At 56.0% G+C, this 922,746-nt stretch carries 727 protein-coding genes, 8 tRNA genes, 1 other RNA gene, 12 pseudogenes, 2 CRISPR repeat arrays and 1 riboswitch (1 of these 751 only partly in view); of the genes and pseudogenes, 350 read left to right on the forward strand and 398 right to left on the reverse strand.

Annotated elements, in window-relative coordinates; translation table 11 throughout:
• On the forward strand, positions 1-1,499 hold the 3' portion of the coding sequence (locus JTM80_RS11675) for an alpha-amylase family glycosyl hydrolase (protein ID WP_205369460.1). 163 nt of this gene lie to the left of the window's left edge; 1,499 of the gene's 1,662 nt are visible here — the last part of the coding sequence; its start codon lies off the left edge, out of view; it ends in the stop codon at positions 1,497-1,499.
• Between the two features lie 3 nt (positions 1,500-1,502).
• On the opposite strand, the gene JTM80_RS11680 is transcribed toward JTM80_RS11675, so the two are convergent.
• Positions 1,503-2,537, reverse strand: coding sequence for an aspartate carbamoyltransferase catalytic subunit (locus JTM80_RS11680; RefSeq protein WP_172357933.1), 1,035 nt, complete (start codon positions 2,535-2,537; stop codon positions 1,503-1,505).
• Between the two features lie 166 nt (positions 2,538-2,703).
• Between JTM80_RS11680 and JTM80_RS11685 the strand changes: the two genes are divergently transcribed.
• From JTM80_RS11685 to JTM80_RS11700, 4 genes are all read left to right on the forward strand, one after another.
• Entirely contained in the window at positions 2,704-3,351 is a 648-nt protein-coding gene (locus JTM80_RS11685) for a sporulation/spore germination protein (RefSeq protein WP_172357931.1), read from the forward strand.
• Between the two features lie 122 nt (positions 3,352-3,473).
• Positions 3,474-4,118 (forward strand): hypothetical protein, encoded by a 645-nt coding sequence (locus JTM80_RS11690; RefSeq protein ID WP_172357929.1) that lies wholly within the window; start codon positions 3,474-3,476, stop codon positions 4,116-4,118.
• A 20-nt stretch (positions 4,119-4,138) separates the two neighbouring features.
• Positions 4,139-4,576, forward strand: coding sequence for an NUDIX hydrolase (locus JTM80_RS11695; protein ID WP_172357927.1), 438 nt, complete (start codon positions 4,139-4,141; stop codon positions 4,574-4,576).
• Positions 4,577-4,607: 31 nt separating this feature from the next.
• Positions 4,608-5,450, forward strand: coding sequence for a M48 family metallopeptidase (locus tag JTM80_RS11700; RefSeq protein WP_225906614.1), 843 nt, complete (start codon positions 4,608-4,610; stop codon positions 5,448-5,450).
• 51 nt (positions 5,451-5,501) lie between these two features.
• Here JTM80_RS11700 and JTM80_RS11705 read toward each other — a convergent pair whose 3' ends face one another.
• Positions 5,502-5,696 (reverse strand): hypothetical protein, encoded by a 195-nt coding sequence (locus tag JTM80_RS11705; RefSeq protein WP_205369461.1) that lies wholly within the window; start codon positions 5,694-5,696, stop codon positions 5,502-5,504.
• A 41-nt stretch (positions 5,697-5,737) separates the two neighbouring features.
• Here JTM80_RS11705 and nrdR point away from each other — a divergent pair, with 41 nt between their 5' ends.
• The 3 genes from nrdR to JTM80_RS11720 all read left to right on the forward strand — a co-directional run bounded on the left by nrdR (position 5,738) and on the right by JTM80_RS11720 (position 8,740).
• Complete coding sequence (gene nrdR / locus JTM80_RS11710; protein WP_172357925.1) at positions 5,738-6,280, forward strand: transcriptional regulator NrdR; 543 nt, start codon at positions 5,738-5,740, stop codon at positions 6,278-6,280.
• A 553-nt stretch (positions 6,281-6,833) separates the two neighbouring features.
• Positions 6,834-7,799 (forward strand): 30S ribosomal protein S1, encoded by a 966-nt coding sequence (locus JTM80_RS11715; RefSeq protein ID WP_172357923.1) that lies wholly within the window; start codon positions 6,834-6,836, stop codon positions 7,797-7,799.
• Between the two features lie 209 nt (positions 7,800-8,008).
• On the forward strand, positions 8,009-8,740 hold the full coding sequence (locus tag JTM80_RS11720) for an HAD family hydrolase (RefSeq protein WP_172357921.1): 732 nt from the start codon (positions 8,009-8,011) through the stop codon (positions 8,738-8,740).
• 92 nt (positions 8,741-8,832) lie between these two features.
• Here the strand turns inward: JTM80_RS11720 and JTM80_RS11725 are convergent, their stop codons facing one another.
• Complete coding sequence (locus JTM80_RS11725) at positions 8,833-10,095, reverse strand: SH3 domain-containing protein (protein ID WP_172357919.1); 1,263 nt, start codon at positions 10,093-10,095, stop codon at positions 8,833-8,835.
• Positions 10,096-11,252: 1,157 nt separating this feature from the next.
• Between JTM80_RS11725 and JTM80_RS11730 the strand changes: the two genes are divergently transcribed.
• Positions 11,253-13,403: a polyribonucleotide nucleotidyltransferase gene (locus JTM80_RS11730; RefSeq protein WP_172357917.1), complete on the forward strand. Its 2,151-nt coding sequence runs from the start codon at positions 11,253-11,255 to the stop codon at positions 13,401-13,403.
• A 109-nt stretch (positions 13,404-13,512) separates the two neighbouring features.
• Here JTM80_RS11730 and JTM80_RS11735 read toward each other — a convergent pair whose 3' ends face one another.
• From JTM80_RS11735 to JTM80_RS11745, 3 genes are all read right to left on the reverse strand, one after another.
• Positions 13,513-14,730, reverse strand: a complete 1,218-nt coding sequence (locus JTM80_RS11735) for a DUF4336 domain-containing protein (protein ID WP_172359032.1) — start codon at positions 14,728-14,730, stop codon at positions 13,513-13,515.
• 161 nt (positions 14,731-14,891) lie between these two features.
• On the reverse strand, positions 14,892-15,749 hold the full coding sequence (locus JTM80_RS11740) for a dienelactone hydrolase family protein (RefSeq protein ID WP_205369462.1): 858 nt from the start codon (positions 15,747-15,749) through the stop codon (positions 14,892-14,894).
• 259 nt (positions 15,750-16,008) lie between these two features.
• Positions 16,009-16,749, reverse strand: coding sequence for a response regulator transcription factor (locus JTM80_RS11745; RefSeq protein ID WP_216655284.1), 741 nt, complete (start codon positions 16,747-16,749; stop codon positions 16,009-16,011).
• Positions 16,750-17,611: 862 nt separating this feature from the next.
• On the opposite strand from JTM80_RS11745, the gene JTM80_RS11750 reads away from it, so the two are divergent.
• The 3 genes from JTM80_RS11750 (at position 17,612) to JTM80_RS11760 (ending at position 22,576) form a co-directional block, all read left to right on the forward strand.
• On the forward strand, positions 17,612-19,789 hold the full coding sequence (locus JTM80_RS11750; RefSeq protein ID WP_205369463.1) for an ATP-binding protein: 2,178 nt from the start codon (positions 17,612-17,614) through the stop codon (positions 19,787-19,789).
• Positions 19,790-20,835: 1,046 nt separating this feature from the next.
• Positions 20,836-21,273, forward strand: a complete 438-nt coding sequence (locus tag JTM80_RS11755) for a response regulator (protein WP_068509283.1) — start codon at positions 20,836-20,838, stop codon at positions 21,271-21,273.
• 115 nt (positions 21,274-21,388) lie between these two features.
• The gene (locus JTM80_RS11760; RefSeq protein ID WP_225906615.1) at positions 21,389-22,576 is read left to right on the forward strand and encodes a hybrid sensor histidine kinase/response regulator; all 1,188 of its coding nucleotides are present in this window, start codon (positions 21,389-21,391) and stop codon (positions 22,574-22,576) included.
• 51 nt (positions 22,577-22,627) lie between these two features.
• On the opposite strand, the gene JTM80_RS11765 is transcribed toward JTM80_RS11760, so the two are convergent.
• The 4 genes from JTM80_RS11765 to JTM80_RS11780 form a co-directional block, all read right to left on the reverse strand.
• Entirely contained in the window at positions 22,628-23,332 is a 705-nt protein-coding gene (locus JTM80_RS11765; protein WP_172359029.1) for an N-acetylmannosamine-6-phosphate 2-epimerase, read from the reverse strand.
• 169 nt (positions 23,333-23,501) lie between these two features.
• The gene (locus JTM80_RS11770; protein WP_172357911.1) at positions 23,502-24,878 is read right to left on the reverse strand and encodes an HlyD family type I secretion periplasmic adaptor subunit; all 1,377 of its coding nucleotides are present in this window, start codon (positions 24,876-24,878) and stop codon (positions 23,502-23,504) included.
• 66 nt (positions 24,879-24,944) lie between these two features.
• Positions 24,945-26,726, reverse strand: coding sequence for a pyruvate kinase (gene pyk, locus JTM80_RS11775; protein WP_172357909.1), 1,782 nt, complete (start codon positions 26,724-26,726; stop codon positions 24,945-24,947).
• Between the two features lie 428 nt (positions 26,727-27,154).
• Entirely contained in the window at positions 27,155-30,106 is a 2,952-nt protein-coding gene (locus tag JTM80_RS11780; protein WP_205369464.1) for a DUF3769 domain-containing protein, read from the reverse strand.
• Between the two features lie 134 nt (positions 30,107-30,240).
• Between JTM80_RS11780 and JTM80_RS11785 the strand changes: the two genes are divergently transcribed.
• Positions 30,241-30,387, forward strand: a complete 147-nt coding sequence (locus JTM80_RS11785; RefSeq protein ID WP_172357905.1) for a hypothetical protein — start codon at positions 30,241-30,243, stop codon at positions 30,385-30,387.
• Between the two features lie 179 nt (positions 30,388-30,566).
• Here JTM80_RS11785 and JTM80_RS11790 read toward each other — a convergent pair whose 3' ends face one another.
• Positions 30,567-30,683, reverse strand: a complete 117-nt coding sequence (locus tag JTM80_RS11790; protein ID WP_068509295.1) for a photosystem II reaction center protein I — start codon at positions 30,681-30,683, stop codon at positions 30,567-30,569.
• 333 nt (positions 30,684-31,016) lie between these two features.
• Here JTM80_RS11790 and JTM80_RS11795 point away from each other — a divergent pair, with 333 nt between their 5' ends.
• Positions 31,017-35,894: a translocation/assembly module TamB domain-containing protein gene (locus JTM80_RS11795; protein WP_205369473.1), complete on the forward strand. Its 4,878-nt coding sequence runs from the start codon at positions 31,017-31,019 to the stop codon at positions 35,892-35,894.
• 24 nt (positions 35,895-35,918) lie between these two features.
• On the opposite strand, the gene JTM80_RS11800 is transcribed toward JTM80_RS11795, so the two are convergent.
• Both JTM80_RS11800 and psaX read right to left on the reverse strand, forming a co-directional pair.
• On the reverse strand, positions 35,919-37,277 hold the full coding sequence (locus JTM80_RS11800; protein ID WP_205369474.1) for an aminopeptidase P family protein: 1,359 nt from the start codon (positions 37,275-37,277) through the stop codon (positions 35,919-35,921).
• A gap of 452 nt (positions 37,278-37,729) precedes the next feature.
• Positions 37,730-37,849, reverse strand: a complete 120-nt coding sequence (gene psaX, locus JTM80_RS11805) for a photosystem I protein PsaX (protein ID WP_172357899.1) — start codon at positions 37,847-37,849, stop codon at positions 37,730-37,732.
• Between the two features lie 422 nt (positions 37,850-38,271).
• Here psaX and JTM80_RS11810 point away from each other — a divergent pair, with 422 nt between their 5' ends.
• Entirely contained in the window at positions 38,272-39,987 is a 1,716-nt protein-coding gene (locus JTM80_RS11810; protein ID WP_172357897.1) for an ATP-binding protein, read from the forward strand.
• Here JTM80_RS11810 and JTM80_RS11815 read toward each other — a convergent pair.
• Positions 39,976-40,650 (reverse strand): Uma2 family endonuclease, encoded by a 675-nt coding sequence (locus JTM80_RS11815; protein WP_172357895.1) that lies wholly within the window; start codon positions 40,648-40,650, stop codon positions 39,976-39,978. The two genes, JTM80_RS11810 and JTM80_RS11815, sit on opposite strands and share 12 nt — an antisense overlap.
• 1,064 nt (positions 40,651-41,714) lie before the next feature.
• Between JTM80_RS11815 and JTM80_RS11820 the strand changes: the two genes are divergently transcribed.
• Positions 41,715-42,698, forward strand: a complete 984-nt coding sequence (locus JTM80_RS11820; protein WP_172357893.1) for an RNA polymerase sigma factor, RpoD/SigA family — start codon at positions 41,715-41,717, stop codon at positions 42,696-42,698.
• A gap of 692 nt (positions 42,699-43,390) precedes the next feature.
• The gene (locus JTM80_RS11825; protein WP_172357891.1) at positions 43,391-43,951 is read left to right on the forward strand and encodes a hypothetical protein; all 561 of its coding nucleotides are present in this window, start codon (positions 43,391-43,393) and stop codon (positions 43,949-43,951) included.
• A gap of 105 nt (positions 43,952-44,056) precedes the next feature.
• Here JTM80_RS11825 and JTM80_RS11830 read toward each other — a convergent pair whose 3' ends face one another.
• Positions 44,057-45,277, reverse strand: a complete 1,221-nt coding sequence (locus JTM80_RS11830) for a URC4/urg3 family protein (protein ID WP_172357889.1) — start codon at positions 45,275-45,277, stop codon at positions 44,057-44,059.
• A 152-nt stretch (positions 45,278-45,429) separates the two neighbouring features.
• Between JTM80_RS11830 and speB the strand changes: the two genes are divergently transcribed.
• Positions 45,430-46,335 (forward strand): agmatinase, encoded by a 906-nt coding sequence (speB, locus tag JTM80_RS11835; RefSeq protein WP_172357887.1) that lies wholly within the window; start codon positions 45,430-45,432, stop codon positions 46,333-46,335.
• A gap of 6 nt (positions 46,336-46,341) precedes the next feature.
• Positions 46,342-47,094 (forward strand): phosphoribosylglycinamide formyltransferase, encoded by a 753-nt coding sequence (gene purN / locus JTM80_RS11840; RefSeq protein ID WP_172357885.1) that lies wholly within the window; start codon positions 46,342-46,344, stop codon positions 47,092-47,094.
• A 431-nt stretch (positions 47,095-47,525) separates the two neighbouring features.
• Positions 47,526-51,760: direct repeats of the CRISPR family, unit length 35 nt; unit sequence GTTTCAGTCCCCTTGCGGGGAAATGGGCTTGAAAG.
• Positions 51,761-52,138: 378 nt separating this feature from the next.
• Here the strand turns inward: purN and JTM80_RS11845 are convergent.
• Entirely contained in the window at positions 52,139-53,269 is a 1,131-nt protein-coding gene (locus JTM80_RS11845) for an ABC transporter ATP-binding protein (protein ID WP_205369475.1), read from the reverse strand.
• Between the two features lie 114 nt (positions 53,270-53,383).
• Here JTM80_RS11845 and JTM80_RS11850 point away from each other — a divergent pair, with 114 nt between their 5' ends.
• From JTM80_RS11850 to JTM80_RS11865, 4 genes are all read left to right on the forward strand, one after another.
• Positions 53,384-55,078: an iron ABC transporter permease gene (locus JTM80_RS11850; RefSeq protein WP_172357881.1), complete on the forward strand. Its 1,695-nt coding sequence runs from the start codon at positions 53,384-53,386 to the stop codon at positions 55,076-55,078.
• Between the two features lie 374 nt (positions 55,079-55,452).
• Entirely contained in the window at positions 55,453-56,535 is a 1,083-nt protein-coding gene (gene gmd, locus JTM80_RS11855; RefSeq protein ID WP_172357879.1) for a GDP-mannose 4,6-dehydratase, read from the forward strand.
• A 134-nt stretch (positions 56,536-56,669) separates the two neighbouring features.
• A complete protein-coding gene (locus JTM80_RS11860; protein WP_172357877.1) occupies positions 56,670-57,611 on the forward strand; it encodes a GDP-L-fucose synthase in 942 nt (313 codons plus the stop codon).
• Positions 57,612-57,812: 201 nt separating this feature from the next.
• On the forward strand, positions 57,813-58,658 hold the full coding sequence (locus tag JTM80_RS11865) for a hypothetical protein (RefSeq protein ID WP_205369476.1): 846 nt from the start codon (positions 57,813-57,815) through the stop codon (positions 58,656-58,658).
• 77 nt (positions 58,659-58,735) lie between these two features.
• Here JTM80_RS11865 and JTM80_RS11870 read toward each other — a convergent pair whose 3' ends face one another.
• A complete protein-coding gene (locus tag JTM80_RS11870) occupies positions 58,736-59,557 on the reverse strand; it encodes a tetratricopeptide repeat protein (RefSeq protein WP_172357875.1) in 822 nt (273 codons plus the stop codon).
• Between the two features lie 73 nt (positions 59,558-59,630).
• Between JTM80_RS11870 and JTM80_RS11875 the strand changes: the two genes are divergently transcribed.
• The 3 genes from JTM80_RS11875 (at position 59,631) to JTM80_RS11885 (ending at position 63,991) form a co-directional block, all read left to right on the forward strand.
• The gene (locus JTM80_RS11875; RefSeq protein ID WP_172357873.1) at positions 59,631-60,359 is read left to right on the forward strand and encodes an SDR family oxidoreductase; all 729 of its coding nucleotides are present in this window, start codon (positions 59,631-59,633) and stop codon (positions 60,357-60,359) included.
• 489 nt (positions 60,360-60,848) lie between these two features.
• Positions 60,849-61,663, forward strand: a protein-coding gene (locus tag JTM80_RS11880) for an IS5 family transposase (protein ID WP_225906616.1) whose coding sequence is annotated in 2 segments (ribosomal slippage) — positions 60,849-61,227 and positions 61,227-61,663 — 816 coding nt in all. Because the reading frame shifts where the segments join, the coding sequence is not laid out codon by codon here.
• A gap of 375 nt (positions 61,664-62,038) precedes the next feature.
• A complete protein-coding gene (locus tag JTM80_RS11885) occupies positions 62,039-63,991 on the forward strand; it encodes a TolC family protein (RefSeq protein WP_205369479.1) in 1,953 nt (650 codons plus the stop codon).
• 25 nt (positions 63,992-64,016) lie between these two features.
• On the opposite strand, the gene JTM80_RS11890 is transcribed toward JTM80_RS11885, so the two are convergent.
• The 3 genes and pseudogenes from JTM80_RS11890 to JTM80_RS11900 all read right to left on the reverse strand — a co-directional run.
• Entirely contained in the window at positions 64,017-65,765 is a 1,749-nt protein-coding gene (locus tag JTM80_RS11890) for a peptide ABC transporter substrate-binding protein (RefSeq protein WP_205369480.1), read from the reverse strand.
• Between the two features lie 85 nt (positions 65,766-65,850).
• A complete protein-coding gene (locus tag JTM80_RS11895; RefSeq protein WP_172357867.1) occupies positions 65,851-67,425 on the reverse strand; it encodes a B12-binding domain-containing radical SAM protein in 1,575 nt (524 codons plus the stop codon).
• A gap of 253 nt (positions 67,426-67,678) precedes the next feature.
• Positions 67,679-68,257 (reverse strand): annotated as a pseudogene (locus JTM80_RS11900) (nitrate ABC transporter ATP-binding protein); the annotation flags it as partial.
• Between the two features lie 675 nt (positions 68,258-68,932).
• Between JTM80_RS11900 and truB the strand changes: the two are divergent.
• On the forward strand, positions 68,933-69,832 hold the full coding sequence (gene truB / locus JTM80_RS11905; RefSeq protein ID WP_172357863.1) for a tRNA pseudouridine(55) synthase TruB: 900 nt from the start codon (positions 68,933-68,935) through the stop codon (positions 69,830-69,832).
• A 5-nt stretch (positions 69,833-69,837) separates the two neighbouring features.
• Here the strand turns inward: truB and fabG are convergent, their stop codons facing one another.
• The 3 genes from fabG to JTM80_RS11920 form a co-directional block, all read right to left on the reverse strand.
• Positions 69,838-70,536: a 3-oxoacyl-ACP reductase FabG gene (gene fabG, locus JTM80_RS11910; protein WP_172359027.1), complete on the reverse strand. Its 699-nt coding sequence runs from the start codon at positions 70,534-70,536 to the stop codon at positions 69,838-69,840.
• A 97-nt stretch (positions 70,537-70,633) separates the two neighbouring features.
• Positions 70,634-71,176: a ComEA family DNA-binding protein gene (locus JTM80_RS11915; RefSeq protein ID WP_172357861.1), complete on the reverse strand. Its 543-nt coding sequence runs from the start codon at positions 71,174-71,176 to the stop codon at positions 70,634-70,636.
• Positions 71,177-71,236: 60 nt separating this feature from the next.
• The gene (locus JTM80_RS11920; protein WP_172359026.1) at positions 71,237-71,626 is read right to left on the reverse strand and encodes an NINE protein; all 390 of its coding nucleotides are present in this window, start codon (positions 71,624-71,626) and stop codon (positions 71,237-71,239) included.
• A 731-nt stretch (positions 71,627-72,357) separates the two neighbouring features.
• Between JTM80_RS11920 and JTM80_RS11925 the strand changes: the two genes are divergently transcribed.
• A complete protein-coding gene (locus JTM80_RS11925; RefSeq protein ID WP_172357859.1) occupies positions 72,358-73,272 on the forward strand; it encodes a DnaJ domain-containing protein in 915 nt (304 codons plus the stop codon).
• Between the two features lie 165 nt (positions 73,273-73,437).
• Here the strand turns inward: JTM80_RS11925 and JTM80_RS11930 are convergent, their stop codons facing one another.
• The 9 genes from JTM80_RS11930 to JTM80_RS11970 form a co-directional block, all read right to left on the reverse strand.
• On the reverse strand, positions 73,438-73,884 hold the full coding sequence (locus tag JTM80_RS11930) for an SH3 domain-containing protein (RefSeq protein ID WP_205369482.1): 447 nt from the start codon (positions 73,882-73,884) through the stop codon (positions 73,438-73,440).
• A 198-nt stretch (positions 73,885-74,082) separates the two neighbouring features.
• Positions 74,083-75,594 carry an AAA family ATPase gene (locus JTM80_RS11935; protein WP_172357855.1) on the reverse strand — a complete coding sequence of 504 codons (1,512 nt, stop codon included), beginning with the start codon at positions 75,592-75,594 and terminating at the stop codon, positions 74,083-74,085.
• 40 nt (positions 75,595-75,634) lie between these two features.
• Entirely contained in the window at positions 75,635-76,150 is a 516-nt protein-coding gene (locus tag JTM80_RS11940; protein ID WP_228721648.1) for a DUF177 domain-containing protein, read from the reverse strand.
• Positions 76,151-76,320: 170 nt separating this feature from the next.
• The gene (locus JTM80_RS11945) at positions 76,321-76,809 is read right to left on the reverse strand and encodes a R3H domain-containing nucleic acid-binding protein (RefSeq protein ID WP_172357853.1); all 489 of its coding nucleotides are present in this window, start codon (positions 76,807-76,809) and stop codon (positions 76,321-76,323) included.
• Between the two features lie 3 nt (positions 76,810-76,812).
• Complete coding sequence (gene yidC / locus JTM80_RS11950) at positions 76,813-77,955, reverse strand: membrane protein insertase YidC (protein ID WP_172357851.1); 1,143 nt, start codon at positions 77,953-77,955, stop codon at positions 76,813-76,815.
• A gap of 302 nt (positions 77,956-78,257) precedes the next feature.
• The gene (locus tag JTM80_RS11955) at positions 78,258-78,641 is read right to left on the reverse strand and encodes a PH domain-containing protein (protein ID WP_172357849.1); all 384 of its coding nucleotides are present in this window, start codon (positions 78,639-78,641) and stop codon (positions 78,258-78,260) included.
• Positions 78,613-79,083 (reverse strand): ribonuclease P protein component, encoded by a 471-nt coding sequence (gene rnpA, locus JTM80_RS11960; protein ID WP_205369484.1) that lies wholly within the window; start codon positions 79,081-79,083, stop codon positions 78,613-78,615. The genes JTM80_RS11955 and rnpA overlap by 29 nt, the downstream gene beginning before the upstream one ends.
• Positions 79,084-79,212: 129 nt before the next feature.
• A complete protein-coding gene (gene rpmH, locus JTM80_RS11965; protein ID WP_084782327.1) occupies positions 79,213-79,353 on the reverse strand; it encodes a 50S ribosomal protein L34 in 141 nt (46 codons plus the stop codon).
• 436 nt (positions 79,354-79,789) lie between these two features.
• On the reverse strand, positions 79,790-81,226 hold the full coding sequence (locus JTM80_RS11970) for a DUF2927 domain-containing protein (RefSeq protein WP_172357845.1): 1,437 nt from the start codon (positions 81,224-81,226) through the stop codon (positions 79,790-79,792).
• Between the two features lie 1,365 nt (positions 81,227-82,591).
• Between JTM80_RS11970 and JTM80_RS11975 the strand changes: the two genes are divergently transcribed.
• On the forward strand, positions 82,592-83,764 hold the full coding sequence (locus JTM80_RS11975; RefSeq protein ID WP_205369486.1) for a tetratricopeptide repeat protein: 1,173 nt from the start codon (positions 82,592-82,594) through the stop codon (positions 83,762-83,764).
• Positions 83,765-83,774: 10 nt separating this feature from the next.
• Here the strand turns inward: JTM80_RS11975 and JTM80_RS23045 are convergent, their stop codons facing one another.
• The 13 genes from JTM80_RS23045 to JTM80_RS12040 all read right to left on the reverse strand — a co-directional run bounded on the left by JTM80_RS23045 (position 83,775) and on the right by JTM80_RS12040 (position 99,548).
• Positions 83,775-84,386, reverse strand: coding sequence for a sugar MFS transporter (locus JTM80_RS23045; RefSeq protein WP_205369488.1), 612 nt, complete (start codon positions 84,384-84,386; stop codon positions 83,775-83,777).
• 52 nt (positions 84,387-84,438) lie between these two features.
• A complete protein-coding gene (locus tag JTM80_RS23050) occupies positions 84,439-85,056 on the reverse strand; it encodes an MFS transporter (protein ID WP_205369489.1) in 618 nt (205 codons plus the stop codon).
• A gap of 20 nt (positions 85,057-85,076) precedes the next feature.
• Entirely contained in the window at positions 85,077-86,219 is a 1,143-nt protein-coding gene (gene carA, locus JTM80_RS11990) for a glutamine-hydrolyzing carbamoyl-phosphate synthase small subunit (RefSeq protein ID WP_172356361.1), read from the reverse strand.
• Positions 86,220-86,378: 159 nt separating this feature from the next.
• Positions 86,379-86,942 carry a chlorite dismutase family protein gene (locus JTM80_RS11995; protein WP_172356351.1) on the reverse strand — a complete coding sequence of 188 codons (564 nt, stop codon included), beginning with the start codon at positions 86,940-86,942 and terminating at the stop codon, positions 86,379-86,381.
• Positions 86,943-87,042: 100 nt separating this feature from the next.
• Positions 87,043-88,461, reverse strand: a complete 1,419-nt coding sequence (locus tag JTM80_RS12000) for an O-antigen ligase domain-containing protein (RefSeq protein WP_172356347.1) — start codon at positions 88,459-88,461, stop codon at positions 87,043-87,045.
• Between the two features lie 148 nt (positions 88,462-88,609).
• Entirely contained in the window at positions 88,610-89,602 is a 993-nt protein-coding gene (locus tag JTM80_RS12005) for a glycosyltransferase family 2 protein (RefSeq protein ID WP_172356344.1), read from the reverse strand.
• Positions 89,562-90,770, reverse strand: coding sequence for a glycosyltransferase family 4 protein (locus JTM80_RS12010; protein ID WP_172356342.1), 1,209 nt, complete (start codon positions 90,768-90,770; stop codon positions 89,562-89,564). Before JTM80_RS12010 ends, JTM80_RS12005 begins: the two co-directional genes overlap by 41 nt.
• A gap of 20 nt (positions 90,771-90,790) precedes the next feature.
• Positions 90,791-91,651: a glycosyltransferase gene (locus JTM80_RS12015; protein ID WP_172356340.1), complete on the reverse strand. Its 861-nt coding sequence runs from the start codon at positions 91,649-91,651 to the stop codon at positions 90,791-90,793.
• 77 nt (positions 91,652-91,728) lie between these two features.
• The gene (locus tag JTM80_RS12020; protein WP_172356338.1) at positions 91,729-92,793 is read right to left on the reverse strand and encodes a glycosyltransferase family 2 protein; all 1,065 of its coding nucleotides are present in this window, start codon (positions 92,791-92,793) and stop codon (positions 91,729-91,731) included.
• 131 nt (positions 92,794-92,924) lie between these two features.
• Entirely contained in the window at positions 92,925-94,751 is a 1,827-nt protein-coding gene (hepA, locus tag JTM80_RS12025; RefSeq protein ID WP_205369491.1) for a heterocyst formation ABC transporter subunit HepA, read from the reverse strand.
• Between the two features lie 73 nt (positions 94,752-94,824).
• Entirely contained in the window at positions 94,825-97,071 is a 2,247-nt protein-coding gene (locus JTM80_RS12030; RefSeq protein ID WP_172356335.1) for a polysaccharide biosynthesis tyrosine autokinase, read from the reverse strand.
• 191 nt (positions 97,072-97,262) lie between these two features.
• Complete coding sequence (locus JTM80_RS12035) at positions 97,263-98,384, reverse strand: glycosyltransferase (protein WP_172356333.1); 1,122 nt, start codon at positions 98,382-98,384, stop codon at positions 97,263-97,265.
• Positions 98,385-99,275: 891 nt separating this feature from the next.
• On the reverse strand, positions 99,276-99,548 hold the full coding sequence (locus tag JTM80_RS12040) for a bluetail domain-containing putative surface protein (protein WP_205369492.1): 273 nt from the start codon (positions 99,546-99,548) through the stop codon (positions 99,276-99,278).
• 154 nt (positions 99,549-99,702) lie between these two features.
• Between JTM80_RS12040 and JTM80_RS12045 the strand changes: the two genes are divergently transcribed.
• Both JTM80_RS12045 and hemF read left to right on the forward strand, forming a co-directional pair.
• Positions 99,703-99,794, forward strand: a tRNA-Ser gene (locus JTM80_RS12045).
• Positions 99,795-100,102: 308 nt separating this feature from the next.
• On the forward strand, positions 100,103-101,176 hold the full coding sequence (gene hemF, locus JTM80_RS12050; protein ID WP_205369493.1) for an oxygen-dependent coproporphyrinogen oxidase: 1,074 nt from the start codon (positions 100,103-100,105) through the stop codon (positions 101,174-101,176).
• Here hemF and JTM80_RS12055 read toward each other — a convergent pair.
• Both JTM80_RS12055 and JTM80_RS12060 read right to left on the reverse strand, forming a co-directional pair.
• Entirely contained in the window at positions 101,173-101,844 is a 672-nt protein-coding gene (locus JTM80_RS12055) for a hypothetical protein (RefSeq protein WP_172356304.1), read from the reverse strand. The two genes, hemF and JTM80_RS12055, sit on opposite strands and share 4 nt — an antisense overlap.
• Before the next feature lie 36 nt (positions 101,845-101,880).
• Positions 101,881-102,105, reverse strand: a complete 225-nt coding sequence (locus JTM80_RS12060; RefSeq protein ID WP_068509385.1) for a DNA-directed RNA polymerase subunit omega — start codon at positions 102,103-102,105, stop codon at positions 101,881-101,883.
• A gap of 404 nt (positions 102,106-102,509) precedes the next feature.
• Between JTM80_RS12060 and JTM80_RS12065 the strand changes: the two genes are divergently transcribed.
• The 10 genes from JTM80_RS12065 to JTM80_RS12110 all read left to right on the forward strand — a co-directional run bounded on the left by JTM80_RS12065 (position 102,510) and on the right by JTM80_RS12110 (position 114,477).
• Positions 102,510-102,647, forward strand: coding sequence for a photosystem II reaction center protein K (locus JTM80_RS12065; protein ID WP_068509389.1), 138 nt, complete (start codon positions 102,510-102,512; stop codon positions 102,645-102,647).
• A 244-nt stretch (positions 102,648-102,891) separates the two neighbouring features.
• On the forward strand, positions 102,892-103,806 hold the full coding sequence (locus tag JTM80_RS12070) for an ABC transporter ATP-binding protein (RefSeq protein WP_172356302.1): 915 nt from the start codon (positions 102,892-102,894) through the stop codon (positions 103,804-103,806).
• Between the two features lie 222 nt (positions 103,807-104,028).
• Positions 104,029-105,342, forward strand: a complete 1,314-nt coding sequence (locus tag JTM80_RS12075; protein WP_172353244.1) for an NF041680 family putative transposase — start codon at positions 104,029-104,031, stop codon at positions 105,340-105,342.
• A 589-nt stretch (positions 105,343-105,931) separates the two neighbouring features.
• Positions 105,932-107,119 (forward strand): DegT/DnrJ/EryC1/StrS aminotransferase family protein, encoded by a 1,188-nt coding sequence (locus JTM80_RS12080; protein WP_172356298.1) that lies wholly within the window; start codon positions 105,932-105,934, stop codon positions 107,117-107,119.
• Positions 107,120-107,295: 176 nt separating this feature from the next.
• Complete coding sequence (gene crtB / locus JTM80_RS12085) at positions 107,296-108,273, forward strand: cyanoexosortase B (protein ID WP_205369494.1); 978 nt, start codon at positions 107,296-107,298, stop codon at positions 108,271-108,273.
• 11 nt (positions 108,274-108,284) lie between these two features.
• Entirely contained in the window at positions 108,285-109,016 is a 732-nt protein-coding gene (locus JTM80_RS12090) for a cyanoexosortase B system-associated protein (RefSeq protein ID WP_205369495.1), read from the forward strand.
• 173 nt (positions 109,017-109,189) lie between these two features.
• On the forward strand, positions 109,190-110,401 hold the full coding sequence (locus JTM80_RS12095; protein ID WP_172356292.1) for a polysaccharide biosynthesis/export family protein: 1,212 nt from the start codon (positions 109,190-109,192) through the stop codon (positions 110,399-110,401).
• A gap of 418 nt (positions 110,402-110,819) precedes the next feature.
• Positions 110,820-113,051 (forward strand): tyrosine-protein kinase domain-containing protein, encoded by a 2,232-nt coding sequence (locus tag JTM80_RS12100; RefSeq protein WP_172356290.1) that lies wholly within the window; start codon positions 110,820-110,822, stop codon positions 113,049-113,051.
• 131 nt (positions 113,052-113,182) lie between these two features.
• The gene (locus tag JTM80_RS12105) at positions 113,183-113,716 is read left to right on the forward strand and encodes a hypothetical protein (protein ID WP_205369498.1); all 534 of its coding nucleotides are present in this window, start codon (positions 113,183-113,185) and stop codon (positions 113,714-113,716) included.
• A 74-nt stretch (positions 113,717-113,790) separates the two neighbouring features.
• Complete coding sequence (locus JTM80_RS12110; RefSeq protein ID WP_205369499.1) at positions 113,791-114,477, forward strand: SH3 domain-containing protein; 687 nt, start codon at positions 113,791-113,793, stop codon at positions 114,475-114,477.
• A 119-nt stretch (positions 114,478-114,596) separates the two neighbouring features.
• Here the strand turns inward: JTM80_RS12110 and JTM80_RS12115 are convergent, their stop codons facing one another.
• Together JTM80_RS12115 and JTM80_RS12120 are read right to left on the reverse strand one after the other, a co-directional pair.
• Positions 114,597-115,946 (reverse strand): TIGR03279 family radical SAM protein, encoded by a 1,350-nt coding sequence (locus tag JTM80_RS12115; protein WP_172356286.1) that lies wholly within the window; start codon positions 115,944-115,946, stop codon positions 114,597-114,599.
• A 135-nt stretch (positions 115,947-116,081) separates the two neighbouring features.
• Positions 116,082-116,984, reverse strand: a complete 903-nt coding sequence (locus tag JTM80_RS12120; protein ID WP_205369500.1) for an undecaprenyl-diphosphate phosphatase — start codon at positions 116,982-116,984, stop codon at positions 116,082-116,084.
• A 546-nt stretch (positions 116,985-117,530) separates the two neighbouring features.
• On the opposite strand from JTM80_RS12120, the gene JTM80_RS12125 reads away from it, so the two are divergent.
• The 4 genes from JTM80_RS12125 (at position 117,531) to nadB (ending at position 122,088) form a co-directional block, all read left to right on the forward strand.
• Positions 117,531-118,352 (forward strand): DUF3120 domain-containing protein, encoded by an 822-nt coding sequence (locus tag JTM80_RS12125; RefSeq protein ID WP_225906617.1) that lies wholly within the window; start codon positions 117,531-117,533, stop codon positions 118,350-118,352.
• Positions 118,353-118,784: 432 nt separating this feature from the next.
• Positions 118,785-119,771 (forward strand): adenylate/guanylate cyclase domain-containing protein, encoded by a 987-nt coding sequence (locus JTM80_RS12130; RefSeq protein WP_225906855.1) that lies wholly within the window; start codon positions 118,785-118,787, stop codon positions 119,769-119,771.
• 152 nt (positions 119,772-119,923) lie between these two features.
• Positions 119,924-120,355, forward strand: coding sequence for a photosystem II complex extrinsic protein PsbU (gene psbU, locus JTM80_RS12135; protein WP_172356282.1), 432 nt, complete (start codon positions 119,924-119,926; stop codon positions 120,353-120,355).
• A gap of 11 nt (positions 120,356-120,366) precedes the next feature.
• Positions 120,367-122,088, forward strand: a complete 1,722-nt coding sequence (nadB, locus tag JTM80_RS12140; RefSeq protein ID WP_172356280.1) for an L-aspartate oxidase — start codon at positions 120,367-120,369, stop codon at positions 122,086-122,088.
• Between the two features lie 1,128 nt (positions 122,089-123,216).
• Here nadB and JTM80_RS12145 read toward each other — a convergent pair.
• A complete protein-coding gene (locus tag JTM80_RS12145; protein ID WP_172356278.1) occupies positions 123,217-124,572 on the reverse strand; it encodes a hypothetical protein in 1,356 nt (451 codons plus the stop codon).
• A gap of 118 nt (positions 124,573-124,690) precedes the next feature.
• On the opposite strand from JTM80_RS12145, the gene JTM80_RS12150 reads away from it, so the two are divergent.
• Complete coding sequence (locus JTM80_RS12150; RefSeq protein ID WP_172356276.1) at positions 124,691-124,879, forward strand: hypothetical protein; 189 nt, start codon at positions 124,691-124,693, stop codon at positions 124,877-124,879.
• 14 nt (positions 124,880-124,893) lie between these two features.
• On the opposite strand, the gene JTM80_RS12155 is transcribed toward JTM80_RS12150, so the two are convergent.
• A complete protein-coding gene (locus JTM80_RS12155) occupies positions 124,894-126,375 on the reverse strand; it encodes an MFS transporter (RefSeq protein ID WP_172356274.1) in 1,482 nt (493 codons plus the stop codon).
• Between the two features lie 435 nt (positions 126,376-126,810).
• Between JTM80_RS12155 and JTM80_RS12160 the strand changes: the two genes are divergently transcribed.
• From JTM80_RS12160 to JTM80_RS12170, 3 genes are all read left to right on the forward strand, one after another.
• Complete coding sequence (locus tag JTM80_RS12160; protein ID WP_205369501.1) at positions 126,811-127,329, forward strand: phosphoribosyltransferase; 519 nt, start codon at positions 126,811-126,813, stop codon at positions 127,327-127,329.
• Positions 127,330-127,444: 115 nt separating this feature from the next.
• Entirely contained in the window at positions 127,445-127,849 is a 405-nt protein-coding gene (locus JTM80_RS12165; RefSeq protein WP_172356270.1) for an NIL domain-containing protein, read from the forward strand.
• 434 nt (positions 127,850-128,283) lie between these two features.
• Positions 128,284-128,736: a hypothetical protein gene (locus JTM80_RS12170; RefSeq protein ID WP_172356268.1), complete on the forward strand. Its 453-nt coding sequence runs from the start codon at positions 128,284-128,286 to the stop codon at positions 128,734-128,736.
• A gap of 264 nt (positions 128,737-129,000) precedes the next feature.
• On the opposite strand, the gene JTM80_RS12175 is transcribed toward JTM80_RS12170, so the two are convergent.
• Positions 129,001-130,064, reverse strand: a protein-coding gene (locus tag JTM80_RS12175) for an ISKra4 family transposase (RefSeq protein WP_172353946.1) whose coding sequence is annotated in 2 segments (ribosomal slippage) — positions 129,001-129,908 and positions 129,908-130,064 — 1,065 coding nt in all. Because the reading frame shifts where the segments join, the coding sequence is not laid out codon by codon here.
• A 91-nt stretch (positions 130,065-130,155) separates the two neighbouring features.
• On the opposite strand from JTM80_RS12175, the gene JTM80_RS12180 reads away from it, so the two are divergent.
• Positions 130,156-130,539 (forward strand): glycosyltransferase, encoded by a 384-nt coding sequence (locus tag JTM80_RS12180; protein ID WP_172356266.1) that lies wholly within the window; start codon positions 130,156-130,158, stop codon positions 130,537-130,539.
• 12 nt (positions 130,540-130,551) lie between these two features.
• On the opposite strand, the gene JTM80_RS12185 is transcribed toward JTM80_RS12180, so the two are convergent.
• Positions 130,552-130,905, reverse strand: coding sequence for a resolvase (locus JTM80_RS12185; protein WP_205369502.1), 354 nt, complete (start codon positions 130,903-130,905; stop codon positions 130,552-130,554).
• A gap of 1,066 nt (positions 130,906-131,971) precedes the next feature.
• Here JTM80_RS12185 and JTM80_RS12190 point away from each other — a divergent pair.
• From JTM80_RS12190 to JTM80_RS12215, 6 genes are all read left to right on the forward strand, one after another.
• Complete coding sequence (locus JTM80_RS12190; RefSeq protein ID WP_172356262.1) at positions 131,972-132,241, forward strand: GlsB/YeaQ/YmgE family stress response membrane protein; 270 nt, start codon at positions 131,972-131,974, stop codon at positions 132,239-132,241.
• A 449-nt stretch (positions 132,242-132,690) separates the two neighbouring features.
• The gene (locus tag JTM80_RS12195; protein WP_172356260.1) at positions 132,691-132,840 is read left to right on the forward strand and encodes a hypothetical protein; all 150 of its coding nucleotides are present in this window, start codon (positions 132,691-132,693) and stop codon (positions 132,838-132,840) included.
• Positions 132,841-132,927: 87 nt separating this feature from the next.
• Positions 132,928-134,100, forward strand: coding sequence for a transposase (locus JTM80_RS12200; RefSeq protein WP_172353422.1), 1,173 nt, complete (start codon positions 132,928-132,930; stop codon positions 134,098-134,100).
• Between the two features lie 111 nt (positions 134,101-134,211).
• Complete coding sequence (locus JTM80_RS12205; protein ID WP_205369503.1) at positions 134,212-135,387, forward strand: hypothetical protein; 1,176 nt, start codon at positions 134,212-134,214, stop codon at positions 135,385-135,387.
• 260 nt (positions 135,388-135,647) lie between these two features.
• Positions 135,648-135,740, forward strand: coding sequence for a cytochrome B6 (locus tag JTM80_RS12210; protein ID WP_068514956.1), 93 nt, complete (start codon positions 135,648-135,650; stop codon positions 135,738-135,740).
• A gap of 247 nt (positions 135,741-135,987) precedes the next feature.
• The gene (locus JTM80_RS12215; protein ID WP_172356254.1) at positions 135,988-136,668 is read left to right on the forward strand and encodes a queuosine precursor transporter; all 681 of its coding nucleotides are present in this window, start codon (positions 135,988-135,990) and stop codon (positions 136,666-136,668) included.
• Between the two features lie 161 nt (positions 136,669-136,829).
• Here JTM80_RS12215 and atpC read toward each other — a convergent pair whose 3' ends face one another.
• Positions 136,830-137,243: an ATP synthase F1 subunit epsilon gene (gene atpC / locus JTM80_RS12220; RefSeq protein WP_172356252.1), complete on the reverse strand. Its 414-nt coding sequence runs from the start codon at positions 137,241-137,243 to the stop codon at positions 136,830-136,832.
• Positions 137,244-137,369: 126 nt separating this feature from the next.
• Positions 137,370-138,827 (reverse strand): F0F1 ATP synthase subunit beta, encoded by a 1,458-nt coding sequence (atpD, locus tag JTM80_RS12225; RefSeq protein ID WP_172356250.1) that lies wholly within the window; start codon positions 138,825-138,827, stop codon positions 137,370-137,372.
• A 460-nt stretch (positions 138,828-139,287) separates the two neighbouring features.
• On the opposite strand from atpD, the gene JTM80_RS12230 reads away from it, so the two are divergent.
• Together JTM80_RS12230 and JTM80_RS12235 are read left to right on the forward strand one after the other, a co-directional pair.
• Positions 139,288-139,725 carry a DUF4079 domain-containing protein gene (locus JTM80_RS12230; RefSeq protein ID WP_172356248.1) on the forward strand — a complete coding sequence of 146 codons (438 nt, stop codon included), beginning with the start codon at positions 139,288-139,290 and terminating at the stop codon, positions 139,723-139,725.
• A gap of 20 nt (positions 139,726-139,745) precedes the next feature.
• Positions 139,746-140,333: a hypothetical protein gene (locus JTM80_RS12235; protein ID WP_205369504.1), complete on the forward strand. Its 588-nt coding sequence runs from the start codon at positions 139,746-139,748 to the stop codon at positions 140,331-140,333.
• A gap of 52 nt (positions 140,334-140,385) precedes the next feature.
• Here JTM80_RS12235 and JTM80_RS12240 read toward each other — a convergent pair whose 3' ends face one another.
• From JTM80_RS12240 to JTM80_RS12255, 4 genes are all read right to left on the reverse strand, one after another.
• On the reverse strand, positions 140,386-140,991 hold the full coding sequence (locus JTM80_RS12240) for a hypothetical protein (protein WP_172356244.1): 606 nt from the start codon (positions 140,989-140,991) through the stop codon (positions 140,386-140,388).
• 149 nt (positions 140,992-141,140) lie between these two features.
• The gene (locus tag JTM80_RS12245; protein ID WP_205369506.1) at positions 141,141-142,376 is read right to left on the reverse strand and encodes a type II secretion system F family protein; all 1,236 of its coding nucleotides are present in this window, start codon (positions 142,374-142,376) and stop codon (positions 141,141-141,143) included.
• Between the two features lie 425 nt (positions 142,377-142,801).
• The gene (locus tag JTM80_RS12250; protein WP_172356240.1) at positions 142,802-143,932 is read right to left on the reverse strand and encodes a type IV pilus twitching motility protein PilT; all 1,131 of its coding nucleotides are present in this window, start codon (positions 143,930-143,932) and stop codon (positions 142,802-142,804) included.
• Between the two features lie 107 nt (positions 143,933-144,039).
• Positions 144,040-146,043 carry a GspE/PulE family protein gene (locus JTM80_RS12255; protein WP_172356238.1) on the reverse strand — a complete coding sequence of 668 codons (2,004 nt, stop codon included), beginning with the start codon at positions 146,041-146,043 and terminating at the stop codon, positions 144,040-144,042.
• Between the two features lie 774 nt (positions 146,044-146,817).
• Between JTM80_RS12255 and grpE the strand changes: the two genes are divergently transcribed.
• From grpE to JTM80_RS12285, 6 genes are all read left to right on the forward strand, one after another.
• Positions 146,818-147,513: a nucleotide exchange factor GrpE gene (gene grpE / locus JTM80_RS12260; protein ID WP_172356236.1), complete on the forward strand. Its 696-nt coding sequence runs from the start codon at positions 146,818-146,820 to the stop codon at positions 147,511-147,513.
• Between the two features lie 370 nt (positions 147,514-147,883).
• Entirely contained in the window at positions 147,884-149,881 is a 1,998-nt protein-coding gene (gene dnaK / locus JTM80_RS12265) for a molecular chaperone DnaK (RefSeq protein WP_205369511.1), read from the forward strand.
• Positions 149,882-150,184: 303 nt separating this feature from the next.
• Complete coding sequence (gene dnaJ / locus JTM80_RS12270) at positions 150,185-151,315, forward strand: molecular chaperone DnaJ (RefSeq protein ID WP_172356232.1); 1,131 nt, start codon at positions 150,185-150,187, stop codon at positions 151,313-151,315.
• Between the two features lie 9 nt (positions 151,316-151,324).
• On the forward strand, positions 151,325-151,579 hold the full coding sequence (locus JTM80_RS12275; protein ID WP_172356230.1) for a sulfurtransferase TusA family protein: 255 nt from the start codon (positions 151,325-151,327) through the stop codon (positions 151,577-151,579).
• A gap of 16 nt (positions 151,580-151,595) precedes the next feature.
• On the forward strand, positions 151,596-152,714 hold the full coding sequence (rsgA, locus tag JTM80_RS12280) for a small ribosomal subunit biogenesis GTPase RsgA (protein WP_172356228.1): 1,119 nt from the start codon (positions 151,596-151,598) through the stop codon (positions 152,712-152,714).
• 1,225 nt (positions 152,715-153,939) lie between these two features.
• Entirely contained in the window at positions 153,940-156,117 is a 2,178-nt protein-coding gene (locus JTM80_RS12285; RefSeq protein WP_172356226.1) for a GAF domain-containing protein, read from the forward strand.
• A 337-nt stretch (positions 156,118-156,454) separates the two neighbouring features.
• Here the strand turns inward: JTM80_RS12285 and JTM80_RS12290 are convergent, their stop codons facing one another.
• On the reverse strand, positions 156,455-157,414 hold the full coding sequence (locus JTM80_RS12290; protein ID WP_172356224.1) for a PRC-barrel domain-containing protein: 960 nt from the start codon (positions 157,412-157,414) through the stop codon (positions 156,455-156,457).
• 277 nt (positions 157,415-157,691) lie between these two features.
• Positions 157,692-161,444, reverse strand: coding sequence for a chromosome segregation protein SMC (gene smc, locus JTM80_RS12295; protein WP_205369512.1), 3,753 nt, complete (start codon positions 161,442-161,444; stop codon positions 157,692-157,694).
• Positions 161,445-161,659: 215 nt separating this feature from the next.
• Here smc and JTM80_RS12300 point away from each other — a divergent pair, with 215 nt between their 5' ends.
• Entirely contained in the window at positions 161,660-162,622 is a 963-nt protein-coding gene (locus tag JTM80_RS12300) for a M48 family metallopeptidase (protein WP_205369513.1), read from the forward strand.
• 74 nt (positions 162,623-162,696) lie between these two features.
• Positions 162,697-164,010 (forward strand): NF041680 family putative transposase, encoded by a 1,314-nt coding sequence (locus JTM80_RS12305; RefSeq protein WP_205369514.1) that lies wholly within the window; start codon positions 162,697-162,699, stop codon positions 164,008-164,010.
• A gap of 204 nt (positions 164,011-164,214) precedes the next feature.
• Here the strand turns inward: JTM80_RS12305 and tgt are convergent, their stop codons facing one another.
• Both tgt and JTM80_RS12315 read right to left on the reverse strand, forming a co-directional pair.
• Complete coding sequence (gene tgt / locus JTM80_RS12310) at positions 164,215-165,324, reverse strand: tRNA guanosine(34) transglycosylase Tgt (protein ID WP_172356217.1); 1,110 nt, start codon at positions 165,322-165,324, stop codon at positions 164,215-164,217.
• A gap of 18 nt (positions 165,325-165,342) precedes the next feature.
• Entirely contained in the window at positions 165,343-165,801 is a 459-nt protein-coding gene (locus JTM80_RS12315; RefSeq protein ID WP_172356215.1) for a hypothetical protein, read from the reverse strand.
• Positions 165,802-166,439: 638 nt separating this feature from the next.
• Between JTM80_RS12315 and cobS the strand changes: the two genes are divergently transcribed.
• The 4 genes from cobS (at position 166,440) to JTM80_RS12335 (ending at position 169,856) form a co-directional block, all read left to right on the forward strand.
• Complete coding sequence (cobS, locus tag JTM80_RS12320; RefSeq protein WP_225906618.1) at positions 166,440-167,234, forward strand: adenosylcobinamide-GDP ribazoletransferase; 795 nt, start codon at positions 166,440-166,442, stop codon at positions 167,232-167,234.
• Between the two features lie 139 nt (positions 167,235-167,373).
• Positions 167,374-167,817 carry a ferredoxin gene (locus JTM80_RS12325; protein ID WP_172356213.1) on the forward strand — a complete coding sequence of 148 codons (444 nt, stop codon included), beginning with the start codon at positions 167,374-167,376 and terminating at the stop codon, positions 167,815-167,817.
• Between the two features lie 258 nt (positions 167,818-168,075).
• A complete protein-coding gene (locus tag JTM80_RS12330; protein ID WP_172356211.1) occupies positions 168,076-168,726 on the forward strand; it encodes a response regulator transcription factor in 651 nt (216 codons plus the stop codon).
• Positions 168,727-169,667: 941 nt separating this feature from the next.
• Positions 169,668-169,856, forward strand: a complete 189-nt coding sequence (locus JTM80_RS12335) for a hypothetical protein (RefSeq protein ID WP_172356208.1) — start codon at positions 169,668-169,670, stop codon at positions 169,854-169,856.
• Positions 169,857-170,207: 351 nt separating this feature from the next.
• On the opposite strand, the gene carB is transcribed toward JTM80_RS12335, so the two are convergent.
• Positions 170,208-173,507, reverse strand: coding sequence for a carbamoyl-phosphate synthase large subunit (carB, locus tag JTM80_RS12340; protein ID WP_172356206.1), 3,300 nt, complete (start codon positions 173,505-173,507; stop codon positions 170,208-170,210).
• Positions 173,508-173,956: 449 nt separating this feature from the next.
• Between carB and JTM80_RS12345 the strand changes: the two genes are divergently transcribed.
• The gene (locus JTM80_RS12345; protein ID WP_205369515.1) at positions 173,957-177,391 is read left to right on the forward strand and encodes a PAS domain S-box protein; all 3,435 of its coding nucleotides are present in this window, start codon (positions 173,957-173,959) and stop codon (positions 177,389-177,391) included.
• A 72-nt stretch (positions 177,392-177,463) separates the two neighbouring features.
• Here JTM80_RS12345 and JTM80_RS12350 read toward each other — a convergent pair whose 3' ends face one another.
• Positions 177,464-178,690 carry an ABC transporter ATP-binding protein gene (locus JTM80_RS12350; RefSeq protein ID WP_205369516.1) on the reverse strand — a complete coding sequence of 409 codons (1,227 nt, stop codon included), beginning with the start codon at positions 178,688-178,690 and terminating at the stop codon, positions 177,464-177,466.
• Positions 178,691-179,116: 426 nt separating this feature from the next.
• On the opposite strand from JTM80_RS12350, the gene JTM80_RS12355 reads away from it, so the two are divergent.
• Complete coding sequence (locus tag JTM80_RS12355; protein ID WP_172356199.1) at positions 179,117-180,127, forward strand: diguanylate cyclase domain-containing protein; 1,011 nt, start codon at positions 179,117-179,119, stop codon at positions 180,125-180,127.
• Positions 180,128-180,167: 40 nt separating this feature from the next.
• Here JTM80_RS12355 and rsmG read toward each other — a convergent pair whose 3' ends face one another.
• The 4 genes from rsmG to JTM80_RS12375 form a co-directional block, all read right to left on the reverse strand.
• Positions 180,168-180,968 carry a 16S rRNA (guanine(527)-N(7))-methyltransferase RsmG gene (rsmG, locus tag JTM80_RS12360; RefSeq protein ID WP_205371365.1) on the reverse strand — a complete coding sequence of 267 codons (801 nt, stop codon included), beginning with the start codon at positions 180,966-180,968 and terminating at the stop codon, positions 180,168-180,170.
• A gap of 23 nt (positions 180,969-180,991) precedes the next feature.
• Positions 180,992-181,648 (reverse strand): ABC transporter ATP-binding protein, encoded by a 657-nt coding sequence (locus JTM80_RS12365; protein ID WP_172356195.1) that lies wholly within the window; start codon positions 181,646-181,648, stop codon positions 180,992-180,994.
• A gap of 67 nt (positions 181,649-181,715) precedes the next feature.
• Entirely contained in the window at positions 181,716-182,609 is an 894-nt protein-coding gene (locus JTM80_RS12370) for a class II fructose-bisphosphate aldolase (RefSeq protein WP_172356192.1), read from the reverse strand.
• Between the two features lie 73 nt (positions 182,610-182,682).
• Positions 182,683-183,222, reverse strand: a complete 540-nt coding sequence (locus JTM80_RS12375; protein ID WP_172356190.1) for a DUF4188 domain-containing protein — start codon at positions 183,220-183,222, stop codon at positions 182,683-182,685.
• A 107-nt stretch (positions 183,223-183,329) separates the two neighbouring features.
• On the opposite strand from JTM80_RS12375, the gene JTM80_RS12380 reads away from it, so the two are divergent.
• Positions 183,330-183,875 (forward strand): PadR family transcriptional regulator, encoded by a 546-nt coding sequence (locus JTM80_RS12380; RefSeq protein ID WP_172356188.1) that lies wholly within the window; start codon positions 183,330-183,332, stop codon positions 183,873-183,875.
• Between the two features lie 76 nt (positions 183,876-183,951).
• On the opposite strand, the gene JTM80_RS12385 is transcribed toward JTM80_RS12380, so the two are convergent.
• Positions 183,952-184,791, reverse strand: a complete 840-nt coding sequence (locus tag JTM80_RS12385) for a prephenate/arogenate dehydrogenase (RefSeq protein ID WP_172356186.1) — start codon at positions 184,789-184,791, stop codon at positions 183,952-183,954.
• Positions 184,792-185,000: 209 nt separating this feature from the next.
• On the opposite strand from JTM80_RS12385, the gene JTM80_RS12390 reads away from it, so the two are divergent.
• Positions 185,001-186,536, forward strand: a complete 1,536-nt coding sequence (locus JTM80_RS12390; protein ID WP_172356184.1) for a helicase C-terminal domain-containing protein — start codon at positions 185,001-185,003, stop codon at positions 186,534-186,536.
• A 680-nt stretch (positions 186,537-187,216) separates the two neighbouring features.
• On the opposite strand, the gene JTM80_RS12395 is transcribed toward JTM80_RS12390, so the two are convergent.
• Positions 187,217-187,288: transfer RNA gene (locus JTM80_RS12395), tRNA-Val, on the reverse strand.
• Positions 187,289-187,422: 134 nt separating this feature from the next.
• On the opposite strand from JTM80_RS12395, the gene rpmF reads away from it, so the two are divergent.
• Both rpmF and JTM80_RS12405 read left to right on the forward strand, forming a co-directional pair.
• Positions 187,423-187,590, forward strand: a complete 168-nt coding sequence (gene rpmF / locus JTM80_RS12400) for a 50S ribosomal protein L32 (protein WP_172356182.1) — start codon at positions 187,423-187,425, stop codon at positions 187,588-187,590.
• Positions 187,591-187,752: 162 nt separating this feature from the next.
• Entirely contained in the window at positions 187,753-188,346 is a 594-nt protein-coding gene (locus JTM80_RS12405) for a sulfite oxidase-like oxidoreductase (RefSeq protein ID WP_172356180.1), read from the forward strand.
• Between the two features lie 110 nt (positions 188,347-188,456).
• Here JTM80_RS12405 and sds read toward each other — a convergent pair whose 3' ends face one another.
• From sds to JTM80_RS12445, 8 genes are all read right to left on the reverse strand, one after another.
• On the reverse strand, positions 188,457-189,425 hold the full coding sequence (sds, locus tag JTM80_RS12410; protein ID WP_172356178.1) for a solanesyl diphosphate synthase: 969 nt from the start codon (positions 189,423-189,425) through the stop codon (positions 188,457-188,459).
• 1,268 nt (positions 189,426-190,693) lie between these two features.
• Positions 190,694-191,917, reverse strand: coding sequence for a polysaccharide biosynthesis/export family protein (locus JTM80_RS12415; protein WP_172356176.1), 1,224 nt, complete (start codon positions 191,915-191,917; stop codon positions 190,694-190,696).
• 691 nt (positions 191,918-192,608) lie between these two features.
• A complete protein-coding gene (locus JTM80_RS12420) occupies positions 192,609-193,964 on the reverse strand; it encodes an NAD(P)H-dependent oxidoreductase (RefSeq protein ID WP_172358931.1) in 1,356 nt (451 codons plus the stop codon).
• A 5-nt stretch (positions 193,965-193,969) separates the two neighbouring features.
• The gene (rfbC, locus tag JTM80_RS12425; RefSeq protein WP_068509017.1) at positions 193,970-194,515 is read right to left on the reverse strand and encodes a dTDP-4-dehydrorhamnose 3,5-epimerase; all 546 of its coding nucleotides are present in this window, start codon (positions 194,513-194,515) and stop codon (positions 193,970-193,972) included.
• A gap of 2 nt (positions 194,516-194,517) precedes the next feature.
• On the reverse strand, positions 194,518-195,540 hold the full coding sequence (locus tag JTM80_RS12430; RefSeq protein WP_172356174.1) for an NAD(P)-dependent oxidoreductase: 1,023 nt from the start codon (positions 195,538-195,540) through the stop codon (positions 194,518-194,520).
• 266 nt (positions 195,541-195,806) lie between these two features.
• Complete coding sequence (lhgO, locus tag JTM80_RS12435) at positions 195,807-197,027, reverse strand: L-2-hydroxyglutarate oxidase (protein ID WP_172356173.1); 1,221 nt, start codon at positions 197,025-197,027, stop codon at positions 195,807-195,809.
• Positions 197,028-197,149: 122 nt separating this feature from the next.
• Entirely contained in the window at positions 197,150-197,923 is a 774-nt protein-coding gene (gene rfbF / locus JTM80_RS12440) for a glucose-1-phosphate cytidylyltransferase (RefSeq protein ID WP_172356171.1), read from the reverse strand.
• Positions 197,924-198,347: 424 nt separating this feature from the next.
• On the reverse strand, positions 198,348-200,303 hold the full coding sequence (locus JTM80_RS12445) for a S9 family peptidase (RefSeq protein ID WP_172356169.1): 1,956 nt from the start codon (positions 200,301-200,303) through the stop codon (positions 198,348-198,350).
• Positions 200,304-200,727: 424 nt separating this feature from the next.
• Between JTM80_RS12445 and JTM80_RS12450 the strand changes: the two genes are divergently transcribed.
• A complete protein-coding gene (locus JTM80_RS12450) occupies positions 200,728-201,753 on the forward strand; it encodes a 2-hydroxyacid dehydrogenase (RefSeq protein ID WP_172356167.1) in 1,026 nt (341 codons plus the stop codon).
• A 464-nt stretch (positions 201,754-202,217) separates the two neighbouring features.
• On the opposite strand, the gene ftsH2 is transcribed toward JTM80_RS12450, so the two are convergent.
• Together ftsH2 and JTM80_RS12460 are read right to left on the reverse strand one after the other, a co-directional pair.
• Entirely contained in the window at positions 202,218-204,104 is a 1,887-nt protein-coding gene (ftsH2, locus tag JTM80_RS12455) for an ATP-dependent zinc metalloprotease FtsH2 (RefSeq protein ID WP_172356165.1), read from the reverse strand.
• A gap of 522 nt (positions 204,105-204,626) precedes the next feature.
• Entirely contained in the window at positions 204,627-205,400 is a 774-nt protein-coding gene (locus tag JTM80_RS12460) for a hypothetical protein (protein ID WP_172356163.1), read from the reverse strand.
• 440 nt (positions 205,401-205,840) lie between these two features.
• Here JTM80_RS12460 and JTM80_RS12465 point away from each other — a divergent pair, with 440 nt between their 5' ends.
• From JTM80_RS12465 to trxA, 3 genes are read left to right on the forward strand one after another with little or no spacing between them, the layout of a single operon-like run.
• Positions 205,841-206,611: a PspA/IM30 family protein gene (locus JTM80_RS12465; RefSeq protein WP_068516133.1), complete on the forward strand. Its 771-nt coding sequence runs from the start codon at positions 205,841-205,843 to the stop codon at positions 206,609-206,611.
• Between the two features lie 42 nt (positions 206,612-206,653).
• On the forward strand, positions 206,654-206,788 hold the full coding sequence (locus tag JTM80_RS23055) for a hypothetical protein (protein ID WP_255548758.1): 135 nt from the start codon (positions 206,654-206,656) through the stop codon (positions 206,786-206,788).
• Between the two features lie 54 nt (positions 206,789-206,842).
• Positions 206,843-207,181 carry a thioredoxin gene (trxA, locus tag JTM80_RS12470; RefSeq protein ID WP_172356161.1) on the forward strand — a complete coding sequence of 113 codons (339 nt, stop codon included), beginning with the start codon at positions 206,843-206,845 and terminating at the stop codon, positions 207,179-207,181.
• A gap of 41 nt (positions 207,182-207,222) precedes the next feature.
• On the opposite strand, the gene JTM80_RS12475 is transcribed toward trxA, so the two are convergent.
• Positions 207,223-207,846, reverse strand: a complete 624-nt coding sequence (locus JTM80_RS12475) for a flavin prenyltransferase UbiX (RefSeq protein ID WP_172356159.1) — start codon at positions 207,844-207,846, stop codon at positions 207,223-207,225.
• 302 nt (positions 207,847-208,148) lie between these two features.
• On the opposite strand from JTM80_RS12475, the gene recJ reads away from it, so the two are divergent.
• Positions 208,149-211,289 carry a single-stranded-DNA-specific exonuclease RecJ gene (gene recJ / locus JTM80_RS12480; protein ID WP_205369517.1) on the forward strand — a complete coding sequence of 1,047 codons (3,141 nt, stop codon included), beginning with the start codon at positions 208,149-208,151 and terminating at the stop codon, positions 211,287-211,289.
• A gap of 350 nt (positions 211,290-211,639) precedes the next feature.
• Here recJ and JTM80_RS12485 read toward each other — a convergent pair whose 3' ends face one another.
• A complete protein-coding gene (locus JTM80_RS12485; RefSeq protein ID WP_172356156.1) occupies positions 211,640-213,223 on the reverse strand; it encodes a sodium:proton antiporter in 1,584 nt (527 codons plus the stop codon).
• A gap of 388 nt (positions 213,224-213,611) precedes the next feature.
• Between JTM80_RS12485 and gap the strand changes: the two genes are divergently transcribed.
• From gap to dmeF, 4 genes are all read left to right on the forward strand, one after another.
• Positions 213,612-214,634 (forward strand): type I glyceraldehyde-3-phosphate dehydrogenase, encoded by a 1,023-nt coding sequence (gene gap, locus JTM80_RS12490; RefSeq protein ID WP_172356154.1) that lies wholly within the window; start codon positions 213,612-213,614, stop codon positions 214,632-214,634.
• Positions 214,635-215,128: 494 nt separating this feature from the next.
• Positions 215,129-216,226, forward strand: coding sequence for a transposase (locus JTM80_RS12495; RefSeq protein WP_225906619.1), 1,098 nt, complete (start codon positions 215,129-215,131; stop codon positions 216,224-216,226).
• Between the two features lie 87 nt (positions 216,227-216,313).
• Positions 216,314-217,486 (forward strand): transposase, encoded by a 1,173-nt coding sequence (locus JTM80_RS12500; RefSeq protein ID WP_172353422.1) that lies wholly within the window; start codon positions 216,314-216,316, stop codon positions 217,484-217,486.
• 314 nt (positions 217,487-217,800) lie between these two features.
• Positions 217,801-218,799 (forward strand): CDF family Co(II)/Ni(II) efflux transporter DmeF, encoded by a 999-nt coding sequence (dmeF, locus tag JTM80_RS12505; protein ID WP_172356150.1) that lies wholly within the window; start codon positions 217,801-217,803, stop codon positions 218,797-218,799.
• Between the two features lie 295 nt (positions 218,800-219,094).
• Here the strand turns inward: dmeF and JTM80_RS12510 are convergent.
• A protein-coding gene (locus tag JTM80_RS12510) for an ISKra4 family transposase (protein WP_205369519.1) occupies positions 219,095-220,158 on the reverse strand; the annotation gives its coding sequence in 2 pieces (ribosomal slippage) (positions 219,095-220,002 and positions 220,002-220,158; 1,065 coding nt in all).
• An 18-nt stretch (positions 220,159-220,176) separates the two neighbouring features.
• The gene (locus JTM80_RS12515) at positions 220,177-220,527 is read right to left on the reverse strand and encodes a hypothetical protein (protein WP_205369520.1); all 351 of its coding nucleotides are present in this window, start codon (positions 220,525-220,527) and stop codon (positions 220,177-220,179) included.
• Between the two features lie 655 nt (positions 220,528-221,182).
• On the opposite strand from JTM80_RS12515, the gene JTM80_RS12520 reads away from it, so the two are divergent.
• From JTM80_RS12520 to JTM80_RS12535, 4 genes are all read left to right on the forward strand, one after another.
• Positions 221,183-222,625 (forward strand): SLBB domain-containing protein, encoded by a 1,443-nt coding sequence (locus tag JTM80_RS12520; RefSeq protein ID WP_172356147.1) that lies wholly within the window; start codon positions 221,183-221,185, stop codon positions 222,623-222,625.
• Positions 222,626-223,294: 669 nt separating this feature from the next.
• Positions 223,295-224,377 (forward strand): GDP-mannose 4,6-dehydratase, encoded by a 1,083-nt coding sequence (gene gmd, locus JTM80_RS12525; protein WP_172356145.1) that lies wholly within the window; start codon positions 223,295-223,297, stop codon positions 224,375-224,377.
• Positions 224,378-224,497: 120 nt separating this feature from the next.
• On the forward strand, positions 224,498-225,451 hold the full coding sequence (locus JTM80_RS12530) for a GDP-L-fucose synthase (RefSeq protein WP_172356143.1): 954 nt from the start codon (positions 224,498-224,500) through the stop codon (positions 225,449-225,451).
• A gap of 996 nt (positions 225,452-226,447) precedes the next feature.
• Positions 226,448-227,245, forward strand: a complete 798-nt coding sequence (locus JTM80_RS12535; protein WP_172356140.1) for a WecB/TagA/CpsF family glycosyltransferase — start codon at positions 226,448-226,450, stop codon at positions 227,243-227,245.
• Positions 227,246-227,335: 90 nt separating this feature from the next.
• On the opposite strand, the gene JTM80_RS12540 is transcribed toward JTM80_RS12535, so the two are convergent.
• From JTM80_RS12540 to JTM80_RS12550, 3 genes are all read right to left on the reverse strand, one after another.
• Positions 227,336-228,730, reverse strand: coding sequence for a cobyrinate a,c-diamide synthase (locus JTM80_RS12540; RefSeq protein WP_172356138.1), 1,395 nt, complete (start codon positions 228,728-228,730; stop codon positions 227,336-227,338).
• A gap of 90 nt (positions 228,731-228,820) precedes the next feature.
• Positions 228,821-229,534, reverse strand: a complete 714-nt coding sequence (locus JTM80_RS12545; RefSeq protein ID WP_172356136.1) for a GntR family transcriptional regulator — start codon at positions 229,532-229,534, stop codon at positions 228,821-228,823.
• A 126-nt stretch (positions 229,535-229,660) separates the two neighbouring features.
• Complete coding sequence (locus JTM80_RS12550) at positions 229,661-229,978, reverse strand: hypothetical protein (RefSeq protein WP_172356134.1); 318 nt, start codon at positions 229,976-229,978, stop codon at positions 229,661-229,663.
• Positions 229,979-230,684: 706 nt separating this feature from the next.
• On the opposite strand from JTM80_RS12550, the gene JTM80_RS12555 reads away from it, so the two are divergent.
• The 4 genes from JTM80_RS12555 (at position 230,685) to JTM80_RS12570 (ending at position 233,528) form a co-directional block, all read left to right on the forward strand.
• Positions 230,685-231,413, forward strand: coding sequence for a pentapeptide repeat-containing protein (locus tag JTM80_RS12555; protein WP_172356132.1), 729 nt, complete (start codon positions 230,685-230,687; stop codon positions 231,411-231,413).
• Between the two features lie 125 nt (positions 231,414-231,538).
• Complete coding sequence (locus tag JTM80_RS12560) at positions 231,539-232,333, forward strand: hypothetical protein (RefSeq protein WP_172356130.1); 795 nt, start codon at positions 231,539-231,541, stop codon at positions 232,331-232,333.
• Between the two features lie 128 nt (positions 232,334-232,461).
• Positions 232,462-232,962, forward strand: a complete 501-nt coding sequence (locus tag JTM80_RS12565) for a helix-turn-helix domain-containing protein (RefSeq protein ID WP_172354232.1) — start codon at positions 232,462-232,464, stop codon at positions 232,960-232,962.
• 20 nt (positions 232,963-232,982) lie between these two features.
• On the forward strand, positions 232,983-233,528 hold the full coding sequence (locus JTM80_RS12570; protein WP_172354233.1) for an IS630 family transposase: 546 nt from the start codon (positions 232,983-232,985) through the stop codon (positions 233,526-233,528).
• A 289-nt stretch (positions 233,529-233,817) separates the two neighbouring features.
• Here JTM80_RS12570 and JTM80_RS12575 read toward each other — a convergent pair whose 3' ends face one another.
• Both JTM80_RS12575 and JTM80_RS12580 read right to left on the reverse strand, forming a co-directional pair.
• Entirely contained in the window at positions 233,818-234,501 is a 684-nt protein-coding gene (locus JTM80_RS12575; protein WP_172356126.1) for a TrkA family potassium uptake protein, read from the reverse strand.
• A gap of 244 nt (positions 234,502-234,745) precedes the next feature.
• Positions 234,746-236,353 (reverse strand): sulfatase, encoded by a 1,608-nt coding sequence (locus JTM80_RS12580; protein ID WP_172356124.1) that lies wholly within the window; start codon positions 236,351-236,353, stop codon positions 234,746-234,748.
• A 234-nt stretch (positions 236,354-236,587) separates the two neighbouring features.
• On the opposite strand from JTM80_RS12580, the gene JTM80_RS12585 reads away from it, so the two are divergent.
• Together JTM80_RS12585 and JTM80_RS12590 are read left to right on the forward strand one after the other, a co-directional pair.
• On the forward strand, positions 236,588-237,079 hold the full coding sequence (locus JTM80_RS12585; protein ID WP_172358929.1) for a DUF427 domain-containing protein: 492 nt from the start codon (positions 236,588-236,590) through the stop codon (positions 237,077-237,079).
• Between the two features lie 286 nt (positions 237,080-237,365).
• Complete coding sequence (locus tag JTM80_RS12590) at positions 237,366-238,853, forward strand: family 10 glycosylhydrolase (RefSeq protein WP_205369521.1); 1,488 nt, start codon at positions 237,366-237,368, stop codon at positions 238,851-238,853.
• Between the two features lie 21 nt (positions 238,854-238,874).
• Here the strand turns inward: JTM80_RS12590 and JTM80_RS12595 are convergent, their stop codons facing one another.
• Together JTM80_RS12595 and psb28 are read right to left on the reverse strand one after the other, a co-directional pair.
• Positions 238,875-239,402 (reverse strand): molybdenum cofactor biosynthesis protein B, encoded by a 528-nt coding sequence (locus tag JTM80_RS12595; RefSeq protein WP_172356119.1) that lies wholly within the window; start codon positions 239,400-239,402, stop codon positions 238,875-238,877.
• A 175-nt stretch (positions 239,403-239,577) separates the two neighbouring features.
• Positions 239,578-239,913 (reverse strand): photosystem II reaction center protein Psb28, encoded by a 336-nt coding sequence (gene psb28, locus JTM80_RS12600; protein WP_172356118.1) that lies wholly within the window; start codon positions 239,911-239,913, stop codon positions 239,578-239,580.
• A gap of 369 nt (positions 239,914-240,282) precedes the next feature.
• Here psb28 and JTM80_RS12605 point away from each other — a divergent pair, with 369 nt between their 5' ends.
• The 3 genes from JTM80_RS12605 (at position 240,283) to JTM80_RS12615 (ending at position 243,795) form a co-directional block, all read left to right on the forward strand.
• Positions 240,283-240,909: a hypothetical protein gene (locus JTM80_RS12605; protein WP_205369522.1), complete on the forward strand. Its 627-nt coding sequence runs from the start codon at positions 240,283-240,285 to the stop codon at positions 240,907-240,909.
• A 464-nt stretch (positions 240,910-241,373) separates the two neighbouring features.
• Complete coding sequence (locus JTM80_RS12610; RefSeq protein ID WP_172356114.1) at positions 241,374-242,198, forward strand: Uma2 family endonuclease; 825 nt, start codon at positions 241,374-241,376, stop codon at positions 242,196-242,198.
• A 106-nt stretch (positions 242,199-242,304) separates the two neighbouring features.
• On the forward strand, positions 242,305-243,795 hold the full coding sequence (locus JTM80_RS12615) for a glycosyl hydrolase family 57 (RefSeq protein WP_205369523.1): 1,491 nt from the start codon (positions 242,305-242,307) through the stop codon (positions 243,793-243,795).
• Positions 243,796-243,896: 101 nt separating this feature from the next.
• Here the strand turns inward: JTM80_RS12615 and JTM80_RS12620 are convergent, their stop codons facing one another.
• The 9 genes from JTM80_RS12620 to JTM80_RS12660 all read right to left on the reverse strand — a co-directional run bounded on the left by JTM80_RS12620 (position 243,897) and on the right by JTM80_RS12660 (position 254,655).
• Positions 243,897-244,424 carry a hypothetical protein gene (locus tag JTM80_RS12620; protein ID WP_205369524.1) on the reverse strand — a complete coding sequence of 176 codons (528 nt, stop codon included), beginning with the start codon at positions 244,422-244,424 and terminating at the stop codon, positions 243,897-243,899.
• 90 nt (positions 244,425-244,514) lie between these two features.
• Positions 244,515-245,741: a lipid-A-disaccharide synthase gene (gene lpxB / locus JTM80_RS12625; RefSeq protein WP_205369525.1), complete on the reverse strand. Its 1,227-nt coding sequence runs from the start codon at positions 245,739-245,741 to the stop codon at positions 244,515-244,517.
• On the reverse strand, positions 245,741-246,565 hold the full coding sequence (gene lpxA / locus JTM80_RS12630; protein ID WP_172356105.1) for an acyl-ACP--UDP-N-acetylglucosamine O-acyltransferase: 825 nt from the start codon (positions 246,563-246,565) through the stop codon (positions 245,741-245,743). Before lpxA ends, lpxB begins: the two co-directional genes overlap by 1 nt.
• 3 nt (positions 246,566-246,568) lie before the next feature.
• On the reverse strand, positions 246,569-247,096 hold the full coding sequence (gene fabZ / locus JTM80_RS12635) for a 3-hydroxyacyl-ACP dehydratase FabZ (RefSeq protein WP_172356103.1): 528 nt from the start codon (positions 247,094-247,096) through the stop codon (positions 246,569-246,571).
• Positions 247,097-247,244: 148 nt separating this feature from the next.
• Positions 247,245-248,165, reverse strand: a complete 921-nt coding sequence (lpxC, locus tag JTM80_RS12640) for a UDP-3-O-acyl-N-acetylglucosamine deacetylase (RefSeq protein WP_172356101.1) — start codon at positions 248,163-248,165, stop codon at positions 247,245-247,247.
• Between the two features lie 55 nt (positions 248,166-248,220).
• The gene (locus JTM80_RS12645; protein ID WP_172356099.1) at positions 248,221-250,536 is read right to left on the reverse strand and encodes a BamA/TamA family outer membrane protein; all 2,316 of its coding nucleotides are present in this window, start codon (positions 250,534-250,536) and stop codon (positions 248,221-248,223) included.
• Positions 250,537-250,760: 224 nt separating this feature from the next.
• Positions 250,761-251,573, reverse strand: a complete 813-nt coding sequence (gene purC / locus JTM80_RS12650) for a phosphoribosylaminoimidazolesuccinocarboxamide synthase (RefSeq protein WP_172356097.1) — start codon at positions 251,571-251,573, stop codon at positions 250,761-250,763.
• 67 nt (positions 251,574-251,640) lie between these two features.
• On the reverse strand, positions 251,641-253,281 hold the full coding sequence (locus JTM80_RS12655; protein ID WP_172356095.1) for a DUF2079 domain-containing protein: 1,641 nt from the start codon (positions 253,279-253,281) through the stop codon (positions 251,641-251,643).
• Positions 253,282-253,350: 69 nt separating this feature from the next.
• Positions 253,351-254,655, reverse strand: coding sequence for an AAA family ATPase (locus JTM80_RS12660; RefSeq protein ID WP_205369526.1), 1,305 nt, complete (start codon positions 254,653-254,655; stop codon positions 253,351-253,353).
• Positions 254,656-255,037: 382 nt separating this feature from the next.
• Between JTM80_RS12660 and JTM80_RS12665 the strand changes: the two genes are divergently transcribed.
• Entirely contained in the window at positions 255,038-255,601 is a 564-nt protein-coding gene (locus tag JTM80_RS12665) for a Uma2 family endonuclease (protein ID WP_205369527.1), read from the forward strand.
• Between the two features lie 12 nt (positions 255,602-255,613).
• Positions 255,614-256,177: a Uma2 family endonuclease gene (locus JTM80_RS12670; protein WP_172356088.1), complete on the forward strand. Its 564-nt coding sequence runs from the start codon at positions 255,614-255,616 to the stop codon at positions 256,175-256,177.
• Between the two features lie 288 nt (positions 256,178-256,465).
• Here the strand turns inward: JTM80_RS12670 and JTM80_RS12675 are convergent, their stop codons facing one another.
• The 8 genes from JTM80_RS12675 to upp all read right to left on the reverse strand — a co-directional run bounded on the left by JTM80_RS12675 (position 256,466) and on the right by upp (position 263,581).
• Positions 256,466-259,084, reverse strand: a complete 2,619-nt coding sequence (locus tag JTM80_RS12675; protein WP_205369533.1) for an SUMF1/EgtB/PvdO family nonheme iron enzyme — start codon at positions 259,082-259,084, stop codon at positions 256,466-256,468.
• The gene (locus JTM80_RS12680) at positions 259,085-259,261 is read right to left on the reverse strand and encodes a hypothetical protein (RefSeq protein WP_172356081.1); all 177 of its coding nucleotides are present in this window, start codon (positions 259,259-259,261) and stop codon (positions 259,085-259,087) included. It lies immediately after the preceding gene.
• A complete protein-coding gene (locus JTM80_RS12685; RefSeq protein ID WP_172356079.1) occupies positions 259,262-259,447 on the reverse strand; it encodes a hypothetical protein in 186 nt (61 codons plus the stop codon).
• Positions 259,448-259,841: 394 nt separating this feature from the next.
• Positions 259,842-260,252 (reverse strand): DUF4278 domain-containing protein, encoded by a 411-nt coding sequence (locus JTM80_RS12690; protein WP_172356077.1) that lies wholly within the window; start codon positions 260,250-260,252, stop codon positions 259,842-259,844.
• 34 nt (positions 260,253-260,286) lie between these two features.
• Positions 260,287-260,388: riboswitch (Glutamine riboswitch) on the reverse strand.
• Between the two features lie 81 nt (positions 260,389-260,469).
• Entirely contained in the window at positions 260,470-261,081 is a 612-nt protein-coding gene (locus JTM80_RS12695; protein WP_172356075.1) for a 2'-5' RNA ligase family protein, read from the reverse strand.
• Between the two features lie 22 nt (positions 261,082-261,103).
• Positions 261,104-261,574: a hypothetical protein gene (locus JTM80_RS12700; protein ID WP_225906620.1), complete on the reverse strand. Its 471-nt coding sequence runs from the start codon at positions 261,572-261,574 to the stop codon at positions 261,104-261,106.
• A gap of 355 nt (positions 261,575-261,929) precedes the next feature.
• A complete protein-coding gene (locus JTM80_RS12705) occupies positions 261,930-262,730 on the reverse strand; it encodes a hypothetical protein (protein WP_205369534.1) in 801 nt (266 codons plus the stop codon).
• 272 nt (positions 262,731-263,002) lie between these two features.
• The gene (gene upp, locus JTM80_RS12710) at positions 263,003-263,581 is read right to left on the reverse strand and encodes a uracil phosphoribosyltransferase (protein ID WP_255548927.1); all 579 of its coding nucleotides are present in this window, start codon (positions 263,579-263,581) and stop codon (positions 263,003-263,005) included.
• Positions 263,582-264,077: 496 nt separating this feature from the next.
• Here upp and JTM80_RS12715 point away from each other — a divergent pair, with 496 nt between their 5' ends.
• The 5 genes from JTM80_RS12715 to JTM80_RS12735 all read left to right on the forward strand — a co-directional run bounded on the left by JTM80_RS12715 (position 264,078) and on the right by JTM80_RS12735 (position 268,495).
• Complete coding sequence (locus JTM80_RS12715) at positions 264,078-265,337, forward strand: GTP cyclohydrolase II (RefSeq protein WP_205369535.1); 1,260 nt, start codon at positions 264,078-264,080, stop codon at positions 265,335-265,337.
• Between the two features lie 296 nt (positions 265,338-265,633).
• Positions 265,634-266,206: a DnaJ domain-containing protein gene (locus tag JTM80_RS12720; RefSeq protein ID WP_172356071.1), complete on the forward strand. Its 573-nt coding sequence runs from the start codon at positions 265,634-265,636 to the stop codon at positions 266,204-266,206.
• Between the two features lie 2 nt (positions 266,207-266,208).
• Positions 266,209-267,249, forward strand: a complete 1,041-nt coding sequence (locus JTM80_RS12725; protein WP_205369536.1) for a hypothetical protein — start codon at positions 266,209-266,211, stop codon at positions 267,247-267,249.
• 74 nt (positions 267,250-267,323) lie between these two features.
• A complete protein-coding gene (locus JTM80_RS12730; RefSeq protein ID WP_205369537.1) occupies positions 267,324-267,845 on the forward strand; it encodes a hypothetical protein in 522 nt (173 codons plus the stop codon).
• The gene (locus JTM80_RS12735; RefSeq protein ID WP_205369538.1) at positions 267,812-268,495 is read left to right on the forward strand and encodes a transposase; all 684 of its coding nucleotides are present in this window, start codon (positions 267,812-267,814) and stop codon (positions 268,493-268,495) included. The genes JTM80_RS12730 and JTM80_RS12735 overlap by 34 nt, the downstream gene beginning before the upstream one ends.
• Before the next feature lie 234 nt (positions 268,496-268,729).
• On the opposite strand, the gene JTM80_RS12740 is transcribed toward JTM80_RS12735, so the two are convergent.
• The 4 genes from JTM80_RS12740 to JTM80_RS12755 form a co-directional block, all read right to left on the reverse strand.
• Entirely contained in the window at positions 268,730-270,463 is a 1,734-nt protein-coding gene (locus JTM80_RS12740) for a diflavin flavoprotein (protein ID WP_172356067.1), read from the reverse strand.
• A 187-nt stretch (positions 270,464-270,650) separates the two neighbouring features.
• Entirely contained in the window at positions 270,651-271,193 is a 543-nt protein-coding gene (locus JTM80_RS12745) for a phosphate-starvation-inducible PsiE family protein (protein ID WP_172356065.1), read from the reverse strand.
• A 106-nt stretch (positions 271,194-271,299) separates the two neighbouring features.
• Positions 271,300-271,881 carry a Uma2 family endonuclease gene (locus JTM80_RS12750; protein ID WP_172356063.1) on the reverse strand — a complete coding sequence of 194 codons (582 nt, stop codon included), beginning with the start codon at positions 271,879-271,881 and terminating at the stop codon, positions 271,300-271,302.
• A gap of 203 nt (positions 271,882-272,084) precedes the next feature.
• The gene (locus JTM80_RS12755) at positions 272,085-273,812 is read right to left on the reverse strand and encodes a diflavin flavoprotein (protein ID WP_205369539.1); all 1,728 of its coding nucleotides are present in this window, start codon (positions 273,810-273,812) and stop codon (positions 272,085-272,087) included.
• Positions 273,813-274,212: 400 nt separating this feature from the next.
• On the opposite strand from JTM80_RS12755, the gene JTM80_RS12760 reads away from it, so the two are divergent.
• On the forward strand, positions 274,213-275,271 hold the full coding sequence (locus JTM80_RS12760) for a peptidoglycan-binding protein (protein ID WP_205369541.1): 1,059 nt from the start codon (positions 274,213-274,215) through the stop codon (positions 275,269-275,271).
• Between the two features lie 204 nt (positions 275,272-275,475).
• On the opposite strand, the gene JTM80_RS12765 is transcribed toward JTM80_RS12760, so the two are convergent.
• Positions 275,476-276,009, reverse strand: coding sequence for a hypothetical protein (locus JTM80_RS12765; protein ID WP_172356057.1), 534 nt, complete (start codon positions 276,007-276,009; stop codon positions 275,476-275,478).
• A gap of 677 nt (positions 276,010-276,686) precedes the next feature.
• On the opposite strand from JTM80_RS12765, the gene JTM80_RS12770 reads away from it, so the two are divergent.
• Together JTM80_RS12770 and JTM80_RS12775 are read left to right on the forward strand one after the other, a co-directional pair.
• The gene (locus JTM80_RS12770) at positions 276,687-277,217 is read left to right on the forward strand and encodes a 2TM domain-containing protein (RefSeq protein WP_205369542.1); all 531 of its coding nucleotides are present in this window, start codon (positions 276,687-276,689) and stop codon (positions 277,215-277,217) included.
• A 614-nt stretch (positions 277,218-277,831) separates the two neighbouring features.
• Positions 277,832-278,734: pseudogene (locus JTM80_RS12775) on the forward strand (serine/threonine-protein kinase); the annotation flags it as partial.
• Positions 278,735-278,752: 18 nt separating this feature from the next.
• Here JTM80_RS12775 and JTM80_RS12780 read toward each other — a convergent pair.
• Positions 278,753-279,727 carry a transposase gene (locus tag JTM80_RS12780; RefSeq protein WP_205371237.1) on the reverse strand — a complete coding sequence of 325 codons (975 nt, stop codon included), beginning with the start codon at positions 279,725-279,727 and terminating at the stop codon, positions 278,753-278,755.
• Positions 279,728-279,842: 115 nt separating this feature from the next.
• Here JTM80_RS12780 and JTM80_RS12785 point away from each other — a divergent pair, with 115 nt between their 5' ends.
• Positions 279,843-280,466 carry a hypothetical protein gene (locus JTM80_RS12785; protein WP_205369544.1) on the forward strand — a complete coding sequence of 208 codons (624 nt, stop codon included), beginning with the start codon at positions 279,843-279,845 and terminating at the stop codon, positions 280,464-280,466.
• A 16-nt stretch (positions 280,467-280,482) separates the two neighbouring features.
• On the opposite strand, the gene JTM80_RS12790 is transcribed toward JTM80_RS12785, so the two are convergent.
• Together JTM80_RS12790 and hpsU are read right to left on the reverse strand one after the other, a co-directional pair.
• Entirely contained in the window at positions 280,483-281,820 is a 1,338-nt protein-coding gene (locus JTM80_RS12790) for an SLC13 family permease (RefSeq protein ID WP_172356055.1), read from the reverse strand.
• A 181-nt stretch (positions 281,821-282,001) separates the two neighbouring features.
• The gene (gene hpsU / locus JTM80_RS12795) at positions 282,002-282,721 is read right to left on the reverse strand and encodes a hormogonium polysaccharide biosynthesis acetyltransferase HpsU (protein WP_304941107.1); all 720 of its coding nucleotides are present in this window, start codon (positions 282,719-282,721) and stop codon (positions 282,002-282,004) included.
• 314 nt (positions 282,722-283,035) lie between these two features.
• On the opposite strand from hpsU, the gene JTM80_RS12800 reads away from it, so the two are divergent.
• Entirely contained in the window at positions 283,036-283,356 is a 321-nt protein-coding gene (locus JTM80_RS12800) for a DUF1825 family protein (protein ID WP_172356051.1), read from the forward strand.
• 40 nt (positions 283,357-283,396) lie between these two features.
• Here the strand turns inward: JTM80_RS12800 and JTM80_RS23060 are convergent, their stop codons facing one another.
• Complete coding sequence (locus JTM80_RS23060; protein ID WP_205369546.1) at positions 283,397-284,938, reverse strand: AAA family ATPase; 1,542 nt, start codon at positions 284,936-284,938, stop codon at positions 283,397-283,399.
• Between the two features lie 185 nt (positions 284,939-285,123).
• On the opposite strand from JTM80_RS23060, the gene JTM80_RS12810 reads away from it, so the two are divergent.
• The gene (locus JTM80_RS12810; protein ID WP_172356049.1) at positions 285,124-285,369 is read left to right on the forward strand and encodes a hypothetical protein; all 246 of its coding nucleotides are present in this window, start codon (positions 285,124-285,126) and stop codon (positions 285,367-285,369) included.
• 111 nt (positions 285,370-285,480) lie between these two features.
• Here JTM80_RS12810 and JTM80_RS23595 read toward each other — a convergent pair whose 3' ends face one another.
• Positions 285,481-285,696, reverse strand: coding sequence for a PTPA-CTERM sorting domain-containing protein (locus JTM80_RS23595; RefSeq protein WP_225906858.1), 216 nt, complete (start codon positions 285,694-285,696; stop codon positions 285,481-285,483).
• Between JTM80_RS23595 and JTM80_RS12820 the strand changes: the two genes are divergently transcribed.
• Positions 285,611-285,919, forward strand: a complete 309-nt coding sequence (locus JTM80_RS12820) for a hypothetical protein (protein ID WP_205369549.1) — start codon at positions 285,611-285,613, stop codon at positions 285,917-285,919. The two genes, JTM80_RS23595 and JTM80_RS12820, sit on opposite strands and share 86 nt — an antisense overlap.
• A gap of 786 nt (positions 285,920-286,705) precedes the next feature.
• Here the strand turns inward: JTM80_RS12820 and JTM80_RS12825 are convergent.
• A complete protein-coding gene (locus JTM80_RS12825) occupies positions 286,706-287,347 on the reverse strand; it encodes a hypothetical protein (RefSeq protein ID WP_172356044.1) in 642 nt (213 codons plus the stop codon).
• A gap of 246 nt (positions 287,348-287,593) precedes the next feature.
• Here JTM80_RS12825 and ndhC point away from each other — a divergent pair, with 246 nt between their 5' ends.
• From ndhC to JTM80_RS12845, 4 genes are all read left to right on the forward strand, one after another.
• Positions 287,594-287,959, forward strand: coding sequence for a photosynthetic/respiratory NAD(P)H-quinone oxidoreductase subunit C (gene ndhC, locus JTM80_RS12830; RefSeq protein WP_172358922.1), 366 nt, complete (start codon positions 287,594-287,596; stop codon positions 287,957-287,959).
• The gene (locus JTM80_RS12835) at positions 287,956-288,684 is read left to right on the forward strand and encodes an NADH dehydrogenase subunit K (RefSeq protein ID WP_228721760.1); all 729 of its coding nucleotides are present in this window, start codon (positions 287,956-287,958) and stop codon (positions 288,682-288,684) included. Before ndhC ends, JTM80_RS12835 begins: the two co-directional genes overlap by 4 nt.
• Positions 288,677-289,210, forward strand: a complete 534-nt coding sequence (locus JTM80_RS12840) for an NAD(P)H-quinone oxidoreductase subunit J (protein WP_172356040.1) — start codon at positions 288,677-288,679, stop codon at positions 289,208-289,210. Before JTM80_RS12835 ends, JTM80_RS12840 begins: the two co-directional genes overlap by 8 nt.
• A gap of 394 nt (positions 289,211-289,604) precedes the next feature.
• Complete coding sequence (locus JTM80_RS12845) at positions 289,605-290,456, forward strand: SPOR domain-containing protein (protein WP_205369550.1); 852 nt, start codon at positions 289,605-289,607, stop codon at positions 290,454-290,456.
• 75 nt (positions 290,457-290,531) lie between these two features.
• Here the strand turns inward: JTM80_RS12845 and JTM80_RS12850 are convergent, their stop codons facing one another.
• Positions 290,532-291,305 (reverse strand): hypothetical protein, encoded by a 774-nt coding sequence (locus JTM80_RS12850; protein ID WP_205369551.1) that lies wholly within the window; start codon positions 291,303-291,305, stop codon positions 290,532-290,534.
• A gap of 261 nt (positions 291,306-291,566) precedes the next feature.
• On the opposite strand from JTM80_RS12850, the gene JTM80_RS12855 reads away from it, so the two are divergent.
• Positions 291,567-292,499 carry a YihY/virulence factor BrkB family protein gene (locus JTM80_RS12855; protein WP_205369552.1) on the forward strand — a complete coding sequence of 311 codons (933 nt, stop codon included), beginning with the start codon at positions 291,567-291,569 and terminating at the stop codon, positions 292,497-292,499.
• A gap of 391 nt (positions 292,500-292,890) precedes the next feature.
• On the opposite strand, the gene JTM80_RS12860 is transcribed toward JTM80_RS12855, so the two are convergent.
• The 5 genes from JTM80_RS12860 to JTM80_RS12880 form a co-directional block, all read right to left on the reverse strand.
• On the reverse strand, positions 292,891-293,166 hold the full coding sequence (locus tag JTM80_RS12860) for a hypothetical protein (RefSeq protein WP_172356032.1): 276 nt from the start codon (positions 293,164-293,166) through the stop codon (positions 292,891-292,893).
• Positions 293,159-293,431 (reverse strand): cell division topological specificity factor MinE, encoded by a 273-nt coding sequence (gene minE / locus JTM80_RS12865; RefSeq protein WP_068513308.1) that lies wholly within the window; start codon positions 293,429-293,431, stop codon positions 293,159-293,161. Before minE ends, JTM80_RS12860 begins: the two co-directional genes overlap by 8 nt.
• 65 nt (positions 293,432-293,496) lie before the next feature.
• A complete protein-coding gene (gene minD / locus JTM80_RS12870; protein ID WP_172356030.1) occupies positions 293,497-294,303 on the reverse strand; it encodes a septum site-determining protein MinD in 807 nt (268 codons plus the stop codon).
• A gap of 177 nt (positions 294,304-294,480) precedes the next feature.
• The gene (gene minC, locus JTM80_RS12875) at positions 294,481-295,278 is read right to left on the reverse strand and encodes a septum site-determining protein MinC (protein WP_172356028.1); all 798 of its coding nucleotides are present in this window, start codon (positions 295,276-295,278) and stop codon (positions 294,481-294,483) included.
• Between the two features lie 376 nt (positions 295,279-295,654).
• Positions 295,655-298,750, reverse strand: a complete 3,096-nt coding sequence (locus JTM80_RS12880) for a CHAT domain-containing protein (RefSeq protein WP_205369553.1) — start codon at positions 298,748-298,750, stop codon at positions 295,655-295,657.
• Positions 298,751-299,268: 518 nt separating this feature from the next.
• Between JTM80_RS12880 and JTM80_RS12885 the strand changes: the two genes are divergently transcribed.
• A complete protein-coding gene (locus tag JTM80_RS12885; RefSeq protein WP_205369554.1) occupies positions 299,269-300,261 on the forward strand; it encodes an arsenic resistance protein in 993 nt (330 codons plus the stop codon).
• Here the strand turns inward: JTM80_RS12885 and JTM80_RS12890 are convergent.
• Entirely contained in the window at positions 300,245-303,007 is a 2,763-nt protein-coding gene (locus tag JTM80_RS12890) for an AAA family ATPase (protein ID WP_205369555.1), read from the reverse strand. The two genes, JTM80_RS12885 and JTM80_RS12890, sit on opposite strands and share 17 nt — an antisense overlap.
• A 417-nt stretch (positions 303,008-303,424) precedes the next feature.
• On the opposite strand from JTM80_RS12890, the gene ispE reads away from it, so the two are divergent.
• The 5 genes from ispE (at position 303,425) to JTM80_RS23475 (ending at position 309,332) form a co-directional block, all read left to right on the forward strand.
• The gene (gene ispE / locus JTM80_RS12895) at positions 303,425-304,369 is read left to right on the forward strand and encodes a 4-(cytidine 5'-diphospho)-2-C-methyl-D-erythritol kinase (RefSeq protein ID WP_172356020.1); all 945 of its coding nucleotides are present in this window, start codon (positions 303,425-303,427) and stop codon (positions 304,367-304,369) included.
• Positions 304,370-304,450: 81 nt separating this feature from the next.
• On the forward strand, positions 304,451-306,577 hold the full coding sequence (locus JTM80_RS12900; protein WP_205369556.1) for a patatin-like phospholipase family protein: 2,127 nt from the start codon (positions 304,451-304,453) through the stop codon (positions 306,575-306,577).
• Between the two features lie 122 nt (positions 306,578-306,699).
• The gene (locus JTM80_RS12905) at positions 306,700-307,038 is read left to right on the forward strand and encodes a DUF3082 domain-containing protein (protein ID WP_172356016.1); all 339 of its coding nucleotides are present in this window, start codon (positions 306,700-306,702) and stop codon (positions 307,036-307,038) included.
• Between the two features lie 15 nt (positions 307,039-307,053).
• Positions 307,054-308,571, forward strand: coding sequence for a cryptochrome/photolyase family protein (locus JTM80_RS12910; protein ID WP_172356014.1), 1,518 nt, complete (start codon positions 307,054-307,056; stop codon positions 308,569-308,571).
• Between the two features lie 650 nt (positions 308,572-309,221).
• Positions 309,222-309,332, forward strand: coding sequence for a hypothetical protein (locus JTM80_RS23475; RefSeq protein ID WP_315874811.1), 111 nt, complete (start codon positions 309,222-309,224; stop codon positions 309,330-309,332).
• On the opposite strand, the pseudogene JTM80_RS23480 reads toward JTM80_RS23475, so the two are convergent.
• Positions 309,309-309,568 (reverse strand): annotated as a pseudogene (locus JTM80_RS23480) (DUF433 domain-containing protein); the annotation flags it as partial. The gene JTM80_RS23475 and the pseudogene JTM80_RS23480 sit on opposite strands and share 24 nt — an antisense overlap.
• A gap of 240 nt (positions 309,569-309,808) precedes the next feature.
• On the opposite strand from JTM80_RS23480, the gene JTM80_RS12920 reads away from it, so the two are divergent.
• The 4 genes from JTM80_RS12920 (at position 309,809) to JTM80_RS23600 (ending at position 314,100) form a co-directional block, all read left to right on the forward strand.
• On the forward strand, positions 309,809-311,254 hold the full coding sequence (locus JTM80_RS12920; protein WP_205369558.1) for a glycoside hydrolase family 13 protein: 1,446 nt from the start codon (positions 309,809-309,811) through the stop codon (positions 311,252-311,254).
• Positions 311,255-311,349: 95 nt separating this feature from the next.
• Positions 311,350-312,123 (forward strand): 1-(5-phosphoribosyl)-5-[(5-phosphoribosylamino)methylideneamino]imidazole-4-carboxamide isomerase, encoded by a 774-nt coding sequence (hisA, locus tag JTM80_RS12925; RefSeq protein ID WP_172356010.1) that lies wholly within the window; start codon positions 311,350-311,352, stop codon positions 312,121-312,123.
• A gap of 32 nt (positions 312,124-312,155) precedes the next feature.
• Positions 312,156-313,385: a DUF790 family protein gene (locus JTM80_RS12930; protein WP_172356008.1), complete on the forward strand. Its 1,230-nt coding sequence runs from the start codon at positions 312,156-312,158 to the stop codon at positions 313,383-313,385.
• Positions 313,386-313,911: 526 nt separating this feature from the next.
• Positions 313,912-314,100: a hypothetical protein gene (locus JTM80_RS23600; RefSeq protein WP_205369559.1), complete on the forward strand. Its 189-nt coding sequence runs from the start codon at positions 313,912-313,914 to the stop codon at positions 314,098-314,100.
• 107 nt (positions 314,101-314,207) lie between these two features.
• On the opposite strand, the pseudogene JTM80_RS12940 reads toward JTM80_RS23600, so the two are convergent.
• A pseudogene (locus JTM80_RS12940) lies at positions 314,208-315,520 on the reverse strand (NF041680 family putative transposase).
• Positions 315,521-315,664: 144 nt separating this feature from the next.
• On the opposite strand from JTM80_RS12940, the gene JTM80_RS12945 reads away from it, so the two are divergent.
• Both JTM80_RS12945 and JTM80_RS12950 read left to right on the forward strand, forming a co-directional pair.
• Complete coding sequence (locus JTM80_RS12945) at positions 315,665-315,991, forward strand: WYL domain-containing protein (RefSeq protein WP_225906622.1); 327 nt, start codon at positions 315,665-315,667, stop codon at positions 315,989-315,991.
• A gap of 78 nt (positions 315,992-316,069) precedes the next feature.
• Positions 316,070-316,540: a Uma2 family endonuclease gene (locus tag JTM80_RS12950; protein WP_315874812.1), complete on the forward strand. Its 471-nt coding sequence runs from the start codon at positions 316,070-316,072 to the stop codon at positions 316,538-316,540.
• A 181-nt stretch (positions 316,541-316,721) separates the two neighbouring features.
• Here JTM80_RS12950 and JTM80_RS12955 read toward each other — a convergent pair whose 3' ends face one another.
• From JTM80_RS12955 to JTM80_RS12970, 5 genes are all read right to left on the reverse strand, one after another.
• Positions 316,722-318,329, reverse strand: coding sequence for an alpha/beta hydrolase (locus tag JTM80_RS12955; RefSeq protein ID WP_255548928.1), 1,608 nt, complete (start codon positions 318,327-318,329; stop codon positions 316,722-316,724).
• A complete protein-coding gene (locus JTM80_RS22760) occupies positions 318,238-318,693 on the reverse strand; it encodes a hypothetical protein (protein WP_225906623.1) in 456 nt (151 codons plus the stop codon). Before JTM80_RS22760 ends, JTM80_RS12955 begins: the two co-directional genes overlap by 92 nt.
• Before the next feature lie 259 nt (positions 318,694-318,952).
• Positions 318,953-320,722: an amidase family protein gene (locus tag JTM80_RS12960; RefSeq protein WP_172356001.1), complete on the reverse strand. Its 1,770-nt coding sequence runs from the start codon at positions 320,720-320,722 to the stop codon at positions 318,953-318,955.
• 24 nt (positions 320,723-320,746) lie between these two features.
• Positions 320,747-321,646: a CPBP family intramembrane glutamic endopeptidase gene (locus JTM80_RS12965; RefSeq protein WP_172355998.1), complete on the reverse strand. Its 900-nt coding sequence runs from the start codon at positions 321,644-321,646 to the stop codon at positions 320,747-320,749.
• 67 nt (positions 321,647-321,713) lie between these two features.
• Positions 321,714-322,094 (reverse strand): CPBP family intramembrane glutamic endopeptidase, encoded by a 381-nt coding sequence (locus tag JTM80_RS12970; RefSeq protein ID WP_205369563.1) that lies wholly within the window; start codon positions 322,092-322,094, stop codon positions 321,714-321,716.
• Positions 322,095-322,176: 82 nt separating this feature from the next.
• Between JTM80_RS12970 and JTM80_RS12975 the strand changes: the two genes are divergently transcribed.
• A protein-coding gene (locus JTM80_RS12975) for an ISKra4 family transposase (protein WP_172355286.1) occupies positions 322,177-323,216 on the forward strand; the annotation gives its coding sequence in 2 pieces (ribosomal slippage) (positions 322,177-322,309 and positions 322,309-323,216; 1,041 coding nt in all).
• On the opposite strand, the gene JTM80_RS12980 is transcribed toward JTM80_RS12975, so the two are convergent.
• From JTM80_RS12980 to JTM80_RS12995, 4 genes are all read right to left on the reverse strand, one after another.
• Positions 323,194-323,700, reverse strand: coding sequence for a hypothetical protein (locus tag JTM80_RS12980; RefSeq protein WP_172355994.1), 507 nt, complete (start codon positions 323,698-323,700; stop codon positions 323,194-323,196). The two genes, JTM80_RS12975 and JTM80_RS12980, sit on opposite strands and share 23 nt — an antisense overlap.
• 188 nt (positions 323,701-323,888) lie before the next feature.
• Positions 323,889-325,139: a PrsW family intramembrane metalloprotease gene (locus JTM80_RS12985; protein ID WP_172355992.1), complete on the reverse strand. Its 1,251-nt coding sequence runs from the start codon at positions 325,137-325,139 to the stop codon at positions 323,889-323,891.
• A gap of 30 nt (positions 325,140-325,169) precedes the next feature.
• Positions 325,170-326,690, reverse strand: a complete 1,521-nt coding sequence (locus tag JTM80_RS12990; protein WP_172355990.1) for an alpha/beta fold hydrolase — start codon at positions 326,688-326,690, stop codon at positions 325,170-325,172.
• Between the two features lie 504 nt (positions 326,691-327,194).
• Positions 327,195-327,842 (reverse strand): hypothetical protein, encoded by a 648-nt coding sequence (locus JTM80_RS12995; RefSeq protein WP_205369565.1) that lies wholly within the window; start codon positions 327,840-327,842, stop codon positions 327,195-327,197.
• Between the two features lie 203 nt (positions 327,843-328,045).
• Here JTM80_RS12995 and JTM80_RS13000 point away from each other — a divergent pair, with 203 nt between their 5' ends.
• A complete protein-coding gene (locus JTM80_RS13000) occupies positions 328,046-329,431 on the forward strand; it encodes an AAA-like domain-containing protein (protein ID WP_172355988.1) in 1,386 nt (461 codons plus the stop codon).
• Positions 329,432-329,509: 78 nt separating this feature from the next.
• Positions 329,510-333,463, forward strand: a complete 3,954-nt coding sequence (locus JTM80_RS13005) for an AAA-like domain-containing protein (RefSeq protein WP_172355986.1) — start codon at positions 329,510-329,512, stop codon at positions 333,461-333,463.
• A 105-nt stretch (positions 333,464-333,568) separates the two neighbouring features.
• Here JTM80_RS13005 and JTM80_RS13010 read toward each other — a convergent pair whose 3' ends face one another.
• The 3 genes from JTM80_RS13010 to JTM80_RS13020 form a co-directional block, all read right to left on the reverse strand.
• Positions 333,569-336,097, reverse strand: a complete 2,529-nt coding sequence (locus JTM80_RS13010; RefSeq protein WP_172355984.1) for a peptidase domain-containing ABC transporter — start codon at positions 336,095-336,097, stop codon at positions 333,569-333,571.
• Complete coding sequence (locus JTM80_RS13015) at positions 336,097-336,858, reverse strand: peptidylprolyl isomerase (protein WP_172358919.1); 762 nt, start codon at positions 336,856-336,858, stop codon at positions 336,097-336,099. The genes JTM80_RS13010 and JTM80_RS13015 overlap by 1 nt, the downstream gene beginning before the upstream one ends.
• 138 nt (positions 336,859-336,996) lie before the next feature.
• Positions 336,997-337,716 (reverse strand): hypothetical protein, encoded by a 720-nt coding sequence (locus tag JTM80_RS13020; RefSeq protein WP_172355983.1) that lies wholly within the window; start codon positions 337,714-337,716, stop codon positions 336,997-336,999.
• Positions 337,717-338,026: 310 nt separating this feature from the next.
• Here JTM80_RS13020 and JTM80_RS13025 point away from each other — a divergent pair, with 310 nt between their 5' ends.
• Positions 338,027-339,244, forward strand: a complete 1,218-nt coding sequence (locus JTM80_RS13025) for a murein transglycosylase A (RefSeq protein WP_225906861.1) — start codon at positions 338,027-338,029, stop codon at positions 339,242-339,244.
• A gap of 75 nt (positions 339,245-339,319) precedes the next feature.
• On the opposite strand, the gene JTM80_RS13030 is transcribed toward JTM80_RS13025, so the two are convergent.
• Positions 339,320-340,549 (reverse strand): glycosyltransferase family 2 protein, encoded by a 1,230-nt coding sequence (locus JTM80_RS13030; protein WP_205369567.1) that lies wholly within the window; start codon positions 340,547-340,549, stop codon positions 339,320-339,322.
• Between the two features lie 225 nt (positions 340,550-340,774).
• Here JTM80_RS13030 and JTM80_RS23080 point away from each other — a divergent pair, with 225 nt between their 5' ends.
• The 4 genes from JTM80_RS23080 to JTM80_RS13045 all read left to right on the forward strand — a co-directional run bounded on the left by JTM80_RS23080 (position 340,775) and on the right by JTM80_RS13045 (position 349,281).
• Positions 340,775-340,903, forward strand: a complete 129-nt coding sequence (locus JTM80_RS23080) for a hypothetical protein (RefSeq protein WP_255548760.1) — start codon at positions 340,775-340,777, stop codon at positions 340,901-340,903.
• A 159-nt stretch (positions 340,904-341,062) separates the two neighbouring features.
• A complete protein-coding gene (locus tag JTM80_RS13035) occupies positions 341,063-342,997 on the forward strand; it encodes an iron uptake porin (protein WP_172355981.1) in 1,935 nt (644 codons plus the stop codon).
• 12 nt (positions 342,998-343,009) lie between these two features.
• Positions 343,010-348,505: an AAA family ATPase gene (locus JTM80_RS13040; RefSeq protein WP_172355979.1), complete on the forward strand. Its 5,496-nt coding sequence runs from the start codon at positions 343,010-343,012 to the stop codon at positions 348,503-348,505.
• A 194-nt stretch (positions 348,506-348,699) separates the two neighbouring features.
• A complete protein-coding gene (locus JTM80_RS13045; protein ID WP_172355977.1) occupies positions 348,700-349,281 on the forward strand; it encodes a slr1658 superfamily regulator in 582 nt (193 codons plus the stop codon).
• A gap of 26 nt (positions 349,282-349,307) precedes the next feature.
• Here the strand turns inward: JTM80_RS13045 and JTM80_RS23490 are convergent.
• From JTM80_RS23490 to JTM80_RS13065, 5 genes and pseudogenes are all read right to left on the reverse strand, one after another.
• Positions 349,308-349,415, reverse strand: a pseudogene (locus JTM80_RS23490) (SPFH domain-containing protein); the annotation flags it as partial.
• A gap of 48 nt (positions 349,416-349,463) precedes the next feature.
• Positions 349,464-350,072, reverse strand: a complete 609-nt coding sequence (locus JTM80_RS13050) for a hypothetical protein (RefSeq protein WP_172355975.1) — start codon at positions 350,070-350,072, stop codon at positions 349,464-349,466.
• Between the two features lie 446 nt (positions 350,073-350,518).
• Positions 350,519-351,241, reverse strand: coding sequence for a GTP cyclohydrolase I FolE (gene folE, locus JTM80_RS13055; protein ID WP_205369569.1), 723 nt, complete (start codon positions 351,239-351,241; stop codon positions 350,519-350,521).
• A gap of 149 nt (positions 351,242-351,390) precedes the next feature.
• The gene (locus JTM80_RS13060; protein WP_205369571.1) at positions 351,391-352,113 is read right to left on the reverse strand and encodes an SDR family oxidoreductase; all 723 of its coding nucleotides are present in this window, start codon (positions 352,111-352,113) and stop codon (positions 351,391-351,393) included.
• 645 nt (positions 352,114-352,758) lie between these two features.
• Positions 352,759-353,739, reverse strand: coding sequence for an acetyl-CoA carboxylase carboxyltransferase subunit alpha (locus JTM80_RS13065; protein WP_172355967.1), 981 nt, complete (start codon positions 353,737-353,739; stop codon positions 352,759-352,761).
• A 318-nt stretch (positions 353,740-354,057) separates the two neighbouring features.
• Here JTM80_RS13065 and JTM80_RS13070 point away from each other — a divergent pair, with 318 nt between their 5' ends.
• The 4 genes from JTM80_RS13070 to JTM80_RS13085 all read left to right on the forward strand — a co-directional run bounded on the left by JTM80_RS13070 (position 354,058) and on the right by JTM80_RS13085 (position 356,922).
• The gene (locus tag JTM80_RS13070) at positions 354,058-354,315 is read left to right on the forward strand and encodes a hypothetical protein (protein ID WP_172355965.1); all 258 of its coding nucleotides are present in this window, start codon (positions 354,058-354,060) and stop codon (positions 354,313-354,315) included.
• Between the two features lie 293 nt (positions 354,316-354,608).
• Positions 354,609-354,788 carry a hypothetical protein gene (locus JTM80_RS13075; RefSeq protein WP_172355963.1) on the forward strand — a complete coding sequence of 60 codons (180 nt, stop codon included), beginning with the start codon at positions 354,609-354,611 and terminating at the stop codon, positions 354,786-354,788.
• 244 nt (positions 354,789-355,032) lie between these two features.
• A complete protein-coding gene (locus JTM80_RS13080) occupies positions 355,033-355,380 on the forward strand; it encodes a hypothetical protein (RefSeq protein WP_172355961.1) in 348 nt (115 codons plus the stop codon).
• Positions 355,381-355,530: 150 nt separating this feature from the next.
• A complete protein-coding gene (locus tag JTM80_RS13085) occupies positions 355,531-356,922 on the forward strand; it encodes an MATE family efflux transporter (RefSeq protein ID WP_172355958.1) in 1,392 nt (463 codons plus the stop codon).
• Positions 356,923-356,934: 12 nt separating this feature from the next.
• On the opposite strand, the gene JTM80_RS13090 is transcribed toward JTM80_RS13085, so the two are convergent.
• Positions 356,935-357,537: a L,D-transpeptidase family protein gene (locus tag JTM80_RS13090; RefSeq protein WP_172355956.1), complete on the reverse strand. Its 603-nt coding sequence runs from the start codon at positions 357,535-357,537 to the stop codon at positions 356,935-356,937.
• 554 nt (positions 357,538-358,091) lie between these two features.
• Between JTM80_RS13090 and JTM80_RS13095 the strand changes: the two genes are divergently transcribed.
• The 4 genes from JTM80_RS13095 to gshA all read left to right on the forward strand — a co-directional run bounded on the left by JTM80_RS13095 (position 358,092) and on the right by gshA (position 364,437).
• Positions 358,092-358,961 carry a polyphosphate kinase 2 family protein gene (locus JTM80_RS13095; protein WP_172355954.1) on the forward strand — a complete coding sequence of 290 codons (870 nt, stop codon included), beginning with the start codon at positions 358,092-358,094 and terminating at the stop codon, positions 358,959-358,961.
• Between the two features lie 8 nt (positions 358,962-358,969).
• A complete protein-coding gene (polA, locus tag JTM80_RS13100) occupies positions 358,970-361,876 on the forward strand; it encodes a DNA polymerase I (RefSeq protein ID WP_205369573.1) in 2,907 nt (968 codons plus the stop codon).
• 77 nt (positions 361,877-361,953) lie between these two features.
• Positions 361,954-363,132 carry a glycoside hydrolase family 10 protein gene (locus JTM80_RS13105; RefSeq protein ID WP_172355950.1) on the forward strand — a complete coding sequence of 393 codons (1,179 nt, stop codon included), beginning with the start codon at positions 361,954-361,956 and terminating at the stop codon, positions 363,130-363,132.
• A gap of 114 nt (positions 363,133-363,246) precedes the next feature.
• Positions 363,247-364,437, forward strand: coding sequence for a glutamate--cysteine ligase (gene gshA, locus JTM80_RS13110; RefSeq protein WP_172355948.1), 1,191 nt, complete (start codon positions 363,247-363,249; stop codon positions 364,435-364,437).
• Positions 364,438-364,528: 91 nt separating this feature from the next.
• Here the strand turns inward: gshA and JTM80_RS13115 are convergent, their stop codons facing one another.
• Positions 364,529-365,410: an ABC transporter ATP-binding protein gene (locus JTM80_RS13115; RefSeq protein ID WP_172355945.1), complete on the reverse strand. Its 882-nt coding sequence runs from the start codon at positions 365,408-365,410 to the stop codon at positions 364,529-364,531.
• 679 nt (positions 365,411-366,089) lie between these two features.
• On the opposite strand from JTM80_RS13115, the gene aroF reads away from it, so the two are divergent.
• On the forward strand, positions 366,090-366,950 hold the full coding sequence (gene aroF, locus JTM80_RS13120) for a 3-deoxy-7-phosphoheptulonate synthase (protein WP_205369575.1): 861 nt from the start codon (positions 366,090-366,092) through the stop codon (positions 366,948-366,950).
• 102 nt (positions 366,951-367,052) lie between these two features.
• Here aroF and JTM80_RS13125 read toward each other — a convergent pair whose 3' ends face one another.
• The gene (locus JTM80_RS13125; RefSeq protein WP_205369577.1) at positions 367,053-368,237 is read right to left on the reverse strand and encodes a hypothetical protein; all 1,185 of its coding nucleotides are present in this window, start codon (positions 368,235-368,237) and stop codon (positions 367,053-367,055) included.
• A gap of 586 nt (positions 368,238-368,823) precedes the next feature.
• Between JTM80_RS13125 and JTM80_RS13130 the strand changes: the two genes are divergently transcribed.
• The 3 genes from JTM80_RS13130 to JTM80_RS13140 all read left to right on the forward strand — a co-directional run bounded on the left by JTM80_RS13130 (position 368,824) and on the right by JTM80_RS13140 (position 371,148).
• On the forward strand, positions 368,824-370,254 hold the full coding sequence (locus JTM80_RS13130) for a form I ribulose bisphosphate carboxylase large subunit (protein WP_172355939.1): 1,431 nt from the start codon (positions 368,824-368,826) through the stop codon (positions 370,252-370,254).
• A gap of 139 nt (positions 370,255-370,393) precedes the next feature.
• Positions 370,394-370,783, forward strand: a complete 390-nt coding sequence (gene rcbX, locus JTM80_RS13135) for a RuBisCO chaperone RbcX (RefSeq protein WP_205369579.1) — start codon at positions 370,394-370,396, stop codon at positions 370,781-370,783.
• An 8-nt stretch (positions 370,784-370,791) separates the two neighbouring features.
• Positions 370,792-371,148: a ribulose bisphosphate carboxylase small subunit gene (locus JTM80_RS13140; protein WP_172355935.1), complete on the forward strand. Its 357-nt coding sequence runs from the start codon at positions 370,792-370,794 to the stop codon at positions 371,146-371,148.
• Positions 371,149-371,286: 138 nt separating this feature from the next.
• Here the strand turns inward: JTM80_RS13140 and JTM80_RS13145 are convergent, their stop codons facing one another.
• From JTM80_RS13145 to cruF, 3 genes are all read right to left on the reverse strand, one after another.
• On the reverse strand, positions 371,287-372,072 hold the full coding sequence (locus JTM80_RS13145; RefSeq protein ID WP_205369580.1) for a ZIP family metal transporter: 786 nt from the start codon (positions 372,070-372,072) through the stop codon (positions 371,287-371,289).
• A gap of 146 nt (positions 372,073-372,218) precedes the next feature.
• Positions 372,219-373,439, reverse strand: a complete 1,221-nt coding sequence (cruG, locus tag JTM80_RS13150; protein WP_225906624.1) for a 2'-O-glycosyltransferase CruG — start codon at positions 373,437-373,439, stop codon at positions 372,219-372,221.
• A complete protein-coding gene (gene cruF, locus JTM80_RS13155; protein WP_172355931.1) occupies positions 373,436-374,350 on the reverse strand; it encodes a gamma-carotene 1'-hydroxylase CruF in 915 nt (304 codons plus the stop codon). Before cruF ends, cruG begins: the two co-directional genes overlap by 4 nt.
• A 424-nt stretch (positions 374,351-374,774) precedes the next feature.
• On the opposite strand from cruF, the gene JTM80_RS13160 reads away from it, so the two are divergent.
• Positions 374,775-375,956, forward strand: a complete 1,182-nt coding sequence (locus JTM80_RS13160) for a F420-0:Gamma-glutamyl ligase (RefSeq protein WP_172355929.1) — start codon at positions 374,775-374,777, stop codon at positions 375,954-375,956.
• A gap of 31 nt (positions 375,957-375,987) precedes the next feature.
• Here the strand turns inward: JTM80_RS13160 and JTM80_RS13165 are convergent, their stop codons facing one another.
• Entirely contained in the window at positions 375,988-376,917 is a 930-nt protein-coding gene (locus JTM80_RS13165; RefSeq protein ID WP_205369582.1) for a D-alanyl-D-alanine carboxypeptidase family protein, read from the reverse strand.
• 41 nt (positions 376,918-376,958) lie between these two features.
• Positions 376,959-378,809, reverse strand: a complete 1,851-nt coding sequence (locus JTM80_RS13170; RefSeq protein WP_172355927.1) for a polysaccharide deacetylase family protein — start codon at positions 378,807-378,809, stop codon at positions 376,959-376,961.
• A 446-nt stretch (positions 378,810-379,255) separates the two neighbouring features.
• Here JTM80_RS13170 and rfbC (JTM80_RS13175) point away from each other — a divergent pair, with 446 nt between their 5' ends.
• The 4 genes from rfbC (JTM80_RS13175) (at position 379,256) to rfbB (ending at position 383,118) form a co-directional block, all read left to right on the forward strand.
• Positions 379,256-379,801: a dTDP-4-dehydrorhamnose 3,5-epimerase gene (rfbC, locus tag JTM80_RS13175; RefSeq protein ID WP_172355924.1), complete on the forward strand. Its 546-nt coding sequence runs from the start codon at positions 379,256-379,258 to the stop codon at positions 379,799-379,801.
• On the forward strand, positions 379,798-380,727 hold the full coding sequence (gene rfbD / locus JTM80_RS13180; RefSeq protein WP_172355922.1) for a dTDP-4-dehydrorhamnose reductase: 930 nt from the start codon (positions 379,798-379,800) through the stop codon (positions 380,725-380,727). The genes rfbC (JTM80_RS13175) and rfbD overlap by 4 nt, the downstream gene beginning before the upstream one ends.
• Positions 380,728-380,830: 103 nt before the next feature.
• Complete coding sequence (locus tag JTM80_RS13185; protein WP_172355920.1) at positions 380,831-381,904, forward strand: glucose-1-phosphate thymidylyltransferase; 1,074 nt, start codon at positions 380,831-380,833, stop codon at positions 381,902-381,904.
• Between the two features lie 116 nt (positions 381,905-382,020).
• Positions 382,021-383,118: a dTDP-glucose 4,6-dehydratase gene (rfbB, locus tag JTM80_RS13190; protein ID WP_172355918.1), complete on the forward strand. Its 1,098-nt coding sequence runs from the start codon at positions 382,021-382,023 to the stop codon at positions 383,116-383,118.
• Between the two features lie 138 nt (positions 383,119-383,256).
• On the opposite strand, the gene rsgA (JTM80_RS13195) is transcribed toward rfbB, so the two are convergent.
• Positions 383,257-384,345 (reverse strand): ribosome small subunit-dependent GTPase A, encoded by a 1,089-nt coding sequence (rsgA, locus tag JTM80_RS13195; RefSeq protein ID WP_172358914.1) that lies wholly within the window; start codon positions 384,343-384,345, stop codon positions 383,257-383,259.
• Positions 384,346-385,123: 778 nt separating this feature from the next.
• Positions 385,124-385,453, reverse strand: coding sequence for a BON domain-containing protein (locus JTM80_RS13200; RefSeq protein WP_172355915.1), 330 nt, complete (start codon positions 385,451-385,453; stop codon positions 385,124-385,126).
• Between the two features lie 432 nt (positions 385,454-385,885).
• On the opposite strand from JTM80_RS13200, the gene psaC reads away from it, so the two are divergent.
• Complete coding sequence (psaC, locus tag JTM80_RS13205) at positions 385,886-386,131, forward strand: photosystem I iron-sulfur center protein PsaC (protein WP_012307203.1); 246 nt, start codon at positions 385,886-385,888, stop codon at positions 386,129-386,131.
• A gap of 376 nt (positions 386,132-386,507) precedes the next feature.
• The gene (gene glmS, locus JTM80_RS13210) at positions 386,508-388,409 is read left to right on the forward strand and encodes a glutamine--fructose-6-phosphate transaminase (isomerizing) (protein WP_172355913.1); all 1,902 of its coding nucleotides are present in this window, start codon (positions 386,508-386,510) and stop codon (positions 388,407-388,409) included.
• Positions 388,410-388,521: 112 nt separating this feature from the next.
• On the opposite strand, the gene JTM80_RS13215 is transcribed toward glmS, so the two are convergent.
• The 3 genes from JTM80_RS13215 to mnmH are packed head-to-tail and all read right to left on the reverse strand — an operon-like array spanning position 388,522 to position 390,872.
• Entirely contained in the window at positions 388,522-389,571 is a 1,050-nt protein-coding gene (locus JTM80_RS13215) for an RsmB/NOP family class I SAM-dependent RNA methyltransferase (protein WP_172355911.1), read from the reverse strand.
• A gap of 19 nt (positions 389,572-389,590) precedes the next feature.
• Positions 389,591-389,803, reverse strand: a complete 213-nt coding sequence (locus JTM80_RS13220) for a hypothetical protein (protein ID WP_172355909.1) — start codon at positions 389,801-389,803, stop codon at positions 389,591-389,593.
• Positions 389,796-390,872 (reverse strand): tRNA 2-selenouridine(34) synthase MnmH, encoded by a 1,077-nt coding sequence (gene mnmH / locus JTM80_RS13225; protein WP_172355907.1) that lies wholly within the window; start codon positions 390,870-390,872, stop codon positions 389,796-389,798. Before mnmH ends, JTM80_RS13220 begins: the two co-directional genes overlap by 8 nt.
• A 164-nt stretch (positions 390,873-391,036) precedes the next feature.
• Between mnmH and JTM80_RS13230 the strand changes: the two genes are divergently transcribed.
• Positions 391,037-391,495: a hypothetical protein gene (locus tag JTM80_RS13230; RefSeq protein ID WP_068509002.1), complete on the forward strand. Its 459-nt coding sequence runs from the start codon at positions 391,037-391,039 to the stop codon at positions 391,493-391,495.
• Between the two features lie 643 nt (positions 391,496-392,138).
• On the opposite strand, the gene JTM80_RS13235 is transcribed toward JTM80_RS13230, so the two are convergent.
• Positions 392,139-393,221 (reverse strand): response regulator, encoded by a 1,083-nt coding sequence (locus tag JTM80_RS13235; protein ID WP_172355905.1) that lies wholly within the window; start codon positions 393,219-393,221, stop codon positions 392,139-392,141.
• A 936-nt stretch (positions 393,222-394,157) separates the two neighbouring features.
• Here JTM80_RS13235 and JTM80_RS13240 point away from each other — a divergent pair.
• Positions 394,158-394,325 (forward strand): hypothetical protein, encoded by a 168-nt coding sequence (locus JTM80_RS13240; protein WP_172355903.1) that lies wholly within the window; start codon positions 394,158-394,160, stop codon positions 394,323-394,325.
• 42 nt (positions 394,326-394,367) lie between these two features.
• A complete protein-coding gene (locus JTM80_RS13245; RefSeq protein WP_205369586.1) occupies positions 394,368-394,979 on the forward strand; it encodes a Uma2 family endonuclease in 612 nt (203 codons plus the stop codon).
• 120 nt (positions 394,980-395,099) lie between these two features.
• Here JTM80_RS13245 and JTM80_RS13250 read toward each other — a convergent pair whose 3' ends face one another.
• The 3 genes from JTM80_RS13250 to JTM80_RS13260 form a co-directional block, all read right to left on the reverse strand.
• The gene (locus JTM80_RS13250; RefSeq protein ID WP_172355899.1) at positions 395,100-396,011 is read right to left on the reverse strand and encodes a phosphodiester glycosidase family protein; all 912 of its coding nucleotides are present in this window, start codon (positions 396,009-396,011) and stop codon (positions 395,100-395,102) included.
• A gap of 145 nt (positions 396,012-396,156) precedes the next feature.
• Positions 396,157-397,140 carry a serine protease gene (locus JTM80_RS13255; protein WP_205369587.1) on the reverse strand — a complete coding sequence of 328 codons (984 nt, stop codon included), beginning with the start codon at positions 397,138-397,140 and terminating at the stop codon, positions 396,157-396,159.
• A gap of 200 nt (positions 397,141-397,340) precedes the next feature.
• Positions 397,341-397,619 (reverse strand): CHAT domain-containing protein, encoded by a 279-nt coding sequence (locus tag JTM80_RS13260; RefSeq protein ID WP_172355896.1) that lies wholly within the window; start codon positions 397,617-397,619, stop codon positions 397,341-397,343.
• 139 nt (positions 397,620-397,758) lie between these two features.
• Between JTM80_RS13260 and JTM80_RS13265 the strand changes: the two genes are divergently transcribed.
• On the forward strand, positions 397,759-398,406 hold the full coding sequence (locus tag JTM80_RS13265) for a hypothetical protein (RefSeq protein ID WP_172355894.1): 648 nt from the start codon (positions 397,759-397,761) through the stop codon (positions 398,404-398,406).
• A 16-nt stretch (positions 398,407-398,422) separates the two neighbouring features.
• Here the strand turns inward: JTM80_RS13265 and JTM80_RS13270 are convergent, their stop codons facing one another.
• The 17 genes and pseudogenes from JTM80_RS13270 to JTM80_RS13355 all read right to left on the reverse strand — a co-directional run bounded on the left by JTM80_RS13270 (position 398,423) and on the right by JTM80_RS13355 (position 419,576).
• Positions 398,423-399,313: a hypothetical protein gene (locus tag JTM80_RS13270; protein WP_205369588.1), complete on the reverse strand. Its 891-nt coding sequence runs from the start codon at positions 399,311-399,313 to the stop codon at positions 398,423-398,425.
• A 447-nt stretch (positions 399,314-399,760) separates the two neighbouring features.
• Positions 399,761-403,078, reverse strand: a complete 3,318-nt coding sequence (locus JTM80_RS13275) for a Swt1 family HEPN domain-containing protein (protein WP_205369589.1) — start codon at positions 403,076-403,078, stop codon at positions 399,761-399,763.
• 123 nt (positions 403,079-403,201) lie between these two features.
• A pseudogene (locus JTM80_RS23495) lies at positions 403,202-403,551 on the reverse strand (type II toxin-antitoxin system PemK/MazF family toxin).
• Positions 403,542-403,772 carry a hypothetical protein gene (locus JTM80_RS13285; protein ID WP_205369590.1) on the reverse strand — a complete coding sequence of 77 codons (231 nt, stop codon included), beginning with the start codon at positions 403,770-403,772 and terminating at the stop codon, positions 403,542-403,544. The pseudogene JTM80_RS23495 and the gene JTM80_RS13285 overlap by 10 nt, the downstream one beginning before the upstream one ends.
• Before the next feature lie 89 nt (positions 403,773-403,861).
• Positions 403,862-407,299: a DUF1156 domain-containing protein gene (locus JTM80_RS22770; RefSeq protein ID WP_225906625.1), complete on the reverse strand. Its 3,438-nt coding sequence runs from the start codon at positions 407,297-407,299 to the stop codon at positions 403,862-403,864.
• 37 nt (positions 407,300-407,336) lie between these two features.
• Positions 407,337-407,732 carry a type II toxin-antitoxin system VapC family toxin gene (locus JTM80_RS13300; RefSeq protein WP_172355885.1) on the reverse strand — a complete coding sequence of 132 codons (396 nt, stop codon included), beginning with the start codon at positions 407,730-407,732 and terminating at the stop codon, positions 407,337-407,339.
• On the reverse strand, positions 407,729-407,962 hold the full coding sequence (locus tag JTM80_RS13305; RefSeq protein ID WP_172355883.1) for a hypothetical protein: 234 nt from the start codon (positions 407,960-407,962) through the stop codon (positions 407,729-407,731). The genes JTM80_RS13300 and JTM80_RS13305 overlap by 4 nt, the downstream gene beginning before the upstream one ends.
• A gap of 53 nt (positions 407,963-408,015) precedes the next feature.
• Positions 408,016-408,390 (reverse strand): GxxExxY protein, encoded by a 375-nt coding sequence (locus JTM80_RS13310; protein WP_172358913.1) that lies wholly within the window; start codon positions 408,388-408,390, stop codon positions 408,016-408,018.
• 208 nt (positions 408,391-408,598) lie between these two features.
• Entirely contained in the window at positions 408,599-409,246 is a 648-nt protein-coding gene (locus tag JTM80_RS13315; protein ID WP_172355881.1) for a Uma2 family endonuclease, read from the reverse strand.
• Positions 409,247-409,500: 254 nt separating this feature from the next.
• The gene (locus JTM80_RS13320; protein ID WP_205369591.1) at positions 409,501-413,151 is read right to left on the reverse strand and encodes a helicase-related protein; all 3,651 of its coding nucleotides are present in this window, start codon (positions 413,149-413,151) and stop codon (positions 409,501-409,503) included.
• A 264-nt stretch (positions 413,152-413,415) separates the two neighbouring features.
• A complete protein-coding gene (locus JTM80_RS13325; protein WP_205369592.1) occupies positions 413,416-414,300 on the reverse strand; it encodes a Uma2 family endonuclease in 885 nt (294 codons plus the stop codon).
• A gap of 75 nt (positions 414,301-414,375) precedes the next feature.
• Entirely contained in the window at positions 414,376-414,867 is a 492-nt protein-coding gene (locus JTM80_RS13330) for a hypothetical protein (RefSeq protein WP_172355875.1), read from the reverse strand.
• A complete protein-coding gene (locus tag JTM80_RS13335) occupies positions 414,831-416,012 on the reverse strand; it encodes a CHASE2 domain-containing protein (protein ID WP_172355873.1) in 1,182 nt (393 codons plus the stop codon). Before JTM80_RS13335 ends, JTM80_RS13330 begins: the two co-directional genes overlap by 37 nt.
• Positions 415,987-416,187, reverse strand: coding sequence for a hypothetical protein (locus tag JTM80_RS13340; protein ID WP_172355871.1), 201 nt, complete (start codon positions 416,185-416,187; stop codon positions 415,987-415,989). Before JTM80_RS13340 ends, JTM80_RS13335 begins: the two co-directional genes overlap by 26 nt.
• A 39-nt stretch (positions 416,188-416,226) precedes the next feature.
• Positions 416,227-416,703 carry a hypothetical protein gene (locus tag JTM80_RS13345; RefSeq protein WP_205369593.1) on the reverse strand — a complete coding sequence of 159 codons (477 nt, stop codon included), beginning with the start codon at positions 416,701-416,703 and terminating at the stop codon, positions 416,227-416,229.
• A gap of 17 nt (positions 416,704-416,720) precedes the next feature.
• Positions 416,721-417,968: a DUF1822 family protein gene (locus JTM80_RS13350; protein ID WP_172355867.1), complete on the reverse strand. Its 1,248-nt coding sequence runs from the start codon at positions 417,966-417,968 to the stop codon at positions 416,721-416,723.
• Between the two features lie 102 nt (positions 417,969-418,070).
• On the reverse strand, positions 418,071-419,576 hold the full coding sequence (locus JTM80_RS13355) for a hypothetical protein (RefSeq protein ID WP_205369595.1): 1,506 nt from the start codon (positions 419,574-419,576) through the stop codon (positions 418,071-418,073).
• A 313-nt stretch (positions 419,577-419,889) separates the two neighbouring features.
• Here JTM80_RS13355 and JTM80_RS13360 point away from each other — a divergent pair, with 313 nt between their 5' ends.
• Complete coding sequence (locus JTM80_RS13360; RefSeq protein WP_205369597.1) at positions 419,890-420,363, forward strand: hypothetical protein; 474 nt, start codon at positions 419,890-419,892, stop codon at positions 420,361-420,363.
• 157 nt (positions 420,364-420,520) lie between these two features.
• On the opposite strand, the gene JTM80_RS13365 is transcribed toward JTM80_RS13360, so the two are convergent.
• The 17 genes from JTM80_RS13365 to nifB form a co-directional block, all read right to left on the reverse strand.
• The gene (locus JTM80_RS13365) at positions 420,521-422,119 is read right to left on the reverse strand and encodes a helix-turn-helix domain-containing protein (RefSeq protein ID WP_172355857.1); all 1,599 of its coding nucleotides are present in this window, start codon (positions 422,117-422,119) and stop codon (positions 420,521-420,523) included.
• A 247-nt stretch (positions 422,120-422,366) separates the two neighbouring features.
• Positions 422,367-423,020, reverse strand: coding sequence for a (2Fe-2S) ferredoxin domain-containing protein (locus tag JTM80_RS13370; RefSeq protein WP_172355855.1), 654 nt, complete (start codon positions 423,018-423,020; stop codon positions 422,367-422,369).
• Between the two features lie 65 nt (positions 423,021-423,085).
• On the reverse strand, positions 423,086-423,289 hold the full coding sequence (gene nifT, locus JTM80_RS13375; RefSeq protein ID WP_172355853.1) for a putative nitrogen fixation protein NifT: 204 nt from the start codon (positions 423,287-423,289) through the stop codon (positions 423,086-423,088).
• Positions 423,290-423,361: 72 nt separating this feature from the next.
• Entirely contained in the window at positions 423,362-424,483 is a 1,122-nt protein-coding gene (gene nifV / locus JTM80_RS13380) for a homocitrate synthase (protein ID WP_205369599.1), read from the reverse strand.
• A 71-nt stretch (positions 424,484-424,554) separates the two neighbouring features.
• Positions 424,555-425,097: a Dps family protein gene (locus tag JTM80_RS13385; RefSeq protein WP_172355849.1), complete on the reverse strand. Its 543-nt coding sequence runs from the start codon at positions 425,095-425,097 to the stop codon at positions 424,555-424,557.
• 314 nt (positions 425,098-425,411) lie between these two features.
• The gene (locus tag JTM80_RS13390) at positions 425,412-425,888 is read right to left on the reverse strand and encodes a NifX-associated nitrogen fixation protein (RefSeq protein ID WP_172355847.1); all 477 of its coding nucleotides are present in this window, start codon (positions 425,886-425,888) and stop codon (positions 425,412-425,414) included.
• Positions 425,885-426,310 carry a nitrogen fixation protein NifX gene (gene nifX, locus JTM80_RS13395; RefSeq protein WP_172355845.1) on the reverse strand — a complete coding sequence of 142 codons (426 nt, stop codon included), beginning with the start codon at positions 426,308-426,310 and terminating at the stop codon, positions 425,885-425,887. The genes JTM80_RS13390 and nifX overlap by 4 nt, the downstream gene beginning before the upstream one ends.
• 219 nt (positions 426,311-426,529) lie before the next feature.
• On the reverse strand, positions 426,530-429,289 hold the full coding sequence (locus JTM80_RS13400) for a bifunctional nitrogenase iron-molybdenum cofactor biosynthesis protein NifEN (protein WP_172355843.1): 2,760 nt from the start codon (positions 429,287-429,289) through the stop codon (positions 426,530-426,532).
• Between the two features lie 121 nt (positions 429,290-429,410).
• A complete protein-coding gene (locus tag JTM80_RS13405) occupies positions 429,411-429,716 on the reverse strand; it encodes a Mo-dependent nitrogenase C-terminal domain-containing protein (protein WP_172355841.1) in 306 nt (101 codons plus the stop codon).
• A gap of 170 nt (positions 429,717-429,886) precedes the next feature.
• Positions 429,887-430,183 carry a nitrogen fixation protein NifZ gene (locus JTM80_RS13410; protein WP_172355839.1) on the reverse strand — a complete coding sequence of 99 codons (297 nt, stop codon included), beginning with the start codon at positions 430,181-430,183 and terminating at the stop codon, positions 429,887-429,889.
• 60 nt (positions 430,184-430,243) lie between these two features.
• The gene (gene nifK / locus JTM80_RS13415; RefSeq protein WP_205369601.1) at positions 430,244-431,821 is read right to left on the reverse strand and encodes a nitrogenase molybdenum-iron protein subunit beta; all 1,578 of its coding nucleotides are present in this window, start codon (positions 431,819-431,821) and stop codon (positions 430,244-430,246) included.
• A gap of 107 nt (positions 431,822-431,928) precedes the next feature.
• Positions 431,929-433,383, reverse strand: coding sequence for a nitrogenase molybdenum-iron protein alpha chain (gene nifD / locus JTM80_RS13420; RefSeq protein ID WP_172355835.1), 1,455 nt, complete (start codon positions 433,381-433,383; stop codon positions 431,929-431,931).
• 168 nt (positions 433,384-433,551) lie between these two features.
• Positions 433,552-434,427 (reverse strand): nitrogenase iron protein, encoded by an 876-nt coding sequence (gene nifH, locus JTM80_RS13425; RefSeq protein ID WP_172355833.1) that lies wholly within the window; start codon positions 434,425-434,427, stop codon positions 433,552-433,554.
• Positions 434,428-434,626: 199 nt separating this feature from the next.
• The gene (nifU, locus tag JTM80_RS13430) at positions 434,627-435,532 is read right to left on the reverse strand and encodes a Fe-S cluster assembly protein NifU (RefSeq protein WP_205369602.1); all 906 of its coding nucleotides are present in this window, start codon (positions 435,530-435,532) and stop codon (positions 434,627-434,629) included.
• A 178-nt stretch (positions 435,533-435,710) separates the two neighbouring features.
• Positions 435,711-436,904, reverse strand: coding sequence for a cysteine desulfurase NifS (nifS, locus tag JTM80_RS13435; protein ID WP_172355829.1), 1,194 nt, complete (start codon positions 436,902-436,904; stop codon positions 435,711-435,713).
• A gap of 93 nt (positions 436,905-436,997) precedes the next feature.
• Positions 436,998-437,375, reverse strand: a complete 378-nt coding sequence (locus tag JTM80_RS13440; RefSeq protein WP_172355827.1) for a 4Fe-4S dicluster domain-containing protein — start codon at positions 437,373-437,375, stop codon at positions 436,998-437,000.
• Between the two features lie 99 nt (positions 437,376-437,474).
• Positions 437,475-438,965 carry a nitrogenase cofactor biosynthesis protein NifB gene (nifB, locus tag JTM80_RS13445; RefSeq protein ID WP_172355825.1) on the reverse strand — a complete coding sequence of 497 codons (1,491 nt, stop codon included), beginning with the start codon at positions 438,963-438,965 and terminating at the stop codon, positions 437,475-437,477.
• Positions 438,966-440,282: 1,317 nt separating this feature from the next.
• Here nifB and cysE point away from each other — a divergent pair.
• The 11 genes from cysE (at position 440,283) to JTM80_RS13500 (ending at position 445,943) form a co-directional block, all read left to right on the forward strand.
• The gene (cysE, locus tag JTM80_RS13450; RefSeq protein WP_205369603.1) at positions 440,283-441,008 is read left to right on the forward strand and encodes a serine O-acetyltransferase; all 726 of its coding nucleotides are present in this window, start codon (positions 440,283-440,285) and stop codon (positions 441,006-441,008) included.
• A complete protein-coding gene (locus JTM80_RS13455; RefSeq protein ID WP_172355821.1) occupies positions 441,005-441,271 on the forward strand; it encodes an Asr1405/Asl0597 family protein in 267 nt (88 codons plus the stop codon). The genes cysE and JTM80_RS13455 overlap by 4 nt, the downstream gene beginning before the upstream one ends.
• 98 nt (positions 441,272-441,369) lie before the next feature.
• Positions 441,370-441,588 carry a CCE_0567 family metalloprotein gene (locus JTM80_RS13460; protein ID WP_172355819.1) on the forward strand — a complete coding sequence of 73 codons (219 nt, stop codon included), beginning with the start codon at positions 441,370-441,372 and terminating at the stop codon, positions 441,586-441,588.
• Complete coding sequence (gene nifW / locus JTM80_RS13465) at positions 441,585-441,902, forward strand: nitrogenase-stabilizing/protective protein NifW (RefSeq protein ID WP_172355817.1); 318 nt, start codon at positions 441,585-441,587, stop codon at positions 441,900-441,902. Before JTM80_RS13460 ends, nifW begins: the two co-directional genes overlap by 4 nt.
• A 96-nt stretch (positions 441,903-441,998) precedes the next feature.
• Positions 441,999-442,799: a HesA/MoeB/ThiF family protein gene (locus JTM80_RS13470; protein ID WP_172355814.1), complete on the forward strand. Its 801-nt coding sequence runs from the start codon at positions 441,999-442,001 to the stop codon at positions 442,797-442,799.
• Between the two features lie 140 nt (positions 442,800-442,939).
• Entirely contained in the window at positions 442,940-443,308 is a 369-nt protein-coding gene (locus tag JTM80_RS13475; RefSeq protein ID WP_172355812.1) for an iron-sulfur cluster assembly accessory protein, read from the forward strand.
• Between the two features lie 109 nt (positions 443,309-443,417).
• A complete protein-coding gene (locus tag JTM80_RS13480) occupies positions 443,418-443,720 on the forward strand; it encodes a 2Fe-2S iron-sulfur cluster-binding protein (RefSeq protein ID WP_068516893.1) in 303 nt (100 codons plus the stop codon).
• Positions 443,721-443,789: 69 nt separating this feature from the next.
• Complete coding sequence (locus JTM80_RS13485) at positions 443,790-444,086, forward strand: FeoA family protein (protein WP_172355810.1); 297 nt, start codon at positions 443,790-443,792, stop codon at positions 444,084-444,086.
• A 173-nt stretch (positions 444,087-444,259) separates the two neighbouring features.
• Complete coding sequence (locus JTM80_RS13490) at positions 444,260-444,790, forward strand: flavodoxin (RefSeq protein ID WP_172355808.1); 531 nt, start codon at positions 444,260-444,262, stop codon at positions 444,788-444,790.
• 62 nt (positions 444,791-444,852) lie between these two features.
• A complete protein-coding gene (locus JTM80_RS13495) occupies positions 444,853-445,266 on the forward strand; it encodes an ArsC/Spx/MgsR family protein (protein WP_172355806.1) in 414 nt (137 codons plus the stop codon).
• Positions 445,267-445,340: 74 nt separating this feature from the next.
• The gene (locus JTM80_RS13500) at positions 445,341-445,943 is read left to right on the forward strand and encodes a trans-aconitate 2-methyltransferase (RefSeq protein WP_225906626.1); all 603 of its coding nucleotides are present in this window, start codon (positions 445,341-445,343) and stop codon (positions 445,941-445,943) included.
• Position 445,944: 1 nt separating this feature from the next.
• Here JTM80_RS13500 and JTM80_RS13505 read toward each other — a convergent pair whose 3' ends face one another.
• The 3 genes from JTM80_RS13505 to JTM80_RS13515 form a co-directional block, all read right to left on the reverse strand.
• A complete protein-coding gene (locus JTM80_RS13505; RefSeq protein WP_255548762.1) occupies positions 445,945-446,097 on the reverse strand; it encodes a molybdopterin-binding protein in 153 nt (50 codons plus the stop codon).
• Between the two features lie 540 nt (positions 446,098-446,637).
• Entirely contained in the window at positions 446,638-447,081 is a 444-nt protein-coding gene (locus JTM80_RS13510) for a YeeE/YedE family protein (RefSeq protein ID WP_172355800.1), read from the reverse strand.
• Positions 447,082-447,140: 59 nt separating this feature from the next.
• On the reverse strand, positions 447,141-447,557 hold the full coding sequence (locus JTM80_RS13515; protein WP_172355798.1) for a YeeE/YedE family protein: 417 nt from the start codon (positions 447,555-447,557) through the stop codon (positions 447,141-447,143).
• A gap of 92 nt (positions 447,558-447,649) precedes the next feature.
• On the opposite strand from JTM80_RS13515, the gene JTM80_RS13520 reads away from it, so the two are divergent.
• A complete protein-coding gene (locus JTM80_RS13520) occupies positions 447,650-448,123 on the forward strand; it encodes a helix-turn-helix transcriptional regulator (RefSeq protein ID WP_205369605.1) in 474 nt (157 codons plus the stop codon).
• A 252-nt stretch (positions 448,124-448,375) separates the two neighbouring features.
• Here the strand turns inward: JTM80_RS13520 and JTM80_RS13525 are convergent, their stop codons facing one another.
• Positions 448,376-449,704, reverse strand: coding sequence for an FAD/NAD(P)-binding oxidoreductase (locus JTM80_RS13525; protein ID WP_228721613.1), 1,329 nt, complete (start codon positions 449,702-449,704; stop codon positions 448,376-448,378).
• Between the two features lie 342 nt (positions 449,705-450,046).
• Between JTM80_RS13525 and JTM80_RS13530 the strand changes: the two genes are divergently transcribed.
• From JTM80_RS13530 to cydB, 6 genes are all read left to right on the forward strand, one after another.
• Positions 450,047-450,745 (forward strand): MBL fold metallo-hydrolase, encoded by a 699-nt coding sequence (locus JTM80_RS13530; protein ID WP_172355796.1) that lies wholly within the window; start codon positions 450,047-450,049, stop codon positions 450,743-450,745.
• A gap of 57 nt (positions 450,746-450,802) precedes the next feature.
• Entirely contained in the window at positions 450,803-451,291 is a 489-nt protein-coding gene (locus tag JTM80_RS13535; RefSeq protein WP_205369606.1) for a beta-lactamase hydrolase domain-containing protein, read from the forward strand.
• Complete coding sequence (locus JTM80_RS13540) at positions 451,275-451,859, forward strand: rhodanese-like domain-containing protein (protein WP_172355792.1); 585 nt, start codon at positions 451,275-451,277, stop codon at positions 451,857-451,859. Before JTM80_RS13535 ends, JTM80_RS13540 begins: the two co-directional genes overlap by 17 nt.
• Before the next feature lie 251 nt (positions 451,860-452,110).
• Positions 452,111-452,890: a sulfite exporter TauE/SafE family protein gene (locus JTM80_RS13545; RefSeq protein WP_172355790.1), complete on the forward strand. Its 780-nt coding sequence runs from the start codon at positions 452,111-452,113 to the stop codon at positions 452,888-452,890.
• 70 nt (positions 452,891-452,960) lie between these two features.
• Entirely contained in the window at positions 452,961-454,403 is a 1,443-nt protein-coding gene (locus JTM80_RS13550; RefSeq protein WP_172355788.1) for a cytochrome ubiquinol oxidase subunit I, read from the forward strand.
• A 58-nt stretch (positions 454,404-454,461) separates the two neighbouring features.
• The gene (cydB, locus tag JTM80_RS13555; RefSeq protein ID WP_172355786.1) at positions 454,462-455,475 is read left to right on the forward strand and encodes a cytochrome d ubiquinol oxidase subunit II; all 1,014 of its coding nucleotides are present in this window, start codon (positions 454,462-454,464) and stop codon (positions 455,473-455,475) included.
• 234 nt (positions 455,476-455,709) lie between these two features.
• Here cydB and JTM80_RS13560 read toward each other — a convergent pair whose 3' ends face one another.
• Complete coding sequence (locus JTM80_RS13560; protein ID WP_172355783.1) at positions 455,710-456,411, reverse strand: MBL fold metallo-hydrolase; 702 nt, start codon at positions 456,409-456,411, stop codon at positions 455,710-455,712.
• A gap of 322 nt (positions 456,412-456,733) precedes the next feature.
• Here JTM80_RS13560 and JTM80_RS13565 point away from each other — a divergent pair, with 322 nt between their 5' ends.
• From JTM80_RS13565 to JTM80_RS13580, 4 genes are all read left to right on the forward strand, one after another.
• A complete protein-coding gene (locus tag JTM80_RS13565) occupies positions 456,734-457,054 on the forward strand; it encodes a MerR family transcriptional regulator (RefSeq protein WP_255548763.1) in 321 nt (106 codons plus the stop codon).
• Between the two features lie 75 nt (positions 457,055-457,129).
• Entirely contained in the window at positions 457,130-458,104 is a 975-nt protein-coding gene (locus JTM80_RS13570; RefSeq protein WP_205371237.1) for a transposase, read from the forward strand.
• Between the two features lie 246 nt (positions 458,105-458,350).
• Positions 458,351-458,593 carry a thioredoxin family protein gene (locus tag JTM80_RS13575; RefSeq protein ID WP_172355781.1) on the forward strand — a complete coding sequence of 81 codons (243 nt, stop codon included), beginning with the start codon at positions 458,351-458,353 and terminating at the stop codon, positions 458,591-458,593.
• Positions 458,594-458,610: 17 nt separating this feature from the next.
• Positions 458,611-459,606, forward strand: a complete 996-nt coding sequence (locus tag JTM80_RS13580; RefSeq protein WP_172355779.1) for a permease — start codon at positions 458,611-458,613, stop codon at positions 459,604-459,606.
• A 25-nt stretch (positions 459,607-459,631) separates the two neighbouring features.
• On the opposite strand, the gene JTM80_RS13585 is transcribed toward JTM80_RS13580, so the two are convergent.
• From JTM80_RS13585 to JTM80_RS13610, 6 genes are read right to left on the reverse strand one after another with little or no spacing between them, the layout of a single operon-like run.
• Positions 459,632-460,258 carry a 4Fe-4S single cluster domain-containing protein gene (locus JTM80_RS13585; protein ID WP_172355777.1) on the reverse strand — a complete coding sequence of 209 codons (627 nt, stop codon included), beginning with the start codon at positions 460,256-460,258 and terminating at the stop codon, positions 459,632-459,634.
• 12 nt (positions 460,259-460,270) lie between these two features.
• On the reverse strand, positions 460,271-461,089 hold the full coding sequence (locus JTM80_RS13590) for a radical SAM protein (RefSeq protein WP_172355774.1): 819 nt from the start codon (positions 461,087-461,089) through the stop codon (positions 460,271-460,273).
• 21 nt (positions 461,090-461,110) lie between these two features.
• Positions 461,111-461,650: a DUF3122 domain-containing protein gene (locus JTM80_RS13595; protein ID WP_225906627.1), complete on the reverse strand. Its 540-nt coding sequence runs from the start codon at positions 461,648-461,650 to the stop codon at positions 461,111-461,113.
• A 10-nt stretch (positions 461,651-461,660) separates the two neighbouring features.
• Positions 461,661-462,254, reverse strand: a complete 594-nt coding sequence (locus JTM80_RS13600) for a DUF3365 domain-containing protein (RefSeq protein WP_255548764.1) — start codon at positions 462,252-462,254, stop codon at positions 461,661-461,663.
• Positions 462,175-462,633 carry a metalloregulator ArsR/SmtB family transcription factor gene (locus JTM80_RS22775; RefSeq protein WP_315874813.1) on the reverse strand — a complete coding sequence of 153 codons (459 nt, stop codon included), beginning with the start codon at positions 462,631-462,633 and terminating at the stop codon, positions 462,175-462,177. Before JTM80_RS22775 ends, JTM80_RS13600 begins: the two co-directional genes overlap by 80 nt.
• A 10-nt stretch (positions 462,634-462,643) precedes the next feature.
• On the reverse strand, positions 462,644-463,951 hold the full coding sequence (locus JTM80_RS13610) for an NAD(P)/FAD-dependent oxidoreductase (protein WP_205369608.1): 1,308 nt from the start codon (positions 463,949-463,951) through the stop codon (positions 462,644-462,646).
• A 414-nt stretch (positions 463,952-464,365) separates the two neighbouring features.
• On the opposite strand from JTM80_RS13610, the gene JTM80_RS13615 reads away from it, so the two are divergent.
• A complete protein-coding gene (locus tag JTM80_RS13615) occupies positions 464,366-464,578 on the forward strand; it encodes a DUF2892 domain-containing protein (protein ID WP_205369610.1) in 213 nt (70 codons plus the stop codon).
• A gap of 360 nt (positions 464,579-464,938) precedes the next feature.
• Here JTM80_RS13615 and JTM80_RS13620 read toward each other — a convergent pair.
• A pseudogene (locus JTM80_RS13620) lies at positions 464,939-465,546 on the reverse strand (SAM-dependent methyltransferase).
• Positions 465,547-465,666: 120 nt separating this feature from the next.
• Here JTM80_RS13620 and JTM80_RS13625 point away from each other — a divergent pair.
• The 4 genes from JTM80_RS13625 to JTM80_RS13640 all read left to right on the forward strand — a co-directional run bounded on the left by JTM80_RS13625 (position 465,667) and on the right by JTM80_RS13640 (position 468,534).
• Positions 465,667-465,852 carry a hypothetical protein gene (locus JTM80_RS13625; protein ID WP_172355770.1) on the forward strand — a complete coding sequence of 62 codons (186 nt, stop codon included), beginning with the start codon at positions 465,667-465,669 and terminating at the stop codon, positions 465,850-465,852.
• Between the two features lie 94 nt (positions 465,853-465,946).
• Positions 465,947-466,921, forward strand: a complete 975-nt coding sequence (locus tag JTM80_RS13630) for an arsenic resistance protein (RefSeq protein ID WP_205369612.1) — start codon at positions 465,947-465,949, stop codon at positions 466,919-466,921.
• Between the two features lie 124 nt (positions 466,922-467,045).
• On the forward strand, positions 467,046-467,627 hold the full coding sequence (locus tag JTM80_RS13635; RefSeq protein WP_172355764.1) for an NUDIX domain-containing protein: 582 nt from the start codon (positions 467,046-467,048) through the stop codon (positions 467,625-467,627).
• Between the two features lie 304 nt (positions 467,628-467,931).
• A complete protein-coding gene (locus JTM80_RS13640; RefSeq protein ID WP_172355762.1) occupies positions 467,932-468,534 on the forward strand; it encodes a cation transporter in 603 nt (200 codons plus the stop codon).
• Here the strand turns inward: JTM80_RS13640 and JTM80_RS13645 are convergent.
• A complete protein-coding gene (locus tag JTM80_RS13645) occupies positions 468,510-470,159 on the reverse strand; it encodes an FAD-dependent oxidoreductase (RefSeq protein ID WP_172355760.1) in 1,650 nt (549 codons plus the stop codon). The two genes, JTM80_RS13640 and JTM80_RS13645, sit on opposite strands and share 25 nt — an antisense overlap.
• Positions 470,160-470,522: 363 nt before the next feature.
• Here JTM80_RS13645 and JTM80_RS13650 point away from each other — a divergent pair, with 363 nt between their 5' ends.
• Positions 470,523-473,312 carry a cyclic nucleotide-binding domain-containing protein gene (locus JTM80_RS13650; protein ID WP_172355758.1) on the forward strand — a complete coding sequence of 930 codons (2,790 nt, stop codon included), beginning with the start codon at positions 470,523-470,525 and terminating at the stop codon, positions 473,310-473,312.
• Between the two features lie 343 nt (positions 473,313-473,655).
• On the opposite strand, the gene JTM80_RS13655 is transcribed toward JTM80_RS13650, so the two are convergent.
• Positions 473,656-474,963 (reverse strand): TIGR02710 family CRISPR-associated CARF protein, encoded by a 1,308-nt coding sequence (locus JTM80_RS13655; RefSeq protein WP_172355755.1) that lies wholly within the window; start codon positions 474,961-474,963, stop codon positions 473,656-473,658.
• Between the two features lie 298 nt (positions 474,964-475,261).
• Positions 475,262-475,882: a hypothetical protein gene (locus JTM80_RS13660; protein ID WP_172355753.1), complete on the reverse strand. Its 621-nt coding sequence runs from the start codon at positions 475,880-475,882 to the stop codon at positions 475,262-475,264.
• 156 nt (positions 475,883-476,038) lie between these two features.
• On the opposite strand from JTM80_RS13660, the gene JTM80_RS13665 reads away from it, so the two are divergent.
• A complete protein-coding gene (locus JTM80_RS13665) occupies positions 476,039-476,689 on the forward strand; it encodes a Uma2 family endonuclease (protein WP_172355751.1) in 651 nt (216 codons plus the stop codon).
• 74 nt (positions 476,690-476,763) lie between these two features.
• Here the strand turns inward: JTM80_RS13665 and JTM80_RS13670 are convergent, their stop codons facing one another.
• The 8 genes and pseudogenes from JTM80_RS13670 to JTM80_RS13705 form a co-directional block, all read right to left on the reverse strand.
• Positions 476,764-477,171: a hypothetical protein gene (locus tag JTM80_RS13670; protein ID WP_205369613.1), complete on the reverse strand. Its 408-nt coding sequence runs from the start codon at positions 477,169-477,171 to the stop codon at positions 476,764-476,766.
• Positions 477,172-477,392: 221 nt separating this feature from the next.
• Positions 477,393-477,638, reverse strand: coding sequence for a hypothetical protein (locus JTM80_RS13675; protein ID WP_205369614.1), 246 nt, complete (start codon positions 477,636-477,638; stop codon positions 477,393-477,395).
• Positions 477,639-477,640: 2 nt separating this feature from the next.
• The gene (locus tag JTM80_RS13680) at positions 477,641-478,813 is read right to left on the reverse strand and encodes a transposase (RefSeq protein WP_172353422.1); all 1,173 of its coding nucleotides are present in this window, start codon (positions 478,811-478,813) and stop codon (positions 477,641-477,643) included.
• A gap of 100 nt (positions 478,814-478,913) precedes the next feature.
• Positions 478,914-479,174 (reverse strand): annotated as a pseudogene (locus tag JTM80_RS13685) (TIGR03986 family CRISPR-associated RAMP protein); the annotation flags it as partial.
• 36 nt (positions 479,175-479,210) lie between these two features.
• Positions 479,211-480,185 (reverse strand): transposase, encoded by a 975-nt coding sequence (locus JTM80_RS13690; protein ID WP_205371387.1) that lies wholly within the window; start codon positions 480,183-480,185, stop codon positions 479,211-479,213.
• Positions 480,186-480,374: 189 nt separating this feature from the next.
• Entirely contained in the window at positions 480,375-481,622 is a 1,248-nt protein-coding gene (locus tag JTM80_RS13695) for an adenylate/guanylate cyclase domain-containing protein (protein WP_205369616.1), read from the reverse strand.
• A 116-nt stretch (positions 481,623-481,738) separates the two neighbouring features.
• Positions 481,739-482,221 carry a PepSY domain-containing protein gene (locus JTM80_RS13700; protein WP_225906628.1) on the reverse strand — a complete coding sequence of 161 codons (483 nt, stop codon included), beginning with the start codon at positions 482,219-482,221 and terminating at the stop codon, positions 481,739-481,741.
• A 165-nt stretch (positions 482,222-482,386) separates the two neighbouring features.
• On the reverse strand, positions 482,387-483,058 hold the full coding sequence (locus tag JTM80_RS13705) for a Fe2+-dependent dioxygenase (protein ID WP_172355744.1): 672 nt from the start codon (positions 483,056-483,058) through the stop codon (positions 482,387-482,389).
• 118 nt (positions 483,059-483,176) lie between these two features.
• Here JTM80_RS13705 and JTM80_RS23085 point away from each other — a divergent pair, with 118 nt between their 5' ends.
• Entirely contained in the window at positions 483,177-483,299 is a 123-nt protein-coding gene (locus JTM80_RS23085) for a hypothetical protein (RefSeq protein ID WP_255548766.1), read from the forward strand.
• 539 nt (positions 483,300-483,838) lie between these two features.
• Here the strand turns inward: JTM80_RS23085 and JTM80_RS23345 are convergent.
• The 4 genes from JTM80_RS23345 to JTM80_RS13725 all read right to left on the reverse strand — a co-directional run bounded on the left by JTM80_RS23345 (position 483,839) and on the right by JTM80_RS13725 (position 488,924).
• On the reverse strand, positions 483,839-484,540 hold the full coding sequence (locus JTM80_RS23345) for a calcium-binding protein (RefSeq protein WP_205369617.1): 702 nt from the start codon (positions 484,538-484,540) through the stop codon (positions 483,839-483,841).
• Between the two features lie 101 nt (positions 484,541-484,641).
• Positions 484,642-486,042, reverse strand: a complete 1,401-nt coding sequence (locus JTM80_RS13715; RefSeq protein ID WP_172355739.1) for a cell wall metabolism sensor histidine kinase WalK — start codon at positions 486,040-486,042, stop codon at positions 484,642-484,644.
• Complete coding sequence (locus tag JTM80_RS13720) at positions 486,008-486,685, reverse strand: response regulator transcription factor (protein ID WP_172355737.1); 678 nt, start codon at positions 486,683-486,685, stop codon at positions 486,008-486,010. The genes JTM80_RS13715 and JTM80_RS13720 overlap by 35 nt, the downstream gene beginning before the upstream one ends.
• A gap of 598 nt (positions 486,686-487,283) precedes the next feature.
• Positions 487,284-488,924: a 2-isopropylmalate synthase gene (locus tag JTM80_RS13725; protein WP_205369618.1), complete on the reverse strand. Its 1,641-nt coding sequence runs from the start codon at positions 488,922-488,924 to the stop codon at positions 487,284-487,286.
• A gap of 249 nt (positions 488,925-489,173) precedes the next feature.
• On the opposite strand from JTM80_RS13725, the gene JTM80_RS23090 reads away from it, so the two are divergent.
• On the forward strand, positions 489,174-489,296 hold the full coding sequence (locus JTM80_RS23090; protein ID WP_255548767.1) for a hypothetical protein: 123 nt from the start codon (positions 489,174-489,176) through the stop codon (positions 489,294-489,296).
• Positions 489,297-489,483: 187 nt separating this feature from the next.
• Here the strand turns inward: JTM80_RS23090 and JTM80_RS13730 are convergent, their stop codons facing one another.
• Positions 489,484-489,660 carry a hypothetical protein gene (locus tag JTM80_RS13730; RefSeq protein WP_172355733.1) on the reverse strand — a complete coding sequence of 59 codons (177 nt, stop codon included), beginning with the start codon at positions 489,658-489,660 and terminating at the stop codon, positions 489,484-489,486.
• A 312-nt stretch (positions 489,661-489,972) separates the two neighbouring features.
• Between JTM80_RS13730 and ald the strand changes: the two genes are divergently transcribed.
• On the forward strand, positions 489,973-491,058 hold the full coding sequence (gene ald / locus JTM80_RS13735; RefSeq protein WP_172355730.1) for an alanine dehydrogenase: 1,086 nt from the start codon (positions 489,973-489,975) through the stop codon (positions 491,056-491,058).
• 192 nt (positions 491,059-491,250) lie between these two features.
• Here ald and dxs read toward each other — a convergent pair whose 3' ends face one another.
• From dxs to JTM80_RS13755, 4 genes are all read right to left on the reverse strand, one after another.
• Positions 491,251-493,161: a 1-deoxy-D-xylulose-5-phosphate synthase gene (gene dxs, locus JTM80_RS13740; protein ID WP_172355728.1), complete on the reverse strand. Its 1,911-nt coding sequence runs from the start codon at positions 493,159-493,161 to the stop codon at positions 491,251-491,253.
• Between the two features lie 275 nt (positions 493,162-493,436).
• Positions 493,437-493,979: a CIA30 family protein gene (locus JTM80_RS13745; protein WP_172355726.1), complete on the reverse strand. Its 543-nt coding sequence runs from the start codon at positions 493,977-493,979 to the stop codon at positions 493,437-493,439.
• Positions 493,980-494,054: 75 nt separating this feature from the next.
• Positions 494,055-494,738 carry a DUF6629 family protein gene (locus tag JTM80_RS13750; protein WP_172355724.1) on the reverse strand — a complete coding sequence of 228 codons (684 nt, stop codon included), beginning with the start codon at positions 494,736-494,738 and terminating at the stop codon, positions 494,055-494,057.
• 56 nt (positions 494,739-494,794) lie between these two features.
• Entirely contained in the window at positions 494,795-496,096 is a 1,302-nt protein-coding gene (locus tag JTM80_RS13755) for a CCA tRNA nucleotidyltransferase (protein ID WP_225906629.1), read from the reverse strand.
• Between the two features lie 293 nt (positions 496,097-496,389).
• Here JTM80_RS13755 and JTM80_RS13760 point away from each other — a divergent pair, with 293 nt between their 5' ends.
• Positions 496,390-496,644, forward strand: a complete 255-nt coding sequence (locus tag JTM80_RS13760; protein WP_172355722.1) for a Ycf34 family protein — start codon at positions 496,390-496,392, stop codon at positions 496,642-496,644.
• 29 nt (positions 496,645-496,673) lie between these two features.
• The gene (locus JTM80_RS13765) at positions 496,674-498,692 is read left to right on the forward strand and encodes a serine/threonine-protein kinase (protein ID WP_205369619.1); all 2,019 of its coding nucleotides are present in this window, start codon (positions 496,674-496,676) and stop codon (positions 498,690-498,692) included.
• Between the two features lie 175 nt (positions 498,693-498,867).
• Here the strand turns inward: JTM80_RS13765 and JTM80_RS13770 are convergent, their stop codons facing one another.
• A complete protein-coding gene (locus JTM80_RS13770; protein ID WP_205369621.1) occupies positions 498,868-500,232 on the reverse strand; it encodes a S8 family serine peptidase in 1,365 nt (454 codons plus the stop codon).
• A gap of 181 nt (positions 500,233-500,413) precedes the next feature.
• Between JTM80_RS13770 and JTM80_RS13775 the strand changes: the two genes are divergently transcribed.
• From JTM80_RS13775 to JTM80_RS13790, 4 genes are all read left to right on the forward strand, one after another.
• Positions 500,414-500,983 carry a CDP-alcohol phosphatidyltransferase family protein gene (locus JTM80_RS13775; protein ID WP_205369623.1) on the forward strand — a complete coding sequence of 190 codons (570 nt, stop codon included), beginning with the start codon at positions 500,414-500,416 and terminating at the stop codon, positions 500,981-500,983.
• A gap of 599 nt (positions 500,984-501,582) precedes the next feature.
• Entirely contained in the window at positions 501,583-504,201 is a 2,619-nt protein-coding gene (locus JTM80_RS13780) for a PAS domain S-box protein (RefSeq protein ID WP_172355711.1), read from the forward strand.
• A gap of 348 nt (positions 504,202-504,549) precedes the next feature.
• Positions 504,550-505,341 (forward strand): YoaK family protein, encoded by a 792-nt coding sequence (locus JTM80_RS13785; RefSeq protein ID WP_172355709.1) that lies wholly within the window; start codon positions 504,550-504,552, stop codon positions 505,339-505,341.
• 257 nt (positions 505,342-505,598) lie between these two features.
• Positions 505,599-506,282, forward strand: a complete 684-nt coding sequence (locus JTM80_RS13790) for a hypothetical protein (RefSeq protein WP_172355707.1) — start codon at positions 505,599-505,601, stop codon at positions 506,280-506,282.
• A gap of 750 nt (positions 506,283-507,032) precedes the next feature.
• On the opposite strand, the gene JTM80_RS13795 is transcribed toward JTM80_RS13790, so the two are convergent.
• The 3 genes from JTM80_RS13795 to JTM80_RS13805 all read right to left on the reverse strand — a co-directional run bounded on the left by JTM80_RS13795 (position 507,033) and on the right by JTM80_RS13805 (position 509,020).
• Entirely contained in the window at positions 507,033-507,773 is a 741-nt protein-coding gene (locus tag JTM80_RS13795) for an SIMPL domain-containing protein (protein WP_172355705.1), read from the reverse strand.
• A 277-nt stretch (positions 507,774-508,050) separates the two neighbouring features.
• Complete coding sequence (locus JTM80_RS13800) at positions 508,051-508,710, reverse strand: Uma2 family endonuclease (protein WP_172355703.1); 660 nt, start codon at positions 508,708-508,710, stop codon at positions 508,051-508,053.
• 91 nt (positions 508,711-508,801) lie between these two features.
• Positions 508,802-509,020, reverse strand: a complete 219-nt coding sequence (locus JTM80_RS13805; protein ID WP_172355701.1) for a hypothetical protein — start codon at positions 509,018-509,020, stop codon at positions 508,802-508,804.
• Between the two features lie 266 nt (positions 509,021-509,286).
• On the opposite strand from JTM80_RS13805, the gene JTM80_RS13810 reads away from it, so the two are divergent.
• Positions 509,287-511,482: a phosphoketolase gene (locus tag JTM80_RS13810; protein WP_172355699.1), complete on the forward strand. Its 2,196-nt coding sequence runs from the start codon at positions 509,287-509,289 to the stop codon at positions 511,480-511,482.
• A 183-nt stretch (positions 511,483-511,665) separates the two neighbouring features.
• Here JTM80_RS13810 and JTM80_RS13815 read toward each other — a convergent pair whose 3' ends face one another.
• From JTM80_RS13815 to JTM80_RS13860, 10 genes are all read right to left on the reverse strand, one after another.
• On the reverse strand, positions 511,666-512,211 hold the full coding sequence (locus JTM80_RS13815; protein ID WP_172354233.1) for an IS630 family transposase: 546 nt from the start codon (positions 512,209-512,211) through the stop codon (positions 511,666-511,668).
• Between the two features lie 20 nt (positions 512,212-512,231).
• A complete protein-coding gene (locus tag JTM80_RS13820; protein WP_172354897.1) occupies positions 512,232-512,675 on the reverse strand; it encodes a helix-turn-helix domain-containing protein in 444 nt (147 codons plus the stop codon).
• A gap of 676 nt (positions 512,676-513,351) precedes the next feature.
• Positions 513,352-514,488: a hypothetical protein gene (locus JTM80_RS13825; protein ID WP_205369624.1), complete on the reverse strand. Its 1,137-nt coding sequence runs from the start codon at positions 514,486-514,488 to the stop codon at positions 513,352-513,354.
• A 648-nt stretch (positions 514,489-515,136) separates the two neighbouring features.
• The gene (gene purB / locus JTM80_RS13830; protein ID WP_172355695.1) at positions 515,137-516,432 is read right to left on the reverse strand and encodes an adenylosuccinate lyase; all 1,296 of its coding nucleotides are present in this window, start codon (positions 516,430-516,432) and stop codon (positions 515,137-515,139) included.
• An 86-nt stretch (positions 516,433-516,518) separates the two neighbouring features.
• Positions 516,519-519,086: a mannose-1-phosphate guanyltransferase gene (locus JTM80_RS13835; RefSeq protein WP_172355693.1), complete on the reverse strand. Its 2,568-nt coding sequence runs from the start codon at positions 519,084-519,086 to the stop codon at positions 516,519-516,521.
• A 202-nt stretch (positions 519,087-519,288) separates the two neighbouring features.
• Positions 519,289-520,311, reverse strand: coding sequence for a phosphoribosylformylglycinamidine cyclo-ligase (purM, locus tag JTM80_RS13840; RefSeq protein WP_172355691.1), 1,023 nt, complete (start codon positions 520,309-520,311; stop codon positions 519,289-519,291).
• A gap of 131 nt (positions 520,312-520,442) precedes the next feature.
• On the reverse strand, positions 520,443-521,123 hold the full coding sequence (locus JTM80_RS13845; RefSeq protein ID WP_172355689.1) for a Mo-dependent nitrogenase C-terminal domain-containing protein: 681 nt from the start codon (positions 521,121-521,123) through the stop codon (positions 520,443-520,445).
• A 192-nt stretch (positions 521,124-521,315) separates the two neighbouring features.
• Complete coding sequence (locus tag JTM80_RS13850; protein WP_172355687.1) at positions 521,316-521,855, reverse strand: tetratricopeptide repeat protein; 540 nt, start codon at positions 521,853-521,855, stop codon at positions 521,316-521,318.
• The gene (locus tag JTM80_RS13855) at positions 521,798-522,514 is read right to left on the reverse strand and encodes a tetratricopeptide repeat protein (protein ID WP_172355685.1); all 717 of its coding nucleotides are present in this window, start codon (positions 522,512-522,514) and stop codon (positions 521,798-521,800) included. Before JTM80_RS13855 ends, JTM80_RS13850 begins: the two co-directional genes overlap by 58 nt.
• A gap of 150 nt (positions 522,515-522,664) precedes the next feature.
• Positions 522,665-524,929, reverse strand: a complete 2,265-nt coding sequence (locus JTM80_RS13860; RefSeq protein ID WP_205369626.1) for an FdhF/YdeP family oxidoreductase — start codon at positions 524,927-524,929, stop codon at positions 522,665-522,667.
• Positions 524,930-525,310: 381 nt separating this feature from the next.
• On the opposite strand from JTM80_RS13860, the gene JTM80_RS13865 reads away from it, so the two are divergent.
• Positions 525,311-525,526 carry an NAD(P)H-quinone oxidoreductase subunit O gene (locus JTM80_RS13865; RefSeq protein WP_172355681.1) on the forward strand — a complete coding sequence of 72 codons (216 nt, stop codon included), beginning with the start codon at positions 525,311-525,313 and terminating at the stop codon, positions 525,524-525,526.
• 139 nt (positions 525,527-525,665) lie between these two features.
• Positions 525,666-526,631: a malate dehydrogenase gene (gene mdh, locus JTM80_RS13870; RefSeq protein ID WP_172355679.1), complete on the forward strand. Its 966-nt coding sequence runs from the start codon at positions 525,666-525,668 to the stop codon at positions 526,629-526,631.
• 321 nt (positions 526,632-526,952) lie between these two features.
• Here the strand turns inward: mdh and JTM80_RS13875 are convergent, their stop codons facing one another.
• Positions 526,953-527,381 (reverse strand): response regulator transcription factor, encoded by a 429-nt coding sequence (locus tag JTM80_RS13875; RefSeq protein WP_205369627.1) that lies wholly within the window; start codon positions 527,379-527,381, stop codon positions 526,953-526,955.
• 561 nt (positions 527,382-527,942) lie between these two features.
• Between JTM80_RS13875 and JTM80_RS13880 the strand changes: the two genes are divergently transcribed.
• The 6 genes from JTM80_RS13880 to JTM80_RS13905 all read left to right on the forward strand — a co-directional run bounded on the left by JTM80_RS13880 (position 527,943) and on the right by JTM80_RS13905 (position 535,627).
• Positions 527,943-528,818: a hypothetical protein gene (locus tag JTM80_RS13880; protein ID WP_172355677.1), complete on the forward strand. Its 876-nt coding sequence runs from the start codon at positions 527,943-527,945 to the stop codon at positions 528,816-528,818.
• 74 nt (positions 528,819-528,892) lie between these two features.
• Entirely contained in the window at positions 528,893-529,723 is an 831-nt protein-coding gene (locus JTM80_RS13885) for a hypothetical protein (RefSeq protein WP_172355675.1), read from the forward strand.
• Between the two features lie 66 nt (positions 529,724-529,789).
• A complete protein-coding gene (locus JTM80_RS13890) occupies positions 529,790-531,163 on the forward strand; it encodes a hypothetical protein (protein WP_205369628.1) in 1,374 nt (457 codons plus the stop codon).
• Between the two features lie 6 nt (positions 531,164-531,169).
• Complete coding sequence (locus tag JTM80_RS13895) at positions 531,170-532,885, forward strand: hypothetical protein (RefSeq protein ID WP_205369629.1); 1,716 nt, start codon at positions 531,170-531,172, stop codon at positions 532,883-532,885.
• Between the two features lie 161 nt (positions 532,886-533,046).
• A complete protein-coding gene (locus JTM80_RS13900) occupies positions 533,047-534,171 on the forward strand; it encodes a hypothetical protein (protein WP_172355671.1) in 1,125 nt (374 codons plus the stop codon).
• Between the two features lie 181 nt (positions 534,172-534,352).
• Positions 534,353-535,627 carry a hypothetical protein gene (locus JTM80_RS13905; protein WP_205369630.1) on the forward strand — a complete coding sequence of 425 codons (1,275 nt, stop codon included), beginning with the start codon at positions 534,353-534,355 and terminating at the stop codon, positions 535,625-535,627.
• Here JTM80_RS13905 and JTM80_RS13910 read toward each other — a convergent pair.
• Complete coding sequence (locus JTM80_RS13910) at positions 535,609-536,427, reverse strand: TIGR01548 family HAD-type hydrolase (RefSeq protein WP_172355667.1); 819 nt, start codon at positions 536,425-536,427, stop codon at positions 535,609-535,611. The genes JTM80_RS13905 and JTM80_RS13910 overlap by 19 nt on opposite strands.
• Positions 536,428-536,571: 144 nt before the next feature.
• Here JTM80_RS13910 and JTM80_RS13915 point away from each other — a divergent pair, with 144 nt between their 5' ends.
• The gene (locus tag JTM80_RS13915; protein WP_172355665.1) at positions 536,572-536,871 is read left to right on the forward strand and encodes a 30S ribosomal protein PSRP-3; all 300 of its coding nucleotides are present in this window, start codon (positions 536,572-536,574) and stop codon (positions 536,869-536,871) included.
• A 176-nt stretch (positions 536,872-537,047) separates the two neighbouring features.
• On the opposite strand, the gene JTM80_RS13920 is transcribed toward JTM80_RS13915, so the two are convergent.
• Positions 537,048-537,920, reverse strand: a complete 873-nt coding sequence (locus JTM80_RS13920; RefSeq protein ID WP_205369631.1) for a phosphate ABC transporter permease — start codon at positions 537,918-537,920, stop codon at positions 537,048-537,050.
• A gap of 1,017 nt (positions 537,921-538,937) precedes the next feature.
• On the opposite strand from JTM80_RS13920, the gene JTM80_RS13925 reads away from it, so the two are divergent.
• From JTM80_RS13925 to dusB, 9 genes are all read left to right on the forward strand, one after another.
• On the forward strand, positions 538,938-539,531 hold the full coding sequence (locus JTM80_RS13925) for a DUF3177 family protein (RefSeq protein ID WP_172355663.1): 594 nt from the start codon (positions 538,938-538,940) through the stop codon (positions 539,529-539,531).
• Between the two features lie 36 nt (positions 539,532-539,567).
• Entirely contained in the window at positions 539,568-540,506 is a 939-nt protein-coding gene (locus tag JTM80_RS13930; protein ID WP_205369632.1) for a sulfotransferase, read from the forward strand.
• A gap of 396 nt (positions 540,507-540,902) precedes the next feature.
• Entirely contained in the window at positions 540,903-542,696 is a 1,794-nt protein-coding gene (locus JTM80_RS13935) for a TM0106 family RecB-like putative nuclease (RefSeq protein ID WP_225906630.1), read from the forward strand.
• Between the two features lie 117 nt (positions 542,697-542,813).
• Positions 542,814-542,887, forward strand: a tRNA-Asp gene (locus JTM80_RS13940).
• A 56-nt stretch (positions 542,888-542,943) separates the two neighbouring features.
• The gene (locus tag JTM80_RS13945) at positions 542,944-543,336 is read left to right on the forward strand and encodes a nucleotidyltransferase family protein (RefSeq protein ID WP_205369633.1); all 393 of its coding nucleotides are present in this window, start codon (positions 542,944-542,946) and stop codon (positions 543,334-543,336) included.
• A gap of 62 nt (positions 543,337-543,398) precedes the next feature.
• Positions 543,399-543,707, forward strand: a complete 309-nt coding sequence (locus JTM80_RS13950; RefSeq protein WP_172355657.1) for a HEPN domain-containing protein — start codon at positions 543,399-543,401, stop codon at positions 543,705-543,707.
• 172 nt (positions 543,708-543,879) lie between these two features.
• Positions 543,880-545,334 (forward strand): glutamate--tRNA ligase, encoded by a 1,455-nt coding sequence (gene gltX / locus JTM80_RS13955; protein WP_172355655.1) that lies wholly within the window; start codon positions 543,880-543,882, stop codon positions 545,332-545,334.
• 66 nt (positions 545,335-545,400) lie between these two features.
• Positions 545,401-546,108, forward strand: a complete 708-nt coding sequence (locus JTM80_RS22785; RefSeq protein ID WP_225906632.1) for a hypothetical protein — start codon at positions 545,401-545,403, stop codon at positions 546,106-546,108.
• Positions 546,109-546,203: 95 nt separating this feature from the next.
• Positions 546,204-547,262 carry a tRNA dihydrouridine synthase DusB gene (dusB, locus tag JTM80_RS13965; RefSeq protein ID WP_172355653.1) on the forward strand — a complete coding sequence of 353 codons (1,059 nt, stop codon included), beginning with the start codon at positions 546,204-546,206 and terminating at the stop codon, positions 547,260-547,262.
• A gap of 177 nt (positions 547,263-547,439) precedes the next feature.
• Here dusB and JTM80_RS13970 read toward each other — a convergent pair whose 3' ends face one another.
• The 6 genes from JTM80_RS13970 to JTM80_RS13995 all read right to left on the reverse strand — a co-directional run bounded on the left by JTM80_RS13970 (position 547,440) and on the right by JTM80_RS13995 (position 550,619).
• On the reverse strand, positions 547,440-547,697 hold the full coding sequence (locus tag JTM80_RS13970) for a hypothetical protein (protein WP_172355651.1): 258 nt from the start codon (positions 547,695-547,697) through the stop codon (positions 547,440-547,442).
• A gap of 72 nt (positions 547,698-547,769) precedes the next feature.
• Positions 547,770-548,015 (reverse strand): hypothetical protein, encoded by a 246-nt coding sequence (locus JTM80_RS13975; protein WP_172355649.1) that lies wholly within the window; start codon positions 548,013-548,015, stop codon positions 547,770-547,772.
• A 197-nt stretch (positions 548,016-548,212) separates the two neighbouring features.
• Positions 548,213-548,806: a Uma2 family endonuclease gene (locus tag JTM80_RS13980; protein ID WP_172355647.1), complete on the reverse strand. Its 594-nt coding sequence runs from the start codon at positions 548,804-548,806 to the stop codon at positions 548,213-548,215.
• A gap of 23 nt (positions 548,807-548,829) precedes the next feature.
• On the reverse strand, positions 548,830-549,489 hold the full coding sequence (locus JTM80_RS13985; RefSeq protein ID WP_205369634.1) for a Uma2 family endonuclease: 660 nt from the start codon (positions 549,487-549,489) through the stop codon (positions 548,830-548,832).
• Between the two features lie 194 nt (positions 549,490-549,683).
• A tRNA-Leu gene (locus JTM80_RS13990) sits at positions 549,684-549,765 on the reverse strand.
• On the reverse strand, positions 549,744-550,619 hold the full coding sequence (locus tag JTM80_RS13995) for a M48 family metallopeptidase (RefSeq protein WP_205369635.1): 876 nt from the start codon (positions 550,617-550,619) through the stop codon (positions 549,744-549,746). Before JTM80_RS13995 ends, JTM80_RS13990 begins: the two co-directional genes overlap by 22 nt.
• A gap of 414 nt (positions 550,620-551,033) precedes the next feature.
• Here JTM80_RS13995 and JTM80_RS14000 point away from each other — a divergent pair, with 414 nt between their 5' ends.
• The 3 genes from JTM80_RS14000 (at position 551,034) to JTM80_RS14010 (ending at position 553,438) form a co-directional block, all read left to right on the forward strand.
• On the forward strand, positions 551,034-551,492 hold the full coding sequence (locus tag JTM80_RS14000; RefSeq protein WP_172355641.1) for an Lrp/AsnC family transcriptional regulator: 459 nt from the start codon (positions 551,034-551,036) through the stop codon (positions 551,490-551,492).
• 90 nt (positions 551,493-551,582) lie between these two features.
• A complete protein-coding gene (locus JTM80_RS14005) occupies positions 551,583-552,218 on the forward strand; it encodes a LysE/ArgO family amino acid transporter (RefSeq protein WP_172355639.1) in 636 nt (211 codons plus the stop codon).
• Positions 552,143-553,438 carry a murein hydrolase activator EnvC gene (locus tag JTM80_RS14010; protein ID WP_172355637.1) on the forward strand — a complete coding sequence of 432 codons (1,296 nt, stop codon included), beginning with the start codon at positions 552,143-552,145 and terminating at the stop codon, positions 553,436-553,438. The genes JTM80_RS14005 and JTM80_RS14010 overlap by 76 nt, the downstream gene beginning before the upstream one ends.
• Before the next feature lie 8 nt (positions 553,439-553,446).
• Here the strand turns inward: JTM80_RS14010 and JTM80_RS14015 are convergent, their stop codons facing one another.
• The gene (locus JTM80_RS14015) at positions 553,447-554,874 is read right to left on the reverse strand and encodes a DEAD/DEAH box helicase (protein ID WP_172355635.1); all 1,428 of its coding nucleotides are present in this window, start codon (positions 554,872-554,874) and stop codon (positions 553,447-553,449) included.
• A gap of 520 nt (positions 554,875-555,394) precedes the next feature.
• Here JTM80_RS14015 and JTM80_RS14020 point away from each other — a divergent pair.
• The 5 genes from JTM80_RS14020 (at position 555,395) to arsB (ending at position 561,270) form a co-directional block, all read left to right on the forward strand.
• Positions 555,395-555,715, forward strand: a complete 321-nt coding sequence (locus tag JTM80_RS14020; protein WP_172358903.1) for a helix-turn-helix transcriptional regulator — start codon at positions 555,395-555,397, stop codon at positions 555,713-555,715.
• Positions 555,716-556,223: 508 nt separating this feature from the next.
• Positions 556,224-557,312, forward strand: coding sequence for a PstS family phosphate ABC transporter substrate-binding protein (locus tag JTM80_RS14025; protein WP_205369636.1), 1,089 nt, complete (start codon positions 556,224-556,226; stop codon positions 557,310-557,312).
• A gap of 101 nt (positions 557,313-557,413) precedes the next feature.
• A complete protein-coding gene (locus tag JTM80_RS14030; RefSeq protein WP_172355633.1) occupies positions 557,414-558,448 on the forward strand; it encodes an ArsJ-associated glyceraldehyde-3-phosphate dehydrogenase in 1,035 nt (344 codons plus the stop codon).
• 105 nt (positions 558,449-558,553) lie between these two features.
• Positions 558,554-559,810 carry an organoarsenical effux MFS transporter ArsJ gene (arsJ, locus tag JTM80_RS14035; protein WP_172355631.1) on the forward strand — a complete coding sequence of 419 codons (1,257 nt, stop codon included), beginning with the start codon at positions 558,554-558,556 and terminating at the stop codon, positions 559,808-559,810.
• Between the two features lie 293 nt (positions 559,811-560,103).
• Positions 560,104-561,270 (forward strand): ACR3 family arsenite efflux transporter, encoded by a 1,167-nt coding sequence (gene arsB, locus JTM80_RS14040; protein ID WP_205369638.1) that lies wholly within the window; start codon positions 560,104-560,106, stop codon positions 561,268-561,270.
• 35 nt (positions 561,271-561,305) lie between these two features.
• Here the strand turns inward: arsB and JTM80_RS14045 are convergent, their stop codons facing one another.
• Complete coding sequence (locus JTM80_RS14045) at positions 561,306-561,461, reverse strand: hypothetical protein (RefSeq protein WP_205369639.1); 156 nt, start codon at positions 561,459-561,461, stop codon at positions 561,306-561,308.
• A gap of 159 nt (positions 561,462-561,620) precedes the next feature.
• Between JTM80_RS14045 and leuS the strand changes: the two genes are divergently transcribed.
• Positions 561,621-564,191, forward strand: a complete 2,571-nt coding sequence (leuS, locus tag JTM80_RS14050; protein ID WP_172355627.1) for a leucine--tRNA ligase — start codon at positions 561,621-561,623, stop codon at positions 564,189-564,191.
• A gap of 67 nt (positions 564,192-564,258) precedes the next feature.
• On the opposite strand, the gene JTM80_RS14055 is transcribed toward leuS, so the two are convergent.
• Complete coding sequence (locus JTM80_RS14055; RefSeq protein ID WP_172355625.1) at positions 564,259-566,298, reverse strand: elongation factor G; 2,040 nt, start codon at positions 566,296-566,298, stop codon at positions 564,259-564,261.
• Positions 566,299-566,998: 700 nt separating this feature from the next.
• A complete protein-coding gene (locus JTM80_RS14060; RefSeq protein WP_172355623.1) occupies positions 566,999-569,692 on the reverse strand; it encodes an RNA helicase in 2,694 nt (897 codons plus the stop codon).
• Between the two features lie 1,498 nt (positions 569,693-571,190).
• Here JTM80_RS14060 and JTM80_RS14065 point away from each other — a divergent pair.
• The 5 genes from JTM80_RS14065 to JTM80_RS14085 all read left to right on the forward strand — a co-directional run bounded on the left by JTM80_RS14065 (position 571,191) and on the right by JTM80_RS14085 (position 579,178).
• Positions 571,191-574,052, forward strand: coding sequence for an EAL domain-containing protein (locus JTM80_RS14065; RefSeq protein WP_172355621.1), 2,862 nt, complete (start codon positions 571,191-571,193; stop codon positions 574,050-574,052).
• Between the two features lie 197 nt (positions 574,053-574,249).
• Positions 574,250-575,314: a polysaccharide biosynthesis/export family protein gene (locus tag JTM80_RS14070; RefSeq protein ID WP_172355619.1), complete on the forward strand. Its 1,065-nt coding sequence runs from the start codon at positions 574,250-574,252 to the stop codon at positions 575,312-575,314.
• Between the two features lie 388 nt (positions 575,315-575,702).
• On the forward strand, positions 575,703-576,548 hold the full coding sequence (locus JTM80_RS14075) for a DUF2232 domain-containing protein (protein WP_225906633.1): 846 nt from the start codon (positions 575,703-575,705) through the stop codon (positions 576,546-576,548).
• Positions 576,549-577,007: 459 nt separating this feature from the next.
• Positions 577,008-577,607: a LuxR C-terminal-related transcriptional regulator gene (locus tag JTM80_RS14080; RefSeq protein ID WP_205369640.1), complete on the forward strand. Its 600-nt coding sequence runs from the start codon at positions 577,008-577,010 to the stop codon at positions 577,605-577,607.
• Positions 577,608-578,638: 1,031 nt separating this feature from the next.
• Entirely contained in the window at positions 578,639-579,178 is a 540-nt protein-coding gene (locus JTM80_RS14085) for a helix-turn-helix transcriptional regulator (protein ID WP_172355615.1), read from the forward strand.
• 101 nt (positions 579,179-579,279) lie between these two features.
• Here the strand turns inward: JTM80_RS14085 and JTM80_RS14090 are convergent.
• The 3 genes from JTM80_RS14090 to sufR all read right to left on the reverse strand — a co-directional run bounded on the left by JTM80_RS14090 (position 579,280) and on the right by sufR (position 580,911).
• Positions 579,280-579,352 (reverse strand) — tRNA-Phe (locus JTM80_RS14090).
• 144 nt (positions 579,353-579,496) lie between these two features.
• Complete coding sequence (locus JTM80_RS14095) at positions 579,497-579,958, reverse strand: PPC domain-containing protein (protein ID WP_225906634.1); 462 nt, start codon at positions 579,956-579,958, stop codon at positions 579,497-579,499.
• Positions 579,959-580,263: 305 nt separating this feature from the next.
• Positions 580,264-580,911 carry an iron-sulfur cluster biosynthesis transcriptional regulator SufR gene (gene sufR, locus JTM80_RS14100; RefSeq protein ID WP_172355613.1) on the reverse strand — a complete coding sequence of 216 codons (648 nt, stop codon included), beginning with the start codon at positions 580,909-580,911 and terminating at the stop codon, positions 580,264-580,266.
• A gap of 139 nt (positions 580,912-581,050) precedes the next feature.
• Between sufR and JTM80_RS14105 the strand changes: the two genes are divergently transcribed.
• The 7 genes from JTM80_RS14105 to JTM80_RS14135 all read left to right on the forward strand — a co-directional run bounded on the left by JTM80_RS14105 (position 581,051) and on the right by JTM80_RS14135 (position 587,752).
• Entirely contained in the window at positions 581,051-581,404 is a 354-nt protein-coding gene (locus JTM80_RS14105) for a ferredoxin-thioredoxin reductase catalytic domain-containing protein (protein ID WP_205369641.1), read from the forward strand.
• Positions 581,405-581,584: 180 nt separating this feature from the next.
• Complete coding sequence (sufB, locus tag JTM80_RS14110) at positions 581,585-583,021, forward strand: Fe-S cluster assembly protein SufB (protein ID WP_205369642.1); 1,437 nt, start codon at positions 581,585-581,587, stop codon at positions 583,019-583,021.
• A gap of 20 nt (positions 583,022-583,041) precedes the next feature.
• Entirely contained in the window at positions 583,042-583,686 is a 645-nt protein-coding gene (locus JTM80_RS14115; RefSeq protein ID WP_205369643.1) for a restriction endonuclease subunit R, read from the forward strand.
• A gap of 133 nt (positions 583,687-583,819) precedes the next feature.
• Positions 583,820-584,599 carry a Fe-S cluster assembly ATPase SufC gene (gene sufC, locus JTM80_RS14120; RefSeq protein WP_172355605.1) on the forward strand — a complete coding sequence of 260 codons (780 nt, stop codon included), beginning with the start codon at positions 583,820-583,822 and terminating at the stop codon, positions 584,597-584,599.
• Positions 584,600-584,613: 14 nt separating this feature from the next.
• Complete coding sequence (sufD, locus tag JTM80_RS14125) at positions 584,614-585,969, forward strand: Fe-S cluster assembly protein SufD (RefSeq protein ID WP_172355603.1); 1,356 nt, start codon at positions 584,614-584,616, stop codon at positions 585,967-585,969.
• Between the two features lie 29 nt (positions 585,970-585,998).
• Positions 585,999-587,261 (forward strand): SufS family cysteine desulfurase, encoded by a 1,263-nt coding sequence (locus tag JTM80_RS14130; protein WP_205369644.1) that lies wholly within the window; start codon positions 585,999-586,001, stop codon positions 587,259-587,261.
• A 53-nt stretch (positions 587,262-587,314) separates the two neighbouring features.
• Positions 587,315-587,752 (forward strand): peroxiredoxin, encoded by a 438-nt coding sequence (locus JTM80_RS14135; RefSeq protein WP_172355599.1) that lies wholly within the window; start codon positions 587,315-587,317, stop codon positions 587,750-587,752.
• Between the two features lie 186 nt (positions 587,753-587,938).
• On the opposite strand, the gene JTM80_RS14140 is transcribed toward JTM80_RS14135, so the two are convergent.
• Positions 587,939-588,769, reverse strand: a complete 831-nt coding sequence (locus tag JTM80_RS14140) for a metallophosphoesterase (protein ID WP_172355597.1) — start codon at positions 588,767-588,769, stop codon at positions 587,939-587,941.
• Between the two features lie 385 nt (positions 588,770-589,154).
• Between JTM80_RS14140 and cofG the strand changes: the two genes are divergently transcribed.
• Positions 589,155-590,150, forward strand: coding sequence for a 7,8-didemethyl-8-hydroxy-5-deazariboflavin synthase subunit CofG (gene cofG, locus JTM80_RS14145; protein ID WP_172358899.1), 996 nt, complete (start codon positions 589,155-589,157; stop codon positions 590,148-590,150).
• Here the strand turns inward: cofG and ribD are convergent.
• Both ribD and JTM80_RS23500 read right to left on the reverse strand, forming a co-directional pair.
• Positions 590,147-591,238, reverse strand: coding sequence for a bifunctional diaminohydroxyphosphoribosylaminopyrimidine deaminase/5-amino-6-(5-phosphoribosylamino)uracil reductase RibD (gene ribD / locus JTM80_RS14150; protein ID WP_172355595.1), 1,092 nt, complete (start codon positions 591,236-591,238; stop codon positions 590,147-590,149). The two genes, cofG and ribD, sit on opposite strands and share 4 nt — an antisense overlap.
• A 203-nt stretch (positions 591,239-591,441) precedes the next feature.
• Positions 591,442-591,654 carry an FAD-dependent oxidoreductase gene (locus tag JTM80_RS23500; protein WP_315874814.1) on the reverse strand — a complete coding sequence of 71 codons (213 nt, stop codon included), beginning with the start codon at positions 591,652-591,654 and terminating at the stop codon, positions 591,442-591,444.
• Positions 591,655-591,878: 224 nt separating this feature from the next.
• Here JTM80_RS23500 and JTM80_RS14160 point away from each other — a divergent pair, with 224 nt between their 5' ends.
• Positions 591,879-592,184, forward strand: coding sequence for a hypothetical protein (locus JTM80_RS14160; protein ID WP_172355593.1), 306 nt, complete (start codon positions 591,879-591,881; stop codon positions 592,182-592,184).
• Positions 592,185-592,316: 132 nt separating this feature from the next.
• A complete protein-coding gene (locus JTM80_RS14165; RefSeq protein WP_172355591.1) occupies positions 592,317-592,730 on the forward strand; it encodes a secondary thiamine-phosphate synthase enzyme YjbQ in 414 nt (137 codons plus the stop codon).
• A gap of 50 nt (positions 592,731-592,780) precedes the next feature.
• Here the strand turns inward: JTM80_RS14165 and JTM80_RS14170 are convergent, their stop codons facing one another.
• A complete protein-coding gene (locus JTM80_RS14170; protein WP_172355589.1) occupies positions 592,781-594,073 on the reverse strand; it encodes a hydroxymethylglutaryl-CoA reductase in 1,293 nt (430 codons plus the stop codon).
• Positions 594,074-594,472: 399 nt separating this feature from the next.
• Here JTM80_RS14170 and JTM80_RS14175 point away from each other — a divergent pair, with 399 nt between their 5' ends.
• Positions 594,473-595,435, forward strand: a complete 963-nt coding sequence (locus JTM80_RS14175; RefSeq protein WP_172355587.1) for a homogentisate phytyltransferase — start codon at positions 594,473-594,475, stop codon at positions 595,433-595,435.
• 296 nt (positions 595,436-595,731) lie between these two features.
• Here the strand turns inward: JTM80_RS14175 and JTM80_RS14180 are convergent, their stop codons facing one another.
• Positions 595,732-595,974: a hypothetical protein gene (locus JTM80_RS14180; protein WP_172353193.1), complete on the reverse strand. Its 243-nt coding sequence runs from the start codon at positions 595,972-595,974 to the stop codon at positions 595,732-595,734.
• Positions 595,975-596,542: 568 nt separating this feature from the next.
• On the opposite strand from JTM80_RS14180, the gene ahcY reads away from it, so the two are divergent.
• Both ahcY and JTM80_RS14190 read left to right on the forward strand, forming a co-directional pair.
• Complete coding sequence (gene ahcY, locus JTM80_RS14185) at positions 596,543-597,817, forward strand: adenosylhomocysteinase (protein WP_172355585.1); 1,275 nt, start codon at positions 596,543-596,545, stop codon at positions 597,815-597,817.
• A gap of 85 nt (positions 597,818-597,902) precedes the next feature.
• The gene (locus JTM80_RS14190; protein ID WP_172355583.1) at positions 597,903-598,535 is read left to right on the forward strand and encodes an exopolysaccharide biosynthesis protein; all 633 of its coding nucleotides are present in this window, start codon (positions 597,903-597,905) and stop codon (positions 598,533-598,535) included.
• A gap of 241 nt (positions 598,536-598,776) precedes the next feature.
• Here JTM80_RS14190 and ssrA read toward each other — a convergent pair.
• Positions 598,777-599,168, reverse strand: a transfer-messenger RNA (tmRNA) gene (gene ssrA, locus JTM80_RS14195).
• A gap of 80 nt (positions 599,169-599,248) precedes the next feature.
• Positions 599,249-599,938, reverse strand: coding sequence for an alpha/beta fold hydrolase (locus JTM80_RS14200; protein ID WP_205369645.1), 690 nt, complete (start codon positions 599,936-599,938; stop codon positions 599,249-599,251).
• Between the two features lie 262 nt (positions 599,939-600,200).
• On the opposite strand from JTM80_RS14200, the gene JTM80_RS14205 reads away from it, so the two are divergent.
• Positions 600,201-601,547 (forward strand): aspartate aminotransferase family protein, encoded by a 1,347-nt coding sequence (locus JTM80_RS14205; RefSeq protein WP_172355579.1) that lies wholly within the window; start codon positions 600,201-600,203, stop codon positions 601,545-601,547.
• Positions 601,548-601,654: 107 nt separating this feature from the next.
• Here the strand turns inward: JTM80_RS14205 and rimM are convergent, their stop codons facing one another.
• The 3 genes from rimM to JTM80_RS14220 all read right to left on the reverse strand — a co-directional run bounded on the left by rimM (position 601,655) and on the right by JTM80_RS14220 (position 603,597).
• Positions 601,655-602,260 (reverse strand): ribosome maturation factor RimM, encoded by a 606-nt coding sequence (gene rimM / locus JTM80_RS14210; protein ID WP_172355577.1) that lies wholly within the window; start codon positions 602,258-602,260, stop codon positions 601,655-601,657.
• Between the two features lie 4 nt (positions 602,261-602,264).
• Positions 602,265-602,723 (reverse strand): hypothetical protein, encoded by a 459-nt coding sequence (locus JTM80_RS14215; RefSeq protein ID WP_172355575.1) that lies wholly within the window; start codon positions 602,721-602,723, stop codon positions 602,265-602,267.
• A 271-nt stretch (positions 602,724-602,994) separates the two neighbouring features.
• A complete protein-coding gene (locus JTM80_RS14220; RefSeq protein WP_172355573.1) occupies positions 602,995-603,597 on the reverse strand; it encodes a peroxiredoxin in 603 nt (200 codons plus the stop codon).
• A 268-nt stretch (positions 603,598-603,865) separates the two neighbouring features.
• Here JTM80_RS14220 and JTM80_RS14225 point away from each other — a divergent pair, with 268 nt between their 5' ends.
• Positions 603,866-605,965, forward strand: coding sequence for an amylo-alpha-1,6-glucosidase (locus tag JTM80_RS14225; RefSeq protein WP_172355571.1), 2,100 nt, complete (start codon positions 603,866-603,868; stop codon positions 605,963-605,965).
• Positions 605,966-606,051: 86 nt separating this feature from the next.
• Here JTM80_RS14225 and JTM80_RS14230 read toward each other — a convergent pair whose 3' ends face one another.
• Positions 606,052-606,921, reverse strand: a complete 870-nt coding sequence (locus JTM80_RS14230) for a fructosamine kinase family protein (RefSeq protein WP_172355569.1) — start codon at positions 606,919-606,921, stop codon at positions 606,052-606,054.
• A 24-nt stretch (positions 606,922-606,945) separates the two neighbouring features.
• The gene (locus JTM80_RS14235) at positions 606,946-608,256 is read right to left on the reverse strand and encodes a pitrilysin family protein (RefSeq protein ID WP_172355567.1); all 1,311 of its coding nucleotides are present in this window, start codon (positions 608,254-608,256) and stop codon (positions 606,946-606,948) included.
• A gap of 318 nt (positions 608,257-608,574) precedes the next feature.
• On the opposite strand from JTM80_RS14235, the gene JTM80_RS14240 reads away from it, so the two are divergent.
• On the forward strand, positions 608,575-609,306 hold the full coding sequence (locus JTM80_RS14240; protein ID WP_172355565.1) for a hypothetical protein: 732 nt from the start codon (positions 608,575-608,577) through the stop codon (positions 609,304-609,306).
• Positions 609,307-609,325: 19 nt separating this feature from the next.
• Here JTM80_RS14240 and JTM80_RS14245 read toward each other — a convergent pair whose 3' ends face one another.
• Positions 609,326-609,760: an SRPBCC domain-containing protein gene (locus JTM80_RS14245; protein WP_172355563.1), complete on the reverse strand. Its 435-nt coding sequence runs from the start codon at positions 609,758-609,760 to the stop codon at positions 609,326-609,328.
• A gap of 114 nt (positions 609,761-609,874) precedes the next feature.
• On the opposite strand from JTM80_RS14245, the gene JTM80_RS14250 reads away from it, so the two are divergent.
• Together JTM80_RS14250 and JTM80_RS14255 are read left to right on the forward strand one after the other, a co-directional pair.
• Entirely contained in the window at positions 609,875-611,275 is a 1,401-nt protein-coding gene (locus JTM80_RS14250) for a glycosyltransferase family 4 protein (protein ID WP_205369646.1), read from the forward strand.
• A gap of 48 nt (positions 611,276-611,323) precedes the next feature.
• Positions 611,324-614,038 carry a hypothetical protein gene (locus tag JTM80_RS14255; protein ID WP_205369648.1) on the forward strand — a complete coding sequence of 905 codons (2,715 nt, stop codon included), beginning with the start codon at positions 611,324-611,326 and terminating at the stop codon, positions 614,036-614,038.
• A gap of 71 nt (positions 614,039-614,109) precedes the next feature.
• On the opposite strand, the gene JTM80_RS14260 is transcribed toward JTM80_RS14255, so the two are convergent.
• On the reverse strand, positions 614,110-614,520 hold the full coding sequence (locus tag JTM80_RS14260) for a hypothetical protein (RefSeq protein WP_205369650.1): 411 nt from the start codon (positions 614,518-614,520) through the stop codon (positions 614,110-614,112).
• 345 nt (positions 614,521-614,865) lie between these two features.
• Positions 614,866-616,089 (reverse strand): 5-(carboxyamino)imidazole ribonucleotide synthase, encoded by a 1,224-nt coding sequence (locus JTM80_RS14265; protein ID WP_205369652.1) that lies wholly within the window; start codon positions 616,087-616,089, stop codon positions 614,866-614,868.
• Positions 616,090-616,712: 623 nt separating this feature from the next.
• On the opposite strand from JTM80_RS14265, the gene JTM80_RS14270 reads away from it, so the two are divergent.
• The 5 genes from JTM80_RS14270 to glgA all read left to right on the forward strand — a co-directional run bounded on the left by JTM80_RS14270 (position 616,713) and on the right by glgA (position 623,443).
• Positions 616,713-618,608 carry an N-acetylmuramoyl-L-alanine amidase gene (locus tag JTM80_RS14270; RefSeq protein WP_225906636.1) on the forward strand — a complete coding sequence of 632 codons (1,896 nt, stop codon included), beginning with the start codon at positions 616,713-616,715 and terminating at the stop codon, positions 618,606-618,608.
• A 111-nt stretch (positions 618,609-618,719) separates the two neighbouring features.
• Positions 618,720-619,601 (forward strand): glutamate racemase, encoded by an 882-nt coding sequence (gene murI, locus JTM80_RS14275; protein WP_205369654.1) that lies wholly within the window; start codon positions 618,720-618,722, stop codon positions 619,599-619,601.
• A gap of 198 nt (positions 619,602-619,799) precedes the next feature.
• Positions 619,800-620,759, forward strand: a complete 960-nt coding sequence (hemC, locus tag JTM80_RS14280) for a hydroxymethylbilane synthase (protein WP_205369656.1) — start codon at positions 619,800-619,802, stop codon at positions 620,757-620,759.
• 346 nt (positions 620,760-621,105) lie between these two features.
• A complete protein-coding gene (locus tag JTM80_RS22790) occupies positions 621,106-621,789 on the forward strand; it encodes a CAP domain-containing protein (protein ID WP_225906637.1) in 684 nt (227 codons plus the stop codon).
• Positions 621,790-621,946: 157 nt separating this feature from the next.
• The gene (gene glgA, locus JTM80_RS14290; protein WP_172355551.1) at positions 621,947-623,443 is read left to right on the forward strand and encodes a glycogen synthase GlgA; all 1,497 of its coding nucleotides are present in this window, start codon (positions 621,947-621,949) and stop codon (positions 623,441-623,443) included.
• Positions 623,444-623,519: 76 nt separating this feature from the next.
• Here glgA and JTM80_RS14295 read toward each other — a convergent pair whose 3' ends face one another.
• Complete coding sequence (locus JTM80_RS14295; RefSeq protein WP_172355549.1) at positions 623,520-624,578, reverse strand: M4 family metallopeptidase; 1,059 nt, start codon at positions 624,576-624,578, stop codon at positions 623,520-623,522.
• Positions 624,579-624,763: 185 nt separating this feature from the next.
• On the reverse strand, positions 624,764-626,095 hold the full coding sequence (locus JTM80_RS14300) for a D-Ala-D-Ala carboxypeptidase family metallohydrolase (RefSeq protein WP_225906638.1): 1,332 nt from the start codon (positions 626,093-626,095) through the stop codon (positions 624,764-624,766).
• Positions 626,096-626,499: 404 nt separating this feature from the next.
• On the opposite strand from JTM80_RS14300, the gene JTM80_RS14305 reads away from it, so the two are divergent.
• Positions 626,500-626,571: transfer RNA gene (locus tag JTM80_RS14305), tRNA-Thr, on the forward strand.
• A 175-nt stretch (positions 626,572-626,746) separates the two neighbouring features.
• Here the strand turns inward: JTM80_RS14305 and aat are convergent.
• On the reverse strand, positions 626,747-627,334 hold the full coding sequence (gene aat / locus JTM80_RS14310) for a leucyl/phenylalanyl-tRNA--protein transferase (RefSeq protein ID WP_172355547.1): 588 nt from the start codon (positions 627,332-627,334) through the stop codon (positions 626,747-626,749).
• Positions 627,335-627,541: 207 nt separating this feature from the next.
• On the opposite strand from aat, the gene JTM80_RS14315 reads away from it, so the two are divergent.
• The 3 genes from JTM80_RS14315 to JTM80_RS14325 all read left to right on the forward strand — a co-directional run bounded on the left by JTM80_RS14315 (position 627,542) and on the right by JTM80_RS14325 (position 630,311).
• Positions 627,542-627,871, forward strand: coding sequence for a hypothetical protein (locus JTM80_RS14315; RefSeq protein ID WP_172355545.1), 330 nt, complete (start codon positions 627,542-627,544; stop codon positions 627,869-627,871).
• A 160-nt stretch (positions 627,872-628,031) separates the two neighbouring features.
• The gene (locus JTM80_RS14320; protein ID WP_205371394.1) at positions 628,032-628,793 is read left to right on the forward strand and encodes a response regulator transcription factor; all 762 of its coding nucleotides are present in this window, start codon (positions 628,032-628,034) and stop codon (positions 628,791-628,793) included.
• A gap of 54 nt (positions 628,794-628,847) precedes the next feature.
• Positions 628,848-630,311, forward strand: a complete 1,464-nt coding sequence (locus JTM80_RS14325) for a cell wall metabolism sensor histidine kinase WalK (RefSeq protein WP_172355541.1) — start codon at positions 628,848-628,850, stop codon at positions 630,309-630,311.
• A 95-nt stretch (positions 630,312-630,406) separates the two neighbouring features.
• Here JTM80_RS14325 and msrB read toward each other — a convergent pair whose 3' ends face one another.
• Positions 630,407-630,904, reverse strand: coding sequence for a peptide-methionine (R)-S-oxide reductase MsrB (gene msrB / locus JTM80_RS14330; RefSeq protein ID WP_172355539.1), 498 nt, complete (start codon positions 630,902-630,904; stop codon positions 630,407-630,409).
• 331 nt (positions 630,905-631,235) lie between these two features.
• A complete protein-coding gene (locus tag JTM80_RS14335; protein ID WP_172355537.1) occupies positions 631,236-631,538 on the reverse strand; it encodes a hypothetical protein in 303 nt (100 codons plus the stop codon).
• A 229-nt stretch (positions 631,539-631,767) separates the two neighbouring features.
• Between JTM80_RS14335 and trpS the strand changes: the two genes are divergently transcribed.
• Together trpS and JTM80_RS14345 are read left to right on the forward strand one after the other, a co-directional pair.
• Positions 631,768-632,778: a tryptophan--tRNA ligase gene (gene trpS / locus JTM80_RS14340; protein ID WP_172355535.1), complete on the forward strand. Its 1,011-nt coding sequence runs from the start codon at positions 631,768-631,770 to the stop codon at positions 632,776-632,778.
• A 122-nt stretch (positions 632,779-632,900) separates the two neighbouring features.
• Complete coding sequence (locus JTM80_RS14345) at positions 632,901-633,848, forward strand: methylenetetrahydrofolate reductase (RefSeq protein WP_172355533.1); 948 nt, start codon at positions 632,901-632,903, stop codon at positions 633,846-633,848.
• Here JTM80_RS14345 and JTM80_RS14350 read toward each other — a convergent pair.
• Positions 633,838-635,082: a recombinase family protein gene (locus JTM80_RS14350; protein WP_225906639.1), complete on the reverse strand. Its 1,245-nt coding sequence runs from the start codon at positions 635,080-635,082 to the stop codon at positions 633,838-633,840. The two genes, JTM80_RS14345 and JTM80_RS14350, sit on opposite strands and share 11 nt — an antisense overlap.
• 241 nt (positions 635,083-635,323) lie before the next feature.
• Between JTM80_RS14350 and ppc the strand changes: the two genes are divergently transcribed.
• A complete protein-coding gene (gene ppc, locus JTM80_RS14355; protein WP_172355529.1) occupies positions 635,324-638,428 on the forward strand; it encodes a phosphoenolpyruvate carboxylase in 3,105 nt (1,034 codons plus the stop codon).
• Between the two features lie 148 nt (positions 638,429-638,576).
• Here the strand turns inward: ppc and JTM80_RS14360 are convergent, their stop codons facing one another.
• The gene (locus JTM80_RS14360) at positions 638,577-639,113 is read right to left on the reverse strand and encodes a P-loop NTPase family protein (RefSeq protein WP_172355527.1); all 537 of its coding nucleotides are present in this window, start codon (positions 639,111-639,113) and stop codon (positions 638,577-638,579) included.
• 918 nt (positions 639,114-640,031) lie between these two features.
• Between JTM80_RS14360 and JTM80_RS14365 the strand changes: the two genes are divergently transcribed.
• Positions 640,032-640,931: a pentapeptide repeat-containing protein gene (locus JTM80_RS14365; protein ID WP_205369660.1), complete on the forward strand. Its 900-nt coding sequence runs from the start codon at positions 640,032-640,034 to the stop codon at positions 640,929-640,931.
• A gap of 41 nt (positions 640,932-640,972) precedes the next feature.
• Here JTM80_RS14365 and JTM80_RS14370 read toward each other — a convergent pair whose 3' ends face one another.
• The 7 genes from JTM80_RS14370 to bioD form a co-directional block, all read right to left on the reverse strand.
• A complete protein-coding gene (locus JTM80_RS14370; protein ID WP_172355523.1) occupies positions 640,973-641,773 on the reverse strand; it encodes an E3 ubiquitin ligase family protein in 801 nt (266 codons plus the stop codon).
• A gap of 132 nt (positions 641,774-641,905) precedes the next feature.
• Positions 641,906-642,277, reverse strand: coding sequence for a ferredoxin (locus tag JTM80_RS14375; protein ID WP_172355521.1), 372 nt, complete (start codon positions 642,275-642,277; stop codon positions 641,906-641,908).
• Between the two features lie 389 nt (positions 642,278-642,666).
• A complete protein-coding gene (locus tag JTM80_RS14380) occupies positions 642,667-643,422 on the reverse strand; it encodes an ABC transporter ATP-binding protein (protein WP_172355519.1) in 756 nt (251 codons plus the stop codon).
• A gap of 208 nt (positions 643,423-643,630) precedes the next feature.
• Entirely contained in the window at positions 643,631-644,944 is a 1,314-nt protein-coding gene (locus JTM80_RS14385; RefSeq protein ID WP_172355517.1) for a branched-chain amino acid ABC transporter permease, read from the reverse strand.
• A 156-nt stretch (positions 644,945-645,100) separates the two neighbouring features.
• A complete protein-coding gene (locus JTM80_RS14390) occupies positions 645,101-645,421 on the reverse strand; it encodes an MGMT family protein (RefSeq protein WP_172355515.1) in 321 nt (106 codons plus the stop codon).
• 37 nt (positions 645,422-645,458) lie between these two features.
• The gene (locus JTM80_RS14395) at positions 645,459-646,763 is read right to left on the reverse strand and encodes a glutamate-5-semialdehyde dehydrogenase (RefSeq protein ID WP_205369662.1); all 1,305 of its coding nucleotides are present in this window, start codon (positions 646,761-646,763) and stop codon (positions 645,459-645,461) included.
• Between the two features lie 84 nt (positions 646,764-646,847).
• Positions 646,848-647,534, reverse strand: coding sequence for a dethiobiotin synthase (bioD, locus tag JTM80_RS14400; RefSeq protein WP_172355511.1), 687 nt, complete (start codon positions 647,532-647,534; stop codon positions 646,848-646,850).
• A gap of 444 nt (positions 647,535-647,978) precedes the next feature.
• Here bioD and tatA point away from each other — a divergent pair, with 444 nt between their 5' ends.
• From tatA to JTM80_RS14420, 4 genes are all read left to right on the forward strand, one after another.
• The gene (gene tatA / locus JTM80_RS14405) at positions 647,979-648,149 is read left to right on the forward strand and encodes a twin-arginine translocase TatA/TatE family subunit (RefSeq protein WP_172355509.1); all 171 of its coding nucleotides are present in this window, start codon (positions 647,979-647,981) and stop codon (positions 648,147-648,149) included.
• Positions 648,150-649,127: 978 nt separating this feature from the next.
• Positions 649,128-651,053, forward strand: coding sequence for a type I secretion C-terminal target domain-containing protein (locus JTM80_RS14410; RefSeq protein WP_172355507.1), 1,926 nt, complete (start codon positions 649,128-649,130; stop codon positions 651,051-651,053).
• A 251-nt stretch (positions 651,054-651,304) separates the two neighbouring features.
• A complete protein-coding gene (locus JTM80_RS14415) occupies positions 651,305-651,790 on the forward strand; it encodes a hypothetical protein (protein ID WP_172355505.1) in 486 nt (161 codons plus the stop codon).
• 320 nt (positions 651,791-652,110) lie between these two features.
• A complete protein-coding gene (locus JTM80_RS14420; RefSeq protein WP_172354921.1) occupies positions 652,111-653,298 on the forward strand; it encodes a transposase in 1,188 nt (395 codons plus the stop codon).
• Positions 653,299-653,403: 105 nt separating this feature from the next.
• Here the strand turns inward: JTM80_RS14420 and JTM80_RS14425 are convergent, their stop codons facing one another.
• Together JTM80_RS14425 and JTM80_RS14430 are read right to left on the reverse strand one after the other, a co-directional pair.
• Complete coding sequence (locus JTM80_RS14425) at positions 653,404-655,929, reverse strand: AAA family ATPase (RefSeq protein ID WP_205369664.1); 2,526 nt, start codon at positions 655,927-655,929, stop codon at positions 653,404-653,406.
• 195 nt (positions 655,930-656,124) lie between these two features.
• Entirely contained in the window at positions 656,125-656,502 is a 378-nt protein-coding gene (locus tag JTM80_RS14430) for a hypothetical protein (protein ID WP_172355501.1), read from the reverse strand.
• 217 nt (positions 656,503-656,719) lie between these two features.
• Here JTM80_RS14430 and JTM80_RS14435 point away from each other — a divergent pair, with 217 nt between their 5' ends.
• The gene (locus JTM80_RS14435; RefSeq protein ID WP_205369514.1) at positions 656,720-658,033 is read left to right on the forward strand and encodes an NF041680 family putative transposase; all 1,314 of its coding nucleotides are present in this window, start codon (positions 656,720-656,722) and stop codon (positions 658,031-658,033) included.
• 443 nt (positions 658,034-658,476) lie between these two features.
• On the opposite strand, the gene pstB is transcribed toward JTM80_RS14435, so the two are convergent.
• The 6 genes from pstB to JTM80_RS14465 all read right to left on the reverse strand — a co-directional run bounded on the left by pstB (position 658,477) and on the right by JTM80_RS14465 (position 665,201).
• Positions 658,477-659,277 carry a phosphate ABC transporter ATP-binding protein PstB gene (pstB, locus tag JTM80_RS14440; protein ID WP_172357215.1) on the reverse strand — a complete coding sequence of 267 codons (801 nt, stop codon included), beginning with the start codon at positions 659,275-659,277 and terminating at the stop codon, positions 658,477-658,479.
• Positions 659,278-659,365: 88 nt separating this feature from the next.
• A complete protein-coding gene (gene pstA / locus JTM80_RS14445; RefSeq protein ID WP_172357213.1) occupies positions 659,366-660,286 on the reverse strand; it encodes a phosphate ABC transporter permease PstA in 921 nt (306 codons plus the stop codon).
• A complete protein-coding gene (pstC, locus tag JTM80_RS14450; RefSeq protein WP_172357211.1) occupies positions 660,283-661,218 on the reverse strand; it encodes a phosphate ABC transporter permease subunit PstC in 936 nt (311 codons plus the stop codon). The genes pstA and pstC overlap by 4 nt, the downstream gene beginning before the upstream one ends.
• Before the next feature lie 398 nt (positions 661,219-661,616).
• Positions 661,617-662,684 (reverse strand): PstS family phosphate ABC transporter substrate-binding protein, encoded by a 1,068-nt coding sequence (locus JTM80_RS14455; protein ID WP_172357209.1) that lies wholly within the window; start codon positions 662,682-662,684, stop codon positions 661,617-661,619.
• Between the two features lie 328 nt (positions 662,685-663,012).
• Positions 663,013-663,582: a DUF4126 domain-containing protein gene (locus tag JTM80_RS14460; protein WP_172357207.1), complete on the reverse strand. Its 570-nt coding sequence runs from the start codon at positions 663,580-663,582 to the stop codon at positions 663,013-663,015.
• Between the two features lie 443 nt (positions 663,583-664,025).
• Entirely contained in the window at positions 664,026-665,201 is a 1,176-nt protein-coding gene (locus JTM80_RS14465; protein WP_172357205.1) for a bifunctional sterol desaturase/short chain dehydrogenase, read from the reverse strand.
• Between the two features lie 629 nt (positions 665,202-665,830).
• Between JTM80_RS14465 and JTM80_RS14470 the strand changes: the two genes are divergently transcribed.
• Positions 665,831-666,715 (forward strand): SDR family oxidoreductase, encoded by an 885-nt coding sequence (locus tag JTM80_RS14470; RefSeq protein WP_172357203.1) that lies wholly within the window; start codon positions 665,831-665,833, stop codon positions 666,713-666,715.
• Positions 666,716-667,005: 290 nt separating this feature from the next.
• On the opposite strand, the gene JTM80_RS14475 is transcribed toward JTM80_RS14470, so the two are convergent.
• Positions 667,006-667,404 carry a hypothetical protein gene (locus JTM80_RS14475; RefSeq protein ID WP_172357201.1) on the reverse strand — a complete coding sequence of 133 codons (399 nt, stop codon included), beginning with the start codon at positions 667,402-667,404 and terminating at the stop codon, positions 667,006-667,008.
• Positions 667,405-668,065: 661 nt separating this feature from the next.
• On the opposite strand from JTM80_RS14475, the gene JTM80_RS14480 reads away from it, so the two are divergent.
• Together JTM80_RS14480 and JTM80_RS14485 are read left to right on the forward strand one after the other, a co-directional pair.
• Complete coding sequence (locus JTM80_RS14480; RefSeq protein WP_172357199.1) at positions 668,066-671,065, forward strand: ATP-binding protein; 3,000 nt, start codon at positions 668,066-668,068, stop codon at positions 671,063-671,065.
• Positions 671,066-671,335: 270 nt separating this feature from the next.
• Entirely contained in the window at positions 671,336-674,557 is a 3,222-nt protein-coding gene (locus JTM80_RS14485) for a GAF domain-containing protein (RefSeq protein ID WP_205369675.1), read from the forward strand.
• Between the two features lie 111 nt (positions 674,558-674,668).
• Here the strand turns inward: JTM80_RS14485 and JTM80_RS23505 are convergent, their stop codons facing one another.
• Entirely contained in the window at positions 674,669-675,301 is a 633-nt protein-coding gene (locus JTM80_RS23505; protein ID WP_172357197.1) for a CP12 domain-containing protein, read from the reverse strand.
• 273 nt (positions 675,302-675,574) lie between these two features.
• Between JTM80_RS23505 and JTM80_RS14495 the strand changes: the two genes are divergently transcribed.
• A complete protein-coding gene (locus tag JTM80_RS14495; RefSeq protein ID WP_172357195.1) occupies positions 675,575-675,760 on the forward strand; it encodes a hypothetical protein in 186 nt (61 codons plus the stop codon).
• A gap of 7 nt (positions 675,761-675,767) precedes the next feature.
• Here the strand turns inward: JTM80_RS14495 and cphA are convergent, their stop codons facing one another.
• Together cphA and JTM80_RS14505 are read right to left on the reverse strand one after the other, a co-directional pair.
• Complete coding sequence (gene cphA, locus JTM80_RS14500; protein ID WP_172357193.1) at positions 675,768-678,500, reverse strand: cyanophycin synthetase; 2,733 nt, start codon at positions 678,498-678,500, stop codon at positions 675,768-675,770.
• Positions 678,501-678,853: 353 nt separating this feature from the next.
• Positions 678,854-679,699, reverse strand: a complete 846-nt coding sequence (locus JTM80_RS14505; protein WP_371321940.1) for a cyanophycinase — start codon at positions 679,697-679,699, stop codon at positions 678,854-678,856.
• Positions 679,700-680,468: 769 nt separating this feature from the next.
• Here JTM80_RS14505 and trmD point away from each other — a divergent pair.
• Positions 680,469-681,182 (forward strand): tRNA (guanosine(37)-N1)-methyltransferase TrmD, encoded by a 714-nt coding sequence (gene trmD, locus JTM80_RS14510; RefSeq protein ID WP_172357192.1) that lies wholly within the window; start codon positions 680,469-680,471, stop codon positions 681,180-681,182.
• Between the two features lie 118 nt (positions 681,183-681,300).
• Here the strand turns inward: trmD and JTM80_RS14515 are convergent, their stop codons facing one another.
• The 6 genes from JTM80_RS14515 to JTM80_RS14540 all read right to left on the reverse strand — a co-directional run bounded on the left by JTM80_RS14515 (position 681,301) and on the right by JTM80_RS14540 (position 688,480).
• Positions 681,301-681,447, reverse strand: coding sequence for a hypothetical protein (locus JTM80_RS14515; protein WP_172353196.1), 147 nt, complete (start codon positions 681,445-681,447; stop codon positions 681,301-681,303).
• Between the two features lie 155 nt (positions 681,448-681,602).
• Positions 681,603-682,076, reverse strand: a complete 474-nt coding sequence (locus JTM80_RS14520; protein WP_172357190.1) for an SRPBCC family protein — start codon at positions 682,074-682,076, stop codon at positions 681,603-681,605.
• Between the two features lie 14 nt (positions 682,077-682,090).
• Positions 682,091-683,500 carry a GTP-binding protein gene (locus JTM80_RS14525; RefSeq protein ID WP_225906867.1) on the reverse strand — a complete coding sequence of 470 codons (1,410 nt, stop codon included), beginning with the start codon at positions 683,498-683,500 and terminating at the stop codon, positions 682,091-682,093.
• A 519-nt stretch (positions 683,501-684,019) separates the two neighbouring features.
• Positions 684,020-685,282 (reverse strand): RNA polymerase sigma factor SigC, encoded by a 1,263-nt coding sequence (gene sigC, locus JTM80_RS14530; RefSeq protein WP_172357186.1) that lies wholly within the window; start codon positions 685,280-685,282, stop codon positions 684,020-684,022.
• Between the two features lie 1,125 nt (positions 685,283-686,407).
• On the reverse strand, positions 686,408-686,887 hold the full coding sequence (locus JTM80_RS14535) for a peptidoglycan-binding protein (protein WP_172357184.1): 480 nt from the start codon (positions 686,885-686,887) through the stop codon (positions 686,408-686,410).
• A gap of 597 nt (positions 686,888-687,484) precedes the next feature.
• Complete coding sequence (locus JTM80_RS14540) at positions 687,485-688,480, reverse strand: PRC-barrel domain-containing protein (protein ID WP_172357182.1); 996 nt, start codon at positions 688,478-688,480, stop codon at positions 687,485-687,487.
• A 592-nt stretch (positions 688,481-689,072) separates the two neighbouring features.
• On the opposite strand from JTM80_RS14540, the gene JTM80_RS14545 reads away from it, so the two are divergent.
• A complete protein-coding gene (locus JTM80_RS14545; protein WP_172357180.1) occupies positions 689,073-690,548 on the forward strand; it encodes a sensor histidine kinase in 1,476 nt (491 codons plus the stop codon).
• Between the two features lie 89 nt (positions 690,549-690,637).
• Here the strand turns inward: JTM80_RS14545 and JTM80_RS14550 are convergent, their stop codons facing one another.
• Together JTM80_RS14550 and JTM80_RS14555 are read right to left on the reverse strand one after the other, a co-directional pair.
• Positions 690,638-690,841, reverse strand: a complete 204-nt coding sequence (locus tag JTM80_RS14550) for a hypothetical protein (protein ID WP_172357178.1) — start codon at positions 690,839-690,841, stop codon at positions 690,638-690,640.
• Positions 690,842-690,921: 80 nt separating this feature from the next.
• Positions 690,922-691,173, reverse strand: coding sequence for a hypothetical protein (locus JTM80_RS14555; protein WP_205369677.1), 252 nt, complete (start codon positions 691,171-691,173; stop codon positions 690,922-690,924).
• A 449-nt stretch (positions 691,174-691,622) separates the two neighbouring features.
• On the opposite strand from JTM80_RS14555, the gene JTM80_RS14560 reads away from it, so the two are divergent.
• A complete protein-coding gene (locus tag JTM80_RS14560) occupies positions 691,623-692,192 on the forward strand; it encodes a cell division protein SepF (protein WP_172357174.1) in 570 nt (189 codons plus the stop codon).
• Between the two features lie 88 nt (positions 692,193-692,280).
• On the opposite strand, the gene JTM80_RS14565 is transcribed toward JTM80_RS14560, so the two are convergent.
• Positions 692,281-692,757 carry a thioesterase family protein gene (locus tag JTM80_RS14565; protein WP_068514286.1) on the reverse strand — a complete coding sequence of 159 codons (477 nt, stop codon included), beginning with the start codon at positions 692,755-692,757 and terminating at the stop codon, positions 692,281-692,283.
• Positions 692,758-693,662: 905 nt separating this feature from the next.
• On the opposite strand from JTM80_RS14565, the gene JTM80_RS14570 reads away from it, so the two are divergent.
• From JTM80_RS14570 to JTM80_RS14590, 5 genes are all read left to right on the forward strand, one after another.
• On the forward strand, positions 693,663-694,850 hold the full coding sequence (locus JTM80_RS14570) for a transposase (protein WP_172354921.1): 1,188 nt from the start codon (positions 693,663-693,665) through the stop codon (positions 694,848-694,850).
• Positions 694,851-695,160: 310 nt separating this feature from the next.
• A complete protein-coding gene (gene pyk, locus JTM80_RS14575) occupies positions 695,161-696,597 on the forward strand; it encodes a pyruvate kinase (RefSeq protein WP_172357172.1) in 1,437 nt (478 codons plus the stop codon).
• A 102-nt stretch (positions 696,598-696,699) separates the two neighbouring features.
• Entirely contained in the window at positions 696,700-697,395 is a 696-nt protein-coding gene (locus JTM80_RS14580) for a 2,3-bisphosphoglycerate-dependent phosphoglycerate mutase (protein ID WP_172357170.1), read from the forward strand.
• 30 nt (positions 697,396-697,425) lie between these two features.
• On the forward strand, positions 697,426-698,436 hold the full coding sequence (locus tag JTM80_RS14585) for a 2-hydroxyacid dehydrogenase (RefSeq protein ID WP_205369679.1): 1,011 nt from the start codon (positions 697,426-697,428) through the stop codon (positions 698,434-698,436).
• Between the two features lie 25 nt (positions 698,437-698,461).
• Complete coding sequence (locus JTM80_RS14590; RefSeq protein WP_205369681.1) at positions 698,462-700,096, forward strand: alpha-D-glucose phosphate-specific phosphoglucomutase; 1,635 nt, start codon at positions 698,462-698,464, stop codon at positions 700,094-700,096.
• 128 nt (positions 700,097-700,224) lie between these two features.
• Here the strand turns inward: JTM80_RS14590 and JTM80_RS14595 are convergent, their stop codons facing one another.
• Positions 700,225-704,253: a choice-of-anchor D domain-containing protein gene (locus JTM80_RS14595; RefSeq protein ID WP_205369683.1), complete on the reverse strand. Its 4,029-nt coding sequence runs from the start codon at positions 704,251-704,253 to the stop codon at positions 700,225-700,227.
• A 307-nt stretch (positions 704,254-704,560) separates the two neighbouring features.
• On the opposite strand from JTM80_RS14595, the gene JTM80_RS14600 reads away from it, so the two are divergent.
• Both JTM80_RS14600 and JTM80_RS14605 read left to right on the forward strand, forming a co-directional pair.
• A tRNA-Gln gene (locus JTM80_RS14600) sits at positions 704,561-704,632 on the forward strand.
• Between the two features lie 199 nt (positions 704,633-704,831).
• Positions 704,832-705,470 carry a hypothetical protein gene (locus JTM80_RS14605; RefSeq protein ID WP_172357162.1) on the forward strand — a complete coding sequence of 213 codons (639 nt, stop codon included), beginning with the start codon at positions 704,832-704,834 and terminating at the stop codon, positions 705,468-705,470.
• A 66-nt stretch (positions 705,471-705,536) separates the two neighbouring features.
• Here JTM80_RS14605 and menD read toward each other — a convergent pair whose 3' ends face one another.
• Positions 705,537-707,279, reverse strand: a complete 1,743-nt coding sequence (gene menD, locus JTM80_RS14610; protein ID WP_205369685.1) for a 2-succinyl-5-enolpyruvyl-6-hydroxy-3-cyclohexene-1-carboxylic-acid synthase — start codon at positions 707,277-707,279, stop codon at positions 705,537-705,539.
• 243 nt (positions 707,280-707,522) lie between these two features.
• Here menD and JTM80_RS14615 point away from each other — a divergent pair, with 243 nt between their 5' ends.
• From JTM80_RS14615 to JTM80_RS14625, 3 genes are all read left to right on the forward strand, one after another.
• The gene (locus JTM80_RS14615; RefSeq protein WP_172357158.1) at positions 707,523-708,797 is read left to right on the forward strand and encodes a sensor histidine kinase; all 1,275 of its coding nucleotides are present in this window, start codon (positions 707,523-707,525) and stop codon (positions 708,795-708,797) included.
• The gene (locus JTM80_RS14620; protein ID WP_172357156.1) at positions 708,794-709,444 is read left to right on the forward strand and encodes a response regulator transcription factor; all 651 of its coding nucleotides are present in this window, start codon (positions 708,794-708,796) and stop codon (positions 709,442-709,444) included. Before JTM80_RS14615 ends, JTM80_RS14620 begins: the two co-directional genes overlap by 4 nt.
• Before the next feature lie 61 nt (positions 709,445-709,505).
• Positions 709,506-709,578: transfer RNA gene (locus JTM80_RS14625), tRNA-Thr, on the forward strand.
• 41 nt (positions 709,579-709,619) lie between these two features.
• Here JTM80_RS14625 and JTM80_RS14630 read toward each other — a convergent pair.
• The 7 genes from JTM80_RS14630 to JTM80_RS14660 form a co-directional block, all read right to left on the reverse strand.
• Positions 709,620-711,134, reverse strand: coding sequence for a GMC oxidoreductase (locus JTM80_RS14630; RefSeq protein WP_205369686.1), 1,515 nt, complete (start codon positions 711,132-711,134; stop codon positions 709,620-709,622).
• Between the two features lie 107 nt (positions 711,135-711,241).
• Positions 711,242-711,859 carry a heme-copper oxidase subunit III gene (locus tag JTM80_RS14635; protein WP_205369687.1) on the reverse strand — a complete coding sequence of 206 codons (618 nt, stop codon included), beginning with the start codon at positions 711,857-711,859 and terminating at the stop codon, positions 711,242-711,244.
• A gap of 82 nt (positions 711,860-711,941) precedes the next feature.
• Complete coding sequence (gene ctaD, locus JTM80_RS14640) at positions 711,942-713,612, reverse strand: cytochrome c oxidase subunit I (protein ID WP_172357150.1); 1,671 nt, start codon at positions 713,610-713,612, stop codon at positions 711,942-711,944.
• A 157-nt stretch (positions 713,613-713,769) separates the two neighbouring features.
• Positions 713,770-714,675, reverse strand: coding sequence for a cytochrome c oxidase subunit II (locus tag JTM80_RS14645; RefSeq protein WP_172357148.1), 906 nt, complete (start codon positions 714,673-714,675; stop codon positions 713,770-713,772).
• A 56-nt stretch (positions 714,676-714,731) separates the two neighbouring features.
• A complete protein-coding gene (locus JTM80_RS14650; protein ID WP_172357146.1) occupies positions 714,732-715,337 on the reverse strand; it encodes a DUF2231 domain-containing protein in 606 nt (201 codons plus the stop codon).
• On the reverse strand, positions 715,338-715,883 hold the full coding sequence (locus tag JTM80_RS14655) for a DUF2231 domain-containing protein (protein ID WP_255548769.1): 546 nt from the start codon (positions 715,881-715,883) through the stop codon (positions 715,338-715,340).
• 189 nt (positions 715,884-716,072) lie between these two features.
• Complete coding sequence (locus JTM80_RS14660) at positions 716,073-717,404, reverse strand: NAD(P)/FAD-dependent oxidoreductase (protein WP_205369688.1); 1,332 nt, start codon at positions 717,402-717,404, stop codon at positions 716,073-716,075.
• A gap of 454 nt (positions 717,405-717,858) precedes the next feature.
• On the opposite strand from JTM80_RS14660, the gene JTM80_RS14665 reads away from it, so the two are divergent.
• Positions 717,859-718,494: a hypothetical protein gene (locus JTM80_RS14665; RefSeq protein WP_172357140.1), complete on the forward strand. Its 636-nt coding sequence runs from the start codon at positions 717,859-717,861 to the stop codon at positions 718,492-718,494.
• Positions 718,495-719,127: 633 nt separating this feature from the next.
• A complete protein-coding gene (locus JTM80_RS14670; protein WP_172357138.1) occupies positions 719,128-719,598 on the forward strand; it encodes a tetratricopeptide repeat protein in 471 nt (156 codons plus the stop codon).
• 198 nt (positions 719,599-719,796) lie between these two features.
• On the opposite strand, the gene fmt is transcribed toward JTM80_RS14670, so the two are convergent.
• The 4 genes from fmt to holA all read right to left on the reverse strand — a co-directional run bounded on the left by fmt (position 719,797) and on the right by holA (position 723,008).
• Complete coding sequence (gene fmt / locus JTM80_RS14675; protein WP_172357136.1) at positions 719,797-720,804, reverse strand: methionyl-tRNA formyltransferase; 1,008 nt, start codon at positions 720,802-720,804, stop codon at positions 719,797-719,799.
• A gap of 243 nt (positions 720,805-721,047) precedes the next feature.
• Positions 721,048-721,308: a hypothetical protein gene (locus tag JTM80_RS14680; protein WP_068515540.1), complete on the reverse strand. Its 261-nt coding sequence runs from the start codon at positions 721,306-721,308 to the stop codon at positions 721,048-721,050.
• Between the two features lie 30 nt (positions 721,309-721,338).
• Entirely contained in the window at positions 721,339-721,818 is a 480-nt protein-coding gene (locus JTM80_RS14685) for a DUF4168 domain-containing protein (RefSeq protein ID WP_205369689.1), read from the reverse strand.
• 194 nt (positions 721,819-722,012) lie between these two features.
• Complete coding sequence (gene holA / locus JTM80_RS14690; RefSeq protein ID WP_205369690.1) at positions 722,013-723,008, reverse strand: DNA polymerase III subunit delta; 996 nt, start codon at positions 723,006-723,008, stop codon at positions 722,013-722,015.
• Between the two features lie 604 nt (positions 723,009-723,612).
• Between holA and dnaA the strand changes: the two genes are divergently transcribed.
• On the forward strand, positions 723,613-725,004 hold the full coding sequence (dnaA, locus tag JTM80_RS14695) for a chromosomal replication initiator protein DnaA (protein WP_205369691.1): 1,392 nt from the start codon (positions 723,613-723,615) through the stop codon (positions 725,002-725,004).
• A gap of 45 nt (positions 725,005-725,049) precedes the next feature.
• Positions 725,050-725,976, forward strand: a complete 927-nt coding sequence (locus tag JTM80_RS14700; protein ID WP_172357128.1) for an ADP-ribosylglycohydrolase family protein — start codon at positions 725,050-725,052, stop codon at positions 725,974-725,976.
• Between the two features lie 120 nt (positions 725,977-726,096).
• Here JTM80_RS14700 and JTM80_RS14705 read toward each other — a convergent pair whose 3' ends face one another.
• The gene (locus tag JTM80_RS14705; RefSeq protein WP_172357126.1) at positions 726,097-728,073 is read right to left on the reverse strand and encodes a serine/threonine-protein kinase; all 1,977 of its coding nucleotides are present in this window, start codon (positions 728,071-728,073) and stop codon (positions 726,097-726,099) included.
• Positions 728,074-728,547: 474 nt separating this feature from the next.
• Positions 728,548-729,591, reverse strand: a complete 1,044-nt coding sequence (locus JTM80_RS14710; RefSeq protein WP_205369692.1) for a hypothetical protein — start codon at positions 729,589-729,591, stop codon at positions 728,548-728,550.
• 1,029 nt (positions 729,592-730,620) lie between these two features.
• Here JTM80_RS14710 and miaB point away from each other — a divergent pair.
• Positions 730,621-731,976: a tRNA (N6-isopentenyl adenosine(37)-C2)-methylthiotransferase MiaB gene (gene miaB / locus JTM80_RS14715; protein ID WP_172357124.1), complete on the forward strand. Its 1,356-nt coding sequence runs from the start codon at positions 730,621-730,623 to the stop codon at positions 731,974-731,976.
• Here miaB and JTM80_RS14720 read toward each other — a convergent pair.
• Entirely contained in the window at positions 731,973-732,353 is a 381-nt protein-coding gene (locus JTM80_RS14720) for a phage holin family protein (RefSeq protein WP_172357122.1), read from the reverse strand. The two genes, miaB and JTM80_RS14720, sit on opposite strands and share 4 nt — an antisense overlap.
• A 93-nt stretch (positions 732,354-732,446) precedes the next feature.
• Positions 732,447-732,749, reverse strand: a complete 303-nt coding sequence (locus JTM80_RS14725) for a hypothetical protein (protein WP_068515514.1) — start codon at positions 732,747-732,749, stop codon at positions 732,447-732,449.
• A 211-nt stretch (positions 732,750-732,960) separates the two neighbouring features.
• On the opposite strand from JTM80_RS14725, the gene rdgB reads away from it, so the two are divergent.
• Positions 732,961-733,542: an RdgB/HAM1 family non-canonical purine NTP pyrophosphatase gene (gene rdgB, locus JTM80_RS14730; protein ID WP_172357118.1), complete on the forward strand. Its 582-nt coding sequence runs from the start codon at positions 732,961-732,963 to the stop codon at positions 733,540-733,542.
• Between the two features lie 39 nt (positions 733,543-733,581).
• Here the strand turns inward: rdgB and JTM80_RS14735 are convergent, their stop codons facing one another.
• Both JTM80_RS14735 and JTM80_RS14740 read right to left on the reverse strand, forming a co-directional pair.
• On the reverse strand, positions 733,582-733,920 hold the full coding sequence (locus JTM80_RS14735) for a P-II family nitrogen regulator (protein WP_068515513.1): 339 nt from the start codon (positions 733,918-733,920) through the stop codon (positions 733,582-733,584).
• A gap of 164 nt (positions 733,921-734,084) precedes the next feature.
• Entirely contained in the window at positions 734,085-734,996 is a 912-nt protein-coding gene (locus tag JTM80_RS14740) for an alpha/beta fold hydrolase (protein ID WP_225906640.1), read from the reverse strand.
• Positions 734,997-735,430: 434 nt separating this feature from the next.
• Here JTM80_RS14740 and JTM80_RS14745 point away from each other — a divergent pair, with 434 nt between their 5' ends.
• Positions 735,431-737,587, forward strand: coding sequence for a PAS domain S-box protein (locus JTM80_RS14745; RefSeq protein WP_205369693.1), 2,157 nt, complete (start codon positions 735,431-735,433; stop codon positions 737,585-737,587).
• 748 nt (positions 737,588-738,335) lie between these two features.
• Here the strand turns inward: JTM80_RS14745 and JTM80_RS14750 are convergent.
• Positions 738,336-739,649 (reverse strand): NF041680 family putative transposase, encoded by a 1,314-nt coding sequence (locus JTM80_RS14750; RefSeq protein WP_205369514.1) that lies wholly within the window; start codon positions 739,647-739,649, stop codon positions 738,336-738,338.
• A gap of 84 nt (positions 739,650-739,733) precedes the next feature.
• Between JTM80_RS14750 and JTM80_RS14755 the strand changes: the two are divergent.
• A pseudogene (locus JTM80_RS14755) lies at positions 739,734-740,489 on the forward strand (ISKra4 family transposase); the annotation flags it as partial.
• Between the two features lie 334 nt (positions 740,490-740,823).
• Here JTM80_RS14755 and JTM80_RS14760 read toward each other — a convergent pair.
• The 3 genes from JTM80_RS14760 to JTM80_RS14770 all read right to left on the reverse strand — a co-directional run bounded on the left by JTM80_RS14760 (position 740,824) and on the right by JTM80_RS14770 (position 745,081).
• A complete protein-coding gene (locus JTM80_RS14760; RefSeq protein WP_172357112.1) occupies positions 740,824-741,204 on the reverse strand; it encodes a phospholipid-binding protein in 381 nt (126 codons plus the stop codon).
• Positions 741,205-741,619: 415 nt separating this feature from the next.
• Complete coding sequence (locus JTM80_RS14765) at positions 741,620-743,542, reverse strand: serine/threonine-protein kinase (protein ID WP_172357110.1); 1,923 nt, start codon at positions 743,540-743,542, stop codon at positions 741,620-741,622.
• A gap of 54 nt (positions 743,543-743,596) precedes the next feature.
• Complete coding sequence (locus JTM80_RS14770; RefSeq protein ID WP_172357108.1) at positions 743,597-745,081, reverse strand: AAA family ATPase; 1,485 nt, start codon at positions 745,079-745,081, stop codon at positions 743,597-743,599.
• A 1,549-nt stretch (positions 745,082-746,630) separates the two neighbouring features.
• Between JTM80_RS14770 and JTM80_RS14775 the strand changes: the two genes are divergently transcribed.
• Entirely contained in the window at positions 746,631-748,457 is a 1,827-nt protein-coding gene (locus JTM80_RS14775; protein ID WP_172357106.1) for an ABC transporter ATP-binding protein, read from the forward strand.
• Between the two features lie 294 nt (positions 748,458-748,751).
• Positions 748,752-750,074, forward strand: a complete 1,323-nt coding sequence (locus JTM80_RS14780; RefSeq protein ID WP_205369695.1) for a calcium-binding protein — start codon at positions 748,752-748,754, stop codon at positions 750,072-750,074.
• 364 nt (positions 750,075-750,438) lie between these two features.
• On the opposite strand, the gene cobM is transcribed toward JTM80_RS14780, so the two are convergent.
• The 6 genes from cobM to JTM80_RS14810 form a co-directional block, all read right to left on the reverse strand.
• On the reverse strand, positions 750,439-751,302 hold the full coding sequence (cobM, locus tag JTM80_RS14785; protein ID WP_172357102.1) for a precorrin-4 C(11)-methyltransferase: 864 nt from the start codon (positions 751,300-751,302) through the stop codon (positions 750,439-750,441).
• Positions 751,303-751,481: 179 nt separating this feature from the next.
• Positions 751,482-751,844, reverse strand: coding sequence for a hypothetical protein (locus JTM80_RS14790; RefSeq protein WP_172357100.1), 363 nt, complete (start codon positions 751,842-751,844; stop codon positions 751,482-751,484).
• Between the two features lie 128 nt (positions 751,845-751,972).
• Entirely contained in the window at positions 751,973-752,764 is a 792-nt protein-coding gene (locus JTM80_RS14795; RefSeq protein WP_172357098.1) for a PBS lyase, read from the reverse strand.
• A 77-nt stretch (positions 752,765-752,841) separates the two neighbouring features.
• Positions 752,842-754,290: a DUF2252 domain-containing protein gene (locus JTM80_RS14800; protein WP_172357096.1), complete on the reverse strand. Its 1,449-nt coding sequence runs from the start codon at positions 754,288-754,290 to the stop codon at positions 752,842-752,844.
• 133 nt (positions 754,291-754,423) lie between these two features.
• Positions 754,424-756,925: an HAD-IC family P-type ATPase gene (locus JTM80_RS14805; protein ID WP_172357094.1), complete on the reverse strand. Its 2,502-nt coding sequence runs from the start codon at positions 756,923-756,925 to the stop codon at positions 754,424-754,426.
• A 139-nt stretch (positions 756,926-757,064) separates the two neighbouring features.
• Complete coding sequence (locus JTM80_RS14810; RefSeq protein WP_228721631.1) at positions 757,065-757,943, reverse strand: YihY/virulence factor BrkB family protein; 879 nt, start codon at positions 757,941-757,943, stop codon at positions 757,065-757,067.
• A 458-nt stretch (positions 757,944-758,401) separates the two neighbouring features.
• Here JTM80_RS14810 and JTM80_RS14815 point away from each other — a divergent pair, with 458 nt between their 5' ends.
• The 3 genes from JTM80_RS14815 (at position 758,402) to JTM80_RS14825 (ending at position 762,522) form a co-directional block, all read left to right on the forward strand.
• On the forward strand, positions 758,402-760,684 hold the full coding sequence (locus tag JTM80_RS14815) for an alpha/beta hydrolase (protein ID WP_205369697.1): 2,283 nt from the start codon (positions 758,402-758,404) through the stop codon (positions 760,682-760,684).
• A 363-nt stretch (positions 760,685-761,047) separates the two neighbouring features.
• Positions 761,048-761,362, forward strand: a complete 315-nt coding sequence (locus tag JTM80_RS14820) for a hypothetical protein (protein WP_172357086.1) — start codon at positions 761,048-761,050, stop codon at positions 761,360-761,362.
• Positions 761,359-762,522 (forward strand): cell division protein ZapB, encoded by a 1,164-nt coding sequence (locus JTM80_RS14825; protein WP_172357084.1) that lies wholly within the window; start codon positions 761,359-761,361, stop codon positions 762,520-762,522. Before JTM80_RS14820 ends, JTM80_RS14825 begins: the two co-directional genes overlap by 4 nt.
• A gap of 113 nt (positions 762,523-762,635) precedes the next feature.
• Here JTM80_RS14825 and JTM80_RS14830 read toward each other — a convergent pair whose 3' ends face one another.
• From JTM80_RS14830 to JTM80_RS14840, 3 genes are all read right to left on the reverse strand, one after another.
• On the reverse strand, positions 762,636-764,858 hold the full coding sequence (locus JTM80_RS14830) for a GH3 auxin-responsive promoter family protein (RefSeq protein ID WP_205369699.1): 2,223 nt from the start codon (positions 764,856-764,858) through the stop codon (positions 762,636-762,638).
• Positions 764,859-764,986: 128 nt separating this feature from the next.
• The gene (locus JTM80_RS14835) at positions 764,987-766,354 is read right to left on the reverse strand and encodes a cell wall metabolism sensor histidine kinase WalK (protein ID WP_205369701.1); all 1,368 of its coding nucleotides are present in this window, start codon (positions 766,352-766,354) and stop codon (positions 764,987-764,989) included.
• A gap of 39 nt (positions 766,355-766,393) precedes the next feature.
• Positions 766,394-767,077: a response regulator transcription factor gene (locus tag JTM80_RS14840; protein ID WP_172357080.1), complete on the reverse strand. Its 684-nt coding sequence runs from the start codon at positions 767,075-767,077 to the stop codon at positions 766,394-766,396.
• A 62-nt stretch (positions 767,078-767,139) separates the two neighbouring features.
• Here JTM80_RS14840 and JTM80_RS14845 point away from each other — a divergent pair, with 62 nt between their 5' ends.
• Entirely contained in the window at positions 767,140-767,637 is a 498-nt protein-coding gene (locus JTM80_RS14845; RefSeq protein WP_172357078.1) for a hypothetical protein, read from the forward strand.
• A gap of 16 nt (positions 767,638-767,653) precedes the next feature.
• Here the strand turns inward: JTM80_RS14845 and JTM80_RS14850 are convergent, their stop codons facing one another.
• The 10 genes from JTM80_RS14850 to JTM80_RS14895 all read right to left on the reverse strand — a co-directional run bounded on the left by JTM80_RS14850 (position 767,654) and on the right by JTM80_RS14895 (position 780,890).
• Entirely contained in the window at positions 767,654-768,328 is a 675-nt protein-coding gene (locus tag JTM80_RS14850) for an ATP-binding protein (RefSeq protein ID WP_205369702.1), read from the reverse strand.
• A 71-nt stretch (positions 768,329-768,399) separates the two neighbouring features.
• Positions 768,400-768,714 carry a CRISPR-associated ring nuclease Crn3/Csx3 gene (gene crn3, locus JTM80_RS14855; RefSeq protein WP_172357074.1) on the reverse strand — a complete coding sequence of 105 codons (315 nt, stop codon included), beginning with the start codon at positions 768,712-768,714 and terminating at the stop codon, positions 768,400-768,402.
• Positions 768,715-768,832: 118 nt separating this feature from the next.
• A complete protein-coding gene (locus tag JTM80_RS14860) occupies positions 768,833-769,495 on the reverse strand; it encodes an HD domain-containing protein (RefSeq protein WP_205369704.1) in 663 nt (220 codons plus the stop codon).
• Between the two features lie 122 nt (positions 769,496-769,617).
• Complete coding sequence (locus JTM80_RS14865) at positions 769,618-771,075, reverse strand: TIGR03985 family CRISPR-associated protein (RefSeq protein WP_172357070.1); 1,458 nt, start codon at positions 771,073-771,075, stop codon at positions 769,618-769,620.
• Between the two features lie 57 nt (positions 771,076-771,132).
• A complete protein-coding gene (locus JTM80_RS14870; protein ID WP_205369706.1) occupies positions 771,133-773,337 on the reverse strand; it encodes a TIGR03986 family CRISPR-associated RAMP protein in 2,205 nt (734 codons plus the stop codon).
• Positions 773,327-773,980: a CRISPR-associated protein Csx19 gene (gene csx19, locus JTM80_RS14875; RefSeq protein WP_172357066.1), complete on the reverse strand. Its 654-nt coding sequence runs from the start codon at positions 773,978-773,980 to the stop codon at positions 773,327-773,329. The genes JTM80_RS14870 and csx19 overlap by 11 nt, the downstream gene beginning before the upstream one ends.
• Positions 773,977-775,587, reverse strand: a complete 1,611-nt coding sequence (locus JTM80_RS14880) for an RAMP superfamily CRISPR-associated protein (protein WP_172357064.1) — start codon at positions 775,585-775,587, stop codon at positions 773,977-773,979. Before JTM80_RS14880 ends, csx19 begins: the two co-directional genes overlap by 4 nt.
• On the reverse strand, positions 775,577-778,153 hold the full coding sequence (locus tag JTM80_RS14885; protein WP_205369707.1) for an RAMP superfamily CRISPR-associated protein: 2,577 nt from the start codon (positions 778,151-778,153) through the stop codon (positions 775,577-775,579). Before JTM80_RS14885 ends, JTM80_RS14880 begins: the two co-directional genes overlap by 11 nt.
• The gene (locus tag JTM80_RS14890; RefSeq protein WP_205369710.1) at positions 778,154-780,034 is read right to left on the reverse strand and encodes a hypothetical protein; all 1,881 of its coding nucleotides are present in this window, start codon (positions 780,032-780,034) and stop codon (positions 778,154-778,156) included.
• An 88-nt stretch (positions 780,035-780,122) separates the two neighbouring features.
• Complete coding sequence (locus tag JTM80_RS14895; RefSeq protein ID WP_205369712.1) at positions 780,123-780,890, reverse strand: hypothetical protein; 768 nt, start codon at positions 780,888-780,890, stop codon at positions 780,123-780,125.
• A 396-nt stretch (positions 780,891-781,286) separates the two neighbouring features.
• On the opposite strand from JTM80_RS14895, the gene cas1 reads away from it, so the two are divergent.
• The 3 genes from cas1 (at position 781,287) to JTM80_RS14910 (ending at position 798,724) form a co-directional block, all read left to right on the forward strand.
• Positions 781,287-783,554, forward strand: a complete 2,268-nt coding sequence (cas1, locus tag JTM80_RS14900; RefSeq protein ID WP_205369714.1) for a CRISPR-associated endonuclease Cas1 — start codon at positions 781,287-781,289, stop codon at positions 783,552-783,554.
• Between the two features lie 74 nt (positions 783,555-783,628).
• Positions 783,629-783,904 (forward strand): CRISPR-associated endonuclease Cas2, encoded by a 276-nt coding sequence (gene cas2, locus JTM80_RS14905; protein WP_172357054.1) that lies wholly within the window; start codon positions 783,629-783,631, stop codon positions 783,902-783,904.
• Between the two features lie 358 nt (positions 783,905-784,262).
• Positions 784,263-797,982: direct repeats of the CRISPR family, unit length 35 nt; unit sequence CTTTCACCACCACTTCCCCGCAAGGGGACTGAAAC.
• Positions 797,983-798,349: 367 nt separating this feature from the next.
• Positions 798,350-798,724 carry a four helix bundle protein gene (locus tag JTM80_RS14910; protein WP_255548771.1) on the forward strand — a complete coding sequence of 125 codons (375 nt, stop codon included), beginning with the start codon at positions 798,350-798,352 and terminating at the stop codon, positions 798,722-798,724.
• A gap of 166 nt (positions 798,725-798,890) precedes the next feature.
• Here the strand turns inward: JTM80_RS14910 and JTM80_RS14915 are convergent, their stop codons facing one another.
• On the reverse strand, positions 798,891-799,268 hold the full coding sequence (locus JTM80_RS14915; protein WP_172357050.1) for a hypothetical protein: 378 nt from the start codon (positions 799,266-799,268) through the stop codon (positions 798,891-798,893).
• 343 nt (positions 799,269-799,611) lie between these two features.
• Between JTM80_RS14915 and cas6 the strand changes: the two genes are divergently transcribed.
• Positions 799,612-800,742: a CRISPR-associated endoribonuclease Cas6 gene (gene cas6, locus JTM80_RS14920; RefSeq protein ID WP_172357048.1), complete on the forward strand. Its 1,131-nt coding sequence runs from the start codon at positions 799,612-799,614 to the stop codon at positions 800,740-800,742.
• 34 nt (positions 800,743-800,776) lie between these two features.
• On the opposite strand, the gene JTM80_RS14925 is transcribed toward cas6, so the two are convergent.
• Entirely contained in the window at positions 800,777-801,571 is a 795-nt protein-coding gene (locus tag JTM80_RS14925; protein WP_205369716.1) for a DUF4058 family protein, read from the reverse strand.
• A 262-nt stretch (positions 801,572-801,833) separates the two neighbouring features.
• Between JTM80_RS14925 and JTM80_RS23510 the strand changes: the two are divergent.
• The 4 genes and pseudogenes from JTM80_RS23510 to katG all read left to right on the forward strand — a co-directional run.
• Positions 801,834-802,367: pseudogene (locus JTM80_RS23510) on the forward strand (ABC transporter ATP-binding protein); the annotation flags it as partial.
• Positions 802,368-802,697: 330 nt separating this feature from the next.
• Positions 802,698-805,274 carry an ABC transporter permease gene (locus JTM80_RS14935; protein ID WP_225906869.1) on the forward strand — a complete coding sequence of 859 codons (2,577 nt, stop codon included), beginning with the start codon at positions 802,698-802,700 and terminating at the stop codon, positions 805,272-805,274.
• 116 nt (positions 805,275-805,390) lie between these two features.
• Entirely contained in the window at positions 805,391-806,602 is a 1,212-nt protein-coding gene (locus JTM80_RS14940) for a lipocalin-like domain-containing protein (RefSeq protein ID WP_172357042.1), read from the forward strand.
• A 568-nt stretch (positions 806,603-807,170) separates the two neighbouring features.
• Positions 807,171-809,366 (forward strand): catalase/peroxidase HPI, encoded by a 2,196-nt coding sequence (gene katG / locus JTM80_RS14945; RefSeq protein WP_205369718.1) that lies wholly within the window; start codon positions 807,171-807,173, stop codon positions 809,364-809,366.
• 451 nt (positions 809,367-809,817) lie between these two features.
• Here the strand turns inward: katG and JTM80_RS14950 are convergent, their stop codons facing one another.
• The 10 genes from JTM80_RS14950 to JTM80_RS14995 all read right to left on the reverse strand — a co-directional run bounded on the left by JTM80_RS14950 (position 809,818) and on the right by JTM80_RS14995 (position 823,512).
• Complete coding sequence (locus JTM80_RS14950) at positions 809,818-810,357, reverse strand: hypothetical protein (protein WP_172357038.1); 540 nt, start codon at positions 810,355-810,357, stop codon at positions 809,818-809,820.
• 140 nt (positions 810,358-810,497) lie between these two features.
• Complete coding sequence (locus JTM80_RS14955; RefSeq protein ID WP_172357036.1) at positions 810,498-811,508, reverse strand: hypothetical protein; 1,011 nt, start codon at positions 811,506-811,508, stop codon at positions 810,498-810,500.
• A gap of 30 nt (positions 811,509-811,538) precedes the next feature.
• The gene (locus tag JTM80_RS14960; RefSeq protein ID WP_172357034.1) at positions 811,539-812,252 is read right to left on the reverse strand and encodes a hypothetical protein; all 714 of its coding nucleotides are present in this window, start codon (positions 812,250-812,252) and stop codon (positions 811,539-811,541) included.
• A gap of 142 nt (positions 812,253-812,394) precedes the next feature.
• Positions 812,395-813,081 (reverse strand): hypothetical protein, encoded by a 687-nt coding sequence (locus JTM80_RS14965; RefSeq protein ID WP_172357032.1) that lies wholly within the window; start codon positions 813,079-813,081, stop codon positions 812,395-812,397.
• A 201-nt stretch (positions 813,082-813,282) separates the two neighbouring features.
• Complete coding sequence (locus JTM80_RS14970) at positions 813,283-813,798, reverse strand: hypothetical protein (RefSeq protein ID WP_172357030.1); 516 nt, start codon at positions 813,796-813,798, stop codon at positions 813,283-813,285.
• An 83-nt stretch (positions 813,799-813,881) separates the two neighbouring features.
• Positions 813,882-814,640: a hypothetical protein gene (locus JTM80_RS14975; RefSeq protein WP_172357028.1), complete on the reverse strand. Its 759-nt coding sequence runs from the start codon at positions 814,638-814,640 to the stop codon at positions 813,882-813,884.
• Positions 814,627-817,026: a CHASE2 domain-containing protein gene (locus JTM80_RS14980; RefSeq protein WP_205369720.1), complete on the reverse strand. Its 2,400-nt coding sequence runs from the start codon at positions 817,024-817,026 to the stop codon at positions 814,627-814,629. Before JTM80_RS14980 ends, JTM80_RS14975 begins: the two co-directional genes overlap by 14 nt.
• Before the next feature lie 10 nt (positions 817,027-817,036).
• A complete protein-coding gene (locus JTM80_RS14985; protein ID WP_225906642.1) occupies positions 817,037-818,233 on the reverse strand; it encodes a DUF1822 family protein in 1,197 nt (398 codons plus the stop codon).
• Entirely contained in the window at positions 818,230-819,588 is a 1,359-nt protein-coding gene (locus JTM80_RS14990; RefSeq protein WP_205369721.1) for a hypothetical protein, read from the reverse strand. Before JTM80_RS14990 ends, JTM80_RS14985 begins: the two co-directional genes overlap by 4 nt.
• A 486-nt stretch (positions 819,589-820,074) precedes the next feature.
• Complete coding sequence (locus JTM80_RS14995; RefSeq protein ID WP_172357025.1) at positions 820,075-823,512, reverse strand: CHAT domain-containing protein; 3,438 nt, start codon at positions 823,510-823,512, stop codon at positions 820,075-820,077.
• Between the two features lie 354 nt (positions 823,513-823,866).
• On the opposite strand from JTM80_RS14995, the gene JTM80_RS15000 reads away from it, so the two are divergent.
• The 3 genes from JTM80_RS15000 to JTM80_RS15010 all read left to right on the forward strand — a co-directional run bounded on the left by JTM80_RS15000 (position 823,867) and on the right by JTM80_RS15010 (position 827,684).
• On the forward strand, positions 823,867-825,030 hold the full coding sequence (locus tag JTM80_RS15000; RefSeq protein WP_172357023.1) for an FIST signal transduction protein: 1,164 nt from the start codon (positions 823,867-823,869) through the stop codon (positions 825,028-825,030).
• Positions 825,031-826,209 carry a sensor histidine kinase gene (locus JTM80_RS15005; RefSeq protein ID WP_172357021.1) on the forward strand — a complete coding sequence of 393 codons (1,179 nt, stop codon included), beginning with the start codon at positions 825,031-825,033 and terminating at the stop codon, positions 826,207-826,209.
• Between the two features lie 68 nt (positions 826,210-826,277).
• Positions 826,278-827,684 (forward strand): diacylglycerol/polyprenol kinase family protein, encoded by a 1,407-nt coding sequence (locus JTM80_RS15010; protein WP_172357019.1) that lies wholly within the window; start codon positions 826,278-826,280, stop codon positions 827,682-827,684.
• Between the two features lie 1,086 nt (positions 827,685-828,770).
• Here the strand turns inward: JTM80_RS15010 and JTM80_RS15015 are convergent.
• Positions 828,771-829,496, reverse strand: coding sequence for a Bax inhibitor-1 family protein (locus JTM80_RS15015; RefSeq protein ID WP_205369722.1), 726 nt, complete (start codon positions 829,494-829,496; stop codon positions 828,771-828,773).
• 532 nt (positions 829,497-830,028) lie between these two features.
• Between JTM80_RS15015 and JTM80_RS15020 the strand changes: the two genes are divergently transcribed.
• Positions 830,029-830,811, forward strand: coding sequence for an RNA polymerase sigma factor SigF (locus JTM80_RS15020; RefSeq protein ID WP_172357015.1), 783 nt, complete (start codon positions 830,029-830,031; stop codon positions 830,809-830,811).
• Between the two features lie 171 nt (positions 830,812-830,982).
• On the opposite strand, the gene hydA is transcribed toward JTM80_RS15020, so the two are convergent.
• The 5 genes from hydA to JTM80_RS15045 form a co-directional block, all read right to left on the reverse strand.
• Positions 830,983-832,404 carry a dihydropyrimidinase gene (gene hydA, locus JTM80_RS15025; RefSeq protein ID WP_205369723.1) on the reverse strand — a complete coding sequence of 474 codons (1,422 nt, stop codon included), beginning with the start codon at positions 832,402-832,404 and terminating at the stop codon, positions 830,983-830,985.
• 316 nt (positions 832,405-832,720) lie between these two features.
• Complete coding sequence (locus tag JTM80_RS15030; RefSeq protein ID WP_205369724.1) at positions 832,721-833,254, reverse strand: Spy/CpxP family protein refolding chaperone; 534 nt, start codon at positions 833,252-833,254, stop codon at positions 832,721-832,723.
• A gap of 433 nt (positions 833,255-833,687) precedes the next feature.
• Positions 833,688-834,347, reverse strand: a complete 660-nt coding sequence (gene plsY / locus JTM80_RS15035) for a glycerol-3-phosphate 1-O-acyltransferase PlsY (RefSeq protein ID WP_172357009.1) — start codon at positions 834,345-834,347, stop codon at positions 833,688-833,690.
• Between the two features lie 6 nt (positions 834,348-834,353).
• A complete protein-coding gene (locus tag JTM80_RS15040; RefSeq protein WP_172357007.1) occupies positions 834,354-835,742 on the reverse strand; it encodes an MlaD family protein in 1,389 nt (462 codons plus the stop codon).
• Positions 835,743-836,027: 285 nt separating this feature from the next.
• Positions 836,028-836,408 carry a translation initiation factor gene (locus JTM80_RS15045; RefSeq protein ID WP_172357005.1) on the reverse strand — a complete coding sequence of 127 codons (381 nt, stop codon included), beginning with the start codon at positions 836,406-836,408 and terminating at the stop codon, positions 836,028-836,030.
• 313 nt (positions 836,409-836,721) lie between these two features.
• Here JTM80_RS15045 and JTM80_RS15050 point away from each other — a divergent pair, with 313 nt between their 5' ends.
• From JTM80_RS15050 to JTM80_RS15075, 6 genes are all read left to right on the forward strand, one after another.
• A complete protein-coding gene (locus JTM80_RS15050) occupies positions 836,722-838,587 on the forward strand; it encodes a pre-peptidase C-terminal domain-containing protein (RefSeq protein WP_172357003.1) in 1,866 nt (621 codons plus the stop codon).
• A gap of 185 nt (positions 838,588-838,772) precedes the next feature.
• Positions 838,773-840,011 carry a tryptophan synthase subunit beta gene (gene trpB / locus JTM80_RS15055; RefSeq protein ID WP_172357001.1) on the forward strand — a complete coding sequence of 413 codons (1,239 nt, stop codon included), beginning with the start codon at positions 838,773-838,775 and terminating at the stop codon, positions 840,009-840,011.
• A 29-nt stretch (positions 840,012-840,040) separates the two neighbouring features.
• On the forward strand, positions 840,041-840,670 hold the full coding sequence (locus JTM80_RS15060) for a ribonuclease D (protein ID WP_172356999.1): 630 nt from the start codon (positions 840,041-840,043) through the stop codon (positions 840,668-840,670).
• 150 nt (positions 840,671-840,820) lie between these two features.
• Positions 840,821-841,846: an alpha/beta fold hydrolase gene (locus tag JTM80_RS15065; protein ID WP_172358982.1), complete on the forward strand. Its 1,026-nt coding sequence runs from the start codon at positions 840,821-840,823 to the stop codon at positions 841,844-841,846.
• Between the two features lie 424 nt (positions 841,847-842,270).
• On the forward strand, positions 842,271-842,771 hold the full coding sequence (locus JTM80_RS15070; RefSeq protein WP_172354232.1) for a helix-turn-helix domain-containing protein: 501 nt from the start codon (positions 842,271-842,273) through the stop codon (positions 842,769-842,771).
• A 20-nt stretch (positions 842,772-842,791) separates the two neighbouring features.
• Entirely contained in the window at positions 842,792-843,337 is a 546-nt protein-coding gene (locus tag JTM80_RS15075) for an IS630 family transposase (protein ID WP_172355445.1), read from the forward strand.
• Here the strand turns inward: JTM80_RS15075 and JTM80_RS15080 are convergent.
• The gene (locus tag JTM80_RS15080; RefSeq protein ID WP_172358859.1) at positions 843,243-844,073 is read right to left on the reverse strand and encodes a CAP domain-containing protein; all 831 of its coding nucleotides are present in this window, start codon (positions 844,071-844,073) and stop codon (positions 843,243-843,245) included. The two genes, JTM80_RS15075 and JTM80_RS15080, sit on opposite strands and share 95 nt — an antisense overlap.
• Before the next feature lie 100 nt (positions 844,074-844,173).
• On the opposite strand from JTM80_RS15080, the gene JTM80_RS15085 reads away from it, so the two are divergent.
• The 3 genes from JTM80_RS15085 (at position 844,174) to JTM80_RS15095 (ending at position 847,562) form a co-directional block, all read left to right on the forward strand.
• Positions 844,174-845,033 (forward strand): IS630 family transposase gene (locus JTM80_RS15085; protein ID WP_205369727.1). Its coding sequence is split into 2 segments (ribosomal slippage): positions 844,174-844,476 and positions 844,479-845,033, totalling 858 coding nucleotides; the frame shifts between segments, so codons are not numbered across the junction.
• A gap of 101 nt (positions 845,034-845,134) precedes the next feature.
• On the forward strand, positions 845,135-846,298 hold the full coding sequence (locus JTM80_RS15090; RefSeq protein ID WP_205369728.1) for a transposase: 1,164 nt from the start codon (positions 845,135-845,137) through the stop codon (positions 846,296-846,298).
• A gap of 91 nt (positions 846,299-846,389) precedes the next feature.
• Positions 846,390-847,562 carry a transposase gene (locus JTM80_RS15095; RefSeq protein ID WP_172353422.1) on the forward strand — a complete coding sequence of 391 codons (1,173 nt, stop codon included), beginning with the start codon at positions 846,390-846,392 and terminating at the stop codon, positions 847,560-847,562.
• 577 nt (positions 847,563-848,139) lie between these two features.
• On the opposite strand, the gene JTM80_RS15100 is transcribed toward JTM80_RS15095, so the two are convergent.
• Together JTM80_RS15100 and JTM80_RS15105 are read right to left on the reverse strand one after the other, a co-directional pair.
• Positions 848,140-849,180 carry an aromatic ring-hydroxylating dioxygenase subunit alpha gene (locus tag JTM80_RS15100; RefSeq protein WP_172354899.1) on the reverse strand — a complete coding sequence of 347 codons (1,041 nt, stop codon included), beginning with the start codon at positions 849,178-849,180 and terminating at the stop codon, positions 848,140-848,142.
• A gap of 258 nt (positions 849,181-849,438) precedes the next feature.
• Positions 849,439-850,506, reverse strand: coding sequence for an aromatic ring-hydroxylating dioxygenase subunit alpha (locus JTM80_RS15105; protein WP_172354901.1), 1,068 nt, complete (start codon positions 850,504-850,506; stop codon positions 849,439-849,441).
• 491 nt (positions 850,507-850,997) lie between these two features.
• On the opposite strand from JTM80_RS15105, the gene JTM80_RS15110 reads away from it, so the two are divergent.
• Both JTM80_RS15110 and JTM80_RS15115 read left to right on the forward strand, forming a co-directional pair.
• Entirely contained in the window at positions 850,998-851,702 is a 705-nt protein-coding gene (locus JTM80_RS15110; protein ID WP_172354903.1) for a GntR family transcriptional regulator, read from the forward strand.
• Positions 851,703-851,950: 248 nt separating this feature from the next.
• Positions 851,951-853,615, forward strand: coding sequence for a deoxyribodipyrimidine photo-lyase (locus JTM80_RS15115; RefSeq protein ID WP_172354905.1), 1,665 nt, complete (start codon positions 851,951-851,953; stop codon positions 853,613-853,615).
• Positions 853,616-853,634: 19 nt separating this feature from the next.
• Here the strand turns inward: JTM80_RS15115 and JTM80_RS15120 are convergent, their stop codons facing one another.
• The 4 genes from JTM80_RS15120 to JTM80_RS15135 form a co-directional block, all read right to left on the reverse strand.
• Positions 853,635-854,513: a calcium-binding protein gene (locus JTM80_RS15120; protein WP_172354907.1), complete on the reverse strand. Its 879-nt coding sequence runs from the start codon at positions 854,511-854,513 to the stop codon at positions 853,635-853,637.
• Between the two features lie 16 nt (positions 854,514-854,529).
• Positions 854,530-855,972, reverse strand: coding sequence for a hypothetical protein (locus JTM80_RS15125; protein ID WP_205369729.1), 1,443 nt, complete (start codon positions 855,970-855,972; stop codon positions 854,530-854,532).
• Between the two features lie 174 nt (positions 855,973-856,146).
• Positions 856,147-856,638 (reverse strand): hypothetical protein, encoded by a 492-nt coding sequence (locus JTM80_RS15130; protein ID WP_205369730.1) that lies wholly within the window; start codon positions 856,636-856,638, stop codon positions 856,147-856,149.
• Positions 856,639-857,045: 407 nt separating this feature from the next.
• On the reverse strand, positions 857,046-857,441 hold the full coding sequence (locus JTM80_RS15135) for a hypothetical protein (protein WP_205369731.1): 396 nt from the start codon (positions 857,439-857,441) through the stop codon (positions 857,046-857,048).
• A gap of 586 nt (positions 857,442-858,027) precedes the next feature.
• Between JTM80_RS15135 and JTM80_RS15140 the strand changes: the two genes are divergently transcribed.
• From JTM80_RS15140 to JTM80_RS15165, 6 genes and pseudogenes are all read left to right on the forward strand, one after another.
• Positions 858,028-858,354, forward strand: a complete 327-nt coding sequence (locus tag JTM80_RS15140; protein WP_205369732.1) for a hypothetical protein — start codon at positions 858,028-858,030, stop codon at positions 858,352-858,354.
• Between the two features lie 97 nt (positions 858,355-858,451).
• Positions 858,452-860,545 carry a CHASE2 domain-containing protein gene (locus JTM80_RS15145; RefSeq protein WP_205369733.1) on the forward strand — a complete coding sequence of 698 codons (2,094 nt, stop codon included), beginning with the start codon at positions 858,452-858,454 and terminating at the stop codon, positions 860,543-860,545.
• Between the two features lie 84 nt (positions 860,546-860,629).
• A complete protein-coding gene (locus JTM80_RS15150) occupies positions 860,630-861,289 on the forward strand; it encodes a response regulator (protein ID WP_172354919.1) in 660 nt (219 codons plus the stop codon).
• A 246-nt stretch (positions 861,290-861,535) separates the two neighbouring features.
• Complete coding sequence (locus JTM80_RS15155) at positions 861,536-862,723, forward strand: transposase (protein WP_172354921.1); 1,188 nt, start codon at positions 861,536-861,538, stop codon at positions 862,721-862,723.
• An 11-nt stretch (positions 862,724-862,734) separates the two neighbouring features.
• Positions 862,735-863,304 (forward strand): annotated as a pseudogene (locus JTM80_RS15160) (IS5 family transposase); the annotation flags it as partial.
• A 412-nt stretch (positions 863,305-863,716) separates the two neighbouring features.
• Complete coding sequence (locus JTM80_RS15165; RefSeq protein WP_205369735.1) at positions 863,717-865,354, forward strand: MFS transporter; 1,638 nt, start codon at positions 863,717-863,719, stop codon at positions 865,352-865,354.
• An 11-nt stretch (positions 865,355-865,365) separates the two neighbouring features.
• Here the strand turns inward: JTM80_RS15165 and JTM80_RS15170 are convergent, their stop codons facing one another.
• The gene (locus tag JTM80_RS15170; RefSeq protein WP_172357765.1) at positions 865,366-866,841 is read right to left on the reverse strand and encodes a calcium-binding protein; all 1,476 of its coding nucleotides are present in this window, start codon (positions 866,839-866,841) and stop codon (positions 865,366-865,368) included.
• Between the two features lie 407 nt (positions 866,842-867,248).
• On the opposite strand from JTM80_RS15170, the gene JTM80_RS15175 reads away from it, so the two are divergent.
• The 5 genes from JTM80_RS15175 (at position 867,249) to JTM80_RS15195 (ending at position 873,242) form a co-directional block, all read left to right on the forward strand.
• Positions 867,249-868,106, forward strand: a complete 858-nt coding sequence (locus JTM80_RS15175; protein ID WP_205369736.1) for an SDH family Clp fold serine proteinase — start codon at positions 867,249-867,251, stop codon at positions 868,104-868,106.
• A gap of 662 nt (positions 868,107-868,768) precedes the next feature.
• Entirely contained in the window at positions 868,769-869,080 is a 312-nt protein-coding gene (locus JTM80_RS15180) for a DUF6679 family protein (RefSeq protein WP_068509782.1), read from the forward strand.
• Between the two features lie 553 nt (positions 869,081-869,633).
• A complete protein-coding gene (locus JTM80_RS15185; protein WP_172357761.1) occupies positions 869,634-870,689 on the forward strand; it encodes a glycosyltransferase family 4 protein in 1,056 nt (351 codons plus the stop codon).
• A gap of 18 nt (positions 870,690-870,707) precedes the next feature.
• Positions 870,708-872,000 carry a competence/damage-inducible protein A gene (locus JTM80_RS15190; RefSeq protein ID WP_172357759.1) on the forward strand — a complete coding sequence of 431 codons (1,293 nt, stop codon included), beginning with the start codon at positions 870,708-870,710 and terminating at the stop codon, positions 871,998-872,000.
• A 171-nt stretch (positions 872,001-872,171) separates the two neighbouring features.
• Entirely contained in the window at positions 872,172-873,242 is a 1,071-nt protein-coding gene (locus JTM80_RS15195) for an LOG family protein (RefSeq protein WP_172357757.1), read from the forward strand.
• Positions 873,243-873,490: 248 nt separating this feature from the next.
• Here the strand turns inward: JTM80_RS15195 and JTM80_RS15200 are convergent, their stop codons facing one another.
• Together JTM80_RS15200 and JTM80_RS15205 are read right to left on the reverse strand one after the other, a co-directional pair.
• Complete coding sequence (locus JTM80_RS15200; RefSeq protein ID WP_225906644.1) at positions 873,491-873,787, reverse strand: hypothetical protein; 297 nt, start codon at positions 873,785-873,787, stop codon at positions 873,491-873,493.
• A 126-nt stretch (positions 873,788-873,913) separates the two neighbouring features.
• Entirely contained in the window at positions 873,914-874,111 is a 198-nt protein-coding gene (locus tag JTM80_RS15205) for a hypothetical protein (RefSeq protein ID WP_172357755.1), read from the reverse strand.
• A 62-nt stretch (positions 874,112-874,173) separates the two neighbouring features.
• Between JTM80_RS15205 and JTM80_RS15210 the strand changes: the two genes are divergently transcribed.
• The 3 genes from JTM80_RS15210 to hpsP all read left to right on the forward strand — a co-directional run bounded on the left by JTM80_RS15210 (position 874,174) and on the right by hpsP (position 877,252).
• Positions 874,174-874,689 (forward strand): hypothetical protein, encoded by a 516-nt coding sequence (locus JTM80_RS15210; RefSeq protein ID WP_172357753.1) that lies wholly within the window; start codon positions 874,174-874,176, stop codon positions 874,687-874,689.
• Positions 874,690-875,862, forward strand: coding sequence for a glycosyltransferase (locus tag JTM80_RS15215; RefSeq protein WP_172357751.1), 1,173 nt, complete (start codon positions 874,690-874,692; stop codon positions 875,860-875,862).
• A 166-nt stretch (positions 875,863-876,028) separates the two neighbouring features.
• The gene (gene hpsP, locus JTM80_RS15220) at positions 876,029-877,252 is read left to right on the forward strand and encodes a hormogonium polysaccharide biosynthesis glycosyltransferase HpsP (protein ID WP_205369737.1); all 1,224 of its coding nucleotides are present in this window, start codon (positions 876,029-876,031) and stop codon (positions 877,250-877,252) included.
• A gap of 155 nt (positions 877,253-877,407) precedes the next feature.
• Here hpsP and JTM80_RS15225 read toward each other — a convergent pair whose 3' ends face one another.
• Both JTM80_RS15225 and devC read right to left on the reverse strand, forming a co-directional pair.
• The gene (locus tag JTM80_RS15225) at positions 877,408-877,590 is read right to left on the reverse strand and encodes a hypothetical protein (RefSeq protein WP_172357747.1); all 183 of its coding nucleotides are present in this window, start codon (positions 877,588-877,590) and stop codon (positions 877,408-877,410) included.
• Between the two features lie 386 nt (positions 877,591-877,976).
• Positions 877,977-879,140, reverse strand: coding sequence for an ABC transporter permease DevC (gene devC / locus JTM80_RS15230; RefSeq protein WP_172357745.1), 1,164 nt, complete (start codon positions 879,138-879,140; stop codon positions 877,977-877,979).
• 462 nt (positions 879,141-879,602) lie between these two features.
• Here devC and lexA point away from each other — a divergent pair, with 462 nt between their 5' ends.
• The 4 genes from lexA (at position 879,603) to JTM80_RS15250 (ending at position 885,135) form a co-directional block, all read left to right on the forward strand.
• Positions 879,603-880,220 carry a transcriptional repressor LexA gene (lexA, locus tag JTM80_RS15235; protein WP_172357743.1) on the forward strand — a complete coding sequence of 206 codons (618 nt, stop codon included), beginning with the start codon at positions 879,603-879,605 and terminating at the stop codon, positions 880,218-880,220.
• A gap of 352 nt (positions 880,221-880,572) precedes the next feature.
• Positions 880,573-881,055, forward strand: coding sequence for a pentapeptide repeat-containing protein (locus JTM80_RS15240; protein ID WP_225906645.1), 483 nt, complete (start codon positions 880,573-880,575; stop codon positions 881,053-881,055).
• A 304-nt stretch (positions 881,056-881,359) separates the two neighbouring features.
• Positions 881,360-884,599 (forward strand): BTAD domain-containing putative transcriptional regulator, encoded by a 3,240-nt coding sequence (locus JTM80_RS15245; RefSeq protein WP_205369739.1) that lies wholly within the window; start codon positions 881,360-881,362, stop codon positions 884,597-884,599.
• Positions 884,596-885,135 (forward strand): nickel-binding protein, encoded by a 540-nt coding sequence (locus JTM80_RS15250; protein WP_172357738.1) that lies wholly within the window; start codon positions 884,596-884,598, stop codon positions 885,133-885,135. Before JTM80_RS15245 ends, JTM80_RS15250 begins: the two co-directional genes overlap by 4 nt.
• A 113-nt stretch (positions 885,136-885,248) precedes the next feature.
• Here the strand turns inward: JTM80_RS15250 and JTM80_RS15255 are convergent, their stop codons facing one another.
• A complete protein-coding gene (locus JTM80_RS15255) occupies positions 885,249-885,911 on the reverse strand; it encodes a hypothetical protein (RefSeq protein ID WP_205369740.1) in 663 nt (220 codons plus the stop codon).
• Between the two features lie 1,135 nt (positions 885,912-887,046).
• Here JTM80_RS15255 and JTM80_RS15260 point away from each other — a divergent pair.
• Together JTM80_RS15260 and JTM80_RS15265 are read left to right on the forward strand one after the other, a co-directional pair.
• Positions 887,047-888,789, forward strand: a complete 1,743-nt coding sequence (locus JTM80_RS15260; RefSeq protein ID WP_255548777.1) for a cellulase family glycosylhydrolase — start codon at positions 887,047-887,049, stop codon at positions 888,787-888,789.
• Between the two features lie 277 nt (positions 888,790-889,066).
• The gene (locus JTM80_RS15265) at positions 889,067-890,380 is read left to right on the forward strand and encodes an NF041680 family putative transposase (protein WP_205369514.1); all 1,314 of its coding nucleotides are present in this window, start codon (positions 889,067-889,069) and stop codon (positions 890,378-890,380) included.
• 373 nt (positions 890,381-890,753) lie between these two features.
• Here JTM80_RS15265 and JTM80_RS15270 read toward each other — a convergent pair.
• From JTM80_RS15270 to JTM80_RS15285, 4 genes and pseudogenes are all read right to left on the reverse strand, one after another.
• A pseudogene (locus tag JTM80_RS15270) lies at positions 890,754-892,066 on the reverse strand (NF041680 family putative transposase).
• 195 nt (positions 892,067-892,261) lie between these two features.
• A complete protein-coding gene (locus JTM80_RS15275) occupies positions 892,262-893,911 on the reverse strand; it encodes an aldehyde dehydrogenase family protein (protein WP_172354577.1) in 1,650 nt (549 codons plus the stop codon).
• A 108-nt stretch (positions 893,912-894,019) separates the two neighbouring features.
• Complete coding sequence (locus JTM80_RS15280) at positions 894,020-896,194, reverse strand: ATP-binding protein (RefSeq protein WP_205369742.1); 2,175 nt, start codon at positions 896,192-896,194, stop codon at positions 894,020-894,022.
• 3 nt (positions 896,195-896,197) lie between these two features.
• Complete coding sequence (locus JTM80_RS15285) at positions 896,198-896,365, reverse strand: hypothetical protein (RefSeq protein ID WP_172354575.1); 168 nt, start codon at positions 896,363-896,365, stop codon at positions 896,198-896,200.
• A 1,131-nt stretch (positions 896,366-897,496) separates the two neighbouring features.
• On the opposite strand from JTM80_RS15285, the gene JTM80_RS23110 reads away from it, so the two are divergent.
• Positions 897,497-897,625: a hypothetical protein gene (locus JTM80_RS23110; protein WP_255548779.1), complete on the forward strand. Its 129-nt coding sequence runs from the start codon at positions 897,497-897,499 to the stop codon at positions 897,623-897,625.
• Here JTM80_RS23110 and JTM80_RS15290 read toward each other — a convergent pair.
• The 3 genes from JTM80_RS15290 to JTM80_RS15300 all read right to left on the reverse strand — a co-directional run bounded on the left by JTM80_RS15290 (position 897,622) and on the right by JTM80_RS15300 (position 900,861).
• On the reverse strand, positions 897,622-898,380 hold the full coding sequence (locus tag JTM80_RS15290) for a PP2C family serine/threonine-protein phosphatase (RefSeq protein WP_172354573.1): 759 nt from the start codon (positions 898,378-898,380) through the stop codon (positions 897,622-897,624). The two genes, JTM80_RS23110 and JTM80_RS15290, sit on opposite strands and share 4 nt — an antisense overlap.
• Before the next feature lie 139 nt (positions 898,381-898,519).
• Positions 898,520-900,358, reverse strand: a complete 1,839-nt coding sequence (locus tag JTM80_RS15295) for an AarF/ABC1/UbiB kinase family protein (protein ID WP_205371400.1) — start codon at positions 900,356-900,358, stop codon at positions 898,520-898,522.
• Positions 900,359-900,543: 185 nt separating this feature from the next.
• Entirely contained in the window at positions 900,544-900,861 is a 318-nt protein-coding gene (locus JTM80_RS15300) for a DUF6825 family protein (RefSeq protein WP_172354571.1), read from the reverse strand.
• Positions 900,862-901,263: 402 nt separating this feature from the next.
• Here JTM80_RS15300 and JTM80_RS15305 point away from each other — a divergent pair, with 402 nt between their 5' ends.
• On the forward strand, positions 901,264-902,577 hold the full coding sequence (locus tag JTM80_RS15305) for a lipid-A-disaccharide synthase (RefSeq protein ID WP_205369743.1): 1,314 nt from the start codon (positions 901,264-901,266) through the stop codon (positions 902,575-902,577).
• Positions 902,578-902,697: 120 nt separating this feature from the next.
• On the opposite strand, the gene ftsH3 is transcribed toward JTM80_RS15305, so the two are convergent.
• Positions 902,698-904,536 (reverse strand): ATP-dependent zinc metalloprotease FtsH3, encoded by a 1,839-nt coding sequence (ftsH3, locus tag JTM80_RS15310; protein ID WP_172354567.1) that lies wholly within the window; start codon positions 904,534-904,536, stop codon positions 902,698-902,700.
• Positions 904,537-904,925: 389 nt separating this feature from the next.
• On the reverse strand, positions 904,926-905,759 hold the full coding sequence (locus JTM80_RS15315; protein WP_205369745.1) for a hypothetical protein: 834 nt from the start codon (positions 905,757-905,759) through the stop codon (positions 904,926-904,928).
• Positions 905,760-905,922: 163 nt separating this feature from the next.
• Here JTM80_RS15315 and JTM80_RS15320 point away from each other — a divergent pair, with 163 nt between their 5' ends.
• From JTM80_RS15320 to JTM80_RS15345, 5 genes are all read left to right on the forward strand, one after another.
• Complete coding sequence (locus tag JTM80_RS15320; RefSeq protein WP_172354564.1) at positions 905,923-906,291, forward strand: tetratricopeptide repeat protein; 369 nt, start codon at positions 905,923-905,925, stop codon at positions 906,289-906,291.
• Between the two features lie 116 nt (positions 906,292-906,407).
• The gene (locus tag JTM80_RS15325; RefSeq protein ID WP_205369746.1) at positions 906,408-911,672 is read left to right on the forward strand and encodes a TylF/MycF/NovP-related O-methyltransferase; all 5,265 of its coding nucleotides are present in this window, start codon (positions 906,408-906,410) and stop codon (positions 911,670-911,672) included.
• A gap of 2 nt (positions 911,673-911,674) precedes the next feature.
• Positions 911,675-914,260, forward strand: coding sequence for a tetratricopeptide repeat protein (locus JTM80_RS15330; RefSeq protein ID WP_205369747.1), 2,586 nt, complete (start codon positions 911,675-911,677; stop codon positions 914,258-914,260).
• A gap of 17 nt (positions 914,261-914,277) precedes the next feature.
• Positions 914,278-914,871 carry a molybdenum cofactor guanylyltransferase gene (locus tag JTM80_RS15335; protein WP_172354560.1) on the forward strand — a complete coding sequence of 198 codons (594 nt, stop codon included), beginning with the start codon at positions 914,278-914,280 and terminating at the stop codon, positions 914,869-914,871.
• 470 nt (positions 914,872-915,341) lie between these two features.
• Positions 915,342-915,482: a hypothetical protein gene (locus JTM80_RS15345; protein WP_172354556.1), complete on the forward strand. Its 141-nt coding sequence runs from the start codon at positions 915,342-915,344 to the stop codon at positions 915,480-915,482.
• Between the two features lie 51 nt (positions 915,483-915,533).
• Here JTM80_RS15345 and JTM80_RS15350 read toward each other — a convergent pair whose 3' ends face one another.
• From JTM80_RS15350 to lpdA, 5 genes are all read right to left on the reverse strand, one after another.
• Positions 915,534-915,932 carry an EamA family transporter gene (locus JTM80_RS15350; RefSeq protein ID WP_225906647.1) on the reverse strand — a complete coding sequence of 133 codons (399 nt, stop codon included), beginning with the start codon at positions 915,930-915,932 and terminating at the stop codon, positions 915,534-915,536.
• A gap of 55 nt (positions 915,933-915,987) precedes the next feature.
• Positions 915,988-917,244: a hypothetical protein gene (locus tag JTM80_RS15355; protein ID WP_172354554.1), complete on the reverse strand. Its 1,257-nt coding sequence runs from the start codon at positions 917,242-917,244 to the stop codon at positions 915,988-915,990.
• 917 nt (positions 917,245-918,161) lie between these two features.
• Positions 918,162-918,416 (reverse strand): DUF5340 domain-containing protein, encoded by a 255-nt coding sequence (locus tag JTM80_RS15360; RefSeq protein WP_172354552.1) that lies wholly within the window; start codon positions 918,414-918,416, stop codon positions 918,162-918,164.
• 285 nt (positions 918,417-918,701) lie between these two features.
• Positions 918,702-919,586 carry an indole-3-glycerol phosphate synthase TrpC gene (gene trpC, locus JTM80_RS15365; RefSeq protein ID WP_172354550.1) on the reverse strand — a complete coding sequence of 295 codons (885 nt, stop codon included), beginning with the start codon at positions 919,584-919,586 and terminating at the stop codon, positions 918,702-918,704.
• A gap of 125 nt (positions 919,587-919,711) precedes the next feature.
• A complete protein-coding gene (lpdA, locus tag JTM80_RS15370) occupies positions 919,712-921,145 on the reverse strand; it encodes a dihydrolipoyl dehydrogenase (RefSeq protein ID WP_172354548.1) in 1,434 nt (477 codons plus the stop codon).
• A 543-nt stretch (positions 921,146-921,688) separates the two neighbouring features.
• On the opposite strand from lpdA, the gene JTM80_RS15375 reads away from it, so the two are divergent.
• On the forward strand, positions 921,689-921,904 hold the full coding sequence (locus JTM80_RS15375; protein ID WP_172354546.1) for a hypothetical protein: 216 nt from the start codon (positions 921,689-921,691) through the stop codon (positions 921,902-921,904).
• Here the strand turns inward: JTM80_RS15375 and JTM80_RS15380 are convergent.
• Positions 921,882-922,721 carry an RNA methyltransferase gene (locus JTM80_RS15380; RefSeq protein WP_172354544.1) on the reverse strand — a complete coding sequence of 280 codons (840 nt, stop codon included), beginning with the start codon at positions 922,719-922,721 and terminating at the stop codon, positions 921,882-921,884. The genes JTM80_RS15375 and JTM80_RS15380 overlap by 23 nt on opposite strands.
• Positions 922,722-922,746: the final 25 nt, after the last annotated feature.

The raw sequence follows: 922,746 nt of genomic DNA on the forward strand, positions 1-922,746 counted from the left end.
GGGTTCAAAGTAAGTCCTGGTTTTTTGAACCCAATCAGTGGGTAGATGTGACCGATCCCTACGCCACCGATGTAGATGGAAAATCTTCTGAAGAGAACGCCATCGCGCGAATTAAAGACGGAAAGCGAATCGTTGATACCTACGTTTGGCAATATGACGACACGCCGCTGCCTGCCGATCACGAGCTGGTGATTTACGAAATGCATGTGGCGGACTTTTCGGGGGGTGAAGACGACCCCCACGCCCGCGGGCAATACAAGCATGTCATCGAAAAACTGGATTATTTGTGTGACTTGGGCATCAACGCCATTGAGCTAATGCCTGTGAAGGAGTATCCCGGCGACTATAGCTGGGGCTACAACCCTCGCCACTTCTTTGCCACCGAGTCGAGCTATGGGTCTACGGCTGACCTCAAACGATTGATCGACGAATGCCATCATCGAGGTATTCGCGTGTTCATGGACGGGATTTACAACCATTCGGAAGCATCGTCGCCGCTGACGCAGATCGACCATGACTATTGGTATCACCATGAGCCGCGCGACCCCGACAACAACTGGGGTCCAGAGTTTAACTACGAACATTACGATGAAAATCTGGAAACCTATCCTGCCCGCCGCTTCATTGGTGACACGGTGCGCTACTGGGTGCGCGAATACCATCTAGACGGTATTCGGTATGATGCGGCGCGTCAGATTGCGAACTATGATTTCATGCACTGGATCACACATGAAGCCAAGGAAACCGCAGGCGCAAAACCATTTTTTAACATCGCAGAACACATTCCCGAAACCACGAGCATTACCAATGTAGACGGGCCGATGGATGGCTGCTGGCACGACAGCTTTTATCACACGGTGCTGGCCCACATCACCGGCGATACTTTTGATCTGGAAGCGCTCAAGGATGTCATTGATGCCAAGCGCCAGGGCTTTATGGGCGCGACCAATGTGGTGAACTATCTGACCAACCATGACCACAACCATGTGATGGCAGAATTGAGCGATCGCCAAATTTTTGACGAAGCCGCATTCCGTCGCGTGAAGCTGGGCGCAGTGCTGCTGATGACGGCGATGGGCGTACCGATGCTGTGGATGGGCGAGGAATTTGGAGAGTACAAGTACAAAACGCCCGATCCCGCCAAGATTGACTGGACGCTGCTGAGTAACGACCTGAACCAGGGCTTGTTTGATTACTACAAGGGGCTAATTGCGCTGCGGAAACATAACGCCGCTCTGCACACCGAAAACGTCGAGTTTTTCCACGAAAATCCTGAAGTCAAGGTGCTGGCTTACACCCGCTGGAACGACGAAGGCTCCCGCGTGGCGGTGGTGGCGAACTTCTCTGACCAGTTTTTGGCAGGCTACACCGTGCCCAACTTCCCTGCCAATGGCACCTGGCACGAATGGACGGGCAACTACGAGGTGCAGTCTGGCGACGACCAGTTGATGACCGACCTGGGCGAGTTTGAGGCCAAGGTGTTTGTCTGGCAGGGATAGCCCTCAGCCTTTGCCGCTGCCCATCAGGTAAAGCAGCGCCATTCGCACGGCCACGCCGCTGGTCACCTGCTGCGAAATCAGGCTGAAGTCTGGATCGTCCATCAGTTCAGAGCTAATTTCCACGCCGCGATTGACCGGGCCGGGGTGCAGCACTTTGACGCTGGGCTTGCAGCGCTGGAGGCGATCGCCCGTAATACCAAACTGCTGGTGGTATTCGCGCAGGCTGGGCAGCAGGTGGCTGGTCATCCGCTCTTTTTGCAATCGCAGCGTCATCACAAAGTCGGCGTTTTCGAGCGCAGGATCGAGTTCCCAGTGGATGGTCGGCGGCAAGATAGAGGGTTGGGGAGTTGGGTTAGCCTGCTCCCCCGCTTTTTTCGACGGCGGTTTCACAAATTCTGCAAACCAGTGGGGCAGCAGCGTGGGCGGGCCGGCCAGGTGAACCTCTGCGCCGCTGGTGGTCAGGCTCCAGAGATTGGAGCGGGCCACGCGGGAATGCAGAATGTCTCCCACGATCGCAATTTTCTTGCCACGCAGCAGATCCACGCGGGGATAGTCGTGGTCTAGCAGCGTGCAGAGGGTAAACAGGTCGAGCAGTCCCTGCGACGGGTGTTCGTGCTGGCCGTCGCCTGCATTCAGCACGCCGACGTGGGTATTGAGCCGATCCATTTCCTGGGCGATCGCCTGGGGCACACCTGCTTCTTTGTGGCGAATCACCATCATGTCCGTGCCCATTGCCAGATAGGTCTTCGCGGTGTCGAGGATAGTTTCGCCCTTGGTGAGGGATGACGTGCCGGGGGCAAAGTTGAGCGTGTCGGCAGAGAGGCGCTTGGCGGCCAGTTCAAAGCTGCTGCGGGTGCGGGTGGAGGACTCAAAAAACAGGTTGGTAATCACCTGCCCCTGGAGGGCGGGCACTTTTTTGGTGCGGGTAGATAGCACTTCGCGGAAGCTGGCCGCCGTTTGCAGCACGGTGTCGTATTCCGCTGGCGAAAAGTCGGCCAGCGAAAGGACATGGCGGCGCGTCCAGTTTGGGGTCACCATAATGGTCATATGCAATACGATTTAGAGTTTAGACCATTGCTCTACTTCCTCCGCGCCCGATTCGGTAGAATCCGCAAAGTTTGGGGCGATCGCCCTTCTCCGCCACCTTCCTGCTGCCAAACCCTGCTGTTCGATCTGTCTAGAACCCTGTCATGAAATTTCCTGTATGAAACCGAGAGTGCTGAACCTGGGGGTGAACCGGATGCCAAGGGCGATCGCCCCACCCCGCCAACTTTCTGCCTGCCTGCTTTTCCTGCTGGCTGTGCTGCTTTTGGCAGGCTGCGGGAGCCGCACAGCCCCCCCGCCCAACGCTGCATCACCCCAGTCGCCAACTCGCACACCCATCGCAGCATCTTCCCCAGACCGTTCCAGTCCTAGAAGCTCCGATAAACCCGCCGCGCCCGCCGCCCCCGCCGCGCCCCAGTCCCTCGCCGCGCCGATTTCCCCCACTGCTGCCCCCCGGCTGACCACGGTCACGGTTTACCAGGCCGATGACCAGTGCGTGAACTTTGTGCCAGAGCAGGTGCAGGTGCCCGCCGACCGGCCGATGCAGGCAGCCGTGGGCAAGGTGCTGGAAAAACAGGGCGATGGTGACTTTGACCTGGGCGGCTATCGCGTCAGCCTGAATGCCCAAACGGGCGAAGCCACCATCGATCTGCGCCTGGTGCCGGGGTCAAAGCGGCAGATCGTTTCCCTGTCGGCGTGCGAACAGTTTGCGCTGTTTGGCAGCCTGCGCGAAACCCTGATGAAAAATCCTGAGTGGAATGTGAAGTCTGTCCGCTTTACCGAACGCGGGGAGGAGATTGTATTGTGAAGGACGTGAAAGTAAACCGTCGCAGCATAACAGAGGCAGAATACTAAGTCAGTGTTAGAGCCAATTTCTACGTCACTCAAGCATCCTGTTTCTAATTGCTCGATTCCCCAACCATTCCTCCCATGCCTAAAGCCCCCATCCTCCAGCCCGATCAGTCTTACATGTTTGCAGATTATTTCAGGCTCAACTTTGCGCCGAGGGATATTCTGGCTCATTTTGGGGTGACGCTCCAGAAGCGGGCGATCGCCTTTTCGCCTCATAGAGGAGAACTGGATCGACTGGACAGCCTGCAACAGCGCATTGAAGAGAGTCTCCCCCGACTCAGCCTGACCAGTGAAGCGGCGCGGCGCGAGTTTTTGATTGCCCCTGTGCTGACGGATGTGCTGCACTACACGCAAGCATTGCTGAATGTAGAATACCCAGTGGCGGTGAGCAATCAGCTTAAGGGATCGCTGGACTATTTTCTGCAAACGGACGTGACAGTTTTGGTAATTGAAGCCAAAAACGAAGACCTAGAGCGGGGATTTGTGCAGCTAGCAGTAGAGCTAATTGCGCTGGATCAGTGGATCGAGTCGGAGCAAGGGGTGCTGCCGGGGGCAGTATCGACCGGGAGCATCTGGCAGTTCGGCCAATTTGACCGACAGACACGACAGGTAACGCAGGATCTCAACCTGTACCGGGTTCCGGCAGATCTGGAGGCGCTGCTGCGAATCCTGGTGGGCTTGCTGAAGCCTGCACCGGGCGATAGCGTGGGGGCAGAACCTTAGCGCCTAGCCCAAATTCACTTATGTCTCAAGTTCATGTGGCGATCGCCATTCTGCATCAAGACGGTCAGTTTCTCCTGCAACTGCGGGACGACATTCCGGGGATCTATTACCCTGGTTGCTGGGGTTTCTTTGGGGGACATGTCGAGCCAGATGAAGCGCCCGATGTGGCAGTGCAGCGCGAACTGCTGGAGGAAATTGGCTACGCGCCCGCGCTGCTGGAGCCGTTTGCCCGGTATGACCTAGAAGACGTGGTGCGGCATGTGTTTCACGGTCGCCTGGACGTGCCTTTAGACCGCTTGCAGTTGAATGAAGGCTGGGACTTGGGCCTGCTCAGCCTGGAGGATATTCAGCGGGGCGATCGCTACTCGGCACGGGCGGGTCAGGTGCGGCCGCTGGGTCAGCCCCATCGCAAAATCTTGCTGGAGTTTGTGGAGCAGGGTTTTCTGAAGTCGACTTGATTCAGGATTTTCGTGGATTAGACAAGTTTTTATGAACGATGCGTTTAGCAAACAAAGCGGGCGGGGCGCAATGGGCTATCAGGGGGCGCTGGGTGCAAACACGGCGGGCGATTCTCTACCCAGTTCAAGCGGGAGTTCAAACGGCTTAGACTACCGCATTCGCGTCAGCAAGCGGGCCAAAAATATCAATATTCATGTCTCGCATTGGGGCGACGTGGAAATCGTCATTCCCCCCAGCGTTGACCCGCGCCAGGTGCCGGAGATTGTGGAGCGGCGACGGGAATGGATCGTGCGGACGCGACAGCGCTTTTTGGATCGCCAAGAAACCATGCCGCTGGACGTGGTGCAGCCCTTGCCGGAAGAAATTCAACTGCGATCGCTCCCCGAAACCTGGAGCGTCATCTACGCACCCGCACCTGGAACCCAGCTCACGGCCACCACCCGCAGCCCTTGCCAGCTTCACGTCCACGGCCCGACGGAGAATTTGGAAAGCTGCCAATCGCTCCTGCGGCGCTGGCTCAACCGCAAGGCGACCTACCACTTTTTGCCCTGGCTGCGGCAGGTGAGCCGCGAGATTGACCTGCCCTACACCAGCGCCTCTGTCCGCCAGCAAAAGACGCGCTGGGCAAGCTGCTCCAGCAAACGCACCATCAGCCTAAATGCCAAGCTGCTGTTTTTGCCTGCGCCGCTGGTGCGCTATGTGTTTATTCACGAACTGTGCCACACGGTTCACATGAACCATTCCGCCCAGTTTTGGGCACTGGTGGGCAAAAAAGAACCCGACTATGAACGGCTAGACCAGGAACTGCAAAAAGCCTGGTGCTATGTGCCTGCCTGGGTCGAGCGATCGCGCCCCACCAGCGCCGCCCAATAACCCAATAAACTCGCCTCAAAGTCTATGTTAGAAATTTTGAAAACTGGAGTATCATAACACAGCCAAAGGACGCAAGCCGTGAATTGGGTGCCTCAGGAATCGACTCCAGTGGATCGACAAGTGAATTGCCAAGTGGATCGCCAGGTGAATTGCCGGAGGGCTGTTCTGGCGCTTGGGGGTGGGGGCGATCGCCCTGCTCACCGAAAATCCCCGTGAAACCACAGCCGCACCCCAGATCAAGCCCATGTCATTATATTCTGTATAACCTTGCCTAAAAGGCGGTTCCCATGAGGTGTCCCTTCTGTCAATTTACCGACAACCGCGTTTTGGAATCTCGCTCGGCCGAGTCGGGGCAAAGCGTCCGAAGGCGACGGGAGTGCCTGAGCTGCGGACGACGGTTCACCACCTACGAGCGCATTGAGTTTGTGCCCGTGATTGTGGTCAAGCGGAACGGCGCACGGGAATCCTTCGACCGCTCAAAGGTGCTGCGCGGCATCATGCGGGCCTGCGAAAAAACGGGTATTCCCCATTTAGAACTAGAAAATCTGGTAGACGAAATCGAGGCCGAACTTCAGCAACGATCGGTGCGCGAAGTGCCCAGCCAGGAAATTGGCGAGCTGGTGCTGGATCGGCTGCAAGACCTGAACGAAGTCGCCTACATCCGCTTTGCATCGGTCTATCGACAGTTTCGCGGCATTCGAGATTTTGTAGACACGCTCAACCAGCTTCAGGGCGCGTTGGGAAACGGCAGCAAGTCTGAGCGGAGAGGGGCGATCGCCCCCTCAGTTCTAGACCCCTCTGAGCAGGAAGACGAGCTGGGTGTCTTATGAGGCAAGCCCCTGAGACAAACCACTGAGACAAACCCATAAGACAAGCCCCTGAGACAAACCACTGAACGTTCGCCCAGGCAAGCCCAGAAAAAGTTTCACGCTGAACTTACTTGATATACGCCTGAGACAAACCACTGAACGTTCGCCCAGGCAAGCCCCGTTCACCCGTGAGTCTGCTGCAAATTTGGAGCAGCCAGCCGCTCAATGAAACCCTGTTTGCACGAGCTTCAGCCAGACAGCCCCCCACACGCGAGAAAATTGCAAAGTTATACAAGAATTCCGCAAAAGTCTGGCTACCTGAAGGGCGACCGTGGGGTATGATAGATCTCCTAGGGTTAGCAACAACTTCGGTGCTGCGCTTACAATAGAAGGCGGCTGAAACATCAACGTCTAAAACGCAGAATCTTGGAGTATCTGGTTACGCCCCTTTGGGTGTACATCTGTCAGGACAGTGCTGGCTGATGCGGGCAGCGGTCGGGCATGTTGTGCATTAGCTTAAGGAGAATGTCGGCCCAACAAAAACTACGGAGACGAACACTAGGAAACGATTAGCATGGTCAATCAGGAAAAAGTAGACATTGGTTTTACGCACGAAGACTTTGCCGCTCTTCTCGACCAGTATGACTATCACTTTAGCCCCGGTGATATTGTGGCGGGGACGGTGTTTAGTTTGGAGCCGAGGGGCGCTCTGATTGACATTGGCGCTAAGACGGCCGCCTACATCCCTATCCAGGAGATGTCGATCAACCGCATCGATACGCCAGATGAGGTGTTGCAATCCAACGAAACTCGTGAGTTTTATATCCTCACCGACGAAAACGAAGAAGGCCAGCTAACGCTGTCTATTCGTCGGATTGAGTATATGCGGGCCTGGGAGCGTGTTCGTCAGCTTCAGGCAGAAGACGCAACGGTTCGCTCTGCCGTATTTGCAACCAACCGGGGCGGTGCCCTAGTGCGGATTGAAGGGCTACGCGGCTTTATTCCAGGTTCCCACATCAGCACCCGCAAGCCCAAGGAAGACCTGGTGGGCGAAGAACTGCCCCTGAAGTTTTTGGAAGTGGACGAAGAGCGCAACCGTCTGGTGCTGAGCCACCGCCGCGCCTTGGTGGAGCGCAAGATGAATCGCCTGGAAGTGGGCGAAGTGGTGGTCGGCACGGTGCGCGGTCTGAAGCCCTACGGTGCGTTCATCGATATCGGCGGGGTCAGCGGTCTGCTGCACATTTCCGAAATCTCTCACGACCACATCGACACGCCGCATAGCGTCTTCAATCAAAACGACGAAGTGAAGGTCATGATTATTGACCTAGATGCTGAGCGGGGCCGGATTTCGCTGTCTACCAAGCAGCTTGAACCCGAACCAGGCGACATGGTGAAAAACCCCGATGTGGTTTACGAGAAGGCGGAGGAGATGGCTGCCCGCTGGCGAGAGCAGAAGCTCCAGCCCGCGCAGTCGGCTGATGCTGGGCTTTCGCAGACAGCAGACTACGAAGTGGAAGAAGTGCTGCTGGCTGCTGAGTAAGCGTCTGGCATTCGGAGACCTGACCGCTTGAGGCTATAGGCTCGGTGCGGTAGGGCAAATGGATTGATTACAGAATGGATTGATTACAGAGTGGATTGATCACATGTTAATCGTTAGCGTTTCAGATGGAGACGCTTCTGACTGAGGAGGGATTGTCCCTCCTTTTTGTTTGTTAGGACTGACGCAGTTGGTGTGCTTTTGGGGTAAGGATGCTGATTCGGTGTGGCTCGGTGATGTTTCCAGACGTGCAGGCGGTGGTCTTCGATAAAGACGGCACGCTGGCAGATTCGGCGCATTTTCTGCGGGTGCTAGCTCAGCGGCGATCGCGCTTGATTGATGCCCACATTCCCGGCGTGGAAAGTGCGCTCCAGCTTGCCTTTGGGCTGGACGGGGATCAGTTGAATCCGGCTGGACTAATGGCCGTAGGCACTCGCCGCGAAAACGAGATTGCGGCCGCCGCCTACGTTTCGGAAACGGGACGCGGCTGGCTAGAGTCGCTGGCGCTCGTTCAATCAGCATTTCAGGAGGCAGATCAGTCCTTTTCTCGAAAGGCCGACCACACGCCCTGCTATGAAGACGTGGCAAAAACGCTGCAACGGCTGGCGGGTGCAGGGCTAAAGCTGGCAATTTTGTCGTCGGATACGACGGCTCAGGTGGTAGACTTTGCCGACCGCTACGAACTCACACCCTATTTGCAGGTGTGTCAGGGAACAGAGGAGGGGCCGAGCAAGCCCGATCCGATTTTGCTAGAGCAGGTTTGTGGGAAATTGGGCGTGTTGCCAGGACAAACGCTGGTGGTGGGTGATTCTCAGGCAGATGTGCAGTTGGCGATCGCCGCCCGATCGGCCGGATGTATCGGCATCGCCCGCAATCCGGCTGCTGTATCCGGCTTAGCAGGAGCCAGCATCGTGATTGAAAGTCTTCAGGAAATTCAGATCTGACGACATTCAAAGCAGAAAAAAGCAGAAAAAAGAGGCGTAGAGTCTGATCTCTACACCCCTCACTCTAAAAAAACGGAGTCTCTAGAGCAGGCTTAGTCAAAAGCAACCCAATCCATCGACACCCAGCCACCACCAGCTAAGCGACCCCAACCACCAGAGATCTCCACAATGTCAATCGGGGTGCCGTTGGGAAGCTCGTCAATATCAATGAAGCCAGGGCCAGGGCCGCTCCGGACGATCAGCGTGCCGCCGTTGGTGGAGACATAGTAGCCGCCGATGCCGCCACCGCCGCCACCGCCGCCGCCACTGCCGCCAGCGCTCAGCCAGTCCATCGACACCCAGCCGCCGTCAGACAGACGACCCCAGCCGCCCGAAACTTCGACGATGGTGACCGAGGTGCCGTTGAAGAGTTCATCAATAATGGCAAACCCAGTGCCGGGGCCATTGCGAACCAGCAGCGTGCCGCCGTTGGTAGAGACGAAATAGTTGCCGGTGCCGCCGCCACCGCCGCCACCGCCGCCGCCACTGCCGCCAGCGCTCAGCCAGTCCATCGACACCCAGCCGCCGCTAGACAGACGACCCCAGCCGCCCGAAACTTCGACAATGGTGACCGAGGTTCCATTAAACAGTTCATCAATAACGGCAAACCCAGTGCCGGGGCCATTGCGAACCAGCAGCGTGCTGCCGTTGGTGGAGACGAAATAGTTGCCGGTGCCGCCACCGCCACCGCCACCGCCAGTGCCGCCACTGCTCTCGACTGTCCAAGCTTGTGAAATCCAGCCACCACCTGAGATGTTGTACCAGCCGCCTGAGGAACCCACCACGCGAACCACCGTGCCGTTAGACAGATAGTCGATGGGCGCAAACCCAGATCCCGGGCCGTTGCGAACGGTCAGGGGGCTGCCATTGGTCGAAACTCTGACGAAATCTGGGCCGCCGTCATCGCCAGGGCCGCCAGTGCCGCAGCTAACGCCCACGTCGTAAATCGAACCACTCAGACCGAGGCTGCTGGCGGTTGCTGGGCCGACCACGCCATCCACAGAAAGCCCCTTCGACAACTGAAACCGTCTGACAGCGGATAGCGTGTTGGAGCCAAAAACGCTGTCAACAGAGCCGGGGCTGAAGCCCGCCGAAGCAAGGGCGCTTTGCACATCGCCTACCTGGATGCAGGTATCGCCAAAGCGAACCACAGCTTGGGCTTCTGGCGCAACGCCACCAACGGCAGATACGACGACTGCGGTAGAGAGGGTTCCCAGCCAGACCGAGCTAGGAATTTCCAGGCTTACCTGAAGTTCAGGAGCCGGATTCGGGTCTTCGTAGGCAACCGCAGCATGAATATATGCTAGTGATTCCATAAGTCTCCTCACTCGTTGAATACGAGTTTTCCATGTTTTTAGACAGAACCGAGGCTCAGGTTTAGTCAGGTTAAAACCAAAAAAAATCGACGCTTCTTGGGACTATTTAAACCCAGGCTATCTCTCTCTAGAGGGCACCCGCAATATGAGAATCTGCGTGTTCTTGGAAAGAAATGGACGGCGAAGAAGGGCAGCTTTAAACCTAAACTATTTCCTGAATTATCCTACGAACTCTGAAAATCGCAAAGTGGATCGTGCAAAAATCTTGATTTAGCAAGGGGGCGATCGCCCGGAATATTTCTAAATATGGGCAAACGGGCGATCGCAACAAATCTGTAAACTAGGGCTGATTAAGAAACCTACTCAGGAAAGGGCAAAGTCTGCCCGCGATATATTGTGTCGATCCGCTACATTTTGCCACTAAACTTCTAAAGAAATTCTGAAAACCACGAACCTCAAAAGCCCCTGTCTTGTAGTACAAAAAGACTAATTTGCGTTTTTCATTGGTCCGAATCTGGTGATGAGAATCACGGGCTGGCTTTTTAGGTCTGGTAGATCAAGGTGATGCAGCATACAAATCCTCACAATGATTCGACCCATCGCTTCAATTTGCCCGACTCTCCTTTAAGACCTAAAGCCGAATCTGCTGTGAAAGCAACCCTCACATTCTCCCTATAGATTTGGCAACGAGTCGCTCCAAAAATCCAAACTGCGATCGCGATTTTGCCTGATCTTTGTCTGACTTGATAGGGCGGGTGGCTGAGTTGAGACGGGTTGACTGCAAGATTCTGATTGGCAAGCGAGATGCTCAGAATAGAGCCTCAAAAGAAGCGATCGCCTTGCGGGTTGAAAGGTCTCTTAGCTTAATCCCTTACAGTCGGACAATGCCCTCAAGAACCTGCTGATTCTGGTTCCTAAAACCAGATTTAGAGGATTTGCAAAGCCGAGAAAGATCGAAAAAGAGGCTGAATAGGGCGCTATTTTGCAGGGGCGGGAGGTGCGGACTAAGGGCGATCGCCGCCTCATTTGCAAAGCAAACTGCAACAGATTGAAACGGATATTTGCGTTAGCAAGCGGCAACGTTCATCCCTGCTGGGATTGCGCTACGATTGCGAGAGAAAGAAAAAAGTCAGGCAAGTAAAAGGAAATATCGCTTCATGTTCGACGAAATTGACAAGTCGATATCCTTCGATGGCAGGGATATTCGGCTGAAGGTGGGGCTATTGGCTCCCCAGGCAGGCGGCGCAGTGCTCGTGCAGTCAGAAGATACCGCTGTATTTGTGACAGCGACCCGTGCCTCAGCGCGAGAGGGAATCGACTTTTTGCCGCTGCTGGTAGATTACGAAGAGAGATTATACGCGGCAGGGCGGATTCCGGGTGGTTTTTTGAGACGGGAGGGGCGACCCCCTGAAAAGGCAACGCTCGTGAGTCGATTAATCGATCGCCCCCTGCGCCCCCTGTTTCCTGGGTGGTTGCGGGACGATATTCAGGTTGTGGCCACTACGATGTCGATGGATGAGCGAGTGCCGCCCGATGTGCTGGCCGTCACGGGTGCTTCAATCGCCACGCTGTTGGCCAAGATTCCCTTCAATGGTCCAATGGCGGCGGTGCGTGTCGGGCTAATTGGCGACGACTTTATTATCAACCCCACCTACAAAGAGATTGAGGAAGGCGATCTCGATCTGGTGGTCGCAGGTTCGCCTGAAGGCGTGATCATGGTGGAAGCGGGCGCAAACCAGCTTCCGGAGCAGGACATGATCGAGGCGATCGACTTTGGTTATGAAGCGGTGCGCGACCTGATTCAGGCGCAGCTTGACCTGATCAAGGAACTGGGCATCGAACTGGTGAAAGAAGCGGAGCCAGAAGTCGATTCTACGCTAGAAGACTTTATCGGCGATCGCACCACACAGGCTATCAAAGAAATCCTGACGCACTTTGAATACACGAAGGGCGAGCGTGACGAAAAGCTAGAGGAAGTGAAAGCCGCCGTTGCCGCTGAAATCGCCGAAATGCCTGAAGATAGCCCCATCCGCATGGCGGCCGAAGCCAACCCCAAAGCCCTGCCCACCGTGTTTAAGAGCGTCACCAAAAAGCTGATGCGGAAGCAAATTATCGAAGACGGGGTGCGCGTGGACGGGCGCAAGCTGGATGAAGTCCGCAAGATTAGCTGCCGCACAGGGGTTTTGCCCAGCCGGGTTCACGGTAGCGCCCTGTTTCAACGGGAGCTAACCCAGGTGTTGTCGGTGGTGACGCTGGGCACCCCAGGCGACGCGCAGGAAATGGACGACCTGCATCCCGACGAAGAAAAGCGCTACATGCACCACTACAACATGCCGCCCTACTCGGTCGGGGAAACAAAACCGATGCGATCGCCCGGCCGCCGCGAAATCGGCCACGGGGCCCTGGCAGAGCGGGCGCTGGTGCCAGTTTTGCCCGAAAAATCGGACTTCCCCTATGTTATCCGCGTCGTATCCGAGGTGCTGTCTTCCAACGGCTCCACCTCGATGGGGTCGGTCTGTGGCTCCACCTTGGCGCTGATGGATGCGGGCGTGCCCATTTCCAAGCCCGTCAGCGGAGCCGCTATGGGGCTGATCAAAGAAGGAGATGAAGTCCGCATCCTGACCGACATTCAGGGCATCGAAGACTTCCTCGGCGACATGGACTTCAAGGTGGCGGGCACCGACACGGGCATCACGGCGCTGCAAATGGACATGAAGATTACGGGGCTGCCTGTCTCGGTCGTGGCGGATGCGATCAACCAGGCCCGCGCCGCCCGACTGCACATCCTTGAAAAAATGCTAGCCGCCATAGACAAGCCCCGTGCTGAACTGTCGCCCTATGCACCGCGCCTGCTGACGATCAAAATTGACCCCGAATTTATCGGCATGGTTATCGGCCCCGGCGGCAAGACCATCAAGGGCATAACCGAGCAGACCGGAGCCAAAGTCGATATCGAAGACGATGGCACCGTCACTATTTCTGCAATCGACGGCGAAAAGGCAAAGGCTGCCCGCGCCATCATCGAGGGCATGACCCGCAAGCTCAGCGCAGGCGATGTCTATGTGGGCAAAGTGACGCGCATCATTCCCATCGGCGCATTTGTGGAATTCCTCCCCGGCAAAGAGGGCATGATCCACATTTCGCAACTGGCGGATTATCGCGTGGGCAAGGTCGAGGATGAAGTTGCCGTTGGCGATGAGGTGATCGTGAAAGTGCGCGAGATCGACCAGCGCGGACGGATCAACCTGACTCGTCTCGGCATTCATCCCGACGAGGCAACCGCGGCGCGGGAAGCAGCCGCGCAGTAGATTAGCAGCCGATATCAACTGGGGGTCAGGTTTTAGAGCTTGGAAGGGCGAGGTGTTCAAACCAAGCTACTCTCCAGCCGTTGAAATTTAGCACCTGACCCCTAGACCCTCAAACGAGTTCCTTGGCAGCAGGCAAGATACCCCGGCGGCTGAATCCATGATCCAGGCGGTTCAGAAGCTCCAGATCCGCTTCGGGCAGGGCAGCCGATGGCGTGCCCGCTGTCGGGAGCGGCTTTTCTAGAAATGTAAAGGCACGGCGGAACTGACGCGAATCTGCCAATAGTGGCGCATCCAGGTGGCAGGGCAGAATGCGGTGAAAGTCCCAGCCTGCGACCCTGGCGGCCCAGTCTAGCGTTTGCTGGGGGGCGCGGTTGAGGATGAGCTTTTGCAGAATGGGGGCGACGAGTAGCCGTCCGTCTTGGCGCAAGGCTTCAAAGGACTGTTCCCAGCCTGGTTTCCAGCGAAAAGGATAGAGTCCGAAATAGTTGCGCCGAGAGCGATCGCCCACCTGTCTTGCCTCTGCAAACACATTACCCCAAGGGGGAACCTCCAGCGCTCCGGGGCTAAAGTAAAAGGCAAATAGCACAATTCGCTGCCAGCCTTTGAGACGGTTGACGGGTTTGTCTTCGGGGACTTCCGAAGCGCGATCGCGGGCATGGAACAGCAGCGGAAATGGGTCAAGCTGCACCACAGGCGGCGGCTCAGCAGGAATTGAGACAATGGAATCGGTGAGCAGGAGGGAGTGCGATCGCCGATGAAAAAACGCCACTTCCTCAAAAGGTCCCACGCCAAGATGAATTGGCCCCAGCACGGCATAGTCAAACTCATCGGCAAAGGGCGCATCTTGCGGCTGTTCGGGCAAGGGCTGCGTCCGGCCCAGCGGCAGGCCCAGCCAGCTCAGCGGCAAGTTGAGCGGAAAACTCCACTGATGCGGCGCAACAAAGACCTGGGCAGTGCGGAACTGCCGCGCAAACGGCCCCACAAACACCTTATGCTCAAGCCCCGACACCGTTGGCAAAATGATGTACTGCACGGCACCATGCTGGGCTTCTAGCTCCCGCAGCAGGCGCACGCATTCTCTGGTAGGGGCGATCGGCGCGTAGACCAGCAGCCCGCCCGCTGCCAGCCGCACCACCGTCATCCGAATCGGCACCACCACGTAGAAAATGCCCTGGACTTGGTCAAATGTCCAGACTGTGTCTTTCACAATCTCGGTTCGCAGGGTGCGCCGATTGCCGTAGGGATAGAGCGGCACGAGGGGCCAGAAGGGCCAGCGCCAGTCTGACGAATTTTCAGACGAATCTTCAAAAAATACGCGCTGCGGCAGGCCTGAGGCCGGTGCTGGCTGCCCGCCACCGCGTCCATTCAGAGTGGAATCATCCACAGTTGTTAATCCAGCAATCAAAAAGACAGGGATAAGACAGAAACTTCCATCCTATCCTTATCTAATCGTCAAACCAATCGCTTTAGCAATCCTGAGCCGCGTTTCTAGATGACTCCATGCTGCCTGAACCAGTCCTGCATCCGCCGCCAGCCATCGGCCGCCGCTTCGGGGCGATAGGTGGGGCGATAGTCGGCATGGAAGCCGTGGGGCGCTTCGGGATAAACAATAATTTCGCTGGGCGCGTTGGCGGCCTTGAGTGCAGACTTCATTTGTTCCACGCTGTCCAGCGGAATGCCGTCGTCCTTTGCGCCATACAGCCCCAATACAGGAGCCTTGATGTCTGCTGCCACATCCACCGGGAATTGCGGCTGTAGCTCGGTCGGCGTGCCCACCAAACGACCATACCAGGCAACGCCTGCCTTGAGTTGGGGATTGTGAGCGGCATAGAGCCAGGTGATGCGCCCGCCCCAGCAAAAGCCCGTGATGCCCAGTCGGGTTAGATCGCCGCCAGCGGTGGCTGTCCAGGCTGCGGTCGCATCCAGGTCAGACATTACCTGAGCATCGGGCACCTGGGCCACGATGGGCCGGATCGCGTCGATATTGGGAAGCTGCGTCACGTCGCCCTGGCGCTCGAACAGATTGGGGGCGATCGCCAAATAGCCCAATTGCGCCAGCCGACGGCATACGTCCTGAATGTAGGCATGGATGCCAAAAATCTCTTGCACCACCAGCACAACAGGAAAGCCCGTGCCCGTGCTGGGCATGGCTCGGTAGGCGGGAATATCGCGATCGCCCACGGGAATCGAAACGAACCCCGCCGTCAGGCCCGCGTCGCTGGTGGTAATGGTTTCAGCCGAGATGGGACGCACAGCCACCGCGAAGCCTGCCGCCAAAGTGCCCAGCAGCAGGTCGCGACGACGAATGCCCAGCGGCAGACGAGAGTTGGAGGCATTGGGGGACATAGGCTTGGATTAAGTTTTGTAAACTGTGTCTGAGTGGATTGTACCGCCTTGGGGGCGATCGCCCGAATCCCTCTCCAGACACACAAAACAGACAGACAAAACTCGCCTAGGCATTGTTTTAAAACTTTCTAGGTCGTTGATTGCCCTGAGTCGAACCCCCTTAAATCCCCCTTAAAAAGGGGGACTTCTGGAGTGGCTCGGCTCGGTTCCCCCCTTGTTAAGGGGGGCTAGGGGGGATCAAAGGGCTTTAAAACACGCCCTAGCTAATTAGCCCAGAGCGCAGCGCCAGCACCGCCGCCTGGGTGCGGTCATCGGCACAGAGCTTGTTGAGAATATTGCGGACGTGGGTTTTGACCGTGCCCACCGTGATGAACAACTGCTCGGCGATCGCCGCGTTGCTGTAGCCCGCCACAATCAGCTCCAGAATTTCCAGTTCCCGCTCGGTGAGTGGAGAATTTTCCAGCAATTGCTCCACTTCAGGCTTCACGGCGCTAATCGTCACCGTCTTGGTTTCTATGCCCATGCCGTCGGGAACGGCTTGTCGCATCTGGCGCAGCACAATGCCCGCAATGGTTGGGTCGATCCAGGAATTGCCGCCGTGGGTCGCGTGCAGCGCTTCTGCCAGCTTGTCGATGCTGATGTCCTTCATGCAGTAGGAATCGGCCCCTGCCGCAAATGCCGCCAGCACCGACTCCTCGCTGTCGTGCATGGTGAGAATCAGCACCTTCGTCTTGCGCCCGTCTTCCAGCCCACTCTGCTGCTCCCGAAACTTGCGGGTTAGTTCAATCCCGTCCATATCCGGCAGCCCAATATCGACAATCGCCACGTCTGGTCGAACCTCTTGCAGCATTTGCAGTCCACTGGACGCATTCGCCGCTTCGCCCAACACTCGAATTCCCGCTTGCCGCTGGAGTGCCGCCCGCAAGCCTACGCGGGTAAGGTCGTGGTCTTCGATTAGCGTTACGCTAATTTCACCTGTTTGCATTACGTCTGTTTGCATACCGTCCTGCTCTGGGGCCATAGTTTTCAGTGCCACAATTTTTGATGATTACTAGATGATTACTGGATGATTAAACGCTGTATGCGTTTAGAGGGTGTTTGAAAAGGTATCGCCTGTAATATTAAGCACTCAGAGATCCCCCCTAGCCCCCCCTAAAAAGGGGGGAACCCGCCTTAAAGTCCCCCTTTTCAAGGGGGATTTAGGGGGATCTTGCACGCTTTTCTAAAAACAGTGGGACAAACTGTGGAACTTTTCAAACATCCTCTTAGAGATTTGGTTGAAGGACTTGGTTGAAACTAGTGTGAGAAATCTATCTGAAGCATCATGCAGCCTCTACCTAAACAAATATCTAGACCCGCTAGAAAAGTTTGCTTAGAGCTAATTTGTAAAGGAGCCTGAAAGCCTTGTTAATCAAGGATTTCCGAGAAACCGCTTTTCCTGGGCAAACATGACCTCAAAGCCACACATGCCAAGAGTTTCAGGCTTCTTAAGATTTGCTTCATAAATTAGCTCTTAGACCAGCCATCTCAGAGAAGCCAATCGACTCGGAAAGAATGCTGTAGGCAACCTCGGCGCTTGACTTATGACCTAGATTTTTAGCTTGAATGCCAAGTCTGGATTTTTCGCTCCAACCTGCAAGATAGAGAGCATTATGGTTTGCAACTTTCACTCTCGTCATCCGTCAGCAGAGAGAGACTAAATTTGCACAGGATGAAAAAGATACCCCCCAAGGCATAGCGTAGGGAATCCATTAAACTGCCAAGATTAAGAATAGTTGCAAGCTGAGGAAGGGAATTGATAGCCGCTGGACTCTCTGAGAACCCGTCTCAGCCTCAGCAGCTATGAACCTAAGAGGGACAGCATGAGGCGCGGTAAGGAGCAGGTTTCAGAACTCAATCGGCAAGTTTTTATCAATTGGTCGAGGTTGCCAGTTGCCTATCGAGGAGCCGCGATCGCCGCGATTCCAGCAACCTGTCTGGCGATCGCCCTTGGGTCTTGGATTTGGTCGATGAATATGCTGGGCGGCATTCGACGGCAGATCGAGGCCACACGAGACGTGATTACCGCTACAGATAATGTGCTGATTGACTTGCTCAATGCAGAAACCGGAGTTCGAGGTTACGGCATTACGCGCGATACCAGCTATCTCGCTCCTTACAAACGAGCTAAAGCTAGCTTAGATGACAGCTTGGCTCGGTTGGAGGCGAGCTACCAATACGGGGTTTCTGAGGCAGAGCGCGATCGCCGCAATGCGGACGTGGCTCAAATGGAACAGCTAGTAGACCGGAGCATGGGGCTACTAGATGATACAGTCAACACACTAACGACCCAGCCCAACGTTCCCATTACGGCCCCTTCATTCGTCGGCTTGTTAGATGAAGGCAAGGCAACGGTTGATCAGGCGCGGGAATTTGTATCCCAGTTGCAAAGGCAAGAACAGCTTCGGCTCAATGCCTACACCATTGAGCGTTCTCGATTACTAAATACAACTTCTAGCATCATTGGGCTAACGGCCGGATTGAGCCTGATGGCATCCACGGCAGCGGTATACCTGTTTCGTCAGCTCGACCGTGAACTGCAAAGCCGAGAGCAACTGCTGAAAGAGAGCCGATTGCTGCTTCAGGCGATCGTGGGCAACGTGGTAGATGGTGTGGTGACGCTGGATGAACACGACGAAATCGAGATTTTCAATACCGCAGCAGAGCAACTGTTTGGCTATCAGGCGCACGAGGTCGAAGGGCGGCCGCTGGACGTGCTGCTAGCCCCACAGGAGTCGCTGATCTCTGAGGCGACCCGTTCAGAAGCTGCAATCTCTCAGACGACCAGTTCGGAGGCTACCAGTTCGGAGAGTACCAGTTTGGCGGCGGATCCTCCGAAAGCTGCAACTTCCGAGGCGGACAGTTCAGAAGCTGCAAATTCTGAATCGGAAGCCGCAAATTCTGAAGAGGCAGTCGATTTAGAAACCCTGGATTCTACGTCTGCGGGTTTCGTGGTGATTGATCCTGAGTTCTCCAGTTCTGAGGCTGGTGAGTCCGACGTTACGGAATCTGAGGTTTCGGGGTCTGAGGCTGCGGAGTCTGAGGCTGCAAGGTCTGAGGCTATAGGGGTTGGGGTTGCCGGGTCTGATGGGATGGGAAATCATGCGCTTGCGCGGATTCAGCCCGGACAACCGCACCAAGTCATCGGGCAACGACGAGATGGTTCCCAGTTTCCGCTGGAGATTTCCCTGAGCGAGATTCAGTTTGAAGATCGGCGGATTGCGATTATTCGCGACATTACTCAGTTTTTGGAAACGGAGGCCAAGCTCAAAGCGCGGGCGGATGAACTGGATCGCTTGACGCGGGATTTGGCTGAGACGAATGAAATGCTAGAGGATCGCAACCGCGAGTTGGAACAGTTTGCCTATGTTGCGTCCCACGACCTGAAGGCTCCCCTACGGGCGATCGCCAACCTGTCTGAATGGATCGAAGAAGACCTATCGGGACAACTGCCCCCGGAAAACCAGCAGCAGCTTCACCTCCTACGGGGGCGCGTGCATCGTATGGAAGCGCTGATCAACGGGCTACTGGAATATTCCCGCGTTGGGCGTGTGGAGTCTCCGGTGGAGCGGGTGTCCCTGTCGGTGCTACTCGATGAGGTCATTGATTCCATCGACCCGCCCGACACGTTTACCATTACGATCCCGCCCGACCTGCCGACCTTGATTACCAAGCGGCTGCCCCTGCGACAGGTCTTTGCCAACCTGATCAGCAACGCGGTCAAGCATCACGACCGGCCGGATGGGCAAGTGCGAATCGGGGTCAAAGATTTGGGCGATCGCTACGAGTTTTCCGTAGCAGACGACGGTCCAGGCATCGCGCCGGAATATCACCGCAAGATTTTCATGATTTTTCAAACGCTCCAGGCCCGCGATGTGAAGGAAAGTACAGGCGTGGGGCTTTCCATCGTAAAGCGCATTGTGGAAACAGAAGGAGGCACAATTCACCTAGATTCGGAAGAGGGCGCAGGCACAACCTTCTACTTTACCTGGAATAAATAACTGTTAAGAGGCGTTTTAGCAACGCTTAGAAGTGCTGCATATCTCGCCCCGACTAAATTTACGCAGCATTTGGCTTGGTGCTGTCTTGCCCGAAAGTCATGACACCTTTAGGAATCCGGGGCAATTGCAGGTGCATCTGGAGACTGTCCCTTCATAAACAAAAAACTCTAACTCTAGGATGACGGCAGAGATATCATCGCTTATATAAAATTTAGCTATGGTAGTAAAGGCTTGCTGCTGGTGGCTGGTGCGGCTCTACCCCTAGGTTGCACTGGTTTTCCAAAAGCGCAAACCTTCTGAGGTAAGACTGTGCTGCTCTTGATCGCTGTGCCCTCCGCAGCAGTCGCATTGCCCCCGGATGTGCAGCAGTTTTCAGCAGAGTTCGGAAATGCCCGCTAATAGCGTGACGGAGAGCTGATATGGCGGGTTGCTGAATGATGGAGTGCTTAATGATGAGAGGGCGATGCGATATCGAGTTTATTCCGAGTCGCGCATGAATGGCGATCGCTCCTCACTAGCCTGACTTGCCTACAGGTTAGAGATAGAGTGCTGCTAATTCAAATCCCTTCTTATACTGGCTAAATTCGTCAAAAGTTTAGGAAATTAACGGATTTCTCAGGCTTTGGGGAGGTGGGTCAGGCATTAAACTACTAGTTCAGTAAGGTTTAGTCAAAAAGGTTTAGTCAAAGTTCTCAAAGTTCTCAAAGCTTCAACGTTCTTCAGGTTCTTAGAGGGCGATGGAGAGGGCGATAGGCTAGAAGGGGCTGGGTATCCAGGCTTTACTATGTCAAAACCTGTCGAAATCTTTGGTCTGTCAAAGCCTGATCAGAGTAGCGAGATGGGTTCAAGTTAGAAGTTTTTTATAAAAAGAGGCTTTTCTAAAAACCCAAAAGGGGTTAGTCCACTTTCAGATTATTTTACGAAATTGTATTTGTAGATTTGCGGTTTTGCAATGAGTTTCACTTCTGTTATTTCACTTCTGTTAAAAGACTTTTGAATAGAAAGATCTAGAGAGTTCTGAAAGTTAGTTTAGTGTGTCACGAGCTATGCAAGTCCAAGAGCGTGTTATCAACATTCTCCTCGTAGAAGATGACGAAGTGGATGTCATGAACGTCCGTCGAGCGTTCAAGAAAAACAACATCACCAATCCGCTGTACGTTGCGACGAATGGAATCGAAGCCCTTTCAATGCTGCGAAGCGAGGGGGGCAATCCAGCCATCGTGCCGCCGACTCGTCGGCTCATTTTGCTGGATCTAAATATGCCTAAAATGAGCGGGATCGAGTTCTTACACGAGTTGAGAACTGATCCAGAATTAAGAAAAACACCGGTCATCGTGTTGACGACTTCCAATCAGGATAAGGATCGGGTTGAAGCTTACAATCTCAATGTGGCGGGTTATATTTTGAAGCCTGTTACGTTCACCAATTTTGCTGAAACAATGGCCACGCTCAATCGCTATTGGATGCTGTGCGAGTTGCCCTAGTCAGCGGCGCTTTACAGACGGTCTAAGGACTCTGCTAGCTGATGCCTCTAGCTGATTCTTTGGCATCTTCATAATTCATAAACTGACCCTCCCTCAATTGAGAGGCGCGTGAATCATGTCTTTGAATGCTGCAACGGATGCTCTACGGCAGAGCAGTCTACTGGATGCCCCATTGTCTTTGCTGGTGGTGGATGACGACGAGATTGACCGGATGGCCGTGCGGCGATCGCTCCGAAATGCAGGCATCAACATGATCCTGACCGAGGCGGGGGACTATGCAGCGGCGATCGCCGCACTCCAGGAACGCACCTATGACTGCGTGTTTTTGGATTATCGCCTACCCGATCGGGACGGGCTGGCGGTCGTGCAGGATGTGCGAGGGCGGGGCGACAAAACGCCGCTGATCGTGCTGACAGGGCAGGGCGACGAAGAAATTGCCGTGGAGCTAATGAAGGCCGGCGCGTCAGACTATCTGCCCAAGTCGAAAGTGTCGCCAGAGGTGCTGGCGCGTATTCTCCGCAACGCCCTCCGAATTCATCAGGCAGAGCAGGAGGCCGAGCTAGCCAAGCGTCAGCGAGAGCAGCTTGCCCGCCAGCGGGAAGACTTTGTTTCGCGCTTGACCCACGATTTGCGAACACCGCTGGTGGCCGCCGACCGAATGCTGAAGCTATTCCAGCAGGATGCCTTTGGTTCGATTACGCCAGAAATGAACGACGCGATCGCCATTATGATCCGCAGCAACCAAAACCTGCTGCAAATGGTCAACACGCTGCTGGAAGTCTATCGCCACGATGCGGGCGAGAAGACCATGCTGTTTGACCCGTGCCACCTGCCGGAGATTTTGCGCGAGGTGTGCCAGGAACTGATGCCCTGGGCGCAGGACAAGCAGCTTGCTTTGGAGATGGTGGATGGCACAGAGGGCGGTGGGGTGGTGATGGGCGATCGCCTGGAACTGCGCCGCCTGTTTATAAACCTGCTCGGCAACGCCATTAAGTTCACCGACAGGGGATCGGTGACCGTGCGTCTTAGCCGGGTCGTTGCCGATGCAGAAGCCTCTGCCGCCAACGGCAATGCCCCTCGCCAGGTCTTGGTGGAAGTGCAAGACACGGGGCCGGGCATTCCGCCTGACGATCAGAGTATTCTGTTTGAGCGCTATCGCCAGGGCAACCACAAGCGGGCGGGCAGCGGGCTGGGGCTATACCTATCGCGGCGAATTGTGGAAGCGCATGGTGGGGCGATCGCCGTCCGTTCGACGCTGGGGCAGGGGAGCGTCTTCAGCGTGTGGCTACTAGAGAAACGGTGAAGCTTCGCTAGGAGCGTCCCTTATCAGAAATCAGAAACGTCCCTAAAAGGCTCAGCACTCTGCTGCGCTATCCCGCCTTAGCTCCTCACAATAGGCTTTGACCTGCAAATCAATGCCAGTGATTGCCGTGCCCACGACGACCGAAAACGCGCCGAGGTCGAGGGCTGTTCGAGCCATTGCGGGGGAGGCGATACCTCCTTCACAGATTGCGGGGATCGATAGCGTTTTGCACAGTTGGCTGAGCAGGTCAAAGCCCGGTGGCTTTAGGTGGCGCGTCTCGGCCGTGTAGCCGTAGAGCGTTGTGCCCACCAGATCGGCTCCGGCGGCAGCAGCGGCGATCGCGCTTTCCAGCGTATCCACATCTGCCATTACGGGTTTGCCCAGGTCGGCGTGAATTTTTTGGATCAGGCTTGCCACCGTTTCTCCGTCGGGACGGGGACGCAGCGTGGCATCAATGGCGATGATGTCGGCTCCTGCCTGGGCGATCGCCGCTGCGTGCTGAAACTGGGGCGTGATGTACACATCACAGCCGTCTAATTGACGCTTCCACAGACCAATAATGGGAACCTGCACCCGCTGGCGCACGGCGGCGACATGGGCGGGCGTGTCGATGCGAACCCCGACGGCTCCCTGGTTTTGTGACGCAAGGGCGATCGCCGCAATCACGCTTGGCTCGTGCAGTGGCGAATCGGCCGGAGCCTGACACGACACCACCAGTCCGCCCCGCAGCGCCTCTATCCCCGAACCTGCACCCATTCCCTGCCCCCCATCACGTCTGCACTTCTTCTCCTCTTCTGATGCCGCTCGTGCGACCGACTCTTTGGATGCCGCTTGTGCGACTTGTGGCAAAGGGTCACTTGGCACCCCCATCGCCTTGTGCGACCGACCCTTCGGATGCCGCTTGTGCGACCGACGCTTGTAAACCCTACCGCGTCTGAAACGCCTCATCAAACCGGCGCGTAATCGGCTCAATCAAGAAGGTGAGAATCGTCCGCTGACGGGTCACGATTTCCGCTACGCCCGCCATGCCTGGGGTCAGGTCTACCAGTTGTCCATACACGGCCACCTGAGTCCGGCTCAGGCGAATCGTCGCTGGGAACACCGGGCCAAGCTCCCGGTCGATGGTGGCATTGGGGCTAATCTGCACCACTTCCCCCTCAATCGTGCCAAATTCCTGATACGGGAAGGTGGCCAGCTTCACCTTGGCCCGCATCCCTGGCGCAATAAAACCGATATCCCGGTTCAGAATTTGCACCTCTAGCAGCAGTTCGCTGTCCTCCGGCAGGATAGACATCAGTTCTTTGCCGGGTTGCACGGTGCCTTCTGCCAGCGTCACCTGGAGGTTGTAAACCGTGCCCGTCACGGGGGCGCGGACGGTATCTTGTTCCTGGGCGCGGGTCGCCTGGGCGAGTTGTCCCTCAACCGTCGCTAGTTCTTCGCGCCGCTGGTTGAGCTGCGCCAGAATCTCGCTCTGGCGTTCGGAGCTGAGGCGGTCGGCGGCCTGGCGGGCGCTGCGATAGGCTTCCTCTGCTCGTCGGATGGCCTGGGTCTGTGCCACGATTTCTTGCTGGAGTGAGGCGATTTGATCTTGCGCCTGGGTTAGCCGATCCTTCGCCTCCAAATAGTCAAACCGGGGAACGGCTCCTGTGCCAGGTTCTACCAAGGGCCGCAGGCTGCGCTCTCGTTCTTCGGCATTGGCCAAGCTGGCACGGGCGCTGCTCAGGTTTTCTTGCAATCGGGCTAGGCGGGCGCGAGACTCGGCGATCGCCGCCTGTTGTCCCTGGGCCTCGGCCTCCGCCGCCGCCCGCCGCCCCTCAAACTCGCGCCGCCGTGCGGCCAGCAGTTGATCTTGCAGGGCGACCCCCGTTTGCGCCTGCCCTGTGCGCTCGGCCTCCAGTCGTGCAATGTCCTGACGAATCAGCGTCGCGGCTTCCCGCAGTCGGTCAATTTCGGCCTGGCTCACCTCGGTCGATTGCTCCAGCAGCACGTCGCCCCGCTCGACGCGATCGCCCTCCTTCACCAGAATGTTCTCAATCTTGCCGCCCTGGAGCGCCTGAATTGGGCGAATCTGCTGCGCGGGGATCAGCGCCCCCTGCGCCGTTGCCACCTCATCTACCTTGCTGAAATGGGCCCAGGCGATCGCCCCCAACACCAGCGCCGACAGCGTTCCCGCCAGCAACCGCGTATACAGCGGCGGCAACTCTTGCACCGCCTTTCCCAACTCATAGGACAGGTAATCTTCTGGCGTGGCAAACTGCTGCCGTGCCTGTCGCGCCTGGGCCGGAGAGATGGGCTGGATCATAGGAGTGGATGATGGGGGAGGGTTGGGACGCTAAGGCAGATGGGAGGGTAGGGCAGGGATCGGAGCCTACAACCCCGGATCAGCTTGCCCATTTAGCGAACCGGAATAAACCAGTCCACGCTGGATATCCAGGGTCAGCAACGTGCCGTCGCGGATCACCTGAGCGGCATCCTTGACCCCGACGATGACGGGAATGCCCAGGCGGAGACCGATCACGGAGGCGTGGCCTGTAAGGCTGTCGTCCTCAGTGACGATGCCTGCGGCTTTGCGGATGGCATCCAGGTATTCGGCTCCAGTGTTGGGCACAACCAGAATTTCACCAGGGTTGAAGTTGCTTACTTCTTTGCTGCTGCGGGCAACGCGGGCGCGGCCGCTGATTAGCCCCTGCCCAATGCCGATGCCGCGCCCCAGCACCGCAGTCACCACTTCGACCTTGATCAAATCAGTAGAACCGGATACTCCCTGTAGGGTTCCCGCCGTCATGACGACGAGATCGCCTTCTTTGAGAAAGTTTTTTTCCTGGGCGACGTTGAGCGCGGCCTGGAAGGTTTGCCCCGTTGAGGGCAGGTTTAGCACCAGCAGCGGCCGCACGCCCCAAACCAATTGCAACTGCCGCGCCACATCGACGTGGGGCGTGACGGCCAGGATGGGCGTGCCAGGGCGATATTTCGACACATTGCGGGCAGTGGCTCCCGTTTTTGTCAGGGTCATGATGGCAGCGGCCTGGAGCTGTTCCGCAATGCGCCCGACGGCCTGGCTGATGGCATTGGGAATGGAGTGTCCGCCAGAGTTGCTGTCCACGTTGCGGGCGATCGCCAGATTTTGCTCAATCTGCACCGCAATCCGCGCCATTGTCTCGACGGCCTCTACCGGAAACTTGCCCACCGCCGTTTCGTTGGACAGCATAACCGCATCCGTGCCGTCCAAAATCGCATTCGCCACATCCGAAATTTCGGCGCGGGTAGCACGGGGATTGCTCACCATGCTGTCGAGCATCTGGGTAGCGGTGATTACAGGAATCCCGAAACGATTCGCCGTGGCAATCAGCCGCTTCTGCAAAATCGGCACTTCCTCGGCGGGCAACTCTACGCCCAGGTCGCCCCGCGCCACCATCACGCCATCGCAAATCGACAGCACCGCCTCCATCTGCTCGATCGCCTCGTGCTTTTCGATCTTGGCGATTACGGGCACGTCTTTCCCGGCGCTGGAAATAATTTCTTTGATTTCCAGAATGTCCTGCGGATTGCGGACAAAGCTGAGGGCGATCCAATCCACGCCCTGATCCAGCCCAAACATCAGGTCAGTCTTGTCTTTGTCGGTCAGCGCTTTGATCGACAGGTACACGCCAGGGAAATTCACGCCCTTGTTGTTCGACAGCACGCCGCCCACCACCACGCGGCAATGCAGTTCGCGCTGGTCGAGGTCTACTGCTTCCACCCGCATTTCGACTCGCCCATCGTCCAGCAAAATCGTCGCGCCGACGGGCACTTCGTCTGCCAGCGGCTCGTAGGTCACGGAGCTAATATCCTGAGTGCCGAGGAGGGGGCGACTGGTGAGGATGTAGGGATCGCCTTTTTTCAGCGTGATGGGGCCCTGCTCAAATTTTCCCAGGCGAATCTTGGGGCCCTGCAAATCTTGCAAAATGCCCACGGGCTGGTTGAGTTCAAACGACACCTGGCGAATGGTGCGGATATTGCGCTGGTGGTCTTCGTGGGTGCCGTGGGAAAAGTTTAGGCGCAGCGTGGTGGCTCCCGCTTCAATCAGGCTGCGTAGAACTTCGGGGCTGCTGGTGGCAGGGCCAATCGTGGCGACAATCTTGGTACGACGCAGGTGTTGATGCGGTTGCATGGGTTCTCGAACTCTCTCAAGGGATACTCAGGACACAAACTCTCGGCACGGAAGCTGGAGGAGCGGGCAGGGCTGGTCGCTGGCGGCCAAATCTGGCGTGAGGTCCGGCGTGCAAGGGGCAATGTCAAGCGTGGCGATCGCCCCCTGGAATAGTGCCCTTCGACTGTTCCCCTCGTTTCGCTCCTATTCTTAGCTAAACTGCTTTGGGCCCGGCCCTTCCATAATTTAGGGTAAATGTAATCATCTCCGATCAAGATTTCTCAGAGCCGCCTCCCAAATTTGCCAGGTCAGCCACCCAGGGGCGATCGCCCAAACACAGGTTCTCCCAAAGCAAACTTCCCTTAAGACGAGTCCTCTCAAAGCAATTAAAGCCTCCCCCAAAAACTCGTTCTTCGTTCTTCCCTCTTCCCTCTTCCCTCTTCCCCCTTCTACTGAGGCTGCCCCGAAAACGGTTCCGGCGGATTCGTCCAGTTAAAGTCGTTAATCCGAATACCCAGCGATCCCACCTCTCGGTCGGGGTTGACCCGCAGAATGATGGAATACGTGCGGCGACTATATTCCAGGAAAAAGGTCGTATCAAAATCTTCCCGCTTGTCAAGGTTAATTGACGTTTGAAAGCCTGCTCGAATCGGCCCGTAGATTTGTTGCAGGAGCCCAAAGGACAGAACCTGAGGATCAGCAATCCGGTCAAATCGAAACGGAGATTCCCCCTCCACAATCGCATTAGAGTAGGTGACGTTGAAGCGGGTGTAGTCCAGAAAATTCCGGGAGAACCGGCCAAACTGCCCCTGGAGGCTGGCAAAGGCCGTCAGGCTGCTCTGGCTATCTTCGCTAGTGTAATAGGCAGTAGTGCCGCGCAACCCGACGACCGCGACGAGGTTGGGAACAATGGGCGTGGGCGAATAGCGCAGTCCTCCTTCAGCAGTGGGCGGCAGGGGCGGCGCAGACCACAGTAAAAAGGCCCGCGTTAGCCCCGCACTGGCCTGAAATCGACCCAGCGTGACGCGGCTATTGCGGCGCTCCAGGGGGGGATCGAGCAAGTCCTCGCGATCGGTGTTGGCGTTGATTAGCTGGGCGCTGAATTGATAGTTGAGGTTGATACGTGAACTGCCCAGCGGAATGTTGGGGGAAGAAAAAACAGCACCCAGGCTGCTCTGCACGTTCTGAAACCCAAGGGTGCCGTTAAACAGGCGATCGCGGTAGCTATATTCCAGCGTCAGTTGGTGAATGCCCACCTGCTGCCGCAGCCGCAGACTGCCCCGCACCTTGTTTTCTAAGTCGCCCAAATCGAGCGTGCCAAAGGTCGCCGTGCCCACCAGCGACGTGGAGGGGCCGAGGGTGGCATCCAACTGCGCCAACAGCCCAATACTGCTGGGATCAAAGAAATTAAAGTTGTTGTCTGTAACGGCCCGCTGAAGCAGAATTGCGGGCGCAAGCACAAACTGCACGCGGGGTTGGTTGATCACCGTCAGCGGCGCTTGCACAAATAGCCCGCCCACCTCTTCGTCATAGCCCAACCGAAGCAGGGGCGGCTGGCGGCGGCGATTGTCGATCACCACCCGGTTCTGCAAAAAGGGCAGGCTGAAGCGCTGGTCGAACACGAGCCGGGGATTGCGGGCGCGAACCTCCGCCTGGAGCGGGTTGAACTGGGTATAGGTGAGTTCGGGGGTGCGGAGTTCCAGTTCGGGCGGCGAAAAGGGGTCATTGGTAAGGCGCACATTTTGGGCGACCCAGCCGTCGGGAAAAAACTCGATAGATTCGGCCTCGAAGCGAAAGCGGGTGAGCTCGCCTTCGCGCTGCCCCGTGAGCGCCAACCCCTGATCCAGGTTGGCCCCCACTTCTACCAGGATGCCGCCGGGACTGGAAACAGGGGGCGCACCCGGAGGACGAGGCGTGGGGCGAGGTCGTTCAGCGCCCGCAGCGGCTTCTTCCAGCGGCGATAGCAGGGTGAGATCCGTACCGCTGGAGGGCAAGAAGATTTCGCCCCTAGCTCCGTCCACCGTGCCTTCGCTTTGCACAAAGTTGTAGACGAGGCGATCGCCCTGAAGAATCTGGGCCCCCCGCACCAGTTGCACATTGCCCTCGGCCACCGCAATGCGATTTTGCAAATTCACCTGCACCCGATCTGCCGTCAGCACTGCCCGCCGGAAACGCATTTCTACATTGCCTTCGGCGGAGAAGACCTCGCGCAGGGTGTCAAAATCTTGGCGATCGCCCCGAATTTCCACCAGATCAGTCAGGCTGGTGGGCGTTGCTGAATCCGTCGCAGCAGGACTAGGAGAAGGGCTGGGAGAAGCAGGCGGCGACGGGGAAGCAACCGGCGCATCGACCGGAGCCTCTCCGTCTGGCGGCGGGGTCGCCGGGTCGGGCCCGTCGTCTGGGGGCGGAATCAGCAGAATTTGCCGACCCGAATCGGGGTCTTGCTCCAGGGTTTCTGGAAACGGGATGGGCGCGGGCAGGTTTGGGGCGCTGTCTGGATTGAGGGGTTGGTTCGACGGGGAGGGAGCCTGGGCAACGATACTTGCGTCACTGCGGCTGGAAAGCGCTGCAAGCAAGGGAATGGGATTGCTGGAAACAGCCCAGGTCTGGCTGGGAAGCTGGCGCTCGGCAGGGACAGACAGGGGGCGATTCCCGCAGGGATCGCTCCGCGAATCGCCCTCCATCAGCCCCATTTCCCTTCCCCCAATCGCCTCGGCGCTCAGGGTTGAGGGGCAAAACGACAGCGAGGACCGCGTAATCGCAGGCTGTAGGGATGCAACGGGCGATTCAATCGGCTGCCAGGGTTCTCCCAACAGTCGCCAGTCATCAGCCAGGTGCGGCGGTGCAGAGCGGAATATCGTCGTGTCGGAAGGCGGTGCGGCTAGCAGAGTCCCCGGTGTCAGCGCGGGAAGGTATTCTGGGACGGATGCTAAACCAGAACCAGATTCCACAACAGGAAGCGTCACTGTGCCGTCTGCCCCTGGAGCGACTGTTGGGGCGACGTTAACCGACAGCGGCACACCCAGGGACGCGGCGGACTGGGCATTAGCAACGGCAGGCAGAGGCGGCGGCGTGGCAGGCAGACGGCCACTTAGACGAGCGGGACGAGTCGTGAAGCGATCTCTGCGGGAATCGCCCGACGAAACCGAACGGCGGCCCAGATCGCTTCCCTGATTCGATGTGGGAACGGACTGCGCCGTAGGAATGGGATCGGCTGGCTCGACAGCAGCGACAGGAGCAGCGGGGCGATTCACAAAGCGATCCCTGTGGGAATCACCAGCTATCCCATCCTGACGAGTTTGCAGCCATTGTCGGGCGGGACGAGTCGGCGAGGCGCTGGCTCCTGGGGTGCGGAATCGTGAAGCCACATCCGCAACCGACCCAGGCGATGATGCGCTCATCGGCTCGACTGTTGATCCGGGCGTAGATCCTCCAGGCGTAGATCCTTCGGGCGCAGATCCTTCGGGCGTAAATTCTTTGGGCGTAACTTCAGCGGTCGATGGGGCTGTTCCGGCGCTTGTAGACTTTGACCGGGGTGACCACCGAACCCCTGAACCTAGCTCTGGCAGGGGACGCGAATCAGATGCGATCGCAGGTGCATCAGCGGATGGGCGATCGCGCTCCTGAACCGGGGCAGCAGGTGCAATATCGACAATCGCAGCAGGGGGAGGCGGGAAGCTAGGGGGCGGAACCGGGACGGGCATACGCAGCTAAAACTAAGTCAAACCATCAGGTCAGGCAAGCAGCCCTGAGTGCGAGCAGCCCTGGGGGTCAGTCACGACGCTTGACGACGCTTCCCACGATTAAGTGCCCTGCCGCGGCTGGGGGCGGAGGGTTGTTTAGACAAAAAATATTCGAGAACTATTCGAGATCTCGGCGGTTGGGGTTGCGCGAGGGGTCGTTGGACAGGAAGCCAAACACGAACAGGCTGATGAAGAACAGCACGACGATATAAACAATCACTTTAAGCGTCAGCATGGATACTCTAGCAGGGTTTCAAAAACAAGCTCCATTATCATATCGAAACGATGTCCCCTTTTTCGACCTAGGGTGAGCGCAACTTTTACCCGGTTTTTTCCAGAAGGCAGTTGGGAGTGTTGGGCGATTCCCGCAGGGATCGCTTCGCGAATCGCCCGCCTCCGTTTGCCAGCTTTGGCATCCGCTTTGGCACCCGCTTTGCCCCCATTTCAGGGACTCTCTGAGCAGGGCAAAATCCCGTTCAATAAATCCTTTTGGCCGCCATAGGCTCAATCGAAGCATCTGGGCTAAAGTCTTAGTGAACCTACTCTTTGAAAGCGTCCTGCTGTCATCGTGAATTCACCTGAGCCACCCGCCGCGCCGCAGCCGCCTCGTCCGCCCCGTCGTCGTCTCCGCCTGGCCTGGCGACCCGTTGCCCTGGGGTTGGGGCTGGTCGCTCTGGCAGGCAGCGTGGGCGGAACGCTGTGGGTGCGAAGTTTTTTGCGAAACGACCTAGCTCCGCTGCTGTCTACTACGCTGAGTGAGACGATCAACCGCCCCGTTCAGGTGGGCCCGCTGCAAGGCCTTGCGCTCAACTGGCGCGGCCAGGGCGAGATTGTGTTTGGCGAATCAGTCTTGCCGCCAACGGAGACCGATGGCGATCGCGCTACGGTGCAGCAAGTCCGCGCCCGGTTTAACCTCCTGGATCTGCTCCAGCGTCGTCTGGGGCTGGTGCTGACCCTGCAAAACCCCGACATTTTTCTCGACCAGACCGACGACGGCAAGTGGATCGCCATTGAACTGGCCGAAAGCGAGGACGACCCCCCGCTGAAGGTTGAGCTGCGGCAGCTATTGATCGCAGACGGTACGGTGACCGTGGCTCCCTCGGCGCAACTGATGATCGAGGCGGAAAAGCCGGGGGTGCAGCCTGATTCGGATTTATCGGTGCGGCTGCAACAGGTCAACGGCGAGGTAAACCTGGACTCCATCGAGGCTACCGATGCCAGCGGGGTGAGGCTGGAAGGGCAAAATATTCGCTTTGATGTCACTGGAAATCCTGGCCGGGGTGGGGCGCTGCGGCTGCGGGGCGAAGGGATCACTGTGCCCGATTTTCGGCTGAATTTGGTGGTGCAGTCCGATGGCATTGCCGTGCAGGATGTGGGGGCGCTGCTGGCGATGCCCGTGGCGCTAGAGGACGGACGGCTGTCTTCTAACCTGGAACTCCGGTTTGCCGACGACACGGTGACGGGGCTGAACGGGACGGCCCGGTTTGCCGATGTGGCAGTGGCGATCGCCGATGTGCCCAAGCGCATTACCCAGGCCGGGGCCCAACTGCGGTTTCGCAATCGGCTGATCACCATCGAAGACGGGCGCGTTACCTACGGCACGATTCCCGTTGAAGTAGAAGGAACCTATGACCTGCGTGAGGGCTACAACCTGTCCACTCGCGTCCGCAACGTGGATTTTCGCCAGATCGAAGAAACGGCAGACGTAGCGACCCCGATCACCCTTGCTGGGGCCTTTGATGCCGATGTGACGGTGACGGGGCCGCCCGATGGGCCGATTGTGGCGGGCATGGTTCGCAGCAGTCGCCCCCTGCTAATTGACAAAGTTGCCATTGCTCGCCTCAGTGCCCGCTTTTCGCTGGTGAAGGAGCGGGTTGATTTGACGGATCTGGTGGCGCAGCTTCCGGGCGGTGGCGTGGTGACGGGGGGCGGCGTGCTGGGGCTGGGCGAGGAGGCGACCGTGCAGGCGCGAGTCCAGGCGCGAAATCTGCCCGCCGATGCCCTGGCGCGAACCTACGGCGCAACGCTGCCGCCAGAAATCGTGCTAGGACGGGTTAATGCAACCGCGCAGGTAGAGGGGCCGTCTAATGCACTCCGCACGGCGATTCAATGGCAGGCGGCGGAGGCGACCTACCCAGCACGGGGGGAACTGCTGATTGCGGGCGAGAATCTGCGGCTGCAAAACACGACGCTGGAGGTCGCGGGCGGGCGCGTGAGTGCGGAGGGCGACCTGGTGGGCGATCGCTGGCAGGCCGTGGTGCGGAGCCAGGGGGTGGGGCTGCGGCCGTTTTCGCCGGAGCTGACGGGCACGCTGGATGGCACGGTGCGGCTGGCAGGCACGCTGGCCGATCCGACGCTGGCGGGCATTCGGGCAGAGGGCGATGTGCGGCTGTCGCAGGGCGTGTCGCTGCTAACGGGGCCACTGACGGCAGATTTTCGCTGGCTGGGCGATCGCCTTGTGCTGAATCGGGCGGCGGCTCCGGGCTTCCGTGCCAATGGCACAGTCTTTGCACAGACCACAGGCAACACGCCGGAAATCTCTAGCTTTGACCTGGCGCTGGAGGTGCAGGACTTTGACCTGAATCGACTGCCTGTCACCTTGCCGCCCCAGGTGCGTGTGGCTGGGCGGACGGACTTTTCCGGTCGGGTGTCGGGCACGCCTGCTGCGCCGAATGTGAACGGACTGCTGGCGCTCAACGGGCTGGCCATTAACCAGCGCCAGTTTGATCCGCGCCTGGCCGGGCCGGTGCAGTTTGCAATGGGTCAGGGCGTGCGGGCTGACCTGACGGGCCGCCGCGACCAGATTTCGCTCGATCTGGATGGCAACTATCTGCCGCGCTCGTTTCTGCTGGTGCATGACGGGGCGCGGGCAGCAGGAACGAGGCGCAATCGCACGCTGGTCACCACATTAGAAAACCTGCCCCTAGACTGGTTTGCCCTCACCCCGGCAGCCGACTTGGGGCTGGGCCCGGTCACGGGCACGATCACCGCCAGCGCTGACGTAAACCTCGACACCTACGCCACCGAAGGCAATCTCACCATCGTCCGCCCTGCCATTGGCTACCTATTTGCCGACCAGTTCAGCGGGCGCATCACCTACCGCAACGACCGGATCGAGCTAGAGGACGGGCTGCTGGCACTGGCATTGCCCACCGAGCGGCCGCCCCTGGATCAGCCCTACAGCACGGTCGCAGTGAACGGCAGCGCAACGCTGGGCGACGACCCGCAGTTCGAGGCGACCCTGGAAACCGACAACGCCCGCATTCAGGACGTGCTGAATACCCTGCGCTGGTATGACTTCGACGACGTGGCGCGAGGCTTCCGGCAGCCGCCCACGGCCCAGTCCACCGACCTGGCCACCGTGCCCATACAAACGGGCGATCGCCCCATTTACCAGCAACTCCAGCGCTATTCCGAGATCCTGGCGCTGCTGGATCTACAAAAACAGCAGGACGAAGCCGCCAATCCTCTGCCTCGGCTGGCAGAACTGCAAGGCAACTTTGAAGCCACACTGAACCTGTCTGGTTCAGTGCGGTCGGGCGTGACCGCAGACTTCAACCTGGCGGGAGAAAACTGGCAATGGGGCGAGTTTAACGCGCAGCAGGTGATCGCCCAGGGTACGCTCCAGGATGGGGTTCTGGAACTGTTACCGCTGCGGCTGGGGTCGGACGAAGCCTTCCTCAGTTTTAACGGGCAGTTTGGCGCAGACGAGATTTCGGGCCAGCTTCAGGCGCAGTCGGTGGATATCACACCCCTTCAGGACATCGTGCGGTTGCCTATTAGCATCACGGGTCGGGTGAATGGTAACGCCTTTTTGCAGGGCAGCCTTGGCGATCCAGAGGTGCGCGGCGAAGTGAGCTTGTTCGATGCCAAGATTCAGCAGCAGTCCGTTCGAGATGCCAGGGCGCTCTTCAGCTACGACGATGCGCGAGCGCGGATCATCGGGCAAATGAGCGTCAACGAAACAGAACCCCTGCGCCTGCGGGCCGATATTCCCTACGCCTTCGATTTCATGGACGTATCGCCCGACAGCGAGGCGATCGCCATCAACCTCTCCGTCAAAAACGAAGGCTTGGAACTGCTCAGCCTGTTTACCAACCAGGTGGCCTGGGCCGGCGGCGAGGCGGATATCAACTTGGACATTACGGGCACGCTGAGTGCGCCGCTGGTGACGGGCGCGGCCGAGTTTAACGGAGCCTCGATGACCGCACCCGCCCTGCCAGAACCCCTGACCAACATCACCGGCCGCGCCCAGTTCAACACCAGCTTTGTGGATGTGGAAGGCATTCGCGGCCAGTTCCGCCAGGGAGAAGTGGTTGCAGAGGGCATCTTGCCGATTTTTGACCCCAATGATTTTCCACAAAGCGAAACAACCGTCAACCAGCCACTGACAGTCAGCCTTAATCAGGTCGTGCTGAATCTGAAGGGTCTGTATAGCGGTGGGGTCGATGGCGCAGTGCAAGTTACCGGAACCGCCCTTGCGCCGGTAATTGGGGGCGACATTGCGCTCACCAACGGTCGCGTCCAGTTGCTCAGCGGCGACGCGCCACCGCCCGAAGACGATCCCATTGACCCTAATGACATCACCATTCCGCCCCGGTTTGATAACCTGCGATTGAGCCTGGGGCGCGGGTTGCGAATTACACTCGACCCGCTGCTGGACTTTCTGGTGGCGGGCGAACTGCGGGTCAACGGCACCGTCCGGGCCCCCCGTCCAGAGGGAGAACTGCAAGTTCGTCGGGGCATCGTCAACCTATTCACCACGCAATTCAACTTGGTGCGGGGCTACAACAACACCGCCGAATTTACGCCGCAGCGGGGACTCGATCCTTACCTGCAAGTGCAGCTTGTGGCCTCAGTACCAGAGGTGACCCGCACACCGATCACGACCTCTAGCGGAGCCGCCGAGATTAACGAAACCCTGGTGACAGACTTGGGCAGCCTCAGTAATGTGCGGGTCATCGCCACAGTAGACGGCTATGCCAGCGAAATGCTGGATGGATTCCTCACCGGGTCAGACACGTTTGCGCTAACCAGCAGCCCCGCCCGCAGCGACAGCGAAATTATTGCGCTGATTGGCGGCGGCTTTATCAATACCTTTGGGCAGGGCGACAGTACGCTGGCGATCGCCAACCTAGCAGGTTCCGCCCTGCTCCCTGGCATCCAGGGTGTCATCAGCGAAGTGCTGGGACTGTCGGATTTCCGGCTGTTCCCCACGCTGCTGCCCTCCGAAAACGCCTCCAGCACCACCCTCGAACTCGCCGCCGAAGCGGGGATTGACCTGTTTGGCACTGACCTCTCCGGCTCTGTGCTGGCGATCCTGACGGCCGATGCGCCTGTGCAGTTCAACCTGCGCTATCGCATCAACGACCAGTTCCTAATCCGCAGCTACATCGACACCGATGGCGGAACCGGGGCGATTCTGGAATTTGAGACGCGGTTTTAGCAGCGTTGGGCTAGGAACCCTTCGTCACTCCGTCAGCACCTCAACTCCTGTAGCAGTGACCAAAACGTCATCCTCAATGCGAATGCCGCGCACATCAGCAAACCCTGCCAGACGATCCCAATTCACCAGGGCGGAATAGCGATCGCGCTTTTCTGGGTCTTGCAGCAGGGCCGGAATTTGGTAAAAGCCGGGTTCCACCGTCACCACCATGCCCGGCCGCAGGGGACGATCGAGCCGCAGATAGCATAGCCCGAAGCGATCGCTCCTCGTCCGCCCCGGCTCATAACCCGCGAGGTCGCCCAAGTCTTCCATATCGTGGACATCCAGCCCCAAGAGATGCCCCACGCCATGCGGGAAAAACAGCGCGTGGGCATCTTGCTCGACCAGTTCCTCTGGCGCACCGCACAAAATGCCCAGGCTCACCAGTCCTTCAGCCAGCACTCGCGCCGCCAGCAGGTGAATCTCGCGGTATTCCACCCCAGGGGCGATCGCCTCGATGCAGCGGTCATGGGCCGCTTGCACAATGTCGTAAATATCGCACTGGGTGGGCGAAAACTGCCCCGACACCGGCCAGGTGCGCGTCATGTCCGCTGCCCAGCCCAGGGGCGTTTCGGCTCCCACATCGGCCAGCAGCAAATCCCCTGGCTCCAGCCTATGTCCATAGTGGCAGTTGTGCAGCACCTCCCCATGTACGGTGACGATGCTGCTGTAGGCAGGGGTCATATCCGCCGCCAGGATCACCTGCTCCATGGCCGCCCGCACCTCGGCTTCGGTGGTGGCCGTTGCGGTTGCGGCCCTGCCTGCCGCGTGGGCCCGCCGCGTCACCTGGGCCGCCCGCCGCATTTCTGCCAGCGCCAGGTCATCGTGACAGAGCCGCACCTGGGCGATCGCCCCCACCAGGGCCCGATCCGGCTCCTGTGCCAACTTGGGGGCAACGAGCGATCGCCCCAAGAGCTTCTCTTGCTGTTGCCGCGTGGTGCTATCCTGCACTGCAATCGTCGCCGCGCCTGCACAATACCGCTCCAGGTCGGCCAGGGGCCGTGCGTCATCCGCGCCGATCTGTTCCGCAAGCTGCGATCGCGTCGGGCCAGGCCCGTGCCACAGCACCTCGGCGGGGGTTGGCTCGTCCCAGAACAGCGTCAGGTGGGAACCCTGGAGGGCGATCGCCGCCTTGGGTAAGTTCAACCCCGCGAAGTACAGAAAATGGCTGCTGGCGCGAAACGGGTAGGAATTCGCCGGAAAATTGCGCGAGGGACTCTGCCCCGACCACAGCACCACGGGAACAGAAATCAGGGTCGCAAGCCTCTGTCGCCGCTGGCGCAGCGCTGCCGCAAGGGATGGAGAACCAGACGCGGACTCAGCTTGCAGGAATTCGGCTTGCATGATTCAGAGACAGATAAAATACACCTAAAATACACCCTGATTCAAGCATTTTTTGCCCCCGGTCGGGCGATCGCCCCACCCAAAAGTTCTGCACAAAGTCGGCCCGAAAGGCACAAAGCCGACCCAAAAGTAAGACAGCGAGAACTCCGCAGGGCAGAACTCTCGCTGTTGCAAAGATTTAGTTGTTCTGAATGTGTCCTGAATGTGTCCTAAGTATGTCCTGAGTATGACCTAAATGCGTCCTGAATGCGTCCCGAATGCGCCCTGAATGCGTCCTGAAATCAATCCTGAAACGTGTCCCGAAATGCTGCTAGCCCGCAAGACAGAGGGACAGCCTGGACACTGGACATGAACACTAGTCCTGGACTCTGGGCCTGGACTCTGGGATACACACCGGACATACACACTTGGCATCCACCGGGCATACACACTGGGCAAAGCTGTTTGACGGATCACTTCAAAACGCCGAAGTAGTAGGCCGCCACCACAAAGTTGATGCCGAGCAGCAGCAGGGCCCAACCGGCGCGGAAGGTATAGGGAGGTTTGCTGGCGGGTTTGGATTTAGAAGTCATGGCAATTCCTAACAGCGATAAACAGCAGAGAATCTAATCGTTCATTATTAACCACAGCGGGGGACTTGATAACCCTCCGCTTGGCAAAACGAAACATTACAAATAGGGGGACAAATCAGGAGGACGAATCAGGGGGACAAGAATCAGGGGGACAAATTAGAGGGCAGCTAGAGGGCAGCCATCTTTTTCCCAAACCCCAGTTCCGTCCAAGCACGCCCCAAATCGTTTGCACAGCAAAACGCATGTACTATAGAAAATCCTGAGAACGTGTGTATTATGGCATTAAGAACGTATGTATTACGAAACCAAAAAGCTCGGTACATCTTTGCAATACGCCCGCAAAAGCTTGCAAATCACCCTGCAAATTATCTTGCAAATTACTGAGCGTGAATGCTAGTGCGAACGGGTTACGGAATTAGCGTATGGAATTGGAAAATCCATTGGGGTCTGTGATTCAAGGCTCCCTCAGCCAGGGGCTAGAGGTGCGGCTACACGCAGATGTGTCGGTCGAAGACATGCGCGTGGGCAAGTTTCTGGTGGTGCAGGGGCGGCGATCGCGCTTCTTTTGTATGCTCACCGATGTCTCTCTGGGAACCACCAACCCCCGCATTGTCTCCAACCCGCCCGACCCCAGCAACACCTTTTTGCAAGAAGTTCTAGCAGGCAGCGGCACCTACGGCACCATCAACCTGTCGCCGATGCTGATGTTCACCCCCACCGATGAACAGAGCGCCCCATCCAAAATCCAAAATCCAAAATCCAAAACCAGCCCTCTCCAAGCCAACACCAGCGCCATCGAGCTATTGCCCGTCAAAACCATTCCCAGCCACTTTAGCCAGGTGTTCGACGCGAGCGATCGCGACTTTCGCGCCGTCTTTGGCTGGGAAGACGACCCCCATCGGCGCAATTTTTCCGTGGGGCAGCCGATTGATATGGACGTGCCCATTTGCATCGATCTGGATCGATTTGTGGAGCGCAGCAACGGTGTATTTGGCAAGTCGGGCACGGGCAAATCCTTCCTGACGCGGCTGCTGCTGTCGGGCATTATTCGCAAGCGGGCAGCGGTGAACCTGATTTTCGATATGCACTCGGAATACGGCTGGGAGGCCACCAGCGAGGGCGGCTCCAAGTCTCGCGTGTCGATGGTGAAGGGGCTGCGGCAGTTGTTTCCGGGGCAGGTAAAAATCTTCACGCTCGATCCCCAATCGACCCAGCGGCGGGGCGTGCGCGATGCCCAAGAGCTATTCATCAGCTATGACCAGATCGAGGTAGAAGACCTGGCGCTGGTGCGCGGCGAACTGAACGTCTCGGAGGCAGCGCTAGAAAACGCCATTATTCTCCGCAATGAGTTTGGCAAAGCCTGGATTTCTCGCCTGCTGTCGATGAGCAATGAGGAGATTCAGGAGTTTTGCCAGGTGAAGATGGGCAGCCCAGCGTCGATTATGGCGCTCCAGCGCAAGCTGACCCGGCTGGATGATTTGAAATATCTGCGTCCCGCTTGTCCGCATAACTATGTGGGGCAGGTGCTAGAGGCGCTGGAGGCGGGCAAGCATGTGGTCGTGGAGTTTGGCTCCCAGTCGAACATGCTGTCCTATATGCTGGCGACGAACATCATTGCGCGACGCATCCACGCCAGCTACGTGCTAAAGGCGGAGCGCTTCTTGCAGACGAAGAATCCGGGCGATCGCCCCCACCAGCTCGTCATCACCATCGAAGAGGCGCACCGGTTTCTCGATCCGGCCACCGTCCGGCAGACCATCTTTGGCACGATCGCCCGTGAAATGCGGAAGTATTTCGTGACGCTGCTGGTGGTGGATCAGCGCCCGTCGGGCATCGACAACGAGGTGATGTCGCAGATCGGCACGCGCATCACAGCCCTCTTGAATGACGAAAAAGACATCGACGCAATTTTTACGGGCGTGTCTGGTGGGCAGGCGCTGCGGTCTGTCCTGGCGAAGCTCGATTCCAAACAGCAGGCGCTAATTTTGGGGCACGCCGTGCCGATGCCCGTCGTGGTTCGCACTCGCCCCTACGACGAAACTTTCTACGCCGAAATTGGCGAAACCGCCTGGGAGGAAATGCCCGATGCCGCCGTGTTCCGCGTTTCGGAGACGGCCAAGGCTGATCTAGGCTTCTGATCGCAGCGCAGCCACCTTCTCCCTCGCCCAGGCCCGCAGCGTCAATTCTGCCTCCACTTCGTCCTGCTGCGCCTGCTCCAAAAAGCGGTAGAGGTCGTCTTTTTCCACCCAGCCAAAGGTAGGACTGTGGCTCTGCTCAACATACTCGCCCGCTTGCAGGTGGTAAATCCGCCACTCGCGCCCGTTGTATCGCCAAAACTCTGGCACGCCGAGGCTGGCATAGAAGCGATTTTTGTCAATGTCGGTGTGGGTGATGTCTACTTCCACCACCAGATCGGGCGGCGGGTCGGTGGCAAAGTTAACCTTGCGGCCGGCAACCTGCGGCTGATGCTGAATGTAGTAGGCGCAGTCGGGTTCTGATCCGCGATTCAGGTCTTCCCGATTCATGGTGGTGGAACCCATGGTCTTGATCTTCATGCCCAATTCCACCACCAAGATTCTTATAAACAGTTCGATCAGCCTTAGCGAAAATTCGTGATCTTCCAGCGGCATCGTGATTTCGAGGGTTCCCTGATCATAGGTAAGGCGGGCGGCGCGGCTCTGGGGCAGGGCATCCAAAATTTGCAGATAGCCGTCCCACGTTAGCCCGCGCAAGGTGACGCGCTTTTCGCCCAGGACGGGTGGGCGGGCGATCGCCGTTTCTGCACTGCTCACGGTCTGCATCTCACCCTCCTGCACCTCACCCTCCTAAACCCACACCTCGACCATCAAAATCACCCCGTTGAAACTAGCCTGTTTGGTCTGCCTCTTTAACCCATTGATCTACTGATAATCGACCTACTGATGATCGACTGATCTACGCTGTCTCGCTCCAATCCAGCCCTATCCAGGGAGTTCGGTTTTCCCCCCGTACTAGCCGAACCTGATCTCTCCATAAATCGCTAGATGATAGGGAGACACGGTGAACATTTGTTTTGATTTCTCCGTCCTTTGTTAATGTTAAAGGTTTGATGTCAAAGGTTCTTACGAAAGCCGCTCACGATTCTTCACCTGAAAGCTCTTCACCTGAAAGCGCCACGCCGTCCTCTCGCCGTTCACCTGCAAAGTTCACCCGTTTGGATGAATGACCAACCCTTTACGGAAGCCTAAACTTGTATTATAGTCTTCATACAAGAGTGAACTCATAACGACTTCGCTTTTGTGATACCTCTATCGTCTGTCTACTTCTACTCTAGTTTCGCTTTTTGGCTCTCTGTCCTGGGCTTTCAGCGCCACGTTCAATCTGTTAGCGCTTTGACCATTGGTTTGACTGCCAGTTTTGACTGCCAAGAGTATTGGTCTATTGGTCTTAAGAAAGAGTTACTACTTTCCTGAAGAATGCCGCTAGTCGTAGTAGTATCTACATTCAACTTGCGTCTAAGCTGTTTTTAAGCTGCCCTGGGTTGGTTAATAGAGAGTCGTCCAGAGAGACGCACCCAGGCAGTGGTTTAGAGATCTCACCTGTTTTTGCCTCACCTGTTTTCGTCTGAGCGTCGCTTCTTTCGTTCGGATTTTCAATTCCTACTTCGGACTTGTTCGCCAGCCCCAACATCGTTCCACTGGTTTCCTCAGTGGGTATAGTCAAGCCTCTTCATAAGGCGGTTTCCAGGTCTAGAAACTGCACTAGAAGCTGGCTCATAAGTTAGTCTCTCTATTCTTTGCTTCTTTGCTGGGGCTAGTAGAGCGTCTGAACCATCCAGTTTACGTTTCCTGTTCGATTCAAGATTGTTCAACGGAGTCTCGCATTCATGGCAACCGCAAACACCACAGCTAAAACGACGAAACCGCTGTTTACCGCAGATATGGTGCGAACCTATCTGCACGAAATTGGTCGGGTGCCGCTGCTGACCCATGAGCAGGAGATTGTCTATGGCAAGCAGGTGCAGCAGATGATGGCACTCCTGGAGGCGAAAGAGGCTCTGGCCAACAAGCTGGAGCGGGAGCCTTCGCTGGCAGAGTGGGCAGCCGAGGTCAATCTGACGGAAGCCGAGTTGAGCCAAGCCCTGCGCGTGGGTCAGCGGGCAAAGCAAAAGATGATTGAGGCGAACCTGCGCCTGGTGGTGGCGATCGCCAAGAAGTATCAGAAGCGCAACCTGGAATTCCTGGATCTGATCCAGGAGGGCACGCTGGGTCTGGAGCGCGGCGTGGAGAAATTTGACCCCACGCGGGGCTACAAGTTTTCGACCTACGCCTACTGGTGGATTCGTCAGGCCATTACGCGGGCGATCGCCCAGCAGGCCCGCACCATCCGCCTGCCCATCCACATCACCGAAAAGCTCAACAAGATCAAAAAGGTGCAGCGCGAACTGACGCAGGAATTGGGCCGTGCGCCTACGCCCGCAGACATCGCCGCAGCACTGGAGCTAGAGCCAGGACAAATCCGTGAATTCTTGCTGATGGCGCGTCAGCCCGTGTCGCTAGATCTCAAAGTCGGCGACAACCAGGACACCGAACTGCAAGACCTGCTAGAAGACGACGGCGCATCGCCTGAAACCTTCACAGTGCAGGAATCGCTGCGGCAAGACATCCAAAACCTGTTGGCGGAGCTAACGCCTCAGCAGCGGGAGGTGCTGGTGCTGCGGTTTGGGCTAGAAGACGGCAATGAGCTATCGCTGGCAAAAGTGGGGCAGCGGATGAACATCAGCCGTGAGCGCGTGCGTCAGCTTGAGCGGCAGGCGCTGGATCACCTGCGTCGCCGCAAAGTCAACGTTCGTGGATATTTGGCCAGTTAATTCCAGCCAGTTCGTCAAACTGTCCTTTCTTCCCGTTTGTTTAACTGGATGCATGGGATGAATAGAGGTGGAGCGGTGCATACCCCCTCCACCTCTATTTCATAGGTGATGATGTGAGGGTCAGACGAGGAGGTTTTTTTCTAAGCCTTCTGCGCTGCCTCAGGGTCATCATTTTTTGCTGCATGTTTTGCTGTATGAATGCCCCAGCAAGCGGTGATTAAGATCACCTACTTGGGTGAGCGAATCGGGTGATTTGCCTCCTACTCTCGCTCTATAAAGTAAGGCCATAGCGGTTCAGCGGTTCAGATTCTCTCGCAAGGTTACGCACAGCTTCCGTCATCTCATTCCCAGGCTCGATCTCATCATCCTGTGGACTGGGCTAGGCTTCACTCAAGACTTCCGGCGCGGCTTCTAAAAATGTTCAGTAGTGAACTTTTCTAAAAAGTTTTGCAATTTTTTGAAGCGAAATCTGGAATTTGAATCCTTGGCGGTGTAGCTGTTCGGAGAGACGGTGGACGTTTCAAACTCTCGAAATTAGCCCCCTTTTCTTCAAGAGTTGTGAAGCCCATCCAAAGCGTTAAATCGAAGCTCGTAAGCTCTATCTAGGCAGCAAAATAGGCAGCGAACTATAGAGCGAATTTCTAATTGTAAATCTTCTATCTAATCTTTAGTTTTGTGAAGGAGGACTGCCAATGCTGAACTTGACTAACCGTTTCCCCCAAACGTCGCAGTCCCTTTGGAATCGTTTTGAAAAGCCCTTTACGGCGCTGTTTTTAACATTAGGACTGGCGGCTGCGGCACTGGCTCCAGCCCATGGTCTCGAAGCATCCCGGCTGACGCAAGCAAGCGCTGCAACGGTTGCCCGCTTGGAAGGTGCAATTAGCCAGCGGTTTCCCAATGGCGTTTATTTGTATGGACAGTCTCAGCAGCCCGACCAGCTTGGCTCCGCCTACATGGTGTTTGAAGTCAGCGAGAATCAAGTGGTAGGCGCGTTCTATATGCCCCATTCCTCCTTTGATTGCTTTTATGGCGAGGTGCAAGCCCAGGAACTAGCGCTAAACGTGATTGATTCCTACGAGCAAACGGTTCATCCCTACTCGGTGGCGCTTCAAGCGAATGCGTCGGTCGCGGCGACAGGCGGAGAGGCGATCGCCCCTCTGAACCTGGAAGGATTTCACCAGCTTTCTGCACTGAGCGAAAACGACCAGCGCATTCTCAACACCTGCAAGATTAGCCCTGAGCGTGTGAATTAGAAAAAAGAAGAACGAAAAGAGAAGAACGAAGAGGGAAGAATGGTTTTTTCGTTCTTCGTTCTTCTCTTTTCGTTCTTTAAAAGTTCGTTCTTCTCTCTTCTTTTTTCAAAACACCGTTCCATCACTTTGAATCGAGATCGGAGGATCGCCGCCCGGACGCAGCTCGGCGGCGATTTTTCGGCCGGCTGCCCAGGTTCCGCCTTCCAGGACTTTCACGAGCGGCAGTTCGGTGACGCTGAGGCCGAGTTCGGTACGGATGGCATCGGCAATTTGGTCGAGCAGAACCAGCGTGAGCGATCGCCATTCCACAATCACCTCAGAACTGGGCAGGTGCGGCCCACGCAGTACGTCAGCGTGCTTTGGCTCCAGCAGCCCCAGGTCTACGCAGAGGCCGCCGTTGCGATATTCTGCCAGACCCGTAAGCTGGTCAAGCTGCGTGATTTCTAGCCCCAGGTCTTGCAGCGGCTCCAGCAGGGAATAGGTGAGCCACTGCGACAGCTTGTGGAACGGCACGAGGTTTGCCCCCGGCTCAGCGCTGGACAGAGCAGAGTGCGGCCAAACATCGCCCAGGTTAACGCCCTCTAGCGTGATGCGGCCGGGCCAGATGTCGCCGAGTCCTTGCAGCACGGCCATCAGCACGGTGGGCGCGGGCAACTGGCGATCCTCGGCTTGGGCCAACAGGTAGTCCACCAGGTTGCCCGGTCGGGGCGTTTGAGTGCCAAAGAATTCTGGCTTTTGGGCAAGGGTGTGGCCCAACTGTTGCAGCAGGGCCACGCGCCCCGCCAGCCCGATTAGCGGATTGTCTGGGGTGACCTGGAACGCTTGAGCCAGATCGGACTCGGTGATCTGCTGGAGGGCGGCGGCGGTTGCCTGGAGGGGAGCAGCGCGATCGCCCGAAAATGCGCCCTCGCAGAACATCCAAAAGCTTGCCACCGCCAGCCCTTCTGACCGCTGAAACACCTGACCGCTGCTGGCTTCGCGATAGCGCCACACCGCACCCGCCCCCGCATCCAGCAGCACGCTGAGAATCACCAGATCGAACTTGGCCCGCGCCTGGGCCACCGGATCAAGCCTCGCCAGCCGCGCCTGCAACTCGGCCGCCCGATCGACCTTGCCCACGCCAAAATGTCGCCAGCGGCTATGAAACGGCACGTTTAGGTCGGGATAGTGTTCCCGCATCACCCGCAGCACATAGTCGGCCGTGGGCTGGAGGCGATCGCCCCGATAGCGAAAGTGCGTTAGTTTGTCGGCGCGGGCCAGCTCAAAAAGCTGCTGAGTGCGATCGCGAATCGCCTGGGGACTCTGGAGGTAGATAGCGGTGGACATGATGGAACCCGTAGAGGCAAATGCAGACAAGCGTTTAGCCCCCTCAGCTTAACTGTTATCGCAGCCCAAGAAATACCCATCCAGCAAGAACACCTCCTCGCCGCTGCAAGTGTGTCAGAATTTATAACTGCTGCTGTTCTGGATTTTTGCCCATGTTGACCACTACGCCGATTGCCGAGTTGCCCTTTTTGGGCGAAGAGGTCGCCGCCGACTATGACACGGCGCGGGTCGTGATTTTGCCGATTCCCTACGAGGCGACGACGACCTATCGCAAGGGCTGCGAACACGGCCCGGCGGCGATTTTGGAAGCGTCGCATCAGGTGGAATATTACGACGAGGAGCTAGAGCGGGAGATGTGGCCCGTCGGCGTGTATACCCACGGGGCGATCGCCGATACGCGCAGCGGCCCAGTGTCTGCCGAAGCCATGCTGAAGGTCGTTGAGGACACCACCGCCCAACTCATTGCCGACGGCAAGTTCGTCATCGGGCTGGGCGGCGAACATAGCATCACGACGGGTCTGGTGCGGGCTTATCGAGCCGCGTCTACGGAGTCGTTTACGGTGGTGCAAATCGATGCCCACGGCGACCTCCGCCACGAATACGAAGGCTCGATCCACAACCACGCCTGCATTATGCGTCGGGTGGTGGACATGGGTCTTCCTACGGTGCAAATCGGCATCCGCAGCATTTGCAAAGAAGAAGCGAATTTAATTAAGGAAAAAAATCTGACCGTATTTCGAGCGCGAGAAATCGCCACCCAGCCCGACTGGGCCGAACGGGCGCTGGCCGCCATCCCCACCCGCAACGTCTTTCTCACCATCGACCTAGACGGCATTGACCCGACGCTGATCCCCGGCGTGGGCACACCCGAACCCGGCGGGCTGAACTGGTATTCCCTGCTGGGCTACTTGCGGTCGGTGTTTGAGCATCACCACGTCCTCGGCGCAGACATTATGGAGCTTGCGCCCGTTAGCGAGTCGGTGGTGTCGGAATTTACCGCCGCCAAGCTAGCCTACAAGCTGATTGGCTATCAGGCGATCGCCCAGGGTTGGAGCTAGGTCAAAATGCAGTCCCCCGACCCGTCGCCCCCGTCTATCCCCACAGATGCGATCGCCGAAGATGCCGCCGCGCCGGGGTTTATCTCACCAGCGGTTCCCCCCAGCGTATGGCAGCGCCATTTTGCAGGCGCACCGCTGCGGCTGGGCGTGCTGGCCTCTGGCAGTGGGTCAAACTTTGAGGCGATCGCCCAGTCCATTTCCCAGCGCCAGCTCAACGCCCAAATCCAGGTGATGATCTACAACAATCCCCAGGCCGGGGCAGCGGAGCGGGCGAAACGACTGGGCATTCCAGCAGAACTGCTGAACCATCGACAGTTTCCCAGCCGCGAAGCCCTGGATCAAGCCATCATCGACCAACTCAAGCGCTATGACGTGGAATGGGTGATCATGGCGGGCTGGATGCGCGTGGTGACAGACGTGCTGATCACCGCCTTTCCCGACCGCATTTTGAACCTGCACCCCAGCCTGCTGCCCAGCTTTCCGGGGGCCCGCGCCGTCGAACAAGCCCTCGCCGCCGGGGTCAAGGTGACGGGCTGCACCGTCCACTACGTCCGCCTGGAAGTAGACCGCGGCCCAATCATCATGCAAGCCGCCGTGCCCATCCTGCCCCACGACACCCCCGACACCCTGCACCAGCGGATTCAGGTGCAGGAGCATCGTATCTTTCCGAGGGCGATCGCGCTGGCGAGCAGCGGCGAGGAGAAAAACGAAGAAGGAAGAAGGAAGAGGGAAGAACGAAGAACGAAGAACGAAGAATAGAAGAACGAAGAGGGAAGGGCAGATCTTCGGTTTTCGTTCTTCGTTTTTCATTTTTTTCTTTACGGGAGAAGAACGGATTTTTCGGTTCTCTGTGCAAGGGAAAAGCGATTTTTCGTTTTTCGTTCTTCGTTCTTCGTTTTTCATTTTTTCTTTACGGGAGAAGAACGGATTTTTCGGTTCTCTGTGCAAGGGAAAAGCGATTTTTCGTTTTTCGTTCTTCATTTTTGTTCGTGTCCTTAGTTTTTCGCCACCTCGATCTGACAACCGCTGAAACCCTTACAGCATGGTTGCTCTTGATTGGTCATTTTGAGAGTGGCGAATAAATTGAGACACTAACGATTTTTCGGTTTTCTGTGTAAGGGAAAAGCAATTTTTCGTTCTTTGTTCTTCACTTTTCGCTCTTCGTTTTTCACTCTTCTTTTTTCCCAAACGTTTCAGTCCCCTTCCGGGAAAATGGGCTTGAAAGAATAGCCGTCAAGCAGATCGTGAACTAGCGCAAGCTATTGTTTCAGCCCCCTTGCGGGGAAATGGGCTTGAAAGATTTAGCCCACGACTCTTATCGCAGTAGTAAAGCTTTGGATGTTTCAGTCCCCTTGCGGGGAAATGGGCTTGAAAGATACATTTCGGTGCCTGGCACCACCCAGCGGGCCCGCAGTTTCAGTCCCCTTGCGGGGAAATGGGCTTGAAAGTGCTACATTAGCATACTTCAAAATAGACGCATCCTTGGTGTTTCAGTCCCCTTGCGGGGAAATGGGCTTGAAAGGTTTTTATTGGCGTGGTTCCAGGCTCAGGAACCCTCAAAGTGCAAGTTTCAGTCCCCTTGCGGGGAAATGGGCTTGAAAGATTGTTGTATATCCAAAATCCCATATTCCATTTTTGAAGATGGGTTTCAGTCCCCTTGCGGGGAAATGGGCTTGAAAGTACTGCTCAACTTTGGCGTCTCCCACCAGATGAAACACCTGGCAGTCGTGTTTCAGTCCCCTTGCGGGGAAATGGGCTTGAAAGTTATAGGCTTAGAGTTAGAGTATGACTTCAGATCTAAAGCTGGTTTCAGTCCCCTTGCGGGGAAATGGGCTTGAAAGTTCAACGACAAAAATAAAGACATGCGCAGAGTCAGAAGTTAGGGTTTCAGTCCCCTTGCGGGGAAATGGGCTTGAAAGCAATTACTTGGTTCTCGTTAATTATCTTGCGGGATAGTTTCAGTCCCCTTGCGGGGAAATGGGCTTGAAAGTAGTCAGACAGCATATGTAAACTTCTTTCTAGTAAGCTGTTTCAGTCCCCTTGCGGGGAAATGGGCTTGAAAGCATTATCGTTGTAGCCAAGATTTAGCTTGTCTTTTAGTTTCAGTCCCCTTGCGGGGAAATGGGCTTGAAAGAAAAATGACGATTCACAGTTTTGACTACAAAATCCAACCCGGGTTTCAGTCCCCTTGCGGGGAAATGGGCTTGAAAGAAAGAAATAATAAATTACTTGGATAGTAAAGATGAGGTTTCAGTCCCCTTGCGGGGAAATGGGCTTGAAAGTAACGAGGGTATAGATGAGCTACGAAAAGGAATAAAGAAGTTTCAGTCCCCTTGCGGGGAAATGGGCTTGAAAGTAGAGAGTCGTCCAGGAGGTCGAGAACAAGTTACATAGTTTCAGTCCCCTTGCGGGGAAATGGGCTTGAAAGACCTTTTGCTCCTGCTACTACAACAACTACTCGTCGTCGTTTCAGTCCCCTTGCGGGGAAATGGGCTTGAAAGTAAAGCAATAGCTGTTTCAAATAATACATTAGCAATTGGTTTCAGTCCCCTTGCGGGGAAATGGGCTTGAAAGAATAATAATAATAACAGTACTAATCAAGCAGACACGTGACGTTTCAGTCCCCTTGCGGGGAAATGGGCTTGAAAGCCTATAACTATGTGTCTAATCATTAAAAAACCAAGTAATAGGTTTCAGTCCCCTTGCGGGGAAATGGGCTTGAAAGATTTTGTAAATACTTAGATCAACATGAGTTTATTATTGCTGATCGTTTCAGTCCCCTTGCGGGGAAATGGGCTTGAAAGCTTGAACTATAGCTTTAAATCCTGTTCTCTCATAAAGTTTCAGTCCCCTTGCGGGGAAATGGGCTTGAAAGCTGTAGATGTACCACTAGACAGTTGTTATCTGTTTTGGGTGTTTCAGTCCCCTTGCGGGGAAATGGGCTTGAAAGACCATCATTGGAAAGAGCAAAAGTAAAAGCTTTATTGTTTCAGTCCCCTTGCGGGGAAATGGGCTTGAAAGTCCGGAAGCCATTTTAGTCTTTTATATTCTGGCAAGTTTCAGTCCCCTTGCGGGGAAATGGGCTTGAAAGATTTCTATTAGATATGAAACTCAAGTAGAAACAGTGTTTCAGTCCCCTTGCGGGGAAATGGGCTTGAAAGTAGTTCGTTAAGCGGATCTCAAATGAAAGTTATGGGGTTTCAGTCCCCTTGCGGGGAAATGGGCTTGAAAGCCCTGAAGGTACATCTATCAAGATTGCGTCCTATGGGCTTGTTTCAGTCCCCTTGCGGGGAAATGGGCTTGAAAGTTCAACTGAGAGATGATATTTGTCTTGTAGGTCAAAACGGTTTCAGTCCCCTTGCGGGGAAATGGGCTTGAAAGTTGGCTCAGCTTCAGCCTCAAATGATACCAAAGAAGAAGGTTTCAGTCCCCTTGCGGGGAAATGGGCTTGAAAGTAGAATAGCTGCTATCTTGCCTTGTACACTTTTAGATGAAGATAGTTTCAGTCCCCTTGCGGGGAAATGGGCTTGAAAGGACATCTAACACCATAGAACTCCATAGCAGCAGTAGCAAATACAGTTTCAGTCCCCTTGCGGGGAAATGGGCTTGAAAGAAAATTGAGCAACTCTTTGAGGTCAACAAACCCGCCAGGTTTCAGTCCCCTTGCGGGGAAATGGGCTTGAAAGTCGATTCCAAACAAAGGATTTAAGCATGTAAAATGTTTCAGTCCCCTTGCGGGGAAATGGGCTTGAAAGATTTATCTTGCCTACTCACAACCTAGTAACCTTAGCTAGTTTCAGTCCCCTTGCGGGGAAATGGGCTTGAAAGATTTGCGTAAAGCGACCCTTTTTGGTCGAAGGGTGTTTCAGTCCCCTTGCGGGGAAATGGGCTTGAAAGTCAGTCGCGGGGACGCGGGTGCCGTCCGGCAATACCCGATCCCAGCCTGTTTCAGTCCCCTTGCGGGGAAATGGGCTTGAAAGGAACTAGAATACGATTTCAGATACAGAACTACGGCAAAGTTTCAGTCCCCTTGCGGGGAAATGGGCTTGAAAGTGCAGATTTCCATTCTCAATGTATAGAATTTAATAACATGTTTCAGTCCCCTTGCGGGGAAATGGGCTTGAAAGCCCGCAGTTTAAAAGCTGCTGTGGTTTTTTTATCTCTTGTTTCAGTCCCCTTGCGGGGAAATGGGCTTGAAAGTTTTTAGTCGCAAGATCCCACCCTTCATCGTCAAGTGTTTCAGTCCCCTTGCGGGGAAATGGGCTTGAAAGAAAGGACATCGGCTACGTTCCAATTTCCAATCCCCCGTTTCAGTCCCCTTGCGGGGAAATGGGCTTGAAAGAGTAGGCTGCCTTTTATTTTATTCCCAGGACACTACATCGTTTCAGTCCCCTTGCGGGGAAATGGGCTTGAAAGTCGGGCAGCATTCAGTAGGATTGCTGATCTAAATCAAGGAGTTTCAGTCCCCTTGCGGGGAAATGGGCTTGAAAGTATTGCCTTCAGTTATTTCTACAGATAAACGAGTTTCAGTCCCCTTGCGGGGAAATGGGCTTGAAAGGCTAGCTTTGTTTCAAGGAAATTTTTATACCCAAACAGTTTCAGTCCCCTTGCGGGGAAATGGGCTTGAAAGTATAACGAATTCATAAAAGCCAATAAGAATAAAAAGTTTCAGTCCCCTTGCGGGGAAATGGGCTTGAAAGTCTGCTATTACTTCCCAATCTTTAGTTCTGTCTGCTACGTTTCAGTCCCCTTGCGGGGAAATGGGCTTGAAAGAATTCTTTTGTAGGCAAAAACTACGTAGGGAGAGTCTTGTTTCAGTCCCCTTGCGGGGAAATGGGCTTGAAAGATCTTCTACTTCTTTTTCTTCTTTAGTTTGGGAGGATTGGGTTTCAGTCCCCTTGCGGGGAAATGGGCTTGAAAGTCGAGGATTCTTGCGCGCCCCGTCCGTTATGGGTGTTCCGTTTCAGTCCCCTTGCGGGGAAATGGGCTTGAAAGGCCTTAATGGCGGCGATCGCCAGCATGAAGCCTTTGGTTTCAGTCCCCTTGCGGGGAAATGGGCTTGAAAGTAGCAGATCAACTTCCTATATAAACGAGACAGTATACAGTTTCAGTCCCCTTGCGGGGAAATGGGCTTGAAAGTTCAGATTTTCGACACTGACCTGGAGGTAATTGTTTCAGTCCCCTTGCGGGGAAATGGGCTTGAAAGCTGCGATGACCCCTGGAGGGCTGTCGGGCATGTCGGAAACAGGTTTCAGTCCCCTTGCGGGGAAATGGGCTTGAAAGTCGCGGATAAACAAAGTGGACGGCATTTCAGGGACTCGTTTCAGTCCCCTTGCGGGGAAATGGGCTTGAAAGTTGATGGACGCAGGGGCAATTCAGCCCACCAAAAAGTTTCAGTCCCCTTGCGGGGAAATGGGCTTGAAAGAGTACCGTCTGAAACCTGCTCCTGGCAATGCCTCGTAAGCAGAAATCGATGGTGGTCGTTTTTGGAGTCTAAAAATGAATTTTCCTTCTTAAAACTTTAGCTTTCTAGCGTCTGAGTTGCCCACTGAACAAGGCATCAACGCTGGTCAACGAAGTTATGCGGCTTTCAAGGTTCAGGCGAGATGGGAATATGACGTATCCATACCCGCATCATAGGAGACTGTCGCCAGAAAAGTCAATGAAAGAAACGTTAAACGGAAGAACAAAGAGGGAAGACGGAAGAGCGGGTTTTCGTTCTTCGTTCTTCGTTCTTCGTTCTTCGTTCTTCGTTCTTCGTTCTTCGTTCTTCGTTTTTCCCTCTTCGTTCTTCGTTTTTTCTTCAAGCGACGGGCAGCGATCGCCCCTTTGCTCCATCTACCACGTCCTCTGTGGTGGGGAACAGTTTCAGGGCGGCGGGGTGGATGGTGAGGTGAACGAGGGTGCCGGGGGGGAGGGGCGCGGCTCCGCTGGCGGACGAGGTTCGGTCGGCGGGGATGCGGGCATAGAGCTTGTTGCCGCTGGGGGTGAGCAGCGTGTAGCGATAGTCGCGGCCGAGAAACTGGCGATCGCCCACGGTCACCGTTCCCGATGCGCTGGGCTGAATTTGAATGTCTTCAGGACGAATCATCAAATCGGCGGTTTCCCCTTTTGAAAATGCCGGGAAATTGTCTGAAAGGCTCGATTTCAGGTCAAAGCTGCCGATTTCTGTTTCCCAAATTTGCCCATTCCAGCGGGCAGGCAGCACGTTCGCCTGGGTGACAAACTCCGCCACAAAGCGGGAGACGGGCGCTCGATACAGCGCTTCCGGCGGGCCCTGCTGTTCGATTTGCCCGTGCCGCATGACGGCGACCTGATCGGCGATGGCCATCGCTTCTTCCTGGTCGTGGGTGACAAAAACCGCTGTCGTGCCCGTTGCTTTCAAAATGTCCCGCACTTCTTGCCGCAGATATAGCCGCACCTGCACATCCAGATTGCTCAGCGGCTCGTCTAGCAGCACCAGCGACGGGCGCGGGGCCAGGGCGCGGGCCAGGGCGACGCGCTGCTGCTGCCCGCCCGACAGTTCGTGCGGATAGGCGCGTTCATATCCGGTTAATCCAACCAGGGCGATCGCCTCGCTCACTTGTCCCCGCGAGTCGCCTTTCCCCAGCCCAAAGGCAATATTTTCCTGCACTGTGAGATGGGGAAACAGGGCAAAGTCTTGAAACACCATGCCCACCGAGCGCTGTTCCGGCGGCACCATGCCATCTGCATTGGCGACTATTCGGCCGGCGATCGCCACTTCCCCCTGCTGGGGCTGCTCAAAGCCCGCAATCAGTCGCAGCAGCGTCGTTTTGCCACAGCCCGACGGCCCCAGCAGCGCCAAAATTTCACCCGGCTCCAGGTCGAGGCTGACGTTATACACCGTGGGAGCGGGGCGATTGGGAAACTGATGCGTCACCTGCTGAAGCTGCAAAACGGGCGAAGAATTCATGCTGGCGCTCATGGAAGTGCATTATTGAGACTTAGAATCAATTAATATCTTCTCAACAACTCGACAATTCGAGCGGGCAACGCTCAGAAATTCGGGTCAATTCCTTATCATGCCATGAGCTTTGTTGCAAAACCGGCGGACATCGCCGTTTCCAAAAAATTGCATCTTTCTCGCAGTAAGTCCGGGCTAGACCTGTGGACGCTGGCGGTGGGGGCGATCGCCCTGCTGATTGCTGCACCCGTGCTGGTGGTGGCGGCCAGCCTGTTTACGCCTGCCTGGGACGTATGGCAACACCTCGCCGCCACGGTGCTGGGGCGCTACGTGGCGAACTCTCTGGCGCTCATGCTGGGCGTAGGCGCGGGGGTAGTTGTGCTGGGCACGGGCACGGCCTGGCTGGTAACGATGACGCAGTTTCCAGGACGCGGCATTCTCAGTTGGGCGCTGCTGCTGCCGCTGGCCTTTCCCGCCTATCTCCTGGCCTACACCTACACCGAACTGCTGGACTATTATGGCCCGGTGCAAACGGGCCTGCGATCCCTCTTTGGGTTCCAGTCGGCGCAGGACTACTGGTTTCCGCCGATTCGATCCCTGGGCGGGGCGATCGCGCTGCTAGTGCTGACGCTCTATCCCTATGTCTACCTGCTGGCACGGGTGGCCTTTGGGGAACAGTCGGTCTGCACGCTGGAAGCCAGCCGTAGCCTGGGCTGCAACCCCTGGCAGAGCTTTTGGCGGGTGGCGCTGCCGCTGGCCCGGCCGGCGATCGCCGCTGGCACGGCCCTGGCGCTGATGGAAACCCTGGGCGACTTTGGCACGGTGCAATATTTCAGCGTAGACACCTTTACCACGGGCATCTATCGCACCTGGTTTGGCATGGGCGAACGGGCAGCCGCGTCCCAACTGGCGGCGCTGCTGATGCTGTTTGTGCTGGCGCTGATTGTGCTGGAGCAGTGGTTTCGCCGCCAGGGGCGCTATTACCAAAAACGCGGCAAATCCTATAGCCAGAGCCGCTTTCGGCTGGGGGGCTGGCGCAGCGGACTGGCGATCGCCGCCTGCGTAGTTCCCCTGCTGCTGGGCTTTCTGGTTCCCGCCGGACTGCTGCTGCACATGACCCTGCGAAATCTGAACCAGCTTACCGACCCGCGCCTCTGGGGGTTTGCCAAAAACAGCTTCCTGGCAGCAGCGCTGACGGCGGGGCTAGCGGGGGCGATCGCCCTCCTGCTGGCCTACGGCGTGCGGCTGCGTCCCAACGGGTGGATGAACCTGTCGCTGCGAACGTCGGCCCTGGGCTATGCCATTCCCGGCTCGGTGATTGCGGTCGGCGTGCTGGTGCCCCTGGGCGCGTTCGACAACTCTGTCGATGCCTGGATGCAGCGCACCTTTGGCATTTCCACCGGGCTGCTGCTGAGCGGCACGATCGCGGCGCTGGTGTTTGCCTATCTGGTGCGGTTCCTGGCTGTGGCGCTGAATTCGGTCGAGTCGGGTCTGGAGCGAATCAAGCCCAGTCTGGACAATGCCGCGCGATCGCTCGGCGAAAATTCCCTCGGCGTGCTGCAGCGAGTCCATGCGCCCCTGATGGGCGGCAGTCTGCTCAGTGCGGCGCTGCTGGTGTTTGTGGATGTGATGAAGGAACTGCCCGCCACGCTGATCGTGCGCCCGTTTAACTTCGACACGCTGGCGGTGCGGGTCTACCAGCTTGCGTCGGACGAGCGGCTGGCGGAATCTTCAGCGGCGGCGCTGGTGATTGTGGCGGTGGGGCTGGTGCCCGTAATCTTGCTCAGCCAGCAGATTGCCGGGGGCGATCGCAATTAATCGCAGTGAATCACGATGAATCGCGGCGCATCCTGGTGAATCACGATGAATCGTCGCGAGAAAGCAGGTTAAAGCGGGGCGATCGCACTCTAATCGCGCTCTATCAGTTCGCATAGTTCGCAAAAGCCGCTCCATAACCAGACAGAAGGCAGATCTATTTCATTGCGATGGTTGAATACGGTACTCTGTAACAGATATTTATGTAGACACTGAGTGGACTGTCTTGAGGCAATGCAGGTCATCCACTTGCGGTAAAATCAGCCGACAGCGCAATGCTTGCCATAGGGTTCAGTCCAGGCACAAGCGTTGAGGGCGATCGCCCCCTTGAATCGTCCACCTATGTCACCATCACCTCAGTAAGGCGTTAGAGCACTATGTCAGAGCGGAAACGGGCACTGATCACAGGCATCACAGGACAAGACGGGTCATACCTGAGCGAGATGCTCCTAGAGAAGGGATACGAAGTCCACGGCATCATCCGCCGCACCTCCACCTTCAACACCGACCGCATCGACCATATCTACGAAGACCCCCACAACGAAAACGCCCGCCTGTTTCTGCACTACGGCGACCTGACCGACGGCACCACCCTGCGGCGCATCCTCGAACACGTGCAGCCTCACGAAATCTACAACCTAGGCGCACAATCCCACGTGCGCGTCAGCTTCGATGCCCCCGAATACACCGCCGATGCCGTCGGCATGGGCACCCTGCGGCTCCTAGAAGCCCTGCGGGACTACCAGCAGCGCACCGGCAACGAAGTCCGCTTCTACCAAGCAGGCTCCTCCGAAATGTACGGCAAAGTGCAAGCCGTGCCCCAAAGCGAAAGCACCCCCTTCTACCCGCGCAGCCCCTACGCCTGCGCCAAAGTCTACGCCCACTGGCAAACCGTCAACTACCGCGAATCCTACGGCTTATTTGCCTGCAACGGCATCCTGTTCAACCACGAATCTCCCCGCCGGGGCGAAACCTTTGTCACCCGCAAAATCACCCGCGCCGTCGCCCGCATCGTCGCCGGTCAGCAAAAGAAACTCTACATGGGCAACCTAGATGCCAAACGGGACTGGGGCTACGCCAAAGACTACGTGCAAGCCATGTGGCTAATGCTGCAACAAGACCAGCCCGACGACTATGTCGTTGCCACTGGCGAAACCCACGAAGTGAGAGAATTCCTGGAACTCGCCTTTGGTTACGTCAACCTCAACTGGCAAGACTACGTCGAGTTCGACGAACGCTACCTGCGCCCCGCCGAAGTTGACCTGCTGATTGGCGACCCCACCAAAGCCAAGACCCAACTCGGCTGGCAGCCCAGCGTCAGCTTCGAGCAGTTGGTCTACCTGATGGTCGAAGCCGACCTCAAAGCCCTGGGTCTCATCCCCCTCAACGGCAACAGCGCCCAGACCGTCCTCGACCACGCCACCATCCGGCAAGCCGCAGGCACAAGCGCAACGCCCTAGGGAAAGAACGAAGAGGGAAAAACGAAAAACGAAAAACGAAAAACGAAAAACGAAAACCCGCTCTTCCCTCTTCCCTCTTCCCTCTTCCCTCTTCCCTCTTCCCTCTTCCCTCTTCCCTCTTCCCTCTTTCCCCTATGCCCCTCTCCTTCTCCAACCAACGAATTCTCGTCACGGGCGGTGCCGGATTCCTCGGCAAGCAGGTGGTGAACCAACTCATCCACGCGGGTGCCGACCCCGCCAAGATTACGGTGCCCCGCTCTCGCGACTATGACCTGACGCAGATGGAGGCGTGCCGTCGCGCCGTTGACCAGCAAGACATTGTGATTCATCTCGCAGCCCATGTCGGCGGCATCGGGCTGAATCGGGAAAAGCCTGCGGAACTGTTCTACGACAACCTGATGATGGGGGCGCAACTGATTCATGCTGCCTATGAAGCGGGGGTGAAGAAGTTTACCTGTGTGGGCACGATTTGCGCCTATCCCAAGTTCACGCCTGTGCCGTTCAAGGAAGATGACCTGTGGAATGGCTACCCGGAGGAGACCAATGCTCCCTATGGGGTGGCGAAGAAGGCGCTGTTGGTGCAGCTTCAGGCGTATCGTCAGCAGTATGGGTTTGATGGCATTTACCTGCTGCCGGTGAATCTGTATGGACCGGAGGATAATTTTGACCCGCGCAGTTCTCATGTGATTCCGGCGCTGATTCGCAAGGTGCATGAGGCGCAGTTGCGCGGGGAGAGGACGATTCCGGTGTGGGGGGATGGTTCGCCGACGCGGGAGTTTCTCTATTCCACCGATGCGGCGCGGGGGATTGTGATGGGGACGCAGTTCTATGCGGAGCCGGAGCCTGTGAATTTGGGGACGGGCTATGAGATTTCTATCAAGGATCTGATTACGCTGATTTGTGAACTGATGGACTATGACGGGGAACTGGTTTGGGAGACTGATAAGCCCAATGGGCAGCCCCGCAGGTGTCTCGATACGCAGCGGGCTAAGGATAAGTTTGGCTTTACCGCAGAGGTGGAGTTCCGCCAAGGCTTGAACAATACGATCGAGTGGTATCGGCAGCACGCGGCGTAGGCAGGGAGCCGCAGGGAGCCTTAAGGCCAGCCGCCGACACCCCTCTGCGTGAAGACCAGGAAACGGGGGGCGATCGCCCTCTCAAATCTCCCGTAATTTCACAGAACCGTTGATTCGGCTCGCTGGGCTAGGGTCTGAACTGGAAGCTCATAGTGGGTGCGTCTGCCTATCCCACTCCTTCCAATCAGTCACCCCAACCTTATGCCAACCGATCATCAGCACGTCCCTAAGCACACTCTCCATTGCCCTAGTGTGGCGATCGCCCCTTGTCCGTCGTCTGAGAATCGTTTCCCGCAGTCTTTTCTGCTTGCCCCATTCACCCGCTGTGCTGCCCGCGTTGCCAGTCTGACCGTTGGACTGTTTCCCCTGTGGCTGGCGATCGCCCTGCCTGCCCAGGCCACCGTCTCGGCCTCTGTGGGGGAGTCCGTCGAGTTTTCCTGCCAGGACTCAGAATCCGTTGTGCGGCAAAAGGGTGGCCCCGTGGTCACGATCGGGCGATCGCGCATCTACATTGGCTATCGCCAGGTGTCTGCCAACAACAAAAACCCGATCGTTGTCCGGTTTAACCGGGGGCAGCGGGCCTGGTGCCGCGCAGATTACGAAATCACAGCCGACGATGGCGAAGGCTATGGGCTGGTGTGGGACGGCAGCAGTGCCCTCTATGCCGTGTTCAGCGCCACCGGAACCCAGGGCACTGCCAGCCAGGACTATCGCCGCTTTACCCGTCAGGGCTGGCTGACCAGCTACGGCAGCGGTGGCGGCCCCAAAGTCGCTGTGTTGGCGCGGCTCAACCCCACCAACGGCGCACCCACCGCCGGGACGTTTCTGACCGCTCAACTCAGCAACGGGCGCAGCAACTCGCTAGAAGTCACCGGCCTTTCCTGGACAGGTTCGCGGCTCGTCGTCACCGCCAACTCGTGGTTTTCGCCCCGCCGTGCCAATCGCCAGCCCATGAGTTGCAGCGGTTCGTCGCCCTTTTTCTATCGAGTCGTGTTTTCGGGAGATCTGCGCCAGGTCTTTCGCGCCCAGAGCGATCGCTGCTCATAGGGCTTCCGGTTCAGGTTGTGTGCGTCGCCCATGACCTGAACCGTTTCTCAATACGCCATTTCTCAATACGCCATTTCTTAATACATCGTTTGCATCAACTGTTTGCGATAGCTGCGGGTCAGCGGGTGGTCGTCGCCCAGCAGGTCGAACAGCACGATCATCGCCTTGCGGGCCCCGTCCTGCCGAAACTTGCGATCGCCCGCCACGATCTCCAGAAAGCCTGCAAACGCCGCTTCGTAATTGCCTTCCAGGGCGTGCTGCTCTGCTTGCCGATATTTCGTCTCCAGTTCGCCCGGTTCCGCAGGACTGGCCAAGTCTCGGTGAAACGCGATCAGCCCGCGCACCGCCTGCGCCCGCCGAAACAGGTCTTTATCCCGCTCAGGAATCGGCGACAGCAGCTTCTCTGCCGACTCGATTTGCCCCTGGCTGACCAAAAATTCTGCCGCCTCCAGCATCAGCCGTGCATCGGTCGGGTAAGCCTGAATCAGGTCTGTGAATCGTTGCTTCACCTGGTTTACATCGCCCGCAGCCCGCGCCGCCCGAATCTCTGCCAGCCCTTGCTCCAGCGCCGAGTGCAAATTCAGCTTGCCCAATAGCTCGCGCAACTGCGGTTCTGGCAGCACGCCGACAAAGCCATTCTGCATTGCGCCATCCACCACAATCCGCACATCCGGCACGCCTTCTACACCGTAGGCATTGGCCAGGTCAGGATTTTGGTCAATATCCACCTTTGCCAGCACGAAATCGTACTCTTGCAACAGCTTTTCTAGCATCGGCTTGAGCAACTGGCAGGGTCCACACCAGGTGGCGAAAAAATCCACCAGCACTGGTTTTTCGTAGGATTTTTGCGTCACTTCTTGCGCGAAGTTGGCTGCCGTAATGTCAACAGAAGTGCCCATAAGCAAGCGGTTGAGAGAATGGTAGGGTGTTGAAAGTGCATCTTCTCGCCCTATCATGCCTGAGAATGGAGCCATGACCGAGCAACCTTATGTTTTTTTAGCAGGTGCTAGCCGGGGCGTGGGGTTCGAGCTGGCGCGTTGGCTATTGCAGCGGGGCATTCCCACCCAGGCGCTGCTGCGGCTGCCGCCCGATACCGATGGAACACCCTCGCCTGCGCAGGCAGAGTTGGAGTCTCTGGGTGCGGCGATCGCCATTGGGGATGCGCTGGATGCCGAGGCGGTCAACCGTGCTATGCAGGGGCCACCCTTCAACGCGCCACCCTGGGCAGTGGTCAGCACAATTGGCGGCATCGGGCCAGACGGGCGGCGGGCTGATTTTTTGGGCAACAAGGTGCTGATCGACGCGGCCGTGCAGGCGGGGGTGCGGAAATTTGTGTTGGTGTCGTCCATTGGTGCGGGCAAAAGCGCGATCGCCCTGCCGCCGCAAGTGCTGCAAACCTTGGGGCCAGTCTTGGCAGAGAAAGAGCAGGCAGAGGAATACCTGATGGCCAGCGGGCTGACCTATACGGTTGTGCGTCCTGGCGGACTAAAGTCGGAACCCGCCACAGGCAACGCAGTGCTAACGCCGGATGTGGCGATCGCTGGCAGTATCCACCGGGCTGATGTGGCCGATTTGGTGGGGCGCTGTTTGTTTTCCGAACGGGTCAACGGCTGCATCCTGTCGGCTGTCGATCGAGGTCTGCTCTATGGCAAGACCGCGTTTGAGGTCGTGCCTCTGGAGGATGTAAATTTCTGCTCTTGATCCCTGCGCCGAGATATTCCTCCGACTTGTTTTGCTGAATCTGTTAGGACTTCCGCAGTTGGGCGATTTCTCGTGGGCTGGCCCGCGAGAAATCGCCCAAAGCCCAGAAAACTGATCGCAAGTGCGTTAAGTCCTGTCTGTTTTTGAAAGGTGTTTTGCAATTTACATGCGGAAAATCGCGCATTAATCAAGCCCCATTGGAATGAACCTGAAGAACTGATTAATTAGATTGGAGTCATCGGACTGGCGAGTGAAAAGATTTTTTGCAGACTGTGCCTACAAGACTGCTTTCAAAACCTAAAAACGGGCAGCAAGGCTCAAGTTTTGGTTGATTGAATGGTCGCATAAGGGGGCAATTTGGAAAGGGTTTGTTCAGGAGGATTCGCGGTTTTGTCGATTTCAGAGCTAATTTATAAAGAAAATCTAAATAGAGGCAGGCGAACCTGAGGGTGAACTTTAGTCTGAAAGAGATGCTTCTGAAGCCCGCCTATGAGTCGCCTACCGGAAATCGCCAATCCCAAGCGCAAAGCCTATCCCAGTGATATGAGAGATGCAGAATGGAGCGTTTTGCAACCGCTGATACCTGCCGGTAAAGGCTTTGGTCGTCCCCGTGAAGTGGACTTTCGAGAAATCCTCAACGCAATCTTCTACGTGCAGCGTACTGGATGCCAGTGGGAAATGCTACCGCATGACCTTCCCCCGTATACAACGGTGTACTTCTACTTTTGCAAATGGCATCGCAAGGGGATTTGGCAGCAGATGCACGACCAACTCCGAGCAGACCTGCGGCAGAAAATGGGCAGAACCATAGACTCCAGTGTGGCAATTGCTGATTCCCAATCGGTCAAGACCACCGAAAAAAGGGGGGCATCTACGGTTTCGACGGTGGCAAAAAGGTTAAGGGGCGTAAGCGCCACCTCGTTGTAGACTCCCAAGGGCTTTTAATTGGGGTATTAGTCACCGAAGCGAATGCCTCAGAACGGCTTGGAGCCGTGGTCACGCTCGATGAAGCCAGCGATAAACTCTCCCGGCTTGAGGTGGTGTGGGTAGACCAGGGGTATAGCAGCAAGAAGTTTGCCCATGCAGTCCAACAGGTCTGTGGGGAACCTGTCCGCGTAGAAGTCATCAAACGAACCTCCAAGTCGTTTGAAATTCTGCCTAAGCGCTGGATTGTGGAGCGAACTTTTGGCTGGTTGAATCGCTATCGACGCTTGAGCAAAGACTACGAATTGTATTGCGAAATGAGTGAAGCCATGATCTACGGTGCCATGATTCAATTGATGCTCAAGCGCTTGGCAGCTTAGCTACTTTATAAATCAGCTCTCACAGATTTTCGGTAATCTATCTGGGAGGATCTCCGCAAAACTTGCAAAACTATTTACCTGGGTCGGGGTTGCAGATTATCCTGCATAAGGTTGCGCCTGTTTTTTGTGGATTCGGCCCCTTGCTAAGCCGTGTGTGACCCATGTGTGACCCGTGGTGAATGACTACACAGCAATACTTGAGATTCGGTTTGGGATTCTCTGTTTTGAGGGTGTGTTTCAAATAGGCAAAAAAGGGAGAAATTAAGGACTTTGGGTGATGCAGAAGAAGTCCGCACCGTTCAAGGTTTTAGTTTGAAGCTTGGTTTGAAGATAGTTCCTGCTTTGGTTTAGGCTGTTTCCCACTTGCGAGAAGTTATGCGATCGCTCTCAATTTTTTTGTCTGCTACCGTTAGCGTTACCGCCGCCCTGCTCTCTGCCGAAGCCATCCGCGCCGAGGCCAACATTCCCGCCCCGGCATCCCTGGAACCCGCGCCAGAACCTGCACCTGATGGAGGGGAAGCGTCCCAATCCCAATCCCCCTCGATTCGACCCGCATTGGCGCGACGCAGGCAGCGGGCAGATCGAGCCGCCGATTGGGCAACCCTGGCGGCACTGGGAGGGGTTCGACGAGACGCTGCAGGCGAGAGAGACGCAGGTGACCCAGACGGCACAACGGCGATCGCCCAGTCCGCTGAACCCGCAAAGGCGATCGCCCGGCTGGCTGCTGGTGGTCAACGCAATGGCGATCGCCCCTCGCCAGCGGCAACACCAAGCGCAACGCCTCTAGTTGCCCAGACAGTTACCCAGACCGAGCCAGTTCCCTTTCCTCCCGCGACCGATCCTGAACCAGCACCCGCCCCATCCGCCGCGCCTGCTGACATTCCAGCAGTTCCAGCAGAGTCAGAGATGGAGACACGTCCGCTCCAGCCCGTCAGCAATACCTTCACCGATGGCTTTCCAGAAAACCTGGAACCCCATCCCAATCCTTTGCTGTTTCCAACCCGCCCCGAAGAAGTCCGCACCAGCGAACCGCAGCCGATTACGCTCCAACAGGCCATCGAGCTAGCCCGACGCAACAACCGCCAGCTTCAGATTGCAGAACTGGAGCTAGAGCAAGCCCGCGCCCAACTTCGAGAAGCCCGCGCTGCCAACCTGCCCACCGCCCAAATCGGAGCCGACCTGACGTTTACAGAAAATACCGATCGCCCTCAGCCTTCTATCTTCAACCCCAATCCCCCGCAAGAATCAGACATTACGACCAGTTTGGGAGGAAACCTCCGAGTTGACTATGACCTGTTTACCTCTGGGCAGCGATCAGCCACGATTCGTGCGGCTGAAGGTCAGGTGCGATTGCGAGAGCTAGAGGTGGAGCGTCTGTCTGAGCAACTGCGGCTGGATGTCAGCAACGACTTTTACGATGTGCAAGAGGCCGATGAGAACGTCCGGATTGCTCAGGATACGGTACGACAGGCGGAGCAAAGTTTGCGGGACGCACTGGCGCTGGAACAGGCTGGCGTAGGCACTCGGTTTGATGTCTTGCAGGCGCAGGTCGAGTTGGCCAATGCCCAGCAAGAACTGGTGCAAGCGCTGAGTGAGCAGCAGACCAATCGACGGCGACTGGTACGCCGACTGGATCTGTCCCAGACGGTGAATCTGGTGGCGGCTGATGCGGTGACTCCAGCAGAGGATTGGACACTCTCGCTGGAAGAAAGCATCGTGTTGGCTTATAAAAACCGGGCAGAACTGGAGCAGCAGTTGGTGCAGCGAGATGTGGCCCGCCAGCAGCGACGGGCCGCTTTGGCCGCTTTGGGCCCCCAGGTAGCACTATTTGGTCAGTATCAGGTTGAAAATCCTACCAACGATCAAAATCCAGACTTCAGAGATATTTACCAGTTTGGGGTACGGGCTTCGATGACGCTGTTTGATGGGGGGCGAGCTAGGGCGCAGGCCCGTCAGCAGGAGATGAATATGGCGATCGCCGAAGCATCTTTTGCAGACAACCGCGATGCTATTCGGTTGGAAGTGGAGCAAGCCTTCTACTCGCTCCAGGCCAACAGAACCAACATTGCGACTGCTGAAGCGGGCGTGGAACAGGCGCGAGAATCGCTGCGGCTGGCGCGTCTCCGGTTCCAGGCAGGCGTGGGCACCCAAACTGAAGTGCTGCGAGCGCAAACCGACCTGACGCGAGCAGAGGTCAACTTGGTGCGGGCGGTGCTGGGCTACAACCGCTCTCTGGTGACGCTCCAGCGGGCCATCAGCAACCTGCCAGACGGCTTTCTGGCCGAAAATCCCCTGGGTCGGGGCGATCGCATTCGCAATACCCGGTGATCGCTTCGCAATACCCGGTAATCGCCTATTTCCGTCGCCACTCGGCAATATTCCAGGTGTTCAAATCCCACGGAGTCAGGTTTACTCCTGCAAGGCGATCGCCCACTCCTGCGGTTTCTGCGCGATGCACCAAGGGAATGACGGCGATATCGGTCACCAGCAGATCGTTCATCTGAATAAAGATTTGCCGCCGGGCTTCGGGGTCGAGTTCACTGGCCACCTGCTGCCACAGGGCATCGTAGGCGGAGTTGCAGTAGCGCGAAACGTTGTCTTTGGACCAATTGTTGGCTTTTTGGGCGATTTCGCTGCAAAGGTAGGTTTTCATGTAGGAGCCGGGGTCGGGGTTGGTGTTGCCCGTGGTGTACATTTGCAGGTCGGCGTAAAAGTGGCCGGTATTGTCGGGGTTGGTGGGGCTGCTGTCGAAGAAAATGCTGGCATCAATGCTTTTTAGCTCCACCCGAAAGCCGATGGATTCCCACGCCTGCTTCAGGATTTCCTGAGTCTTTTGGCGCAGCGGGTTGACGGAGGTCTGGAACACCAGCTGGAGGGGCACGCCGTTTTTATCGCGGATGCCGTCGCCGTTGGTATCTCTCCAGCCTGCGTCTTCGAGTGCTTGCTGGGCAGCGGTCGGGTCAAACTGGTAGCTGGTGTTGGGGGAACTGAAGGATTCTGGAGCCACCAGGAAATTGGCCGTGGGTTTGCCTGTGCGGCCATAAAGCTGGGTGGCGATCGCCCCTCGATCGATGGCCAGGCTGAGCGCCCGCCGCACTGCGGGGTCTGTCAGAAACGGGTGGGGACGGCTGACGTGCGATCGCTCTCCGTCCACGTCTGCACTGGGATCAGAGAAGTTAATCAAAATTCGCTCCATCAGCGAGCCAAAGTTGGCCACCACTTCGCCCCGCCCCGCCCCCGCCAACTGCTCCAAGATCGGCGCTTCCACTTGCAGGTTATAGGCAAAGTCCACATCGCCCGTTTGCAGCACCGCCCGCGCCGCCGACACCGCATCGCCGCCGCCCTTCAGTTCAACGCGAGAAAACCCCAGCGAGTCTGCCCCGCGATAGTTGGGGTTTGGCTCATAAATCACGACATCACCGGGTTTGAACTCCACCACGCGATAGGGGCCCGTGCCCACAGGCATCAGGTTAGCCGGAGCCTCCCGCGACTGTGCGCCCAGATACTCGGCAAACGAATGCCGGGGCAGCACCATCCCCTCTGTGCCCACGAAGACGTTGCTCCAGGCGGGATTTGGCTCTTTGAAGGTGATTTTGACCGTCGTCTCGTCCAGCGCCTCTACGGACTCGATGATTTCGTAGGTCGCCGCCGAAATCGCCGCCACCTCTGGATTCGTCACAAACTGATGCGTAAACACCACATCCGCCGCTGAAAACGGCTCCCCGTCCGACCATTTCAGCCCCGGCTTCAACTTCCAGGTGACGGAGCGACCGTCTGCCACTACGCCGCCGTTTTCCAGCGTAGGCACGTCTGCCGCCAAGATCGGAATCAGATTCCCCCCAGCATCGTAGCTGGCCAGCGGCTCCAGGGTAATGCGGCTGGCTTCCGAGTCCTTGAAGCCGTTAGACAGGTGCGGATTCAAGATCGTCGGCGCTTGCCAGTAGAGCAGCTTGAGGACGCTGGCCGAGGCATCCGCCGCTGGGCTGGCCGTTGGGCGTTGGGAGGCGGGTGGCGAAGGGTCGCAGGCGATCGCCAGCATCAGGCACAGCAGGGCGCTGCAAACGAACGGCAACAGGCGGCGCTGCCAGCGGTTTAGAAACATGGAGCGGGGGATGGGAAATCGAAGTTTCTACTAGGGAAGCACGGTTTCCGGAGCGCTGTGGTTAAGGTGAATACGCTCCAGGCGCTCAGGCAGAGGCCGGCAGCGCGGTTTGCTTTAGCTCGGTCGGTGAATAGGTCGCCAGTTGCGCTTCGATTTCATCGCGGACGATCGCCCGATAGTCTAGAAAATGCTCTAGGTGGGCGCAGTTGATTAAGTAATGGTCATATACACGGGGGTTGTGGCGCAGGATGGAGAAGAGCTGTCGCCAAAACTGCCAGCGGGTGCTGCGCTTGATGCCCTGCCGCCAGAAGAGGATGAACATGGCGCGGATCTCAATCGGCGTGAGCATGGTCGGTTTTTTCTTGCGGTTGGGGCTGGGGCGCATTTCGATGAAATGGCGATAGACCCGCGCCAGGTAGCGATGCGGGTCATACAGTTCCCAAAAGCAGCGGATATATTCCTGCGCGATGTCTTCGATGGGGCGCGTGGGCACAAAGTTAATCAGCGTGGTCTGGTGAATGCTGGCGGTTTCGTCAGGGTTGATCAGCCGCCCTTCTTTTTCGAGTCGCTGAGACAGCGCTGTGTTGGGCAGGGCTTGCAACATGCTGAATAGCGCCTGGGGGATGGCAGTGGCTTCGACAAAATTAATGATGCGATCGCCCGCCCCCGGTTTCTCTCCATCAAAGCCGATAATGAACCCCGCCATCACCCGCAGCCCAGAGCGGTTAATCGTTTTGACCGCATCAATCAGCGGGTTTCGGGTATTTTGAAACTTCTGCGTCAGCGAGAGGCTATCGGTATCTGGCGTTTCGATGCCCAAAAACACCGCGTTGAAATTTGCCGCAATCATCAGATCCAGCAACTCCTGATCCTGCGCCAGATCCACCGATGCCTCAGTGACAAAGCTAAAGGGATAGTCTCGCTCCTGCATCCAGGGCACTAGTTCCTTTAGCAACAGCTTGACGTTGCGCTTATTGCCAATGAAGTTGTCGTCCACAATGAAAATCGATCGCCGCCAGCCCTGGTCATACAGCGCTTGCAGTTCTGCCAGGAGTTGAGCGGGCGTTTTGGTGCGCGGCTTGCGGCCATATAGCACGATGATGTCGCAGAATTCGCACTGGTAGGGGCATCCGCGCGAAAACTGAATCGACATCTCGCTGTAGTTATCCAGATTCAGCAGGTCAAAGCGCGGAATCGGCGTGGTGGTGACATCGGGCTTATCGCCATTGGCGCGAAAAATGCCGGACGGCTCGCCTCGCTCCAGCGCCTCCACAAACATGGGCAGCGTGATTTCTCCTTCGTCCAGCACCAGGTAGTCTGCGCCCGCTTCCAGTGCGGGTTCGGGAACCGAGGTGACGTAGGGCCCACCCACAGCCACGGGCTTGCCGCGCCGCTTGGCCTCCCGGATTCGATCCAGCAGGTCATCTTTTTGCACGATCATCCCGGAAATAATCACCAGATCCGCCCAATCCCAATCTGCCTCCGTTTCGGGGCCCGCGTTGCGGTCTATCAGGCGAAATTCCCAGGTTTGGGGCAAAATCGCCGCCACGGTGATCAGGCTCAGCGGCGGCAGCGATACCTTTCGGCCAATCAGTTCCAGCGCCTTGTCATAAGACCAGAAAGATTTGGGAAAGAGCGGATAGAGCAATAAAGCACGCATAGCGTTCGGCTTAGGGTGACAGTGCTAGCAGACTGGGAAACTTCAGTTTCCGAAGCTTCCGAGAAGCTTCCAACCGGAGATGGGTCGAAAACCTAGTCGCAGCATACCCCACCTTCTAAATAGGGGACAACCGCAGCCGAAGCAGACTGACTGGAGACTGCCATTGCGTGAACGGTTGAACGCTCTCTCTTGCTTCTATGCCCGCTCCTTCTCGCTGGCTTCTACACAGGCTCGCTTCTACACGGGCTGGCTTCTATACATCATCGTGGGCGAAGCGATTGTAGAGGAAATCCAGCGCGTAGTTCCGCAGTTTGTAATACTCCGGATCTTCCATAATGCGATCGCGATCTCTAGGACGCGCAAAAGGAATCGTGAGGATTTCGTCGATATTCGCAGCCGGGCCGTTGGTCATCATCACCAGGCGATCGGCTAGAAACAGCGCCTCGTCAATGTCGTGGGTGATCATCAGCACAGTGCAGCGATGCCCATTCCAAATGGTCAGCAGTTCCTCCTGCAATTCCTCCTTGGTGATGGCATCCAGTGCGCCAAAGGGTTCATCCAGAATCAGCACTTCGGGGCGCGTGGCTAGGGCGCGGGCGATCGCCACTCGCTGCTTCATCCCGCCCGAAAGCTGCGCTGGAGGCTTGTCTGCCGCGTGCTGCAACCCCACCAGATTGATGTGCCGCTCAATGAGCGATCGCCGTTCCGCCTTGGGAATGTCCGTCAAAATCTCACCCACCGCCAGCGCAATGTTTTCGCGCACGGTCAGCCACGGCAACAGCGAATAGTTTTGAAGCACCACCATGCGATCGGGGCCAGGAGATAGCCAAGGACGGCTTTGGTAGTTTCGGGCGTATCGTTGGCTGCGACAGGGCTAGCTGCTGGCGATGCACCAGAACTCGCAGTGGAGTTAGACGATGGCGTAGTGCAGCCTTTGAGTAAGATTGCGCCGGTCGCTGATACACCAGCGGTGAATAAAAACTTCCGACGAGACAAGCCAGAAAAATGAGACATAGAACCTCCTAAGACGATTGCGAAGATCGTCGCTTTGTGAACGCTGAGTTGAACTTTGGGTTGAACGTTTAGCTGAATGGAGATAGCACAACCCAAGCCACTCTACGTCCAGAGTAGAGAGATTGGGCGATCGCCTAGGTGATAGATCGAGCGATAGCGAAAGTTCATACGGTTCCTTAGCTCTGCCTTCCTGAGAACCAGGGCCTGCCATACTTGTAGAAAGCAAGCATCAGGCTGAATCGACAAAGCTAGGGAATACGAATCGAAACCAGGTAAGACAAGTAAGAATTGAGATAGCCATCGGTATAGCTATGCAACTCTGGTCGAAGCCAGTAGCGCCTGTGCAACTCTCGATGTTGAATTGAGTGTACTCTGTTTTTGCGAGAATCCTATATACAAACTTATGATTCTGAATACAACCATAGTTCTAAGACTATGGTTGTGCAACTCTCTGCTTTTCCCCGAAAGTCCTCTAAAGTGAGCGAATTCCTGGATGGACGGTTTTTTGAACCTGCATAAGCCCGCCGGACTGACCTCCCACGACTGCGTGGCGCGGGTGCGGCGACTGCTAAAGATGAAGCGCGTAGGGCATGGCGGTACGCTTGATCCGGCGGCAACGGGGGTATTGCCGATCGCCCTGGGTCGGGCCACGCGCTTGCTGCAATTTTTGCGGCAGGACAAGGCGTATCGGGCGATCGCCCGCTTTGGCATCACCACGACCACAGACGATCTGGAGGGCGAACTCCTCACCCAAACCCCCGCCGCCCATCTCACCCGCGATCGGGTCGAAGCGCTATTGCCCAAGTTTCTGGGCACAATCCAGCAGATGCCGCCCGCCTACAGCGCCATTCAGGTCGGCGGCCAGCGGCTCTATAACCTGGCGCGGTCGGGCGTTTCGGTAGACGTACCTGTGCGAACCGTGACGGTTTACCAGATTGAACTCTTGGACTGGCGACCCGGCGATTGTCCCGAAGCGGAACTGGCGATCGCCTGCGGAGCCGGAACCTACATCCGCTCTATTGCCCGCGATCTGGGCAACCTGCTGGGCACGGGCGGCACGCTGGCTAGCCTGATCCGCACCCAGAGCCACGGGTTTGACCTGGCAGCCAGCCTGACGCTAGAAGACCTAGCGGCACAGGTCGAAGCGGGAACCTTCGTACCGATTTCGGCGGCGATCGCCCTTGCCCACCTGCCCGCCATCCCGCTGCCCCCGCCTGATGCGCTTCGCTGGACGCAGGGCCAGCCCATCGCCACAGACCCCGTGACCGACCTCGACGCGCCGCTGCGAGTTCAAGATGACCGCGATACGGTTCTGGGCATTGGCAAATTTCGCGCCACGCAGCAAGGCATTTGCCTGGTGCCGTGGGTGGTGCTGGCAGGACAGATGGACTAGCGCCGCTACACGTTGCCGTAGACTGGAACCACTGCACCCCGCAGATCCCGTGCTGCTTCCGAAGCCAAAAAGCAGATTACCTGTCCCAGCGATTCCGGCTTCACCCACTGGGCAGCGTTTTCTGCCCCCATCGCGGCTCGGTTTCCGGGTGTGTCGATGATGCTGGGCAAGACCACGTTGGCCGTAATGCCCGTGCCCCGCGTCTCGTCAGCGATCGCCCGCGTCAGTGCCACTACGCCCGCTTTGGAGGCGCAATAGGCCGCAAGCTGTGCGCCCGGTTCCACTGCACCCCGCGACCCCACCGTGACAATCCGCCCATAATCCTGCTCCAGCATCCGCCGCAGGCTGTGTTTACAAACCAAAAACGTCGTGCCCAGGTTCAGGTCAAAATCTTTTTGCCACTGGTCATAGGCATATTCATGGGTCGGCCCCATTGAAAATCCGCCGACGAGATGAATCACCGCATCCACCCGCTGCATTCCATCTACCAACTGCTGCACCGACTGCTCATCGTTCAGGTTCGCCAACACAAACCGAATCCGCGCCAAATCTGCCGGAGACAACAGCCCCTTCATCCGCTCCACTTCACGGGCGCTCATATAGGGAATGGTGATTGACGCTGCCCCCTGGGCCAGCAGAACGGGCGTTACGCCCTGTCCCAGCCCGCCTGTGCCACCTGTTAACAGCACTTCCTTGCCTGTCAAATTCATAGCCGCTTCTCGCTTAATGTTTATTAATGTTTCTTCTTTGATAATTTCCGAAACCTGCTGAAAAGCGTAGCGCCTCCAGATGACAACAGGATTAAAACCGGAGATAGTGCATTAGCTCGGCAACCAGTCCCGGCGGCAAGGCAAGTCGCTGCTGAAAATCCGCCAGGTTTCGATACGGGCCGTAGCGCTGGCGATGCTGCAAAATTGCCCGTGCCAGAAATAGGTCAATGGCAGGAACGCGGATCAGCGCTTCCAGCGATGCAGTGTTGGGGTTGGCGGGCTGGATGGCGCAAAGACTTTCGGGGTCGTAGTAGCAAAATTGCAGCACAGGTTCCAGCGGGCGGAGGCGCTGCACGGGCAGGCTGAGGGCGGCGGCGATGTCTTCTAGGCAGTGAAGCTGAACGCCAGACTGGGTGAGGGTAGAGAGCGATCGCGCTTGGTGAATCGACAATCCTGGCAGCCGCAGCCAGTCGTCTACGCTCGCCTGGTTTACGTCAATCGCCACGCCGAGCCGCGCCGCAAGCTGCAACTCCTCTACGGATTGAAAGCGGTAGTAGGGGTCTTTGGCCAGGCGCGATCGCAGCGCTTCTTGGGCGCTATTCCTCAAGCCCATCGACCACCAGTTTCCGCTCATTCCCTGCCTGCTATTGGGTGCTAGTCAATTGAGTATTAGTCTGAGTATTAATCATGAGCATTAGTCAATTTGATCGAGCAGCCGTCGCCGCTTTTGCTCAAATTCGTATTCAGAAATTAAGCCGTCCTGCCGCAGCATGTCGAGCTGGCGTAGCGCATCGGCGATCGCCCCCACCTGAGCCGGGTCAATCCGGGGTGCAGCGGGCTGGGGTGGTAGGGCAGATCCTCCGTTAAACGCCGCATCAAACGCCGTTTGCCCCTGCACGAGAAACCAAATGCCTTCAAAAAGACTGGCAATTCTGGGAATACCGCTCCAAAAGAACAGGAGATAGGCAATCCCCCAGCCGCGCTGACCCAGATAAAACTTGTGTAGGCCAGGAACAACAACACCCGCCAGGGCGAGCAAAATAGCAGTGCGGCGGTTTCGGGACGGATAGGTTTGGCTGAGCATTGCTGGGATGTGGGCGATCGCAGAGAACTCGCGGACTCCTAAAACCTCTCCATGATATCGATTCTGGTAGGCAGCGGACACGATTTCTGCCCACCTACCTTCATCAAGTCTTTGCGGAATGCTCAAAAAGACTCTATGGGACTACCGTACTTTGGCCTATGACACGCCTGCGGAAATCGCCATAATATTGGATAGCCCCCAACTCAGAAGCCCCAAGTGGCCGAATTCTTTTGAGTTCTGTGTAAGTTTTTAGGCTGTGTATCGCGTCTACCTTTTGTTACTAACGATTCCAGGGTTGCTCTTGTCCGTCGATAGACAGTCTATTTTCATCCCCTGCCCACTTTGTAAAGGCAAGATTCAGTATCCGGGGTAACGTAGCCCCCGTAGAAATACTGATACTCTAGAAGTTCACCAGGACAAAATTGCGTCATGAGCAGGTGTCTGCCGCCTGCTGGCAGAGTGAGTGAGGGTTGTCCTCCCCAGAAATACGGGTAGGAGGCTGCTATCCTTTACTAAGAGGTAACTCGGCGGCAGACCAACCCAGAGTCAACTCTAGGTCAAGAGTCAACTCTGGGTTGATAGGTCACTTCAATGGCTCAATCTTTGTTCCTGGGGATTGCTTCCGGTGCATCCGAGCCTAACGACGGCTAAATGAGAGGAAATGGGCAGACAGTCATGCTGTTCTACCAGGGTTTATGTGATATCCGACTTTGCTGAAGAGACGCACTTGAATGTCGCAGAGGTCTTTTTCACCCGACTGGCTGACGCAATTTACCGACCCCTACGCGGTGCTGGGGCTATCGGTGACTGCGGATGAGCGGCGTGTCCTCAAGCGCTATCGGGCGATCGCCAAGCTGCTGCATCCCGACAGCTTTGCCCAGGCCGAAGCCGCCAATCGCGAACTGGCTACTCAGCTATTTGCGCGATTGGTCAGCCCGACTTATCAAAAAATTAAGCAAGACAAAGGGCGGGCCGAGCATCTGGCGCTGCTTCGGTTTCGGGTGCGCCGCATGAGCCGAGAGGAGCCGATGCGTCCCCAAAGCGCGATCGCCCAGTCTCTCATCAAAACGTCTTTGGCCAACATTGACGTGTTTTATGAGCAAGCCGTTACTGATCTGGCCGCTACGCAATACACCCCGCTGGATCGATTCGAGTCCGTCACCGAGCAGTTGGGTGAACTGAATCTCGTTTACCTGCGGCTCAAGATGGGCGAGCCGATTATTCGGGAAAAACGCACGGGGATTGTGTCCACGGCTGCCCCCACGCCTGCTACCTTTTCTCCGGCTTCCCCTGCCGATGACGAGAAGCCTGCCATCGACTATGCTCAGCGCCACTACCAGCGAGCGCAGGAGTATGTCCGCAAGAATAATCCCGGTCTGGCAGTGCGCGAACTGAAGGATGCCATCAAGATCGACCCCAAAAAGAGCGAATATCACTCGCTACTGGCGGCGGCTTATTTGATGCAGGACTTGCCCACGATGGCAAAGGTTCACTGCCGTCAGGCGCTCAAGCTCAACCCCAAAGACCCCCTAGCGCTGCGCTATGCGCCCCGGCTCAATATCCCCCTCGAAGCACCCGACGCGCCCAACGCGAAGCCCGAAAACCCAGGGGGTGGACTGTTTGGGCTGTTTGCCCGCAAGCGCTAATCTCTGAATCTCTGCGACTCTCTGCAATTAGTCCCGCTCAATTAGTCCCGCAAATTAGACCCGCAAGACTGCCGAGCTCGTGATTACTAGACCTCTTACATAAATGCTTTTCTGAGAGCGTGAATCGTTGGGCGGCGGTGCCGCCCAACGATTCACGCAAGAGGTTTACTGAATTCGCTCGGTGTTGCCCGCTTTGACCCAGCCTTCGCTGCCGTCGTTCAGGCGCACCCGCAGCCATCCACCGTCGGCGCTGGTTTCCAGCACGGTGATTTCCTGGTTATAGTCGATGCCGCCAATTTGCGCGGAGTCCAGGCTGGGGCCGTCTCGCAGCACAATCCCAACTGCCGGAAGAACGCGGGCAGTGTAGACCTCTCCAGATGCGGCAGCTTGGACAGGTGTGGTGTCTGGCGGGGGCACGGTACCATCCGCAACGGGCACTGCGCCGCCGGGGGGAGCGGTGTCGTTGGGGAAGACGGGTCGAGGCGGCAGTTCGGTGAGGCGGTTGATTAGATAGCGGGCCGCGCTGACCCCTGCGAAAAACAGGATGGCGATCGCCAGCGAAACCCCAATTACGCCCTGTGCCAGCCGTTGCAAACCCATAGTGCGACTCATCTTTGGAACTTGAAAATCTTTGGGGAAACTGTTTGAGTGGGAAACTGTTCGACGGGAAACTGTTCGACGGGAGACTGTTCGAGTGGGAAACTGTTCGACAGGAAACTGTTCGACGGGAAACTGTTCAAGGACTCTTGCAGGATACCTGAGCCAGCCAGAGGACGAACACAAAACTCCGCAGGATATTTAACAGCAAGGCTAGGAAGATTGGGACTGGGGCCGCAGGAACAAGTTGCCTTGGCGAGAGGCCAGGCGGGCCCGCCCTTCGGCGGCAAAGCGCTGGAGCTTTTCGATTTGCTCTTGAGCAGTCCGCGCTAGGGGAATCATCTGGCTGGCTGCTTCTAGCACGTCGTCGGTCGTAAAGTCGCGTCCCTGGCTAAAGCCGAGATGCATTGCCTCGGTCAGAATTTGCTCGATCTCTGCCCCAGAGAATTCCGGCGTTTCATACGCCAGCCGCTCTAGGTCGTAGCTTTGGAGATTGTGCGGCCGCAAGCGCATTAAGTGTACCTCAAAAATCGCTTTGCGCTCTTCCTGGCTGGGCAGCCCCACAAAGAAAATCTCGTCAAACCGCCCCCGACGCTTGATTTCGGGCGGCAGCGCCTCGATATCGTTTGCGGTTGCAACTACAAATACAGGCGAGGTTTTTTCTGCCAGCCAGGTGATCAACGTCCCAAAGACGCGGTTGCTGGTGCCTGAGTCGCCGCGTCCGTCCAACCCAGCAAAGGCTTTGTCGATTTCGTCGATCCACAGGACGCAGGGCGCTAGAGCCTCTGCAAGCTGAATCATCTGGCGGGTGCGCGATTCGGACTCGCCCACCAGTCCGGCAAACAGGCGGCCCACGTCCAGCCGCAGCAGGGGCAGGTGCCAGTGGTGGGCGATCGCCTTTGCCGTCAGCGATTTCCCTGTGCCCTGGATGCCCACCAGCAGCAGCCCGCGGGGGTGCGGCAATCCATACTGTCGGGCTTTTTCGGAAAACGCACCGCCGCGCCGCAGCAGCCAGTCTTTCAGGTTATCCAGCCCGCCAATGTCGGAAATGCGCTCAGTAGCGGGATAAAAGTCGAGAATTTGCGTCTGGCGGATCGTCTGCCGCTTTTCTTCGAGGATCAGGTCTACGTCTTCGGCTTGCAGTTCGCCGTGGGTGGCGATCGCCCGCGCCAGCACCCGCCGAATCCGCTCCATCGACAACCCTTGGCAGGAGCGCACCAGATCATCCAACACCCGGCTATCGAGCGATCGCCCGGTCGCCATCGTCAGGCGCTCCAGTTCTTGTCGGATCTCGCTAGCGGTGGGCAAAGGAAAGTCCAGCACCGTCAGCACGTCGCTGAGGTCATCGGGAATCGTCACCTGTGGCGAAATCAGCACAATATTTTTGGGCTGAGACTTGAGCAATCGCGCCAGGTTTTTGAGCTTGCGGGCAACCGCTACATCGTCTAAAAAACGGTGAAAATCTCGCAGGACAAAGACTGCGGCAACGGTCGGCGGCAGCTTTTCGACCAGTTCCAGCGCCTGCAACGGGTTGCGTTTGCCAGAGCCAGCATCGTTGGGGTTGCCCTGATAGCCATCGACAAAATCCCACACGTAAAAGGAGCGGTTGCCCTGCTGGGCACACTGGGCGATCGCCCCTTCCACGCGCTCCTCTTCGCGAGTCGGCACGTAGATCAGCGGGTAGCGGGCCCGCAGCAGCAGTTCAAACTCTTCTGCAAAACTCATGCCTCGTTCCTGCCAACCCCCTTCGTTTCATCTGCTGCACTCAGTTCAGCATTTGCTTTTTCAGGGCTTCTAGCGATGCCCATCGATGATCGACATTCACCGTCGGCACGGGCAACTCGTCGCTTAGCTCAATACCTGCACACTTGGGGTCGCAGAGCTTGCGCGGAGGAATTTCCAAACAAAGCTGCTCGTAGAGCCACCGATCTGGCTCAAAATAGCCCCGCGGCGGCAGCGACTCGATCAGTCCCTCCGTCGAGCTTAAATCCTGATCAAACAAATCCTCTGCGGCTGTGGAAGTCGCCTCTTGTAGCCAGATCATTTCCGACACGTCGATCGAGAGGCGATGGTTGTATTGCTGCAAACAGCGATCGCACGTCAGAGTCACAATCGCCTCCGCCTTTGCAGACACGTCCAGATAGTTGCCCTTGTGCATCACGCGAATCGTGCCCTGCACGGGCATTAAGGTATCTAGGTCGGGCAGGTGATCTTGCACCTCGATCGTTTCAGTCTGCTCGACCGCCCTCAGCAGTTGAGGAATATGAATTGCCTGCATCATAGCCGCCTCCTCTCGCACTCATTGCGATTGACGCTACGGAAAGAATAACCCGTTCTCAGTCCTGGCACTGTAGCCTGGGCCGCCCCACTCAAGAGGCTCGGCTCCCAGAGCAACTATTAGCTAGGAGCAACTGCCAACCAGACGCAACTGCCAGATAGCCTTTGACCCAGCTACTTTCGACGCACCACCAGACGGCGATCGGGTTCCTGACCACGACTGGAGGTTTCCAGATCCTCATAGTCTTTGAGAAAGGTGTGTACCTGTCGCCGCTCAGCCGCCGACAGCGCTACCATCTCAAACTCTTCCCCCGTTTCGCGCACCTTTGCCGCCGCCTCTTCGGCCAGGGCCAGCAACTCCGCCTGACGGCGATCGCGATATCCGTCTAGCTCCACCGTAAACGGCTGCTGCTCACCCTCTGGCTTGCCCATGTTTAGCGTGGTGTTGAGCAAATACTGGATCGAGTCCAGCACCTCGCCGCGATCGCCCTGCAATGCCTGAATCTGCTTAGTCGAGAGCGCATCCGACGAAATCGTCAGCCAGCAGCTTTCATCCTCGCGAATGGCCACACCGTCAGCATCCACCGCGGCTGGCAAGGTAGCCAGACTCAACAGCTGATTCAGCCACTCGCGCCCCTGCCGCTGTTGCTCCACGCTTGCCATCTGCTATCCCGCCTTTTTCTTAGAACGTCCCGGCTCAAATGGCAGCGCTTCCCGCCCGCTATCTCCACTCGACTGCTTTTCCTGCTCATCCAAAATCTTTTGCAGATTCTCCGGCAGCGGCTCTCGCGACAGAATAAAGGTTTGCAGCGTTTGGAAGATGTTAGCAATCACCATGTACATCAGCACGCCCGCAGGCAGCGGGAAAAACAGAAACATTCCCGAAAACAGCACTGGGGTCAACTTGTTCACTGTATCCTGCTGAGGATTGTTGCTGGGGCCCTGACCCGACAAAAGCTGGTTCACATACAGGCTCAGACCAAAGAAAATGATCATACCCACGATGTCCCAGTGAATCGTGCCGTCGGCATCCCTCGCGCCCACACGACCCAGTTTGTCGATAAACAAAAAGCCCTTATTTGCCGCTAGACCCTGCACCGTGCCCTGAATCGTGACATCCCCTGGCTTGATGGCTTGAATATTGCCGTCTTCGTCAATCTGGATATTTTCAGCGCCCTTAGTCACCTTCCAAACCGGGTCGATTATCGTGTCGGGGTACGCTGCCAGCACTTCCCGCAGCGGCTTGCCCTCAGTTGTTTGGAAATCGATGCGAGTTTTTTCACCCACTGCTAGACGAGTTCCGCCTGGAACAACCGCCGCCACAGGGACATGCACACCATCCGAAACGTAAATATTTTGGGGATTGGTAGTATATGCCTGGGGCTGAATCTGCTCAATTTGCTCCTGTGGCAGAACTTGCAAATTCACATTGTAGTTAATGTCTGAGAATGGCGACCCCCGCAGCGTCGCAAACAGGGCAAACAAGATGGGCATCTGCACCAGCACAGGCAAACAGCCCGATAGGGGATTACCAAACTCTTTGTAAACCTTGCCCATTTCCTCCTGCTGCTTAGCAGGGTCGTCCTTATAGCGTTCCTGAATTTCTTTAACTCGCTTTTGCATCACCGGGTTGGCAACCCGCATCCGGCGCATATTGCGGATTGACCCAGCGCTGAGAGGATACAGCGCAAATCGAATCACCAGGGTCAGAGCCACAATAGCCAGCCCGTAACTTGGCACGATCCCGTAGAAGAAATCCAGGATCGGCAACATGACGTTGTTGGAGAGAAAACCGACACCAAAATCCATGTGCTTTGTGGGTACCTTGTGGCTCTGAACGTTTACGGCGTGACTAAACCTGGAAACAATCTAGAAACAATCCGGAAATAAACTAGCTAAGTGCTACGCATTTAGCTTCACTGGATGTAATCACCAGACGTAACCAGACATCATTGTACGCTGCAAAACCAGTCGATTGCAGCCGAATTGAACGTCTGGTTGCAGTTGTCCCAATTCCTAAAGAGCAAATTGCCTAAGCGAATGGGGAGTTAGCTTTTGGCTGATCCAACAGGTCTGACAATTCGGATTCTATCGGGTCGGATCTATCGAGTCTAAGTGCTGGCTTTTTTGGAGGCCTTGGCTGCGATCCGCTCGCTGATGTAGTTGGCAACTTCCCGGAACTTGGGCATGGCGCGTAGCTCCAGACGGCTGCCATCTTTCAGCGTAACAACCATATCGCCCCAACTGCCCAGCCCGCGAGGTACGGCAACCACGCTAGCCATTTCGGAATAGATGACATCCGAGCGATCGCGCCCCATCCATCCACCCGTAACGGAAATCCGTCGGTCGGTAATCCGATAGCGGAGCCAGATGGCCCGAACGATCGCTCCCACCGTCAGCGGCAGGCACACCACTGTCAGCCCCAGCAGGCAGTTGAGGATCAAATCCCCGATGTGGGGGCCGCCTTCATAGTACACATCTTCCCGAATGCCCATCGAACACCTCGGCCTCTATCAGCAACTGCTTTAATTCTTGCAGAATTTCTTTATAGTTGCACTTTACTGCAACGGGTTGCACGATGACGACAATCATCCAGCCCGTTGCGAACCCAGGCAGCAACTCGCGTAGAGCCGCCCGGATACGCCGCTTGATGCGGTTGCGAACCACGGCCCGCTTGCTGACCTTGGTGCTGACCGTGATGCCGATGCGCGTGGGCGATCGCCCTAATGGTTCTGCCGTATTCCTGTCTACTGCATTGCCATCTACCGCATTCCTATCAGACCTATCAGAATCGGGCAAACCGGGCTTTCTCTGGTGGACTGGAACCTGGCGCAGTGCGCGTAGCGTGAAGTTGCGAGTGCTGCGCCGCACGCCGGACTGGTGAACCTTGCTAAATTCCTGCCGACGCTTAAGTCGATGGACTTTGGGGAGAGCCACAACACATCTATTCCGTAAGCCAGTGAGCCATAAGCCAATCCAGCCCAATCAGTCCATACGCAAACAAGCTAGCTCCAGGCAAACTGGTGGCTAGCTCAAACCCCTATCTGGACGGGACGCAGGTGGAGATTAGGAAACAGACAAACGAACCCGCCCTTTGCGACGGCGTGCTTTTAACACTCGTTGCCCGTTTTTGGTACGCATTCGTGCGCGGAAGCCAGAAGTGCGGCGGCGCTTGCGGGAGGTTCCACCCAGAGTACGTTTCGTCATAATTTTAGCTCTCCAACCGTTGCAGAAGGGGATGATACAGAATGTGAATTGCGAAAGCCACGGTCTGCTATTGTATCACTCTCCAGAGGACGCAAGACAAACGCAAAAGAAAAAACCCCAGAGGCGAACCTCTAGGGCTTGAATCAGGGTGCATCTACCATTCGTTTCTACGTCTGAGGACATAGAGCATCCGGAGAGGTTAAACAACTTCTAGAGAACTTCATCCCTTCTTCAGGCTCAATCGTCCCCCGCTTGTCTCTGTGCTTTGTGGGCATAGGACTTACGCGGTTGGAGGATTTCTCGCGGGCGCAGCCCGCGAGAAATCCTCCAAAACCCAGAAAACTTATCGCAGTAGATCCTGAGGCAATAGGACTCACAGGTAATAGGATTCATGCAGTTCTCCAGGCTTTGCCCCGGCAGGATTAAGGAAACCTCGCTAGCGGGTTCTGGCGGCGCGTGGATCAGCTAGAGTTTGCAGGACGGCAACGGCCTGCGATTGCGTCATACCGGGTCGAAGTTGGGGATGGTAGAGCATCCGAATCAGCGTGCGATCGATTTCGGCATACTCGGTCACATCCGTCCAGCCCTGATAGAAAATGCTGTTGGGATAGCGATTGGAGTCGCGCATCAAACCCAAGACCTGAGTCAGTTCTTCCCGCAGCAAGTGGCTCCGTTCTCGCTGCGTGACGCGGTTTGTATTGGTAATCAAAATGCGGGCATAGTTGATGACGCTACTATTCCAGCGCACCCAGAAAAAGCCTAAATTCCCTGGCACATAGTTAGGTTCTAGCTGGCGGAACTGGCTTTCTGGTGCGTAAATAATCTCGACATTCGGGTTGCGATCGTCGTGGACTAGCTGCACGCCGCTGCCGTGGAGTAGGTCGTTTAATTCTTGCATCACTTGGCGAATCGTCGCGTCATCCTCAGCAGTGCGTGTTCCCGTGACGCGAATTCTCAAGTTTGTATTCCATCTACGAATTAGCGGCGCACTATTTCCCCATTCCGAGCCAAGCGCGACTTCCGTGAAGTAATCAATGTCTGCTTGCGTGATTGCTAGGGGGGCTGGCCCAGGGTTTAGAATCGCACCCACGCGATCGCCAATGGCACTAATCCCATCCACGATGCGATCCACCAGTCCTGGCGAATTGGGGGGAGTGGGGCTGGGTAGGGGTTGGTTCACCGCAGGGTTCGCCGTTCCCTGGGTGATGTCGCGCTGTCCCTGCTGATCGACCACGACTTCACGCGAATAGCGCGGGAGATTGGTCTGCCCATTGGTTGGCACGCTGGCAGGCGGCACGGGTTGGACAGACGGATTATATGCAGGCAGATTAGACATGGGGCTGGGCAAATCGCCGCGATTGGGCGCACTCGCTTCCGGGCGGGTTCCAGGACGCATCAGCACCCCAGAGGACGGGTCGTAGATTGGTGCATCGGCCGCGGCATTCTGGAAACCTGCGGCTTGCTGGGCGGGGGGGTGCGGTGCAGCAGGCGAGGAGGCGATCGCCCCAGAACCCGCCGTTACGCGCACCAAGTCGCCCCGCACCCAGCCCTCTACGCCGTTGCCCAGCCGCACCTGATACCAGGTAAACCCATCTCCGCCGGGGGCTTCCTGAAGAATCATGACGGGCGTGTTGGGGGTTCCCGTAAACACGAGTCTGGATTGCACACCGGGGCTGACGCGGATGTTGATCAACGCCTGCGGATCACGGGCACTCAGCATTCCGCTTCTGCCTGAGGCGACGGTGGCAGTGCTGCTGAGCAGGTGGATGCCCGGTTCTACGGAGGGGGTATGGCCCTGGGAGCCAAGGGCCTGTGTGACCCCAAGCGCCACTAGGCTAAATGCCGCCAAACTGAGAGGAAATGGAATATTCATGAATCGCTTCCGAAGCAACGTGAGGGACCAGACCGAACCATGCAAGGCAGATGCGTTTTGCGAACCAAGCCGCTGGCGATGCTGAATAAGAGGCGATCGCCGTGCTACAAGACCACCCTGGCTCACTCAAGGGTTTGCGCTGTTGATGAGCTTTACGGGTAGTCTCTTACGAGTAGTCTTTAATGAAAATGTCTTAGCCTCTTAGAGAGGTTTTATGACAGGACTGTAAGCCGCAACAGCGGGTTCCTGATTCCGCAAGAATGGAGACGGTGAGCGATTTGCAGAAAATTCGATATTAATTCGGTTGCAATTTGGCGGCAATTTGGCGGAAATACGCAGTTCTCCACTATATATTCCCCATAATTTTCTAAGAGGGTGTTTGAAAAGGTATCGCCTGTAATGTTAGGCACTCAGAGATCCCCCCTTAGCCCCCCTTAGAGCTAATTTGTAAAGGAGCCTGAGAGCTAATTTGTAAAGGAGCCTGAAAGCCTTGTTAATCAAGGATTTCCGAGAAACCGCTTTCCCTGGGCAAACATGACCTCAAAGCCACACATGCCAAGAGTTTCAGGCTTCTTAAGATTTGCTTCATAAATTAGCTCTGAAAGCCTTGTTAATCAAGGATTTCCGAGAAACCGCTTTTCCTGGGCAAACATGACCTCAAAGCCACACATGCCAAGAGTTTCAGGCTTCTTAAGATTTGCTTCATAAATTAGCTCTTAAAAAGGGGGGAAACCACCTTAAAGTCCCCCTTTTTAAGGGGGATTTAGGGGGATCTTGCACGCTTTGCTACAAACAGTAGAACTTTTCAAACATCCTCCAAGAATCCGTTGGCAAAACAGGTTTTACGTGATGTGCAACTTTCAATTTGCCCTCATTCCCCAACCCCTTCTCCCGACTTGGGAGAAGGGGAGCAAGAGAAGCTCGAAGTCTCTATCCTGCTCTGGGAGAGGGCTTAAAGCCTTCAGCATCCCAGAAAAAGGGGAGGGGGATCGGCTAAAGTTGCACATCCCGTGGTTTTAGCCGGATCAGGCGAGAGCAGGGTTTTACTTTTCGGCAAGCCTGTTGGTCAATATTTTGGTCAGCATTATTAAATCATTTTGGTCAGCATTATTAAATCAGCTTTGACATTTTATCGTACTTTTGTACTATATAGAACCGTGCGGAGATCCGTCCCCAACGTCATCGATGGCACGGCTGCCCTAAGTTAGGATCAAAAGGTGTCGCGATCAACGACCGATTGACGGGCTTGAGTAAGCCTTCTGTGGACATTCTTTGCGGGCATTTTTGGCAGACATTCTTTCTAGGCATTCCTTTAGGCGTTGGTGCAAAGGGGAAAAATCGGTGAAACCAAAGCTAAGCCTTTGCATGATTGTGCGCGATGAGGCAGAGCGGTTGGGGCGCTGTTTGCAGAGCGTGGCGACCGTGGCCGACGAGCTAATCGTGGTCGATACTGGGTCGGTGGATGATACGGTGGCGATCGCCCAATCCTTTGGGGCAAAGGTATTTTCTACCCCCTGGCAAAATGACTTTGCGATCGCCCGCAACGAGTCGCTGCGCCACGCCACAGGTGACTGGGTGCTGGTGCTGGATGCCGACGAAACGCTGGTGGCGGATTGCGTACCGAGGATGCAGCAGGCGATGCAGCATGACCAAACGCTGGTGATCAATCTGCTGCGGCAGGAGGTGGGCGCAGTGCAATCGCCCTATTCGCTGGTGTCGCGGCTATTTCGGCGGCATCCAGCCGTGACCTTTGCGCGACCCTATCACGCCACGATTGACGATGCGGTGGCGGCGCTGCGACAGCAGGAACCGGGCTGGGGCATTGTGGACTTGCCGCAGGTGGCGATTTTGCACGATGGCTATGATCCCGTGGCAATCGCCCGGCGCGACAAGCTGGAAAAAGCGCGAACCGTCATGGAGGGCTATTGGCAGGCCCATCCCGACGACCCCTACGAGTGCAGCAAGCTGGGGGCGCTGTATGTGCAAATGGGCGAGGTGGAGCGCGGCATCCAGCTTTTGCAGCAGGGGCTAAAATCGCCCCAACTCGATGCGCCTGTGCGCTATGAGCTGCACTATCATCTGGGCATTGCCTTTTCGCGGCTAAACCAGCTAGAGCAAGCCGCACAGCAGTATCAGGCCGCGCTGCAACAACCCGTGCTGGAGCCGCTGAAGCTGGGCGCATACAACAACCTGGGCAGCTTGTGCAAAACCGCAGGCGATCTGTCCACTGCCCGCCAGCTTTATGAACACTGCCTGGCCATCGACCCCAACTTTGCCGCCGGACACTACAACCTGGGCACGACGCTGCGGGCGCAGGGACAAATTACCAACGCTGTGACCCATTATCAGGAAGCGATTCGGCTCCAGCCCGACCACGCCGAGGCACACCAAAATCTGGGCGTGGCGCTGATCAAGCTGGGGCAGGTGGAATCGGGGCTGGCCTCCTTTGGGCGGGCGATCGCCCTGCATTCCCAGTCCAATCCAGAGCAGGCAGAGCGGCTGCGGCAGGGGCTAAAGGAAATGGGATTTGCGATTTAGCCGTAGGTTGCTAGCTCAACGAGCGATCGCTCGGACTGTGCTGCACCAGCCAGAGGTGGATCAAAATCATGGCGATCGCCAGCGGCAGCATTAGCACCGGAATGCTCTCTAGACTAGTGGCATTGGCAATCCAGCCCGCGCTGGTGGGAATAATCGCCGCGCCAAAGCTGGCCGCACTGGTGGCAAAACTAATGCCGCCGGGGACGAGTTCCGCAGGCAACCGCCGGGGAACCAGCCAGATCGTCGCTGGAAAAATCGCCGCCAGCGCCAACCCAATCATCGGCAGGCTGAGCCACTGATCGGGCAATTGCCACCAGGCGAATAGCCCAATCAGCAACAGCGTCAGCGACAGGCTGATCATCCGCACGGCCCCCACCCGTCGCAAACAATAGTCCAAACCAAACCGCCCCACCGTTAGCCCCAGCCAGTAGGCCGCCACACCGTAGCCCGCGGCCATGGGGGACATGCTGCGCCCGACGGATTGCACGGTGTAGGCCCAATTGCCGATCGCCGCTTCCGTGCCCACGTAGACCAGCAGCAGTAGCCCCGTCAGCAGAACCGCCGGATGCCGCAGCGATCGCCCCAGATTTTGCGCCGCACTCGCTCCTTCGGAGGTGGCCACACCTCGAAGATGCACGCTATATCGTAGCGGCGGGCACTGATGATTTGGGCGTTCAGCTCGCTCCTTCGGAGGTGGCCACACCTCGAAGATGCATCGGCGGATAGCGAATCACCAACACCGCCAGCAGCGCCACAATCAGCAGCCCCACCACCCCCGTCAGCACGACATACACCTGTCGCCAGGTCATCCCCATCGCTAGCAGCGTCGTGGCGATCGCCGGGCCCGACAGCGCCCCCACGCCGTAAAACCCATGCAGCGTGCCGATCAGCGATGCGCCGCGTTCGTCCTGCACGATGTAGGTGTTTACGCCCGCGTCGATCAGCCCAATGCCCAGCCCCAGCAGCGTCCCGGCTGCCACCATCAGTCCCCACACGGGCGAGGTCGCATAAATCGCCAGCGCCAGCGTCAGCGTGCCCGCCGCCATCAGCAGCATCCGCGCCAGCCCCAGTCTGCTGCTGATCAGGCTGCTGGTAAACGCTGCAAAAATGTAGCCTGTAATCTGGCTGACGAATAGCAGCGTGACGCTGGCGGTTGTTAGGCTATATTCCTGCAAAATCGACGGCAGCAGCACCCCCAGCCCGCCCTCGGCAATGCCAATGGCAATGAAGGCATAGAAGGCGAGCGCCACCCCAATCCAGCGCGGAGATGGCTGAGAAGACAGTTGCGCCATGAGAGATCCTGAAACGAGGTCTATGCCTTGCTCTCGCGCATCTGGCGAACAAACTGCTCAAACAGATAATCGGCATCGTGGGGGCCGGGGCTGGCTTCGGGGTGATATTGCACCGAGAACATCGGCAGCGTCTTATGGCGCAGGCCAGCCACCGTGCGATCGTTCAGGTTCAGGTGGGTAATTTCTACCTCGGCATCGGGGAGCGACTCCTGGGCGATGGCAAAGCCGTGATTCTGGCTGGTAATTTCCACCTTTTGCCGCAAGCCCGCTGGCTGGTTTAGCCCGCGATGGCCAAACTTGAGCTTGAAGGACTCGCCGCCCATCGACAGACCGAGAATCTGGTGGCCCATGCAGATGCCAAAGACAGGCTTTTGGGCCTTGAGCAAGGCTTTGGTGGTTTCAATGCCGTCGGTGTTGGCGGCGGGGTCGCCCGGCCCGTTAGACAGGAAAATGCCGTCCGGGTTGTAGCTCAGGATGGTTTCGGGCGGCGTGTCGGCAGGCACAACAATCACCCGGCAGCCGTAGCTGGCCAGCCGCCGTAGAATATTGCGCTTTACGCCAAAGTCAATTGCGACCACGGTCAGCGGCTCTGGCGATTTTGCTACGCCTTCGCTAAATTCCCACTCTGGCGGGGTCGGCTCGCTCCATTCGTAAATTTCCCGCGTGGTCACGTCCTTGACCAGGTTTAGCCCGGCCATGCTGGGGGCTTCCTGCACCTGCATCAGCAATTCCGCCGGGTCGAGAATTTCGGTGGAGAGGCCGCCATTCATCGCGCCGACGGAGCGCAGCTTGCGGGTGAGGGCACGGGTGTCGATGCCGTAGATGCCCGGAATGTGGTGCTGCTTGAGGTAGTCTGGGAGGGATTGGGTGGAGCGCCAGTTGCTCGGACGGGGGCAGATATTGCGGGCGATCGCCCCCTTCACCTGAGGCCCCGCCGATTCCTCATCCTCCGGGTTCACCCCCGTATTGCCTAGTTCGGGATAGGTAAAGGTGACAATCTGCCCGCGATAGCTGGGATCAGTCAGGACTTCTTGATATCCCGTCATACCCGTGTTGAACACCACCTCGCCGATGCTGGTGCCCGCCGCGCCAAAGGAAAACCCGCGAAACACCGTGCCATCCGCCAACACCAGCAGCGCCGGGGGAGCCGTTACCAAACCCATATCCCTTCTCCCAAACAAGACCAAAATTCCAGCAAATCATACACCGGGATCATCGGTTTGTAATGGTCGTTGCCAAACTTGTTGGATTTGCTTGCTGGCCGGCTTGCTGGTCTGCATTAGGCTTTTGTGGGCGTGAGGCTGCGTCGGCAGGGCGAGTGTTCAGGTTTGCGCTGCGTCGTCGCGCTCTAGGCGCACTTCCACTTCCCGCTCCACATAGTCCCATTCCTTGCTAGCCCGCATCCGCACCAGCAGTTGATCAAACGCGGCAGTGTGTTCTGGTGCAAACTCAAACCAGGTGAGGAAGTCGAACGGTTCCCCTAGGTCGCGGCAGTGGAGCAGGCGACGGGCCACCCCCGGCAGATACTCCAGCCCGACGGCCGTATGGTGAGACTGTTCCTCAAAAATGGCGCGGCGCTCGTCTTGCGCCATGTCCCACCACTGAGCCGATTTTTTAATGGGGATCAGCACAGCGGAGACGGCTTCTGCCCGGTTGAGGTCGGGCTGCACTGCACGGAGCGTATCTAGTTCATCCCGCTTGGCATAGCGGACATTGCTGGCAAAGCTGCGAAGCACCCAGGCGCTGTCGGGTGGCGGTGGGGCGATCGCCCCGTTTACAATATCAAGCCGCTTCACTGGGGCTAGGCCAGCCCCTGCGACTGGTCGAACCTCTTGCACCCGCCACAGTCCTCGCGTTCCGCCAACAAACGAGTATTGATTGCCCATAGAGTTTCAAACGTGCTTCACAGCAGCTTAGTCAACTTTGGATCAGCCCAGATGAGTGCGGGCTGAGAAGCCAGGGAGGAGGATTACTCCGGCTGTGGCCTTACAACACCTTCAGCAGATTTTTGCGATGGCGATGATAGCGGCTGGCGGCCAGGGCGATGCCCATAAAGCCCCATAGAATCATGCCTGACAGGCCCAGCATGACGCTGCTAAAAATAAACTGAAAAAACACTGCCAGCGAAATGCCCCGTGCAGTGCTGGCAAACGGGTCGGAACGGGCAGCAGAATCTTTGAACAGGCTGACGAGCAGGAAGATCACTCCCCCCAAGTAGGGCAGCGCACCCGCCCAGCCCAGCGTGAAGAAAATGTCGAGAATGGCGCTGTCCAGCACAATCATTTCCAGCTTGCCGTTGCGCTCATTCACAATCCACGTACTGCCCATGCCGCGCCCCAGTCCCCGCGTAATGGCCACGTTGAAGTCGCGGTCGTGGTTGCGAGAGCGATCGCGAAAACTCTGGTCGCGGGCGAGGTTAGAAATCGACTCGACCCGTTCGCTAATCACCTCATCAAACGGCTCCATTGCCGTCAGCGGCGTGACGCACAGCACCAGCACCAAAATCGTGACCACCAGCCGCATTTGATACTTGGGTGTGGTGGAGGCAAAGGCCGCCAGCAGCCCCGCCACCCAGCCGCCCCAGGCCGAGCGCACCATGCTGAGCAGAATAGACAGGTAGCCGCTGACGGCTGCTGGAATACCCAATACGCTGCGCTCCGAAAACAGCAGCAGCAGCCCTGCCATCATCACCACCGCAAACGGACCGGGCGAGTGCATGGTGCTCCAGACGCGGATTTCAAACGGTTCGGGCTTGCCAAAGCTGACCAGCTTGGTGCGAATTAGCCAAAAACCGTCCCACGGCGGCGCAACCATGAATTGGTAGATGCCGTACAGCCCTGTGAGCAAGACACACCAGAGAAATACACGCTGGAAATTGCTGCGGTAGCTGGGATAGTCGCGCCAGTTTGCAAACAGATGAAAGCCAAACAGAATTGGGCAAATCCAGTCTAGGAAAGAGCGAACCACGGCAAGCGGCGGATTATCGAGAATGAGTCCGATCAAAAAGGCATAGACTACACTCGCCATTGCCAGCACAAAGGGCAGTCCGCCAATTTTCGACGTGCGGGGCAGATAGCGCACCAGCGTTAGCACGCTGACAAACGTGACCAGATAGGGCGCAAGCAGAATCACGCCCTTTTCATCCCAAAAGCTGTTGTAGTCGCTGACGCGCCGCAGCAGCGGTGTGAGAAACCAGACCCACCAGGCAAACCCAACGTAGAGCAGCGGATAGCGGAAGTAGAGCAACACCGCCACCAGCAGCGCCGAGGCCGGAAAAAACAGCCGCACCAGGCTCCCTGCCCCTACCAGGGCCCCCAGCGTGGCAATGCCAAACACCCCGGCGATCGCAATCCATCCGGGTAAGGACTGACTGGCACTCGGCTGCGGACTCGAAATGACTTCCATAGGCAAAACGCAGGCAAAACGTTGGCAAAACGCAGGCAAAACGGCAGGCGGCTCACGCACCCTCACACACAGAAGACATACTCAGTCAACCCATCCAACCACCCAACCCCCAATCCAAAATCCACAATCCCCAATCCAAAATCCTTCTCTACCCTCCCATCTCCAACTCCTGCCCCCCAACCCCCGTTCCCAGACCCCGCTTTCGGCTTTTCCACCAGGTCTGAACGCCCTGCCAGCGCCCCTGCATGGCCGCCGCCCACTGACGCATGGCTAAATCGCGCTGTTGCGGAAAATAGCGCACCAACTGGGCCAGCCCAAAGGCATCCCGATGCCCCAGTAGCACGGCGTAGAGCAAGAATATCCCTCTTTGCACAGGTGGCAAGTGTTCCAGCAGCGCCAGGGTTTCGTTGTGGACGGCGTTTTGGCGGGCGATCGCGCTGAACTGGTGGCGCTGGTCTTCGTCATGCCGGGGGGCGGGGTAGTGATTGACCAGGACTGCGGGATCGTAGACCAGTCGCCAGCCGTCGCGCCGCAGCGCCAGACTAAAGGCCAGTTCAAAGTGAACCTGGGCCCCAGAGCCGCGCATCCGGGTGTCGAATCGTCGGTGGGCGATCGCCGTTCGGCGGAAGCTCATGTTCACGCCTTTGAGAATATCGACCTCTCGCGCCGCGCCCATGCACAGGTGATGGTTGCCGATGGGCCGACCAAACCATTGCAGCTTGCCCACGGTGCAGGGCCGGCCGGTCAGAGATTCGGGCAAGTGCTGGATGCGATCGCGCCCGCCCAGTCCGCCCAAGTGGGGATCGGCCAGGAAATGCTGCTCGATGCGCTGTAGCCAGTCCGGGTGGGGCGCAGCGTCGTCGTCTGTAAAGCAAACCACATCGCCCTGGGCAGCGTCCAAGCCCCGATTCATCGCCGCTACTACTCCCGGCAGAGCCACGCTCAGCGTTCGCAAATTGGGCTGCAAGTTTCGCAAGGGGAAACTCTTCTCAGACGCTAGAAAACTCCAGGTGTCGCAATCCGTCTCGCGCACCACCACGATCACCTCATCGGGCGATCGCACTTGCTCAGCCAGGGCCGCCAGACAGCGCCGCAGGTCGTCAGCGCGGCAGTAGGTGGGAATGATGACGGTAAGTTTCATGGTTGGCAGTTTGGGGATGATCAGCAGCGGCAGGGCAGCACAGCGCGTCAAACAAGTCCAGATATTGCTGCGCCATTGCGCTCCAGGTGTGGGCTTCGGCGCGGCGACGGGCCGCCTGGCCCAGTTGCGATCGCCGCGTGGAGTCGGCAATCAGCGCGTTCAGCGTTTGGGCCAGATGCTCCACGTCGTTGGGGTCGGGCAGCACCACGCCGCAGTCGGGGGTGACGATTTCTGCGCCGCCCGTGGTTGCCGCAGTCACCACTGGCAGTCCGGTGGCCATGGCTTCTAGCAGCACGAGCGAACAGGCTTCGTATCGGGATGGAAAAATGAACAGGTCGGCGGCTTGCATCAGATCCTTGAGGTCGCGGCGATAACCCAAAAAATGAACGCGATCGCCCACCCCCAAATCCTGTGCCAAGCGGGGATAGGGGCTGCCCTGCAGATCGCCCGCCACTGCCAGATGCAGCCCAGCCACCTGAGCTAGGGCGCGAAGCACAGTGTCTAGGTTTTTGCGCGGCGTTTTGATATCTCCTGCAAATAGGCCCATCGGCACGTTCCCCGGCAGTCCCCAGCGATCGCGCTCCACAGAACCCGGCACAAACTCTGTGGCATCCACTCCGTTTAGCACGACTCGAATCTTCGACGCAGGCACTCCTAGCCTCAGCAGCCCCTGCTTGACCTGCTGAGAAACCGCCACCAAAACCGTCGCCTGTTGAAATGCCTGTTTTTCCCAATGGGCATTCAGGAGGGTGTAGAGCCGCTGATACAGACCCCGCAGTCCAGGAGGGTGATTGGCGGACGATTCCCGCAGGGATTGCTTCGCGAATCGCAGCCAGTCATGGTGGACAAAATGCACCGCGTTGACCCCTGCCGGAAAATCGGTAATCGCGCCGTTGAGCTTAATCACATCGAACTCGACCGCGTGCTTTGTCAGCCAGCGCCGACTGTGCCAGGAAAACACCAAGTTTCTTAGCAACTCGGTCGGCAGCCCCTCGGACGGAATTGCCACCCAAGTCACCCCCGGATGCGGCACCAAGTCTGGCGCAACCTCGCTGGCCAGCAGCGTTACCGAATGCCCTACTGCCAGCGCGTGCTGCACAATGGCGTAGTTGACGCGCCCCTGCCCGTCTCCTGGAACCACCCGATGCGTCACAATGCAAAGTTTCACTCGCGCTGCCTCCAGCTATGCTAAAGCGGCAAATATCGGTGTTTGATGCAGCCATAGAGTTCGCCGCCGCGCCAGCAGCCTTCCATCAGCACCTTGCACAACGAAGCGCGATCGCGCAGCGAGGCAATCAGGCGAACCGGAAACAGCGCCACCGTTTTGACGATCGACTTCCAACTCAAGATTTGCGGCATTCCCTTGTTTCGATGCTTCTGATAAAGGAATGGTTCTGTATATCCAAACTTGAAGGCTCGGCGACAGACGCTCCGAATGCTGCCGCGCAGCCGAAAGTGAACGATCGCATCAGGTGCATAGCTCAGTTTGAATCCAGCCTGCTGCACGCGCCAGGAATAGTCCACATCCTGAAGCCGCAACAGCGTTTCATCAAATCCATGAACCGCATCATGAACAGCATGACGAATTCCTAAATTACACCCGCTGGCAAATTTTAGGTATCCCGACTCAAACAGCTTCAATCCATTTTCGTAGCTATAAGCCCGTACCAGCCAGGGTTCGTTGAGCCGCCAATATTCCATATACCCGCCGACCAGATCGGCTTTCTCCAGGGCAGCAGCCATCGCAGCAACCCAGCCTGCGCCCACCTCATCATCTCCATCACAAAACAGCAGAAACTCGCCCCGTGCTGCTGCCGCCGCCACGTTGCGGGCATGGGCGCTGCCACCAACCCTAGAGGCATCTACCACACGCAGATTGGGGAGGCGATCGCCAAACTGCTCTGCAATAGCCACAGTGTCGTCTGTAGACCCATTATCTGCCACGATGACTTCCCACGGCTCTGCGTACTGTTGGGCTGCCAAAGCCGCCAGTTGGGTGGCAAGAGTAGACGCATTGTTTAGGCAGGGAATGATCACGCTAACTTTCATGGGCTGGAATTCGCGAATGGGGTAGATGCTAAAAGTGAATTAGTCAGAATGGGCAAAAAAGTTGGACTCACAAGGCGCTAACGAGCGGTGTTCTTAAACGCGTCTTGAATGCTCTGAGAGATGCGGATCGACTCGACTCGATTGAGACTCAAAAAGTGATCTGAATCGTCTTCGTGCGATCGCTCCATCAGCACCAACGAACACAGCAAGCTCAGCATCAGCGCAACCAAGGTTCTCATATTAAACAGCCGACCCCTGAGCGACTGAAATAGATGAACTCGGGCTTCAGACGGACGATTCGCCAACAGCAGCCCAATGCCCAAGGTTGTTTGGGCGTGCAGCAAAATCTTCTTGAAATGAGGTCTAAATGGACGCAGGTTGCTGTCTTGAAGAAAGCGCTGATAGCAAAAGATTTCTACTTTAGCTTTAGAAATTTTGGCTAGCCCATCTCGTCGGCCGCTCAAAAAGGTATCCGTGTTTGGATGTTCTCGATGGTAAACCAGCTTGTCGGCAAGGTAATATGCAGCCTGCCCATCTTTGCAGCACAGATAGGTAATGTAGAGGTCGTGCATCCTATCCACTTCCGATGGAATATTCGCCCAGTCGATTGACACTCTCCGAATCACAGCGCCCGCAACGCTGGGGACAGATTTGTGAACCAGACCAACCTCGACAAAGGGTTGGTAGAGTCCGCTCTGGAGGCGATCGCGCCGATAGGCTCGCGTCATCCTGCGCGTGGCAAAGGCGCTGATTTTTCCCGTCTCGTCGATGATGAACTGATCGCAGAAAGCAATCGTTGCTTCGGGGTATTGTTCCAATAGCGGAACCAGCCTCTCTAAAAAGCGATCGCTCCAGAGGTCATCATCATGCAAGAAGGCTAGATACTTGCCCCGCGCCATTTTGACAGCATTTATCGCGTTGGCAAAAAGTCCCAAGTTCTTCTCATTTCGCCAAAAACGAATTCGGGAATCATCAAAGGATTCAATGATCGCCTTCGGATCTTTGGGGCTGCAATTATCGGAAACAATAATTTCAATATTTTGATAGGTTTGCCGAACTGCACTTTGAAGCGCCGCCCGCAGAAAAGTCGGACGATTATAGGTCGGAATAATAACGCTCACGAGTGCAGTTTGATGATTCATCGGCTTACGCTTTAATCGGTTTCTTTAAGTTCCTTGTCTCTGCTTGTCCATGCCCCTGAATTTTATTAACAGCGGTTTCAAAGCCCTTTTCAAAATTCTTTTCAAAGCCGTGACCTGAACCCGTCTCAACCTTAGGATGCCTGCTGAATTTGGTAGTATTTCCAGAAGCGATCGCGCCGATCAATTAATTCTCGGTAGCCGCCTTGCTCGACAATTCTTCCCTGCTCTAGCACCACAATTTTGTCGGCTCCTGAAATTGTAGAGAGTCGATGGGCGATCGCCAGCACGGTTCGCCCTACCGAGAGTTTTTCGAGCGCTTCCTGAATCAGTCTTTCAGACACCGAATCCAGAGCGCTGGTAGCCTCGTCCAAAATCAGGATTTCTGGATTTCGTAACAACGCACGGGCGATCGCAATTCGCTGGCGCTGCCCACCCGATAGCCGAATGCCGCGATCGCCCAGCGTTGTTTCAAACCCCTCCGGCATTTCTAGAATAAACTCCAGCGCGTTTGCCAACCGTGCGGCTTCATACACTTCGCTATCGGTGGCCTGTTCAGAGCCGTAGGCAATATTGCTGCGAACAGACGCATTAAAAATGAACGTATCCTGACTCACAATCGCCAACCGATGGCGAACGGAATCGATCTCGAACTCTCGTAAATCAATCCCATCTAAAAGCACCCGCCCAGCGGTTGGGTCATAGAAGCGAGAAATCAAATCTGCCAGCGTAGATTTGCCAGAACCCGATGCCCCAACCAGGGCCGTGGTTTTGCCTTTTTCGATGCAAAGATTAATATCTTTTAACACCAGATGATCGGGGTCATAGCCGAAATCAACAGCTACAAACTCAATCCCATGAAACAATCCAGGAAAACTGCGCGTACCGTCTTCAAAAAATTGCTTGCCTTCATCGCTCAAGAGCCGCTTGATATTTTCTACAGACCCCATCATGGTGCTGAGGTGAGAAAACACACCCAGCAAGTCCTGGCTGTAGGGAACCATGCGAAACAGAATAAATAAGAACGTCAGCAAGGACGCAACGGGCATGATGCGATTGGTGAGCGCGAGGATAATCATGCCCACCAGCACAAAGGTCGCCGAAGCCTCTGCCAGCGGACGCACCAGGCAGGACAGGCGATAGACCGTTTTCCATTCTTGAACCAGTCCTGTGCTGGCCTGATAAAACCGCCGCCGTTCAAAATCTTGTGCAGAAAAGGCCTGTACAGTGCGGATTCCGTTGATGAATTCGATGGCGATGGAAGTCAGTCGTCCGCTGGCTTGAGAGGTTCTGGTACTTCGCCGCCGTACCCGTTTGTTCAGCTTAGAAAATCCGAAGGCCAGTCCACCAAAGAGGAGAATCGAAATGAGTGAAAGCTGCCAGGATAGTAAGAGAATGGCGATCGCGTACACCAGCAGCGTAAAGGCACGGGTCATCAGAAATGACATTGCCCCAAAAGCATTTCTGATCCGCTCCATTTCGCTGGTTAACACATCGACCAGTTCCCCCGATCGAGTCTGAGAAAAATAGCTGAGACGCTGCGATTGAAGCTGCTCAAACACGCGCTTGCGGAGTCGATCGATGAGGGTGACTTCACTCGTCAGCGTGTAATATTGCGCCAGATAATTAAACACGGCCCGGATGCAGGTCGCCGCCACAATCAGTCCAGACACGCGATAGATCCGCTGGGTAACTGGGGCGTTAACCCCTAATACCCAAACATCAAACCATTCAATTCCAGTCTGGACAGGCGGTGCATCCGGTGAGGTAAGACTTTGCAGAAACGCCAGCAAAAACCCCAGCCCAAACCCTTCTGTAATAGATGCCAAAAGGGCAAAGCAAACTGCGGCGATCGCCAGCCAGCGAAAGCTTTTGAACTCCCTCAAGATCAAGTGGTTTTCTTGCCAAAACCGAGTTGCTCTTAGGGGCTTGCGAATCAGTTGAAGCAGTTTGAAAAACATGGGCGTAGCAACAAAACAGCTTAGTTATCCCGGATCTCTACGCAGTCTTTATAAAGCTCCTTAACCTCCTTTGCTAGGCGGCATCTCGTCCTGCGGATTCGGCAGTTTCGCGGTTAGAAACGGACTCGGCAAACAGGGCCCCCAGTCCCGACGGGCGACCGTAGGCCACCTGAGCGCCCTTTACATCGTTGGCAATCATTCCAATCACATTCAAGCCATTGAGCGCCGTGGCTGCCTGAATCAGGCTAGACTGGGAGACGCTGTCGAGACGAGCGACGACGGCAACGCCTTCGCAAAGCGAGGCGGTTTGAATCGCATCCACCACGCCCAGCACAGCGCAGGAATCCAGAATCACTAGGTCATAGTCTTTTTCAAACGCTCTAATCCAGTCCCGCAGTTCGTCGGAACTGAGCAGGCGCACCGGATCGCTGGACAGCGGCCCCGCCGTCAGCACATCAGTATTTGCGCCGATGCTGTGCAGTAGGGGCTGCCGATCTTCTCCGCTGAGCAGGGTGGAGAGTCCCTGACGGTTGGGCAGGTTGAGCTGGTGGTGCAAGCTGGGCGATCGCAGGTTGGCATCAATCAGCAGCACCCGCTGATGCAGTCGTGCCGCACTCAGGGCCAGCCCAATCGACACCAGCGTTTTGCCTTCATTCGCCAAAGCAGACGTAATAGCGAGCGATCGCAGGGCCGACACCGGACTGCTGCGCCGCAGGCTCTTGTAGACCAGATCCATCGACTCTCGAAACAGCGGCCACTGGGCGGCTTGCAGCATGGGCAACGCAGCGGGCGATCGCCCAGACAGCGGCAACTGACCCCCCAGCGGCCAGCGCTGACCGACAATGCTGCGCGGCAGCCTTGGCACCATGCCCAGCGGCGGCAGAGCGACCGTTTCTGTCAGCTTTTCGGGCGAGTGGATGACATCATCCATCGACTCGCGCAAGAACACCGCCATTGCGCCCAAAAACAGCCCCAGCACCGTTCCCAGCAGCAGATCGGTCAGCACTCGTGGCCCCGTTTTGATGCCCTGTTCTGGCGCTTCCACCACCTGCCAGTTATAGCCACCGCGCCCAATTTCAATGGCCAACTCTTGACGCGCTTTCAAAAGCTGCTGGAGAGTTTCGCGCTTGGTAGTGATGTCGGGCTGGAGGCGGTTGTATTCGGCAATCAGTTGCGGAAACTGGTTTAGCTCGTTACGAAGCTGGGCTTCGGCCTGGGCCAGACTTTGATCGCGAGCCTGCAAGCCCACCAGGTTGGTCTGCGTGGCCACCAACTGCCCAGCCAGCCCCATTTCCACCTCGCCCATCTGAGCTTCGGTATAGAGTTTGTCTTCAGAAAGCTCAGCGCGATCGCCCAGGATGCGTCTAGCCTCTTGCTGGAGCAGCGCCCGCTCTCGGTCAAGCTGCTGCGTTAGGCTGCGGACTGTAGGCGAGCGATCGGTATAGGTCACCAACTGCTCCGCCAGCGCCAGTTCAGTTTCTTGCAGCGAGGTCAGCAAGTTGCGAAATCGCTGCGACTGGCTCAGGCGCGACGCGACGATCGCCCCCTGGGGCGTGCGGGCAAGCTGCTGCTGGAGGTCACGAAACCGCATCTGACTATCCTGGAATTCGGCCTGGATGGCGCGGCGCTGTTCGGCGATCGCATTCAGCGCCTTCGCAAACTCCGTAGCCTGCTGCTCTGGGTCGATAATGCCCTGCCCTTCGCGGAAATCTTCGAGCGATCGCTCTGCATTCGCCACCTCCTCCCGCACTGTAGGCAGTTGCTCGTCAATAAACGACAGACCGTTGCTTAGGCGGAGCTTCTGCTGCTCCAAGTTATAGGCCAGGTAGACATTTTTCATCACCTCCAGCACCCGCTGCGACTTCAGCGGATCGCCGCTGGTATAGTCCACCTGGAGAATTTTCGTCTCAATCTTGTCCTCGGTTTCCAGCACGCGGCTCACCGCCAGACCCCGCTTCAAGTCCTCCAGCCCCAAGTCAGGATACTCAGAGCGCAACGCCTCCACCGCCCGCCCCAGCAGGATGGGACTTTGCATCAGGCGAATTTGCGTGGCGTAGTCAATTTCGACTGCGGCTGGAGCCGTGAACAGGGTCTCTGGCACAGCCCCCCGCAGATTCGCCTTCTGCTCGTAGTTCGACTCCACCAAAAGCTGCATCGAACTGCGATAGGTCGCGTCCTTGCGGGCCGACAGCAAGGTTGAAACCGCCATCGTACTCAGCAGCACCCCCAGCAGCAACAGCCGCCGCCGCATCAGCGTGGCAAAAAGCTGCCCATAGCCGAGTTCCGAGTCGGCTGCTCCATTCAGTTTCGCCTCAAACATGATTCTTCATCCCGCATGAACTCAAAATCTGGAACTCCGGTAGTGACCTTTATGACGACCTTTCTGGCTGAGCTTAATCACTGAATCTAGACAAACGCCCTCAATGAACACTCTGGACGAATATTTTTGCAGCACACGCTGAAACAAAAGAACACCTTGAAACAAACCCCTTCAGCTAGGCTCATCTAGGCTCATCGAGCCAGACTCACCGAGCTAAACGCAACCGCTCGGCGATCGCACACCCCGTCGATAATTTCCCCAATCTTGTCAAAAAAGACCTTCTTGGTAAATCGACTCAGCGCGTGATCCCGAATCCTGGAATAATCCCACTGCATCCGCACCGCCTCTAGCAGCGTCGTCTCCAGCGAAGCAGCCGTCTGCTCTTGAAAGAATAACCCCGTCAGCCCTGGAATCTGCGTATCCAGCACGCCACCCGCGCCATAGGACACCACGGGCGTACCGCTGGCATTCGCCTCCACAGGCACCAGACCATAGTCTTCCAGCGCCGCCACCACCACCAGCTTCGCCCGCGCCAGCAGGCTAGCCCGCTCCTCATCGCTGACGTAGCCCAAGAACTGGATATTTCTGGCGCTCATGCTTTCCAGGCGCTTGCGATCCGGCCCCTCCCCCGACACCAGCAGCGGCCAGCCCAGCCTGCTAAACGCTTCCACGATGACATCCACCCGCTTGTAGCCCAGCAGCCGCGCCGAAGCCAGATAAAAGTCATCCTTTTTGTCCGAAAACTGAAACAGGCTGGCATCAATTGGATAATTCACCGTCACCGCCGGACGGTTGTAAAGCGCCTCAATTCGTCGAGCCACTGTGTTGGAATTGGCAATGTACAAATCTGGTTCCTGAGCATAGGCCAAGTCTGCCTTTCTCAGGATCTTAAACACCACATCGATAGCAGGATAAAACGTCTGAAAATCTCGATATTCGCGCAGATAGTTTTGCGTATCCCAAAGGAATCGAGGAACGTTATGACAAAAGCAAATGTGCTTTGCGTGGGCCCCTTTTCGCACGGCTTTTGCAAAACTGGTGCTGCTGCTCACGATCAGATCGTAATCTCGCAAATCGAGCGCTCGAAATGCTGGGTAATAAAACGGAGCCAGCAGCCTGAAATACTTCGAGGCATTGGGCATCGCCTGCAAAAGGGTGGTTCGCACTTCGCGATCGCCCAGTTCGATCGTGCGCTCCGGGTCATACAAAGACGTGTAAATATCTGCGTCTGGAAAATATCGGCATAGCAGTTCAAAAACCCGCTCTGCCCCGCCCCGCTGAGTTAGATAGTCGTGTACCAGCGCAACTTTCATGGTTAGAAACTCTGTATCTAGCTAGTTCAATATCCCAGCCATGAGCAAAACGGGAAGCATTTACATAACAGTCAAGGCATCGATAAAGCGCGGATTGTTCAACCCCAATCAGCAACCTGACCTGATTTCAATATTTTTTAAGTCGTCAAAGTTTTAGAGCACCCTTTAGATCACCATTTAGAACGCTATTGGAACCCCGATTTAGACCATTAAGGCCAACGTCATAGAACCAGCGCAGCAGGCTGTAGAACAGATGCACTTTCCAGCATTATTTCCAGCATCAATATCATTTGGTGCTAGAAGTTATGTAGACTAACCGGAACTCGCAAAAGTACGATGTCGTCGCCAACAAAGGTTCACATAATCTTCATATATAAGGGCAAGATCATGAATTTTTCATGAAGTTATCAAGAGGGCACGACTCTCTTCGGAGGTTCAAAGCCCTGAGGACAAACACTTTCAGCTTCTATCACTAGTTTTTATCTTTCGGTCTGAAGTTCATGTTTTTTTAACGGGAAACGACCGGGTATATCCGAATAATTACTGAGATCATCAGATACATCCTCAATGGCGATCGCCCCAATTTTCTAGTTTTGTACTAGTCCAATGCATAGCCCATGCAAAAGCGGCCAGGGAAAACCGTCTGCTCCCTAGCCGCTTTTTGGCACTGTTTTTTGACAGTGTTTTTGACAGTTATTCTGAGTTGCTAATCGCTACCGTTTCCTATTCAGAACATTAGGAAAAACCTGGCTATTGTCATCCGATACAGCATTTTTGGCAGCCAGAAATTCTCACATTCAAAAGTTCTCACCTTACAGTCATCACTCCCAGACAAAACATCTACAAAACCGGCTCGCAGTGAACAACCTTGCTAAGTTTAGAATGGTCTCTCTAGGCAAAGTAATTGCCGACTGACAATACTCCTGCCTGGGCATCGCCCGCACTCAAGGCGATCGCCGTAACGTTGATCAGCAAATCACGAACAGCAGAAAAGCCCGCTTGATTATCGTTCACCGAAAGATAAGTACGGTTTCGCCATTCAAAGAAGACCGCTTGGTTTGCCAGGGGTCGCTGATTGCCTCGTCGGGCCAGGTTTTTGTCGAGGTATGCGGCTTGGACTGCTGCTTCGAGCGATCGCCCAGTTTTCACCCCGGCATTAAACAACCTGCGGGATCGCTGTTTGCGTCAACAGGCTGCTGGAACGAGTCTGTCAGCAAAGTTGCTGCCCCCGTCTAGTGCCTTTTCTGATTGCGTTGTTGCATTCCAAAAGAGTTTGTATGCACACCAGACTTCTGTTAAAATGAAGCTTCGGCATCTTGGAGAGATGGCTGAGTGGTCGAAAGCGGCAGATTGCTAATCTGTTGTACGGTTCGAAAGTCCGTACCGAGGGTTCGAATCCCTCTCTCTCCGTTCTAGATTTATGAACCTTGGGCATTGCTCAGAGAGGGCTGGGTCACGTCCTAGCGATCGAGCGCACTCAGCAGTTGAGCCGGTTGAAATTGCTGGAAGTGGGCGATCGCTTCTACCCGCTGAACGAAGCCTTAGCTATGTCTATTAAGCTTTTTTGCACTTTTCGTTACATTTGTTGACCGCATAAGCATTGGGCATCGTTCCGGGATAGTCTAGATCCGGCAACGGTGAAAACCGGATGCAGCATCAGTGCTGCGGATGTTTCGTCGATCATTTCCTTTACTTTTAGCAACTGTTCTTTTTCCATCATGGCAACGTCTCCCTCTCCCGAAGCGACTTCTCCGTCTCCCAGTTCCGTCTCTACGAACGCTGCGGTTAATGTAATGCCCCCTGCGGATTCGCGGGAGCGTGTCAGCACAGCGCTGAAGGCGCTGCAAGACAGCATCTGTCAGGGACTAGAGGCACTAGACAGCGAGGGCAAGTTTCAGGAAGATGGCTGGGTGCGCGAAGAGGGCGGCGGCGGGCGATCGCGCGTGCTGAAGGGCGGTCGTGTGTTTGAGCAGGGCGGTGTGAATTTCTCAGAAGTGTGGGGCAAGGATCTGCCCCCATCGATTTTGGTGCAGCGCCCAGAAGCGGCGGGGCACGGCTTCTATGCCACGGGCACGTCGATGGTGCTGCATCCCCGCAACCCCTACATTCCTACGGTTCACCTCAACTACCGCTACTTTGAGGCGGGCCCAGTGTGGTGGTTTGGCGGCGGCATTGACCTCACGCCCTACTATCCCACCCGCGAAGATGCCGCCCATTTCCACAAAACCATCAAAGCGGCGTGCGATCGCCATAACCCGCACTATTACCCCGCCTTTAAGCGCTGGTGCGACGAGTACTTCTACCTCAAGCATCGCGGTGAAACGCGCGGTGTGGGCGGCATTTTCTTCGACTATCAAGACACGCAGGGCATCCTCTATCCCATTTCCTATCCCGGCTCCCACAGCGACACCCCCGCAGCCGACTACAGCAAGCAGGTCGGCCCCGTGCAGGGACGCACCTGGGAAGACCTATTTGCCTTTGTGCAGGACTGTGGCAACGCCTTTTTGCCCGCCTATGTGCCTATCGCCGAACGGCATCAGCATGACGAGTATGGCGATCGCGAACGGAATTTCCAGCTTTATCGGCGCGGGCGCTACGTCGAATTCAACCTGGTCTACGACCGGGGCACGATTTTTGGACTACAAACCAACGGCCGCACCGAATCAATCCTCATGTCGCTGCCGCCGCTAGTGCGCTGGGAATATAACTACAAGCCGGAACCGGGCACACCCGAAGCAGAGCTATACGAGGTGTTTCTGAAGCCGCAGGACTGGGCTGAGTGGAACGGTTAGGGCATCAAAAGCTGAGCATCTCCGGGTCGTGGCTCTAGCGGCAGGGGCTGAGTGGAGCCACGACCAACGGGGGGCGCGTTCTGCTGGGGAGTTTCGGCGGACATGCTAGAGGGTGTCAACTGGGGCGGCGGATTTAGCACGCTGGGGTTAAAAAAGGCAACGAGCGTGTTCACCAATGCGTCGCGCTGGGCGCGGGTGAACTGGTTGACCACGGCGGTGTCTGCCTCTAGAGGATTGGTAGTGAGATTAATGGCCCCAGGATAGGAGCCGGGAACCATCGGCTCGTTGATGCCCAGGTAATCCGCGAGGGTCAGCTTCCAGTCAAACCGGGAGATGGGCGATCGCCCTTTAATCAGCGTGTGGTATCGGATCATCCGGCTGAGGAAGGTATCTTCGGGATCGACGGCTCCCGTGCGCTGAGAGATGTAATTATTTTCGAGCGGTATCTCTGGCAGGCGGCGATAGATCTCCTCCGCCACGCGGCTGGGAATGGGAACGCCATACTGCTGGGCGATCGCCCGTTGTGCCCCCAGCGGCGAGTTGGCATAGCGGGTCTGGGTTGGCGCAATCAGCCCCATCGCCAGCAACATGCCTGCCGCAATCAGCAGTGCGGCAATTAACCGAGAGAGCAGCCGAATCCGGGTTTGTCGGCGTGAGCGCGATCGCATGGTCTCCCCTCCACATTCCTTCCAACTGAGCTTACGCTATTCACCAATAATTTCTGGTTGAGTTAGCTCGTCCGACATTTCAATAATGGCGCGAATCACGGGCTTCATCTTGGGATCATCCAGGCTGTCAAACTCCTCGAAGCGGCGGCGCTGAGCGCGGTTGGCCACCTGAACTGTGATGCGATAGCGATTGGAAGCCGCGTTGATGAGATCCTCAGCCCGACGCATTAAATGGCTGGAATCAAAATGAGACCGTTTCATAGCTGCCAATCCTTAGAACGAGTAAACAGAACAAGTAAACAAGTCAACTAAATCAAGTCAACGCGCAAACCAACTGACGTACTCCAGTGTAGCCAATCGAGTCGCGGTTGATGCCGACCATCAAACCAAAGTTGCGCTGAGAGTAGCGCAAGGCTCATCAATCCATCGCTCTATGGGCACTCTGTTGGCAAAGGTATTGAATTCAACCACTGGGCAATCACTGGGCAATCACTGGGCAATCACTGGGCAAAACCTCTGGATCTCTGGATTAAGCTGGATTAGCTGGATCAACGTGATAGAGCAAAATCTCTGGACAAAATCGGAGCAGGCATAGTTTCGGAACCTAACCGCATGTTAAAATATGCACCAATTATGAGATCTGTGTTGGAGAGGTTATTTCACTCATGGAAGCGGCTCTGTTACTCGCAAAACTGCCCGAAGCCTACGCAATTTTCGACCCCCTGGTAGATGTGCTGCCGATTATTCCCGTGTTCTTCTTTTTGCTGGCGTTTGTGTGGCAAGCCGCCGTGGGCTTCCGCTAAGCTGCTTTGCCTAAGCTGCTTTACCGAGGTTTTGATTTTCTCAGGTTCTTTGAAGGGGGTGGGGACAGGTTGGTTCCCGCCTTTTTTCATGCCTTTCATGCCGTAGTTTTTTGTGTCCTGAGGGTCTGCCCCAGTTAGCTGATTCGCCCAGTCCACCCGATTCGTTTACACAAGGAACTTTCTAATCCACATCATCCGCTAGTGGTCGCCTGCCAGTAGCCTGCCAAGGGGACTTTGCTTCTGTATGCCAGTTTTGAGCGCCCAACGTCTGAGAAAAGTCTATCGAGACAAGAAGATAGAAGTGCCCGCCGTGCGAGACGTATCGCTGGTGCTGAGTGCGGGCGAGGTGCTGGCGTTTCTGGGCCCCAACGGGGCAGGCAAAACCACCACCATCAAGATGATTGCGGGGCTGATTTTGCCCGATGCGGGCCAGGTGCAAATCGTTGGGCGCGATCCGCACCGAGACAGTCGGGCGCTGCGATCGCTCGGCGCAGTGCTGGAAGGAAACCGCAACCTCTACTGGCGCTTGACCTGTGAGGAAAACCTGGAATACTTTGGCGTGCTGCGGGGGTTATCGCGACGGGTGGCGCATCAGCGAGGAAAGGCGCTGCTGGAGCGGTTTGGGCTGACGGAAAAGCGCAAAACCGTGGTGCAAGCTTTGTCGCGGGGGATGCAGCAAAAGCTGGCGATCGCCGTTTCGCTGATCCACGACCCGCAACTGCTGCTGCTGGACGAGCCGACCTTAGGGCTGGATGTTGAGGCGACGCAGGCGGTGAAGGCACTGGTGCGAGAGATCGCTGCCGAAGGCCGCGCCATCCTGCTGACCACGCACCAGCTTGACATTGCCGAAGAATTGTCCGATCGCGTTGCCATTATCCGTCAGGGTGAAATTGTGGCGGAGGAAGCCACCCCTGAGCTAATCCGTCAGTTTTCTGGCTCTGCCTACCATATTGAATTGGAGAGTCCGCTCACGGGCGATCGCCTGCAAAAGATAGACGCGCTGGGGGTTTTAGTGCAGGGTTGCACCCTCACCGTCCCCGATTCGTCCCTGCTGTATCCAGTTCTGGACATCCTCAACCCCCTGCCCCTGCTGAGCATCACCCGAGACGAAGCCAGCCTCACCGATATTTTTCTCAAGCTCACCCGCCTCAAAGCTTGAGCAGGAACTGCATACGAACTCTGCATACAAACTCCGCATACGAACTCTGCACGCTATTGCTGCACAGCAACACCGCAGCAGAAAAATGTGGGGCACGTCCTGACCTGCTCCATCTCCGGTATTTCCTGTAGACTTTAGTTTGGACTAATGGTGAAGAGGAAGGCAGTCAATGAGAAGCACCGACTGCCGTAAGGTCAATGAAGTACAACCAACATTGACCCCATGATTTTCAACGAACTTCAGCAATTTCGCCAAACGTTGTATGCCAGCTTGGGAAACGCCAGAGATGCCCTGTTTGATCTGATGGATGCCGTGTTAGTGAGTGCGTGCATCGTGTCGTTTGTGAGGCTATCGCAGAGTCCTGTCTTTCGTCGCCAGTGGTCGAGCACCTATGAAGCGTTGCGCGATAGCCGCCTACCCCGCTCAAAGGTGCTGAAGCTGTTGGTGCAGCAGATACCGACTCAGCAGCAACCGTTGTTGGCAGGTGATGCGAGTCGGTGGAACCGTCCTGCTGCCAGGCGTTTGAAAGACCGCACCTTATCAGGCAGAACAGGACATGCCCCGATAGCCGGACAAAACTACAGTACCTTAGCCTGGATTGCTGAAGACAGGGGCAGTTGGGCATTACCATTGCGGCATGAGCGCATCACCAGCTTTGAAACACCCGCCAGTAAAGCGGCATTCCAACTCAAACAAGTGACTCGGCAGTTAGCGGTGCGTCCGTTGGCGATCTACGACCGAGGGTACGGCAATGCCAGTTTTGTCAACCAAACGGCAGGGATTGAGGCAGACTTGCTGCTGCGGGTTACATCCAATCGATGTGTCTATGGCGCGCCCCCAGCGTATCGAGGGCGAGGCGCACCTGCCAAGCATGGACATAAGATGAAACTCAATGACCCTGACACTTGGAGTGTCCCGGTCGAAACCGTTGAAGTCGATGATCCCAACTGGGGACGAGTGCGGGTCAGTCGTTGGAGTGCATACCATTTCCGCAAATCCCCTAAACGGGCAATGGAAGTGTTGCGCGTGGAGGTGCTGGAGACACAGAGCAGCACGCGACGCTTGGCTCCTTTGTGGTTAGTTTGGCTGGGTGAGCAGATGCCTCCGTTAGAAACCCTGTGGTTGCACTACCTCCGTCGCTTTGCCATTGAACACTGGTATCGCTTTGCCAAGCAGAGGCTATATTGGACACATCCCCAGTTCAGTTCTGTATCGGCAACCGAACAGTGGAGCAGCCTGATGCCGTTGCTCAGTTGGCAGTTGTGGTTAGCGCGAAAGGACTGTACTGACCACCCCTTGCCCTGGCAGGCACCGCAAGAAACGTTGACTCCGGGTCGGGTCGCACAAGCGTTTGCAGGCATTTTGGCAGCGATTGGCACCCCTGCTCCTGCGCCTAAACCTCGTGGTAAATCGCCAGGACGAGGCAAGGGGCACAAGCCAACTCCTCGTCCCTGCTATCCGATGGTCAAAAAACGAGCCTCGAAACGCAAGACATCCGAACAATCCCTGAACAGTCCGGTTGCAACAGCAGCTTAACTGCGAGCAGGATTGTATCCAATTCCTTAAGTTCAACTGTTATGAACGGTTGAGCAGATTCTTTATGGCATCCTGTTGAGCATTATTGTGATGCCAGTTAGTCCAAACTAAAGTGTAGAAATGATGCGAACCAAAGTCGCAATTCTTACTCGAAAGGGGCTGAACTGCTTTCAGTTAAGGGGATACACGCGCCCTCACTGTTACATCCCAACTCAGCTTTCATTAATTCTTTATGCCGCCCCTACAGATATCTTTAGCATTCATCCCGCATAACAGTATTGGAGACTGTTGAAGCATAGAAGACCGTTGGAGCCATTTCCAAATCCCCCGGTTCCAAAGGCGGCAACTGATGCCAATCGAGCCAATCGAAACCAATCGAGCCAATCGAAGCCAATCGAGCCAATCGAAGCCAATCGCAGTTGTCAATTGCAGTCAATGCAATTGCGGTAAGTGCAGTAAGTGCAAAAGTCAGAATCATGCGGAAGCTCGTAAACCCTAATCAGGCAACCTTCTAGCCCTGCTCGCCCCAGCATGACAGCGAAAGTTCCCTGACCCTCTAGCGTCTGAACCCCCAAAATCCCGTTTTGCTATGACTATTTCCGTGCTAATTCCCCCGGTACAAGCCATCTCATCCCCCATCCCGCTAACAGACCTGGCGCTGCTGCATCGGTCGCTCCAGCCTCAGCTTGAAGCAGTGATTCAGACGGCAATGCTCCAAGGAGACTTTGTGTTGGGTGGGGCGCTGCTCGACTTTGAAATCGCCTTTGCCCGCGCCTGTGGCAGTGAGCATGGCGTTGGGGTCGGCTCTGGGACGGATGCGATCACCCTGGGGCTGCGGGCCTGCGGCATCGGGCAGGGCGATGAGGTGTTGCTGCCTGCAAATACCTTTGTGGCGACGCTGATCGGCGTGCTGCAATCGGGCGCAACCCCGGTGCTGGTGGACTGCGAACCTGATACCGCACTGATAGATCTGGTGGCCGCCGAAAAGGCGATTACGCCCCGCACACGGGCCATCATCCCGGTTCACCTCTACGGGCAAATGGTGTCGCCTCGTCAGTTGCTCGATTTGTCTAGCACCTACGACCTGATGATTTTTGAAGACGCAGCCCAGGCGCATCTGGCGGAGCGCGAAGGCTATCGTGCGGGTTCCGTTGGCATGGCGGCTGCCTTTAGCTTTTATCCCAGCAAGAACCTGGGGGCGCTGGGCGATGGCGGCATGGTGGTAACGCGGGAAGCGCAGATTGCCGAACGGCTGCGATCGCTCCGCAACTATGGCGCACCCTGCAAGCACTACCACACCGAGTTTGGCGTAAACAGCCGCCTAGACACGCTGCAAGCCGCTGTGCTGGGCGTGAAGCTGCCCCACCTGCCCCACTGGAACCGCGATCGCCTGCGGATTGCCCAGCGCTACGACGAACTGTTGGCCCCCCTCCAGTTTGCGGGAATCCAGCCCATCACCAATGTCAGCGGCGGCGGCCACGCCTATCATCTCTACGTGGTGTGTGTAACCAATGCCTGCCCTCTAGAGCGAGTTGCTTTACAAGCTGCGCTAGAGTCTCGCCGCGTCAGCACAGGCATCCACTATCCCGTACCCTGCCATTTACAGCCCGCCTTCCGCTATCTGGGCTATAAACTGGGAGATTTTCCCAATGCCGAGCGGCTGAGCCATCAGGTGCTATCGCTGCCGATTTACCCCGGCATGACAGACGCTCAGATTCAGCGCGTCGTCGGGGCGATCGAGGCGGCGGTGAGTGCGCCGTTTTCGGTGTCGTGCTGAATCATGGTGGGATGAGACGTGGGATGCGGGAGTGATTGGATCGTCGGGGCACTGGGACGTTGGAGCGTTTTAGTAGTTTCAGTAGTTTCAGTAGTTTAAACAGTGGAATGCTAGAGTAAACTTCTAAACCTCGTCCTTTCCCGCATCCCTGCATCACCTCCCGCACGGGCACTACCATGCATCCTCGCTATTCTGGCTCTGGCATCTGGCGATCGCCCTCTCGATTTCGAGGCTGGCTGCTGCTGGGGCTGCTGGGGCTGCTCTACGGGCCGCTGCTGCTGCACTGGGCAGAGGGCTGGCTGAACAAGACCATCAGCATTGAGCATGAATACTATAGCCACGGGCTGCTGGGGCTGCCGCTGGCGGCGTGGCTGGGGTGGCAGCGGCAAGGCGACTGGGAGACGCTGCCGGAACAGCGCATGGGCTGGGCGCACGGCCTGGGGCTGGGGCTACTGCTGCTGGGGCTACGGCTCTATCTTCACCCTGTTGCCGAAGCAGTGAACCTGTCGCTGCCGCTGGTGCTGACGGGGCTATGCCTCTGGCTCAAAGGTGCGGCGGGGCTGCGGCTGATGGCGTTTCCGCTGCTGCTGGTGGCGCTGGCCACGCCGACGGCGTTTCCCTATCTGCTGACCCCCTACATCCTGCCCTTGCAACAGTTGATTGCGATCGCCGCTGGGTTTATGCTGCTCCAAATGGGCATGGATGTGTGCGTGGATCAGGTGTATGTGTATGTGAACAATCAGGTGGTGGAAATTGCGCCCTACTGCGCGGGGCTGAAGCTCCTGTTTACTGGGCTATACGCGGGGCTGATCCTGCTCTACGCGGCCGAGGGCTGGCGATTTACGAGGCAATCCTTACGGGAATCGCGCTTCAAGGCGGCCCTGTTTCTGCTGGGGATTGTGGGACTGACGGCGATCGCCAATATCTTGCGAAACACAATGCTGGCCTACCTGCACGGCACCGAACAAAAACTCGCCTTCGACTGGCTGCACGAAGGCTGGGGCGGTGACCTCTATTCTGCACTGACGCTGGGCGGGCTACTGTGGGTTTGGCGCGGGGTCGAGTGGCTGGGCGATCGCTGGCAGTCTGCCCCAGTAGACCAGACTCCTCTCGCTGAAGGGCCTCGTTCAGAACCGCTGCTGCCGCGCCGTTAGGAGAAATCGCCGTGAAATCAATCCCCGCGAAACCCACCCTATCCCGCCCGTGGCGCGGCTGGGTGGCGCTGCTGCTGCTGGCGATCGCCCTGGCCGCTGCCCTCCCCGGCTACTTTGGCAAGCCGTGGCCCTGGGCACAGCCGCCCCAAATGGCGCATCTGGAGCAAGTGCAGGCATTGCGGCAAAGCGGGCTGGGCCTTGCCGGGTGGCAAACCGAGAGCCGCGAGGAGATTCGCATCGGCGTGCGGCGCTGGTCAATGCAGACGATAGTGCGGGAACCGTCTGGCCCTTTAGCCACACCATCGAGCGAGTCTCCTGCATCTGCAATTCTGCTGCTGCGATCGCCCATGCGGTCGGCCGATGCCCCCGAAATCGATTGGGTCAGCTTTAGCGGCGAGTTTGGGCTGCGGGTCGATTCGCAGCGAAACTTGCGCTTTTCTGTCAACGCTTCTGATGGCCAGCCCATTCTGGTCAATACTCGATTTTCGCGCCACTGGAACGCCGAGCAGACCTACGCCGTCGTGCAATGGTATGCCTGGCCGACAGGCGGCAGCGCCGATCCGGGGCGATGGTTTTGGGCCGACCAGCGAATGCAGTGGACGCAGCAACAGCGGATGCCCTGGGTGGCGATCGCCCTGCTGCTGCCGATGGAGCCGCTGGGCAACCTGGAGGAATCCCACGCCGATGCCGAGTTATTGGCAAAGGCCGTACAATCAGCACTGATGGCGGGTGCATTTCGATGAAGATAGAGTCATAGGACTTACGCAGTCGGACGATTGCGAGAAATCGTCCAAAATTCAGAAGCCTTATTGCAAATGCGTAGTCCTGAGTCAAACTGTAGTCAAATCCAGCCAATACTAGCCAGGATCGGCTGTGTGTCTCGATCTGGATTGGGTGGAGTTTATCCTGCGTGTTTATGACCGCTCCCGCGACGTGTTTCCCCTGGGCGATCGCCCGTTTGCCTGGCTGGTCTGGTCTGCCCCTGATCTTGCTGACCATCTGGGGCGCTTCTGTCTGGGGCGCTTCTGCGACCGCGCAAACCGTAGACATCCCGGTGCCGCCGCCCTCGCTCGATCGGCTTGATATCAAAAAAGACCCGCCGCCGCCCAACAGCCCGCCGCCCGCCGCTCGTACTCGTCCGCCTGCCCGCCCCACGCCCCTTGCCGATTTCAACCGCTATCGACTGGGGCCCGGCGACTCAATTTTTGTAAACGTGCTGCGGTTTCCCGACCTCAGCTTTCAGGGCACGCTCGACCTAGAAGGAAACCTGCTGGTGCCGCTGGTGGGGTCGCTGCGGCTAGACGGACAAACCCTCAACAGCGCCCGCTTACAGATTCAGCAGGAACTCAACCGCTTTGTGGTGAATCCGCAGGTAGACGTGATTTTGGTCGCGCAGCGGCCCGTGCGGGTGACGGTGCTGGGAGAAGTGTTTCGGCCGGGCTATTACCCCATGGAAAGCCCACAACTCTCTACCGCGCTGCTGGCATCAGGCGGCACGACGCGCCAAGCCGACCTGCGGCGCGTGACCATTCGCCGCACTGCCCCAACGGGAGCAGCCCTAGAGCGAACCTTCGATCTGTATACGCCCCTGCGCGACTCGACTGCGCTGCCCGCTGTGCGCCTCAGCGATGGCGACACCGTTATCGTACCTGCCCTCACCGCTGCCAACCGAGACGGCTACGACCCCGACCTGACCGCCCGCTCTACCCTCGCCCAGCCGCAGATCAACATCCGCGTGCTGAACTATTCCAACAGCCTGGGGGGCCGCGGCGGCGGACGGGCGATCGCCAACATTACCCTACCCAACGGGAGTGATTTCCTCGATGCGATCGCCGCCATTGGCCCCAACCCCGACACCGCCGACCTGCGCGACATCGCCCTGATTCGCTACGACCCCGACCAGGGCCGCGCCATCCGCCTTGACTTCAACGCCCGCCGGGCCCTACGCGGCGACCCCGAAGAAAACCCCCGTCTCCAGCACAATGATGTAATCATCATCGGGCGCAACCTGATCAGCCGCGTCACCTATGCACTGAATGTCTTCACCCAGCCCTTCCGCGATGTGCTGGGCTTCCTGCTGTTTTTCGACCGACTCACCGAAGCTTCGGAAAGCCTGTTTGAGCCATAATTCAGCCTAAGACTTCCGTAAGATGCGTTACGGTGGGTATATAAAATTGAACGTCCAATTTCTGCAAAATGCAGCCAGGGTCAGCATCCCTTCCTCCCTAAGTCTCTATAGTGTACATGCAAGTCTTCTATGTTTGAGTGGCAATGCTTTGATCCCCCCTAGCCCCCCTTGTTCAAGGGGGGATCGAACCCAGAGTGACCCGCAGCAGAGAGAACTGGATCGAAAGTCCCCCTTTAATAAGGGGGATTTAGGGGGTCGAAAGTCCCCCTTATTAAGGGGGATTTAGGGGGATCGTTCAGAGCTTGACGCAAACAATCGAGGCGTATACACAGTAGACCCAAGCCTAGAATGATGGGCAGCGTCGTCTCCCTGTCCCCCTTCGCCTGAGTTAGTCCCGCCGCAATCCGCAATCCCCTCAATGGTTTCCCCTCTAATCAAGCGATATCTCGTAGCGCTAGACCGCCACAAGTGGGCCGGGCTGACAGGGTTTGCGCTGGTGATGGGGCTATCGGGCGTGGCTGCACTCCAGCCCGCCCCGCCGACCAGCTACATCTCGCGGGGGATGCTGGGCTATGCCGCGCCGCCCGTCACCGTTAGCCAGACCAACACCGCCCTCCAGCAGCAGGCCCAGGTGATGACGGCAGAAACGCTGCTGTCGGACTTTGTAGTAGAAACCGCAGTGCAGCAGCTTGCCACCCAACAGGTGAGGACAGATGCTTTTATCATTCGACGCAACGCCGCGGTAGTCGTTAATCCCCGCCCCGAAGGAGAAAATCGCAATCGGAATGCGGAGGAAGTGGGGCTGCGGGTGCTGGTGCAGTATCGCGACCCAGACAATCGCGTAGCCCAGGCAACGGTGGTGGCACTGATGCAGGCAATGGTAGATCAGAGCCGCCTGTTTAACCGCCAGCAAATCCAGCAAATCATCGACAACCTGAATCGGCTGTTGCCTGTGGTGACGCAGGAGTTGCGGCTGGCGGAGCGTGACCTGGAAGAATATGTGCGCGTCGAAGGGCCTGCAATTCAAGCCGCGCAGGACGGTCAACTGGTGGGCGCAATTACCGCTAGCCAGCAGCAGCAGCGCCAGATCCGGCTGAATCTAGAGGCGATCGCCGCTCAGATCCGCAGCCTAGAATCGCGCTTGGGACTTTCCGCCGACCAGGCCTATACCTCCGCCGCCCTCAGCGCCGACCCCATCATTGCCGACCTGCGGGCCAAGATTTACCAAAACGAGCTACAAACTCAGTTGCTCTCGCGCAACCTGCGCCCCGAACATCCCACCATGCTGGACTTGAAGCACCAGCAGCAGTCCTTCGAGGCGCTGTTGCAGCAGCGGGTGACCGAAGTGATCGGTGGCAACCAGCTTGCTGCACCCCTCGCTAGCCTGTCCACGATCCGCCAAGGCAGCAGCCTCGACCCTGCCCGCCAGCAGTTGGCCAATACGCTGGTCAACCTGCAAACCGAACGAGAATCCCTCCAGCAGCAGCTTGAAGCCCTCCGCGCCGCCGAGCAGGAACTCCGCCAGGAATATACTGCCGTGCCCAACCGTCAGGTGGAGCAATCGCGGCTGGAGCAGCAGGTCGTGCTGAAGCGAAACTTCTACGACCAGATCCAGGCAAAGCTGGCGGACGTGCGGCTGGCGGCGGAGGAAACCGTCGGCAGTCTAGTAGTCGTGCAGCCGCCTCAGACGGAGATCGCCAACGCCGAAGGGCGCAACAGTCTGGCGATTTTACTGGTGGGCGGGCTGGTGGGGCTGCTGGTGGGCAGCGGGTTAGTCATGCTGCTCGATTCGCTGGATGCCACCTTCCACACGCTGCCCGATCTGCAACTGGCGCTGCGCCAGCAGGAAGTGCCAATTTTGGGTTTACTACCTGATTTGTCCGGAGTTGCCGATACGGAGGACATGCCGCTGGTGCTGAAGGCAGATTCGCCCTACCTGGAGCCGTATGAGCGGCTGCGGGGCAATCTACGGCGGGCAGCGGGGACGGGCGGTCTGAAAGCTGTCGTGGTGACCAGTCTGCTGGGCGGCGAGGGCAAAACGGTGACGGCTTACAACCTGGCGATCGCCTCTGCCCGCGCTGGCAAGCGGACACTGCTGATTGAAGCCGATCTGCGATCGCCCTCCCAAGCCACTGCCCTGCGCGTTGCGCCAAACCCCGACAGCCAGCTAGAGCCGCTGCAACACTTCGACCGGGGTGAATTTAGCCTGGTGCCTGAGATAGAAAACCTTTACATTTTGCCAAGCCCCGGCCCCCAGCGACAGGCAGCCGCTATTCTAGAATCGGGCGAAGTCAAGCGCCTGCTCGAAGATGCCTGTGGTCGATTTGACTTGGTGGTGATCGACACGCCCCCCCTCAGCCGCCATACCGACGCGCTGCTGCTAGAGCCACACACCGACGGACTCTTGCTGGTGACCCGACCCGGCATCACAGAAGACGGCCTGCTGACCGAAGCCGTCGATCAGTTCATCGAGTCAGAAACCATCCAGTTTTTGGGCGCGGTGATCAACGGTGCAGACGTGCCTGTGCGTTCCTTCGGCCCCACAGAACCAGAGCTTGAGCCAATTGAAGATCAGCCCGACCTGTTTCCCCCGGCTGCCGCCGAGCCCGACACGCTCTCTACCCGCCTGACCCGCGCTGGAAAGCGATAGCCCCGCCGCGGTCTCAATCTCACCAATCGCCAATCTTCTCACTCCTCAATCGCTCGCCAATCCAAAATCCAAAATCTACTCGCCCCACCATTCATTCCCCTTCCTCCGGTGACTCTATGCTGAAAAGACTCTTGTTTATTGTAATGCTCGTCTGCTGTCTGGTCTGCGTTTCCGTTGCTCCCGCCCAGGCCCAAGCCACCCTCAGCGTTGATTCTCGCGTGCATCTCAAGGGTGTCGGCCCGGTGCGCGTGGGCATGACGGTCAACGAGGCGAAGCAGGCGGCGGGCATCCCTCTAGTGCGGGCAGAAAATGCTTACAGCGAGGGGGATGCATGTTATTTTCTGAATGCTCAAGGAATTTCGGGTCTGAGCTTTATGGTTACGGATGGGCAGATTGCGCGGGTGGACGTAGGCAGAAATAGTCCAATCAAGACCCTCAGCGGCGCGGGAATTGGCAGCACCGAGGCGCAAATTCAGCAACTTTATCCGGGTCAGATCGTCTCTAATCCCCATGAGTACTTTGAAAATGGAAAGTATCTGACCTTTGTGCCAAAGGATGAGGCAGATAAGAGCTTTCGGGTGATTTTTGAAACGAATCGGGGGCGGGTGGTCGAGTATCGCGCAGGTAAGCTACCTGAGGTGCAGTATATCGAGGGCTGCGCGTAGTCGAGAGCGTCTTTGGGTCGTTGTGAGGGTCGTTGTAACTTCGGGTGATCATGTGACTTTGGGTGATCATGAAAATGATGCAGCTTAGGCAGCGTGAACGGATTCGTCGGAGTGTGGGCATGATCCTGGCATCCTGCATGGCGATCGCCCTATCCGCAGGGGCCGCCCTGGCCCAGGTCGGGCGCGTCACCATCGACGGACTTAGTGTTCGCACTGGCCCCGGCGAGAGTTATCCCATGACCAACGTGTTTCGGCGGGGCGATCGCGTCGAGGTGATTCGCCGCGATGGGGATTGGGTCTACGTGCGGGGCGATCGTGGGGCGGGCTGGGTGCAGCGTCGCCATCTGTCGGTCGAGGAGGGCAGTTCCTCTAGCAGCCGTCCGCCGTCTAGCTCAGACGTGGTCTATGAATCGCGGGGCCGCATTGAAACCCGGCGCTATCGCACGTCTGGTGTGGCGGAAATCATTCGGCTGCGCCGCGATAACGAAGTCAGCCTGCGGCTCCGCAGTTCCCGCGCTGTGCTGGAATATGTGGGAGAGGTGGGCGAAACCCTGGGGGGCGACTCGGTGCTGCGCGTTCGTTATTTCCGATCGTCGGAATTGGGCGATCGCTACGTGCCGGCCCGTGGCACCTGCGACCTGCAAACCCGCGAGGACGACCGCAGCCGCGATCGCATCCGAGAAATTTACTGCGACGTGCAGCCCGACGACCGCTACAGCGAATACTGGGAATACGCCGCCAGTCGGTTTACAACACACTGATAGGACTTATGCACTTGCGATAAGCCCTTTGGGTTTTGGACAATTTCTCGCGGGTGCAGCCCGCGAGAAGTTGTCCAACTGCGTAAGTCCTAACTGAGTTCGATTTCGCAAAATCGCGACTAGCGGGCAGCCAGCACAGGAGACTGCACAGCCGTTTCCAACAGCCCCTCAATACCAGACACGACGTAAATCGGTGTTTTCAGCCGTTTTTCCAGATCTGCCACCGTCGTATCGTCCAAAAACCGCGTGTCGCCATGTTTCAGCATCAGCGACGGCAGCAGCACGCCATCTCCCAGATCCCGCCCGGCTAGCGCCAGCGCCAGGTCGTGCCCTGTCAGTAGCCCCGTCACCGTGATGGACTGCCCCCAATAGTCGCTTCGCAGCGCCACCATCTCCACGGTCAGTCCGTCCACTTCGTTCAGGCGTTTGAGAATCGGCTGAAAGGCTCGCTCAACGGCATTGCCCACCACCCACACCCAGCGGCGCGGCGGACTCACAGATTTGGGCAACTGACGAGCGGCTATTTTGAACTGCTTCAGGAATTGACGAATCGACCCCACGCCGTTGCCAATCTGCGGATAGTCTTCGTAGTGGGATTCGGGCGGCAGGTCTTGTCCTGCAATCAGAAACCACTCATCTGCCAGCCACACGACGTTAGAGCCAAATTTAGCCCGGAACTCTGCTTGGAGCGCCTGCACTTGGGCGATCGCCCGACGGGCGTGTTCCGGTGTGACTGGAATTAATTCATCTTCGGCCGGGCGAAAGCGGGTCAGCCCGACGGGTACGACCGCAGCGGAGGCAAGGGCGGGAATATCGCCCGTGTGGAACGAAGCCAGATCTCGCAGTGTCTGCTCCAGATGCACGCCGTCGTTGATGCCCGGACACACAACGACCTGAGCGTGAATTTGCAGCCGATTTTTCTGGAACCAGCGCAGTTGGTCGAGAATTTGACCCGCTCGGTGATTTTTTAGCAGGCGAATGCGAACTTCTGGCTCCGTCGCGTGAACCGAGACATAAAGCGGTGACAGGCGCAGTTGGGCGATGCGATCCCACTCGCGCTGGGGCAGGTTGGTCAGCGTCAGGTAGCTGCCATAGAGAAAGCTGAGGCGATAGTCATCGTCTTTGAGGTAGAGGGTTTGCCGCATTCCGGGCGGCTGCTGGTCGATAAAACAAAAGGGGCAGCGGTTGTTGCACTGGATCAATCCGTCAAACAGAGCCGACTCAAACTCCAGCCCCAGGTCTTCGTCGTAGTCTTTTTCAATCTCAATCTGGTGCGTCTTGCCCGCAGCGTCCAGCACTTCTAGCTCCAGCACCTCATCGGCGCAGAGGAACTGATAGTCGATCAGGTCGCGGGGAGCCTGTCCGTTAATCGACACGAGGCGATCGCCCTGCTCAAACCCAATCTCTGCGGCGATCGAGTCGGGCAGCACGCGGGTAATCAGGGCAGGCTTGATGGCGGCATCGCTCATGGCAGGTTGAGAGAAGGGAGGGTTGGCGTGCAGGGGGGTTGGCAGATCAACCCCGTCTTCGATCATTCCATGATCCCTCTTATCCCATCATCCCCTGATCGCACCATCCTCTGCCGCTCCATTTGATTCACGCCCCTATTCTCGAATCAGCCCTGCTACCAGCGAGAGCAAAATCGTGGTCCCAAAGGCGAGGCGATACCAGACAAAAACCCAGGTGCTTTTGCGCTGGAGATAGCGCAGCAGCCAGGCGATCGCCAAGTAGGAAAAAATAAAGGTGGAAATAATCCCTACCAGCAGCGGCAGCAGCCGATCGACGTTGTCAAAGGCTTTGGTGGACTGATAGAGTGTGGCGATCGCCAGGGTAGGAATTCCCAGCAAAAACGAGAAGCGAGCCGCAGTCGGTCGCTGTAGCCCCAAAAACATGCCCGTCGTCAGGGTGGAGCCAGAGCGAGACACACCGGGCACCAGCGCCAGCGTTTGCCCCAATCCCACCAGCAGCCCGTCCAAAATTGATAAATTATCGAACCCGCGCTTGCGGCTGCCAATTTTCTCGGCCAAGCCCAACAGCAGAGACATCACAATCGACACCACCGCAATCACAAGCGCACTTTCGGGGATAGCATCGCGAAACAGGTAGCCAAACACCAGTGCCGGAATCGTGCCCACAGCGATCCCCACCAGAATCTTCCACTCCTCGCGCTGCCAGTCCTTTTGCTGGAGGGCAGTCCACGCGCCGCCGAGAATCTGGCGAATGTCTTGCCAGAAGTACATCAACACAGCAATTACGCTGCCAAACTGGATTGCGTCTACGAAATACTTTTCGCCTACGGCCGACCAGCCCAAGATTTTTGTAAAAATCAGCAGATGCGCGGTGCTGCTGATGGGCAAAAATTCTGTGATCCCCTGCACCAGCCCCAGCACAATGGCCTGGAAGGTACTGGTCAAGAGACCCGGCTCCGCAGCGGCATCTGGAGCAGCAGATTGGGCGATCGCCAGCGGGGGCCAGCCCTGTGCAATGCCTGCGACTCCTTGCTGCATCCCTTGAGAAACGCCTGAGACTGTTGCAAAGGGTTCACCCTGCGTGAACACACGCCAAGCCGAAAGCAGAGGCAGGTTGATCAACTCCATGCGCTTAATCTCTAAAACTCCACCACATCTTAGCCGAGTCAAGCGCAATTCCTCGGCTTCCAGTCCCCTTGCTTGGTAAACAGGCTGTAAATCTCAGTAAATCCTTTATAAAGTCCTGGATAGAATCCTGTACGAAGTGCCAGCGCTAAGGGCCATGCTCGCGAGGGCTAAATCCTAGGCACTGTTTTAAAGCTTTCTAGGTCATTGATTGCCCTGAGTCGATCCCCCTCCTTAAAAAGGGGGACTTCCTTAAAAAGGGGGACTTCCGGAGTGGCTCGGCTCGGTTCCCCCCTTGTTAAGGGGGGCTAAGGGGGATTAAAGGATTTTAAAACACGCCCTAGCCGGACTCAATAATCTGCCTAAACCAACCCCCTGTCTACATCGCTCCAAGGCTTTCCTCAATGTGTTAAATAACGTAAACTAAATGAAAAGCATTAAGAATCGTTGGTATTAAAGTTGGTTTCCATTACACCGCGCGATCGCTCTCTTTACCTCACCGAGTCCATCGTTGAATCTACTGCCGACTCAGCCGCTGAATCAGCGATTCTGCCGGTTCGTTTGCCGTTCGTGCCTTCGGGTCTGCCTGCTGCCCTCCCCAGCGATCTTGCTGCAGAATCTCAAGTGGCAGAGCGTCAAGCAGACTACACGACTCATCTCGCAGTTTTTTCGGCATCTGTCTTTTTAGTCTCGGTTCCGGTGTTTTTCCAGGCACCGCTAGTGCAGCTATTTCCCTGGCTGAGTCTGGGGATGACACTGCTCTGGGTTGGACTGGGGCTATCGCTCTTGCGCCAGCCGACCACTAAACTTTGGGGTGACTTGCTGATTGGCTTTGCCTGGACCTGGCTTGCCGGGTCGATTTATTGGGGCTGGCTGCGCTGGGAGCCGCTTTATCATCTGCCCGTCGAGGCGCTGGGTCTGCCGTTCATCTTGCCTGGCCTCCACAGGGCAAAACACAAAATAGGGCGCTGGTTCTACCTGGGGTCACTGCTGGGAACCGCAATTACGGATCTGTATTTCTACCTGGTCGATCTGGTTCCCTATTGGCGACAATTAATGCAGTCAGACGCAAGTGCCGCCGGAACAATCCTTCAGGCAGCCCTTCATCAGATGTATACGCCCTGGGGTGGTGGCTTTGCGCTGCTGCTAGTGGGGCTGCTGGTGATGCTGGGGTTTGCGCCTTTACGGTTGCGATCGCTCCACGGGTGGAGCTTTGGAGGAGCGATTTTGAGCACTCTTTTGGTAGATGGCTTATTCTGGTTAGCGGCGACTGCTGCCTGACTGAGGATATGATTTGAGTATCCTGGGCTAACTTAGTAGTGTGGCTTTGGTAGCATTGCTAGGGTCGCATGGTTGAGTTGCAGGAGTGAGTTAGCTGATTGTCGTTGCAGGTTATGGGCGCAAATGCTGGATATTGCGAAGTTTCCAGGCAAATGGGTGTCCTGAATTGCAGCGCATCGTTGGCAGAGTGCTACAAGCCTCTCTTAAGCCTCTCTGAGAGATTTGAGGGTTTGTTGACATGGTGCAAACGGGCTAAGACCACTGGCGGTTCTCACTCAGGGTGATTTAGAGCTTCGATGGAGCCTCTACAGAGCATCTGCAAGGTTGTTTCTGGAGCGCCTCTGGCTCGGCTGGCCCTTCGCTGACACAGCGTGCCAGACTTACCAGGATGTATCTCTTCGGGAAAGATTTAGCGGTTTCTCATCTTTGTCAGTGACTGCCCAACCCATTCCCCATCTGATATTACGAACCGACGCTGGCAATCGTTACCTCTCACTTACGAACAACAACTGTTGGACGATTGGACGAGGAGACGATAACAATTTTGTGCTTCCCGATCGCTGGATTTCGCGCAACCATGCCATGCTGCAACGCATGGAGACAGGCGAGTTTTACCTGATCGATTTGGGCAGCCGCAACGGCTCGTTTGTGAACGGTCGGCGGGTGAGCGTGCCCGTAACGCTCCACAATGGCGATCGCCTCACCTTTGGGCAAACCGATCTAGAGTTCTACTCTCCCGAACTGTCGCACCTCCATGACTCCTCGGTCGGCATCGACTCACAAGAATTTACCGCTACTGCTACCCTCCACGTCCGGCGGCTCATCTCGGTGCTGGTCGTCGATATTCGAGACTTTACGGTGATGACGCGCCAGCTAGACGAAAAAATTCTCTCAGAGGCGATCGGCACCTGGTTTCGCTGCGCGGGCGACATCATTCGCGAATATGGAAGCTGGGTCGATAAATACATCGGCGACGCGATTATGGCGGTCTGGATTCACGGGGCGCAGGGCATTACGCCCGACGAGATGGTGCGGATTGCTCGCGCCCTCAGCGCTCTGCACAAAATGACCAGCCGCCTGCATGAGCGCTATCCGCTGCCGTTTCCACTGCGGGTGGGCGCAGGGCTAAACACGGGCTATGCGATGGTGGGCAACACGGGTACGGGCGATCGCCCCGACTACACCGCCCTGGGCGACACGGTGAATGCCGCCTTCCGTCTGGAATCGTCTACCAAGCAAATTGGCATGGACGTGGCCCTGGGGGAAACGACGTATCAATACCTGGCCGGGGCGATCGCCAACCCCAATTTGTTTAAGCAATACACCGTTAGCCTCAAGGGCTACGACACGCCGACCGTCACCTATGCTGGCTCTTTCGCCGACCTGGATACGTTTTTGAAGCTGAGCAGCAAGATCTAGGGCGATACTCCCCCCAAAGTGGTAGTCTCTAATTATGAGGCTGTTAAAGCTGTGTTGTTGAGAGTTATAAAGTAGCTCTTATAGGCTGCTGGTTTATAGGCTGCTTTACAGGCTGCTGATTTGGAGAACTGTAGTTGGAAGGGATTCGACTGATGAAGCGACTGGTTGGCGTGTTGATGATTCTGGGTCTAATGCTCACCTCTTGGGGGTGGCTGGGTTCGCCTCAGACGGCGATCGCGGCCTCGCTCAGCCCCCTGTCCTTCAATCCATCGCCCGTGCTGGCAGAACAGCAATTCCGCAATGCGATGGATGACAAGCTAGCGACCGACTTTGGCAAAAAAATTGACTTGAATAACACCAACGTCCGGGCGTTCATGCAGTATCCTGGTATGTACCCGACTCTGGCCCGCATGATCCTCAAGAATGCCCCGTTTGAAAGCGTGGAAGACGTGCTGAAAATGCCGGGGCTGACCGAGGCACAAAAAGAAATTCTGAAAAACAACTTCAGCAACTTTGTTGTTAGCCCGCCGCTCGATGCGCTCGTAGAAGGGGGCGATCGCTTTAACAACGGCATTTACCGCTAGGCAGACCGCAGTTGTCCTCGTCGTCTTCTTTTTCTCGCCAGTTTGATGTCTTAGTCGTTGGCGCGGGAGCAGCCGGACTTTATACGTCGCTGTGTTTACCGACCCGCTTTCGCGTCGGACTAATCACCAAAGACGAGTTGCTCACCTCGGCTAGTGAATGGGCCCAAGGCGGCATTGCTGCGCCAATGGCGGCGGATGACTCGCCAGAGCTACACATCGAAGACACGCTGCGGGCAGGCGCAGGACTGTGCGATCGCCAAGCTGTGACCCTCATGGTGCAACAGGCTCCCGACTGTATCCGGGATCTGTTGGCTATGGGGGTTTTGTTCGATCGGCATGGGGCTGATCTGGCCATGACGCTGGAGGCGGCTCACTCGCGACGGCGGGTGCTACACGCGGCAGACACCACCGGACGGGCTGTGGTGTCTATCCTGGCGGAACAGGTGCTTCAGCGCCCAAACATCCACGTCATGAGCCAGAGCTTTGCGCTCGACCTGTGGCTAACAGAGACGGGCGATCGCTGCTTGGGTGTAGTAGCGATGGTCGAGGGGCAACTCTGTCGGCTAGCGGCTGGAGCCGTGGTCTTGGCGACAGGAGGGGGTGGCCAGGTCTTTGCCCAAACCACCAACCCCGCTCTCAGCACAGGCGACGGCGTGGCCATGGCCTGGCGGGGCGGCGCAGTGCTGCGGGATTTAGAATTTGTCCAGTTTCATCCCACGGCGCTCACAAAACCGGGTGCGCCGAGATTTTTGGTCAGCGAAGCTGTGCGCGGCGAAGGGGCACACCTAATCGATGACGAAGGACAGCGATTTGCCTTTGACTATCACCCTGAGGGCGAATTGGCTCCACGAGACGTGGTAAGCCGCGCAATCTTCAGCTATCTACAGAGTCATCATCCCGATCCGGCGCATGGGCATGTCTGGCTAGATCTGCGCCCGATTCCGCCTGAAACCATTCAGCGGCGCTTTCCCAACATTGTGCAGGTTTGTCGGCAGTGGGGAGTGGATGTGTTTCAAGCGCCCGTGCCCGTCGCGCCAGCAGCTCATTACTGGATGGGGGGCGTGCTGACCGATCTCCACAGCCAGACCTCGATTGCGGGGCTGTATGCTGTTGGGGAAACGTCCAGCACAGGGGTACACGGCGCAAATCGCCTGGCCAGCAACTCGCTCTTGGAGTGCCTGGTGTTTGGGGCGCAACTTCGGCATGTCGCACTGCCTGAAAATTGGCTAGCGGCGATCGCCCCCAATGCCCCCAGTATCCCCAATACCTTAAAAAGTTCGCCGAGCCTGGCTCCCAGCAGCGCCATTGCCGACTGGGAGTCTCAAAAATTAGCGATTCAAACCATTCGCCAAAACCTGCCGCCACTAGTCTGGCAAGCAGCAGGCATCTGTCGAGAGCAGCAGTCGCTTGAACGGGCGATCGCCCAAATTCAGGAGTGGCGGCTTCAGTTTTCTGAGATGCCGCTGAGCCAGTTCCTTAGTCGCTGCCCCGCTCACCTGGATGCCCCTGTTTCTCTCGCTAAAGCAGGACTCGCGCCTACGCAGATTAGGAACTGGGGAGAAACGCGCAATCTCTTGGACGTAGCCTATCTATTGGTGAAAAGTGCTTCCTTCAGAACTGAGAGCCGGGGAGGCCACTACCGCTCGGACTACCCCCATACAGAAAACACGAATTGGCAGGCCCATACGCTGATTCGGTCTGAGCGCTGGTGGAAAATGCCGATTAAGCTCTAGTTAGGCGCTTAGGTCAGATGCCCGCAGACTGAAATAAGGCACCGACAAGCTCTTAACCTCTTGACCCAAGGAGCTGCGCTGAAACCTCACAACGCCTTACGCCAACTCTGCATCGCCATCAAGATCAAGCTTTAGTCTACCGAGTTCCAGAGCCTTGAGAACTCTGGGGGCCGCCCTGCACGGGTGGGTCATAGGAAGAGTTTTGAGGCCGAACCAGATTTCGCATCCGACCTGTCGAGGGATTCACTGCATCAGGCGAACCCAAGCGCTGGAACTCCAGCCTACTGTCACTGAGAGTAGACCAACGCTCGACTGGGTAGGTCGTTGCAGAAGAAGCTGCTGCAAGGGAAAGCCCGACCGCCAGTAAGACTGAATTTGCAAACCTAATGGAGCTACCCATAGAACCTAGTGACAGACAGTAGATTCACGAATTACACACCACAGTATAGCTGAATATCGCAATTTTTATAAGTATATCTGCTGAAATCTTTATTCTTAATTGCTGGCTAGGGCTAATGAAAAGCCCAAAAAATAAGTGCTTGGAGGGTCAGACCCCTCATTCATGAGTAATTATAGAGTCAAGAATCATTTTATACCAACTCTGAAATACATGAGTATTTTCACGGATTAAAGGACACATCTCGTGCTACGAACTTTTGGCGATCGCCCTCGCTGGAATCCCAAAAAACTGCCTAGTCAACTAGCCAACAATGGGATGACGAGGGTTTGAAATGAGACCCCGCTATTTAGGTTAGGATTGGTGTTGATATACCCAATGGTATTCACGGCCACAGTCACCCATTTCGGATCTTCACGAAAACTTAATAGCACTTCTTATAACTTTTAACGTTTTATAGAAGCTTTTAATGTAAGTAATATCCGTTACTTAAATCCTGCCTCTGCGTACTAGCTGGTAGAAATTACTGACTGTACGTGTCTGACATAGCAATAGGAATGAGATTGGTAGATCTCCCGTAGATGCCGGACTGGCAATCCAAAATCAAAAATCGATATCACTCTATCTTCCGTGAATTTTGGAAATGAAAATCTATCCGTGGATTGACCTCACGGCTCTGCTTTTGGAGTGAATTGGAGTGAAATTAACGAAATCTGACGGTCTGAAGCGGGCTAGGGCATTGGGTCTGGGGTAGAGCGATCGCCCGGCAAAGCAACACTATCGCTGGCCGGCACATTTGCAGGCACGCTTGCAGGCAGCGCGGGCGACGTTCCCTCCGCAGGCAGCGTCAGAACGGGTTCGGAGACTGGCAGGGCAGACGGCACGACCGGAACGACCGGGGGCAGAGGCGCAGGCAAAGGCGGTGGAGTGGTGCTGGCAGATCGATCTAGCTGACGCAGCATCTCTTCCTGCTCTCGCAGCCGCAGTTCATGAACCTGTCGCCGCCAGGTATCTGCTTGAGTGCGGGCTTCTTCATGGAGCGATCGCCCCCAGGTGATCTGGTTTGCCTCGTCTATAGCCACTTCGAGCGATCGCACATCGCCCTGGCGAGCCAACTCAGCCGCACGCGCCAGCCGGGGGCGATCTTCAATCGCTTCGATTTGCTGTCGCCAGGTGTTGATCAAAGACTGGGCCTGATCATATTGCGGCGTGCCGTAAAGTACCTGCTCTGCGGCACCTACTGCGGCCCGCAAATCCTCAACTCGGCCACCCTGAGCCAACTCCTGGGCCGTCTTTAATCGTTCTGCGTCTGTCTTTGTTTGCTCAGTTTCCCACTGACGGATCAGATCGTTCAGCCCGCCTCCCTTGCTGGCTGAATTGGGCGATCGCCGCGCGGTTGCTTCACTTTCACGAGACGATTGCAGCAGCCGCATTAGCGCTTGATACTGGGTAGTTGCCCAATATTGATTGCCCACGGTTAACAGCATTCGGGCCGCAGACATGGCCGCAAACCAGTTTTCCTGATCGATCTCGGCTTCGACCTCGCTGTAAATTTTCTCAGCCTTGGCCCAAATTGCTTCCCATTCTTTGATTTTTGCTTCAGCCGTCGCATACGTAGCGACGTGAAACGGAACCCGCTTGGCGATATCGCGGGCCCGGTCGAGGGAACCTGCCTGAAACTCCGCCTCCCCCAGTCGCAGAATATCCTGAGTCCATTGCTCAATCAGGCGATCGCTCTTGTCGCGCAGCGGATCGTCTGCATTAACCTGGTTTGCCAACTGAATAGCGCGTCGCAGATCTTCAACCGTTTGTTTATTCGCTAAAATCTCAGCACAGTAAATCCGAGTAGAGCCAGAGTTGTTGCTTTGGGCCACATTCCAGCAGCGGGGCAGCACAGGCAGCACCAGCAGTTCCCGCACTGCCATCGAGCCGACCCCGACAGGCACCAGCAGCAGCAAGAGGCCAATTGCGCTCCAGACCCAAATCGAGTCTACCGCCAAACGAGCGCTATCTGGCGCGTTGGGGAGTGTGCCCGATGGCGATAGTTCGGGAGCGGACGGCTGAGGTTCGGACGGAACGGGAGCCATGAGAAAACCGTGCAGCGCCAAATCGCGTAATGGAAGATACCCGCTATTTTAACGATAAATCTTTTGTCTCATGGCGGGCTGGACGGGCTGAAACGTTTAGCTATCAAGGAGTTTCGCAATGACAACACCAACTCTGCATGTTGCTGCCCGGATTGTGGCTCAGGCGGAGCAGGATGCCGCGCTGCGCTTAGTGCTGCTGGAACTGGTGGATCAAACGCGGCGAGCGCCACTCACCGGTCGGGAGATGCCGTGCAATCTGCCCTGGCCAGGAGCGAATCGCTGCTGGCGATCGCACCTGAGATCGTGAGCTACGTCAAAATTTCAGCGTAGGCCTGGCTCAGTATCCGGCGGATTTCCCGATGCGTGCTTGCGCTCGTGCAGTTGCAGCAGGATATTGGCATGAACCTCGCGGGAGATGGGGTAGAAATAGGCCAGCCCAATGCCCAGCAGCAGCACGATGGCCGGCAGCGGACCGATCATCACGCGGATGGCGGTGAGTGCCGAGTCTGGCTGAATGGGGGTTGCTTCTCCGGCAGTGCTTTCGATAAAGCCAGCGGTATCCAGCGCCAGCCCGACCAGGAAGAGAGCGATCGCCAGCCCCATTTTTTGCAAAAACACCATAAAGCTATAGAACACGCCCTCGCGCCGCTGTCCGGTGTGCAGTTCGTCCAAATCAATCACATCGGGCACCATCGACCAAGGAATCAGGTAAGCCGTAGACACACCCATCCCGGCTAAAATTCCCAAAAAATACATCCAGCCCACCTGTCCCGGCTGAAGGAAAAACAGCCCAATTTCTGCCATCACCCACAGCACCATGCCCAGGATGTAGACCGCTTTTTTGCCCACGCGCCGCGAAATTCGCTCCCACACCAGCAGCATTGCCAACGCCGTTACCTGCACCGCCATCACGACCTGGGTGTAGACCGCGTTCGACAGACCCATCCAGTCGCGCACGAAGTAGGGAATGATGGTGACGGTGTTTTGCAGCGCCAGCCAAGAGCAAAGGTAAATACCAATCACAAACAAAAAGGGGCGATTGGCAAAGGCCACTTTGAGCTGCTGGAGGATGGGCATTTCCTGGGTGCTGGTTTCGACTGCGCCGCGAAGCTGTTGTCGCCGCGTCACATGGCCGTAAGTCCCAAACACACACCAGAAAAAGGGCAGCACCGAAATCACCGCACAAATTGCGCCGATCGCCCGATATTGCTGAGCTACGTCGTCGGGAATGGCGTTGAAAATGGCCAGCACGATTACCAGCGACAAAATGCTGCCGCCGATGGAAAAGATAAAGCGAAAACTGTTGAGGCTGGTGCGCTCGTCGTAGTCGTCGGTGAGTTCTGGAGTGAGGGCGGTGTAGGGCAGGTTGACGACGGTGTAGAAGGCGTTGAACAGCACTGAAACCGCGATGTAGTAGGCCACCAGTGCCCATAGGTTTGTGGTGGGATTGTCGGAAAAACGAGGCACAATCCACTGCAAGAAGAAGAAAATGCCGAAGGGAATCGCGCCTGCGACGATCCAGGGATAGCGGCGGCCCCAGCGGCTTTGAGTGCGATCGCTCAGAATCCCCACAATCGGATCATTCACGGCATCCCAGATTTTGCCGACCAGCAGAATACTGCCTGCGATGCCCGCCGGAATGCCCGCCACGCTGGTAAAAAACACCAGCAAAAACACCGCCAGGATATTTGCCGTGATGGCGGTTCCCAAGTCTCCGGCTCCATAGGCCAGCTTGGTGCCAAAGCTGAGGGTGTCTTCGGGAGATTTGGAAGATTTGGACAGTTTGGAGGCAGACTCGCTCATCGGCTTGAAAACCTAAAACAGGGAAAGAAAACAGAGAAGGAAAACAGGGCGCTGAGGAGATCGGGGAGAACGGGCTGGCGATCGCCCACCGTTCTTTGCAACCGCTGGTTGGACAACTGCTCTGGCAACCGTTCTAGCAACGCGGCAAGTCACCCGTCGAGGGACTGGATTTGTGCCAGTGGCTTGATTTTATCCAGCAAGTTGTAGGATGCTCATCATCTAGGGAATACGCGGCGGGCGATCGCCTGCTCTGTCGCTCGCTGTGGGGGCAGTTCTAGTATGCGGACTCCTGGTATGTAGACTCCTAGTATGTAGACTCCTGGTATACAGACTGCTGGAGTGCAGCCCCAATCTTGCAACTTGAATCCTTTTAATCCTAAGGTAATCCTGCCCGTTCGCTCGTTTTCGTCCCACTCATCCTCTGCCGTCTTTCCCATGTCAGATCTCTACGTCTCGTGGCCCGACTATCATCGCCTAATTGAACAGCTTGCCGTCAAGGTTTATGAATCCGACTGGGAATTTAACCAGATTGTTTGCATTGCCCGGGGCGGCCTGCGGGTTGGCGATTTGCTCTCGCGGGTGTTTGACCTGCCGCTGGCGATTTTGTCTACAGCTTCTTATCATGGGCCAGGAGGGCGATCGCGCGGTGCAATCACCTTTTCTCGCGACCTGGCCATGACTACGCCCAATCTGGGCAGCCATGTTCTGCTGGTGGATGATCTGGTCGATTCAGGCATCAGCCTCAAGCGCAGCGTCGAATGGCTAAATCACAACTACGGCTTCTATATTGACGAGATGCGGACTGGCGTTCTCTGGTACAAAGCCTGCTCCATCTTTCAGCCGGATTACTACGTAGACTATCTGGAAGATAACCCCTGGATTCATCAGCCCTTCGAGTATTACGAAAACACCACTGCCGAAGCACTGGCCGCAAAGCTGTCAGCCCCGGCCTAGTTCGTCCAGCGTTGGCAAGCCTCTGCGAAACCGACTCTGTAAAGCTGTGCTGTAAGGTCGCTGTAATTAGCGGTCTGTGAAAACAATCTGTGAAAGCAATCTGTAAAAACGATTTGTGAAAAAGCGCGTTACGCTCACGTTTCCCAAGCGCTCGGTTCACATGCCCGTCACCTATCGGCTGGCAAAGGATTTTAACGTGGCTGCCAACATCATCCGCGCCCAGGTCGCGCCGAATCAAATCGGGACGCTGGTGGTGGAGCTGTCGGGCGATATTGATCAGCTAGATGCGGCGCTGGACTGGCTGCGATCGCAGGATATTGGCATTTCCACCGCCAGCCGCGAAATCCTGATTGATGAAGACCTGTGCGTCCACTGCGGCCTCTGCACGGGAGTCTGCCCAACGGAAGCGTTGAGCCTCGACCCACAGACCTTCCGGCTCAATTTCGGGCGATCGCGCTGCATTGTTTGCGAACAGTGCATCCCCACCTGCCCGGTGCAGGCAATCTCCACTAACCTGTAGGTAATCTAGAGCGTGCTTTAGAGCTAATTTGTAAAGGAGCCTGAAAGCCTTGTTAATCAAGGATTTCCGAGAAACCGCTTTTCCTGGGCAAACATGACCTCAAAGCCACACATGCCAAGAGTTTCAGGCTTCTTAAGATTTGCTTCATAAATTAGCTCTTAAAACCCTTTGATCCCGCCTAGCCCCCCTTAAAAAGGGGGGAACCGGGCCGAACTACTCCGGAAGTCCCCCTTAATCTTTGATCCCCCCCTAGCCCCCCTTAAAAAGGGGGAAACCGGGCCGAACTACTCCGGAAGTCCCCCTTATTATTAAGGGGGATTTAGGGGGATCGACTCAAGGCAATCAACGACCTAGAAAGGTTTAAGACACTGCCTATTAGGTAACCTAATAGAAACGCAGTTCAGCGTTTTACCCTATTGTTCCTGCTCTGGGCCATGCTCTGGGTTTCTCTACCGCTGCTGCTGGCAGCCTACACTAGCTTTAGCTGGTTTCTCTACCAAAACACCGAAAACTGGGTCGCTTGGGCGCTGGCGGTGACCTTTGCAGTCGTGCAGGCGCTCTTACTCACGGCCTGGTCACGAGGACTGCGGCGCTTCTTCAGAAATTGGCTCCGATCTAGCCTGGGCTATTTTTCGCTAGTGCTGCTAGGAGCCATGTCGATCGCCGTCATCCTCGTTTGGTATCACGTCTTTGAATACATCCTGGTGGTAGTTGCGGCGGAGATTCTGGCACGGCTCGATTTGCAGCAGGCCAAGCTAGGCCGCTGGCAGTCCCTCGGCGTGCTGACTGCGATTTCGGTCATAGGGTTGTCCATTGGGTGGACGGCTGAAACGACGCTGCCTGCTCCCGCAAACCGACTGCTCCAGGTCTGGCCGTTGGGGAGGTAACTGTCCCCGCCAGTTCGACTACAGCCTCGGAACCGCTGCGCCAGTTCTCAGGTGCAAATCCCTCTGTAAGTCCCTTAGAAATAAACAGCAGCCCCGACGAACCCGACGAAGCTGCTGAGCGCATGAGGAGTGAACACTCTTAATCTAAGCCGGGAAACGCTCTCCCAGAGCGACGTTACGGTTTTTGATACGGGGTGGCGCGGCGCAGCAAATGCTGGGGGTTGCCCCCAGACGGATAGGAGCATCCCACTTTCGATGAAACAGTCAACTGGCGAGCTGTCCATTGAGGTAGGCACAGCGCAGACTCAACATGGCATTAACGGAGGCCGTATTCCAGCGAGCACCCGAAATTTGGAGGCGTCGCCCAATCTGTTTGACAGCCGATTCTACGGCTCCTGATCCAATAGAACAGAGTTGCTCAGCCTGGTAGAACCCATAATTCACGATGCGAGAGCGATGGGTGCTCAGATAGGCTTCAAAATTGCGGGCTTGCTTGCGCCGACAGTCGGCAAAGAGGGCCCTGGCGGCTTCCACTTGACCTTGCCATAACAGCATTTCCGCCGCTGCTAAGCGCTTGAGCGACCCACCGACTTTGTAGAGGTTTTCTTTGAGATGGTACCAATCGAGGATTTCCCAACGGGTCTCAACGGTGGTGAGTTGAGCAAACAGATTCCACACCCCAGCGTGACCATCGCCCAGACAGACCAGTGGGGAGAGCAAGCGTTGAGCGCTGAGATAATCAATCAAGCTGTCATTGTCTTGGAAGAAGGCGTTGTAATCAATCCCCTCCACCCGCACCGCTTTGTAGTCTCGCCACGGGCTATCGGACTCTAGCAGGTCACGCAGACGGACTTTGCCGCCATCAATGCTGACCTCACTGACGCCTTGTTTAGCCTCGGCAGACTCGAACGACTGACGCCCCACCAGACGTTGTTGGGTCGAGTGCCCGACCCGCATCCCGGTCAGGGCTACGATGTCATCCTCTGCATCTTGAAACGATTCGTTGGCACTTAAGCGTAGGTTGGCTTTCTCTAGGCCACCACTGAGACGGCTGTAAGCCTTTACGCCTAACCGTTCTGCCTGACTTTGACGAATCTCAAGGACCCCTACCAAACTCTTCAATCGGCGAACCCGGCCTCGGGCGGGGTAGGCTTTCTGGTTGACAAAAAAAGGGCAACTCGAGGGCTCACCTCCTCTAGCATTTGCCGTCGTACAGTCTGCTCGATGCCTTCTAGACTATCGAGCCCCTCTCGGTTGCTATTGCGATACAAAATCTCGGCGATCTCTGCTGTACAAGTTTCCAATCGCTTTTGGTCTTCAGGTGTCATGGTGAGTCATCCCTGGGGCTACCCTCCCATTCTCACCCTTCGCACTGTTTTCGCGAAAGTGGGATGCTCCCTTTGCTTTGAAGCGAGTGATGTGCCGCGTTTCTATCAGGATTCTCCCTTGCTGTATCGATGGTTAGAGGGTTGGCTCTACGGCTGCACGATTGTTGGGAAACGTCCGTTTGGGTCAGGCGTGGCGGAGTTGATGGATTGGGAGAACAGCGCAATTGATTTTCCAAGGGGCAGCAATGCGGTTGAGTTTTTGGAATCTCTGCTAGCGGATCAGGATTTTTTACAGCAAAACTCCCTCCGAAATCACTGTGAGTGCCTCTTGCGGCACGACTGGCGCTATCGCCTTCGAGATCTGTTGGCGATCGCCAGTTTGCCTTTTCCTGCGAGGCTGGACGCAGAAATTCAAGCGCTGCAACAAAAGGGCGATCGCCTGCTGGAAGAATGCCGCATCCCGATTTATTTTTAATGATTCCATTGCTCAACTTAGAGGCTTAGATTCAAGTAGTTCTCGAATGCTTTGAAGTTCTGAGAGAATCGCCTGCAATAGCTTGTGGGTGGTGGTTTCTGCTGATTCTTGAACATGAATTGTGACTTGTTTCATTCCAAGGATATCGGCTGCAAAGCGGGCGACTTCATTGGGGTGAAACAGGATGGGATCTTCGAGCGTTTGGCGCAATTCCGGGTTGAGCCGCGATGGGTCATAGGGCGGATTTAGGGTATTTGGGTCGGTGTTGGCATAGCGATAGACCGAAGCACGGGAACGATTCAGCACTTTTTGGGCAGCTTCGACGGTCAGCAGTCCTTCGGGGGTGGTGAAAACTCGGTTGTCCATGAATTTGCAGACGAAAATTTTTAAGAATTGCGTTTGTCTTAATTTTATCCGATTCGTCTTACATTGAGTCTACATTTAAGAATAACTATCTCAATGCTAGTCTTTTGATTGGATTTATTGTCTTATTTTAAGTCTAATAAAGAGACTTATTTTCTCTTTATTGGACAAATTTTAGTAGATTTTTATTTCTCTAATTGAAAAAGCAGTTGCGTTTGTCTCTTTTTGGACAAGCACGCTCATTGTTAGACCTATAAAAAGACTTTTAATCTTAAAATGAGTCCTGAAAATGGATTTTTAGTCTCAAATTAATACTCTTTAGGGATATGACTCGACTCCGCTATTCGGATCTGACAATTGAAGTTGCAATCAAACTTCTGCGCTCTTCCGCACGGGCTGTGTTAGGGTTGAGGCGGCAAAACGCCAGAGTTTTTCACCGGAGCAGGGCGATCGCTACAACGTTATCGGTTCAGAAGACTAGCGTTGCCTGACCGCCCAACACGGGTTAAAAAAATAGTCCAAATTAAGTCCAGAAAATACACTGCATCTCCAAAAGTCCTGCCAATAAAGAACTCCGTCGATTTGAGTATTTGCGTTATCCGCAGCTAGTCAAAGCGACAAATGACCTGCCGCAACAGGTACTTCAGAACTGCGCTGCAACCCATCAAGTGGGTCAACATCAATAAATCGGGCTGTAGGGTGCTGTTTTGCGTAGCCGCACCGCAAAATCTTGACCCTTTACGCTAGCGCTAACACATCCTACAAAAGGGTATCCATTTACTGTCAACGACCCTGAAGCGAGTTTCTAAAGCAAGTGAAGAATTAGCAGTCACAAAATCCTTGTTCTTAAAAGGGAGTCTTTGAAAAAAGTCTTTACCCCACTATGCAGGGAAATGTTGCATAACATTTCCACTTAAATGTCTGAAATTAAAGCTTATAGAAACCAAGTCTCTCTTTAGATAAGAGCGAACTACGTCTTCAGATGGTCTTACTCACAAGACAGATTCGATATTGTTTAGCTATGAACGAAAGGGCATTCAAAAGCCTGTTGAACTTTAGGAGATTATCTATGAACCTTCTAGCTTGGATCGTGTTGGGTCTGGTAGCCGGTGCGATCGCCAAAGCGATTTATCCGGGTCATCAAGGCGGCGGTATTTTAGGCACACTGCTGCTGGGTGTGATTGGTGCATTTGTGGGTGGTAGCCTTTACAACCTGATCACGACAGGCACTCTAGCGCTCACGGCTACCGGACTTAGCATTGGTGGTGTTTTTATTGCCGTGCTGGGCGCGATTATTGCACTGTTTGTTTACTACTCCGCGACTCGTCGGGCTGTCTAATTACAGTCCTTCGCCAGCAGCATGATTTAGGGCAACTGTTAGGATGGTTGCCTGGTTGCCTGACACAAGTCCCGAAAGCCCAGAAAATTCGTTGTCTTGGGATCGAAGCCCATAGCTCCTGAGTTGGAGCCGGAGGGCTTGGTCAGAGGAGCTTTTGGGCCAGCGTCCCCTACGAGAAATCAGGGGTTTCCAGAGATGTGTCAGGCAGTCAGGATGGTTGCCCTACGTCATTTTCTGAAATTGGTTTTTAGACACCACTTTTATAGCCGTCGATTTTGAGTGTTGAGATTTTGATTTTATTGCCCGTCAATTATATTAAGTGCCTTTACCTATTTCATTGGCAGCGCCACTGAGACAGGCTAATACAAGCTGCTCTTTTTCAGCAGTAGATATTTTGGAACAGATATTTTTTTAGGTATATCGATAGTTTTCACCCTTCTTCTTGAGCTATGTCAACCGACCTACTAATGAGCGAATTCCTTCAGCAATCTAAATCTTCTAAATCTGAAGCAGAAGCAAAAGCCGAGTCCTTAAGGCAGGAGTTGCGAGACTTTGTGCTGGATGCGGAAGATGATGTGGCGATCGCCCTGCTTGACTGACAAAACAGGTTAAAGCTGGAACGAAAGCCATGCGGGAAGCAGAGCATGATTTAGGCTGAGAAGTAACCACACAAACCAGTCAAATCAATGTCACCGACTTCCCGTCTTTATGATGCGTTGAATGATTTTCTGCGTCAATGCGACATTCAGTGGCAGGATGCTCGCCATCTGCAAACACTGTGCTGGATGATCATTGGCATGATTGGAAGCCAAAACGTTCATCTCAATGGATTTGGGGTGTATGTGAGGAGTCGCGCTCAAATGGCTCAATCCCACCAACGCCGGTTTCGCCGCTGGTTGTCGAATCGGCGGATCAATGTCGCGTCCGCTCATCATGCGCTGATTGGGCAGGCTCTGTCCAACTGGCAGACCCAACGACTCTACTTAAGCCTCGATACAACGGTCGTATGGAATTGTTTCTGCATCGTCTGGGTCGCAGTGGTGTACCGAGGAAGAACGGTTCCGGTCGCTTGGAAAGTGGTGGCGCAATCAAGCAGCACCGTCAGGTTGTGGACGATTCAACGGGTACTGCGGCAAGCGCAACGGCTGATGCCCGAGGGTGTCGCGATTGTCCTTTTGGCAGACCGAGGGTTTGCCGATGGCAAGTTGATGAAATACCTCCGGGAGAATCTGGGTTGGCATTTCCGCATCCGCATCAAACGCTCCTTCCAATTTCAGCACCAAGGGCAGTGGCGCCAGGTATCGTCGGTTCAATTGCAACCAGGACAAGCTTACTTTACGCCTGCAGTGTCGGTGGGTAGAACAAAGCCCTACGACAATGTTTACCTTGCCTTTGCCCACGACAAACTCAGCAGCGAGAATTGGACAATTGTGAGTGATGAGCCGACGAACTTGCAGACGTTTGCCCAATATCGACTGAGATTTCAGGTGGAGGAGTCGTTTTTGGATTTGAAGTCCAACGGGTTTAATCTCGAAGCCTCCAGACTCAGAGACAAGGTTGCCCTTTCCCAGTTGTGTGGGGTAATCGCCTTGACGATGCTGTTCTTAGTTCTCCAAGGGGTGCAAGTGGTCGCATCCGGCAAGCGTCGCCAAGTCGATGCTCACTGGAAGCGCGGCATGAGTTATCTCAAGCTGGGCTGGAATTGGATTCGGCTGGCTATCACTCACCAGTGGAAGATTCACGTTTATCAGTTCCTCTCCTGTTCACCTGACCCTCAACCTGCCATCGCATCAAGGCGACAACACGATGACTCCCTAAAGCGTGAATTCACTGTCCTCAGCCGTATTCCAGCTTCTTAGTTTTGTCAGTCAAGCAGGGCGATCGCCCTAGAACGCTACAGCGCTGATCAGCTCCGTCATTGGGCAGCCACAAACCTCCAGGGAATCAGCCGCACCGATTTGGCGATTGACATGTTTTTGACGGAGGGGCAGGTCAATGGGCAATCCGTGCTAGATATTTTTACTCAGAATATCTCTAATCGATCGCAGGACGATCAGGCGTTAGTCGAATCCTGGAAACGGACCTTTAACGGACTGTTTATGGTGTTGCAAGCTGAGGGCGATCGCTACGAGGTGATGAATTGGCTCACGGAAAAATACTACTGGGCAAAGCCAGATCGGCTCCACTCTTCAGAAGAACTTTCTCGCCTCAGCCTTGGTGAGATTGTCGTGACCCGCCTCTGGCCCGAAACACCAGATCAGTGGATATTCTCCGGCCCCTTGATGCTGCTTGGAAAATTAGGAAAACCCAAGCTCGCAGTCGCCATTGGCAACTTCAAAAACTGGTTTCCCAATCAGCTCTATGGCGACGCACCAGAGCTATTAGAAGAAGCTTGGACTTCCGTAGAGCGATATCGTCAATACTTTGTGGAATTCTTTGGAACAAATCGCATAACCCTGCCGGGGCAAGAGTTGAACAAGCAGCTCAAAGCTTATCAGGACGAAATGACTCAACGCCGCTTGGGAGAAGCAGGGATTGATGCCTCTAAATCCTTAAAAGAACTGGTCAACGAAGCAGGTCTTTCGGAAGAAGATGTGGCGGAGTCGGCAGAGCTACTAGGAGAAGAAAGTGGAGCAGTCAACCACCTGCTCAATAGCAATCAATCTATCAAAATGGTGATGCCGCCGATCAATTTGCCAGATGATCTGCGTTGGGCAGAAGCGGTGACTGTGTTCGTCCATCCCCGCTGGGGTCAAGCCTTTTTGCAAGACTATGCGCGACTGACCCAACTGCTTGAATCCACAGATGAAGCGGCAACGGCAGGAGCAGACCAAATTCTTCAAAAATATCTGAAAGAAGATGCAGTGAACACCTACGTTTGGCACTGCATGGCAGAAGACTATCCCCAGCCATTGACGGAGGCTTTGCAACGCTGCCTCGATCGCCCATCGTTTACACTGGATGAACTGGACGAGGTTCTGGTAGGCGCTGGTAAATCTGTAGAACCCACGCTGCCGGAGATAGCCAGTGTGCCGATGCATTTGCAAACGCTGTTTGAAGAAGCTTTGCAAGACGTGACCCGCAGTTCTTCCAAGAAAAAGGCAAAGGGTAAACCAAAGCAAAAGTCTGGGTTTGGAGGCCGCTGACTTCGGCTTATTGACCCGCCTCACGTCACGCATACGGAGCATACATAGCGTGTTGAGCGGGTTGCAGGTTCAAGCACCGGCAGCGAAAACGGTTTCAAACCCCGAATCAATGTTTCAATAAGAAACAGGACTTACGCAGTTGGACAATTTCTCGCGGGCGCAGCCCGCGAGAAATTGTCCAAAACCCAAAGAGCTTATCGCAAGTGCGTAAGTCCTGAAGAAAGAACAACCCAGTTTGATGGTGAAGGAGAATAGTTGCAATGGGATTTGTTGCTTACGTGCTAATGCTGGCGATCGCCTTTGGTGGCGCAATTGGTTTGTACTACGCGCTGCGGACAGTGAAGCTGATTTAGGTTGCCTTGAACAAGCGGATTGAGCGCAATCACCCTCGCAGCGATCCGCCATATCTTGATACGCCACATCTTTCCGCCATATCTTATAGAGATCCGCCGTATAGCGATCCGCCACCTGCATTCCCCAAAAAAGCTGGCCCTTCAGCCCATGCGGCTTGAAATGCCAGCTTTTCTGCGTGGAATCACTCCCGCTCGCGCTGGCGCTCCGGAGCCGACAACCCCTCATTCTTATCCCCCGACTGACTCTATGCGTGCATTCAAGCATCTCGACACCATTACCGCGCTGTTTGTCGCAGTGCTGTTAATCTCCAACATTGCCTCCACCAAGATTTTGACCCTTGGTCCGCTTACCTTCGACGGCGGCACGATTCTATTTCCCCTCAGCTATATCTTTGGCGACATCTTGACTGAGGTCTACGGCTATGGGCGATCGCGCCGAGTGATTTGGCTGGGCTTTGTGTCAGCGCTGGTCATGGCAATCACGCTCGCCATTGTGGGGGCGCTGCCACCCGCCGCCGACTGGGGCAACCAGTCCGCCTATGAAACCATTCTGGGGCAAACGCCGCGCATCGTGGCAGCAAGCCTGATTGCCTACATTGCGGGAGAGTTTTCCAACTCCTTCACGCTGGCAAAGCTCAAAATTCGCACGGCAGGACGCTGGCTCTGGCTCCGCACCATCGGCTCCACGCTAATTGGGCAACTGCTCGACACCGGGCTATTTGTGCTGATCGCCTTCACAGGGGTCGTGCCAAACTCCCTGCTGTGGCCGCTCATCGTGTCCAATTATTTATTTAAGTGCGGCGTGGAAATTCTCTTCACCCCTGCCACCTACGCGATTACAGGCTGGCTCAAGCAGGAGGAACAGGAGGACTACTACGATCGCAACACCAACTTCAATCCGTTCCACCTGTCGCAAACGCACCAATAAACCACGAAACGAAGCCTCGGCAGACCAACAGTCGTTAGCCAATGTTAGCCGATCAAAAAAGCGAGAAAACAAAAACACGATGGGTAGACCCTTGCTGAACTAGAGTCTGCCCATCGCGTTTGGGTGAGATGAAACGAGAATGAATCGAACCAGGCGTTTGGCTACTGCACCATGCCACCCGATGCCTGGAACCGAGCGCGAGCCCGCTTGTAAGCCTGCGTCGCACGAAGTTGGTCTTGGCGGGAACCACCACTTTGAACCTGGTTAAGTTTGGCCTGAGCCTCAGTAAAGGCAGTCCGCGCCTCTTCCTGGTTGATCGCATCACCACGCTCTGCACCGTTCACCAGGATCGTAACCTCGTCCTGATCGACCTCTGCAAAGCCACCCATCAGGGCGATCGCCACCCAGTCCTTATTCGCACGGACGCGCATCACGCCCGTATCCAGAGCCGTCAGCATGGGTGCATGTCCGCTCAGCACGCCAAGCTGACCCGTAGTGCTGGGCAGAATCACTTCCTCTGCCGGAGAATCCCAGACCGTTTTGTCTGGCGCAATGACTCGAACAGTTAGCGGCATAACGTTGAATTGGGGTTAGAGAATCAAAAGCGAGTCGAAGGAAATAGCGTTAAAGAAATAGCGCTATGGATCATCTCAAGCCAGGTATGTACAGCGTAAACTGCACATACCCAGCGATTCAAAACATTACTTGCCTTCAGACTTCATCTTTTCGCCCTTGGCGATCGCCTCGTCAATGTCGCCCACCATGTAGAAGGCCCCTTCCGGCAGATCATCCAGTTCACCCGCCAGAATCTTCTTAAAGCCCTGGATGGTTTTATCGAGTGTCACGTACTTGCCAGGGGCACCCGTAAACACTTCCGCCACAAAGAACGGCTGCGACAGGAACTTTTCAATCTTGCGGGCGCGGGCCACCGTCAGGCGATCGTCTTCCGACAGTTCATCTAGACCCAGGATCGCAATGATGTCCTGAAGCTCTTTATAACGCTGAAGCGTTGCCTGCACCGCACGAGCCGTGTTGTAGTGGTCATCGCCCACAATATCCGGCTGGAGCATGGTTGAGGCAGAATCCAGCGGGTCTACCGCCGGATAAATGCCCTTGGAGGCCAAGCCGCGAGACAGCACTGTAGTTCCATCTAGGTGGGCAAAGGTCGTTGCTGGGGCGGGGTCGGTCAAGTCGTCCGCAGGCACGTACACCGCCTGAATGGAGGTAATCGAACCTTCGCGGGTCGAGGTAATCCGCTCTTGCAGCGCCCCCACGTCAGTACTCAGCGTCGGCTGATAGCCCACCGCAGACGGCATCCGGCCCAGCAGCGCAGACACCTCAGAACCTGCCTGCACAAACCGGAAAATATTGTCAATAAACAGCAGCACGTCCTGCTTGTTTACGTCCCGGAAGTATTCTGCCATCGTCAGCGCCGACAGACCCACCCGCATCCGCGCTCCGGGCGGCTCATTCATCTGGCCATACACCAGCGCAATCTTCGAGTTGGCAGGGTTGTCCTTGTCGATTACACCCGACTCAATCATCTCGTTGTAGAGGTCGTTGCCTTCGCGGGTGCGTTCGCCCACGCCGCCAAACACCGACACACCGCCATGCTGGGTCGCAATGTTGTTGATCAGTTCCATCATGATCACGGTCTTGCCCACACCAGCGCCGCCGAACAGACCAATTTTGCCCCCCCGGCGATAGGGAGTGAGCAGGTCAACCACCTTAATCCCGGTTTCAAACACCGAGGGTTTGGTTTCCAGGTCGGTCAGCTTGGGAGCTTCGCGGTGAATCGGCAGTGTTTCCTGCGTTGCCACATCACCTTTGTTATCAACCGGCTCACCCAGTACGTTAAAAATTCTTCCCAGCGTTGCCGTTCCCACAGGCACGTTGATGGGTGCGCCCGTGTCTACTGCCTCCATGCCCCGCACCAGTCCGTCGGTTGAACTCATTGCCACGGCGCGGATTTGGTTGTCACCTAGAAGCTGCTGCACTTCGCAGGTAACCGAAATTTCTTGCCCAGCGGCGTTTTGTCCTTTAACCGTCAATGCATTATAAATCTGAGGCAGGCTGCCACTGGGAAAGCGCACGTCTACGACGGGCCCAATGACCTGAGTAATGTAGCCAATATTAGTTTTCTCTGCTGTGGTGACCATGCTTTCGCCTATCGTCTGATCAGCTTTTTGAGGGGTTCGTGACAGCTTTAACATAACGTAAAATTGTCACTTTTCAGATTATCACTAAACCTGTCACAAAAAGTTCTCAAAATTTTTAGAATCTCCAGTGACGACGCTCTGTAGCCACCTCATCAGAGCTGCTTCAGACCTTCACCGACAGAAGTGTTGAATCTTGATGGTAAAACTTTACAAAAAGCACTCTCAAGAGGCGGATTATTGAGAATGGAAGCAATAAGTAGGTCATTACAGGCAGAATTATAGATCTTTTGTACTGGATTCAGCTATGAACTTGCCCTGCTAACATTGCGTTCAACACTTCTGCTTCACCGACTGTTCAACCAGTCCCCCAAATCGCCAATAATGAGGATAATTGCTAGGTGCTAGCCATCTGGCAACCTGGCTTGCGTAAAGGATCTATGTATCTATCCTGGACGGTAATTTGAACCTTCCTTCTTTTCTCTGGCTCTGGCGCATTGCGGCCTGGTCGATGGGGCTATCGCTGTTGACCTATAGCCTGCTGGGAATCAGCGGGGTTTGGATGCGGCGTAGTCGTCGTCAGGCGTTCCCCAGACCAGGGTGGCTGCGATCGCTCCACCTAGCGTTAGGCGGGTTGCTGGTGTTGCTGGTGCTGCTGCTGCTAACGATTGGGCTGGTGGGGACGCTGGGCTACTACGGCAGTCTGGGGCATTCGGTGCATCTGGTCGCAGGGCTGACGGTGGTGGCGCTGGTGCTGCTGTCTGCGGGTAGCGCCATGCAGATTGGAGCCGAACGTCCCTGGGCACGATCGCTCCATGTAGGCACGAATCTGGTTCTGTTCCTGGGCTTTATCGCCGTCTCTCTGTCGGGCTGGAGCGTAGTGCAAAAATACCTGCCCTAGTTTTTTCACCTCTGAGTTCTATGGCTACCTCTTCTGCTGAATCGCAATCTCCGCCGTTGCCAGAGTTGCCGCAGGCATTCCGCATTTCGCCGCTGATCCGCTTGACGCTGCTGCTGTTCTATGTCGCGCTGACGGTGCCGCTGCCGTTTTTGGCAAAGGTGACCCAGGCGCCCGTGCCGCCGAGTGCGCTGGCAGTAGCGCTGGGGCTGGGGGCGATCGCTCTCTATGCCGCCCTCAGCGAGCGAGTGATCGTAACCAACACGGGGATTCAGGTTGCCTATCCCCGCTGGGTTCCCGATTTATTGCGAAAGGGCTGGAGCCTCGACTGGTCAGAGATTACATCACTCAAGCCGCGCTCCACCGGCCAGGGCGGGCTGGTTTACTACTTTTTGACTCAAGCAGGCGAGGCAAAGCTGCTGCCGATGCGGGTGGCAGGCTTTGCTCGGCTAGTGTCGCTGGTGCAGACCAAGACAGGCATTGACACGACCGACGTGCGCCCACTGTCTCAGCCGTGGATGTATCTAATTTTGCTGGGGCTGACGCTCCTGCTGCTGTTGATAGACGCCTGGACAATCTGGACCGCGCTGACTGTTGGGATGCCTGCTTAATGCCCAATGCCAGAGCGAATTTCCGGGATAGACCTCTGTTCTGGATAGACCTCTATTCTTCAGTTTCCAGAACTTCTGACGAAGACCGCTCCGGCGCGAGAGGCTCATCCTCGTCCTCTGGCCAGTCGGCGATCGCCTGCACCACAAACGGCAGCCCAGCGCCCCGCAGCCCCCGACGAATCCGCTCCGGCGTGTCCTGAAACACCACAAACAGCGGGTGAGTTTCTTCAGCCGCTTCACTCAGAATGTGCTTGTGACGCGGCGGCATCAGCCATTCATAGCCCTTGTCGAGAAGCACTTGGGTGCGCCGCCAGCGGCTCAGCAATTCCGAAAAGTCCTCATTGGGACGATAGATAAAGACGAAGATTTCTGGCCCGGTTTTCACCTGCCATTCGGGGTCGCACATCAGAATCGCCACATCGCAGGGCAACCGCAGTACCTCACCTGCCGACACCGTTGCCCCGCCCGATTCTGCCGACACACCCGCCTGCCGCACGCGCACCACAGGCAGCGGAATTGTAATCACGCTGTCGTCAGGGCGGCGCATACTGGGCACAGTTTCCAAGTAGGGGCGATATTGCTTGAGTAGGGCGATCGCCCCCCGATGGTCGCTATACTCAGCTAGCAGTTCTTCATAGCGCAGTTGCAGGTTCGCCATAGGATTAGATGAATCGAAGGAGGGCGATCGCTCCAGTTTCGTCCGCCCTCTCTCTGCATCTTGCTTGAGTTCTTACTAAAAGATAGGTTGTCCGGGCAAGAAGCAGCGCTTGTGTGTCCTCGCCTGTTCTTTTGCCTATTTAATTTTGCCTATTTAATATTGTCCATCACCGCAAACATCGGCAGATACATCGCCACCAGAATCGACCCCACCATGCCACCCAAAAACACAATCATGATTGGTTCCATGATGCTAGTCAGCGCCTTTACAGCCTGCTCCACTTCGTCCTCATAGAAGTCTGCCACCTTCATCAGCATCGAGTCGATCTCGCCCGTTTCCTCACCAATACTGATCATCTGGATCGCCATCAGTGGAAACACCTGCTCCCGCTGGAGTGCCAGACTAATCATGCCGCCCGACTGCACCTCCTTTCGCGCCTCATCCACGGCGTTAGAAATTACCTGATTGCCTGCCGTATCGCGCACAATTTCTAACGAAGTCAAGATTGGAACTCCAGAGCGAGAAAGCGCCCCAAACGTCCGGCAAAAGCGAGCCGTCGCGCTCTTTTGCACCAGATCGCCAAACAGCGGCATCTTGAGGAAAAAGCGATCCATTGTTTCCCGACCCACGCGGGTTTTGTAATACTGGCGATAGGCGAACGCACCCAGAACCACAATAACCACCAGCGCGATCAGATAAATCGGCGTTCTCAGGAAGTTACTAATATTCAGCATGAACTGGGTAAACGCAGGTAGCTCTGCGTCCAGTTCATCAAAAATATTGGCAAAAATGGGCAGCAAGAAAATTGTCATGCCCAAAAACACCAGAATAGCAATAATTCCTACAGTCACCGGATACGCCATTGCAGACTTGATCTGGTTCTGCAATCGGGCAATGTCTTCCAGCAGTTTAGACAGCCGATTCAGCACGTCATCCAACACACCGCCGACTTCGCCAGCCTGAACCATGCTGACATACAGGTCATCGAAGCACTCCGGATGCTTACGCATCGAATCCGACAGGTTCGTTCCCTGCTGCACATCTGCACTAATGGCCTGGAGCGACTTTTTCAGCTTGGGATTGGGGCACTGATCTGCCAACACTCCCAGACCGCGCACCAGCGCCACGCCTGCGTTGACCAATGCCGCAAACTGGCGAGAAAAAACAGCTTTATCCTTAACCGTGACCTTTGCAAAAGAGTTTTGAATGTCCTTGAGATCAAGCGTGTTGAGCTTTTCAAACAGACTGCGATCCTCAGCCAACTCTTGCACAAACAGGCCCTGTTCCCGCAGCGTGGTTCGCGCTTCAGCGGGAGAGGCAGCGCTGATTTTGCGTTTTACTGGGTTGCCCTTAGAGTCGCGGGCGCGAACAACATAGGTTTGCATAGCGGGGAGGGAGATAGATACGAGACGACGTAAATCAGGAAGTTCGCCAACGGTCGAACGGCAAGGCTGCTAATCGGCAAGGTTCTTGAGTTCCACTTTATCCAAAACCTAATTTTTCGATACCGATTTCGATACCTAGCAGTTTAGTGAAATTCGCAAAGAATGACACAACTCTAGCCAAACTTTGAATCAGCAGGACTTATACACTTGTGATAGGTTTCCTGGGCTTGGAACGATTTCTCGCGAGCGCAGCCCGCGAGAAATCGTCCAACTGCGTAAGTCCTATCAGTAGAAAAACTAGAGGAGCATATGAGGACACTTTGGACGAACAGCATCCTGATGAAACCAGTTCCTCAGGATGGAACACGTCCTTCGGGCTGCTGTTCTAGCTGTTCTGGAGTATGTTCTACACTGCCAGAACGGTGCTATCGAGTGCCCACGGGCGCACCCGGACGCGCACCACCCGGCGCGGGTTGCTGCATTGCGCCGCCGATCAGCCGCTGGAGTTCGTCGGGGCGAGAGGTTTTCGACATAGCCGATTCAAACGAGATTGTGCCCGCTTTGTATAGGTCAGCCAGCACCTTCTCCAGCGTGACCATGCCCAGTTTGCCGCCCGTTTGAATAGCGGAATAGATTTGGGCGGTTTTGCCTTCGCGAATCAGGTTGGCGATCGCCGGAGTAACGACCATGATTTCCTGTGCCATCGCTCGCCCAAATTCACCGGGCTTCGGATTCTTCTTAGGCACCAGCGTTTGGCTAAACACTGCCACCAGCGAGTTGGAAAGCTGCACCCGCACCTGCTGTTGACGCTCAGCCGGGAACACGTCGATCATCCGGTCAACGGTCTGGGAAGCAGAACTGGTATGCAGTGTTCCCATCACGAGGTGTCCAGTTTCGGCCGCCGAGATCGCCAGTGAAATCGTCTCCAGGTCCCGCATCTCGCCCACCAGAATCACGTCTGGGTCTTCCCGTAGAGCCGCCTTCAGCGCGTTTGCAAAGCTCTTGGTGTCTTCCCCAAGCTGCCGCTGGTGGATCAAGCTTTTAACAGGTTCATAGACAAATTCAATGGGGTCTTCCACAGTCAGAATGTGTTCTGCACGGGTGCGGTTGATCAGGTCGATGATGGCCGCCAGCGTCGTGGTTTTTCCGGAACCCGTCGGCCCCGTCACCAGGATCAGTCCTCTGGGCTTTTCCGCCATTTCGCGCACCACGTCCGGCAGACCTAGCTTCTCGAAGCTAGGAATTTTGGAACTCAGCGCCCGCAAACAGGCGGCGTAGGTGCCCCGATCTTTGTACACGTTCACCCGGAAGCGGGCCAGACCTTTCACACCGTAGGAGCAGTCCAGTTCCCAGTTTTGCTCCAGGTTCTTTCGCTGGGTGTTGTTAAGCATACTGAAGATCAGCCGCTGGCATTGCTCCGAGGTCATCGGCTCGTCGTTGATGGGGGCGAGGTGGCCATTGATGCGGAAGTAGGGCGGCAATCCAGCCGACAGGTGCATATCCGACCCGCCCATCTCAATCAGTTGCTCCATCAAGTCTTCGATCATCAATTCCATGTGGGTGGCTCCTTCTATGCAGGGTTGTACTTAAGTTGTGCCTAAGTTAAGACAAGTTGGGAACAGCTAGCGCTTAGGGCAAGTAGCACTTAGGGCAAACAGCGGCGCTAATCCTGGAAGCGGGGGGTAGTGCAATAGGGACAATCTAGCCATTCGGGGCGTAGCTCAGCAGCACAGTTGCGGCAAGTCAGCGAACTCTTGCGCTTGGCTTTGAGTTCCGCCTCCAATCCCGTATCGGTAAAGGTGACGCGCTCTACCTCTTCAAGCGTTGTGCTGCCCTCGCGCACCAGGTTTAGGCTATAGGCCAGCAAGGTCTTCATGCCCTCGTCTACTGCCACTTCCTTGATTCGCTCGGTGGGTGCGCCTTCAGTAATGAGAGTCTGGATTTGCTCCGTTACACGCATGACTTCGTATACCCCGCAGCGTCCTTTGTAGCCACTGCCCTTGCAGGTGGGGCAGAGGGTGTTTTGGGCGCGGGCGGACTGAATTTCGTCAGGTGACAGTTCGTTGGCCTTATAGAAGGTCACTTCTGCTTCGCGAGAAGCCGACAGGCCAAAGCGGGCCAGTTCTTCGGGGCTAGGGCTGTAGGGAATACGGCAGTCGGGGCAGACGCGGCGCATGAGGCGCTGAGCCAGCACGCCAATCAGCGAACTAGACACCATAAAGGACTCTACGCCCATTTCTTCGAGACGGGCGATCGCACTCGCAGCGTCATTCGTGTGCAGCGTTGTCAGCACCAGGTGTCCCGTCAGTGCCGCCTCGATCGCCGTCTTCGCCGTCTCCTTATCCCGAGTCTCACCCACCAGAATCACGTCCGGGTCTTGCCGCAGAAAGGCTCGCAGAATCGAGGCAAAGTCCATCCCTTTTTCGCGGATCACCTGCACCTGGGTAATCCCCGGTAGGGAGTATTCAATCGGGTCTTCGGCAGTGCTGATGTTCACGCCGGGACTATTGCGCTCCGCCAGGGCAGAATAGAGCGTTGTCGTTTTACCCGATCCAGTCGGCCCCGTCACCAGGATCAGACCAAAGGGACGCGATACCATTTCCTGCACAATTTGCAGCGTTTCTGGGTCGGTGATCAGTTTGTCCAGCCCCAGCTGAGTAGCGGAGTTGTCGAGAATCCGCAGCACCACCTTTTCGCCGTAGCGACTGGGCAACGTGTTCACCCGGAAGTCCACCTTGCGCCCGTCAAAAATCCGGCGAATGCGCCCGTCCTGGGGCATCCGGCGTTCGGCAATGTCTAGATCAGCAATGATTTTGAAGCGAGCGGTGACCGCCGGAACGATTTTCTTGGGCAGCGGCTCCAGTCCCTCCCGCAGCACGCCGTCTTTGCGAAAGCGAATGCGGAGATGTTCTTCCTGCGGCTCGATGTGGATATCGGAAACCCCTTCCTGAAGCGCCTTCACCAGAATTTTGTTGACCAAGGCGATCACAGGGGCCGCGTCGGCATCCTGAAGGGCAGCATCCAAGTTGGCTTCGATATCGTCGGGTGGTTCCTCCAGATCGAGGTAATCCAGCCCTTCAAGATCTGCCTTCACATCCACCTTGGACTGAAATTCGAGCTGCTTCTGGCGTTCGACCTGCTCATCTAGATATTGGGAGATGATCCGCTGATAGTCTTCAACCGTGATCACCATCCGCATTAGCCCCAGACCCTGCGGACGCAGAATGCGGTTGAGGTCGTCTTGTGCAGCCAGATCATCGGGATCGACCATTGCGATCAGCACTGCGGGCGGTTCGCTTTCGGTGCGCGACAGAGGCACAAGGCGATAGCGACGGCACAGATCGACGGGAATGAGACTATCGATGAGTTGCCCAACCTGGGCAGTCGAAATTTCGTTGATCTCCGGATCGAGGGATTCAACTCCGTAGAGAATTTTAAGTTCAAAAAGCTGTTGCTTCTTATATTGGCGCAGCAGGTCAGGCGGCAACTGCTGACCTGTAATCATCTCCAACACATCCGTCAGCGGTCGCCCTGTTTTGCGGCTTTCCACCAGGGCTTGCTGCATTTGGTCGTTGTTGACGTAGCCCGCCTGGATGAGCTTGTTGCTGAAGGGCGAAAAATTATGCTGGACAACAAGGGCACGACGTTGGGATGAAGAGTTAGCCATAGCTGCTGCTGAGAGGTTTATAGCCTGTATAGAGTATTGTCCCAGCGCTAATGCCAGAGGGTGTCTGGGGCTGCTGGAGGAAGCAAGAGTGAACCTGCGGTTTACAAGTTCTAAAGCTGGGTTATGGGAACTGGATTATGAAAGGCAAATTGGGCATTCCGAACGTTGGCTGGAGAGCCTGACTGGATTCGTTACGACGGGCGATCGCCAGATTCACCCATTGCCTATAACCCGTCTGAACAAATGCCCTGAACGAGCGTGGACTATCACGAATGCCTCCAGTATTCCCCACATAGGTCAATAAACTATCGTCGTTAGGGTACTCTGGATTAGGTAGCTGATGGGCTGGTGAATCGATGCATTCTGTATAGCACAGCCCAGACTCATCCGTTACACAAACTGAGATAAACGGTTCAGACCTGATGGTTTGCCCGTTTGGTTGAGTTGTATAGGTACGGGCGATCGCTCTGATGTTTCTGATATTAGGGATATTGGGAATAAGAGATATTTCGTCTGTCGCGTCAGAATTCTTAAAACCTGAGGCACAATACATAAAAAGTAGAAGCGTTGCAAGAGTACATCAAGAAGAAGGGCGACGAAGGGTTAATTTCAGAAAGAAGATGAGTAGGCTAAGAAGCCAGGTTCTACAACAGGCTCGATTTCAGACTCTTGATTGAAAGCTTCCGAAGGGGCTGCTCAAGGCTCGACCCCGAAGCAACAGCCCCTTCGACTCAGATTTTGTCCAGTTCACAAAACGACATCCGTTAGGCAAGCATGATCGAAGAAGAGAAGCAACCGATGGAGGGTGATGACGTGTCCGCTGAAAGCAATGGCGTGGAAAGCGAAGTCATGAATACCGAAGCAGTCGATCCGTCTGCCTCGACGGTCGAAGCATCGACTGAGCCTCAGGTGGAGGTCGTCGCGGAGGTTCCCAGCGGAGATTCTTCGGCGCTCGTCGATGAGCTAAATCAAAAAGTGGCGACGCTAGAACAGCAGCTTGAAGAGTGGACAAATCACTGCAAGCGGATTGCGGCGGATTTTGAGAACTTCCGCAAGCGCACCCAAAAGGAGAAGGAAGACCTAGAGCAGCAAATTAAGTGCAAAACCGTTGAAGAACTGCTGCCTGTCGTCGATAACTTTGAACGAGCGCGATCGCAGATCAAGCCCCAGGGCGACGAAGGCATGGCGATTCACAAAAGCTATCAGGGAGTCTACAAAGATCTGGTAGAACGGCTCAAGCGCATCGGCGTTTCTCCAATGCGCTCTGAGGGCAAAGAGTTTGACCCAAACCTGCACGAAGCCGTCATGCGGGAGCCGTCCGAAGAATACGCTGAGGGCACGGTTATCGAAGAACTAGTGCGGGGCTATATGCTGGGCGATCGCGTCTTGCGCCATGCAATGGTCAAGGTTGCCGCTGCTGTCGAGCCTTCCGACGACAGCAGCAGCGCCGACACGTCATCTGAGGGATAAAACCAGACCAAGACTCCGCTCAAGAATCTTCTAGCTGACCACTGTGTATAACTGATGTGGATAGCTGACCATTGTGTAGTAGACGAACTGTGTGAGAGGTGAGCGCTTTTCAACAATCGTCCTGAGCGACTCAATTAAACCTGACTAAGCCAAGAGGTCTTTAGCAAAATCCAGGTAGACTCGCTCCAAAAACTCAGCCTGAAAAGCCCACCATTCGGCAAATCTCCTGTTTTTTGCGGAGCCTCTAGAAATATTTTTAAGCGCGACTGATTAAATTCCCGAACAATTGCGGAATACTTGCTAAGAGTTGAATCAGCTTCTGGTCTCCGACTCATTCACTTGAAATCTGATAGCCGCTACTAGCTAAATTATGGGAAAAGTCATTGGCATCGACCTGGGCACAACGAATAGCTGTGTTGCTGTCCTGGAGGGCGGTCAACCCGTTGTCATTTCCAGCTCAGAGGGAGGACGCACCACTCCTAGCATTGTTGGTTTTGGCAAGAACGGTGAGCGGCTCATAGGGCAGCTCGCCAAGCGTCAGGCTGTGACCAATGCCGAAAACACCATTTTCAGCATTAAACGGTTTATCGGGCGACGCTGGGACGACACAACCGACGAGCAAAGCCGAGTCCCCTACACCTGCGTCCGGGGGAAAGATGACACGGTAGACGTGCAAATTCGCGGACGTTCCTACACACCCCAGGAAATTTCCGCCATGATCCTGCAAAAGCTGAAGCAGGACGCTGAAAACTATTTAGGAGAACCAGTCACCCAGGCGGTTATCACCGTACCGGCCTACTTTACAGATGCCCAGCGCCAGGCCACCAAAGATGCAGGCACTATTGCAGGGCTAGAAGTGCTGCGGATTATCAACGAGCCAACTGCTGCGGCTCTATCCTATGGATTGGACAAACAGGATCAGGAACAAAGCGTGCTGGTGTTTGACCTGGGCGGCGGGACGTTTGATGTGTCCGTGCTGCAACTCGGTGACGGTGTGTTTGAGGTGAAATCCACCTCTGGCAACAACCACCTGGGCGGCGATGACTTTGACAATGTGCTGGTTCAGTGGCTCATGTCTAGCTTCCAGCAGCAAGAAGGGATCGACCTCTCTAGCGACAAGATGGCGCTACAACGCTTGCGCGAAGCTGCGGAGAAAGCCAAGATCGAGCTTTCGAGTATGCTCACGACAACCATCAACCTACCGTTCATTACAGCCGACGAAACTGGGCCAAAGCACCTGGAAATGGAGCTGACCCGCGCCAAGTTTGAAGAACTGGTGAATGATCTGGTCGAAAGCACGCTTGAACCTGTCGAGCAGGCGCTGAAGGATTGCGGACTGAGCGCGGATGATTTAGACCGCATTTTGCTGGTAGGCGGCTCTACTCGGATTCCAGCAGTTCAAGAAGCCATCAAGAAGTATTTCAACGGCAAAGCTCCCGATCGCTCTGTCAACCCCGATGAGGCGGTTGCACTGGGTGCGGCAATTCAAGCAGGCGTTTTGGGTGGTGAGGTGAAAGACCTGCTGCTGCTGGACGTAACCCCACTCTCGCTGGGGATTGAAACACTCGGCGGCGTGTTTACTCGCATCATCGAGCGCAACACCACAGTTCCCACTAGCAAAACCCAGACCTTCTCCACAGCAACCGATGGACAGACCTCGGTCGAGATCCATGTTCTGCAAGGGGAACGGGCGATGGTGAAGGACAACAAGAGCCTTGGGAAGTTCCAACTGACGGGGATTCCGCCTGCCCCACGTGGCGTACCGCAGATCGAGGTGTCCTTTGAAATCGATGCAGACGGTATTCTGCAAGTCAGCGCCCGCGACAAGGGCACAGGTCGGGCGCAAACGATCCGTATCACCAACACAGGCGGACTCAGCGAGTCTGAAGTGGAACGGATGCGGATGGAGGCAGACCTCTATGCCGAAGAAGATCAGAACCGTCGTCTGCTAGTGGAATATCGCAACCAGGCCGATATCCTGTTCAGCAATTATGAGACGACGCTTCGCGAGAATGGCGACTTGATTCCCGAAGCGTATAAAGCAGAGGCTGCTGAAAAAGTGGCAGAACTGCGAGCGGCGGTCGCCGATCGGACGCTGGATGTAGACACCATGAAGGCTCGCTTGGATGCGCTCCAACATGCCCTGTTTGCAATTGGTTCGGCGATGTATCAACAAGCTATGCATCATGGATCAGATGCGAACGGCAACTATGCAGGCTATGGCAGTGACCCAGACGGCTATGACGATCCCACGGTTGCCTGGCCCAACGGCAGTGGAGAACCGGAACTTACAGAAGCAGTCAACGGAGACGACTTCAGCTTCGAGACAGACGAAACCGTGACGGCTGACTACGAGGCCGTGGATTAGGACAGCGAATCGCGTATTCCCGCTTGAGGGGCATTGGTTGCGCTGCACGTCTCAGGGGCGTTGACTCCCGAAAGTCTCTGGTTTGCCAATTTCTCCGGGTTGGCAGAGGCTTCAAAGGCTAGCCGCTGCTACATGGGGGGATTGGTTCGGTAATGCCCACTTCAATGACAGGGTGCGATCGCAAACAATTCGTTACGATGTAGGATGTGGGGAATTGGGTGGCCGAATCGCCTGTTTGTACGGCGCTGACCTGGTTTCCCCGACTCTATTCACGCCAAATTACTCAACCCCCAGCAGCGTTCTATGGCCCGTGACTACTACGACATTCTGGGTGTCTCTCGCGATGCCGACAAAGAGGAGCTAAAGCAAGCCTATCGACGGCTTGCCCGCAAGTATCACCCCGATGTCAACAAAGAGGAAGGCGCTGAAGAACGTTTCAAAGAAATTAACCGCGCCTACGAAGTGCTTTCAGAGCCAGAAACTCGCGCCCGCTACGATCGCTTTGGTGAGGCAGGCGTTGGCTCTGCGGCTGGCGCAGGCTATCAAGACTTTACCGATTTAGGCGGCTTTGCAGATCTATTCGAGAGCTTCTTTGGAAACTTTGCGGGTGCGGCTCCAGGTCAGCAGGCCCGTCGTCGCAGTGGACCCACCCGTGGCGAAGACCTGCGCCTTGACCTGAAGCTAGACTTTCGTGAGGCCATCTTTGGCGGCGAAAAGGAAATTCGCATCAGTCACCTAGAAACCTGCACCAACTGTAGCGGATCGGGCGCAAAGCCGGGGACACGCCCCAAAACCTGCACAACCTGCGGCGGCGCAGGGCAGGTGCGGCGGGCCACCCGAACTCCCTTTGGCAGCTTTACTCAGGTGTCTACCTGCCCCACCTGCAACGGCAGTGGGCAGATGATCGAAGAAAAGTGCGACGTGTGTGGCGGCAGCGGACAGAAACAGGAAGCCAAAAAGCTCAAAATTACGATTCCCGCTGGCGTGGACAATGGGACGCGGCTCCGCATTTCTTCTGAGGGAGATGCAGGAATGCGGGGTGGCCCACCGGGCGATCTTTACGTTTTTCTGTTTGTCAACGACGACGCGGAATTCCAGCGGGACGGCATTAACATTTTGTCGAACCTGAAGATTAGCTACCTGCAAGCGATTCTTGGCTCGAAGTTAGAGGTAAATACGGTCGATGGGCCCGTGGAAACCATTGTTCCGCCCGGAACCCAGCCCGGAACGGTGATTACGCTTGAGAATCGCGGCGTGCCTCGTTTGGGAAACCCCACTAGCCGGGGCGATCATCTGATTACGGTTCAGGTTGATATTCCCACTCGCGTTTCGGCAGAGGAACGGAAGCTGCTGGAGGAGCTTGCCAAGCTGCGGGGCGATCGCATCGGCAAGGGCGGCATGGGCTTCCTGGACAATCTGTTTCACAAGTCTTGAGCAGGATGCATGACGGAATCTTCCCCAGTCCCAGATATCCAGCTTGACCTGCGCGGCACGCCCTGTCCGCTAAATTTTGTGCGAACCAAGCTGCGTCTAGAAAAAATGCCTGCTGGGTCGCTCCTAGAAGTGTGGCTTGATCCAGGAGAGCCGATGGAGCAGGTGCCCGATAGCTTGCGAATGGAAGGATACCCGATCGAGCAAGTGCAGGAGCGACAAAGCGGAGACGGCGCTTATTTTGCCCTTAGTATTCGCCGTCCCTAGTTATAGGTGCAGAGTTATGGGTGCAGATTGCCAGCCCCAGTCGCTCGTTGAGGCCACGGTTCAGCAGGTGGGGTCGCAACGGATCACGGGTACAGTGCTGGCGGTGCAGGCTAATTACTACTTTGTGCGGCTAGACCCAGGCTGCTATCCGCCAAACACCGGGGATATGCTGCTATGTACCCGGCGATCGCGCCTGCGAAAAATCGGGCAGCAGGTTTGGGTGGGCGATCGCGTCGAAGTTGAAGAACCCGATTGGGCCGGGCAGCGAGGGGCGATCGCCCAAGTGTTTCCTCGTCGCTCCGAACTGGATCGTCCGCCCATTGCCAATGCCGATCAGATTTTGCTGGTGTTTGCCCTGGCAGAACCCGCACTCGATCCCTTCCAACTCAGCCATTTTTTGGTCAAGGCCGAATCCACAGGGCTATCGGTGTGCCTGTGTTTGAATAAATGCGACCTGCTGACGGAGGTAGAACTGGTGGCGTGGGGCGATCGCCTGCGACAGTGGGGCTATTTGCCGCTGATGATTAGCGTGCGCGAAAATATTGGGCTAGACAAACTTGCCCCTGACCTGGCAAAACAAATCACCGTCGTCTCTGGCCCATCTGGCGTCGGCAAATCCAGCCTGCTAAACGCGCTGATTCCAGCGGTCAATCTGCGTGTGGGGGAAGTCTCCGGCAAACTCCAGCGGGGCCGCCACACCACGCGCCACGTCGAACTGTTTGAGTTGCCAGCGGGCGGGCTGCTGGCCGATAGTCCTGGGTTCAATCAGCCCGATCTAGACTGCACTCCGGGGGAGCTGGCCCACTACTTCCCAGAAGCCCGCCAGCGAATGGCGCAAGCCGCCTGCCAGTTTAGCAACTGCCTGCATCGGGAAGAGCCAGACTGCGCCGTTCGGGGCGACTGGGAGCGCTATGAACACTATCGGATTTTTCTAGAAGAGGCGATCGCCCGTCAAGAGGCCCAGGAACGCACCCGCCATACCGAAGCCACCACCAAACAAAAAAGTCGCCAAGACGGCCAGACCGAAATCGAGCCAAAGCTAGAGCGCAAGAAGTATCGCCAGCCCTCACGGCGAGTTGAGAAACAGCGTCTCAAGAACTGGGATGCAGATGGTGCAGATATAGATGTAGACTAGCCGAACTCTGAGAAATCCAAGACAAACGTATACGCCAAGACTTTCGCGATAAGGGCGACTTTAGGACATCTTATTGCAAAAAATTAGAGGCGATTTGCAGGCGCTAACCGTTTAACCCCTCATTTCTTCCAGGACTTACGCACTTGCGATAAGCTCTTTGGGTTTTGGACAATTTCTCGCGGGCTGCGCCCGCGAGAAATTGTCCAACTGCGTAAGTCCTGTCTTCGTTAAGTTCGCGTTAGTATGCGTTTGCTCTGCTGAGAAATCCCCAGCGATTTGGTAACCGCAAGACTAGCCACGAGCCTGCGTGCTGAAAGCGATTGCCAAGTACTTAACATGCCTAACATAAAACTATTTCTTGGATGCATATTAAAATGGTTGACTTAAAGATAAGTTTTGTAAAGAAAAGTTCAGCATAAAATCGTAGAGTCAACCTCTAAACCGCTTAAACTTTTATGTTAATTCTGCAATCATTGTTGGGAAACCTGAAGAAATAATAAGCCGTGTTCAGCCAAACACAGCATGAAACCTGACAAGCCTCTATGGAGAATACTGCAAAGCGTTGCCAGGACTCCCATGAGATAGCGAACCCTGAGTCCTGGTTAACCTAAAGGTCTATCGACTGAGCCTACGCCTAGTCTTGCCTATCCGGCAGTGAATCTAGTGTCCGTCTACTTGCTGTAACAGATGATGACGTGGAGGGTGATGAAATGTTGAATAATGACTAATATCTTATCGATCAGCTATAGTTCCTAACAATTGTTTCTCTGTTGGTTCCTCTAATGCACTGTTCTATTCTGTAAAGTCGATTCCGTTAGACTCACAGCTACCCTGACTGCCTGACACATCTCTGGAAACCCCTGATTTCTCGTAGGGGACGCTGGCCCAAAAGCTCCTCTGACCAAGCCCTCCGGCTCCAACTCAGGAGCTATGGGCTTCGATCCCAAGACAACGAATTTTCTGGGCTTTCGGGACTTGTGTCAGGCAACCAGCACAGCTACCTTCTCGAAATCTCCTCATCAGCTTGTATTGGTTTCTATGCTTATTGCCCCTGTTTATCTTGCATGAGTCCTAAAAGCGCTGACTCAAAAGCCCTGACTCATAGATCTAATCTGCGGCTGATAAACTCATAGAAAAGACCATTTGAGGCAGTTTCAATAAGCAATCAGGGGCTTCTAGAGGTAGGGTATGCAAACCGGCAATTTTTTCTCAAACACGCTATTCTATGAACCAACAACAACTAGAACAACTGCGAGCCTACTGTAGTAGCGATGCTGCTTTTGAGCAACTCCGGCAAAATCTATTGAATTGGGCAGATATTTCTAAGGCGGAACAACAGAAAGCACTGTTTCGAGTAATTACAAAAATTCGCGAATCCTTAGATCTAAACACAATTTTTAAGACGGCCGCAATTGAGGTTCGCCGCCTTCTAAGTGCAGATCGTGTCGCTCTTTTTTGCTTTGAACCTAATTCTGGTTGGAATGATGGCGAGTTTTTAGCAGAAGATGTTGCCCCTGAGTTTAAATCAGTCTTATTAGAAAAGGTTCACGATCACTGCTTTGGTGAGCGATACGCAATTGATTATCACAAAGGACGAATACAAGCCGTTAGTGATGTTCGATCTGCAGGTCTGAAAGAGTGTCATATTGAGATTTTAAGTCACTTTCAAATTTGCGCCAATTTGGTTGTACCAATAATAAAAGAAGAAACACTTTGGGGTCTACTTTGCGTTCATCAATGCTCAGGTTCTCGCACCTGGACATCTGACGAAATCGAGTTTGCCAAGCAGGTTTCTACACATCTTGGTGTCGCACTTCAGCAAGCCAGTTTACTGGACAAAGTACGCTTTCAGTCAGAGCAGCAGAAAGCCTTATTTAAGGTGGTTTCTCGAATTCGAGAGCCAATGGATTTGGCAACTATTTTTAGAACGGCTGCAACTGAATCTAGACAGTTGCTTGGGGCTGATCGAGTTGCAATTTTTCGATTTGCGCCTGATTCTAACTGGAATGATGGAGAGTTTGTATCAGAGAGTGTTGGGCAGGGCTATGCATCAGTCTTAGCGGAAAAGGTTCAGGATCACTGTTTTGGCGATCGCTACTCTGATGCTTACCATCAGGGACAATTTCAGGCAGTTGCTGATATTTATTCAGCAGGTCTTCAAGCGTGTCATATTGACGTACTGTCACGCTTTCAAATCCGTGCTAATTTGGTTTTACCGCTTTTGCAAGGAAGTTATCTGTGGGGCTTATTGTGTGTTCATCAATGTGCTGAACCGCGCTTCTGGGAAGCGGAAGAAATTGAATTTGCTAGGCAGATTGCAGCCCAGCTTAGTGTCGCGCTAAAGCAGGCAGAACTACTGGCTCAAGCTCAACAGCAATCTGTGGAAACTGCGGCTGCATTAGATCATCTCAAAAAAGCACAAACCCAGTTGATTCAAAGTGAAAAAATGTCAAGCTTGGGGCAGCTTGTAGCTGGGGTTGCCCATGAAATTAATAATCCTGTTAACTTCATTCACGGCAATATAAGCTACGCTCGCCGCTATGCCCACGACCTCATGGAGTTAGTTAAACTTTACCAAAAGCATTATCCAGAACCTGTTAACGCAGTGGGCGATCGCGCTGAAGAGATTGATCTGAATTTTCTGATAGAAGACTTCCCTCGAATTTTAGCTTCTATGCAAGTTGGGGCTGAGCGAATTCGCAGTATTGTGTTATCCCTTCGGAATTTCTCACGGCTGGATGAAGCGGAGATGAAAGTAGTGGACTTACACGAAGGACTAGAAAGCACACTCCTCATTCTGCAATATCGCTTGAAACCCAAGTCGGTTTCTAACCCTGCGAACAATATTCAGTTGATTAAAGAGTACGGACAGTTGCCGCTAGTTGAGTGCTATCCTAGCCAGCTCAATCAAGTATTTATGAATTTGCTCAGCAATGCCATTGATGCCCTAGAGGAGCAGATTGGAGCAAGAGAAAAGGCAATTCAAGAAGGAATGAGTAGTGACGTCGATAGTCTGCGCCAACCCACCATTACCATCCGAACCAAACTGTGCGATCCCAGACCGTGCGATCAATGCGATCAACTGCACGAACACCATCCCCTTAAGGGCGATCGCCCCCAGTACGTTTGCATTTGCATCGCCGACAACGGCCCTGGGGTTCCTGAAAAACTACAACCCAAACTATTCGATCCCTTTTTCACCACCAAGCCTATCGGAAAAGGTACAGGGCTAGGACTCTCAATTAGTCAGCAAATTGTCTGCGAACGTCATCATGGCACGCTGCAATGCATCTCGCAGCCTGATACGGGTACAGAATTTCACATAAGAATTCCGATTCATCAGCACAAGGTCATGCAGGAGAATCTCAAACCCTCAGGCGCACTGAACCAAGCAGAACAGTAGCTATGGAGCCATCACCATTTACCCCAACGTCCACAGCAGCCCGACCCAAGAGTTTCAAACGGAATAACTTTTGAATTTGAAGCTTAATCCCTGATTGCCTGACACATCTCTGGAAGCCCTTGATTTCTCCTAAGGGGACGGTGACCCAAAAGCCCCCCCTTAACCAAGCCCTCCGGCTCCAATTTAGGGGTTATGGGTTTCGATTCCAAGACAACACAGTTTCTGGGCTTTCGGGACATGTGCCAGGCAATCAGGCTCAATCCTCGAATATAAGCGTCGTGGAACAAATCCTAAGCCACTGAACCCTGCTATGGCGACTCACCCTGAGTGACTTACCTTAATAATCCGCATCTTCCTCGTATTCCACGACCTTTTGCCGTTCGGGAATATTCAACTGCGGTGCGCGATAGGGCTGGGGGTTGTCGTCATCCTCCCACACGTCGTCCAGTTCTTCTTTCATCGGAGGTTCATAGGCATCGGCATCTTCATAAGCCTCTGCATACTGTTGGCGACGGGGCGGATCGTTCCAGTTATCTTCCGGCTCATCGCGGTAGAGCGGCTCTGGCTGGCGCTGACGCAGCGGCTCCTGGATCGGGCGGCGGGGTTCTTCCCACGTATCGTCATCCCAGGTCGATTCGCGGGCAGGCGCACGCATCGGCTGAGGCGCAGGGGTACGCACACCCGTCGGCAACTGGTTAGACGTAGACACCGGCATAATGTAGTCTTCTTCGTCGCGCTCCCACGGCGGACGACCAATGCCGATGCGCTCCAAAAAGCCCACGCTAAGCTGCGACATCTTTTGCTCCGCGCCCTCAAACACAATCAGGCGATCGGGGCCGCTGCTCACCACCTCTTCGATCGACAGTTCGTAGGTGCTAACCACCTGATCGGGAATAAAGGGAAACCCAATCGAGGCGATCACAATAGACTCAAGCTGACCATTTTCGACGTTGAACCGGAAGCCCCGCACCTTGCCCAGCAGTTCTCCCGTCTCAGTGATCACTTCGCTGTTGATCAGGCTGCTATATGCTTCTGTGTCAACTTCATCCTCTACCGCAGAGTCGTCATCGACTAAAATCACGTCGCCGATCTGGCGAATGTTCGCAAGATACATCATCTGCTGCGTGCCAGACACCACGCCCGATAGGATGCTTTCCCGCAAACCGATGGCAACCACCTCGCGGCGATCGACATCCACCCAAAGCTGGCTCACGACACCCAGGCGCTTGCCGGTGTCGCGGGTGATGATTTGCGTTCCAAGGAGGTCTGAGCGTTGGCGGATTTGTTCAGATGTCATTGTCGAGTCCTAACCTCGAACTGGTTGAAATAGTTCGATTGAAATATGAATACAGTAGATACGGTCAGATATCAATACTAAGCCAATCTTAACCAAACTCGAACGTTTGGTAAGTCTGTCTTGAGTTCGGAAAGCCGCCCTTGGGGGTAATGGGGCAAGAGACGGAAAAAACGAAAAGTGAAAAACGAAAAACGGAACCTCTTCGCCCTTCGCCCTTCTCTCTTCATTCTTCTCTCTTCGTTCTTCGTTCTTCGTTCTTCCCTCCTCCCCTCCTCCCTCACCCCGAAACGTTCTGCTGCAAGTCGATGCCCAGCACCTGCGTATAGGCTCCCCGCGCCTGGGTTACGCCGATGGTGCGCTGGGCGGCTTCGATCATTGGGCGGCGCAGGCTGACAACGATGAACTGAGCCTGCTGGGCCTGGTGCTTAATCATCCGGGAAAGACGCTCCACGTTTGCGCCATCCAGGAACATATCCACTTCGTCGAAAGCGTAGAAGGGTGAGGGACGATAGCGCTGGAGAGCAAAAATGAAGCTGAGGGCAGTGAGGGATTTTTCGCCCCCAGACATAGAGGCGAGGCGGCGGACGGGCTTGCCCTTGGGATGAGCAACCAGATTTAGCCCACTGCCAAAGGGATCGTTGGGGTCGTCGAGTTGCAAATAGCCATCGCCGTCGGACAGTTCGGCAAAGATGGACTGAAAGTTTACGTTCACCGCGTCGAAAGCCTCCTTGAAGGCTCGCTGACGTAGGGTGGTGAAGTTTTCGATGCGGAGGAGCAGCTCGCTGCGCTCTTCGTCCAGCGTGCCGAGCTTTTGGCTGAGGTCTTCCAGACGCTCCTGGGTGCGCTCGTATTCTTCCAGGGCCAGCATGTTGACAGGTTCCATATTTTCGATGCGGCGCTGGAGCGATCGCAGTTCGTGCTGCAATTCGCCCAGGTCGGGCAGCGGATCGGGCAACTCTGGTAATGGGTCTGGTAACTCCGCCCGCTTTGCTTCTAGCGCTGCCTGGAGCGTGGCCAAGCTTTCGCGGCGGGTCTGCTGGGTTTCCTGGAGTTTTTGGCGCTGCCAGTCGGCCTGTTGCTGAGCGGTTTGGCGATCGCGCAAGAGGCGTTCCGTGCGATCGCGCTCCTGTTTTTCCGACGCGAGGGAGGCCTCCAGCGAATCCAGCGCCGCACGAGTCTGGGCGATGGTCTGGCTGAGGGCGGTCTGCTGAGTCCCCAGCGCAGATCGCTGCTGCATCTGCGTCGTCTGCTGAGTACGGAGATCGTGCAGCCGCTGATTTAGCTGGGCGATTTTTTCCTGGAGGCGCTGCCGCTGAATTTCCAGGTCTTGAACCCGCTGTTCGGCAGATCGCAGGGCAAGCTGGCGATCGCCCAGTTCTGCCTCCTGCTGACGAATAGTGGCTTGAATCTGCTGCCACTCGCTGTGAGTCTGGGATTGCTCCAGGTCTGCCAGGACTTGTCGCTGGCGCTGGAGTTCGGCTTCCTGGGCGGGCAGGTCGCGTTCCAACGTTTGCAGGCGCTCTTCGGCAGGGCCAAGCTCCTGGCGGTTTTGCGAAAGCTGGGTGCGAAGCTGCCCTTCTTGGGTCACCAGTGCTGCCAGTTGGGTCTGGAATTGGTCTGCCTGGAGTTGCACTGCACGCTGCTGCTGGCGGGCTTCGTTGAGCGCCTGGGTGTGGGTGCGGACGGCTTCTGTGCCCTGGGCGATCGCCCTTTCACAGCGCCGCAGAATGGTGTCGATTTCCGAGAGGCGATCGCGCAATGTGGCCGCTTCGGCCGATTCTCCCGGCTGCACTGTGCCAAATCTCAGAGAGCCTTGCCGCTGGGACACGCTGCCGCCCGTCATCGCGCCGCTGGTTTCCAGCAGTTCGCCGTCCAGCGTCACAATGCGATATTTGCCCAAGTGCGGTCGCGCCTGTTCTAGCGTGCGAAAGACCACCGTGCTGCCAAAGACATAGGCAAACACATCCTCAAAGCGGCGATCGCAGTCAATCAGGTTCACCGCATAGTCCACAAACCCGTCTGGTCGGTTACCCTTTGGGATTTCCGTAAACTGCGGCACGCGGATTTTGTTCATCGGCAGGAAGGTGGCTCGACCCGCCCGCCGCTGCTTCAGCAGGTCGATGCACCGCGCTGCGATCCGGTCGTCTTCCACCACCAGATTGCCCAGGCGGCCGCCCGCCGCAATTTCCAGCGCCAGTTGATAGGGCGAATCGACTCGCCCCAGTTGTGCCACCAGCCCGTGAACCCCGTCAATACCTGCGCTCAAAATCACCTGGCTGGCTCCGGTGCCCTGGGCCTCCTGCATCGCCTGAGTCTGGGCTTCCAGACGGTCAAGCTGGCGCTGTTTGTCGCGCTGCTCGTTCAGCAGACGGGTCTGGGTGTCTTGCTGGGTCCGGAGGTCTTGCTCGGCTTCGGTAAGCGCTTGAGCGAGTCGCTGCACCTGGGTTTCAGCCTCGGCCCGCTGCGCTTCAACGGTAGATTGCTCGGACTGCTTTTCAGCCAGCGATTGGGCGATCGCCCCCAGCGCTTCCGTCTGTTCCTGAATCTTGGCGCGGAGCTGCGACACTCGCTCTTGCAGCCGCGCCTGCTCCGTGCGCTGCGGCTCAATTTGGTTCAGCAACTCCTCCATCTGGCGACGCAGGGCGGCTTGCTCCTGCACCCAGGCCTCCGACGCTTCAGCGATCGCGCTGGACTGTTCCCGGCTAGCTTGCAGGGCCCGCTGAGCGCGATCGCGGGCCGCCTGGAGGGCAGCAATTTCCTGGGTTTCGATGCGCTGCTGATCCGCAGAAGCCTGTTCTAGCATCTGCATTTGCTCCTGAAGCGCCTGCTGCGCCTGGGCAATCTGCGCCATCGTGTCGCGGTTCGCCGTCAGGAGGTCCTGCTCTTGCCGCTGGAGCTGGCGCAGTTCGGCTTCGTGCGTCGCTAGGGTGGATTGCAGCGCCAACTGCTCGTCTTCGCCCAGCGCCTTCACCCGCGCATTCAGCCGCTCTAGATCAGCGGTAATTTGCTGAATTTCGGTCGCCAGCGCCGTCAGTTGTGTAGCAGTTTCCGCCAGAGCGCGATCGCCCTCCTCGATCTGCTGCTGGAGCTTCTGCGCCTGGTCTTGCTGACTCTGCCAGTTCAGCACCACTTCCCACTGGCTTTTGGACTGAAACTCGGCTTTGAGTCGCTTATATTTCTCTGCCTTGAGGCGATCCTGAGCGAGGCGATCGCGCTGCTCGATTAACTCCCGCTCCACAATGCGAAACTTCTCTTCCCGCTCCTTCACCGCATCCAGCTTGTCCTTTGCTTGGGAAATCTTGCGGTCAAACGCCGCCACGCCCGCCAATTCATCAATAATTTCCCGCCGTTCACGGGGATTCATGGAAATAATGCTGGTGACGTCGCCTTGCAGCACCACGTTATAGCCTTCGGGATAAATCCGAAAGCGGTGAAGCTGCTCATGCAGTTCGTTCAGCGTGCAGGGCTGTCCGTTGATGTAATAGTTCGAGGTGTAGGTTCCCTGCTGCGTCACCCGCAGCTTGCGCGTCACGCTCCATTCGTTGAAAGGAACCATCACCGGGGCAACACCGAGCTGGCTGGCATCCGGCTTTTTGCCGCTGCCGTTGCTAGGACTGCCGCTCCCGTGATTGCCGTGATTGCCATGATTGTCATTCAGATATCCGTTCTGGGGGGCGGCATCTATCTGTCCATTGCCTTCACCAAAGGCCAGATCAGCGCTGGGCAGAGGATCGTCATCGCCCTGGTAGGCCGCGATGTCTTCTTCATCCAGCGCAAAGGTAACGGTGACGCTGGCTTCCACCGTGCTGCGGCCGCGACTGACCACGCTCTGGTTCACCAAATCTGGCAGGCGCTCTGCCCGCATTCCTTTGGAACCCGCCAACCCCAGCGCAAACAGCAGCGCATCCAGAATATTCGACTTGCCCGATCCGTTTGGGCCAGAAATCACGGTAAACCCCGGCAGCAACGGAACCTGCGTTGTGCCACCAAAGGATTTGAAGTGAGACAGTTCTACGCGCTTGACGTGCACAAAGGGGCAGGAGCAGAGAGGTTAATACGAATATACTAATCCGCTGGACTACTGAACACCAGTTTTAACAAAAAAACTTGGCCTTGAGCCAGGAAGCCACCATAAAGTTTAAGAGAGGCTTCATGCTTCCCCAGACGCAGTGGCCAGCCGCTAGAGTAGCGGAGGTTCAGCAAACAATCTCTCTTCATCAGCCCCTTCTTCCCCAACCTCGCCCTATGCCCGTCTATCCCGGAATCTCCAGCGAAGCCTTCCGTCACCCGCTCGATCAGCAGGCCGAGCAGACGCTCCGCAGCGTGCCGGGGTTTGACCTGGTGGCACGGCGCTTTGTGGAATTCGTTTATGAGCGGCCGCGGCAGGTGTTTTTGTTGGGCAATGCCATCGAGGTGGGGCCACGGCAATATTCCACGCTGTTTCAGATGTTTCGGGAATGCCTGCGATCGCTCGATATTGCGCCAGAGCCGACGCTGTTTGTCTCCCAATCGCCGATGGTAAACGCCTACGCGCTGGGGCAAGAGCGGCCCTGCGTGGTGCTAAGCACGGCCCTGCTTGACCTGAGCGACGAGGCCGAGATAAAAGCCGTCCTAGCTCACGAACTGGGACATCTAAAATGTGGACACACGACGCTGACGCAGATGGCAAGCTGGGTCATCACCGCTGCATCGGGATTGGCAGAGATGACCTTTGGGCTGAGCAGCCTCGTCAGTACGGGGCTAATCCTGGCCTTTTATGAATGGCTGCGGAAGGCGGAACTGTCGGCCGACCGGGCGGCGCTGCTGGTAATGGACGACGTAAAGCCCGTGCTGCAAAACATGATGAAGCTGGCAGGCGGCAGCAGCCGCTATGCCCACGAGCTGAGCCTGGAAGAATTCTCGCGCCAGTCAGAGCGCTACCAGAATCTAGATCAAGACGGCATCAACCAGGTCTACAAGTTTCTGCTGTATAACAACCTATCGCAGGGATTTTTTCAGACGCATCCGTTCACCGTGGAGCGGGTGCATTTTCTGAAAGAATGGTCGGAATCGGAAGAACTGCGGCAGATTCGCGCAGGCAACTATCGCCGCGCTGGAGAGCCGACAGTGGACGCAGAGCCGCCATCCCCCAGTAGTGAATCGTCGTCCACGGGCGAGGCCGATGTGGAGCGGCTGCGGCGCGAAGTGGCAGACTTTAGTTTGGACTAATGGTGAAGAGGAAGGCAGTCAATGAGAAGCACCGACTGCCGTAAGGTCAATGAAGTACAACCAACATTGACCCCATGATTTTCAACGAACTTCAGCAATTTCGCCAAACGTTGTATGCCAGCTTGGGAAACGCCAGAGATGCCCTGTTTGATCTGATGGATGCCGTGTTAGTGAGTGCGTGCATCGTGTCGTTTGTGAGGCTATCGCAGAGTCCTGTCTTTCGTCGCCAGTGGTCGAGCCCCTATGAAGCGTTGCGCGATAGCCGCCTACCCCGCTCAAAGGTGCTGAAGCTGTTGGTGCAGCAGATACCGACTCAGCAGCAACCGTTGTTGGCAGGTGATGCGAGTCGGTGGAACCGTCCTGCTGCCAGGCGTTTGAAAGACCGCACCTTATCAGGCAGAACAGGACATGCCCCGATAGCCGGACAAAACTACAGTACCTTAGCCTGGATTGCTGAAGACAGGGGCAGTTGGGCATTACCATTGCGGCATGAGCGCATCACCAGCTTTGAAACACCCGCCAGTAAAGCGGCATTCCAACTCAAACAAGTGACTCGGCAGTTAGCGGTGCGTCCGTTGGCGATCTACGACCGAGGGTACGGCAATGCCAGTTTTGTCAACCAAACGGCAGGGATTGAGGCAGACTTGCTGCTGCGGGTTACATCCAATCGATGTGTCTATGGCGCGCCCCCAGCGTATCGAGGGCGAGGCGCACCTGCCAAGCATGGACATAAGATGAAACTCAATGACCCTGACACTTGGAGTGTCCCGGTCGAAACCGTTGAAGTCGATGATCCCAACTGGGGACGAGTGCGGGTCAGTCGTTGGAGTGCATACCATTTCCGCAAATCCCCTAAACGGGCAATGGAAGTGTTGCGCGTGGAGGTGCTGGAGACACAGAGCAGCACGCGACGCTTGGCTCCTTTGTGGTTAGTTTGGCTGGGTGAGCAGATGCCTCCGTTAGAAACCCTGTGGTTGCACTACCTCCGTCGCTTTGCCATTGAACACTGGTATCGCTTTGCCAAGCAGAGGCTATATTGGACACATCCCCAGTTCAGTTCTGTATCGGCAACCGAACAGTGGAGCAGCCTGATGCCGTTGCTCAGTTGGCAGTTGTGGTTAGCGCGAAAGGACTGTACTGACCACCCCTTGCCCTGGCAGGCACCGCAAGAAACGTTGACTCCGGGTCGGGTCGCACAAGCGTTTGCAGGCATTTTGGCAGCGATTGGCACCCCTGCTCCTGCGCCTAAACCTCGTGGTAAATCGCCAGGACGAGGCAAGGGGCACAAGCCAACTCCTCGTCCCTGCTATCCGATGGTCAAAAAACGAGCCTCGAAACGCAAGACATCCGAACAATCCCTGAACAGTCCGGTTGCAACAGCAGCTTAACTGCGAGCAGGATTGTATCCAATTCCTTAAGTTCAACTGTTATGAACGGTTGAGCAGATTCTTTATGGCATCCTGTTGAGCATTATTGTGATGCCAGTTAGTCCAAACTAAAGGGCAGAGTTGCAGCGAGAAATTGACCGCATCCGGCGATCGCGCTCAGAATAACAGGGCTTGAACCCCCAATCCCCAATCCCCAATCCAAACTCAACCGTGCCCCAGCCACTCGGCAAATTCCACAGCAAAGCGATCGCCCAAAATCGCCTCTCGAATCCGCTGGGTAAAGCGCACCAGTTCCGTGATGTTGTGAATGGAGATAAGCGTAAACGCCAGAATTTCGCGGGCGTGCAGCAGATGACTGATATAGGCGCGGGTGAAATTTTGGCAGGTGTAGCAGGGGCAAGTGTCGTCTAGCGGCGTGAAATCGCGGCGAAAGCGGTTGTTTTTCAAATTCCAGCGATCGCCCTGCACCAGCGCCGCACCGTGTCGCGCCAGTCGGGTCGGAATCACGCAGTCAAACAAATCCACCCCAGCGGCGATCGCCCGCACCATTTCTTTGTGCGTGCCCACGCCCATCAGGTAGCGCGGTTTGTCTTCTGGCAGCAGCGGAGCCGTCACCTGCACAATTTTCTCGATCAGTTCCGGTGGCTCCCCGACGCTGACACCGCCGATGGCATAGCCGAAGGCCTCATACTGGGCGATCGCCTCGGCCGCTTCCTGCCGCAAATCAGGATACACACCGCCCTGCACAATCGGGAACAGCGCCTGATCCGTCCGGGTGTGGGCCACAAAGCACCGTTCCAGCCAGCGCATCGTGCGATCGGTTGCCCGCTTCACTTCGTCCCAGGTCGCCGGGTGGGGCGGGCACTCATCAAAGGCCATAATCACGTCGGCCCCCAGCGCGTTCTGAATTTGAATCGAGCGCTCTGGCGTAATCTGGATAATCTTGCCATCGCGGGGCGATCGAAAGGTCACGCCTTCATCGGAAATTTGGCGCATCTCGCTCAGGCTGAAGACCTGAAACCCGCCCGAATCCGTCAGCATTGGCCCATCCCAGCCCATAAACCGATGCAGCCCGCCTGCCTCGGCCACCAGATCCTCCCCCGGCTGCAAGTGCAGGTGATAGGTGTTTGCCAGCACCATCTGTGCGCCCGTGCCCCTCAGTTGGGCAGGCGTGACGGTTTTCACGTTGGCCAGCGTGCCCACGGGCATAAATCGCGGCGTTTCAACCACACCGTGGGGCGTATGAAACACGCCTGCCCGCGCCTTTGTGACGCAGCACCGCGCCTGACACGTATACGAAAAATGACTGCCCAAGAGCTGCTCTAGCGTCCGCTACATTGAAAAATTTTCTTCGTCGTCAATCCGGACATCCCACCCCGCAGACAGGACTTCCGTGACCACTGCTTCTAGGGCTGCTGCGTTTAGCCTGCGACAGTTTTGGTCATCCAGCGGGTTCGACAGGGGCACCAGCCGCAGTAGGCGATTGTCTTGCACCAGATCAAAGCAGGCTTCGCCCTCTGGCAACTGAGACATCTGCAAGTAATCGAAGCTCTGGACGTTGAGATAGAGCGTGTGGTTTGCCACCAGGCTAGAACACTGGGGATCGGAAAAAACTTCCATCACGTAACCTTCGCACTCGCTGCCGGGGATTCCGTCCTGGATGTAGCAGTAGCGGACTTGGTGGAGATCTGCCAGGAGCCGCTGCATGTCTTGCTTGTTGACCAGGATGCCTGTGTCCACAAGGCAAGGGGCAGGAAGTCGGGGGTTACTGGATGGTGAATCGTGACTCATAACAAGAAAACCTGCGATCGCACCAGAATCCGAATCTGGAGTGAGCTAAAGGAACTGGAACAGCGAGGTGGCTGCGTCCATGCAGCCTAGACCAGAGACAGAGAAAACCGTAAAACCCTGAGAACAGTCGCCCAGAGTGAGAGAACCCGCCATAGCCAGGAGCCATAGCCAGCGAGACGGTAAATCTGGCAATATTTCAGCTAACCTGACTGAGCCTGAGTAGATCATATCTCAAGATTCCTTGCCTGATGGGAGGGGGAATCTTGGGATGGGCACTCACAGCCAGCTTGAACCATTTTTAGCGTCATTTTGGGTGTCAATTTTGACAGTCCTCAAGCCTTGACCCTTGTTTGCTCCTGACCTCGCCAAATTTTATGTAGGTTAGGACTGACGCATTTGAACGATTTCTCGCGGGCTGCGCCCACGAGAAGTCGTCCAAAACCTGGGAAATTCATCGCAAGTGCGTAAGTCCTATAGGTTTCATGTAGGTTTTATTGTGGTTAATTGGAACTTGCCTAAAGTATGGCGCGGCTTGAGCAATGTGAGTCAGCGTCATGGCTGATGCGGATCTAGATCAAATGTGCTAGCCACGGGTACTGATTGTCCTGTCTACAGGCTGAGCGAAGGAGGCAAATGGCTTGAGTCAGTGGGGTTCTACGCTAAGCGCAGCGATTGTGAACCTGGCGCAAACGCTGGCAGGGGCGATCGCCTTCTATACCTGCCTGCCCGTGCCCGACTGGATGCATCCGGCTTTTCCGCAAGTCGCCCGCATGGCTCCCGTGGTTGGTCTGCTGATTGGGGCGCTGCTGGGGCTAGTGGATGCCAGTTTGCATCAGTTGGGAATGCCCGTGCTAACCCGCAGCGTGGTGGTAGTTGGGCTATGGGTGGGGGTGACGGGCGGGCTGCATTTAGACGGTGCAATGGACACCGCTGATGGGCTGGCCGTCCTCGACCCGCAGCGTCGCCTGGCGGTGATGGCCGATAGCCGTGCCGGCGCGTTTGGTGTGATGGCGGCGATCGCCCTTCTTCTGCTCAAAACCGCTGCCCTGACCGATCTGGTAGACCCCGCCCTGCCGCGCCCGCTGTTGCTCGCACTGGCGGCGGGCTGGGGGCGCTGGGGTCAGCAAGTGGCGATCGCCTGCTATCCCTATCTCAAGCCCACCGGCAAAGGAGCCTTTCACAAAGCCGCCCTGCCCAGTCCTGCCCACACCCTACCCAGCCTGCTGCTGCTGCTCAGCCTCAGCCTCTACCCCGCCCTGGCAAATCCTGACCCGTGGCGCTGGAGCCTGATTTTAGGGCTGGGTGCTGGGGCGATCGCCCTCCTGCTTCCCGCCTGGTTTCATCGCCGCCTGGGAGGACATACGGGCGACACCTACGGCGCGGTCGTGGAATGGACAGAGGCGTTGGTGCTAGTGTTGTGTACCCTGGCTTAAGGAGTGTTGGAGCGAAGAATGAAGAGAGAAGAACGAAGAGGTTCCGTTTTTCGTTCTTCTTTCTTCGTTTTTCGTTCTTCGTTCTTCATTTTTTCCCTCTCTCCCCCCTCGTCCCTCTATCCCCCTAACCTTCCCTCCCATGACTACCCCCCTCTCTACCTGTGTCGCCGCGCTCCATCTGCCGCAAATCGAGCGCCACGTTTTTATCTGCGCTGATCAGACCGTGCCCAAGTGCTGCGACAAGGGCGACAGCCTGGTGGCGTGGGATTATTTGAAAAAGCGACTAAAGGAATTGGGACTAGACCAACCCACGGGCGATCGCCCCACCTGCGTTTTTCGCACCAAAGCCAACTGCCTGCGGGTTTGTCAGCAAGGCCCCATTTTGGTGGTCTATCCCGACGGGGTATGGTATCACAGCGCCACCCCGACCGTGATTGAAGAAATCATCCAGAAGCACCTGCTTGGCAATCAAATCGTCCAGGACTACGCCTTCCTAGTTCACCCGCTACCTGCGCCATCCGATGAATTGAAAACACATGGCAGGTTGAATCTGGACGCGCTACAGTCAGAAAGCAAAGATTAATCTATTAATTTCAACATTGCTTAACTATGCGGATTTCCCGCTTGCGCTCAGTATGATGTAGACAGGTCTACTGAAGGGCGGAATGTCTTCACGAAGCCTTGACTTCGGCACAAAGTCAGGCCAGGCAAATCAGGCAACGCAAATCAGGCAATACAAAATTTCTTCAGGTTCTTGGGCTAAGTTGTGCGCTCTGTGGATCTACTGGGTATCATTTATTAGCACGATTCATCTCAACTCAGGCATGGCGAGTGATGTAGCATGACAAAGGAAGCCAGTGTGGGAGAGCACAAGCGACTTTTATTAATTGACGACGACCCAAACCTCATTCTGCTCGTAAAGGACTACCTAGAGTTTCGGGGGTATGAGGTCATCACCTCAGAGAACGGTCAAGAAGCGCTAGAAGTGCTGCAAAAAGAGACACCAGACATGATCATCTGCGATGTAATGATGCCGCAGATGGATGGCTACTCGCTGGTGGAGCAAGTCAGAAAAGATCCACGCACGAGCTGGATTCCAGTGCTGTTTCTCTCTGCGAAAGGGCAGAGCCAGGACAAAATCAAGGGCTTGAACACTGGCGCTGACGTGTACATGGTGAAGCCCTTCGAGCCAGAAGAACTGGTTGCCCAGGTAGAGTCTTCTCTCAAGCAAGCCTCTCGATTGATTCAGCGGCAGGACAAGGGGCTGGACAGCGCCCCCAAAATTCAGGTGCCCTTCGACGTTGAGCTAACGCCGACCGAGCTGCGGGTGGTGCAGTTTGTCGCCCAGGGCATGGCAAACCGAGAAATTGCCGAGAAGCTGAACGTGAGCCAGAGAACGATTGAAAGCCACGTCAGCAACATGCTGGGCAAAACGGGACTACACAACCGCACTGAACTGGCTCGCTGGGCGATCGAAAACAGTATGGCGTAGCTTTATAGGTTGACTTTATGGGTCTTTAACTTGTAGGTCTTTAACCTCTAAGCCTTCAACTTCGAGTACGGTCGCCATCGGAAGGCGGCCGTACTTGTTTTTTGTAGGTTTCATGACCGAAGTAAGATTTTCTTAATGTTTTTTATGGAAAACCGGTGTTGCTTCTGAAAGCCATGCAGCAGAAGGGCTGATGTGGCAGGCTTAGGATGAAGAACGGATGAAGACAACGGATCTCAACCGTAGAAGTACGGGTCTTGCTTGACATCCCAAAATAAACTCTGCTTAATACTAAAAGTTTCGATCACTACGCCTTCCCTCAGTGTCGCTACTGGTCTTGGTTATGATGACTGAAGCCGCTGGCGATCGCCCGCCAAGCTTGTCTAGCTTGGTGACCGTTCAACAGCAGGCTGATTTCGCTATGTTGTCTGGGTCACTCATTCACAGGTCGTGCGGTTGCTTAGGCACTTTGCACGACAGCATCAGCACCTCGCCACTGATTCTTTTCAGTGGTCATTGCTAGGCGCTGTTTTTGAAACGCATCGAAACTGGCTAGACGCTGCGTCTACAGGCTGCATTTCGACAGTTTTGCTTGGACAGACTGGTTTTGTCCGGTCAAACCTAGCAAAGATAGAATAAATCTAAAGAGGTCTAACGTATGGGTGCAGTCAGATCAGCGGTTTAGTCCCTGGTTTGGCTGGCTAAGCTTGCGAGAAGCTGAAGGCGCATTCCATCCGCCGCAGATAGGTTTATCTCGCTAAGGCGCTCACAGATCCTCTGAAGGGCGAGTTCTCGCACGGTGCGCTGGTCGAGCATCCAACATTTGAGACTCAAAACTTAAGACTCAGAAGATTCGATGACCGCTCTTTGAACTCTCTAAGCTGAACTTTCTAAGACAGTTTCGAGAAGTCCCGCTCTAAGTTCAGACACTCTCACGTTTAACCATGAACTCAAACACCCCTAGCAACACCCTCTTTCCAAATCAAGAAGCAGGTCGAAAGCCAAGCCTCTGGCATCGCCTGAAACTGTGGATTCGTCAAGACATCGTGGCAGACGATCCGTGGGACGTAGATACCTATTTTCCCGAAGAAGACCAGGCGGCAACTCTTCACCAAGAGACGGTCGAAAAGTAGAGAACTGAGGCTAAGGGACGGCGCTCCGCAGTAGTGTTGGATTTAATTTCACTTTAATATCTACGCTGAGCTTGAATCATACAAGTCTCATCGCCCTCTAGAAAAGCCGTTTCTGCCAGAGTTCACACTACTTTTACAAATTCATGCAAATTGTAATGCGAGTTTGTAGATGGCTCACTCGGTTCTCCTGTGTTCCAGGAAATTGCAAGCGTCTGGGCAGCTTCTCCAGAAGCGCAGGACATAGACAGATATAAAAACGAGAGGTCTTGAATTGGAATCCCGATTCAAGACCTCTTTCAGTTAGAGCAGCTTGTGGAGTAGCTTGCTAGCACAACGGTTTCGACGTGGCAGCTAGCTCATGTAGTCTTGCAGCGCCTTGACCTCCAGCGGCTCGGACTGGAGAGAGCGAATCGCAGCCGTGCTGGCCTTGGCTCCGGCGATCGTGGTGACAACAGGAATTTTATAAGACAGGGCAGTGCGGCGAATTGCGCGATCGTCCACCTGAGCCGTCTCGCCCAAGGGCGTGTTGACCACAAGCTGAATCTGCTGGTTTTTGATGGAATCCATCACGTTAGGACGACCCTCATGCACCTTCAGCACCAGATCCACATCCAGTCCATTTTCTTTGAGGACGCGGCGAGTCCCCTCCGTCGCCACAACGTGCAGCCCCAAGGCCTGCAAATCCTTCACCACAGGCACAGCAGCCTGCTTGTCGCGGTCGTTCATCGAAACGAAGACCGTGCCCCCCAGCGGCAACACCTGCGAAGCCGCTAGCTCTGCCTTGGCAAAGGCTTTGCCAAAGTCGGTGTCAATGCCCATCACTTCGCCCGTGGAGCGCATTTCGGGGCCAAGAATAATATCCGTGCCGGGAAACTTGGAAAAGGGCAGCACGGCCTCTTTCACCGCAATGTGCTGGGGAATGATTTCCTGCGTGAAGTTTAGCTCCGCCAGGGTCTTGCCCGACATGACCAGGGATGCCAGCTTGGCCAGGGGCTTGCCGATCGCCTTAGACACAAAAGGAACGGTGCGCGAGGCGCGGGGGTTGGCTTCCAAAATGTAGACCACATCGCCCTCGACCGTGCCTTGGATGGCGTACTGTACGTTCATCAGACCGACGACGTTCAGCGCTTTGGCGAGTTTCGTCGTCCAGGTGCGGATGGTTTCCAGCGTGTCGGGGCCAAGGGTGACGGTGGGAATCGAGCAGGCAGAGTCGCCAGAGTGAATGCCCGCTTGCTCAATGTGTTCCATGATGCCGCCGATGACGACGTGGCCAGTAGCATCGGCGATCGCATCCACATCCACCTCGATCGCGTTTTCCAAATACTGATCCACCAGGATGGGGTGATCTGGCTCGACCTGCACCGCGTAGGTCATGTAGCGCTCCAGGTCTTTGTCGGAATATACAATTTCCATCGCCCGACCGCCCAGCACGTAGCTGGGGCGCACCACCACGGGATAGCCAATTTTCTTGGCCACCTCCAGCGCTTCGGCGGTGCTGCGGGCGATGCCGTTGGCGGGCTGGCGAATCTCTAGCTCCCGCAAGATTTTCTCGAATCGCTCCCGGTCTTCGGCGGTGTCAATCGAGTCGGGCGAGGTGCCCCAGATTTGGGTCTGCGGCGAGTCGCAGATGGGCAGCGCCTTTTGCAGCGGCAGGGCCAGCTTGAGCGGGGTCTGGCCACCAAACTGGTTGATAATGCCAGCGGGCTGCTCCGCTTCGATAATATTCAGCACGTCCTCTTTGGTGAGTGGCTCAAAATAGAGGCGATCGCTCGTGTCATAGTCCGTAGAAACCGTTTCCGGGTTGGAATTGACCATGATTGTCTCAAACCCTTCGGCTTGCAGCGCAAAGGACGCATGGCAGCAGCAATAGTCAAACTCGATGCCCTGCCCGATGCGGTTTGGCCCGCCGCCCAGGATCATGACCTTGCGCCGGGTTGAGGGCAAGACCTCCGACTCTGGCGCGGCGGCTTGTTCCGAACCTGCGTCTCCATTGACCACTTCGACGGGTGTTTCGTAGGCGGAGTAGTAGTAAGGCGTTAGCGCCTCAAACTCGGCGGCGCAGGTATCTACGGTTTTATAGGTGGGGACGATGCCCAGGGCCTTGCGGAAAGCGCGAACCTCGTCTTCGGTGGTTTTGGTGGCAAAAGCAATTTGGCGATCGCTAAAGCCCTGCTGCTTGATCGCCAGCATTTGCGCTTGAGTGAGGCTGTTGAGCGGGGTGCGCTTGAGGAATTTCTCTGTTTCCAGCAGTTCTGCCAGCTTGTCAAGAAACCACGGGTCGATGGCAGTGAGTTCGTAGATTTCCTCCACCGTCATGCCCATCAGCATGGCGTGGCGCAGCGTAAACACCCGATCCGGGTTCGGAGTCCGCAGACCCGCACGAATTTGCTCCAGGCTGGGCAGTTTTTCGGTTTTGTCGCAGCCCCAGCCCGCGCGGCCCGTTTCGAGCGATCGCAGCGCTTTTTGGAACGATTCTTGGAACGTGCGCCCAATGGCCATCGCTTCGCCCACCGACTTCATCTGCGTCGTCAGCACGGGCTGAGAACCAGGAAATTTCTCAAAGGCAAAGCGAGGAATTTTCGTCACCACGTAGTCGATCGTGGGTTCAAAACTGGCGGGCGTTTTCTTGGTGATGTCGTTGGGGATTTCGTCGAGCGTATAGCCCACCGCCAGTTTGGCCGCCATCTTGGCAATTGGGAAGCCCGTCGCCTTGGAAGCCAGCGCCGAACTGCGCGACACGCGGGGGTTCATCTCGATCACGATGAACTCGCCCGTGTCGGGGTTCACCGAAAACTGAATGTTGGAACCGCCCGTTTCCACCCCGATTTCGCGGATGATCTTGATCGACGCATCCCGCAAGCGCTGATATTCCTTATCCGTCAGGGTTTGCGCCGGAGCAACGGTGATCGAGTCGCCCGTGTGAACGCCCATCGGGTCGAAGTTTTCAATCGAGCAAATAATCACAACGTTATCTGCCAGGTCGCGCATCACCTCCAGTTCGTATTCCTTCCAGCCCAAGAGTGATTTTTCGATGAGAATCTGCGACACCGGGCTGGCATCTAGACCCGACTGAGCAATTTCCTCAAATTCTTCCTGGTTGTAGGCAATGCCGCCGCCCGTGCCGCCGAGGGTAAAGGCGGGGCGGATAATCAGCGGGTAGGAGCCGATTTCCTGGGCGATCGCCCTCGCTTCGTTCATGGTTTGCGCTAGCCCCGACGGGCAAACCGGCACGCCAATCCGCGCCATTGCTTCCTTAAACAGCTTGCGGTCTTCCGCCATCTCGATGGCAGGCAGCTTTGCGCCGATCAGCTCTACGTTGTAGCGCTCCAGCACGTCAGTTTTGGCCAGCGCCACTGCTAGGTTCAGCGCTGTCTGTCCGCCCATCGTCGGCAGCAGCGCATCAGGGCGCTCCTTTTCGATCACCTTTTCCACCATTTCCGGGGTCAGCGGCTCGATATAGGTGCGATCGGCCGTCTCCGGATCGGTCATGATGGTTGCCGGATTGGAGTTGATCAGCACCACTTCGTAGCCTTCGTCGCGCAGCGCTTTGCAGGCCTGGGTACCAGAATAGTCAAACTCGCAGGCTTGCCCAATCACGATGGGGCCAGAGCCAATTAGAAGAATTTTGCGGATATCAGTACGGCGGGGCATAGCGGCAGCCTGGGGAACTAGCGGAAATCCAAAACATTGTAGAGGGTTTCTCGCAAAACAGATTGTGCTTTTATCATCATCTCCAGATTTGTCAGCAGGTTAACCCAACCTGCCTCGAACGCTGAGCGGTTTAGCAGAGGCTGTGGAGATTCCAGGGCCACCCCACAGCCCAAATCACGCCGTCAGTCTGAGTTTGTCTAAGTTTCTGCCAGCCTTACGCCTATAGACAGATTTCAATCCTTCCGCAAGGTTCAAGGTTGAATTGATCGCTCGATTTGGGAATTCTGAGTAGCAAGTTTTCATAACTTTAAGATCGTTTACTTTGGCAGAGCTTTAGGGCGATCGCCCCCCAGCACCCTCTCCAGGAACCTCCCCAGCGCCCCTAGACAACCAGCCCTGAATCTTCCCGAATTTCCCACTCTTCGTCCACCTAACGTTTGCAGCCAGTTATGACCTCCCAGCCTTCTGAATCTCAGGGTTTTCAGTCGAGCCAGCCAGTCGCTTTGTCCAGCCAATCGCTTAACAAGCCACCCAAACCAGCCCAATCTGACCCCTGCAAGGCATCCCTCGATCTGGAGCGAAAGCTCTCCTTGCTAATCGACCGCAGCCCGATGGCCGTGATCGAGTGGAACTCCCAGCTACAAGTTATAAGCTGGAACGCAAGCGCAGAGAGAATTTTTGGATTTAGTGCGGAGGAAGTTTTAGGATGCAACGCCAATCAGTTCATCCTGCCAGCGTCGCAGTTTGATCTGGTGAACGAAATCGTGATGCAGATCCTAAAGCAAAAAAATGGAACCCACAGCATCAACGAGAACCAGACTAAGGACGGCCGCACCATTACCTGCGAATGGTTTAACACGCCGCTGGTCAATTCCAACGATGAGGTGATTGGCATTATTTCGATGGTGAGCGATGTGAGCGATCGCCGCCAGACGGAGCAGCGCCTTCAAGATTCCGAGCGATTTCTCGACAGCGTGATCAACGGCAACCCCGACCTGATGGTGGTGAAAGACGAGCAGTTTCGGTTTGTCTTGGTCAACGAGGCGCTGTGCCAGCAGCTTGGGCGCGATCGCAGCGAACTCATTGGCAAAACAGACTACGACCTGTTTCCAGCAGCAGAAGCAGACCAACTCCGCAGGATCGATAAGCATGTCTTGGCAACAGGGGAAGAATATGTAGTTGAACACTCCGCCAAGCTAGCCGATGGAGAAACTCACTACTTCATGGATCGCAAGACGCGATTTCAAGATGCCAAGGGCCACTACTTCATCATCGTCACTGTGCGCGACATCACCGAGCGGCGGCTGGCGGAGCTGGCGCTGGAGCAAGCAAAAGCCGAACTAGAAGAAAGAGTGGAAACCCGCACGGCGGAGCTAAAAGAGCAAGAGCAGTTTCTTCGCAGCATCTACAACGGCACCGATCAGGGCATTTTTGTCGTGGATATTAGCCCAGAGGGAGCGTTTCGAGTCGTGGACTGCAACACTACGCTGACTCGCATCACAGGCATTCCTCAGCAAGCTTTTAGAAATAAGACGCTGGCAGAGATCTTTGACCCGGTTCAAGCCAAGAGCTTTCAGAAGAACTATGAGCGCTGTGTTCGAGCAGGCATCTCAATTTCCTACGAAGAGCGGATTCGCTATTCCGACGGCGATATCCAGTGGTTTGACACCACCCTATCGCCGATTCGGAATGCGGAAGGGCAGGTCTATCGCATCATTGGCACCACGATCAATATCACCGACCGCCGCAGAACTGAAGATGCGCTGACGGCCAGTGAAAACCGCTATCGGCTGCTGGTGGAAACGTCGCAGGATTTGATCTGGTCGTGCGATCGCGAGGGCTGCTTTAGCTTTGTAAATGCAGCCGTTCGCACCATTCTAGGCTATGAGCCTCAGGAAATGCTCGGTCGTCCCTTTAGCGACTTTTTGGCACCGGGACAGCTAGAGCAAGATCGGGAAATCTTTCGACGGGTGGTTTCTGGGACATCAGTGCTGAACCACGAGTCGGTGTATCTTACAAAGGACGGTCAGCGAGTGACGCTGCTGTTTAGCGCGGCAGTGCTGCGCGACGACCAGGGGAATATCTTGGGCAGCACAGGCACCGCCCGCGACATCACCCGCGAAAAGCAGATGCAGCAAGAGCGATCGCGCTTGATTGAGATTCTGGAAGCCAGCCCCGACTTGATTGGCACGACCGCTCCAGACGGAACGCCCTTTTACATGAATCGGGCTGGCCGCCAAGTGGCTGGCATTGCTCTCGACGCTTCGCTTGCAGACTACTCCCTCACAAACTTCCATCCTGCTTGGGCTACAGAGCGCATTTTGCAAGAGGGGATTCCTGCTGCTGTTGAACAAGGGGCGTGGATTGGCGAAACGGCTGTTCTGACGCATGAGGGCGAAGAAATCCCTGTTTCGCAACTAATCATTGCCCACAAAAACGCTGAAGGACAGGTCGATTATCTGTCTACAGTAATGCGCGATATCCGCGAATTTCGCCGGGCCGAGGCAGCATTACGCGAAAGCGAGGAGCGGTTCCGGCTGGTGGCTGAGCAAACCGGGCAACTCATCTACGACTATGACTTCAAGTCTGGCAAAATCCGCTGGGCGGGAGCGATCGCCCAAATGACCGGCAACACACCAGAGGAGTTTCAGCAGGTGGACGTTGAAGCTTGGGAGCAGCGCATTCATCCAAGCGATCGCCAGCGGGCGGCCAAAATGCTGGAAAAAGCCATCAACGAGCGATCGCAATACCATGTGGAATACCGTTTTGCTCAGGCCAACGGCAGCTACATCTTTGTGGAAGATCATGGCGCGCTGCTGCAAAACGAAGCGGGTGAAGTCTATCGTCTGGTAGGCATCATGAACAACATCACCGAGCGCAAGCAGGCTCAGCTTGAGCTAGAACGCTCCGAAGCCACCCTCCGCCAGCGCAGCGAAGAACTCCAGAACGCGCTGCAACAGCTTCAGCGCACCCAGTCGCAGATGATCCAGGCCGAAAAAATGTCGAGCCTGGGGCAATTGGTGGCTGGCGTGGCCCATGAGATTAACAACCCCGTGAACTTTATCTACGGCAACCTGTCTCATGCCAGCAGCTACACGCAGGACTTGCTGGGGCTGCTAAGTCTGTATCAGAAGCACTATCCCGTGCCCCATCCCGAAATTCAGGACGAGGCAGACGCGATCGACCTACCGTTTGTGCTGGAAGATCTGCCCAAGCTTATCTCTTCAATGCGCGTGGGAGCAGAGCGCATTCAAAAAATCGTCGCGTCCCTGCGGACTTTTTCACGAATGGACGAAGCCGAGTTCAAATCCGTAGACATCCACGACGGCATCGACAGCACGCTGATGATTTTGCAAAATCGGCTCAAGGGCAAGAGCGATCGCCCCGAAATCCTGATCCTCAAGGAATACGGCAACCTGCCCCACGTCGAGTGCTATGCGGGCCAGCTCAACCAGGTGTTTATGAACATCCTCAGTAATGCCATCGACGCGCTCGAAGAGGCGATGGCCCAGCCCAACAGCCCATTTCAGGACAAAAAACGTAAACCCAGCATCAAGATCCGCACCGATTTGCTGAACGGACAGTGGGTGTTTATCCGCATCTCCGACAACGGCCCCGGCATCCCTGAAGCCATTCGGCAGCGTCTATTCGATCCGTTCTTCACAACCAAGTCCGTCGGCAAAGGCACAGGCATGGGGCTGTCGATTAGCTATCAGATTGTGACCGAACGCCACAGCGGAACGCTAGAGTGCCACTCGGAACCGGGCAACGGGGCGGAGTTTGTGGTCAAGATTCCGCTGAAACAGATGAAGCCCGCCGAGTCGGGCGATTCGCGAAGCAATCCCTACGGGAATCGCCCCAGCAGCGAGCAGTCCAGCAGCTAGCTAACCCATCAGTCGCCCCGCCATCCGCACCCGTCAGGACTGATGCAGACCTCTACACTCCCAGCAGAGCGGCTACCCTGGCCGCAGCGCTTCGCCCGTATCGGGATCAAACAGGTGCAGCTTGTCAGGCATCAGCGACAGCCACACCTCATCTCCGGGCGAAACGGCGCGATCGGGTTCGATGCGGACTTGCAGCCAGGGTTCCTCACTGCCGGGTTCATGAATACTAACGCTGAGGAAGGTATCGGCTCCTAGCGCCTCGATGCGGCGGACACGGCCGGGCAGGTTTTTGGGAGCGGGCAGGCTGAGGTTGAGGTGTTCGGGGCGGATGCCCAGCACGAGCGATCGCCCCGCATAGGGTCGCAGCAGCAGTTCCCAGCTTTCGGGCAGCGTCATGCGGAACTGGGGATGGGCAATGACCAGCGGCGGCTGCACCTGCACGGGCAAAAAGTTCATCGGCGGCGATCCGATAAACTCTGCCACAAACCGATTCGCCGGACGACTATACAGTTCCAGTGGCGTGGCGATTTGCTGAATCTGGCCCGCATTTAGCACAGCAATGCGATCGCCCATCGTCATCGCTTCTGTTTGATCATGCGTCACGTAGATCGTCGTTGTGCCCAGCTTGCGCTGGAGGTTCACAATCTGGGCGCGGGTTTCCGTCCGCAGCTTAGCATCCAGGTTGCTCAGCGGCTCGTCCATCAAAAACACCTGCGGATTTCGCGCCATCGCCCGCCCCAGCGCCACTCGCTGCTTTTGACCACCCGAAAGCTGCTTGGGCAGGCGGTTCAGCAAGGGTTCGATCTGGAGCATCTGGGCCACGGTCTGCACCCGCTGGGCGATCGCCCGTTCGCGCTCGGTCACGTAGCGCAACCCCTTGGGCAGTGGACGAGTCGCCGCCACCAGCCAGTCTTGCCACCAGGACGGAGTGTCAGCAGGTTCCGTCAGAGCGCGGGCCGCACGGCGCAGCCCAAAGGCCAGATTGTCATACACCGTCATGTGGGGATAAAGCGCGTAACTCTGGAACACCATTGCAATATCCCGCTGGTTGGGCGGCAACGGGTTGACGAGGCGATCGCCCACATAAATATTCCCAGCAGTTGCCGTTTCCAGCCCCGCAATCAGCCGCAGCAGCGTACTTTTGCCGCAGCCGCTCGGCCCCACCAGCACCATAAATTCGCCATCGCGCACGGTCAGGTTGATGCGTCGCAGCACCGCCGACGAACCCGCCTGGGATTTGCCCTCAGCTTTGCCCTTCTGAAAGCTTTTGTAGAGATTTTCTAAGACAACCTGAGCCACCGTAGTTCTATTGACTCCTAGAGCGTGTGCGATTGAGAAGACCTGATTGAGAAGATGAGATGACGTGATTGAGAAGACCTGATTGAGATGCTCTGATTAAGATGGCCTGGTTTGAGGCACCAAGCGGGACGGATACGAGGAACTTAACAATCTATTGCAAACTCATACAGACTATCGGGAACTCTATGGTAATGAGGGAATATACAATCACGGTTTAAGCAGCAGGTCGAGCCGCCTGCAACTGTCCGCCTGCAACTGCAACAAACCCGCGCTGAATCGCTCCCTGTCAAACAGCAAAATGGTTTATTTCTCCGGTATCCTGCGCTCAAGAGGCTAAATCTTGTCTGAAAGCTCTAGTAGTTTATCAGAGGGCATTTGAAAAAATCTAACGCAGAGTCTTCTAGCAACGAGCTTGGCGGGTCTGTCATGGAAGCACCCGATGTCGATGTGATTAATATTCTGATTGTGGACGATACGCCCGCCAACCTACAGTTGTTAACGAGCTTGCTGCGGCGCAGAGGATATGAAGTGAGAGCCGCAAACAGTGGCGCTTTGGGATTGGCGATCGCCCGCGCTACGCGAACCGAAGTGGTGCTGCTCGACATTTCGATGCCCGAAATGGACGGCTTTACAGTTTGCGAACAGCTCAAGTCGGACCAGCGCACGCGAGATATTTCCGTCATCTTTGTCAGCGCCCTCAGCGAAGTCGTAGACAAAGTAAAAGCCTTTGCGGTAGGCGGGGTGGACTATATCACCAAACCCTTTCATGTGCAGGAGGTGGTGGCACGAGTCGAGACGCATCTAACCCTGCGCCGACTCCAGCAGCAGCTCCAGGCGCAAAACGAGCGGCTACAGCAGGAAATGCGCGATCGCCTAGCCGCCGAAGCCGCCCTCCAAGCCGCCAACCTGGAGCTAAAGCGCCTCGCCAATTCCGACGGGCTGACCCAGGTCGCCAATCGCCGCCGCTTTGATGAATACCTGTCGCAAGAATGGCAGCACATGCTGCGCGAACAGCAGCCCCTCTCGCTGATCCTCTGCGATGTAGACTGCTTCAAGGCCTACAACGATGTCTATGGCCACCAAGAGGGCGATCAGTGCCTCCGACAGGTGGCCCAGGTGATTGACGCTGCCGTAAAACGCGCCGTAGATCTGGTAGCCCGCTACGGCGGCGAAGAATTTGCAGTGATCTTGCCCAACACCGTCCGCGAGGGAGCGCAGCAGGTCGCCCAGGAAATTCAGGCAAGTATCAAAGCGCTGGCGCTGCCCCATGCCGCCTCGTCCGCTGCGCCCATTGTCACGCTGAGCCAGGGCATTGCCACGCTGATTCCCCAACTCGACGAGGAACCCGACCAACTGATTGCCGCTGCTGATCAGGCGCTCTATCGAGCCAAGCAGTCTGGGCGCGATCGCATCGTAGTGGCGACTCCAGATTCCTAACCGCCGATCCGAACCGCCGATCCGAACCGCCGATCCAGCGCTACTCCAGGGGCTTCTGGCTGGGAACCCCAACCGGACGGGGAAACTCCGCCGGGGTAGGCGCGGTTTTTCGCAAATACAGACAGTGGCGGGCGGCACGGCTGATCGGCGTGGTGAAGGGTGCGATCGCCTCCAGGTTCCCCCCCAGAAGTGTCAGAACCGGCCTCAGCGCAGCAGTTTCCGCCTCGCCCCACTGCCCGCGATACAGCACCGCCACCCCGCCCAGCTTCAGCAGCGGCAGCGCATATTCGGCACAGACTGCCGCCGGAGCCACCGCCCGCAGCAGCGCCCCATCATACTGTTCGCGGTGTTGCAGAGCTTGCCCCACCGATTCAGCGCGATCGCAAAGGGTCTGGGCATTTTGCACCCCCACCTGCACCAGCACCGTTTCCAAAAACGCCAGCTTCTTGCGCGTCGAATCCAGCAGCGTCACCTGGGCCTGGGGCAGGGTCAGCGCAGCAGGAATACCAGGAAAGCCTGCGCCAGTGCCGATGTCGATCAGCCGCAGGGAGGACGGGAGGGCTGGAGGATTTTCCAACGTGCCGCGCCTCTCACAATCGCTAACTCCCAGCCCCCACTCCCGAACCCCCACCAGTCCACTCATCGAGTCCCACAGATGCTTTTCCCAAAACTCTTCAGGGTCGGTGATGCGGGTCAGGTTGAGGCGCTGGTTGCCGTCCAGGATGTAGGTATAAAGCTGCTGAAACTGCTCTTGCTGGGCGGGGGTGGGCTGCCAGCCGAGGGTGGTCTGCCACAGTTCGGGCAGGGTGGGGAGCGTGGGGAATGACGCAGCGTGGCTCATGCTGAAGGAGGTATCGGCGGCGGCTAGGCGCTGGCAGTGATGAAGAGGGACGGCTCGACGGACTGGAGTTGGCCGTGGTGCAGCGTCCAGCAGCGGTCGGCGATCGCCGCCAGTTCGCTGGCATCGTGGGACACCACCAGCAGACACCAGTCTTGCTTGAGCCGCGCCAACACGCTGACCAACTGCTGCCGCATCGACCAGTCCAGCCCAGCGGTGGGTTCGTCTAGCAGCAGCAAAAAGGGCTGGCGAATCAACTGCACGGCCAGCGCCAGTCGCCGCTGCTGGCCCCCGCTGAGGTCGCGGGGTGATGTGCCCAGAGAGAGATGATCCAGACCCACTTCTTGGAGCGCGTGATGGAGGCGATCGCGGCTCAGTTCGGGATGGCCCAGCCGCAGTTCTTCCAAAATTGTGCTGCCGCAAAAGTGCCGCTCTGGAAACTGAAACACCAGCCCCGCCAGCTCCCGCAGATATTCCGGGTTCAAGTCCTGATCGCGCCAGCGAATCGTGCCCGACGTTTTCTTGGCCAGCCCGCTGAGGATTTCCAGCAGCGTGCTTTTGCCAGAGCCGCTCGGCCCGACGATCAGCCCCAACTGCTGCGGAGCCATGTCCAGGCTGATGTCCTTTAAAATCGGGCTGGGCGTGGCGGCAGGATGATAGCTAACGTCGCGCAGATGGAGCATGGGGAGAGATCAGGGCTTAAGATCAGGGCTTAGAGAGCGAGGATCAGCGTCAGAGATCAGGCAGGAATCAGGTCTGGGCGTGCAGCAGCATGGCGGCGTAGGGGGTCTGGTGCTGGTGAGCTTTGCCGTCGGAGCCAAACAGACGGATCTTTTCCATAATGACCGATCGCATGGCGGCGATCGCCTCTTGCGTAACATCCAGCAAGTCTTGCTCATCGTCACCGCAGACCTGTCCCGCCAGCGTCGCCATATACGCCTGCCGCACCTCAGTATTGACGTTAAACTTGCACACGCCAAGCTGAATCGAACGGCTAATCATCTCTGCGGGCAAGCCCGATGCGCCGTGCAGCACCAGCGGAATCGAGAGCCGCTGCCGGATTCTCGCCAGCCGATCAAAATCGAGCCGGGGCGGGCTTTTATATTCCCCGTGGACGTTGCCGATGGTCACGGCTAGCGCGTCTACCCCCGTCGCCGCGACAAATTCCACCGCTTGATCTGGGTCGGTCATTTTGGCTTCCTTTTCCGCAATGGTCAGCCCGTCTTCGATGCCGCTAATCCGCCCGATTTCCGCCTCGACCACTGCGCCATAGCGATGCGCCAAGGCCGTCATGTCGCGGGTAAAAGCCAGATTTTCGGCATAGGGCAGCGGCGACCCGTCCGCCATGATCGAGCGCATCCCCGCCGTCAGCGCGTCCTGAATATCGGCTGCGGAGGTGCTGTGGTCGAGATGCACCGAAATAGGAACCGATGCAGCCCGCGCCGCTTCCAGACAGAGCGCCACTAAGGGCGATCGCCCATACTTCAGCGCACTCGGATGCAGTTGCAGCATTGCCGGACTCTGCAACGCCTCCGCCGCCTCCACCACCGCCTTCACGCCCTCTAGGTTATAGACGTTAAATGCACCAATGGCGTAGGCATTGCGCCGCGCTGTTTCCAGCAGTTCTTGGGTGGAGGTGAGCATGGGTTTGAAAGAGATGAGGCGGGGCGGAAGAGAAAGGTCGCTCTTTCCTTCATTCCATCATCGCATCATCGCATCACCCCGCTGACCTCACCCGCTCCCGCGCCCCCTCGCCCCGCCGACCCACAGGCACATGCTCCGTCGCCGCCGCCAGCCCAAAGACGGGCATATTGCCGTAGATCGCTTCGTATTGCCCCGGCTGAATTAAGTAGGTTTCGTGCCAGATGCCAACGCTGCCATCGCTGCCCACGGCCTTGTTAAACGCCTGCCAGGCCGGGAGGTGCGGTTCAGACGGACTGCGGGCAAAGCGCTCCAGGTCTTCAAACGATCGCCAGTAGGACATCATCATGATGCCCAGGGGAAAGAGCCGAAAGAAGCTCTCTGCACCCAAAAAGCCCTTTTCGGGATGTTCCGTCAGCGTTTTGATCATCGGCCCCATCGCCTGGGCAACGGGCAGCCATTTGCCAAATGCCCACGGCTGATTCACGCGCATCCCAATTAGAAACACGACAAACTCGGTGTCGATCTGCGCGGTATAGCGACCAGGCCTGACTAGAGAATGAGCCGTTTGAGCAGAGCTTTGAGCTGAATCGGGCCGGGAAGGTAGTGGGTTCATCACCAGACTCCAGAAATTCAAAAAGTAGATTACTCAATAAATTGAGTATAGTCAGTATGGTATATTCGCATTGTTGAATATGTCAAGGATTGGGTTAAGACATCCCGATGGCGATCGCCCATGCAATTCTCGCGGCCCTGCTCCACAAGCCATGCAGCGGCTATGACCTGGCAAAACGGTTTGACCAGTCGGTCGAAAGTTCTGTCGGCTTCTTCTGGACGGCCAGCTTTCAGCAGATTTATCGGGAACTGGGGCGACTAGAAGAAAAAGGCTGGCTGCAAGCGGAAACTGTGCCGCAAGACCACCGCCCCGACAAGCGGATTTACTCCGTCACCGAGGCGGGGCAGCAGGCGTTGCGCGAGTGGATCGCCGAACCCGACGACCCCATGCCCATGAAAGACGACCTGCTGGTGAAGCTCTATGCGGGTCATCTAGTGCCGCCCGAAGCCATGATTCGCAAGCTAGAAACCCAGCGCCAGCAGCACCAGCAGCGCCTCGCCATCTATCAGGAAATTCAGCAGAGTTATTTCCAGCATCCCGACACCCTCTCGGCCCAGTCGAAATACGTCTATTTAACGCTGCTGAATGGGCTGCACTATGAGCAGGGCTGGCTCGCCTGGTGTGAAGCGGCGATCGCCCTTCTGCAATCTTGAGGCTGCAATCTGGATGCGGCAGAGAAGCGCCGTCGCCTCAATAGCATCGTCCCAAGGGCGAAGACTAAACAGCAGGCTAGCGGAGAAACTGGGGGCGGGCCTGCTGCGTTTGCTGGAGCAGCGCTTCCAGGGCGGGCCAGTTTTGGGTTTCGACGTGGTGAATCATTTGGTCGAGGCGATCGCGGTATTGATGCAGCCCGTGCAGCAGCGCCGTCTGGTTGTATTGCGCCATCATCACCCCCAGTTCGGGGTTGCCGCCGCCGACGCGACTGGTGTCCGCAAAGCCAGAGCTGGCAAGGCATTGCGCCAGTTGCAGCACCTCTGCATCGGGTTCCGCGAAGCAGGTTGCAATCAGCCCTGCGCTGACCATCACAGGCAGATGGGAAATTAGGGCAACGGCGCGATCGTGGGCGGCGGGCGGGCACTGGTATAGCCGCGCCTGGAGCGATCGCACTAATTCCGCAACCGTTTCCAAATCGGCGGGTTGGGTGCTGTCGATGGGGGTCAGCACGTAGGGGCGATCGACAAATAAATGGCGCTGGGCAGCCTCCAGCCCGCTTTCGGCCGTGCCCGCCATCGGATGTCCACCGACAAAGTGGGGCCAGCGTGGGGCGATCGCCCCTACAATCGGCTGCTTCACCGATCCCACATCGGTCAAGATGGCATCGGGCTGCAAGTGTGGCAGCAGCGCCTCCACCGTCGCCTCCATCGCCCCCAGCGGCGTACACAGCACCACCACCGCTGCTTCTGCCATCAGCGCCAGGTCAGGACTCGCCCGATCCACCACGCCCAGGGCGATCGCCCGCTCACAGGTTTCCGCCCGACGGCTCATGCCCAAAATCGTGTGGCCGAGCGATCGCCAGTCCAGCGCCAGCGACCCACCAATCAGCCCCAGCCCAATAATGCCAATCTTCACAGCCCGCGCTCCGCCTGGTTTATCGTGCAGTCCCGTTATTTTACCGGAGAGGGGATGGGACGGAAAAAACGAAAAACGAAGCCTCTTCACTCTTCACTCTTCACTCTTCACTCTTCGTTCTTCATTCTTCTCCCCTCCCTCGCTCCCCCAACACCACCAAGCGAGTATGTCACAATGAAGGACAGTCCACCGGAGAATGAAACCAGCGCGTGATCGAGGTCGAGGTTCATCAACAGCTACGGGCGTTTTTGCGGGCGCAAGGCGAACCCTACTGGCCCCATCATTTGACGATGGCGCGGCTGGTGGCGCGGGCCCTGCGGCTGGGGCGCAGTGCGCTGGTGCAGGCGGGTGCGCCGTCGGGCTATCATGGGCGCTATCGGCTGAGCTATTTGATGCCCGCGCTGCTGTGGCCTGAGGCGACGGTGCTGGTGGCTCCGGAGGCAGTGCAGCAGCGCCTGCTGATGGTGGAGATTCCCCGGTTGCGCCAGTGGATTCCGGCAACAAAGGCAATTCGGACGGGCGATCGCCTCCCGCAAGACGGGTTTCAGGGTTTGCTGCTGACTACGCCCCAATCCTGGCTGGCAGATCGCCTGCGAAATGAAGGCCGCTTTCCGCCCGCAGTGCCAACCATCTTTGACGGTGCAGATGATCTGGAGTGCTGGGCCCGCCAAGAGTTAACCGTTACGCTCCGTCCTGCCGACTGGGACGCGCTGATGCTGGCCTGTCCTAGCCAAACGGAGCAAATTAGAGATATGCGGGTGCGGCTCACCCGCCAGTTGTTTCAGCATCCGGCAAATCCCTACGATTGCTATCTGCTAGATGCAGCCGAGCTAGCGGTATTGAGCGAACTGGCACAGCGGCTTGCCGAGGAAACCGCTGCCCTGCCCGATGTCTGGCGGCAGTTTTGGCAGCACTATCCGCAGCCGGGGCAGATGATCTGGGCAGATGTAAACCGTCGGCTGGGTCAGTTTGCGATCGCCTGTGCGCCCGCAGACCTAGCAGAACTCCTGCGCCCCGTGTGGATACAGCAGCCCGTGGTGCTGGTGGGCGGCGCGGTGGATCAGGAAACCGACGCGGAAATCTATCGGCAGCGCATTGGGCTGGAGGATGTTACCTGTCTCAAGTTTTCGCCCGATCGCCAGCACGAGCTTATTCATCTCTACCTGCCCGATCGCTTTCCCCTGCCCAACACGCCCCAGTTTCAGCCCGCGCTGATGAGCGAACTGCGGGCCATGCTGGCGGCGAACGTAGCACAGCAGGGATTAACAGTGGTGCTAGTGGGGGATGTGCCGCTGCGATCGCAGCTTGGGTCGCAACTGGCGGCGGAGTATGGCTCCCGCGTGCAGGTGGAAAAAACCTGTCTGGATGAGCGCGGCATTCTGGTATGTGGCTGGGAGTTTTGGCGAGAGCAGCAGGCCGTCTTGCCCGCGCCCAGCCTGCTGGTCATCACCACGCTGCCCATTCCGTCGCTAGAGGAGCCGCTGGTGTCTGGCCGCGTCGCCTACTACAAACAGCAGCGCCAGGATTGGTTTCGGCTCTATCTATTGCCCGAAGCGCTGAGCGAACTGCAACGGGCGATCGCCCCTGCCCGCGAGTCCCAGGGTGTGGTTGCTCTGCTCGACACCCGTGTAAACTACCGCAGCTACGGCCAACAAGTCCTCGCCGCCCTAGCTCCCCTGGCCCGGATTAATTACCTCGATGCCAGCCTCTTTCGACACCTCGAAGGCATGGGCATTCTGGAATAGCCGGATAGAAGCTGCTCGCGCTCCACACAGTATCAACTCCAGTTATCACCCAACGCCGCTGTCACTGCATCTGTCATCGCACCTGTCATCGAGTGCATTCTGCTTTTGCGATGAGTATAAGTGCTTGGTTTTAGTCTTTACCGATATTGCTAAGCTCTGAGTATCGTACCCTTACCCGATACCCCGGTTGACTGACAAAAGTTTCTTAAAAGCTGCTGACCAGCTTGTGGTGGGGTAGTTTCGGAGAACTGAGGAGAGAGGAGAGCCAGCGTTCTAAGCTTAGATACCACTCAAAAGCGCAAATGTTGTGAACTCCTCTCTCTAAGTAGATAGACCAGATTAAAAAACAGATCCTGAACCCTGCGCCGCCCGCTGCGCGGGCGGCGCAGGGTCTTTGGGTTTTATATTTATTAATGTCCACCTAGCTTATGCCGTCGATTAGTTTTGTCAGTCAGCCGGGCTTCGCCAGATCTTGTGGTGTACATGGGTGGACTACCTTGGGTGTGGTGTACGGCGAAGCGAACCTGTGTACTAGCCCCTGATAGTCAAAACATCTCTGAAGTTGGCTCTCAATAACCAAGCCCTACAGTTGTACTATTCAAACACCCTACGCCAAAAACCGACCCGCACTAAGCTTGCAGAGCTTGATAGAGTGGGCTTTTTAGGGTTTTCCTAATTTATGGGCGATACTGGATTCGAACCAGTGACCCCTTCCGTGTGAAGGAAGTGCGCTACCACTGTGCTAATCGCCCGCAGTCTTTTAATGTAGCACAAGCTTCTTAAATCCACAAACTTTTCAAAATACCGATTTACTCGCACCCCTGCTCAACTCAGGGGCTTTTGCACTACCATAGAAAGGTTGTAAAAATCTGAACCGTCGGCAGCTATGGCAGTTCCTAAGAAGAAAACCTCCAAATCAAAGCGCGATCAGCGCAAAGCCACCTGGAAGCGCAAGGCCGCTCTGCAAGCTCAGCGTGCGCTGTCTCTGGGCAAGTCGGTGTTGACTGGCCGCTCCACAGGCTTTGTCTATCCCCAACCGGAAGAAGAAGAGTAGAAACGAGACGGATGGTGGCAGATCGTCTGACCCTGCATTAGCATCCCTGAGCATGGTTCATGCTGTCAGCGCATCATGCTTCAGTGCAATAATTTAGGAAGAGGCGATCGCCCCTATTGGTGTGAATCTATAACCCAACTAAAACCCACCTAAGCGGACTCTATGCTAGGCAAGTTTTTTAGGCCCCCCGCACCAGAGCAACGGGATCGAGTTCCGCCTGGGCAACACCTCGCTAGCGGTTTCCCAGTCCTGACCTACGGAGCAACCCCCGACATTTCCAGCGATGTTTGGGAGCTAAAGATTTGGGGACTCGCTGAACCGCTGACGCTGACCTATGCAGATCTTTTGAGCCTGCCGCAGACGGAATTCACGGCTGATTTTCACTGCGTCACAACCTGGTCAAAGCTGGATGTCCAGTGGACAGGAGTCAAGGTGACTGATCTGATGCGGCAAGTCAAGCTTAATCCCAGCGCTACCCACGTCATGCAGCACAGCTATGGTGGCTACACCACGAATCTGGAGCTAGCTGACTTTTTACGAGAAGAGAACTTCCTGGCCCACACGCTGGCGGGCGAGCCTCTGCCTGCCCCACACGGCGGCCCAGTTCGGCTGGTGGTGCCGCACCTCTACGCCTGGAAGAGTGCGAAGTGGATCAACGGGCTGGAATTTTTAGACCACGAAGAGTTAGGTTTTTGGGAAAGAAACGGGTATCACCGCCGGGGGGAACCCTGGGCAGAGGAGCGGTACAGCGACTAATCTGCACAGCACTTGACAGCACGAGTGCCTAGTTAACAGCACAAGTGCCTAATTAGCCGAAGCTCGGCAGTTGGGCGATCGCCCTTGGCGATTACGTTCTAGGCGATGACTCAATGGCTACGGCTTAGCACGTAGTCAGCCAATTGAATCAACGCCTGACGGGACTCCGAAGCGGGCAAAATGCTAATGTGCTGCACGGCAAGCTGAGCATGGTGGTTGGCTAACTCGCGCGATCGCTCTAATCCCCGACTGTCTTCAATCAGCGCTAGCGCCTGTTCCAGATCGCCTTCTTGGGCAAACTCCCGCTCGATTAGCACTTCCAGATAAGGTTTTTCCTCAAGGGCATAGAGCGCTGGAGCGGTCAGGTTGCCGCTTCGCAAATCGGAACCCGCAGGCTTGCCCAGGGCATCAGCAGAACCCGTAAAATCTAGCAGGTCATCCACGATTTGAAAAGCTAGACCGATATGGCGACCATAACTATACAGATGGTGACAGGTCTCTGATGAGGCATCACTCAGCACGCCTGCCGCCTTGGCACTGTTGGCAATAAGGGACGCGGTTTTGTAATAGCTCTTGTCGAGATAGGCTTCCAGGCTAGTTCCAGTGTCAAAGCGATTTAGCCCCTGCTGAATCTCGCCTTCAGCAAGATCCATAATCACCTGCGACAGCAGCTTCACTACTTCCAGGTTATCCAAATTTGCCAGATACCATGAGGACTGTGCAAACAGAAAGTCACCCGCCAGCACTGCTACCCGATTGCCAAAGCTGCTGTGAACCGTCGGCACACCCCGCCGCAGTTCTGCCTCATCCACAACATCGTCGTGAACCAGGCTGGCAGTGTGGATCATCTCGGTGATCTCAGCTAAGCGGCGGTGTCGGGGCGTGATGTCGGGGATGCTGGTGGCTCTGGAAATGAGCAGCACAATCGCTGGTCTCAGACGCTTTCCACCCGCCCCAAACAGGTGCTCCGCTGCCGCGTAGAGGATGGGATGGCGAGCACCGACCAGTTGCTTTAAGTTGTCCGTCAGTTGACAGAGATCGGCATCGACAGGTGCAAAGAGAGAGGTGACTGAGGTCATGGAGACGCAGCGATATACTTAGTTACGAAATTTTACATATTTGCCTTTATTCTAAGCTACCCCCTCCCATCTGTGGGATGAAATTCTTGATAGAAATGCCAGAGTTCACTGAACTGATAAGCCTTTCAGGATTATTACAGTTTTGTAAACATTCTCTCATGAACTTGACTGATATGTTATTCTTATAGCTACAAGGTATCCAACAATTAAATATTTTAAGAACCTTCCTTTTGAGAACCTTCCTCTGGAAGTTTTTTCTAGAAGTGCTAACTAAAGGGCGGCTCTGGGATTGCTACTTGCCTAGCAGCTTATGAGCGTGTCTACCCGGTGCCCCCTTACCTGGTAGATTGCTTTTGGGAGGTTGGTGCAGCAGTCGGCGATCGCTGTCTTCAAAGCTCTGGTACGAGAACGTTAAGCCACGGGTCTTTCTGGAGGTCTTTGTGTCTTCTGTTCTCGCCAAGAGTTTTGGTCGCCGCTTCCGGTGCTGCTGAGTTCAGGGTATATGACCTTAGTGATCCTGTGAATGGGACGGCATTTTTGTATCAAATGTTGTCCCAGATCTGATCATGGGGTATTCGCTACCAGCGTCTTGGATTCTGATTCAGATATTGACCATCTGGGTCAAGGAGCTAGCTTCGGCTTGCTCTCAATGCTTCGTTTTTTTCAATACTTCGTTTGACGAGCCAGATGCATCGCCCATCGGTCTGGAGTTTACCAGGCTTGTAGGTTGCGGCATTCGACTCCAGACGTGGACGAGTGATGTCTGCCAAGCCAGAGGCAATTGCTTTTGGGCGATCGCCCTCGGTGGTATTTGGTAAGGTGTCGCTTCTGGTTGGGTTACGGTCGGTTTGGTTACGGTTCACTGGCTGGATGCAAGACTTACTTGCGGCAGCGCAGTGACTTGTTTTGCTCAGATTTGATTTGCTTATGGGTCTTTCGACCCTTTCCCTATATTTTTCCTGTAAACCGTAATGTTTAATGGAATGGTTCGCCATGGCTTCCTTCGGTATTCCGCTCACGATTCCCATCCTGGCTGCTTTTTACCTGCTGGCAGTGTACTTGCTGCTGATGGTAGTGCAGCGATCGCAGCCGTAATCCTTGCCCCACAGGCTTCCTAGCTTTAGCCACAAAATGCTTTAGCCACAAAACACGCTTTATGCTATGCAAGCTCTCAGAAACCCTCCGAACCCCGCCATTGTGCAGGAGACGGAGGGTTTTCTAGTTCGTCGAAAGGCATATTCGATCTGGCTGCTATCCCGCTGGCAGCCCTAATCGCGGTTAATATCATCCACCGTGCGAAAAATATTGAACAATGCGCCAATCGGGTTCAGCACCGCACCAACCGCCCCACCAATTACCCCCAGAACATCGGTCGTCCTAGCCCGACCCGAAGGACTAACCACCACAATGTCATTGCTTCGCAGGATCGGGTTGGTTTCGTCATTCAGGTTAGCCGATAGGTCTACCGGAATTTCGCGTCGAGCCACAGTTCCATCCGGATTTAGCCGGATCAGCGTGACCCGGCCCTTGGAAGCCCGAACATCATCAAACCCGCCCGCCGCCAGGATTGCCTGATTGAGAGATGTGTTTGGGCTAACAGAAACCGTGCCCGGCCGAACCACTTCACCCACCACATTGACGCTAATCGTGTCGGGAGAGAAGCTAGCAGCAGCGAGACGTTGGCTTTCATCAGGATTCAAAGCCGTTGCCGTGGGCACGATCACCGTATCGCCATCCCGCAGGGTCACATTTTGCTGCAAGTTGCCAGACTGCAAGAACGCCCACAAATCAACCAAAATAACCTCTTCGGTGCCATTCAGGCGCGGGCGACGAACTTCCACATTTCGCACGTCTGCAAGCTGCGTAATGCCGCCTGCGGTCTGAATTGCTTCAATAACCGTGCGAAGTTCTCCCGCTCTGGCTTCGCCACGGGTTTCTAGCGTGGTCTGTCCGGCTGGGCCTGTTCCCACGCTTTGTCCTGTTGTATAGGCTCCTGGACGGTTCACTTCGCCGACGATCGCCACTCGCATGGGGCGCGGTGTGAGCAGCGTCACCGTCACAATCGGCTCCCGAATAAACTCGGCATAGCGGCTGGCGATCGCATCTGATGCCTCTTGCAGCGTCAGTCCCCGCACATTGACTTTGCCAATCCACGGCAGGTTCAGCGAACCGTCTACCAGCACCGAGTAGCGGGCATTTTCGCCGCTCAGGTTAGGCACGTTGAAAATGTCAATTTGCACTGCGTCGCCTGCACCCAGGACATAATCGGACTCGTAGTTGGGCGGCAGTGGGCGGCCCTCCGGCGGCATCGGTGCGGCAGGCTGGACATTGGCGCTGGCATTAGAAGATGGAATGGCGGTCTGCGCCAGAACGGGGGCAGTGTAGAGCATCACCAGCCCAAAGGCGATCGCCCGCACAATCCGACGAGGGGCTTGCTGGGGTCGCTTGGGCTGACTGGGGGCAAACGACGTTTCAGGATAAGAAAACAGCATCTCCAACCAGACCTCAGGGTGAACCTGACTGTGCGTTGTCAGGGGTGGGCAGGATGACGGGCAGTAAAAGCAGGGGAGAAATAGCAGGGGAGCAAGGGGGGCGATCGCCCAATTTCAGGGAAAACGACTCGGTATCTAAACCTGAATCTAAAACTGACGATTAGTATCGTTGAGTATCAATATGGAAAGCAATATTGCAGGATTAATATAGCAGTCCTTTTTGGAAAGCAAAATCGCAACGCCTGAATCGCTCAAGCCGGCAATTAGAAATAAAAATCGAGGTTGGGCTGCCCAAGCGGAGTTGCCCAACCCCAATGAAACCTAAAAGAAACCTGAAAACCAAGCCTGGAAAAACCTTGAATGCCAAGGACTGTCAGGACTCACTGGGAGATGGGCAAGAAGATGTGCAACTTGGCCAATTCCCTCACCCTAAATTCCTCTCCTAGGCACTGTTTTAAAACTTTCTAGGTCATTGATTGCCCTGAGTCGATCCCCTTCCTTCAAAAGGGGGACTTCCGGAGTGGCCCGGCTCGGTTCCCCCCTTGTTAAGAGGGGCTAAGGGGGGATCAAAGGATTTTAAAACACGCACTAGAGTGGGACAGGAACTTCAAGCCTCTCTTGCTCCCCTTCTCCCGACTTGGGAGAAGGGGTTGGGGGATGAGGGCAGATTGAAAGTTGCACATCGCGTTGCTTAAATCAATACCGGAACCTTGGCTGGGGCAAAGTAGGCATCTTGCTCAGCCCGCAGTTTGTCGCACAGGCGACCGGCTGGAAGTTCCACATCATCGTAGGTCAGCACCTGATCGCGGGGGATATCGCGCTTCAGACGACACCCTTCTGCCAAGCCCATCGGCAGTAGGCGCTGCGCCTGCGTAATTTCCGCCGTTTCGCACTGGCCGTAGGTCATGTAGTAGCCGATGCCGTCCAGGGTTTCGCCGGCCTTCAGGTCAATTTTGGCAGTTGCAACGACATCCACCTTGGGGCCCGCCGCAGGAGCGAGAACCGCATCCTGGAACAGCACCACGCGGGCAACGGACAGCGGCACTTCAAAGTGGCAGAGGTGGTACGGTGTGTAGAAGCTGTAGAGCGGCCCTTCACCAAGCTTGTACAGGTTGAGATAGTGCTTTTGTTTCGGGTCGTCATGAGTCCCGAAGACAAACACGCCAGGGCCCGGACGCACGCCCACAACGTAATCCACAATGCCACCCAGAGACTTTAGCTCGTCCACGTCATACAGCTTGGTGCAGTCGTCGATGTGGCCGGTGTATTTCAGGTTGAACTGCTCAACCAGCGCGTCGGCATTGCGGTTAAAGTCGTAGCCATACATGCCGCGTTTGGCAACGGTCATGCCTGTGGCATTAGCAACGATCGCCTGCTCAAAGGAAATCTTGGTACCGTCGGCGAAGCTGGTGACCATATGGGCTTTTTGCCCCCACTGCTTGGCAAAGCCTTCTTGGGTGGTGGGGTTGCGGTAGGGGTCTTGCAGGCCCTTGATGTTGCCGCAGAGCAAGGGGGTGAGGCCGATGCTCTTGACGAAGCGGTAGAGGTTCATTTGCACGCCGGGCTGGTCGCCATCGCAGGCCGACAGCACCACGCCTGCCCGATCGGCATAGACCTTGAGGATGGGGCCGATGGTTGCGTCTAGCTCGGCGTTCATCAGCACGACGTGCTTTTTGTGGGCGATCGCCTCTAGCACCACCTGCGCGCCAAACTCGATCGCGCCCGTCACCTCGATAATGGCATCAATGCTTTCGGCGCGACACAGCAGCATTGCGTCATCCGTTGCGGCGGGAACCCCCTGGACGATCGCATCTTCCAGTTCACCCAGCGTCTTCACCGTGCGGATATTGTCCAAACCCGCTTCGCTGTAGGCGCGAACTGCACCCTCTACGCTGCGGTTGAAAATTGCCACCAGCTCCATACCCGGAACGGAATTCACAATCTGATTGGCGATGCCGCGCCCCATGAAGCCCGCGCCCACCATCGCCACCCGAATCGGGTTGCCCGCTTCCTGGCGAGTCTTTAATGCGGTGTCTATGATATACAGCATTTCTATACTCCTACTGCAACGTTCTCAAACAGCGCCCAAGCAGCGTCCTTCTCAGAAATGACGGTCACCTCCATCGGCCACTCAATGCCAAAGGCTGGGTCGTCATAGCGGAGGCCGCGCTCATAGCCAGGGGTGTAGAATTCACCAACCTGGTACACCACCTCTGCCCCATCCGTCAGGGCTTGATAGCCGTGGGCAAACATCTCTGGTATGTACAGGGCACGGCGATTTTCAGCCGTCAACTCCACGCCGATATGCTGCCTGTAGGTCGGCGAATCGGGCCGCATATCGATAATCACGTCGTAGATTGCGCCCCGCGTGCAGCGAACCAGCTTGGTTTCCGCAGCCGGGGGAATCTGATAGTGCATTCCGCGCAGAGTGCCTGCCTTGTGGTTAAACGACAGGTTGCATTGCGCCACCGTCGGCTTCAGCCCATGCGCCTCAAATTCCTTGGCACAGAAGGTGCGAGCAAACGCGCCGCGATGATCTTCGCGATAGTCCAGGTCGATGATGAACGCGCCCTTAAGTTTGGTTTCGGTAAAAATCATGACTAGCTCCAGAAGAAATCCTTGTCGATTTGCTGCGTGCGAATCAGGTATTCAAGCTGCTTCAGGCGCGTGAAGCCGCGAGCCTCAAACACCTCTTTCGTCATGTCGATCTGGCTAAACACCTTGCGAAGCTGCTCAGCACCCCGACGCGCATCCCACTCGCATTTGAAACCAGGAAGCTGGGTGTTGATCTTTTCAAACGACACGCGATAGCTGCGGTTGTCTGAGCCGTTGTCGCCAAAGCTGAGCTGGCAGCCGGGGAACGTTTCTGCCACGATCTCGGCAATCTGCTTGACCTGATAGTTATTCGCCGTGTCGCCCACGTTGAAGACCTGATTATGAACAATGTCACGCGGCGCTTCCAGCGTGCAGATGATGGACTTGGCGATGTCAAGGGCGTGGACGAGCGGACGCCAGGGCGTACCGTCGCTGGTCATTCTGATCTCTTTGGTCGTCCAAGCCAGACCCGACAGGTTGTTTAGCACGATGTCAAAGCGCATCCGGGGCGACGCACCAAACGCAGTCGCGTTTCGCATGAAGGTGGGCGAGAAGTTGTCGTCGGCCATCGGCTTGACATCACGCTCCACGAGCGTTTTGCATTCAGCGTAGGCCGTTTGGGGGTTGACCGGGGTTTCCTCCGACACGACATCCGTAGAGGCAACTCCGTATACGCTGCAAGAGGACATATACACAAAACGGCGCACCCCTGCCTGCTTGGCCAGTTCTGCCAAGCGGACAGACCCCTTGTGGTTAATGTCGTAGGTAATGTTGGGGGAAAGCTGGCCCGTGGGGTCATTGGACAGTTCCGCCATGTGAACCACGGCTTCTACGCCTTCTAGGTCTTCCAGCGTAATGTGGCGGATATCCTTGTTTAAGGTTTTCGCAGTTTTATCTGTGCCGTTATAAAGCCAGCCGACTTTATAAAAACCTGTGTCTACGCCAATCACGTCAAAGCCGCGATCCATCAACAGCGGTGCTAAAAGGCTGCCCAGATATCCTTCGGTTCCAGTGACCAATACTTTCATGCTGTGGATTCCTGTGTTGTGTGTACTGTAAACGCTGATATGCCAGATGTTCCGAGACTGGCTTGGGCTGCTCAGAAGGGACGAGAAGGTGTGAACAAAAGGGGGATTTTAGAGCTAATTTGTAAAGGAGCCTGAAAGCCTTGTTAATCAAGGATTTCCGAGAAACCGCTTTTCCTGGGCAAACATGACCTCAAAGCCACACATGCCAAGAGTTTCAGGCTTCTTAAGATTTGCTTCATAAATTAGCTCTTAGGGGGCGATCGCCCTTAGACCGCTTGCACAGGGGACGTGGCAGGCGAAAACTGTTCGGCAATCTGCTCGGTGACGGCCTTGCCAATCTCCAGCGAGGAGGTCGCCGCCGGAGACGGCGCATTGCAGACGTGGATGGAGTTTTTCCCCTTCACAATCAAGAAGTCGTCCACGAGCTTGCCATCGTTCATCAACGCTTGGGCCCGCACGCCCGCGTGGGTCGGCACCAGATCCTCAGACTGCACTTCGGGGATGAGCCGCTGCAAGCTCCGCACAAAGGCTGCCTTGCTAAATGAACGGATGATTTCCTGGATGCCCTCGTCAGCGTGCTTTGCCGCCAGCTTCCAAAAGCCGGGGTAGGTCATCACCTCAGCAAAATCCTTGAGGTCAAAATCGGTTTTCTTATAGCCCTCGCGCTTGAGACTCAGCACGGCGTTTGGGCCGGCGTGGACGCTGCCGTCGATCATGCGGGTAAAGTGAACCCCTAGAAACGGAAACGCCGGGTTGGGCACGGGATAAATCAGCCCCTTTACCAGATAGCGCTTTTCGGGCGTGAGTTCGTAATATTCTCCCCGAAAGGGCACAATCTTGGCTTCGGGATCGACCCCGCCCATCTTGGCGACGCGATCGCTGTGCAGGCCAGCACAGTTCACCAGCAGCTTCGCCTCAAACGTTCCGTTGTTGGTTTCCACTGCCTTTCCATTGGTCAGGTCAACGATGCGCTCTACCTTAGTATTCAGATATAGCTCACCGCCTTGGGCCCGCACCAGTTCTGCATACTTCTGGCAGACCTGCTTGTAGTCGGCAATGCCCGTCGAAAATACACGCACCCCAGCCAGACAATTCACATGCGGCTCAATCTCTCGCACTTCTTCAGCCGAAATTCGGGCGACCTGGATGCCGTTTTGCAGACCCCGCTGATAGAGATTTTCCAGCAGCGGTAGCTCATGCTCCTCGGTTGCCACGATTACCTTGCCGCAGACCTCGTGGGGGATGTCATGTTCGCGGCAAAACGCCACCATCGACTGGCAGCCGTCGCGGCAAAACTTTGCCTTGAAGCTGCCCGGTTTGTAATAAACGCCGGAGTGAATCACGCCGCTGTTGTTGCCCGTTTGGTGAAAGGCCCACCGGCTTTCTTTCTCAAACAGGACAATCTTGGCATCTGGGTAGCGACGACCCAGCGCCATTGCTGTGGATAAACCAACGATGCCACCGCCAATAATTGCAAAATCGTACATGAATCTCCGTCCTTAGGATTGGCTATTCGTCGCTTGAGAACCCGCCGAACAAGGTTCGACGCGGTTCGCGCGTTGCGTCAAGTCACAGCAGTGTTGGTTTAGAAACCCAACCCAAAGCACCCCTACCAGGTCTTCCAAGGGGCTTTTCCTTTTTTCCAGAGTTCGTCCAGGTAGTTCTTATCCTTGAGGGTATCCATGGGTTGCCAGAAGCCTGCGTGCTTGTAGGCAGAGAGTTGACCCATGTGCGCCAGCTTTTGTAGCGGCTCCTGTTCCCACACAGTCAAGTCGTCTTCAACGTAGTCGATGACCTCTGGCTCCAGCACGAAATAGCCGCCGTTGATCCAGGCTCCGTCGCCCACAGGCTTTTCGTGAAACTGGGTGATTTTGGTCTGCTCTTCGCCGAGGGCGATCGCCCCAAAACGACCCTGGGGCTGCACTGCTGTCAGCGTTGCCAGCGTCGATTGCTGCTTGTGAAATTCCACTAATTCGGTGATGTTGACATCACTCACGCCGTCGCCGTAGGTGAAGCAGAAGGTTTCATTCCCAATATGCTCTCGAACGCGACGTAGACGGCCCCCGGTCATCGAGTTTTCGCCCGTATCTACCAGCGTAACGCGCCAGGGTTCGGCATAGCCGGAGTGAATGTTCATCTGGTTAAATCGCATGTCAAATGTGACATCCGACATCCGCAGAAAATAATTTGCGAAGTATTCTTTGATGACGTAACCCTTATAACCGCAACAAATAATGAAGTCGTTGATGCCGTGGGCAGAGTAGATCTTCATGATGTGCCAGAGAATTGGCTGTCCGCCTACTTCCACCATCGGCTTTGGCTTGATAGATGTCTCCTCGCTCAAGCGAGTCCCCAATCCTCCAGCTAAGATGACTGCCTTCATAGGGTTACCCTGTGTAAACTCTCTAAGCCTATTTTTAAGCAGACTCCCAGGAATGCTCGTAAAATTTCGAGGATCTGAAGTGAAGATCAAGTAAAGCAGCGGGCTAACAGGACATTTACAGAGAACTTCATGTGAGATTTTTGACAAATTTACAGAGATAGGTTCATGATTTTCTTATTTTTATGAGCAGGTAACTCGTGAAATTACATAGGTTTTGAAGGCAAGCTGTACAGTCACCCGATCGAAAACCTGTCTTGAACGTCTGGGCTACGTGAATTCATGCGAAGTCATTTGAAATTAGAGCCAATCTGTAGAACCAATCTGTAGAACCAATCTATAGAGCCAATCTATGAAGCCAATCGAGCTTGACGGATCTTGCGAACTTGCCCCTTGCGTAGGCTTGCGGACTTAGAGGCTTAGAGGCTTAGAGGTTGGCGATCGCCACTGCTTCCATCTCCTCTGCCAGCGGAAAACCAAACACTCGCGCATAGAAATAGAGTTCACTGTCCAGCGCCCGTTTAATGTTCTCTGCTTTGCGGAAGCCGTGTTGTTCGCCCTGAAACAGCACGTAGGCGACGGGCAGTCCCTTTTCTTGCAGCGCGTTGACCATCATCTCCGCCTGATTGGGCGGCACGATTTTGTCTTCATCGCCCTGGAAAAAGATGAGGGGGCAGTTGAGCCGATCGATGGCATAGATGGGCGATCGCTCGATATACAAATCTCGGCGGGCAGGGTAGGGGCCAATCAGCCCGTCCAGATAGCGCGATTCAAACTTGTGGGTGTCCTTTGCCAGCGCCTCTAGATCGCTTACGCCGTAGTAGCTGGCCCCAGCTTTGAACACATCACGAAACGCCAGCGCCGCCAGCGTGGTATAGCCGCCCGCGCTGCCGCCGTCGATGCAGAGGCGATCGCCATCCACCCAGCCCTGGTCTGCCAGATACTTCGCGCCATTCACGCAATCGTCTACGTCCACAATGCCCCAGTTGCCCTTCAGCCGTTCGCGATACTCGCGCCCGTAGCCCGTGCTGCCGCCATAGTTCACGTCCAATATGGCGATGCCCCGGCTTGTCCAGTATTGGATGCTGGGGCTGAAGGTGGCGCTGGTGGCAGCGGTGGGCCCGCCGTGAATTTTCACCAACAGCGGCGGTTTTTCCCCGGCGGGTGCGATGAAATCCTGATTTTGGGGCGGATAGAAAAAGCCGTAGGCAGTGAGGCCGTGGGTCGTGGGAAACTCGATTGCCTGCGGTACAGAAATGTAGCCAGGATCAATTTCCAGCGTGCTAGAGCGTCGCAGTTCCGTGATTTGCCCCGTAGATAGGTCGAGATGGGCGATCGCCCCCGGTGTGGTCGGCGAACCCGCGCCAAACACCACCGAGGAACCCGCCACCTGAAGGCCGCCAATGCTGGTGTAGGGGGTGGGAATCTCGGTGAGTTCCAGCGTGCGCGTGTGCAGCCGCGCCAGTTTAGAAATGCCGTCTTCGCTGTAGGTGCAAATCAGCGACTCTGCCGACTCAAAGCCGTAGGTAGACATGCCAAACACCCACAGCGGCAGCCCAAACTCGGCAGACTTGAGACAGAGCGGCTCTGGCGTGGCAGTGGCAACGTTCCAGCGGTAGAGGTTCCACCAGTTCGTGCGATCGCTCACAAAGTACAATTCTCCATTCGGCGACCAAGCGGGCTGAAAAATCGACTCCGCCTCGCCGCCAACAATCTTCTGCGGTTCTCCCAAACAACCGTCTGCATTAACCTCCGCAACCCACAGTGTCGTGCCGTCCCACGGCATATTCGGATGGTTCCACTCGATCCAGCACAGCCGCGAGCCGTCAGGACTCAGCCGGGGAAAGGCGTAGAAGTCGCTGCCCGACACCAGCACCGTTCCTGCATCTAGCCCTCCATCTGTGGATGAGAGGCTGACAGACACGATCGTATTCACAGGTTCGTGATCATTTTGGGAATAATCTTCGCGCACACAGATGAGGCGATTTCGCACGCGATCGCACACGGCATCGGCATAGCGAAATGCACATTCGGGCGTAATTGGCTGCGGCGCTTCACCCGGACTTATTTGATACAAGCGCTGATCCGCAAAGTTCGAGAAATATACAATGCCATCCTGCACGATGTACGCACCGCCGCCATACTCATGCACGCGAGTCCGAACGTTAAACGGTAGAGGAGTGAGATCCAGCGTGGAAGCATCTAGAGCATTGGAGGGCGATCGCCGCACCACCACGTTCCGCCCGCCCTCCGACGGCCGCCCCTCACTCCAGTACACATCGCCGCCATCCAGCCGCACCTCCCCCAAGCGCAAGCTTCCCGCCACAATCAAGTCTGAGGTAATAGGCGATTTCCAGGAGCCAAAGGGGGCAATCTGCGGCATGATCACGGGTTTCCTGCTAACGTCTGCGGAGCAAAGGGAGTTCTCACATTCGATGTCTGGCACAGGATGTCTGGCACAGGATGTCTGGCACAGGATGTCTGGTACAGGACTTGATGGCAGTTGCACAAGGGCTGATGGCATTCTGACATCGAGCCTACATTCAGGAAAAGCCTGGGTTCAAACCCCTAGCTTCACAAGCCCATCTAGCTGCCAATGTATCGCAGAATAGCCCGGAGTTTGCGGGTTTGCCGATATCATAGTCTTCAAAATTTAGGAAACTGACCGTGCCTGCACATCGCTAGGACTTACGCAGTTGGACAATTTCTCGCGGGCGCAGCCCGCGAGAAATTGTCCAAAATCCAGGAAGCCTATCGCAAGTGTGTAAGTCCTGATCGCATAAACTTCAGCTTTTTGGAGAAACTGCATGAAGGTTGCTGTTTTTAGTACCGAACCTTACGATCGCAAGTTTTTGGACGCTGCCAATGCCGCTGCTGGATCGCCCCACGAACTCGTTTATTTTGATGTTCGTCTGGAACCCAAAACGGCGCTTCTTGCGGCTGGATTCCCCGCAGTCTGCGTGTTTGTGAACGATGATGTCAGTGCTGACACACTCCGCGCCTTGGCAAACGGAGGAACCTGCCTCGTCGCTCTGCGCTGTACAGGATATAACAACGTCGATTTGGAAGTGGCCGCCGAGTTAGACATGAAAGTCGTGCGGGTCGTTGCCTACTCCCCCTACTCCGTAGCAGAACATGCGGCCGGGCTAATTCAAATGCTCAATCGCAAGCTATACCGAGCCTATAGCCGCGTCCGAGACGACAATTTTTCGCTTAACGGGCTACTGGGCTTCGATCTACACGGCAAAACAGTTGGCGTAGTAGGTACGGGCAAAATCGGCGTAATTTTTGCCCAGATTATGCACGGCTTCGGCTGCCACCTGCTAGGTTACGACCCCTACCCCAGTCCCAAGTTTGAGGCGCTAGAAGATGCCCGCTATGTGGATCTGCCAGATCTGCTGGCTCAGTCGGACATTATCTCGTTGCACTGCCCGCTGACCCCTGAAAATCATCACCTGATTAATGCCACCACGATCGCCCAAATGAAAGATGGTGTCATGCTGATCAACACCAGCCGAGGCAAGCTGATTGACACCAAAGCGGCGATCGCAGGCATTAAATCAGGCAAAATCGGCTACCTGGGCATCGATGTCTACGAAGAAGAGGAGGAGCTATTTTTCCGCGACCTCTCCGACACCGTGATTCAAGACGACACATTCCAGCTTTTGCAGTCCTTCCCGAACGTTGTCGTTACAGCACACCAGGCCTTCTTTACCCGCGAAGCCTTAAACGACATCACCACCACCACCATCACCAGCATCAGCGATTTTGAGCAGGGCAACCCGCTCAAGGACGAGGTGAAGCTGCCGCAGAAAGTCGCCACGCCCGCCTGATTCCCTGAATAGCTCCCCTGAATAAAATAATTTGTGGAATTGGCATAAGACTTACGCAGATGGACGGTCAACTGGGGGGCATCCCAGTTCTGCAAGTTCGCCCTCATCCCCCAACCGCTTCTCCCAAAACGGGAGAAGGGGAGCCGGATTCAAAGTCCCTCTCCCGCTCTGGGAGAGCGATTTAGGGTGAGGGTTACAAAAGTGGGATATACTCGTCAACTGAAGCCTTTGGTCAGGCTTTGGGCTGTTTCGTAGACCACGGTTCCCCAAAGGCCGTATAGGGAATTCGGGTTACCTAAGCGATTCGGAGGCAATCACTGCAAAAATCCACTGCAAAAATCCACTGCAAAAATCACTGCAAAAATCAAATCACTAAAAAAAGCTGCTGTGAAACCACAGCAGCTTTTTTAGTAAGAACTGAAGCAGAGCTATCTAAACACGCTAAACACGCTTCACAGACTGCCCTATAGCTGAGGCACGTAGGACTCCTTCTCCGGCACGTCTACATACTCAGCCACGATGCGGCGGAACTCGTCTCCGTCAATCGTTTCCTTTTCAATCAGCAAATCGACCAAGCGATCGATCACCACGCGATTGTCTCGAACGATACGGCAAGTTTCCTCGTAGCAATGTTCCACGATAGAGCGAACCTGGGCATCAATCCGAGCCGCGATCTCTTCGGAGTATTCTGAGCGGGTCATCCAGTCGCGCCCCAGGAAGACCTCACCCTGCTGGCTCTCCAGAGACACCGGGCCCAGATCCGACATACCAAAGCGCGTCACCATTTGCCGCGCCATGCCTGTCACCTGTTGCAAGTCATTGCCTGCGCCTGTGGTGACTTCGGCATCGCCAAAAATGACCTGTTCCGCAGCGCGTCCGCCTAGGGCACCCATGATGCGGGCCAGGATTTGCGAACGAGAGATGAGCGCCTGGTCTTCGCTGGGCGTAAACCAGGTCAAGCCCTGAGCCTGTCCGCGAGGGATCAGCGTCACTTTCTGCACCGGGTCGTGATCCTTGACCAGCGTGCCAACGATGGCATGGCCAATTTCGTGGTAGGCAATCAGGCGCTTGCTCTTGCTATCGACCAACGGAGTTCCCTCCATACCAGCCACCACGCGATCGACGGCATCGTCGATTTCCAGCATGGTGATTTCATCCTTGCGGCGGCGGGCAGTGAGGATGGCGGCTTCGTTCAGCAGGTTTGCCAGGTCGGCCCCAGAGAACCCTGGCGTGCGGCGGGCGATCGCCTCCAGAGACACTTCCTTCGCCAGCTTCTTGTTGCGGGCGTGGACTTGCAGCACCTCTAGGCGACCTTTGATATCCGGCGGCGACACCTCCACCTGTCGGTCAAAGCGGCCAGGTCGCAGCAGCGCAGAATCCAGCACGTCAGGACGGTTTGTGGCGGCGATGATGATGATGCCCGTGTTGCCCTCAAAGCCATCCATCTCAGTGAGCAACTGGTTCAGGGTTTGCTCCCGCTCGTCGTTGCCGCCGCCGATGCCCGCGCCGCGCTGCCGACCCACTGCGTCGATCTCGTCGATAAAGATGATGCAGGGCGCGTTTTCCTTGGCTTTTTTGAACAGGTCGCGGACGCGGGATGCACCCACCCCCACAAACATTTCCACAAATTCTGAGCCAGAAATGCTGAAGAAGGGAACGCCTGCTTCTCCGGCGATCGCCTTGGCCAGCAAAGTCTTCCCGGTTCCCGGCGGCCCCACCAGCAGCACGCCCTTGGGAATCTTCGCCCCCACAGCGGTAAAGCGTTCCGGCTTTTTCAGGAAGGTCACCACTTCTTGCAGTTCTTCCTTGGCCTCTTCGATGCCCGCTACGTCGTCGAACATCACGCCCGTTTTGGCTTCCATCATGAAGCGGGCACGAGACTTGCCGAAGTTCATCGCCTGCCCCGGCCCACCGGGCACGTTGCTAGAGCGACGGAACAGCAGGAACAGCCCACCAATCAGCAGAATGGGGAACAGCAAATTGCCGAGCAGTCCCCAAATCGCCGCATCGTTGCGGGGCGGATGCACATCAAAACTGATGTGGTCAGTTCTCAACCTAGAGACCAACTCTGGCGCATTGCCTGGCAGATCAACCCGCAGTCGCTGAATCCGATTATCCAACTCTGGATCAACGGCTTCTACAATAGCCGTACGACCGCCCTCATACAAATCCACGCTGGTCACACGGCCCGCATCCAGGTATTCCAGAAAGCGGCCGTAGGTCATGCGGGTGCTGGCGGTGTTTCGCCCCATGTCCATCGGGGAGGTGGTAAATGCACCCTGCCAAAAGAAAAAGCCGACCACCAGGGCTGGCAATGTCCAAAGGAGGATGACTCTCCAGGAAAGTTTCATAACGCCAGGTGCCTCTAAAAACTGCAACTAAAGACTTGGACTAAAGGCTCGAACTTAAAGACTCAAGAGCTTAAGACTCGAAGCTGCGAAGACTCGAAGACTCAGAAAAGGACTGACAGCGTTGAACGACCGGGCAGAGAATGAGCCTGCGTCAGACAACTTTCGACAACTTTACGTTAAACCAATTCATTCAGCCAATGCTTATAGCTAGAACTTGTAAGAACAAGTCAACACCCGTCAACCACTATCAGGAAATTAGGGTTCACCCAATGCAAACGTCCAGTATGTCTAGACAGAGAAGACAACCAGAGTGCTTCAGGGAACTTCTATTTCTGAGAACGAATCTTAACTAAATTTAACTTAATTTCTGAAGTTCGGACAACTTATAGTTGCAGAGCCAGTTACAGTGCTAGTTGCAGAGCCAGTTACAGTGCTAGCTACAGATCTAGTCACAGTGCTAGCTACAGGCCCTCGCCCTGTCGGGTTGCGTGTGGTTGGCTGAGGTCAGGGTTTCACCCTGGGCTAGCTCGATGGTCGCAGGTGCCGCCAGTGAAAAATTGCGCCGAGCAAAGCGGCTAAGCCCATCAGCACGCCGGGTTCAGGAGTGGATTGGGGCGATCGCCCGTGCAGCACAAAATTGAGGTCGGGCGAAGAACCGTCCCAGCGATGGTTCACTGCCTTAAACGTCGTGAGGTTGGTGGCGGGGTTGTAGGAAAAATTGTCCAGGATAGTATAGCCAGATCCGATGCCCCGAAACTCTAGCTGGCCGGGGTTGCTGCCCTGGGTTGACCAGTTGCCCGGAAGGGCGATCGCCAGTTCATAGTCCGGCGGAATCAGCCCCGTATTGGAGCCGCCGCCTAGAAACTCCAAATCCCAAGCCTCCCCGTCGAAGGAGCGCACCAGCCAGCTTTCGCTAAAGTTTCCCCCTGGCGCGGTGGCAACGGGCGTGTCGTAGCGGATTTCAAATCCGCCCGGGCCGCCGTTCGACACGATGAAATGGGTAAACACATTGCCGCTCTGAGTGACGCTGGCGATGCTATTGCTGCCAGACGGCAAGCCGACGAAATTTTGGACGCTGGTTTTTAGCTGGGTGTCGAGCGTAATCAGGTCGCCCCGCTCGGCATCGGTGGTGTAGGTAATGCGGTAGGACGCAAGCGCATCGGCAAAGTCGGGCTGGCTAAAGCTGAGGTCATAGGCAGACTGGCGCGAGTTGAAGCTGAAGGATGTGGCGGGTGACACACCTGCGCCAAGGACAAGGGCGATCGCCCCCACAGAACCCAGCAGTACCCCTAGCACGCCAGATCGAAGGGCAGGGCTTGGAAGCGCAGATAGAAGGTTATCCGAAGCGTGGGGCGATCGCTCGTCACGCCTGAAAGACTTTGGATCAGCAGCATCTACAGCGTAAATTCTATACATAGAGGTTATGGGAGGTTGTAGAAAATTTTGTGGAGAAGTTCAACGACGCGATTCTGAAAAGAGCAAATTTTAAAAGGGAAAAGCAAAACCGCCTGGTTCAGACCTTGCAGCGAACGGACTTGAATCAGTAGATGCCCATACCCTATAACCACGCTAATATCCCGATATTGCACTAAATCTTTTGACCCAAAGACTCTAGAAAACCAAATTTAAGCATTTCTTATACCCGCTGATTTCCCCCAAGCAAGTTTTTACCCTGTCATCTGCGCTGGAGTAATGCCTAAAATAAGGTGGAACTGCCGCAAAGGGAAAAGATTCTCATGGGACTGTTTGATCGTGTAAGCCGGGTGGTGCGGGCCAACCTCAACGCCGCCGTTAGCTCTGCCGAAGACCCCGAAAAGATTCTGGATCAGGCGCTGATCGACATGCAGGAAGACCTGATCCAAATGCGTCAGGCGGTGGCTAGCGCGATCGCCAGCCAAAAGCGGATGCAGCAGCAGTATAACCAGGCGCAGACCGAAGCCAACAACTGGCAGCAGCGAGCCCAATTGGCCCTGCAAAAGGGCGACGAAAGCCTTGCCCGCGAAGCACTAAACCGCAAGAAGGTGCAGCTTGACACCTCTGCTGCGCTGAAGACCCAGCTTGACCAGCAGAGCGCTACAGTGGACACCCTCAAGCGCAACCTGATTGCCCTAGAAGGCAAGATTGCCGAAGCCAAAACCAAGAAAGACATGCTCAAGGCCCGCGCCAGCGCCGCCAAGGCCAACGAGCAACTGCAAAACACCGTCGGCAAGTTGGGCACCAGCACGGCAATGGGCGCATTTGAGCGCATGGAAGAGAAGGTGCTGCAAATGGAAGCCCGCTCTCAGGCTGCGGCCGAGCTAGCAGGAACCGACCTGGAAATGCAATTTGCCCAGCTAGAGTCGAGTACGGATGTGGATGCTGAACTGGAAGCTATGAAGGCACAGCTAATCGGCGGCGCGTCGCCCGCTCAGAGCCAACTGCCCGCCTCTGCCCCCAGCACTACCACAACCGATGCTTCGGTAGATGCCGAGCTAGAGCAACTGAAGACCCAGCTCGACCAGCTCTAACCGACTGGGTTCAGCGCTTTCGATTAGCACTTTCAATATAAGGTGGACAAACTTCAAAGCGAGATGATGCAGGAGGATTCTTCGGGCGCATCTCGCTTTTTAGCAGCAACTTCGGCTGGGTTTTGCGAGTTTCGCGATGCTGCCAAGGTTCTCCCCGGCGTGTGGCACGATGGATAGGTGCCCTTTGTGCGGCATCAACCCAAGCACTTTAGCAAGCTGATTAAACGTTTTATGAGTAGCAGCGTGGTGGTCATTTCTGACTCCGAGTTTGAAACGACCGTTCTGCAAACCGACCAGCCCGTGCTGGTGTATTTTTGGGCCCCGTGGTGTGGGCCGTGTCGCCTGATGTCGCCGATGATGGAGTCTGTTGCCAGTCAGTATGGCGATCGCCTCAAAATTGTCAAAATGGAAGTCGATGCCAACCCTGAAGCAGTCGCCCGCTACAAGGTAGAAGGCGTGCCTGCCCTGATTCTGTTCCGAGAAGGACAGCCCGTGGAGGCGATCGAGGGTGTGGTCAACAAGCAGCGGATTGAGGGCTTTTTGGACGCGCACCTGCCCCAGCCCGCATAGCGCTAAGCCTACGGGGTTCTATAGCAGCCAATCCCGCTCCGCTAATGTCCCTCCCAGCGCTTGAGCGGCACACAGTCGATATCGAACTGATCCAGCGCTCGCGCTACGACAAAATCCACCAGATCTTCCACCGTCTGCGGGTGGTGATACCAGGCCGGAATCGCTGGCACAATCCGCGCTCCGGCTTCCGCCAGCGTCGTCAAATTCCGCAAATGAATCAGGCTAAAGGGCGTTTCGCGGGGTACGATCACCAGCTTGCGCCCCTCTTTTAGCTGCACGTCTGCGGCCCGCTCCAGCAGGTCAGAACTGAGGCCCGCCGCCAGCTTGCCCACGGTACTCATGCTGCACGGCATCACCAGCATCCCCGCTGTGCGAAAGGAGCCGCTGGCAATATTAGCCCCCACATCGCCCCAGGGATGACAGCGCAATTTTCCCCCCTGTGCCACGCCCGCCTGCTGCCGCCAAAACTCCTCCTGCTGGGCAGGCTCCGCAGGCATCCGAATGCCCAGTTCTGCCTGCCACACCATGTAGGTTGATTTGGACGCGACCAGTTCGACGGCATAGTCCGCCCGCAGCAAAAACTTCAGCGATCGCACGGCATAGATCAGCCCGGACGCGCCCGTAACACCGAGGATAAGGGGGAGGGAAGGAGTTTGAGACTGCAAGAGACTGGGGGAGATGAGGAAAAACAGAGCTGATCAACCATTCTCTTCCTATTATCACCCTTGGGCTTCGGGACGCAGTGGGCTTCGGGGCGCAGAAAGATGCGATCGCCCCCGCACGCCCCCTTCCGTGCCCCAGTCAACCTCCCAGAATCAAAAATCAGTCCATTTCAAGGCGCAGAGTTGTACCCTTGGGAAAAGACAAGGATCATAGAGAGCGATCGCCCCCCGCAATTCCCCCTTCCCTCTTCGTTCTTCGTTCTTCCCCCTTCCCTCTTCATTCTTCCCCCTTCCCTCTTCCCCCCGTGTCCTCCCCCTCCCCACCCCCTTCCCGCTCTCGCCGCATTCCCAGCCAGCGCTGGCACATTGCGGATGCCGATCCGGAGCGGGCGGCGCGGCTGGCAGCAGCGGCCGATCTCAGCCCTGTGCTGGGGCAGGTCTTGCTAAATCGAGATATCGACACGCCCGACCAGGCGCGAGTATTTCTCAATCCTGAGTTGATGCAGCTAGCCTCCCCGATGGATGAGTTTCCTGACCTGGCAGAGGCGGTGAGCATTTTGCAAACGGCGATCGCCCGACAGCAGCGAATCGCCATCTGCGGCGACTACGATGCCGACGGCATGACCAGCACGGCGCTGTTGCTGCGGGCGCTGCGATCGCTCGGTGGGCATGTCCAGTCAGAAATTCCCAGCCGTATGACAGAGGGCTACGGCATCAACCACCGCATCGTGGAAGACTTTCACGCCCAAGGTGTGCGGGTGATCTTGACCGTAGACAACGGCATCGCGGCGGCGGGGCCCATCGGCTTTGCCCGCGATCTGGGGATGCACGTCATCGTCACCGACCACCACGACATTCCACCCGAACTGCCCCCCGCCCACGCCATCCTAAATCCCAAATTAATTGCCGAAAGCTCGCCCTATCGAGGGCTGGCAGGCGTGGGCGTAGCCTACATTCTGGCCATTTCGCTGGCGCAAGCACTGGGGCAAACCCAGGATCTTACCGGGCCGCTGCTAGAGCTATTCACCCTGGGCACGATCGCCGACCTAGCTCCCCTGACGGGGGTAAATCGGCGCTGGCTGCAACGGGGACTGCGGCGGCTGCCCAAGTCGCAACTGGCAGGCGTACAGGCTTTGATCCAGGTGGCGGGCGTGAATCCAGAGCAGGACGCGCTGAAGCCGGAAGCCATTGGGTTTCGTCTGGGGCCGCGGATCAACGCCGTGGGGCGCATTGCCGACCCAAATATAGTGATTGACCTGCTAACGACGGACGATCCGGGCGTGGCGCTAGAGCGGGCAATGCAGTGCGAAGAGGTAAACCAACTGCGGCAGCGGTTGTGCGAATTGATCGAACAGGAGGCGATCGCCCTTGCCGAAACCTACGCGCCCAATCTGCAAAACGACCGCGTGCTGCTGCTGGTGAAGGACGGCTGGCACCACGGCGTGATTGGCATCGTCGCATCGCGGCTGGTGGAGCGCTACGGCGTGCCCGTGTTCATCGGCACGTACGAAGAAGGTGACCCGACGCGGGTTCGCGGCTCAGCGCGGGGCATTCCCGAATTTAACGTGTTCGATGCGCTGCAATGCTGCGCCGATATCCTCGACAAGTTTGGCGGACACCGAGCGGCGGGCGGCTTTTCCCTGGCCACAGAGAACCTGGAAGAAATGCGATCGCGCCTGCGAATCTTCGCCAACATGCACCTGCAACCCCAGCACCTGCGCCCGCTGATCGAAGTCGATGCCCAGGCAAACCTGCACGACCTCACCCTCGACCTGTATCAGCAAATCGACCAACTCCACCCCTGCGGCATTGGCAACCCCGACCCCGTCTTCTGGACTCCCAATGTCCGTATTGTGGAACAGCAGGTGATTGGCAAAGACCGCTCTCATCTGCGGGTCGTCGTGGCTCAGGACGACGATGAGTACGGCATAAAGGCGATCGCCTGGCGCTGGGGTGAATATTGCCCCCTGCCCAGCCCCATCGACATCGCCTATCGCCTCCGCCTCAACGAGTGGAACGGTCAGATGAACGTGGAACTCGAACTCATCGGCATCCGCCTCCCCGGTGGTGTTCCTATCCCCGATCTGCCCGACCCCCCGCCCGACCCGCCCGAACCCGCCAGCGATTCATCTCCCCAAAGCTCCCCCTCCCCCGTTTCCCTACCCGGACTCCCCTTCCCCTTCAACAACCGCACCTACACCTGCCATATCACCACCGTCGAGGGTCAGCGCGAACTGCACATCTACAACCCCGACGGGCAGCTTTTGGCCACTCGCCCCAGAGAAACCTGGGGATTTTTGGGCGAGAGCCGTGCCGAGGCTCAACCTGTGGATGTCTCCCAGCCGCACTATTTCAACCTGATTCGTGCCGCCCTCAACGCGCTGGAAATCGCGGAAAAAACCGATCTGCTTAAAAAAAAAGATCGACTCCTAGCTGAAAAAGACCAGCATATCAGCGCGCTCACCCAGCAGCTTGCCCATTTGCAGCAGCAGCTAGACTGTCTCTCCGCCGAACAGCCGCAGACTCCGCGCTCCCAGACCCAGGCAGAACCGGATCACGCCGAAAATCAAACGCGCCGACCAGCCACCATCCCGCAACCGCAAGCCCAAATCAACACCATGCAGGATGCTGTCTCGGCAGAATTTGCATTGGAATCTGCGTTACCGAATCAGCAGGCGAGTTCTGCAAGCCCAACGCCCAGCGCCCCAGTCTTTCATAAACCTGCTTTCCCCAAACCTGCATTTCCCAAAAATATCAAAGCGCACCTTGGCAAGAAAGTCTGGTATTGCCTCAATCCCCAAAGCCAGCAGGACTTACAAACGGCTCAGCGGCTGATGGGCGAGTCTGGGGGAGAAACGGACGCTGCCGCAGCGGATTATGCTGCTGCGGATTATGCTGCTGCCGATTATGCTGCTGCCGATTATGCAGCCGTTGGGCGATCGCTCTGTGCGGTCGTGCTGCGGGAGGTCGTCGAGCCGTTTATCACGGCGCTGGGTGAATACTGGCTAGAGCAGACAGGCGACACGCAGCTTGGCGACCTTTCGCTCGATCCAGAGGAGTTCAAAACGCCCAACGCCCTTCATATTTTGGCGATGCTCCTTGCGCCCACTTGGCAAGCCATTCGAGAATCCGCGCTGAAGATGCCGCTGGAACCCGCCGCTGCGGATCTCTACGTCTTAGCAGGCAACCCCGACGACGAAGCCGCAGCGGATGCCCGCTATCAGGTTACGGAGTTTCTGCAAACCTGGGAGCATCCGGTGGCGGGCTGGATGCAGCGTGACTCTACTGCTGCTGCGAGTCTGCTGGCGCAGGTGGGGCAATTGAGTTTGGGGGCATTTGGGAAGGGGCGATCGCTCTATCCCTGGCAGTTGAACGGATTGCAGCAAAAGATTTTGGGAAAGTCGGCTAAATCGGGGCTATTGCAATCGATCTACGGCGGCTCGTAGCAAGGCAATCAGGCAGATGCGGGATTGGTGGGTATGCAATCACAAACTTCGTCCCTGGCCACAAACTTCGCCCTTGGTTCTGTCAGCTTATCGGTGGGTAGGCGATGGCTGCTCCGCAGGGCTTACGCCAACGCCCCCAATTGCGAAGGTTCAGTCCTTCGAGATTGGGGTCAAGCCGCACACTCCCAACAGCTTTCGGGTCAGCCGCAAAGGTTTAGTAGCGACAGACCTTGGTCAGTGTGCAACGTCCCAAAAGGTATCTGGGGGGCGATCGCCCAAAGGTACGGGTGCTGCCAGATGAAGGGCGATCGCCGAAAAACGAACCTGCACCTGTTTGATCTTACTCATTCTTATTCGTCCTCCAAAAGCAAGAGTTGTTCGTCGATTTGCTGAAGCTGTTCGCGGGCGATCGCCTCAGAAATCACCCGCTTTCGCAGGGCCTCTTGCAGGGCGCTTTTTTCCGAAAGCAGCAGATGGCGGCGGATGGCATCGAGTTTGGGGCGATCGCCCGCGTCGATTGCGCCAGAGTCCGCCCGCTGGTTGTAGCGATCGCGCAGCAATTTTTCGGCGCGGGCCACCTGGACTTGATAGCGCGATCGCAGTTCCTCATATACCGCCTTGGGCAATACGCCCGTCTTCAGCAGGCTTTCTAGCTCGTCCTGGGCAGCTTTGGCGGCGATCAGTTGCGCCTGCAATTCCTCGGTTTGGCGGCGGGTTTCCGACAGGGGCGATAGCTTTAGCTGCTTCACCAGCCACGGCAAGCTGAGGCCCTGCCCCACCAACGACAGCAGCACGGCTCCATAGACCAGCGCAATCAGATCACCGCGTTCCGCTAGGCTAGCAGGCAGGCTCAGCGCCAGCGCCATCGACAGCGAGCCTTTGATGTTGCCCAAAAACATCACATGCTGCCAGCGTAGGGGAATTGGGCGATCGAAGGGCCGCAGCAGCGCCAATAGCGGATAGACCGACAGCAGCCGCCCCACCTGATACGCGGCGATCGCCAGCAGCACGGCCGGCAAATTGCGCCACAGCGTAAATAACTCCAGCTCCAGACCAATCAGCAGAAAAATAAACGTATTAACCCCAAAAGCAGCGTAATTCCAGAAGTTATATAGCGTGATGCGGCTGGAGGCAGAAAATCGCCGCGATAGCCCCGCATTTCCCACGATTAATCCAGACACCACCACCGCAACCACGCCCGACACCCGCAGCAACTCCCCAAGCTGATACGCCCCCAGCGCCAGCGCCACCGTCAGCAAAATGCCGCTGAGGGGATCATCCGACTGAGTAAAAAAGCCTGCACAGAGATAGCCCAACACCAGCCCCAGCAGCGCCCCGCCCGCAATCACCACCACAAATCGCTGCACGCCTTCCGTCAGCGTCACCGAACCCGTCAGATGCGCCTGCAAAATCAGCCCAAACAGCACCAGGGCAATGCCGTCGTTAAACAAGCTCTCGCCTTCCACAATGGTCGAAAGGCGACCCGGCACAGCAACTTCTTTGAACACGGCAATGACCGACACCGTATCAGTAATCGCCAAGATCACCCCCGCCAGCAGCGCCGGAATCCACCCCAGACCCAGCCCAAACTTCAGCACCAGCGCAGTGATACCTGAAGCCAGCACCACACCTGGCCCCGCCAGCAGCAGAATTGGCCTCAGAGTGCTGCGGAGGCGGCTAATGTCAGTGTTGATGGCAGATTCAAACAGCAGAATGGGCAAAAACAGGTTCAGGATCAGCGAGGTGTTGAGGCCAACTCGCCGGGGCAACAGTTCGGCGATCGCCAGCCCCGCAATCACCAGCCCCGTCACGTAGGGCAGCCGAAACCGCCGCGACAGCAGCGCCACCGCCGTCGCCACCAGCAGCAAAATAATCAGCACCGGAATCAGCTCCGGCACATCACGGGTCGCAGTGGCAGCGGTTCCAATCAACATTACAGGCTCAAAGTTCAATCGGTTTAGATCCAACAGGTTTAGCGTTGAGTAATCCTGCTGACAAGACGAAATGAGGCAGTTGCTATAGCCTAGCTGCAAGGGGTTGAGGCAGCGTTCAAGGTGACTTCAAACCGAGACTGAGAGGGCATTGGCGCAAGCCTTGCGGCACCGCATCGCCCCTTAGGAATCGGGTTGACAAAGCCCTGAAATCATACCGTTTTCTCAGCTTCACCTTAAGGAAATCCGGTAATCTGGGCAAGAATTCCAATTTGCCCCTAGCTTGAGATCTAGTTTTGCAACTGGTTTCGCAGCTAGTAAGTTGGCGCTAGTGACGCAGCAACTGAAAGCTGCCCATTGAAACCCTCCCACACCCAAGGAGATTTACCCTATGACCGTTAGAGTCGGCATCAACGGATTTGGTCGCATCGGTCGCCTAGTGCTTCGCGCAGGCATCAACAACCCCAAGTTTGAATTTGTCGGTATCAACGACCTCGTGCCCGCCGACAACCTCGCCTACCTGTTCAAATACGACTCCACCCACGGCATGTATCACGGCACGGTGGAAGCCACCAGCGACAGCATGACCCTCAATGGGCACAAGATTCCCTGCATGGCCACGCGCAACCCCGCAGAACTGCCCTGGGACAAGCTCGGCGTAGACTACGTGGTAGAATCCACTGGCTTTTTCACCGACTACGAAGGCGCATCCAACCATCTCACCGCAGGCGCAAAGCGGGTGCTGATTTCGGCTCCTACCAAAGACCCCGAAAAAGTCCCCACCTACGTCGTTGGCGTGAACCACGAAGACTTTGAGCCTTCCAAAGACGTGATTGTCTCCAACGCAAGCTGCACGACCAACTGCCTCGCCCCGATCGCCAAAGTGCTGCACCAAAACTTCGGCATCGCTGAAGGACTGATGACCACCGTTCACTCCATGACCGCCACCCAGCCTACCGTCGATGGCCCCAGCAAAAAAGACTGGCGCGGCGGCCGCGGTGCTTCGCAAAACATCATTCCTTCGTCCACAGGCGCAGCCAAAGCCGTGGCGCTGGTGCTGCCGGAGCTAAAAGGCAAGCTGACGGGCATGGCTTTCCGCGTCGGCACGCCCGATGTGTCGGTAGTTGACCTCACCTTCAAGACCGAAAAAGCCACCACCTACGAGGAAATCTGCGCCGCCATGAAGGCCGCTTCCGAAGGGCCGATGCAGGGCATTCTGGGCTATACCGAAGAAGAAGTGGTGTCGATGGACTTCCGCACCGACCCACGCTCCAGCATCTTCGATGCCAAGGCCGGCATCGCGCTCAATTCCAACTTCTTCAAAGTCGTGTCTTGGTATGACAACGAGTGGGGCTATTCCAACCGCGTCCTTGACCTGCTCTTGCAAATGGGCGAAGAGGATGGGTTGATCTAAGAGGGTGTTTGAAAAGGTATCGCCTGTAATGTCAAGCACTCAGAGATCCCCCCTTGGCCCACCTTAAAAAGGGGGGAAACCGCCTTAAAGTCCCCCTTTTTAAGGGGGATCTAGGGGGATCTTGAGGGGGGAAACCGCCTTAAAGTCCCCCTTTTTAAGGGGGATTTAGGGGGATCTTGCACGCTTTGCTCCAAATAGTAGGACTTTTCAAACATCCTCTAAGACCCAGTGTGCAGCTTTACTGCCGCCTTGTCCTAATATCAACCCTGTTGAGATGAGGTTTAGATTTTTTGTAGAAGCTCTGCTATGTGGGGCTTCTACAAAAATTATTGAGGAATTATTGAAGATACTAAGTACTCTGTAAATTAAGTATCTGACAGTTTTACTCCTGACTGCCTGACACAAGTGGTTGAAAGAGTTGAGACCTCGTCAACAGAGGGAAAAGGTGAGCTGACATGAGACGCTGAAATTTGCGTCATCTCAGGGTCTGTATCATGCCAGCCACCACCTGCCTCTATGATCAAGTGCTGTCGTTATTGCGTCAATCCAGTAATGCCCGCGACCTGCGCCACCTCAAAGCGCTGGCGTGGATGGTGACGGCCCTGGTGTGCAGCGGTCGGTTGAGCCTGCCGCAGTGGGAAGCCTATGTGCCCAGTCGGGCCCGTCAGGCGCAAAGCACCGAACGCCGGTGGCAGCGCTTCCTAGGCAATCGCCGGGTGCGGGTCAAAAGTCTGTACGTGCCGCTGGTGCTAGCCGCCATCCATCGCTGGCAAGGTCGGCGGCTTTACCTGGCGCTCGATACGACGGTGTTGTGGAATCGCTACTGCAGGATTCACCTGACGGTTACCTGTTGCGGACGAGCGGTGCCGCTGCTGTGGCGGGTTTTGGAGCATCCCAGTGCCACCGTCAGCACGAAGCGATACCTCCCCATGCTGCGGTTAGCCCATCGGCTGTTGCAGTCGTACCCCGATGTGATGGTGTTAGCCGACCGCGGGTTTGCTAACCATGACCTGCTGGAGTGGCTAAGCCAAAGTCGCTGGCACTATTGTTTACGCTTGCCCAGTGACGTAGTGGTGCAGGGTCCGCGCCGTCATCCTGTTAAGGTAGGCTATCTGTGGCCTCCCAAAGGTGAAGCTCGACTCTATGAAGGGGTGGGAATCTGGAGCGAGGGGCGCTGGCGCTGCAATTTGGTGCTGGCTCATGTCAAAGGCGTCGAGGAACCCTGGGCGGTCATCACTGATGAGTCTCCCTCCCTCAATACCCTGTGGCAATATGCTCTCCGCTTTCGAGTCGAGGAGCTTTTCCTCGATTCTAAATCTGGTGTCTTTGAGTTAGAAGCTTCCGGCATCCGCTCCGCTCCGGCTCTCGAACGCCTCTATCTGGTCGCGGCGATCGCTATCCTTGATGGCACGACCCAGGGCATGGCGGTGCAACTCGATGGGCTACGCTGCCAGGTTGACCCGCACTGGAGGCGAGGGATTAGCTATCTCAACATAGGTTTGCGCTGGCTCAAGGGTGCCGTCAATAAAGGGCGAACACTGCTTCAGCCGATTGCCCTATTTACCGTTGACCCTGAACCCCTGCTTGACTGACAAAACAGGTTAAAGCTGGAACGAAAGCCATGCGGGAAGCAGAGCATGATTTAGGCTGAGAAGTAACCACACAAACCAGTCAAATCAATGTCACCGACTTCCCGTCTTTATGATGCGTTGAATGATTTTCTGCGTCAATGCGACATTCAGTGGCAGGATGCTCGCCATCTGCAAACACTGTGCTGGATGATCATTGGCATGATTGGAAGCCAAAACGTTCATCTCAATGGATTTGGGGTGTATGTGAGGAGTCGCGCTCAAATGGCTCAATCCCACCAACGCCGGTTTCGCCGCTGGTTGTCGAATCGGCGGATCAATGTCGCGTCCGCTCATCATGCGCTGATTGGGCAGGCTCTGTCCAACTGGCAGACCCAACGACTCTACTTAAGCCTCGATACAACGGTCGTATGGAATTGTTTCTGCATCGTCTGGGTCGCAGTGGTGTACCGAGGAAGAACGGTTCCGGTCGCTTGGAAAGTGGTGGCGCAATCAAGCAGCACCGTCAGGTTGTGGACGATTCAACGGGTACTGCGGCAAGCGCAACGGCTGATGCCCGAAGGTGTCGCGATTGTCCTTTTGGCAGACCGAGGGTTTGCCGATGGCAAGTTGATGAAATACCTCCGGGAGAATCTGGGTTGGCATTTCCGCATCCGCATCAAACGCTCCTTCCAATTTCAGCACCAAGGGCAGTGGCGCCAGGTATCGTCGGTTCAATTGCAACCAGGACAAGCTTACTTTACGCCTGCAGTGTCGGTGGGTAGAACAAAGCCCTACGACAATGTTTACCTTGCCTTTGCCCACGACAAACTCAGCAGCGAGAATTGGACAATTGTGAGTGATGAGCCGACGAACTTGCAGACGTTTGCCCAATATCGACTGAGATTTCAGGTGGAGGAGTCGTTTTTGGATTTGAAGTCCAACGGGTTTAATCTCGAAGCCTCCAGACTCAGAGACAAGGTTGCCCTTTCCCAGTTGTGTGGGGTAATCGCCTTGACGATGCTGTTCTTAGTTCTCCAAGGGGTGCAAGTGGTCGCATCCGGCAAGCGTCGCCAAGTCGATGCTCACTGGAAGCGCGGCATGAGTTATCTCAAGCTGGGCTGGAATTGGATTCGGCTGGCTATCACTCACCAGTGGAAGATTCACGTTTATCAGTTCCTCTCCTGTTCACCTGACCCTCAACCTGCCATCGCATCAAGGCGACAACACGATGACTCCCTAAAGCGTGAATTCACTGTCCTCAGCCGTATTCCAGCTTCTTAGTTTTGTCAGTCAAGCAGCCCTGAACCCTGTTTTGCCTCTAAAAAAGCTGAAGCCCACTATTATGACCGCATTTGGTTTTCTAGAATTCAATCCTTGTGCTGCCAGCCGACACCCGGGCAGTCCGCATAAAAAGATGTGTCAGGCAGTCAGGGGATCGACTCCGGGCAATCAACGACCTAGAAAGTTTTAAAACTTAGAACAATGCCTAGGGCGATTTGGGTCATCTGGAGCAATCTGTGAGCAACAGGAAATTGATAGGCTAAAGTCAAACTTGGTCGTAAGCTATAGAGACTCAGCTTGCTCTGGTGAGCGCTATGCACATTCACACCCTGGAACCCTGGCAACACCCACACGACTTTTTGATCCGTCAGGATCGGGCAGAACGCAAGACCCAAATTGTGCTGGTTCTGACTGCTGTCACGATGGTTGCTGAGATTGCAGCGGGAACCCTGTTTGGCTCGATGTCGCTGCTGGCCGATGGGTGGCACATGGCAACCCATGTTGCAGCATTTGGAATTACGGTCTTCGCATACCAATACGCCCGGAAACAGGCCAACAATCCCCAATACACCTTTGGCACGGGGAAGGTTAGCGTGCTGGGTGGGTTTACGAGTGCGATCGCCCTGGCGGTGGTAGCGCTGCTGATGGCGATCGAGTCGGGATATCGGCTATTTCAGCCCCAGCAGATTCAGTTTAATGAAGCCCTCTGGGTGGCGCTGCTGGGGTTGGGGGTGAATTTGGTCAGCGCTGTGCTGTTGCAAGATTCCCACGATCCTTCTCATAGCTATTCCCACGACCCTGCGGCTCCTTCTCACCAGCTGCATCTTCCGCACGAGACGGCGCACTCGTCCCATACCGACCACAACCTGCGGGCTGCCTATGTTCACGTCCTGGCAGATGCGCTGACCTCGACGCTGGCGATCGCCGCCCTTCTAGCAGGCAAATTGGGAGGCTGGACTTGGCTCGATCCAATCATGGGCGTGGTCGGCGCAGTGGTGATTGCTCGATGGGCCAATAGTCTGATCCGAGAAACGGGGGCCATCTTGCTAGACGGCGCAACCGATCGCACGGTTCGGCTAGACCTGATCAGCGCCATCGAAGCCGATGCCGACAATCGGGTGGTTGATTTGCATGTGTGGAACGTCAGCCCGGCTCATCTGGCTGCCACCGTTGCGCTAGTCACCCACGAGCCGCAGCCACCAGAGCATTACAAAAACCTGCTGAAACATATCCCCGCGCTCTCTCACGTCATCGTTGAAGTCAATCCCTGCCAGGGAGAGGCCTGCATGAGTCTGTCGTCTAAAGCGCTATGAGAGCGCTGTGAGGCTGTATCTTCTTGCTTCTACACAACTGAGTCATATCAACTCTGTTGGTGTAGGACTTAAGTTTTTTGCGGAGAGGCTACGCCAGCGACTTATTATATTTCTTGATAAAAAATAAACCCATTTCGCTTACTTCCCAATTATGTGCAACGTCTCAAGCCAGATTTTGAGTTCTTGTTCAGCCAGATTTTTATCGGTTAGCTCTTGTTCCTGATGGGCAATGTAGGTGTTCCGAAAGTCGTTGATGCGGGTGACGGTTAGGAGCATCCCACTTTCGATGAAACAGTCAACTGGCGAGCTGTCCATTGAGGTAGGCACAGCGCAGACTCAACATGGCATTAACGGAGGCCGTATTCCAGCGAGCACCCGAAATTTGGAGGCGTCGCCCAATCTGTTTGACAGCCGATTCTACGGCTCCTGATCCAATAGAACAGAGTTGCTCAGCCTGGTAGAACCCATAATTCACGATGCGAGAGCGATGGGTGCTCAGATAGGCTTCAAAATTGCGGGCTTGCTTGCGCCGACAGTCGGCAAAGAGGGCCCTGGCGGCTTCCACTTGACCTTGCCATAACAGCATTTCCGCCGCTGCTAAGCGCTTGAGCGACCCACCGACTTTGTAGAGGTTTTCTTTGAGATGGTACCAATCGAGGATTTCCCAACGGGTCTCAACGGTGGTGAGTTGAGCAAACAGATTCCACACCCCAGCGTGACCATCGCCCAGACAGACCTGTGGGGAGAGCAAGCGTTGAGCGCTGAGATAATCAATCAAGCTGTCATTGTCTTGGAAGAAGGCGTTGTAATAAATCCCCTCCACCCGCACCGCTTTGTAGTCTCGCCACGGGCTATCGGACTCTAGCAGGTCACGCAGACGGACTTTGCCGCCATCAATGCTGACCTCACTGACGCCTTGTTTAGCCTCGGCAGACTCGAACGACTGACGCCCCACCAGACGTTGTTGGGTCGAGTGCCCGACCCGCATCCCGGTCAGGGCTACGATGTCATCCTCTGCATCTTGAAACGATTCGTTGGCACTTAAGCGTAGGTTGGCTTTCTCTAGGCCACCACTGAGACGGCTGTAAGCCTTTACGCCTAACCGTTCTGCCTGACTTTGACGAATCTCAAGGACCCCTACCAAACTCTTCAATCGGCGAACCCGGCCTCGGGCGGGGTAGGCTTTCTGGTTGACAAAAAAAGGGCAACTCGAGGGCTCACCTCCTCTAGCATTTGCCGTCGTACAGTCTGCTCGATGCCTTCTAGACTATCGAGCCCCTCTCGGTTGCTATTGCGATACAAAATCTCGGCGATCTCTGCTGTACAAGTTTCCAATCGCTTTTGGTCTTCAGGTGTCATGGTGAGTCATCCCTGGGGCTACCCTCCCATTCTCACCCTTCGCACTGTTTTCGCGAAAGTGGGATGCTCCCTGACGGTTTCCAGAACTTTGCGTCCGCTCTGAAACCGCAACTGAGTTTTCAAGGCTTCAAACATACCGCCGATTTTCGTGGTGTCATTAAGTGCATAATCTAGACACGATTGCAGCAAGCCAATGAGCGACAAGCCATTATTGAACACCAACGTTCGTTTCAGGTTTTGTGCCAATTTGCGGTAATAGTCCCCTGATTTACGGTCAACACCGCCCAGATAGGGAGCAAACCAGGCTTTTTGGTCATCCACGATAATGGATATCTCTGATTGCAGTCGCCTTACCAGACGGTCTTTCACCCTGGTTGACTGACAAAGGTTACTTAAAAGCCGCTGGCTACACAACAGTCGTCTGAACGTTTATCGCTTGTACAAGCCGTTGATTCAGGCAGTGTTAGCGGATTGGGCTGAAGCGTGTCTGTACCTGAGTTTGGACACCTCGCCCTGTCTGCGCCCTCTCTCGCCTCTGGTTTCTCTTGGCGGTCGCGACCCTTTATGCCACTGCCCAAGGGATCGAGGTGGTCGCAACGGGTAAACGTCGTTGGGTTGACCCTCATTGGTTTCGCGGCAATAGCTACTTTCGGATTGGTTGGGATTGGGTAAAAGCAGCTTTAGAAAATGGTTGACAACTCATTCATCATGTCCGTTTCAGCCATAGCTGCGATCCTCAACCCCCGATGGACTCTCGCAAACAGCATGAGCGGCGCACCGACCGAATCGAGTTCAGAATACGCACGTACTGCTATGCCGTCGATTAGTTTTGTCAGTTAGCCAGCACTGGGCCTCATTGGGATATTAGTCGTTGTATTCCCTTCATGAACTTCGCGTATTAATCCGGTTGCGAGTCCTTGGCAGTGTAAATAGCAGAAGAAAGCGTGCCCCCCTTACGGTTTTTTCGGATAACTTCCGTAAACGCTGGTGTCTTTTCTGCCAATCTTCCGGACGTTTTACCGCAATGTCTAACTTCCAAAAACACACTGCCTCCGTTGCAAGTGCGCTGATCGTGTTGAGCGGTGTTGCCTTGCCTGCCCATAGCCAGTTGCAGCCCGCAGCGCCAATTTCTGTTTCCCAGTCTGTGTTTGTTGAGGATGCTTATACCCTGGGGCCGAGCGATCGCATCCAGGTCACCCTCTTTCGAGTGCCAGAATACACTGGCCCCCAGCAAGTTTTGGTAGACGGCACGCTCAACTTGCCCCTGGCCGGGTCTGTGTTTGTAGAAGGACTGACGCTTCAGCAGGCCGCAGCGGCAATTTCTGCCCGCTATGCGCCGTTTTATCGCCGTCCGATTGTCACCCTCAGCCTGCTGTCTCCCCGCCCGATTCGCTATAGCGTCGCTGGAGAAATCGATCGCCCCGGATCTTACACCTTCAACATATCGGGCGATCAGGGGGGGCAAACGCTTACTACCGCTAGGTTGCCAACGCTGACGACTGCTCTGCAAAATGCAGGGGGAGTTACCTCCTCTGCCAATGTCCGCCAAATTCAAATTCGCCGCACCCAGCGCCTCAGCCCGACCCAAAGCACGACACAACTGATTACTGTGAACCTCTGGGAGTTGTTGCAAGAGGGCGACCTGACCCAAGACATTACCCTCCGAGACGGCGACACGATTCAGATCCCAGCGGCAAGCACGCTGAATCTGGCGGAAACTCGCCGCTTGGCAGGAGCCAATCTGTATGCCGCAACGCGCCGCCCGATTGACATTGTGGTGGTGGGTGAGGTGAAGCGGCCGGGCACGCATACTCTAGCGCTTGGCACGGGCGGCAATAATGCTGAAGCGCTGATTCCCACAGTGACTCGCGCGATTCAGGTGGCAGGTGGCATTACCGAAACGGCGAATGTTCGACAGATCCAAGTGCGCCGACAAACCGCTAGTGGTCGTGTGCAAACGCTGGATGTCGATCTCTGGGATCTGCTGCAAACGGGCAATGTGAATCAGGATACAGTTTTGCAAAACGGCGATACGGTCTATATTCCGGTTGCGACTGCGCTCGATCCGGCTGAGGCAACGGAACTTGCAGCCGCAACCTTCTCGCCCGCGTCGATTCAGGTCTACGTGGTGGGCGAGGTGAACCAGCCTGGAATTGTGGAAGTTCCCCCGAATACGCCACTCAATCAGGCGATTTTGGCGGCGGGTGGTTTTAACAATCGTCGGGCTCGGCGCGATTCGGTGAAGCTGATCCGATTGAATCCTGATGGAACGGTGGCAGAACGCACGATTGAAATCGACTTTGCCAATGCATTGAATGATGCGGATAATCCAGCCTTGCGAGGTAACGATGTGATTGTGGTTGGGCGATCGGGATTGGCCAGCTTCTCAGACACCTTGGGAACGATTACAACACCCATTGGGCAGATTTTTCCGATTGTGAATATTCTGCGATTGTTTGGCCTTTAGTGGTTTGGAAAAGGTGCGTAGAGGCGATCGCTATTTGAAGTGAAAAATTTCGTTGACGAATCTCATTTCAAATGGCGATTTCAACCACAGCCAATAAATTTAATCCAATGAATTTAATCGGATTATTCTGGCTAAAATCGTGTATTTCTACACGTTGTTATCTTGAAATATCTGGGCAAATTAGTTCCTATTCCGCAGATTTTTACTTGTTGAATAAAACCAGGTTTTCCTGATCAATCACTTGAATTTAAAGATATTTTATCCGGATTTCCGATCGTTTTTAAGAAAGATTACTTGACCGACTTCAAATCATAGAATTTGGGCACTGGATTGACCAGAGTTGTTTCCCAGAGTTATTTCATAGATAGCCATCCGGCAGATGGATACCTTAATGAATCCTTAGTGGATTGATAGTTACATAGTTCAAGAACAATAATTTGGAAGGTAGGAGTAGAAGCGGAACAGAACCAAGGGCGATCGCCACCCACTGAAATTGAGCTTCTAAGTAGGTAGACATTAATAAATATAAAACCCAAAGACCCTGCGCCGCCCGCTGCGCGGGCGGCGCAGGGTTCAGGATCTGTTTTTTAATCTGGTCTACCTACTTATCAGAAGAAATGCACATAGAAGCAGAATGCCAGTCTTACTGCTAACAATACGAGGCCATTCATGACCTACAAAAAGCACGCACTGATCACAGGCATCACAGGACAAGACGGGTCATACCTGAGCGAGATGCTCCTAGAGAAGGGATACGAAGTCCACGGCATCATCCGCCGCACCTCCACCTTCAACACCGACCGCATCGACCATATCTACGAAGACCCCCACAACGAAAACGCCCGCCTGTTTCTGCACTACGGCGACCTGACCGACGGCACCACCCTGCGGCGCATCCTCGAACACGTGCAGCCTCACGAAATCTACAACCTAGGCGCACAATCCCACGTGCGCGTCAGCTTCGATGCCCCCGAATACACCGCCGATGCCGTCGGCATGGGCACCCTGCGGCTCCTAGAAGCCCTGCGGGACTACCAGCAGCGCACCGGCAACGAAGTCCGCTTCTACCAAGCAGGCTCCTCCGAAATGTACGGCAAAGTGCAAGCCGTGCCCCAAAGCGAAAGCACCCCCTTCTACCCGCGCAGCCCCTACGCCTGCGCCAAAGTCTACGCCCACTGGCAAACCGTCAACTACCGCGAATCCTACGGCTTATTTGCCTGCAACGGCATCCTGTTCAACCACGAATCTCCCCGCCGGGGCGAAACCTTTGTCACCCGCAAAATCACCCGCGCCGTCGCCCGCATCGTCGCCGGTCAGCAAAAGAAACTCTACATGGGCAACCTAGATGCCAAACGGGACTGGGGCTACGCCAAAGACTACGTGCAAGCCATGTGGCTAATGCTGCAACAAGACCAGCCCGACGACTATGTCGTTGCCACTGGCGAAACCCACGAAGTGAGAGAATTCCTGGAACTCGCCTTTGGTTACGTCAACCTCAACTGGCAAGACTACGTCGAGTTCGACGAACGCTACCTGCGCCCCGCCGAAGTTGACCTGCTGATTGGCGACCCCACCAAAGCCAAGACCCAACTCGGCTGGCAGCCCAGCGTCAGCTTCGAGCAGTTGGTCTACCTGATGGTCGAAGCCGACCTCAAAGCCCTGGGTCTCATCCCCCTCAACGGCAACAGCGCCCAGACCGTCCTCGACCACGCCACCATCCGGCAAGCCGCAGGCACAAGCGCAACGCCCTAGGGAAAGAACGAAGAGGGAAAAACGAAAAACGAAAAACGAAAAACGAAAACCCGCTCTTCCCTCTTCCCTCTTCCCTCTTCCCTCTTCCCTCTTCCCTCTTCCCTCTTCCCTCTTTCCCCTATGCCCCTCTCCTTCTCCAACCAACGAATTCTCGTCACGGGCGGTGCCGGATTCCTCGGCAAGCAGGTGGTGAACCAACTCATCCACGCGGGTGCCGACCCCGCCAAGATTACGGTGCCCCGCTCTCGCGACTATGACCTGACGCAGATGGAGGCGTGCCGTCGCGCCGTTGACCAGCAAGACATTGTGATTCATCTCGCAGCCCATGTCGGCGGCATCGGGCTGAATCGGGAAAAGCCTGCGGAACTGTTCTACGACAACCTGATGATGGGAGCGCAACTGATTCATGCTGCCTATGAAGCGGGGGTGAAGAAGTTTACCTGTGTGGGCACGATTTGCGCCTATCCCAAGTTCACGCCTGTGCCGTTCAAGGAAGATGACCTGTGGAATGGCTACCCGGAGGAGACCAATGCTCCCTATGGGGTGGCGAAGAAGGCGCTGTTGGTGCAGCTTCAGGCGTATCGTCAGCAGTATGGGTTTGATGGCATTTATCTGCTGCCGGTGAATCTGTATGGACCGGAGGATAATTTTGACCCGCGCAGTTCTCATGTGATTCCGGCGCTGATTCGCAAGGTGCATGAGGCGCAGTTGCGCGGGGAGAGGACGATTCCGGTGTGGGGGGATGGTTCGCCGACGCGGGAGTTTCTCTATTCCACCGATGCGGCGCGGGGGATTGTGATGGGGACGCAGTTCTATGCGGAGCCGGAGCCTGTGAATTTGGGGACGGGCTATGAGATTTCTATCAAGGATCTGATTACGCTGATTTGTGAACTGATGGACTATGACGGGGAACTGGTTTGGGAGACTGATAAGCCCAATGGGCAGCCCCGCAGGTGTCTCGATACGCAGCGGGCTAAGGATAAGTTTGGCTTTACCGCAGAGGTGGAGTTTAGGGAGGGACTACGGAACACGATCCACTGGTATCGAAATCATGCCAGTAGGATTACAGGTTAGCTGGATAAAGGTTGATTAAGATTCGGTAAAGTTTAGCTTGAGGTCTGTAGCTTGAGGTCTATCGCTAGAACAGTCTAAAGCAGTCGCGAAAGATTGACACGGGAACAATCCGACGTAATCAGAGTCTATCCAACGGGCACTGGATACTGCGATCCCTTTCAGGATATTTGCGTAATGTAAATTGTGTAAAAATAGCGGAGTCAGGTGAAACTTCGAGCTTTTTTCTGTAGAATTACGGAAGTATCTACCAAGCTATCTTTACAAGAGCAGGGTCATCTCCGCTGGTTTCGTTCACTGGGGTTATCTATCCAGTTTCCTAATCTTGGGATCTGCCTGTATCTACCGCTTCATCTCTCTTGTAAACCGTTTCAGGTGTTGTGCTAGCAAGGTTGTCGATCGTGCGATCGCCCTATTCAGAAAGCTTGAGATTTTTTGAGCGGTTTTGAACCTAACGTAAAAGCGCCGCCAGCATTTACCTTATAAAGCATCTGCCCTATAAAGCATCTATCTCTACATCAAGCTTTGGCTGCTTTTTCAATGCCTGCTGCATCTGACAGCCATTAAGGGGCCTATATCAATTCTCGATTTTAGATTTGTGATTTTGGGATTGCCGGTCAAGCATCTGTAGAGCTTCCAGTAATTTCATTCGCAGCGCTACTGGCGAAAGTTGATCATTGAGCATCAGCCAGGCCTTGAACCTACAATGAGCGCTTTATCGCGCACGAAACTACATGAAGTTATGAGTAGGCAACTGCTGCTTTTCCAGTAGCGCCTCATGACTTATTTTCATCTACTGCTCTCTTCGCTCTTCTACCACTCTACTGAGGGTTATTAGATAGGGGAAGATTTCCCATTTCATTTTGATAGGTTCATTGAGCTTTGGTTGAATGCAAAGCGCCTTTTAAGCGCTCAATCGGATCAGGGAATTACTGCAACTGAATAGTGAGCATCTCCACATCAATTCACGAAGTTCAGTTTATCCCGAAGTGTTAACTTATGATGTCCCAGAGCAAGCCTCCAACTCAGAATGTGATTGGGTTTCCAGTTACAGCTCTTAGCTTTTATGAACAGATAGATTGGATGCTGGAATGGGCCGCGCAGCGCTTGAGTAAGACCGTCTGCGTTGCCAATGTGCATATGCTGATGGAAGCAACCTGGAACAAAGAGTTTGGCGCTATTTTGTCGGGCAGCGATATGGTAACGCCGGATGGAATGCCGCTTGTTTGGTTGATGAGTTGGATGGGGCGCTATCGGCAAGACAGAGTGGCTGGCATGGATATTATCTTGGGGCTTTGTGGGCGATCGCCCTCTCGAAACGTCAGCATCTTTTTCCTGGGCTCCGATGCAAACACCTTACAAAAAATGCGCCAACGGCTGCGCCACGAATTTCCAAATCTGGAGATTGCAGGCATGGAACCGTTGCCCTTTCGCCCGCTTACTCCTCAGGAAGATGAGAACATTACGCGGCTAATCAACGAGAGCGGCGCAGGCATCGTGATGGTGTCGCTGGGCTGCCCAAAACAGGAGCAATGGATCAGCGATCACAAAGACAAAGTGAATGCGGTGATGATTGGGCTGGGTGGGGCATTTCCTGTCTATGCAGGGGTGCAAAAGTGGGCACCGGAAATCGTCAGGCAATTGGGATTTGAATGGCTCTATCGTTTAATTCAAGAGCCAGGACGTTTGTGGAAACGTTATGCAAAGACAATTCCGCCATTTGCAGTTCTGGCACTGTTGCAAGTTGTGAGTACGCTGAGTCGTGAGGACATGAGTCTGCAAACTCGCAGCAGATAGCTTGGAGATTTGTCAGACGCAATCAGCCAACGGCTTGGTGCAGCAGAGGTCGCACCTTTGGCTTGGCCCAAGCATCTAGCCTAGGCGGCTTCAGGTAGCCGGATGGTTGCCACACGCTGCGACAAACTGGGCTGCTAGCTCCGGCCGCGCTCCCCAGTGGACGTGCAGATAAGAGGCGTGCAGGGTGGGCGACTGCCAGCCTTCGGGAATGGCAGGGCTTTGGGGGTCGTAGGGTTGCAGGTGATAGAGCGGGGTTTCGGAGGAGTGAGTCAGGTGCGATCGGTGAAACTCGTGCCCCCAAAGCGTTTCGCCCTGGCGATAGAGGAAGGTGTCTTGCTGGGCGATCGCCCGTCGATAGCCGAGCATCAGCCGCTTGCCCATGACCGCTTCTGTTGGCAAAACGCCCGCCATCTCCCAGGCGTTTCCGTCAAAATCCACAATGTTTTGGCTGAGGTACATTAACCCGCCGCACTCCGCATAGGTCGGCAGCCCTGCCCGAATGGCGGCTCCCACGGCTGCCCGTGCCGCTGGGTTGGCTGCCAGTTCTGCGGCAAACACTTCCGGGAAGCCGCCGCCGAAGTATAGCCCGCCTACGCCCTCTGGCAAAGCTGCATCTTGCAGTGGACTCCAGAACACCAGTTCAGCGCCCAGCCGCTCCAGCAGTTCCAGGTTATCGGCATAGTAGAAGCTGAAGGCGCGATCGCGGGCAACGGCCAGGCGGATTTTGGATTTTGGATTTTGGATTTTGGCATCGGCGGTGGGTATTGGTGGGGGCGGCGTTTCGATTTTGCCAAGTTTGCCAAGTTTGCCAATTCTGAGTAAGGGGCGCAGCAGGTTCCAGTCGAAGCTGGTTTCTGCTAGGGACGCGAGGCGATCGCACAAGGGTCTTAGCTCCGGCAGTTCGTCTGTGGGCACGAGTCCCAAATGGCGATCGGGGAGGGCGATTTCGTCTTGGCGACGCAGCACGCCGAGGATGGGCAAGTCCAGCGGCTCCAGTGCCTCTTTGAGCAAGGTTAGATGGCGATCGCTGCCTACCCGATTTAGCACTACGCCCGCGATGGATAAACGCGGGTCAAAGCTGCGATATCCGTGGGCGATCGCCGCCACCGAACGCGACATTCGGGCACAATCCAGCAGCAGCAGCACGGGCAGGTTCAGCAGCCGGGCCACCTGGGCCGTGCTGGCTACGTCTTCGCGGCCGCTGGCCCCGTCGAATAGCCCCATCACCCCTTCGACTAGGGCAAATTCTGCGTCCTGACTTGCAGAGGTAAAGCACTGCTGCACATAGGTTTCGGAGGTCAGCAGTGGATCGAGATTGCGGCAGGCGCGACCCGTAATAAACTGATGGAACATGGGGTCGATGTAGTCTGGCCCCACCTTGAACGACTGGACGCGATCGCCCCATCGGGTCAATGCCGCCAGCAGCGCCATCGTTACCGTCGTCTTGCCTACACCGCTGCGTTCTCCTGCCACCACCAGCGCCATTGTTGCATCCCAGCCACGTCACTACAGCGTCATTTTAGCGTTCGACGGATTGCATCGAGGACGTGCGCCTTTGCATCCTTGATAAATGCTTTAGAATGATTCCCCCCGGCGAATTTCCAGGGAATAGCAAAAGCGATCGCCCCGTGAAATGGTTTCCCCGTAGGCAACGGGGCGATCGCCCGTGGTAAAGGCGGTGTGGCGATAGACAATCAGCGGATGTCCCAGCGGAACCTCTAAATGCAGGCTCTCTTCTGGATTGGCATAGGTGCATTCTAGGATGGCTTCTATGCGGGCGATCGCAATGCCGTGCTGCTCCAGCACCGGAAACGTCATTTGATGGGCTGAATCGACCGCAAAAAATGTTTCAAACGGCGGCGGCACATAGGTCAAGTCCAGCGCTCCGGGTGCGCCGTTAATCTCCAGCAGTTTCTTTTGAAAATAGGCAGTGGGCGTTTCAAACAAGTGCTGAGCGACGACGGGAACCTCGACCAGACCAGACTCCAGCCGCTTCGCCAAAAGCGAAATGCCTTGCTGCGCCATGTCCGCTTCCAAAAACACCATCGGGCTAGACAGGGAGTAGGTGACCTTGCGCCGCTCCGTAACAAACACGCCCTTACCCTGGCGAGAGACGACGAGGCCCTGGCTGATGAGATTGGCGATCGCCTGTCGAATCGTCGTTCGGCTCACCCCAAACCGCTCCACCAGTTGGTATTCGCTGGGCAGTTGTTCTCCTGGCGGATAGTCGCCGCCGAGAATTTGGCAACGGAGTTGTTCAGAAATTGCAAGATGCAGCGGAGTGGACATGCTATCGGCTGGGTAGACTTGGTATGCAACCAGTCTACGAAACCAGCCAATCTATGCAAGAACAGTCCACAAAAAAATTGGCGCAGCGCGTCAACTATTCTGGACAAGAACTATTCTGGACGAGAACTATTCTGGACGAGTTGATAGAAACTCCGCGATTAAACCAGACATAGAATCCTGTTTTTGCTTTGCCTTCTTGTGAGAATTCTGGATGCTTCGTATGCCGCCTGCCACCAGCAAACCCGATAGCGCACTTCCCAAAATGCAAAGCCCAATATTTCGCACAGCAATATTTCGATATTGCTCCTTTAAGGCTAGTTCTTGGGGCATTTCGGATGAGGGCAGGGTGTTGTAGTTCGTTACAGCCGTGACAGACAATCCAAAGACAACCCCAGCCGTGAGCAATGAGGGAATCAAGATTGTTTTGATGGGAGACTGGCTCATCTTAGTACACGTTAGAGAAAATTCTCGACAGATATTTTTCACTTTGCCTTCTCAGCAATGTTGCTGATTTGATGCCGCAAATTTGATTTTGCTGATTTGACGACATCGCCTCGGCTCTAAGAGGGTGTTTGAAAAGGTATCGCCTGTAATGTTAAGCACTTAGAGATCCCCCTAGCTCCCCTTAAAAAGGGGAGAAACCGCCTTAAAGTCCCCCTTTTTAAGGGGGATTTAGGGGGATCTTACACGCTTTGCTACAAACAGTAGGACTTTTCAAACATCCTCTAAAGCTAGAGAGGAAGCAGTAGCAGATTGCTGCAACATCGCAGCCTGACTAGGCATAGTATAGTAATCCACTCAGCGCAATGGCTGTTATCAATTGCCTAGTTGGCTGATCTTTACAAGAAAAATAGCCATATAAAAACTAGATGATCAGCCGCTTTATCTTTATCAAGTCTTGATTTAAATCTTCCGGTTGCGCTGTAAAAAACTGCTCGCTCGAAACAGTTGATTTGCAATCGGCTCACTCTCCGGATCTGAATCAATCGAATTGAAAAGGTTGATAAAGGTTGTCAAAAGCTGTCATTTTTGCTGAAAAATACTTGATGATTTTCTAATTCGATCTGCTTGCCTCCAAGAGGCAAGATAGAGTCTGAATCCACAAGCTTTGTTCTGAGACATTGGCGATCGCCCCCCAAGTTCTAGCCTTATGGATAAGAGATTTAGCCTGTTCATCATCGTGGTTCTGGGGTCTGTAGCCGCCATGCTGGGTATTCCTGGACTCCGAGCATTCCTGACAGGCTTTGCTCGTCCGGAGCCGTCTAGAATAGTTGCTTCCGAAACAGGTTCTCTCACAGGTTCTCTGTCTCAGCGGCTGCAAAGCGGCAATCTAGAACGCCTGAAGCAAACGCGCAAGTGTCCCCGCTGCAACCTGAGTGGGGTGGATTTGAGCGGACTCGACCTGAGCCGGGTTGACCTGCGAGAGGCAAACCTGACGGCCGCTAAGTTTGACAACACCAAGTTAATTAATGCCCAGCTAACCCGATCCAATCTGACCGATGCTAGTCTACAAAGTGCCAATCTTCAGGGTGCAGATTTGCAAGGCGCGGTGCTGAATCGCACCAACTTTCGGAACGCTCAGATGATGCACGCCACCTTAGAAAAAGCAGACTTGCAGCAGGCAACGCTGACCGGAGCCGAGATGCGGGCCGCCAACCTGACAGATAGCCAAATGGAACGGGCGAACCTAAGGCAAACCAGCCTCTACGGCGCATTGCTGAGTCGGGCAAATCTGGCGATCGCCGATCTAAGCGATTCCGATCTGCGCTATGCCAACTTCCTGGATGCCAATCTACAGGGCGCAAACCTCAGCAACGCCCAGCTAGAGTTTGCCATTATGCCCAACGGCAGCACCTATCAGGGTACTGTGCCCTATTAAATACCCGATTAGTAAATACCCGATTAGTAAATACCCAATTAGTAAATACCCGATTAATTCTCTATTAACCTTGCCAAAACTCCAATCAAGCAGGTTCTAGCCTCATTCCGTTTCGCTGAGTTGTTATGTTACTTTCTATATCACCGCTACGGGATCGATTACGTTCGCTAGACTATCGCACTGCCCGACATTTCCTACAGGCTGGTGCGGTGTTGGCAGCGGTCTTGCTCCTGTCTCGCTTCTGTCAGCCAGGACGGTTTTCGCTGGGTTCTCGAAGTGATATTGATCTGCAACTCAGCGTGTCGTCAGAGGGTTCCGGTGTGTACGCGATCGCTGGTACAACCAATCTTCCTGATAATGCTCGATTGGCGATCGCCGCTGTTCGCTATCTGGAGCCAGCGCGACAGTCTGGCGTTTCCTCCAACGCGAAGCCCAGTTATTCCATCCTGGCCTATCAGACGGCAACCGTGACCAATGGCCAATGGCAGGCCCGGCTTAACTTGTGGCAGGTTGCGGAGGATGGTCGCTATCAGGAATCGTGGCAATTTGAGCAAGCTGCCCTCCGGCTGAATTTGGAACCCAGCCAAGACGTGATCTTTTTGGCAACGCTGAACCCGGTCGGCAAAGTCGAGCAACTGCCCGCGCTAGAACAGCAGCTTCGCAATAAAAAGCTGACCATCAGCGGCAAACATCTCTACACCGCCGCGGACGGGCAGCACTATATCCAGGTGCATCAAGCGCAGCCTGTTGCCCTGCCTGCCGACCGCACCACTCCGCCCGTCCGTCGCCCCGAAGACCTAAACGGCGGCTGGGGTGAGCGCTATTTGATGCCCGGTGAGCCGCCCAATCCCTACGTGCTGGAACAGCCGACAGAGCGACAGACCGATGCGCCCATGCGCCGCGAGGAATTTTTGTGGTGAGGGTGTTGGATTTTGGATTTTGGATTTTGGATTTTAGATTTTGGGTTGCCGATTTTGGGCTGCTCGTTTAGCTAATATCAAATCTCCAAAGATCTGCTACATGTAAGAAGACGTTAGAGCGAGCCGCCATGAGTGGAGTCCTCAAAATCGATATCGCTGAAACAGCAGAAGAACTAAAAGCCGTCTTGGAACAACAGCAACGGTCATCACAGCGCCGTAAAGTACAGGTGTTGTGGTGGTTAAAAACCGGACAAGCGAAGAGCGTTGAGCAGTTAGCCCAACTGAGCGGTTGCCATCGCACGACCGTGTCTCGTTGGCTGAGCCAGTATCGACAGAGTGGACTCGAAGCGTTGGTGAAGGTGGCATCTCGCAGTGGACGACCGCGAGCGATTAGCGGTGAAGTCCTGGCATCTTTGGAACGGGAACTGCAAGATCCAGAAGGCTTTAGCAGTTATGGAGCAGTGCAGCAGTGGCTCGCAGCGGTGCATGGTCAACCCGTCCCCTACAAGACGGTGCATAAGACGGTGCGCTATCGGCTCAAAGCGAAGCTCAAAGTGCCCCGTCCGGTGTCAAAGAAGCAGACTCCTGGGGCGTGCGAGTCCGTTCAGCAAACCTTGCAGCCCAGATAAGCCAGTCGATTCCGCCAGCCTTGAGACAACGCTACGGGGGGCGAATCCGCTATTGGTGCAGCGATGAGAGCCGCGTCGGACTGCTGACGGTTCAACATCGCAAGTTGACGGGCTTTGGGGTGCAGCCGATTGGTTCAGTTCAATGGGACTTTGTGTATCGGTGGCTGTACGGTCTAGTGGAACCGCTGAGCGGTGCATCGTGGATAGTCGAGTTTTCTCATCTCGACAGTTCCTGTTTTGAGGCGTTTTTGCACAGCTTTGCGGCTCAGTTCCCCGATGATTTACATCTGATTCAGGTGGATAATGCCGCAGCCCATACGGCTCAGACCCTGACGATACCGGACAATGTCATCTTGGTGTTTCAGCCGCCTTATTGCCCTGAGGTCAATCCCATTGAGCGGGTCTGGCGGGAACTCAAGCGGGAGCTAGCTTGGGTTCACTTTGATGATGTTTGCCAACTCCAGCACGCCATCAGCCAGTGGGTTTGTCGCCTTTCGGCGGAGTCGCTGCGATCGCTGACTCAGTGGGATTGGATTGTCGATGCTCTATGTGTAGCGGGTATTTAGAGAGTTGATATAAGTAGGTAGACATTAATAAATATAAAATCCAAAGACCCTGCGCCGCCCGCGCAGGGTTCAGGATCTGTTTTTGAATCTGGTCTATCTACTTATCGCCGAGTTTTAGAGCTAATTTGTAAAGGAGCCTGAAAGCCTTGTTAATCAAGGATTTCCGAGAAACCGCTTTTCCTGGGCAAGCATGACCTCAAAGCCACACATGCCAAGAGTTTCAGGCTTCTTAAGATTTGCTTCATAAATTAGCTCTTAATACAGGTTGCTAACTCTTGAAAGCCAGAAATTAATCTGTGGGGCAGCCTTCGATGAAATCCACCGCCTGATGAATGGAGCCGGGCTTGGTGGCCATGAGAATTGTGGAACCCGCCTCCAGCACCGTGCTGCCCTTGGGAATGACCAAGTTTTCATGATGGTGGGGCTGATAGCCGATGATCAGGGAATCACGAGGAAAGCGGGGATCTTGGGCAATCTCAGCGAGGCTGCGGCCGACAACGCGGCAACTCCCTGGAATATGGAGCTTGAGGATTTCGATTTGCCCTTGGTCGAAGTGCATGATGGACTCGACCTGGGGATATTCGATGGCGTTGGCCATGGTGGATACGGCCAGGTCGATGGCGTTGACGACGGTGGTTGCGCCCGCGATGCGGTAAGGTTCGGCAAAGTCGCGATGGCGCATCCGCACGACAATCTGTGGCACGCCGTAGTGCTTGGCCAGCGTCACCATTGCCAGGTTGAGCGCGTCTTCTCTTAGCACAGCGGCGATCGCATCGGCTTTGCGAATGCCTGCTTCCAGCAGCACTTCGGTACTCACGGCGCTGCCCTCAAACGCCATTGCGCCGATCTGTTCTCGCGCATAGCGGCAGGCGTTGGGGTCAATATCCACCAGCGCCACGGTGTGCCCCAGTTCTACGAGCGTTTGCGCCAGACTGATACCGATCACACCCGCACCCCCGATCAGGACATACATGCTAGTCTCCTGAGTTGACCCGTAATATTTTGGTAAATCTTTTTGGTAAATCTGGGCAAAGCCTGATTGGATCAGGACTCACGCACTTGCGATAAGTTTTCTGGGTTTTGGACGATTTCTCACGGGCTGCGCTTGCGAGAAATCGTCCAACTGCGTAAGTCCCGTTTGATTTTGGATTGGAGATTTTGGATTTTGGCGAGGGTGGTCTGGATGGGCCTTAGCCCCATCTCTTAACCTCTGCATCCTAGTCTTCCAAATAGCCCAAGTCGCGCAGGCGGCGCTGAACTTCGGGATCGTCGAAGCCGGGGGCACGATGCTGTTCCGTCGCACCAGCGCGATCGCCATACTCCACGCCCTCGCCTGCGTATTCCCCGACAAATTCCCCAACAAACTGCTGCAAGCACTCCTGGAGAACCTCCACGTTTTCCGGCAGAATGTCGCTGAGGTTGAGGGCTTCGGTGGGGTCTTGCTGAAAGTCGTACAGCTCTAGGCGATTCGCGAAGCCATCTGTCCCAGAATCGCCCCCCGTTTCGATCAGCTTGTGGTTGCCAATCCAGACGGCGCGGCGCGGCTGATCGCAGGCGCGGGCCAGCACCAGTTCTGGCTGCCGCTTGTAGAGCAGGTTTACCACGTTTTGCGGCGGAATCGCTTCGGCAAACACGCGGCGATCGCCCTCGCTGCCAGGGGGGTGCGCCAGGGTCAGGGTTTCCTCCATTTCGTTGGCCAGTCCAGCACTGGTCAGCACCGTGTGGAACAGACGACGAGTAGAAACTACATCCTCGCGCACCGTGCCCTTGGGCAAATTGCCACTAGGGTCGTGAATCATCAGCGGCACTTGAATTAGCTCGTTGTAGAGCGTGATGGAGTGGCCGATGAACTGCTTTTCGCCCAGGTGTTCGCCGTGGTCGGAACACACGATGACCAGGGTGTTGTCCAGTCGCCCGCTCTCCGCCAGCCTGCGGAAAAACGCGCCCAGCAGCTCGTCTTGATAGGCCACCTCCGCGTCGTACATGCCGTCCAGCGTGGCTTTCTGGCGCTCGTCTAGCACCTCCGCTAGGGGAGCCAGCCAGCCGTAGATGTCGCCATTAAACTGCTTCAGGTAATGCTGCGCCGCCTTGTCGCGCAGGACGTTTGGCGCAAACCGCTCCACATACTGCCGGGGCGGGTGGTAGGGCATGTGCGTGCCCATCAGGTTCAAAAAGCTGAAAATGGGCTGATCGCTATCAAGTCCTTTGCGGTCGATCAGCAGTTGGGCCGCGTCGTCCAGGGATTTGCGCGTGTTGCCCTTAAAGCTCAGCGCCGTTTGCCAGAGGGGAACCATCAGCGGCGTAAAGGACAGCGCTAGCATCAGCTCCGACCTCGCAAAGGAGTCCTGCACCCGGTTCAGCAAGTTGGCGAGCGATCGCTTAAAAAACTGCCGATATTTGCCCACCAGCCCAGACGGAATGCCGGCCTGGTTGGGCCGCGAGGTGAGCAGGCCGCTGTAGTTCAAAAAGCTGTAGAAGCCGCGCCGCAGTCCGTTGTTGATCACGCCCACCAGCGGATTGTTGCAAAAGCCCGCCGTATAATAGCCGCCTGCGCTCAGCCGCTCTGCCAGCGTGGGAATGTGATCGGGCAGCCGCGAGTAGGACTGCAACACGCCATGCGCCGAGGGGTAGAGTCCGGTGAACAGGGTGGCGTGGGAGGGAACGGTCCATTGCGCCGCAGACACCGCATGGTGAAAGCGGGTAGACGTTGCGGCAAATGCGTCTAGATGGGGCGAGGTCGGCAGCGGGTAGCCATAACACGAGAGGCGATCGCGCCGCTGCGTATCCAGCACAATAAACACAATGTCGGGCCGCGCCGTGGACATGAGCCAACTCCCAGCGTTGAGCATTTACCCCTTAGATCATAAGGGAGGGTTGCCGGATTGGGGTCGTGCGGGAGAGGGAGGGAAAAATGAAAAATGAAGAACGAAAAATGAAAAACGAAAAATAAAACCTCTTCCTTCTTCTCTCTTCCTTCTTCGTTCTTCGTTCTTCCCTTCAACCCTGCACTAAACTAAGGGGCAACCAGTTTGAGTAACCATTGCAAGGGGCAGAGCGATATGCGCGATCGCATTGTGCCAGGGCCAGGACAGGAGTCGGTATGGGATTATCCCCGTCCACCTCGGCTAGAGGCAACGTCAAAGCGGGTGCAGGTGGTGTTTAATGGGGTGGCGATCGCCGACACGCAGCGGGCGAAGCGGATCTTGGAAACGAGCCATCCGCCTGTGTACTATATCCCGCCGGAGGATATTCGTATGGACTATCTAACGCCGACTCCGCGCTCTAGCTTTTGCGAATGGAAGGGGCAGGCGGGCTACTATACCGTCACCGTGGGCGATCGCACGGCGGAAAACGCGGCCTGGTTTTATGCCAACCCGGTTAGCGCCTATGCCGAAATCAAGGATCACGTTGCGTTTTATCCGAGTAGAATGGACGCTTGCTATGTCGATGGTGAGCAGGTGCAGGCTCAGCCGGGTGATTTCTACGGCGGCTGGATTACGCAGGATATTGTCGGCCCGTTCAAAGGGGGGCCCGGCTCCTGGGGATGGTAATCCTAGGTCGGATTTCTGATTTGGGTGCAGACAGCAGCGCTGTTTTGAGGCGCGTGCTGTTTGGCAAAGCTTCTACTGATCAAAACATAGGACAACAAGGCGGAGTCCCCAGGCTGGTTCAGGTCTGGATGTGACTCCGCTGATGATGCAGAGATTAGGTTTGCTCATGACGGTTTTGCGAGAGACAGGTTTGCAACAGACAGGGTTGCAACAGGTGAGATTGCGACAAACAGGTTTGCGGCAGACGGGTTTGCTACAGATCTTGGCTGGGCTTCGGTGGCGAGGCGTGGCGAAGCTTCTGGTGGCGGTGCTGCTGACTGGGAGCCAGTGGGGGCTGGCGGGCAGCCGCGTGGCAGAGGCGCAAATCCAGCCCTACTGCAATTTTTCTGCCGAAGACATTACTCAAAAGCAGACGTTCTTGGTGGGGGCGTTGCAGGGCGATCGCAATGCGGGCAATCGCTATCGCAACCTGATCGAGCAGCATGGCGATCGCCTGCGGCGCTGTCGGCGCGAAAGCTGGCTGAAAAATCAGGCGGTGTGGCTGCGGCTCTATCCGTGCGATGCGCGGCCGGGGGCCATTGAGTACCTCATGGATCAGATTGTGAACCGGGGCTATAACCAGGTTTATGTAGAAGTCTTTGGCGGCGGGCAGGTGCTATTGCCGCGTGCGGAAAATAATACGCCCTGGCCGTCGGTGGTTCGCACGCCGGGGTTTGAAAATCGAGATTTGCTGGCAGAGGCGATCGCCAAGGGGCGCGAGCGGGGGCTACAGGTCTACGCCTGGATGTTTAGCATGAATTTTGGCCATACCTATGCCCAGCGCCCCGGTGCAGAGCAAATTCTGGCCCGCAACGGACGCGGGCAAAACAGCATGACCTTTAATGGCGCAACGGGGATTAACAGTCTTGGCGAGGTGGTGTCGGAAGAGGTGTTCATCGACCCCTACAATCCCCAGGCCAAGCTGGAGTTCTATAACCTGGCGCAGGCGATCGCCCGCCGTCGACCAGACGGCATGTTGTTTGACTACATTCGCTATCCCAAGGGCAACGGCAATGCGTCCGTTGCAGGGCGGGTGCAAGATTTGTGGGTCTACAGCCCTGCTTCGCAGCAGGCGTTGTTGCAGCGGGCGCTAAATCCCAGCGGGCAAGACCTGATTCGTCGCTTTTTGCAGCGGGGCTACGTCACAGCGCAGGATATCCAGGACATTGCCACCGCCTACCCGCTGGATGGACAACCGCTCTGGCAGGGGCGATCGCCCGACCCGCTCTATGCCTCCCTCACGCCCGACCAGGCCCGTCCCTCCCTGCAAACAGAACTCTGGCAACTCAGCGTAGCTCACGCCTTTCAGGGCGTACTCGATTTTCTGACCGCAGGCACTACACCTGCCCAGCAGGTCGGCATTCCTGCGGGCGTGGTGTTCTTCCCAGAGGGCAACCAGACCGTGGGCGCAGGGGGCTACGACTCGCGCTTGCAGTTTTGGGAGCGCTTCCCAAGCAATTTGGAATGGCATCCCATGTCCTATGCCACCTGCGGCCGGGCTGACTGCATTGTGCGGCAGGTGCAGCGCGTGCTGGCGGGCGCACCCGCAGGGACGCGAGTGATACCTGTGCTGGCGGGCACTTGGGGACGCTCGGTCAGCAACCGCCCACCGCTCGAAACCCAGATGCAGTCCATCCGCCAGTCTGCGCCTCAGATCAACGCCATCAGCCACTTCGCGCTGTCCTGGCAAGACCCAGAGGGCGATCGCACGCGCAAGTCTTGCCGACTACCTTAAGATGCCCGGAGTAGGATTACCTTAGCCAGAGAGATTTCTAGTTCCCTGCGCCTGTTGGGTCAAATGCACCAACTCCGGCAAGATTAGCGCGTCCATTGCAAGGCGAACCGCATTGCTAGAGCCAGGGAGAGAAAAAATCAGCGTGGTGCCGCGCAGTCCGGCGGTGGCGCGAGAGGCGATCGCCCGCGACCCGATTTCTTGATAACTCAGCCAGCGAAAGACTTCGCCAAAGCCAGGGAGCGTCTTGTCCAGTAGGCTTTCAATCGCATCATAGGTCGTATCGCGGGGAGCAATGCCCGTGCCGCCGTTGAGGAGGATAGCGGAAATATCCGGGCGATCGCACAGTTCCAAAACTCTGGCGCGGATTTGGTCGGGTTCATCCGGCAAGATTTCGTAAGCCAAGACGCGGTGTCCGCTGGACTGGAGGCGATCGCTCGTCAGTTGGCCGCTGCGGTCAGTTTCCGGCGTGCGCGTATCGCTCACCGTAATTACGGCACAGCCAACTGACGGCTGTTCTGTATCTGGGTGGGGAAGCGCTGCATAATTCATAGACGCTTTAAGAGCTAATTTGTAAAGGAGCCTGAAAGCCTTGTTAATCAAGGATTTCCGAGAAACCGCTTTTCCTGGGCAAACATGACCTCAAAGCCACACATGCCAAGAGTTTCAGGCTTCTTAAGATTTGCTTCATAAATTAGCTCTAAGAGTCCCCAAAGTTCTGTAAAGCCTAGGACTTAGTGAATCCGAGTCCATGCTCTTCAGCGTAACGCTCCATGAACCGCATAAATCGGTTCCACTCGTCTACGCTCTTAATCACGTAGACCGCCTCAAGTGCTGCTGGCTGACCATTGATAAACTTTGCCTTGACCTCACGGGTGACTAACTCACCTTCCTCGTCGAGCAGGTACATCCCTGTAATATCTTCGGTGCTCTCCACACTCAGGGCTTTGGGGTTCTCAAAGTAGAAAGTAGCTGTCCCGTTGGTGCCGTCCTTAGAACGGGTCATCCGCACATCGGGAACGACCTCTTCTGTGATCCCCCTAGAAAACTGGATTTCAGCCATAACCTCTCCTTTACAAACTGTTACCGTCGGCCTAATATTCCATCTTCGCACGGTAGCAGCCCACTAAAGCAGCAACCCTTCTAATCGCGTGCATCTGTACTTGTGCATCTGTACTTGTGCATCTGTACTTGTGCATCTGTACTTGTGCATCTGTACTTGTGCATCTGTACTTGTGCATCTGTACTTGTGCATCTGTACTTCAGTCAGGGAACTCACCAAACAAAGAACTTCAGGATTTATGCAGGGAGGCAATTTTTCGTAGGGGCAGCCTACAAAAAACTGTCCAAAATCCTGAAAACTCATTGCTAGCGCACAAGTCCTGTGAGATCGCTAACCTTACCCAAAAAACAAAACAAGGAGTCTGAACGTATGATGCAGCTTTCCGATCGCAACCTAGAATCCTCATCTCACTCCATGGCCGACGCTTCTGACAGCAATTCTGCCGATGCTTCGAGGTGGATTGCTGGTCATAGCACAACAGCGTGGGTGTATCAGTTTTTCTCTGCTCGATCGCCCATCTCGCGAGAGGACATTAGCAGAGTTGTCTATTTCCACTTCGTCCTAGACTTGTTCGAGACTTTAGTTTGCGAAAAAACGATTTCCCTCAGCAAACTCGAAGAAGTCGTGCAGCAATACCAGCTACAAGAGGAGCGGCGGTCTGTGGATTACCACGATTGCCTGGCAACCTATCGAACGCAATATCTCAACAGCGATGGGGCTGCAAACTGGCGATTTCGAGAAATCTATTTTCACAGCTACGAAGAAGCCTTGCTTGTGAAAAGCGTGCTGGAGAATCAAGGAACCCAAAGCGCGTCTCGCATTCTGGTTGCCTTGCTGCTGCTCACGTGTCGCTATCGGAATTGTCTATTTCGTGGAGAAGTCAGTTGGAGTACCCTGCCACGTCGAATCCCGATTCTCAAGTCAGCAAGCCATCTGCTCATGCAATTTCTAGATCGCTGGCAAGACAGGGTTCCAGAAAACTCAGCAAACCCTTGACGTAGAACTGTACTTAGTCCAGGTAACTGCACTTAGTCCAAGTAACTGCATTTAGGCAAAGGACTTCCCACAGCCGCAGGAGACGCTCAAGACGCACTCCTGTTTGACAGGATTGCCGACGGGCCAATGATCTGCCAGCGGGCGATCGTTGGCCCTTTTATTCTGGCTTTGGTGAGCAGGTGAAACTACCATCAAACTCTGTTAAACCGATACACTTGGAACATTCGTTAGAACGTTAACCGGTAAGTAGGTGGACATTAATGAATATAAAACCCAAAGACCTTGCGCCGCCCGCTGCGCGGGCGGCGCAGGGTTCAGGATCTGTTTTTTTAATCTGGTCTATCTACTTAGAACGTTAACCGGTAGAACATTAATACGTTTGAAACGAAGCATCGGCTTTCCTCAAGTCTGCACCTTCAGTTGCACCTTCAGTCTGTACCTTGTTAGTGTTCTGGAGCCACGCTATGGCGATCGCCCCTTCCCAGCCCGCCCTATCGCTTCCCGACCACACCCAACTGCCCGAAACCGACGGCACGTTCGTGAAGAATTTTCAGGAGCATCCCCAAAGCTTGCTGCTCACCGATTCCATCCGTCCCGTTCTAGACGCACTGCATCCTGACGGGCAATACGCCATCGGGCAAGACTGCGGTATCTATTGGCGGCTGACCGACCCTCCGGAGCGCGGAGCCGAAGCCCCCGACTGGTTCTATGTGCCCAACGTGCCGCCCCTGCTCGACGGTCAGCGGCGACGCTCCTACGTCCTGTGGCAAGAAATCATTGCGCCGCTAATTGTGATTGAGTTCGTCTCCGGGGACGGTTCCGAGGAGCGCGACACCACCTCGCCCCTGGCTAGCCCAGAGTCCAAAGCGGGAAAATTCTGGGTCTATGAACAGGCGATTCGCGTCCCCTTCTACGCCATTTATGAAGTAGACAAAGCTTCGGTGGAGGTCTACGAGCTAGTCGGCAACCACTATCAGCGCTGCACGCCCAACGAGCGCGGGCATTTCCCGATTGACCCCATCGGCGTGGAACTTGGCATCTGGCAGGGACAATACCTGAATCAAGATTTGCCCTGGCTGCGCTGGTGGGATTGTGAGGGCAACTTGCTGCTGAACGGCGACGAGCGGGCAGAACAAGAGCGACACCGGGCAGAACAAGAGCGACACCGGGCAGAACAAGAACGACAACGGGCGGAACAAGAACGACAACGGGCGGAACAAGAACGGCAGCGGGCTGATCGCCTGGCCGCCAAACTGCGTGAGATGGGCATCAACCCAGAAGACCTGTAAGCACCTGGGGCTTTAGCAACCTGGATTCTTTAAACAAGCCGACAGACTCCGCAAACCCCGGCGGCTGGAACTATCGTAGGAGCAGTCTCACCCAAGGAACTGCGCCATGACGATCGCCGTTGCCAACCTGCCCGCCCTGCCTCCCACCACCCACTACGGCTTGCCCAACATCTGCGGCTGGGAGGCGGAAATCAGCACCGTGGTGAATCACAGCGACCCCATCTGGTTGCCCTACACTGCCCTGCGGCTGGAACACATCACCAGCGGATTTGCCTGCGCCCTGCATATGCACCAGCCCACTATTCCTGCAGGCTGGGACGGGGCGCTGATCAGCAATTTGCAGTATATGTTCGAGCATCCGGGCGAAGGGGATAACCACAATGCGGGCGTGTTTGCCTGGTGCTATGGGCGCATGGGCGAGTTTATCCCCGAACTAGTAGGCAACGGCTGTCAGCCGCGCATCATGCTGGATTATTCCGGCAACCTGCTCTGGGGGCTGGTGCAGATGGGGCGGGAAGACGTGCTGGGCAACCTGCGGCGCATCACCTGCGACCCGCACTATCACCCCTACGTGGAATGGCTGGGGACGATGTGGAGCCATGCGGTGGTTCCCTCTACGCCGATTCCCGACCTGAAGCTGCATATCCAGGCATGGCAGCAGTATTTCGCGGCGCTATTTGGCTATGAGGCGCTGCGCCGAGTAAAGGGCTTTTCACCGCCGGAGATGCACCTGCCCAACCATCCCGACACGCTGTATGAATACCTGAAGGCACTGAAGGAGTGCGGCTATCGCTGGCTGCTGGTGCAGGAGCATTCGGTGGAGCGGCTAGATGGGTCGAGCCTGATGCAAGACCAGAAGTATATTCCCAATACGCTGGTGGCGCGAAATTCTCACGGCGAGACGGTGCGGATGACGGTGCTAATCAAAACTCAGGGGTCGGACACGAAACTGGTGGCGCAGATGCAGCCCTATCACGAGGCGAAGGGGCGCAGGCGGCAGGAAATTGGCGGCGTGTCGGTACCCTGCTGCGTGACGCAGATTGCCGATGGGGAAAATGGTGGCGTGATGATGAATGAGTTTCCACGCGATTTTCATCCCGTTTGGTATCAAATTCGAGATGGACATAGCAGCGGTACGGTCGGGCTGAATGGCACGGAATACCTTGAGCTAATCGAGGCGGCGGGCGTGAACCCGGCGGACTATCCTGAGATTCAGGCGGTGCAGCAGCACAAGATTTGGCAGCAGGTCGATCCGCAGGACGCAACGCCGGAGAAGGTGCAGGAGGCGATCGCCCAAATCCAGGCCACCGATCCCCAATTCCACATGGACGGAGCCTCTTGGACAAACGACCTGAGCTGGGTGGCGGGCTATGAAAACGTGCTGGAGCCGATGAACCAACTCAGCGCCGCCTTTCACCAGAAGTATGACCCGCTGGTGCAGCAAGACCCCGGCATCACGCGCCAGCCCGACTATCAGCAAGCGCTGCTTTATAACCTGCTGCTGCAAACGAGCTGCTTTCGCTATTGGGGCCAGGGCACCTGGACGGATCATGCGCGGGAGATTTTTCGGCGGGGGCAGGGCGTGTTGGGTGGATGAGGATTTTGGATTTGGCTTTGGATTTGGGATTGCCGATTTTGGGCAGGTTTGGGGGCAGGAATGAGAGCGATCGCCTCCTAACATCCAAAATCCAAAATCCCCTAAATGCCCTCTAGCGCCGCCTGAATCACCGCCCGCTGCTCGTCGTCATAGCGCCAGCGGTTCAGAAATTCAGCGTAGGGGCCGTCGCCGGTTTTGGCGCTGTTGCGGAGTTGCTGCGCTTTTTCAGTCACCTGGGGCAGGCCGACCCTGCGGATCAGATCGAGTGTGCGGCGGCTGACCCGCTCGGAACCCTGGGCCATGTCTTCGGCTTGGTTGCGGCGATGGGCGATCGCCATTGCGGAAGACATGGCCACGTTTTTCACCAGCAGTTCCGCGACGGTTCCGGGGGAAGATTGCAGCGCTTTTACCACGGCTTCTGATGGCGCATCTGCCAAGGCGCTGTCGCTGGTGAGATAGGTGACGAAAAAGCCCCGCGCCCCGTTTTCGCTAGACACCAGGGCGGCGATCGCCTGCTCCTCTGCTTCATCCGACAGCGTGCCTGCCGCCATCTGTGCCATCAGGTCTTGCGTCAGGGCGATCGCCTGTTCAAAAGACAGATCCGGGGGAAGGGTGAGGGGGTTGGTCATGGCGGCCTCCAACTCGGTTTCCCCAGGATCATATAGCAGGGAAGCGGGATCAGTTTATTCCAGCCGCTTATTCCAGCCGCTCGCCCCTTTCTACGCCATCACCCGTCCCATCTCTCGCTGCTCCAACAGATCTAGCACCTCCCCCGCAGCGCGATCGCACACGCCGCCATCTCCTAGCACCTGGCGCAATCGGGCATAGTCTTGCTGGATTTGGTGGCGGCGATCTGGGTCGAGCAGCAGCGCCAGCCCCTCGCGGGCGATATGCTCTGGGGTTGCGGCTTCCTGCAATAGTTCCGGCACAATCGGCTCCATCATCACCAGGTTGGGCGGCGACATGAAGGGAATCGAAAACTTCAGGAAGCGGCGGGCGATCCATGCGGTCACGCGGCTGACGCGGTAGATGACCACCTGGGGCACACCTGCCAGCGCAATTTCCAGGTTGGCCGTGCCAGATTTGGTCAGCGCTAGGTCGGCAGCGGCGATCACGGTCTGGGTCTGCTCGGTCACGATCGTTGCCCGCAGCCCGTAGCGCCGGATCGCCTGCTCAACAGAGGTCTGAAACTGCGACAGCGAGAGAGGAATCCAGAGATGCGCCTGGGGCAGGGCGGCTTGAATTTGCTGTGCTGCCTGACACAGCACAGGTAGCAGGTGTTTGACTTCCTGGCGGCGAGAGGCGGGCAAGAGGGCGATCGCCACTTCATCTTCGACAATGCCCAACTGCTGACGGGCTGCGGCGCGGCTGGGGAAGGTGGCGACGCGATCCACCAAGGGATGCCCAACGTAGGTCGCGTTTGCGCCCCATTTTTCGTAATAGCGGGCTTCTTCAGGAAAAATGGCCAGGAGGCGATCGCTCAGGCTAATCACCTGTTGCGTTTTGGCCGGACTGAGCGACCACACCCACTCCTGCGGCGCGATGTAGTAAATCAGCGGCACTTGGGAAAAGTGGCGACGCATATAGGTGCCGATGCGCGAGTTTGGTCCAAAGTAGTCGATCATCACGACCAGATCGGGCGGATGCTGCTGCAATTGCTGCTGCACTCGCCGCTGGAGCATCAGCGTCGGCAGCACAAAGGGCAGTGCTTCCACAATGCCGACGGAACCAATGGCAGTTGTGTCGCCCAAGAGAGTCGCCCCGGCCGCCGCCATGCGATCGCCCCCCAGGGCCAAAATCTCCAGCGCCAGTCCGCGTTTCTCGGCCTGCCGCCACAGCGCCTCCACCAGCAGCGCCCCCTGCAAGTCGCCTGACACCTCGCCCGTGCTGATCAAAATCCGAGCCGACCGGGCCGCAGGCGGGTGGACTGGCTCAACCGTGTCCATCAATCTGCGCCTCGGTTGCGACCACTCCCCGGAATCAGCCCCCGACGGCTTGGCAATTGCGACAGTTGCAAAAATTGCCGTAGATGCTGCAAGGGTTCGCAGTCGGGCAGCAGGTCGATCTGCTCGATTGCCTGATTCAGCGGCAGCCCAGAGCGATAGAGGGTGCGAAAGGCTTTTTTGAGCGCTTGATAGGTGCGTCCCTGGTCGGCATCCATCAGCCCAGAGCGGCGCAGACCCACCAGATTGAGCGATCGCACTCTGGCCGGGTTGCCCTCCACCAGCATATAGGGCGGCACGTCGCGGTTGATTCGGCTCATGCCGCCGACCATCGCCAGTCGCCCCACCCGCACAAACTGATGGATGCCCAGCACGCCGCTAATCGTCGCCCGCGCCTCGATATGCACATGCCCAGCCAGCGCGGTGCTGTTAGCAATGACCACGCGGTCTTCGATGACGCAGTTGTGCCCGACATGCACGTAGGCCATCAGCAGGTTGCCATTGCCAATCACCGTCGCCTCGCCTGTGTAGGTGGCACGGTTGATGGTTACGTACTCTCGGATCAGGTTGTCGTCGCCGATCTTGACCTGGGTGATCGCACCGTCGTATTTCAAGTCCTGCGGGGGCAAGCCGATGGCAGCACCCGGAAAGATCTGGTTGCGGGCTCCGATTTCGGTCCAGCCATCCAGCACCACATGGGCCCCCACGACCGTCCCTGGCCCCACCTTCACCCGATTGCCAATGACTGCATAGGCCCCAACCTGAACCGTCGGATGCAGTTCAGCGTCGGGGTGGATAACAGCCGTAGGATGAATCAGGGTAGTCAAGGATCAGTCCACCAGTGAAAACATCAATTCGCCTTCGGCAGCCAGTTGCCCGTCTACCTCTGCGCGTCCATACATCTTGCCAAAGCGGCGTTTTTTGACCCAGAGCAATTCAACGGCCATGATGATTTGGTCACCGGGCACAACCGGACGGCGAAACCGCACTTTGTCGATGCCTGCAAACATAAACAGACCGTCTTGCACGTCGGCCATCTGCGTCAGCACCACGCCGCCCACCTGGGCCATGGCCTCCACAATCAATACCCCCGGCATAATAGGGCGACCCGGAAAATGACCCTGAAAGTGGGGTTCATTGAACGTAACATTTTTGATGCCCACGGCCCGCTTTTCGGGAACGAATTCGATGATTCGATCGACCAGAGAGAACGGATACCGATGCGGCAGCAGCTTGTGAATTTCCTCCACCGAAAGCACAGTCGGCGGTGCAGAGGGCGTTTCAGGAGCGGCTTCTGGCTCAGCCTGAATGGGAGAAACGGGGGAAACGGTGGTATGGAGGTCGGTCAAAATGGTCATGGGCTGACAGAGGGGAATAAGAGGGGAATAATGGAATCGAGGGTTTGAAAGGTGGCTGGAGATGGACAGCAGAGTCAGACAAGAGCGGCAATAGGGCTACGGAAGCCGGGTGTGGGAAGATTGGGCAGCAGCGGCGCTGAGAATCGCGCTAGGGCGCAAACGGGGACAGTCGGAGGCGGCGAGCCAGTTCCGTATGCAGTTGGTGGCTCGCTTTGTAGGCGACCAGGTGCGCCAGGGGCATCCAGCCGAGCAGACTGATGTCTCCTACTAAGTCTAAAAGTTTATGACGCACTGGTTCATTTGAAAATCTCAGGGGTGGGTTTAGCCATCCGTCGGGGCCGCACACCAGAGCATTGTCCAGGCTACCGCCGCGAATCAGGCCGAGCGATCGCAGTTGGTCGATCTGATGGGCCAGACCAAAGGTGCGGGCGGGAGCGATCGCCCTTTCAAAGGGTTCTGCGCTGGGCGACCAACTGACCCACTGGTTGCCAATGGCGGGCAGGTCAAAGTCGATGCCGTAGCTAAAGCGCAGTTCTGAGGCGGGGATCGCGGCTACAAACGCATCCTCGTGGCGCACCCAGACGGGTTCTGGCAGGGGAACCAGAGCGCAGGAGGCGGACTGGGGCATGATCCCGGCGGCGGCGATCGCCCTGGCCCAGTCCTGGGCGGAACCATCTAGCAAGGGCACTTCGGGCCCGTCGATTTCGATGCGAGCGTTGTCAATGCCCATGCCCACCAGCGCCGCCAGCAGGTGTTCCACTGTGCGGGCGTTGGCAGTCCCCTCAGCGGTTTCCACTGCCAGTTCGGTCGAAAGCCGCGTCTCGCGCACCTGGTCAATGTGAGCCGGAATGACGGGCTGCCCCGGCAGATCTACCCGCACAAAGTAGCGCCCATCTCCCGGTTGAGCAGGCAAAATCCTGACCTGGGTGGGTTCGCCCAGGTGCAGCCCCACCCCCGACTGTGCTAAGGGGCTGCCAAGGGTATGCTGCTGATCCCTCAGCAGACCGGGAGCCGAGGCTTCGCGACGGTTGGCGGATGGGATGCTAGAGAAAGAGAGGACTTGTTCCATTGCGATCGCCCAGATGGCGGTATCAAAACCTGACGGGTCTTAACTAAGGCTACTGCTAGAAGCGTTCCCCAATGCCAAAGTGAATCCGACTGTCGCCTTCATCATTAAAGCCCAAGTCTACCCGGATTGCGCCAATCGGCGACTGCACCCGAATTCCCAGCCCAAAGCCAATCCCGGTTCCTGGCTTGTCGCGCACCACAGCGGGCTGTCCTGGCACGTCGCTGCCCGTTCCCAGGTCGCTGCCCACGTCTACAAACAGCACGCCGCCGACAATTGAAAAGATGGGGAAGCGGTATTCTACCGTACCCAGCACAAAGGCGCGACCGCTGCCCACATCGCCCGCTTCATAGCCGCGCACCGAGTCTGTGCCGCCCAGCGAGAAGGCCTCGTAGGGCGGCAGATCGCCAAACACCACGCCGCCCTGCACGTTGAAGGCTAGCGTTTCGGGCCCTTCTGTGAAGTCGGTGATGTCTACGGGGAAATAGCGGCTATAGCTGCCTCGCAGTCGGTTGAAAAAGATATTCCCCTGACCTACAGGAATCGACTGATCCGTTGCAATCCGGAGGTTATAACCCCGTGTGGGGGCAACGGCGCTATCGCGGCGATCCTGACTGGCGCTGAGCTGCACGAGCAAAATATCATCCGTGCCCGACTCGCTGAAGCTGAGCTGGTTGCCCAATTCGTCCACTGGAGCCAGATCGCCATCGGCATCTTGCAGGCGGATGTTCTGATATTGCAGCCCGGCCGTGGCTCGCCAGCCGTCGCCCAGGGGGCGGCCAAAGGTCACGCCGCCGCCAATCCGCCGCACGCGAGGGCGATCGCCATTTTCCAGTGTCACCTCCGTCTCGCCGCCCTGAAACACCAGCGGAATCGACCGACGGCTAAAGGCGTTGACCGTATAGGAGGTGCGGTTTGGATCACCCGCAATCCACGGGTCCGTAAAGCTAATATCAAACAACAAATCCCGCTGACCAAACTGCACTTCTGCGCCGAGTCGCTGGTTGTTGCCGCCCAGGTTTTGCTCCTGATAGCTAACCGTGCCAAACAGACCGCTAGCTGAACTCACGCCCACCCCAGCGGAGATCGAGCCGCTGCTCCGTTCCACGGCGTTGATGGTCACGTCCACCTTGCGGGGGTCGTCACCCGGATTCAGCGTCACCTGCAAGTCGTCGAACAGCCCCAGCCGAAAGGCTCGCTGGAGGTCTTGCTGAATCTGGTTCTGGTTGAACACGTCCCCAGGCTTAGTTTCAAATTCCCGCGTGATGATGAAAGCGCGGGTGCGGCCTCGAATCGGGTTGCCGTCATCGTCCTCGGTTTCGCCGTCTTCGGTTTGAAAGGCGACGTTGATATCCTCGATCACGCCCTCTGCCACCGAGAGCGTGACCACGCCATCTTGGCTGATGCGGGGTGCGTCGATCACCTGCGCCAGCACATAGCCGTTGTCCTGATACCAGCGGTTGATGTTGCGGATACCCGTCTGGAGCTGGTTCAGGTTCAACACGCGGCCGTATTGCGTTCCAAAGGTCTGGTCAACCACCTGCTGGGGCAGCACCTCGTTGCCCTGGATTCGCACTGCCGTTAGCACCGGGTTGGGCTGCACCACGAAGGTGACCCGCACGCCCAGCGGCGTATCTTCGGGAACCGCCCGCACGTCCGCGAAAAATCCTGTGGCAAACACCGCGTTAATATCCTGCTGAAGCTGGGTGCGCGTAGTGGTTGCGCCAGCGCGAGTTCTGATGGCGTTAAATACTGCGTCCTCTAGCTCCGGGCTGGGGGCCCCGCTGACGACCAACTCAGACACCAGCACCCGCGGTTCTTCCTGGGGCGGGGCAGCCTCAGCAGGGGCGGGCTGTCCGTCGGCGGGCTGGGGCTGGGGGATAAATTGGGCTAGCTCAATGGGGTTGCCCAGGCGGGAGGTTCCTGTCTGGGGCACAGCCAGTTTAGACAGAGCGGAGGGAGTTGCAGGTTCTGCTGCCTCTGTTCCCGGCGACTGGGCTGCCAAAGGGGATACTCCTTCCAGCGGTTGCTCAGCGGGCTTGGAGGAAAGCAGGTTGGCCAGCACAGTTGCATCTCCGTTCACCGAATGGGTCGGAGCCGCTGCGATCGCCCCTTCTGGAGTGCCCGATGCGGCATCCACCTCAGCGCGGGCGATCGCCCCTGGCAGCAGATCTGGCTTGACTAGGCTCGGCGGAACGGCTCCATCTCCCACAGCCGCAGCGGATGCGTCAACTGGCTCATGGGGCGACTGCTGAACCTGACTTTGGGACAACTGCTCAGAGAGGGGGGCAGTTTGAGCGCGCGCCGCCTGAGCCGCAAGACCTGAAACGGAAGAAATGGCGATCGCCGCCAATACGACAGGAGAAAAACGCATAGGTTTTAACACGTCCACACACCACAGACAGGAAGAACTGAGCAAAACAATCGGCTAGGTCAGCCAGGAACGATTCGGATCAGCGCGACGGCATAGCCCAGTCGAGATAGCCTAGTCGAGACGCAGATCGGAATTGACGAGCCGAGTGCGATTCCCGTAGGGATCGCTTCGCGAATCGCAATTCCGAGCAAACGGAGCAATTTTACAGCATTGGCAACGCCCTTCTAGACGCTTTGTGCCAGAACTCGCTGTAGCACCTGCTGGTACGCAGCCTCCACATCGCCCAAATCGCGTCGAAATCGGTCTTTATCCATCACCCTGCGGTTAGGGTCAGACTCCGCCTGATTCCACAGACGGCACGTATCGGGACTAATCTCATCCGCCAGCAGCAGCTTGCCTGCCCCATCGACCCCAAACTCCAGTTTGAAGTCCACCAGTGTAATCCCACACTGATTAAAGAACTCAGACAGCACTTGGTTGACCCGCAGCGCCATCTCCCGGAGTTGTTGCACCTGATCGGGCGTAGCCAGCTCCATCACGCGCAGCCGATCTTCCGTCAGCAGCGGATCGCCGAGGGCATCGTTTTTCAGGTAAAACTCTACCAGCGGCGGACTGAGCGGGGTTCCCAATTCCAACCCAGTCTGTTGACAGAGACTCCCCGCCGCAATGTTCCTGACCACCACCTCCAGGGGCACAATCGATACCCGCCGCACCCGCATGGTGTTGGATGTGGGGCAGTCGATCAGGTGGGTCGGCACGCCCTGCGCCTCTAGCAGGCGAAACAAGTGCTGCGACATGGCGCAATTCACCTCGCCTTTGCCGGAAATCGTGCCGCGCTTTTGGGCATTAAACGCGGTTGCATCATCTTTGAAGTAGGTCAGCAAGACTTCTGGATCGTCGGTGGCGTAGAGGATTTTGGCCTTGCCCTCGTATAGTTTTTGGGCAGCAAGGTTTTCAAGGTTTTCAGCGGCAGGATTTTCGGCAACAGGGTTTTCGGCGGCAGGATTTTCGGCAGCAGGCGGTTCAAAGGCATTCATGGCAGCAGGGGAAAAGAAACTCCAAAAGAACATTCTATGCAAGGCGATTCGGGTTCCGTCGGATGGCTTAATCCAGCGGCTGGTGAAACTGGTTCCAGGCGGCGGCGGCTTCGGGGCTGGAGGGCACACCGCGCCGCAGCAAGGCAACCCCATCCTGAAAATCCATCAGCCCAAAGCTGCCGTCTCGGAGCCAGCCGAGGACGCGGTTGGTCATGCCAAAAAAGCTTCTGCCTTCGTCAGGAAAGGCCGCCGAAAAGCGCAGTGGATACCAAAAATCCAGCACGGCATATTCCACGCCAATCTGCTTGCGGTCGTCGTTGATCAGGCGCGTGCCCGGATAGCGCAAGACTTCGCGGCGGCTGGAGAGATGCGCCACGATGTTTCCCGTAGCGGTGACGCTGGCATCGCTGGGGATTTGCCGCAAGAGCGATCGCACGGCCTGGGCGTGTTCCCACTGGCGGGCGGGCGACGTGTAGACCCACGGCTGGATCGAGTCGGGAATGAACACCGACAGCGCCCGATTGGGATTTGACGCAACTGTGAACAGCAGCGCCAGCCCCAGGCAAAATAGCCAAAACTGCCGCAAGCGGGGGCGAAACCAGTGGGGATGCTTGTGCCACCAGAGGATTGCGCCGTAGAACAATCCTGGAACCAGCGACACGGCATAGCGCAGGTGCATCGACAGGGCGGTAGGGTCTTCTTGCAGCAGCAGCTTGAGCAGCGGAAACCCGGTCAACAGCCACGCATCCAGCGAAATCACGGGCACAAACGCCAGCGGCAGCCATTGCGCCAAGACATAGCTGAGGGTGCGTCCCGGTGGGTTGACTACTTCTGCCAGAACCTGGTCGGGGTTGCGGATCATCGCCCACAGCACCTCCAGTGTCGAAGCCTCCTGCCCGTTAGTGAACCGTCCAAACTGCTCCACCATAAACCGCCGCGAAATGTCCGGCGCAAACAGCGGCATCACCCAATTCGTCAGCAGCAGCATATAGCCCAGGCTGAGGATGCACACCGCCACCCCAGCCCGCAAAAAACGCCGCGATGCTGCCATGTAGAAACCCACGCCAAAGGTAATCACCCCGGCATCTTCGCGCACCACCAGCGTCAGCCCTAGCAGCAGCCAAAACAGCCACCAGCGCCGCTTTTCCATCGCCCATAGCAGGCCAAAGACAAACAGCGGAATTTGGGAGAAATCGTGGAAATTGGCCAGCGTCGGCGCGATGACCGCATTCGCGCAAAAGTAGCTGACGGCAATCAGCGCCGACACATGGGGCGGGTGATAGTGACGGGCCAGCGCGTACAGCACCAGTCCGCCCGCTGTCATCAGCGTCACTTGCAGCAGCGACAGCCCCGCAGGGGACTGAAACAAAGCATAAATCGGCAGCCACAGCAGCAGCGCGGGGGTGAAATGCTGGGCGAGGCGGCGATAAAACACCTCGGGCAGTTGGTTGTCTAGCTGCACGGCGCTCGATTCGCTGGAAGAGAGGGAGCCTTCAAACCAGCGCCCGTGCAGGCTATTCCAAAACACCTGGTTGAAGATGCCCTGGTCGAACGACACAAACGTCGGGAAAAAGTTATAGAACCGTTGCAGCGCAAAAATGCTGCACAGCACCCAAAAGAGGGCCGCCGCGATCAGCACTGTCCGCCAGCCCCAGTCAAACTTGCGTTTTGTGCGAGGCTCTGGCCCCTCACGTCGTTCATCGCCCATTGTGTTTACTCTCGGCTCACTCTCGGTTCACTCTCGGTTCACTTTCTGGTTTTCTACCCGGTCTAGCTGCTACGGGCGCTGGAGGAGGCGATCGCCCATGCGGTTGCGGTGTTTGTCGATGGTGATGAGGCGAATGTAATCCTTCGGATGTTCTGCAATGCAGCGTTCCAGCGCGGCGATCGCCTCCTCTGGGTTGCCGTCGTAGGTTCCAAAACACTGCCACGACCCCATGCGATAGCGGCGCTCATCCACATACTCAATACCGAGTCGCAGCCCTCCTGCCAGGATGCTGCGAATTTCCTCAGCGACCTCTGCCGCAATAGCAGGCCGCGTTCCAGTGGGGGAAGTTTTCAACGATGCCATCCCGTTCCCGTTGGCGGACTTGGCGGGTGGAGGTTCGGCCGACCCAGGGCGATCGCCATAATACATAAAGTATTTATCGGATTTGCTGATCGAATGGCTTGCGCGGTTCGCTGAGCGGGGGCGATCGCCCTTCAGCACCTCGTTATATTCAGATACCAGCCGTAGTTCACGAATGCGTTCTTGCTCCTGCACCATCTCTGTGCCAATCTCAATTAAATGTTGCAGGCTAAAGTTGGGTTTTTGAAATTCCGTCGGCTTGCCATCGCTGTGAACCACCTCCTGCGAAATCTTGTCGATGCCGACCTGGTGAATGAGCGTGCGAACCTGTTCATCATACAGGCGCGATCGCAGTGCGCCAAAAAAGTCCGTTGCCTGTTCAGCAAAGTGATCCACCAGCGCTTCCACGTCCGATCGGGGAACGCCATCCGCCTCAAAAATGCCCGCCACAATGCCCAGCCGATCGTCCCGCGTCGGGTCCCAAAAGAATTTCTCCATCCGTCCATCGCGGATCAGCGGCGCATACAGCGTTGCAAAGTCATTGCCCGTCACAATAATCGGAATTCGCTGGGTCGGCTCTGCGTCATAGCTGCCCGGAAGCTGCACATTAGTCGGGTTGTCGGCAATGTTCATCAGCGTGGCGTTGACCAACTGCGTGTTCACGGTATATTGCGTGCTGGCATCCACCCGCCCAATGCCTGCATCTACGTCGTTGATCATCAGCACTGCCATGCGCCCGTGGGTGCGGCTCCACTCGCCCGCCTCCCGATAGCGCAGCCGAATCAGCCGCGCCGGATCGCCCGCATCAGGACTTTCCAACTCGCCTGCCGACATATACACCGCCCCCAGCCCCATGCGCTTAAACACCAGCTCGCACATGAAGGTTTTGCCCTCGCCTTTGCGCCCATGAATCCCCAAAATCAGCGGCACCTTGACGTTGGGCAGCGCCAGAAAGTTCTTGGTGATATGCACCGAGAGGCGATCCAGAAATTTGGGCGGAATGTAGTAAGACATGTTGAGACAAGACGGGACGAGGGATAGACTCTGGATTTGCGGCTTGAAACTTGCTGCTTGATATTCATCACCCTGTCCATCATCTCATCATCGCCTCGCATCCAGAGTGTTTAGACCTCACGCATTTATTCAGTGTTTATTCATGTTTATCCAGTAGACCTCTTTATCCAGTAGACCTCTTGCATAAATGCTTTTCTGAGAGCGTGAATCGTTGGGCAGCACCGCCGTCCAACGATTCACGCAAGAGGTCCAGTGTTGATTCAGTAAACCTTTGCCAGAGCGCGGCGGCTCAGGGAGCATTACAGGGGAATCGCCTAGAATAAGACTCAGCCCTACGGCCCGTTGCCTCTTCAATTCGCCCTTCGCCCCTGGAGCCTGTCTCATGGTGCAAGTTCCCACAAAGCCGCTGACCCTGGAAGAATTTCTGGCGCTGCCCGAAACCAAGCCCGCCAGCGAATTCATCGACGGCAATATCCTTCAAAAACCCATGCCCCAAGGTGTACACAGCACGCTCCAAGGTGACCTGACGAGTGCGATCAACGCAGCACTCAAGCCGTCAAAAATAGGACGTGCCTATCCAGAACTGCGCTGCACGTTTGGGGGACGATCGATTGTGCCAGATGTTGCGGTCTTTCGCTGGGAGCGCATTCCCCGACAACCAGACGGGCGAGTTGAAAATGTGTTTATGCTGCCGCCCGACTGGACGATAGAAATCCTCTCGCCAGAACAGAGCCAATCCAGGGTGATTCGCAACATTCTGCACTGCCTCAGCCACGGCGCGGAGATGGGCTGGCTGCTCGACCCAGAAGAGGGGTGCATCTTCGTCTACAGCGCAGATCACTTAATGCAGCTCTTTGATCAGCCGGATAGCGTGCTGCCTGTGCCCGCCTTTGCTGGGGCGGTGCGGCTGACGGTCGGGGAAATTTTTGGCTGGCTGCAAGCGTAGAGGGGGTGTCTCATGGTGCAAGTTCCCACAAAGCCGCTGACCCTGGAGGAATTTCTGGCGCTGCCCGAAACCAAGCCCGCCAGCGAATTTATCGACGGCATTATCCTTCAAAAGCCCATGCCCCAAGGAAAACACAGCGTTTTGCAGCGTGAACTAACCTTTGCTATTACGGCTGCATTTCGTGCTGATGGCGCAGGGCAAGCGTTTCCAGAATTGCGCTGCACGTTTGGGGGACGCTCTATCGTGCCCGATATCGCCGTTTTCCGCGCCGACCGCATTCCCAGAGACGGCAGCGGCGAAGTGGCAAATACGTTTAACCTGCCGCCCGACTGGACGATAGAAATCCTCTCGCCCGGACAGAGCCAGTCCAGGGTAATTCGCAACATTCTGCACTGCCTCAGCCACGGCGCGGAGATGGGCTGGCTGCTCGACCCGGAAGAGACGTGCATCTTTGTCTATGGCGCAAATCAGTCGGTGCAGCTATTTGACGAGCCGGATAGCGTGCTGCCCGTGCCTGGATTTGCTGGGGCGGTGCGGCTGACGGTCGGGGAAATTTTTGGCTGGCTCCAAGCATGACGATGAATCGCGTGATTGTGGCGTGTCATGAAGTTAGGCTAAATTTCTGGATTGTTAGCGGCAGGTTTGATCCCCCTAAATCCCCCTTGGCAAGGGGGACTTCTGGACAGCGGCTCGGTTCCCCCCTTTCTGAAGCGGGTCTAGGGGGGATCTCAGAGTCTTTGCGTGCGAACTGATCCCCCTCAATCGCCCTTGGCAAGGGGGACTTCCGGAGTGCGCTTCGCGCAGAAGAAAAGAAAAAGGGAAAAGAAAACAGGGAAGAGGGCAAAAGAGCCAAAGTATAAAGGGCTACTGAGTCCAGGGGAAAACACAGACCACCCGAAACCCGATGCTAAAGTTGCGGCGGCGCGGCGTGCTACGGTTGCGATAGGCAGAGCGGCAAAAGGCAGGAAGGTCGCCCCAGGAACCGCCCCGCACCAGCCTGTAGCGATCGTTGCCTTCGGTGATCCAAGCGCTGCCATCGGTGGGCGATCGCTCGTAGGTGGAGTGCCAGTGATCGAGACACCATTCGTAAACATTGCCGTGCATATCGCCCAAGCCAAAGGCATTGACCCCAAAGCTGCCGACTTTGCTGGTTGCTTGGCGATAGATTCCGGCGGTGCCGTTGCCATATATTTCGGTGCCCCTGTAGTTGGCAAGGTCGGAGCGCAGGGTGTCGCCCAGGTGGAACGGATCGGTGGTTCCGGCGCGGCAGGCATATTCCCATTCGGCTTCGCTGGGCAGGCGGTAGGTCTTGCTGGTGTGCTGAGAGAGGCGATCGCAAAACTCGATCGCGTCATACCAGGAGATACTTTCGACGGGGCGATCGCCGTCCTTAAAGGCGGGGTTGGCTGGGTCTGGGTCAAGTTCTCGATTCACCTGGGGTAGCGCCGCCACCGCCCGCCACTGCGCCTGGGTGATGGGAAACTGGCTCATAGAAAAAGGCGGCACCGTGACCCGATGCTGCTGCTCTACGTCCAGCCCTGCTGTTTCTGGAAGGTTGTATTGATAGTAATCGCGCCCTTCTTCCTCTGGCGGCGACCCCATCAGAAACTCTCCGCCAGGGACTTTCACCAAGTTGAGAATCTGCTCCATCGGCAGGGTTTCTTGATAGACCGGAATGGGCTTGACCTGCGTGCTGATCTGCCCGTCTTGCAGTTGCACCATCAGCATGGACACGGGCTGTCCGCTGGGTGCGCCGATTAGCCCCAGGGCGCGGGCGGCTCCCTGGCGCAGGGTCAGCGGCTGCGTTTCGTTGCTTAGAATTGCTTGGAGTTCGGCTTGCCCGGCTTTCATTGCGCCCAGCGCTTCGGCTGCGCCCCGCCGCACGGCCAGTTCGTCGGGCTGCTTGGGGTCATGGTCGGCTTGCAAAAGAGCGATCAGCTGGGGAGCGAGGTCGGCTTTTAGGCTGTCGCTACAGGCTCCCAAACTGCCCAGCGATTTCAGCGCTTCCTGGCGGGCTTCCAGGGTTTGGTTGGGGTTTTTGGCCATGCCCAACAGATTAGGCACGGCTTTGGCGGCGGCAAGTCCACGCTTGCCAAGGTCTTTTGCTGCGCGGATGCGATATTCTTCGTCTGGGTCGGAGAGGTCAGAAATTAGAAGGCTGATGCGGCGTTTTTCCTCAATTTTTTGCAACTCGGCGGGGTCGAGGCCGGCTTTGCGGGCCAGCAAATCTGGGATGTCTTCTGGAACCTGGGCTTCCTTTTTTTTCACCTGGCAGCAGTCGCGTACTGCCAGCAAAAAGCCTTGAATCGCGGTGGGAGAGTCGTTGCCCTGTTCTAGCACGAGGTCAATCGAGTCTAAAAACTCTGTCCAGGATTCTGCTGGATTTTTTCGACACTGATCGACCCAGTGCAGCGCTGCCAAATATTCTGCCAGCGGGTCTAGCACAATGCGGAGCTTGTCTCCCGGCTCTAGCGTTTGCACTAGCCGCAGCCGGGTTTCCAAATAGACCAGCCGCGCTGGGATGTCGTCTGCGCCGTTTTTGGTCAGGGCTTTTTCAATATCTGACTTAGCCGCAGTGGTGGGGCGATAGGTCTGTTTTAGGCATTCCCAGGCAATGTGCTGGGCATCTTGCTGCACGGCCAGGTTGTCTCGGCGGTTGGCTTCTTCGATGCTGCGATTGAGCTGGTTGAGATAGCTCAGCATCAGTTCGGGCACAGAGGACGGCAAAATGCCCCCCACACCTTCTTGCTGCTCGATCATCTGATCGGCATAGAGCCGGGCCAGCAGCACGGTGATATTGCGCTGACCCACCATCTGCGACAGGCGACGGCAGCCGTTGAAATAGTCTTCGTCTTCAAACAATCCTCGCTTGTTGCGGGCTTCTAGATAGGCATCCATAAAGCGAGACAGACTGCTGCCCTCGATTCGCAGGGGCTTCAGAATGGTTTTGGGCAGGTTGCCGAGCGGTTCCGGCAGGCGAGAGGTGACGACCAGCGCCCTAGCCGGAAAATCGGCTAGATATGGCGTGATTTGTTTGCGAGTCTCCTCGCCCATTTCAGAAAGGTGATCCACGATGACCAGCACCCGCCGCCGCTGCAACAGCTTTTCCAAAAGCTCTGGCGCAATGGGATTGGGCTGATCGGTGAGGGTGTTGATCTGGCCGCGGATGACTTCAAAGAGTGTCTGTTTGTCGTCTAGCTCGGTTTCCACCAGCACGGGCAGCAGGCGATGCTGGCACAGTTGTTTATTCAATCCCCAAAGAGCGATCTGGCAGGCGAGGCTGGTTTTGCCTGCGCCGCCTTCTTCGGTAATCAGCAAGATCGCTGTGTTTTTGGAAAAGGTGGGTTTGAGCGCTTCTCCGATCAGCTTTTCATCAATGGGCTGGTTGTTGAGATAAACGGGCAGGGGAATGTGGATCGCCCGCTGGCTGACGGTTGGCAGGTCTAGGAAGGACTTTTGAGCCGTTTGCCAGTGCTGGTTCACCTAGGCATCCAGAACCCGGTTGCGATATTTCAGAAACCGCACGATGCCCAGCGGAATTTTCCAGCTTGTGTAGGGGATGGACAGATCGCTGGAGGGTAGCCTGAGCAAGAGCAGCGGTCGGAACCCCAGCACGCCCAAATAGCTCAGCAAAAGCAGCGTGCCGATGCTGATCGACACCTAGTGCTGTTGCCAGAGTTCGGCGATGGGATGGGCGGGTTCGGCGGTGGCTTCGGGCGGCGCGGAGCTGGTGCGGGACTGGGTAAGGGACTGGGTAAGGGATTGGGCAACTGCTGGGGCTTCTGTGGCAGTAGACAAAACCAGAGCGGCAAGGAAGCTGAGGAGGGGCGACTGCAAAGAGGGCATGGATGGGTTTCGCTTGAGAATCGATGCTGCCAATACAGATGCACACCTTGCTGCATCTTAGTGTCTATTTCAACACCCTTTTTCCAGATTCAGGGAAAAAACTTTAGGAAATTCTCTCGTGAAGCGGGGTAGAACCTCCCTCGCCCGATCGCATCACGGGAAGGCTGACGACCTGAACAGGCTGTCTCGATCGATCTATTCTACGTCTGCCCTCATCCCCCAACCCCTTCTCCCAAGTAGGGAGAAGGGGAGCAAGCGTGGCATATCCTGTTGCTCCATGTTGCAATAAGAAAAGGCACCCCCGATGGGAGTGCCTGCAACCAGCTAACTTTTAGGAAATGTTCGGGAAACTGGTGGAGCGGAGATGGGAAGCAGATGAGAACCCGCTATGACCCTAGCTGATGCTGGCGTGGCTGCGGTCGTAGCTGTCCCAGAAGCCGGGCTGCACCTTGCCTTGAATGTGTCCCCAGTATTGGCTGGTGGTTCCGGCATCTAGCCCGACGTTGGCCGCCAAACGGGTCAGCATCGCTTGCTGGCGGCGCTTCACCAGTTTGTGGTGATTCATCATCAGCTCCCGCGCTCTCTCTTCGATGGAAACGGAGGCTGCGGGCTGGGCTACGGGTGCAGGGGCCGCAGCAGGAATGGTCGCGGCTGCGTCAGTTGCCACTGCGTCAGTTGCAACGGGTTGATTGGTCTGATATTCGTTGCCCCGGAACTTCAGTTCAGTAGTGGTTGGGTGGCTGTTGTTCAGGTTGAGGGGTTGGGGATCGTAGTTGTAGGTTACGCCACGATAGGTGAGTTTCATAGGATTCGCCTCTCTTTTTGAAGGGTAAGGGTGAGGCGCGTTCCTTCGGGATTGCTCCCTACTTCCGTCTCTTTTGAGCGATCAGGCTTCGAGCGATTAGGCTGATTGAAGCTGACAGCGGGGAGAGATGAACGATTTATTTTCTGTATCTATTGTTACTATTTTGAATTTATCTGTCAAGGGTTCCTGGCTTGATTTGGGCGGAGTTTTCTAGAAATCACCCGATTGGGCGATCGCCCACGCCGATCACTCCGCCCGGTTCTGTGGACGGGCGGGCAGGAGTCAGCAACGCAAACTCTTGGTAAATCTGCCATTCATGTCCGTCGTGTTTCAAGAGCGTGAGGCAATCGCCCGAAAATCTCAGATCCAGCGGGCGTTCCTTCAGCAGGGCCCAGGCTTGCTGAAACGTGTAGGGGGTGATGTTGCGCGAGGCGACCGTGACGTGGGGCGTAAACCGCCGCCGCTTTGCCTTGGGATCGACGATGCCGAGGGTTTGCTCTAAATGCTCCGCCAGGGTCGCCTGAAGCGCCAGCAGCGCCGGAGACCTTTCGACGTGGATATACAGCACGCGGGGCGAAAACTGGCCAAACCCTAGCAGATGTACAGGTACGCTGCTCTGTCGCTGGGCAAAGGCGGCGAGTTCTTCGGTGAGGCGATCGGCGCGGGCCGGCGACCACTCAAACGGTGGCTGAAGCGTGACGTGGGGCGGGGCTTTGGCCGTGTGGGTCTGAAAGCGATCGCCCAATTCCTGAATTACGCCATTGGCATAGTTTTGAATGGCAGGGGGGGGAACCAGGGCAATGAAAAAGCGGGCGGTTGTATCAACCATGTTGGGGGAAAAACAGGGGGCACTACATGGCGCTGAACCGGGGGTGCGATCGCAACATTGTGGGTTCAAACTCTTGCGCCCACTGGATAAATGACTCCGGCAGGGCTTCAGAAGTTTGTCGAGTCAGCAGGGCGGTGTAGCGATTTTTTTGCCGCACCACCACTGCCCGATAGTCTGCACTATGAATCACCGCATGACGAAACCCATCTAGCTTCAGCGAAGACATCAGTAGAGACTGCAACCCCAGCGCCTGAAAGATTGTTTGCACCCAACTGACATCGCTGCTTTCGGCCGTGGTGAAGTATTCCTTTGGCAATCCGCTCAGATCAAAAATAGCAGCCCCGATCAAGTCATCGGTGTATTGACTACTGGAGGCTTGGCGTTGGGTCTCTTCCATGAGGGAGCTGCTGACCAGCATCGACGGGGCTTGGAGATGCACGACAGGATGTACAAACGGCTGTGCAACAGGCGGATTGGCAACAGGGTTGTTCACACCGACTCACCTCAAGCGAAAAGACCACATCCAGAAAGCATCACACTCTCATCATTCCCAATCTAGAAACGGAATCACCGGGGAACGACCGTAGAATTGCCTGTTGCACCATGAACCTATGTAATGCTTGCATAATGCAAACGCCGCTTAATGTAATGCTTTGATGACGCTTTGATGACGCTGGCGCAAAGGATTTTCACTTTGCCAGATTCTTTTACCAGATTCTTTTACCAGATTCTTTTACCAGCTTTTTTCACCAGACTAAGGATTTTCGCGTTACTAGATTTTTTTACCAGACTTTTTTCCAGGCTCTTTCACCAGCTTTTTTCACCAGACTTTTGACAACCCTATCAGACTAAGCGGCCTGCTCAAAAGACGGGCGACGCACCATATACACCACCAGCCCTACAAACGGTACCAGACGGGCGATCCAGCTAATTGCTGGGTTGACCCACTGGCGACGAGCCATGTCATCGGACACTAGCCATCCTTGAAATAACCAAAATACGAGCAGGTCGATCAGGAAAGAATAGGCGAGGCGATCGCCCTGCAAAATCTCCATCAGGCTGGCCCAGCGGGTTGGCCCGTCGCCAAACTCAGGGCGGCCCGCCACTGCCCAGACAACCGACGCAAGGGCGATCGCCCCCAGCACCAGCGGACAGGCTCGGTTTTCGGTTATTTGCTCTAGGCGGCTCAGCGGCGGGGTCGGCGGCTCCGGATTCGGTCGTCGCAGCGCCAGCCAGGGCAGATAAAATACGTTCGTTAAAAATGCTGTGCCCAGGAGAAAGGGTAAAATCGGCAGCCGCTGCCCCCGCCCATCGATGGCAAAGCCCCACAGCAGCAGCCCCCAGCCCACCGTCAGGTTAAACAGCGCCTCTAGCCCAGGATGTAGCACTGGGGCTACGGCGGGAAAGAGCGCAGGCAGCACTAGCCCAAAATTCAAACTGAGGGCGATCGCCTCTTGCAGGGTGGCGGGCGACGTGTGCAGCAGCGACGGCCCCGGCGGCAGGTCGCTCAGCAGCACATAGCCGACGTAGGCCAGCCACACCAGCCAAACCAGGGGCGAAACCCAGGCCGCCTGGGCGGGGCGATCGCCCTTGGTCTGCGTCGAAGAATCGCCCAATACACCAGCAGTTTGCGAATCAGAAATTGACATTAATCGGCATTAATCGGCATTCAATGGGGTCTTGATAAGGGGAATCGATTTAGATTTTGGATGTTGGATTTTGGATTTTGGATTGGCGGTTCTAGATTGCTGGCCCGAGTGTCTATGAGGCTTTCAGCGATTTCACCAGTTTCGCTGTTGGTGCGGATTGATATCCAGAACGGTAAGTTAGGCCAGCAAGAAGGTCGGTTAGCTTCGCTGGAATACCTTTCCGCTGGAATACCTTTTCGAGCCTTATCTTTGGCTTCGGAATCCGTGTTCCCTTACTTCGTGCCATAGAGGCGATCGCCCGCATCGCCCACGCCAGGAACAATGTAGCCATGCTCGTCCAGTCGCTCATCCACTGCAGCCGTGTAAATGGGCACGTCTGGATGCTGCTCATGAAAACACTGGATGCCTTCTGGAGCCGCCAGCAGACAGACAAACTTGATCGACAGCGGATTGGCTTCCTTGAGGCGATCGACGGCGGCGACGGCCGAGTTGCCCGTAGCCAGCATCGGGTCTACAACGAGCATGTCGCGGTGTTCGGTGTCGTTGGGCAGCTTCAGGTAATATTCCACCACCGTCAGCGTGGTCGGCTCCCGATATAGCCCAATATGCCCGACCTTTGCGGTGGGAATTAGCTCCAACATGCCGTCTAGCAAGCCCTGCCCCGCCCGCATGATCGAGACAATTACCATATTTTTGTCGGCGGCCAGCACGGGCGCATCCATCTCGGCCAGGGGGGTGCGGATTTTTTCATACTTCACAGGCAGGTCGCGGGTGACTTCGTAGGCCAGCAGCATGGAAATTTCCTTAAGCAGTCGCCGAAAGTCTTGCGTGTGGGTTTCTGCCTGACGCATCAGGGTCAGCTTGTGTTGCACCAGCGGGTGCTTGATGACGTTAACTTCGGCCGGAAAGACAATCGATGAGGATTTAGATGGGGGTTGCTCGGACACGGTTTTTACCAGACCTTTTACCAGATGCTCGTTTTTGTAGTGCAGCCTGAATTTCTCATGGCCCGATTTTAGTGCATCTCATCGATGGGCGATCGCCCTTCTTGCTCCTGTCTTGCCTTAAATTTGCAATTCTCCAGTCGGGTTCTTTTGCTAGGGCATTAACGGCTGAGAGATCAAATGCTACAATCTCGCTTTACACAATTTGGTTACACAATTCGGCAAGTAATTCGGCAAGTCTTATTGGCAAGTTTTATTGGTGAGTCTTGTGGGCAAGTCTTGTAGGCGAGTCTTATCAGCCAGTCTTCGCCAGTCCTATTAGCCAGCCTCAACGTTGTCTATCTGAAAACGGGCTAAAGAACTTGCTAAAGTTTGTGAATCATTCTCAGGGTGTCTTTTCGCTATGACAGACGCACAATCCAAAGCCAAGCCCAAACATATTATTCTCACGTCTCATCGCAATCGCCTGGGAGCCAAGACTACGCCGATTCTCTGGGGCGCAGCCAACCCGGTCGAGCGCGGCCCCATCATCGGCTCGGTTCGCAGCACGGCCCAGCGCAATGTGATTGGGACGCACGGCGGCTCCTATAGCGTCTATCGGGCGCTGGCCGTGGCCAGTGGGGTGCTTGACCCAGAGCATCGGGCGGATTTGACCAATACCGCTCCGGTTTCGGCGATTGGCCCCTACGCCAGTTGGAAAGATCCCGAAAAGATTGTCTCACTTGATCCGTGGGGGGCGATCGCCAGCGAGATTTTTGCGCCCCATTTCCCCAGCGACTACGACATTCGTCCCACCATCGCCATCACCAAGGCGCACATCTTCATTCCCGAACTGCGCGACGAAATCGCCAGCGGCCGCCTGCGGGTAGACGGCAAGATCCTCAAAGAAGACGGCAATTTGGTGGTGACGAAGGCCGCCATCGACCCGGTGTGGTATCTGCCGGGGATTGCCAAACGGCTAGACGTAGAAGAATGGGAACTGCGCCGCATTTTGTTTCAGCAGACAGGTGGCATGTTTCCCGAACTGGTGACGCGCCCCGATTTGCAGGTGTTTTTGCCACCCATCGGCGGCACGACAGTTTATATCGTTGGCGACGAAACGACTATTGGCGACCCAGCCAAGCCGCTGGCCGTGCGGGTGCATGACGAATGCAACGGCTCCGATGTGTTTGGCTCTGATATTTGCACCTGTCGCCCCTATCTGGTGCATGGCATCGAGGTTTGCATCCAGACAGCGCAGGAGGGCGGAGCAGGCATTATTGTTTATTGCCGCAAGGAAGGTCGGGCCCTGGGCGAAGTGACCAAGTTCCTGGTCTACAATGCTCGCAAGCGCCAGGAGGGAGGCGATCGCGCTGATGCCTATTTCCTGCGGACGGAGTGCGTGGCGGGGGTGCAGGATATGCGCTTTCAGGAACTCATGCCCGACGTGCTGCACTGGCTGGGCGTGAGCAAGATCGATCGGCTGGTGTCGATGAGCAATATGAAATACAACGCGATTACTCACGCGGGCATCGAGGTCGTGCAGCGAATCCCAATCCCGCCAGACCTGATTCCTGCCGACGCGCAGGTAGAAATCGAAGCCAAAAAAGCATCGGGCTACTATTCCGAAAACGGCGTGTTGACGACCGATGCGCTGGCGCAGGTGAAGGGACGGGATTATTAGGATTTCGGTAAGGGTTCAGGAACCGTAGAACAACTGAACGACGGGGAACAACTGAACGGCGGGCGATCGCGGGCTGAGGGGTGGTGTTTTATCAACAACCCCAAACAGCCCGCTTTCGGTATTTGTACGCAGGCGATTGAGGACTATGCCCCAGTTTTTGAAAAACACTTGCCAATTTAATCGCCAAAATCACAGAAAAAATACAAATTTCTCCTGTTAGGCTTCATGTTTGATGGGGAAATATAAAGATATAGCGCTTCATAACGGCGATCGCGCATCTAGAAGAGGAAGCTCGTATGAGCAGTAACAAAATTACAGCCCGGATCGAGTCCGAGATTCAGCGGTTATCTTCCGAGCATGGCTACAGCGATTCAATTCTGCGAGAATTCGCGCTCTTTGTGCTTACAAAAGAGTCTGCAAAATCAAAGTCTGCTGCAAAGCCGAAGCCGCCCAAAGTCAAGAAGCTAACCGTTACACAAGTCAAGCAAGCAATCTACGATCATTTCGGCGTAAAAGACACCAAGGAACTCAAAAAGTCTGGTGCATTTCAGCTTGCAACTAGCAGCATGGGCAACATCAGCCTTAGCAAGAAGGATGACTGGGAGCAGCTTTATCGGAAGCTAATTGGTATTTTGCCCGGTGAAGAAAACGAATCGGGCTATGGCTGCGTCAATGGCATCAACATTTTCAAATACGATATGCCGTGGAAAGCATTTGGGCTTGATCCTAAAGTCAACTCTACTGAGGATGTCAAAGCCGCCTATCGGGATCTCAGCAAGATCTACCACCCAGACAATTCCGAAACAGGAAATGCAGAAATTTTTGACCGATTGACCGTGTTCTACAAGAGTTTGACCGAGAAGTTCTAAATATGGCAAAAACCTACATCAGAGCAGAAGACTTGCTAAAGCTTCTCAAAATCTCTTCCCAGGAGCTAATCGAAATTGAGAAGTTCTTTGATGCCATTCCTGATGATGAGTGGGAATTGGAAGAAGGGAAAGATTATCGAGTGGTTTCAAGCAACGGAGCCAGAGAATATACTCAGTCGGGAGCGTACACTCTAGCTCGATACCTTGAGGCTACGAAGAAACTGAGTTTTTGGGATTCTCTCAAAGAGTGGTTTTTGCACACCAGAGAAAAGATTCGTAAGAGCTTCGTCCGTAAGAAAATTTTGGATAACTGTGCTTCGCTGATGCGGCGGAGCGATCAGTATTGGGTGAGCCAAGCAGATGCAGTAGCAATTTTCGGGACAAATATCCAGACGCTTCGCCGGATGGCTGAATGTACCCAAAAGAGCGATCGCCCGCTAATCAAAGGACAGCACTACCAGGAATTTATTGACGAGGGCGGAATTTTCTACTCTCTGGAAGGCATTTATCGACTTTCTCTAGCATTCTCAACTGAACTTACGCTTAAAAATCGTCGGGACGAATGTCGGGATGTCGGTGAAGAAATCAGTCCTCAAGTCTCAGACATTATTAAGTTGATTGAGTCTCGTGAGAAGCGGATTTCCAAGTGCAAGGAAGAAGCCAAAAGGCGGGATAAAAAGACTTGTCTTGTCACAGGTCAAAAACCGGATCGGTACCACCGATTTAATTTGGCAGCCCATCACCTCTATTCTTCCAGTGCGTATCCTCACTTGGCAGATAGTTTGGATAATCTAATTACGATCTCCGAAGAGGTTCACACTAGATTTCACCGAGAGTTCATGAGTGGAACGGGTAAACCTTGTACGCCTGATGACTTTATTAAATTTGTTCAGCAATATTATCCGGAGAACAGTAACGTCATCATTTGGCTAGAGGGACAAAGGCGCAAACTGGGACAGCAGGAACCTCTAGGTAAGAGAAATAATCACGTTCTCTATCTGCCTCTAAGCCGAGTCATCTGCTTGACTGACAAAACAGGTTAAAGCTGGAACGAAAGCCATGCGGGAAGCAGAGCATGATTTAGGCTGAGAAGTAACCACACAAACCAGTCAAATCAATGTCACCGACTTCCCGTCTTTATGATGCGTTGAATGATTTTCTGCGTCAATGCGACATTCAGTGGCAGGATGCTCGCCATCTGCAAACACTGTGCTGGATGATCATTGGCATGATTGGAAGCCAAAACGTTCATCTCAATGGATTTGGGGTGTATGTGAGGAGTCGCGCTCAAATGGCTCAATCCCACCAACGCCGGTTTCGCCGCTGGTTGTCGAATCGGCGGATCAATGTCGCGTCCGCTCATCATGCGCTGATTGGGCAGGCTCTGTCCAACTGGCAGACCCAACGACTCTACTTAAGCCTCGATACAACGGTCGTATGGAATTGTTTCTGCATCGTCTGGGTCGCAGTGGTGTACCGAGGAAGAACGGTTCCGGTCGCTTGGAAAGTGGTGGCGCAATCAAGCAGCACCGTCAGGTTGTGGACGATTCAACGGGTACTGCGGCAAGCGCAACGGCTGATGCCCGAAGGTGTCGCGATTGTCCTTTGGCAGACCGAGGGTTTGCCGATGGCAAGTTGATGAAATACCTCCGGGAGAATCTGGGTTGGCATTTCCGCATCCGCATCAAACGCTCCTTCCAATTTCAGCACCAAGGGCAGTGGCGCCAGGTATCGTCGGTTCAATTGCAACCAGGACAAGCTTACTTTACGCCTGCAGTGTCGGTGGGTAGAACAAAGCCCTACGACAATGTTTACCTTGCCTTTGCCCACGACAAACTCAGCAGCGAGAATTGGACAATTGTGAGTGATGAGCCGACGAACTTGCAGACGTTTGCCCAATATCGACTGAGATTTCAGGTGGAGGAGTCGTTTTTGGATTTGAAGTCCAACGGGTTTAATCTCGAAGCCTCCAGACTCAGAGACAAGGTTGCCCTTTCCCAGTTGTGTGGGGTAATCGCCTTGACGATGCTGTTCTTAGTTCTCCAAGGGGTGCAAGTGGTCGCATCCGGCAAGCGTCGCCAAGTCGATGCTCACTGGAAGCGCGGCATGAGTTATCTCAAGCTGGGCTGGAATTGGATTCGGCTGGCTATCACTCACCAGTGGAAGATTCACGTTTATCAGTTCCTCTCCTGTTCACCTGACCCTCAACCTGCCATCGCATCAAGGCGACAACACGATGACTCCCTAAAGCGTGAATTCACTGTCCTCAGCCGTATTCCAGCTTCTTAGTTTTGTCAGTCAAGCAGGCCGAGTCATTTAGCTTCTAGACAGGCTTGCCCTGAGCGATCGCTCCAGCAGCAAGGGCGATCGCTTTTGGTTGTTTTCTAGCCTGTTTCAGCGCAATACCTGCTGCGAAATGGATACGCACTGCGCTTGCGGCAAATCATGTCGGGAGTGCGTTTTTTGGGGGGGGTGACGAGCGGCGGGTGTTGGAGGGATGAGCGTGGATTAATAAAGCGCGGCTTAATAATAGGTTCCAGATTTGCGGTGCTGGACAGCGGTCACTCCCACGGTTTCTAGCACTTTGCCATTGTCTACGCTGGCGTAGATCAGCCAGTGATCGCCGCACTCCATCCGGTTTTGCACCTGGCATTCCAAAAAGGCGATCGCCTCGTCCAGCACCAAACAGCCGTTGCTGGCGGGGTGATGAGCCACGGCCGCAAAGCGGTCTTCTCCGGGCTGCATTGGCTTTTGGAAATGGCGGCGCAGGTTACGGCCTTCTTTGAGGATATTCAGCACGAAGCCGTCGCCCGTTTCGGGCAGCAGCGCCTCGGCCTGGTCTTTGGCAAGCGCAATGGTCAGACCCGGCGGATTGAAGGTCGCCTGCGACACCCAGGAGGTGAGAACCCCGATATCGGCGCTGCCCTGCTTTGCAGTGAGGACGCAGAGGGAACCTGTGACGCGGCCGACAGCTTGTTCCGTGCGATCGCTGCGGGCATCCACCGCAGGCTGGCGCAGGGTGCGAGTTTTTCGCGTCTTTTTGAGGATTTGGGCAAATTCGGCCCCGGCGGCTTCGCATTGCTGCAAGACCTCCTCGGTGGGCGAAAACTTCACCCGCAGCGTCTCAAAGCCCAGCGTATAGCCCGCATCTTGCAGCTTGCTCTCCAGCAAGTCTACCGCTTCTCCGCTCCAGCCAAAGGAGCCAAACACGCCCGCCAGTTGGGTCTTTGGCGCAGTAGACAGAACAATGCCCAAGGCGGTCTGAATCTGGCTGGGGGGATGGCCCGCCAGCGTGGGGGAACCGATGATGAAGCCGTCGGTTTTGGCGATCGCCGCTGTGACCTCGTCTGGGTCGGCAAATTCGCAGTTGATCGAAGCCACCGTCACGCCGGCCTGGGTCAGCCCACGGGCGATCGCTGCTGCCATTGTGGCCGTGTTGCCATAGGCGGAGGCATACAGCAGCGCCACACTGAAGTCCTGCTGATCCTGCTGCTCGCACCAATAGCGATAGTCAAACACCAGACGGCTGGCGCTGTAGCGCACCAACGGCCCGTGCCCCGGAGCCAGAATCAGCGCCGACTGAGTGACTTCGGCCAGGCGATCGAGGGCGGCTTCGACCTGCTTAGACTGGGCCGCGTGGATGCAGTCAAAATAATAGCGGCGGTCATCGGTGAGCGATCGCCAGTGTTCGTCGTACAGCGCGTCATCGCACACATGCGCCCCAAACAGCTTGTCGGTATACAGGATTCGGGTCGCAGGGTCGTAGGTGCAGAGCGCATCGGGGTGGCGCGGCGTGGGCGTGGGGATAAAGTGCAGGCAGTGCCCCTGTCCCAGATCAATCGTATCTTCGGCGTTTGCCACCAAAATCCGCAGCGCCTGCTCTGGAAACGACTCCCGCAGCACCACCTCTGCGGCGCGGGTGCAGACAAAGGTAATCTGTGCTGCTACTTCGGGGTTGAGCAAGTCCTTCAGCGTAGACAGCCGATTGGGGTTGACGTGGCTGAGAATGACATAGTTGATCCGCTGGAGGTAGACATGGTGCGCCAGCTCTTCGATAAACAGCCCGCTGAAGGAGGCTCCGGGCGGGTCGATGAGGGCAATCTGGTCTGCCTGGATCAGGTAGGCGTTGGCAGTGGTTCCCTTTTGGCGGGCGTATTCCACCTCAAACTTGAGTCGGTCAAAGGTGCGCGATCGCAGCACTAGAGTATTTGCACCGACTTCCGCCACTTGCACGTCTTTGGGTCTTAGCTCAGCCATAGGAAATCCTTAGTGTGGCAAGGGTTAGGGACAAGTGAAAAAGGGTTAAAAGAAGAAGATTGCGCTGGGGCTACAGCACTCCTCTGCGGAGAAAGGTACGCGCTGCCCCAAAAGAGCAAATAGCCTATAATCGCCCGCGTACCTGACTAACTTCAGAAACGTGATAAGCGCCTCGCGAGGAAAGAGCCTAAGGGCCAGTATCTCTCATCTGGGTGGCCCGATCGTCAGTCCGAGTAGGAAACTCGCCCCAGGCAGCGCGGCGACGACGAGACACAAACTTTTCAGGGTCGATGCCCTCAAACGTGGGTGGCAGCCACACCCTTACCACTAGAAGCAGCGCCATCACCACCAAAAAGGCGCAGGCCGAGAGAATCTGCGTAGAAGACGTTTCCAGCACGCCGCGCACAATCACTTCGCGCAGCACCGACACAATCGAAACCTCAACTGCCACGCCAATGGACACGCGCTGTTCTTGCAGGTAAATAATCAATAGCCGAAATAGCTCCACCAAGATCAGCAGAAACAGAATGTCGGCGGTGACTTCTTGAAAATTGAGCGGTGGCAGCAGCGACAAAAACATCTGGCGAATTTGCAGCACCATGAAGCTAAACAAACCCACGCAGAGCGAAATCACAATCCAGTCTTGAATGGTTTCGAGGGCGTGAACTAGATGATCGCGGGTGAGCCAGGAGAGGCGATCGCCCGAATCAGACTTAAGCGGCGTTTGCATGGAAATCCTCCAGCCTTGGGTGGTTTTTTCCACCTTAGTTCAGCCTGGTTTATAGGTAAAGAGTTTTTGCATTCAATTAAGTTATACGTAGAATTCAAAATTTCAGTCACTCGGACAGCCAGATTCCCGATAAATCCAGGACAAAACCGGGAAGAAAGCCTTCCTCCGGCAGCGATGCAGGGTTTTCCAGGCGTTCTGGCGGGCGATCGCGCCGATACACCTCGAACTGCCGCGTCCTGGGGTCGATTAGCCAGCCCAACACCAAACCGTTTTCGATGTATTTCCGCATCTTGGCTTGCAGCACCGGCCAGTCGTCCGACTCGGAACAAAGCTCGATGACAAAATCCGGACAGAGCGGTGGAAACCGTTTGCGATCTTCAGGCGCTAGGGCATTCCAGCGCTCTTGCCGAACCCAGGCCGCATCGGGCGATCGAATTGCGCCATTGGGCAACCGAAAGCCAGTAGATGAGTCGAAGGCAACGCCCAGCCTTGCTGTACGATTCCATAGCCAAAGCTGCCCTGAGATATCAAGATTTCGGTTTCCGGTCTCTCCGCCTGTGGGTGGCAACAGAATCAGTTCTCCTGTTGCAGATCGCTCGATTCGCACATCTCGATTTGCCCGCGCCAACCGCTCGAACTGCTCGTCGGTCAGTGCGATCGCCGTTCCCAGGTGGAGAGTGAGGTTCATTTACGATTCGGGTGAGAGGGGTTGTCTCTAGTAATGCAATTTGCAACTTTCAGTCTGCCCTCATCCCCCAACCCATTCTCCCAGGGCGGGAGAAGGGGAGCAAGAGAGGCTTGAAGTCCCTCTCCCAGAGCGGGAGAGGGATTTAGGGTAAGGGGGAGCGGCAAAGTTGCACATTGCGGCTCTAATATTGCAATATTGCGTCTCTAATAATGATTACCCACTTTGCGGTGGTGAACCGCTGTCAGCGAGTCGGGCTTGGAGACGCGACCCGTGTCTACGCGGCTATAGACGATCCAGTGGTCGCTGCACTCCATCCGGCTGACGACTTCGCACTCCAGGTAAGCAAGGGCATCGGCCAAAATGGGCGAGCCGTTGGCGGCGGGATAGGTTTTGATGCCTGCAAAGCGATCGGCACCCGGCGGGAAGCGCTTTAGGAAGTGCTTCATGAGCGGCTGATAGTTGCCTTCTTCCAGCACGTTCAGCACAAAGCGATCGCCCACATGCATGAAGGACTCAATTGCCCGATCCTTGGCCACCGCAATGGAAATACCCAGCGGTTCCAGGCTGGCCTGGGCCACCCAAGACGCTAGCATGGCGCTGGCGGCATCGTTCTTTTGAGCAGTGATAATGTAGAGTCCGCCGCTGAGGCGACCCAAGGCTTTGTCCAAGTCGTTGTCCAGCGACTTCATTTGTTTGATCGAGCGATCGCGCGTCAGCCATTGCCCCAGGTCGGTTCCGGCTTCGTGGCAAAGTTGCAGCGTCGCGTCGGTCGGCGTTTCCTTGATCAAAATCGGCGCGAAGGCTTCCGTCAGCCCAATTTCCTGAAAACGATTCCGCAGCGGGTAGACCGATTCGTCATCACCACCACCACTTTCAAACAGACCAACCGCCTGCTTGGCGTGGGCTGCGGCCAGGATCGTGCTGAGGGCGGCTTTGGTAGAAACTGCGTCGGGGCCAGACTGTGGCGGCATCCCAATCACCAGCCCTGCGGCAATGCTCACCAGCACGCTGATTTCGTGGGGTTCTGCCACCTTCAAGTCCACTAGTTCCACGGCCACGTCGGTCTTGCTAATGCCGTGGGCGATCGCCTGGGCCAGTCGTTCGCTGTGGGCATAGTCAGCGGTGTAAAACACGGCGACCGTGGTGGCTGCTTTGGCCTGGGCCTGGCTCCAGTCGCGGTAGAGGCCCATCATTTCGGGAACGTGGTGGCGCAGCAGCGGCCCGTGCCCCGTGGCGATGGTTTGAATATCCGGCAGTTCCCCAATCCGCTTCAGCGCCGCCAGCACCGAGCGGGCGTTGGGGCCCATCAGGCAGTCGTAATACAGCTTATAGTCGGACTCCAGCGGTGCAAGATCTTCGTCGTAGGTGCGCTCGTCGCAGAAGTGCATCCCGAAGGCATCGCAGGTGTAGAGGATCTGCGTCTTGTGGTCATAGGTAAAGATGGTGTCGGGCCAGTGCAAGTTGGGCGCAGAGACGAATTCCAGTTCGTGACCCTGACCCAAATCGAGGCGATCGCCGCTTTTCACCAGCTTGCGCTCGAAGGGCTGATGCACCAGGTCTTCGAGGAACTGGATCGCCACCTTTGCGCCGACGACGGTGATTTTTGGGTTCAGTTGCAGCACGTCTTTCACCAGACCGCTGTGGTCGGGTTCTGTATGGCTGATGATGAGATAGTCGATCTCGACTGGATCAATCAGCCTGGTGAGGCAGTCTAGATAAAGCTGGCGAAACTTTTCGTGGGAGGTGTCGATCAGCGCTACCTTGTCACCGCGGATCAGGAAGGAGTTGTAGGTGGTGCCGTTTTCTAGGGCAAACTCGATGTCAAAGCGATCGCGATCCCAGTCGAGTGAGCGAATCGCGGTCGTGTCTGCTGCGAGGGGCGCAGTTTGGAGGGTGAGTCGCTTTTGGGCGCGGTCTACTAGAGCCACCATATACCTAGAACCTCCTGGTGATAAACAAAAGTTCTGCCAGAAATAGCCAGATGCAAAAGCTGATTGATAGAAGTCGATTGCGAAAATTCGTTAAGCAACCTGTCTCTATTATCACCCTGTTCCTGAGAGTTTTGTAAACTTTCAATAAGTAAACCTGCTTATTAACGGAACTTATACTCACCGGACTATTCAATAGGCTTTATAAATTTTCTGGCTAATTCCTGGCAGATTCCTGGCAAATTCCTAGCCGATTCCTGACTGGATTTCTGGCTAGGTTACTTGCTGAGCTGCCGTCCCCTACTGAAGTTTTCTACCCAAATTTTCTGCTCCGACTCCCCAAAGTTGACATAGAATGGCGGCGATTCTCCTCATCCTCTAACGCGCTTTTTAGCCATTCGCCATGTCCTTACGTCTTTTTCTACAGTCCGGCGTTGCAGCCTGCGGCCCAATCGGCTCGACTCGCTCCCTGGCGCTTTGGCTGGGGGTGGCGATCGCCAGCCTGTTTGCAACGGTGTCCCCCTCCCTAGCGCAATCCGTCGGATCGTCTGCGGCCGGATCACCCGCGCAGGGGCAGCCGATTCGGCTCAGTCAGGCCGCCCTCGACGACACACTCCAACTCAACGACAGCAGCGATGCCGTTGCCCAACTGCAAACCCGACTGACGCAATTGGGCTACTACAGCGGGCCAATTTCGGGAACCTTTGGGCCGCTGACGCAGGAAGCCGTTATCAAATTTCAGGAGGCGCAAGGTCTGACGGCTGATGGCATTGTGGGACCGGCAACGGCATCGGCTTTGGCTCGTGCAGGGAGTCCTGCGTCGGGAGCGGTTTCGTCGTCCGATTCTCTCCTGCAAGTGGGAGATACAGGGCCAGCGGTGACGACCCTGCAACAGCGGCTAACTACAGCAGGTTATTACCAAGGCCCCGTAGACAGCATCTTCGGTTCACAGACGGAAGCGGCGGTGCTGGCCTTTCAACAAGCACGGGGGCTAACGGTAGACGGCATCGCGGGGCCGGCGACCTTGGCGGCGCTGGCAAATGCTCCCCAGGCGATCGCCCAAACCAGCCCCCCCGCCACACCTTCAGCCAATCCTCAAGGTTCTGCCCAGCCTGTTTCCCCGCAGCCGATTACCGCTGCGCCGCCGCCCGTCCAGTCCGCCCCTGTCGAACAGCCCGGCCTAGTGACGACCCAACCGCCCGGAGTCGTTGACCCAGCCAGCCCGGTCGTCTCTGTGCCGCCGATCGCCCCTACCGCACCCCCCATTGCCACAGCCCCGCCAGTCTCACCAAATCCTGTACTGCCGCCGCCCAGCGCAGGCGTATTAGAGTTGCAAAAGCAGCTATCGGAGCGGGGGCTGTATCAGGGTCCGCTGGATGGCGTGATGGATCTGGCTACTCAGCAGGCAATCGAGCAGGCGCAGCGCAACCACGGCCTTAGTCTGGGAGATTGGGCCCCTTAGTCGCGATTGTGTTGATGTTGGATTTTGGATTTGTGGTTTTGGATTGCTAGTCCATCGTTTGTAGGGATTCTAGCAATTTCAGCAGTTGCTATGCCTAAGAGAAGGAAACATCGCGAAGCAAAACAGCGTGCAGCACTTGTCTACACGCTGTCTGGTATTCACTAAAACTAGGTCTCTATCCCTGAACCTATGTGTGGCGCAGAGCTAGTCGATGAAGCCCATCAGCACGTCACCCGTTTCGTTGGCAACATCATTGGAGGCGATGGGGCGACCGCCGGGCAGCAGCGAAGCTTCGAGCAAGCGCGGATCGCTGGCGACGATGGGGCGACCGCCGGGCAAGGTCAGGTCGTCGCGTACCAACAGATCAGTCGCAAACACCGGCCGCTGTCCCGGCAGTACGTCGTCCAGCACTTGCAGATTGCTGGCTTCAATAGGGCGGTTGTTCAAAATCGTGCCATAGACCTCTAGCTTGCCTGCGGCAATCGGGCGTAGACCAGCCACCGAGAAATTTTCGTAGACTTCCATCTGGGCAGGGCCCACAGGGCGATCGCCCACATATCCCGATAGTTCACCTGCCTTCTTTCGCGGCTGCACCGAAAGCGCCGTTACATCGCTCGTATTCTCAGCAGGGGTTGTCTCTTCGGGTTTCACAGTATTTGCCACGTCACTCACAGATTCCTCCTTTGGGGCACTTGCCACACCGCGCCCATTGCTTTGACCGACCTCAGCACCTTCCATCTGATAGGCACTCCTTATAAAACGACATAAAACGACGATGATTAAATACTTCTCAGAGTCTTTCAGATATCGCTAAACGCCTTAAAAGCCCTTCACTAGAGTCCGTCCACCAACACAATGGTTCCCTAAAACGTCAGTCCCCTAGAAGCGAAACTGCCGCTAGTAAATCCATAAAACCGAACCTCCCCCACTGTGTCTCGAAGTGCAAACTCTCAAGCAAAAGCCTCTAGGCCAAGTGTCAAAGCTGAATGCGTTGGCACAGTTTGCTCAGGGCACATCGCATAAGAGCAGGGTTGGCAGGCGAAACTAAACAAGTAGCGCCTGCTACGCTTAGCGCCGGCTAGCCATATTATACGGGCTTGCGGCTCTAGCTTAACTTCAGTGTCTCCTATCAAAATCATAGTAATAATTTAATAACTTTTTGAAATACCTTAACAAAGAAAAACTTGTCATTTGGTAGAACGCCTGAACTAAAATCTAAACGCCAAGTGGTCTAAACGCCAAGTGGTCTAAACGCCAAGTGGCACGGAAATCCACACCTGCCGCTGTTGGATGCCCCGCTGCAATTCTGCGCGTATTTTGCGTATAACAGAGAAGGCAACTCCTCTCCAGGTTATGGCTCCATGAAACCGCGCACAGTATCTCCTCTAGGCTCGCCGTTTGATTCGCCCCAGGTCATGGTTGACGCGAGCACAACGGATAAGAGATTTGGCGAGGGCAGCAGGATGGAGTTTTATAGCCAGGACGAAGTGCAGCATATCCTTCAGGTGGCGATCGCCCGCCAGGCCCAGTCTTCTGGCACGGTGGAGCATCTGACCCGCGCTCAACTGCTGGAAATTGCAGAGGAACTGGGCATTTCTCCCGGCGAACTCCACGAGGCCGAAATTGAGTGGCGGGCCCAAAGCGGCGAGATGCAGGAGCGGCAGGCGTTTGACCAAGCGCGGAAGGGGCGGTTTCAGCGGCGAGTCACGCGCTACTTGATTGTCAACGGATTTTTGGCAGGCTGTGCGCTGCTGGCGAGTGGCGGCGCGAGTATTATGGGAGTACCCTACATTGCGCTGTTTTGGGGCATGTTTTTGGCGCTGGACGGCTGGAATACCTATGGACTGACGGGCGATCGCTATGAAGATGCCTTTCGCAGGTGGCAGCACCGCCATCGCCTCAAGCGCTCTGTACATTCATTGCTGACCCGTTGGCTCAAGCCTTAGCATGTTTTCTAGACGAAAAAGGCTTTACGCTAACCCTTAAACGGTTGCATGAGTTGGTTGCATGAGTTGCATCAACTGTTGCGGTGCCAAGATTGGTGGGAATTTTAGCGATAGGTTTCCCCAATTTTGAGCGCCGGTCATGGGCAAGCTGCTGTTGCGGGTCGTCTGCTCGAAATTTTGATGCAGGGTCGCCGAAGCGCTACCAACTGGCTAGAATGACAGTTATCGCCACATCTGTTGAACTTCGCAGACTACAGCGCCTGGCCTTTGTTCATCCTGCGTTCAGGTCGTCGCTACACGGCTGTTCCTCTTGCAGGATTCGGCAGTGTTCTCTGGTGCGGCTTCCGCCCTGTGTCGTCCTGGGTATTCTGCAAAGTTTTGCGGATCTGGATCGGAGTTCATTGCTTTGCTGGGCGGATGCTTTAGCTTTTTGGGTCAGCAAGTTGCGGTTGACTGTAGCGTCCTAAAGCCAGTCCCTCTTGCAGGTGACCTCAGCAGCCAGCGGTTTGAAAACCGTAAGTTTTGAAAACCGGACGCATGGTCAGGGCGATCGCCCCTCTTCTCATTCCTCCCTTACTCCTTGCCAGGTCGAATTCATCGGAGCCTTGAGTCGGATGCCGTCAGACCCGAATATTGGTCGCATACTCCAAAATCGCTATCAGCTTGTCGGCCTGCTGGGGCAGGGGGCGATGGGCAAGGTCTACGAGGCGAGGAATAACCTGCTGGGTGGGGTGCCTGTGGCGGTCAAGTTTTTGTCGCAAACCCTGCTGAATCAAAAGATGCGCGATCGCTTCATGCGCGAAGCCACAACCTGCGCCCTGCTGGGCCAGCGGAGTATGCACATCGTCAACGTGACGGACTACGGCGTAGACGAAGACGAAATTCCCTACTACGTGATGGAATACCTCAAGGGGGATAGCCTGAGCGAAATCATCATGCGGCAGCCGCTGCCCCTGCCCCGCTTTTTGAACCTGACGCGCCAAATTTGCCTGGGCTTGCAGTGTGCCCATGAGGGTATTCCCGTCGATGGCGAGATTTGCCCCATTGTGCATCGCGACATCAAGCCTAGCAACATCCTGGTTACTCGTGACCTAAGTATGGGCGAGGTGGCGAAAATCCTGGACTTTGGAATTGCCAAAACGCTCCAAGCCGACAGCAACCAGACCAACTGTTTCATGGGCACGCTGGCTTACTCTTCACCAGAGCAGATGGAGGGGCACGAGCTAGATGCTCGCTCTGACATCTACAGCTTGGGCGTGATGATGTTTCAAATGCTCACGGGCAAGATGCCGCTGAATGCCGATACCCATAGTTTTGGCGGCTGGTATCGTGCCCACCATCAGCAGCCGCCGCGTTCGCTGGCCGAGGCCAATTCCAGCCTGCGGGTGCCCAAGGCGCTGGAAACACTGATCATGAGCTGCCTGGCCAAGTCGCCGGGCGATCGCCCCCAAAGCGCCAACGAGGTGATTAAGCAGCTCAAGCCATTTGAGGAGCGCAGAAGTGTTGAATTGAGACATAAAACTTTACATTCAACCCTACGAAGCTCCTACGAGTGTCTCTGGCAGCAGATCGTAGCTCCAATGGACAATCGAACAACGACGACTCAATTCAAGTTGCAAATAGCGCAACTTATCTAGTAATTGATGACCATAAAACTCTGGAATTTCTATCAATTGCAGAATCAGATAGGCAATCAACACCATGTAGATTTGAATGGTGACTCCATTGACACTCTTAGAGATTAGTTTATCTAGCTTCAAGTGCATCTTTAGAAACTTCCACAGCACTTCTATCTGCCACCGATGGCGATAGACTTCACTAATCTCTTCATTCGTCATCAGTTCTACATTGGTCGCCAGCCGAAACTCCGTTTGGCTCTCTAAGTCACAAAACCAAACCACTCGATATCGCTCATGCTCAAACTCGGTCTTCATCGTGTTCTTAAGGCGGACAACAAAGCGAGTCTGATCCTGGCTTAATTGGTCAAGGAAATCCCAACTGGCAAAGCCTCTATCCATGACGCCGATGGCATCTTCAGGAATCATTCCTGTCACTCTGTCAGCAAATTTTGCGTCATGTCCTTGACCAAAATGAATCAGGCATTCACTGGGATTACCTTGCGTTAAGTTGACTCCATTAAGCAATTTGACTTGATGATAGCCTTGCATCCAGAACAACTTGCTTGTCAATGTGATGACCGTTGAATCAATGGGAAACAGCATCTGTGCTGTCGCTGGATTTTTTTGTTTTAGCTGTCTTATGAGCTCAGCGTAGATGCGACAAAAGTGTTCATCCTGTCGAGTCTTGCAGGCTTTAGAAAAGGTGGAAATATCAACCTTGATTCCTGCTTTGTTGAGACGATAAAACAGGCTTCTCATGCTCGTTAAACCCTGGTCTAAAACGAAGGTCAACCAGATTTCAAAGAATAAGCGAGAGTTCAAAACAGGATAGTTATGTGGGCACAACTGCTTGAGTATCGGTTTGACAAGCGCAGGAAATGACACTAGCATCTTAAACATTGTTTTTGTTTGCTGGGGGCTAGAATACAATATTCTGCCCCCATTTTTTGTATGTTGAGCTATCTTTCAACACTTCTGTGAGGAGCGCTACATTCCGGGACTCAACGTGGCAACGGCCATCGGAGACACGCTCAACAAAGTGCCCGTTACCAAGACCAAACCGCCGCTGACTTCCGACACGATTGGCCGAGCCTATTCCTGGCCTGCCAACAAGCCCATCGGCGACATCTCGTTTCCCAATCCCATCCGTACCGATCAGGGAATGCTGCCTAGCATCTGGGTGATGCTCTCAGAACAGGAAATCTTTTCTCGCCAAGCCTGCACCCGCTACAATCAGTTTCTCTTTGCTCCTGCGCCGCATCCGTCGCTCCTCTGGCTGACGGTGCTATACACGCGCAAAGCGGGCGCACGCTGGCTGTCTTGCTATCTGGACTTGAAAACGCCCCAGGGACAGCAAATGACGCGACTTCTGAGCGAGTCGGGGCAATATCGGCTGCTGTTTTTTGCCAAAGAGGAGCCGCAGCGCTGTGCCAACGTGATGACCTCGACCATTGCCCTAGCCCAATGTGAACGGCTTAAGCAATGGCTGACGATGGGCCAGATGACCCCCGGACTTAACCAGTTCAATACCACGAAAACCCAGCTCAAGCTGGCGCTGGAAGATCTGAAGCCCAAGATTTTGATGAAGCTCGAATCGCTTTATGACGACGGTGTTGACCTGTCGGGCTGAGCGGGTCGCAGAAACCTCAGAGCAAAAAGCGCACGGTGACAAACAGGGCGCTGGTAATCAGTTGCGCCACCATCACCGGAAAGCCGTAGTGAAAGAACCGCTTGAAGGAGATGCGGCGGCCGTGCTGCTCGGAAATGCCAGCGGCGACGATATTGGCCGACGCGCCGGCCAGCGTGCCGTTGCCGCCCAGCGTTGCGCCAAACATCATGGCATAAAACAGCGGCAGCACCTCTGGCGGAAACTGACCCCCATAGCTCGGTTCCAGCACTTCCTGGCCTGCCATGCCCACATTGACCAGATATTGCTTCAGCAGGGGCACCATTGCCACCACCAGCGGAATGTTGGGCACGACACTAGACAATAGCCCCACCAAAAACAGCAGCAGGATGGAACCCAGGAAAATGTTTTGTCCCAAAATTGTTGCCAGGATGCCAGAGATGCCGCCGATCACGCCAGTCTTTTGCAAGCCGCCAATCAGCACAAAAATCGACATAAAGAAAATCAGCGTACTCCAGTCCACGTCGCGCAGGATGTTGTTGAGCGTATCAATCTTGCTGTGGTGTGCCAGCAGGAGGGCCAGCGCTGCGCCCATCAGCGCCACGCCTGCTGGGGAGACGGGGACGGGCAGCGACTCGCCAATGACGAAAAATATCAGCACCAGCGCAACGATAATCGCGCCGACAGACAGGACGCGGGGATGATTGATTTCTGGGTGAGGCAACTGGTCGAGGTTGGTTAGCTCGGTCCGCCAGATTTTGCGAAATAGGACAGGGGTCATGAGCAGGATGGTGAGCAGGGCGATCGCCCCTCCCAGGCTCAAGCGGCTGAGATACTCGACAAAGCTGATGTTGATGGCATCGCCCACGATAAACGTTGCCGGATCGCCCACCAGCGTTAGCAGTCCTGCACTATTGGACACCAGCACCATCAAGATCAGCAGCGGCACAAAGTCTACGCCCACGTCGGCCGCCAAAGGGGGCAACAGCGGAGCCAGCAGCATGACCGTCGTGGCATTGGGCAAAAAGGCGCAGACTAGGGAGGTGATGCCCGTGATCGCCAGCAGCAGTCGGCTGCCCTTGCCCTTGGCCAGAATGACCATTTGGGTCGCCAGATAGTCGAAAATCTTGGTTGGCTCAAACGAGCGCACCAGCACCATTACGCCAAAAAATAGGGCGATCGTGGAATAGCCTGCGCCAATGTAGCCAATCGCTTCGTTGAGCGTCATGACGTTGGTAAACACCAGCAGCAGCGCCCCCAGAAAAGCGGCGATGGTAAAGTGTATCCACTCCGTCATGACCAAAAAAATAACCGTGCAAAACAGGCCCAGAGCAAGAATTGCGGGTGTGTTTTCCAAGGCTGTTCTCCCTGTATGGATGAGTGGCAAGCAATAAACCGGAGCGGAGATAAGGGAATGACTGCATGGAAGCTCAGCCTTTAAGTGTCTCTTCAGGTGACGGTTTGGCGCAAGGGGAATGGAGGATGGGGGACGTGTTTTTTGGGACGCGGGAAAGCAGGGAATTTTTCGGACACTTGGCTTAGTGTAATTTGGGCTTGGGCAAAATTTGGCGATCGCCCCTCACTTGGCAGGGCGACCCCCAGCATACGGTCTGCGCGGGCATGGAGTGAAACACAGCGCTGCGGGCCCCAATCACGGTATTTGCCCCAATTTTGACCCCTGGCGCGATAAAGCAGTCAGCGGCGATCCAGGCTCCGTTGCCGATGGCGATCGCCCCAGTGATCAGCCCAAAGGCAGGATCGGTCACGTCATGGCTGCCAGTACACAGGTAGGTCTTTTGAGAAATGACGCAGTGCGTCCCCACGCGAATCGGGGCAAGGCTGTAGAACACCACGTTGTCCCCCACCCAGCTATGGTCGCCAATCTCGACTTTCCAGGGATAGGTGAATCGAGCCGTAGGGCGAATCACCACACCCCGCCCAATCTTTGCCCCAAACAATCGCAGCAGGGCGCGGCGCGGTGCATGGTGGCTATGCAGCGTCAGCGGAAAGGCGATCGCCTGCACCAGCCACCACAGCATCACCACCCAGCCCGGCCGCCCCCGCACAAAGCCGCGTGGGTCATATTGCCGCAAATCAACTAGGGGTGGCGCATCCAGCCCAGGTTCCGGGACGCTCCCTTCTGCCGCTAGCCTCCGTTCTGCCGCTGGCCCAATCGGTGTCGGGTTGCTCAACTCAGCAGAATCTTGCCCTTTTTCTGCCATTGAGTCTTCCTCCCATCCAAACCTTGAGTCGGGCATCCCGAAATCCTGCAATTCAAAAGCGAGCGATCGTGCCGCGGTGAAGCTGATAGGAACCCCTGAAACACGCTATTCAAAACGCAGCCCAATTCCCAGCGGTCTGCGTCTCTAAAGTAGCGAAAGTAGCGTTTTCCGCACTTCAGCCGCCCCTAGCTTCTGCCCTAATATGTAATGTAAATCAACGGTTGAAGGTGCAGTTTGAAAGGCAGCCGTTTTGCGCTAAACGTTTGCGCCTGATTTTTGCACTCAGAAACCTGCGCTGAAGTTAATATCGCTTGGCAGTTTGGTTCAGTTTTCGGAAGGTGGGGCTGAAAATGGGATTTTTCGATTCTGAAATCGTTCAACAAGAAGCACGTCAGCTATTTGAAGACTACCAATCGCTGATGCAACTGGGGTCGAGCTATGGCAAGTTTGACCGCGAAGGAAAAAAGATTTACATCGACCAGATGGAATCGATGATGGAGCGCTACCGCATCTTCATGAAGCGCTTTGAACTGTCAGAAGATTTCACCGCACAAATGACTGTTGAACAACTCAAAACCCACCTCGGTCAATTTGGCATCACGCCCCAGCAAATGTTTGACCAGATGCACGCGACGCTAGAGCGCATGAAGGCAGAGCTAGAGAAGAGTTAAAGAGCATAGGGTTCAAGGTTAGAAGTTGTGTGCCTCAACCCTAACTCCCACCGCTCTCGCGAGATGCCAGTTCTTGCCAGTCCACCTTGCCCGCGTGGATACTGGCTTGTTCGGTAGGAATATCTTCGGGCAGCAGCGTGGTCAGCACTTCGTCGGTGAGGTTGGAGAGAACTGCGAGGCGGTTGGCCTGCTTTTCGATGGTTTTTTCAAACAGGTTGCGGACGGTGCGCCCGTTGCCAAACGTGCGATCGCGCTTCACATACAGCGCCTCAAATCTCTTGAGGAGCGTATCGCGGGCTTCGGGCGTGAGCGTGAAGTGGTTCTTCTTGCCCATGCTTTCAAAAATCGCCAGCAGTTCTTCTGGCTTGAAGTGGTCGAAATAGAAGTAGCGGTTAAAGCGCGACTTCAGCCCCGGATTTGATTCGATAAACACCGACATCTCATCGGTGTAGCCCGCAACGATTACCACGAGGCGATCGCGATAGTCTTCCATTCGCTTCAGCAGCGTGTCAATCGCCTCCTGCCCAAAGTCCTTGCCCGTTTCTGGCGGCACCAGCGCATAGGCCTCGTCGATAAACAGCACCCCATCCAGCGCTGAGGTCACCACTTCATCCACCTTTTTCGCCGTTTGCCCCACATAGCCCGCCACCAGCCCCGCGCGATCGGTTTCGATCAGGTGCCCCTTTTTCAAAAAGCCTAGCCCCTGAAAAATCCGGCTCATAATGCGGGCAACGGTCGTTTTCCCGGTTCCCGGCGGCCCGCAAAACACAGAGTGCAGCGACACCTGGGTTTGCGCCAGCCCGCGCTCCTGCCGGATTTTCTGCACCTTTAGGAAATTGGTCAGGGTTTTCACCTCTTCTTTGATATTGTCCATGCCGACGAGGTTATCCAGTTCCGCCAGCGCTTTTTGCAAGATCTGGTCTAGTTCCTCTGGTGTTTTTTCTGGCACTGCTGCTTCGTCTGGGAGACTGGGGTCGGCAGGAGACGGGGCAGCGCCGCCCGTGGTTTGGGGCAGGGGCTTGGGAAGGGCGTTGGCAAGTCCCTGTTCGTAGCTCTCTAGAGGGGCGATACTGTGTAGCCCTTGCCAAATTTTCGACAGCGCTTCCATTTCCTGCATGGAAATCACGTCATCTGCCTTGGCGACCACCTGCGCGAATTTGTAGATGACGTTTACAGCCTCGCCAAGAAAATCCGTTCCCCGTTCTTCGTCCAGTTTTTTCACTAACGAGGGCAGGCTGAGTTGGTCGGGCTGAGCCGATGCTTTCACGCGCTCCAGAATGGTTTGTAGCGTGATTTTTTGATATTTGAGGCGATCGTCGCTGGAAAACTCCCATTTGCTGTTGGCGACGCTGAGGGTGTCTTTGTCATCGCGGATTAGCGCGTCCATCATCAGGTAGGCCAGCAGTTCCGCCGACCCGATTTCGTTGTTGCTACGCCCGCAGATCTGCACCACTTTGGCAAAATCCGTCAGCGCAACTTCTGCGAGGCGCGGGTCATATTTAAGCAGCGGCGCAAGGGATTTGTGCAGGTCGGTTACGTCTTGTCGCACTTGCCGAAAGCCAACAATTTGCCGAAAATCCACAGAATCCTCCTAGGCCGCTAGAGAAATTGTCTTAGAACACCGGTGGCACAACGTCGGGAAAACGGTGGCACAACGTCGGGAAAAGCTGTAGATATCTTAATCGTTTGCTGCGAATAGCGGCGGCTGCAAACCTGCTAGGATGGGCAAAAAATCGGCTGTAAACGCATTTGTAAACGCATTTAGCGATGAAAGAAAAGTTTCTGGAGTGGTTAAACCTGGCGCTGATGGCAAACCTGTTTTTTGTGCTATTTGCCTTTGCATGGTTTGCGATCGCCCTCCTCGGCAAATCCCTGAACCTCCCCCTGGGCTTCGATCTGTGGTACTCGCTCTGGGAACCCGTCTTTACGCCAGCCATTGGCATTTTGATGGCAGGCGCAATCCTCAGCGGCATCACAGGCTGGGTTTCCAAAAAGCTCAGCCCCGAAAAGTAATCGCAAAATCTCAAGGGTCGTCTTTAAAGAACAGGAGGCTGGGCGGTGTATTGCGTCCGTCCAGCCTCATACCGAAACTGGCAAACAAGACAAATAAATTAGCCAACTCAACTAGATTTCTTCATCTTCTTCAGCATCACTTTCTGCATCTGCTTCTTCTTGCCTGCGCTTACGCATCATCTGCACTCCCATCCCAATCAATCCTGGTAACAGAGCAGGGGTAGGAATTCTGTTGTCTGGGGTGGGAGTTGGAGTTCCAGTTGGCGGGGGCAATGGTGGCTCCTCACTCAGCGGCGATGGCGATGGCGTTGGCGTGGCCGAAGGCATCGATATCGGGGGCGGCGGGGGCGGTGTGACTGAGGGGGTCGGGGTCGGTGGCGTTGGTGGTGATGGCGTTGGTGGTGATGGCGTTGGCGTGACCGAGGGTGTCGGTGTCGGCATCAGTGGACGACGTGCTACACGACCACTACCGCCCGAAGTCCACCCAAGGATCATCACCAGAAGCCAGCTAACGAGTGCAATAATTTCAGCGGTTCCCATGACGTTGTGATTGAGTTTAGTTTCTAGATGAAATTGACGAAAACTGATGCACTGTTCGAGGCGATAACCAGATCTCTGCAAAGCTGATTATGAGGCGCTTAGCAGTTTTTGCCGGATTGGAGAGCAGCAAACTCCCTAGTTGGAATTTGGAAAACAGAGTTGCCATCTATTAGGAAGGATTAGACATGGGGCGATCGCCATCATCTCACCGTCATCCAGTACAAGTTTCTGGCGACAAACCCCTGCCTTTTGCGTACTAGCTTTCTGCATACTAAAAGCCTTCAAAAGCCATGTCGTAGGTTCAGCAATTTCCAGATTCCGGTTCACAGGTAGTGTCCCTCGGAAGGATAGAACCAACTGGAACATAACTAGTGCCAATAGCTTAGAGCTAATTTGTAAAGGAGCCTGAAAGCCTTGTTAATCAAGGATTTCCGAGAAACCGCTTTTCCTGGGCAAGCATGACCTCAAAGCCACACATGCCAAGAGTTTCAGGCTTCTTAAGATTTGCTTCATAAATTAGCTCTTAGAGCCAACGAAGCCATTTTCAGGTATTTAGCATTAGACGCTGCCGTTGAGCCTTTCCATTTCATCCTTACCGGAGAATTCACGGTGGCCCGGTGATTTTACTAGGCTTTACCGGGAAAATACTGAAACAGGGCAACTTGTTAAAGAACTATTAAAAGCGTCCGACTAAAGCATCCTACTTATCGGACAGGTGATTAGGGGTTTATGGCCTCTACCAGTGGCCCTGTCAACCCAAGCGTCAGCAGAGCGTTGCAAGCTTGCAACAAACCTCCTATCGGCGCAGCCAGGGAATGTCGTGATTCCACGGAATGCGGCGGACGATGAAGCGACAGAGAACGGCGTGGGTGGTTACGTCGTCATCGACCTGGCGCTCCTGCTCCACCAGCAGCAGCAACAGCCGCAGCGAAAACTCTAGCTTGCCGTCATCGGGCAGTCCCCGCGCTGCACCTAGGTCTACCAGCGGCGCAGCCACCTGCAAAATGCCCTCCGGAGTCCGCTTCAGCATGTCTTCTGCTACAATCCGTTCGCTGAGCGATTTGCCTGGTGCAATGACGCTGAACACCTGCGGACGAGAGAGATCGAGATTCATGCTGGGCGTAATTCGGATGACCCGGCGCGATCGCCCTTGAAAATTGGTCAGCGAACTGCGATCCCAATCCACATAAATCGGCGCTGGAGATCCATTGCTAATGCTGAGTGCCAAATCGGTAATTGGCTCAAACCCATAGCGCGGCTTCAGCCCCACATTAATATTGACCTTGCCCTGCAAATCGGCGCGGGTCAGTTCTTCCTTCAAGCCATCTCGGTCAAGCTGCACCGTCGCCCAGTCTTCCATCTCGCCCAGCGCCTGCCGCGCCACATACACCAGCGTCAGCGCATACACCACAATAATCAGCAAATCTAAACCCACCATGAGCGATGCGCCTTATCAAGAGGCCGTATCGAGATCCTGAATCAAACCATTCAAATTTCTGAAGGCTAGTCAAACAAAACCGAATCCTTGCAAACAGTTCAGGCTCTCAAAACAATGTAAAAAGAGAGTAACATTATCAGAGATTCGGCTTGTCGAGTCCTGATGTTTCACTAAGCTTCACCGGGCTGCGCTAGCAGGGCCGCATCCTAGTGTTGCACTTAAGCTAATCAAGTGGCAGGTGACTTCGTGTTTGTTCTCAGTGGCTACGAATACCTTCTAGGATTCCTCATTGTCTGTGGCATCGTTCCGTTTTTAGCGCTAGGGTTGTCTTGGGTGCTGCGTCCCAGCAAACGAGCTGGCGTGGAGCGGCGCACCACCTATGAGTCCGGCATGGAGCCAATCGGCGGAGCCTGGATTCAGTTCAACATCCGCTACTACATGTTTTCGCTGGTGTTCGTCATTTTTGACGTGGAAACGGTGTTTCTCTACCCTTGGGCGGTCGCCTTTAACCAGCTAGGGCTGCTGGCCTTTGTCGAAGCACTGATTTTCATTGCAATCCTGGTTGTCGGTCTTGTATATGCGTGGCGGAAAGGAGCACTGGAATGGTCATGAATCCTGGCACAACGGAACCTAAGAACTTGCTAGAAGGTCTACAGAACCCCATCGGTCGCCCAGAGGTTACGAAGGATCTTTCGGAAAACGTGATCCTGACCACAGTCGATGATTTGCACAACTGGGCGCGGCTGTCGAGCCTCTGGCCGCTGCTCTATGGAACGGCTTGCTGCTTTATTGAGTTTGCGGCGCTGATTGGCTCCCGGTTTGACTTTGACCGCTTTGGTCTGCTGCCGCGATCCAGTCCGCGCCAGGCCGACCTAATCATCACTGCTGGCACTATCACTATGAAGATGGCTCCAGCGCTGGTGCGGCTTTATGAGCAGATGCCCGATCCGAAGTATGTGATCGCGATGGGGGCCTGTACAATTACGGGCGGCATGTTCAGCATGGACTCGCCAACGGCAGTGCGCGGCGTAGACAAGCTAATTCCCGTGGATGTCTACATTCCTGGCTGCCCGCCGCGTCCCGAAGCAATTATCGATGCCATCATCAAGCTGCGGAAGAAAATTTCTAGCGAGGCGCTGGCAGAACGGGGCGAAGTGGCGCAAACCCACCGCTATTACACTATTTCCCACGGCATGAAGGAAGTATCGCCGATTCTGACTGGGAAGTATCTGGAGGCAGACACACGCAAGGCTCCGCCGAAGGAGCTGGCCGAAGCGTTTGGAATGCCTATGTCGCCCGCGTTAGAAGCTGAAAAGGAGGCTGTGGATCGTGGCTGAAGAGACAACCCCTACTCCCCAGGAAACCCCTGAAGCTGCGCCGATTGTCGAAGTTGGCAAGGTGTCTAAGTGGCTCGCTGAGAACGGCTTTGAGCATGAAGCCCTGGAGCTGGATCATCTGGGTGTAGAAGTGCTGAAGGTGGATCGGGAGTTTCTAATTCCCTTTGCAACGGCGCTCTACGCCTATGGGTTCAACTGTTTGCAGTGTCAGGCGGCCTACGACGCGGGGCCAGGCGAAGACTTGGTGAGTACCTATCACCTAATCAAGATTGCCGATAACGTCGATCGCCCGGAAGAGGTGCGCGTGAAGGTGTTTGTGCCGCGTGAAGACCCGCGAGTGCCTTCGGTCTATTGGATCTGGAAGGGGGCCGACTGGCAGGAGCGTGAGAGCTACGATATGTATGGCATTGTCTATGAAGGGCATCCTAACCCGAAGCGGATCTTGATGCCGGAAGATTGGGTCGGTTTCCCTTTGCGGAAGGACTACATTTCGCCCGACTTCTTTGAATTGCAAGACGCTTACTAACGTATTGAGCAAACGGTATTGGGCAAATTTGTCCGAATATTCCAGAATATTCCGCCAGAATATTCCAAATGTAATGACTGGTTGTGTCACGCCTGGGGGCTTTTTGCTCTTGGGCGTTTTGCTGTTTGGTATGGCAGTTGCCTAGTAGGGTATTTGGGTTAGTGGGGGATTTGGGGCGATCGCCCCGACAAAAACCCGATAAAAAGTTGATTCATCTGGGAAGTGCCGTGCTAGACTTGCGGGCAAAAATCGACATCTAGCAGGCGATCGCCCTTTGTCCGCTATCTGTAGTGCGATCGCCCATCCTTCCCCTCACTTCTGCAAGCTTATGACGGCATCGTTTTTTTCTCTGTGGTATAGGTCAGATCTGCGCGCTAGGCGTTTAGCAGGGGGGGTGCCTTGGGTGCGGCTGGTGCTGGGGGCGATCGCCCTGGGTAGCAGTGTCGGCATTGCAGCGCCCGTCAGTGCAGGCCCGGCCGAGCCGGGATCTACGAGTTTCATAGCGCAGCCCCAGCGCATGGCACAGCGCACGGTACAGCGCGTCGTAGATGGGCTGCCGCCGCCGCCGGATGCTGGAGTGGGAACATTCTATCCGCAGCCGGGAGCCGCCGTGGGGTCAGACGGGCGCGGGACAAGCACGGCCCAATTTTCAGGCCAGCAGTACGTGGTTATCGTAAATGGCAACAGTCCGCTGCTGCTGTCTCAGGTGCAGCAAGTTGCCCCCGGCGCTGGACTCCAGTCCTATCAGGGGCAGCAGGTGATTCAGGCGGGTGTGTTTGGAGAGGAGTGGACGGCATCGCAGCAGGTGCAGGCACTAGCCGCGCAGGGGATTACTGCACAGGTTGTAGCCGTGTCGGGCGGCGTGGCTCCGGTGCAGACGATCTATCCCGACGCAGCCCAAGCCTCGCTTGACCCGCTGCCACCCGCGCCGCCCGTCGAGGTTCCTTTTGGGCAGTATCCAGCGCTGGAGCCACAGCCCGCCCCAGCCTATGACTATGGAACTGCCGACCGGAGTCGGGGCTACTACGTGCTGATTCCTGGTACGTCTGGCAGTCTGTCCCGCGTGAGCGAGCAAGTGCGGCTGCTGAGCGAGGGCTTTCCAGTGGCGGGGCGCGTGCAAGAGCGCGATCGCCCCCACGGCCCCCATGTGCTGGTGGGCCCCTTTTCGGGACGCAGCGCCGCCGAGCGATGGAATCGCTATTTCCGCGACTTTGGGCTAAATGCGCGGGTGCATTACGAGCGATAATCGATCCTTGTGCTTAAACCGTCGCTTAAGCCATTAGGCCTAAGCCATTACACCTGAACCATTACACCTGAGCCATTACGCCTGAGCTGTCAGGTTGAACCGCTGAAGCTGGGCCTCTAGCGCCTGGGGCAGCAGCTTTCGCAGTTCGGTCTTGTTGCGAAAGGGCAGGCGGCTGTTGCTGGGCAGGTCGAAGGGAAACTGGCCGGGCACGTCCGAGCGCTCCATCTGCGCCAGCAAGATTTGCTCCGATCGCTTGCTCTGGAGGGCATAGCCAATTTCAACGCAAACCTTGGGGTCGGGAATCAGTTGTGGCGGCGTGCCGTCTAGATGCAGAATTGGCGTGCCGTCGGCAATAAACAGCAGCGACTTGCGAATCTTCCGCATTAGGCTGCTGCTGAGGCGGGCGGGGCCATCCGTCAGGCGGTGCGACTCCTCCAGGGTAAGGGAAATGCGCGATCGCCCGTTGAACTTTTCAATAAAGGTTTGCAACTCCTCGCGCAGCAGGTCGCTAGATTCATCGAACTGCGTCTGATAGCACAGGAAAATAGTCGGATCAAGCTGCGACAGCGAATCCTGCTTGACGAAATACATTTCGTGGCTGATCAGGTCAATATTGGCGATCGCATAGCCGCCGCTGCCCTCGATGTAAAACTCTACCGTGTCACCATCCAGATAGCGCTGAAACCACTCCGTTTCCCGCACCTCGGCACTGTCGTCGAGAAAGTCGGCCCGCAGCGCCGACTTGAGCAAGCTATTCTTGCTGAGGCGGAGGTCATGGGGGCGCTTTTCCACCTCGCGAATTGGCTCGTATTCTCGCAAATACCAGGCTTTTAGAGCAATGATAGCCATAGGTGAGTCTCTCGCAGGCGAGGATGGAATGAGTCTAGATTACAGGCGATCGCCGCACAGTCAAACCGGAGGATATCTTTGCTTCGGCGGCCTAGCATCTCCTCCAGTAATGTAGAACAATTGTACTATATTTCGGGTGTCGGTTGCGCTCTCTTTGCCCCGATGCGTGACAAACGGAGTCGCTTGTTAAGCTTACGTCAGGTTATAGACCGCTGAACCCTAAAATTTGGGACGTTCCCACCCAGACCCGCGAGTTTCCGCATGAAAAACCCTTTTTCTCAGGCATTTCAGCTTTTATTTCTAGCCGTCCTGAAATGGCAAAAAGACAACTGCCTGGATATGGGCGCGACGCTCTCTTACCACGCGCTATTTTCCCTGTTTCCGCTGCTGTTGCTATCGCTCAGCCTGTTGGGGTCGCTGCTCGGTCGCAATGCCGAACTCTACACCAGCCTGCAAACCCTGTTGCAGGAGGCGCTGCCCCCAGAAGCCTACCGCATTGTCGAGAGTTCGATCCTGGTGCCAGGACAAGACAGCCTCAGCATTGGGCTATTGGGTCTGGTGTTCTTGCTGGTTGCCGCCAGCAACTTTTTCTATTCCCTCGATCGCGCGTTTGATAAAATTTGGGGCGTTGCGTTTCAGCCTGAACCCGACCAAAGCCCCTGGAAAATCCTGCGGGTGATGCTGCGTAAAAAAGCGTTTTCTGTGATGCTGGTGATTGCGACTGCGCCGCTGCTGTTTGTGTCGCTGGTTTCCGATTTATTAGTCCAAACTGGACTGGAGCTTTTAGAAAAAACGGGCGGCACGAGCGCTTTTCTAGAGCCGTTGGGGATTGATTCGGTAGAGATTGTCTGGGCGCTTCAGGCGCTCTTTTCGTTTCTAATCCTGGCGCTGATCATTATGATTCTGTTTCGGATTTTGCCCTCTACCAATGTCACTTGGGGGGATGTTTGGCTGGGGGCATTGCTCACCGCAGGAATGCTGCTCTTGCTGCAATATTTGGTGCATAACAGCGTGCTGTCGCTGGGCGATCGCTTTCGATCCTATGGAGTCGTGGGCCGGGTCATGGTGCTAATGTTTTGGATTTATCTCACCAGCCAGGTCTTCTTTTTAGGCGGCGAGCTGACCTATGTGTATGCCCAGCTTTTTGGCAGTCGGCGCAACGCAGGCCCACAGCCAGAGCCATCGCTAGAATGATAGAAAAATAATAAGTAGATAGACCAGATTAAAAAACAGATCCTGAACCCTGCGCCGCCCGCGCAGCAGGCGGCGCAGGGTCTTTGGGTTTTATATTCATTAATGTCCACCTACTTAGAAAGCTAGAGAAAAATACTTTAAAATCCAACAGCACCCAGCCTCTCTACCGTTTATTTTCCCTTTTTCACAGCCACTTCGTAGAGCCTCACAGACATCAAAACTGAACGGTTTATTCGACTGGTTCAACTAATTGGTTCAACTAATTGACTCAATCAATTCATTCAAGTTCGGTCGATGTGATTACACTCCCTGTGTTGCCAGATGGGAAAATCTCAGTTCTTGAGTTGGGTGCTGTTGGGTTGGACGAGACAGATTGTAATAAACAGCGCTTTTACCTCTGTAGTAAACGTGTGAACTTGGCTGTTAATCTGCCAGGGAAGCCAGCAGATGAAGCACTCTTAAAAGTCAGATCACCTATTAGCTTCAAGATTAAGAATAGACGATCTACAGATGAAATCAAGTTGATGAAATCAAAGTTTACCTGCGGCGCTTTTGTGTAAACTTTGAGCCAGTTTCCTAACGTTTGGTAACGATAGCGGGTTGAAATCACAGAAACAGGCAGGCGGTTCAAGCAAGCGATCAAATCATCAAACAAATCATCAAACATCCGACTTGATCCGGCGAATCGGTAAGTTCGCGATTAGCGCTGTCGCCCGCTGGTTGTTTTCCAGCATAAATTCTGTCCCCTCCTGATCGATCTCCACATAGCGCGACACCACTTCCAAGATTTCCTGGCGCATCTTTTCGATCGTGGCTGGCGGCAGATCCGTGCGATCGTGAGCCAGCACTAGTTGGAGGCGCTGCTTTACCGTTTCGCGGCTAGACACTTCGGGCTGGCGGGGGAAGAGACGGTCGAGGAGTTCGCTGAGCATAGGGCAGGGCTAACTGGGGAGAATGGTGAGGAGAGAAACCCCCGTGCTAAGAGGGTCGGCACTGGCTAGCGCGAAGGGCTACGGAACATGCGGCGGATGCGAGAGAGCAGGTCATCATGGCTGGCGGTGAAGTCCAGAAAAGGCACCTTTTCACCTTCTAGGCGGCGAGCGATATTGTCAAACGCTAACCCCGCCAGCGAGAGCTTTTGCGATAGCACCAGCGGTTCGCCTTTATTCGTCGAGACAATCACGCGCTCGTCGTCTGGAACTACGCCCAGTAGGGGAATTGCCAGAATTTCCTGGACATCGCTAACCGACATCATCAGGTCATCTTGCACCATTGAGGGTCGGAGGCGGTTGACGATGAGGTGCTGTTTTCGCACGTCGTTGGCCTCTAGCAGCCCCACGACTCGGTCGGCATCGCGCACGGCGGAGATTTCAGGCGTGGTGACGATCAGCGCTTCCTGGGCAGCGGCGATCGCATTTTGAAAGCCCATCTCAATGCCTGCGGGGCTATCCACCAGGATGAAGTCAAACTGCTCCTTCATCGTTTCGATGAGCTGCTTCATCTGATCTGGATTCACCGCGTCTTTGGTGCGGTTTTGGGCTGCGGGCAGCAGGGCCAGATTGGGCTGTCGCTTGTCTTTAATTAGCGCCTGATCTAGCCGACATTCGCCCGCGATAACCTCCATCGCCGTGTAGACGATGCGATTTTCTAGCCCCAGCAGCAGGTCTAAGTTTCGGAGTCCAAAGTCTGCATCAATCACCACGACCCGCCGCCCCCGCTTGGCCAGCGCCATGCCCAGGTTCGCAGTCGTCGTGGTTTTGCCAACACCGCCCTTGCCCGATGTGACGACAATAATCCGAGTCATGAAAATCGCCCCTAATGCTCCTAAAGCTGTTTGAGTAAACCCTGAACGAATGAAACCTTGCGGAGATGAAACCGAAACTCTGGTCGATGCAATTTAGCAGTGCGATCTAGCAGTGTAATCTAGCAGCCGCCCTGACAGGAGGAATTTTTTGCACAAAACCCTGAATCCTGGATTCTGTTAGGCATCGGGCGCTAACAGCCGCAGCTTGGAAAAATCTGCCGAGCGAGTAATGCGAATCCCTTCCGAGGCCACGTAGGCCACTTCCGGATAAAACTGTTCGGGTGGTTTTTCGGGGGCGCGGGCAAGCTGCTCGCCGATGCGGAGTTGGGTTGGCTCTAGCCGCAGCGCCATGATCAGACAGCGGGGATTGCCCGATGCGCCCGCGTGGGCCACGCCGCGTAGCGTCCCCCACACCACAATATCGCCATCGGCGACGATCGAGCCGCCGGGGTTGACATCGCCTAGCACGACTACGGTGCCTGGGTGCCGGATTTCCATACCCGAACGCACCGTCGTTTCGACGTAGAGCGGCTCTGCCAGCGCTTGGCCGGTGGCTTCGGCGGGGGCGTTGAGATGGGCAACGGGCGTGTGTTGTTCCACCGAGAACCCGACCGTCGCTGCTGCCACCGCAGTTTGCCGACGGCTGGTGTAGACCCGCTTTAGGCAAAGCTGCTCTTGGGCCAGGGCTTCGTCGATGGACTGGAGTTGGCGCACATCCAGGAGGCGATCGCGCGCGATGAGATGCACGGAGGTATTCGGCTGCCAAAAGCGATCGCCCGCGCTGAGACGCTGCTTAAGCTGCTGCCAGAGGTCGCCCCAGCTTACGGCAAACTCGCTCTCGCCTTCTGGCGGCAGCATCAGCAGCAGGCGGCCGCCTTCACTCTTGAAGCGGACCTGCGAATTGGGATGGGCGGCATCGGCGGGGGGCTGGGGCAGAGCCGACACCGTAGACACGGGGGAGGAGTCAGAAGTCATGAACCCAAAGGATGACGATTATGCAACAGGGCGAAATAACTATCCATATTAGTCGCGGGAGCGAGATTCGGAAAATGTTTTTCGCAGGATGGGGTAGCGCACTCGATATCTAAGCCGCAGAGTCTTCCTAAGTTGCAGAGTCTACCTAAGTCGCAGAGTCTACAGATTGCAGACGCACAGATGGCAAACTCGTAGATGGCAAACTCACAGATGCAGATTCACAGGTTGCAAACTCGTAGATGGCAAACTCACAGATGCAGATTCACAGGTTGCAGACTTGTAGGTGGCAAACTCACAGATGCAGATTCATAGGTTGCAGACTCGTAGGTGGCAAACTCACAGGTTGCAGGGTCTACAGATTGCAGACTCACCGCAGCTAAGGTCGCCGACTGCCCAGCGCCGCCCAGTCTTTTAGCGTCGCCGGAGTCCATAGCCAGTTCTTTGCTAGCGCCGTTTGATCGAAGCTGGCTGGATTGCTCAGCATTACCATCTGATAGTATGCGGCAGACCGTTTCAGTAGCTCGGTTGCACCCTGAGAAAACCTGGGATCGAGGGCTGCCTGTTGCAAGGCCAGCGCCACGCCAGCGTAGGCGGTCAGCGCTTCGGGATTGGTGACAGACTGAATCGGCGGCGGACAGTTGAGGGCGGCGCGGTCGTCTGCTGCGTCCACCGAGTCGGGAATCGGCTGTGCCAGCATCAGCGCCGCCGCCCGACACCAGACTCGCGCCGCGTCTACAGACTCACCCTTGGCATAGTGGGCAAAGCCCAGCGCATTCCAGTAGGCGGCGGCATCGGGCCGTCCTTCGGCCGCCAGTTTCCAAAACCGCTGTACGTCGTCCACGCTGTAGATATTTCCCTCCTGCTGCTGCCATTGCCATCCCAGTCGCCCCATCAAAAACATCAGTTCGGGATAGCTGGCATTGCGCCATTCGGAGGGCACTGCGTCGAGGGCGACTTTGGCATCCAGCAGCGCATTTTGATCCAGCAGTTGGGCGATCGCCTTTTCCGCTTCGGGCAGATTTTCGCGCTTCAGGTTCAAGATAGCCGCGCCCGCAAGCTGGCTGGTTTCAGTCGTGCCAACGGGCATCGGCGGCACGCTGGGCGTATAGGCGCTGTCCATCGGCGGCAGCAAATCAGCAGGTGATGGCTCGCGGCGGAGCAGTCCCATCGTGTAATGAAACGAGGAGAGGGCGATCGCCATTGCGCCTGCACCCGCCAGCGGCAGCAGGATGTGCTGCTTTTGCAGTCGGCCAGGTTTGCGGGCGGGATGGGCTGCCCGGCTGTCCCGCAGCGCCGGAATGCGGTCGGCCGTGGGAATCGTGTCTACAGGCGTAATCGCTCTGTGAGAATCCTGGGGTGTAGCCGTCTGCTGGTGGGAATCTAGCTGGGAATCCTGCGGTGGCGCAGCCGCTTCTGAAGAGTCCGGTGAGGTAGCAGGCGCATGGCTAGCCAGCCACCGATAGGTCGCCGCTGGAGACACGGGCGCATCCACCGGGCGGGCATCCTGAGTCGCGTCGGTGGCCACGTTCATCAGGTCAACGGGGCGGGGGGTTAGCTGCTGCAACAGGTCTGCGGCATTGGCGGCACTCGCCGTTTCGGTCTGCTGGGGAGCGGGGGCAGAAGACAGACTGAGGGAGGTTGGGGCGGTGCTGTGGTCTGACGGATTTGCGTGCTGTGCCAGCAGCCGACCCAGATAGCCGCCAGGAAGTTCCACGGGCGATTCCCCTAAAGATTGCTTCGCGAATTGCCCCGCTGCTGCTGGTTGATCCGCCGTACCCAGTCCCTCTGCTGGAGCAGATGGCTCTTGGTCATACCGTCCGAGGGTAAATAAGCCAGCACCCGGATGATGAATCGGCCACTGGGCGAGTCTGGACTCTGCCGCCTCGTCTACCCGTTCGCTGCTGGTGGGCTGCACTTCTACCAGGCTGCCACTGCTGGCAAAGTCAAAATCAAACGGGTTTTCGGTGGCGACGGGCGCATCGAAATGAAACGGATTGTCGAATTCCAGCCCTGGCGAGGCCCAGTCGTGATCGAGCAGCACCGCCCGCGAAATGAGTTCAAAATCCTCATCAGTCTCCAAATCTAGTTCCAAATCTGGCTCTAGCAGTCTCGACGGCGACAGCACCAAAGATGGCTCCTCCCCGGCCAGCAGCGGCAGGTCATAGGAGGGGGGAAACTGCTGCAACCGATCGGCGGGATTGATATGGTGGCGATTCCCGCAGGGATCGCTTCGCGAATCGCCCGACACCAGGTATCCGTCAAACGCAGGATGTAGGTACAGCACGGGCAGCGCCCAATACAGTTGATTGGACGTGTAGGACGAGATTAGTCCCTGCCGCGCCCGACTGAGGCTGAGGTCGATGGGGAAGCCCCGCCGCAGGTTGCGATAAAACAGGCGGGTCAGCGTCAGCGCTACGTCGTCGGGAATCTTTTCGGCCATCGCCAGCACAGCGGGAATGCCCCGGCTGACCAGCGCTTCGGCCAGGTTACGCGTGTCTTGGGCAGGCTGGGCTTCGGCAGACGATCCAGCAGCGGGAACGGCGGTGTGTGCGCCCCGGCAGGAGTTGAACACCACCAGGCGAATGTCGTTATTCACCAGTAGCCCGGCCAGATCGTCGCCGCTGAGGGTTTCTGTGAGTCCTGTGCGCGAGTTGACTAGGTACAGGTTGCCGCCGGATGCGCCCAGATTGCTGTGGCCTGCGTAGTGCAAGATATGGAAATGTCCCTGCTCTAGGGCGTGGGTCAGTTCTTCGCGGCCGGGCTGCTCCAGCACAGTCAGTTCTAGCTGGGGATGCGTGCCCAGTCCTTCCAAACCTGGCCCGGCGGGTCGCCGCAGTTCTTCTTGCAAATGCATGGCTTCGCGCATTAGCTCTAGCCGCTCCTGATCGGTGGGCGTGGCGACCACCATGAGGATGCGGACGGGCTGCGTGGGGCTGAGGGGACGGAGCGATCGCCCCCCCATGACCTGGATGCCCGTTTGAAAGCGCGAGAACACGACATCGGTTCCCGTGGCGATGGGATAGCGCAGATTGCCCAAACTGTCGCGATCGCCCCCGTTCATCACCTCCCACGGCAGCCGGGGCAGGCGCGACCCCTTCAGCCCCAGCCGCAGCCGCAGCATTTCGCCTTGGTGTTGGGCAATGCCCCGTGCAATCATCCAGCTATTCCGCAGCGTTCCCTGAAACAGCGCGTGATACAGCGTTTCGCCCAGTTCTGTGAGGCTGACGGGCAGCTCGTTCTCATACTCAGATCGACGCGGCAGCTCAAACCCACCCACTCGATAAAATCCGTGCCCCCGCAGCAGCCCCAGCAGCGGGTCATCCATCAACTGCCGCGCCAGCGCCAGCCATTCTTCTACTGTCCAGCGGAGTTGCTCCTCCGCCAACGGCACACCCGGCGCAACCCGCTCGGTTCGCACCAGATACTCGTCATTGCCCACAGGGGTTACGGAAAGATGAAACTCCTGAGTCACGGCTGTAGCGCTTCCCTAATGTGTGATGGATAGGGGCTTTCCATCTGATGTGGGGCGATCGCTAGCCAAAGTCCCAGAAGCCAGGAGACTCGTGTTATCCACACCTAGGGCGAACGCACCCGCAAAAAAGCCCATCGCGAGATAGCTCGTGCAGTGTTGCCCAACGACGCGCCAGAGGTTGCGCTGCAATGCCTGAGGGTGACCCAATTTAGCCAGCCGTCGTGCGGAGCAAACCGCTTGATAAAACGTGTGGTAGTCTGTCCCTGCTTCTAGATCCAGAATAGCGCTGTTCGCGTGGCCTTGCGACAGAATCGCATAAAGCCCAACGAAGCCATTTCCGACGGTGGGTGAGGGGCGATTCGCGAAGCGATCCCCACGGGAATCGCCCGTTTGTGGCACTGTACCCCATCGGCCCGCCGAAGGCCCATGACATCTAGAATGCCCAATTGGCTAGACGCAGCCTAGCAAGAAAAAGTTGCCAAGTGGCGGAATGCAAGTGACAGAATGCAAGTGACGAAATGACTAAATTAACGCTGGAGCGATATCAAATCTGGTTCTACCCGCTTGCCCTAATCAGCGGAGGTGTCTGGGGCTGGCAGAATGCTGAGCGGGCCCAGGGTCTAGAAATGCTGATTAACCTGGTTCTGGGAGTTCTGCTGTATACCACCTTCTGTCAGGTGCCGCTGACGCAGTTGCGAGAGGTCTTCCGAAGTCGGCGGTTTATGCTGGCGCTCATTGCTGCAAATTTCGTGCTTGTGCCTGGGGTGGTCTGGTTTCTCACCCACCTCTTGCTGAGCGATCCCAAGCTCCAGTTTGGTGTGCTGCTGGTGCTGCTAGTTCCATGCACCGACTGGTTCCTGACGTTTACTTATTTGGGAAAAGGCAATCTTAACTTGGCCATTGCGGCAACGCCAGTTTTGCTGCTGCTTCAAAGCCTGCTGCTGCCCGTGTATCTGTCCTTGTTTACCGGGAGCCTAATCCGCAGCGCGATTCATCCAGCCGACTTCCTAGACACGTTTATCAAACTGATTTTGCTGCCGATGGGGCTGGCTGCGCTGACGGAAACCTGGGCAAAACGGCACGCCGTTGGGCAACGCTGGCTGAGGCTGGCGGGCTGGCTGCCCATTCCGTTGTTAACCTTGGTTCTCTGGCTGATTGCTGCCTCCCAAGTGGGGAGTCTGGAGGGGGCGGAGATTCGGTCTTTGGGGCCGGTCATCCTCATTTTTGTGGTGTATCTCATCTTGGCGGGATATTTTGCCGTGGGGCTGGCGCGATGGCTGCAATTGGAGCGAACCGCAAGCCGCACGCTGGCATTTAGCATCGGGACTCGCAATTCTTTTGTGGTGCTGCCGTTTGCCCTGGCGCTGTCCGAGGATTGGTCGGTGGTCGTCACAATTGTGGTGATTCAGCCCCTAGTCGAGCTGGCGGGCATGATGGTTTATCTGTGGTGGGTGCCTGCTCGGTTGTTCAGAAGCCGCTCTCAAGAGGAGTTGTTTAACCCTCGCGGGTAATTTGAATCACGTTTTCGGTGACTTTCTCGAAGGTGTCGTCGTGGCTGATGACGAAGAGTTGGCGGAAGGACTTGAGATTGGCGATCGCCTCAGCCAGACTCTCGCGGCGGGGGCGATCCATATTGGTCGTTGGCTCGTCGAAGAAGGCCATGTCTAGATCTGCCACCACGCGCAGCAGGGCCAGCCGCACCGCCAGCGCCGCGCACATCTGCTCGCCCCCCGAAAGATTGATAAAGCGGCGGGTGTAGCCTCCCTCGCGCACCAGAATCTCGTATTCCGCCGTCCACTCTAGCGACAGGTTGGGGCGGTTCATTAGCTCTCGAAACAGGCGATCGCCCTCCTGAGATACCTGCTGCACATAGCGGGCGGTGATGCGGGGGCCCGCGTCTTTGTAGGTTTTGCGGGCAAAGACGACGAACTTATGGTTTTGCTTGCGCTGCTTCAGGTCGTGCTGGGCTTGGTCGCGCTGGGCGGCGATCGCCCCTAGTTCTGCCAGCTTGCGGTCTAGCTCTGCCAACAGTTGTCGCTGGGGCGGCAAGCCACCGCTGATTTGGTCTGCCTGGCTGCGTTTGGCGCTATAGTCGGCTTCGACCTGATGCCAGCGCTGCGGGTCATAGCGCTGTTGTAGTGCGTCCAGTTCTGCTTGTACCTGGGCCCGTTCGGCTTCCAGGGTCGCCACCTGGGCGATCGCCGCCTGAAGCTGCTGTTGCAGGCTGGGCAATGGTTCCGCCGTGGCTTGGGCTTGCAGAAAAAGCTGGTAGCCCGCCTGGTGCTGCTGGCGAATTGCGGTTTGCGTGTCTATCTGGGTTTCCAACTCGGCAAACTGGGCAAGCTGGGCCTCCAGTTGGGCGATCGCCGCTGCTGCGTCTGCCTGCGAGCTTTTCAGCCGCTCGTACTGCGCCTGGAGCGTTGGCTGCTGGGCCAGGTCTTGCTGCAAAAGCTGGCTGCGCCCCCGTGGATCGCCCAGGTCGCTGAGGGCTTGGATCAGGTGCGATCGCCGTTCTTTGGTGGCTGTTTCTGCCTGGAGGGCCTGCTGAAGCTGCTGGAGCCGCGACTGAGCCTGCTGCAACTCGCCCTGGAGCCGCTGCTGCTGCGCTTGCTGGGCGGGTAAATTGTCCACTTCCGCCCGCTGGCGATAGGCCGCGTCGATCGCCTTTTTCGTCTGCTGAATCTGTTTGCGAATTGCCTCTGCGTCGGTCTGTGCGGCCAGATCGGTCAGAATGGCTCGAATGTTGCTCAGTAGTTCCGAATTCAGGTCAATACCCTCTTGGAGCGCTTGCAGCACGGCATCTACGGCATCGGTTGCCAGCAGGGGCATTCCCGCCTGCATCTGGCGTAAGGTGTCTAGGGCGGCTGCGGCTTGTGCCCGATGGCGATCGCGCTGCTGCTCTGCCCCGGTTAGCAGGGTTTGCAACTCGCCCTCAAACTGGCGGGCCGCCTCGAGGCGGCTAAGTTGGGTTTGCAGGCGATCGCGCTGCTGCTCCAGGCTGGATACATCCGCCAAGTTCTCGGCCAACGCTTGCAGTCGCTGAAGGTCTTGGGCAAGTTCCGCCAGGTTTTCTTGCAGCTTTCCCTGTTGGGATAAGAGCGATCGCTCCTCTACCCGCATGGCCTGAAGCTGGTTCAGCGACTCCGCAACTGCGGCCTGCTGCGCTTCCAGTTCTGCCTGCTGCGCGATTCCCGGTTGGAGGGCTTGCAACTGCTGCTGTGCTTGCGCCAGGGCTTCCAGTTGCAGGTTCAGGCGGGTGAGTGCGGCTTGGCCGGCGGCCAGGGCTTTCTGCTGAGCATCACGCTGTTTGACCAGGGGCGATCGCTGTTTAAGCTGCTCGTTCAACTGCTTCAGCGTCGCCTCGGCCTGGAGATAGGCCGCATAGCTAGCTCGATGGACCTCGCACTGCGCCAGGGCAGCCTCCGCCTTTTGCACCGAGGTTTCTAGCACCTGGTTGGTCTGCTGCTGGGCTGCGATTTGCGTGGTCAGCGTTTGCAGCCGCAGTTCTGCCTGCTGCACCTGGTTCGCCAGGGCCGCTAGCGCCTCCTTCTCGGCTTGCAGGGTTGCGAGGTCTGCTTCTAGCTGGGTCAGCGTGGCCTCGGCCGTGGCGATCGCCTGGGTCACAGTCTGCTGGCGCTGCTGGGTCGCCCCCAAATCCTGAAGCGCTTCTTCATAGCGGGCGATGTCGCGCTCTAGAGCTTCGACCTCGCTTTTGGCATACTTTTCCAGCGACAGCATTTTCTGGTTTGCCTGTTTGTATTCCTCGACTTTGAGGATGCTGTCGAAGACGCGCTTGCGGTCTTCTGTCGCCTTCAAAAAGTCGGCGGTAAACGTCCCCTGGGGCACGCCGATGGTGTTGGCAAACAGTTGCGATAAATCCGTGCCGCCCGCCACGCCCAACTGTTGCCGCAGCCAGGGCAGCACCTCTGCCTCAAGGTTGCGATAGGGGAGCTTTTGCCCAAGCTGCGGGTCGTAAATGACGTAGCCTTTGGCGGTGCAGCGCTCGACTTCGTAGGTGCGCCCGTCCTGCCGCGAGACAAAGGCAACTCTTGCCTGGGCACTTTTTTCGCCGTTGCGAATCAGATCCTCTTTGCGATAGGGCCCCTGATAGGCAAACAGCGTCCAGGCGATCGCCTCCAAAATGCTCGTCTTGCCTGCCCCATTCTCTCCGCAAATCGCGTTTGTCCCCGGTTGAAACACCACATGGCGATCGCGATGGGATTTGAAATTGGTCAGGGTGAGGCTGAGGAGTTGCATGGTGGCAGCGGCGGGAAAAGAGAAATGCGGAGAAATGCGAAGGGAGAAACGCGAAGGGAGATATGCGAAGAAATATGGGACTGCGGGGAAACGAGGGCGGCTCTGATGAACCGGAAGCCAGGGAACCAGAAGCCAGGCCGGTTCCCCCGGCGCTAGAGATGAGAAGATGAGTCTTGTAGGGTGCTGGTGGGCGTAGCCGTAACGCACTGCCCCGCAAGGCTTTGATGCGTTCCGCTGGTGCTAACACATCCTACTGGATCTGCTAACACATCCTACTGGATCTGCGGAGGGTTCTGCCCATCGACTTTCAATAGCCATTGAAATGACTATTGAAATGGCCAGGATAAACCGCCAGGATCAGTGGTTAGTTCATTTGTTCACTTTAGCAGGGGTATCCCGAACCCCCCAACCCCTAGAATGCGCTCTTATTCTCTAATTGCCCCGGCCAAAATCAATCTTTATCTGGAAATCATTGGCGATCGCCCCGATGGGTATCACGAACTGGCGATGGTGATGCAGAGCGTGTCGCTGGCGGATTGGGTGGATCTGCGGGCAAATGGCATCGAGCAGTTTCGCCTCAGTTGCGACTCGCCGGAGATTCCCGCCGATGAGAACAATCTGGCGCACAAGGCGGCGGTGCTAATGGCGCAGCGGTTTCCCAAGGCCTACGCCCAGTTTGGCGGGGTGGATATGACGCTGCACAAGCGGATTCCTGTGGGCGCGGGGCTGGCGGGCGGCTCGACCAATGCGGCGGCGGTGCTGGTGGGGCTGGATCTGATGTGGGGGCTGGGTCTGACCCGGATGGAACTGCAAGAACTGGCGGCCGAGTTGGGGTCGGATGTGGCCTTTTGCATTGGCGGCGGAACGGCGATCGCCACGGGCCGGGGCGAACAGCTCGACCCGCTGCCCAGTGTGGATTATCTCTGGGTGGTGCTGGCAAAATATCGCAGCCTGCCCATTTCCACCGCCTGGGCCTACAAAACCTATCGCCAGCGGTTTGAAGGAACCTATGCCCGCGATACCGACTCGCTCCAGCAGCGGCTAGAGCGGGTTCACGCCGGGCCAATGGTGGGGGCGATCGCCCAGCGCGACGGCTCCAAAATTCCCGAACTGCTCTACAACGATTTCGAGCGTGTGGTTTTTCCCGACTATCCCAAGGTGGCGGCGCTAAAGCAGCAGTTGCTCGATCTGGGGGCGGCAGGGGCGCTGATGTCGGGGTCGGGATCAACGGTGTTTGGGCTGGCCCATTCCCAGGCGCGGGCCGAAGCGCTGACGGCGGCCCTGCGCGAACAGCAGCCCGACCCAGACTTGGAAATTTGGGTGGGCCAGTTGATTGCGAAAGGTATCCATTTGGCACCGTAATCCGAAATTTGGGGTATTAGATGGGTATGCAAGGAACAGCGCTGTCTGGCGCTCTCCATGCCCCCTTTAAGGAGTTGATCCATGTCCCAAGCCCAACCGTCGGCTGCATCCGAAGCGCCTGAAACCCGCTATCTTACCCCAGAGCAGGAATGTGACCTGGTGATGAAAGGCGGCATCACCAGCGGCATTGTCTATCCGCCCGCAATTTGCAAACTGGCCGGCGAGGGGAAGTATCGCTTTCGCAGCGTGGGGGGAACCTCCGCTGGGGCGATCGCCGCTGCGGTGACGGCCGCCGCCGAGTTTGGCCGGGAAACAGCCTGGGACGGACAGCCCAGCGGATTCGACCGACTCGACACGCTCAGTCAACAGCTTTGCCAAGAAGGATTCTTGCTCAGCCTGTTTCAGCCAGAACCGACGCTGAAACCGCTGATGGACGCGCTGATGGCGATTTTGGGCATCACGCCCGACCCCAAAACGGGCAAATCGGGCAGAGCCGCCAGCGCCCAAGGCTCGAAACCCAGAAAATCCTGGCTCCAGCGGATACAGGAATTGCTCGACATCACCCGCCGCACCAGCCCCGCCAGTGCCCGCAAGGGAACCCTCTGGGGACTGCTGGGTAGCGCGGTGCTGGCGCTGGTGCTGGGAACTCTGGCGGCGATCGCCTTTGGCATTGCAGGCTGGCTGACGGGCAACTCGGTGGCGCTGGGCGACTACCTGCTGGGGGTGGGCGTGCTGGCGGTGATGTTCATCGGGCTGGATCGGCTGCTGGGCGTGGGCACGCTGGCGGCGGGCGCGGTGGATTTGTACACGGCGCTGTTCAAAATGCTGCCCACCAATCTGTTTGGCATTTGCACCGGACATATGCCTGAAGCAAATGGGCCAGACCCCAACCCCATTGCGCTGACGGACTGGCTCAGCGTCAACATCAACAATCTGGCGGGGCTAGATCCAACCGGGCGACCGCTCACCTTTGGCGACCTGCGAAAGAAGCCCCTGCCAAACGGAGATCTGCCCGACTGCGATAACGGTAAATACAACATCGACCTGCGCGTGGTCACCTCCAATCTCAGCCACAATCGCCCCTACACCCTGCCCTTTGAACCCGACCATCGCTTTATTTTTAAGGCGGAGGAATTTAGCAAGCTGTTTCCCAGCAATGTGGTCAAGCATCTGGTCGAAAAGGCGGGGCAGCGGCCGCAGTATGACCTGCCAAAGGGCTATTACTTTCTGCCCGATCCCGACGATCTGCCTGTGGTAGTGGCAACGCGCATGAGCCTTAGCTTTCCGGTGCTGATTAGCGCGGTGCCGCTCTACACGGTGTCCCAGTCGTGCCTCAATCGCCACCAGCCGGGCGATGTGATCAGAGTAGACCTGACGAAAAATTCCAAAGATTTGCAGCAAAACTGGTTCAGCGATGGCGGCATTTGCAGCAACTTCCCGATTCACTTTTTTGACTCGTGGCTGCCCACGCGCCCAACCTTTGGCATCAACCTGGGGTCGGTGTCGGAAGATGCGCTGCAAGTCAGACCTGGATTTGGCACGGGCGCGACGCGCACGATCAATCCGGATTATCTGAGCGTCACGCCCAACTCGCCCAATTTGCAAGAAGAGCGATCGCAGGAAAGCGGCCGTGTGCTGAATCAGGATGTGTTTCTGCCGCGCCCCAACGATCGTCAGGCTCCCGAATGGGTCGATTTGCAGTCGAACCTGCTGGCCTTTGCGTGGCAAATGTTCCAGACCGCACAAAACTATCGAGACACCAGTCTGGCCGGGCTACCTGGCTATCGCGAACGAATTGCCCAGGTGCGCCTGGCCCACGACGAAGGCGGCCTCAACCTGGCAATGGACAAGGCTACGATTGAGGGCGTGATGAACAAGGGCAAAACCGCAGGCGATAAGCTCATTAAGGAGTTCAAGTTTGAGGATCACCAGTGGGTGCGGTTCCGGGTGCTGATGGGGCTATTGGAAGAACGGCTGACGCAGCTCGAAGCAGTCGCCTTTTCTACGAAAAAGTTCGACTATGAAACTCTGACAACCCACCACGCCAGCTATCCCTATGCCTATCCTGATGACATCCACGCCAAGAAGGCCAGGGAATGCGTTGAGCGGATGCGCCAGTCGGTGACGACTTTCTGGGCGTGTGCCCCTGCCCTAGATGAGAAGCTCCCTCAGCCAAAGACCGTGCTGCGGACGATGCCAGAACTTTAGAGCCGATGACGGGATGCGAGGAGGGGAGGAGGGTACCAGGACGCAAGTCTAAATTCCCATCCTCCCCTTCTCGTTCCATCCTGTAAGATCATCACTAGCAAGGCTCAAGTGAGGTTCGCGACATGGCAGAGATTAACCCTGTTCAAGAGACTGCTAAAAAGAAGCCTCTCCCCCTAGTGGCAGATGAGACACCGCCGACCCCCCTGCGCTGCTGGACGGGGGCTGCTATTTCAGGGGCGATCGCCACTGCGCTTTATTTCCTCACCGTTTCCATCCACAGCACCTTTGCTGCCAAGCCGCTGCCTGCGGGCAATTCCCTGGCAGTGAGCATTGGCTCGGCCGTGCGGACGCTGGTGCTGGGGATGAGCTGTCTGGCGCTGGTGACGTTTGGCATTGCGGCGGTGGGGCTGGTGGCGCTGGGGATTCAGCTTCTATTTCAGCCCAAGCAGTCGGATGCGTAGGGCGTTCTCCCAACTATGACCATTGGCATCTGGGTGCTGGGCGACCAGCTTTGGCAGAGGCAGGCGGCGCTGCAAAGCCGTGCTGAGCAAGCGGAAAACACGCCCGTCATCCTGATCGAGTCGCTGGGCTGGGTGCGGCTGCGTCCCTATCACAAGCAAAAGCTGGTGCTGGTGTGGTCTGCCATGCGCCACTTTGCGGCAGAACTGCGCGAGGCGGGCTGGCCCGTCACCTACGAAACCGCCGAAGATTTTGAGTCGCCGCTGGTGGGTTGGATCGAGGCGAACGGCATTACGGAACTGCGGGTGATGACACCGGGCGATCGCCCCTTCCTGCACCTCATCCAGTCCCTCAACTTGCCGTGCGATCTGAACCTGTTGCCCAATAACCACTTCCTCTGGCAAGATGGCGATTTTGCTGCCTGGGCCAAGGGTCGCAAGAACCTGCTGCTGGAATATTTCTATCGCGAAGGGCGGCAGCGCTTTGGTGTGCTGATGGAGGGCAAGCAGCCCGTCGGCGGCGCATGGAATTTTGATAAAGACAATCGCAAACCGCCCAAGGGCAAGCTGAACCCGCCCGCGCCGCTAGAATTTGAGCCGGACGCAATGACCCGTGAGGTGATGCAGCAAGTGCGGGAATTGGACTGCCCCACCTACGGAGAACTGGAGCCGTTTCGCTGGGGTGTGGGGCGATCGCACGCGCTGCAAGTCCTGGATCACTTCATCGCCACGCGCCTGCCCACCTTTGGCCCCTACCAGGACGCAATGGTGACGGGCGAAGACACCATGTGGCACGCGCTATTGTCGCCCTATTTGAACCTGGGGCTGCTGCGTCCGCTGGAGGTGATCCACGCCGCCGAACGCGCCTACCACAAACAAGCCCTCAGCCTCAGCAGTGTTGAAGGCTTCATCCGCCAAGTGCTCGGCTGGCGCGAGTATATGTACGGGCTATACCATCACGTCGAGGCAGACTACGCCCAGCGCAACTGGTTTCAGCATACTCAGCCGCTGCCCGCCTTCTTTTGGGACTCGACCCAGACCGACATGAACTGCCTCCGCCAAACCCTCCGCCAAGTCGAACGCACGGGCTACGCGCACCACATCCAGCGGCTGATGATCCTGGCGAACTTTTCGCTGATTGCTGGGTTCTCGCCGCAGGAAGTCGAAAACTGGTTTCACGCCGCCTTCATCGATGCCTACGACTGGGTGATGCAGACGAACGTCATTGGCATGGGACTCTTCGCCGATGGCGGCATCCTCGCCTCCAAGCCCTATGCCGCCTCCGCCAACTACGTCAACAAAATGAGCGACTATTGCAAAGGCTGTCGCTATGACCCCAAACAGCGCACGGGCAAAAACGCCTGTCCGTTCAACTTTTTCTATTGGGACTTCCTCGATCGCCACCGCGCCCAGCTAAAATCCCAGGGCCGCATCAACCTCATCCTCGCCAACCTCGACAAAATGCCCCCCGAAGAACTCCAAGCCATCCGCCAACACGCCAAAGGATGGCACGAGCAGCATTCTTATCTAGTTTAAATTGGCGGGCACCTCGAAAAATTCAGAACCTCTTGAGAATGGCTACGAGAAAACAAGGGTTTCAGACTTCTAAAATTCTCAATAAGGCAATTAATCGAGGTGCCCTATTGTTTGGGATGTTGTTCAAAACGAAATCCCTACACTGATTTCGGTGTTGAAATCGAGAATTCCTCCTGGATGCTAAGAGAGTGTGATGGGCGATCGCCCCCTAGATTCACTCCAAAGGTCTCTATGGTTTGATTTCATGGCGTAATCAACCGACCTACAATAAAAGCAAGTAAGTTTGAGGGAATCGAATGACACCCCAACTGATGATCCAGCCCTCCTCGTTTTTGCCGACTGGCATCCGCCTTTAGCCAGTCGGCAACTTTAGCCTGTTTCGCTTTACCGACGACCTGCAAAGCCGCCTGGAAACCCTCCTGGAAAAACAGAAAACCGACAGCCTCACCGCAGCCGAAACCGCAGAGTGGGCTGGCATTACCGACCTATCGAGAACCTTCACTTTGATCAACGCGCAACTGGCAGCCAGTCAAGCCACCGTCTGATTTGGGGCGGCAAATTCGTCTTTTGGCGGCGATCGCCTTCTTTCAGAAAAAAAGCTGTCGCTCGGCAAAGCCGCTGAACTTTCGGGGCTAAATCGTTTGTCTTTTATGGATCTGCTGGTTGAGAGGAATATTGTTGTCTTCGACTACGATGAGTCGGCCCTTGCTACAGACTTGGCTGGCATCGGTGAATATAGATTTCACCAGCGGATCAATTAACTCGTCGGGAATGCGGTTTTGCTCAATGTAGCGGTTGATTTCTGCTGGATGGTCGCTGTAGTAGGTCAACGCGCTGAAGACCTGCGCTAACGTCAGGTGCGGCATCCCGACGGGAATCTCCTCTGGCGCGACGCCCATCCGCCATGTTTCGGCGATCGCCCTCGTCGAAGTCCGCGTTTCCCAAATATTGACCCCTGACTCAGAATTTCGTCACCTCGGACGATCTCGGACAGTATACGGATAGTTCGTTGCGCGAACTATTGCCCCTTCTCCAAGCCCACGCTATCCACCGTATCGGACACGATAGCTGAGTGGGTCTATAATCGTCTCCACCGACAGATCGTTAATTGATCCAACTGATAGACCCAGCATTTCGGTGGCTTGTGGCATAGTTCGGGTGTCGGGGACATAGACCCGGAAACAGACCGCTGTTCTAAAGCCCTGACCCCCACCTCTACCCCCTGTTCTCGTTGCTCATGTCCATCCACACACCTGACTGGGTAAAACACGCCGTTTTCTACCAAATCTTTCCTGATCGGTTTGCCCGCAGCAGCCAGCTTCATCCGGTATTTAGCTCGGCTGCGCTAGAGCCGTGGGACGCACCGCCCACCTTCCACGGCTATAAGGGCGGCGACCTCTGGGGCGTAGTCGATCAGCTTGACTATTTGCAAAATCTGGGCGTTACGGCTATCTACTTTACGCCCGTGTTCCAGTCTGCCAGCAACCACCGCTATCACACCCACGACTACTATCAGGTCGATCCGCTGCTGGGGGGCAATGAGGCACTAGAGAAGCTGCTCACCTCTGCCCACAGCCAAGGCATTCGTATTTTGCTGGATGGCGTGTTCAATCATTCCAGCCGGGGATTTTTCTTTTTTAACGATATTTTGGAAAACGGGTCGCGATCGCCCTGGGTAGACTGGTTCCGCATTCACGACTGGCCGCTCTCGGCCTACGACGACGAAAAGCCTGCCAACTATGCAAGCTGGTGGGGGCTGCGGGCGCTGCCCCAGTTTAACCACGACAACCCTGCCGTGCGGGAATACCTGATGCAAATTGGCGAATACTGGATCAAGCGGGGCGTAGACGGCTGGCGGCTGGATGTGCCCAATGAGATTAAAGCCGATGGGTTCTGGCAGGAATTTCGCGATCGCGTCAAAGCGGTCAACCCCGAAGCCTATATTGTCGGCGAGATCTGGGAAGATGCACGGCACTGGCTGGATGGTACGCAGTTCGACGGCGTGATGAATTATTTGTTCACTGCGCCGACGATTGCGTTTGCGGCGGGCGATCGCGTGGATTTGCCCCTGGTGGAAAATCGCTCCTATCGTCCCTATCCGGCGCTGGATGCCGTAGGCTATGCCGCCAAAATCCAGGAACTGCTTGACCTTTATCCCTGGGAGATTCACCTAACGCAGTTGAACCTGCTGGATAGCCACGACACGGCCCGGCTGATTTCGATTGCTCAGGGCGATCGCGACAGCGTGAAGCTTGCGACCCTGCTGCTGCTCACCTTTCCCGGTGCGCCCAGCATTTACTATGGCGACGAGGTGGGGCTACCGGGTGGCAGCGACCCCGACTGTCGGCGCGGCTTCCCCACCCCCGACCAGTGGGATCGCGACGCGCTGGCCTATCACCGCGAACTAATCGCCCTGCGCCACAGTCATCCGGCCCTCCGCACGGGCGACTATCGCATCCTCGCCGCCGTGGGGCATTGCTACGTCTTCTCGCGCACGCTGGGCCAGGACTCGCTGCTGGTCGCCGTCAACGCTGGCCTCGACCCCGCCGAAGTCACCCTCACCGCCGACACCCTGCCCACCAATCCTGTCGATCGCCACCTCTGGGGTGCAGGCGAGTTTCACATTACAGAAGGTCAGTTGACCCTGCGGCTGCCGGGGCGATCGGGGCTGGTGTTGGGGTGATGATGAGCTGGTGTTGGGGTGATGATGAGATCGTGGGATGATGAAAAACGGATGATGAAAAACTGAAATGATCTGAAGCATTCCCTGACCCCCTCATGGACGTAATCCCTGCTATTGACCTCCTCGACGGCCGCTGTGTGCGGCTTTATCAGGGCGACTATGCCCAGTCGGAGGTGTTTCATGATGATCCGGTGTTGGTGGCGCAGGAGTGGGTGGCGCAGGGCGCAACGCGGCTGCATCTGGTAGATCTGGATGGAGCCAAGGCGGGGCATGTGGTGAATGGGGACGTGATTGAGGCGATCGCCCGCTCGGTGTCGATTCCGGTCGAGGTGGGGGGCGGCTTGCGCGATCGCCAAAGTGTGGCGGAGGTGCTGGGGCTGGGCGTGCGCTGGGCCATTTTGGGCACGGTGGCTGTGGAAAATCCCGATTTGGTCGCGCAACTGTGCCAGGAGTTTCCGGGGCAAATCATCGTCGGCATTGATGCCCGAAACGGCAAGGTGGCCACTCGCGGCTGGCTAGAAACCTCAGAAGTAGACGCAATTCCCCTGGCGCAGCAGATGGCCGACCTGGGCGCAGCCGCCATCATCTATACCGATATCCACCGCGACGGCACGCTGCAAGGGCCCAACCGCGAGGCGCTGCGAGAACTGGCCAATGCCATTGCGATTCCTGTGATTGCCTCTGGCGGCATTAGCTCGACCAGCGACCTGATGGGGCTGATGGCACTGGAGCCGATGGGGGTGACGGGGGCGATCGTGGGGCGGGCGCTCTACACGGGCGCATTGTCGCTCCGGGATGCGGTTCGTGCCGTGGGCCAGGGCCGCTGGCAGGATGTGCCTCCCGACCTCGGCTTCTCAACCTTTGCCTGATTGCCCGATCGCCCGTCTCGCCCTGTCCCCCGATGCTGCCTTCTGACCTGCTGATCCACCGACCCCGCGGCGAAAGCCTAGAGCCGAAACGATTGGCGCTGAATGACCCAAATCGGGCGATCGCCATCGACCTGATCGACCAGTTCCAGCAGCACGTTGGCAAAACCCAGGGCGAATTGGACGGCCAACTCCGCGAAATGGAAGGCGAAGAAACGGATTTCAAGGTCAAGCGGGGACTGGCGCACCTGCTCAAAAGTGAGGCCTTCAGCACCTTTGAAATTGTCAGCCCCCTAGAGCCAGGACAACTGCGAGAGCGTGTCTTTGCTATAGCGGCGCAGCGCGTCCCCTCGCCCCCAGCCACCGAACAAACCCTCCAAACCTTGGCGGCCCAACTCAGCGCCGAGCTAGAGCGCGAAGTCTTCCCCGACCACATTCGCGCCGGACTCTATGCCGACCTGTCCGAAAACCGCATCCTCAGCCGCTTTGAGCCGCCCACGCCCGATGCCCTCCTGCACCGCTACAACCTGTCTCAGGTGCAGGGCGTGTTTTATAAAGCCAGCCACCTCATCCTCACTGCCCATCGCAACGATCCCGGCGAATACAAGCTGCTGTTTCGCTATCTCAAGCTCTTTGGGCTAATGGCCTACATCGAGGGCGACGCGGATCACGGCTTCACCATCACCATCGACGGGCCCGCCAGCCTGTTTGGCAATAGCACCCGCTACGGCACCGACATTGCCAAGCTGCTGCCTGCTCTGCTGCACGTCACCAAATGGAGCCTGAACGCTGAACTGCAATGGCGCGACACTTACACGGGCGAAGTGCGGCCGCGCCGCTTTGCGCTGGATTCCGACTGCGGACTGGTGAGCCATTATCCACCGGGCAAACCCTACGACAGTATGCTGGAGTCTGCCTTTGCCGAACGCTGGGATGCCCTGAAAACCGACTGGCGACTGGAGCGCGAGGTAGACCTGATCCCGATTCCCGGCAGCGTGATGATTCCGGACTTTCGGCTGGTGCATCCTGACGGGCGATCGGTACTGCTGGAAATTGTCGGCTACTGGCGACCAGAGTATCTCCGCAAAAAGTTTTCGCAGGTGCGGCAGTCGGGCTGCGAGAACCTAATCCTGGCGATTTCCGAACGGCTGAATCTGGAAAAAGCGGGGGTGAAGCCGCAGGACGCACCCGCCCGCATCGTCTGGTTCAAAGACAAGCTCCAGCCCAAAGCGGTGCTGGCGGCCCTCGAAGAGAGCAGCCCTTAGCCTACAGATCCAGATCGGGTACTATTTCTACAGTTGCCAGTTACGAGTTCTATAGTTGTCAGTTACGAGAGCATCAATCTCGATTTCAATCCCTGGAAGGGATGTGGGGGTTTTGCGACCTGCTGAATCGGCTGTCCACCAAGCTCTAGGAGCCGTTTCAATCCCTGGAAGGGATTTTTGGGTTTTGCGACAAAAATATAGCTCTACGCAGTCACGTCAGGATATTTTCTAAAAGCAGCATCAACATAATCACGAAAGTTATCAGACTCATCTCAGCGTTGCCGCATCGCACTTATACTCATCGCAAAAGCGAGATGCACTCTACGAATGCTCTGTTCTTCAGGAATGCCCAAGTCGTAAAGGTAGCTGCGGCTGGCGGTAAACCACGACTGGATCCGCGATCGCATCGATACCTGTAACAAAGCGCTGAATTTGCTCAAAGACGCGGGTCAGATCAACGAAGCCTTAGAGCTAGCCCAGTTGCTCCTAGAACGAAGCGAACTGAGCCACCCGCTGCGTCAAGAAATTGAGCGCTGGGTCAACCAGCCCACCGCCCCCTTGGCGCACTGACCTCGATCGCTGCATTCGGCTGCACCGACCCTTTAAGCTGGTCTATCAAGATGCTGCCGATCGCCTGTGGAACTTTACTGTACGCCACGCCAAGATCGAGCGCCACGAAGATCGCCAATATCTCGACTGCTGGTGCGATCTTTAGTTTGGACTAACTGGCATCACAATAATGCTCAACAGGATGCCATAAAGAATCTGCTCAACCGTTCATAACAGTTGAACTTAAGGAATTGGATACAATCCTGCTCGCAGTTAAGCTGCTGTTGCAACCGGACTGTTCAGGGATTGTTCGGATGTCTTGCGTTTCGAGGCTCGTTTTTTGACCATCGGATAGCAGGGACGAGGAGTTGGCTTGTGCCCCTTGCCTCGTCCTGGCGATTTACCACGAGGTTTAGGCGCAGGAGCAGGGGTGCCAATCGCTGCCAAAATGCCTGCAAACGCTTGTGCGACCCGACCCGGAGTCAACGTTTCTTGCGGTGCCTGCCAGGGCAAGGGGTGGTCAGTACAGTCCTTTCGCGCTAACCACAACTGCCAACTGAGCAACGGCATCAGGCTGCTCCACTGTTCGGTTGCCGATACAGAACTGAACTGGGGATGTGTCCAATATAGCCTCTGCTTGGCAAAGCGATACCAGTGTTCAATGGCAAAGCGACGGAGGTAGTGCAACCACAGGGTTTCTAACGGAGGCATCTGCTCACCCAGCCAAACTAACCACAAAGGAGCCAAGCGTCGCGTGCTGCTCTGTGTCTCCAGCACCTCCACGCGCAACACTTCCATTGCCCGTTTGGGGATTTGCGGAAATGGTATGCACTCCAACGACTGACCCGCACTCGTCCCCAGTTGGGATCATCGACTTCAACGGTTTCGACCGGGACACTCCAAGTGTCAGGGTCATTGAGTTTCATCTTATGTCCATGCTTGGCAGGTGCGCCTCGCCCTCGATACGCTGGGGGCGCGCCATAGACACATCGATTGGATGTAACCCGCAGCAGCAAGTCTGCCTCAATCCCTGCCGTTTGGTTGACAAAACTGGCATTGCCGTACCCTCGGTCGTAGATCGCCAACGGACGCACCGCTAACTGCCGAGTCACTTGTTTGAGTTGGAATGCCGCTTTACTGGCGGGTGTTTCAAAGCTGGTGATGCGCTCATGCCGCAATGGTAATGCCCAACTGCCCCTGTCTTCAGCAATCCAGGCTAAGGTACTGTAGTTTTGTCCGGCTATCGGGGCATGTCCTGTTCTGCCTGATAAGGTGCGGTCTTTCAAACGCCTGGCAGCAGGACGGTTCCACCGACTCGCATCACCTGCCAACAACGGTTGCTGCTGAGTCGGTATCTGCTGCACCAACAGCTTCAGCACCTTTGATCGGGGTAGGCGGCTATCGCGCAACGCTTCATAGGGGCTCGACCACTGGCGACGAAAGACAGGACTCTGCGATAGCCTCACAAACGACACGATGCACGCACTCACTAACACGGCATCCATCAGATCAAACAGGGCATCTCTGGCGTTTCCCAAGCTGGCATACAACGTTTGGCGAAATTGCTGAAGTTCGTTGAAAATCATGGGGTCAATGTTGGTTGTACTTCATTGACCTTACGGCAGTCGGTGCTTCTCATTGACTGCCTTCCTCTTCACCATTAGTCCAAACTAAAGTGCGATGAGACAGAGGGGAACCAGGATATTGAACCACTGCGGCACAATCGGTCATTGCGGCTGGATCGAATCCCGGATGAAGCCGTCATTGCTCCTGCCGACGGTCAATGGCAACCAGAGTTAAGCCACATCGAGATTGAGCTTCATCTGAGGCGGGGGCTGGCTCTTGGCTATCGCACAAAAACGGGGGCGGATCTGACCAACGAGTGGCTGCCTGAGCAGCAAATTCGACGAGTTGTTCGCCGCATTCACAACACGTTCTGGTTCTTTCGCGAGGTACGACGCTATGGCTCTGAGTGTGTGATTGTGTCGCCAGAGGCAGTGCGCGATCGCTTTAAGCAAGAACTCCTGGACATGATTGAGCAATACAATGCCGACTAACCCAGCCATGTTAAGTGGCGATCGCCCCAACGAGCAACAGATACTCGCTATGAATTGGTGAATGGAGCGCTGGTCGAAATGCCCCCCGAATCTGAAGCAAACAACGATATTGCCCGCAAGCTGTTGTTTGAATTTGCGAAACACCTGCCTATCGCTCTTTTAGCCTATAAAGATACAGAAATTGAAGTGACCGGGCGGCAGGCCACAGCGCGGATTCCCGATCTACTGGTGCATACGGAGGAGTCAAAGGCGGCTATGGTGGGTGCCTCCCGCGCCACCATTACCCGCGACATGCCGCCCCCGGCGCTGGTGGTGGCAGTGGTTAGCCCTGGTCAGGTCAATCGTGACCGCGACTATCGCCACAAACGCACCGAGTACGCGGCTCGCGGCATCGCGGAATATTGGATTGTCGATCCCGAAACCCGACAGGTGACGCTGTGCCTCTGGGTCAATGGTCAGTACGAAGACCGGGTTTACGGCGAGGCAGAATCCATTCAATCGACGGTTGTGCCCGTCTTTTCGCTCACTCCTGCGGAAATTTTTGGTTGAGTGGGGTGTGCCCCCATAATCAGAATATGCCTGGCACGTCTCCATACAGATGGCGCTCAGTAACAAAGCCTTGATTCATAAACAGAAATGGGGCTGACCTCGGCAAGACAGCGACCGTCGGGTGTCTGGTTGGGGTCAGATAAGAACTGGTTGGGGTCAGATAAGAAATCGAGGGCGATCGCTACTCGGCAGGCGGCAACACGAACTGAGGAAATAAATCAGTGGTGCAGCTCGTGTTAGGGACTTGGGTGGGATTATTCACAAATGCCACACCAATATCCTTCGCGCACTGGGAGGCGACGATCACCCCGTGGCCCGTGCTGGAAAACTCCACAAAGGTGCCATTGCGCAGCCCCGCCATTACCCCGATGCCCATTTCGGTGTTGGTTTGCACGTCGTAGCGGCCTTGCAGCACCAGGGTAGGGATGCTGCTGTTTACCGGGGCATGTTCCCTCGCCGGGGCGGGTTCGACGGGCCAAAAGGAGCAGAGGTCGTAGGCTTGCTGGGCAGCCGCCACCCGCCCGATGCCGAGCTGGGGCATCAGCATGGCCTCGTAGTTGGCCTGGGTTTGGGCCGGGTCGCTAAAGGGCACCAGTTCGCGGCAGTCTAAACTGCGAAACATGCCCGTGGTGATACCGGCATCGACCCCGGAGAAGGAATCGGTGAGGGCCGAGACCACGTCGTACACGTGGCGCACCTCTACCTCAGACATGGCCTGAAGGGCGGCGGTGGGGCTGGCGGCGGTGTCGCCCTCAAATTCTTCGGCCACAAAGGCGAGCAGGGTTTCTCGGTTGCGGGGGGCATCGGTATAGCCCACCCCCAGGAGGTTGACCAGCAGCAGCACCCCCTCCGAGTCGGGCAGGGTGTTGGCAATGGATTGAATCTGCTGTACCCAGCGGCTGGCGGGGCGGCTGGTCTCGGCGGCAGTGGCCCTGGCCCGCAAAATATCCTCCGCCTTGGCCTCAAAATCGCGGGCTTGCAGGCGGTAGGCCTCGGGCGAAGATTCAAAGGCGGGTGGGTTGGCCGCGCTGCTGAACAGCGCCCCGGTAATCACCCCGGCAAAGGTGGTGGTGATACCCTGCTCCAGCTCTTGGACAATCAGCGGCACATAGGGGGCCATCTGGCCGGGGTAGTTGTTCATCAGTGTGATCAGCGTGGCAAACTCGGCGGCGGAGACGCGCTCGATGGGGGTGGTTAGTGGCCTCAGGGGGGTGATGGGTTCGGCCAGGGGCAGAGGGGATTGGTCGAGCTGGTTGAGCAGGGCGACGGTGCGCTGGGTCAGGTTGGGGTAGGCGGCCCCGCAGGCGGCATCGGCCTCGCAGTCTGCCACCAGGTTGAGAAAGCTGACCTCCAGGTCACGGACGATCGCTTCATACTTGTTGGCCTGCATGGGCACCGTCGAGTCAAGCACCACGCTGCGCACCCGGTCGGGGTGGTTGGCCATAATTCGCTGGGCCAGGTAGGTGCCGTAGGAAATGCCGTAGAGGTTGATCGAGCCGTAGCCCAGGGCGGCGGTCAGGTTCACCACGTCCTGGGCGCTGTTGGGGGTGTTGTAGTTGCTGAGGTCGTTGCCGTGGTTTTCTAAAAGGCGGGCGCAGAGGTCGAAGGCGGCATAGAGCGTGATCAGATCGTCACTGGCATTGGGAAAGCGCGATCGCATTCGCGCCTGCAGCGGATCGAGCGTGCCCGCGTATGGGCTATTGGGGTCTAGAAGCACTTTGGTGGCGGCCAATACCGCCGGGGCACAGCCCAACCGATTGGAGAATTGCGTACCCCGCTGGTCGAGCACGATGATGTCGCGGGTTTGGCGCAGGGGTTCGTAGATGTTCACCCGCGTTGCCAAGGAGCTGGATTCGATGGTGCTGCCCCCCCGGCCCGCCCCGCAGATCCATCACTGGGTCTGGCGCAGGGGAAAGGCTGCGGCTGTGCAGCACGGCATAGGTGAGGTCGATCTGGCGACCGTTGGGCTCGGCGTAGTTTTCCGGCACGGTGAAGATGCCGCAGGTGATGGTTTTGCCTTCAATTTCGTTGGGGGGCAGCACCGTGGGGCAGGGGATGACGGTGGGGTAGCGCGGGGTTTGGGCGAGCGCGGGAATCTGAGCAGCGAGGGCAGCGGCGAGGGAGAGGAGGGGGAGGGAGAGGTTGCGGTGCATGGGTTTTATGGGGGTAGAGGGGGTGAGGGGTGGGGGAGATGGGGAGGATAGGGAAGGGTGGGGTGGGTGGATAGCGCTGTCCCCTCCTTGGGAGGGGTGCCCGGAGGGCGGGGTGGGTAAAACTGCTACAGAATGTAAGTCTCTAGAGGCTGTGAGTTGCCAGGGTGGCCTAGATGACCCACCCCTACCCCTCCCAGGAGGGGACAGTCGAACTGCTTTTCCGAGGATTTTCTAACCTCGAATTCGGATTAGGGAGGGGTTATTGGGGGCTGGGTAGGGCGTGGTGGAGGTTGGTGAAGCTGGCTAGGGTCTTGTCCAGATCGGGCGGCTGACGGGCTTGGGTGGCTTGCTCGATCGCATAGCCCACCGCCAGCAGATCGGGTTCGCTCAGCGCTTTGCCGATCAGGGTTACGCCCAGGGGTTCGCCCGTTTCGGCGTAGCCGATGGGGACGGTGAGGGCGGGGTAGCCAGCGGCGGCGTAGGCTTGGGTGCTGGCGATCAGTACATCAATGCCCGCCTCGGCAAAGAACTGGTCGAGGGTGGTGCGGGCGGTGGTTTGGTGGGTCTCGCGCAGGGTGGTGTAGGCGGCGGAGGGGCTGTCGCTGCGCTGGGCGGTGCTGAGGTGATCTTGGCCGTAGGGAATGCGGTTGGCGGGGTCGGCGTAGTTGAAGGAGACCACATCGATCAGGGCCGTGACGGGCGGGTTGGGCAGGGTGGACAAAAAGGCATTGAGGGAGGCTTTGAAGCCGGGGGGCAGCGCTGCGTTGGCATCCGGTGCTTGGGGCACGGTTTCGTTATCTAGCTCGACGACGGTAATGCCCTGCTGGGTGAGGGCGGCGATCGCGGCGTTAGCGGTTTGATTGGCCATTTGAAACTGGCGCAGGAGGATCGGCAAGGCCGTCAGCCCCTCCGCTGGCAGGTCTGCGGGCGGGTTGGCGAGGAGGGCTTCCAGCTCTGTGATCGTCGCCTCTGGAATCACCGCCACCCCTACCCGCCGTTGCTTGGCTCGCTCCAAATCTAGAAACCGGGTAAAGTCTTCGCTTTGCAACTCCGCCACGGCAGGGTCAGGATTTTCCTCCGATCCCTCGTCGGTGTGGGTGAGGGCGCTGAGCAGGGTGGCTACATCAGTCACCGTGCGGCCCATCGGCCCCGGCACATCCATCCAGTCCACCAGGGGAATAACATAGTCGCCGCTGACCAGGCCGTGGGTGGGTTTCAGCCCCACGATGTTGTTGGTGGCGGCAGGCCGGACGATGGAACCCGCAGTTTCGCTGCCGACGCTGACGGCGGTGAGGTTGGCTGCCACGGACACTGCCGAGCCAGAGCTAGAGCCGAGCGGGTCGAAGGGGCCGTAGGGATGGCGGGTTTGGCCACCCAGGGCACTAAAGCCGCTGGGCATGGCGGGGTCTACATAGTTGGCCCATTCCGATAGGTTGGCCTTGCCGAGGATGACAGCACCCGAATTCCGCAGGTTTTTGACCAGTTGGGCATCGCGATCGCCCCGCCAATCCTTCAGCGCAACAGCTCCGGCGGTGGTGTGCATCTGGTCGCCCGTGGTGATGTTGTCTTTGACCAATACCGGGATGCCGTGCAGCGGCCCCCACAGGTTGCCCTCGGCCCGTTCGGCATCCAGGTTGCGGGCAATGGTCAACGCTTCAGGATTCAACTCCATCACCGAGTTGAGCTGGTTAACGTCGTAGCGCTGGATGCGATCGAGGTAGTAGACCACCAGCTCCTCGGCGGTGAGGTCGCCGCTGGCCATCCGTTGCTGCAATTGGGAAATCGTCGCTTCCAGCACCAGGGCATCGAGGGCGCTGCGCCGTGCGGCGGAAAAGTTGGCTAGGGCAGACTCAAAGGGGCTGAAGTCGCGCAGGCGCTTGCTGGTGTAGTCGGGTTCTGACACTGGAAACTCCGTGGGGTAGGCGCGGGCAGGGCCTGCGGGGGGTGGGGGAACGGCGGCGGCGTGGGTGGCCAGGGTGAGGGCGATCGCCGCCAAGGCCAGCAGTAAGATGCGACGTAAAAATTTCATAGCGAGTGACCTGAGAAGGGTTTATCAGGGCTGGCCTACGGTAGTCCTGGTGGTGGAATGTTTTGGTTTGGTCGTGAAATATCGGTAGGCAATGATTAATGCCAGACCCCAGATAGCGGTGGCAATCAAACTGTTTTCGGGACCAAACGCGCCACCACTCAACCAGGAAATAGCAGTTTCCGTCGGTGCCAACCTGAATACTGAGGTGTCGCGGGGCAGATCGCTAACCGGAAAACCAAAGGCATTGCCCTGAAACCAGTTCCAACCCGTGTGGATGCCGCACACCAGCCACAGCGATCCCTGGCGCAGCGCGACCAAAGTGGCAAGCAAGGCAAAAAGCACAATGTTGAGACCCGCCAAGGGTTGGCTAAAACCCCCAGAAACCAGATGGAGTGCTGAGAAGACTATCGCTGGCAACAGCACGGCCAACCACCCCGATAACTGCAAAGCACCCACCTGCACCTGGTAGCCCCGGCAAATCCTCTCCTCAGCAGAGCTTTGCACCGCCCAAACGGGAGCCAGAGCCAGGAAAGGCAGCAGTGCAGCCCAACCGCTGAGAGAACCAACAGCCGTTGGTACCGCTTGATATTGACCGAGTAGCAGCAGAATCAAGGTTACGGTACTGAGCATGATGGCCCCGATCGCCACTCTAGCCAGGAACCGATATGCCCAATTGCGCCCTCGAAATCCCAGCGAACTTACTGGTCGTCTTTCTTTCAACCTCACCCAAAGTGCCAGAACTGTGATGGTAATTGCATTCGTAATGCCTTCAAAAATTTGCCCTGGAATTGACGTGACCGAGAATTGGAACAGGGCTTCACGAATCAACTCCATCGTCACCATGACGCCTAGCAATGCCACGAATAGACTAAACAGGTAGGCGAGCCACCATCGCGTCGGTCGTCTGGCTTCTGTTGCAGCCATGACCAATGGGGATTTTCGAAGATCATCTAGATGCATATCAAAAATTCTGCTATCAAATTAGGCTTAATCAGAAAGAAATGGAATTGGGGGAAGCGGCGATCGCCCGCTCTGGTACTTGCTTGATCTGCAACCACATCACAATGCCCAAAATGAGTTGAATGGGGTCGCCGAATTGCACGATCGATTTCATCTTCATCGCCGTGGCAGTTTGTTCATCCACCAGCGACCCTGCCATAATCTGCACAAAGTCCCACAGCCAGTGGTAGATAATTAACGGCAGGATGTTGTTAAGTTTGAGCATCAGCGGCGCAAAGAAAAAGCCAAACTGAAAGGTATTGAGCAGTTGGATGGGGACAGCCAGTAAAGGAACGCCCCCAAACACATTCACCGCATGCAGGAGGGAGAAGGCGATCGCGCTCACCAACATCGCCCAACGGGAGCATCCCACTTTCGCGAAAACAGTGCGAAGGGTGAGAATGGGAGGGTAGCCCCAGGGATGACTCACCAGGACACCTGAAGACCAAAAGCGATTGGAAGCTTGTACAGCAGAGATCGCCGAGATTTTGTATCGCAATAGCAACCGAGAGGGGCTCGATAGTCTAGAAGGCATCGAGCAGACTGTACGACGGCAAATGCTAGAGGAGGTGAGCCCTCGAGTTGCCCTTTTTTTGTCAACCAGAAAGCCTACCCCGCCCGAGGCCGGGTTCGCCGATTGAAGAGTTTGGTAGGGGTCCTTGAGATTCGTCAAAGTCAGGCAGAACGGTTAGGCGTAAAGGCTTACAGCCGTCTCAGTGGTGGCCTAGAGAAAGCCAACCTACGCTTAAGTGCCAACGAATCGTTTCAAGATGCAGAGGATGACATCGTAGCCCTGACCGGGATGCGGGTCGGGCACTCGACCCAACAACGTCTGGTGGGGCGTCAGTCGTTCGAGTCTGCCGAGGCTAAACAAGGCGTCAGTGAGGTCAGCATTGATGGCGGCAAAGTCCGTCTGCGTGACCTGCTAGAGTCCGATAGCCCGTGGCGAGACTACAAAGCGGTGCGGGTGGAGGGGATTTATTACAACGCCTTCTTCCAAGACAATGACAGCTTGATTGATTATCTCAGCGCTCAACGCTTGCTCTCCCCACTGGTCTGTCTGGGCGATGGTCACGCTGGGGTGTGGAATCTGTTTGCTCAACTCACCACCGTTGAGACCCGTTGGGAAATCCTCGATTGGTACCATCTCAAAGAAAACCTCTACAAAGTCGGTGGGTCGCTCAAGCGCTTAGCAGCGGCGGAAATGCTGTTATGGCAAGGTCAAGTGGAAGCCGCCAGGGCCCTCTTTGCCGACTGTCGGCGCAAGCAAGCCCGCAATTTTGAAGCCTATCTGAGCACCCATCGCTCTCGCATCGTGAATTATGGGTTCTACCAGGCTGAGCAACTCTGTTCTATTGGATCAGGAGCCGTAGAATCGGCTGTCAAACAGATTGGGCGACGCCTCCAAATTTCGGGTGCTCGCTGGAATACGGCCTCCGTTAATGCCATGTTGAGTCTGCGCTGTGCCTACCTCAATGGACAGCTCGCCAGTTGACTGTTTCATCGAAAGTGGGATGCTCCTTCGCCCAACGGACTCGCCCGGTGGTCAAAAAGGCGTGCAACACAATGCCCCGATACATGATTTCTTCCCCAAACCCGACTAACAGGGTGGTGAAGCCAACCAGGGCAAACGATTGCCATTGAGCGGCACTGAGGGAGATCCGCGCCAGACCCGACAGAAAGACCACCCACAGGGCAATTAGCACCACGATCAAGGGCAGAAACCATAGCAGTTGCTTGCGATCGAGGGGACGAAAGCCGATCGCCCGCCAGCTGAAATAGCGAGTGACCCAGAAGACATTGATGACATTGAGGATAATCAGGATGAACCAGAACAGGTTCATCATTTCTGGTTGACCGTAGCTAATGCCCAGGAATGTTTTCATGTAAAACATCCCAATGCCCATGATTGCGGTGTAGACGAATGCCGCCAGGATAGCGATTTTGGGTTTTGAGAGTGATGCAAGCTGATCCATCATCGTTCAGTTTCCTTTCTATGCAATGGTTTCGGCTCAGAGGATGTTTTAAAAGTCCTGTCTCTTGTAGTAAAAGTAGAGATCCCCCTAAATCCCCCTTAAAAAGGGGGACTTTTACCCACCTTTTTAAGGGGGGCAGGGGGGATCGGCAAGTGACTAAAGCTACCGTAGATCCCTTTTCAAACGCGCTCTCAGACCGCGATCGCCGCTTTCCTGTCCCGCATCCGCGTTAGCTCATCACGCCAGGACGCGACAAGCTGATCTTTGTCTGGAGACTGGCCCATCTGCTTAACGCGCCATTTACGGAAAGCAAGCTCGTTTTGCGCCCGGACGATCGCCGCTGAGGTGCGTCGATCGGTGCCGTCAATGCGGCGGGTGCGAAAGATGCGATCGCCCTTTACCGCCTCGTACTCAGCAGGTGTAATGACAGGTTCTGTCTCATCGGCCAGCTGTTCCCGAATCACATTGCGTTCCCAAACGCCGCTCTGCCAGACCATCACAAGGGTGATCACGACAAAGGGGAGGAGCAGGATGAAATTCTGGATGCTACCCTGCAACAAACCAAGCCAAAAGGGTGGATCGATGGGAATCACGCCTTTGCTGCTGGCAGCAGCTTTGCCACCGTTCAAAACAATCATCAGGGTGATCAGCAGACCCATGCCGTTGTTCACCAGATGGGCCGAAAACCCCAGCAGCCAGCCTCCAATGGGAGCCACGTAGCGTAACCAGGGGCGGGTGGTCTGCCGCGCCAGACCCAGACCCATGCCAAACAATCCGGTGTAGAGCGCATGACCACCCAGCCCCAGTAACGAGTGGCGCACCGCCAGTTGTCCCCCCCAGGGTGCAACACCTGTATCGGCAAAGACGTTTGCGACATAAAAAGGGGCTTCTAAGAAATTGAACCCAATGCCGACCAACGCTCCATAGATAAAACCATCGCGCACATTATCAAACTCGGCCCGCAGCAGCCAGAACAGCAGCACGAGGGCCAGTCCCTTGGTGGTTTCCTCAACGATAGGCCCCGCCAGGGGAGCGGCGATCGCCATCCTGGCATTGTCACCGAGCAACTGCTGAATATCAGGATGCAGGGTGAGGTACTGATCAACACCGCCGATGATCAGATCGTTGATGGGTTTGGCGATCGCCGTTGCAATCAGAGAACCCCACAAAAAAGTCAGGATATACAGCCAGGTGGTTTCATGCTCCCGACGATCGAGGAACCATAGAATGGCTAAGGGAATAATGGAGAGTAAACCACCCCACAACAACGCAACCAAAAATACCTTCAGGGCATCCGGTTGCAATGGCGTGAGAATGTTTTTGACAATGAAACTGGTGCCGATGATCACCAATACTGTCAATACAATCACGGCAAATTTGGCAACTTTGGGGCGGCTTAAGGGTGAGCCATAGAGAACGCGGGCGGAGTCAGTTAATGACATGGGGCACCTCATGATCTAGGATGAACGGTATTACTCGTACTTGAAAATAGGTTTGACCTCATCAATACAGCGGTGATTCGATGGTTGATTGGGATCAGCCAGGAAATCGAGGGCGATCGCCTCTACACAGGTCGCGGCTGGGGTGCCCCCTGGTGCAAACATCGAGCCATGACCTACACCGGGGAAGGTGTAGACATGGGCATTCTGGAAATTGCGGGCGACGGCCTCGCCGTAGCGTTGGGGCGTGACCGGGTCGTAGCCGCCATTCAGCACTAAGACAGGAATCTCGGTGTTGTCGTAGGCGAAGACTGGCTCTCGCTCAACCTGAAGCAGGTCGCAGAAGTGCTGATAAGAAGCACTCTCATTCTCCCCGATTGCGATCAGCTGCTCGTAGGGGGCGGGAAACACGGTAGACGGATCTACTGCTATGGAATCGACCCGCGAACAGAGCACCGTGTGATACATGCCTGTGCCACTATCATCGTCCCGGAGCGCCTTCGAGAGTTCGGATACGGCCCAGCTAAAATCTCCCTCAGCCGCCTGATAAATGTTCTTGGGCAGGGCTGAGGCATTCCCACTGTTGGCGATATAGGGTTCAAAAAACATCAAGAATTCGTCTCGGTCTAGCGTAGTTTCGAGGGTTTCCTCGGTGTCGGGGATTTTGAGCGTCAGCGGCACGGGGGTTTGCTCTAGCCGATCCAGCAGGCTCAGAAAGACGGTTTCCAGGTTGGGATAGGTCTGATTACACTGGGCATCGGCGGCGCAGGCGGCAAACAGGTTGCGCAGTGCCCCGCTCAAGGTATAGGTGGCGGCCAGGTTAAAGTCGATATTTGTCGTCACCACCCCGTCGAGGATCGCACTGCGGAGCTGGGCGGTGTGTTCCTCCGCCTGCTCTAGCACGTACTGCCCCAGCAGCGTGCCATAGGACACCCCGTAGTAATTAAACTGGTCGTAGCCCAGGGCTTCGGCCACCGCATAGATATCGGCGGCATTTTCGATGGTGTTGAAGGCGTTGGGGTTAATGCCTGCGGCAAGGCTGCGATCGCGGCAGGCCACCATCCACTGGGTATCGGTGGGGGCGATCTCGTCGCGAGCCACCGCTATATTGTGCTCGGTTTTCTCGGGGCAGTTAAAGAAGGGGCGTGAATGCCCAGTGCCCCGCTGATCGACAAACACCAGATCGCGCGCTTGCAGCAAGGCGGGCAACACCGGAAGGTTGGGTAATATATCGACCGCAAAGGTTTTAATGGTAGTGCTGCCAGGGCCACCATTTTCGATAAACAAGGGATCGGGGGCAGGGTTGTTGCCAATGCTGCGGGTTCTCACCACCGCCACCTGAATAGTCGGCCCATCGGGCTGGCTGTGGCGCTCGGGCACGGTGACATAGCCACAGTCAGACATGGCGCTTTGCAGCGCGTTCAGGCCAAAGGTAGAGCAGTCGGTAGATTCCCACGCGGGGCTGGTGGGGGGAGTGGCGATCGCTGGCCTGGCCATGGCGATGGCAACGCCCAGGGCGGTGAATCCGATCAAACGAGTGAAGAAGTGAGTCATAGGGGTATTTCCTAGATGGATAGAAAAAACGAGTCAGCCAAGCGGATTCGCCGCATCGCCGCCAGAAGTCGCTCACAAAATATCGATAGTGTTTAAGCGCCATCTGCTCTAGTGCGTCTGCACGCTCTAGAAGTTCACTGTCTAAAGGTTCGTAGAATACGGCGCTGCCAAATCCAGCCTGACTGGGAGGGCCATAGATCGCATGCAAGTTGGCAACACAGTCTGGAGCCTGGGGCTGCGGGTTAGATGGATTTAACATGACTCAGTTTGGTAGAGGCAAACCGCGGCGATCGCAATTTTGGGTTTTGAAGCGAGGACTGCATTCATGGCAAACGCACCCTGAATTTAGAGGATGAATTTTGTCTTATTCGCAAGTTCTTTAGGAGGGGGCAGGTTTTGGGAGTCAGGTTATTGCTCCGCAACGCCGACGCGAACAGGTCTGAAAAAGTAGCAGAAAAAAGCGCTCAGTCAAAGGCTGAGCACTTTTGATAAATGAAGCAACTTCTAGCAGGGTTCGCGGGTCGGATCGCACATGGTGCTGGGGTCTTCACCAACCGACACCGGAGGAATGGTGTAGTCGTAGAAAGTCGTCCCGGTGACTTCATTAAAGACAAGCACCCGACCCGTGCTAGGAGTCAGCACCACGCGCACACGCCCATCGGTGCCGGAATAATCGGGCCCTGGCAGCTTGGTCAGTGTGCCCCGGAAGTTAAATTCTGCTTCGGTGATCTGAATGTTGATGTGGTTGTAGTCAATGACCGTAGTGTAAGTAACCGGATTGCCGCTAGTGTTGGCGCTGGCGGCTGGAATGCCCGCCGTGTCCCAATACACGTAGATCGACTCGTTGGCAAAGCGATAGATTTGACCGCGATCGCCCAATCCCGATTGCCGATAGGCCGGCTGCCCATTTTGATCCACATAGTTTCCGGGCTGGCTGCCCACGGGGGTCAGGTCATAGCGCCGCCCGTCTTGCAATTGAATGCCCACATTGCCCTGGCGCTGAGAAAAGGTGCAGGCCGTCACCGCCGAAGCCCGATCTTCACCACGCGGATAAATATCGCAGCGGGCATCGACCGTATCTGCCTTTGCTGCAAAGGGAATCGCAGACGCAACGGCAGCTATTACTGCAACAAGAAGGTACTGAATTTTCATTGTTAAATCTCAAGTTTGTCCAGATTGTGTGTAAACGCAAGCATTCTCCCCGCATTTACACACAATCAAATCAATAGTACAAGTTTCCAATCGCTTTTGGTCTTCAGGTGTCATGGTGAGTCATCCCTGGGGCTACCCTCCCATTCTCACCCTTCGCACTGTTTTCGCGAAAGTGGGATGCTCCCGTGGGTAAGGGACACACTATGAATCCTGAAAACCGAGATCCTGAAAAACAAGATCTTGAAAAACGGCGAATTGCTAAACGCAAACGCGGGATTGTTCTGAGTGATTATGGGCTGAGTCGTTTGCAAGGGGCGATCGCCCGTTTCGAGGCAGAGCAAAACGGCGGCGATCGCTACAGTGCCGAAGCGTTGAGCGATCTGGCGGACGTGTCTCCGTCGTCAATTCGTCGGCTGTGGGCGGCGCAGGCGGGTGTAGATCAAAAGACACTGCGAAAGATTTTCAACACCTTTGGGTTGACACTCACGGATGCCGACCTCCAGCCGGTTGACGGTTTTAATCCAGCAACGCTTTCCCAACCGCAAGTGGACGTTTCCTTAGGGCGATCGCTCCACCGCTATCCCAGCGGTCCCTTGCCGCTCCAGTCATCGCTCTACATTTACCGAGAACCGATCGAAGCGTTAGCTTTTCACGAAATGACCCAAGTTGGCTGTGTGGTGCGAATCAAAGCGCCGCCTGGCTTTGGCAAAACGTCGCTGCTGCTGCGGATGCTCGATCAGGCTCAGCAGTTGGGATATGCGATCGCCTCGATCGACCTCCAGCAAGCCGAAACTGATATTCTGGAAAATCCCAATCAGTTTTTGCAATGGTTTAGCATGTCGCTGGCGATGAAGCTGGGGCTAGTGCCGCCCCCCGAAAACCCCTGGGGGGAGGCGATCGGCATGAGTTTTAGCACCACGCTCTATGTGCGAAATCAGCTCCTGTCTTCGATTCAGCGTCCTGTGCTGCTGGCGATCAACGCAATCGATCGCGTGTTTGCCCATCCTGCAACTGCGCAGGCTTTTTTGCCTCTGCTGCGCTCCTGGCATGAGGAAGCCGGACATGATGCCGTCTGGCAACACCTGCGCCTCGTCGTCACCTATGCCACCGACCGCTATTTGCTGCTCGACATCATCTTTTTACCGTTTAATGTTGGGCTGCCGCTGGCACTGCCCGAATTCACCCCCAATCAAGTGCTGGAGCTAGCGCAACGGTATGCTCTATCCTGGAGCGAGGCAGAGGCCAATCGGCTGATGGCGCTGGTCGGCGGGCATCCTACCCTGGTACATTTGGCGATTCACCACATTGCCCGTCAACCGTCTTCGTTAGATGCGTTTTTGGAGGCCGCTACAACGCCTCAAGGGGCATACCAGAGATATTTACAGACGATGTTTGCCTCGCTGCAAGATCTGCCCTGGACGATGGAGCCGCTGAAGGCTCTGCTTCAGCCTTCAGGCGTGAGTGTTTTAGATCCCATGCTGGCGTTTAAGTTAGAAGGCGCAGGATTAGTCATTCCAACGCCCAACGGTTGGCGACTCAGTTGTGAGTTGTATCGCTATTATCTAAAGCGCTACATTCTGACCGAGTGATGCGTTTTCCTGAGATGTTGTCGCCCTGGTTCAAGGAGTCATTCATAATAAAGCAACAGCAAATCAAGGCGTCCCCTGGTGATTACGTCCCCACGCTTTAAAGTTGGCGGCTGCCTCCATGCCAACGCTCCCAATTATGTGGAGCGCCAGGCAGATACAGATTTGTACGACGCATTGCGATCGCGCGAGTTTTGCTACGTCTTTAGTTCGCGCCAAATGGGGAAATCGTCGCTGCTGGTGCGGGTGAAGGAGCGACTGCAAGCCGAGGGAGCCTGCTGCATTTATCTGGATATGACGCGCCTGGGTGGCACCGATCTCACCCAGCAGCAGTGGATTGCGGGCGTGGGGATCAGTCTGATTCAGGGGTTGAAACTGCCGCCGCAGGTTGACTTTTTGCAATGGTGGAAAGCGCGAGAAGCCCTGCCGCTGATGCAGCGCCTGAGCCAGCTTGTGGAAGAGGTGATCTTGCCGTCGGGGGGCGATCGCCCCATTTACGTGCTGATTGACGAGATCGACAGCCTGCTGGGGCTACCGTTTTCCACCGATGCGTTTTTTGCCTGGATGCGGGCGTGCTATAACCAGCGATCGCACGATGAGCAGTATCATCGCCTGACCTTTGCGCTGTTTGGAGTCGCCACCCCCTCCGATTTGATTGCCGACAAACAGCTCACGCCGTTCAACATTGGTCAGGCGATTCAGCTAGAAGGGTTCACCTTCGCCGAAAGCGCCCCGCTATTGCCGGGACTAGAGCCGTTTGTAGACGCTCCATCAGCAGTGCTGCAAGCCATTTTGAGCTGGACAGGCGGGCAACCGTTTTTGACCCAAAAGCTGTGTCAGCTTGTCGTCAAACAGGCGCAACAGGCGGAAACGCTGCCGCTGCGGTTGCCTGCGGGCACGGCTGATCTATGGATCGAAGAACTCGTGCGATCGCACATCCTCAGCCATTGGGAATCACAGGACGAACCCATCCACCTGCGTACCATTCGCGACCATCTGTTTTGGCACGAAAACCGCATTGCGCGATTGCTGGGGCTGTATCAGCAACTACTCCAAGGAAAGCCTGTCTACACCGACGACAGTCGTGAGCAAATCGACTTGCTGCTGTCGGGGTTGGTGGTGCGGCGGGAAAATCAGCTCGCCATCAAAAACCGCATCTATCGCCAGGTGTTTACCCCAGCTTGGGTCGAGCAACAATTGCACCGGCTGCGTCCCTATTCGGTCAACCTAGATGCCTGGGTCGAGTCAGGACGACAGGACGACTCTCGCCTATTGCGAGGGCAAACCCTGCTAGAGGTAGAGCAATGGGCCAGGAATAAAAGCCTCAGCGACCTGGACTATCAATTTTTGGCAGCTAGCCAGGATATTGAGCGGCAGTCTATTCAGCAGCAGCTCACCGCCAAGGCCGAGAGCGAGCGCTTCTTTCGTCAGTTGGCAGAAGCGGTGCCGCAGATTGTGTGGATTGTGGAACCCGACGGCAGGCTATCTTACACAAATCAGCAAGGCAACGACTTTTCGGGGCGATCGCTAGGCGATGTGCAAGATTGGAAACGCCTGGATATCGTTCATCCCGAAGATCGTCCCCTCAGCTTGGCTGCCTGGAAGCATTCCCTGGAAACAGGCGAGCCTTATGAACTTCAGCTCAGGATGATGGACAGTGAGGGAACCTATCGCTGGTTTCTCAACCGCGCCATTCCCATTCGCGATGGGGCGGGAAATATCGTCAAATGGTTTGGCACCAGCACTGACCTCGACACGCTCAAACGGGAAGAGGAAAATCGACGACTGCGCGAAGTGGAGAAGCGTCTGCGATTGCAGCGCTGGCTCTTGGGCACGATCAGCACTGCATTTGTGATTGCCAGTGGCTTGGGGCTTTATGCCGCTGCCCAAAAACGTCAGGCCTCGCTGCGCGAAATCGAGGCGATCGCCAACATCGCCGAGGCCCAATTTGCTTCGGGCAATCGATTGGATGCACTCGTCACGTCGATTCAAGCCTATACGCAGCTAGACCGGATCGGCCGGGTGCCCGCCGAACTAGCGACCCAAGTTGAGCGAGAACTGCACCGCATCACCGTTCAAGTGGTTGAGCGCCATCGCCTGAACGCCAACAAAGGACGAGTGCGGGGATTGGCGATCAGTCCTGATGGTCAGCGCATTGCCGCAACCTATGATCAGTCTACTATTGTCCTCTGGAAACCCAACGGGACGACTTTGAACACGATTCCAGAAAAGGCGCGGGAGGTTGTCTTCAGCCCCGATGGTCAAACCCTGGTGGGGGCAATGGACGATGCCACCATGCGGCTGTGGCGCACAGATGGCACACCCGTGGCAACGCTCAAAGGGCACCCAGATCGCGTGCTGTCGGTGGCGATTAGCCCCGATGGACAGTGGATTGCCTCAGCCGGCAACGACAAGCTGATCAAACTCTGGCACACCGACGGCAAACTCGTCCGCACCTTGAGCGGACATCGCGGCGTCATCTGGAAGGTGGTATTTAGCCCGGATGGGCGATCGCTCGCTTCTGCCAGTGCCGACAACACGGTGATGCTGTGGGATCTAGACGGCACTCCCCGTCGCACCTTCCGCAATCCCACGCCTTCCACCGACGGGGAAAATCGACTCCTGAGCGTTGCCTTTAGCCCCGATGGGACAAGGCTGGTGGCGGGCGATTCCTATGGCAACATCCTCTGGTGGAACCTGGATGGCACCTTACTCAACACCACGTCCGAGCATCGCAAGGCGGTGGGGAATTTAGTCTTTAGCCCCGATGGGCAAACCTTGGCATCGGGCAGTTGGGACAATACCATCAAACTGTGGAATCTAGAAGGAACGGTGATTCGATCGCTTCCAGGGCATCCTAGCGGCACGCTGGCGCTGGCGTTTAGCCCGGATGGCGATCGCCTGATTTCCGGGGGAGAAGATGACCTGGTTCGAGTTTGGCAGTTGTCCTCTCGCTTTACGACGGTCTTTCGGGGCCATCGCGCCTCTGTGTGGAGCGTCACGGTTGCACCCAATCGCGGCACCAATCGCGGCACTGCTGCTCCGGTGGCGGAACCAGTTGTGTGGTCTTCTAGCACCGACGGCACGATTAAACGCTGGACACCTCAGGGGCAACTATTGCAAACACTGACCGCTGCCCGTGGAGAAGTTTGGGCTGTTGACACCAGTCCAGATGGGCAAATGATGGTCACTGCCCACAACGACGGTACCCTGGCGCTTTGGAACCCAGACGGCACCCTCATCCAAACGATCAATGCCCATCGGGAAACAGCATTTGATGTGGCGTTTAACCCCAGCAGCACCGAGGTTGCATCTGTGAGTTGGGATGGCACTATCAAACGGTGGCAGTTGGATGGCACCTTAATTCAAATCCTCAAGAGAAGCGCTGAACCGTCGTTGGACAAACTCAGCGATCGCCTCAATGCAGTTGCCTATAGTCCCGACAATCAATGGCTGGCCGTTGGTGGTCGAGATCAGATCCTTTACCTGTGGCGACGCAACGCCAATGGGCAGTTTTCGCCTCAGCCGCAGCGGGCGCTGAGCAGTCATGAAGACACCATTTGGGATGTAGCCTTTAGCCCAGATGGGCAAATGGTGGCAACTGCTAGTGAAGACAATACGATCAAGCTGTGGTCGCTAGATGGAACGCTGATTCACACGCTAAAAGGACATGGCGATCGCGTCAATGCGCTCACCTTTATTCCCGCAGATGCTGGACTTCCCGCAGAGTGGGGCACGGTCATTGCCTCTGCCAGTTGGGATAAAACGATTAAACTTTGGAAGCTAGACGGAACGCTATTGCACACGCTAGAAGGACATGAAGAGCGAGCGCTAGATGTGGCGTTTTATCCTGCTGCTGCAAATCAGAAAGCACTGCTCGCGTCTGCGGGATTGGATAATTTGGTGATTCTCTGGCAACTCGATCGGGTATTCGATACGGAACAGATCCTAAACGCGGGGTGTGAATGGGTTCGGGATTATGTGCAAATGCGCCAAAAGCAGGGCGATCGCTCCTCGATTTGCAAACGCAATTAGCGATCAAGAATCAGCAAAATTTGAAATTCGTGCCACCACTGTGCAACCCCTTGAAACGCCCTTGAGATGCCCTTAAAATGCGTCGCACGACGGGTCTAGACGGGTCTAGACGGACATTTGCTGGCGCTGGTAGAGCGAGTAGTAAAGCCCCTTTTCCTGCAACAGCGAATCGTGGGTGCCCCGCTCGACAATCACGCCTTTTTCCATCGTCAGGATCAGGTCGGCGCGTTTCAGCGGCGCAAAGCGGTGAGCGATGAGAAACAGCGTCCGCCCTTTCGACACCTGCTTCAGATTTTCGAGGACTTGCTGCTCGGTTTCCGCATCCAGGTGGCTAGTGGCCTCGTCCAAAATCAGCACAGGCGCATCCGAAAGGAACATTCGCGCCAGGGTAATGCGCTGCCGCTGTCCGCCAGAGAGGGCTGTGCCGCGTTCGCCGACGCTGGTTTCATAGCCGTGGGGCAAGTCACAGATAAAGTCGTGGGCTACTGCCATTCGTGCGGCTTCAATCACCTGCTCTGCCGTCACATTGGGGTTGCCCAGGGTAATATTTTCCAGCACAGAGCCGTTGAATAGGAAATCCTCTTGTAGCACCACGGCAATTTGTGGTCGCAGCGAAGATAAGTCAGCACTTTTGATATCGAAGCCGTCTACCAGAATCCGCCCTGCCTCCGCTGGATAGAGCCGCTGAATCAGCTTAGATAAGGTACTCTTGCCGGAGCCGCTGCGTCCCACGATACCCACAAACTGCCCCGGCTCAGCGCGGAACGAAATGCCCTTGAGAATCGCCTCCTGGTCGGGCTGATAGCGGAAAAACACGTTTTCAAACACGACTTCGCCGCGCAGGTTGGGCAGGGTCAACCCCGTGCCGGGTTCTGATTCGGGTGCAACGTTGAGGATGTCGCCGATGCGATCGACCGCCAGCAGCACTTCCTGCAAGTTTTGCCAAAGCTGGATCAGCCGCAGCAGCGGCCCCGTAACGCGACCCGACAGCATTTGAAATGCCACCAATTGACCAATGGTGAGATCCTGGTTAATCACCAGCCGTGCGCCAAACCACAGGATGAGCAGGGCCGACAGGCTGGTGAGAAAATCGCCTAGGTGGTTGCTGATGTTTGCCGTGGTGGTGGCGCGAAAGCCCGTGCGGACAAAGCGGGCATACAAACCTTCCCAGCGATCGCGCGTGGTTTGTTCTGCCGCATGGGCCTTTACGGAATGAATCCCCGTCATCGTTTCCACCAGGTAAGACTGGCTATCGGCGCTGCGGTTGAAGGTTTCATTCAGCCAGTTGCGGAGAATCGGCGTGCTGATCAGCGTCAGGATGGCGAACAGGGGAATCACCGCCAGCGCGATACCTGTCAGCGTGATGCTGTAGTACGCCATCATCCCCAGATACACGACGGAGAAGATACTGTCCAGAATCACTGTCAGCGCGGTGCTGGTGAGGAACTGGCGGATTTCTTCTAGTTCCTGAACGCGGGCCACTGTGTCGCCGACGCGACGCGCCTCAAAATAAGATAAGGGCAGCCGCAGCAAGTGCCGGAAAAGCTGTGCCGACAGCGCCATATCGAGCCGATTGGTCGTGTGGGTAAAGATAAACATCCGCAAAATGCCCAGCACCGCCTCGAATACTGCGATGATCAGCAGCGCAATGCCCATCACGTCTAGCGTGGGGATGCTTTCCTGCACCATCACCTTGTCGATGATTACTTGCGTAATCACGGGTGTCCCCAGCCCTAGCAGTTGCAACGTTAGCGAGGCAAACAGCACCTCCCCCAACAGCACGCGATATTTCCAGACCGCAGGCAAAAACCACTTGAGGCTAAATTTGTCCTGCTTTTGAACGGGTTCTACCGTCCACAGTTGCCCGTCCCAGGCCGATTGGACGACGGGCTTGGGGATGCTTTTGCAGGTGCGATCGCCATCGAGCGGGTCGGCAATCAGCAGGCGATCGCCCTTCACGCCGTAGGCCACCACCCAATGCTCCCGATGCCACAGCATCAGTGCCGGATAGCTGACGGTTTGCAGGTCGCGCCAGTCGGTCAGCAGCAGTCGCTTCATTTGCAGCCCCAGCTTTTCGGCTGCGTTAATCAAGTCTTTGGGCAACTGGCCGCGCAACTGCCGCTGCACCCAGTCGATCTGCGTCGGCGCATTTAGCACCTGAGCCACCATCGTCAGGCAGGCCGCTGCCGAATTCACGCCGCCCACGAAGGGAAACCCTGCCACGGGTTTGGGCGCATCGGAATAGTCGGGCTGATAGCGCGATCGCCCCTCCAGCCAAAACTGGCGCACTTCGGGAACCCGCGCCGATACCTCATCCCATAGGTCGCTGTTCCAAGCCAGCACCTGCACCTCTTTGCCCGCCGCCCGCGCCTTCCAGGGGCCCGTCAGGCTAGGAAAATCACCAAACCAGTCCCCCGGCTTTAGCAGCGTCGGCTTGCCCTCCTCCGGCACCAGCCGCACGTTGCCCGCCAGCACCAGGTATTGCTCCCCTGGCGCATCGGCCGACCAGATCACTTCGCCCAGCTTAAAGGAGCGAACAACGGCCTGATTTTTGACAGCAATTTGCTGATCTGCGTTGAGCCAGCAGAGGGGAGGGGCATCCCAGGGAATGCTGGCAAGGGGGTCTTGGGGCATTATTCTCCAATATTGATTTTAATCGGCAAGGTTTGAATTTTTTCGGCAAGCCACTGGTCAAATAGCTCATTTTGCAGGGTTTGACGCACCTGGGGGTTTTCCAGCACGGCGGGCAGCAGTTCTTCGACGCGAAACAGGGCCCAGCGCCCCTCTAGCTCAATGGGGCCGACAATTTGCCCCGGTTCTGCCAGATCGATCGCCGCCCGCAAGATATCCGGCATACTGCCGCGACTGACGGGGCCCATCATGCCGTTCATCACGCGGTCTTCCAGCAGGGAATGCTCTCGCGCCAGTTGCTCGAAGCTGGCTCCCTCGGAGAGTTGCAGGCGCAGTTCCTCTGCCAAATCTTTGCTGTCTACAATAATGCGCGACAGCACCACTCGATCCAGAAACATTTTGCGCTCGATGAAATATTCCTGGAGCTTCGGCTCCGTTACGTTTTGCCGCAGCTTGTCCATGCGGAAGCCGACAGCAATACGCTCGTGAAAGGTTTCGTAGGTCAGCCCGTTGGTGCTAAGCCACTGCTGGAAGACTTGGGCATCCGTCAGTTTATTGCTAAGCCGAAAATCGACGACGGCTTGTTCCAGCACAGCCGGACTAGGCTGGAGGTCGGGTTCCTCAGTGAGCGATCGCTCGATGACGTATTGCCGGACAATTTCGCCAATGAACCCGTCGAGCTTGCCCCCTGCCTGCAAGTAGCGAAAGACCTGGGATACGGTGATCGGCTGGTCATCAATGGTCAAAAACGGCTCTGAAGTCATGCCATAGCTCTCTGCATCAGCACCCTCCATTATGCCCAAGGTTGGGGGTTAGGTTTCAGGGGTTAGGGGTTAGGCGGGCTTTAAGCTAAAGTTCCTGCATGATTGAGTCAGCGCATTTAATTAATGGAAAAATCTATGCTAGAAGACAAAACCTGCTCCCCCAGTTGCAATGTCTTGAGCTTCACATCTAAAGGTATAAGACCCTTTTTGATAGATATCACGGTGCTGGATAATTTGCTCTATGCCTAAGGCACTGTAGCTGTAGAACTGGACAATGACCGTATCTCCTTCTTCTTGGCAGGATGGCAGCCATATATCTGGCTTAGAGACTAACCACTGAAATGGAGAATCTCCTGCCCGACGCAATTCATCTGGATCATTTCTAAGGATCATGTGAGTAGACCAGCTGCAACCGTGTCCAGAAGCTCCAAGCTCTGGCGCTTCACGGGCAAACAGCGACGCAGACAAATACGACCAAGGCGTACCGTCCCCTTCAATTGCTTCCATGAAATTTTCTAAAGCGCCATTTGGTTTGTCGAAGACTTCCTCAAAAGTTTCACACCGACGGCCAGGTTTCAGCCTCCCCTTCTCTAGAAATTCCTCGATTCCTTCTTCATAAGCTGTAAACCATTCTTCATCAGCTATAAAAAAACAATTTTCAGGAGGGGCATCTTCGTTTCTAAACGCCCAAACAGCTCCTACGCCATCGCCATGGCTGTAATGGTAGTAAAGCCGTAGCACGCAGTTAGGCTTGATTCGCAGCGCAGGAAATGCTTCTAGAAGGCTCATTGGGTCTTTATAATTCTGAGCATCAGTCTGAAGCATCTTAAATTGTTCGATCGGAAAAGTTGTCAGCATATGTCAGTTCCCTCTTATCTAGTGCAGCATTACAAGTCAGAGTTAGGTTTGGTAGCCAGCATTCTGGCTCTGAAGCGCTGACTACGGCCCAGAGCATTAGCCCGAATTTGACTTATGACTTTTTGCTAAGTTGTTTTGTCAAGTTAGTGTCGCGTTCTCTATTGTTCCCGCTATACGTTCCACAATCCTGATTAACTGCAATGGTTTTCAGCCTCAGTGCTTGAAAATTCGAAAAATCCCAAAGCTTAAAAACTACAATGTTCTGAGCTTGTAGATTCTGAAAATTGCGTTGGAGTTGGGTTTGGCAGCAATGGAACGGTTGATGGTGGAGAGACGGCGGAACGATCGCCCTCAGTTTTGCAGAAAAATCCTCGCGGGCGTAGCGCTGGGGCCAATGGTAACTTTGGGGCTGTGGCTGGGCGGCGCGGGGCTGGCAGCGGCGCAGACCGTTCCACTGCGGCGGGTGGAGGCGACCCAGCTAGAGGCGGCGGCAACGCTGGACGAGCAGCTTCGGCGATTTGGGGGCGATCGCCCGGCCATGATTCGCGCCATCGACTATTCGCTGCGCTATTTGAACACGCCCGCAGCGGCCGAGGCTTATCGTACCCTGGCTGTGCCGCCCTTCACGCGCGATCGCGTCCGCCGCAGCCTGGTGCGGTTTCGCCAGTTGCTGCAATCGACCCGTTCTGCCGAAGAATTGCGAACAGCCGTGCTGCGGGAATTTTCGCTCTATCAATCTATCGGGCGCGACGGCCAGGGCACGGTCGATTTCACCGGATATTTCGAGCCGACCTACACCGCCAGCCGCCGCCCCACCGCCGAGTTTCGCTATCCGGTCTATCGCCTGCCGCCGGATCTCGATCGCTGGCCTAAGCCCCACCCCACCCGCGCCCAGCTAGAGGGCATCGACGGCTTGCAGGGGGCGGCCGGGCCGCTGCGGGGGCTGGAAATTGCCTGGTTGCGCGATCGCCTAGAAGCGTTTTTGATCCAGGTGCAGGGGTCGGCGCGGCTGCAACTGACGGATGGCACGACGCTCAGCATTGGCTACGCCGGCCGCACGGACTATGCCTACACCAGCCTGGGGCGAGAGTTGATTAACGATGGTAAGCTTCCCGAAGCGGGGCTGAGCCTGCCCGTGGTGCTGGACTATTTTCGGCGCAACCCGGCAGAGTTAGACGTTTACATTCCGCGCAACAATCGGTTTGTGTTTTTCCGAGAAACGGCCGGTGCGCCGCCCATCGGGTCGCTGAATGTGCCCGTGACGGCTGAGCGGGCGATCGCCACCGACAAGACCGTATTTCCACCTGGTGCCCTGGCGCTGATCCGCACGGACATTCCCCAGGTGGAAGCAGCAGGACAGTTGACCCTGCGCCGCGTCAGCCGCTACGTGCTGGATCAGGACACCGGCGGTGCGATTCGTGGGCCCGGTCGCGTCGATATCTACATGGGCAGTGGGCGACTGGCGGGCGATCGCGCTGGGCTGATCAACCATCCAGGGCAGTTGTATTACCTGCTGCTGAACGAGTGAGGTGGGTTTTGGATTTTGGATTTTGGGCTGGCAATCTAAAATCCAAAATCGGCAATCTAAAATCCAAAATCTGCCTCAGCGGTGGCGCGACGAAGAAACCCGACGCAGCGGCTTCAGCGATCGCCCCCGCCAAGTCCAGCCCCAGCCCGTTTCGGCTTTGATAATAGAGGCGATCGCCAGCGCGGTGATCAGCGGGCCGCTGAGGACGTGCAGCCACCAATATCGCGTCGTCGTGTCCAGGGCATGGGAACCCATAGCGCGAATGGCATATTGCAGCCCCAGTCCGGCGATCGCCAGCAGCAGCAAAATCCAGCCGCCCAGACCACCAGCGGTGAACAGGGACGTGAGGGCGATCGCCAGCGCCAGCCAGGGCACAGTGTAAATCGACAGCATTACCAGCGCCAGCAGCAGCATCAGCGGCACGCTATAGTTTGCGCCGACGTAAAGCACCTTCGTCCAGCCTTCCCACAGGGTTCTAAAGGAGCGATACATCCGCAGGCTCAGCAGGTCGCAACCGAGTACATGCACCACTCGAAAGCCCTGATGCTTGAGCGTGCGGGCAAAGACAACATCTTCTGCAACTTCCGCGCCGATGCCGCCGTGGCCGCCTGCCGCCGCGTAGCTCTCCCGCGAAAACAGCAGGCAGGGACCCAGCGCGTAGGTCGTCGGCGACGTTGGATCGCGCACGGCTTCAGAATTAAACGTGACTGCGGCATTGGCAAACATCAGCGGTTGCACCAGCCATTCCACCAGCGATCCGCTGACCACTTGCGGAATGCAGGTGAGCAGGTCTGCCTGAAGGGCGATCGCCGTTTGCACCATCGAGGCGATCGCCCCCGGCTTCAGCCGCACGTCCGCATCAATAAACAGCAGCCAGTCGCCGTCTGCGTGCTGCGAGGCTTGAAAGCAGGCCCAGTTTTTGCCCGACCAGCGCTGGTTCGCGGGTTGGGGCCGGCCCGCCAAGATATGCAGCCGGGGATCAGCCAGCCGCGCTTGCAGGTCATACAACTGTGCCAGCGTGTCGTCGGTGGATTGGTCGTCGATCACCCAGACCTGGAGGCGGTTGGCAGATAGACTTGTGCAGTCCAGCACCGAGCAAATACAGCCCTCCAGGTTTTCAGCCTCGTTGTACATCGGAATCACTACCGAAATTAGCGGCGGCGAAGCGGCCGACCACTCGGCATCGGTTTGAAATGCCCGGGGGCGAGGCAACTCCATCACGGCGCGGCGCAACTGCGGAAAGTAGCCGCCTGCCATGCCCAGCGCCACGAGAGAAATCGGGATAAACAGCCAGGCTAGACTCACAAAGTTCTGCTCAGAATCCCATTTTGATAGACGGCTAGTTTTTGACTCGAACTTACTATATAGTACTCGTAGATTATTCGCCTGCAATGCAAATTTGCGGTCGCGAGCGTGCATCTGTGGCAGATAAAGCGGGCAAATAAAGCGGGCAGATAAAGCGGGCAGATAGAGCGGGCAGATAGAGCGGGCAGATAGAGCGTTCTAGAAACGTTTCTAGAGGCTGCTATTGTGCAGGATGTGATTGTGCAGGATGTGATTGTGCAGGATGTGATTGTGGACAAGACTCTGACAGGAGTTCGACAAGACCGCGAACGCTGGTACGAACTTGAGTGGGAAAGTCAGACTATCCTTGTCTAGCCATTCTGAACGAGATTGTGAAGGCAGCGTTGAATGTGGATTTCAATGCTTCTCAAACCAGCTTTGTACAAAACTTTACACAAGCTTTTGAACGAAATTTGAACAAGCCCTTGCGGAAATCTTTGAATCTGATTTTGAAGCGTGTGAGGATTTGAAATCGTGGGTTTATATTCCGTTCCGTTCCAGATACAGCGGGCGATCGCCCGTCCTATTCCCCCCCTCAGCACACGCTTTAGCATTCGGCTGCGCCAGGGATGTTCGGCAATTCTGGGACTGTCGCTCGGCCTATTGGCGCTGGAGTTTCCTGCCCACTCGCAAGCCCTGGATGAATCTGCCCTAGACTACACCGCGTATCAAGCTGGATCTGTCGCCGAACCCGCCGCTCCATCCGCAGAGCTAGACGGGCTGGCGGTAGACCAGATGGCGCAGGTGACTTCGGTTTCGCAGCTTGCGGACGTGAATCTGGGCGACTGGGCCTATGAGGCGCTGGCCTATCTGGCCAATAACGAAGCCCAGGGCGGGCTGGACTGTCTGGAGGGCTACCCCAGCGGGCTGTATCGAGGCGGGCAGGCGATGACGCGCTACGAGTTTGCGGCGGGGCTGGCGGCCTGTCTGGACGCGGTGACGGGGCGGCTAGAGCAGCTTGACCCAGAGGCGATCGCCCGCATCGAAGCCCTCCAGCGCGAGTTTGCGCCAGAGCTGGCCACCCTGGGCGATCGCCTGGATGACCTAGAAGCCGCCGTTTCTGAACTAGAAGCCAACCAGTTTTCCACCACGCTGCGGTTTAACACGCTGGCCTCTTTTAACTTCAGCCACTCCTTTGCGGGTGGCGACATTTTGGCCGAAGGCATCACCGTGCCAGGTGTGAGTCCGGCAGCGCGGCGGCCGGCCCGCCAGTTTGACCTGCAAACGGGGCAGTTTGGCGACCCGGTGGTAGAAACCGTGCGAGATGACCCAGAAACGACCCTCAGCTATTCTGCCTACTTTGTCTTCACGGGGTCTTTTCAGCAGACCGATGAACTGACGATGATCCTGGCAATGGGCAACGGCGACCCGCCCGCCAGCGCCTTCAGTTCTGCTGGGTTTACTAGCAGCTTTGGCATCCCCTACGCCGATTCCAACCCCGTTACGCCGCTGTCGCCCAATTCCGTCGGGTTATTTGAGCTAAAGTACGCCTTTCCGCTGTTTAGCGAAGACTTTCGGCTGGTGGTGGGGCCGCGCATCCTGCCGTTTCGCCATTTCGACCAAAACCCGTTTACCAACATCGTTTTCGGCTCCAGCGGGCTAAATTTCTACCAAAGCACGCTGGCGGGCAACGGGCTATCGGGGGCGGGCGGCTTGTTTGAATGGACGCTCAGCCCCCAATGGCTGCTGCGGGCGGGCTACCTGGCCCGCAACGACCGATCGCAGCAAATTTTTGACGAACCCTTTATTTCCCCTGGCGGCGATGGCCCGGCCAACCCCCGCCGGGGCTTTTTCAACGGCAACAACAACATCCTGGCGGAGCTGACCTATTCCCCCAGCTTCAACGCCAACATTCGCCTGCTGTATAACCGCAGTCGGCTAGAAGCGCCACCGCCGTTTCCGGGTGTGCCCGAAGGGTTGGCGGTGTTTCCCTTTTTGCTGACTTCGCTGCGGGGCGCGGTAGATGACGGCTTTGGCGGCACGGTGGACGACATCATCGCCCATAACTTTGTGCTGAATTTTGACTGGGCCCTGTCGCCGGGGTTTGCGGTGTTTGGGCGCTATTCCTTTAGCACGTCGGAGATTGACCCGATCAATCCCCTGCGGGAGGGTGGCAATGTCGAAGTGCAGGCGTTTCAACTGGGCTTTGCCTTTCCCGACCTGGGCAAGCCGGGGGCGCTGGGCACGCTAGCGGCGACGATTCCGTTTGACGTGACGGATGGTGAGGAGTTTCTGGTAGGGGGCTATGGCGATGGCGGCACGCAGGTCGATGTGCTGGCCAGCTACTACTTTCCGCTGAATGACAATGTGGGGCTGGTGCCGATGTTTTTTGTGTCGTTTAACCCGAATAATTTCAGCGAAAATCCGCCGGTCTACAGTATCATCCTGAGAACCCAGTTTTTGTTTTAGCGCTTATCCGGCATGGTCGTAATTGCAGGCTATGAAGTGCTGACCCAACTCCACATGAGCAGTCGCTCGGTGGTCTATCGGGCTGAGCGCGAGTTGGATCGAGTGCCTGTGATTCTTAAAGCGACTCAGTCGGAATATCCCAGTCTAGAGGAGCTGGCGCGGTTTCGGCTAGAGCATGAAATCCTGAATCGGCTGTCGGCAGTGGACGGGATCAGCCGCGTCTATGGACTGGAGCCACATCAGAGCGGCGTGGTGCTGGTGCTGGAGGACTTTGGCGGCGAGTCGCTGCAACGGCTGCTGCTGAGGCGATCGCTCGATATGCCAGAGGCGCTGTCGGTGGCGATCGCCCTGGCGGAGATTCTGGGTCAGGTTCACGCCGCCAGCGTCATCCACAAAGACGTAAACCCTGCCAACGTGGTGTACGACGCAGACACGGGCCGCGTCGGGCTAATCGACTTTGGCAACGCCACCGTGCTATCGCGGGAAAACCCAACGCTGCAAACGCTGAACCGTCTGGAGGGCACGCTGGCCTACCTATCGCCAGAGCAGACCGGGCGGATGAATCGCTCGCTAGACTATCGTACTGATTTTTACTCGCTGGGGGCGACCCTGTATGAACTGCTGACGGGCAATCCGCCCTTTAGCACATCTGACCCAATGGAGCTAATCCATAGCCACCTGGCCAAACAGCCCGACCCACCCCACGAGGTCAACCCAGCCGTACCGTCTGTTCTTTCGCAGATCGTGTTAAAGCTGCTGTCCAAAAATGCTGAAGACCGCTACCAGAGCGCCTATGGGCTGAAGACCGATCTGGAGCGTTGTCTAGTAGACCTGCGGGCCACTGGAGCGATCGCCCCCTTTCCGCTGGGGCAAGACGACGCTTCCGGCCGCTTCCAGATTCCCCAAAAGCTCTACGGGCGAGAGCGAGAGGTGCAGCTTTTGCTCGATGGCTTTGAGCGGGTGGCAGCGGCCCAGGCAGCGACCGCAGGGTCAACAGCACGGGGGCAAGCGGATAGAGAACCGATTGGAGAACCGATGACCCCGTCCAAACTGCCAGCGCTACGGGCGGTGATGGCGGCCGCCGGACGCAGTGAGGTGATGCTGGTGGCGGGCTATTCGGGCATTGGCAAGTCGTCGCTGGTGCAGGAAATCTACAAACCCATCACGCGCCACAAGGGCTATTTCATCGCGGGCAAATACGACCAGTTTCAGCGAAATATTCCTTACTCGGCGCTGATTCAGGCGTTTCAGGAGCTAATACGGCAATTGTTGACCGAGAGCCAGACGCAAATCGACCGCTGGAAAGCGCTGCTGTCGAAGGCGCTTGGGCGCAACGGTCAGGTCGTGATCGAGGTGATTCCTGAAGTCGAGCTAATTATCGGCCCCCAGCCGGAGGTGCCGCTGCTGGCTCCCGATGCAACCCAGAATCGCTTTAACCTAGTGTTTCAGAATTTTATCCAGGTGTTTACCCAGGCAGAACACCCGCTGGTGATGTTCCTAGACGACCTGCAATGGGCGGATGTAGCCTCGCTAAAGTTAATTGAGCGCCTGCTGACTGCGCCCGACAGCCGCTACCTATTTTTGGTAGGAGCCTACCGCAGCAACGAAGTCAGCCCGGCCCATCCGCTGATGCTGACGCTGGAACAGATTCGGCAGGCGGGCGTGCGGGTCAACCAAATCGACCTGGCCCCGCTGAATGCGGACACTGTGCAGCAGATCGTGGCTGATACTTGCTGTGCCGAACCGCAGGCGATCGCCCCTTTGGCCAGCTACGTCATGCAGATTACGGAAGGCAACCCGTTTTTTCTGACGGAATTTCTCAAGTCGCTGTATACCGAAGGGCTACTCAACTATGATGCGTCGTCAGGAAACTGGCAGTGGGATCTGAGCCAAATTCGTGATACGGGGCTACCCGAAGATGTCGTCGAGCTAATGGCCGACAAGATCCAGAAGCTGGAACCCAACACCCAGCGGGTACTGCGGCTGGCGGCCTGCCTGGGCAACCAGTTCGACGTGCCCACGCTGGCGATCGCCGCCGACTTGCCCCAGAGCGCGGTGGCGGCCGACCTGTGGCAGAGCGTCGAGGAAGGACTGGTGATGCCGCTGGGTGAGGGCTATCCGTTTGCCAGCCTGGAGCAGAATGGGCAGGAGTTGTCTGGTGCAGAGGAGTGGCAGAGCGACCTGTCCCGAAACCGTGACCTGACCTTCCGGTTTCTGCACGACCGGGTGCAGCAGGCGGCCTACTCGCTGATTCCCGAAACCGAGCGCGAAACGATCCACTACCGCATTGGGCGATCGCTCCTCACCCACAGTTCCGCCGAACAGCAGGAAGATCATCTGTTCGACATTGTAAACCACCTGAACACGGGCGCGGGGTTGATCGCCCACGCCGTCGAGCGGCACGAACTGGCTCGGCTAAACCTGAAAGCAGGCACCAAGGCCAAAGAATCCAACGCCTACGACACGGCGCTGCGCTATCTGCGGTCGGGAGCCGACCTGCTCGATCAGCACAGTTGGCTCAATCAATACGAACTCACCCTGGCGCTCTACGAAGAAGCCGTCGAGGCCGCGTATCTGAAAGGCGATTTTGATCTGGTCAACCAGCTATCGGAGACAATCCTCTCAAACGCCCGCTCCGACCTGGACACCGTAAAGGCCTACCAGACGCAGATCTCTGCTTACTCTGCCCAAAACAACATGGACGCGGCGCTAGATATCTTTGTGACGGCGGCCAATCGACTGGGGCTGAAGATTCCCCGCCACCCCAGCCGCCTCCAGGTCGGGTTAGAGTTGATGCGGACGCGCTTTTTGGTCATCGGCAACCGCTCTTCCCGCGATCTGGAGGCACTGCCACCGATGACCGATCCGGTCAAAGAAGCGATCATGCGGCTCGTTGGTTCGCCGATCATCGCCGCCGCCAATGCCGCACCTTATCTGATTGCCGTAACGGCACTGCGCGTGATCAATCTGGTAGTCAAATACGGCAGTTCGCCCCAGACGGCAGTGCAAGGCGTGGCCTATGGCGTGATGCTGCGGGCGGGGCTGGGCGATATCGACCGAGCCTATGACTTTGGTCAACTCAGCCTGCGAGTCATAGAACGGCTCAATGCCCGCCAGTTCAAAACGATCGTCATTGTCGGATATGAAAGCTGTCTGCGCCACTGGAAAGAACCCCTGCGGCGATCGCTCCCCGAATTGCTCAACGCCTACGCCGAAGGACTGGAACTGGGCAACCAGGAGGCCGCCTCGCTGGCCGCCTCGGTCTACTGCTTTCACCAACTGCTGCTGGGCGAGCCGCTGTATGAGGTGGCCGAAGCCTTTCAGCAATACGAAACCCAACTCCTCAGCCTGGGACAGGAGCAGGTGGTCTACTCCATGCTGCCCTGGCATCAACTGGTACTGCACCTGCGCGGCCAGGGCATCGAGGGCGATTCTGGAACAGATCGCTACGCGAATCGCTTGGTCGGCAGCATCTACAACGAAGACGAAATGATTCCCCAGTTTATCGACAGGCAGCTGGGAGTTCCCCTATTCTACGGCTCCATTGCCAAGGTGATCTGGGCGTATCACATCGGCGACTATGCCACGGCGATCGAAACCGGAAAACAGGCTGTGGCATATCAAGAATCCTCCCCCATGACCTCGCTCTATGCCCTCTTATATTTCTATTGGCCGCTATCTTATCTGGCCCGCTACAACAACGTGTCGCCCAAGGTGCAGCGGCAATATCTGCGCCAAATCAATAAATTCCTGCGGATGACCCAGCGCTGGGCGACCTACTGCCCCGCCAACTATCTGCATCGCCACCTGCTGCTAGAAGCAGAGCGGCTGCGGGTGCTGGGGCGCACGGCCGAAGCCATTGATGCCTACGACAACGCAATCCAGGCCGCTAGGGACAACGACTTTATCAACGACCTAGCACTGGCGCAAGAACTGGCAGGTAAGTTTTATCTGGCACTGGGTAAGGAACGGCTAGCCCAGTCTTACCTGATGGATGCCCGCTATACTTACCTGCGCTGGGGGGCGACCTATAAAGTGGATGCCCTCAACACGCTCTACCCCCAGTTTTTGGAACAGCGGATGGAACCCTTGGCCAGAACTGAGCTAATGAACCAAACGGTGTCGCTGGGGTCAAGCAGTTCCACAGGCGGAACTCAGGGGCTAAACCTAGATCTAGATACGGTGATCAAGGCGGCGCAGGCGATTTCTGGAGAAATTGTGCTGGCGAACTTACTGGAGAAGCTGCTGAAGCTGGCCATCGAAAACGCGGGCGCACAGAAGGGCTGTTTGCTATTGCTTCAAGCAGACGGGCTGCGAATTGAGGCGGAGGGGATGCTTGAGGGCGAGGAGCAGGTGCAGGTCCAGTCGCGATCGCCCGACGAACAGACACTGCCCCTCTCGCTGATCCATTACGTACAGCGCACCCGCGAAGACGTAGTGCTGCGGGATGCCGCCGCAGAAGGACTTTTCACCACCGACCCGTACATCGTGCAGTCCCAATCGCGTTCGGTGCTGTGTTCGCCCATTTTGAATCAGGGCAACCTGATCGGGCTGCTGTATCTGGAAAACAACTTAGCCACCGATACCTTTACGCCAGAGCGAGTAACTGTGCTGAATATCCTCTCGTCCCAAGCGGCGATCGCCCTGGAAAATGCCCAGTTCTACCGCACGCTAGAGCAAAAGGTCGAGGAACGCACCGCCCAGCTTGCCCGCGCCAATGAGGAAATTACGCTGCTGAATCAGCAGTTGCAGTCAGAAAACCTGCGAATGGGCGCAGAACTGGCCATTACCCGCCAGATTCAGCAAATGGTTCTGCCCAAAGATCACGAGCTAGATCAAATCGAAGGATTGGAAATTGCCGGGTTTATGGAACCCGCTGATGAAGTTGGCGGCGACTATTATGACGTGCTGCACGATAACGGCGCGGTCAAGATTGGGATTGGCGATATCACAGGTCATGGATTAGAAAGCGGTATGTTGATGCTCATGGTGCAGACGGCAGTGCGAACGCTGCTCTCCACGCAGGAAACCGACTCGGTACGCTTTCTCAGCACGCTAAACCGCGTGATTTATGACAACGTGCAGCGCATGAACTGCGATCGCAGCCTGACGCTGGCCCTGCTGGACTATGAAGCGGGTCAACTGCGGCTCAGCGGACAGCACGAGGAAGTTCTGGTCGTGCGGGGCAACGGCGAGATCGAGTCGATTAACACCATGACGCTGGGCTTTCCGGTGGGTCTGGTAGAAGACATTTCCGACTTCATCACCCACACCCACATTCACTTGCAACCCGGTGATGGTGTGGTGCTATATACCGACGGCATCACCGAGGCCGCCAACGAAATTCACGAACTTTACGGCATCGAGCGGCTCTGTCAGGTGATTAGCCAGCACTGGCAGCGCTCTGCCGTTGAGATTCGGCAGGCGGTGATTGACGATGTGCGCCGCCACATCGGACAGCAAAAAGTGTTTGATGACATCACGCTTTTAATTGTGAAACAGCGTTAGGAGGGCGCTCGACGGTTCGCTGAGTCTCGCTTGCTTCTGGATCAAAATCGAAAAAGCCAATTAAAATTTTGTGCATTCATTCTGCGCCGTTCTGTTTATTTCTGTGCCTTTGATGCGCTTCTGATAACGTCGCCCATATTTTTGCCACTTGCGCCTCCTTGATCCGCCTCCCTGATCCGCCTCCAGCCGCCTGCATGAATCAAATCTTCGGAGAATTTGACGACGCTTTGCAGCCCAATCAGGAATATCTGATTTTGGGCTTTTCGCCCAGCGCCAAATCGATTCGCCAGCGCTGGCGAAACAACGGGCTGTCTGCCAATTTTCTGGCGGATTATATGGTGACGTTTTTTCCCGCCGACGAGCGCGACCCCAAAACGCTGAGCCGCCGCACCGAAATGCAGGATGCGGTTCGATACATTGCCAACGAGCTGCTGGAAAATGCAATGAAGTTTCACGACGAGGCCTCTCGCCAGCCAATCACCATTAAGTTGCAACTCCATCCCGATTGCCTGGTGTTTTGGGTAACCAATAGCGTCAGGTCAGAGGCGATCGCCCCCTTTCAACGCTTTATCCAGGACATCCTCGCTGCTCAACCCCTAGAACGCTACCTCCAGCAGCTTGAGCAAAATGCCCTCAACGACGAACACACCGCCTCCGGTATTGGTCTGCTGACGATGATGGTGGATTATGGGGCGATCGTGGGCTGGAAATTTACGCAGCTTGAGCAAACGCCCCCCGTGATGACCGTGACGACGCGGGTGCAGGTGCCGATTTAGAGCCGGTTTCACGGTCTTGGTCTGTGCTGACGACGCAGCATAACCTGAGCGATTTCGGGCACATGGGCAAGATAAGATAAGCGGCTTCCGATCCCCTCAACTCCAGCCACTTGCAGGCGGGCTTGCATCTCTTTAGCGCTGTTTTCAAAATTGTTTAACAATTGCCTGCGCTTTTGGTATCCCTATCGAAGATCGGGTAGAAATTCTGGAAGAGTAGACTTGCTGCCTTTGTCCCGCAGGGTTCCCTCCAGAGCGACGATTGCTCGTCGGGGCGATCGCCTCAGAGACAACTTCATCTCGCCGCGCTGCGGGCGCATCGCCCCACCCTCCTCCCTCACCGCCCAATCGGCCAGGCAAAGCCCCAGCGCCAGCAGCACCCCGCCAACCCCCACCACAAACACGCCCAGCGAAAGCTGAATCAGCCAGTTCGCCTGCACCAGCGTCCGCAAGGCCAACAGCAGCGTGCTAGATACCAGCAGCAGCAGCGATCCGTGGGAGACTAGCAGGCTCACGGCGACCATTTGGTGGTGTCGCTTGAGACGGCGATTGCTCCGCCGCAGCGCCAGCAGCGACCGATAAGACACTCTGTCCCACGACTGTTCCAACCGCCAGGGGCGCTCGCCCAGTCCCTTCAGTTCACCTCGCAGCACCTCTGCCCCTGCCCCCCGCAGCAGACTGTCCAGCCACACCCAGCGCAGCATCAACCCCAGCCACACCACCGCCCCCACCGCCACCATCAGCACACTGTTCAAAATCAGTTGGATCAGTTGGGTTGTTTGCTCAATGCTCATGGGCTTGTCGGGAATTGAGGATTGCTGGGAACTGGGGGAATAGGAGTGCGGAGTTGGAGGGATTTATGATTTTGGATTTGGGCACCTCGAAAAATTCAGATCCTCTTGAGAATGGCTACAAGAAAGCGAGGGTTTCAGGCTCCTAAAATTCTCAATAAGGCAATTAATCGAGGTGCCCATTTGCAATTTTGGATTTGCGATTTTGGATTGCCAGTCGAGCATTGCGGGCTTTTAGATGAGGCTTCAGCAATGTCATTTCTAGCGCCACTTGCCACTGTGTATTCGTAGTAAAACTCGGTAGTAAAAAAGTAAAGTCGGCTTCTGCCCAAGCAAAAACCGACTGTGGCAAGAAGTTGGTTAGTTCAATAGTACTATCCAGCTTCGAGTTATGCAACTGTTTTGACCCCAGAATCAAGCCCTACGTGCCGGATTCTAGCGCCTGGATTCTAGAAAAAGGCAGGCTGATGGCGGATCAGACTAAGGAACTCTTCTCGCGTGCGCTGATCTTCCTGGAATACACCCAGCATGGCGCTGGTCACCGTCCAGGAACCGGGTTTTTGCACCCCGCGCATCACCATACACATATGAGTCGCTTCCATGACCACCGCCACGCCCTGGGGTTCCAAAATCGTTTTCACTGCTTCGGCAATCTGGCGAGTTAGACGTTCTTGCACCTGGAGGCGGCGAGAATACATTTCCACAATGCGGGCCAGCTTGCTCAGCCCCACCACTTTTTGATTGGGGATGTAGGCGACATGAACCCGACCCATGAAGGGCAGCATGTGGTGTTCGCACAGGCTAAAGGCGTTGATATCGCGCACCAGCACCATTTCGTTATGCCCTTCATCAAAAATTGCGCCGTTCACCAGTTCTTCGAGCGACTGATTATAGCCACTGGTGAGAAAGCGCATGGCTTCGGCGACTCGCTTGGGGGTCTTGAGCAAACCTTCCCGCTCCGGGTCTTCGCCTACGCCCAGCAGCATGGTTCGCACTGCGTCGATCATGTCCTCTTGCGACACTTCGGTATGCTCTTGGGAATAGGAGGTCGTGCGATCAGGACGCACCTCCAGCGTTAGCGTTTCGCCCTGCTTCGGTGTATCAATCTTGGCGGGTGAGGAGTTGGCTCCATTAGATCCGTTCGTAAATCCGTTAGAAGAAGCAATCGTCATAGGTCTTGGGATGAACTCTCCAAAGAAAACAATCAAACTGTTGAGGGAATCAGCCAGTGCCGAACGACTTGTTCAGCAATCTCTCTGTAAAGCAGTCCTGGTAAAGCAGTCCCGGTGAAACCGTGCTGCTTGGGGACTGGTTCGGATCTTCACAAGGCTCCCGCACTGGGAACCAGCGTGATTTCTTCAATCACTGCACCAGGGGGGAGCAGGGCAGTATGCACAATCGACTGGGCAACCACGTCGGCAGTGAGCATACGAGAGCGATCGAAGTCGGCTTGCACCGTGTCGGTGTCCCAAATTGGCGTGTTGACCGATCCGGGCGAAAAGGTGACGACGCGAATCCCGTGGGAGCGCTCCTCGGCTGCCAGGGTTTTGGATAGGGCAATTAGCCCCGCCTTGCTGACGTTGTAGGCTCCCCATCCGGGAAAAGCGTGATAGCCCGCGATGGAGGCGATGTTGATAATCACACCCTGGCCACGATCGCGCATTCCTGGCAATACGGCCTGGATGCACTGAAAGACGCTGGTGAGGTTGAGATTGATCACCCGCTGCCAGTCGGCGAGGGGAGTCGTCAGCAAGTCTCCGGTGTAGCCGATTCCGGCGTTGTTCACCAGAATGTCGATAGGGCTGGCTGTGGCGATCGCCCCTATTTTTTCAGCGACCTGATCCAAAGCTTCCAGATCGATGGGATATGTGTCTGCCGCTACGCCCAGTTTGCGAGCCGCTGCGGCGACTGATTCCAGGGAGTCGGCAGAACGGGAAACCAGGGCCAGGTTTACCCCCGCTTTAGCAAAGGCGATCGCCGTGGCTGCGCCAATGCCCCGACTGGCTCCGGTGATCAGGGCGCGGGTAGGAAGAGCGTGAGACATGAGTAAAATCCTGAACTGATGAACCAGCGTGAAAGGAATAGAAAAAAACAATGGTTAAGCCAGCCTGTAGCCAAAACTTAAAATCGCAGGTGGGTAGCGAACTGGGAGAAACTCCAGTTCCAAGCAGCGGTATGAAGCGGCTGATCAAAGGAACGATTAATTAAAAGCAGTTGGGTTAGCGGGTGAGTTAAAAAAGTTAGAAAACCGGATTGCTAGCGTCAAAGAGGCCTAAGTTCAAGTCTGACGTGAGCCTTGGATGGGGCGGTATCTGGCTAATCTGTGCCATCAGGCATTGCAGTGAGGCGATCGCACGGCGAGTGTCCAGAAGCCAGACCAAATCCATCAGCAATGGCTCTATCCAAATCAAATCCAAGCCTCAATGCCTAATAATTAGCATGACCGAAACAGGGCCCCATTAACGAGTATTAAGCGCTACACACCAGGATTGGCTCCAAAATATTAAAAAATGTTACGGACTCGATTTTAACACTCATAAACCAGACTCGACCAACTTCCTCTGCTACGCTATCTGATTTTGTCAAAGGGAGTAGTGGGCAAATCCGTCCGGTCGCCGAGCTCAAGTCCCATTTAGAAATCTAGGGGCTGGGCCTATCAGTTCAGCCACCCCAACTCCTTTCGCGTCGCTCAAGCCGACATCTCCTGAAAGATTCCAATCTTGCGAAACTTTTGGTAGCGCAGGTCACGCCGCTGGGCGTTGGTGAGGCTATCAAGCTGGGCCAGGTTTTCTAGGATGGCGGCCTTGAGGGTGGCGGCGGCCTGGAGCGGATTGGCGTGGGCCCCGCCCAGCGGCTCCGGCAAGATTTGATCTAGAATGCCAAGCTGTTTCAAATCTTGGGCGGTAATCCGTAGCGCCTCGGCCGCCTGGGGCGACTTGGCTGCGTCTTTCCACAGGATGGCGGCGCAGGCTTCGGGGCTGGCGACTGTGTAGACCGAATGCTCAAACATCATCAGGCGATCGCCCACGCCAATGCCCAGCGCCCCGCCCGAACCGCCCTCGCCGATGACAGTGCAGAGGATCGGCACGTCCAGTCGAAACATTTCGCGCAGGTTGTAAGCGATCGCCTCCCCCTGGCCCAGCCGCTCTGCCTCCAGCCCCGCATAGGCCCCCGGCGTGTCGATAAACGTCAGAATGGGCATTCCAAATCGATTGGCGTGGTTCATCAGCCGCATCGCCTTGCGATAGCCCCCCGGCGAGGCCATGCCAAAATTTCGCGCCACGTTGTCTTTTGTGTCGCGCCCCTTTTGATGCCCCAGCAGCACCACGGGTCGTCCGTCCAGCCGCCCAATGCCGCCCACCAGCGCCCGATCGTCTGTCCCCGTCAGGCGATCGCCATGCAGTTCGATCCATTCATCGGTCATGGACTGAATATAGTCCAGCGTGCTGGGTCGGCGAGGATGCCGCGCTACTTGGAGCCGCTGCGCCGGGGTCAGGTTTTGAAAAATCTCCTGCCGGAGCTGATCGGCCCGCTCCTCTAGCTTTTGAATCTGATCGGACACGTCTACCTCACTTTCCTCTGCCAGGTCACGGATTTGCTTGATACGCTCCTCCAGATCGACCAGGGGTTTTTCAAAATCCAGCAGCAGGCGACGTTCCGATGTGGGCATGGCTCAGGGTTAGAGGTTGAAAACTAGCTTGGGGTTGAGAACTGGGCTGATCACCCAAGGGTTCATTTTAGCAATCCGTCGTTCCCTACAATTGCTCCAACGGCTGCGCCAGGGGATTTCAGACATCAAAACTATTGAGCTTTCCTGAGTTGGCCCCAGGAAAAAATTGATGGTTCTGCGGGTTGTTCCACGCCGTCCCCCCAGACCTGATTCCCGTTCACCCAATCGGGTGAGCCAGGTAGGTGAGGTAAGGATTGGGGCGATCGCCCTACGATAGGCACGACACTTCTGACAGCTTGGCTAGAGGAGGCAAAGCAGATGCTCAAACACAGCGGCGTTCGTACCATTCCAAATATCCGAGTCGTTGTGGTTGCTTTTGTCGCCCGCCAGGCCCAACGTCTCCAGACTAAGGTTCAGATTATTCAGATTTTGCGGCAGTTGCTCAGCCCCCCACGCGGAATGCAGCCGGGGTTGCTGATGCGACGAAGCGGCCGCTGGGGCGCAGCAAGCTTTTCCAAAGCCCTTTTCAAAGCCTCTGGGCTGAAGGGCGCGGAGGAGTTTGCCCATTGCGGATAGCCCGCGGATAGCCCGTGAATAGTCCGTGCAACGGTTCAGCATTTTGTTTGCGATCGCTGGGCCCTGCGTCCCCTCAGGCGACTTCAAGATTTAGCTAGGTCTAGAGGCTTCTCTGACCTGCATTTGCTTCCGGTTTTAGACACGGTTTGACGCTTCATCCGTCGTGCCCGCAGGTTGGTTCATGGGCGGGCGGTTGAGGAATCGGCGTTGGGGCAGTTGCTAGAACAGTTGTCGGAACGGTTATTGGAACGCTTGTCGGAACGGTTACTGGAATAGTTGTTGAAACGGGCAAGGTGGGTTTGGTTTGCCAAAAGCGGGCGATCGCCCTGGCCCGTACCTCAATGTTCGCCTCCGTTCAAACTCTGGTTGATGCCTTTATCGACCGCATCGCGGTTGCCTCTGGTGCTTCACTGGTCGAGCCTTGCCACCGTAGCGTGAGCCAGGTTTCGCAGCACACGCGGTGCCCGCAATAGGTTCCTGATACGCTCTACAACTCCGCAGCGCGATCGCCCTAGTGGTGTTTGCCAAGGCTCCAACCCGCTGATTTTGCCTCCTCTGAGGGTGCAGATCAGCATTTCCCTCGACGGATGGCGATGGTTTGACCCGGTTTGAGGTTTGACCCGATTTAACTACAGCGACGGGCAGGCAAGCTGGCTTTTGCTGCACCGTGCCCAAAGTCGCCTCTTCATCTCACCATTCACCCCTGGAGTCTTTCTCATGAATACGATTCATAAACCCGGCGACCTAGAGCCGAAGCCGGGTTCTGCAACCAGTCTGGCAATTGACGGCAGTTGTTCCCGCAGATCTCGCTGGGCAAGGCTCTGGGACAGCTTGCTTGACCACCTGCTGAGCTATGCGGGCGACCCTGGCGAACCGCGTGTTTGGTTCGAGCGCGATCGCAATGGGGAAAGCTGGTGGTGTGCCCATGACCCAGTGACGGGCGATCGCGTCCGCTGTCACACGGGTACAGAACTCCGCGCCTGGTTGGAATCTCGGTACAATCGCCCCTCTAGCCGCTCGACTCACACCGCCCGCAGTATCGTGCCACCGATTCATCGCTGGTAGTGGGAGTGATGGAGCGAGAGATGGGAAAAACGAAAAACGAAAAACGAAACCTCTTCCCTCTTCTCTCTTCCCTCTTCTCTCTTCTCTCTTCCCTCTTCCCTCTTCCAACACCCCAATCCCCAACCCCTGACCCCTGAATCTCTAAAACCTATGAAACCCTGGCTTACGAAAAACACGATTTCAGCCGAATCGCGGGAGTTATTTTGGCTGGCGCTGCCGCTGGCGGGGGCGCAACTGTCGCAGTCGGCAACGGGCTTTGTCGATACGGTGATGATGGGTCGGCTGGGCAGCGAGTCGCTGGCGGCGGGCGGATTGTGTGCGACCTATTTTGTGGCGCTGCTGCTGCTGGGCGGGGCAGTCGTGGCGGCGGTCAGCCCGCTGGCGGCGGAGGCCTACGGGGCGAACAATCCGCAGCGGGTCGGCGCGGTGAATCGGCAGGGCCTCTGGCTGGCGCTGCTGCTGAGTTTTCCTATAGCAGTGCTGATCTGGCACGGCGACGCGGTGCTGAGCCGCACGGGGCAATCGGCAGAGATGCTGGATCTGGGGCGGCCCTACTTGCGGGCGATCGCCCTCGGCTATCTCCCCGGTGTGGGTTTTGCCGCGCTGAAAAGCACCGTGTCGGCCCTGTCGCGCCCCCGGCCGATCATCCTGATTATGCTGGGCGGAATGCTGATCAACATGACGCTGAACTATGCACTGACGCTGGGCAAATTTGGGCTACCGCAGTTGGGGCTGGCGGGCATCGGCTGGGCCAGCACAATTTCGCTGTGGAGCATGTTTGGGGCGATCGCCCTCTACATCCTGCGGCAATCGTCGCTGCGTCCCTACGCCCTCCTGAGCCATCTGCATCGGTTTGACCCCAAGCTGTTTCGAGAACTGGTGCGAATTGGGCTACCCATCGGCATTCTGGCTGCCATCGAGGTGGGCCTGTTCACCGTCACCACATTTCTGATCGGGCAACTGGGAACCGTGCCGCTGGCGGCCCACCAGGTAGCGCTGCAAACGGCCGCCGTCACGTTCACCATTCCGCTAGGGATTTCCTTTGCCACGACCGTCCTCGTGGGTCAACGCCTGGGCCAGCGCCAGTTTCCCCTGGCCAAGCTGGCGGGATACCTGGGCATTGGCATGGGCAGTCTGTTTATGGCCATCATGGCGCTGATTTTCTGGCTGATGCCGGAAACCATCGTGTCGCTTTATATCGACGTGCGCGACCCGGCCAACAGGGAAGTGGTAGAACTTGCCAAAAAGCTGCTCTGGGTGGCAGCGATGTTCCAACTGGTAGACGGCATCCAGGTCACGGCGACGGGCGCACTGCGGGGACTGAAGGATACGCAAGTTCCCATGCTGATTGGGCTGCTTGCCTACTGGGGCGTAGGGCTGACCAGCGGCTACTGGCTGGGTATTCATGCGGGACTGGGGGCGGTCGGTCTGTGGTGGGGGCTGGCCCTGGGGCTGACCGTCGCGGCGATCATCCTGCCCTGGCGATTTAGCCGCGCCAATCCGCTCAAGCTAGAGGAGGGTCTGGCGAGTTCAGGCTCCTGAGGCGATGGCGGATTATGGCTCTACGCGCACGGGCGTTCCCACTTCCACCAGGGCATAGAGCGCCAGCACGTCTTCGTTTCGCAGCCGGACGCAGCCGTTGGATGCCGCCTGTCCGATGGAGGAAACCGTCGGCGTGCCGTGGAAGCCGATCACGCCGTTGGGCAGTTCTGCAAAGCCAATCCAGCGTAAGCCCAGGGCGCTGTCTGCTCCTGGCTGGCGAATTTCCCCCGTCCAGGGATTTTGCCAGGTCGGGTCTTCGATCATTTCAAATATGGTGAACTCGCCCGTTGGCGTGGGCGTGCTGGGCTTGCCGACGGCGACGGGAAAGCTGCCCAACATGGTGTCGTACTGGTAAGCAAACACGCGCCGCTGGCTGATGCTGAGGACAAGATGGGTTGCTTTGGTGCGGGGTGCGGGCGTAAACTGCTCTACATCCCACAGCGGCGGTAGCTCCGGCAGCGTCGTGTTGTAATAAATCGGCAGGGGAGCAGCGGCAGGAATCGCTTGACTGGAGGTCGGGCCGCTGGTGGAAACGGGATAGGCTTCCGCGGCGGGTTGGCTGGCGGCAGGAGAGGAAAGGAGGGCGATCGCCCCTAGCACCAGCGCACTTGCCATCCCTCTACACCCTCGCGATCTGATCCACCGCGGGCTATTCCGTCCAGATCGCCAGTCTGGTTGATTCCAATGCATAACACGCTCCTCATTCCACACGTTCAAACTATCCTGCCCAGGAATTCGTAAAAGATTTCGTTGCTACGCCGCTGGACAGGAATCCTGGCACAGGATTTCTGTCCAGGATTTCTGTACATGATTATGGTCAAGAATCAGCGATGCTGCCAAGAGCAGGGGGGCTGCCAAAAGCAGGGGTTCGGCGGTCAAGAGTATATCGATTTTGGGTTTTGGATTTTGGATTGCTAGTCAACTGTCTATGGGGACTCCAGTCATTTCATGCGTGGCGCTGCTCAGGAACATTGATATTACAGATCAGGCGATTTTGGATCAAGAATGCAACAAAGCTGTAAGCCTTCAGGTCAAACGGGGGCGCTGCCTGTATAATTTCAAGACTCGTCAGGCTTGAGGCGTTTAAGGCGGGTAAGTGGAGAATTGCAAGGGCGATCGCCCGCAGTTCGCGCTAGTTTTTTAATTTTTTTAGCTGGTTTCTATAGGCTATGAATCACGATCCCTTTCTCGTCAAACCCGGTTCAAAAGTTTCTTTAAAAAAAGACTATGACCCTGGCTACACTGGCGACTATACCGACAAAGCCGCAGCGCAGGAAAAGCTGAAAAAAGGCGTAGAGCGGCTGGCAAAATATCAGGATGTCCTCTACGCCCAAAATATCTATGCGCTGCTGCTGATCTTTCAAGCGATGGATGCGGCGGGCAAAGACAGCACAATCAAACACGTCATGTCGGGTGTCAATCCCCAGGGTTGCCAGGTCTACAGCTTTAAAGCGCCGTCGGATGAGGAACTCGACCATGACTACTTGTGGCGATCGTTCAAGGCGCTGCCAGAGCGGGGAAGAATCGGCATCTTCAACCGATCGCACTATGAAGAAGTGCTGGTGGTGCGGGTGCATCCCGAAATTTTGCAAAAGCAGCAGTTGCCCAAATCGGCGCTGACGAAAAATATTTGGAAGCAGCGGTTTGAGGAGATTAATAACTTTGAAAAATATCTGGTGAACAACGGCATTGTTGTCCTCAAGTTTTTCCTAAATGTGTCCAAAGAAGAGCAGAAAAAGCGATTTCTGGAACGCATCGAGCGGCCAGAAAAGAACTGGAAATTTTCCGCTGCGGATGTGAAGGAGCGGGGGCTTTGGAACGACTATATGCGGGCCTATGAGGAGATGTTTTCCCACACCAGCACCGAACATGCGCCCTGGTACATTATTCCTGCGGATCACAAGTGGTTTACGCGGCTGGCGGTGGCGGAGATTATTGGCGATCGCCTCTCACAACTCGATCTGCACTACCCCGTGCCCACAGACGTTCACATGAAAGATCTGCTAGAAGCTAAAAAGATTCTCGACGCAGAAGAGTAACCCACCCCATGCCCACGCTCCTCCTGGTTGACGGCCACTCCCTCGCCTTCCGCTCTTACTACGCCCACGCCAAAAACCGCGACGGCGGGCTGCGAACCAAAACGGGCATCCCCACCAGCGTTTCCTTCGGGTTTATGAAGGCGCTGCTGGACACGATGGAGCAGGAAAAGCCGGACTATGTGGCGATCGCCTTTGACCCCGGTGAGCCGACCTATCGCCACGAAGCCGACCAGACCTACAAAGAAGGACGGCCCGACGCGCCAGAAGATTTTCTGCCCGATTTGTCCAACTTGCAGGAACTCTTGCAGGCGCTGAAACTGCCCGTGATCGCGGTTCCAGGCTACGAAGCCGACGACGTAATCGGCACCCTCAGCCGCAAGGCAGTGGCCGACGGCTTTCGGGTGAAGGTGCTGACGGGCGATCGCGACCTGTTTCAGCTCATCGACGACGAGCAGTTGACCGTCCTCTATCTCAGCACCACTTTCGGCAAAGGCACGCCGCCGCCCCGCGAGTTCGGCCCGCAGCAGGTGAAAGACAAAATGGGCATCACGCCGCAGCAGGTAGTGGATTACAAAGCCCTCTGCGGCGACGCTTCTGACAACATTCCTGGGGTCAAGGGCATCGGCGACAAAACCGCCGTTTCTCTGCTGACCGACTTTGGCTCCCTCGCAGAAATCTATAGCCACCTCGACGACCCCCGCATCAAAAGCGCCGTCCGCAAAAAGCTAGAAGAGGGCCGCGATGCTGCCCTGCATTCGCAATACCTAGCGCAAATTCACCTAGACGTGCCCCTTGCCCTCCGCCCAGAAGACTGCAAGCTGCAAGCCTTCGACGATGCCGAAGTCGTCCCGCTCCTAGAAAAACTCGAATTCCGCTCCTTCCTTAACCGTTTGCAAAAGCTCCACAGCCAGTTTTCTGGCGATGGCGCGACCGAGCAGCCGAGTGCCCCAAACGCCGCCCCAGCGCTCCAGCGCTCCAGCACCCCAGCCCCCTCCGAAGACGACGATCTCTGGTTCTTTAGCGCCGAAGACACTGCCACCTTCCAGGGCTACGCCACCACGCCCGTCCAGCCGCAAATCATCGACACGCCCGACAAGCTGAGGGCCCTGGTGAACACGCTGCAAGCCTGCACTGACCCCGCCGCGCCCGTCGCCTGGGACACGGAAACGACCGCCCTGGAACCCCGCGATGCCATGCTGGTGGGAATTGGCTGCTGCTGGGGGCCGGGCGAGGCAGACTTGGCCTACATTCCCACCGGGCACGCCCAGGGAACAAACTTGGACGCGGCAATAGTGCTGGAGACGCTGCGCCCGATTTTGGAGAGTGCGGACTATCCCAAAGCCCTGCAAAATGCCAAGTTCGATCGGCTGGTTCTGCGCTGTCAGGGCATTCACCTGGCGGGTGTGGTGTTTGACACGATGCTGGCCAGCTACGTGCTGAACCCCGAAGGCAGCCATAATCTGACCGATCTGGGGCGCAAGTATCTGAACCTAAACGCCCAGAGCTACGACGATCTGGTGCCCAAGGGCAAAACCATTGCGGAGGTGTCCATTCCCAAGGTCGCCAATTACTGCGGCACGGATGTTTACTCTGTGTTTCACCTCGTCCCCAAGCTGCGGGCAGAACTGGCGCAAATCCCCCGGCAGACGGAACTGCTGGAAACGGTGGAGCAGCCGCTCGAACCCGTGCTGGCGGAGATGGAATACACAGGCGTTCGCATCGACCAAGACTATCTCAACGCGTTTTCCAAAGCCCTGGAGCAAGACCTGAAGCGGATCGAGGAGCAGGCCTACGAAGCAGCGGGGCAAACCTTTAAACTGGGGTCGCCTAAGCAACTGAGCGTGCTGCTGTTTGACACGCTGGGGCTGGACAAGCGCAAGTCCAAAAAGCGGGCCACAGGCTACTCTACGGATGCGTCTACGCTGGAAAAGCTCCAGGGCGACCATCCGGTGGTGGATTTAATCCAAGAACATCGCACCCTGTCGAAGCTGAAATCGACCTACGTAGACGCGCTGCCTAGCTTGGTGCGCCCTGATACGCAGCGGGTGCATACCGACTTCAACCAGACGATTACGGCGACGGGACGGCTGTCGTCGTCGAATCCTAACTTGCAGAACATTCCGGTGCGGACGGAGTTTAGCCGCCAGATTCGCAAGGCGTTTATTCCGGCAGAGGGCTGGCTGCTGGTGGCGGCGGATTACTCCCAAATTGAACTCCGCATCCTGGCGCACCTGAGCGAAGAACCAATCTTGATTGAAACCTATCAGAACAACGAAGATGTCCATGCGCTGACGGCGCGGCTGCTGTTTGAAAAGGACAAGGTGACCCCCGACGAGCGGCGCATGGCCAAGACGATTAATTTTGGCGTGATCTATGGCATGGGGGCACAGCGGTTTGCGCGAGAGTCGGGCTTTAGCCAGGCCCAGGCAAAGACGTTTATCGAGCGCTTTTATGAGCGCTATCCGCGCGTGTTTCGCTATTTGCAACAGATGCAGCAAGAGGCGATCGCCCGTGGGTATGTGGAAACCATCCTCGGTCGCCGCCGCTATTTCAACTTTGGCAGCGAGAGCCTGAAGGCATTGCGAGGACAAAACCCCAGCGAGATCGACATCAATAAAATTCGCCTGCGCGACCAATACGATGCCCAACTGCTTCGCGCCGCCGCCAACGCGCCGATCCAGGGGTCTAGCGCCGATATCATCAAGCTCGCCATGATCCGACTGCACAAGCTGCTGACGGGTCGCCAGGCCAACCTGCTGCTGCAAGTGCATGATGAACTGGTGTTTGAAGTGCATCCCGACGAGTGGGAGGACTTGCAGCCGCAAATCCGTGCTGCGATGGAGTCTGCCGTTGACCTGAAAGTGCCGCTCAAGGTGGAAATGCACGCGGGGCAAAACTGGATGGACGCAAAGTAAACCTGCGGTAGGATTCTGCAAGATTTTCCAATTCACCCACCCCATCTACGACTCAAAGACTCGAAGAGACAGCACCTATGGGCAACGGCTGGAAACACTGGCAACGGGGATATCGAGCAGCTTTGGCAGGGGCGATCGCCCTTTTGGGAATCACCACCTCCGCCCAGGCAAACCCCACCAGCCATCTCAGACCCGTCGAACTGCGCGGGGTTTGGCTCACCAATATCGACAGCGAGGTGCTGTTTTCCAGCCGCAACCTCGTCGTGGGGCTGCGTCGCCTGTCTCGCCTGCATTTCAACACGGTTTATCCCACCGTCTGGAACGGCGGCTACACCCTCTACCCCAGCCCCACTGCCCAAGCAACCTTCGGCGTTGCCCTCGATCCCTATCCCGGCTTGCAGGGGCGCGACATGCTGGGCGAGGTCGTCGTCGAAGGTCGCCGTCTGGGCATGGCGGTGATTCCCTGGTTTGAGTTTGGGCTGATGGCTCCGGCGGGGTCTGAACTGGCGGATCAGCATCCCGACTGGCTGACCCAGCGGCAGGACGGCACGCAGGTCTGGATGCAGGGCAACGAACCCCGCGTCTGGCTCAACGCAGCCCATCCTGGCGTGCAGGACTTTATGGTGAATCTGCTGGCGGAAGTAGTAGAGCGCTATCGGGTAGACGGCATCCAGCTAGATGACCACTTTGGGATGCCCGTGGAAATGGGCTATGACCCCTACACCGTGGCGCTCTATCGGGCAGAACACAACGGCGCAGATCCGCCCGCCGACCCCGAAGACCCCGCCTGGGTGCGCTGGCGAGCCAACCACATCACTCGCCTGTTTCGCCGCATCGTGGCCGAGGTGAAGGCGCGAAACCCCGACGCGATTATTTCCCTATCGCCCAATCCCCGTGAGTTTGCCTACGAGCGCTACTTGCAAGACTGGGGAACCTGGGAGCGGCGCGGCCTGGTCGATGAGCTAATCGTGCAGGTCTATCGCAATGACATGGGGCGCTTCGAGATGGAGCTAGACCGACCAGATGTGCAAGTGGCGCGGGAGTATCTGCCTGTCAGTATTGGCATTTTGGCGGGGCTGAGGGGGCGCATCACGCCGATTCGCCTGATTCAGCGGCAGGTGAGGGAAACGCGCGATCGCCACTATGCTGGGGTGGCCTTTTTCTTTTATGAAACTCTGGGCGATCGCGACCAAGAGTTTCAGCGCCTCTTTCCCTTTCCCGCCAGTCGCCCCATCCCGCCAGATTTGGGGTTTTGAAGATTGGCAGCAGTATGGTCTAGTCCGAAAACTCTGGGCCGACTCTCCAACCCCGAACCCCAAACCCCTAAACTGAGGAAAGTACGCAAGAACATTACGCTGGGAGCAGACCCAATGCTGTCGAAGGGCTTTGAAATCGAGATGTACACAGGCACGCCCGATGGCGACATTGTGGGGTTCTCCGACAAGATTGTGGCTGCCCTGGACGGGTTTGTGCGAGAGCCAGACACGCGCAACGTGGAATACACCACCCCGCCACTCTGCCGATATGAGCGGCTGCTGTGCGAATTGGTGCGCCCCCGTCTGCGGCTGCGGTCGTTTCTGAAGCGGCTGGGCAATTACACCCTGATTCCGGGCAGCACCCTGGCCCTGGGCGGCAGCGACCAGTTTCACCGCTCCGATCCGGGCAACCCCTATCACAGCTTTATTGAGCGCACCTACGGCACGACGGTTGTGACGGCCAGCGTTCATATCAACGTGGGGATTGCTGATCCAGAGGTGCTGATGCGGGCCTGCCGCCTGATCCGCGCCGAGGCCCCGCTGTTTTTGGCGCTGAGTGCCGCTTCGCCGTTTCTAGACGGTCAGCCGACGGGCAATCATTCCAGCCGCTGGCGCGTATTTCCCAAAACGCCCCGCGAAGTGCCCCTGTTTGAAAGCCACGCCCACTACATCCGCTGGACGGATGAACAGCTCAAGCTGGGCACTATGCAAAACGTGCGCCACCTGTGGAGTTCGGTGCGCCCCAATGGCGATCGCCGTCCCTATTGCCTTAACCGACTGGAACTCCGCATCTGCGATCTAGTGAGCGACCCGGTGGCGCTGCTGGCGATCTGCGCCCTGCTAGAAGCCCGGATCATGCAAGTGATGGAAAACCCCGACCTCGACCCACTGGTGCAAAGCGACCTGCCCAGCGTGACGCGGGCGACAGATTTAGTCGCGTTGATCGATGCCAATGAAGACGCTGCCGCGCAAAACAGTCTGGAGGCGGAATTGCGCCACTGGCAAGACGGTCGGATGCTGCGGGCACAGGACTGGGTGAACCTGCTGCTCGAAGAAACGCTGCCCACGGCCAAGCAGCACGGCTTTGCTTGCTTCCTCCAGCCGATCCACAAGATTTTGCGGGAGGGCAACGAGGCCCAGCGCTGGCTGCGGCTGATTGACCAGGGCTGGGATGCCCGCCAGGTGGTGAAACAAGCCATCCGCGACACTGAATCTATAGAAATGGCCTTGGCGGAGGATCTGTGTGAACCGGGCGTGGATCTCAGCGTGCCAGACGATGAGCCGTGTCTGGCGCTGGTTCCCTAATGGTTTGAGGAATGGCTTGAGTAAGGGCTTGTTTGAGAAGAGGTTTGAGGAATGCCTTGAGGAATGCTTTGAGGAATAGTCTGAGTCGAAGCTAGTCCAAATTGCGTCCGGTCAGTTCCACAAAAATATCTTCCAAATTGGACGGACGCACCATCATCCCGGCTTTGTGGGGCTGTGCTTCAAAGAATGCCTGGGCCTCGCTCATCGTAGGGAAGAACTTGTAATCCCAGCGATCGCCCGCTTGCTTCATCACCAGCCCTTCCCCATGCTGGCGGCGCAGTTCCTCCAGCGTACCCAGGGCAATCAGCTTGCCGCCGTCCAAAATGCCAATGTGGTTTGGCACGGCGTAGCTGCCAAAGCTAGAGCCACAGAGGTATTCCACCTCTTCCATATAGTGCGTCGTCAGCAAAATCGTCATGCCCTGCTGGTTCAGCCCCTTGATGATTTCCCAAAGGCGGCGGCGGGTTTGCGGATCGAGTCCGACGGTCGGCTCGTCCAAAAACAAAATGCGCGGCTCGTGCAGCAGGGCGCGGGCGATTTGCAAACGGCGCTTCATGCCGCCGGAGAGGGTTTTCACCAGGTCATTGCGGCGATCGCTCAGTTCCACATACTCCAGCCAGCGGTCAATTTCGCGCTGGCGGCGGGGATTGGGAATATGGTGCATCCGCCCATGAAATTCCATGTTTTCCCACACAGTCAGATCCACATCCACGCTCATCTGTTGCAGCACCACACCGATTTGCTGCTTCACCAGCACGGGCTGCCGCGCCACGTCGTAACCTGCCACTTCAATGCGCCCGCTCGTCATCTGCGTCAGCGTAGTCAACATGCGAATCGTGGTGGACTTGCCTGCGCCGTTGGGCCCCAATAGCCCAAAGATTTCCCCCGGCTGAATCGAAAAAGACAGGTCGTTGACGACGGGCGTATTGCCATAGACCTTAGTGACGTGTTGAAGGGCGATCGCCGCTGTCATAGTTCAGGGTTGGACGTTGAAGATTGGAGGTTGAGCAAGAAACACGATGCGCGTCAGCGTTTCTTTACATAAGGTAACATCCCTAGCAGCCTTAAATCCTGGCTATAAAACCCTGACAATTTGGCAAAATTTCTCAGGCTGGGGGTTGACGAGGTTTTGCAAACTTCGTTACAGTTAGCAGTAAATTGAAATGAGTTCAACTTGCAAGCAATTCGTTTTCAGGGATTTTGTGCTGAGCAACCTGCTCATGCAGCTATCAGGCTTTGTTATGTCGATTCAAGTCCGCTACTTTTACTTTTGGTATGGCAAGGTTCACCTGGGGTGAGTCCAGCTTGACCTGGAACCTTGGGTGAACCGCAGAGCGCAACCTCTGCGGTTTTTGCGTTTTAAGCGGTCTTTCTTAAGCAGCCAGTATCCATTGCATCCCCAACTTACATTCAAACCCATGAGCCATATGTCCCGCTACTTTTACTTTTACTTTTTTTGGACCAGGGAATGCCCCGGGTAAGTTGGTCATGCGCGATTGTGCAACCCGGGGCCTCTAGAGGTTCCGGGTTTTTGTTTTGGACTTTAGATTTTGGGGTTTGGATTTTGGATTTTAGGTTTTGGATTTTGGTTCGCTCCCGTTTACGGTCTAGTTCTCTTCTCATCCTTTACGTTCAACCAGGAGATTCTTCCCATGCAAAAAGCAAAGCTGACCCTCAAGGCCGAACCCAGCCACAGTAGCATTATTCAGATTTCCGAACGGGTTTCGGCGGGCGGGTCAGAACTGCTCCTCATCGGCGGGCCCTGCTCCGTCGAAAGCCGCGCCCAGATGGATGCCGTTGCCAGTCGCCTTTCGGTGGCGGGTGTGCAGGCGCTGCGGGGCGGGGTCTACAAGCCGCGCACCTCGCCCTACGATTTCCAGGGCATGGGGCGCGAGGGGCTAGAAATTTTGGCGGCGGTGCGCGATCGCACGGGAATGCCCGTCGTTACCGAAGTCATGGCCGTTTCCCAAATCGAAGAAATCGCCGCCTACGCTGATGTGCTGCAAATCGGCAGCCGCAATATGCAAAACTTCGACCTGCTGAAGGCGCTGGGCCACGTCGATAAGCCAATCCTGCTGAAGCGGGGGCTAGCTGCCACCATTGAGGAATTCGTTATGGCCGCAGAGTACATCCTGGCGCACGGCAATCCAAACGTGATGCTGTGCGAACGGGGCATCCGCAGCTTCGACACCTATACGCGCAACGTGCTAGATCTGGGCGCAGTTGTGGCGCTGAAGCAAATCACCCACTTGCCCGTGATCGTAGACCCCAGCCATGCTGCCGGAAAGCGCGAACTGGTGCCGAATCTCACTTTGGCGGCGATCGCCGCTGGAGCCGACGGGCTGATCATCGAGTGCCACCCAGACCCCGAAAAATCTGTCTCCGATGCGCGGCAGGCCCTCTCGCTAGACGACATGGTGGCGATTGTGGAAAAGGTGAGGGCGATCGCCCCCATCGTCGGCCGCACCCTTCCCCCCGTTCAAGAGCCGCTGCCGCAAGTTGTCGTTGCGTAGTCAGAAAAAGAGCGAAGAACGAAGAGAGAAGAACAAAGAGGTTCTGTTTTTCGTTTTTCGTTTTTCGTTTTTCGTTTTTCGTTCTTCGTTCTTTCCGCCCCATCACTCTCCCACCACTGTCACCTCCACCAGCGTATTGTCACTGGGACGCGCAATCCCGCTATCCAGCGCCGGACGAAACTGCAAGCCCGTCTGTGCTAAGCACTGCACCAGTTCCGTGTAAGCATAGTTTGTGGGCGCGGGCTGCTGCACCTCCGCACGAGACACACGCCCGTCTGCCTCAACCGCTAGTCGCAGCGTCACGGGAGCGCCAAAGCCCACTACACTGTCCGGAAAAAGTGGGCAAGAGTTGGGCTGGGTCGGGTCGGCGAGGACGCTGATGCGGCTGGTCAGCAGTTCGGCATTGTCTTCGGGGATGTCAGCAGTGTCCTGAGGCGAGAGGTACCGCACCGCGGCCACGCTCAGCGTCAGGCTGGTGGGCGTGGGCTGGCGACCGATCACCACTTCGCCTAGGTCGTCTCCCGTGCCAGAGTCTGGGCCGCTGGCAGGCGTGTCGATGCTTGGTGCGCCGCTGCCTGGGGCAGGATTCGCAGCCACATCTCCGGGGTTATTAACCGGGTTGCCGCCCCCTATCGGAGTTTGTCCCGGTGTGGGGAAGGGTGGCTCAGTGGACTCGCTAGGCGATCCCGCGTCAGGAAAAGGACGTGGAGGGGGCAACGGCTCTCGCCCCAAAACTGGCGGCGGCTCTGGCGGAACGAAAGGCGACGGCTGCACCGGGGCGGGCGACGGCGGCTGGGGCGGTGGTGTGGGGGTTGGGATGGGCGCTGGCGTTGGGATGGGCGTTGGAGGTGACACCACGGGAGGTGGCGCGATCGGGCTAGGCGGTGGTGTTTCCACGGGCACAGGGGCAAGCACCGCAGGCGGGATGGCAGCGGGCGCAGGCAGTGGGGCTACCGGAAGAGGGGGCGGCGCTGGCGTTGCAGCAGGGGGCGGGGCAGACACTTCAGCCGGGGCTGGGGCGACAGGGCTGGCGGGCACGGTTGCGGGATCAGGAGTGGTATCTGGGGCGATCGCCCCCACATCGATCAGTTCAATTGGAGTCGCCGCGCCTCCCCCTCTAGACCGCTCAACGGCAGTCTTCAGCGAGGGCAGCACCGCCAACAGCAGCAGAATATGCAGCACCACCGACCCCGAACACACCCGCGACCACAGCCCAGACGGATCTCGATGCCGCCGCTGCACGGGCACTGGAAACGGGGAAAAATTGCTGGCGGGGGAATGCGTCATGGGGAATGCAGGGGGCTTGCATCATCTAGGAAGTGCAGGAGGGCGATCGCAAAATGCTTCAGCCGAATCATTTAACCGCCCAGCATTGTCAAGCTGGAGCTTCAGGACGAAAAAGCGGGAAGCAATATCCCACCCGATCATAACGAGTTGTAACGAAATAGACGGCTTGTCGTCTCAGATGTCCTCATCCGGTTTTGGTCTGCCTCGTTTGTACACTGCGAAGCTAGAGCGGGCCAGGGATTCACGATTACTTTCTGCTTCCAAAAATCTTAAAAAATAGTTAAGAACCTTTAGAAATATAAATGCAGGTTATTGAGAGGCCAAGAAGTTTCAACTTTTAGCTTATTGAATCGGTTTCATTCCCTGATATATTTTGTCTTGAACCCGTGATCAGGGCAGTTTGCAGGTCGCTCAACGTCAAGTCTGTTCAACCCTTTGCCCTGAACATAAAGACTTTGTTAATGCCAGTCCGCTGCGTCTGAGAGTACGCGCTGAGAGTGCAGCTAGCGGTATGTCGCCTGTGTAAGGTTTTACACGGGCAGGGTTTTGTACGCTCTGAAAACAGTGATTCACAGGAAGGGAAACGATGTCTTATTCGCAAACCAAGACCCAGGCAAAAGCTGGGTACCAGGCTGGGGTTAAGGACTACCGCCTGACGTATTACACCCCCGACTACACGCCCAAAGACACGGACATTCTGGCCGCCTTCCGGGTCACCCCTCAGCCCGGTGTGCCGCCCGAAGAAGCGGGCGCAGCCGTTGCGGCTGAGTCCTCCACCGGTACCTGGACAACGGTGTGGACCGATCTGCTGACTGACCTCGATCGTTACAAGGGTCGTTGCTACGACATTGAACCTGTCCGCGGTGAAGACAACCAGTTCATTGCCTACATCGCCTATCCGCTGGATCTGTTTGAAGAAGGCTCTGTCACCAACATGCTTACCTCTATTGTGGGTAACGTATTCGGTTTCAAAGCCCTGAAGGCCCTGCGTCTGGAAGATTTGCGAATTCCCGTAGCCTACCTGAAAACCTTCCAGGGCCCACCCCACGGCATTCAGGTCGAGCGCGACAAGATCAACAAGTATGGTCGTCCCCTGCTGGGCTGCACCATCAAGCCCAAACTCGGTCTATCGGCGAAGAACTACGGTCGTGCGGTGTACGAATGTCTGCGCGGGGGTCTAGACTTCACCAAGGATGACGAAAACATCAACTCCCAGCCCTTCCAGCGCTGGCGCGATCGCTTTACCTTCGTGGCTGAAGCCATCCACAAAGCTCAGGCTGAAACGGGCGAAATTAAGGGTCACTATCTGAACGTGACCGCTGCTACCTGCGAAGAAATGCTCAAGCGGGCTGAGTATGCCAAAGAACTCAACATGCCCATCATCATGCATGACTTCTTGACCGCAGGCTTCACCGCCAACACCACCCTGTCCAAGTGGTGCCGCGACAACGGCGTTCTATTGCACATTCACCGCGCCATGCACGCTGTGATCGACCGTCAGAAGAACCACGGGATGCACTTCCGCGTGTTGGCGAAGTGCTTGCGGATGTCTGGCGGCGACCACATCCATACCGGAACTGTGGTGGGCAAGCTAGAGGGCGACAAAGCTGTTACCCTTGGCTTTGTGGATCTGCTCCGCGAAAACTACGTCGAGCGCGACCCCTCCAAGGGCATCTACTTCACCCAAGACTGGGCTTCTATGCCTGGCGTGATGGCAGTTGCTTCCGGTGGTATCCACGTTTGGCATATGCCCGCGCTGGTGGAAATCTTCGGCGACGACGCAGTGCTTCAGTTTGGTGGTGGTACGCTGGGTCACCCCTGGGGCAACGCACCTGGTGCAACGGCAAACCGCGTCGCCCTGGAAGCCTGCTTGCAAGCTCGGAACGAAGGCCGCGACCTGATGCGCGAAGGTGGCGACATTATTCGCGAAGCCTGCCGCTGGTCGCCTGAGCTGGCTACCGCTTGCGAACTGTGGAAGGAAATCAAGTTCGAGTTTGAGGCGGTGGATACCGTCTGATGAGAAGGTCTGGCAGATGAGGAATAGGGAATGAATTGATGCTTGGTTTACGCTCTCAGTCATGAATTGAGGGTATAAGTATTAGCACTCATTCTTTATTCCTCAGAGTTCAACCTTTCACCCCTTTGGGGTCAACTGCATGGATCTCAAACAGATCGCCAAAGATACGAGCAAGACGCTGATCAGCTACCTGACGTTTCAGGCAATGCGGACGGTGATGGCTCAGCTTAGTGAAACTGATCCGCCCCGCGCCCTCCGGCTGCATGAATTTTCTCGCCGCGAACGAATCGAAAACAGCGAGTCCTACCTCCGGGCTTTGTTCAAAGAGGATCAGGCCCTTGCCTTTCGGATCTTGACTGTGCGAGAACATATTGCTGAGGAGATTGCCGAATTTCTGCCAGAGATGCTCCGTACAGGCATTCAGCAGGCGAATACGGAGCGACGCTGTGAGCAGCTTGAGCGGATGACGCAGCTTGACCCCGGTGCTACCAGTACGCATCCAGAACAAGATTCAACGTCTGAAGAATAGAGGAATCCATGAAGACTTTACCGAAAGAGCGCCGGTACGAAACCTTTTCCTATCTGCCTCCATTGACCGACGCACAAATCGCCCGTCAAATCCAGTACACCCTCGATCAGGGCTATTTCCCGTGCATTGAGTTCAACGAAGACTCTGCGGCTGAGATGCACTATTGGACGATGTGGAAGCTGCCCCTGTTCAACGCGACTTCTCCGCAGGAAGTGCTGAATGAGGTGCAGCAGTGCCGCTCAGAGTTCCCGAACTGCTACATTCGCGTGGTAGCGTTTGACAACATTAAGCAGTGCCAGGTGATGAGCTTCATCGTTCACAAGCCCGGTAGCAACAACAGCTATGGTGGTGGCTATCGCTACTAGTGCTTGGTTGGCTAATGCCCGGTTGATTGGTAGCTAGAGTTGCAAATTAGTTGCAAATTAGTAGGGAGGTGTTGCGTGGTTAGTCCATGCAGCACCTTCGCTTTTGTGGAGCGGCATCGCCCCACTATCGAACGCTCCTCATCCTACCGTCACATCCAGCACCATCATCAGCACAAAGCCCGCCATTACGCCGACCGTTGCGGCTTTTTCATAACCCAGACGGTGCGATTCGGGAATGATTTCATCGCTGATGACAAACAGCATCGCGCCCGCCGCAAAGCCCATCGCCAGCGGCAGGATTGCTGAAAACAGAGAAACCGCCATCGCCCCCAAGATGCCACCCACCAGTTCCACTAGGCCTGTGAGCAGGCTGACGAATAGCGCTCTGGGCTTGGAGTAATTTTCAGACAGGAGCGAAATAGCAACCACCAGCCCTTCTGGAATGTTTTGCAGGGCGATGCCCAGCGCTAGCGCAATGCCGTTGGAAATATCGTCGCCGCCAAAGCCTACGCCGACTGCCAGACCTTCAGGAAAATTGTGAATGGCGATCGCCATCACAAATAGCCACACCCGCTTCAGGTTCATGGCGCTGCTGCCCTCACGCCCCTTGAAAAAGTGTTCGTGGGGGAAATAGCGATGGCTCAGCCAGAGGAAGAGTCCGCCTAGCCCGATGCCCAGCGACACAATCAGCGCAGCGTAGGCGTTGCTACCCGCCCGCTCCATTGCTGCCTCTAGTCCTGGAATCACCAGAGAAAATGCCGTTGCCGCTAGCATTACGCCCGCCCCAAAGCCCAGCATGATGCCCTGGGTGTTCTTGCTAATTTTTTCAAATAGGAAAATGGGCAGTGCGCCTAGACCTGTCGCAAGGCCCGCAATGCCGCTGCCAAGGATGCCAAGGGTAATGGTGTCGAGGGAATTGAGCATGGGAAAGAGCGGTAGAGATAGAGGAAGGCAATGGGGCGATCGCCGCTGGTTATTTCAGGATCTCCGCGTCATTCCAGCACTTTAACCTTTGATTCCTCAAACCTTTGATCGTTCAAACCTTTACTCATACCGTCTACTCATACCGTCTACTCATACCGTCGGCCGCGCCATTGCGTGGGCTTGCGGCTGGCAGAGCGGAGGATGCGGAGGGCAGCTAGCGGATCAGCGAGGGGAGAGAGCCAGAAAGCGAGAGGAAAGCGGCTGCCGGGGCGATCGTAGGCAGAGCGGATGCCGAAGTGGGTGCCGAGGCGCAGCAGGAGCAAACAGAGGTTGAGTGCTAGCAGGGCGAGGAGGGTTGGCGAGGCAGCAGTAGGACGGACTGCCAGAATCGTTAGCACAGCCGGAACCATTAGCCAGGGTAGCGCCTGCACCGCAAGCAAAAACGCTACGTCGCTCCAGGTTTGCGCGGGGGTGCTGGCATCTTTGAGATCGAGCGATCGCCCCCATTCGCGCCAGGTTTCACCCATGCCCTCGTACATGCGGACTTTCAGCAGGCTGGAACCGTCGAGAAAGCCGACCTTTGCGCCGCGCCGGGCCGCCTCGCGTACCAGCGTCACATCATCGCAAAAGGACTGGCGGGCACAGGTGTAGCCGTTGAGGGAGTCTAAGAGCGATCGCCGAATCAGGCAACACTGACCATTCGCCATCGTGCGCTCAGGCGCGTCGGCCGGACTCCCCGCCGCCCCAAACCGATAGATCAGCGTCATCAGCAGCGCAGGCTGTAGCCACCATTCCCCTGGCTGCTTCAAGATAAATCGCGGCGCAAGGGTAATCAGGTCATACCGCTCTGCCTGAGCCGCCTGGAGCAATGCTGGAATCAGCCCCGGCTGCGGCTGTGTGTCGGCATCGATGCCGAGAAGCCACTCGCTGTGGGGGCTACTGTGCAAATAGCCGGTGTGAAGTGCCCAAGGACGACCGACCCAGCCCGCAGGCAGCGGATCGTCATACACTACGCGAAATCGCGGATCGCGCTGGGCAACGGCTTTCACCAGATCCACCGTGTCGTCCTGGGAATGGCTATCGACCACAATCACTTCCCGCAGTTCATAGCCCTGGCGAGTCAGCCCATTCAAACAGGGCTGGAGCCGATGCGCTTCATTCAGCGTGGGAATCACGACGCTGACGCTGCCCAGCATAGCTGGCGTTGCGCTTCGGGGATGCAGGGGCGCAGTGCGACGGGCGGCGCTGAGCAAGCGGGTCAGCAGGATTGCCGTGGCAGGAAGTTGGGTGAGTAAGAGGAGGAGGCCGATCGCCCCAAGCCAGCCAGTGAGATCAGCTTGCAACGGTGCCAGGTTTAGATCGCTCAATTGGCACTCACTCCGACGCGGACTGAAGGCTTTATGGATGCTTCGGCGGCTGCCGATTTTTCACTCAGCAGGTAGCTCTGCCGCCAGCACAGCACCGCCGGAATCACGCCCAGCAAAATGCCTAGCAGCACCGGAATCCAGAACCCAAAAGCGAGGCTCATCACCATTGCAAAGGCGAAGTTGCCCAGATAAACCGTCAGCGGAAAGTTCAGTTGGATTGCTTGAGGCTTGGCGACGTTTCGCCCCCAAAGTAGTACCGCAACCGTCATAAACACCGCCCCCGTGCCTAGCCAGCCGACGAAGTTCTGATACGGCATTCCAAAAAACGCACCGGGCTGGTGCCAATACCAGAACGGCATCGCGGTTTGGCTCATGGCGGGGTCTAGCACAAAATCCCAGGAAGTGAGCAGCAGCGCACCCAAAAACACCGCCGCCGCTCCCCGCGCAATGGTCAGAAACCCAGACGTAGGCTTGTCTGTCTCCAGCCCTGCCCGCGCCAGCAGGTAGGACGACAGCCCCAGGTAATACCAGGACAGCGGAATCGTGAAGGGAACCAGACCGTTAATTTTGTAGCCTAAGCCGCTGAGATAGCTGTAGTGTCCAAAGGGAAAGCCCGTGCTGGTGCCCAGCAGTTCGCTGGTGAGGGACAGCCCCACAGAGCAGACCAGGAACGTGAGCCACGCCCGCAGACCGAGCGTGCGATAGGCATAAATCGAAACGGCGATCGCCCCCAGCAGGATATACACCACGCCGCCGCCCGCCATACTCCAGCGAAACAGCGTTTGACCAGCGGGCACATGGGTCAAAAATTCGGGATGGGGCATGACCAGCAGCAGACCCGCCAGCCCAAACGCCATCGCCACCAAATGCCCAATCAAACACGCCCGCTCAATTCCAACCAATCTCTGCATAGTTGCTCCGTGTAGGCTTGCGCTCAGTCTAGTAGGCTTAACGTATTGCTTGAGCTAATGAATCGACCATCAACTGAGCCGATAGAATACGCAAGAATCCGCCGTCTACCAAATCCTAGAATCCAAGCAGCGTAGGTGGATTGCAGCGCTGGAGAATTCTGGAGGGAATAGGGGGCGCAGGAAACCTGATACTTACGATTCTGCGACTATGACTTTGAAGATTTAGGGACAGTTGATAGCAATAACAGCTTTTATAAAAACTAAAAAATTAGGAATTCCGAGTGCATCCTAACGCAGAATAATAAGGTTTGTAAATTTATCTCTGACCTAAGACGATTGCTTCAAGGAGCCGGGGTTGTCCAGTCTTCTGGTGTAGTCTTCTGGTGTAATAGTCTGAAGAGTCTGAAGGGCGATAGTTGGGAGCATGACGGACGTGGGAATCATCACAACGGGATTGGGGATTGCAGCAGGGCTGGTGGGACTGGGGGCGATCGCCTGGGAAGCACAGTTTCGTCGTCGTCCAGGCAATGCACTGTTACTCACTCCCGGCGAGTGGAACCTGGATGTCTACGAGCCGGATCGCTACGTGCTGGTGGGCGATGTGGAGTTTCGCAACCTGACCGAGCGGCTAGAAATTATGGTGCCCCACGTAGAAGCTGAGGTGACGCTGCTTTCCAAAGACTCCCTCGACGGCATCACGCACCGCATCTGGGTCACGCCGAAACACGCCGACGCGCCCGCCCGCGCCGATGGCTACTGGTTTGGCTATATCGTCAAAGTTGGCAAGACGACCCATGCCGAAGTAACGCTGGAGATCAAAGGCCCCGACCTCAGCAGCCTGCAAGCCGCCTGGGTGCGGATTCACTACATCACCTACGGCCCCCAGGGACGCATTCCCAAGGTGCGTCATGTAATGGTGCCGCTGAAGTTTCCCAGCAGCGAAGACTCGCACCGCTGGCGACCCACCGCCGCTGCCGACGTACTGCCCATTCGCACCCACCTGCTAACACATTTGGATGATCCCGTAACGGTGGTGAAGCGCTACGTCATGCCCCACGCCCAGCCCGGCGACGTAGTGACCATTGGCGAAACGCCCGTTGCCATTATGCAAGACCGCTTTCATCATCCCTCGGAAATCAAACCCGGCTGGCTGGCCAAGCGCCTGTGCTACTACTTTTTGCCCACCTCCAGCCTGGCCACGGCCTGCGGAATGCAAACGCTGGTGAATATCGTCGGGCCGTGGCGCGTGGCGGGGGCGTTTCTGCTGGGGGCGATCGCCAAAAAGTTCCTCAAAAAACCGGGCTTGTTTTACCAGCTTGCGGGCGAACAGGCGCGACTGATCGACGACGTGACGGGCACACTGCCGCCCTACGACCAGTTCATCGTGCTGGGGCCCGAAAATCCGCAGCAGGTGGTTGACCAGATCAAGCGCGAAACCGGGCTGGCGGCGGCAATCGTCGATGTGAACGACCTGAAAGCCGTGAAAGTGCTGGCCGCCACCGCCGGACTCACCGACGAGTTCCTAACCCAGGCGCTAATCAGCAACCCCGCTGGAAACGCCGATGAGCAAACCCCCGTCGTCCTCATCCGCCCCGTGAAAAGCTGATTTACCCCACTCCAAAATCCAAAATCAACCTCTAACCAACGCTCCTGACCTCAGACTTGGCGGGTTCAAACAGCCGCCGCGCCTCCGGAGTGCCGACGTAGCGCCAGTGCCAGGGTTCGTACTGCACGCCCTGGGGATTATTTTCAGGAAAGGATAGCTCAAAGCCGAACTCGGCCGCGCGGCGCGTGAGCCACGCATAGGCCGCCGTTTTGCCAAAGGCCTGGCTGATGTCCATCGCCCGCGCCAGCCCGTCCGACAGGTCAATGGCATAGCCTGTGTGGTGTTCGCTGTGGCCAGGGGGAGCCACCGCCCGTGCTGCTGCTTCTGCTGAGCCGTACTGATGGGTTTTCATGCGAAACAGGCGAGTTTGCCGCTCATAGTCCCGAAACCCCGACACGGGCACAATCCACACGCCCTCCAGCCGGGCCGCGTCGATCATCTGTAGCAGTGCTAGCCCCGCGTCGGTGTGCAACTGCTCAAACCGCTGGGCCACGTCCTGAGAATAGCTAGCGACGACCATCAGATCGGCTGGGTCGGCTTCGGCAAAGGCGAAGTGTCCGTAGCGGGGCAGCGGCCGGGGGGCCCGACCTTCGTCACGGTCTTCGGTCAGATCTCCGGCAGGATTCGCTGAAGTGGAGAGGGCGATCGCCCCTGGGTTCTCCCGTTGCCCCACGGTCTGGCCAGCCTGGATCTCTAGCCAGGGTAGACGACCCACGCGCAGCAGCGGATTCCAGACTGAGGGGTTCCCCAGCGAATGTAGGCCCAATGCCCCCAGCAAAACCCCCAGCCCCAGCAGCAGCGGCAGCCAGAACCGCCCAACCCATCGCTTCAACGCATGGGGCGATCGCCCGTTGGTTAACGCACTGCGCCAGCCCAGGGATCGCGGGCGCACCCAGACCGTCGGCTTGGGCGGCTTGGGCGATTCAGTCGGCTGTGAAGAGGAGGTCGCAGGTTGAGTCATGACAAATTCCAGGAATCATCGGGACAGGAATTGTAGGGGACTTATCGAGGAACCGAATCCAGCGGCGCACTGCCCGGCACAAACGCGGTAAGGGCATCCAGGCAGCGATCGCGCCCATTGCAGCCAGACTCGGCCCTGGCCACAGGAAGTTCGCTACAGCCCTGCGCCATCTCGCTTTCGACGGGCGGAAACAGCGCAACGGCGTGGGGCACGGGGCGGGGCGTATAGTCCACCAGCAGCTCATCTGCGTGGGCCAGCGACGCGCTTGCGCCCGAATCTAGCATCACCACCTCCCGCAGCCCTGCCCGACTCAGCAGCTCGCCCAGGGCCACCGAATCGACCCGCTCCTTGGACACGCCCACCACGGGCTGTCCTGCCTGGTCGATGCCCCAAAACGCCCGGTGGCGGGGCACGTCGAAGCCAAACAAATCCCGGAAGGAGGCGGGCGATCGCCCCTTTCCATCCTTCACCAGCCACGCCCCGGCCACAAAGGCATCCGTCACGTCGGGCATCAGCTTGCGAATGCCTGCCAGCGTGTTGTGCTGCTGCGGATTGAAAGGGACAAACTTCACGCCAGCAGGCCCAACCAGCACCAGCGGCCGGCCGCCGATTTTGGAAATATCCCAGGCACTCCCCGGCACAAACTGCCCTGTGTTCTGGCTATAGACCGGGCCAATCATGACGTTGGAATCGAGATACTTCATCGAAAAGAAGCCACCATCTACCGCCGCAACAGCGGGCGTGTTGGCGATAATTTCAGACACTTGATAGCGGCTGTCGGCGTGGAGCGTTACCGGGCGGCCGCCAGAAAACAGCACCAGCCGCACGCCGTCTAGCTCTAGCTGGCGCTTGCGAACTGGAGCCGTGAAGTTGAAGGCGCTGCCCGGAGGTGGCAAGGGTGCGCCGCCGTCGGCCTGGGCGATCGCCATCGACAGTTTTGACTGGCCCAGGCGGTCGATGCTCAGCAAATCCTCCGATTCGTTAGCAAACCGATCGACTTGGTTGCTCATGGTCAGCGCCGAGCGATAGCCCGCCTGCCGCACGGCTGCCTTTACCCGCTCGTCATAGTTGCCTTCGGGATAGACAAAGTGCTTTACCGAAACGCCCAGCTTTTCTTCCAATATGCGCTTGGATTCCGTCACTTCCCAGCGCAGTTCAGGGTCGTCCAAATCAGCCAGGTTTTTGGGATGGGTGATGCTGTGGGAGGCGATCGCCACCAGCGGGTCGGCCGCCATCTCCCGCAGTTGGGCCCAGGTCAGCCCCGGTCGCCCATAGTTGCGCTCCACCTTGCCCGTGTAGATCGCAAACACGCCGGGATAGCCATACTGCTTCAGCAGCGGGTAAACGTGTTCGTAATGCCCCAAATAGCCATCGTCAAAGCTCAGCAGCACAGGCTTCGGTGGCAGCGGTGCGCCCGTGGCCAGGTGCGCCACCAGTTGATCCAGATGAATCGGGGTCAGTCCGCTGTCCCGAATGGCTTGCAGGTGCGCTTCAAACTCCGCCGGGGTGACATCAAAAAACACCTCTTTGCGAGGCAGCACGTCGTGATACATCAGCACAGGCACACGCCCCAGCCGCGCCTGTGGGTGAATCTGTGGAAACGGAGCCGCCAGCGGCAGTGCCCTCAGCATATCGCTCACGCTGGAGAACAACGGCGCTGAATGCCCCCCAGCGTTGCTCGCCAAAGGCCCCGCTACCTCAGCTTCCTGGGCAACGGGCCGATTCACCGGGCACTCGGTTCCAAACCGCCTTACCTTAGCTTCCACGGCCCTATCTGACGGCTCCGCAGCGCTGCCTACGCCCAGCCCACCCAGCGACAGGCTGCCTGCCAGCGGTAGGGCGATTCGCAAAGCAATCCCTACAGGAAGCGCCCGTCTAATCCATCGCTGCATCACTCCTCGAACCCCGGCCAGGGAGTGCTCCCTCAGCCCAACGAACCCGCCCCGTCTGCGAGACCGCGCCATAGAGATTCAGTCATAGAAATACATCTGCCGCTACATGTAACGGATTGCGAAGCCGATCCCAGGTGCGCTAGCCGACATCTACCAAAGCTTCACCCGTTGCTAATTTTTTCTTAATCTTTTTCCGAACCCTGCTGACCGCGCCTTTTCCCGTACCTTTACTGAATCTAGATTGCATTCGTTAACAATCGAAGCTCAGCGGGCACTCTAGGTCTGTGCTGGGGCTGCGCTAAGGCTGCGCTGGCGTAATTCGCACATGACTCCGCGACATGAATAGGGATACATAAATTAAGGATGGCGGGGTGCGGGGTGCGGGCAAGTGGATTGCGAGCGATCGCGCTGAGTGAATGCAACTGAGTGAAATGCGAGAGGCTTGAATGAACGTCGTTCCGACTGAAATTCCCGACGTGCTGATCCTGGAACCCAAGGTGTTTGGGGACAGTCGCGGCTTTTTTTTTGAGAGCTACAACGAGCAGGTTTTTCAAGACAAAACTGGGCTAAGGCTTCGGTTTGTGCAGGATAACTATTCCCGCTCTGCTAAAAACGTGCTGCGGGGAATGCATTATCAAATTCAGCAAACCCAGGGAAAGCTAGTGCGCGTTACCGTGGGCACGATCTTCGATGTGGCGCTCGATTTGCGAAAATCATCGCGCACCTTTGGCATGTGGGTGAGTTGCGAACTGAGCGCTGAAAACAAGCGGCAGCTTTGGGTTCCGCCGGGATTTGCCCACGGGTTTGTGGTAGTGTCAGATTTTGCGGAAGTGCTGTATAAAACGACGGACTATTACGCGCCGCAGCACGAGCGCAGCATTTTGTGGAATGACCCCGATCTGGCGATCGCCTGGCCGCTGGAGGGCGAACCGATTCTCTCTGCCAAAGACCAAGCGGGCACGCCGTTCTGCGAGGCGGAGGTGTTTGCATGAGCCGGATTTTGCTCACGGGCGCAACTGGGCAGGTGGGGCAAGAACTGGTGCGATCGCTCGCGCCCATTGGTGACGTGATTGCGTGCGATCGCGCTCGCTTGAACCTTGCCGCGCCGGACACGCTCAAGCAAACGATCTACGAACTCCAGCCGGACGTAATTGTGAACGCGGCTGCCTACACTGCGGTAGATAAAGCAGAACAGGAACCGGAACTGGCAAATACCATTAACGGCATAGCTCCAAAAATCCTGGCGGAATGCTGCAAGGAAACAGGTGCATCCCTCATTCATATTTCCACAGATTACGTATTTGACGGTACGAAGAATACGCCCTATCTTGAAATCGACACGCCCAATCCCATCGGCGCGTATGCAAAATCGAAGCATTTGGGAGAGGTGGGAATTCAGGACGTGCTGGGCGATCGCCTCAATCAGTACATGATTTTGCGAACGTCCTGGGTTTATGGCGTGTATGGCGCTGGAAACTTTGTGAAAACCATGCTGCGCGTGGGCAGCAGCCGCGAAGAACTGCGCGTGGTGACGGATCAGGTCGGCAGCCCCACTTGGGCCGCAGACTTGGCAGGTGCGATCGCAGGCTTCACCGTCCGCGCCCTCAATGCCTCCACCACTCCGCCCGCAGCCCCCATCGGCGGCATCTACCACGTTACGAATACGGGCGTGATTAGCTGGTACGACTTTGCAGTTGCCATTTTTGAAGAAGCCGAAGCCCTGGGCTATCCGCTCACCGTGCAGCGCGTCGTCCCCATCACCACCGACGAATATCCCCTGCCCGCGCCCCGCCCTGCCTATTCCGTGCTGTCGGGCAAAAAGACCGCTGCCCTGCTCGGAGACTCTCTCCCCTACTGGCGGCAAAGCCTGCGGCGAATGCTGGCTGACCTGCAAGCCGCTGTGCCCGGTCATTCCTAGAACCCTCCGTCCCTACCCAATCGTCCTCTAAAATCCAAGTCCAAAATCCAAAATCAAAAATCCAAAATCGCGACCGTTCTCATCCCCAACCTCTGGTGACCCCATGAAAGCCATCGTTCTCTCTGGCGGAAAAGGCACGCGCCTGCGTCCCCTGACCTACACTGGCGCAAAGCAACTGGTTCCCGTGGCAAACAAGCCGATTCTCTGGTACGGACTGGAGGCGATCGCCGCCTGCGGCATCACGGAAATCGGCATCATTATCAGCCCCGAAACGGGCGACGAGGTGAAAGCAAAAACGGGCGACGGCAGCCAGTTTGGTGCCCAGATTACCTACATCCTGCAAGACCAGCCTGCGGGTCTGGCCCATGCGGTCAAAATCGCCCAGCCATTTTTGGGCGACGCGCCGTTTGTCATGTACCTGGGCGACAACCTGGTAGAAGGCTGTCTGGACGGACTGGTGGATCAGTTTAAGACCAACACGCTGGACGCGCTGACGCTGCTGTGCGAAGTGCCAAATCCCACTGCCTTTGGCGTGGCCGAGGTGGATAAAACCGGGCGCATCCTGCGTTTGGTAGAAAAGCCCAAAGTGCCTCCGTCTAATCTGGCGCTGGTGGGGGTTTACCTGTTTTCGCCCAAGATTCACGAGGCGATCGCCCAGATCCAGCCCTCAGCCCGTGGTGAGTTGGAAATTACCGATGCTATCCAAAAGCTCATCGATTTGAATCACAAAGTCGAAGCCTTTAAGCTCCGGGGCTGGTGGCTCGACACTGGGAAAAAAGACGACCTGCTAGAAGCCAATCGGCTGATTCTGGACAACTACTTGCAGTCCAGCATTCGCGGCGATGTGGATGAGCGCAGTCAAATTTCTGGTCGTGTGGAAATCGGCGAAGGGGCCAAGATTGTGAACTCTACCATTCGCGGCCCTGTGTCCATTGGCAGGCATTGCCACATCGAAAACTGTTTCATCGGGCCCTACAGCAGCATTGCCGATGGCGTGACGCTGGTTGAGACCGATCTGGAACACAGTGTTGTCCTGCAACAGGCAAAAATCGTGGGCATTCACCAGCGCATTGTGGATAGCGTCATTGGTCAGCGGGCGAACCTGCGCGTTGCGCCCCAGCGGCCCAAAGCCCTGCGGTTTATGATTGGCGACGATTGCCAGATCGACCTGGCGTAGGGAATCGCGTAGTTTCCTCTTGAGGGAAGGGATTCATCCCATCTCACCTCTGCTTACCTTAGGCATCCCAAAGCATCCCAAGAACTCCCCAACCTAATTCATCTCTTACCCCTCCTATGACCTCCACCCTCCGCACCCCCCGCCGCATCTTAATCACTGGCGGCGCTGGCTTTATCGCGTCAAACTTGGTCTATCACTGGGCTGAGCAGTATCCGGGCGATCGCCTCGTTGTGTTGGACGCACTCACCTACGCAGGCAACCGCAAAACGCTGGAACCCCTGGAGGCAAATCCCAACTTCCGGTTTGTGCAGGGGAATATTTGCGATCGCCCGCTGATTGACGCGCTGCTGCGGGAAGAGGCGATCGACATGGTGGCCCATCTGGCGGCAGAATCCCACGTCGATCGCTCGATTCTCGGCCCGGCTGCGTTTGTGCAAACCAACGTCGTCGGAACGTTCACGCTGCTGGAAGCGTTTCGGCAGTATTGGGATGGTATGGGACAGCCCGACCACTTCCGATTTCTTCATGTTTCCACCGACGAGGTGTATGGCAGCCTGAACCCCGAAGACCCCGCCTTTAGCGAAACCACACCCTACGCGCCCAACAGCCCCTATTCCGCCTCCAAAGCAGGCAGCGACCACCTAGCGCGGGCCTACTTCCACACTTACGGGATGCCAACGCTGATTACCAATTGCTCCAACAACTACGGCCCGTTCCACTTCCCCGAAAAGCTGATTCCGCTGATGTGCATCAATATCCTGATGGGGCGACCGCTGCCCGTCTATGGCGATGGGCAAAACGTCCGCGACTGGCTGTATGTGGGCGACCACTGCCGGGGGCTGGATACGGTGATTCATCAGGCTAAACCAGGCGAAACCTACAACATCGGCGGCAACAATGAGGTAAAGAATATCGACTTGGTTCACAAACTCTGTGACCTGATGGCGGAACTGGCCCCTAGCCTGCCCGCCGAACCCCGTTCGCTGATTACCTTTGTGAAAGACCGTCCGGGGCACGACCGCCGCTATGCCATCAACGCCACCAAAATCAGAACCGAACTGGGCTGGGAGCCTGCCGAAACGCTGGAAACCGGCCTCCGCAAGACGGTGCAGTGGTACCTGGACAACGCCGCTTGGTGGCAACCGCTGCTCTCGGCTGAATATCAGGATTATTACCAAAAGGTATACGCAGCAAGGCTCGTGCAGGCGGGCTAGGATGGACTGGACTGGCAGCAAAGAAACAAGATGAGATAAGGCACATGTGGGGTTTGCCGTAGCGTCGTAGTAGCGGTGCGGGTTCACCCTGAGTAAGTAACTCCTGCACTGCCACACGGTGCTTTTCACATTCAAGGACTATTGTCTCAGCTTGGGATGGTTTCGCAGTTGTTTGTGAATTTGCTTCCAGCGTTGTTTTTCGGCGAGTTGGGCTTGCTGATCTTGTCGCCGTTCCAGATAAGCTAGCTCGCCTTGTAGCTTTTGGTAGCTGGCAAGCCGTTTGGGGTCAAGCGTTCCGCTGGCGATCGCCCCTTGCACTGCACAGCCCGGTTCCTGCTCATGCCGACAGTCGCGAAAGCGGCACTGAGTCGCCAGCGCTTCAACATCCTCAAAGGTTTGGCTGAGGCTGTCTTCGGTGGCCCAGGGCTGCAATTCACGCATTCCTGGCGTATCCAGCAAGAGCGCGCCAGAGGACAACAGACAGAGCGATCGCCCGGTGGTGGTGTGTCGTCCCCGGCTGTCGTCGGCGCGCACGGCTTGCGTGGCCTGGGCAGCGTGGGCTAGCAAACTATTGGTCAGTGTAGATTTGCCCACGCCAGAGGAGCCAAGCAGCGCCACGGTGTATCCCGGTTGCAAGTAAGAAACGAGCGCATCGATGCCCTCGCCATGCAGAGCGCTGATGGCCACGATCGGCACACCAAACGCCACCTCTTCTAGCTCAGCAAGGCGATCGCCCAGGTTGGGACACAGATCTGCTTTATTTAGCACAATCACAGGCCGTGCGCCGCTATCCCACGCCAACATCAGGTAGCGCTCCACCCGCCGCAGGTTAAAGTCGTGGTCTAGCCCAGTCATGAGAAACACGGTGTCTACGTTCGCCGCGATCACCTGTTCCTCAGTTTTGCTGCCAGCAGCCTTCCGCACAAACTCGCTCTGGCGAGGCAGCACGGCGTGGATGATCGCGTGACGGTCTGATGAGGAAGCGATGCCGTCTGGCGAGGCGAACGCCAGCGCCACCCAATCGCCTACTGCCGGAAAGCTGCGCGGACTCGTTGCCAGATGGCGAAATTTGCCGGAGACTTCACCCGAGTATTCTCCTGTTTCGCAATAAACTTGATAGCGGCCGCGATGCTCTTGAACCACGCGAGCAGGCACATAACCCGCTGCTCGATACGGCGAAAAGTGGGGCACAAAGCGATCGCTCCAGCCCAAGGCTGGAAGTGTCAATTGAGTTGTCATTGGATTTCTCTGTGATTCTGAGATTCTGAACGTTGAAGTGATGGTTCAAACCATCAGAGGTGAAACATCAGAGGCTCACAGAGGACAAGTCCAATCGTTTGAAAATCCAATCGTTTGGAATTTGGGTTCCTCTAGAGCCTATATGAAAGCTGTGTAGCGAGGTTCCATACTGACTCAGACATACCTGGCATCCTCCAAACAAAATTTTCTATACAGCTCAGGCTAAGCCTCAATACCAATGTAACACGATGTACTACGAGCCGACAACACAGAGCTGTCGTCCAGGATTTCAGCAGATTGTATTCAAGCAAATCAACTCCAAAAAGTTAAGGATGCGCCACAAGATACACAGCACATCCTTGCTTCCACTTACTTCATGTCACTTCACATTAGCTCTCTTGCATGAATGCTTTATCCGAGAGCGTGAATCGTTGAGCAGCGGTGCCGCCCAACGATTCACGTAAAAGGTCTATGCTTACTGCTTACTTCAACGGTCTTCAGCGGCACTCCGCCCGGAGCTGACACAGCTTAAACTTGCACCTCAAGACAGAGGCTCAAACAACCTCTCAAGAAAACGGAGCAGGACTCTGGATGGAAAAGCCACCTCAAACCCTACCCCGACCCGGATATTGCGCTCTCGAAAGGAACGTCTGACTAAGATATAGCAAGGTCTCCGGGTCGGAATTGTGTTGTGAGTCACGATCTGAGGGCGATCGCAGCTCGTGCCGTGCTAATGCAGTGCTAATGCAGTCAGCAGACCGCCTGCCTAGCCAACTTTGACCTGGCTGGTGTCCACGTCCGTTGCTCCATTCACGCCGCGAGCGATGGACACCGCACGGCTCAAGTAATCCTGGTTGGGCACTTCACCCTTCAGCACCACCTTGCTGCCCAACTGCGCTACCCACAGGCGCTCCAGATCGTCCAGTTGAGGATCTTCGTCGAAGGCCAGCGCCACACGCTTTGCCAGACCGCTCTCATCAAACGCGCCATCCAGACCAACCTTTTCAGGGGGAATGCCCGCCTGAGCCGGTGCAGGAGCAACAGAAGCGTTTGCAGGCTTTTTGCTGCCGGGGAATAGTCTACTTAGCCAACCCATAGTCTAGGCCTCTCAAAAATTTCAAAAGAGTTCAATTTCAAGTGAATTTACGGTTTCTGGGAATACCCCAGGTAGATTATGAAGTGAGTCCCCTGCTTTTGGGAGGGAAGCAAGGTTAATTTAATAATCCGTGCCAGTGTCCATCAGGCTTTGCAATCTGAAGGGGGGTTCTTCAGTGTTCAAACAAGCTTGCTGAAACTGGAGAGTTTCTGATATGCACGATTGATTTTGAAACTGAGATATTACGTTGTTTGAAGTTTTTCGAGGGTTTTCTGAATCTGGCAAAAGCGCTGCTGTAAACTAGTTTCGACTGCAAAAGGTTATGGTTCGGTCTGGTCAAGGGATTCAGCGTTTTGCGATCGCCCTGCCGCAGCCCGAACAGCATTACTCTGATATAACCCTGTCGCTAGATCGTTTGGAGCCTCTATATCCATGTCGCATTCAGTCAAAATTTACGACACCTGCATCGGCTGCACCCAGTGCGTCCGCGCCTGCCCGTTAGACGTTCTGGAAATGGTGCCCTGGGACGGGTGCAAAGCCGGACAAATTGCCTCCTCGCCCCGCACCGAAGATTGCGTCGGCTGCAAGCGCTGCGAAACGGCTTGCCCCACCGACTTCCTGAGCATTCGGGTTTACCTGGGTGCCGAAACCACCCGCAGCATGGGGCTGGCGTACTAGGTTCTACTAGGTTCTATTTGATTCCACTGATTCCACTAGGGTCTATCTACTGGATTCTGGTTGATCAGATTTTTTCTAAGACTTGTTTAGGACTTGTCTAAGACCTGTCTAGAAACAGATGGCATCGGGGCCTTGCGTCCGCTCCATCCGTTCTTGGATACGCATAGCAACCACCAGCAGGAGGGCGATCGCCCTCCTGTTTTTTATTGCCGATGGCTCGTAGGACGGCTCTTTAGGACAGCTCGTCGTGCGATCGCCGATCCAGCGATCGTGACCAAGGCTGCATTCCTGACGGCGCTTTCTCCTAAACTAGATGGAGCATTGCGAGCATGAGCAACCCTGAAACACGGTCAGACGAGCCAGGAGACCAGAAACCATGTGCGGAATTGTGGGCTATATCGGGACGCAGACAGCCAGCGGCATTCTTCTGGAAGGACTCCGCAAGCTGGAATATCGGGGTTATGACTCGGCAGGCATCGCCACCGTGTGGGAAGGGAAGCTGCATCGCGTGCGGGCAAAGGGGAAACTGTTTAACCTCCAGTCCAAGTTGGAGGGCGAAGAATTGCCAGGATTCGTCGGCATTGGGCACACCCGCTGGGCCACCCACGGCAAGCCCGAAGAACACAACGCCCATCCCCATTTCGACATGACGGGGCAGGTGGCGGTGGTGCAAAACGGCATCATTGAGAACTACCGCGAACTGCGCGAAGAGCTGCGGCAGCGTGGCTATGAGTTTGTCACCGAAACCGATACCGAAGTCATTCCCAACCTTGTTGCCGAGTGCCTGCAAACCATGCGGCAGAATGGCGAGGTAGACAGCCTCTATTCTCCGCTGACGGAGGCCGTGCGGCGCGTGGTGCAGCAGCTAGAGGGAGCGTTTGCCATTGTGGTGCTGGCGGCAGATTATGCCGATGAGATTGTGGTGGCACGGCAGCAGGCTCCGCTGGTGCTGGGGTTTGGGCAGGGCGAGTTTTTCTGCGCGTCGGATGTGCCTGCGATTTTGCCCTATACCCATGCCGTCGTGCCGCTGGAAAATGGCGAAATGGCAACCCTGTCGCCGCTGGGGGTGGAGGTGTATACCTTCGCGGGCGATCGCCTCAAAAAGCACCCCCATCGCCTGACCAGCACCTCCCTCACCACCGAAAAGCAGGGCTTCAAACACTTCATGCTCAAGGAAATCTATGAGCAGCCCAGCGTCGTGCGGACCTGTTTGGAATCCTATGTCAACAGCGAATGGACAGCCGCCAGCAGCACGAATCCGATTAACCTCGGCTTGCCGGACGATCTCTATACTGACCTAGAGCAGATTCACATCGTCGCCTGCGGCACCAGTTGGCACGCCAGCCTCGTCGGCAAGCACCTGCTCGAGCAACTGGCGCAGGTTCCTAGCCAGGTTCACTACGCCTCAGAATTTCGCTATGCCTTGCCGCCGCTGACTCCCAATACGCTGCTGATCGGCGTGACGCAATCTGGCGAAACGGCCGATACACTCTCTGCCATCCACAGCGAAAAAGACCGTCGCGCCAGCCTGTCGGCCGCCTACCAGCCGCGCCTGCTGGGCATTACCAACCGCCTGCAAAGCACCCTCACGCGCCTGGTCGATAGCGTCATCGATACCCACGCCGGAATTGAGATTGGGGTCGCCGCCACGAAAACCTTCATCGCCCAACTGATGGCGTTCTATTGTTTGTCGCTGGATCTGGCCTATCGCCGCCAGACGGTTTCCCCGACGCGACTAGAGGAACTGCTGAAACAACTCTGGCAACTGCCTACCCAGCTAGAGGCGCTGCTGGAAACCCAGGAAAAGCGGATCGAGGAACTGGCCCATGAGTTTGTGGAAACTCAAGATTTCATTTTTTTGGGGCGCGGTATTAATTTCCCGATCGCCCTAGAGGGAGCGTTGAAGCTGAAGGAGATCAGCTACATCCATGCAGAGGGCTATCCGGCTGGGGAGATGAAGCACGGCCCGATCGCCCTGCTGGATGAAAAAGTGCCCGTGGTGGCGATCGCCATGCCTGGAAGCGTTTACGAAAAAGTGCTGTCTAACGCGCAGGAAGCCAAGGCCCGCGATGCCCGACTGATCGGCGTGATGCCGCCCAGCGATCCGCACGCCGCCGAAGTGTTTAACGACCTGCTGCCTGTACCAGAAGTGGATGAACTGCTGTCGCCGCTGCTGACGGTGATTCCACTGCAATTTCTCGCCTATCACATTGCCGCCCGCCGGGGGCTGGACGTAGACCAACCGCGCAACTTGGCCAAGTCGGTGACCGTGGAATAGTCACAGAAATCGCCACGGCTCAGATCATCGCATGGCAGCGGAGCGTCATTTCACGGCGACTTAACGGCGACTTAACAGCGACTTAACAGCGACTCCTGCGTCTGCGTTTGCGCTAACTCAGCGGCGAATGGTCAGGCCTGTCTCGAATCCAGACGGGGCGCGATATTGCTCCGCAACGCTGGCGCAATTGCCCCCAAAATTCCGCCCAACCCGCTTCCCCAATCTCCTGCGCCGCGCCCGCCTCCTGGTTTTGCAGCAGCACCGTAAACGCGCCTGCCCCCAGCCCATCCTGGGGAAACATGCGGTAGCAGGGCAATTCCGTCAGGGGCGACTGAAGCGCCGCCAGCGGGGGCACGGACACAGGCGCAAACTGGGGAAACCGTTCCAGAAACCAGTCCATCACGCCTTCGTTTTCGGCGGGGGAATAGGCGCAGGTCATGTAGGCGAGATGCCCGCCGGGAGCCACCAGCCGCGCCGCGTTGGCCAAAATCCGCTTTTGCCGATTGGCGTTTTTGTTGATGGAAACCGGATGGAAGCAGCCCGGTGCGGTTTCGCCCTTGGCTAGGAGCGATTGCCCCGTGCAGGGCGCATCCACGATGACCAGATCCGCCGCCTGGGGCATTGCCTCTGCTAGCACCTGCGAATCTAGGCTGACGGCGGCCACCCGCTGCGGCGCAGTGTTTTCGGCGGGGGTAAAACATCGCCGCAGGTTCGACACCAGCGCCCCCATGCGCTTGCCGATGGTTTCGTTGCTCAGCAAGAGCGCAGGTTGCAGCGTTGTGCCTGCAAAGATGCCCTTGCCGCCGGGGGAAGCGCAGAGGTCGATGATGGTCTGGGGCGGTCTGCCCGCCTGCGCCTTCAGCAGCGCGATGGGGGAAATGGCGAACACCGACGAAAAATCCAGGCAGTAGAAATACCCTGCCTCGTGCCACGGATGAGCGCCCGGCCGCTCTCCCAGCGCCAGTCGATCGACCGGAGCAGGCTGCCAGGACACGGTGGGGGCGATCGCAAACGGCAAGGACTCCGGCCGCGGGCGACACCAGAGAATGCAGGGGTGAAACGGCTGCGGCTGCGTCAGCGCAGTGACAAAGCGCCCCTGCTCCAGCGGATCATCAAACAACTGGCGGCTGAGCTTGAGCAGAAGGTTTGAGGGCTTTTCCACAGTGTCGATTTTGGATTTTTTAGATTTTAGATTTTGGATTTTGGATTTTGGGTTGGGCATTTTCAGGGCTTCTGGCAATTTTATTTGCAGTTTTATTTGCAGGGGAACTTACAAGAGAACCGACAACCTGGACAACGTGCCCACCAAAATCCAAAATCCCCAATCCAAATTTTGAAACATCGGCCAGCCCTGACAGCGTGCCCACCAAAATCCAAAATCCAAAATCAACCATCCGGAGTCAGGGCAAGGTCGCAAAGGGCGGGCGGGTCCTCCGAAACCGTAGCGGGGAGGGCGCGAGCAAAGGCCAGGAGGCGATCGCCACATTCGGCCGCAGACAACCCTGCCACCTCAATGGGGTAGCGGGGGACGGAACGGCGCGTCAGGTCGTAGGTGTAGGTTTTGTCGTAGTAGGTGAGCAGCAGGTCGAAGGCTTCGGGGAGCCGCCGCGCTTGCAGGAGGGCGATCGCCTCCTGAGTTCGCAGCCCGCCCAAGCGCTTGCGGATGCGCTCGGTGGCGGCAACCAAGTCGTCGGTAGAAAAGCCGCCATAGTCTCTGACCAAAATTTCTAGCCGCTCCGCCTGGGGACGCACCAGCTCCAGCACTGCCGCCCGATCCATCTGGCGAAACAGCGGCTCCGGCACGCGGCAGAGTCCGATGCGCTTGCTTTCGGCTTCGATCCACACGGGCCGCGTCGGGTCAAACCCCGCCCAGCGCACAGCGATTTCGTTTTCAAACTGCTCATTGGTGGGCTGGGGGGGTTGGCCCAACATGCCGAAGCTGCTGCCCCGGTGGTGGGCGATCGCTTCCAGATCTAGCACTTGTTCGCCGCGTTCCGCCAGCGCGTGCAGCACGGCGGTTTTGCCTGTGCCCGTCATGCCGCCCAGAATCCAGATTGGCCGCGTCCATGCGGGAACCGTCAGCGCCCACCGCCGAAAGGTTTTGTAGCCGCCCACCAGCGTCGTCACGGACAGCCCCCCCATGCCCAGCACCCAGGCCACGGCTTCGCTCCGCATTCCGCCGCGCCAGCAGTGCAGCCGCACCGGGCCATTTCCAGCGAGCGATCGCGCCTGGGTGATAAACCCGGCAAACTTTGGCCCTGCCAGAGCAAAACCCAGTTCCACAGCAGCATCGCGCCCCTGCTGTTTGTAGCAGGTTCCCACCTGCGCCCGCTCGTCGTCGGTAAACAGTGGAAAGCTGATTGCGCCGGGAATGTGTCCCTGGGCAAACTCGGCCGGGCTGCGGACATCGAGCAGCACTCCGGGCGCAGCTAGAAAATCGGATAGAGCAAGCGCTTGGGTCATGAATAGATCTAAAAGGGAGCCAGAAGGAACCTGAAGGGGGCGCAAAAAGAGTCGCAAAACCCAGAGAATACCTGGCATTTTGTCCAGATGCCTGCCATACTTCCAAACCGAATTGGAAGTGGTATTATGCCGAAGTTCTTAAGCAATTTTATCGGAGCTTTTATATGTCGTTTTCTCCTGAGGAAGGTGCGGCGATTCTCAAGGCGGTGACCATGAGCGGCATGGCGGTGGCGATCGCCGACATGGGCATTGTCTCTACGGCGATCGAAGCGGCGGCTCTGGCAAAGGAAGTCGTGGGTGCAGCCGCCAAGTACCCGACGAACTCGATTATCCAGGGTGTGTTTACTGAAGAAGCCCTGAAGACCTTCAAGCCCGAAACGCCTAAGGACGTAACGCCCGACAATGCGGTAGACATGGCGATCGCCGCGGTAAACGACGCTCTGACGACACTGGAATCCAAAGCCACCCCTGCCGAAATTGCTGAGTACAAACAGTTTATCTACAGCGCCGCAACCCATGTGGCCGAAGCCGCTGGCAGCGGTCTGTTTGGCTCTGGCGCAAACAAGATCAGCCCTGAGGAAGCCGCAACGCTAGCCAAGCTCAAAACGGCGCTAGCTATCTAAGCTCTGACTGCCTGACACATCTCTGGAAACCCCTGATTTCTCGTAGGGGACGCTGGCCCAAAAGCTCCTCTGACTAAGCCCTCCGGCTCCAACTCAGGAGCTATGGGCTTCGATCCCAAGACAACGAATTTTCTGGGCTTTCGGGACTTGTGTCAGGCAACCAGATCTAAGCTGGCGGTTGATATCGGTTCTTGGTCTTGGATTTGCGATTTTGGGATGCTAATTGGACTGCTAATCTGTACAAGACTTGCAGCAGCTTCATTCAGAGCGCCATCGAGAAGAGTTGAGACTAGATTAGCTTAGTTGAATGCGCGTGAATGCGCGAGATGGCTAACCTCTCCAATTTCAAATCAGCCCTAAGCCATGCACTTATTTTCATTGAACGGTGCGTGGCTTTTTTAGAGGATGTTTGAAAAGTCCTACTGTTTGTAGCAAAGCGTGCAAGATCTCCCTAAATCCCCCTTAAAAAGGGGGACTTTAAGGCGGTTTCCCCCTTTTTAAGGGGGGCTAGGGGGGATCTCTGAGTGCTTAACATTACAAACGATACCTTTTCAAACACCCTCTTAATTCGTCAGTTCAGAAAACTAGATTAACAAGCCAAAATTGCCAAGCCAAATCGCCAATCTAAAATCCAAAATCAACATCAGACGGGCAGCGTAAAGTAAAAGACCGAACCAACTCCGGGCTGAGATTCGGCCCAAATTCGCCCGCGATGCAGTTCTACAATTTTTCGACAAATAGCCAGCCCCAGCCCCGTTCCGGGATAGTTTTCAGCAGTGTGCAGTCGTTGAAAAATTTCAAAAATCGACTTTAGATGGGACGCTTCAATGCCAATGCCGTTGTCGTGTATTGCAAATAGCCAGTCTGTTTCGCGCTGGGTTGCAGTGACCAAAACCTGGGGCGATCGCCCTTCAGTCACAAACTTAATGGCATTCCCAATCAAATTTTGAAAAACCTGGACAAGCTGCACCTGGTTTGCCTGAACGACTGGAAGATTCTCATAGGTAATGCTGGCATTTTTTTCAGCAATGCTCGTTTCCAGGTTTTCCAGAACGATGTCTAAAATCACTGTACAGTCAGTCGTATTTAGCTCACGTTCCTGATGCCCCAACTGGGCATAGCTCAGCAAGCCCTGGATCAACTGCTGCGATCGCCTGCCAGATTCCAAAATTCCCGCCAGATACTCGACGGACGTTTTATCTAGATGAGTCTCATGCTTCATCATCAGCAGTTTGGCAAAGCCCATCATCGTTTGCAGGGGTTGCTGCAAATCGTGAGAAACCGCATAGGCAAACTGCTCTAGCTCCCGGTTGGAATGCAGCAACTCCTCATTGCACTGAATAAGCTGATGCTGGAGTTTTTGTAGGCGCATCTGCGTTTCAACGCGAGCTATTACCTCTGCTTCTTGAAAGGGTTTTGTAATGTAGTCTACACCGCCTGCATCAAACGCTTTTACCTTATCCATGACATCACTCAGTGCGCTAATAAAAATCACTGGGATATGGCTAGTTCTTGGATTGTCTTTTAGGATCTGGCAAACGGCATAGCCATCCATCTCTGGCATTCGCACATCCAGCAAAATGATGCTAGGCAGGCTGGCTTGAATAGAGGCGATCGCGCTTTGTCCACTCAGCGCCTTGCGGACTTTGTATCCTTGTTTTGTCAGGATTGCCGACAGCACCCGCAGGTTATCCGGCATATCGTCGATAATTAAAACATCATCCATATATTGACAGAGAATTTGTAGAGACGTCGGACTGACCGCCTGACACATCTTTAGGCAGCCTCCCAGGGGGATACTAGCAGCGCATGGATTGGATTCTAGAGAACCAGATAAGGTCATAATACTGGGCCTCAGCTTGTTTAGAAGCAAAACAGGGTTCAGGGTCAACGCTAAAGAGGGCAATCGGTGATAGTGGCCGCCCTTGGTTGACCGCCCCCTTGAGCCAGCGGAGACCGATTTTGAGATGATATCGTTCAGGACTCTGGAGATATGCAAATTTCAGCGTCTCATGTCAGCTCACCCTTTCCTACCCACCTTCACGAGATTTCAAGCCTTTTGCCCACTTGTGTCAGGCAGTCAGGCTGGGGAGACTTGGGGTTCGGCTTCAGAAACCGTGGGCGCGGGCTGTAATGGCTGAGCAGGGAGTTGAACTCTGTCCCCATTCGACTCCCTGTTCAACAGGTGAGATGGCCTATCAGGCTGCTCCAATATCCCTTCATCCAAACGAGCCAAGGTAGGCAACGGGGGGTAGACGAGTCTGCGGATGGATCTGAGGGGATGTCGGGTGGCACGTCTGATGCTGGCGATTCCATCTCTTTCTCTGAAGGATTGCCAATGACCGCCATCAGGGTTTTGAAGCGACTGACTCGCTTTTCTGCTTGCTTTTCAGCCATTTAAGTAGATAGACCAGATTAAAAAACAGATCCTGAACCCTGCGCCGCCCGCTGAGCGGGCGGCGCAGGGTCTTTGGGTTTTATGTTTATTAATGTCTACCTACTTAGAATTTCCTCTCCTATTGCACAATACTCGTTCCAGGCAATGCGAGAGCGGCGATCGCCCACTGAAACCGTCGAACGCTGCGGAACTTCGAGCAGCATTTGGGATTCTTGAGCGGCGATTGCCACTCGGGCACGCCAGCAGCCCGCCCATCTGCATGACGTGGCTGTTCGGGTTGACGAGGCCCGTCGGTCTGCCCAGCAAGCCGCCTTTGCTGCCCGGATGCAGACTTACCTAGCGTCGGGCGACCCGATCCTGATGCGAGAGGCGATCGCCTGGATGCAAGCGCGATCGCCCTCGACACCCATGACCTCCTCACCAATGACATAATGAAACCCAGGATCTAAGTAGGGATTCAATCGAGACGACCCTATGGTTTCACTGACGTTGCCCCTGGTGCTGGAGACGACCGAGGTTCATCTTACCGATGAGCAGTTTTATCAGCTTTGCCGCAGTAACCCCGACCTGGCTATTGAACGAAGTGCCAAAGGAGCTTTGATTGTTATGACTCCTGTGGGGGGAGAGGGCGGCAGCTATGAGATGGAATTGGGAGCAGATTTGACCCTGTGGAATCGACAAACCAAAATGGGCAAAACCTTCAGTTCCTCTACCTTGTTTAAGCTGCCGATTGGCGGTGGGGGCGAAGCCAGCGCATCCAGCTTTCGCTCTCCAGATGCCGCATGGGTGGAGCTATCCCGCTGGCAGGCGCTGACCCCAGAACAGCGGCGGAAATTTCCCCCCATCGCCCCTGACTTTGTGATTGAACTGCGCTCTCCCACTGATGACCTGGAACTGTTGCAGGCAAAGATGCAGGAATACATGGATGCTGGGGTTCGATTGGGCTGGATGCTGAACCCCCAGGAACAACAGGTGGAGATTTACCGCCAGGGGCAGCCCAAGGAGGTGCGCGAATTGCCCACAGAACTCTCTGGCGAAGACGTGCTGCCTGGATTCGTGTTGCCAGTATCCCGCTTTGAAGATTGAGGGGTCAGCTCGGCGGAAATTTGCGTAAATTTTTTGCGTAAATTTTTTGCGTAAATTTTTGCGTAAATATTTTTTGCGATTTTTTGCGTAAATTTAGAGAGGCATAAGCTTGGCCGGACTTTAGGGGACTTGGGGGCGGAGGTGTCCCTGCTGAAACTGAGTCCAGGCGGTTTGGAGCGCCGGGGGAGCAGGGGTGCGGGCATCGTAGACCGCGATCACATTCGTCAGGTTGCGTCCGGCAGGATAGACAATTGTGCCCCGCGCTGCCAGCGCCACAGACGCTCCACCGTCTAGGTTCATCGCCTGGTATGCGCCCAACTCTCGCAGGATTTCGGCAGCGCGACGCAGGGAGACTGCATCGATACACGCCACCATCAGCAGTGTCCGACTGTCTTGGGAAAACCCAATGGCAGACCGCCCAGCGGCCGTCTGGGGATTGACCAGATGGGCGGTGGTAAAGCCTTCGGCCCGCACCCGCTCCGCCGTCACCGATACCTGCCCATCCGTCACCAGCCGGGGCCCACAGGTGAGGGAAAACCAGTATTCGCCCCACGCCCGCGGCCGGTTTTCCAGATTGGGCGTGAGCATCTCTGGCCGCTGGTTTTGGCGCAGGCTGAGGGTCGTGCCCCGCGTTTCCCAGGCAAAATAGCGCAGCAATCGCCCTGCTCCTACCATATTTCCCATTACATCCCGATGAGGCGCAGCGGTATTGAAAAATGTGCCATTTGCCACCACAGCCGCCTGCATTCGCCGGACGATTTGCGGGAACGGCTCGTCGCCATAGGAGCGCTGGGGCGTGTTGGCCTGGGGCGCGTCGTTGGCCAGCCCAAGGGTGACCAGGGTTTCTGGCTGCGACAGGTCTACGGTGGTCAGGTGAAAGGCAACGCCCTGGAGCGATCGCCGCTGGGTGTCTACTGCGGCGGCGGGTTGGGCGATCGCCCTGCGAGACACGCCGTAGGCCGCGCCCAGGGCCGCGCTACCCAGCAGGAGCGATCGTCTTGAGAGTTTGTGAGTGAGAGGTGAGTTGTTCATCTTGGCTGGCCTGAGATTTCAATCAGTGCGGAAAAAGTGGCGATCGCCCTCGAAAAATCGTCTATCTCAATCATCCTCAATCATCCAAAATCGCCCATCTAAACTCCAAAATGCAGTCGGGCGATCGCCCCCCAACCCGCCTGAGCTATCGTGCAAACTGGCGGATAAAGGCCACAATCGGGTCGATTTTGACCCCGTAGTTCACCACGCCCTCACGGACACGCTGACCGGGGCCATCTTCATAGGTGCGAGTGCGGCCGCCAGAATGCAGCGCCACAATGCGAAACTGGCCGTTAACCTGAGCCAAGATGGGGCTGCCCGATGCACCGCCCGTGGTGTCGCAGTCGTGAATGATGTTGCCTTCCACCTCGCCCAGGATGCTGCATCCTACATGCACCCCCGCAGTGCGGCCAGGATTATCCGCAGGAAAGTCACCCGAATAGCCTGCCAGGGTCAGTTGTCCGCTGTAGGGTCTATTCACAAGCTGGCTCAGCGGCAGCGAAGTCCAGGCGAGGGTGCCGTAGATGGTTCCAATCGGGCGATCGAGCTTGGCAAAGGCCCAGTCGTTTGGGTGGGGTGCGGCGTTGCTGTCGCGGAAATCCGTGCCATAGATCACGTCCACCACCTGCGCCACATCCTCAGGGCGAACCACTGCTCCGTTGATCAGGTTGGGGGCAAAGGTGATGTTTTGCTTCACCTGGTTGGTGCGCTCATCTACAACGCAATGGGCATTCGTCAGCACCACGTCTGGTGCCACTAGACTGCCTGTGCAGATGGATACCTGGTTCTGACCAACGGGGCTTTGCAGCCGACCAATGGCCGACCAGGGATAGGCCCGACTGGTCATGAGACGGCGATCGTCTCGACCCATGATCCCTCGACTATCTTCACTGGGGTTCGCAGACCGGCGCAATCCCTGCGGAATCAAGGGCTGGGGGTTGGGCACTAGGCCAAAATCAGCCACCTTTTGAGCCAAGTTGCGATTGTTTGAGGTGCGCTCGGTCTGGGCTTGCGCGGTTTGGACTGGCTCAGGGGCGACCGTTTGGGCGCGGGCCGAGAGGATGGTTGCCGCCAGCAGGGTGCAGGCGAGGCTGGCGAGGGCAAGCAGGGGGCGGGAAGCAGTTTTCATGATGTAGTTTGTCGATAGTTAGAACTAACTGGCTCGGAAGCCTTAATAAGGGGGATTTAGGGGGATCGGGGCTGGTGCGATCGCCCTTCACGCCTACCTAGTTCCGCAAGATCAGGAGGTATGCAGAGGGAAGAGGGAAGAGGGAAGAGGGAAGAAGGAAGAAGGAAGAGGGAAGAAGGAAGAACGAAGATCTAGAATCTTTACAGTCCGTTGCCGATGATTACGAATGCTGACCAGTAGTAGGAATGGGCGAAGCGGGTGTCTACGCTGATGCCTTCTAGGGGCACGATTGGCGCAGTGCTGGAACTACCAGAGGCATGGTGGGTAGTGCCGCCGTGGAGCATTTGCAGTTGGGCTTGCTGCATGGCCTGGGCGATCGCCATCGGTTCCTGTTCTGTGCCCTGCGCCAGCGTCTCGTAGAACTCCTGCATGAGTTCGCTGGTTGCGCCGTCATTCACCTGCCACAGCGACGCAATCACTGTATTGGCTCCGGCATTGATAAACGCCTGGGCAATGCTCGACTGCGTTACTCAGCAGCACTCTAGAGACAGCGTTGAGACTGCATCGCTCTCCCCGATTGGCTAAAATGGCTGCATCTGAGTGATTTGCGTCTGCGCTATGCCCCGCCCGCCCAAAATCCTCAAGCCCAACGAAACCTACACCTTTACGCAGTATGCCGAGTTGCCCTACGAGCGCGACGATATCTTAGCTGACCTGGGCTGCACCCTATCCAGGCAGCGGGTGGAGTTGCCCTACTATATGGGGGCGTTGCAATTGCAAGCGTTGGACGATCAACTCAATGATGCCTTCCAATTCACGACCATTAGCAGCGAACAGGCGCGGCGCGAGTTTCTAATTGCGCCCATCATTGCCCATGTCTGCCGCCAAACGGGGCAAAAGGTACGGGTGGAATATCCGCTGGCGGTGAGTGGCTGGCTGCGCGGCACACTGGACTACTACTTTCAGGCTAGCAACCTGCTGATCATCGAAGCCAAGCGCGAAAACCTCTACACAGGCTTCACGCAGCTTGGTGCAGAGCTGGTGGCGCTGAGCCAGTGGATCGACCGTGATACGCCCCTCCTCTACGGCGCAGTCACCACGGGTCAAATCTGGCAGTTTGGCACCTTCGACCGGGCTACCCAACACCTCACAGAAGACCCCACCCTCTACCGCATCCCCGAAGAACTGGAGCAGGTGGTTCGCCTGCTAATGGGTATTTTGTCTCAACAGCCGACCCCGATGTTGATGAACCCTACGCTTGCCTGAGATCGCTCCACCGCTCTTACCATTGTGCAGTTACCCAAAGCTGATACTCCCCGCGCTGCTGGGGATCTGCCGCCTGCACCCGCAGGATGTGGTTGCCCGGTTCCGACAGCGCAATTTCGTGAAGTATCTGGCGCGGTTCTTCCACACTGCTCTGAGCGTGACTCCATGCCTGAATCAATTCCCAATTCTGTTCCGCAGATGAGGTTTCAGATGAGGTTTCAGAAGAATTGGAGGGCGATCGCAGCAGGGAGATCTGCATGTCGAAGTCTGTGCTTTGCGCCAGAATTTCCACGGTTTGAGGCTGGCTGAGGGTGAAGCTGTGGTCGCGGTAGGGGCGGTTGTCGGGGGTGCGGGTGGCATGGCCGTCGGAGAAGCGCCCGGAGGTGTTCACGAGCGGGCAGACCGCAGACACCACGTTGCGCTGGAGCGCTTTCCAGTCTGGCGAGGGATGCGGGTCTGACCGCACCACTGCCCAAAATTCTGACCAAAGCTGCTGGCTGGCGTAGTAATCGGCTCGACGGGCGATCGCCGCTTTGCCGCTGAGGTTTTCCTGGGCGATCGCCCGCTCTACCTGGGCTAACTCCGTCGAGAGGCGATCGCGCTCTGCCGTATCCATCACCCGAAACCGAAAAGACCTGGGCGCAAACTGCCTAAAGGACAGCAGCAGGTTGTAGGACTCGCCGGGTTGCAGCGCGATATCTGGCGTAATGCCGTAGATGGGGCTACCAGGAATGACCTCCTCTATCAGTTGGTCTGCCTCTGTCACCGGGCGGCTCCAGAGAATGTCGCTTGTCCCTGCCCGCTGGAGCGCCACCCGGTCTGCCACACCCTGCCACACCAGCATTGGGCGGTTGCTGCTGACTCGCAGTTCCGTCGTTGCATCGGCATAGGGCGCAACCAGACACACCTGATCCCCCCTGGAGGTGGCGGGTAATCGGGGTCGCGGCGGCGCACTGCGGCTAAACCACTGGCTCCAGAACCGCGCCTGAGCGGGCAGCGTCGGGGAGAAGCTGATGAGTAGGAAGGTGAGGAGGGAAGGGGGAAGAACGAAGAGGGAAGAGGGAAGAACGAAGAGGGGAGGGGGAAGAACGAAGAGGGGAGGGGGAAGAGGAAGGCGTGGGCATATGGGGTGTTCTTTTGGGAGGTTTTGGGTTTTGGGGTGTGGAAGTGTTTGGTCTTCCTGGGGCTAGATAGATTCGCTGGTCTTTCACCTATGCAGGGCGATCGCCAAGCTAGGGCAATCGATAAGGCTCAAGAAGGCGCTATGCTTTTGTGGCGGATTTCGCCTCTACCCCATTTCCATAAAATCTGTCGTGAGGGTTTGAAGGATTGGTGTCTCTAGCTTAGTGCTGAGCTACTCTGCTTCAAACTCATAGCTGGTAAACTTCAGCGTGCGACAATTTTCCGTAACCGTGCGGGTCGCTTCATCTGTGGCTCCTTCTGGAAAAGTCGCTTCCACTTCGAGCGTAATTTTCACCTGCGCTCCATTCAAAGCGGCCAGATGGCAAATGACTTCATCGGCGATCGCTGAGGTATCTCGATTGATCCGTAAGGGGTCAAGCTGCACACTTCCGTAAAACCTGCTCCTCTTGAGAGGAGTTGGGGTGGGTTCTAGGTCGGGTTTGGGCGTTGGGTGTATTACACCTGGCCCAGGAGGGATGTCAGTGGGTTTTGGGTCAGGTTTGGGGTGTGCCTCATCCAACTGTTTTTGGGCAATCTCTGGCTTCACGAGTAAGCTTTGGGGGCTAATGCTGGGGGTGATGCCTGTGGCAATGCTCAGCCCGAGATATTTACCCTTGGTTTCGTCGAATCCTTCAGCGTAGGCAAAACTATCTGCCCAAGCAGTCGAGGCGACACCGTTGCGAACGGCTTCTAACAAGACAGACGCATCTTTTAGGCGCGGCAGGTATAGGTATTGGGTCAAATAGTTCCAGAGGCGCTTCAGATCGATGTGATTGGCCTCGCGCCAAAGGAAGGGGTCTAACGCCTCGAGCCGCAGATTGGTGGGCGCATAGGTTGTCAGCAAGTCTTGTTCGCTGACCGCTTTGCGGCTGGCCTGCAAAATTGGAAAGTCTTGGCCCTGTAGCCGAGCTTCTTTCCATTCGATTGGGCCTTGGGCCTCTGGCTGATGGGGCACTAAGAGCCATTGATAGGTTTCTCGCAAACTGACGGCAACGGCTTCTTTGGCTTGGCTTAGTTTCGATTCAGCTTGTCTGGTTTGGGCAGGGTCGAGGTTGAGGGACTCTTTTTCCTGTACGATGGCGTTCCAAGCAAGGTATTGGGCCGTGCTTCGTTCTAGGGTTTCAATCTTAGCCTTGTCGGGAGCGAGAAAGAGGAGGGTGTTTTTGTAATACCGAGGGCCGCTGCCCCGATGCGCTAGGGCATCTTCGACCCACTGACGGGCGGGGCTATCGGGGCTGCTTTTGCTGTGGGGATGCTGAGGATGCAACACCACCAACCGCACGCCTTGGTCTGGGTCGTCGGGGATGTCGGCGGTGGAGTCGGGGGCGACGTGGACTGCGCTAAATTCGCCGCGATTTCTGTCTGCTTTGAGGCGCTGGATGATTTCTGCCCAAACCGGATCGCGATCGCCCAACAATTGCTCTGCCCGCTCTAGCGCCGTGCGATTGATATTGGGCTGGGTGGAAATCCAGTAGCGCTTGCTCTCATCAACATACAGGTAGGTGGCGCGGTCGGTGAGGTAGCGGAGGGCATCGCCAAACACGGCTGGAGTTTCACCCGGTTGCACGCAGCCTAGCTTAATGCGGCGATCGTCAATGCCTCGGTTGGCTGCTCGCAGGGTAGGTGCAGACCCCATATAGATGGTGCGGGCTACGCGGCGACAGGCAGAATAGCGGCCCAGGTTGGGAAACTGGCGATCGAGGGCAAGGGGCAAGGAGTTGGCCCCGTCTACATCTTTATCGATGACGGGCTGCCAGTGGTCATCGAGATAGCGCGTCAGTTCCGACTGCACTTGTAGATCATCCATCGGGATGTGGGCCGGCAGGATGATGAGGCTCTGGTCATGGCGTTCCCAGAGGGAGTGGATGACCTTAGCCATCAGGCGCAGCACGCCACGGGTGCGCTGGAATTTGTCGAGGGTAGACCAGTCTCCATAGAGGCGATCGAACAGTTCGGGGTGGATAGGATAGGCGGCTTTTAGGCGACGTTCATAATCCGATTCTTTGCATTCGCTAGGAAACTCTTGGCTCTGGCTGCGATACAGGTCCATGCAGGCTTTGACCACAGCATCTCGTTGTACATAGAGGCCAGGGTCGCTGATGGGTTGAAACAAGCGTCGGCGCACAATTTCAAAACTCTCTTCGGCACTTGCAGGCCGCCAAGGCGACTCCACCCGACCAATCGCATTTTTGAGCCGATCGAGGGCTTCTTTGCCGCGATCGCCCCCAATTTCGATATCCGACGATGGAATACTAACCACCAGCAGCGTGTCTTTGGCATTCTTAGCCGATTCGCTCAGGGTTTGGGCAAAGGTAAACTGCGTATCAAAGCTGCCCCCGGCTAGGTCGCTGGTTTCGTGCAACTGGCGGGCATAGGACACCCATTCGTCGATCAGAATTAAGCAGGGCGAATATTGGTTGAACAGGGTCTTCAGCGCATCGCCTGGATTCGTTGAGGTTTCGTCGGCAGAGCGAATGATTTCATAGGCTTCGGCTCCCCCTAATTGCCAGGCCAATTCCCCCCACAGGGTTTTGATGACCGGCCGCTTGGACGCGCCAGGCCCGTAAGGTGCGATGCCACTAGGCTGGAGCTTGTTGCCCACCAACACGGCCACGCTCACATTTTGGGGAAGCGCATCGATGCCCGCCGCCTGAAAAACGGGTTCCATCCCCGGCAGGTTGCTGACTCGCAGTGCTTGGCACAGGTGGTAGAGGGCGAGCATGGCGTGGGTTTTGCCCCCACCGAAGTTGGTCTGTAGCTCAATCACTGGGTCGCCCCCTTTTCCGCTGAGGCGTAGCAGCGCATTTTTGAGCAATTGCTGCAACCCATCCGTCAGGAAGGTGCGGCGATAGAACTCTGTGGGGTCGCGGTATTCGTCGGAGCCTTCGTCGAGATATACCTGCCACAGGTCGGCGGCAAATTCGGCTTGTTGGAACTGCCCTGAGGCCACATCGGGGTGGGGGGTGACGATTTCGCGCCAGGGCTTAAGTCCTGCTTGGGGCTGGCCTTCTGTCGGTGCTCCTGTAATGCGACGGGTTTCGCGGCGGGCCTGTTCTTCAAAGCGGATGCGGAGGAGTTCTTGCTTTTGTTTTTCGACTTCGGCCGCTTCAGGAGCGGCGATCGCCGTCAATAGACGAGTGACGCTATCAAGAGCGCGGTAGGCATCATCGGTCGAAAAGCTGCTGTTGTGCGCCCATTCGTTACGGGTTTCGCGCAACTCACTCACGAGCGTGCGTTCTGTTTTCCCCAGCGTTTGCCTAAAAACGTCATTCCACTTTTCCCACATGACGATCAGCAGCGCAGAAACGTCGTCCCTGAGGATGTCTTGGGCACTCTTGGATCTCCCGTAGCTTTCGGGAAGACAGGCCGAAGCCGCCAGAGGCCAGCGATCGCCATGAATGGCTTTCATCTCTCGTTCCACAAAGGGATACAAGCCCTCCCGGAGCAGACTCAGGGCACGACCTACTCGTTCGTGATTGCTAATGGCCATAGTTGATCTTGTGTATAGTGTGAGGGATATCTTTAGGCTTCTTCGTGAGATTTCTGCGTGTGCTTGGGTCTTTGTCGTGAAGAGGAAGCACAAAGGCACAAAGGACACCAAGAGACAGAAGGCTCACAAGTCAAGACGAAAGGCTTGGATGAAAATTTGGTTCAGATAGTTTATCTGGCGTACACTCAATTGACCTAAGCGTCGCTGTAGCAGACGGCGCTCCAGGGTAACGATTCGAGTCACTCTGATTTTGGAGGTCACTTTAAGCCCGGTTTGAGCAAATTCTGGGTCGCTTGTCTCAAGTAACAATTCATCTGACATAATGCGTTCCAGATTTTGCGAGGAGATGAAGCATAAGGTGATTCTTGCCCTTGAGGATCTACCCAAAGAACGGCAGAAGGTCGGAGTTTCGTTTGGCTGAGATCAGTGAAGGGAAACGGAACCAGAACAATGTCCCCTTTACTCAAAGACATGGAATGGGTTCTCCATCGTCTAAGGTGTAGAGGTCAGGTTCACTGTTGAGAAAATCGAAGTTGAGAAAATCGAGGCTACTGCCTCTGAGAGCAAGGGTGAGGATATCTGAAGTAGACGGGTAGGCGCAGTCAAAGAACAGTTTCTCTGCCAACGCAGCTTGTTCTTCAGGCGATAGAGAACCAATCACCTGGATAATGGCATCAATTAACTGGGTGTTCATAGGCTCTCTCCACGTCTTTAGTATTCCTTGTATCTTTATCTGGATCTTTATCTGTATCTTTATACTTTGCTGCACCCTGGTGGCCAGGCCTACAGCAGCCGCGTTTGCACGGAGTCGCTCGCCTGTAGGGCTGAGGCGAGGCGGCTGATTTCGGGCCAGGCAACCACGAGACTATTGTAGGCGACGGCTTCTTGGCTCCAGCCCTTGCGATCGCACAGGCTATAGAGCCGATAGGCCAGGTCGCGACACACGGCCACCGCATCGCCCTGGGTGGCGGAGAGTGTTGCCAACAGCGTCGCTGCACCCTGTTCTCCCTCGTTGGTCAGTGCCCGAATCAGGTGTTGCATCATCTCCCAATGGGGCATTCGCTGATCGGTGGCGGGGTTCCAGCCGGGGGGCAAGTCTTCGCGTTTGAGCAGCCGCACCTTGCCCGCCTTCGCTTCTAGAATGCCCGCCTCCACCATGCCACTCACACTGGTATTGCGGGCTTTGCTGAGGGTTTCGGCGGTGCCATAGTCGCCGGGGTGAAACTGGTGTTGCTCAAACCAGGTGAGGGCCCAGCGGGTGTCGTTGTCAAATTCGCCTTCTTGTTCAGTGAGGTATTCGTCGAGGTATTGGTTAATTAATTGCAGGGCAGTGCGGACGGGCATCGGGGAGCCATCGCTTTCCAAGATTGCCCCATAGCGAGAATAGACCATCATGCCGGGGCCAATGCTAGCTTGGGCGAGGTCTACAGGGGCGATGTTGCCCTGCTGCAAGAGTTTAAGCGCCGCTGGCAGTTCGCGTTTGAGTTCGCTGAGGAATTGGCGACGGGTGATTTTGGGCGCATCGGTGGGGCGGGGGCGGCAGACAAGGACGATGGAGGAGGCGAGGGCGTTGGAGGCTTGGGCGTGCATCCGGTTAGCGAGTTCGGTACGGAGTGGCCAGGTGCCATCAATACTGAAGTTGGACTGAATCAACCCTTCGAGAATAGTTTCCCAGCCCGTGGATGCGACTTGATCGCTATCATCACTTTCCGTTTGTTTGAGCGCGTAGTAAACCGTGACGGGATAGTTGCGGTGATTAAGGTTATTCGCTCGATGAAAAAATTTCACTAACCCTGCTTCAAAAAAATCTTTCGCTTGGGTATGCCCTCCATGTCGAAAATGATCGGCGACCAATTCTTGAGCTTTGGGAACAAGAACCGTATTAAAAATACTGGGATAGATAGCACCAAGAGAACGGCGTAACCAAACATAGAAAAAATCTGATAAGTCTGCGTAACCAATGTTGTCGTAATAAGGTGGATCGGTGGAGATGAGTTTGGGGGTGGTGTCGTGGTGGGGGTGGGGGGTGGTTGCGTCGTGTTGGCTAACCTGTGCCTTTGCGCTACCAGTATGATTTTCAAGAACCTTAATTACCCAATTAATTGACCCAATAAAACTGCCGGAAGCGTCTCCTAGCGGATTTGTCTCTGCATAATCCCATGTCATTGGCAGTGCTTGGCGACTAAAAGTGTTAATGACTCCGCTTTGTGTGGGAGTTGGATCCCATCGCCCCAACGTTGAGCCTCTGTCTGCTACTTTACTCAGTACAAACGCCAAATAAACACTTATCGCATCTCCATAGGCTCTTGCTCCGGTACCGCCATCATTCAACGGCACATCATCATCCGGTAAGCCAGCGGCAAGAGCATCCTGAGTTGCCCGTTCCCGTGCTTCCCCCACCAGATCGCTGAAGGTCGTGAGGGCAACCAATTGCCGGGGGGTGAAGAGATCGGCGTGTTTGGTCATGCCATAGAGTGGAGCATTGATAACTCCGGATTTACAAATAAGCTCTGTATCCGGTTTCCATTGGGGTTGGGCGGCATTGGCGATGGCTTCCTGTTCCGCCGTCGGTGCCAGATACACCCGTCCGTTTTGACCCTCAGCCACAATGGCCATCATTTGGGCACCCATGCGTCCGGCGCGGCCTTCCTGGCGCACATACTCCAGCGGCACGGGCGTTTCGCAGGCGATGCAGCGTGCCCCTTTGCGGTCTACGGTGCCTTCTGGGGCTTTACCCTGGCCTGATTTGACGATGAACCGGATTTTGGGAACCACAGAGGCACAGAGATCACGGAGATTCTCTGTGTCCTCCGTGTCTCCGTGGTTTTTATTCACCACAGTGTCTCCGTGGTTTTTATTCACCACAGAGGCACAGAGATCACGGAGGTTTTCTTTCTCTGTGTCCTCCGTGTCTCCGTGGTTTTTATTCACCACAGTGTCTCCGTGGTTTTTATTCACCACAGAGGCACAGAGATCACGGAGATTCTCTGTGTCCTCCGTGTCTCCGTGGTTTTTATTCACCACAGTGTCTCCGTGGTTTTTATTCACCACAGAGGCACAGAGATCACGGAGGTTTTCTTTCTCTGTGTCCTCCGTGTCTCCGTGGTTTTTATTCACCACAGTGTCTCCGTGGTTTTTATTCACCACAGAGGCACAGAGATCACGGAGATTCTCTGTGTCCTCCGTGTCTCCGTGGTTTTTATTCACCACAGTGTCTCCGTGGTTCCTATCCTCCACGATCGGCTCTACCCAAGCCTCCTTCCCCTTCTTCGTCGAAAGCTGAAACGATCGCACCAGCGGCATCGCACACCCACAGGCCGGGTTCGGACAGGTCACCGTCCGCGCCCACAGCCACGCAATCACCGTCGCCTCTGTGCCCTCCGTGTCTCCGTGGTTTCTATTCACCACAGAGGCACAGAGATCACGGAGGTTTTCTTTCTCTGTGTCCTCCGTGCCTCCGTGGTTCCCAATCCTCACCTTCGGGTAAAGATACCCAATCTGCTCAAACGCCCGCTCCCGCATCCAGGCCCCATAAAACCGCACATCCGCCGCCAACCCCTGCGCCCCCCGCCACGATGAAATACTTTTCTTAGCGCGATCTTCAGGATTGACCGGGGATTTATCCTTAAACTTCGGCGGAATCTCAATCAACGCCTTATTGATCAACACCGCCACTGGGTTCAAATCACTGGCGTGAGCCTCCAGCCCCAAGCGCTGTGCTTCCAACGGAATTGATCCACCCCCCGAAAACGGGTCATAGGCAGGGGGTGCATACTTCACAATGTAGGCTCTGACCGCATCGGGTTTTGTTGGCGGTTCCTCACCCCGTTCCCAAGCCAAGCACCGGGCAATCTCCCGTTGAGCCGCCTCCAGCACCCCAGAGTTGGGATCATTCACGTCATCCCACGACACCAACCCCCGCACCACTTGCTTCGTGTTGCCCTTCTTATCCGTTTCCGTCTCAATCCGTCCCAAAATATTGAATAGCCGCTGCCGTTCCCGCATCTGGTCTGCCTCGCTGGGGAATTTGTCGGGCCAGCTACCCGGATCATCCACGAGCGAAGCCCATAGGACGGCACGACAGGCGGCCAGGGGACGGCGTGCCCACCAGAGATGCAGGGTGCTGGGGTGCCCGTGGCGGATCGATTTCTCACGGGCCGATTCGAGGTTGATGGCTTCTAGGGGCAAAGCGACTTCGATCAGTTTTTTGCGATGGGGCATAGTAGGAACCACAGAGACACAGAGGGCACGGAGAGTATCAAAACTCTGTCAGAATTTGAACATGGGGATAATTGACGATTTTGGTGTCAACTGTGAGCAGTGGACAGGCATGGACTTGGGCGGTTGCCACAATGATTTGATCCGCTGGATCATTGTGAAACCCTTCCAGTTGGGTCGCTTTCACCACAATCGGTAACGTCAACCCCAGCAATCGTACTCCAGGATAGGCCAATGCCATCTCCATCCATCGATCAATCGTTTCTGGCAAAACTAATCGCTGTTTCTCAACCAGCTTCGCAACTTCCCAGCAACTAAAGATACTTACCCCTAGCCCCTCCGATCGATATTGCTGGAGCCACTGTTCGTGTTGCTGGTTCAGCCTGCTATCTTTTTGCACACACCAAATCCAGATGTGTGTGTCTAGCGCAATCACTTCAAAACCTCCCAATCTTCCGCAGGTACGGCAGGTTCAAACGGATCATCGTAGCGATAAGGTTGTTTTCCCTGAAGAGGATACTCGGTTTGTCGGGGTGGGGATGCTGACTGTTCCTTTGACTGCTCTAGGATAATGATTTCTACGGTATCCCCGGCATGGAAGGGTAATCCTTTCAGGATGAGAGTGCCGTCCTCGATTAGGGTTGCTGCTAGCTTATAGGCATTCATAAATTTAACTCCTGAATAATAAATAACCACAGAGACACGGCAGGCACGGAGGGTTAGCCATTGAGGAGGCGTTTGATGCCGTGTTTGAGGATGGGGACGTTGAAGTTGATCAGGAGGCCAAGGCGGAGTTGACGGAGTTTGAGGTAGGTCAAAAGCTGGGCTTCGTGGATGGGTAAGAGGGTTTCAACGGCTTTTAATTCTACGATGACCCGATTCTCGACCAGGAGATCTAAACGGTAGCCACACTCTAACTGTAATCCTTTGTAAATGACAGGTTGCGGGATTTGTTGCTCAATCTGAACCCCCCGCTGGCGCAATTCATGCACCAAACACGCTTCATACACCGATTCCAGTAACCCGGGCCCCAACTCTCGATGAACGGCGATCGCTGCCCCAATCACCTGTCCCGATATTTCATCCAACTCCATCTCCATGCCCTCCGTGCCTCCGTGGTTCACTCTCAGAATTCACCACAGAGACACAGAGATCACAGAGATTTCCTTCCTCCGTGCCCTCCGTGCCTCCGTGGTCTAATTCCAGAATTCACCACAGAGACACAGAGATCACAGAGTTATTTCTCCGTGCCCTCCGTGCCTCCGTGGTCTAATTCCAGAATTCACCACAGAGACACAGAGATCACAGAGGTTTCATTTGTTGTTGAACCCAATCCCGAAATGCACGCATAGCAACCGTTCTCCCCTGCGTCTTACTCATCTCTAAGTAATGAGGAATCGCCTCCTGCAACGCCATCCCCGGAAACTGCAAGCTCTCAGAGGATAAAGAATAGGTTTCTCCCTGTAACACATACATTTCCAGAGCCTCGCTATCGTAGCGCCAGAGTTCTGGCACTCTCAATTTTTCATAGTTACCCAGGCGAGTGCGGGCTGTGATATCAATCTCGATGACTAGGTCTGGGGGAGGATCAACTCCTAAATCAATTCGTTTTTTGCCCCGAATGGCTGCTTCGTGTTGGATATAAAAACATTCATCAGGTTCTACAGCTTGATCCATCTGCTCATGCTTAAACGTCGTCGATCCGAGGTTCCGAAACTCCCTCCCTTGCTCCTCTAAGAGAATCTTAACGAAATCGCTGATGATGACTTTATCATCCTCATGTTCGGGCAGAGGCGTCATAAGTTCCAATAAACCACTGCTGTAAGAGATGCGAACCGCTCGATGCTCACCCAGTTCCTCCAAAATTTGCTCCAATTCTGACCAAGACACATCTCGCAACAAAACTTGGTGACCGGGCGGCACAACCCAACGCTTCAGTTCCAACAGCATGGCATCCACCCTCCTCCCGAAAACGCTCTATCAACAGAACCCACCCAAAATTATCCTGTCCTCCGTGTCCTCCGTGCCTCCGTGGTTTATTCTCAAAATTCACCACAGAGACACAGAGGTCACAGCGATTTACTTCCTCCGTGGTTTACTCTCAAAATTCACCACAGAGACACAGAGGTCACAGCGATTTACTTCCTCCGTGTCCTCTGTGCCTCCGTGGTTCACTCTCAAAATTCACCACAGAGACACAGAGATCACAGAGGTTTCTCCCCCCTTTCCCACAACTCCCGCCATTCATAGTTCACACTACTCGCTCCGAAGTCTGGTTCTCGTTGAAACGGGTGCCTCACATAGCGTACAATACAACCGTTATCGCCCGCGTTGTAGCTCCCTTTTGACGTGGCCACCTTAAATGCATCTCCTTCAGGGAAGTCGGCTGATCTGGGCACTTGTACTAGGGCTAGCACAAAAGTTTCTGGCTTGTTGAGGGCAGTCAAAATTTCGTTTTTGGTCACAGTGACGGTTTCTGCTCCTTCAATGCGTCCTTTCACTTCAATAAACCGGATGCGGCTGGGCTGATCTGCGATCGCTGGCACGCGAGACTCAATGTCGTAGCCACACTTCTCCTGGCTCACATCTCGTGGTTCGTGCCCCAACGCTCGCTCTGCTGCTATGACTGCCTGCATCGCCAGTTGCTCTACTCGCTGCGTCTCTCTGGCAAACAACTCTGCTGCTGACTGCCGCTTGCCCTGTAGTCGCTGCAACAAGCCAATCGGGACGATCAATGCTCCCCCCACGACGACGGGCGGCAGAGGCGAGAGCTTGCGCTCCTGTTCCAATTCTGTCAATCGTCTTTGCAGTCGAGACTCCAGCTCATCGGCTCTCGCTCTCGCTTTGGTGGAGTTAATCTTGGCATTCACCTTACCTGCCGCCTCTTGTTGTTTCAAGCGTTCTGCCTGCTGATCCCAGTAATAAATCTCTTGAGTCAGCCGCTCTTTCACAGCCCGAATGGTTTTGTCAATGAGTTTTTCCTTGTGTTCTCGGACATCCTGGAGATGTTGGGGAACCAAGTGCGTAATAGCGTAGGTGGTGGCTTGGGTTTCGAGATTGGAACCACAGAGGCGCAGAGGACACAGAGGAGCTTGAGTTTCTAGGAGGGTGCGCTCATCGGGGGTGAGGGGGCGGTAATCCAGGTAAGGCGCATACCCTGCATTCCTCACTTCCAATTCTCTGTGCTTTCCGTGCCTCTGTGGTGCCAAAATCTCCACATACTGCATTCGCCTTGACACCACTCGCCGCTTGCCGCTGCTATCAGTTCTGGCATCCTGAATCGAATGCTCTAGATACACTAGCACCCGCACCTGCTCACCAAAATCATTCTCATCCACCAGCATCGCCCCCCGCTTCAGCAAATCTTGATGCTGCTCAAGGGTTATCTTGATGACAACCTCCAGCAGCGGATGTCCCGGGCAAATAAAAGCAGCAGTTGGCTTCCCCGGAACGTTAATCAGTTCCTTCTCGAAACAAATCCGCTCGTAGCGCCGCAGAATCGGCTCTCTGCCAATCTGCCATTCGCGGCTACGAAGCAGGGCTGGCACGTAGGTAATCTCATATCGTCCAGGTTCCCGCGGCCGAACTGTGCCCCCTAGTCGAGCCAATGCCTCCAAGAAAAAGGACGCAATAAAGTGGGGTTGGAGTCGCCGTGCCTCGGCCCGTTCCACCTCTTCCCGAATCTGCTGCACTTTGGAGGCATCCATGATGTCTCGCGCTAAGGCCCGTTCTTCGAGCAATTCACGCAAGCGTTGCTGATCTAGACGGTCGGCCAAAACTTGATGCAGCTTGGCTCGAACGTCGGGGCGATCGCCATAGCGGATTGCCTCAATCAACAGCTCACGCAATTCCTTCCCAGCGATCGCCTTACCCAACACATCAAACACTTTGCCGCCCAATGCCTTCTCTTCCAGATCCAGCTTTCGCAACAGCGTCAGATACACATCTCCCTCGCGGGTTTGCTCCGCCACCAAATTCCAGAGATGGCAGACCTCCGTTTGCCCAATCCGGTGAATCCGTCCAAACCGCTGCTCTAGCCGGTTGGGGTTCCAGGGCAAGTCATAGTTCACCATCAGATGCGCCCGTTGCAGATTAATCCCCTCACCCGCTGCATCCGTCGCAATTAAGACCTGCACCGCAGCATCCTGCTTAAACGCCTCCTCCGCCTGCTTGCGCAACTCCCGACCCATGCCGCCGTGAATCGTGACCACGGCCTCAGTCCGTCCCAGCAGGGTAGTAATTTGGTTAGCCAAATAGTTGAGGGTATCTCGATGTTCGGTAAAGATTACCAGTTTGCGGGATGAACCACAGAGATACAGAGACCACAGAGTTTCTTCTCCGTGCTCTCTGTGCCTCTGTGGTGCAAAGATCGCCTGAATCACCCGCGACAACTCCTCCCACTTGCGATCGCGCCCACTCCGCCGCACCCGCAGTGCTAGGTTTTCGAGGTCCTTTAACCGTTCAATCTCAGTTTGCAGTTCAGCAATCGTGCGAGCTGCCGTGGCCTGATCCACCACCTCTTCTTCAGACACTTCCCACTCGTCTGCCGTCAAATCTTCCTCGTCTAATTCACCACGGAGACACAGAGACCACAGAGTTCCTTCTCCGTGCCCTCCGTGCCTCTGTGGTTCCCCTCTCTCTTCTTTTAATCGTTGCTCCAGCCGTTCCCTTCTTCGCCGCAACGACTGATAAATTGCCTCCGGCGAAGATGCCAGCCGTCGTTGCAAAATGGTCAACGCAAATCCAACAGTTCCTCTACGCCCATTGTTCTCCAGTGCATCTGCCCGATTGAACTCTTCTCGCACATATTCCGTGACCTTGTGATAAAGCTGCTGCTCCAGGTCAGATAAACTGTAGGTCACCGTATAGGCTTTGCGCTCTGGAAAAAGCGGCTTTCCATCAAACTTGAGCAAGTCTTCTTTCACCAATCGCCGCATCAAGTCCGATGCATCAGTTGGTTTAGCACCGTTACGAAATCGTCCCTCAAAGCGATCGCCATCTAGCAGCGCCATAAAAAGCTGAAAATCTTCTTCTCTGCCATTGTGTGGCGTTGCCGTCAGCAGCAAAAAATGGCGAGTGATCTGGCTCAGTTTTTTACCTAGCTTGTAGCGTTTCGTCTCTTTAACCTCTCCCCCAAAAAACGAAGCCGACAGCTTGTGCGCCTCGTCTACCACAATCAGATCCCAATCGGTCTGCTGGAGCTTGATCTGCAAGTCATCATTGCGACTGAGCTGATCAAGCCGGGCAATGAGGAGGGGAATTTCAGTAAAAACATTGCCGGTTCGCGCAGCCTCGATGCGATCGCTTGTGAGGATCTCAAAGGGCAAATGGAACTTTTGGAACAATTCATCCTGCCACTGTACTGCCAAACTTCCTGGACAAACCACTAAGCAGCGGTGTAAGTTCCCCCGAATCAGAAACTCTCGCATCAACAACCCAGTCATGATGGTCTTGCCAGCCCCAGGGTCGTCTGCCAGCAAAAATCGGAGCGGCTGCTGGGGTAGCATCTCCCCATAGACTGCCGTAATCTGATGAGGCAGGGGTTCCACAAGCGACGTATGGACGGCCAGCAGCGGATCAAACAAATGGGCCAGCCGAATCCGATGCGCTTCCGACACCAGCCGCAGCATAGCACCATCACCATCGAAACTCCAGGGCTGCCCAGCCGTAACAATTTCTAAGTCAGGCTCGCGATCGCGCCACAATAGCTCATTGCCCAAATTGCCACTGGCATCCCTATAAACCAGTTCAACCACAGCCTCGCTATGCCAGGTGACATCCACAACAGTGACCAAGGCATGGGGCAAAATGCCTTTCACAGCTATGCCACGAACCAAATCCTCAAGCCGAGCCATACAGTAGCGCTCCTGGAACTAGAGATATTTCCCCGCTCATATTTCCCGGCATAACCTGCATAATTTATAGCCGGCATTTACTGGAATTGCCCGCTACACTCCATCATCGACTTGGCTTGCTCTTGGTTAGCAATTTGCGATCGCCCCTCGTTTTTTCTGATTGCTTCAGACAAAATTTCTAGCTCAAATTTCTGGCTCAACGTCCAGCATAAGCAATCACGGCTTGCTCGCTCAGTTCACCAAGCAGTGGGACTGTATTGAGCTTTAAACCCAAAGCTGATTCACTTGTTCAGCCGAAAGGCCCAGCAACTCTGCCACTTGGGCAGGGGGCATACCAGTCGCCAAAAGATTTCGGGCCGCTTGCAGCAGTTGAGCCTGCACCTGCTCTTTTTCCTGCTGCTCTCGTTCGGTATCCGTCAAGTACCAACCACTGTCTGCATCACACCACCGCAGCCAGCAGCTTGAGATTCCCTCGAAGGACCCCTCCCATAGCCCCAAGCCAATCTGCAAATCCTCCAGCCAGACCTGCGGAGGGGTCGGATTGAGGGGCTGCTCCCGGTAGCGACCGCCTGCCCATTGAAAATAGCGGAGTTGAAGGGTTTGGCGGCTATAGGTCAGATAATGGGGCACCCGGAGATATTGCTCGTAGACCTGAAACTTGGTCGGCGGTGAGGTGTCCCGATAGGGCTGGGAAGACGGCGACGTTGCCGCTTCTACACCTGCTTCAATCGCATCTTCAGCCCGATAAAAGCGCCCCAAATCTTCTGGCTCGGTTCCGGGCGACAGCAATTCAATCGCCACATGGGGATTCCGCCCTTCTTGCCAGGTGACGTAACTGCGGCGAAAGTCTTGTCCAGCATAGAGGCGAGGAACCCCCACGGCCAAAAACCAGTCTGGGCGCTTGTACCAGAGGGGATGATGGACATCGTAGTACAGGTTGAGGTCAGCACCGGCAAACCACTGGTCGCGGGGATAGTCGGCCAAAGATAGGGTGCGGCTCAACAACTGGGGCTGGAGGTCGTGAAATTCGTCGGGCAAGCCGGGTTCCCCAATCACTTCGCTGGGCAAATCATACATGGTGGGCAGCGTCTCGCAGGGCGGGCGAGGTGGCTCAGTTTGGGGAACGGCATGGCCAGTGGGGAAGCTCATGGAGGAAGACTCGAGTGGAGTGATTCACAGCCCCATTGTATTCAAATGTATTCAAACCTGGGCTGATGAGCCGTGCTAACGACGGCGCGATGACCAGAGCCAGGGTATGGCGTAGATCCATACGGTGACGGCAGGCAGCACAATCGGCAGGGCGATCGCCCAGGCAGATACGAACAGTTGCAGGCTGGCCAGGGCATAGAGCGCGGTGCCGCCCGTCAAGGCCAGCAGTCCCCGGCGGCGGTTGGGCAATGGTGGCCCTAGCAAACCGAGGGTCAGCTTAGTGGCGATCGCCGCTGTCAGAATCATCCAGGCATCGGGAATGGGCGTGGCAAAGCGTCCAGTGAGGAAATGCTGGAACAGATAAGCGTGCATCTCCCCAGCAGGCAGAGTGTCTCGCAAATCAGGCGGATTTTGCTGATGTCGCCAATAGCGCAGCGCCTGCGGCAGGGCCAGGTTATCTTGCCCCGGCTCCAGGCCCGCTTCGTCATAGCCACCGGGCACGATCATCACCGCCGATTCAAACACGCGCTTTAGCACATCGGGTGGGTTGGGTCGAACACTTGCCAAGCTGGAACTTTCTGAAACATCCGGTCGGGCGGCAGCGAAAAATCCACGATCGGATGGAGCCACATCTGCTGCACGTCGTAGCCCAGACGGGTCAGCAAGCCGGGGCGAATCGAGGTCGGTGGTGGCCGTTTGGGATACCACTGCGCCTGCGCCAGCCGCGCCACCTGATAGGAAAATGGCGGCACTGCGCCCAGTTCACCCGATAGCTCAAGGGGAGCATGGTAGACCTGCGCGTTCGGCTCTCCATAGAGGTCGGCATCGCCCGCCAGCGCCCAGTTGGGATGCAGGAACATTGCCATCGGGCGAAGCCAGTGGTTTGCTTGGGTATCGTAGCTACTGCTCAGCACAAACCGCGTACCGTATTGACGCTGGGCTGTCTGCAATGCCGCCGTAAGCTGGGTATCTTGGACTGGCTGCGGCTGATCGAGTAAGTAATCAATGCCGATAACCTTCGCTTCGAGGGCCGACAGGCGTTCTACCAACTGAGCCAGATAAGCCCGATCCATCGGCCAGGGAGTCTGCAAACCTGCCCGCCGCACAGATTCAGGATCAATCTGCACCATCAGCACGGGCGGCGCTCCGGTGGCAACTTGCCGTGTGATATTGCGGTACTGGGCCTGCACGAGCAGCCGTTGCCCTAGCAGCCAGTCCTGCATGGATGGGAATAGACTTAGCCCGATCAACCCTGCCACAGCCATGAACTCATGTAGCTTTGGCCGGAGGCGCGGCGGTGCAGGCAGGGTGTAGGGCTGCGTCGCGGGATGGCAGAAAAAAGAGGGCACCAGATGGGCCGACGGGTAGGTGATATTCTGCTCGGCTCGCAGGGTGTGTGTTGCCTGCACGAGGGACTGATGCACATCGAGCCGCTGGGTGAGTCCTTGCAGGAATTGTATTAGGAATGCCTGGGCGACGCGGTTATGAATCGGTTCGCGCATCACGGCGACTTGGCTAAACCCCAGGTCTAGCAGCGAATTGGCAATGTCCAACCCCTTGCACGAGTTGAACAGGGCAAACTGGAGTCCCCGATCGATGGCGATCGCCAACTGTGGTGCGATCGCGCTAATGGTCATAAACGTCTTGGGCGCAATGCCCAGCTCGCCTCCGGCCAGCGGCGCTTCGTTAGTGCGATCGCAGCAGTCGCTCATCCGTCTGCAAATCCAGCCGTTCGTCATGCCCCACGATGACCAGAATGCGGGCGCGGCGGCGCAGCTTTGGGGGACTGGTGGGACGGCGTAGATTAGCGGCAACTCGCACAATCCGCAGCGGCGGCCCGGCAAACTCAGTGCCTAGTTCCCAAGCTTCCCAGGGAAACCGAGCCAAATCGGTGGGGTCGCAGGTCAGATACAGGTTTATTGGAGACTAATTTGGGGAAGCTGCGGACTGAGCCGCTTGGGCGATCGCCGCCCGAATGTCGTACAGTTCCTCCCGCCGCAGCCAGCGGTTAAACTCGTGCAGCAGTTGCGCTTCACGGTTGGCCAGCTCACCCCGCCAGTCGATGGGCGGTGCAGACAAGTTGCCACTGCCGCCACTCCTGCCGCGCAGTGAATCAGAGAATGAGTCAGAGTTAGACCCACCGGACCAGTCAGATAAGTTGGACGATTCAGGCTCCGCAGACTTGGGCTGCATTTCTTCTGAAGTCTTGGTCAGCGGCAGATGAACACTCCGGTAGAAGTGGAGATACTGCGTTTGCCAGCGAGTCAATAGCTGCCCCAATTCTGCCGGAAACTCTAGGGTGCGCGAGGTGCGCTGTCCCTGCCCCCAGGACACCTCAAACCAACAGGACGACCCGACCTGCTGCACACGGAGATGAATCGGCGCTGGCGATGTTCTGTTCAACGATCTGTTCAACGCCCTCACTCCTGCACAAAGCGAAAGGGTGGCAGCGTTGTAGATGCCCCATTGGTTAGCCGAATCGTTGCCCAAAACTGCTCATTCAAATTACCCAACACACAGGCATAGAGATAGTCCTGAGCGGCATCTGTGATGGCGGTTTGCTCCAGCACTAGCACATCATCGTGAATCTCTAGCTGAATGCCCAACGGCAGCGATGCGTTGGGTTGCGCTCCCAAAAACAGCAGCAAACCCCAGGTGGGTTCCCCGTCCATCACCGTTTCCCAGGTAACGACGTAAAGCCGCAGCGGCAGTCCCTCCCACTCAAAATTGCGGTAGGCCCCCCGCGCATCGGCGGGCAGTTGCAAATCGCTGCGCTGGATAAATTCAGTTAGCAGTGCGTCGAACGGCTCCACAGGAGAGGCGGGCAAGGAGCTACTCCGCAGCCCCGGACTGAGTGCAGGCGGCGGCAATAGCACCCAAGATAGCTCCTGCGCCAATTCGTCTAACTGATGATTCAGCCACCGCCCAACGTTGATGGCCCGCTGCGTCAGCCCTTGCAAAGGAGAAGTAATGTAGGGCGCGGCAGGTGGTGCGACGCGCTGGGCGGTGCGGAGTGCTATCGCCTCTGGTTCCACACACCGCAACAATAGCAGCAATGACTCTGGCTGCGGGTCAAACCAGGCCAAGGGGACGCTGTAGTGATGGTCGTCGTCCAGAGCTAGCGCCGCGGTTTGCTGATGTTGAATCAATTGATCTTGTCGCAAATGACCATAGACCCGAACTTGATCGATGTCTTCTAGAACTTCCATAAGCACGAAAAAATGAGGGAGATTGTCTGATGAATTGGATGAGTCTAGGATGCGCTGCGGCAGGGCGATCGCCCCGTCTTGAAATACTTCAGTGACCGTTAGATACAGCCGAAAATCACCAACTCGAACCCATCGCAGCGAGTCTATTTGCTCACTTGCAGGAACACCTTCTAGCCTCCTGATAGGAATACTATCGATCTCCCTGGGTTCAAATCCAGACAGCCAGTCATTCCGCAGGTCTAGTTCTGGTGCGTGTTTCTCAATCCATTGGGCAAAGCCAACGAGCGCCAGCGCGTCCAAGTAGGTTTGCCACTGCTGCGCTTCGGTGGGCAGGGACGGACTGAGGACATGGCTGAGGGCGATCGCCCAGTCGATGTGTTCTGGCGTGAGGATCAGTGCGTCGGGTTTGAGGAAGTGCCCCAACAGGTCTGAATCAGAATCAATGATGTAGTAGGTCATGGTGAGTTCAGAGTAAGAATAAGTTGAGAGTCGCGCTCGATGCGCCAAACCTGAAACTGAGGATGCAACTGACGATGGATGAGCCAGGCATCGCGGATTTGCCTAGAGGGATAGCGTGTGCAGATAATGGCAGAGCCGATCGGCAAACACCTGCTTGAGCGGCGCTTGGGGTATGCAGGGATGTTCTGGCATCTCATTGGCATCGTGCTTGGATTGACCGCTAAAGCTCGATGCCCGATCCGCGTCCAGCACTTTATCGACTTCTGCACCCAGCAGTTCATCCAGCTTGCGATCCAGTTCTTGCACACGCTCAATCGGGTCAGTCTTGGACAGCGCCCACTCTCGCAGGCGATCGCCCAATCCTTGCAGCATGTGATGGCGCACCGCCGCCCGCAGTCCGTCCAAATCGAGCAGGCGCGACACCTGATATTGCTTGCTCAGTCCTACTTGGGGCGCAATCTTGGCCATCGGCCACTGCTGGCAATAGGTTAGGCACAGACCCCGCAGAAACTCAGCAGTGGTCGGCTTCCGTTTTTTGCGGTGGTGCGCCAGGTGACTGCTGACGCTCTGGGCGATGGAAGATTCTAGGCAGTGTTGAAATGCTTGGCGATAACGCTGCAAGAACTGCTGCATGGGCGGGTTTTCTGGATCATCGTCTAAATCGCCGCCAAGATCACCGCCAACCTCGCCGCCAGCGCCGCGGCCCATGCTGATTTGGTAGTCAAGCTGGTCGGGCATTTCTGATTGGTCAAAGGACACCATCTGCGGGGCGTGGGCCTGCCGCACTGTTTGTGCCAGGGCCTTCAGCGCCTTTAGCAGTGCTTCGGGCGTGTAGGGCCGAGCCTGTTGGGTTTGCAGCCAGGTGATCATTTCGCTCAGTTGCTCTGCGCTCGGTGGCCCACAGCGGCTGCGAGAGGTGCCGGGTTGCCGCAGGCGGCGATCGCGCCGATAGACCGCATGAAACGCTTCGAGGAGCTGGCAACCTGCCTGCACCGAGCTAGCGGTAGTGGGTACGTTATAAACGCCGCTCAGCAGCGCTGCCAGTCGAGCAGGCGTGAGCTTACCGTCATTCAGCAGCGCCCAGTCGCTAATCAGCCGCACGCCGCAGCTTTCCAAAAATCGGGACAGATCTGGATGGGAGGTCACTCGGCGCTTTGTCCAGGTGCTTAGCTCGGCCTTGTCAGGGTCAAAGCTCTGCAACACTCGGCTGGCAAAGGGCTGGAAGCCTTCGGCAGGCGGGGCCAAGCCATAGGGCTTGGAAACCCCAGCGCGATCGCACTCGACATCATCTAGCACTAGCGGCAGCAAGTCTTGGTGACTGAAGCCTGCCCTGCTGCCAAAATCTTTTGCCAACCCAGCGCAGGCGAGATTGATTTGGTGAGAAATGAAACAGCGCAGGCTGCATTCTGCTAGCGCTGCCTCCGAAGATCCGGGACTATGCTGCAAGATTTGCAACAGGTGACGCTGGAGAAACGCATTAGAAACGTCTGGCTCCAGACTCGAAAACTGCCCCTTAAAAAAGGCTTTGACAGGGGCAATCTCAGTGACCCGGCGATCGCCGCCTGAGTCGATTCGCACTTGAGTCCAATATCGCTGTGACACGTTCATCAGGAGAATCAGGGCTGAAGGTAAACGACCGCAGATGACAGGCGCTAGCCCAAGCATGGCTGAGAACGCCCATTTCAGCGATCTAACGATCTAATCAGAGTTGCACCAAAAGTGTGCGCGATTTGGGGAAAATCTGCCACTCGCAGCCCACCTAGTGTGCTCACGGCCCGACCTATGCAGGTTCCATCCCCAACCGCTTAACCCCCCAACTGCATACGTCCAGTTTGCCGAAAATAGGTGCCCTCAGCGGGCAGTGAAGCTTGCCCACGGCTAAGCAACCTGGTGACTTTAAAGAAGATTGAGGACTTTTGCAATGAAACGCTTTAACACGATTGGACTCTCTCTGGCTACGCTGTTGATTGCAATCGCGGCTCCGCTCAGCCTACGGCCCCAGTTCAACTCCTTTGAGAAGTTCGAGATACTGCAAGTGGGGCTGGGCACGGCCAGGGCGATCGCCTCCCAGCCGCTCCTCGCGGTGCAGGGAACCCTGGGGGCTGAGCATGAAATCACCCTCTCAAGCGGCAGACGCAATCGCGCTGTTTTCCACCGATTTAGCGGACAAGCGGGGCAGACCGTGGCGATCGCCCTAACCAGCAGCGAATTTAGAACGGTGGTGGCCCTAGTAGATACCAATACCCGGCAAATTATTGACGCAAACCAGGGCCTCCAAAATGATTCCAGCCTGCAACTCCGCCTGCCCTACACTGGCTCCTACGTGGTGATGGTGAGTTCGATGCAGGAAGATGCCCAGGGTAGCTATCGGCTTACCGTGGTTCCCAGCCGCTAAGATGGCGTTTCGATGACTGCGGGTGGGGCGTGCATTGTTGTGCGATCGCTCCACCCGCAATCAATGGAATCCTGGCCTTGCCGAATGAAGCGATGCCCCCCGGAGGGACTGGGATATCGTCGAATAATCCCTGAATAATCCCTGCCATCAAGCCTTCTTAAACAAGGCCCAGAGCCTCTTGCATTCGAGTGCGATCGCTTGCTCCGAGGCTAAATCGGCCATTCTCCACGTCGCGAATCCAGCTTTGGCTTTTGCCCAAGCGTTCGGCTAGGGCCCGCTGGCTCAGGTTTTGGCGCTGGCGGGCGGATTTGATGGCTGCGCCGGAAAGGGGAGCGGCCTGCTGCGGGGGGGTGGATTTGGGCGATCGCCGTCGTTTGGGACGGGCTTTGCCGACGCTCTGTCGCCAGTCCTCTGAAAGCTCAAACCCCAACAGGCGGGCGTTCAGGAGTCGCTGCCCCTTGTCGCGGGGGGCGCGATTGGTAAGGCTGAGGTCGCTGTGGGCATCATCAGTCCAAAAGTTGAGGGCGGCCTCGGCATCGTCGGGAATGTCGGCCACCCTAGCCCATAGGGGCTGGATAACAGGCGGGTAAGTGTCGGGGTCGAACTGGGGCCTGAGGCCGTAGTGGTAGAGAGCCTCTAGGTCGTTTTCAAAGGTTTTGATCAGGCGCTTATGGGCACCGCGCACAGTCAACGCCTCAGTAAGGCGATCTTCGCCGTAGGCAATCCGCAGCAGGGTGCGTATGGTGATGCGGTGGTCGCTACCCAGGCGCAGCTTAAAGACCAGCCACAGCAGCAGGCGCATGGCCCCTTCGTGCTGTTGCCAATTGCCCATCACCTCGGTGAGCAAGGACTGGGGCAGAGTGCCGTACTGGTAAAAGGCTGTCTGGCGGCGGTAGTCCTGTCGGTTGAGAAAGCGCTGCGCCCAGGCCCCGGCCCGCACTGTGAAACTCAGACCAATCAGGTGGCGGCAGCCCTCAGCATCGGTCTCGAAGTAATACTGGGTGTGGAGGAGTTGCCAGACGGGGTGTTCATCGAGGCTAAAGCCCTGCACCTTACCTTGGCGCGGCCAGTCGAGGGACACTAGCACCCGACAAGTTTGGTAGACCAGCGTTTTAATCAGCGTTAGCCGTTCCAGCTTGGTCAGGTCTTTGCGACGGTGTAGACCCAGGTACTGCTCGATGTGCTGGTCGTTGAGTACAAAAGACTCTGCCCAGGGGCGATCGCAGGTGGTGGCCTGGGCGGCAAAGATCAGGTGCAGACAGGCGGCCCGCAGGTCAAACTGGGTCAGGGATGCGATTCCCAGGGTGTAGTCTATAGGTCTGGCCTGGAGGGCTTCTGGGTCTGTAGCCAGGCGAAACCGGAGTTCCCCCTGTCCCCGGTGAATGGTGCGACGGTAGGTTAGGCAGCCGTCGTCGTCGGCCTGCCAGGGCAAGGACTGGCGCTGGGCTAGCAGATTGCAAGCCTCCCACACCACCATGCAGGAGGCAAAGGGGGTGGTTTTGCCGTTAAGGAAAAGGCTGGGAATAGCAGCGGGCAGCAGGGTACTTTTGTTGCGGCCTTTTTTGGGCTGGAGGGGAGCTAGGGAGCCGATAGTGCAGGCTTCCACACAGCGAGGCGTGTCCAGATCGACGCAGCGATCGCACAGGGTAGGGTCAATCCAGTAGCCGTTATCGGCTTGGGTCTTGATGGCTCCGGTAGGACACTGGGGCCGACAGCGATCGCAGGCAATGCAGCCATCTTTCACGGTATAAGCCATGGCTCAGTTCTTTCCCTTGACCAGTTGACTCTCCCAGGGATAACAACCTCAGTGATTAGTTTTTATGCTGACCGATACGGTTTAAGGATCTCTTTTTTATTGCTAAAAAGAGGTTCAGAATGGACGTTTGAGCGCGAAATTCGGTGACTTCAACAACAAGAATTCAGCCCCAAATTTATGGATTGATGACCCCATTTCATCTCACTTATTAATTCATTGAAAAACACAACAAAGCCTTAGTATTAAATTACATTGGGTCGGGTCGGGTAGGTTTTGTGGGGGCAAAGTGGCGATCGAGCATCTCAGGCAGGTGCGACAGCTTTACCCGGCTATATCGGTACCTGCCAGGCATGATGGTGAAAGTAGGGGCTTCAGAACAGCGCTTCTGGCAGCCAGTGTGCTGAATTTCGACCTGGGATTGGAGGTCGCGATCGCGAATTGCCTGCTGTAACGCTTCGACCAACTCGCGACCGCCCCGCTTTTGGCAGCCGGATTTGCGGCAGACCTGGATTTTGAGGGATGGAGGGGATGAGGGAGTGGGCTGGGAAGATAAGGAGGGGTGGCGCACGGCTGTGCGTTTGCACAGAGGATCTGCCTCTGACAGGGGTGGAGAGAAATGACGATCAGTGTTGTTGGGAAGAGGCGGGAAGGTAAGGATGTGGTAGGCTTTGAGCTTGATGGTGCTGCCATCGAACTTGGTGCGGCCAAGGCAGCGCAGGTAGTCGCCGGGTTTCAGGTGCGATCGCAGAATGGCTCGTCCTTCCTTTGGCAGTTTGATGGTTAGCACTTCGCCCTCTACGTCAAGGTAAATGGCCTTGGCAGTGGTAGAGTCTGCGCCTACGAAACCGAGGAAGGTGCCGTCGAGGTTGAAGAGCCAGGAAAGACCGGAGAAAGGGGACATAGGGCCTATGAGGTACGAGGTGGTGAGGTAAATCGGTCTAAGCAGACCGGGGATTAGAAGTTTCCTTAGTTCAGTTTGCGGGCTTCGACGGTTTGGGGGGTTTGGATGGGGTCGCTGAGTCCGGCGATCGCCAATTCCCAGCCATTGGAAAGGGTAAAGATTTGAGTATCCTCTTGCTGGGTTTGGGAGATTACTTCTTCCTCAAGGTCTTTTTTGGCTACGTAGACCAGGAGCTTGCCTGCGGCGTTGGTGCGGAGCATGACTTTCATGAGTGGGTAGGAAGATAGGAGTGGATAAAGAGCGGGTAAGATGAGATGAAGTAAGATATCCAAGCTCCCTTGTCATGCCATCATGCACGCTCGGTCTGCGGCGATGCTGAGCAGTTCATCGACAGTGAGGCTCCGTTTTAGGGAGACGGCGCGATCTCGAACGTCATTCAAGATGGACTGAGTGCGATCGCCGTCGAGGTGAATACCTTGGGTGGCGAGAACCTGCTCGATTAGGCGGCGGCCAGAGTGCTTACCCACGACTAACCGCCGCTGGCGGCCGACTTCGCGGGGGTCGAAGGGTTCGTAGGTGCGGGAGTTTTGCAGCACGCCGTGGGCGTGGATGCCGGACTCGTGGGCAAAGGTATTGTCACCGACAATGGCCTTCCAAGGGGGAACGTCGCAGTGGACGGTTTTGGCCACAAAGCGGGAGAGTTCCAGGAAGGATTGGGTTTGGATGCCAGTTTTAAGATTATAGAGGTGTTTCAGGGCCATCACCACCTCTTCGAGGGCAGCGTTTCCGGCCCGTTCCCCTAGCCCGTTGACGGTAGTGTTCACAGAGGTCGCGCCAGCCCGTACCCCCGCCAGGGCGTTGGCGGTGGCCAGACCCAGGTCGTTGTGGGTGTGCATTTCTACCGGAATGTCTAGGGCTTCCACCAGGGCTTTTACCCGTTCGTGGGTGGTGAATGGGTCAAGGATGCCGACGGTGTCGCAGAATCGGAATCGAAATGCGCCCCACTCCTGAGCATACTGGGCAGCGTCGATTAGAAAGCTCTCGTCGGCGCGGGAACTGTCTTCGCCGCCGACGCTCACCGTCAGCCCGTGGTCGCGGGCAAAGGCAAGAGCATCGCGCAACTGCTCCAGCATGACCCGCCAGCGACCCTGAAACTTTACCTGAATCTGAATCTCTGAGACTGGGATTGAGATATGAATCCGCTTCAGACCGCAGTGGATTGATGCCTGAATGTCGGACAGCACGGCGCGGTTCCAGCCCAGCAGGTGGGCGTTGAGGCCGAGGTCGGCGATCGCCCGGATCGCCCGGGCCTCGTCCCGTCCCATAGCAGGAATGCCCACCTCTAGCTCGTGGACTCCAATCGCATCAAGGAATTTGGCGATCGCAACTTTCTCTTCTATGCCAAAGGCAACGCCTGCGGCCTGTTCGCCGTCGCGGAGGGTGGTGTCGTTGATGTAGATCATGGTGGGGGGGCGGGTTGGTAAGGGAATGGGGGAGGTCGGGAGTGGGGAATTAGAGACATAAGACCGCTCTATCACGCCGTCATAAATGCCGGGGTCAAACTGTCGTGGGCGAGGAAGTGGTTGATATGAAAGGCGCGGTCTTCGGTTTTGAGCAGGATTTCGTCGTAGAGATAGCGGGTAGCGCGATCGCCCAAACTTTCAGCCTGGACAGAGAGGCGGCGCAGCAGGTCGATAATGGTCTGTTCGGCTGCAAGGTCGTGTTCGAGCATGGCGCGGCAGGTGTAGGCTCCATCCGGTTCGGGGGCAAAGCAGCAGAGGTCTGAGAGGGTGGCGAAGTTGCCCGCCGGAATGCCGCCCAGACCGTTGAGCCGCTCTGCTAGGTCGTGGGCATGGCTCTGAGTCGCGTTGTAGCTCTCCTGAAAGAACTCGTGGATGGAGTAGAACTCTGCCCCTTCTACTACGAAGTGATGCTTTTGGTATTGCAGGTAAAGAGCCTGGAAGCTGGCATAGGCAAGGTTCAGCCCTTCACAGATAGCAGTCGTGATATCGAGATCAAAGCCGACAGGGTTTGGGCCAACTTGGCCAAAGGCGCGAACAAGAGTTTCGGTGGTCATGGAGAGTCCTGGGATATGAGGGAGCATCAGGAAAGAGAGCGCATAGGAGATATTGGGTTGGGATTGTTAGTGTCCTTAAGTTTTTCGCCATCTATGATCCAGCTATCTCTGAAAAGACTTTCGCACTTGCGATAATTTCTCTGGATTTCGGACGATTTCTCGTGGACGTAGCCCGCGAGAAATCGTCCAACTGCGTAAGTCCTATCTGAAATCCTCACAGCCTGGCCACTCTTGAGCGGTCATTTTTCGGTCATTCTGAGGATGGTGAATACATCAGGACACCCACAGAACACTAACCCCAATCCAAAGCTTCCTTACCACTGGCTGACTTCTGGAAACCGGGTGGCCAGTTCCAGACCTTTCTGCACCAGCCGTTCGCCTTCCTCGTTGAGTTTTTCCAAGGAGGCAAAGCCAAACCGCTGGGCATCGCGCAGGGTTTTGGAGACCAACAGCAGGCGACCGGAAAACACCAGCGCCCAGCCAAAGCCCTCGTGGCTGAGGTCGATGACCACCTGGGAGAGCAGGCCGGTTTCTTGCTCAATGCGGTAGGCGACGGCTCGGAAAAATGCCAGAATGCGGCCCTGGGTGAGGGGGTCTACTTCGCCCTCCACGGAGATTTCGCGCTTTTGGGCTTTGGTGAGAATGTAGGGCTTGAGCAGAAGTTCGTCGGTCCAATGGCGATAGGTGCCGTAGGCATCGTTGGCGCGAATTTGCTGGGCGATCGCCTGCAAAAAGGGCGCATCGGCCACGGTCAAACTGGGGGGCAGGGTGGGGGTTTCAGCGGTGGTCATAGCAGGATTTCCTCTTCGGTTTCGGTGTAGGCGTTTTCAAAGTGGGTGGCTTGTTCCTGGCGCAGCACCTTGCGTAGCCAGGGCGGTGGGCTGCCCTGGAGGGTTTGCATAAGCTGGGCCAAAATTGCTGTGATTTTGTCGTTCTCAGAGTCGGACTTCATCGGGGTAATGCGGCGATTGATTAGCCGCGCCGCCGCACTGCCGCCAATGTCGGCCACGTAGACGATGGTGCAGCCCTCCAACGCCTTGAGCTTAGGCTCTAGCTTGTCCTCGTTGCCGTCCTCCTTCAGCGTGCCGCCAAAGGTGAGGGTTTCCAGAAAGGTGAAGCCGTCTGGGGTGAGGTCGTAGACATCGATTTTGCTGGCCCAGCCAAAGTGGGCGTTGATGTGGATGTTGTCTTGGGTGGCGAAGGCTACTTTCATAGTGAAGCTCCTTTGATTTTGGATTTTGGATTTTGGATTGGCTTCCCTCTCCCAAAGGGCGAGGGGCTAGGGGTGAGGGTCTGCGGAAATTTTCCGTCTCCGATTTCCCTCCTCGGATGGGCTAGGGGTGGGTTAGCGAGAAATTTTGGATTGGGATTTTGGATTTTGGAAAGGCTGTTGACTCAATCGCAAATCCAAACTCCAAACTCCAAAATCCCTTCATTTCCCTCCTTCCCGCCATCGATGTACCAGCCTGTGGGTCCGCTCTTCGTCGGCTTCGAGCAAAATGTTGCCGATCGCAAACAGCAGGTCTAATGTGCCGCGATAGCCGACGGTGCAGCGGTGGCCGTTGCCCAGGTGCTCTAGCATGGGGAAGCCGTGCAGGTAGAGGGGAATGCCGAGGCGGCGGGCAATGGGGCGGGCCTTGGAGTTGGTGATCCAGAGGTCGGCGGCGGCCCCCAGATCCTCCAGATCTTCAAAGTCGCCGATGGTGACCTGCTCGATGGGTAGATCCTTCAGCAGCGGGGATGGGGCTGGGGCCACAGCGGCCTGGATTTCGGCTCCGGTGCTGTGTAGCCACCAGGCGATGTTGTGCAGCAGGTCGGGTTCGAGGGCGATCGCCACCTGTTTGCGGCCAAAGAAGAAGTGAGTATCTAGCATGGCATCCTGCACCTGGCGGCGCTGGCGCTGATACTTGGCGGGCACGGGCTGGCCGCTGAGCTGAGTCAGGGCGTGGAGGAAGTCGTCTACCGCCCTCAGACCAGTGAGCCGGGTGAAGGTCTGGGCGGGGGTGCCGAAGCGATCCGTCAAAATCTTCGCCGCCCCGGCCATGCTGCCGCCTAGGGCCAGGGTGAGGGCGGAACGGCCCACGGTTTGGAGGTCTGCCACGGTGGTGCCGCCCGTGGGGGTGGTGTAGTGGTCGGCATCGTCCAGGTGTCCGTCCAGGGAGGTGGAGAGATCGGGGACTGCGATCGCCCTCAGGCCAAACGCTTCCACCATCTCCTTCAACTCCGCCACATCGCCGGGTCCAAAGGCAGCACTGGCCAGCAGGGTGACCTGTTTAGGGTTAATCTCTCCTGATTCAGGGACGGTCTGCACCAGGCTCTCCACCGCCCGGGCAAAGCCGTCCTCCAGGCTGCCCTTGTAGTCGGGGGTAGAGGCAAATACGATCGGCACCGTCACCTCCGGATTCGCCTGGTGGAAGTCCCGCAGAATGCCCTGCATGTCGTCGCCCCGGGTTTCCGTCAGGCCGGTGGTAAACAGCCCCACGAGCTCCGGCTGGGAGTTTTTAATCACTGTCAGCAAGCCGCCGTGGACGTTGTCGTCGCCCCCCAGCACGGTGCTCACCTCGCTCATCGCCGTGGTCGCCAAGGGAATCGCCTCCTGGAAGTGGTTGACCAGCAGCACCTTGGCAAAGGCGGTACAGCCTTGGGAGCCGTGGAACAGCGGCATCGCCCCCTGAATGCCCAGGAACGCCAGGGCAGCCCCTAGGGGCTGGCTCTGCTTCAGCGGGTTCACGGCCACGGCCTTGCGGCGAGCGATGATCTTGGTAGCAGCCCTCTCTCCACTTTCGTCCCCCCTCTCCCTTGGGGAGAGGGGTTGGGGGTGAGGGTTTGCCCACGGCGCTTCCCGCCGCACCTCCGCCCACACCGGGCTATGCAAGCTCTCGTCTAGTTCCTTGGCCATCTCCAGCAGGCCGCCATAGCCGGAGTAGGGGTTGTGGCGCTCCTGGTTGATGTGCAGAAAGGGAATGCGGGCCTTGAGGGCGGTGTACTGGTTGCGGCCTCCGGCGATCAGCATATCGGCGTTGGTTTGCTCGATCACCTTCAGCAGTTCGGCAGCCCCGCCCTTCTCCAGCATGATGCCGTCCTGGCCCAGCAGGGTTTTGATCCGGGCTTTGTCCTCCTCGGTGCTCTTTTTGCTGCTGGTGGCGACGACTGTGATGCCTAGATCTTGGGCCGCCGAGATGATCGACCAGGACTTGACACCGCCGGTGTAGAGGACCACGCGCTTGCCCAGCAGTCTTTCTCGGTAGGGGGCGAGCTGCTGGTTCAGCTTCTCGGATTCTTCAGCGATCACGGCTTCGACCCGAGCCTGCATGGCCTCGTCGCCCAGTTTGGCGGCGATCGCCCGCAGGCAGTGGTTCATATCCGCCACGCCGTAGAACGACTCTTCTATATAGGGAATGCCGTATCGCTCCTGCATCTTGTGGGCCAGGTTGATCAGCGCCTTGGAGCAAATCATCACGTTCAGCTTGGCCCGGTGGGCGTAGGCCACCTCCCGGTAGCGGGCATCGCCCGTGATCTTGGAGAGCACCCGAATCCCCACCTTCTCGAACAGGGGCAGCACACCCCATAGTTCCCCGGCGATGTTGTACTCGCCGATCAGGTTGATGTCGTATGGGGTGGTGAATTCCGGTTCCGCCGTGCCAATCACGTGCTCCAGCAGAGCCTCCCCGGCCAGGCGGTTGCCCAGGTTCTTGCTGCCCACAAAGCCGGGGGACTGCACCGGCACCACCGGCAGGCCCAGCTTTTCTGAGGCTGTCTTACACACCGCCTCCAGGTCGTCGCCAATCAGCGCCGTCACACAGGTGGAATAGATAAACACGGCAGCGGGGCTGTAGCGCTCCTGCACATCCTGAATAGCCTTGTAGAGCTTCTTCTCGCCACCGAAAATAATGTCGTTCTCGCTCAGGTCGGTGGTAAAGCCCATTTTGTACAGCGTGCCCCCGGAAGACAGGCTGCCCCGCCCGCCCCAGGAGTTGCCCGCACAGGCGATCGGCCCATGCACCAAGTGGGCCACGTCGGTAATCGGCACCAGGGCAATGCTGGCCCCATCAAAGGCACAGCCCCCCTGGGCGGACCCAGGCTTGGCCTGCTGCTGACACACCTTGTTGTGGCCCTTGCCGTTTTTCTTGTGGTTGTGCTCGCAACCCGGCTGGGTCAGGAGTTCTGTCATGGTGGCTTTGGTGGAAGGCATGGCAGGGAGGGGATAAGGGTTGGTGGGTGAAGGGGTGGATGAATGAAGGGAACCGTCAGGGCATAGTGCTGAGGCGAGGTTTTGCCAACGCGAAGCAATGCATCGTCAAGAACCTTGCGGCTCAACACAAATACCGAGTCACGTCTTCGCCGCAGGTGTCGGCAAGATAAGTCAGCGCCCTCAGGCGCAGCGCTACCAGCTCGTCGTACACCGGGTTGAGTTTGCACAGGGCTGGAATGTGAATGGTGTGGCCCAGCACTGTCAAATCGCGCTCGAAGGGGCAGCAACAGGGAATTAGGCGGCAGATCCGATGGGCGACGTGAAGATTAGTAATTTCCACCCCATCAATCCAGTGGCGCAGGGGGGCAAGGGGGGTGGACGGGTGGAGGGGGAGAGGGGTAGAGGGGTGACGGGTGAGGGTAGCCATGGCTGTGCTCGGTGGGTAAGGGCGATGTGCGGGTTTCGGTTCTGGCATCCCTCTCCCCTAGGGAGAGGGGTTTGGGGGTGAGGGCCAAGGGGTTACTAGGTGTCGTCGTCCTGAGGAATCAGTGGGTCGATCACAACCAGTCTCCTAACTCGGCGGAATACTGGAAGTTACTAGGTGTCGTCGTCCTGAGGAATCAGTGGGGGGCGGTCTTCGGTGAGTTCGAGTTCGCGGCCCAGGCAGCCAACTACATAGTTGCTCTCCAGAAAATGCACCGAGTAGATGTAGGCCCGTTGCAGGTAGGTGCCGATGCCCACGACGTAGCCGATGTCGCCCTTTTGGGCCAGGGGTGCCCCTACCTCTTTGCCGGGGAAGGTTCCGTCATTGCGGATCAGCTTCAGGATGCGGACGCGATCGCCCATGTCAAAGGTCGGCGGATCGTCGATTTCGATAGTTTCAGGGAGACGCATGGGAGTGAGTGGGTGGGGTGGGATGGTAGGGGCGAACCGCCGTTCACCCCCATCGAGGAACTAACGGATCAAATCAAAGGAGATGTCTGTCTTGGCGGGCACGATGGTCTGGCGATCCAGCTCATCCAGAATGGTGTTCACAATCCAGTTGAACTGGTTGATTGCGCCCTGGTAGCCCAGAGTGGCGTAGCGGTGCATGTGGTGGCGATCGAAAATCGGGTAGCCAATCCGCACCAGGGGGGTACTGGTGTCGCGCCACAGGTACTTGCCGTAGCTGTTGCCGATCAGCAGGTCCACAGGCTCGGTGAAGAGGAGCGATCGCAGGTGCCACAGATCCTTGCCGCCCCACACCGTCGCACCCTGGCCGTAGGGGCTGTTGGTTAGCAGCTCGCGGGCTTCGGCCTCAAACTCGTCGTTGCTGTTAGTCACCACAATGTGAGTCGGCTCTGCCCCCATCTCCAGCAAGAACTGAACCAGCCCCAGCACATGATCGGGGTCGCCGTAGAGGGCAATCTTCTTGCCATGAATCCAGGCCTGGGAGTCGGTCAGGGCATCCACCGCCCGGCCCCGCTCCTGCTGGAGTTCCAGCGGAATCGGCTTGCCAGTAATCGCCGACAGCGCCATCAAGAACTCGTCGGTGCCCTTGATGCCGAAGGGCCGGAAGTTGTAGGTCTTTTGGCCCCACTCGTTGGCAATGTATTCCTGGGTCTTGGGCGTAGTGTATTTCTGGAAGAACACCGTCCCTTCGGCGTTGATGCTGTCGGCGGTATCCGCCAGGGTGGTAAGGCCGTTGTACATCTTGAACTCGCCCGTGTTGGGGGAGTCAAAAGCATCGGAGTTGTCCGACAAGATGGTGTAGTCAATGCCAAACAGACCCAGAATCCGCTTCAGTTCGCGGATGTTGCCGATGTAGGGGTCAAAGCCCAGGTTGAAGTTGAACTTGCCGTTGGTGGTCTCGGCCTTTTCATCCTTAGTCAGGGTCTTGAGAATGCCCTTCAGCATGTTGTCGTAGCCAGTGATGTGCGACCCTACAAAGCTCGGCGTGTGGGCGTAGGGCACCGGCAATTCCTCAGGAATGTGGCCTTCGTTCTTCGCAGTGGTAATGAACGCACCCAGGTCATCTCCAATCACCTCTGCCATGCAGGTGGTGCAGAGGGCGATCATCTTAGGCTTATAAAGGGCGTGGGCGTTTTCCAACCCCTGCTTCAGGTTGTTCAGTCCGCCAAATACCGCCGCATCCTCGGTCATCGACGATGACACCGCCTGGAAAGGCTCCTTATAGTTGCGGGTCAGGTGGGTGCGGAAGTAGGCCACACAGCCCTGGGACCCGTGGCTGTAGGGGAGGGTATCTTCAAACCCGGCGGCCACAAACAGCGCTCCCAGCGGTTGGCAGGCTTTGGCGGGGTTGACGGTCAGGGCTTCTCGGGCAAAGTTCTTTTCCCGGTAGTCCCAGCTTTTTGTCCATTCGGCAATTTCTGCAACCTTTTCAGGACTGTGGGCACCCTCAAACTGGCGCTTGTACTCAAACAAGTTCTGGTAGGTATCGGTGTGGAACAGGTCAAAGTGGTCTTTAATCTGACCTGGGTCGTCGCCCCCACAGGAGGGTGTGGGGATAGTGTTGTCAAGATTGTCAGTCATGGCTTTAAGGGGGGATGGGTGGATGCGGGCGTGGGCGATGAGAGGCATTGGGGCGAAGTACCCATGGGGGCGCACTGCTGTGCGCCCGTACAAGGCTCAAAGTTTGCCTAGTTCTGGGAAATCTGCCAGGGTGGGCTGATCAAACTCCAGGTGGGGTTGTTGATGGCCATATCCATATCGCGGGCAAAGACCTCGAAACCGTCGTAGCCGTGGTAGGGGCCGGAGTAATCCCAGGAGTGCATCTGGCGGAAGGGCAGGGCCATCTTCTGGAAGACGTACTTCTCTTTGATGCCAGAGGCAATTAGGTCAGGCTTGAGGTTCTTGGCAAGTTCCTCGAACTCGTAGCCGCTGACATCGTCGTAAATTACTGTGCCTTCGTCGATGTATTCGGTGGTGCGCTTATAGTCGTCGCCGTGACCAAACTCATAGCCAGTGCCAATCACCTCCATGCCTAGGTCAGTGAAGGCGGGCACCACGTGGCGGGGGCGCAGGCCGCCGACCATGAGCATCACTTTCTTGCCTTCGAGGCGGGGGCGATACTTGGCCACAATCGCATCCATACGCGGTTGGTACTTGGCGATCACCTGCTCCGCCTTTTCCTGAATGGTTTCGTCAAACTGGGCGGCAATCTTCCGTAGGGATTTGGCAATCTGGGTGGGGCCAAAGAAGTTGTACTCCAGCCAGCCAATGCCGTACTTCTCTTCCATGAACCGGCAGATGTAGTTCATCGACCGATAGCAGTGGATTAAGTTGAGCTTGGCTAGGGGTGTCATCACCACTTCGTTAAAGGTGCCGTCCCCCGAAAACTGACAGATCACCCGCAAACCAATCGCCTCCAGCAGCAGGCGGCTGGGCCAGGCATCGCCGCCGATGTTGTAGTCGCCGATGATGTTGACATCGTAGGGGCCAGGTTCGTAGCCCTCAGGTAACTTGCGGTACTCGTCGGCCTTGGGCAGCACCCAGTCGCGCACGGTGTCGTTGGCGATGTGGTGGCCCAGGGATTGGGACACGCCCCGGAAGCCTTCGCAGCGCACGGGCACCACGGGCTTGCCGTATTCCTTCGCCTTCTTGCGGGCCACGGCCTCAATGTCGTCGCCGATCAGGCCTACCGGGCATTCCGATTCAATGGTGGTGCCCTGGCTGAGGGGAAACAGGATCTCCAGTTCGTCGATCAGTTTGTCGAGCTTTTTGTCGCCGCCAAAGACAATATCGCGCTCCTGAAAGTCGGAGGTGAACTGCATAGTGCCGAAGCTATCGACTCCGGTGGTGCCAATGTAGTAGTTGCGGCGGCCTGACCAGGAGTAATAGCCGCAGCCCACTGGCCCGTGGCTAAGGTGGATCATGTCTTTGACCGGGCCCCAGACCACTCCTTTGGCTCCTGCATAGGCGCAGCCACGAGTCGTCATTACACCGGGGACGGACTTTTTGTTGGACTTTACGCCACAGTCGGTCTTTTCGGCCTCTTGGACGCTGATGTGCTTGGCCCGAAGCTTTTTGGCTTTGTCGGGGTAGGCTTCTAGCACCTCGTCGATGAGTGCTTTTCTATCTTCTACAGTAGTCATGGTGCCCTCTTGGGTAGGGTGGACGGGATGGGTGGATGGGTTTGAGTTGGGGGTTGGGGCGCACGGCGATGCGCCTGTATAGCTTTGGGAAAAGATCCCAGGATTCTGTCGGGGGGAATTGTTTGACCTAGCGCCTGGCTCAGAACCCTGGGATCTGCTCCCAGAAACCTAGACCACTGCCAGGGCCTTGTCGGCCTCCAGAGCCTTCTGGTACTCTTCATCACCATCGAGAATGCCAAATTCAATCAGCAACTCCTCTAGCTCGTCCATCGAAATAGGAGTTGGGATGGTGAGATTCTTGTTGTTGATGATCTTGTCGGCCAGTTGGGCGTACTCCTTCGCTTGGTTGCTGTTGGGGGCGTACTCGTTTACCGTCATGCGGCGCAGTTCGGCGTGCTGCACCACGTTGTCGCGGGGCACGAAGTGGAGCATCTGGGTGTTGAGCTTGGCGGCCAGGGCTTCGATCAGCTCAATTTCCCGGTCGGTGTTGCGGCTGTTGCAGATCAAACCGCCCAGGCGCACGCCGCCGGAGTGGGCATATTTCAGCACGCCTCGAGCAATGTTGTTGGCTGCATACATGGCCATCATTTCGCCCGACACCACGATGTAGATCTCCTGGGCTTTGCCTTCCCGGATGGGCATGGCGAAACCGCCGCAGACCACGTCGCCCAGTACGTCGTAGGAGACGAAGTCTAGGTCTTCGTACGCGCCTTCTTCTTCTAGAAAGTTGATGGCGGTAATAATGCCCCGTCCAGCGCAGCCGACACCGGGTTCGGGGCCGCCGGACTCGACGCACTTGACGCCGCGATAGCCAGTGAGCAGCACCTCGTCCAGTTCCAAATCTTCCACTGCACCGCGCTCGGCGGCTAGGTGCAAGATGGTGGTCTGGGCTTTGCTGTGGAGCATCAGGCGGGTGGAGTCGGCTTTGGGGTCACAACCGACGATCATGATCCGCTGGCCCTTTTCGGCCATGGCGGCTAGGGTGTTTTGGGAGGTGGTGGACTTGCCGATGCCGCCTTTTCCATAGAATGCAATCTGTCGCATGGGGGGATTTCTCCTTGGGTTTGATTTCGGATTGAGGGGTAATGAAACGTTCGTCAATTCGGATCAGGCAAGGGCCTGGAGGAGGGCCGGCGGGTCGCGCCCGGCGCGGGGGATAGAGGGGTGCATGGGTGAGAGGAGGGGTAAGGGGATTTGGAGTTGGTGATTTTGGATTTTGGGAAAACTTATGGAGTGTCGAAATTTAGATTGCTTCGACGATGAGGGAGGGTAAGACTAAATCCTTTAACTTGGCCTCGATTGCGTACTTTAGGGTTTCCGTGCTGCTGGGGCAGGAGCCGCACGCCCCTTGGAGCTTAACTAGGACGCGATCGCCCTCGACATCGTGCAGACTGACATCGCCGCCGTCGGCCAGCAGCAGGGGCCTCACCTCGGTGTCGATCACCTGCTGGATCAGGGTAATTTTTTGCAGGTTGGTGAGGGGGGTGGAGGGGTAAGGTAAGGCTTGGGTGCTTTGCTCCTTTTCCGGGGTGAGGGTGGGGGCGACTTTTACGGATTCTGCCGAGTGTTGAATGTCCAGCAGAATGTCCTCAATGTCTGCTAGGCAGGAGCCGCAGCCGCCCCCGGCTTTGACGTAGTTGGTGACTTGCTCTACGGTGGTTAGTCTGTTTTCGGCGATCGCCCGGCGGATCTTCTTCTCGCTGATGCCGTAGCAGGTGCAGACCAGGGTGCCGTCGTCGTCCTCGTGGTGCTCCACTTCGATGCCGCGATACTTGTAGATCGCTGCCTCTAGGGCCTCTTGGCCCATCACCGAGCAGTGCATTTTCGCTTCTGGCAGGCCGCCGAGGAAGTCGGCAATGTCCTGGTTGGTGATGTGCAATGCCTCGTCTAGGGTTTTGCCCTTGATGATTTCGGTCAGGGCAGAGGAAGAGGCGATCGCACTCGTGCAGCCAAAGGTCTGGAACCGTGCATCCAAAATGCTGTCGGTGGATTGCTGAATCTTCAGGTGCAGCCTGAGGGCATCCCCACAGGCAATGCTGCCCACTTCACCGTAGACCACCGCCACATCGGGTTCCTGTGGGTCATCGATGGTGCCCTGGTTGATGGGGTTGTAGAAGAGTTCGAGTACCTTTTCGGAGTAGTCCCACATGGCAGTTTCGGGGGAATGAAAGAATTTTGGATTTGGGATTGGCGATTTTGGGATTGTGGTGAGGCAGTCCCCTTCTGGAAGAGGTGCCCAGAGGGCGGGGGGTTGGCGAGAATTTTGGATTGGCGATTTTGGATGAAGCAAGCAATCCAAAATCCAAAATCTAAAACCCAAAATTGCCTTAGGTTGCAACGGCTAAATCTCGCTCTTGCAGCCACTCCACTTGATCGTTGTTGAAGGGCGATAGGGCCCGCAGGCGTTCCACAATTTCGGGCATGACAGTGAGTACCTGGCGGATTTCGGCTTCGGTGGTGTAGCGGGAAAGGCTGAAGCGGATCGAGCCGTGGAGGATGGTATAGGGCAGCCCCATAGCCGTCAGCACATGGGAAGGGTCGAGGCTGCCGGAGGTGCAGGCAGAGCCGGAGGAAGCACAGATACCCTCGCGGTTAAGCATGAACAGGATGGCTTCCCCTTCGATGTACTTGAAGCCAATGTTGGTGGTGTTGGGCAGGCGGGGGGCACCGCCGCCGTTGACCACGGTATCGGGGATGGTGGTCAAAATGCCGTGTTCCAGCATGTCTCGCAGTTCGGCTTCGCGCTGGACATGAGCCAGGTGGATCTGGGCCAGTTCCGCTGCTTTGCCCAGGCCTACGATGCCTGGCACATTGTGGGTGCCCGCCCGGCGGCCCCGCTCCTGGTGGCCTCCTAGCAAGAAGGGACGGAAGCGGAAGCCTTTACGGACATACAATGCGCCGATGCCCTTGGGGGCGTGGAGCTTGTGGCCGGAGAGGGTGAGCAGGTCGATGGGGCTGGTGGCCAGGTTAATCGGCACCTTGCCGACGGCCTGGACGGCATCGACGTGGTAGGTGGCCCCGTAGGACTGGGCGATCGCCCCAATCTGCTCTACCGGGAAGATCACCCCGGTTTCGTTGTTGGCATACATCGTAGTGACTAGGGCTGTACCACCAGTCATCGCCGCCTCCAATTCCATCAGATCCAGCTCGCCCCGACTATTCACCGACAGGTAGGTCACCTGGTAGCCCCGCTTCTCCAAGTGCTTGCACACCGCCAAAATCGCCGGGTGCTCGACTGCTGTGGTGATAATGTGGCGCTTCTCCGGCTGGGCCGCCAGGGCAGCGTGGATGGCGGTGTTGTTGCCCTCACTGCCGCAGCTATTGAAGATAATCTCCGTCGGCTCGGCCCCCAGCAGGCTCGCTACCTGCTCCCGGGCAGTTTCAATTGCCGCTCCTACCTGGCCGCCAAAACTGTGCATCGACGACGGGTTGCCGTATAGCTCACTCAGGTAGGGCAGCATCGCCGCCAAAACGTCGGGGTCGGTGCGGGTGGTGGCGTTGTTGTCGAGATAAGTGACCATAGCAGTTAGGGAATTTGGGATTGGGAATTTGGGATTGGGGAGATTGTTCTTCCGGTTCCCCTCTCTCTCAGGGAGAGGGGCTGGGGGTAAGGGTCAATGGGCCGTTTGCAATCGCTTCAAAGCCTGCGAATAGGTATCAAACCAGTGGTGCCAATAGCTCGACTCCTGCACCCCCCGGAGCCTGGCCACCATGCGGGTGTAGGTGGCAAACCAGGCCTCCCAGTAGTCGGGCGATCGCTCTGACGCTGAGGACAATGGCACCGCCGCCACGCCACTGGTCAGCGGCACACAGCCCTCGTTGGTAGGGCAGATAGCCCAGCACTGGGCCACCCCGTAGGTTCCCTGACACTGGTTGCAGCGATCGCTCGCAATCCAGAATTTTGTGCTGCCATCGGTCTGAATCGCCCCAGTGGGGCAGGCAGAGAGGCAGCGCCGACAACCGATACAGCTTTGAGTGATGGTGTAGGGCATGGGAGCCTCCAAGGGGAGTGGATTTGTGGGGATTTTGGACTGGAGATTTTGAACTCTGGAGGGGATTTTTCAATCCGAAATCCAAAATCCAAAATCGACCTATCGTTTCAACACATGCTCGTCGTAGAACCTGCGGGCCACAGTCTCGATCACGTCGTAGTCTTCGACCACCACCAGGCCCGCTTCCTGCAACCGCTTGCTGGGGCAGGGGCCAATCTTGGCCGCCAGCACCGCTTTACAGTCGGCAATGGTGTCGATGATGCCGGTCAGCATCGCCTCTTCGCCATAGCCGCCCTGGCAGTAGTCGGCCACCTTGCGATGGCTGATGAACCGAGCCTCGGCAGCATCCACTTCGTAGATCATGAATTCCTTGGCGTGGCCAAAGTGCTGGTTCACGATGCCGCCGCCCTTGGTGGCCACGGCAACGAGAACCTTGGGCGAATCCTCCGAACGCTCACCGGGAACGCGGGCGGCGGACTGCTTCTTGGCGGCCACGGCGGCCTTGGCCTGCTCAATGCTAAGATGCACGGCCTGGCGGGTTTCCAGGCTGTAGTCCACGGGCATAGCCATAAACTTCTGCTTGGTAAACTCCTGGCTGCGGTCTTCGCCCAGCAGACCCACGGCATCGGCCCGGCACTGGCGACAGTGTCGCATCAGCTTCAGGTTGCCAGCGCAGTTATCCTGCACCTGCTTCAGTTCCTTGGGGCTAGGGCCGCGCTGCCCATTCAGTCCAAAGTAGGTGCCGTGTTCCGGGGCCGAAATCAGCGGCATGATGTTGTGCAAAAATGCGCCCCGCTCCCGAATGGCAGCATTCACCTCGGGCATGTGCGTGTCGTTGATGCCAGGGATGAGGACGGAATTGACCTTGCAGAGAATGTCAGCCTCTTTCAAAGCCTGCAATCCCTCCATCTGCCGCTCGTGGAGGATGCGTACCCCCTCAAGGCCCCGATAGCGCTTGCGGCGGTAGTGAACCCAGGGATAAATCTTCTCGCCCACGCTGGGGTCCACCATATTAATAGTGATAGTGACGTGATCGACATTTAGCGCTTTGATGCGATCCACATAATCCGGCAGCATCAAGCCATTGGTGGAGAGGCAGAGTTTGATATCGGGGGCCTGCTCGGCGATCAGCTCAAAGGTGCGGAAGGTTTTTTCGGGGTTGGCCAGGGGGTCGCCGGGGCCAGCGATGCCCAGCACCGTCATCTGGGGAATTTTGCCCGCCACCACTAAGACCTTGTGGGCGGCCTCTTCGGGGGTAAGCAGTTCGCTGACCACACCGGGGCGGCTCTCGTTGGCGCAGTCGTACTTGCGGTTGCAGTAGTTGCACTGGATGTTGCAGGCAGGGGCCACCGCGACGTGCATCCGGGCGTAGTGGTGGTGGGCCTCTTCGCTGTAGCAGGGGTGCTTTTCAATGCGGGCCTGCAAGCTCTCGCTAAGGGCAGTGTCGGTTTTGGTGGTGCAGCCAGAGGCGGTCGTACTACAGCCGCCACCCGCTGGCTTGATCACGGTTTTAGTCTTGGTCAGGGTAATGTCCAGATCGGGCGTCGCGGTGGGCGCGGAGGTCATGGCAGAGGATGGCGGTGGCGTCATGGGTTTGGGGAGGTAGGGGTGGATAGGGCGGGGTTGGAACTCATGGCGGCGCAGCCAGACAAGGGCTGGAGAATTTCCGTCGCTGGCTGGTGGATGCCCTACAGGGAGCAAAACCTATCAGCCAGCAACGTGCTGATAAGGGCGATTCCCCTGCGTGGGTGGTATCGCGAGGAAATCGGTGGGCCGTTCGATTGCTGTTTAGGTACTGACAGGGCAGCGTGTCAAAGTTATTAGCTTTAACCAAGCTGAGGTTGACGTTGCCATCTGCTGAGTCCCCTTTCAGGTATCGAGTAACGCTGGGGTGTTCGGCGTTGAAAGAGTTATAGCAACGGGAATTTTGCTACTTTGGTTGCTTGTCCCGGTAGAGTTGATTGAATGATTAGCGGTGTACTTAACTGCCAGACACCCGGATTACAGAAGCCCTGATCTTTTTTGGCAGGGTGGGGGGCTAGTATTTCCCTGGAGCCATGCTGGTATTTCAACAGCCGAATGCTGTATTTCTGTACTCAGATGAAGTGCCCATTGGAGAAAGGATTTAGCATTGGTCTAATGCTTTAACTAGCTGAGGTTTCTGAGTACTCAAAGCTCACATTTTGGCATTATTTACTACAGAATGAAGCGTTGTTTTCAAGTGCCAAATATTAAACTGTATCGATCTTGGCTGTCTGCCGAGCGTAATGGTCATCAACGTTACTTTTAGTGAGTCAAGAAATGTTTTGGATGCCCAGAGCGCGATGGGTTTGCTGACTTGGATAACTGGGTAACCTCAAGCCCAAATTTCCCTTAGAGAGTGACTTTCTTGGAGAGTGACTTTGAAATTTCAGTTCTCTGCGTCTCTCAGGGGTTTAGGGAGATAGGAGCAGACTTCAGATATTCAGATGGTTTGTCAGACGGTTCATTAGTTGGCTTACTTTCTTCAAGGGCAACAGATGTTAAGGATTTCTGAATTAAAGAGAGAAGCTTCTGATAAATCTGCTACAGTTTTTTGTGTCAAGGGTCAATTGTAGCTTTGGAAGCCCCTAACCCTGAGTGCATAATAGACAGAATCTTGCCCACTGACCAAATCAGCTAAAGTCTTTGATGAGTAAGACTTTTCAGTGAGTACATAATGCTTGAACCCAGGGGTAAAAATGCGCCTTCCTACGATGAGAAATACCCGTCCCCTTAGCCATCAAAAACTTTTCCCCCTGGATCGATAAGGGATTTGGGACTGAGTGCAGTTGTAATTGGTTTAGTCATCTGGATGAGTTAGCCCTCAACTGGCAGTCTTAGAAGTCATTGCTATAAGCAGAGAAACAAAACGCCTCCACTGGAGCTATGTTTCTCTCCTTTCCTCGCGGTTTTACCCAGCCTTCGGTCGATATCCCCAAGCGGCTGCCCATTCTGGCTGCTCTACGGGAAGACTTTGCCATCATCTTTGAACGCGATCCGGCGGCGAGTCACTGGCTGGAGGTGCTGTGCTGCTATCCCGGTTTGCACGCCTTGGTGGCCCACCGCCTAGCCCACGAACTGTGCGATCGCGGCATCCCCTTTCTGCCCCGGTTTATCGCCCACCTCAGCCGCTTTTTCACGGGCATCGACATTCATCCCGGTGCCCAGATTGGCCGGGGTGTCTTTATCGACCACGGCATGGGTGTGGTGATTGGTGAGACGGCGATCGTGGGCGATTACTGCCTGATTTACCAGGGAGTCACCTTGGGGGGAACTGGCAAAGAGACTGGCAAGCGCCACCCCACTGTGGGCAGTCATGTGGTGATTGGTTCCGGGGCCAAGGTGCTTGGCAACATTACCCTTGGCGACTACGCCCGCATTGGGGCCGGGGCAGTGGTGCTGCAATCGGTGCCTGCCCACTGCACTGCGGTTGGTGTGCCCAGCCGCAACGTTTGCCGCTGCAACACTGCCACCGCTCCCCTGGATCATGCCCAACTGCCCGATACTGAAGCGAGGACGATCCGCGCCCTACTCGATCGCATCGAAACCTTGGAAACCCAGGTGAGCCAACTTAGACAGTCTGCCTCTATCCCCGTGGAGCTAGTGCCATGAACTCGTCTTCTTCTGTCTCCGGTTGGGGACACATGATTTCAGTGAACCGATGCGATCGCTGGTCAATCTACTACCGCCTGCGAGATTTGAATATCCCCTGCGCTTGCCCGGCAGATGGCACTCTTCGAGTAGAGGTCAACCACGCCCTTGCGCTATTGCTAGTTCGCAGTGCCCTGTTTCAGTTTTCCTGCTCTCGCCAGGAACGGGTGGACTGGCTGGAAAGATGCTGGCGGAGCCGGGAGGGATGCGTGGCTAATTCGTAAAATCTCTGATTCTAAAAATCATCCAAATCCCCAATCTCTAACTCTCAATTTTTGCCTAATCTCTTGTCTAATCCGAAATTCCCAATCGAAAATCTCCAATGCTAACCACTGACTCTTCTACCATTGACGCTCTCAAGGCCCAAATCAAAAAGCTCAATAGCAAAGCTGGGCAACTCAAGATGGATCTGCACGATATTGCTGAAGGTCTGCCCGCCAATTTAGATCTTTTGCCCGATGCGGCAGCCCGCACCTACGAGGTCTATTGTCAACTGCGCGACTTGAAACAACAACTGCACACCCTGGAGCAAGCCCAATGAGTTCTAAAGTAACGACCTTTAATGAAATTACCCAGGCTGAGGACTACTTTGCGTTTTTTGGACTGCCCTACGACCCACAGTTTCTCAACGTCAACCGCCTACACATCTTGCAAAAATTTTCCCGACTGATGCAAGAGAAGGGAGTCGAAAATCCAGATATGGCAAATGATGCCACCTTTAACCAGTACCGAGAACTGTTGCAGGAGGCTTACAGCCTATTCCAAACCTCGTCGCCTCTTCAGCAAAAACTGTTCAAAGTTTTCAACAACAAACCCAAAAATGTCGTCCTTCTCTCTGAAATTGAAGTCGAATAAGACATTTTGAATTTGCAGGTTTGAACTGTGAATTTCAGTCAAAGCTTCAAGCTGCAAGCTCAAAATTTTCCATCCCTATCTTCCCAACTCCCTGCTATGCCAACACCCCACGCAATACTCTCACCTACCGAGCGCGAGCGCTACCGCCGTCAAATGCAGCTCCCTGGCTTTGGCCAGGAGTCTCAGGAACGACTGAAATCCGCTACCGCCCTAGTGACTGGGGTGGGCGGGCTGGGCGGCACAGCAGCGCTGTATCTGGCGGCGGCGGGGGTGGGGCGGTTGATTTTGGTGCGGGGGGGGAATCTCCAGCGGGATGACTTGAATCGTCAGGTGCTAATGACCGATGACTGGGTGGGTAAGCCCAGGGTGTTCAAGGCCCAGCAGGCCTTGGCCGCCTTTAACCCGGATATTGAGATTGAAGCGGTGTGCGAGTATGTTACTGCTGAAAACATCGATGGTCTGGTGCAGCGGGCAGACATCGCCCTAGACTGTGCGTTTGACTTCAAAGAGCGCGATTTGCTCAACGCCGCCTGTGTGCGCTGGGGCAAGCCAATGGTGGAAGCGGCGATGAACGCAATGGAGGGCTACTTGCTCACTGTGATTCCGGGGAAAACCCCCTGCCTGTCGTGCTTGTTTCCCGAAAAGCCAGAGTGGGATTGCTGGGGCTTTGGGGTGCTGGGGGCGGTGTCGGGCACTCTGGCTTGCCTCGCGGCCCTGGAGGCGATCAAACTTGTCGCTGGACTGGGCGAGCCGCTGCTGGGTCAGCTCCTCACTATGGATCTGGCGCGGGCAGAGTTTGCCAAACGCCGTGCCTACCACGACCCGGATTGTCCGGTGTGCGGTGGGGTGAAGGCAAAGGGCGATCGCACTATTCCCGTAGTAATGGCGAGGAGTTAGCCCATGACCTTTTCTCGCGGTCCACCCTGAGGTAGCGGTGGGCAATGCCTATTTCACACACAGCACTGCCAAAATCTAGAATCGCCAATCCAAAATTCATCCACCCCCTTACCCATCTAATTCTTACCTATCCATTTGCTATGACTATCACGATTACCGAACTCGCCGAACTGCGCTTGCGTACCTTCCTACGCGGTACGCCGGACTACACTCCCGAACGCGGCGTTCGTTTGGCGGTGAAAGACGGCGGTTGCAATGGTTATGAGTACGATATTAAAATTGCCAACGCTCCCAAGCCCGACGATCGGGTTGTGGAATCGGGCAGTTTGAAGGTTTTTGTGGACCCCACTAGCTGGCCCCTGCTGGACGGCATTGTGGTGGACTACATCGATAGCCTGCTAGAGAGTGGGTTTAAGTTCACCAATCCCAACGCCACTGCCACCTGCGGCTGCGGCAAATCGTTCCAGGCGGCGGGCGATTGCAGCCCTACTGGAGTGCCCTGTAGTTAAAGGTTTTGAGCATTGAGTTTTTGGGCTGCGTTTTTAGGCTTGAATGCAGGAATTTGACTCAGCACTCAAAATTCAACATCCACAAACTGCCCCTCAAAGGAGTCCTACCATGACGAAAACATATCAAGTTCGTCTAATCAACAAGAAGCGCAATATTGATGTCACCATTCCGGTGGATGAGAACACTTACATCATTGACGCGGCAGAAGAGAACGACATTGACCTACCCTTCTCCTGTCGGTCGGGCGCTTGCTCTAGCTGCGTTGGCAAATTGGTCGAAGGCGAGGTTAATCAGGAGGAGCAGTCTTTTCTAGACGACGAGCAGATTGCCAAGGGCTTCATCGTACTTTGCTCATCGTATCCGCGATCAGACTGCACGATTAAGACCCATATGGAGGCGTATTTAATTTGACGATTGAGGGGGGCATTGCTATATGGATGCAGCCTATGGTTGACCCAATCCTTTCGCTGGAGTTGCGTCATGTTTAATCGATTTACAGTTGCAGGAGCAGCATTACAGGTTCTCAATGTGGGCGATCGCGGCACGATTGCTCGCTTTACCGAGACCGATTCCCAAATTCTTTCTCACCTGCAATCTCTTGGTTTAACTCAGGGAAAAACCATTGCCGTTACCCAGCGACACCCCAACTTCATGATTCGCACCGAAGACGGACATCTTACCTTACCGCCTTTGCTGGTGAGCGCGATCTACGTGCGACTAGTAGGCCCCCAATCTGATTTGGAGGAAAGAAACAGCCGCCAAAATTTAGAAAGATAGTGGCTCTACAAAGCAGATAAGTAGGTGGACATTAATAAATATAAAACCCAGAGACCCTGCGCCGCCCGTTGCGCGGGCGGCGCAGGGTTCAGGATCTGTTTTTTAATCTGGTCTATCTACTTAGTACCCAACCTATTCTCTTTACCTTCTACCTGTTTTCAAGGAGTAAACCCGTGGCAGACATTGGACTTTTCTACGGCAGCACTTCTGGCGTTACCGAAGAAATTGCTGAAAAAATTCGAGATGCGATCGGTGAAGACCACTGCGACCTTTACAGCATGGAGACCGACTACGATAGCGTAGATGACCTGCTCCAGTATGACTACCTGATCCTCGGCTGCTCCACTTGGGGGGCGGGCGAATTGCAGAACGACTGGCGCGAACCTATATTCGACATGGAGATGGACAAGCCCGACTTTTCGGGGAAGACCATTGCCCTGTTTGGCCCCGGCGATTGTGAAGGTCACAGCAAGCATTTTGTTGGGGCTTTGGGCATTCTATACGACCAGTTCAAGGCACTGGGAGCCACTATCGTCGGGGCGGTTTCTGCGGAAGACTACACCTTTGAAAAGTCCACTGCTATCCGCGACGGCAAGTTTGTGGGCCTGCCCCTGGATGAGGTAAATGAAAGCGAGAAAACTGACCAGCGCATTGCCAACTGGCTGGAGATTTTGAAGGCAGACTTTCCGGCGATCGCCCGCTAACCCCATCTCTCTCAGCCCATCCGCAAGCCTCGACCCAGCCCCACCGATCCAAGAGGTTCCCCATGGCCACAGTCATCTTCTACGAAAAACCCGGCTGCTTCAACAACGCCCGCCAAAAGCGTTTGTTGGAAGCCGCAGGGCATCGGGTGATCGCCCGCAACCTGCTGACCGAGCCGTGGACTTGCGATCGCCTGCGCCCCTTCTTTGCTGGGCTGCCTGTGCCCCAGTGGTTCAACGCTAGCGCTCCGGCCATCGCCGCTGGGGTGGTCGTGCCTGCCCAACTTGATGCTGACACTGCCCTAGAACTGATGGTGCTGAACCCATTGATGATCCGCCGCCCGCTGCTGGAGGTGGAGGGCGATCGCCGCGCTGGCTTCGACTCCGAGGCGATCGATCGCTGGATCGGCCTTACCGTTGCCACCCCGACCCCCGATCTCGAAACCTGTCCTCGAATCCTTGCACTTCGGAGGGGCTAGCCAGCCCAACCCCCATGTGTGACTTTTTAAAGCGTTGGCCGATGGGCAATCTGTCCTCAGCCACTGAGGCAGCAATGAACTTTGAAACCCGCTGGCAGCAATACTATCAAGCAGTGGAAGGGCGGCCTCCCCGGACGACCCTGACCCGAGCGCTGGATTCCATTGCCCAAGACCCCAACCCCCTGCCTCGGTTTGCGGTGGACTTGGGCTGCGGCAACGGGCGCGACACCGTGGAACTGCTGCGCCGGGGCTGGCGAGTGCTGGCTATCGATGGTGATCCAGAGGCGATCGCCCGCCTGCGGCAGCGGGATGACTGCGATCGCACCTACCTAGAGACCCGTGTCCAGCGCTTCGAGAACCTCACCCTTCCCCCAGCGGTGAGCCTGATCAACGCCAGCTTTTGCCTGCCCTTCTGCCTGCCCCAGCACTTTGCCTACCTGTGGGAGGAAATTGTGGTGGCTCTATCTCCCGGGGGGCGCTTCTGCGGACAACTCTTTGGCGACCAGGATTCCTGGGCGGCCTATGCTGACCTCACCCACCACAGTCGCATCGAGATCAATCAACTGCTAGAACCTTTCACTGTCGAATGGCTAGAGGAAGAAAATCACCCTGGCAAAACTGCCCTGGGGGAAGACAAGCACTGGCACATCTTCCACATCGTGGCCCAAAAGCAGTAGCCTAATCCACAGCCACCATCACGTCGGAAGCTTTGACCACGGCGTAGGCTTCATCGCCCACCTTCAGCCCCAGGTTCTCAGCCGATGACTTAGTGATGACAGCGGACACCTCCAGCCCTGGAGCTACCTCAATGACAACTTCTGCTGTCACCATGCCAGAAACCACTGATTTTACAGTGCCTTTCATTGCATTCCGAGCGCTGATCTTCATAACTGTCTGGGTTAGTGCTTATAACTGAACAACAAAACTTTACTACATATAGCAGATATCCTTGAGCCTGAATTTTGAAGTAGCTGAAAATCCTTATGGCCGTGCTATTTGGCAAATGCTCAAATTGTAGAGTTTGTAACTAGATGAAGCTGGAAAATGTATTGAACTAAACCAAGGTGTGAAGTTTTACCAACTTTATCAATAGAAATCATTGGCAATTAAAATGTCTGACTCTATGCCCAGCATGTGCTGAGAAAAATGAGAGGCAATTGTGGGCAACAAGCTTTGGGCGTGTTTCTCGCTGAACTCGATTAAGTTGCTGTACAAAGACGCAGATTTTACCCCCATCCAAGCAATAACGCTTGGATGGGGCGCTGAAAAGTTTCCTCAGAGCGATCGCCCTTGTGAGCATTGCTGCTTCTGGTCAGAATCTCGAATTGCAGCTAACTCGTTTGTTTTTCCAACCACTAGGTTTCAGACCTTTCATCTCAACTCGGTCTTCTGGCCAGTTTGACTTTGAGCTACTGTCCATTTTTGAGCAAGAGAACCCACAATCATGCCAATCAAGAACAAAACCGGATTCCAAATTCCTAAAACCAGTGCTGCAATCGCTGGCCCTGGGCAGTAGCCCGAAATCCCCCAGCCGATGCCAAAAATTGCCGCACCCACAACCAGCGGCAAATCAAGCTCTCGTTTAGTAGGAAGATAAAATTTATCGGCAAATAAGGGACGCGATCGCTTGAGTACAAAACGGAACGCAATCAGCGTAACGCCAACTGCCCCTCCCAAAACGAACAGCAACGTTGGGTCCCATGCACCTGCTACATCGAGAAATCCGAGAACGCGATCGCGATCGATCATTTGCGATAGTCCTAACCCAAAGCCGAACAGAATGCCCGAAATGAGTGCTGCTAGATGGTTTTTCATAAATCTAGATTGATTTGTTGGATTTTGCGATCACAGTCCTGAAGACAAACCATGTCTAATCACAAACCATGTCTAATCACAAACACTGTAAGCATTCCAGTGATTAAAAACGTGAGGACGGCCACCAGCGATCGCCCCGATAAGCGTCCCAGCCCACAGACCCCATGACCGCTCGTGCAGCCGTTTCCCATGCGGGTTCCCCAGCCAACCAACAGTCCCCCCACAAGCATGGCGATCGGTGCAAACGTAGAACGAGGTGTAGGCTGCACTGCAAAGCCATACTCATACAGCGCAGCGCCCAACAACAACCCAGAAATAAAACTCCATCGCCAAGCTTCTGCTTTGCGAAAGGTAATTGCCCCATTCACCATGCCGCTAATGCCCGCAATGCGACCACTCAGCAACAACAAAACCGTCGCGCTAAGACCAATCAGCCCGCCGCCCAATAATGCCGATAGTCTGTCCAACAGTGCCATCTGTGCGCTCTCCGTTAATTATGCAGGTTCTACTACCGTGTGGTAATATAGTAATAAGAAATGGATCTATCGCAAGTTGCGGAATGCCTCCCATGCCTACAAAATCATCCAGAAAGCCTGTTGCGGTTCAAGCCAGAAAGCCTGTTGCGGTTCAAGAAAGAGCGCCAGAACAAGTAGATGGGAGCCTAGCCCATGCAAACCTAGTCAATGAGTGCGGTATTTCTAAACTCACTCCCCAAGCATTAAGCCTGATGGCAGACTTCTTCAAAGTTTTATCAGAAGTGAGTCGCCTTCAGATCGTATGTTCTCTGAAAACAGGCGCTAAGAATGTAACAGAGATTATCGAAGAAACAGGCTTGGGACAGGCGAATGTGTCTAAGCATCTGAAAATGCTGACTCAAGCTGGGGTGGTTGCCCGCGAGCAGCGTGGAGTCTGTGTTTACTATCGCATTGCCAATCCATTTCTGTTTGAACTGTGCGATTTGGTTTGTGATGCACTGACGATGCAAGTTGAACAGCAGAGTCAACAACTTCAGCAATTATCACAGCTAAGGCAGAGCCGCTAGCGTTTGCTGAGATCATCAAATGCAATTCCGACAACTTGCTCGAGACGAGTCGTTTGACAGACAACTCGCCTCGTTTTTGCATCTAGGGCGATGATTTCCAGCACTTGGTTTCCGTAATCGCACAGAAGCTTGGCATCTGAACCAGTGTAGTAGACGCGATCGCCAACCTTAAAACACAGGGAACTGCCCGATCCTTGAGGGGATGGTCGCTGCCCATCCCCTCCGCAATCTCGTTTAGCTTCGCAATCTCGTTTAGCGCCGGAGCAGTCGGTTGATGGGCTTGAAAATATCCGCTTCAAATCCTTCACCCTTTAGCATGCGATTCCAGTACAACCAGGGCAACACATGGGCCTTTGCCAAATACATTGAGTAGCGTTCTTGGGTCGGATCAAGCGGAAACGAGGGAGCCAACTTTCCACCATAGGCAAACTCTGCCATGATGGTTGAGTTGTAGCCTGTGATGAGGGGACAGCAGGTATAGCCGTCATATTCTGCGGTTATCGGCTGCGACTGAATCAAAGACAGCAAGTTCTGAACCACGATTGGCGCTTCTTTTCGGGCTGCGGCGGCTGTCTTAGAGGTCGGCAAAGAAGACGCATCGCCGAGTGAAAACACGTTGGCATAGCGAGTGTGTTGTAGCGTTGCCTGATCAACATCCACCCAGCCACCGGCCCCAGCCAACGGGCTTTGCTTGATAAAATCGGGGGCACTCATGGGGGGAGCCACATGAATCATGTCGTAGTGAATGCTGACTTCCTCAGTGCCGTTATCGGTGGTGACATCAAAAATTGCTTCTTGTGTGTCTGCCTTGATTTCCTTAAGGTTGTGCTTGAACTTGGTAACAATGCCGCGCCGCGCCACCACTTTATCCAGAGCGGCTGCATATTCTGGTACGGCAAACATAGAGGCCCCAGCGGTGCAGAACATCACTGTGGTGTTCACTCCGACACCGCTCTTGCGCTTGAAGGTGTCATCGGCCATATACATCACTTTCTGAGGCGCACCGCCACACTTGATCGGCGTGGCGGGATAGGTAAAGAGGGCGTTCCCGCCTTTGAAGTTTTGGATGGTTTCCCAGGTGTAGGGGGCGTAATCTTTGGAGTAGTTACTGGTGACTCCGCCTCGACCCAGCGCTTCTTTTAAGCCTTTAATCAAATGCCAGTCAATTTGAATGCCAGGGCATAGTACCAAGTACTCATACTCAATGGCTTGGCCGGCTTCGGTGATGACCGTGTTGCGATCGGGGTCTAGTTTTGCGACTCGCGCTTGAATCCAGCTTGCCCCCTTGGGAATGACATCTTTTTCATCTCGAATGAATTTCTCAATCGGAGCCACGCCGCCGCCCACCAGCGTCCAGCCAGGTTGGTAGTAATGTTTGTCGGACGGTTCAATGATGGCAATATCCAGAGCGCGGTTTCGCTTCAGCAGTTGGGCCGCAACCGTGATTCCGGCTGCTCCTCCTCCCACAATCACAATTTGGTGGTGCTTCACGGGCGGGGCGATCGCCTCGGCGGTCGAGAGATTTTGATGAAGCTGTTCAGCAGGGTGGGTTGATTGGGTTTGCTGTGCAGTCGGTGACACGGTAGTTCCTCAAATGTAACGAAGGGTGTAGAAAATGAGTTGATGACGTAAGATATTTACTATGTGTACCATACTACCAATTGGTAATATAGTTGTCTCTTCCAAAGAAAATCTTAAATCCATTTCGGCGGCTTGACGAAAATTAAACCTTAAACCATATTACTATATGGTAATTAAATTGAAGCTGAAATCCCTAAGTTAACGCTACGGGGCGATCGCAGTCATGGTTGCTGGCTATCTCACGTTTTTTTCAATCCTGGTTGTTGTCGCCATTCTGTTTGTAGCAGGCGACCTCTAGAACACAACCCTTCTGCACAACACCGTCTCACGAGGTAACGAACGATGCTATTTCGACAACTTTTTGATCAAGACACCTGGACTTACACCTATTTGATTGCTGACCCCAAGACCAAGGAAGCCGTTTTGGTGGACTCCGTGATTGAACAGGTCGAGCGCGATTACAAGCTGATTAATGAATTGGGATTGATCTTGAAATACTGCCTAGAAACCCACGTCCATGCTGACCACATCACGGGGGCTGGCAAACTTCGGGAGCTAACGGGCTGTGAAACGATTGTGCCGGAAAAGGCGCAGGTTGCTTGTGCCAACCGCCACATCCGGCATGGGGAAGTCTTGAAGGTCGGAGAAGTTGAAATTCGGGCGATCGCCACTCCAGGACACACCGATAGCCACATGGCGTATCTGGTGAATGGCGACCGAGTGCTAACGGGCGATGCATTGTTTATTCGGGGCTGCGGACGGACTGATTTCCAAAGCGGCGATGCAGGGACACTGTATGACTCCGTAACAGAGAACCTGTTTACGCTGCCGGATGGTACGCTTGTGTACCCGGCTCACGACTATCGCGGCCACAGCGTCTCCACGATTGCTGAAGAAGAACAATGGAACCCGCGCTTTACAGGGCGAACCCGCGATCAGTTCATAGAGTTTATGAACGGGCTGAATCTGCCTGATCCAAAGAAAATCATGGAAGCTGTTCCCGCAAATGAACAGTGTGGCAATGTGCTGGTAACCAGCTAGAAGACTCAGTTTGGCAGGGCAGGAGGACAGCTCAAACACAGAAATGGGAATGCAGAAATGAACGAAACGCAGCTAGTTGGCATCCACCGGATAGACGCAGACGTTTCTGTGGCCGGAGAGCTTAGCCCAGAGCAGTTGCAGCAGGCATCTCACCAGGGCTTCAAATCAGTGATCAATCTGAGGATGCCAAAGGAGAAGGGATTCCTGCCCGATGAGCCGCAGATTGTGGAATCGTTGGGAATGCAGTATGCCCATGTTCCTGTAAATCCCTCTAGTCTGAGCGGTGAGGTTATTGCTCAGGTGTGTGAACACGTTGATCAGCTCCCAAAGCCAGTTTTGATGCACTGCTCACTGGGGCTGCGCTCGGCTGGGATTGCGCTGCTGCGGTCTGGCGTTGAGCGGGGCATGACCGTCGAAGAATTTCTGCACCGAACAACGGCGATGGGTTTGGACTTTAGCAGTCGCCCTGGTGTCAAGCGATTTTTTGTAGACTACATCACTCAAAATTTTGAGCAGTTAGGAGCGTCTAATGACGAGCATGAATGAGATCGGTTTCAACTATTCCAGCCAAACTCAGCGCGATCGCCTAAAAACCGTTGATCCATCCTCCCTGAGTACCTTATTGAGCCAACAAGCCGTCACGCTAGTTGATGTTCGCGAACCCTCTGAACATGCGGGCGAAAAAATCCCTGGCTCAATCCTAGTGCCGTTGTCCAAATTCGATCCGAATCGCATTCCGTTTGATGGCAACAAGGATGGCAACAAAACTGTGGTGCTGTATTGCCGAACAGGTAATCGATCGGCTCAGGCGGCACAGAAATTATTCGCAGCAGGAATCGATGAAGTGACCCATTTGGAAGGTGGATTATCGGCTTGGGTGCAGGCCGGGTTTCCAACTGAGGTAAACAAACGTGCCCCCATTAGCCTGATGCGCCAGGTACAGATTGTCGCAGGTTCGCTGGTCGTAACTGGCACTTTACTGGGTGCGTTTGTCTCTCCCTGGTTTTTGTTCCTTAGCGGTTTTGTGGGTGCTGGTCTGGTGTTTGCTGGGATTACGAATACCTGTGCATTAGGAATGCTGCTGGCTAAACTGCCTTACAACCAGCGCGTTTGAGTTTGAGGTTTTAGGGCGCTCATCGAGCGTCCTAATTTTTTGGAGTGGTGATTGCAACGAGTCTTCTAAGGCTGGGCGATCGCCCAGTTTTGCATGGCTTAGCAAACAAATCTAGAACCATACATCTTGGCTGCCTGACACAAGTGCCTCAAATGGGGGAAGTACGTAACGTAGTTTCAAGGATTTTAGGAGATGTGTCAGGCAGTCAGCCATACATCTCTAGAACCATACATCTCTAGGACGATACATCAATGTTAATTACTGTCATTGGGCATTTGCTGGCAATTTGTATTGGCATTAGCCTGGGGTTGATTGGTGGGGGTGGGTCGATCTTGGCGGCTCCTGTGCTGATCTATGTCATGTCCGTCCCTGCAAAATCTGCCTTTGCCATGACTTTGGTCATTGTGGGAGTTGCAAGCTTGATTGGTGCGATTCCTCACTGGCGACAAGGCAATGTCAATCCTAAAATTATCGCGCTGTTTGCGCCTGCTTCCATGCTAGGGGCTTATCTGGGAGCGAGGTTAGCCTCGTTGCCATTTATCACCCCTACAATTCAGCTTGTGACCTTTGGAGTCATGATGCTGATCGCCTCAATTACCATGATTCGCAAAGGAGCCAGCAAATCAGAAAACCCGCTCGATAAGGCCGGGCATTCTGATCGCCACACAGTTATTCCTAAATGGTTGGCAATTGCTCTGGAAGGTCTTGCCGTTGGCACCCTCACAGGCTTCATCGGTATTGGGGGTGGGTTTCTGGTGATTCCGGCCTTGGTGCTGCTAGGAAAAACCCCCATGAAAGAAGCTGTGGGAACGTCCCTAATTATCCTGGCGCTAAAATCCGTTACTGGGTTTGCCGGATACTTTGGTCATGTTCCGATTGATTGGACCTTGCTTTTGTCTTTTACAATCGCCTCTAGCGCTGGGATTCTTCTAGGATCTTACTTAAATCAATTCGTCAGTGCCAAGCAGCTTGAAAAAGGGTTCGGTTACTTCGTGTTAGCGGTCGCCGTTTTTGTTCTCATCAAGCGATGAGAATTGTCCCTTGCCTGTTCGTTCCGATCCGTTCTAAACTCTTGTCCAAACTCTTGTCAATGAGGCAACTATGGCTATCTGGGCTGATACTGTCGCACTGTCGCGAATGCAGTTTGCTTTGACGGCTATCTTTCACATGCTCTGGCCCGTTCTTACAACAGGTATGGCAATCTACCTTGTTGTGGTTGAAGGATTGTGGCTGAGGACGAAAAATCCAGATTACTACCGCCACGCCCGTTTCTGGTCGAAACTATATGTTCTAAACTTTGGCATTGGTGTTGCCTCTGGCTTGCCCATGGAGTTTCAGTTCGGCACGAACTGGGCCCCTTTTTCAGAAGCAGTGGGCGATTTTTTTGGCAGCATTCTGGGGTTTGAAGGCGCAATGGCCTTCATGCTCGAAGCTGGATTTCTGGGGATTATGCTCTTTGGCTGGGGGCGAGTGCATCCAGTCATTCATTATTTCTCCACCATTATGGTTGCTTTTGGTGCGAACCTTTCCACATTTTGGATTTTGGTGGCAAATTCTTGGCTGCAAACACCCGCAGGTGGAGAGCTTGTCAACGGAAAGTTCATTGTAGATGACTACTTTCAGGCGATTTTGAATCCCTTCATGTTCATCAGCGTTTCCCATATGTTCTTCGCAACCTTGGAAACGTCGCTGTTTGTCATTGGCGGAATTAGTGCCTGGTATATTCTCAACCACCGCCATCCTGAGTTCTTTGCCCGATCGCTCAAAATTGCAGTGGCAGTGGCGATCGCCGTCACTCCCTTGCAGATTTACATTGGGCACCTCAGTGCCGAGCAGGTAGCGCACTACCAGCCAACTAAGCTAGCCGCAATGGAAGCCAAGTGGGAAACCAGCCCAGCGGGACAACCTGCGGATTGGAGCTTGGTGGCGTTGCCCAACAACAAGCTGGAGCGAAACGACTGGGAGATTTCTATTCCTAATGGACTGGGCTACATTTTGGAGTTTAAGAAAAACCTCTCTGAACCTGTTTTGGGCCTTAAAGAATGGCAGCCAGACGACCGACCCGAAATGGTGGGCTTGGTTTATTACTCGTTCCGCATCATGAGCGGGATTGGCTTTTTCTTGGCGGGCTTGATGGGGGTGAGTGTGATTCAATGGCTGCGGGGCAAGTTTGCACCAGAGGCGATCGCCCACCAAAAGTGGCTATTGCGAACCTGGCTACTGGCGGCTCCCTTGGGCTACATTGCCGTAGAATCGGGATGGATTGTGCGCTGTGTAGGACGACAGCCCTGGGTGGTGTACGGGCAAATTCGCACAGCGGAGGGGGTTTCCAACTTGCCTGCGAGCGAGGTGTTGACATCCCTGCTAGTTTTTGCAGCCGTGTATACGACCCTGTTTATCTGTGCGCTATTTTTTGGCAGTCGCATTATTCGTCAGGGCCCCAACCTAGAATTGCCTGTGCCGGGAATCGAGAATCAACCTGCGGTAGAGACAGAACCCGCTAAATTTATTCCTGACCAACGCCCTATTGAAGCCCAGCAGTAAGGATGAGCCTATTGAGTAAGTATTTGGCAAGGGTAGACCTCACTCATTTGATAAGAGTATGGAAAATTTAGAACACTTTCTAACACAGGTCTGGTTTGTCATCTTGGCTCTGTTCCTGTTCCTTTATGTCATGCTAGATGGCTTTGATTTAGGTGTGGGTATTTTGTCGCTGACGAGTTCTGATGAAGAACGACGCAGCATTCTCATGACCAGCTTGGGAAATGTTTGGGATGCGAATGAAACTTGGTTGGTACTGATGGGCGGAGCCTTATTTGGAGCGTTTCCCCTTGCCTACGGCACGATCTTAAATGCACTCTATATTCCAATTTTTGGGATGATTTTTGGTTTGATTTTTCGAGCCGTTGCTTTTGAATTTCGAGAACATTCCACCAACAAGGTGTTTTGGAATCTAGCGTTTGGTGTGGGGAGCTTTACGGCAGCCCTGTTTCAGGGTTTTGCTTTAGGTAGTGTTTTGGAGGGAATTGCGGTCGATGAAGCTGGCCACTTTGTTGGAAGCATTTGGGACTGGCTCGATTGGCGATCGCTCTTGGTCGCTCTCACACTCATTCAAGGATATGTTTTGATTGGCTCGACGTACCTAATCCTCAAAACCGACGGAGAACTTCAAAACACGCACTACCGCACTGCAAAGCTAGCAGCCATCACTACCTTAATTGGTGCAGTCTTGATTACGATCGTCACGCCTGTGGTCTATGAAAACGCCAGAGCCAAGCTGTTTCATCAGCCAGAAGTATATATCTTTGCGCTGATTCCTGCATTGGGGATCGTGCTAGTTGGGCTATTGCTGAGGAGCTTGAATCGGAAAGCTGAAGTGACTCCGCTAATTTGGACGATCTTACTCTTTTTGCTTACTTTTGTAGGATTGGGATTGGTTGTGTTTCCCTACATCATTCCGCCTGATATCACTATCTATCAAGCAGCAGCGGCTCCCAGCGCACTTGTTTTCATGATTATCTTTATTGGCTTTCTGATTCCAATCATGCTGTTCTACAACATCTACAACTACATCGTGTTCCGAGGTAAGGTTTCTGGAGTCCACTACACAGAGTAATCCCTATTTCGGCATCGCTGAATCCGATTTGGATAAAGCTAGGACTTACGCAGTTGGACAGTTTCTCACGGGCGCAGCCCGTGAGAAACTGTCCAAAACCTAAAGAGCGTATCGCAAGTGCGTAAGTTCTGAAAGCTTTGGATTAAAGCTTTGGATAAGGACTTGGGTAAAAACGTGCTGGGAACCTATGGGGCGTACAGGTTCCCAGTACACTCACTGATGAAGTAGCCGTCTCTATCGAGCCGCGATCGCCACTTTGCCGCATTCCTGATTAGCGGGCACCGCTTCCATAATCTTCTTGGGATTGGGCAGGTTGAGGTTTGCCATCAGGTCAACAAAGCTTTCCCGCGTTTGCCCCACAAAGCGAGGATTCCACTGCTTCTCTTCGCCGATCGTAGAGACCGTTTCGCCCTTATAGTCATGTCCTGGATATACCAGCGTTTCATCCGGCAAGGTAAACAGGCGTTGGGTGATGGCATCGTACATGGCCCCGGCATTGCCGCTTTGAAAGTCGGTACGTCCGCAGCCGCGAATGAACAGGGAGTCACCCGTCAACAGATGCGTCCCGTTGACCAGATACGCCATGTGGCTGTCGGTGTGGCCCAGAGTGGCGATCGCCTCAATCTGAATTGAACCCATTTGCAGCACTTCGCCATCCTGGATAAAGCGATCGGCACAAGTCGCTTGGGCATTTGCAGGAACGATCCCCAAACATCCTGTAGCATCCCGCAGCTTGCCCGTACCCGTAACATGGTCAGCATGGATGTGAGTTTCCAAACAGTAGCGCAGAGTCAGTCCCAATTCTTTCAAGATACGCAGATCGCGCTCCACTTGTTCGGCCACGGGATCGACCAGGATGGCTTCCTTCGTGTCTGGGTCAGCAATCAGGTAGGTATAAGTCCAGGTGGCTTCATCAAAAAGTTGGCGAAATAGCATTATTAGGGATCTCCTTTTGTAGAGGGGTTAAGGGTTACAGAATTTTGCAAGACAACCTGAAAGGTTACTTACTTCACAACAATCTTGCTCTTTATAATTATATCACCATATGGCTATTTATTGGAAAACGAAAAATTTGCCTTAAAGCTTAAGGGCACCTCGAAAAATTCAGATTCTCTTGAGAATGGCTACGAGAAAACGAGATTTTCAGGCTCCTAAAATTCTCAATAAGGCAATTAATCGAGGTGCCCTTTAGTTTTGGACTAAAGAGATGAGGTATAGCATGAACTCAGAACTGACGCAATTCGAGTGGACTAGAGTTATGACCCTGTTTCAGGTTGGCGAAGTTTCGCGTCACTTAGGACTCAACCCCCAAACGCTATACTTTTATGAGCGGGTTGGGCTAATTCCCCCTGTCCCACGAACTCAGGCAGGCTATCGGCTGTATCGCCAGGAAGATATAGAACGGCTTGCTTTTATTACCCATGCAAAATCGTTAGGCCTAACTTTGGACGAAATTAAGGACATCTTGGCACTCAAGGATGGGCGATCGCTGACTTGTCAGGCTGTCTACGAGCGGCTGAGCCGGAAAGTTCAATCGATTCAAGAAACCATTCACAAGCTCCAAACCCAGAAGTGTTGAAAGATAGCTCAACATACAAAAAATGGGGGCAGAATATTGTATTCTAGCCCCCAGCAAACAAAAACAATGTTTAAGATGCTAGTGTCATTTCCTGCGCTTGTCAAACCGATACTCAAGCAGTTGTGCCCACATAACTATCCTGTTTTGAACTCTCGCTTATTCTTTGAAATCTGGTTGACCTTCGTTTTAGACCAGGGTTTAACGAGCATGAGAAGCCTGTTTTATCGTCTCAACAAAGCAGGAATCAAGGTTGATATTTCCACCTTTTCTAAAGCCTGCAAGACTCGACAGGATGAACACTTTTGTCGCATCTACGCTGAGCTCATAAGACAGCTAAAACAAAAAAATCCAGCGACAGCACAGATGCTGTTTCCCATTGATTCAACGGTCATCACATTGACAAGCAAGTTGTTCTGGATGCAAGGCTATCATCAAGTCAAATTGCTTAATGGAGTCAACTTAACGCAAGGTAATCCCAGTGAATGCCTGATTCATTTTGGTCAAGGACATGACGCAAAATTTGCTGACAGAGTGACAGGAATGATTCCTGAAGATGCCATCGGCGTCATGGATAGAGGCTTTGCCAGTTGGGATTTCCTTGACCAATTAAGCCAGGATCAGACTCGCTTTGTTGTCCGCCTTAAGAACACGATGAAGACCGAGTTTGAGCATGAGCGATATCGAGTGGTTTGGTTTTGTGACTTAGAGAGCCAAACGGAGTTTCGGCTGGCGACCAATGTAGAACTGATGACGAATGAAGAGATTAGTGAAGTCTATCGCCATCGGTGGCAGATAGAAGTGCTGTGGAAGTTTCTAAAGATGCACTTGAAGCTAGATAAACTAATCTCTAAGAGTGTCAATGGAGTCACCATTCAAATCTACATGGTGTTGATTGCCTATCTGATTCTGCAATTGATAGAAATTCCAGAGTTTTATGGTCATCAATTACTAGATAAGTTGCGCTATTTGCAACTTGAATTGAGTCGTCGTTGTTCGATTGTCCATTGGAGCTACGATCTGCTGCCAGAGACACTCGTAGGAGCTTCGTAGGGTTGAATGTAAAGTTTTATGTCTCAATTCAACACTTCTGCTCCAAACCCTACATGATGAGTTAATTCCTTTATTAGAGCAGTGCCACACCAATCTTGATCATGCTGATCCAACTCATCAGTGTGTGGTGCTGGAAAGGTCTCCAGGCTAACCTCGATCTAAATTCTGACTGATGCTTCTTGACCTTATACCTATGTATAAGCTCTACGCTAGTCACAGATTGTAGAGGCAAATGAAGACAGAATCATGGAAACGATGAAGATTGAAGTTTTGGGAACCGGTTGTAAAAAGTGTCAGCAGCTAGAAGCCAACGCGAGAGAAGCGATCGCTGCCCTTGCTCTAGAGGCTGAGGTGTTGCACATCACTGATCCCATCGAAATCGCCAAGCGTGGTGTGATGTCTACGCCTGCTCTGGCGATTAACTCTCAGGTGGTCAGCAAAGGTAAGGTTTTGACACCGACTGAAATTCAGCATCTCCTCAAGGCTTAATTCCTGGAGGATGAGCCATGCTTGATCCGTTTTATCCATTCGATTGGTTGGCAACTCAAATTGTCACCCACCTGTTGGGGCTATCTGTAGACTCTCATCTGGGGGCTAGCCTCCATTTTTTTCTGTACGATGTGCCGAAAGTATTGACTTTACTGATCACTATCAGTTTTCTGGTCGGTACATTTCAGAGTTTTTTGCAACCGGAAAAGGTGCGGTATTGGTTGTCTGGTAAGCGGACTCTGAGCGGGAATATTTTGGCAGCAATGGTGGGAATTATTACTCCATTTTGCTCCTGTTCCGCAGTCCCTTTATTCATTGGCTTTTTGGAAGCCGGAATTCCATTGGGAGTTACTTTTTCTTATCTCATTTCAGCACCGATGGTGAATGAGGTTGCAATCGTTCTGCTGTGGGGATTGTTTGGACTGAGGGTAACTCTGCTCTATATTGGTTTTGGCGTTGGGCTAGCGATTATTGCGGGTTATGCGATCGGACGGCTCAAACTAGAACACTGGGTTGAACCGTTTGTTTGGGAACTGCAACGATCGCACCAAAGCCAGGAACTGGCTCAATCGTTTCAATCCCCTCGCCTTACTTGGAAACAACGCTTGCAGCAAGGGTGGTTTCAGTCAAGTCAAATTTTTCAGTCGGTTTGGCTGTATGTAGTGATAGGGATTGCGATCGGGGCAGGCATTCATGGCTATATGCCGACGACGCTGGTGACGCAGCTAGCTGGTGCTGATAATCCTCTTGCTGTTCCGGTAGCTGTGGTCTTGGGCGTACCACTTTATGCCAACATTGCGGGCGTGATGCCCATTACTGAAGCGTTGGTCAACAAGGGGATGCCGTTAGGTACGGTTTTAGCCTTTACGATGGCGGTCACTGCGCTTTCATTTCCGGAGATTGTGATTCTGAAAAGGGTGCTTCGCCCTCAGCTTCTAACTGTCTTTATTAGCTTGATGACTTTGGGAATTATCAGTGTTGGCTATTTATTCAACTTGCTTTTGCTAAATTAATCACCTTGTTCAATTAACCAATTTCTTACTCCGTCAGATTCATCTGACCCCGGTAGCCTGTGATCAATCGGCTGCCATCTTTGAGAATGTGAATTTCCATTTGATCACTAGCCCAGTTGAGGCGATCGCGAAAGGCAGGATTGAACACATGCACTCGCTGATTGCGCGAAGACACCAGGGAATCTGGCGTATGCACTGCCAGCGATTCAACGTAGGGGCCATCCACTAAAATATCTAATTCATCTAGCAATGCCTGTGCGCCGGTTGGGGCATCAGCTCTTTGCAGTTCCTCTAGGGTGAATCCGGTAAATGACATGACATTCAGCCCCTGCGCTTTGGCTTGATGGGCCAGTTGTGCCAAAGCGGGTGCTTGCCAGAATGGTTCTCCACCTGAAAAGGTCACTCCTTCGTTGCGTGGATTCGCCAAAATTTTGGACAGCAAGTCATCAACACTCACAATTTGATTTTGTTCAAACGACCAGGATGCTGGATTGAAGCATCCTGGACATTCCCGCAAACAGCCCTGTACCCAAATCACCGCACGGCAACCAGGGCCGTTCACTTCTGATTCATCTACATAGCCCATGATGTTGAGGTGACCCGGTGGAATTTCCATTCGTTTTAGCGCGGCTCTTTCCTGAGAATTTAGCATTGTTGCTACTCTTTATGCTTGCGTGGAAGGGATGAGTTGGTGCTGAGGATAGCGAGTGGGAATCCCTGTCGCAGATTGAATGTGATCGCAAAAAATTTGCAATTGCTCTACGCTCACAGGTCTGAGGGAACGTACAGGGTAAGGTCGAGATCCTGAAGTATGGTTGCCCCGTGCATCCAGTTCGTGACGAGTTGGCTTCGGACGGGTAGGCGTGTTGATCTGAATTTCATCGGGCAGCAGTCTTTGCATCAGCGTGATGTAGTCAGCTTGTTGTTGATCGCTCCACGTCGAGAGCAGCATGGTTTGGATCGATAGGATGCCTGAATATTGTTGCCGAAACTGCCACAGCCCTGCCCAAAGTCGTCCGAGGTCTAAGCCATCGAGGGGGCGGTTAATGCGTTGGGAGAAGCTGGGGGCGATCGCGTCTAGTTTGACCGAAACGCGATCGGCAATCATCAGATCTGCTCGAACATCTGGATCGGTAAGTAAACTACCATTGGTTAAAACAGCCAGGGGCTTCTTGGTGATTGCTTTGGCAGCCGTCAGAATATCCGCCAAATTTTGAGCTAGCGTAGGTTCGCCGCTGCCACTGACGGTGACAAGATCCACATCCCAGGGCGCAAAAGGTTGTAGATCTTGTTGGATTTGTTCAGTTGAAATGAAAACTTGTCGAGTTGTGGTCTGATATTCAATTTCGCCAAGCTGACAGTACACGCAGTTGAAGGAACAGGTTGAAACTGCGCCGATTGGATCAATTCCCAAAGACTGCCCAAATCGCCAGGACTTTACGGGGCCATAGATAGAGTTAAAGAAACGTTGATTGTGCAACATTGTTCAAGTTTCATTACTTTTTCACAGGTTTTCATACTCAAGTAGCGATCGCCACTCTTCAATTAGCGCCGGTGGAATATTCAGTGTCGTACTAGCTTGATCAGGTTTGGGAACTTCCAATCGGAATGGCACCGCAGGGTCTAATTGTATCAAGATTGGCTGCAAGTCATACTGGGCCACGTTCGGTTCTGGATGAGTAGCATCTGTGAAGATTTGTTGCGATGCATCATGGGCTGTCCAAGTTTTTCCTAGCGAGTTGATTAATTTGAGCGGGCGAGTGTGATCCACCTCTGAAACGCCAGGAAAAGCAACAAGACGTAAATAAATCCCCGCTGTACCGTCCGGTTTTACTCGCTTAAAGGCGATCGCCTGCCAAATAGTTCCCTGCTGATCCTTCAGCGTTTGGCGAGACTGGTACACCATCTGTCCAGGTGCTTCTTCCAGTTGGCGAATGGCAGCCTGAACAGGACGCACCATAACCCCTACATTAAGTGCCAATGCGAGAATCCCAGGGATTAGAATAAACAAAATCAACTGGCGTAATGAAATCATTTTCATCATCAAACCAACCTTAGGATGATGGATTGACTGCGTCTTGAATCGCTTGCTTCACATCATTGGGAATAAATACGGCATACATCCCGCGCAGATCACCGACATGAAAGTTGTAGGCTAAATCTTGCGGATAGTTGTCTTTGACGAACTGAGGGCGATTCTCTTTTAATCCATGACAAGCTAAACAGCTTGCCTCTACATTAATGCGGCGGTAATAGCGGGTTCCTGGTTGCCCATCGATCGTTTCTCGATCCCAGAACCCAACTAGTTCTGGATTTTGTTCAAACCTTGCTAAGGCGATGCGGGACTGTAGGTTATCGGGAGCATGGGCAGGGTTGCGGTATTTCTTGGCGATTTGCTTCGCCTGCCAGCCATTCTCCTGACTTAGTTGCATGGCTCGCATCCCCACTGGGCGGCAAACTTCCTTCATGGTTTGCAGCGTGGGTTCTTCTGTGCGCCCCTCCAAAGAAGACGCTAATCCAGAGCGCATGGCATCCAGGTTTTCAATTTCCTCGACAGCACGGGACAACTCACTGGGATTGGGAATGTTGGGATCGGCTAACGCCATGACAGGGTTCCAATTGACCAGCAACAGGCTGAAACTGATCATGACAGCCAGCTTGAGTCCAAGCCTGATCACACGCTGATGGAAGTTCTGCATCGATTTCTGAATCGGCTTTAACATAGGGTTCTCCTGATTCATTACAAGCAGTTTTGGTACAGCGCCAGCAGCTTAGAATTTGCGGATCGATCACGCGATAGTAGTGGTAGTAGCTGCGTTGTGTGCAGGCGATCGCCCCAATCTCGCGCAGCACCCGCAGATGTTTGGAGACGTTAGATTGTTTGTAGCCTGTGCGATCGCAAATGTCTTGCACACTCAATTCCTGTTCCTCTAATACTGCCAGAATTTGTAGACGAGTCGGGTCAGACATCATCCGAAACCGATTCGCCATGTGTTCCAGCCGTTTTAAGTTTGTTGTCCAATCCATTGAGCTGTCCTCAACAGGAGGTTCCAGGCAGGCAATCAGGTGATGGTGAGTTTGCGAGGGGTTCCACCAGCGATAGGCCCACGCCTCTCAGGGCAAACCGCTCAAACCAGGGAACGGCTGCACCGAAGCGCATTTTGGCGAGAAAATATTGCTCAAACGCGGTTTTTGCCCATCCCACCCAGGCTCCTTGCAGCGCGATCGCTCGTCGCCGTTTTCCGGTTGCCGAATCGGGCAAAACAGGGTCTGCCAAAAACAAAATGCCAGTATTGCCAAAATCCGCAAAGCAGATGGCTTCCAGCGTGGGTGCGACCGGATGAGCAGACCTTTCACCGAGGGCGATCGCAATATTGTGTGCCACAGCCATGCCCATTGCTTCTGTCATCTGCCCTGTCTTCGGCACGCCCACTGGCAGCGGCGTGGCTTCTGGTGGCTGAAGTTGGACAATCACACCCACGGCGTAGATGGAAGGATAATCAGGGTGCGAATAGGTAGGCAACACCGGAATAAAGCCATTTGCATCGGTCAGACCCGGAACCTCCCGCAAAAATTGGGGGCCACGAAAGGCAGGCAATAGCATGGAGTAGGCAAAAGGAAGCGATCGCCCATCGGCAAGCCGGATCTGCCCAGGCTCTACTGCCGTCACTCCCGCATTCTCGATAACTTCAATTTCCCGTTCTGCCATTAAGCTGGTTACTAGCTTCGCCGAATTGACCATACCGCCAATGCCCAAGTGACCCGCATAGGGTTCGGGGGTCACAAAGGTAATTGGGACTTGATCTCGCAAGCCCCATTTTCCCAATTCGTAATCCGCCAACAGCGCGAACTCATAAGCCGGCCCAAAACAACTTGCTCCTAGAACTGCACCCACAACCAGCGGCCCTGGCTGTGCTAAAAACTGTTGCCATGCCTGCTGTGCTAATCGCGCGTGATGGGGGTTGCATACCGATTGGGTATAGCCATGATCTGGGCCTAGGCCCGGTACTGTGTCTAAGTCGAGTTCTGCGCCAGTTGCAACCACCAAGTAGTCATAGGAGAGCGGCGTTTGATTCACAACCAACTGTCGGTTGTCTGGATCGATCCCTTCCACGCGCCCTTGAACCCAATGAATGCCCCGTGGTTCAAGTCGGTTGAGCAACTTCACCTGAATGGACTCCAGGGCTGTTAACCCCAAAGCTACCCAGGGCAGCGAGGGAAGAAACGTAAACTGGGGAGTATCAGAGATTAAGGTAATTTGATGATGATGAGGGAGAAGATGTCGGAGTTCGTAGGCAGTCGGCAGACCACCCAATCCCGCGCCAATCACAATGATGTGAGCCATGTGAGGAGCCTCCAAAAGTCTGCAATCTAGTCGGTCGAAGCTTCTAATCCTGCTCAGATTGCAGAGTTGTATAGAAATTCATTGAACCCTAAGGTCAGGACAGTTCAATCGCTGCTTACTATATAACCATACGGTAGTATGAATTTCCCGTCAAGCTCTAATTTAGGTAAATAAATTGACACAATCACAGGACTTACGCACTTGCAATAAGCTTTCTGGATTTTGGCAACTTTTCAGCGTGTGTTTACTCTGACTGCCTTTTGATCAACCTTTCTATTTTATGACTAGTCAGTTATATTAAAGGTAGAGCTACCAAGTAGAGCTACCAAATGTTTCAAAGTCGTGGAATTCGCTTCTGTCACCTGACTTTGTAGGATTTGTAGATTACTTACTCAGTATTTGGAGATTTTAGCTATGAAGATGAATGTCGGTTTGCTCGATCGCCTGATCCGCTTGGTTTTGGCTTCAGTGCTGTTTTATCTAGGATTGTTTCTTTATAGCGGTACTGCTTTGGGAATTGGGCTAGTGGTCGTAGGCAGTGTATTTTTAGTCACGGCACTGCTCGGCTTCTGCGGTCTCTATCGCCTTCTCGGAATCCACACGAACCAACCCAAGGAACAACTCTAGTCAGGGCTGATTGGGTCAGGGCCTACGCACATTCGGTGAATTTTCTGGATTTCGGGACTTCTCACAGGTGCAGCCCCTGAGAAGTCACCCAACTGCGTAGGTTCTATTTATTTGTATTTAGAGCTAATTTGTAAAGGAGCCTGAAAGCCTTGTTAATCAAGGATTTCCGAGAAACCGCTTTTCCTGGGCAAACATGACCTCAAAGCCACACATGCCAAGAGTTTCAGGCTTCTTAAGATTTGCTTCATAAATTAGCTCTTATTGATCCCAATCCTCAGAACCTGCAAAAAGGAGGTTTCCGATAGACAATACTTTTCTTCCTGAAAACCCAAACAAATTGATCCGCTCCTTGAGAATAATTTAAGGGTGAGCTTCATGCCGAAACCCTAGAAGTTGCACCACAGCACTCATTCCCTGGTGTAGCCTCCCTTCCTGAATAAAGCGAACTCTTTCTTGGGCGATCGCCCAAGAAAGAGTTCGCTCAGCTCAGTCTGCAAATCAGACAGGTTCATCATCAGCTCAGCAGTTGGCGGGCCACCGGTCTTATATTGCAATTGCTGAGGCGTGTAGGCTTCCAAAACAAAGGCTCCACCCGTCACCAATCCTGCGACAGCAGCGCGGTGCAACGGAACCCGCACTTCGGGCGGTAGATGGGCAAAGATAGAGACAATCCCTTGCCATTGGTTGGGATGAATCGTGTACTCTTTCAAATCAGCACAACAGATTTCGAGGCTAACCCCCCGCTCATCCGCTAATCGACGCGCCTTCTGCAAGCCAACGCTGGAAAAGTCAACCGCCGTGACCGAGTAGCCCTTCTCTGCCAGGAAGACTGCGTTTCGCCCTTCCCCTTCCGCCAAGCACAGAACCCATCCCAATGGAATGCGATCGACAACGCTGCTCAAAAAATCGTTGGCAGTTGTGCCATAGACATAATCCTCTACCTCGTAGCGCTTATCCCAGGGGTTCATGATCAACTGAGTCTTAACTAAATTAGGTCAACGCTTTCAGTGTACAAGTACAATTGCCTATTGTCTTTTTGATAACTATTTAGTTATATAGTTAGTTGAGTTGAGACGGAAGGCACTTCAATGACGATACAAGCCAAAGCTAAAAAATCCAAAGGCAAGCGTTCTCAATGGATTATGTTGGGATTTTTCCCGTTAATTGTAATTGGGGGCTTGTTCTACCCCTTGCTGGGCTATTTGATGCCTCTGATGATGGCATTCGCGCCAAACGAATGGCTTCTCTGCACGCCCAGCGACCCGCAGCAGTAGACTCAACGTCCACAAAGCACAACTCAAACCCGTGACTTAATTCACGCTTGATTCAACGAGCAAATCATCAATATCGAATCATCAACAAACGCTCATGTGGAAACTTCTTTCTCTCATTCAGCAGCAGCTTGTTTGGTCAATTCCCTCTGCAATGATCGCAGGCATTCTCTTTGGCGTGATTGTTGACCCTCGTTTCCTAAAAGCAGCCATTATTCCTCTAACCTTCCTCATGGTTTATCCCATGATGATCAACTTGCAGGTGAAGGAGGTTTTTTCAGGTGGTGACTATAGGGTGCAAATTGTCACTCAGTTGATTAACTTTGCAGTGATTCCTTTTTTTGATTATTTTGTAGGACAATGGTTTTTCCATGATCAGCCGCTGATTGCGCTAGGACTTCTCTTGTCGGCTCTGCTGCCGACCAGCGGCATGACGATTTCCTGGACAGGGTTTGCGAAAGGAAATGTGAGTGCAGCGATCAAAATGACCGTTGTCGGCTTAATTGCTGGATCGATCATTACTCCATTTTATGCCCAGTGGTTGATGGGAACTGTGGTGGAGATTCCTTTGGCAAGCGTGTTCCAACAAATCTTGGTGATTGTGTTCTTGCCCTTAGTTTTGGGCATTGTCACTCAGCGCATCCTGATAACAACTGTTGGACAGAATAAGTACAATAAAAACCTGAAGCAGAAGTTTCCTGCCTTCTCGACCTTGGGCGTATTGGGGGTAGTATTTGTTGCGATGGCATTGCGTGCGAAGGGAATTGTGGCAAATCCTTGGATGCTGGTGTCCCTGCTCCTGCCGTTGGCAATTGTGTATAGTGGAAACTTTCTGCTGAGTACGATCGTGGGCAAGCTGTTTTTTAATCGGGATGATGCGATCGCACTAGTTTATGGAACTGTCATGCGGAATCTATCGATTGCCTTGGCGATCGCAATGACGGCTTTTGGCAAGGAGGGTTCAGAAATTGCGCTAATCATTTCAATGGCGTACATTATTCAAGTGCAGGCGGCTGCCTGGTATGTGAAATTTACCGACAGAATCTTTGGGAAACCGATTGAAGCAGTTTGATGCGGTAAGGTTTAGTAGGGGTTGCCTGGTAGTTGGGTAATTCGTTGGATAACTCGTTAGGTAATTCGATAGGGGGAGCTATTGATTTTTAGAGCGATCGCCAATCTCAAACATTAAATCAATCATGACTCCATCCTTTGACGCGGAACAATTCTGGGTTGAACAAGCTTGGACGGTGCAGGATCGGTTTCTGGAGATGCATTCGCACTGGCTGACCGTGATCGGTGAACATCTTCAAGATCATCGTGGAAACGTACTCGAGTATTGGCGAATTGAGAAAGCGGATTCGGTTATTGTGCTGCCGATTCAGAACGAACAAATTCTCTTTCCGTCTCCCAGCTATCGTCCCGGCGTTGGGTCGGTCACGTTAGATCTCCCAGGCGGACGAGTGCCCGTGGGAACCAGCCCAGAACAGGCGGCGATCGCCATCCTGCAACGAGAACTTGGCATTGATGCCGCTTCGATCGATCGGCTAATCGCCCTAAACTCCATTGGATGGGCCGTCAATAGCTCTTTCTCGAACCAAAAACTCTACGGCTTTGTTGCCCACCTCCACAGCGCTACCGAACCTGCCAAGGAATTGATCTCAGCCGCCTATTCCATCACTCCATCGGGCATCCATCAATTATTGAGCGTGATTAACTGTCTACAGTGTCGAACGGTGCTTCTAGAATGGATTTTCCGTTTATCGTACTTAAGGCTCTAACACCAATGGATTTGGATCTAGGGCATGTTCTAAAACCCTTCGATCCCCCCTTAGCCCCCCTTGTTAAGGGGGGAACCGAGCCGAACCACTCCGGAAGTCCCCCTTGTTAAGGGGGATTTAGGGGGATCGACAAAAAAGGGGGAACCGAGCCGAACCACTCCGGAAGTCCCCCTTGTTAAGGGGGATTTAGGGGGATCGACTCAAGGCAATCAACTGCCTAGAAAGTTTAAGATACTGCCTAGATTCACTGCTGAGGTTTCAGTAACCTGTTTTCAGAGCCGACCACTTTACATTCAGGAGCGCGATGTCTGATTGCGGATGTGGTGATGTTAAGGCGGCAAATGCGGCGCAGCGCAAGACGCTGGGCTGGCTGCTGGCGGTTAATGCCTTGATGTTTGCGCTGGAGCTTGTGACGGGGCTGCTGGCAGGTTCAACCGCTTTGGTGGCAGACTCCCTCGATATGTTTGCTGATGCAACAGTCTACAGTATTGCCCTGTATGCTGTGGGGCGATCGCCCGCAGCCAAAAAAAGAGCCGCTGGCTTAAGCGGTCTGTTTCAAATAGGATTGGCGCTGTTAGTTTTAGCAGACGTGGTGCGGCGGTTTGCCCTTGGCAGCGACCCTGAGCCGACTTGGATGGTGGGCATTGGGCTATTGGCTCTGGCTGCAAACGTGGCTTGCCTGCTGCTGATTGCCAAACATCGTCAGGGAGAAGTTCACATGCGGGCAAGCTGGATCTTCTCCAAGAATGATGTGATTGCCAATTTGGGCGTAATCGCGGCGGGTTTCTTGGTCAGCATGACTGGATCGCGGTTGCCCGATTTGGTTATAGGGCTGATCGTCGCGGCGATTGTCCTGCGGGGCGGCATCGCTATTTTGCGCGATCAAGCTCCTGTTGAGGCTTCATAGGTCTTGAAGCCACCTGTGAGATTATAGGCATCAAACCCAGATTGCCGCAGGGTTCGGGTGGCGAAATAGCCGCGCTGTCCCACCTGGCAGTAGATCCAAAGCGGGCGATCGCCCGGCAGATCTCCCATCCGCTGCCGCAGTTGCGATAAGGGAACGTTGATTGCCCCAGCAACATGTCCCCGTTCAAACTCAGACTCCTCACGCACATCCACCAAATTCACTTGCGCCAAGTCAAGGTCTTCCCAGTACACAATGGGTGCATCGCCGCGCAGCGCATTCGCTGCAATCATCCCCGCCATGTTCACCGGATCTTTGGCCGCTCCAAATTGCGGTGCGTAACATAGTTCTGCTTCTTCCAAGTCGAACACAGTCATTCCGGCCTGAATCGCCATAGCCAGCACATCAACTCGCTTCTCGGTTCCCTCTCGGCCAACAGCCTGCGCTCCCAGAATTCGACCATCGGCTGGAGCATATAAAAGCTTAATGTCGATTGGCTGGGCCCCAGGAAAATAGCCTGCATGATGACCAGGATGCAGATAAACCTTGCGGTAGTCCATGCCTACCCGTCGGAGCGTTTTTTCACTGGCCCCAGTACATGCCACCGTCATGCCAAAAATGCCGCAAACCGAGGTTCCCTGTACGCCGCGAAATTGTGAGTCTCGCCCCAAAATGGTTTCGGCTGCGATCCGTCCTTGACGATTGGCAGGCCCAGCCAGGGGAATCAGAGTCCACTCTTGCGTGACAAAATCCTGCACTTCTACAGCATCCCCCACTGCCCAAATATGAGGGTCACTGGTTTGCATGGCTGCATTGACCCGGATGCCGCCGCGATCGCCCAGTTTCAGCCCTGCCTCTTTGGCTAACGTATTCTCCGGGCGCACCCCGATTGCCAAAATCACCATGTCGGCAGGATGCTGCTCGCCGGAGTCTGTTTGAACCAGCAAGTTATCTTCTGAGCCAACTGTAAAGCCTTGAACGCCATCGTTTAAGCAGAGCTGTAGGCCTTGATCTCGGAGGTGAACATGAACCGGGGTCATCATCTCTGGATCAAAGGGGGGCATCACCTGGGGCAACTTTTCTATTAGCGTGACAGCGATACCACGATGCACCAAATTTTCTGCCATTTCCAGCCCAATAAAGCCACCGCCCACAACCACCGCCCGCTTCACCTGATGCGTGTCAATCCATTCTCGAATCCGACGGCTATCGGGGATGGTTCGCAGCGCAAAAATTCCGGGTCGCTCTATTCCTGGCAGGGGCGGACGGATTGGGGCAGCACCAGGAGATAACACGAGAGCATCATAGGGTTCTTGTTTCAACTCTCCGGTTTGCAGGTTTTTGACCGTCAGAGTTTGGGCAGCACGATCAATCGCGGTCACTTCGTGCTGTAGCCGCACTTCGATGTTAAACCGTTGCTTAAATAAGTCTGAATTGGCAACCAACAGCTTTTTTTCATCAGCAATCACACTGCCGACATAGTAAGGTAAACCACAGTTGGCAAAGGAAACAAATTGACCGCGATCGAAGATGATAATCTCTGCGGCTTCTGATAGCCGCCGTGCCCGCGCCGCACAAGAGGCCCCTCCGGCAACGCCGCCAACAATCAAAATTCGTGGTTTAGCCATTGAGTCCTTTTTTCTATTTCCCGTTCATTTTCCCATTCATTATGCTCGAATTTGCCGTAGTGGCAGTGGCTCATTCACAAAGCGAATCAGAATCACAACAGGATGTGTGTATTGTGAACTTGATGCGATAGTTGCGCTGCTCACGCTTTGTCCAAAATGCCATCTCGTTCGTGTCCTCTTGAGGGTGGCGAAAAAAATCGAGACACTCACGAAAACTGAACCTTGTAGCAGGCATCATAGGCAGAGATCTGATGAGCGTTCAGAGGGTCAAGAGTTCTCGACACAAGTTAATCTTTTGCAACATTGGTGTCACATCAACAGTGTAATATTGCGCTGTGTACTGAACATCCCACAACACGGTTTATGTTTGCGAACGTCCCCGAACGGAAGATGCACTGGACTCGCTGGGTCCTCACGGTGGGCTGGCTGCTGGTGATTGCGTCGTTGTTTTATGACCCGTGGACCGCAGCGTTGACTGTTCCTGACCATCTCTGGAGTCCACTAGCGTTGACGGGGGAGTGTGTGCCCGTGCAAGGTGTGTGTGTGGAAGAGCAGCCTTATTCAATTGGTGCCACCTTATTCTGGGGGGCAATCGTTCCTGCTGGCATCTTTATTCTGCTGGTGTTTGGGCATGAGTTGTGGCGGCGCATCTGTCCGTTGTCCTTTCTGTCGCAGATCCCACGGGCTTTGGGCTGGCAGCGGCAGTTTAAGCGGGTGAATGAAAAGACTGGTAAGGTTCGCTATGAGTTGGCGAAGGTGCAGTCAGAGTCTTGGTTGGGTCGTAATTACTTATATTTTCAATTTGCTTATCTATTCATTGGGCTGTGTGGGCGAATTTTATTTTTTAACGCCGACCGGCTTGTTTTAGGAGGGTGGCTAGTATTCACGATTGTGTTTGCGATCGCCATTGGTTACGTCTATGGCGGCAAGTCCTGGTGTCAGTTTTTTTGTCCGATGGCCCCGGTGCAGACGGTGTTTAGCGAGCCAAGGGGGCTGTTTGGCAGCAAGGCTCACCTGAGCGAGAGTCGCATCACGCAGTCTATGTGTCGCACGGTTACCCCAGAAGGAACCGAACAGAGCGCCTGTGTTGCCTGTCAGAGTCCTTGTTTTGATATTGACTCTGAGCGGACTTACTGGGATGGCTTGCACCGCCCCGATGAGGCGGTGATGCGCTATGGCTATCTAGGGCTGATGGTGGGTTATTTTGTCTACTACTATCTCTATGCAGGCAACTGGGACTATTACTTTTCTGGAGTTTGGAACCGCGACCCCAACCAGCTTGCTGCCCTGTGGAGTCCGGGGCTTTATCTTCAGGGGCAGGCGATCGCCATCCCCAAGCTAGTTGCCGTCCCCCTAGTTTTGGGCAGCTTCACCGTTGCAGGTTATCTCCTCGGCAGAGCGGCTGAACGCGGGGTCAAGGCTTACAGCCGCAGTCAGCACAAACATTGGAGCAATGACCTGATCCAACACCGTATTTTTGTGGTGGTTACCTTTATTGCTTTTAATTTCTTTTTTATCTTTGCAGCCCGTCCGTTAATCCTCCTTACACCGACTGGGTTTCAAACACTTTACGATATTCTATTGGTTTTTCTCAGTACGCTGTGGTTGGTTAAGAGTTGGCGGCGCAGTCCTGAGCTATATTCCCGCGAGAATCTCTCCAACCGTTTCCGCAAGCAGTTAGAGAAGTTAAACCTGGATATTGCCCAATATGTGGAAGGGCGATCGCTCGATGACCTCAACGCCAATGAAGTCTATCTGCTGGCAAAGGTGCTACCAGACTTTACCCGAGAGAAGCGGCATGAGGCTTATAAGGGGGTGGTGCGTGAGGCGCTGGAGGAGGGCTATGTGAATACCTCCAATAGTCTGCAAGTGTTGGCGCAGATGCGACGCGAGTTAGACATCTCCGATGATGAGCACCGCGATGTCTTGGAAGAATTGGGGATTGAAGACCCTGCCTTACTAGACCCCAATCGTCAGCGGACGCTGGAAAACCAGATCCGCCTGACGGGATATCAGAAATCGCTGGAGCGGCTCATGCGACTACGGCAGCAGCCGGGGTTGACCCGTCGCATTGGCTCCGAGGAAGACACGGTCATCCTTCGTTCGCTCCGCCGAGAATACTCCATCACTCCCCAAGAGGAAGACTGGATTCAGAGTAGCCTGTCGCCAGCAGCGAGCAACGTGCAGAAGGCAGAGGGATTGCTGACTCGCCTGCGGGAGTGGGTGGAGTGCGATCGCGCCCTGCACCACCCCGCCCTGCAACAGCATCCGGCGGTGCTGCAAGTGTTGCAAGAGACGGTTCAGCGCAAACAGGAACTGATCGCCTATGCCTTGCTAGATACCCTAACGACCCTACAAGACCAGCCCGACGCGATCGCCTTGGCCCAGTCCTTTCAGCAGTTGGCGCCTGCCATTGCGGCCCGGTCTATCACTCAAAAGCGCTGGCAGAGCAAGCTGGCCCCAGCGATGGTGCAGGTCTTGACGGCAGGAGACTTATCGCCTAGCGAGACAGCCCCTACTCTGCAAGAAACGGTAGACTACCTAGAATTTTTGCTGCCGCACTACAACCCCCTGGTGCAGGCGAGTGCGTTGTATCTGATTGCCCAACTCAACCCTGACCGTGGCCGAGCGATCGCCCAAACCCTTCCCCTTGCCTCGCCCTCGGCTCTGTTGCAAGAAACGGCCGAGCAGGTGAAAACCCTCCCCGCCAACGCACCTCTCTCGGCTTTCCCGTCCTTAGAGAAGCTGGTGTATCTGTTTAACAGCGACTTTTTCCACGGCATCCACACCGATACGTTGATGGCCTTGGGCGATCGCGCTGAAGTGAGGACGTATGCTGCCGGAGACGTGATCACCGAGGCTGGCGATACCTGCCGGGAACTGCTGATGTTGATTGAAGGAGATGCCACTATTCGCTATCAGTCTGCTGATCAGGTGCGGGTCGAGCAGTTCCACCCTGGGCAAATGCTGGATGAGCTAGAAGTCTTGACCCACAGTGATGTAGAAAACACGATTACTGCTGAGAGTGATAAGACTCGTATTCTCGCGGTGCCTGTTGATACCTTCGATGAACTGTTGGAGCGAGACCCAGATTTTGCGCGTCAGGTGTTGGAACTGGAGAGCCGCCAACTCCAGCGCTTGGTGAGGGTTTGATGCTCATCCAGCAAAGCCAAAAGCGATGGCTAGATAAGCGCCAAGCCGGCGATCGCTCTATTCTCCCGCATTCCTTTGCTTATAAGTAGGTGGGCATTAATAAACATAAAACCCAAAGACCCTGCGCCGCCCGCTGCGCGGGCGGCGCAGGGTTCGGGATCTGTTTTTTAATCTGGTCTATCTACTTAATCTTTGGAGATTTGATATTAGCTCGCTTGCGAGTGGTGGCTGAACAGGTCAACCGCCGTTTGAAGATCTTGTGGATTAGAAGTTGGTTGCATGACTCGCCCAGCAATTGAGCTTCCGCTTCTGGCTAAAGCTAACCCCAAGTCTGGCCTCTGATTCATAAGCTGGTCGGAAACTGGGTCAGGGGATGGCGCTTTTTGCCAGGAATGAGTGCATCTAAAGCGGTTGAAATGAAAGTTTGGATCACCTGCCCGGTGTTGCGATAGTCATTTTCGGTAATCGGTTGAAAGCCGTGGGCGAATAAGGAATAATTGCGTACTTGGAGCGCATTTTCTAGGGATTCGGCGTGTTCCTGAAACCGTTGCCCCAGCGGATCATCTGGCAACTCGCTTAGGAGGAGATAGCTTTTCCACAACGGAAGCTGAATTTTGCCGTTGCGGGGATTGCGCTCAGCACTATACTTCTCCCGCAATTCAACGGGTAACTTTTCCAGATCAATATCCCCTGTTTGCAACTCGTAGGTCTGCCGCAGGCGAATTTGCGCCAGTAACTCCAGCCCTCGATACAACCGACCAACGGCATCGTCATAGCGCTGCTGGTGGGCACGACGCTGGGCATTGAGCAGCAGGTCTTCCACCAGTTCATAGCCGTGACCGGGAATCGTTTCCGTTGGCTGAAAGGTAGGGTCAATCGCCTGGCGGCTGCTGAGGACGCGCTTGAGCGCCAGTCCGTAAGGCTGCACCTGATTCATGTGCAGGGAAAGTAAATCCCAAGCCGTCTGGTGATCAAACCGATCCCAGGCATCAAAACCTCCGCAAATATTCAACCATTCTCGCAGCTGGCGTCTCTTATCCTGGGGCAGTTCCAGGGATTGCAGCAGGGTTTGCAGGGTGGCGATCGCCCCACTGTAGTTGTAGTCCTGCAAAAACCGAGGTAGATCCTGGTTGAGCGTCCGTTCTACGGTCAGCAGGGTGGTAGGTGCCCGCTCGGTCGATTCGCCCCGCTCCACCCGGATCAGATTTTCGCGGGTGGCGTTGGTGGTTAGGTACGGCGCTACGCCATAGTCCAACGCTGCCATGCCCAGGGCCAGGGACATGGTTTTGGTGCCGCCTGTGTAGTCTGCCAAAAGTTGAGCATTGGGATCAGTGGTTTTAATGTCGTTGATTTTGGTCGCAATGCGTCCGTAGCACTCAGCCAGATCATCAGGATTGTCCAGGCGCACCAGATCGGTATCTGGATCAAAGCGATCGCCCAGGCCCAAATGGGTCGGCAAATTCGGCAACCGTTCCACCACCTCTGCCCCCCGCCGAATTTCACAGGGCGTTCCCTCGCCAATCACCTGAGAAACACTGCCCCTTGAGCCATCGGAACAGATAAAAATTGTGCGATCGGGATTGAGGGACTGGATCGCGGTGATAATCGGTTGAGGAGAACCGCCAACGGTAATGAGTAGGATGGTGGACATGGCAAAAATCGAGAATTCTGAACGGAATCTGAGACAGCCTTCGGTGCAAGGATAGAACCAGACTATGGGGTATTCTAGCAGCAGGTGCAAGTCATGTTGCTGGTTGAAAGTTGTGGTAGCTGGTTACCTGACAAATCTTTTCCCCTCATCCCTAAATCCCTTCTCCCACAAGGGGCGAAGGGACTTGAACTGCCAAACCTGGGTCAAAAGCCCCTCGCCCGCTCTGGGAGAGGGGTTGGGGTGAGGGTACTTCGAGTTTTGTCAGTCAATTAGGTTGCGCAATTAGGTTGCGGCAGCGCTAGGCAGCGACTAAAGTATTCAACTGGATCTGGCATTGGTGAAACACATAGTTGACCACCCCGAAGAGGGTATCCAGCTCCTGAATAGTGTAGAAGGTACGGTTGAAGGTAAAGTGGGTGCCCTCTAATTTGCCAAATTGCCAGCGATCGCCGTTGGAGGTAATACCGTATATGACTAACGCTGGCAGGTCGTTGAGCCGTTGAGCCGCCACCATTTCAGCCAGGCATTGCCCCCAGGCGGCATCAAAGTTATCTTGCTTGGCTTCTACGAGCACAAAATAGGGCTTGTCGAACACAATTTTGCCGAGGGGCGATCGCCGCGCCAAAACGTATTCGGGAAACCCCGACAACTGAGCATCGCAACTGAGATACTCGTGGCTCCAGAGAATAAAGTGCGATCGGTACTCCTTCCAGACTTCCTTGAGGATGGGATACACCAAATTCTCGCAAATGGCATACTCTGAGTTATCTACCACCGCTTCTTCCATCATCAACTGCAAGTCTTGTCTAAAGTAATCTGAAACCGGGAAGGGCAATGGTTCCAGAAAGTTGGCTTCGGTGTAGACAATCTCAAACGTTTTGAGGGTTTCACCCAGGCCCTTAAACTCGCTGAATGACATGGCGACTCCTCTGTTAGGAAGGTCTTGTCATAGCATAGCCCAGTTGAACCAAAGCCAGACCGCACTCCCTCAACTGGCTTGTGATACCAGAAAGGTAGGGTTCTGATGCCGGCTTATGATTGAGGGAGAACTGTTTACTTGTCGAGGTCAACGCCAATGGTCACGCTGCAACTGCGCCAATTGGAGGTACCACCTGGGGAGTGTCTATTGCTCCACGATGTGAGCTGGTCAGACTTTGAGACCATTTTGGCGGAGATGGGAAACCATCGCAGCACGCGCATCGCCTACGACAATGGCTTGCTAGAAATCATGGCTCCCCTACCGGAACATGAATACTTTAAGCAGTCTCTGAGTATTGCAATTGAAGATATCGCCGAGATCCTAGAGCAAAACTACGAAAGCTATGGCTCCACAACCTGGAGAAAACGGGCAGAGCAAGCTGGGATAGAACCCGATAATTGCTTTTACTTCCAGAATGAAACTCGCATGCGGGGTAAACTCACCTTTGATTTAGATCAAGACCCTCCGCCCGATCTGGCGCTGGAAATTGACCTCACGAGCAAATCCCTCAACCGTTTCCCCATTTATCAACGCCTGGGAGTGCCAGAAATTTGGTGCTACGACCAAGGTCAACTCACGGTTTACCGGCTGCAAGCGGGTGAATATCGCCCGGTAGACCAAAGTACCGTTTTTCCGGCTCTGCGAGTGCAGGAGTTGCCTCAGCTCATCGAGGTACATCGTGAACAGGGGCGATTGGCTCTGCGGCGAGCCGTGAGGGACTGGGTGAGGGAGCAGATTAATGGTTAAAGAAGTTGTTCAGTCTGCTTGGTAGTCATTGAAGCTCATAGGCATCCTTCGAGCAGAGCGTTCCTGGTACAGCATCATGGACGCTTCGGTCTTTGAGTTGCCCGTTCAAAGGCAGCCGCCATGCTGGTTTTCCCAGTTCCAGCGGGAGAGGATTTTTGAGGTTTAGATGAGGAGCGATGGTGCTCCGCACCGCCCGGAGAGCCGCCCTTACCTGATTTGGGTGAATTGGGCTTGGGCGAGTTGCCCTCCCCAGAATTTCCTGAGTTGGGATTGTCATTTTCATTGCCACAATCCTCCCAGCCAATGACTTGCAGCGGCGTGGGTAGAACTGGGCGATCGGCATACTCGTTAACTTTACCTTTTTTCGGTGTGCCAATGTGGGGCTGGCTGGCATCCCGTTCAATTTCCAGATAGCGAGTTTGATCAGAGGGTGGAGCCTTAGTCCAACTCAGCATTGCCAGCAGCATTTTGATGCGTCGCACGTCTTTGAGTGAAGATTGCTTGGCACCAATTGCCTGACGAATATAGGCATCAAATGCATCGATATAGGGTTTTGATCAGAAGTGTTGAACGCAATGTTAGCAGGGCAAGTTCATAGCTGAATCCAGTACAAAAGATCTATAATTCTGCCTGTAATGACCTACTTATTGCTTCCATTCTCAATAATCCGCCTCTTGAGAGTGCTTTTTGTAAAGTTTTACCATCAAGATTCAACACTTCTGGGTTTTGATAAATCCGGCGCAGCAGAGTATCCCGTAAACCACTGCTCATCCGCAAAAAGTTTTTCATACCGCTGTTTGCGTTGATTCAGATAAAGCTTATGGGCAATCTTGATGGCTCCCATACCCAACGGCTTGCCCATGCCTAAGGAAAGCCGATATTGCTCATCCTGGGCCAGATCCAGCACCCAGAGCAGCGCCCCTAGTTCAACATCCTGCTTGACTGACAAAACTAAGAAGCTGGAATACGGCTGAGGACAGTGAATTCACGCTTTAGGGAGTCATCGTGTTGTCGCCTTGATGCGATGGCAGGTTGAGGGTCAGGTGAACAGGAGAGGAACTGATAAACGTGAATCTTCCACTGGTGAGTGATAGCCAGCCGAATCCAATTCCAGCCCAGCTTGAGATAACTCATGCCGCGCTTCCAGTGAGCATCGACTTGGCGACGCTTGCCGGATGCGACCACTTGCACCCCTTGGAGAACTAAGAACAGCATCGTCAAGGCGATTACCCCACACAACTGGGAAAGGGCAACCTTGTCTCTGAGTCTGGAGGCTTCGAGATTAAACCCGTTGGACTTCAAATCCAAAAACGACTCCTCCACCTGAAATCTCAGTCGATATTGGGCAAACGTCTGCAAGTTCGTCGGCTCATCACTCACAATTGTCCAATTCTCGCTGCTGAGTTTGTCGTGGGCAAAGGCAAGGTAAACATTGTCGTAGGGCTTTGTTCTACCCACCGACACTGCAGGCGTAAAGTAAGCTTGTCCTGGTTGCAATTGAACCGACGATACCTGGCGCCACTGCCCTTGGTGCTGAAATTGGAAGGAGCGTTTGATGCGGATGCGGAAATGCCAACCCAGATTCTCCCGGAGGTATTTCATCAACTTGCCATCGGCAAACCCTCGGTCTGCCAAAAGGACAATCGCGACACCTTCGGGCATCAGCCGTTGCGCTTGCCGCAGTACCCGTTGAATCGTCCACAACCTGACGGTGCTGCTTGATTGCGCCACCACTTTCCAAGCGACCGGAACCGTTCTTCCTCGGTACACCACTGCGACCCAGACGATGCAGAAACAATTCCATACGACCGTTGTATCGAGGCTTAAGTAGAGTCGTTGGGTCTGCCAGTTGGACAGAGCCTGCCCAATCAGCGCATGATGAGCGGACGCGACATTGATCCGCCGATTCGACAACCAGCGGCGAAACCGGCGTTGGTGGGATTGAGCCATTTGAGCGCGACTCCTCACATACACCCCAAATCCATTGAGATGAACGTTTTGGCTTCCAATCATGCCAATGATCATCCAGCACAGTGTTTGCAGATGGCGAGCATCCTGCCACTGAATGTCGCATTGACGCAGAAAATCATTCAACGCATCATAAAGACGGGAAGTCGGTGACATTGATTTGACTGGTTTGTGTGGTTACTTCTCAGCCTAAATCATGCTCTGCTTCCCGCATGGCTTTCGTTCCAGCTTTAACCTGTTTTGTCAGTCAAGCAGGTTCAACATCACTGAGATTCTCAAAATGAATCGTGAACTGAAAACTAACGCCTGGTTTAATTGGCTTAATCTGTGTTTTCTGCGTGTCAGAAACTTCCTCAGGGTTTTCGAGCGTGATGGTTGGCTCTTTCTTATGCCAGTACAGTTTATGCCCCCGGATAACAGTTTCTGTGCCCGGTGCACTACCATAATGCTTCAGATCTGGCTTACTGGCTTTAGTTTGCACTAAGTAATGCTGAAACGTAGTTGGCTTAGGCCCAGAAGTGTTGAATTGAGACATAAAACTTTACATTCAACCCTACGAAGCTCCTACGAGTGTCTCTGGCAGCAGATCGTAGCTCCAATGGACAATCGAACAACGACGACTCAATTCAAGTTGCAAATAGCGCAACTTATCTAGTAATTGATGACCATAAAACTCTGGAATTTCTATCAATTGCAGAATCAGATAGGCAATCAACACCATGTAGATTTGAATGGTGACTCCATTGACACTCTTAGAGATTAGTTTATCTAGCTTCAAGTGCATCTTTAGAAACTTCCACAGCACTTCTATCTGCCACCGATGGCGATAGACTTCACTAATCTCTTCATTCGTCATCAGTTCTACATTGGTCGCCAGCCGAAACTCCGTTTGGCTCTCTAAGTCACAAAACCAAACCACTCGATATCGCTCATGCTCAAACTCGGTCTTCATCGTGTTCTTAAGGCGGACAACAAAGCGAGTCTGATCCTGGCTTAATTGGCCAAGGAAATCCCAACTGGCAAAGCCTCTATCCATGACGCCGATGGCATCTTCAGGAATCATTCCTGTCACTCTGTCAGCAAATTTTGCGTCATGTCCTTGACCAAAATGAATCAGGCATTCACTGGGATTACCTTGCGTTAAGTTGACTCCATTAAGCAATTTGACTTGATGATAGCCTTGCATCCAGAACAACTTGCTTGTCAATGTGATGACCGTTGAATCAATGGGAAACAGCATCTGTGCTGTCGCTGGATTTTTTTGCTTTAGCTGTCTTATGAGCTCAGCGTAGATGCGACAAAAGTGTTCATCCTGTCGAGTCTTGCAGGCTTTAGAAAAGGTGGAAATATCAACTTTAATTCCTGCTTTATTGAGACGATAGAACAAGTCCCTCATGCTCGTTAAACTCTGGTCTAAAACGAAGGTCAACCAGATTTCAAAGAATAAGCGAGAGTTCAAAACAGGATAGTTATGTGGGCACAACTGCTTGAGTATCGGTTTGACAAGCGCAGGAAATGACACTAGCATCTTAAACATTGTTTTTGTTTGTTGGGGGCTAGAATACAATATTCTGCCCCCATTTTTTGTATGTTGAGCTATCTTTCAACACTTCTGGTTCATCTTACCTACAATGCAATTGGAAATTATGCAGTTTATGACAGGGGCGATCGCCCACTCATCTCCCGACTTGATTCCACCACTCATCCACTAAATCATCTATTCTAAAAGTACCCAAGTCTTCACCGATTGCATCTTCCCCTTTAGCTTCAGCGCTAAATCTGACCGAGTTTTGACACTTATCTGACCATGCAATCTCTTATAAACAGCGTCTGAAATTGTAATATCTCCTGCTGCCGTTGAACTTTCTAAACGCTTTGCAGTATTTACCACATCACCAATGACAGTGTAAGTACGAACATCATCTCCACCAAACAAGCCCTCAATAACTGATCCATAATGAACAGCGCAACCTGCACCAAGTCCATAGGGTGAAAGCACTACTTTAGCCACATTTTGCATGGCTAAGGCGGCACTGACTGCTTGCTCTGGTGTTCTGTAAATCGCCATTACTTCATCAGCAGTAAAACTAATCCGCAAGGGATTGAAAGATACTGCAACTGGCTCAATTTGTTGATAGTACTGATTTAGAGCCTCAGCAACAACCTGTGGCTGATTTTGTTCACACCAGCTTGTGAATCCGCGAATATCCATGAACAAGATGGCACGCTCACGTTCTTCGAAACTGAGTCCATTTCGATCTGCTATGAACGCATTAACTGCATAATTTCCCATTCCCCAACGAGCCAGTCTATTCAACAAAGAATTGGTCTGCTTAAGTTGTCTTTCTTGCACCGTGACCTGTAGCTGTCGAATCCCCAACAATAGCCCAACAACAAGCATTCCACCCATCAGAAACAAGTGAGATCTTTTTCCTGTTAACTCCTGGAAAAATAACCATCTATTAAAATTAAAATAGTTCTGGCTTTCACTCAGTCTAACAACTGAGTAGAAAGATAGGAGCATTAGCATTCTAAAAATACTTTTCAAGGGAATAATCCATCGCTCCATTTTTATTGGATCGAAACAATAAATACCTTCAAGCAGACTAATGCTGATAGAAAATATCCAAAATACTGTATGTGATGGTTCTTGGAAAAAAGCGATCAGTCCATCATATGGTAAATCAACTAATGTATAAATGCTAACTCCAATCAAATTGCCGAATATGCGAGAAGCATTAGCACGAGACAAATAGGCTGTCTGTATACACATTGCAAAAATCAGCAGATACTCCGCTGGACTACTAAAGTAAGATTGCCAGCCCTCTAATGTGATATCCGATAAAGACTTAAGAATTAAGAAATGTCCACTATTACCCAAAAATTCAGCTAAAAAGTCGGTCATGCCTGATTTAGATAGTCCTAAACTACGGTTTAATTGTCCAAGAATAGAAATTGTACTCATGGGAAGCTATAAATTTTCTGTAATTTAAAGCTGGGAGTGCCCTTAGCAAGCACCCCCAATCAGCACAGTATTCCCAAGTTAGACAGAAAACTAACCGTTAGTTGTATCAGACGCTTTCAATGATTCTCCGGAGCTTGTGGATGGCTTCTTGAAGCGTATGAGCGGCGTTTGTGAACAATTCCTGACATCTGGATTCCTGTTACTAGCATTGCAATCAAGCTAGCTCCAACCAAAAGGACGTAAATCGGACTGAGGGTTGAGCCAAGATATGATCCCTGATGAATCCTTAAAAGGAAAGCAGCTTGCTCATCTGACAAGCCAAACCAAACCTTGCCAAGACGGTAGGACACACCCGTAACAGCACTCACAGCAAGAGGCAAGGACACAATCGGAGCAATCATATAGTGAAACTTTCGTTCACTGAGCTTGAAAGGTTTGGAAATTGCAGCTTTCTTGCGATGCTTAAATAAGGTTATGCCACTGACAAGCATCCCTAGCAGACCCAGTCCAACTAGCAACACATAAATCGGAACAAGCGGCTTACCCAAAAAGCGCCCTTCATGCAGCAGCATCATAAAACTGCCAAATTCCTTAGGCAAACCAAGCCAGCTTCTACCGATTCGATATACGATCCCAGTTAATGCTGTTAGCAGTAGAGGAACAAATAGAATTGGTGCAGTTCGACGATGCAGATTTCTCAGATTCATAACCTAAATATCTCCTACTCGTGAAAATTTGTCAGTACTTCTGAGGCGTAACCGGTTCTAAACGTCTGCCCATTTTCGGAGCAGGTTAGCATGAAGCTTACAAAGCAGATCAAACTCAACAGTTTTGTTGTATTGTTCAAAAATTGCACGTCGGACGGTATCAAGTTCAAACAGCATTTCGCGCTCATGGGCATCTCGAACGACACTTTGTACCCAAGTCACTGCTGCGAGTCGAACACCCTCAGTCACTTCTGCTACACGATGCAGAAATGTGGACGGATAAACAATCATGGAGCCTGCCGCAAGTTTGAAGAACTGCTCTCCTAGGCTAGTATCAATCACTAGCTCGCCACCGCTGTAAGTATCTGGATTGCTAAGAAATAGCGTGAGGGACACATCAGAACGAGTCAACACATCGTCTCCCATCAGGGCATTGTCAGTGTGAGATCCATAAAACATTCCAGCTTCATAGCGACTGATCAGAGGAGGGCGAATTATCTTGGGACGAACTGCTGCTTGAAAGAGAGAATTGCGCTTGAGTGCCAGATTGATAATCGCCCTAATCTCCTTAGCTACGTTACTATCTCCTTTCAACTGACAGTTTTCCTTGACTGTCTTGGCATAGGCTCCAGCAGTCAATTTGCCATCTACAAACTCTGCACCTTCCAAACTAAGTTGGATCTGCTTCAGATCTCCAGATGTAAGGACATTGTCAATGCAAAGAATCATGACACTCAAGCACAGATATGTTAGAGGATGTTTAACTTAGGGCTGTCTAAAAGGTTGGTTCCGTGTGCATCGAGCACACATGAAACCAACCTTCACTTAGTTGGAGTTTCTCAGACTTATGCTCACCACCAATATCCGCCCTCGCCAGATTCACCCCGCTCGCCAGATTCACCCCGCTCGCCAGATTCACCCCGCTCGCCAGATTCACCCCGCTCGCCGGACTCACCGTAGCCTCGTCTAGAAGCCAGAAGCATCTCAGGGTAGGAATCCGGAGAATTTGTATACGCAAGCTGAGCAACTTCAGATACAGATGGACGTTTTGGCAGCGTGTTCAACTCTTCGCCGCCACCTCCCTGCGCACTGGAAGAAGGATCTGGAGACACTGATGCTTCTCCGCCTTCTTCACCGCCAGCATTCGCTCCTCCACAAGCACTCAAAGTTGCAGCTAGACCAACGCTGAGAAACAGACCAACGGCTTTAGAGGTCATACTTTCAGAGTTCATGACATCTCCTCCATTAAGAATTGAGAGTTGAGGTAAGAATAGATGGCAAGGAGCAAGAACCTGGAAAAAAGCACACTGGGTTTAGTGCTGATCAAGAGCTAATGAACCTTTCCAGGCCTGCGATTGACGTAGTTTGGTAGAATGCACCTTACTTACCACGGGGACTAATCCCCTTACCGTGATTGGCCTAAACTTTACTAATCACTAGGCATCTAGTAATCAATCACTAAGTGCCCAGTAATCAACTACAGGCACCCAGAAAAGCCACCTAGTCGGGCTATGAAATCACAAAGTCTGCCGCTGTAATCTGAGAGGCATTGACCCCTTGTAATACTGCTAAAGTCTTGCCTGTACCAGAAAGTTGAATCAGCGTGTCCCCGGCAAAGCTGCCGCTCCCCTGGACGATTTTAATACTTGCAAAACTCACGTCGTCAAGCTTCAACCGGTCTACACCATCCTTGAAATCGGTGATGGTATCGGTAAAACCGTACCCAGGTTTATTGGACTTGTACTTTATCTCAAACGTGTCTCTGCCTACGCCACCGGTGAGGATGTCTGCACCCTGACCACCTTCGAGCAAGTCGTTGCCGTTGCCGCCAATGAGTGTGTCGTTGCCTTTACCACCTTCGAGATAATCATTCCCTCTACCACTCAAGAGATAATCGTTGCCGTCTTTTCCATCAAGTTTATCGTTGTTGCTGCTACCTGTTAAGCGGTCATCGCCGCGCGTCCCTTTGATCTTGGTCTTGGAACTGTAGCCATAGCCAGACTCGCCGTACTCACCAGATTCACCGAGTTCACCAGACTCGCCGTACTCACCAGATTCACCGAGTTCACCAGACTCGCCGTACTCACCAGATTCACCGAGTTCACCAGACTCGCCGTACTCACCAGATTCACTGTAGAAACGACTACGACGAGAAGGAGAGGATAAATGCTGAGAATCAAGATCGAGAAACAAAGATAGTGCCTTAGACATGGATGATCTTTTAGTTGACTACAGATGGAACTGTAATTTAGTAAAGCCCGGAAAAGTAAAGAAGTCGGGAACTAGGTCTAAGGTTTTCACAGCAGGCTATCTTAGCCTGCCAAGGGGAGCTTTACACAGAAGGAGCTTCCCTGCCCTAGTTTGCTTTTTACGGTGATATTGCCTTGATGGCGTTGGGCAATTGTTTTGGCGATCGCCAATCCCAACCCAGATCCCGACTCGTACTGAGTGCGGGCTTGGTCGGCTCGCCAAAAACGGTCAAAAATATACGGCAGATGCTCAGGAGCAATCCCAATACCTGTATCCTGAATCGTTACAAAGACGTGAGACCCAATTCGCTGTAATGACAACGTCACAGTTCCACCCGATGGGGTGTACTGTAAAGCATTAGTTAAGAGATTGGTAAATAACCGGTGAAGTTGGTAGGCATCTCCGTTGACCTTTGCATCAGAAATCAACTGATATTTCAGGGAAATTTGGGATTTTTCAGCCTTGTCGTGATAAAAATCAACGAGGTCTTCTAACAATTCATCTAGATCAATACGTCGCCATCCAGGTTGATCGGGGATCTGCCGATCCATGCGAGCCAACAGCAATAGATCATCAACCAATTGGCTCATTTGTGCTGAAGCTGATGCAATGGAAATGAGCTTCTCCGTATCAGCAGGATGAACGCGCTCTGGATGACTCTGCATAACCGCAATCGATGCGCGAATAGCAGAGAGTGGGTTTCGCAACTCGTGAGAGGCATCTGAGGTGAACTGTTTTAATTGATTAAAACTTTGTAAAACCGGCTTTAGTGACTCATGTGTAAGCCAGACTCCACCCAGGGCAGCTAATCCTGAAGCGACAAACACCCCAACAGTCAAGCTCCACCGTAGTCGGCGCAGTTCTGCTTCTAGGGTAACAGTTGATTCGGTAACACGAACATACCCCAAGATTGAAGGAGTATCTGTTGTAGTAGAAATGGCATAAGCAGGCTGAGTAAAGCTTCGAACATTACCCGACTGCATTAATATTCCGCGTCGAGGGATATCTGATGGGAGCAAGGTCTGCAAGAAAAGCCCCCCGTCACGCACTATTAGTCGCCGCTGTGCGTTGTACCATTCCACACCTTGATTAGAGGCTGCTAGGGGACTAGCGGAAATCTGCGAAGCAGACTCTGCCTTATATTTACCCATCAGTTGAGACAATGTGATTGGGATTGGCATTCCATCAGTACCGACTGGAACATAGCCTTCATATTTATCCTCCGATGTCAGTTCTTCATATTCATGCTGGATGATTTCTAGTGTACCCGCGGAGGAAGCAGCAACTTGACGAAGATGAGCATCTAACTGTTGGTTACGATCGCGTGTGACTAGCAGATAAACGGCCGTGGCAAATGTTTCTAAAATTGCAACTACGATTAGAAAGTAAAGTAATAGCAGTCGATTTCGCAATTTACGAAATTGACGATTAGAGATTGGGGTTGAGTCGGTATCCCAAACCATAAATAGTCTCGATTAGATTAGGCGGTGCACCTACAGTTTTAAGCTTCTGACGCAAGCGTCGCAGATGCACTTTAACAGTTTCTTCTCCAGGCATGTCCTCGAATGCCCATACGCGCTCTAAAATCAGGCTACGACTGAGAACGCGACTTCCATTTCGCAATAATAATTCTAGTAAAGCATATTCTTTGGGAGTTAAAACCAAGGGAGAATCACGATACGTTACTAGGTGTTCATTCGTATTTAATTTCAAGTTTTCCCATTCTAAGACTGGCAAAAATGTAACATTGCCACGCCGTAAAAGCGCTCGAATTCTTGCCAACAGTTCTGAAAGATCAAACGGTTTAATCACATAGTCGTCAGCCCCAATATCTAGCCCCAATACCTTATCTGCACTCGTGTCACGTGCGGTCAGCATCAGGATTGGAGTTTTATTTCCGTTTTGCCGCAGTTTTTTGCAAATGCTAATCCCATCTAACTTTGGCAACATTAAGTCTAAAATGATCAAATCGAACGTATCAGTCTCGGCAAATGTCAAACCAAGCTCACCATCATGGGCAACTTCTACTAGATAGTTATGAGCACACAAGGCTTCTGCGATTGCCTTTGTGATTCGGGAATCATCCTCCAATAGCAAAATTTTCATCCCTATTACCTGTCTAAACAAGTTGATGCTCTGCCTGACGTGTCGTCATCTTAGACGGGCAGTAGATTATGATTAGTACATCAAAGCTTCAGGAAACTCGAAAATTTGGCAGTCGGTCACTGACTTGCTTAAGTAACAAAAGTAATCTAGAAATCAGCGTCATCTGCTGCAAATAGACGGGACAGGACAGGCTGACTGCCTGATACATCTCTGAAAACCCCTGGTTTCTTGTAGGAGACGCTGGCCCAAAAGCCCCTTCGACTAAGCCCTCCGGTTCCAACTCAGGAGCTATGGGCTTCGATTCCAAGACAACGAATTTTCTGGGGTCTCGGGACTTGTATTAGGCAACCAGGATTGCCTGTCCTGGCTCATGAAACAGTCAATAGGGATAAGCTCCCTTACGCTGATCAGGGCTGGAGTCGGTCTGGCAAACATGGGCGGCGATCGCCTCTGTAGCTTAATAAACTTTGGTTTGCTGTGTGGGTAGAGGCAGTTTGCATCTTGGGCAAGGGATTGGAGAACCTAACTTGCTGTCAGTTGTCGGGTCATAACTAAGGTTGACTCAGTCGCCCTTAGTTATGATCATACTCCATCACGCCTAGCTCACAGGCTGCACATCGCTATGCTGGGGATGCAGCGCTTCGCCTTTTTGCAGGGAGGCAGACAGGCGGTTGAGCGCGTTCAGGTAGGCCTGGGCAGAGGCGACGATGATATCGGTGTTTGCGCCGTGGCCTGAGAAGATGCGATCGCCATATTTTAGGCGAATCGTCACTTCGCCCATTGCGTCGATGCCTGCGGTGACGGACTGCACCGAGAACTCGATGAGCTGGTTAGGGATGCTAACGACGCGGTTGATCGCTTTATAAACAGCATCCACGGGGCCTGTGCCGATGGCAGCATCGGTCAGTTCCTCCCCGGCGGGCGTGCGGACGGTGACGGTCGCCGTGGGGCGCGAGTGGTCGCCGCAAGACACCTGCACATGCTCTAGTTTGAACAGTTCGGGAACCTGCTGGGTTTCGTCATTGGCGATCGCCTCCAGATCCCAGTCGGTAATCTCTTTCTTCTTGTCGGCCACGTCTTTGAACCGCAGGAAGGCTCGGTTTAGCTCCTGCTCAGACAGTTCATAGCCCAACTCCCGCAGGCGCGTGCGGAAGGCGTTGCGCCCGGAGTGCTTGCCCAGCACGATCTGGTTATCCGTGAGGCCGATGGACTGCGCGTCCATGATTTCGTAGGTGCGCTTGTGCTTCAGCACGCCGTCCTGGTGAATGCCGGACTCGTGGGCAAAGGCGTTTGCACCAACGATCGCCTTGTTGGGCTGCACCAGCATCCCCGTCAGGTTCGACACCAAGCGCGAGGTTTTGTAAAGCTGGCGCGTGTCGATATGGGTCAGCGGCGCTTCCGACTCTGCCGGACGACCCAGGAACGGGTTAAAGTATTGACGACGCACATACAGCGCCATCACCAATTCCTCTAGCGCTGCATTTCCGGCGCGTTCGCCAATGCCGTTGATCGTGCATTCCAACTGACGCGCCCCGTTCTTCACGGCTTCCAAAAAGTTGGCCACGGCCATTCCCAAGTCGTTATGACCGTGTACCGAAATGATGGCCTGATCGATATTTGGCACGTTCTCTTTGATGCCCTTGATCAGCGCCCCAAACTCGCTGGGGGTGAGGTATCCGACGGTATCGGGAATGTTGACGGTGGTAGCCCCAGCGGCGATCGCCCGCTCCAGCATTTCATAGAGAAACTCCGGATCAGAGCGCCCCGCATCCTCTGGGGAAAACTCCACATCGTTGACAAACGACTTGGCATAGCTCACCATTTCGGGCACGATTTCCAGCACTTCGGCCCGCGTCTTTTTCAGCTTATATTCCAAGTGAATATCCGAGGCGGCAATGAAGGTGTGAATCCGGGGTTTGGCGGCGGGTTTCAGCGCGTCGGCGGCCGCTTTGATATCCTGCTGAGTGGCGCGGGCCAGTCCACAGATGATTGGGCCGTCTTCGCTGCCCACTTCGGCGGCGATCTTGCTCACCGCTTCAAAATCCCCAGGGCTGGCAAAGGGAAAGCCCGCTTCAATCACATCCACACCTAGTCGTGCCAGTTGCCGGGCGATTGTCAGCTTTTCATCCACGTTCAGCGTTGCGCCGGGCGACTGTTCGCCGTCGCGCAGCGTGGTGTCGAAAATCAAAATGCGATCGGGCTGACCAATACCGGACTGGGCGTTAGGTGAAGTACTCATGGCACAAATCTAAGCATGTGAATGGATGAATGCCGGTTCACAACGCGGTTTCGAGCGATAACGGGCATCGGCGATGCGCCGACCACGCCGAAACCAGGGTCGAATCTGGCAAGTCGAACTGATGCCGACTTAACCATCATACTGAATCATTCTAGTGGGCGAGTCTCCCCTTCCAACCCCCTGATCGGGTGATTGGGGGGTGGCGCGGTTTCAAAATACGCAGGTGGGCATTCTCGGCGTGGCAAGCTGATGCCGGGAGACGTGCGATCGCTGCCCCGCCCCATGCCCAGCCAAAGGCTTCGGCTTATCATGTTCATCCCCACCACCTGGGCGCAACTGGAGGCTGCACAGGCAGTGGGCAATTTGCTCTAAAAAAATGGGCTTAGGGCTTGATTTGCCTACCCACCCTAAGCCCATCAAACGAACTAACCAGAAACTACTAGAAACTAATAGGACTGACGCAGACGGACAATTTCTTGCAAGCGCAGCCCGCGAGAAATCGTCCAAAACCCAGAAGACTTATCGCACGTGCGTAAGTCCTGACTAACTTAAGCCCTGACTAATAAAGACCCAGCCAGGACAGCAAGCCCTGACCCGTCAGGTATTCGATCGCCAGCGTAATCAAAAATCCCACCATTGCCGCCCGCCCATTTAGGCGCTCAGCATACTCATTAAAGCCAAACTTTGGTTCCTGGAGCTTCGGAGTCACGGTCGGTTGCGGCGGAGTCTGAGTCATGGCTTTTACAATTCTTTACTCGTCCTCTTCATTGTAGAGAGTGCGGCCCATTCGTCAATCCAACATCACCCCCGCAGCCCCAAACTCCTGCTATAAACGGTGGAGGTCGATCCATCCGGGCGAAGACTCTCTCGCAAAAGGGATTTACCTTGGAACTATAGCGCTAGCTACGCTAGCTATGTTGCTTAGGACGTGGTTGTAGGGTGGCGCTGCTGCTCTACGACAGCACCTATGTCCTAATGAAAGTGACGATGGCTATATCTAAGAATTTACCGTCTCCGCAGTGGGTCGGGGAGCTTTTGAGGTGTTGGCATGGAAATCGGCGTTCCAAAAGAGATTAAGGATCAGGAATTTCGGGTAGGGCTGAGTCCCAGTAGCGTCCGCACGCTGGTCGAAGCAGGACATACGGTTTTTGTCGAAACCCAGGCGGGCATCGGCGCAGGATTTGCCGATCAGGACTATGTTCAAGTGGGCGCTCAGGTCGTACCTTCTGCAAAGGATGCCTGGAGCCGAGAGATGGTGGTGAAGGTCAAGGAACCGCTGCCAGCGGAATATGACCTGATGCAAAAAGATCAATTGCTGTTTACCTACCTGCACCTGGCGGCGGCGCGAGAACTGACGGAGCAACTGATGCGGGTGGGGCTGACGGCGATCGCCTACGAAACCGTTGAACTGCCCAACCGCAGCCTGCCCCTGCTCACCCCCATGAGCATCATCGCTGGGCGGCTCTCGGTGCAGTTTGGGGCCCGCTTTCTGGAACGGCAGCAGGGTGGACGGGGTGTGCTGCTGGGCGGTGTACCAGGGGTAAAACCCGGCAGGGTTGTGATCTTGGGCGGTGGCGTGGTGGGCACCGAAGCCGCAAAGATGGCCGTCGGGCTGGGCGCTCAGGTGAAAATTTTCGACATTAACGTAGAGCGACTGTCTTACCTAGAAACCCTGTTTGGCTCGCGGGTAGAACTGCTCTACAGCAACTCCGCCGAGATCGAAACCGCCGTTGCCGATGCCGATTTGCTCATCGGCGCAGTGCTGGTGCCGGGCCGACGTGCGCCCATCCTGGTGCCTGCCAGCCTGGTAGAGCAAATACGGACGGGTTCGGTGATCGTAGACGTGGCGGTGGATCAGGGCGGCTGCGTAGAGACGCTGCACCCAACTTCCCACACGCAGCCTACCTACGAGGTGTCGGGCGTGGTTCACTACGGCGTGCCGAATATGCCCGGAGCCGTGCCCTGGACTGCAACGCAGGCGCTCAACAACAGTACCCTGCCCTACGTGGTGAAGCTGGCCAATCAAGGTGTGGGGGCCCTGGAAACCGATGACGCGCTGGCCAAGGGGCTAAATGTCCAGGCCCATCGCCTGGTGCATCCCGCAGTGCGGCAGGTTTTCCCCGACCTAGCGTAGCTCGTGTTGATTTGCGATTTTGGATTTGCGATTTTGGATTGTTTGTATTGAGATTACGGTCAGAGAGGCGGATACGTGCCCAGGACATTGAACACAGACGGTTCAAACCGGGTGGTTCAAACCGGGTGGTTCAAACCGAGTGATTCAAATCTGGGCACGGTATCTCCGTTGATCTTTCAGAAGTAGAGGCTTCTAGGAGCGGACGGCTTCGACTGCGGCCGGAACCACCCACTCGCGGATGGTATCTGCGATCTGCGGGCCCGTCAGCCCCAGGCTGCTGAGCGATTGCTCTGGCTTGGCGTGATCGACTAGCACATCGGGCACGCCCAGCCGCTTGATCGGCACGGCAACATCCGCATCGAGCAGCGCTTCTGCCACGGCTGAACCAAAGCCACCCATCAAGCAGCCCTCTTCCAGCGTCACCACGCGCCCAATCTGCTGAGCCAGCGGCAGAATTAACTCCGTATCCAGCGGTTTGGCAAAGCGGGCGTTGACCACGGTTGCCTCGATGCCGTGTTCGCTGAGGATTTCAGCAGCCTGCATAGCGGGATAGACCATCGTGCCATAGCCCAGCAGCAGGATATCATCACCCTGGCGCAGAATCTCGGCTTTGCCGATGGGCAGCGGCTCCCAGCCCTCTTCCATGAGCGGCACGCCCTGGCCACTGCCGCGTGGATAGCGGAGGGCGATCGCCCCGTCGGTATAGTTCACCCCGGTTACAATCATCCGCTGAAACTCGGCTTCGTCCTTGGGAGCCATCAGCACCATATTGGGAATGCAGCGCAGATAGGCAATGTCGTACATCCCCTGGTGGGTCGGGCCGTCTGCCCCCACAATGCCCGCTCGATCCAGGCAGAAAAACACGGGCAGCTTTTGGATGCAAACATCATGCACAATCTGGTCAAAGGCGCGTTGCAGGAAGGTGGAATAGATCGCCACCACCGGGCGCATTCCCTCGCAGGCCAGCCCCGCCGCCAGCGTTACGGCGTGCTGCTCGGCAATGCCCACGTCGATGTATTGCTTCGGCAGCTTTTGCTGGAGCTTGTCTAGCCCCGTACCCGTGGCCATGGCGGCAGTAATGCCAATGATTTTGGGATTGTTTTCCGCCAGCTTCACCAGCGTATGGGCAAAGACTTTTGAGTAATCAGCAGGCTTGGGCTTGTTCGACGGTTTTGCTTTGCCCGTGGCCAGGTCAAAGGGCGACTGGGCGTGATAGCCCACCTGATCTTTTTCGGCGATCGCATAGCCCTTGCCCTTGGTCGTGGCCACATGCACCAGCACCGGCCCCTGAATCTTGTGGGCCTGGGTGAACGTGTGAATCAGTTCTTCTAGGTTGTGTCCATCCACCGGGCCCATATAGGTAAAGCCCAGTTCCTCAAACACCGCGCCCACCTTGGGCACTGCTAGCCGCTTCATCCCCTCCTTCACCCGCTGAAGCTCCGGCGTGAGCGAATCGCCCACAAACGGCAGATGCTTAAACTGCTCCTCCAGGTTGTCAGTGAGGAACTGCATCGGCGGGCTGAGGCGCATTTTGTTGAGGTAGCGAGGAATCGCGCCGACGTTGGGCGAAATCGACATTTCGTTATCGTTCAGCACCACCATCAGGTTGGTCTTGGGCAGGTGTCCGGCGTGGTTGATAGCCTCTAGCGCCATGCCGCCCGTCAGCGCTCCGTCGCCAATCACCGCTACGACCTTGTACTTTTCGCCCTGGAGATCCCGCGCCAGCGCCATGCCCAGCGCCGCCGAGATACTGGTGGAGGCGTGGCCCGCGCCGAAGTGGTCAAACTTGCTTTCGCAGCGCTTCAGATAGCCCGCCACGCCGTCTTTTTGGCGCAGCGTGTGGAAATTGTTGTAGCGTCCAGTAATTAGCTTGTGGGGATAGGCCTGGTGCCCCACATCCCACACCACCTTGTCATGGTCGAGATCCAGCGTTTGGTAGAGCGCCAGGGTCAGTTCCACCACTCCCAAACCGGGGCCCAGATGCCCGCCACTCGCCGCCACGGTTTCTAGATGCTTTTCCCGGATTTGGCGGGCGATTTGCTCTAGCTGGTGGATCGAGAGTCCGTGGAGTTGGTTGGGGTGGGTGATTTCGCTCAAATGCATAAATTTACCCCGTTAAGCCTAGATGAAGATCGGGTTACTCTTCTCAATCTAAAGCAAATGGGCAGATAAAATTGGTGCGCTTTGATAAGCGAAATTCACAAGATTTAGCCAGAGTTTTGTCCTATTTGTGCTAACCAAGGGGTTGGTTTCGCTATGCGATTAAAGAAATTGGGCGGCAGCTTCGGAGAATTAGCAGCAATTTTCGGAGCAATTTCAGGAACCATGTGATGCAGGCAGCGGTGGATCGACGCAGTTGCGGAACCAGAGATATTGAACTAGCGATAGGCGGCGATCGCTTCTATTTGCAACTGGAACGGGCCAGGCGCGAAGTGTGGATTGAGTCGTCCGTCCAGTTCAAACTTGCTGAGCATGAGTTGCAGTGAATAGATCCGCGATAAATCTAGCGACACGCCAGAAACAGTCTTGGCGCGGATCACGGGCGCAAACTGGGCGAAGGGCAATTGCACCGTGATCCACTGGTCGTCCAGCGTGTCGAAACTGCTGCAAAACGCCAGCCCGTCCCAGCGGTTTTCGGGCCGCAAGAAGAACTTGTAGCGGTTGCCGTCGCCCCGCAGCCGCAGTTCGATGCCAACATAGCTCGACAGATCCAGCGGCGGCTCAAAATCCCGCGTCCGCACCGAGGCAAAGCCGCCCGAATTTTCCGTAGACACCCGCCCAGAGAATACGCCCGACGTGCCTACCTGGCGAAACTGGCTCTGGCTGAGGCCGCCCATCACGCCATCGTTGAGCGGCCCCCACACGGCCGCAAGGGTGGGCTGGGGCTGGCTAAAGTCAAACAGGGTGAGCGTTGTGGGCATAGTCAGGCTTTGGGCTGCGGGATCAGGCTGCGGGATCAGGCTGCGGGATCAGGCTTACGGAATTAGGCTGTGGCTCTAGGCAAGGGGCGGCTGGGATCGGGGTTCCAGTCCTTGCAAAAAGACATAGCCAACATACAGCGAAACGAGGGCTGCAAAAAAGCACCATACTGAAATGAATCCGGCGCTAAAAAAGTTGGCGGTGAGCAGCAGCGCCACCAGCACCAGCCCTCCCAGCCGCTGAAGATGGCGATCGCCACTTAGCACCAGCGGAGCCAAGATCGTCAGGACATACAGCGTATAGCCCAGCAGCACCAGCAGGCGCGTGGGATAGAGCCACAGTTGAAGCTGGTAGACGAGCGAATGATTGTGGATACTCACTGCGAGTTGCCGCTGGTGGAGCCAGAGGGGCAGGTTGAAATAGAGTCCGTAGAGCAAGCCGATGCCCGTGAGCGCCCGCCAGATCTGTTTTCGGGGGCGATCGCTCTCTACGCTCGCCGCCGTCAGCGGGGTCCACACCAGCCAAAAGCCGTGAGAAAAGCACACAAACCCGGCCGCCGCCAGCGCCACCAGCCGAGTATGGTTTGCACCTAGTCCCACCCACACCAGCCCCTCGATTGCCTGCTGGATGCCAAATGCCAGCGGAAACGCCGCCAGTGGCATATAGCGTCTGTCCTCTTCTTGCGCCTTTTTGAGGCAGGCGATGCCGACGGGAATCAGGGCCGCGCCCAAGCTAAAGCTAGCAGTTGCAGAAAAACACATAGCCAGAGATCCTCCTAACGCCGTTATAGCGCTGGCGGCCTCAGAACGACTGGTCGTTATTCCGACTGCTGCTGCATCCAGATTGCCGCCAAATCAAGCGCTTCGGCGGGCGTGGCGATTTTTCCTTCGGCGCGAGCCAGTTGCAAAACTTCAAGCAGTTGCCCAATTTGGGGGCCAGGCGGCAGATGCAACTGGGTCATCAGGTCGCGCCCGGTCACGAGCGGGTGGGGATGGGCGATCGCGTCATGGGGGTCAAGAAATCGGTTAATCAGCGGGGCGATCGCCGCTTCGGAAATGCCCGATGCCAGCGCCACCACGCTCAGCGCCCCAAAGGCCGCGCCCACGCCCTGAAAGAAGAAATACTGTTCAGTCGCGGTGGCAGTCGGCTGCACGATGGCAGGCACCTGCGGCAAATAGCGCAGCACCGTCTGCACCGCCTGAATTTCGTTGCGGCTATACTTCAGGGTTCGCAGTTCGGCTTCGGCTTCGGCCGCCTCCGGCGAGACCAGCGCCGTCAGTTTGGCAATTCGCATCCAGCTTCGCCCCAGCCCCGACACCTTTTGCTGATCCCGAAGCCAGCCCGAAAGCCCTGCTCCCAGCGCCGGCCAGCGCGTTTCCAGGGCGATCGCCGCCTCGTCCATCTGGGCCACCCGATCCATCCCCGTCGCCGTCGCGTGGGGCAGCCAGGTGCAAAACAGCCCGTCTTCCCAGGCTATCTGCAAAAAGCGCGTGCCTCGTGCCGTGCCCAGCAGGTAGTTCAATTCTGCCTGCACCCGCTCTGGCGCGATGCCTGCCAGCAGATCTGCCAATCGCTGAATCGTGGTCTGCGTGTCTGGCTCTAGCTCAAAGCCAAGCTGTGCCGCCTGCCGATAGGCCCGCAGCAGCCGCAGGGGATCTTCCTTCAGGTTTTCTGGCGCAACCATGCGGATGAGTTGCTGCTGTAAGTCGCTGTAGCCGTTCAGTGGGTCAAAGAGCCGCTCGGTGTGTGGGTCGTAGGCGATCGCATTCACGGTAAAATCGCGCCGCTGCAAATCTGCCTCCAGCGTCGGCCCAACCTGCTGGGCAAAGTCCACCGTGGCCCGCTCAAACACCGCCCGCGCAATCTGCCGCTCCGCATCCAGCAGCACATAGCCCGTGCGATAGTGATTGGCGATCGCCCGCGCCGTGGCCACCGCCCCTTCCGGCAGCACAAAATCCAGATCCAGATACTCTGCCTGTCGCCCCAGCAGCGCATCCCGCACGCTGCCGCCCACCAAGTACGCATCCGACGGCAGCCACTCCAGGCTAAAGGGCCAGGTGTGGGGCGACAGGGCAGAAGCTGTGGTGAGCGTGTCTGTGGGCAGGGTGAGGTAGGTCAAGGGAGGGAGAGATCAGGGGGTCGGGGAGCAGGGAATCCACGGACGATGGTTCGGAGGTGACGGATCAAAGGTCAGAACCGTGCTTTCTGGAGCGAGGGAGGCAAGGTTCAACCCCTACACCCGTCCGCTAGCCCCCAGCCGTTCACCCCCGATCCCTAACCCCTGAAACCGAATACCTCCATTCTGCTACATCTGTCAGGGGCAATCGCCGCTTTTTCGCAAACTGAGCTAGAGTAGCATAAAAGCAGACGACTCTAAATCCCCACTGGCCTGGCGGCGGGAGAATTTTTAAGATGTGTATTTGCGTTAACTGCCATTACGTAGATCGCTGCACGACGTATCACGCGGTAGAACATCAGCATCAGCAGCCCCATCTGACAGAATTTCCAGACTTTGAAGCCACCGAACCGACGATTAATGTCAATATTCGCCAGGGCGACGCGGACGACATTATCGAAATGGAGTGGGATGTGGTCGGCTGCCTCAGCTTTGTCGAAGAAATGGGCAAATGGGCAAAGCTGCGTCCGGGTGAGCTAGTTCCCACGTAATCGCGCTTTGACCTTATCGGCTGAACCGAATGCATTGCCTGAATCCTGCCTGCCCGCAGCCGCAAGATCCCGGAACCGGAGAAACGTGTCAGCACTGCGGGGCAGCGCTACTGCTGGGCGATCGCTTTCGAGCGGTCAAGCTACTGGGGCAGGGCGGCTTTGGGCGCACCTTCCTGGCCATCGACGAGCGCAAACGGTCTGCCCAGCATTCCGCTTCTCCTTGCCACTGCGTTATCAAGCAATTCTTTCCCCTCCAGCGGGGCGACGTGCGCCGAGCAGCCGAGCTATTCCGGCAAGAGGCCGAGCGGCTGCGGCGGTTGGGGCAGCATCCCCAGATTCCCCGGCTGCTGGCCCACTTGGAAGATGAGGACGGGCAATACCTGGTGCAGGAATATATTCCAGGAAAAAATCTGGAAGTGCTGCTGCACGAGCAGAAGGTGTTTTACGAAGGGCAGGTGCTAGATTTACTCAAAAGCCTGCTGCCTGTGCTGGCGTTTATTCACAGTCAGCGCGTCATCCACCGCGACCTGAAGCCCGAAAATATCATTCAGCGGCAGAGCGATCGGGAACTAGTGCTGGTGGACTTTGGCGCGTCGAAATATGCCACGCAGACGGCCCTGGGGAAAACGGGCACGATGATCGGCAGCGCGGGCTATGCTGCGCCAGAGCAGGTGATGGGGCGGGCCGAATTTGCCAGCGACCTCTACAGCCTGGGCGTGACCTGTATTCACCTCTTGACCGGGATGCACCCGTTTGATTTGTATTCCCCCATGCAGGATGCCTGGATCTGGAGACAGTATTTGCCAGAGCCGATTGGCGATCGCCTCACCCGCGTTCTCAATAAACTGCTCCAGCGCCCCATCAGCAGCCGCTACAAAACCGCCACCGCCGTCCTCAAAGACCTCGGTTTCCCCCTCCCCAAACTGCCCAACTCCCCCCCTGCCCCTCGCCAATCCATCGTCCCTGCCCCTCGTCAACCCGTCGCCCCCCTTGCCCCCCCGCCCCCGATCTCCAACTGGCATTGCGCCCACACCCTTGCTGCCCACTCCGGCCCCATTACCACCCTCGCCACCAGCCCTGACGGTCTGTGGATTGCTAGCGGCAGCACCGATAAAACCGTCCGGCTGTGGAGCCTAGAGACGGGCGACCTGCTGCATACGCTGGGCAACGGGGGGCTGTTTGGCAATGGGCATGGCGATCGCCTCAGCGCCCTGGCCTTTACCCCCGACAGCATCGAACTGCTCAGCGCCAGCGACGACGGCACGATCAAGCAGTGGGACATGGCCACCCAAAGGCTGATGCGGACGATTGACGGGCACGACTGGTTGGTGTCGGCGATCGCCCTTAGCCAGCACGCACCCCTGTTCGCCACGGGCGGCGGCGACGGGCGCATCAACCTGTGGAATTTGGAAACGGGTGAGCAGATTGCCAGCCTGGGTAAACACCGCGATCGCATTAGCGCCCTGCTCCTCAGCCCCGACGGGCACACGCTAATCAGCGCCAGCTACGACAACACCATCCGCCTATGGAACCTGCGAACCGACGCACTGATCGGCACGCTGCGGGCCCATACCGACCGCATTACCTCACTGGCGATCACCGCCGACTGGCAAAGCCTGATCAGCGCCGGAGCCGACAAGACGCTGCGATTTTGGGACCTCAACCGCATGGCCCAGACGCGCCCCATCGTCGCCCACAAAGACACCATCACCACCCTTGCCCTCAGCCCCCAGGGAACCCTCCTGGCCAGCGGCAGTGACGACAACACGATCAAGCTCTGGCCCCTCACGCGCCATCCTGAGATTGGACTGACCGTTGCCCATCGACCCATTGCCTTGCGCGGAGCCTGGGCGATCGCCGCTCTTGTCTTTAGCCCAGACGGAAAAAGCCTCGTCAGCGGCGGGGCCGACGAGGTGGTAAGGATATGGGAGGAGGGGATTGGGAGTGACGGGGTGAGAGATAGAAAAAACGAAAAACGAAGAACGAAGAACGAAAAAGGGAGTGGTCAGAAAAACGCGGATGACAGGGCTGAACCCCTTGATTTCTAGTTTCCAGACCTGGGACACACAAAGTTCTGATCGCTCCTACGAAAAACGGAACTTCACGGGAAAAACGAAAAACAGAACTTCTTCTCTCTTCCTTCTTCTCTCTTCCTTCGTTCCTTCTTCCTTCTTCCCTCTTCGTTCTTCTCTCTTCCTTCTTCCCTCTTCCCTCTTCCCTCAATCAATCCGGCGCTTGCGCCAGGCCGCTGCCCACGTCCCGCGACGGCAGCGACAAACGCCAGGCCCGCTGAGTCAATTGGGCCCACAGTTCCCGGCCGCATGCGCCCGTGGCTTCGGCGTGGAGGGCGGCCAGTCCGGCGACGTGGGGTGTGGCCATGCTGGTGCCGCTGATGGTGCTGTAGCGGGTGGGCATGGGCCAGCTAGAGTATACGTCTACGCCAGGAGCAGCCAGATCAATCTGCCCGCCGTTGCGGTTGATGCCGCCGTTGGAGAAGGGGGCCATCTTCAGGTTGGGGCGCAGAGCGGCGATCGCCATGATCGAAGGACAATTTGCCGGATGGCTGACGGGCACAATCACGCCGAACTGCCGGAAGCTGTCGTTACCCGCCGCCGCAATGATCAAACTGCCGCGCCGCAGGGCCCGCCGACCCACGTTTTCATATACCGCAGAATGGTTCTGACCGGGCAGCACCATCGCCCCCAGCGACATAGAGATGATCTGACATCCGCTGGCGATCGCCCAGTTGATGCCCGCCAAAATGCCGCCGTCTGCGCCGCTGCCCTCATTGCTCAGCACCTTGCCTACATAGATTTCGGAATTATAGGCAACGCCGTAGCGCGGCAAAATCTCCGGCAGCTTCGACCCGCAGGCCGTGCCAATGCAGTGTGTGCCGTGACCGTTGCCGTCTTGCACCTCTTCCCCTTCAATAAAAGACTTGCTAGACACTGCCCGCCCCACAAAGTCGGGATGGGTCAGGTCAAAGCCCGTATCCAGCACAGCAACCTTTAGCCCCAGCCCGCTATATTGCGAGGTGCTGGCTTTCGTCACATCCAGCCCCCAGGTGATGGAGCCATCGGCAACGGCCCCGCCGCGACCCAGCACCGACTCTGCCTCCTGCTCTTTCGGCAGCAGCCGATCGACCAGATGATTTACCGCATCCCGATAGCCCTTGAGGTAGTCCACGGGGATCGTAATGATGTCCGTCTCTGCAAATCCGGGTGGCGCAGGCAAATAGCCATCGGGATCGGGGTCTTCGATTGCCCGCACGACCCGCTCCGGTTCGACTGCAATGACCGAGCTACCGCGCATGGTCGCCGCATTCAGCGCTTGCGCCTGACCTGGCTCCATTGTCACCACTGCCACTCCCAATTCGTCAAAGACAAGCGAATCTTCGCTGGCAAGCTGTTCACCACTGGGGGAATGGTCGCGAAAGTCCGCAGAATGGGCAACATGGCGAATTCCTGCCGAATCGTCCATCGCACGGAGTCCGTCATCAATATTGTCGGTATCCAGCAGGACGAGGTACCTACCAGTGGTTTCGGGCTGTCCTGACGAGGAATAGGGGCTGTTTCCGGATGTCGTCATAGGGTTGATGTCTTATGTCACAGCTACCTTGAAGTCTACGCCGCCGAGTCTAAGGATTTCGGAGGGTTCCGGATCTTCTTAACGATTCCCGAAGAGGGGCGGAATGGGGGGATGGCGGGATGGAGTGATGGGAAAGATGAGTAAAGATGCCAACCTCTCCAGTCCTCAAGGCTGAACCGATATGACCCACATCCCCATGCTTCTGGTTTATTTCCGTCTGGCGATCGCCCCTTTTCTGCTTTGGGATGCCTTCGATGGCTCGGTCACGCCCTGGTTCTTAGCGGGCTACATTGCCGCATTTCTATCGGACATTTTCGATGGGGTGATCGCACGGCGGCTGGGCGTGAGTACGGCGGCCGTGCGGGCCGCAGATAGCTGGGCGGATGTGACGCTGTATCTGTGTCTGGCGGTGGCAGCGTGGTGGGTGCATCCAGACATCCTCACGGCGTTTCGTGGACCGCTGCTGGCGGTGGTGGCAGCGCAGCTTCTCTGGTGGGGGGTAAACCTGGCAAAATACGGCAAGCCCGCTAGCTATCATACCTATTCTGCCAAGCTGTGGGGGATCACGCTCTTTGTCGCCAGCATTGCACTGTTTGGTTTTGGACAAGGCGGGCCACCGCTGGCGCTGGCAGTGGCAGTGGGGCTGGTGCATACGGTCGAAGAAATCGCCATGACCCTGATATTGCCCACCTGGCAGCACGATGTCTTGAGCTTGGCCCATGCGCTGAAGCTGCGGCAACAGTTGGGGTAAGCTTTGGAAGGCGAGAGATGAGAAGATAAAGGAATCAGGGGCCTGGTTCCAATCTGTCCGAATCTCCGAATTCAGGGCTGTAGATTGGGTCAGGTTAGCTGTCGATGGATCAGGTTAAAGGCTTCTGTTTGTTAGCCAGAATGCGGAATAGGGCACTCTGGCTAGGGGCTCTTTGGGGTAAAGCGTTATAGAGTAAGGGTGCGATCGACTTCCATGTCAGGGTTCAGCCCAAGGGTTTAGCCCGAGGTTTCTGCATTCCAACGCTGCATCCCTGCCCGCCCCTTCATGTGCTGTTGACCTTTCTGCCGTCCACCCTACTGTGTACACACAGGTCTTCTAGGCTTGAGCGACGATGCTTTGATCCCCCCTAACCCCCCTTCAACAAGGGGGGAACCGATCCCGGAGTGACCCGCAGCAGGGAGAGCTGGATCGGAAGTCCCCCTTATCAAGGGGGATTTAGGGGGATCTTTCGGAAGTCCCCCTTATTAAAGAGGATTTAGGGGGATCTTTCGGAACCTGACGCAAAAAATCGAGATGTGTGTATACAGTGGCCGTTAATGATGGATATTACCCCCTTCTCCTCCAAGTTCTAAAAGTCTATGGTTGAGCCTGCTGGTTTCGGTTTGCCCCTACCCGACGACTGCTTTTGCCAGCTTTTTGAGCGCTCTGCCGATGCCATTTTGCTGATCGATGGCGACGTGTTTATTGACTGCAATCCAGCGGCGATCGCCCTGCTGGGTTGCACTGACAAAGCGCAAGTGCAATCGCTGCATCCCGCCCTCCTCTCACCAGCGGTGCAGCCCGATGGACGATCCTCGTTTGAAACGGCAAACGAGATGATGGCGATCGCCCTGCGGCAGGGCAGCCACCGATTTGAATGGATGCACCACCGCATGAATGGGGAAGACTTGTGGGTGGAGGTATTGCTGACGGCGATTGAGTGGCAGGGGCGCACCATTCTGCACGCAACGTGGCGAGATATTGGCGATCGCCTCCAGCTAGAGGCTCAGCGTCAGGAGGTCGAAAAGGCATTGCAACGAAGTGAACAGCGGATGCGGCTGGCGCTCAAGGCGGCGCAAACGGGTATCTGGGAATGGAATATTGCAACGGATCATCTGGAACACTTCAGCGATGAAGCGAAGCATCTGTTTGGACTGACGGATGACACCTTCGATGGCACTTGGGCGACCTGTGCGAAGGCGATTCACCCAGAAGACGTGAGGCGGATTGAACAGGCAATCGAATCGGCGATCGCTGGCAAAACCGCCTATGCTGCGGACTATCGAGTGATCTGGCCCGATGGCTCCATTCACTGGCTGGCGGGTCGGGGCGATGTCCTGTGGAGCGAAGACGGCAAGCCCCTGACAATGGTGGGCACGGTGCAAGACATCACGCCGCGCAAGGAAGCAGAAGAGGCTCGCCGCCAAAGCGAGGAGCGCTTTCAGGCGTTTATGGATCACAGTCCGACGGCTGCCTGGATGGTCAGCTATGAGGGGCAAATGCTCTATATCAACCAGACCTATCTGAAAATGTTCACCCTGCCCACGCCGGACGTGGTGGGCAAGTCGCTATTTGATCTGTACCCCAAAGAGGTCGCGGCAGAATTTTTGCACAACGTTCAAACTGTCATTCACAACCGTCGTCTGCTGGCCACGATCGAGCCGATTCCGCTGCCGGATGGCACGACTGGCGATTCGCTGGTCTACAAATTTCCCATGTCGGATGGATCGGGACAGCAGGTGGTGGGCGGCATCGCCATCGACATCACCGATCGCAAGCGGGCAGAAGAGGCGATTCAGGACTATGCCGATCGCCAAACCCTGCTGAACCAGCTTGCCCACCAGATCCGCAATTCTCTCAACCTGGACACGGTACTTGAAACCACCATTCAGGCCGTGCGAAACCTGCTGGAAATCGACTATTGTGGCTTTTGCTGGGTGCTGCCCGATGCCGACACGCCGCACTGGGAGATTGTGCAAGAAGCCAAAAACGACCACGCGCCCAGCTTGCTGGGTGAGTATCCCCTGCGGCTGATTGGCGACAGTGTGGTACAGCAGTTGATCCAGCAGCAGATGGTTTGGGTAGACGACACGGCCCAGTGCAGCGACCCGGTTTTTCAAGCGCTGCTGACGGAATCGGGGGTGCAGTCGGTGGTGCTGATGCCGCTGCGGACGCATTCTCAGCGAATCGGCTGTCTGATTGGCGACCACTTTCAGCAGGTGCGCCCGTGGACCGAGCGAGAGTGCGATTTGCTGCAATCGGTGGCCACCCAACTGGCGATCGCCATTGACCAGGCCGAACTCTACGCCCAGAGCCGCGCCCAGAGCGAGGAACTGCAACACGCGCTGCAAGAGCGTCAGCGCACCCAGGCGCAGATGGTGCAAAGTGAAAAAATGTCGAGCCTAGGGCAACTGGTGGCCGGCATTGCCCATGAAATCAACAACCCGGTGAACTTTATCCATGGCAACCTGGCCCATGCCCGCAACTATGTGCAGGATTTGCTGGAGCTCATGGATCTGTATCAGCAGGAATATCTTGAACCCACGCCCAAAATTACCCAGTATGCCGAAGAAATTGATCTGGAGTTTCTGCGCGAAGATTTGCCCAAACTGCTTGCCTCAATGCGAGTGGGAACCGAGCGGATTCACGAGATCGTGCGATCGCTCCGCATTTTCTCCCGGCTAGACGAAGCAGAGTCTAAGCCCGTAGACATCCACGACGGCATCGATAGCACGCTGATGATCTTGCACAACCGCCTGAAGGCGCGCTCCGGCCGCGAGGAGATTCGGGTGGTCAAAGAATACGGCTCGCTGCCGCCCGTCGAGTGCTATGCAGGTCAACTCAACCAGGTGTTTATGAACATCCTGTCGAACGCCATTGACGCGCTAGAAGAACGCGACCAGCAGCGGGCGATCGCCGACCAGCAGGCTGAACCCAGCACCATCCGCATCAAAACCCAGGTCTTGCCCGATCATCAAGTCAGCATCCACATCATCGACAACGGCACAGGAATACTGCCCAGCGTCAGGCAGCGCATCTTTGACCCATTTTTCACCACCAAGTCTGTCGGCAAAGGCACAGGCATGGGCATGTCCATTAGCTATCAAATCGTCACCGAAAAGCACGGCGGCACGCTGGAATGCTTCTCGGAACCAGGTCAGGGCACCGAGTTTGTGATTCAAATCCCAATCTCCCAGGCGATCGCAGAACTCTCCTAACCCATTCCTCCCTCTTCATTCTTCCCTCTTCGTTCTTCGTTCTTCCTTCTTCCCCCTCCCCTCACACCCCGTCCACCCCGTTCACTCCAAACCGTATCAAAAAACACAAAACACCCTCCCCCTTGGGGATAATATGCTACGCGCAAGGGGGTTTCCAAGGCTGACCAGGTTTAGGGACACGAGTTGCTGATCCCTGCTGTTGGCGATCCAGCGATCTATTGTTCGTGCTTCGCTGTTATTTATCAGGGCGCGGGGGCAAAGCTCTTGCGCTCCTGTGCCGCTCAATAATCTCTGAAATAGACCTGCAATAGACCCCTGCAATCACTGTTACTAGGAGCACTGGCGTTCATGGTTGCGACTTCGAGGGCAGACGGTGAAACGTTTCGATTAAGTTCATTTTTGCTCAGCGACGGGCCCGCAGGGTTTCTGCTGAGTTGGGTGGCAGGGTTTGTAGATACCTCAGCATTTATTATTCTGTTTGGCATTTTCACCGCCCATGTCACAGGCAACATTGCGCTGGCAGGGTCGTCCTTTGTGGCATCGGACGAAGGCAGCACGGTGACGCGGCTGCTGATGCTGCCCATCTTTATGCTCACGGTGGCCATCACGTCACTGGTCGCTCGGTTTGCACGGGGCAAGAAGTGGCCGGTGTTTGCAGTGCTGCTGACCCTAGAGGCGATCGCCCTGGCGGTGTTTCTCGTCGTGGCGACGAGCCTCTCCCCCTCTCTGCTTGTAGACGTGCAGGAAGATCTAATTTTCCCCATCGCGATGGCCGGTGTGGTGGCAATGGCGATTCAAAACGCGCTGATGAAAGAAGCCAAAGGCGTATTTAAGAGCTACATTCCAACTACCGTGATGACGGGCAACACCACACAGATCACCATCGATATCGTGCAGTACATCGTAGGTAAGCTAACGATGCACAAAAACCCCCAGGCTAGCCAGGAGGTAGCCGAAGCGGTTGAGCGGATGGGCCGTGTTTTTCCTGTTATCCTAGGGTTTGCGCTGGGTGGCGCGTCGGCGGTTTATTTTGTCATGGTTTCCGAAACTTGGTGGAGTTTGATCATTCCGCTGATTATCATTTCTGTGATGGCGATCGCCGCTTTCAGGGAACATGCCCAAGCCTCTTCCCCTGCATAATCTGAACCTGCACTGTATTAGACCTGAAACTTAAACCTGAACCCTACTTGATCGCTTTCTCGCATTTACGGATACACACAGCTTCATACACTGGTGTAATGCTGATGGGTGAAGAAGAGGGTTTTCCGCTGCTAGCACAATGTTGATTAAAGCTGATTTAACTTAAAGCTCAACGACTTAAAGCTCAACGACTTAAAGTTGATTGACATCGAAGAACTAAATCAGCCTGATTCTCTCAAACAAGAAGGATATATCCGATGAGACGTGCGTTTCTGTCTTTAGTAGTTTCCCTAGTCATGGGGTTGAACCTTTTATTGGGAAGCGCTGCCCATGCCTTTCCGATTTCCCAGTTCTCGATTTCTGATTTATTAAAAGCATTTCCGGGTCTAACGCAGACCAGCGATCTGGATTTGACCGAGTCTCAAAAAGAGCTGTTGCAACAGCTCAATGAGGAAGTTCTCCCCCAACTTGCTGCTGTTTTGCGCCCCGACCAGATTGATCAGTTTGCCGCAGAAATTGCAGGCGGCGACAGCCTCCGCAAGGCCTTCAAGTCACTGACCCTGACACCAGAGCAAAAGTCTGAGCTTGCAAGCCTGATCAAGGGTCTGCCCAAGAGCGACTTCTTCGCCACCCTGACCCCCGAACAGCGCACCGAGTTTTTCATGCGAAAGAAGGGGCTATTCAAACCATCTATTGAAGAGATCACTGAAAAGATCAAATTCGGTTTGAAGAAGAAGGAGATGTTTGCCCCGACTGCCGAAGAAATCGCCGAGAAAGTGAAGGCAAAAGGGATCAATCCTGGTAAAGATGGCATCGCGCCAACGGCTGACGAAATTGCTGAAAAGATCAAGATTGGCTTGAAGAAGAAAGAAGAGTTTGCGCCTTCTCTGGAGACGATTACTGAGAAGATCAAGCAGAAGATCGAGACGGTTTCCGAGTAATTTTTCTCTAGTTTTTGCTCTAATTTGTTGGGTGCATCCCACTTTTTTAACCCTCACCCTAATTTAACCCTCACCCTAAATCCCAGAAGTGTTGAATCTTGATGGTAAAACTTTACAAAAAGCATTCTCAAGAGGCGGATTATTGAGATGGAAGCAATAAGTAGGTCATTATAGGCAGAATTATAGATCTTTTGTACTGGATTTAGCTATGAACTTGCCCTGCTAACATTGCGTTCAACACTTCTGCCTAAATCCCTCTCCCAAAACGGCAGAGGGACTTTCAATCCGACTCCCTTCTCCCAAAAAGGGAGAAGGGGTTGGGGGATGAGGGCAAACTTGCAGAACTGGGATGCGCCCAATTTGTTTACCTCAAACTTCATCTTTGTTTACCTCAAACTTCATCGGGGCTGTATGGATTGGGATTTTCCACCGTACAGTCCTTTGCTTTAGTTACGTTTTGAGGCAACGTGATGAATTTGCTGCGCTCCTATATTCACTGCGCTCTATTCACCACACTCGTACAGTCACTGCGCTCGTACAGTCACTGCGCTCGTACAGTCACCCCGCATGAGTGTAGCGCTCCCAATTCCCATTTTCTGAGACGAAACAGCACCCGGTAGATCGACAATACCAGGGTTGTCAAAACCAAGGTTGTCAGATCTGTGCCGAGTGCCATTTTCAATTAGTGAATTGACCTGGGACAGGTACTTTACCTAATGCATAATCAACAGATGCATAACTAACAGATACCTAATAGCGGATCTGGAGCGTGACGGTTGTTTGCACTTCTTGTTCTCCACCAATCACAGGCGTAGGCGCAGCAGCGGCAGAATCCATTGCCATAGACTGGCGCAACACAGGCATCGGTGGGGGTGCAGAGGCGTGGTTGATCTGCACACCGACAATTTCCTGACGGCGCAGACCCAGTGCTGCCAGGACAGTATCCGCCTGGGACTGGGCCTGCTGAACGGCTTCGCGCAGAGCGACCTGCTGGGCCTGGGCGATCGCCTCATCTGAGGCCACAAAGCTCACGCTGTCGATGCGGCTGGCCCCCGCTTTTACGGCTTCATCTAGCAGCCCGCCGGCCTGCTCGGTCGGCACACGGAAGCTGACGGTGTTCGTGGCCGTGTAGCCCACGAGCCGCTGCTCGTTGTTGTTGTAGTTGTAGACCGGGGTGAGGTTGATGCCTGTGGTTTGCAGCTTATCAACCTGGCGCGATCGCAGCAATTGCACCACTGCATTTGACCGACGCGCCGCGTCCTGCTGGGCCGCTTCTGCGGTTGCCCCCCGCACTTCCACCCCCAGGTTGACCTGGCTGAGCGTGGTGGGGATAAACTCGTTACCTGTTCCCGTTACCGTCAACACGCGCGTCATCACTTCATTCGCCATCACTGGATCGGGGTTCATCGGCATCAGGCTCAGCCCACCCACCGCCAACAGCACCGCCGAACTCAGCCCAAAGGCGGTGCGCGTCAGTCTGTTCGGTTTCATCGCCGCTTTTATCATAGAAGGCATCGCGGGTTTCATTGCTATCATCTCCTCATAGGAATGAATTTAAGGATGCTCCTACTTTGGCACTGCCCAGGAGAGACGGTACGTTCAGTTACACTTTTTGATACCCCATCTTTTGAAACCTAGCCGATCGACCTGATCGAGGCGGAAGCAGCATCGCCACGTCTGCTGGCAGAAATCGAAGCCACCGGAGTCGATTTGTGAGTCGGACTACTGCAAGTTTGGCGCTTCGCCTTCGGGCAGAGATGGAGGAACATTAAGATGGGCGATCGCCCTCGTTCAGTCCCATTTGCTGACGCACGCTCTGACGAAATGCCTTCGCGGCTGCCAGCGGACTGGGATTGCGGACGCATTCATTCAGGAATTCCACATCCAGTTCAGGCAGCAATTCACTGTGCTGAACTAGCTCATAGCCAGCCGTTTGCAAAAATGATTCAGGAACCTGTTCGCGGAGATGGTAGATCGAAAAGCGATCGCCCTGCCAAAACCAGACTTCTGAAATACCCAGCCGCCGAAACCGTTCCAGTCGGTTCATCCCGCCGCTGGTGATGATGACTTCGATCGCCAAATCTGGAATCTCCTTTTCGCTGCCAATGCAATAGCTCTCGTCTGGCTCTAGCCCAACCTGTTGCTGTGCCTGGCGAAAGGTGGTAGACCCTGTGGGGAAATATTCAATTTCTGCTTCCAGAAAATAGATTTCCAGCAGCGTACCAATGCGGGTTTTTCTTGACTCATGCCGACGGCTCGGTGCCACAATTTCTAAGATTCCATCTAAGTAGTTCACCCGGTAGGCGAGGCTGTCGCCCCGTTCTGCCAGCAGCGTTTCATATTGCGCCCAGGAGACGTTGGAGATGAGCCGCTGTTCTTCCGGATCTTCGATTTGCCAATGGGTTGCCAGGTCGTCGAGGAGTTGCATGGCGGAGTTGCGATTTTGGATTTTAGATTTTGGATTTTGGATTTTTGGGGGCGATCGCCCTGGATTGCTAATTATCAAGCACTATCGCGAATTATCGCTGAGCATTTTGAAACATCTGCCGCAGCCAGTCCCAGATGGCGAACACGGGCTGCATGGCTTCGCCCAGGCTGACTCCAGTAATTCGCACCAGCACAACCAGCAGCACCAGGGTAATCGCCACATTTATGGCAAGCCGGATTGCCTTGGTAATCAAGGAAAACACCAGCATCAAAATGAGAACGGCGATTGCCGCCGTGATTAAGGTCTCCACGTTGTTTTAGCCTCCTAGCGCTTGCTTGCTGCTTCCACCATACTCAGAAACGGAGTTGGAAAGGGCAACTCTGCCCAGATGGGCGATCGCCGGAGCTTATCGCAAGTGTGTAAGTCCTGATCTAATACTCAATCCAATACTCCTAATGGCAATCATTGAAACCTGAATACCAATCTGGCTCCCCACCTGAGATACGATGATGTATTGTGTTTTGCGGTTTCTAGTGTTTTGCGGTTTCTAGCGTTTATCTCAGCGGGGGATGTGGCATGACGGCGACCCAGATGGCTCCGGGATTTTGTGAAGGGATTCAGTATTTTGGTGAAACGCTCCCAGGATTCGAGACCTACGGGGCTACACCTGCCATCGCTGAAGGGGCAAGGGCGATCGCCACGCCAACAGACCCCGCCGCTGTCTTCCAAACGCTGCTTTATGCCGACGCGCTGCGCTACCTGACGGTGCAAATCTGCGGCAGTAAAGGATCTGGACACCCCGGCGGCTTTGCCAGTCAGGCCGAAGCGTATGCCGCACTGGTGATGCTGGGCTACAAAAACATCGTGACGGAGGTGGGACACCACGCGCCAGGATTCTATAGCGCCATGTTCCTCGATCGCTCGCTGGAGGATATGGGCATTACCACGGTGCAGCAAATGCGCGATCGCTTCCGGGAGCGGCACGGACTGTTGGGCCACCTGTCTGGCTTTATTCCCGGTCTGCTGGCTCCGGCGGGGCCCTTGGGCCAGGGGCAGCATTTTGCAATGGCCGGGGCGTTGCTGTATCCCGACACGCTATTTCCCTTTACCATTGGCGATGGCGGGCTAGGCGAACCCTACATTATGAGTTCGTTTATGCACTTCCACACAGCCTTCCCTGGTTCTACCAACTTTTTGCCTGTGCTGGTGTGGAATGGCTTTTCGCAAGAACACCACAGCATGGTGTCGCTGAAGACCAACGAGCAAATGCTGGCCTACTGGCATGGGCACGGCTTTGACGAAGTGGTGCTGGTAGATGCGAAGGACTTCGATGATCAGGATCAGTCGGGAGATTATGTCGATAGCACGGCTTTCTCCTTGAAGCAGCGCCTCGCTTTTACCCAGAGCGTGCTGGTGGGTGTGGACGAAGCAGCCCGCTCTGCCCTCAGCGGCAAGCTGACCGCGTTTATCATCAAGCAGCTCAAGGGCGCAGGGGTTCATGCCCGTGGCGCAAAGTCCCACAATCTATACCCCAAAGACACGCTGGACGCGCCCCACATTATGGATGCGCTGAAGACGCGATCGCTCTCTCCTGAAGCTTGGGCAATCGTGCGGACGAACTGCGAGCGGGCGGGGGGCGGCCCCGCATCGAAAACAGTGGTCACCGAGTTTGAGCGTCCCCTGCCGGATTTGGGGCCGCTGCCGCTAGAGGAATATCCGGTAGGGGGCGACCCCAAGGTTTCGACTACGGCAATGGGCAAGCTGGTAGGGCATGTGGGAACGAGCGATCGCACGTTTCTGGTCACCAACGCCGACGGCAACGAGGCATCGGGCATCGCCAACATCAACCAGGCGCTAAAGATCATTCACCCCACCGAAGACCCGCTCTATAACCAGGCTCCCACGGGTCAGGTCTATGAGCCGCTGAGCGAAGATGCTTGTGCGGGTCTGGCAGTTGGGCTGTCGCTGTTCGGCGGGCGGACGCTGTGGTGTTCCTATGAATCGTTTGCCATTAACGGGTTGCCGATCTGGCAGACGGTAACGCAGGCGATGGCCGAGCTACGCCGCAAAACGCCCGCGACCATTACGCTGTTTACCGCAGGAGCGCTAGAGCAGGGGCGCAACGGCTGGACGCACCAGCGCCCAGAAATTGAGGCCTACTTTGCCGCCATGATGCGGAATGGGAATGTATTTCCGCTGTTTCCGCCCGATGCTAACAGCGTGCAGGCTTGCTACGAATGGGCGCTGTCGCAGAAAAACAAAGGTGTGGTGATTACCGCCAGCAAGTCGCCGCTGCCGATTCGCACGACGTTTGACCAGACGCGGCAGGCATTGGAACGGGGGGCGATCGCCCTTCATTCCAGCAGCGGCAGCAAGACCGTCGTGTTTGCGGTGGTAGGCGACATGATCCTTTCGCCCGTATTCGACGCAGCAAAGCTTTTAGAAGCCCAAGGCTTGGGGGTGCGGATCGTGTCGGTCGTCAGTCCCCGTCGCCTCTACCGCCCCAGCGATACCCTGTGGGACATCTGCTCCGAGCCAGATGGTCATTTCCTGGACGATGCTGGATTTGAACACCTGTTTGGCGGCGATGCGCTGATCGGCGTGACGGGTGGAGCCAGTGCCATGCTGGAGCCAGTGATGCTGCGCTCAACCAGCAAGCGCGATGTGTTTGCCTGGAAGCGAGGCGAAACCACCGCCAGCGCTGGGGAACTGATGGCGCTCAACGGCATTACGGCTGAAGCTCTGGCTGCACGGGCGATCGCGCTAGCCTAATCGCGCTAGTCCAATCGCGCTAGTCTAAGAGGATGTTTGAAAAGTCCTACTGTTTGTAAGCAAAGCGTGCAAGATCCCCCTAAACCCCCCTTAAAAAGGGGGACTTTAAGGCGGTTTCCCCCCTTTTTAAGGGGGGCTAAGAGGGATCTCTGAGTGCTTAACATTAGAGCTAATATCAATTCTCTAAATACCCGCTACACATAGAGCATCGACAATCCAATCCCACTGAGTCAGCGATCGCAGCGACTCCGCCGAAAGGCGACAAACCCACTGGCTGATGGCGTGCTGGAGTTGGCAAACATCATCAAAGTGAACCCAAGCTAGCTCCCGCTTGAGTTCCCGCCAGACCCGCTCAATGGGATTGACCTCAGGGCAATAAGGCGGCTGAAACACCAAGATGACATTGTCCGGTATCGTCAGGGTCTGAGCCGTATGGGCTGCGGCATTATCCACCTGAATCAGATGTAAATCATCGGGGAACTGAGCCGCAAAGCTGTGCAAAAACGCCTCAAAACAGGAACTGTCGAGATGAGAAAACTCGACTATCCACGATGCACCGCTCAGCGGTTCCACTAGACCGTACAGCCACCGATACACAAAGTCCCATTGAACTGAACCAATCGGCTGCACCCCAAAGCCCGTCAACTTGCGATGTTGAACCGTCAGCAGTCCGACGCGGCTCTCATCGCTGCACCAATAGCGGATTCGCCCCCCGTAGCGTTGTCTCAAGGCTGGCGGAATCGACTGGCTTATCTGGGCTGCAAGGTTTGCTGAACGGACTCGCACGCCCCAGGAGTCTGCTTCTTTGACACCGGACGGGGCACTTTGAGCTTCGCTTTGAGCCGATAGCGCACCGTCTTATGCACCGTCTTGTAGGGGACGGGTTGACCATGCACCGCTGCGAGCCACTGCTGCACTGCTCCATAACTGCTAAAGCCTTCTGGATCTTGCAGTTCCCGTTCCAAAGATGCCAGGACTTCACCGCTAATCGCTCGCGGTCGTCCACTGCGAGATGCCACCTTCACCAACGCTTCGAGTCCACTCTGTCGATACTGGCTCAGCCAACGAGACACGGTCGTGCGATGGCAACCGCTCAGTTGGGCTAACTGCTCAACGCTCTTCGCTTGTCCGGTTTTTAACCACCACAACACCTGTACTTTACGGCGCTGTGATGACCGTTGCTGTTGTTCCAAGACGGCTTTTAGTTCTTCTGCTGTTTCAGCGATATCGATTTTGAGGACTCCACTCGTGGCGGCTCGCTCTAACGTCTTCTTACATGTAGCAGATCTTTGGAGATTTGATATAATTTATGAAGCAAATCTTAAGAAGCCTGAAACTCTTGGCATGTGTGGCTTTGAGGTCATGTTTGCCCAGGAAAAGCGGTTTCTCGGAAATCCTTGATTAACAAGGCTTTCAGGCTCCTTTACAAATTAGCTCTTACAGGCGATACCAGAAGTGTTGAACGCAATGTTAGCAGGGCAAGTTCATAGCTGAATCCAGTACAAAAGATCTATAATTCTGCCTGTAATGACCTACTTATTGCTTCCATTCTCAATAATCCGCCTCTTGAGAGTGCTTTTTGTAAAGTTTTACCATCAAGATTCAACACTTCTGAGGCGATACCTTTTCAAACACCCTCTAATAGTCTCAGCGCAATAACTGGGATGTGATATCTCAGCCATCACCTGTTAGCGCCAGAAGTACCGTTGTGGTAGACTGCAAGAATTATAGGACTTACGCAGTTGGACGATTTCTCGCGGGCTGCGCCCGCGAGAAATCGTCCGAAACCCAGCAAACTTATCGCAAGTGCGTAAGACCTAAATTCCTTGGCTTCAGAAAAAATGAAATTCTGGCAGAAGAATGGCTGCCCTAATTGGAACCCAGCGCTGCTTCTATCTGGGGAATCAGGTTGTCCTGTCCAACGATATTAAACTTCCAAACCGCACTGAGCTGCTCAGTTTCATCAGGATCGAAGTCAAGAATCACTAGAAAAGCTCTCTCCGGTGAAATAGAGAGACGTTTTCGACGATCGGAAAACTTCTGATAAGCATCTCGATCTCTTCCTGTTTTGCACTCAATCAGCAATGGCTTGCCTTCAACCACATAGAATAAATCCAGTTCAAAACTGTCCCCGTTTGAGAATTGAATCAGCCGATTCATTAGACGAGAATAGGATAAATTTGAACGTTGCAGAAAATCAGAAACTTTGTATTCTATAAATCTCTCAAACCAGCCCCCTGTGAAAAAGCTCCGCGTATCTGGTCTATTCCGCACACTTGCACGAATGATCTTTTCGCCCGGAAAATACTTGTATCGAGAAAAGAATAGGGTGTCTTTGTCCAAGTCTTTACCAAATTGGGTGATCGTTCCAATTTGCTTTTGGGAGGCTCTACTGAGGTGACAGGTCAGATTTCTCTCATTTGTAATTGACCACTTGATTTGTCCTAATAAGCGAGATAGCTGGGGCTGACCATCTTCGTCCTTATACTTATTGCCTAATCTAACGGCGTGCTTATTAAAAATTTCTTCTGTGTGAGGGTCAAGCTCAGGTTGATCCATGACAGAAACGCCTCTATTCGCCAGCCATTTGATGGCAACCTCTTCACTTAAGCGTCCATCCAAAAGCTGAAGATTTTCAGCCTCTTCGGACGTGTCTTCTGTAGAAGGATTTGTAGAAGGATTTTCTATTAGGCTTGCTTTTGAGTTCTTATCTAAGACGGGTTCGCTAAAGGGCGTATGTTCTGCTGAATCTGATTCCTCTAGTACGTCTGAAACGTGTTTTTCTGACAATTCAGGCAACTGAGGATAGGCATTTTCTTCCGGCTCCTCTGATTTAGGTAAGAGGCGAGTTCTACGCCGAGCAAGAACCATTGAACTGGAGACTGCTCCCAAACTGCTGCTGGCGATGCTGGCAATAGAGTTTCTGGGGAATAGGGCTGAGGCTGTGCTACCCAGAACAATTGTTGCTAGCCCAACAACCAGTCCATCGGCTACCCATTTCTGCATGAGCTACGTAAACCTTGCGCGACAGCAGTCTCTAATGTTGTATATCAATCAGGGATGTTCAGCAACTTATGATTTTTTTCGGAGATTAATTGAACGCCTTGCTCAAGCTTTTTAGTGACACTGCCTCAGGGGATCAATGACTTTTCATTAAGTCCTTACAAAACTTATTAAATAGAACTCCAAAGGATATGCCTAGAGAGAGGCGATCGCGCTCGATACTACAACCGAACAATCGGTTTAGGCACGTTTCCACTAAGCGCTTTTTCGCTCGGTCTGCTCTTTTTGCAATAGAAAATCTGGATCATCTTCTAAGAGGATGTTTGAAAAGTCCTACTGTTTGTAGCAAAGCGTGCAAGATCCGCCTAAATCCCCTTAAAAAGGGGGACTTTAAGGCGGTTTCCCCCCTTTTTAAGGGGGGCTAGGGGGGATCTCTGAGTGCTTAACATTACAGGCGATACCTTTTCAAACACCCTCTAATCAACTGGCTCTGCGGGCTAGTTGTTCAAAGTGTAACCTTGTGCCAGGAACTTTGACTTTCCATCTCTGGGTAAAGGCATTAGCGAGTAACGGGTTAGCTTTTCTTCTGCGATGATGGCATCTTGTGGCAGCAGCGCTCTTTAGCAATCTTTGAGCCTTCAACGCTCAGTCCTAAATATTTAGCCGCTGGTAGATCACGTCCAGATTTCTCAGGTGGTGGTTGGGATCAAAGCAGGCTTCGATTTCTTCTGGGGACAGGTGGGATTTGACCGTGGCATCGGCGGCAATTAGCGCATGAAAATCCCCATCGGGTGTATTCCAGGCTTGGTGGGCGCAGCTTTGCACGACGGCGTAGGCGGCTTCGCGGGCCAGCCCCTTTTCTACCAGCGTCAGCATCACCCGCTGGCTAAAGACCACGCCACCGTAGACGTTCATGTTGCGCTGCATGTTTTCGGGATAGACCTGGAGATTTTTCACCAAGTCGGTGATTTCCACCAGCATGAAGTGGGTGAGGATGCAGGCATCGGGCAGCGCGACGCGCTCGACGGAACTGTGGGAAATGTCGCGTTCGTGCCAGAGAGCCACGTTTTCTAGACCCGTCATGGCGTAGCCGCGAATCAGGCGGGCCATCCCCGTCAGCCGTTCCGAGCGAATCGGGTTGCGCTTGTGGGGCATGGCGGAGGAGCCTTTTTGCCCTTTGGAGAAGAATTCTTCCACTTCCAGTACGTCGGTGCGCTGGAGGTTGCGGATTTCTACTGCAAAGCGCTCGATGGAGGCGGCGAGGAGTGCCAGTACGTTGAAGAACTGGGCATGGCGATCGCGCGAAATGACCTGCGTTGAGGCAGTATCCGGCTGCAAACCGAGCTTCTGGCAGGCGATCGCCTCGATTTGCGGATCGAGATTGGCGTAGGTGCCCACTGCGCCAGAGATCTTGCCGACGGCGATTTCTTGATGCAACTGACAGAGGCGATCGCGCCCACGCAGCACCTCCGCCAGCCAGCCCGCCAGCTTAAAGCCGAAGGTAATGGGTTCTGCATGAATGCCGTGCGATCGCCCAATCATCACCGTTTCCCGATGCTGCTGCGCCTGAAAGCGAATGGCCTGGGCCAGCTTGTCTACGTGGGATTGCAGCACCTCTAGACTGGCGACCAGTTGCAGCGCCAGCGCCGTATCCAGCACGTCGGAACTGGTCATGCCCAGGTGAATGTAGCGCCCTGCGTCGCCGACGGACTCATTCACGTTGGTCAGAAACGCAATCACGTCGTGCCGCACTTCTGCTTCGATTTCCAGAATTCGCTTTGGATCAAACTGCGCCTTGGCCTTGATCGTCTCCACCGCGTCTGCCGGAATATAGCCCAATTCCGCCTGCGCCTCGCAGACTGCAATCTCCACCTGGAGCCACGTCTTGAATTTATATTCGTCCGTCCAAAGACTGCCCATTTCGGGCAAAGTATAGCGCTCGATCAAGGCTCTGCCGCTGAATACAACCCATTTATTGTATTGGAAAGCGCTAGTCTTTCGTGCGTCCTGCGCGAAAAATCCACGTCCCTCCTTCAACCCATTTGCCAGTCGCTAGAATGGTCATCTAGCCCCACGTCGCGCTCCACGAAGGCAAGGACGGCGGCGCGATATTCCCGCAGGGTTTCATCCACCCAGCCGCGATCCACGCTGTCGGCGTAGAGATGCACCAGCGGTTCGCCCGCATCGGGCAGCACCAAGATCCAGCTATCGTGCTGCGGGTTAAAGATTTTTACACCATCAATTAGCTCAAGCTGCTGCGCCGGGTGCGTTTCTACCAAATGGCGCATGAGAGACCCTTTGGCCGTCCAGGGACAGCGGACGGTAATCATTTTGTGGCAGACGCGGGGCAGGTCGAGGCGAATCTGGCCGAGGGTGCGGGGGGCGCTGCTGGCCAGGTCTTGCGATCGCAAACTCAGCATCTCGATCATCTTGGCAATGCAGAACATCGCGTCGAACCCCGGATGCAGTTGCGGAAAGATAAAGCCCATCTCGCCGCTGCCGCCCAGCACCACATTGGGATTGGTGTAGCAGGCTTCCATCAGGGCGGTGGGGTTGGCGCGGGTGCGGAGGATCTGGCCGCCGTGGCGACGGGCGATTTGTTCGGCAGCGCTGGAGGCATTCACGGGCACCACCACGGAGCCACGCGGATGCTGCGTCAGCACCATGTGAATCATCAGCGCCGTCAGCAACTCGCCGCGAATCGGGCTGCCTGCTTCGTCTACCAAAATCAACTGCTCGCCATTGGCAGACACCTGCACGCCGAAGTTGGCTTTCAGCGCCTCGACTACATGACCCAACTGGCTCAGCAGCGCTTCTCGGTCTTGGGCGCTGGGCACGGTGGGATTGAGGCTGGCGTTTAGCACCACCGCGTCGCAGCCAAATTTGGACAGCATTTGCGGCAGCACCGCGCCTGACACGGCATAGGCGTAGTCGATCACTACCTTGGAGCTGTGGCTGCGAATCGCATCTAGCCGCAGGTGTCGCTCAAAGCTGTCGCAATAGATATCGCTGGCTTGATGCACCGTCACTACGTTGCCGATTTCCTGAATTTGGGCGCGGCGAAAGTCTTCTTTGAAATAGGCTCCCTCGATCTTTTTTTCCTGGGCTTTGGACAGATTGATGCCCTTGTGGTTGAAGAATTCGATCAGGATGTGATCCGAGCGCTCTGGGTGAACGCGGACGTGGATTCCGGCGGCGACGTTGCGGCTGGGGGCGACGGCGCGGGCCACGGGAATCGCAGTGGCCTCCAGGTTTTGCACATGCACGCCGACGGACATTAGACCGGCAATGAGCGATCGCGACACCATACGAGAGATATTGCGCTGGTCGCGAGATACCGTGACTTGGCTTCCTGGCTTTAGCGTCGAGCCAAAGGCCGCCCCCAGCCGCACGGCAAATTCTGGCGTGATGTCCACATTCGCGAGACCCGACACGCCCCGCTGCCCAAACAGGTTGCGGTGGGCGGCATGGCCCCAGATCAGGTTCATGTTGAGAATGGCCCCCGGTTCGATGCGCTTGCTGGGCCAGATCCGCACGTCTGGGTTCACCAGCGCCTCTTCGCCAATCACCGAGAGGGAACCGATGACCGCACCTTCCAGCACATGGGCGCGGCGATCGACCCGCGTGCCTCTGGCGGCTACGCAGGCCCGCAGGTGGGCCTCGTCGCCGATGGTAACGCCGTTCCAGAGGATGGGGCGCTTCAGGTCGGCATCGGCTCCGACGGTCACGTTGTCGCCAATAATCGTGCCTGCGGCGATCGCCGCTCTGGGGCCAATCCGGCAATTGCTGCCGATGATGGCAGGGGTGTCGATTTGGGCGGTGGGGTCGATGTGGGTGTTTTGCCCTACCCAGAGATTGGGCGATCGCTCTTCACTGGCAAACTCCAGCTTTACGCGCCGATAGAGCGCCGCATACTGTGCCTCGCGGTAGGCATCCAGATGCCCCACATCGCACCAATAGCCCTCCGCTGCATAGCCATACAGGGGCAAATCCTTTTCCAGCAGCAGCGGAAACAGATCCTTGGAAAAGTCTGATTCCTCATTGGCGGGCAAGTAGTCCAGCACCTCCGGCTCCAGGATATAAGTGCCCGTGTTCACTGTGTCGGAGAAAATTTCGCTGCTGGAGGGCTTTTCCAAAAATCGGCGGATGCGCCCGTCTTCGTCCGTAATCACCACGCCAAACTCTAGCGGGTTGGCAATGTGGGCCAGCACCAGCGTCGCCTTTGCGCCCTTTTTCTTGTGAAAGGCGATCGCCTCGCTCAGGTTAATATCCGTAATGCTGTCGCCGCTGATCACCAGAAAAGTTTCATCCAGCAGATCTGCCACGTTTTTGACGCAGCCCGCCGTTCCCAGCGGCTCGTCTTCCTCCACGGCATAGGTCATCTGCACGCCAAAATCGCTGCCGTCCTGAAAGTAATCCCGCATCACGTCAGGCAGATAGTGTAGCGTGGCGATGATTTCCGTAATCCCGTGCCGCCGCAGCAGGTTAATAATATGCTCGGCGATTGGGCGATTCAAAATGGGCACCATTGGTTTGGGCAAATCGCAGGTCAGCGGCCGCAGCCGTGTGCCCGAACCCCCTGCCATTAGCACTGCTCGCATAACGCCTCCATCAGCCCCTTATTTCAGCGATTCTAAGTCGCAGGCTATAGCTCTTACTGTGACAGATCAAGATGATGAGAGGGCAGCCGAAAAAGATTTCGTTTTGTTAAATTCCCGGCGCGGCGATTCCTGAATCCCTAGGGGACAGGCGTAGAGTCAGCCAATTGGCTCTCCCACTCGCGATTCGCCCGCTATTCACCTGCTACTCGATCAACACCTCGCCCTGCCCCGCAATGACTTCGCCCAAAGGCCACGCTGCGACGCTCTGGGCTTGGAAAAAGCGACAGGTTGCTTCAGCGCGATCGCCCGGAACCAGCACCACAAAGCCAACCCCCATGTTGAACGTGTTGAACATCTCAGCGCGGGCGACTGCTCCCGCCGATTCTAGCCAGGTGAATATCGGTGGAATCGTCCAGCTTGTGGGGTCAACGCGCACGCTCTGGCCACTGCCCAGACCACGGGGCAGGTTTTCGGGCAGCCCGCCGCCCGTGATGTGGGCCATGCCGTGGATGGGCAGACCGGAGCGCAGCGCCGCCAGCACGGGTGCAACGTAAATGCGGGTTGGTGTCAGCAAGACCTCACCGAGGGATGCCTTTCCCAGTTCCGGCAGGGATTCGCTCAATTCCAGACCGGCCTGGTCTACGATTTTGCGAACCAGGCTGAACCCGTTGCTGTGAATGCCACTGCTGGGGAGGGCGATCGCCACATCGCCGATTTGCACCTGCGACCCGTCGAGGATCTGGCTCTTTTCCACAATGCCCACGCAAAAGCCCGCCAGGTCGTATTCTCCCGGCAGGTAAAACCCCGGCATCTCCGCCGTTTCGCCGCCCAGCAGCGCACAGCCCGCCTGCTTGCAGCCGTCTGTGATGCTCGCCACCACGGCCGCGAGTTGGTCTTCATCCAGCTTGCCCGTCGCCAGGTAGTCCAGAAAAAACAGCGGTTCCGCGCCGCAGGTCAGCACGTCATTCACGCACATGGCCACCAGATCAATGCCTACGGTGTCATGGCGATCGCACTGGTGCGCCAGCTTTAGCTTTGTGCCCACGCCGTCTGTCCCCGACACCAGCACGGGTTCTCGATAGCCCGTCGGCAATTGAAACAGCCCGCTAAATCCGCCAATGCCGCCCATCACCTCTGGGCGATGCGTACTGGCAACCATTTCCCTGATCCGCCGCACGAAGGCGCGTCCCGCCTCTACGTCTACCCCTGCTTGCCGATAGTCCATGAGTTCCCGCGTGTGGAGTGCAAGGGAGTATTTTACAGGGATTGGGGGTCAGGAGGCAGGAGTCGGGAAGCCGACGCGCAAGCCCTCTTCCGGCTATCCCCGTATCATATTCCCGCATTCATATTCCCGCATTAACAATACGGCGTGACATCCTCGCCGCAGTCGTCTGCCAGATAAGATAGCGCCCGAAACCGCAGCCCGACCAACTGCTCATACAGCGGATTGAGCTTGCACATGGCGGGAATGTGGACGATCTTACGACCGAACAGCACCACGTCGCGCTCGAAGGGGCACTGCGGCGGGATCATTTTGCACAGGAAGCGGGCCAGTCGCGGATCTTGCACTTCCAGCCCGTCCAGCCACTCTTGCATCGGGGCCAGCACGGGGAGATAGTGGTCATTGCCCAGGCCAGCGAACCGATCCACCGGGCCGCCCTCGCTCATCTCGGTCAACGTGTGGCGCAGCGAGTCTAGCACGGCGGGCTGGAGATTCAGCGCGGTGCAATATTCTTGAAGCAGGCGGTCTTCGGCGGCAGAGTAGGTGCCATCGGCGATCGCCACCATCACGGCAGTCCGCAAAAAGTTTTCGGCCGTTTTGGGATCGTCTCCCAGACCTTCGGCGACGGCTTCTGGCATGATGTGGGCTGCGCCTTCTAGCTCGGTTTTGGGCGCAAGCTCGAGTTCCGTCAGGTCAGAAATCAGCGCCTTTTCCTGCTCGTCGAAATTGCCGTCAGCCCAGGCCAGGGCGAGCAGGCCGCGCAGCCAGACCGAAATCTGCTGATTGCTATAGGGGGATGGCACAGCGCCAGTCATACGAAGAGAAAATGGAAGGGAAAGCGTGAGGGTCATGGGGCGAAATCCATCACATTAGCTCCATGCTAGCGGGGCGATCGCCCGTGTAAGGCTGCCTCCTCGATGGGAAATCCCGAACCTGCATGGTAGAAATGACAGACTTGCAATCTGTCGCCTACGTAGCCAATATGATCCATTCCGCACGGCATCACTTTACCAAATTTCGAGAACCTGGCCCTGATGCCTGTTACGCTGACCTAGTTCGCCCAGGGCCTGCCCTTCCCCTGCGCGATCGCCAATCGACCGGGCGATCGCCAGTGCCTGTTCATACTGCTGACGAGCCGCCCGTAGATTGCCCATTGCGGCGTAAGCACTGCCCAAGACCTGCCGCAGGGCGCTCTCATTGGGACGATCTTCCAGTTGCGCGGTGATTTCAATCGCCGATTGCAGCAGCGGCACGGCCCGATCGGGTTCTGTGGTGCGGGCGTAGACGGTGCCCAGGCTGCCCAGCGTGTAGGCTTGCAGGCGGCGATCGCCCAGACCTCGCGCCAGCGCCAGCCCCTCCTCCAGCACGGCCACCGCCCGCGATAGATTGCCCAACCGAGTATACAATTGCCCCAATCGCTGCAAGACGCCGGCCTGCATTCCCCGATCTTGTGCCTGCTGAGCCAGTTCCAGCGTTTTTTGATAGCTCTCTAGAGCGGCCGGATAGTTGCCCTGCTCGGTGTAGGTGTTGCCCAGATTGCCCAGCACATTCGCCTGACCCCGACTGCTCTGCTCTGCTCTGCCTGGGCGATCGCCAAACTTTGCTGAAAGGCGGCGATCGCCTCGTCGTAGCGTCCCTGCGCCCGATGCACAATGCCCAACTGGTTCAACACGTCATACTCACCCTCGCGATCGCCCATTTGCTGCACCAGCGGCAGGGCTACCTGAAGACGGGCGATCGCTTCGTCATATTGCCCCAGCCGCGTGTGCAGGAACCCCAAATTAGACAGCGCAAAACTGATACCCCGGCGATCGCCCATTTCTTCTGCCACTGCCAGACTTTGCTGAAACAAACGCAGCGCCGCCTGCGGCCGCCCAATTGCCTCCTGAATTGCCGCCAAGTTGCCCAGCACACGCCCCTCGCCTACCCGATTGCCGGCCTGCCGATAGAGCCGCAGCGCCTCCTGCCACAGGTGTTCGGCCGTATCCCATTGGCGGCGCTGAAACTGACTTGCACCCTGTTGCAACTGTTCATCTGCTTGTTCTGTCAAACGGGCCTGAGCAGATGGATACACTTGGGCCAGCCGGGGCGGCGGCTCCGCAGCAGCACGGGACGGCAGCGCCGCCAGCGGCAACACCAGCAGCAGGCTCAGCCATAGATTTCGGGTTGAGCTAGACGAGCAGCGTGTAAATAATCGGCGTGGCATAGGGCGGCGTGGCATAGGGCGGCGTGGCATAGGGCAAAGTTTTCGTAGGAAGGGCTGTAGCAGATTACAGCGGTTGAACCTGCTATCCAGCAGGATTCCCAAAATCTGCCCAATGCTCAAAAGCTCCCAGAAGAGGCGTTTGCTACCACCTTACCTTTTGCCCTCAACCCATACGGGCACTCGCTTATAGCCCGGTGTGCCGCAGCGCTTGTCCGTTTTGGCGTGAAAAATTGCGTTCACTTCGGGATAAAACATCAGCGCCGCGCCGGGACGCACCGCACCGAAAATCACTTCCACGCCGTCTAGCTGGCCTGCCTCGCCCCGCACGGTGACTCTCTGGTGTTCCGCAAGTCCAGCACGGGACGCATCCAGCGGATTCAGCAAAATGCAGTGGCGATGAGGCATCCCTCGATAGCGATCGCCCTCCTTGTACACCACCGTATTGTGCTGCGAATAGCTGCGGGCCGTGATCAGCGCCAGCACCAGCCCGTTTGCGCCATTGGCCGCGCCAAAGTGACTGGGGTCGGGCAGCGACAGATCGGGCAGCGGTGTCAGCTTCATCTGCGCTTTGCCAGAGGGCGTTTTGAACTGCGGCTGGGTGAGGATGCGCCCTGAAATGGTGAACTCTTCACCGCCGTCGTCCAAAGCAGCAATCTTTTCGTAGCCAGGAATCGTTTTGGCAATCAACTGGCGAACATAGCGCGTATCTTGCAGCTTGCGCCAGTCCACCGGGTCGTCGCCCAGCAGCCGATGCGCCAGTTCCGTGAGAAACGTAATTTCGGCAATCAGGTCTGCCTGCTTCAGATGGGTCTGGCCCGGATCATTCATTCGCACAAAGTTGTTGCCCGATTCCACCGTGGTTTTATGCGGATTTTCAAAGCGGTTGAAGACCGGAATCACAATCGTATTCGTTTTGGCCAGCCCGTGAAAGTGTCCCGGATTGGGCTTGGTCGCCAGATAAATAATCGTGTCGATGTTGCCAAGGGCGCGTTTTGCCTGGGCGGTGTCGGGGTTTGCGCCGTAGAGGTTGCCGCCCAGCGCCAGCAGCGTGTCTACCTGACCTGCCTCTGCCGCGTCGATCAGGTCGCGAGTATGATAACCCGGTGGCAGGTTGAGCGATCGCCCCAGCAGTTTCTCTAGCGCCTGCTGAATCTCCTGCTTCAGCTTCACCGTCACGCCCATCGAGCCAAAGCCCTGCACGTTGGAATGCCCGCGAATCGGCATCACGCCTGCGCCGGGTTTGCCCAGGTTGCCCGTCATCAGAGCCGTGTTCACAATATTCCACACGTTGTCCACACTGTTTGCGTGGTGCGTAATGCCCATTGCCCAGGCAAATACGACGCGCTTTGCATTGCCGATGATCTCTGCCGCCGCCTCGATCTCCGGCTGAGACACGCCGCATCCCTGGGCGATCGCCTCCCAGCTTGTGCTGCGGGCCTGTTCCACCACTGCTTCCCAGCCTTCGGTGTGCGCTTTGAGAAAGTCCCAGTCCACCTGATTGCACTCCAGCAGCGCCTTTTGGATGCCTGTCAGCAGCGTCACGTCGCTACCGGGAATCGGTTGCAAATAGTGGGAGGAAATGTCTGAGCCGGGAATGAGAGACTTCAGCGGAAAGGCCGGCGAACCGAACTTGACCAGACCCACTTCCATGATGGGATTGATCACAATTACAGAACCGCCGCGATCGCGCAATTTGATTAGCTCATTCATCAAGCGCGGATGGTTATAGGGCGCATTGGAACCCATCAGCACGACGCAATCTGCCTGCTTCAGTCCCTCCAGGCTGACGGTCGAGGTACTGGTTCCCAGCACTTCTTTTAACCTCACGGTGGAAGGGGCGTGACACAGATTGGAACAGTCGGCGAGATTATTTGATCCCAGCGTCCGCAGCAGCAGTTGCAGCAGAAATGCAGCTTCGTTGGAACTGCGCCCCGAACTGTAGGACGCAATCCGTTCCGATGGCTTTTGGAAGGCAGCAGTGGCGATCGCGTACACCTCATCCCAACTGATGCGCTCATAGTGCGATCGCCCCGCCCTCCGGATCATCGGCACACTCAGCCGCCCCAGCCGATCGGCCGCCATCGAGGACAACTGCTGGAGTTCTGCCACGCTGTGGGTCTCAAAAAACTGCGGCGGCACGGCTGGCATTAGCTCCGCCATGATCGACTCGACGCTTTTCATGCAGCGCTGCATCGACTCGTCTAGCTCGTTGCGAAAACCGCCTTTTTGCCCCCCTGTGCCCCATGCACAAGATAAACAGGCGCTCTTGTGCATTAGCGTTTGCCAAAGCTGCGGCCCTGCTGGTGCCAGCGTTTGCTCTGCCCAATATTGCACCACGGAAAGCCCACCACCCTGGTCGGGCGTGTCGGCATTGGTCTGGCTGTGGGGCGGCTTGGGCTGGGGAGTTGGAGACATGAGCAGTTGTAAGGAGCGTGATAAAGAATTGCAATGGAACGGGATTTCTAACCCTTAACAAAAGGCTACCGCAGGACTGATTGCAGAGGATGTCTCTACAGAAGGAGTCATCAGAGGAGTCACCAGAAGGAGGCATCCGTCCTGGCTAAAAAGTTTAGGGCGAACCTCGCTCCAGATGGCTGAACTGCTATCTTGCGGCTACACCCTGCTGCCATACTCCACCGCCATGCTCCACTGCTATACAATGTGAGGGAACAATGTGAGTGAGGGAACAATGTGAAGGGAATGATACAACCCGCAAGGTCTTGTAAGTTCCAATTGTGCACAAGGTCTTCACAAGACGGTTAGATAGTTACGAGATTACACACAGGACGAGAAACGATGTCAGTCAAAAAGGGCGATGTGGTGCGCGTGGTGCGCGAAAAGCTGGAAAACAGTCTGGAAGCAGCGGCGAGCGACACGCGCTTTCCGTCCTACATTTTTGAGACCAAAGGCGAAGTGCTGGATGCACGAGGTGACTACCTGCTGGTGCAGTTTGGCCATGTGCCGACACCAAATATGTGGCTGCGGGCCGATCAATTGGAAAAATTTGAGTAGATTCGCAGGATTCGCGGAGGGGATCGCGTACCCTACGCAATAGAACCCCAGCGGAACCGGGCGATTCTCTACGAGACGGCAAAGCCGAACGCACTTCACCAGTCTCGCTCGTGCCGCTCTCTCAGCAAGTCCTACAGCAATGTCTACAACGTCCCACGCGCCCAACGCCTGCACCCCCACCCGTGTTGCCATCATCGGCTCTGGCAACGTTGGCAGTACGCTAGCCCAGCGAATTGCAGAGCGAAACTTGGCTAATGTGGTGCTGCTGGATATTGTGGATGGGCGGCCCCAGGGCGTGGCGCTGGATTTGTTGGAGGCTCGCGGCATCGAGGGACACGATCGCCAGATTGTGGGCACGACGGATTACGCGATGACGGCGGGTTCTGATGTGGTGGTGATTACCGCTGGGCTGCCCCGTCGCCCTGGCATGAGCCGCGACGACCTGCTAAAGACCAATGCCGCGATCGTGATGGAGGCGGCCCAAAAGGCGATCGCCCACTCGCCCAATGCCATTTTCATCGTCGTCACAAACCCGCTGGATGTGATGACCTATCTGGCGTGGAAGGCAACCGGGCTGCCGCCAGAGCGGGTCATGGGCATGGCGGGGATTTTGGATTCGGCGCGGTTTCAGACCTTTATTGCGCTGGAACTGGGCGTGTCCACTGCCGACGTGAGCGCAATGGTGATGGGCAGTCACGGTGACCTGATGGTGCCGCTGCCGCGCTATTCCACGGTGAACGGCATTCCCATCACAGAACTGCTGGACGCAGACACCATCGCCCGTCTGGTTCACCGCACGCGCAACGGCGGCGCAGAAATCGTGGAGCTAATGCAGACGGGTGGCGCATACTATGCGCCTGCGTCTTCGACCTGCGTCATGGTGGAAACGATTTTGCTGAACAAGTCGCGTCTGCTGCCGATTGCCTCCTATCTGCGGGGCGAATATCGGCTCAGCGATATCTTTATCGGTGTGCCTACGCGGCTCGGCTGCGGCGGCGCAGAGAGCGTGCTGGAGCTACAGTTGAGCGACTCGGAACTGAAAGAACTGCACAGTTCAGCGGCGGTGGTGCGCCAAGGCATCGACCGGGCAATGGCCTTGCTTTAGCCGTGCTAATGTTGCAGCAGGCTAAGGCGTGCTTTAAAGCCCTTTGATCCCCCCTAACCCTCCTTAACAAGGGGGGAACTGGGCCAAGTCGCTCCGGAAGTCCCCCTTTTCAAGGGGGATTTAGGGGGATCGACTCAGGGCAATCAACGACGTAGAAAATCTAAAGTCCCCCTTTTCAAGGGGGATTTAGGGGGATCGACTCAGGGCAATCAACGACGTAGAAAATCTAAAGTCCCCCTTTTCAAGGGGGATTTAGGGGGATCGACTCAGGGCAATCAACGACGTAGAAAGTTTTAAAACAATGCCTAGCTTTGCAACAGGCTAGCTTTGCAACACATTGTCCTGCATCAGGCGGGCGACCATCGCGGCGCGAGATGACACGCCCAGCTTGCCAAAAATGCGGCGTAAATAAGTAGAAACGGTGCAGGGGCTAATTTCAAGCGTGCTGCTGATGGTTTTGTTGGGTAAGCCTTGGGCAATTAGGCGGGCGATCGCCAGTTCTCGCGGGCTAAGACAAACCGCCTTGGCATCTGTTGGTGTGCGACGAACCAGATAGAACTCGGTTTCGTCAATTTTTAGTTCAAAAATGACTTCATTAATCGTTTCCTTTGCATCCTGAAAGACCTTGATGGGCTTCCAAAATACGGCGGCTTGGCTGAGCAGGCGAATCAATACGTCCCGCTCAAGTCGATTCAGGTCGAGGGAGCCTGAAACGGGTTTATTACTGTTCTGGGTATTCATTATGTTCATTTAAGGACTGGAAAAAATTTCAGAACTGATGCTACTTTCCTGAAACTTAGAGCTAATTTGTAAAGGAGCCTGAAAGCCTTGTTAATCAAGGATTTCCGAGAAACCGCTTTTCCTGGGCAAACATGACCTCAAAGCCACACATGCCAAGAGTTTCAGGCTTCTTAAGATTTGCTTCATAAATTAGCTCTTAGCCTCCATACTTTGAGATAGGTTAACCGAGATTGAACGATTAAAGTTGCTCGGCGTGAATGAAATCTTTGGTCGAATAGCTTTTATTTAAGCGGCCCTAGAGGGCGATCGCTATTCCCCCATTGGGTACTGACAGATCCGACCTGACAGAGCTGAAAGTACAAAGCCCAGGGACTCTCTCTGCCGCCATACTTCTAAATTCTAAAGTTTTGTTCAGAATTGCGTAACGCTTAACTGCATTCAAAATGTCATTCAAATCGATGACATCTATTTCCATGACCCTGCATGGATGTCATCAAAACGTGTGACTGCTCAAGCAATCTTTCTCAAGCTATAGCTAGAGATGAACTGCATTTCGATTGGAGTGATGCAATGTTGGACGGTGAAACTCTGCAACAGGAACTCACGAATGAGTTTGAAAGCGAATTTGAATATGAGCTGCAAAATGAATACGAAGTTCAGCATGAATACGAAGGTGAAGAATTTTTGGGTGGACTCATCGGCGGCGCAATGAACGCCCTCGGACTGGGCGAAGGTGAATACGAAGGTGAATACGAAGGCGAGTACGAAAGTGAGTATGAAAGCGAAGCCTTTTTGAGTACGGTGCGTCGTCTCGCTGGACGGCTCAAACCGATTCTGCCGAAAGTGATTCCTCATGCCACTCGTCTGATCGGCAATGCCATTGGTGGGCCGCAGCTTGGCGCAGCGCTGGGGCAGATGATGCGCGAAAGCGAGTACGAATTTGAGTACGAAACGGCTGGACAAATGGAATTTGAAGGAGGGTGGGCAGGAGAATTTGAATCCGCTGCTACGCCGCAAACAGAAGCCGTTGCTGAAGCCCTAGCGGGGGCTGCGGCCAAGGCCCAAAACGAAGCCGAGGCTGAGGCGTTCGCAGGGGCGGCCGTCACTCGCGTACTGCCGACCAAAGCGGCTGCGGTGCAAAAGCAGATTCCGGCGATTGTCAAAGCCAGCGCCCAACTGACACGGGGACTACGCCAAAACCCGACGACCCGCCCGCTGGTGCGAATTTTGCCGACGGTGGCGATGCGGACGGGGCAAGTGCTGACCCAGAAAGCCGCGCAGGGTCAGCAGATTACCCGCCCGGTCGTAGCCCAGGTGATGGCCGCCCAGACCCGCAAAGCGCTCAAAAATCCCATGACTGCTGCTCGAATTGTGGCTAATTCTGCCAAAGTCGCGCAGAAAGTGACCCAGCCTGCTCCAGTTGCCCGCAAGAAAGTGCGGGGCTAGTTCTGCTGGAGTCTCGCTTTGTTTTCAACCCAATACCTCAACTAAACATCGCTGAAAAAGGAGACCAAGACTCAATGTATCAGTACGAATTTGAAACCCTGGATCGGGAACTGGAATCGGAATTTGAATCGGCCATGCTGGGTGAAAGCGATCGCGCCTATGAGTACGAATACGAAAGTGAAGAGTTTCTGCCCCTGCTGGCTCCCATTCTCAAGGCGGCTGCACCGATGGCGATTCAGGCTATCGGTGGGCTGTTCCGTCGTCGCCGTCGCCGGGGCCAGCGCGAATTTGAGATGGAGTATGAAACACCCCTGAATGAGTTTGAACTGGAAGGCGAATATGAAGGCGATCCGTTTATCGGCAATCTGCTGCGGGGATTGGGCAGCGCCTTTGGGGGCGATGGCGAGTTTGAGTATGAGTTTGAGCAGCATCCTGAAGCGCTGCCCGAATTTGAAACCGCGCCAGCCAGCGAGTATGAGGTGATGGCCGAACACCTGGCCCACATGGCGGCTAACAGCCAGAGCGAAGCCGAAGCAGAAGCCTTCATTGGCGCATTGATTCCAATGGTGGCGCGGGGCCTCAGCGCAGCCGCACCCGTCATCTCTCGCGTGGTTCCCCAGGTCATCCGTCCCCTGGCCCAAGCTGGTCGGGCGCTGCTCCAGAACCCCCAGACCCGTCCGCTGGTTCGTACCTTCCCCACGATCGCCCGCAGCAGCATGGCAACCCTGGCGCAGCGCGTCGCTAAAGGACAGCCCGTAAACGCTCGCGTGGCAGCGCGGACGGTGGCTGGCAACGTGGCGCAGGTGTTGGGTAATCCGCGCCGGGCCTCTGCTGTGATGAAGCGATCGCGCCAGATTCACAGCCGCCAATGCACCTGCGGCGCACGCAAGCGGGCCCGCGTATAGGCAAAGGCATTGCAGCATCAGGGATGTCAGCGAAAAGTTGATGGGAATGCAATCGGGAGCTTTGGTATGAACGGGTTTACGAACGGATCGAAGAACGGGATAGACCCGTGTCGGGCAACGCGGCAGGCCCTCGCCGAGCTATATCAGGAGACTACGCCTGAATATTCAACCGCTCGCGCTGTGGAGCCGCCCAACCTCGACCCCTGGCTGCGGGCGCAGGCGGTGAACGTGGTGCGCCATGTGGAGGCGCTGCGTCCGTTTCGCCAGGGCGAGTTTGGCACCGATGCGGCCAGTCCCAGCGATGCCCATATCGACGCGGTGAACCAGCTTATTGCCAGGCTGCGATCGCACCTCCAGGGCGTGTCCAAAACGGTCTCTGGCAGCGCTCAGGCGGCGATCGCCCAGCCCGCAACGGCGCAGTTGCAGCAGATGATCGCTCGCAAAGACCAAGCCCACGACCTGGTTCGCAAAATCGAGCAAATCTGGGACTTTTACTTTGAGCTGTTTGGGCAGCGGCAGAGCCAGTTTGCGCCGTGGCTATTGGGGTGCGATCGCATCGCCCTCGACTGCTACCAGGACGTGTATATGGGCTTGGGCAAGGCAAAGTCGATTCCCGCACCGCCGCCGTTCTCCTACGTCAAAACCGGGTTTTCGCCTGCCACTTTCCGGCGCGGCATTCCCCTCACCAAGCTGAGCCAGCAGTTGAATCCGTTTCCGCTGATCCAACTGCCCTACCATCGTTTGGTGAATCCCTGGACCCTGGGGGCGATTTTGCACGAAGTCGCCCACAACCTGCAAACCGACCTGGGCCTGCGGCAAACCTTGCCCAAGGCGATCGCCCACCGTCTGCTGAAAGCGGGGTTCTCCCCGGACGTGGCGGCCGTGTGGACAAAATGGCACAGCGAAACCTTTGCGGATATGTCGGGGCTGCTGCTGGGTGGCCCCTACATCGTCGCCTCGCTGATGGACATTGCTTCGCGATCGCCCCAAAGCACCCTCTTCTTTCACCCCGGTGCGCCCCACCCCACCCCCTACTTGCGCGTGTTCATCAGCACGGAACTACTGCGGCGGATGGGCTTTCCGCAAATGGCGGACGACTACAACCGCATCTGGAAGCGTCTGTATCCCAATCCCCATGCAGGCACGATTCCGCCAGCCGTGCTGCAAACTTTCGATCGGGCCCACAAGCTCGTCGTGGATATCATCTGCTACACGCCCTATAGCGAACTGGGCGGGCGATCGCTGGCAGAAGTCACCGGCTTCAAACCGCACCACCAGCAAATTATCGAAGAAGCCGGACAGCGGCTGGCCAAAGGCAACGATCCGGGCATCGTTCCCGAACGCTTCCTAATCTGTGCCAGCCGCCACGCGCTGGATCGGCGGCTCGCCGCACCGGGACTTATTACTGAAAACTTCTATAAAGCTTTAGCAAGGAGATAGCGCAGCATGAAACGAGACAGGTACACGCTTCGCGGGCGTGTGGTCAAAAACCAAAGCCAATCCGAAGCTGGCATCCGCGTAGAACTCCACGACAAAGACCGACAATATGATGACCTGATCGGCGTTTCCCGGACGGATACCCAGGGCTACTTTGAAATCTCCTTTACCAAGGAAGACTTTCGCCAAGATCCCGGAGAAACAGAACCAACACCCGATGTGTATTTCAAACTCTTTCGGGATAGCGAATTTTTGGGAGAAACAGAGATTCAGCCCAGTTTTCCCCTAGAACCGTTTTCTAAGGCTGATCCGAACAAGCCCGATGATAAAGATTATGGACAAGTTCCTGCCCTCTATACTGTCAAGCGAGACAGACAAGCAACGGACTACTACACACTAGAACTGCTGGTGCTGGAGGTGCCGAGTCCTGAGCAATCCAAACGTCCGCCCGCCCAGCCTTCCAAAGACAAACCCGGCCAGTTGCAGGTGGTGGACGTACTGCCCAGCCTGGATCAAATCCACCGGACGGGCAGAATGGCATCCGTTTCGGCTCCGGCTAGTCCTGGCGGCGACCTGCAAGGCATTGTGGAAAGCGCCCTAGGCGGCATTTTGGGCCACATCCAGCGCACGGACAACCCCAAAACTCTGGTAGACACGCTGACGCAGACCTTCACCGCTCGTCAGGTAGACGGACGCACGGTCTACGACTGGAATCCGCAATCCGTCAGCGTCCGCGCCTCCGACCTGGGGGGCGGCATCACCGGGGCACAGGCCAGCCTCTATCACCGGGCAAAAACGGCGATTCAGGACGGTATTCGATTGCTAAATGCCCTCACACCGCTGAAGCCCTCTGCCGACCGCGAAAACATGGAAGCCACCCGCTCCATCATCCGCACCGAAATGCAGGAACTCCTAGTGGAACTGGGCGCACGGGGCGGCCCGCGAATTTTGCGGGTGGATAACCTGTTTCAACTGCTGCTGGGTGAAGACGCGGACAGTGGCAATCAGCGCCCCGGTGGCCAACTCAAGAAACTGGCGGAATATTTTGGCCTGGTGCGTGGGCAAATCAACACTGTCGAAGAGGAGCAAAACTACAGCAACTTCCTGACGCTGAAAGACTATTTGCAATCGCTGCGGCGGAGCTGGGTAGACTACAAGCGCACTCAGGATTCCAGCGCCGGAGCCTACATTGGTACGCAGTTGGTGCGGCTGTCGCAGGCGCTGGCGGTGGTGGCCGAGTCGGTGCAGGAGGTCTACCGGATTATGGAGCTATTCTTCCTGGGGCCAGAGGAGCGCCTGTCGGTCTATATCGACTTCACCCGCGCTGAGGCTGATGAAGAGGACATAGAGCTTTCCTACGGTGTTCCCCGCCCTGCATTTCCGCTGCCGGACGGCACTGGATATTCATTCGAGGACACCGCACAACTGCGCGACTCGATGAGCATAGAGGGGCTGCTGAATTGGGTCTGGCGATTTGCCTCTGAAGAGGGGCCGCTGCTGGCGAAATCGGGCGGCAAGCTGGGCATTCGGGTAATTTCCGAGACGAGCGATCGCCTCATGGTGCTAACCCAGGCCACTACCTATACGCCCATTCCCAACGCCGCCTTCCGCCGCGAAGGGGTGATTCGGGCGCTGCGCGATCTGGCTTATCAGCTTTATCAGGTGCGTCAACTGGCAGAGCAAGTAACATTGCCCTCTGGCGACACGCCCGACGATCTCGATTGATCTCCGATGACAGCAAACGCAATGGTGAATCGCTCGGTAAGCATGAATCGCAGCCAAGTCGATAGCCACAGCCAAAACCTGCGAAATCTAGGCTGGCAACAAGCCATCCTTAATCCACTCTACTCATCCCTGACTAAGCCCTTGTTCGAGGAGAAATTCCCATGACCACCACCGGAGAAAACCAAAGTTTACTCGACCGCATTGCCGCGCTAAAGGAAACGCTCGTCGATCAGCTCGGGCCGCAGTTGATCCAAAATCCCCAGCTTGCGGACGCGCTGACTCAGCGCATCGAAGATATGTTAGCGCAGGCGATCGCCGCTAATGCTGCTGCGCCGATTCCTGCTGATGGCGGACTCGCTGATCTGATCGGCATTGGTAAGGATGCTGCCAAGGGCATCGACGAAACCCGCCTGCCCCAAGGCGTGGAAGATTATGACGAACAAGTTGCGAGCGATCGCATCTTATCTGTCGCCGATTTATATTATCTGTATCAGATGGAAACCGTCGGCGTGTTTCGTGCCATCCGCAAGCTGCAAGAGCTATTCGATGCCGGGGCAGTCCGCCTTTCGACGGGCGAAGGAGCCTACGGGCTGTATCGGTTTGACCGTCGCAGCATCCTCCGCTATGCCGAGCGCAACCGAATGCAGACCTACCGCCGCGTGTTTGGCTACACCACCACACCGCCCATGCCCAGCGCCAAGCCAAACGCCCAATTCCACGGGATGTTCACGCAGTTCATCAACAGCGTGGCCGCCTTCTGGCGCGACAAACGTATTTCCGACGTGATTCGCGAACGCGCCTACGATCCCAGCTTTGGCAGCATCGCCACCGTGCGTCGTGCCGGACTGGACTTGCGGAATAACCTGAAGTGGAATTCCTATGGACACGTTAACGTATTTCGCATTGAGACGCTGCAACTGCTCGACGAAGCCTTCCGCATTCTGGGGGCCGAAGACGTTCGCAAGCTGTTCGGTGCAGAAAACGCCTGGGATGTGGTGGAAGAAGTGATGCTGCGCTATTTCAACAAGCACGTCAACGCTTCGCAGCGTCACCGCATGGCAACTTCCGGGCGATCGGTCATTCGCTGGCTGGCACAAAAGTATATCCTCAACAGCTCGCGGGCGGAATTTGAAGCCCTGCTGCGGGAAATCGCTGATGTGTCCGAAGAATGGCTGACCAGTGCCGAGGTGCTGGGGATTGCCTTTCGCGGCCACACCCAGCGCGTCGTCCCCATCAATGCTGGCCGCAACGGCAACGTCGCGCCACTCAGGGCAGGGCAAGGTTAGAGGGCGATCGCCCCAGTCATGTGCCGCTTCAATTGGGTTGGATTTTAGATTTTGGATTTTAGATTTTGGATTGTGGATTGAACCGGACTGAGCGATCGCAATCCAAAATCGCCAATCCAGAATGTCTAGCCAAAATCGCCAACCTAAAATCCAAAATCAACACTATTCCCCTTCGATCACTATGAACTCGTTTTCAACTAAAGCGCTCCAGAACGGCTCGGCCGCTCCGGAGTTTGAAGATGAATTTGGCCGCCGGGGGCAAGCCGGACGCAGCATCGCTCAACGATTTGCCGCCTATCTCAAGCGGCAGGGCTTTTTACCCACTGTTCATTTCACCCAGCGCTTTTTGCAACGGCTAGCCTCCAAAGGCGTGCGGTTCGATCCGCGCACCTTCGTCCGCGAGTTTCGCGCGGCCAAGCACTATCGCCAAACCCGCCCCGGCTACAACACTCGTCTGACCGTGGTGCGGGGCGTACCAATTGTCTATCGGCCTGGCGGCGAAAACGGCAACCGGATTGTGCTGGTGACGGCGCTAGAGCAGGGGGCAGATTTGCCGCCTGTTGCCCGCACTGCTCCACCCAAACAGCGCGAAGCAGAATGGGAACTGGAATCTGAATTTGAATGGGAATTTGAATCTAAGCTGGAACGAGAATTTGAATCTAAGCTGGAACAGATAATTGTATCTAATACGCCACGCTCATTCGATGCGCGGGTGCAGCAGCAATATCTGGAAACTTTGCAAGAAACGGCGGCCGAACTTGAAGCCGATCCGTTCGTTGTGGAAGATATTAAACGCCGCATTCCGCCGGGGCATGAAACCCTGAATCGGGAGGCTGCCAAAGGACTACCCATCACCCCTGCTGAACTAAATGCCATGAATCGGGGCGTGCGCCGGGTGGATCTTGAAAAAATCACAAACCACTTTAAGCCCTCGCAACAGCGCCGCCACATGCTGCGCCGCCACAAGTGCCAGTCGCTAGAGGAAGCCCTCGCCGAAGCGCGACAGCAGCTTGTGGCTATCTACCAGCGAATCATGGCTGCCCCAACACGAGAAGCCGCCTTTGAGTGGCTGGGCGAGGCGCTGCACCTGATTCAGGATTCTTACTCATCTGCCCACACGGAGCGCGAAAATGGGGGAGCGGGAGCCATCCGGTTTATCCGCTACTTTGGGATGGGCGGGCTATCTTATCCGCACGAACATCGCGTCATGCCGATGCGTCAACCCAACGGGCGGGTTTTCTTTGGTGATCCGCGTGATTATATTAACCTGAGCAATATGCCCACCCGCGCGGCGATCGCCGCCAGTCGCCGCTTTATCCAACTGGTGCTGCGACACCTGCAAGCGGCCGTGAGTTCGCCAGCCCACCAGGCCGAGTTGAAACAGTTTATGGATTCGGTGCTGGTGCTGAGTCCCCGCCGCACGCCCACCAAGTCGCTCTATCCCAGGTGCCCGTGAGAGTCTAGCAGTTTGGCAACGGAGGGCGGTGTCAGTTCTCGGACAGTATTCACCACGCGGACTGCGCCTGCGGTGTGGAGCTTGTCGGTATAGGCGGCGGCGTAGTCGGCGGGGGACTGGGCATGGGGCGGCAGCACGCCCACACCTATCCAGGGGCGATCGCCCGCCACAGCTTTCGCCGCCGTCACCGTCTGCATATCCGCCACCGTATCGCCCACATACACCACCGGCAGCAGGTTAGACAACCCAAACCGAGCCTCGATTTGCGCCACCGTTTGCAGCAACCCCGTCGGGTCGGGCTTGCCGGGGGCATCTTCCATCGCAATTAAAATCGGATCGTGCAGTCCCAATCGGCGCTGCAAAACGTAGGTCGCCGATCCCCGCGTCGCCCCGCTAAAAAATCCCCAGGGAATTGCGTTGGCTTTCAGTTCAAGCAAGTGGGCCGCATCGACCAGCAGTGGCTCTTGGGTGATGTAGCCATCCCACCGATCGGGATCGTCTAGAATGGCTCCGCGATAGCGCCGCTGAAAGAAATCCACCACTTTTTCGTAGGACACATCAAGCTGCAATCGCTCGCTTCCCTGCCGTTTGTAGTAGCGGTAGATTAGCTCTTGAGACGCTTCCCAGTCGTTGTTCCACAACCCTTCGGCTTTGAGCTGATCGATCTCTGCCTGGGAGGGACGGAAATGACCGTTGGTAAAGGCTTCTACGGTGTCTGCTAGGGCGCGGCGGTAGGAATTGCTCACGTCGCGGATTACGCCGTCGATATCAAACACTAGAATGGCGATCGCCTGCTGCATAGGAATCGTTTGGGAAAAAATTCTAGAAAAAAAATTAGCTCAGGACAAATCTAACCAAGAATATTGGCGATCGCGCCAGTTCGTAATTTACTATAGAGGATTGTAGAGTTTTTGAAGGCAGCCCGGACTGTCCTGGAGGTGCGATTGTCGAAGTTCATTCTCAAGGTTCTCTGGCTAGATAACAACGTGGCTCTGGCAGTAGACCAAGTCGTCGGAAAGGGAACCAGCCCGCTGACATCCTATTTCTTCTGGCCCCGCAATGATGCGTGGGAACAGCTCAAGACCGAGCTAGAGGCGAAGCACTGGATCGCCGAAGCTGACCGGGTAGAACTGCTCAACAAAGCCACAGAAGTCATCAACTACTGGCAAGAAGAGGGCAAGAAAAAGTCCATGGCCGAAGCGCAAAGCAAGTTTCCAGAAGTTACTTTTACGGGAAGCGCCTGAGCATCTACCGCTATTTCATAAATGATTTGAGTACTGTAGGGTGCTGTTGGGCGTAGCCGTAGCGCACTGCCCCTCAGGGCTTTGGTGCATGATGCTGACGCTAACACATCCTGCGAGTGATGGTGTTCATTTGTTTGACCTCTGACTTCTTCGGGAGTTAGAGGTCTAAGTTTTTATCAAAATTCGCGGCGGGGCGTGCGGCGCTTGGGCGGTCGGCTACGGGGCTCTTGGCGAAAGCTATCAGCCTGACGGGGGCGACCAGAGCGCTCAGTCCGACGCGGCGGCGCTTCATAAAGGCCGGGGTCGTAGGCAGGGTCACTAGCACGGTCGCGGCGGCGCTTTGGGCTGGGTTCGCCAGCGCGACGGCTGATCTGCTGGCTGATGCCTGAAAACACCTCTCGATTCAGATAGGGATAGTCGCTGACCCACAGCCCGTAATCCGCCATGTAGACATCGGATAGCTCCAAAATGGGGTCGAGATCGGGGCGATTGGAGATGGCAACTAGTTGAGCGCGATCGCCCGGACGAATCACCCGATGGTCGCGCACCAGGGGCACCTTTACCTTGCCTAAGTAGCCTGCTTCATCGGCTAATTCTAGGTTCAGCCGTCGCTGCCGATTTTCGACGACCACCAGTTCGCCCTGCTTGTTGACCCGTTCTTCGGTGCCGACGAGATCTTCAGTAATGTAGACATCGGACACCTCGCCCTGCCAAAAGCCAGCGTAAGGAAAGCGGCGATATTCCGCATTGCGGCGGCCAGCCTGGTAAGCGGGCCCCCACAACCAGTACAGACCTGCAATAATCGCCACGCTGAATTCCAGAATTTCAAACCAAAAGTTGGGCGGCAAAATTGCCCGCAGCACCAACCCCAGCAGCGCCCCCACGACCGAAATCAGCACGCGACTCAGCACATCCTGAAACTTGCCCCAGTAGTAGCGATACTGCTGCGCTGTGGCGACAGCGGGAATCAGTTGCTTAAAAACGTCTTCGGTGATGGGGGTGAGCATGGTTGGATCGTGGCGATCGCCCTCAGCAGTTCTCTGGCGCAACGTCCTCTTTAACGCAGCACCTCAAAGCCCTGACAAGCAGCATTTTTTCGAGCCTAGCATTTGTCCGTCTGGAATGGTCATCCAAGCAGGAGCAGATTGATTCAAATTTTTAGACTCCTGAGTGCGTCAGGCTCATTTCTAACCCCCACTATCGGAAAACGGTTGATTGATTACCCGACAAATCACAGAATTGTCAATGGAAATTCCCGTATCCAATAGCACCTTTTCGCAAAACTGCCCCACAGAGTTCAGTAAAAATCTCAGGGAAATTGAATTCAAGAAATTGCAGAATACGGATAACTCTGGAGAACGCATTCGGAACACTAGCGATTAGGGGGCAATTGAATCGTTAGTGTTCCTGCTCAGAAGGCGTCCTTACAGGTGAACTGCCTGACCTTGGGGGCTTATAAGGTCAGGCATTTTTCTTTTAAAGATTCAGCTACAAGTCTGGTTACACGAGTCTGGTTACACAAGTCTGGTTACAATTTAGCAGCCGTCTTAGAGCTAATTTGTAAAGGAGCCTGAAAGCCTTGTTAATCAAGGATTTCCGAGAAACTGCTTTTCCTGGGCAAACATGACCTCAAAGCCACACATGCCAAGAGTTTCAGGCTTCTTAAGATTTGCTTCATAAATTAGCTCTTAGAGGGTGTTTAAAAAGGTATCGCCTGTAATGTCAAGCACTCAGAGATCCCCCCTAGCCCCCCTTAAAAAGGGGGAAACCGCCTTAAAGCCCCCCTTTTTAAGGGGGATTTAGGGGATCTTGCACGCTTTGCTACAAACAGTAGGACTTTTCAAACATCCTCTTAGCAGTCGTCAGACCAACCTTTTGCATCAGCAATACGATTCTTGCCGACGTGCCGTGAGCCACGGCAGAAATCTGCGGGATAAGGCCGGTAAGGTCTTACATAAGGTCTTACACTGGATAAGGCTCTTAGATGTTCTTCGGCTAAAGCAGGGCTTGACCCAAGTCCCTCTGTACGTTGCAACTCATTTCCAATCATTTCCACCCTTGGACTCATGTCTCCCGATCTTCTGCGCTCTCTAGTTTGGATGGACTATCGTTTGGCGGTGCTGTTTGCAGTGCTGCTGCCGCTAATTTTGCTGATCTGGGCAACGGTAAAGCAGGCTGAAGCCATGCAGCGGCTGCTGATTATTTACTGGCGCGTTTCCAGCCTGCTGGCGATTACGGTTTATCTGCTGATTGGCGATTTGAAGATCGGCTTTCTGGCATCGTTTTTGGCGCGGATTTTGATTCCCGTCGGGCTGTGGTTCTGGGTTGACCTGAATGAGGAAATTGACGACCAGCGCTCTAGCCCGCTTAAATTTGTGTTTAGTGCCTGGCGCTGGGCGCTGACGATCTACAGCACGCTGGGGGCGATCGCCACGATTCCCTTTTTGCAATGTGCCTTTTCGGACGCAAGCTACCCAACGTCTTTCTGCCAGGTGTGGCGCGAGGCCCCGCTGATTTACAAAGATATCCTCCATGCCAACTATCGTCTGCCTTTCCTGGGCTTTTTGGGTATTGTCGGGCTGGTAATTTATCTGATTTACTTTGGGCACTTTGTCATTGTGCGGTTGGGGCGGCAGGGTCGTTCTGCCATCGAGCAATAGCCTGTACTGCCAGTGCATAGCACTATGGGCAAAGTCTTGCCAAAACCAATTCTGGTGACGGGTTCCCATCGCTCTGGCTCGACCTGGGTAAGGCTGATGATCGGCGCATCGCCCCAAGTCGCCTATATTCACGAGCCGTTTCACCTAGATCACAACCTGGGCTTTTGCGGCGCACAGTGGGACTATTGGTTTCAATACATCTGCGCCGACAACGAGGCTCAATATCGGCGGTTTTTTGAGAAAACGGTGCGGCTGCAATACAACCTGATTCCCAGTTGGAAGCTGGTGAATGATGCAGAATATCGCCGCAAAGTGCAGGGCGATCGCGCGTTTTTTGCCAAAAGCCGTGCCGCGGGCCGTCGTCCTCTGCTGAAAGACCCGATCGCCCTCTTCTCTGCCGACTGGCTGGCAACCCGCTTCAACATGGACGTGGTGGTGATGATTCGCCATCCTGCTGCCTTTGCCTACAGCCTGAAAAAAGCGGGCTGGTTCCACAATTTCCGCCATTTTCTCGACCAGCCACTGCTGATGCGGGATCATCTGCATCCCTTTGCTGCCGAAATCGAGGAATTCGTCGCCGGAGACGAAGTACCCGGTGGCGGGCACGGGCGATCGATTCTGGAACACGCGGCGCTGCTGTGGAAGCTGATTCACTATCGCATCGCCACCTACCGGGAGCAGTTTCCCCACTGGCAGTTCGTGCGGCACGAAGACCTGTCGCTAGAGCCGCTGGCAGGCTTTCAGCAAATTTTTGACCAACTAGGGCTGGATTTTAGCGACACCGTGCAGCGCAAAATCACAGACTATAGCAACGAAAAAAATCCCTCGGTGGAGCCGTCGCTATTTGCCCTCAAGCGCAACAGCAAAGCCAATGCCTACACCTGGAAGGAAAAGCTTTCGGCTGAAGAAATTGCGTTTATTCGAGCGCAGGTGGGCGATTGGTCGGATCGGTTCTATCGTGCTGAAGAGTGGTGAAGAGTGGTGCAGTGATTCGCTCCTGGCTGCGGCCTAAGGGTTGCTGGCAAACACGATGCGGATTTTTGATGCAGATTTTTCCAGATCAGGGTAGAGTCATGGAAGATAGGAAAAAATTCTCAGAGCTGCCGGATTGCGGCGGAGGTTTTTAGAGATTTTTTCAGTTTGGGTGAATCTTCTGTCCGCCGTCGGAGCTTTTGTTTTTGCGCTCGTCGCGCCTTGCCCTCAGGCCATCCTGCATGATGCTATCGAGTCGATCGCCCCACTCCCAGTTTTCCACAAGGCTGAAGCAGCGACCGCTGGTTTGCTTGCTCAGCCTGGAGGAGTGTGTCCGCTAATCCGCCGCGATTTGAACGATCAGAGGCGGAGAGCGAATACTCTGCCTCGCTAGTTTCGATGCCTGAAAGTGTTAAATCTGACGCGAGTTTTCGACCGTCTGCGGAGACCTATACCAAACACTATTCGGGGCAATGTCCGGGGCAACAGGCTGGGCAATGCACCGGGCAATGCACCAAGTCACACACGGAACAATACGCGGGGCAACATGCGGGGCAACATGCGGGCGATCGCCCGTCAGGGCCCTGTCGCAGGCAGTTGATATTGCCAGCGCAGGGAGAACCCGCTGCACTTCACGCGGCTCTCAGTCCACATGCTCTCAGTCTGCATAATCCCAGTCTGCATAATCTGAGTCCGCATACGATCTGGCTCACGGACGAACTGCTGTTTAGCTTTCAGCGCTGCCATCGCCGCGCCTACCTCGACCGCTATGGCGACCTGGAATATTGCGATGCGCCCAGTGACTATCTGCTGAAGCTGCGGCAAGACAGCCTGGCCCACCGCCGCGAAATTTTGCAGGATGCGGTGATTCACGAAGCAGATTATCCCCGGTCAAACTGGGCGGCGGGCGCGGAGACCACGCTGACGCTGATGCAGCAGGGGGTAGAGCGGATTTCTCGCGGCGTGCTGCTGACGGAATACCGCGATGGCGTGATGCTGGTGAGTTGCCCTGATCTGCTGGTGCGGCATCCGGGCGAGTCGGTTTTTGGCGACTGGATGTATGTGCCGACGGATATCCGCCTGGGCAAACGCCCTAAGCTGGATTATCAGGTGATGGCGGCGTTTCATGCCTACGTGCTGGCGGCGGTGCAGGGTGCGTGGTGCGACACAAGCTGGCTGATGCTGCGGCAGCGTGGTCCCTATGCAGTGGATTTGGTGGATCTCGTGCCGCGCATGGAGGAAATTCTCTACGCCTGTGCTGAAATGCTGATCGCCCAGCGGGAACCAGAGGTGTTTATTGCCCACAACCGCTGCGACCTCTGCCACTGGTATAGCTTCTGCTATGGGCTGGCGACGGGCGATCGCCACCTCTCCCTGCTCCCCGGCGTTACGCCCAGCCGCTATGTTTACCTCAAGCAAATGCAAATCACCACGCTGGAGGCGCTAGCGGCCACGCCCGTCCGGGAGTTGGAAATGCTTCCTGGCTTTGGGCCGGCCGTGGCGCACAAGCTGGTGCATCAGGCCCAGGCAACGCTGAATCAGGAGGCGCTGCTGAATCCGTCGCTGTCTCATGGGGCGCTGCTGGAACTGGTCACTCATCGCCGCCTGCCCACTGCGGAGGTCGAACTGTATTTCGATATTGAGTCCGCGCCAGAGCAAAACGTGGTGTATCTGCATGGCGTGCTGGTGGTGGATCGGGGCCAGGGGCACAACACCTTCTACGCGCTGCTGGCGGAAACCCCAGAGGACGAGCGTCTCGCCTGGAACCAGTTGATGGAACTGTTTCAGCGCTATCCTGACGCGCCGATTTTTCATTTTTGCCCCTACGAGGTGCAGACGGTGCGCCGTTTGGGAGAATTGTTTGGCCCTGCCTCAGAGGTTGTGGAGGATTTGCTGACCCGATTTGTGGATTTGCACGACTGGGTGACGCAGGTGGCGCTGCTGCCCGTCGAGAGCTACGCGCTGAAGGCGATCGCCCGCTGGCTGGGGTTCAACTGGCGCGATGCAGAAGCCAACGGCGCACAGTCCATCTTCTGGTATGCACAATGGCTGCAAACGGGCGATCGCGCGTTTCTCGAATCGATTTTGCGCTATAACGAAGACGACTGCCGCGCCACCCACTGCGTCAAAGACTGGCTGGTGGCATTCATCACCGAAAAAGTGCAGGAAATTCAGGCGGATCAAGGGCATTAGGAACGAGCCTCAGCCTGTTCTCCAAAAAATATCCAAAAGTTTCTCAAAACATTTGACAAAAGGCTCCCAGACCTACAAAATAGAGATTGCGTCTTTCAAAGGGCGCACAAAGCGCAAGGGACCGTAGTTCAATCGGTTAGAGCACCGCCCTGTCACGGCGGAAGTTGCGGGTTCGAGCCCCGTCGGTCCCGTTTTAGAGTTTTACTTGAGCAGGCATTTGATTTAAGCAGGTAGTGTTTGGGAGGCAATGTGGGCAAGTGCTAAGCTGTCCAATCAAGCAACCCCAAGTGCAGACCAGGGTTCAGATCAAGGTGCGAACTCTTGTGCAGATTTACAAGCGACGCTGATCGAGTGTAAACACCTGCTGAGCCAGCATTATGGCGAAAGGCTAAAGTCTCTGATTGTCTTCGGCTCTGCCGTTAGAAATGAGTTGACCCCAACTAGTGATATTGATCTGCTGATATTGCTGGCTCCACCCATCAATTCCTTTCAAGAGCTGCGCGCCATTGTGGACTTGCTCTATCCGCTTCAGCTAGAAGCGCCATACTGGATTTCTGCAAAACCAGCCGACGCAACCGAGTTTGAGCAAGGCGTGAGTCGCTTCTACCGCAACATTTTGCGGGAAGGCCTCGTGTTGTAAACCATTCTGAAGAAGTTCAGGCAAATTTAGGTCGTGCTGACTCGTCATTGGAAGCGGCAAAGATGCTGCAAGATGCTGGCTTCTTAAACGAGGCGGCATCAAGAGCTTACTATGCTGCATCAGCCCTGCTGCTCTCTCAAGATCTGGCATTTGGTAGTCATACTGGTGTTCTGCGTGCTGTTAGCTTGCATTTTGTGAAACCAGGAATTTTGGATAGGCAGTATGGGCGTGACCTGAATTGGTTAGCCGAAATACGACAGATTGCAGACTATGGAGAATTGAAAACGATTGATACATCAGAGACTCAAGCGGCGATCGCCTGCGCGGAGCGCTTTCTCACACAGGTTCAAGAAATCTTGAGAAGTACTTGAAAAGTGAGATGTACACAACTCCTGCTAATACTAAGGTTCCATGAATCGCTAGAATCTTTAAGGTTGGTTGCTGAGTGTCACTGGGTGCTGCTGAGGCGATCGCCATCAATTCCCTCACTCCATCTCCTGTCGCCCACCTAACCCCCAATCCCTAACCCCTAACCCTTACAACATGTCCGTTCGAGTTCGCATTGCGCCCAGTCCCACCGGAAAGCTCCACATCGGCACCGCTCGTACTGCCGTGTTTAACTGGCTCTTTGCCCGTCACAATGGCGGCCAGTTTGTGCTGCGGATTGAAGATACTGACCTAGAGCGATCGCGCTCTGAGTTTACCGACAACATCCTCGACGGGCTGAAATGGCTGGGGCTGAATTGGGACGAGGGGCCCATCTTTCAAACCCAGCGCACCGAGCTATACCGCCAAAAAATTCAGGAATTGCTGGACAAGGGGCTAGCCTATCGCGCCTACGACACGCCCGCAGAACTGGACGCGATGCGCGAATCCCAAAAAGCCCGCAACGAAGCGCCCCGCTACGACAATCGCCATCGGGATTTAACGCCAGAGCAGGAAGCCGCTTTCATCGCCGAGGGTCGCCAGCCTGTCATCCGCTTCAAAATCGACGACGACCGGGAAATTTCCTGGACTGATCTAGTGCGCGGGATGGTCACCTGGAAGGGGCGCGACCTGGGCGGCGATATGGTAATTGCCCGCGCATCGGCGGCTGGCGAAATCGGCGCACCGCTCTACAACTTCGTCGTGGTGGTGGACGACATCGACATGGGCATTAGCCACGTCATTCGCGGTGAAGACCACATCGGCAACACGCCCAAGCAAATCCTGCTGTACGAGGCGCTGGGCGCGACCGTGCCAGAATTTGGGCATACGCCGCTGATCCTAAACCAGGCGGGCGCAAAGCTGTCGAAGCGAGACGGGGTTACGTCGATTTCCGACTTTCGCGACATGGGCTATACCCCAGAGGCGATCGCCAACTACATGACGCTGCTGGGCTGGTCGCCGCCGGAGGGCATGTCGGAGATTTTCACCCTGGAAGAAGCGGCGAAACAATTTAGCTTTGATCGAGTCAACAAGGCCGGAGCCAAGTTTGACTGGGACAAGCTCAACTGGATCAATAGCCAATACCTGCATCACAAGCCCCTCGGTGAACTGACCGACCTGCTGATTCCCCTGTGGCAAGCGGCGGGCTACGAGTTTGACCCGACGGGCGATCGCCCTTGGCTAGAACAAGTCGCCGCCCTCGTCGGCCCCAGCCTGGTGAAGCTGAACGACGCAGTGGAGATGACCCGCTACCTGTTCGTGCCGGATGTGGGCTTTACCGACGCAGCCACGCAGCAGCTTCAGCAGCCCAGCGTGGGCACGGCGCTTCAGGGCATCCTGACGGCGCTAGACACGACCGCTGTTACACCAGACACCGTGCAGGACGTGATTCAGCAGGGTGTGCAGGCGGCGGGCGTGAAAAAGGGCGTGGTGATGAAATCGCTGCGGGCGGCGCTGACGGGTGACTTGCAGGGGCCAGACCTGGTGCAATCCTGGTTGCTGCTGCATCAGCGGCAAATCGACAAAGCCCGCCTGAACCAGGCCCTGGCGATCGCCCAGTCCCCTGCCTAATCTGCGCCTGACCTGCGCTCTACCCTGAATCCCCTGGACTGTTTGCTGTTCAACGCTCAAATTGCCATGCCTCATTCTGCAACGTTGCGTCGGGTTTTGTTCTGGACAGCTCTGCCGCTGGCGATCGCCGCTTTGGGATCTGCTACTAGGGCGATCGCCCAGGCTCAGCCCACCCTGTCCGACCCGTTGCAGCCTGCGGTGCCGTTTCCGACGGAGGAGCCAGAGCCAGGTGAACCCGCGCCCGTCGAACCCCCCGCAGCTTCACCCAGTCCTGGGGTACGGCCTGAAGCACCTGTGCAGTCCGTGCCAGCGCCCCCCAGCCCCGCATCCCAGTTTCCCCGCAGCACCCAGCGGCGATCGCCCACTCCGTTTGGCGGCAGCACGATTTTTGAAAACCTCACCCTCACCCCCGGCGCAGACCCCAGCCCCAAAACGATTCGCGGCATCAGCGGCGGCCCCCTTCCAGCCAGCGACGTGGCCGGCCGCCCCGAAACCGCCACGGGGCCCTGCCTCGGCTTCGTAGACACCCAGCCCGACCACATTTTGACGCTCACGGCCCCCTTTGAGTTTCTCAGCCTCCAGGTGCAAAGCGCCGAAGACACGACCCTCGTCGTCAAAGGGCCGGGCGGAAGCTGGTGCAACGATAATTACCTGAGCCTCAACCCCGGCATCGCTGGACAGTGGCTCCCCGGTCGCTACGAAATCTGGATCGGCTCTCACCGCAATAACGGGTACTTTCCCTATGTGATTCGGGTGTTGCAGCAGCCGGAGTGAGGGCGTGTTGGCGCAATTCACCTGCCATAATGGGAAAAGTCGGGCGATCGCCCGTCGTTGGGTAAAGTGCCCTCTCAGCCGTTCGTCAACCGCCCATGATTACGCTATCGTCAGAACTCCAGCAACGCCTCGCCTCGCCGCTCAAGATCGGCAATTTTGAGGTGAATAGTCGCGTGTTGCAGTCGCCGCTGTCGGGCGTGACCGATCTGGTGTTTCGGCGGCTGGTGCGGCGATATGCGCCCGACTCTATGATGTACACCGAAATGGTGAACGCGACGGGGCTGCACTACGTCAAGCAGCTTCCCAAAATCATGGAAGTAGACCCCAGCGAGCGTCCAATTAGCATTCAGCTTTTTGACTGTCGCCCCGACTTTTTGGCTGAGGCCGCGCAAAAGGCCGTAGACGAAGGCGCAGACACCGTAGACATCAACATGGGCTGCCCGGTGAATAAAATCACCAAAAATGGCGGCGGCTCCTCCCTGCTGCGGCAGCCGGAACTGGCGGGCGAGATTGTGCGGTCTGTGGTGCAGGCGGTGAATGTGCCCGTGACGGTGAAGACGCGCATCGGCTGGAGCGACCAGGAAATCAACGCGGTGGAATTTGCCCGCCGCATGGAAGATGCGGGCGCGCAAATGCTGACGCTGCACGGCCGCACTCGCGCTCAAGGCTACAACGGCCCCGCCCGCTGGGAGTGGATCGGCAAGGTGAAATCAGCGCTGTCGATTCCGGTGATTGCCAATGGAGATATTTTTTCGGTGGAGGCGGCGGTGCGCTGCCTGGAGGAGACGGGTGCAGATGGCGTGATGTGTTCGCGGGGGACGCTGGGCTATCCGTTTCTGGTGGGTGAGGTGGATCATTTCCTGAAAACGGGCGAGGTGCGTCGGCCGCCGAATCCGGTGGAGCGGATGCAGTGTGCCCGCGACCATTTGGAAATGCTGTGGGAGTATAAGGGCGATCGCGGCATTCGTCAGGCCCGCAAGCACATGACCTGGTATGCCAAGGGGTTTCCCGATGCGGCGGTGCTGCGCGGCAAGCTGGCCGTCATCGAAAATCTGGAGCAAGGGCTGGAACTGCTAGACTGGGCGATCGCCCGATTGTCTGAGTATGATTGGAGCGACCTGCCCAGCGCTCCACCAGAACTGGTCGAAGTTTAGGGTCGAAATCGGCTCTAGAAAAAGCGAACCAGATAGGCTAGCCCCAGGTTGGTTGCCCGCAGGCTGAAAAACGCAGGCGCGACGCAACAAAGCAATGAATAAAATGAATAGAGTAATAGAACAAAGTAACAAAAGATAATAAAAAGTAAATTGACGATGTGCCGTGGCAGCGCAAGTCTAGCCCAGCGCCGACTGAGGCTCCAGTTCACAGACCTGAACCTCTCGCCGCGAGACGATGTGCAGATCGCTGGGATAGCGGGGTCGCGGATCGCCCACCAGCCAAATTGGGGGAACCATCAGCGCTTCGTAGAATTCAATTTGATACAAAACGCCAGGTTTTTCCTTGAGTTCTACCATTGTTCCGGGCAGATACTCGAATAGCTCTTCCCAGTCAATTACAGAGTCCACTACAGGGTTCACAGCGTCGGTGTTCATCGTTGGTATTTGTAACGGTCTACGGCTCTGGTTCAAGCATTCAGATTCAAACCAGATTCAGCGGCGATCGCCCTAGCAGTAGAAATCGCTCCGGTCTAACACGACCTCACCATAATCCGGCACCCACGCCACCCAACTCCCAGAAGCCTCCTGGCACAGCAGCTTGGCTTCATTGAAGCTGTAGGCACTGAGCGGTTGCAGCAGATTGACCCACGTATCCCGGTTGTAGGTGATGCGACAGACTGGGTTCCAACCCTGGGCGATCGCCCGCTCTAGGTCTAGCGTCAGCCGCGCCGTGTCGGTCGGGTAAAGGGACATAGTTTCAGACTCCGGCTTAATGAAAAATCAGTGCAGAAAAAATCAACACAGAAGCGCTCTTCCCGCGCCGAAGCGAGAAAAAGCAGAAAAAATTTCTGTATTCATTTTTACAAATTACAGATGCCAGCGCTGGTCTGATGCCAATAAGTTAATAAACCTTGATGCAAATACCTTGGGTAAATCAGGGGTGAATCCCCCTAACCCTCGTCCCAGAGCCGATCTACGGCGATCGCCAGGTCAGGAAACTCAACGGAAGCGATCGCCTCGCCTGCGCCAAAGGTGCCGACTTCTCGATAGACGGTTCCTTCCAACGACAGCACCGTCAGCGTCTGCGCGATTGGGTCAATTAGCCAATATTCGGGAATGCCGACTGCTGCATACTGGGCCCGCTTTCGCACATCATCGCGATCGCGGTTTGTTTTGCCAGGGCTGAGGACTTCCACTACTAGGCGCGGTGGGGGCATTTCCAGCGTAATCGTCAGCCGTCGTTGCGTTAGCTTCAGATGTTCGGGACGCAGGACTACCAGGTCGGGATAGCGATTAGCCGAGTCCCGGGGCTGCAAAACAGGAACCTGAATTTCACACTTGCCAGGGTGGACAAGATCAACCGAAACACCCGCCGCGACCAGCACCAGCAAAATTCGCACGGCAATTGTGCTGTTGATCCTAGCTTCTGGCGGCAACTCGATTAGCTCCCCATCGATTAACTCATAGCGACCCTCCAGCGGCGCTGCATCGCTGTAGGTGAGGTATTCCTCAAAGCTGGCAAACGTGGTTCTGGCCTGGGTCATGGCAAGTTCCTACAAATTGAATGTCAGTGCTTCAAGGCTTGAAACTGATGCAACAGCCAGCGATTCACTGCACCGTGATCTTCCGTTTGGCTGCGGCGTAGTGCCTCCTCCACGATCGCCAGCGATAGATCTGGCAGCACAGTTGAAACTTGGATCTGGCGACTTCCACCACTCACAATTTCAAACGCGATGATTGCGGCTGCTTCCACATTCACCACCCAATATTCCCGTACACCCAGCCGCTCATACAGCAGCCGCTTCTGCCCCAAGTCATCGCTGAGCGTGCTGGAGGAAATTTCAATCGCCAGGGTCGGCGCACCCCAAACGGTTACATCCACAGGCTGATTATTTTTGGGTGGGCGGGCAGCATCTGTGCCAATGTAATACGCCAAGTCTGGCTGACACTCCCGCTCTCCCGGTTGCCGGAAGCTGGTGTTGATTAAAGCAGTATAGGCAAGGTCACGCAGGGTGCCATATAGCGTAATGACTGCCGCCAGAATCGAATTGTCTTGACCGTGTGCCGATCCCGTTGGCATCGTTTCAATCCTCATCCAGCCCGCATCGTAATAGCATTGGGCGTTTTCAACCTCTGGGCGATCGCAGCTTGCCAAAAACACTTCCCAGGTCGCAGGCACCCAGGCATCTGAGATCAGGCTTGGCGAAGATGACAGCGCATCAACCATGAATTAACCTGAGGATTTTCTCTGAAACTTCATCTCCTGACCTCCAGTGTATCGAATGGGGTCGGGAGAATCGTTTAGACTAAGTCAAGACCGACGACCTAAGCCAGGTAGTTGCGCTCAGGCTAGCAGCCATTCAGCGTTTCAGACTCTCTGCTCCTCAGACTGTTCTTCAGACGCTTTCAGAGTCTCTAAGATGGGCGGGGCGAGAATCGAACTCGCATACCCGAAGGTGCCACATTTTGAGTGTGGTGCGTCTACCAGTTTCGCCACCCGCCCTGGGATTTGGTTTTTTCATTATACGGGATTGGGCGCTGATGCAACAGCTTTTCATAATCCTGGCTGCTGGCCCAGCGATCGATTTCTCGGGCCCGCAGCACGGGAACCGGATGGGTGCGCTGGGCGGTCTGGGTTTCGCGCAGCATTTTGCCCATGTCGCTGAGGCTGAGGTCGTCGTAGGCGCGGGCCTGTTCCAGAAATGCGTCTAGGTTAAGCTGGCTGGCGAGGGTGGGGGAACCGCCCGTCAGCTTCATCAGCACCGAGGCCACTACGCGAGCATCTTGCGCGACCAATAACGCAGCGCGATCGCACGTAAATTCGGCACAGCGCACCCATTCCAGCAGCCGCTCTTGCAAGCCCTGCGCCACCAGCGGCCCCAGCGGCAGCCCCAGTTGCCCCGCCGCCAGCACCGCAATGTTCGCCATCGTCAGATAGACGCTGTGTTCGCATTTCAAATGCCCCAGTTCGTGGGCAATCACTGCCTGGATTTCTTCCGGGGTTAGCAGATCAATCAGCGAGGTGTGGAGAACCACAAACGGCTGCTTGCCGCGCATGGCAAAGGTGTAGGCGTTGGGCGTGGGGTTTTGCCGCACGTAGAGCTGCGGCGGCTCCAGGTCGAGGATCTGGCACGCCTCTCGCAGGAGTTCATGAAGCTGGGGCAACTGGCGATCGCTCACCAAAATCCCCGATGCTAGGTTCTCTAGCTGAAAAAACTGCTCTGCTACCGGCCCCATCAGCCCGCGAATCGCTAAGTCCAGCCCCGGAAGCTGCTGCAATGCCTGAGTTGCTTGCAAATCGAGCGGGTGGCGAAAGTGGGCGGATTGCAGACCAATGAGCGGCGTTTTGGCAGACATGGCAACAGGCAGAGAGCAATATTCCGCGCAAATCTTCGCTGAATGGGGCGATCGCGCTGGTTCTCTTCATTCTAGCGACAAGCCCGCCTGTAGATTGCTGGCTCGGCAGACTTTAGCCTGTGCAAATTGCCCTACGCAAACTGCCCTGTGCGATTTGCCCTGATTTGCCCTATGTAGATTAGCGGGTGAAAATTTTTTGCCTGGAAGGCTAGCCCCCCAACCTCCCAGGCTTGGAGCGCAAGAGTCTCCAGCTATAGAGGACGAGTGCGGAATGCTGACAAGTTCCCCAACGCGGAAACAATGCGGAAATGTGAGCGGCGGGCAATTAAATTTTATACTGGCATCAAAAGTTGAAAGCGCAGATTGCTTAATAAAAAAAGATTTTTGCTCAAAATATCTTGCTATGTTAAACCTATGAGCCTAGATGACATCGATTCCAAAGTGATTCGACACCTGATGCAGAACGGCCGCATGACCTGGGCCGAACTGGCGACGGTGCTGCAACTGTCGGCCCCAGCGGCGGGCGATCGCGTCCGGCGGCTAGAGGAACGCGGCGTGATTTTGGGCTACACCGCACAGGTCGATCCGGAGGCAGCAGGCTGTCACCTCACTGCCTTCATTGCCGTTACGCTGGAGCGCCCCGAACACCGCGCCCCCTTCCTCGAAAAAGTCCTGCAACTCACCGAAGTGCAGGAATGCCACCACATCGCCGGAGAAGATGACTACTGGCTGAAAGTCCGCTGCCAGCACACCAAAGATCTGGAACGCCTGGTTAGCGACGAACTCAAGAGCCTTCCTGGTATCCTCCGCACCCGCACAACGATTGTGCTGTCCACGGTGAAAGAGACGAGCGTTTTGCCCATTCGGGAGTGATGGGTCGCCCGACTATCCCGCCATCTCATCACGCAAATTCTCAACCGCAAACCCCCAACCGCAAACCTCCAATCGCGAACCTCCAAACTCATGAACGCCTCTCTCTTTATCCGGAGTCTACTAATAGGGTTTTCGATCGCCGCTCCGGTCGGCCCAATCGGCGTATTGTGCATTCGGCGAACCCTGGCTCAGGGGCAACTGGCGGGATTGCTATCAGGTTTGGGCGCGGCCACAGCAGACGCTATATATGGGGCGATCGCCGCGTACGGATTGACCCTGATCTCTGCTATCCTGATTGGTCAAGCCGGGTGGTTTCGGCTGATCGGCGGGCTGTTTCTGATTTACCTGGGGGTGCAGACCTTCCGCGCCCAGCCAGCCACAGAGGCCGCTTCGAGCGACGGCAAAATTCGGGCTGCTGGGCTATGGGGTGCCTATCTTTCGACAATTTTGTTAACGCTGACAAATCCGGCAACTATCATGTCCTTTGCGGCGGTGTTTGCTGGGCTGGGGCTGGCGAATTCTAGCGGTGACCCACTGGCGGCTACGGTAACGGTGCTGGGTGTGTTTTTGGGGTCGGCGCTGTGGTGGCTGCTGCTAAGCGGCGGTGTCAGTCTGTTTCGAGCATCCTTTTCTAAAACCAACAGCTTACAGTGGGTCAATCGAGGGTCTGGAATCGTCTTAATCGCCTTTGGCAGCGTCGCGCTGGCATCTCTTCTGCGGGGATAGCGCTGGTGCTGGCGGTGCTGCTGCTGGGAAGTGCGGGAATGCGAGTTTTGGCGCAATCTGCGGTGCTTCAATCGGGGACGGTTCAATCAAGTACAGTTCAATCGGGGACGGTTCAATCGGGGGCGATCGCCCTGCCCACGATCCTTGCTCAGGCATCGCCCTCCATAGACACACTCCGGCAACAGCGGCAGCAGGTGGAGCAAAAGCGATCGACCCTGAACCAGCAGCGCAACCAGCTAGAAAATCTGGAAAACTCTGCTCAGCAAAAGCTCGATGCACTGGAAGACAAAATCAACACGACGACTGCCCAAATTCAGCAGAATGAAAAGAAGCTAAAAGATGCCAACACGCGCTTGGTTCAGCTTCAGGCTGAATTGGAAAAAGCGGAGGAGCGTTATCAGCAGCAGCAGTTTGCCACTGTGGCGCGGCTGCGCTTCTTGCAGCGACAAAAGGACAGCAGCGGTTGGGCAGTGCTGCTCCAAAGTCAAAACCTGAACGAATTTCTAGAACGGCGCTATCAGCTTCGGCGAGTCTATCAGGCAGACAACCAGTTTTTGGTGGATCTCAAGCGGCAATCGGATGAGCTAGTGGCCCGGCATCGCGCCGTCGAGCGCCAGAAAAACGAGATTGCCCTGATTACTCAGGAACTCCAGTCTCAAAAGGCGGAATATCAGCAGCAGGCTGCCACGCAGGAAACGCTGATTACCCGGCTCAAGCAGGATCAGCAAGCGCTGGAAGAAGCTGAGGAGCAGTTGGCCCGTGATTCCGCCAGTCTGGCAAACCTGATTCGCCAGCGCCTTGCCGCCGCGTCGCGCAGCCGGATTGTGATTCGCGGCAATGGTATTATGAGTATTCCTGCCGATGGGCGGCTGACCAGTGGCTTTGGCTATCGCGTCCATCCAATTTTGGGCTATCGCCGCTTTCACGCGGGCATCGACTTCGGCGCACCGACGGGCACTCCGATTCGCGCTGCCAACCACGGCGTGGTGATTTATTCGGGCTGGTATGGCGGCTACGGGCGATCGGTGATTGTCGATCATGGCAACGGCATCACCACGCTCTATGCCCATGCCAGCCGTGTGTATGTATCTGAAGGGCAGGCAGTCAGCCGGGGAGAGGCGATCGCCGCTGTGGGTTCTACGGGCTTTTCGACCGGGCCGCACTTGCATTTTGAAGTCCGCAAAAACGGTGAACCCGTTGACCCGCTGAATTACTTGTGATCCTGGCCTTAGCTGGCGGGGCGACGGGCAGAACGACGGGAACCCGGAGAGCCAGGGCGAGATCGGCGGCGGCCGGGATCGGTGCTGTCTGTGTTGCTGCCGGGTTTAGGGCGATCGCCCCGGCCCGACAGGCCAGCCTTGGCAGCCGCACGACCCGGCGCTCTGTCAGAATGCGAACGAGCTTGCCCGCCGCCTGAGCCACTTCCTGACCCGCCGCCCGATCGCCCGCGCCCGCCCGCCTGACGATTGCGCCCGTTAGGGATGGGTTCTGGCTTGGCGTTCAGGTCGGGTTCAAAGCCGGGGACAATTTCCTGAGGGAGCGATCGCCGGATCAGTTTTTCGATATCCGCCAGCAGCTTTAGCTCGTCTACGCAGACCAGCGAGGCCGCCTCGCCCTCGGTGCCTGCCCGCCCCGTGCGCCCAATCCGATGCACATAGTCTTCTGGCACATGCGGCAACTCGAAGTTAATCACATGGGGCAGTTCGCTAATGTCGATGCCGCGAGAGGCAATGTCCGTTGCCACCAGCACTTGCAGGCTGCCGTCTTTGAACTGAGCCAGAGCGCGAGTGCGGGCGGCCTGACTTTTGTTGCCATGAATCGCCATCGCGGGAATCTGATGATTGCCCAGATGCTTTACTAGATGGTCTGCGCCGTGCTTGGTGCGAGTAAACACCAAAACTTGAAACCAGTTGTTCTGCTGAATCAGGTGGGTCAGGAGCTGGCGCTTTTTGTGGCGATCGACGGGATACACCTTTTGCGCCACCAGGTCAGCCGTGGCGTTGGGCGGTGCCACTTCAATCGTGACGGGATTATGAAGCAGCCCGCTGGCTAGTTTCTTGATTTCGTCGGAAAATGTGGCAGAAAACAGCAAATTCTGTCTCTGTTTGGGTAGTTGCGCCAGGATGCGGCGAATATCGGGCAAAAAGCCCATATCCAACATGCGATCGGCTTCGTCCAACACCAAAATTTCCACCCGCGACAGATCCACCGTGCCCTGCTGCACATGGTCTAGCAGTCGCCCTGGCGTGGCCACCAGGAGATCAACGCGGCCGCGTAGCCGCTGCACCTGGGGCTGCATTCCCACGCCGCCGTAGACAACGGTGGAGCGCAGCGGCAAAAACTGGCCATACTCCCGAATGCTTTCTTCAACCTGGGCGGCCAGTTCGCGGGTGGGCGTGAGGACGAGCGATCGCACGGGAACGCGCGGCATGGGCTTGCCAGGAGAAGCACCACGCCCCGATGCCGCCAGCAGGTGCAGAATCGGCAGCGTGAATCCAGCGGTTTTCCCTGTGCCCGTTTGGGCGCTGGCCAGCAGGTCGTGCCCTGCTAATATGGCGGGAATGGCTTGTGCTTGAATCGGAGTCGGCTGAGTGTAGCCGCGTGCAGTCACCGCACGGACGATTTCATCGGTCAGACCGAGATCAGAAAAGGACATTAAAACTCCAAAATAGATTCGATCTGCGCCGTTTGAAACGCCAGTCTGCCGCAAATCGAGAAAAGGGGTATTTCAGGACAGATTCTTGGCGCACTGGATTGAAACCTATTGGATGGAAACCCGTTGGATTGAAATCCGTTGGTTAAAACCAGTTGCTCTGAAACTAAAGGATCTGAGGAATGTTCTTAGAATTGCCCAGTGCGGCCTCAGACTGGAATAGCGTGCCGCGAACCTGCATCTTAACAGATCTACGGCAGAATCTATGTTTGGGCGTTTGCTTGTAGGTTGGAGATCTATAAATTGGCTGAACAAATCGGCTGAACAAATTGGCTGATAACTCCAACCCCTGACCCAAGCAGATCCCGCGATCGCCGCAAGCCAGCGTTTTGGTATCCGGTATCTGTCTGACAACTCGCAGACACCTCGTAGAATGGAAGGACTTGAGCGTAGTGCTGGTGTTGCGCTGCTGACCAAGAGCCTCAAGTTTCACAACGACTCCTATAAGTTCAGTAAGTTCAGAATGGCTGAAGCGATCGCCCTCACTCCTGCCCAGACTATTGCCGGATTTCACGCTCTGTCGGAACCGCTGCGCCTGCAAATCATCGACGCGCTGCGGACTCAGGAACTATGCGTGTGCGATTTGTGCGACGTGCTAGATGTGTCGCAATCCAAGCTGTCGTTTCACCTCAAGGCGCTGCGCGAAGCAGGGCTGGTCATCGCTCGTCAAGAGGGTCGCTGGATATACTACAGCCTGAATCTGCCGCAATTTGCGCTATTGGAGCAGTTTTTGGCAGATTTTCGCCGCTGCGGACAGGCTCGTCCGGGTCGTCCCTGTGCCTAGCAGCAGCAGGGTTCGCTGACGGAGGGCTAGGGGTCTTCTGGAGCGGTTTTTTGGCTCAGGCGCGTAATTTAATAAATCGTTGAAAGTTTCTGTGTTGTAGGCCACATTGCAGCTTGACTCATCGACTTTATTTGATGTATCAATATTTCTTAGTTTGTCTAGGTTTATTTCACAAGTTTGACTCAGGCTGCTGATTTGGCAGGTTGAGGACGATGGGCCGAACTGAGCAGAGGTTTTAGCTCCGGCGGATTTTCCAGTCAAGCTTTAGGTGGGCTGCTAACCCAGCCAAGTTAAGGTTTGAGACAAGTTTTTTGCAATTTTTTGCGATCGCTATAAACAAAACTTAAAGCGTCTGTGTTCCTGCCGACAAAGGTTTCCTGGCTGCACGATTGGACAATCGTGTTCACTAGCAGACCAACGTTGGTCTAGCCCTGGATGCAACTCAGGAGTAAGGCTACCCATGAAAGCAATTATCCAAGCGCTCAGCAATCTTTCTAAGATGCAAAAGATGCAAAATTCTTTGGTTCGATATTCTCTGGTTCGATATTCAGTGATGGCGATCGCCACCAGCCTAACCATCGCAGCCTGTAGCGTACCCACACCACCCGTCATCACAGAATCGCCCGGAGTGCCCGCCGCCACCGACACCACCGGAAAGCCCGTCGCCCCGGCCGAGGCAATCATCACCATCGACGGTTCCAGCACGGTCTATCCCATCACCGATGAAGTCGTTAAAGAATACGCCTTCGAGCGCAAAGATTATCCAGAAGTCAAAGTTGCGTTTTCGGGAACCTCAGCAGGCTTCCGAAAATTCTGTGCAGGCGAAACCGATATCAGCAACGCCTCTCGCCCCATCAACAGGCGCGAAATGGATGCTTGCAAAGCTGCGGGCGTTCGCTACTACGAGCTACCCGTCGCCTATGATGCGCTAACGGTGGCCGTTCATCGAGACAACAACTGGGTCGATTCGCTGACCGTCGCAGAATTGAAAAAAATCTGGGAACCCAGTGCCGAAGGCCGGATTACGCGCTGGAACCAGGTGCGCTCGACCTTCCCCGATCGCCCGCTAGAACTCTACGGCGCAGGCAGCGATTCGGGTACGTTTGACTACTTCACCGAGGCAATCGTGGGTGAAACCGGAGCCAGCCGCAAGGACTACACTGCCAGCGAAAATGACTACGATCTCGTGCGCGGCGTTCGCAACAACCCCAATGCCTTGGGCTATTTCGGTCTTGCCTACTTTGAAGAAAGCCGCACGCTGCTGCGGGCAGTGCCAATCGACAACGGCGCAGGCCCGGTCGAACCCTCCGCAGAGGCGGTTCGAGAAGGGACTTATCAACCCCTGGCGCGACCGCTGTTCATCTATGTCAACGCGGATTCGGTTGAAAAGAACCCCAAGCTCAAAGAGTTTGTAGAGTACTACCTCAACAACGGCCGATTTTTGGCCAGGGTGGTAGGCTACGTGCCCCTGCCCGATGAGGTCTACAACATTGCGCTGACCCATTTCCAAACGGGTAAGGTGGGCACTGTGTTTGGAGGGGCAGCCCCCACAGATCTAAAACTGGAAGACCTGCTGCAAAAAGAAGCCGCCTTCTAAGCAGCACTCGGCAAAACGCGGGCGCGGTTTAGTCTCAGGGCTAGGCTGTGCCCGCTTGATGTCAAGCTTTACTCTGCAATCTCCCACTCTCCTAACCCCGCATGACCGCTACACAAGCTTCTTCCATTAAAGTTGGCATCAATGGCTTTGGCCGAATTGGACGACTGGCGTTGCGGGCAGCCTGGGACTGGCCCGAACTGGAGTTTGTCCACATCAACGAGGTCAAAGGCGGGGCAGACTGCGCGGCGCATCTGCTGAAGTTCGACTCGGTGCATGGGCGCTGGGGGCATGAGGTGGTGGCGGAAAGAGATGACCGTATTCGCATTAACGACCAGTCCCTTAGCTTTAGCGAACACAGCAGCCCTAGCGAGGTGCCCTGGGAAGAGTATGGTGTAGACCTGGTGCTAGAAGCGTCGGGCAAGTTTCGCACGGTGGAAACGCTGGAGCCGTATTTCAAACGCGGTGTGCAGAAGGTGATTGTGGCGGCTCCGGTGAAAACGGGGGCGCTGAATGTGGTGATGGGCGTGAATGATCACCTCTACAACCCTGCTGAGCATCACCTGCTAACGGCGGCTTCTTGCACTACGAACTGCCTGGCTCCCGTGGTAAAGGTGATTCACGAAGGCATTGGGATCAGGCACGGTGTGATTACCACTGTCCACGACCACACCAACACGCAGACAATCGTAGACGCGCCCCACAAAGACCTGCGCCGCGCCCGCGCCACGGGGATGTCGCTGATCCCCACGACGACGGGTTCTGCAACGGCGATCGCCCTCATCTATCCCGAACTCAAAGGCAAGCTCAACGGCCTCGCCGTCCGCGTCCCCCTGCTCAATGCCTCCCTCACCGACTGCGTATTTGAAGTCGCCCGCCCCACAACGATCCAAGAGGTGAACCAACTGCTCAAAACTGCTTCCGAAACTGCCCCGCTGAACGGCATCCTCGGCTACGAAGAGCGCCCCCTCGTCTCCATTGACTACAAAGACGATCCCCGCTCCAGCATCATCGACGCGCTCTCCACAATGGTCATCGACGACACGCAGGTAAAAATTCTGGCGTGGTACGACAACGAGTGGGGGTATGCGAACCGGATGGCGGAACTGGCGAAGAAGGTGGCCGTCTTGCGGGCATGAGGAAGTGTCCTGAACCCATCGTCAGTAAAATACAGCCGTAAAATACAGCAGCGAAATACAGCAGCCTCACGGCCCATCCCCAAACCCCACTACCTCAAACGCTTTATGACTGCTACCCAAGCTGCCAACGTCAAAAACTACGCTCTTGTCACCTTGGCCTATTGGGGCTTTACGCTGACAGACGGGGCGCTGCGGATGCTGGTGCTGCTGTATTTCAACGAAATTGGCTATACGCCGCTGGAAATTGCGTTTCTGTTCCTGTTTTACGAAATCTTCGGCATTGTCACCAACTTTTTGGGCGGCTGGATTGGGTCGCAACTGGGTCTAAAGGTGACGCTGTATGCAGGCATTGCGTTGCAGGTTCTGGCGCTGCTGATGCTGTCGTTCTTGAACCGCGACTGGGCGCAGTGGTTTGCAGTGCTGTATGTGATGGTGTCGCAGGCGTTTTCGGGAATCGCCAAAGACCTGACCAAGATGAGTTCCAAGAGCGCGATTCGGCTAGTCGTGCCGCAGGAGGCGCAGTCGTCGCTGTTCAAATGGGTGGCAGTGCTAACGGGTTCCAAAAACGCGCTGAAGGGTGTGGGCTTTTTCCTGGGGGCGGCGCTGCTGTCGCTGTTTGGGTTTGAGCGATCGCTCTGGATCATGGCGGCGGGTCTGGCGCTGATCCTGCTGACGGGCTTTTTCCTGCCCAGCGGCATGGGCAAAATCAAGTCCAAGGTCAAATTTACGCAGCTTTTTTCCAAGAGTCGGGAAATTAATATCCTGTCACTAGCGCGGTTTTTCCTGTTCGGTTCGCGTGACGTGTGGTTTGTCGTGGGGCTTCCGGTCTTCCTGCGGAGCGTGCTGGGTTGGTCGTTCTTTCAGGCGGGCGGCTTCCTGGCTTGCTGGGTGATCGGCTATGGGATTATTCAATTCCTCGCGCCGACTCTGTTGCGTCGCTTTAATGGTGGACAGCCGCCCCGCGCCGTGACGATTCAGTTTTGGACGCTGATTCTGACGGCCGTTCCAGCGGCGATCGCCCTCGGTCTGACCACTAATCTTCCCCCTGATGCGGTGATTGTAGTGGGACTGATGCTCTTTGGCATCATCTTTGCGTTCAATTCAGCCGTTCATTCCTATCTCGTGTTGGCGTTCACCGATGATGACAAGGTAGCGCTGAATGTTGGGTTTTACTACATGGCAAACTCGGCGGGGCGACTAGCGGGAACGGTGCTATCGGGTTTGATCTATCAGCTTTTTGGGCTGGTGGGCTGTCTTTGGGTGTCGAGCCTGTTTGTGTTGGCGGCCTGGCTCATTGAGTTGCGCCTGCCCGACCCCAAGCCGATGCCGTCTGTAGCCTGGAAAGGCGGCGATGGAGATTAGCTCTGTCTCATCGCTAGGCAGTGTCTTAAAACTTTCTAGGTCGTTGATTGCCTTGAGTCGATCTCCCTAAATCCCCCTTATTAAGGGGGATCTCCGGAGTGATTCGGCTCGGTTCCCCCCTTTTTTAAGGGGGGCTAGGGGGGATCAAAAGGGCTTTAAAGCACGTCCTAGAATAAAGGCTTTAGAATAGAGGTTTTGCTGGTTTTTAGCGCGAATTCACTGCTCCTGCGCGTTTTCAACCTTTCTCTAACCTTTTTATAGTCTTTCTGGCGTTCCAGATATCGTGGTGGTCTATGTCATTTGAAAAGTCCTCCTCTTCTGCCAGTTCGGTTCGAGCTGGCAATCGTCTTAGCATCTTTGAGCGCTACCTGACGCTGTGGGTGTTTCTGTGCATTCTGGGGGGTATTGCGCTGGGCCGCCTGTTTCCCAATGTGGCGATCGCCCTCGACCGCATGAGTGTTTATCAGGTGTCCGTTCCAATTGCCATTTGCCTGTTCTTCATGATGTATCCCATCATGGTAAAAATTGATTTTTCGCAGGCAAAGCGGGCCGCTCGAACGCCGCGCCCGGTGCTGCTAACGCTGGTGGTGAACTGGTTCATCAAGCCGTTCACAATGGTCGCCTTTGCCCAATTCTTTTTGGGATACCTGTTCCGTCCGCTGATTACTGGAACAGAAGTGATCCGGGGCAGTGAAATCTCGCTGGCAAACTCCTACATTGCGGGAACAATTTTGCTGGGCATTGCGCCCTGCACGGCGATGGTGCTGATGTGGGGTTACCTGTCCTTTGGCAATCAGGGTTTGACGCTGGTAATGGTAGCGGTCAATTCTCTGGTCATGCTGTTTCTCTACGCACCGCTGGGCCGCTGGCTGTTGGCGGCAAACAATCTCTCGGTTCCGTGGGAAACGATTGTGCTGTCGGTGCTGGTTTACGTGGGGCTGCCGCTGTTGGCAGGAGCCATTTCGCGCACCTGGATCTTGCGAAACAAGGGCAAGGTCTGGTTTGAGCGCGTGTTTTTGCGTTATCTCAGCCCGGTGGCAGTGGTAGCGCTGCTGACGACGCTGGTGCTGCTGTTTGCCTTCAAGGGCGACTTGATCGTGCAAAATCCGCTGCATATTTTGCTGATTGCAGTGCCGCTGTTTGTGCAGACGAACTTTATTTTTCTGATTTCCTACGGGGCAGCCCAAAAACTGGGCCTCTCTTACGAAGACGCGGCTCCGGCAGCGATGATCGGTGCGAGTAACCATTTTGAAGTGGCGATCGCCACGGCCGTCACGCTCTTCGGCCTCAACTCTGGCGCGGCGCTGGCGACCGTGGTGGGCGTGCTGATCGAAGTGCCCGTCATGCTAATGCTGGTGGAAGTTTGCAAGCGCACAGCGTTCTGGTTTCCCCGTGAACCGGAAAAAGCGACGCTACCCGACCCTCGATGTATTCGGAATTTGCCGCAGAACCCGCTATGAAACCAACCCAGGAACCAACATAATGTCTGGTAAAGCTAGGTCACGGCCCAGAAGCGGCGATCGCCACGGTACAGGCCGTGCGATCGGGGGCGCTGTCGGTGGCGGCACAGCGGGAGTTTGTGCATCAGTTTGCCTAGCACTAGGTTGTGCAGGGTCAGGAAAGAGGGCGATCTCGCTAGCCAATGAAGCATCAGGGCTGTGCAGAGGGGAGAGGGCGCTGATCAGGGGCGATCGCCTTCTGGGTCGCTGCCCCACAATTCCGCCCGTCCCAGGCTGCGTTTAAGGCTTAAAATGGAGGGTACTTTCCGTTCCCCATCCCTGCAAACCAAGACATACAAGGAGTTGCGTTCGTGGAGTCCCGATACAACCCCGCCGAGATTGAGGAAAAGTGGCAAACTGCGTGGGACGCGCAAGGGCTAGACCAAACGCTGGAAGACCCTAGCAAGCCCAAGTTTTACGCGCTGTCCATGTTTCCCTATCCGTCGGGCAATCTGCACATGGGCCACGTCCGCAACTACACAATTACCGACGTGATCGCCCGCGTGCAGCGAATGCGCGGCTATCGCGTGCTACACCCGATGGGTTGGGATGCGTTTGGACTGCCTGCGGAAAATGCGGCGATCGATCGGGGCATTGCGCCTGCCAAGTGGACCTATCAGAACGTCGCCCAGATGCGCGCCCAGCTCAAGCGGCTGGGCCTGTCCTACGACTGGGACCGCGAAGTCACCACCTGCTCGCCCGATTATTACAAATGGACGCAGTGGATTTTTCTGCAATTTTTCCAGGCAGGGCTGGCCTACCAGAAAGAAGCAGCGGTGAACTGGGACCCCATCGACCAGACTGTGCTAGCGAACGAGCAGGTCGATAGCGAGGGCAAATCCTGGCGATCGGGCGCAAAGGTGGAGCGGCGTTTGCTGAAGCAGTGGTTTTTGAAAATCACCGACTACGCTGAACAACTGCTGCAAGACCTGAACCAGCTCGACGGCTGGCCCGAGCGCGTCCGCCTGATGCAGGAAAACTGGATCGGCAAGTCTACGGGCGCAGAGGTCGTCTTCAAAACCGAAGCAGGCGACGACCTGACGGTTTATACGACGCGCCCCGACACGCTGTGGGGGGCGACCTTTATGGTGCTGTCGCCGGAGCATCCGCTGGTGGACAAGCTAACAACCCCAGCCCAGTCTGCCGCCGTCGCCGCCTACAAAGCCGAGGCCGCTGACAAGAGCGAAATCGATCGCACGGCGGAAGATCGCGAGAAAACGGGCGTGTGGACGGGCAGCTACGCGATTAACCCGGTAAACGGTGAGCAGATTCCCGTCTGGATTGCTGACTATGTGCTGATGGGCTACGGCACGGGCGCGATTATGGCGGTGCCCGCGCACGACCAGCGCGACTTTGAGTTTGCCCGCAAGTTTGGGCTAAAGGTGAAGGTTGTGGTGCAGCCGGAAGGCGAGACACTGGATGGCGACACGATGACCGTGGCTCATGCAGGCGAGGGCGTGATGGTTCATTCTGGGCCACTGGACGGCATCCCGGCGGGCAAAGGCGCTGGGCAGAGCGTGGAAGCCGCCGTGAAATGGCTAGAAGCCAACGGCAAAGGCAAGGGCACGGCTAACTATCGCCTGCGGGACTGGCTGATTTCTCGTCAGCGCTATTGGGGCTGCCCGATTCCGGTGGTGCATTGCCCCAGTTGCGGCACAGTGCCCGTTCCCGATGACCAGCTTCCCGTGACGCTGCCAGAACAGGTGGAGTTTTCGGGGCGGGGGCCGTCGCCCCTGGCGAAGCTAGAGAACTGGGTGAATGTGCCCTGCCCTAGTTGCGGCGAACCCGCCAAGCGCGAAACCGACACGATGGACACGTTTATCTGTTCGTCGTGGTATTTCCTGCGCTATCCTGATGCGCGAAATGAAAGCGCTGCCTTTGACCCGGCCAAGACGAACGACTGGATGCCGGTGGATCAATACGTCGGCGGCATTGAACACGCGATTTTGCACCTGCTGTATTCGCGATTCTTTACCAAAGTGCTGCGCGATCGCCACTTGCTCAACTTCGACGAACCCTTCAAGCGCCTGCTGACCCAGGGTATGGTGCAGGCGGCCGCCTACAAGAACCCGGTGACGGGCAAATACATCGCTCCGGCGGATATTGCCGACCTGTCTGATCCCCGCGATCCTGCCACGGGCGACAGGCTGGAGGTCGTCTTCGAGAAAATGTCGAAGTCGAAATACAACGGCATCGACCCGAAGGACGTGCTGGAGAAATACGGCGCAGACACCGCCCGCATGTTCATTTTGTTCAAAGCACCGCCAGAGAAGGATCTGGAATGGGACGATGCCGATGTAGAGGGGCAGTTCCGCTTTTTGAACCGGGTCTGGCGCTTGGTTACGGAATTCCAGGCATCAGGGGCGAAGCCGCAAGGTTCTGGCGAACTGACCAAGCCCGAAAAGGATCTGCGGCGGGCGATTCATACAGCAATTAAGGAAATCACCGAAGACCTAGAGGGCGACTATCAGTTTAATACGGCAGTGTCGGAGCTAATGAAGCTGAGCAATGCGCTGAATGATGCTCCCTGCAAGGAGTCTCCAGTTTACGCCGAAGGAATTGAAACGCTGCTGGCGCTGCTGGCTCCCTTTGCGCCACACATTGCTGAGGAACTGTGGCACCTGCTGGGACATGCCGACTCAGTGCATCATCACGCCTGGCCTGTGGCCGATCCAGAAGCGCTGGTGGTGGATGAGATTCCGCTGGTGATTCAGATTATGGGCAAGACGCGGGGCACCATTCAGGTGCCTGCGGGAGCCGATGCCCAAACGCTAGAACAACTGGCCACAGAGTCCGAACTGGCCCAGCGCTATATCGAGGGCAAGACCATCAAAAAAGTGGTTGTCGTACCGGGCAAGCTGGTAAATTTCGTGGTGCAGTAAGCCACAAAAAAGTCCCCCTTGCCAAGGGGGATTTGGGGGGATCTAAAGTACTGGTTCGACCGAAGTCTTAGCCACCATTGCTGCGGGCAAGGACGCGCTCAGCAACTTTATCGGGCACTTCTTGCAGGTGGTCGAACTGCCAGCGGAAGAAGCCGACCCCCATTGTGAGCGATCGCAATTCGACAATTAGATCATGCATTTCCGCCTGGGGCAGGTAAGCCGACACCTCATCCCAGCCGCGCCAGTTGCTCTTGGCATCGTAGCCCAGTACTTGACCGCGCCGCCCGCTCACCAGCCGCAGCACCTTGGAAGTGAACTCGCTGGGAATGGAAATGGCGATCGCCAAAATCGGCTCTAGCAACTGCGGTTCGCATTTGGGCAGTCCCTCCTGCATGGCCAACCGCGCCGCCTGCTTAAATGCCTGCTCTGAGCTATCGACGCTGTGGTAAGAGCCGTTCGTCAGCGTCACTGCCACATCCACCACCGGGAAGCCCAGCGGCCCGTGGGCGAGGTATTCCCGCACGCCAATTTCCACGCCGGGGATGTACTGCCGGGGCACTACGCCGCCCACAATTGTTTCGCTAAACTGGAAGCCCTCACCCCGCGCCAGCGGCTGGATGTCGATATACACATCGCCAAACTGACCGTGTCCACCGGTCTGGTGTTTGTAGCGTCCGTGGACATTCTTACCGGGGCGGCGGATCGTTTCCTTGTAGGGAATTTGCGGCAGGTGCGTACTCATGGGCAGGCTGTATTTGCGGCGCAGGCGATCAAGCGCCACCTTCAGGTGAATGTCGCCTTGGCCCCAGAGGATCACTTCCCGCGTGTCGCCGTGCTGCTCCCAATAGAGCGATGGGTCTTCTTCCAGCAGTTTCGTCAGGGCGCTGCTCAGCTTCACTTCGTCGTTGCGGTTTTCGGCGGTGAGGGCGAGGGCATACACCGGGGCGATCGCCTCTGCCTTGGGCAATGCATCGACCGCGACCCCATTAGCGCTCAGCGTATCACCCGTTTTCACCCCTTCCATCCGCGCCAGCGCCACCACGCAGCCCGCATAGGCCCGCTGCACGCTCTGCTGCTGCTGCCCCATCAGGCGATACATGCCGCCCATCCGCACGCCGTTCAGGGTCATGCCGTCCGTCAGCATTCCGCGCCAGACGCGCACCAGCGACAGCTTGCCGCCCTGGGGCGTGTAGTAGGTCTTTAGCACCTGGGCCAGCGGCTCGTTGCCCGCAGGGATGCCGCGATGTTCTGCCATGACGCTGGGTTCAGGACACTCCCGCAACAGCGCTGCCAGCAGCGGCCGCACGCCAAAATCTTTCTCGGCCACGCCGATGAACACGGGCACAATCAGGTCTGCGCCCAGTTCCATTTTCAAATCGGTGATAATTTCCTCTTCTGGCGGCTCAATTTCTTCCAGCAGTTCCTCCAGCAGGTGATCGTCAAAATCAGCCAGCGTTTCTAGCATTTCAACACGGGCGGCGTGTTCAGCTTCACGTAGTGCCTCCGGCAGCGGCACCGGATCGGCGGGCGCACCCGGATGATAGTGATACGCCTGCTCCGTCACCAAGTCGATAAAGCCCTGCAAGGTTTCGCCCTGACCGATGGGATATTGATGCAGCACCAAAGGTCGGCTCGACACCTGCTTCAGCGCGTTCAGGATGTCGGCAAAGCTGTCGTTGGCTCGATCCATCTTGTTGATAAAGACTAGGTGGGGGATTTCCCAGTCGTCGAGGAATTGGAACAGCGGAGCCAGCGTCAGCACTCGCGCCTGATCTGGCTCGCAGACTACCACGGCGGCATCTACGCCCATCAGCGCGTTGCAGGTTTCCTGAGCAAATTCCACCGAGCCAGGGCTATCGAGAAAGGTAAACAAAATGCCGCCCTGCTGAGTGCTGGCGGCATTAATTTCAACGGTCATCTGGCGATCGCGGGCTTCGGGTGATGCATCCCCGACCGTGTTTTTATCATTCACGCTGCCCTTGCGGGAAATGGCTCCAGTGACAAACAGCAAGCTTTCCAGAAGCGTCGTTTTGCCGCTGAGATAGGGCCCCACGATCGCCACGGTTCTAGTACGGCTTTCTGCATTTGTGCTAACAGTTTCAGACATAGAAAATTCCTCCTGATATTTCAGCTTGATGACTCACCCTGGTCGGGTTCAAGCAGTTGAAACCAGAGGATTTCTGCCGATGCGGTTAAGAAGGTTTGAAACGACGGGCCGGGCGTTTTACTCGGTCATCTGAAGCGCTCTAGTCTTGATCAATCTCTCGATGATTTGAATCTCGATGATTTGAATCAGAGATGATCAAGAATCAACCGTTCCCACAGGTTTTTCAAACGGCACTTCATGTATTAAGAAGCGGTATAAAACGACTCATGCTTGTGTAGAGAAGCATGAGGGCGATCGCCCCATGTCAACTGAACCGACTCCAAAGACTTTGCTGGTATTTCGCAGGTGGATTAAGGCAGGAATCCTTAGATATGACCAGAGATACGACCAGATATGACCTGATCTGAGTTGAGCTTAATTTGAGATTAAATGAGTAGAGAATGACTGATCCCAACTGCATTAGCTTCAGATTAACCTGACCATAATCTACGGAGGATCTCCAGTTAAAAAAATTCACCGATGGTAACAGTTCGCATTAGCTATGTCTGAGCCAACAGTCCTGGGGAAACATTGCCTCGTCCAAACCAACAGACTTGGGGGACGCTTCGTCCCCTGCAAAAGGGGGTTTGGGGGATATCCCCCAAGGCTGTTGGCTCGAAGCCAAAACTTCTCATACAGCAGGAATCAGAAGCTAGCGCCTTTACTCAATTCCCTCATTCACCGGGAAGCGATCAATCAGGGCGATCGCCCGTCGAGCATTATCCCGCAAGCTAGACGGCAGGTACGGCACATGGGGAAGTTGCGACATAAAATCCAGCGTCCGCCGCAGCACGCGGACGATATCGCCCTCATCCAGGCTAGTATTGGCGCACAGTTCCGGCCATTCCACCCCCAGCGCCCACTGCTCCACCAGCGGAATAAAGTCATATTCCATCCACACAGGCAGCGCCACCTGATACTGGTGCTGGAGCTTGAACAACTGGCGGCGCGTGCTGCGGAGTCCTTCCAGCGCCGACTCTACCCTGGCAGACACCTGATAGCTTGTCCACACATCAGGGCGAGACACCTCCGTCGTCAGCGCCGCGCAGACGGTCACCAGTTCATGGGGATCGAGGTCGTCTAGTTCACCCGATGCCATCGCCAGCCCCAGCCACAGTTCATTATCGCCCCGGATGGCGGCGGCAATTTGTCCCAATTCCGTTGGCACCACGCCATCCAGACAGCCAAACCGCCGCAAGATTTCCATCAGGTTGACAAATTCCTGCCAGTAGCGGTGGGTGTGGCGCTCTAGCTTGGCGCGGCGATCGCCCAGTTCCTCCAGCAGCCGCTCGACCTGCTTGCGCCGCTTCAAAATGTGTCCCGGATTGCCAAACTGACGCGCCGGGTGTCGCTGTAGCTCTAGGTCTAGCTCCCGCACCTTTGCCTGCTGCTCGACCACTTCGGGAGCCTGCTCGGTCGGGGCGGGGATGGGGGGAATCTGCTGGGCGATCGCCGCCGATTCTTCTGAGCCAGAGCGAACCTGACCAGGCTTTGGCGGCAATTCTGGCGGCACGGTTAAATGATCCACCTGCGCCATGCGGGGCAGTTCGGCATGAAGGCCCACCACGTCGTTCGCCGTCACCACGCGCCAGCGGTTGTCTTGCCCCAGGCAAACAAAATAGGGCAACTGCCCACCCCCCTGTGCCTTAGCCACCAGCACCGCAGGCAAGGGCTTGGCAACGGGTACGTATTTCCCTTTGAGTGAGAGAATACTTCCGGCGATCGCAAACGGCAGCGCCGCGTGCATGTCCTTCACTTGCAACTCTTGCGCCTGCTGCTGGAGATATTTCAAAATGCGGCGCTCTTCTTTGATCCGGTCGTGCAGCTTTTCGTAGCTGTTGAGAATTTCGGCATCGACATGGGCGATCTGGGCCTGCTGCTGCTCGACCTCGGCTTCTAAATCGGCGATTGCCAATTGCTGCGGCCGCAGATACAGCGTAGATAGATACTGCCCAAAGCTGCGCTCGATCAGATCCCGCGCCTCCTCCTCCGAGTGCGTTTGCAGCAGATTCAGCACCATGCCGTAGCTGGGGGTAAACTGGCTCACCAGTGGATCTGCGCCCTGCGTCGCCAGATACGCCGCCTCCGTAGCTCCTTCAAACGGCGTTTGCACCGTCACCACATAGCCCCGGTCGTCCATGCCGCGCCGCCCGGCCCGCCCCGCCATCTGCAAAAATTCTGAGGCCGTTAGCAGGCGATGCCCCCGATCCGTCCGCTTTGACAAGCTGGAAATGACTGTGGTGCGGGCAGGCATGTTGATTCCGGCAGCCAGCGTTTCGGTCGCAAACACAACCTTGATCAGCCCCCGCTGAAACAGTTCCTCCACGAGCACCTTCCAAGCCGGGAGAATGCCTGCGTGGTGTGCCGCGATGCCTCGATACAGCGGCTCGATCTGGCTGGCGCGGACGGCCTCTGGGTTGCGCTCCAGAAACAGGTCGATGAAGGTTTTTAGCTGAGCTTGTTCAGCCTCATTCACCAGCGACAGGGTTTCGATTTCCTGCACTGCCTGGTCGCAGCCCCGGCGGCTAAAGATGAAGTAAATGGCTGGTAGCATATCGCGCTGCTGAAGCTGGCTAACCAAAAAAGAAATTTTGGTTGGCTCTTGCCGTACCCTGGGCTGTTTGCCGCGTTTTTTCTTGAAGCGAGGGTTGACGGCGGTTTTTTCTTCATTGAGCAGGGGAAACAGACCCTTGGGCGACCCAAAGTAAAACTCTAGGGGCACAGGGCGAAAGTCCGAGTAGATCAGCGTGGTGGGGCCGTGAACCCGGTCGATCCAGTCGGTGAGTTGGTCGCTGTTGGCGACGGTGGCAGATAGCGCCACCAACTGCACCTCTCTGGGGCAATAGATGATGGATTCTTCCCAGACCGTGCCCCGCTGGCGATCGTTCATGTAGTGGCACTCGTCCAGCACGACCGCATCTACACCCTCCAGCGATGTGCCTACTTCACCGATGGGCGTGCCGTAGAGCATGTTGCGAAAGATTTCGGTTGTCATCACCAGAATTGGCGCGTCGCGGTTGATCGATACATCGCCCGTGAGCAAGCCAATATTTTGCTCCCCAAAGCGATCGCGGAAATCGCGCAATTTCTGGTTTGACAGGGCTTTGAGCGGGGTGGTGTAGAACACGCGCCGGGGGCACAGTCTGCCGCCTTGAGCGGCTAGTTCTTCGTTCTGCTTCAGCGCTCGAATAATGGCGTATTCCCCGATCAGCGTTTTGCCCGAACCCGTCGGCGCACAGACCACCACAGATTTTCCGGCATCTAGGGCGGCGATCGCCTCCCGTTGAAAGGCATCCAGCTCAAATGGGAATACTTGATTTAAATCGAGCTGAAATGGGGCAGAAGAAACATCCACGGGTTTTGCCTGGGAACGTAGGGTAGGTCTAGGATGGGAAACAATTGTATCGGCTATTTCATCGAACGGTTCCAGTGTTTCGGAGAAATTGTGGATTTGCCCAACTTCAACCGGATCTGGACAGGCTTTCTCAGCAATTCAGGAAACAGGGATCACCAGAGCCGGGTGAGCATTGATCGGGGTGCTGCTATTGAACGAGCAGGGGTTTGCCTACCCAAAGACCAGACGAGCAGTCAGACGGACAATCATCCAATATTGCTCCCTCTGGAATGGCTCCCTCTGGAATGGCTCCCTCTAGCATCACGGCCCCAAGGCGGCTTCTATCACCAGCGCGATCGCCCCTCATTAAGGCTGAAATTGTTCAGCGCAATGGCTTAAATCGAACGGCGAAATCATAATTGCGTGACCAAAGTGCGTGACCTAAAGTGCGTAATCAAAGTGCGTCATCAACAGTCCCGTTCAAGCGTTGCACTCCATCCTATTTCCCAATTCTGCCATTCCCGACAAGATACCGTGCTGCGTGCAGGCTTTAGAACCCTGCTGGCTTGCACCAGAAGGATGAGCACTAGGAGGGTAAAGACAGGGTGAAAGCCTTCAGGGAAAGTTCACGACCATGCAGTATGATGACCCACTTAGGTAAAGGCACAGGTAAAGGCACAGGGGTTGCTGGCGCGGGGCTAGCGTTAAAACGGCTGGATAGACGAGTCCTGACCAACGTAGGGACAAGTCTAAAACCAGCAGGTGACTGGAGTCTGCAAAGGATGTGGCCAGGGGTGCAGCTCAGGGCGATCGCCCAAAGTGTCACTGCTGGAGATGCGGCTCTCCCCTTTGCGGTTGATGCTATGGTTATCACGGGGATTGCCCTGTAATTCTGACTACATCTTCAGTCCAGCGCGATCTGCCGGATCGCTGAAGTGGGGTTCTGGTTTGTGAAACAATGTCTCCAAGAAACGATGCCTCAAGGTCTTTGCAGCGCCCCACCCTGCCCCCAACGAGGACATCTCGCCAAATTGCTCTGTCGTCTACCTGCATCACCCCTTTCACCCACTTTTCTTCGCCTGCAACCCTGCTGACTCAACTGGCTATTTTGCCCAATTCGTTGCTAGACAGGTGCCACCCAGCGCAATCTACTGCGTTGTTTCACCCGTTTCACAATGTCATCTCACGATGTCAGCAGCCTAACCCCTTTTCGAGTCGTGTTGGAACACGCTCGGCCCAGGCGAACGACTCTCCAGAAGCGAGGCAGTTTGCGCCAGGGCATCTCGCCTTAGCCGTCAGGCGGTAAAGCGTTAAAGGTAAAGCGTTAAAGTTGGCGTAACATTCTCTTGGCAACGTCCTCTTGGCAACGTCTCGAACTGAGAACTCAAACGTTCACCAAAGGAAAAGCTGTCTGAAACGACTTCTAAAACGACTTCCAAAAGCCGCCAGAAAAACCGCCCCAAAATGCTGCTACGAAATTTCCAAGAATGCCTATAGTCGCTGGATACACGCCCCTATCATGCTCCATTGGTTAAAGCCGCCCGCAAAACTGCCGTTCGCGATTCAGCGCTTGCCGCTGGTGAAGACGGTTTGGGATCGGATTTTGCCGGGAGTATTAGCGGGACTGCTGGTGCTGGGGCTGATTCATCTGGGCCTAGTGCAGTCTCTAGAACATTTGGGATACAACGCCCTCTTCTCGCTGCGTGGGCCCATTCCCTGGAGCAGGGATATCGTCGTGGTCGAAATTGATGAAGAAAGCCAGCGGAGCATTGGGCAAGCCGTTTGGACGCGCGATCGCTACGCAGACCTAATTAACCAGCTTAGCCCCGCCCAACCCAGCGTCATCGTCCTCAACCCGCTCTTGTCGGAAAATGACCCCCAGGACATGGCTCTGGTGGCGGCGATGGGAGAATCTGGAAAAGTTGTGTTGGGCCAGTCCTGGACTGATACCGACTCGGCGATCGTGCCCTCTTTGCCCCTACGAGCCGTTGCAGTTGATATCGGACACGTCTTTTCGCGGGAAGACCTGGATGGATTGGTGCGCCAGATTCGCCTGCGACGCTATGGGGTGCCAGCGCTGTCGCTCGTGGCGGCCAATCTCCACCTGCGCCCGCTGGGAGAGCGCATTGTTGTGGAAAATCCCAACCAGGAACTCTGGATCAACTGGCCCGCCGCTGCCCGCGAATTGACTCACTACTCCTACGCAGATGTGGTGCGGGGGCAGGTGCCGCTCCAGTTTTTCCGAGACAAGATTGTGCTGGTGGGCATTACTACCTCCCCCATGAACTCGCTGCAAACGCCGTTTGACCGGACTGTTCCGGTCAGCGATATGTACCTGCAAGCGGCTGCGATTAGCAACCTGCTTCAGCAGAATGACCTGCGACGGCTGGGCAACGGCTGGCAGGGATTGCTGCTGCTGCTCTTGGGCGGGCCGGTGCTGAGCTTTGGGCTGATGGGGTGGTCGTTTGAGCGGCGGCTGATGGCGTGGCTGGGGCTGTGTTTGGGCTGGCTGGGGCTGTCGGTGCTGTTGTTTCATTACCAGTATTGGATTCCGGTAGCGATGCCTGTGCTGCTGGTGACGCTGACGGGGGCGGCGGTGGCGCTGCGGGAACAGTCGCGAACCAACCTGCTGCTGCGCCAGAGTGAGGAACGCTATGCCCTGGCAGTGCAGGGGTCGAACGAGGGTCTGTGGGACTGGAACCTGATGACTAATCAGGTTTACTATTCCCCGCGCTGGAAGGAAATGCTGGGCTGGGAGGAGTCGGAGGTGGGCGATCGCCTTGAGGAATGGTACGAGCGGGTGCATCCCGATGACCTAGATTCGCTCAAGGCCGCCCTCCAAGAGCATCTCGACGGGCACACGGCCCATTTCGAGCATGAGCATCGCATGATTCATCGCGAGGGCAGCTATCGCTGGATGCTGACGCGGGGTGTGGCTATCAAGCATCGGGACGGCACAGCCTATCGGATGGCGGGCTCCCAAAGCGACATCACCCAGCGCAAAGAGGCCGAAGACCAGCTTTGGCACAACGCCTACTACGACGACTTGACTGGGCTGCCCAACCGGGCCTTTTTCTTGGATCGACTGCGGCAGGCGATCGCCTTTTCCCAGGAATATCCGCTCTGTTTTCATGCTGTCTTGCTGATTGACCTGGATCGGTTTCAGGTGGTCAACAACAGCCTGGGGAACAGCGTTGGCGACCAGCTTTTGATTGCCACGGCGCATCGCCTGAAGGGTTTTTTGCCCAGCGAAGCTGTGGTGTCTCGGCTGCCGGGGGATGAGTTTGCTATCCTGCTGCCCAACATTGAAGACGAGCGCGAAGCCACCCGCACTGCCGAGCAGCTTCAGCAAATCTTGGCCCGGCCATTCAACGTTGGCGACCAAGAGGTTTACATTACCATCAGTATCGGCATTGCCATTAGCTCTGCCCGCTATACCCAGGCGGAGCATATGCTGCAAGATGCCGACACAGCGCTGCATCGCGCCAAGGCCAGCGGCAAGGCTCGCCACCAAGTCTTTGACCCGGCCATGCACAACCGCATGTTGGCCCGGCTCAAGCTAGAAAATGATCTGCGGCGGGCGATTGCCCAGGAAGAGCGCTACGCCATGATCGGCGCAGACAACCCAGAACCGGAGCTATTTTTGCACTATCAGCCGCTGGTGCAACTCGACACTCGGCGCATTGTGGGCTTCGAGGCACTGATCCGCTGGTATCACCCCAGCACGGGATTTTTGTCGCCGGGAAAATTCATTCCAATGGCAGAGGAAACCGGGCAGATTATCCCCCTAGGCTGGTGGATTTTGCGCCAGGCCTGCCGCCAGATGAACCGCTGGCAGATGCAGTTTCCCGACCTGCCGCCGCTGACGATCAACGTCAACCTCTCCAGCCGCCAGTTTTCCCTGCCCGACCTGACCCAGCAAATCCAGGGCATCCTCTACGAAACGGGGCTAGATGCCTCCAGCCTGAAGCTGGAAATTACGGAAGGCACGATTATGGAAAACGGTCGAGCCGTCATCGATATGCTCTATCAACTGCGATCGCTCGGCATCCAGCTTGCTATCGACGACTTTGGCACGGGCTATTCCTCCCTCAGCTACCTCTACCGTTTTCCCATCAACACGCTGAAAATCGACCGCTCCTTTATCACCAAGATGCATACCGATAAGGACAGCGCTGCCATCGTCCGCACGATTATCAACCTGGCCCATAGCCTCGGGCTGGATGTTACCGCTGAGGGGGTGGAAGATCCCGAACAGGTGACCCGCCTGAAAGAGATGAACTGCGAATGCGGTCAAGGATTTTTGTTTAGCAAGGCGATCGATGCGGAAGCAGCGGAGGCATTGCTCAGCCAGACGGAGCTAATTCAGGACTTTACGTAATCTTGACTTGGAAACCCGTAAAATTCCGGTCAACCCTCACCGAAACTTTACTGAATGGTCTAGCCAGCATAAGGGCGCGATCGCAATACTAGAGATACCACTGAAAGTCTTGCTGGATTGCCGAACTGGATCTCCTGCACCCTGGCGGGCTGGGGGCGATCGCCAGCTTTTTCGTCCTTTTTATCCTCTATCAACCCATGCTGACCTGGAAAATTGTCAAGCGCATCGGCTACTCGGCTGTCACCTCGGCAGCGATCCTGATCGCCTCGCCCAGCCTTACGCCCGCCCAAACGGTGACCGGGCAGAATGTGTCGAATGTAACCGCCGTCAGCGCTGCCTCTCCGCTGCTGCAACCTGCCTACATTCTCGGCACGGGCGATGAACTGAGCATTGCCGTCTATGGGTATGACGAATACACCCTGACTACTTCGATCCTGCCAGACGGCACCATCACCCTGCCGCTGATTGGGCCAATTCAGGCAGCGGGTAAGACTACAGAGCAATTCAAGCAAGACCTAACCGAGCGGCTGCGGGCAATCTTGGTCAATCCAGCAACCACAGTGACCGTGCTAACTCCGCGCCCGATCGTGGTCAACGTTGCTGGCGAAGTGATGCGTCCTGGGCCGGTGCGAGGAACAGACCTGCAAGGCACGCCCACACTCAGCGCCGCGCTGATCTCGGCAGGTGGCATCACGCGCAATGCCGATATTCGCCAAGTCTATCTGCGTCGCGTTGGCCCCAACGGTGGCAATCAGTCCTACACGATTAACCTGTGGGATGCGATCAGCAGTGACAACGCCTCTGCCGACCTGTTGATTCAAGATGGCGACAGCATTTACATTCCCCCGCTGGGTCAGGGCGAAATTTTGGATCGTCGATTGTTAGCCCGCTCTAGCTTCTCGCCTGCGACGGTGCGGGTGCGCGTGGTGGGCGAAGTGACCAAGCCGGGTGAAGTGCAGGTGCCGCCCGGTAGTTCGGTGTCTAGCGCTGTGGCGATCGCCGGAGGCCCGACAGAAGATGCCCGTCTCAGCCGCGTCGCCTTTATCCGCATGAACGAGCAGGGGGTTATCGAGCGACGAGTGATTGATCTCCGTAATCTCAGCGATGCCAACGAGATTCAAGACGGGGATGTCGTCATCGTCCCCAAGCGACAGGACACGAGCTTTCTACAGATGGTGGGACGTGTGCTGAATCCTCTGGGATCAGTTATCGGTATTTTGGAAGGGCTGGATGGATTGCTACAAAACGACAACAACAACTAGATTGGCATCTTGACATCTGAGTTCTAGGGCTGGACAAGGGCACTGACATACCTGAGACAGCAAACTTACTGCCCTTATCCCCCAGCCCCTTCTCCCAAGTGGGGATAAGGGGAGCTAGATATGGGGTTGAAGTCCCTCTCCCGCTCTGGGAGAGGGCTTAAAAGCCTTCGGCACACCAGAAAAGGGTGAGGGCTGAAATTGCTGTGCGAAGTATATTAGTGCCTGGACAAGGCTCATCATGCTCATAACGTGCTTGTGAATCCCAAGCTTTTGAATACTACGCTTGTGAGTATCACGTATCAGCTTGAACCGATGTGAAGCAAGTGTGGCAAGAACGTCACAAACCTGGCAGGCAAGTATAGTAGAAAAGCTGCGGTTTGAAACTGGGATGAGCCATTTGCAAGATGACGTGCCAGCAGAAGATGATGCCCAGGGGTGGCAGGGAACAGGGCGATCGCCCTCCCGTTCACCCTTTGATCGCCCCTCTTCGTCCAGCGATGCCGAATGGGACGCAGCACTGCGGGCAATGGGCGAGGAACCTGCACGGGCGATCGCCGACGCTTCTGATCCCTCGCCCGTGCAGGTAAACGTAGCTCCGGCTCCGCTTAAGCTGGTGGAAACGGCATTTTTGTCTAGCACGGCGGGGCTGCTGTGGCTGGTGAGCTACTATCTCAGCCTTGTGCCCTGGATGCGGATTGTGTTTCCGCTGCCGATCGCCCTGGTGTATTTGCGCTGGGGAGCGCGGGCCGCCTGGATGTCGCTGCTGGTGACGGGGCTACTGCTATCGGTGCTAATGGGCCCATTTCTCAGCATCTTGTTCATCATTCCCTACGGACTGCTGGGCGTGCAGCTTGGCTTTTTGTGGCGGCGGGGCGCAGGTTGGCCGGTTTCCATTAGCATTGGCGCAGTGCTGGCGACGCTAGGCCTGTTTGCGCGAGTCGCTCTAACGTCTGCCTTCGTGGGCGAAGACCTGTGGGTTTATTTGACGCGGCGCATCGCCGATTTGCTGGAGTGGCTGGTGACGCGGCTGGTGGACTGGGGCGTGTTGGGGGTTGAGGCTCTGGGACAGATTAATCTGTCTGCGGTGCAGGCGCTGACGGTGGGGGCCTTTTTGCTGAGCGATCTGGTGTATGTGTTCACGATTCACCTGGCGGCCTGGCTCTTGCTGGGGCGGCTGGGCAACGCCATTCCGGAACCGCCGCGCTGGGTGCGGATTTTGCTAGAAGAAGAATAGCTGGAGCGCGCCCATTGCAGCGGCATTGCACCAGCTTGATACTAAGAATTGATATTGACAGAGCATCCGGAATAGCCTATCGTGAGAGTGTAATACCCTGTAGTACGATGCTGACTCTGTTTCACCTGGGCGATCGCCCGGATGACTTTGCGCCAACTGGGTCAGTAGGTTGTAGAGCCTATAGAGCGCGTATCGAGTAGCGCGTAGAGTGCAATTTGACGACCTGCGATGCGATCGCCTCTAGCCCCTGAATTCGTCGTTTTCGTTCAATTCGAGTCTCATCTGTTAGCAGTTGAGATCCATCCATTCAGCGCCACCTGTTAAACGCTACAGCACAGACAGTCGGTTCAAAATTGCTTGCATATTTGCAATCAAGGGCTTCCCAGAAAGTTGAGGTGTTGTGCTGTCTGGCGCTATTTCCAGCACCGTGATTTGAAAGTTTTCGGCAGATAGTCATAAATGATGCCCCCTAATATGACCCCCAATATGTTTCCCACCAAGCCTCCCACCAAGCCTCCCACCAAGCCTCCCATTACGCCCCCGATTTCGCTTTTTGAGAGCTTGTTAGACGGTGTTCTCATTGCAACGGAAACCGAGCTGATTGTTGCAAACGATGCCGCCCGACAGATTTGTACGGTGCTGTGGCATCGGGCCCAGTCTGAGCGGCGATCGCCCCTCCAAGTACCGACTGATATCTGGCAAGTGTGCCAGTTAGTCACGACTGGCCACGTTGACAAACTCACGGTTCAAGATGGCGAATATTTCGTGGAACCGCGCCAGCAAATTCGGATGCGATCGCACTGGATGACCCTAGCTGAGGGCGATCGCCCTTATCTGCTGGTGATTCTGGAAGACCAGGACAGCCTGCGCCGCCGAGCCGCCCGCGCCGAAGCCCGTCGCTTTCGTCTCACCCGACGCGAAACAGAAATTTGGGAACTGCACCGCGCTGGCCACAGCCGCCAGGAAATTGCCGACCTCTGCTACATCACGCTGGAAACCGTGAAAAAACACCTGAAAAGCGTCCGCGCCAAAATCGAACCCTGGGAAGCAGCAGGCTGATCTCAATTTTGGATTTTAGATTTTGGTTAGTGTCCTTAGTTTTTCGCCACCTCAATCTGGCAACTGCTGAAACCCTTACAGCATGGTTGTTCTTGATTGGTCATTGTGAGGGTGGCGAATAAATCGGGACACTAACGATTTTGGATTTTGGATTGCCAGTCATGCATCTGCGGGGCTTCTGGCAATTTCTTTCGTACAATTCGGCTCCCCTTCTCCCAAAAAGGGAGAAGGGGCTGGGGGATGAGGGCAAACTTGCACAACTGGGATGCGCCCCTTTCGTAGACCCTCAGAAACACTGATAGGAAAGAGTAAAAAGCCTCTGGCATATCTGGAGCTTTACGCCCTTTTGCAGACCAATCACCCACTGAAGCTTAACCCCAGCCTAACCCCAAAAATCACTGCGTAAAACCTGGAAGCAGAGCCGATAACTGCAATAGCTCTACCCAATCAACTCGGCATTTGGAATGATTTCGCGTCCGGATTGCGTCTTGCTCTATTGTCTGCCTGGATGCCGTTGCGATCGCCCTCAGGATTCTCTCAGGGGGCGCGATGGCGCACCGCTGAGCAAGGTGTTTTCGGCGGTGTGCCATCGCACCTGTACAATCCGCAGTGCTGTGCGCGACACCGCCGAACAGTTCCAGTTTGTTTCAGCAACCAATCTCTCGTGTGGCAACTTAGTTAAGCGCTCAGTTAAACGCTCAACCTATGATTTTCCATCATCCACACGCCCCATCCGGAGCAGCAGTTTGGATAGTGGCACAGTGCCACTTCTGAACACAAGATCGGTGGATTTCAATCGGGGTACAGCATTTTTGAAGCGGTGGGATGCATCAATCGCACTCCGAAGCCCAAACGTAGAGCGATTCAGATAGCGCTCACCTAGCGAGAAAATGCTGCGACCTCAACGAATGACTCTGACGTTTATGCTTTGCCCCAAAGCTCCGCCAGAGCAATCAGCCAGGAACCTATGAATCAGGGAAACTGACTTTTTCATTCGCCGAGGCAAATGCAGTGTATTTTGGAAAGCCCCCATGAACAGCAACTTTTTACTGCAAGCGATTTTCGAGAGCTTTATCGATGGTGTGCTGATTGTGAGCGATCGCGGCGAGGTCATCTACGCCAATCGCTCAGCCCATGAAATTTGCCGAATGTTATCGTCTGATGGGTTGAAAACTATGCGCTTGCCTAACCAGATCTGGCGCATTTGCCAAATGCTGGTGAATAACCGAGCGCTACACCAGGATACGACCGTGATTCTAGAAGACGAAATCCTCACCAGCAACAACAATCCTTTGCGAGTTCGGGTGGAGTGGATCTCGCTGGAATCAGTAGAGCGGCCGTGCCTGCGCGTGACGATCGAGGACCGGATGCAGTCTGCCCGCAAACGGGCGATCGCCGAACGAGAGCGCTATGGACTGACGGAACGTGAGGCAGAGGTCTGGCTGTTGCGCCATCTAAACTGGACCTATAAGGCGATCGCCGCCAATCTGCACATCACCGTAGACACCGTGAAAAAGCATGTCCGCAATATCTACGCCAAGCGCGAAGCCTTCGAGTGGGCGCAAGAATAGCAGCGGACAGAATCCACTTCAGTAATCAAACCTTCCTGATGCGCCGGGTGCCCCTCAAAAGGCACCCGTTTCTTGAAACTAAAAACTTGCAATCTAAAAAATGCCAGGAGGCGGACTTGAACCGCCGACACGAGGATTTTCAGTCCTCTGCTCTACCAACTGAGCTATCCCGGCAGATAAAGCTTTCTAGAGGCTTGGAGCAACCCAAACGCCTTTGGAAAACTTCAGCGCTTAATCAAGCTAACAGACTTTGAGAGATCTTGGCAACCCCTTTTGAGGGGCGATCGCCATTTTCTCTGTCTTTAACCTCCAGCATGGCTAGATGGGGCGTAGCCGAGTCACCTTTAGCGTAAACCGCCCACTGCCCTGGCCGCCGTAGGGACGCACCCGCAGAATGTAATTGCCGTCTTGAGTAATCCGCATAAACAGCAGCGAATTCGTGGTTCCATCGGGGCCGTCATCATTTTCGCCAATGGTGGTGCCATCGGGCGCAATCAGCGTAATGATGGTATCGAATTCGTCGGAGAGCAGATCCATCACCACTTGGTCGCCCTTTTGAAAAGTTACAACGTAATCGCGGGCAAAGCCCCCAAACCCAGTCGGAATATCCTTGTCCGAAAGGGTGTCCGTCACCTCGTTGCTAGAAGGCAGAGGGATGGGGTTATACATCGTCCTGCCTTGTTGGGTGGCGCTCTGGGCGTAGGCTGGTGTTCCCAGTCCGATCAGGAGAGAAGCCACAGACAGGAGCAAGGAGGCATTGAGCGAGCGAAAGTGCATCATGAGTAAGGTGAGTGGTTGAAAGAGGGGAGACGAGTAGGCAATGCAGACCTGGGCAAGACCGAAGGCGAGTGAGATTTTGCCTCGGAAGAGTTTCGTTCATTATGCCCCAACTCTTTACACAAAGCGTCAGGCTTAACAACCCTGCAACAGTCAGGAAAGCACGTCGTGAGGCATACAGGCAGAAGGGCGATCGCCCAGCCAGTTTGCTCTATCAAAACCATTGATGCATTATCACCACCGATGCATTATCACCAATGCATTGTGGAAAGATGCATTGTGAAAAGATGCATTGCGGAAACCGAGCGCTACTGCGCCTGAATCAGGTAGCCGCAGCGATGTTCTCCATTGGCTAACCAGTGCGTTCGCTGAACGCGACAGTCTCCCAGCGCCATCTCAAACATTTCTAGCTCATGACCACACACGCTAGGAAACGACTCAGCAATGTGCGAAATAGCACAGTTATATTCCGTAATAATGAACTGCGGCTCTGCCCCGTCTTCAGGTTCAACAAAGTGCCACTCGGCCATGTAGCCTTCGGCTTTTCGCAGATCAACCAGCCGCATGACTCGCTCTTGCAGCGTGCCCGCACCGACCTGCTTGCGATATTCCAGGGCTTTTTGTTCCCACTGCTTGCGAAGAATGGACCCCATCTGGTCGGGGCCGACGGTTTCCGCCAGAGTCGTCAGCAAGGACACGGCAAACTCGTCGTAGCGCTCAGGCAGGCGATCGCGCCCCTCTCGACTCAGCCTATACAGATAGTTGGGGCGACCCATTCCTACCTGCATAGCCTCGTGTTCCACCAAACCCTCATCCGTCAAATCCTTTAGATGACGGCGTATCGCCTGGGGGCTGATTCCGAAATGCTCTGCCAAAGCCTGAGCGCTCACCTGCCCCTGCTTAGCGAGGTAATGCAGAATGTCTTGCTTGGTGGACGGTTGCTGAGTTGCGGTCATCGTCCCTCAAAAGCGTCAAAACGCCTTAGAATTAACTTTGACAACTGAAGTGTTGCTAAAGTACCCTTACAATAGAATTAAAGCAACTCTCAAGTTGTTTTAATTATAGGCATGAATCGTTCGCGCTGTCGCCCTACTCATGGAAAAACCAACTCAGGCTTCGGAAAAGAATCTGGAACTTATGCGGAGCTTCGCAGAAAGCTACGCAAAGCGCACTGGCACCTACTTTTGCGTTGATCCAGGCGTTACGGCAGTGGTCATCGAAGGCCTCGCCAAGCACAAAGACGACCTAGGCGCGCCCCTCTGCCCCTGCCGCCACTACGAAGATAAAGAAGCCGAAGCGGCCGCAGCCTATTGGAACTGCCCCTGCGTCCCCATGCGCGAACGCAAAGAATGTCACTGTATGCTCTTTCTCACCCCCGACAACGACTTTGCAGGCGAAAAGCAGGAAATTAGCCTCGACGAAATCCGCGGAGTTACCAGCCAGTATTAGAAGTCAAGTCTAGGGAACCGGAGCAGCCATTGCAGAAGCATTTCATCACAGATGCATTTGGCCTATGCGGTTCCCTATTCCAACTGGTTCTCTCCTCCAAGCTGAATCTAAGTCAGTGCCCAATTCCTTCCCTTCGCGCCTAGTCCTCAACTCCAAACCCCCAATCCCTTAACCCTCAAAATGTCTACCTCTGTCAAATCTCTTGTAAATCAGCCCTACAAATACGGCTTTGTCACCGAGATTGAGTCCGACACTATTCCGCGTGGGCTAAGCGAAGACGTGGTGCGGCTCATCTCTGCTAAAAAGAACGAGCCAGAATTCATGCTGGAGTTTCGCATCAAGGCCTATCGCCAGTGGCTCAAAATGGAGGAACCCAACTGGGCTGCGGTGGGATATCCGCCGATCGACTATCAGAGCATCGTCTACTATTCCGCGCCCAAGCAGGCAAAAAAACTCAACAGCCTGGAAGAAGTCGATCCGACGCTGCTGGAAACCTTTGAAAAGCTGGGCATTCCACTTTCGGAGCAGAAGCGACTGTCCAACGTGGCGGTGGATGCCATCTTCGACAGCGTTTCAGTTGCCACGACCTTCCGCGAAAAGCTGGCGAAGGAGGGGGTCATCTTCTGCTCTATCTCGGAAGCGATGCGTGAGTGTCCGGATCTGATTCAGAAGTATCTGGGCAGCGTTGTTCCGGTTGCAGACAATTACTTTGCTGCGCTCAATTCAGCGGTGTTTTCCGACGGATCGTTCGTCTACATTCCCAAGGGCGTTCACTGTCCGATGGAGCTTTCGACCTACTTCCGGATTAACAATGGTGAATCCGGACAGTTCGAGCGGACGCTGATTGTCGCAGAAGAAAGCAGCTACGTTAGCTATCTGGAAGGCTGTACCGCGCCGATGTTCGATACGAACCAACTCCATGCCGCTGTGGTGGAATTAGTCGCACTGGACAATGCCGAAATCAAGTATTCCACCGTGCAAAACTGGTACGCCGGAGACGAAAACGGCAAGGGCGGCATCTATAACTTTGTGACGAAGCGCGGCCTGTGTCAGGGCGTGAATTCCAAGATCTCGTGGACGCAAGTCGAAACGGGGTCTGCCATCACCTGGAAATATCCAAGCTGCGTGCTAGTGGGCGATAACTCCGTGGGCGAGTTCTACTCCGTTGCCCTGACCAACAACATGCAGCAAGCCGACACGGGGACCAAGATGGTGCATGTTGGCAAAAACACCCGCAGCACGATTATTTCCAAGGGCATTTCCGCAGGCAAGTCAAAGAACAGCTATCGCGGGCTGGTGAAGATTGGCCCCAAGGCAGACGGCGCACGCAACTATTCCCAGTGTGACTCGATGCTGATTGGCGACACTGCTGGCGCAAACACCTTCCCCTATATCCAAGTGCAAAATAACACGGCACGGGTGGAACACGAAGCGTCTACGTCCAAGATTGGCGAAGACCAATTATTTTACTTGCAGCAGCGCGGCATTTCCGTTGAGGATGCCATCTCCATGATGATCAGCGGCTTCTGCAAGGACGTGTTTAACCAACTGCCGATGGAATTTGCAGTGGAGGCCGATCGCCTCTTGGCGCTAAAGCTCGAAGGCAGCGTTGGGTAGTTTAGGAGCCTGATGGAGTCATGGTGCAAACTCGCCAAGCTAGAGCAACTGACCTGCAAACGCTGACTCACAACTTTGGGTTGTCGTTAGTTGAGGATGAGTCATTTTTCTGGGAATGGAGAGTTGATTTACCAGAAATCACAGAATCTGAGCGGCAATTTCTAGATCGGTTGCGTGCAGGATGTCTGAATCTGCTCGAAAGTCCTCCCTTTTTGGAGAGAGCGGTGCAGATGGCAGTGCTTGGGCCCATGCTCTTTTTGGCTGGCTTTTATCTACCCCCATTCCATATTCGGGCTGAGAAATCTGTAGAGATTTCGGCAGAAGATGACGGCTTAGTCGTGAAGGGACAAATTGATGTCTTACTGCTGAAGGAACAGTTTTGGACGCTGGTCATCGAGTCTAAAGAGTTTTCTTTTGCGCCCGAGGTAGGATTGGCGCAGCTTCTTACCTACATGCTGGCGAGTCTCAATTCCGATAGGTCGTGCTTTGGATTGATTGCGACAGGCGGTGCTTTTTTGTTTGTGAAGCTTGTCCGGCGTGGCGGTATAGATTCTCTTGAAGAAAAACAGACTCAGTATGCGTTGTCTGACCAGTTTGCGACCCGAAACCGAGTCAATGGAATTTATGATGCTTACAAAGTTCTGAAGCGAATTGGACAACTCTGAATCGATATCTGAATCAATAGTCCATAGTCGATATCAGTATTAGATCTGAGTTGATAACTTTGAGTCGATAGCTTTAAGTCAATAGCTTTGAGTCAATAACGGAGAGCGCAGCGTAAGAGAGGAAATCTAATCCATGATTGGTAGTAACGATGTGATTTTATCGGTGAAGGATCTCAGGGCTGAGGTGGACGGCACGGAGATTCTGAAGGGTGTGGATTTGGAAATTCGGGCGGGCGAAATTCACGCCATTATGGGGCTGAATGGCTCTGGAAAAAGCACCTTTTCTAAGGTGGTTGCTGGACATCCGGACTATGAAGTAACGGGTGGCGAGGTGATTTACCTGGGGCAGAATTTGCTGGAGATGGAACCTGAAGCGCGATCGCGCTCTGGTATTTTCCTCGCTTTCCAGTATCCGCTGGAGATTCCCGGTGTGAGCAATCTGGACTTTTTGCGCGTCGCCTACAACGCCAAGCGCAAGCACCAGGGGCTAGAAGAACTGGATGCCTTTGATTTCGACGAACTGGTGCGCGAAAAGCTGGACGTAGTAAAGATGGACGCATCTTTTCTCAGCCGCAGCGTGAACGAGGGCTTTTCGGGTGGCGAGAAGAAGCGCAACGAAATCCTGCAAATGGCCCTGCTGGAGCCGAAGCTGGCGATTTTAGACGAAACGGATTCGGGACTGGACATTGACGCGCTGAAGGTGGTGGCGGATGGCGTAAACCAGCTTGCGAACGCTGAGAACGCCATGCTGGTGATTACGCACTATCAACGCCTGCTGAACTACATCGTGCCCGACTATGTGCATGTGATGGCGAATGGTCGAATTATCCGCACCGGCACGAAGGAACTGGCGCTGGAGCTAGAGGAGCGCGGCTATGAGTGGGTGCTGGAAGACGCGACGGTGAAGGCATAGGGGGCGATCGCACGATGACAGTCCAAGTTTCCCCAGAGGTGAATACACCCATATCACAGGCTGCTGCTCTGCGGGCCGAGTTTCTTCAGCACTTGCGGCAGTTGGCGCAGGCGATTCCGTCTCGGATTGCATCCCTAGAGCCACTGCGGAATCGCGCTCTGGGTCAGCTTCAGGAGCAGGAGTTTCCGACTAACCGCGATGAGGAATGGCGGTTCAACGACTTGTCGGCGCTGCTTAGCCTGAAGCTGACGACGGCTGAGACGAACCCCGTTGTTCAGCTGGATGACCTAGAAGCGTTTTTCATGCCGGAAACCGCCAGCCGCCGCCTAGTCTTCGTCAACGGCGTGTATTCCGAGAGCCTGTCGGCGCTGGGAGACTTGCCATCGGGCGTGACGGTGGCCAACTTGGCAGGGCTGGATGCTGCTTGGACAGAACGACTCCAGCCTTACCTGGCGCAGCAGCCCAACGCCGAGGAGCTATTTACCACGCTGAACACTGCTGGCTTGAGCGATGTGGCGGTTGTGTTTGTGCCCAAGAACGTGGAAGCCGCAGAACCGATTCGGCTGTTGTTTGTCTCCACCGCAGCAGACCCGCCGACCTTCAGCCAGCCCCGCGTGCTGGTGATCGCCGAGGCGAATAGCTCGATCACGCTGCTGGAAGATTATCTGGCGATCGCCGACGGAGCCGACGATTCTTACTTCGTCAACCCTGTTACCGAAATCTGGCTGGGCGACAACGCCTCGGTGAACCACACCCGCCTCCAGCGCGACAGCCGAACCGCGGTTCACATTGGCAAAACCGCCGTCTCCCTGAAGCGCAGCGCCCGATACACCTGCAATGCCCTCAGCCTGGGGGCAGCCCTGTCGCGCCATCACCTAGAGGTGCATCCCACGGGCGACCAGGCCGAGGTGACGCTAAACGGACTGACCGTGGCCACGGGCGACCAGGAAAGCGACCTGCACAGCGCGATCGCCCTCCGCCAGCCCCACTGCACCACGCGCCAGTTGCAGAAAAACATCGTGGGCGATCGCGCTCATGTCATCTTCAACGGCAAAGTCTTCGTGCCGCAAGCCGCGCAGCTTACCGATGCTGGACAATTGAACCGCAACTTGCTGCTGTCGTCCAAAGCGCGGATTGACACCAAGCCCCAGCTTGAAATCGTCGCCGACAACGTAAAATGCACCCACGGCGCAACCGTTAGCCAGCTTGAGGCCGACGAAGTATTTTACCTGCAAAGCCGGGGTATTGATGCCGCCAGCGCCCAGCAGTTGCTGATATACGCCTTTGCCTACGAAATTTTAGAGAAGATTCCCATTGCCTCGCTGCGGGAGTCGCTTGCCTCCTCACCCCTCTTTTGCCCAAACTCCTAGTTCCAGACCCCTAATCCCAAACCCCTGCCATGACCCTCGCCCAAGAACGCACCCTTGCTACCAAAGTCCGCGCCGACTTCCCCATCCTGCAACAGGACATTCACGGGAAGCCGCTGGTTTACTTTGACAACGCCGCCACGTCGCAAAAGCCGCTGGCGGTGCTGAATGCGCTGGAGGACTATTACAAACGCTATAACTCCAACGTGCATCGCGGCGTGCATACCCTCAGCGGGCTGGCCACCGATGCCTACGAGGGGGCGCGAGATAAGGTGCAGCGGTTTGTGAACGCCGCCCAACGCGAAGAAATCATTTACACGCGCAATGCCAGCGAAGCCATCAACCTCGTTGCCTACGCTTGGGGCATGAACACGCTGCAACCGGGGGACGAAATCATCCTGACGGTGATGGAACACCACAGCAACCTGATTCCCTGGCAACTGGTGGCGCAAAAGACCGGGGCAGTGCTGAAGTTTGTGCGGCTGACGGAGACGGAGGAGTTTGACTTCGAGCATTACCAATCGCTGCTGTCGGACAAAACCAGGCTAGTGTCGGTGGTGCATGTGTCTAACACGCTGGGCTGCATCAACCCTGTGACGGACATCACCGCCGCTGCCCATCGGGTCGGCGCGAAGGTGCTGATCGATGCCTGCCAGAGCGTTCCCCACATGCCGATTGACGTGCAGGCGATGGATTGCGACTGGCTGGTGGCTTCGGGCCACAAGATGTGTGCGCCTACGGGCATTGGTTTCCTCTACGGCAAGAAGGAGGTGCTGCGGGCAATGCCGCCGTTTTTGGGGGGCGGCGAGATGATTGCCGATGTGTTCCTCGACCACGCCACCTATGCTGACATTCCCCACAAATTTGAGGCGGGAACGCCGGCCATTGCAGAGGCGATCGCCCTCGGTGCGGCCGTCGATTACCTAAGCGCCATCGGCATGGACAAAATTCACGCCTACGAAGCCGACCTCACCGCCTACCTGTTCCAGCGGCTGGCGGAACTGCCCGAAGTCCGCACCTACGGCCCCCAGCCCGATGTCCGTGGTGAAGGCCACGCTGCCCTGGCCGCCTTTACTACGGGCGCGGTGCATCCCCACGACCTGTCCACCATTCTTGACCAGGCAGGCATCGCCATCCGCGCCGGACACCACTGCACCCAGCCGCTGCACCGTGAGGTCAAAGCCCAATCCACTGCCCGCGCCAGCCTTTACTTTTACAACACCAAGGAAGAAATCGACACCTTCATTGCGTCGCTGAAGGAGGCGATCGAGTTTTTTGGCAGTGTGTTTGGATAAGCCACTTTACCTTTACAATCTGTAACGGAGTGTACGCTTAAAGGATTTTTGGTATGGCTCTTTCTGTTGGCGCTCACGCCCCCGGCTTCACGGTCAAAGATACGAACGGCAACACGGTGTCTCTGGCAGACTATGCAGGCAAGACCGTCGTGCTGTATTTCTACCCCAAGGACGACACCCCCGGCTGCACCAAGGAGGCGTGCAGCTTCCGTGACTCCTATAGCGCCTACCAGGGCAAAGATATCGTGGTGCTTGGCGTGAGCCGCGATGACGAAGCCTCGCACCAGGCCTTTACGCAAAAGTTCAACCTGCCCTTCCCGCTGCTGGCAGACGTGGACGGCATCTTGACCAGCGCCTACGATGTAGACGGCGGCGGCTATTCCAAGCGCGTGACCTATGTGATCGACGGTGAAGGTAAGATTGCCAAGGTGTACGATTCGGTAAAGACCGAAACCCACGCAACGGATATCCTCGCAGATTTGGGACTGTAATCCCGCTGACTTCTCGCTGACATCTCGCTGACATGTCAGTTTTCATGATTAAGGCGATCGCCCAGAGTGCTGCTTGGTGTAGGGTGAGGGATCTCGGAGCTTGCTCTCATCCGTTGCCTCTCGTGAGCAGCACTTTGCGCTTTGGTGGTCTTGTTTTGATTTCAGATTGCTTCGATTCAGCATTCCTCAAAACGGGCGGAGGGTGAGCAGCGTCACCTCTGGCGGGCAGAGAAAGCGACCGGGTAAGTAAGTGCCCAGACCTCGATTCACATAAAGCTGATTGCGTCCGACCGAATGCAATCCCTGGGCCCAGGCCCAATGGCGGACGACGCGGGCACAGGCGCTATTGCCAAAGGGCAGCCAGCGGCGAACAGCGCAGGGCAGCTTGGCGCAGAGGTCAAAATACAACTGCTGGGGCGATTGCACGCCAGGAATCACGATCTGCCCGCCGTGGGTGTGGCCCGAAAGCTGCAAGTCTACGCGATAGTTGGCCAACTCTGCTGCACTGTCGGGATTGTGCGACAGCACCAGGCGCGGCCTGTCGGACGGCAGCGATTCCAGCACCTTGGGTGAAAACGCCTTCGACCAAAAATCCGCCAGCCCCACCAGCGGCAGGGCATCCCCCAGCGGATAGGCAATCTGGTTTCGCAGCACCTCGATGCCGGCCGCAGTGAGCGTGCGAGTAATATAATCCGCCGCGCCGAGCCGATAGGAATCGTGATTTCCCAGCACCGCAAAGCGTCCTAGTCGGCTGTGCAGCACCTTGAGATGTTTGGATAGCGGCTCGATGGGGCTGGGGTCGTGGGTGACAAAATCGCCCGTCAGCGCCACTAGGTCTGGCTGGAGGCGGTTCACAAGGGCGATCGCCTCTTCTAGCAATTCATCCGACAGGCCCAGCCCGTCGTAGTGAAAGTCGGAAAGCTGGGCAATTCGTAGCCCGTCGCAGGAGGGCGGCAGGTCGGCGATGCGAACGGTGACGCTTTCGAGGGTGAGTGGGCCCGTGAGCAGGGGGTGCATTGTGGGAAAAGGGTTTATATCAGGGCAATGGGAGGATTAGGACAGGAGCAGATTCGGTTAATGCTGAAATTAATAATGCTGTTAACGCTGACACTTAAGAGGGTGTTTGAAAAGGTATCGCCTGTAATGTTAAGCACTCAGAGATCCCCCCTCGCCCCCCTTAAAAAGGGGGGAAGCCGCCTTAAAGTCCCCCTTTTTAAGAGGGATTTAGGGGGATCTTGTTTCAGGGGGATTTAGGGGGATCTTGCACGCTTTGTTACAAACAGTAGGACTTTTCAAACATCCTCTAACGCTGACACTTAACGCTGACACTGCCGCACGATGGGTCATGTCCACAGTATTGCAAACTTCATCTGGATCAACCTCCCTGCCAGCGTCCGTCCAAATGCGCCGCGTCACCTATAGCCCGTCCTACACGCTCGTTCCGACCTACGAATGCTTTAATCGCTGCACCTACTGCAACTTTCGCGCCGAGCCGGGAACCGATCGGTGGCTGTCGCTGGAACAGGCAGAATTCAGGCTGCGATCGCTCCCCAGTGGCTCCGTCATCGAAGCGCTGGTGCTGAGCGGCGAGGTGCATCCCAAAAGTCATCGCCGGACTGCCTGGTTTCGGCGAATTTATGACCTGTGCGACCTGGCGCTGCGGCTGGGCTTTTTGCCGCACACCAACGCTGGCCCGCTGAGCTATGAGGAACTGGCGCAGTTGAAGCGGGTGAACGCCTCGATGGGGCTAATGCTGGAGCAGGTCACGCCCGCCCTGATGCAGACCGTCCATCGCCATGCACCCAGCAAGCAGCCAGAAGTCCGCTTGCAACAGCTTGAGTGGGCGGGAGAACTGCGGATTCCCTTTACCACGGGGCTGCTGCTGGGGATTGGCGAAACGGCGGCCGACTGGGTAGACACGTTGACGGCGATCGCCCGCCTCCATCGCCGCTATGGGCATATTCAGGAGGTGATCTTGCAGCCCCACAGCCCCGGTTCCTCGCAGACCGAAATCGGCGAACCCTTTGCGCCGGAACGGTTGACAGAGACCGTGGCGATCGCCCGCCAGATCCTCCCTGCTGACATCGCCCTCCAAATTCCCCCCAATCTTGTGTCGCCCCAAACCCTGCTGGACTGCCTCGCCGCCGGAGCCACCGACCTCGGCGGCATCAGCCCCATTGATGAAGTGAATCCTGACTACGCCCATCCGCAAGCCGATGCATTAGCCGCACAGATTCGGCCCGGAGGCTGGCGACTCGTACCCCGCTTGCCCGTGTATCCGCAATACGACGACTGGCTGTATTCAGCGATTCGAGAACGGGTGCAGGGCTTCAGGGAGTGGATTTCAGAAACCGGGCAGCTTGAGCCGGAATCCGGAGAGCATGACGCTGACCGTTAACGCTGCAAATAGCCCTCGATCAGCAGGTCTGGCCCGATCGCCCGCCACTGGACGCGCTCCAGGGCGATCGCCTCGGTCATCAGGGTCAAACCCAGATCGCCGACGGGAGACGGAGCCGCTGCGCCACCAATGATTTTGGGTGCGATAAAGGCGAGGACTTTTTGGATAGACCCATCGGCGATCGCCCTTGCCGCCAGCGTGCCGCCGCATTCCCACAGCACAGCCATTGCGCCGCGCGTGTAGAGATTTGCCATGACCGCTGCGGGCGTTAACTCCGCTTGCTCTACCACCTCCACGCCAAGTTTTTGCAAGTGCTGCTGAACGTCGGGATTTGCGCCCGTTTCGGTGAAAACGACGGTGGGCGTTTCGTCGGTCTGCCAGAGCTTTGCGTCGGCGGGCAAATCGAGATGGCGGCTCATCACCACCCGCAGCGGATTGTGGCCCTGTCCGTGGCTGGTCAGCAGCGGGTTGTCGCGGCGCACCGTGTTGCCGCCTACGACCACGGCATCGCATCCGGCCCGCAGGTCGTGAACCAACTGGCGCGAGGCGGGCGATGTGACCCACGCGCTATGGCCCGTCGTCGTGGCGATTTTGCCATCCAGCGTCATGGCATATTTCAAAATGCCCAGGGGCTTTTGGTGCGTCATGCGGTAGACAAAGGGTTCGTTGAGCGCCTGACAAGCCGCTTCCTCTACGCCCACCGTGACGGCAATGCCCGCAGCCCGCAGCTTTTCTAGCCCGCGCCCCGCCACCTGCGGATTGGGATCGACCATGCCCACCACCACCCGCGCCACTCCCGCCGCAATCAGCGCATCGGCACAGGGCGGCGTGCGGCCAAAGTGGCTACACGGCTCCAGGTTGACGTAAACCGTTGCACCCGCAGCGCGATCGCCCGCTTCTCGCAGCGCGAATACTTCGGCGTGGGGCTGCCCCGCCTGCGGGTGAAAGCCTTCGCCCACGATTTGCCCGTCTTTGACCACCACCGCGCCCACCATCGGGTTTGGAGCCGTCTGGCCACGGGCCCGCTGGGCTAGCTCCAAACAGCGACGCATCATCGGGCAATCGCCCTCGTCCCGATTCAATGCCATGCTCCAATCAGCGCGTAAGGTCGATTCCCAAAATTCTCTAAAATCGGCTCTAGAAGAGAACCATGTCGCCCTCGATCATCGTCTAATGGGCGGCAGTGTTTACTAGTTCCTCCCGCAGGAAAACGGTGAACGATCGATCCCAGAAGGGGCCTAGGCAAGTTTAGGCGGCGATCGCCTGCTGCGTTTCTAGGCTAGCGCGGCGGCTACACAATTCGCCCAGCGCCAGCGAATCGTAAATCGTAGTAGCGCCGCAGAGTAGCGCCGCAGATCAGTGCTGATTTTACCCATAAATAAGGTCGAGTTGTTCTGCTTCGGTCAGGCTGCCCCACCCGCATTGCGCCCAGTTCCCTGTGCGTACTGTTGTTGAATCTGTAAGTGTAGATTCGCTGGCCGACGCGATCGCTCGCCTCTAGCACTGCCTTAACTCGATGCCCACATTCTGCAAGTTCGTAAGCCGCCAGCCCAGCGATGAATATCAGTCCCGTTCAGTCCTAATTTGTGTCATTACTTGTGTCACTCTTTATGGCACTTGTGTCACTCTTTATGGCACCGCAAAATTTGTGTCACTGCAAACACTGCTCAATCTTTCCACTTTGGGTCAAAATGGTTCGCGTTGCTTCTGACGAATTTTTGACGATTCATGAACGTCGTCCAGTCCACCTTCGCCAAGCCGCTGCCCTGCTCAGACCTGTCTGCTGAGTCGGAGGTGCTGTATCCCCAGCCGTTTTGCCCAGAGGCGATCGCCCCCCATCGCCGCACCCCGTTCGACTGGGTGGTGAACCTGATGGCGATCGCCCTTGTCGCCGCCGTCTTTCTCAGTGCCCTGCTGCAATTCGTCTTCCTGGCGCTGGGTGTGGTCTTGCTCACTGTTGCCTTCTACGCCCTGTGTCGGCTGATCTGGCGGCTCTACGTCTGGCAATCTCGCAAATTCCACGCCGATTCCTGATTCCTAACTCCGCCTCAACATAAATCCGCCTTAACATAAATCCGTCTCAGCATAAATCCGCCTTAACATAAATCCGTCTCAACATAAATCCGTCTCAACATAAATCCGCCTCCACAGAACTCCGCCTCGACCATGCAGCACCAGCAAATTCTCCGCATCTCCACCCAAGGCAAAACGCTGCAAAAAGTCACGGCTCAGGTGGCGCAGGTCGTCGCCGAGTCGGGCATTCGCACCGGACTATGCAATCTGTTCCTGCGCCACACTTCTGCCAGCCTAATCATTCAGGAAAATGCTGATCCAGACGTGTTGCGGGATCTAGAAACCTTTCTGTCAAAACTGGTTCCCGAAGGCTATCAATACATTCACAGCGCCGAAGGGCCGGACGACATGCCCGCCCACATCCGCACCGTGCTAACCCATACCTCCGAACAAATCCCTGTAGGTAACGGTCGGCTCTTGTTGGGAACCTGGCAGAGCATCTACATCTGGGAACACCGCCGCCACAGTCATACGCGGGAGTTGGTAGTGCATGTCTGGGGAGAGTGAGGGTTGGGTGTTGGCGGAGGAGCGAAGAAAGTAAAAACCACCCCATCCCTTCATGCTCGCTCTCCCTCTCCGCTCCCCTTTCGTCGGGCCCGCCGCTCATGGGCGCGGGTAAACTCACCGGAGGTCAGCGCGCCGATGATCGAAAGTTCGCCCGCCAGCAGCAGTCCGGCGCAAACTTCGGCAAAGGCGCGGGCGTGACCACTACCAGCCAGTCCTAGCAGGGTTAGACACGCCTGCTGGCTAGGCAGGCCCGTGCCGCCGCCGACCGTGCCCACCACGAGATTCGGCAGGGTCACAGCGGCATAGAGGGAACCATCGGGTGTGACTTCAAACCGGGTGACACCCACAGCAGACTCGGCGACGCAGGCGACATCCTGGCCGCAGGCGAGATAGAGGGCGGCGAGGCCGTTGGCGTAGTGCCCCTGCACGCCGATAGTGCCCGTCAGCGTGCCTGCCAGGGCCGACATCCGCCAATAGTCCACCATTTGGGCGGGCGTGGCGTGCAGGCATTTTGCGACCAGATCGGCGGGCAGTGTGGCCTCAGCGGTGACTTTCTTGCCGCGCACCGACAGAAACGACTGGGCGCTGGCTTTCTTGTCGCCCGACAGGTTGGCTTCTACGAAGGCATACTGCGGCTGGATTGGCGCGTGCTGCTGAATGTAGTCACAAATGGCCTGGGTGGCGATGGTGACCATGTTTTGCCCGGAGGCATCGCCCGTGGTGAACTGGAAGTCGAGGTAGACGTGGTTGCCCTCGACGGTTACCCGCAGGTCGATCAGCTTGCCGTGGCGCGTGGTGGCTTCGGCGACTTGGCGGAAGGTGTCTTGCTGGGCGATCGCCCACATGACAAACTTGCCTGCATCGACCAAATTGGCAAAGGCAAAGCCCGGAGCGCGACCCAGACCCTCATTGAGCAGCAGTGTAGTGCAGCCGCCTGCCGCCGTTAGCAGGTGTGCCCCCCGGCTATAGGAGGCAACCAGCGCCGCTTCCGTCGTTGCCAGGGGCACGTAGTAATCGCCCTGGGCAAACAGGCCATTCACCCGCAGCGGCCCGGCAATACCGACAGGAACCTTGACCGTGCCGATGAAGTTCTCAATGTTGTTGCGGTAAGCCTGCATCTGCTCAGCTGTTTGCGGATCGAGCAGGGCAGCTTGCAGATTCTCTGCTGCGCCCAGGGCCTTCCAGCGGCGATCGACGGCAGCAGGCGTAATCCGCGACCCGCCAGGAAACTGGGGCGGCGGCTCCTGGGGCTTGGGCTGGAGGGCTTGCTCAAGCTGAGGAACGGTGCGCGACTGGAGCAGTTGCGCGAGGTGCTGGCCGGCGTGCTGGGCGTAGGTAGACATGGATGGCGGTGAGAGCGCGAGTTGAGAGTAGGAGGGCTGAGGGATTTAGGCTCGGCGGCTTCGAGCGGGTCAGTCCTGACTTGGCTCTGTCTTTGTGAACCCTAACCCCTTGATTCCCAGGTTATGCAGCAAATTTGCAAGTCGGGAAAAAGCGGGTCAGTTTTTCGGACTGGCCACGGGACTTTTGGGCAGGGAACGTGCGATCGCCCAACAGGTGAACTATCCTAAGTCCTGGCAGGATTTCCCGTATTTCCACTGATCCGCTGACCGAGGATCGGCACGGTGGAGGCGGGAGTTCAATGTTTTGCATGATTGCATGATCTGTTGCACCAGATGTTGCACCAGATGTTGCACCGGATCATGCACCAGCTATACCTATACACGCTTAGTGAATTTCTAATGGATGATCGTTCGCCTAAGTCAGCTTCTACTGCATCTACTGCGCTCTACGCTTTTTGGAAATTTTCTCGACCCCATACGATTATCGGGACAACGCTCAGCGTGGCAGGAATTTTTGCGATCGCCCGCTCTCAGGTTGCCCAACCGTTCAGTGCCTCGTGGGAAGCCGTGGCGATTCGCGAAGCGATCCCTATAGGAATTGCCCTCTTCGCCTGTCTCTGCGGTAATGTCTACATCGTCGGGCTAAACCAGCTTGAGGATGTGGATATTGACCGGGTCAACAAGCCACACCTGCCGCTGGCATCGGGCGAGTTTTCGCGGCAGCAGGGCTGGGCAATCGTGGCAATTTGTGGGCTGCTGGCGTTGATGCTGGCGGCAGGGGGTGGGCCCTGGCTGCTGGCGACGGTCGGACTCAGCCTGCTGATTGGCACAGCCTACTCATTGCCGCCCATCCGTCTGAAGCGGTTTCCTGTGTGGGCCTCGCTGTGTATCTTCACGGTGCGCGGCGCAATTGTAAACCTGGGGCTGTTTCTGCACTTTAGCAGCGTGCTGGGGCTGCCCAGCGGCATCCCGGCAGAAGTTTGGGCACTGACGCTGTTCATTCTGGGCTTCACGGGGGCGATCGCCCTCTGCAAAGACATTCCCGACCTAGAGGGCGATCGCCGCTACCACATCCGCACCTTTGCCCTCAGTCTGGGCAAGCGCCCCGTGTTTCGCATCGTGCTGGGACTGATCAGCGCTTGCTATGGGGGCATCATTGTGGCTGCACCTGCTCTGTCTCGCGCCTCTACGGGCTGGCTGATAGCGACGCACGGACTGGCGCTGGCGGCCCTCTGGTGGCAACAGCGACAGGTCAATCTAGACGACCGCAGGGCGATCGCCCAGTTCTATCAGTTCATCTGGAAGCTGTTTTTCCTGGAGTATCTGATCTTTCCCATAGCCCTCTGGCTCAGCAAGCCCTAGAGCGCGGCATTAATTCCGATACGTTAACTTCAGAAGCCTTGAGGAATCAGCCGTATCGCGCCCGTCCAAACAAATCAGGCTAGGGGCTGAACCTTCCAAGTAACCAGATGTTGAGTAGACATGCTAGGTAGACCATTGATGACAGCCCCTAGCCTCTGCGCCTGACGAGTGCTTTACAAGTGCTTCATTTAGGACTTATGCAGCTCGATGATTTCTCGCGGGCTGCGCCCGCGAGAAATCGCCCAAAACCCAGCAAACTTATTGCAAGAGCGTAAGTCCTGTCATTATTTGGGTCATTATTTGGGCTGTAGGGGATGGTGGCGATTCCAAATGGATGACTCGGTAACTGTCGGTACGGTGACCGTCGGTGCTTGGATGGTTCGAGTCGGCAGCGACGATGGCGGAATCGGGGTTGAAAAATAGGCGATCGCTGCCACAGGAACAACCAGCGTCAACACGGCGATGAAAGTGCCTGCAATCTCAGCAGCGCGGTAAAGCGGGGTTTCAGGAGAGGTGTCGTTTCGACTACCAGGTTCCATAAATTGATGATTTAGAACTCGACAAACAGCCTAAAACCCTCAGTAGACCTAGAGTTCAAGCTTTGAAGCTACAGAACTCGAGTCCAGGTTTGGGCTGGCGCTGGGAAACGGAGAAGCCCCCAGATTTCCTGCAACTCCAGGAAAACCAGAGCGCTGACCTGACGCTTACCCAGCTTAATGGGAAAGAGCGATTGAACACGCTGCCCTTAAGTATCATCATATCCGAAACTTTCATAAGAGAAAGTTATTGAAGCTACTTAAACCAATTAATGCTGCTAGTATTTGCAGTCATCCTCCAGACTAAGCTGCCCGAAGACGGCAGTAAAACGTAAACCAAAGCTAGCAGCCTGTCTGCACTTGCCCATCTATTTTCACCATGCTGCATAGCGTATCTACTTAATACAACGACGGAAATACGGATTCCCGATAGTAGTTTTTAAGGCTTCTCTACCCGCGCAAGCCTCTTCTGCTCCAACTTCCGCGCCAACTTTTTAGGTGTTCGGGGTCAAGAGCGTTAAGATCGTCCTGGCATAAATTTCTACATGCAAACCCTCAACCTCGAACCTCAATGACCACGACAACTCAGGTAAAACACGAAGTCAAAGATCTGTCCCTGGCAAGCCTGGGGAAACAGCGCATTGAGTGGGCCGGACGGGAAATGCCCGTGCTGCGCCAGATTCAAGACCGCTTTGTTGCTGAAAAGCCGCTGGCAGGAATTCGTCTCGTCGCCTGCTGCCACGTCACCACGGAAACAGCTCATCTGGCGATCGCCCTCAAAAATGCCGGAGCCGATGCCCTGCTCATTGCCAGCAACCCCCTGTCTACGCAGGACGACGTGGCCGCTAGCCTGGTAGCCGACTACGGCATCCCCGTCTTTGCCATCAAGGGCGAAGACAACGCCACCTACCATCGCCATGTGCAGACCGCGCTGGATCACCGCCCTAACCTGATCATCGACGATGGCAGCGATGTAGTGGCCACGCTGATTCAGGAGCGTCAGGATCAAATCGCTGACCTGATCGGCACCACGGAAGAAACCACAACGGGCATCGTCCGCCTGCAAGCGATGCTGCGGGATGGCGTGCTGACCTTCCCTGCGATGAACGTCAACGATGCCGACACCAAGCATTTCTTTGATAACCGCTACGGCACAGGCCAATCCACGCTGGATGGCATCATCCGCGCCACAAACATCCTGCTGGCAGGCAAAACGGTCGTTGTGGCAGGCTACGGCTGGTGCGGCAAGGGCACGGCGCTGCGGGCACGGGGCATGGGCGCAAACGTGATCGTCACCGAAATTGACCCCATTAAGGCGCTAGAGGCCGTGATGGATGGCTTCCGGGTGGTGCCAATGGCGATCGCCGCTCCCCAGGGTGATCTATTCATTACCGTCACGGGCAACAAGCACGTCATTCGTGGAGAACACTTCGACCGCATGAAGGACGGGGCGATCGTCTGCAACTCTGGTCACTTCGACATTGAGATTGATCTAGTCGCCCTGAAGGAACGCGCCGCCGAAGTGAAAACTGTCCGCCCCTTCACCGAAGAATACAAGCTTGCCAGCGGTAAATCGGTCGTCGTACTGGGCGAAGGTCGCCTGGTCAACCTGGCCGCTGCCGAAGGTCACCCCAGCGCCGTGATGGATATGAGCTTTGCCAACCAGGCCCTCGCCTGCGAATACCTGGTGAAAAACAAGGGCAAGCTTTCGCCCGGATTGCACTCGATTCCTCAGGAAATTGATGCAGAGATCGCCCGCCTGAAGCTGCAAGCAATGGGCATTGCCATCGACGCGCTCACCCCTGAGCAGATTGAGTACATTAACTCCTGGACCTCCGGCACTTAGGCCTTAAAGACCTAAGTTTAGTTCCTGTTTCGGGTGCATCCCATCCGAAACAGGAAACCCCTACCCCTCATCTCTTCCCCCAAACGTGGCTCGACTCTCAACCGAACTGCAACGCTATTTTTTTGACGAAAACCCGCCCGAAAAAGTCACACTTGCCGATATTTTGAACCTAGCGGGTGAGCGAATTTTTGGTTTTTTGTTTGTGCTGCTGGCGCTGCCGTCGGCGCTGCCAATTCCGGCTCCGGGCTATTCTGTCCCCTTCGGGATTCTGCTGTTTTTGCTGGCAGTACAGTTGATTGCGGGGCGAGAAACGCCCTGGTTTCCCGAAAAGTTTAAGCAGCACGCGCTCGATTTGAAGCAGGTGCAGGGCGTGCTAAATGCTGGGCTACCCTGGCTGCGGCGAATTGAAGCGCTGTCTCGTCCCCGACTCACGCCCGTTTGCACGAGCTTGTCGGGGCGCGTGGTGATTGGCGTGGCGATCGCCCTCATGGCCATTTCCATGATGATCCCCATCCCCCTGACCAACACGCTGCCCGCAATGGGCATTTTCGTCACCGGGTTCGGCCTGCTAGACGACGATGGCGCAATCAGCCTGGGTGGACTGGTGCTGTGCGTCATGGGGGCAACGCTGACCACGGCGGTACTCACCTTCGGCTATACCGCCGTCCGCGCCGCGATCGACCTGTTCAAGGAGACCGTGCTTAACCTTGGCGGGTAACCGGAGAGGTTGGTGGGTAAACGGAGAGGGCGATCGCTCTTAGTCCTTCTATTTCCACAACAAATACAACCTATTCCTAAAACGAATAAGTAGGTGGACATTAATAAATACAAAACCAAAGACCCTGCGCCGCCCGCGCAGCGGGCGGCGCAGGGTTCAGGATCTGTTTTTTAATCTGGTCTATCTACTTACAACAAAGCCCCAAAGTTTTTAAGCTTCGGGGCTTTGCGCCTTTTGCGAGAAGTGGAGCTGAGGAGAGTCGAACTCCTGTCCGTCCTGGGTATTGGTACCTCACTCATTCACAGGCTTAGCCCTGGTGACCCTCAGGGCGGGGACTGTCACTTATCCCGGACAGTGGGATGCTCTGGTAGGGTCTTAGCCGGAGATTGACCAGAGGCAATCATCCGGAGCATCCGTTGGGGGTTGGTCTGCAATCCTTAACGGAGTCAAATCGCAGACGCTCGAACCGTAAGGAGGTTGTTAGGCGGCAGCAACAGCTACGCGCTTACGAGCAAAAGGTACGATGTTGTTCGCATGTACGTTGGTTTGAGCCATTGATTAACGAGAGGTAGCCCGCTCTCGGCCTGCATCACAAGGTAGTGTTCGCCAAAACGTCGAAACCGTAACAGCCCCATGAGGGCATCTGTATGCCTCATCACATTATAGCAAGGGGATGAAGAAATGGTGCGACCCCATGCCAGGTTTGCTCATTCTCAACAATTTGTCGCCGCCTTCCTAATTACATTCAAAACATCTTGCGGATACGAAATCATCGGGAAATGGCTTGACTTTACGACAGTCGTTTCTGCACCCATTCGTTGAGATAATTCATGCTGCAAATTTGGGGGAACTGCTTTATCTTCCGCTGCTAAAACATACCAGCTTGCCTTTTGTTTCCATGCCGCAGAACTTGCTTTGGCTGCCATCAGAGAAACGGAGGGCGGAGTTTGGGCTGCATATAGTAATGCCTGATCTACTTCCGAAAGATCGTGCGCCAAAACTTCTTCAACGCCTTTTCTGGAAATCCAAACGAAGCCATTCTGCTCTTGAAAATGGGGCGATGGAGCGCCGTACTTACTCATCAAATCCATCATGGATTCACCAGTATCAGGCACAAGTGCAGCAAGATATACCAAGCCTAAAACCCGTTCGTCATTGCCAATTTCGGTAATGACAAAACCACCCCATGAATGGCCCACCAAAAGACAGTTCCCCTCGATCCGATCCAAAGCACGTTTCGTAGCTGCAATGTCGTCTACTAGAGAAGTCAATGGGTTTTGAACGGCAACAACTTCATAGCCTTCTGCCAAAAGCGTCGGGATGATTTCACGGTAGCAAGAGCCGTCCGCCCAAAAACCATGCACCAAGACGATGGCTTTGATTTTGTTTTCAACTTTGCTCATTAATCTATTTGTCAGCATTTAAGAAATACAAATCTACCCATTTTTGGAGAATGGGATTTAGGGCAAGCTAGACAAAGGTTCAAGTTATTCTACTTTTCTGCAATCCTAATTTCTGAAACCCTATCTGTATTACGCCGTGTTAACGGATGGTCATAATTAGGGATAGGTGGTCGGGCTGGCGCTAGAATGGCTGAATCGTAAGTATTTCAGGCGTTTGACGGCTATTTAACTGAAGCCATTTGGCGAGGAGCGACCCAGCATTATGGTGCAAGAATTAACCTACCCCAATTCCCCTTGCGGCAGCGCTACAGACATGGAAGCGTTCTGGATGCCGTTTACTGCTAATCGACAGTTTAAGGCAAATCCTCGACTGTTTGTCGCCGCAAAGGATATGCACTACACGACCGCCGATGGGCGGCAGGTACTGGATGGCACGGCGGGACTGTGGTGCGTCAATGCCGGACATTGCCGCGTCAAAATTGCCGAAGCCGTCAGCCGCCAGGTCAACACGATGGACTATGCTCCAGCGTTTCAGATGGGGCATCCGGGCGCGTTTCAACTGGCGGATCGGCTGGCGAAGATGCTGCCGGGGGATCTCGACCATGTGTTTTTCGCCAACTCTGGGTCTGAGGCGGTGGAATCGGCGCTGAAAATTGCGATCGCCTATCATCGGGCTAAGGGCGACGGCACTCGCCAGCGGCTGATCGGGCGCGAGCGCGGCTATCACGGGGTCAACTTTGGCGGCATCTCCGTCGGCGGCATTCCCACGGTTCGCAAATTCTTCGGCGGGCTGCTGACGGGCGTAGACCACCTGCCCCACACCCACAGCCTGGAACACAATGCCTTCAGCAAAGGACAGCCCGCCTGGGGCGCACACCTGGCCGATGACCTAGAGCGGATTGTGGCGCTACACGATGCGTCAAACATTGCCGCTGTGATTGTGGAACCTGTGGCGGGTTCGACGGGCGTGCTGATTCCCCCCGTCGGCTACTTGCAGCGTCTGCGGGAAATTTGCGACAAGTATGGCATTCTGCTGATTTTTGACGAGGTGATTACGGGCTTTGGGCGGCTGGGTGCGCCCTTTGCGGCAGACTATTTTGGCGTGCTGCCAGACATGATCACCGTCGCCAAGGGCATTACCAACGGCACCGTGCCAATGGGAGCAGTTTTCGTCCGCAAGCATATCTACGATGCCTTTATGCACGGGCCCGAAAACGCCATCGAGCTATTCCACGGCTACACGTATTCTGGACATCCGGTGGCCTGCGCGGCGGCCCTAGCGACGCTGGATGTCTACGAAGAAGACGGCCTATTCCAGCGGGCAAACGACCTGTCGGGCTATTGGCAAGACGCGCTGCATTCGCTGAAGGGGCTGCCCCATGTTATCGACGTTCGCAATCTGGGTCTGGTGGGTGGCATCGAGCTAGAGTCGATTCCGGGGAGGCCGACTGCCCGCGCCTTTGATGTGTTTGTGCGGGCCTATGAGCAGGGTCTGTTAATCCGCACCACGGGCGACATTATTGCCCTATCGCCGCCGCTGATGATCGAGAAGCGCCATATTGACCAGATGGTGTCGATGCTGACTGACCTGCTGAAGGCAACGGCTTAGGGGCTGGTTTGAGTCTTGGTGAGGCGATCGCCCTTAAATCCCCTCAATCCTTAAATCCCCCTTAAGTAAGAGAAAGTAGGAGGAGACTTCCGAAACTTCTCTCCTCTTCAAGGCAGGAGTCCATCGGGTGGGGTGATTTCGAGGCGACGACTGGGCAAATCGACCACGGGCACGATCGCCCTCACAAAGGGAATCAGCACAGTGGTCGTTTTGCCCTGCGGCGCTAACAGTTTCACTTCTAGCAGATCATTGCCTGCGGCGATCAGGTCAGTGACCGTGCCCACTTGGGTTTGCGTGACCTGGTGCCAGACTTCCAGCCCGATCAGGTCGCGGACGTGGAACTCGTCTTCTTCTAGGGGCAGGCGATCGCCCGCCGGAACCAGCATCACCGCGCCGCGCAGCGCCTCTGCCTGAGTGCGATCGCCCACCTCGGCAAACTTCACGACGTACAGATTCTTGCCTGCCAGCAAGCGCCCTGCGACCAGCTTGACCGACCGGGGCGTGGCTTCTCCTGGCCCTTGCAGCCAGCGCGTCCCCGGTTCCAAAAACCGCTCTGGAAAATCGGAATCGGGATAAACGCGCACTTCGCCTTTGAGGCCCTGCGCCCCGACGATGCGCCCAACCTCCATCCACTCCGTGTCTGGGTCTGTAGCGTTTGTAGATTGAGCGTCTGTAGATTGAGCGTCTGTGGATTTAGCAGGTTCCGATGCCATACGCTCAGTCCTCTAGAATCCTGTCTGAATACAGATCTGCCGGGCCCGGCACGAACTCCAAGCTGCCAACCGCGTTGGTCTGGTTGAGATAATCCCGCCGGGAGGTGAGACACTCTTGCATGAATAGATTGACCCCTGGAGGCACGTTTTCGACCCGCATATAGGCGACTAGTTCGTGGGGTGGACCGATCAAGAGCGATCGCACGTCGGGCTGCACCAGTACTTGGTTCATTCGGTGAATGCTATAAATACCCAGGCGATCGGGACTACGGTTAATCGATGCCGTGACAATGGTTCCCAGCGCAAAAAACTGCACACAGAGGCGATTGTTCAGCGCTGCTACGCGGACGCTGCGATTTTCCGCCTGATACGCCCCCACCTGAAGCGGCAGATTTGCCCCTGCTGTGCCCACGCCGCCCAGCGTCACCAGTGCCGCCGCCGAAAGCCCATACAAAATCCTCACGGTTCACTCCTGTTGCTTAAAAACGTTCAGTACTTAGGCACTTCGATAGGTTTTCTAGGTTTTGGACAATTTCTCGCGGGCGCAGCCTGCGAGAAATCGTCCAACTGCGTAAGTCCTAACGTTGATGGTTTGATGCTATGGATTTTAGTTCAGCGAGAAACGGCCTCTGTGCTTTTTTCAAAAAAAAGAGGGTGCATTGCACCCCCAGTTTTGCAATTACAGAGCTTTCATTGCTGAACGCTCACCGAGACAGCCAAATCTGATGCCAAACCTACACAGCGGCGAAGAAATCCTTCGACTTCACAGGGTCGGGATTCATCGTGGCATCGCCGGGCTTCCAGTTGGCAGGGCACACTTCATCGGGGTGAGACTGCACATACTGGATCGCTTGCAGCACGCGGAGGGTTTCATCCACGTTGCGACCAAAGGCGAGGTTGTTGATGGTGGCGTGCTGAATAATGCCGTCTTTGTCGATGATGAACAGACCGCGCAGCGCAACGCCTGCTTCGGGGTCTAGCACGTTGTAGGCAGCGCTCACTTCTTTCTTGATGTCTGCCACCAGCGGATAGTTTAGGTCGCCCACGCCGCCGCTCTTGCGGTCGGTCTGAATCCAGGCGAGGTGAGAGAACACGCTGTCTACTGATACGCCCAGGATTTCGGTGTTGATGGCTTTGAAATCGGCATGGCGATCGCTAAAAGCGGTGATTTCCGTCGGGCAGACAAAGGTGAAGTCCAGAGGATAGAAGAACAGAACGACATATTTGCCGCGATAGTCAGACAGCTTGATGGTCTTAAATTCTTGATCGACCACCGCTTCGGCAGTAAAGTCAGGTGCTGCTTGACCAACGCGAAGACATTCGGTGCTGTGAGTCATGAAATGTACTCTCCTTAGAACTTCCTAATGCGTCTATAGTTTCCTTAGATAATCTGGCGGGAAATGGTCGGCATTGCCTTGCCACAATTCCCAGATTGCGAACTGTTACGACTATATCATAGTCATAACGATTTTGAGTAAAGTTTGTCGCTAAGTTTTCAGCTCAGTTCCAAAACTTTAATTCCCCGCCCCTATTTCCTTAGACAGTCTTAATTCTTCGCCCCTTGAGCCTGTAGTAGACTGGCGGTTCACTGAGCCTTAGACCCCTATGGATTTTCTCGACACTCGCGAATGGCTCCTGACCAACGGCCTGGGCAGCTTTGCCAGCGGCACGGTTGCCGACGCGCACACCCGTACCTATCACGGATGGCTGTTTGCGGCAGTGTCGCCACCGGGCCAGCGGACGCTACTGCTGTCGCGGGTGGAAGCCTACCTGGATGTGGCAGGCAAGGGCTACCCGCTGGGCACAAACTACTGGGGCAGTGGGTCGGTGTCGCCAGTAGGCTACAAGCTGCTGCAATCTTTTTCGATTGACCCCGTGCCGACGTGGGTGTGGGGCACGTCAAACTGGACGCTGACCCGCGAAATTTTGATGACGCACGGGCTGTTGCCCAATCCCGACGGCAAGCCCGAACCCCGATTGCGACATCAAGTTTACATTCGCTATCGCTATGCCGGCCGGGAGCCTGCCTGGGTTAACCTGCGACCGCTGGTGGGCGATCGCAACTTTCACCATCAGCAGCACCACAGCCCAGAGTCCGGACCCGGCCTGCAATTCTCGCAACTGGTGGAACCCAACCGCGTGTCGATCCAGGCGACGCGGGGCAACTGGGTGGGCACGTCCTGGCAACTGAGTTGGAGCCAGGGCGACTATTATCCCGACGGGACGTGGTATTGGGATTATCGCTATCCCGAAGAGACGCGGCGCGGTCTGGGCGATCGCGAGGATTTGTACAGTCCGGGGCATCTGGCAATACTGCTCCATCCGGGGCAAAGTCTGGTGCTGGAGGCCCGCGTCCGCATCATCAACCCACTGCGGCCCTTCGTGCCGCCCAGCAATGAGACGTTTGAAACCGCGTTCCAGGCAGAGCAGGCGCGACTCAGACAAGTCTTTGCGCCGATGCTGAAGCCGATCGACCGGGGGCGATCGCCCACCGTTACCTTCGCCGCGCCCCATCTCAGCCCCACAGAATCCATGCTGGCAGCCCTGCTCCGCGCCAGCGATCAGTTCATCGCCCATCGCGCCTCCATCTGCGGCCCGACGGTAATCGCGGGCTACCACTGGTTTAGCGACTGGGGCCGCGACACGCTGATCGCCTTGCCGGGGCTATGTCTAACAACGCAGCGATTTGACCTGGCGCGGGGGCTGCTGGAATCCTTTGGTAAATACTGCCAGGGCGGTCTGATTCCCAATACCTTCCCAGACAACGGCGCACACCCAATTTACAACAGCATCGACGCGGCGCTGTGGTGGGTCGAGGTTTTGGGCCTCTACCTGGAAGCCAGCCAAGACTGGGACTTTTTGGTGCAGCAATATCCTGTCGTCCGGCAAATTCACAAGTCCTTCGCCACGGGCACGTCCTACAATATCCGCATCGACGCGATGGACGGGCTAGTGACCTGGGAGCATCCCGGTTTTGCGCTGACCTGGATGGATGCGGTGGTGAATGGTGAACCCGCCACGCCGCGCCAGGGCAAATGTGTGGAAATCAACGCGCTGTGGTATTCGGCGCTGTGCTGGGCGGAGCGCTGGGCCACCTGGCTGGCCGAAAAAGGCATCAACGGCGAGGAACCCGCCAACTATGCCAACCACGCCCGCCGCTATGGGCAGCAGGCCGAACAGGTAAAGGCATCGCTGCAAAAGTTTTGGAACGGGCGACTGGCCTACCTCTATGACCTGATCGACCCCGGCGACAGTCCCAATACGCAAATTCGCCCCAACGCGGTGATTGCCCTCTCGCTCACCCACTGTGGCTTTTCTGATCTGCAAGGCAAAAAGGCGCTGGTCACCGCCCGCGATCGCCTCTTGACCCCCTACGGACTGCGATCGCTCGACCCTGGCGACCCCCACTACGTCGGCCGCTACATCGGCGACCCCGTGCATCGCGACCACGCCTATCACCAGGGGACGGTTTGGAGCTGGCTGATCGGCCCCTTCATCCGGGCGTGGCAGCGGTTTTATCCCGGTGAAGCGCTGCCCTGGGATGCCCAGCCTCTGCTCGACCACTTTGCAAACCAGGCCTGCCTCGGCTCCATTTCTGAGATCTTTGACGGCGACCCGCCGCACGATCCGCAAGGGGCGATCGCCCAGGCCTGGTCTGTTGCCGAACTGGTCAGGCATTGGAATGACCTGGGAGTGGGACGTTAGGGCTTCACTCCTCCTGCCTTCTCGACCCAACCTGCAAACGCTGGACGAGTACCCCAAAATCCAAAATCGCAAATCCAAAATCGAGATTAAGCCAACCTCAGCAGCCCCTCCATCATCCGCCGCGCCTGGCCCTCATAGCCGCTGCCGAAGAGGTTGAAATGATTCAGGATGTGGTAAAGGTTGTAGAGCGTTTTGCGCTGGGCATAGCCCGGTTCCAGGGGAAAGGCTTCGTTGTAGGCGCGGTAGAAATCATTGGGGAAGCTGCCGAAGAGTTCCGTCATGGCCAGATCGACTTCGCGATCGCCAAAGTAGGTCGCTGGGTCAAAAATCACGGGTTCCTCTAGCTGGGTAACGGCCGCATTGCCCGACCACAAATCGCCGTGTACCAAGGAGGGCTGGGGATCGTGCCCTTGCAGCAGTTTGGGAATTGCGTCTAGCAGGCGATCGCCCTCTGGAAAGTGACCCCCGCGCTTTTTTGCCAGATGAAGCTGGTAGCCGATGCGATGCTCTGCCCAAAAATCGACCCAGCTTGCGGTCCAGGGGTTGGGCTGGGGCGTAGAGCCGATGGTATTGTCCAGATCCCAGCCAAAGCCGCGATCGCTCGTGACCCGGTGCATCGCCGCCAGATTTCGCCCCATCTCCGCCCAACTGCGGTGCGTGCCATAGCCAAAATCTAGCCACTCCAGCACCAGATATGCCGAGCCGTCCGCCGTGCCCCAACAGAGCGGCTGCGGCACGCGAATCGTGTGGGTGGCTGCCATCTGGCGCAGGCCCAGAGCTTCTGCCTCAAACATCGCCACGCGAGCCGCCTGGTTCAGCTTGACGAAATAGGCGTGGCGCTCATCTGTCAGCGCATAGCCCTGGTTGATGCTGCCGCCGCCGACGGGACGCTGGCGCAGGCTGCCCAGTGGCGCTCCGGTGACTTGGCGGATATGGTCGGCGATCGCATTCCACATGCAGGAGGAGTCAAAAGTTAGGGATCAGGCTTCGGGCTTGAGGATGACTACGCTGTAGGCATCGGCAGAGAGGTATTGCTGAGCCGCAGCCATCAGGTCGGCAGCCTCGACGGACTGAATGTGCGTGGGATAGAGCAGGGCGGGCTGCAAATCGCCCACGACAGAATGATAGTAGCCATAGAGTCCGGCGCGATCGCCCGGTGTTTCGTTGCCAAAGATAAAGCGGTTGGCGACCAGTGTGCGGATGCGCTGAATCTCGAAGTCGGTGACGGGTTCGCTTTGCAGGCGACGAATATGCTGGGCGATCGCTGCTTCCACGTCGTCTAGATTCTCAGCGGGCAACTGGGCAGAAATGTAAAATACGCCCTGATGGGTGTAGGTCATGTTGCTGGCAGAAATGCCCGACACCAGCCGCCGATCTTCCCGCAGATCGCGCACTAGCCGCGAGGTTCGTCCCTGCGACAGCACCGATGCCAGCACGTCTAGCGCGTAGGTCTGGGGCAGGCTGTCCATCCCTGGCACGCGCCAGGTCATCACCAGTCGGGCTTGCTGGAGAGTGGGGTCGGTCTGCTCGTAGCGATGGATGGACTGGAACGGCGGCTCCGGCTCGGTGTGCAGTGGTTCTTGCAGCGTTGAGGGGGCCGGCTGGGCCCGATGCGCCTGGGTCTGCGCGAAGCCCTCCGCGACGATCTCCACCAATTGCTCGACGGGCAAATTGCCGACTGCTACGGCAGTCATGGATTGCGGCTGATACCAGGTCTGGTGAAAATCGCGCATCTGCTGCGCCGTGAGCGCCTCAATCACAGACGCAGGGCCAAGAACCGGGCGGCGATAGGGCGATCGCCCAAAGGTCATTTCCATCGCCCGGTAGAACGTGCGCCGCTGGGGATTGTCGTTTGCCCGGCGAATTTCTTCCAAAATCACATGGCGCTCTCGCTCAAAGGCTTCATCGGGAATCGCAGCGTTTAGCACCACCTCGATTTGGTGCGGGGCCAGCGCTGCAAAATCCTGCGGAGCCGTGGTGATGTAGTAATGGGTGTAGTCCTGGCTGGTGGCGGCATTGGTGACTGCACCGCGCTGTTCGATCAGCCGCTCAAATTCGCCACTCTGGAGCCGGGCCGTGCCCTTAAACACCATATGCTCCAGAAAATGCGCCACGCCGTTGATGGCATCTGTTTCAACCGCAGACCCCACCCCCAGCCACAGGCTCAGGTTCACGGCCTCTACGGGAATTTGTTCGGCAACAATGGTTAACCCATCGGGGAGTCGGTGAACCGTTGGCGCATTGAGACGAGGCGGTTTGCTCGCCTCTAGCACAGTCGGAATTGGAGTCATTGGGTAACAGACAAACAGTTCTTAATCTATCTTAATCGTCTGAACCATTGAAAACAGCATTGCCGCTCTAGTTTTCCTAGTTTCATCCTACCCATCCCCATCTCAATTACCCTCAATCGCTGACCTCAATCCATGAGCAGACTTCACTTTCCGGAGCGCTCCAGGGAATCCTGGTAGGAAAGAATGATTGGGATGATTGGCGCTGGGTTTGGGAATGGCAGACAGGGCAGGGGGCTGAAGGTCTGGGGTTTCGGGCGGTCAGGGCGACGCAGTTGAGAAAGGTCTGACAGACTTTGCCCGCGATCCAGCGAGATGCAGATGTTTAGGAAAGTTTTGGAGGCAGGAATGCGGCAGATGACGGATACGTCTGGCAATCGGGCAATGCTTGGGGCGATGCTGGGAATGGCGCTGGGGGCGATCGCCCTGGGGGCTTGCTCATCCAGTGTTTCCCGCGTTCCCATAGAACCGTCCCCCATTGCGAAGGGACAGGCTCCAGAAGCCTCTCTCGCATCCGCCACAACCGTTTCCGGCGCAGCAGCTCTCGAATCCACCACCGCAGAAATCTCGGCAGACGATCGGGCCGCGATTCGGCAGTTGGGCGTGCCGCTGGTGGTGCCTACGGTTCTGCCGCCGGAGACGTATTTATCCGATGTGGTGGTCACGTCTGATCCAGACTGGGGCAAGGAATATACGCTCTACTACCGCTCGTTTTCAGCCGATCGTGCGATCGCCACCTGTTTTCAGATTGAATACGCTGACGGCGGCTTTGGTGGCCCAGTGCCGCCCAATAGCCGGCCCATCGAAACGCCTGCGATCGCCCGCTCCAACGGCCCCTACTTCATCTATTGGGCAGACAACGAGCCATCCAGCGATGATTCCCCCTTTCCAGCCAATGCTGTGTTTTCTGACTGGATTGAGGTTCCGGGCGTACCCGGCGGCTATCGACTCAGCAGCGGCCTGATCGATTCGGAACTGGTGCGGGCCTGCAACTTCCTCGACCCAGACTCCGCCGTGGCGATTGCTTCGTCGCTAAACCGTCTGGAGCCGTGATTCTTCAAACCCTTGCTTTCTACCCTTGCTCGGCGTAGCGCTTTAGCTCCTGCGCCATGCGTCGCAGCCCGTGCTGTTCGTCCCGACGGATAAACGGCAGCAGCAGGGTGGTCAGCGTGCCAGAGAGGGTTTCGCGGTGGAGATATTGCGTGCGATCGCCCCCTAGGTCTTGCAGTTCAAACCAGTGTTCGCTGCGAAATCCGGGCGCGGTGTAGCGCAGGCTCAGACAAACCGACGGCTGCACCAGCGTGACCAGCGGCTCGATCTGGGTTTCTTCTTCGCCCATGACGCGCTTAATGGACAAGCGCACGGTTTTGCCCTGGCGAAAGGGGCGATCGGGCGACAGGTCGTAGAAAAAGGTGTTCCAGCGAAACCACTGGTGTTTGTCCATCAGCACTTGCCAGACGTGCGATCGCGGCGCGTTGATTTCCGTTTTGGCATAGAGCGTGGGCATTGTTAGGGATTGCTGATTGGGGGGTGCAGGGGTTTTTAATAAAAGGCTATAGGATTTACGCATTTTATTGGTGCATTATTGGCGCTTTATTGGCGCATTTTCAAAAGTTGGGCCGTGTCTTTTGAATTCCCTAAACCCCTGCCCCAAGTCCCCTGGCATCCCATGCGGATCGTGATGCTGTCTTCAACCTTTCCCTATCCGCCGACTCGCGGCGGGACAGAGGTGCGAACCTTCCACCTGCTGCGATGGCTGGCGCAACGGCACGAGGTGACCCTGCTGACGCAGCGGGTGAATGCGACCGGTTTGGAAGTGTTGGCTGAAGGTGCGGAACCCCCGATGAGCGTGGATGCTGATCTGGCGGCACTGGCGGCAACGGGCGCAAGGGTGGTGTGTTTTCCCCTGGGACGACTCGCGGAGCAATCCCTAAGGGAATCGCCTCAGGACGATTTTCCGGGCGACTCATTTCGCAATTCCCTGGGCAAGCTGATGCGACTGGGGCGATCGCACCTCTGGGGCATTCCGCCGAACGTGGCCTTTCGCCATAGCCCCGCGCTGCAAGCCTGGGTGGATGACGCAGTGCAGCAGCGCCGATTTGACGTGCTGACCTGCGAGCATGGCGCAAATGCGGTGTACGTGCGGCCGGAGTTTCAGCGGCGGGTGCGGACGGTGCTAAATGCCCACAGCTTTGCCGTCGGCTGGACGCGGGCCGAACTGGTGCTGGGCGTGTCGGCCAATCCCTGGCGCGATCGCCTTTACTTGCCGACAATCGAGCGCTACGAGCGACGGTTTCGGCAACAGTTTTCCCGCGTGGTGGTGACGACGGCGGAAGATCGGCAGCAGTTTTTGGATTTTTTGTTGGGGCCCGATTCTGCCGCTGCCAATGCCGACCCCGACTGGGTACAGGTGGTGCCAAATGGGATTGATTTGGCAGCCTTTTTGCCTCGCGCGGCCGATCCGGGGGGATATCGGCTGGTGTTCGCAGGGGCGATGGATGCGCCGCATAATATCGACGCAGTGTGTTTTTTTGCTGAAGCGGTATTACCATTAGTGCGATCGCGCTATTCTGAAGTCACTTTTTGCATTGCGGGGGCGCGTCCGGCAGCCGCAGTGCGGGCGCTGGGGCAGCATCCTGGCGTGCAGGTGATGGGCGCGGTTGCAGAGATGGGTGCAGTGTTGCGGGAAGCAACGGTGTGTGTGCTGCCGCTGCGGCTGGGGTTTGGCATTAAAAACAAAACCCTGGAAGCGATGGCGGTGGGTGTTCCTATTGTGGGGAGCGATCGCGCTCTGGAGGGGTTGCCCATCGAGGGGGCGGAGTCGCTGGCGCTGCGGGCCAACACGCCGACGGAATATGCAGGGGCGATCGCCCGTCTGTTTGATAGCCCTACGCTGCGGCATCAGTTGTCTCAGCGGGCCCGTGCCCTAGTGGAGACCGACTACACCTGGGAAACGGTCGGTCAGCAGTACGAGCGGGCGCTGATGGAGCCGTCGCCCGTTGCGAAACCCTGGCATCCTTGAGCGCCGCCCCGCTCGCAAACGTCATCTGGGAAGAGTGATGCAGCGGTGATGAAAAAACCGGCCCGTCGAACCCGTCCAGCCCAAAAGCAGAGCGCGTCTTCGTCGTCTATGGCGGCCCGTCACCTCCGCTTCACGCCGCCTAGGGTCAAGGTTTTTGTGTCGCCAGAACCGCCCTCTCCGAAAACGACGGTGGCTCCTCGCCCCAAGGTCAATGTGTGGGTGGGGCGATTTGCAAAGCAGCCTGCTCCGGAGTCGCGCTCGGTCGATCTGTCGCTAGAAGACTCGCTGGAGGACTGGGAAGAAGCGTTTCTAAACGAAAATCCCCCGGTCGAATCCAACGGTGTGAAGCTGCTGGTGTCGCCGCCGCCGCCCAAGCAGCGCCCCTGGCTGGGGAGCCTGCTGGCGACGCTCCTCTGGCTGGGCAGCGGTAGTTTCGTGGCGATGGCGGGCTGCACGGCTTTTTGGCTGATTGTGAATCCGGGGCGGGTCAGTTGGCTGGGCTGGGCGCTGCCGGAGTGGAACCGGGAAGCCTTTATCCGCGACGATACGCCGCGAAGCTGGGGCGCAATTCAGGCAGAAGCCGCCCAGCAAAACCGGACGCTGGGCACGCCGCTGATGCGGCCGATCGGTCGGGGAGCATCGGCTGGAAAGGCAACCGTGGTGCTGGTGCCTGTGCTGGCTGTCCAGCCCCGCTGCGCCGACCCTGCCGAGGCTTGCCTGCACCTGGTCGAACTGCGGGCTTATCACCTGGAAACGCCGCTGGACAGCGCCGGACGGCTGAGCAGCGACACCCGGCTGCAACTAGGCGATCGCCTGCCGGTGGCGGGCCCCAGGGAATTTGGCGTGGTGTCGCTGCTGCCGGGGGGCGCTCCGGCGGGGCAGGGTTCGACCCGTCGCCTGCCCCTGCAACAGATCGAGCCGATTGAAGGGGATGCGCCCAAACCCGACGGCTGGTTTTCCCTCAGCGGACAGCAGCGGCGCGGCAGTCAGGCGATCGCCTATGGGCAAATCGGCTATTACGATGCGGCTCAGCGACGGCTGCGGCTGCTGATTTCCTGGAGTAGCCTGGTTCGCCGCCCGCGCTGGCAGGCGGTCACAGGCGATGACCCGCCAGAACTGGTGGTTGATCAGACCGTGGGGCTGGAGCCTCAATTTACGGTTTATCAGGTGAAACCGGCCGAGGGTGGTATCATGCGGCTGGAGGCGATCGCCCTAGAACAGCCCCCCTTCGCCAGTCAGAGCTTGGAAAATGCGCTGTTTCTCGCCCGCAACGGCCTGTGGAGCCACGCCCGCGCCTGGATGGAGGGCTATAAAAAACGCAATCCCAAAACCTGGACTGCGGCTGCCCAGGCCCAGCTTGACCTGATTGCGCTGCACGCCGCCGCCACCCGCGCCCAGGCCGAGCGCGATCGCGCCAGCCCCAGCCAGCGCCTAGCCACGCTGATTATCGACAGCCGATGGGAGGCGGCGATCGCCCTGCTGCAAACCGCCCTGCGCGACGGGGCCGATTTGCGGACGCTGATTGGCGGCGATGCAAACCGCTGGCGGCAGCGGGCCGAGGCGATGTTGCGGGTGGATGCCGACCACACCGATGCCCAGTTTATCGGCGGGCTGGTGGTGATGCTGCGGCAGGGACGCGACGAGGCGATCGCCTGGCTTCAGACCCAAAACCGCGCCCCGATTCCCAAAACGCCAGCCTCGCCGCTGCACCCGCGCACCCAAGCCGTTCTGCGCCGCCTCGACCAGTTGCCCCTGCACGGTCAGTCCCTCTACCCCAGCCGCCTGATTGGCACTGCCACGCCCCTGCCCAGCCCCCGTCCTGGCGACTGGGACACGCCCGATGGCTCTGCCCTGCCAACGCTGCCCGATGGTGAGGTGTGGTATCGCATCTCCCTGACCCGCTATCACGACGGCACGACCTGGCAGCACGCCCCATTTTCTCAGTTGTCCAGCCGCCTGACTCCGGGTTTTCTGTGGAACCAACTCGGACTGGGCGATTCGCAAAGCGCTGCCTACGGGAATCGCCCCACGCTCCAGTACACCACCTGGAACCCGCAGGCCCAGATGCAGTCCCATCCGCTCACCGTGCGAGCGCTGCGGCTCCAAGGCAGTGCTATTCAACTGCTGGCCAGCGGCCAGCCCCTGGGAGACTCCCTAGCCAATCGCCCCCATCTCGTCCTGTCGGATGCCGCGCTCAACTGGGAACTGCCCACCGACAGCACCTCCCTGGCCGCCCTCCATCTGCAACAGCCACAGCAGGGCAGCGCCATACTGCGAACCCTTGCCACCGAGCTACGCCGCGCCCGACCGAACCTGCCGCTGCCGCCTGCCGACGACCCAGAGGCGCTGGCCCAAGCCTTCGGCTCTTGGAGCGTGCAGCTTGCCGACCTGACGGGCGATTCCCGCAGGGATCACTCGAATCGCCAGCCGGAGGTGATTCTGGTGCTGCATCCCGACCTGCTCGATCCGCCCCCTGCCGAACCCGCGCAAGAGTCAGACAATCTGGAATTGCTTGGCGCATCGCCCAGCCCCCCTGTCCCATCCAGTGCCCCATCCAGTGCCCCACCGGATGCCCCGCTCCGCACGCTGATCTTTTCTGCCAGCGGCAGCCTGGTCTACAACGAACTGACGACGAATACGCAACTGGTGGCGATCGCCCGCCTGGAAGGGGAGACAGCGCCCGTCCTAGTAATCACGCAGGGCGATCGCGTTACGCTGCGGCGGTGGCTTGCGTCTCCACAGCGCTTCGAGCCAATCGACTAAGCAGAGGTGATTTGACAAGCCATGCAAAGATCACCAATCCAAAATCCAAAATCCAAAATCCAAAATCAACACTACCGAGCGTCTTCGTTGATCGGCGCGATATATTGCCGATTAGCACGGACATAGCACGTTCCCAGGGTTTGTCCCGGCTGGGCAAAGGTGAGCGCATCCGTACCGCGCACCCGCAGCCAGGGAGCGCCATTCTGGAAGACGATTGCTTCATTTCGCACAAACTCGGCCGTCAAGATTGCCCCAGGCGCAATGCGCGATCGCACGACTCCATTGGGACTGAGGCGACAGTTTAGATAGGTCGGGTCTGGATCGACCACCAGCCAGCGACGGTTATAGTAATTGCCCCGGTTTCCCTGCATGATGGCAGTCGTGTAATCGCCGCTGCGATTTGGCGTGGGAACTTCGGCCATTTGGGCGATCGCAGGCATAGACAGACCCATTACCAGTCCTGTTCCCAAGGCTAGTCGCAATCCATTCAGTTTCATGTTTATCATAGCGTTCAAAATTTGACTCAAAGTGACTCAAAGTGACTCAAAGTGACTCAACAGGATATGTGCAAACTATTCAGCAGCGCGTCAGCAACAAGTTAGCAACACGTCAGCAACACATCAGCAACACGTCAGCAGTGAGTGTTAAGCGCGTGTACTGTGGTCTGCACTTCGAGTAGCTTCATTCTCGGTCGAAAAGATTCCTGAGAGTCGGGCGATCGCTGTGCCAGAACCCAGATCGGCTGGCGTTGGGGGATGGCGCTACAGCATTTGCTTGCGAAGTTAGGCATGGGCTAACGACAAAAGGGGAGGGCTTTTGTCTTACTCTCATGCCTCACTAGCTTCAAAAACGCTGTAGTCTGACCTGCCATACCAAATGGCTTCTACCTGGCGGGCGATTCGCGAAGCGATCCCTACGGGAATCGCCTCTGCCTCTGCTCGCCCCTGCCCTGGCTGCAAGCACACGGTGACATGGCCCAGCTTGCGCCCCGGCCGCGATTCGGATTTGCCATACCAATACACCTGAGCCTGGGGAATTGCAGCAAGCCGCTGGCGCAGAGCAGCATAGTCAGACTCAGGAGTTTCAACGCCCAGCAGATTGACCATCACCGCGCCCGCGCAGGTGAGCGCCGTAGACCCCAGCGGCAGCCCCGCCACAGCCCGCAGATGTTGTTCAAATTGTGAGGTGGCGCAGGCATCGAGGGTGTAGTGCCCGGAATTGTGGACGCGGGGCGCAATTTCGTTGACCAACACACGCCCGTCGGTCGTCAGAAATAGCTCAATGCCCAGCACGCCGACATAATCCAGGGCAGTGAGAATCTGGCGGGCGATCGCCCCCACCTGCTCCGTCACACTCTCAGAAAACTCGTTCAGCGCATACACCCGGCGGCAGACCTGTTGTTCCTGCTGCGACTCCACCACCGGATACAGCGCGATTTCGTGGGATTCATGAAGCGACCCCTGGGGGAATCGCCCCCGCGCCGCTATCACCGCCAGTTCTCGCTCAAACGGCACAAACTCTTCTACAAGCCACGACTGTCCCGGTTTTTGCAGTAGCGCTTCCAGCTCTACCAAGGTTTTGCAAACAAACGTACCGTAACCGTCATAGCCATGTCGCCGCGCCTTTAGCACTACCGGAAACCCAAAGCTCGCATCCAACTCGGACGCATGGGTGATTGCCTGAAAGCGGGGCGTAGGAACGTGGATGGACTGATAAAAGGAACGCTGATCGAATTTGTCGAGGATAGGAGCGATCGCCCCCAAAGAAGGCAAAAACTCTACACCCTGCGAGGCGATCGCCCCCAGTCCCGCCAAATCCACAAACTCATTCTCAAATGTAATCACATCACACTGCTGGGCCAGATGCGCCGTTGCCGATGCATCTTCCACCTGCGCCAACACCACCTCCTCTGCAACACCCACGGCCGGATCGTCCTGATTCGGCGTTTGCACGATGAGATGCAGCCCCAGTTTCTTGGCCGCCGCACCCATCATCCAGGCAAGCTGCCCGCCGCCAATTACCCCAACCCGCTTCACATCGCTCCCTGTCATTCCTGTCTATCGCCACCACAGCATTCTGTCTGCATCAGTATAGCGACATAGCGACTGCCCAAAACCCTCGAAAAACCAAAGCACGATTCCCGAAAAGAAAGTGCGCTGCACCGCTTGCGCGAACGCTTCGCAAATCACCCCTGCCGCCTCTGCAATGCGAAGCGACCTCTCAGGACAAACCAGAAAGTCCTTAGGAGGGGGCGTGGGGGACGCTTCGTCCCCCGCAAAGGGGGTTTGGGGGATATCCCCCAAGGCTTGCTGGTTCGGAGATCAAATTCCTCAAAACTGTCCTGAACAGCATCAACCCCAGGCGTAGGCCTCTGACGGGGCTAGTACTTCACCTGCGCTTTTGGAATTTCCGCAAACCTAGAAACCTATGTGAAGCTCGGTACGTCCGATAGACAAGTTTCGTCGATGCTGCCCTGAACCCTCCAGAGATCGGTATGATGGATGGTTTCTTCAGGAGGCGATTCGATTCTCAATTCTTTGAGATTTTTCCAGTTAAATCTGATCGCAATTGCGCCAAACCTGATTAATATCGGTTTTGGTCGATTGCGATGGAGGTTTGTGCGACTCAGCTGCATCTGCCCCAACTCCCCAATCGGTGTTTTAAGAGGTTGATTGTGAGATTTTCTTGGTTATTGTCTGGTGTGCTGGGCGTTGCAGGGTCTCTCCTGATTGCCGTTTCTGCTGAAGCGGGCACGCTGCAATCCTGGCGGTTTAACTCGGCGGAAAACCGACTGGTCTTTACTACTGATGACGGCGTGCAACCTAGGGCCCAACTCATTTCCGACCCTGTTCGCTTGGTCATTGACCTGCCAGGAATTACCCTCGGCCGCTCGACAACCCGCCAGAGTGGAACCGGCGGCATTCGGGAAATTCGCCTGGGGCAGGTAGACGCTCAGACCACGCGCATCGTAATCGAGCTAATGCCCGGTTATACCCTCGACCCGCAGCGGGTGCTGGTGCGCGGGGCCACGCCAACCGAGTGGTCTGTGCAAATTCCCACGCCGCAGTTTGTCGGCGGGCCCGTTGCAGGCAGCCCTTCCCCCACCCCCGGAACGCCGCTGCCTGCACCCAACCCTCCCGCGCCTGCACCTGCGCCCCCAGCGGCGGGCCCCGCCCAGATTGACGAGGTGCAAATTACCCAAGACGGCTTTTTCATCCGCACCAGCGGGGGGGTGCCTCGGCTGACGCTGCGCCGCAACAGCGATCCGCGAGATGTGCAGTTCGACATTGCCAATGCCCAGGTTTCGCCCCAGTTGACCAATCGCGATTTGCGGCCCAACCATCGCGGGGTGGAGCGGCTGCGGCTGGAACCCCAGCGGAATGGCGTTGTGCGGCTATCGCTGCGCTTGGAGGGTCGCCGAAACGACCGCAACCGTCGCGGCTGGCAGGCCAGTGTCAGTGATTTTGGGGGGATTGTGCTGCTGCCCAGCCTGAGTGCCAACAGCGGCGTGGTGGTGACCCGTCCATCCCAGCCCGCGCCGACCCCGCTCCCCCCAACAACTCCGCCTATCACCCCTCCCACCTCGCCCAGCCCGCCGCCGCGCCCTAGTCAACCGCCCGTCAGCGGTCTTTCGACAGTGCAATCGGTGGAGTTGTCGAGTAATGGTCAGCAGTTGCTCATCCGGGCAGATCAGCCGATTACCTACACCAGCGATTGGGATCGGGGGCGGATTTTTTATCGAATTACGATTCCTGATGCTCGACTGGCGGAACGGGTGATTGGCCCGCAAATCACGGCAAACAGCTCAATTCAGCAGGTGCGCCTGTTGCAAGAGGACGAGCGGACGGTGGCGATTTTGGTGCAGCCTGCTGCTGGCGTGGTGATTCGAGATGTGATCCAGCCGAGCGATCGCCTCTTGGCCCTGGAACTGCGCGGCGCTGCCCAGCCTCCCACCACGCCCACGCCCACCACCCCGCCCCCAATCGTGACACCCCCCACCACGACACTGCCCCGCGTCCCCACCGGCCGCGTCGTGGTCGTGCTAGATGCGGGACATGGCGGTCGAGATCCCGGCGCAGTGGGCATTGGCGGGATACGCGAGAAAGATATTGTCTTGTCCATTACAACTCAGGTGGCTCGTTTGCTAGAACAGCAGGGCGTGCAGGTCGTCATGACTCGCACAGACGATCGAGAAATTGACCTAGAGCCGCGCGTGCAAATTGCTGAACGGGCGCGGGCAAATATTTTCGTCAGTATTCACGCCAACGCCATCAGCATGGATCGCCCCGATGTCAACGGCATTGAAACCTACTACGCCTCGGAAGCGGGGGCACGGCTGGGCCGCGTGATTCACGACAGCATGGTTCGCAATACGGGCTTGAACGATCGCGGCTTGCGGAGTGCCCGATTCTACGTGATTCGCAACACCTCAATGCCCGCCGTATTGCTGGAAACGGGGTTTGTAACTGGAGCGCAGGATGCAGCGTTTTTGAGCAGCGCTCAGGGACAACAACGCATGGCATTTGCGATCGCACAGGGTATCTTGCAATATATTCAGCAAAACTTCTAAACATTTCGTTTGCAGCCTGTGTCTAACTCTGCCTCGTTCTCAGAATCGGTTAATCGTGCCTCAGACCCCCTTTCTCCTGAAACAAACGGGACATTTTGCGAATCCGTCCTCTTGAAAACAGGCGATGCCCAGGCCCCCATCGGGGTGTTTGATAGCGGCGTGGGCGGGCTGACGGTGCTGCGGGAAATCCAGCGCCAGCTTCCGAATGAATCGGTGCTGTATTTTGGCGACACGGCGCGGCTGCCCTATGGAACCCGCTCGGAGGAGGAACTGCTGCAATTTGTGCGGGAGATCTTGACCTGGATGACGCAGCAGCGGGTGAAGATGGTGGTAGTAGCCTGCAACACCAGTTCTGCCAAGGCGCTGGACGTGGTGCGGGCCGAGTTTCCGATGCCGATTTTGGGCGTAATTTTGCCGGGGGCACGGGCGGCCGTGCAGCGGGGGCGGCGAATTGGGGTGATTGCCACGCCCTTTACGGCGGCTAGCGATGCCTATCGACAGGCGATTCATGAAATTGACGAGGCGATCGCCGTTTGGCAGGTAGGCTGTCCGGAGTTTGTGCCGCTGATTGAGCAAAACCGGGTTCACGACCCCTACACCCGACAAGTGGCTCAGCGCTATCTGGAGCCGCTGATTCAGGCGCAGATTGATACGCTGGTCTTTGGCTGTACGCACTATCCGCATTTGAAACCCGTGCTGCGATCCCTCTTGCCGCCGACGGTGCAGTTTGTCGATCCGGCGGTGCATGTGGTGCGGGCGGCGGCGCGAGAGCTAGATCTGCTGGGGCTGCGAAATCTCTATGCTAATCGCACGGCTCGGTTTTGCGTCAGCGGCTGCCCAGAGAGCTTTGCTCAACTTTCGCAGCAGTGGCTCGGCTATTTGCCCATCACCGAGCGGGTGGACTTAACCGCTGTGACCCCTGCAATCTCGACGGTAAGGGCGATTTCTGAAGGAATCGCTTCACGAATCGCCCCGCTGGAAACCTCGGAGTGAATGCAAAGCTAGGACTAGGGTGGGGCGATCGCCCTTGGAATTCTCCGCGCTTGGAATTCTCCGGCCAATTCCTCAGTGAATTCCCCTGCATTCACCCTTGGGGTGGGCCACCCTACGGTAAGCTGGTAGTTGGCTCAAAATGCCTCAAATCTAAGGCTTGCTTAACATTCCGCTGTTTTTGTACACACTTCTTTGCACATGATCGCCAGTCCTCCCCGCACCGTTCGCATCGGTTCTCGTAAAAGTCAACTTGCCCTAGTGCAAACCCACTGGGTGCAGTCCGAGCTACAAAAAGCCTTTCCGGGGCACACCTTTGAGGTTCACACCATGAGTACCCAAGGTGACAAAATTCTGGACGTGGCGCTGGCCAAGATTGGCGACAAGGGGCTGTTTACCAAAGAGCTAGAGGTGGGGATGCTGAACGGCGACATCGACTTTGCCGTGCATTCGCTCAAGGACTTGCCGACGCGCCTGCCGGAGGGGCTGATGCTGGGCTGCGTGACTGAGCGCGAAGACCCTGCCGATGCGCTGGTGGTGCATGAAAAGCATCAAGACAAGCAGCTTGACACCCTGCCAGAGAGCGCGGTGATTGGCACGTCGTCGCTGCGGCGGCTGGCGCAACTGCGACACCACTATCCTCACCTGGCCTTCAAAGACGTGCGGGGCAACCTGAACACGCGGCTGGCCAAGCTGGATGCGGGCGAATATGATGCGCTGATCCTGGCGGTGGCGGGGCTGAAGCGGCTGGGCATGGGCGATCGCATTCACCAAAACATTCCCAGCGATGTGTCGCTTCATGCGGTGGGGCAGGGCGCTCTGGGCATCGAATGCCGCACCGAAGACCCGGAAATCCTCAGTGTGCTAAAGGTGCTGGAGCATACCCCCACTGCCCAGCGCTGCTATGCCGAACGCGCTTTTCTGCGAGAGCTAGAGGGCGGCTGTCAGGTTCCCATCGGGGTTCACACCGTTATTGAGGGCGACACGCTGACGCTGACCGGACTGGTGGCCAGCCTGGATGGACAAACGCTCATTAAAGATACGGTTTCGGGCGCACCCGACACTGCCGAGCAGTTGGGCATTGACCTGGCCCATCGGCTCAAGGAGCAGGGCGCACAGGCCGTGCTGGATGAAATCTTTGCCACGATTCAGCGGGGTTAGAGGTTGAGTGACCGCATCGGTTAAGTGACCACATTGGTTAAGTGACCGCATCGTCTGAACTCTCGCTCCAATAGGACTTACGCAGTTGGAGGATTTCTCGCGGGCTGCGCCCGCGAGAAATCCTCCAAAGCCCAGAAAACTTATCGCAAATGCGTAAGTCCTGTCCAAATCAGGAACTTCTCCAATTGGCGATGCATCTTCAGAAGTAGTGCGATCGCCCGGTTGTTCATGCCTGTTGTTGTTCATGCCTGTTTCTGTGCCTCTCTGTGCGTCAACTGGTGCGTCAACTGAGGGGCGATCGCCCGATCTTCCTAAAACGAGTCTAGAAACAATCCCAGAGGCCATTATGGATAAAGGGCTGAGAACGGGTTTCGCTGGGTTGGGCGGTCTGCTGCTGCTGGGCATGGGCTGGCTCCACCAACAGGCGATCGCCACAGAGCAGGCCTTGACCTGGTTTGAGCGATTATCCGAGCAATCGTTTGAGTCATCATTTGAGTCATCTGAGCCATCTGAGTCTTCTCTGGAATGGCATCCTTTAGGGCGACGGGCATCGGGATGGCGCGAAGCCCCTCAGCGGCGAGCCGACCGCTCGGACGAAGCCTTTGTGGACACTATGCTGGCTTCTCACAATCGCTATCGCACCGAGCTAAACCTGCCGCCGCTGCGATGGTCAGACCAACTGGCGCAAAATGCCCAAGGCTGGGCAAACGAACTGGCCGCACGGGGCGGCCGTCGATTGGTTCACAGCCAGGGCACGGGCGAGGGCGAAAATCTGTGGATGGGCACGTCGGGCTACTTTTCCTACGACGACATGGTGGCGGGCTGGGGCGACGAAAAGCGGCATTTTCGTCCGGGCACCTTCCCTAACGTCAGCACGACTGGCAACTGGGCCGATGTAGGGCACTATACCCAAATCATCTGGCGCGACACCACCCACGTCGGCTGTGCCCTCTCCACCGCAGGCGGCAACGATATCCTAGTTTGTCGCTATAGCCCGCCCGGAAATTACTACGGTCGCCGCGTTTATTAGTCCCTCAGCTACCCCCCCCTGCGAACTCCCCGCCGACGGGATCAGTCCTAAAATAATTACGAAAACGTTACCGAAACTTGCTAGGGTTTAGGTGTTGTGCGTTGCGCTAGAGGATGAACGCACAACCGAGACGTTCGGGAGACTCAGGGGGGTCACGATGCGAATTTTGTTTGTGGCGGCCGAAGCGGCCCCGGTGGCAAAAGCAGGCGGCATGGGCGATGTGGTGGGCGCACTGCCCAAGGTGCTGCGGCAGATGGGGCACGATGTTCGCATCTTTATGCCCTACTACGGCTTTTTGCCAGACAAGATGGAAATTCCCAAAAAGCCCGTCTGGTCTGGCACGGCAATGTTTCAGAATTTCAAAATTTTTGAAAGCAAGCTGCCCAGAACCGATGTCCCGGTTTATCTGTTTGGGCATCCCTCCTTTATGCCCCGCCGCATCTACTACGGGGAAGACGAAGACTGGCGGTTCACGCTGTTTGCCAATGCAGCTTCCGAGTTTGCCTGGAACTATTGGCGACCGGACGTGATTCACTGTCATGACTGGCACGCGGGCATGATTCCCGTGTGGATGCACGAAACCGAAGACATCAAGACCGTTTTCACGATTCACAACCTGGCCTATCAGGGGCCGTGGCGCTGGCGACTGGAGCAGATGACCTGGTGCCCGTGGTATATGCAGGGGCACAACACGATGGCGGCGGCGGTGCAGTTTGCGGATATGGTGACGACGGTTTCGCCGACCTATGCCGAGCAAATCAAAACGCCGGAGTATGGCGAACAGCTAGAAGGGCTGCTGTCCTACATTAGCGGCAAGCTCGTGGGGATTCTCAACGGCATTGACCAAGGGCTGTTTGACCCAGAGCGCGATCGCCAGATTCCGCAAAACTTTACTGCCGATACTTTGGAAAACCGCCGCGAAAACAAAATTGCGCTGCAAGAAGAACTGGGGCTAGAGGTGAATTCCAAGGCCTTTTTGCTGGGCATGGTGACGCGCCTGGTGGAACAGAAGGGTCTGGATCTAGTGATCCAAATGCTGGATCGATTCATCTCCTATACGGATGGTCAGGTGGTGGTGCTGGGCACGGGCGATCGCTATTATGAAACCGAGCTATGGCATATTGCCTCGCGCCACCCTGGCCGCGTTGCCGTGTACTTACTGCACAATGACACCCTGGCCCGTCGCATCTATGCAGGCACCGATGCCTTCTTGATGCCGTCGCGATTTGAACCCTGTGGCATCAGCCAGATGATTGCCATGCGCTATGGCTCGATTCCCATCGTACGGCGCACGGGTGGCCTAGTGGACACGGTGCAGCACCACGTCCCCTCAGAAAATGAAGGCACGGGCTACTGCTTTGACCGCTACGAGCCGCTGGATCTGTATACCTGCATGATCCGCGCCTGGGAAGGCTTCCAGTACAAAGACCAGTGGCGATCGCTCCAGCAGCGGGCTATGCGTCAGGATTTTGCCTGGGATCACTCAGCCCGCGAGTACGAGAAGATCTACCGCCGCATCAAGGGGTTGCCAGAGTCGGATGATGAGCCGCAGGCCGAAGCTGATGAAGCCGCTGCGACTTCGGAGCATCCAACTCCCGACGCAGCAACTCCAGATGCAACTGCCGAAGCCGCTGCCAAGGAAAAGGTCGCCTAGCCGAATCATGGGGATCTGTCTCATTCTCCCTGGAGCTATGCAGCCAGATCCCCAAACCCTCGTCCACTCGCGTCCTCTATAGACCTGCTCCGACTGGCAGCCCAACTGCCTTAAACGCCGAGCGCACCACCTGCGTTGATCCCAAAGGAACCTTGCCATCGCGAGTCAATTCGCGGGCAGCCGTCACAATCACTGCCACTGCATCGTCGAACTGAGCCGTGGGCCAAAGCTTTTGCAGCGCACTAAACCAAATGTAGGCTGCGTTCTCGGTGCCAATTTCCATCGCGGTCAGGTAAAACGCCTTGTTGGGAATGCCGCTGTTGATATGCACACCAAAGTTATCTTCGGGGCCGCTGAAATAGTCGCGCATGTGCCCAGGCTGTGGATCTTTGCCCAGCAGGTCGTTATCGTAAGCTGTTCCTGGCTCCTTCATCGACCGCAGCGCCTCGCCATACAGCGTCGGCCCCATAATCTCATCGCCAATCAGCCAGTCGGCGGTGCTGGCGGTTTGCCCTTCGGCATATTGCGTAATGGCAGTGCCAAACACATCAGCGAAGTGTTCGTTTAGCGCCCCCGATTGCCCCTTGTATTCCAGATTGGCGGTGAACTGAATTACGCCGTGGGTTAGCTCGTGGGCCACCACATCCAGAGAGTTGGCGAAGCTGTTGAAGATTTTGCCATCGCCATCGCCAAAGGTCATTTCGTCCCCGTCCCAAAAGGCGTTGAGATAGCGCACGCCGAAGTGGACATTCAGGATCAAATCCATGCCCAGGTTGTCAATCGAGTTGCGCCCCATGACGGTTTGGAAATAGTCGCGGACGACACCTGCGTAGTTGTGAATAGTCGTCACGTCGGCATCGCCCGTTTCTGGATCAGACTCGCCGCGCACCAGCTTGAGCCGCTGCTGCCAGGTTTGTTCGCAGTCGTAAACGAGGCGATCGCTCTTGCCCACAGGAGCCGCCCCGGTAAAGGTCGCCATGCTGACAGCGGCGGCGGTCGCTTTCCGTTTTTCTCGCATCTTGCGGCTCTGCTGATAGCTGACGCGGGCATCGTCAACCCCTTTGCGGGCAAGATGCTCTGCAATCACCGGGGGAATAAAAGAACACCGACAGCCTGGACGACAAAGGTAACGCATAAAGACTCGCTCCTAAAAAATGAGCAGGACTGACACGAGAGACGTTGAAACAGTGCTGAAGCAACGACAGCAAAACGGGGGTCTAGGTTGCTACAGCTTATCTTTTTGGACTAGAGACGCGCCTGCGTCAGCCCTGAGCAATCGTGTGACGGGACGCTCGCCCTCGGTGGGAGATGGCTGCGTCCCTAAAACCCCCAGGTGCGCTTCGGCCCGATATCCAGGTGGATCACGTTCGGCATGTTGCTGTAGATGCCAATGCCGCCATTCCAGGACAGCATCACTGCATTCGCCACCTGGCGACCGCTCAGGCCCTGCACCTGCACATCGACCGCCTTGCCGTAGAGGTGCTGGCTGTTGGTTGCTCCGCCCACTGCCGAGTTGACATCTGGCGGACGATACCAGGAATTGACCTGGAAGGGGCGGCCAATCTGGTTTCGCACCCGTTGCAGCTCCCGCGCCAGGGCCAGGATATTGTCGGCGATCGCCTTGGTGGCAGGAATGCGCGTCGCGTTCTTGGTTGCCTCGCCCCAGGTAAAGTTGCCGTTGGGAATAATCGGCTGGTCGGTATAAAACGTGGAGGAATAGCCCGGCAGGCGAAACGGCCGACCCGTGTACTGGGGTGGCGGGGGCGGTGGGGGTGGCGGCGGGGGCGGCGGGGGCGGCGGCGGAGTCGGTTGGGGTCTGGGATAAACGACTCTGCCTGCCTGCTCGACTCGCGCATGTTGGTCAAATACATACCAGGTGTTAAACCCGTAGATATTGTCTTTGACGTACTTGAGGGCAAACTTGATGTGTGAGTTGAACGATCCTTGGGCATCGGCAAAGGCATAGTTGTCAATCACCAGCAGCGTCCCCGGAACAGCAGGAGCCTGTTCGTTGGGCGCAAGCTGCGACGACTGCACCGGGCGACGTTTGAACAGCGTGTTTTGCGTAATTCTCAAGATAAACGCATTGGGGTCTTCGGGGGGATACACCACGTCTCCATCAAAGGTGACGAAAGCGTGCTGATTGAACACGAACCAGGTGCTTAGCCCGTTGATAAAATCAATGCGATCGCGGATGGCAAACTTAATATGGTTGTTAAATTCGCCCTGCGCGTCGGCGAAGGCGTAGGAATGCAGGTTGATCATGCAACCCCGCTGGATCGAGACTCGTTCTGACGGGGACAACACAGATGAATCGACTGGGCGGCGCTTCAGGATCGTATTTTGATTAATCCAGAGGATCGGTATGCTCTCTTGATCTTCGTGCGGGTAGACCACCACCCCGTTGGCTTCGACTTGAGCATCCAGACTCGACACAAACCAAGTGTTGAATCCGTTGATGGTTCGGTTTTGCAATGCAAACTTTATATGTCCGTTGAAGGAGCCATTGATATTGGCGTAGGCGTAGGAATGCAGCGGGTAGGTGTTGCCAGAGGCGATCGCCACCATTTCATTGGGCTGCAACAGAGAAGTCGGCTCGGGCCGCAGCTTAAACACGGTTGCTGTATTCACACGCAGAATCAGTTGTACCATCGGCAACACCCAAATCTAGTTCGCTCAAAGCGCTCCAAAGCAAGCGCTGAAAATAGACCTACTCATGATAGGTGCTTTTGTAGCTTTTGCAGCTTTGGGCATCGCCCCGCTGTTTCATAGCAACTGGCTATGACTACAGGGCAACCCGGAGCAATCCCAGATAGACTGGTCTGAATCGATCAGGACTTACGCATTTGCGATAAGGTCTTTGGGTTTTGGACAATTTCTCATGGGCTGCACCCACGAGAAATTGTCCAACTGCGTAAGTCCTATCGATTTTTGGAAGCGTAGAAGACCCGCGCAGCCCAACTCTGGGCGCAGAAACCCATTTCATAAATTAGTCAGGGCTGCTATAATTCATGATTGTCTGTAAAAATTGACTTTGCAGCGCTCGATGCAGCCTTGCCGGTGTAGCTCAGTGGTAGAGCACTCGATTCGTAATCGAGCGGCCGTGAGTTCAAATCTCATCACCGGCTTTTATCCCGAAACCATTAAGGTTCAGTAAATCTAGGGTGCCTACTTCCCCAAGTTCCAAAAGACGGCTTCTGGAAGCCTAAACCCGTTCTACAGGGCAAGACCAGTTCTAGAGAGAAAACTCCAGTTCTCGATATGGGCGGGGTTTATCTGCTGTGTTTATCTGCCGTTCGTCCCCTAAAGCAGCGAGGGACGGATCTCAGCGGCCCGCTGCAACAGCTTGCGATACTCGCGGTTGCTGACGATGTAGGCTCCAAAGCGGGCCAGGTGGGGGTTCATCATTTGCGCGTCGAAGAGGACAAACTGGCGATCGCGCAATCGCTCCACCAGCTTCACCATCGCTACCTTCGACCCGTCGGGAATTCGATAAAACATCGACTCGCCAATAAACGCACCGCCGACAATAATCCCCAAAATGCCGCCCGCCAACTCATCGCCCTGCCAGGTTTCAAAGCTGTGGGCATAGCCCGCGCGATGGAGTTCCTGATAAATCACCTTCAGTTCGCTGGAGATCCAGGTGGTGTCGCGGTCGGCGCAGCCGTCCACAACCTCTGAAAAGGCACGATCGATCGCCACCGAAAAGCGGTTTTGGTTCAGCACCCGCTGGAGCGATCGCGGATACCGAAACCGATCATCCAGCGGGATCAGCGTCCGCTGCTGGCTGGAATACCAACCCAGCGAGTCGCCTGTGTCTTCTGCCATCAAGAAATATCCCTGGGCATAGCGCTGGACGATCGCCTCAATGTCATACTGATACCAGGTCATACCCTCATCCTACGGAACAGACTGCGAAATCGCTGAGTCAGGCGCGAAGTTGTTGCAAACGCGACTTTCAAACGCGCATCTCAAACACGAATTTCAAACGCGACGTTATTTCAAGCTTGTCTCAAATTCGTCTCAAATTCGTCTCAAATTCGTCTCAAAAATTTGTCTCAAAGTTGCCTCAGACTCGAAGTTGCCTCAGAATTGCTTATGGCTGAACCGATTCCAGCAATTACCCTGCCCGTGGCGACCCATCCCCAGCAGGAGGGCGAATGGCTCCAGGCGGCGCTGCACCGCTGGCTCGACGAAGAGTTTATCCCCGAAGCAGTGAATGCAGAGATTGCCCGACGGGCGGCGCAGGTGTTTGTGCGACATCGCATGGAAGGGGAAACAGATTTGGGGTCGCTGGTAATTGCCTTGGTGACGGAAATGCAGGCGTTTGACTTTTCCCACAGTTTTTTTAGCGAGTTTGCTGTGGCCAATGCAGTCAGCGATTTGCTGCTAGACAGTCTGGGGATTGATCGCTGCTGCGGCGGTTGAGTAGGGCGCAGGACGGACGCAGGCTCAATGCAGGCTTAATGCAGGCTTTCTGACCAGTTTTAAGGATTCCTTAAAATTGCGCGAGCGAGCGCCCTCAATCTGTTTCGACCAATTTGGTAAGATTGGCCTGAAGATTCACCGCAAAAAATTCATGGCCTCCATGATTCAGGACACCCCAGCGCCAGATAGCAAGCTGCTTCAGACCGATGTCAAGCTCGGTCGCGTGCTGCTGGTGGAAGACGAAGAACTCATTCGTGAAACGATTAAGCTCGCCCTCAGCGACGAAGGCTACGACGTACTCGTGGCAGAGGACGGGCGGGCCGCGCTGGAGATCACGACCCGCGCCGACGAGGGTGATTACGCCGAGTTTGAGATCGACCTGATTATTCTGGACTTAATGTTGCCCTACGTGAACGGATTGGATCTGTGCCGTCTGATCCGCCACAACGGCAGCACCGTACCAATTCTCATCCTCAGCGCCAAAGGTAGCGAAACCGATCGCGTGGTTGGGCTAGAGGTAGGCGCAGATGACTATCTCACCAAGCCCTTCGGAATGCGGGAACTGATTGCCCGCTGTCGAGCGCTGCTGCGTCGCTATCGCCAGGCCCAACCCCAGATCGGGGATGCCAACCTGAGGTTCCAGGATATTACCCTGTTTCCGCAAGAGTGTCGCGTGACGGTGCGCGGTGAAGCTATCAACCTCTCGCCCAAAGAGTTCCGCATCCTGGAACTGTTTATGACCCATCCCCGGCGCGTGTGGTCGCGAGAGCAGCTCATCGAAAAGGTGTGGGGGCCTGATTTCATGGGCGACAGCAAGACGGTGGATGTCCACATTCGCTGGCTGCGCGAAAAGCTAGAGCTAGACCCTAGTCACCCCGAATATTTGAACACGGTGCGCGGGTTTGGCTATCGCTTCGGCTAAGCGCCCTGGAGCGGCTGATTGGGGGCTTTCAGAGGTACTCTCAAAGGATCTGCGGTGGGTATTCTCGATTTCTTGCTGGGGCTGCTCATTGGTTTGGGGCTATTGTGCTGGCAGCAGATTCGCCAGCGCCAGCGCCTCACCCGACTGCTTCGGGAACTGCGGGCCGCAGATGTGGAAACTTCTCCCTTTTCGGCTACGTCTCAGCTTGCCCTGACGGTGGCCCACCAGCAGCGGATTCAGCAGCAGTTGGCGGCGGAGGTGTCTACCTACCGCTCCATCTTGGAGGCTGCGCCCGTTGGCTATCTGCATCTTGATGACGAAAACCGCCTGGTCTGGTGCAACCCTGAAGCGCGATCGCTCTTAGACCTTACCCCCGCGCCGCCGAACCAGCCCGAAAATCCCCGCCTGCTGCTGGAACTGGTGCGCTCCTACGAGCTAGACGACCTCGTGGAGCAAGCCCGTAATTCCAAAACGCTATGCCAGAAAGACTGGGTGTTCTACCCCGTCAGCCCAGACGTGTTGCAGCTAACTCGCCAGCGCTCTTACGTGCTGCGGGGCTATGCGGTTCCCCTGCCCAAGCAGCATGTCGGCGTGTTTTTGGAAAGCCGTCAAGAATCGGTGCAGCTCAGGCAGAAACTCGATCGCTGGGCTTCCGACGTAGCCCACGAGTTAAAAACCCCCCTCACCTCTATCCGACTGATTGCCGAAACGCTGCAAACTCGGCTCGATCCAGCGCTGCGGGGCTGGGTCAATCGGCTAATTGGGGAATCTATTCGTCTCAGTGACCTGGTGCAAGACTTGCTAGACTTGGCGCTGATTGACCGCGAATCGTCTCAATGCCTGCATCTGAGACAGGTCAATCTGCCCGACCTGGTGCAGGCAGCCTGGCTCAATCTGGAGCCGCTGTCTCGCAAAAAGCAGGTGCAGTTGAGCTATCAGGGACCAGAGTCTTTGCCGGTGCAGATCGATGAGGCCCGAATTTATCGCGTGCTAATGAACCTGCTAGATAACAGCATTAAATACAGTCCGCCCTGGGAAACGGTCACGGTGCGAATCAGCACAGGACTTGCAGAAGAGTCTACCCACAGTAGCCCTGAAACAGGCGTTTGGCTGGAGGTGTTTGACGCAGGAACCGGATTTGCGGAGCAAGACTTGCCCCATGTGTTTGAGCGGTTCTATCGGGCCGACCCAGCGCGATCGCGCTTGCCACCCAACTGCTCTGCCAGTTCTGAAGCGTCGAATTCATCTCATTCAAATTCATCTCATTCGAGTGCAGCCGAGCCATACCACCGCACCAGCAGCGGTCTGGGTCTGGCAATCGTTCGGCAAATTGTGGAAGCCCATCAAGGCATAGTGTTGGCCAGCAACCATCCAGAAACAGGCGGCGCGTGGCTGCGGATTTGGCTACCGCAAAACGGGCTAGAGCCGGAGCCTCACAAACAGCCACCGGACGGGCTGGAAATCAAGCTCTATGAAGAGCCAAGGGCTGATGTGGGTTCTGCAAATCTATTGGAATAGAGCAGATTGGAATAGAGCAGAATAGAGCAGTGCTGGGATCACGCTGGCAAGCCACTGAGCTTTAAGCCACTGAGCTTTAAGCCACCCTGATTCCACTAAGCTGGAACAAACCTCAGCGCAACGCCATTCATGCAATAGCGAAGACCCGTGGGCGCGGGGCCATCGTCAAACACATGCCCAAGGTGACCCCCACAGCGGCGACAGTGAACCTCTGTACGAGTCATCAGAAAAGAATTGTCGATGCTTGCGCCGATCGCCCCTTGAATGGGTGCAGAGAAGCTGGGCCAGCCTGTGCCACTGTCGTACTTCGTTTCGGAGCTAAACAGCGGCAGGCCGCAGGCTGCGCAAACATAGGTGCCGTTGCCATATTCCTTGTCTAGGGGGCTGCTGCCGGGATACTCGGTGCCGTGCTGCCGCAGCACGCGAAACTGTTCCGGTGTCAGAATGGCTCGCCATTCTGCCTCTGTTTTGGTGATCTCGAACGTTGTGCTGGCGATCGCCTCGCTTGCCCCTTGCTGTCCGGGCAAATAGCGAGAAAGCCACGCCACCCCCAACACTGCCGTACTGATGCCTAAAAAGTATCGCTTCTTCATCGCTGCTTTATCGCTATTCGGTCGTGGTTGTCAGGGTTTACCCAAAAGCGCTCTGGTAAACCCTCTCCCGCCGGTTCATAAAATCGACGGGTAGAGGGCCCAAGAACTTATGAGAACTATGATGGGGCGATCGCCTGAACGCACCTTGAACAGCCTCTGAGAAGTGCCTGAAAAGCTGCTGAGGATCTTCTCAAATCGCAGATCAAGTTCCAGATCTCCAGGACTTACGCACTCGCGATAGGTTTTCTGGGTTTTGGATGATTTCTGGTGGGTGCAGCCCGCGAGAAATCGTCCAACTGCGTAAGTCCTAATCTCATTCGAGCGCCCCAGGCTATTGCTCTTGCATCAGGCGCAGATAGTTTTGCTGAAGCTGGAAGTGGTTTGCCGACAGGTTTTCGGTCAGGTCGCGCTCCACGTCGCAAATCTGCTGCCAAAACGCGGCCGAGCGCCGCCCTGCCACTGCCTCTCGCCACAACATTTCCAGCAGATTAGCCATTGCCGGATTCGACTCGGCAATTTGGGCTTTCAGTTGATCAAACGCATCATTGGCCGCTGCATGAGTTTGTAGATCTTGCAGCAGGGCGATGCATTCCGCTAGGGCTTGCGTCATCGAGTCGGAAGAAGCATAAGTCATGGGGGCGCTGTGAATTATTGCTTACAAGTTTTACAATTTCGTAACATTTACTTCGTTATGGGGGTGGGCAATCGGGATTCGCAACCCGTAGACTTCTAGGTTTGCCCATCCGCACGACAGCTACATCCCAAAACGCTATTTGGGTTATGGTTGAAAACACGCGGGTATAACGATTTCTTAGGCTTCCGCCGTCCTCACTGTCAAGATACTTTCATCAGCAAACAGTTTCATGGGCAAGCAGCGCGTTCTCTCTGGCATTCAGCCAACAGGTGAGTTGCACTTGGGCAACTACCTCGGTGCCATTCGCAACTGGGTCGAGATTCAGGAAGACTACGACAGCTATCTATTTATGGCGGATTTGCACGCCATTACTGTGCCCCACGATCCCACACGACTGGCCGAAAGCACCTACAAAGTCGCCGCCTCTTACCTTGCCAGCGGCATTAGCCTGGAACACGCCACCATCTTTGTGCAGTCTCATGTGCCCGCCCACGCAGAGTTGGCCTGGCTGTTGATGTGCATTACGCCGCTGAACTGGCTGGAAGACATGATCCAGTTCAAGGAAAAGGCCGTGAAACAGGGCGAAAACGTCGGCGCAGGCCTGCTCAGCTATCCCGTGCTGCAAGCGGCAGACATCTTGCTCTACGAACCTGACAAAGTACCCGTCGGCGAAGACCAAAAGCAGCATCTAGAACTCACCCGCGACATTGCCGCCCGACTCAACTACCAGTTTGGTCGCGAGGATGCGCCGATCCTGAAGCTGCCTACGCCGATGATTCGTGCTGAGGGCGCACGGGTAATGAGCCTGACCGACGGTACGAAGAAGATGTCAAAATCTGACCCGTCAGAGTTAAGCCGAATCAACCTGCTGGATTCGCCCGAAGAGATTCAGCGCAAGATCAAGCGCTGCAAAACTGATCCGATTCGCGGACTGGAGTTTGACAATCCTGAACGCCCGGAATGCACTAACCTGCTGACGCTTTACATGATCCTGTCGGGTCAGACGAAGGACGAAGTGGCGAAGGAATGTGCCGAGATGGGCTGGGGGCAGTTCAAACCGCTGCTGACGGAGACGATGATTACTGCACTGAAGCCGATTCAGGATCGCTATCACGAGATTATGGGCGAACCGGGCTATTTGCAGCAGGTCTTGCGTGAGGGCAAAGAAAGGGCAGAGGCGATCGCCAATATCACGCTAACCAAAGTGAAAAAGGCGCTGGGATACGCTTTGCCCGTTTGAAGAGGTCAGGGAGATTGCTCCGCAATGCTTGCGCGAACAGGGGTCGGACTATGAATCTTGATCATCCTTAGTTATATTGCCCCTGAAATCTCGATGCCTCAAATTGTTAGAATCCGCTGATTATGGTTACCTCTTCATCCCTGCCTGCTGAACCCCGATCTCTGGCTCCTTCAACCCGTCTGCAAGCGGCTGCCCGGTCTGGCGAATTTTTGATCACTGCTGAGGTGATGCCGCCGAAGGGCTGTGACCCGACGCATATGCTGCAAATGGCGCATTTGCTGAAGGACTGGGTGCATGGGGTAAACATTACCGACGGCAGTCGGGCGGTGCTGCGGATGTCGTCGCTGGTGTCAGCGGCGCTGCTGCTGCGGGAGGGTATCGAGCCGATTTATCAGGTAGCCTGCCGCGATCGCAATCGAATTGGGCTACAGGCAGACCTGATGGGGGCGCAGGCGCTGGGCATTCGCAATGTGCTGGCGCTGACGGGTGACCCGATCAAGGCGGGCGATCATCCCGATGCCAAGCCTGTATTTGATCTGGAATCGGTGCGGCTGCTGCGATTGATCGGCAACCTCAATGCGGGGCTGGATATTAACGAGAAGCCGCTGACGGATGGGGCGACCAGCTTTTTTGCCGGGGCAGCGGTCGATCCGCAGTGTCCAAGCTGGTCAGGACTCCAGCGCCGATTTGAGCGGAAGGTTGAGGCGGGGGCGCAGTTTTTCCAGAGTCAGTTGATTACCGATTTTGACCGTCTGGACAAGTTCATGCACCAGGTTGCGGCGGGCTGCAATCGGCCGATTCTGGCGGGCATTTTTTTGCTGAAGTCTGCCAAAAATGCGCAGTTTATTAATAAGAATGTGCCTGGTGCCCAGATTCCCCAACACATCATCGATCGCCTAGAAACAGCGGCCCATCCGCTAGAAGAAGGCGTGGCGATCGCCGCTGAGCAGGTGCAGATGGCGCGGCAACTCTGCCAGGGCGTTCACATGATGGCGGTGAAGCGGGAAGACCTGATCCCAGAGATTTTGGCACGGGCGGGGTTGGGAAAAGTATCAGCGGTCAAACGTTAGGCCGCTCTAGCAAAAATACCAGCCTTACCTGCCACGCTTCTCCCTCGCGCTCCAGCACGATTTGCCGCAGAAATTCGCGGAAATAGGCGCGGCGCTCAGACTCCGACAGGTCAAGCCAGAACTGAGGTAGCGAGATGACCTGGGCGATCGCCCTTAGGTTTGCTGGAGGCAATTGGTCGATTTGGGTTTGCAGGCGGGCAATTTCGGTTCGCAGCGTATAAGCGCGGAGGTCGGCGGTTTGCTGATCCAGAATGCCCTGCTGCACCAGATCGGGCAGTTGACCCAGCCAGGTTTGGCGCGTGTGGATTTGAGCGGCGATCGCCCGCTGCATCTGTTCTACATCGGGCAGGGGCGTGCCCGAAACTAGGCGCGGCAGGTCGGTGCAAATGCGCTGGAAGGTGGCTTGCAGCACGGACTCGTAGGCGATCGCCCCACATTTTTTCGCACGGGGACAGGCCGCAGGGCGCAGGTAGAGATAGCGCTGGGACTGGCGGGGGCGCGTCACACTGCACACGCGCAAAGCCGACTGGCACTCGCCGCAGGTGACCAGCCCAGAGAGCGATCGCGGGGCACTGGCGGCCCGGGGCGGCAGCTTGCGATTTCGCCGCAAAATGCGATCCACCTGGGCCGCCTCAGCCTTGGGCAAAATCGCCGGATGCGTATCGGGCACGACCTCGCCTGTGTGATATTCCAGATCGCCGCGATAGACCGGACTGGTGAGCCAGCGCTTGCCCGTGGAGCTAGAAATTTTCTTGTTGTATTTCTGCTGCAAATAGCGGATGCTGCCGCGCAGCGAACCATAAAGCAAAAAATGGTCGAAGAAGTCCTTGACCACTGGGGCCGTCGTCCGATCCAGCACGTAGCGATCCTTGCCCCGCCGATAGCCATAGGGCGCTTTGCCGGGCGGCGGCTGGGCCTGGATGCGGTTGCGGGCGTGGCCCTGCTGAATGCGCTGGCGATGCTGAGCAGACTGGAGCGTTTGAAACTGCTGCAACAGTTCCGCAGGCGAGGGCGCAGGAGCCTGGGGATCAGCGCCTGCAATTCGTAGCGGAATATGGAGCGCCTCTAGCTCGGCCAGGCGATCGCCCACCTCCGCCACCGACTCGCCCAAATCCGATAGCTGACGAACCAGCACTGCGTCCGGCGGGTTCTCCTGGCAATCCTGCACAAGCTGTTGCCACTGCGGTCGATGGGCAGCGCCGGGAGTGATGCCGTTTTCCCTGCAATTTGTCACAGGATTCGAGGCAGGATGATCCGTCGCAGCATCCAATCCTGAGTAATCCTGGTAGACTCGATCTGCGATCGCCCACCATGCAGAACCACCAGCGGAATCATTAAAGGAAACCTTAAGTGATGCATTGGGTACAGTCTCGAACTTCGGATCAGCGTAAGAATAAGCGATGATTTTCATGGTGTTTTTCCTAGCACCATTAAAAACCTCCTAAAATTATCGAATAATCCAGCCAGGACACGCCATGAGTTCCATCCTCCACTCGTCGGATGATGCCTTTAGCACCGGCACTGCCACAGAAGATCGAGACGACCAGCCCCTTTCAGCCACTTCAACTACAGATCTGTTTCTTCGCCATCGGCTGAAGCTGGTTGAAGAACTATGGGAGTCGGTGCTTCAGCAAGAGTGTGGCCAGCAGTTGGTTGACCTGTTGCAGCAACTGCGCTTAGTCTGCTCTCCAGAAGGGCAAGCGCCAGAAGAGGGAGAGGCGATCGCCCTGGGGGTGATCGAAAAGCTGGATCTCAACGATGCTATTCGGGCTGCTCGCGCCTTTGCGCTTTATTTCCAGTTGATCAACATTGTCGAACAGCACTACGAACAGCGCGGACAGCAGCAGCAATATCGCGCCTCCTATGATGTCGCCACTGCCTCCGAAGAAAGCCAGTCCGAGTCTGAGACCCAAACTGCCGGACTCAGTGCTGACATGCTAGAGCGCAGCTTGCGAGAAGAAACTGCCCTGCGCCGAGAAATGAGTACGTTCCGGGGGCTATTTCCCAAGCTGGCCAACCTCAACGTGCCGCCACGCCAGATCCAAAATCTGATCGACAACCTCGACATTCGCCTAGTTTTCACAGCCCACCCGACAGAAATCGTCCGCCACACCATCCGCGACAAGCAGCGCCGCATCGCCAAAATCCTGCGCCAGCTCGACACTGCCGAAGACAGTATGCGGATGCTGGGGTTGTCCTCATCCTGGGAAACGGAAACGCTGCGGGAACAACTGACCGAAGAAATTCGCCTATGGTGGCGCACCGACGAACTGCACCAGTTCAAGCCGACAGTGCTGGATGAGGTGGACTACGCGCTGCACTACTTCCAGGAAGTCTTGTTTGACGCGATCCCCCACCTCTACTACCGCTTCCGTTCGGCATTAGAGGCGACCTTCCCAGGACTACATCCGCCCCGCTATAACTTCTGCAAGTTTGGCTCTTGGGTGGGGTCTGACCGGGATGGCAACCCATCCGTCACCCCGGAAATCACCTGGAAAACCGCCTGCTATCAACGTAACCTAGTGCTGATAAAATACATTCAGTCGGTGAAGCACCTGATCAACCTGCTGAGCCTGTCGCTGCACTGGAGCGATGTCTTGCCCGACCTGCTAGAGTCGCTGGAGCAAGACCAAGCGCAGATGCCCGAAGTCTACGAACAGCTTGCCATCCGCTATCGACAGGAACCCTATCGCCTGAAGCTGAGCTACATCCAGAAGCGGCTGGAAAATACCTGTGAGCGCAGCCGCAAGCTCTACAACGGCGACTATTTCAACGATGAGTCTCCGGACTATAACCCGGCGACGCTCTATCGCTCTGGTGATGAGTTTCTGGCAGATTTGCAACTGATTCGCAGAAATCTGGAGGAAACGGGCCTGACCTGCCGAGATTTGGAGAATCTGATTTGTCAGGTGGAAATTTACGGCTTTAACCTGGCCCACCTAGATATCCGCCAGGAAAGCAGTCGCCACTCGGATGCGATCGCCGAAATCGCGGAATACCTGCAAATTCTGCCCAAGTCTTACCACGAGATGACGGAGGAAGAGCGATCGCACTGGCTGGCCACCGAGCTGAAAACCCGTCGCCCGCTAATCCCGTCGGAACTGCCTTTCTCCGAAAAAACCTGCGAAACCATCCAAACCTTCCGCATGGTTCGCAAGCTGCATCAGGAGTTTGGCCCCGCCATTTGCCAGACCTATGTCATCAGCATGAGCCACCACGCCAGCGACCTGCTAGAGGTGCTGCTGCTGGCCAAGGAGGCAGGCATCTACGACCCCGCCACGGGCAGCGGCGCAATCAACGTGGTGCCGCTGTTTGAAACGGTAGAAGACCTGCTCCGCGCCCCGTCGGTCATGAGAGAGCTATTTGAGTTGCCGCTCTATCGGGCGTATCTGTCGGGCGGCTATGCCGAGCGCCAGCAAGAAGAGACGGGACAAAAGGTGGATATTGCAGGCTCCAGGAGTACGCTGCCGCAACAGGCCTCGCTCCAGGAAATCATGCTGGGCTATTCCGACAGTAATAAAGATTCCGGCTTCCTCAGCAGCAATTGGGAAATCCACAAGGCCCAACAGTCGTTGCAGGCGATGGCCGAAACCTACGGCATCTCCCTCCGGATCTTCCACGGGCGCGGCGGTTCCGTGGGTCGCGGCGGTGGGCCGGCCTATGAAGCGATTCTGGCTCAGCCGGGTCGCAGCATCGACGGCCGCATCAAAATTACAGAACAAGGCGAGGTGTTGGCCTCGAAATATAACCTGCCGGAACTGGCGCTGTATAACCTGGAAACCATCACGGCGGCGGTGGTGCAGGCGAGCCTGCTGCGAAATGGGTTTGACGATATCCAGCCGTGGCACGAAATTATGGAGGAACTGGCGACGCGATCGCGCTCTCACTACCGCTCCTTGATCTACGAACAGCCGGATTTTGTCGATTTCTTCCACCAGGTCACGCCGATTGAGGAAATCAGCCAGCTTCAAATTAGCTCCCGTCCCGCTCGGCGCGGCGGCAAAAAAGACCTGGGCAGCCTGCGGGCCATTCCCTGGGTGTTTAGCTGGACGCAGACACGCTTCCTGCTGCCCTCCTGGTATGGTGTGGGCACGGCGATTAACGAATTCTTGCAAGAGGAGCCAGAGGAAAACCTGAAGCTGCTGCGCTACTTCTACTACAAGTGGCCCTTCTTTAAGATGGTGATTTCCAAATGCGAAATGACCCTTTCAAAGGTGGACTTGCAAATCGCCAGTCACTACGTCCAGCAGTTGTCGCAGCCCGAAGACCGGGAGCGCTTCGAGCGGCTGTTTGAGCAAATTCGCAACGAGTATCACCTGACAAAACGACTAGTGCTGGCGATCGCCGGCCATGAGCGCCTGCTCGATGGCGACCCCGACCTTCAGCGCTCGGTGCAACTCCGCAACAGCACAATCGTTCCCCTCGGCTTCCTGCAAGTCTCCCTGCTGAAGCGCTTGCGCCAACACAAGACCAGCGCCGCCTCCGGCGTAATCCGTTCGCGCTATAGCCGAGGCGAACTGCTGCGCGGCGCACTGCTCACCATCAACGGCATCGCCGCCGGAATGCGAAACACAGGCTGAAGAAATGTAATGTCTCGATGTAACGTCTCGTGCGCGACGTACACGAGACACTGCACATAAAGGCACATTAGGGCGAGACTGCTGAGAGCGTGAATTGCTAGGCCGCGCTGCCGCCCAACGATTCACGCAAGAGGTTTAATGGCGATTGCTACGGCCGATGGCTGCGGCGCAGTTCTGTAATCTGATCCGCCCGATCTAGAATTGACTCAGGCATCTCTGGCCCCGTCAGGATTAAATCGACCTGGCGGGGTCGGTTTTTCAAAAGTTCTAGCACCTCAGATTCTGGAATCAGCCCAAACTTAATCGCCAGACTGAGTTCATCCAGCACCACCAGCGCATACTGACCCGACCGCACCACGTCCTGGGTATGCTGCCACAATTCCTGCAATGCCTCCGCTTCGCCATCCTCAAGTTGGGGCGTATCGATGCAGCGGGGCAGGTCGCAGCGTAGCCAGTCGAGGTGCTGCCCCAGTCGCACTGGGTGTGCCTGACCCTGCCCAATGCCGCCTTTGAGAAACTGCACCACTAGCACAGGCGTTCCCTGCCCCGCAATGCGGAGCGCCTGCGCCATCACGCTGGTAAAAAAGCTGCGGTGGGGGCAGGTAAACACCTGCACCAATCCTTCCACCGTATGAGAGAGGGGGCGGGTGAAATCTGAAACCGAGGTCTCAACTTGAGAAACCATGAACACTGACCAATAGGGGGAAATGGGGGCGCAAAACGGGCGATCGCAGCGTGTTTGTGCCAGCGTTTCAGGAGCGCTTCAGTTGGGCGATCGCTCAATAATGCAATTAACGCATTAACTAAGGACGTTATATAGCGCTACGTAACGCTACCTGGCGCTGCAAAAAAACTGCCAAAAACAGATACGCCCACAGACCAATACGCTAGTATTAACGCAATTTGCCGACAAGATGCACCCGAACGAGCTTTATTAAGCAGTTGGCACAGAGGTTCACAAAACAAAATGTAGCGTGATCGACTGCACTTTGCCTCTATAAAACACTACATCTGCGATCGCGTCAAGCGTTATCTCCTAATCCTACCTAAGCCTACTCCACTTGCATGGTCGGCATTAGGCGCTGTAGGTTTTTGAGCGATCGCCCCTGCCAGATAATTTCTTCGCTGCCCAGGATCACCAGCGCAATCTGAATCGTCCATTAGCTCATACGTCACGCCCAACTTTGGCGATACCTGCTTGGCTAATTGGACACACATCCCCAAACCTTGCTAGATGCCGCCAATCGGGCCCTCTATACGGCTAAGCAGGCCGGGCGAAACCAAGTGGCGATCGCCGAAGCATAGCGTCAAAATTGCCAGACACCGCTGTTTTTGGGTAATCTGCTTTTTGGGCAGCCTGTTTTTTGGGCAGCCTGTTTTTGGGCAGCCTGCTTGAGCAATCAGGGGCGATCGCCCGGTTTCATCCGGGTCAGGGCTGCAAACGCCAGAAAAGTTCTGTACGGCAGTGAAAGGGGCCAACACCTGGGGCTACAGAAATGGTTAGGACAAGCCTTCGTCACACGCTTGTGAGAAGAACAGCTTTTAACTAAACCTCGTAATCCCTGCCCAGATCCTTTACCCCCTGCCCCCTTGCGCTCTCCTCATGGCAGATTTTGACCTGCTGGCGCTGCTGAAAACAGGTGTCAGCATTTGGAACCAATGGTGTTTGACCCATCCCGAAGCGGGGCGGCTGGACTTGTCTGATGCGCGGTTGCCAGAGCTTGACCTAAGCCGGGTGCTGCTGCGGAGCTGCCTGTTGCAGCGAGCCGAACTCCGCCAGACCAACCTCAGCTTTGCCAACCTGAGCCAGGCCGATTTCAGCAATGCGATTCTGGAAAGTGCCAATCTTTATCGCGCCGACCTGTACCAGACCAACCTCACCGGAGCCAATCTGCAAGATGCCAATTTGCAAGAAGCCAGCCTGATCCGCTGTGTGCTTGTCCGGGCAGCGCTGGGGCTGGCAAACCTGCATTGCACCAAGCTGACGGGAGCCGTATTAGAACATGCGGATTTGCAAGGGGCAGATCTGACCCAGGCAACCCTGCGTCGAGCCAAGCTTCAGGGGGCCGACCTGCGCGGAGCCGACCTCAGTGGGGCCGACCTCAGCGAGGCCGACCTGCGAGACGCAAACCTGGCGCTGACCGACCTAAAGGGAACCCAACTGCAAGGGGCAAACCTGGAAAACGCCAGCTTGATGGGAGCCGACCTGAGCCGGGCCGTGCTGCACGATGCCAACTTGAGCGGGGCAAACCTTCGCCATGCTTATTTGCAGGACAGCAATCTGCAACGGGCGAGGCTCATCTGGGCAGACCTGCGAGAGGCGGAGCTGTGGCACGTTACGCTCGATCAGGTGAACCTGACGGCGGCCCAGCTCGATGGCGCAATGCTGAACGGCACGATTGCCCTGGAAAGCTACTCGCCGACGCAGCCCGGTGAGGAGTTGGAAGTGACGGCTAATCTGGAAACAACCGAAGACCTGATGCCGTTTGCCAGAAATCTGTGAGCAGCGGACGCTCGGCGGGCATTCCAAAATCGCAAATCGACCTAAAAGCCCGTGACCAGTCCGGCGATCGCCAGCACAGCCCCACCCACCAAACAATACTTCATCGCAAGGTCGCTGGCTTTGGCGTTGCGCTCGGCCGATTTCGTCAGTTCTTCGGCATTGCGGAGCGAGATGATGAACTGTTTCCCCGATTCGGTCGGGCGCTGCAAGGTCAAGCCATTGCCCGCATCGCTCACCGTCGCCACCACCGTCACTCGCCGTTCCACGGGTACAATCACTTCCTGGTAGCGATAGCCCAGCGTGCGGCGGTTGCCTCCTGGCGGACTGAGCGCCCGCGAAAAGCCGCCAAAGGAAATAAAGTTGCCGGGCGATTCAGGCCGAAATTCATCCAGCACGGTTACCGTCTCAAACTCGGCCTGGTTGGGGTCAACGGCGATCGCCCCGGTGTCATCTTTCAGCATGAAGGGTGTCGATTGCTCGTGGCTGGCGACGGTTTCCGAGCCGCGTTCGGTGCTGCGCTCTTCGTTGCCGTCCTTGTCGCGGCGAACCACGGTTTCCTCATACTCGCGCCGTACGGTCATGTGGTAGTGAACACAGGGCTGCTGCGCCAGTTGGGAGGTGAGAGGGCGATCGCACTGCACGATGCCCGACAGCCGCACATACTCGCGCCAGTTGCCGCCGCCAATTTCCTGGGCAATCTCTGCTGACATTTTCTCCAGTTCGGCCACCGTTGCCGGCCGCGACACCTTGAGGCAAAAGGCCCGGCCGCTGTGGTGGCGTTTGACAAAAATCAGCACGACTCCCGCAATCAGCAAAATTGCGCCGACCGTTAGCAGCACCATAGCTCGACTCCAGACCTAGCGTTTAAGGGGATGCGTTTAGGATGCCCGGAACCCTGGTCAGAGTCTCGTCAACTCCAGACATCTATACACTTCCTCTCAAATTCGATGCCGCTACAGGATAAAACTCGCAACCTAATCTGCAAAATCAAACCGGGGGTGAAACCGGGGATGCAGCAGCCGCTCTACGGGTTCGTCGTGCTGGAGATGCTGAGTGGCGATCGCCCCTACATCTTCCGGCTTTACCCGGCAATACCACACGTTGTCTGGCGTAACGCGCACCGTTGGCCCAGAGGCACACTGCCCCATACAGTCGCTAGCGCTGATCAGCACCCCCGGCAGATTCGCCTCTCGAAACGCCGCCAGCACCGCCGCCGACCCGCTCCGTTCGCAGGAGCGATATTGACAGACCGAAACGCAGCGTCGCTTTAGCGGAGTCGCTTGTTTGCCGGGTAATTCAGCTTGGGGGGATTCAGGTTGCGAGGTTGGCTGAGGAGTCTCAAACATGGGTTCCGCCATCGGTGCCGCGATGCGTAGAGATTTCTACTCACAGCTTATTCATTAATTTGCGGAGTTGCCACCTGCCAAGAACCTTTGCCCATGCTAATTCCTGTGCCCATGCCAATTGCTGTTGGCAAGATCGGCCAGAACTTACGCACTTGCGATAAGTTCTCCGCATTCTGGACGATTTCTCGCGGGCGCAGCCCACGAGAAATCGTCCAACTGCGTAAGCCCTATTGGTAATAGATTGGTAATAGACGGGCACCTCGAAAAATTCAGATTCTCTTGAGAATGGCTACGAGAAAACGAGATTTTCAGGCTCCTAAAATTCTCAATAAGGCAATTAATCGAGGTGCCCAGACGTGAAAGACATTAGAGACATTTGCAATCGTGGGCTATTGACCCAAGTAGGCTTCTAGCACCAGCGGATTGTTCTGCACTTCTTCGGGGGTGCCCGATGCCAGGTTGCGTCCTTCTGCCATCACCCAGACGCGATCGCACAGTGACATCACCACGTCCATATTGTGTTCAATCACCAAGAAGGTGATGCCCTGACGGTTCCACGCTTGGATATGTTCACAAATCTGGTTGATCAGCGTCGGATTTACGCCTGCGGCGGGTTCATCCAGCAAAATCAGCCGGGGCTTGACCATCAGCGCCCGCCCCAACTCCAGCAGCTTGCGCTGTCCGCCCGATAGAGAACCCGCGTAGTCATGGGCTTTGTGCGCCAGACCGATGGATTCCAGGATGTTCCAGGCATACTCGCGCTGTGCTTCTTCTTCCTGGGCAATGCGGGGCGATCGCCACCACACATTCCAAAACTTTTCGCCCGTCTGCTCTTGGGCCGCCAGCAGCATGTTTTCCAGCACCGACAGCCGCGACAACACCCGCGCCACCTGAAACGTCCGCACCAGCCCCCGCTGCGCCACCTGATGCGGCTGTAGCTCGTGAATCGGCTCCTCAGCAAACTGCACTTCGCCGCTGTCTGGACGCAAAAACATCGACAGCAGGTTAAACAGCGTCGTCTTGCCCGCCCCGTTCGGCCCAATCAGCCCGGTGATGCTGCCCTCTGGCACTTCGATCGAGGCCGCATCCACCGCCCGGATGCCGCCGAAGGTTTTGGTAAGTTGGGTTGCCGTCAGGAGAGCCATGAGGGGGGTGGGATGTTGGAGGAATAGGGGGAAAGAGAGAAGAGAGAAGAACGAAGAGGGAAGAGGTTCCGTTCTTCGTTCTTCGTTCTTCATTCTTCATTCTTCATTCTTCGTTCTTCATTCTTCGTTCTTCGTTCTTCGTTCTTCATTCTTCGTTCTTCGTTCTTCGTTCTTCGTTTTTCGTTCTTCGTTTTTCTCTCTTTCCTCCCTACTTCCCAAGGGTTAGCTCATCTTTGTTGCCCAAAATGCCCTGCGGTCGCCACACCATCAGAACCATCAGCAGCAGACCGATGAGCATGATGCGGAATGCGCCAAGGCGGGCATCGTCGAGGGGAATTACATCGCGCAAAAAGAAGCGGGTGACGGTCTGGTAGCCCCAGAAGATGGCGGCTCCCAAAATCGTGCCTACATTGTTGCCTGCGCCGCCGAGGACAACGATCGTCCAGGCGTTGAAGGTGACGAGGGGCTGGAAGTTATCGGGATAGACCGTGGTGAGCTGCCAGGCGTAGAGGGACCCCGCAATGCCGGCCAAGAAGCCGCCGATCGCCAGGGATTGCAGCTTGTAGGCAAAGACGTTTTTGCCCAGAGCGCGGGCGACGGCTTCGTCTTCTCGGATGGCTTTGAGGACGCGACCCCAGGGCGATCGCACGAGTCGTTCTAATGCCCAAAAAATCACCGCCAGCAGCACCACCGAGATCAGCATCAGCCCTGCCTTGCTGGGATTGCGGTCGTAGTGATATAGCGCCGAGGCCGAGTAGCCATAGACCCAGAGGCCCAGCGCCGCGCAGACCAACGCCGCCACCGTTCCCAAGCTGTTAGACCAGGCAGGAATTCTGGTCTTGGCCAACGCTCCCAGCCACACATAAAACCACACCAGTGCCACCATTGCCCCCAGCAGCAGCACCCCCAGCAGCCAGTAGGGAACCGTGCCTAGTTGCTTGAGCGTGCTGGAGGCGTAGCCCAGCCCAATCACCAGCAGCGTCAGAGACAGCAGGTAGCCTAGCGACAGGGCCACGCCGTTGGTCAGATGCGCCGGAGGAATAGACTTCACGGTTTGCCGCAGCCAGCGCCAGAACCGCCAGTAGGCCAACCCGGCGATCGCCGTTAGCATTGCCACCATGAGCGATCGCCCCAGCCAGTTGGGGTTCCAATTCGCCAGCGGCAGCGGAAAGCTTTGGAGTCCAAACGTACCGCGTGTCAGCCAGGCCTCGTTTTCGGCAATCAGGCGCACCATCTCGGCCACGCCAATGGTAACAATTGCCAGATAATCTTCCCGCAGGCGCAGCGTCGCCAAACCAATGCCCAGCCCCAACAGCGCTGCCAGCCCTGCGCCGATCAGCGCCCCCAACCACAGCGGCACCCCCCGCAAGCTGAGCAGCACCGTCGCGTAGGCTCCAATGGTCATAAACGCGACCTGCCCAAAGTTAATTAGCCCCGTGAACCCCCATTGAAGATTCAACCCCAGAGCAAAAATGGCAAAAATTGCCGCAAAGATGACCAGAGAGACAACAAACCCTTCCATGAGCAGTCGGGAATTAGCTTTCTTGAAGAATAGCAGGTCGGGGAAGAGGAGGGAGAGATGGAAAAAACGAAAAACGAAGAGCGAAAAATGAAACGTTTTTCCCTTTCCGTTCTTCCTTCTTCCTTCTTCCCTTTTCGTTCTTCCTTCTTCCTTCCGTCACTCTCCCCCCGGCCGCCACAAATATTTCCGCAAATCCACCTTTCCTTCTGGGCTAAACTCGATGCCCTCGGCTTCTAGGAGCGATCGCTGCAAATAGTCTGTGCCGTAGCGCAGGGGGGATTCCGATACTTCGCCTTTGGCATTGATGACGCGGTGCCAGGGAATGTCGGAATTTTGCATATCAACCCGATAGAGCGCATAGCCCACCAGCCGCGCCTTGCCGTAGAGTTGCGCCAGGTCAGCGATTTGCCCATAGGTGGCGACTTGCCCGTAAGGAATCTGCCGCACGATGTCGTAGATCACCTGGTAGGTGTTCATCAGTTTCCGGGGTGAGCGCAGAAGTGAGGATGGCGGCTCAGGCGAGGTCGCGGTGGGTGAAGGGGCGGGCGTGTTCGCCGCTGTAGGTGTTGACGATATGCCCATTGCCCAGCAACTGGTACTTATAGGTCACCAGACCTTCTAGCCCCACGGGGCCGCGGGGCGGCATTTTCTGGGTGCTGATGCCGACTTCTGCACCAAAGCCGTAACGGAAGCCGTCGGCAAAGCGGGTGGAGCAGTTGTGAAACACGCCCGCTGCGTCTACTTGAGAGATAAACGTGGCGGCGGCTGCGTCATCTTGTGTGGCGATCGCCTCGGTGTGCCGGGAGCCGTAGGTGTTGATGTGGGCGATCGCCGCTTCTAGCGAATCCACCACGCGAATCGCCAGAACCAGATCGCTGTATTCCGTTGCCCAGTCTGCTTCCGTGGCAGGCTCGATGGCAGCGCCGACTAGGGCTTGTGTCCGGTCGTCGCCGCGCAGTTCTACGCCTGCGGACTGGAAGACCGGAACCATTGCAGGGAGAAACTTTGGCGCAATCGCCTCATGCACCAGCAGCGTCTCAATGGCATTGCAGGCGGAGGGATAGTTGGTTTTGGCATCAAGGGCGATCGCCACCGCCTGGGCCACGTCGGCCGCCCGATCGACGTATAGGTGGCAGATGCCGTCGGCATGGCCCAGCACCGGAATCCGAGTGTTCTCCTGCACAAACCGCACAAAGGCGTTGGAACCCCGTGGAATGATCAAATCCACCTCTTGATCCAACCCCAGCAGTGCCACCGTTTCCTCCCGCGTCGTCAGCAGGCGCACCACCGCTGGGTCCAGGTCTACCGAACTCAGCCCCTGGTGAATCGCCTTCGTCAGCGCCTCGCAGGAGCGCACCGCTTCCCGCCCGCCCTTGAGGATGACTCCGTTCCCCGACTTGATGGCCAGCGACGCAATTTGCACCAGCGCGTCGGGCCGCGACTCGAAAATCACGCCCAGCACGCCCAGCGGACAGGTGATCCGCTTTAGCACCAGCCCGGTGTCTAGTTCTCGATGAAGCTGCACCTGACCCACCGGGTCGGCCAGCCGTGCCACATCGCGCACTCCGGCAATCACGCCACGCAGCTTGGTTTCATCCAGCTTGAGCCGCCCGTAAAGCGGTTTTGCCAGTCCTTCCTCTAGCGCCGCCGCGCAGTCCGCCGCGTTGGCCGCCAGAATTTCTGGGGCGGCGGCTTCTAGGGCAAGGGCGATCGCCCCAACTGCCTGATTTCGCGCCTCGCCCGACAGCGCTGCTAGCCGCCGTGCCGCCGAACGGGTCTGCTGGGCCAGGGTTTTGAGGTCGGGAGTGGAGGTGAGCATGGGAGTGGAGGGTTGGAGTTTGGATTTTGGATTTTGGGAGGCTTGCCTGCGCTATTACCTACCTTATTACCTACTTGTTACCTACTAGCCTTTTATTGGCATCAGCCGCTCCAGCGCTAGGTCAGAGGCGACTTGGGTGAGGCGGCCGAGGTCGGTGGGGTCGGGCAGGTGGGGAATCAGGCCGAGGATGGGAACCTGGGTGAGGGACTGGATCAGGTCGGCAGGGGCCCAGTCGTCAATCTCCTGCTGGGTGCAGGGCGCGATGCAGTTTAGCACAATGCCCTTGACATGGACGCGGGCCTGGCGGGCGAGGGCGACATTGGCGACCGCTTGCCCAATTGCCCCCAGCTTCACCGGAACCACCAGGACGGTGGGAATGCGCCAGTCCCAAGCGAGGTCGGCAACGGTGGTTTCGTGGGTGACGGGCGAACCGAGGCTGCCCAGCGCCTCGACCAGCACCCAGTCTTTTTGTTTAGAAAGAGTTTCAAAGGTGTGCCACGCGCTGTCTAGGTTGATGTTGCGGCCTTCTTTTTCGGCAGCGATGGGCGGCGCTAGGGGCGAGTCAAAGTGGATGGGGTTGATCTCGCTAATGGACTGGTTGAGTGGGAAGAGGCGCTGATAGAGTTCGCGATCGCCCTTGCCAGACTGCACAGGTTTCATAATGCCGAGCGATCGCCCGCCGCTGTGAGCTTGCCAGTAGGCCGCCAGTGCCGAAATCAGCACCGTTTTTCCCGTATCTGAATCCGTCGCTGCAATCAAAAGCGCGCTCAAAACCAACTCCTAGTGACCATTTCCAAAAAGACACGTTCCAGTTGCTAACTCAAGCTAGCAAACTGGATAGGACTTACGCAGTTGGACGATTTATCATAAGCTGTGCCCGCGAGAAATCGTCCAAAGCCCAGAAAACTTATCGCGAGTGTGTAAGTCCTGCTGGATAAAAAACTGGGACAGAACCTTTCCCAGCGAAAACCTACATTATATCGCAGCGGTCAAGCTGTCTCTAGAACCAGTGTTGAGGATGCCCATACCTGCGTAGGCTATAGGCTTCTACCTGCATGGGTTAAGCGCCTTCTGGAGGTTTTGGAGGTTTTGGAGGTTTTGGAGGTTTTGTCTGCAATGGCGGCACTTTGGGCGCTTCGGGCGGTTCCCAGATTGGCGACGCGATGCCCGACAATTCCCGTATAGTGGGGACAGAATGACTGGCAGGAGAGCGTTATGTTTGGTTTGGGCTGGCCCGAGGTTGCCATTATTGCAGTCGTTGCGATTCTTATTTTTGGGCCTAAAAAGATCCCTGAACTAGGCGGGGCTTTGGGCAAGACGCTGCGGGGCTTCAAGGAGGGGATGAACGGAGTAGACGAAGAGGGCGATCGCGAACCGGAAGAATAGCCCCCAAAGTCCAGATTTGGCCGGTCAAAGTGGCATTACCTCAGAGGCAATCCGAGAACTGCTTGAGCGATTGCCAGATGCACCCGATAGAGTTCATCCCACTTTTGTAACCCTCACCCTAAATCCTTCTCCCACTCTGGGAGAGGGACTTTTGAAAAAAAGCCATAGAAACCATAAAGCTGCTGAACCCTGCCGTAGAGTCAGGGGCGGTTCTGCTAGGAATGCTGTAAGTGCTTTTGGCAGTGCGGCAGGTTAGTCCCGTTCGAGAAGCCATCATCGTGCGGCGGGGCAGTCTTGTGCTTATCGCGTTGAATAACTGGTTTCGTACTGATTTCATGCTGATACTGATTTCAGAGCTAATTTGTAAAGGAGCCTGAAAGCCTTGTTAATCAAGGATTTCCGAGAAACCGCTTTTCCTGGGCAAACATGACCTCAAAGCCACACATGCCAAGAGTTTCAGGCTTCTTAAGATTTGCTTCATAAATTAGCTCTCATGCTGATTACGATAAGCAATCACCCCTTGGGAACGTCGCCCTGATTTCGTACTAACTACGATCAGCAGTCACCCCTTGGGAACATTGCCCATCTTTTCCAACAGATTTTTCCAACAGGCTTTTCCAACAGAAACCCTCATGCATTGGGGAGCGAGCGGGAACCTGCGATCGCCCAAATCCATCATATGTTCCGTCCTCTAGCGCTTTCGCTGGAAAAATCGAGGCTCCTCCAAAACATGACAGGCAATTGATCCTGTGATCGAGCAGTTTTTGGAAATCATGCTGTCAGGTGATACAGCAAACTGACCCACACGCGCTAAAACATGAGGCGGCGAGGCTAACTGCCTCCTCTACCCGTTTCTCTATTAGCTTTATTAGCTTTTACACTTCTTTATTTTTGGCGCTGCTTTCCCTCCGTTTCTGATTTCCTAATCTCAAAGCGCACGTCCCTTCAGTCACTTTTCACCCAAACTTTCCTTTCTGTATGTCAACTCCCGGAAAACTCGATACCACCTTCAATGGCAACGGCCGCATCACCTTTGGGCTAGATGGGCTCGACCAGGCCCGCAGAGTGCTGGTTCAAGCCGATGGCAAAATTCTGGCGCTGGGCGACAGCAGTGGCAGCTTTTCGGCGGCCAGGCTGACGGCGGATGGTTCCCTGGACAATAGCTTTGCGGGCAACGGCAGAACCGTGCTGAACTTCAGCGGCACGCAGGTTTTGCGCGATGCAGTGCTGCAATCTGACGGCAAGCTCATCATGGTGGGCGACAGCGATGGCGATTTTGGCATTGTCCGCTTCAACCTCAACGGTTCGCTTGACAGTTCCTTTGCCGGAAATGGCCGCCAGTCTACCAACTTTGGGGCTACAGAAACGGTTCAAAAAGTGTTGCTGCAAAACGACGGTCGCATTCTGGTGATTGGCCAAAGCAGCAGCACCTTTAGCGGCAACAGCTTTGCAGTGGCCCGCTATCGCACGGACGGTTCTCGCGACACCAGTTTTGATAGCAATGGGCGCAATTCGACCAACCTGGGTGCCACGGCGCAGGTTAGCGACGGGCTGCTACAAAATGACGGCAAGATTGTGGTTGCGGGCACCGACGGATCGGCGTTTGCGCTGGTGCGCTATCGCACGGATGGGTCGCTCGATCGAGACTTTGGCAGTCGGGGCATTGTGCGGACGCGCATCGGCAGCGGCACGACGTTTTCAATTGCTCAACGGGTGCTGCTGCAAAATGACGGCAAGCTGATCGCCGTGGGGACGAGTAGCGATGATTTTGCGATCGCCCGTTATAACTCCGACGGGTCTCTCGACCGCAGCTTTGGGCGATCGGGCGTGCGAACTACTGATTTTGGCGGCTTCTTTACCACCGTGGATGCGGTGACGGATGCGGTGCTGCTGTCGGATGGCAAGATTTTGGTGGCAGGGACGAGCGGCGGACGGGTCGCCCTGGCGCGATACAACCGAGACGGCAGCCTCGACTCTAGCTTTGACGGCAATGGGCGCGTCACGACCAGTTTGGGCAATAACAGCACGGCAAAGAAGGTGTTGGTGCAGCCCAATGGCAAGATTTTGGTGCTGGCGGTGAGCGATGGCAGGGCTGCGCTGTTGCGCTACAACAGCAACGGTTCTCTGGACAACAGCTTCGACGGCAACGGGCGCGTCACGACGGATCTCGATGCGGCGGACAACAATGCCGATATTGCGCTCCAGCCCGATGGCAATCTGGTGCTTGTGGGAACCAATGTAGGCTTCTTTGACCGAGATTTTTCGGTGCGCCGCTATGTGGGCGATCGCATCGACGTGAGCCTGGGCACGCCCATTGAACCCATCGACTTTAACAACGGGCCCGCTGGCATTACTCGCAACGGCACCGCTGCCAACGACCGGATTGCGGGCACTCCCGGCAACGATATCCTGCGCGGCAAGCGGGGTAACGATGTGGTAGACGGCAAACGGGGCAACGATCGCCTGTTTGGCGGTGAAGGCAATGACAGCCTGATCGGCCGCGATGGGCGAGATGAATTGGTGGGCGGCAACGGCGACGACACGCTGAAGGGCGGCAAGCGCGGCGATATCCTGATTGGCGGGCGCGGAGCCGATGTGCTGTCGGGCGGGCAGGGCATCGATATGTTTGTCTATAACAACCTGAACGACGCAGGCGATATCATTACCGACTTTGAAGCGGTGGATCGCATTGACCTGCGTGGCATCTTCCGCAGCCCCACCTTTGCTGCGCCCAGCCCCACGGCTCAATACAACCAGTTCATTCGGCTGGTGCAAAATGGCGCGAATACGGAAGTGCAAATCGACCGCGACGGCAACGGCCTGCGGCTAGATTTCATAACGCTGGTGACGCTGCGAAACGTGTCGCTGGATGCGGTGCGACCTCGAAATTTCGTGATTGCCTAGCCGCCGCTCCTGCGGAGACATTGTTCCGTTCTGGGAATTTTGCGCTACGCTCTGAAGCGATCGCCCAACTCACAGACCCCACAAGCCGGAGTGCAAGGGCGATCGCTTCGTCATGTGCGTTTGCTGCTGGACTGTGGGTTATTTCAGAAGGGCGATCGCCCCTCAGATCCATCCTGGTGCGAACCCAATCTGCGAACCGTCCATCGAGTAAAATTAGTACGAAAGTACTTTACTCATTCCCCCAACGCCCTATGGTGCAATATACGCTCGCCCAAAGCCCCGACGTGATCCTCACCGTTCCCGGCAAGGACTCCGCCAAAGCCCGCGACAAAGCGATGGATCAGCTCATTGAGCTAATGGAATCCGGCAGCCTGCCCACGGATCTTTCCGATGGCTTTGGGCCCCATCAGTTTATCGAAGTCAAGGAGCCTGTGTTGACCAACACCGAAGATGAAGACGCAATCACTCAGGCCGTGCAGGTTCTCAGCAACCTGGCCACCCTAAAGCTGCGGGTGCAGGCCTCCCGGGCCGAGGCGATGAAGATCCGCGCCCAAATCGACACCCTGTTCACCGATGAGGTTGTCAGCGAAGAAGAAATCGCCAGCCTCAAAGAGGGCTTTAAGGTGCTAAAAACCTACGCCCAGGCAAACCTGCGCTACCAGGAAGCCCGCGCTCAGGCAGAGCAGGCGAGGACGGTGCTAGATCGGGCGCTGAAATCGGAAGGAGAGAAGACGTAACTGACGGGCGATCGGGGGCAAATCTGCCACTCACTCTAGGGCGTGCTTTAAAGCCCTTTGATCCCCCCTAGCCCTCCTTAACAAGGAGGGAACTGGGCCAAACCGATCCGGAAGTCCCCCTTTTTAAGGGGGATTCAGGGAGATCGACTCCGGGTAATCAACGACCTAGAAAGTCTAAAGTCCCCCTTTTTAAGGGGGATTTAGGGGGATCGACCTGACTGCCTGACACAAGTGGTTGAAAGAGTTGAGACCTCGTCAACAGAGGGAAAAGGTGAGCTGACATGAGACGCTGAAATTTGCGTCATCTCAGGGTCTGTATCATGCCAGCCACCACCTGCCTCTATGATCAAGTGCTGTCGTTATTGCGTCAATCCAGTAATGCCCGCGACCTGCGCCACCTCAAAGCGCTGGCGTGGATGGTGACGGCCCTGGTGTGCAGCGGTCGGTTGAGCCTGCCGCAGTGGGAAGCCTATGTGCCCAGTCGGGCCCGTCAGGCGCAAAGCACCGAACGCCGGTGGCAGCGCTTCCTAGGCAATCGCCGGGTGCGGGTCAAAAGTCTGTACGTGCCGCTGGTGCTAGCCGCCATCCATCGCTGGCAAGGTCGGCGGCTTTACCTGGCGCTCGATACGACGGTGTTGTGGAATCGCTACTGCAGGATTCACCTGACGGTTACCTGTTGCGGACGAGCGGTGCCGCTGCTGTGGCGGGTTTTGGAGCATCCCAGTGCCACCGTCAGCACGAAGCGATACCTCCCCATGCTGCGGTTAGCCCATCGGCTGTTGCAGTCGTACCCCGATGTGATGGTGTTAGCCGACCGCGGGTTTGCTAACCATGACCTGCTGGAGTGGCTAAGCCAAAGTCGCTGGCACTATTGTTTACGCTTGCCCAGTGACGTAGTGGTGCAGGGTCCGCGCCGTCATCCTGTTAAGGTAGGCTATCTGTGGCCTCCCAAAGGTGAAGCTCGACTCTATGAAGGGGTGGGAATCTGGAGCGAGGGGCGCTGGCGCTGCAATTTGGTGCTGGCTCATGTCAAAGGCGTCGAGGAACCCTGGGCGGTCATCACTGATGAGTCTCCCTCCCTCAATACCCTGTGGCAATATGCTCTCCGCTTTCGAGTCGAGGAGCTTTTCCTCGATTCTAAATCTGGTGTCTTTGAGTTAGAAGCTTCCGGCATCCGCTCCGCTCCGGCTCTCGAACGCCTCTATCTGGTCGCGGCGATCGCTATCCTTGATGGCACGACCCAGGGCATGGCGGTGCAACTCGATGGGCTACGCTGCCAGGTTGACCCGCACTGGAGGCGAGGGATTAGCTATCTCAACATAGGTTTGCGCTGGCTCAAGGGTGCCGTCAATAAAGGGCGAACACTGCTTCAGCTGATTGCCCTATTTACCGTTGACCCTGAACCCTGTTTTGCCTCTAAAAAAGCTGAAGCCCACTATTATGACCGCATTTGGTTTTCTAGAATTCAATCCTTGTGCTGCCAGCCGACACCCGGGCAGTCCGCATAAAAAGATGTGTCAGGCAGTCAGCTTACGCACTTTCGATAAGCTCTTTGAATTTTGGACAATTTCTCGCGGGCTGCGCCCGCGAGAAATTGTCCAACTGCGTAAGTCCTACAAGCCATTCAAAAATGCCTGGGTTTCTTCGGCTTCGTAGGGCATTCCAAGCTGTTCAAACAGCGCTAGGGCTTCCCGCGCCCAGCGTTGCGCTTCGGAGGGGTTGCCCCGCGCCTGCACCAGTTCGGCAAAGGAGCGTTTCACATAGGCGCTGCGGGTCGGGTCGTCCTGTTGCTCTGCAATCCGCAGCCCTTCGACCAAAAGCTGCTCCGACTCGTCGAGTTTGCCCTCGCGCACGGCGATGTCGGCCAGCCAGTTTTCCGTCATCCGCACGGCCCGTTCCCAGCCGACCTCGTGGGCCTGGGCGCGGGCGGTTTCAAAGACCTGCTTGGCGGCGGCAATCTGGCCGGCTTTGAAATAGGTCATGCCTCGATAGTAAAGAAGCTGCACCCGCTGGCGGGCATACTTTCCGGCGGGCCAGTCGGCCGGGTTGAGCAGGGCCTCTGCTTCGTCTAGCAACTGATGGGACTCGTCAAACTGCTGCTGCTGGGTTCGCAGGACAGACATTTTTTTCGCCCATTCGGTCTGGAACGGCTGGTCTTGATAGTCGCGCAGGGTTTGAATTTGCTCGAATAGCTGATCGGCTTCTTCTAGCGCCCTGGGCTTGCGGGTGGCGGTCAGCGTCCAGGCGCGGTCGAGCATTACCTCTGCCAGGGTGCGCCAATGGCTGCGCTGGGTGGCCTGAGCAATCAGCCATTCTGTCCACCGCAGGCGATCGCCCCAATAGTCTGTCCGTCCCTTGCGCCGCCCCATGCTGTAGGTATAAGCCTTGACGTTGTTCCAGATCTGGAGCAGTTCGTCATACCAGCCCTCGGTCATACAAAAATCGGCGATCGCCCGCAGGTTTTGCCATTCCTCTTGCAGTCCGTCAAACGACGAGTGCCAGGTTTTTACTTCCTGGTTGGCATAGGGTTCAGAAAAATGAAGCGCCCAGGCGACCCACCGCTGCCGCGCTACCTGGGCAAAGTCGGGATGCGCCTTTAGCTCTGCCAGGGCGTATTCTTGCGTCAGAGGCAGCATTCCGTAGCGATTGTCCTGCTGATTTACCAGCGAGAGTTGACAAAGCTGCGACAGCGCTCCTTGCAGCGCATCGGGCGAGGTCGCCACATCCGCCACCTGAAACAGGGTTTCGCGCAAGACCGGGGTCGGAAACATGGCCAGCGCCATCAGCAGGTGATGAGACGGCTGGCCGCGCAACCCGTTCACCGTTGTCTCAAAGCAAAAGCGGGCCACGTCGCCCGTCGGGTTCGACATACCCTGCAACACCGTCGCTAGGTCAAAGTCGTTGGCAAGCTGCCCGATGGCGTAGTGTATGGCTACGGGTAGGCCGCCTGTGGCCCGCAGCAGGGCCCGCCGTTCCGTGGGGTTCAGCGCCACGCCCTTTTCCTGGGCTTCATGCTGAATCAGGCTCAGCGCCTCGTCGGTGGGCATTGCCACCAGCCGCACAGGGACGAAGACCGACTGTTCGCGGGTGGTCACCAAGCTTTTGACCGATGGCGGCAGATCGTGGAGGAAACTCAGCACCATCTGCGGATTTTCCATCGTTTCCAGATTGTCGATGATTAGCAGCGTCCGGCGTGGTGTGTGGCTCGCTGAGGAACTGCCGTGCAGCGATCGCCGAATCATGTGAATCTGCTCATTCAGGCTGGCTCCGGCGAGTTCCGTTTCGCCCAGCACGTCGGCGATTTGCTGCAAAATGTCTTGGAGCGATCGCATCGGGTCAAAGCGTTGCAGCAGCCCAAAGGATTGCAGATAGCACAGCTTGGCCGATACAAAAATCAGCGCATTGAAGGTGGGGACATTTGGATAGGTCTGGGGGTTGCGACTGGCCGCCAAACAGCGCCGCGCACACTCTACCGCCAGCGAGGTTTTGCCCACGCCGCCAATGCCCGCAATGCTGATCAAATGGGCGGCGTGGTCGGGCGAGAGGAGGTGCAGCAGGCGCTCAATCTCTGCCTCACGCCCAATAAAGGCCGTGCTGGTGGGCGCGGGCAGGTTCTCTAAAATAAACGGCTGAGCAATAAACCGCTGAGCGGGCGATTCGCGAAGCGATCCCTGCGGGAATCGCCCCTCCAAATCAATCCCATTGGGCAACTCCTGCGGCGCTAGAGTCGCAGCCTCATCAGCCCGATCGAGTGCGTTTTCTGAAAAATCTGAGCCAATAGACAGAGTGTTTGGCTGAGCCTGCTGGCTATAGTCTTCCAAGATCAGCCGCAGATTTTTGATGCCGACTTTTTGTGAACAGGCTTGCGACAGTAGCTTCCACAGACGCGGCGCAAACACTCGCTCGACGGTGCCCTGGGAGTAGCCCACCACCTGAATATCCTTGAGCTTGCTGCCCCGCAGCGCTTGCTCCAGCACGATCTTATCGACATCGGTGAGAGACTGATGCAGGCGATCGCCCACCAGCCGATCGGCTACGGCGATGAGTTCTGTAATTTTGGCTTTTTCCGTCGTCACCGTCCGCAGTGCCATATCGCCACCTCTCCGCAGTCCGCTGAAGTGCCAGCCTGCGATTAGCATAGAAGATCTGCTGTCGGCGCGATCGCCACGGGTTCTACAAGAACTTCAGCTGTTTCTTCAGTTTCTTCAATTATGTCTCTTTACTTTGCTATGACATCGCAAACCCACTGACGTTGCAGAAAGAGCAAGAGGTGCTTCCCGGATTTACCCTACCACTGGCTAATTTATTTCAAAAACTTTCGTTTTAAGGTCAAATCAACAGCTAGAAATTGATCCAGACGGTGTACTGACAATTGTGCAACCGTTCGATCCACGAATCATATAAGAGCCATCACTTGGATCGTAATGGGTCGATGAGCCGCTGCGGTTGCTGTTGCTTGGTTGAGGATTGCCATACTGTGATGCAAAGATATTGCCCTGAATTACTGGATTGCCTTCATAACCCCAGTTTCCGTTTTGATCTAGCCAATAGCGTCCTGCTGGAATACGAGTACCCATCAGATATTCCAGTAGTGCCAGTTCTTGACCTTGCACCAATTGACCATTGATCACAACTTGAGCGGTTGCTGTCATATTCAGTGGCCCCAGTAATGAAATTAGGGAAATTGCGAGGGTAATCAGTGTTTTTTTCATGAGTCTGCACCTTGATCATCAGGGAAGCTTGGTGGAGCGAATTAGCTTGTACGCTCCAAACACTTATCGACCCAAGGCATAACTTTTACGCAACCGCAGGCTTCATTTTGAGTAGGCTGAATTTTGACTTTAGTTTGGACTAATGGTGAAGAGGAAGGCAGTCAATGAGAAGCACCGACTGCCGTAAGGTCAATGAAGTACAACCAACATTGACCCCATGATTTTCAACGAACTTCAGCAATTTCGCCAAACGTTGTATGCCAGCTTGGGAAACGCCAGAGATGCCCTGTTTGATCTGATGGATGCCGTGTTAGTGAGTGCGTGCATCGTGTCGTTTGTGAGGCTATCGCAGAGTCCTGTCTTTCGTCGCCAGTGGTCGAGCCCCTATGAAGCGTTGCGCGATAGCCGCCTACCCCGATCAAAGGTGCTGAAGCTGTTGGTGCAGCAGATACCGACTCAGCAGCAACCGTTGTTGGCAGGTGATGCGAGTCGGTGGAACCGTCCTGCTGCCAGGCGTTTGAAAGACCGCACCTTATCAGGCAGAACAGGACATGCCCCGATAGCCGGACAAAACTACAGTACCTTAGCCTGGATTGCTGAAGACAGGGGCAGTTGGGCATTACCATTGCGGCATGAGCGCATCACCAGCTTTGAAACACCCGCCAGTAAAGCGGCATTCCAACTCAAACAAGTGACTCGGCAGTTAGCGGTGCGTCCGTTGGCGATCTACGACCGAGGGTACGGCAATGCCAGTTTTGTCAACCAAACGGCAGGGATTGAGGCAGACTTGCTGCTGCGGGTTACATCCAATCGATGTGTCTATGGCGCGCCCCCAGCGTATCGAGGGCGAGGCGCACCTGCCAAGCATGGACATAAGATGAAACTCAATGACCCTGACACTTGGAGTGTCCCGGTCGAAACCGTTGAAGTCGATGATCCCAACTGGGGACGAGTGCGGGTCAGTCGTTGGAGTGCATACCATTTCCGCAAATCCCCCAAACGGGCAATGGAAGTGTTGCGCGTGGAGGTGCTGGAGACACAGAGCAGCACGCGACGCTTGGCTCCTTTGTGGTTAGTTTGGCTGGGTGAGCAGATGCCTCCGTTAGAAACCCTGTGGTTGCACTACCTCCGTCGCTTTGCCATTGAACACTGGTATCGCTTTGCCAAGCAGAGGCTATATTGGACACATCCCCAGTTCAGTTCTGTATCGGCAACCGAACAGTGGAGCAGCCTGATGCCGTTGCTCAGTTGGCAGTTGTGGTTAGCGCGAAAGGACTGTACTGACCACCCCTTGCCCTGGCAGGCACCGCAAGAAACGTTGACTCCGGGTCGGGTCGCACAAGCGTTTGCAGGCATTTTGGCAGCGATTGGCACCCCTGCTCCTGCGCCTAAACCTCGTGGTAAATCGCCAGGACGAGGCAAGGGGCACAAGCCAACTCCTCGTCCCTGCTATCCGATGGTCAAAAAACGAGCCTCGAAACGCAAGACATCCGAACAATCCCTGAACAGTCCGGTTGCAACAGCAGCTTAACTGCGAGCAGGATTGTATCCAATTCCTTAAGTTCAACTGTTATGAACGGTTGAGCAGATTCTTTATGGCATCCTGTTGAGCATTATTGTGATGCCAGTTAGTCCAAACTAAAGTTTGACCAGTTAGACGAATAGTAAAAAGACGCAAAAAGATGGGCGATCGCCCAGGTCGAGTCATCAAAACAGGATGCCGGATGACACAGACGATCCAAAGCTAAATGCTCTTTGGAGCACACTAGCAGGATGCAAACAGGATGAAAGCTCGACGCAGCCGTGAATCTTGCTGGAATCAATTATGCAAAATGCCCCTGAGTGCAAAGTTCGCATCCAGAGGCGCTTTGAAGGCAAACCTGAGAACTGTAAATCCGAGAAATGCCGTGAGAAATGCCGTGAGAAATACAGCGGCGAAACCGAACCGTGAGGACTGAAGTCGTCCAGTAAAAACTAGCCGAAACGACCGCTCACGTAGTCTTGCGTGGCAACCTGCTGGGGGTTGTTGAAGATTTGCTGAGTCGGTGCATATTCCACCAGGTAGCCCATCTTGCCGCCCTTTTCAGTGGCCTGCGCGTTAAAGAAGGCCGTCATATCCGACACGCGAGAAGCCTGCTGCATGTTGTGCGTCACGATGATAATCGTGTAGTCCTGCTTCAATTCTTGCATCAGTTCCTCAACCCGCAGCGTCGAAATCGGGTCCAGCGCCGAACAGGGTTCGTCCATCAGCAGCACTTCTGGCTCGATGGCGATCGCCCGCGCAATGCAAAGCCGCTGCTGCTGTCCACCCGACAGCGACAGGCCGCTTTCCTTCAGCTTGTCCTTCACCTCATCCCACAGCGCCGCCGACCGCAGAGAGCGCTCCACCAGCGTATCCATGTCCCCTTTGTAGCCATTGATCCGGGCCCCGAAGGCGATATTTTCGTAAATCGACTTCGGGAAGGGGTTGGGCTTCTGGAACACCATCCCAATCCGACGACGCAGTTCAATCGGGTCAACGCTGGGGTCGTAGATATCCACACCGTGATAGGTGATCTTGCCCTCAATGTGGGCCCCCGGAATCAGGTCATTCAAGCGATTAAAGCAGCGCAAAACTGTGCTTTTGCCGCAACCCGACGGACCAATAAACGCCGTAATCTTGCGGTCAGGAACGTCCATGTATACATCCTTCACAGCCATCACAGGGCCGTAGAAATAGGACGTTTTTTCGACCCTAAAGGCAGTGCCCGTATCGACAGAAGAACTCACTTGCATGAATAACCTACCTCAAATAACAAATGCAGCAGTTAGAGAACGACCGTTGGGGCAATAGCAACTTGGCGATCGCCCCCATCCCAAGAACCTAAAACTTGCGCTGGAACCTATTTCGCAGATAAATCGCAACAGAGTTCATCAGCAGCAATAGAACCATCAGCACGATAATCCCGGCTGCTGCGTTGATATGAAACGGCCTCTGAGGGCGAGACACCCAGTTGTAGATCTGAATCGGCAGCGCCGTAAACGGATCTTTCCAGGACTCCGGCAAGAACGAAATAAACGTCAGCGCCCCAATCGTAATTAGCGCTGCCGTTTCGCCAATCGCACGAGATAGCGCCAAAATTGTTCCTGTCAAAATCCCCGGAAACGCCAGAGGCAAAATCTGATCCCGCACCACCTGCCAGCGCGTCGCCCCCAGCGCAAAGCCCGCCAACCGGAGGCTATCGGGCACCGTCCTCAGCGCCTCACGAGTGGACACAATGATCACCGGCAGCACCAACAGCGCCAGCGTCAGCCCGCCTGACAACAAACTGCGTCCGCCCGTAATCGGCTCCATCAAGCGCACAAACGCCGCCAGACCCAACAGCCCGTAAATAATCGAAGGCACACCCGCAAGGTTGGAGATATTAATCTCGATGAAGTTTGCAAGCCAGCCATCCGAGACAAACTCTTCCAAAAAGATGCCTGCACCGATGCCAATCGGAAAAGAAAAGAGCGCAACAATAAACAGCAGGTAAATCGACCCCACCAGCGCCGATAGCAGACCTGCCTCCTCTGCACGACGCGAGGGAAAGCTAGTAAGAAACTGCCAATTCAGGCGGGGCAGACCATCTGTCAGCACATCAATCAGCAAAATCGCTAGAACCAGCAGCGAAATTATGATAGCGATCAAGGTCGCAAGCCTAAAGACCCTGTCCCAGCGATAGCGCTGTGCCATTGCGGGCCTGAACTGGCTCTCTTGCGCTGGCGAAAAGTCGCCCGAAATCTGAGGATTTTGAACTGTCATTCGTACTTCTCCCGGAAACGACGGACGACCCAGAAGCTAAGAATGTTGAGCGCTAGGGTCATCAGGAACAAGGTCATCCCAACCGCAAAAATAGACTTATAAGCCAGCGATCCCGCAGGCGTATCTCCCAAACTGACCTGCACGATAAACGCCGTCATCGTCATCACAGGTACTAGTGGGTTGAAGCCCAGCGTCGGGTTTTGTCCGGCTGCCAGCGACACGATCATCGTTTCACCAATAGCGCGGGACACCGCCAAAATGAACGATGCCACAATGCCCGACAGCGCTGCCGGAACCACGACCGACGTAATCGTCTCGCGCTTGGTCGCGCCAATCGCGTAGGCCCCCTGACGCAGGCTATCCGGCACCGAATAAATCGCGTCTTCGCTCAGCGAGGCAACCAGGGGAATAATCGAAACGCCCAGAATCAGACCTGCACTGAGTGCGTTAAAGCCCTGTAGCCCGGGAATAAATCGTTGTAAAAACGGGGTCACCGTGAGCAGCGCAAAATAACCAAACACCACGCTAGGCACACCCGCTAGAATCTCAAGCGCGGGCTTCAGCCACTTCCGAATCTTAGGATTGGCATACTCACTTAAATAAATCGCCGCCAGCAGCCCCAAGGGCAGTGCTACCAAGATCGCAATTCCTGTCGTTAGCAGCGTGGCGCTAATCAGCACCCAAATGCCGTACTGAGCATTAGAAAATAGAGGAGTCCATTGGCGATCGGTCAAAAACCGCCAAAGTGGAACCTCCTGGAAAAACTCGAAAGTTTCAAAAATAAGGGTTAGAACAATACCAAAAGTCGTCACCACAGAAATCAGCGCAAAAGCACCAAAGATAGACTTCACAATACCTTCGGTTCTTTTGCTGAGCTGGCGATTTGGCTGCCAAAGCCCGGATGATTGTTCGCTGGGTAAGCCGCTATTCATGCCAGATAGCCTGTAAAGAGAACAAAGGACACCAATCAAAAAACAGATACGCCGACAACTGCTAATAAATAGTCAGGGACACCTCAAGTAATTGCTTAATGCAAAACTACAAGCTAAATACCTCGAAAGGTACCTTGGTTAACTGCTTTGTCGCGCAATTCAATTACACACAGCATTATTCGGCAAATCACGCAGGGAGCTACAAAACCTTTGTCTTCCAAAGTGACGTGTACCTCACCACATCAGGAAATGCTGCATATCGAGATATTCTAATAAGGCCCCTTACTTTTTCGAGGTTCCCTAAACTACGTCGCAGGGTAAGAAACCTACGGATGGCTGGGGTAGCTACTTAGAACTCTAAGCGCTACCCCAATCCAACAAGATCAAGCAAATATGACCTATTCCTTCTTCAGTAGGTCAACTAGCTTGAGACCTACAGCAGGGCTGCCGCCAAACACACTGCCAGTCTTGCGCTGCTCGATCCGTGCTTCAGCCAAATCCTCAATCTCGGCCGGCAGGGGCACGTAGCCTACTTCAGAAATGAGGTTGGCGTTGGCCGGGTCGATCTGGAAACGGGCAAAGGCCGCCACAGCAGGATTGTCCAGAGAAGTGGTCTTGATGTAGAAGAACTCAGGACGAGACAGTGGCGTATAGGTGCCATCAGCGATGGTTTCTGCGCTGGGCGCAACGCAACCGTTGCCGTTGTCAATTTCAACCAGCTTCAGTCTGTCCCTGTTTTCTTCGTAGTAGGCAAAGCCAAAGAAGCCTAATCCGCCCGGATCAGAAGCTACACCCTGCACAATCACGTTGTCGTCTTCACTGGCGGTGAAGTCACCCCGGCTTTCGCCTTCTTCGCCGACGATGGCAGCAGTGAAGTAGTCATAGGTGCCTGAGTCGGTGCCGGGGCCATAAAGACCAAGAGGAAGATCGGGGAAATCAGGGCGAATCTGGTTCCAGTTGCGGATGGTGCCCTGAGCAGCGGGTTCCCACATTTTCTTTAGATCGTCCACAGTCAAGCAGGTAGCGAACTCGTTGCTGGGATTGATCACCACCGAGAGACCGTCATAGGCGATGGGCACTTCGATGTATTCGATGCCGTTTTGCTTGCAGAGCTCAATTTCTTCTGCTTTGATCGGGCGGGAAGCGTTGGAGATGTCAGTTTCACCCGCGCAGAACTTCTTGAAGCCACCGCCCGTGCCAGACACGCCGACCGTGACGCGAACGCCGGGGTTTGCTTTCATGAATTCTTCTGCCATTGCTTCGGAGATGGGGAAGACGGTGCTGGAACCATCAACCAGCACGCTACCCGTCAAATCAGAAGTGCCGCCACCTGCTGCGGGACTTTCGGCAGTGGTGGTGCCGCCGCCCGTTGTGGTGGTGCCGCCACAGGCAACTGCGAGTGCCAAAGAAGCGGCCGTCAGAGCGGCCAGAGTGGCAGAACGCTTGGAACGAAGATTAAATGCCATATCCAGAGATTCCTGTAGGGTTTGTTTCTGTCAAACGTTGGCATTCTACAGTTTCATCGTAAAGAAGAGGTTAAGTTTGCCCGAAAAAGTGTATCCCAGATGACTGAAAATCCCTGTAAAGAAGACGGATGCGGTCTGATGGTGGCGATCGCCTCTCGATAAATCCCTTACAGCATGGACGTTTCGAGGCCCCAGCCACGTCCACCTAAATTGCATTGAGAAAACTTCCTAAAGTCTTCTTGCGATAGGTCACGAAATCGCCATCAGGCTTCCAATCTCTCCTGATTGCTTCTTTACTGAGCGCTAAATGTTGCCAGAGTGTTGCCCTCTATCGGAAGCGGCGGCGACGACCAAAGAAACGCCACACTTTATAGGCTGCAAAGCACAGAAGACCCAGGATGACAATTCCGGTGAGCAGTGGAATCAGGATTGCCATCACTGAAATGACAGACGACGTGAATAGCTCCATCGTGGAAAGGGCCGGGTTGGCGATACCGCCCGTGGTGGCAGTAGACGTGAGGCGGGCCACGTCGGTCATGCCCTTGGTGAGTCCGGCGGCTCCGGCTCCGGCGATAATGGCCAGCGTCCACTGGAGAAAGGGGCTGATATCGACCAGGGTAGAGGCCGTCAGCACGGCTCCGGCGACAAGGGCGGCAGGCGTGGTGATTAGATCCAGAATTTCGTCTACCCAAGGGATGTAGTAGCCCGCAATCTCTACCCCAGTGGCTACTGCAAAGGCCGTGATGGCGGCTGGAGAGCCGATCCACTCAAAGCCCTGAGCGGGTGTCATGTGCCCGGTAGCAGTGGCAATACTCATGACCAAGAATGGGACAAATAGCCGAAACCCGGTGGCCGCGCTAAGGCTAACGCCTGCTAGCAAGCTAATCAAAGTTTCCAAAGAGTCCTCCAGCCCTGAACCAGGGAGCTTTTAAAGAGCGTTGAGTAAAGTTAATTTTTCTAAAAAGCGAATTGTTTCAGCCTTATCTTGGAAACGCAATGTGCAACTTTCAATCTGCCCTCATCCCCCAACCCCTTCGCCCAAGTCAGGAGAAGGGGAGCGAGAGAGGCTTGAAGTCCCTCTCCCGCTCTGGGGGAGGGATTGAGGGTGAGGGGGATCGGCAAAGTTGCACATCCCGTCTTAAAACCAGTCAAAAACCAGTCTGGATCACTGGATTTTTCTAACTTGATTTTTCCAAAGTATTTTAGATGATTTCCAGCTAGGCGCGACAGATCTGGCCGCATCCAGACTCTTCTGCGGCGAGGGCAAACACTCATGACTCCTAATTACTCAGGGGCCATCTCTATTACTCAGGGGCCATCTCTATTTGGGATGTGCTGAGCTTATCGAGAAAAGAGGCGAAAATAGAGCGATCGCCCCAATTCTTTGATCGGAAACGCGATATAGGTCAGCGGGTTAATCGTCACGATAATGTCGCGGAAATCGCGCTTGGCCAGCGCCACGATCGCCCCAGCCACCCAGTTCGCATCCATGACACCGATGGGATTGAGGTTGCTCTTGAACGGGCCAAGGATGAGTTTGCGAACGACGCAGGGTGCATCTAGCCGCCGCAGCGTGATCAGGTCGCCCAAAGTCCGCTTCGACAGTTCATACAGCGGGCTGAGGGCAGGGCTGACCTCTGCTTCGGAGGTGTTGATCCAGAGTTCCTTCAGGGCCCGGTGTTCTGACTTTTGCACGGTGCTGAGGAAGATTTCCGCCAGATTCCACGCTGAAAACGTGTTGACCTGAAAGGATTTTTGGATGGCTTCGGGCGTGCGATCGCCATGCACGTTGATTCCGTGGTTGATGATCAAAATATCCACCGTTTGCAGCCGTTCCTCTAACTCAAACTCGCGGCCCGCACACCAGGACAGCACCTCGACGCGATCGCCAAAGTCAGCACCCTCGCAAGTGGTGATGGCGACGGGCTTTGCGCCCTGCTTTTGCAACTGGGCAATCAGCGCCCGCCCCAGCGTCCCCGATGCGCCCGTCACTGCGACCGTTTTGCCCCTTAGCGAAAGCGCCGTGCCCAGTAGTTTATCCACGATGGTAAAGTACCCGCAATAATAAGCGTTTCCCTGGTCAAAATGATGCCGCCAGTGGTACGTTCGGTTCACCGTCCACTGCGAGGGGATGGTGTCCAAATCGCCGGGTTTGTGCGTCAGATCGGTAGCCAACAGCCAGCCGCGCGATCGCGCGTATGCCGTGATCAAAAAACCCAGCGAGTAGAGACAGCCCGCCACCAGCGCTAGGTTCCGAGTCAGCGCCAACAGCATTACCCCTGCCCCCAGCATGGCGATCGCCTCTGGTACATCATTATAAAGTTGCGCCTGTTTATAGGCTTCCAGGCTGACGATGCTGAGGTCGCGGCGATAGGCCTTGTGGTGCAGGTTGTGGCTGCGCTGGAGCGGTTGCCAATAGTGCCCCGCAATGTGGTAGCCATCGCGCACCAGTTCGGCCAGCACAACGGAGGCTGCTGCCCACAAAGTAAAGCTGAGAAGACCGCCGGGGGTAATCATTTAGAAATAATCAAATAGAAATAATCAGAACCAAAAGGTTAAAAAGACGGCGCATCAGAGGTCTAACGCAGGGGCAATGCCCGATCTCTGATTGCTGCGGTATTGTGGAAATCATAGTCAGTGTAACGTAATGTGACATCGTTTCAGAAGTGCGATCGCGCTTCAAGAGAGTGCCTGCTGTGGACACGAATCTCGTCGATTTTTTGCGTAAGGATCTGAAAGATCCCCCTAAATCCCCCTTGTCAAGGGGGACCTCAGTGCGATCACGCTTCAAGAGAGTGCCTGCTGTGGACACACATCTCGTCGGTTTTTTGCGTAAGGATCTGAAAGATCCCCCTAAATCCCCCTTGAAGATCCCCCTAAATCCCCCTTGTCAAGGGGGACTTCCGATCCATCTCTCCCTGCTTCGGGTTCCTTCGGTTCCCCCCCTTACTCAAGGGGGGCTAGGGAGGATCAAAGCAGCGCCGCTTGAGTTCAGTTCCTCCCTTACTCAAGGGGGGCTAGGGGGGATCAAAGCAGCGCTGCTCAAGCATAGAAAAGTTGTGTGGACACAGCAGCCACAGAGCGCAGGGAAGAGCGCTGGCAAGCGTACAGAGTTTAGGTAGAGTTCAGGATTCAGGACAGGCGATATGTTTTTGGTAACTGGGGCAACGGGCGGACTGGGCAAGCGAATCGTTCGGCAACTGCGCGAGCAAGAGCGACCCGTTCGGGCATTTGTGCGGCTAACGTCCCGCTACGGTGAACTGGAAAAGCGCGGCGCAGAAATCTTCATCGGAGATCTGACCCAGGAACGCGATCTGCAAAAAGCGCTCCAGGGTGTGCAGTATATCATCAGCGCCCACGGCTCGAACGAAGCCAGTGGCGGGGCCCAGGCGCTCGACTATCGGGCCAACATCGACCTGATCGACCAGGCGAAGGCAACTGGCGTGCAGCATTTCACCTTCATTTCCGTCATGGGGGCCGACCGCAACTACGAAGACGCGCCCGTGTTCAAAGCAAAGGCAGCAGTAGAGAAATATCTGCAAGCCAGCGGGCTGAACTACACAATTCTGCGGCCGTCTGGCTTTGCGTCTAATCTCTTACCTCTAGCGGAACAGTTTCGCAAGAGCGGCGTGTATCTGCTGATTGGTGACCCCAAAACGCGCACCTCTATTATTAGCACTGATGATCTGGCCAAACTGGCGATCGCCTCGGCCACCACACCCGCCGCCCACAGGCAGACTTTCAATGCAGGCGGCCCGGAAATCCTGGAGCGCGGCGAAATTCCCAATATCTTTGCCCGCATCTTCAAAAAGGAGCCGATTTTGATCAACCCGCCGCTGCTGGCAATCGACGGGCTGCGGGCGGCAATTGGTCTGGTGAATCCAGAGCTAAAAGCATCGCTGGGCACCTTCCGCACGCTGCTAGCCAATGAGTTTTACACCACGCCTGCTGAGGTGGAGAAGCTTGAGTCTGCCTATGGCATTCAGCTAGAAACGGTGGAAACTTTTGTACGGCGATATCTCAGCGCTTAGGGTTTAGCGCTTAGGGTTTAGCGCTTGGGATTAAGCAGCGTAGGGCGTGTTTTAAAACCCGTCGATCCCCTCTAGCCCCCCTTAACGGGGAACCGAGCCGAGCTACTCCGGAAGTCCCCCTTTTTTCTAGCGAAGCGGCGCGTAAGCGCGGGGATTTAGGGGGATTGACTCAGGGCAATCAACGACCTAGAAAGTCTTAAGACACTGCCTAGCAACTTATCAAGCTGCTGCGCTGTTCCTGCAATTTGCAAAAACGGCAGCCATGCAAAAACGGCAGCCATCGAGCACGTCTAGCCCGTCTCATCCTTTGCTTCTTCAATGGGGCGAGCCTCGATCTCCACGGCCTGTATATCAATCGTGCCCGGTGGCGTGAGGCGATAGAATGCGCCTTTTTCGACCCGCAGCGCCTCGCCGCAGTTGGGGCAGCGGAGTTGGGTGCCGTTGATGCCTGCGGAGCGAGTGTCGCAGACGGGGCAGGGGGCTTCTACTAGGTTGCGGCTGAGCCACCAGCGAAAGGCAAAAAAGGCAATCACGGGCGTTAGAATCAGCAGCCCAATCAGCACGATAAAAGACTTCACCAGCCAGCCCAGCCCCACCATGCCCAGCAGCCAGGCGATCGCCAGCAAGGTTATCCAAAACCCCAGTCCTGACAGGGTAAACCGCACCCCCCCATAGCCGTTTTGATTCATGGCTGTCTCCCTAAACAATCGGGATTTCTGCGAATCCACTCCTTTATTGTGATAATGCGGATCATACCAAGCCCAGATGGAAAGCTCGAATTTCCCAGGAGAGATTTCCGAATCCTGGGTTGTTTCTGGACTACATTAATGCATTTAGGACTTACGCACTTGAAATGAAATTTTCCAGGTTTTGGACGATTTCTCACGGGCACAGCCCGTGAGAAATCGTCCAACTGCGTAAGTCCTAGCATTGAAAAACCTGGCCTAAAAATCAACTTTTGAAACAGACCCACTTGTAAATGCAGATTCCGCAAGCCACCTGGGGTTATATAGAAACAGCAGCGTGCGATCGCAGATTCACTGCGTAGGCGATTAGTGCTGAGGCGATTAGTGCGTAGGCGATAATACATCGCACTCTAGGCGCACTCTAAGCACACTATAGGCGCATCGCAGGGTGCTGTTAGGCCGTAGCCGTAACACACCATTTCATAGGCTTTGATGCTTTATGCTGGCGCTCGCACATTCCCCAAAGAGCGAACTGCAAAGAAATGCTGAGTGGCGGGGGTAGATGCTGTAAAGCCTATTGGACAGGGCAGATGATATGGGGCTAAAGCGTCAACTGAGGCAACTCACTGGTTTCCCTCTCCGGCGCAGAAGTCTTCTGGGTCTGTTGATTTTGCTTGTCGCTAGCTATCTGGGCAATCTGGCGCGATGGAACCTGTTTTTTAACATTGACCTGATTTTTGGCTCCATTGCCGTGTGGCTGGTGGTGGGGTTTTATGGGGTTCGGTGGGGCGTGTTGGCAGGGGCGCTGAGTGGTGTTTGTACCTACTTTCTGTGGGGACATTTCTACGCGGGCGTGGTTTTTACGCTGGAGGCGCTGTTTGTGGGTGTTTTGTTTTATGGCGATCGCCCCACAAACCGTCCAAACATCGTGCTGCTGGATGGACTCTTCTGGCTGCTGATCGGGGTTCCCCTGGGCTGGTTTTTCTATGCGGGCGTGTTGCAGGCCGACCCCTTCCAGGTGCAAATCATTTTGCTCAAGCAGCCTGTGAATGGCATCTTCAATGCGCTGGTTGCCAGCCTATTGATGACCTATTTGCCCATCCACCGCTGGCTAAATCGACCCAGCGCCATCAACTCTCTCGCTGTTCAGCAAACCTTGTTTAACCTGCTGGTGGCGTTTGTCTTTTTTCCGACGCTGCTGCTGATTGTGCTTGCCAGCCGCGATGTGGTGGACAATATTCGGGCCGAAGCCCGGGCCGATCTCAGTCGGGTATCGGGCTATGCCGTGGCAGCGCTGCGGTCGTGGCATCAGGAAAATCTGCGGTCGGCGAACGAACTAGCGCTGCAAGTCGTGCAGTATCACAAGACGGATCTGGAGCATTTGCAGCACCATCTCGAATCGACCCAACGGCTGCTGCCTGATCTGCGCCAAGTGCAGGTGTGGAATCGGGAGGGGCGGCTGCTGGTTTCCAGCCACAACAGATCGCGATCGAGCAATCGGTCTGATGAAGCGTTTGATGAGCCGTTTGGTAAAGCATTCGACGCGGCGATCGCCCCACTAAGCCCCTATGCAGCCCTGGCTCGACAGACACTCCAGCCGATTCTGTCGGATGTGGTGTCTGGTTCGCCGCCCTATGTCATCTGGAATTTTCCCATTGTACGGGATGGGCAGGTTGAAGGACTAATCACCAGTGAACTGACGCTCGATCGAGTCGAGTCCCTGCTGCGACAGAGCGCTGGCGACCAGGATTTGGATCTCACGCTCATTGGGCGGCGGCAGGTAGTGGTGTTAAGTACGCAGGGCGATCGCCCACCCGGTTCGCTGCTGCAACTGCCGGAGAATAGCAGCATTGAGCAACTGGATGAGCATTTCTACCAGCTATTTCCCGACAAACACCGGCCCATCATGGTGCGCTGGATCAACTCCTCCTTTGTGCAGGAAGTGCCTGTGGATGTAGGCCTGCCCTGGACGCTGGAAGTCATGGCTTCTGCCCAGCCGGATATGCGAAATATCCAGAGCATCTACTCTCGAAATTTGGCGCTGCTGCTGGCGATCGCGCTGCTGGCGCTGCTGGTGTCGGCGCTGGTGAGCCAGCGGATGGTGCGCCCCCTGTCCCGGCTTGCCCAGGTAACGACCAATCTACCCGACAAGCTGCTGGCTGGGCAGCCCATCGACTGGCCCGACAGCCAGATCACCGAACTCGCGTTTCTGGTCAAAAACTTTAGAACGATGGGCAAAACGCTGACCCAGCAGTTTGGCGCGATTCAGCAGGCGCTGAGCTACGAAGCATTGGTCAGGCGCATTACCGACAGCGTGCGCGACAGCCTGGACGAGTCACAGATTTTGCAGACGGCGGTGCAGGCGCTGGGGCAAGAGCTAAACCTCCTCTGTTGTGATGCAGCGCTCTACAGTGCCGACCAGAAGTATTCGACAATTCAGTACGAATATACAGTTGCCCTGCCGTCGGCGCTGGGCACGAGCTTTGCCATTCCCAACGAGTTTTCTGAGGTTCATGGTTTGCTGCTGCGGGGAGAATCCTGCCAGTTTTGCGCCGCGCTGCCCCATCCAGTCCGCCCCACTGCCTGCATGATGACGGTGCTGGCCCATCCAATTTGGGACGATCAGGGCGTGTTGGGGGATCTATGGCTATTTAAGCCGCAGGGCGAATGCTTTGAGGAGCCAGAGGTGCGGCTGGTGCAGCAGGTGGCCAGCCAGTGTGCGATCGCCCTGCGGCAGGCGCGGCTATATGAAGCGGCCCAAATTCAGCTCAAGGCACTGGAAGACTTGAACCTGCTCAAGGACGATTTTCTCAGCACCGTCTCTCACGAACTGCGAACCCCGATTACCAATATTAAAATGGCGATCAATATGCTGAAACTGTCGCAGCACAACGAGCGGCGCGAGCAATATCTAAAGATTTTAGAAGCGGAGTGCGAACGTGAGGCTAATTTAATCAACGACCTGCTCGATTTACAGCGCCTCGCCTCCGGGACACAGGCCCTTGAGCTGGAACCCATCTCCCTCCAGGACTGGGTGCTGCACATTGTCGAGTCGTTTCAGGAGCGCATCCGCAACCGCCAGCAGACTTTGCAGATTGAAATTTCCGACAAGCTGCCCGTCATCACGTCCGACCCAGCCTGCCTGGAGCGCATTTTGACAGAACTGCTCAACAATGCCTGCAAATACACACCGCCCGGTGAAAAAATTCGGGTGGCTGCTTGCGCTGTCGGCCCGTTTGACTGCGAAACTGCTGTGATGACTGAAACGACGGCTGAAACGACGACTGAAACGATAGCCAAAGCGACCGGGGGCGATCGCCCGTTTGCCCTCAAGCCCTTCGCTGCTGCCCCAAATCTCGCCTCAGCGCAAAATTTCGCCTCTCTTTACTCGTCTAATTCAGGCTTTTTTGTGCTGCGTGTCTGCAACTCTGGTGTGGAAATCCCCACCGAGGCGCTAGACCATATTTTTGAGAAGTTCTATCGCGTCCCTGGCATCGACCGCTGGAAACAAGGGGGCACAGGGCTGGGGCTGGCTTTGGTGCAAAAAATGACAGAACATCTGGGTGGCAGCATTCAGGTCGCCAGTGCCGCCCGACAAACCTGTTTTACCGTCGTGCTGCCCGTTGCTCCGCCCCACCAGGCAGCCCCCCAATCCACTGTATAGTCTTCCAGAGGTAAGGGAACTCTAGGAAAGATGAGCGATTGGGGGCTTTGTCCCCTCTTCTGGCGCTGGTATTTTAGAAAATATGGGGCACTTATGCAGTGGGAGGACTTCTTACGGGTCACGCCCGCAAGAAACCATCCAAAGTCCAGAAAACTGATCGCAAGTGTATGAGTCTAGTACTGAGCTGAGTCAAAAGTTTTCCGTCGCTTCACAGGTTCGCAGCCCGTCGCCTATCCGCCCCTCATTTCTCTTGCTTTCCGTGCCACAACTATGCCAGTTCCCGACTTTGCTACGCTCGATGTGCTGCGTCAGTACAACATTTTAGACAGCACGCCCGAAGAGGGGTTTGATGGGCTGGCGCGGTTGGCAGCGCAGTTAGGAGGCGTGTCGGTGGGGCTGATCGCCTTTTTGCGAGGCGACAGTTCGGCGCTGGCAGGCGAAGACCGCTATTGGCTGAAGGCGCTGACGGGCTGGCCCGAAAACACGCCCTGCCATCCGCTGGTGTGCCTGGACAGCACGCTGGCCGCCGAAGACGGTCTGCTGGTGATAGACTTGCAGCAGGATGAGCGGTTTGTATTTGAGCCGATCACCGTGGGTACGCCTGCGGTACGTTTCTATGCTGGCGTGCCGCTGCTGAGTCCGGCGGGGGCGGCGCTGGGCGTACTGGCGGTGATGGGCTGGGAGCCGGGAAATCCATCGGAAGGGCTGATGGACGGCTTGCGGCTGCTGGCGCGACAGGTCATTGCTCAACTTGAGCTACGGCGGCGCACGGCGGCTCTGACAGAGGCGATTGCCCAGCACCACGCCGCCGAAACCGAGCAAAAGCTGCTGTTTTCCCTATCGGCCCATCTGGCCTGCGTGATGGGCGCAGACGGCTACCTCAAGCGGCTCAACCCCGCCTGGCGCAAGCTGCTGGGCTATACCGCAGCAGAACTCATGGCCAAGCCGTTCCTAGAATTTATCCATCCCGACGACTGGGAAATCACCCTCAACCACATTCAAAAAGTCGTCGCCAAAGGGAAGAAAGTCACCTTTCAAAACCGATGCCGCCACCGCGACGGCAGCTATCATCGGCTCCAGTGGCGCATTGGGCCGCTGCAAGACCGCCAGCTCTTGTGCGCCACTGCCAGCGAAGTTTCGGCAGATGCGCCGCTCGATCCCAAACCGCCGCAGTACGACTTGCTTTCTGACCTGGCCTTCGCGCTAAATCAGCACTCCATCGCCGCCGTTACCGACCCTCAGGGCAAGATCCTCTACGCCAACGATAAATTCTGCGAAATCTCCTGGTATTCTCGCGAGGAGCTAATCGGGCAAGATCATCGGCTGATTAGCTCTGGCTATCACTCGCGGGAGTTTTTCCGGGATATGTGGCAGACCATATCCTCTGGCAATGTGTGGCGCGGCGAAATTTGCAACCGGGCTAAGAACAATATCCTCTACTGGGTGGATACGACCATCGTGCCGATTCTCGATGAGACAGGCAAGCCTCAGCGTTATATCGCCCTGCGAACGGACATCACGGAGCGCAAAGAAGCAGAGCAGGAACTCAAAGCGCGATCGCACTTGGCGGAACTGGGCGCGGCCGTCGGCGTAACCCTATCCCAGGGCGGCACTGTTATTGACATCCTGAAGCGCTGCACGGCCCAACTCGTGCAGTATCTCGACGCGCACTCGGCCTACGTGTGGACGCTTAATCCCGAAACGCGGCTGCTAGAGCTACAAGCCAGCACAGGCGGTTACTCTTGCCCCAAGGAGTTTCAAAACCGCATTCCCATTGGCATTTCGGTGATTGGCTACGCTGCCCAAACGCGGCAGCCCTACCTCACCGACAACGTGCTAAATGATATGTGTATCGGCTCCAAAGACTGGCTGGAGCAAGAGCGCATAGTTGGCTTTGCGGCTTACCCGCTGGTCACAGAGGATCGCTTAATCGGGGTCATGGCGCTGTTTAGCCATCTGCCCTTTGCCCAAACGGTGCATAAAACCCTGGGCTGGATTTCCAACAGTCTCGCCGTTGCCATCGACCGGACGCTGGCGCGAGAGGAGTTGCTGAGTCGGCGGGAGGCGCTGCTGTTTCGCCTGGCCAGCCAGATTCGCGCGTCGCTGGATCTGGAGGCGATCTTGGAAACAACGGTGAGTGAGGTGTGGTCGCTGCTCCAAGTGGATCGCTGCCAGTTTCTCTGGTGTCGCTCGACGCTGGAGGCAACGCGGCTGGAGATTACTCACGAAGCCCGCAATCCGGCGCTGCTCAGCCTGCTGGGCGACTATCCGCTGGGGCCGGGGCGGGTGCTGGGTGAAAAGGTGCTGAATCTGGAAATGGTGCGGATTGCCGACGGGCGGCCCGGAGCGGTGGAACCGGGCTTGCTAGAGGTGCTGAACCGGGCCGATGCGGTGGCTCATCTGCTGATGCCCCTAGAGACGCGATCGCACAAGTTGGGGGCGATCGCCTGCTACCACAGCAGCCCCCGCGCCTGGACAGACAGCGAGGTGGAACTGCTGCAAGCCGTTGCCGACCAGGTGGCGATCGCCATTGACCAAGCGGAGTTGTATGCCCACAGCCGAGAAGCGGCGATCGCCGCCGAAGCCCAAGCCGCCCAGCTCAGCCAGACATTGCAGCACCTCCAGCAGACCCAGGCGCACCTGATCCAGTCCGAAAAAATGTCCAGCCTGGGGCAGATGGTGGCGGGCATTGCCCACGAAATCAACAATCCGGTGAATTTCATCAATGGCAATTTGGTTCACGCCAACAACTACACCAAAGACCTGCTGCATCTGTTGAATCTGTATCAAAATCACATCCCCGATCCGCCGGATGAGGTGGCTCAGGCGCTCCAGTCGATCGACCTAGACTTTATTGCCGACGATCTGCCCAAGCTGATGACCTCGATGAAAATTGGCGCAGACCGGATTCGTCAGATTGTGCTGTCGCTGCGAAACTTTTCTCGGCTCGACGAAGCAGAGAAAAAGCCCGTGGATATTCACGAAGGCATTGACAGCACGCTGTTGATCCTGCAAAATCGCCTAAAAAATCACGCCGAAGGAACAGGAATTGACGTTGAAAAAGAATACGGATCGCTGCCCAAAGTGGAATGCTATGCGGGTCAGTTAAACCAGGTGTTTATGAACATTCTGGTGAACGCGATCGACGCGCTAGAAGAGTGCCCCCCGCCACGCCGGATTACCATCTCGACCGAGTTTGTGCCGCAGCCCGCGATCGCCCTCGCACCGCCCGCCGAACCCGCACCCTCTCAGTCGCCAGAGCCAACTGGCTGCGTTGTCATTCGCATTGCCGACAACGGCCCGGGCATCTCTGCCGAAACGCGCGATCGCCTGTTTGATCCGTTCTTTACCACCAAGCCCGTTGGCAAAGGCACAGGGCTAGGGCTGTCCATCAGCTACCAGATTGTCGTGCAGCGTCACGGCGGCAGTCTGGAATGCGAATCGGAAGTGGGCAAGGGCACAACGTTTATCATTCGGATCCCGCTGATCTGAGATTTTGGTAGGACTCACGCAGTTGGACGATTTCTCGCGGGCACAGCCCGCGAGAAATCGTCCAAAACCCAGCAAACTTATCGCAAGTGCGTAAGTCCGTACGAATTCCAATTACGAATCATACATTCGCGCTTCGGGTGCGTCGGGGTTCTCTTCGCAGTATTGCTCAAAGGCAGACTTGCCGCCTGTGATATCGCCGTAGGTGCGATTGGCTTTTTGGTGGGCGGCTTCGGCTCGCAATTCTTCCACAATGTCCCACGCCGCAGCGCAGTCTGGCGAGTCGATGCCTTTGGCGGCGCAGACCTGTCGGGCATGGGCGATCGCCTCTTGCAGTTGGTTTTCCAGCAGCACGGCCTTGGGCTGTTCCACAAAGTCGCCCTTGGTCAGGATGTCGTTCAGCGTAATCAGCCCCAGCAGCCCGCCCTGAATCACCGGAGCGCTGTGAATGCCCGTATTGGCAAATAGCCGCGCAACATATTCCACACCCAGATCAGGATTCACCACGATGCAGGGCTTGGTCATAATTTCAAACACGCGCACCCGCGCTGGGTCGAGGCCGTAGGCGACGACTTTGTACACCACGTCCGTTTCAGTCACAATGCCATAGGCATCCTGGCTGTGGCGCAGTTCCACAATCAGCGTCCGGGTCGCCTTTTCCTTCATCAGCTTGACGGCTTCATAGACCGTGGCTGAGCCGCGAATGGTCGCTACTTCTTTGGACATTACCTCAGACGCTTTCAACATAATTCTTTCCTGATGAGAAACCCTAGAGAAACCTAAATGTTGCCAATTATTGCCAAATGCTACCAACGATTGCTTAAATACCCAAATCTCAGCCTGCAAGTTGAGCCAGCACTATCCTCACACAGTTTGCCTCTGACTGCTTAACACGATTCTCAAAAGGCTCGAACCCTATACTCATCCAAAGAGCAGCTTCAAGGCGGCATTAAGCGGCATTAAAGTGGCATTTTTTGCAGCATTTCTAAGCAGCACTTTCAGAAGGCGGAGGGAAACCCAATGACGATCGCCAATCCCGTCGTCAAACCGATTAGTCAGCTTAAACTGGCACCAGGGAGCATGGCAACCCTGAGAAATGTAACCTGGCGATTGCAGCGACGCAATTGGGAACTGTTGGGGTCTACCACGTTTAAGCGGGAAGAAGACTGGCTCAAGCAGACTGGCTCAAGCAGCGCTGAATCCTAACCCCAGCCTATCCCTCTGCCACAGAGGGCACAAACTCTTCAAAGCCCGTCTCGAAGGGATTGTCTTCCAACCTTGGCGGCTCTGGTGGGGCTTCGGGGGTGGGCTGGAGCGTGGTCGCCTCCGAAATGGGTCGGCGGGCATCGATCAGGCTCATGGCACGGCTAACGCTCTCCGGCAGAATCACCACTAGCGCATCCTTGGGGGCCTGATCCAGCGCCGTATTAATGGCTTCGGTTTCGTCCAGAATCACGTCATATTTCAGATCTGGCTGGATTTGCCGAATACCTTCTTCGATAAACGCAGCTGCGCTGCCCCGCGCTCGTCCACGGGTGTCGTTGTCTTCTTTGATGTAAATCCGGTCGAAAATGGCAGCCGAGAGCCGACCGAGGGTAATGAAGTCCTCATCGCGGCGATCGCCCGGTCCGCCAATCACCCCGATCCGCTCCCCGTTCCAGTTCCGCACAAAGCCGCCCAGCGCCTCATAGCTGTGGGGATTGTGGGCATAGTCCAACAGGACATGAAACTCACCCAGATTAAACAGATTCATGCGGCCGGGAGTCTGGCTGGCAGAGGCCTGGAAGGTGGCAAGCCCCTGCCGAATGGCCTCGACCGGAACGCCCTGGGCAAAGGCCGCCAGCGAAGCCGCCAGCGCATTGGCAATCATAAACGGCGCACGGCCGCCCATCGTCAGGGGCACGCTGGCCGCCTCCATCAGCCGCAGCGCCCAGTCGCCTTTCACCAGCGTCAGGTAGCCGTTTTCATAAATTGCCGCCAGTCCACCCTGAGCGACGTGGTTTTGCACCGTGGGATTGTCCGGGTTCATGGCAAAGTAGGCCACCTGCGACTTGACGCGGCCAGCCATCGCCGCCACCAGCGGGTCATCCGCATTCAGCACAGCATAGCCGCCCACCCCGACGCTTTCTGCCACGACGCTCTTAAGGTGTGCCAGTTGCTCCACCGTATCGATATCGCCAATACCCAAATGGTCGGCCGCCACATTCAGCACCACGCCCACATCGCACTGGTTAAAGCCCAGCCCAGAGCGCAAAATCCCGCCCCGCGCCGTTTCCAGCACCGCGACTTGCACCGTTGGATCTTGCAAAATCACCTGGGCGCTTTGGGGCCCTGTGGTGTCGCCCTTTTCCACTAGATAGTCGCCAATGTAGATGCCGTCGGTGGTAGTGTAGCCGACGATTTGCCCCGTTTGCTTGAAAATATGGGCGGTCAGGCGATTGGTGGTGGTTTTACCATTGGTGCCCGTCACCGCCACAATGGGCACACGGCCGGGCGTTCCGGGCGGAAACAGCATGTCGATGATGGCTTCGCCCACGTTGCGCGGCGTACCCTCGCTGGGTGAGAAGTGCATCCGCAGGCCCGGCGCGGCGTTGACTTCTACAATTACGCCATCCACCTCGCGCATGGGTTTAGAAATGTCGGGGGTTACCACGTCCAATCCGGCAATGTCCAGCCCGATGATTTTGGCGGCGCGTTCGGCAATCCAGCGGTTTTCAGGGTGGATGTCGTCCGTGCGATCGATGGCGATGCCGCCTGTGCTAAGGTTTGCGGTCGCCTTCAAGTAGCACACTTGCCCCATCGGCAGCACTGTATCCAGGTCATAGCCCTGGCGCTCCAGCATTTGAAAGGCAGCGCGATCTAGCTCGATCTGGGTCAACACGTTGTCGTGTCCTGTCCCCCGGCGGGGGTCGCGGTTGGTTTCGTCCACCAGTTCAGCAATGGTGGAGCGACCGTTGCCAACGACGTGAGCAGGGACGCGCTCTGCCACTGCCACCACTTTGCCACCGACGAGCAAGATCCGGTGATCGCGCCCGCGATAGAAGCGCTCGACAATTACTGCATGGGATTTTGAGGCAGCTTGGGCAGCATCGTAGGCTTCCTCGGCTTCTGCCATTGAGTTAATGTCGATGGTGATGCCGCGGCCATGGTTGCCGTCTAGCGGCTTGATGACGATGGGGAACCCGCCCACGTCTTCGATGGCTTGCTCCAGTTCATCCAGGTAGTAAATCGTGGTGCCACGAGGAACCGGAACACCCGCTTCGGCCAGCAGCCGCTTCGTCCCTTCCTTGTCGCTGGCTAGCTCTACGCCCAAAATGCCCGTGCCGCTGCTGAGGCTGGCCTGGATACGTTTCTGATATTCGCCGTAGCCAAGCTGGATGAGCGATCGCGTGCTGAGTGGCATCCAGGGAATCCCCCGCGCCTCGGCCGCGGCGACGATATGCTCGGTACTGGGGCCGAGCGCCGCTTCCATCGCCAGTTCTCGCAGGTCGTTCAGGTCTTGCTCCAGTTCTTCAACGGGATAGCGACCTGTGTCTACGATGCTCTGGCAAAGGCGAACCGCCGCCCGCGCTGCGTAGCGACCCGCCTGCTCGTTTTTGTACTCAATCACAACTTGGTAAACACCGGGAGTCGAGGTCTCGCGGGTGCGCCCAAAGCCGACGGTCATCCCGGCCAGCGTTTGCAATTCCAGCGCGACGTGTTCCACGATATGCCCCATCATGGTGCCTTCCTGGACGCGGCTGAGGAACCCGCCCCGGCAGCCAGGTGAGCAGTAGTGTTCGACCAAGCTGGGCAGGAGGGATACCAACCCGTCGTAAAATCCAGGGATTTCGTTAGACGGGCGATCGCTCAGGTCTTCGAGGTCGAGCCGGATGATCACCAGCTTCGGGTATCGAATGCTCCAGTAGTTGGGGCCTCGCAACGTCTGAGTCTTGAGAATCTTCATAGCGCTGGGATTCCAGGATAGAGTGCGGCTTTAGAAGCACGATAGTCTAGTGTCAAGCGGGACAACAATGACAAACTGTATTGTTTGAAACAGTTTTAGGTTTGTTTTGGAACTGCCTGCCATCACCCCGTTGCCTGAATCCTGACGCATTTTCGTCCCCTACGCAATGAACCGCAGGACATTTTTGTGAGTAATTACTCATTGGGTTACTCATTGGGATAGACCCGGAGATCAACCCGGGGAGCAATCTTGAGGACGGGCGATCGCCCCCGATAGGCCACTAACGGAACCCCGATGAGCTAATCATCAGCCACCGATGGCTATCAATCTCCTATCGATTTCCTACCGATCTCCTACCGATTCAAGACGACGCGCTTGTAGAAATCAAAGCGATCGCCATGACTAAGGATATGCACCCGCAAATTGTGGATGCTCAGGGGATCGTCCGTGCCCGCGTCGGGCTGGTTGGTAAAGGAAATCTGACCTGGGTCGATCACCGTCACCGTGCCTTTGCCAATCACCTCAAAGGTGCCATTGCCCTGAAACATGGCGCAGGTATCCTCGTCGATGCCAATGCCTAGCTTTTCGGGATAGGCGGCGATCGCACTCATCAGCCGCGCCATCCGATTGCGATTGTGAAAATGCTGATCCACCAGCACTTCAGGAATAATGTTGAGTCCGGTCGTTAGATCTACCAGCGACCGATTCGGCGGCTCCCCGCTACCGCCACCCGCAATCATGTGCTGCCCCATTACGGCTGCCCCAGCGCTCGTGCCCGCCAGCGTAATTTCGCCCAGTTGAGCGCGAATTCTCACCTTTTCCATGATGGGCGTATCCGACAGCAGCCCGCATAGCCGCAACTGGTCGCCCCCGGTCATAAACACGCCCGTACAGTCTTCCAGAAACGCCTGCCATTCAGGATGGCTCCCCTGATCCCGATCTTGGATGTCGAAAATGGCAATATCCTTTGCGCCCATGTCTTCAAAAATCTCGCGGTAGCGGCTGCCGATCACCCCCGGCTCCCGCGAAGCCGAAGGAATGATGGCAATCCGCGCATCCGCACCGCGAGATCGATGAAAAAACGTGCGGAGAATTTCACGACCGTGGACTTTGTCTTCGGCACCGCCGATGACCATAACCGCTGTTTCTGTAGACTGGGGCATCCGTTGACGCTGGAGGGTAGGATCAGATTGGAACATCCGCTCTGAAAGCGGACGGCGCGACACTAGCCGTTCTAATAATTTGCCAAGCCCGTGTTGAGTGTTACTCATTACTCAAGAGTGAAGGTTGCTGGCGAGTGGGGACTCAGGGAAAAACAGCAGGAAAATCTTCTACCGTGCAGTAAATATGCAGCAAGTATGCAGCGAAATCAGCGGTCAAGGCATGAACCCTCGGATAAATCGCCAAAAGACGAGCGATGGTGCTTGCAATCTCGCAAGCGCAATCTCGCAGGCGCAATCTCGCATACATCGCCGACTCTGCTTTATCCTGATAAAGTTCAGTCGAATAGAATTTAGATTCGACAAGTTAAATCACGGGATGTGCAACTTCCAATTTGCCCTCATCCCCCAACCCCTTCTCCCATGTCGGGAGAAGGGGAGCAAGAGAGGCTTGAAGTCCCTCTCCCTCTCTGGGAGAGGGATTTAGGGTGAGGGAGATCGGCAAAGTCGCACATTGCGATTAAATCAGCAAATCTAATGGGAGTAGGTCTAGAGTCTAAGCGTAATTATTTAACCATACTCTCAAGCCTTTAACGGTAGTTTTTGTGCGAACCCTATCCTAGCTTCATTACATTCCCCCTTGAGCATAGGTGCAAAAACCTATCGCCTTTTACGACCACCAACCCCCCAAAGCCTCCAGAAACCACTCCGAAAACTATTCCAAAGAACAATACTCCAAAGCAGCCGCCCCCCCTTCCAGCCCTCTTCTCTCTTCGTTCTTCCCTCTTCGTTCTTCCCTCTTTCCCTCGTGCGCTTCGACCTAATCACCCTGTTTCCCGATTTCTTTTCCTCTCCCCTGCAATCCGGACTGCTGGGCAAAGCGCTGGCAAACCAGATCGCGGAGGTGCATCTGACCAATCCCCGCGATTTCACTACCGACAAGCATCACAAGGTCGATGACGAACCCTATGGCGGCGGCGTGGGGATGTTGATGAAGCCGGAGCCGATCTTTGCAGCGGTGGAGTCGCTGCCCGTGCTACCCCGACGGGAGGTGCTGCTCATGACTCCGCAGGGGGAGCCGATGTGCCAGCGGATGTTTCAGGAGTTTTCCAGCAGCCGGGATCAACTGGTCATTATCTGTGGACACTACGAGGGCGTAGACGAGCGCGTGCTGCATCTGGTGACGCGGGAAGTGTCGCTGGGGGACTTTGTATTGACCTGTGGCGAAATTCCGGCGCTGGCGCTGCTAAATGGCGTGATTCGCCTGCTGCCGGGGACGGTGGGAAAAGTCGAGTCGCTGAAGCTGGAAAGCTTTGAGGATGGGCTGCTGGACTATCCCCAATACACTCGTCCGGCGGAGTTTCGCGGGTGGCGCGTGCCCGATGTGCTGCTGTCGGGAAACCACCAGGCGATCGCCCACTGGCGGCACGAACAGCAGCTCGAGCGCACGCAGAAACGCCGCCCCGACCTTTGGCAGGCATGGCAGGAGCGGCAAAAGTCTTTCCCCAAAGAGCCTGATTAGGAGACTGCACCGGAAAATTACCTCGTTGGGCAATAGTCGGGATTGAGCAATAGCTCAGGTCAGCTCAAGTTTTGGTTTCCCGTTTTGCTTGAATTTAGACTCAAATTGCAGCTAAAACTCAGGACGGGCTGTAGTGATCAATCATTAAGGCAGCCAAAACTGCAAAGGCTGTAATACTGAGGGCGATCGCCGGATGTTGCCCCTGGCTAATGGCAAATGTGGTCACGGCTCCTGCGCCCAGCGTCGCAGTTAGAACCGCGCTCAACCAATCTTTTTTCGTGTTCTTATCGTACATTGAGCTAAACCGAGCGAAAGTTTTTGATGGTGTTATTCGATACTCATCAAACTATCACCCAGGTCGGAAATTCCCCGTTGAAGGCTGGGAATCTGTAATCAAGGTTTAGTTTTGCATACGTTTCTTCACTTTTTGGGCGCGGTTTGTGAGCTATTGTAAAGCGCTTCTGCCACGCGCTTTAGCCGCCGCAACTGCGCCTGCATATCCTGCCGAGTCCACTCCGCCGCAAACGTATTAAACCCATAGCGGATGACGGGGTTGGGAATGCGAAACTCAAAGCGATTGATCAGCGTCGTGCCCGTAGAAGTCGGTTGACACTCCCAGCGATCGCGCCCCTGAAAGAATCCCCTAAACTCCCACACGATCAGCCCTGGCTCCCGCTCGACCACCGTGCTGTAGAGCGCAGGTTGCGCCAGCGGCGTTTGAATCAGAAATCGGCTCTTGCTGCCTAGCTCTGTACTCCAAACACCCACAGGCTCACAGCGCAGCGCCGGATTGAGCCAGCGATGCATCAACTCCAGGTCTATAAGACACTGCTCGACCGCTGTTGCGCTGGCGCTGATCTGAATAGATTGCTCAAAGATCTGAAAATCAGCCATTCTCCCCATCCCTTCTATCGCTGCTCCAACTTAGCCTGCAATTCGTCCTTAATTCGGCTCAGAATGGAGGCTTCGTCAAGAGAGTCAAGAATTTCGCTGACGACGGTTTTTAGCCCGGTGGGCCCCCAGGATGCGCCGTTGGCGAGGTAGGTTTTGGTGAGCTGGCCAATGACGTAGGTAGACACTCCTGCGACCCCTGCCTGGGCGATCGCCACGGAGGCATAGGGCAACACCGACGCGCCCCCAGTAGCTGGAGCCGCGGCACCCAGCAGGCTTTTCAGCGAACCCAGTCCCAGCGTCAGCAGCAGGTCGCTGGCCGTCACGCCGCCTAGCCCAATTGCCATTTTTTGCAGCAGCATGAGGGCGTTTTGCTGGGTCATGGGGATGCCGTAGAGCCGTGACAGGGTGACAATCAGGGCAATTTCAATCACTGCGCCGCCCAGCAGATCCAGCACGGTAATCGGGTTCAGGGCGATCGCCACGGCCTTGGTCATCACGCCCTGCCAGATCAGGTCATCGGCGCTGCGATCGCGGATTTCGAGCTTGCGCTGCAACAGGCGATCGCTCACATCGTCGGCATAGAGCATCGTATTCAGCGCCACCAGCGACTTGCCCTCGCGGTGCAAAATCTCCAAAATTTTCAGCTTCAGGTCGTCTATCTGGGGCTTTCCGGCTTCTCGGCGCACCACAAGCTGGCCATCAGGCTGACGCACGGCCGTCGTCGTCATCGGCGAAGCCGCCGCCATGACGATTTCGTCCGGCGACAGCAGTTCTCGCACGCGCTGGTCGCGGATGGTCTGATAAATTGCTTGACGATCGGCATCGGGATACTGATCCACCTTGTTGAACACCAGCAGCATCGGCTTAGCCGCCTGCCGCAGCGCCGACAACGCCTCATATTCCACGCGGGTAATATCGCCCGATACAACGAACAGGATTAGATCCGCCTGTTTGGCAATCTGCTGTGCCAGTTGTTCGCGCCCCTCGCCGTCTACTTCGTCGATGCCCGGTGTGTCGATCAGCTCTACCTGCGACTGGCCCGTTCCCGGCAGCGACACCCGCAGAACCTCCTGAGCGCTTCCGGCGATCGCCTCCTGCCGAATTTCCCAGTTCGCCGCCTGCACCGCCTGCGTGATGCCATGCACCGGCCCCGTTTCAAACACCGACTGCCCCAGCAGCGCATTCAGCAGCGACGACTTGCCCCGCCCCACCATGCCAAACACCGCAATTTGCACCACCATGCGGTCGAGCTTTTGCAGCAGGGTTTGCAGGCTGGTTAGCTCTGTTTCCAAACCCGATCGCTCTCGCGGGGTCAGATCTAGCCCATTCACCAGATCCCGCAGCGCGTCCTGCGCCTGACAGTAGGTTAGATCTGCCTGGATCTCGCGAAAACTGGCGATCGCCTCGTCCAGTTCTTGATCCAGGGCGGGGTCAAAGGGCGATCGCTCGGCAGCGTCCTGAGCCGGGTTTGTAGGAAGGGTTCTAGGATGGGGACTGCCTGAACGGTCTGACCTGTCCTTACGATCTGCCAATCTCAAACTCCTGCAATGATCCAGCCAACAATTCAAGACTATGACCCAGCCCCATTGCCCTCTCAGATCCGCCTCAAACAGCAGCTTTACAAGTTAGCTACAAGTAGCCACAAGTTGGCACACAAGTTAGCCACAAGTTGGCACAGCAAGGGGCATGGAATTGGGTTACGAAGCGCCTCATCGCGCCTGCTCGATGTCTTGCCCGATATCCTGCTCTATGTCTAATCCTAGCGATTTCCCAAGCTGCCGTAGAAGACGGACTGACAAGCGCTTTAGATACCTTCTCCAAATCCAGTCACATTCTCTACAAAATGCGGACTATAAAACGCGAAAGTGCATCCAACTAGGTCAGATGCACTGTTCAATGGTTTGGACTGACGGTTGGACTAGCTGTTGAACTAGCTGATCGCGCTACGACAGCGCTTCCAGATAGTCGCGGACGCGGTTGCGACGCTTGGGCTGACGCAGCTTTTGCAACGCCTTCGCCTCGATCTGGCGCACCCGCTCACGAGACAGATCCAGCGCCCGGCCAATTTCCGCCAGAGAATAGGGCTGTCCGTCGCCCAGTCCAAAGCGCATCTGAATTACGTCGCGCTCGCGGCTGGTAAGGTCGGTGAGCAACTGCTGCAAATCGCGGATCAGAGATTCCCGCATCAGCAGTTCCTCTGGCGATGCGCCTTCGGTTTCCAGCAGGTCGCCCAGTTCCGTGTCGCGCTCCTTGCCCACTTTGGTTTCCAGAGACACAGCGCGGGGAACACGCTGCAACACCTCGCGTACCTGGGGCGCGGTCATGTCGAGTTCGGCAGCGATGTCTTCGTAGGTGGCGGTGCGGCCCTTCTCCTGAGAGACTTTGCGCTGCGCTTTCTTGATTTTGTTGAGCTTTTCGGTGATGTGGACGGGCAGGCGGATAATTCGGCTTTGGGTGGCGATCGCCCGCGTGATGCCCTGCCGAATCCACCAGTAGGCATAGGTGCTGAAGCGATAACCCTTCGTCGGGTCAAATTTCTCCACTGCTCGCTCCAGACCCAGCGTGCCCTCTTGAATCAGATCCAGCAATTCCAGCCCGCGATTCTGATACTTCTTGGCCACCGACACCACTAGGCGCAGGTTGGCCTTGATCATGTGATCCTTGGCAGCCAGCCCTTCCGATTGCACCAGTTCCAATTCCTCCACCGGACGCTGCACCAGTTCTGCCCAGCGGCGCTTGCCCTGTGCCAGCAGCGGCTTCAGTTCTGTCACGGCGATCCCCGCCGCCTCGGCCCAGCGCTCTAGCGAGGGACGATGCCCCAGCATGGATGCCAGCCGATCCTGAGTTTCCATAATTTGCAGGTAGTGCTGGAGCGCTTGGTCGCCCTGTTCGGCTGCTTTGTGGCAAGCCTCTAGCAAAGACATATAGCGCTGCACCTTTTGAGCTTCCGAGACTTCTTCATCGCGCCCCAGGAGCCGCACCCGCCCAATTTCCTGGAGGTAGAGTCGCACCAAGTCAGTCGTGCGCCGCGCGGTGGCGTTTTTGCCGATTGCACCCGCCCCATACTCCATTTCCAGGCTTGCCAAATCCTCGCTCAGTTGCGCTTCTAAATCGTCATCTTGAGCGTTGACAGCGCCAGTTTGAAGCTCAAAGCTATTCGAGGAGTCGTTGTAGTCCGCCTCAGCGGAGAAAGATCTTGCTGGCATAGTACTCGTCTCAGTTGCTCCAGGTAACAAGGGGCTTCTTTCACTGCTTACCGATAGTGTTCCCGGTATTCAGGACTAATTCATCAGGACTGAAAAAGAATATTCAGGTTCCATCCAAGCGTTTGAGCGTCGCGGCTAGCAAAGACTTCCAGTCCTCTGCACAAAGCGATGCCAACTAACCCTGCGACTAGAGTCGAGTGCCACATCCGAAAGGGGGAAACTTGCGGAGGAGTGGACGGGTGGCAGATCGCGGCAGGCGCTTGGGCTAAGGCAATGGATTCAGTCAACAGTCCACACCGGGATGCGGTTTTGGTCGGTGACAACTCTTATTGACAACTCAATTTGACAACTCAATAAGAATCCAAACGCTAGGCCAGTCCTGAGGATTCGGTCTATAAACATCTATCGGCTTTAGCCAATGGGCTTACGCAGGTTTTACGTTAGGTTCTGCGTAGGTCTTGTGATGACGCAGTGTTGATGCTAATGGTCTAGACGCACCCGGTTTCGGCGGCAAACGGCTCAATGCCTGTTGTCACAAAGCAGTCTTGATGCAAGACGCAGACTCAAGCGAGTCACAAACAGGTCGATGGAGGCAGTTTGCACAAAGCTCTTACATAAAGTTCTACAAGCTGCCCTCCGAAAATTCCCGAGGGGGCCTCTGAAGTTCACACTTCCTACATCAAAAGAACCCATATTCGGCGGGTATTTTGTCCGCAAAAAGGCGGAGTCTGGTTTCAAAGAATACAAATTTGAAACTCAAATTCCGGCGGCGCGTGAGATTTGGGTGGGCGATCGCCCCTTTCCCTTTTTCAGACTATATTTTCTGCTGGCTCTATGGCTGCCAGACAGCGTGACCGCCGAGTTGCACAAATAGCTGATTTCAGGCACATCTCGCGCCTTTAGACGAGGGATTTAAGGGCTGCATGAATCGAGTTAGGTGCAGGCAGCGTGAATAAAATGGGGCGATCGCGCTGCTGTGTAATCTACTTTGTTAATAGTTTATATAGATATTGTCCAGGACCTTGCAAAATTTTGAGTCTTTAGGATGCGGATGATGAGGATGCGGATGACGGCTTTGGGACAACGTTGATTACGTGCCCTGGCTTTTGGGTCGATTCCAGCCCACTAATTTGCACAGGGACAAGGGGTACGCCGATTGCCAGCACGGCCGAGGGCTTGCCGGAGTTGCTGTTTGAGGTCTTCTTCAATAGCGCTGCGGACGCTAGCCGTGGCAACGCCAGTCGCAGGCAGTCTGTGTTGCGCTTGAAACTGCTGAACGGCGCTAACCGTGCGCGGCCCATAAAACTCGCTGATGGACAGATCCGGACTCACGGTTTGTTTCAGTCCGTGGTGCAAGTTGCGAATAAGCTGGCGTGCTTTTTCCTGGGTGGGCTGGTCTGCTTCGCCCGTCAGCGGCAGCCCGTAGTGTGCCTGAAAGGTACAAATTGCCAGTTGCAGGTCATCCCTCGCCCGCTGGCTTTGTCCTTTGCGCTGCTCTGGCTGCGGGTTGTTTTGCAGGCTGTCCGAGTTTGCGTCCGAATTTGCGAAATATCCCAGCCCCGATAGCACGGCGATGAATTGTTGCAAAGAATAAACCGTTTTCATGGTCACGAATCCTGAAGTTTGGTCGGGGGGTCGGGCGCTAGGTGTGCTGCAAGGGTTAGACTAGCTCCCCGCACAGTAACCTTGCTAAAACTCTGAAACTGTTCAGGACTTACGCACTTGCGATAAGCTCTTTGGGTTTTGGACAATTTCTCGCGGGCGCAGCCCGCGAGAAATTGTCCAACTGCGTAAGTCATTCTGCTATTTAATCCTGAAGGCTTGATGGTGGAACCTTGCACTGAAAACCGTCTGGAAGGAAGGGCGGGGGTGCAATGGGAACACCCCCACTTGCAGAAGGTTCGTTCACCAAGTCGAGATACAATCCTGAATCGCTCTCTAGTATCAAGATAGGCAAAGGCTCAAAATAATTCTTCATGCTGCGGTGTAGACCCAGATCACCCACTCTGATCACCCGCTAGCATGAACCTCTTGGTTTGTTGCAAAAAGGGCGATCGCAAAACCCGTCCTTCTCCATCGAAAAAGAGGTGGATTGTGCGATCGCCCTTGACACCAGAACCATTTCCCAGTGGTTTCAGCGTTATGACCTCAAACAAGCTCAAACCTGTGGCGGGAAGCGGGAGGTGTTGATTAGGAAGTGGATTAGGAATTAGAGGAATCAGGCAGGTCTTCTGGGCTGGCAGCAGGCGGCTCAGGCGGCTGGAGGCGCTGGGTTGCATCGGCGATCGCCCCCTGAGCCTGTTCCGAAAGCTGCTGTGCCTTGTCCTGTGCCTGGGCCGTGAGATTAGCCATAGACTCTTTGGCTTTTTCCCCCGTTGCTTGCATCTGGGTTGTCGCGTCGGCCAGCTTCTCTTTTGCCTGTGCAGCAGCGTTCTCAGCTGTTTGCTGAAGCTGGCCAGCTTTATCCGCAAGGGTTTCTTTTGCCTTTTCGGTCGTTTGCTGAAGCTGCTCAGCTTTCTCTGCAAGGGTGGCTTTGGTTTGCTCGGTTAGCGATTGGGCACTGCTTTGCGCCTGCCCAACGAAGCCCGTCAGCTTTTGCTTGAGGTTGCTGACATCTGCTTTGGTTTGAGAATAATCATTTTTGAGGAAATCCCGCGCCTGCTGCACCTTCTGCACCACGCCGGGGCTTTCCAACTCCGCCGCCTCGACCGAAGACACAGTGCAAACCAAGCGGCGATCGCTCACGCCAATCACGCCCGCCGGATGCAGCCGATGCAGTCCCTTCGTCAGTCCGCCCCAGCCGTCGGTTGTAAACAGGTAATCCAGCACGCGCCCGCTCGTCGGGTCAAGGCGATAATCCACCACCAGCCCAGCGCGGCTGCCGCTATCCGTCCACACCTCATCACCCAGCACGAACACAACCGTATCGGGCTTGGTCGGTTCTGGGCCAATGTGGGCCTTGAGAATAACTCCTTCAGAGCCAATGCTGGCAATTTGTAGCCAATTATAGGCATGGCGCTTAATCCCCAATGCGCCCGCTGTGCATTCCAGCCCCACAATTTGATGCGCTTTGGGATCGAGCCAGAGCCGACTGACGCGCCCGACTTCCTCAGCCGTGTCCGGCTTGATGACAACTTTGCCGATCACCTCACTTTGCAACATAACGGGAATTGCCGCAGCAGTGGAATCAGTAGTCATAGGGATTTGGGGGATGAGGGGTTGGAAATTAAGGTTTGGAAAGACGAAGGGATGGGGATGTTTGCGGCAGTACAGGAAACGGTTGTGTAGCCAGACTTTTGACCTGAATGCTGAATCCTGCCGCCTGCCTACTCCTAAAGAATAGATGCTGTTTTTTGATTTCTGGGCATTCTAAACAAATAATTTCATCTAATCACGTTCAGGACTTACGCACTTGCGATAAGTTTTCTAGATTCTGAACGATTTCTCGCGATTCTGAACGATTTCTCGCAGGCTGCGCCCGCGAGAAATCGTTCAACTGCGTAAGTCCTACACGGTGTAATTTTGTCTGAACGGTTTCCCAATTGACAGCAATCTTGACAGCGATCGCCCGGTTTTGGAGACTTTCGAGTTTGGAAGCTTTCCCGGCCGGGATTGGCTCGGTCTGTCTGCGCTGAGACTGTTTCCGACCGATAGATAACCTGTTCTAGATAACCTGTTCATGATATCGAGCGACTTCCCGACCGATTGTTCCGCAGAATCTCCGCTATCAGAAATGCTAACTGGGGTGCTGACTGGGGAACCACCTGAGGCGCTAACTGAGAATTTTTTGATGCCGCGATTGCGCGAAGCCAACATTCAAGTGCTTAGCTCAGAGTCTACGCTGGAAGAACTGCCGCTGCACGACTTTCGGGCAGATTGTGGACAGACGGGGCTGCAAGTTGCGGCGGTGTTCGAGGAGCATCCAGCGCTGCCGGGCGTGGTGCTGTGGGATGCGGCGCGGTTTGTGGGGATGCTGTCGCGTCAGCGCTTTCTGGAATATCTGCTGCGGCCGCATGGGGCGGAGTTATTTCTCGGTCGCCCGCTGAAAGTCTTGCACAGCTACGCCGCCCAGCCGCCGCTAATGCTACCAGGGCACACGCCGATTCTGGCAGCGGCGCAGCAGGTCTTACGGCGATCGCCCGACCAGTTCAACGAGCCAATCGTGGTGCAGGCAGACGGGGCGTATTATCTGCTCAGCCCCCATGATCTGAACCGGGCCCATTGGCAGATTCGCGGCATCGAAACCCAGGTGCGCTATGAGCGAACCCAGGTGCAACTGATTCAGAGCGAAAAAATGGCTGGGCTGGGGAGACTGGTGGACGGCGTAGCCCATGAAATCCTCGACCCGGTGGGCTTTATCTGGGGAAACCTCAGCCATGTGTCGAGCTATGCCGCCGACCTGCTGAATCTAATCGCCGCCTACGAAGCCAGCCTGCCGTCGGTACCGCCTGCGGTGCAGCAGCTTCAGCAAGCTATTGAGCTAGATTACGTAAAACGGGATCTGCCCCAGGCGATCGCCAGCATCCGCGCCGGAGCCGAGCGGCTCAAGAACCTGGCCACCAGCCTGCAAAACTTTTGCCATGTGGATGAGGTCTATCCCAAGCCTGCCAACCTGCATGAATGCCTTGACAGCATGGTGCTGCTGCTAAAAAGCCGCCTGACTGGAGAAATCGACATCGTGTGTGAATATGGGCATCTGCCGCCCGTGCCCTGCTTTATTGGGCAACTGAGTCAGGTGTTTATGAATATTTTGATCAACGCCGTCGAGGCGCTGCTGGACTCGGCCACTTACCAGAACTGGGTTGAGGGGATGAGCGATCGCCCCACCCACACGGCGGCCGGTTCTCTCAGCAAACCCCAGATAGTCATCACTACATCTGTCCGGGGACTGTCGGACCCATCACCCAGCGGCGGGACATGGGCCAACCCATCGGGGGCGATCGCGCCAGCCGACTCAGACCCCATCCAAGCAACCGCTAAAACAGCCCAATCGCCCTCAGGGGCAGCAGCGCGAAACGAACGCCGCTGGGTGTCTGTCCGCATTACGGACAACGGCCCCGGACTCTCGCCCGAAGTCCAGCAGCGTATTCTAGAGTCGTTCACCGTCGAGCGTCGTGCTGCCAAAGAAACCAGCCTATCCGTCAGCTATCAAATTGTCACCGCCAAACACGGCGGCCAGTTTCGCCTCAAATCTCCCGCCCTTTTCCCAGCCGACGCGCCCGCTGGCATCGGCACCGAATTTGAAATTCTTTTGCCACTGTCATAAGCGCTGTCATAAGCACGCTTATAGGCGCGATCATAGGCGCAATCATAGGCGCGATCACCGAACCCGCCTGCCTTCCCAAAACCCGATCACTACCCCTCCCTGGAATCCAGGTGCGATCGCCGAGTCTCCTGCTCGATCAGCATTTTGGCAATGCCCTGGAAGTTTTGTGCGGCAAATTGGAAGTAGGTGGCGGCTTTGGTATCGGCTCCGAGTTCCAGGAAATAAACGGCGTGTTCCAACGCCGCCTGGGCGATCGCATACTGTCGCGTAATCGGTGATTGCATAACGTTCATGGTTAGTCACATCAGTCACAATGGAGGTGTCGGCGTGGCGGAGGTCGTGAAGTGCCGCAGGGCGCTGACTCTACCCGCAACTACAGCCCAGGGTTGACCAAAAGCTGCGATCGCCACAACCCTGCCCGACACACGAACGCGCAATACTGCCGAATCAGCGCTTGCTGGCTAGAGGGCGGCAACCGCCGGGCTGTGTCGTATCGGGCGATCGCCCAGGCAATGGCATCGGCGGCATCAATGGGCACTCCCGCCTCGATCAGCTTGCGCCAATAGGTGGGTTTGATTTCGCGAGTCAGATTGCGTCGAGGTAGCGCTGGCCGAGTCTCATTCATGGCTGGAACACTCTCTGGGTTAGCTGTGACTACTATCTCCTGTTTCACGCTCCAGCCGAGTGATTCCACAAATCCGGGGGGGGTGATAATTCTCTGAGAATCGGGTGACTGCCAGGGCCCCTGCATGGTGATGGAGTGCCCTGGACAATGTGATGAGCATCACAAGGATTGGGCAGGTCGGATTTGCAGTCCGGAGTAGACAGTGAAACGCTTGGACTCGCGCCTTCGTTATAAAACTTGACCCGTCACAAAACTTGAGCAGAACCACTTTAGGATTTTAGGCACACAGGTTAAAATAGAACAAGCGAACTAAATTCAGGCTTGATTTGATGTTTTGTGTAATTTTTAGTTCTAAGCTTTTAGGTTCTATATTTTGATTCCTATACTGTTCGTAACGATTCCTGCACCGCCATAGCTAGCCCCTCCGTCCTCTCTACCCTCACACAGCCATGAGCTTCTTCCAGCGAATTCAAGACGTGTTTGGTTTGGGCGAACCCTACGACGATGCCGAGTATGAGGATCTAGGATACACCGCCGAAGATGAGTCCTACGGCTATGCTGATGCCTACCCTGAGCGAGTTCCGCCCTCGTCGCCCCCCTCTCGCCGCCGTGGGGGGGCTGCGCCAAATAACGCCCCTAATAATGTCGTAGGCTTGCCGCGTGCTGCTGGACATCAGCCCGAAGTGGTGTTGATGGAGCCACGCTCCTTTGAAGAAATTCCCCAGGCGGTGCGAGCGCTGCGAGAGCGCAAGTCAGTCATTCTGAATCTAGGGCTAATGGAGCCAGACCAGGCCCAGCGGGCGGCCGACTATGTAGCAGGTGGAGCCTATGCGGTGGATGGACACCAAGAGCGGCTGGGCGACCACATTTTCCTATTCACTCCCAGCTTTGTGCAGATCAGCAGCTTTACCTCGATGGGCCGGGGCGATCTGCCGCTGGGCAACCTGACCTATCCTCCCACTCCGACCCCAAAGAGTCCGCCGACCTCGCCGCCACCCTGGCCCGGCAATGCGTTCTGATCGCCGCCTGATTGCCACTTCTGAATGTCTGCCCTGGACGAGCGATCGCCCATCCGCCCCCTACTACGCCCTCTACGAAGAGCCGGTTCTAGAGCAAGGTTTCCAGATCGTCAAACACCTTTTCTCCTTCGCGGCTCCACTGGCTGAGCCACTTCATCACCTCTAGCGGTAGGGGCGATCGCGCGCGCTGGGCGCTGTCAATGCACACGTGCTTGGTAAAGGCGCGGGCAACGCAGGTTTCCTGGATTTCGGGGATCTCCTTGCCTACTCGCTCCACCGTAAACACTTCGTACTCGATCTCAAACTCGCTGTCCTTCAGCTTTTTGGGCGTGACGTAAATCTTCTGCTCGTCCCCACAAAAAGACGGCCGCATAAAATCTACTGTGGCGTGGGTAATGGGAATCGCAATACGCGGGTAGCAAAAAAAGGCATTGAGATTAATCCCTGATGCGGCGAGGGAGGCTTCATAGGCTTCGTGGCACATGGCCAGCACGTTGGCAAAATACACAACGCCGGCCGCGTCGGTGTCTTGAAATCGGACAGTGCGAGAGTAAGTGAAGGGCATACCCAAATAACGGCTCAGGGACAGATTTAGTCTTTGATGAAAATCCTATCAATTCTCTTAGAGGGTGTTTGAAAAGGTATCGCCTGTAATGTTAAGCACTCAGAGATCCCCCCTAGCCCCCCTTAAAAAGGGGGGAAACCGCCTTAAAGCCCCCCTTTTTAAGGGGGATTTAAGGGGGATCTTGCACGCTTTGCTACAAACAGTAGGACTTTTCAAACATCCTCTTAGACAACTCTCTTAGAGAACCTACTTTGTACACACAAGTTCTCAGGCTTGAGCAGCGATGCCTTGATCCCCCCCAGCCCCCTTTAAATAAGCAGGAACCGAACTCAAGCGGCGGTGCTTTGATCCCTCCTAGCCCCCCTTCAGTAAGGGGGGAACCGAAACCCGAAGCAGGGAGAACCGGATCGGAAGTCCCCCTTAATCAAGGGGGATTTAGAGCTAATTTGTAAAGGAGCCTGAAAGCCTTGTTAATCAAGGATTTCCGAGAAACCGCTTTTCCTGGGCAAACATGACCTCAAAGCCACACATGCCAAGAGTTTCAGGCTTCTTAAGATTTGCTTCATAAATTAGCTCTTAGGGGGATATCTCAGAGCCCAGAAGTGTTGAACGCAATGTTAGCAGGGCAAGTTCATAGCTGAATCCAGTACAAAAGATCTATAATTCTGCCTGTAATGACCTACTTATTGCTTCCATTCTCAATAATCCGCCTCTTGAGAGTGCTTTTTGTAAAGTTTTACCATCAAGATTCAACACTTCTGCTCAGAGCCTTACGCAAGTAATCGAAATGGGTGTACACCTGACTGCCTGACACAAGTGGTTGAAAGAGTTGAGACCTCGTCAACAGAGGGAAAAGGTGAGCTGACATGAGACGCTGAAATTTGCGTCATCTCAGGGTCTGTATCATGCCAGCCACCACCTGCCTCTATGATCAAGTGCTGTCGTTATTGCGTCAATCCAGTAATGCCCGCGACCTGCGCCACCTCAAAGCGCTGGCGTGGATGGTGACGGCCCTGGTGTGCAGCGGTCGGTTGAGCCTGCCGCAGTGGGAAGCCTATGTGCCCAGTCGGGCCCGTCAGGCGCAAAGCACCGAACGCCGGTGGCAGCGCTTCCTAGGCAATCGCCGGGTGCGGGTCAAAAGTCTGTACGTGCCGCTGGTGCTAGCCGCCATCCATCGCTGGCAAGGTCGGCGGCTTTACCTGGCGCTCGATACGACGGTGTTGTGGAATCGCTACTGCAGGATTCACCTGACGGTTACCTGTTGCGGACGAGCGGTGCCGCTGCTGTGGCGGGTTTTGGAGCATCCCAGTGCCACCGTCAGCACGAAGCGATACCTCCCCATGCTGCGGTTAGCCCATCGGCTGTTGCAGTCGTACCCCGATGTGATGGTGTTAGCCGACCGCGGGTTTGCTAACCATGACCTGCTGGAGTGGCTAAGCCAAAGTCGCTGGCACTATTGTTTACGCTTGCCCAGTGACGTAGTGGTGCAGGGTCCGCGCCGTCATCCTGTTAAGGTAGGCTATCTGTGGCCTCCCAAAGGTGAAGCTCGACTCTATGAAGGGGTGGGAATCTGGAGCGAGGGGCGCTGGCGCTGCAATTTGGTGCTGGCTCATGTCAAAGGCGTCGAGGAACCCTGGGCGGTCATCACTGATGAGTCTCCCTCCCTCAATACCCTGTGGCAATATGCTCTCCGCTTTCGAGTCGAGGAGCTTTTCCTCGATTCTAAATCTGGTGTCTTTGAGTTAGAAGCTTCCGGCATCCGCTCCGCTCCGGCTCTCGAACGCCTCTATCTGGTCGCGGCGATCGCTATCCTTGATGGCACGACCCAGGGCATGGCGGTGCAACTCGATGGGCTACGCTGCCAGGTTGACCCGCACTGGAGGCGAGGGATTAGCTATCTCAACATAGGTTTGCGCTGGCTCAAGGGTGCCGTCAATAAAGGGCGAACACTGCTTCAGCTGATTGCCCTATTTACCGTTGACCCTGAACCCTGTTTTGCCTCTAAAAAAGCTGAAGCCCACTATTATGACCGCATTTGGTTTTCTAGAATTCAATCCTTGTGCTGCCAGCCGACACCCGGGCAGTCCGCATAAAAAGATGTGTCAGGCAGTCAGGGTCAATACTGCAAAGCGTCAGGGCATTTCTGCCTTTGATGCCATTTCTCGTGCCCTTACCTCACATCAGTTCGATTGGCTATTGGGTTGAGTAATTACAAGAACTGTTGCGCTCAACACCAATTTAGGGATTTTTGGGCTGCTGTTATCCAGTTATCAAACAGCATTCAGGATTGTGCGGTAGGGTCATAGCCAAATTCCCAGATGACTCGGTGCGCTAATTCGTCGATGGTTCGCTTGTTGGATTCTGTCAGCAACCTTTAGCAACCTTCACCCCGCCACTGCCGCTATGAAACTCCTCACCCCCCGCACCAAAGTTGTCGCTACAATCGGCCCTGCCAGCAGATCACCCGAAATTCTCAAAAAAATGGTGAATGCGGGCATGAGCGTAGCCCGCCTCAATTTTTCTCACGGTTCCTACGAAGATCACGCCAAGACAATTGAAATGATTCGGGTGGTCGAGGCAGAACTCGATACGCCGATTACGCTGCTGCAAGACCTGCAAGGGCCGAAAATTCGCGTTGGGCAAATGCCGAATGGGGGCATTCCCCTGGAGGAGGGTGCACCGCTGATTCTGGTGCCAGACGATGCCCTCGACGGGCAGCCCAATACCGTCTCGATTGACTATCCGCACCTGTGGGAAGAAGCAACGCCAGGGACGCAAGTGCTGATGGATGATGGCTTGCTGGAATTGCAGGTGGAGGAAGTGGTGGGCCGCGAGGTGCGCTGCCGTGTGGTCAAGGGCGGGCTGCTGAAAAGCCGCAAGGGCGTGAACCTGCCCAGCCTGAACCTGAAGTTGCCATCGATGACGGACAAGGACATTCAGGATGTGGAGTTTGGGCTGTCGCAAAATGTCCACTGGATTTCGCTGAGCTTTGTGCGGCGGGGTGACGACGTGCGATCGCTCAAGGATTTGCTGGCTTCTAAGGGCCATGCCGATGTGCCCGTGCTGGCCAAGCTAGAAAAGCCCCAGGCTATTGAAAATCTGGAAGACATTCTCTGCGCCTGCGACGCGATTATGGTGGCGCGGGGCGACATGGGCGTGGAACTGCCGCCAGAACAAGTGCCCCTGACACAGAAGCGCATCATTCGCCGCTGCAACGAGTTAGGGATTCCGGTGATCACGGCAACGCAAATGCTGGAGAGCATGATCCAAAACCCGCGCCCGACTCGCGCCGAGGCCAGCGATGTGGCCAACGCCATTCTCGACGGCACAGACGCAGTGATGCTGTCGGGTGAGTCGGCGATGGGGGCCTATCCGGTGGAGGCGGTGCAGATGATGACGCGCATTGCCCGCGAGGTGGAGCGCGACTATCACTTCGTCAACTACCCCCCCTCCAAAGAAGACGAAGCCCACGCCATTAGCGAAGCGCTAAACGCCATCGACCAGTTTTTGCCGCTCCAGTGCATTGTGGCGTTTACCAATACAGGCTATACGGCAAAGCTGGCCTCGAAGGAGCGGCCGACGGCTCCTGTGGTGGCGCTGACCCCAAATATCGACGTGTACCATCGGCTGAACTTGGTGTGGGGCGTGAGGCCGGTGCTGCTGCAAGAGGAAACAACCGAGTTTGAGGCGGTGCTGCGGCAGGCGGAGGAATACCTGCTGGAGCGGGGGTTGGCCTCGGTGGGCGATCGCATCTTGGTGGTCGGCGGCATCCCGATGAAGGTGACGGGCGGCACAAATTTCCTCAAAATTCACACCATCGGCACCTTTGCTGCTGGGTAGCACTAGCTTTTGGTTTCAAGCTGCAAAAAACCTTTGGTTTCATCTTTAATTTCACCGTTAACTTCACCTGATTTCAGAGCGTATAACGCTTCTCTAAACCCTATGGCAAAATTAATCCTGACCCGGCATGGACAAAGCCTCTGGAATGCGGTCAATAAGTTCACTGGCTGGGTAGACGTGCCGCTGAGCGAACGGGGCCGCGCCGAAGCAACGATTGCCTCGACCAAGCTGCGGGAATATCGCGTAGATGTGGTGTTTACCAGCAAGCTGATTCGGGCGATTGAAACCGCAGTCTGCATTTTGACCGAGTGCGACGACATCTGCGGCGGCAAGATTCCCATCATTCAGCACGACGACGACGACCCCGACTGGAAAGGTCTGGATAACTACGACAATCCAGACGAAGTGCTGCCCATTTTCACCAACGCAGCCCTAGACGAGCGCTACTATGGCAACCTGCAAGGGCTGAACAAGGCCCAGACCGCAGCAGAATACGGAGCCGATCAGGTGCAAATCTGGCGACGTTCCTACGATATCGCGCCCCCCGGTGGCGAGAGCCTGGAAGACACGCAGGCCCGCGTCTTGCCCTATTTCAACGAAACCATTCTGCCCTACCTGCTGCAAGGCAAAAACGTGATGATCGCCGCCCACGGCAACTCGCTGCGCTCCATCATTATGAAGCTGGATAAGCTGTCGGGCGAAGAAGTGGCCAAGCTGGAACTGGGAACTGCCGTGCCGATTGTGTACGACATTGATGAACACGGCGAAGTGACTCACAAAGTGGTGCTGGATCTGTAGGCGATTGCTGGGTATTTGCGAGGATCTGGCATGAGAGTGGCAGTGTTTAGCGCCAAGGCGTACGACCGCGAAATTCTGGAAAGCCTCGGCGCAACCCGGGGCCATGAGCTGGTGTTCATTGAAGAATCGCTGAATGCCCGTACGGCGGTGCTGGCGGCGGGGTTTCCAGCGGTGTGTGTATTTGTGAACGACCAGTTGGATGCGACCACGCTGAGGGCGATCGCCGCTGGAGGCACTCGCTTTATCGCGCTGCGCTGCACAGGCTATAACGGCGTAGACCTCAAAACCGCAGCGGAACTGGGGATCAGGGCTGCCCGCGTCGCTGCCTATTCGCCCTTTTCGGTGGCAGAGTTTGCTGTGGGGCTGGTGCTGGCGCTCAACCGCAAGATTCACCGAGCCTACAACCGCACCCGCGACGGAAATTTCAGCCTGGAAGGACTGATGGGGTTTGACCTGCGCGGCCGCACCGTTGGCATCATCGGCACGGGCAAAATCGGTCTGATCTTTGCCCAGATCATGCATGGCTTTGGCTGTCAGCTTTTGGGCTATGACCACCGGATAAATCCCCAGTTTACGGCGCTGGGCGCGGCTCAGTATGTGGAACTGCCAGAGCTATTTGAAAACGCCGACATTATCTCGCTGCACTGCCCCCTCACGCCCGAAACCCGCCACCTGATTAACGCCGACACCATCGACCAGATGAAGCGCGGGGTGATGCTGATCAACACCAGTCGGGGCGGGCTAATCGACACGGAAGCGGTAATTGATGCACTCAAGGGTAAAATCATTGGGGCACTGGGCCTCGATGTGTACGAACAGGAGGCGGATCTGTTTTTTGAAGATTTGTCCAATGAGATTATTCAAGATGATGTTTTCGAGCGGCTGGTTACGTTTCCCAACGTCATCGTGACCGGACACCAGGCCTTTTTCACTGAAGATGCGCTTAGGGATATTGCCGAAACCACCCTGGACAACCTAGACGACTTTGAGCAGGGGCAGCCCTGTCCAAACGAGATCACCCAACCGCTGGTCAGCGCATGAACTTGCTTAACCGAGAGGATTGTCGATGAATATTCAAACTATTTCCACGCAGCCCTTCGCCGATCAGAAGCCCGGAACTTCGGGGCTGCGGAAGTCTGTTCCCACCTTCCAACAGCCCAACTATCTCGCAAACTTCATCCAGTCGATTTTTGACAGTCTGGACGGCTATCAGGGGCAAACCCTGGTGCTGGGCGGCGACGGTCGCTATTACAACCGCGAAGCAGTCCAACTGATTCTGAAAATGGCGGCGGCCAATGGCTGGGGCCGCGTGAAGGTGGGGCACCACGGCATTCTCTCTACGCCTGCCACGTCTTGCGTGATTCGCAAATACAAGGCCTTTGGCGGCATTATTCTCTCTGCTAGCCACAATCCCGGCGGCCCTAATGGCGACTTTGGCGTGAAATACAACATAGAAAACGGCGGACCCGCGCCGGAAAAGGTGACGGAGGCGATCTTTGCGCGAACCAAAGAAATTACGGAATACAAACTCCTGGATGCGCCCGATGTAGACATCGACACGCTGGGCGAAAGCAAGCTGGGCGGCATGGTGGTCGAGGTGATCGACTCCGTAGCCGACTATCAGGAATTGATGGAGTCGCTGTTTGATTTTGACCGGATTCGGGCACTGCTGACCAATGGCTCATTCCGCCTGTGCGTTGACGCGATGCACGCCGTTACCGGGCCCTACGCCCATGCCATTTTTGAGCAGCAGTTGGGTGCACCCGCAGGCACAGTTCGCAGCGGCACGCCCCTGGAGGATTTTGGCGGCGGCCATCCCGACCCCAACCTGACCTATGCCCATGATCTGGTGGAGATCATGTTCAAAGAGGACGCGCCGGATTTTGGGGCGGCGTTTGACGGGGATGGCGATCGCAATATGATTTTGGGGCGCAATTTCTTCGTCAACCCCAGCGACAGCTTGGCACTGCTGGCGGCAAACGCGCACCTGGTTCCCGGCTATAAGGACGGGCTGGCAGGGGTGGCCCGCTCGATGCCGACTAGCGCAGCGGCGGATCGGGTGGCCCAGCGGCTGGGGATTGGTTGCTATGAAACGCCGACGGGCTGGAAGTTTTTTGGCAATTTGCTGGATGCGGGCAAGGCGACGCTGTGCGGCGAAGAGAGCTTTGGCACCGGGTCGAACCATATCCGCGAAAAGGACGGCATCTGGGCGGTGCTGTTTTGGCTGAATATTTTGGCGGTGCGGCAACAGCCTGTAGAGCAGATCGTGCGAGAACACTGGCAGATGTTTGGGCGCAACTTCTACTCGCGGCATGACTATGAAGAGGTGGCGAGCGATCGCGCTAAGGCATTAGTCGATCACGTCCAGGCGCAAATGCCAACGCTGCCTGGAAAAACCTTTGGCTCCTACACGGTCGAATACGCCGACAACTTTAGCTATACCGACCCGGTAGACGGCAGCGTTAGCCAAAACCAGGGCATTCGCATCGGCTTTACGGATGGGTCTCGCCTGATCCTGCGGCTGTCGGGCACGGGCACCAAGGGCGCAACGCTGCGGCTCTATCTGGAAAGCTATGAACCCAACATCGCTAAACACACCCTCGACCCGCAGGTGGCGCTGGGCGACCTGATTGCGATCGCCGAAGAGATTGCCCAGATCAAAGAATACACGGGCATGGACAAGCCTACGGTGATTACCTGATCCGGATTGGGGCGATCGCAGTTCTGCTTGGGGCGATCGCCCAGTGGTCACGCGATTGAACTACCGCGACAGTGGGTTAAAGGTAGACTCGAATACTCGGTCAGATCATCTCCCAGCACGCAATCGAACTAGCGCGACAGCGGGTTGAAGGGCTGTGGTAGGGGCACAGGCAGCGGTCGGAGGGGCGGGCCAGGTGGTTCAGGCTGTGGATCGGGGAGCGGTTCCGGGAGCGGCGTAATCGCGGCCTGCCCCACGCCGCCGACCCTGACCCGTCCAGGGCTGTTGGGGGCGTTGTGGGGAATCACCAACTGGGCCGTGCGATATCCCGGCTCCGTTGGGTTGAACATTATCTGGACGGTGCAAACCTCACCTGGAGCCAGCGTTACGTTGGTGCAGCTAATCGCAAAGTTGCTGTCGTTCGAGGTGGCAAAGTCAAACGGGTTTTCCCCGCTCAGCCCCAGATTTCCCAGGATCAGGGGCGCATTGCCGTTGTTTCGCAGGGTCACAGAGCGGGGCGCACTCATGTTGCCGATGGTCTGATTGTCAAAATCGATGCTGGTGGGCTGGATGCTGAGGGTGGGGAAGCGCTGCACCGAGCCGTTGCCCCGCAGCGCGACAGAGGTGGAGCCAGTGTTTGTCGGAATCACGATATTGGCGTTGCGCGACCCTTCTACCTGCGGAATAAAGACGACGTTAAAGCCGCAGCTTTGCCCCGGCCGCAGCGAGAGGTTGGAACACTCCGCGCCGATGGAGGAGTTGCGATCGCTCACAAAGTCTGGGTTGCCATTGACCCGGATATCGCCCAATAGCAGCGGCGCGGTGCCCATATTGCTAATGGTGACGGCACGGGGGGCGCTGGCCCGCTCTAGCTCGATGCTGCCAAAGTCAATGGATAGCGGGTTGACCCGCAGCGCAGGCACCGCAGGCGGCACACCCTGACCCATGAGCATGACGCGGGCTGTGCCCCGAAAGTCGTTGCTGTCGAACCGCAGGGCAGCGCGGCGATCGCCCTCCCCCTCTGGGCTAAACACCACGCCCACCTCGCAGCGGCCCCCCGGCGGCAAGTCACTGGGGCAGGTGTTGCGCGTCAGTCGAAAATCACTCGTCCGGCTTTCGATGCTGATATTGCGAAGCTGGATGGGCACGCCCCCCGTGCTTTGCAAAAAGAAGCGCTCTTCGCGGCTAGTATTGCGAACCGTGACAGAGCCAAAATCTACCCGGCCGGGCGTAATGCTGAGGGTGGGCGTTTGGGGCGCAGTGGCCACGCCGTAGCCCGTCAGCGGCACGTTCCACGGGCGATTGCTGGTGTCGATCACATTGATATTCGCCGTGCGCTGGCCCGGGGCCGTGGGGCGAAAGGCGACAAAAATCGGGCAGCTTTGTCCGGGGGCCAGGGGCCCGCCTGTACACTGCTCGCTTACTAAAAAGTCGCTGCGGGCCTGCCCATCGGCCCGCACCAGTTGAATCGTCACGGGAACGGCGCTGTTGTTGACTAGGGCGATCGTCCGCTGGCCGGTTTGAGCATTGACCTGCCACTCGCCAAAGTCCAGCGTGCCGGGGTTGAACCGCAGCGCCACATCAGGATTGACCGGGGGCGTAGGCGACGGACTGCCGGGGCTGGGGCTGCCGCCAATGGCACTGGGGCTATTGCCGCGCAGGGGAATGGTGTAGCGGGTCACGCCCGTAATGTCATTGAAGGCCAGATCCGCAATGCGATCGCCCTGGCCCTGGGGCGTAAACGTGACCTGGATCGTACAGGACTGGGCCGGCGGCAGTGGAGCGCGGGTGCATTGCTCCGCAACTTGAAAATCCGTTGGATTGGCCCCGACGGGTGTAATCCGTCCCAGCCGTAGCGCCTGACTGCCTGTATTTTGCAGGGTCACGGTTTGGGGCTGGCTGCTGGTGTGAACCGTTTGGTTGGAAAAGGTGAGACTGCTGGGATTGACACTGAAGGACGGGCGATCGCGCACCATCAGCCAGGCCGCCAGCGCCCCCAGCAGCAGCGAGGCCACCAGTCCCCCCAACAGCAGCGGCGAAAAGCGCGAGGAGGCTGCCTCTGCTTCGGGGTCGGAGGTTCCCGGCATGGGCGGCGGCGGCTGGTAGGGCGGATGGGGCGCGGGCGTAGGCTGGGCTGGCAGCGGCGGCAGTTGGGGCTGCGGCTCTGGGGCTGGGTATTGGGGCGGTTGGGGCTGGGGCGGCTGGATCTGCGAGGGATATTGGGGCCCTGGATATTGGGGTGGGGATTGCGGCGGATATTGCGGCGGGGGCTGATACTGGGGCGGCTGCTGGGGCTGGGGCTGGAGGTGCTGCATCGGAGCCACCAGCAGGCTGAGGTTGTGGCGCGAGGCGGCGGCGGCGGTTTCGTTGCCCCCGGCTTCCCGCAGGCGCAGCGCCTGGTTGAGATAGTTAATCGCGGCAAAGCTGTCGCCCAGGCAGAGGGCGCGGGTGCCTAGCTGGTGGTGGGCCAGGGCGATCGCCTGGGAATTGCCCAAATGTTCTGCCGCCCGCAGCCCCGCATCCCACACCTGCTCCCACGCGCCCCAACGTCGCCCCAGCGCTAGCGGGCCGTCCATCACACGGGCAAACTGCACGACTTCTTTCCACTGTTCTGCTTCAGCAGCCAGGTTTACCACCCGCATCAGCAGCGGCAAATCTGGCAACAGCGCCCCTTTGATGGGAGCCTGCTGCTGGACCCAGTGCAGAAAATGGCGCACCACCGGCTGCACCCACTGTTCCAGGTTCCAGAACTGCCGCAGGGGAGCCAGCAAATTTCCTGCCAGCGTGTGGCGCACCCCGTCACTGCTCAAAAAGCCCCGGCTGACCAGGGTTGCCACAATTGGCTGGGGATTGGTCGTGCCCGTCAGTCCGGCCAGGTGGTGCGTCTGCACGGGGACTTCCCCCAACACCGCCAGCGCCGCCAGACAGCGCCGCTCGGCATCCGGGAAGGTGGCGCACGCCCGCAGCACCAGCACTTCTAGCGTCGCCCCTGACTGCAACTGCTCGATCATGGCCAGCAGGGACAAATGTCCATCGCGCACCAGCATTGCCGCCTGCAAAATCCGCTGCGGATGCCCATACAACAACGTGCAAAGCTGTTCTGCGCTGGATCGCTGCTCCGGCGTGAGGGGATCGTTTAGATAGCGCTCTAGCAGATTCACCGCTTCGCTCTGGGGCAATCCGCTCAGCGGCAGACTGTGGCTATCGTTCCACAGATGGCGCTCTGAAGCCGTGACAATTAGGCCCAGCGTAGTCAGGTTGCGCGTCATTCGTTCCAGCACGTTGGGCGGCAGGCGCACGTCATCTAGCACCACCAGCGCCCGCTTCTGGCGCAGGGCATACTGCACCTCTTCCTCGCTCAGCTTGTGGGGAATGCCTTCGTCAATTTCAAAAAAATCTTCAAATAGGCTCTGGTAGAGATCCTCGACGGGCTGCTCGCCGACGACCCGGTAGACTAGCCCCTCAGCAGCCAGCCCCAAAACCGAGGGCTGGTGGGCCAGGGCGCGGGCCAGGGCGCTTTTGCCCAGCCCCGATTCGCCATAAAACTCGACGGGCACGGATTGTTCCAGCGCGGCGATCGCCCCGTCCAATTCCTTTTCGCGCCCCACCAGGTAGGGCATTGGCGGGCAGGCCGCTTCGGGGCTGGGCAGGGTGCGCGATCGCAGCGAGGGCGCTGAGGGCTGCGGCAAGAGCGTCACCACCGCACCATGCGGAGTCATCTGCAAGCGGCGATCGCCCGCAATCACCTGCTGTCCGCCCGCCCCCAGTTCAAACTCGGTCACGGGCAACCCATTTCCCGCCTGGGTTCCCTGCATCACCGTAGACACGCCGCCCAAGCCAGAAGGGGTCGCCAGACTAAACGCCTGCTGCCATCCGATCTGGCTGATGCCGCGCTGCCGGCCGTAAACTTTGAGCGTCTTGGCGGTGGCCATGCCTAGCCCCGCAATGCCCTGATGAACAAATGACGCAAGATCTGGCGGCGGCGCGGGCACGGCTTCCACGAGAACATGCAGCGTGTCTTGCTCCAGCCGGGCCATTGCCGTGATGCCTCTGGGATTGAGGCTGCGGTTGAGCAAGGTGGCGATCGCCTCCGCACTTCCCTGCCGCGCTTGGTCTAACAGGTTCTTTTCAGCCAGCAAATGTTCGTAGGTTTGCGACATGACGATACGAAAGCAAGGTTCACCCTAGAGCCAGATGGATGCCAGATGGATGGTGGACGCGGACGGATTTTTGTTGCGGGTAGTATTCATAACGATAATGCGCCCGCCCCAAAACGCAACACTGAATCGCGCAGATTTGGGGACAAGAGGTAGGGACAGGAGGTGGGGACTTTGGGGCTGCGGGCCACAGGGTTTCAAGCTCTGCCAAAAGTCTGCTTCCAAAAATCTTGCGAAATTGCAGAACCATTGGTTAGAATAATGAAGCTGTGACGGAAACGAAAGAGCGTCTGCGTCCTGCCATCCCCATTGGGGCGTCGCCAAGCGGTAAGGCAGCGGGTTTTGGTCCCGCCATTCCTAGGTTCGAATCCTAGCGCCCCAGTTTTTCTAATTTTTGTGGTTAGCTTCATCAAGCCTTAGAAGCTAGGGCTGAGTGCGGTACTGTGAATTTGCGCGGTGAATCGGCATCTGCAACTGTTCTACTTTTGCAGAATGTGTCGGGGCGCACTTCCAGAGCCTTGTCAATTGAGTGGTAAGGTGACTCCAGATTCCGTTTGGTCATCCAGTACAAGGTCTGACTCATGATCAGAACAAAAATTGTTGAACTTTCCACGATTGAAGCCGCTGCCTATCGCCAAAAGTTGAGAGATGGCAAGGCAGGCATTGTGATTTTGCGCTATGACAATGCCCAGCCTGGTCTGGCAACCATCAACCGCCGCACTGCCGAGCCAGAACCGGCCGCCAATATTAACCTCGAAACCTTTCCGATGGAAGCCTTTCGGGAGGCGATGGAACTGACGGCAGGAATGCCCTACTCTCGTCGGGGCCCGGTCAAGCTGAGCGGCGTGCGAGAAGCGCCTGAAGACGAAGAGGCCTCGCCCGAAGAAGTGGCAACGGTAGACAGCGCCGAGTATGAAGCCATCGTCAAGGCCTACACAAATAAGAAGGGCGAACTGTCCTATGACCTGCTGAACAAGGACTTCATTCAGTTTGCCAAGTCCAGCAAGATTGTGGCGGATATGGTAGCAAATGGGGCTTCGGAAAGCGAGATTCGCGATCGCATTCTGAAGGTCAAGCTAGAATCGCTGACGGGTAACCCATCACTGACTGATGCACAGACGCAGCGCATTGTGGAAATGCTGGATGAAGTGAGTCCACGGCACGTCTTTCGTGAGCTAAACGACGAAATTCGCAAGATGCTGAGTCAGGCAAAGCCTTGATGAGGGCGTTTTAGGAAAGGCGTTTAGAAGAAGCGCTTAGGAGAAGCGTTTTAACGCCCGATCTGCCTAGCGCGGGGTACGCTGAGCCAGCCAGCGGGCATTGAGCTTGCGATCGCACTGGAGTTCCAGCACCCGTATCCCCTCGCTAGGTAGCACCTTTAGCGCCTGGGCAAGCTGCTCCCAGGTGTGGACGAGTTCGTGGGCGATGCCATAGGTGGCGCAGAGTGGGGCAAATTCCACGGGCTGCGGTGTGGCAAAAAATTCCTCGAATGGCGGCTCGAACTGGGCGATGGGCAGGTTCTCGAAAATGCCGCCGCCGCGATTGTTGATCAGGACGATGGTGAGGTGGCCCCGCAGGCGGGGCCGCAGCAAAAAACCGTTGGTGTCGTGCAGCAGCGCCAAGTCGCCCGTTAGCAAAACGCTGGGCTGGTTGCCGTGGGCGATGCCAAGAGCGGTCGAAAGCGTGCCGTCGATGCCGTTTGCGCCGCGATTGCAGAAGGGCTGAATGGCGCGATCGCCCGGTTCCCAAAACCATTCTACATAGCGAACGGCCGTGCTGTTGGCGATGATCAGCGGCGTTTCCGGCGGCAAGCATTGCGACAGTACCCAGGCGGTCTTGGCTTCGATCAGCGAGTCGAGCGATCGCAGGGTGTGCCGCTGCTGCTGCCAGCAGTCCGTCTCTGCCTGCAACCAGCGCTTCAGGTAATCCGTCGGCGGCGCGGGGGGGCTGGGCAGCGACGCGGCCAGGTGTTGAACGAGGTGCTGAACAGCGCAGCGCAGATGAACCGTCTGCAGGTGCAGCGGATCAAGATTGCGATCGCCCCCGTCTACCACCCACTGCTGCGGCTGAGTGCGCTCCAGCCAGCTTCGCAACTCCTTGCTGGTGGGCATCTCGCCAATCCGAAGCACCCCCTCCGGCGCCAGCTCCGTCGCCAAGTCAGGATCGCGCAGCAGCGTGTCATAGCTCGATACCAGATACGGGTTGAGGCGGGCATAGTTTCGCAGCGGCGACAGCCCCTCCGCCAGCACCGGAAACCCCAGACAGGAGGAAAGCTGGGCGATCGCCCGACAGTGGGCCCGGGCCGCAGCCGCATTGGGAAATTGGGCAATGCCTGCGATGATAATGCCGCGAGAGGGAATAGAAGAGAGCGATCGCCCCCAGTCTGGGCTACGCCACGGCTCCGGCGTTCCGTCATCCCAGCCGACATTGGCAAAGAAACGGGCTTCATCTAGGGATTCCCTGAGCGCCAATACCGCTGGCTGGGGCACGGGGGCCAGCGGGTCGCGGAAAGGCAGATTGAGATGCACCACCCCTGCAACAGGTCGCTGGGTACGCTCCCACGCGTGAATCACAGTTTGGCGCAGGTAGGCCAGTTGGGAAAACTCCGCCGTGGGTGTGGCGACTTCGTGATACCAGTTCACAAAGCTGCCGAAAAGCTTTTGCTGATCAACCGTCTGTCCCGCGTTGCAGTCGCGCAGTTCCGGCGGACGATCTGCCGTCAACACCAGCAGCGGCACGCGGCTTTCGCGGGCTTCGATCACCGCTGGATAAAAGTTTGCGCCCGCCGTGCCCGACGTGCAGACCAGGGCCACCGGTCGTCCGGTTTGCTTTGCCAGGCCCAGGGCAAAAAAGGCAGCCGATCGCTCGTCTAGCGCCGGAATCGCCTCCAGACCCGACTGCTGGGCAAGGGCGATCGCCAGCGGAGCCGACCGCGACCCCGGACACACCACCGCCACCCGCAATCCTAGTCGCACCAGCGTTTCAGTTAGCACAGAAGCCCAGAGGGTGTTGAGATTGCGGAAGTCCATGCAGCGAGAGGAAGAGAGGGCGTTAGCGCAATGGGAAGAGTAGAGTAGAGATGTCCAACCAGACCATCCCATCATCCCATCATCCCCCTCCCCTCTTCATTCCTTCCCCTTTCGCTCTCCCCTCTTCATTCTTCATTCTTCCCTCTTCATTCTTCGTTCTTCCCTCTTCGTTCTCCCCTCTTCGTTCTTCGTTCTCCCCTCTTCGTTCTTCCTTCTCCCCTCTTCGTTCTTCCCTCTTCCCCCATGTCTCCCGCCGAACCCCGCCCGATCCACCCTGCCAACCACCCCCTGCGACTGCTGCTGTACCTGGAATGGAGCCTACTGGCGATCGCCTTTTTGAGCGAACTGGTGGGGCCGCTGTTTCCGGGGCCAAGGATGCCACGGGGGGTTAGCCCAGAGCCGCCCTTTAGCTGGGTGTCGCCGCTGGATATTGCCTGCATCGTAGGCTTTGGGCTGATGGGGCTGCGGCTGCCTACGGGGCAGATGGCTACGCGCATCGGGTTTGTGCTGCTAGAGGGAGTGCTGATTTTGCTGGCAACGGCGGGCGATTTGCGGGAAATGCGGCTGTTTTCATTTCTCGTTGTGGTGTTTGCGCTGAGGAGTTGCCTCATCTTTGCGCTGCCGGGCCGCCTGATGACGACGGGCATTGCCTACGGGCTGTTTCTGGCGATTTTGACGCAGCGCTTGCGGGAACTGGCGGATCGAATTCCGATCAACTGGCGCGATCGCCCACGGGGGCTGCCTGCCTGGAGCTTTGCCTATAGCTCGGCGCTGCTGCTGGGGCTGACGCTGGTCTTTTTGCTGCTGCTGGTGGATGCGCTGCTGACGGAGCGCCAAAGCCGCGAAAAGCTGACGGCCGCCAATGCCCAATTGCAAAACTATGCGCTGCGGGTGGAAAAGCTGGCCATGGCCCAAGAGCGCAGCCGTATCGCCCGCGAAATCCATGACTCGCTGGGGCACTCGCTGACGGCACTGAACCTGCAAGTGGAAGGCGCACTAAAACTGTGGCAGAGCGACCCGCAGCGGGCGCATCAGTTTTTGAAAGAGGCGAAAGTGCTGGGTTCTACGGCGCTTCAGGACGTGCGGCAGTCTGTGGCGACGATGCGGGCCGATCCCTTGCAGGAGCAGTCCCTAGAAGCGGCGATCGCCCTCCTTGCCCGCAATGTCGAACAGGTCACAGGGGTCGCACCAATCTGCCAAATTCACCTCGATGCCCCCCTGCCCCCAGATCTCTCCACCAGCCTCTATCGCATTGTGCAAGAGGCGTTTACCAATATCTGCAAATACGCCCGGCCCTCGCAAATTTTGCTGGATTTGCAGGATACGGCTGCGACGCTGCACCTGCTGATTCAGGATGATGGCGTGGGTTTTGACCCAGCTCAAAATCGCACGGGCTTTGGGCTACAGAGTATGCGCGAACGGGCCGAGTCGCTGGGTGGCATCTTTGACCTGCAAACCTCTCCAGGACAGGGCTGCACCATTACGGTTCACATTCCGCTAGAGAGGATCGTTCCATGATTCGGATCGTTCTGGTAGATGATCAGCATTTGATTCGTCAGGGCATGAAAGCACTGCTTGAACTGGAAGCTGATTTGCAGATCATTGGCGAGGCAGAAAATGGTCAGGTTGCAGTGCAGCAGGTTGAACAACTGCATCCTGACTTGGTGCTGATGGACATTCGGATGCCTGTGATGGATGGCGTGGCTGCGACAGAGGCGATCGCCCGTCAGTTTCCCAGCACCAAAGTCCTGATTCTCACCACATTTGACGATCAGGAATATGTCACCGCTGCCCTGCAAAACGGCGCGACGGGTTACTTACTCAAAGACACGCCCTCAGAAGATCTAGCCGAAGCCATCCGCGCTGCCCACAAGGGCTACACCCAGATTAGTCCTGGCATTTTGCCGAAACTGCTGGCCCGGGTTGCGCCGTCGCCCGCGCCCGCCCTTGCCCCGCCCGACGGATTCTCCAGCCTCACTCCCCGCGAGCGCGAGGTGCTAGTTCTCGTTGCTCAGGGAGCCAGCAACCGCGAAATTGCCAAGGCGCTTTACATTTCGGAGGGCACGGTCAAAAACCACGTCACCAATATTCTGAACCGCCTGGAATTGCGCGATCGCACGCAAGCTGCCATCCTAGCTAACACGTTTCTCGACTGGCTGACCTGATGGTTCCCGCCCAAAAATCTGCCCCAACTGCCAAACGGCAATGTTATGATGTAGGGCGATCGCTGGTGTAGCTCAGTTGGTAGAGCTGCTGATTTGTAATCAGCCGGTCGCAGGTTCGAGTCCTGTCACCAGCTTTGGTCTGAAGTCACTCTAATCACTCGATTATTTCAGGTGCTTATTTTAGGCGCTCGATCAGGCGATCGCCCACCCGCAGCGCGTTGGCCATAATCGTCAGCGCCGGACTGGTGGCGGAAATCGACGGGAAGAAGCTGCCGTCTACAATGTAGAGATTATCGACATCGTGGGCGCGACAGTCGGGATTGAGAACCGAGGTCGCCGGATCTTCCCCAAAGCGACAGGTGCCGCAGGCGTTAGCCACCACTGACAGCGGCATTTCCCCGCTGGGATGGCGACCGCTCATCTGGAGTAGCGATTTGTCCATGCCTTTTTCCGCCGTTTTCAGCACCTCTGTCCAGCGATAAACCAAACGCTCATGGGGTTCGGTATTGTTCGGCGTATACTCGACGTAAAGCTTTTTGCTGTCTACGCGCACGCGGTTGTCGGCGCTGGGCAGGTCTTCGCTCTGCACCCACCAGCCAATGGAGCGGGTCGCCATCTGTTGTAGCCCAAACCCCGGCATCATCTTGGCCAGCACCGACAGCACAGGCGGCGACTCTGCGAAGATAATGTCTTGCAGCAGGCCGCCCGTGTTATAAATGTGCCCCATTGGGTAGTCAAATCCTTCTTCGCCCCAGTAAAAATCGTTGACGTAGACGCTGCGCTGAAACTTGCCGCTGTTGAGCTTGGAAAGCTGCACCACCGACGATAGCCGATGCTTCATTAGGTTGCGCCCCACCAGCCCAGAGCTATTGGCCAGCCCTTGCGAACAGGCTTCGCTGCATGACCGCAGCAGCACTGCCGCTGTATTAATCGCACCGCAGGCCAGCACAATGATGTCGCCCAAAAATAGATAGGGCTGCCCGCCGATTTCGGCTTCAACCGCTTTTACTTCTCTGCCAGAGGGGTTGGTGTGCAGCGAGGTGACCGTTGCGCTCGTTTTCAGGGTGACGTTGGGATGCTGAAGGGCAGGATTGATGCCGCTGACTTCGGAGTCGTTGGTGGGGTCGTCGGTCTGGCGGGTCAGCGCCATTGGCAGCGAGGCAGGATGAAGGGACTGAGCGGCGATCGCCCCAATCACTTCCTCAATCTGCGGATCGTGCCCTACGGCGGGATAGGGATAGTCGGCGCTGTGGGGCGGCTCGGTGGGGTCGGCTCCCACAGCCCCATGCACCTGATAGAGGTTCTCCGCTTCGGTGTAGTACGGCTCAAAGTCAGCGTATTTCACGCACCATTCTGGCGACACGCCCTCGTGATGCGTCACCATTTCAAAGTCACGCTCTCGCATTCGCAGTAAAGCAGCACCGTAGATTTTGGTGTTGCCGCCGACAGCATACTTTGTCTGGGGCGCAAAGGGTTCACCCGCAATGTCAAACCACTGCTCCGGCGCGTGATAGAGTTCCTTTTTGAAAATATCGACGTTGCTGCGGTTCTGTTCCTCCAGCGGCATCACGTCGCCGCGTTCCAGAATCAGAATTTTCTTACCCGTGGGCGCGAGTTTTCGAGCCAGCGTGCCGCCGCCTGCCCCCGTTCCCACAATAATCACGTCATAATGCGCGTCGTCGATAATCATGCGTTACTCCTCGTCGCCCCGTTGATTTCGGAATTGACTGCTCGACCTGTTCCCGAATATGGGTCTTAATGGATGCGATATCCGTTCCTTCGGACATCGCCAAAGCATCACTGCCAGATGTAGATCAGAATGAACAGAATAATCCAAATAACATCCACAAAATGCCAGAACAGCGAGGTCGCATCGACACCCGTGTGTCCACCCGCGTAGTTTCCAGGCACAAAGGATTTGAACAGCATAATGCCCATCAGCAAAATGCCCGTGAAGACGTGCAGCCCGTGGAAGCCCGTCAGCAGGTAAAACAGCCCGCCAAACACGCCATCGGAAAAGCCAAACTCCAGTTCGCTCCACTCGATCGCCTGCCCCACCAGGAAGTATGCACCCATCGCCATCGTCAGCAGCCACAGCAGCCGAAACACCAGCAGATTATCTTTTTTCAGCGCTCGCTCGGCGAAATAGGCGACAAAGCTGCTGGACACCAGCACAAAGGTATTAATGGCAGGCTTTGAAACCTCCAGCCCCGAAACGCCTTCGGGAAGCCAGTTGGGGGTGGTTGTTTTCACCAGGATGTAGCCCGCAAAAAAGCTGAGGAAAATCACGCTTTCCGACAGCAGAAAGATGATGAAGCCAAACATACTATTGCCCGCGTGGTCTTCCTCGTGGGCGTGGGCAGTGTGGGGGGCGATCGCCCCATCCAGTTTTTCGGTTGAGATAGAGCTATCCATAGGCGGGTAAGGGGTCAGAGAATGAACAATCGGCGAATGAGCCAGTATGAGCCAGTAAATAGGCTAGTCCACGCAGCCCAGCCTAGCCCTCTTTGAGAGCAGCGGCGTTTTCCACGAGCGGATCAGACTTGCCATAGCCGTAGGGCCCAGACACAACAATGGGCAGTTCTTCAAAGTTCTCAACCGGGGGCGGCGACGACACCAGCCATTCCAGCCCGATCGCCCGCCAGGGGTTGTCTGGCGCAGGCTTGCCCTGCACCCAAGCACCCACCATATTCAAAATGAACGGAATCGTAGACATCCCCAGCAGGAACGCCCCGATACTAGCGACCACATTCCAAAAAGCATACTCCGGCTCATAGGAGGAGACACGCCGCAACATCCCCTGAAGGCCCAGCGGATGCATTGGGAAAAAGTTCAGATTTACCCCAATAAATGCCAGGGCAAAATGCAGCTTACCCAGTCCCTCGTAATACATGCGTCCGGTCATCTTGGGGAACCAGTGATAGATGGCAGCAAACATGCCCATCGTAATCGTGCCGTACACAATGTAGTGAAAGTGACCTACCACAAAGTAGGTATTATTCACATGAATATCAATCGGTACAGAAGCCAGCATTACGCCTGTAATTCCTGCGAACACAAACATGATGAGCGCTCCCAGGCAAAAGAGCATGGGTGTGTCTAGCCGCAGCTTACCCTTCCAGATAGTGGCAACCCAGGCAAACACCTTAATCCCGGTTGGCACTGCCACCAGCATTGTCGTTGCCATAAACAGCATCCGCATCCAGCCCGGTGTGTTACTGGCATACATATGGTGAACCCAAACCAGCACGCTGACTGTTGTAATCAGCAGCGACGACACAGCCACCACCTTGTAGCCAAACAGCGGCTTACGCGAATAGACCGGAAATATTTCTGAGAACACACCGAAGATGGGCAACACCATTACGTAAACCGCTGGGTGCGAATAGAACCAGAAGAAGTGTTGGAACAGCACTGGGTTGCCGCCTTTATCGGGATTGAAAAAGGCCGTACCCGCCGCTGCGTCAAACAGCAACATGATTGCACCCGCCGTCAGTGCAGGCAATGCAGCAAGCTGAATGATCTGGGCGCTGAACACCGTCCACACATAGGCAGGCATCCGAAAAAAAGTCATTCCTGGTGCCCGCATCCGCACAATTGTTGTCACGAAATTAACCGCGCCCATGATGGAAGACACACCGGAAATCGCCACGGCGAGAATCCAGACAAATTCACCCGTGATGATGCTATCGGTTGGGTTTTGAGTGCTGACGGGGGGATAGGACCACCAGCCGGCCTGTGCCGTGCCTGCGGGCAAGAAATAGCTGGTCATCAGCAGGATGCCGAAGATGGGCACCATCCAGAAGGCGGCTGCGTTCAGCCGGGGAAAGGCCATATCTCGCGCCCCGATCATCAGCGGCACAAGATAGTTTGCCAGCCCCACCAGCGACGGAAAGATCCACAAAAAGATCATGATCGTGCCGTGCATGGTGAACATGCTGTTATACAGCGTGCGATCGATCAGATCTGCCTGGGGCGTAATCAGTTCGGCTCGAATCACCATCGACAGCAAGCCACCGATGAGAAAAAAGACGAAGGACGTGACCAAGTATTGAATGCCGATGACCTTATGGTCGGTGCTGAAGCTGAAATATTTCCGCCAGTTGTTTTGCGGTTCGGGATGGGCAATGTCGGGAATTGCAATTCCTTCAACGGGGACGTTTGTCATGAATCTGCCTGGGGTAACTGTGGGGGCGAGTGGAGGATTTTAGATTTTGGGTTTTGGATCTTAGATTTCAGATTTTGGAAGGGTAAGAGTCTGGAGACGGGTTTGGGGACTGGCCTTGCGGGGCTATATCGCTCTCTTCTCTCCCCGACTCTTCCAGTTAGCCTTCTGCCAGTGCATTGACCAGTGGCGGCGGTGCGGGGGCGATCGTTTTCCATCCGCCAAAGCGCTTCAGCCGCTTATTGGTGTATTCCGAGTAGGCGGGGTTTTCGGCGGGGACAGCAGGCTGAGCGGCGGCGCTGGCGAGCCACTGGCGATAGGAATCGGGCGACTCCACTACTACATTGGCCGTCATGATGGCGAAATAGGTGCCGCTGAACTGGGAGTCGTTGAGCCGATAGGTGCCTTCGCGCACAGGCGTAAACTCAAACTCCGTCGTGCGCTTGGGCATGATGTCTTGCTTCAGTCGAAAGGCGGGCACGTAGAAGCCATGAATCACTTCATCTGCGGTCATCCGCAAGCGCACGCGCTTGTTGACGGGCAGATGCAGGTCGGCGCTGACTACGCCCGCACTGGGATAGCGGAATGACCAGGCCCACTGCTTGGCGTAGACCTCTACCTCCTCGACGGGTTCGGGTTCTAGATCTGCAGCGTAGGCTGTAGGCGTGGTGCCTGGCATGTGGTGCAGGTGAACCAGATCCATCGGCCCGCGCACGGCCATCTGCTGATAGGTCTGGTAGCTGTAGGCCGCTAGAAAAAACACCAGCAGCAGCGGCACTGCCGTCCAGAAGATTTCTAATTTGACGTTGCCCTCCATGTGGGGGCCGTCGCTGGTGTCGAAGCGGCTGACGCTCTGGGTGAAGACGGTATAAAGCACCAGCCCTGTGATGCCCAGCAGAATGAATGCGCCAATGGCAGAGAACAGGCTAAATAGGTCGTCGATCAGCATGGATTCGGCCGAGGCTTGGGGCGGCAACCAGCCATAGGCCTGCTGCCCAACCCAAATGCTGGTTGCCACCAGAATCGCGATATACACTCCGATTCCGGCAATGGTTTTCAGGTTCATCGTGTCTCCTTCGCGCTTGTCTCAGCAGCTTAACTTCAGCAGCTTAACTTTAGCTACTACTTCAGCAATAGGTTGGGATCCTGTCCTGCCCGCAGCAGCTCGCTGGCGGTAATGTGAACCCCAAACTCGGCGGCTAGCTGTGCGCCTAGCGTGCCGTGGACAAACATAATGCCCAGCACTGCAACGCCTGCGAGTAGGTAGCTCCATTGCACCTGGCGACCCATGTCCTTGCGCCAAGCAAAGCGCTGGAATCCGCGCCACACCGCCATGCCGACAATAATCGCCAGCAAAAACACGCCGCCCACCCCGTGCAGTAGCATGGTGGGCATCGCTTCCAGACCCCAGGCGCTTTTCACGCCTGCTTCTGGCGTTGCCAGCATGATTTCGTAGAAGCCGGCTGCCACGGTGAAGAAGGTAACAATCGCTGAGGCCAGCACGTTGTACCAACCCACGTCGAAAAAGTTGGAGCGCACTGCCGTCAGCGACAGCATCTTGAGGATGGACTTTTCTAGCGGGAAGAAGGCTCCGGCGAAGTCAAAGGCGATGCCGATGATGAACAGACCTAGGGTGATGTGAACCAGGTTGGGGTGGATTGGAATGCTGTAGGGCAATCCGTTGGGGCCAAGCTGTGACCCAAGCTGCTCGAGGAGTTCTGGATTCATTTACAGCACTCCCTCGCGAATTGCCTCAACTACGGGCACGGTATGCAGTCCGTAGACCCATACCAGCTTGTCGCCCAGGTAGACCTGCACAAACACCAGCGCCGCCAGCACCAGCCCCGCGCCCAGGTAGGGCATTGGCAGTTTTCCGGGATCGCGCGATCGCAGGATGAAACGCCACGCTGTCATGCCTGCCAGAATTGCCGACAGCGACCAGCCCAGAACTGTGTGGGCATTTAGCACGGGCACTACGGCATCGTAGGGTTCTGCCAGCCCTGCCTCGACTTGTCCAAAGATAATGGCGATAAAGATTGAGAGCGTGGCAAAAAACAGGTTCCACCAGCTCACTTCATAGAGGCGGGTGTTTTTGGTGAAAAAGGCGATCGCATCGCACAACACTGCAAACAGCGCCATCGCAATCACAAAGTGAACCACGATGGGATGCATGGTGTCGGGATAGGGCAGGTTGTGGTCGTTCAGTGGAGGCAAGCTGAACTGCATGACTGGCGGAAACCAGATGAGTGTCAGCAGTGGAGGTATTTTAAGCATCGCAAATATCAAATCCATTGCGTTCTCCGGACATGTAAACCAGGATCGGGGGCAGACTGTTGGAAAAACAGTAAATGAAAGAACAGTCAAGAAAATTGAAAGACGATCGTAAACCCACTTGTAGTTTCAACCTGTGATTTCAACTTGCGGTTTCAACCGGTCGGTTGCCACGGCTTGCAGTTTCAGGATTCAGGCAACCCCAGATGCATCTGAAATAGGTTGGGGCAAGGCTTGAGAAGTGAGCGACGATCCCACGGGTACTGTGATAATGCGAGAACCCCGCTCACGGGTCAAGTAGGTCCAGGTCCATTGCAGCAGCACCGAAAGCTGATTCTCAAGCTGATTTAGCACGGCAATGTGAACCACGAGCCAAGCCAGCTTTGCCGGAAGCCCGCTCCACTGAATGTTGCCGACCTGCATTACGGCAAACTTGCGCCCGATGGTAGCCATGCTGCCCAGATCCACGTAGCGGAAAGGGGGCAGTGCGGGTTTGACGCAAACGCGGGCATCGATCACCTGTCCTGCATAGCGACCGCTCTGCATGGCTGCCTGGGCCAGGCCCGGAACGGGCTTGCCGTCGGATTCCATATGGGCGGTGTCTCCGACCACAAACACGTTGGGATACTGCGGCACCGAGAGGTCTGGCTTTACTGTAACCCGTCCCGCCCGATCCGTCTCGGCGTTGAGCCACTTGCCTGCGGGTGATGCCTGCACCCCAGCCGTCCAAAAGACGTTGCGGCAGGGAATCCGTTCTCCAGCTACCGTTACGCCGCCCTCGTCGATATCTTCAACCCGGCAATTCAGCCGCACTTCTACGCCGAGGCTTTCCAGTGCTTTTTGCGCTTCGGCGGAGAGATGTTCTGAGAAGGCAGGTAAAATGCGCGGGCCGGCTTGTACCAGGATGACGCGGATGCAGGCGGGATCAATGCGGCGGAACTCTGATTTGAGGGTCAGCCGAGCCATTTCGGCAATGGTGCCCGCCAGTTCTACCCCTGTAGGGCCTGCGCCCACCAGCACAAACGTCAGAATATCGGAACACTGCTGCGCGTCGCCTTGAAGTTCGGCTTGCTCAAAGGAGCGCAGGACGCGATCACGAATTTGTACAGCATCCAGCACACTTTTTAGCCCTGGCGCGATCGCCGCCCATTCGTCTTTGCCAAAATACGTCTGCTGTGCGCCCGTCGCCAAAACCAGATAATCGTAGGGCATCGTGCGATCGCCCATGAAGACCAACTGCCGTTCGGGATCAACGCCCGTCACCTCGGCCATGGCAACGGTTGCGTTTTTTTGCGATCGCAAAATTTGACGAATCGGGGACGCGATATCGCTGGGTGAAAGCGTCGCTGCCGCCACCTGATACAGCAGCGGCTGAAACAGGTGATGATTGGTGCGGTCGATCACCGTTACCTGCACCGGAGAGCGAGCTAGGGCCCGCGCTGCCTCGATGCCAGCAAACCCTCCCCCGACGATGACCACGCGGGGAAGCGTATCAGGGCGATCGCCCTTTATATTGGACTTCATATCGGACTTCGACGCTGCTTCCGTTAAGTCTGTTGAAATAGTTGAAATAGTACTCATAAAATCCTAGAGGAGCTGCCTAAAGACCTGATGATGCTCGTGCCCGAACAGCAAACTAACTCAAAGAACCGACAGCCAAGCCAACTGCTCAAATGCGTCAGAATTTTCAGAACTTCTGGATTATCCCGACAGCCCACATTGCTTATCCTGTTGCTAGACTCGCATACCAATTCGTAACAACAGGCTACGTTTTTGAGAGTATTATGCAATGTGAAATGAGTGGAGCATGTATTCCTCATCACGCCAAAGTATTGTTACAACAAGGCTTTGTAGAAATTTAGGAATTGCTTAGGAATTGCCAAAACCTGAGAGTATGTCTCTAAAGCTTTAGACTTCTTCAAAATTCGGGTTTCTTTTGGGTTTCTATAGATTCGGTAGATCGAGATCGGTAGATCGCATGATGCCATCCTGGTTTTCGCTATTTCTGGACCTGGTTAGAGGGGCGATCGCCCTTGATCCCCAGAGCTTCCTACGCCTACAAGCCTCACCCGATGGCGAAGCGATCGCCCTCTGCGTCATCCTGCTGGCTGCCTTCTCGCAGTCCCTAGCCCAGAGCATCATCCTGTTTATCAACCGAGTCAGCCCCTTGCGATTTGTCATTAGCCTGCTAATCAGCACGCTGCTGTTTGCCTTTGGCTGGCTGTTTTGGGGAGCCAGTACGCTGGTCGTCCAGCATCTTTTGTTTACTTCAGATGCCAGTTGGCGACAGGTTGGGCTAACGCTCAGCCTTGCCTACGCGCCGCAACTGCTCAGCCTCTGGGTGGCGCTGCCCTATTTCGGCGTGCCCATCTACATCCTGCTGTCAATCTGGACGTTTCTGGCGTTTTTGACGGGTATGACCACCGTGCTGGGCATCGACACCTGGCAGGCATTCTGGTGCGGGGCGCTGGGCTGGCTGGTGGTGCAGGTGCTTCAGCGCACCATCGGCCGTCCGATTAACAATGTGGGGCGCTGGATGCAGACCGTCGCTGCTGGAACGCCCCTGATGCAAAACCTGCAAGAGTTTCAGCGACAAGTGCTGCGGTCGAGGTAGACGCTGAAGGTACAGCTAGTACAGCTAGGACGAAATTTCTAACCAGAGATATACGTCAAATCGAGTGGACGTTTGTCAAAGTGAAGAGTGAGCAACTTTAAGGAATTTCCCCACTCGCCCTGCTCCATTGCAAGGATTTTGCGAGGATTCTATCTCTAGAGTGGGGCGATATTCTCGGTCTTCTACCTGTTTGGTCAGGGCGATCGCCCTCACGAAAGGCTACACTGCAAGCCGAAAAGTCAAGTACAGCCCATTTGTAAAGAACTGTTTAGTGAAAGTTAATCTGAGTCCTGCATCCCTTGCAGGTCAATGCTTTTCAAGCATCCGCAGGTGCATCTAGCGTATTTTAAGGCAGACAAAAGTTTAAAGATGCAGGATAACGGATACAGAAGCCTGATCCAGAGGCTTGAGATACGAAGCCTGACTAAGCCTGACTCACAGACCAGACTGGCAATCTGCTCCGAAGAATCCTCGTTGCTCTCGGCAAAGCCGATCTTAATTCAGCTCCTTTGATGCAATTTCCCTTAATGCAGTCCCGCTGCACCGATGCTAAAGGTTGACTGCCTGGCCGTCTGCAAGCTTCCTCGACTGCGGATGTTGATCTCAATCAAGACCTTTAATCCCTGTTTAGTCATGGACAACACCTTGATTCAATCTTTATTGGAGAATTTGAAAGATCCTGATGAATCAATTCGCGATGCTGCTACGCATGAGCTTTGGCGGCTCTGGTTTACGCAAAAGGGTGCAAGAGGGTTAGAACTGCTAGAGCGCAGCCAGACGCTCATCGATGCAGGCGAATATGGCCATGCAGAGCAAGTCTTGACGGATGTAATTGCTGACCTGCCCGATTTTGCCGAAGCCTGGAACCGTCGGGCCGTGCTGCACTACATCTGTGGACAGTATCAAAAGTCTCTGGCCGATTGTGAGCAAGTGCTGGCGCTAAACCCGATTCACTTTGGCGCAATGCATGGGCAAGGACTCTGCCACATGGCGCTGAAACAATATATGGCAGCTATTCACGCCTTCCGGCAAGCGCTGGAGATTCAGCCCTACGCGCTGGAAAATCAAAAGATGATCCTGGAATGTACGGCAAGGCTGAGTTAGGACAGCGGGATCGGGATTTTGGATTTTGGATTGGCGATTTTAGATAGCCAATTCTTGGATAGGCAATTCAAAGACCTTGCAAAGCCTTCAGCGCAGAGGGTTCAGCGATTTTGCAGGTGGCCCTGTTTGAGGAGTCTGCGCGGTCGGATAGGTAGGTGGTCGGATAGATAGTCGGATCGTCGGGGTCAGCGCTGGGGATCAGGTAGGTGAAGAGGTGAAAGAATCGCCGATCGCCAGTCTGGTTCCATTGGCCCAGTCCCAGCCGCTTTGGGGGCGTTTCCCAGACGGCTGCACAATCAGCAGCAGCAGCAGCCCATCCGATGTGTTCACCAAAACGCCGTGATGTTTGAGCAGTCCGACGATTGTGCCGGGGGCTTCGGGGGCGGCGAGGTGGGGCTGCCAGTCTGCCCGGAGGGACTGAACTGAGTCGGGGATGGGCAAGTCTGGGGCTGTGGTGAGAGGAACCGTGGAGAGTACCTTGAGCGGCTGCCCGCGGAAGTGGGTGAGGCAGTTTGGGTAGAAGCCGCGCACTTGGTTGTGGAGGGCGATCGCCCCCCGGTTCCAGTCCAGCCAATAGTCTTGCTTTTGGATCAGCGGCGCGTAGGTGGCCTGCGCGTCGTCCTGCGGGATGGGCTGAACCTTGCCCTGGTCTAGCCCTAGCAGCGTGTCGATGAGCAGGTCGGCTGCCTGCTTTGCCAGCACCGTGGCGAGATCGTGGGCATGGTCAAACCAGCCGATGGGCGTGGTGGCCTTCAGCAGCATAGGCCCAGTGTCCATGCCTGCATCCATCAGCATGGTGGTGATCCCCGTTTCGGTTTCGCCATGATACAGGCTCCACTGGATTGGCGCAGCCCCGCGATATTTGGGCAACAGTGACCCGTGGGCGTTGATGCAGCCGAGGCGGGGCATGTCAAGAATTTCGAGGGACAGGATTTGTCCGTAGGCGACGACGATGAACGCGTCGGCCTGGGTGCGGTGCAGGTTTTCCAGGGTTTCGGCATCTTTTTTGATGCGGGCTGGCTGCCAGATGGGCAGGTCGTGCTGGAGGGCGATCGCCTTGACGGGAGATGGAACTAGGTCACTGCCGCGCCCCCGTCGCTTGTCGGGCTGAGTCACCACTGCTAGCACCTCAACGCCGGGCTGACCGAGCAGTCGCTCTAGCGAGGGCACTGCAAACTGCGGCGTACCAAAAAACACAAGACGCATGGCGCAAACCAGAGAAGGGGCGATCGGGTGGCCGTCGGGCGGTCGTGGGGGCTGGGGCGTTTGCCCCACAACTAGTTCACAACTATTTCACAATTGTTTGACGACGGTAACGACGATAACGATCATCACGTTAATGACCATCACGGATCATCACGACCATTTCACAACCATTTAACGACACGTTGGCGCAGGCTCCAGGTTTGACAGTCCTTGGCGCTGCTGCCCTGGCTTTGGAGCGTTCGCTCAGCCGTGTCGATTCACTTCCTGTTGCAGCCACTCGTCCACAGGCTGGCCGTCTTTGCGGCGCAGTTCTACATCAGTCATCATCACCAGGCCAGACTCCGGGGGGGCCGGATACTGGCGGAAGGAGATCTCGTAATCATCCGGGTTTTCGTTGCGCTCTCGCAGCCAGTCTTGCACTTTGGTGGTGGCAAAAAAGCCCTGTCCATCCTGGAACATGCGGCTAATCTGCATTTGCAAGGTGTAAGGCTGGAAGCGTGGCATTGGCTCTAACGTCCCTTTTGATGACGAGGTTTAGCGCTGACGACGAATCTCAACGATGGCCTGACGAATCTGGGCGGCGAGGTTGGGATTGCTCTGCTGCATTGCCGTAATCTCGTTGAACCGTCCAATGGTCATGCCATTGCCTTGCACCACCGTAACAGACTGGGTGCAAAAGTCTGCCACAATTTGGCGGATATTGCGGGGCAAACTGCGGAGGTCGTTGGATTGGGTACACATCAGCGAGGGTAGGGGTGCGCCTGCGCTTTGAATGGCCTGCACTGCCTGCTGTCGATAAGGTTCGATTTCTAGCACGGAGGCCGCATAGCTGCGAATTTCGCCAGTAGAAACGGCTGCCTGCGCCAGGGCTGCGTTGCTCAGTTTGACGGAACCCGTCGAGACCTGAACATCGGGAACCCAGCCCAGCAGCAGCCCCGCCAGAGACAGCGCACCCGCCAGCAGCGGCATGGTGAGGCGGCGCTTTGGTCGAGAAGGAATCAAAAAGTGAGTCATAGGAGTTTTGAACAAGCCTGTAAACACAAGGAAGAATGGTTAATGTTAGGCGTGGCCTGTTTTAGCCATCCGCTTATTCTGAATTATTTTATGCGAGGGTTGTTCCTGCGATCGCCCAAGTTCGCCCAAGTTTTAGAAGGATGCCCCATATTTTTTGATGCGAGTAGGTTTTTGGCCGGTTGCCCGACGAGGCCCTAGCTGCGCTGGCCGGTGCCGCTAAACACCTGACAGAGTTCAATGACTTTGCTTTGCATCAGCACGCGCTCGTCTGCACCGTGTTTTAGCCCAGCTTCGAGCTGGAGCAGCAGCGGCAGGCTTTGCTGCAATCGATAGAGGGCGATCGCCCGCACGTCTTGCTGCAAAAAGTAAATGCGCTTGGGGTTGGCGATGTCGGCGGCACGGGCGATCGCCGCGTTGTCTCGTTCACCCGATTCGGTCATGAGCTTGACCCACAGCCAAGTGCGAACCTGCCCCACCAGCGTCGCCGCGATTCGCAGCGCAGGTTCATTGCGGGCAAACAGGTCGGCAACCAAAGCAATGGCGCGACCCGTATCGCCCAAGCGAATCGCCTCGGCCAGCTTCAGGCTGTTTTGGGCAGAGGCGCTGACCAATAGGGCGATCGCCCCTTCGTCGATGGGCTTGTTGCTGCCTGCAAAGAGGTGCAGCTTTTCTAGCTCGTTGTGCAGTCGGCGAGTATCATTGCCAATCGCCTCGGCCAGCAGTTGGGCCGCGCCAGGGGTGAGCTTTACGCCTGTGGACTGGGCCACCTGGCGCACGCGCTGTACGATCTGGTCGGTCTGCCAGGGGGCGATCGCCGCAAATTCGCGAATCTCGGCATGTTTTTGCAGCAGCTTGGTGGATTTGGCGCGGCCGTCGGGCTTGCTGCTGCTGGTCAGCAATAGCACGGTGCTGTCGGGGATGTCTGGCAGCGTCCGCGATAGCTCCGCCAGCAGGTCTTCTGAGCAGCGCTGGCAGAGGGTCGTTTCCGCTAGCCAGACCAGCCGCTGCCCCATGCCAAAGGGGGGAGTCATGGCCTGGTTGAGCGCCTGGATCACGCCGTCGGGCTGCTCTGGGGGAATCTTGTCGTAGTTAAAGCTGGCCCAGTTGGGATCAAGCGTGCGATCGCGCAGATCTTTCACGGCCTGCTGCATGGCGTATTCGTCATCCCCCCAGAACAGATAGATGGGCATTGGGTCAATGGGTTTTTAATAATTTAATTAATTTTCAAACGTGTTAAGCGGAGTCCTGCCAGCCAGGGATTTCAGGTCAAGGACGGGCCGCGTACCATAGGGCACGACCTCACGGGTCGATCGGCAGCGTTACAAGATTTTTCCAGAAGCGGCGTGTCAAGAAAACACAGGCTACAGTTCTTGATGAAGGCATACAGTTTTTTGCGTTTATTCACCAATCCCTATATATGGAATTTATATAACAATCTCACAGCACATCTAGTAGTCTAGTTAAGCTGGTAAAAAAGAGGGGCTGGCTTTGGGCGAACTGCCTGCGGCCAGTGCTGCTGTCTCTGGGGCTGTTCTGGGGCTGTTGCCCTGTTTGGGGCTGTTGCCCTGTCTAGAGCTGTCGCTCTAGAGAGAGCCTGAGAGATCCTATGGAGACCCAGAGACCTGATACCTCGCTAGCTGCCATCTGCCAAGTCCGAACTGCTGAGGGAGCGCTGGGTGTTGTTCAGTCTGGAATCGTCTAGACCTGCAACATCTCAGGCTGCAATGTGTCAGTCTGCAACCGTCAGGGTAGGGTCGCTGCATTTTGGGCAATTCACCTGGGAGAAGAGCAAACGTGGAAGTCGTGCTAGAAACCTTTTGGACAGAAGTATTGGAGCAGCTCCAGCTGAAGCTGAGCCGCCCCACGTTTGAAACCTGGATCAAGTCTGCCACCGCAGAGCAACTGGACGAAAACACTCTCGTCATCTGCACGCCCAACCCCTTTGCCCGCAACTGGCTGCAAAAGCATTACTTAAAAATCATTCACGAGGTTGTTGAAGAACTGCTGGGGCATCCGGTCGAGATTCAGATCACCGTGCGCCACGGAGAAGACGGGGAAGGCATGGCCGATCCGGGAGACATGCTGTGGCCCATGCCTACGGAGGCGCTGACCGAGCCATCGACCACGCCTAAGCAGCGCCCCAAGCCCTCAGACCTCAACCCGCGCTATGTCTTTTCTCGATTTGTGGTGGGGGCAAACAATCGCATGGCCCATGCGGCCTCGCTGGCGGTGGCCGAGTCGCCGGGGCGCGAGTTTAACCCGCTGTTTCTCTGTGGCGGGGTGGGGCTGGGCAAGTCGCACCTGATGCAGGCAATCGGGCACTATCGCCAGGAAATCGACCCCGACTCGCGGGTGTTTTATGTGTCTACGGAGCAATTCACCAACGACCTGATTACGGCGATTCGCAAAGACAACATGCAGAGCTTTCGGGAGCAATATCGTCTGGTGGATGTGCTGCTGATTGACGACATCCAGTTTATTGAGGGCAAGGAGTACACGCAGGAAGAGTTTTTCCACACGTTCAATACGCTGTATGAAGCGGGGAAGCAGGTGGTGCTGGCGAGCGATCGCCCCCCCAGTCAGATTCCCCGCCTGCAAGAGCGACTTTGCTCTCGCTTCTCGATGGGGCTAATTTCCGATATCCAGCCGCCGGATTTGGAAACGCGCATGGCCATTTTGCAAAAGAAGGCGGAATACGAAAATATGCGCCTGCCCCGCGAGGTGATCGAGTACATCGCCGCTAGCTACACGTCCAACATTCGCGAACTGGAGGGGGCCCTGATTCGGGCGGTGGCCTATGTGTCGATTTCGGGCTTGCCGATGGCTGTGGAAACCATTGCGCCCGTGCTGAACCCGTCTAATGAACAGATCGAGGCTTCTCCAGAGGCCGTGATGATGGCTGTGGCGGAAACCTTTGACGTGCCCATCGAAGACCTGAAGGGCAGTTCCCGTCGCCGTGAAATCAGCATTGCGCGTCAGGTGGGCATGTTCCTAATGCGGCAGCACACCGACCTCAGCCTGCCCAAGATTGGCGAGGTGTTTGGCGGCAAGGATCATACGACCGTCCTCTATAGCTGTGAGAAAATTGCTCAGCTCAAGGAAACCGATGTGGAACTGTCGCGGACGCTGCGCCAGTTGAGCGATCGCATTGGGTTGTCGGGATCGTCCAAGAGTTCTGCCCGCTAGCCCAAATGCGATGAGGGCTGTGGGAGCGGTGGGGGAAAGACGCGAATGGGCGATCGCCTGCTGAATCAGTATCGGGGGGCGCTGCTGGGGGCGGCCCTGGGCCAGGTGCTAGGGGCAAACGCACAGGCGCAGGGACAGCCGGACTGGCGGCAGGTCGAGCGCTGGGGTTTTGATCCGCCTGCGCCGCATGACTCGCCACCTGATCTAGCGGCAGGGCTGGGGAAATCTATGCTAAGCCTGGGCGAAGGGTTGATTCATCGGCCCCAGCAGTCGGTGGCGCTGCCGTCGGCAATTCTGGGTAATCCTGCCGCGCTGGCGATCGCCACGTTGCCCTTGGCGCTCTATACGCATGACCATCCCGAACAATTGCGATCGCACTTGCAGCGGCTGGATGCGCCTGCGTCGTCACAGTCGGTGGCGCTGGCCGTTGGGGAACTGGTGTCGCAGGCGATGCACGCCGACCAGCCGCCCCAGGTGCTGATCGAGCGGGCGATCGCTGCTCAAGATTTGATGCCCATTGCGCCGGATCTGACGACTGCGCTTCAGCGGGTGCATATCGCGGCTCAGCAAGACTCATCGGCGATCGCCCGTCATACCCTGTTCGCCGAAACGCCAGCAGAGTATTTGCCGCTCTGTCTGGCGCTTTACTGCTTTTTGTCTACGCCGAACGATGCGGCGATCGCCCTGCGACGGACCGCGCAAATCAGCCCCTCACCGCTGACCTGTGCACTGGTGGGCGCATTCTGTGGGGCTAGGAACGGCAGCAGCGGACTGCCCGCTACGTGGCGCGGGCAGGCGCATCGGGCAGGTAGTGTTGCCGCCCTGTGGGGAATTCCAGAATCAGCGATAGATTCGCTGGCCGCCATGCTTTTCGCCGCCTGGGCCGGGATCTATCTGCCCACGCTTCAGGGCGGCAAACTCCCCCATCGGGGCTGGGTAGTCGCGCCGGCTGGCAAACTCCGTCCCCGCTGAGGTCAGCAGGACGGTTGCTGAGAGTGGGTGGCGTGTTGATGGAAAGAACGAAGAGGGAGGAGGGAAGAACGAAGAGGGAAGAACGAAGAAAGAAGAGGGAAGAGCGGAGCGGGAGGACGGTTACCGAGATTGGGCGGCCTGTTGACGGAGTGCCTTTGCAGCAGCGTCGTTGGGGTCGAGTTGGAGGGCCTTGTCAAGCGCGATGACTGCATCGCTATAGCGGCGCAGCGTCACCAGTGCAGCACCCCGCGTCCTCCAGGCTTCGGGCGAATTGCGAAAGAGTCCAATGCCTTTGTCCAGCGCCACCAGCGCTTCCGAAGACCGCCCCAACTTTTGCAGCGCCACGCCCTGCTTGACCCAGCCGTTCGCGTTTTCGGGATGCTGTTTGGAAACAGACTCGTATACCTGAAGTGCTTCATAGGTGCGGTTTTGCAGCAGCAGCGCGTCTCCCTTGCCCAGTTGCGCGTCGGGGTCGTTTGGACGATAGGCCAGGGCATCGTTGCAAGATACGATGGCCTCTTCGGGGCGCTGCAAGGTGTTGAGCGCTTGACATAGCCCCACGTAGGCTTCGACCAGCTTGGGATCTAGGGCGATCGCCTCGTTATAGAGCGACAGCGCCTCGTCCGGGCGATTGTCCTGCGCTTTTTGCTGGGCCTGGGTCAGCAGCGCTGCTGCCTGTTCTGTCGGCGTGAGGGAGACCACTGCGCCGGGGCTAGGAGGATTACTGGGACTATTGTTAGAACTGTTAGGGCTGCTGATGGGGGTTGCCGGCCGGTTTTCTAACCAGCGCACCACCAGCCAGGACGAAAGCGACGTAGCCGTGGCGATCGCCACCACTGCCGACAGCAGCACCAGTGGAGTCCACCGGAGCATCTGCCAGGAGGAACTGGGCGTAGAGGGAGGTGCAGGAATGGCCCCTGAATCGTCTCGCCGAGGAATCACGTCGGTCAGGACGTTTGTGTGATCGGCTGCCTCGGTCGATGACTCCACCCACTCAACGCGAGTCACTCGCGTCGGATCAGCCTGTGGCCTGATCATGGTTTCATCCAGCGACAGCGGCGGATGAATCTGCGTGCCGATATCGTCCTGCGTTGCCTCCCGCAGTTCCATTGGGGCCACGACCGATCCCGACGCGCCGCTACTGCCAGCACTGTTGGGATAAACCAGGGATTCTGTCAATGCTGTGGGTGTGTCTGCGATTCGAGCGGATGATGCTGAGGGCACAAACTCCAGCGGCATGGGTATTTCTGCTTCGACTGGGATGGTTTCCAGGGCCGCCAGCGCTTCGTCGGCTGTGCTATAGCGATCGCGAAAGTCATACCGCACCATGCGATCCAGCACCTCTTTGAAGGCTAGACTGGCTTGGGGCGCAAGATGCTGCCACTCCAGTTCTCCCCGTGTGTCTTCCCCTAGCCGTCGCGGATGCACTCCTGTCACCGCCTGCACGCCCAGCACCCCAACTGCGTAGATGTCGCTGCTAAAGCGGGGTTTGCCTGCAATTTGCTCGTTGGGCATGTAGCCCTGAGTGCCAATGGAAATCGTGAGGTTGGTGTTTCCGGCTTCTGCGGCCTGGGCGCTGACCTGCTTCACTGCGCCAAAGTCGATCAGCACAATCCGCTGGTCGGCCCGCCGCCGAATCAGGTTTGAGGGCTTGAGGTCACGGTGAATTACCTGCTGCCCGTGGACAAATGACAGCACTTGCAGCACGTCCTTGAGCAGGGCGATCGCCCGTCCTTCAGACCAAACCTGCCCCTCTACCAGCTCGCGGGCAATAGACTCTCCTTCAATAAACTCTTGCGCCAGGTAAAACTCACGGTCTTCCTCGAAGTGGGCCAGTAGCCGGGGAATCTGGTCGTGATCGCCCAGCCGATACAACACCTGGGCTTCCGTCTCAAAACAGCGTCGCGCCATCGATAGCGTGTCGTCGCTGTTGATCTGGGGCTTCAGGTGCTTCAGCGCACAGCGAGGATGTCCCGGTAGGTGCAGATCTTCTGCCAAGTAGGTGCGCCCGAAACCACCCGTGCCCAGTTGCCGCAGCACACGATAGCGTCCACCCAGGGGCTTATCCGAATTGAGAAGCGGAGTCGAACGGCTCATTCAGCAGGGTTCATCTTGCATAGACGGGCGGCAGCGCAGAGTCACCACTCCCGATGATAGATACTCCGATCAGCTAGGAACTGGCAGACTTTCAAACGGGTGCAGCCTCAACCCGTCGCGATTCTCAGCCTAGAGCAACATGGCTCGATCAGCTTGTCAAACGCTTATCTTTCTGACAGGAATTCGGCTAGCAACTCGACCAGTGACTCAACCGGCAGGTTAGATGCGCCACAAAATGCCAGACCCACGCCGTGGGAAAGAAAACAACCGGGAAGACCAGCTAACGGGTCACCCGAAACAGGCCAAGTACCTGATCGGTACTAACTTATCCGGGATATCTCAGATGCACCTACTTATTAGTTATACACAAGTTCGCACGTCTGGTTCGGATAAACCCGCTTAAAAGTCGAGCGATCGCCCACCAGCACACCTTTCAGCCGCAGCCCTCTAGTCAGTATTGGGTTGGAATGTCTCCTAGCGCGATCGCCCTTTTTGCAGGCGATACCCAACGCCCAAAACCGCCAATAGCCCTAAAACGGCTGAGGGTTCGGGCACGGGTTCTGGTGTTGGAGTGGGCGTTGGAGTCGGAGTGGGCGTGGGTGTCGGGGTTGGAGTGGGCGTGGGTGTCGGGGTTGGAGTCGGGGTGGGTGTTGGAGTCGGAGTCGGGGTGGGTGTCGGGGTTGGAGTCGGGGTGGGTGTCGGGGTTGGAGTCGGGGTGGGTGTCGGGGTTGGAGTCGGAGTCGGGGTGGGTGTCGGAGTCAGGGTGGGCGTGGGCGTAGGGGTCGGGGTTGGAGTCGGTGGAGGAACTGGCGACACCAGAGAGGTAAATTCTGCGCCAACCAAATCTATCTGATAATCCAAAATGGGGCCGCTATAGCCGGGTCTGCCAACCCAGCCGCCCAGCCTGCTGCCGGGGTTAAGCGCACTCACCAGCTTGTTGCGATCGGCTCTAGCATCGGAAAACAGCAGATTGCCCGCAGAATCCACCGGGTCGTAGTTATAGCCAGAAATCGCTAGAAAATAAAGCCCGTCGGGAATCGTATTCCGAGGTAGGCGGAGTGTAGAACGCCTTGTGCCCGGATTGGCGCGACCGGGGTCATCGTCTGGCGTATTGTCGTTGGCAAATAAAGCTCTACCTTCTGAGTCGAACAGGAAAAGCTGCGTGTCTTCAAACAGGGTTTTGCCAAGGTTGCCTGTGCTGGCCATAAACTGTCCAGCGCTGTTCTTGATTTGAATGCCAAACAGGTCTGCGTTGCCGCCCAAAGTACCCAAGATGGCAGTGAGCTGAGTTCCTGCAACGCGAGTGTTGGCAAGCTGGGCCGTGCCAAGGGTTTGACCCGCATCCCCGACTTCAGTGAATGTGGCGGCACTGGCCGTCGGGGCGATCGCCATCGACAGACACAACCCGCCCAGTGCGAAGATGAACGACTTAATCGGGCTTAAGCTGCGCTGCTGGCAGATTGCAAATGGTCGATGCGCCACTACAGACGATGCAGCGGAAGAGGGAGATGCAAACATGGCTAGACTTAACTGAAATTTACCAGAATGCTTTTTCTACGGGAGAAACAGCTTATAAACACTGATGCCAGAGGCATCGGTGTCTCTGACCTTACAGCGTCGAAAATCGTAAGATTACGCAATGGGTGCTGCGCTGATTGACGTTGAGCCGATTGGCGTTCAGCGCGTTAACTCTAAATCCTGAACCTCTTCAAACTCTGAACGCCAGTCGCATAGCGACCTGGGCCTATGCTCGACTCATGCTCAACGACTTGCGATAGATGCACCTGATGAACGAGGAATGCTGATTACGAGCGCTGGCTACAAGCGCGATCGCAACAACTTCAGCAATCTCAGTAGATGTTACGTAAATTTACCGAAAGCTCGATTCAGTATCTACGTAGAGTACTGCCTTTGGGAAAAATTAGCAAACTGGCTCGTTATAAAACGAAAATTAGGCTCTTAACCAAGAACCAAACCTCTAACCGAGAACCAAATCGTTAGCCTAAAAATTGGAAACCGAGGCAACAGGGTTTGAAGGGAACACCGAGTGAGCCTGACTATCTAACCTACGCACTAACCTACGCGCCCGTAGCCTATGCAAGAGCGTCAAACAACTTGCCAAATCTCTCGAAGAATAAAGATATTGTAACCAAGGACACGAAACCTGTGTGGTTTCTACGTGAAGTTACGACGATTAATTTGCGGAAATTCCGTAAATTTTGAATCAAGGACAGGACTTACGCACTTTCAATAAGCATTCTGGGTTTTGGACAATTTCTCGCGGGCGCAGCCCGCGAGAAATTGTCCAACTGCGTAAGTCCTACAAGGAGTTGGAATGGCGTAGGGGAGTGCGCTGTGTCGTACTAAGCAATATGGCTCTGCAAGGTTAGTACCAGTGCCTCGAAGCCAGTGCCTCGAAGCCAGTGCCTCGAAGCCAATGCCTCGAAACCAATGCCTCGAAACCAATACGGCCCCACCCATCCAGTCCCCACCTATAATGATTAATGCCTTATCAATCCTGACCCACCCGCAAGTTTATCTTCACCTATGACCGCCTCCCCTCGCCGTTTTCACATCACCACCTTCGGCTGCCAGATGAATAAGGCAGATTCCGAGCGGATGGCTGGCATCCTGCAAGACATGGGGTTTATTTGGTCAGACGATCCCGAAGCTGCCGATCTGATTCTTTACAATACCTGCACCATTCGTGACAATGCCGAGCAGAAGGTCTATTCCTATCTGGGGCGGCAGGCCAAGCGCAAGCACGAGCAGCCTGACCTGACGCTAATTGTGGCGGGCTGTGTGGCTCAGCAAGAAGGAGAAGCCCTGCTGCGGCGCGTACCAGAGTTGGACTTGGTGATGGGGCCGCAGCACGCCAATCGTCTGCAAGACTTGCTGGAGCAAGTGTTTCAGGGCAGTCAGGTCGTGGCGACGGAACCCGTTCATATTATGGAAGACATTACCCAGCCGCGCCGCGACAGCACCGTGACCGCCTGGGTCAACGTGATTTATGGCTGCAACGAGCGCTGCACCTATTGCGTGGTTCCCAATGTGCGGGGGGTGGAGCAGTCGCGCACGCCAGAGGCGATTCGTGCTGAGATCGAAGTCTTGGGGCAGCAGGGCTATAAAGAAATAACGCTGCTGGGGCAAAATATCGACGCTTATGGGCGTGACCTGCCCGGAGCCACGCCGGACGGCCGCCACTTGCACACGCTCACCGACTTGCTCTATTTCATTCACGATGTGCCAGGAATTGAGCGCATCCGGTTTGCCACCAGCCATCCCCGCTATTTCACGGAGCGGCTGATTCGCGCCTGCGCCGAGTTGCCCAAGGTCTGCGAGCATTTCCACATTCCCTTTCAGTCGGGAGACAACGACGTGCTAAAGGCCATGTCTCGCGGCTATACCCACGAAAAGTATCGCCGCATCATCGACACCATTCGTCGCTATATGCCCGATGCGTCGATTAGCGCTGACGCAATTGTGGGCTTTCCGGGTGAGACGGAGGCGCAGTTTGAAAATACGCTGAAGCTGGTGAGCGACATTGGGTTTGACCAACTCAACACGGCCGCCTACTCACCGCGTCCGGGCACGCCCGCTGCCAACTGGGACAATCAGCTTTCGGAGGAGGTCAAGAGCGATCGCCTCCAGCGGTTGAATCATCTCGTTGCCGCTAAAGCAGCCGAGCGATCGCAGCGGTATTTGGGCCGCGTCGAAGAGGTGCTGGTAGAAGACCAAAACCCCAAAGACCCAACTCAGGTCATGGGGCGCACTCGCGGCAACCGCCTTACCTACTTTGAGGGCAACCTAGAGGAGCTACGCGGACGGGTCGTTCCTGTCAAAATCACCGAAGTTCGCGCCTTTAGCCTGACAGGTCGCGCCCTCGTCGCCGCTGAATGCTAGCCTGCTAGCTGGGTATAGATGCCGAGTCTGCCTAGCAGCCAGAATAGGAAGCTGTTGATAAAACTGAGGGCGATCGCCCCTAGCAGCGCACTGAGAAAACCCCAGCGCAGCCGAAACCCTGGCACCAAAAAGGCCGCCAGCCCAAACACAATCGCGGTTGCAACCAAACCGAACAGCCCCAGCGTCAGCAGATTCAGCAGCCTCAGCGAACTCAGCAGCGGCAACACCAGCGAATTGAGTGCGCCAATCACCAGCCCAGAGAGAAACGCCTTGGGGAAACCGTCGATATCAATGCCAAGGGGCAAGTTAGAAATAATCACCAGGCTCACTGCCGTCACCAAGGCAAAAATGAGCAGTCCGATAATCCAGCCTTCCATAGTTCTGAAGTAATTTGCTAAAGAGTTGCTGAAGAGTCTTATGGTCTGAATCTTTGGTCTGAATCTTTTTGAAACTTTAATTTTTTCAAGTTTTTATTGTCCCTGGTTGGACTGCTGCAAACAGCCCTGCACACCGCCCTTCATGGCTTCCGTCACGCGCCGATCCAGCCGGCCTTGTGCCAAAAAGCTGTCTGCGGTGGTGCCGATGATTTGGTTGGCCTGGTCTTCTGTAATTAGGCCCTGATCCATTGCGACTTTGGCTGCCGTGCAAGCGCCAGAAGCCACGCCCACAAAGCCGCCCGTCACGCCGCCCCCCAGCGCCCCTAAGATACCGCCGAGAACGCCCCCAATCAAAAAGCTAATCAAGCAGAGAGAAAAAACGCGACCTGCCCGCATAACCCAACGCTTATTAAATAGAAAGTGCAAATTAAACAAAACACCCAGAACGAGTTCTCACAGCAAGGGCAACCGGCCAAAAGCTGCGACCCGCAATGGTTGCAGTTCAGTCTTAGTGAATCCACCGCATACCATACCAGATTTGCCTAGACTTAACAAAGTAAATGCGAGCAAGTCGCTGAAAAATCCAGATGGCGGGAGGTTGATGGCCATGCATTGCTTAATTGTGGCGACGGGCAATCCGGGCAAGGTGCAGGAAATGTCGGCCTATCTGGCAGAAACGCCGTGGGAACTGAAGCTGAAGCCTGCGTCGCTGGAGATCGAAGAAACTGGCAGCACGTTTCTGGAGAATGCGGCGCTGAAGGCCTCGCAGGTGGCGGCGGCAACGGGAGAGTGGGCGATCGCCGATGACAGCGGACTCCAGGTCAACGCGCTGGGCGGTGCGCCGGGGCTATATTCAGCGCGATACGGCAAGAGCGATGCTGAGCGGATTGCGCGGCTGCTGCGGGAAATGGAGGGGCAGACCGATCGGCGGGCCCAGTTTGTCTGTGCAGTGGCGATCGCCCGGCCCAATGGTTCCATTGCGTTTCAGACCGAGGGCATCTGTCCTGGCGAAATTGCCACCTCCCCCGCAGGCGCAGGCGGCTTCGGCTATGACCCGATCTTCTACGTGCCGGAATACAGCATGACCTATGCAGAAATGCCCCCAGACCTGAAGCATCGCATCAGTCACCGGGGGCTTGCCTTTGCGGCGCTGCTGCCAGAGCTAGAGCGCCTTGCTGACGAAAGATAGACAGGAAATGCAAAATGGACAGCAGAACAGGCAGCGAGATTAAATCGCTTCCTGGTTAGCCTCGCCCGTGCGGATGCGGATAATCTTGTCTACCGGGGTGATGAAAATCTTGCCGTCGCCGATTTCTCCGGTGCGGGCGGCGGCAATCACCTTTTCCACCACCATGTCTACCTGCTCGTCTTCCACCACAATTTCAATTTTCAGCTTTTGTAAAAACTCTACGGTGTATTCCGATCCTCGGTAGCGCTCGGTTTGCCCCTTTTGCCGCCCAAAGCCGCGCACTTCGGAAACGGTCATCCCCACGATGCCCGCATTAACCAGGGCAATTTTGACTTCATCCAGCTTAAAGGGCCGAATAATCGCTTCTACTTTTTTCATTTAATCGATCACTCCTGAAAGTTTAAATTCAGTCCGCACACCAGCAGATTCGTTCTATCACCGCTTAGGGGAGCATTTTGTAGCTGGTGATACGTCGTTTTCATGATTAGTTTAAGGCTTTGGGGTGAGAAGTGATGCGAGTTTCCTGAGACGGAGGGCTGTTGTCAGGCGCGGGGCTGACAAAACTGGTAGATCGCAGCGGCGATCGCCTGGGGTTGTTCAAGATGGGGCAGGTGTCCGCATTGAGGAATCCAGACCAACTGGCTGTGGGGAATTCTGCGGGCCAGTTCTAGCGCGTCGCGGGTTCCCAATATGCGGTCTGTGTCGCCCCAGAGGATTAGCGTGGGCGGGCGGAGCGTGGACAGTTGGGAACGAAATGAACCGTAGCCGCCGCTGCGAGTGAACTGGGCCAGGGCTGTTTCCCAGTGGGGTTCTGCCAGGTGCAATGCCCCGCAGGCATAGGCACTGTCGGTGGCCAGTTGAGACTTGTAAAATGCCCGCCGCATGACGTTTTGGCGCACCGTGGGACGAGCCAAAAACCGCGCTCCCTGTCGGGCGATCGCCATCGGAAGCAGTTTGGCAAAGGCGGGGCCGCTGCGATAGCCCGCGCTGTCGATCAGCACCAGTCGCCGCACTGCATCGGGATAGCTCAGCGCAAAGTCGATCGCCGCCGCACCACCCATCGACACCCCCACTAGCACTACAGGTTGCCCAATTAGGGTTTTCCAGGCATAGTGCAAGTGTGTGCGGAGTGCTGTTGTATGAACGTCTAGGTCGGGTCGCCGTTGGGTAAACCCAAATCCCCACAGGTCGATTGCCCAGGTGTTGAAATGGGCCGCCAGCAGCGGCATCAGCCGCCGAAACTCTAGGAGGGAACTGTCGAACCCGTGCAGCAGCAAAATCGGCGGATCTCCAGTGCCCAGTTGTACGGTGTTGGTGGCGATCGCCTCTGAACAGAGCGACGTGACGATCGGCTCTCGCCGCATTTGTTCCAGCAGGGCGATCGCCTCTGGTTCAGTGATTCGGTCTTTCATGCTCAATTTTGGGGTCGTGCTGGATTGCATCCGTCGTCTCATGGTTGTCGTCTCATGCCTGTCGTCTCATAGTCGTCGTTTCATAGTCTCTGTCTGGGTTCAAAGTCTAAATTTCAACACCCAACATTGAACCCTTGCTGAAGGAGGGTTCGAAGAACGAAGAGGGAAGAACGAAGAGGGAAATGATTCGTTTGGCGATCGCCCACTCGCTCCCACAGCAGACCTCACAGTAGACCTCATAGCAAATCCTGAAGCAGGCTCACCAGTCGCCCTGCCGTCAACCTCCAGCTTCATCATGCCAGCCCAGCGACACCTGCTTTAATTCTCTTTTCCGAGGGTTATGATAGGCGAACCCCCCCCACCAGGGGATATCTCACCCCCGGCCCCAAAATCCAAAACCCAACCCCCCCTCCTGCCTTCATGGCAGTACCCTAGCGCCATCCCTCAGCCCCTCCAGACCTACCCTCATCCGTTCAATGCCCAAGAGTTTGCCACTCAGAAATCTGCTGATTTTGGCTTCGGTTGCCCAAATTATTGGAGTCGTGGGGCTGGTGGGTTACCTTTCGTTTCGCAACGGGCAAAAGGCGGTGAATGACCTGGCAAACCAGCTCCGGCAAGAACTGACCGCCCGCATCGAGCGAGAGCTACAGGGCTATTTTGCAGTACCCCACGAAATCAATCGGCTGAACGCCAGCGCCTTTTCCCTGGGCGATCTGGATGTCGAAAATGCGTCGCGGGGCGAGAGCCAGTTTTACCAGCAGATGAAGATTGCGCCGACGGTGGCGTTTGTCTATTGCGGTAGCGCCCAGACGGGGGAATTTTTTGGCGTGCTGCGATCGCCCCAGGATGGCTCTCTGCAACTGTCCTACGGCAATGCCTCCAATAACTTTTTGCGGGAATATTACAGCCTGGACGTGCGAGGCGAGCGCACCTACCGCCTGCGCCAGCTCGATCGGCCCTTCGACTCGCGCCAGCGCCCGTGGTACAAGGCCGCAGTGCTAGCAGAGCGGCCCACCTGGACAGATATCTACATTGCATTTACGACCGGATTACCCAACGTCACCGCCAGCCAGCCTGTATATGACAAAGCGGGGCGCAAGCTGATCGGCGTTTGCGCGACGGATGTGGTGCTGCCAGAAGAGTTTCGCATGTTTTTGCGGAATCTCCAGATCGGCAAAACGGGGCAGGCTTTCATCATGGATCGCAGCGGCAACCTGATTTCCAACTCCATCGACGAGCCGCTTATGCAGGGCGAAGGGCAGGATGCCAAGCTATTGCCCGCAACTGCAAGTAAGGATCGGCTGGTGCGCGAAACGGCAACTTACCTGACACGGCGGTTTGGCGGGTTTGATGCCAGCGCGATCGCCCAGCCCCAGCGGCTAGATTTTTCGCTCGATGGGCAGCGTCAGTTTCTTGAAGTGGTGCCGTTTCGCGATGGCTATGGGCTAGACTGGCTAATTGTTGTTGTCGTGCCAGAGTCAGACTTTATGGCGCAGATCGATGCCAACACACGCAACACCGCGCTGCTCTGTCTGGGGGCATTGGGGGCATCGATCCTGGGCAGCATCCTCACGGCTCGCTGGATCACCGGCCCGATCCTGCGCGTCACCCAGGCCACAGCGGGTATTGCCGAGGGCAACTGGGGACAGCCCGTTGAACCCATCGGCTCGATTACCGAAATTCAAACCCTGGCTAACACGTTTACCCGCATGAGCCACCAGCTCAAGGATTCCTTCGAGGCGCTGCGCCAGAGCGAAGCCACCAACCGCGCCATCGTCACGGCGATTCCCGACTTGCTGATGCGAGTCAGTGGGGATGGAACCTACATCGACATCGTGGGGGGCGATCGCCTGCTGCAAGTCTACGGCAATGAGCAGTTTGTGCCGGGTTCCAACGTGACGGATTCGCTGCCGAGGGCGATCGCCGAAACTCGCCTCAAGTATATTCAGCAGGCCCTTACGACCGGTCGCCTTCAGGTCTACGAACAGCAAATCGAGGTCAATGGCAAACGGCAGGATGAAGAAGTCCGTATCGCCGTCTTAGGACAAGATGAAGTGCTGATTATGGTGCGCGATATCACTGCTCGTAAACGAGTAGAAGAATCGCTTCGCATTGCCGAAGAAAAATATCGCAGCATTTATGAAAACGCCGTCGAGGGCATTTTTCAGTCCACAACCGATGGGCGATATATTAACGTCAACCCAGCCATGGCCCGCCTCTATGGGTATGATTCATCCGAAGATATGGTGAATTCAGTAAAAGACATTTCGACCCAAATCTATGTCCAGCCAGAGCGTCGCCAGGCCTTCAAAACAGCGCTAGAAATCACCGACCAGATTGAAGCGTTTACTTACCAGAGCTATCAAAAAGATGGGACGATGATCTGGGTGGAGGAAAGCACCAGAGCTGTGCGAGATCCGCAAGGAAACATCCTTTATTACGAAGGCATTGTGCAGGATATTACCGAGCGAAAGCGCTGGGAAGAAGAGATCCGCCGGCACCTAGAAGAACTGCAAATTGAAATCGATCAAAGCCGCCGCGCAACGGAAGTAGAAATGATAACCCGCAGCAACTATTTTCAGGAAATTCAGGAAGAAATCTCAGGCTTTGATTTGGATCAATTCTGGAGCTAGTAGCCCTATCCGCAGAGCTTGAAGTCCCTAAGTCGGTAGACATAATCACGTAACTAACCAACAGGATGCGTGAGGGGAGCATCCCACTTTCGCGAAAACAGTGCGAAGGGTGAGAATGGGAGGGTAGCCCCAGGGATGACTCACCATGACTTGGTTGCCTGACACAAGTCCCGAAAGCCCAGAAAATTCGTTGTCTTGGGATCGAAGCCCATAGCTCCTGAGTTGGAGCCGGAGGGCTTGGTCAGAGGAGCTTTTGGGCCAGCGTCCCCTACGAGAAATCAGGGGTTTCCAGAGATGTGTCAGGCAGTCAGCACCATGACACCTGAAGACCAAAAGCGATTGGAAGCTTGTACAGCAGAGATCGCCGAGATTTTGTATCGCAATAGCAACCGAGAGGGGCTCGATAGTCTAGAAGGCATCGAGCAGACTGTACGACGGCAAATGCTAGAGGAGGTGAGCCCTCGAGTTGCCCTTTTTTTGTCAACCAGAAAGCCTACCCCGCCCGAGGCCGGGTTCGCCGATTGAAGAGTTTGGTAGGGGTCCTTGAGATTCGTCAAAGTCAGGCAGAACGGTTAGGCGTAAAGGCTTACAGCCGTCTCAGTGGTGGCCTAGAGAAAGCCAACCTACGCTCAAGTCTTTAGTTTGGACTAACTGGCATCACAATAATGCTCAACAGGATGCCATAAAGAATCTGCTCAACCGTTCATAACAGTTGAACTTAAGGAATTGGATACAATCCTGCTCGCAGTTAAGCTGCTGTTGCAACCGGACTGTTCAGGGATTGTTCGGATGTCTTGCGTTTCGAGGCTCGTTTTTTGACCATCGGATAGCAGGGACGAGGAGTTGGCTTGTGCCCCTTGCCTCGTCCTGGCGATTTACCACGAGGTTTAGGCGCAGGAGCAGGGGTGCCAATCGCTGCCAAAATGCCTGCAAACGCTTGTGCGACCCGACCCGGAGTCAACGTTTCTTGCGGTGCCTGCCAGGGCAAGGGGTGGTCAGTACAGTCCTTTCGCGCTAACCACAACTGCCAACTGAGCAACGGCATCAGGCTGCTCCACTGTTCGGTTGCCGATACAGAACTGAACTGGGGATGTGTCCAATATAGCCTCTGCTTGGCAAAGCGATACCAGTGTTCAATGGCAAAGCGACGGAGGTAGTGCAACCACAGGGTTTCTAACGGAGGCATCTGCTCACCCAGCCAAACTAACCACAAAGGAGCCAAGCGTCGCGTGCTGCTCTGTGTCTCCAGCACCTCCACGCGCAACACTTCCATTGCCCGTTTGGGGGATTTGCGGAAATGGTATGCACTCCAACGACTGACCCGCACTCGTCCCCAGTTGGGATCATCGACTTCAACGGTTTCGACCGGGACACTCCAAGTGTCAGGGTCATTGAGTTTCATCTTATGTCCATGCTTGGCAGGTGCGCCTCGCCCTCGATACGCTGGGGGCGCGCCATAGACACATCGATTGGATGTAACCCGCAGCAGCAAGTCTGCCTCAATCCCTGCCGTTTGGTTGACAAAACTGGCATTGCCGTACCCTCGGTCGTAGATCGCCAACGGACGCACCGCTAACTGCCGAGTCACTTGTTTGAGTTGGAATGCCGCTTTACTGGCGGGTGTTTCAAAGCTGGTGATGCGCTCATGCCGCAATGGTAATGCCCAACTGCCCCTGTCTTCAGCAATCCAGGCTAAGGTACTGTAGTTTTGTCCGGCTATCGGGGCATGTCCTGTTCTGCCTGATAAGGTGCGGTCTTTCAAACGCCTGGCAGCAGGACGGTTCCACCGACTCGCATCACCTGCCAACAACGGTTGCTGCTGAGTCGGTATCTGCTGCACCAACAGCTTCAGCACCTTTGATCGGGGTAGGCGGCTATCGCGCAACGCTTCATAGGGGCTCGACCACTGGCGACGAAAGACAGGACTCTGCGATAGCCTCACAAACGACACGATGCACGCACTCACTAACACGGCATCCATCAGATCAAACAGGGCATCTCTGGCGTTTCCCAAGCTGGCATACAACGTTTGGCGAAATTGCTGAAGTTCGTTGAAAATCATGGGGTCAATGTTGGTTGTACTTCATTGACCTTACGGCAGTCGGTGCTTCTCATTGACTGCCTTCCTCTTCACCATTAGTCCAAACTAAAGTCAAGTGCCAACGAATCGTTTCAAGATGCAGAGGATGACATCGTAGCCCTGACCGGGATGCGGGTCGGGCACTCGACCCAACAACGTCTGGTGGGGCGTCAGTCGTTCGAGTCTGCCGAGGCTAAACAAGGCGTCAGTGAGGTCAGCATTGATGGCGGCAAAGTCCGTCTGCGTGACCTGCTAGAGTCCGATAGCCCGTGGCGAGACTACAAAGCGGTGCGGGTGGAGGGGATTTATTACAACGCCTTCTTCCAAGACAATGACAGCTTGATTGATTATCTCAGCGCTCAACGCTTGCTCTCCCCACTGGTCTGTCTGGGCGATGGTCACGCTGGGGTGTGGAATCTGTTTGCTCAACTCACCACCGTTGAGACCCGTTGGGAAATCCTCGATTGGTACCATCTCAAAGAAAACCTCTACAAAGTCGGTGGGTCGCTCAAGCGCTTAGCAGCGGCGGAAATGCTGTTATGGCAAGGTCAAGTGGAAGCCGCCAGGGCCCTCTTTGCCGACTGTCGGCGCAAGCAAGCCCGCAATTTTGAAGCCTATCTGAGCACCCATCGCTCTCGCATCGTGAATTATGGGTTCTACCAGGCTGAGCAACTCTGTTCTATTGGATCAGGAGCCGTAGAATCGGCTGTCAAACAGATTGGGCGACGCCTCCAAATTTCGGGTGCTCGCTGGAATACGGCCTCCGTTAATGCCATGTTGAGTCTGCGCTGTGCCTACCTCAATGGACAGCTCGCCAGTTGACTGTTTCATCGAAAGTGGGATGCTCCTATGCGTGAGCGCTAGCGCAGTGCATCGAAAGCCTCAAAGGGAGTACGTTACGGCTGCACCCACCAGCATCCTAGGGCGTGTTTTAAAACCCTTTGATCCCCCCTAGCCCCCCTTAACAAGGGGGGAACCGAGCCGAGCCACCCCGGAAGTCCCCCTTTTTAAGGAGGAGGATCGACTCAGAGCAATCAATGGCCTAGAAAGTTTTAAAACAGTGCCTAGTCATTCAGCCACCCAATTACAGCTATGTTCTACAATGCAGCCATCTGATTACGGCTATTTGCTTGGAACGACGGAATTGAGGTAAGCTCTAAGCACAGTTAGCTTGGGCAGTGCCTTGGTAAGCAGACTGTGGCACGATATCTACACCATGTATTTCAACATCCGTTGCACCAGAAACATTGAGAGAGGCACAGCGAATTTTCTGAAGCAAGTGCTGACTGGAAAGCTTACCCGAAAGCATCACCACGGTTCCTCGCTGGCGCACCGTTAGATGTTGTAACTCTTCGTAGCTAAACTGCTGTTCCAATGCTTGCGTGACGCGATTTGCAAGTCCGTTATAGTCATACTGACCATCGATTCCAACCCGCTCTGGTGGAATCGTTTTGAAGAGAGAATGAGTCGTGTCTTTGGCAGATGTATGGGTGTTCATTCCGGTAGATTCAACGAATGACAAAGCTCCTGAAATCATAAATGCACATCCTTTTTATGATTTTCAGCTAGCGAACTGGGGGCTAGCTACGTTTCTGCTGAATCTTCTCGTTAGATTCACTTAATCTGAAATTATGTGAAGCCTAACATAAAGCTAAAGCAGGTGTAACTATTGAGAATCCGTCAATTAGTCAGCTTTCTACGTGCAAACACTTAGACTGGATTCAAAAAATACAAAGCACAGATTAAGCAGTCCGGAAAATACGGTTAGCCTTGAGGGGTGAAACCCCTTAGTTCCCTCAAATATAACAATCTAAGATGCCTGCTACATCAGGGTTTTAGCCGATTCAGCCAGCTTCCTGAAAAATTCATCGTTTATTGATCCGGAAACACACAGCTACTGGCCTAGCTAAATGAGTCTTTCTACTCATTTTTACTCAGTGGTTGAAACTTGCTTAGGATACCTGCCAGAGCCTGATTGTGCCGTCTCGTCCAGCGCTGGCGAGACGCTTCTTGGACAAAAATGCGACGCTCTCCACCGCAGCCGTGTGTCCTGTGAGAGTCGCTTGCAGCGCCCCTGTTTCTAGATTCCAGATTTTAACCGTAGTGTCGTGGCTGGCGGTAGACAGCAGGCGGGCGGATGGGTTGCAAGAGAGGGCCGTAATCGGCAATAGATGGCCAGTCAGGTTGTAGCGCAGCCCGCCCGCGTGCAGGTTCCGCAGCTTAAGCGACATATCCCAACTGCCGCTGAGGACGCTGCTGCTTTGCGCCGTAGCCGACTCTGGCGGTAAGGCGATCGCACTCACTTGGGCCCCGTGCCCCGACAGGGTTCGCAGCAGTTCTCGCGTGCCAGTATGCCAAATTTTTACCGCGCCCTCTGCGCCACCGCTGACCAGAATCGGCTGCTGCGGGTGGAGGGCGATCGCCTCTACTGCTGCTTTGTGGCTGCTGAAGGTGGCGATCGCCTCGCCGGTGTGGGGCAGCCATTGGCGAATCGTTTTGTCGCGGCTGGCACTGTAGAGGGTGCTATCGGGAGCAAAGGCGATCGCCGTCACTACGTCCGTATGGCCCGCCAGCGTCCGCGTTAGTGTGCCGGACTGCCAATCCCAGAGCTTGATGGTGCGGTCAAAGCCGCCGCTGGCCAGCGCATCGCCCAAGGGACTCACCGCCACCGTCGTCACGACCACCCCTGGCTCCTCAAACATCCACAGCGCCTCGCCGCGATCGCAGTCCCACACCACCAGCCGCCCGTCATTGCCGCCGCTAAACAGCAGATCTCGACCAGGGAGGGGGGCGATCGCATTTACCCCCGCCCCTGCCTCCAGCGTCCCCACACAGCGCCAGTGGCTTTCGGGTTCGGGTTTCAGGCTGACCCTGGTTCCCGGATTGCCGACCCCCGATTCCTGATTCCGAATGCCAAGCACGTCCATCACCGCAGCGGCCGAAGAAAAGCGATCGCCCAAGCTCGTGGCCAGCATTTTGTCCAAAACCTGTGCCAGGGTGTCGCTGACAGTACCCGCTACCGACCGCCAGTGCCACAGCCCCCGCACGCCGTCAAATAGCTCAAACGGACTCAGCCCTGTCAAAAGCTGAATGCAGGTTACGCCCAAGCTGTATAAATCGCTGGCGTAGGTTGCATGGCCCATCAGTTGCTCTGGTGCGGCATACTCGGCGCTGCCCATGAGGGTTCCCGGGCGGGCCAGGGCGGATTGGGTGAGGCGTTTGGCTGCGCCAAAATCGACCAAAACGAGGGATTTTGGATTTTGGATTTTGGATTTTGGATTTTGGATTTTGGAGGGTTGCAGCCAGCCCGTTAGCTCTGGTGCGTCTGTTAGCGCCCAACTGGTGACATCGAGTTCTGCCTGCTGCCCGCCGCTGGGGGGCTGCCCTTTGCGAATCAGGTTTGTGGGCTTGATGTCTCGATGGATAATCTGGTGGTCGTGGAGAAATTGCAGGAGGGGCAAGATCTCAGCCAGCAGGGCGCGAATTTGGGATTCGTCGAAGCTGCCGTCCTGGGTCATTTCCTGAAACAGGCTGCGCCCTTCGACAAATTCCTGCACCAGAAATTGGGCATCTTCTCGCTCAAAGTAGGCGTAGAGATCGGGAATTTGCGGATGGCTGCTGAGTTCGTCGAGTCGCGCGGTTTCTTGTCGAAATCGTTCTTCGCCGGTTTGGTTTTGAAAGCGCTTGATAATGCAGCGGTTGTCGGTAATTTGGTGGGTATCTAGCCCCAAAAAGGTGCGGCTCGATTCGCCATTGCCCAGGGGTTGATAGGCTCGATAGCGATCGCCCAGCAGCAGCCGCGCCCCGCAGGTCTGACAAAAGCGATGGCTCTGGGGATTGGCGGGCTTGGGACAGCGGGGGTTGAGGCAATACATGGGGGCAATACCGCTTTTGGATTTTAGTATTGACGATTTTGGATTGCCAATCTGCTAAGACTCTTTCTGCACTTTGCGCCCCCGGCTGCGCGACCGCAGTGGCAGTGAGAGAGAATGTCCTCGCAGGGCGATCGCCCGCTGCAAGTGTTCGGTCAGGGGCGCATCCTTGGCAAGCTGAAGCTGGCGGGCAGTCTGGGCGATCGCCCGAATCTCGCCACCGGATACGGCAAGCTGCTTGGCCAGCGCCTCCCAGTCGATGGGGCTGCTTTGCGGAAACAGTTCTGTTTGCTGCCAAAGCTGCCAGCGCTGGGCCGCGTCGGGCATGGCAAACGAGAGAACCGGACGGAGCTGGCGTTGCCAGGGCAGGGCGATCGCCTCGGCGTGGGGCAGGCTGAATAGGGTCAGCGTTCCATCTTCTTGCCGGAGAGAGAGCAGGCGGGAGATTTCCGAAGGGGCGATCGCCGCTGACCGTCGCAGCCAAAGCTGGGCCGATTTCACCAGCAGCAGCGGCGGACGGGTAGACTCGATGTCTTGCAGCAGCAGAGGAAAGTCGGCCGGGTTGACCTGGGACAGATCGACCATTGCCAAGGGCTGCCCCAGCGTGTGGGCGATCGCCTCGGCAGCAAGGGTTTTGCCGACCCCTGAGGGCCCAGCCAGGACAGCGACGGGCCCGCTGGCGGTCGGGGAGACGGCAGCGGCGCTGGCCAGATCACAGAGCGATCGCAGCCGCCCGATCAGCGATTCTGGCAATACCAGCGCATCCCACGGCACGTCCGTCCGGCGGAGGGTCAAAAACGACTCGACGGCGGCAGGTTGCAGCAGGCGGTCCAGCACCGCCGCCTGGGGCTGTTCGTCTAGCAAAAAGCTGACCAGGGGAGCCACCAGCCGCAGCGATTGGTTGAGCAGGGTGTCGGTGTTGCGCGGGTGTCGCTCCAGTAGTCCCAACTTTAGCAGGGGTGCGTCATCCAGCAGGCGCGATCGCCCGACCCGCCATTCCTGGTCATTGCGACACAGCAGTTGCAGCGCCAGGTTCACCGTGGGCAGGTCAGACACGGCAGACTCTTCACCCTGCAAAAAGCGATATAGACGGGCGTAGCGGCGGTTCACCTCTGGGGCGATCGCCAACAAAACCACCTGCTTTTCAAACAGCGAAAGCTGGAGGCGATCGCACAACATCGGCAGCCCCAGCAAAACGCCGCGGGCCTCCGTCGCCCGGATGCGTCCTTCAAGCTGCTGCTGATAGCCGAGTCGGGGTGTGGTTACCGCTGTCGTCACAGGCGGCTGGCGATATTCGTCGTAGCAAATCTTGCCGTCCAGCGAAATCACGCCCTGCCACCAGTGGCTCGTCACTCGGTCTGCCCGCGACTGGGCCACCCGGTCGATTTCTTTGGCTTCCTTTTTTTGTCGCGCCACCGCCACCATCAACATCCGCTCTAGCCAGCCTAGCTCGGTTTTCAGATAGCTCCAGTTGTCGGCAAATCCGGCGGATGCTCCCGTGGGTGGCTCTGGTAATGACTCGGTAAGGGGTTCTGCGGACATGAGAAGTTTAATGGGTTAGGGATAATGACTCCGCAAGGCTGATGCGAAGAGGGTGGGGGTTGGAACATCAGGCGGGGTGCATCAGGTTGTAAAAGCGAGCGGTGCTAATCCAACGGATGGATGATCCGCCAACAGGCTTTCCTCAAAATCTCTTGCAATCTCTATCTCCTTCTTAATCTCCTTCAAAAGGAGGATTTTGATCCACAGGCTCTTTTTCCTGAACCTTCATCTTGTTTTGAGATTGTTTTGAGATTGTTTTGAGAAAGCGCTAGCTCAAGACGGAATCCAGGGTTCCAAGTGGCTCCACCCCCAAAACACTAACCTGTAGTATTCCCACTCAGAAACTGTCGTCAACCTTGAGGAATAATGAAGCGCGATCGCCCGATTAGATGAACCGCCGTGATCTGGGAAACTCAGTATGTTGACGGTATGAATCCGTGAAATTAATGGTAAGAATAGAAGATACGAGTCTTGTTTCTGAAGGACTGCTCAGTGACCTCAAGTAAGCAGTTCTACAGCAACACTAGAGGACGATTCAGTGACCAGCAAATGGGGAGTTTCTACCAGCGGTTCAATTTGTTTTGTGTCGATATCCGGTCTGTGTTGATATCCGGGCTGCGTCTGGTCTGTGCCGGTCTCAGGTTGGTGCATGTTGTCACTTGCTTTGTGCTCTCCGCTGCCCAGCTTCAGGTTCTACTCTGTTCCCTGTTTCACATCAACTAATCCTTAAAGACATCCTATGTTTGAAGTTGGTGCCCTGGTGCTCTGGCTTTCTTTGTTTACGGTTCTACCCTGCCTGACTAGCCATCAAAAACCGAGTCCGCCTCGCTAGGTCGCTGGGCGATCGCCCGATTCCGATGCATAACACGACGCATAGCACATGCATAGCACATGCGTAGCACATGCATAGACGGTTGACGCAGCATCGCTTTGGGTCTGCTCCCCGCTAGACAGGCTGTGCGGGGGCGATGACTGACTGCACCTGCAACCTGTTGTCCACTTGTCGTCTACAAGTCGCTTACAAGTCGTTTACAAATTGTCGTCTACAAAATTGTCCTACCGTCAGGAAGCTTCTCCCGGATTCTTGGCGCATCCGGAGTTTTCAGCGCAGCATTATGTATTTCGGGTACTAAATGTTCACTAGACATTATTTTGGGATAGCGATTTGAGGCAGACCTAGAGCAAACCCTAGGGCATGTTTTAAAACCCTTCGATCCCCCCTAGCCCCCCTTAAAAAAGGGGGGAACCGAGCCGAACCACTCCGGAAGTCCCCCCTTAATAAGGGGGATTTAGGGGGATCGACTCAAGGCAATCAACGACCTAGAAAATTTTAGGACACTGCCTAGGGCAGCGCGGGGTTCTAGGGTGTGCTGTTTTGGGTGGCTGACTCGCCAGTTGCCAACCGCGCCTCTAGCCAAACTCTTCAGCCAGTTGTATTACGCCGTGCTACAATCGTAATCTAACTGTGCAGAAGGGCGATCGCCCCTGAGTTTCTGATGAGACTCTTGGGCACATCTCCGTCTGCCGATCTGGGTGGAGGTCTCCCGCGATGGCGAGTTCACAGAGTTTTCGCAATATTCTGAATTACTACAGACGATACTGGGGCCTCTCGGTGTTTAGCATTACGGCCAGCAGCCTGTTTGAAGTGCTGGATCTGGCCGTCCCCTATGCCATTGGGCAACTGCTGAATGTGCTGTCGGGGCAGCCGCTGGACGGGCCGTTGCAGCGGTTTGTGGCGCAGGTTGGCACAATGGGCGATTGGGATGTGGGGCGATCGCTCTCGCTGGTGGTGCTGCTGGGCGTGATCTTTTTGGTGACGGTGGTTCGTGCGCCGATTCAGGCCTGGTTGGGGGTCTGGTTTCACTGGGACATCGCCCTGAGGTCGCGCCGCGATCACACAATTCGGGCGATCGCCAAAGTCCTTTCTTTGCCGCTGGAGTTCTATGACGAAAACAATCCGGGACGCATCTCTGGGCGAGTCGCGCGGGGGTTGGCAAACCATACCTGGACCTATCCCGAAATCGCGGGTCAGCTTATTCCCAAGATTGTTCGCGTGATTGGGATTTTTGGAGTCATCTTACTGATCGAGTGGCGCATCGCGATCCTGTTCCTGATTTCGTTTGTGCTGATTCTCGCCTTTCTGCTGCACAACCTGCGGCGGCTGATCAAAAAAGAGGAACGGCTCGATGAATACATGGAGAACACCGAAAGCCGCACTTCGGAAATCATCACTAACATCAAAACCGTGAAAGCCTTTGCGACGGAGGCAAACGAGCTAGAGCGGCAGCGACAGCGGATAGAACGCGAGTTTAAGGTGGTGGACTATCGGGTTCATAAGGGCTACGTCACCCTGTTTGCCTGGCAAAAGCTGGTGGTGGAGTCGTCGGTGTTTGTGGTGCTGGCGCTGACGCTGTGGGCGACGGTGCAGGGCAATATCTCGCTGGGTCATTTTGTGACGACGCTCACGGTGTCTAGCATGGCCTATGCAGAGTTGGAACCGATCTGCACCGTGGCGGAGGTGTTTGCCCGCCGCTATGCCTCGATGAATCGCTTTCATGAATTCATGCAGACCCCCGACGGGCAAGATTCCCATAACTTACTCGATACGCCCGCAGCGGTGCGCCATTATCAATTCACAGGTAAGGTTCATTTTGAAAACCTGAGTTTTGGCTATGAGCGCGATCGCCCGGTGCTACAAAACATCAATCTGCTGATCGAGCCGCGTCAGACGGTGGCGCTGGTGGGTCGTTCTGGTTCTGGCAAATCGACCTTAGTGAAGCTGCTGTTTCGCTATTTCGAGCCGCACAGTGGGCGCGTGTTGATTGATGGTCAGGACGTGCGATCGCTCGACATCACGGGCTATCGCAAGCGGCTGGCGATCGTTCACCAGGAGGTGGATGTGTTCAACGGCACGCTGATGGACAATCTGACCTATGGCAACCCCCGCGTGACGCAGGAGGCGATCGCCGAAGCTTGCCACATTGCCCGCGTGGACGAATTCGTGAAAATCCTGCCCCAGGGCTATCTCACCGTCGTCGGCGAGCGGGGCGTGCGGCTCTCTGGCGGTCAGCGACAGCGCCTCGGCATTGCCCGCGCCCTGCTGATGAACCCAGACGTGCTGGTGTTTGACGAAGCCACCTCCAGCCTGGACTACGAATCCGAGCGATCGATCCAGTTGGCGATGCAAAACATTCTGGGCACGCGCACGACGATCATCATCGCCCACCGCCTGAGTACGGTGCGGGAAGCGGATCAGATCGTGGTGCTAGATCAGGGTCAAATTGTGGAAGTGGGCAGTCATACGGAACTCCTCGCCCACGGCGGCATCTATCACCGCCTCCACGCTTTGCAGGAAACGGGTGAGCTAATGGCGTAATTGACCTGAACTGATTCAGTCGAGTATTGAGCAGGAATACGACCCAGAGGGGCAGCGCGTGTTTAGCTCTGCCCTTTTTTTAGAGCTTCAAATTTTAGGGCTTCAAAGATTCCGCAAAAGTGCCCGTTTGAATTGAAGAAGGTAGTGTTCGCCCAGAATGTTTAACCCAGAACGTGGGGTGCTGCCTGATGCGGGCGATCGCCCGATTCTAACGTTTCATTTCACACCCGGTGGATGCAGGAACCTACTCCCAAAATCCTGCGTCTCCGGTAGCCCATACAAGAGGTTCGATATATGAAGAAAAAAGCCAAGGGCGGAGGACGGCAGCGCAACCAGTCTTCTTTCTGGGGCGATGAGCGGTCGTGGGATCAGAGCGACTTCTTACCCACCTGGCTCGATCCAGCAGAGGTGGGCACAGCATCTGCCGGCATTCCCTTCGAGTTTGAAGCCGGCCCCGTATTCTTTGAAGTGTTTAACGACGGCGTACCCGACGGCACCGACTCGGTAGTGTTCACATTGTCGGAGGGCGACGGCCTGGGCTTTGCCAAATCGACCTACGTGTTTCGGGAACCTGCTGCGGGCAACCAGCTCTTCAGCATCCGTCTGGCAGAAGGGGCCGCATCGCAGGAAGTGACGATTATTCTGCTGGATGCGGGAGTGGTGCCGGTGCGGTTGGGCCAACAGGGCGATCGCTACGGGGGGTCTGCTGGCGACGACGCAATCTTTGCAGGCAAGGGCGACGACACGATAGATGGCAAAAGCGGCAGCGACACCCTGCGAGGACAGGAGGGGAATGACACTCTGCGCGGTCGTGGCGGCAATGACTCGCTGTTTGGTGAAGAGGGCAAAGATAACTTGCTGGGGGGCGCAGGCAACGACACCCTCAACGGCGGCGCAGGGAACGACACCCTCAACGGCGGCCCAGGCAACGACATCATAGACGGCATGGCGGGGCGAGATTTGCTGATCGGCGGCGACGGCAAGGATATCTTGCTGGGGGGCGCGGGCAACGACACGATTTATGGCGGCCTGGCCGACGGCGCAACGGAAGTCAACTTTGGCAATGACCAGGAACTCAGCGGCGGCGACGGCAACGACCTGATTTTTGGCGGCGAGGATGCCGACCTGATCTTTGGCGGCGACGGCAAGGATACGCTGTTTGGCGGCGGCGGCAACGACGAGATCTTTGGCGGCAATGGCAACGACCGCTTGGAGGGACAAGAGGGCGATGATACCCTCAGCGGCGGCGACGGCGACGACACGCTGCTGGGCAACGCGGGCAACGACTCGCTGACCGGCGGGCTGGGCAACGACAGCCTCAGCGGCGGCGAGGGAAATGACGTGCTATCCGGCAACAGCGGCAACGACACGCTGGCGGGTGGCGCGGGCGCAGACACCTTCTTGTTTTTCAGCTTTAACGGCGTGGCGACGATTCAAGATTTCTCTCGTGCCGAAGGCGATACAATCCAAATTTCCAAATTTGGCACCGGGGCGATGCTAACGAGCCAGTTTGCCTATAGCAGCGCCACTGGAGCGCTGACGTTTAACGGAACGCTGGTGATGCAGCTTCAGCCGGGGTTGACCTTTTCACCCAGCATCGACTTGGTGCTGTTCTAGGCGACCCGGCCTAGTGTCCATCCTTTCAAAGTATCGCTATGGACGAAATTGCGGAGGCCCAGCGGACGCTGACCGGCAATCCAAAATCGCAAATCCAAAATCCAAAATCAAAAATCATAAGCTCGCCTGTGAAGCATTTGCTACATCCGAGAAGGCTAAATTCTGACAGAAAAGAAAAGAGCAGACGGAGCGCACCGCCTGCCCTTCAGGATCACTACTGGTCTTTGAAAATAGTGTATTGGGTTTTCTGTGAAATTACGGAAAAGTTCAAAGTGCTTAAGTAAATATTCTGAGAATTGTTCTGAGAGTTCCTGAGCTTGCTCCTTTTCCCGCGACGCTCTACGAACCCTTTACGATAGCTGAACTATGGCTGGATCGCTTTCCTGGAGGGCGATCGCCGAAATAGGTGATCATGCTCTGGGTTATACAAGCGCGATCGCACGGATGTTTCGGAGCTTTCCTCAGAACCCCTTGCCGCCAGGGCCGGACTAATCACGTATAGCGTCGTGCGGATCAGGTCTTTTTCCTGCGTGGTTGCCGCCATCTGGCTGAGCGGCGTAAGCCAGATCTGCTCATCGGGCCAGCCCAGCCGAAAGCAAATCGCCACGGGCGTATCGGCGGCATAGTGTTCCATCAGTTGGGCCTGGGCGGCTTCTACATGGCGAGCACTGAGGTAGAGGCACAGGCTGGCTTTGTGCGCTGCCAGAGAAGCCAGATTTTCGGCATCGGGAACCTGGGTGCGCCCGCTGATCCGCGTCAGGATAATGGTTTGCACCAGGCCGGGCAGCGTCAGCTCTACCTTTAGCCGCGCCGCCGCCGCCTGAAACGCGCTAATGCCCGGAATCACTTCAAAGGGAATGTCCGCGGCTGCCAGCAGGTGCATTTGTTCGTGGATGGCGCTGTAGAGGCTGGGGTCGCCGGAATGCAGCCGCACGACCGATTGGTGCGATCGCACTCGCGCCACCATCAGCGGCAGAATATCCTCCAGCGTTTTGTTGGCCGTCCGCACAATCTCCGCATCGGGGCGGACGCAGCCCAACACCTGCTGCGGCACCAGCGAATCGGCCACCAAAATCACGTCCGCTTGGGCTAGCAGACGATAGGCCTTCAGCGTCAGCAGTTCTGGATCGCCGGGCCCCGCGCCCACGATATACACGGCTGGCTCCAGCGGTTCCGCTGTTCCAACTGCAAGATTTGCCCCGAAATCAGTGACCTGAAGACCCGTCATTGGCGATCGCCCCAAACGTGATTAGAAAACTAGGACGGATGCAGTTGGACGATTTTCCGTGGTGGATAATTTCTCGTGGGCTGCAGCCGCGAGAAATCGTCCAAAATCCAGAAAACCGATCGCAAGTGCGTCAGTCCTGAAAGCAAAGTGTAGCGAATATTTGCGAATATTTAGGGAATTCACAGCGTTTCCTGTTTGGGCGCGACCGAAACAAAATAGAGCGTCAGCCCCATACCCCACAGCACCATCACCGCAAGCATTGCCAGCATTTTGGTGGTTCGGGGAAAACGCCCCAGCAAGCCCCAGCCCACCAGCCAGCCAACGGGGATGCTGATGGGCCAGAGCCAGGTCATGAAAATCGCAATAGGCCAGATGGCATCATCGCTGATGCGGTTGATAATGCCTTTGCCGTACACCAGTTCTGCTACCAGCGCAAAAGCAGCGAATACTATTGCCCCTGGCAAGCCCATCCCAGGAATAAAGCCAAACACAGCCAGGGCGATCGCCACACCTGTCACTATTCCGAAAGCTTTCAGCGTCATACATTACGCCCGCGCATCGGTCGCGATTATAACCCAGGGGCGATCGCGCTGTTTCTACGAACGCTGTGATATTGACCCAACAGGACAGGGAATGGGCGATCGCCACAGGGTAAGAATCAACAGTTAGCTTACTTGCTCTTCTTTTTCGGCTTCTTCTGTGCAGTTTCAGCACCAAACCCCTTAGAAGGAGACGCAGGCAGCTTCGACGTTTTCACCCTTAGCCGGTCGGCATCAACCTGATGCCGACGCTCATACACTTCCGTTGGCGAGAGCAAGCCTAAGTGGCGTTGCACATCTAGCCAGTCTCCACAAATCGCAAAGTCCACCCATTTTGCGGCATAGGCCTGCTCGATGATGGGCGCAGACTCCTTGGCTTCTAAATCCAACAGGCTATTGACCAAAACCCCGTTCATTTCTGGGTTGTTGCTGGAATACCGCTCAAGCGGCGCTTCCAGAGCCGCCACACACGCTGCCCTCAGTTCCGGGTGGGTTTGACCCAGTTTGACCAAGATGCTAGCCGCTGTCCACCGGCAGTAGAGAGGATTCTTTGGATTTTCTAAAAAATCACGAGTTGGAGAGAGTGCTGCTGGACCAATCAGCGAAAAGACTTCGGGCATTTCTTCATTAAACCAGTCATTCCCCTCCATATCGCTGAAAACCGAGAGCAGCGGCTCAATAGCATCTTCGGCTTTGAGTTGTCCCAGCGCCCGCCATGCATGAACAGGTGCCCAACTCTCTGGTTTATCCGACTCAGCCCAATTTAACTCTTGGTCGATTGCCATTCGAGTCAATTCAGGAATATCCGCCTTCGTGAACCCATACTCTTGGGGGTAGTCTATCCATTTGTGATGTAATCGCAGGCGTTTTTCCCCAAGCTGAAGCAGTACATTGACGGGTGGAGAATAAGTTTCAGAAGTCATAACAGTTGGTGAAAAATAGTTGGTGAAAACAGGTTATAGATGTTGTAAATGATAAGTGCGGTATCGCATATTACTGCCTAAACACCCTCAGCAACGGGGATACGCCCCTGTCGCGCTGCCGCCACTAGCAGATCATAGTCTCGTTCCGTCTGGTCTGCATAGGCGTTGGCAAAAGGAACCAGCGCGTCATCCAGGGCGGCGCTCTTGCCCACGTAGCCCGCCAGCATCGCCACGTCGCCAGATTTGGCATGGGCCAGGGCCAGCGCCCAGCCGCACAGCACGCCGTAGTTGGGCAGGGCCGAGGGGGCAAACTTACCGGGTTCGATTTTGAGGGAACCTTTCATGTCGCGCAGTTGGCGGAGATAGTAATGAACGCCATCCAGCGTTCCCCATCCCAGAAAAATGTCTGGGGCACCCTGGATCAATCGCTGCCCAATCACAACGCGGTGTCCCTGATGATGATCTGGCAGGCGATGCCGACAGAGCGGGTCTTGATTCACTGGGTCTACGTAGGGTGCTAGAACCGAGGGCTGGGCCTCTTTGATTTGCAGAAACAGGGGATCATTGTCGCCTGTGCCTTCCAGATAAATGACTGAACATCGAGTCCCAACGCTGCCAACTCCCACCACCTTGCGGGCCCCGTCCACAATTCGATATCGAGACAGCAAGAAACGGCGATCGCCACTCAGGGAGGTCAGATAGTCCTGCATGAGGAGCGCGATCGCGTCTACGGGCGATCGCCCGCTGCTGGTCGTTTCCAAGCGCACGATCAAAGGCGGCGACTCCACAATATGGCGCTGGTCATCAATCAAGTCTGTTATCTTATCTAGTGTCTGCAAGTTAGTTCTTTCACGCGCCATAGTCAACAGGCGATCGGTTTTTTGGCGTAGCTCATCAGGCAACTTCTGAAGTAGCTCATCTTCAGAAATCGTTTCGTACCACAGTTCCAGATGCCCCATTTCGGCATAAATCTGCAAATTTTGCCGATAGGACTGCACGACTGCCCGCACTGCTTCTTCACACAGCGTTGAACTGGCTCCCAGCGTCCTTCCCGCCACCACAAAGCTGGCCACCAGCCGCTTCAAATCCCATTCCCAAGCCCCCGGATACGTTTCATCAAAATCGTTAATGCCAAAGATCAAGTTGCGTTCTGCCGAGGCAAATACGCCAAAGTTAGACAGGTGCATATCCCCGCAGGCTTGAACCATCAAGCCCGTTGTTGGCGCTGGGGCAATATCTCGAATCATGATTGCCGCCGCTCCTCGCAAAAACGCAAAGGGAGAAGCCAGCATTCGCCCGTAGCGAATCGGCACCAGGTCAGATAAGCGAGTTTTCGCCTGGGCTTCCAGAATTGCGATCGGGTCTTCACGTAGGTCGGCGGGGCTATAACTGCCGTGATCCGAACGCTTGAGGACTTGACGCAGAGCTTTGCCCTCCGCCCGACGTTCTGCCACAGAGCGACTTTCAGTGGAGAACAGCAGCGCTGCTGGATCGACCGAAAGATTTGCAGAGGATGAAAACGGCATTTTCCTTTTTGCCTATAAAAAGTCTTTACTCAAAAAGCGTCGGATTGACCTGACCGCCAGTCTGTCCACCCCAATAATTTATGAGAGCAGCCTATTAGAACCGCCTATTAGAGCAGCCCATTAGAACAGCCTATCAAAACGGAATCAGCCCCAAAAAGCGCTCCATCAGCTTGCGTCGCCAGATAAAGCGCAGCAGCAGCGCCCACACAATAGCAGCCAGCCCAATGCCGATATACTCCTGTGGTTCCAGAGGAGCTAATTCAAAAAAGCGTTGCAGCGGCGGGATTGTAATAATCGCAATGTAAATTAACAGCACTAACCCTGCCAGAATCGTATAGCGCCAGTCTCGACTCAGCGGCTCTCCGCCCGCCCAACTCGGCGTTGGCGGCTTTAGGAAAGGCAGCAACAGCAGCCCGCCCAGGACCTGCATTGTCACCATTGCGGATTCTGCAATTTGCTGAGCTTGGCTGATTTGTGCGCGATTGATTTGCTGTGCCAACTCTTCTAGCGAAATTGCGCCGCTCAACCAGTCCATCAATGGGCCGACGTTTTCTGCCAAAAAGTAGAGATAGACCAAAATACTCGCCAAAGAGAGGGTGAGCGCGGCAGGCACGACAAAATGACGGAAGGATTCCCACAGCGACACTTTGGGTCGGGTGGGGCGGGCCCAGAGCGTTACAAAAAAGGGCGGCAGGCCCACTGTCAGGAACGTGACAATTGTGCTGGCCTTGATGCTGAAGGGAAACGACAGCGTAATCATGCCGATGGCCACGATCGCCAAGATAAACGAAAAGATCCGAACCATAAACAGCTTGCTGATGTCCACCACTCCGTTGCGGATGCGCCGCCCTTCCGTGAAGATTTTGGGCAAAGCGCTGAAGGTGTCGTTGAGCAGCACAATATCGGCGACGCTGCGGGTGGCCTGGCTGCCGCTTTCCATTGCAACGCCGACGTTGGATTGCTTAAGCGACAGCACATCATTCACCCCATCACCCATCATGGCGACATAGTGCCCGCGAGACTGGAGGCTCTGCACCAGACGCGCCTTTTGCTCTGGGGTAATGCGCCCAAAAATCGTGCTTTCTTCGGCGGTTTGAGTGAATGCTGCATCGTCCATTTCTGCCAGATCCTGACCAGATACGGCGATGATGTCCTCGCTCAAGCCTGCCTGTTTGGCTAGGGCTGCCACCGTGACCGGGTTATCCCCTGAAATGACCTTGACCTGGATGCCTGCCTGACGAAACTCTGCCAGGGTTTTCTCGGCATCTGATCGCAGTTCATCCCCGAAGAATAGCAGCGCCATCGGTTTGAGGTCTGGCGGCAAGACGGGAGTATCTGACGCATCTGACCAGTCGGGAAGCGTGGAACTGTGGGCAAAGAGCAGCACCCGCAATCCCTGGTCTGCGCCTTCTTGAATGCGCGTGAGCAGATCTTCCGACAGAGACATCGCCAGTGCCAGCACCTCTGGCGCACCTAGAACGTATACACCAGGCTGATCTGCGAAGGCGATCGCACTCCATTTATAGACCGAAGAAAACGGGATTTCTTGTTTGACAGAACGCGGCGATCGGGGCAGAAACGCGGCGATCGCATCATTCGTTTTATTACTCGCAGTGGCGCTCGCGGCATATTCTCCCAGGCGTTCTTCTAATGCAGCGCGATCGGTGTCAATGGGTTCGAGCGATCGCAGGTTAATTCGATTCGCCGTTAGAGTCCCTGTCTTGTCCAAACACATGACATCTACGTTACTCAGAGACTCTACGGCGTTGGACTGCTGTACGAGCGCACTCTGTTCCGCAATGCGGACTGCGCCCAGCGCGTAGGCCAGGGTAATCATGAAGTATAAGCCAATCGGCACCAGCCCCACCAGCACCGCCAAGTTTTGTACGCCCGCTGTAATGGAAGTAACGCCCAGCAGCATTCGCAGGAACGTTACCAATCCCAGCACGATCGCCACACCCAGCAACAGGCGAATAATCAGATTAATTCGGCGTTGCAGCGGGGTGAGGACTTTCCGAAATCGACGTGCCTCTGCGGTCATCTTGCTCGACAGGCTGGCGGCTCCCACCTTTTCGGCTTCGTAGTAAGAAGACCCGCTGACGCAAAAGCTGCCAGAATACACTGGGTCGCCGGGCCGCTTGAGGATGTGATCCGATTCGCCCGTCAGCAGGGATTCGTCTACTTTAATGTCGCCTTTAATGTCGCCGTCGCCCACCATCACGCCATCCACCACCACCTGGTCGCCCGGCCCAATTGCCAGAATATCGCCCACCACAATCTCTGCTAGGTCAATCTCCTGCGATCGCCCGTCTCGAATCACCGTTGCCGAAGGGCGCGTCAGCAGCGCAATCTTGTCTAGCTTTTGCTTGGCGCGAATTTCTTGAACAATGTTGATAACAACGTTAAGCAACACCACAAAGGCAATCACCACCACATCGCTAGCCCGCCCCAGGGCAATTAGCACCAGGCTCAGGAACAGATACACGCTGTTAATAAAAGTGAACAAGTTATCACGCAAGATATCCCAATAGGTGCGGCTAGTTTGCACTGGAATATCGTTTCCCTGCCCAGCAGCGCAACGGGCAAGAACCTCGGATTGGCTGAGACCCTGGAGGGCAGAAGGTGTCGAAGACATAGGCTTAGCTGAGATTTTGGATTTTAGATTTTGGGTTTGGAGGTGCGTTGAGGTAGGTAGATATCGAGGTAGGTAGATATCATTAATTTGAAAATATTAACCCCAAGGGTGATGCTGAGGGCGTTTTGAACATAACGTTCTAAATTTCTAAAGAGCGGCTGCGGCGACTGCCGAATAAATGGGCATAGACATAGGTAAACTCGCAGCCAAAGAAGAAAATCTGAACGGTCAAGAAAATCCACAGCATCAGGATCATCACGCTACCGATCACGCCGTAGGAGAGAAACCGCCCGCCAATTGAGATGACGCTATTGCCTACAAGCTGCTGTAATGCAAAGAGTGCAACGGCAGTTAGCAGCGCTCCCAGCCAGACATCTCGCCATTGGATGCCTACGCTGGGTAGGATTTTGAATAAAATACAAATGGCGATTGCCAATATTAAAAACGACACTCCTGTTTGCAAACCTCGATCCAGCGAGATATCGTCAAACTGAGTGACTTCAAAGTTTCCCTGGAGCATATTGACCAGATTCAAAAAAATCCGAATCACAATGTTGGACACTAGCAAAACCAGCAGCAGCAGTGCCGTTCCCAGCACCATTAAAAATGCAAATAGTCGATTTTTAATAAAAAATAGCACTGAATCCACTAGACCCTGCCCGCTGGAGCCTGGATCGGCCGATCGCCAGATGTAGTTTACCGAATAGCGCAACACCCCAAACACGCTGCTCGACGCAAAAAGCAAGATCCCAAAGCCCACCAGTCCCGCGCCGACGCTGTTCTCATTCATTGTGACGATGGTTCCCTTAACCAGCTCGTGCGCTTCGGGCGGCAGAGCCCGCGCCAACCCTGTGGCGATCGCCCGAAACGCCTCTGTATCTGGCCCGATTAAGGAACTAATGATACTCAGCATCACCAGCAGCAGGGGAAACATAGCAAACAGCGCGTGATAGGACAAAGCCGCCGCCATCCCTGGACAATTGTCCTGACTCCAGCGCAGACCCGATTGAATAAACAATTGAACTAACCTCGACGGTAGGATGGTTGATCGAACGTATTCAATGAATCGCATAGGACTGCTTAGATCTGGACTCTCTGGCTAGATAGTGATCTCGCTTATTGCCACAGTGCTGTGGCGCGAATTGGTCTTGAGCAGACTACTTGAGCAGATTACTTCGAGCAAACTACTTTGAGCAGATTACTTCGAGCAAACTACTTTGAGCAGACTAGATATGAGACAAGCTGATAACAATTCATATAACTTAGGGGATTTTAGACCTCTATTCACAGGATTTGCAATTTTGCCGCTCTCCCTCATCCTCCACGGGGAAATGCTGTAAGCTATTGCAGAAGCCGGGCGCAAGCGGCGCAAGCGGTCAAGATCGAACCCTACTGCGTCCATCCTGGCTATCCCTCCCAAAATCGCAACCACCGATGGCTTCCTTGTCTCAACTATCCATCCCTCGAATATCTGCCATGCAGCAATTCGCCACTCGACTAGTTGAGCGGCGGTTCCAATCGCTCTCTGTAGGTTTCTTATCGACCTGCGCTGCACTGGGCATTGGCGTTTGGGGTAATCTGCTGGGAGCATCGCCAGCCCTCAGCGCAGAACGGCTCACGACCTACGTAGGGCCCCTCCAACTCTCGATCTCCGTCGATGCGCTCGAAACCTATGCCCAAACGGGGCAAGCATCGGGCAATCTAAGGCTATTTCTGGGCTTTTTGGATGCCGATTCTCAAGCGCAACTGCGGCGACTGCTCCAGCACGAAATGAAAGCCGATGTCGCGCTCGTTTCGCGTGTTCTTAACATTCCAATGGCGGAGCAGGTGTTGCAGAGCATCGGCAAGACCCTGCAAACCGATTCGGGACTGAATGGATTTCGCGCAGTGCGCTCGGCGCTTATCCTCTCCGCCGCCAACCACCCAGACGGTTGGACTTGGATTGACTGGATGCGGCAGTATCCTACTCCAGATATCCGAATCGATCTGAGTTCGCTAATGGCGCTTCTGCAAGATTTGAAAACCGTTGTTCTGTATCAGGATGCAGCCGCTCAAGTGGTAATGGATGTTTCCAATCAGGAAGCCGCTGCTGACCCGGAGTTTGCCTATGATCAGCTACCAGACCTGAGCCAGCCCGGCCCCTATGCGTTTCGGCGGGAACAGTTGACGTTTGACATCCAAGCCACTCGCACCACGCTCGATGGTTTCTCTGGACGCTACACCATGCGGGTAGATGTCTACATTCCAGAGAACGCCCCAGCGCCCGCGCCGCTGGTCATTTATACCCACGGCTGGGGTGGTCGTCTCAGCGATGGCATGGTGGATGGCGAACACCTGGCCTCCTATGGATTCGCCGTTGCAGTGCCCGAACACATTGGCACCACAGACACCTATCGCAGTCTGTTTCTGGCGGGTGGGCTGGGCGACCTGACGAGTCCGACGGAGTATGTGAGTCGGCAGCAAGACATCATCTTCCTGCTGGACGAGTTAGAAAAGCTCGATGCGACCGATCCCCAGTGGCAGGGGCGAATTGACGTGCAGCGGGTCGGCATTATTGGTCAATCTCTGGGTGCAATGACCGTTTTGGGAGCGGCAGGGGCCAGCTTCGACCCGGCTCAGCTTGTGCCGCGCTGTGCAGAGGGGTTAACCCAGATCAATCCATCGTTTCTGCTGCAATGCCACGCTCGCTTCTTGCCGCCGACCCTCTACGACTTTACAGACCCCCGCATTCGTGCTGGGATTGCTCAATATCCGATGGGGGCAACGCTGTACGGACAATCAGGAGTTGGCAATGTGCAAATTCCGATGCTGATTCTGGCTGGGACTCGCGATATCTTAGCACCATCGGTGTATGAGCAAATTCCGATGTTTGCCTGGATGGATGCCCCTGATCAGTATTTGGGACTCATGGTGCCCGGAACCCACTTTTCCACCAGCCCGCCCCAAAATGAAGAACTGGTTCCTGCGCGGATTCGGGGGCCGGCTTGGGCGATCGGGCGTTCCTACATCCGCAACCTCAGCGTTGCGTTTTTCAAAATCTATTTGAGCGATCGCCCCGAATCGTCTGAATATCTTCCGTACCTAACCGCCTCCTTTGGACAAGTGCTGACCCAGCGGGCGGCGGCCTTCAGCAGCGACGAAAATCGGCTTTATCTGATTAAATCTTTATCCCCGGCGCAGTTGGCCGCTGCCTACGGAGGTCAAATTCCGGGGGGCGTTCGCCCTCTTGCATCTCGTTCTTCACCCGTCGCCGCCAGTCGTTCCGTGCTAGACGATCTAGACGCAACGGGCGTTCTGAGAATTGGGATTCGCTCTGAGGTGGCTCCGCTGGGTTACGTTAATCCACAGTCAGAGTGGACGGGCTTTTGCTTTGACATGGCCAGGCAACTGGCTGACTATATTACGACGACGGAATCAAGGTCGGTGGCGCTGGTGGTGCTGCCGTCCAATGCAGACAATCGCTTTGACCTGGTTCGGACTGGATCTGTCCATCTGGAATGTGGCCCCAACCCGATCCACACCACGGTCAACGGAATTGTCTTCTCGGAACCTTTTTACGCTACGGGCAACTTTGGGCTAGTACCCAATGAATCTCTGGAATGCAGTTTCTATGGTCTGGCTCTGCCCGATGGCGATCGCCCTTGGCGCTCCTTGGTCAATCGCTATCTGCGCTCGGAACCTGCTCGATTGCAGCGTCGAGAGTATGCCAGGAACTTTGATACCGATAATCTATTTAACCTGGAAACCTGCTTTCGCTGAGTCCTATAAAATGGCGATCGCCTTCAAATTTCGGCGTTTCGGGCTGTTAGGAATAAGATAAAAGCAGCATCTCCTAACCAAGCTGAAGTCGTGGCGCTAGTACACTTGAACTGCTTTTGCGTCTCAGATTTGAGTGCCCTAAGTTCTGACAATTTTGACACCCATTTGACACCTATCAGAGCGATTTTGGAGTTGTCATTTGCCTGGATCTCAATTCCTCCCTGAAAGGTGAGATATTTTTGCACGCTTTCTTTAGAAATAAGCTATTCTAAGTAAGCTATTCTGTTGAGGCTCTGGTCAAAATTAATGCACAGATTAATCCACACCAGGTTAATGCACGCCAGCTTGAGGCGAAGGTGACGAGTGCTGTGGGTTGAGCGTATCTCATGCCCACTGCCCCAACCGTCGCGATGGCAGACGATCGGGCGATCGCGCCAAATCGCACCAGATTGCGCCAAACTGCGCCGCATGGATAAAGCCGCCGCGCCCTACTCACAGTCTTCTGCCATTTTTGCACCTGAACAGCAGCACACGCCGATGCTCCAATCTGTAAAATCCTTGAACCATAAGCAGTTCAGCCTGCGAAGCCTGATCGCTGGAACCAAGGCGGGCGATCGCCCCACTCCCATCGACTCTCGTATCCCATCCGTTATCCCCAGATTTCCAAACCCATCATGACAGACGATTTCATCACGACCGACCAAGACCAAGTAAGCCACACTGACCTGACGAATGCTGCCGAAATGCTTGCCAAACTGACTGCGACGACCACTGACAAACCCCAAATGCCATCTGCCGCTGAGTCTGATGAAAAGCCGTCTAAAACCCGACGTGCCTACCGAAAGCCCGTGATTGTGGATTTGAACCTGCTAAAAGCTGTTGCAGAACAGATCGGCATCAAAGGTAAAAACCGCAGTTCTGAAGATCTATTGCACCAGGTTCTAGAAATATTTTTGGTGCTGGGCGTTGATCCAGCAGAGGCAGTCGAGGCGCACGCTCAGTCCACCCAACTCGCCTCCGAACCCGTCAACTCGGCCGAGGAGACTGCCGAATCTTCACCCGCCACTGTTGACCTCAAGATTGTGGCAGATCAGGCCAAAACGCTGGCCTGGTTTACCAACGAAATCGAAACCCTAAAAAACCAGGTGAAGCAGCTAGAGCAAGCGCTGCAACAGGGACAAACCCAGCCCAATGCTCAGCTTGCAGCCCTCCAGCAGGAAAACCAGCGACTCCGGCAGGAGCGAGATGCAGCCGTAGAAAAGCTGGAAGCCTTCCGCAAGCTGCTAAACGGCAGCAGCACGCCAGCCCTTTCTACACCAGCCCTTTCTACGCCAGCCCTTTCTACGCCAGCCCTTTCTGCGGAGGTCGAAATAATACCTCCAGCAGTGCCCACTGTCTCGCTTGCCGAACCCGAACCCGCGCCTGTAGCGTCGAAAAAAGCTGCGTCCCGCGCTTCATCGACCCGTGGCAAGAAGGCGATCGCCCCCACCGCCAAGCCCTCCACCACCAAGCCCACTGCCGCCAAGCCCAGCGCCATCAAGCCCAAACCTGCCCCAGAAGATGCATCGCTCGATCCGGGCGTGCTAAAGGCGCTGTACGCCATCATGGACTATAACAATGCCCAAACCTCCCATGCAGACAAGTGGGCCATCTCCTTTCCGGTGATGAAAGATCTCTGCAAAACCATCGGCGTGGCCACACAAACCAAAATCACCCAGGTATTTCGCACGAAGGCAGACCTGATCGAGCAGCACCACCAGGAGCATAGCCTGGGGCAGCGCCACAATCGGGTTCACAAAGGACAAAGCATTACCGACGTGATCTCGCTGGGGGTGTAGCTGGCATATAACTGCTCCATTGCAACTGCTCCATAACTCTCTATCGCTGCTTCCGCAATGCTCCAAATATCTGAAGCCGGGCTTGCAGCACGCTCAGAGCGCGGGCGATGAGGTCAGTGCTTGGCATGGCTAAAGTTTGTATGCCACATCAGTACCTTACTTAGATTTGCATCTGAAAGGTCAGCATAGCTAAAGTCTGTTCGCGTCAGAAACGCCCCATCCAGCACGGCCCCGCGCAGGCAGGCCCGATGAAGCCGTGCATCCGTCAGGTCAGTATTGACCAAGAGGCTTTCACTCAAATCTGCATCACTCAGGTTTGCTTCTCGCAGCAGTGCCCCCGTCAAGTTCGCGCCCCGCAGAACTGCACCCTGGAGATTTGCGCCGCTGAGGTCGGCATAGGAAAGGTCTTGCCCGCTGAAATCTGTCCCTGCTAAATCTGCCTGGAGCAGGTCTGCGCCCCTCAAGCAGGGTAGCTCTGGCACCGGGCGGGTTGGGCAAGGTGGAGGCTCCCAAAGCGTTTGTGGCTGAACTTGCGGCGCTGGCTCACAGCTCGGAGAACTTAGCTCAGACCCGTTGCCGCGTAGTGCAACATCCGATAGCGCAATATCCGATAGCACAACATCCGATTCGGAATGGCAGAATGGCTTGGCATTTGGAAAATCGCTTAGGCCGATTTCATACTGCACGGGTAGACCCTCCAGCAGGGTTCGATCTTCGCTGATATGGGGCAGCTTGAGCTGAGAATCAAATATGCCGCGCTGCACCTGGCGCTGATGGAGCGTGGCAAAGCTGCCTGCTGCCAGAACCCGCAGACAAGGCGGAGGCACCTGATCCTGGCGGGCGCTGGCATAGAGTAGATTAGTCTGTTGCAGCCAATGTTCAAACCGCATCAGGAAAGAATACGGACGCGCTAGGGAGTGGCCGGGGGCTAGCTCTATGTTCACCCAGTATCGCGCTGGAAACTCATCGGCAGACAGGGTAATGCAAAAGTCTTGGAGTTTGATGTTGAACTCGCGCTGCAACTGTTCCATGACCTGGATTGCATGAAATTCCGTTGTTTTCTCTGTCGTAGAGGACAGCAGCCCACCCTGCCGATGGCGAAACACAATTAGCGGCGCTTGTTCATAAAATCCAACAACTTCCACAACATCGCCGATGTCGTAGCGATAGAAGCCGCTGTAGCTGGTCACCAAGATACGATATCGTTCACCAACCTGCACCTCCACAGGCAGGAGGGTTTTGGGCTGTTCGACATGCCACTGATCCTGCGGGACGAATTCAAAAAAGCCGCTCTCGATTGCCAGAATGCTGCCGTCGGTGTTGAAGCTGGGATAAACGCCAAAGGTGGCTTCGGCGGTGCCATAAACGCCGCCAAATACCGGGATGTCGCCAAAGTAGTCAGGAAATCGCTCTAGGTAGAAATTGGAGGTGCCGCCGCGAGCAGTGGTGAGATAGCTGAGTCCTGGCCAGGCGGCTTTTGGGGTGAGCCGACCGTCGTAGTAGAGGGCAGCCCGCAAGTCTGTTGCCCGCTGGGGAGCCGCCGTAAATCGCCGTTCGAGCTGGGCCCGCAGGTGGGGTTCAAGCTGGAGCCACGGGGCGATCGCCCCCTGTTCTAGGTCGTGAATTAGCTCCTCGGCATAGGTTTCCAGATAGCGGCAGGTCCGCAGCATCAGCATCGGGAAATTTGCAACCCAGCCGCGCAAATCTGCATGGCGCAGCGCAAACAGCAGGCAGACGTAGTGGCGGGCCAGGGTATCGGCGATTTCTAGCGCGTCGAAGGGCTGGCTAAACAACTGCTCGAACAGGAGGCGGCCCTGGCGAATGCTGCCCACGCTGACGGGGCCGGTGGGGATGCCGCCGCTTGTTTTTTGGGGTTGGGGAACCGCATTGGTGAGCAGTCCTTTGCCAAAGGGGAGGCGGCGCTGCTTCATTTCGGCGATCGCAAAGCCCATGCTGGCCAGGTCAGCCCGGCGCAGCGTGCGCTGATAGCGTCGAGTCACGGGCACTTGTTTTTTGCGGCTGGTGGTTCCACTGGTGAGGTTGATATAGACCACCGGATCGGGGTTGAGGACTCCCCGCTCGCCCTGGGCAATTCGTTCTGTGTAAGGTTCATAGAAGCTGTAGGGCAGCACCGGAATTCGTTCACGAAACTGATCCAGCGTTTTGATCGTTGACAGATCGAACCGTTGTCCTAGCTCTGTATTTTTATGTGCTTGAATGAATTCTCTTAGAAACAGTTCTTGCGTTTCCATCACCTGCTTGGTCTTGTGGATCAAACGTTCTCGCGCATGAGCAGCGTAGGATTCCAGCAGTGCGAGTGTAAAGCGATGATTCATGGGCCTGATCAAATCTTGCTGAAGAAGCTGGGTTATTCCAAAAGACCTGCACAGAAAGACCTGTACAAGGCGAGATCCGCCGTGCAGCGCCAACTTCTACAGTGCCAGCCAAAAGTAACAAGAAGGTTTCAGAAATCCTGAGCGGTTTTTCCTTTGCGGCTTCCTTTTTGCCGGACGAGCGGCAACTGAATTTCAAAAACCGAGCCTTGGTGGAGCTGGCTGCGGACAGCGATGCTCCCTTGGTGGGCTTCGATGATTTGACGGGCGATCGCCAGTCCCAGCCCCACGCCCCCGGTTTCGCGCGATCGCACCACATCAGCCCGATAGAACCGATCGAAAATGTGTGGCAGGTCGGCTGCATCAATTCCGATGCCTGTGTCTCTGACTTGCAGGATTGCTCCGGCGGGCTGTTGAGCGAGAACTAGGTCAATTGCGCCGCCTGCGGGGGTATGGCGACAGGCATTTTGCAGCAGGTTGGCGATCGCCATTTGCAGAACTTGCGGCTCTGCGAAAACCAGAACGGCCGTCTGTGGCACTGTGCAGCGCAGGGTTTGCTGACGGTGGGTGGCTTGTGCCTGGGTCGCGTCTACAAGCTGTTTCACCAGTTGCCCCAGATCAACGACTCGCAAAACATGCGGCGGCAGATGTCCAGAGTGTCGCGCCAAAAACAGGAGTTGACCCACCAGGGCGCTCATGGATTCGGCAATCTCGACAATGGTTTGCAGGCGGTGGCTCTGCTCTTGGGAGTCCACTGGCTCCATCAGCCCGACCTGGGCGTTGCTGAGGATACCCGCCAAGGGCGCACGCAGCTCATGAGACGCATCGGCAGTGAATTGCTGGAGTTGCTGATAGGCCTGGTGGATCGGCTGCATGGCCACGCCACCCAAAATCCAGCCTGTGAGGGCGATCGCCCCCAGCGCCATCGGCACGCCAATCGACAAGAACAGCCGCAATTCTCGCAGGGGTTCCTGAACCGAATCGAGGGGTGCTGCAATTTGCAAAAAGCCCAGCACCTCCTCGCCCCGACGCACGGGCAGCGTGAGCTGGCGAAACTGCTGAGGTGGGCCGACCCGTGGCGGACTTGATGGAGCGTCCGGGCGCAATGCCGCACCCATCAGAGTGACCAGTCCAATAGGTGCCTCTAGCGTGGCAGCGGGAATGTCTCCCACAAACTGGAGGAGCCGTCGATCGGGCGTATACCACCGGGCAAAGTGCAAGTAGGTGTCTAGCACCAGCGTATCGTTTCCCAGCAGGGGCACGCTTTCTAGGTCGATGCGCCGAATCGATTGATACTCAATCTCTTCAACGCCGCCCGCCATGATTTGGGCCGTGTTGTAGAGGTCTGCGTCGAAGGTTTGCAGGCGATCGCGGGCCTCACGCCAATACAACAGCGCCGCAAAGACGACCAGAATGCCGCCCATCGAGAGCGTAAACCAGTTGGCTAGATTTTGGCGGCTGCGGTTGAATAGCATGTCAGCGGCATTAGAACGCGGCATTAGAGAGTGGCATTAGAATGCGGCATCAGAATTAGCATCTCAGTCAGTCGCCTCTGGCACGCTCAGGCGATAGCCCATGCCATAGACCGTCTGCACCCAAGTTTCTGCACCCAGGGGTTGCAGGCGCGATCGCAGTCGGTGGATTAAAATCGCGACTGCCTTACTTTCGGGCTGCATGTTCCATTCCCACAGCGCTCGCTCAATCTGGTCGCGGGTCAGGACTTGCTGAGGATGCCGCATTAGGTATTCCATCAGTTGAAACTCTCGCGTCGAAAGCTGAATGCTCACGCCTTGCCGCTGCACCGTCAGCGTGGCCAAATGCAGTTGCAGATCTGCCAAATGCAGGATGTCGCCTGTCCAAAGGGGCGATCGCCGCCCCAGCGCCCGCACCCGTGCCAGCAGTTCTAGAACATTCACCGGCTTAACCAAATAGTCATCTGCGCCTGCGTCCAGCCCCGTTACCCGATCCATCAGCCCATCCCTGGCAGTCAGCATCAAAATTGGCGTGCCTTTGCCCGTCTGACGATGCTGTTGACACAGATCTATCCCGCTAATCTTGGGCAGCATCCAGTCCAAAATCAGCAGGTCGTAGGTGTGTTCCTGCATGAGCCACTGCGCGGTTTCCCCATCCAGCGTGGCATCCGTGATGTGGCCTGCTTTTGCAAGGGCGGCATAGAGCGGCTCCAGTTGAATCGGATCATCTTCGGCCAATAGAATCTTCATAACCCTGCTCTGCTCAGGAAGCTCGTTCTGCGGCTGCCTCCAGGTTTCAAATTCTACCTGCTATGACTCCATTTCGCTGGCTGCGTGCCCGGTTCTCCCAAGGCCGAATTCTATCCGCTCAGGACGGGCAGACTGCCCAAAAGCCGGGGAGTTCGTCACCCCTGCGATCGCCCGCCAACAGCCCGCCGCTCCCCTCGCGCCTGAGGCCGGCCCTGCTTCTCTTGGCGCTACCTGCCGTCGGTGCGCTCTTCTGGCTGGGAACAGGCTGGCTCAATCAGCGCGTTTTGGGGCAATCCTATCGCCTGCCAGACCAAATCATTCTGCCCAATCCGCAGCAGGTGGAGCTAACGCTGCGGCTGACGGTGGTTTCGATTGATGTGGAAATCGACCGGCGCGAGGGCACGTCTGAGGTGGCCGTCCAGGTGCGCGGTTCGACGTTGCAGGCGCTGGAGTTTGAATATCCGCTCACAGATTATGCCACGGTGGAGCGGGCCATCGCCCAAGAGCTAAGCCTGCCGCCTGAGCAGGTTCGCCAACTGATTCGCTATCGAATTGAGTAAGCGTCGGTGTTGGACGCTAACACGGTTGGGCCAGCAGCCAGTCGGCAAATTGGGCGATCGCCGCTTGATAACAATCGGCTCCCAGTTCGCGGCAGAGGTTGACCAGTGTGCCCTGGGGAATGGGGCGATCGATCTGGATGGTGGAGCGGGCGGTCGGGTCGATCTGATGGTCGGGCGATCGCACCAGGCGCGACTGAAAGCTAGCCAATACCGGACATCCCTCATCAGCCGCAAAAACATGCCAGCGCATCGCCTCTTCCTCATCTGCTGACAGCACAAGGCAATGAGTGGATCGCCGCAAGATTTCGGCGTTCTCAGCCGTGCGCTTGCCACCCAAATCGAGCAAAATCAGAGACAACTGAGAGTTTCTTCCCAATTGCTCGATCATGTGCAGCGTCGAGCCAACAAACTCTTCCGAAAAGGCAGCTTTTTTGCGGATTTGCTGCACTACTGATGGATCGGCTTCATTGGACCACATGCCCTCTCCATCGGGACAGGCGCGGTGCAAAAACACACCCGACGGCTGTCGCTGCAACAACTGTCGATACAGTTCTGCCAAAAAGACTGATTTTCCTGAATGCGGCGGCCCGCCTACGGCAATCACTCGACCGTGATAGTGGACACGGGGATCAGTTGCAGAAGAGGGTTGAGACAGGGGGCTATGGGGAGTCGTCATGGTAGATAGGGGCACACAATTAGAGATTCAGAGGTTTGGAGATGAGAGGTTTGGGAGATTAGAGGCTAGAGATTAGAGGCTAGAGATTAGAGGCTGATGGTCTTGCCGACTTGAAAGCGTTCATCATGCGTTTGCACAATGACATAACCCAGGCGGGGGTCGTAGGTGGCGATCGCCGGACTGGGGTGCGCTGCATGAAAAATCATGCCGTATCCCCACACCGGGCCGCGGCCGTTGATCAAAATTGGCGATGAACCCACGAGTGCTGGTTCAATCTCTCGCACAGCTTCTGCAAATTGCTCTGGTGTCGTTACTCCAGTGGGAATTTCAAACTCCACCAAGCGAAGGACTAGCCCATTCTCATGGGGGTGATCAGTGATTGTGAAGACGGGTTTTGCCATGAGGGTTTACGTTTGAGGTGAGAGGATGTTTGAAAAGCCCTACTGTTTGTAGCAAAGCGTGCAAGATCCCCCTAAATCCCCCTTAAAAAGGGGGACTTTAAGGCGGTTTCCCCCCTTTTTAAGGGGGGCTGGGGGGGATCTCTGAGTGCTTAACATTACAGGCGATACTTTTCAAACACCCTCTGAGATTGTCTAAAGAATTTTCCAGGTTTGTAAGCAGCGTGCGGAGTTCTATCAGCATCGGGCTAGAAAAGCGATCGCCCACGGCATCCAGGCAAGCCCGATAAAACCACAGAATATCAGCAGGGCTAGCATTGAAACGCTGCCACACGCGATCGCCCTGACGCTGCCAGTCTGCCCAAATACAGCGCAGGTTGTGCAGCTTGTCGGCAAGGATCACGCGCTGAATGGCGGGTTCGGCTTGCTGGAGTTGGGCGATCGCCCGAAGTTTTCGTTCTTTCCAGGATGGTTTTGGCGTTTCGTCCGATTCCGTACAGGCATCCACAATGCGTAGCACGGCATCACCAAACTGCTTCCGAATCTCATTCCGAGTGGCATTCCCGCCCTGATCCTCGATTGCGTCATGAAGCAGCGCGGCGATCGCAGCGTCTTCATTCCCGCCATCCTCTAGAACCAGCGCAGCAACACTCATCAGATGGCTGATATAGGGGACGCTGCTGCCTTTCCGCAATTGATGTTGATGCAGGTGAAAGGCATAGGTCAAGGCGTGTGCAAAGCGAGGGCTAAGAGGTCGGGATTGGGTTTGAGTTTCAGGAATCATTGTTCTTGATTGCGCCTCCCCAATGCGGATGATGATAGGGACAGGACTTCGCACTTGCGAGAAGTTTTTGGGTTTTTCTGCGGGCGCATTTCACGAGAAACGCCCAACTTAATGGAGTCTCTTTATTCGTTCAGGTCGCTTTCATACAGCCTCCAGGTTTCTTGCATATCGTCTGTCATTCGCTGGCGCAAGCTCAGCGGCAGCAAGACTTCTACATTAGGCCCCCACGCCCGCAACCGCATGACGACGTTGTTGTCGCCGAGGCGATGTTGGGCGCTGCAAAAGACGCTGCTCTTGTGGCGGGGGCGATCGCCAAACAGCTTGGTTAGCGATAAGCCCTGCCTGCTAATCTCTGGATCAGCCCGAAAGCGCTTTTCTGCCTGGGCAAAGCCCATTTCAGTAAACAGCTTGGCGCGTTCGGTGTTGGCAATGTAGTTGCCGTAGAAATAGCGCTCGAATCTGAGTAATAAAGGGGCGATCGGGCGATGAATTTCGACACCCATGGCCAAGGCGACCTCCTGCTGCACAAATTCCGGTGTTTTCTCAGCAAATCGCTTGGGTAAGCCTGGGGCTGATGCTACTGACTGTGCCAAGGACTGTGCCCAGGACTTCCCCTGTGAAGTTTTGAACTGCCATTCGGCAGGCAGGGATGGATCGTTCCAACTCAAAAGCTGGAGAGACAAAATTCGATCGAGTCGATAGTCATACCAGCTCAAATGCTCCGGTTTACCATCATCTAAATGCTGCGGCGTTTGACCAAAGGCAAACAGGTATGGCGCACGCTGAAAGTAATAAATGCAAACGGGATACGTTAGGATGCTAAACTCTGCCTCGTAGTAGCGAATGCTGCGATAGACCAGCCGCACGGGAGGCACGGGAGTCTGCTGCCAGCCCTCCTTTAAGGTTTGGAGTAATTGCTCCACTTGGCGAGACACAGCCTGAGAAATAATGTATTCCGTATCCAGGATAAACCGCTGGATGCCGTTGATGGGCTGAGGAAAATGCTCAACGACGTTAGCCAAATCATTCGGGATGAAATGGATCAACGCTGGCTCGTCCGCAGATTCGGCAGCGATCGCAGCAATCCAGGGCAAGGTCGGCAAGACGCTCACCTTGTAGTAGCGCCGCTGGCTGCCTGTGCCGCTAGCCTTGAGCCAGCCCAGTTTTTCCAGCGTGGCAAAGTCGTTTCGCAAGGTGCGGTGATCGACTTGAAACGGAATCGGCTCTTCATCCGCTGGCGAATCTCCCAACAGTACAGAGAGGCGATCGCGCTCAATGCCATAGCGATTCACAAATGCCTGCCGCCAGTGTGTCTCATCAATCGCAGGCTGATGTTGAAAAAGCCATTGTTTGAGGGTTTTTTGCTGATTATCGGGTTGCAAAAAAGCGTCGCGCCATTGAGCATTGCTAAAGGAACCCTCTGCATCCGTAGAGAGCAGCATGGGTTTCTCGCTATAGAGCGATCGCAAGATCGCCCACAGCCGCACTGCCTTGAGCAGATTGCCCTTTTGCCCCAGCACACCGGGCACCAGATAATCCAACAGATCTACTGTCGGCGGATAGTCAAACGAAGATTCCATAGACGTGAATCGATTTTGGATTTTAGATTGGCGATTTTGGATTGTGAATCCAGCGTGTTATTCCCAATAGGGCAAACCTATTTCGTTCCAGAGCGGTGGGAGCGATCGCTTTTTGCTTTTCTCGTTTTCGGTAAACCATTTGTAGTTTTCGCCGTCTGGGTCTGGCTGTGGTTTCATTCTGGGATAGTGAACCGGCCCGTCCAGCCCTTTTGCAGCCTGCTTAAAGGCTTTAATAAACAGAACTTCTTCAAAGTCCTCTGTGTTCTTTTTCGGTGAGTAAGCAAGCGCAACGGCCTGCTTAAACGCATCGACACATTCCGTTGCTTGCCCTGGATCGGGTGGATCGATCGGCAGCAGCGATTCATAATATTGCTTCCAAGCTTGTCCTAATCGCAGATCGGTTTGGCTCCAATCAATCTTTAGCTGCACACTGCCAAAGCCGAGGGGCTTGCCGCCCCCCAGTCGGTGGTAATGGTCATCTGGCAACTCCAGCAGCCAGAGCAACGCGCCCAACTCCACGGGCGATAGATTTGTAATGTCAATGTCAAACTGAAATTGAGTGTTTTGCTTGACCCAGGCTTGGATCGAGCGGTTTTGGCTGTCGCGCTGCTCAGCACCGTCTTTTTTCGGGCGGCGATATTCTTGATAGTAGCCATTGACAGATTGCTCAGTGCGATCGCGCATGGGGTCGTCCCAATAGTCGGCATTTTTGGCGATCGCCTTGTGATGAGGATACACCTTCCGCCCCCGCAAACCTTGTTTGGCGGATGCGTATCCGTCTTGTTTAGATATGCCCTTATCTAAAGCATCACCTTGTTTATTCTTGGCAACGTAGAACCGCGACTGCTGGGGCTTTGGCTGGCCCAGAATCGTCAGCGGTAATCCAGGGTTATTCGCTGGATTTTTCGTGAACTTTTGAATTGCATCCGTTGACAAACACTTCACCGAATGAAGCCGCAACTGACCTTTATAAGCCCCTTTGCCCTTCTGATTCACCCAACCAAAGACGCGATCGGCGGGCGAAAGTATATCCATCTTCTCGCTAGGCTTTAACGACTCTTCTAGAAGTGCTTCTGGAACTGTTTTGAAAAGTTGACGAGAAACCATCACTGGTAGCAAAGCCGTAATTTTATCATTCTGAATTTGTGCATAGCAGAATGTGTTGCGTTTCAACTCGGCTATGCTTTTGGTATAGACATGCTTAGACCAGCCAGTTTGCCCTGGTTCATGACCTAAATAAGCACTGCAGGAATCTTTGGGTGAGTCTTCTTTCTTGCGTTCTTTCAAATCTTCTTCATGAAGGTCTTGATAGTCTTTAATGAGTTTCTCCCAGGCAGTAACCTCCTGTTCTGTGATTTCGTAGCTTTTCTGGTTGTCAGGACTGCGCTCAAAGAAAACACGCTCATAGCGCTTCTCGTTACAGTTTGGGCCAGTGATACAGGCCCAACCTTTCTGCCAGCCTTTTTCAGATTCTTCGGGTTCGTCGAATCGGAAACGAATCACCTTAAAGCTATTTCTGTTAAGCTGAAACCAAATTTTCTCAGTGTGCTTTGGTAGTCGATTTTCGGGATAATTATTCTCGCGAATAATTTCTGAAGCGCCCTTATCAATGGGAGCCTCTTCAGTTTCTTCATATTTCTTGTAGCAAAGGATTTTTGCAGCTTGCATCAACCGAAGAACCAGCTTGCCGCTGCGTTTATCCTCAGTTACTATTGCTGGGAAAATTCTGGGTGTTGGCTCCATTCGATAAGCTAGATGGTCGTTATGCTTCTGAAAGATTGATAGTCTTGAGTTGGTTATAACTTCATAGGCGGATCGAAGTGAGCCTTTTATAGAAGTAGGTGAGAGGTAAGGTCTTCCGTTAATTAGTCGGATAGGATAGGTTTTGTGTTCACTGTTTTGCCATTTCTCTGCTTGAGCAGCATCCGGAATGAGAAGTGGTGTAACTGTTGTCAGGTTGACGCGAATTCGCCCGCTCCAGAGATCATCCAAGTACTGGCCATGCAAGTACTTGCCATGTCCATGAGGAGCGCGATCGCCCAACTCGCCCTTAATATTCTGCCGGGGAGTCGCAGGAACAAAGTTGTACGGATTATGGAAAACCTGGCGTGAGTCAGAATTCTGAGATCCTTGTTTTTTCTGAGGCTGATTCTGCTTTTTGAGAGGCGGAGACTGTTTTTTAGTCTGATTTCCGGCGTTAGAGGGGTTGGGGCGCTGGGGATGATTGGGGCGTTGGATTTGTGTCGGTTTATTATTTGTCATTGGTATTTACCTTCTTCGTGGAGATCCAGGTTAACTTCATCAAGCGTTCTTCTTGCACTGCAACATTGCCGTATGGTTCAATCTCGCCCAGATACTCACGGCTATGAAGCTCAACAACGGTTTGGTTGTTAGAGCCTGGTGAAATCGGAACGGGCATTGCCCCAATTCGAGCGGCAGATAAAATACTCCAGTTGGCTGGTGCAGGCTGCTTCACCTTGTTCAGGGGTTCACCCCAAAGCAAATACTTCTGTTCAACAGCTTTGAGATAGTTCAACTCATTAGTGTCATCTGCAAATTTTTTCTCCAAATTTGTTTCCGAGATCAGCACGGCTTTTCCTTTGCTGCCGGGAATGCTGAGCCAGCGCAGTTCAGCCCGTTCATTAAACACTCTGGCTTCAAACACTGAGGACAGATCCAGGGTCTGCTCTTGCCAGTCTTGTTTACTATTGCCTTGTTTACTATTACAGCAAATGGTGACTTGTCCATTTGACTCGAATCTGCCGAAACTGCAAGCCTGGGGGCTGTAAAGTAGTGCGATCGCCCCCGACATCAGGTCTTTAACCTGGTTCAGCGCGTCTTCCAAAGAGATGTCCATCTTCGATTGTCTATACAGTTTCGTTTTGGTAGCGACTGCCTCGCTCATGATGCAACCTCCTGAGGAATTGTTGATTCGATCCAGGCTTTCCAGGCATCGTTCAAACCTCCAAGGCTGCTAATCTGAGCGAGATGCTGGGCAGTAAGATAAGTCTGCGATTGCTCTGGTTCAACCTTTAGCGTGATATCGTGAAGGGCTTGGATTTCGTCAGGTAAGTTCGCGCCGCTGGCTGAAAACGAGATAGATTTGATGGCGATCGCCCCCATGCCTCGATTCACGCCATACCCCAGGGGAATGCGTCCCTGAATCAGATCTCGCAACACCAGCAGCAGCAGCGCGACTCCTTGTTTTTGCAAGTCCGCTCCTGGCAGGCGAGATAAGTTGAGCCGGAGAGCGATCGGCTGCCACTGCACGCCCATCGGCTCCAGCGTGCTGTAGAGAAACTGATCCGCTGCGCCGCCTGTCCAGCGATCGATCGCAACGTGAAATGCCTGCTGTACATCGTGTAACTTCGCGTCTTGCAGCGCTTGCAGCAAATCAGAGGATTCCTTTGCAGTTTGCACTTTTTCCCACTTTTCTACTGAGATGGAATGGTCAGCGTAGCAATCGGCGACTGTCAAAGCACCCATACCTACTTTCTGCTGCTGATCCTCAGTTTTGGCAGCCTTGCCGAACAGGTTTTCAACCAGTGGAACCTCGATCTGTTGCAAAAATGCTTTTTTGGAATCGGCTGGCTTTGTTGCTGCGGCATGATTGAACGCAGGGCAAACCGTGCGAACGATGCGCTCTGCCTGGGTTCGCAGCGCCCCTTTGATGGCGCTTCCCGGCAGCACAAACGCAACTCGGTCGCCAATGCTGCTCACCAAAGGCAGCATATCGACTGCGATGCCTTCGCGCTCTGCCTTCACCATTAGGGGCGAAATGGGAGCCCAGTCAATGGTGACTGTTAGAGCAGGACGCGCCTTTCGCGGTGTGTCTGCCTCCAGATTAAAAATCGACGAGTTGCCAGACTCCCCTTTGAGCAGCGCAAGAATGCCTGCACGAGAATTGAACAGTTGCTCTTTGACTTCCAACTTTTCTAACTTTACGGTTCCCAGTCCCCGCGTTTTGGCAGCGCCCAGGCTCAGTTCGCCATCTTGCAGTGCTTGCAATAGCCCCGACCATGCTTCACAGGCTGCTTTCCATTCAGCATCATTCAGCGCCAACTTTGACTCTGAGACCCGATCTAACGTAATGTGCAAATCTAGCTTGCTGCCTTTTGGCAAAATCGCGCGATCGAACTTGATATATTCTGCGGCGCTGCCGCCAAAGCGATCGATTCCCACCCCATCACGCAGTTCGGTTTGCACGTCGCCCTGAATCACGGCATCTTCTACAAGCACCCAGCTTGCGCCGTCATCGCTCTGCGTTCTGCCGGTTTGTCCCAGGCGCGGACCCCAGAGCGTGGAAATGATTTGGGAGCCTTCTTCCAGTTCCTCCATCCAGCCGCGCAGCGCCCCGGCAAGGCTAGTGCCGGGAATGTAGTAGTCTCCGGCTCCGTTGACTGCCAGCGTTAAATCAACCATTGGGTCATTGTTTACCCCGCCAATGTGCAGAGGACTTTCGGCGGTTAATACCCCTGTGATGATGTATCGAGCCTCTATCTTACGCGCCATGATTTGCTCCTGCTGCAACGACTGCTTGCTCCTGCTTTTTCTCTAGCTCCTCTAGCTCTCGCTTATGAGCACGAATGCAGGCATCAATGACAACTTGAACTGCTTCTGCCCAAAGCTCTTGCTTCAAATCTGATTCGCCCGTTTGGGTTAGAGTGAGTTCCTGAAGAGAGGGATAGTTGAGGCTGTTTTGATTCGGATCAGCATGACAAAGTGCAGTGCTAATCCATTGCCAAATCTGTGTCTCTTCATGGATCAGACGCTCGATCTTGCCCAGTCCATCTTTTGTTTTCTCCCATTTGTTAGAGCGTTTCTCTCGAATGTTTTCGATCCAGGACAAAACTGGCTCTTTTTGATTGAACTTCAGTTGAGAGAGGACTGAGCGCAAACCACCGAGCTGGCTCATGCTGGGATGGCTGGTAATTTTGCCCTGCTTGTTTTCAATCCAAATGCCCAGAATCTCTCTGCGGCGATCGCCCTCACTGGCTAAAAACAAAGCAGCCCTGCGAATGGCTTCGCGCCAAGCAGCTTTCTCGATCAAACGGGCGTAGTCAAAAACGTCAGAATTGCGGTTAGACGCACTAAGCAATGGCGGCGGTGTATCTAGCTCAGCTTCTTGAGATTCCGAGTCTTCCTCTGTTTTGCGGTTTGGTCTCTCATTATCAAATGGTTCGCTGAGCAATGGATGGTTAAAGCAAAGCTGTCCGTAGCCTTCGGCGGTTCGTTCGCCTATGCCCGATAGCTCAAGTTGTCTGAGGCGCTGGGGATCGAGCGTTCCAGTAACCTCAAAGACCATGCAGCTTCCTGCCGCAATGCCCACCAGAGAGGGACGAGGCAAATTCCACCACGTCTGCCAGGACTCGACCCGGTGCGATCGCAGCATGGCGGAAATTAACCCCTCACCAGGAGTAGAGAGTTCTAGCTGAATAGGTGATTCATCTCCCCCAGCGTTGAGCGTCTGCTGGTTAGCGCTGAGTGTCTGCTGGAGTGCTTGCCGAAAGTCTTCGACCGATGCCGTCGGCCGCAGCGACTCATTCCGCAGAAGCATATCTGAAAGCAGCCACACCCAAAGTTTCTCTGTCGGTTTTGAATCCTCCGTTAGGGTATCTGTTTTGCGTTCCGGTTGAATGATCTTTACAGTGATGTCAACGGCTCCATAGTCATCTTTTTTAGATTGTCCAATGCGGTGATGTCCCTGCAATTTCTCGTGCCAGTCAGCCTGTTTTTGACACAGTGCATCATAAACAGACTGTCGCATCCGTAGCTCAGCCCAGAAGCAGGTTCCAGGGGCGATCGCCTCATAGCTATAGACCCCGCCGACCTCACTGGTAGGGCGCTGGTATCGGTCTTCAATCGTGTTGTGTGTGCCAACGAGCGTATCGACTGTTTTGTATTCGGGGAGCGTTTCCAAGCGCTTTGTGAACTCGATGTAGCCTTGGCGATAGCCCTTAAGCTGAGAGCCTTGCTCCGGTTCACAGAAACGGTTGTAGACTGTGCCCCCTTTGGACAGGCCGCCGCCCGATTTTTCATAAAACAGGCAAGCGGGAATCGGCTGTCCTGGCTGGTCGGCGATCGCAATCGTGGCATTTGTCACCAGCAGATCGCCCCGCGCCACCGCATCGCCCAGATCCACGCCGAGCGATCGCACCTGTTGCAGCACCAGCCGCAGCAAATTCGTGCCGGGAATGTAGTCCAGCGTTTCGACCACGTTGCCAATCGCGCGGGCGGGGATGACCAGAGGCGTTAGGGCTTCTAGGGCGATCGTGATTCGCTGCCACCCAGATTGATCACTGCGAATTTCCAGAGAATTCGTCTTTTCTGAAATATCTTCTGAGCCATCTGAGCTATCTTCTGAAGCTTCGGGAAGTTCAGGTGCATCTCGCGCCAGAATGTCCCACACCGCTTGCTGAATTCCAACCTCCTCAGGCCAATCAATCTTGAACTCACAGCGCCCTGCGCCGCGCCGCCGCTTGCCGCCGAGCCGTTCCACCACCGTTGCACCTGCTGCCAACAGAGTACAAGCTGCTTGCTGCTGTTCTGGATTCAACGCTGCCAGCAATTCACAATCTGCCGTCAGCACCGTGCCAATCCGCGCCATTTCTTCAAAGCGCAGAAAATCTTCCTTCGCACATCCTCTGTCATCAATGCTGATTCCGGGTTTGATAAAGGTAAACGCACTTTGCAAGGCTTGATGTGCAGGATTGGAGGCTTTGGCCCGATGCTTCAGCAAATTTCTCAGGGATTTTGGCAAGTGGGCGGCTCGGATGGAAAGAGCGGCGGGCTGGGGCGCAGTTGAAAGTGCAGCGTTGGCGATCGCAGGCTGATCTCCAAATAAGAAATCGACCCACTGGTTCCAGGATGTGGATGCATCCTCAGAGAGCCCAGCGCTATCCAGCCCATCGGCAATGAGTTCGCAGGCATCTCGCCAAATGCCCGTAAGCGTTTTTGCAGGCAAGTAAGGTAAGCCGTCGGTGTCGCGCTGAATCAGCCGATCGATGTCGCCTCGTCTGCCAGCGCCAGCGCCCACATGCCAATCGCTCTGCATCGTAATGGTGAGTTGAAATTTCATTTACCCATCCTCCTGGTCAGCAGCGCGTTGAAAAGTTGGGTTCGCAGAGAGGTCAGCGGATAAGAAATCAGCCGCATCCAGCGCGTCCAGTAAGCCAGTCATTTTGAGTGAGTTTCCTGTGTCAGGATCGGTAACTATTGTGAATAAAGATCCCTGATCTCCTTCCAGCGCTTGAATGTCGAAAAGGGGGCGATCGCCCTTCTCGACAGCATCCTCATTTTGTACATCTGCGTGTGAATCAATATAGCGATCGCGAATCAGCCGATACTGGGCATCTGCCAGTTCTACACCTTGCGGCAGCGCATTCCGCAGACTGTGCATCTGGCTATTCGGCAGTTTGCGCCGCCCGTCTTCATCCTTTGCATTTAGCGCTTCAACTCGACGCACTAGGTGTTCCCATTGATGCGGCTCTGCCCATTGCGCCATCTCGTCTTTGACCAACAGATCTTTAACTGGAGTGACAATGTAAGGCGCGATGTAAAGCTGAGTATTGGATGTGGGTCTAAGGCGATCGCGGATCTGTTTTAAGTTCACGCCGCTTGTGTCATACAGCACATGGAAATCTAGCGCAGAGCAGGGATAGGGAACAGCTTTTGTTTCATTAGGCAACACATGGGTCAGCTTTCGCTTCACCGCTTTTGCCGATTGCATGAGGGATTCCGAAAGCTCGTAGGCAACCGAAAAGGGAAAATGGGGCTTGATAATCGCTACGCCTGCACAGGACGAGAGACGATTCACGCCCAGCGCTGCTTTAGCAATTTCAGGAAGAATACCGTCATAGTGCTGCTCATCAACTTTTTGCGTTTCGGCTTCAAACGCGAGAAGAAACTGCTGCGTAAACCGCAGCGCCGCTTTGCCATCGCAAATCACCGTCAGGTCGTCGCCGCCCAACACCAGCGGCACAATTGGCAACTTCTCAAGCCCCGTGCCAAATGATTGCAGTGCTATGATAAACGCCTGCTCAGTGCAAACATCCAGCGCCAGGGAAAAGCGGCGCAATGCGTCAACATAAGTGCGATTATTTTGGCTAATATCACCCGTCATCTTCCCCAGCTTAGTCAGGTGCGTGCCAAACTTGAGGAAAATTTCGCCCAGTCCGTTGCCATCGGCATGAATCACGGCTCGCCAGGAACCCTGTTTGCTTTGCTGTTCGTCCTCGTCGTCTAGGGCTTTAATGCTCTTCGCAAAGCTTTGAGGAATCTGATTTCGATCTAACAGTTCTTGAATGCGCTGAGTATTACTGTCGTAATTCTTGCGTTTTGCCACTGAGACGCGCGATCGCAGCACAGCCTTTCCCCCAGCCGCTTTCGGATCTACTTCGTTGGCAGGCAATCCGCTGGTGGCGCATTGATCGACCACGGGTAGCCGCAAAAAGCGGAGATGATGGGTGGGATTGTGCGATCGCGCTTCTGCAAATTTATGATGCACCTGCTCGTTTACATCCGATAGGTTATCCCGTTCCCAGTCAAATTCCTCAAACACACCAAAGATATCCAATCCGGGTGCTTCTTCTAGTGCCTTTAGCGTGACGGCTTGAATGATTTTTCTTGCTTTTTCCTGATCACGAGTGATGATCAGCGCTTTGCCAGAAGTCGCCAGAATGATTTCAGCATCAATGTCTAGCGTTGACTCCAGCGGCGGATTCCACTTTGGATCTATTAGCTTGTCTCGAATTTCATTTTCCCGGACTTCTGCTTCACCTTGTGAATTCTTATTCCAAACTCTCAAATGAGAATGACCACCGTTTTCAGCCACGGCATCTAGCACCCATTTTGTGCCAGCGCGAAAGGTCAGCTCTGATGCGCCCACGTTTTCACGCAGCTTGTTGGTCGAAAAGATATAGCCCTGGTTGCCAGACGTTTCCAGAAGGACAAGAAACATAGCGCTTGCTCAAAGATGAAAAAGATAGAAAACCGAACACTAGAATCTAAAGCATCACCCCAAACTGACGGCAGATGGCGCACCTGAGTTAGCTTGCCTTTTGCCGATCGCCCCGATGCGATCGCCTCCCATTCTGCATCCCCAACGTCACGCGGATCGGATCGAGAGAACCGATGACTCTGCCAGTTTTTGGATCAGTCCGGGCGGGGGTATATTGCAGCGGGCGAACCGTGTTGATGCAGGCCAGCACCGTGCCCACAGAGGCGTGGGCCGTCATGCCCGTATAGTCTGCAATCACGTCTCGCTCAGGCAGATCCTTGGGTAGGCGAGTGAGATAAATCTCATTCACACATCTGTAAAATTGCAGCGGATCGTAGATATCGTTCACCACAATTGGAGCATCCACACATACATTCGGAAATTTGCGACGTAACTCTCGCGCCTTTTCCAAACTCTCGCGAGAGCAGACCAACCAGCAGCGTTTGAGCGTGGGCAGATGGAAGCGAATGGCCGTTTCGCAGGCTTCTGGATTACTCACCAGCAAAACCAATCCACGATACTTTCGATCTAGATTTTTTTGCTGCACTTCAAAAGGAATGTCGGTTGGTAATAGGGCGATCTGGCGGGAAATCAGCCACGACACGGCGGCGATCGCCCCCACCAAAATCAGCAGCGAAATCAGCGCAATGCGAACGAGCGCCACTGCATCATCACCCAGCCACGACTGGAGCAGGTCGTACACCGCACTGCCAAAGATTCCTAAGCAAACCGACCCCACAAAAAACGGCAAAATCGTCTCTGCATTAAACACAACCTTGATGGCTTGGGTGATGGCTTCAGTCAGCGTGTTTCGCATAGTTGTTTCGCAGAGTGCAGGGCAAACCTCAATGTCCAATGTCGATACCGGGTCTATACCTAACTGTTTTACACCCACTTGGAAGAGGGGTCTTCCAAGCCCGTTGAAGATAGGAACTGAAACCATGAACCAGACCAGTTGCCAAAGCTGAGCAGGTCGGTTCCCCCCTTTTTAAGGGGGGCTAGGGGGGATCGGGCTTATAGGCTCCAGGAGACTTTGAGCAGATCCCCCTAAATCCCCCTTAAAAAGGGGGACTTCCGGAGGGCGGCTCGGTTCCCCCCTTTTTAAGGGGGGCTAGGGGGGATCGGACTCAAGTGCATAAGCCTTAAATCTAATCGCTGGCTCTGGTTTTGCCTCGCAACCTTTAGCTTTTCTTTCCTTTCAGGAGATATCACCATGCTGGATCGGCCCACGCTGAATTGGCCCAAACTGGATTGGCAACGGTTTCTGTCGGCAGAAAACTTTGAGCAGACCTGGCTCAAGGTGCGGCGAAACCGGGGCTGTGCGGGGGTGGATGGCGAAACGGTTGAAGCCTTTGAGCAGGATGCCGATCGCAAGCTGACCACGCTGCGCCGCCAAATCGAAACGGGCACCTACCAGCCGATGCCGCTGCGATCGCTCCACATTCCCAAGAAGCCCAAGCTAAAACCGGGGGAACCACCCAAAACCGAGTGGCGCGGGCTGGCCGTGCCCACGGTGCGCGATCGCATCGTGCAACAAGCCCTGCTCAACCTGCTGCATCCCATCCTCGAACCCCAGTTTGAAAACAGCAGCTTTGCCTATCGCCCCGGCCGCTCCTACAAAAGCGCCGTGCAGCAAATCGACCAGTGGCGACAACGGGGCTATGACTGGGTGCTGGATGCCGACGTGGTGAAATATTTTGACAATATTCAGCACGGTCGCCTGTTTGATGAGCTGCAAGAGCGGGTGCATGATCCGGCGATCGGGCACTTGGTGGAGCGGTGGATCGGCAGCGGCGTGTCTACCGCGTCGGGGCTGATCTTGCCGAATAAAGGCGTGCCCCAGGGCGCGGTGATTTCGCCCATTTTGGCCAATGTGTATTTCGATAATTTTGATGAAGCCATTGAGGCGGCCGGACTCAAGCTGGTGCGCTATGCCGATGATTTTGTCATTTTGGCTAAGTCCAAAGCGCGGATCGAAAAAGCCCACGACTTGGTAGAAGAGTTGCTCGACACGATGGGGCTGGAACTGCATCCCGACAAAACCCGCGTCACCCACTTCAACGACGGCTTCCGGTTTTTAGGACATACCTTCGTGCGATCGCTCATCGTGCCAGACCAGCCCAAAAGCAAGCGGCAGCGGCAGACGGAAGAAGCCGCGATCGCCCAAAAAGCCGCTGATCCAGCGCGCTCGCCGATTCTCCACTACAGCGACCCGCCGCCCCAGGCGACCCAAATGCAGCAGGCGCTTTTGGCAGCCGTCCAAACCTCAGAGCAGCCGATTCCGCCGCCGCTGTATGTCGTCATGGGCTATCGGGTGCGCGACGAAAAGCCGGTGCAAATCGAATCTAAAGAATGGACTTGGAGGAATGGCATGTCTACGCTGTATCTGGTTCGCCAAGGCACGATGCTCCGCAAAGACCACGGGCGCTTTGTCATCGAGGGCGGCCGGTTTGAAACCGAGGAAAACGAGAGCATCACAGCACAATCGCCCCCGTCCCAACCCCCAACCCCAAAATCCAAAACCCAAAATCCCCAATCTAAAACCACCGCGCCGCCGCCCATACTGGAAATTCCCATTAAAGAAGTCGGGCGCATTTTGGTGCTGGGCAATGTGCAAATTAGCACCAGCGCCCTGTCGGAATGTTTGGAGCATCAGATTCCCGTCGTGTTTATGAGCCGCGCCGGAGACTATAAAGGACACCTCTGGAGCAGCGAGTTTTGCGACCTGCCGACCGAGGCGGCCCAGTTTGGGCGGCGGCATGATCCTGGCTTTCAGGTCAAAATGGCGCAGCAAATCCTGCATGGCAAGCTGACCAACTCGCGCCATCTGCTGCTGCGGCTAAATCGCAAGCGCAAGGTAGACGGACTCCGCGCCAAAATTCATCGCATCGATCAGCACATCGCCGCCCTCCCCAAAACGGTCGATTTGGATGTCATGCGCGGGCATGAAGGCGCGTCGGCCCGGCTCTATTTCACCGCCTTGGGGCAGCTCATCACCAACCCCGGCTTTAGCCTGACAGAGCGCAACCGCCGCCCGCCCAAAGATCCCGTTAACAGCTTGCTCAGCTTTGGCTACACGCTGCTGTTTAACAACGTCCTCAGCCTCATCCTGGCCGAAGGGCTAAATCCCTACCTGGGCAATCTGCACCGCTCCGATCGCAAGGAGCCACACCTTGCGTTTGACCTGATGGAAGAATGGCGATCGCCCATTGTCGATAGCCTGGTAATGGTGCTGATTAACAAAAAAATTCTGCGCCCCACCGATTTCACCTTCCCCAACGCCGAAGGTGGAATTTATCTAAACCCCACCGCTCGCCGAGTCTTTCTCAAACATTTTGAGGAGCGCATTTCGGAAGAAATTGCCCATCCCGCAGTGCAGCAGCCTGTCTCCTATCGTCGAGCCATCCAGCTCCAGGTGCAGCAATACAAGCGCTGTCTGCAAAACTCCCAGCCCTACCTCCCTTTCATCCGAGCCACCTGATCTAAAACCCAGCTTTCAATTCCGGTCGTCAATCAAAAATCCAAAGTCGCCAATCCAAAATCAAAGGTCTGATCATGCTAGTCCTAGTGGTCTACGACATCCCCGACGACAAGCGCCGCCAAAAGCTGGCCACTTTTTTGGAAGGTCACGGACGGAGGGTGCAATACAGCGTATTTGAGTGCTTCATTTCCCTGGCAGACATGAAGAAGCTCCACGAAAAAGTCAAACGACAGGTCAAACCCGCTGAAGACAATGTGCGGTTCTACTGGATTGCCGCCGACAGCCTGCCCAAAGCCCTGACGATTGGCAGTTCTCCACCAGAACCGCCGCCCCGAGCCTACATCATCTAATACCTTCAGAGCCAATCTGCTTTAACTCAGGACGCTCCGACACAATCTAGGGCGATCGCCAGATGAGTCATTCATCAGCGATCGCTCTTTTTGCTGCTTTCTTTTTTCTTTATCCTCTAGCGCTTGACTTTTAGAAACCAATCCGGGTTAATGGAGTTCAAGAGGGCATCGTCCAATCTCCACCGATCCTTGAAAGCCGCATAACTTCGTTGACCAGCGTCGATGCCTTATTCAGTGGGCATCTCAGGCGCTAAAAATTCAGGGTCTTAAGAGAGAAAAGTCGTTTTTGAACCCCAAAAATGACCACCGTCGATTTCCGCTCACGAGCCATTGCTGGGAGCAGGTTTCAGACGGCACTCTTTCACCACCACTTCCCCGCAAGGGGACTGAAACTAGCTTTTGCTAGGAAATATTGCCCGGCACATTTAAACCCAGGCAACTTTCACCACCACTTCCCCGCAAGGGGACTGAAACGCAAGTCTATATTTAACTGCTGATTTTCTAACTCTAAATCTTTCACCACCACTTCCCCGCAAGGGGACTGAAACAAACCAGGGGCAGAAACTTATCTGAGTGAGCTTGCAGAGCCTTAACTTTCACCACCACTTCCCCGCAAGGGGACTGAAACCTATTTCCAGATGGCAAGGAGATCATTGTTACTGATTCTTTCACCACCACTTCCCCGCAAGGGGACTGAAACTATACTAGACTTAGAATTATCTATTTCTTGGACTAGTCTTTGCTTTCACCACCACTTCCCCGCAAGGGGACTGAAACTAAGTAAGAGTAAGCTTGCCTTTCCCTATCCCCCTAGCTACTTTCACCACCACTTCCCCGCAAGGGGACTGAAACGAAGTAGAAACGGATTCATTACATATGTGCAGTCTTTCACCACCACTTCCCCGCAAGGGGACTGAAACTCGGTCTAATAGAATTCAGACTAATCAGATTAGAAGACTTTCACCACCACTTCCCCGCAAGGGGACTGAAACTTCTACCGTGGGATATCTGCAGCTCATAGATACTGCTTCATCTTTCACCACCACTTCCCCGCAAGGGGACTGAAACCTAAAGTGCTAACCTATAGTCGGATCAGAAAGGAGTAGACTTTCACCACCACTTCCCCGCAAGGGGACTGAAACAAACTTTTTGATATTTAATAGATAGTGCCATATCTTCTTTCACCACCACTTCCCCGCAAGGGGACTGAAACTTAAAGTTTGTGTGCTAGAACAAACTTTGGGAGGATAAGCAGACTTTCACCACCACTTCCCCGCAAGGGGACTGAAACTCTACTAGTAGTTTTTTATGCTCGCTAGAAAACTCTTTCACCACCACTTCCCCGCAAGGGGACTGAAACGCGGATTTTCGGCGCGTCGTCTGCGCCAAAGCCTACTTTCACCACCACTTCCCCGCAAGGGGACTGAAACATGTACAGTATTCGGTGTAGTACCTGTTTCCGATGAAATTATGCTTTCACCACCACTTCCCCGCAAGGGGACTGAAACGCTTTCGAATACTCCAGGCACGTCATAAATTCGAGAAGAGAGTCTTTCACCACCACTTCCCCGCAAGGGGACTGAAACCTACTATGAACTCTTTTGGAGACAAAGCATAATACTCTCTTTTCTTTCACCACCACTTCCCCGCAAGGGGACTGAAACCTTAGCTGTTCTTGTGTGATTTCTCTTCTTTGATTCTTTCACCACCACTTCCCCGCAAGGGGACTGAAACATTCCGCTGCCTTGGCTGAAACCTACCCGGCTATCCTGCCCTTTCACCACCACTTCCCCGCAAGGGGACTGAAACAATAGTCATATATAGAATATTCTTCTTCCTCATCTCTTTCACCACCACTTCCCCGCAAGGGGACTGAAACCACGTGTAGCAGGAGATTCCCCGCTGACAGAATCTTAGCCTTTCACCACCACTTCCCCGCAAGGGGACTGAAACCTTCAAAACTACTTAACGTGTATATAATAGCAGAAACTTTCACCACCACTTCCCCGCAAGGGGACTGAAACCAAGGCAACCGCCGAGGGGCGATCGCCTTTGAGTTAGACTTTCACCACCACTTCCCCGCAAGGGGACTGAAACACTCCTTAGCAGGATATATTACCCAACAGCCGGAACTTTCACCACCACTTCCCCGCAAGGGGACTGAAACGATCTCTACTCCGTAATATTCTATGTCCGGATGTAGACTTTCACCACCACTTCCCCGCAAGGGGACTGAAACAGTAAGTTCTGTATACTCGTTAGAAAGAGTTTTGATTCTTTCACCACCACTTCCCCGCAAGGGGACTGAAACGAATATTCCCAGAACTCCAGCAGCGCAATCGTGAGAAAAGACTTTCACCACCACTTCCCCGCAAGGGGACTGAAACTTTTAAACTCTGCTATCAATTATTTTAATGAACTAAAGCTTTCACCACCACTTCCCCGCAAGGGGACTGAAACGTGCTGCCGGCGATGGGGTTGGCGGGGGCGCTGGTCAACTTTCACCACCACTTCCCCGCAAGGGGACTGAAACGGCCGTATAGCCCGCATTGGTATTGCGTTCCTTTTTATCTTTCACCACCACTTCCCCGCAAGGGGACTGAAACAAAGTTAGGTTTTCTAACTGTCGCTTGAGGAGGTCTTCCCTTTCACCACCACTTCCCCGCAAGGGGACTGAAACATTACCGTAGATGTTGGTGAGCTAAAAAAAAGCCGATAAACTTTCACCACCACTTCCCCGCAAGGGGACTGAAACAGTAAATTAGTCACATGGATATGCATTCCGCACTGATCTTTCACCACCACTTCCCCGCAAGGGGACTGAAACTTGCGGTTTTTGGGGTATAGATAAATGGCGATCGCCCGTCCACTTTCACCACCACTTCCCCGCAAGGGGACTGAAACATTACTTTAGAATCAAAGCTGTGAATAGTGATTCTAATTCACTTTCACCACCACTTCCCCGCAAGGGGACTGAAACCAGGAGCTTATCCAGAAGAAGAAGGGGCTTAAAATATATGAGCTTTCACCACCACTTCCCCGCAAGGGGACTGAAACGAGAAAGATTTCAAAAAAGACATCAAGCAATTAAAAACTTTCACCACCACTTCCCCGCAAGGGGACTGAAACTTTACTTTCGTGGATGAGATTATAGCTATAGGTATAAACCCTTTCACCACCACTTCCCCGCAAGGGGACTGAAACTCTTTATGAATACCGATAAGGCCACTAGTAGCTGCTGCAACTTTCACCACCACTTCCCCGCAAGGGGACTGAAACTGAACTGAGGGCGCTATACAACCAGGTTCGGCAGGAGATCGAGGCAGCTTTCACCACCACTTCCCCGCAAGGGGACTGAAACTAGTTTTCATTTTGATCTACTGTTAGAAAAAAAACTTTCACCACCACTTCCCCGCAAGGGGACTGAAACACCACTATTTCGCGCTCTCCTAACACCCCGTATATGGGAACTTTCACCACCACTTCCCCGCAAGGGGACTGAAACCAGAAATTATTACTCCTCCGTTATTATAAGAGCTTTCACCACCACTTCCCCGCAAGGGGACTGAAACTCTCTATACAGTAATAATTTCGTCCGGGCTTTCTTTCACCACCACTTCCCCGCAAGGGGACTGAAACACTTTGTACATTTTTTACCCTCTTTTAGTTAAAGTAAAGCTTTCACCACCACTTCCCCGCAAGGGGACTGAAACCATCAGGTCGGCTCCCGGCATAAAAGGCGGGCTTTCACCACCACTTCCCCGCAAGGGGACTGAAACTCCTAAATCAATGACTAATCAAAAAGAGATTATTCTTTCACCACCACTTCCCCGCAAGGGGACTGAAACATTAGATGTCTATCTAGACTCTAAGTATGGACTTTCACCACCACTTCCCCGCAAGGGGACTGAAACCGGGTACTGATAATCAATAGCTCCGAAAGTTCCACTACTTTCACCACCACTTCCCCGCAAGGGGACTGAAACTCTGAATCAAGAGTTCCTCCAGAAGCAAAACTACAAATAAACTTTCACCACCACTTCCCCGCAAGGGGACTGAAACTTTCTACGCGGTTTTCGCGGGACGCGGGCTGTTTTATCTTTCACCACCACTTCCCCGCAAGGGGACTGAAACCCTATAGACCGTCTTTATCTGTACTTATAAAAATAGCTAGGTCTTTCACCACCACTTCCCCGCAAGGGGACTGAAACTTTCTGCACAACCGGTAAACACATTAAAAGAATCATATGCACTTTCACCACCACTTCCCCGCAAGGGGACTGAAACTAGTAGAGCTAGCCATATTATTCTCCTTGGCAATAAATCTTTCACCACCACTTCCCCGCAAGGGGACTGAAACAAGTAGGTCTAGCCATAAATTAAATGAAATTATGAACTTTCACCACCACTTCCCCGCAAGGGGACTGAAACACACGGTGGAGCGATTAACCTTCAGTTCGCGGGCGATCGCCACTTTCACCACCACTTCCCCGCAAGGGGACTGAAACTTTTGATAGAAACTATGTGTCTAATTATTTACAGAAAACCAACTTTCACCACCACTTCCCCGCAAGGGGACTGAAACAAATAAGTAGTTATATTATTAGAAGCAAATCAAATACTTTCACCACCACTTCCCCGCAAGGGGACTGAAACATTGAAGAAACGCAGGTTCTGCAAAATATGGACACTTTCACCACCACTTCCCCGCAAGGGGACTGAAACCATAGGGGTAGTAGTCCAGCAGGCAGCGCCGTACATAGGCTTTCACCACCACTTCCCCGCAAGGGGACTGAAACCGTTTTCGTCAATTGCGATCGCGTCAGCGATCTCAGAACTTTCACCACCACTTCCCCGCAAGGGGACTGAAACTTCTTTAGATACCCAAAGATCAATAAACAAATGAGTAGCCTTTCACCACCACTTCCCCGCAAGGGGACTGAAACTTTAGACTTGCGGCTGATACTTTTAATTCAAGTATCCTTTCACCACCACTTCCCCGCAAGGGGACTGAAACCATACCCATCTGGATCGAGACGAATCGCTTGAGCCTTTCACCACCACTTCCCCGCAAGGGGACTGAAACATATTTCCATAAAGGATACGGGGCCAGAAGCTACTAATCTTTCACCACCACTTCCCCGCAAGGGGACTGAAACTTTCGCACTGGTTCTCAGCAGGCAAGTCGCACCGCCTTTCACCACCACTTCCCCGCAAGGGGACTGAAACTGAATGCTTCAAGGTTTAATTCATCCAATATACTTTCACCACCACTTCCCCGCAAGGGGACTGAAACTTGTATCTAAAGAGCTTGCAGAAGGATTCCATCTTGCTTTCACCACCACTTCCCCGCAAGGGGACTGAAACACAAGGCAACTGTCTTTGAATTGGAGCTTAGACAGCCTTTCACCACCACTTCCCCGCAAGGGGACTGAAACTTCATTAATATAAAGTTTAACTATTTGATTGCTTAGATTCTTTCACCACCACTTCCCCGCAAGGGGACTGAAACATGGGAAGTACGCCTTCGCACGTCGCAACATGTGTGTGCCAGCTTTCACCACCACTTCCCCGCAAGGGGACTGAAACTTTATCTTTGGATGTGTATAGAGAAATTATAAACTCTTTCACCACCACTTCCCCGCAAGGGGACTGAAACGCTGCTAATAAAAATGGAGAAACAATATTTGATACTTCCCTTTCACCACCACTTCCCCGCAAGGGGACTGAAACCTTCTTCTTTGGTACCATTTGAGGCTGAAGCTGGGCCAATTCTTTCACCACCACTTCCCCGCAAGGGGACTGAAACCGATTCCTGATTGGGATCTATTGACTGAAGACCTAGAGCTTTCACCACCACTTCCCCGCAAGGGGACTGAAACAGGATATTCTTCACCTTCACGCTTACGTTTACCAGAGTTAACACTGCTTTCACCACCACTTCCCCGCAAGGGGACTGAAACTTTGAAGCTCAGTGGGTCAAAAGATCATACGCAAATAGGTATACTTTCACCACCACTTCCCCGCAAGGGGACTGAAACCTAGCTTTCGCTAGAAAATACTCTAATGAATACTTCTTTCACCACCACTTCCCCGCAAGGGGACTGAAACTCTTCTGTTGCTAATATGATCATCCCAGGCATAATCTTTCACCACCACTTCCCCGCAAGGGGACTGAAACTGGTATTGATCTTGTTATCCTAACTTTAGGTGATCTAGGACTTTCACCACCACTTCCCCGCAAGGGGACTGAAACGGATGGATTTTGTAGTCAAAACTATGGATGGTCATTTCTTTCACCACCACTTCCCCGCAAGGGGACTGAAACCATCCGACTCAAATAAACCTCTTAAGTAAGAGCATCTTTCACCACCACTTCCCCGCAAGGGGACTGAAACAGTAAATAAGTAAATAAGTAAATAAGTATGCTTGCCTTTCTTTCACCACCACTTCCCCGCAAGGGGACTGAAACTTTAATGGTGAAGTTATCGATGAGGGTTTAGAAGTCTTTCACCACCACTTCCCCGCAAGGGGACTGAAACGTAAGCCCAGGATCATAGCGGCCATTACTAAGGCTGATTAACTTTCACCACCACTTCCCCGCAAGGGGACTGAAACTTAGAGCAAAGTCTGCAAGAGACATCGTTGCATCAAGATTAGCTTTCACCACCACTTCCCCGCAAGGGGACTGAAACGATTTTTTAAAAGTGTTACAGGAAAAAATTTAGATAGGTACTCTTTCACCACCACTTCCCCGCAAGGGGACTGAAACATCTGGTCATATAATTCAGTGTGGTAGTCGTAGGGACTTTCACCACCACTTCCCCGCAAGGGGACTGAAACCGGCTTTTTACTCGTGCAGAAAAACGAGTTTGGGGAAAAGCCTTTCACCACCACTTCCCCGCAAGGGGACTGAAACTTTAGTACCTAATCCGATAGTTTACTCAACTAGTTTACTCAACTTTCACCACCACTTCCCCGCAAGGGGACTGAAACTGGTAAAACATGGTTAGGTAAAATTTATATAGAAGGAAAAGAACTTTCACCACCACTTCCCCGCAAGGGGACTGAAACTCTACTGTAAATACATAAGCATGATTTACAGGTAAAGGGGTACTTTCACCACCACTTCCCCGCAAGGGGACTGAAACAGAAACTCAATATATGTATATCCAATATTCTGCCTTTAATCTTTCACCACCACTTCCCCGCAAGGGGACTGAAACGCCACTAATCCTTTACCGTTTTCTGATCCAGAAGGTCGCTTTCACCACCACTTCCCCGCAAGGGGACTGAAACATGATCTAAGTAAAAAAGATCATGAGCAGGAATCTGAAGATGACTTTCACCACCACTTCCCCGCAAGGGGACTGAAACTTTATAGCACGCATAGGGATTGCGTTTAACCTGATGACCTTTCACCACCACTTCCCCGCAAGGGGACTGAAACTCTTTATAAGTCATATGACTTAGATCTTCTAGAGTATATACTTTCACCACCACTTCCCCGCAAGGGGACTGAAACCGATGAAGTTGATAGTAGCCAGCAGGCTCTCCGTCTTCTTTCACCACCACTTCCCCGCAAGGGGACTGAAACATTTCGTCATCTCTGCTCATTTCGTCGCCTCTGCTCTAGACTTTCACCACCACTTCCCCGCAAGGGGACTGAAACGCTACGAGTACACTGTCGAAGACATGGAAAGCGCCGAGCTTCTTTCACCACCACTTCCCCGCAAGGGGACTGAAACCCTAATATCCCGAATATGGGGAGTGCATCCTCGCCTTTCACCACCACTTCCCCGCAAGGGGACTGAAACAAGATTCTGATCCTGTTGGATCACTTGGAAGCAATTGCCATCACCTTTCACCACCACTTCCCCGCAAGGGGACTGAAACGCGATCGCGGACTCGCCCGCACCACATCTTGCGAACTTTCACCACCACTTCCCCGCAAGGGGACTGAAACAATTAACTAGTTTCGATTGATCATAGTTCCAAGAATGCTTTCACCACCACTTCCCCGCAAGGGGACTGAAACTTCTGTATAGAAATCTAATTCTTGTTTTATTCCTTTTCTTCTTTCACCACCACTTCCCCGCAAGGGGACTGAAACAAGATGGAGTTTTAAAACTCCTCCACTCAATGGTGCTTTCACCACCACTTCCCCGCAAGGGGACTGAAACTTTAGCCATGTTACTCTCCTAAATACTAGAGGTGTGCAACTTTCACCACCACTTCCCCGCAAGGGGACTGAAACTTCTTGAATCCTGGTAACAGTTTAATTTCTGACTCCAGGCTTTCACCACCACTTCCCCGCAAGGGGACTGAAACTTGAAGGATTTGATCTAGCTTCTGCTATAGCTAGAGAATCTTTCACCACCACTTCCCCGCAAGGGGACTGAAACATAATACTCCGATTTTTTTGCCGTAGTAGGCGAATCTTTCACCACCACTTCCCCGCAAGGGGACTGAAACGTTAGTTCTAAAACACGAACTTTAAAGGATAAGCTCTTTCACCACCACTTCCCCGCAAGGGGACTGAAACTAATCGATTTTATCAATTTTCATGATGTAGTACCGTAATCTCTTTCACCACCACTTCCCCGCAAGGGGACTGAAACTTTTTGCCCTCGATTTTTGCAATTAAAACAACGTCACCATTTCTTTCACCACCACTTCCCCGCAAGGGGACTGAAACGTAGCTTGGCACGTTGGGATGTCCGATTAATCCCAGCTTTCACCACCACTTCCCCGCAAGGGGACTGAAACCTTTTGAGCCTTGTGTAGAGGCTTTATAGGCAGGATCTTTCACCACCACTTCCCCGCAAGGGGACTGAAACTTTAAATCATCTACTCCGTTGTTTAACCTTAAGAAACCTTTCACCACCACTTCCCCGCAAGGGGACTGAAACTCTCAGTATTACTGAGTTAGGTCTATCAAACATAATCTTTCACCACCACTTCCCCGCAAGGGGACTGAAACACGGAAGGCGGAACGCCTTGCACATAACAATAGTATCTTTCACCACCACTTCCCCGCAAGGGGACTGAAACTTGTTTATCGATAGCAAAATCGTTATTAGCACTAGCTTTCACCACCACTTCCCCGCAAGGGGACTGAAACCTCTGAGAAAGTGCCGGATCTCCCCATCGATAAAAGGCACGACTAGCGAACTCTTTCACCACCACTTCCCCGCAAGGGGACTGAAACCGTAAAAAGTCTCAGAATGAACAACCTCTGGATATCCCTTTCACCACCACTTCCCCGCAAGGGGACTGAAACTAACGCAGTTCCATTATCAGCATTATTGACAACAAAAGCTTTCACCACCACTTCCCCGCAAGGGGACTGAAACTGAATATTCCAAGCACGTTAGAAAATCGAACAATGAAGTCTTTCACCACCACTTCCCCGCAAGGGGACTGAAACTTTTTTATTATAGACTACAAAGTGACAGATAGAAGTAGACACTTTCACCACCACTTCCCCGCAAGGGGACTGAAACTTTTTATTTAGATGCATGTGCATTCCGGTTCTATTGTGTACTTTCACCACCACTTCCCCGCAAGGGGACTGAAACTTCAGGGCGATTTCTTCCTCAAAACCATCTTCTCCGGTACAGTCTCTTTCACCACCACTTCCCCGCAAGGGGACTGAAACATTCTACCGAAAACGCTACAGTTACAAAAATACTTTCACCACCACTTCCCCGCAAGGGGACTGAAACTTTCAATAAGTTTATCTAAGGCTTCTTGGGGACTTTCACCACCACTTCCCCGCAAGGGGACTGAAACTGTATATTCTTTAGACTCGTTACTGCAGAAAATATTGACTTTCACCACCACTTCCCCGCAAGGGGACTGAAACAGCCTGTGAGCCTACGGGTGTGTAACGTTCAGAGTTTTTTGCTTTCACCACCACTTCCCCGCAAGGGGACTGAAACACACACTGACGCTCGTGCGATCGCCCCGGACTTCCCCCAAATCCTTTCACCACCACTTCCCCGCAAGGGGACTGAAACCATGATTAGAGATAGTGTTCCTTTCTTCTGCCATCCGTCCTCACAACTTTCACCACCACTTCCCCGCAAGGGGACTGAAACATAATTTCCCTCAATTTCCCTCTGATTCGCTATTATGTCCTTTCACCACCACTTCCCCGCAAGGGGACTGAAACGTCTTCGACGAGAGTACGAGCACCTTGAACGACAGTCCGACTTTCACCACCACTTCCCCGCAAGGGGACTGAAACAGGCTCCAGAGGGGGCAAAGCATGTAGAACTGTCAGCTTCTTTCACCACCACTTCCCCGCAAGGGGACTGAAACTCGATCAGTTGCCCAAATTTATAGATTGGACTCTGCCCTTTCACCACCACTTCCCCGCAAGGGGACTGAAACCTGAAGTGGACGAGGCGGCGGGCGATCGCGCTCTGTCGACTTTCACCACCACTTCCCCGCAAGGGGACTGAAACTTGGGGTAGCAACGTGCCACACAGCAGAGAACCGCACCTGGCTTTCACCACCACTTCCCCGCAAGGGGACTGAAACTTTGGCAGAGTCAGCGGGCAACAGGGACACCGCTTCTTTCACCACCACTTCCCCGCAAGGGGACTGAAACGCGCCAGCAATGGGACAGCCAAGCGGCGGCGTTTGGCTTTCACCACCACTTCCCCGCAAGGGGACTGAAACGCAGAAGCTGCTACAGCGAGAAGGAAAACCCAAGCAACTTTCACCACCACTTCCCCGCAAGGGGACTGAAACCCGTTTGAGCGAAGATCGCGTTAACGATCGAGACGTTCAGCTTTCACCACCACTTCCCCGCAAGGGGACTGAAACTCTTGCAGCGAGTTTCCCAGTTCGCGCACGGCGTCTTTCACCACCACTTCCCCGCAAGGGGACTGAAACCTGCTGAGGAGTAACTGTGATGTCACCCACGTTAGCATCGGCTTTCACCACCACTTCCCCGCAAGGGGACTGAAACGAAGTCATGAAAGTTCTCCAAATAGTTGATCCAACTTTCACCACCACTTCCCCGCAAGGGGACTGAAACACGCTCTGGGGGGTTGAATCGGTTGATGTTCCGACTTTCACCACCACTTCCCCGCAAGGGGACTGAAACTTGGTAGATGAGCGACTCTAGCTCGTCGGGGTAGTCGGCTTTCACCACCACTTCCCCGCAAGGGGACTGAAACAAAACCGTAAGGCGGCAAAAGCCCTTATGGATCAACTTTCACCACCACTTCCCCGCAAGGGGACTGAAACTACGACGCAGACGGCGACGTGTGGGATAACGCCAGACTCCCGGCTGCTTTCACCACCACTTCCCCGCAAGGGGACTGAAACGGCGGGATATCAGACTGGTTTGCGTTTGACCCGCACGTCCAGCTTTCACCACCACTTCCCCGCAAGGGGACTGAAACATCGCGGCCCGGTTTGGCGGCACCGATGAGATCCGAGATTTAACTTTCACCACCACTTCCCCGCAAGGGGACTGAAACGCTAACCATTGAGGGGCTGATGGCAGACCTGCCCATGCACTTTCACCACCACTTCCCCGCAAGGGGACTGAAACAACTTGTTTAGGTCTGCCGTATTGCGTGATTACTTTCAAGCTTTCACCACCACTTCCCCGCAAGGGGACTGAAACATGCGTGACACCGATTTGGTGCCGTCAGCGATCTCAAGGATCACCTTTCACCACCACTTCCCCGCAAGGGGACTGAAACCGCCAACCCTGGTTTTTGAATGTTGTCCTCGTTATGATTTGATCTTTCACCACCACTTCCCCGCAAGGGGACTGAAACCTTGACGACGGGATGGCCGCCAAAACTCGCGGCAAAGGTGCTTTCACCACCACTTCCCCGCAAGGGGACTGAAACAGAGGTGGAGGCAGCCGTCGCCATGCAGGCGTAGACCCTTTCACCACCACTTCCCCGCAAGGGGACTGAAACATCGCTCAGCACACACCGGAAATAACCCGGCGTGCCGTAGTTGCTTTCACCACCACTTCCCCGCAAGGGGACTGAAACTTTTCAGAAAAAAGCAAGCCCCCTTCGTTCTAGTCCCCTTTCACCACCACTTCCCCGCAAGGGGACTGAAACCCTTGTGGATCACGGTCATCGGTGTTATAAGTTGTCGTAGGCTTTCACCACCACTTCCCCGCAAGGGGACTGAAACTCGCGTCGCAGGCGACTCATTAGGCGACTCATTATGATTCCTTTCACCACCACTTCCCCGCAAGGGGACTGAAACGCCAGCTATTGGAAAGCCCATCACGGACGGGGCACGCTTTCACCACCACTTCCCCGCAAGGGGACTGAAACACCTTCATTTAGAAGCAAAGAGATGTCCGCGCATACTTTCACCACCACTTCCCCGCAAGGGGACTGAAACGGTTTCGCGGCGATCGCCCCCGTCAAAAGCGGGGCGTTCCCGCTTTCACCACCACTTCCCCGCAAGGGGACTGAAACCGCCAACCCTGGTTTTTAATTTTGGTCCTCGTGATAGCGTAAGCGCCATCACGGCTTTCACCACCACTTCCCCGCAAGGGGACTGAAACCAGTAGCGGCACACATCAAGATTTTCGCATCCCGGCTTGGGATGCCAACTTTCACCACCACTTCCCCGCAAGGGGACTGAAACTTTTCGCATCCCGGCTTGGGATGCCAGCCCTGGTTTTTTACTTTCACCACCACTTCCCCGCAAGGGGACTGAAACTTTCTTACTCTCGACCCTGCCGCATGAGGTGCGCCAGCCGTTTGTCTTTCACCACCACTTCCCCGCAAGGGGACTGAAACGCTGATCCTAGTGGCTCCCGACCGACTATCTGCACAACTTTCACCACCACTTCCCCGCAAGGGGACTGAAACCGACTACGAGCAGGTTGAGGCGCAGTTGAAGCAAGTAAATGCTTTCACCACCACTTCCCCGCAAGGGGACTGAAACAGGTCCGCCGTACTGTGCGATCACTTTTAAGTACCTCTGCTTTCACCACCACTTCCCCGCAAGGGGACTGAAACCTGAATATCAAACTCAGGGAAATTCGACAGCGTAGCGGCTTTCACCACCACTTCCCCGCAAGGGGACTGAAACAAGATGAATGAGGGCGATCGCAAGAAGTTCTTGTCAACTTTCACCACCACTTCCCCGCAAGGGGACTGAAACTTTTGGCAAACTTGTTCAGGTCCGCCGTACTGTGCGATCACTTCTTTCACCACCACTTCCCCGCAAGGGGACTGAAACACACCTCTCGACGTGGCAGCTTTAACCAGCGGGTTATCAAGCTTTCACCACCACTTCCCCGCAAGGGGACTGAAACCTACGCATTTTCTGGGCATCGCCCGCGTCTTTGATAGTCCCCTTTCACCACCACTTCCCCGCAAGGGGACTGAAACCTGCAGAGATTTCGGTGAACAATCTGGGATGATGATTAAAAACCTTTCACCACCACTTCCCCGCAAGGGGACTGAAACAGCCCACAGCAGAGGGGGCGTTATTGTCCAGCAGAATCATCTTTCACCACCACTTCCCCGCAAGGGGACTGAAACCACCATCTGGTAGTAGTTGAGGACTCCCCAAAGGGCAACGCCTACCACTTTCACCACCACTTCCCCGCAAGGGGACTGAAACTGGTCCTGTCTGTTCAAGATCTTTAAAGCTGTCAGCTTTCTTTCACCACCACTTCCCCGCAAGGGGACTGAAACGACAGCGAGAACGCATTGGCTGAAATCGTCGCCGACGAAACTTTCACCACCACTTCCCCGCAAGGGGACTGAAACAATTCATCGCCTAAGCGACCTTCCAGATATTGGCGAATCTCTTGACTTTCACCACCACTTCCCCGCAAGGGGACTGAAACAAACTTTTTGCGTCCGTCACGTTCACGTTGCTGGTGCCGCAGTACTTTCACCACCACTTCCCCGCAAGGGGACTGAAACACGGAATTCATCGCCTAAGCGACCTTCTAGATATCTTTCACCACCACTTCCCCGCAAGGGGACTGAAACACTAGGGTGAACCACTCGTCCGGTATTGTCTCCCCCACTTTCACCACCACTTCCCCGCAAGGGGACGGAAAGCTTTGGGAAAGAACGAAAAACGAAAAACGAAAAAGGAAACTGGATTTGCCCAGAATCGCCTCGCTCTTCGTTCTTCCCTCTTCGTTCTTCCCTCTTCGTTCTTTGTTCTTCCCTCTTCGTTCTTCGTTCTTCCCTCTTCGTTCTTCGTTTTTCCCTTCTCCCCCACCACTTCCCCGCAAGGGGACGGAAAGCTTTGGGAAAGAACGAAAAACGAAAAACGAAAAAGGAAACTGGATTTGCCCAGAATCGCCTCGCTCTTCCTTCTTCCCTCTTCCTTCTTCCCTCTTCGTTCTTCGCTCTTCGTTCTTCGCTCTTCGTTCTTCCTTTTTCCTCCTTCCCTCTTCCCTTGGGCACTTTAAACAGGTAAGTGCCTCTCCCTACCGCCATGCCCGAATTTCCCAAAGAAGACCTGCGACAGCGCACGAAAGCCTTTGCCATGCGGATTATCAAGGTGTATACCGCTTTGCCCAAAAGCACCGAAGCTCAGGTTTTGGGTAAACAGCTACTCCGCAGCGGAACCTCTGTCGGTGCCCACTATCGAGAAGCAGTTCGCTCTAGGTCAAAATCTGAGTACATCAGCAAAGTAGGCGTTGGGCTACAAGAACTCGAAGAAGCAATCTACTGGCTAGAGTTATTGACCGACGCTGGGCTGGTTGCTCCCCAAAAAATCAGCAGCCTGATGAACGAGGCAAGTGAACTCATCGCAATCTTTGTAACCCTCTCTAACCGGGCGAAACGATGAAAAGAGAAGAAGGAAAAAGGAAGAACGAAAAATGAAAAATGAAAAACGAAAAGGAAAACCGGATCTCGCCTAGAATCCCTTCGCTCTTCGTTCTTCCCTCTTCGTTCTTTCCTCTTCGTTCTTCCCTCTTCGTTCTTCCCTCTTCGTTCTTCGTTCTTCCCTCTTCCTATTGGGTATATATGTTGATATTTACATTACAAGCCCCCAGTGGATTGACGCAAAACGGCATACTGTAGCGCACTCGAAAAACACCTTCTGCACCGGCGGGAACATTGAAGAAAATGGTTTCGTTTCCAAATCGACGACCCCGAGCAAATTGCCGACCTGTGGGGTCGTAGAGTTCTACATCCACATCGCCAAGTGCGGAGCTTACTTCGAGGATGTAGCTTCCTGGTCTATTAATTGTTAATGTTGCCCAATTGGCCTCTCCAGCATAAAGGGGGCGTACTGGCTCTGCTTTCGCCGCGAGCGGATTCAGCCCTTCCATGAGCGCGATCGCTAGGCACATCAGGGAAACTCGACTGACCAAGCGTTGATAGTTCATAGTGGTGTTCCTATTTTTTGAAAGTACCGAATCGGGAGTTAAGCGTTTGCAGTGAGCAGGACTGGTTTAGCGCAACGGAATCAGTCAACTAAGGCGCGGTCAGTGGAACTGGTTTGGCGCAACAGCATCAGAAAACTAAGACATAGAGGGCTGGGGCTTTTTCGATTGGGGCATCCTGTAGGTGGAGCATTGAACGCAACTGACCACAGAATAGATCCCTGCTGGAAAGCTCCCTTTCCAATCAATGGGGCGATCGCCCAGCACCCAATCCCCAATTCCCACTACCAAATCCCCGTGGGGGATTAAAATGAAACGCAAACACTGCTGAGTTTCCCTGGCATCTATGCCCCGCCCTCGCGCCACGGTTCAAAAAACCCCTGCTGCGGCAAACTGGCCCGCAGACACGCAATTGGTCGGCCTGACGCTCCAGCTTCAGCCCTATGCCGACAGCACGCTCTATCCGCAATACACTATTGGGCTTCATGCCTGGTTGCTCGACCAGGTGCGCCAGATGAATCCGGAGTTATCTGCCTATCTGCACGATGGCGAGTCCGAAAAACCCTTTACAATTTCTGCGCTGCAAGGCGTGGAAATTGCCCCCGGCGGCAGCCCAAGGCTCAGGGGCGATCGCCCTTATACCTGGACGATTACTGCCCTCTCGCAACCCGTCGTCACCTGGCTCACAGACTGGCTGCGGCAGCCTCCCCAAACCATCGACCTGCGGGGCGCACCGCTCAGAATACTCGACTGGGGACTGACCAATTCCGTCCATCCGCCCACTACTTATGAGCAGTTGTTTGACGTGGCGATTCCGCCCAATCCGGCGATCGCCCTCTCTTTCCTCTCGCCCACCAGCTTTCGCCGCCACAAACATCACTTTCCACTGCCTGTGCCCGTTAACTTATTCCACAGCTACTTGCGCCGCTGGAATGATTTTTCAGAGGTTGAGTATGACCAGGAAGATTTTCTGGACTGGATCGATCGATCAGTAATCATCACCCGCCATCACTTGCAGTCTGTCAAAACAGTCGCAGGCAAGCGCGGCTCGGTGACGGGATTTACCGGAGCGATTGAGATAAGCTTAAGTAAGACAGCGCTAGAAGACTCCGAATATGTGCAGTTGTTTATGGCGCTGGGCCGCCTCGCTCCCTATTGCGGCACTGGGCACAAAACGACCTTTGGGCTGGGGCAAACCCGCTTGGGCTGGTCGTCTGCCGAAACCGAAGCCCCCCAGTCTACCCTGCAAGACCTGCTGGCTCAGCGAATTGCCGCCCTTACTGAGCATTTCCTGACGCAACGTAAGCGCACTGGAGGAGAACGAGCAATGGCGATCGCCGAAACTTGGGCCACCATCCTGGCCCGGCGCGAACTGGGCGAATCGCTGCAAGACATTGCCGAAGACTTGGGACTGCGCTACGAAACTGCCAAAACCTACGCCAAACTGGCCCGAAAAGCCGCAGAAGCACTGCCCTAATACTTCGCTTTGAAGCACTCTAAGACAAATCGCCTTAGACCGGATTCTCCAAGTCGGCTTGCTGCAAAATCTCACGCACCCACGCTTCATCTTCGGGGCGCAACGCGGGTTTTGGGGGTTGGGTATAGTCAATTGCTAGGTCAAAGCGGGCACGTCGATATACGTCATTCAGGATGCGTTGCAGATTGACCACGGGTTCTGGGTCATGAACGAGCAGCGGAATAGGAATTGCAGGAATTGGGTCTTGCAACTCGAAAGCGTAAAGATCGGCGATGGGGCGATGGCTTGCTCGACTGATCAGAATGCGGTACAGCGAGTCTGCTGCACCCAGAATGGGCATTGGCTCTCCCTCTCGCAACAAGTCAATCTCGACTAAGCTAGTGCTGGAGCCTAAGATTTTCTGGCGCTTGCTAATGTAGGCCGCTCGTCCATCCTTATTCCGTTTATTTTTGGGAGACAAAATCTCAATCACACAGACAACCTCTCCGGTTTGGGTAGAGCGCACTTCCAAGAATCGCTCGACCACCTCTTGTGGCACAGGAACCTGAACTGGAATCGGAGTTTTTTTGCTGGCAGGGGCGATTTGGCTGGATGGCTCGATATCATCCGCAGAGCAGCGAGTCAAAGCGACATCAGCAATGCCCACCAAGCCAACTGATAAGGAGTCGTCAATGCTCTGGTAAACTCGCTCTTCGATGGCGACCCGGTAGCGAGGCGCAACTTGGGGTGTGAGGTCATCTGCGATCGCCACAATCAAGCGATTATGAACCTGATGCCAAAGTTGGGGATGTTCCAGATAAGGATTCATTCCGGGAAATGGATTATCCACAACGCTCTCTCCGTTCTTCTGAATCAATTCAAAACCAGGCAGATCCCAGATTTATCGTCTTAATTCATCGTCTTGTAGGTCATGCTTCATAAGCAACGCTTTGCAAGAAGCCGATTGTGATTGGAGTGGGGAAACTTTGAGGGGCTGTTGCCCAAAGCAGAAGACTTGTCCGGCGATCTACGTTAAGATTCTTTAAGAGCTTTCTCAGAAGGCTTGCTAGCGTCATTCTAGACGGTGTTCCACGATATCTCACGGTGTCCCTATGTCAGCAAGTTCCTGGTGGTCTGGTCTGTTTGCCTCGGCTAAACCTGCGATCGCCCTCGAAAGCGCCTCGCCTGCTCAGGGGGCCAGGGTCGAGCTAAAGGATCTCTGCAAAGAATTTCAGGAAGGCGACGTGACGCGGAAGGTGCTGAATGGCATCAATTTGCAGTTTGACCCTGGAGAATTTGTCGTGCTGCTGGGGCACAGCGGCAGCGGCAAGAGTACGCTGCTGAACCTGATTAGCGGCATCGATCAGCCGTCTGGGGGCACGATTCGCATCAATGATTTGGCCATTACGGAACTGGACGAGAAATCGCGCACCCTGTTTCGGCGCGATCGCATCGGATTCGTCTTCCAGTTTTTCAACCTAATTCCGACGCTAACGGTGCTGGAAAATGTCACCCTGCCGCAGGAGTTGGCGGGCCAGTCTCCGGCGGTGGCGCGTCAGTCGGCGCTCCAGCTTTTGCAGCAGGTGGGGCTGGGCGATCGCCTAGAGACTTATCCAGATAAGTTATCCGGCGGGCAGCAGCAGCGAGTGGCGATCGCCCGCGCCCTGGCCCACGATCCGCAGGTCATTTTGGCGGATGAGCCGACGGGCAACCTGGACGAGGAGACGGGGCAGCAGGTGTTGGAGTTATTGCTCAGTCTCACCCGCACGAAGGGCAAAACCCTAATCATGGCGACCCATAACCCCGACATTGCCCGATACGCCGACCGCGTGTTGCGGGTTCAAGACGGGCATCTGATTCCCGTGATCGTGACATCCCGATCTCGCCGAGGAAGTGGTGGCATGACGAGTAGCGGCATGGCGAGTAGCGGCATCACGAGTAGCGACATGACGGCTAATGGCATGACGAGTAGTGGCATGACGGCAGGGGTGTCCAACGCCCCTCTCTGGCGCTTGGCGTGGCAGCGGATTCGGCAGCGCCCGTTGCAATATCTCCTCTGCATTTTGGGGATTGCCCTCGGCGTTGCCATGATGGTGTCGATTGATCTGGCGAACGGTTCGGCACAGCGGGCCTTTGCCCTGTCTACTGACGCAATTACCGGCCGCGCCACCCACCGCATCGAGGCGATCGCCCCCACGGGCATTCCCGAAACGGTGTATGCTGATCTGCACCGCGCCGCCCCCCGCATTCCCCTCGCGCCCGTGGTGGAGGGCTACGTGCTGGCGGATGAACTGGGCGCTCAGCCGATGCGCCTGGTGGGGGTAGACGTGCTGGCAGAATCGCCCTTTCGCAACTACTTTGGGGCGGAGGGCGAAAGCCTGGACGCGGCTTCGGTGCAGTTGCTCACCAATCCCCAGGCGATTGTGCTGTCCCAGGATGTCGCCCAGCAGTACGGGGTGGCACTGGGGGATACGCTGCATCTGGACATCGCCGGCCAGCATCGAGAGGTCACCGCTGTTGCCCTTGTCCAGTCCGATGATTCCCTCAACCGCCGCGCCCTCAGCACGCTGCTGTTTGCCGACATTGCCACGGCGCAGGAACTTTTGGGACAGACGGGGCGGCTGAGCTATATCGATGCGATCGCCCCCTCTCCTGCTGAGATCGACGCAATTCAAGCCGCCCTGCCTGCTGGCCTGAAGCTGGAAACGGCGGAAGCTCAGAAAAACGCCGTGCAGCAAATGACGGCCGCCTTTGAACTCAATCTTACGGCCCTCAGCCTGCTGGCGCTGGTGGTGGGCATGTTTTTGATTTACAACACCGTCACCTTCAGCGTGGTGCAGCGCCGTCCCCTATTCGGCATTTTGCGCTGCATTGGTGCGACGCGGGGACAGCTCTTTGCCCTGATTTTGGGCGAAGCGGCGCTGTTTAGCGTCATCGGCTCTCTGCTTGGCGTGGGGCTAGGCATTGTGCTGGGCCGCAGCATTGTGGGGCTAATCACCCAGACGATTAATGATTTTTACTTTGTCGTATCGGTGCAGCAGGTCACCCTATCGAACGCCACCATCGCCAAGGGTCTGGTGATTGGCGTTGCGGCGGCGCTGTCTGCCTCTGCGTTGCCCGCGCTGGAGGCGATGAACACCACGCCGACGCTCACGTTGCAGCGATCGACCCTGGAGGGCAAGGTGCAAAAGCTGCTGCCCATGCTGACCCTGGGCTGGGTTGGGTTTTCCCTTGCTGGCGTGGCCCTGCTGCGGTGGTCGTCGGGGGGGCTGGTGGCCGCCTTTGCCGGACTCTTTGCCGTGTTGCTGGGGGCTGCGCTGCTGGTGCCGCCTGCGATCGCCCTGCTGATGCGGGGACTAGCGCCAGCGGGCTACCGTCTGTTTGGCGTGGTGGGGCGACTGGCTCCACGGGATATTTTGCGATCGCTCAGCCGAACCTCCGTGGCGATCGCCGCCCTGATGGTGTCGGTGTCGGTGATTGTCGGCGTATCGGTGATGATTGGCTCGTTCCGGGGGACGGTGGTGGAATGGCTGGATCAGACGCTCCAGGCAGATATCTACGTGTCGCCACCCACGACTACAGCCAATCGCGTGCTAGGGAAGCTCGATCCTCAGGTCGTGGAGTCGCTGAGGCAGTGGGACGGGCTGCGTTTTGCCGTCAGCTACAACGATGCCGATGTGCGCGTGGTGGACTTTGACCGCAATGCAAAGCTGATCTCCGCCGATGGGGACGTATCTCAGGGCAAGCGGCCCTACGCCTGGATTCGTCCGGGGCTGGAACCCGACCCCTGGATGGCGCTGAGTGCGGGCGAGGGCGCGATTATTTCCGAAGCGCTGATCCGTCGAGAAAACCTGCCCGCGCCGCCGGAGACGATCACGCTGGAAACGCCAGTGGGCGATCGCCCGTTTCCCGTCCTGGCGGTATTCTACGACTATTCCTCCGATCGCGGCACGATTATCCTGGATGACGACGTGTACCGGAACCTGTGGCAGGACGACCGCATCGCGTCGCTGGGGCTATTCACCCAGCCCGGTGTCGATGTGGAAGCGATGGTGCAGGATATTCGATCGCACTTCCAGGGGCGGCAGGATTTGCTGGTGCAGTCGAACCGCAGCCTGCGGCAGGGATCGCTGGAGATTTTTGACCGCACTTTTGCCATTACCAGCGCCCTGCAACTGCTGTCGGTGGTGGTGGCCTTTATTGGCGTTCTCAGCACGCTCATGAGCCTGCAACTGGAGCGGACGCGGGAATTGGGCATCCTCCGCGCCACCGGCATGACCCCCAGCCAGTTGGGCCGGCTGACGCTGCTGGAAACGGGGCTGATGGGGACGCTGGCGGGCGTGTTTGCGATGCCGCTGGGCTTTGTCCTCGCCTGGATTTTGATTTATGTGATTAACGTGCGTTCCTTTGGCTGGACGCTACAAATGGCGCTGGAAGCCCGCTATTTCTGGCAGGCGTGGCTGGTGGCGATCGCCGCTGCGTTGCTGGCGGGTCTGTATCCGGCGCTGCGGCTGGGGCGGATGAATATTGCGGCGGCGCTGAGACAGGAGTGATTTTGGATTTTGGATTTTGGTTAGGGCCTACGCAGGGGTTGTCGGGGAGGGTTCAGTAGGTCGTTCGGATGAGGATGCGGCGTGGGGTTCGGAAGAATGGGTAGGGGAGAGGTGAAATGCGATCGCGCTTGATTCGACTTTGCGTACTGCTGGGGTTCTGCGGCGTGTTCCTAGTTACGTTCCTGAGCATATTCCTGGGTGTATTCCTGGGGGCTGCGGATTCGGCGATCGCCGCCAATGCCGTCACCTGGCAACCGCTACCCGCAGCCAGTGGAGAATACCGCAAGGCGATCGCCCTTCGAGATTGGCACTTTCCCGAAGACTTTGGCCCGCACAATGACTACCAAACGGAATGGTGGTACTACACGGGCAACCTGGAAACCGAGGAGGGGCGACCGTTTGGCTTTCAGTTGACCTTTTTCCGGCAGGCGATTTCGCCAACGGCGGCAACGGTGGCAGCAGCCTCTACGCCATCCCGCTGGCGCACAAATCAAATTTATTCCGCCCATTTCACCGTCAGCGATATTGCGGGCAGCGGCTTTTATGTAGACGAGCGATTTAGCCGCAACGCCATTGGGCTGGCGGGAGCCGAGGCCCTGCCCTACCGCGTCTGGCTGAACGATTGGTCGGCTACGGAACTGGAGCCGGGCCGCGTGCGGCTTCAGGCCCAGTCCGAGGGGGTCGCCATCGACCTCACGGTTCAGCAAACTCGTCCGCCCGTGTTGCAGGGCGATCGCGGCCTGAGCGTCAAGGGATTGGAGCCAGGGAATGCGTCCTACTACTATTCTCTGGTGCAGCAGCCTACCAGCGGAACCGTCACGATTCAGGGCCAATCCTTTTCGGTACAGGGCAAAACCTGGAAGGATCACGAGTTCTCCACCAGCGCGTTGACCGCAGGCACGGTCGGCTGGGACTGGTTCTCGATTCAATTGGAGGACGGAGCAGCCCTGATGCTCTACCAGTTGCGCCATGAAGACGGTACGCCCGAAATCACGTCGGCGGGTACGTTTATCTCGGCCTCCGGCGAGACGACCCATCTGAATCACGACGACTGGACAATCCGCGTCCTCAAAACCTGGACAAGCCCCCGCAGCAAAGCGGTTTATCCTGCCCAGTGGCAAATTCGCATTCCCCGACTGGATCTGGTGCTAGAAGGGCGATCGCGCCTCGCCGACCAAGAACTCAACACCTCCACAGCCACCTATTGGGAAGGGGCAACTGCCTTTGAGGGCACGCGGCAAGACCAGCCGATTCGGGGAGAGGGCTATGTAGAATTAACGGGTTACGCCACCCGCCTAGATTCTCTCCTGTCGGAAAGCACGCCATAACACGCCATAGCACGCCATAGCACGCCATCAGCATCCATACGAATACGAACAGCGGCTTCATGACTGAGCAGCACGCCCGTTGAGGCTGCGGGTTTACCGTAACGTTTTGTATGCAGTCTAACCGTTTGAAAGGAATTCACTGTACACTCTTCCCTAAGTCAAACTCATGACGAGTATGACTTGATAACGTGTTGAAAGTTGTTTGAAAGTTGTTTGAAAGTTGTTAGAACTTACGCAGTTGGATCAATTGGACAATTTCTCACGGGCGCAGCCCACGAAAAATTCTCCAAAACTCAAAGAGCGTATCGCAAGTGCGTAAGTCCTGGCTGTTAAAAGTTGTTGAAAGTCGTTGAAAGTCAGTCATTGAAAGTCATTGAGCGACTGGGCACAACTATATCATGCTTGGCAGATTGGGCAGACCCAGGCGGAGGTGTGAGGACGAGTAACTGTTCCAAGGCGACCTCTTTACTCATCTAAGAGGCCGTCTTTACTCATCAATCTCGCAGTCAGGAAGCGTTTAATTGACTTCGAGTTTAGATATTGAACAATGCACAAGTAGGAGTCACGAATGAGCAGCGAAAGCAAATGCCCGTTTATGGGCGGAGTTCAGAAGTTCACGGCGGGCCATGGCACGTCGAACCGAGACTGGTGGCCGAATCAGTTGAACCTGAGCATCCTCCATCAGCACTCTCCCAAGTCAAACCCGATGGGTGAAGCCTTTAACTACGCTGAGGCGTTCAAAAGCCTAGACTATGCTGCCCTAAAAGCCGACCTCTTTGAGCTGATGACCACTTCCCAAGACTGGTGGCCCGCTGACTATGGTCACTATGGCCCCCTACTCATTCGCATGGCCTGGCACAGTGCGGGAACCTATCGCATCGGCGATGGTCGCGGCGGCGGGGGCACTGGGAGCCAGCGGTTTGCACCCCTCAATAGCTGGCCCGACAACGCCAACCTCGACAAAGCCCGGATGTTGCTCTGGCCCATCAAGCAGAAATATGGCGAGAAAATCTCCTGGGCTGACCTGATGATCCTAGCGGGCAACTGCGCCCTGGAATCGATGGGCTTCAAAACGCTGGGCTTTGCAGGCGGACGGGCCGACATCTGGGAACCGGAGGAAGATATTTACTGGGGGTCTGAGGGCGAATGGCTGGGGGATAAGCGCTATACGGGCGATCGCGAACTGGAGAATCCCCTGGCCGCTGTGCAGATGGGCCTGATCTACGTGAACCCAGAGGGGCCGAACGGCAATCCCGATCCCGTGGCTGCGGGGCGAGACATCCGCGAAACCTTTGGGCGGATGGCCATGAACGATGAAGAAACCGTGGCCCTGACGGTGGGTGGCCATACTTTCGGCAAATGCCACGGGGCAGCGAGTGCGACGCTGGTGGGGCCGGAACCGGAAGGAGCCAGCATCGAAGAGCAGGGATTTGGCTGGAAAAACAGCTTTGGCACGGGTATGGGTGCCCACACGATTACAAGCGGCATCGAAGGGGCCTGGACGACCAACCCGGTGAAATGGGACAACAACTATCTGGAAAATTTGTTTGGCTATGAGTGGGAACTGGTGAAAAGTCCGGCAGGGGCGCATCAGTGGACCCCGAAAGACGGAGCAGGCGCAGGGACGGTGCCCGATGCCCACGACCCCTCCAAGCGCCACGCCCCCATTATGACCACGGCGGACATGGCGATGAAGATGGACCCGATCTATGAGCCGATCGCGCGGCGCTTCCTGGCCCATCCCGAAGAGTTGGAAATGGCCTTTGCCAAGGCCTGGTTTAAGCTGACCCACCGCGATATGGGGCCGCGATCGCGCTACCTAGGCCCGGAAGTTCCCGCCGAAGAGTTCCTCTGGCAAGACCCGATTCCCCCCGCTACCTACGACTTGATTGATCAGCAAGATATCGCTGCACTCAAGGCTAGAATTCTGGCTTCGGGATTGTCGGTATCGCAACTGGTCACAACCGCTTGGGCTTCGGCATCCACCTTCCGTGGCTCCGACATGCGCGGCGGAGCAAACGGGGCGCGGATTCGCCTGGCCCCCCAAAAAGATTGGGAAGTCAACCAGCCCGCCCAACTGGCCGCCGTGCTGCAAACCCTGGAGGGCATCCAGCAGGAGTTCAATCGCTCCCAGGCGGGCGGCAAGCAGGTTTCCATTGCGGATCTGATCGTTTTGGGGGGCTGTGCCGCAGTCGAGCAGGCGGCCAAAAATGCCGGGTATGATATCACCGTTCCCTTCCAGCCGGGACGCACCGATGCAACCCAAGAGCAGACCGATGTGGAAGCCTTTGCCCCCCTGGAGCCAACGGCAGATGGATTTCGTAACTACCTCAAAGGGGATCACACCCTGTCGGCCGAGGAACTGCTGGTGGATCGGTCGCAGTTGTTGACCCTCAGCGCCCCTGAGATGACCGTCCTAGTGGGGGGACTGCGGGTATTGGGGGCAAACTTTGGGGGCACTCAGCACGGGGTCTTTACCCGGCGGCGCGAGACGCTGACCAATGATTTCTTTGTGAATCTGCTGGATCTGGGGACGACGTGGAGGGACGTCTCCGATGCTCAAAACTTATTTGAAGGGCGCGATCGCAAAACGGGCGAACTCAAGTGGACGGGAACCCGCGTCGATCTGATTTTCGGCTCCAACTCGCAGCTCCGCGCCCTGGCAGAAGTCTATGCCTGTGCAGACTCGCAGCCGCGATTCGTGCGCGACTTTGTAGCCGCGTGGAATAAGGTGATGAATCTGGATCGCTTCGACCTGGCATAGGCGGGGTACAACCGTTGGTGAAGCGATCTCAAGGCAGGGGCATCGTTGAGTGATTCCAGGTTCAGGCGATTTGTCTACAGGGCAATCTCGAACGGGGTTGAACACCCAAGACGGCCTGAGAATGCGGTCTGAGAATAAAGTGAAACGGCTTCAGGTGGGGATATCTAGCATTCCTGCCTGAAGCCGTTAAACTCTGTAAGTATCCTCAGCGATTCTGATTGGGGCGCTGCTTATCCACTGCGGCTCTGTGCAGGGGGCTAGCGCTTCTGAGCTTGTGGATGCTGAATGACGGCCGCCTCGCCGCCAGATGCTCCAGATGCCTCAAAGTTTGATCGGAAGAGTATAGTACTGCTTCCGGTTAAAACACACTGGACAAGAAACCCAGAGATTGGACTGGGCAAACTCGCTGGGGTGTTTTGGATCGGCACAAGGGGCTGCTCTGGAGGTTAAGTTATCGGGTTTGGATTAGGGCGCTGATTAACTGCTGGATCGCGGGTTGGTGCAGGTTTAGCAGACGATTGGCTTCTTCTCGTTTATCGAACTGGGGAGGATACTCCCCGTAGTCGAGGTTGATGGCGACTGACCCATCATTGCGGATACCGAAAAATAGGAGAGGGCGGTCAAACCCGTCGGGGTTGAACTGGTTTGGCAGGGTTCTGTCGTCCACAAAGACGGAGTAGACCAGGTTTGCTGGGTTGGATTCCATCTCGACAACTCGGATGGTCGTCACGGTGCGCGTGAAAATGTTGGGGTCGGTGTAAATGTAGCCCATCATGGCTAACCGTTGTCCAGGACGCTGGCTGGTAGGCAGGTTGGTTACGCAGATTTGCCCATTGTTGACCACCTGCCCGCTGCACAAATCAGCGTTGGCGGCAAAGTCGATGGGCTGACGACCTGCGCTTTGAGCGATAAGCAATGGGGAAGTTTGGGCGATCGCCCGCAAAGGCTCTGACAGCACCGCCGAGACTCCCAGCAAAACAGACCAAACCAAGGCAGACTTCATCATCGTTTTCTGAATTGTGAGGAACATAGTCGGCATCCACTGGATACTGTGGGCAAGAATATCGTGGGCAGGGAGCAAGATTTTGACGCAGACTAGGTGTGGGATAGGAGCTTTTTCCAGACTTAGTTCTAGGGGCGGTTAACCGATTCAGCAGGGTCAGAGAGCGTCACCACAGGGTCTTTGCCACGGGCGATCAGGGCAATGCGCTGGCTGGCAGGGTGCAGCAGGCAGATTTGGTCGCGGTCAAGCTGAAAGACCAGCCAATCGTCCGGCAGGTGGGTGGCGTGGCTGATTGCCCAAACCGCAAAGGGGGTTTCTAGGGCAAAGTGCTGGCGTGCTTGGGTGGCGCGGTTGATACCGAGCAGACCACCTGCCGAAAAGACGTGGGTGTAGTAATCCCAGTCCGTGTGTGCAGCGAGTTTGGGCACGGGGCCAAAGCGGGATTGGGGTTCGGGGCTGAGGGCATCAAAGGCAGCGCGATCGATGGCGATGGGTTCTGTTTCGCCTGAGGTCAGTCTTAGCGCCTGAGCGCCATCGGGACTGAGGTAGTGCAGGGTGTAGGCGGGGCTGGGCGGGAGTTGGGCTACGGGAACGACTCGTGTTTGGCTGATTAGGCTGGTCTGGCTGTTGAAGCTGTACCAGCCAAACAGGAGTAGGTAGCTGAGGCCGTGGATTAGCAGGGTCGCCTTGAGCGCTGTCTGGATAGGCCGCTTGCGCTGCCGCAGCAGGAGCCAGAAGAAGGGATACTCGATGACCAGAGTGAGTAAGAAAGCGAGTAAGGAGGCGATCGCCAGCCAGACCTGCACATTCGCAATCGTCAGTCCAGGATACTGCGACAGGCGATTTGCCAGCAGCAGCGCCCCCGCCCAGGCCGAGGCGTAGTTCGCAGCCAGCAGCACCCAGAGCGATCGCCCCCTGGGAGTGCCAAACCACCAGGAGAGTAGCCCCGCTTCTAGATAAGCAATCACCAGGTTGCCGACCACCAAGTGAATCAGACCTGTCCACAGCAGGGCGCTGCCGCCGTTGGCCCACGCGGGGCTGGGGCACAGAGCCAAAGACAGACCGATGCCAACGAGCAGCCTGAGAGCAGCAGCGATTGAACCGCCCCAGAGTTTCAAGCACTTAAAAATGGGTGGCATAGAGCGTTTCCTGGCGGCGAATAAGGGCGATTAATTGCGGTTGAGATACGTAAACTCTATACCGTTCTCGGCTTGGCAGATGGCTCCTCGATATTGACCACCGATGAGAGTGACACCGCAGGAGCCACGTATCTCTCTTGTTTCGCCACCATACATCAGCCCCACAACACGATAGCTTGAGGCATGATCCAAGCGAAATTCAGAAGCGGCATCAGTGACAAACGAAAAGGGACTGCCATTAAAGTAGTAGCTAAAGACCAGAGCGCCTTCAGAGTGAACCCTTGCGATTTGAAAGGCTTCACATCTGAGCAGGGTATTGCCTTGAGCTTGACAGCGACTGGGTGCATTATCTCGATGAACCACCTGGATATCGCTCGAAGCCGGAGCAGGGCGAGACGCGGGAGGCGCAGAAGGGGCAGAGTTCGCGCTGGGTGGGGCGGACTGGGGCTGCGGGGCAGGCTGGGCTTGGGGAGATGGGTTGCTGCGATCGCCCCTGTTGCTTCGCGGGAAGGATGAGTCAATTGTATTGATCGTATCTGTAACATCTCGAACGGTTTCACGAATGCGCCGGAAAATGTTAGCCGTCAACACTGGGCTAGATTCGCCAGGGATGGTGACTCCACGGACTTGAGTTGCGGCAAGGCTGGGAGAAGCGCTGAGGAGTGAAGCGAGAATCAGGCTGGGGAGTTGCAGTTTGCGAGTATGACTAGCGCGAATAAGGTAACGAGCGATGGGGTATGGCATGGGAGGCTTCCTTCAAGTTTTAAAGTCAAGTTCTAAAGTGGGGGCTAATTGCAAGTTTTTAGTTCTCTGTGGTCTGGACTTATTCAGCGCTATGGAATTGAGTGGAGCGCCCCAGTGCTATGAGACTGGGGCGTATTGAGGGCTACCAGTGGCGATCGCCATAGAAGGGGCTGATGGGAGCAACTGGCGCAGGAGCGGGCTGAGGAGCGGGCCGATTGTCTGGAACCACATAGTAGTCAGGACTACGTGACGGAGCAGAGCCAGACCCGCCTGAACTCAAGCTATTTGAAAGTATCCATATCCAGAAGAGGGCAGCAGCCTGATCCGCTTGCTGTCTCAAAGCTCTCTGTTGGGCTAAATAGGCCTGCTGCTGTTCTGGAGAAAGACTTTCAAAATATCGCCGCCGCCGCTCTGCTTCTAGCCGATGTTGTTCAGCGATGCGCTGTTGGCGTTCTTCATACCGCTGTCTGCGTTCCTGGGCCTGTTGCCGCTGCTGTTCAGCCCGTCGCCTGCGTTCCTCTGCCCGTCGTCTGTAGGCTTCAGCCTGCTGCTGCAATCTAATGCGATTGACTTCACGGGGAGTTTGAGACAGGAGATAGTGAGTAGAAACTGGATTCTCCTGAAAATTTTGAACAGGTAGATGAGTGGTATTGAGCGCTTGCGGGGCTTCCAACGGGTTCGTTACGATTGCCGGATTGCCTGCGGCGACGTGGGCTGCGCTTGAGGGTTGGGCAGCGGCGAGGCTGGGTGCGCTTCCCAGTAGTGAGGTGAGAGCCAAGCCAGGTAAGCCTAGCGCAAGGGCGCACCGATGAGCGCGAGAAATCTGCATGGGGCAAGTCCTCATAAACGGGTTGAATTGCAGTTGCCGGGTCATAGTTCTGGATGGGACGCACTTATTCAGCCAATTTGCGATGACCACTTTTTGAAGGCCGGTCGTGCTAACGAGGAAGAACGTGTCCATCACAGGGGAAAGGCGAGGTAGTTCGCAGAAACGAACGCAACGGGGCGCAATTCCTCAGTCTGTAATGCTTTACCGGGTCGATCGCCAATCCCGGATGAATGTGTCTAGCAGACCTGTCAGCAGATCTCGTTCGGCCTGAGCGTAACTGACCCGATAACCTAGAGATCCATATCCTCCCCCCCTGCTGTAGATATCGGCTTCAATGGTGCGGCCATTGAGTTGGACGTTGTGAAACACACGGCCTCTGACACTAATCGCCCCACCATCGTCGGTACATTCAATGGCGATTACGTATCGCGGGGTAGCCACAGGTTGTCCGCGTGGGTTAGAGACAGCCGGAACGTCATGGCGATTGAGGTATTGCACCACCGCCGCTTGCAGTTGCTCTTCACGACTGCCCAAATGACAGAGTTTCATAACTCGCACAGGCATTTGCGAGAAGCCGCGCAGGGCATCGGCTTGCGAGCTGCTGGAGGCGATCGCACTTTCCCTAGCGGCACCCAGGACAGATAGGGCAGCACAGGCAACCAGTAGCGATCGCCCCATGATGGAGGACGGGGTTGTAGGAATCGGTTGTCGAGCCATTGTCAGGTTGGAAAAATTAGTTAACAAGTTAACACTGGCTCTTTCTAGTTCTGGCAAATAGCAACTGATTCACCCGGTGGTGCCTATAGCCCCAGGGGAAAACTGCAAATCGCCGCGATCGCCTCGGACTGGAGGGCAACCCAATCTGGCGTGGGATTGGCAACTGCAAAGAGGACATGCAGCGCATCGGCGGGCATGTCTTTTTCCAGGAAATAGGCGGCCTTGGCCTGGGCGATCGCCTCCCGATTGGCTCCCTGCTGCGCCAACTCCGTTTCCATCTGGGCCAGATCAGCGGCAATTTGATCCCGCTCTTTTCCGGCTGCCATGATGGAGAAGGGCAAACGGTAGAGCAGGTCATCGGCGGGCGTGTCGTAGAAGAGCCACTCGTACTCAGCGCCAGGTTCCAGCGCCAGATTGCCAAAGCGAGTCGTCACGAAGCCATCAGCGTTGGGGGTTGCCGAATCGGTTCCCAGCGTGGCGGGCGCGGGCTGGGTCAGGTCTTTCCAGGCGGGCCGCAGGTGCATTCGATTCACCTGCCCCTGCATGACAAACATCGGCTGCTGGTGCCAGACCACTTCGCGCCGTCCAGGGGTGACAATGCAAAAGGAGTCGTCGGGGGGGACATCGGGGCCGCGGGATAGCCCCGGCTCGCCCCGGCTGCGATCTTCTCGCTCGCGCTGAAAAAATTCCACAAAGCGCCGCCAGGAACCAGCGCCTTGAGAGTCTGCTTGGGAGGGGTCGGTGGGGTTTGCTAGGGCGATGGATGGGGACAGAGCGGATAGTCCCACCCACAGACCGACCCACAGGCTTAGGGGGATTGCTGGGGTTTTAACGAGGTTCATCCGTATTCTCCCGTAGTCTGGGTAAACTATAACACCACACCGCCAGGGATGGCAGTAGCCAGGGCAGCAGCACCCCGGCGCTGATGTAGAGTTGCAGAGACAGCAGCCCATATCCAGCGGTCGCAGCCACCAGCCCTGCTGCAACCAGGCGACGTGGGTAGGGGCGATCGCCCAAATACAGACTTAGAGCCTTGCCGCCCACCGCCGCCAGCAGAATCATCCACAGATCGGGGATGGGGACGACCAGCCGATGGGCGAGGTGGTGGTGGGTCATGTAGGCGTGAGCTTCGCCACCTGTGAAGTGGGTGGCGGGGTGCAGCGTGCGATCGCGCCAATAGCGCAGGGCGGGCGGCGGCACCAGGTTGTCGGCTCCATCGGGGGCCAGCCCGGCCGCTTCGTAGCCCCCTGCGGCCACGATCACAATCGCGTCCTTAAAGTCGGGCGACGCTGCTGCATCCTGACGCAGCGACCAGGCAGGGATGGCAGTAAACGCCCGCTCTGGCGGCAGAGACAAATCAAGAATCGGCTGGAGCCAGTGCTGCCAGGCATCGTAGGACAACTCGGTGATCGGGTGCAGCGTAGCCCGTGGGGACAGATCCAGCTCGTGGGTTTGCGGGTAGCGGCGAACCTGCTCAGCTAGGGGCGGCCCCTGGAGCGTGGGCTGTGGCCCGAAGAGCGTCCCTGTGCGTCGCCGTTGACGGAGCCGTTGGGCCACAACAAGCTGGTGGCTAAACGGGCCGGGGCGATCGCTGTGGGGGCGGTAGGGCTGCACCCGTCGCCAGGGCAACCAGGCATCTCCCAACAGAACGCGGTCTGAATCGATGACATTGGGATGGGGCGGCAGCCAGCGGCCGTTCTGTCGCACCGTGCCAAACACAAACCAGGTTTGCTGCTGGGCGATCGCCTCGGTCAGAACCCTGTTCAGTTGCTCATCCTGCTCCGGCTGAGCCAAATCGAGCAGGTAGTCGATGCCCACGACGGCCGCACCTCGATCGGCCAGCGCGGCGACAATATCAGCCACCATCGCCCGGTTGATTGGGTGGTAGGTGGAAATATCCCACTGGCGGAAGCTTTCGCCATCGATCTGCACCAGCACCACGGCGGATGGGTCGTCGTCTCCCAGTTGCCCAGTGAGGTCCCGATAAACGGCCTGGGCCAGCACCCGCCGATCCAGCAGCCAGGCCTGGGGCGAAACTGGAAATTCCGTCGGCGGCAGCGTTGGGATCAGGCTCACCAGCGCCAGGGCCGCGACGATCCGGGCTTCGCGCCCGGTGGGCCGCCAGCGCCGCAGCCGCGATCGCCAGCCCTGGGGTTCCAGGCGATAGGGCACGGAGGTCGGGTGGCGAAACAGCGACGGCACCAGGTAGGCCGAGGGATAGGTGAGGCTTTGCTCGGCTCGGAGACTCTGACAGGCTCCGTGCAGCGCCTCCTGCACGTTGTGCCCCTGGGTTAGCCGTTGCAGCAGTTGCACCAAAAACGCCTGGGCGACTTCGTTATGAATCGGCTCTCGCATGATGGCGACCTGGCTGAGGCCGAGGTTAATGAGCCCCTGGGCGATGTCGAGGCCGCTGCACGAGTTGAAGAGGGCAAACTGGAGTCCCCGCTGCTGGGCGGTTTGCAAATAGGGAGTCAGGTCTTTGAGGGTGAGGGTGGTTTGGGGGGCGATCGCCACTTGTCCGCCCACCAGGGCCGCCTCATTGCTGTGGCCCGCAAAAAACAGCACGTCCCACCCCAGCGGATCGGCGATCGCCTCACACACTCGCTGCTTCAAGGCAATGGGGTCTTCTCCCGGTTGCCAGCCCAGGTATTGAACCTCCAGGAGTCGCCGCTGGGCATTGAGGGTCTGTCGTTCGCCGCTAAAGTTCAGCCCTGTTTCGTCGCCCAAAATTGCCAGCACCCTGGCCTTGCTGCGTCGGCCAGTGGGTCGGTGGGCTGTGGTGGCTCGGATCGTGGCGGGCGATCGCACGATTTGCACTGGCGCACCCAGTTCCCAGGTTTCCCAAGGCAGTCGAGCCAGATCCAGCGGCGTGCAGGTGAGAAACAGTTCCGCAACCCCTTGAGCCTGGGCCGCCGCCACGACTTCTTGGCGCAAATCGTAGAGATCGCCCTGTTTCAGCCAGGTGTGAAACTCCGACAACAGCCCCGCCTCTGCCTGCACCAGTTGGCTATGCCAGTCGATCGCGGGGGCGACCACCTGCCCTGCGCCCCCTGCCCGCCCCCGCAATGCCTGCTTGTAATAGCCCAGGTAGGCCCGCTGCCAAGCTGCATAGAGCGACAGCAGCCCCTCTGGCAAGACCACACTGGCGGTGAGCCGCTGCCCCTCGCCCCAAGACAGGTCAAACAGACAGCTTTGGTCGATTTTGTGGACGGTGAGGCGATAGACCATTGCTGCCCCCTCATGCTTCGGGATGAAACACAAAGGGCGGCCAGCTCAGGGTCGCCCCATCCGGCAGGGTAACGGAAACCCTGAAGGCTTCCTCCCAGGTGCCAAAGACCTGGGCATAGAGGTGGTTTGCGCCTGAACCCGGAGAGAGGGTGCTATCGGCCAGGATCGTTTCGGCATCGCGCACCACCAGGCGCGTCCCCGGCAAGATCTGCTCACCGGGGGTCGGCCCCAGCACCAACAGCAAACACCATTCCGGCTGGGGCCCTTCCAGATGCGTCCAGGTGAGGGCACAAAGGCGCAGGGGCACGCCCGCCCGTTGCAAATCTGTATAGGCTCCCCTGGCCGTGGGGGGAATCACCACCCCAGCCGGTTCTAGCTGACGCAGCACGGTGGCCAGGGTTTCCGCCGGGCCGTGGCTCGACCGCAGCGCGGGGGACATCACCAGCGGCGGCAGCAGCGCCCAGGTCAGGGTACTGGTCACGGTGTTGGCTAGCGTATCGAGGCGATCGCCCAGCCAGCGCCATACATTAATCGCCTCCTGGGTTGGGGAAGCGGCTTGGGGCAGTTGACCCCCTGTTTCCAACTGGGCGGGGCTGAGGCAGTTGAGATAGAGCAGAATTTCCTCAGGAGCCGTGTCGAAGCAGGCTACGGGAATGAGGGATGTGCCGTTGGGGTGTCGAAGGAGCAAGTCTTGCTGGGCCAGCAGGCGATCGCGCCGCAGACCACCCAGAATCGTCACCTGGTCGGCCTCTTCGCGCACCTCCACCAGCAGATATAGATGAGCAAAGGTGTGGGCATCTTCTAGAGTGCGTTGTGGAAGAGGCACCTGGCCATCGCTGAGGGTTCCCTGGGGCACAATGCAGAGGCGAAACCCGTTGACCGTTCCCTGCACCTCCGAACCCGGCGGCTGGGCTGGGTCGTAGGTCAGCGTCAAGCCTGAAGCGCCGTCCTCCAACCACTGCTGCACCCCCCGCAGCGCCAGCGCCCGCAAAAACGTCATCCACTGCTGCTCTGGGGACACTTGCTGGCAAATCTGCACTGCCCAGTCCACCGCAGCAGGGGGCAGCACCACCGTTGTCGGTTGCAGCGGTTCAAACGCATAGTCTGAGAGTTCGGTGGAATGGCGCATGGGGTGCAGGCTCAGAGAGGGAATAGAGACAAAGGGAATGGAGACAAAGGGAATAGAGGCTATTATCCGTGGGTTCATGGGGTTTGACCTGTCAGAAAGGTGTGGATTTTGGCGCAGAGGCGAGCGGCAAATCGACTCTTGACCTTGCGGGGTTTGGGGGACTGGGCCTCGGCGGCCGCATCTGCCATCAGGGTGTCTACCTGCTCAGACAGGAGGGTTTCTAGGGTGGCATCGAGGGTTCGGAGGCGATCGGCAGATACCAACTCTGCTGCTTCCTGCCGCACCGCTGCGGTGAGTTGGGGAATCAGGATATGGCGCACGTCCGCCCGCAGCCGCTTCAGATTCAGCAGGCGTGTGACCTGCACTTGAGAGGTCAGCCCGATGCGGGGCGCAATTTGGGTCATGGAAACTCCCTCGCAGAGGCGCAGGTGTAGCCCCTGGACATAGGGCCCATCCTGGGGCGGGGTGCGGCGGCTCAACCGAGACACGTTGGCGGCGATCGCCTCCGCAATGGTCTGCCCAAGCAACTGGTCGAGGGCCTGACGATAGCGGCGGAGAAATGTGTTGGAGTCGTCTTCGGCCTCAAAACGGGTCTGAGATCCGCCCAGGCGCTCTAGCTCGCCGTCGTCCTGGGGCTGGTAGATTTGGGGGTTGCCGCTGCGGGCGTGGATGCGGTACTGGCGCAGTTGGCTGGCCAGGTGTTTGAGCTGGGCCTTGACCGCTTTGGGGCTAAGGGACGGCATCATTTCCTGGAGTTGGGCGGGGGTCGGTTCGGGGCAGCGCCCGGTTTGTCCAGCCTGTCGCTGGCGGAGGCGATCGCGCTGATACACCGCCTGATAGCGAGCCAGAAGTTCTACGGCCTGGTCAATTTCAAAGTCACTCCAGAGGTGATACTCCCTCAAAATTCGCCGCACCCGCTCCCCCTCGCTGTCATTCAGAATGGCCCAGTCGCTAGCCAGGTAGATGCCCTTTTCCAGCAGCAGGCGCGTCAGGGCTGGGTGGCTCTTGGTTAGCAAGTTGCACCAAGTGCCCAGGCTGGCTTTGGCGGGGTCAAAGCTGGTGAGAATCTCCAGGCTGAGGGGGCGATAGGTGGGTTTGGCGTGGCCATTGTCATCCAGCACCAGCGGAAACAGATCGGCTGCTTCTAGCCCGTGGCGATCGCCATAGCGCTGGGCCAAACTGACGCAGGTATTGCGAATCTGGTGGGAAATCCAGCAGCGCAGGCTCATCTGGGCCAGGTCGTGACCGCTGTCTTGCCCCTGCCATACGCCCCACAACGCCTGTTGCAGCCTGCGGTCTGCCCCCTCCAAATCGAGCAATGCATCAGCATAGGTGTCCTCTAGCCAGGTCTTCACGGTAGGCAGTTCTATCGGTTGGGACTGGCCGGTGCTAGTCAATCGCACCAGTTGCCAATAGCGAAAAACGTTATCCATGAATCCTATGACCGAATCAACAGCAGCATTTCAATCAAAGAGGCGACCCCGCCTAAACCATAGCGTGACCCTGCGCGTGGGCTTTGTTCTCAGAAATCCAGCCCCTCAGATCCCATCCGTCTGCTTGAAAACTAAAACAGTGGACTTTCGCCCTAACTTCCTCCTCAAAGGGGGCTAGGCTGCGGTGTACATACAAGTCTTCTATGCCTGAGTAGCGATGCTGTGATCCCCCCTAACCCTCCTTAAATAAGGGGGGAACCGAGCCACTCCGAAAGTCCCCCTTACCAAGGGGGATTTAGGGGGGTCTTGCAAAATAAGGGGGGAACCGAGCCACTCCGAAAGTCCCCCTTACCAAGGGGGATTTAGGGGGGTCTTGCAGCGCATGACGCAAACCATCAAGATGTGTGTACACAGTAGAGACCTAAGGGGGAGATCAGCCCGAATCTTTGGAACAGTAGTTCCCTGGACTCAACACCTATTCAATGTTCAGAGCGACTCCATCGGGGTCCACTGTCCTGAGAGGAAAAAGGCGGCCCAAAAGTAGGGATGGCGATGGGCTGGGTTTTGCAGCGCCGCGAGCTGCACCTGACGCAGGGCCTCGCTGCGCCCGGTTCCTTGCGCCAGGCGTTCATAGTATTGCTGCATGAGGTCAGCCGTGCGGCGATCGCTCACCTGCCACAGGCTCATCAGCAGGCTTTCGGCCCCCGCCAGCACAAACGCTCGGCGCAACCCGTAAACCCCTTCGCCATCAGCCACATCCCCCAATCCGGTTTCGCAGGCACTCAGCACTACCAGGCGCGTCCCTCGCAGGTTCAGACTGGCCACCTCCAGGGCTGTGAGTACGCCATCTTCGCCATCGCTCTCCCGCTGGTTAAAGCCCGCCAGCGCCAGCCCCGACCGCAGCAGCGGATTTTCGACCCGATTGGCGCTCTGGGGAAAGGCTCCAACCCCTGCTTCTGGTGGGGAAATGGGGACATCCGGCAAAAAGAAGCCGTGAGTGGCCAGGTGCAAAACGCTCGGCCCCTGCACCTGCTTGAGGGCGTTTTCTGTGGCTCTAGCTTCGGTCAGCACCACCGCCTTTTGCCCCAGCCAGGGACGAATCGCTGCCACTTCCAGGGCGCTACCCGCCAGCGGCCCAAACCGCAGGCTGCCCATATCGGGCGATCGCGCTCCTCCACGACTGGCAGAGGCCACCTGAATCACGCCCTGGGCATCGGCTGTGTCGAAGTCTGGATTCGCCAACACCACCGGGGGCTGCTGTGGGGGAGCCGTATGCTTTTGCCGCAGCAGGTCGCGCCCGCTGGTGAGGTAGGTCAGGGTGTAGGTTTCAATCAAGTAGCGATTTTGCCCGTCCGCCAGCGCCGCAAAGGGCACCAGATTCAGATGTCCGTCGGGAGAGAGCAGCACATAGCCGGCGTTGCCCAAGTGGGGCTGAACGGGCGCAAACACCATCTGGTAAAGCGCCTGGGCAACGGGCTGCAACTGTTCAGGCTCGTAGCAGGGCGTGGCCCGCCGTTCGCCACAGCGCAAAAACTCCAGAAATCTCTGAATTTGCCCCTCAATGGCGGCTGCATCCCCCAAGTCGGCCCAGCGCACCTCCCCAGACGGCAGCAGCACGTAGGCCGCATAGCGGGGGTCACCAAACCCTCTGTCGCTCCAGTCACTTAGGTTGCTAGCTGGCTTTTGCCCCAGGGGATTGCGGGGGTCAAAGGGTCGGTAGCGCACATACTCCACCAACGCGCCATCGGTCGGCAGGCGGGCCTGAATGTCTGCCAGGTTCACCAGCGGCGCATCCCCAGCCAGGGCCGCGCTGCGACGGGCTAGCACCGCTTCGATCTCATCGATTTGGCTCCGCAGCGTCCTCAGTTGGGCTTGCGCTTGCAGGGAAGACCCCTGTTCTGCAAAGGTGATTTCTGCGACCTGTCGCCGCCGCCGATCCAGCTCGGCCAGCAGCCGCTCATCTTCTGGGTTGGGGGCCTGCTCCAGCAGCGCTAGGGTGGTGATGCCTGCCTCCAGCACCCGCCCCTTGCGACGTAGCAGCATCGTCGCCGCCAGTTGAGCCGCATCCAGATCGTCTGGCGCAGTGTTTAAATGCAGCGAAATTGCGTGGTTCAGTGTGTTGGCTACCGAGGCTGCATAGCGCTGTCGTCCAACTTCGTTCAGCGTGGCCAGGCGGCGATCAAACTCTTGCTGCTCTAGGGCGATGCCCGCTTGCAAAACCTCCAGCGCAGCCGGGATTTTTCCCTGGGCCTGGTATAGACCCGCAAGGTTGTAAAAAATGGGCGCTCGGAAGGCTTGCAAATCGCGGCTATACCAAGCCTCCGATGCGGCCAGGGCCTGACGGTAGAGGCGCTCGGCCTCGTCGTAGCGCCCTTGGCTATGGTATGTCAGCGCTCGACCATTGAGCTGGTTTGGATCGCGGGGAGAACGCTCTTTGGGCGCGGCCGGCTGGCCTTCAAAGGCTTCTAAAGCCAAAGCGTCTGCCTCGGCATTGCGGCCCTGGGTGCGATAGAGGGTGGACGCTGCCTCTAGGAAAATGGCCCGTTCTGACGGTTGGCTGAAGCGTCTGGCGAGGTCAATCATCTCGATGAGCAGCGGTTCTGCTTCGTCGTATCGCTGTTGAGCCTGGTAGACCTGAATCAGAGACAGTAAGCTCGCGGCGATCGCCCGCTGCGCTACAAAGCCTTCCTCCCCATTCAGCAGTGCAGTCCGCCCCAGCCTGGCCCGTTCCAAGGAAAGCGCCTCTTGATAGAGGGCTGCGGCTCGTTCCAAATCCCCCTGCTGGTAAGCCATCGAAGCCATGCCGTCGAGCGCTTGGGCTAGGTGCTGGGGATTGGGGTGAGGCTGGGCCCGCAGAATCTCTAGGACTTCTGCATAGGCACTGCCCGCGTCGGCCCAGCGGCCCAGGAGGGTATAACTTGTAGCCAGGGAGATGAGAGGTTCGGCCACCTCAGGGTGGCGATCGCCCTTCTCAGCCCGCAACCGCGCAATCTGCTCCTCTAGCCTTGGGGCTGCCAGGGTATAGAGGCTATCTAATGAATATTCTTCGCCCCTGGGAACTCGATTGTGTTCTCCCCGATAGGTGAGGGCGCTTGTAGCTGCGCGGCCGCTGGCGTTGCCCCACCACAGGCGATAGCGCCCCGTGCGGCCCGCCGTCCGAGACCCCACCATCACCTGATAAGGGCCCGCGTCTTCGAGCGATAGCGCTATCTGAGTTGCTCGACCGCTGGCGGCGGCGATAAACCCCTGCTGGCGGCTAAACACAAAAATGATTAAGTCATCGAGATCCTCACTCGTGACCGCCAGGTTCACCGTCTGTCCCGCCACGCTATCAAACTGGTGGAGGTTGAAATAGCCCCCCGTCAGCGGCATCCGGGGCAATTGGGAGAGCGGCACGCTGGACAGCACAGGCTCAAACACTTCCAGATAGCCGTGACGATTTGCCTGCAAGCTGCGGGCATCGAGTTGCCCAACCACGCTTTGGGGAAAAGTCTGGGTCAATTGGGCGATCGCAGCGGGCGCAATCGGCGTGCCCTTGCCCCCGCGAGTCATTAAGCGAGCAATGGTGTGATAGCTTTCGGCTTCTTCATGGCGCTCCAGCAGGCTCAGCAGCATCGCCACCTGGTTAAATCCGTGGGGAATATTGGGATTGGTCGATGGCAGCGCCCGTTCCAACACCCGCAGCGCCTGTTCAGCTCGATCCAGCGCCGCCTCATAGCGCCCCTGGGCATAGAGTCGATTCACCTCCTCATACAGCCGTTCGGCATCTGCCAGCGTTGGCTCTGCTGGCGAGCGGGCCACGCGGGGAGCGGCGACCAGTTCGGGCGATCGCCCCGTAATTGCAGGCACAAGCGCAAGTCCTGGCATCTGTCCGCCCAGGAGCCACGTCAGCAGCAGGGCTGCCGTGAGGTTGGGTTGTTTCATAGCTCACCTCGCTGATGCAACAGTTAGGCACGAGTTAGGCACGAGTTAGGCACGAGTTAGGCACGGAATCTTCCTTGCACAGGCTAAACCATGTAAGAGGCAGTTGTCGCGAAAAACCTGTTAAAAACTCATGCAAATCTGCGTTTTTTAAGGAATTGCCTAAGTTGTTTGGAGTTCCGCCAACTGGCTGACCTGTTGCCGATGTCATCAGCGTTTGCCAAAACTCATAATCTGAATAGTTACACGGGCTGATGCCCTTACTGCTGCATCACTGGGGATAGCGCTCCCGGCTGATTCCCGGCAGCATAGGGTTTGTGCGGCCTGCAATGCTGGTCAGTTTCAAAGGAGAATGCGGTGTTAACGGTTGCCATTGGCCATAGCGACGATCCGGACGCGTATGCGGCTGCAAAGGACGTGATTGAGCAGTGTCAGACAAAGCTTCAGGGGCGATCGCCCCAGGTCGGCATCCTGTTTGCAGCGCTCGATTTTGACCACAGCCTGATTCTGGAAACCCTGAGTACGTCTTTTCCAGAGATGGTCGTCGTCGGCTGCACCACCGATGGTGAACTGTCGTCTGAGCTAGCGTTTCAGCAAGACTCAGTGGTGCTGATGGCGATCGCCTCGGATACTCTCGCCATTGGTGCAGGTGTGGGTTACGACCTCTCGCAAGATCCCGAAGCGGCCATTCAGCGGGCGATCGCCCAGGCCCGCAGCGGACTGAACCTCCCTGCCGAGGCGGTTCCGTCCCTCTGCCTCACGTTTCCTGAAAGCCTAACCTACGATAGTCCCCTGGTTGTTGCTCATTTGCAAAAAGCGCTGGGCGACTCGGTTCCTCTCTTCGGCGGCTTTGCAGGCGACCAAAGCCAGTTTCAAAAAACCTATCAGTTCTACGGCTCCGAAGTGTTGACGGATGCGATTCCCATCCTGCTGTTTTTTGGAGACCTGAAGCTGGGTCATGGCGTGGCCCACGGCTGGACACCCACGGGCGAAAGAGGAACCATCACCCGCGCTGATGGGCATCTCCTCCAGGAAATTGACCATCGGCCAGCGCTAGAGTTTTATCAGCGCTACATGAACGATTTGTTGCCCTCGACCGAGTTTCCCCTGGCCGTTTGGGAAGAGGGCGCAGATGGCTATTATCTTCGAGCTTCCATCGGCTTTGATTCAGAGACAGGCAGTATTCAGGCTATTCCCCTCTGGCCCCAAAACGCCCAGGTGCAAATTGCCCGAAGCAGCCGGGATGAAATTATCGGAGGCGCACGCACTTCTATGCAGGCGGCTTTGGCCAGCTATCCAGGACAGCGCATCGAGGCCGTGCTTTTGTTTTCCTGCTGTGTACGTCATACGCTCTTGGGCCTGCGGACCCAGCAAGAATACAAGCTGGTTCAAGAAGCGCTGCCACAGATGCCAGCCACTGCCGGGTTCTATACCTACGGCGAGATCGCTCCACTGACTCCAAACACGACATCCCGGGCGCATCACTCCACGTTCGTTACCCTGCTGCTAGGAACCGCTTAGATGGATATAGCCCAAAAGCTTGTTGCTGTTCCCTCTGTTGCATCGGCTCAGAATTGCATCAGTGCCACGCCCCTGCGGTCTGTTGAATGTCAGGAGAGTTCCGAACCGACTCCAGCGCAACGGCTGGCGGCGCTAGAGAAGGAGAACCGGATTCTTCGCAAGAAACTGGAACGCTCAGAGCGCGATCGCCAAATCCTTGAAGCCAATATGGATCGCTCTGAAAACCTCATGCGGAATGTGATTGCAGAACTGGAGGCATCGAGGTCTTCTTTGGCGCGGCGCGGGGAAGAACTGGAGCAAACCCTCTCACAGTTGCAGCAGGCGCAGGTTCAGCTGATTGAAGCTGAAAAGATGTCGGCGCTGGGAACGTTGGTCGCAGGGATTGCTCACGAGATTAACAATCCCGTGGGTTTTGTGCATGGCAACGTGAACTACACCCAGACCTATGTCCAGGAACTTCTGCGGGTCATTGCCGCCTATCAGGACGCTTATCCCATCCCAACTCCTGGCATTCAGGCGCTGCTGGAGGAGATCGATCTGGAGTTTTTGCAGCAGGATGTAGCCAAGGTGCTGCAATCTATGCAGATGGGCACCAAGCGGATTAGCGATATTGTGCGATCGCTCCGCACTTTTTCACGCCTCGACGAAGCAGACTTTAAAGATGCAGACCTGCATGAGGGCTTAGAAAGCACCCTGATGATTCTGCAACATCGGCTCAAGGCCTGTGGCGACCTGCCCGAAATTGAAATTGTCAAAGATTTTGAGCCGCTGCCCTTGGTCGAATGTTATCCGGGTAAGTTAAATCAAGTGTTTATGAACCTGCTGGCCAACGCCATTGATGCGGTGCAGGAGCGATATCGCCAGGCAGCGGAGCCGAAGCCAGCGCCAAAAATCACGCTAAAAACCCGTCAAACGGGCGATTCAGTAGCAATCCATGTGATTGACAATGGCATCGGGATAGCAGAGGGCGATCGCCCCCGGTTGTTTAACCCGTTCTTTACGACCAAGCCCGTTGGCCAGGGCGTGGGGTTAGGACTATCAATTAGCTACCAGATTGTCGCCGACCAGCATCATGGTCAGCTTTTGTGCTGCTCCAAGCTGAATGAAGGCACAGAGTTTATTATCCAAATTCCTCGCCGACAGAGCCGTCCAGCAGCCGCAAGCCCACTCGGACAGTGATGCCATTTCCCAGTCATCCTAGAGAAATGCGATGATCGAGGCAAGTCCCTGAAACTGCCTTCCTCTGCATGAACTCCTGGCTCAATATCCCCCTGATTTTACTCATTCTCGGTGGGCTGATGCTGGCGCTGCGGCACTGGCAGCAGACGGCGCGGCCCAATCCAGAACTGGTGCGGAAGCTGCTGCACATTCCGATGGGGATGGTGACGCTGACGTTTCCTTGGCTCTTTGAGTCGGTCTGGCAGGTGGCGGTGCTGGGCGGACTGGCGATCGCCTGGCTGATGACCTTGCGGCTCTATCGCCCGCTGGCGCAGGGGTTGGGGTCGGTGCTGGGGGGCGTAGGGCGGCGATCGCTCGGCGAGGTCTATTTTCCGCTGTCGGTGGTGATCTTGTTTGCCCTCACGCCGGGGCAGCCGTTGCTCTATGTCATTCCGATTTTAATTTTGGCGCTGGCGGATGCGGCGGCGGCGCTGGTGGGCACGCGCTACGGGCAAATGCGCTACGTTGCCACCGAGGGCTACAAAAGCACCGAAGGATCGCTCAGCTTCTTCATGGCAACGTTTTTTAGTGTGCATGTGCCGCTGCTGCTGTTTAGCGAGGCGGGGCGACCCGAATCGCTGCTGATTGCCACAATCTTGGGGCTACTGGTGATGCTGATCGAGGCGATCGCCTGGCAGGGACTCGACAATCTGTTCATTCCGCTGGGCAGCTTTTTGCTGTTGCAAACCCACCTGGCAATGGATACGCCCGCCTTGGTAGCGCGACTGGCTGTGTTGGGCGCACTGATCGGATTTCTCTGGCTATGGCGCAGCCACACGACACTCAACGACGGGGCGCTGCTAGGAGCGGCGCTGGTGGGCTATTTTTGCTGGTCGGTTGGCGGCTGGCCCTGGCTGCTGGCTCCACTGACGCTGGTGCTGTGTTATCCCCTGCTGATCTACCGCCCCACCGCACAACAGCCCCTCAGCCCCGCCGAAAAAGCCGTCATGATCTGGCAGCCCACGGAGAACGATTCAAACGCCTGGACGCGCATTCACAATGTCTACGCCGTGCTGAGTGTGGCGGCGGCGGGGCTGGTGTGGCTATTTCTGGCGCAGACCTTTGACCGGCCGCAACTGATTTACCCCTATACGCTTGCCTTTGCGGTGAATCTGGCGGTGATTTGTGTGGCAGGCCTGTCGCCTGTCGGCTACTGGAGCCGTCGCCATCAGTGGCAGGTGGTGCGACACATTGTGCTGAGTTGGGTGCTGCTGTTTGGGCCGCTGCTCGTCTTTCAGGGAGCCTCAACTCGTGCGATCGCCGCTGCGCTGGTCGGGCTGGTGGGCACAGCCCTGGGGGCGATCGCCTTCTACCGCATCCAGCCGCTTTTGCAGCAGCACTGTGCAGAATCCGTGCGCTGGGTCTATCGGGCACTGTTCACAACGCTGGTGTCGTGTTTGGGATTGGGGGCGATCGCCCTTGGCGCGGGCAGATAGCTGCACAGGGGGCAGAGTCTCAATTTTCTTGATGGGAATTTTACGGAATTTCCCAGAACCCCTGACAAAAAGTTTACTGACTTCCCAGTAGAATTTGCAGTAAGGTTGAAGTCTGTAGATGAACGTTTGCTGATAAGCAGCTTATAGATAAACGAGGTAGACGTAGATAAACGTCTGTAGATAAACGTCTGTAGAAGATAAACGTCTGCCACTGAACGTCTGCCACTAATAGTTGGCGAGGAATCAGTTTAGCGAGAAATCAGTTCGCAGAAACTCCTCGCTATCTTATCTCTCATTCCACTTGAGACGTGCGAAGTTCCAGGCTACCAGACCCAAGCCTTGCCCAGTTCCTGAAACTCTCACGACAAAACACGACAAAACCAGGTTAGCTCAGTGCTGGACGGGATCATCCAGATCTCGCTGGCTATCTTTGCTGGTGATTCCCTGCTAAGAATCTGAGTTGACCCGGTTTGGCTCCTTTGCTCAACTCCTTTGATGTTGATTGACGGATACTTCTATGCAACCTTCAACCGCTGCACAACTGAGTCAAGTCGCTGGGCAGATCATTGGAATTGGGGCTTTGGGTGTGGCTCTCACTGCCCTGCTGGAACCAACCGTTTCTGCTGTACAATCCTGCAATTTCTACGACTGTTCTGGTGTCGCCGCAAATATCTGCAATTTTGGGTTTTGCCTAGACCCAGGACTGGCAGATTGTCTGTTCGGTCAATGCAAAGTCGCCACGCCAGATACGGAACATCCTGCTTTACAAGTGCCTGCAAATCCGCAGTCTGACATTCTCCTGAGGGATGCTCCGATAAAGTAAGGATTTGTCGGCGTAAGGATTCATCGGCGATCGCCCGCCAGATTGTGATGAACAGCATTGGGGTAGCCTATCGGTTCGCTCTGTGCCACAGCAAAGGGCGGAGCTTGCAATGGCATTGCCCATCAAACCTGCATTTGCCCAATTGTTATCCAATTGTTATAAAGTGCAGGCCGACTGCGTGCGCCTACCAAAAAGGCTTGCTCTGCACAACGCTTGCGTCATGGATTGCGTCATGCAGAGTCAAGCCTTTACCTTCCTAGACCTTAATCTCGATTGAACGCAATCAGCAGGCGCAGAATAAAGACAAACAAATTGATGTAAGTCAAATACATCGACAGCGCCGCAGGCAGATATTGGTCATCGCGATACATGCGGGGAAGAATGTAGAAATCTACCACCGCCGCCCCGGCAAATAGAAACACGCCAAAGGCAGAAATACCAATTTCCAAAAAAGTAGGCGTATACACTCCGAACAGAGCCAGCAGCAATTGCCCAACCAGGACGACCAACAGGGCAATCATGCCAAGCTGGACAGTTCTAGTGAGCGCCAGGCCGTCCTGATCCGACAGGTTAGAGCCGATCTGCCGTGCCACAATGAACGTCGCGCCACAGCCCAGGGCAGCCAGCCCAATCCCTGCAACACCGACCCCAGAGGTTCCCAGGGCAACCGCAATCAGCCCAGTCAGCGTGTAGCCCGTCAGCAGGCTATAGGTCGCTAGAAGGGGCAGCGCCACACCGTTGTTGCCTTTTTCTGCGACACCCCGCGCCACAAAGAAGAGAACCAACTGGGCAATCAGCGCCGCGATGAAAGTCGGCATGAACAGCGCAGGACTGTTTTGCATTACGCCCAGCCCCCCGTAGGTTCCCAGGGCCGTCAGCACCAGCCCACCCCCGACGTAGGGCAGGGCATTGCGAATCACATTAGGGCCAACCAGGGCATGAGTCTGGGCCTTGCGAATGGCATCTCGAAAATTACTGGTGTTGCTCATACGTACTCTGTTAGTCGCTGAAAGGTTGTGATATGGAACAGTTGACGAATGGAGTTAGCTCATTCCAGGTTACTCAAAATCCGAGGATTACGCCCGGCAACTGAAGTATGGAATCGTTAACGCAATCGTTAACGAAATCGTTAATGCAGTTGCAGTCTTTAAGTTCGGGACTGATGCACCAACGCAGTTTCAGTCTTTAAGTTCAGGACTGATGCACCCGCAATAAGTTTTCTGAATTTTGAGCAACTGCTCGCAGGATGCGCCCGCGAGCAGTCGCCCCACTGCGTAAGTCCTAGAGTTAATGCCTTGATTTTAGGCGATTTGGCGGATGTTAGCCGGGGTCGGGCAAGCGCTTTCCCGTAGACTTGCTGCCTCACAAACCGCAAGCAAAGGGGGCGGGTTTTCAGGGAAACTCCGTGTTTACGCTGACATACCAGAGAGGTACGCTGTTCATTCCCGTGAAATAACGATGGTTTCACCCCTCGCCAGTGCGGACAATGAGCCTAAATCTTAGAGAACAGGTACTTCCCAGATGACGGCTACTCAACCTTCTCTCCGTTCCCACAGCATGGAATTGCTGATGGCTTATCAGCAGAACAAGTCGGTGAGCATTCGCAATCAGCTCGTGAAGTTGAATGCTGGTCTAGTTCGCAAAATTGCCCACCGGGTCAGCCATCAGTGCGCCGAGCCTTACGAGGATTTAGAGCAGATTGGCTATCTGGGTCTGATTCGGGCAATCGAGCGGTTTAATCCCAGCCAGGGCTGTGCCTTTAGTTCCTTTGCAGTGCCCTATATTCGCGGTGAGATGCTGCACTTTTTGCGCGATCGCGGCAGTGCTGTGAAAGTTCCCCGCCGCTGGCAAGACTTGCAAAAAGAGGGGCAGCGCGTGCGAGCAGAATTGGTCAAAGATCTGGGTCGCCAGCCGATGGATCAAGAAATTGCTGAACACATGGGCATTTCAGTTCACGAGTGGCGTGAAATCAAGATGGCCGTGCGTAACCGCCTGCCCCTGAGCTTGGACGCAACCGTTCAGCAGGTCGATTCCTCTATCACCCTCGGTGAAACGCTGCCCGATGTGCGTTACCAAGCGCTTCAGCGCCTCGAAGAAGACCGTCAGCAGCTTCAGCGGGCGCTGAATCAACTAGAAGACAAGACCCGCGCGGCGATTGAGTTTGTGTTCTTTAGCGACTTGTCTCGCAAAGAAGTGGCCGAGCGCATCGGCGTTAGCCCAATGACCGTGACGCGCCGCATCCAGCGTGGACTGGAGCAGATGGTGTCGTTCCTGCAAATGCAAACGATCCAGACGGGTTCCTAAGATTTTTGAATCTTTTGGGTTTGGTTGAGTTCTGTTCTGAAAATCGTCAACAAGCCGTCTCCATGACCAGTCCTTTGGGGCTGGTCATTTGTCATGTTGGGATTGGCGGGTTGGGATTGGCGGGTTGGGAGAGGGATGGGCTGGACTGGAACTAGTTGATTTACGTTGCATCTACACGCGCCCAGAGGCCGATCGCCGCTGAAATTGTCCCTGCCCGACGCGACCGAGCCAGCGATCGCCCTCCACAATCAACTCCCCGCGCAAAAATACCTTCTGTACCTTGCCCAGAATTTCGCGACCTTCATAGAGCGAATAGTCTGCGTTGGAATGCTGAGCGCTGGCGCTGAGGGTGTGGCGCTGGTGGGGGTCGAACAGCACCAGGTCGGCATCGCTGCCAACAGCGATCGTCCCCTTGCGGGGAAACAGTCCAAACATCTTCGCGGGGGCAGTGGCGGTCAACTGCACAAAGCGATTGAGCGAGAGGCGACCCGCATTCACGCCGCCATCGTAAAGCAGGTGCAGGCGAAATTCGACACCGGGCGCACCGTTGGGAATTTTCTCAAAGTCGTCGCGGCCCATCTGCTTAGATTTACGCAGTCCAAAGGGCGACTCGTTGTAGCAGAAGGGGCAGTGGTCGGTGGAGACGATTTGCAGGTCGTCGGTTTTCAGGCCGCGCCAGAGGGCGTGCTGACAGGCGTGCGATCGCAGCGGTGGGGTCATCACGTATTTCGCGGCTTCAAACCCAGGGCGATCGTATTCCGACTCGTCCAGGAATAGATAATGCGGGCAGGTTTCGGCGTAGGCGGAAATGCCGCGATCGCGTGCTTCGACTACTGAGTTCAGCGCCTCCTCGGCTGACAGATGCACAAAATACACCGGAACCTCCGCCAGTTCCGCAATCCGGATGCCCCGGTGGGTGGCTTCGCCTTCCATGATGCTGGGGCGGGTCAGCATGTGGTATCTGGGTGAGGTGTTGCCCTGCTCCAGCGCCTCCTGGATCAGCGCCTGGATGACGCTGCCATTTTCGGCGTGCAGGTTGATCATGCCGCCATGCGCCCCGACCTTCCGCATGGCGCGAAAGATGTCCGCATCTTCCACCATCAGCACGCTGGGATAAGCCATGAACATTTTGAAGCTGGATACGCCGTCATGGTTTACCAAGTCGGGCAGTTCGGCTAGGGCTTCTGGCGTGACGTGGGTAAGGATGATGTGAAAGCTATAGTCCACACAGCACTGGGGTTCGGCGGCGGCAAGGCGGCGATCGAGCGCCTGTTTGGGCGTATCGCCCTGTTTTTGGAGGGCAAAGTCCACAATCGTCGTGGTGCCGCCAAAGGCCGCCGAGCGCGTCCCGGTTTCAAAGGTATCGACGGTTTGCGCGGCACCTAGGTCAAATTCCATGTGGGTGTGGACATCGATGCCGCCGGGAAACACGATCAGACCGCTGGCATCGTGAACCGTGGCACTGTCGATGGAGAGGTCGCGGGCGATCGCCTCAATTCGCCCATGTTTCACCCAAATGTCTGCTGTATAGTCGTCCACCGCTGTAACAATTCGCCCGCCCTTGATTAGCACCTCAGACCGCACCTCAGACATTACCGCACTCCTTGCAAAGGGGACTGATCTAAGCTGCTAAAGGCTGGCGCTTTTTCGAGCCGTGCCAACCTTGAAACCAGCCCTAGACTCTGAGTTCTACATCATTTCGGGCGATCGCAAGACGGCTTTGCTTAGTTCTTTACGACTCGTAATTTGTCGTTGCAGAGGGGGCGCTGTGGATTTTCTGCGGAGGGGAATTGGGCGTTGAATTGAGCAGAGCGAGATCTGCTGACCGTGGGCTGCAAATCTCACTCTATGACGCAGTATTGACGCAGTATTTCAGTTCAGTGTTTTTGCCAAAAACCGCTGAATCGGGCTATTGCCCCTGCCCAGATAGGCCAGAACGGCTCATCCCGCGACCCATTGGGCCCTGGCCTGGGCGATCGCCCCGATTTGGGCGCATGTTTTCAAGCTGCTGGCGCTGTTCTGGGGTGAGGACTGCCTCGCTCTGCGTCCGGGCGTTTTCCATAATGGTGCGGATTTGCTGACGCTGGCTATCGGTCAGGTTCAGGTCGGCAAAGGGTTCTGGGCGAGGCCCACGTCCTGGGCCACCTGGCCCACCAGGGCCACCGCCCTGTTCCATCCGTTCGCGGCGAAGCTGCTGGCGCTGTTCTGGGGTGAGGTTGGCAAATTCCTCACGGCGGCGCTCCATCTCGGCGCGGCGTGTTTCCATCTGCTGGCGCTGTTCTGCCGTCAACACGGCCTCAATCTGGCGGCGGCTGTTTTCTCGAATGGCTTGCAACTGCTGGCGCTGGGCCTCCGTCAAATTCAGACGCTCCATTGGGCCAGAACGGGGCCCACCCATGCCGCCCGGAGGATCGGCGATCGCCGCTAGGGGTGCGAATGCCATCACACCAGCCGCGATGCCAGCCCAAAGAAACGTCTTTCGATTCAGTTTCATAGAACCTCCAAATGGTTTATCCAACATGCATTTCAGTCGCAGATATCGATTCTCTTAAGCGGCACTACGACTACGCAGCGCTACGAATGAACTGGCTGGAAGCCGGGTAGATGCTCGACTAGCAATCCAAGAATCGCAAATCTAAAATCGAGAATCGACACGAGACTGCTTGGGGGGATGAATTAATCCTATGAAGCTGAATGGGGCGATCGCCTCAGGCAAAGGTCACGACCTGAAGCATGACTTTGGTCACAGGATCGGCTCAATGCTCAAGCAAAGCGATTCCAGCGTTTCGCATCCCCGTTTCGCATCTCCGTTTCCCATCTCTGCTCGACGGCTGCTATTTGCTATCTACGAATGCTGCGTTCCCAAATGCTGCTTCTTACAAATGCTTCTGCCCAACCTTTGGCTCTGTGCCTGCTAGGAGGCGCTGAATGTTCGCTCGGTGGGTAATCAGGACGTAAATGCCTCCGGCGATCGCCAGCAAGAGGAAGGGCAAGGGCTGTCTCAGGGCAATCATCCACAGCGAGGCGGAAATGGCTCCGGCGATCGACCCCAGCGACACGATGCGAAACAGCGCCAGCATCAGCAGAAAAACGGTCGCCACGCCCAGCCCCACCTGCCACGACAGCGCAAACAGCACGCCCAGCGCAGTTGCTGCCGATTTGCCGCCCTTGAACCCAATCCACATGGATTTGCTGTGGGCCACAATGGACATCAGCCCAGACAGCATGACTGCCCAAGGGAGCCAGGTGCCCAGCGGCAGCCCGCTTGGCAAAGGCAGCGCGGCGATGTTGGGCAGGCTATAGACGTAGCGAGTGAGGGCGATCGCCGCTACACCTTTGAAGATATCGATCAGCAAAACGGCGATCGCCGGGCCGCGCCCCAAAATCCGCAGCACGTTCGTCGCGCCCGTAGACTTGGAGCCATATTGCCGAATGTCGATATCCTTGAGCAGTTTGCCCGCCCAGTAGCCTGTCGGCGTGGCCCCCAGCACATAGGCCGCTAACAGCACCAAACCCAACACCAGCCAAGCGTTCATATTGAATTACTCTGGCAAACTTGTGTTTACGGTTCTGAGCTTATCAGTAGATGGGGCTTCCGTGGCGGAGAGCGATCGCCCCAGTCGCGCAGGCTGGCGAACGGCAGGGCGTTGTGCGGCAGGGCGTTGTGCAGCAGGGGTAGTGCGGGCAGCGGCCGCAGAAGATGAGGCAGAGGGCGTGGCGATTGGTGCAGCAACAGGGCTAGATTCTGGGGACTGGCGCGTGGCGTGCGCCTCTGGCGAGAGCGGAGCAGTGGGCTTGTCGCGCAGGGCGATCGCCGCTGGGGTCAAGAGTTGCTCTAGCTCGACCTGCTGCTCGAGCTGCTGGGCAGACGACAGCAAATTGTCCAAACTCCGCAGCAAATCGCGGACAGTGTTGCGAAATGTCGGATCGCCCGTCAGTTCATCTAAGTCTGCGGTAATCTTTTCTGCATTTTGAAACGTAGCGCGGGCCGAATCTAGCGTTTGCTGGAGCGCCAGCGCATTTTCAGGCGTGCCGATTGCGTCCGTCAGGCTCCGCAGTGTAAGCGAGGCACGGGCCGCATTGTCCGACAGCGCATTCAGGTTTTGCACAAAGGCGCTATCGTCTACGAGCGGCGTGAGTCGAGTCGTCAGCAGGCGCACCTGGTTGCTGGCTTGCTCCAGGTTAGACAGCGTGCTGCTGATGGCGTAGCGATTGGTCTCCAGCAGCGAGTTGACCTGGGCAGCAGTGAGTCCGAGCTGAGTCGCTGCGCCGCCCACCGATGTTGTGGTTCGATTTGCAGACCCCGCCAGCGTCCTCAGTTCCAACTGCACAGATTTTGCGAGTTCAGTCACCTCGCCTGTCAGCGTTGTCACGCCCGCCGCTGCCCGGGAAGAGTTGAAGGTCAGCGCTTTCAAGTTTTCGATTAGTTCTGGATCGGAAAACTGGTTAGACAGGCGAATCGTGGAGCTAATCAGCGCGTCGAAGGTTACGCCCACTTCTCCAGGCAGGCGATCGCCATCACAGATAATCCCGCTCCCCGGACAATCTGCCGCCAGCGGATTGGTCGCCACCGCCTCCACAAACTCCTGACGGGGCACAATGTCAATCGCTGTTTCTCCAATCAGCCCAGCCTGGTTGGTCTGAATTGCCGAATCTCGCGGAATCCGCACCGTCGCAGGCGAAATCTGAATCTCCACCTCCGCAAACTGCGGCCCCGGCCGAATCTTCCGCACCTTGCCCACGATCACGCCGCGATACCGCACCGGGGAGCCTTCCACCATGCCCACCACGTTCGGAAACTCCACCACGGCGCGATAGCTGCGATTCCCCAGGCTCAGCCCCCGCAGCCACAGCAGCAGACTGCCGAATATGCCCAACGCCAGCAGAATCAATAATCCAACAGAGCCTTCTCGAATGGTTCGCGATCGCATGAGCTTATCCTACAAACCAGAAAAATCCCCAAACCCGCTTTACGAAAAACCGGGCATTCACTCGAACCAGAGTACTCCAAATCGAGCGAAACGGGGTAAGGGAAGAGGGAAGAGGGAAGAGGGAAGAACGAAAACAGAAGAACGAAGAGGGAAGAGGGAAAGGGAAGAACGAAAACAGAAGAATGAAGAGGGAAGAGGTTTCCGTTTTTCGTTTTTCCTTCTTCGTTCTTCGTTCTTCGTTCTTCGTTTTTCGTTCTTCGTTTTTCGTTTTTCCGTTTTCCGTTCCTACCCGCCACTCACCTTCGCCTTATACCCCTGCTTCACCAAGACCTGCACGATCTTCTCGCGGTGATCTCCCTGAATCTCGATTTCCATATCTTTCACTGTGCCGCCCGCGCCACACTGGGTTTTCAGCGTTTTCAGCAGCGTCGCCAGCGTTTCGGGCTTGGTCTGAAACCCGCTGATCACCGTCACCGTTTTGCCGCCGCGACCTTTGCGCGAGGCTTGTACGCGGATCTGCTGCTGGTTGGGCGGCAGTTCCTGCACCGGACGCTCCATTGCTGCATCCTCAAAAGCACCCGCGCCAAATTCCTGCCAGACGGTTTTTCTTCCTGGCTGAACTTTTCCTGCGGATTGAGAAGTAGGTTTACGCTTTGTGTCTGCCATAAATTGCTCTAGATAGCCGTCTGCTAAAGTCCATATTCAGAGAATCAGGAATTTTATGGACTAGGGCTGTATCAGAAAGCGAAATTCCTGATTTTACAGCGGAGAAATTTTAGTGAGAATACGCAAGGGCGATCGCCCTGATGAAAATCCACATAAAAGCTTCATCAAGAAGCCTCCAAGCTTTCAGCAATTTCGCTAACACTTGATCCCTCAGATGGGCGATCGTAGACATGTGACACGCACGCCATCGCAACAGCCTGTGTTGAAAGACACGCTGGACTGCTGACCTCTTTAACTCATACGCGCAGGTTTCATGTCAATTAGCAATAAAGATAACACTCTCAGAGGCGCTCGCAATCTGGGTAGGCTGGGTACTCGGCGCATCAATGGATATGTCGGTTCCCGCGATCGCATTGACTTTGCCAAATTCACGTTGGGCGAGGTTCGCGAACTCAGCCTCTCCATCGGACGCATCGCCAACCGCGCCAGCAGCGCTCGAATCACGCTACGCGATGCCCGCGGTGCCATTATTCGCAGCTTTAACACAGGCCGTCGAAACATTACCTTTCGGGATGACTTTGGCCCCGGCACCTACTTCATTGGCATCCAGCAGATCAAAGGCGAAGTTAACTACAAAATCACCGCCGCCGCCCGCCCCACCGAACCCGGCGAACGCCTCGACACTGCCCGCGATCTGGGAGTGCTGACGGGAACCTCAATCGTCTCGGAGGCTGTCGGCACCACCGACCCCTCCGACATCTACAAGTTCACCATCAACGATGTGGGCAACTTGCAAGCGCGGGTCAACAGCATTTCAGCAGGCAGTCGAGTAGAACTCATCCGAGATCTGAACAACAACGGGCTGATCGACAGCGGCGAAGTGATTGCCTCTGAGGTCGATTCCTTCGCGCCCTTCCAGCCCAGTATTGTCACAGATCTGCCGCAGGGAACTTACTACGTTCGAGTTTCGCCCTCCAACCCCAGCAACTCAACCCAATACGAACTGACGCTCGTCAACACGCCCTTTGGTGGCAGTCCGCCCCCCGATCCTGGAAATATCCTGGCGACTGCTCGCAATTTGGGCGCAGTGGCAGGCACAGTGACTGCTAGAGAATATGTAGGTGTGCTGGATGGTCTTGATGCTTATCGATTCACCCTAAATGATCTGTCCAATATTCAAGTCAGCGTCCAGGCAACTTCTACCAACACCCAAATTCAGCTTGTTCGCGATGTCAACGGCAATGGGCTAATTGATAACGGCGAAGTTATCGTTTCTGAAACAAACTTCAGTTCTACCAATCTGTCTCGATTCACACAGGACTTACCTGCCGGTACTTATTTCATTACCGTAGCTAGTCGCAATGCCAGCGCCTCCACGCTTTATGAACTGAATTTAGTGGCGACACCCTTTGGCGGAAATGGCCAGCCCGACCCTGGCAACTTGCTGTCTTCTGCCCGCAACCTGGGTCCCGTGGCAGGAACGGTGAACGTTAAAGAATATGTCGGGGTCATCGATGGACTTGATGCCTATCGATTCACCTTGAACGATATCTCTAACGTTCAGATCAATGTTCAAGCCACTTCTACCAATACCGAGATCCAACTGGTTCGAGATATTAACGGCAACGGGCTGATTGATAACGGCGAAGTCATTGCTTCGGATACAAACTTTAGCTCTACCAATCTGTCTCAGATTACGCGAGACTTACCTGTAGGCACCTATTTCATTACGGTGGCCAGCCGTACGGCTAGCGCCTCCACGCTTTACCAGATGAGCCTCGTGGCAACGCCCTTTGGCGGCAACGGGCAGCCTGATCCGGGCAGCACGATTCCCACCGCACGGAATATTGGCGTGTTGTCCAACACGTTCTTAGCCAAGGAACATGTCAGCGTTAATGTTGACCCCAGCGATTTCTACCAATTCACACTGAATTCCACAGCAAACTTGCAGGCACGAGTTCAGGGTACATCAGGCAACACAATCATTGAGCTAATTCGAGATTCAAACGGCAATGGGCTGGTTGACAGTGGTGAACTGATTCGGAGCGATACTAACTTTGGCAGTTCTTACCTCTCCAGCTTCATCCAGAACGGGCTGGCTGCTGGCACTTACTTCTTTAGAGTGACACCCCGTCCCGGTGTTGCAACTAACTACACTGTGGATTTTGCACTCGTGTAAATCCAGGTCACTAATTTGTAGGTAACTGATTAGTTTAGTTAAGGATCGCTACGTGGCTATGGCTGCGTGGCGATTTTGCTTTCAAGGGGCATAGTATCTCGGTTCTCCAAAGCCCACACCTCTAGCCATCTCGCGCCAGTAGCCCGATAATGGGGGCTGTAAGTATTCAAAGCGCCTTTACTACCGTGACACTGACTCCGCTTCCCCTTAACCAAACCTCAGTTCAGCGACCCGATGCCCTTGGCCGATACGGCAAGTTTGGCGGTAAGTATGTGCCGGAGACGCTGATGCCCGCGCTGAGTGAGTTGGAGGCGGCGTTTTATCAGTATCGCGACGACCCGGACTTTCAGACCGAGTTGCAGGGCTTGCTGAAAGATTATGTGGGACGCGCCACGCCGCTGTATTTTGCCGAGCGCCTGACGACCCACTTTGCCCGCCCCGACGGCACCGGCCCGCAGATTTATCTAAAGCGCGAAGACCTGAACCACACGGGCGCGCATAAGATCAACAACGCGCTGGGGCAAGTGTTGCTGGCAAAGCGCATGGGCAAGCAGCGCATCATTGCCGAAACGGGCGCAGGACAGCACGGCGTGGCCACTGCAACCGTCTGTGCGCGGTTTGGACTGGAGTGCATCATTTATATGGGCGTGCATGACATGGAGCGGCAGGCGCTCAACGTGTTTCGGATGCGGCTGATGGGGGCGGAGGTGCGCCCGGTGGAGGCGGGTACGGGCACGCTGAAGGACGCGACCTCGGAGGCGATTCGCGACTGGGTGACGAATGTGGAAACGACGCACTATATCCTGGGTTCAGTGGCGGGACCGCATCCGTACCCAATGATTGTGCGTGACTTTCAAGCCATCATTGGGCAGGAGACGCGGCAGCAGGCACAGGAAAAGTGGGGCGGCTTGCCCGACATCCTGCTGGCTTGCGTGGGCGGTGGCTCCAACGCGATGGGGCTATTCCATGAGTTTGTGAATGAGCCGTCGGTGCGGCTGATCGGCATTGAGGCGGGCGGCGAGGGCGTGGATTCGGAGAAGCACGCGGCGACGCTGACTCGCGGGCGGGTGGGTGTGCTGCACGGCGCAATGAGCTATCTGCTGCAAGACGACGATGGGCAGGTGATCGAGCCGCATTCCATCAGCGCGGGGCTGGATTATCCGGGCGTGGGACCGGAGCATAGCTTTTTGAAGGATTCCGGTCGGGCGGAATACTACAGCATTACGGACGCGGAGGCGCTGGAGGGGCTGCAACTGCTGTCGCGGCTGGAGGGCATTATTCCGGCGCTAGAAACGGCCCATGCGATCGCCCATCTCAACCGCCTCTGTCCGAAACTGGAGGGCAGCCCCCGGATTGTCATTAACTGTTCCGGCCGCGGCGACAAGGATATGCAGAACGTGGCAAAGTACCTGGACTTGAAATAGCGTCTGGATTGGTTGAGAACATTGAAAGCATGGCCCTAGACGAATTTCAGGTATTCGATGAGGATCTGTCGGCGGAGGCGCTGGCGGAGTATTTAACCGCAGAGGCGATCGCCGTTGACACAGAGACAATGGGGCTGCGGCCCTGGCGCGATCGCCTTTGTGTGGTGCAGCTTTGCGATCCTGCGGGGCGCGTGTCTGTCGTTCGCATCCTGCGGGGACAAACCGCCGCCCCCCACCTCCAGCAGTTGCTAGAAGCGCCGCAAATTACCAAAGTCTTTCACTTTGCCCGCTTTGACATGGCGGCGTTTCAGTACCATCTCAACATTGCGGTTCGTCCAGTTTTTTGCACCAAAATTGCCAGCAAGCTGGCCCGCACCTACGCCCCCCGCCACGGCCTCAAGGAGGTGGTGCAGGAGCTAGAGCGGGTGGAACTGGACAAAACCGCCCAAAGCTCTGACTGGGGCAACGCGCTAAACCTGTCGGAGGAGCAACTCCGCTATGCCGCCAATGACGTGCGGTTTCTGCTTAGCATCCGTCAAAAGCTGGCGGACATGCTCCAGCGCGAAGAGCGGTTAGCGTTGGCAGAATCTTGCTTTCGGTGTCTCCCCACCTTCGTGGATCTGGATTTGCTGCACTACGAGAACATTTTTGAACATTAATTGGTAAAATAATCAGTAGATTTACTGAGTCTCGATTTCAGCACTCTAGTTCCTCGGAACAGCTCTATCTTCCGACTCCTGAGGCCCCTGAACCCAAGTATTCACCCAGACTCCCCATCGGCCCCACTCTGGGGATAGGATGGAAGTATGATGAATGTCGTCGATGTCCTGGGCACCCCCCACGCCTACGAGCGAACTGCTCCCACCCAAACACCGATAACCCTGGTTTTTATTCACGGCTGGCTGCTGAGTCGTGCCTATTGGCAACCCGTAATTCAGCAGCTTGCGCCGAATTATACCTGCCTGTCCTACGACTTGCGCGGGTTTGGCGATTCGCAGCCGGGCCGGGCGATGTCGTCCCGCAAGGCAAGCGCCAATACTTCTTCTTGGTCTGCCCAAACCAGCGCTTCGAGGGAATCCACGAATCAGTTGCCCAGCAGCGCCGGGGGCGGCTTCGTCCCTGCAACGGCTGCGCTCCCCACTAGGGCGATCGCCCCACAGCCTCGACCGGGCTACACCCCCAGCGACTATGCCCGCGACCTAGAGCAGCTCCTTGAAACCCTAGATATCTCCAACGTCTGGCTGGTGGGGCACTCCCTCGGCGGCAGCATTGCGCTGTGGGCCGCAGACCGAATGCCCGATCGGGTGAAGGGCGTGGTCTGCGTCAATTCCGGCGGCGGTATTTACCTCAAAGAGGAATTTGAGCGCTTTCGGGCCGCAGGGCAGCAATTGGTCAAGCTGCGCCCCCGCTGGCTCTGCCATCTACCGATGGTAGACCTGATGATGACCTATATGAACGTTGCCCATCCCATCGACCGCGCCTGGGGACGACAGCGCTTGATGGATTGGGTGAGTGCTGACCCAGCGGCGGCTGTGGGCGCACTGCTCGACTCGACGACCGAAGCCGAGGTGCATCGCCTGCCGCAGGTCGTTTCTCGCCTGTCCCAGCCGGTCTACTTCATCGCCGGACAAAACGACACCGTGATGGAGCCGCAATATGTGCTGCATCTGGCCAGCTTCCATCGTCTATTTCAGCAATGTGGACAGAACGTGGTGCAGCTTCCCGACTGCGGACACCTGGCCATGATTGAACAGACCGACCTAGTGGTAGAACACTTGCAGGCGATTTTGGCGCGGCACGTTGCGGATCAGAGTTTGCAAACGATTGCTGATTAGTTCAGGACTTACGCACTCGCGACATGTTTTCTGGGTTTTGGACAATTTCTCGCGGGCTGCGCCTGTGAGAAACTATCCAACTGCGTAAGTCCTATAGTTGCTAGCTATTTACAGATGGCTCATCAGCGCCAGTTATATCAAATCTCCAAAGACCTGCTACATGTAAGAAGACGTTAGAGCTAGCCGCCATGAGTGGAGTCCTCAAAATCGATATCGCTGAAACAGCAGAAGAACTAAGAGCTAATTTGTAAAGGAGCCTGAAAGCCTTGTTAATCAAGGATTTCCGAGAAACCGCTTTTCCTGGGCAAACATGACCTCAAAGCCACACATGCCAAGAGTTTCAGGCTTCTTAAGATTTGCTTCATAAATCATATCAAATCTCCAAAGATCTGCTACATGTAAGAAGACGTTAGAGCGAGCCGCCATGAGTGGAGTCCTCAAAATCGATATCGCTGAAACAGCAGAAGAACTAAAAGCCGTCTTGGAACAACAGCAACGGTCATCACAGCGCCGTAAAGTACAGGTGTTGTGGTGGTTAAAAACCGGACAAGCGAAGAGCGTTGAGCAGTTAGCCCAACTGAGCGGTTGCCATCGCACGACCGTGTCTCGTTGGCTGAGCCAGTATCGACAGAGTGGACTCGAAGCGTTGGTGAAGGTGGCATCTCGCAGTGGACGACCGCGAGCGATTAGCGGTGAAGTCCTGGCATCTTTGGAACGGGAACTGCAAGATCCAGAAGGCTTTAGCAGTTATGGAGCAGTGCAGCAGTGGCTCGCAGCGGTGCATGGTCAACCCGTCCCCTACAAGACGGTGCATAAGACGGTGCGCTATCGGCTCAAAGCGAAGCTCAAAGTGCCCCGTCCGGTGTCAAAGAAGCAGACTCCTGGGGCGTGCGAGTCCGTTCAGCAAACCTTGCAGCCCAGATAAGCCAGTCGATTCCGCCAGCCTTGAGACAACGCTACGGGGGGCGAATCCGCTATTGGTGCAGCGATGAGAGCCGCGTCGGACTGCTGACGGTTCAACATCGCAAGTTGACGGGCTTTGGGGTGCAGCCGATTGGTTCAGTTCAATGGGACTTTGTGTATCGGTGGCTGTACGGTCTAGTGGAACCGCTGAGCGGTGCATCGTGGATAGTCGAGTTTTCTCATCTCGACAGTTCCTGTTTTGAGGCGTTTTTGCACAGCTTTGCGGCTCAGTTCCCCGATGATTTACATCTGATTCAGGTGGATAATGCCGCAGCCCATACGGCTCAGACCCTGACGATACCGGACAATGTCATCTTGGTGTTTCAGCCGCCTTATTGCCCTGAGGTCAATCCCATTGAGCGGGTCTGGCGGGAACTCAAGCGGGAGCTAGCTTGGGTTCACTTTGATGATGTTTGCCAACTCCAGCACGCCATCAGCCAGTGGGTTTGTCGCCTTTCGGCGGAGTCGCTGCGATCGCTGACTCAGTGGGATTGGATTGTCGATGCTCTATGTGTAGTGGGTATTTAGAGAATTGATATGACCAAATGAGAGGATTAAATCCTCCACCCAACTGAATCCTGACACTGTTGGCTTCACACTGGCTTTCATTCAGCACAATCTCTTGAGTTTGTCCTGGGTGCAGCACAGAGTTTAGAATATTGACTCCGCCAATTTCTACGGACTGCAAATTGACGTTGCTGTTATTAACTACCTTCAACTGACTAGAAGAAGCGGTGTAGTTAATCACGCAGACAATTTGATAGCGACGGTGGAAGCCGCAGCCAACGCCAGCATGAGTCCATCCGGGTGAGAAAATGTTGGTTCGATGTCCTCGGCTGGGAACGCCATCATCCACAATTAGATCCAGGACAACTTCCTGTGCCGTCGGAGAGCCATAGGCAATGTTTTCTCCGCTCTGGGTAAACCGTGTGCCCTGACGCTCTAGACGCTGCTGCCAGGTGCTACCGTCTGAGCCGATGTGTCCGAATGCGCCACCGGCCTGATCATGGGCATGGGCTTTGGCGGCCTGAGCAGCGCTGCTAGAGGGGCTGATGGGCGGAAGGGGAGCCTGATTTTGCAAAAAGGCGATCGCCTCTCGCACCGCAGCCTGTCCTTCTTGGGTTGTCAACGTGCAATTGGGGCCACAGCCGTTTGGAATATTTCCTACTGCATCCATGCTGGCTAAACGCGCCTCTAGCAGCGGAATGTAGCTGGCTGGCTCTTGTCGAACTTTGTTGTGTTCAGCAATGATATCTTGCTCGATTTGCGCCCAGTTATAGCACTACGTATTTGGGTTAGGACGTTATCATAGAGCCATCAGGAGAGTTTAGGAACACCTATGCCCGCCCCCTTACAGCTACGACTTGCGTTGCAAAGCGATTGAAGCCGTGAAACAAGGTCACCGCAAAGTTGATGTCTGTCGAATGTTCAACATCAGTCGCAATACCTTAGACCTGTGGTTGAAACGGGAAAAAGAAACGGGAGATTGCCGAGCGATGACTGGGTTTCAGCGAGGAAATCGGCATAAGATTACCGACTGGTCGCGCTTTCGTGAGTTTGTCAAGCAGCATGGGGATCAGACCCAAGCGAGACTGGCAACCCTGTGGGGGGATAATGTGACACAGCAGGACATCAGTCGAGCCTTGCGAAAGATTGGGTTTAGTCGAAAAAAAAGACCTATGGCTATCGGGAACGAGACGACCTGAAGCGACAGGAGTTTCAAGAGCGCTTGAGGAGTAAGCTGCCGCATCAGGTTGTCTATGTCGATGAAGCAGGCATTGATCATCGAGACGTGTATCCCTACGGCTACTGCGAGGTTGGAGACCGCTTCTATGGGCTTAAATCAGGAAAACGCACCGAACGAGTCAGTTGGATTGCGGCCTTACGAGAGAACAGCCTCTTTGCGCCAATGACCTTTGCTGGCTCGTGCAACCGGGATTTAGTGGAGAGGGGGTTGGAGGAGTGCTTAGTCCCCCAACTGCGAGCGGGAGATGTGATTGTGATTGACAATGCCAGTTTCCATCATTCTCAAACCATTGAAGAGATCGTGGCTCAAGCAGGGTGTGAGATTTGGTATTTACCCCCTTATTCCCCAGACTTGAACGAGATTGAGCATTGGTGGTTTGTGCTGAAGAATTGGATGCGGCAACGCTGGGATGAGTTTGATAACTTTCGCGATTGTGTTGATGCTGCTTTTAGAGAATGCTCTAACGTGACTGCGTAGGGCTGCTTGACTGACAAAACAGGTTAAAGCTGGAACGAAAGCCATGCGGGAAGCAGAGCATGATTTAGGCTGAGAAGTAACCACACAAACCAGTCAAATCAATGTCACCGACTTCCCGTCTTTATGATGCGTTGAATGATTTTCTGCGTCAATGCGACATTCAGTGGCAGGATGCTCGCCATCTGCAAACACTGTGCTGGATGATCATTGGCATGATTGGAAGCCAAAACGTTCATCTCAATGGATTTGGGGTGTATGTGAGGAGTCGCGCTCAAATGGCTCAATCCCACCAACGCCGGTTTCGCCGCTGGTTGTCGAATCGGCGGATCAATGTCGCGTCCGCTCATCATGCGCTGATTGGGCAGGCTCTGTCCAACTGGCAGACCCAACGACTCTACTTAAGCCTCGATACAACGGTCGTATGGAATTGTTTCTGCATCGTCTGGGTCGCAGTGGTGTACCGAGGAAGAACGGTTCCGGTCGCTTGGAAAGTGGTGGCGCAATCAAGCAGCACCGTCAGGTTGTGGACGATTCAACGGGTACTGCGGCAAGCGCAACGGCTGATGCCCGAAGGTGTCGCGATTGTCCTTTTGGCAGACCGAGGGTTTGCCGATGGCAAGTTGATGAAATACCTCCGGGAGAATCTGGGTTGGCATTTCCGCATCCGCATCAAACGCTCCTTCCAATTTCAGCACCAAGGGCAGTGGCGCCAGGTATCGTCGGTTCAATTGCAACCAGGACAAGCTTACTTTACGCCTGCAGTGTCGGTGGGTAGAACAAAGCCCTACGACAATGTTTACCTTGCCTTTGCCCACGACAAACTCAGCAGCGAGAATTGGACAATTGTGAGTGATGAGCCGACGAACTTGCAGACGTTTGCCCAATATCGACTGAGATTTCAGGTGGAGGAGTCGTTTTTGGATTTGAAGTCCAACGGGTTTAATCTCGAAGCCTCCAGACTCAGAGACAAGGTTGCCCTTTCCCAGTTGTGTGGGGTAATCGCCTTGACGATGCTGTTCTTAGTTCTCCAAGGGGTGCAAGTGGTCGCATCCGGCAAGCGTCGCCAAGTCGATGCTCACTGGAAGCGCGGCATGAGTTATCTCAAGCTGGGCTGGAATTGGATTCGGCTGGCTATCACTCACCAGTGGAAGATTCACGTTTATCAGTTCCTCTCCTGTTCACCTGACCCTCAACCTGCCATCGCATCAAGGCGACAACACGATGACTCCCTAAAGCGTGAATTCACTGTCCTCAGCCCTGCTTGACTGACAAAACAGGTTAAAGCTGGAACGAAAGCCATGCGGGAAGCAGAGCATGATTTAGGCTGAGAAGTAACCACACAAACCAGTCAAATCAATGTCACCGACTTCCCGTCTTTATGATGCGTTGAATGATTTTCTGCGTCAATGCGACATTCAGTGGCAGGATGCTCGCCATCTGCAAACACTGTGCTGGATGATCATTGGCATGATTGGAAGCCAAAACGTTCATCTCAATGGATTTGGGGTGTATGTGAGGAGTCGCGCTCAAATGGCTCAATCCCACCAACGCCGGTTTCGCCGCTGGTTGTCGAATCGGCGGATCAATGTCGCGTCCGCTCATCATGCGCTGATTGGGCAGGCTCTGTCCAACTGGCAGACCCAACGACTCTACTTAAGCCTCGATACAACGGTCGTATGGAATTGTTTCTGCATCGTCTGGGTCGCAGTGGTGTACCGAGGAAGAACGGTTCCGGTCGCTTGGAAAGTGGTGGCGCAATCAAGCAGCACCGTCAGGTTGTGGACGATTCAACGGGTACTGCGGCAAGCGCAACGGCTGATGCCCGAGGGTGTCGCGATTGTCCTTTTGGCAGACCGAGGGTTTGCCGATGGCAAGTTGATGAAATACCTCCGGGAGAATCTGGGTTGGCATTTCCGCATCCGCATCAAACGCTCCTTCCAATTTCAGCACCAAGGGCAGTGGCGCCAGGTATCGTCGGTTCAATTGCAACCAGGACAAGCTTACTTTACGCCTGCAGTGTCGGTGGGTAGAACAAAGCCCTACGACAATGTTTACCTTGCCTTTGCCCACGACAAACTCAGCAGCGAGAATTGGACAATTGTGAGTGATGAGCCGACGAACTTGCAGACGTTTGCCCAATATCGACTGAGATTTCAGGTGGAGGAGTCGTTTTTGGATTTGAAGTCCAACGGGTTTAATCTCGAAGCCTCCAGACTCAGAGACAAGGTTGCCCTTTCCCAGTTGTGTGGGGTAATCGCCTTGACGATGCTGTTCTTAGTTCTCCAAGGGGTGCAAGTGGTCGCATCCGGCAAGCGTCGCCAAGTCGATGCTCACTGGAAGCGCGGCATGAGTTATCTCAAGCTGGGCTGGAATTGGATTCGGCTGGCTATCACTCACCAGTGGAAGATTCACGTTTATCAGTTCCTCTCCTGTTCACCTGACCCTCAACCTGCCATCGCATCAAGGCGACAACACGATGACTCCCTAAAGCGTGAATTCACTGTCCTCAGCCGTATTCCAGCTTCTTAGTTTTGTCAGTCAAGCAGGTCCTCAGCCGTATTCCAGCTTCTTAGTTTTGTCAGTCAAGCAGCTGCGTAGGGCTATATCTGCCCAGTCATCTTGGGCCTGTGCATTGGCTCGTTTGCCAATGGTCAATCCATTAAACCGATTCGATAATTGGGGCGATTCTGTCTGGCGAGATAGAGACTGTGAAACCAGGAAAATAGGTAGGATTAAGAACAATCGACCTGACTGCCTGACACATCTCTGGAAACCCCTGATTTCTCGTAGGGGACGCTGGCCCAAAAGCTCCTCTGACCAAGCCCTCCGGTTCCAACTCAGGAGCTATGGGCTTCGATCCCAAGACAACGAATTTTCTGGGCTTTCGGGACTTGCGTCAGGCAACCAGACAATCGACACCAGATGTTGGTGAAGAAACTGCGAACCTTAGGCATGGTTTTGTGAACGTTTGACCGAATGAAGTCCGAATGAAACTGACTTTGCTTTAGAACGCCCCAACTCACTCATTGGAATGAGCGGTGGATACTTCCAGCATAGGAATATTCATTCTCCAAACGTCAACAGCAACTCTGAGGAAATTCTCTGACTAAACTTGAGTTGCACCCTGCTTTTCAGGAACCAGTTTGTGATTGGAATGCTCACTCCGGATCAACATAGAAAGTTGGCGGCGCATGAGGATTCCCGGCTGATCAGAGGGGATGTGCTGTTCGGCCGCAATATCGATCGGCGTGTCATAGTCGGTCGATTCCAGCACCCGCTTATCTTCGTCTACCACCTGTCGATCAAACGCAATGATGGATTCGGTGCTGGCATCGGCTTCAGTATCATTGCGAATGCAAAATTGAACGATTTGTGACGTGCGATCGCTCACAGGGGTTGCTGCCGTAAAAATCAGGTGCATTAGCCCATTGGGATAGGTAATTTTGAGCGTGCGGCTAAAAGGGGCATACCAGGTCGATTCGACCTGCCGCACCGTGAGCGTGTCAGGAATGTTCAAAAGCTGCTGCTGGATTGGCGGATTCACCACGGGCACCGTCGCATAGACCTTCAAACCCAGTTCCAGCGACACAATCTCTGACTTGGCAGGCTTGGGTTGTTCCGTCACCCCAAAGGATTCTGCGTGAACAATGCTGAAATGGGCATTGTCAAATGAGTTTTCCATCACCCGCAGCCCGCTGCACTGCCAAGGCTCATAAAATTGCGGAATCAGGCGATGTTCGGCCGCCTCGGCTTCAGGGATTTCTGGGATGGGCAGCAGCGGATCGTCCGACAGGCAAACCCAGGCATAGCCGTAGCGCTCGGCACACTGAAACGCTGTGACGCGATAGGTCTTGGGAATTGCCGCGCCGGGATCAAGCTGGGGTACGTCGGTACAGGTTCCTGCGCCGTCAAACGACCAGCCGTGATAGGGGCAGCGCACGCAGCCATCGTTGACAGTGCCCATCGACAGCTTTGCTGAACGGTGACAGCAGCGATCGCCCAGGGCCGCAGGTTTCCCATCTCGATCCAGCCACAGCACCAGCGGTTGCCCCAGCAGAGTAAAGGATTGTGGCCCATCCATCAGTTGGGCAAGCGGCATGACGGGATACCAGAAGCGCCGCAGCACAGGTTCTTGAGTTACAAGCATGAACAGTTCTCGAATAAAGATAAGGTAAGCTTTGGATGAGAATTTGAGGGTTTGATCCCCCTAAATCCCCCTTGATCAAGGGGGACTTTTCCCCCTAAATCCCCCTCGGATCAAGGGGGACTTTGAGGCTTGCTTTCCTATGCGAAGACAGTCTAGCTAATAGGATGCCCCATGAAATATCAATGGCGGGACTTTGAGGCTTGCTTTCCTATGCGAAGACAGAGCGGGGGATCAATCCCGCAGCGACCCACCAGACTGCTAGACGCGGGTTGCTTCGACTTTTGCAGGCGTGGCGGGGGCGACTCGATCGCTGCGACGCTGCTCCGTTTCGCCATGCTCCTTCAGCAGCCGGGCCAGGCGATGGCGCATAATGATGCCGGGGCGATCGCTCGCCATGTGCTGCTCTTCTGCCAAACTCAGCGGCGCATCATAATCCGTCCCTTCCAGAATCACGCGATCCTCCAGCGTCACCTGGCGATCGAACGCAATAATGTCTGCCGCCTTTGCCTCCGCTTCGGTGTCATTTCGCAAGCAAAACTGAATCACCTGCGAAGTCTGGTCGTCAATCGGCGTGTATGCAGTAAAGATGAAATGCGTCAAGCCGTTTGGATAGTCAATCTTCAGCGTGCGAGCAAAGGGCATGTACCAAGTGCGAGTGTTGGTGCGAATCGTTTTTTCCTCACCAATGCCCAGGTTTTTTTTCTGTAAATCTGGGTTCAGCACCTCCAGCCAGTGCTTCATCACAAAGCCAAATTCCGTTTCCGTCACCTCGTCGATTGGCGGCGGCTGGGGATTGGACTGGTCACCCCAAGAACTGGCATGGACAAAGTGACCGTGGGCACTGTCGAAGGAGTTTTCAATCGCCCGCAGGCCGCCTACCTTCCACGTTTCATAAAACTCCTGGATGAACCGAAAACTGGGGTCAGTAAATTCGGGAATGCGGGGAATCGGTTGCAGCGGGTCTTCGTCTAAACACACCCAGACATAGCCATAGCGCTCGGCACATTGAAACGCAGGCACGCGGTAGGTCTTGGGAATAGCAGTGTCGGCATCTAGCTGGGGCACCTTGGTACAGATTCCCTGCGAGTCAAATTCCCAGCCGTGATAGGGGCAGCGCACACAGCCGTTTTCGACAATTCCCAGCGACAACTGAGCAGAGCGGTGGCAGCAGCGGTCGGCTAGCACCGCAGGTTGGCCGTTGGCATCGAGCCACAGCACCAGCGGTTGTCCCAAAAGCGTGAAGGCTTGTGGGCCGTTGAGCAACTGCTCGATTGGCATGACGGGATACCAGAAGCGGCGCAGCACGGGCTGTTGGGTCGTCAGCATTATGTTCTCCAAATGAAACGAGTGAATGGATGAAGCGAACGATGGCACTCAAGATAAGAGGGACAACGGGATTAAAACGGAATGAATTGACACAACGGAACGAATTGTTAGAGCTAATTTGTAAAGGAGCCTGAAAGCCTTGTTAATCAAGGATTTCCGAGAAACCGCTTTTCCTGGGCAAGCATGACCTCAAAGCCACACATGCCAAGAGTTTCAGGCTTCTTAAGATTTGCTTCATAAATTAGCTCTTACAGGTAGACGGGTTACCGATAGGCGGGTTATGGACAGGCGGGTTACCAATGGACAGGTTACCGATGGGCAGGTTCAAGGCACGATGTCAGAATTCAAGAAACTTTCGTATATTGGTTCTACAGGGATGCATTCCCTCTTGTGTTCATCTTTGTATACAAAAAGATAGTGTCCTTAGGGGGGTCAACTCTGTATCTAAGACTACAGAGTTGACCTTTTCTACTACATTTTGGAGTCGTCTTGTGGCTAAAGCTAGCGCTCAGGCTGCCAACGCAGACCGCAAACCCTCAGGCAGCAGTGTCGATCGCATCTATGAGCAACTCAGGCAAATGGCGATGAACTATCAGTTTCGCCCCGGTGAGCCGCTGAACGAGGTGGACTTGGCGGCCTCATTTTCCGTGAGCCGCACTCCTCTGCGGGAGGTGTTGAACCGTCTGGTGGCGGAGGGCTTGCTGGATTTTGTGCCGCGCAAGGGCTTTTCTTGCAAGCCGCTGGATACGCAGCGCATATTTGACCTGTACGAAGTCCGCTGCGGACTGGAAATGATGAGCGCCCGACTTGCCACCGAACGCGCCACCGATGCTGAGCTTCAGGACTTGCAGCAGCGCTGGAGCGCCATCTCAGGCTCTTTCTGTGACCTGACTGCTGTGGAATGTGCCCGCTGCGACGAGCAGTTTCATGAACAGATTGCCCAGCTTTCCCACAACGCTGAACTGTTGCGATCGCTCCAAAACGTGAATGCCCGCGCCCACTATCTACGGCTGATTTCGATGGAGCAGGAACATTATCGTCGCACCACCTGCGCCGAGCACCGCCTGATTTTGCAGGCAATGGGCGATCGCAACGCTGAAGCCGCTGCCCACTGCATGTCGGCCCACGTCACGCTACGGCAGGAGGAGTTGGTGGAGGTCATTAAAGAGGCGATCGCCCGACTCTACATGACCTGAGATAACCTAACCTGAGATAACCTGACCTGAGATAACCTGACCTGAGATAACTTGAGATGCAAAAAAGCTGCGTCAGAAAAGACTGCCGCAGCCTGGGGATTTGAGCGCTATATCTTGAGCACTATATCTTGAGCGCTATGTCTAATGTTTTCCAGGATTACTGAATAGCAGGGCTTTTAGAGAGATAGAAACTGGCGTTACAGTATGTAAAGGAAGCTCGCTCTAGTCACGAGGTTAAATGCCCAGGCATGAATCGCACCATCGTCTGGTTTCGGCGAGATTTGCGCGTCTTTGACCACGCGCCGCTGCATCGGGCCGCCGCACGGGGCGCGGTGATCCCTGTGTTTGTGCTGGATCGGGCGCTGCTGCACCATCCCGAAACCGCCGTGGCGCGGGTGGCGTTTATGCTAGAGTGTCTGCACGCGCTGGATCAAGATTTGCGCGATCGCGGCGGGCGGCTGATCCTCCGCTCTGGCGATCCGGTTGAAATTCTGCCTCAGTTGGTGCGCGAAACCCAAGCCGAGGGCATTTATGCATACATCGACTTTGAGCGAATTTATGGACGGGTGCGCGATGCGCGGCTGAACCGGGCGCTGACGCAGCAGCAGATGAAGATCCGCTGGTTTGAACCCGCCGCGACGACACCAGATCTGCTTCCCTACCCCAAATACCGAGAACTGTGGTATATCCACATGGCGCAGGAGATCGTGCCCGCTCCAACTCGCGTTGCCGTGCCCGATGATATTCCCAGCGAAGTCATTCCCAGCCTCAGCAACTTGGGACTGATTGCCGATGGCAAGCCGATTCCTCCCGGTGGCATCGCGCCTGCCCGGGCCCTGCTCCAAGAATTTCTTGCCGAAAAGAGCGATCGCTACTACTGGCAACTCTCTTATCCGGGCGCAGAGGCCACATCGGGGCTGAGTCCCTACATCAAATTCGGCGCGATTTCGGTGCGCGAGTGTGTGCAAACAACCCAGGCACAACTCAATGACGCGCCCGATTCGCGGGTGCAGCGCAGTCGGCAGCAGTTCATTGCACGGCTGCGGTGGGGCAGTGGCTTTGCCCAGCGGTTTCGCTACATGCCCCAATTGGAAGTGCGATCGCTCTATACGGTCTTTGATGAAGACGGCTGGGCCTTTGACGAAGCGCTCTACGAAGCATGGCAGCAGGGCGAAACAGGCTTCCCCATTGTGGATGCAGCAGCCCGCTGTTTGCAGGAAACAGGCGGCTGGAAACAGCTAAACTTCCGCGTCCGCGCCATCTACTCCAGCTTTCTCAGTAACTTACTCGGCATGGACTGGCGCTATGGGGCGCTGCACTTTATGCGGCACTTGATCGATGGCGACTGCCCAATCGACCATTACCAGTGGGCCATGCAGGCAGGGGTAACGCACTGCGTCGATAAAACCTGGACCCGCATCTACAATCCGGAGCAAACAGCGGTGGATCGCTGCGACCCAGACGGACTATTCATCAAGCAATGGCTGCCCGAACTGGCGCACCTGTCGCCTGCGGAACTGGGAGTGCCGCCGCGCCAAAAAGACTACCCCCCGCCGGTCCTATCTTACAAAGCCGCCCGCCAGCGCCGTGTGCAGCAGCTAGAACGACAGCGGCAGGTGTTTCTGAATCAGGATAACGTGTTGCCTTATCTGGCGCGATTGCCCGACACGCTCACACCCTTTGGAGCAGATTTGTATGCCAGCGAAATCGCCTGGTCTCAAGCAAGTCCCTTAGATTTGTTTCCGCCGCCGCTCGACTTGGAAGCGCTGGATCTGGAACAGGCAAAGGCACTCCGCACCTGGTTTGTTGCCCATGTGGACATCGTGCCGCGCAAAGTGCCAAGCCGTAAGCGGAATGCGAAATCGAAAGCTCCTGTACCTGCCGATAGTGTTCAATTAAATCTGTTGGGTTAGCATGTAGGAACGCAAATCGTCACGCCCCGATAAATCCTGTAAACACCTGACCAGATGCCAGACGGAATGGCCCACTGGGCAGAGATACGAACGTAGTAGTTCGCACATCTGCAATCAAATCTGTGACTCCGTTGCGAAACACAAACACGCCAAAACCACTGGCATTGCGCTGGGCTTGGTAGACTTCGCCTGCGCCAAGCTGAATCAGATCGCCTGGTGTAAAGTCTGTGATTAGCGCATAATCACGAATGCCGCCTGCATGGTAGTAGGAACCAGCGCGATCGCCCAGGACGAATCCATCCTGACCTGGCCCACCCGTTAAAATATCTACCTCCAAGAACCCTCTCGATCCCGCGCCAGCACCATTGAGAATGTCGATACCTGTGCCACCCACCAGGCGATCGCCACTCCCGCCACCAATCAGCACGTCATTGCCGCCCTGCCCGTCTAGAAAGTTGGTGCCGCTATTGCCCACAATGCGATCGCCATTTTGCGTCCCCCGCACGTTGACGAAATTCACCACGCTAAAGGTCAATGTCCCCAAAAACGGCACATTATTTACCGTCAAGCGGTTTGCCCCCAGATTCACATCAAAGGAAGCGGTGCGTCCACTAATTCCATCAATGGTGTTGGCAAACCCTGCTGCGCCAATCACCTGCTCGACACTATTGAGGCGATCAACCCCCAGCCCGCCCTTGTTAATAAATCCACCCGGCAGCAGCGTCATGGCTCGTCCCATGCGGCTGTAGTCGGCCGTGTCGAATCCATCGCCTCCCAGCATTTCATCATTGCCAACGGAGCCAGTGAGAATATCATTTCCGCCCAGTCCCAGCAGGCTATCGCTGCTGTTTGTCCCAAAAATCCGTTCCGAGCGGATGCTGCCAATGATGCGTGCCATGTCTACCTCCGTAATGTTATGCGGCCAATTCAGTCGTCATGGTTTGTTCTAGATAGCGTCGGAAGCGTTGAGCCAGAAGTCCCTGAGAGCTGCGATTTGCCGTACTCGCCTCAGCGCTATCTGCGGTCATCAGCCGATCAATCTCAGCATCCAAAATGCTGTCAAGCTGAGAACCTAGGACATTCATGCTCCGTTCCTGGGCATATTCCGCAACCAGGTAATAAAGCTGTGTCTTCAGGCGTTCTCGAATTTGCTGACAGACGTGAATCCGCAGTTCGCGCAGCTTTAGCAGGCGAGACACCTGGGGCTGTCCGCCCATGCCTACCAGCGGTGCGATTTCGCCCATCGATCGCCCCTGGGTGTAGAACAGGTGCAGTGCTTTGAGAAACTGGCGATCGCGCTGTCCCCGCTGCCCTTGTAAATCCTGGAGGCGATCGCAAATCACCTGGGCGATCGCCCGATCCAGCACCGTTACCAACGCTTTGCGATAGTGCTGAAGAAACGCAGACTGGTTCTGCTCGGCTTCATCCGGTGCAGCAGCAGGCACATCTACAGATTCCAGCGGCTCGGTAGACGGCTGACGCTGACGCAGTTTTTGGGCCAGATTGCTCAGTTGAGCCATCACTTGCAGCGGAAAGCAGGGCTGCCCCGTCGTTTGTTGTAAATGCTGGGCAATGTCCTGGAGTTGCTGCGTCGTGGGCGTGGGGCACTTGCCACGATAGCCCCGTGATCGCACCTGGCGAAGCTGCTCAGAATATATGGCGTGGTAGCTTTCCAGCAGTTGACACGCCTGCTGAATTTCAGCTTCGGTGAGGGCATAGCGCAAAGCGAGAGTGCGTCGAATCTGGCCCGTTGTAGCACTATTCAGGAGTGCCCAATCGCTAATTAAGTAAATTCCACGCTCTTGCAAAAAAGCGTTCAGTTCTCGATGGTAAAAAACTTTGCGCTTTGTCCAGGTGCTTAGGCAAGTATTGCGCGACGGATCAAAGCTACCCAAAATATCGTAGGCAAACGCTCGATAAACCGGGGAATCTGGCTCTGCCAGAGGCTGAAGAGGCCCATTCGGATTCCACGCGATCGGCGCGTCATCCAGCACCAGCGGCAGCAGATCGCTCAGTTGAAAGCCACCCCGCAGACCAAACCGACTGGCTAACTCAATGCAAACCTGCACAATTTGATGTGAAACATAGCAGCGCAGGCAAATTTCGGCGATCGCCCGTTCCGTTTCGCTGCCCGCTTTCCACAGCGTTATCAACTGCTGCTGAAGCTGTTTGTGCGACGAGAAGGGATTTGCCGCATCCAGGCAGTTTTCTTGTAAAAATGCCTTTGCTGGCAGGCTCGTCTGCGTCTTGCGTGCGCCGGAGGACGTTAGCGTGATCTGCGTATAGTAGGGACGCAACAGGCTAGACGACGGACGAATCATTACCGAGGGCGTTGCAGAGAGACAAGCAGGATTCATGGACTTGTAAAGGGGGGTTACAGACACAGCGTTACTCCTGAATATGAATTTTGAGCAAGACAGACTGGACAAACGGGCGAGTCGCTTGCGTGAATGTAGATTGAAGAGATTAGGGATTAAAAGAAGACTGGGAGCTGATTCAAACTGGGAATGTGTTCAGGAACAGCTAAGACCCTAGTTCGTCTCAGGAAAATCCGAATCATCGGAAGACATTTCTAACACTTGCTGACGCTGAAAGCGATGGTAAGCAAACGTGCTGCGAATCGCATTGATGAACGCAACGCTGATTAACGTTGCGACTGCCATTCCGAAGAGATTGGTGGGAATTCCCGACATCTGCAACAGAACGCGACTGAGCAGGTAAGTCGATAGACCGGCGATCGCCGCAATTCTAGACATCCGCTGGATTCCCCAGGCGATCGCCCCATAGATCAACGCATCCACAAACAGCAGCGGGTTAAAGACTTCATCCAGTTCTAATAGCTCTGAAGGCAGCGTGTTTTGCGTTGCGGCGATCGCAAATGCAGTGGTCACACCCGCCAAAATCAGCGAAGCAATCACGCCCTGACGAGCCACTCGATGGGCCGTTGCAATACTGTCAATTTCGGGAAACCACCTGTTTTCGCGGTTTGTAGCGTTGGCTTGCATAGCCGTTTGGAGTTTCATAATAAGCAACCTCAGAAGGCGGGTGAGTGTGTTGAGCGGTTAACTTAATCAGACCACGAACCTCTTTTGAAAGAACTACCCCTGGGCGCAAACCTAGTCGCACAGAAACACAATCCAGATTGCAGATTTGTGCATGTTGCAAAGCCGGGTCAAAATCTAGGCGAATAAAGCCGCCTGTATAAAGACGCTATGGTGTTTTCAGTTCGTTTTGCACCCTAAAATTCAGTAAGATTCTTCAGCAGTTCTTTCAAAAACTTCAACTTGGATGGGTGGCGCTGGCTATGAGCGGGGACGAGGATCGGTTCTCGATTTTGGATTTTCGATTGTGGATTGCTAGTCAAGCTCATTCGTCGCTCTGCCTAGGAGATAGAGATAGGGAGCCTATAGCTAGCCGCTCACGAGTAGCGCTAGGAGGGGCGATCGCCCTTGATGAACAGTTCGCAGGCTGCTGCATGGTTGCCATAGTCAGTTTGAAACTCGCGCTCAAACAGCGCCTTGGTCTTGGCAAAGCCCGACTCGCTGCCCGCACCAGGAAGATGTTCGGCCACAGCGCGATCGCCAAACAGCAGCGCCATGTCCTGAGCAAATTCTGGCTGCTCCATGTGCTGGTGCAGCACGTCGTCAATTGCGTCTGTGGGAACTGCGACCAGTCCCGGATTTTGCGATAACAAAAATAGGAGTCCAGCGTATTGGGCGATCGCTTTTACGGAGTATGAACCGGAGCGCTCCACCCGAGCCAAAAAAGACTGGAGCGACTGATGAAATGCGGGATTTTTAGCCTGAATGATGGCGAGAATATTCATAGGATTAGACCTCATACATCGGGGGGTTGATAGGAGGCTTGGTTTAATCAGGCTATTTTTGCTGTCAGAAGCCTGATGGTAATAACACAATTCGACAAGCAAGCATTATGAAAATCAAACTGGTTTTCAGGTCAACTTTCTGTCTACTCGTTAGGAAGAAATCAGGTAAAAAAGACCAGGCTACGAAAATGGTGAATAGAGATTTCGCCCTTCGGGAACGTTGACAGAAATCAAGTGGGAACTTTTTGGAGGCTGTTAGGTCTTGATTAACTTGCTCCTTCAATACCTCTATAGAACTATGGATGGACGAGTTATGCGATACCCATCCCCGTAGACTCCTTCGCAGAGAAGCACCAACGGATTTGCGTTTTCACGTAGGTCGGTTTGCCAAATTGAAAAATGTGCGCTTTTGCGTATCTCTCTCTTGAGGCAGACCTGGTATGATAGCGACCGAGCTTGAGCAGTCTAAATGTTCCGGTTCGCAGTATCGATCCTCTGATCGATCAAAAGATCGATCAGAGGATCGATTAGAAGCTACTCAGAAGTTGGTTCTTCATTTGCCTGTTTTGTATTTATGAAGCCCTTATTGTTTAAGGCAGTCATTCTTCTGCCAGTTCTTTGTCTCACCAGCCTGCTTTCGATTGGCTGGGTTGCGTTTCCGGCGATCGCCCAAACGCTGCAAGGTCGGGGACAAATTGTGAGCGGCCCAGGGCAGGGCAGTGTAGTGCAAATTAGCCTGACGATTAATGGCAACCAGGTGACCTTTCATAGCGGGCCCTCTCAAGGACAAACCGCACAAATCCAAAATGGAGTAGCGAGAACTCCTGACGGCAATGTATGGCAATTTGCTCAAGGACGCAGACAGGTAACGCTCTATTCTGGCAATCGCGTGATTGTCTACGTTCTGCGGTGAAGCCATGCCTTTCGATAAACGCTGGAAACTGCGATCGCTCGGACTTGGCGCACTCTGGGGACTGCTCTACACCCTCATTCTGCTGCCCTCCCTTTCAGTGGATACCCCGCTCAAAGAGTTTGAAATTCAGCGCAAAGAGCAGCTTTCTAAAGTTCCAGAACCTCGTGAGACCGGATTAAGATCTGATGCCGTCAACCAGATTCTTTTAGTCACCATTGATAATCAGGAAATTATTGGAAGTCCCAAAAGCTTTAGCCGCTTCAGAAAGCTAGAAGATTATACAAACCTAATTAAAAACCTCATTGACCTGGGCGCTCAAGTTGTCTTAATCAATCTGCCCTCAGAGGTGCTTGATTCTCCAGAGCTTCTGACCCCAGTCGAGTCGGGATTATCCGGAGACTCGATTCGTTCTCTGGTTGAAAATTACAGTCATAGAATTGTGCTATCTTCTCCTCCAGAGTTGAAGCGATCGGGCCCCTTCTTCCGCGTTTATAACCAATTTCTACCAATCAATAGTCGAACGTTAGAGCCTATCTTTCCGCCGGAGACAATTCAGGGATTTTCAGAATTTTCAACCCCTGTTGCAAAAGATGGGCTTGCAGCCTCTTTGCAGATCAGGACAAGCCAGCAGCAACTCATCCGGCAACCGCTGCTCAATCTGCTTAAGGCCTATTCAATCAATCCTGTCCGGTATCCCTATGCAGTTGAAAATAGCTTCAATTCAGGAATGTCGGACACAAATACCTCTAAAAATGCGAAAGGCGGCCCTGTCAACACCTTCCAGTCAGCCGTTTGTCTTGCAGCAAATAAGTTGAATCCGAGTGCTGTCTGCTCAAACAGTCCACTGCCTTCTTATTCAGATCCCCACGTCAGTTTTTCAATATGGGAAGCAGATTTTTCCAAAAGCTTGGGACAAGAATTTTGCGGAGCCAAAATCATTGATCCAGTTCAGCAGGTGACAGGCTGCGATCGCGCCTCCCGAAGAGATTTTTCCTCATCTCGTATCGAGAAAGTCAAAGACAAAATTGTCATCATCGACTTTCCCAAAAATGATCCCAACTGGTCTGAACTGCCAACTTCAGTTAAGGCTGAACCGCTGAGTCCGGCAGAGATGCAGGCAAACGTACTGGCCAGCATCCTCAGCAACAATATCCAGTATCCCCTCAGTCAGGAGTGGAGTCTGGGATTGACGCTAGCAGGGTCAATGCTGATGGCATGGTTGCTCAGCCCTGGATTGTCAAAATCCAGCTTCTGGTGGCTGACTCGTGGGCCGCTGATTGTTCTGGGGATTCCGCTCGCCTATGCCGCCTTGCTGCCCAGCGCATTTGCCGGGCGCGTGGTTTTGCCAATCATGCTGCCCATTGTGACCTGGGTGCTGACGGGCATTTCGATGACGCTGGTGCTGCTACTCAAAAAATCAAGAGAGCAGGCCGCCAAGCAGCGACAAGAGTTGACCCAGCGAAATGCCACGCTGTCGCGGACGCGCAAGGTTTTGGCGAGGGTCGCAACCGATATTCACGACGGGCCGCTGCAAGAGCTAAAGCTGGTGATGGATCAGGTAGAAGAACTGGAAACCCTGATTGATCCAAAGTTGCTGGTGGTAAAGACCAGCGTCAAGTCGGAGCCGATTGTGGATAAGTTAGTTCGCATTGGCCAGGATATTCGCAATCAGCTTAATGATTTACAGATTATTGCTCGAAAGCAGCTTGATATTTCCCCAGAGTTAGTTTCTGGGCTAGCTCAAGGAATTCAAACCCACCTCAAACAGCTTGAAGAACGCGGCGACCTGAGATTAAAAGTTAAGCAACGCATTAGACCACTTCAGGAACCAGAATTGAATCCAGACTGGATAGATGATCGAGAAGACATCTTTCGATTCTTTAAGGAAGCCATCAACAATGTGATGCGCCACGCTCAGCAGCCCTATGGACGAGCAAGCTGGGTCGAAGTTTGCCTGGAACAGCAGGGCGAACAATGTAAACTGGCGATCGCCAACGATGGAGTATATGTATCGGGAAACACATCTAAAGCCTCCAATCATCTCGCCGATGATCTGCCAAAGGGGACAGGTACAAAAACGATGGAAACCATCGCAATCAGCCTGGATAATGGACGCTGGCAGAGGACTTTATCTCCAGAGGGCCTATTACGGGTTGAGCTTTTTTGGAGTCTAAAGCAGGGTTTACGCTAGGAGTCTAAAGCAGGGTTTACGCTAACAGCTTCTCGCTATAGAATAAAAGTATCGCGAGAAATTTGGCGTAGCCAAGCAACAGAGATGCCCCCCAGCCAGCCTTTTTTTCTAATTGTTGAAGATCATCAAGAGGTTGCTGAGAGAAACCGCGATTTTCTTCAACAGGTTGATCCGAACTGTCGATGTGCGATCGCCAATAATCCCTCTCAGGCAATGGAGTTTCTTTCGTTAGAATCTCCAGATCTGATAGTTGTAGATTTGCTCTACGGAACCTTTAGCGGCGAGCAGTCGGCTGAGCCGGGGATTAACTTATTGCGCCATATTTTTGAGAAACATACAGAGCTGAATGTCCTGGTATACAGCAGCGAATATCGATTGCTGACTCCGCTCATTTCTTATATCGATAGCCATAAAGGCGGATTTGCGGTTGCCAATAAGCTCGATCGCCGATCGACCTATATCAAATTTGCCCAGAGTGCGCTGAACGGTGAACTTTGCCTGCCTAGAGAACTGCGCCAAAGCTCTAACTTGAATCATCAAGATTTGGAGGTTCTAAATCTCCTGTGCAACGACTGCCTTTCAGATGATGCTTTGGCCAATCGGCTGAATGTGTCTCGGCGGGCTGCCCAAAATTACGTCAAGCGACTCAAGCAGCGCCTGGATGTGGATCTGATTTACACAGAAGAAGCAAATCACCGGGTTGCTATCTGCAAAATGGCCCGTGAAAGGGGCTTTTTGGGGTAGCTAAATAGGAAATTACAGCTATTAAAGTTACACATAAAGTAACACAAGCTAGACAGATTTTTGCAGCATTCAAGCATTGCAAAAAACCTGTCTAATATCAAATCTCCAAAGATCTGCTACATGTAAGAAGACGTTAGAGCCTGACTGCCTGACACAAGTGGTTGAAAGAGTTGAAACCTCGTCAACAGAGGGAAAAGGTGAGCTGACATGAGACGCTGAAATTTGCGTCATCTCAGGGTCTGTATCATGCCAGCCACCACCTGCCTCTATGATCAAGTGCTGTCGTTATTGCGTCAATCCAGTAATGCCCGCGACCTGCGCCACCTCAAAGCGCTGGCGTGGATGGTGACGGCCCTGGTGTGCAGCGGTCGGTTGAGCCTGCCGCAGTGGGAAGCCTATGTGCCCAGTCGGGCCCGTCAGGCGCAAAGCACCGAACGCCGGTGGCAGCGCTTCCTAGGCAATCGCCGGGTGCGGGTCAAAAGTCTGTACGTGCCGCTGGTGCTAGCCGCCATCCATCGCTGGCAAGGTCGGCGGCTTTACCTGGCGCTCGATACGACGGTGTTGTGGAATCGCTACTGCAGGATTCACCTGACGGTTACCTGTTGCGGACGAGCGGTGCCGCTGCTGTGGCGGGTTTTGGAGCATCCCAGTGCCACCGTCAGCACGAAGCGATACCTCCCCATGCTGCGGTTAGCCCATCGGCTGTTGCAGTCGTACCCCGATGTGATGGTGTTAGCCGACCGCGGGTTTGCTAACCATGACCTGCTGGAGTGGCTAAGCCAAAGTCGCTGGCACTATTGTTTACGCTTGCCCAGTGACGTAGTGGTGCAGGGTCCGCGCCGTCATCCTGTTAAGGTAGGCTATCTGTGGCCTCCCAAAGGTGAAGCTCGACTCTATGAAGGGGTGGGAATCTGGAGCGAGGGGCGCTGGCGCTGCAATTTGGTGCTGGCTCATGTCAAAGGCGTCGAGGAACCCTGGGCGGTCATCACTGATGAGTCTCCCTCCCTCAATACCCTGTGGCAATATGCTCTCCGCTTTCGAGTCGAGGAGCTTTTCCTCGATTCTAAATCTGGTGTCTTTGAGTTAGAAGCTTCCGGCATCCGCTCCGCTCCGGCTCTCGAACGCCTCTATCTGGTCGCGGCGATCGCTATCCTTGATGGCACGACCCAGGGCATGGCGGTGCAACTCGATGGGCTACGCTGCCAGGTTGACCCGCACTGGAGGCGAGGGATTAGCTATCTCAACATAGGTTTGCGCTGGCTCAAGGGTGCCGTCAATAAAGGGCGAACACTGCTTCAGCTGATTGCCCTATTTACCGTTGACCCTGAACCCTGTTTTGCCTCTAAAAAAGCTGAAGCCCACTATTATGACCGCATTTGGTTTTCTAGAATTCAATCCTTGTGCTGCCAGCCGACACCCGGGCAGTCCGCATAAAAAGATGTGTCAGGCAGTCAGGGATTTGGCAGCAGATGCACGACCAACTCCGAGCAGACCTGCGGCAGAAAATGGGCAGAACCATAGACTCCAGTGTGGCAATTGCTGATTCCCAATCGGTCAAGACCACCGAAAAAAGGGGGGGCATCTACGGTTTCGACGGTGGCAAAAAGGTTAAGGGGCGTAAGCGCCACCTCGTTGTAGACTCCCAAGGGCTTTTAATTGGGGTATTAGTCACCGAAGCGAATGCCTCAGAACGGCTTGGAGCCGTGGTCACGCTCGATGAAGCCAGCGATAAACTCTCCCGGCTTGAGGTGGTGTGGGTAGACCAGGGGTATAGCGGCAAGAAGTTTGCCCATGCAGTCCAACAGGTCTGTGGAGAACCTGTCCGCGTAGAAGTCATCAAACGAACCTCCAAGTCGTTTGAAATTCTGCCTAAGCGCTGGATTGTGGAGCGAACTTTTGGCTGGTTGAATCGCTATCGACGCTTGAGCAAAGACTACGAATTGTATTGCGAAATGAGTGAAGCCATGATCTACGGTGCCATGATTCAATTGATGCTCAAGCGCTTGGCAGCTTAGCTACTTTATAAATCAGCTCTAATATCTCTTCAGTCGTTACTCCCTTCAGAAGATTCATAACCTTTCCTGCGATAAGGTTACGAGTCCTCTCAACCGCATCATGGTTTGAAGCAGATGGGCGATCGCAGCGAGTGGTTTGCGGTTTTGTTGCGATCGCGCCATATCTTCATGCAAAGCTGAAAACGACGCTGCTCCAATACAATGCCCCATAATCCTTCAGAAAGCTCGGCAAAGCTGAAACTACTCGTGTGTATAGGTTCTGGATTTTGGACTGACGAAATGATATGAAATCCTATGGCGATCGCCGAAAATGATGAAATCGTTTCAGAATAAAGATTCCACGCGATGACTTACAAGGCGATCTTGATTTCCTCGATGGTTATACTGATTTCTTCGCCTGTGAATATACGACATGGACGCAGACGCTCCTAATCCATCTATCACGCTTAGCAAAAAAGAGTTTTGGGCGCTCTGGCTGACGTTGTTTCTGATTGCCTACAACATCAGCGTCATTTCGCCCGTCATGCCCCTCCTGGTGCGGGAGTTGAACACCAGCATCGGCTATATCCAGAGTGCGCTGGTGCTGTTTTCCCTGGTCACTGCATCCTTTGCGCCGACGAGTGAAAACCTGTGTCGGTTCTATGGGCGAGAGCGAATCTTTTTGGGTGGACTGTTGCTCTATGGCCTCGGCATTGTGGCCATGGCCCTCAGCCCCACGATTGGGTTCTGGGTGGTCAGCTTTTCGCTGCTGACGGGGCTGGCGGCGACCCCCTTGGTCAGCGCTCCCTGGAGCATTATGGACTTTGCCTACGACGGCAAACAGGAGGAGCAGGCCACCGTTGCATTCATCCTGGCCTCGGTAATCGGCGGTCTGTCGGGGAGCTTGCTGGGCGGTTTCATCGCGTCTCATTTTGGCTGGCGCTGGTCGTTTACCCCGTCGCTGATTGTCTTTGTGCTGGTGCTGGTGATGGGCAGAACCTTGCCCTCTACCTCGGTTCCCCGCAAGGTTCCGATCGATTGGGTGGGCGGTTTGGTGTCCTTTTTGGGCTTTGGCAGTATTTTGCTGGGCGTGGGGCTGGCGGGGGAGTATGGCTGGTGGAAGCCCAAGCAGGTCTTTTCGATTGCGGGGCTGGTGATTCCGCCCTTTGCGGTGTCGATTGTGCCGACGCTGATTTCGGTGGGGGTGATTTGCCTTGGCTTTTTTGCTGTCTGGCAGCGACAGCAGCAGCAGCCCGCTGGCATTCCGCTGATGCGCGTGGGGCTGCTGCGAAACGCTGTGTTTGTGAACGGTTTGCTGACGGCGATGCTGCATACGCTGGTCACGTCTGGCATTCAGTTCAACCTATATCAATCGCTGCCGATCATTCTGCCGCTCAACCCCTTTCAGACGGCGATCGCCGTTTTGCCCTACACCCTGACGATGGTGGTAGTCGTGGTGGTGCTGCTCAAGCGGTTGAAAATCGATCAGCAATTGTTTCCCAAATATCTGGTGCATATTGGGCTATCGCTGCTGATTGTGGGATTGCTGGCGATGTATTGGGCGATCGCCCCCGACATGACAACCCTCAGCATCCTGCCCGCGCTGATGCTCATGGGCATGGGGTCGGGACTATTTTCGGTCTATATTGGTAGGCTCACCTACGCCACCACCTCAAAGCGGGAAAAACCCGAAGGAACCGGGATCTATAACCCGTGCCAGCAGTTGGGCAGTTCTCTGGGGCGCGGCATTTTGGGCACGATTTTGATTACCTCGGCCTCTATTGATGTGGTGGATCAGGTCGCGCAACTCATGGGGCTGAGCCTTTCGAGCGAGCAGCGACTAAACGCCATTACCGCTTTGCAGCGGATGGTGCAGACCTTTTCCAAGCAGGAACGCCGAGAGGCGCTGGCTAGAGTGCTGCCCGAACCCGTGATGGCGCAGCTTCCCGAAGTGGCCCGCCTGGCCGCCGTCGAAGGCATGAAGATTGCGCTACTCGTCGCCATTGCCGTCAGCGTGGTCTGCCTGCTGCTTTCCACCCAACTCCCCAAGCGGGGCCGCCGCCGTCCCTGATTCTACGTCCCTCAGGCAACGTAGGTGAACTGGCTGCTCGTGAGGTTGAGCCGTGCGCCTTGCACAATGGCAATGAGTTCGTCGGGGCCGCTGCTTTGCCGCAGGAAAATTTGCGTGCTGATGCCCAGGTTTTGTAGGCGATAGTCGGCGGCTTTGCCCTTCAGTTGGAGGCGATCGCCCGTGCCAAATTCCGTAATCAGCGCGTAATCGTTTAGCCCTGCTTGGTTGGGGTTGCCGTCATCATAAAACACGCCCCTGGCGTTGCCCAGCAGGGATACATCGGGGCCGTTGCCGCCATTGAGAACATCCACCTCGCCCCGCCCGGGCCGCTGCGAGTCTGGGTTCACGCCAATCAGCGTATCGGCTCCGTTGCCGCCAATCAGCGTATCCCTGCCTGCGCCGCCGACCAGTTGATCGGCTCCGTTGCCGCCATTCAGCGAGTCGTTGCCATTGTTGCCCAGCAAGGTGTCGTTGCCCGCCCCGCCGAAGATCGTGTCGTTGCCTGCGCCGCCTTGCATCAGGTCGTTGCCGCCGTTGCCAAAGATTTGGTCATTGCCGCCTGCGCCGTTGGCCGTGTTGTCGGCATCGTCGCCCACCAAAAAGTTATCTTGCTCTGGAGCCAGGGCCGCCCGTGCGCCCAGCACCAGCCCCAAAAAGGAGAAGTTGGGCGAGATGCGGAGGGCTTCCACGCTGGCACGAGACACCAGTTGAGCCGCCAGCCCCGGATTGACAAAATTGAGCGCTGCCAGAAACTCGTTGAAATCGGAATCGCCAATGAAGCTAAACGTAGGGCTGCTGAGTTCGGCAATGGAGAGTTCTGTCGTGGTGTAACCTTCGGGCGGCGTGCTGAGCAGGCGGCGGATTTGACCATGCTTGTCGAGCAGGGTGATGGGGTTAATCGCAGGGTCGGTGTAGGCCTGCAAGACCACCTTGCCGTTGATAAACGCCTGCCCGCCCAGCGACACAAAATCGCCTTTGACCACGTAATGGGTGACGGTCTTGTCTGTGCCACCTGCGGCAAGGAACTGAGCGGCGATCGCCCCGCTGGTTCCTGGCGAGTTAAACGTGACGATTTCCCCCACCAAATCCGTTAGCTCAGCGGCCGCAATTTGGGCAATGCCGCCGCCCAAGCTGTGGCCGATAATATCGGGACGCACGCCCGTCGCCGCAAAGGTGGCTAGCAGCCCGTCTTCCAGGTCGTCTTGATTTGCTTGAAACTGGGCAAACCCAACCCCATTGGGATCTCGGTTGGCCAAATCGTCTAACAGTTCGTTCGTCTGCCGAAACACCAGCACGGGCGGCTTCCCCGGCGTGGTGGACTTCAGCCCCAATGCCTGAAAGCCCGTCGTGGGGTCGTTGAAAATTTGGTCAATGGTGTAGCCTGCCTGAGCTAGAGATGCATCAACCTGCGGCTGAAACTGGGGGTTGTCGGATACCGCGACGATTTCTTTAGCCAGAATTTCGTAAATCGGATGGAGAGGGTTCATGGTGTCGTGTGGTTGTAAAAGAGCCTAGGGCTGAGTTTTGAGGCTGAGTTTTGAGGCTGAGTTTTGAGGCTGGGTGATGAGGCTGGGTGATGGGGCTGGGTGATCGCCCGTCTGCCATCTGTGCTGCCATCTGTGCTGCCATCCGTTCTGCTATCTATAGCGCTGATTCTGGGCAGGTTTATTTTTTCTTTCACCCCGCCATGACCGATGAGACACGCACTGGGTTCCACTTTGTTACAAAATAGCCTGTGAGAATTAATTCATCCGGTTATCTGGCGAACTGTCTGAAATGGCAGACTAAAATGGCAAATTGCTCGGAGACATCCAGATGTCTGACTTTCAAGTTCTGGCGTTCAGCCTGCGAAATCCCCAGTTTTCTGTCTCCTTCGCCCCCCTAGCTTCCTCCCATGAGTCTTGTTAATCTTCTAATCGTCTTTTTTCTGATCTCTTCCATTTCCCCTTTAATTCAGCGGTTTTTAACCGAGCGGCGGCGGCTGATGACGATCCAGGCGTTCGAGCGCAGTCGCGGCAGTCGGGTCATTTTGCTCATCCACCGCCAGGAATCCATCAGTTTTCTGGGCGTTCCCGTTTCTCGCTTCATCAGCATCGAAGACTCTGAGCAGGTGCTACGGGCGATCCGGCTGACCCCACCCAATGTGCCCATCGACCTGATCTTGCATACCCCAGGGGGACTGGTGCTGGCGACCGAGCAAATTGCCCGCGCCCTAGTGCGCCATCCGGCCAAGGTGACGGTGTTTGTGCCCCACTACGCCATGAGCGGCGGCACGATGCTGGCGATGGCTGCCGATGAAATCGTGATGGACGAAAACGCAGTGCTGGGCCCGGTCGATCCGCAGTTGGGCAGCACGCCCGCTGCCAGCGTGTTGAAGGTGCTGGAAGACAAGCCCATCAGCGATATCGATGACCAGACCATCGTGACCGCCGACATCGCCCGCAAAGCCATTCGCCAAGTGCAAAAGTTTGTCCGCACGCTGCTCGAAGACTGCGTGCCCAAGCGTAAAATCGAGCCTGAAAGAATTGACCGCATTATCGAAGCGCTGACGACGGGGCAGGTGACGCACGACTACCCGATTTCGGTAGAAGAAGCGCAGGAACTTGGGCTACACGTCGTTGTTGGGCTACCCAAGATTATCTACAGCCTGATGGATCTGTATCCGCAGCCGTCGATGGGCCGCCCCACCGTGCAATACATTCCGCTGCCCTACGAAAACCGCCCGATGCTGCCGGAGTCTATTAAGGAGTAGGGATTAAGACCGATACATCTGGGTGACTTCTCGCAGTTTTAGTCCAGGCGGGATGATTAGAGCTTAGGGAGATTGCTGCAAGCGCGTTAGTCCTGAGCGTAGGGATTGGTCGGGTCTTTCTGGAATTTCTGGAATTTTAAGGATGCGATAAAGCCCTTGAGAACTGGCGCGGATTGAGTCCCCGTGCGGATTAAGCTGGATTTCAGGTCGGTTTTCCAACTGACCTCTCACTCTGGCAAACAATCGCTAAAATAGTGGAAAGAATAGCCAAGAGCTATACTTAGTAACTTCGCCCTCTTCACAAGTGCAGACGTTCAGGCTTTAATTTGCATTAACGAGACCTGGCCTTGGGCATTGGTAAAGTTTAATGGTCTACCCCAACTCAAAAACCTTCTGGACTGGGCAAGTTCTCCATCCTCCTTTGCTTCCAAAGAATTTAAGCTCTTCGCGGCTGTTCTTTTTGCAAAACCGCATCGAGATTAACAGACAGCCCGTGATCAAAAGTTTTCAGATGGTAGGAATATCTAGCTGGGGTCTGCCCTTGGGTTCAAGTTTGAGGCTGTGCCTGCTTGACCTGCCAGCTTGATGTAGGGGCTGTGACCTAGAGATGAGGTCGCAGCAGGGTTACGGTTTGATTGTTATCAGTTCAGGAGAAGCAATTCATGCTACACCGCAAGATCTATCAACTCTGTTGTGATGGTCGGGAAGTCTGGATTTTCTTGCGGGATCAGCAGCGATGGATTGAGCGAGCGCGAATTCTCGACATCGAAGGCGATCTGGTGACGCTGCGCTACGAAACGGAAGAAGAAGACGAGATGTGTTCGTGGGAAGAGATGATTCGACTGGAAAGCATTGGCTCGGTGATGCAAAAGTTGGCGACGGTGCCGCGAGGCGATTCGGAACCGCTGGTGTCGGAAGATTGCCCTGAGGCGGAGCAAATCCGCAACCATCATCCAGAGTCAAACCCTGAGTAGAGCTTTGGGGGTTCTGGGCGATCGCCCCCAAATTGCCCCCAAATTGCCCCCAAATTGCCCCCAAATTGCCCCCAAATTGCCCCGAATGCACCTGAATCGCCCTGAGCAGAGGTTCGCAGTGTTGCCGTTGACTGGGCTAAAGTCCAGCACGCTGGGGCAGACTCCGTAGAACAGACTCAATAGAAAAGGTGCCGAATGGCGATCGCCCTGAGAGTTGCTCTTGGGGCGATGTCGTTTTGGGCAATGCCAGCTTAATTAGAGTTTAATTAGAGCGAAGCAAGTTTAAATGTCTTAATCTAAGTGGGATGCGGTATTCTGAATGATGTTTTAGCAAGTCCGTCGCTCAGCCTGTCTCTCGACCTTCTCAATGAGGGCGATCGCCCTCACCTGCCCTAACCTCACTTAGCCTCTAACCTCACCTAGCCTCTAACCTCACCTAATCAGTGCGTCCTGGCGGCGTTCACTCGAAAGTTTTTTGATACGCCCAGTTTTGGGGTACAACATTGCGTAGGTTAACCATAAGTCCTTTTGCACTTCGCCTCCCAAACTTCAGATGCCGCCTTATATTCACTATCATCTGATCGCGTTTCTCGTCGCTGTCGCGGTTGTTCTTGTTTCAACGCCGATCGTCAAAAACTTGGGCATCCGCAGCGGGCGAGTCGATATGCCAGGTGGCCGCAAGGTTCACAAGCGCCCGATGGTGCGGCTTGGCGGCGTGTCCATTTTTCTGGGGACCGTCGCCGCGCTGGTGGTGGTTTGGCTGATGGGCGGGTTTGGCGTGCTGCCGCCCGATAAAGAATACGAAGTATGGGGCGTGGTCATCGGCGGACTAGCCTTTTTCCTAATTGGGCTGGCGGATGACCTGTTCTGCCTGTCGCCCAGCGTGCGCCTGGTGCTGCAAGCGGTTTTTGCCACGGCAGCCTGGTTTGCAGGCGTGCAGATTGATTTCCTCTCGGTTCCCTTCGATGGGCTGGTAGGGCTAGCGCCGTGGGTGAGTCTGCCGATTACCGTCCTCTGGCTGGTGGGCATGGCCAATGCGATTAACTGGATCGACGGGCTGGATGGACTGGCGGCCGGTGTGGCGGGCATTGCCTCGATGGTGATGCTGGTGGTGTGTTTATTCATGAACCAGCCTGCGGCAGCGCTGATTGTGGCGGCTCTCGGCGGCGCGAGTTTCGCATTTCTCCGCTACAACTTCAATCCAGCGCAGATTTTTATGGGCGATGGTGGTGCGTATTTTATCGGCTTTACGCTGGCTGGCGTTGGCGTGATTGGGCTGGTCAAGAGCGTGACCACAGCGGCGGTGCTGCTGCCTTACATTATTTTGGCCGTGCCGATTCTGGATATGTCGGCGGTCATTTTGGATCGCATCCGCAGCGGCAAGTCGCCCTTTAAGGCTGACAAGCGCCACCTGCATCACCGCCTGCTGAAGGCTGGACTGCCTCACCGCATGACGGTATTGGTGATCTACGCGCTGACGTTTTGGGTGGGCAGTCTGGCGCTGGCGTTTTCTGGAATCCCCAGCGGTCTGGCCTATGCCATCGTGGCCACGCTGCTGCTTACCTATGCAGCGTGGCAGGCTCGCAAACACGCCCGCTCCCAAGGATAGTGTGGTTAAGGACGGTTCATGATTGACCTTTCGGCTGGTGCGGCGCATCCTGCCCAGAGTTTTGGGGCAGAGGTGATTTGCGTTGGCACAGAGCTACTGCTCGGCGAAATTCTTAACAGCAATGCCCAGTTTTTGGCTCAAGAACTGGCGGCGCTGGGCATTCCGCATTATTACCAGACCGTGGTGGGGGACAATGTTCGGCGGCTCCAGGCGGCGATCGCCATTGCCTGTGAGCGATCGCGCTTGCTGATTTTCACGGGGGGATTGGGCCCCACACCGGATGATTTGACCACCGAGGCGATCGCCGATTTTTTTCAGGCCCCCTTGGTGGAACGGCCAGAAGTCTTGGACGACATCACGCAAAAATACGCCGCCCGTGGCCGCGTGATGACCGACAACAACCGCAAACAGGCCCTGCTTCCCCAAGGGGCGGCGGTGCTGGCAAACCGCACGGGCACGGCCCCCGGCATGATTTGGGAGGCGCGTCCGGGGCTAATCATTCTCACCTTTCCTGGCGTGCCCAGTGAAATGCAGGCCATGTGGCGCGAAGTGGCGGTGCCGTTCCTCCGCAGTCGTGGCTTTGGGCAAGCGCCGATCTACAGCCGCACGCTGCGCTTTTGGGGCATTACGGAATCGGCGCTGGCGGAGAAAGTCGCCCCCCTGTTTGACCTCACCCATCCCACCGTTGCGCCCTACGCGGGCAAAGGCGAGGTGCGGCTGCGCGTCTCTGCCAAGGCCGAGTCTGAGGCGGCGGCAATGGCGGCGATCGCCCCCGTCGTTGAGCAAATCCAGCAAATTGCTGGGGCCGACTACTACGGTCAGGACGACGACACCCTAGCCTCGGTGGTGGGGCAGCGTTTGCAAAGGGCCGGCCAAACGCTCTCGATCGCAGAATCCTGCACAGGCGGCGGGCTGGGCAGCTTTTTGACCACGGTTCCCGGCAGTTCCCGCTACTTTTGGGGCGGCGTTGTTTCCTACGACAACTCGGTCAAAGAATCCCTACTGGGGGTCAATCCCGACGATCTGGCGAACTCTGGAGCCGTCAGCGCGACGGTGGCTGAACAAATGGCCCAGGGCGTGCGATCGCGTCTGGGCACCACCTGGGGCCTCAGCATCACAGGCATCGCCGGGCCAGACGGAGGCAGCACCGACAAGCCCGTCGGCCTGGTCTACATCGGCCTCGCCGGGCCCAAAAACCAAGTCACCAGCCACCGCTTCCTCTTCGGCGCGAGCCGCGGCCGCGAATGGATTCGTTGGCTAAGCGTATGCAGCGCCCTAGATCTACTGCGACGGCAGCTACAAGAGCCATAAAGAAGATAACCATCCCTTTTTATCTTTTCGTTCTTCGCTCTTCCCTCTTCGCTCTTCGTTCTTCGCTCTTCGTTCTTCGCTCTTCGTTCTTCCCTCTTCCTGCCATAGCCGAAACACCCGCGAGTCACAAAGATCTCGTAAAATAAGGATTCGCGCTGTTTGGAAAGTTGCATGTCTTCATTGTCCAAGTCCGCTGCCTCGGAGTCGCTGTCGCACCAAATTGAACAACTGCTCCACGACCTACCTTCTCTGGAGCATGGAGATTTGATCCAGCAGGCGCTCTCGACCATTGTGCAACTGTCCCGCACCGATGCCGATCGCCTCGATTGGAAGATCCTCAGCGCGGCGCTGCAAGACATGGGGCGAGCGTTTGAACTGTTTCACCCCTATCGCCACGTCCGCAAAATTTCTATCTTTGGCTCTGCCCGCATTAAGCCCAGCAGCCCGACCTATCAAATGGCGATGGACTTTGCTCGCTGCGTGACGCTCCACGGCTTTATGGTAATCACGGGCGGCGGGCCGGGCATTATGCAGGCCGGCAACGAGGGCGCAGGCACAGACAAATCCTTTGGGCTAAATATCCAGCTTCCATTTGAGCAGGGGTCGAACCCAATTTTAGAAGGCGGCGACAAGCTGGTGAATTTCAAATACTTCTTCACCCGCAAGCTGTTTTTCCTGCGGGAAAGCGATGCGCTGGCGCTGTTTCCTGGCGGATTTGGCACGCAGGATGAGGCGTTTGAGTGCCTGACGCTGATGCAAACGGGCAAGTCGGGCTTGCTGCCGCTGGTGCTGTTGGAAACGCCGGGAGATGATTATTGGCAAAGCTGGGAAAGCTACATCAAAGATCAACTGCTGGAGGCAGGGCTGATCAGCGCCGACGACCTGCATCTGTATACGATTACCGACCGGGTGGATGCCGCCTGTGAGGCGATCGCCAGCTTTTATCGGGTCTATCACTCCAGCCGCTACGTCGGCCCCAACCTAGTGCTGCGGCTGAATCAGGCGCTTTCAGAAGAAGAACTGGACTATCTCAACGCAAACTTCAGCGATATCCTGGTGCGTGGCAAAATTGCCCAAATGTCTGCACTGCCCCAAGAAGCCGACGCAGTAGAAATTTCCCACTTGCCCCGACTGGTGTTTGAATTTAACCAGCGCGACTTAGGGCGGTTGTACCAGATGATCCGCACTATCAACCGCCTCGGCGCAACCCCACCCGAAAAAGCCCACCCAGAGCAAAAGTAACACCACCAGTGATGTTTAAGTAGATAGAAAGAACAGATCCTGAACCCTGTGCCGCCCGCTGCGCAGGCGGCACAGGGTCTTTGGGTTTTATATTTATTAATGTCCACCTACTTACCATTGGCTGGAGACTGCGCCCGAACAGTTCACCGCGCTATGCAAAAGGTTTGTATGGTCTAGCGCAAGCTGTCCTTCAAAGCGTCTGCAAAGCCTGTAGTTTTTCCTTGCACGGGGCGATCGCACTCCTGTTCTTACTCGTTTGCGCTGGGGTTGCTGCGGATTTCGCGGTGGAGGTAGCGCAGCACTTCGCCGGGGCGACCGTCGAGGACGATGCCGTTGGGCAGGAGGTCGAGGGCGTGCGTCCACTCGAAGCGTTCGGCGTAGCGGAGCAGGTGCAAACGGTCAATCGCCAGTTGCGCGTCTTCGGGCAGGCCGATGATGCAGTGGCGCAGGCGGCGACGGTGGGGCAGTTCGCAGGTGAGCGGGGGCAGCGAAAACTGGGTCGCCTCCGAGAATGGGGACGACCAAGTGTATTGAATTGTCAGCATTTGGAGCTTCCTCCAGGAAACGAGGTAGGGAAACCCCGAAATGTTGGCCGCCCACGGACGTGAAGCGCTAGGACAGGGCGGCCTACAATGAACGCAGCCCTGAGACAGCCGTTACCTGTCAAGGGGTCAGGCGTTGGTGGGTGTTGGACGCACCTGCCAATACCGTAGGTGACTAAACGACCAAAATTTCGGGGGAAAGGCAAGCTGCACTGATAGGAATCGAATTGCAGCCTGATGGACGTTTGTACTGGATGCGATCGCCCTCGTCAATTGTCCTGCGCCAGGAGTCAGCACCTCGGCGATATTTGCAGTAGCGGCGGCCATCGGAGCTTGCTATTATCGAGCCGGACTGCATTTTCCAGAGCCAAGTTTCTGGGGCCCTCTCTATGGTGATTTCAACATTGCGAACGGCAACACCGGATGCAAGGCGGGCTATGACTGGAGGCGATCGCCCTTCTGGTCGGGCAAGACCATCTCGCCGCGGCGTTTGGGCCAGTGGACTGGCGATCGCCCTCCTCACCACAGGCTGTAGCGAAAGCAAGCTGGCTCAGTGCAATCGGCTATCGCAGGTGGTGAACGGCACAGTCGCGGAGGTGCAGGCGGTGGTGCAAGCCAATAGCCAACCCAATGACCAGGCATTCTCCGCCGTTGCCGACCGCTTCGAGCAGGGTAAGGCTGCCGTATCTGCTGTAGACCTCAGCGATGCCCAATTGAATGACTATAAGGGACAACTGCTGACCCTCTACGACCAGATCATCACCGCCGCCCGCAAAGTCTCCACCGCGCTTCAGCAGGAAAACTTTGAGGCTGCCAGAGCCGCCCATCAGGAGTTTCTCACCGCCGCCAATCAGGAAAGCCCGCTGGTGGATGAGGTCAACACCTATTGCCAGGTTTCGCCCTAGATGCGCCTTTGGGTCGTCAGCCACACCTACATCGTGGATCTGAATTGCGACAAGCTGAAGGTGATGGCGGCGCTGGCGGTTGATGGGGGCAAACCCTTGGATATTACTGTGATCGTGCCGCGCACCTGGAAACCGGGCGGCGTGGTGGGCGGCACGATTCGTCCCCAGGGCTATGACCAGGGCAACTTCCGCGTCGTGCCCGTGGGCAACTTTAGCCAGACGCATCAGGGCTTGCTCTGCTTTCGCACCGAATTGGTGTCCCTGCTGCGGCAGCATCCACCGGACGTGATTCAGGTGGAGCAGGGGACAAAGTCCCTGGCCTATGCCCAGTTGATTGCGCTGAATCGGCTGCTAAAGCTGGGCGCAAAGCGGGTGCTGTTTACCTGGTGGAATTTGCCCTACAGACTGCGGCCGCCGCTGCTCTGGCTGGAGCGTTATAACCTGCACCACACCGACGGGGCGATCGCCGGAAATCGGGATGCGGCGGCGATTCTGCGACAGCGCGGCTACTGTGGCCCAGTCACCGTGCTGCCCCAGCTTGGGGTAAATGAGCAGCAGTTTTGCCCCCGTCCCCAGCCGGAGTGGGCGGCGGCACTTGGCCTTTTGCCCAAAGACTGTCCCGAAGAATTTACCGTGGGCTATATCGGGCGCTTTGTGCCAGAAAAGGGACTGCGAACCCTGGCAGAGGCGCTGGCGGGGCTGCCTGAGTTGCCCTGGCGCTGGCTGTTGGTGGGGCGGGGCCCGCTGCGGGCAGAGGTGGTGGCGCGGATGCAGCAGGCGGGGTTGGGCGATCGCCTCCGATGGGTTGAGTCTGTGCCCCATGCCGACATTCCGCGCTATCTCAACGTCATGAATGCGCTGGTGCTGCCGTCGGAAACCACGCCCCACTGGAAGGAGCAGTTTGGCCATGTGCTGATCGAGGCAATGGCCTGTGGGGTTCCGGTAATCGGCTCCGACTCTGGCGAAATTCCCCACGTCATTGGCGATGCGGGGCTGGTGTTTCCTGAAGGCCAGGTGGCCGCCTTGCGCGATCGCCTCCAGTCCCTCATGCAGCGCCCTGCCCTGGCCGACGACCTGGCCGCCCGTGGCCACCAGCGGGCGATCGCCCACTTTACCAATCGCGTCCTAGCGGAAAAGCAGCTTGCGTTCTATGACCAAGTAATGATCGAGTAATGACCAAGTAATGATCGAGTAATAATCAAATAATGACCAGGTAATGATCGAGTAATAACCAGATAATGACCAAGTAATGACTAAGTGATGTTATCTGCATGACGTGATTTCATAATGTGATCTTGTGATGTGATTTCATGATGTGACCCGATTCCCCCATCCCTTAATGCGCCTTGTCCACATCATTCCTGCCATTTCTCCCGTCTACGGCGGCCCTAGCCAGATGATCGCAGGCTTCTCGAAGGCGCTGGCGGCGGCCGGGGTGGCGGTGACGATCCTGACGACGGATGCCAATGGGGATTCAGGACAAGCGCCGCTGGCGGTGCCGCTGGGCGTGCCTATGGCGCAGGATGGGTATGAGATTCGCTACTTTCGGCGGACGGGCTGGCGGCGCTACAAGTTTTCGGCGGGGCTGCTGGGGTGGCTGGCAACCCAGACGGCGGCGTTTGACCTGGCCCATATCCACGCGCTGTTTTCGCCCGTCAGCTCGACCGCAGCGGCGATCGCCCGCACGCGACACCTGCCCTATGTCCTGCGGCCGCTGGGCACGCTCGACCCCATCGATCTGCAAAAAAAGCGGCGGCTGAAGCAGCTTTATGCCACGCTCATCGAGCGGCAAAACCTGGCGGGGGCGGCGGCAGTTCACTTTACCAGTCGCCAGGAGGCGGCTACTGCCGAGCGGTTTGGGCTAACCTTGCGGGACTGGATTTTGCCACTGGGGGTAGATCTGGCGGAGTTTGCCGCTGCGCCTGCCGAACGACGGGCGATTCGCGAAGCAATCTCTACGGGAATCGCCCAGACCGTGCGCGATCGCCTCGCCATTCCGCCCGATCGCCCAGTGGTGCTGTTTCTTTCGCGGCTCGACCCCAAAAAAGGGCTAGATCTGCTGATACCCGCGCTAGAGCAGGTGCAGGCAGCGGGCATCCCGTTTCACTGGATTCTGGCAGGCGGCAACCCCCAGAATCCCGATTACGAAAAGCAAGTGGGCGATCGCCTAAATGCCTCTCCGCTGCGGGCTTGCACCACCCAGACCGGGTTCGTGTCCGCCCAGGCACGGCGCGATCTGCTGCTGGCGGCAGATCTGTTTGTGCTGCCGTCCTACTACGAGAACTTTGGGATTGCCGTTGCCGAAGCGATGGCGGCGGGGCTGCCCGTGGTGGTGTCCGACGCAGTGCCGCTGCACGAAGACGTGACCCAGGCGCAGGCGGGCTGGGTTGTGCCCTGCGAACCTCGTGCCCTGGCCCACACGCTGGCGATCGCCCTGCAAGCCGCCGACCGCCCACAGCGCGGCATCGCCGCCCAGCACTGGGCCCGCGATCATTACGACTGGCGGGCGATCGCCCACCGTGCGATTCAAAAATACGAGGAAACTTTGCAGCAGGTTCGGTAGCGGGTGCAATGCCTTTAGGACTTACGCAGTTGGGCGATTTCGCGCAGGCTGTGGCCACGAGAAGTCGTCCGAAATCCAGAAAACTTATTGCAAGTGCGTAAGCCCTGGCGTTATTGACTTAGGGAATAGACAACGGGAATAGACAACTGGCGCGGCTAGTAGCGGGTGCCGCGCTTGCGGAGTGCGTCTAGCATTTGCTGGCGAACGGCGATCGCCCACTGGTCAAAATCAACTGGATCAACATCAACTGGACTGGTAACAGAATCGGGCTTTTGCTCTAACTTAACTCCGGTAGGCGGAGTGTCAACGCGCTTCGTGTCGGGCTGAGTGCTGTTCATGAGTCGAGCCGATAATGCCTCGGTTAGGTGACCTGCAATTTCTTTCTCATAGTTAACGTAAATAGCAGGGATTTGCCAGATCTGCTATGCAAAAAACGCATTGAAAAGTTGCGCTTTTTGCATAATCCCTCTTGCCATCGTTCAACAATTCCCCTTAGCCGCGATTGCTACAGCAGAATCAAACCCCATCGTCTACCGAGGATAACCGCTTCCGTTCAGCCAGACACCTGGAGCTGGGCGAAGAGGCAGATGACATGAAATTTAACAGTGTGTTTAGCAGGTGTTCCGACAGGTAGAGGCGCTGGGCGATCGCCATAACCCATCCACGCCTTGCGGGGCAGAGGACACAGCTCCGCCTGACAATTCCCTGCAAGGCTCCCAAGCATCTAATTTCCAAACACCTCTGCGGGGTCGGCCGATTGCACCTTGCGAATGGCGATCGCCCCCGAAATTAGGCACATCACCACTGTCGCCAGTAAGGTATTCAGCCCGCGCCCCAGCGTCATCTGCATCAGCAGCCCTGTGGCGTTGGCCGTGAGCCGATACAGCACCAGCGCAATCAGATAGCCAGGAATAAAGCCCATCACGCCCAGCAAGAGCGCCTGTTGAAACACCACACCCAGCAGATAACGATTGGAATAGCCGATCGCCTTCAGGGTGGCGTACTGCGTCCAGTGGTCGGCGACATCGGTGTAGAGAATCTGGTAGACCAGGATGATGCCGACGACGAAGCTCATGATGGTTAGCAGCGTGAACACAAAGCCGATGGCGGTGTTGTTGCGCCAGTAATCCAACTCCATGTCTACGAACTCTGGCTTGGTCAACACGGCCACGTCTTTGGGCAACTGGTCGCGCAGAGTGCGGGCGATCGCATCCACATCCGCCCCGGGCCGCACCCTCAGCAGCCCGATGTCCACCGTGTTCAGGTCGCGGCTCTGCTCCTCCGGCCCCAGGCTGGCAAAATAGCGCAAAAAGTTCTGATCGCTCATGATCACATTGCCATTGGCAGAGGCAAAGTCCGTTCCCAGCGCGTAGGTTCCCACAACCTGTACCTGCTGCTCCGCCAGTTCCGTCACTGTGCCCGTCGTTACGGTTCCCACCTCTGCGCGCGATTTCTCGTCCACAATCACCGTCCAAGGCAACTTCAGCGCCTCCTGGCTGGCCAACACTTCGGGAATCGTCAGCACGGGGTCATTGGGGTTAAACGCCAACACCCGCAGCGGCCGTACCGCCTTGGTTTCGGGATTCTTCCAGGCAGCGCCATCGCGGACATAGAGCGGATAGGCCGCCTCCACGCCGTCAAAGGCCTGCGCCTGATATAGCCGTCGCCGGGCAAACTGTGCCGGAATAAACATGGTGTATTTCAGCCGATTCACCACGATAATTTCGCCGTTTAGCACCTTGAGCAACTGCACTTGGCTGTCGTAGAGTGCGTTCTCAAATCCGCGAAACATGAACATCAGCAGCACCGCAAATGCCACTCCGGCGATCGCCGTTAGCAGGCGGCGACGTTCATAGGTCAGGTTTGACCAGGCAAGGGGTGTTCGCATGGGCCAGGGTGCAAGTGGGCAAGTCAGCCAGTCGGCAAATGAGCCAACTCAGGGAAACGCCGACTCTTTCCTAGGGCATGTTTTAAAACCCTTCTAAAACCCTCGATCCCCCCTAGCCCCCCCCTTAAAAAGGGGGGAACCGAGCCGAACCACTCCGGAAGTCCCCCTTATTTCTAGCGAAGCGGCGCGTAAGCGCGGGGATTTAGGGGGATCGACTCAAGGCAATCAACGACCTAGAAAGTTTTAAGACACTGCCTAGTCTTTTTAGTCTACAGACACTAGTGTGCGGCAGCGTGATGCAGCCGTTCATTCAGTCGCAACCGAACCATAAGCAAATTTAATTGTGAATATTGCTGTCTTTTTGTCTGAAAGGCTAGACAGAATGAAAAAGTTTTGGTACACTTGTTCTTTGAGGTGTAGCTCCAAATCACTCCTCATCAATTCGCCTTTCTCCAAAGCGCTATGGAACCCTTAACCGAAGTCCAGCAGGAACTCTACGACTGGTTGGTGGAATACATCCGCGAAAATCAGCACGCCCCCTCTATCCGCCAGATGATGCAGGCAATGGGGTTGCGATCGCCCGCGCCGATTCAGAGCCGCCTGGAACATCTGCAAAACAAGGGCTATATCGACTGGACGCGGGGCAAGGCCCGGACGCTGCGCCTGCTCCACGGGGTTACCCAAGGCGTACCGATTCGGGGTGAGGTGTTTGCAGGGGGAGCGCTGGAACCCGCGACGGGCGATACAGAGTTCCTCGACATTTCTGGTATGCAGCTTAAGCCGCAGGATTATGCGCTGCGGGTGACGGGCGACAGCATGATCGAGGCCCTAATTGCCGATGGCGATGTGGTGATTATGCGTCCGGTGAAAGAACCAGACAAGCTCAAGAACGGCACGATTGTTGCAGCGCGGGTTGAAGGAGAAGGCAATACCCTGAAGTATTTCTATCGGCGCGGCAACAAGGTCACGCTGAAGCCCGCCAACTCCAAGTACGACCCCATCGAAAGACCCGCTTCAGATGTGCAAATCCAGGGAATGCTGATTGGCGTTTGGCGAGATTTTGGTGCTGGGGTTGGCTAAGACCTACTGCCTTCCTGAAGATTTCTGGATCAGCGCCGCGCTGCCAGTCGATGTGATAGAGAATCGAAAATGCATAGGACTTACGTAGTTGGATAATCGCAGTTGGACAATTTCTCGCGGGCTGCGCTCGCGAGAGAGGCTTTGCTCGAGAGAAATTGTCTAAAACCCAGAAAGCTTATTGCAAGTGCGTAAGTCCTAAAGCGAATAATCAGGCTGAAGGCTATCCATCGATTCTATGCAGACACGTTGGGACTGGTTCCTTATGAAAACCCGTAATTTTGGAGCGCCCTTTGGGTTGCCTAACCAGGCTAGGCTGGGGCCAGCTTCCCAGATCTGTGCCAAAGCGGGGCGAATGGCAGTGCATATAGGGGCGATCGCCCTCTCTCTCCTGCTCTTCAGCAGTTGCGCCAGCCCCGACCCCCAGGCTCGCCTTGCTGACACCAAAGAATGTATCGAGTGCGATTTGCAGGGCAAGGCGCTGGCCAATGCGGATCTCAAAAGTGCCAAGCTAAATCGCGCCAATCTCAGCGGCGCTGACCTAAACGGTGCCAATCTCAGCGAGGCGCTGCTCGACACCGCCAACCTCAGCGGCGCAAATCTGAGCAACGCAGACCTCAACCGTGCTGCGCTGCCCTCTGCAAACCTCAGCGGTGCAAATCTCTCCGGTGCCAGTTTGAAGAATACTTTCTTGCGGAACGCAGACTTTACCAATGCCAATCTCAGCAATGCCGACTTTAGCGGCAGCGACCTCAGCGGGGCCAAGCTAGACGGCGCAACCCAGGACGGCGCTGTTTTTCAGGGCGCGATTCTGCCCGATGGGACAGTGCAGCCGTAGTTGGGGCCCGCAGCAGCGTTCCTTGCTTGGATTCTAAAATGGAGCGATCGCCCCGCAGTGCTGACGCACAAACATAGGAAATTTCAGGCATGGGGTAAAATCCTGACAATGCTTTGCACTATCTGGACTAATGGTCTGGACTATCTGGACTAATGGTCTTGGCTATAGAGTCTGGGTTATAGAGTCTGGACTAACACTCTGGGCTATTAGTCTGAACCAATAGCCTGGACGCAGACTCGTAAGGGGTTCCAGCAGGAGGTTCCAGCAGGAGGTTCCAGAACGACGCACTTGAGCGGGTGATGCTATGCCTCCCAGGTTGCACATTAAATTGCTCGGAGACTTTGCCATCACCGATGAGCGACAGGTTTCGTTGGGTATTGGCAGCGATCGCCAGCAGGCTCTCCTGGCGTATTTGTTGCTGCATCGCCACACGCCGCAGCCTCGCCAGCGCCTTGCCTTTCACCTCTGGCCCGATTCCACCGAATCCCAGTCTCGCTCTAACCTGCGAAAGGCCCTTTCCCACCTGCGGCAAGCCCTACCAGAACCAGATACGGTGCTGCTGGCAGATGCCAAAACGCTGCAATGGTCGCCCAGCGCTCCCATTTTTCTGGATGTGGCGGAATTTGAGAATGCGGTAAAGCTTGCTGCCCAAGCGACCGAACCCGACATCGCGCGATCGCACTTAGAAGCTGCCCTATCTCTATACCAGGGCGACCTGCTACCTGGCTGCACAGATGAGTGGATTGAGCCAAAGCGCGATCGCCTCCAGCAAACTCACAGGCGGGCATTGCAGCAGACTATCGCGCTGTTCAAAGCGCGGCAAGACTATGGCACGGCGATCGCCTATGCTCAGCAGGTACTGCGGAGCGACCCGCTCAACGAAGCCGCCCACGCGACGCTGATGCATCTGCACTGGCTGAATGGCGATCGCGCCAACGCACTCCAGGTCTATCATCACTGTATGACGCTGCTGCGGGAGGAATTGGGCGTTGACCCTGGCCCCACCCTCCGCAAGCTGTATGACCAAATCCTCAATGCAGACGATGAGCCAGTTAGCAGTCTTGCAGGCAGTCTTGCAGGCAGTATCGCAACGGCTTCTGGGGGCGATCGCCCGCTGGACAGCGCCGCCCTGCTGTCTCCTGCATCGGCAGCGCAGCAGCCTAGCCCGCTGATTGGGCGAACCCACGAATGGGCCACCATCCAGCAGTGGATGGGGGCAGAGAATTCGCCGGATAATGTAGCTTTGGACACCCTGGGCGATCGCCCGGTACTGCTGCTGACGGGGGAGCCGGGCATTGGCAAAACGCGCCTGCTGCAAGCAATCCAGGAGCAGTTTCAGCAGCGGAATCAGTGCGTTCTGTGGGGGCGTGGCTTTGAAGCGGAAATCGTGCGTCCCTATGGCGTATGGATTGATGCGCTGCGTGCGTTTGTGACGAATGCCAACGTGCAAATACCAGAAGATTTGACTTACCTACTCAGTGAGTCGAGTCCTTCATCGCAAAGTTCCGATCGCAGTCCGTCGGATCGCAGCTATCTATTCGACAGCGTGGTTCAGTTTATTTCCACGCTCTGTTCCAGCCAGCGTTCCGTTCTGATTGTTTTGGACGATATTCAATGGATCGATGAAGCATCGTCATCGTTGTTGCACTATGCCATTCGGCTGCTGAGTCAGCATTCTGTCTTTTTTGCCTGCACCGCCCGCTCTAAAGAGCTAGACGACAATGCAGTCGTACTTCGGGGATTGCAGGCGCTGCGGCGAGAACGGCGCCTGCTGACGTTGGCGCTGCAACCGCTAGAGCCAAAGCAAACGGCGGCGCTGATTCGCAGTGTTTACGCGCTTCCAGATCTGGACTGGTCGCCAGAGAAAATGCAGCAGGTGTTTATCGACAGCGGCGGCAATCCGCTGTTTGCGCTGGAAATTGCGCGGGCGCTGTCTGTGGGCGAGGCGACCCACGCCGATAGTTTGGAACTGCTGATTGGCGATCGCCTGCAACGGCTGGACGACTATGCTCGCGAACTGATTCCCTGGGCGGCCGCACTGGGCAGAACCTTTGACCCCACCACGCTGTCTGAGATTGCCGATGCGCCGCTGTCTAAGCTGCTGACGGGTATCGAGCAGCTAGAGCGGGAAAGCCTGATTCGAGCTAGCGCGTCCCACGGGAAGGAAATGCGATACGACTTTGCCCATGACATCGTGCGGCAGGTGGCCTATCGGCAACTGTCGGAGCCCCGTCGTCGCTTGCTGCATCTCCAGATTTCCCAAAAGCTGCACCAGCGGGCAGGTCAAGACCCGGCTCTGGCGGCAGAAATCGCACATCACGCCGCATTGGGGGGCGATCGCGCTTTGGCGGCGGCGGCCTGTTTGGCGGCGGCCAATTATTCGCTCAAGCTGTTTGCCTATGCCGAAGCCGCAGAACTTGCTCTACGCGGAATTCAGCATTGTCAGGTGCTAGATCAGCGCACCCGCGTTCGGCTGCATATCGAACTGCTGCAAGTGCTGATGTTTGCTGGAGTTCCCGCTGATCGGGTAGCGCCCCTGGAGGCAGAAGTTCAAGAACTGGTGCAAGAAGCCCATCGGCTGGGCCTCTCGGAAGCGGAGATGGCGGGGCTGGAAGTGCTTATGATTCTGAACTTTCAGTACAGCAATTTTGCCCATGTGCAGCAGCATTCTGAGCGAGTCGTAGAAATTGGGCGGTTGGCCAGTCCCCTGATGACGGCCCGCGCCCTGGCATCCAGCGGTTCCTGTTTGGCGGAAGTGGGGCGGGAGATGGCGCGGGCAGAGGCGCTGCTGGAAGAGGCGCGATCGCTGGCGGCGCGAGTGGGGCAGGAGTCGGCGGATTTGTACGGCGGGCTGGGGCGCGTGCGGCTGCACACGGGCAGCTATGACGAAGGGCGGGAACTGCTGCAACGGGCCTACGAGATCGCGCAGCAGGAGCAGGATCATTGGCGCGAATGCTGGGTGCTGAGCTATCTGGCCATCACCGAACTGGAAGCGGGAGACCCAGCGGCAGCCCTGGCCTACAGTCAGGCGATCGCCTCCGTTGCTTCGCAGATCCAGGGGCAGGGCAGCGAGTCCGCCGTGGCAGATGCGCTTACCGCGCTAGCCCAATATCATTTGCAGGAACCGAATGCCGAAGCTGCAATCGAGCGGGCGATCATCGCCCTGCGACAGCTAGACAACCGACGAACGCTGTCTTATCTGCTGAGCAGCGCCGCCGAAGTGGATCTAGCGGGCGATCGCCCCGCCCAAGCCATTGAGAGAGCAGCCGTGGCGCTGTCCGAAGCCCAGGCAATTGATCAACCAGTCGATTTGGCACTGGCGTGGGCGCTGCTGGTGCAGGGCTGGCTGCGAGTTGCCGAAATTGCCCCCGACCCCAACGCCGTCGGCGCGGCTCAGCAGCAGGCAATGGATCTGTTCCAGCAGTTCTATCCGCAAATCAGCGTCGCCGATCTCAGCCGCCGCGCCCGCGCCGCCGTTGCCCAAACCCGACACCAGATGTCCCTGATGCATCCCCATGCCGTTGCTCTGAAAAAAGCGCCATGACCCTCATTATTGTTGAAACCGATCGCCCCGCTCCCATCACGCCAGAGGTTCTGGCAGACGAAGGAAATCGAGTGTTTCCCTGTTTGGCAGCGCGAAAGGCAACCTGGCGATATTCCCTGCTGTCAGGCGATCGCCGCCGCATGATTTGCAGCTTTGAGGCTCCTGATGCCGAAGCCGTCCGCATGTCCTACCGCACGGCTTATCTTCCCTTTGAAAAGATGTGGGTTGACCATCTCCGCGAACCGGAGGGTATTCCGCCTGTGGGGAACGAGTCTGCGCTGGTGGTGGCTGAGATCGCCTATCCAGCGGGACTTTCGGAGCCAGAGCAGCAGGCGCAGTGGCAAGTTATCACCCAGCGCTTGCTGCCTTGTTATGCAGAGCGGGGCGTGGAATGGGTGCGATCGCACGTTTCGCCAGACCAAACCCTGATCCTGTCGGAACTCAATGCGCCCGATCCGGCACTCATCGAGGCGGCCCATCGCCAAGTCGGTCTACCCCTTTCCCGCTTGTGGTCAGCCACGCTGCTGAAGCCCTAGTCCGGTTTCTATGGGGGCAATGCACTAAAAAGTGTGAATCCCCGCAAGGTTTTACCCAGCAGGGATTCTAAATCAGAGACAAAGATGAGAGACGAACCTGGCTTACAGACAGATTAGGATGCAAGGCGCTGCTGTTGCCATACCGTGTTGGGCACACGAGTAAAGCGGGTCTGCTGCTTTTGCGCGGGCTGCTCTGCTTTCAGGTTTTCCATCTGAGCCATCATTTGCTTCAGATGATTCAGCAAGTCGTCGATCTGAGCGGGGCTGTCCGCACCCTTTAGCGCCTGAGACACACTTTCGACCGTCGCTTCGAGAGAAGCAGGCTGAGCCGCTTCGGCAGAAATCGCATGGCGCTTGATTGGCTCAAGGCTGACTAATTCTGCTTGCTTGCTAACCGCAACCGTGGCTCGCTGTTCCACTTCGACCTGCGCCAGCGAGTGCTGAAGTAGTTCAGCCGCAGGAGAAACAGTCTCCACCTCATCCAGGAAAGACTCCAGACCTGCCGAAGCCAGCCGCGTCTCCGAAAATCGCAGGCTTTCCAATTCGTTTTCCTTATCTTTTAGCTGCTGACGTAGGTCAGACACTTCATCCTCTGCCTTGCTTAGCTTCCGAGAAGAATTGCTCCAGCTCATCAGCGCCAGAGCCGTCACACCAGCACCCAGACTGACTGCCGTTGCAAGCCCCAGGTAGGGCCCCGATAGCTCCTTAAGTTGCCCTGCGAAAATGGGCTGGTTCTCTAAATGAACCGTTAGGGGCTGAGAACCCATTGCAGCCATAGGAAGCGTAGCTGCCGAAAACACAACACCTGCGAGCAGTGACGAGGACAGTAAAGTACGTGGAAAGCTCATAGTTCAGGAACCAAAAAACAACAGAAATATAGAAGCGGCTAACTACGTGAAATCGTCATCCCTGTTAGACATGCCCACTTTCAAGTCGTGGTACAACCCGTGCTGCGTAACGATACCCTGGTGGCTAGAGTTTGGGAAGACATCTGCTTACTTACAAAACTAACCCGTAGACCAAGGGGCTTGGGTATGCCTTTCGTAAAGAGCACAGTCTTGCGTTTAAAGCTCAAGTAAACTTTCATATCGCGCTCTATATAAACACTCATTTCGCCACCTGAGACAGAAATGATCTAGAGCAAAGAACAGGCGCTTTAGTTAACTTATATCCGTACGTCTTTTGCTAGAGGCAGAGGTTTCTATGGAACAGATCCTTAACTGATATAGAGAGCTAACTATACGTAGCTATCCATAGAGTGACTGTAAACCTGATCATTTCGAGAAAAACTGTATAAGATTGGACAAAATACGGTTTTGAAGAACTTTCAATTTCCTGGCAAGAGGGGCGATCGTCCATCAATAAATGCTGGAACAATACCAGAATCGAAAATCCCATCTCTTGAATATTAACGCTTCAATTTGCTGGAGGCTTTTCGGATTCTTTTCCAATACTTTTCCAAAGCTTTATCAAATACATGAAAAATAAAGCAGGCATGAAGCACTAATTTTCAGAGAATTATTCGGCTCACCTTCAATCTCCACATCAGCCTTCAAAGCAATTGAGATTTCTGGATAAATACATGCCGCACAGAGAATTCTCCGAGATTCTTCCAAAGTATTTTCTGTGATGAAACCATCCGAAAAATCACCGAATTAGGTTTCTTTATCAAAACTTGAATCTTGCTTTAGGAAGAATTCAAGCTTCCCGGAGTTTTGCGGAAACCTATGTAGAGGAAAGAGGTCATTTTTGAATCAGGTGGTACATCTTCCGAGTGTCTTGCACTCTCCAATACGTCTTTCGATGGAGGACTTAATAACCATGAGCAGAAAACTCACGCAGATCTTTCGAGGTGGGTTTATCGATCGGGGAGGACGACGCCAGAGGGGACATCAAGACGCAGACGGTTTTTTGACCAAACGGCAATGGAGACTCGGCAAAGGCCTGAAAGGCTTCCTGCTGTTTGGTTTGTCACTGTTGCTCACCGTTGGCTTCACGCTCCGCCTGTTGCCGTCGGGGTTGTCGGGTTCACCCGTGGCGATCGCCTCTACAGTCGTGCAAACTCCGCTCTCGACCCGTGGCTCACAGATTCTCGACGCTTCGGGCAAAACGCTCCTGCTGCGCGGGGTGAACTGGTTTGGCATCGAGACAGAAACACACGCGCCGCATGGACTTTGGGCCCGCGACTATAAGCAAATGCTGGCGCAGATTCGCAGCCTGGGCTACAACGTGATTCGCCTGCCATTCTCGATTCAATCGCTGCGATCGCAAACCATCAGCGGTGTGGATTTTTCTATCGGCAGCAACCGCGAATTGCAGGGCAAAACGCCCCTTGAAGTTATGGATCTGGTGATTCAAGAAGCCCAGCGCCAGGGCCTGATGATCGTATTGGATTGCCACCGCCTAAACGACCAGCGCATTCCTGAACTGTGGTATGGCGATGGCTTTACAGAGCAGGACTGGATTAGCACCTGGACAATGCTGGCCAACCGTTATCGAAACCAAGCGAACGTCATCGGAGCCGACCTCAAGAACGAACCACACGGTCGAGCAAGCTGGGGTACAGGTGACCTGGCAACTGACTGGCGATTGGCCGCTGAGCGAGCCGGAAACAGCATCTTGAACGTGAACCCCAACTGGCTGATTGTGGTCGAAGGCGTGGAGAACAACGTGCCAGGTCAGCGGCTTGCAGTTCACTGGTGGGGCGGCAACCTGGAGGGCGTGCGAAACTTTCCTGTGCGCCTGACCCGTCCCAATAAGTTGGTGTATTCTCCCCATGAGTACGGGGCAGGGGTTTACAACCAGAGCTGGTTCAATGAACCCAGCTTTCCCCAAAATCTGTATGAGCGCTGGGAGATCGGGTTCAACTATATTGCCCGCGAAGGTATCGCGCCGATTTTTGTGGGCGAATTCGGCGGCAGACAGGTCGATACTCGTTCCAAAGAAGGGATCTGGCAGCGCCAGTTTGTCAATTTCATTGGGCAAAATCAGCTTCATTTCGCCTATTGGAGTTGGAACCCAAATAGCGGCGACACAGGCGGCATCTTGCAAGACAACTGGCAGACGATTCATGCAGACAAGCAGCAACTCTTGAACCAATTGCTGCCTGTGCCGGGGGTTGCGCCGGGGACGAGTCCGTCGCCTAGTCCCAGCCCCAGCCCGACTCCGAAGCCGAGTCCGTCACCCAGTCCGTCGCCGAGTCCCAGTCCGTCACCCAGTCCGTCGCCGAGTCCCAGTCCGTCACCCAGTCCGTCGCCGAGTCCCAGTCCGTCGCCGAGTCCCAGTCCGTCACCGAGTCCCAGTCCGTCACCCAGTCCGTCGCCAAGTCCGTCGCCAAGTCCCAGTCCCTCATCTGGACTCAGCACTAGCTTGACGATGCAGTCAGACTGGCAGACTGGTTTCTGTACTGCCATTCGGGTGGCAAACCAGGGACGCAGCGCAGTGAACAACTGGCGACTGACGTTTGACATGAATCAGGCAACGATCAACCAGAGTTGGAACGGCACCTTTAGCCGCCAGGGTTCGCGGTATACCGTTGTGCCACCCAGTTGGGGACAGCGGTTGCAGCCGGGACAGTCGGTTGATTTGGGATTCTGTGCAAACAAGCAGGGATCGGATTATCGACCGAGAAATGCGATCGCCACTGCGATTTAGGCGATTTTGGATTTTAGATTTTGGATTGAAGCTCTGAGCTGAAAAGCCTTGATTGGTCGGGAAATTAGCCGCTTCCAAAATCAAAAATCAGCCTTCTAAAATCGACTCTCTTTGGGCGGCTTGATGCGAGGCTTTGCTGCATCAGCCGTCTATTTTTTGTGCCTGTTTTTGTGCCTGTCAGAACCTACTTTAGTTTGGACTAATGGTGAAGAGGAAGGCAGTCAATGAGAAGCACCGACTGCCGTAAGGTCAATGAAGTACAACCAACATTGACCCCATGATTTTCAACGAACTTCAGCAATTTCGCCAAACGTTGTATGCCAGCTTGGGAAACGCCAGAGATGCCCTGTTTGATCTGATGGATGCCGTGTTAGTGAGTGCGTGCATCGTGTCGTTTGTGAGGCTATCGCAGAGTCCTGTCTTTCGTCGCCAGTGGTCGAGCCCCTATGAAGCGTTGCGCGATAGCCGCCTACCCCGCTCAAAGGTGCTGAAGCTGTTGGTGCAGCAGATACCGACTCAGCAGCAACCGTTGTTGGCAGGTGATGCGAGTCGGTGGAACCGTCCTGCTGCCAGGCGTTTGAAAGACCGCACCTTATCAGGCAGAACAGGACATGCCCCGATAGCCGGACAAAACTACAGTACCTTAGCCTGGATTGCTGAAGACAGGGGCAGTTGGGCATTACCATTGCGGCATGAGCGCATCACCAGCTTTGAAACACCCGCCAGTAAAGCGGCATTCCAACTCAAACAAGTGACTCGGCAGTTAGCGGTGCGTCCGTTGGCGATCTACGACCGAGGGTACGGCAATGCCAGTTTTGTCAACCAAACGGCAGGGATTGAGGCAGACTTGCTGCTGCGGGTTACATCCAATCGATGTGTCTATGGCGCGCCCCCAGCGTATCGAGGGCGAGGCGCACCTGCCAAGCATGGACATAAGATGAAACTCAATGACCCTGACACTTGGAGTGTCCCGGTCGAAACCGTTGAAGTCGATGATCCCAACTGGGGACGAGTGCGGGTCAGTCGTTGGAGTGCATACCATTTCCGCAAATCCCCCAAACGGGCAATGGAAGTGTTGCGCGTGGAGGTGCTGGAGACACAGAGCAGCACGCGACGCTTGGCTCCTTTGTGGTTAGTTTGGCTGGGTGAGCAGATGCCTCCGTTAGAAACCCTGTGGTTGCACTACCTCCGTCGCTTTGCCATTGAACACTGGTATCGCTTTGCCAAGCAGAGGCTATATTGGACACATCCCCAGTTCAGTTCTGTATCGGCAACCGAACAGTGGAGCAGCCTGATGCCGTTGCTCAGTTGGCAGTTGTGGTTAGCGCGAAAGGACTGTACTGACCACCCCTTGCCCTGGCAGGCACCGCAAGAAACGTTGACTCCGGGTCGGGTCGCACAAGCGTTTGCAGGCATTTTGGCAGCGATTGGCACCCCTGCTCCTGCGCCTAAACCTCGTGGTAAATCGCCAGGACGAGGCAAGGGGCACAAGCCAACTCCTCGTCCCTGCTATCCGATGGTCAAAAAACGAGCCTCGAAACGCAAGACATCCGAACAATCCCTGAACAGTCCGGTTGCAACAGCAGCTTAACTGCGAGCAGGATTGTATCCAATTCCTTAAGTTCAACTGTTATGAACGGTTGAGCAAATTCTTTATGGCATCCTGTTGAGCATTATTGTGATGCCAGTTAGTCCAAACTAAAGAACCTACGCACTTGCGATAAGTTTTCTGGGTTTCGGATGATTTCTCGCGGGCTGCGCCCGCGAGAAATCATCCAACTACGTCAGTCCTACTTGTTTTGCACTCGATTTTTTGGCGCTCGAATAGCTTCGGCTTGGTCGATTCTCTGACTTTAGTTTGGACTAACTGGCATCACAATAATGCTCAACAGGATGCCATAAAGAATCTGCTCAACCGTTCATAACAGTTGAACTTAAGGAATTGGATACAATCCTGCTCGCAGTTAAGCTGCTGTTGCAACCGGACTGTTCAGGGATTGTTCGGATGTCTTGCGTTTCGAGGCTCGTTTTTTGACCATCGGATAGCAGGGACGAGGAGTTGGCTTGTGCCCCTTGCCTCGTCCTGGCGATTTACCACGAGGTTTAGGCGCAGGAGCAGGGGTGCCAATCGCTGCCAAAATGCCTGCAAACGCTTGTGCGACCCGACCCGGAGTCAACGTTTCTTGCGGTGCCTGCCAGGGCAAGGGGTGGTCAGTACAGTCCTTTCGCGCTAACCACAACTGCCAACTGAGCAACGGCATCAGGCTGCTCCACTGTTCGGTTGCCGATACAGAACTGAACTGGGGATGTGTCCAATATAGCCTCTGCTTGGCAAAGCGATACCAGTGTTCAATGGCAAAGCGACGGAGGTAGTGCAACCACAGGGTTTCTAACGGAGGCATCTGCTCACCCAGCCAAACTAACCACAAAGGAGCCAAGCGTCGCGTGCTGCTCTGTGTCTCCAGCACCTCCACGCGCAACACTTCCATTGCCCGTTTGGGGATTTGCGGAAATGGTATGCACTCCAACGACTGACCCGCACTCGTCCCCAGTTGGGATCATCGACTTCAACGGTTTCGACCGGGACACTCCAAGTGTCAGGGTCATTGAGTTTCATCTTATGTCCATGCTTGGCAGGTGCGCCTCGCCCTCGATACGCTGGGGGCGCGCCATAGACACATCGATTGGATGTAACCCGCAGCAGCAAGTCTGCCTCAATCCCTGCCGTTTGGTTGACAAAACTGGCATTGCCGTACCCTCGGTCGTAGATCGCCAACGGACGCACCGCTAACTGCCGAGTCACTTGTTTGAGTTGGAATGCCGCTTTACTGGCGGGTGTTTCAAAGCTGGTGATGCGCTCATGCCGCAATGGTAATGCCCAACTGCCCCTGTCTTCAGCAATCCAGGCTAAGGTACTGTAGTTTTGTCCGGCTATCGGGGCATGTCCTGTTCTGCCTGATAAGGTGCGGTCTTTCAAACGCCTGGCAGCAGGACGGTTCCACCGACTCGCATCACCTGCCAACAACGGTTGCTGCTGAGTCGGTATCTGCTGCACCAACAGCTTCAGCACCTTTGAGCGGGGTAGGCGGCTATCGCGCAACGCTTCATAGGGGCTCGACCACTGGCGACGAAAGACAGGACTCTGCGATAGCCTCACAAACGACACGATGCACGCACTCACTAACACGGCATCCATCAGATCAAACAGGGCATCTCTGGCGTTTCCCAAGCTGGCATACAACGTTTGGCGAAATTGCTGAAGTTCGTTGAAAATCATGGGGTCAATGTTGGTTGTACTTCATTGACCTTACGGCAGTCGGTGCTTCTCATTGACTGCCTTCCTCTTCACCATTAGTCCAAACTAAAGTCTCTGAAAGGGCGCTTGAGATGGCACTGCGGCTAAAGCGGCTGGAAGCTCCGCAGACATTAGACAGTCCCTCCAAAAGCTAAAATCGAAAATCCAAAACCCAAATTATCCCCTCAAAGCGGCGATCGCCACCTGAGCAAATCGCCGCCAGTTTGGGCTTGCCAAAAACTCTACATAGCGCCGCGTCACCTGCTGCAAGGTGCGGTGGTTGGCAAACCAGATGGGCTTGGGGCGGATGTGGAACGGGGCGTAGACCACGGATTTTTGGGGATAGTCGAACAGGTAGGCGTTGTGAACGATGCCGCGACCGGAGCCGATGGCGCTGAGGGGATTGCCGGGAAAGGCTCCCCAGGTGAGGGCGCTGAGCAGGAAGTTCATGCCTGTCCAGGCGTTGATCCCGATATTGCCATAGCGCAGTTGGGCGATCGCTCGCTCGACCGCTGCGGCATTTTGTCGCTGCGTTGCCGGGTCGATCAGCAGAACGCAGGACAGCGTGCCCCAGAGGGTTTCATTGGCAAAGTCTACGGCCTGTTGCAAAAACGCTGCGGTGTTGCCCGCGTCTAGGCTGACTTCGGCCAGCACACCGCAAAAGGCTTCCGTCGTCAGGGCATATTCGCCGGGAGCAGGGGGCACGTCGGGGATTAGCGTCCAGGGCACAATGTCGGGGGTGCGGGGCGCAAGGGCGATCGCCTGCGGGTAGCGGTCGAGAAATGCCTGGTAACGATCCTGTGCGCCGGGATAGTAGGCCTTGCGGGCGGGTGTGGCGGCCAGCGCAGACTTTAGCGCGGCCAAAAAGTCGTCTCGCTGCGGCCAGTGCTTGGACAGCACCAGCGCTTTTCCCGCGACACAGTTGAAGCTGGCGTTGTGGGCGACCATGCTGGCGACGTGCTGCGCTTGGTATTGCAAGTCGGCGACCGACCAGCGACCCGGCACCACCAAAATCGGCGTGACGCAGCCCAGTTCTGAGGTGATGGGCTTGGCAAGCACGGGCTGATTTGCGGCCTTGCGCTCGGCCTGTTCTGCGGGCGTGTTGCCCCAGAGGATCGCATCATGGGTGTGGTGCGATCCGGTGACGTGAATCGTGTCAATGCCTTCATGCTGGCAGAGGAATGCGCCCACTGCTGCATCTCCGGTGATTATTGCTAGAAACCCGCCCTCGATTAGGGGCCGCAAGGCCGTTTCCAGAAACGGCTTTACATAGTTACTCACCGGGTTGAGCTTGAGCAGCACCACCTGGTTTTCGGCGAAGAGTTTCGACAGCGCATCCATCGGGGCGATCGCCGACACATTGCCTGCCCCCAGCACCAGCGCCACGCCCGCAGTTGAGTTGCCACCCGGCCGGTAAATTTGCCCCTGGCTGGCGGGCTGGCCTGGCTCGATCCACACCTCGCCCCGAAACCCCAGCCACATCAGCCGATCTTGCAAGCTGTCGGGAAACACCTGGGCCACCTGCTGCCCATCTGCCCGCGAGCGCACGGACACGGGGCGCGGCTGTCCGCCTGCTGCCAACGCCTGAATCAGCAGCCGCAAATTCAGCAGCAGGCCCACCGGCCCCAGCAGCCACTCCTCTCCCGCCAGCGGCGCATTGGGATCAATACCCTTAGCACGACAGGCGGCGATCGCCCAATCCTCTGCTACTGCCACCGTTCCCGCAATACAGCGATGCAGCAGGTCTAGCCGCGCTGGAATTGGCAAATTAGCCCAGGCAGACTTGTGGGCTTGGAGATGGGCGATCGCGGTGTCGGCAGCGTGCATGAGCAGGGATTTGACAGACGGAAAAGGGCAGGCGAGATGGCGGTTGGGAGGCTCCTACTTTGCTAACCCTATCACTCCATCCACTATCCCTCCACCGTCACTCCGCTATCACTCCATCCCGCCCTTCGGCCAGGTAAACCAAAACGTGGTTCCTTGACCCAGCTCAGATTCCAGGTGAATCTCGCCGCCCTCAGTGTCGATGATTTTCTTGACGATGGATAGCCCAATGCCCGTGCTTTCCTGATCGTCTTTGGACTTTAGCGTCTGGAAAATGGCGAAGATGCGGTCGTGATAGCGGGGGTCGATGCCGGGGCCGTCGTCCGCGATGGTGAATCGAAGGTGGCGGCCCTGGTCGGCAACGGTGACTTCGACCCGTCCATCCGGGCGATCGCGGTGTTTAATGGCATTGCCAATCAGGTTTGCCAACACCTGGCTAAGCAGCAGCGGCTTAGTCGTCAGGGTTGGCAACTCTTCAGGGATAAAAACCTGCACGGTGTCCGGCGGGTCGAGCAAATCAACGACTTCATGCAGCAGCGTCGTCAGGTTGACGGTTTCCGTCGTCGTATCAGAGCGACCAATGCGGGAATATTCCAGCAGCCCGTTGATCAGCCCCTCCATCCGGCGGACGCGGCTTTGCATGAGGGTGAGATGCTGCCGGGTTTCTTCTGGCAGGGAATCGTCTAAGTCTTCTTCGATCCAATAGGCGAGGTTGGCGATCGCCCTCAGAGGAGCCTTCAAATCGTGCGACACCACGTAGGCAAACTGATCCAACTCCTGATTGCGTTCGCGCACCTGCGCCGTGCTTTGCGCCAGCAGCAGGTTCAACTGAGCCAACTCCTGCGCTCGCGCCTCTAGTTCTCGTTCGTCGCGCTTGCGCTCGGTCACTTCTTGCACCGTGACGTTGATGCCCTGCAAGTTGCCGTCCAGCCCCCATAGAGGATAGTAATTTGCCAGCCAGTCGCGCAGCACGCCTGGTTTCAGCGGCGTTTCTCCCTGCACCTCCAAGTTGAGAACAGGCTGCCCCGTGCTGGCAACCTGCCTCAAAACCCGTTCCTGATGCTCGGCCAGTTCTGGCACGATATCCCAAACCGTTTTGCCTAGGTGATCCTCGATGGGGACACCGTTGATTTCTGCCAGAAAGTCATTCAGCCGCACGTAGCGAAACTGAGTGTCAAACACGCACAGGCCAATCGGCGCAGTAGTGTAAATCGCCTCGATTTCTGCAAGCTGTCGGCGGGTCGTCTCTTCGCTTTCGCGGAGGCTGGCTTCGTCGAGCCTACGCTGGGTCGTATCGATCAGCACCCCCGACATTTGCATGGGCTGCCCGTCCGCATTATACTCGCAGCGGCCCACCGAGTTGACCCAGCGCAGGCTGCCGTCAGGATGCTTCAGGCGATATTCGCAACGAAAGGTCTGGCACTGGGCGATCGCCGCTTCTGTCACCGAAGCAGCCAACGCCCGATCTTCAGGCAGAATCTGCGCCTTCCAGTCTTCCACGTCAAAATTCTCCAGACTGGACGGTTCGCGCCCCAAAATCCTGGCAAACTGCGGTGTACCCGTAATCCGATTAGAGTCGATATCCCATTCCCAAAAGCCCATCTCTGCGGCATCCAGCGCCAGCGTCAGGCGATTGGCGTAGCGCTGAATTTCGGTGCGGGCTTGCTCGGTCTGGCTGCGGGCTTCCTGCTCTCGACGCAGCAACTCTTCCATCTGATGATTGGACGCTTCAAGCTGGGCCGTGCGCTCTGCCACCCGGTCTTCGAGCTGGGCCTGATGGCACTTCAGTTCTGCCTCAATCGCCATGCGCTCGGCAATCTGCGCCTGGAGTTCCTGGTTTGCCTGTTCTAGCTGAGTCGGACTGGGCAGCGCCAGCGCGTTGGGTACGATCGAAAACAGTTCTTTTGCCGTAAACAGGGATATGCCTGCGGTCAGCAGCTTAATCGAACCCGACAGCCAGTAGTCTGGATGCCATAGCGTCCACACCTCCAGCAAATGCGTCGTACCGCAGGCTACGATAAATGCGCCAAACAGCAGAAAAATATCGTTAAAGGGCAAATCCTTCCGCTTGCGAACAAAATAGTACAGCGTCAGCGGAATGGAATAATATGCCAAGGCAATCAGCGCATCTGAGCCGACATGTAGCCCCACCAGCCCCGGTTGCCACAAATAGCAGTGTCCATGCGGGATAAACGAAGACGCAGCAGATCCCATGCCCAGGCTTGCTCCCTTATAAAACTGCCCAATATTTTCAAACCCCAATAGTCCAACCCAGAGTGCAGCCATTCCCTACCTCCTCGATCCCGCTGCGTCTCCCAGGTTTGTCGCCGCAAAGCCCGCACTTGCAAAGCCTATATTGCTCGCTGTGGCGATTTTGGTTAAAGCAATAATTAAAGCAATAAAATGCAGTGCTTTGGTGGCTAAGCCTTTTGCAAATTCCAGCGTGTGCAGCAACATAAGGCGCATTCTTGATTGTAGTCAGGGTTGAGGCTCATTGGGGTCTGGTCTAACCGGATAACCGCTTATATCGCCTAGTCCAGCAGGAATTGCGAAACTTTGCTTCTGAGTTTTTGGAAGTTTCTGAGTTTTTAAGACCTGAAAGCGAGATCGGGCGCAGCGTTACTATTTGATTGCGGAGGGAATGATAAAGCTGAGTTTTGACAAGACTGATATCGTGCCTCTCTGCAATTGCCTGACTTTCAGGCTACTTAGGCTAAAAAGTTTCAATTGCTACATAGCCTTCTAAAGGGGGCAGCGATCTGTTTGTGATTCTCACTTGCAATTCTCAAAGGCTATCAAAGACTTGACCCGCATTCTGAAGCAGTTTCGCCGCTTTTGCTGCAAGAGTGTGCCCATCGCGCAAACCAACATCCAAAGTTGCAAATAGTACGTTGTTTCGACACAAGCACTGGATGGAACTCTTGAAACTCTCTCCCTGAAGCAGCCTCAAACCTACCTCTAAGACCCTGACGGCTGGGGGGCTGGGGGACGATACAACACAACTCTTAACTTAATCAATTTTTTATCATTTATCAATCATTGTTTCATCATTGCTCTATTCTTTGCGATTTGTGTCCCCTTGCGATTTGTTTGTTGTAAGAGTATTACGGAGTGCTGTCCCCATTCCAGCCCCATTCCAGCCCCATCCCTACCGAACGGTAGCTGTATTCGCCCCAACACAATCCAGATTATGCACCCATCCATCCCCCCGTGCCCGCCCCAGCCTAGCGAGAGGACTGCCGTTGCGATCGTTCTTGGTGTTGCCCTTTGCGCTGCACAAATCTTTGCGGTGGTGGGGCTGACGGGGTGGCTATCGATCCGCAATGGCTAGCGGGCGGTAAACGATGTTGCCAGTCAACTCCGCATCGAGCTGGCTACCTGCTGTCCTCGATCGAGCAGGCTACATCGTAACCTCTTTTACAGATGAACGACTGTTCATCGATTAGGGCAAAGGTCAGAATTTCGACAGCTGGTTGACCATTTTCGGTATAACCTCATCCTTGAAATCATTTGGCGTATGATTCAGCCATGACTAAGAGACATCCCAAGGCCTATCCGGGAATATCCTAGTAGTTCAATATCCCAGTAGTGGACGACACCGCCAACAACCTGCGGCCGTTGGCGGGCTACCTGATGGGCCAGGGTCATTATTGGGGTCGCCCCCTGCCGCCTTGGGAGGTCGGGCAGTGGTTTCGGGAATTCAGCGTCAAGGATTAGGGCGACGTGGTGGGAAGGTCGGACAGCGGCTGACTGTCTATCGCCACGATTATGACGGTAATGTTATCGCGTCCGCCCTTGTCCTTGGCGGCGTTGACCAGAGCTGCCGCCGCCTTGTCGCAGGCGCGAATCGACTTGAGGTGAAAGGCAATCAGGTGATCCGATAGCTCTTCTGTCAGTCCGTCGCTACAGAGCAAGAGGCGATCGCTCCCCTGCACATCAATGGGCTGCACGTCGATCTGTCGCAAGTCTTCCCGCCCCAGGCATTTGGACAAGATATGTCGCCACGGATGCACGCGGGCCTGATCTGGAGTAAGGTCGCCCACCTTCATGGCGCGAGCCACCCAGGTATGGTCTTCAGTAATTTGCTCAAGCTTGGCTCCCCGCAGGCGATAGAGCCGCGAATCCCCGATATGGGCACACCAAGGCTGACCGTTGCGAAACATCACCACAACAGCCGTTGTGCCCATGTCCGACCGTTCGGGATGCCGAGACTGATCCTGCACGATCGCCCGATTGGCGATTAAAAAAGCCCGCTCCAACAGCGTCCGCGAATCCTCGTCGGAAGTCCAGTGAGAGTCCAGATAATTCTGAATCATCTTGGTGGCAATCAGGCTTGCCTCCTGCCCGCCCGCGTGCCCCCCCATGCCGTCTGCCACGATAAAGAACCGGCCATTGGGGTCAATGTAATATGCGTCTTGATTGACGCTACGCAGCAGTCCCGGGTCGGTAATTCCGGTAAAAAGGCACTTCATAATCGAGGCAGCGGACGGAGGGGTGAGAATCGGTAGGGTAAAATGCGGACGCTCAGGGTTAGGACACTACTAATTAGGAAATTACTAAACAGATCGCCACTAATTCAGACAGCTACAGAGATAGCTTACGGAGATAGCTCTAGAACATGCGGTCGGCGCGGTCAATGCGGATCATTAGGCGCACCCAGGAAAACAGGGCGATCGCCGCCGGAATCGCCATCAGCACCGCCACCCAAATCAGGTTATTCACCAGCAGAATCGTCGCCGACAGCGTAAACGCACCCGCCAATAGCGCATAATTAGTCCCCATATTAACGTTACTCAGGCGACGCAGGACGCGATCCGTCTCCTGCGATCGCACCCTCAGCCGAATATCTCCCCGCTCCAGCCGATCGATCGTATCCTCAATGCGGCGCGGCAGCCCCAGCGCCGAACTGCTGACCTGGGCTGCCTGACGGCTGAATTCCTCCAGCAGCCCGCCTGTTTCCGAACCAGTTCCATTAGCCATAATCTGCATCGCAAAGGGTCTTGCGACCTCCATAAAATTAAATTCGGGATCAAGGCCCTTGCCCACCCCCTCCAGCGTGGAAAAAGCCCGCATCACAAACGTAAACGTTGCCGGAAAGCGGAAGGGCTGATCGTAGGCAATTTCATACAAGTCATCGCTGATGGCGCTGATGGACTGGGTTTCAAACGGTTTGTCCATAAAATTGTCCAGCATATACTGGATCGACCGCCGCACAGGCCCCATGTCCTCCGACACCGACAGCGCCCCCAGCGACACCAGCGCATCCACCACCTTATCTGCGTCCTTTTGGGCAATGCCAAAGAACGTATTCATCAGCTTTTCGCGGGTGACAGGCTGCACCTGACCCATCATGCCAAAGTCGTAGAAAATCAGCGCCCCGTCGGAGCTAACCGCAATATTGCCCGGATGCGGATCGGCATGAAAGAAGCCCTTGTCCAAAAGCTGCTGCAAATAAGCCCGCGCCCCCAGTTTTGCCAGTGTCTTGCGGTCTAGCCCAGCAGCTTCCAGCGCCTCGTAGTGGCTGATCTTGATCCCCGGCACATATTCCAGCGTCAGCACGCGGGGCGAACTGTAGCGCCAGTAAACGCGGGGCACCTTCACCCAGTCTTCATGGCGAAAATTACGCCGAAATGTGTCAGCGTTGCGCCCTTCATTAAGATAGTCAATCTCTTCCCACAGAATGCGACAGCACTCGCCGTAGATACCCAGCCAGTCGCGCCCACGCCCCCACTTGGGATGCCGCTGAAAATAGTGGGCGATGCCTTTGAGAATCTTCAGGTCAATGTCAAACAGCTTTGCCAGACCCGGCCGCTGCACCTTCACCACCACTTCCTCGCCGGAATGGAGTTGCGCCCGATGCACCTGGCCCAGACTGGCGGCGGCAATGGGAATCGGGTCAAAGCTGCGGTAGAGTTCGGGAATGCCCTTGCCCAATTCCTGCCAGATAATTTCTTCGACCTGTTCGTAGCCGAAGGCCGGCACCCGGTCTTGCAGCTTCGAGAGTTCTTCGACGTATTCCACCGGAAACAGGTCGGCGCGGGTCGAAAAAAGCTGACCCACTTTGATGAAAGTCGGCCCCAGGTCGAGCAGGGTTTCGCGAATCCAGACGGCAAGCTTGCGGCGGCGGATAGCCTGGTTTTCTTCGGTCATGCCGCCGGGATAAGTCCAGGGTTTGCTGTAGGCCCACTGCGCCGTCAGCAGTTGCAAAACAAACGTCCAAATATCCACATAGCGCCGCTGCCGCGAGTAGCTTTTGCGGTTCCAGCGGTAGGCATTGGAGGAATAGGATTTACCGCTGTCGATGGGCGAAGTCACCGTTGCGGCCTCCGAGGGGGTGAAAGGAGCGTTAGCAGAAGATTTGGAGAAGGGAGCCTGTGGAGTGTGACCAGTTGGGGCGGCCCTATGCGAGACGGGCGGTGCGGCAGATTCAGCACTCCAGTCTGGGGACATAGCATCGTTAAAACGGGCAGACACGCGACAGGCTTCTCAAAAAAACAACAGAATACCGGGCAGGAGCGCAACCTTGAAAAACCGAAAATCGGGATTAGAAAAACCAGAGCATGTCTTCTATAAAGGCACCGGGGGTAAAATCATTGGAGATAAAAGCACCAGATATCCCCAGAGGAACCACCAGGCTAGATACCAGAGCGGCTGCGGTAGCGCTGAAGCTCGGTGCGGAGTTGGGCAATTTCGGCCCGCAGATCGTCGATTAGCGCTTGCAGGTCTTCCCCGGCTCCATCCGCCGCATAGGAGCGTCCCTGACTGGCCTGGGCGGCTTCTCGATTCGCCTTTTCCAGTACCGTTTCGGTAAACTGGCGGAGGCGATCGCGCTGTTCGGCATCAAATTTGCCGGCCTCGCTGACCAGCGTAGATGCCAGGTTGCTGGCTTGCTCGGTCAGTGCTTCGGCCAGTGCCCGACCAACGAAAAATGCGTGAACCAAAGGGCTGCTCATAAAGAAAGTTTGCAGTATATCCGCAAAAATTATAACTTGCCCTGCTTTGAGAGTGCCCGGATTTGGGCGGCGAGGTGACGATTTCGGCGCAGGTTTTGTGGAAATTCGGCGCAGGGGGATGATGCGATGATGGGATGACCAGAGGAGCCTGCCTCTAGTTGAGCCTGCTTCCTGCCGGATAGCTCAGGCAAGGGCTACGAGATGTGCAACGTTCAATCTGCCCTCATCCCCCACCCCCTTCTCCCAGGTCGGGAGAAAGGGAGCAAGAGAGGCTTGAAGTTCCTTTTCTGCTCTAGGAGAGGGCTTAAAGCCTTCGGCCTACCAGAAAAGGATGAGAGGATCGGCAAAGTTGCACATCCCTTCGTGCTATGTACCCCCAGGAGTCTCATCTTTAACCCGCCTATGCCTCTAGACCTCCTTATCCTCTCCAACGGCCCTGGTGAACTGGCGACCTGGGTTCGGCCGGTGCTGCGGGCGCTGCGGGCAAAGCTGGGGCAAGATCGTTCACGGGTGCGGATTTCGCTCGTGCTGTCGCCCTGTCCGAATGCAACCGGGCGGGAGGTGGCGATCGCCCAGCGCTATCCCGAACTCGACCGCATTCAGGCGGCGGCCCATTTCTTCCCGTTCTTGCTGTGGGGCAGGACAGCAGAAGGCTGGGACTGGGGCGATCGCGGCGTGGTCCTGTTTCTCGGCGGCGACCAGTTTTATCCGGTGATCATCGGCAAGCGGCTGGGCTATCGCACGGTGCTGTATGGCGAGTGGGAAACCCGTTGGCACGGCTGGATTGACCGCTTTGCCGTGATGAATGCAGATTTGGTCAGCCGCGCCCCCGCGCAATATGTCCACAAGTTCACCGTTATCGGCGACCTGATGGCGGATGTAGATTCGGGAATGAACCTGAGCGGGGATTCCGCTGCTTCAGCGCTTTTACCCGACGTTCCAGCGTTGCCAGGTGCGGATAGGCCGCTGGTGGGGCTGCTGCCCGGTTCCAAGCCCGCCAAGCTGGCTCAGGGGGTGCCGCTGGGTCTAGCGATCGCCCAGCAGATCCATGCCGCCCGCCCCGATGTGCAGTTTGTCATTCCGGTTGCGCCGACGCTGGACTTGGACACGCTGGCCCGATTTGCTGATCCAGCGCAAAATGCGATCGCCCACTACTTTGGCGCAGTTTCGGCCCGCCTGCTGCCTGCGGCCGACCCCAGCGGCCCCTTTCCGGCCCATTGCCCCAGTCTGAAAACCGAGAGCGGTCTGCAAATCAGTCTGTGGACCCCGTTTCCGGCCTATGACCTGCTGCAACGATGCCAGCTTTGCCTGACGACGGTGGGGGCAAATACGGCGGAACTGGGAGCGCTGGCGGTGCCCATGATTGTGTTTTTGCCAACGCAGCAGCTTGACGCAATGCGAGCCTGGGATGGCATTCCGGGGCTTTTGGCCAACTTGCCGGGGGTGGGCGGGGCGATCGCCAAACTGATCAATGGGTGGTTTCTCCGCAAGTCTCGCCTGCTGGCCTGGCCCAACATTTGGGCAGGGGAGGCGATCGTGCCGGAACTGGTAGGCAACCTGAAGCCGGAGGATATTTCGACCTTGGCGCTAGACTGGCTGGAGCATCCCGAAACGCGAGATGCTGTGCGCGATCGCCTACGCCGAGTGCGGGGAAAGCCCGGAGCCGCCGAAAAGCTGGCTGAAATTGTGGCGGCGGAGCTAGGAATCCAGGAATAGGGCGGTTTCAGGGTCAGGATTTTGCTTGGCAAAATGACTCCTAATTCATGAGCCACGACAAAAGGCGCACCCCCAGCAGGAATGCGCCTTCTTTGGGTTTGAACGGTGGGTTAGGCGAAACTAGGCGATCGCCGCCATCTTCACATCGCTGTTAGCCAGTAGCTCCTGAAACTCTTCAGAGTCTACCGTTTCGCGCTCAATCAGCATTTGGGCAAGCTGATCAAGGACTGCGCGGTTTTCCATCAGCACGGTTTTGGCGCGGCGATAGGCCTGATCCACCAGGTTGCGAACTTCGTCATCTACCGCAGCGGCTGTCTCCTCCGAAAAGTCGCGCTCGGCCATGATGTCGCGTCCCAGGAACATGCCGCCTTGGGAACGACCCAGCGCCACTGGCCCGAGGCGATCGCTCATGCCAAAGCGAGTCACCATCTGACGCGCCACCCGCGCCACCTGTTGCAGGTCATTGGAAGCGCCCGTAGTCACTTCCTCTTCACCAAAGATGATTTCCTCGGCGACGCGCCCCCCCAGGGCAACGGCCATCTGGTTTTGCAGATAGGAGCGAGAATATAAGCCCGAATCCATCCGCTCTTCGCTGGGCGTGAACCAGGTCAGACCCCCTGCGCGGCCGCGAGGAATGATACTGATTTTCTGCACCGGGTCATAGTCGGGCATCAGCGCACCCACTAGGGCATGTCCGGCTTCGTGATAGGCCACCAGCGACTTGCGCTTTTCGCTCATCACGCGGTCTTTCTTTTCGGGGCCAGCCAGCACGCGGTCGATGGCATCGTTCACCTCGTCCATCGACACTTCTGTCAGGTTGCGACGAGCCGCGAGAATCGCAGCTTCGTTCAGCAGGTTTGCCAGATCCGCCCCCGTAAAGCCAGGAGTCCGACGAGCAATTTTCTCCAGATCCACATCCTTCGACAGGGTTTTGCCGCGAGCGTGGACATTGAGGATTTCCAAGCGACCCGCGTAGTCGGGACGATCCACCACCACCTGACGGTCAAAGCGGCCGGGACGCAGCAGCGCCGCATCCAGAACGTCGGGACGGTTCGTGGCTGCGATGATGATGATGCCCGTATTGCCCTCAAAGCCATCCATCTCCGTGAGCAACTGGTTCAGCGTCTGCTCGCGCTCGTCGTTGCCGCCGCCGAGTCCAGCACCGCGCTGACGGCCAACAGCATCAATCTCATCAATGAACACGATGCAGGGGGCATTGGACTTGGCCTGCTCAAACAGGTCGCGGACGCGAGACGCACCCACACCCACGAACATTTCCACAAACTCGGAACCAGAGATAGAGAAGAAAGGTACCCCTGCTTCACCCGCAACGGCACGAGCCAGCAGCGTTTTGCCGGTTCCTGGCGGGCCTACCAGCAGCACGCCCTTAGGGATCTTGGCCCCCACCGCCGTAAAGCGGTCAGCATTTTTCAGGAAGTCCACCACCTCTGCGAGTTCCAGCTTGGCCTGCTCAATGCCCGCCACGTCGCCAAAGGTCACTTGAGTCTGCGGCTCCATCTGGACGCGGGCGCGGGACTTGCCAAAGTTCATGGCCTGACTGCCGGGGCCGTTTTGGGCGCGGCGCAGCACGAAAAACAGCACCGCCAGCAGCAAGAAGGGAATCAGCAGTGTGCTGAGGACACGAGCCACAACGCCATCATCCGAGGGCGGCGTGACCAGGATATCCACCTTGTTCTCGGTCAGGATATCCAGCAGCGCCGGGTCGTTTGGCAGGTTGACGATCGCCTTTTCGCCGTCTTCCTGGGTGACGCGGGCGCGAGAGCGATCGGCGCTGATTTCGACGCGCTTCACGTTCTGCTGCTGCACTTCCTGAATAAACTGGCTGTAGCGCCAGGTTTCAATATCTTGGGGCTGTCTGTCCAGCAGCGCCGTAGCCAGGAAAATGACGACGACGACAAGAAGGGCATACAGTCCTGCATTTCTCCACCGCTTGTTCACTGAGGCTATTCCTCCGAATGTGTTGTGTGGCGGGCTTGCGGGCCGCGCAACGGAACGTCTTTGTTAACTAATATTAACTCAATTTCATAAATGAGCGTGAAGCGGGCCGCTTTCCCGGTTCAGCGCTTGGCTCAACCCGTCCTGAGCCTCGACAGATCGACTCACCCGGTTGACTCAGCAGATTGACTCAATTGAAGGACGAGTGAGGGGCAAGATCGCCCGTCGTCACTCCCTTTTCATTTCGACCCATCCTATTCCTCGGATTATAGACCGTTGCTCAATGCCGTTGCCTGATCGCGGGTTGATCACGGCTTGGCAAGGGATTAATCAGGGGTTGCTTAGGGATTAATCAGGGGTTGCTTAGGGGTTAATCAGGGGTTAATCAGGGGTTAATCACTGGGGGGCGGCTTGATTTGAAACGTGCCGTCGGGCTGGGGAACCACATCGCCTCCCAAGGCTTTGATGCGGTCGGCGGCAGTGCTGCGGGTGCGGCGGTCGGGGGCGTTTGTCAGCACCATCATCCAGGCCGCAAACTGGGCGTAGCTGCTGTCGGGGTTGTTGGCTAGAAACGTCGCCGTCTGGCGCGAGAGGCTGGCGACCGACTGCCCCTCTGGCTGGCCAGACGCTTCTGCCCAATCCGCAGCCGTTTCAAACGACTGGCGAGCCGCCGCCGCATCGCCCAAAAACAGCAGTTCGTCGATGGCCTTGGTGCGCCAGATGTAGTGGGAATCGGGCGGCAGCGTTGGCGACAGATGTTTCAGTCCTTCGTTGGTGAGGGCGATCGCCCGCTGGGGATCGCCCGCATACATGGCAGTGCTGGTAGACAGAAACGTGTAAGCGCTCAAAAACCGCGGATCGCGGCGGAGGATCACGTCGAAATACTCTGGGCTAAGGGTGTAGTCGGTGCGCGATCGCACGGGTTCGTCGCCGAAATACTGCAAAAAGTTCAGAAACGTCCAGCTTGCAATCAGATTGTCAAACCCTAAAGAAGGTGCTTGCTCCAGGACATTGAGCCGCACCCGCTCTGACTCCAGATCGCGCTGAATTTCTTGCAGGCTGGCCGTCTGGCTGCGTGTTTGGATTTGCCGAAGCTGGGGAACCTGAAGCAGGGCGATCGCCCCCAAACATCCCGCCACCCCCAGCACCGCCAGCCCCAGCTTCCCCCATTCCCGCGCCGCCGTCTCCCGGTCGCCGTTCTCTAATGTTTGATCTGCAAAGACCATCCCATCCTCTCCCATCGCAATCCTCCCAATGACTTCAGTCCCACCCTTCTCACCCCTCAACACCCGGACACTCTCACCATTCCCTGATCTTTCCGCCTGTAAACCTGGGAACGCTAAAGTTATCCACATTCAATCTTCATAATATTGAAGAATCCAGACCGCTATGTTGGCGAAACCACGGTTGCAACGCACCTTTATCTTAGTTTCGGGGCTTTGTTTTGCAGGGTCGATGGTGATGGGGCTGGTGCCGCTCTATGCCGGGCAGAATCAGCAAACCGGGCAGCCCGTCGCCTCCATCGAGCAGCCCTCTGAACAGGATCTTTTACGCGAAGAAGAAAAAGGCTTTGCGCTAGTGTTGCAGCGAGAGCCGGAGAACCAAACGGCTCTGGAGGGGTTAGCCAATGCCCGGATGCAGCTTAAAGATTATGCTGGGGCGATCGCCCCTCTGGAAAAACTGGTGTCGCTCTATCCTGAGCGAGCGGACTATCAGCAATCTCTGGAAGAAGCCCGTCAGAAGCAACGCCAGCCATAGACGCGGATAGTTAGAAATATCCAGAGATATTCCAGAGATATTTCAGCGATATTCAGACCCATCCTCTATCCCAACTTGCCTTGCCCCAATTTGCCCCTTTCCAAAACTCTAAAGGTATGTCTCAACATCTCTTGCTCTACACAGATGACTTTGGCAGCGGCGGCGTTGCCCAGTACAACCATGAAGTTGTTTTGGGGCTGCGTGCCCAAGACTATCGGGTAACGCTGGTGCAAACTCAAGTGGACACGGTGCAAACGCAAGCACAAGCAAGGGCAGGGGTCGTCCATGAATGGTTAGACTACAACACGATCTCGGAGGTGCAGCGCACGCTCGACGATACGGCAAGCCCAGATCGCATTTTCCATCGGGTGCGTCCGGACTTTATTCTGTTCAGCGATTCACATCCGCTCTCGAACTTCGCAGCCAAGCAAGTGGCGATTCAGCAGGGTATCCCTTACGCCATTGTGATTGGATACGTTGCGCCTGATCTGGCAGAGCGGTTTGGCGATCGCCTCGATGCCCTGTCAGAGCAGTATCACCACGCCAGAGAAGTGATTCTCGTCTCTCAGGAAAACCTCCAGCTTCTCCGACAGCATTTCCGTCTGCCAGAAAACAAGGGGCGCGTCATCCTCTATGGGCGGCCGGCTGAGTTTTTTGAGCCGAGAAATGCAGAAACCCGGCAGCGGCTACGGGCAGAACTGGGCATCAAAGACGACCAAATATTGTGCTTTTCTGTGGCTCAAATCGTCGCTCGAAAAGGCTTCCAGCTTCAGCTAGGGGCGATCGCCCAGTTGCGTCATCTGCCCGTCTGGTCGTCGTTGCAGTTTGCCTGGGCAGGCAGCGGCGATCCGGCACTGACTGCACAGTACGAAAAAGAAATTGCCGAAATGGGCGCGAGCGATCGCGTTCACCTGCTGGGTCGGCGGTGGGATATCCAGGATTGGTATGACGCGGCAGATATGTTTCTCCTGCCCTCCTGGCGCGAAGGGATGCCCCTGGCCATCATGGAAGCCATGGCCAAAGGCCTGCCCGTCGCTGCGTCGGCGGTGAGCGGCATTCCAGAAGAACTGGGGGAAACGGGCAAACTGCTCAGCGACCCCAATCAAAATCCTGTGCAAACGATTGCAGACTTGGTAGACATTATCCAAACCTGGGCCCTGCACCCGGAGCAGCGTCGTGCGGCTGGCGAGGGCTGCCGTCAGCGGGCTATCAATCTGTTTCAGCAGCACCGAATGCTGGACGAAACGATTAGTTTGCTTGCAGACCTAATGCTTCCAGCGGGGGACTATGTTTCACCGGGGCTGGCGCTGGTTCGTCCAGACCACGCCTTCCCCAACAAGATTGTGGGCAACTGTGAGGACTGCGGCTGGCCCTACTTGCGTCGCGAGGTTCCCCACAACTGGTACGTGGATCGGCGGCATCCGGTGGTCGGCTTCCTGAGTCGCGACGAGGCGCATATCCTATACAACACGGCGCTCCAGTTTCGAGGACAGCGGGCCCTGGAGATTGGCTGCTGGATGGGCTGGTCGGCCTGCCACTTGGCGCTGGCGGGCGTTGAGCTAGACGTGGTTGACCCGCTGCTGGAGCGGCCTGAGTTTTTTGACAGCGTGAGTCAGTCGCTGATGGCGGCCGGGGTGCGCGATCGCGTTGCGCTCTATCCTGGCTTTAGCCCCGGTGCAGTGCAGGCTCTAGCAGCGCAGGAGCAGCGTCGATGGTCTCTTATTTTTATCGACGGCAACCACGAAGCGCCCGGGCCCCTGGAGGATGCGATCGCCTGTGAGTTGCTGGCCACAGAGGATGCCCTCATCATTTTCCACGACCTGTCTTCGCCCGATGTGGCCCAGGGGCTAGACTATCTGCGCGATCGGGGTTGGAATACGCTCGTTTATCAGACCATGCAAATTATGGGTGTGGCGTGGCGCGGGAATATCAAACCCATCCACCATACCCCAGACCCGACGGTGTCCTGGACGCTGCCTGCCCACCTGAAGCACTACACCGTTAGCGGCTGGCAGGAAACTGCACCCACTGCTCATACGGCACTTCATGCGCTAATCCAAATGGCAGAGCAGGTAGAAGCGCTGCCGCCTCTGGCAGAGCCAATCTCCCAGGAAACTGCGCGGGCGATCGCCACGGCTCTGCGCGAAGGACAGGCCGCCTACGTTGCGGGAAACTGGGACACTGCGCTGGACTGTTGCCATCGCGCCATCGAGCCGGGTGCGGGCGCGGCCTCCGCCCATGCCATCCTCAGCAACCTCTACGGCCAACGCGCCCAGCTTCAAGCCAGCGTCCAGCACTTTGCCTGGGCCAATACGGCCCACACCACGCTTGGCAAAGCCTCCTATGCAGAGTTCCAGGAACTCGTTCAGGTGGTTCGTCCCTACACGCTCCTGTCGGAAGAGCGCCTGTTCTCGCTTTACGCCTTGACCCGGCAGATTTGCCTCGAAGATTTTCCAGGAAACATTGTGGAGTGCGGCACGTTTAAGGGGGGAGCCGCTGCGCTGATTGCCGCAGTCGTCAAGCGCTATAGCCAGCGATCGCGCAAACTCTATGCCTGCGACACCTTTGAGGGAATGCCCGATCCGGTAGAAGTAGACAAGCACAACGGCGTTCCGGCGAATGACACGGATTGGGGTGCGGGCACGCTCAAGGCCCCGATCGAAGAAAACCTGGCCGTCGTCTGTCAAGCCCTGGACGTGCAGGACATCGTAGTTCCTGTAAAAGGGCTATTCCAGGACACCCTGCCCGAATACCGCGCTGAAATGGGCGATATTGCACTGCTTCACGCGGACGGCGACTGGTATGAATCGACCCTCGCCATTTTCAACCTGCTATACCACCAGGTGATTCCGGGCGGCGCGGTGCAAATTGATGACTACGGGTTCTGGGAGGGCTGTCGGCAGGCAATTCATGAGTTTGAGCGGCAGCAGCGCTCTAGCTTTGCGCTCCGGCGGATTGACTCCACGGGCGTTTGGTTCCGCAAATCAGACGCGATCGCCCCCGCGCAGGACTATGGGCAGTTGCTTTGTCAGTTGGGCACGCTGGCATACCAGTTGGGCGATCGCCCGCTGGCGACTGCGGCGACTGCGGCCGCCCTGCGGCTCGTCCCCAACCTGCTCACTGCGGAACTGATCCAGCAGCAGCTTCAGCAATCTCAGGGGTCTGCCCTGCAACAGGTGCAGTCGGCGATCGCCCGCTATCAGTCTGCGGGATCGGCGGCAGACCGTCTCTCTGCTCTGGAACGGCTCCGTCAGCACCGTCACCAACTGATTGAGCAGTTGCTTAATATCGCACCGGAGAACCTGGAAACCGCCTTTGCGGGCGAGTTGGGACAGGCGCATCGCCTCATCTTGGATTCTGGGATTCGGCTGGAACCCCTCACAGAAACCGACGAGGCGATCGCCCTCCAGCTCATTGCCACTCTTTCGGAGGGATGGGCACGCCAGACATCCGCACTGCTGGCAGCGATGCTGTATTGCTATCCCCACCATCTCCCCGATGGATTCGACCCGACCCTTGTGCCATCGTCTCTGCTAGCAGACATAGTGCGGTATCTCTGTGCGCCGCCCACGATGTTTATGGAACTGGGCGAGGCTGATGAGTATGCCAAATACCTGGAGCGATGGGTGGACAGACTCTACGAACAGGTTCAAAACGACCCCACCGACTTCCTCTGGCAAAAGGTTGCTCAGGTCACACTGCAAACCCTCGATCTCACACCGCTTTACCTGACGCGGCGATCGCTCAAATCTCTCTGCCAGAAGCGTTCAGCGCTGATTGCCCAAGCGCTCACTGCTGAAGGAGCCGCGTTAGATTACGACTTCCCGGTTGCCCCAGAGCCGCGGCAGAAGCTCCGGCTGGGGATTCTGTCTCCTGGTTTTATTCCCCAAACCAAGACGGCTGCAACGCTTCCTGTTTTCCGCGACCTCAATCGCGACCAGTTTGAAGTCATTCTCTTTTCTCTCACCTCCTACGAACACCCCGCTGCCCAATACTGTCTGCAATATGCCGACCGAGCGGTGCAGCTCCCTGGGCGACTGGCTGAACAAGTTGACACCCTGCGGCAAGCGGAATTAGACATCCTCTGGATTGCGACCAATACTGCGGCTGTGACGGATGCTGTCACCCTCCTGGCATCCCATCGGCTGGCGCGGGTGCAGGTGTGTGGCATGAACTCGCCCATCTCCAGCGGGATTGCCCAAATCGACTACTGGCTCACCAGCCGCCTAGCGGGGTCGGCGGATCAGGCGCAGCGCCACTTTACAGAACACCTGCTGCCTCTACAAGCCGCCGGCCAGTGCTTTGACCTTGCGGTGGAGGGATCTGACCCGCCGACCGAATCCGTAGATCGCGCCATGCTGGGCATTGCGGACAATGAGGTGGTGTTTGTATCTGGCGCGAGTTTTTACAAAATCTCGCCCGAACTGGAAGCAGCCTGGGCGGAAATTCTGGCCAGTGTTCCGGGGTCTCGGTTGCTGATTTACCCGTTTAATCCAAACTACTCAAACCAGTACCCACTGGCGGCGTTTCAGCGACGATTGTCGAAACAACTGACCGCCAGAAACGTAGAAGGCGATCGCCTCTTGATCTTGGGGCCCACCCCCAGCCGAGCCAACCTGCAAGCGCGAGTGCAGCTAGCCGATGTGTATCTCGACTCGTTCCCGATGTCTGGCCTATCGTCGCTGCTTGATCCGCTGATGGTCAGCGTTCCAACGCTGGTGATGGAACAAGATACGCCCGTTTCCCTGGGTCGGGGTGCAGCGTTCTTGCGAGAGTTGGCACTGCCAGAGCTAATCGCCACGACAGTTGAAGAATATGTCACGCGGGCGATCGCCCTAGGCACTGATGCCCAGCTTCGGAAAAACCTGGGCGATCGCCTCCGGGCCGCCATGCAGCATCCGCCCAGCTTCCTCGACAGCAAGCGCTACGGACAGCAGCTTAGCCAGGTGTTTTGGGACTTGTATCACACCCATCAGCATCGGCAGCTCGTTGAAAGCCTGCACCTGCGCGATCGCAATTTGATCGCCCTACCCGACTGGCAGCAGCCCGAAGACGTGCTGTTTGCCGAACTAGCGGACCTGCTGCGAACCGTGATCACCGCTCCCGGCGGCGAAGAAACCACGCTGCTGGTAGACATGGGCGATTTGGACGCGCAGGAAGCGGACTTTGCCCTGTCTAGCGTGACGCTGCACCTGATGGAGGAAGAGGAACTGGAACTGGGAGAAGACGCGCCAGAGATTACCCTGTTGCCGCCGCTGCCTGCCGACCAGTGGACGCTGCTGCGCCCGCGCCTGACCGCCCGCATTGACCTGCCCCACAACAACACTGCGGCGATCGCCCGCGCTGCCCTCGACACCTTACCCACGCAATCGGTAGGCTAGCCATGAGCGAGGTGCTGGACTGGGTGTTTCAGGGCGATACCGGCGGGGCGATCGCCTACTGCGAAGCCCGGATTGCCCAGGGCGAGACAGACCTCCAGCACTACGCCCTACTGGGTTTGGCGCTGCTGCTGCAAGGTCAGGAAGCCGAAGCCCAGGCAGTGTGGATGACCCCCCTCTCCGACGCTGAGCCAGACGCACTAGAAGCCTATCTGAGCAGTCTGGCAAATCTCCTGGAGCAAGCGCTAACGCACTGTTTGGCGCATCAGCAATACCCGGCGGCTGAGCGGCTCTCGCGGCAGCTTTTGGAACTGGACGCTGAGCAGGCAACGTATCACCACAGGCTGGGAATCGCGCAGGCGCAACGGGGTGACCTGGACGCAGCGCTGGCAAGCTGGCAGCAGGCGATCGCGCTTCAGCCCGATTTTGTGGATGCCTGGGCGCAGCAGGCGCAGACCTACCAGACGCTTGGGCAATTTGCCGAAGCAGGCGAATCCTACGCCGCATGGACGAGGCTCCAGCCCGACAATGCCGATGCCTGGGCGGGTTTGGGGCTGTGTCAGGGAAAACTGGGCAATTGGGCGGCAGCAGTACAGGCTTGGGGACAATCTCATGCGCTGGCTCCCGATGCTGCGCCCGTTCTGGCAGATATGAGCTATGGGCTGCTGCAACTGGGGCAGGCGGCGGAGGCGCTGTCGGGGTTACGTCAGGCGCTCTGGCAACGGTCAGACTTTGCCGAAACCTATTGCGCCTGGGCAAAAACACCGCCGCAAAATCCTGCGGTATGCGCCAACGCAGCGTTTTTAGAAACCCTGGCGGTGGCCGACCATTCCGATGCGGCACTGCACCAGGCGGGAAATCTGCTGGCTCGTGGCGGGCAGCTAGAACGAGCGATCGCCCTCTATCAGCAGGCTCTCCAGGAAAATCCCTCAAATTTCGCAGCCGTTATAGATTTGGGCAACGCGCTGGTGCAAACGGGGCAAATGTCAGAGGCGATCGCCCTATATCAAACCCCCCTCAGCGAAGCCCCAAATGCCGCCGATCTCTGGCTAAGTCTGGGGCAGGCGCTCTGGAAACAGGGGGACGCAGAAAGGGCGATCGCCGCTGCCCATCACGCCTTGTCCTTACACGCTAATCGCGAAGACGCACACCGACTGCTGGGGCTGGCGTATCTGGCCCAGGGGAACGCAGACCTTGCGGCCGAGCATTGGCGATCGCTCCTGGCTCAGCAGCCCGAAGCCGTCGAGGGCTGGTATAACCTAGCGGCGGCGCTGATGCAGACGGGTGAGCCAGCGGAGGCGCTGCAATGCCTGCAAACAGCGCTAAAGCTGAATTCCAACCTGGCCCCCCAAGTGGCCAACCTGCTGGCGGGCTGGCAAAACCAGGGGCGTGGGCATCCGCCTTGGGGAGCCACGTCGCCTATGCTGGATGACCCGCTTTGGGAAAAGACGCGGCCCGTGGACGCGCCGACCCGCGAAGTCAGAACCCTGCCCGATTGGGTGGCATCGGAACCTAGAGCCTCGTTCACGCCCGTTCATCCGCCCCAGGTCGTTGCGCTTAAGCCGCCCCGCTGCCTGGAGCCGCGGCCCCACTTGAGCTTTGGGCTGGGCGATGCCCTGTCGATCCCTGGCACCTTTGTCGCCACGCTGCCAAACGGACGCTTTTGGCTCGATTCGGATCAAAGCAGCCTGGCCGTTTTTAACGCGGCGGGCGAGGTGATGCGCGATTGCTCCGCTGAGTTTCCGCTGCTCACCCCCGGACATCCCGACTTGCTCGCCCGCCAGCACTGGGTCTTTTCGTCCCAAAAGCTGCCACCCATAGAGCGCCTATCAGGAACTGTCGCCGTTCTTGCAGGCGTGTCGAATAACATCTACTTTCACTGGATGCTGGATGTCTTGCCGCGTCTCAAAGTCCTGCAAGACGGTGAGTTTAATCTTAACGAAATCGATTACTGGCTGGTGGGCGATTGCCATTCCTGGCAGCAAGACAGCTTGCATCATCTCCAGATTCCATCTGAGAAAGTTCTGTCTGTTCAGGAGCATCTTCATATCCAGGCAGATCAACTCATCATTCCTTCATTTCCCGGCGCGGCGGCCTGGCCCCAGGCTTGGGTTTGCGACTGGCTCAAGTCGTCCTTTTTGCATTCCCAGACGCTTGCTCCTGATTTACCAAAGCGCTTGTATCTCTCCAGGCAAAAAACGCGCGATCGTCGAATCATCAACGAAGAATCCGTAGTGAAACTTCTTGAGTCCCAGGGATTCGCCACGGTCTACCTGGAGACTTGCACCATCGCCGAACAAGCCCAGCTTTTCTACAATGCTGAACTCATCGTCTCTCCCCACGGCAGCGGACTCACCAACCTTGCCTTTTGTCGCCCCGGCACTCAGGTCGTAGAACTGTTTTCGCCCAACTACGTCTATCCCTGCTACTGGTATCTCAGCAACCTGATCGGACTGGACTATGCTTATCTGCTGGGCGAGGTTCCTGCGGGGCACTTCTGGCAATCGCTGCTCTATCCGCTGGTTCGAGTTGAGGATATTTTTGTAAACCTGGATGCGCTGGCGCAAATGGTCGGTGGGATGATGAGATAGAGTCACACAATACCCCGATGCCTCTCTCTGCCATTATTCTCGCAGGTGGCCACAGCACCCGCATGGGGCGCGACAAGGCGCTGATTGAGATTGAAGGCGTGCCCCTGCTGCAAAGAACCGGAGCGATCGCCCAGTCCTGCGCCAGCCCAGTCTTCGTCGTCACGCCCTGGCCCGATCGCTACGCCACGCTGCTGCCCGACTGCCAGTTTGTCTCCGAAACGCCGCTGCCTGGGGAAACAGAGCCGCACGGGCCGCTGGTGGGCTTTTGGCAGGGGTTGGAGCGGGTCGCGGCGGGTGGAGCCTCAGCGTGGGTGCTGCTGCTGGCGTGCGACCTGCCCCGGCTGCAAGCAGCGGAGGTGCAGCAGTGGGCCGCGCAGTTGGAAACAGTCCAGTCGGGGGCGATCGCCTATTTGCCGCGCGATTCGCAGGGCTGGCAGCCGCTGTGTGGATTTTATCGCCTGAGTAGCCTGTCGCTGCTGCGCGACTTTGTGCAGGCGGGCGGGCGATCGTTTCAGCAGTGGCTAGCCCAGCATCCAGTTGCCGAAATTCCGGCTGTTGATTTTGCCCATTTGTTGAACTGCAACATGCCAGAAGACCTGACGCATCTCTGATGTCGGGTGTGGGGTGTCGGGCTGTGGGATATCGGGCTGTCGGGATGTGGCTGCACTGATTTGAACCTGGTTTGAGTTTGAACCTGGTTTGAGATGACATCCCCTCTAACCAGCGGCGCTCCGAATGAAATTACTGGAAGCGCCACAGACACGGGACGGGCCTTCCAAAACGGGCCTTCCAAAATCGCAAATCCAAAATCCAAAATCAACACAGAAAGTAAGTAGGTGGCTTCAACAGTGAGCGCTACGTGACTTTGATGAATTGGCAGGCCCAACGCGCTGCCGAACGGTTCGCGACGACTGGACAACTCACCGTCATCATTCAAGATGGTGCTTCATCCCACCGGAGTAAGCTTGCCAAACAATACTGGCAACAGTGGCATGAACAAGGCTTGTCGATCTTTTTCCTGCCACCGTACAGCTTCCTGCCACCGTACAGCCCACAGATGAACCGCATTGAGGACGAATGATTGAATCTCAAGCGTGAGCAGTTAGCCAGTCGCTTGTTTGATGATGAGTATGACCTGGCTCTAGCTCTCATCGAGGCGATCGAGCAGCGGGGCTGGGACGGCAACTACTCAGTTGAGCGTTTTAAGTTTAATCATGTCTAGCTACTTATCGCAACTGACTCCCGGGGCGTTTGCAGCAAGCCACCCCGCCCCTCACTTCGGCTGCCACACCACCAAAATCACACCCGCCACGATCAGTCCCAGCCCCACCAGCCGCAGACCAGGAATCGTTTCCTTGAAGACAAAATAGCCCAACAGCACCGAAAACACGTAGCTGAGCGCGACTGTTGGCCCCACGACGCTGAGCTTAACGCGAGTCAGCACCAAGATATACACCACCGCGCCCAACCCGTAGCAAGCCAGCCCGATCAGCAAGTCCGGCACGGTGAGAATGCTCAACACATGGCTGATGGCGTTACTCGCCTCAACGCGACCCAGCTTCAGTGCGCCCGACTTCAAAAAAAACTGCCCCGCAACGCCAAGGGCAATAGAGGAAAGCAGCAAAGCAAGCTCGGCTGGGGTCACGGCAAGTCCCGCTGAAAACGTCTCCATCAGTCTACAGCGTTTCTAAAGCCCTCAACTCGTTTGCGATGGGTATATCAGGTCGTTAGCGATGGCGGTGGCTGCGGCAGCGCACCAGAAAATCAGGCAAATCCAGCGGATTGAACCGCGAGACGGGCGGTGCAGAGAGGCTGCTGAGGCTGTTGCTGTCGAGGGTGGCGACAACTTCCATCATAGTCATTAGCTCAGAGAAAATCGCGGTTAGCTCTGGATCGACCTGTTCGCTGGCGAGTAGATGCACCTGTACGCTGTCGAGCAGTTCTTTGAAGCTGGCGATTTGGCGCTGGCTGGCAATGTACTGATCTTTCCAATGATGGATGGTAGCTTCGTACTCGCTGACCTGGCGGGCATGGTGAAAGATTTGCTCCTGGATGTCGCTATTTTGGGCTTCCAGATCGGCAATGCGGGCCCGATAGCGATCGCACTCTGCCTCCAACTCCCGGTTATTTTGCAGCCATAGGGTTTGCAGCCGCATCTGCCGTCCTAGCTCAATTTCTAGCTCATCGGCTTTGATCTGGGCGCGGGCTAGGTCTTGCCCCAGCGTGGCGATCGCATTTGTCCGACGAGCAACAGGGCGAGTCCGGATCGCAGACGATGGCAGCGCCGACCGCAACCCGCCCGGTTGTTCCTGGCTTGGGCCCTGGGCCGCCTGAATCTGGGCCATCATCGATTCCATCTCGGCAACTCGGGTTTCGGCAGCGCTCAGGGCAACGGCTAGACGCTGAACCTGCTGCTGCGATGCTTCAAGCTGTTCCTGGAGGCGATAGGACAGTTCTTGCGCGTACTGGGCAGCCTCCTCTAGTTCCTGCATCCGTTGGCGGGTTGCGTCTGGCGATTCTCGGCCGTTCCATCCATCGCGCCCGTGGCCTTGGCTCAGACCGCTAAGCTGGATTCTCAGCCGATCCAGTTCTTCCTGCTGCGCCTGAAAGCGGGCTTCGGCCGCGGCAAGCTTTTCCTGGGCTTGGCGATCGCGCTCGTAGGCTTCGGCCAGATGGGCATCGATGGTCTGCTGCTGCTGCTTGAGGCGGACTTTGAGGCGGGCGATCGCCTGCTGTTGCACGCTGGCAAACTTTTCGGTCGCCGCCAGTTGGGTTTCCAGCAAGCCCTGGTCTTGCATTTGCAGCCGCAGTTCGTCCATGCAAGACAAGGCCTGATCTAGCGCCTGTTCCAGGTGGTGAATGCGGGCAATGCGTTCTCGATCCTGCGATCGCAATTGGGCCAACTCGCTCAACAGCCGCGTATGCGGTGATTCGACAGGTAATTCGGCTGATAGTTCCACAACTGGCGCTTCGACAGCCACCACGCTTGGATTAGAGTCATCTCCCCTGAGAAGACTGCCGCCCAAATCGTTTCCACTAAAGCTCCCTCCATCGGAACCGGCTTCGATGGAAAGACGTGATTGCTCCGGTGTCGCGGAAACCATTGTCCAATCTGGTTGTGACACGCAGCGCCTCCCGATCGTTTTGCCACACAATACTCAGCCAGCCGTGGGATAACCAGTGGGTTTAATAAAGAAACTTAAATCAGAAGCGGAGCCAGCAGAAACTAATCAAAACGACAAACTAAACCTTGCGCCCAGGATGACAAGAATCGACCCATCAAAATGAATTAAAGAATTAAACCTGCTCAAACTTGCTCAATGCTTAGCACTTTGCTGGATGTCAAACAAATACCAAGAGTAAATGCTAAAAGCTTTAACTCAAGCCACTTACAACATCAGCTAAATAGTTAGCAACAAGCAGTTGCCAAACAAATTCCTAGAAGACTCCAAACAACGACCAAAACTCGATTACTCAATCATTTGAATCTGTATCATTCCCCGTGTGTCTGAGCCTCATGAATAGCTCAACCTGGACTCAGCCTCAATCCGGAGGATCAAGCTAGGGAATTAAATCAAGCCTGTATCAAGTCGTTCAGGCAAATTTACCTGAACGAAACTGCTCTAAGAGATGCACGATCAATCTATTAAAAACAGAAGCGTAGTGAAGAAGACCAAGTGACCAGCAATACAACCTATGAAAAACATAGCTTGTATAACCGATGCTTGTTTCTTGTTGATCCTAGTTTACAGGATGTGTTCAGCAGATCCGAGATTCAAATTGAAAGAAGCACGGCTGAATCCGCTTTCCTCTTGCGCCAACCCAGCTAGCACTGCCCATCCATCTGCGATCGCCCGATTTGTTAAAGAAATCTGAAATCTACAGGGTGCGGACTGCCACCTCAGCGCACCTCAGAAGAGACTGTCTCCAAACCCGCGCTGTTGAGCGACCAGCGATAGTCAATAGGCACATTGGCGCGGCTTAGGCTTTCCTCTAGGCGCTTCTGTTGGGTCAGCGCCTTTCGCAGCGTGCTGATTAGCTCATGAACCTGGGCCTGATGCTGAGACTGGTGCTGAGCAGCGGGCGTGGTCTGGCGTTCCAGCAGTTGCAGCAGCAGCTCGTAGTGAATATGGGACGGCAGGGGAATCGGTTCCATAGGATTCTAAAGGCTAACTCTAAATTGAAGATGCAAAAAAGATACGGAAAAGCGCCTCGTCCAGCGCGGGTCGGAGCGAGTCGGATGAGGGGTGGGCAACCTAAAGAATCGGCGGTAAGCCGCTGTCTCAGGCTCGTTCAAACCTGAGATGTGCAGTCACCACACGCGGGCGCAAACCGCTATACACTCCCAATATGGAAGCTTTGGGTTTGAGTCACAGTCAGTTGCCCAGTTCGGTTGCCCAGTCGGTTGCCCAGTTATTTGCCCAGGTCGAGCGTCAGCAGGCTAGCAGACAAACAGACTAGCGATCGCTGCTCCAGGGTCGGGCTGTTTGACCAGCGACTCCCCAATCAGCACGGCTTCGACTCCGGCTTGCTCGACCTGGCTGAGGTCTGCTGGAGTGTGCAGTCCCGACTCGCTTACCGTTAGAATGCCCTGTTTTTGAATTTGAGCTTGGCGATCGGCCAACAAGCTGCAAGTGGTTTGCAGATCTACAGAAAAGTCCTGCAAGTTGCGGTTGTTGATGCCGACCAGATGGACACCTTGCAGTGCCAGCACTCGATCCAACTCTTCGAGGGTGTGAACCTCAACCAGGGCAGTCATGTTAAGCGCCTGAACAATCTTGATAAAGTATTGTAAATCCTTGTCTGAGAGAATTGCTGCAATCAGTAATACCGCATCGGCTCCGTGCAGCCGGGCCATATAGATTTGGTAGGGATAAATCACAAAGTCTTTGCACAGCAGGGGAACATCGACCGCATCGCGCACCTGCTGGAGATAGGCAAAGCTGCCCTGAAAAAACTTTTCGTCCGTTAAAACAGAAATGCAGGCGGCTCCGGCTTGCTCGTAGGCGCGGGCGATCGCCACAGGGTCAAAGTCTTCCCGAATCACGCCTTTGCTGGGCGAGGCCTTCTTGACCTCAGCAATCAGCGCTGGACGGGTCTTGCCCTGCCGCAGCGCCTCGACAAAATCCTTCGGCGGCGGCAGATCTTTCACCTTTTTTTGCAAATCCAGCAGCGACAGACGCTCCCGCATCTGATCGACTTCGGTTTCCTTATGCCAGACGATTTCTTCGAGAATATGCTGCGGCTGCGCGTCGGGCGCACTGATCTGATACCGCAGATTTTCTACCGCAACAGCGGGGTTGGGCGGACGACGACGGATTTGCATTGAGGGAAAAGGGGGAGAGGGGAAGAGGGAAGAGAGAAGAACGAAGAGGGAAGAGGGAAGAACGAAGAGGGAAGAGATAAAAGGTTTCGTTTTTCGTTCTTCTTTTTTCTTTTTTCTTTTTTCGTTCAGTGCGCTGTAACTGCCCGCTTGTAGGCTTCGTCTAGCACTTCCGACAGGGTGGGATGGGTATGCACCAGGAAGGCGAGGTCGCTGACGGAGCGGCGCTGGGCGATCGCATTGGCGGCTTCCTGGATCAGGTCGGAGGCGTGTAGCCCGATGATGTGGGCCCCCAACACTTCGCCCGTATCTTCACGGTAGATTACCTTGGCCACGCCGTCGGTTTCGCCTTCGGCCAGGGCTTTGGAGTTGCCTTTGAAGTAGGAGCGAGAAACAGCGACTTTGAAGCCCTCGGCCTTGCCCAGTTCCACGGCGGCGGGTTCCGTCATGCCGACAAAGCTGACTTCGGGATGGGTAAAGGCGGCGGCAGGAATGCTGCGGTAGTCCACCTGACGGGGGCGATCGCACATATTTTCGACGGCCACAATGCCCTGGGCCGAAGCGGCATGGGCCAGCATCATTTTGCCCGTTGCGTCGCCGATGGACCACAGATGTGGCGCAGGCTGCCCGTCTATTAGCACCTGCATCTGATCGTTCACCGGAATAAAGCCGCGCCGATCGAGTTCGATGCCGACGGTTTCCAGACCCAAGTCCTTCGTGGCGGGGATGCGGCCCGTTGCCACCAGGCAAGCATCGACCTCCAGCACTTCTACGATTTCTTTGGTTTTTACATCTGCCAGCTCAATCACCACGGGGGAACCGGGTTTCACGGTTTTCGCCAGCAGCCCCACGCGGGTTTCGATGTCGCGGGGCGCAATCAGGATGCGCTGCGCCAGTTTAGCAATGTCAGGATCAAATCCGGGCATCAGCTGATCCAGCGCTTCGACGATGGTGACTTCGCTGCCCAGCGCGGTGTAGACATCAGCAAACTCTAGCCCAATATAGCCACTGCCGATGACCGCGACCCAGTTGGGCAGCCAGTCTAGCTTGATTGCGTCATCGCTGGTGAACACGGTCTTGCCGTCTAGTTCGATTCCGGGCGGCACGAAGGGCACTGATCCGGGCGAAAGAATAATGTCCTTGGCGGTTACGGTCTTTTCGCCCTCGGCGGTGGCAATGCTTACCTTTTGGGGGCCCGCCAGCCTGGCCCAACCGTGAATGATGTCCACCCCCAGCCGCTTGAGGCTGTTGGTGAGGTCGCCCTGGATCTTGCTGACGAGGTTGGCGGCGTGGTCGGCGATCGCCTGTCGGTCAAACCCCACGTTGCCCAACTGAATGCCCAGATTCTTGAGGTGATGAGCATCGCGCAGCTCGCGCACCCGCCCCGACGCGGCCAGCAGCGCCTTCGAGGGAATGCAGCCCCGGTTGACGCAGGTGCCGCCCATGTCAGCCGCTTCCACGATGGCGGTCTTTAGCCCGCTGCTGACGGCATGGAGGGCCGCGCCGTGCCCCCCCACGCCCGCACCAATAATCACCAGGTCATAGTCAAATGCTTCGCTCACGTCTGCTTCTCCGAGGGGATGTCCGTTTGGATTTCTTAACTGTTATCTGTTCTAGGGGCTACTCATGGAGTGTTTCTTGCGGGTGCAGCCCGCGAGAAATAGTCCAAAATCCAGAAAACTTATCGCAAGTGCGTAAGTCCTATGTTCTAAATTCTACGTGAATTTCGGGCACGGCTTTGGGAGGTGGCTGCGGGGAACGTCGCATATAATTCCGCGTATTTCACAGGCAGGCGATCGCCCTTCAGCGCCGGAAATTAAGCAGATTTCCTGACGCATTGCTAAACTCTCAGGGGCAAGCTGAAGAAACAGAATTGTGTTCCTCAGCCCCACCGGGCTGCTCCCAGTTCTCCAGCAAAGCTGGGCATTTCCAACACGGTTCACTAGACTGGGAAGGGTTTTCCGACCAGACCGCGTGAACAAACGAGTTTCTTCTCGCCGGGGCTTTCCATGAGGGGCTTTCCATGAATGGAGGTTTCTATGCGTGGAGAGATTCGGATAGAGACGATGGAGACTGTTTTTCCCAGCGTCGATCAGGAGTCTGCTATGAACTCACATCAACAAGAGCTACGGTACGCAGCGTCTCAAGCGTTTATCGAGTCGCTCGATCAGCTCAGCGATCGCCTCAGCCAGCCTGAGCCTGCCTCGGCAGAAGCGCCTCATCGGGAGGTGGACAAAGCGCGATCGCCCCGGTTCACGGTTCAAGACCTGGAAGATGCCGTGGCAGACATTGAGCAATTTACTCAAGAGCGCGGGGCATAGGCTGACTCGGCTCTGATCCAGCCACCATCGTCGCAGGGATGCGCTGCCGTCGAGCTTCGTAGACCAATAGCGCCGCGGCGATCGCCACATTCAGCGACTCTACACCAGCCGCTAGGGGAATCCTCACCGCACCGTCTGCCAGCGCCGCCAGCCCAGGCGACAGTCCTGCGCCCTCATTTCCCAACAAAATCAGCGTGGGCCGGGTGAAGTCGGTTTCCCAATAGGTTTGCGTGGCGCTGGGCAAAGTAGACACCACCTGCCCCCCCACTGCTCGAAACTGTTGCACGACGTTGATCAGGTCGTCTGCCACCGCCATCGGCAGCCGAAACCACTGCCCAGCTGTCGCCCGCAGCACCTTAGGATGATCTAGATCGACACTATCGGCGCTGAGCCATAGCCCCTCCACGCCGGCCGCCGCCGCAGTGCGAATCATCGTGCCCAGGTTGCCCGGATCTTGCACGGTCTCTAGCGCTACCCCCAGGCTGACCTGGCGGGGATCGTTGGGCTGTCTTGGCGCGACGCGAAAAGCCGTTGCGATCACGCCATCGGGGTTAACGGTGGTGGCGATCGCCGCTAGCACCGCCTCGCTCACTAATTCCAGCCGTTCCGCCCGCTGACCGGCCGCCGCAAACAGGTCGGGATAGCGCGATCGCCAGGTTTCCGTGCAGCACACCACCGCCAGCGGATAGCCCACCGCCAGGGCCTCTTGCAGCAAGTGTGTGCCCTCCAGCAAAAACTGCTGCTGTTCGCGCCGCCCCTTGGCTTGATGCAGCTTGCGGAGTTGCTTAACCAGGGGATTTTGCAGGCTTGTCAGCATGAGTTCAGCACGGGTTGAGGAAGCA

The sequence above is a fragment of the Thermoleptolyngbya sp. PKUAC-SCTB121 genome (genome assembly GCF_016919485.1).
Taxonomy (GTDB): domain Bacteria; phylum Cyanobacteriota; class Cyanobacteriia; order Elainellales; family Elainellaceae; genus Thermoleptolyngbya; species Thermoleptolyngbya sichuanensis.

What these genes read in the sequence shown, in the direction of transcription:
- JTM80_RS15240 (WP_225906645.1), top strand. Translation starts at nt 880,573, where the DNA reads ATGGCAGTGCATATAGGGGCGATCGCCCTCTCTCTCCTGCTCTTCAGC.
- JTM80_RS14605 (WP_172357162.1), top strand. Translation starts at nt 704,832, where the DNA reads ATGATCAGAACAAAAATTGTTGAACTTTCCACGATTGAAGCCGCTGCC.
- JTM80_RS15165 (WP_205369735.1), top strand. Translation starts at nt 863,717, where the DNA reads ATGGACGCAGACGCTCCTAATCCATCTATCACGCTTAGCAAAAAAGAG.
- JTM80_RS12315 (WP_172356215.1), bottom strand. Translation starts at nt 165,801, where the DNA reads ATGAGTCACGATTCACCATCCAGTAACCCCCGACTTCCTGCCCCTTGC.
- holA (WP_205369690.1), bottom strand. Translation starts at nt 723,008, where the DNA reads ATGCCCATCTATCTGTTCTGGGGGGATGACGAATACGCCATGCAGCAG.
- JTM80_RS11970 (WP_172357845.1), bottom strand. Translation starts at nt 81,226, where the DNA reads ATGAATATTCCATTTCCTCTCAGTTTGGCGGCATTTAGCCTAGTGGCG.
- JTM80_RS13065 (WP_172355967.1), bottom strand. Translation starts at nt 353,739, where the DNA reads ATGCCCACATCGGAACGTCGCCTGCTGCTGGATTTTGAAAAACCCCTG.
- JTM80_RS14815 (WP_205369697.1), top strand. Translation starts at nt 758,402, where the DNA reads ATGCAGCAATTCGCCACTCGACTAGTTGAGCGGCGGTTCCAATCGCTC.
- JTM80_RS14585 (WP_205369679.1), top strand. Translation starts at nt 697,426, where the DNA reads ATGAGAGTGGCAGTGTTTAGCGCCAAGGCGTACGACCGCGAAATTCTG.
- JTM80_RS12290 (WP_172356224.1), bottom strand. Translation starts at nt 157,414, where the DNA reads ATGACATCTGAACAAATCCGCCAACGCTCAGACCTCCTTGGAACGCAA.
- hpsU (WP_304941107.1), bottom strand. Translation starts at nt 282,721, where the DNA reads ATGCCCGACTCAAGGTTTGGATGGGAGGAAGACTCAATGGCAGAAAAA.
- JTM80_RS13440 (WP_172355827.1), bottom strand. Translation starts at nt 437,375, where the DNA reads ATGCCCTACACCATCACTCAAAGCTGTATCGGTTGTCGGCGCTGCCTC.
- JTM80_RS13865 (WP_172355681.1), top strand. Translation starts at nt 525,311, where the DNA reads ATGTCAGTCAAAAAGGGCGATGTGGTGCGCGTGGTGCGCGAAAAGCTG.
- JTM80_RS14980 (WP_205369720.1), bottom strand. Translation starts at nt 817,026, where the DNA reads ATGGTCTATCGCCTCACCGTCCACAAAATCGACCAAAGCTGTCTGTTT.
- JTM80_RS13745 (WP_172355726.1), bottom strand. Translation starts at nt 493,979, where the DNA reads ATGCCCACAACGCTCACCCTGTTTGACTTTAGCCAGCCCCAGCCCACC.
- JTM80_RS14170 (WP_172355589.1), bottom strand. Translation starts at nt 594,073, where the DNA reads ATGTCTACCTACGCCCAGCACGCCGGCCAGCACCTCGCGCAACTGCTC.
- JTM80_RS12960 (WP_172356001.1), bottom strand. Translation starts at nt 320,722, where the DNA reads ATGAAATTTTTACGTCGCATCTTACTGCTGGCCTTGGCGGCGATCGCC.
- JTM80_RS14085 (WP_172355615.1), top strand. Translation starts at nt 578,639, where the DNA reads ATGAACAGCAACTTTTTACTGCAAGCGATTTTCGAGAGCTTTATCGAT.
- JTM80_RS13595 (WP_225906627.1), bottom strand. Translation starts at nt 461,650, where the DNA reads ATGATGAAAATGATTTCATTACGCCAGTTGATTTTGTTTATTCTAATC.
- tatA (WP_172355509.1), top strand. Translation starts at nt 647,979, where the DNA reads ATGTTTGGTTTGGGCTGGCCCGAGGTTGCCATTATTGCAGTCGTTGCG.
- sds (WP_172356178.1), bottom strand. Translation starts at nt 189,425, where the DNA reads ATGACCTCAGTCACCTCTCTCTTTGCACCTGTCGATGCCGATCTCTGT.
- JTM80_RS13095 (WP_172355954.1), top strand. Translation starts at nt 358,092, where the DNA reads ATGAATCACGATCCCTTTCTCGTCAAACCCGGTTCAAAAGTTTCTTTA.
- JTM80_RS22775 (WP_315874813.1), bottom strand. Translation starts at nt 462,633, where the DNA reads ATGGATTGGACAACAAACTTAAAACGGCTGGAACACATGGCGAATCGG.
- JTM80_RS14375 (WP_172355521.1), bottom strand. Translation starts at nt 642,277, where the DNA reads ATGTTTGAGACTCCTCAGCCAACCTCGCAACCTGAATCCCCCCAAGCT.
- JTM80_RS12285 (WP_172356226.1), top strand. Translation starts at nt 153,940, where the DNA reads ATGAACCAACAACAACTAGAACAACTGCGAGCCTACTGTAGTAGCGAT.
- cas1 (WP_205369714.1), top strand. Translation starts at nt 781,287, where the DNA reads ATGCTGGATCGGCCCACGCTGAATTGGCCCAAACTGGATTGGCAACGG.
- rfbC (WP_172355924.1), top strand. Translation starts at nt 379,256, where the DNA reads ATGAACGTCGTTCCGACTGAAATTCCCGACGTGCTGATCCTGGAACCC.
- JTM80_RS12565 (WP_172354232.1), top strand. Translation starts at nt 232,462, where the DNA reads ATGAGTGGAGTCCTCAAAATCGATATCGCTGAAACAGCAGAAGAACTA.
- JTM80_RS12605 (WP_205369522.1), top strand. Translation starts at nt 240,283, where the DNA reads ATGATGCAGCTTTCCGATCGCAACCTAGAATCCTCATCTCACTCCATG.
- JTM80_RS11755 (WP_068509283.1), top strand. Translation starts at nt 20,836, where the DNA reads ATGCAAGTCCAAGAGCGTGTTATCAACATTCTCCTCGTAGAAGATGAC.
- JTM80_RS15295 (WP_205371400.1), bottom strand. Translation starts at nt 900,358, where the DNA reads ATGTCCCCAGACTGGAGTGCTGAATCTGCCGCACCGCCCGTCTCGCAT.
- cobM (WP_172357102.1), bottom strand. Translation starts at nt 751,302, where the DNA reads ATGACGGGTCTTCAGGTCACTGATTTCGGGGCAAATCTTGCAGTTGGA.
- JTM80_RS11715 (WP_172357923.1), top strand. Translation starts at nt 6,834, where the DNA reads ATGGTCAATCAGGAAAAAGTAGACATTGGTTTTACGCACGAAGACTTT.
- JTM80_RS15170 (WP_172357765.1), bottom strand. Translation starts at nt 866,841, where the DNA reads ATGAACCCTCTCCATCCGATTTACGAAATTCTGGCTAAAGAAATCGTC.
- JTM80_RS14710 (WP_205369692.1), bottom strand. Translation starts at nt 729,591, where the DNA reads ATGTTTGCATCTCCCTCTTCCGCTGCATCGTCTGTAGTGGCGCATCGA.
- JTM80_RS14935 (WP_225906869.1), top strand. Translation starts at nt 802,698, where the DNA reads ATGACGGCAGGGGTGTCCAACGCCCCTCTCTGGCGCTTGGCGTGGCAG.
- JTM80_RS13545 (WP_172355790.1), top strand. Translation starts at nt 452,111, where the DNA reads ATGTTAATTACTGTCATTGGGCATTTGCTGGCAATTTGTATTGGCATT.
- upp (WP_255548927.1), bottom strand. Translation starts at nt 263,581, where the DNA reads ATGCGTCAGGCAGAAACCCACACGCAAGACTTTCGGCGACTGCTTAAG.
- JTM80_RS12205 (WP_205369503.1), top strand. Translation starts at nt 134,212, where the DNA reads ATGTTTTTGACGGAGGGGCAGGTCAATGGGCAATCCGTGCTAGATATT.
- JTM80_RS12170 (WP_172356268.1), top strand. Translation starts at nt 128,284, where the DNA reads ATGCTCTGGGTTTCTCTACCGCTGCTGCTGGCAGCCTACACTAGCTTT.
- JTM80_RS12660 (WP_205369526.1), bottom strand. Translation starts at nt 254,655, where the DNA reads ATGTCTTACTACATTCCGCCCAAATTTCTGGATCGCCTCTCGGTGCAT.
- JTM80_RS12555 (WP_172356132.1), top strand. Translation starts at nt 230,685, where the DNA reads ATGGATAAGAGATTTAGCCTGTTCATCATCGTGGTTCTGGGGTCTGTA.
- JTM80_RS14790 (WP_172357100.1), bottom strand. Translation starts at nt 751,844, where the DNA reads ATGACGCTGAAAGCTTTCGGAATAGTGACAGGTGTGGCGATCGCCCTG.
- JTM80_RS15065 (WP_172358982.1), top strand. Translation starts at nt 840,821, where the DNA reads ATGAATGTCGTCGATGTCCTGGGCACCCCCCACGCCTACGAGCGAACT.
- JTM80_RS12530 (WP_172356143.1), top strand. Translation starts at nt 224,498, where the DNA reads ATGCCCCTCTCCTTCTCCAACCAACGAATTCTCGTCACGGGCGGTGCC.
- JTM80_RS11700 (WP_225906614.1), top strand. Translation starts at nt 4,608, where the DNA reads ATGAACGATGCGTTTAGCAAACAAAGCGGGCGGGGCGCAATGGGCTAT.
- JTM80_RS12965 (WP_172355998.1), bottom strand. Translation starts at nt 321,646, where the DNA reads ATGGCTGCAACAGAAGCCAGACGACCGACGCGATGGTGGCTCGCCTAC.
- JTM80_RS15315 (WP_205369745.1), bottom strand. Translation starts at nt 905,759, where the DNA reads ATGGTCTTTGCAGATCAAACATTAGAGAACGGCGACCGGGAGACGGCG.
- JTM80_RS13515 (WP_172355798.1), bottom strand. Translation starts at nt 447,557, where the DNA reads ATGGCACTGTTGGACAGACTATCGGCATTATTGGGCGGCGGGCTGATT.
- cas6 (WP_172357048.1), top strand. Translation starts at nt 799,612, where the DNA reads ATGCCCCGCCCTCGCGCCACGGTTCAAAAAACCCCTGCTGCGGCAAAC.
- JTM80_RS13265 (WP_172355894.1), top strand. Translation starts at nt 397,759, where the DNA reads ATGCCCCGCCCGCCCAAAATCCTCAAGCCCAACGAAACCTACACCTTT.
- JTM80_RS11930 (WP_205369482.1), bottom strand. Translation starts at nt 73,884, where the DNA reads ATGAGTCGCACTATGGGTTTGCAACGGCTGGCACAGGGCGTAATTGGG.
- JTM80_RS12595 (WP_172356119.1), bottom strand. Translation starts at nt 239,402, where the DNA reads ATGAATTATGCAGCGCTTCCCCACCCAGATACAGAACAGCCGTCAGTT.
- JTM80_RS14570 (WP_172354921.1), top strand. Translation starts at nt 693,663, where the DNA reads ATGCCAGCCACCACCTGCCTCTATGATCAAGTGCTGTCGTTATTGCGT.
- JTM80_RS14805 (WP_172357094.1), bottom strand. Translation starts at nt 756,925, where the DNA reads ATGTCTTCGACACCTTCTGCCCTCCAGGGTCTCAGCCAATCCGAGGTT.
- JTM80_RS11740 (WP_205369462.1), bottom strand. Translation starts at nt 15,749, where the DNA reads ATGTCCCCCAATGCCTCCAACTCTCGTCTGCCGCTGGGCATTCGTCGT.
- JTM80_RS12155 (WP_172356274.1), bottom strand. Translation starts at nt 126,375, where the DNA reads ATGAGCGAGTCTGCCTCCAAACTGTCCAAATCTTCCAAATCTCCCGAA.
- JTM80_RS12325 (WP_172356213.1), top strand. Translation starts at nt 167,374, where the DNA reads ATGACTACCCCCCTCTCTACCTGTGTCGCCGCGCTCCATCTGCCGCAA.
- JTM80_RS13690 (WP_205371387.1), bottom strand. Translation starts at nt 480,185, where the DNA reads ATGCTAGTGTCATTTCCTGCGCTTGTCAAACCGATACTCAAGCAGTTG.
- JTM80_RS12995 (WP_205369565.1), bottom strand. Translation starts at nt 327,842, where the DNA reads ATGAAAATTCAGTACCTTCTTGTTGCAGTAATAGCTGCCGTTGCGTCT.
- JTM80_RS12055 (WP_172356304.1), bottom strand. Translation starts at nt 101,844, where the DNA reads ATGCGATCGCGCTCACGCCGACAAACCCGGATTCGGCTGCTCTCTCGG.
- JTM80_RS12920 (WP_205369558.1), top strand. Translation starts at nt 309,809, where the DNA reads ATGTCCATCCACACACCTGACTGGGTAAAACACGCCGTTTTCTACCAA.
- purC (WP_172356097.1), bottom strand. Translation starts at nt 251,573, where the DNA reads ATGAATGCCTTTGAACCGCCTGCTGCCGAAAATCCTGCCGCCGAAAAC.
- miaB (WP_172357124.1), top strand. Translation starts at nt 730,621, where the DNA reads ATGACCGCCTCCCCTCGCCGTTTTCACATCACCACCTTCGGCTGCCAG.
- JTM80_RS11935 (WP_172357855.1), bottom strand. Translation starts at nt 75,594, where the DNA reads ATGAGTTTTGCAGAAGAGTTTGAACTGCTGCTGCGGGCCCGCTACCCG.
- JTM80_RS12415 (WP_172356176.1), bottom strand. Translation starts at nt 191,917, where the DNA reads ATGCTGTTTTCTTATCCTGAAACGTCGTTTGCCCCCAGTCAGCCCAAG.
- hemC (WP_205369656.1), top strand. Translation starts at nt 619,800, where the DNA reads ATGATCGCCAGTCCTCCCCGCACCGTTCGCATCGGTTCTCGTAAAAGT.
- JTM80_RS13765 (WP_205369619.1), top strand. Translation starts at nt 496,674, where the DNA reads ATGCATTGCCTGAATCCTGCCTGCCCGCAGCCGCAAGATCCCGGAACC.
- JTM80_RS12485 (WP_172356156.1), bottom strand. Translation starts at nt 213,223, where the DNA reads ATGTTGATTGGAACCGCTGCCACTGCGACCCGTGATGTGCCGGAGCTG.
- JTM80_RS13860 (WP_205369626.1), bottom strand. Translation starts at nt 524,929, where the DNA reads ATGTCTCCAACTCCCCAGCCCAAGCCGCCCCACAGCCAGACCAATGCC.
- JTM80_RS14055 (WP_172355625.1), bottom strand. Translation starts at nt 566,298, where the DNA reads ATGTCTGAAACTGTTAGCACAAATGCAGAAAGCCGTACTAGAACCGTG.
- JTM80_RS14395 (WP_205369662.1), bottom strand. Translation starts at nt 646,763, where the DNA reads ATGCTCACCTCCACTCCCGACCTCAAAACCCTGGCCCAGCAGACCCGT.
- aroF (WP_205369575.1), top strand. Translation starts at nt 366,090, where the DNA reads ATGCAAAAAGCAAAGCTGACCCTCAAGGCCGAACCCAGCCACAGTAGC.
- JTM80_RS14990 (WP_205369721.1), bottom strand. Translation starts at nt 819,588, where the DNA reads ATGGATAACGTTTTTCGCTATTGGCAACTGGTGCGATTGACTAGCACC.
- JTM80_RS12770 (WP_205369542.1), top strand. Translation starts at nt 276,687, where the DNA reads ATGGTTGACGCGAGCACAACGGATAAGAGATTTGGCGAGGGCAGCAGG.
- sufD (WP_172355603.1), top strand. Translation starts at nt 584,614, where the DNA reads ATGACAGTCCAAGTTTCCCCAGAGGTGAATACACCCATATCACAGGCT.
- JTM80_RS13520 (WP_205369605.1), top strand. Translation starts at nt 447,650, where the DNA reads ATGCCTACAAAATCATCCAGAAAGCCTGTTGCGGTTCAAGCCAGAAAG.
- nifX (WP_172355845.1), bottom strand. Translation starts at nt 426,310, where the DNA reads ATGAAAGTAGCCTTCGCCACCCAAGACAACATCCACATCAACGCCCAC.
- JTM80_RS13080 (WP_172355961.1), top strand. Translation starts at nt 355,033, where the DNA reads ATGAATACGATTCATAAACCCGGCGACCTAGAGCCGAAGCCGGGTTCT.
- JTM80_RS13665 (WP_172355751.1), top strand. Translation starts at nt 476,039, where the DNA reads ATGGTCACGCTGCAACTGCGCCAATTGGAGGTACCACCTGGGGAGTGT.
- JTM80_RS11895 (WP_172357867.1), bottom strand. Translation starts at nt 67,425, where the DNA reads ATGCGTGCTTTATTGCTCTATCCGCTCTTTCCCAAATCTTTCTGGTCT.
- folE (WP_205369569.1), bottom strand. Translation starts at nt 351,241, where the DNA reads ATGACGATTGCTTCTTCTAACGGATTTACGAACGGATCTAATGGAGCC.
- JTM80_RS13410 (WP_172355839.1), bottom strand. Translation starts at nt 430,183, where the DNA reads ATGCGTCTCCCTGAAACTATCGAAATCGACGATCCGCCGACCTTTGAC.
- JTM80_RS14075 (WP_225906633.1), top strand. Translation starts at nt 575,703, where the DNA reads ATGAGCCATTTGCAAGATGACGTGCCAGCAGAAGATGATGCCCAGGGG.
- JTM80_RS22760 (WP_225906623.1), bottom strand. Translation starts at nt 318,693, where the DNA reads ATGCACCGCAACCTCTCCCTCCCCCTCCTCTCCCTCGCCGCTGCCCTC.
- JTM80_RS14975 (WP_172357028.1), bottom strand. Translation starts at nt 814,640, where the DNA reads ATGAACCTCGTTAAAACCCCAGCAATCCCCCTAAGCCTGTGGGTCGGT.
- glgA (WP_172355551.1), top strand. Translation starts at nt 621,947, where the DNA reads ATGCGAATTTTGTTTGTGGCGGCCGAAGCGGCCCCGGTGGCAAAAGCA.
- dnaK (WP_205369511.1), top strand. Translation starts at nt 147,884, where the DNA reads ATGGGAAAAGTCATTGGCATCGACCTGGGCACAACGAATAGCTGTGTT.
- JTM80_RS14700 (WP_172357128.1), top strand. Translation starts at nt 725,050, where the DNA reads ATGGGCGATCGCCTGCTGAATCAGTATCGGGGGGCGCTGCTGGGGGCG.
- JTM80_RS14425 (WP_205369664.1), bottom strand. Translation starts at nt 655,929, where the DNA reads ATGCTAATCGCAGGCTGGCACTTCAGCGGACTGCGGAGAGGTGGCGAT.
- JTM80_RS12210 (WP_068514956.1), top strand. Translation starts at nt 135,648, where the DNA reads ATGGGATTTGTTGCTTACGTGCTAATGCTGGCGATCGCCTTTGGTGGC.
- JTM80_RS13405 (WP_172355841.1), bottom strand. Translation starts at nt 429,716, where the DNA reads ATGGCTACCCTCACCCGTCACCCCTCTACCCCTCTCCCCCTCCACCCG.
- JTM80_RS14415 (WP_172355505.1), top strand. Translation starts at nt 651,305, where the DNA reads ATGGTGCAATATACGCTCGCCCAAAGCCCCGACGTGATCCTCACCGTT.
- JTM80_RS12900 (WP_205369556.1), top strand. Translation starts at nt 304,451, where the DNA reads ATGTCCCAAGCCCAACCGTCGGCTGCATCCGAAGCGCCTGAAACCCGC.
- JTM80_RS14940 (WP_172357042.1), top strand. Translation starts at nt 805,391, where the DNA reads ATGCGATCGCGCTTGATTCGACTTTGCGTACTGCTGGGGTTCTGCGGC.
- JTM80_RS23050 (WP_205369489.1), bottom strand. Translation starts at nt 85,056, where the DNA reads ATGGCGCAACTGTCTTCTCAGCCATCTCCGCGCTGGATTGGGGTGGCG.
- JTM80_RS14535 (WP_172357184.1), bottom strand. Translation starts at nt 686,887, where the DNA reads ATGAAAACGGTTTATTCTTTGCAACAATTCATCGCCGTGCTATCGGGG.
- trpS (WP_172355535.1), top strand. Translation starts at nt 631,768, where the DNA reads ATGGGCAAGCAGCGCGTTCTCTCTGGCATTCAGCCAACAGGTGAGTTG.
- JTM80_RS15210 (WP_172357753.1), top strand. Translation starts at nt 874,174, where the DNA reads ATGGTGATTTCAACATTGCGAACGGCAACACCGGATGCAAGGCGGGCT.
- JTM80_RS13050 (WP_172355975.1), bottom strand. Translation starts at nt 350,072, where the DNA reads ATGAGCATTGAGCAAACAACCCAACTGATCCAACTGATTTTGAACAGT.
- JTM80_RS14295 (WP_172355549.1), bottom strand. Translation starts at nt 624,578, where the DNA reads ATGCGTTACCTTTGTCGTCCAGGCTGTCGGTGTTCTTTTATTCCCCCG.
- hydA (WP_205369723.1), bottom strand. Translation starts at nt 832,404, where the DNA reads ATGTCTGAGGTGCGGTCTGAGGTGCTAATCAAGGGCGGGCGAATTGTT.
- JTM80_RS11730 (WP_172357917.1), top strand. Translation starts at nt 11,253, where the DNA reads ATGTTCGACGAAATTGACAAGTCGATATCCTTCGATGGCAGGGATATT.
- JTM80_RS23345 (WP_205369617.1), bottom strand. Translation starts at nt 484,540, where the DNA reads ATGTCTAAGGCACTATCTTTGTTTCTCGATCTTGATTCTCAGCATTTA.
- JTM80_RS13625 (WP_172355770.1), top strand. Translation starts at nt 465,667, where the DNA reads ATGACGATACAAGCCAAAGCTAAAAAATCCAAAGGCAAGCGTTCTCAA.
- JTM80_RS11770 (WP_172357911.1), bottom strand. Translation starts at nt 24,878, where the DNA reads ATGATCCAGCCCATCTCTCCGGCCCAGGCGCGACAGGCACGGCAGCAG.
- nifT (WP_172355853.1), bottom strand. Translation starts at nt 423,289, where the DNA reads ATGAAAGTCATGCTCCGCACCAACGCCGCAGGCAAGCTCCTGGTCTAC.
- JTM80_RS12070 (WP_172356302.1), top strand. Translation starts at nt 102,892, where the DNA reads ATGCCAGTTTTGAGCGCCCAACGTCTGAGAAAAGTCTATCGAGACAAG.
- JTM80_RS14235 (WP_172355567.1), bottom strand. Translation starts at nt 608,256, where the DNA reads ATGACTCCAATTCCGACTGTGCTAGAGGCGAGCAAACCGCCTCGTCTC.
- polA (WP_205369573.1), top strand. Translation starts at nt 358,970, where the DNA reads ATGCCCACGCTCCTCCTGGTTGACGGCCACTCCCTCGCCTTCCGCTCT.
- JTM80_RS13885 (WP_172355675.1), top strand. Translation starts at nt 528,893, where the DNA reads ATGTATCAGTACGAATTTGAAACCCTGGATCGGGAACTGGAATCGGAA.
- JTM80_RS13160 (WP_172355929.1), top strand. Translation starts at nt 374,775, where the DNA reads ATGACGGACGTGGGAATCATCACAACGGGATTGGGGATTGCAGCAGGG.
- JTM80_RS12080 (WP_172356298.1), top strand. Translation starts at nt 105,932, where the DNA reads ATGACTATTTCCGTGCTAATTCCCCCGGTACAAGCCATCTCATCCCCC.
- JTM80_RS14005 (WP_172355639.1), top strand. Translation starts at nt 551,583, where the DNA reads ATGAACGCCTCTCTCTTTATCCGGAGTCTACTAATAGGGTTTTCGATC.
- JTM80_RS13245 (WP_205369586.1), top strand. Translation starts at nt 394,368, where the DNA reads ATGGTTTCACTGACGTTGCCCCTGGTGCTGGAGACGACCGAGGTTCAT.
- JTM80_RS14335 (WP_172355537.1), bottom strand. Translation starts at nt 631,538, where the DNA reads ATGACTTATGCTTCTTCCGACTCGATGACGCAAGCCCTAGCGGAATGC.
- JTM80_RS14165 (WP_172355591.1), top strand. Translation starts at nt 592,317, where the DNA reads ATGCAGCACCAGCAAATTCTCCGCATCTCCACCCAAGGCAAAACGCTG.
- ribD (WP_172355595.1), bottom strand. Translation starts at nt 591,238, where the DNA reads ATGGCATTGAATCGGGACGAGGGCGATTGCCCGATGATGCGTCGCTGT.
- nifH (WP_172355833.1), bottom strand. Translation starts at nt 434,427, where the DNA reads ATGCGACAGATTGCATTCTATGGAAAAGGCGGCATCGGCAAGTCCACC.
- JTM80_RS12370 (WP_172356192.1), bottom strand. Translation starts at nt 182,609, where the DNA reads ATGCTCACCTCCACCCAAGAACTGCTGGAAACAGCGCGGCGCAATGCC.
- JTM80_RS15040 (WP_172357007.1), bottom strand. Translation starts at nt 835,742, where the DNA reads ATGCGATCGCGAACCATTCGAGAAGGCTCTGTTGGATTATTGATTCTG.
- JTM80_RS11705 (WP_205369461.1), bottom strand. Translation starts at nt 5,696, where the DNA reads ATGGGCTTGATCTGGGGTGCGGCTGTGGTTTCACGGGGATTTTCGGTG.
- speB (WP_172357887.1), top strand. Translation starts at nt 45,430, where the DNA reads ATGTTGACCACTACGCCGATTGCCGAGTTGCCCTTTTTGGGCGAAGAG.
- JTM80_RS14985 (WP_225906642.1), bottom strand. Translation starts at nt 818,233, where the DNA reads ATGAACCCACGGATAATAGCCTCTATTCCCTTTGTCTCCATTCCCTTT.
- JTM80_RS14230 (WP_172355569.1), bottom strand. Translation starts at nt 606,921, where the DNA reads ATGTGGAATGCGATCGCCGACCATATCCGCCAAGTCACCGGAGCGCCA.
- JTM80_RS13970 (WP_172355651.1), bottom strand. Translation starts at nt 547,697, where the DNA reads ATGAACACCGACGCTGTGAACCCTGTAGTGGACTCTGTAATTGACTGG.
- JTM80_RS12655 (WP_172356095.1), bottom strand. Translation starts at nt 253,281, where the DNA reads ATGGGCGATGAACGACGTGAGGGGCCAGAGCCTCGCACAAAACGCAAG.
- truB (WP_172357863.1), top strand. Translation starts at nt 68,933, where the DNA reads ATGGACGGTTTTTTGAACCTGCATAAGCCCGCCGGACTGACCTCCCAC.
- JTM80_RS13950 (WP_172355657.1), top strand. Translation starts at nt 543,399, where the DNA reads ATGCTGCAAGATGCTGGCTTCTTAAACGAGGCGGCATCAAGAGCTTAC.
- JTM80_RS13635 (WP_172355764.1), top strand. Translation starts at nt 467,046, where the DNA reads ATGACTCCATCCTTTGACGCGGAACAATTCTGGGTTGAACAAGCTTGG.
- JTM80_RS13325 (WP_205369592.1), bottom strand. Translation starts at nt 414,300, where the DNA reads ATGAGCTTCCCCACTGGCCATGCCGTTCCCCAAACTGAGCCACCTCGC.
- rfbD (WP_172355922.1), top strand. Translation starts at nt 379,798, where the DNA reads ATGAGCCGGATTTTGCTCACGGGCGCAACTGGGCAGGTGGGGCAAGAA.
- JTM80_RS14105 (WP_205369641.1), top strand. Translation starts at nt 581,051, where the DNA reads ATGGAAAAACCAACTCAGGCTTCGGAAAAGAATCTGGAACTTATGCGG.
- JTM80_RS12705 (WP_205369534.1), bottom strand. Translation starts at nt 262,730, where the DNA reads ATGTCAATTTCTGATTCGCAAACTGCTGGTGTATTGGGCGATTCTTCG.
- JTM80_RS12825 (WP_172356044.1), bottom strand. Translation starts at nt 287,347, where the DNA reads ATGGTGGGTTTAGATTTGCTGATTATTGTGGTGTATGCGCTGACGCTG.
- JTM80_RS12345 (WP_205369515.1), top strand. Translation starts at nt 173,957, where the DNA reads ATGACCTCCCAGCCTTCTGAATCTCAGGGTTTTCAGTCGAGCCAGCCA.
- JTM80_RS15190 (WP_172357759.1), top strand. Translation starts at nt 870,708, where the DNA reads ATGATTGACCTTTCGGCTGGTGCGGCGCATCCTGCCCAGAGTTTTGGG.
- JTM80_RS23475 (WP_315874811.1), top strand. Translation starts at nt 309,222, where the DNA reads ATGGATCTGCTGGTTGAGAGGAATATTGTTGTCTTCGACTACGATGAG.
- yidC (WP_172357851.1), bottom strand. Translation starts at nt 77,955, where the DNA reads ATGGATTTTGGTGTCGGTTTTCTCTCCAACAACGTCATGTTGCCGATC.
- JTM80_RS13910 (WP_172355667.1), bottom strand. Translation starts at nt 536,427, where the DNA reads ATGCAGCAGGCGATCGCCATTCTAGTGTTTGATATCGACGGCGTAATC.
- minD (WP_172356030.1), bottom strand. Translation starts at nt 294,303, where the DNA reads ATGACTCGGATTATTGTCGTCACATCGGGCAAGGGCGGTGTTGGCAAA.
- JTM80_RS11940 (WP_228721648.1), bottom strand. Translation starts at nt 76,150, where the DNA reads ATGATGCAGGCAATTCATATTCCTCAACTGCTGAGGGCGGTCGAGCAG.
- JTM80_RS12195 (WP_172356260.1), top strand. Translation starts at nt 132,691, where the DNA reads ATGTCAACCGACCTACTAATGAGCGAATTCCTTCAGCAATCTAAATCT.
- JTM80_RS13305 (WP_172355883.1), bottom strand. Translation starts at nt 407,962, where the DNA reads ATGAATGCCTATAAGCTAGCAGCAACCCTAATCGAGGACGGCACTCTC.
- JTM80_RS14030 (WP_172355633.1), top strand. Translation starts at nt 557,414, where the DNA reads ATGACCGCTACACAAGCTTCTTCCATTAAAGTTGGCATCAATGGCTTT.
- JTM80_RS13165 (WP_205369582.1), bottom strand. Translation starts at nt 376,917, where the DNA reads ATGACTCAACCTGCGACCTCCTCTTCACAGCCGACTGAATCGCCCAAG.
- cydB (WP_172355786.1), top strand. Translation starts at nt 454,462, where the DNA reads ATGGAAAATTTAGAACACTTTCTAACACAGGTCTGGTTTGTCATCTTG.
- JTM80_RS12730 (WP_205369537.1), top strand. Translation starts at nt 267,324, where the DNA reads ATGTCACCGACTTCCCGTCTTTATGATGCGTTGAATGATTTTCTGCGT.
- JTM80_RS14265 (WP_205369652.1), bottom strand. Translation starts at nt 616,089, where the DNA reads ATGACAGGGAGCGATGTGAAGCGGGTTGGGGTAATTGGCGGCGGGCAG.
- JTM80_RS14475 (WP_172357201.1), bottom strand. Translation starts at nt 667,404, where the DNA reads ATGAATCAAAACGGCTATGGGGGGGTGCGGTTTACCCTGTCAGGACTG.
- psaC (WP_012307203.1), top strand. Translation starts at nt 385,886, where the DNA reads ATGTCGCATTCAGTCAAAATTTACGACACCTGCATCGGCTGCACCCAG.
- JTM80_RS14830 (WP_205369699.1), bottom strand. Translation starts at nt 764,858, where the DNA reads ATGAATCATCGCTTTACACTCGCACTGCTGGAATCCTACGCTGCTCAT.
- JTM80_RS13715 (WP_172355739.1), bottom strand. Translation starts at nt 486,042, where the DNA reads ATGGTTTGGGATACCGACTCAACCCCAATCTCTAATCGTCAATTTCGT.
- JTM80_RS13285 (WP_205369590.1), bottom strand. Translation starts at nt 403,772, where the DNA reads ATGAACACCCAGTTAATTGATGCCATTATCCAGGTGATTGGTTCTCTA.
- hisA (WP_172356010.1), top strand. Translation starts at nt 311,350, where the DNA reads ATGGACGTAATCCCTGCTATTGACCTCCTCGACGGCCGCTGTGTGCGG.
- JTM80_RS12755 (WP_205369539.1), bottom strand. Translation starts at nt 273,812, where the DNA reads ATGGTGGCTCTAGTAGACCGCGCCCAAAAGCGACTCACCCTCCAAACT.
- JTM80_RS12765 (WP_172356057.1), bottom strand. Translation starts at nt 276,009, where the DNA reads ATGGAAGGTGCTGAGGTCGGTCAAAGCAATGGGCGCGGTGTGGCAAGT.
- JTM80_RS11955 (WP_172357849.1), bottom strand. Translation starts at nt 78,641, where the DNA reads ATGGGCATTCGGGAAGATGTGTACTATGAAGGCGGCCCCCACATCGGG.
- JTM80_RS15320 (WP_172354564.1), top strand. Translation starts at nt 905,923, where the DNA reads ATGTTGGCGAAACCACGGTTGCAACGCACCTTTATCTTAGTTTCGGGG.
- JTM80_RS11830 (WP_172357889.1), bottom strand. Translation starts at nt 45,277, where the DNA reads ATGTCCACCGCTATCTACCTCCAGAGTCCCCAGGCGATTCGCGATCGC.
- JTM80_RS14770 (WP_172357108.1), bottom strand. Translation starts at nt 745,081, where the DNA reads ATGTCCGCAGAACCCCTTACCGAGTCATTACCAGAGCCACCCACGGGA.
- JTM80_RS15050 (WP_172357003.1), top strand. Translation starts at nt 836,722, where the DNA reads ATGTCAATTAGCAATAAAGATAACACTCTCAGAGGCGCTCGCAATCTG.
- JTM80_RS13170 (WP_172355927.1), bottom strand. Translation starts at nt 378,809, where the DNA reads ATGCAGCGATGGATTAGACGGGCGCTTCCTGTAGGGATTGCTTTGCGA.
- JTM80_RS15185 (WP_172357761.1), top strand. Translation starts at nt 869,634, where the DNA reads ATGCCGCCTTATATTCACTATCATCTGATCGCGTTTCTCGTCGCTGTC.
- JTM80_RS11845 (WP_205369475.1), bottom strand. Translation starts at nt 53,269, where the DNA reads ATGAATTCTTCGCCCGTTTTGCAGCTTCAGCAGGTGACGCATCAGTTT.
- JTM80_RS14880 (WP_172357064.1), bottom strand. Translation starts at nt 775,587, where the DNA reads ATGGCGCGTAAGATAGAGGCTCGATACATCATCACAGGGGTATTAACC.
- JTM80_RS15215 (WP_172357751.1), top strand. Translation starts at nt 874,690, where the DNA reads ATGCGCCTTTGGGTCGTCAGCCACACCTACATCGTGGATCTGAATTGC.
- JTM80_RS12985 (WP_172355992.1), bottom strand. Translation starts at nt 325,139, where the DNA reads ATGTCATTAACTGACTCCGCCCGCGTTCTCTATGGCTCACCCTTAAGC.
- JTM80_RS14115 (WP_205369643.1), top strand. Translation starts at nt 583,042, where the DNA reads ATGGTGCAAACTCGCCAAGCTAGAGCAACTGACCTGCAAACGCTGACT.
- JTM80_RS13810 (WP_172355699.1), top strand. Translation starts at nt 509,287, where the DNA reads ATGACGGCGACCCAGATGGCTCCGGGATTTTGTGAAGGGATTCAGTAT.
- menD (WP_205369685.1), bottom strand. Translation starts at nt 707,279, where the DNA reads ATGGACTTCCGCAATCTCAACACCCTCTGGGCTTCTGTGCTAACTGAA.
- JTM80_RS12575 (WP_172356126.1), bottom strand. Translation starts at nt 234,501, where the DNA reads ATGTATGTCCTGATCGGGGGTGCGGGTGTGATCGGTATCAGTCTGGCG.
- hpsP (WP_205369737.1), top strand. Translation starts at nt 876,029, where the DNA reads ATGCGCCTTGTCCACATCATTCCTGCCATTTCTCCCGTCTACGGCGGC.
- JTM80_RS11695 (WP_172357927.1), top strand. Translation starts at nt 4,139, where the DNA reads ATGTCTCAAGTTCATGTGGCGATCGCCATTCTGCATCAAGACGGTCAG.
- JTM80_RS13825 (WP_205369624.1), bottom strand. Translation starts at nt 514,488, where the DNA reads ATGCAGAAATGGGTAGCCGATGGACTGGTTGTTGGGCTAGCAACAATT.
- psbU (WP_172356282.1), top strand. Translation starts at nt 119,924, where the DNA reads ATGAAGCGACTGGTTGGCGTGTTGATGATTCTGGGTCTAATGCTCACC.
- JTM80_RS14680 (WP_068515540.1), bottom strand. Translation starts at nt 721,308, where the DNA reads ATGCCACGCTTCCAGCCTTACACCTTGCAAATGCAGATTAGCCGCATG.
- JTM80_RS14890 (WP_205369710.1), bottom strand. Translation starts at nt 780,034, where the DNA reads ATGTTTCTTGTCCTTCTGGAAACGTCTGGCAACCAGGGCTATATCTTT.
- JTM80_RS11685 (WP_172357931.1), top strand. Translation starts at nt 2,704, where the DNA reads ATGAAACCGAGAGTGCTGAACCTGGGGGTGAACCGGATGCCAAGGGCG.
- JTM80_RS13145 (WP_205369580.1), bottom strand. Translation starts at nt 372,072, where the DNA reads ATGCTCAATTCCCTCGACACCATTACCCTTGGCATCCTTGGCAGCGGC.
- JTM80_RS14070 (WP_172355619.1), top strand. Translation starts at nt 574,250, where the DNA reads ATGCTGACCTGGAAAATTGTCAAGCGCATCGGCTACTCGGCTGTCACC.
- carA (WP_172356361.1), bottom strand. Translation starts at nt 86,219, where the DNA reads ATGGGTTTGGTAACGGCTCCCCCGGCGCTGCTGGTGTTGGCGGATGGC.
- JTM80_RS13585 (WP_172355777.1), bottom strand. Translation starts at nt 460,258, where the DNA reads ATGCTAAATTCTCAGGAAAGAGCCGCGCTAAAACGAATGGAAATTCCA.
- JTM80_RS13315 (WP_172355881.1), bottom strand. Translation starts at nt 409,246, where the DNA reads ATGCTGTTGGAACTGAAGCGTTGGGTTGTGCCGCCCGGTCACCAAGTT.
- JTM80_RS23090 (WP_255548767.1), top strand. Translation starts at nt 489,174, where the DNA reads ATGCCGGGAGACGTGCGATCGCTGCCCCGCCCCATGCCCAGCCAAAGG.
- JTM80_RS13495 (WP_172355806.1), top strand. Translation starts at nt 444,853, where the DNA reads ATGGCCACAGTCATCTTCTACGAAAAACCCGGCTGCTTCAACAACGCC.
- glmS (WP_172355913.1), top strand. Translation starts at nt 386,508, where the DNA reads ATGTGCGGAATTGTGGGCTATATCGGGACGCAGACAGCCAGCGGCATT.
- JTM80_RS13800 (WP_172355703.1), bottom strand. Translation starts at nt 508,710, where the DNA reads ATGCAACTCCTCGACGACCTGGCAACCCATTGGCAAATCGAAGATCCG.
- rdgB (WP_172357118.1), top strand. Translation starts at nt 732,961, where the DNA reads ATGCATTGCTTAATTGTGGCGACGGGCAATCCGGGCAAGGTGCAGGAA.
- nrdR (WP_172357925.1), top strand. Translation starts at nt 5,738, where the DNA reads ATGAGGTGTCCCTTCTGTCAATTTACCGACAACCGCGTTTTGGAATCT.
- JTM80_RS15100 (WP_172354899.1), bottom strand. Translation starts at nt 849,180, where the DNA reads ATGCTTGTAACTCAAGAACCTGTGCTGCGGCGCTTCTGGTATCCCGTC.
- JTM80_RS14025 (WP_205369636.1), top strand. Translation starts at nt 556,224, where the DNA reads ATGCAAAATTCTTTGGTTCGATATTCTCTGGTTCGATATTCAGTGATG.
- JTM80_RS12695 (WP_172356075.1), bottom strand. Translation starts at nt 261,081, where the DNA reads ATGGTTGATACAACCGCCCGCTTTTTCATTGCCCTGGTTCCCCCCCCT.
- JTM80_RS11870 (WP_172357875.1), bottom strand. Translation starts at nt 59,557, where the DNA reads ATGGGCACTTCTGTTGACATTACGGCAGCCAACTTCGCGCAAGAAGTG.
- JTM80_RS14465 (WP_172357205.1), bottom strand. Translation starts at nt 665,201, where the DNA reads ATGATTACCCCCGGCGGTCTTCTCAGCTTTACTTTGTGGGCAGCAGCC.
- JTM80_RS13360 (WP_205369597.1), top strand. Translation starts at nt 419,890, where the DNA reads ATGAAACGCTTTAACACGATTGGACTCTCTCTGGCTACGCTGTTGATT.
- JTM80_RS13680 (WP_172353422.1), bottom strand. Translation starts at nt 478,813, where the DNA reads ATGTCACCGACTTCCCGTCTTTATGATGCGTTGAATGATTTTCTGCGT.
- JTM80_RS11825 (WP_172357891.1), top strand. Translation starts at nt 43,391, where the DNA reads ATGCTGAACTTGACTAACCGTTTCCCCCAAACGTCGCAGTCCCTTTGG.
- crn3 (WP_172357074.1), bottom strand. Translation starts at nt 768,714, where the DNA reads ATGGCAAAACCCGTCTTCACAATCACTGATCACCCCCATGAGAATGGG.
- trpC (WP_172354550.1), bottom strand. Translation starts at nt 919,586, where the DNA reads ATGCAAATCCGTCGTCGTCCGCCCAACCCCGCTGTTGCGGTAGAAAAT.
- JTM80_RS12990 (WP_172355990.1), bottom strand. Translation starts at nt 326,690, where the DNA reads ATGACTCACTTCTTCACTCGTTTGATCGGATTCACCGCCCTGGGCGTT.
- JTM80_RS14315 (WP_172355545.1), top strand. Translation starts at nt 627,542, where the DNA reads ATGGCTGAACCGATTCCAGCAATTACCCTGCCCGTGGCGACCCATCCC.
- JTM80_RS12550 (WP_172356134.1), bottom strand. Translation starts at nt 229,978, where the DNA reads ATGAGCCAGTCTCCCATCAAAACAATCTTGATTCCCTCATTGCTCACG.
- JTM80_RS12255 (WP_172356238.1), bottom strand. Translation starts at nt 146,043, where the DNA reads ATGGCTAACTCTTCATCCCAACGTCGTGCCCTTGTTGTCCAGCATAAT.
- JTM80_RS14140 (WP_172355597.1), bottom strand. Translation starts at nt 588,769, where the DNA reads ATGCACCCCCTGCTCACGGGCCCACTCACCCTCGAAAGCGTCACCGTT.
- JTM80_RS13140 (WP_172355935.1), top strand. Translation starts at nt 370,792, where the DNA reads ATGAAGACTTTACCGAAAGAGCGCCGGTACGAAACCTTTTCCTATCTG.
- JTM80_RS13725 (WP_205369618.1), bottom strand. Translation starts at nt 488,924, where the DNA reads ATGAGTACTTCACCTAACGCCCAGTCCGGTATTGGTCAGCCCGATCGC.
- JTM80_RS13390 (WP_172355847.1), bottom strand. Translation starts at nt 425,888, where the DNA reads ATGACCACCGCTGAAACCCCCACCCTGCCCCCCAGTTTGACCGTGGCC.
- mnmH (WP_172355907.1), bottom strand. Translation starts at nt 390,872, where the DNA reads ATGACCCAAGCGCTTGCTCTATCCGATTTTCTAGCTGCGCCCGGAGTG.
- JTM80_RS13795 (WP_172355705.1), bottom strand. Translation starts at nt 507,773, where the DNA reads ATGAAACCGAACAGACTGACGCGCACCGCCTTTGGGCTGAGTTCGGCG.
- JTM80_RS13560 (WP_172355783.1), bottom strand. Translation starts at nt 456,411, where the DNA reads ATGCTATTTCGCCAACTTTTTGATGAAGCCACCTGGACTTATACCTAC.
- JTM80_RS14705 (WP_172357126.1), bottom strand. Translation starts at nt 728,073, where the DNA reads ATGAGCCGTTCGACTCCGCTTCTCAATTCGGATAAGCCCCTGGGTGGA.
- pstC (WP_172357211.1), bottom strand. Translation starts at nt 661,218, where the DNA reads ATGAATAGCGGCTTACCCAGCGAACAATCATCCGGGCTTTGGCAGCCA.
- JTM80_RS13470 (WP_172355814.1), top strand. Translation starts at nt 441,999, where the DNA reads ATGCCAACACCCCACGCAATACTCTCACCTACCGAGCGCGAGCGCTAC.
- JTM80_RS15020 (WP_172357015.1), top strand. Translation starts at nt 830,029, where the DNA reads ATGACGGCTACTCAACCTTCTCTCCGTTCCCACAGCATGGAATTGCTG.
- nifS (WP_172355829.1), bottom strand. Translation starts at nt 436,904, where the DNA reads ATGGTCACTTATCTCGACAACAACGCCACCACCCGCACCGACCCCGAC.
- JTM80_RS14655 (WP_255548769.1), bottom strand. Translation starts at nt 715,883, where the DNA reads ATGCTTAAAATACCTCCACTGCTGACACTCATCTGGTTTCCGCCAGTC.
- JTM80_RS11800 (WP_205369474.1), bottom strand. Translation starts at nt 37,277, where the DNA reads ATGCAAGCCGAATTCCTGCAAGCTGAGTCCGCGTCTGGTTCTCCATCC.
- sufC (WP_172355605.1), top strand. Translation starts at nt 583,820, where the DNA reads ATGATTGGTAGTAACGATGTGATTTTATCGGTGAAGGATCTCAGGGCT.
- JTM80_RS12620 (WP_205369524.1), bottom strand. Translation starts at nt 244,424, where the DNA reads ATGACCAACCCCCTCACCCTTCCCCCGGATCTGTCTTTTGAACAGGCG.
- JTM80_RS15255 (WP_205369740.1), bottom strand. Translation starts at nt 885,911, where the DNA reads ATGGCTGCAATGGGTTCTCAGCCCCTAACGGTTCATTTAGAGAACCAG.
- sufB (WP_205369642.1), top strand. Translation starts at nt 581,585, where the DNA reads ATGTCTACCTCTGTCAAATCTCTTGTAAATCAGCCCTACAAATACGGC.
- cofG (WP_172358899.1), top strand. Translation starts at nt 589,155, where the DNA reads ATGCGCCGCGTCACCTATAGCCCGTCCTACACGCTCGTTCCGACCTAC.
- JTM80_RS12275 (WP_172356230.1), top strand. Translation starts at nt 151,325, where the DNA reads ATGACGGAATCTTCCCCAGTCCCAGATATCCAGCTTGACCTGCGCGGC.
- JTM80_RS11750 (WP_205369463.1), top strand. Translation starts at nt 17,612, where the DNA reads ATGAGGCGCGGTAAGGAGCAGGTTTCAGAACTCAATCGGCAAGTTTTT.
- JTM80_RS13130 (WP_172355939.1), top strand. Translation starts at nt 368,824, where the DNA reads ATGTCTTATTCGCAAACCAAGACCCAGGCAAAAGCTGGGTACCAGGCT.
- JTM80_RS12115 (WP_172356286.1), bottom strand. Translation starts at nt 115,946, where the DNA reads ATGAGCGATGCCGCCATCAAGCCTGCCCTGATTACCCGCGTGCTGCCC.
- JTM80_RS15285 (WP_172354575.1), bottom strand. Translation starts at nt 896,365, where the DNA reads ATGTTGCTGCACACGCTGGAATTTGCAAAAGGCTTAGCCACCAAAGCA.
- JTM80_RS13040 (WP_172355979.1), top strand. Translation starts at nt 343,010, where the DNA reads ATGGTCGTAATTGCAGGCTATGAAGTGCTGACCCAACTCCACATGAGC.
- JTM80_RS11765 (WP_172359029.1), bottom strand. Translation starts at nt 23,332, where the DNA reads ATGGGTGCAGGTTCGGGGATAGAGGCGCTGCGGGGCGGACTGGTGGTG.
- JTM80_RS13590 (WP_172355774.1), bottom strand. Translation starts at nt 461,089, where the DNA reads ATGTTGCACAATCAACGTTTCTTTAACTCTATCTATGGCCCCGTAAAG.
- hemF (WP_205369493.1), top strand. Translation starts at nt 100,103, where the DNA reads ATGGCAACGTCTCCCTCTCCCGAAGCGACTTCTCCGTCTCCCAGTTCC.
- JTM80_RS14540 (WP_172357182.1), bottom strand. Translation starts at nt 688,480, where the DNA reads ATGACTACTGATTCCACTGCTGCGGCAATTCCCGTTATGTTGCAAAGT.
- JTM80_RS12855 (WP_205369552.1), top strand. Translation starts at nt 291,567, where the DNA reads ATGAAAAACCCTTTTTCTCAGGCATTTCAGCTTTTATTTCTAGCCGTC.
- JTM80_RS14620 (WP_172357156.1), top strand. Translation starts at nt 708,794, where the DNA reads ATGATTCGGATCGTTCTGGTAGATGATCAGCATTTGATTCGTCAGGGC.
- JTM80_RS13020 (WP_172355983.1), bottom strand. Translation starts at nt 337,716, where the DNA reads ATGCTGACAACTTTTCCGATCGAACAATTTAAGATGCTTCAGACTGAT.
- dnaJ (WP_172356232.1), top strand. Translation starts at nt 150,185, where the DNA reads ATGGCCCGTGACTACTACGACATTCTGGGTGTCTCTCGCGATGCCGAC.
- JTM80_RS13655 (WP_172355755.1), bottom strand. Translation starts at nt 474,963, where the DNA reads ATGTCCACCATCCTACTCATTACCGTTGGCGGTTCTCCTCAACCGATT.
- csx19 (WP_172357066.1), bottom strand. Translation starts at nt 773,980, where the DNA reads ATGAGCGAGGCAGTCGCTACCAAAACGAAACTGTATAGACAATCGAAG.
- JTM80_RS14800 (WP_172357096.1), bottom strand. Translation starts at nt 754,290, where the DNA reads ATGCCGTTTTCATCCTCTGCAAATCTTTCGGTCGATCCAGCAGCGCTG.
- JTM80_RS14245 (WP_172355563.1), bottom strand. Translation starts at nt 609,760, where the DNA reads ATGCCCACGCTCTATGCCAAAACGGAAATCAACGCGCCGCGATCGCAC.
- JTM80_RS14065 (WP_172355621.1), top strand. Translation starts at nt 571,191, where the DNA reads ATGCTCCATTGGTTAAAGCCGCCCGCAAAACTGCCGTTCGCGATTCAG.
- minC (WP_172356028.1), bottom strand. Translation starts at nt 295,278, where the DNA reads ATGACTTCTGACTCCTCCCCCGTGTCTACGGTGTCGGCTCTGCCCCAG.
- JTM80_RS12015 (WP_172356340.1), bottom strand. Translation starts at nt 91,651, where the DNA reads ATGAAAGTTAGCGTGATCATTCCCTGCCTAAACAATGCGTCTACTCTT.
- hepA (WP_205369491.1), bottom strand. Translation starts at nt 94,751, where the DNA reads ATGTTTTTCAAACTGCTTCAACTGATTCGCAAGCCCCTAAGAGCAACT.
- JTM80_RS14000 (WP_172355641.1), top strand. Translation starts at nt 551,034, where the DNA reads ATGAGCCTAGATGACATCGATTCCAAAGTGATTCGACACCTGATGCAG.
- JTM80_RS14095 (WP_225906634.1), bottom strand. Translation starts at nt 579,958, where the DNA reads ATGATGCACTTTCGCTCGCTCAATGCCTCCTTGCTCCTGTCTGTGGCT.
- JTM80_RS13510 (WP_172355800.1), bottom strand. Translation starts at nt 447,081, where the DNA reads ATGAAAAACCATCTAGCAGCACTCATTTCGGGCATTCTGTTCGGCTTT.
- cphA (WP_172357193.1), bottom strand. Translation starts at nt 678,500, where the DNA reads ATGAAGATTCTCAAGACTCAGACGTTGCGAGGCCCCAACTACTGGAGC.
- JTM80_RS13750 (WP_172355724.1), bottom strand. Translation starts at nt 494,738, where the DNA reads ATGTGTTTTTCTGCAACTGCTAGCTTTAGCTTGGGCGCGGCCCTGATT.
- JTM80_RS14130 (WP_205369644.1), top strand. Translation starts at nt 585,999, where the DNA reads ATGACCCTCGCCCAAGAACGCACCCTTGCTACCAAAGTCCGCGCCGAC.
- JTM80_RS13350 (WP_172355867.1), bottom strand. Translation starts at nt 417,968, where the DNA reads ATGACCTACTACATCATTGATTCTGATTCAGACCTGTTGGGGCACTTC.
- JTM80_RS13200 (WP_172355915.1), bottom strand. Translation starts at nt 385,453, where the DNA reads ATGGGTTGGCTAAGTAGACTATTCCCCGGCAGCAAAAAGCCTGCAAAC.
- JTM80_RS13570 (WP_205371237.1), top strand. Translation starts at nt 457,130, where the DNA reads ATGCTAGTGTCATTTCCTGCGCTTGTCAAACCGATACTCAAGCAGTTG.
- sufR (WP_172355613.1), bottom strand. Translation starts at nt 580,911, where the DNA reads ATGACCGCAACTCAGCAACCGTCCACCAAGCAAGACATTCTGCATTAC.
- JTM80_RS12980 (WP_172355994.1), bottom strand. Translation starts at nt 323,700, where the DNA reads ATGATGGATCAGCTTGCATCACTCTCAAAACCCAAAATCGCTATCCTG.
- JTM80_RS14635 (WP_205369687.1), bottom strand. Translation starts at nt 711,859, where the DNA reads ATGGATAGCTCTATCTCAACCGAAAAACTGGATGGGGCGATCGCCCCC.
- JTM80_RS13085 (WP_172355958.1), top strand. Translation starts at nt 355,531, where the DNA reads ATGAAACCCTGGCTTACGAAAAACACGATTTCAGCCGAATCGCGGGAG.
- lhgO (WP_172356173.1), bottom strand. Translation starts at nt 197,027, where the DNA reads ATGTACGATTTTGCAATTATTGGCGGTGGCATCGTTGGTTTATCCACA.
- JTM80_RS14630 (WP_205369686.1), bottom strand. Translation starts at nt 711,134, where the DNA reads ATGATTATCGACGACGCGCATTATGACGTGATTATTGTGGGAACGGGG.
- JTM80_RS14670 (WP_172357138.1), top strand. Translation starts at nt 719,128, where the DNA reads ATGGACAACACCTTGATTCAATCTTTATTGGAGAATTTGAAAGATCCT.
- JTM80_RS15195 (WP_172357757.1), top strand. Translation starts at nt 872,172, where the DNA reads ATGTCTTCATTGTCCAAGTCCGCTGCCTCGGAGTCGCTGTCGCACCAA.
- JTM80_RS23085 (WP_255548766.1), top strand. Translation starts at nt 483,177, where the DNA reads ATGCTCACCACCAATATCCGCCCTCGCCAGATTCACCCCGCTCGCCAG.
- JTM80_RS12245 (WP_205369506.1), bottom strand. Translation starts at nt 142,376, where the DNA reads ATGCAAACCTATGTTGTTCGCGCCCGCGACTCTAAGGGCAACCCAGTA.
- JTM80_RS15375 (WP_172354546.1), top strand. Translation starts at nt 921,689, where the DNA reads ATGAACTCACATCAACAAGAGCTACGGTACGCAGCGTCTCAAGCGTTT.
- JTM80_RS14845 (WP_172357078.1), top strand. Translation starts at nt 767,140, where the DNA reads ATGACTCCATTTCGCTGGCTGCGTGCCCGGTTCTCCCAAGGCCGAATT.
- ctaD (WP_172357150.1), bottom strand. Translation starts at nt 713,612, where the DNA reads ATGACAAACGTCCCCGTTGAAGGAATTGCAATTCCCGACATTGCCCAT.
- JTM80_RS13730 (WP_172355733.1), bottom strand. Translation starts at nt 489,660, where the DNA reads ATGACTCAGACTCCGCCGCAACCGACCGTGACTCCGAAGCTCCAGGAA.
- JTM80_RS14015 (WP_172355635.1), bottom strand. Translation starts at nt 554,874, where the DNA reads ATGTCCTTTTCTGATCTCGGTCTGACCGATGAAATCGTCCGTGCGGTG.
- JTM80_RS13975 (WP_172355649.1), bottom strand. Translation starts at nt 548,015, where the DNA reads ATGTCCCTTTACCCGACCGACACGGCGCGGCTGACGCTAGACCTAGAG.
- JTM80_RS13995 (WP_205369635.1), bottom strand. Translation starts at nt 550,619, where the DNA reads ATGTCTGCCAAAACGCCGCTCATTGGTCTGCAATCCGCCCACTTTCGC.
- gmd (WP_172357879.1), top strand. Translation starts at nt 55,453, where the DNA reads ATGTCAGAGCGGAAACGGGCACTGATCACAGGCATCACAGGACAAGAC.
- JTM80_RS12150 (WP_172356276.1), top strand. Translation starts at nt 124,691, where the DNA reads ATGACAACACCAACTCTGCATGTTGCTGCCCGGATTGTGGCTCAGGCG.
- JTM80_RS13790 (WP_172355707.1), top strand. Translation starts at nt 505,599, where the DNA reads ATGAGACGTGCGTTTCTGTCTTTAGTAGTTTCCCTAGTCATGGGGTTG.
- nifK (WP_205369601.1), bottom strand. Translation starts at nt 431,821, where the DNA reads ATGACTGACAATCTTGACAACACTATCCCCACACCCTCCTGTGGGGGC.
- JTM80_RS15300 (WP_172354571.1), bottom strand. Translation starts at nt 900,861, where the DNA reads ATGAGCAGCCCTTTGGTTCACGCATTTTTCGTTGGTCGGGCACTGGCC.
- JTM80_RS12075 (WP_172353244.1), top strand. Translation starts at nt 104,029, where the DNA reads ATGATTTTCAACGAACTTCAGCAATTTCGCCAAACGTTGTATGCCAGC.
- JTM80_RS11885 (WP_205369479.1), top strand. Translation starts at nt 62,039, where the DNA reads ATGCGATCGCTCTCAATTTTTTTGTCTGCTACCGTTAGCGTTACCGCC.
- arsB (WP_205369638.1), top strand. Translation starts at nt 560,104, where the DNA reads ATGTCATTTGAAAAGTCCTCCTCTTCTGCCAGTTCGGTTCGAGCTGGC.
- JTM80_RS14320 (WP_205371394.1), top strand. Translation starts at nt 628,032, where the DNA reads ATGATTCAGGACACCCCAGCGCCAGATAGCAAGCTGCTTCAGACCGAT.
- JTM80_RS13760 (WP_172355722.1), top strand. Translation starts at nt 496,390, where the DNA reads ATGTGTATTTGCGTTAACTGCCATTACGTAGATCGCTGCACGACGTAT.
- JTM80_RS15175 (WP_205369736.1), top strand. Translation starts at nt 867,249, where the DNA reads ATGAGTCTTGTTAATCTTCTAATCGTCTTTTTTCTGATCTCTTCCATT.
- JTM80_RS13720 (WP_172355737.1), bottom strand. Translation starts at nt 486,685, where the DNA reads ATGAAAATTTTGCTATTGGAGGATGATTCCCGAATCACAAAGGCAATC.
- JTM80_RS14520 (WP_172357190.1), bottom strand. Translation starts at nt 682,076, where the DNA reads ATGGCTGATTTTCAGATCTTTGAGCAATCTATTCAGATCAGCGCCAGC.
- ahcY (WP_172355585.1), top strand. Translation starts at nt 596,543, where the DNA reads ATGACCACGACAACTCAGGTAAAACACGAAGTCAAAGATCTGTCCCTG.
- JTM80_RS13880 (WP_172355677.1), top strand. Translation starts at nt 527,943, where the DNA reads ATGTTGGACGGTGAAACTCTGCAACAGGAACTCACGAATGAGTTTGAA.
- JTM80_RS14615 (WP_172357158.1), top strand. Translation starts at nt 707,523, where the DNA reads ATGTCTCCCGCCGAACCCCGCCCGATCCACCCTGCCAACCACCCCCTG.
- rimM (WP_172355577.1), bottom strand. Translation starts at nt 602,260, where the DNA reads ATGGCATCGGAACCTGCTAAATCCACAGACGCTCAATCTACAGACGCT.
- JTM80_RS12760 (WP_205369541.1), top strand. Translation starts at nt 274,213, where the DNA reads ATGTCCTTACGTCTTTTTCTACAGTCCGGCGTTGCAGCCTGCGGCCCA.
- JTM80_RS23595 (WP_225906858.1), bottom strand. Translation starts at nt 285,696, where the DNA reads ATGCCTTCGGCCACGCCAACGCCATCGCCATCGCCGCTGAGTGAGGAG.
- JTM80_RS15290 (WP_172354573.1), bottom strand. Translation starts at nt 898,380, where the DNA reads ATGAAGTGCCTTTTTACCGGAATTACCGACCCGGGACTGCTGCGTAGC.
- JTM80_RS12000 (WP_172356347.1), bottom strand. Translation starts at nt 88,461, where the DNA reads ATGGAAGTCATTTCGAGTCCGCAGCCGAGTGCCAGTCAGTCCTTACCC.
- pstB (WP_172357215.1), bottom strand. Translation starts at nt 659,277, where the DNA reads ATGCAAGTGAGTTCTTCTGTCGATACGGGCACTGCCTTTAGGGTCGAA.
- JTM80_RS15005 (WP_172357021.1), top strand. Translation starts at nt 825,031, where the DNA reads ATGGATATAGCCCAAAAGCTTGTTGCTGTTCCCTCTGTTGCATCGGCT.
- JTM80_RS13455 (WP_172355821.1), top strand. Translation starts at nt 441,005, where the DNA reads ATGAACTCGTCTTCTTCTGTCTCCGGTTGGGGACACATGATTTCAGTG.
- JTM80_RS11810 (WP_172357897.1), top strand. Translation starts at nt 38,272, where the DNA reads ATGGAATTGGAAAATCCATTGGGGTCTGTGATTCAAGGCTCCCTCAGC.
- nifB (WP_172355825.1), bottom strand. Translation starts at nt 438,965, where the DNA reads ATGACGCCACCGCCATCCTCTGCCATGACCTCCGCGCCCACCGCGACG.
- JTM80_RS14740 (WP_225906640.1), bottom strand. Translation starts at nt 734,996, where the DNA reads ATGAGACGACGGATGCAATCCAGCACGACCCCAAAATTGAGCATGAAA.
- pyk (WP_172357909.1), bottom strand. Translation starts at nt 26,726, where the DNA reads ATGCAACCGCATCAACACCTGCGTCGTACCAAGATTGTCGCCACGATT.
- JTM80_RS14955 (WP_172357036.1), bottom strand. Translation starts at nt 811,508, where the DNA reads ATGCCACCCATTTTTAAGTGCTTGAAACTCTGGGGCGGTTCAATCGCT.
- JTM80_RS14660 (WP_205369688.1), bottom strand. Translation starts at nt 717,404, where the DNA reads ATGAAGTCCAATATAAAGGGCGATCGCCCTGATACGCTTCCCCGCGTG.
- JTM80_RS13650 (WP_172355758.1), top strand. Translation starts at nt 470,523, where the DNA reads ATGTTTGCGAACGTCCCCGAACGGAAGATGCACTGGACTCGCTGGGTC.
- JTM80_RS13320 (WP_205369591.1), bottom strand. Translation starts at nt 413,151, where the DNA reads ATGGCTCGGCTTGAGGATTTGGTTCGTGGCATAGCTGTGAAAGGCATT.
- JTM80_RS12835 (WP_228721760.1), top strand. Translation starts at nt 287,956, where the DNA reads ATGAATCCTGGCACAACGGAACCTAAGAACTTGCTAGAAGGTCTACAG.
- JTM80_RS12330 (WP_172356211.1), top strand. Translation starts at nt 168,076, where the DNA reads ATGACAAAGGAAGCCAGTGTGGGAGAGCACAAGCGACTTTTATTAATT.
- JTM80_RS14390 (WP_172355515.1), bottom strand. Translation starts at nt 645,421, where the DNA reads ATGAACACCTACCAGGTGATCTACGACATCGTGCGGCAGATTCCTTAC.
- JTM80_RS22785 (WP_225906632.1), top strand. Translation starts at nt 545,401, where the DNA reads ATGCCTCATTCTGCAACGTTGCGTCGGGTTTTGTTCTGGACAGCTCTG.
- JTM80_RS11925 (WP_172357859.1), top strand. Translation starts at nt 72,358, where the DNA reads ATGTCGCAGAGGTCTTTTTCACCCGACTGGCTGACGCAATTTACCGAC.
- JTM80_RS12335 (WP_172356208.1), top strand. Translation starts at nt 169,668, where the DNA reads ATGAACTCAAACACCCCTAGCAACACCCTCTTTCCAAATCAAGAAGCA.
- JTM80_RS13845 (WP_172355689.1), bottom strand. Translation starts at nt 521,123, where the DNA reads ATGACTGGCGCTGTGCCATCCCCCTATAGCAATCAGCAGATTTCGGTC.
- JTM80_RS13060 (WP_205369571.1), bottom strand. Translation starts at nt 352,113, where the DNA reads ATGTCTCACGCTCTTCCTACCCGCGCCCTGATCACCGGAGCCAGTCGG.
- JTM80_RS15380 (WP_172354544.1), bottom strand. Translation starts at nt 922,721, where the DNA reads ATGCTGACAAGCCTGCAAAATCCCCTGGTTAAGCAACTCCGCAAGCTG.
- JTM80_RS13365 (WP_172355857.1), bottom strand. Translation starts at nt 422,119, where the DNA reads ATGGCTTATACCGTGAAAGATGGCTGCATTGCCTGCGATCGCTGTCGG.
- JTM80_RS13600 (WP_255548764.1), bottom strand. Translation starts at nt 462,254, where the DNA reads ATGATCAGTTTCAGCCTGTTGCTGGTCAATTGGAACCCTGTCATGGCG.
- JTM80_RS14965 (WP_172357032.1), bottom strand. Translation starts at nt 813,081, where the DNA reads ATGCAGATTTCTCGCGCTCATCGGTGCGCCCTTGCGCTAGGCTTACCT.
- crtB (WP_205369494.1), top strand. Translation starts at nt 107,296, where the DNA reads ATGCATCCTCGCTATTCTGGCTCTGGCATCTGGCGATCGCCCTCTCGA.
- JTM80_RS14365 (WP_205369660.1), top strand. Translation starts at nt 640,032, where the DNA reads ATGGCAGATTTTGACCTGCTGGCGCTGCTGAAAACAGGTGTCAGCATT.
- JTM80_RS11865 (WP_205369476.1), top strand. Translation starts at nt 57,813, where the DNA reads ATGCCAACCGATCATCAGCACGTCCCTAAGCACACTCTCCATTGCCCT.
- lpxB (WP_205369525.1), bottom strand. Translation starts at nt 245,741, where the DNA reads ATGGACACGGTTGAGCCAGTCCACCCGCCTGCGGCCCGGTCGGCTCGG.
- JTM80_RS14885 (WP_205369707.1), bottom strand. Translation starts at nt 778,153, where the DNA reads ATGAAATTTCAACTCACCATTACGATGCAGAGCGATTGGCATGTGGGC.
- dusB (WP_172355653.1), top strand. Translation starts at nt 546,204, where the DNA reads ATGATTACGCTATCGTCAGAACTCCAGCAACGCCTCGCCTCGCCGCTC.
- JTM80_RS11915 (WP_172357861.1), bottom strand. Translation starts at nt 71,176, where the DNA reads ATGAGCGGAAACTGGTGGTCGATGGGCTTGAGGAATAGCGCCCAAGAA.
- JTM80_RS12725 (WP_205369536.1), top strand. Translation starts at nt 266,209, where the DNA reads ATGGCAAAAACCTACATCAGAGCAGAAGACTTGCTAAAGCTTCTCAAA.
- JTM80_RS13835 (WP_172355693.1), bottom strand. Translation starts at nt 519,086, where the DNA reads ATGCGAGCAGTGCTAATGGCAGGGGGTTCGGGCACACGGCTGCGGCCG.
- JTM80_RS14780 (WP_205369695.1), top strand. Translation starts at nt 748,752, where the DNA reads ATGAAGAAAAAAGCCAAGGGCGGAGGACGGCAGCGCAACCAGTCTTCT.
- JTM80_RS14835 (WP_205369701.1), bottom strand. Translation starts at nt 766,354, where the DNA reads ATGCCGCGTTCTAATGCCGCTGACATGCTATTCAACCGCAGCCGCCAA.
- JTM80_RS13770 (WP_205369621.1), bottom strand. Translation starts at nt 500,232, where the DNA reads ATGACGACATCCGGAAACAGCCCCTATTCCTCGTCAGGACAGCCCGAA.
- JTM80_RS13235 (WP_172355905.1), bottom strand. Translation starts at nt 393,221, where the DNA reads ATGGATGATGTTTTAATTATCGACGATATGCCGGATAACCTGCGGGTG.
- JTM80_RS14555 (WP_205369677.1), bottom strand. Translation starts at nt 691,173, where the DNA reads ATGAATGAGACTCGGCCAGCGCTACCTCGACGCAATCTGACTCGCGAA.
- JTM80_RS12445 (WP_172356169.1), bottom strand. Translation starts at nt 200,303, where the DNA reads ATGCCGCAGATTGCCCCCTTTGGCTCCTGGAAATCGCCTATTACCTCA.
- JTM80_RS15070 (WP_172354232.1), top strand. Translation starts at nt 842,271, where the DNA reads ATGAGTGGAGTCCTCAAAATCGATATCGCTGAAACAGCAGAAGAACTA.
- JTM80_RS13535 (WP_205369606.1), top strand. Translation starts at nt 450,803, where the DNA reads ATGAACGAAACGCAGCTAGTTGGCATCCACCGGATAGACGCAGACGTT.
- rfbF (WP_172356171.1), bottom strand. Translation starts at nt 197,923, where the DNA reads ATGAAGGCAGTCATCTTAGCTGGAGGATTGGGGACTCGCTTGAGCGAG.
- JTM80_RS12240 (WP_172356244.1), bottom strand. Translation starts at nt 140,991, where the DNA reads ATGGCGAACCTGCAACTGCGCTATGAAGAACTGCTAGCTGAGTATAGC.
- JTM80_RS12215 (WP_172356254.1), top strand. Translation starts at nt 135,988, where the DNA reads ATGCGTGCATTCAAGCATCTCGACACCATTACCGCGCTGTTTGTCGCA.
- JTM80_RS11875 (WP_172357873.1), top strand. Translation starts at nt 59,631, where the DNA reads ATGACCGAGCAACCTTATGTTTTTTTAGCAGGTGCTAGCCGGGGCGTG.
- JTM80_RS14870 (WP_205369706.1), bottom strand. Translation starts at nt 773,337, where the DNA reads ATGACAAATAATAAACCGACACAAATCCAACGCCCCAATCATCCCCAG.
- JTM80_RS12540 (WP_172356138.1), bottom strand. Translation starts at nt 228,730, where the DNA reads ATGGCGCTGGTGGTGGCAGGAGAACGCAGCGGTGTAGGCAAGACGACG.
- grpE (WP_172356236.1), top strand. Translation starts at nt 146,818, where the DNA reads ATGATCGAAGAAGAGAAGCAACCGATGGAGGGTGATGACGTGTCCGCT.
- JTM80_RS13500 (WP_225906626.1), top strand. Translation starts at nt 445,341, where the DNA reads ATGAACTTTGAAACCCGCTGGCAGCAATACTATCAAGCAGTGGAAGGG.
- JTM80_RS14650 (WP_172357146.1), bottom strand. Translation starts at nt 715,337, where the DNA reads ATGAATCCAGAACTCCTCGAGCAGCTTGGGTCACAGCTTGGCCCCAAC.
- JTM80_RS13575 (WP_172355781.1), top strand. Translation starts at nt 458,351, where the DNA reads ATGGAAACGATGAAGATTGAAGTTTTGGGAACCGGTTGTAAAAAGTGT.
- JTM80_RS12190 (WP_172356262.1), top strand. Translation starts at nt 131,972, where the DNA reads ATGAACCTTCTAGCTTGGATCGTGTTGGGTCTGGTAGCCGGTGCGATC.
- JTM80_RS13230 (WP_068509002.1), top strand. Translation starts at nt 391,037, where the DNA reads ATGTCGTTTTCTCCTGAGGAAGGTGCGGCGATTCTCAAGGCGGTGACC.
- JTM80_RS13645 (WP_172355760.1), bottom strand. Translation starts at nt 470,159, where the DNA reads ATGGCTAAACCACGAATTTTGATTGTTGGCGGCGTTGCCGGAGGGGCC.
- rpmF (WP_172356182.1), top strand. Translation starts at nt 187,423, where the DNA reads ATGGCAGTTCCTAAGAAGAAAACCTCCAAATCAAAGCGCGATCAGCGC.
- JTM80_RS14505 (WP_371321940.1), bottom strand. Translation starts at nt 679,699, where the DNA reads ATGTTCCAATCTGATCCTACCCTCCAGCGTCAACGGATGCCCCAGTCT.
- JTM80_RS13475 (WP_172355812.1), top strand. Translation starts at nt 442,940, where the DNA reads ATGACTATCACGATTACCGAACTCGCCGAACTGCGCTTGCGTACCTTC.
- trxA (WP_172356161.1), top strand. Translation starts at nt 206,843, where the DNA reads ATGAGTAGCAGCGTGGTGGTCATTTCTGACTCCGAGTTTGAAACGACC.
- JTM80_RS13615 (WP_205369610.1), top strand. Translation starts at nt 464,366, where the DNA reads ATGAAGATGAATGTCGGTTTGCTCGATCGCCTGATCCGCTTGGTTTTG.
- JTM80_RS14685 (WP_205369689.1), bottom strand. Translation starts at nt 721,818, where the DNA reads ATGACTCACTTTTTGATTCCTTCTCGACCAAAGCGCCGCCTCACCATG.
- JTM80_RS15280 (WP_205369742.1), bottom strand. Translation starts at nt 896,194, where the DNA reads ATGGCTGCACTCTGGGTTGGACTATTGGGGTTTGAAAATATTGGGCAG.
- JTM80_RS14865 (WP_172357070.1), bottom strand. Translation starts at nt 771,075, where the DNA reads ATGGAATCTTCGTTTGACTATCCGCCGACAGTAGATCTGTTGGATTAT.
- JTM80_RS11890 (WP_205369480.1), bottom strand. Translation starts at nt 65,765, where the DNA reads ATGTTTCTAAACCGCTGGCAGCGCCGCCTGTTGCCGTTCGTTTGCAGC.
- JTM80_RS13045 (WP_172355977.1), top strand. Translation starts at nt 348,700, where the DNA reads ATGAATCAAATCTTCGGAGAATTTGACGACGCTTTGCAGCCCAATCAG.
- ftsH2 (WP_172356165.1), bottom strand. Translation starts at nt 204,104, where the DNA reads ATGAAACTTTCCTGGAGAGTCATCCTCCTTTGGACATTGCCAGCCCTG.
- plsY (WP_172357009.1), bottom strand. Translation starts at nt 834,347, where the DNA reads ATGAACGCTTGGCTGGTGTTGGGTTTGGTGCTGTTAGCGGCCTATGTG.
- JTM80_RS22790 (WP_225906637.1), top strand. Translation starts at nt 621,106, where the DNA reads ATGGATAAAGGGCTGAGAACGGGTTTCGCTGGGTTGGGCGGTCTGCTG.
- JTM80_RS13115 (WP_172355945.1), bottom strand. Translation starts at nt 365,410, where the DNA reads ATGACAGCGGCGATCGCCCTTCAACACGTCACTAAGGTCTATGGCAAT.
- JTM80_RS14200 (WP_205369645.1), bottom strand. Translation starts at nt 599,938, where the DNA reads ATGAGCAAAGTTGAAAACAAAATCAAAGCCATCGTCTTGGTGCATGGT.
- JTM80_RS13310 (WP_172358913.1), bottom strand. Translation starts at nt 408,390, where the DNA reads ATGGAGTTGGATGAAATATCGGGACAGGTGATTGGGGCAGCGATCGCC.
- JTM80_RS12060 (WP_068509385.1), bottom strand. Translation starts at nt 102,105, where the DNA reads ATGAAACGGTCTCATTTTGATTCCAGCCATTTAATGCGTCGGGCTGAG.
- JTM80_RS14860 (WP_205369704.1), bottom strand. Translation starts at nt 769,495, where the DNA reads ATGATTCCTGAAACTCAAACCCAATCCCGACCTCTTAGCCCTCGCTTT.
- JTM80_RS12740 (WP_172356067.1), bottom strand. Translation starts at nt 270,463, where the DNA reads ATGGCTGAGCTAAGACCCAAAGACGTGCAAGTGGCGGAAGTCGGTGCA.
- JTM80_RS15095 (WP_172353422.1), top strand. Translation starts at nt 846,390, where the DNA reads ATGTCACCGACTTCCCGTCTTTATGATGCGTTGAATGATTTTCTGCGT.
- JTM80_RS15265 (WP_205369514.1), top strand. Translation starts at nt 889,067, where the DNA reads ATGATTTTCAACGAACTTCAGCAATTTCGCCAAACGTTGTATGCCAGC.
- JTM80_RS13780 (WP_172355711.1), top strand. Translation starts at nt 501,583, where the DNA reads ATGGTTGAGCCTGCTGGTTTCGGTTTGCCCCTACCCGACGACTGCTTT.
- JTM80_RS12850 (WP_205369551.1), bottom strand. Translation starts at nt 291,305, where the DNA reads ATGGCTATCATTGCTCTAAAAGCCTGGTATTTGCGAGAATACGAGCCA.
- gshA (WP_172355948.1), top strand. Translation starts at nt 363,247, where the DNA reads ATGCTGTCGAAGGGCTTTGAAATCGAGATGTACACAGGCACGCCCGAT.
- JTM80_RS14420 (WP_172354921.1), top strand. Translation starts at nt 652,111, where the DNA reads ATGCCAGCCACCACCTGCCTCTATGATCAAGTGCTGTCGTTATTGCGT.
- JTM80_RS14775 (WP_172357106.1), top strand. Translation starts at nt 746,631, where the DNA reads ATGGCGAGTTCACAGAGTTTTCGCAATATTCTGAATTACTACAGACGA.
- JTM80_RS13480 (WP_068516893.1), top strand. Translation starts at nt 443,418, where the DNA reads ATGACGAAAACATATCAAGTTCGTCTAATCAACAAGAAGCGCAATATT.
- JTM80_RS14435 (WP_205369514.1), top strand. Translation starts at nt 656,720, where the DNA reads ATGATTTTCAACGAACTTCAGCAATTTCGCCAAACGTTGTATGCCAGC.
- nifW (WP_172355817.1), top strand. Translation starts at nt 441,585, where the DNA reads ATGAGTTCTAAAGTAACGACCTTTAATGAAATTACCCAGGCTGAGGAC.
- JTM80_RS12910 (WP_172356014.1), top strand. Translation starts at nt 307,054, where the DNA reads ATGACCATTGGCATCTGGGTGCTGGGCGACCAGCTTTGGCAGAGGCAG.
- pstA (WP_172357213.1), bottom strand. Translation starts at nt 660,286, where the DNA reads ATGACAGTTCAAAATCCTCAGATTTCGGGCGACTTTTCGCCAGCGCAA.
- gltX (WP_172355655.1), top strand. Translation starts at nt 543,880, where the DNA reads ATGTCCGTTCGAGTTCGCATTGCGCCCAGTCCCACCGGAAAGCTCCAC.
- JTM80_RS13980 (WP_172355647.1), bottom strand. Translation starts at nt 548,806, where the DNA reads ATGACCCAGGCCAGAACCACGTTTGCCAGCTTTGAGGAATACCTCACC.
- JTM80_RS14545 (WP_172357180.1), top strand. Translation starts at nt 689,073, where the DNA reads ATGCCGCGATTGCGCGAAGCCAACATTCAAGTGCTTAGCTCAGAGTCT.
- JTM80_RS11690 (WP_172357929.1), top strand. Translation starts at nt 3,474, where the DNA reads ATGCCTAAAGCCCCCATCCTCCAGCCCGATCAGTCTTACATGTTTGCA.
- JTM80_RS14345 (WP_172355533.1), top strand. Translation starts at nt 632,901, where the DNA reads ATGGTTACCTCTTCATCCCTGCCTGCTGAACCCCGATCTCTGGCTCCT.
- rcbX (WP_205369579.1), top strand. Translation starts at nt 370,394, where the DNA reads ATGGATCTCAAACAGATCGCCAAAGATACGAGCAAGACGCTGATCAGC.
- gmd (WP_172356145.1), top strand. Translation starts at nt 223,295, where the DNA reads ATGACCTACAAAAAGCACGCACTGATCACAGGCATCACAGGACAAGAC.
- JTM80_RS13025 (WP_225906861.1), top strand. Translation starts at nt 338,027, where the DNA reads ATGGAACGGTTGATGGTGGAGAGACGGCGGAACGATCGCCCTCAGTTT.
- JTM80_RS13895 (WP_205369629.1), top strand. Translation starts at nt 531,170, where the DNA reads ATGAAACGAGACAGGTACACGCTTCGCGGGCGTGTGGTCAAAAACCAA.
- JTM80_RS15350 (WP_225906647.1), bottom strand. Translation starts at nt 915,932, where the DNA reads ATGGAGACGTTTTCAGCGGGACTTGCCGTGACCCCAGCCGAGCTTGCT.
- JTM80_RS12430 (WP_172356174.1), bottom strand. Translation starts at nt 195,540, where the DNA reads ATGAAAGTATTGGTCACTGGAACCGAAGGATATCTGGGCAGCCTTTTA.
- lexA (WP_172357743.1), top strand. Translation starts at nt 879,603, where the DNA reads ATGGAACCCTTAACCGAAGTCCAGCAGGAACTCTACGACTGGTTGGTG.
- ald (WP_172355730.1), top strand. Translation starts at nt 489,973, where the DNA reads ATGGAAATCGGCGTTCCAAAAGAGATTAAGGATCAGGAATTTCGGGTA.
- JTM80_RS14665 (WP_172357140.1), top strand. Translation starts at nt 717,859, where the DNA reads ATGATGCCATCCTGGTTTTCGCTATTTCTGGACCTGGTTAGAGGGGCG.
- JTM80_RS12145 (WP_172356278.1), bottom strand. Translation starts at nt 124,572, where the DNA reads ATGGCTCCCGTTCCGTCCGAACCTCAGCCGTCCGCTCCCGAACTATCG.
- JTM80_RS14455 (WP_172357209.1), bottom strand. Translation starts at nt 662,684, where the DNA reads ATGGCATTTAATCTTCGTTCCAAGCGTTCTGCCACTCTGGCCGCTCTG.
- JTM80_RS14590 (WP_205369681.1), top strand. Translation starts at nt 698,462, where the DNA reads ATGAATATTCAAACTATTTCCACGCAGCCCTTCGCCGATCAGAAGCCC.
- arsJ (WP_172355631.1), top strand. Translation starts at nt 558,554, where the DNA reads ATGACTGCTACCCAAGCTGCCAACGTCAAAAACTACGCTCTTGTCACC.
- purM (WP_172355691.1), bottom strand. Translation starts at nt 520,311, where the DNA reads ATGGACTATCGGCAAGCAGGGGTAGACGTAGAGGCGGGACGCGCCTTC.
- sigC (WP_172357186.1), bottom strand. Translation starts at nt 685,282, where the DNA reads ATGCCAGCAAGATCTTTCTCCGCTGAGGCGGACTACAACGACTCCTCG.
- JTM80_RS13220 (WP_172355909.1), bottom strand. Translation starts at nt 389,803, where the DNA reads ATGGTTGATTTTGGATTTTGGATTTTGGTGGGCACGCTGTCAGGGCTG.
- JTM80_RS12545 (WP_172356136.1), bottom strand. Translation starts at nt 229,534, where the DNA reads ATGTCCACTCCGCTGCATCTTGCAATTTCTGAACAACTCCGTTGCCAA.
- JTM80_RS14895 (WP_205369712.1), bottom strand. Translation starts at nt 780,890, where the DNA reads ATGCGAAACACGCTGACTGAAGCCATCACCCAAGCCATCAAGGTTGTG.
- cruF (WP_172355931.1), bottom strand. Translation starts at nt 374,350, where the DNA reads ATGCAGAGATTGGTTGGAATTGAGCGGGCGTGTTTGATTGGGCATTTG.
- JTM80_RS12520 (WP_172356147.1), top strand. Translation starts at nt 221,183, where the DNA reads ATGTCTAACTTCCAAAAACACACTGCCTCCGTTGCAAGTGCGCTGATC.
- JTM80_RS14370 (WP_172355523.1), bottom strand. Translation starts at nt 641,773, where the DNA reads ATGGTGCTGCTAACGGTCGGCGCAATTTTGCTGATTGCGGGAGTCGTG.
- JTM80_RS15360 (WP_172354552.1), bottom strand. Translation starts at nt 918,416, where the DNA reads ATGGAACCGATTCCCCTGCCGTCCCATATTCACTACGAGCTGCTGCTG.
- JTM80_RS13000 (WP_172355988.1), top strand. Translation starts at nt 328,046, where the DNA reads ATGAATCCTGAAAACCGAGATCCTGAAAAACAAGATCTTGAAAAACGG.
- JTM80_RS15330 (WP_205369747.1), top strand. Translation starts at nt 911,675, where the DNA reads ATGAGCGAGGTGCTGGACTGGGTGTTTCAGGGCGATACCGGCGGGGCG.
- JTM80_RS13370 (WP_172355855.1), bottom strand. Translation starts at nt 423,020, where the DNA reads ATGTCCCCTTTCTCCGGTCTTTCCTGGCTCTTCAACCTCGACGGCACC.
- JTM80_RS14045 (WP_205369639.1), bottom strand. Translation starts at nt 561,461, where the DNA reads ATGCTTCATTGGCTAGCGAGATCGCCCTCTTTCCTGACCCTGCACAAC.
- JTM80_RS14565 (WP_068514286.1), bottom strand. Translation starts at nt 692,757, where the DNA reads ATGCCCTTCACTTACTCTCGCACTGTCCGATTTCAAGACACCGACGCG.
- JTM80_RS14795 (WP_172357098.1), bottom strand. Translation starts at nt 752,764, where the DNA reads ATGACTTCTGAAACTTATTCTCCACCCGTCAATGTACTGCTTCAGCTT.
- JTM80_RS12720 (WP_172356071.1), top strand. Translation starts at nt 265,634, where the DNA reads ATGAGCAGTAACAAAATTACAGCCCGGATCGAGTCCGAGATTCAGCGG.
- JTM80_RS15130 (WP_205369730.1), bottom strand. Translation starts at nt 856,638, where the DNA reads ATGAAACTCCAAACGGCTATGCAAGCCAACGCTACAAACCGCGAAAAC.
- JTM80_RS12355 (WP_172356199.1), top strand. Translation starts at nt 179,117, where the DNA reads ATGGAAGCACCCGATGTCGATGTGATTAATATTCTGATTGTGGACGAT.
- JTM80_RS15090 (WP_205369728.1), top strand. Translation starts at nt 845,135, where the DNA reads ATGTCACCGACTTCCCGTCTTTATGATGCGTTGAATGATTTTCTGCGT.
- JTM80_RS15120 (WP_172354907.1), bottom strand. Translation starts at nt 854,513, where the DNA reads ATGGCACGCATCATTGGCAGCATCCGCTCGGAACGGATTTTTGGGACA.
- JTM80_RS15060 (WP_172356999.1), top strand. Translation starts at nt 840,041, where the DNA reads ATGGCCCTAGACGAATTTCAGGTATTCGATGAGGATCTGTCGGCGGAG.
- JTM80_RS14495 (WP_172357195.1), top strand. Translation starts at nt 675,575, where the DNA reads ATGACGATCGCCAATCCCGTCGTCAAACCGATTAGTCAGCTTAAACTG.
- JTM80_RS11920 (WP_172359026.1), bottom strand. Translation starts at nt 71,626, where the DNA reads ATGCTCAGCCAAACCTATCCGTCCCGAAACCGCCGCACTGCTATTTTG.
- JTM80_RS12020 (WP_172356338.1), bottom strand. Translation starts at nt 92,793, where the DNA reads ATGAATCATCAAACTGCACTCGTGAGCGTTATTATTCCGACCTATAAT.
- JTM80_RS12095 (WP_172356292.1), top strand. Translation starts at nt 109,190, where the DNA reads ATGACCGCTCCCGCGACGTGTTTCCCCTGGGCGATCGCCCGTTTGCCT.
- JTM80_RS13250 (WP_172355899.1), bottom strand. Translation starts at nt 396,011, where the DNA reads ATGAACAACTCACCTCTCACTCACAAACTCTCAAGACGATCGCTCCTG.
- JTM80_RS14485 (WP_205369675.1), top strand. Translation starts at nt 671,336, where the DNA reads ATGCCAGTTCCCGACTTTGCTACGCTCGATGTGCTGCGTCAGTACAAC.
- JTM80_RS14175 (WP_172355587.1), top strand. Translation starts at nt 594,473, where the DNA reads ATGGATGATCGTTCGCCTAAGTCAGCTTCTACTGCATCTACTGCGCTC.
- JTM80_RS14430 (WP_172355501.1), bottom strand. Translation starts at nt 656,502, where the DNA reads ATGAAAAAAACACTGATTACCCTCGCAATTTCCCTAATTTCATTACTG.
- psaX (WP_172357899.1), bottom strand. Translation starts at nt 37,849, where the DNA reads ATGACTTCTAAATCCAAACCCGCCAGCAAACCTCCCTATACCTTCCGC.
- JTM80_RS13275 (WP_205369589.1), bottom strand. Translation starts at nt 403,078, where the DNA reads ATGGCCATTAGCAATCACGAACGAGTAGGTCGTGCCCTGAGTCTGCTC.
- JTM80_RS12235 (WP_205369504.1), top strand. Translation starts at nt 139,746, where the DNA reads ATGGCTACCTCTTCTGCTGAATCGCAATCTCCGCCGTTGCCAGAGTTG.
- JTM80_RS12585 (WP_172358929.1), top strand. Translation starts at nt 236,588, where the DNA reads ATGCGCGATCGCATTGTGCCAGGGCCAGGACAGGAGTCGGTATGGGAT.
- JTM80_RS14180 (WP_172353193.1), bottom strand. Translation starts at nt 595,974, where the DNA reads ATGGAACCTGGTAGTCGAAACGACACCTCTCCTGAAACCCCGCTTTAC.
- JTM80_RS23505 (WP_172357197.1), bottom strand. Translation starts at nt 675,301, where the DNA reads ATGTTGAAAGCGTCTGAGGTAATGTCCAAAGAAGTAGCGACCATTCGC.
- katG (WP_205369718.1), top strand. Translation starts at nt 807,171, where the DNA reads ATGAGCAGCGAAAGCAAATGCCCGTTTATGGGCGGAGTTCAGAAGTTC.
- JTM80_RS12860 (WP_172356032.1), bottom strand. Translation starts at nt 293,166, where the DNA reads ATGTTTGATGATTTGTTTGATGATTTGATCGCTTGCTTGAACCGCCTG.
- JTM80_RS15030 (WP_205369724.1), bottom strand. Translation starts at nt 833,254, where the DNA reads ATGGCATTCGCACCCCTAGCGGCGATCGCCGATCCTCCGGGCGGCATG.
- JTM80_RS15250 (WP_172357738.1), top strand. Translation starts at nt 884,596, where the DNA reads ATGACCCTCATTATTGTTGAAACCGATCGCCCCGCTCCCATCACGCCA.
- JTM80_RS12950 (WP_315874812.1), top strand. Translation starts at nt 316,070, where the DNA reads ATGCCCCCCGAATCTGAAGCAAACAACGATATTGCCCGCAAGCTGTTG.
- JTM80_RS11860 (WP_172357877.1), top strand. Translation starts at nt 56,670, where the DNA reads ATGCCCCTCTCCTTCTCCAACCAACGAATTCTCGTCACGGGCGGTGCC.
- JTM80_RS12535 (WP_172356140.1), top strand. Translation starts at nt 226,448, where the DNA reads ATGATGTCCCAGAGCAAGCCTCCAACTCAGAATGTGATTGGGTTTCCA.
- JTM80_RS13185 (WP_172355920.1), top strand. Translation starts at nt 380,831, where the DNA reads ATGAAAGCCATCGTTCTCTCTGGCGGAAAAGGCACGCGCCTGCGTCCC.
- JTM80_RS13705 (WP_172355744.1), bottom strand. Translation starts at nt 483,058, where the DNA reads ATGATTCTTTGCATTGACAATGTCCTTACATCTGGAGATCTGAAGCAG.
- JTM80_RS15150 (WP_172354919.1), top strand. Translation starts at nt 860,630, where the DNA reads ATGCCCCCCAGCCAGCCTTTTTTTCTAATTGTTGAAGATCATCAAGAG.
- pyk (WP_172357172.1), top strand. Translation starts at nt 695,161, where the DNA reads ATGAAACTCCTCACCCCCCGCACCAAAGTTGTCGCTACAATCGGCCCT.
- JTM80_RS14595 (WP_205369683.1), bottom strand. Translation starts at nt 704,253, where the DNA reads ATGTCGCAAACCTACGAACATTTGCTGGCTGAAAAGAACCTGTTAGAC.
- JTM80_RS13630 (WP_205369612.1), top strand. Translation starts at nt 465,947, where the DNA reads ATGTGGAAACTTCTTTCTCTCATTCAGCAGCAGCTTGTTTGGTCAATT.
- JTM80_RS14255 (WP_205369648.1), top strand. Translation starts at nt 611,324, where the DNA reads ATGAAAAAACCGGCCCGTCGAACCCGTCCAGCCCAAAAGCAGAGCGCG.
- JTM80_RS12380 (WP_172356188.1), top strand. Translation starts at nt 183,330, where the DNA reads ATGGCGATCGCCCATGCAATTCTCGCGGCCCTGCTCCACAAGCCATGC.
- JTM80_RS22770 (WP_225906625.1), bottom strand. Translation starts at nt 407,299, where the DNA reads ATGCCCCATCGCAAAAAACTGATCGAAGTCGCTTTGCCCCTAGAAGCC.
- JTM80_RS11790 (WP_068509295.1), bottom strand. Translation starts at nt 30,683, where the DNA reads ATGCTGACGCTTAAAGTGATTGTTTATATCGTCGTGCTGTTCTTCATC.
- JTM80_RS15155 (WP_172354921.1), top strand. Translation starts at nt 861,536, where the DNA reads ATGCCAGCCACCACCTGCCTCTATGATCAAGTGCTGTCGTTATTGCGT.
- JTM80_RS15115 (WP_172354905.1), top strand. Translation starts at nt 851,951, where the DNA reads ATGAATCGCACCATCGTCTGGTTTCGGCGAGATTTGCGCGTCTTTGAC.
- JTM80_RS15275 (WP_172354577.1), bottom strand. Translation starts at nt 893,911, where the DNA reads ATGCACGCTGCCGACACCGCGATCGCCCATCTCCAAGCCCACAAGTCT.
- JTM80_RS11945 (WP_172357853.1), bottom strand. Translation starts at nt 76,809, where the DNA reads ATGGCAAGCGTGGAGCAACAGCGGCAGGGGCGCGAGTGGCTGAATCAG.
- JTM80_RS14550 (WP_172357178.1), bottom strand. Translation starts at nt 690,841, where the DNA reads ATGAACGTTATGCAATCACCGATTACGCGACAGTATGCGATCGCCCAG.
- JTM80_RS15045 (WP_172357005.1), bottom strand. Translation starts at nt 836,408, where the DNA reads ATGGCAGACACAAAGCGTAAACCTACTTCTCAATCCGCAGGAAAAGTT.
- JTM80_RS13090 (WP_172355956.1), bottom strand. Translation starts at nt 357,537, where the DNA reads ATGGCAAGTGCGCTGGTGCTAGGGGCGATCGCCCTCCTTTCCTCTCCT.
- JTM80_RS14080 (WP_205369640.1), top strand. Translation starts at nt 577,008, where the DNA reads ATGATGCCCCCTAATATGACCCCCAATATGTTTCCCACCAAGCCTCCC.
- JTM80_RS14825 (WP_172357084.1), top strand. Translation starts at nt 761,359, where the DNA reads ATGACAGACGATTTCATCACGACCGACCAAGACCAAGTAAGCCACACT.
- JTM80_RS12670 (WP_172356088.1), top strand. Translation starts at nt 255,614, where the DNA reads ATGGTGCAAGTTCCCACAAAGCCGCTGACCCTGGAGGAATTTCTGGCG.
- JTM80_RS13945 (WP_205369633.1), top strand. Translation starts at nt 542,944, where the DNA reads ATGTGGGCAAGTGCTAAGCTGTCCAATCAAGCAACCCCAAGTGCAGAC.
- JTM80_RS14915 (WP_172357050.1), bottom strand. Translation starts at nt 799,268, where the DNA reads ATGAACTATCAACGCTTGGTCAGTCGAGTTTCCCTGATGTGCCTAGCG.
- JTM80_RS13010 (WP_172355984.1), bottom strand. Translation starts at nt 336,097, where the DNA reads ATGCCCCAAGACCCCCTTGCCAGCATTCCCTGGGATGCCCCTCCCCTC.
- JTM80_RS14560 (WP_172357174.1), top strand. Translation starts at nt 691,623, where the DNA reads ATGAGCTTCTTCCAGCGAATTCAAGACGTGTTTGGTTTGGGCGAACCC.
- nifD (WP_172355835.1), bottom strand. Translation starts at nt 433,383, where the DNA reads ATGACTACTGTAGAAGATAGAAAAGCACTCATCGACGAGGTGCTAGAA.
- fmt (WP_172357136.1), bottom strand. Translation starts at nt 720,804, where the DNA reads ATGCGTCTTGTGTTTTTTGGTACGCCGCAGTTTGCAGTGCCCTCGCTA.
- JTM80_RS12645 (WP_172356099.1), bottom strand. Translation starts at nt 250,536, where the DNA reads ATGCGTTTTTCTCCTGTCGTATTGGCGGCGATCGCCATTTCTTCCGTT.
- JTM80_RS13640 (WP_172355762.1), top strand. Translation starts at nt 467,932, where the DNA reads ATGTCTGATTGCGGATGTGGTGATGTTAAGGCGGCAAATGCGGCGCAG.
- JTM80_RS12610 (WP_172356114.1), top strand. Translation starts at nt 241,374, where the DNA reads ATGGCGATCGCCCCTTCCCAGCCCGCCCTATCGCTTCCCGACCACACC.
- JTM80_RS13485 (WP_172355810.1), top strand. Translation starts at nt 443,790, where the DNA reads ATGTTTAATCGATTTACAGTTGCAGGAGCAGCATTACAGGTTCTCAAT.
- gap (WP_172356154.1), top strand. Translation starts at nt 213,612, where the DNA reads ATGACCGTTAGAGTCGGCATCAACGGATTTGGTCGCATCGGTCGCCTA.
- JTM80_RS14745 (WP_205369693.1), top strand. Translation starts at nt 735,431, where the DNA reads ATGCCCAAGAGTTTGCCACTCAGAAATCTGCTGATTTTGGCTTCGGTT.
- JTM80_RS12905 (WP_172356016.1), top strand. Translation starts at nt 306,700, where the DNA reads ATGGCAGAGATTAACCCTGTTCAAGAGACTGCTAAAAAGAAGCCTCTC.
- JTM80_RS12750 (WP_172356063.1), bottom strand. Translation starts at nt 271,881, where the DNA reads ATGAACCTCACTCTCCACCTGGGAACGGCGATCGCACTGACCGACGAG.
- JTM80_RS13565 (WP_255548763.1), top strand. Translation starts at nt 456,734, where the DNA reads ATGACCCTGTTTCAGGTTGGCGAAGTTTCGCGTCACTTAGGACTCAAC.
- JTM80_RS13900 (WP_172355671.1), top strand. Translation starts at nt 533,047, where the DNA reads ATGACCACCACCGGAGAAAACCAAAGTTTACTCGACCGCATTGCCGCG.
- JTM80_RS12160 (WP_205369501.1), top strand. Translation starts at nt 126,811, where the DNA reads ATGTCAGATCTCTACGTCTCGTGGCCCGACTATCATCGCCTAATTGAA.
- JTM80_RS11745 (WP_216655284.1), bottom strand. Translation starts at nt 16,749, where the DNA reads ATGCAAACAGACGTAATGCAAACAGGTGAAATTAGCGTAACGCTAATC.
- msrB (WP_172355539.1), bottom strand. Translation starts at nt 630,904, where the DNA reads ATGAAGAAGCGATACTTTTTAGGCATCAGTACGGCAGTGTTGGGGGTG.
- JTM80_RS13540 (WP_172355792.1), top strand. Translation starts at nt 451,275, where the DNA reads ATGACGAGCATGAATGAGATCGGTTTCAACTATTCCAGCCAAACTCAG.
- JTM80_RS14410 (WP_172355507.1), top strand. Translation starts at nt 649,128, where the DNA reads ATGTCAACTCCCGGAAAACTCGATACCACCTTCAATGGCAACGGCCGC.
- JTM80_RS12885 (WP_205369554.1), top strand. Translation starts at nt 299,269, where the DNA reads ATGACTAAATTAACGCTGGAGCGATATCAAATCTGGTTCTACCCGCTT.
- aat (WP_172355547.1), bottom strand. Translation starts at nt 627,334, where the DNA reads ATGACCTGGTATCAGTATGACATTGAGGCGATCGTCCAGCGCTATGCC.
- JTM80_RS12685 (WP_172356079.1), bottom strand. Translation starts at nt 259,447, where the DNA reads ATGCCCTCTTTGCAGTCGCCCCTCCTCAGCTTCCTTGCCGCTCTGGTT.
- rpmH (WP_084782327.1), bottom strand. Translation starts at nt 79,353, where the DNA reads ATGACGAAACGTACTCTGGGTGGAACCTCCCGCAAGCGCCGCCGCACT.
- JTM80_RS15305 (WP_205369743.1), top strand. Translation starts at nt 901,264, where the DNA reads ATGCCTCTAGACCTCCTTATCCTCTCCAACGGCCCTGGTGAACTGGCG.
- JTM80_RS12560 (WP_172356130.1), top strand. Translation starts at nt 231,539, where the DNA reads ATGTTACTTTCTATATCACCGCTACGGGATCGATTACGTTCGCTAGAC.
- JTM80_RS11720 (WP_172357921.1), top strand. Translation starts at nt 8,009, where the DNA reads ATGCTGATTCGGTGTGGCTCGGTGATGTTTCCAGACGTGCAGGCGGTG.
- JTM80_RS12250 (WP_172356240.1), bottom strand. Translation starts at nt 143,932, where the DNA reads ATGGAATTGATGATCGAAGACTTGATGGAGCAACTGATTGAGATGGGC.
- JTM80_RS12715 (WP_205369535.1), top strand. Translation starts at nt 264,078, where the DNA reads ATGACAGACGCACAATCCAAAGCCAAGCCCAAACATATTATTCTCACG.
- JTM80_RS14020 (WP_172358903.1), top strand. Translation starts at nt 555,395, where the DNA reads ATGGCTGAAGCGATCGCCCTCACTCCTGCCCAGACTATTGCCGGATTT.
- JTM80_RS15180 (WP_068509782.1), top strand. Translation starts at nt 868,769, where the DNA reads ATGCTACACCGCAAGATCTATCAACTCTGTTGTGATGGTCGGGAAGTC.
- ppc (WP_172355529.1), top strand. Translation starts at nt 635,324, where the DNA reads ATGAGTTCCATCCTCCACTCGTCGGATGATGCCTTTAGCACCGGCACT.
- JTM80_RS12615 (WP_205369523.1), top strand. Translation starts at nt 242,305, where the DNA reads ATGACGATCGCCGTTGCCAACCTGCCCGCCCTGCCTCCCACCACCCAC.
- JTM80_RS12500 (WP_172353422.1), top strand. Translation starts at nt 216,314, where the DNA reads ATGTCACCGACTTCCCGTCTTTATGATGCGTTGAATGATTTTCTGCGT.
- JTM80_RS13935 (WP_225906630.1), top strand. Translation starts at nt 540,903, where the DNA reads ATGCCTGAAAGTGTTAAATCTGACGCGAGTTTTCGACCGTCTGCGGAG.
- JTM80_RS13125 (WP_205369577.1), bottom strand. Translation starts at nt 368,237, where the DNA reads ATGACGCATTCCCCCGCCAGCAATTTTTCCCCGTTTCCAGTGCCCGTG.
- JTM80_RS11680 (WP_172357933.1), bottom strand. Translation starts at nt 2,537, where the DNA reads ATGGTGACCCCAAACTGGACGCGCCGCCATGTCCTTTCGCTGGCCGAC.
- JTM80_RS12120 (WP_205369500.1), bottom strand. Translation starts at nt 116,984, where the DNA reads ATGCAGCAAGGAGTCGCAGGCATTGCACAGGGCTGGCCCCCGCTGGCG.
- JTM80_RS13660 (WP_172355753.1), bottom strand. Translation starts at nt 475,882, where the DNA reads ATGTCATTCAGCGAGTTTAAGGGCCTGGGTGAAACCCTCAAAACGTTT.
- devC (WP_172357745.1), bottom strand. Translation starts at nt 879,140, where the DNA reads ATGCGAACACCCCTTGCCTGGTCAAACCTGACCTATGAACGTCGCCGC.
- JTM80_RS13580 (WP_172355779.1), top strand. Translation starts at nt 458,611, where the DNA reads ATGCTTGATCCGTTTTATCCATTCGATTGGTTGGCAACTCAAATTGTC.
- JTM80_RS13015 (WP_172358919.1), bottom strand. Translation starts at nt 336,858, where the DNA reads ATGACTTCAGAGCCGTTTTTGACCATTGATGACCAGCCGATCACCGTA.
- JTM80_RS15205 (WP_172357755.1), bottom strand. Translation starts at nt 874,111, where the DNA reads ATGGCCGCCGCTACTGCAAATATCGCCGAGGTGCTGACTCCTGGCGCA.
- cysE (WP_205369603.1), top strand. Translation starts at nt 440,283, where the DNA reads ATGTTTCTCTCCTTTCCTCGCGGTTTTACCCAGCCTTCGGTCGATATC.
- JTM80_RS15325 (WP_205369746.1), top strand. Translation starts at nt 906,408, where the DNA reads ATGTCTCAACATCTCTTGCTCTACACAGATGACTTTGGCAGCGGCGGC.
- JTM80_RS12930 (WP_172356008.1), top strand. Translation starts at nt 312,156, where the DNA reads ATGCTGCCTTCTGACCTGCTGATCCACCGACCCCGCGGCGAAAGCCTA.
- dmeF (WP_172356150.1), top strand. Translation starts at nt 217,801, where the DNA reads ATGCACATTCACACCCTGGAACCCTGGCAACACCCACACGACTTTTTG.
- JTM80_RS14580 (WP_172357170.1), top strand. Translation starts at nt 696,700, where the DNA reads ATGGCAAAATTAATCCTGACCCGGCATGGACAAAGCCTCTGGAATGCG.
- JTM80_RS12495 (WP_225906619.1), top strand. Translation starts at nt 215,129, where the DNA reads ATGCCAGCCACCACCTGCCTCTATGATCAAGTGCTGTCGTTATTGCGT.
- JTM80_RS13855 (WP_172355685.1), bottom strand. Translation starts at nt 522,514, where the DNA reads ATGCCACGCCGATTATTTACACGCTGCTCGTCTAGCTCAACCCGAAAT.
- ispE (WP_172356020.1), top strand. Translation starts at nt 303,425, where the DNA reads ATGCGCTCTTATTCTCTAATTGCCCCGGCCAAAATCAATCTTTATCTG.
- JTM80_RS14220 (WP_172355573.1), bottom strand. Translation starts at nt 603,597, where the DNA reads ATGACTCACAGCACCGAATGTCTTCGCGTTGGTCAAGCAGCACCTGAC.
- rfbC (WP_068509017.1), bottom strand. Translation starts at nt 194,515, where the DNA reads ATGATTTTTACCGAAACCAAACTTAAGGGCGCGTTCATCATCGACCTG.
- JTM80_RS13785 (WP_172355709.1), top strand. Translation starts at nt 504,550, where the DNA reads ATGGTTGCGACTTCGAGGGCAGACGGTGAAACGTTTCGATTAAGTTCA.
- psb28 (WP_172356118.1), bottom strand. Translation starts at nt 239,913, where the DNA reads ATGGCTGAAATCCAGTTTTCTAGGGGGATCACAGAAGAGGTCGTTCCC.
- minE (WP_068513308.1), bottom strand. Translation starts at nt 293,431, where the DNA reads ATGCTCAGCGAACTCCTCGACCGTCTCTTCCCCCGCCAGCCCGAAGTG.
- JTM80_RS14725 (WP_068515514.1), bottom strand. Translation starts at nt 732,749, where the DNA reads ATGCGGGCAGGTCGCGTTTTTTCTCTCTGCTTGATTAGCTTTTTGATT.
- JTM80_RS14960 (WP_172357034.1), bottom strand. Translation starts at nt 812,252, where the DNA reads ATGCCATACCCCATCGCTCGTTACCTTATTCGCGCTAGTCATACTCGC.
- JTM80_RS13530 (WP_172355796.1), top strand. Translation starts at nt 450,047, where the DNA reads ATGCTATTTCGACAACTTTTTGATCAAGACACCTGGACTTACACCTAT.
- JTM80_RS13610 (WP_205369608.1), bottom strand. Translation starts at nt 463,951, where the DNA reads ATGGCTCACATCATTGTGATTGGCGCGGGATTGGGTGGTCTGCCGACT.
- JTM80_RS13335 (WP_172355873.1), bottom strand. Translation starts at nt 416,012, where the DNA reads ATGAGCGACTGCTGCGATCGCACTAACGAAGCGCCGCTGGCCGGAGGC.
- JTM80_RS12005 (WP_172356344.1), bottom strand. Translation starts at nt 89,602, where the DNA reads ATGAAACTTACCGTCATCATTCCCACCTACTGCCGCGCTGACGACCTG.
- JTM80_RS13460 (WP_172355819.1), top strand. Translation starts at nt 441,370, where the DNA reads ATGCTAACCACTGACTCTTCTACCATTGACGCTCTCAAGGCCCAAATC.
- JTM80_RS12100 (WP_172356290.1), top strand. Translation starts at nt 110,820, where the DNA reads ATGGTTTCCCCTCTAATCAAGCGATATCTCGTAGCGCTAGACCGCCAC.
- JTM80_RS11975 (WP_205369486.1), top strand. Translation starts at nt 82,592, where the DNA reads ATGATTGTGCGCGATGAGGCAGAGCGGTTGGGGCGCTGTTTGCAGAGC.
- JTM80_RS15335 (WP_172354560.1), top strand. Translation starts at nt 914,278, where the DNA reads ATGCCTCTCTCTGCCATTATTCTCGCAGGTGGCCACAGCACCCGCATG.
- JTM80_RS13505 (WP_255548762.1), bottom strand. Translation starts at nt 446,097, where the DNA reads ATGGTGACAGCAGAAGTTGTCATTGAGGTAGCTCCAGGGCTGGAGGTG.
- dxs (WP_172355728.1), bottom strand. Translation starts at nt 493,161, where the DNA reads ATGCATTTGAGCGAAATCACCCACCCCAACCAACTCCACGGACTCTCG.
- JTM80_RS13550 (WP_172355788.1), top strand. Translation starts at nt 452,961, where the DNA reads ATGGCTATCTGGGCTGATACTGTCGCACTGTCGCGAATGCAGTTTGCT.
- JTM80_RS12465 (WP_068516133.1), top strand. Translation starts at nt 205,841, where the DNA reads ATGGGACTGTTTGATCGTGTAAGCCGGGTGGTGCGGGCCAACCTCAAC.
- JTM80_RS12375 (WP_172356190.1), bottom strand. Translation starts at nt 183,222, where the DNA reads ATGAACCCACTACCTTCCCGGCCCGATTCAGCTCAAAGCTCTGCTCAA.
- JTM80_RS12890 (WP_205369555.1), bottom strand. Translation starts at nt 303,007, where the DNA reads ATGCAACTCCTCAGCCTCACCCTGACCAATTTCAAATCCCATCGCGAT.
- JTM80_RS15200 (WP_225906644.1), bottom strand. Translation starts at nt 873,787, where the DNA reads ATGCTGACAATTCAATACACTTGGTCGTCCCCATTCTCGGAGGCGACC.
- JTM80_RS14360 (WP_172355527.1), bottom strand. Translation starts at nt 639,113, where the DNA reads ATGGTTTCTCAAGTTGAGACCTCGGTTTCAGATTTCACCCGCCCCCTC.
- JTM80_RS13925 (WP_172355663.1), top strand. Translation starts at nt 538,938, where the DNA reads ATGTCTCCCGATCTTCTGCGCTCTCTAGTTTGGATGGACTATCGTTTG.
- JTM80_RS13890 (WP_205369628.1), top strand. Translation starts at nt 529,790, where the DNA reads ATGAACGGGTTTACGAACGGATCGAAGAACGGGATAGACCCGTGTCGG.
- JTM80_RS12580 (WP_172356124.1), bottom strand. Translation starts at nt 236,353, where the DNA reads ATGTCCACGGCGCGGCCCGACATTGTGTTTATTGTGCTGGATACGCAG.
- JTM80_RS12035 (WP_172356333.1), bottom strand. Translation starts at nt 98,384, where the DNA reads ATGAAAGTTGCGCTGGTACACGACTATCTAACTCAGCGGGGCGGGGCA.
- atpC (WP_172356252.1), bottom strand. Translation starts at nt 137,243, where the DNA reads ATGCCGCTAACTGTTCGAGTCATTGCGCCAGACAAAACGGTCTGGGAT.
- JTM80_RS12405 (WP_172356180.1), top strand. Translation starts at nt 187,753, where the DNA reads ATGCTAGGCAAGTTTTTTAGGCCCCCCGCACCAGAGCAACGGGATCGA.
- JTM80_RS12780 (WP_205371237.1), bottom strand. Translation starts at nt 279,727, where the DNA reads ATGCTAGTGTCATTTCCTGCGCTTGTCAAACCGATACTCAAGCAGTTG.
- JTM80_RS14750 (WP_205369514.1), bottom strand. Translation starts at nt 739,649, where the DNA reads ATGATTTTCAACGAACTTCAGCAATTTCGCCAAACGTTGTATGCCAGC.
- JTM80_RS12030 (WP_172356335.1), bottom strand. Translation starts at nt 97,071, where the DNA reads ATGTTTGAGGCGAAACTGAATGGAGCAGCCGACTCGGAACTCGGCTAT.
- rsgA (WP_172356228.1), top strand. Translation starts at nt 151,596, where the DNA reads ATGGGTGCAGATTGCCAGCCCCAGTCGCTCGTTGAGGCCACGGTTCAG.
- JTM80_RS11820 (WP_172357893.1), top strand. Translation starts at nt 41,715, where the DNA reads ATGGCAACCGCAAACACCACAGCTAAAACGACGAAACCGCTGTTTACC.
- nifV (WP_205369599.1), bottom strand. Translation starts at nt 424,483, where the DNA reads ATGATCTACATCAACGACACCACCCTCCGCGACGGCGAACAGGCCGCA.
- JTM80_RS15225 (WP_172357747.1), bottom strand. Translation starts at nt 877,590, where the DNA reads ATGAACAGCACTCAGCCCGACACGAAGCGCGTTGACACTCCGCCTACC.
- JTM80_RS14970 (WP_172357030.1), bottom strand. Translation starts at nt 813,798, where the DNA reads ATGGCTCGACAACCGATTCCTACAACCCCGTCCTCCATCATGGGGCGA.
- JTM80_RS14300 (WP_225906638.1), bottom strand. Translation starts at nt 626,095, where the DNA reads ATGGTACAACTGATTCTGCGTGTGAATACAGCAACCGTGTTTAAGCTG.
- JTM80_RS13070 (WP_172355965.1), top strand. Translation starts at nt 354,058, where the DNA reads ATGCTCAAACACAGCGGCGTTCGTACCATTCCAAATATCCGAGTCGTT.
- nifU (WP_205369602.1), bottom strand. Translation starts at nt 435,532, where the DNA reads ATGTGGGACTACTCCGAAAAGGTACTCGAACTCTTCTACAACCCCATC.
- JTM80_RS12810 (WP_172356049.1), top strand. Translation starts at nt 285,124, where the DNA reads ATGAAAGAAAAGTTTCTGGAGTGGTTAAACCTGGCGCTGATGGCAAAC.
- JTM80_RS15135 (WP_205369731.1), bottom strand. Translation starts at nt 857,441, where the DNA reads ATGAATATTCTCGCCATCATTCAGGCTAAAAATCCCGCATTTCATCAG.
- JTM80_RS12365 (WP_172356195.1), bottom strand. Translation starts at nt 181,648, where the DNA reads ATGCTCCATCTGCGCGACGTTAGCTATCATCCTGCCGCCACGCCCAGC.
- JTM80_RS12110 (WP_205369499.1), top strand. Translation starts at nt 113,791, where the DNA reads ATGATGCAGCTTAGGCAGCGTGAACGGATTCGTCGGAGTGTGGGCATG.
- JTM80_RS13695 (WP_205369616.1), bottom strand. Translation starts at nt 481,622, where the DNA reads ATGAGTACAATTTCTATTCTTGGACAATTAAACCGTAGTTTAGGACTA.
- JTM80_RS14240 (WP_172355565.1), top strand. Translation starts at nt 608,575, where the DNA reads ATGTTTAGGAAAGTTTTGGAGGCAGGAATGCGGCAGATGACGGATACG.
- JTM80_RS12665 (WP_205369527.1), top strand. Translation starts at nt 255,038, where the DNA reads ATGGTGCAAGTTCCCACAAAGCCGCTGACCCTGGAAGAATTTCTGGCG.
- JTM80_RS15105 (WP_172354901.1), bottom strand. Translation starts at nt 850,506, where the DNA reads ATGCTGACGACCCAACAGCCCGTGCTGCGCCGCTTCTGGTATCCCGTC.
- JTM80_RS14840 (WP_172357080.1), bottom strand. Translation starts at nt 767,077, where the DNA reads ATGAAGATTCTATTGGCCGAAGATGATCCGATTCAACTGGAGCCGCTC.
- atpD (WP_172356250.1), bottom strand. Translation starts at nt 138,827, where the DNA reads ATGGTCACCACAGCAGAGAAAACTAATATTGGCTACATTACTCAGGTC.
- JTM80_RS12800 (WP_172356051.1), top strand. Translation starts at nt 283,036, where the DNA reads ATGGGATTTTTCGATTCTGAAATCGTTCAACAAGAAGCACGTCAGCTA.
- JTM80_RS14225 (WP_172355571.1), top strand. Translation starts at nt 603,866, where the DNA reads ATGGATTTTCTCGACACTCGCGAATGGCTCCTGACCAACGGCCTGGGC.
- JTM80_RS12745 (WP_172356065.1), bottom strand. Translation starts at nt 271,193, where the DNA reads ATGCAAACGCCGCTTAAGTCTGATTCGGGCGATCGCCTCTCCTGGCTC.
- JTM80_RS14470 (WP_172357203.1), top strand. Translation starts at nt 665,831, where the DNA reads ATGTTTTTGGTAACTGGGGCAACGGGCGGACTGGGCAAGCGAATCGTT.
- JTM80_RS11815 (WP_172357895.1), bottom strand. Translation starts at nt 40,650, where the DNA reads ATGCAGACCGTGAGCAGTGCAGAAACGGCGATCGCCCGCCCACCCGTC.
- JTM80_RS13875 (WP_205369627.1), bottom strand. Translation starts at nt 527,381, where the DNA reads ATGAACATAATGAATACCCAGAACAGTAATAAACCCGTTTCAGGCTCC.
- JTM80_RS14995 (WP_172357025.1), bottom strand. Translation starts at nt 823,512, where the DNA reads ATGAAACAACCCAACCTCACGGCAGCCCTGCTGCTGACGTGGCTCCTG.
- JTM80_RS12450 (WP_172356167.1), top strand. Translation starts at nt 200,728, where the DNA reads ATGAAGGTTGCTGTTTTTAGTACCGAACCTTACGATCGCAAGTTTTTG.
- JTM80_RS13255 (WP_205369587.1), bottom strand. Translation starts at nt 397,140, where the DNA reads ATGAAAACTGCTTCCCGCCCCCTGCTTGCCCTCGCCAGCCTCGCCTGC.
- JTM80_RS14765 (WP_172357110.1), bottom strand. Translation starts at nt 743,542, where the DNA reads ATGTATTGCCTCAACCCCCGCTGTCCCAAGCCCGCCAATCCCCAGAGC.
- rsmG (WP_205371365.1), bottom strand. Translation starts at nt 180,968, where the DNA reads ATGAGCCACGCTGCGTCATTCCCCACGCTCCCCACCCTGCCCGAACTG.
- JTM80_RS11995 (WP_172356351.1), bottom strand. Translation starts at nt 86,942, where the DNA reads ATGGGCAATCAATACTCGTTTGTTGGCGGAACGCGAGGACTGTGGCGG.
- cas2 (WP_172357054.1), top strand. Translation starts at nt 783,629, where the DNA reads ATGCTAGTCCTAGTGGTCTACGACATCCCCGACGACAAGCGCCGCCAA.
- JTM80_RS12185 (WP_205369502.1), bottom strand. Translation starts at nt 130,905, where the DNA reads ATGGACAACCGAGTTTTCACCACCCCCGAAGGACTGCTGACCGTCGAA.
- JTM80_RS11780 (WP_205369464.1), bottom strand. Translation starts at nt 30,106, where the DNA reads ATGAGCGCATCATCGCCTGGGTCGGTTGCGGATGTGGCTTCACGATTC.
- JTM80_RS13105 (WP_172355950.1), top strand. Translation starts at nt 361,954, where the DNA reads ATGGGCAACGGCTGGAAACACTGGCAACGGGGATATCGAGCAGCTTTG.
- JTM80_RS14760 (WP_172357112.1), bottom strand. Translation starts at nt 741,204, where the DNA reads ATGATTTCAGGAGCTTTGTCATTCGTTGAATCTACCGGAATGAACACC.
- JTM80_RS14645 (WP_172357148.1), bottom strand. Translation starts at nt 714,675, where the DNA reads ATGAACCTGAAAACCATTGCCGGAATCGGAGTGTATATCGCGATTCTG.
- JTM80_RS13985 (WP_205369634.1), bottom strand. Translation starts at nt 549,489, where the DNA reads ATGGTTGATGCGCTGTCATCTTCGCCAAGCCTGATCTCAGATGCCTGG.
- JTM80_RS14380 (WP_172355519.1), bottom strand. Translation starts at nt 643,422, where the DNA reads ATGGCTCTCCTGACGGCAACCCAACTTACCAAAACCTTCGGCGGCATC.
- JTM80_RS14135 (WP_172355599.1), top strand. Translation starts at nt 587,315, where the DNA reads ATGGCTCTTTCTGTTGGCGCTCACGCCCCCGGCTTCACGGTCAAAGAT.
- JTM80_RS14720 (WP_172357122.1), bottom strand. Translation starts at nt 732,353, where the DNA reads ATGGAAGGCTGGATTATCGGACTGCTCATTTTTGCCTTGGTGACGGCA.
- JTM80_RS13400 (WP_172355843.1), bottom strand. Translation starts at nt 429,289, where the DNA reads ATGCCTTCCACCAAAGCCACCATGACAGAACTCCTGACCCAGCCGGGT.
- JTM80_RS15245 (WP_205369739.1), top strand. Translation starts at nt 881,360, where the DNA reads ATGCCTCCCAGGTTGCACATTAAATTGCTCGGAGACTTTGCCATCACC.
- JTM80_RS13355 (WP_205369595.1), bottom strand. Translation starts at nt 419,576, where the DNA reads ATGAACGTGTCACAGCGATATTGGACTCAAGTGCGAATCGACTCAGGC.
- JTM80_RS11725 (WP_172357919.1), bottom strand. Translation starts at nt 10,095, where the DNA reads ATGGAATCACTAGCATATATTCATGCTGCGGTTGCCTACGAAGACCCG.
- rfbB (WP_172355918.1), top strand. Translation starts at nt 382,021, where the DNA reads ATGACCTCCACCCTCCGCACCCCCCGCCGCATCTTAATCACTGGCGGC.
- purN (WP_172357885.1), top strand. Translation starts at nt 46,342, where the DNA reads ATGCAGTCCCCCGACCCGTCGCCCCCGTCTATCCCCACAGATGCGATC.
- fabZ (WP_172356103.1), bottom strand. Translation starts at nt 247,096, where the DNA reads ATGACCATTTTGACCGACCTCCATACCACCGTTTCCCCCGTTTCTCCC.
- JTM80_RS12690 (WP_172356077.1), bottom strand. Translation starts at nt 260,252, where the DNA reads ATGAAACTCACCTATCGTGGCGTAACCTACAACTACGATCCCCAACCC.
- JTM80_RS12300 (WP_205369513.1), top strand. Translation starts at nt 161,660, where the DNA reads ATGCCCGTCTATCCCGGAATCTCCAGCGAAGCCTTCCGTCACCCGCTC.
- JTM80_RS13385 (WP_172355849.1), bottom strand. Translation starts at nt 425,097, where the DNA reads ATGACCACCGAAACTCTTGTTCGCGCCTTTGGCCAAGTTGGCCCAAAC.
- lpxC (WP_172356101.1), bottom strand. Translation starts at nt 248,165, where the DNA reads ATGGAACAAGTCCTCTCTTTCTCTAGCATCCCATCCGCCAACCGTCGC.
- JTM80_RS11850 (WP_172357881.1), top strand. Translation starts at nt 53,384, where the DNA reads ATGAGCTTTGTTGCAAAACCGGCGGACATCGCCGTTTCCAAAAAATTG.
- JTM80_RS12305 (WP_205369514.1), top strand. Translation starts at nt 162,697, where the DNA reads ATGATTTTCAACGAACTTCAGCAATTTCGCCAAACGTTGTATGCCAGC.
- JTM80_RS14735 (WP_068515513.1), bottom strand. Translation starts at nt 733,920, where the DNA reads ATGAAAAAAGTAGAAGCGATTATTCGGCCCTTTAAGCTGGATGAAGTC.
- JTM80_RS12200 (WP_172353422.1), top strand. Translation starts at nt 132,928, where the DNA reads ATGTCACCGACTTCCCGTCTTTATGATGCGTTGAATGATTTTCTGCGT.
- JTM80_RS15010 (WP_172357019.1), top strand. Translation starts at nt 826,278, where the DNA reads ATGAACTCCTGGCTCAATATCCCCCTGATTTTACTCATTCTCGGTGGG.
- JTM80_RS12065 (WP_068509389.1), top strand. Translation starts at nt 102,510, where the DNA reads ATGGAAGCGGCTCTGTTACTCGCAAAACTGCCCGAAGCCTACGCAATT.
- JTM80_RS13905 (WP_205369630.1), top strand. Translation starts at nt 534,353, where the DNA reads ATGAACTCGTTTTCAACTAAAGCGCTCCAGAACGGCTCGGCCGCTCCG.
- JTM80_RS15015 (WP_205369722.1), bottom strand. Translation starts at nt 829,496, where the DNA reads ATGAGCAACACCAGTAATTTTCGAGATGCCATTCGCAAGGCCCAGACT.
- JTM80_RS14385 (WP_172355517.1), bottom strand. Translation starts at nt 644,944, where the DNA reads ATGGAAGGGTTTGTTGTCTCTCTGGTCATCTTTGCGGCAATTTTTGCC.
- JTM80_RS14160 (WP_172355593.1), top strand. Translation starts at nt 591,879, where the DNA reads ATGAACGTCGTCCAGTCCACCTTCGCCAAGCCGCTGCCCTGCTCAGAC.
- JTM80_RS15125 (WP_205369729.1), bottom strand. Translation starts at nt 855,972, where the DNA reads ATGAATCCTGCTTGTCTCTCTGCAACGCCCTCGGTAATGATTCGTCCG.
- mdh (WP_172355679.1), top strand. Translation starts at nt 525,666, where the DNA reads ATGTCTACAACGTCCCACGCGCCCAACGCCTGCACCCCCACCCGTGTT.
- JTM80_RS13775 (WP_205369623.1), top strand. Translation starts at nt 500,414, where the DNA reads ATGACCCACATCCCCATGCTTCTGGTTTATTTCCGTCTGGCGATCGCC.
- JTM80_RS11760 (WP_225906615.1), top strand. Translation starts at nt 21,389, where the DNA reads ATGTCTTTGAATGCTGCAACGGATGCTCTACGGCAGAGCAGTCTACTG.
- carB (WP_172356206.1), bottom strand. Translation starts at nt 173,507, where the DNA reads ATGCCCCGCCGTACTGATATCCGCAAAATTCTTCTAATTGGCTCTGGC.
- JTM80_RS14205 (WP_172355579.1), top strand. Translation starts at nt 600,201, where the DNA reads ATGGTGCAAGAATTAACCTACCCCAATTCCCCTTGCGGCAGCGCTACA.